At 73.0% G+C, this 922,746-nt stretch carries 706 protein-coding genes, 2 tRNA genes, 3 rRNA genes, 25 pseudogenes and 2 riboswitches (2 of these 738 only partly in view); of the genes and pseudogenes, 421 read left to right on the forward strand and 315 right to left on the reverse strand.

The annotated features are described in order from the left end of the window. The 6 genes from infB to ACSU6Z_RS21830 all read left to right on the forward strand — a co-directional run. On the forward strand, positions 1-2,017 hold the 3' portion of the coding sequence (infB, locus tag ACSU6Z_RS21805; protein ID WP_437047985.1) for a translation initiation factor IF-2. It extends 1,025 nt beyond the left edge of the window; 2,017 of the gene's 3,042 nt are visible here — the last part of the coding sequence; the start codon falls outside the window, past its left edge; its stop codon occupies positions 2,015-2,017. Between the two features lie 192 nt (positions 2,018-2,209). After that, on the forward strand, positions 2,210-2,503 hold the full coding sequence (locus tag ACSU6Z_RS21810; protein WP_437023004.1) for a DUF503 domain-containing protein: 294 nt from the start codon (positions 2,210-2,212) through the stop codon (positions 2,501-2,503). A 56-nt stretch (positions 2,504-2,559) separates the two neighbouring features. After that, positions 2,560-3,006, forward strand: a complete 447-nt coding sequence (gene rbfA / locus ACSU6Z_RS21815) for a 30S ribosome-binding factor RbfA (RefSeq protein WP_437047987.1) — start codon at positions 2,560-2,562, stop codon at positions 3,004-3,006. Continuing rightward, positions 3,003-3,908 carry a tRNA pseudouridine(55) synthase TruB gene (gene truB, locus ACSU6Z_RS21820; RefSeq protein WP_437047989.1) on the forward strand — a complete coding sequence of 302 codons (906 nt, stop codon included), beginning with the start codon at positions 3,003-3,005 and terminating at the stop codon, positions 3,906-3,908. Before rbfA ends, truB begins: the two co-directional genes overlap by 4 nt. A 273-nt stretch (positions 3,909-4,181) precedes the next feature. Then, complete coding sequence (locus ACSU6Z_RS21825; RefSeq protein WP_437047990.1) at positions 4,182-7,913, forward strand: trypsin-like peptidase domain-containing protein; 3,732 nt, start codon at positions 4,182-4,184, stop codon at positions 7,911-7,913. A 250-nt stretch (positions 7,914-8,163) separates the two neighbouring features. After that, complete coding sequence (locus ACSU6Z_RS21830; protein WP_437047992.1) at positions 8,164-9,120, forward strand: bifunctional riboflavin kinase/FAD synthetase; 957 nt, start codon at positions 8,164-8,166, stop codon at positions 9,118-9,120. A gap of 80 nt (positions 9,121-9,200) precedes the next feature. Here ACSU6Z_RS21830 and ACSU6Z_RS21835 read toward each other — a convergent pair whose 3' ends face one another. Then, a complete protein-coding gene (locus ACSU6Z_RS21835) occupies positions 9,201-10,355 on the reverse strand; it encodes an AAA family ATPase (RefSeq protein ID WP_437050417.1) in 1,155 nt (384 codons plus the stop codon). 126 nt (positions 10,356-10,481) lie between these two features. Between ACSU6Z_RS21835 and ACSU6Z_RS21840 the strand changes: the two genes are divergently transcribed. Then, positions 10,482-11,180 carry a hypothetical protein gene (locus tag ACSU6Z_RS21840; protein ID WP_437050536.1) on the forward strand — a complete coding sequence of 233 codons (699 nt, stop codon included), beginning with the start codon at positions 10,482-10,484 and terminating at the stop codon, positions 11,178-11,180. A 750-nt stretch (positions 11,181-11,930) separates the two neighbouring features. On the opposite strand, the pseudogene ACSU6Z_RS21845 reads toward ACSU6Z_RS21840, so the two are convergent. The 3 genes and pseudogenes from ACSU6Z_RS21845 to eccE all read right to left on the reverse strand — a co-directional run. Beyond that, positions 11,931-12,044 (reverse strand): annotated as a pseudogene (locus ACSU6Z_RS21845) (SCO5717 family growth-regulating ATPase); the annotation flags it as partial. Positions 12,045-12,247: 203 nt separating this feature from the next. After that, on the reverse strand, positions 12,248-13,096 hold the full coding sequence (locus ACSU6Z_RS21850) for a hypothetical protein (RefSeq protein WP_437047994.1): 849 nt from the start codon (positions 13,094-13,096) through the stop codon (positions 12,248-12,250). After that, on the reverse strand, positions 13,096-14,418 hold the full coding sequence (eccE, locus tag ACSU6Z_RS21855) for a type VII secretion protein EccE (protein WP_437047996.1): 1,323 nt from the start codon (positions 14,416-14,418) through the stop codon (positions 13,096-13,098). Before eccE ends, ACSU6Z_RS21850 begins: the two co-directional genes overlap by 1 nt. 477 nt (positions 14,419-14,895) lie before the next feature. Here eccE and eccB point away from each other — a divergent pair, with 477 nt between their 5' ends. The 10 genes from eccB to ACSU6Z_RS21905 all read left to right on the forward strand — a co-directional run bounded on the left by eccB (position 14,896) and on the right by ACSU6Z_RS21905 (position 24,880). Further along, the gene (gene eccB / locus ACSU6Z_RS21860) at positions 14,896-16,503 is read left to right on the forward strand and encodes a type VII secretion protein EccB (RefSeq protein ID WP_437047998.1); all 1,608 of its coding nucleotides are present in this window, start codon (positions 14,896-14,898) and stop codon (positions 16,501-16,503) included. Between the two features lie 248 nt (positions 16,504-16,751). After that, on the forward strand, positions 16,752-17,063 hold the full coding sequence (locus tag ACSU6Z_RS21865; protein ID WP_358785646.1) for a WXG100 family type VII secretion target: 312 nt from the start codon (positions 16,752-16,754) through the stop codon (positions 17,061-17,063). Between the two features lie 102 nt (positions 17,064-17,165). After that, positions 17,166-17,450, forward strand: a complete 285-nt coding sequence (locus ACSU6Z_RS21870; protein WP_358785645.1) for a WXG100 family type VII secretion target — start codon at positions 17,166-17,168, stop codon at positions 17,448-17,450. Between the two features lie 296 nt (positions 17,451-17,746). Continuing rightward, positions 17,747-19,003: a type VII secretion-associated serine protease mycosin gene (mycP, locus tag ACSU6Z_RS21875; RefSeq protein WP_437048000.1), complete on the forward strand. Its 1,257-nt coding sequence runs from the start codon at positions 17,747-17,749 to the stop codon at positions 19,001-19,003. A gap of 73 nt (positions 19,004-19,076) precedes the next feature. Further along, positions 19,077-19,427 (forward strand): hypothetical protein, encoded by a 351-nt coding sequence (locus ACSU6Z_RS21880; protein WP_437048001.1) that lies wholly within the window; start codon positions 19,077-19,079, stop codon positions 19,425-19,427. Between the two features lie 1,045 nt (positions 19,428-20,472). Beyond that, positions 20,473-20,676: a hypothetical protein gene (locus ACSU6Z_RS21885; RefSeq protein WP_437048002.1), complete on the forward strand. Its 204-nt coding sequence runs from the start codon at positions 20,473-20,475 to the stop codon at positions 20,674-20,676. A gap of 365 nt (positions 20,677-21,041) precedes the next feature. Further along, the gene (gene mycP, locus ACSU6Z_RS21890; RefSeq protein ID WP_437048004.1) at positions 21,042-22,310 is read left to right on the forward strand and encodes a type VII secretion-associated serine protease mycosin; all 1,269 of its coding nucleotides are present in this window, start codon (positions 21,042-21,044) and stop codon (positions 22,308-22,310) included. A 631-nt stretch (positions 22,311-22,941) separates the two neighbouring features. Further along, the gene (locus ACSU6Z_RS21895; protein ID WP_437048006.1) at positions 22,942-23,253 is read left to right on the forward strand and encodes a WXG100 family type VII secretion target; all 312 of its coding nucleotides are present in this window, start codon (positions 22,942-22,944) and stop codon (positions 23,251-23,253) included. Then, positions 23,253-24,221 (forward strand): WXG100 family type VII secretion target, encoded by a 969-nt coding sequence (locus ACSU6Z_RS21900; RefSeq protein WP_437048008.1) that lies wholly within the window; start codon positions 23,253-23,255, stop codon positions 24,219-24,221. The genes ACSU6Z_RS21895 and ACSU6Z_RS21900 overlap by 1 nt, the downstream gene beginning before the upstream one ends. Next, on the forward strand, positions 24,218-24,880 hold the full coding sequence (locus tag ACSU6Z_RS21905) for a hypothetical protein (RefSeq protein ID WP_437048010.1): 663 nt from the start codon (positions 24,218-24,220) through the stop codon (positions 24,878-24,880). Before ACSU6Z_RS21900 ends, ACSU6Z_RS21905 begins: the two co-directional genes overlap by 4 nt. 131 nt (positions 24,881-25,011) lie before the next feature. Here ACSU6Z_RS21905 and ACSU6Z_RS21910 read toward each other — a convergent pair whose 3' ends face one another. Continuing rightward, positions 25,012-25,233 carry a transposase gene (locus ACSU6Z_RS21910; RefSeq protein ID WP_437048011.1) on the reverse strand — a complete coding sequence of 74 codons (222 nt, stop codon included), beginning with the start codon at positions 25,231-25,233 and terminating at the stop codon, positions 25,012-25,014. Between the two features lie 511 nt (positions 25,234-25,744). Next, positions 25,745-26,549 (reverse strand): annotated as a pseudogene (locus ACSU6Z_RS21915) (transposase family protein). A 202-nt stretch (positions 26,550-26,751) separates the two neighbouring features. Here ACSU6Z_RS21915 and ACSU6Z_RS21920 point away from each other — a divergent pair. The 6 genes and pseudogenes from ACSU6Z_RS21920 to ACSU6Z_RS21945 all read left to right on the forward strand — a co-directional run. Then, positions 26,752-27,501 carry a transposase gene (locus ACSU6Z_RS21920; protein ID WP_437048012.1) on the forward strand — a complete coding sequence of 250 codons (750 nt, stop codon included), beginning with the start codon at positions 26,752-26,754 and terminating at the stop codon, positions 27,499-27,501. Positions 27,502-27,595: 94 nt separating this feature from the next. Beyond that, positions 27,596-28,400, forward strand: a pseudogene (locus ACSU6Z_RS21925) (transposase family protein). Positions 28,401-28,410: 10 nt separating this feature from the next. Further along, positions 28,411-28,862, forward strand: a pseudogene (locus ACSU6Z_RS21930) (IS5 family transposase); the annotation flags it as partial. A 52-nt stretch (positions 28,863-28,914) separates the two neighbouring features. After that, positions 28,915-29,781: a hypothetical protein gene (locus ACSU6Z_RS21935; protein ID WP_437048014.1), complete on the forward strand. Its 867-nt coding sequence runs from the start codon at positions 28,915-28,917 to the stop codon at positions 29,779-29,781. Next, positions 29,778-31,082 carry a S8 family serine peptidase gene (locus ACSU6Z_RS21940; RefSeq protein ID WP_437048016.1) on the forward strand — a complete coding sequence of 435 codons (1,305 nt, stop codon included), beginning with the start codon at positions 29,778-29,780 and terminating at the stop codon, positions 31,080-31,082. Before ACSU6Z_RS21935 ends, ACSU6Z_RS21940 begins: the two co-directional genes overlap by 4 nt. A gap of 443 nt (positions 31,083-31,525) precedes the next feature. After that, positions 31,526-31,744 (forward strand): annotated as a pseudogene (locus tag ACSU6Z_RS21945) (transposase); the annotation flags it as partial. 171 nt (positions 31,745-31,915) lie between these two features. Here ACSU6Z_RS21945 and ACSU6Z_RS21950 read toward each other — a convergent pair. Then, entirely contained in the window at positions 31,916-32,500 is a 585-nt protein-coding gene (locus ACSU6Z_RS21950) for a hypothetical protein (RefSeq protein WP_437048018.1), read from the reverse strand. Between the two features lie 192 nt (positions 32,501-32,692). Beyond that, the gene (locus tag ACSU6Z_RS21955) at positions 32,693-33,349 is read right to left on the reverse strand and encodes a hypothetical protein (protein ID WP_437048019.1); all 657 of its coding nucleotides are present in this window, start codon (positions 33,347-33,349) and stop codon (positions 32,693-32,695) included. A gap of 106 nt (positions 33,350-33,455) precedes the next feature. Here ACSU6Z_RS21955 and ACSU6Z_RS21960 point away from each other — a divergent pair, with 106 nt between their 5' ends. Continuing rightward, complete coding sequence (locus ACSU6Z_RS21960; protein WP_437048021.1) at positions 33,456-33,896, forward strand: hypothetical protein; 441 nt, start codon at positions 33,456-33,458, stop codon at positions 33,894-33,896. A 33-nt stretch (positions 33,897-33,929) separates the two neighbouring features. Here the strand turns inward: ACSU6Z_RS21960 and ACSU6Z_RS21965 are convergent, their stop codons facing one another. The 8 genes from ACSU6Z_RS21965 to eccCa form a co-directional block, all read right to left on the reverse strand. Continuing rightward, positions 33,930-34,253: a hypothetical protein gene (locus ACSU6Z_RS21965; RefSeq protein ID WP_437048023.1), complete on the reverse strand. Its 324-nt coding sequence runs from the start codon at positions 34,251-34,253 to the stop codon at positions 33,930-33,932. A 46-nt stretch (positions 34,254-34,299) separates the two neighbouring features. Beyond that, complete coding sequence (locus tag ACSU6Z_RS21970; protein WP_437048024.1) at positions 34,300-35,628, reverse strand: SUKH-4 family immunity protein; 1,329 nt, start codon at positions 35,626-35,628, stop codon at positions 34,300-34,302. 74 nt (positions 35,629-35,702) lie between these two features. Next, on the reverse strand, positions 35,703-37,643 hold the full coding sequence (locus ACSU6Z_RS21975; RefSeq protein ID WP_437048026.1) for an ATP-binding protein: 1,941 nt from the start codon (positions 37,641-37,643) through the stop codon (positions 35,703-35,705). A gap of 81 nt (positions 37,644-37,724) precedes the next feature. Beyond that, the gene (locus ACSU6Z_RS21980) at positions 37,725-38,732 is read right to left on the reverse strand and encodes a HEAT repeat domain-containing protein (protein WP_437048028.1); all 1,008 of its coding nucleotides are present in this window, start codon (positions 38,730-38,732) and stop codon (positions 37,725-37,727) included. A 73-nt stretch (positions 38,733-38,805) separates the two neighbouring features. Beyond that, positions 38,806-43,254, reverse strand: coding sequence for a toxin glutamine deamidase domain-containing protein (locus ACSU6Z_RS21985; protein ID WP_437050419.1), 4,449 nt, complete (start codon positions 43,252-43,254; stop codon positions 38,806-38,808). Between the two features lie 1,058 nt (positions 43,255-44,312). Beyond that, positions 44,313-44,630 carry a DUF397 domain-containing protein gene (locus ACSU6Z_RS21990; RefSeq protein WP_437048030.1) on the reverse strand — a complete coding sequence of 106 codons (318 nt, stop codon included), beginning with the start codon at positions 44,628-44,630 and terminating at the stop codon, positions 44,313-44,315. A 116-nt stretch (positions 44,631-44,746) separates the two neighbouring features. Beyond that, positions 44,747-45,151 carry a hypothetical protein gene (locus ACSU6Z_RS21995; RefSeq protein ID WP_437048032.1) on the reverse strand — a complete coding sequence of 135 codons (405 nt, stop codon included), beginning with the start codon at positions 45,149-45,151 and terminating at the stop codon, positions 44,747-44,749. 201 nt (positions 45,152-45,352) lie between these two features. Beyond that, positions 45,353-49,297 carry a type VII secretion protein EccCa gene (eccCa, locus tag ACSU6Z_RS22000; RefSeq protein WP_437048033.1) on the reverse strand — a complete coding sequence of 1,315 codons (3,945 nt, stop codon included), beginning with the start codon at positions 49,295-49,297 and terminating at the stop codon, positions 45,353-45,355. A gap of 270 nt (positions 49,298-49,567) precedes the next feature. On the opposite strand from eccCa, the gene eccD reads away from it, so the two are divergent. The 6 genes from eccD to ACSU6Z_RS22030 all read left to right on the forward strand — a co-directional run bounded on the left by eccD (position 49,568) and on the right by ACSU6Z_RS22030 (position 56,771). Continuing rightward, complete coding sequence (gene eccD / locus ACSU6Z_RS22005; protein ID WP_437048035.1) at positions 49,568-51,025, forward strand: type VII secretion integral membrane protein EccD; 1,458 nt, start codon at positions 49,568-49,570, stop codon at positions 51,023-51,025. A gap of 218 nt (positions 51,026-51,243) precedes the next feature. Continuing rightward, positions 51,244-51,531 (forward strand): 30S ribosomal protein S15, encoded by a 288-nt coding sequence (gene rpsO, locus ACSU6Z_RS22010; protein ID WP_003997419.1) that lies wholly within the window; start codon positions 51,244-51,246, stop codon positions 51,529-51,531. 382 nt (positions 51,532-51,913) lie between these two features. Further along, complete coding sequence (locus ACSU6Z_RS22015) at positions 51,914-54,136, forward strand: polyribonucleotide nucleotidyltransferase (RefSeq protein WP_437048037.1); 2,223 nt, start codon at positions 51,914-51,916, stop codon at positions 54,134-54,136. After that, on the forward strand, positions 54,133-55,512 hold the full coding sequence (locus ACSU6Z_RS22020; protein ID WP_437048038.1) for a M16 family metallopeptidase: 1,380 nt from the start codon (positions 54,133-54,135) through the stop codon (positions 55,510-55,512). Before ACSU6Z_RS22015 ends, ACSU6Z_RS22020 begins: the two co-directional genes overlap by 4 nt. A 40-nt stretch (positions 55,513-55,552) precedes the next feature. After that, positions 55,553-56,311 (forward strand): 4-hydroxy-tetrahydrodipicolinate reductase, encoded by a 759-nt coding sequence (gene dapB, locus ACSU6Z_RS22025; protein WP_437048039.1) that lies wholly within the window; start codon positions 55,553-55,555, stop codon positions 56,309-56,311. Between the two features lie 4 nt (positions 56,312-56,315). After that, positions 56,316-56,771, forward strand: a complete 456-nt coding sequence (locus ACSU6Z_RS22030) for a hypothetical protein (RefSeq protein ID WP_437048040.1) — start codon at positions 56,316-56,318, stop codon at positions 56,769-56,771. 69 nt (positions 56,772-56,840) lie between these two features. On the opposite strand, the gene ACSU6Z_RS22035 is transcribed toward ACSU6Z_RS22030, so the two are convergent. Both ACSU6Z_RS22035 and ACSU6Z_RS22040 read right to left on the reverse strand, forming a co-directional pair. Further along, complete coding sequence (locus tag ACSU6Z_RS22035) at positions 56,841-57,395, reverse strand: hypothetical protein (protein ID WP_437048041.1); 555 nt, start codon at positions 57,393-57,395, stop codon at positions 56,841-56,843. Positions 57,396-57,512: 117 nt separating this feature from the next. After that, on the reverse strand, positions 57,513-57,752 hold the full coding sequence (locus tag ACSU6Z_RS22040; protein ID WP_437048042.1) for a hypothetical protein: 240 nt from the start codon (positions 57,750-57,752) through the stop codon (positions 57,513-57,515). 183 nt (positions 57,753-57,935) lie between these two features. Here ACSU6Z_RS22040 and thyX point away from each other — a divergent pair, with 183 nt between their 5' ends. The 8 genes from thyX (at position 57,936) to ACSU6Z_RS22080 (ending at position 68,219) form a co-directional block, all read left to right on the forward strand. Beyond that, positions 57,936-58,676, forward strand: coding sequence for an FAD-dependent thymidylate synthase (thyX, locus tag ACSU6Z_RS22045; RefSeq protein WP_437048044.1), 741 nt, complete (start codon positions 57,936-57,938; stop codon positions 58,674-58,676). Positions 58,677-58,884: 208 nt separating this feature from the next. After that, on the forward strand, positions 58,885-59,784 hold the full coding sequence (gene dapA / locus ACSU6Z_RS22050; protein ID WP_437048046.1) for a 4-hydroxy-tetrahydrodipicolinate synthase: 900 nt from the start codon (positions 58,885-58,887) through the stop codon (positions 59,782-59,784). 166 nt (positions 59,785-59,950) lie between these two features. Further along, positions 59,951-61,636: a ribonuclease J gene (locus tag ACSU6Z_RS22055; protein ID WP_437048047.1), complete on the forward strand. Its 1,686-nt coding sequence runs from the start codon at positions 59,951-59,953 to the stop codon at positions 61,634-61,636. Between the two features lie 493 nt (positions 61,637-62,129). Next, a 16S ribosomal RNA gene (locus ACSU6Z_RS22060) occupies positions 62,130-63,656 on the forward strand. A 304-nt stretch (positions 63,657-63,960) separates the two neighbouring features. Then, a 23S ribosomal RNA gene (locus ACSU6Z_RS22065) occupies positions 63,961-67,081 on the forward strand. Positions 67,082-67,156: 75 nt separating this feature from the next. Continuing rightward, positions 67,157-67,273 (forward strand): 5S ribosomal RNA (rrf, locus tag ACSU6Z_RS22070). The 16S, 23S and 5S rRNA genes sit together here, the layout of an rRNA operon. Positions 67,274-67,387: 114 nt before the next feature. Then, positions 67,388-68,050 carry a DegT/DnrJ/EryC1/StrS family aminotransferase gene (locus tag ACSU6Z_RS22075; RefSeq protein ID WP_437050421.1) on the forward strand — a complete coding sequence of 221 codons (663 nt, stop codon included), beginning with the start codon at positions 67,388-67,390 and terminating at the stop codon, positions 68,048-68,050. A gap of 96 nt (positions 68,051-68,146) precedes the next feature. Next, positions 68,147-68,219 (forward strand) — tRNA-Thr (locus ACSU6Z_RS22080). 415 nt (positions 68,220-68,634) lie between these two features. Here ACSU6Z_RS22080 and ACSU6Z_RS22085 read toward each other — a convergent pair. Then, positions 68,635-71,385 carry a SpoIIE family protein phosphatase gene (locus tag ACSU6Z_RS22085; protein WP_437048049.1) on the reverse strand — a complete coding sequence of 917 codons (2,751 nt, stop codon included), beginning with the start codon at positions 71,383-71,385 and terminating at the stop codon, positions 68,635-68,637. Between the two features lie 392 nt (positions 71,386-71,777). Between ACSU6Z_RS22085 and ACSU6Z_RS22090 the strand changes: the two genes are divergently transcribed. The 12 genes from ACSU6Z_RS22090 to ACSU6Z_RS22145 all read left to right on the forward strand — a co-directional run bounded on the left by ACSU6Z_RS22090 (position 71,778) and on the right by ACSU6Z_RS22145 (position 88,002). Further along, on the forward strand, positions 71,778-77,264 hold the full coding sequence (locus ACSU6Z_RS22090) for a HAMP domain-containing protein (RefSeq protein WP_437048051.1): 5,487 nt from the start codon (positions 71,778-71,780) through the stop codon (positions 77,262-77,264). Between the two features lie 320 nt (positions 77,265-77,584). Further along, positions 77,585-78,259, forward strand: a complete 675-nt coding sequence (locus ACSU6Z_RS22095) for a response regulator (protein WP_437048052.1) — start codon at positions 77,585-77,587, stop codon at positions 78,257-78,259. A 268-nt stretch (positions 78,260-78,527) separates the two neighbouring features. Further along, positions 78,528-81,275: a DNA translocase FtsK gene (locus ACSU6Z_RS22100; protein ID WP_437048054.1), complete on the forward strand. Its 2,748-nt coding sequence runs from the start codon at positions 78,528-78,530 to the stop codon at positions 81,273-81,275. Positions 81,276-81,536: 261 nt separating this feature from the next. Beyond that, a complete protein-coding gene (locus ACSU6Z_RS22105; RefSeq protein WP_437048056.1) occupies positions 81,537-82,376 on the forward strand; it encodes a helix-turn-helix domain-containing protein in 840 nt (279 codons plus the stop codon). 92 nt (positions 82,377-82,468) lie between these two features. Beyond that, positions 82,469-83,944, forward strand: coding sequence for a 30S ribosomal protein S12 methylthiotransferase RimO (gene rimO / locus ACSU6Z_RS22110; RefSeq protein WP_437048058.1), 1,476 nt, complete (start codon positions 82,469-82,471; stop codon positions 83,942-83,944). After that, entirely contained in the window at positions 83,941-84,924 is a 984-nt protein-coding gene (pgsA, locus tag ACSU6Z_RS22115; RefSeq protein WP_437048060.1) for a CDP-diacylglycerol--glycerol-3-phosphate 3-phosphatidyltransferase, read from the forward strand. Before rimO ends, pgsA begins: the two co-directional genes overlap by 4 nt. Next, complete coding sequence (locus ACSU6Z_RS22120; protein ID WP_437048061.1) at positions 84,921-85,466, forward strand: CinA family protein; 546 nt, start codon at positions 84,921-84,923, stop codon at positions 85,464-85,466. The genes pgsA and ACSU6Z_RS22120 overlap by 4 nt, the downstream gene beginning before the upstream one ends. Before the next feature lie 109 nt (positions 85,467-85,575). Then, complete coding sequence (locus tag ACSU6Z_RS22125; protein ID WP_437015608.1) at positions 85,576-85,956, forward strand: helix-turn-helix domain-containing protein; 381 nt, start codon at positions 85,576-85,578, stop codon at positions 85,954-85,956. A gap of 251 nt (positions 85,957-86,207) precedes the next feature. After that, on the forward strand, positions 86,208-86,678 hold the full coding sequence (locus tag ACSU6Z_RS22130) for a Dps family protein (protein ID WP_437048062.1): 471 nt from the start codon (positions 86,208-86,210) through the stop codon (positions 86,676-86,678). A gap of 67 nt (positions 86,679-86,745) precedes the next feature. Beyond that, positions 86,746-87,024 (forward strand): hypothetical protein, encoded by a 279-nt coding sequence (locus ACSU6Z_RS22135; protein WP_437048064.1) that lies wholly within the window; start codon positions 86,746-86,748, stop codon positions 87,022-87,024. A gap of 121 nt (positions 87,025-87,145) precedes the next feature. After that, positions 87,146-87,520: an ArsR/SmtB family transcription factor gene (locus ACSU6Z_RS22140; protein WP_437048066.1), complete on the forward strand. Its 375-nt coding sequence runs from the start codon at positions 87,146-87,148 to the stop codon at positions 87,518-87,520. Further along, positions 87,517-88,002 carry an SRPBCC family protein gene (locus tag ACSU6Z_RS22145; protein ID WP_437048067.1) on the forward strand — a complete coding sequence of 162 codons (486 nt, stop codon included), beginning with the start codon at positions 87,517-87,519 and terminating at the stop codon, positions 88,000-88,002. The genes ACSU6Z_RS22140 and ACSU6Z_RS22145 overlap by 4 nt, the downstream gene beginning before the upstream one ends. A 5-nt stretch (positions 88,003-88,007) precedes the next feature. Here ACSU6Z_RS22145 and ACSU6Z_RS22150 read toward each other — a convergent pair whose 3' ends face one another. Continuing rightward, a complete protein-coding gene (locus ACSU6Z_RS22150; RefSeq protein WP_437048069.1) occupies positions 88,008-88,829 on the reverse strand; it encodes a DNA-formamidopyrimidine glycosylase family protein in 822 nt (273 codons plus the stop codon). 67 nt (positions 88,830-88,896) lie between these two features. Continuing rightward, positions 88,897-93,807 carry an ATP-dependent helicase gene (locus ACSU6Z_RS22155; RefSeq protein ID WP_437048070.1) on the reverse strand — a complete coding sequence of 1,637 codons (4,911 nt, stop codon included), beginning with the start codon at positions 93,805-93,807 and terminating at the stop codon, positions 88,897-88,899. Between the two features lie 357 nt (positions 93,808-94,164). On the opposite strand from ACSU6Z_RS22155, the gene ACSU6Z_RS22160 reads away from it, so the two are divergent. From ACSU6Z_RS22160 to recX, 4 genes are all read left to right on the forward strand, one after another. Next, a complete protein-coding gene (locus ACSU6Z_RS22160; RefSeq protein ID WP_437048072.1) occupies positions 94,165-94,359 on the forward strand; it encodes a DUF3046 domain-containing protein in 195 nt (64 codons plus the stop codon). A 138-nt stretch (positions 94,360-94,497) separates the two neighbouring features. Further along, entirely contained in the window at positions 94,498-95,661 is a 1,164-nt protein-coding gene (locus ACSU6Z_RS22165; RefSeq protein ID WP_437050422.1) for an AI-2E family transporter, read from the forward strand. Positions 95,662-95,963: 302 nt separating this feature from the next. Beyond that, positions 95,964-97,088 (forward strand): recombinase RecA, encoded by a 1,125-nt coding sequence (gene recA, locus ACSU6Z_RS22170; protein ID WP_437015594.1) that lies wholly within the window; start codon positions 95,964-95,966, stop codon positions 97,086-97,088. A gap of 3 nt (positions 97,089-97,091) precedes the next feature. Then, a complete protein-coding gene (recX, locus tag ACSU6Z_RS22175) occupies positions 97,092-98,000 on the forward strand; it encodes a recombination regulator RecX (protein WP_437048074.1) in 909 nt (302 codons plus the stop codon). 65 nt (positions 98,001-98,065) lie between these two features. Here the strand turns inward: recX and ACSU6Z_RS22180 are convergent, their stop codons facing one another. The 8 genes from ACSU6Z_RS22180 to ACSU6Z_RS22215 form a co-directional block, all read right to left on the reverse strand. Further along, positions 98,066-98,497: a rhodanese-like domain-containing protein gene (locus ACSU6Z_RS22180; protein ID WP_437048076.1), complete on the reverse strand. Its 432-nt coding sequence runs from the start codon at positions 98,495-98,497 to the stop codon at positions 98,066-98,068. Then, positions 98,494-99,021, reverse strand: coding sequence for a cysteine dioxygenase (locus ACSU6Z_RS22185; protein ID WP_437048077.1), 528 nt, complete (start codon positions 99,019-99,021; stop codon positions 98,494-98,496). The genes ACSU6Z_RS22180 and ACSU6Z_RS22185 overlap by 4 nt, the downstream gene beginning before the upstream one ends. 124 nt (positions 99,022-99,145) lie before the next feature. Beyond that, on the reverse strand, positions 99,146-99,232 hold the full coding sequence (locus ACSU6Z_RS22190; protein ID WP_349605281.1) for a putative leader peptide: 87 nt from the start codon (positions 99,230-99,232) through the stop codon (positions 99,146-99,148). 167 nt (positions 99,233-99,399) lie between these two features. After that, entirely contained in the window at positions 99,400-101,085 is a 1,686-nt protein-coding gene (locus ACSU6Z_RS22195; protein ID WP_437048079.1) for an FAD-dependent monooxygenase, read from the reverse strand. A gap of 176 nt (positions 101,086-101,261) precedes the next feature. After that, complete coding sequence (locus ACSU6Z_RS22200; RefSeq protein WP_437048081.1) at positions 101,262-102,155, reverse strand: amino acid ABC transporter permease; 894 nt, start codon at positions 102,153-102,155, stop codon at positions 101,262-101,264. Then, positions 102,152-102,817 (reverse strand): amino acid ABC transporter permease, encoded by a 666-nt coding sequence (locus tag ACSU6Z_RS22205; protein WP_437048083.1) that lies wholly within the window; start codon positions 102,815-102,817, stop codon positions 102,152-102,154. The genes ACSU6Z_RS22200 and ACSU6Z_RS22205 overlap by 4 nt, the downstream gene beginning before the upstream one ends. An 84-nt stretch (positions 102,818-102,901) precedes the next feature. Continuing rightward, on the reverse strand, positions 102,902-103,738 hold the full coding sequence (locus ACSU6Z_RS22210) for a glutamate ABC transporter substrate-binding protein (RefSeq protein WP_437048085.1): 837 nt from the start codon (positions 103,736-103,738) through the stop codon (positions 102,902-102,904). Between the two features lie 156 nt (positions 103,739-103,894). Then, positions 103,895-104,671 (reverse strand): amino acid ABC transporter ATP-binding protein, encoded by a 777-nt coding sequence (locus ACSU6Z_RS22215; protein WP_437048087.1) that lies wholly within the window; start codon positions 104,669-104,671, stop codon positions 103,895-103,897. 289 nt (positions 104,672-104,960) lie between these two features. On the opposite strand from ACSU6Z_RS22215, the gene ACSU6Z_RS22220 reads away from it, so the two are divergent. Both ACSU6Z_RS22220 and ACSU6Z_RS22225 read left to right on the forward strand, forming a co-directional pair. Further along, positions 104,961-105,647 (forward strand): response regulator transcription factor, encoded by a 687-nt coding sequence (locus tag ACSU6Z_RS22220; RefSeq protein ID WP_437048089.1) that lies wholly within the window; start codon positions 104,961-104,963, stop codon positions 105,645-105,647. A 9-nt stretch (positions 105,648-105,656) separates the two neighbouring features. After that, a complete protein-coding gene (locus ACSU6Z_RS22225; protein WP_437048091.1) occupies positions 105,657-107,063 on the forward strand; it encodes a sensor histidine kinase in 1,407 nt (468 codons plus the stop codon). Between the two features lie 60 nt (positions 107,064-107,123). Here ACSU6Z_RS22225 and ACSU6Z_RS22230 read toward each other — a convergent pair whose 3' ends face one another. From ACSU6Z_RS22230 to ACSU6Z_RS22240, 3 genes are all read right to left on the reverse strand, one after another. After that, a complete protein-coding gene (locus tag ACSU6Z_RS22230) occupies positions 107,124-108,119 on the reverse strand; it encodes a TAXI family TRAP transporter solute-binding subunit (protein WP_437048093.1) in 996 nt (331 codons plus the stop codon). Positions 108,120-108,766: 647 nt separating this feature from the next. Next, complete coding sequence (locus ACSU6Z_RS22235) at positions 108,767-110,017, reverse strand: cation:proton antiporter (protein WP_437050425.1); 1,251 nt, start codon at positions 110,015-110,017, stop codon at positions 108,767-108,769. Positions 110,018-110,025: 8 nt separating this feature from the next. Beyond that, on the reverse strand, positions 110,026-110,511 hold the full coding sequence (locus ACSU6Z_RS22240) for a cation:proton antiporter regulatory subunit (protein WP_437048095.1): 486 nt from the start codon (positions 110,509-110,511) through the stop codon (positions 110,026-110,028). 102 nt (positions 110,512-110,613) lie between these two features. On the opposite strand from ACSU6Z_RS22240, the gene ACSU6Z_RS22245 reads away from it, so the two are divergent. The 5 genes from ACSU6Z_RS22245 (at position 110,614) to ACSU6Z_RS22265 (ending at position 115,082) form a co-directional block, all read left to right on the forward strand. Further along, positions 110,614-111,732: a sensor histidine kinase gene (locus ACSU6Z_RS22245; RefSeq protein WP_437048097.1), complete on the forward strand. Its 1,119-nt coding sequence runs from the start codon at positions 110,614-110,616 to the stop codon at positions 111,730-111,732. Beyond that, on the forward strand, positions 111,732-112,391 hold the full coding sequence (locus ACSU6Z_RS22250; protein WP_437048098.1) for a response regulator: 660 nt from the start codon (positions 111,732-111,734) through the stop codon (positions 112,389-112,391). The genes ACSU6Z_RS22245 and ACSU6Z_RS22250 overlap by 1 nt, the downstream gene beginning before the upstream one ends. Before the next feature lie 57 nt (positions 112,392-112,448). Next, on the forward strand, positions 112,449-113,966 hold the full coding sequence (miaB, locus tag ACSU6Z_RS22255) for a tRNA (N6-isopentenyl adenosine(37)-C2)-methylthiotransferase MiaB (protein WP_437048100.1): 1,518 nt from the start codon (positions 112,449-112,451) through the stop codon (positions 113,964-113,966). Positions 113,967-113,995: 29 nt separating this feature from the next. Continuing rightward, complete coding sequence (locus ACSU6Z_RS22260) at positions 113,996-114,262, forward strand: type II toxin-antitoxin system RelE family toxin (RefSeq protein ID WP_358783751.1); 267 nt, start codon at positions 113,996-113,998, stop codon at positions 114,260-114,262. A 76-nt stretch (positions 114,263-114,338) separates the two neighbouring features. Next, a complete protein-coding gene (locus ACSU6Z_RS22265) occupies positions 114,339-115,082 on the forward strand; it encodes a class III extradiol dioxygenase subunit B-like domain-containing protein (RefSeq protein WP_437048102.1) in 744 nt (247 codons plus the stop codon). A gap of 108 nt (positions 115,083-115,190) precedes the next feature. On the opposite strand, the gene ACSU6Z_RS22270 is transcribed toward ACSU6Z_RS22265, so the two are convergent. Continuing rightward, on the reverse strand, positions 115,191-115,481 hold the full coding sequence (locus tag ACSU6Z_RS22270) for an antitoxin (RefSeq protein WP_437048103.1): 291 nt from the start codon (positions 115,479-115,481) through the stop codon (positions 115,191-115,193). A 24-nt stretch (positions 115,482-115,505) separates the two neighbouring features. Continuing rightward, entirely contained in the window at positions 115,506-115,769 is a 264-nt protein-coding gene (locus ACSU6Z_RS22275; protein WP_437048105.1) for a hypothetical protein, read from the reverse strand. Positions 115,770-115,952: 183 nt separating this feature from the next. On the opposite strand from ACSU6Z_RS22275, the gene miaA reads away from it, so the two are divergent. The 6 genes from miaA to hflX all read left to right on the forward strand — a co-directional run bounded on the left by miaA (position 115,953) and on the right by hflX (position 124,137). Beyond that, on the forward strand, positions 115,953-116,891 hold the full coding sequence (gene miaA, locus ACSU6Z_RS22280) for a tRNA (adenosine(37)-N6)-dimethylallyltransferase MiaA (protein ID WP_437048107.1): 939 nt from the start codon (positions 115,953-115,955) through the stop codon (positions 116,889-116,891). Between the two features lie 108 nt (positions 116,892-116,999). Further along, a complete protein-coding gene (locus ACSU6Z_RS22285) occupies positions 117,000-117,509 on the forward strand; it encodes a hypothetical protein (RefSeq protein WP_437050426.1) in 510 nt (169 codons plus the stop codon). Positions 117,510-117,569: 60 nt separating this feature from the next. Further along, on the forward strand, positions 117,570-118,448 hold the full coding sequence (gene dapF, locus ACSU6Z_RS22290; RefSeq protein WP_437048108.1) for a diaminopimelate epimerase: 879 nt from the start codon (positions 117,570-117,572) through the stop codon (positions 118,446-118,448). Between the two features lie 229 nt (positions 118,449-118,677). Continuing rightward, positions 118,678-120,825 (forward strand): RelA/SpoT family protein, encoded by a 2,148-nt coding sequence (locus ACSU6Z_RS22295; RefSeq protein WP_437048109.1) that lies wholly within the window; start codon positions 118,678-118,680, stop codon positions 120,823-120,825. A gap of 129 nt (positions 120,826-120,954) precedes the next feature. Continuing rightward, the gene (locus ACSU6Z_RS22300; RefSeq protein WP_437048111.1) at positions 120,955-122,475 is read left to right on the forward strand and encodes a M1 family metallopeptidase; all 1,521 of its coding nucleotides are present in this window, start codon (positions 120,955-120,957) and stop codon (positions 122,473-122,475) included. Positions 122,476-122,643: 168 nt separating this feature from the next. Next, positions 122,644-124,137 carry a GTPase HflX gene (gene hflX / locus ACSU6Z_RS22305; RefSeq protein ID WP_437048112.1) on the forward strand — a complete coding sequence of 498 codons (1,494 nt, stop codon included), beginning with the start codon at positions 122,644-122,646 and terminating at the stop codon, positions 124,135-124,137. A gap of 129 nt (positions 124,138-124,266) precedes the next feature. Here hflX and ACSU6Z_RS22310 read toward each other — a convergent pair whose 3' ends face one another. After that, the gene (locus ACSU6Z_RS22310) at positions 124,267-125,496 is read right to left on the reverse strand and encodes a trypsin-like serine peptidase (RefSeq protein ID WP_437048113.1); all 1,230 of its coding nucleotides are present in this window, start codon (positions 125,494-125,496) and stop codon (positions 124,267-124,269) included. A gap of 511 nt (positions 125,497-126,007) precedes the next feature. Between ACSU6Z_RS22310 and ACSU6Z_RS22315 the strand changes: the two genes are divergently transcribed. The 4 genes from ACSU6Z_RS22315 (at position 126,008) to ACSU6Z_RS22330 (ending at position 132,549) form a co-directional block, all read left to right on the forward strand. Next, the gene (locus ACSU6Z_RS22315; RefSeq protein WP_437048115.1) at positions 126,008-127,375 is read left to right on the forward strand and encodes an aminotransferase class III-fold pyridoxal phosphate-dependent enzyme; all 1,368 of its coding nucleotides are present in this window, start codon (positions 126,008-126,010) and stop codon (positions 127,373-127,375) included. Positions 127,376-127,544: 169 nt separating this feature from the next. Next, positions 127,545-129,521: an IucA/IucC family protein gene (locus tag ACSU6Z_RS22320; protein WP_437048117.1), complete on the forward strand. Its 1,977-nt coding sequence runs from the start codon at positions 127,545-127,547 to the stop codon at positions 129,519-129,521. Between the two features lie 49 nt (positions 129,522-129,570). Beyond that, on the forward strand, positions 129,571-130,323 hold the full coding sequence (locus ACSU6Z_RS22325; RefSeq protein ID WP_437048118.1) for a GNAT family N-acetyltransferase: 753 nt from the start codon (positions 129,571-129,573) through the stop codon (positions 130,321-130,323). Positions 130,324-130,572: 249 nt separating this feature from the next. Then, positions 130,573-132,549 (forward strand): ATP-dependent DNA helicase, encoded by a 1,977-nt coding sequence (locus tag ACSU6Z_RS22330; protein WP_437048120.1) that lies wholly within the window; start codon positions 130,573-130,575, stop codon positions 132,547-132,549. Positions 132,550-132,723: 174 nt separating this feature from the next. Here ACSU6Z_RS22330 and lexA read toward each other — a convergent pair whose 3' ends face one another. Continuing rightward, a complete protein-coding gene (gene lexA / locus ACSU6Z_RS22335; RefSeq protein ID WP_437048122.1) occupies positions 132,724-133,503 on the reverse strand; it encodes a transcriptional repressor LexA in 780 nt (259 codons plus the stop codon). 621 nt (positions 133,504-134,124) lie between these two features. Here lexA and nrdR point away from each other — a divergent pair. Then, the gene (gene nrdR / locus ACSU6Z_RS22340; protein ID WP_437048124.1) at positions 134,125-134,676 is read left to right on the forward strand and encodes a transcriptional regulator NrdR; all 552 of its coding nucleotides are present in this window, start codon (positions 134,125-134,127) and stop codon (positions 134,674-134,676) included. Positions 134,677-134,839: 163 nt separating this feature from the next. Continuing rightward, positions 134,840-137,728 (forward strand): vitamin B12-dependent ribonucleotide reductase, encoded by a 2,889-nt coding sequence (locus ACSU6Z_RS22345; protein ID WP_437048126.1) that lies wholly within the window; start codon positions 134,840-134,842, stop codon positions 137,726-137,728. Positions 137,729-137,807: 79 nt separating this feature from the next. On the opposite strand, the gene ACSU6Z_RS22350 is transcribed toward ACSU6Z_RS22345, so the two are convergent. Further along, a complete protein-coding gene (locus ACSU6Z_RS22350; RefSeq protein WP_437048128.1) occupies positions 137,808-138,341 on the reverse strand; it encodes a TerD family protein in 534 nt (177 codons plus the stop codon). A 157-nt stretch (positions 138,342-138,498) separates the two neighbouring features. Here ACSU6Z_RS22350 and ACSU6Z_RS22355 point away from each other — a divergent pair, with 157 nt between their 5' ends. From ACSU6Z_RS22355 to ACSU6Z_RS22375, 5 genes and pseudogenes are all read left to right on the forward strand, one after another. Beyond that, entirely contained in the window at positions 138,499-139,104 is a 606-nt protein-coding gene (locus tag ACSU6Z_RS22355; RefSeq protein WP_437048129.1) for a YdbC family protein, read from the forward strand. Positions 139,105-139,399: 295 nt separating this feature from the next. Then, positions 139,400-140,060 (forward strand): annotated as a pseudogene (locus tag ACSU6Z_RS22360) (histidine phosphatase family protein). A 12-nt stretch (positions 140,061-140,072) separates the two neighbouring features. Further along, on the forward strand, positions 140,073-140,981 hold the full coding sequence (locus ACSU6Z_RS22365; protein ID WP_437048131.1) for an ADP-ribosylglycohydrolase family protein: 909 nt from the start codon (positions 140,073-140,075) through the stop codon (positions 140,979-140,981). Positions 140,982-141,505: 524 nt separating this feature from the next. After that, a complete protein-coding gene (locus tag ACSU6Z_RS22370) occupies positions 141,506-142,207 on the forward strand; it encodes a ribonuclease HII (protein WP_437048132.1) in 702 nt (233 codons plus the stop codon). A gap of 68 nt (positions 142,208-142,275) precedes the next feature. Continuing rightward, positions 142,276-142,902, forward strand: coding sequence for a hypothetical protein (locus ACSU6Z_RS22375; protein WP_437048133.1), 627 nt, complete (start codon positions 142,276-142,278; stop codon positions 142,900-142,902). Positions 142,903-143,158: 256 nt separating this feature from the next. Here the strand turns inward: ACSU6Z_RS22375 and ACSU6Z_RS22380 are convergent, their stop codons facing one another. Both ACSU6Z_RS22380 and ACSU6Z_RS22385 read right to left on the reverse strand, forming a co-directional pair. Further along, entirely contained in the window at positions 143,159-143,773 is a 615-nt protein-coding gene (locus ACSU6Z_RS22380) for a hypothetical protein (protein ID WP_437048135.1), read from the reverse strand. Positions 143,774-144,292: 519 nt separating this feature from the next. Further along, the gene (locus ACSU6Z_RS22385) at positions 144,293-146,458 is read right to left on the reverse strand and encodes a RecQ family ATP-dependent DNA helicase (RefSeq protein WP_437048137.1); all 2,166 of its coding nucleotides are present in this window, start codon (positions 146,456-146,458) and stop codon (positions 144,293-144,295) included. A 221-nt stretch (positions 146,459-146,679) separates the two neighbouring features. Between ACSU6Z_RS22385 and ACSU6Z_RS22390 the strand changes: the two genes are divergently transcribed. The 7 genes from ACSU6Z_RS22390 to ACSU6Z_RS22420 all read left to right on the forward strand — a co-directional run bounded on the left by ACSU6Z_RS22390 (position 146,680) and on the right by ACSU6Z_RS22420 (position 158,119). Further along, entirely contained in the window at positions 146,680-148,278 is a 1,599-nt protein-coding gene (locus ACSU6Z_RS22390) for a DUF4192 family protein (RefSeq protein ID WP_437048138.1), read from the forward strand. Between the two features lie 716 nt (positions 148,279-148,994). Next, entirely contained in the window at positions 148,995-150,911 is a 1,917-nt protein-coding gene (locus ACSU6Z_RS22395; RefSeq protein WP_437050428.1) for a glycogen debranching N-terminal domain-containing protein, read from the forward strand. A 130-nt stretch (positions 150,912-151,041) separates the two neighbouring features. Then, complete coding sequence (locus tag ACSU6Z_RS22400) at positions 151,042-151,800, forward strand: NUDIX hydrolase (protein ID WP_437048140.1); 759 nt, start codon at positions 151,042-151,044, stop codon at positions 151,798-151,800. Between the two features lie 172 nt (positions 151,801-151,972). After that, positions 151,973-154,093: an ATP-binding cassette domain-containing protein gene (locus tag ACSU6Z_RS22405; protein ID WP_437048141.1), complete on the forward strand. Its 2,121-nt coding sequence runs from the start codon at positions 151,973-151,975 to the stop codon at positions 154,091-154,093. Between the two features lie 174 nt (positions 154,094-154,267). Continuing rightward, entirely contained in the window at positions 154,268-155,155 is an 888-nt protein-coding gene (locus ACSU6Z_RS22410) for a FadR/GntR family transcriptional regulator (RefSeq protein WP_437048143.1), read from the forward strand. 424 nt (positions 155,156-155,579) lie between these two features. Next, positions 155,580-157,106, forward strand: coding sequence for an RNA polymerase sigma factor (locus tag ACSU6Z_RS22415; protein WP_437048145.1), 1,527 nt, complete (start codon positions 155,580-155,582; stop codon positions 157,104-157,106). A 155-nt stretch (positions 157,107-157,261) separates the two neighbouring features. After that, a complete protein-coding gene (locus tag ACSU6Z_RS22420; protein ID WP_437048146.1) occupies positions 157,262-158,119 on the forward strand; it encodes a S1 family peptidase in 858 nt (285 codons plus the stop codon). A gap of 126 nt (positions 158,120-158,245) precedes the next feature. Here the strand turns inward: ACSU6Z_RS22420 and ACSU6Z_RS22425 are convergent, their stop codons facing one another. After that, positions 158,246-158,476: a DUF7455 domain-containing protein gene (locus tag ACSU6Z_RS22425; protein WP_358784557.1), complete on the reverse strand. Its 231-nt coding sequence runs from the start codon at positions 158,474-158,476 to the stop codon at positions 158,246-158,248. Between the two features lie 440 nt (positions 158,477-158,916). Here ACSU6Z_RS22425 and ACSU6Z_RS22430 point away from each other — a divergent pair, with 440 nt between their 5' ends. After that, positions 158,917-161,040 (forward strand): DNA gyrase/topoisomerase IV subunit B, encoded by a 2,124-nt coding sequence (locus tag ACSU6Z_RS22430; RefSeq protein WP_437048148.1) that lies wholly within the window; start codon positions 158,917-158,919, stop codon positions 161,038-161,040. 390 nt (positions 161,041-161,430) lie between these two features. On the opposite strand, the gene ACSU6Z_RS22435 is transcribed toward ACSU6Z_RS22430, so the two are convergent. From ACSU6Z_RS22435 to ACSU6Z_RS22450, 4 genes are all read right to left on the reverse strand, one after another. Further along, positions 161,431-162,111 carry a response regulator gene (locus ACSU6Z_RS22435; RefSeq protein ID WP_437048149.1) on the reverse strand — a complete coding sequence of 227 codons (681 nt, stop codon included), beginning with the start codon at positions 162,109-162,111 and terminating at the stop codon, positions 161,431-161,433. Then, on the reverse strand, positions 162,108-163,784 hold the full coding sequence (locus ACSU6Z_RS22440) for a sensor histidine kinase (RefSeq protein ID WP_437048151.1): 1,677 nt from the start codon (positions 163,782-163,784) through the stop codon (positions 162,108-162,110). The genes ACSU6Z_RS22435 and ACSU6Z_RS22440 overlap by 4 nt, the downstream gene beginning before the upstream one ends. A 112-nt stretch (positions 163,785-163,896) precedes the next feature. Continuing rightward, positions 163,897-164,841, reverse strand: coding sequence for a sucrase ferredoxin (locus tag ACSU6Z_RS22445; protein WP_437048153.1), 945 nt, complete (start codon positions 164,839-164,841; stop codon positions 163,897-163,899). A 204-nt stretch (positions 164,842-165,045) separates the two neighbouring features. Then, positions 165,046-166,341, reverse strand: a complete 1,296-nt coding sequence (locus ACSU6Z_RS22450; protein WP_437048154.1) for a citrate/2-methylcitrate synthase — start codon at positions 166,339-166,341, stop codon at positions 165,046-165,048. Between the two features lie 108 nt (positions 166,342-166,449). On the opposite strand from ACSU6Z_RS22450, the gene ACSU6Z_RS22455 reads away from it, so the two are divergent. Then, positions 166,450-167,616, forward strand: a complete 1,167-nt coding sequence (locus tag ACSU6Z_RS22455) for a citrate synthase/methylcitrate synthase (protein ID WP_437048156.1) — start codon at positions 166,450-166,452, stop codon at positions 167,614-167,616. 244 nt (positions 167,617-167,860) lie between these two features. Beyond that, positions 167,861-168,994: a CobW family GTP-binding protein gene (locus ACSU6Z_RS22460; RefSeq protein ID WP_437048157.1), complete on the forward strand. Its 1,134-nt coding sequence runs from the start codon at positions 167,861-167,863 to the stop codon at positions 168,992-168,994. On the opposite strand, the gene ACSU6Z_RS22465 is transcribed toward ACSU6Z_RS22460, so the two are convergent. Continuing rightward, the gene (locus ACSU6Z_RS22465) at positions 168,991-171,447 is read right to left on the reverse strand and encodes a DNA gyrase/topoisomerase IV subunit A (protein ID WP_437048158.1); all 2,457 of its coding nucleotides are present in this window, start codon (positions 171,445-171,447) and stop codon (positions 168,991-168,993) included. The two genes, ACSU6Z_RS22460 and ACSU6Z_RS22465, sit on opposite strands and share 4 nt — an antisense overlap. Before the next feature lie 274 nt (positions 171,448-171,721). Here ACSU6Z_RS22465 and ACSU6Z_RS22470 point away from each other — a divergent pair, with 274 nt between their 5' ends. The 4 genes from ACSU6Z_RS22470 (at position 171,722) to ACSU6Z_RS22485 (ending at position 176,604) form a co-directional block, all read left to right on the forward strand. Continuing rightward, the gene (locus tag ACSU6Z_RS22470; RefSeq protein ID WP_437048160.1) at positions 171,722-173,074 is read left to right on the forward strand and encodes a M16 family metallopeptidase; all 1,353 of its coding nucleotides are present in this window, start codon (positions 171,722-171,724) and stop codon (positions 173,072-173,074) included. Next, positions 173,071-174,459 carry a M16 family metallopeptidase gene (locus ACSU6Z_RS22475; RefSeq protein WP_437048161.1) on the forward strand — a complete coding sequence of 463 codons (1,389 nt, stop codon included), beginning with the start codon at positions 173,071-173,073 and terminating at the stop codon, positions 174,457-174,459. The genes ACSU6Z_RS22470 and ACSU6Z_RS22475 overlap by 4 nt, the downstream gene beginning before the upstream one ends. Positions 174,460-174,673: 214 nt before the next feature. Beyond that, positions 174,674-174,836, forward strand: a riboswitch (cyclic di-AMP (ydaO/yuaA leader). 12 nt (positions 174,837-174,848) lie between these two features. Beyond that, positions 174,849-175,634, forward strand: coding sequence for a M23 family metallopeptidase (locus ACSU6Z_RS22480; protein WP_437048163.1), 786 nt, complete (start codon positions 174,849-174,851; stop codon positions 175,632-175,634). A 274-nt stretch (positions 175,635-175,908) separates the two neighbouring features. After that, positions 175,909-176,604, forward strand: a complete 696-nt coding sequence (locus ACSU6Z_RS22485) for a GntR family transcriptional regulator (RefSeq protein WP_437048165.1) — start codon at positions 175,909-175,911, stop codon at positions 176,602-176,604. A 295-nt stretch (positions 176,605-176,899) separates the two neighbouring features. Here the strand turns inward: ACSU6Z_RS22485 and ACSU6Z_RS22490 are convergent, their stop codons facing one another. After that, on the reverse strand, positions 176,900-177,181 hold the full coding sequence (locus ACSU6Z_RS22490; protein ID WP_133919479.1) for an HPr family phosphocarrier protein: 282 nt from the start codon (positions 177,179-177,181) through the stop codon (positions 176,900-176,902). Between the two features lie 167 nt (positions 177,182-177,348). Here ACSU6Z_RS22490 and ACSU6Z_RS22495 point away from each other — a divergent pair, with 167 nt between their 5' ends. From ACSU6Z_RS22495 to ACSU6Z_RS22530, 8 genes are all read left to right on the forward strand, one after another. Continuing rightward, complete coding sequence (locus ACSU6Z_RS22495) at positions 177,349-180,246, forward strand: bifunctional acetate--CoA ligase family protein/GNAT family N-acetyltransferase (RefSeq protein ID WP_437048166.1); 2,898 nt, start codon at positions 177,349-177,351, stop codon at positions 180,244-180,246. A gap of 82 nt (positions 180,247-180,328) precedes the next feature. Further along, positions 180,329-180,925, forward strand: a complete 597-nt coding sequence (locus ACSU6Z_RS22500) for a DUF5998 family protein (RefSeq protein ID WP_437015477.1) — start codon at positions 180,329-180,331, stop codon at positions 180,923-180,925. Then, complete coding sequence (locus ACSU6Z_RS22505; RefSeq protein WP_437048168.1) at positions 180,925-182,136, forward strand: alkaline phosphatase family protein; 1,212 nt, start codon at positions 180,925-180,927, stop codon at positions 182,134-182,136. Before ACSU6Z_RS22500 ends, ACSU6Z_RS22505 begins: the two co-directional genes overlap by 1 nt. Positions 182,137-182,230: 94 nt before the next feature. Beyond that, positions 182,231-182,881 carry a thymidine kinase gene (locus ACSU6Z_RS22510; RefSeq protein WP_437048170.1) on the forward strand — a complete coding sequence of 217 codons (651 nt, stop codon included), beginning with the start codon at positions 182,231-182,233 and terminating at the stop codon, positions 182,879-182,881. Between the two features lie 338 nt (positions 182,882-183,219). Next, positions 183,220-184,353: a gala protein gene (locus ACSU6Z_RS22515; RefSeq protein WP_437048172.1), complete on the forward strand. Its 1,134-nt coding sequence runs from the start codon at positions 183,220-183,222 to the stop codon at positions 184,351-184,353. Positions 184,354-184,436: 83 nt separating this feature from the next. Beyond that, a complete protein-coding gene (locus tag ACSU6Z_RS22520) occupies positions 184,437-186,146 on the forward strand; it encodes an ankyrin repeat domain-containing protein (protein WP_437048174.1) in 1,710 nt (569 codons plus the stop codon). Continuing rightward, positions 186,143-187,342 (forward strand): AAA family ATPase, encoded by a 1,200-nt coding sequence (locus ACSU6Z_RS22525; protein WP_437048176.1) that lies wholly within the window; start codon positions 186,143-186,145, stop codon positions 187,340-187,342. Before ACSU6Z_RS22520 ends, ACSU6Z_RS22525 begins: the two co-directional genes overlap by 4 nt. Positions 187,343-187,353: 11 nt before the next feature. Further along, positions 187,354-188,538, forward strand: coding sequence for a vWA domain-containing protein (locus ACSU6Z_RS22530; RefSeq protein WP_437048178.1), 1,185 nt, complete (start codon positions 187,354-187,356; stop codon positions 188,536-188,538). A 7-nt stretch (positions 188,539-188,545) separates the two neighbouring features. Here ACSU6Z_RS22530 and ACSU6Z_RS22535 read toward each other — a convergent pair whose 3' ends face one another. The 3 genes from ACSU6Z_RS22535 to ACSU6Z_RS22545 all read right to left on the reverse strand — a co-directional run bounded on the left by ACSU6Z_RS22535 (position 188,546) and on the right by ACSU6Z_RS22545 (position 190,763). Further along, positions 188,546-189,421, reverse strand: coding sequence for a PhzF family phenazine biosynthesis protein (locus ACSU6Z_RS22535; protein ID WP_437048179.1), 876 nt, complete (start codon positions 189,419-189,421; stop codon positions 188,546-188,548). 191 nt (positions 189,422-189,612) lie between these two features. Next, entirely contained in the window at positions 189,613-189,828 is a 216-nt protein-coding gene (locus tag ACSU6Z_RS22540) for a DUF397 domain-containing protein (protein WP_437048181.1), read from the reverse strand. Continuing rightward, complete coding sequence (locus tag ACSU6Z_RS22545; RefSeq protein ID WP_437048182.1) at positions 189,825-190,763, reverse strand: helix-turn-helix domain-containing protein; 939 nt, start codon at positions 190,761-190,763, stop codon at positions 189,825-189,827. The genes ACSU6Z_RS22540 and ACSU6Z_RS22545 overlap by 4 nt, the downstream gene beginning before the upstream one ends. Positions 190,764-190,911: 148 nt before the next feature. Between ACSU6Z_RS22545 and ACSU6Z_RS22550 the strand changes: the two genes are divergently transcribed. After that, positions 190,912-191,511: an ATP-binding protein gene (locus ACSU6Z_RS22550; protein WP_437048184.1), complete on the forward strand. Its 600-nt coding sequence runs from the start codon at positions 190,912-190,914 to the stop codon at positions 191,509-191,511. Positions 191,512-191,532: 21 nt separating this feature from the next. Here ACSU6Z_RS22550 and ACSU6Z_RS22555 read toward each other — a convergent pair whose 3' ends face one another. After that, the gene (locus tag ACSU6Z_RS22555) at positions 191,533-192,231 is read right to left on the reverse strand and encodes a response regulator transcription factor (protein ID WP_437048186.1); all 699 of its coding nucleotides are present in this window, start codon (positions 192,229-192,231) and stop codon (positions 191,533-191,535) included. Between the two features lie 10 nt (positions 192,232-192,241). Beyond that, positions 192,242-193,390 (reverse strand): sensor histidine kinase, encoded by a 1,149-nt coding sequence (locus ACSU6Z_RS22560; RefSeq protein ID WP_437048188.1) that lies wholly within the window; start codon positions 193,388-193,390, stop codon positions 192,242-192,244. A 135-nt stretch (positions 193,391-193,525) separates the two neighbouring features. Here ACSU6Z_RS22560 and ACSU6Z_RS22565 point away from each other — a divergent pair, with 135 nt between their 5' ends. Further along, a complete protein-coding gene (locus ACSU6Z_RS22565; protein ID WP_437048190.1) occupies positions 193,526-193,732 on the forward strand; it encodes a hypothetical protein in 207 nt (68 codons plus the stop codon). Positions 193,733-193,862: 130 nt separating this feature from the next. After that, positions 193,863-194,714 carry a sulfurtransferase gene (locus ACSU6Z_RS22570; RefSeq protein ID WP_437048192.1) on the forward strand — a complete coding sequence of 284 codons (852 nt, stop codon included), beginning with the start codon at positions 193,863-193,865 and terminating at the stop codon, positions 194,712-194,714. A 94-nt stretch (positions 194,715-194,808) separates the two neighbouring features. Here the strand turns inward: ACSU6Z_RS22570 and sepH are convergent, their stop codons facing one another. From sepH to ACSU6Z_RS22585, 3 genes are all read right to left on the reverse strand, one after another. Next, the gene (gene sepH, locus ACSU6Z_RS22575; protein ID WP_437048194.1) at positions 194,809-195,840 is read right to left on the reverse strand and encodes a septation protein SepH; all 1,032 of its coding nucleotides are present in this window, start codon (positions 195,838-195,840) and stop codon (positions 194,809-194,811) included. An 804-nt stretch (positions 195,841-196,644) separates the two neighbouring features. Then, positions 196,645-197,970, reverse strand: coding sequence for a D-arabinono-1,4-lactone oxidase (locus tag ACSU6Z_RS22580; protein WP_437050430.1), 1,326 nt, complete (start codon positions 197,968-197,970; stop codon positions 196,645-196,647). After that, entirely contained in the window at positions 197,924-199,174 is a 1,251-nt protein-coding gene (locus ACSU6Z_RS22585) for an MFS transporter (protein WP_437048196.1), read from the reverse strand. Before ACSU6Z_RS22585 ends, ACSU6Z_RS22580 begins: the two co-directional genes overlap by 47 nt. 218 nt (positions 199,175-199,392) lie before the next feature. Here ACSU6Z_RS22585 and ACSU6Z_RS22590 point away from each other — a divergent pair, with 218 nt between their 5' ends. Both ACSU6Z_RS22590 and ACSU6Z_RS22595 read left to right on the forward strand, forming a co-directional pair. Then, positions 199,393-200,520 carry a ferrochelatase gene (locus tag ACSU6Z_RS22590; protein WP_437048198.1) on the forward strand — a complete coding sequence of 376 codons (1,128 nt, stop codon included), beginning with the start codon at positions 199,393-199,395 and terminating at the stop codon, positions 200,518-200,520. An 8-nt stretch (positions 200,521-200,528) separates the two neighbouring features. Continuing rightward, positions 200,529-201,341, forward strand: a complete 813-nt coding sequence (locus tag ACSU6Z_RS22595) for an inositol monophosphatase family protein (RefSeq protein ID WP_437048200.1) — start codon at positions 200,529-200,531, stop codon at positions 201,339-201,341. Positions 201,342-201,476: 135 nt separating this feature from the next. On the opposite strand, the gene ACSU6Z_RS22600 is transcribed toward ACSU6Z_RS22595, so the two are convergent. Beyond that, positions 201,477-201,650 carry a hypothetical protein gene (locus tag ACSU6Z_RS22600; RefSeq protein WP_437048201.1) on the reverse strand — a complete coding sequence of 58 codons (174 nt, stop codon included), beginning with the start codon at positions 201,648-201,650 and terminating at the stop codon, positions 201,477-201,479. 432 nt (positions 201,651-202,082) lie between these two features. Between ACSU6Z_RS22600 and ACSU6Z_RS22605 the strand changes: the two genes are divergently transcribed. From ACSU6Z_RS22605 to ACSU6Z_RS22620, 4 genes are all read left to right on the forward strand, one after another. Further along, on the forward strand, positions 202,083-202,736 hold the full coding sequence (locus tag ACSU6Z_RS22605) for a response regulator transcription factor (RefSeq protein WP_069778299.1): 654 nt from the start codon (positions 202,083-202,085) through the stop codon (positions 202,734-202,736). 6 nt (positions 202,737-202,742) lie between these two features. After that, a complete protein-coding gene (locus ACSU6Z_RS22610; protein WP_437048203.1) occupies positions 202,743-203,975 on the forward strand; it encodes a sensor histidine kinase in 1,233 nt (410 codons plus the stop codon). A 416-nt stretch (positions 203,976-204,391) separates the two neighbouring features. Further along, entirely contained in the window at positions 204,392-204,688 is a 297-nt protein-coding gene (locus ACSU6Z_RS22615; RefSeq protein WP_003993510.1) for a DUF4193 domain-containing protein, read from the forward strand. A gap of 13 nt (positions 204,689-204,701) precedes the next feature. Then, complete coding sequence (locus ACSU6Z_RS22620) at positions 204,702-205,637, forward strand: hypothetical protein (RefSeq protein ID WP_437048204.1); 936 nt, start codon at positions 204,702-204,704, stop codon at positions 205,635-205,637. 313 nt (positions 205,638-205,950) lie between these two features. Here ACSU6Z_RS22620 and ACSU6Z_RS22625 read toward each other — a convergent pair whose 3' ends face one another. Continuing rightward, positions 205,951-206,412 carry a DUF3093 domain-containing protein gene (locus tag ACSU6Z_RS22625; protein ID WP_437048205.1) on the reverse strand — a complete coding sequence of 154 codons (462 nt, stop codon included), beginning with the start codon at positions 206,410-206,412 and terminating at the stop codon, positions 205,951-205,953. A gap of 58 nt (positions 206,413-206,470) precedes the next feature. On the opposite strand from ACSU6Z_RS22625, the gene ACSU6Z_RS22630 reads away from it, so the two are divergent. From ACSU6Z_RS22630 to ACSU6Z_RS22650, 5 genes are all read left to right on the forward strand, one after another. Further along, positions 206,471-207,055, forward strand: coding sequence for a PaaI family thioesterase (locus ACSU6Z_RS22630; RefSeq protein ID WP_437048206.1), 585 nt, complete (start codon positions 206,471-206,473; stop codon positions 207,053-207,055). Then, the gene (gene dut, locus ACSU6Z_RS22635; protein ID WP_437048207.1) at positions 207,052-207,621 is read left to right on the forward strand and encodes a dUTP diphosphatase; all 570 of its coding nucleotides are present in this window, start codon (positions 207,052-207,054) and stop codon (positions 207,619-207,621) included. The genes ACSU6Z_RS22630 and dut overlap by 4 nt, the downstream gene beginning before the upstream one ends. 1 nt (position 207,622) lies before the next feature. Then, a complete protein-coding gene (locus ACSU6Z_RS22640) occupies positions 207,623-208,384 on the forward strand; it encodes a DUF3710 domain-containing protein (RefSeq protein ID WP_437048209.1) in 762 nt (253 codons plus the stop codon). 489 nt (positions 208,385-208,873) lie between these two features. Next, positions 208,874-209,272, forward strand: a complete 399-nt coding sequence (locus ACSU6Z_RS22645; RefSeq protein ID WP_437048210.1) for an OB-fold nucleic acid binding domain-containing protein — start codon at positions 208,874-208,876, stop codon at positions 209,270-209,272. Between the two features lie 3 nt (positions 209,273-209,275). Further along, complete coding sequence (locus ACSU6Z_RS22650; protein ID WP_437048212.1) at positions 209,276-210,130, forward strand: DUF3159 domain-containing protein; 855 nt, start codon at positions 209,276-209,278, stop codon at positions 210,128-210,130. A gap of 156 nt (positions 210,131-210,286) precedes the next feature. On the opposite strand, the gene ACSU6Z_RS22655 is transcribed toward ACSU6Z_RS22650, so the two are convergent. Both ACSU6Z_RS22655 and ACSU6Z_RS22660 read right to left on the reverse strand, forming a co-directional pair. Next, positions 210,287-210,964, reverse strand: a complete 678-nt coding sequence (locus tag ACSU6Z_RS22655) for a potassium channel family protein (RefSeq protein WP_437048213.1) — start codon at positions 210,962-210,964, stop codon at positions 210,287-210,289. After that, entirely contained in the window at positions 210,964-211,635 is a 672-nt protein-coding gene (locus ACSU6Z_RS22660) for a potassium channel family protein (RefSeq protein WP_437048215.1), read from the reverse strand. Before ACSU6Z_RS22660 ends, ACSU6Z_RS22655 begins: the two co-directional genes overlap by 1 nt. 951 nt (positions 211,636-212,586) lie before the next feature. On the opposite strand from ACSU6Z_RS22660, the gene ACSU6Z_RS22665 reads away from it, so the two are divergent. The 6 genes and pseudogenes from ACSU6Z_RS22665 (at position 212,587) to ACSU6Z_RS22690 (ending at position 218,397) form a co-directional block, all read left to right on the forward strand. Continuing rightward, positions 212,587-214,638: an APC family permease gene (locus ACSU6Z_RS22665; protein WP_437048217.1), complete on the forward strand. Its 2,052-nt coding sequence runs from the start codon at positions 212,587-212,589 to the stop codon at positions 214,636-214,638. Between the two features lie 117 nt (positions 214,639-214,755). After that, entirely contained in the window at positions 214,756-216,084 is a 1,329-nt protein-coding gene (locus ACSU6Z_RS22670; RefSeq protein ID WP_437048218.1) for a class I SAM-dependent RNA methyltransferase, read from the forward strand. A gap of 328 nt (positions 216,085-216,412) precedes the next feature. Next, a pseudogene (locus tag ACSU6Z_RS22675) lies at positions 216,413-216,573 on the forward strand (UDP-N-acetylmuramate--L-alanine ligase); the annotation flags it as partial. 142 nt (positions 216,574-216,715) lie between these two features. Beyond that, positions 216,716-217,210, forward strand: a complete 495-nt coding sequence (locus tag ACSU6Z_RS22680; RefSeq protein ID WP_437048219.1) for a hypothetical protein — start codon at positions 216,716-216,718, stop codon at positions 217,208-217,210. Between the two features lie 10 nt (positions 217,211-217,220). Beyond that, positions 217,221-217,811, forward strand: coding sequence for an NAD(P)/FAD-dependent oxidoreductase (locus ACSU6Z_RS22685; protein WP_437048221.1), 591 nt, complete (start codon positions 217,221-217,223; stop codon positions 217,809-217,811). 130 nt (positions 217,812-217,941) lie between these two features. Next, positions 217,942-218,397: a hypothetical protein gene (locus ACSU6Z_RS22690; RefSeq protein ID WP_437048223.1), complete on the forward strand. Its 456-nt coding sequence runs from the start codon at positions 217,942-217,944 to the stop codon at positions 218,395-218,397. Positions 218,398-218,452: 55 nt separating this feature from the next. On the opposite strand, the gene ACSU6Z_RS22695 is transcribed toward ACSU6Z_RS22690, so the two are convergent. The 9 genes and pseudogenes from ACSU6Z_RS22695 to ACSU6Z_RS22735 all read right to left on the reverse strand — a co-directional run. Beyond that, positions 218,453-219,283, reverse strand: coding sequence for a transposase family protein (locus ACSU6Z_RS22695; protein WP_437048224.1), 831 nt, complete (start codon positions 219,281-219,283; stop codon positions 218,453-218,455). 443 nt (positions 219,284-219,726) lie between these two features. Beyond that, positions 219,727-219,909: pseudogene (locus ACSU6Z_RS22700) on the reverse strand (RNase A-like domain-containing protein); the annotation flags it as partial. A gap of 12 nt (positions 219,910-219,921) precedes the next feature. Further along, on the reverse strand, positions 219,922-220,197 hold the full coding sequence (locus ACSU6Z_RS22705) for an integrase core domain-containing protein (RefSeq protein WP_437048226.1): 276 nt from the start codon (positions 220,195-220,197) through the stop codon (positions 219,922-219,924). A 226-nt stretch (positions 220,198-220,423) separates the two neighbouring features. Continuing rightward, positions 220,424-220,573 (reverse strand): hypothetical protein, encoded by a 150-nt coding sequence (locus ACSU6Z_RS22710; RefSeq protein WP_437048228.1) that lies wholly within the window; start codon positions 220,571-220,573, stop codon positions 220,424-220,426. A gap of 13 nt (positions 220,574-220,586) precedes the next feature. After that, positions 220,587-221,177 carry a GTP-binding protein gene (locus tag ACSU6Z_RS22715; RefSeq protein ID WP_437048229.1) on the reverse strand — a complete coding sequence of 197 codons (591 nt, stop codon included), beginning with the start codon at positions 221,175-221,177 and terminating at the stop codon, positions 220,587-220,589. Continuing rightward, complete coding sequence (locus ACSU6Z_RS22720) at positions 221,164-221,535, reverse strand: DUF742 domain-containing protein (RefSeq protein ID WP_437048232.1); 372 nt, start codon at positions 221,533-221,535, stop codon at positions 221,164-221,166. Before ACSU6Z_RS22720 ends, ACSU6Z_RS22715 begins: the two co-directional genes overlap by 14 nt. Continuing rightward, the gene (locus tag ACSU6Z_RS22725) at positions 221,535-221,939 is read right to left on the reverse strand and encodes a roadblock/LC7 domain-containing protein (protein WP_029382394.1); all 405 of its coding nucleotides are present in this window, start codon (positions 221,937-221,939) and stop codon (positions 221,535-221,537) included. The genes ACSU6Z_RS22720 and ACSU6Z_RS22725 overlap by 1 nt, the downstream gene beginning before the upstream one ends. Continuing rightward, a complete protein-coding gene (locus ACSU6Z_RS22730; RefSeq protein WP_437050432.1) occupies positions 221,936-224,137 on the reverse strand; it encodes a sensor histidine kinase in 2,202 nt (733 codons plus the stop codon). Before ACSU6Z_RS22730 ends, ACSU6Z_RS22725 begins: the two co-directional genes overlap by 4 nt. Positions 224,138-224,582: 445 nt before the next feature. Then, positions 224,583-224,702 (reverse strand): annotated as a pseudogene (locus tag ACSU6Z_RS22735) (IS5/IS1182 family transposase); the annotation flags it as partial. 128 nt (positions 224,703-224,830) lie between these two features. Here ACSU6Z_RS22735 and ACSU6Z_RS22740 point away from each other — a divergent pair. After that, positions 224,831-225,568 carry a hypothetical protein gene (locus ACSU6Z_RS22740; protein ID WP_437048235.1) on the forward strand — a complete coding sequence of 246 codons (738 nt, stop codon included), beginning with the start codon at positions 224,831-224,833 and terminating at the stop codon, positions 225,566-225,568. A 784-nt stretch (positions 225,569-226,352) separates the two neighbouring features. Here ACSU6Z_RS22740 and ACSU6Z_RS22745 read toward each other — a convergent pair. Both ACSU6Z_RS22745 and ACSU6Z_RS22750 read right to left on the reverse strand, forming a co-directional pair. Continuing rightward, positions 226,353-227,288, reverse strand: a complete 936-nt coding sequence (locus ACSU6Z_RS22745) for an MBL fold metallo-hydrolase (RefSeq protein WP_437048236.1) — start codon at positions 227,286-227,288, stop codon at positions 226,353-226,355. Positions 227,289-227,299: 11 nt separating this feature from the next. Further along, a complete protein-coding gene (locus tag ACSU6Z_RS22750; protein WP_437048237.1) occupies positions 227,300-228,625 on the reverse strand; it encodes an MFS transporter in 1,326 nt (441 codons plus the stop codon). A 148-nt stretch (positions 228,626-228,773) separates the two neighbouring features. Here ACSU6Z_RS22750 and ACSU6Z_RS22755 point away from each other — a divergent pair, with 148 nt between their 5' ends. The 3 genes from ACSU6Z_RS22755 (at position 228,774) to ACSU6Z_RS22765 (ending at position 231,130) form a co-directional block, all read left to right on the forward strand. Beyond that, positions 228,774-228,980, forward strand: coding sequence for a hypothetical protein (locus ACSU6Z_RS22755; protein ID WP_399034183.1), 207 nt, complete (start codon positions 228,774-228,776; stop codon positions 228,978-228,980). Next, positions 228,967-230,358 carry an amidase gene (locus ACSU6Z_RS22760; protein WP_437048239.1) on the forward strand — a complete coding sequence of 464 codons (1,392 nt, stop codon included), beginning with the start codon at positions 228,967-228,969 and terminating at the stop codon, positions 230,356-230,358. The genes ACSU6Z_RS22755 and ACSU6Z_RS22760 overlap by 14 nt, the downstream gene beginning before the upstream one ends. 142 nt (positions 230,359-230,500) lie before the next feature. Then, on the forward strand, positions 230,501-231,130 hold the full coding sequence (locus tag ACSU6Z_RS22765; protein ID WP_437048241.1) for a TetR/AcrR family transcriptional regulator: 630 nt from the start codon (positions 230,501-230,503) through the stop codon (positions 231,128-231,130). Between the two features lie 794 nt (positions 231,131-231,924). On the opposite strand, the gene ACSU6Z_RS22770 is transcribed toward ACSU6Z_RS22765, so the two are convergent. Continuing rightward, a complete protein-coding gene (locus ACSU6Z_RS22770; protein ID WP_437048242.1) occupies positions 231,925-233,355 on the reverse strand; it encodes an endo-1,4-beta-xylanase in 1,431 nt (476 codons plus the stop codon). Between the two features lie 878 nt (positions 233,356-234,233). On the opposite strand from ACSU6Z_RS22770, the gene ACSU6Z_RS22775 reads away from it, so the two are divergent. From ACSU6Z_RS22775 to ACSU6Z_RS22795, 5 genes are all read left to right on the forward strand, one after another. Continuing rightward, on the forward strand, positions 234,234-235,661 hold the full coding sequence (locus ACSU6Z_RS22775; protein WP_437048244.1) for a non-reducing end alpha-L-arabinofuranosidase family hydrolase: 1,428 nt from the start codon (positions 234,234-234,236) through the stop codon (positions 235,659-235,661). Positions 235,662-236,969: 1,308 nt separating this feature from the next. Beyond that, the gene (locus tag ACSU6Z_RS22780; protein ID WP_437048246.1) at positions 236,970-237,695 is read left to right on the forward strand and encodes a glycoside hydrolase family 11 protein; all 726 of its coding nucleotides are present in this window, start codon (positions 236,970-236,972) and stop codon (positions 237,693-237,695) included. A gap of 548 nt (positions 237,696-238,243) precedes the next feature. Beyond that, positions 238,244-238,603: a hypothetical protein gene (locus ACSU6Z_RS22785; RefSeq protein ID WP_437048247.1), complete on the forward strand. Its 360-nt coding sequence runs from the start codon at positions 238,244-238,246 to the stop codon at positions 238,601-238,603. Positions 238,604-239,507: 904 nt separating this feature from the next. Continuing rightward, positions 239,508-241,271, forward strand: a complete 1,764-nt coding sequence (locus ACSU6Z_RS22790) for a thiamine pyrophosphate-dependent enzyme (RefSeq protein ID WP_437048249.1) — start codon at positions 239,508-239,510, stop codon at positions 241,269-241,271. 96 nt (positions 241,272-241,367) lie between these two features. After that, complete coding sequence (locus tag ACSU6Z_RS22795; protein WP_437048250.1) at positions 241,368-242,210, forward strand: RNA polymerase sigma factor SigF; 843 nt, start codon at positions 241,368-241,370, stop codon at positions 242,208-242,210. A 308-nt stretch (positions 242,211-242,518) separates the two neighbouring features. Here ACSU6Z_RS22795 and ACSU6Z_RS22800 read toward each other — a convergent pair whose 3' ends face one another. Beyond that, positions 242,519-242,944 carry an STAS domain-containing protein gene (locus ACSU6Z_RS22800; protein ID WP_437048251.1) on the reverse strand — a complete coding sequence of 142 codons (426 nt, stop codon included), beginning with the start codon at positions 242,942-242,944 and terminating at the stop codon, positions 242,519-242,521. Positions 242,945-243,026: 82 nt separating this feature from the next. Then, on the reverse strand, positions 243,027-245,396 hold the full coding sequence (locus ACSU6Z_RS22805; RefSeq protein WP_437048253.1) for an ATP-binding SpoIIE family protein phosphatase: 2,370 nt from the start codon (positions 245,394-245,396) through the stop codon (positions 243,027-243,029). A 940-nt stretch (positions 245,397-246,336) separates the two neighbouring features. Here ACSU6Z_RS22805 and ACSU6Z_RS22810 point away from each other — a divergent pair. The 4 genes from ACSU6Z_RS22810 (at position 246,337) to ACSU6Z_RS22825 (ending at position 250,791) form a co-directional block, all read left to right on the forward strand. Further along, positions 246,337-246,540, forward strand: a complete 204-nt coding sequence (locus ACSU6Z_RS22810) for a cold-shock protein (protein WP_437048255.1) — start codon at positions 246,337-246,339, stop codon at positions 246,538-246,540. A 343-nt stretch (positions 246,541-246,883) separates the two neighbouring features. Further along, positions 246,884-248,353: a DEAD/DEAH box helicase gene (locus tag ACSU6Z_RS22815; protein ID WP_437048257.1), complete on the forward strand. Its 1,470-nt coding sequence runs from the start codon at positions 246,884-246,886 to the stop codon at positions 248,351-248,353. Between the two features lie 46 nt (positions 248,354-248,399). Beyond that, positions 248,400-248,777, forward strand: a complete 378-nt coding sequence (locus ACSU6Z_RS22820; protein ID WP_437048259.1) for a CBS domain-containing protein — start codon at positions 248,400-248,402, stop codon at positions 248,775-248,777. Between the two features lie 328 nt (positions 248,778-249,105). After that, positions 249,106-250,791, forward strand: coding sequence for a ribonuclease J (locus ACSU6Z_RS22825; RefSeq protein ID WP_437048260.1), 1,686 nt, complete (start codon positions 249,106-249,108; stop codon positions 250,789-250,791). A 321-nt stretch (positions 250,792-251,112) separates the two neighbouring features. Here ACSU6Z_RS22825 and ACSU6Z_RS22830 read toward each other — a convergent pair whose 3' ends face one another. Then, positions 251,113-251,979, reverse strand: a complete 867-nt coding sequence (locus tag ACSU6Z_RS22830) for a YihY/virulence factor BrkB family protein (RefSeq protein ID WP_437048262.1) — start codon at positions 251,977-251,979, stop codon at positions 251,113-251,115. 301 nt (positions 251,980-252,280) lie between these two features. Next, positions 252,281-252,454: a CsbD family protein gene (locus tag ACSU6Z_RS22835; RefSeq protein ID WP_437048264.1), complete on the reverse strand. Its 174-nt coding sequence runs from the start codon at positions 252,452-252,454 to the stop codon at positions 252,281-252,283. 137 nt (positions 252,455-252,591) lie between these two features. On the opposite strand from ACSU6Z_RS22835, the gene ACSU6Z_RS22840 reads away from it, so the two are divergent. After that, a complete protein-coding gene (locus ACSU6Z_RS22840) occupies positions 252,592-252,762 on the forward strand; it encodes a hypothetical protein (RefSeq protein WP_029382409.1) in 171 nt (56 codons plus the stop codon). Between the two features lie 417 nt (positions 252,763-253,179). On the opposite strand, the gene ACSU6Z_RS22845 is transcribed toward ACSU6Z_RS22840, so the two are convergent. Beyond that, positions 253,180-253,479 carry a S8 family serine peptidase gene (locus ACSU6Z_RS22845; RefSeq protein ID WP_437050434.1) on the reverse strand — a complete coding sequence of 100 codons (300 nt, stop codon included), beginning with the start codon at positions 253,477-253,479 and terminating at the stop codon, positions 253,180-253,182. A gap of 159 nt (positions 253,480-253,638) precedes the next feature. Between ACSU6Z_RS22845 and ACSU6Z_RS22850 the strand changes: the two genes are divergently transcribed. The 4 genes from ACSU6Z_RS22850 to ACSU6Z_RS22865 all read left to right on the forward strand — a co-directional run bounded on the left by ACSU6Z_RS22850 (position 253,639) and on the right by ACSU6Z_RS22865 (position 258,241). Next, positions 253,639-254,931, forward strand: coding sequence for a PP2C family protein-serine/threonine phosphatase (locus tag ACSU6Z_RS22850; protein WP_437050436.1), 1,293 nt, complete (start codon positions 253,639-253,641; stop codon positions 254,929-254,931). Between the two features lie 219 nt (positions 254,932-255,150). Next, positions 255,151-255,534 (forward strand): hypothetical protein, encoded by a 384-nt coding sequence (locus tag ACSU6Z_RS22855; RefSeq protein ID WP_437048265.1) that lies wholly within the window; start codon positions 255,151-255,153, stop codon positions 255,532-255,534. Between the two features lie 5 nt (positions 255,535-255,539). Further along, complete coding sequence (locus ACSU6Z_RS22860) at positions 255,540-256,568, forward strand: hypothetical protein (RefSeq protein ID WP_437048267.1); 1,029 nt, start codon at positions 255,540-255,542, stop codon at positions 256,566-256,568. After that, positions 256,565-258,241 (forward strand): hypothetical protein, encoded by a 1,677-nt coding sequence (locus ACSU6Z_RS22865; protein ID WP_437048268.1) that lies wholly within the window; start codon positions 256,565-256,567, stop codon positions 258,239-258,241. The genes ACSU6Z_RS22860 and ACSU6Z_RS22865 overlap by 4 nt, the downstream gene beginning before the upstream one ends. Here ACSU6Z_RS22865 and ACSU6Z_RS22870 read toward each other — a convergent pair. Then, the gene (locus ACSU6Z_RS22870; RefSeq protein ID WP_437048270.1) at positions 258,225-260,021 is read right to left on the reverse strand and encodes an APC family permease; all 1,797 of its coding nucleotides are present in this window, start codon (positions 260,019-260,021) and stop codon (positions 258,225-258,227) included. The two genes, ACSU6Z_RS22865 and ACSU6Z_RS22870, sit on opposite strands and share 17 nt — an antisense overlap. 376 nt (positions 260,022-260,397) lie before the next feature. Here ACSU6Z_RS22870 and ACSU6Z_RS22875 point away from each other — a divergent pair, with 376 nt between their 5' ends. Beyond that, positions 260,398-261,489, forward strand: a complete 1,092-nt coding sequence (locus ACSU6Z_RS22875) for an acyltransferase (RefSeq protein WP_437050438.1) — start codon at positions 260,398-260,400, stop codon at positions 261,487-261,489. A gap of 64 nt (positions 261,490-261,553) precedes the next feature. Here the strand turns inward: ACSU6Z_RS22875 and ACSU6Z_RS22880 are convergent, their stop codons facing one another. Both ACSU6Z_RS22880 and ACSU6Z_RS22885 read right to left on the reverse strand, forming a co-directional pair. Beyond that, entirely contained in the window at positions 261,554-262,966 is a 1,413-nt protein-coding gene (locus tag ACSU6Z_RS22880; protein ID WP_437048272.1) for a polysialyltransferase family glycosyltransferase, read from the reverse strand. Between the two features lie 3 nt (positions 262,967-262,969). Next, positions 262,970-263,935 carry a glycosyltransferase family 2 protein gene (locus ACSU6Z_RS22885; RefSeq protein ID WP_437048274.1) on the reverse strand — a complete coding sequence of 322 codons (966 nt, stop codon included), beginning with the start codon at positions 263,933-263,935 and terminating at the stop codon, positions 262,970-262,972. Positions 263,936-264,295: 360 nt separating this feature from the next. Between ACSU6Z_RS22885 and ACSU6Z_RS22890 the strand changes: the two genes are divergently transcribed. Together ACSU6Z_RS22890 and ACSU6Z_RS22895 are read left to right on the forward strand one after the other, a co-directional pair. Further along, on the forward strand, positions 264,296-265,117 hold the full coding sequence (locus ACSU6Z_RS22890) for a helix-turn-helix domain-containing protein (protein WP_437048276.1): 822 nt from the start codon (positions 264,296-264,298) through the stop codon (positions 265,115-265,117). Continuing rightward, positions 265,114-265,299: a DUF397 domain-containing protein gene (locus ACSU6Z_RS22895; protein WP_437048278.1), complete on the forward strand. Its 186-nt coding sequence runs from the start codon at positions 265,114-265,116 to the stop codon at positions 265,297-265,299. Before ACSU6Z_RS22890 ends, ACSU6Z_RS22895 begins: the two co-directional genes overlap by 4 nt. Before the next feature lie 322 nt (positions 265,300-265,621). On the opposite strand, the gene ACSU6Z_RS22900 is transcribed toward ACSU6Z_RS22895, so the two are convergent. Further along, on the reverse strand, positions 265,622-265,753 hold the full coding sequence (locus ACSU6Z_RS22900) for a hypothetical protein (RefSeq protein ID WP_437048279.1): 132 nt from the start codon (positions 265,751-265,753) through the stop codon (positions 265,622-265,624). A 339-nt stretch (positions 265,754-266,092) separates the two neighbouring features. On the opposite strand from ACSU6Z_RS22900, the gene ACSU6Z_RS22905 reads away from it, so the two are divergent. Then, complete coding sequence (locus tag ACSU6Z_RS22905) at positions 266,093-267,097, forward strand: hypothetical protein (protein WP_437048281.1); 1,005 nt, start codon at positions 266,093-266,095, stop codon at positions 267,095-267,097. Positions 267,098-267,151: 54 nt separating this feature from the next. On the opposite strand, the gene ACSU6Z_RS22910 is transcribed toward ACSU6Z_RS22905, so the two are convergent. From ACSU6Z_RS22910 to ACSU6Z_RS22960, 11 genes are all read right to left on the reverse strand, one after another. Continuing rightward, positions 267,152-268,276, reverse strand: coding sequence for an amidinotransferase (locus ACSU6Z_RS22910; protein WP_437048282.1), 1,125 nt, complete (start codon positions 268,274-268,276; stop codon positions 267,152-267,154). Positions 268,277-268,520: 244 nt separating this feature from the next. Beyond that, positions 268,521-269,171: a CoA transferase subunit B gene (locus tag ACSU6Z_RS22915; RefSeq protein WP_437048284.1), complete on the reverse strand. Its 651-nt coding sequence runs from the start codon at positions 269,169-269,171 to the stop codon at positions 268,521-268,523. Beyond that, on the reverse strand, positions 269,171-269,926 hold the full coding sequence (locus tag ACSU6Z_RS22920; protein ID WP_437048285.1) for a CoA transferase subunit A: 756 nt from the start codon (positions 269,924-269,926) through the stop codon (positions 269,171-269,173). The genes ACSU6Z_RS22915 and ACSU6Z_RS22920 overlap by 1 nt, the downstream gene beginning before the upstream one ends. A gap of 21 nt (positions 269,927-269,947) precedes the next feature. Beyond that, positions 269,948-270,727 carry an SDR family NAD(P)-dependent oxidoreductase gene (locus ACSU6Z_RS22925; protein WP_437048287.1) on the reverse strand — a complete coding sequence of 260 codons (780 nt, stop codon included), beginning with the start codon at positions 270,725-270,727 and terminating at the stop codon, positions 269,948-269,950. Continuing rightward, positions 270,724-271,485 (reverse strand): SDR family NAD(P)-dependent oxidoreductase, encoded by a 762-nt coding sequence (locus tag ACSU6Z_RS22930; protein WP_437048289.1) that lies wholly within the window; start codon positions 271,483-271,485, stop codon positions 270,724-270,726. The genes ACSU6Z_RS22925 and ACSU6Z_RS22930 overlap by 4 nt, the downstream gene beginning before the upstream one ends. Continuing rightward, a complete protein-coding gene (locus tag ACSU6Z_RS22935; protein WP_437048291.1) occupies positions 271,482-272,453 on the reverse strand; it encodes a fumarylacetoacetate hydrolase family protein in 972 nt (323 codons plus the stop codon). The genes ACSU6Z_RS22930 and ACSU6Z_RS22935 overlap by 4 nt, the downstream gene beginning before the upstream one ends. A 125-nt stretch (positions 272,454-272,578) precedes the next feature. Next, positions 272,579-273,517: a VOC family protein gene (locus tag ACSU6Z_RS22940; RefSeq protein WP_437048293.1), complete on the reverse strand. Its 939-nt coding sequence runs from the start codon at positions 273,515-273,517 to the stop codon at positions 272,579-272,581. Positions 273,518-273,530: 13 nt separating this feature from the next. Then, positions 273,531-274,550: an amidohydrolase family protein gene (locus tag ACSU6Z_RS22945; protein ID WP_437048295.1), complete on the reverse strand. Its 1,020-nt coding sequence runs from the start codon at positions 274,548-274,550 to the stop codon at positions 273,531-273,533. Beyond that, positions 274,547-275,677, reverse strand: a complete 1,131-nt coding sequence (locus ACSU6Z_RS22950) for an FAD-dependent oxidoreductase (protein WP_437048296.1) — start codon at positions 275,675-275,677, stop codon at positions 274,547-274,549. Before ACSU6Z_RS22950 ends, ACSU6Z_RS22945 begins: the two co-directional genes overlap by 4 nt. Before the next feature lie 42 nt (positions 275,678-275,719). Next, on the reverse strand, positions 275,720-276,682 hold the full coding sequence (locus ACSU6Z_RS22955) for a cyclase family protein (RefSeq protein ID WP_437048297.1): 963 nt from the start codon (positions 276,680-276,682) through the stop codon (positions 275,720-275,722). Beyond that, positions 276,679-277,677, reverse strand: coding sequence for a fumarylacetoacetate hydrolase family protein (locus ACSU6Z_RS22960; protein ID WP_437048299.1), 999 nt, complete (start codon positions 277,675-277,677; stop codon positions 276,679-276,681). Before ACSU6Z_RS22960 ends, ACSU6Z_RS22955 begins: the two co-directional genes overlap by 4 nt. A gap of 153 nt (positions 277,678-277,830) precedes the next feature. Here ACSU6Z_RS22960 and ACSU6Z_RS22965 point away from each other — a divergent pair, with 153 nt between their 5' ends. Continuing rightward, complete coding sequence (locus ACSU6Z_RS22965) at positions 277,831-278,754, forward strand: LysR family transcriptional regulator (RefSeq protein WP_437048301.1); 924 nt, start codon at positions 277,831-277,833, stop codon at positions 278,752-278,754. A 96-nt stretch (positions 278,755-278,850) separates the two neighbouring features. Here the strand turns inward: ACSU6Z_RS22965 and ACSU6Z_RS22970 are convergent, their stop codons facing one another. The 4 genes from ACSU6Z_RS22970 to ACSU6Z_RS22985 are packed head-to-tail and all read right to left on the reverse strand — an operon-like array spanning position 278,851 to position 281,521. After that, positions 278,851-279,705: an energy-coupling factor ABC transporter ATP-binding protein gene (locus ACSU6Z_RS22970; protein WP_437048302.1), complete on the reverse strand. Its 855-nt coding sequence runs from the start codon at positions 279,703-279,705 to the stop codon at positions 278,851-278,853. Next, positions 279,702-280,451, reverse strand: a complete 750-nt coding sequence (gene cbiQ / locus ACSU6Z_RS22975) for a cobalt ECF transporter T component CbiQ (RefSeq protein ID WP_437048304.1) — start codon at positions 280,449-280,451, stop codon at positions 279,702-279,704. The genes ACSU6Z_RS22970 and cbiQ overlap by 4 nt, the downstream gene beginning before the upstream one ends. Positions 280,452-280,460: 9 nt before the next feature. Then, on the reverse strand, positions 280,461-280,832 hold the full coding sequence (locus ACSU6Z_RS22980; RefSeq protein ID WP_437048306.1) for an energy-coupling factor ABC transporter substrate-binding protein: 372 nt from the start codon (positions 280,830-280,832) through the stop codon (positions 280,461-280,463). Next, positions 280,829-281,521, reverse strand: a complete 693-nt coding sequence (locus ACSU6Z_RS22985) for an energy-coupling factor ABC transporter permease (RefSeq protein WP_437048308.1) — start codon at positions 281,519-281,521, stop codon at positions 280,829-280,831. The genes ACSU6Z_RS22980 and ACSU6Z_RS22985 overlap by 4 nt, the downstream gene beginning before the upstream one ends. A gap of 30 nt (positions 281,522-281,551) precedes the next feature. Then, positions 281,552-281,736, reverse strand: a riboswitch (cobalamin riboswitch). Positions 281,737-281,916: 180 nt separating this feature from the next. Here ACSU6Z_RS22985 and ACSU6Z_RS22990 point away from each other — a divergent pair. The 4 genes from ACSU6Z_RS22990 (at position 281,917) to ACSU6Z_RS23005 (ending at position 284,721) form a co-directional block, all read left to right on the forward strand. After that, complete coding sequence (locus ACSU6Z_RS22990; protein WP_437048310.1) at positions 281,917-282,306, forward strand: cell division protein SepF; 390 nt, start codon at positions 281,917-281,919, stop codon at positions 282,304-282,306. A gap of 131 nt (positions 282,307-282,437) precedes the next feature. Next, positions 282,438-283,652: an AAA family ATPase gene (locus tag ACSU6Z_RS22995; protein WP_437048311.1), complete on the forward strand. Its 1,215-nt coding sequence runs from the start codon at positions 282,438-282,440 to the stop codon at positions 283,650-283,652. Beyond that, positions 283,636-284,025: a nucleotide pyrophosphohydrolase gene (locus ACSU6Z_RS23000; RefSeq protein WP_437048313.1), complete on the forward strand. Its 390-nt coding sequence runs from the start codon at positions 283,636-283,638 to the stop codon at positions 284,023-284,025. Before ACSU6Z_RS22995 ends, ACSU6Z_RS23000 begins: the two co-directional genes overlap by 17 nt. 225 nt (positions 284,026-284,250) lie before the next feature. After that, complete coding sequence (locus ACSU6Z_RS23005) at positions 284,251-284,721, forward strand: DUF6099 family protein (protein ID WP_437048314.1); 471 nt, start codon at positions 284,251-284,253, stop codon at positions 284,719-284,721. A 10-nt stretch (positions 284,722-284,731) separates the two neighbouring features. Here ACSU6Z_RS23005 and ACSU6Z_RS23010 read toward each other — a convergent pair whose 3' ends face one another. Beyond that, positions 284,732-285,103, reverse strand: a complete 372-nt coding sequence (locus ACSU6Z_RS23010; RefSeq protein ID WP_437048316.1) for a hypothetical protein — start codon at positions 285,101-285,103, stop codon at positions 284,732-284,734. A gap of 230 nt (positions 285,104-285,333) precedes the next feature. Between ACSU6Z_RS23010 and ACSU6Z_RS23015 the strand changes: the two genes are divergently transcribed. From ACSU6Z_RS23015 to ACSU6Z_RS23040, 6 genes are all read left to right on the forward strand, one after another. Next, positions 285,334-286,257, forward strand: coding sequence for an LLM class F420-dependent oxidoreductase (locus ACSU6Z_RS23015; protein WP_437048317.1), 924 nt, complete (start codon positions 285,334-285,336; stop codon positions 286,255-286,257). A 207-nt stretch (positions 286,258-286,464) separates the two neighbouring features. Further along, positions 286,465-288,024, forward strand: coding sequence for a 3' terminal RNA ribose 2'-O-methyltransferase Hen1 (locus tag ACSU6Z_RS23020; RefSeq protein ID WP_437048319.1), 1,560 nt, complete (start codon positions 286,465-286,467; stop codon positions 288,022-288,024). Beyond that, positions 288,021-290,570: a polynucleotide kinase-phosphatase gene (locus ACSU6Z_RS23025; protein ID WP_437048321.1), complete on the forward strand. Its 2,550-nt coding sequence runs from the start codon at positions 288,021-288,023 to the stop codon at positions 290,568-290,570. Before ACSU6Z_RS23020 ends, ACSU6Z_RS23025 begins: the two co-directional genes overlap by 4 nt. A gap of 518 nt (positions 290,571-291,088) precedes the next feature. Further along, positions 291,089-292,312, forward strand: coding sequence for an arginine deiminase (locus tag ACSU6Z_RS23030; RefSeq protein WP_437015246.1), 1,224 nt, complete (start codon positions 291,089-291,091; stop codon positions 292,310-292,312). A gap of 86 nt (positions 292,313-292,398) precedes the next feature. Then, positions 292,399-293,406 (forward strand): ornithine carbamoyltransferase, encoded by a 1,008-nt coding sequence (gene argF / locus ACSU6Z_RS23035; protein ID WP_437048322.1) that lies wholly within the window; start codon positions 292,399-292,401, stop codon positions 293,404-293,406. A 117-nt stretch (positions 293,407-293,523) separates the two neighbouring features. After that, positions 293,524-294,957, forward strand: coding sequence for an amino acid permease (locus ACSU6Z_RS23040; RefSeq protein ID WP_437048324.1), 1,434 nt, complete (start codon positions 293,524-293,526; stop codon positions 294,955-294,957). On the opposite strand, the gene ACSU6Z_RS23045 is transcribed toward ACSU6Z_RS23040, so the two are convergent. Continuing rightward, positions 294,917-295,423 carry an ATP-binding protein gene (locus ACSU6Z_RS23045; RefSeq protein ID WP_437048326.1) on the reverse strand — a complete coding sequence of 169 codons (507 nt, stop codon included), beginning with the start codon at positions 295,421-295,423 and terminating at the stop codon, positions 294,917-294,919. The genes ACSU6Z_RS23040 and ACSU6Z_RS23045 overlap by 41 nt on opposite strands. A 647-nt stretch (positions 295,424-296,070) precedes the next feature. Further along, the gene (locus ACSU6Z_RS23050) at positions 296,071-296,958 is read right to left on the reverse strand and encodes a sulfotransferase family protein (RefSeq protein WP_437048328.1); all 888 of its coding nucleotides are present in this window, start codon (positions 296,956-296,958) and stop codon (positions 296,071-296,073) included. A gap of 545 nt (positions 296,959-297,503) precedes the next feature. On the opposite strand from ACSU6Z_RS23050, the gene ACSU6Z_RS23055 reads away from it, so the two are divergent. Next, on the forward strand, positions 297,504-297,995 hold the full coding sequence (locus ACSU6Z_RS23055; RefSeq protein ID WP_437048330.1) for a DUF6299 family protein: 492 nt from the start codon (positions 297,504-297,506) through the stop codon (positions 297,993-297,995). Between the two features lie 328 nt (positions 297,996-298,323). On the opposite strand, the gene ACSU6Z_RS23060 is transcribed toward ACSU6Z_RS23055, so the two are convergent. Beyond that, entirely contained in the window at positions 298,324-298,689 is a 366-nt protein-coding gene (locus ACSU6Z_RS23060; protein ID WP_437048331.1) for a YybH family protein, read from the reverse strand. Between the two features lie 132 nt (positions 298,690-298,821). Here ACSU6Z_RS23060 and ACSU6Z_RS23065 point away from each other — a divergent pair, with 132 nt between their 5' ends. Then, positions 298,822-299,757, forward strand: a complete 936-nt coding sequence (locus tag ACSU6Z_RS23065) for a LysR family transcriptional regulator (protein WP_437048333.1) — start codon at positions 298,822-298,824, stop codon at positions 299,755-299,757. 157 nt (positions 299,758-299,914) lie between these two features. Here ACSU6Z_RS23065 and ACSU6Z_RS23070 read toward each other — a convergent pair whose 3' ends face one another. After that, complete coding sequence (locus ACSU6Z_RS23070; RefSeq protein ID WP_437048335.1) at positions 299,915-300,388, reverse strand: DUF6083 domain-containing protein; 474 nt, start codon at positions 300,386-300,388, stop codon at positions 299,915-299,917. A gap of 464 nt (positions 300,389-300,852) precedes the next feature. Between ACSU6Z_RS23070 and ACSU6Z_RS23075 the strand changes: the two genes are divergently transcribed. Then, entirely contained in the window at positions 300,853-301,470 is a 618-nt protein-coding gene (locus tag ACSU6Z_RS23075; RefSeq protein WP_437048337.1) for a TOPRIM nucleotidyl transferase/hydrolase domain-containing protein, read from the forward strand. A gap of 96 nt (positions 301,471-301,566) precedes the next feature. On the opposite strand, the gene ACSU6Z_RS23080 is transcribed toward ACSU6Z_RS23075, so the two are convergent. Together ACSU6Z_RS23080 and ACSU6Z_RS23085 are read right to left on the reverse strand one after the other, a co-directional pair. Further along, on the reverse strand, positions 301,567-303,096 hold the full coding sequence (locus ACSU6Z_RS23080) for a helix-turn-helix domain-containing protein (RefSeq protein WP_437048338.1): 1,530 nt from the start codon (positions 303,094-303,096) through the stop codon (positions 301,567-301,569). A 64-nt stretch (positions 303,097-303,160) separates the two neighbouring features. Further along, positions 303,161-303,358 (reverse strand): DUF4236 domain-containing protein, encoded by a 198-nt coding sequence (locus tag ACSU6Z_RS23085; protein WP_437048340.1) that lies wholly within the window; start codon positions 303,356-303,358, stop codon positions 303,161-303,163. 753 nt (positions 303,359-304,111) lie between these two features. Between ACSU6Z_RS23085 and ACSU6Z_RS23090 the strand changes: the two genes are divergently transcribed. Next, a complete protein-coding gene (locus tag ACSU6Z_RS23090) occupies positions 304,112-306,946 on the forward strand; it encodes an aconitate hydratase (RefSeq protein ID WP_437050440.1) in 2,835 nt (944 codons plus the stop codon). A 160-nt stretch (positions 306,947-307,106) separates the two neighbouring features. Here the strand turns inward: ACSU6Z_RS23090 and ACSU6Z_RS23095 are convergent, their stop codons facing one another. Together ACSU6Z_RS23095 and ACSU6Z_RS23100 are read right to left on the reverse strand one after the other, a co-directional pair. Then, entirely contained in the window at positions 307,107-308,051 is a 945-nt protein-coding gene (locus ACSU6Z_RS23095) for an FG-GAP repeat domain-containing protein (RefSeq protein ID WP_437048342.1), read from the reverse strand. A 429-nt stretch (positions 308,052-308,480) separates the two neighbouring features. Beyond that, positions 308,481-312,305 carry a GH92 family glycosyl hydrolase gene (locus ACSU6Z_RS23100; protein ID WP_437048343.1) on the reverse strand — a complete coding sequence of 1,275 codons (3,825 nt, stop codon included), beginning with the start codon at positions 312,303-312,305 and terminating at the stop codon, positions 308,481-308,483. Positions 312,306-312,709: 404 nt separating this feature from the next. Between ACSU6Z_RS23100 and ngcE the strand changes: the two genes are divergently transcribed. From ngcE to ACSU6Z_RS23150, 10 genes are all read left to right on the forward strand, one after another. Beyond that, positions 312,710-314,173 carry an N-acetylglucosamine/diacetylchitobiose ABC transporter substrate-binding protein gene (gene ngcE, locus ACSU6Z_RS23105; protein ID WP_437048344.1) on the forward strand — a complete coding sequence of 488 codons (1,464 nt, stop codon included), beginning with the start codon at positions 312,710-312,712 and terminating at the stop codon, positions 314,171-314,173. 85 nt (positions 314,174-314,258) lie between these two features. Continuing rightward, the gene (locus tag ACSU6Z_RS23110; RefSeq protein WP_437048346.1) at positions 314,259-315,185 is read left to right on the forward strand and encodes a carbohydrate ABC transporter permease; all 927 of its coding nucleotides are present in this window, start codon (positions 314,259-314,261) and stop codon (positions 315,183-315,185) included. A gap of 4 nt (positions 315,186-315,189) precedes the next feature. Continuing rightward, on the forward strand, positions 315,190-316,116 hold the full coding sequence (locus ACSU6Z_RS23115; RefSeq protein ID WP_437048348.1) for a carbohydrate ABC transporter permease: 927 nt from the start codon (positions 315,190-315,192) through the stop codon (positions 316,114-316,116). Positions 316,117-316,368: 252 nt separating this feature from the next. Then, on the forward strand, positions 316,369-317,580 hold the full coding sequence (locus ACSU6Z_RS23120) for an ROK family transcriptional regulator (RefSeq protein ID WP_437048350.1): 1,212 nt from the start codon (positions 316,369-316,371) through the stop codon (positions 317,578-317,580). A 133-nt stretch (positions 317,581-317,713) separates the two neighbouring features. Continuing rightward, positions 317,714-318,823: a sugar ABC transporter substrate-binding protein gene (locus ACSU6Z_RS23125; protein WP_437050442.1), complete on the forward strand. Its 1,110-nt coding sequence runs from the start codon at positions 317,714-317,716 to the stop codon at positions 318,821-318,823. A 229-nt stretch (positions 318,824-319,052) separates the two neighbouring features. Further along, positions 319,053-319,844, forward strand: a complete 792-nt coding sequence (locus tag ACSU6Z_RS23130) for an ATP-binding cassette domain-containing protein (RefSeq protein ID WP_437048351.1) — start codon at positions 319,053-319,055, stop codon at positions 319,842-319,844. Positions 319,845-319,903: 59 nt separating this feature from the next. Continuing rightward, positions 319,904-321,154: a sugar ABC transporter permease gene (locus tag ACSU6Z_RS23135; RefSeq protein ID WP_437050444.1), complete on the forward strand. Its 1,251-nt coding sequence runs from the start codon at positions 319,904-319,906 to the stop codon at positions 321,152-321,154. Positions 321,155-321,370: 216 nt separating this feature from the next. Further along, positions 321,371-323,290 carry a 1-deoxy-D-xylulose-5-phosphate synthase gene (gene dxs / locus ACSU6Z_RS23140; RefSeq protein ID WP_437048353.1) on the forward strand — a complete coding sequence of 640 codons (1,920 nt, stop codon included), beginning with the start codon at positions 321,371-321,373 and terminating at the stop codon, positions 323,288-323,290. A gap of 158 nt (positions 323,291-323,448) precedes the next feature. Beyond that, the gene (locus ACSU6Z_RS23145; protein WP_437048355.1) at positions 323,449-324,972 is read left to right on the forward strand and encodes an amino acid permease; all 1,524 of its coding nucleotides are present in this window, start codon (positions 323,449-323,451) and stop codon (positions 324,970-324,972) included. Positions 324,973-325,054: 82 nt separating this feature from the next. Further along, the gene (locus ACSU6Z_RS23150) at positions 325,055-326,581 is read left to right on the forward strand and encodes an ArnT family glycosyltransferase (RefSeq protein WP_437048356.1); all 1,527 of its coding nucleotides are present in this window, start codon (positions 325,055-325,057) and stop codon (positions 326,579-326,581) included. A 39-nt stretch (positions 326,582-326,620) separates the two neighbouring features. Here ACSU6Z_RS23150 and ACSU6Z_RS23155 read toward each other — a convergent pair whose 3' ends face one another. Then, positions 326,621-326,995, reverse strand: coding sequence for an NTP pyrophosphohydrolase (locus ACSU6Z_RS23155; protein ID WP_437048357.1), 375 nt, complete (start codon positions 326,993-326,995; stop codon positions 326,621-326,623). 79 nt (positions 326,996-327,074) lie between these two features. Here ACSU6Z_RS23155 and ACSU6Z_RS23160 point away from each other — a divergent pair, with 79 nt between their 5' ends. After that, the gene (locus tag ACSU6Z_RS23160; RefSeq protein ID WP_437048359.1) at positions 327,075-328,091 is read left to right on the forward strand and encodes a hypothetical protein; all 1,017 of its coding nucleotides are present in this window, start codon (positions 327,075-327,077) and stop codon (positions 328,089-328,091) included. 294 nt (positions 328,092-328,385) lie between these two features. On the opposite strand, the gene ACSU6Z_RS23165 is transcribed toward ACSU6Z_RS23160, so the two are convergent. From ACSU6Z_RS23165 to ACSU6Z_RS23175, 3 genes are all read right to left on the reverse strand, one after another. Continuing rightward, a complete protein-coding gene (locus ACSU6Z_RS23165) occupies positions 328,386-330,515 on the reverse strand; it encodes a 3-hydroxyacyl-CoA dehydrogenase NAD-binding domain-containing protein (RefSeq protein WP_437048361.1) in 2,130 nt (709 codons plus the stop codon). Next, positions 330,512-331,729, reverse strand: a complete 1,218-nt coding sequence (locus ACSU6Z_RS23170) for a thiolase family protein (RefSeq protein WP_437048363.1) — start codon at positions 331,727-331,729, stop codon at positions 330,512-330,514. The genes ACSU6Z_RS23165 and ACSU6Z_RS23170 overlap by 4 nt, the downstream gene beginning before the upstream one ends. 315 nt (positions 331,730-332,044) lie before the next feature. Continuing rightward, positions 332,045-333,331, reverse strand: a complete 1,287-nt coding sequence (locus ACSU6Z_RS23175; RefSeq protein ID WP_437048364.1) for a ribonuclease D — start codon at positions 333,329-333,331, stop codon at positions 332,045-332,047. Positions 333,332-334,374: 1,043 nt separating this feature from the next. Here ACSU6Z_RS23175 and ACSU6Z_RS23180 point away from each other — a divergent pair. Both ACSU6Z_RS23180 and ACSU6Z_RS23185 read left to right on the forward strand, forming a co-directional pair. Next, positions 334,375-335,610, forward strand: a complete 1,236-nt coding sequence (locus tag ACSU6Z_RS23180; RefSeq protein ID WP_437048366.1) for a S8 family peptidase — start codon at positions 334,375-334,377, stop codon at positions 335,608-335,610. After that, on the forward strand, positions 335,607-335,855 hold the full coding sequence (locus tag ACSU6Z_RS23185) for a hypothetical protein (RefSeq protein WP_437048367.1): 249 nt from the start codon (positions 335,607-335,609) through the stop codon (positions 335,853-335,855). The genes ACSU6Z_RS23180 and ACSU6Z_RS23185 overlap by 4 nt, the downstream gene beginning before the upstream one ends. 1,006 nt (positions 335,856-336,861) lie before the next feature. On the opposite strand, the gene ACSU6Z_RS23190 is transcribed toward ACSU6Z_RS23185, so the two are convergent. Continuing rightward, positions 336,862-337,524: a response regulator transcription factor gene (locus ACSU6Z_RS23190; RefSeq protein WP_003993737.1), complete on the reverse strand. Its 663-nt coding sequence runs from the start codon at positions 337,522-337,524 to the stop codon at positions 336,862-336,864. A gap of 399 nt (positions 337,525-337,923) precedes the next feature. Then, positions 337,924-338,598 (reverse strand): DUF3000 domain-containing protein, encoded by a 675-nt coding sequence (locus tag ACSU6Z_RS23195; protein ID WP_437048369.1) that lies wholly within the window; start codon positions 338,596-338,598, stop codon positions 337,924-337,926. Between the two features lie 160 nt (positions 338,599-338,758). Between ACSU6Z_RS23195 and hemE the strand changes: the two genes are divergently transcribed. The 5 genes from hemE (at position 338,759) to ACSU6Z_RS23220 (ending at position 343,764) form a co-directional block, all read left to right on the forward strand. Beyond that, positions 338,759-339,826 (forward strand): uroporphyrinogen decarboxylase, encoded by a 1,068-nt coding sequence (gene hemE, locus ACSU6Z_RS23200; protein ID WP_437048371.1) that lies wholly within the window; start codon positions 338,759-338,761, stop codon positions 339,824-339,826. 273 nt (positions 339,827-340,099) lie between these two features. Next, the gene (locus ACSU6Z_RS23205) at positions 340,100-340,756 is read left to right on the forward strand and encodes a TetR/AcrR family transcriptional regulator (protein ID WP_437048373.1); all 657 of its coding nucleotides are present in this window, start codon (positions 340,100-340,102) and stop codon (positions 340,754-340,756) included. A gap of 284 nt (positions 340,757-341,040) precedes the next feature. Further along, positions 341,041-342,264 carry a cytochrome P450 gene (locus ACSU6Z_RS23210; RefSeq protein WP_437048375.1) on the forward strand — a complete coding sequence of 408 codons (1,224 nt, stop codon included), beginning with the start codon at positions 341,041-341,043 and terminating at the stop codon, positions 342,262-342,264. Positions 342,265-342,307: 43 nt separating this feature from the next. Further along, positions 342,308-342,502 (forward strand): ferredoxin, encoded by a 195-nt coding sequence (locus ACSU6Z_RS23215; RefSeq protein ID WP_437015134.1) that lies wholly within the window; start codon positions 342,308-342,310, stop codon positions 342,500-342,502. Beyond that, complete coding sequence (locus ACSU6Z_RS23220; protein ID WP_437048377.1) at positions 342,499-343,764, forward strand: NAD(P)/FAD-dependent oxidoreductase; 1,266 nt, start codon at positions 342,499-342,501, stop codon at positions 343,762-343,764. Before ACSU6Z_RS23215 ends, ACSU6Z_RS23220 begins: the two co-directional genes overlap by 4 nt. A gap of 250 nt (positions 343,765-344,014) precedes the next feature. Here the strand turns inward: ACSU6Z_RS23220 and ACSU6Z_RS23225 are convergent, their stop codons facing one another. Further along, complete coding sequence (locus tag ACSU6Z_RS23225; protein WP_437048379.1) at positions 344,015-344,833, reverse strand: rhomboid family intramembrane serine protease; 819 nt, start codon at positions 344,831-344,833, stop codon at positions 344,015-344,017. 65 nt (positions 344,834-344,898) lie between these two features. Continuing rightward, on the reverse strand, positions 344,899-346,317 hold the full coding sequence (locus ACSU6Z_RS23230) for an FAD-dependent oxidoreductase (RefSeq protein WP_437048381.1): 1,419 nt from the start codon (positions 346,315-346,317) through the stop codon (positions 344,899-344,901). Positions 346,318-346,487: 170 nt separating this feature from the next. On the opposite strand from ACSU6Z_RS23230, the gene hemG reads away from it, so the two are divergent. Together hemG and hemQ are read left to right on the forward strand one after the other, a co-directional pair. Continuing rightward, positions 346,488-347,954 carry a protoporphyrinogen oxidase gene (hemG, locus tag ACSU6Z_RS23235; RefSeq protein WP_437048383.1) on the forward strand — a complete coding sequence of 489 codons (1,467 nt, stop codon included), beginning with the start codon at positions 346,488-346,490 and terminating at the stop codon, positions 347,952-347,954. 4 nt (positions 347,955-347,958) lie between these two features. Continuing rightward, positions 347,959-348,690 carry a hydrogen peroxide-dependent heme synthase gene (hemQ, locus tag ACSU6Z_RS23240; protein ID WP_437048385.1) on the forward strand — a complete coding sequence of 244 codons (732 nt, stop codon included), beginning with the start codon at positions 347,959-347,961 and terminating at the stop codon, positions 348,688-348,690. Here hemQ and ACSU6Z_RS23245 read toward each other — a convergent pair. The 13 genes and pseudogenes from ACSU6Z_RS23245 to zapE all read right to left on the reverse strand — a co-directional run. Continuing rightward, a pseudogene (locus ACSU6Z_RS23245) lies at positions 348,691-348,903 on the reverse strand (alpha/beta hydrolase); the annotation flags it as partial. A gap of 30 nt (positions 348,904-348,933) precedes the next feature. Then, entirely contained in the window at positions 348,934-349,722 is a 789-nt protein-coding gene (locus ACSU6Z_RS23250; protein WP_437050445.1) for a TIGR04222 domain-containing membrane protein, read from the reverse strand. Between the two features lie 94 nt (positions 349,723-349,816). Continuing rightward, positions 349,817-351,151: a DUF692 domain-containing protein gene (locus ACSU6Z_RS23255; protein WP_437048386.1), complete on the reverse strand. Its 1,335-nt coding sequence runs from the start codon at positions 351,149-351,151 to the stop codon at positions 349,817-349,819. Positions 351,152-351,307: 156 nt separating this feature from the next. Beyond that, positions 351,308-352,018, reverse strand: a complete 711-nt coding sequence (locus ACSU6Z_RS23260) for an aminoacyl-tRNA hydrolase (RefSeq protein ID WP_437048387.1) — start codon at positions 352,016-352,018, stop codon at positions 351,308-351,310. A 67-nt stretch (positions 352,019-352,085) separates the two neighbouring features. Beyond that, positions 352,086-352,268, reverse strand: a complete 183-nt coding sequence (locus tag ACSU6Z_RS23265; RefSeq protein WP_437048389.1) for a hypothetical protein — start codon at positions 352,266-352,268, stop codon at positions 352,086-352,088. 18 nt (positions 352,269-352,286) lie between these two features. Continuing rightward, positions 352,287-353,192 (reverse strand): polysaccharide deacetylase family protein, encoded by a 906-nt coding sequence (locus ACSU6Z_RS23270; protein ID WP_437048390.1) that lies wholly within the window; start codon positions 353,190-353,192, stop codon positions 352,287-352,289. A gap of 106 nt (positions 353,193-353,298) precedes the next feature. Then, on the reverse strand, positions 353,299-354,822 hold the full coding sequence (locus tag ACSU6Z_RS23275; protein ID WP_437048392.1) for an FAD-dependent oxidoreductase: 1,524 nt from the start codon (positions 354,820-354,822) through the stop codon (positions 353,299-353,301). Positions 354,823-354,913: 91 nt separating this feature from the next. Then, positions 354,914-356,314 (reverse strand): alkaline phosphatase PhoX, encoded by a 1,401-nt coding sequence (locus tag ACSU6Z_RS23280; RefSeq protein ID WP_437048393.1) that lies wholly within the window; start codon positions 356,312-356,314, stop codon positions 354,914-354,916. 101 nt (positions 356,315-356,415) lie between these two features. Next, entirely contained in the window at positions 356,416-357,219 is an 804-nt protein-coding gene (locus ACSU6Z_RS23285) for a slipin family protein (protein WP_437048395.1), read from the reverse strand. Positions 357,220-357,358: 139 nt separating this feature from the next. Then, positions 357,359-358,873: a SulP family inorganic anion transporter gene (locus ACSU6Z_RS23290; protein WP_437048397.1), complete on the reverse strand. Its 1,515-nt coding sequence runs from the start codon at positions 358,871-358,873 to the stop codon at positions 357,359-357,361. A 17-nt stretch (positions 358,874-358,890) separates the two neighbouring features. Then, positions 358,891-359,472: a carbonic anhydrase gene (locus ACSU6Z_RS23295; RefSeq protein WP_437048399.1), complete on the reverse strand. Its 582-nt coding sequence runs from the start codon at positions 359,470-359,472 to the stop codon at positions 358,891-358,893. A gap of 79 nt (positions 359,473-359,551) precedes the next feature. Beyond that, the gene (locus ACSU6Z_RS23300; protein ID WP_437048400.1) at positions 359,552-359,953 is read right to left on the reverse strand and encodes a hypothetical protein; all 402 of its coding nucleotides are present in this window, start codon (positions 359,951-359,953) and stop codon (positions 359,552-359,554) included. A gap of 222 nt (positions 359,954-360,175) precedes the next feature. Beyond that, a complete protein-coding gene (zapE, locus tag ACSU6Z_RS23305) occupies positions 360,176-361,294 on the reverse strand; it encodes a cell division protein ZapE (RefSeq protein WP_437048402.1) in 1,119 nt (372 codons plus the stop codon). Positions 361,295-361,393: 99 nt separating this feature from the next. On the opposite strand from zapE, the gene ACSU6Z_RS23310 reads away from it, so the two are divergent. The 13 genes from ACSU6Z_RS23310 to ACSU6Z_RS23370 all read left to right on the forward strand — a co-directional run bounded on the left by ACSU6Z_RS23310 (position 361,394) and on the right by ACSU6Z_RS23370 (position 375,907). Beyond that, positions 361,394-362,200: a pyrimidine reductase family protein gene (locus tag ACSU6Z_RS23310; protein ID WP_437048404.1), complete on the forward strand. Its 807-nt coding sequence runs from the start codon at positions 361,394-361,396 to the stop codon at positions 362,198-362,200. Positions 362,201-362,517: 317 nt separating this feature from the next. Further along, a complete protein-coding gene (locus ACSU6Z_RS23315; RefSeq protein WP_437048405.1) occupies positions 362,518-362,991 on the forward strand; it encodes an indole-3-glycerol phosphate synthase in 474 nt (157 codons plus the stop codon). Positions 362,992-363,139: 148 nt separating this feature from the next. Beyond that, positions 363,140-364,537: a UDP-N-acetylmuramate--L-alanine ligase gene (murC, locus tag ACSU6Z_RS23320; protein WP_437048406.1), complete on the forward strand. Its 1,398-nt coding sequence runs from the start codon at positions 363,140-363,142 to the stop codon at positions 364,535-364,537. 14 nt (positions 364,538-364,551) lie between these two features. Then, positions 364,552-364,959 (forward strand): peptide-methionine (R)-S-oxide reductase MsrB, encoded by a 408-nt coding sequence (gene msrB, locus ACSU6Z_RS23325; RefSeq protein WP_437048408.1) that lies wholly within the window; start codon positions 364,552-364,554, stop codon positions 364,957-364,959. A 248-nt stretch (positions 364,960-365,207) separates the two neighbouring features. Beyond that, the gene (locus tag ACSU6Z_RS23330; RefSeq protein ID WP_437050447.1) at positions 365,208-366,563 is read left to right on the forward strand and encodes an FAD-dependent oxidoreductase; all 1,356 of its coding nucleotides are present in this window, start codon (positions 365,208-365,210) and stop codon (positions 366,561-366,563) included. A gap of 137 nt (positions 366,564-366,700) precedes the next feature. Continuing rightward, the gene (locus ACSU6Z_RS23335; protein WP_437048409.1) at positions 366,701-367,822 is read left to right on the forward strand and encodes an ABC transporter ATP-binding protein; all 1,122 of its coding nucleotides are present in this window, start codon (positions 366,701-366,703) and stop codon (positions 367,820-367,822) included. Continuing rightward, positions 367,819-368,535 (forward strand): ABC transporter permease, encoded by a 717-nt coding sequence (locus tag ACSU6Z_RS23340; RefSeq protein ID WP_437048411.1) that lies wholly within the window; start codon positions 367,819-367,821, stop codon positions 368,533-368,535. The genes ACSU6Z_RS23335 and ACSU6Z_RS23340 overlap by 4 nt, the downstream gene beginning before the upstream one ends. After that, on the forward strand, positions 368,532-369,197 hold the full coding sequence (locus ACSU6Z_RS23345) for an ABC transporter permease (RefSeq protein WP_437048413.1): 666 nt from the start codon (positions 368,532-368,534) through the stop codon (positions 369,195-369,197). Before ACSU6Z_RS23340 ends, ACSU6Z_RS23345 begins: the two co-directional genes overlap by 4 nt. A gap of 122 nt (positions 369,198-369,319) precedes the next feature. Beyond that, positions 369,320-370,276 carry an ABC transporter substrate-binding protein gene (locus tag ACSU6Z_RS23350; protein WP_437048415.1) on the forward strand — a complete coding sequence of 319 codons (957 nt, stop codon included), beginning with the start codon at positions 369,320-369,322 and terminating at the stop codon, positions 370,274-370,276. A gap of 170 nt (positions 370,277-370,446) precedes the next feature. Next, positions 370,447-372,747: a germacradienol/geosmin synthase Cyc2 gene (gene cyc2 / locus ACSU6Z_RS23355; RefSeq protein WP_437048417.1), complete on the forward strand. Its 2,301-nt coding sequence runs from the start codon at positions 370,447-370,449 to the stop codon at positions 372,745-372,747. A gap of 230 nt (positions 372,748-372,977) precedes the next feature. Beyond that, complete coding sequence (locus ACSU6Z_RS23360; protein WP_437048419.1) at positions 372,978-373,565, forward strand: PDZ domain-containing protein; 588 nt, start codon at positions 372,978-372,980, stop codon at positions 373,563-373,565. 131 nt (positions 373,566-373,696) lie between these two features. Further along, complete coding sequence (locus ACSU6Z_RS23365; protein ID WP_437048421.1) at positions 373,697-374,824, forward strand: aminopeptidase P family protein; 1,128 nt, start codon at positions 373,697-373,699, stop codon at positions 374,822-374,824. A 69-nt stretch (positions 374,825-374,893) separates the two neighbouring features. Beyond that, entirely contained in the window at positions 374,894-375,907 is a 1,014-nt protein-coding gene (locus tag ACSU6Z_RS23370) for an aminoglycoside phosphotransferase family protein (protein WP_437048423.1), read from the forward strand. A gap of 42 nt (positions 375,908-375,949) precedes the next feature. On the opposite strand, the gene treZ is transcribed toward ACSU6Z_RS23370, so the two are convergent. Beyond that, a complete protein-coding gene (treZ, locus tag ACSU6Z_RS23375; RefSeq protein ID WP_437048425.1) occupies positions 375,950-377,695 on the reverse strand; it encodes a malto-oligosyltrehalose trehalohydrolase in 1,746 nt (581 codons plus the stop codon). A gap of 173 nt (positions 377,696-377,868) precedes the next feature. Between treZ and ACSU6Z_RS23380 the strand changes: the two genes are divergently transcribed. Both ACSU6Z_RS23380 and ACSU6Z_RS23385 read left to right on the forward strand, forming a co-directional pair. Further along, the gene (locus ACSU6Z_RS23380; protein WP_437048426.1) at positions 377,869-378,420 is read left to right on the forward strand and encodes an FHA domain-containing protein; all 552 of its coding nucleotides are present in this window, start codon (positions 377,869-377,871) and stop codon (positions 378,418-378,420) included. Between the two features lie 168 nt (positions 378,421-378,588). Next, positions 378,589-379,995 carry a M14 family zinc carboxypeptidase gene (locus ACSU6Z_RS23385; RefSeq protein ID WP_437048428.1) on the forward strand — a complete coding sequence of 469 codons (1,407 nt, stop codon included), beginning with the start codon at positions 378,589-378,591 and terminating at the stop codon, positions 379,993-379,995. 61 nt (positions 379,996-380,056) lie between these two features. Here ACSU6Z_RS23385 and lpdA read toward each other — a convergent pair whose 3' ends face one another. Continuing rightward, complete coding sequence (gene lpdA, locus ACSU6Z_RS23390; RefSeq protein WP_437048429.1) at positions 380,057-381,481, reverse strand: dihydrolipoyl dehydrogenase; 1,425 nt, start codon at positions 381,479-381,481, stop codon at positions 380,057-380,059. A 109-nt stretch (positions 381,482-381,590) separates the two neighbouring features. On the opposite strand from lpdA, the gene ACSU6Z_RS23395 reads away from it, so the two are divergent. Beyond that, positions 381,591-382,538, forward strand: a complete 948-nt coding sequence (locus tag ACSU6Z_RS23395) for a LysR family transcriptional regulator (protein WP_437048431.1) — start codon at positions 381,591-381,593, stop codon at positions 382,536-382,538. Between the two features lie 15 nt (positions 382,539-382,553). Here the strand turns inward: ACSU6Z_RS23395 and treY are convergent, their stop codons facing one another. Together treY and glgX are read right to left on the reverse strand one after the other, a co-directional pair. Next, a complete protein-coding gene (treY, locus tag ACSU6Z_RS23400; protein ID WP_437048433.1) occupies positions 382,554-384,956 on the reverse strand; it encodes a malto-oligosyltrehalose synthase in 2,403 nt (800 codons plus the stop codon). 251 nt (positions 384,957-385,207) lie between these two features. Continuing rightward, positions 385,208-387,325: a glycogen debranching protein GlgX gene (gene glgX, locus ACSU6Z_RS23405; protein WP_437048435.1), complete on the reverse strand. Its 2,118-nt coding sequence runs from the start codon at positions 387,323-387,325 to the stop codon at positions 385,208-385,210. A gap of 343 nt (positions 387,326-387,668) precedes the next feature. Between glgX and ACSU6Z_RS23410 the strand changes: the two genes are divergently transcribed. Beyond that, positions 387,669-388,907, forward strand: a complete 1,239-nt coding sequence (locus tag ACSU6Z_RS23410; RefSeq protein ID WP_437048437.1) for an SAV2148 family HEPN domain-containing protein — start codon at positions 387,669-387,671, stop codon at positions 388,905-388,907. A 141-nt stretch (positions 388,908-389,048) separates the two neighbouring features. After that, a complete protein-coding gene (locus ACSU6Z_RS23415; RefSeq protein WP_437048439.1) occupies positions 389,049-389,771 on the forward strand; it encodes a 3'-5' exonuclease in 723 nt (240 codons plus the stop codon). Between the two features lie 79 nt (positions 389,772-389,850). Here the strand turns inward: ACSU6Z_RS23415 and ACSU6Z_RS23420 are convergent, their stop codons facing one another. After that, on the reverse strand, positions 389,851-390,714 hold the full coding sequence (locus ACSU6Z_RS23420) for a phosphotransferase enzyme family protein (protein WP_437048440.1): 864 nt from the start codon (positions 390,712-390,714) through the stop codon (positions 389,851-389,853). Positions 390,715-390,908: 194 nt separating this feature from the next. Between ACSU6Z_RS23420 and ACSU6Z_RS23425 the strand changes: the two genes are divergently transcribed. From ACSU6Z_RS23425 to ACSU6Z_RS23445, 5 genes are all read left to right on the forward strand, one after another. Beyond that, on the forward strand, positions 390,909-391,883 hold the full coding sequence (locus ACSU6Z_RS23425; RefSeq protein WP_437048441.1) for a carbohydrate ABC transporter permease: 975 nt from the start codon (positions 390,909-390,911) through the stop codon (positions 391,881-391,883). Continuing rightward, positions 391,880-392,713: a carbohydrate ABC transporter permease gene (locus tag ACSU6Z_RS23430; RefSeq protein ID WP_437048442.1), complete on the forward strand. Its 834-nt coding sequence runs from the start codon at positions 391,880-391,882 to the stop codon at positions 392,711-392,713. The genes ACSU6Z_RS23425 and ACSU6Z_RS23430 overlap by 4 nt, the downstream gene beginning before the upstream one ends. Beyond that, the gene (locus ACSU6Z_RS23435; RefSeq protein WP_437048444.1) at positions 392,713-393,996 is read left to right on the forward strand and encodes an ABC transporter substrate-binding protein; all 1,284 of its coding nucleotides are present in this window, start codon (positions 392,713-392,715) and stop codon (positions 393,994-393,996) included. The genes ACSU6Z_RS23430 and ACSU6Z_RS23435 overlap by 1 nt, the downstream gene beginning before the upstream one ends. Positions 393,997-394,072: 76 nt before the next feature. Beyond that, the gene (gene mgt, locus ACSU6Z_RS23440; RefSeq protein WP_437048446.1) at positions 394,073-395,296 is read left to right on the forward strand and encodes a macrolide-inactivating glycosyltransferase; all 1,224 of its coding nucleotides are present in this window, start codon (positions 394,073-394,075) and stop codon (positions 395,294-395,296) included. A 271-nt stretch (positions 395,297-395,567) separates the two neighbouring features. Further along, a complete protein-coding gene (locus ACSU6Z_RS23445; RefSeq protein WP_437048448.1) occupies positions 395,568-396,116 on the forward strand; it encodes a DUF1697 domain-containing protein in 549 nt (182 codons plus the stop codon). An 8-nt stretch (positions 396,117-396,124) separates the two neighbouring features. Here ACSU6Z_RS23445 and ACSU6Z_RS23450 read toward each other — a convergent pair whose 3' ends face one another. From ACSU6Z_RS23450 to ACSU6Z_RS23520, 15 genes are all read right to left on the reverse strand, one after another. Next, positions 396,125-396,862: a sirohydrochlorin chelatase gene (locus tag ACSU6Z_RS23450; protein WP_437048450.1), complete on the reverse strand. Its 738-nt coding sequence runs from the start codon at positions 396,860-396,862 to the stop codon at positions 396,125-396,127. An 8-nt stretch (positions 396,863-396,870) separates the two neighbouring features. After that, the gene (locus ACSU6Z_RS23455) at positions 396,871-397,770 is read right to left on the reverse strand and encodes an ABC transporter permease (RefSeq protein WP_437048452.1); all 900 of its coding nucleotides are present in this window, start codon (positions 397,768-397,770) and stop codon (positions 396,871-396,873) included. Then, positions 397,757-398,545: an ABC transporter ATP-binding protein gene (locus ACSU6Z_RS23460; protein WP_437048453.1), complete on the reverse strand. Its 789-nt coding sequence runs from the start codon at positions 398,543-398,545 to the stop codon at positions 397,757-397,759. Before ACSU6Z_RS23460 ends, ACSU6Z_RS23455 begins: the two co-directional genes overlap by 14 nt. A gap of 36 nt (positions 398,546-398,581) precedes the next feature. Continuing rightward, complete coding sequence (locus ACSU6Z_RS23465) at positions 398,582-399,685, reverse strand: aliphatic sulfonate ABC transporter substrate-binding protein (protein ID WP_437048455.1); 1,104 nt, start codon at positions 399,683-399,685, stop codon at positions 398,582-398,584. 233 nt (positions 399,686-399,918) lie between these two features. Continuing rightward, a complete protein-coding gene (locus tag ACSU6Z_RS23470; RefSeq protein ID WP_437048457.1) occupies positions 399,919-401,250 on the reverse strand; it encodes a sulfate adenylyltransferase subunit 1 in 1,332 nt (443 codons plus the stop codon). A 2-nt stretch (positions 401,251-401,252) separates the two neighbouring features. After that, on the reverse strand, positions 401,253-402,200 hold the full coding sequence (gene cysD / locus ACSU6Z_RS23475) for a sulfate adenylyltransferase subunit CysD (protein ID WP_437048459.1): 948 nt from the start codon (positions 402,198-402,200) through the stop codon (positions 401,253-401,255). Further along, positions 402,197-402,733 carry an adenylyl-sulfate kinase gene (gene cysC / locus ACSU6Z_RS23480; protein ID WP_437048461.1) on the reverse strand — a complete coding sequence of 179 codons (537 nt, stop codon included), beginning with the start codon at positions 402,731-402,733 and terminating at the stop codon, positions 402,197-402,199. The genes cysD and cysC overlap by 4 nt, the downstream gene beginning before the upstream one ends. Positions 402,734-402,816: 83 nt before the next feature. Next, positions 402,817-403,527 (reverse strand): phosphoadenylyl-sulfate reductase, encoded by a 711-nt coding sequence (locus tag ACSU6Z_RS23485; RefSeq protein ID WP_437048463.1) that lies wholly within the window; start codon positions 403,525-403,527, stop codon positions 402,817-402,819. After that, positions 403,524-403,703 carry a hypothetical protein gene (locus ACSU6Z_RS23490; RefSeq protein ID WP_437048465.1) on the reverse strand — a complete coding sequence of 60 codons (180 nt, stop codon included), beginning with the start codon at positions 403,701-403,703 and terminating at the stop codon, positions 403,524-403,526. Before ACSU6Z_RS23490 ends, ACSU6Z_RS23485 begins: the two co-directional genes overlap by 4 nt. Beyond that, a complete protein-coding gene (locus ACSU6Z_RS23495; RefSeq protein ID WP_437048466.1) occupies positions 403,700-405,397 on the reverse strand; it encodes a nitrite/sulfite reductase in 1,698 nt (565 codons plus the stop codon). The genes ACSU6Z_RS23490 and ACSU6Z_RS23495 overlap by 4 nt, the downstream gene beginning before the upstream one ends. Before the next feature lie 138 nt (positions 405,398-405,535). Further along, positions 405,536-405,619, reverse strand: a complete 84-nt coding sequence (locus ACSU6Z_RS23500) for a putative leader peptide (protein WP_361224472.1) — start codon at positions 405,617-405,619, stop codon at positions 405,536-405,538. A 127-nt stretch (positions 405,620-405,746) separates the two neighbouring features. Further along, the gene (locus ACSU6Z_RS23505) at positions 405,747-406,319 is read right to left on the reverse strand and encodes a GNAT family N-acetyltransferase (RefSeq protein ID WP_437048468.1); all 573 of its coding nucleotides are present in this window, start codon (positions 406,317-406,319) and stop codon (positions 405,747-405,749) included. A 71-nt stretch (positions 406,320-406,390) separates the two neighbouring features. Then, a complete protein-coding gene (locus ACSU6Z_RS23510) occupies positions 406,391-407,755 on the reverse strand; it encodes a hypothetical protein (protein ID WP_437048470.1) in 1,365 nt (454 codons plus the stop codon). Positions 407,756-407,927: 172 nt separating this feature from the next. Beyond that, positions 407,928-409,220 carry a GAF domain-containing protein gene (locus tag ACSU6Z_RS23515; protein WP_437048471.1) on the reverse strand — a complete coding sequence of 431 codons (1,293 nt, stop codon included), beginning with the start codon at positions 409,218-409,220 and terminating at the stop codon, positions 407,928-407,930. A gap of 320 nt (positions 409,221-409,540) precedes the next feature. Then, positions 409,541-411,274, reverse strand: a complete 1,734-nt coding sequence (locus tag ACSU6Z_RS23520; RefSeq protein WP_437048473.1) for an acyl-CoA dehydrogenase family protein — start codon at positions 411,272-411,274, stop codon at positions 409,541-409,543. A 121-nt stretch (positions 411,275-411,395) separates the two neighbouring features. Between ACSU6Z_RS23520 and ACSU6Z_RS23525 the strand changes: the two genes are divergently transcribed. Together ACSU6Z_RS23525 and ACSU6Z_RS23530 are read left to right on the forward strand one after the other, a co-directional pair. Then, positions 411,396-412,520: a YihY/virulence factor BrkB family protein gene (locus ACSU6Z_RS23525; protein ID WP_437048475.1), complete on the forward strand. Its 1,125-nt coding sequence runs from the start codon at positions 411,396-411,398 to the stop codon at positions 412,518-412,520. Between the two features lie 62 nt (positions 412,521-412,582). Then, the gene (locus ACSU6Z_RS23530) at positions 412,583-413,263 is read left to right on the forward strand and encodes a helix-turn-helix domain-containing protein (protein WP_437048477.1); all 681 of its coding nucleotides are present in this window, start codon (positions 412,583-412,585) and stop codon (positions 413,261-413,263) included. On the opposite strand, the gene ACSU6Z_RS23535 is transcribed toward ACSU6Z_RS23530, so the two are convergent. Continuing rightward, entirely contained in the window at positions 413,252-413,647 is a 396-nt protein-coding gene (locus tag ACSU6Z_RS23535) for a VOC family protein (protein WP_437048479.1), read from the reverse strand. The genes ACSU6Z_RS23530 and ACSU6Z_RS23535 overlap by 12 nt on opposite strands. Before the next feature lie 99 nt (positions 413,648-413,746). Between ACSU6Z_RS23535 and ACSU6Z_RS23540 the strand changes: the two genes are divergently transcribed. Then, the gene (locus ACSU6Z_RS23540) at positions 413,747-414,442 is read left to right on the forward strand and encodes a hypothetical protein (RefSeq protein WP_437048480.1); all 696 of its coding nucleotides are present in this window, start codon (positions 413,747-413,749) and stop codon (positions 414,440-414,442) included. Further along, positions 414,442-415,098: a ThuA domain-containing protein gene (locus tag ACSU6Z_RS23545; RefSeq protein ID WP_437048481.1), complete on the forward strand. Its 657-nt coding sequence runs from the start codon at positions 414,442-414,444 to the stop codon at positions 415,096-415,098. Before ACSU6Z_RS23540 ends, ACSU6Z_RS23545 begins: the two co-directional genes overlap by 1 nt. 18 nt (positions 415,099-415,116) lie before the next feature. On the opposite strand, the gene ACSU6Z_RS23550 is transcribed toward ACSU6Z_RS23545, so the two are convergent. The 3 genes from ACSU6Z_RS23550 to ACSU6Z_RS23560 all read right to left on the reverse strand — a co-directional run bounded on the left by ACSU6Z_RS23550 (position 415,117) and on the right by ACSU6Z_RS23560 (position 419,197). Continuing rightward, positions 415,117-416,028: a YceI family protein gene (locus ACSU6Z_RS23550; RefSeq protein WP_437048483.1), complete on the reverse strand. Its 912-nt coding sequence runs from the start codon at positions 416,026-416,028 to the stop codon at positions 415,117-415,119. 328 nt (positions 416,029-416,356) lie between these two features. Continuing rightward, positions 416,357-417,403, reverse strand: a complete 1,047-nt coding sequence (locus tag ACSU6Z_RS23555) for a LacI family DNA-binding transcriptional regulator (RefSeq protein ID WP_437048485.1) — start codon at positions 417,401-417,403, stop codon at positions 416,357-416,359. Between the two features lie 540 nt (positions 417,404-417,943). After that, positions 417,944-419,197: a GNAT family N-acetyltransferase gene (locus tag ACSU6Z_RS23560; RefSeq protein WP_437048487.1), complete on the reverse strand. Its 1,254-nt coding sequence runs from the start codon at positions 419,195-419,197 to the stop codon at positions 417,944-417,946. Positions 419,198-419,453: 256 nt separating this feature from the next. On the opposite strand from ACSU6Z_RS23560, the pseudogene ACSU6Z_RS23565 reads away from it, so the two are divergent. Further along, positions 419,454-419,633: pseudogene (locus tag ACSU6Z_RS23565) on the forward strand (MFS transporter); the annotation flags it as partial. Further along, positions 419,631-419,942 (forward strand): annotated as a pseudogene (locus ACSU6Z_RS23570) (metallophosphoesterase family protein); the annotation flags it as partial. The pseudogenes ACSU6Z_RS23565 and ACSU6Z_RS23570, both read left to right, overlap by 3 nt. Before the next feature lie 96 nt (positions 419,943-420,038). On the opposite strand, the gene mmuM reads toward ACSU6Z_RS23570, so the two are convergent. Continuing rightward, a complete protein-coding gene (gene mmuM, locus ACSU6Z_RS23575) occupies positions 420,039-420,980 on the reverse strand; it encodes a homocysteine S-methyltransferase (RefSeq protein WP_437048489.1) in 942 nt (313 codons plus the stop codon). Positions 420,981-421,151: 171 nt separating this feature from the next. Here mmuM and ACSU6Z_RS23580 point away from each other — a divergent pair, with 171 nt between their 5' ends. Beyond that, positions 421,152-422,252 carry a glycoside hydrolase family 43 protein gene (locus ACSU6Z_RS23580; RefSeq protein WP_437050448.1) on the forward strand — a complete coding sequence of 367 codons (1,101 nt, stop codon included), beginning with the start codon at positions 421,152-421,154 and terminating at the stop codon, positions 422,250-422,252. Between the two features lies 1 nt (position 422,253). Continuing rightward, on the forward strand, positions 422,254-423,327 hold the full coding sequence (locus ACSU6Z_RS23585; protein WP_437048491.1) for a rhamnogalacturonan acetylesterase: 1,074 nt from the start codon (positions 422,254-422,256) through the stop codon (positions 423,325-423,327). Positions 423,328-423,448: 121 nt separating this feature from the next. Here ACSU6Z_RS23585 and ACSU6Z_RS23590 read toward each other — a convergent pair whose 3' ends face one another. From ACSU6Z_RS23590 to ACSU6Z_RS23600, 3 genes are all read right to left on the reverse strand, one after another. Next, positions 423,449-423,904: a hypothetical protein gene (locus ACSU6Z_RS23590; RefSeq protein ID WP_437048493.1), complete on the reverse strand. Its 456-nt coding sequence runs from the start codon at positions 423,902-423,904 to the stop codon at positions 423,449-423,451. Positions 423,905-423,907: 3 nt separating this feature from the next. After that, positions 423,908-426,466, reverse strand: coding sequence for a molybdopterin oxidoreductase family protein (locus ACSU6Z_RS23595; protein ID WP_437048495.1), 2,559 nt, complete (start codon positions 426,464-426,466; stop codon positions 423,908-423,910). Positions 426,467-427,013: 547 nt separating this feature from the next. Next, complete coding sequence (locus ACSU6Z_RS23600; protein ID WP_437048497.1) at positions 427,014-428,573, reverse strand: serine protease; 1,560 nt, start codon at positions 428,571-428,573, stop codon at positions 427,014-427,016. Between the two features lie 140 nt (positions 428,574-428,713). On the opposite strand from ACSU6Z_RS23600, the gene ACSU6Z_RS23605 reads away from it, so the two are divergent. The 3 genes and pseudogenes from ACSU6Z_RS23605 to ACSU6Z_RS23615 all read left to right on the forward strand — a co-directional run bounded on the left by ACSU6Z_RS23605 (position 428,714) and on the right by ACSU6Z_RS23615 (position 431,386). After that, complete coding sequence (locus ACSU6Z_RS23605; protein ID WP_437048499.1) at positions 428,714-429,382, forward strand: RNA polymerase sigma factor; 669 nt, start codon at positions 428,714-428,716, stop codon at positions 429,380-429,382. Then, positions 429,379-430,455, forward strand: a complete 1,077-nt coding sequence (locus tag ACSU6Z_RS23610; protein ID WP_437048501.1) for a CU044_5270 family protein — start codon at positions 429,379-429,381, stop codon at positions 430,453-430,455. Before ACSU6Z_RS23605 ends, ACSU6Z_RS23610 begins: the two co-directional genes overlap by 4 nt. A 133-nt stretch (positions 430,456-430,588) precedes the next feature. Then, positions 430,589-431,386, forward strand: a pseudogene (locus ACSU6Z_RS23615) (isocitrate lyase/PEP mutase family protein). 15 nt (positions 431,387-431,401) lie between these two features. Here ACSU6Z_RS23615 and ACSU6Z_RS23620 read toward each other — a convergent pair. The 4 genes from ACSU6Z_RS23620 to ACSU6Z_RS23635 all read right to left on the reverse strand — a co-directional run bounded on the left by ACSU6Z_RS23620 (position 431,402) and on the right by ACSU6Z_RS23635 (position 437,287). After that, positions 431,402-432,502 (reverse strand): glycosyltransferase family 4 protein, encoded by a 1,101-nt coding sequence (locus ACSU6Z_RS23620; protein ID WP_437048503.1) that lies wholly within the window; start codon positions 432,500-432,502, stop codon positions 431,402-431,404. Positions 432,503-432,696: 194 nt separating this feature from the next. Then, positions 432,697-434,841: an amylo-alpha-1,6-glucosidase gene (locus ACSU6Z_RS23625; RefSeq protein ID WP_437048505.1), complete on the reverse strand. Its 2,145-nt coding sequence runs from the start codon at positions 434,839-434,841 to the stop codon at positions 432,697-432,699. 312 nt (positions 434,842-435,153) lie between these two features. After that, positions 435,154-435,747 carry a TetR/AcrR family transcriptional regulator gene (locus ACSU6Z_RS23630; RefSeq protein ID WP_437048507.1) on the reverse strand — a complete coding sequence of 198 codons (594 nt, stop codon included), beginning with the start codon at positions 435,745-435,747 and terminating at the stop codon, positions 435,154-435,156. A 217-nt stretch (positions 435,748-435,964) separates the two neighbouring features. Continuing rightward, entirely contained in the window at positions 435,965-437,287 is a 1,323-nt protein-coding gene (locus ACSU6Z_RS23635; protein ID WP_437048509.1) for a jacalin-like lectin, read from the reverse strand. 211 nt (positions 437,288-437,498) lie between these two features. Between ACSU6Z_RS23635 and ACSU6Z_RS23640 the strand changes: the two genes are divergently transcribed. Both ACSU6Z_RS23640 and ACSU6Z_RS23645 read left to right on the forward strand, forming a co-directional pair. Further along, positions 437,499-439,199, forward strand: coding sequence for a PHP domain-containing protein (locus tag ACSU6Z_RS23640; RefSeq protein ID WP_437048510.1), 1,701 nt, complete (start codon positions 437,499-437,501; stop codon positions 439,197-439,199). Further along, positions 439,196-439,711, forward strand: coding sequence for a hypothetical protein (locus ACSU6Z_RS23645; RefSeq protein WP_437048512.1), 516 nt, complete (start codon positions 439,196-439,198; stop codon positions 439,709-439,711). The genes ACSU6Z_RS23640 and ACSU6Z_RS23645 overlap by 4 nt, the downstream gene beginning before the upstream one ends. 245 nt (positions 439,712-439,956) lie before the next feature. On the opposite strand, the gene ACSU6Z_RS23650 is transcribed toward ACSU6Z_RS23645, so the two are convergent. Further along, positions 439,957-441,216 (reverse strand): D-arabinono-1,4-lactone oxidase, encoded by a 1,260-nt coding sequence (locus tag ACSU6Z_RS23650; protein WP_437048514.1) that lies wholly within the window; start codon positions 441,214-441,216, stop codon positions 439,957-439,959. A gap of 254 nt (positions 441,217-441,470) precedes the next feature. Between ACSU6Z_RS23650 and ACSU6Z_RS23655 the strand changes: the two genes are divergently transcribed. From ACSU6Z_RS23655 to ACSU6Z_RS23665, 3 genes are all read left to right on the forward strand, one after another. Further along, positions 441,471-442,790, forward strand: coding sequence for a radical SAM protein (locus ACSU6Z_RS23655; RefSeq protein ID WP_437048516.1), 1,320 nt, complete (start codon positions 441,471-441,473; stop codon positions 442,788-442,790). A 703-nt stretch (positions 442,791-443,493) separates the two neighbouring features. Beyond that, a complete protein-coding gene (locus tag ACSU6Z_RS23660) occupies positions 443,494-444,345 on the forward strand; it encodes a methyltransferase domain-containing protein (protein ID WP_437048518.1) in 852 nt (283 codons plus the stop codon). 430 nt (positions 444,346-444,775) lie between these two features. Then, on the forward strand, positions 444,776-445,744 hold the full coding sequence (locus ACSU6Z_RS23665; protein WP_437048519.1) for a hypothetical protein: 969 nt from the start codon (positions 444,776-444,778) through the stop codon (positions 445,742-445,744). A gap of 267 nt (positions 445,745-446,011) precedes the next feature. Here ACSU6Z_RS23665 and ACSU6Z_RS23670 read toward each other — a convergent pair whose 3' ends face one another. The 5 genes and pseudogenes from ACSU6Z_RS23670 to ACSU6Z_RS23690 all read right to left on the reverse strand — a co-directional run. Continuing rightward, positions 446,012-448,774 carry a helix-turn-helix transcriptional regulator gene (locus tag ACSU6Z_RS23670; protein ID WP_437048521.1) on the reverse strand — a complete coding sequence of 921 codons (2,763 nt, stop codon included), beginning with the start codon at positions 448,772-448,774 and terminating at the stop codon, positions 446,012-446,014. Between the two features lie 260 nt (positions 448,775-449,034). Next, positions 449,035-449,967, reverse strand: coding sequence for an alcohol dehydrogenase catalytic domain-containing protein (locus tag ACSU6Z_RS23675; RefSeq protein WP_437048523.1), 933 nt, complete (start codon positions 449,965-449,967; stop codon positions 449,035-449,037). 95 nt (positions 449,968-450,062) lie between these two features. Beyond that, positions 450,063-451,052, reverse strand: a complete 990-nt coding sequence (locus ACSU6Z_RS23680; RefSeq protein WP_437048524.1) for an alpha/beta hydrolase — start codon at positions 451,050-451,052, stop codon at positions 450,063-450,065. Between the two features lie 318 nt (positions 451,053-451,370). Next, entirely contained in the window at positions 451,371-452,024 is a 654-nt protein-coding gene (locus ACSU6Z_RS23685; protein ID WP_437048525.1) for a hydrolase, read from the reverse strand. Positions 452,025-452,172: 148 nt separating this feature from the next. After that, a pseudogene (locus ACSU6Z_RS23690) lies at positions 452,173-452,506 on the reverse strand (transposase); the annotation flags it as partial. Between the two features lie 854 nt (positions 452,507-453,360). On the opposite strand from ACSU6Z_RS23690, the gene rsgA reads away from it, so the two are divergent. From rsgA to ACSU6Z_RS23705, 3 genes are all read left to right on the forward strand, one after another. Continuing rightward, complete coding sequence (rsgA, locus tag ACSU6Z_RS23695) at positions 453,361-454,512, forward strand: ribosome small subunit-dependent GTPase A (protein ID WP_437048526.1); 1,152 nt, start codon at positions 453,361-453,363, stop codon at positions 454,510-454,512. Positions 454,513-454,608: 96 nt separating this feature from the next. Then, a complete protein-coding gene (locus ACSU6Z_RS23700; protein WP_437050449.1) occupies positions 454,609-456,012 on the forward strand; it encodes a DNA-3-methyladenine glycosylase 2 family protein in 1,404 nt (467 codons plus the stop codon). Beyond that, on the forward strand, positions 456,009-456,572 hold the full coding sequence (locus ACSU6Z_RS23705; RefSeq protein ID WP_437048528.1) for a methylated-DNA--[protein]-cysteine S-methyltransferase: 564 nt from the start codon (positions 456,009-456,011) through the stop codon (positions 456,570-456,572). The genes ACSU6Z_RS23700 and ACSU6Z_RS23705 overlap by 4 nt, the downstream gene beginning before the upstream one ends. On the opposite strand, the gene ACSU6Z_RS23710 is transcribed toward ACSU6Z_RS23705, so the two are convergent. Then, the gene (locus ACSU6Z_RS23710; protein ID WP_437048530.1) at positions 456,559-457,041 is read right to left on the reverse strand and encodes a DUF456 domain-containing protein; all 483 of its coding nucleotides are present in this window, start codon (positions 457,039-457,041) and stop codon (positions 456,559-456,561) included. The two genes, ACSU6Z_RS23705 and ACSU6Z_RS23710, sit on opposite strands and share 14 nt — an antisense overlap. 67 nt (positions 457,042-457,108) lie before the next feature. After that, positions 457,109-458,092, reverse strand: a complete 984-nt coding sequence (locus ACSU6Z_RS23715) for a winged helix-turn-helix transcriptional regulator (protein ID WP_437048532.1) — start codon at positions 458,090-458,092, stop codon at positions 457,109-457,111. A gap of 1,025 nt (positions 458,093-459,117) precedes the next feature. On the opposite strand from ACSU6Z_RS23715, the gene ACSU6Z_RS23720 reads away from it, so the two are divergent. The 4 genes from ACSU6Z_RS23720 (at position 459,118) to ACSU6Z_RS23735 (ending at position 464,001) form a co-directional block, all read left to right on the forward strand. Continuing rightward, on the forward strand, positions 459,118-460,203 hold the full coding sequence (locus ACSU6Z_RS23720; protein ID WP_437048534.1) for a protein phosphatase 2C domain-containing protein: 1,086 nt from the start codon (positions 459,118-459,120) through the stop codon (positions 460,201-460,203). 131 nt (positions 460,204-460,334) lie between these two features. Then, on the forward strand, positions 460,335-462,077 hold the full coding sequence (locus ACSU6Z_RS23725; protein WP_437048535.1) for a pyruvate dehydrogenase: 1,743 nt from the start codon (positions 460,335-460,337) through the stop codon (positions 462,075-462,077). Between the two features lie 98 nt (positions 462,078-462,175). Further along, positions 462,176-463,162, forward strand: a complete 987-nt coding sequence (locus tag ACSU6Z_RS23730; RefSeq protein WP_437048537.1) for an NAD-dependent epimerase/dehydratase family protein — start codon at positions 462,176-462,178, stop codon at positions 463,160-463,162. Between the two features lie 356 nt (positions 463,163-463,518). After that, positions 463,519-464,001, forward strand: a complete 483-nt coding sequence (locus tag ACSU6Z_RS23735; RefSeq protein ID WP_437050450.1) for an ATP-binding protein — start codon at positions 463,519-463,521, stop codon at positions 463,999-464,001. Between the two features lie 116 nt (positions 464,002-464,117). Here ACSU6Z_RS23735 and ACSU6Z_RS23740 read toward each other — a convergent pair whose 3' ends face one another. Both ACSU6Z_RS23740 and ACSU6Z_RS23745 read right to left on the reverse strand, forming a co-directional pair. Next, positions 464,118-465,200, reverse strand: coding sequence for a DUF2637 domain-containing protein (locus ACSU6Z_RS23740; RefSeq protein WP_437048539.1), 1,083 nt, complete (start codon positions 465,198-465,200; stop codon positions 464,118-464,120). Positions 465,201-465,499: 299 nt separating this feature from the next. Next, a complete protein-coding gene (locus ACSU6Z_RS23745; protein WP_437048541.1) occupies positions 465,500-466,345 on the reverse strand; it encodes a (2Fe-2S)-binding protein in 846 nt (281 codons plus the stop codon). A gap of 178 nt (positions 466,346-466,523) precedes the next feature. Between ACSU6Z_RS23745 and ACSU6Z_RS23750 the strand changes: the two genes are divergently transcribed. After that, on the forward strand, positions 466,524-467,315 hold the full coding sequence (locus tag ACSU6Z_RS23750; protein WP_437048542.1) for a GntR family transcriptional regulator: 792 nt from the start codon (positions 466,524-466,526) through the stop codon (positions 467,313-467,315). Between the two features lie 105 nt (positions 467,316-467,420). On the opposite strand, the gene ACSU6Z_RS23755 is transcribed toward ACSU6Z_RS23750, so the two are convergent. Beyond that, a complete protein-coding gene (locus ACSU6Z_RS23755) occupies positions 467,421-468,188 on the reverse strand; it encodes a hypothetical protein (protein WP_437048544.1) in 768 nt (255 codons plus the stop codon). A gap of 141 nt (positions 468,189-468,329) precedes the next feature. Next, a complete protein-coding gene (locus tag ACSU6Z_RS23760; RefSeq protein ID WP_437048546.1) occupies positions 468,330-470,030 on the reverse strand; it encodes a PucR family transcriptional regulator in 1,701 nt (566 codons plus the stop codon). A gap of 369 nt (positions 470,031-470,399) precedes the next feature. Here ACSU6Z_RS23760 and ACSU6Z_RS23765 point away from each other — a divergent pair, with 369 nt between their 5' ends. The 5 genes from ACSU6Z_RS23765 to ACSU6Z_RS23785 all read left to right on the forward strand — a co-directional run bounded on the left by ACSU6Z_RS23765 (position 470,400) and on the right by ACSU6Z_RS23785 (position 477,215). Beyond that, complete coding sequence (locus ACSU6Z_RS23765; RefSeq protein ID WP_437048548.1) at positions 470,400-471,290, forward strand: FAD binding domain-containing protein; 891 nt, start codon at positions 470,400-470,402, stop codon at positions 471,288-471,290. Beyond that, the gene (locus ACSU6Z_RS23770; protein WP_437048549.1) at positions 471,290-471,880 is read left to right on the forward strand and encodes a (2Fe-2S)-binding protein; all 591 of its coding nucleotides are present in this window, start codon (positions 471,290-471,292) and stop codon (positions 471,878-471,880) included. The genes ACSU6Z_RS23765 and ACSU6Z_RS23770 overlap by 1 nt, the downstream gene beginning before the upstream one ends. A gap of 2 nt (positions 471,881-471,882) precedes the next feature. Further along, positions 471,883-474,267: a xanthine dehydrogenase family protein molybdopterin-binding subunit gene (locus ACSU6Z_RS23775; RefSeq protein WP_437048551.1), complete on the forward strand. Its 2,385-nt coding sequence runs from the start codon at positions 471,883-471,885 to the stop codon at positions 474,265-474,267. A 285-nt stretch (positions 474,268-474,552) separates the two neighbouring features. Further along, positions 474,553-476,013 carry an NCS2 family permease gene (locus ACSU6Z_RS23780; protein WP_437048552.1) on the forward strand — a complete coding sequence of 487 codons (1,461 nt, stop codon included), beginning with the start codon at positions 474,553-474,555 and terminating at the stop codon, positions 476,011-476,013. 50 nt (positions 476,014-476,063) lie between these two features. After that, complete coding sequence (locus ACSU6Z_RS23785; protein ID WP_437048554.1) at positions 476,064-477,215, forward strand: XdhC family protein; 1,152 nt, start codon at positions 476,064-476,066, stop codon at positions 477,213-477,215. A gap of 88 nt (positions 477,216-477,303) precedes the next feature. On the opposite strand, the gene ACSU6Z_RS23790 is transcribed toward ACSU6Z_RS23785, so the two are convergent. Beyond that, positions 477,304-477,744, reverse strand: a complete 441-nt coding sequence (locus tag ACSU6Z_RS23790) for an SRPBCC family protein (protein ID WP_437048556.1) — start codon at positions 477,742-477,744, stop codon at positions 477,304-477,306. A gap of 174 nt (positions 477,745-477,918) precedes the next feature. On the opposite strand from ACSU6Z_RS23790, the gene ACSU6Z_RS23795 reads away from it, so the two are divergent. The 10 genes from ACSU6Z_RS23795 to ACSU6Z_RS23840 all read left to right on the forward strand — a co-directional run bounded on the left by ACSU6Z_RS23795 (position 477,919) and on the right by ACSU6Z_RS23840 (position 488,584). Continuing rightward, a complete protein-coding gene (locus tag ACSU6Z_RS23795; RefSeq protein WP_437048558.1) occupies positions 477,919-478,896 on the forward strand; it encodes an NAD-dependent epimerase/dehydratase family protein in 978 nt (325 codons plus the stop codon). Positions 478,897-479,110: 214 nt separating this feature from the next. Further along, positions 479,111-480,748, forward strand: a complete 1,638-nt coding sequence (locus ACSU6Z_RS23800; RefSeq protein WP_437048559.1) for a carbamoyltransferase family protein — start codon at positions 479,111-479,113, stop codon at positions 480,746-480,748. Beyond that, on the forward strand, positions 480,745-481,749 hold the full coding sequence (locus ACSU6Z_RS23805) for a glycosyltransferase family 2 protein (RefSeq protein ID WP_437048560.1): 1,005 nt from the start codon (positions 480,745-480,747) through the stop codon (positions 481,747-481,749). The genes ACSU6Z_RS23800 and ACSU6Z_RS23805 overlap by 4 nt, the downstream gene beginning before the upstream one ends. Beyond that, entirely contained in the window at positions 481,746-482,360 is a 615-nt protein-coding gene (locus ACSU6Z_RS23810; RefSeq protein WP_437048562.1) for a D-glycero-alpha-D-manno-heptose-1,7-bisphosphate 7-phosphatase, read from the forward strand. Before ACSU6Z_RS23805 ends, ACSU6Z_RS23810 begins: the two co-directional genes overlap by 4 nt. Further along, positions 482,357-483,373 carry a glycosyltransferase family 9 protein gene (locus tag ACSU6Z_RS23815; RefSeq protein WP_437048564.1) on the forward strand — a complete coding sequence of 339 codons (1,017 nt, stop codon included), beginning with the start codon at positions 482,357-482,359 and terminating at the stop codon, positions 483,371-483,373. Before ACSU6Z_RS23810 ends, ACSU6Z_RS23815 begins: the two co-directional genes overlap by 4 nt. After that, positions 483,370-484,320, forward strand: coding sequence for a glycosyltransferase (locus ACSU6Z_RS23820; protein ID WP_437048566.1), 951 nt, complete (start codon positions 483,370-483,372; stop codon positions 484,318-484,320). The genes ACSU6Z_RS23815 and ACSU6Z_RS23820 overlap by 4 nt, the downstream gene beginning before the upstream one ends. Beyond that, positions 484,317-485,534, forward strand: a complete 1,218-nt coding sequence (locus ACSU6Z_RS23825) for a glycosyltransferase (protein WP_437048568.1) — start codon at positions 484,317-484,319, stop codon at positions 485,532-485,534. Before ACSU6Z_RS23820 ends, ACSU6Z_RS23825 begins: the two co-directional genes overlap by 4 nt. After that, on the forward strand, positions 485,534-486,199 hold the full coding sequence (locus tag ACSU6Z_RS23830) for a D-sedoheptulose-7-phosphate isomerase (RefSeq protein ID WP_437048570.1): 666 nt from the start codon (positions 485,534-485,536) through the stop codon (positions 486,197-486,199). The genes ACSU6Z_RS23825 and ACSU6Z_RS23830 overlap by 1 nt, the downstream gene beginning before the upstream one ends. Continuing rightward, positions 486,192-487,562, forward strand: a complete 1,371-nt coding sequence (rfaE2, locus tag ACSU6Z_RS23835) for a D-glycero-beta-D-manno-heptose 1-phosphate adenylyltransferase (protein WP_437048572.1) — start codon at positions 486,192-486,194, stop codon at positions 487,560-487,562. The genes ACSU6Z_RS23830 and rfaE2 overlap by 8 nt, the downstream gene beginning before the upstream one ends. Beyond that, positions 487,559-488,584 (forward strand): glycosyltransferase family 9 protein, encoded by a 1,026-nt coding sequence (locus ACSU6Z_RS23840; protein ID WP_437048573.1) that lies wholly within the window; start codon positions 487,559-487,561, stop codon positions 488,582-488,584. The genes rfaE2 and ACSU6Z_RS23840 overlap by 4 nt, the downstream gene beginning before the upstream one ends. Positions 488,585-489,168: 584 nt before the next feature. Here the strand turns inward: ACSU6Z_RS23840 and ACSU6Z_RS23845 are convergent. Continuing rightward, complete coding sequence (locus ACSU6Z_RS23845) at positions 489,169-489,486, reverse strand: DUF3040 domain-containing protein (RefSeq protein WP_437048575.1); 318 nt, start codon at positions 489,484-489,486, stop codon at positions 489,169-489,171. A gap of 782 nt (positions 489,487-490,268) precedes the next feature. On the opposite strand from ACSU6Z_RS23845, the gene ACSU6Z_RS23850 reads away from it, so the two are divergent. After that, positions 490,269-491,072: an SAM-dependent methyltransferase gene (locus tag ACSU6Z_RS23850; protein ID WP_437048576.1), complete on the forward strand. Its 804-nt coding sequence runs from the start codon at positions 490,269-490,271 to the stop codon at positions 491,070-491,072. Between the two features lie 46 nt (positions 491,073-491,118). Here the strand turns inward: ACSU6Z_RS23850 and ACSU6Z_RS23855 are convergent, their stop codons facing one another. Beyond that, positions 491,119-491,952: a response regulator transcription factor gene (locus tag ACSU6Z_RS23855; protein ID WP_437048578.1), complete on the reverse strand. Its 834-nt coding sequence runs from the start codon at positions 491,950-491,952 to the stop codon at positions 491,119-491,121. A 153-nt stretch (positions 491,953-492,105) separates the two neighbouring features. Here ACSU6Z_RS23855 and ACSU6Z_RS23860 point away from each other — a divergent pair, with 153 nt between their 5' ends. From ACSU6Z_RS23860 to gcl, 4 genes are all read left to right on the forward strand, one after another. Then, on the forward strand, positions 492,106-493,776 hold the full coding sequence (locus ACSU6Z_RS23860) for an AMP-binding protein (protein WP_437048580.1): 1,671 nt from the start codon (positions 492,106-492,108) through the stop codon (positions 493,774-493,776). Next, complete coding sequence (locus ACSU6Z_RS23865) at positions 493,773-495,365, forward strand: AMP-binding protein (RefSeq protein WP_437048581.1); 1,593 nt, start codon at positions 493,773-493,775, stop codon at positions 495,363-495,365. The genes ACSU6Z_RS23860 and ACSU6Z_RS23865 overlap by 4 nt, the downstream gene beginning before the upstream one ends. Before the next feature lie 470 nt (positions 495,366-495,835). Further along, a complete protein-coding gene (locus tag ACSU6Z_RS23870; protein ID WP_437048583.1) occupies positions 495,836-496,180 on the forward strand; it encodes a hypothetical protein in 345 nt (114 codons plus the stop codon). A 121-nt stretch (positions 496,181-496,301) separates the two neighbouring features. Beyond that, positions 496,302-498,086, forward strand: coding sequence for a glyoxylate carboligase (gene gcl / locus ACSU6Z_RS23875; protein ID WP_437048585.1), 1,785 nt, complete (start codon positions 496,302-496,304; stop codon positions 498,084-498,086). Between the two features lie 755 nt (positions 498,087-498,841). Here gcl and ACSU6Z_RS23880 read toward each other — a convergent pair. From ACSU6Z_RS23880 to ACSU6Z_RS23890, 3 genes are all read right to left on the reverse strand, one after another. Continuing rightward, entirely contained in the window at positions 498,842-500,305 is a 1,464-nt protein-coding gene (locus ACSU6Z_RS23880; RefSeq protein WP_437048587.1) for a catalase, read from the reverse strand. 210 nt (positions 500,306-500,515) lie between these two features. Then, positions 500,516-501,406, reverse strand: coding sequence for a 2-hydroxy-3-oxopropionate reductase (locus tag ACSU6Z_RS23885; protein WP_437048589.1), 891 nt, complete (start codon positions 501,404-501,406; stop codon positions 500,516-500,518). Positions 501,407-501,448: 42 nt separating this feature from the next. After that, positions 501,449-502,306, reverse strand: a complete 858-nt coding sequence (locus ACSU6Z_RS23890) for a TIM barrel protein (RefSeq protein ID WP_437048590.1) — start codon at positions 502,304-502,306, stop codon at positions 501,449-501,451. 134 nt (positions 502,307-502,440) lie between these two features. Between ACSU6Z_RS23890 and ACSU6Z_RS23895 the strand changes: the two genes are divergently transcribed. The 8 genes from ACSU6Z_RS23895 to ACSU6Z_RS23930 all read left to right on the forward strand — a co-directional run bounded on the left by ACSU6Z_RS23895 (position 502,441) and on the right by ACSU6Z_RS23930 (position 509,774). Continuing rightward, entirely contained in the window at positions 502,441-502,692 is a 252-nt protein-coding gene (locus tag ACSU6Z_RS23895; RefSeq protein ID WP_437048591.1) for a hypothetical protein, read from the forward strand. Next, positions 502,689-503,057 carry a helix-turn-helix domain-containing protein gene (locus tag ACSU6Z_RS23900; RefSeq protein ID WP_437048593.1) on the forward strand — a complete coding sequence of 123 codons (369 nt, stop codon included), beginning with the start codon at positions 502,689-502,691 and terminating at the stop codon, positions 503,055-503,057. Before ACSU6Z_RS23895 ends, ACSU6Z_RS23900 begins: the two co-directional genes overlap by 4 nt. A gap of 279 nt (positions 503,058-503,336) precedes the next feature. Beyond that, entirely contained in the window at positions 503,337-503,855 is a 519-nt protein-coding gene (uraD, locus tag ACSU6Z_RS23905; RefSeq protein WP_437048594.1) for a 2-oxo-4-hydroxy-4-carboxy-5-ureidoimidazoline decarboxylase, read from the forward strand. Beyond that, positions 503,852-504,250 carry a hydroxyisourate hydrolase gene (uraH, locus tag ACSU6Z_RS23910; protein WP_437048596.1) on the forward strand — a complete coding sequence of 133 codons (399 nt, stop codon included), beginning with the start codon at positions 503,852-503,854 and terminating at the stop codon, positions 504,248-504,250. The genes uraD and uraH overlap by 4 nt, the downstream gene beginning before the upstream one ends. A 4-nt stretch (positions 504,251-504,254) precedes the next feature. Next, entirely contained in the window at positions 504,255-505,178 is a 924-nt protein-coding gene (gene pucL / locus ACSU6Z_RS23915) for a factor-independent urate hydroxylase (protein ID WP_437048598.1), read from the forward strand. Between the two features lie 63 nt (positions 505,179-505,241). Continuing rightward, the gene (locus tag ACSU6Z_RS23920; RefSeq protein WP_437048599.1) at positions 505,242-506,651 is read left to right on the forward strand and encodes a nucleobase:cation symporter-2 family protein; all 1,410 of its coding nucleotides are present in this window, start codon (positions 505,242-505,244) and stop codon (positions 506,649-506,651) included. A 74-nt stretch (positions 506,652-506,725) separates the two neighbouring features. Next, entirely contained in the window at positions 506,726-508,111 is a 1,386-nt protein-coding gene (locus ACSU6Z_RS23925; protein ID WP_437048601.1) for an 8-oxoguanine deaminase, read from the forward strand. A 280-nt stretch (positions 508,112-508,391) separates the two neighbouring features. Further along, a complete protein-coding gene (locus tag ACSU6Z_RS23930; protein WP_437048602.1) occupies positions 508,392-509,774 on the forward strand; it encodes a nucleobase:cation symporter-2 family protein in 1,383 nt (460 codons plus the stop codon). 265 nt (positions 509,775-510,039) lie between these two features. On the opposite strand, the gene ACSU6Z_RS23935 is transcribed toward ACSU6Z_RS23930, so the two are convergent. From ACSU6Z_RS23935 to ACSU6Z_RS23960, 6 genes are all read right to left on the reverse strand, one after another. Next, on the reverse strand, positions 510,040-510,450 hold the full coding sequence (locus ACSU6Z_RS23935; RefSeq protein ID WP_437048604.1) for a RidA family protein: 411 nt from the start codon (positions 510,448-510,450) through the stop codon (positions 510,040-510,042). Between the two features lie 461 nt (positions 510,451-510,911). Continuing rightward, positions 510,912-511,376 carry an acyl-CoA thioesterase gene (locus ACSU6Z_RS23940; RefSeq protein ID WP_437048605.1) on the reverse strand — a complete coding sequence of 155 codons (465 nt, stop codon included), beginning with the start codon at positions 511,374-511,376 and terminating at the stop codon, positions 510,912-510,914. Between the two features lie 62 nt (positions 511,377-511,438). Beyond that, complete coding sequence (locus ACSU6Z_RS23945; protein WP_437048607.1) at positions 511,439-512,092, reverse strand: hypothetical protein; 654 nt, start codon at positions 512,090-512,092, stop codon at positions 511,439-511,441. A gap of 87 nt (positions 512,093-512,179) precedes the next feature. Continuing rightward, on the reverse strand, positions 512,180-512,386 hold the full coding sequence (locus ACSU6Z_RS23950) for a DUF397 domain-containing protein (protein ID WP_437048609.1): 207 nt from the start codon (positions 512,384-512,386) through the stop codon (positions 512,180-512,182). Beyond that, on the reverse strand, positions 512,383-513,246 hold the full coding sequence (locus ACSU6Z_RS23955; RefSeq protein ID WP_437048610.1) for a helix-turn-helix domain-containing protein: 864 nt from the start codon (positions 513,244-513,246) through the stop codon (positions 512,383-512,385). Before ACSU6Z_RS23955 ends, ACSU6Z_RS23950 begins: the two co-directional genes overlap by 4 nt. 288 nt (positions 513,247-513,534) lie before the next feature. Further along, a complete protein-coding gene (locus ACSU6Z_RS23960; RefSeq protein WP_437048611.1) occupies positions 513,535-514,743 on the reverse strand; it encodes a pyridoxal phosphate-dependent aminotransferase in 1,209 nt (402 codons plus the stop codon). Between the two features lie 87 nt (positions 514,744-514,830). Here ACSU6Z_RS23960 and ACSU6Z_RS23965 point away from each other — a divergent pair, with 87 nt between their 5' ends. After that, the gene (locus tag ACSU6Z_RS23965; protein WP_437048613.1) at positions 514,831-515,481 is read left to right on the forward strand and encodes a winged helix-turn-helix transcriptional regulator; all 651 of its coding nucleotides are present in this window, start codon (positions 514,831-514,833) and stop codon (positions 515,479-515,481) included. Positions 515,482-515,582: 101 nt separating this feature from the next. Here ACSU6Z_RS23965 and ACSU6Z_RS23970 read toward each other — a convergent pair whose 3' ends face one another. The 3 genes from ACSU6Z_RS23970 to ACSU6Z_RS23980 are packed head-to-tail and all read right to left on the reverse strand — an operon-like array spanning position 515,583 to position 519,229. Next, positions 515,583-516,398 carry a hypothetical protein gene (locus tag ACSU6Z_RS23970; protein ID WP_437048615.1) on the reverse strand — a complete coding sequence of 272 codons (816 nt, stop codon included), beginning with the start codon at positions 516,396-516,398 and terminating at the stop codon, positions 515,583-515,585. Then, positions 516,398-517,666, reverse strand: a complete 1,269-nt coding sequence (locus ACSU6Z_RS23975; RefSeq protein ID WP_437048617.1) for a VWA domain-containing protein — start codon at positions 517,664-517,666, stop codon at positions 516,398-516,400. The genes ACSU6Z_RS23970 and ACSU6Z_RS23975 overlap by 1 nt, the downstream gene beginning before the upstream one ends. Before the next feature lie 45 nt (positions 517,667-517,711). Continuing rightward, on the reverse strand, positions 517,712-519,229 hold the full coding sequence (locus ACSU6Z_RS23980; RefSeq protein WP_437048619.1) for an IucA/IucC family protein: 1,518 nt from the start codon (positions 519,227-519,229) through the stop codon (positions 517,712-517,714). Positions 519,230-519,321: 92 nt separating this feature from the next. Here ACSU6Z_RS23980 and ACSU6Z_RS23985 point away from each other — a divergent pair, with 92 nt between their 5' ends. Next, positions 519,322-520,911: an IucA/IucC family protein gene (locus ACSU6Z_RS23985; RefSeq protein WP_437048621.1), complete on the forward strand. Its 1,590-nt coding sequence runs from the start codon at positions 519,322-519,324 to the stop codon at positions 520,909-520,911. Positions 520,912-521,113: 202 nt separating this feature from the next. Here the strand turns inward: ACSU6Z_RS23985 and ACSU6Z_RS23990 are convergent, their stop codons facing one another. From ACSU6Z_RS23990 to ACSU6Z_RS24000, 3 genes are all read right to left on the reverse strand, one after another. Continuing rightward, positions 521,114-521,881: a thioesterase II family protein gene (locus ACSU6Z_RS23990; RefSeq protein WP_437048622.1), complete on the reverse strand. Its 768-nt coding sequence runs from the start codon at positions 521,879-521,881 to the stop codon at positions 521,114-521,116. Between the two features lie 450 nt (positions 521,882-522,331). Continuing rightward, positions 522,332-524,878: an FtsX-like permease family protein gene (locus ACSU6Z_RS23995; RefSeq protein ID WP_437048624.1), complete on the reverse strand. Its 2,547-nt coding sequence runs from the start codon at positions 524,876-524,878 to the stop codon at positions 522,332-522,334. Then, entirely contained in the window at positions 524,878-525,681 is an 804-nt protein-coding gene (locus ACSU6Z_RS24000) for an ABC transporter ATP-binding protein (protein ID WP_437048625.1), read from the reverse strand. The genes ACSU6Z_RS23995 and ACSU6Z_RS24000 overlap by 1 nt, the downstream gene beginning before the upstream one ends. Positions 525,682-525,889: 208 nt before the next feature. Between ACSU6Z_RS24000 and ACSU6Z_RS24005 the strand changes: the two genes are divergently transcribed. From ACSU6Z_RS24005 to ACSU6Z_RS24015, 3 genes are read left to right on the forward strand one after another with little or no spacing between them, the layout of a single operon-like run. Next, positions 525,890-527,176: a sensor histidine kinase gene (locus ACSU6Z_RS24005; protein ID WP_437048626.1), complete on the forward strand. Its 1,287-nt coding sequence runs from the start codon at positions 525,890-525,892 to the stop codon at positions 527,174-527,176. Continuing rightward, positions 527,164-527,853, forward strand: coding sequence for a response regulator transcription factor (locus ACSU6Z_RS24010; RefSeq protein ID WP_437048628.1), 690 nt, complete (start codon positions 527,164-527,166; stop codon positions 527,851-527,853). Before ACSU6Z_RS24005 ends, ACSU6Z_RS24010 begins: the two co-directional genes overlap by 13 nt. Next, positions 527,850-529,469 (forward strand): MFS transporter, encoded by a 1,620-nt coding sequence (locus ACSU6Z_RS24015; RefSeq protein ID WP_437048629.1) that lies wholly within the window; start codon positions 527,850-527,852, stop codon positions 529,467-529,469. Before ACSU6Z_RS24010 ends, ACSU6Z_RS24015 begins: the two co-directional genes overlap by 4 nt. 92 nt (positions 529,470-529,561) lie before the next feature. Here the strand turns inward: ACSU6Z_RS24015 and ACSU6Z_RS24020 are convergent, their stop codons facing one another. The 12 genes from ACSU6Z_RS24020 to ACSU6Z_RS24075 all read right to left on the reverse strand — a co-directional run bounded on the left by ACSU6Z_RS24020 (position 529,562) and on the right by ACSU6Z_RS24075 (position 561,876). Next, positions 529,562-540,511, reverse strand: coding sequence for an SDR family NAD(P)-dependent oxidoreductase (locus ACSU6Z_RS24020; protein ID WP_437050451.1), 10,950 nt, complete (start codon positions 540,509-540,511; stop codon positions 529,562-529,564). A gap of 90 nt (positions 540,512-540,601) precedes the next feature. Next, entirely contained in the window at positions 540,602-551,758 is an 11,157-nt protein-coding gene (locus ACSU6Z_RS24025) for a type I polyketide synthase (protein ID WP_437048631.1), read from the reverse strand. A gap of 78 nt (positions 551,759-551,836) precedes the next feature. After that, on the reverse strand, positions 551,837-553,126 hold the full coding sequence (locus ACSU6Z_RS24030) for a methylaspartate mutase (protein ID WP_437050453.1): 1,290 nt from the start codon (positions 553,124-553,126) through the stop codon (positions 551,837-551,839). Between the two features lie 71 nt (positions 553,127-553,197). Beyond that, positions 553,198-553,704: a cobalamin B12-binding domain-containing protein gene (locus ACSU6Z_RS24035; RefSeq protein ID WP_437048632.1), complete on the reverse strand. Its 507-nt coding sequence runs from the start codon at positions 553,702-553,704 to the stop codon at positions 553,198-553,200. After that, positions 553,701-554,984, reverse strand: coding sequence for a type III PLP-dependent enzyme (locus ACSU6Z_RS24040; protein WP_437048633.1), 1,284 nt, complete (start codon positions 554,982-554,984; stop codon positions 553,701-553,703). The genes ACSU6Z_RS24035 and ACSU6Z_RS24040 overlap by 4 nt, the downstream gene beginning before the upstream one ends. Then, a complete protein-coding gene (locus ACSU6Z_RS24045) occupies positions 554,981-556,531 on the reverse strand; it encodes an AMP-binding protein (protein ID WP_437048634.1) in 1,551 nt (516 codons plus the stop codon). Before ACSU6Z_RS24045 ends, ACSU6Z_RS24040 begins: the two co-directional genes overlap by 4 nt. Positions 556,532-556,544: 13 nt before the next feature. Continuing rightward, positions 556,545-558,200 carry an AMP-binding protein gene (locus ACSU6Z_RS24050; RefSeq protein WP_437050455.1) on the reverse strand — a complete coding sequence of 552 codons (1,656 nt, stop codon included), beginning with the start codon at positions 558,198-558,200 and terminating at the stop codon, positions 556,545-556,547. A 67-nt stretch (positions 558,201-558,267) separates the two neighbouring features. Continuing rightward, entirely contained in the window at positions 558,268-558,519 is a 252-nt protein-coding gene (locus ACSU6Z_RS24055; protein ID WP_437048636.1) for an acyl carrier protein, read from the reverse strand. 41 nt (positions 558,520-558,560) lie between these two features. Further along, positions 558,561-559,502, reverse strand: a complete 942-nt coding sequence (locus ACSU6Z_RS24060) for an ACP S-malonyltransferase (protein WP_437048638.1) — start codon at positions 559,500-559,502, stop codon at positions 558,561-558,563. A gap of 3 nt (positions 559,503-559,505) precedes the next feature. Further along, a complete protein-coding gene (locus ACSU6Z_RS24065) occupies positions 559,506-559,730 on the reverse strand; it encodes a ferredoxin (RefSeq protein WP_437048639.1) in 225 nt (74 codons plus the stop codon). Next, a complete protein-coding gene (locus ACSU6Z_RS24070) occupies positions 559,727-560,932 on the reverse strand; it encodes a cytochrome P450 (protein ID WP_437048641.1) in 1,206 nt (401 codons plus the stop codon). Before ACSU6Z_RS24070 ends, ACSU6Z_RS24065 begins: the two co-directional genes overlap by 4 nt. A 20-nt stretch (positions 560,933-560,952) precedes the next feature. Further along, positions 560,953-561,876: a proline iminopeptidase-family hydrolase gene (locus ACSU6Z_RS24075; RefSeq protein ID WP_437048643.1), complete on the reverse strand. Its 924-nt coding sequence runs from the start codon at positions 561,874-561,876 to the stop codon at positions 560,953-560,955. Between the two features lie 374 nt (positions 561,877-562,250). On the opposite strand from ACSU6Z_RS24075, the pseudogene ACSU6Z_RS24080 reads away from it, so the two are divergent. From ACSU6Z_RS24080 to ACSU6Z_RS24100, 5 genes and pseudogenes are all read left to right on the forward strand, one after another. After that, positions 562,251-567,803 (forward strand): annotated as a pseudogene (locus ACSU6Z_RS24080) (SDR family NAD(P)-dependent oxidoreductase); the annotation flags it as partial. 175 nt (positions 567,804-567,978) lie between these two features. Further along, positions 567,979-572,943 (forward strand): type I polyketide synthase, encoded by a 4,965-nt coding sequence (locus ACSU6Z_RS24085; RefSeq protein WP_437048645.1) that lies wholly within the window; start codon positions 567,979-567,981, stop codon positions 572,941-572,943. An 87-nt stretch (positions 572,944-573,030) separates the two neighbouring features. Next, positions 573,031-589,068 (forward strand): type I polyketide synthase, encoded by a 16,038-nt coding sequence (locus tag ACSU6Z_RS24090; protein ID WP_437048646.1) that lies wholly within the window; start codon positions 573,031-573,033, stop codon positions 589,066-589,068. 7 nt (positions 589,069-589,075) lie between these two features. After that, positions 589,076-593,149 (forward strand): type I polyketide synthase, encoded by a 4,074-nt coding sequence (locus ACSU6Z_RS24095; RefSeq protein ID WP_437048648.1) that lies wholly within the window; start codon positions 589,076-589,078, stop codon positions 593,147-593,149. A gap of 639 nt (positions 593,150-593,788) precedes the next feature. Beyond that, a complete protein-coding gene (locus tag ACSU6Z_RS24100; protein ID WP_437048650.1) occupies positions 593,789-596,680 on the forward strand; it encodes a helix-turn-helix transcriptional regulator in 2,892 nt (963 codons plus the stop codon). Positions 596,681-596,751: 71 nt separating this feature from the next. On the opposite strand, the gene ACSU6Z_RS24105 is transcribed toward ACSU6Z_RS24100, so the two are convergent. Continuing rightward, a complete protein-coding gene (locus tag ACSU6Z_RS24105; RefSeq protein ID WP_437048652.1) occupies positions 596,752-597,987 on the reverse strand; it encodes a macrolide family glycosyltransferase in 1,236 nt (411 codons plus the stop codon). A gap of 624 nt (positions 597,988-598,611) precedes the next feature. Between ACSU6Z_RS24105 and ACSU6Z_RS24110 the strand changes: the two genes are divergently transcribed. Continuing rightward, the gene (locus ACSU6Z_RS24110; protein WP_437048654.1) at positions 598,612-599,526 is read left to right on the forward strand and encodes a HipA family kinase; all 915 of its coding nucleotides are present in this window, start codon (positions 598,612-598,614) and stop codon (positions 599,524-599,526) included. Further along, positions 599,523-599,807: a SelT/SelW/SelH family protein gene (locus tag ACSU6Z_RS24115; RefSeq protein ID WP_437048655.1), complete on the forward strand. Its 285-nt coding sequence runs from the start codon at positions 599,523-599,525 to the stop codon at positions 599,805-599,807. The genes ACSU6Z_RS24110 and ACSU6Z_RS24115 overlap by 4 nt, the downstream gene beginning before the upstream one ends. Positions 599,808-599,930: 123 nt before the next feature. Here the strand turns inward: ACSU6Z_RS24115 and aceB are convergent, their stop codons facing one another. Both aceB and ACSU6Z_RS24125 read right to left on the reverse strand, forming a co-directional pair. After that, complete coding sequence (gene aceB / locus ACSU6Z_RS24120) at positions 599,931-601,556, reverse strand: malate synthase A (RefSeq protein WP_437048656.1); 1,626 nt, start codon at positions 601,554-601,556, stop codon at positions 599,931-599,933. 189 nt (positions 601,557-601,745) lie between these two features. Next, on the reverse strand, positions 601,746-602,345 hold the full coding sequence (locus ACSU6Z_RS24125) for a nucleotidyltransferase family protein (RefSeq protein ID WP_437048657.1): 600 nt from the start codon (positions 602,343-602,345) through the stop codon (positions 601,746-601,748). A gap of 249 nt (positions 602,346-602,594) precedes the next feature. On the opposite strand from ACSU6Z_RS24125, the gene ACSU6Z_RS24130 reads away from it, so the two are divergent. Beyond that, positions 602,595-602,882, forward strand: coding sequence for a DUF5955 family protein (locus tag ACSU6Z_RS24130; RefSeq protein ID WP_437050457.1), 288 nt, complete (start codon positions 602,595-602,597; stop codon positions 602,880-602,882). A 154-nt stretch (positions 602,883-603,036) separates the two neighbouring features. Here ACSU6Z_RS24130 and ACSU6Z_RS24135 read toward each other — a convergent pair whose 3' ends face one another. Next, entirely contained in the window at positions 603,037-603,843 is an 807-nt protein-coding gene (locus ACSU6Z_RS24135; protein WP_437048658.1) for an IclR family transcriptional regulator, read from the reverse strand. A gap of 340 nt (positions 603,844-604,183) precedes the next feature. On the opposite strand from ACSU6Z_RS24135, the gene allB reads away from it, so the two are divergent. Both allB and alc read left to right on the forward strand, forming a co-directional pair. Continuing rightward, complete coding sequence (allB, locus tag ACSU6Z_RS24140) at positions 604,184-605,521, forward strand: allantoinase AllB (protein ID WP_437048659.1); 1,338 nt, start codon at positions 604,184-604,186, stop codon at positions 605,519-605,521. Positions 605,522-605,594: 73 nt separating this feature from the next. Next, positions 605,595-606,710 (forward strand): allantoicase, encoded by a 1,116-nt coding sequence (alc, locus tag ACSU6Z_RS24145; protein ID WP_437048661.1) that lies wholly within the window; start codon positions 605,595-605,597, stop codon positions 606,708-606,710. Positions 606,711-606,799: 89 nt separating this feature from the next. Here the strand turns inward: alc and ACSU6Z_RS24150 are convergent, their stop codons facing one another. After that, a complete protein-coding gene (locus tag ACSU6Z_RS24150) occupies positions 606,800-607,543 on the reverse strand; it encodes an SDR family NAD(P)-dependent oxidoreductase (protein ID WP_437050458.1) in 744 nt (247 codons plus the stop codon). A gap of 110 nt (positions 607,544-607,653) precedes the next feature. Between ACSU6Z_RS24150 and ACSU6Z_RS24155 the strand changes: the two are divergent. The 3 genes and pseudogenes from ACSU6Z_RS24155 (at position 607,654) to ACSU6Z_RS24165 (ending at position 609,704) form a co-directional block, all read left to right on the forward strand. Further along, positions 607,654-608,462: pseudogene (locus ACSU6Z_RS24155) on the forward strand (AIM24 family protein). Between the two features lie 70 nt (positions 608,463-608,532). Next, entirely contained in the window at positions 608,533-609,159 is a 627-nt protein-coding gene (locus ACSU6Z_RS24160) for a dihydrofolate reductase family protein (RefSeq protein ID WP_437048663.1), read from the forward strand. A gap of 149 nt (positions 609,160-609,308) precedes the next feature. After that, complete coding sequence (locus tag ACSU6Z_RS24165; protein ID WP_437048665.1) at positions 609,309-609,704, forward strand: ribonuclease domain-containing protein; 396 nt, start codon at positions 609,309-609,311, stop codon at positions 609,702-609,704. 135 nt (positions 609,705-609,839) lie between these two features. On the opposite strand, the gene ACSU6Z_RS24170 is transcribed toward ACSU6Z_RS24165, so the two are convergent. Next, positions 609,840-610,862, reverse strand: coding sequence for a Gfo/Idh/MocA family protein (locus tag ACSU6Z_RS24170; protein ID WP_437048666.1), 1,023 nt, complete (start codon positions 610,860-610,862; stop codon positions 609,840-609,842). A 130-nt stretch (positions 610,863-610,992) separates the two neighbouring features. Between ACSU6Z_RS24170 and ACSU6Z_RS24175 the strand changes: the two genes are divergently transcribed. From ACSU6Z_RS24175 to ACSU6Z_RS24210, 8 genes are all read left to right on the forward strand, one after another. After that, complete coding sequence (locus ACSU6Z_RS24175; RefSeq protein WP_437050460.1) at positions 610,993-611,730, forward strand: GntR family transcriptional regulator; 738 nt, start codon at positions 610,993-610,995, stop codon at positions 611,728-611,730. Positions 611,731-611,941: 211 nt separating this feature from the next. Continuing rightward, a complete protein-coding gene (locus tag ACSU6Z_RS24180) occupies positions 611,942-612,946 on the forward strand; it encodes a sugar ABC transporter substrate-binding protein (RefSeq protein ID WP_437048668.1) in 1,005 nt (334 codons plus the stop codon). Further along, positions 612,943-613,995 (forward strand): ABC transporter permease, encoded by a 1,053-nt coding sequence (locus ACSU6Z_RS24185; protein WP_437048670.1) that lies wholly within the window; start codon positions 612,943-612,945, stop codon positions 613,993-613,995. Before ACSU6Z_RS24180 ends, ACSU6Z_RS24185 begins: the two co-directional genes overlap by 4 nt. Then, positions 613,992-614,783 (forward strand): ATP-binding cassette domain-containing protein, encoded by a 792-nt coding sequence (locus tag ACSU6Z_RS24190; RefSeq protein ID WP_437048671.1) that lies wholly within the window; start codon positions 613,992-613,994, stop codon positions 614,781-614,783. Before ACSU6Z_RS24185 ends, ACSU6Z_RS24190 begins: the two co-directional genes overlap by 4 nt. A 125-nt stretch (positions 614,784-614,908) precedes the next feature. Next, on the forward strand, positions 614,909-616,057 hold the full coding sequence (locus ACSU6Z_RS24195; protein ID WP_437048673.1) for an ROK family glucokinase: 1,149 nt from the start codon (positions 614,909-614,911) through the stop codon (positions 616,055-616,057). Then, the gene (locus tag ACSU6Z_RS24200) at positions 616,054-616,653 is read left to right on the forward strand and encodes a sugar kinase (RefSeq protein ID WP_437048675.1); all 600 of its coding nucleotides are present in this window, start codon (positions 616,054-616,056) and stop codon (positions 616,651-616,653) included. The genes ACSU6Z_RS24195 and ACSU6Z_RS24200 overlap by 4 nt, the downstream gene beginning before the upstream one ends. 180 nt (positions 616,654-616,833) lie before the next feature. Then, positions 616,834-619,683 carry a DEAD/DEAH box helicase gene (locus ACSU6Z_RS24205; protein ID WP_437048677.1) on the forward strand — a complete coding sequence of 950 codons (2,850 nt, stop codon included), beginning with the start codon at positions 616,834-616,836 and terminating at the stop codon, positions 619,681-619,683. After that, entirely contained in the window at positions 619,680-622,010 is a 2,331-nt protein-coding gene (locus ACSU6Z_RS24210) for an SWIM zinc finger family protein (protein WP_437048678.1), read from the forward strand. Before ACSU6Z_RS24205 ends, ACSU6Z_RS24210 begins: the two co-directional genes overlap by 4 nt. A 767-nt stretch (positions 622,011-622,777) precedes the next feature. Here ACSU6Z_RS24210 and hutH read toward each other — a convergent pair. Then, positions 622,778-624,313: a histidine ammonia-lyase gene (hutH, locus tag ACSU6Z_RS24215; protein ID WP_437048680.1), complete on the reverse strand. Its 1,536-nt coding sequence runs from the start codon at positions 624,311-624,313 to the stop codon at positions 622,778-622,780. A 139-nt stretch (positions 624,314-624,452) separates the two neighbouring features. Between hutH and ACSU6Z_RS24220 the strand changes: the two genes are divergently transcribed. Then, complete coding sequence (locus ACSU6Z_RS24220) at positions 624,453-625,220, forward strand: IclR family transcriptional regulator (RefSeq protein ID WP_437048682.1); 768 nt, start codon at positions 624,453-624,455, stop codon at positions 625,218-625,220. A 480-nt stretch (positions 625,221-625,700) separates the two neighbouring features. Here the strand turns inward: ACSU6Z_RS24220 and ACSU6Z_RS24225 are convergent, their stop codons facing one another. Continuing rightward, positions 625,701-626,981: an ROK family transcriptional regulator gene (locus tag ACSU6Z_RS24225; protein WP_437048683.1), complete on the reverse strand. Its 1,281-nt coding sequence runs from the start codon at positions 626,979-626,981 to the stop codon at positions 625,701-625,703. 344 nt (positions 626,982-627,325) lie between these two features. Between ACSU6Z_RS24225 and ACSU6Z_RS24230 the strand changes: the two genes are divergently transcribed. The 5 genes from ACSU6Z_RS24230 to ACSU6Z_RS24250 all read left to right on the forward strand — a co-directional run bounded on the left by ACSU6Z_RS24230 (position 627,326) and on the right by ACSU6Z_RS24250 (position 632,961). Then, the gene (locus tag ACSU6Z_RS24230; protein WP_437048685.1) at positions 627,326-629,014 is read left to right on the forward strand and encodes an ABC transporter substrate-binding protein; all 1,689 of its coding nucleotides are present in this window, start codon (positions 627,326-627,328) and stop codon (positions 629,012-629,014) included. A 67-nt stretch (positions 629,015-629,081) separates the two neighbouring features. Next, the gene (locus ACSU6Z_RS24235) at positions 629,082-630,071 is read left to right on the forward strand and encodes an ABC transporter permease (protein ID WP_437048687.1); all 990 of its coding nucleotides are present in this window, start codon (positions 629,082-629,084) and stop codon (positions 630,069-630,071) included. 15 nt (positions 630,072-630,086) lie between these two features. Next, on the forward strand, positions 630,087-631,088 hold the full coding sequence (locus tag ACSU6Z_RS24240; RefSeq protein ID WP_437048689.1) for an ABC transporter permease: 1,002 nt from the start codon (positions 630,087-630,089) through the stop codon (positions 631,086-631,088). Next, positions 631,085-632,056, forward strand: coding sequence for an ABC transporter ATP-binding protein (locus ACSU6Z_RS24245; RefSeq protein WP_437048690.1), 972 nt, complete (start codon positions 631,085-631,087; stop codon positions 632,054-632,056). Before ACSU6Z_RS24240 ends, ACSU6Z_RS24245 begins: the two co-directional genes overlap by 4 nt. Next, the gene (locus ACSU6Z_RS24250; RefSeq protein WP_437048692.1) at positions 632,053-632,961 is read left to right on the forward strand and encodes an ABC transporter ATP-binding protein; all 909 of its coding nucleotides are present in this window, start codon (positions 632,053-632,055) and stop codon (positions 632,959-632,961) included. The genes ACSU6Z_RS24245 and ACSU6Z_RS24250 overlap by 4 nt, the downstream gene beginning before the upstream one ends. Positions 632,962-633,240: 279 nt before the next feature. Here the strand turns inward: ACSU6Z_RS24250 and ACSU6Z_RS24255 are convergent, their stop codons facing one another. Further along, complete coding sequence (locus ACSU6Z_RS24255; protein WP_437048694.1) at positions 633,241-635,424, reverse strand: alpha-galactosidase; 2,184 nt, start codon at positions 635,422-635,424, stop codon at positions 633,241-633,243. A 156-nt stretch (positions 635,425-635,580) separates the two neighbouring features. Between ACSU6Z_RS24255 and ACSU6Z_RS24260 the strand changes: the two genes are divergently transcribed. Further along, on the forward strand, positions 635,581-638,064 hold the full coding sequence (locus tag ACSU6Z_RS24260) for a glycoside hydrolase family 2 protein (protein WP_437048696.1): 2,484 nt from the start codon (positions 635,581-635,583) through the stop codon (positions 638,062-638,064). Then, on the forward strand, positions 638,061-638,933 hold the full coding sequence (locus ACSU6Z_RS24265) for a LacI family DNA-binding transcriptional regulator (protein WP_437048698.1): 873 nt from the start codon (positions 638,061-638,063) through the stop codon (positions 638,931-638,933). Before ACSU6Z_RS24260 ends, ACSU6Z_RS24265 begins: the two co-directional genes overlap by 4 nt. A 278-nt stretch (positions 638,934-639,211) precedes the next feature. Here ACSU6Z_RS24265 and ACSU6Z_RS24270 read toward each other — a convergent pair whose 3' ends face one another. From ACSU6Z_RS24270 to ACSU6Z_RS24280, 3 genes are all read right to left on the reverse strand, one after another. Next, entirely contained in the window at positions 639,212-639,979 is a 768-nt protein-coding gene (locus tag ACSU6Z_RS24270; protein WP_437048700.1) for a class I SAM-dependent methyltransferase, read from the reverse strand. A 315-nt stretch (positions 639,980-640,294) separates the two neighbouring features. Beyond that, a complete protein-coding gene (locus ACSU6Z_RS24275) occupies positions 640,295-640,675 on the reverse strand; it encodes a lipocalin-like domain-containing protein (RefSeq protein ID WP_437048701.1) in 381 nt (126 codons plus the stop codon). Next, the gene (locus tag ACSU6Z_RS24280) at positions 640,662-641,882 is read right to left on the reverse strand and encodes an FAD-dependent oxidoreductase (protein WP_437048703.1); all 1,221 of its coding nucleotides are present in this window, start codon (positions 641,880-641,882) and stop codon (positions 640,662-640,664) included. Before ACSU6Z_RS24280 ends, ACSU6Z_RS24275 begins: the two co-directional genes overlap by 14 nt. 197 nt (positions 641,883-642,079) lie before the next feature. Between ACSU6Z_RS24280 and wrbA the strand changes: the two genes are divergently transcribed. Beyond that, entirely contained in the window at positions 642,080-642,700 is a 621-nt protein-coding gene (gene wrbA, locus ACSU6Z_RS24285; RefSeq protein WP_437048705.1) for an NAD(P)H:quinone oxidoreductase, read from the forward strand. Positions 642,701-642,777: 77 nt separating this feature from the next. Here wrbA and ACSU6Z_RS24290 read toward each other — a convergent pair whose 3' ends face one another. Beyond that, entirely contained in the window at positions 642,778-643,155 is a 378-nt protein-coding gene (locus ACSU6Z_RS24290) for a winged helix-turn-helix transcriptional regulator (RefSeq protein ID WP_437048707.1), read from the reverse strand. A 102-nt stretch (positions 643,156-643,257) separates the two neighbouring features. On the opposite strand from ACSU6Z_RS24290, the gene ACSU6Z_RS24295 reads away from it, so the two are divergent. The 6 genes and pseudogenes from ACSU6Z_RS24295 to ACSU6Z_RS24320 all read left to right on the forward strand — a co-directional run. Then, on the forward strand, positions 643,258-643,728 hold the full coding sequence (locus ACSU6Z_RS24295) for a luciferase domain-containing protein (protein ID WP_437048708.1): 471 nt from the start codon (positions 643,258-643,260) through the stop codon (positions 643,726-643,728). A gap of 41 nt (positions 643,729-643,769) precedes the next feature. Next, a complete protein-coding gene (locus ACSU6Z_RS24300; protein WP_437048710.1) occupies positions 643,770-644,108 on the forward strand; it encodes a VOC family protein in 339 nt (112 codons plus the stop codon). Between the two features lie 87 nt (positions 644,109-644,195). After that, entirely contained in the window at positions 644,196-644,852 is a 657-nt protein-coding gene (locus ACSU6Z_RS24305; RefSeq protein ID WP_437048711.1) for a YczE/YyaS/YitT family protein, read from the forward strand. A 38-nt stretch (positions 644,853-644,890) separates the two neighbouring features. Then, positions 644,891-645,949: an aldo/keto reductase gene (locus tag ACSU6Z_RS24310; RefSeq protein WP_437048713.1), complete on the forward strand. Its 1,059-nt coding sequence runs from the start codon at positions 644,891-644,893 to the stop codon at positions 645,947-645,949. A 52-nt stretch (positions 645,950-646,001) separates the two neighbouring features. Next, positions 646,002-647,237 (forward strand): MFS transporter, encoded by a 1,236-nt coding sequence (locus ACSU6Z_RS24315; RefSeq protein ID WP_437048714.1) that lies wholly within the window; start codon positions 646,002-646,004, stop codon positions 647,235-647,237. 587 nt (positions 647,238-647,824) lie between these two features. After that, positions 647,825-648,175, forward strand: a pseudogene (locus ACSU6Z_RS24320) (histidine kinase); the annotation flags it as partial. A gap of 163 nt (positions 648,176-648,338) precedes the next feature. Here ACSU6Z_RS24320 and ACSU6Z_RS24325 read toward each other — a convergent pair. Beyond that, entirely contained in the window at positions 648,339-648,866 is a 528-nt protein-coding gene (locus ACSU6Z_RS24325) for a putative immunity protein (protein ID WP_437050538.1), read from the reverse strand. 343 nt (positions 648,867-649,209) lie between these two features. Here ACSU6Z_RS24325 and ACSU6Z_RS24330 point away from each other — a divergent pair, with 343 nt between their 5' ends. Continuing rightward, positions 649,210-651,135, forward strand: coding sequence for an ABC transporter ATP-binding protein (locus ACSU6Z_RS24330; protein ID WP_437048716.1), 1,926 nt, complete (start codon positions 649,210-649,212; stop codon positions 651,133-651,135). Between the two features lie 52 nt (positions 651,136-651,187). Here the strand turns inward: ACSU6Z_RS24330 and ACSU6Z_RS24335 are convergent, their stop codons facing one another. The 9 genes from ACSU6Z_RS24335 to ACSU6Z_RS24375 all read right to left on the reverse strand — a co-directional run bounded on the left by ACSU6Z_RS24335 (position 651,188) and on the right by ACSU6Z_RS24375 (position 661,459). After that, entirely contained in the window at positions 651,188-651,979 is a 792-nt protein-coding gene (locus ACSU6Z_RS24335) for an endo alpha-1,4 polygalactosaminidase (RefSeq protein ID WP_437048718.1), read from the reverse strand. Then, positions 651,976-652,638 carry a spherulation-specific family 4 protein gene (locus tag ACSU6Z_RS24340; protein ID WP_437048720.1) on the reverse strand — a complete coding sequence of 221 codons (663 nt, stop codon included), beginning with the start codon at positions 652,636-652,638 and terminating at the stop codon, positions 651,976-651,978. The genes ACSU6Z_RS24335 and ACSU6Z_RS24340 overlap by 4 nt, the downstream gene beginning before the upstream one ends. Beyond that, the gene (locus ACSU6Z_RS24345; RefSeq protein WP_437048721.1) at positions 652,635-653,561 is read right to left on the reverse strand and encodes an NAD-dependent epimerase/dehydratase family protein; all 927 of its coding nucleotides are present in this window, start codon (positions 653,559-653,561) and stop codon (positions 652,635-652,637) included. Before ACSU6Z_RS24345 ends, ACSU6Z_RS24340 begins: the two co-directional genes overlap by 4 nt. A gap of 6 nt (positions 653,562-653,567) precedes the next feature. After that, positions 653,568-654,281 carry a nucleotidyltransferase family protein gene (locus tag ACSU6Z_RS24350; protein WP_437048723.1) on the reverse strand — a complete coding sequence of 238 codons (714 nt, stop codon included), beginning with the start codon at positions 654,279-654,281 and terminating at the stop codon, positions 653,568-653,570. 32 nt (positions 654,282-654,313) lie between these two features. Further along, positions 654,314-655,315: a GDP-mannose 4,6-dehydratase gene (locus tag ACSU6Z_RS24355; RefSeq protein WP_437048724.1), complete on the reverse strand. Its 1,002-nt coding sequence runs from the start codon at positions 655,313-655,315 to the stop codon at positions 654,314-654,316. 79 nt (positions 655,316-655,394) lie between these two features. Continuing rightward, positions 655,395-656,810: a hypothetical protein gene (locus tag ACSU6Z_RS24360; protein ID WP_437048725.1), complete on the reverse strand. Its 1,416-nt coding sequence runs from the start codon at positions 656,808-656,810 to the stop codon at positions 655,395-655,397. Continuing rightward, the gene (pelF, locus tag ACSU6Z_RS24365) at positions 656,807-658,318 is read right to left on the reverse strand and encodes a GT4 family glycosyltransferase PelF (RefSeq protein WP_437048727.1); all 1,512 of its coding nucleotides are present in this window, start codon (positions 658,316-658,318) and stop codon (positions 656,807-656,809) included. The genes ACSU6Z_RS24360 and pelF overlap by 4 nt, the downstream gene beginning before the upstream one ends. 85 nt (positions 658,319-658,403) lie before the next feature. After that, positions 658,404-660,542, reverse strand: coding sequence for a hypothetical protein (locus ACSU6Z_RS24370; protein WP_437048729.1), 2,139 nt, complete (start codon positions 660,540-660,542; stop codon positions 658,404-658,406). Positions 660,543-660,931: 389 nt separating this feature from the next. Continuing rightward, positions 660,932-661,459, reverse strand: a complete 528-nt coding sequence (locus ACSU6Z_RS24375) for a hypothetical protein (RefSeq protein ID WP_437048730.1) — start codon at positions 661,457-661,459, stop codon at positions 660,932-660,934. 482 nt (positions 661,460-661,941) lie between these two features. Between ACSU6Z_RS24375 and ACSU6Z_RS24380 the strand changes: the two genes are divergently transcribed. The 3 genes from ACSU6Z_RS24380 to ACSU6Z_RS24390 all read left to right on the forward strand — a co-directional run bounded on the left by ACSU6Z_RS24380 (position 661,942) and on the right by ACSU6Z_RS24390 (position 666,561). Further along, complete coding sequence (locus ACSU6Z_RS24380) at positions 661,942-664,803, forward strand: M4 family metallopeptidase (protein WP_437048732.1); 2,862 nt, start codon at positions 661,942-661,944, stop codon at positions 664,801-664,803. A 328-nt stretch (positions 664,804-665,131) separates the two neighbouring features. Then, entirely contained in the window at positions 665,132-665,554 is a 423-nt protein-coding gene (locus ACSU6Z_RS24385) for a DUF350 domain-containing protein (RefSeq protein WP_437048733.1), read from the forward strand. A 464-nt stretch (positions 665,555-666,018) separates the two neighbouring features. Beyond that, a complete protein-coding gene (locus tag ACSU6Z_RS24390) occupies positions 666,019-666,561 on the forward strand; it encodes a DapH/DapD/GlmU-related protein (protein ID WP_437048734.1) in 543 nt (180 codons plus the stop codon). A gap of 235 nt (positions 666,562-666,796) precedes the next feature. On the opposite strand, the gene ACSU6Z_RS24395 is transcribed toward ACSU6Z_RS24390, so the two are convergent. Both ACSU6Z_RS24395 and ACSU6Z_RS24400 read right to left on the reverse strand, forming a co-directional pair. Beyond that, complete coding sequence (locus tag ACSU6Z_RS24395) at positions 666,797-667,780, reverse strand: carbohydrate kinase family protein (protein ID WP_437048736.1); 984 nt, start codon at positions 667,778-667,780, stop codon at positions 666,797-666,799. A 68-nt stretch (positions 667,781-667,848) separates the two neighbouring features. Then, positions 667,849-668,847, reverse strand: a complete 999-nt coding sequence (locus tag ACSU6Z_RS24400) for a LacI family DNA-binding transcriptional regulator (RefSeq protein ID WP_437048737.1) — start codon at positions 668,845-668,847, stop codon at positions 667,849-667,851. Between the two features lie 154 nt (positions 668,848-669,001). On the opposite strand from ACSU6Z_RS24400, the gene ACSU6Z_RS24405 reads away from it, so the two are divergent. The 3 genes from ACSU6Z_RS24405 to ACSU6Z_RS24415 all read left to right on the forward strand — a co-directional run bounded on the left by ACSU6Z_RS24405 (position 669,002) and on the right by ACSU6Z_RS24415 (position 671,767). Continuing rightward, positions 669,002-670,009, forward strand: a complete 1,008-nt coding sequence (locus ACSU6Z_RS24405; RefSeq protein ID WP_437048739.1) for a zinc-dependent alcohol dehydrogenase family protein — start codon at positions 669,002-669,004, stop codon at positions 670,007-670,009. After that, positions 670,006-671,346, forward strand: coding sequence for an MFS transporter (locus ACSU6Z_RS24410; RefSeq protein ID WP_437048741.1), 1,341 nt, complete (start codon positions 670,006-670,008; stop codon positions 671,344-671,346). The genes ACSU6Z_RS24405 and ACSU6Z_RS24410 overlap by 4 nt, the downstream gene beginning before the upstream one ends. Before the next feature lie 85 nt (positions 671,347-671,431). Further along, positions 671,432-671,767 (forward strand): alcohol dehydrogenase catalytic domain-containing protein, encoded by a 336-nt coding sequence (locus tag ACSU6Z_RS24415; RefSeq protein WP_437048743.1) that lies wholly within the window; start codon positions 671,432-671,434, stop codon positions 671,765-671,767. Positions 671,768-671,866: 99 nt separating this feature from the next. Here ACSU6Z_RS24415 and ACSU6Z_RS24420 read toward each other — a convergent pair whose 3' ends face one another. After that, the gene (locus ACSU6Z_RS24420; protein WP_437048745.1) at positions 671,867-672,784 is read right to left on the reverse strand and encodes a LysR family transcriptional regulator; all 918 of its coding nucleotides are present in this window, start codon (positions 672,782-672,784) and stop codon (positions 671,867-671,869) included. A 68-nt stretch (positions 672,785-672,852) separates the two neighbouring features. On the opposite strand from ACSU6Z_RS24420, the gene ACSU6Z_RS24425 reads away from it, so the two are divergent. The 3 genes from ACSU6Z_RS24425 to ACSU6Z_RS24435 all read left to right on the forward strand — a co-directional run bounded on the left by ACSU6Z_RS24425 (position 672,853) and on the right by ACSU6Z_RS24435 (position 676,197). Next, the gene (locus ACSU6Z_RS24425) at positions 672,853-673,740 is read left to right on the forward strand and encodes an EamA family transporter (RefSeq protein ID WP_437048746.1); all 888 of its coding nucleotides are present in this window, start codon (positions 672,853-672,855) and stop codon (positions 673,738-673,740) included. Positions 673,741-674,085: 345 nt separating this feature from the next. Next, positions 674,086-674,898, forward strand: coding sequence for an SDR family NAD(P)-dependent oxidoreductase (locus ACSU6Z_RS24430; RefSeq protein ID WP_437048748.1), 813 nt, complete (start codon positions 674,086-674,088; stop codon positions 674,896-674,898). A gap of 69 nt (positions 674,899-674,967) precedes the next feature. After that, positions 674,968-676,197 carry a cytochrome P450 gene (locus ACSU6Z_RS24435; protein WP_437048750.1) on the forward strand — a complete coding sequence of 410 codons (1,230 nt, stop codon included), beginning with the start codon at positions 674,968-674,970 and terminating at the stop codon, positions 676,195-676,197. Positions 676,198-676,375: 178 nt separating this feature from the next. On the opposite strand, the gene ACSU6Z_RS24440 is transcribed toward ACSU6Z_RS24435, so the two are convergent. From ACSU6Z_RS24440 to ACSU6Z_RS24450, 3 genes are read right to left on the reverse strand one after another with little or no spacing between them, the layout of a single operon-like run. Then, positions 676,376-677,611 carry a M15 family metallopeptidase gene (locus ACSU6Z_RS24440; RefSeq protein ID WP_437048752.1) on the reverse strand — a complete coding sequence of 412 codons (1,236 nt, stop codon included), beginning with the start codon at positions 677,609-677,611 and terminating at the stop codon, positions 676,376-676,378. A gap of 29 nt (positions 677,612-677,640) precedes the next feature. Continuing rightward, positions 677,641-678,633 carry an NUDIX domain-containing protein gene (locus ACSU6Z_RS24445; protein ID WP_437048754.1) on the reverse strand — a complete coding sequence of 331 codons (993 nt, stop codon included), beginning with the start codon at positions 678,631-678,633 and terminating at the stop codon, positions 677,641-677,643. Positions 678,634-678,690: 57 nt separating this feature from the next. Beyond that, a complete protein-coding gene (locus ACSU6Z_RS24450; RefSeq protein WP_437048755.1) occupies positions 678,691-679,170 on the reverse strand; it encodes an NUDIX hydrolase in 480 nt (159 codons plus the stop codon). A 291-nt stretch (positions 679,171-679,461) separates the two neighbouring features. On the opposite strand from ACSU6Z_RS24450, the gene ACSU6Z_RS24455 reads away from it, so the two are divergent. The 3 genes from ACSU6Z_RS24455 to ACSU6Z_RS24465 all read left to right on the forward strand — a co-directional run bounded on the left by ACSU6Z_RS24455 (position 679,462) and on the right by ACSU6Z_RS24465 (position 683,714). Continuing rightward, positions 679,462-681,675, forward strand: a complete 2,214-nt coding sequence (locus ACSU6Z_RS24455; RefSeq protein ID WP_437048757.1) for an MMPL family transporter — start codon at positions 679,462-679,464, stop codon at positions 681,673-681,675. A 141-nt stretch (positions 681,676-681,816) separates the two neighbouring features. Next, positions 681,817-683,043: a sensor histidine kinase gene (locus ACSU6Z_RS24460; protein WP_437014719.1), complete on the forward strand. Its 1,227-nt coding sequence runs from the start codon at positions 681,817-681,819 to the stop codon at positions 683,041-683,043. Then, positions 683,040-683,714, forward strand: a complete 675-nt coding sequence (locus tag ACSU6Z_RS24465; RefSeq protein ID WP_437048759.1) for a response regulator — start codon at positions 683,040-683,042, stop codon at positions 683,712-683,714. Before ACSU6Z_RS24460 ends, ACSU6Z_RS24465 begins: the two co-directional genes overlap by 4 nt. Positions 683,715-683,967: 253 nt before the next feature. Here the strand turns inward: ACSU6Z_RS24465 and ACSU6Z_RS24470 are convergent, their stop codons facing one another. Genes ACSU6Z_RS24470 through ACSU6Z_RS24480 form a run of 3 tightly spaced genes read right to left on the reverse strand, consistent with a single transcriptional unit; the run spans position 683,968 to position 686,801 of the window. Continuing rightward, positions 683,968-684,222, reverse strand: coding sequence for a hypothetical protein (locus ACSU6Z_RS24470; protein WP_437048761.1), 255 nt, complete (start codon positions 684,220-684,222; stop codon positions 683,968-683,970). Continuing rightward, positions 684,186-684,800: an NUDIX domain-containing protein gene (locus tag ACSU6Z_RS24475; protein ID WP_437048763.1), complete on the reverse strand. Its 615-nt coding sequence runs from the start codon at positions 684,798-684,800 to the stop codon at positions 684,186-684,188. Before ACSU6Z_RS24475 ends, ACSU6Z_RS24470 begins: the two co-directional genes overlap by 37 nt. A 60-nt stretch (positions 684,801-684,860) precedes the next feature. Continuing rightward, entirely contained in the window at positions 684,861-686,801 is a 1,941-nt protein-coding gene (locus ACSU6Z_RS24480; protein ID WP_437048765.1) for an ATP-binding cassette domain-containing protein, read from the reverse strand. Between the two features lie 316 nt (positions 686,802-687,117). On the opposite strand from ACSU6Z_RS24480, the gene ACSU6Z_RS24485 reads away from it, so the two are divergent. From ACSU6Z_RS24485 to ACSU6Z_RS24495, 3 genes and pseudogenes are all read left to right on the forward strand, one after another. Then, positions 687,118-688,080 carry a hypothetical protein gene (locus ACSU6Z_RS24485; RefSeq protein ID WP_437048767.1) on the forward strand — a complete coding sequence of 321 codons (963 nt, stop codon included), beginning with the start codon at positions 687,118-687,120 and terminating at the stop codon, positions 688,078-688,080. Between the two features lie 522 nt (positions 688,081-688,602). Beyond that, positions 688,603-688,962: a hypothetical protein gene (locus tag ACSU6Z_RS24490; RefSeq protein WP_437048769.1), complete on the forward strand. Its 360-nt coding sequence runs from the start codon at positions 688,603-688,605 to the stop codon at positions 688,960-688,962. 47 nt (positions 688,963-689,009) lie between these two features. Beyond that, positions 689,010-689,779 (forward strand): annotated as a pseudogene (locus tag ACSU6Z_RS24495) (transposase). A 202-nt stretch (positions 689,780-689,981) separates the two neighbouring features. Here ACSU6Z_RS24495 and ACSU6Z_RS24500 read toward each other — a convergent pair. The 7 genes from ACSU6Z_RS24500 to ACSU6Z_RS24530 form a co-directional block, all read right to left on the reverse strand. Beyond that, complete coding sequence (locus tag ACSU6Z_RS24500; RefSeq protein ID WP_437048771.1) at positions 689,982-691,295, reverse strand: MFS transporter; 1,314 nt, start codon at positions 691,293-691,295, stop codon at positions 689,982-689,984. Positions 691,296-691,566: 271 nt separating this feature from the next. Continuing rightward, entirely contained in the window at positions 691,567-692,520 is a 954-nt protein-coding gene (locus ACSU6Z_RS24505; protein WP_437048773.1) for a catechol 2,3-dioxygenase, read from the reverse strand. Next, positions 692,517-693,599, reverse strand: coding sequence for a 4-oxalomesaconate tautomerase (locus tag ACSU6Z_RS24510; protein ID WP_437048775.1), 1,083 nt, complete (start codon positions 693,597-693,599; stop codon positions 692,517-692,519). The genes ACSU6Z_RS24505 and ACSU6Z_RS24510 overlap by 4 nt, the downstream gene beginning before the upstream one ends. Continuing rightward, on the reverse strand, positions 693,596-694,291 hold the full coding sequence (locus tag ACSU6Z_RS24515; RefSeq protein ID WP_437048777.1) for a 4-carboxy-4-hydroxy-2-oxoadipate aldolase/oxaloacetate decarboxylase: 696 nt from the start codon (positions 694,289-694,291) through the stop codon (positions 693,596-693,598). The genes ACSU6Z_RS24510 and ACSU6Z_RS24515 overlap by 4 nt, the downstream gene beginning before the upstream one ends. Further along, positions 694,291-695,049 (reverse strand): PIG-L deacetylase family protein, encoded by a 759-nt coding sequence (locus ACSU6Z_RS24520; RefSeq protein WP_344605165.1) that lies wholly within the window; start codon positions 695,047-695,049, stop codon positions 694,291-694,293. The genes ACSU6Z_RS24515 and ACSU6Z_RS24520 overlap by 1 nt, the downstream gene beginning before the upstream one ends. Positions 695,050-695,097: 48 nt before the next feature. Next, a complete protein-coding gene (locus tag ACSU6Z_RS24525; protein WP_437048779.1) occupies positions 695,098-695,751 on the reverse strand; it encodes a GntR family transcriptional regulator in 654 nt (217 codons plus the stop codon). A 312-nt stretch (positions 695,752-696,063) separates the two neighbouring features. Beyond that, positions 696,064-697,689, reverse strand: a complete 1,626-nt coding sequence (locus ACSU6Z_RS24530) for a subtype B tannase (RefSeq protein ID WP_437048780.1) — start codon at positions 697,687-697,689, stop codon at positions 696,064-696,066. 149 nt (positions 697,690-697,838) lie between these two features. Here ACSU6Z_RS24530 and ACSU6Z_RS24535 point away from each other — a divergent pair, with 149 nt between their 5' ends. Further along, entirely contained in the window at positions 697,839-699,041 is a 1,203-nt protein-coding gene (locus tag ACSU6Z_RS24535; protein ID WP_437048782.1) for an ROK family transcriptional regulator, read from the forward strand. A 34-nt stretch (positions 699,042-699,075) separates the two neighbouring features. Here ACSU6Z_RS24535 and ACSU6Z_RS24540 read toward each other — a convergent pair whose 3' ends face one another. Next, complete coding sequence (locus tag ACSU6Z_RS24540; RefSeq protein WP_437048784.1) at positions 699,076-699,267, reverse strand: hypothetical protein; 192 nt, start codon at positions 699,265-699,267, stop codon at positions 699,076-699,078. A gap of 204 nt (positions 699,268-699,471) precedes the next feature. Beyond that, positions 699,472-700,163: pseudogene (locus ACSU6Z_RS24545) on the reverse strand (GNAT family N-acetyltransferase). A gap of 172 nt (positions 700,164-700,335) precedes the next feature. Here ACSU6Z_RS24545 and ACSU6Z_RS24550 point away from each other — a divergent pair. The 6 genes from ACSU6Z_RS24550 (at position 700,336) to ACSU6Z_RS24575 (ending at position 708,299) form a co-directional block, all read left to right on the forward strand. Next, positions 700,336-702,360, forward strand: a complete 2,025-nt coding sequence (locus ACSU6Z_RS24550; RefSeq protein WP_437048785.1) for a hypothetical protein — start codon at positions 700,336-700,338, stop codon at positions 702,358-702,360. Between the two features lie 176 nt (positions 702,361-702,536). Further along, positions 702,537-704,234: a subtype B tannase gene (locus ACSU6Z_RS24555; protein ID WP_437048786.1), complete on the forward strand. Its 1,698-nt coding sequence runs from the start codon at positions 702,537-702,539 to the stop codon at positions 704,232-704,234. 662 nt (positions 704,235-704,896) lie between these two features. Further along, positions 704,897-705,394: a transposase gene (locus ACSU6Z_RS24560; protein WP_437048787.1), complete on the forward strand. Its 498-nt coding sequence runs from the start codon at positions 704,897-704,899 to the stop codon at positions 705,392-705,394. A 20-nt stretch (positions 705,395-705,414) separates the two neighbouring features. Next, complete coding sequence (gene pcaDC / locus ACSU6Z_RS24565) at positions 705,415-706,725, forward strand: bifunctional 3-oxoadipate enol-lactonase/4-carboxymuconolactone decarboxylase PcaDC (protein ID WP_437048788.1); 1,311 nt, start codon at positions 705,415-705,417, stop codon at positions 706,723-706,725. Between the two features lie 76 nt (positions 706,726-706,801). Next, positions 706,802-707,437, forward strand: a complete 636-nt coding sequence (locus ACSU6Z_RS24570; RefSeq protein ID WP_437048790.1) for an MBL fold metallo-hydrolase — start codon at positions 706,802-706,804, stop codon at positions 707,435-707,437. Positions 707,438-707,519: 82 nt separating this feature from the next. After that, positions 707,520-708,299, forward strand: a complete 780-nt coding sequence (locus ACSU6Z_RS24575) for an exodeoxyribonuclease III (protein ID WP_437048791.1) — start codon at positions 707,520-707,522, stop codon at positions 708,297-708,299. 19 nt (positions 708,300-708,318) lie between these two features. On the opposite strand, the pseudogene ACSU6Z_RS24580 reads toward ACSU6Z_RS24575, so the two are convergent. Both ACSU6Z_RS24580 and ACSU6Z_RS24585 read right to left on the reverse strand, forming a co-directional pair. Then, a pseudogene (locus ACSU6Z_RS24580) lies at positions 708,319-709,032 on the reverse strand (SGNH/GDSL hydrolase family protein); the annotation flags it as partial. Further along, positions 708,996-709,307, reverse strand: a complete 312-nt coding sequence (locus ACSU6Z_RS24585; protein ID WP_437048793.1) for a hypothetical protein — start codon at positions 709,305-709,307, stop codon at positions 708,996-708,998. The pseudogene ACSU6Z_RS24580 and the gene ACSU6Z_RS24585, both read right to left, overlap by 37 nt. Positions 709,308-709,527: 220 nt before the next feature. Between ACSU6Z_RS24585 and ACSU6Z_RS24590 the strand changes: the two genes are divergently transcribed. The 3 genes from ACSU6Z_RS24590 (at position 709,528) to ggt (ending at position 712,848) form a co-directional block, all read left to right on the forward strand. Further along, entirely contained in the window at positions 709,528-709,938 is a 411-nt protein-coding gene (locus tag ACSU6Z_RS24590; RefSeq protein ID WP_437048795.1) for a DUF6278 family protein, read from the forward strand. 309 nt (positions 709,939-710,247) lie between these two features. Continuing rightward, the gene (locus ACSU6Z_RS24595) at positions 710,248-710,709 is read left to right on the forward strand and encodes a hypothetical protein (RefSeq protein ID WP_437048797.1); all 462 of its coding nucleotides are present in this window, start codon (positions 710,248-710,250) and stop codon (positions 710,707-710,709) included. 333 nt (positions 710,710-711,042) lie between these two features. Continuing rightward, entirely contained in the window at positions 711,043-712,848 is a 1,806-nt protein-coding gene (gene ggt / locus ACSU6Z_RS24600) for a gamma-glutamyltransferase (RefSeq protein WP_437048798.1), read from the forward strand. Between the two features lie 18 nt (positions 712,849-712,866). Here ggt and ACSU6Z_RS24605 read toward each other — a convergent pair whose 3' ends face one another. Continuing rightward, positions 712,867-715,395: an ATP-dependent Clp protease ATP-binding subunit gene (locus ACSU6Z_RS24605; RefSeq protein ID WP_437048800.1), complete on the reverse strand. Its 2,529-nt coding sequence runs from the start codon at positions 715,393-715,395 to the stop codon at positions 712,867-712,869. Between the two features lie 407 nt (positions 715,396-715,802). Here ACSU6Z_RS24605 and ACSU6Z_RS24610 point away from each other — a divergent pair, with 407 nt between their 5' ends. The 4 genes from ACSU6Z_RS24610 to hydA all read left to right on the forward strand — a co-directional run bounded on the left by ACSU6Z_RS24610 (position 715,803) and on the right by hydA (position 719,956). After that, positions 715,803-716,054, forward strand: coding sequence for a helix-turn-helix domain-containing protein (locus ACSU6Z_RS24610; RefSeq protein ID WP_437048802.1), 252 nt, complete (start codon positions 715,803-715,805; stop codon positions 716,052-716,054). Between the two features lie 232 nt (positions 716,055-716,286). Beyond that, the gene (locus ACSU6Z_RS24615) at positions 716,287-717,129 is read left to right on the forward strand and encodes a nitrilase-related carbon-nitrogen hydrolase (RefSeq protein WP_437048803.1); all 843 of its coding nucleotides are present in this window, start codon (positions 716,287-716,289) and stop codon (positions 717,127-717,129) included. Continuing rightward, the gene (locus ACSU6Z_RS24620; RefSeq protein WP_437048805.1) at positions 717,126-718,412 is read left to right on the forward strand and encodes an aspartate aminotransferase family protein; all 1,287 of its coding nucleotides are present in this window, start codon (positions 717,126-717,128) and stop codon (positions 718,410-718,412) included. The genes ACSU6Z_RS24615 and ACSU6Z_RS24620 overlap by 4 nt, the downstream gene beginning before the upstream one ends. Before the next feature lie 137 nt (positions 718,413-718,549). Then, positions 718,550-719,956, forward strand: coding sequence for a dihydropyrimidinase (gene hydA, locus ACSU6Z_RS24625; RefSeq protein ID WP_437048807.1), 1,407 nt, complete (start codon positions 718,550-718,552; stop codon positions 719,954-719,956). A 95-nt stretch (positions 719,957-720,051) separates the two neighbouring features. On the opposite strand, the gene ACSU6Z_RS24630 is transcribed toward hydA, so the two are convergent. Beyond that, complete coding sequence (locus tag ACSU6Z_RS24630) at positions 720,052-720,468, reverse strand: MarR family winged helix-turn-helix transcriptional regulator (RefSeq protein WP_437048809.1); 417 nt, start codon at positions 720,466-720,468, stop codon at positions 720,052-720,054. A gap of 190 nt (positions 720,469-720,658) precedes the next feature. On the opposite strand from ACSU6Z_RS24630, the gene ACSU6Z_RS24635 reads away from it, so the two are divergent. The 3 genes from ACSU6Z_RS24635 to ACSU6Z_RS24645 all read left to right on the forward strand — a co-directional run bounded on the left by ACSU6Z_RS24635 (position 720,659) and on the right by ACSU6Z_RS24645 (position 724,265). After that, positions 720,659-722,128, forward strand: coding sequence for a UbiD family decarboxylase (locus ACSU6Z_RS24635; protein WP_437048811.1), 1,470 nt, complete (start codon positions 720,659-720,661; stop codon positions 722,126-722,128). A 135-nt stretch (positions 722,129-722,263) separates the two neighbouring features. Then, positions 722,264-722,860, forward strand: coding sequence for a UbiX family flavin prenyltransferase (locus tag ACSU6Z_RS24640; RefSeq protein WP_437048813.1), 597 nt, complete (start codon positions 722,264-722,266; stop codon positions 722,858-722,860). 382 nt (positions 722,861-723,242) lie between these two features. After that, complete coding sequence (locus tag ACSU6Z_RS24645; protein ID WP_437048814.1) at positions 723,243-724,265, forward strand: TIGR03842 family LLM class F420-dependent oxidoreductase; 1,023 nt, start codon at positions 723,243-723,245, stop codon at positions 724,263-724,265. A 269-nt stretch (positions 724,266-724,534) separates the two neighbouring features. On the opposite strand, the gene ACSU6Z_RS24650 is transcribed toward ACSU6Z_RS24645, so the two are convergent. The 5 genes from ACSU6Z_RS24650 to ACSU6Z_RS24670 all read right to left on the reverse strand — a co-directional run bounded on the left by ACSU6Z_RS24650 (position 724,535) and on the right by ACSU6Z_RS24670 (position 730,693). Next, positions 724,535-725,212, reverse strand: coding sequence for a hypothetical protein (locus tag ACSU6Z_RS24650; protein ID WP_437048816.1), 678 nt, complete (start codon positions 725,210-725,212; stop codon positions 724,535-724,537). Positions 725,213-725,607: 395 nt separating this feature from the next. Further along, positions 725,608-726,672: a lipoate--protein ligase family protein gene (locus tag ACSU6Z_RS24655; protein WP_437048818.1), complete on the reverse strand. Its 1,065-nt coding sequence runs from the start codon at positions 726,670-726,672 to the stop codon at positions 725,608-725,610. A 123-nt stretch (positions 726,673-726,795) separates the two neighbouring features. Continuing rightward, positions 726,796-728,688: a caspase family protein gene (locus ACSU6Z_RS24660; RefSeq protein ID WP_437048820.1), complete on the reverse strand. Its 1,893-nt coding sequence runs from the start codon at positions 728,686-728,688 to the stop codon at positions 726,796-726,798. Beyond that, positions 728,685-729,080 carry a hypothetical protein gene (locus tag ACSU6Z_RS24665; protein ID WP_437048822.1) on the reverse strand — a complete coding sequence of 132 codons (396 nt, stop codon included), beginning with the start codon at positions 729,078-729,080 and terminating at the stop codon, positions 728,685-728,687. The genes ACSU6Z_RS24660 and ACSU6Z_RS24665 overlap by 4 nt, the downstream gene beginning before the upstream one ends. A gap of 248 nt (positions 729,081-729,328) precedes the next feature. Then, complete coding sequence (locus tag ACSU6Z_RS24670) at positions 729,329-730,693, reverse strand: endo-1,4-beta-xylanase (RefSeq protein WP_437048824.1); 1,365 nt, start codon at positions 730,691-730,693, stop codon at positions 729,329-729,331. 352 nt (positions 730,694-731,045) lie between these two features. Between ACSU6Z_RS24670 and ACSU6Z_RS24675 the strand changes: the two genes are divergently transcribed. After that, on the forward strand, positions 731,046-732,128 hold the full coding sequence (locus ACSU6Z_RS24675; RefSeq protein ID WP_437048826.1) for an endo-1,4-beta-xylanase: 1,083 nt from the start codon (positions 731,046-731,048) through the stop codon (positions 732,126-732,128). A gap of 52 nt (positions 732,129-732,180) precedes the next feature. Here the strand turns inward: ACSU6Z_RS24675 and ACSU6Z_RS24680 are convergent, their stop codons facing one another. Continuing rightward, entirely contained in the window at positions 732,181-733,203 is a 1,023-nt protein-coding gene (locus ACSU6Z_RS24680) for a LacI family DNA-binding transcriptional regulator (RefSeq protein WP_437048828.1), read from the reverse strand. Between the two features lie 138 nt (positions 733,204-733,341). Between ACSU6Z_RS24680 and ACSU6Z_RS24685 the strand changes: the two genes are divergently transcribed. Genes ACSU6Z_RS24685 through ACSU6Z_RS24700 form a run of 4 tightly spaced genes read left to right on the forward strand, consistent with a single transcriptional unit; the run spans position 733,342 to position 738,813 of the window. Beyond that, entirely contained in the window at positions 733,342-734,646 is a 1,305-nt protein-coding gene (locus ACSU6Z_RS24685; protein ID WP_437048829.1) for an ABC transporter substrate-binding protein, read from the forward strand. A gap of 5 nt (positions 734,647-734,651) precedes the next feature. Beyond that, positions 734,652-735,608 carry a carbohydrate ABC transporter permease gene (locus ACSU6Z_RS24690; protein ID WP_437048831.1) on the forward strand — a complete coding sequence of 319 codons (957 nt, stop codon included), beginning with the start codon at positions 734,652-734,654 and terminating at the stop codon, positions 735,606-735,608. Further along, positions 735,605-736,435 (forward strand): carbohydrate ABC transporter permease, encoded by an 831-nt coding sequence (locus tag ACSU6Z_RS24695; protein ID WP_437048833.1) that lies wholly within the window; start codon positions 735,605-735,607, stop codon positions 736,433-736,435. Before ACSU6Z_RS24690 ends, ACSU6Z_RS24695 begins: the two co-directional genes overlap by 4 nt. Further along, positions 736,432-738,813 carry a beta-glucosidase family protein gene (locus ACSU6Z_RS24700; RefSeq protein ID WP_437048835.1) on the forward strand — a complete coding sequence of 794 codons (2,382 nt, stop codon included), beginning with the start codon at positions 736,432-736,434 and terminating at the stop codon, positions 738,811-738,813. The genes ACSU6Z_RS24695 and ACSU6Z_RS24700 overlap by 4 nt, the downstream gene beginning before the upstream one ends. Positions 738,814-738,982: 169 nt before the next feature. Here the strand turns inward: ACSU6Z_RS24700 and ACSU6Z_RS24705 are convergent, their stop codons facing one another. From ACSU6Z_RS24705 to ACSU6Z_RS24730, 6 genes are all read right to left on the reverse strand, one after another. Next, a complete protein-coding gene (locus ACSU6Z_RS24705) occupies positions 738,983-741,016 on the reverse strand; it encodes a SpoIIE family protein phosphatase (protein ID WP_437048837.1) in 2,034 nt (677 codons plus the stop codon). A 1-nt stretch (position 741,017) separates the two neighbouring features. Further along, positions 741,018-742,175, reverse strand: a complete 1,158-nt coding sequence (locus ACSU6Z_RS24710; RefSeq protein ID WP_437048839.1) for an acyl-CoA dehydrogenase family protein — start codon at positions 742,173-742,175, stop codon at positions 741,018-741,020. A gap of 254 nt (positions 742,176-742,429) precedes the next feature. Further along, complete coding sequence (larC, locus tag ACSU6Z_RS24715; protein WP_437048841.1) at positions 742,430-743,575, reverse strand: nickel pincer cofactor biosynthesis protein LarC; 1,146 nt, start codon at positions 743,573-743,575, stop codon at positions 742,430-742,432. Beyond that, positions 743,572-744,273, reverse strand: coding sequence for a nickel pincer cofactor biosynthesis protein LarB (larB, locus tag ACSU6Z_RS24720; RefSeq protein ID WP_437048843.1), 702 nt, complete (start codon positions 744,271-744,273; stop codon positions 743,572-743,574). Before larB ends, larC begins: the two co-directional genes overlap by 4 nt. After that, on the reverse strand, positions 744,270-745,118 hold the full coding sequence (gene larE / locus ACSU6Z_RS24725) for an ATP-dependent sacrificial sulfur transferase LarE (RefSeq protein WP_437048845.1): 849 nt from the start codon (positions 745,116-745,118) through the stop codon (positions 744,270-744,272). The genes larB and larE overlap by 4 nt, the downstream gene beginning before the upstream one ends. 617 nt (positions 745,119-745,735) lie before the next feature. Next, positions 745,736-746,137 (reverse strand): DUF4383 domain-containing protein, encoded by a 402-nt coding sequence (locus tag ACSU6Z_RS24730; RefSeq protein ID WP_437048846.1) that lies wholly within the window; start codon positions 746,135-746,137, stop codon positions 745,736-745,738. Between the two features lie 769 nt (positions 746,138-746,906). On the opposite strand from ACSU6Z_RS24730, the gene ACSU6Z_RS24735 reads away from it, so the two are divergent. The 5 genes from ACSU6Z_RS24735 to ACSU6Z_RS24755 all read left to right on the forward strand — a co-directional run bounded on the left by ACSU6Z_RS24735 (position 746,907) and on the right by ACSU6Z_RS24755 (position 753,446). Next, the gene (locus ACSU6Z_RS24735; protein ID WP_437048848.1) at positions 746,907-748,730 is read left to right on the forward strand and encodes a gamma-glutamyltransferase family protein; all 1,824 of its coding nucleotides are present in this window, start codon (positions 746,907-746,909) and stop codon (positions 748,728-748,730) included. A 90-nt stretch (positions 748,731-748,820) separates the two neighbouring features. Next, entirely contained in the window at positions 748,821-749,669 is an 849-nt protein-coding gene (locus ACSU6Z_RS24740) for an inositol monophosphatase family protein (RefSeq protein ID WP_437048849.1), read from the forward strand. 115 nt (positions 749,670-749,784) lie between these two features. Further along, positions 749,785-751,194, forward strand: coding sequence for a phytoene desaturase family protein (locus ACSU6Z_RS24745; protein ID WP_437048851.1), 1,410 nt, complete (start codon positions 749,785-749,787; stop codon positions 751,192-751,194). Next, positions 751,191-751,700 carry an O-acetyl-ADP-ribose deacetylase gene (locus ACSU6Z_RS24750; protein ID WP_437048853.1) on the forward strand — a complete coding sequence of 170 codons (510 nt, stop codon included), beginning with the start codon at positions 751,191-751,193 and terminating at the stop codon, positions 751,698-751,700. The genes ACSU6Z_RS24745 and ACSU6Z_RS24750 overlap by 4 nt, the downstream gene beginning before the upstream one ends. Before the next feature lie 339 nt (positions 751,701-752,039). Beyond that, positions 752,040-753,446 (forward strand): cellulase family glycosylhydrolase, encoded by a 1,407-nt coding sequence (locus ACSU6Z_RS24755; RefSeq protein ID WP_437048855.1) that lies wholly within the window; start codon positions 752,040-752,042, stop codon positions 753,444-753,446. A gap of 124 nt (positions 753,447-753,570) precedes the next feature. On the opposite strand, the gene ACSU6Z_RS24760 is transcribed toward ACSU6Z_RS24755, so the two are convergent. Then, positions 753,571-754,854, reverse strand: a complete 1,284-nt coding sequence (locus ACSU6Z_RS24760; protein WP_437048856.1) for a hypothetical protein — start codon at positions 754,852-754,854, stop codon at positions 753,571-753,573. 95 nt (positions 754,855-754,949) lie between these two features. Beyond that, positions 754,950-756,203 carry a TolB family protein gene (locus ACSU6Z_RS24765; RefSeq protein WP_437048857.1) on the reverse strand — a complete coding sequence of 418 codons (1,254 nt, stop codon included), beginning with the start codon at positions 756,201-756,203 and terminating at the stop codon, positions 754,950-754,952. A 508-nt stretch (positions 756,204-756,711) separates the two neighbouring features. On the opposite strand from ACSU6Z_RS24765, the gene ACSU6Z_RS24770 reads away from it, so the two are divergent. Beyond that, a complete protein-coding gene (locus ACSU6Z_RS24770; RefSeq protein ID WP_437048859.1) occupies positions 756,712-760,617 on the forward strand; it encodes a glycoside hydrolase family 2 TIM barrel-domain containing protein in 3,906 nt (1,301 codons plus the stop codon). 64 nt (positions 760,618-760,681) lie between these two features. Beyond that, positions 760,682-761,560: a DUF72 domain-containing protein gene (locus ACSU6Z_RS24775; protein WP_437048860.1), complete on the forward strand. Its 879-nt coding sequence runs from the start codon at positions 760,682-760,684 to the stop codon at positions 761,558-761,560. Here the strand turns inward: ACSU6Z_RS24775 and ACSU6Z_RS24780 are convergent. Then, positions 761,541-761,903, reverse strand: coding sequence for an ArsR/SmtB family transcription factor (locus ACSU6Z_RS24780; RefSeq protein ID WP_437014521.1), 363 nt, complete (start codon positions 761,901-761,903; stop codon positions 761,541-761,543). The genes ACSU6Z_RS24775 and ACSU6Z_RS24780 overlap by 20 nt on opposite strands. Positions 761,904-761,994: 91 nt before the next feature. On the opposite strand from ACSU6Z_RS24780, the gene ACSU6Z_RS24785 reads away from it, so the two are divergent. Genes ACSU6Z_RS24785 through ACSU6Z_RS24795 form a run of 3 tightly spaced genes read left to right on the forward strand, consistent with a single transcriptional unit; the run spans position 761,995 to position 765,941 of the window. Next, the gene (locus ACSU6Z_RS24785) at positions 761,995-763,911 is read left to right on the forward strand and encodes a heavy metal translocating P-type ATPase (RefSeq protein WP_437048861.1); all 1,917 of its coding nucleotides are present in this window, start codon (positions 761,995-761,997) and stop codon (positions 763,909-763,911) included. Positions 763,912-763,966: 55 nt separating this feature from the next. Continuing rightward, the gene (locus ACSU6Z_RS24790; RefSeq protein ID WP_437048863.1) at positions 763,967-765,448 is read left to right on the forward strand and encodes an AlkA N-terminal domain-containing protein; all 1,482 of its coding nucleotides are present in this window, start codon (positions 763,967-763,969) and stop codon (positions 765,446-765,448) included. Positions 765,449-765,458: 10 nt separating this feature from the next. Further along, positions 765,459-765,941 (forward strand): methylated-DNA--[protein]-cysteine S-methyltransferase, encoded by a 483-nt coding sequence (locus ACSU6Z_RS24795; protein ID WP_437048865.1) that lies wholly within the window; start codon positions 765,459-765,461, stop codon positions 765,939-765,941. A gap of 8 nt (positions 765,942-765,949) precedes the next feature. On the opposite strand, the pseudogene ACSU6Z_RS24800 reads toward ACSU6Z_RS24795, so the two are convergent. The 3 genes and pseudogenes from ACSU6Z_RS24800 to ACSU6Z_RS24810 form a co-directional block, all read right to left on the reverse strand. After that, positions 765,950-766,091, reverse strand: a pseudogene (locus ACSU6Z_RS24800) (NAD-dependent deacetylase); the annotation flags it as partial. Between the two features lie 147 nt (positions 766,092-766,238). Continuing rightward, positions 766,239-766,733, reverse strand: coding sequence for an NUDIX domain-containing protein (locus ACSU6Z_RS24805; RefSeq protein WP_437048867.1), 495 nt, complete (start codon positions 766,731-766,733; stop codon positions 766,239-766,241). Between the two features lie 137 nt (positions 766,734-766,870). Next, positions 766,871-767,941 carry an ADP-ribosylglycohydrolase family protein gene (locus tag ACSU6Z_RS24810; RefSeq protein WP_437048869.1) on the reverse strand — a complete coding sequence of 357 codons (1,071 nt, stop codon included), beginning with the start codon at positions 767,939-767,941 and terminating at the stop codon, positions 766,871-766,873. A gap of 145 nt (positions 767,942-768,086) precedes the next feature. On the opposite strand from ACSU6Z_RS24810, the gene ACSU6Z_RS24815 reads away from it, so the two are divergent. Further along, the gene (locus ACSU6Z_RS24815) at positions 768,087-769,238 is read left to right on the forward strand and encodes a glycerate kinase (protein WP_437048871.1); all 1,152 of its coding nucleotides are present in this window, start codon (positions 768,087-768,089) and stop codon (positions 769,236-769,238) included. A gap of 280 nt (positions 769,239-769,518) precedes the next feature. Here the strand turns inward: ACSU6Z_RS24815 and pssA are convergent, their stop codons facing one another. The 9 genes from pssA to ACSU6Z_RS24860 form a co-directional block, all read right to left on the reverse strand. Continuing rightward, the gene (gene pssA / locus ACSU6Z_RS24820; RefSeq protein WP_044385569.1) at positions 769,519-770,337 is read right to left on the reverse strand and encodes a CDP-diacylglycerol--serine O-phosphatidyltransferase; all 819 of its coding nucleotides are present in this window, start codon (positions 770,335-770,337) and stop codon (positions 769,519-769,521) included. Positions 770,338-770,359: 22 nt separating this feature from the next. Next, positions 770,360-771,016 (reverse strand): phosphatidylserine decarboxylase, encoded by a 657-nt coding sequence (locus tag ACSU6Z_RS24825; protein ID WP_437014510.1) that lies wholly within the window; start codon positions 771,014-771,016, stop codon positions 770,360-770,362. Between the two features lie 170 nt (positions 771,017-771,186). After that, positions 771,187-772,401, reverse strand: coding sequence for an acyl-CoA dehydrogenase family protein (locus ACSU6Z_RS24830; protein ID WP_437048873.1), 1,215 nt, complete (start codon positions 772,399-772,401; stop codon positions 771,187-771,189). Next, on the reverse strand, positions 772,401-772,916 hold the full coding sequence (locus ACSU6Z_RS24835) for a MaoC family dehydratase (protein ID WP_437050463.1): 516 nt from the start codon (positions 772,914-772,916) through the stop codon (positions 772,401-772,403). The genes ACSU6Z_RS24830 and ACSU6Z_RS24835 overlap by 1 nt, the downstream gene beginning before the upstream one ends. A 5-nt stretch (positions 772,917-772,921) precedes the next feature. Further along, a complete protein-coding gene (locus ACSU6Z_RS24840; protein ID WP_437048874.1) occupies positions 772,922-773,938 on the reverse strand; it encodes an HpcH/HpaI aldolase/citrate lyase family protein in 1,017 nt (338 codons plus the stop codon). Further along, the gene (locus ACSU6Z_RS24845; protein ID WP_437048876.1) at positions 773,935-775,962 is read right to left on the reverse strand and encodes a protein meaA; all 2,028 of its coding nucleotides are present in this window, start codon (positions 775,960-775,962) and stop codon (positions 773,935-773,937) included. The genes ACSU6Z_RS24840 and ACSU6Z_RS24845 overlap by 4 nt, the downstream gene beginning before the upstream one ends. Positions 775,963-775,971: 9 nt before the next feature. Beyond that, the gene (gene ccrA / locus ACSU6Z_RS24850; RefSeq protein WP_437050464.1) at positions 775,972-777,309 is read right to left on the reverse strand and encodes a crotonyl-CoA carboxylase/reductase; all 1,338 of its coding nucleotides are present in this window, start codon (positions 777,307-777,309) and stop codon (positions 775,972-775,974) included. A 427-nt stretch (positions 777,310-777,736) separates the two neighbouring features. Further along, on the reverse strand, positions 777,737-778,546 hold the full coding sequence (locus ACSU6Z_RS24855; RefSeq protein WP_437048877.1) for a TetR family transcriptional regulator: 810 nt from the start codon (positions 778,544-778,546) through the stop codon (positions 777,737-777,739). A gap of 160 nt (positions 778,547-778,706) precedes the next feature. Then, the gene (locus ACSU6Z_RS24860; protein ID WP_437048879.1) at positions 778,707-780,512 is read right to left on the reverse strand and encodes a 3-hydroxyacyl-CoA dehydrogenase family protein; all 1,806 of its coding nucleotides are present in this window, start codon (positions 780,510-780,512) and stop codon (positions 778,707-778,709) included. A gap of 418 nt (positions 780,513-780,930) precedes the next feature. Between ACSU6Z_RS24860 and ACSU6Z_RS24865 the strand changes: the two genes are divergently transcribed. The 9 genes from ACSU6Z_RS24865 to ACSU6Z_RS24905 all read left to right on the forward strand — a co-directional run bounded on the left by ACSU6Z_RS24865 (position 780,931) and on the right by ACSU6Z_RS24905 (position 791,858). Then, positions 780,931-781,506, forward strand: a complete 576-nt coding sequence (locus ACSU6Z_RS24865) for an adenylosuccinate lyase (protein WP_437048881.1) — start codon at positions 780,931-780,933, stop codon at positions 781,504-781,506. Positions 781,507-781,738: 232 nt separating this feature from the next. Next, positions 781,739-782,182, forward strand: coding sequence for an SRPBCC family protein (locus tag ACSU6Z_RS24870; RefSeq protein ID WP_437048882.1), 444 nt, complete (start codon positions 781,739-781,741; stop codon positions 782,180-782,182). A 150-nt stretch (positions 782,183-782,332) separates the two neighbouring features. Beyond that, positions 782,333-784,738 carry an MFS transporter gene (locus ACSU6Z_RS24875; protein ID WP_437048884.1) on the forward strand — a complete coding sequence of 802 codons (2,406 nt, stop codon included), beginning with the start codon at positions 782,333-782,335 and terminating at the stop codon, positions 784,736-784,738. 86 nt (positions 784,739-784,824) lie between these two features. Continuing rightward, on the forward strand, positions 784,825-785,763 hold the full coding sequence (locus tag ACSU6Z_RS24880; RefSeq protein ID WP_437048886.1) for a Rieske 2Fe-2S domain-containing protein: 939 nt from the start codon (positions 784,825-784,827) through the stop codon (positions 785,761-785,763). Between the two features lie 300 nt (positions 785,764-786,063). Next, complete coding sequence (locus ACSU6Z_RS24885; protein WP_437048888.1) at positions 786,064-786,897, forward strand: M55 family metallopeptidase; 834 nt, start codon at positions 786,064-786,066, stop codon at positions 786,895-786,897. After that, entirely contained in the window at positions 786,890-788,203 is a 1,314-nt protein-coding gene (locus ACSU6Z_RS24890; protein WP_437048890.1) for a M20/M25/M40 family metallo-hydrolase, read from the forward strand. Before ACSU6Z_RS24885 ends, ACSU6Z_RS24890 begins: the two co-directional genes overlap by 8 nt. A 39-nt stretch (positions 788,204-788,242) precedes the next feature. Next, positions 788,243-790,198 carry a prolyl oligopeptidase family serine peptidase gene (locus ACSU6Z_RS24895; protein ID WP_437048891.1) on the forward strand — a complete coding sequence of 652 codons (1,956 nt, stop codon included), beginning with the start codon at positions 788,243-788,245 and terminating at the stop codon, positions 790,196-790,198. Positions 790,199-790,203: 5 nt separating this feature from the next. Then, entirely contained in the window at positions 790,204-791,127 is a 924-nt protein-coding gene (locus ACSU6Z_RS24900; protein ID WP_437050466.1) for a S66 peptidase family protein, read from the forward strand. Between the two features lie 167 nt (positions 791,128-791,294). Next, the gene (locus ACSU6Z_RS24905; protein ID WP_437048893.1) at positions 791,295-791,858 is read left to right on the forward strand and encodes a GNAT family N-acetyltransferase; all 564 of its coding nucleotides are present in this window, start codon (positions 791,295-791,297) and stop codon (positions 791,856-791,858) included. Between the two features lie 49 nt (positions 791,859-791,907). On the opposite strand, the gene ACSU6Z_RS24910 is transcribed toward ACSU6Z_RS24905, so the two are convergent. Together ACSU6Z_RS24910 and ACSU6Z_RS24915 are read right to left on the reverse strand one after the other, a co-directional pair. Beyond that, positions 791,908-792,255: a VOC family protein gene (locus ACSU6Z_RS24910; RefSeq protein WP_437048895.1), complete on the reverse strand. Its 348-nt coding sequence runs from the start codon at positions 792,253-792,255 to the stop codon at positions 791,908-791,910. A 211-nt stretch (positions 792,256-792,466) separates the two neighbouring features. Further along, on the reverse strand, positions 792,467-793,429 hold the full coding sequence (locus tag ACSU6Z_RS24915; protein WP_437048896.1) for an LLM class F420-dependent oxidoreductase: 963 nt from the start codon (positions 793,427-793,429) through the stop codon (positions 792,467-792,469). Between the two features lie 167 nt (positions 793,430-793,596). On the opposite strand from ACSU6Z_RS24915, the gene ACSU6Z_RS24920 reads away from it, so the two are divergent. The 13 genes from ACSU6Z_RS24920 to ACSU6Z_RS24980 all read left to right on the forward strand — a co-directional run bounded on the left by ACSU6Z_RS24920 (position 793,597) and on the right by ACSU6Z_RS24980 (position 802,367). Further along, on the forward strand, positions 793,597-794,112 hold the full coding sequence (locus ACSU6Z_RS24920; RefSeq protein WP_437048898.1) for a hypothetical protein: 516 nt from the start codon (positions 793,597-793,599) through the stop codon (positions 794,110-794,112). Beyond that, entirely contained in the window at positions 794,099-795,946 is a 1,848-nt protein-coding gene (locus tag ACSU6Z_RS24925; protein ID WP_437048899.1) for a transketolase, read from the forward strand. Before ACSU6Z_RS24920 ends, ACSU6Z_RS24925 begins: the two co-directional genes overlap by 14 nt. Continuing rightward, positions 795,943-796,881: a non-homologous end-joining DNA ligase gene (ligD, locus tag ACSU6Z_RS24930; RefSeq protein WP_437048901.1), complete on the forward strand. Its 939-nt coding sequence runs from the start codon at positions 795,943-795,945 to the stop codon at positions 796,879-796,881. The genes ACSU6Z_RS24925 and ligD overlap by 4 nt, the downstream gene beginning before the upstream one ends. A 119-nt stretch (positions 796,882-797,000) precedes the next feature. Continuing rightward, on the forward strand, positions 797,001-797,396 hold the full coding sequence (locus ACSU6Z_RS24935) for a gas vesicle protein (protein WP_437048902.1): 396 nt from the start codon (positions 797,001-797,003) through the stop codon (positions 797,394-797,396). Between the two features lie 46 nt (positions 797,397-797,442). Beyond that, a complete protein-coding gene (locus ACSU6Z_RS24940; protein WP_437048903.1) occupies positions 797,443-797,868 on the forward strand; it encodes a gas vesicle structural protein GvpA in 426 nt (141 codons plus the stop codon). Continuing rightward, on the forward strand, positions 797,865-798,638 hold the full coding sequence (locus ACSU6Z_RS24945) for a GvpL/GvpF family gas vesicle protein (RefSeq protein WP_437048905.1): 774 nt from the start codon (positions 797,865-797,867) through the stop codon (positions 798,636-798,638). Before ACSU6Z_RS24940 ends, ACSU6Z_RS24945 begins: the two co-directional genes overlap by 4 nt. Positions 798,639-798,642: 4 nt before the next feature. Next, the gene (locus ACSU6Z_RS24950) at positions 798,643-798,906 is read left to right on the forward strand and encodes a gas vesicle protein GvpG (RefSeq protein ID WP_437048906.1); all 264 of its coding nucleotides are present in this window, start codon (positions 798,643-798,645) and stop codon (positions 798,904-798,906) included. Further along, the gene (locus ACSU6Z_RS24955; RefSeq protein WP_437048908.1) at positions 798,903-799,571 is read left to right on the forward strand and encodes a DNA primase; all 669 of its coding nucleotides are present in this window, start codon (positions 798,903-798,905) and stop codon (positions 799,569-799,571) included. Before ACSU6Z_RS24950 ends, ACSU6Z_RS24955 begins: the two co-directional genes overlap by 4 nt. Further along, the gene (locus ACSU6Z_RS24960) at positions 799,568-800,749 is read left to right on the forward strand and encodes an SRPBCC family protein (RefSeq protein ID WP_437048910.1); all 1,182 of its coding nucleotides are present in this window, start codon (positions 799,568-799,570) and stop codon (positions 800,747-800,749) included. Before ACSU6Z_RS24955 ends, ACSU6Z_RS24960 begins: the two co-directional genes overlap by 4 nt. Then, positions 800,746-801,072 (forward strand): gas vesicle protein, encoded by a 327-nt coding sequence (locus ACSU6Z_RS24965; protein ID WP_437048911.1) that lies wholly within the window; start codon positions 800,746-800,748, stop codon positions 801,070-801,072. Before ACSU6Z_RS24960 ends, ACSU6Z_RS24965 begins: the two co-directional genes overlap by 4 nt. Further along, entirely contained in the window at positions 801,069-801,902 is an 834-nt protein-coding gene (locus tag ACSU6Z_RS24970) for a GvpL/GvpF family gas vesicle protein (protein WP_437048913.1), read from the forward strand. Before ACSU6Z_RS24965 ends, ACSU6Z_RS24970 begins: the two co-directional genes overlap by 4 nt. Further along, on the forward strand, positions 801,899-802,081 hold the full coding sequence (locus ACSU6Z_RS24975; RefSeq protein ID WP_358785502.1) for a gas vesicle protein: 183 nt from the start codon (positions 801,899-801,901) through the stop codon (positions 802,079-802,081). The genes ACSU6Z_RS24970 and ACSU6Z_RS24975 overlap by 4 nt, the downstream gene beginning before the upstream one ends. A gap of 1 nt (position 802,082) precedes the next feature. Continuing rightward, positions 802,083-802,367: a gas vesicle protein K gene (locus tag ACSU6Z_RS24980; RefSeq protein WP_437048914.1), complete on the forward strand. Its 285-nt coding sequence runs from the start codon at positions 802,083-802,085 to the stop codon at positions 802,365-802,367. A gap of 27 nt (positions 802,368-802,394) precedes the next feature. On the opposite strand, the gene ACSU6Z_RS24985 is transcribed toward ACSU6Z_RS24980, so the two are convergent. The 3 genes from ACSU6Z_RS24985 to ACSU6Z_RS24995 form a co-directional block, all read right to left on the reverse strand. After that, complete coding sequence (locus ACSU6Z_RS24985) at positions 802,395-802,565, reverse strand: hydrophobic protein (protein WP_437048915.1); 171 nt, start codon at positions 802,563-802,565, stop codon at positions 802,395-802,397. A 42-nt stretch (positions 802,566-802,607) separates the two neighbouring features. After that, positions 802,608-803,429, reverse strand: a complete 822-nt coding sequence (locus ACSU6Z_RS24990) for a methyltransferase domain-containing protein (RefSeq protein WP_437048917.1) — start codon at positions 803,427-803,429, stop codon at positions 802,608-802,610. Positions 803,430-803,563: 134 nt separating this feature from the next. Then, positions 803,564-805,057: a bifunctional phosphatase PAP2/diacylglycerol kinase family protein gene (locus ACSU6Z_RS24995; protein WP_437048919.1), complete on the reverse strand. Its 1,494-nt coding sequence runs from the start codon at positions 805,055-805,057 to the stop codon at positions 803,564-803,566. A 120-nt stretch (positions 805,058-805,177) separates the two neighbouring features. Between ACSU6Z_RS24995 and ACSU6Z_RS25000 the strand changes: the two genes are divergently transcribed. Beyond that, positions 805,178-806,797 carry an ABC-F family ATP-binding cassette domain-containing protein gene (locus tag ACSU6Z_RS25000; protein ID WP_437048920.1) on the forward strand — a complete coding sequence of 540 codons (1,620 nt, stop codon included), beginning with the start codon at positions 805,178-805,180 and terminating at the stop codon, positions 806,795-806,797. 67 nt (positions 806,798-806,864) lie between these two features. On the opposite strand, the gene ACSU6Z_RS25005 is transcribed toward ACSU6Z_RS25000, so the two are convergent. Further along, positions 806,865-807,992, reverse strand: a complete 1,128-nt coding sequence (locus ACSU6Z_RS25005) for a Vms1/Ankzf1 family peptidyl-tRNA hydrolase (RefSeq protein ID WP_437048922.1) — start codon at positions 807,990-807,992, stop codon at positions 806,865-806,867. A 60-nt stretch (positions 807,993-808,052) separates the two neighbouring features. On the opposite strand from ACSU6Z_RS25005, the gene ACSU6Z_RS25010 reads away from it, so the two are divergent. Further along, on the forward strand, positions 808,053-808,331 hold the full coding sequence (locus ACSU6Z_RS25010; RefSeq protein ID WP_437014450.1) for a DUF6158 family protein: 279 nt from the start codon (positions 808,053-808,055) through the stop codon (positions 808,329-808,331). A gap of 128 nt (positions 808,332-808,459) precedes the next feature. Here ACSU6Z_RS25010 and ACSU6Z_RS25015 read toward each other — a convergent pair whose 3' ends face one another. From ACSU6Z_RS25015 to ACSU6Z_RS25025, 3 genes are all read right to left on the reverse strand, one after another. Continuing rightward, on the reverse strand, positions 808,460-809,002 hold the full coding sequence (locus ACSU6Z_RS25015; RefSeq protein WP_437048924.1) for a type 1 glutamine amidotransferase domain-containing protein: 543 nt from the start codon (positions 809,000-809,002) through the stop codon (positions 808,460-808,462). Positions 809,003-809,038: 36 nt separating this feature from the next. Further along, positions 809,039-809,503, reverse strand: coding sequence for a CBS domain-containing protein (locus tag ACSU6Z_RS25020; RefSeq protein WP_437048926.1), 465 nt, complete (start codon positions 809,501-809,503; stop codon positions 809,039-809,041). 75 nt (positions 809,504-809,578) lie between these two features. Beyond that, positions 809,579-809,980, reverse strand: coding sequence for a DUF2795 domain-containing protein (locus ACSU6Z_RS25025; protein ID WP_437014444.1), 402 nt, complete (start codon positions 809,978-809,980; stop codon positions 809,579-809,581). Between the two features lie 229 nt (positions 809,981-810,209). Here ACSU6Z_RS25025 and ACSU6Z_RS25030 point away from each other — a divergent pair, with 229 nt between their 5' ends. Further along, the gene (locus ACSU6Z_RS25030) at positions 810,210-810,386 is read left to right on the forward strand and encodes a hypothetical protein (protein WP_437048928.1); all 177 of its coding nucleotides are present in this window, start codon (positions 810,210-810,212) and stop codon (positions 810,384-810,386) included. Between the two features lie 100 nt (positions 810,387-810,486). Here ACSU6Z_RS25030 and ACSU6Z_RS25035 read toward each other — a convergent pair whose 3' ends face one another. Beyond that, positions 810,487-810,855: a LuxR C-terminal-related transcriptional regulator gene (locus ACSU6Z_RS25035; RefSeq protein WP_437050467.1), complete on the reverse strand. Its 369-nt coding sequence runs from the start codon at positions 810,853-810,855 to the stop codon at positions 810,487-810,489. 208 nt (positions 810,856-811,063) lie between these two features. Next, a pseudogene (locus tag ACSU6Z_RS25040) lies at positions 811,064-811,861 on the reverse strand (AMP-binding protein); the annotation flags it as partial. Between the two features lie 522 nt (positions 811,862-812,383). On the opposite strand from ACSU6Z_RS25040, the gene ACSU6Z_RS25045 reads away from it, so the two are divergent. The 6 genes from ACSU6Z_RS25045 (at position 812,384) to ACSU6Z_RS25070 (ending at position 818,311) form a co-directional block, all read left to right on the forward strand. Then, the gene (locus tag ACSU6Z_RS25045) at positions 812,384-813,718 is read left to right on the forward strand and encodes an MFS transporter (RefSeq protein ID WP_437050468.1); all 1,335 of its coding nucleotides are present in this window, start codon (positions 812,384-812,386) and stop codon (positions 813,716-813,718) included. 359 nt (positions 813,719-814,077) lie between these two features. Next, a complete protein-coding gene (locus ACSU6Z_RS25050; RefSeq protein ID WP_437048930.1) occupies positions 814,078-814,755 on the forward strand; it encodes a hypothetical protein in 678 nt (225 codons plus the stop codon). 169 nt (positions 814,756-814,924) lie between these two features. Further along, positions 814,925-816,154, forward strand: coding sequence for an aminotransferase class I/II-fold pyridoxal phosphate-dependent enzyme (locus ACSU6Z_RS25055; RefSeq protein ID WP_437048931.1), 1,230 nt, complete (start codon positions 814,925-814,927; stop codon positions 816,152-816,154). An 11-nt stretch (positions 816,155-816,165) separates the two neighbouring features. Continuing rightward, positions 816,166-817,221 (forward strand): MBL fold metallo-hydrolase, encoded by a 1,056-nt coding sequence (locus ACSU6Z_RS25060; RefSeq protein WP_437048933.1) that lies wholly within the window; start codon positions 816,166-816,168, stop codon positions 817,219-817,221. Between the two features lie 199 nt (positions 817,222-817,420). Beyond that, positions 817,421-817,585, forward strand: a complete 165-nt coding sequence (locus ACSU6Z_RS25065) for a hypothetical protein (protein WP_437048935.1) — start codon at positions 817,421-817,423, stop codon at positions 817,583-817,585. 108 nt (positions 817,586-817,693) lie between these two features. Next, positions 817,694-818,311: a LysE family translocator gene (locus ACSU6Z_RS25070; RefSeq protein WP_437048937.1), complete on the forward strand. Its 618-nt coding sequence runs from the start codon at positions 817,694-817,696 to the stop codon at positions 818,309-818,311. 67 nt (positions 818,312-818,378) lie between these two features. Here ACSU6Z_RS25070 and ACSU6Z_RS25075 read toward each other — a convergent pair whose 3' ends face one another. Together ACSU6Z_RS25075 and ACSU6Z_RS25080 are read right to left on the reverse strand one after the other, a co-directional pair. After that, positions 818,379-819,005 carry a DedA family protein gene (locus ACSU6Z_RS25075; protein WP_437048938.1) on the reverse strand — a complete coding sequence of 209 codons (627 nt, stop codon included), beginning with the start codon at positions 819,003-819,005 and terminating at the stop codon, positions 818,379-818,381. Next, complete coding sequence (locus tag ACSU6Z_RS25080) at positions 819,002-819,775, reverse strand: MBL fold metallo-hydrolase (RefSeq protein ID WP_437050470.1); 774 nt, start codon at positions 819,773-819,775, stop codon at positions 819,002-819,004. The genes ACSU6Z_RS25075 and ACSU6Z_RS25080 overlap by 4 nt, the downstream gene beginning before the upstream one ends. A gap of 82 nt (positions 819,776-819,857) precedes the next feature. On the opposite strand from ACSU6Z_RS25080, the gene ACSU6Z_RS25085 reads away from it, so the two are divergent. From ACSU6Z_RS25085 to dnaK, 7 genes are all read left to right on the forward strand, one after another. Then, on the forward strand, positions 819,858-820,259 hold the full coding sequence (locus ACSU6Z_RS25085) for a hypothetical protein (protein ID WP_437048940.1): 402 nt from the start codon (positions 819,858-819,860) through the stop codon (positions 820,257-820,259). Positions 820,260-820,444: 185 nt separating this feature from the next. Then, positions 820,445-822,520, forward strand: coding sequence for an alkaline phosphatase family protein (locus tag ACSU6Z_RS25090; RefSeq protein WP_437050472.1), 2,076 nt, complete (start codon positions 820,445-820,447; stop codon positions 822,518-822,520). 84 nt (positions 822,521-822,604) lie between these two features. Then, a complete protein-coding gene (locus ACSU6Z_RS25095) occupies positions 822,605-823,993 on the forward strand; it encodes an amino acid permease (RefSeq protein ID WP_437048941.1) in 1,389 nt (462 codons plus the stop codon). Positions 823,994-824,125: 132 nt separating this feature from the next. Then, positions 824,126-825,187, forward strand: a complete 1,062-nt coding sequence (locus tag ACSU6Z_RS25100; RefSeq protein WP_437048943.1) for an ATP-binding protein — start codon at positions 824,126-824,128, stop codon at positions 825,185-825,187. Beyond that, positions 825,184-826,977 carry a vWA domain-containing protein gene (locus tag ACSU6Z_RS25105; RefSeq protein WP_437048945.1) on the forward strand — a complete coding sequence of 598 codons (1,794 nt, stop codon included), beginning with the start codon at positions 825,184-825,186 and terminating at the stop codon, positions 826,975-826,977. The genes ACSU6Z_RS25100 and ACSU6Z_RS25105 overlap by 4 nt, the downstream gene beginning before the upstream one ends. Positions 826,978-827,048: 71 nt before the next feature. Next, positions 827,049-827,474, forward strand: coding sequence for an OsmC family protein (locus tag ACSU6Z_RS25110; RefSeq protein WP_437048946.1), 426 nt, complete (start codon positions 827,049-827,051; stop codon positions 827,472-827,474). 153 nt (positions 827,475-827,627) lie between these two features. Next, the gene (gene dnaK, locus ACSU6Z_RS25115) at positions 827,628-829,508 is read left to right on the forward strand and encodes a molecular chaperone DnaK (protein WP_437048948.1); all 1,881 of its coding nucleotides are present in this window, start codon (positions 827,628-827,630) and stop codon (positions 829,506-829,508) included. Positions 829,509-829,693: 185 nt separating this feature from the next. Here the strand turns inward: dnaK and narJ are convergent. Next, positions 829,694-830,189: pseudogene (gene narJ / locus ACSU6Z_RS25120) on the reverse strand (nitrate reductase molybdenum cofactor assembly chaperone). 453 nt (positions 830,190-830,642) lie between these two features. On the opposite strand from narJ, the gene ACSU6Z_RS25125 reads away from it, so the two are divergent. Next, positions 830,643-831,068 carry a hypothetical protein gene (locus ACSU6Z_RS25125; RefSeq protein WP_437048950.1) on the forward strand — a complete coding sequence of 142 codons (426 nt, stop codon included), beginning with the start codon at positions 830,643-830,645 and terminating at the stop codon, positions 831,066-831,068. On the opposite strand, the gene ACSU6Z_RS25130 is transcribed toward ACSU6Z_RS25125, so the two are convergent. Further along, complete coding sequence (locus ACSU6Z_RS25130; RefSeq protein ID WP_437048952.1) at positions 831,050-831,880, reverse strand: helix-turn-helix domain-containing protein; 831 nt, start codon at positions 831,878-831,880, stop codon at positions 831,050-831,052. The genes ACSU6Z_RS25125 and ACSU6Z_RS25130 overlap by 19 nt on opposite strands. 29 nt (positions 831,881-831,909) lie before the next feature. Between ACSU6Z_RS25130 and ACSU6Z_RS25135 the strand changes: the two genes are divergently transcribed. The 6 genes from ACSU6Z_RS25135 to ACSU6Z_RS25160 all read left to right on the forward strand — a co-directional run bounded on the left by ACSU6Z_RS25135 (position 831,910) and on the right by ACSU6Z_RS25160 (position 837,519). After that, a complete protein-coding gene (locus tag ACSU6Z_RS25135) occupies positions 831,910-833,010 on the forward strand; it encodes an ADP-ribosylglycohydrolase family protein (RefSeq protein WP_437048954.1) in 1,101 nt (366 codons plus the stop codon). A 101-nt stretch (positions 833,011-833,111) separates the two neighbouring features. Continuing rightward, entirely contained in the window at positions 833,112-833,417 is a 306-nt protein-coding gene (locus tag ACSU6Z_RS25140; RefSeq protein ID WP_437048956.1) for a 4a-hydroxytetrahydrobiopterin dehydratase, read from the forward strand. 5 nt (positions 833,418-833,422) lie between these two features. Next, entirely contained in the window at positions 833,423-834,199 is a 777-nt protein-coding gene (locus ACSU6Z_RS25145) for a class I SAM-dependent methyltransferase (protein ID WP_437048958.1), read from the forward strand. 153 nt (positions 834,200-834,352) lie between these two features. Continuing rightward, complete coding sequence (locus tag ACSU6Z_RS25150) at positions 834,353-834,778, forward strand: VOC family protein (protein ID WP_437048960.1); 426 nt, start codon at positions 834,353-834,355, stop codon at positions 834,776-834,778. A 240-nt stretch (positions 834,779-835,018) separates the two neighbouring features. Beyond that, positions 835,019-836,917 carry a rhamnogalacturonan lyase gene (locus ACSU6Z_RS25155; protein WP_437048961.1) on the forward strand — a complete coding sequence of 633 codons (1,899 nt, stop codon included), beginning with the start codon at positions 835,019-835,021 and terminating at the stop codon, positions 836,915-836,917. 155 nt (positions 836,918-837,072) lie between these two features. After that, positions 837,073-837,519, forward strand: a complete 447-nt coding sequence (locus ACSU6Z_RS25160; RefSeq protein ID WP_437048963.1) for a hypothetical protein — start codon at positions 837,073-837,075, stop codon at positions 837,517-837,519. A 36-nt stretch (positions 837,520-837,555) separates the two neighbouring features. On the opposite strand, the gene ACSU6Z_RS25165 is transcribed toward ACSU6Z_RS25160, so the two are convergent. Beyond that, on the reverse strand, positions 837,556-840,210 hold the full coding sequence (locus ACSU6Z_RS25165; protein ID WP_437048965.1) for a cellulose binding domain-containing protein: 2,655 nt from the start codon (positions 840,208-840,210) through the stop codon (positions 837,556-837,558). A 788-nt stretch (positions 840,211-840,998) separates the two neighbouring features. On the opposite strand from ACSU6Z_RS25165, the gene ACSU6Z_RS25170 reads away from it, so the two are divergent. Next, entirely contained in the window at positions 840,999-842,723 is a 1,725-nt protein-coding gene (locus ACSU6Z_RS25170; RefSeq protein ID WP_437048967.1) for a glycoside hydrolase family 6 protein, read from the forward strand. 153 nt (positions 842,724-842,876) lie between these two features. After that, the gene (locus ACSU6Z_RS25175) at positions 842,877-843,842 is read left to right on the forward strand and encodes a class I SAM-dependent methyltransferase (protein WP_437048969.1); all 966 of its coding nucleotides are present in this window, start codon (positions 842,877-842,879) and stop codon (positions 843,840-843,842) included. A 120-nt stretch (positions 843,843-843,962) separates the two neighbouring features. On the opposite strand, the gene ACSU6Z_RS25180 is transcribed toward ACSU6Z_RS25175, so the two are convergent. From ACSU6Z_RS25180 to ACSU6Z_RS25195, 4 genes are all read right to left on the reverse strand, one after another. Next, positions 843,963-844,799: an aldo/keto reductase gene (locus ACSU6Z_RS25180; RefSeq protein ID WP_437048970.1), complete on the reverse strand. Its 837-nt coding sequence runs from the start codon at positions 844,797-844,799 to the stop codon at positions 843,963-843,965. Between the two features lie 114 nt (positions 844,800-844,913). After that, positions 844,914-846,740 (reverse strand): AMP-dependent synthetase/ligase, encoded by a 1,827-nt coding sequence (locus ACSU6Z_RS25185; RefSeq protein WP_437048972.1) that lies wholly within the window; start codon positions 846,738-846,740, stop codon positions 844,914-844,916. A gap of 642 nt (positions 846,741-847,382) precedes the next feature. Then, on the reverse strand, positions 847,383-849,599 hold the full coding sequence (locus ACSU6Z_RS25190) for an alpha-N-acetylglucosaminidase (protein ID WP_437048974.1): 2,217 nt from the start codon (positions 849,597-849,599) through the stop codon (positions 847,383-847,385). Between the two features lie 63 nt (positions 849,600-849,662). Continuing rightward, on the reverse strand, positions 849,663-850,556 hold the full coding sequence (locus ACSU6Z_RS25195; RefSeq protein ID WP_437048976.1) for a LysR substrate-binding domain-containing protein: 894 nt from the start codon (positions 850,554-850,556) through the stop codon (positions 849,663-849,665). A 205-nt stretch (positions 850,557-850,761) separates the two neighbouring features. Between ACSU6Z_RS25195 and ACSU6Z_RS25200 the strand changes: the two genes are divergently transcribed. Next, positions 850,762-851,769 carry a bile acid:sodium symporter family protein gene (locus ACSU6Z_RS25200; protein WP_437050474.1) on the forward strand — a complete coding sequence of 336 codons (1,008 nt, stop codon included), beginning with the start codon at positions 850,762-850,764 and terminating at the stop codon, positions 851,767-851,769. 34 nt (positions 851,770-851,803) lie between these two features. Here ACSU6Z_RS25200 and ACSU6Z_RS25205 read toward each other — a convergent pair whose 3' ends face one another. The 4 genes and pseudogenes from ACSU6Z_RS25205 to ACSU6Z_RS25220 all read right to left on the reverse strand — a co-directional run. Then, on the reverse strand, positions 851,804-853,696 hold the full coding sequence (locus ACSU6Z_RS25205; protein WP_437048978.1) for an exo-alpha-sialidase: 1,893 nt from the start codon (positions 853,694-853,696) through the stop codon (positions 851,804-851,806). 157 nt (positions 853,697-853,853) lie between these two features. Further along, positions 853,854-854,186: pseudogene (locus ACSU6Z_RS25210) on the reverse strand (zinc-binding dehydrogenase); the annotation flags it as partial. A 126-nt stretch (positions 854,187-854,312) separates the two neighbouring features. Further along, positions 854,313-855,161: a formate dehydrogenase accessory sulfurtransferase FdhD gene (gene fdhD / locus ACSU6Z_RS25215; RefSeq protein WP_437050476.1), complete on the reverse strand. Its 849-nt coding sequence runs from the start codon at positions 855,159-855,161 to the stop codon at positions 854,313-854,315. 54 nt (positions 855,162-855,215) lie between these two features. Then, positions 855,216-855,506 (reverse strand): annotated as a pseudogene (locus ACSU6Z_RS25220) (hypothetical protein); the annotation flags it as partial. Between the two features lie 68 nt (positions 855,507-855,574). On the opposite strand from ACSU6Z_RS25220, the gene ACSU6Z_RS25225 reads away from it, so the two are divergent. The 3 genes from ACSU6Z_RS25225 (at position 855,575) to ACSU6Z_RS25235 (ending at position 858,256) form a co-directional block, all read left to right on the forward strand. Further along, complete coding sequence (locus ACSU6Z_RS25225; RefSeq protein WP_437048980.1) at positions 855,575-856,933, forward strand: OFA family MFS transporter; 1,359 nt, start codon at positions 855,575-855,577, stop codon at positions 856,931-856,933. Continuing rightward, entirely contained in the window at positions 856,893-857,036 is a 144-nt protein-coding gene (locus ACSU6Z_RS25230) for an MFS transporter small subunit (RefSeq protein ID WP_437048982.1), read from the forward strand. The genes ACSU6Z_RS25225 and ACSU6Z_RS25230 overlap by 41 nt, the downstream gene beginning before the upstream one ends. Before the next feature lie 272 nt (positions 857,037-857,308). Continuing rightward, positions 857,309-858,256 (forward strand): beta-ketoacyl-ACP synthase III, encoded by a 948-nt coding sequence (locus ACSU6Z_RS25235; protein WP_437048983.1) that lies wholly within the window; start codon positions 857,309-857,311, stop codon positions 858,254-858,256. A 151-nt stretch (positions 858,257-858,407) separates the two neighbouring features. Here the strand turns inward: ACSU6Z_RS25235 and ACSU6Z_RS25240 are convergent, their stop codons facing one another. After that, on the reverse strand, positions 858,408-858,911 hold the full coding sequence (locus tag ACSU6Z_RS25240; RefSeq protein WP_437048985.1) for a DinB family protein: 504 nt from the start codon (positions 858,909-858,911) through the stop codon (positions 858,408-858,410). Between the two features lie 242 nt (positions 858,912-859,153). Between ACSU6Z_RS25240 and ACSU6Z_RS25245 the strand changes: the two genes are divergently transcribed. From ACSU6Z_RS25245 to ACSU6Z_RS25325, 17 genes are all read left to right on the forward strand, one after another. Then, positions 859,154-860,335, forward strand: coding sequence for an ROK family protein (locus tag ACSU6Z_RS25245; protein WP_437048986.1), 1,182 nt, complete (start codon positions 859,154-859,156; stop codon positions 860,333-860,335). 169 nt (positions 860,336-860,504) lie between these two features. Continuing rightward, entirely contained in the window at positions 860,505-862,022 is a 1,518-nt protein-coding gene (locus ACSU6Z_RS25250) for a sugar ABC transporter ATP-binding protein (protein ID WP_437048987.1), read from the forward strand. Beyond that, a complete protein-coding gene (locus tag ACSU6Z_RS25255) occupies positions 862,019-863,038 on the forward strand; it encodes an ABC transporter permease (protein WP_437048988.1) in 1,020 nt (339 codons plus the stop codon). Before ACSU6Z_RS25250 ends, ACSU6Z_RS25255 begins: the two co-directional genes overlap by 4 nt. Positions 863,039-863,055: 17 nt before the next feature. Continuing rightward, on the forward strand, positions 863,056-864,111 hold the full coding sequence (locus ACSU6Z_RS25260; RefSeq protein WP_437048990.1) for a substrate-binding domain-containing protein: 1,056 nt from the start codon (positions 863,056-863,058) through the stop codon (positions 864,109-864,111). A 178-nt stretch (positions 864,112-864,289) separates the two neighbouring features. Further along, positions 864,290-865,630, forward strand: coding sequence for a Gfo/Idh/MocA family protein (locus tag ACSU6Z_RS25265; RefSeq protein WP_437048991.1), 1,341 nt, complete (start codon positions 864,290-864,292; stop codon positions 865,628-865,630). 33 nt (positions 865,631-865,663) lie between these two features. Continuing rightward, entirely contained in the window at positions 865,664-866,662 is a 999-nt protein-coding gene (locus ACSU6Z_RS25270; protein WP_437048993.1) for a sugar phosphate isomerase/epimerase family protein, read from the forward strand. Between the two features lie 85 nt (positions 866,663-866,747). Next, positions 866,748-869,258: a PQQ-dependent sugar dehydrogenase gene (locus tag ACSU6Z_RS25275; RefSeq protein ID WP_437048994.1), complete on the forward strand. Its 2,511-nt coding sequence runs from the start codon at positions 866,748-866,750 to the stop codon at positions 869,256-869,258. A 14-nt stretch (positions 869,259-869,272) separates the two neighbouring features. Continuing rightward, positions 869,273-870,637 carry a ThuA domain-containing protein gene (locus tag ACSU6Z_RS25280; RefSeq protein WP_437048996.1) on the forward strand — a complete coding sequence of 455 codons (1,365 nt, stop codon included), beginning with the start codon at positions 869,273-869,275 and terminating at the stop codon, positions 870,635-870,637. 106 nt (positions 870,638-870,743) lie between these two features. Further along, positions 870,744-871,982, forward strand: a complete 1,239-nt coding sequence (locus tag ACSU6Z_RS25285; protein ID WP_437048998.1) for an inositol-3-phosphate synthase — start codon at positions 870,744-870,746, stop codon at positions 871,980-871,982. After that, a complete protein-coding gene (locus ACSU6Z_RS25290; RefSeq protein ID WP_437049000.1) occupies positions 871,979-873,040 on the forward strand; it encodes an SCO3242 family prenyltransferase in 1,062 nt (353 codons plus the stop codon). Before ACSU6Z_RS25285 ends, ACSU6Z_RS25290 begins: the two co-directional genes overlap by 4 nt. 77 nt (positions 873,041-873,117) lie before the next feature. After that, positions 873,118-874,038, forward strand: a complete 921-nt coding sequence (locus tag ACSU6Z_RS25295) for a sugar phosphate isomerase/epimerase family protein (RefSeq protein WP_437050477.1) — start codon at positions 873,118-873,120, stop codon at positions 874,036-874,038. Continuing rightward, positions 874,035-874,802 (forward strand): EboA domain-containing protein, encoded by a 768-nt coding sequence (locus ACSU6Z_RS25300; RefSeq protein ID WP_437049002.1) that lies wholly within the window; start codon positions 874,035-874,037, stop codon positions 874,800-874,802. Before ACSU6Z_RS25295 ends, ACSU6Z_RS25300 begins: the two co-directional genes overlap by 4 nt. After that, on the forward strand, positions 874,802-875,650 hold the full coding sequence (locus ACSU6Z_RS25305) for a TatD family hydrolase (protein ID WP_437049004.1): 849 nt from the start codon (positions 874,802-874,804) through the stop codon (positions 875,648-875,650). Before ACSU6Z_RS25300 ends, ACSU6Z_RS25305 begins: the two co-directional genes overlap by 1 nt. Before the next feature lie 3 nt (positions 875,651-875,653). Further along, entirely contained in the window at positions 875,654-876,823 is a 1,170-nt protein-coding gene (gene eboE / locus ACSU6Z_RS25310; protein ID WP_437049005.1) for a metabolite traffic protein EboE, read from the forward strand. Then, on the forward strand, positions 876,820-878,208 hold the full coding sequence (locus ACSU6Z_RS25315; RefSeq protein ID WP_437049006.1) for a nucleotide pyrophosphatase/phosphodiesterase family protein: 1,389 nt from the start codon (positions 876,820-876,822) through the stop codon (positions 878,206-878,208). The genes eboE and ACSU6Z_RS25315 overlap by 4 nt, the downstream gene beginning before the upstream one ends. Before the next feature lie 207 nt (positions 878,209-878,415). After that, complete coding sequence (locus tag ACSU6Z_RS25320) at positions 878,416-879,549, forward strand: sugar phosphate isomerase/epimerase family protein (protein WP_437050478.1); 1,134 nt, start codon at positions 878,416-878,418, stop codon at positions 879,547-879,549. 318 nt (positions 879,550-879,867) lie between these two features. Next, positions 879,868-879,952, forward strand: a tRNA-Leu gene (locus ACSU6Z_RS25325). 168 nt (positions 879,953-880,120) lie between these two features. On the opposite strand, the gene ACSU6Z_RS25330 is transcribed toward ACSU6Z_RS25325, so the two are convergent. The 5 genes from ACSU6Z_RS25330 to ACSU6Z_RS25350 form a co-directional block, all read right to left on the reverse strand. Further along, positions 880,121-881,491, reverse strand: a complete 1,371-nt coding sequence (locus tag ACSU6Z_RS25330) for an SMI1/KNR4 family protein (RefSeq protein ID WP_437049008.1) — start codon at positions 881,489-881,491, stop codon at positions 880,121-880,123. Between the two features lie 331 nt (positions 881,492-881,822). Further along, entirely contained in the window at positions 881,823-882,929 is a 1,107-nt protein-coding gene (locus tag ACSU6Z_RS25335) for a VWA domain-containing protein (RefSeq protein WP_437049009.1), read from the reverse strand. A gap of 587 nt (positions 882,930-883,516) precedes the next feature. Further along, positions 883,517-884,248 carry an EcsC family protein gene (locus tag ACSU6Z_RS25340; protein ID WP_437049011.1) on the reverse strand — a complete coding sequence of 244 codons (732 nt, stop codon included), beginning with the start codon at positions 884,246-884,248 and terminating at the stop codon, positions 883,517-883,519. A 248-nt stretch (positions 884,249-884,496) separates the two neighbouring features. Further along, complete coding sequence (locus tag ACSU6Z_RS25345) at positions 884,497-886,665, reverse strand: UvrD-helicase domain-containing protein (protein ID WP_437049013.1); 2,169 nt, start codon at positions 886,663-886,665, stop codon at positions 884,497-884,499. A gap of 80 nt (positions 886,666-886,745) precedes the next feature. Next, entirely contained in the window at positions 886,746-888,338 is a 1,593-nt protein-coding gene (locus tag ACSU6Z_RS25350) for a protein kinase domain-containing protein (protein WP_437049014.1), read from the reverse strand. 348 nt (positions 888,339-888,686) lie between these two features. Here ACSU6Z_RS25350 and ACSU6Z_RS25355 point away from each other — a divergent pair, with 348 nt between their 5' ends. The 4 genes from ACSU6Z_RS25355 to ACSU6Z_RS25370 all read left to right on the forward strand — a co-directional run bounded on the left by ACSU6Z_RS25355 (position 888,687) and on the right by ACSU6Z_RS25370 (position 891,846). Continuing rightward, the gene (locus tag ACSU6Z_RS25355) at positions 888,687-889,526 is read left to right on the forward strand and encodes a hypothetical protein (protein WP_437049016.1); all 840 of its coding nucleotides are present in this window, start codon (positions 888,687-888,689) and stop codon (positions 889,524-889,526) included. Beyond that, positions 889,511-890,170: a hypothetical protein gene (locus ACSU6Z_RS25360; protein ID WP_437049018.1), complete on the forward strand. Its 660-nt coding sequence runs from the start codon at positions 889,511-889,513 to the stop codon at positions 890,168-890,170. Before ACSU6Z_RS25355 ends, ACSU6Z_RS25360 begins: the two co-directional genes overlap by 16 nt. Positions 890,171-890,815: 645 nt before the next feature. After that, positions 890,816-891,643 (forward strand): helix-turn-helix domain-containing protein, encoded by an 828-nt coding sequence (locus tag ACSU6Z_RS25365; protein WP_437050480.1) that lies wholly within the window; start codon positions 890,816-890,818, stop codon positions 891,641-891,643. Next, a complete protein-coding gene (locus ACSU6Z_RS25370; protein WP_437049019.1) occupies positions 891,640-891,846 on the forward strand; it encodes a DUF397 domain-containing protein in 207 nt (68 codons plus the stop codon). Before ACSU6Z_RS25365 ends, ACSU6Z_RS25370 begins: the two co-directional genes overlap by 4 nt. 58 nt (positions 891,847-891,904) lie before the next feature. On the opposite strand, the gene ACSU6Z_RS25375 is transcribed toward ACSU6Z_RS25370, so the two are convergent. From ACSU6Z_RS25375 to ACSU6Z_RS25390, 4 genes are all read right to left on the reverse strand, one after another. Further along, positions 891,905-895,087 (reverse strand): type I restriction endonuclease subunit R, encoded by a 3,183-nt coding sequence (locus tag ACSU6Z_RS25375; protein ID WP_437049021.1) that lies wholly within the window; start codon positions 895,085-895,087, stop codon positions 891,905-891,907. Continuing rightward, positions 895,084-896,364, reverse strand: coding sequence for a restriction endonuclease subunit S (locus ACSU6Z_RS25380; protein ID WP_437049023.1), 1,281 nt, complete (start codon positions 896,362-896,364; stop codon positions 895,084-895,086). Before ACSU6Z_RS25380 ends, ACSU6Z_RS25375 begins: the two co-directional genes overlap by 4 nt. Then, positions 896,361-898,352 carry a type I restriction-modification system subunit M gene (locus ACSU6Z_RS25385; RefSeq protein WP_437049024.1) on the reverse strand — a complete coding sequence of 664 codons (1,992 nt, stop codon included), beginning with the start codon at positions 898,350-898,352 and terminating at the stop codon, positions 896,361-896,363. The genes ACSU6Z_RS25380 and ACSU6Z_RS25385 overlap by 4 nt, the downstream gene beginning before the upstream one ends. Before the next feature lie 107 nt (positions 898,353-898,459). Next, positions 898,460-900,565: an N-6 DNA methylase gene (locus ACSU6Z_RS25390; RefSeq protein WP_437049026.1), complete on the reverse strand. Its 2,106-nt coding sequence runs from the start codon at positions 900,563-900,565 to the stop codon at positions 898,460-898,462. A 307-nt stretch (positions 900,566-900,872) separates the two neighbouring features. Here ACSU6Z_RS25390 and ACSU6Z_RS25395 point away from each other — a divergent pair, with 307 nt between their 5' ends. The 3 genes from ACSU6Z_RS25395 to ACSU6Z_RS25405 all read left to right on the forward strand — a co-directional run bounded on the left by ACSU6Z_RS25395 (position 900,873) and on the right by ACSU6Z_RS25405 (position 904,986). Next, positions 900,873-902,105 (forward strand): DNA sulfur modification protein DndB, encoded by a 1,233-nt coding sequence (locus tag ACSU6Z_RS25395; protein ID WP_437049028.1) that lies wholly within the window; start codon positions 900,873-900,875, stop codon positions 902,103-902,105. Between the two features lie 449 nt (positions 902,106-902,554). After that, complete coding sequence (locus ACSU6Z_RS25400) at positions 902,555-903,187, forward strand: hypothetical protein (protein WP_437049029.1); 633 nt, start codon at positions 902,555-902,557, stop codon at positions 903,185-903,187. A gap of 176 nt (positions 903,188-903,363) precedes the next feature. Further along, on the forward strand, positions 903,364-904,986 hold the full coding sequence (locus tag ACSU6Z_RS25405; RefSeq protein WP_437049031.1) for an RNase H family protein: 1,623 nt from the start codon (positions 903,364-903,366) through the stop codon (positions 904,984-904,986). A gap of 281 nt (positions 904,987-905,267) precedes the next feature. Here ACSU6Z_RS25405 and ACSU6Z_RS25410 read toward each other — a convergent pair whose 3' ends face one another. From ACSU6Z_RS25410 to ACSU6Z_RS25460, 11 genes are all read right to left on the reverse strand, one after another. Beyond that, the gene (locus tag ACSU6Z_RS25410) at positions 905,268-907,028 is read right to left on the reverse strand and encodes an ABC transporter ATP-binding protein (RefSeq protein WP_437049033.1); all 1,761 of its coding nucleotides are present in this window, start codon (positions 907,026-907,028) and stop codon (positions 905,268-905,270) included. Further along, a complete protein-coding gene (locus tag ACSU6Z_RS25415; RefSeq protein WP_437049034.1) occupies positions 907,025-908,773 on the reverse strand; it encodes an ABC transporter ATP-binding protein/permease in 1,749 nt (582 codons plus the stop codon). The genes ACSU6Z_RS25410 and ACSU6Z_RS25415 overlap by 4 nt, the downstream gene beginning before the upstream one ends. Then, positions 908,770-909,888, reverse strand: coding sequence for a SagB/ThcOx family dehydrogenase (locus ACSU6Z_RS25420; protein ID WP_437049036.1), 1,119 nt, complete (start codon positions 909,886-909,888; stop codon positions 908,770-908,772). Before ACSU6Z_RS25420 ends, ACSU6Z_RS25415 begins: the two co-directional genes overlap by 4 nt. A gap of 10 nt (positions 909,889-909,898) precedes the next feature. Then, a complete protein-coding gene (locus ACSU6Z_RS25425) occupies positions 909,899-911,278 on the reverse strand; it encodes a YcaO-like family protein (RefSeq protein ID WP_437049038.1) in 1,380 nt (459 codons plus the stop codon). Further along, entirely contained in the window at positions 911,275-912,768 is a 1,494-nt protein-coding gene (locus ACSU6Z_RS25430; protein ID WP_437049040.1) for a CocE/NonD family hydrolase, read from the reverse strand. The genes ACSU6Z_RS25425 and ACSU6Z_RS25430 overlap by 4 nt, the downstream gene beginning before the upstream one ends. Then, a complete protein-coding gene (locus ACSU6Z_RS25435; protein WP_437049042.1) occupies positions 912,765-913,760 on the reverse strand; it encodes a hypothetical protein in 996 nt (331 codons plus the stop codon). Before ACSU6Z_RS25435 ends, ACSU6Z_RS25430 begins: the two co-directional genes overlap by 4 nt. 112 nt (positions 913,761-913,872) lie before the next feature. Next, the gene (amiA, locus tag ACSU6Z_RS25440) at positions 913,873-913,986 is read right to left on the reverse strand and encodes a streptamidine family RiPP (RefSeq protein WP_240661371.1); all 114 of its coding nucleotides are present in this window, start codon (positions 913,984-913,986) and stop codon (positions 913,873-913,875) included. 57 nt (positions 913,987-914,043) lie between these two features. Further along, positions 914,044-914,910: an ABC transporter ATP-binding protein gene (locus ACSU6Z_RS25445; RefSeq protein WP_437049043.1), complete on the reverse strand. Its 867-nt coding sequence runs from the start codon at positions 914,908-914,910 to the stop codon at positions 914,044-914,046. 20 nt (positions 914,911-914,930) lie between these two features. Further along, on the reverse strand, positions 914,931-915,938 hold the full coding sequence (locus tag ACSU6Z_RS25450) for a FecCD family ABC transporter permease (RefSeq protein WP_437049044.1): 1,008 nt from the start codon (positions 915,936-915,938) through the stop codon (positions 914,931-914,933). Further along, positions 915,935-917,026 (reverse strand): FecCD family ABC transporter permease, encoded by a 1,092-nt coding sequence (locus tag ACSU6Z_RS25455; RefSeq protein WP_437049046.1) that lies wholly within the window; start codon positions 917,024-917,026, stop codon positions 915,935-915,937. The genes ACSU6Z_RS25450 and ACSU6Z_RS25455 overlap by 4 nt, the downstream gene beginning before the upstream one ends. Before the next feature lie 77 nt (positions 917,027-917,103). Beyond that, the gene (locus ACSU6Z_RS25460) at positions 917,104-918,081 is read right to left on the reverse strand and encodes an ABC transporter substrate-binding protein (RefSeq protein ID WP_437050481.1); all 978 of its coding nucleotides are present in this window, start codon (positions 918,079-918,081) and stop codon (positions 917,104-917,106) included. A gap of 173 nt (positions 918,082-918,254) precedes the next feature. On the opposite strand from ACSU6Z_RS25460, the gene ACSU6Z_RS25465 reads away from it, so the two are divergent. The 4 genes from ACSU6Z_RS25465 to ACSU6Z_RS25480 all read left to right on the forward strand — a co-directional run. Beyond that, a complete protein-coding gene (locus ACSU6Z_RS25465) occupies positions 918,255-919,499 on the forward strand; it encodes a YncE family protein (protein WP_437049048.1) in 1,245 nt (414 codons plus the stop codon). A 324-nt stretch (positions 919,500-919,823) separates the two neighbouring features. Beyond that, complete coding sequence (locus ACSU6Z_RS25470; protein WP_437049050.1) at positions 919,824-920,417, forward strand: GNAT family N-acetyltransferase; 594 nt, start codon at positions 919,824-919,826, stop codon at positions 920,415-920,417. A 48-nt stretch (positions 920,418-920,465) separates the two neighbouring features. Continuing rightward, positions 920,466-921,971: an ABC transporter substrate-binding protein gene (locus tag ACSU6Z_RS25475; RefSeq protein ID WP_437049052.1), complete on the forward strand. Its 1,506-nt coding sequence runs from the start codon at positions 920,466-920,468 to the stop codon at positions 921,969-921,971. A gap of 3 nt (positions 921,972-921,974) precedes the next feature. Beyond that, positions 921,975-922,746, forward strand: partial view of an ABC transporter permease subunit gene (locus ACSU6Z_RS25480; RefSeq protein WP_437049053.1) — the 5' portion only. It continues 1,022 nt past the right edge of the window; the window shows 772 of its 1,794 coding nt (coding positions 1-772); its start codon is at positions 921,975-921,977; its stop codon lies off the right edge, out of view.

The raw sequence follows: 922,746 nt of genomic DNA on the forward strand, positions 1-922,746 counted from the left end.
CGGCCGTCCCGGCGGTGGCGGCGGCTTCGGCGGCGGCGGTGGCCGTCCCGGCTTCGGCGGCCGTCCCGGCGGTCCCGGTGGCCGCGGTGGCACGCAGGGCGCCTTCGGCCGTCCCGGCGGTCCCGCGCGTCGCGGCCGCAAGTCGAAGCGGCAGAGGCGCCAGGAGTACGAGGCCATGCAGGCCCCGTCGGTCGGCGGCGTGATGCTGCCTCGCGGCAACGGCGAGACCATTCGCCTGTCGCGCGGTGCGTCGCTCACCGACTTCGCGGAGAAGATCAACGCCAACCCGGCGTCGCTCGTCGCGGTCATGATGAACCTCGGCGAGATGGTCACCGCGACCCAGTCCGTCTCCGACGAGACGCTGGAACTCCTCGCCGGCGAGATGAACTACACCGTTCAGATCGTCAGCCCGGAGGAGGAGGACCGCGAGCTGCTCGAGTCCTTCGACATCGAGTTCGGTGAGGACGAGGGCTCCGAGGAGGACCTGGTCGTCCGTCCGCCGGTGGTGACCGTCATGGGTCACGTCGACCACGGTAAGACCCGACTGCTCGACGCGATCCGCAAGACGAACGTCATCGCGGGCGAGGCCGGTGGCATCACCCAGCACATCGGTGCCTACCAGGTCACGACCGAGGTCAACGACGAAGAGCGGAAGATCACCTTCATCGACACCCCGGGTCACGAGGCGTTCACCGCCATGCGTGCCCGCGGTGCGAAGTCGACGGACATCGCGATCCTCGTGGTCGCGGCCAACGACGGTGTGATGCCGCAGACGGTCGAGGCCCTGAACCACGCCAAGGCGGCCGACGTGCCGATCGTGGTCGCGGTCAACAAGATCGACGTCGAGGGCGCCGACCCGACCAAGGTGCGCGGTCAGCTGACCGAGTACGGCCTGGTGGCCGAGGAGTACGGCGGCGACACCATGTTCGTCGACATCTCCGCCAAGCAGGGTCTGCACATCGACTCCCTGCTGGAGGCCGTGGTCCTCACCGCCGACGCCTCGCTCGACCTGCGGGCCAACCCCAACCAGGACGCGCAGGGCATCGCGATCGAGTCCCGCCTGGACCGCGGCCGCGGTGCCGTGGCGACGGTCCTCGTCCAGCGAGGCACGCTGCGGGTCGGCGACACGATGGTGGTGGGCGACGCCTACGGCCGCGTCCGCGCCATGCTCGACGACAACGGCAACAACGTGGCCGAGGCCGGCCCGTCGATGCCGGTCCAGGTCCTGGGCCTGACCAACGTCCCGGGCGCCGGCGACAACTTCATCGTGGTCGACGAGGACCGTACGGCCCGCCAGATCGCGGAGAAGCGTGCCGCCCGTGAGCGGAACGCGGCGTTCGCCAAGCGCACGCGCCGCGTCTCCCTGGAGGACCTGGACAAGGTGCTCAAGGCCGGCGAGGTCCAGCAGCTGAACCTGATCATCAAGGGTGACGCTTCCGGTTCCGTCGAGGCCCTGGAGTCCTCCCTGCTCCAGCTGGACGTCGGCGAAGAGGTCGACATCCGCGTCCTGCACCGCGGCGTCGGTGCGGTCACGGAGTCCGACATCGACCTGGCGATGGGCTCCGACGCCATCGTGATCGGCTTCAACGTGCGCGCCGCCGGGCGTGCCGCGCAGATGGCCGAGCGCGAAGGCGTGGACGTCCGGTACTACTCGGTCATCTACCAGGCGATCGAGGAGATCGAGGCGGCCCTCAAGGGCATGCTCAAGCCGGAGTACGAAGAGGTCGAGCTCGGCACGGCGGAGATCCGCGAGGTCTTCCGCTCGTCCAAGCTGGGCAACATCGCGGGTGTGCTCATCCGCTCCGGCGAGGTACGCCGCAACAGCAAGGCGCGCCTCATCCGCGACGGCAAGGTCATCGCGGAGAACCTCACCATCGAGGGTCTGCGTCGCTTCAAGGACGACGTCACCGAGATCCGCGAAGGCTTCGAGGGCGGTATCAACCTCGGAAACTTCAACGACATCAAGGTCGACGACGTCATCGCGACGTACGAGATGCGCGAGAAGCCGCGGGCGTAACACCCGGCAGACGGTGGGCACTGGCCGACGGGACATCCGTTCCCGTCGGCCAGTGCCGCGTCCCCGGGCGCGCGCGGACCGGGCGGAAACCCCGTCGAGGCAGCGCGCGTGTTCGGGGTACCGTTCTTGATGTCCCTGCCCGTACGGATGGCAGGGCCATCGATCCCGTACCGGCGGGTGAACCGGTTGCACATGTATGTGGGGACGCTGTCCTTCGACCTCCTCCTCGGCGACGTGCACTCGCTGAAGGAGAAGCGCTCCGTCGTCCGCCCGATCGTCGCCGAGCTCCAGCGGAAGTACGCCGTGAGCGTCGCCGAGGTGGACCATCTGGACCTCCACCGCAGGGCCGGTATCGGCCTCGCGGCGGTCTCCGCCGACGCGGGGCACCTGACCGACGTACTGGACCGGTGCGAGCGGCTGGTCGCCGGCCGTCCCGAGGTGGAGCTGCTGTCGGTCCGACGGCGCTTCCACGGCGACGACGACTGACGAACCGAGCCGACCCAAGCACGACACGAAGAAAAGAAAGAACGGGAGACGGACCAGTGGCCGACAACGCGCGGGCTAAGAGGCTGGCGGACCTCATCCGAGAGGTGGTGGCCCAGAAGCTGCAGCGCGGGATCAAGGACCCGCGGCTCGGCTCTCACGTCACCATCACGGACACCCGGGTCACGGGTGACCTCCGGGAGGCGACCGTCTTCTACACCGTCTACGGCGACGACGAGGAGCGCCAGGCCGCGGCAGCCGGTCTGGAGAGCGCCAAGGGCGTCCTGCGCTCGGAGGTGGGCCGGGCGGCGGGCGTGAAGTTCACGCCGACCCTCACCTTCGTCATGGACGCCCTGCCGGACACCGCCCGGACCATCGAGGACCTCCTCGACAAGGCGCGGCAGTCCGACGAGAAGGTGCGCGAGGCGTCCGCGGGCGCCTCCTACGCCGGTGGCGCCGACCCGTACAAGAAGCCCGCAGACGAGACGGACGACACCGCCGAATGACCGCCAAGCACACCCCGCCCGACGGCCTCGTCATCGTCGACAAGCCGTCGGGCTTCACTTCGCACGACGTCGTCGCCAAGATGCGGGGCATCGCGAGGACGCGGCGCATCGGGCACGCCGGCACCCTCGACCCGATGGCCACCGGCGTCCTCGTCCTCGGCGTGGAGAAGGCCACCAAGCTCCTCGGGCACCTCGCCCTCACCGAGAAGGAGTACCTCGGCACCGTCCGTCTGGGCCAGACGACGCTCACCGACGACGCCGAGGGCGAGATCACCGCGTCCACCGACGCCTCCAAGGTCGGGCGGGAGGACATCGACGCCCGGATCGCCGAGCTGACCGGGGAGATCATGCAGGTGCCGTCCCGGGTCAGCGCCATCAAGATCAACGGCGTGCGCTCCTACAAGCGGGCCAGGGAGGGCGAGGAGTTCGACATCCCCGCCCGGCCCGTCACCGTCTCCTCCTTCACCGTGTACGACGTCCGGGACGCCGTCGCCGAGGACGGCACGCCGGTGCTGGACCTGGTGGTGTCGGTGGTCTGCTCCTCCGGCACCTACATCCGCGCGCTCGCCCGCGACCTGGGCGCCGGTCTGGGCGTCGGCGGCCACCTCACCGCCCTGCGCCGCACCCGCGTCGGCCCGTACAAGCTGGACGCGGCGCGCACCCTGGACCAGCTCCAGCAGGAGCTGACCGTGCTGCCGCTCGCCGAGGCGGCCGCCGCCGCGTTCCCGCGCTGGGACGTGGACGACCGGCGCGCCCGGCTGCTCGCCAACGGCGTACGGCTGGAGATGCCCGAGGTGTACGCGGGTGCCGGTGCGGTGGCCGTCTTCGGGCCCGAGGACCGCTTCCTGGCCCTCGTCGAGCACCACCGGGGGAAGGCCAAGAGCCTCGCCGTCTTCGGCTGAGGAGCACGTGCGTCCGCGGGCCGGCCGGTCCCGCCCGTGGAACGGCGGCCACGGGACCCCCAAGCCGCCGCTCCACGGTCCCCCCTCGCTTCCCCCGCCTTCCGAGGTGTATCCAAGACCCCCGCTCCGTTCACCCGTCCGGGCAGGCGCTCGGAGTGAACCGGGGGAGCGGAAGGGGGCGCGTTCGGCACACGAACTGTCCCGCTGATCATCTCCCGCCTAACGTCGGACCCACGGCAGGGTGGACGGCGGTGTACGCGGGGAGGCTCGACGATGACGTCGCGGAACCGGTCCCGAGAGGAGCGCGCGCCCCGCTTCGGAGCGGCCGAAGGGCTCGGGCCCCGGGGGCACGCCTCCGACGCCGCCCTGGTCCGCATCCACGACCCGGCCGGCCGCCTGCGCGGCACCGGATTCGCCGCCGACCACCACGGCACGGTGATCACCAGCCACGAAGCGGTCGACGGCCTGCCCCGCCTCGCCCTGTACGGCGCCGGCGCGAGCGCCCGGGTCGTGACCGCCGACGCGGTGACCCCGCTGCCCCACAGGGGCCTGGCCCTGGTCCGCGCCGAGGGCCTGGACGCGGCGCCCCTGCCCGTCACCGTGCGCGACCGTATCGAGCCCGGCACCTATGTGCGGATCGCCGCGGGCCGCTGGCGCGAGGCGCGGATCCTCGGGAGCGGCGAGGTGACGTACACGGCCACGGACCGCTCCCACCTCCTCGGCGGGGCACTGGACCTGGCGGTCGGCACGGCGGGGCGGGACGCGCTGCGGCCGGGCGGGGGAGCGGCCGGGGGACCGGTGGTCGACACCGCGACCGGTGCCGTGGTCGGTGTCCTCGGCACCGCCCTGCGCTCCGGGCCGCGTGAGGCCTGCTTCGCCGTGCCGCTGCTCGCCCGCGCCCCCGGCCCCGCCGGGGCGGGACGCCGCGGGCACGCCGACGGTCCGCTCGCCGACCTGCTCGCCGAGAACGCGGCGACGGTCCCGGCATACGGCGCCGACCTCAACCTGGCGGGCGTCCTCGAACTGACGGCCGCCTCGGCCGGCCGGGACGGCCCGCCGGGACCCTTCGGCCCGGGCGGCACCGCGGTCGAGCCAGTCGAACGGATGGGCGTCGTCCGGGAGCTGTGCGCGTTCGCCGGCGGTCCGGCGTCCGTCCTCGGACTCGTCGGGGCGCCCGGCAGCGGCCGTACGACCGCCCTCGCGGCCCTCGCCGCCCGCCGGCCCCCGGGCCGGGCACCGCTCCCCGCGCTGTGGCTGTGCGGTGCCGACCTGCGGGACGACGACACCTCGGTCGCCGACGCGGCGCACAGGGCGCTGGCCCGCGCCGCCCGCGTCGTGACCGCCCCGGACCGCGCCTTTCCCGTCGGCCCGGGTGAGGTCGCCCCGGAGCACCTGGCCCGGGCCGCCCGCACGGCGGGCCGTCCCCTGCTGCTGTTCCTGGACGGCCCCGAGGAGGTGCCGCCGCTGCCGGCCCGCCGGCTGCGCGAGTGGACCGAGGGGACGGTGAGGTGGCTGCGGGAGACGGGGGCGCGGCTGGTGGTCGCGTGCCGGGCGGAGTACTGGGAGTGGGCGGGGGCGCAGTTCCCGCGGGAGACGCTGTACGGCGCTGGAGGTGCGGTCGAGGCTGGTGGTGCGGCCGGTGCCGGGGATGCGATCGGGGCCGGGAGCGCGGCCGGAGCGGTGAATGTGTCCGGGGCCAAGGGGGTGACCGGGGCCGGGACCGGAGGCGTGGCCGGGAGCGGGACCGGGACCGGGGAAGCGTTGCGGTCCGGGGAGAGCGCGCCCCTCCCGGCCGTCCCCGGCGGCCCGCCGCCCTGGTTCTCGCTCCGGCCCCTGCCGCCCTGCGTTCCCCTGGGCGACCTGACGGAGGAGGAGGCCCGGCGGGCGCGCGCCCGGTACCGCGTCCCCGAGGGAGTCCTGCCGCAGGCCGACGCGCGGCATCCGCTGACGCTCCGGCTGCTGTCGGAGGTGTGTGCCGCGCTTCCCGGGGGCCGGGGCCCCGTCCGCACCGACCGGGACGAGGTGTTCTCGGCCCACCTGGACCTGATGTGCCTGCGGATCGCGACCCGCCTCGCGGCGGAGAACGGCCTGCGCGGCACCGCCGTCCGGCGGCTGGCGGCGAAGGTCGCCGGGCAGGCGCACGAGGCCGCCCGGCGCAGCCTGGGCCCCGGGCAGGGCACGCTGGACCGGGAGGCGTTCGCTTCGGTGTTCCCCTGGGGGCGGGCCCCGGCGCGGCTCGGCGGCGGCACCGGCTGGGCCTTCGCCGTCCTCGCCGAGGGCCTCCTCGTGCCCGCCGCGAGCGGCTACCGGTTCGCCCACGAGGAGTTCGCCGACTGGATCCAGGGCATCCACCTCGACCTGGACGAGGCGTTGCGCGTCCTGGTGCACCACCGCGCCCCGCGCGACGGGCACGGCGCCCGGCCCGTCCCCGTGCCGTACCACCGCGTCGGCTCCGTCGCCGAGGCGATGCTGCACCTCGCCCGCCACCGGGGTGGACGCCAACTCGCAGACAAGCTAGAGGATTTGGTGTGCGCGATGGAGACCGGCCCGCACTCCTGGTGGGCGGCCCGGCTGCTGGGCGAGGTCCTGCCGCGCGTACCCGACGCGTCGCCGTACGCGGACGTCCTGCGGCTGCTCGCCGACCGGATCACGGCCTGGCGCGCGGAGGACCGCCCCGTACCGGAGGAGTTCGGCCCGGACTTCTGGGCCGCGCTCGCCCTGCCCCGGGACGTCCGCGCCGATCTGCTCCGCCGCCTGGTCCTCGCCGACGGGCCTCCGCACGAGCCCGGACCCCGCTACCTCGGCACCGCGGCCCGGCTGCTCGCCGACGACCCCGGGGCCGTACAGCCGCTCCTGATCCGCTGGTTCGACGACGAGCGGCCGCTGCCCCGCGCCCCGCACGCCACCGTGGCCACGGCCGCGCAGGCCCTGCTGCACACCCGGCGCCACCTCGCCCTGGACGACCTCGTCGAGGCGCTCGCCGGCAGCACGAACCGGCGGGCCGGGGAACTCCTCACCGTCCTGGCGGAGGAAGAGCCGTCCGCCCTGTGCCGGGCCGCCGTCCGGTGGGCGCGCGACGAGCGCCCCGCCCGGCGCGTGGCGGCGGTGACGTACGGGCTGCGCGCCGCCCCGCACGTACGCGCCGGCGCCGACCGCGACCTGCTGCGCCACGCCGCCCTCCACCTGCTGGACCGTCCCGAGGACACCGTCCTGCACGGCGGCGCGCTCGCCCTGCTCGTCCAGGACCCGGACGCCCGCGCGCAGCATCTCCCGCGAGCCCTGCGGCACTTCGCGGCGGGCGACCCCTACCTCCCGCCGGTCGCGATGGCCGCGGCCCTGCCCACCCATCCGCAAGCCGTCCTGGAAGCCTTCCGGGCCCGCCTGCGCGGTGCCGACGCCGGGGAGGCGCTGCGCAGGCTCGCCGACGCCGCCACGCCGGACCTCGCCGGCCGGGTCGCCGAGGTCCTCGGGGAGGCCGTGGCCGAGCGCCCGGAGAACGTCCGCCACGTGGCCGCGTACGTCGAGCAGCGCCTCGACCCGCGGGAGCCCGCCGGAGCCGGTGCCGGTGACGTCCGCGCCGTACTCCTGCCCCTGGTCACCGGCCTCCTGGACGGCGGCCCCGAGCCCGTGCGGGCCGCCCTCGCCACCGTGCTCGCCACCCCCGGCGCCCCCGCCTCCGGCCCGCTGCGCGGCGAACTCCTCGACGTCCTGCTGGCGCGTGAGCGCGACCCCGCCGTCCTGGACGCCCTGCTGCGCGCCGCGGCCCGCCACGACGGCGACGACCTGCGCGGCCTCGTCCACCGCACCGCCTTCCTCCTCGTCCGCACCCCGGACGGCGCCGCCCGCTTCGACCGCGCCCTGGCCGACCTGGGCCGCCACGTCCCCGGCTTCGCCGCCCGCGTGACCGGCTGGCTGGCCGACGCCCCGGGGGAGTGGGCGGTGCTGGTGGGGCCCGGCACGCGCCGGACGCTGGAGAGCCTGGCGGGCGCCCGGGTTCCCGTATGACCGGACGGCTGCACGGGGCCTTGGACCCCGGACGGACGCACGGCGGCCAGATGTCCGAACGGACGTGCGGACGCACGGGTGCCGGACGTGTGACGGGCCCGGACGGCCGGGCCCCGGCCGGGTGCGTGCGCCCGGTCACACCGCCCATGCCGGTGCGGGTGGGAGGGGTGCGGCATGGCACCCTTAGACCTGCGTAGAGGCGTAAATCACGGACACGGGTTCGACGAGTACTCGACAAGGAGCAGTCACAGTGCAGCGCTGGCGTGGCTTGGAGGACATCCCCCAGGACTGGGGGCGCAGCGTCGTCACCATCGGCTCCTACGACGGTGTGCACCGCGGGCACCAGCTGATCATCAAGCACGCCGTGGACCGCGCCCGCGAGCTGGGCGTGCCCGCCGTCGTCGTGACCTTCGACCCGCACCCCAGCGAGGTCGTGCGCCCCGGCAGCCACCCGCCGCTGCTCGCCCCGCACCACCGCCGCGCCGAACTCATGGCGGAGCTGGGCGTGGACGCCGTCCTGGTCCTCCCCTTCACCGCGGAGTTCTCGAAGCTGTCGCCGGCCGACTTCGTCGTCAAGGTCCTCGTCGACAAGCTGCACGCCAAGGCCGTCGTCGAGGGCCCCAACTTCCGCTTCGGCCACAAGGCGGCCGGGAACGTCGAGTTCCTCGCCGAGCAGGGCAGGACCTACGACTTCGAGGTCGAGGCCGTCGACCTGTACGTGAGCGGCGAGGCGGGTGGCGGTGAGCCGTTCTCGTCGTCCCTGACCCGGCGCCTGGTCGCCGAGGGCGACGTCACGGGCGCCGCGGAGATCCTGGGCCGTCCGCACCGGGTCGAGGGCGTGGTGGTCCGGGGCGCCCAGCGCGGCCGCGAGCTGGGCTTCCCGACGGCGAACGTCGAGACCCTGCCGCACACCGCCATCCCCGCCGACGGCGTCTACGCCGGCTGGCTGCACGCCCAGGGCGAGATGATGCCCGCCGCGATCTCCGTCGGCACGAACCCGCAGTTCGACGGCACCGAACGCACGGTGGAGGCGTACGCCATCGACCGCGTGGGGCTGGACCTGTACGGGCTGCACGTCGCGGTCGACTTCCTGGCCTTCGTCCGCGGACAGGCGAGGTTCGACACGCTGGAGGCCCTGCTGGAGCAGATGGCCCACGACGTCGAGCGGTGCCGGGAGCTGGTGGCCGCGGCCGGAGGGCGGGCCTAGGCAGGCCGAGGTCGTCCACGAACGCCGGAGGGCCGGCACCATATGGTGCCGGCCCTCCGGCGTTCGTGGACGATCCGTCGTTATTGCTGTGTCCAGCCGGGTGGTACGACACCGTGCTGCGGCTGGTTCTGCTGCGGATCCTGCGACGGCGGTGCGGACTGCTGCTGCCAACCCTGGCCCGGTCCCGGTTGCTGCTGCCAGTCCTGGCCCGGCTGGGGGGCACCGCCGGGCGGGGTGTAGGGCTGCTGGGGCGGAGACACGAATCCCTGCTGAGGCTGTCCCTGCGGGGGCGCGAATCCTTGCTGGAGCTGCTGGTGCGGCAGGTTCGGGTTACCGAAGCCCTGTTGCGTACGGGCGATGTCCTCGGCGACGAGGGCGGCGAGATCGAAGTAGGCATCACGCGTCTTGGGACGCATCATGTCGAGGTCCACCTCGGCGCCTGCCGCGAGGTGCTCGTCGAAAGGGACCACGACGACACCGCGGCAGCGGGTCTCGAAGTGCGCGACGATGTCCTCCACCTTAATCATCTTGCCCGTCTCGCGAACACCGGAGATCACGGTGACCGACCGCTGGACGAGATCGGCGAACCCGTTCGCCGACAGCCAGTCGAGCGTGGTCGAGGCGCTGCTCGCGCCGTCCACCGAAGGGGTGGAAATGATGATCAGCTGGTCGGCGAGGTCGAGGACCCCGCGCATCGCGCTGTACAGCAGGCCGGTCCCCGAGTCCGTGAGGATGATCGGGTACTGCCTGCCCAGCACGTCGAGCGCGGCTCGGTAGTCCTGGTCGTTGAAGGTGGTGGAAACCGCCGGGTCCACGTCGTTGGCGATGATCTCGAGCCCCGACGGCGCCTGCGAGGTGAAGCGGCGGATGTCCATGTAGCTGTTCAGCTGCGGGATCGCCTGCACCAGGTCGCGGATGGTGGCGCCTGTCTCGCGCCGGACCCGTCGACCGAGGGTGCCGGCGTCCGGGTTGGCGTCGATCGCCAGGATCTTGTCCTGACGCTCGGTGGCGAGCGTGGCGCCGAGCGCCATGGTCGTCGTGGTCTTGCCGACACCGCCCTTGAGGCTGATCACCGCGATCCGGTAGCAAGACATGACCGGCGTACGGATCAGCTCCAACTTCCGCTGCCGCTCCGCCTCTTCCTTCTTGGCGCCGAACTTGAAGCGGGACGGGCCCGTGTTGTTCTTGCGTGCCTTGGGCTGATGGCGCAGCAGCCGGTCGGAGGTGAGCTCCACGGCGGCGTTGTAGCCGAGCGGGGTGCCGGGTGCGGCCTGCTGCTGAGGGGCACCGGGCCCACCGGGCTGAGGACCGGCCGGAGCGGTCCAGCCTTGGTTGTCGTAGGCGGTGGGCGGGACAGCGGGATGCTGCTGGGGCTGGGCAGGCGGCTGCTGCGGGGGAGCCGGCTGGTGGGGTGGCTGCTGCTGGGGCTGGACAGCCTGCGGGTAGCCGTAACCCGCTTGCTGAGGTGGGTAACCGTAACCGATGTACCCGGGCTGGGGCGCCTGCTGCGGGTAGCCGTAACCGGCGGGCTGCGGCTGTCCGGGATAAGGCTGCGCGGGGTGAGGGGCCTGCCGCGGGTCGACCGGTACAGGCTGTCCGCCCTGCGCCGCCGGGTAACCCGGGTGCGGCTGCTGTCCCGGATGACCGGGCTGCTGGACCGGGCCGAACGAGCCCTGTGGAGGGAACTCATGTCCGGGCTGTCCGGGCTGAGGCTGAGGGTAGCCGTATCCGGCGGGCTGCCCGGCTGCGGTCTGCGGGCCGACGGCCGGGGCCTGCTGGTACGGCTGCCCTGCCTGTTGCGGTACTCCCTGGACGGGCTGTGCGGGCACGAACCCCTGCGGCAGCGGCGGGAGTCCCTGGTCGGCTTGGGGCGGCGTGGGGACCTGCTCGGCGGGCTGCGGCTGCTGTTCCGGCGCCGCGGACGCGGGAGCGGCAGGCACGGCCTCGGGAGCGGCAGTCACCGGCTCTGCACCCGCCTCTGCCCCGGCTTCCGCCGTCGTCGGCGCGGTTTCGGATTCGGTCTGTGTGACGGAGTCCGCGTCGGACCGGACGTCCGCTGACTCGTCGCCCTGCGTGCTCGGCACGGACCCGGCGGAGTCACCCGGCTCCGCCTCGTCGCTCCGCTCCTCCTCCGGTTCCCCGTCGTCATCGGCACCGCCGAACAGCCGCGCCGCCTCGGCATCGGCGGCAGGGTCGACCACGACTTCCGGCTGCCCGGCTTCCGGCTGTGAGGGCATCGGCTGTGCGGGGGCGGGCTGTTCGGGCGCGGCGGCCGCCGCGGGGACACCCGTCGCCGGGGTGGCGGGCTGGGACGGACCGCCCTGGGCCCCCTCGTCGGCCGGACGCAGCACGGGGAAGCCGGGCGCGGTGGGGGACGGGGCGGACGTGTGCTGCTGGGGCGCTCCGTAACCACCCGGCGTGTCCTGGCCCGGCTGTGGCGCACCGGTTCCGGTTCCCGACCGCTGGGGGTAGCCGTATCCGCCGGGCGCGGAAGCGGTGCCCGGCGCCGTGGGCTGCGGAAATCCGTAGCCACCCGTGGCAGTACCCTGCTGGTCCGCGCCGGGTGTGCCCTGGGGCTGGGCGGGCTGCGTGGATTGCGCGGGCTGAGGCAAGGGCTGCGCGGATTGCTGCGGTACGCCCTGCGGCTGCGGCTGCGGCTGCGGCTGCGGCTGCGCCGGTGCGGGAGCGTGCGGTGCGGGACCGCCAGGCGGCCCGGTGGGCGAGCCAACGGGCGGTCCGGTCGGGGGCGGCGGCGATGTGGATCCGGCGTCCTGCTGTCCACCGGCCGCGGAGCCACCGGTGCTTTGGGCGTACCAGGCGGGAGGCGTGTAGACGATTTCGAACTCGCCGGTGAGATCCACCTCGTGATCGTCCCCGTCCGAGGAAGGGCTGCCGCCGTTGTACTCGGACCGATCCCTGTTCACTGCTTGCCTCCTGGTCAGCCACTGCTGCTGAGCTGGTCGTCATCGCGGCCGGGCGGACCGAGTGGCGAGTCCCACGCGACTGCGATCGTCACCGCACCATCAGAAGCCTAATCACTCGCCTGGCGGGACGGAAAAGCCCCACGGCGCGATCGGAAAGACCCGACGGGCGGTCGGCGGGCACCGCTCCCGGAGACAACGGCACGTCAGTCCATACGGCGCGCCGCGCCGAGCAGGCCCGTCTCCGCATCGGTGGGTTCGGTCATGACGAACTTGTAATGCTTACGGGTGCACCACAGGGCGACGCCGTCGTGAAGGGTCGACAGGTGCTGGAGATGCTCCTCCGGGATGCTCAGCGTGTCGCGCACGACCTCGGTCTCGTAGGGCGAGATGCGTTGGATCCCGACCAGATGGGCCTGGGCCAGCCAGCGCGGCGCGTGCTCGCTGACGAACGGCAGCACCGTCACCACGGCCTGCCACGGCACGGAGGTCACCCGCCCGCGCGGCGGACGGATGCCGCAGTCCCGGAACAACACCACCGGACTGGAGACGGAGGGCCCCTGCGCGGGCACCCGCCCCACCGGATAGACCGTCACGCACTGCTGGCCACCGCCCGCCGTCTGGGCCAACTGCTGCCAGGCCTGCGGACGACCGGTCTCGACCCCCACGCGCGCTCCCGTCGCGGCGGCGCGCAACGCCAGCACCTGGGCGAGCCACAGACCCCCCACGAGGACGATGTCGAAGGCGGTCGGACGGGACAGGCCGAGCACGGCCGGCTGTGATTCCGGGTCGGTGCCGATGACCACGCCGTCGTCACCGATCGGCATGCTGATCGCCGCGAGCTCGTCGGCGGTGACGACATGACGGTTCCGACGCGGCCCGCGTAGCCCGAAACCCGGGCTGAAGATGCGACGTTGCTGCTGCTGCGGCGTCTGCGGCTGCCGGACGACGGGAATCATGCCCGTGTCGGTGGGCGATGCCACATGCGCGGGCGTGCGTCCCGAGGCGGACCGGCCCTGCTGTCCCGGGGGCATGGTCGAGGCGGGATGGGACATCAGTTCGTACCTCCGAGCGGCAGAGTGGCGAGAGCACCGGGGACTTGCTCCCGGTCGAGACGGACCAGACCGACCTTCGCGGCACTCGCGGCCCGTTCCAACTCGCGCCCTACCTCGACGAGTTCGCTGTCGCCACGGGCGGTGACGCGGATATGCCCGGCCAGAGAGACACCCCGGTTGCCGGCCTTGCTCAGAGTCATGCTGAACGTCGTGGCGAGCACCGGCAGCGAAGTGAACCGTGTGACCAGTTCGGGCAGCGTCACACCGCCGTTCCCCAGCTGAGGCCAGCGGGAGACCCAGTACGTCGTGTGCCACCGGTCGTCGACCCGCCAGCTCCGTGCCGACTCGACCGTACGCCGCTGGGGGGAGCGCCCATCCTGGGCATGCTGCGCGTTGACCCGCGGGTTCAGGCAACTGGACGTCGCCAGCGCCTGCACCAGCTCGTTCTCGTCCAGGATGGTCGCCTTGAAGCCGGCCCCGGCCAGCCGGCTCACCAGCTGGTCCGCCACCCGCAACAGCGCGCGCTGCGCCCCGGGAACGCCGTCCCCGCGGGCCTGGACCGCCTCCGGGCACAGCTCCGGGTCGAGTTTGAGGGCGACCCAGGTGAGCCGGAGTGCGGGAGAACCGGCCTGTGCCTGAAGAGGACCGTACGACCGCGCGGCGACGGATTGCGGGGGCAGATGAGGTGCGGGCGCCGGCTGGGTGTGCTGCACGACTTGCGCGGAAGCGAGACGGATCCCGTCGACCTCCAGGGCGTCCTGGATCAGCCGGAGCGGCAACTGACGGCCGGCGGAGCCAGGGCGCAGCGGCTGGTCTCCCGGCTGTACGAAGAGCACGGCGGTCAGGAAGGTCCCGTCGCCGATCATGCCGATCGAGCGATCGTCACGGGAGACGAAGTTGTACGTCCGCAGGGCGGGGTCGCACTCCACGGCAGGCACCAGCATCGGGTCCGTCCCGGGTGGGACGGGCAGCTTGGCCTCGCGCCGGCGGCGCTTCAGCGCGCGCGCCGTCTCGTACCACTCGGGCAGCGGACGACTGCCCCGGCGCAGGACCGCCAGGAGCAGCAGTAGGGCCGCCACGACACCGGCCGGGGCCAGCAGCCAGGACACGTCGGCGGCCCAGGCGACCAGCATGATCGCCGCCGCGAGTTCCACCAGGATGAGCTGCTGCAGTCGCACCGGGCCCAGACCGCCGGGACGGGGCAGCGTGCGCGGCGACGCGGCGGCGGGGGCGGACGGAGCGGCCGACGTGCGTCTGCCGCTCGGATCCCCCTGTTGCTGCTGTGCGCGGCGTCCGCGCCGAGTGCTCGTAGCGCTGGTCATCCCCCGGGACATCCCTTTCGCGAAGTAGTGGCCGTTCGCCGTGCGGGATCGTCTGCCCGAGATCCCGGCGACGGGCCAGGGGCACCGACGGCCCACATCATCCGTGCGAGTGGCTCACGGTACCCGCTGCGGAACGTGAGGTGACACAGGGGACACCGAAACCCCGGGTGGCCAGCCTGTCACGGACCGGTCTCGCATGGTGGAGCGTTGAGGTGAAGCTCTGTGAAGATGCGGGGTCCGCCGTGGACCTGTTGGGCCACCGTTCCGCGGCGCAGGGCATAGTAGGTGCCTGCGCGGCCGAATCGGCTTTTCGAGCCCGATGATTCGAGCACCGGCTTTCCGAGCCCGATGACCGAGCACGAGGGAGCCGTGGCCCGCCCACCGAGCAGGGCCGAGCGCTCGGCCACGATCGAGCGCCACGACCACGATCGAGCATCACCACACGATCGAGATCACACAACGGGAGAAACGGGGACCATGGCAACGCGTCGGGATGAACTCGCCGCCTACACGTTCGCTCGCAAGCGCACCGTCGCGGCGTTCCTGGCGCCGTCGCCGGGCGGTTCGGAGGAAGGCGCGCCGCGCCCGGTCCGTACGGTGATGCCCAGCCTGGCGGTCGGTGTCGTCCTGGTGGTGGGCTTCATCGCCTGGGGTGTGATCAAGCCGGCAGCGCCCAAGGGCTGGGACACCCCTGGTGAGCACATCATCGTCGACAGCGACTCCACGACGCGCTACGTCGTCCTGAACGACGCGACGTCGAACGGCAAGAAGGTCCCGACGCTCCACCCCGTCCTTAACTACGCCTCCGCCAAGCTCCTTCTGGACAAGGGTAAGGGCAGCGTCATCGAGGTCCCCGGCAAGGAGATCGACAAGAGCGGCATCCCGCACGGCGCGACCCTCGGCATCCCGTACGCCCCGGACCGGTTGCCCTCCAAGGACGACGCCGAGAAGCCGAAGACCTGGGCCGTGTGCGAGCGCCCGGCCCCGGGGTCGGAAGGCGCCATCGACCGCGCGGTCTTCGTCTTCGATGCGGAGGACGCCAAGTCGCTCGGCAACGCGGGCAAAGTCGATTCCCGCGAGGCCCTGTACGTCGTCGACTCCAGGACCTCCCGGGAGTACCTGGTCGACGGCAAGGGGAACCGTTTCCTGCTGGGCGGTGAGCCGGACATCGACACCACCACCATGGAGCAGCTGCGCGCCGCCGTCATCGGCACCACGGCCGAGCCGCAGCCGGTGAGCCAGGAGTGGCTGCGCACCCTCAATGAAGGCGGGGCCATCACTTTCCCGGAGGTCCCGTCCGCCGGTGAGCCGACCTGGGTCCGAGGGCTCCCCGCCGAGGCGGGCACGGTGGGCCGGGTGCTCAAGGCGCGGGACGCGCAGGGTGAGCAGTACTACGTCGTCCTCAAGGACGAGGTCGCCGCCATCACGCCCTTCGTCGCCGACCTGCTCAAGGCGTCACCCTCCGCCAAGCTGGCGTACGGGACGGACGGGATCGACGACATTCAGGTCGACACCCCGGACATCATTGCGGCCAACGGCGGCCCGGCGGACAGTTTCTACGCGGACAAGGGCTGGCCCCAGGCCGTTCCGCGGCAGGCCAACCCCGCGGCCACAGCGACCGGTGAGGCCCGTACCACCTCGTGCAGCGTCTACAACGGCACCATCGGCGCGGACAAGAAACCGCAGCTTGCCGCCTGGGCCGGCAAGGCTTATCCCAAGAGGGTCATCGCCGATTCCCTGAGCGCCTACGTCTCGTCCGGCTCCGGGCTGCTCTTCCAGGAGGTCACCGGTGCGGCCGGGGGAGGTGGTGCGACATACCTGCTCACGGATACGGGCCTGCGGTATTCGCTGCCGTCGAACAACGACAGCGAAGCGCAGGAAAGCGGCAGCGGTTCGGCTTCGTCCTCGTCGGGGGACGAGGCATCGGGCGGCTCGCAGGGCCCGAGCGAGACGGACAAGGCGCGCACGCGGCTGGGTTACGAGGACGTCTCCAACCCTGCGATCGTGCCGCAGTCGTGGGCGACATTCATCCCGAAGGGGCCCACTCTGGACACGGGCAGCGCGGCACAGCCGCAGAGTCAGTGACGGCGGAGCCGTGAACGGCGCCCACTGGCGATCGCTCAACGTTCCTGCGTCCAGCGGTACTTGAGAGGGGCACGGCCCGCGGATCACAGGGTGATCGCTCAAGTGTGTGAGCCCTGTAACTGATTGGTCGGGCCTGTGGTCGAGGGGTGGGCTGACGATAGAGTGATTGCAGCGCTCAAGCGCGTGAAGCTTCTCCGGGCACCGGTACTGGTTTCCCGGATCAACGACGACATGGGGGAAGGTTCATCATGGCCGGCCAGTTCCGGGTAACAGAGGACGAACTCAGCAAGCTCTCCGGTGACATCAACACCGTGAACGGTCAGCTGCAGGGCGAGATCCGCCGGCTCAACGGAGTGATCGACCAGATCGCCGGCGGCTGGCAGGGCCAGGCGGCGAAGTCCTACCACCAGCTGCAGGAGCGCTGGAACGCGGACGCGAAGAGGATGAGTGACATCCTCAACGACATCAGGGAAGCCGTGGACTCCACGCGGAGCAACTACTCCGCGTCGGAAGAGCAGCAGAACGCCGAGATCAGCAAGATCATGTCTGACTTCGGCTGATCGAGTCACCGGATCCAGCGGTTCGCCGGCTCTTTTTTGATCTCGGTCTATCTCGGCCGCTCTCTACCGACTTCCTACGACTCTTCCTGAAAGGGAACGACGATGTCGATCCTCGTCAATTACGCAACCATCACCAACGCCTCCACGGACGTGCGCACGACCGCCGGTCGTATCAAGCAGCAGCTCGATGACCTCGAGGCCGCGGTCAAGCGCGTCGCCAACACCTGGGAAGGCGAGGCGCAGGAGGGTTACCAGCGCAAGCAGCGCGAGTGGGACCAGACCGCCGCGGACCTGCACGCGACCCTGCTGAAGATCGCCTCGGCGCTGCAGAACGCGGCTGAGAACTACCAGGCCACCGAGAAGAGCAACGCTCAGACCTGGGGCTGAGCGCCCGCCGGCGACCCGAGGGGCATGAGATGAAGAGAATCGGCCCAGCCGACGCCAAGGCGTCCGCTGGGCCGAGCTCTGCTTCAGGGCTTTACATGATCCTCCCGGGACCGTATGCATCACATCCCGCAGGTATTCGTACCCGCCGACACATCCGTCACGCACACATGATCCAGCTTCGAAAGAAGCAAGGAAGCCCTGGGGGCCTGAACATGGGGGGCCTGAACGTGAAGGGCCGGACCGCCCGCTCACGCAGCCGTAAGAGTGGAACCCGCGCACTACAGCGGGTTTTCGGCGTGCTCGCGGCCACCGGCATATGCTGTGCGGCGGTGCTGCCGGCGACGGCGGCACCGGCGGATACGGTGATGCCCACCCGCCTCACGGCTTCCGGCGCCGGTGGCTCCGGAAGCCCGGACTTCGGCCTGTCGGCCAGCACGGAATGTGTCTTCGGAGGCGACGTCATCAAGCCGACGCCGTGGTCACTCCAGCGGATTCTCCTGGACCAGCTGTGGGGACAGGCGACGGGCAAGGGCGTCACGGTCGCGGTGATCGACACGGGCGTCGACGACTCCAACGTCCAACTGCGCAGCGCCATGGCCTCCGGTGGCAAGTCTTACGTCGGCGGCTCCGCGAACGAGGACCTCGAAGGCCACGGCACCCGGGTCGCGGGCATCATCGCCGCCCGTCCGATCAAGGGGACCGGTTTCGTGGGCCTGGCCCCTGACGCCAAGATCCTCTCCCTCCGCTACACGGGCGGAGAGGAGAAGCAGGGCAACTCGCGGACCATGTCCCAGGCGATCCGCGACGCGGTCGCCAAGGGCGCGAAAATCATCAACATCTCTTCGGACACCGCGAACAAGGAAGACAACACGGAACTGCGCAACGCCGTCGCGGCGGCCGTGAACGCAGGCGCCCTGATCGTGGCGGCCGCCGGCAACGACGGAGCCGACGGCAATTCCGCGAAGACCTACCCCGCCTCCTACCCGGGTGTCCTGGCGGTGGCAGCCTCCGACCGTAACGACGAACGGGCCTTCTTCTCTCAGGCGGGCGACTTCGTGGACGTCGCGGCACCGGGCGTCGGCATGGTCTCCACCGTTCCCAAGGGAGGCCAGTGCACCGCCGACGGCACGAGCTTCGCGGCTCCGTACGTCGCGGGCGTCGCCGCCCTTCTGAAGGAGAAGTACCCCGCCTGGAGCGCGGCCCAGATCGCCACCCGTATCGAGGAAACCGCCCAGCGCCCGGGCCGCGGCCCCAACCGCTTCATCGGCTGGGGCGTCGTCGATCCGGTCGCCGCCCTCTCGGAGGAGTCCACGCCGGGCACCTCTCCGAAGCCCGACCCGCCGGTCGAGGCAGGCTCGGGTGGGGTCATTCCCATGGCGGTGACCATGGGGGAGAGCGAGGCGGAACGGGAACGCCGGACAGCGATCTACGTGCTGGGCACGGGGCTGGCCCTGGTTCTGGTGATCGCGGGGAGCGGGGTGGCTGTGCGGGACTGGCGTAGCAGACGGGGTGGCCGAAGCGGACGAGCTGGCCAGGCTGGGCGATTGGGTTAACCCGTCCGGGTGAATGACTTGGTCACCGATCAGGTGCCGACAACTTGAGAAACAGGGGAGAGGACAACGGGGTATGAGCAACGGAATGCGGGTTGACCTGAGCGCGCTGGATGAGGTCATCCGCAAGCTCTGGTCATTGCTGGACGACATGGACAAGGCAGGGCAGACGTCGCGGTACAACACGGAAATCCCCGTCAGCGCATTCGGGAGGAGCGACACCTTCCTGGAAGCGGGTGATCTCTTTAACGCTCACAAGGAAGCGAAGAGCGATCTTGAGGGTGCGATCAAGGGGCTGCACGACCTGATCGACAGGTTCGGCAAGAGCACCTCCAAGGTGAAGGACAAATACACCGAGCAAGAGTACGCGAACAAGCGCCAAATGGGTGGTGACACGGGGGGATCGAACGGCGAATTTGCAAGGTAGTCGGATCGAGAATCACCTGTTAAGGGAGGAGTTCAAGTGGCCGGTGACAAAAACCTGCCTGAGCCCGTGATTGTAAGTGACGTCTGCGTTGCAGACCCGGATCGGCCTCAGACTAAAACCCAATTCATCAACTACTCGCTCAAAGAGCTCAAGCAGATGCTTGAGGGAACCAATCCAGGCTTGATTGAGGAGACGGGCCGTCACTGGGGAAAGGTTAATGAAATCCTTGCCGGTGGTGAAGGAGGAGGTATTGCTGGCCTACTCGATAAGTCGGTCGACAATGTCCTGGAGCACTGGGAAGGGGAAGCAGCCCAAGCGTTTGAAAGAGAGGCGCGCAAGATCGCACAGAGCCTCCGGAATGTGGCTTGGCATGCAGATCTCAACAGTTCTCAGATGACTGACGCCGCCTCGCAGCTAAGCAGGTACAAGGCGCAGTTGGACGATATTAAGGAGCCCAGCGGCTGGGCTAAGCTGGGTGATGCTCTCAGTGACTGGAAATGGGATAATGGGGAATCCGTAGCTAACGATCTCCAAGATCGCAAGCTGACCGCGCAGGAAGTAGCGGAAATTAACGAGGGTAAGATCGGCGCAAGTCGAGAGGCTCAACTCAATGGCGTTGCTGTCATGGAGAACCTGGGCGCTCAGTACACGCGTATCGCAGGAAATCTGCAAAGAAATCGGGTAAAAGATTCCGGAGACGGGCACGTCGGGGAACCGAATCGCGACGTTGAGTACCCACCACCTGTTACCCCTGGTGGTGGTGGAGCGTCTCGACCGGGCGCCTCAGTATCGGGTAGTAAGCCTTGGAGCGCAGGCCCTACCGCCAGCGTCAAACCAGCCCCAACGGTGCCTCGTGGACAGGGCATCACGGGAGGCACGCAACTCCCGACAGCTAAGACTAAGGTTGACAGCATTTCCCCAGGTCTAACAGGGGTTGGCCCAGGTACCAGCGCCGGCGGTCCCAGTGTCGGTGGCAGCGGTGTCGGGACTGGTGGAGTTCAGGGGCCAGGTATCGTGGCTCCTAGTGGAGGAACCGGTGTCGGCCGTGGTGCCATGGCTGGGCGAGGTGGCATTGGCGTTGTGGGCGGCCGGGGCGGCATGGCCGGTGGTGGGGCGGCAGCAGGGCGTGGTGCTGGAGGACGAGCTGGTACCGGCGTTATGGGGGGTGCGGGAACCGGTGCGGCTGGCCGCAGTGGCGCTGGTGCTGGCGGCCGTGGAGCTCTCGCTAAGTCCCGCGGCGGTGTGGTAGGCGCGGCCAAGGGGATCACTGGCAAGGGAGCCGGTGGCGGTGGGGGTCTACACGGCAGCCGTGGTGGAACCCAGCATGGCGCCATGGCTGGCGGAATGGCTGGCGGTATGGGGGGCCGCAACGGTCGACGGCCCAATGACGAAAACAGCCAGGGGGAGCGTCCCGACTACTTGGTCGAAGACGAGGAGACCTGGATCTCGGAAGAAGACCGCAATCGGAACGTACCGCGGACTATCGAGTAAACACACGAGCGAGCCGCACGCAGAAACGTGCGGCTCGCTCGCATACAGGCTGGCGGAATCAGTCGTAGTTGAGTGAGGAGCAAGGAAGTGATTTTCAAGCGAGCTTGGTCTACGACGGGAGTCGTGGCGCTGACAGGAGTTTTGCTCCTCACTACGGCCTCCACTGCCTCGGCAGACTATGTTAGAGATCAACAATGGGCCTTGAACGCATTTGCAGCGGAAGATGTCTGGGCTGAATCCCAAGGGCAGGGCGTTACCGTTGCAGTTGTCGACTCTGGAGTCGACGCTAGTCACCCCGATTTGAGTGGCCAGGTTCTTGAGGGGAAAGATTTTACAGGCGGAGGGAACGCCCAAGAGGATATCATCGGTCACGGAACGAAGATGGCAAGCATTATCGCTGGTCATGGGCACGGTGCGGGAAATACCTCTGGTGTGATTGGTCTTGCGCCGAAAGCTAAAATTTTGCCGTTGCGCACCCTTCAAACGAGAGAAGATAGGAATCTGGATGAAACGTGGGGCGCTGCAGTTCGATATGCAGTAGATCAAGGTGCAAAGGTTATCAATCTTTCTTTTGGTAATGATGGCGGTGGTAAGACTCTGAGCGCGGGTCGCGATGCCATCGCGTATGCGCAAGCGCACGATGTTGTAGTTGTTGCGGCCGCAGGTAATGAAGGATCTGTTGCTGTCAGTGAACCAGCAGCACTTCCCGGAGTTGTATCTGTCGGCGCTGTAGATGAAGAGGCCAACCTTTGGAAGGATTCTAATACTGGAAAGGGGCTAACACTTACAGCGCCAGGCGTGAAAATTGTTGGCGCAAATAAAACAATGCCCAATGGATACGGTGTGTCTAGCGGCACCTCGGAGGCTACAGCCTATGTATCCGCCGCTGCCGCTTTGGTCCGCTCCAAGTACCCTGGCCTTACCGCAGGCCAAGTAATCAACCGTCTTATCAGGACAGCCACCTTTGCGCACCATAAGGGGCTGACCGCGCCCGACGAAGAATACGGTTACGGGATCGTTCGTCCTTACTCGGCGCTCACGATAGACATTTCTGCTGACTCAAAGGAGAATCCTCTCGGCCAGCTCCAGTCGACCAGTTCCAAGACTTCGGACACCTCGCCCCAAGCCGGGAAGAGGGAATCCTCTAGCAATAACACCCTTATCCTTGTTGGCAGTATCGCGATAATTGTGGTCATCGGCGCGATTGCCTTCGTCGTGTCCCGCGGTCGCCGCAAAGGTAACGGAGGATCCGGCGGTGGAGGCCCTGAATTCCCCAGGCACTCATCTGTTCAGCAGTCGTACCCCACTGCTCCCAACCAGGGGTATCTAGCTCCTCCGGGGCAGCCGCACCAGGATCCCTACACCCAGCAGCCCCCGCATCAAGGGCAGTAGGAACCCCCCTTCGTAAGGGCTGCGGATTGCCGACGAAATGGTGCTGACTATCACAAATCTTTTCGTCAACGTCTTGCTCGATATTGCGGCTCTCTCCTCTGGGTTCTCATCATGGCATCGGTCATGTCTGGCGAATTCCTATGGCTGGCACTGCTGAACGATGCATATCTCTAAATTCAGTCGGATCTAATTGGCCGCTGAGGGGCCGGAAGCAACGGTACTGCGATAAATGGGCTCGAGAGCGGAAAGGGGGCCGCTTTGGTGGGTGCCGTCAGTCTTGCCGTCTTCACGGTCTTCGCGATGACACGCGGTCGTCGCAATTCGACACCAATCCAGTCAATCCTGGGGGCGGAGCTCAGCACCCCATATAGGCTAATCGCCCCAATAATCGATCTATCCAACCACTCAGCAGCGATATATCCCCGCTACTCTTCCATGACAAGGACACCCAACTATGATAAATCATCCACTGTGTCTCCAGCGGAACTGGCGGCCCTTGGGCCGCTCACATATCAGGCAAACATGGGGGTGAGCTCCTGTGGTAGCAGTCCACGTCTTCGTGATTAAATAAGCTTATCGTAGTTGGTAGAAAGACTGCCGCCGTCCAGCTATAGGAACGACGAGGGGACTTATGAGCGGGGGATTCCATGTCGAGGGTGACGCTCTGCGTAAGTACGCGAAGGCTGTGGAAGCTGCAGCTGGCCGGATCGATGGCATCCGCGCCCGTACGCAGCAGATGGAGCTGACGCAGCAGGTGTTCGGGAAGCTGCCTCAATCGGACGAGCTGAAGGCCGACTACGACACTCAGCGCGAGGAGTCCGGCAACGACCTCATCAGTGCTATCGAAACGCTGTACTCGATAGCCGACGCGCTCAAGAATTCCGCAGCCGCTTACGACGACACAGAGGAAGACAATAGGGGCATGATGGGCGGAGTTTACTGATGGGAACGGGACAGGCGGCGGGCGATGTCCTGAGCCGGATCAACTTCGTCCTGGACTGGAGTAACCCGCTTGCTGGTGTTCTCGATGAGATCATTCGGGGAATTATCAAGCAATTCAATTTGGACGAATTGCTGGAGCAGGTCAGCGGAGACAACGAGCTCCTCACCGAGACCACGATCCAGTGGCGCAAGGCGGCCAATGATCTACGTGGTGTCGCCGAGGACCTGGTTGCCGACCGCCGTGCGCTGGCTGCCCAGTGGCAGGGCGAAGCCTTTACAAAGTTCGACGCCATGATGACCGAGTTCGAGGAAGCTCTCAGGGGCGAAGCTGCGGACATGGACACCATGGCAGAGCTCCTAGAAATGGCGGCCCAGGAATGTGCAGCCGCCGAGCAGTTGATGCTCGAGCTAATCGTCGAGATCGTCGAGGCGGCACTCGCGGCCGCCGCAACCACCGCAATCCTTTCGCTCCTGACGGCGGGTGCAGCGGCGGCCATCGGTCCACTCATCGCGACTGCGGGCATCGCTCACAAAGCGGCGAAGGCCGTGAAGATCACCGCGAAACTGGCGGACGCTTTGGCAGACATCGCCAACCGCATGCAATTGCTGCGCAAAATGGAGAAGGCTCGGGATGCGCTACGTAAGGGACCCAAGTACTTCAGTGGCGGCCTCAAACGCTACATAAAGAAAGTGGATGAACAAGGCAATCCAATTGCTGAGCGCAATCCCAATGACCTGGCCTTGTGGGTGGGTTACAAAGTTGTCAAGAGCGGCGTGAAGGGCGTCGTCAAGGACGCTTTTGGCGCGGACCCGGTAGGGGCGGTTCAGGGGAGTCTGCTGGAGGACGGGCCAGGGGTGGCAGAGGAGCGTTACGAGTACCACCAGCGTCCTGATCCGCAGCGTTTTGAAAAGCGTACGGATGTGACTCCTTCGGGTGCGGCTAGGACAGTGAGGGACGACTTCGGGTGAGCCGAACGGATCAGGCGGACTTCGTCCGTGAAACGGTTGAGCGGGCCAGGGCGTTGGTGCCAGCGGGTGAAGAACTGCGCGCTGATAGCGGGGCCAGTTTGGCGATGCGGTCGCCGTCGCCCGGCTATTTTCGCCGTCCGCGCGTTCTTCGATCCGAGCGCCGTACGCTCGGTGGTTGGTTTTTGATCCCGGTGAGCTGGCTCTTGAGGCTTTTTACGGCCACCTCTTGGAACCCATTCGAGTGGCTGGTCGAAGCGTTCACGGAACGTGAGGAGAAAAGGCCGGGAAAGCCGTTTCACGGCGGCTGGAACAGCTTGGCCGGCCATCTGGCCCGCAGCTTGGTGCCCCGGACGAAGAACCCGGCAAATCCGGCGACCGTGGTGATACAAGTGACCGACCACTGCCTGCACATTGTGTACGTGTCCCGTGTGCGTTCCTTCACCGGCAAGCCCGGCCCTATAGAAGCGGGGTGGGCCACGGATATTCGTAATGTGACCTGGATTCGGGATCGCAGCGACATAGTGGGCGGCGACCATGAGATCGGTTTCATCGATGGCTCCTGGTGCACGGTCAACTTCTGGGGCGAGGAGTGGAGCCGGATGTTGGATGTGTTTCCGATCCGGTTGAGCCACCTTGATCCGATTCCGAACCCGAGATGATTATCCAGCTTTGAGTTGGTGACAGGGCCTTTTCTCCAACTTGCTATTGGTCAGAAACTCGTGGGTTTCTCTTCCAGGGTGTAACGGGTGGCGGGATTGCCGAAGTAGCCGCGGGCGATGTGCGGCTGGCGTTAGTGTCTGCGGAAGAATCGGCGGGTCTCGGCGGCGAGTTCGGTCTGGTTCCGGGCCCGGTGCTGCTTGGGCATGATGTGCTCGAGGGCGGCGTTGACCGGCTCGTCGGGGTTCAGCTCGGGCGAGCACGACGACAGAAAGTGCAGCTCGACGTCGTCGGGGTGGGTGGTGAGCCAGTCGCGGACCTTCTTGGAACGGTGGACGGAGCGCCTGTCGACCACGAGGTGGGCTTTTGTGGTTGAAGTGGCCGATGAGTCGACCCAGGAAGCGGTACATCACCTCGGCGGTGAAGCTTCTCGCCGATGACTACAGGAACATCCTGCTTGGCGACGCGCACACGGTGACATTCACCGCTCCCTCGCTGTCCACGATGAAGAGTGGGGCAGACCTCGAGCAGGGGACTGTGGCTGCCTCGATGTGCAACGACTTCGGGTGAGGAGAGAACCACATGACGAGCCCAACGGCGGCACCCGATATCAAGCAGGTGCTGAAGCACAACAGACGCGTGTAGACGAGGCACGTCGCAGGTCGTGTCGCTCTCGGTCTGGTCCTGATCGCGCTGTCGTTCGTGCTGCACGCAGCGGGAGTCCCAGACTCCTTTTTCACAGCGCTTCCCGTCCCCGCCGGTTTTTTCGTCCTGCTGTTTCTGTTTCTTCGGACCAGGCACGGACGGCGTCTTGAGGTTGATCCCCGGGAGTGGACACCGGGTTTCATGCGATGAGTGAACGTCTTTCATCCTGAATAGTCGCAGGTCAGCAGGGTGTGGACGGCTTGGACGATCGTTCCGATGCGGCGTGTGGAGCATCTGGCCCTGCGCAGGATCTGCCAGGTCTTGAGGTGGGCGAAGGCTCGTTCTCCGGGGGCCCGGAGTCGGGCGTGGTCGCGGTTGAACTGCTGGTAGTGCTCGGGTTGTTCGCTGTGGTGGTAGTAGGGGGTGCGGAAGGTGGCGCCGGCGCCCTGGTAGGCGCGGTCGGCGAGGACGAGGATCTGCCGGGTGAGGCAGGCTTGGACGATGCCGTGGGCGCGGGCCGCAGTGAGGTCGTGGGTGCGACCTGGAGTCGCGCGGGAGAACCAGAGCGGGGTGCCGTCCGGCCGTGCGATGACCTGGACGTTCATGCCGTGCTTGCGGTGTTTCTGGGAGTAGTACGGCTGGTCCGCGGCGACGCGGTCGATGGGGATCAACGTGCCGTCGACGATGACGAAGTCTCCCTCGCCCAGGCCGACGAGGGCCTCATGCAGGCCGGGCGCCCAGGCGGCCAGAACCTCGAGGGTCTCGTCCACGTACCGCCAGGCGGTCGCTTCGGACACGCCGAACCCGGCTCCGACCCGGGCGAAGGTCTCGTTCTTGCGCAGGTGGGCCAGCGTCAGAAGGGCCTGCTTGAAGCAGCTCAACCGTCGCCAGGGCGAACGCAGTTCACGCCTTCGGGCGTAGATGAGCCACGAGACGTGCTCGACCAGCTCGTGCGGGACGTCAAGCATGGAAGGATACGGAACCAACGAAGCCCCCCGGCGTCGGCGTGATGAGTGAGATCACCACACCAACGACGAGGGGCTTCGCCACGTCACCACCCCACCTGGCCAGGTCGTTCTACTCCTCAAGCGCCAGGATGAAAGACGTTCATTGAGCCTTTTCAGTGTGGCCACCGATCGGGTGATGACCTTGGTGCCCGCAACGGACAGGGCTCCCGTGCCGTTGGGTGAGGTGTTCGAAGTCTCAACCTGCCGGTCCAGGAGCCCTGTTGGTTCCCTATCCTGCCGCATTCGACCTGCCTCATGCGCTGGTCGAGTGGGTCACGATGCTTATCGTCACCCGTGAGGGTGACCGCCGCTGCAAGCTCCCGCCGCACCAGCGCGCCCTCGTCGCTCTCGCCTACCTGCGCAAGCACGACACTCTCGCGCAGATCGCCGCCGGGTTCGGCATATCCGTCGGCACCGCCCACGCCTACACCACCGCCGTCGTGCGGCTCCTCGCCGACCGGGCGCCGGGCCTGCTCAAGACCCTGCGCGAGCACGACCCGGACTACGTGCTCCTGGACGGCACCCTCAGCGAGTGCGACCGCCTGGGCGACGGACGCGCCGATTACTCCCACAAACACCGGCGTCACGGCGTGAACGTGCAGGTCGTCACCGATCCCGAAGGCCAGCTTCTGTGGATCTCGCCGGCCTTGCCGGGCCGTGCTCACGATCTGACCGCCGCACGCACCCACCGCATCATCCGAATCTGCGAACGCCAGGGCGTCCCGATCGTCGCCGACCGCGCCTACATCGGCGCCGGCTCCGGGGCCACCACCGCCATCCGCCGCCCGCCCAACGGCGAACTGTCACCGACAGAACGGACGCTGAACCGGGCACTCGCCCAGGCCCGAGCTCCCGTCGAACGAGGCGTCGCCCGCCTGAAGGCCTGGCGGATCTTTCGCCGGAGCCGCTGCAGCCCCAACCGCATGACAGACATCGCCGCCGCGGTCCTCACCCTGGAGAGGCAACGCTGAAAAGGCTCATTGAACGTCTTTCATCCTGGCGCTTGAGGAGTAGAACGACCTGGCCAGGTGGGGTGGTGACGTGGCGAAGCCCCTCGTCGTTGGTGTGGTGATCTCACTCATCACGCCGACGCCGGGGGGCTTCGTTGGTTCCGTATCCTTCCATGCTTGACGTCCCGCACGAGCTGGTCGAGCACGTCTCGTGGCTCATCTACGCCCGAAGGCGTGAACTGCGTTCGCCCTGGCGACGGTTGAGCTGCTTCAAGCAGGCCCTTCTGACGCTGGCCCACCTGCGCAAGAACGAGACCTTCGCCCGGGTCGGAGCCGGGTTCGGCGTGTCCGAAGCGACCGCCTGGCGGTACGTGGACGAGACCCTCGAGGTTCTGGCCGCCTGGGCGCCCGGCCTGCATGAGGCCCTCGTCGGCCTGGGCGAGGGAGACTTCGTCATCGTCGACGGCACGTTGATCCCCATCGACCGCGTCGCCGCGGACCAGCCGTACTACTCCCAGAAACACCGCAAGCACGGCATGAACGTCCAGGTCATCGCACGGCCGGACGGCACCCCGCTCTGGTTCTCCCGCGCGACTCCAGGTCGCACCCACGACCTCACTGCGGCCCGCGCCCACGGCATCGTCCAAGCCTGCCTCACCCGGCAGATCCTCGTCCTCGCCGACCGCGCCTACCAGGGCGCCGGCGCCACCTTCCGCACCCCCTACTACCACCACAGCGAACAACCCGAGCACTACCAGCAGTTCAACCGCGACCACGCCCGACTCCGGGCCCCCGGAGAACGAGCCTTCGCCCACCTCAAGACCTGGCAGATCCTGCGCAGGGCCAGATGCTCCACACGCCGCATCGGAACGATCGTCCAAGCCGTCCACACCCTGCTGACCTGCGACTATTCAGGATGAAAGACGTTCAATGACCGGGCCGGATTCGACCGACCGCGGCAAGCCGGGATCGAGGATTCACCTGATCACCGACCGAAACGGTGTGCCGCTGTCGCTGGGCGTCTCCGGTGCCAACCCACACGACAGCCTCGGCTTGGAGCCGCTCGTGCGCGGGATTCCGCCCATCCGGTCGCGGCGCGGCCCGCGCCGCCGATGTCCGGCCAAGCTCCATGTAGACAAGGGCTACGACTACGACCACCTGCGGACATGGCTTCGCGAGCGTCGCATCCGTCACCGCATCGCCCGCAAGGGCCTCGAGTCCTCGACGCGGCTGGGCGCCACCGCCGGGTCGCCGAAAGGACGGTCTCCTGGCTGGCCGGCTGCCGAAGGCTGCACCGCCGCTACGAGCGCAAGGCCGAACACTTCCTGACCTTCGCCAGCATAGCCGCAGCCCTCATCGGCTACCGCCGACTCACCAACTGAAACGACGTCTAAAGTGAGGCAAACATCTGTCGCACCTCGTTGACGGAGCGTTGTGCTCCTCGACGATCATGAGCAGCACGAAAGGGATTTATCCGTGCAATCCAATCAACCTTATTGGCATGCACCTCCCGGTGTGACACCTGGGATGCCGGGGCCGTTGCCCCAGGCCGTGCCGCCCGGGAAGCCGAGAGGCCGCGTCCGTAAAATCTTCGGTGTCCTGCTGATCCTGATCGGAGTGGTCCCTCTGCTGGGGGCGGGTTTCACCGTATTCAAGAATTTTCAGAACGCCGCGCAGCGGAATTCCAACGACGCTTTCATTCCCGCAGCCTGGCACAACATGGCCAGCGACGAGTTGTTCCCCGATCGTCTCACCTGGATTACTACCGCCGGAACGCATCAGCTTTGGGTGAGGCAGGGGATCGCGGGGAAAGCCGACTCCTGTGAAGACACTTTCACGGAGTATCTCGTGCGCAAGGCCCTGAAAGACAGGTGCAAGCTCGTCCTCCGGGCCACCTACACGGACCTGGGCAGCGAGATGACGGCAACGATCGGCCTCGTGGTGGCCGGATCGGTCGATGATGCTCTCTCGATCGCCTCGTCGATCGAGAGAGGCCAGTCCGAGGCTTCCAACAGCCTCCGCGTTCCCACTGTCCGGCCGCTGGCGGTTCCGGGCACTCCGGCTGCCGAGTGGAGCGACGACATGGCGTTCGGCGGCGCCGCGCAGAAGCTGTTCACCGCCGGTTCGCCCTACCTGGTGGCCGTCACGACCGGCCCCACGGATTCCGCCCGCTCGGTCGGCGAGCTGCCCGAGCCGTGGGACGTGATGGCCCATCGCGAGAAGCAGCCGTACCGCAGCATGGCGGAAGCCCTCGCGTGGGTGTACGCCGAGGACCTGGACCGAAGGATGAGGGGCAAGTGATCCGACGACTCGTCACCAGCACCGTACTGGCAGTCTCGCTGACGGTCGCCGGCGCCTCGACGGCATCCGCTGCGCTCCCCAAGGGGTGGGAGCTGCCCGCCATGTCCGTCCCGGCGGCCCAGTCCGTGAGCCGAGGAGAAGGCGTCACCGTCGCGGTCCTCGACACCGGCATCCGCACCGACCACCCGGAGCTGAAGCACCGGGCCAAGGAAGGACCGGACTTCCTCGGTGGGGGGGACGACAAGTCCGAGCCCTGGTATGGCGGCCACGGCACGGCCATGACGTCCAGCGTCCTCGACGTCGCGCCCGAAGCCGAGGTCCTCGGCCTGCGGGTCATCCGGGACCCGGAAGATCCCGCCTACCAGACACCGGAAGAGGCCATGGAGCAGGGCGGCTCCTCCGACAACGGGCGCGCCATCGCGCAGGCGATCACCTACGCGACGGACCACGGCGCCGACGTCATCTCGATGTCCCTGGGGTCCGGCAGCGTCTGGAACACCCTTGACAAGGACGACGTCGCGGCCGTCGAGTACGCCTTGTCGAAGGGCGTCGTACTCCTCGCCGCCGCCGGCAACGAGGGGAACGTCGAGAAAGGGGAGGACAACATCATTTCCTACCCCGCCGCCTACCCGGGCGTCATCGGTGTGGCGGCTGCCCTCCCGGACGGATCACGCGCGTCGTTTTCGTCCGTCCACTCCTACGTGGACATCGCGGCCCCGGGCGTCGACATCAACGCGGCGGACTCCCGGTCCAGCGGGCGCAAGCCCGGGGACGGGACTTCGACAGCGTGTGCACTCGCCGCGGGGGTGAGTGCACTCATCGTTTCGAAGTACCCCGATCTCGCTCCGCGCCAAGTGGCGCAGGTCCTGAAGGAGACCGCCTCGCACGGTTCCAGCGGCCCCACCGTGGAGACCGGTTACGGAATGGTCGACGCGGACGCTGCCCTGAAGGCCGCTGCCAGGCTCACTCCGCAGAAGGCGGTGCCGATCGGGGAGGCAGGCGCCGGCACACACTTCGGCCCCGGAGACGACGGCACGCCCAAAATGGTGTCCCAGGGGCTGGATCCCGCGTACTTCGGGATCGCGGCCGCCGGAGCCTTCGTCGCCCTCGTCACCATGCTCGGTGGCTTCCTGCTCCTCCGGAGCGGTCGCCGGCTGCAACAGCAGGGACGCCTCGGTGCCGGCGGGCTCGGCGCGCCCACCGGCCCTCCCGGACAGTTCGCCCCGCCGCCGGGCCTGCCGCAGCAGAACCCGTACCAGCAGCCCGCCCCGCCGCCTGGTCAGTGGGCGCCCCGGGAGTAGACCTCGGCGGTGCGGAACGGGGACCAGGGGTCCTGGGCCCCATGGACCCGGAAGACCTAAAACGCCTGTGCCATGCCCGGGACCTGAGGAAGGAACCCACCGTGCCGCCCCGCCGCAGGGGCGACGGTCCCTGATGTCCTTCCGCCAACCTCCCGGGCATGGCCTCGCCGGTCCTCGTCGGCGCTCTTCTGCTCGGCGAGTGCCTCGGCTGATCAGCCGTTCGCCACCGGGCCTTTGACTGTCCTCAACCGGGCGCGGGCCGACCGCTGTACGGACCAGGCCCGTAACACTGGCCCGCGCACCCGCACTTCAGCGCTGGCACCGCCCCGAGCGGCTTTGCCCGCCGATCAGCCGGCTGCCGACGCTGTCCGAGAACGTTCGGCTTCGCCCTGGCCCGTTCACGTCCCACTCATGGGCAGGGCTGGAAGCTTGCACCCCAGCGCAGGTGCCTGCGACCGGAACCGTCCGGCCAGGTTCGCAACCGGCTTCGGCGCGGCAGTCTGGGCGGACGTCCGCCGACCTTCGACAAGCAGGTCTACAAGCGGCGCAACGTTGTCGAACGGTGCTTCAACCGCCTCAAGCAGTGGCGTGGCATCGCCACCCGCTACGACAAGACCACCGAGTCCTGCCAAACAGCCGTCACCCTCGCATCACTGCTGCTGTGTTCCCCTCACGGAGCGAATGGGCGGGGGCAGCCGATGACAGCCGCACAGTGCGATGACCGACTCCAGGTTCACCCTGTGGGTGTCCTCGACGGTGGTATGGCGACCGGGCCCTCGACCCGGGCTCGAGTCGAGGGCTTGGTCACCGTCGAGTTCAGGGCACAAGGCCGTTCACGGCGTACGGCTCCGGGTGCGCTGACGGTGTCCTTTGACGTCGGGACGGCCGACGTGGCCCGCCGGGCGCTCGGATTCCCCGAGCCAGAGCTGGGGGACGTGCTGCTGGACCGCCGTGAGCACCTGCTGCCGGCAGGCGGCGGGGAAGGGCAGGCGATAACGCAGGCGGGGAAGGTCGGGGCGCGGCGGGTCCTCGTCGCGGACCAGCGTCCACAGGACCGGGTCATCCCGGTCGATCGGGCCGTCGGGAAGCAGTTCCAGGGAGTACACCTTCTGACTGCGACCGAATCTGCTCCAGTAAAGGCCGACTCCGGCCAGGGTCTGCCAGGGGATGACATTCCGCCGGTCGCCGTTCTCCACCCACAGGCCTGTGTGGTCGAACAGGACCCTGGTACGGCGGTTCGCCCACTGGGCGATGAAGAGGAACACGCCGGTGATACCGAGCAGCACCATGAATGCCAGACCCACGAACCCCGCGACGGTGGACTCGCCCTTCTGGTTCCCGGTGGCGACCACGACGGCGCCACAGACGCCGACCGCGCCGATCGCGATGAGGAGGACGGAACAGGGGAGTCCGGTCATGGCACCGCGGCGACCGGTACGGATCACCGTGGCATCCGGCGCGGGGGAGGGAGCATGCGGGGACGACATGGTGTGTGAGCTTAGCGAACTCCGTCACGCGGTCGGAGGGATCGTGTCGGACACCGAGACCACCGTTCACGCCCGATCGTCCGCTGTTCCAAGCCCCTCGTCGACGCCGCAGGGCGACATTGCTCAGAAGAAGTAACCGATCAGGAACGACACCCCGGCTCCGACAAGTCCCACCCCGGTCATCGCGATTACGGCCGGTCGCGTCGCTCCCCGCCTCGACGCTTCCCACGCCGTATCGTACGAGATACGGCTCCGGCCGAACGGCGCGTAACCCGTGACGAGACAGAAGACGCCGAGCCCTGTGAGAACCCAGCCGCCGAAGAAGACGCCGAACCAACGCCAGGCCCGGTCCATGCCGGACTGGACATAGTCGGCATCCCCAGAAGTCTCCGTCGGGGGAGAGGCCGACTGCTGCACCGACAGTTCCGTGCCCTGCGGGTACCGCTGCCTGACCCGCACTGCGGCGTCCGCGTCCTCGCTCCTGCCGTCCTCGGACACGAACGTTCCCCGGCATTGGACGGGCCGATGGTTCTTGCGGCTGCTGCGTGAGGCGTTGTGGGGGTAGCTCACCTCGCACTGCTTCACGGTGAGAGTGCCGTGCGTGCCCGCCCATTCCGCCGCATAGACCCCTTCGTATGTGCCCCATCCGCTCAGGGCGAGGCCCGCCAGGAGGAGGACCAGGCCGCCCGCGCGTCCGAGGCGGCCCAAGGCCCGTGCGACGCACCCGGTGAGGGAGCGGTCCAGGCCGGCGCCTTTTCCGGTTCCTTGTGTGCGAGCCATGCGATGCGGTCCTTCTCCTCTTCTGCCGATGGGGCCAGCATGGCAGCCGCGCGTGGTGGGAGATACTTCAGGTGGTGAGACGCGAGGAACAGTGAGGAGAAGCGACATGACCAGGCGATCCCAGAACTCGCCGAACCCGCATGGCTCTCCTCCGGACCGCGGTGTGCTGGACGAGGCACTGGAACCGGAACAGATACGTTCTCTGAACTCCGCCCTGCGCAAGCTGTCCGAGACCGATGCCGCGGGCAAGGACATGCAGGAGGCGGCGAAGAAGCTGCTCTCCGGCCGCCTCGCTCTGCGTGACGCTCTGGACAACCCTGCGGTGGCACGAGCCCTGAGCGGCGGAGGCATGGCGTCTCTGCGCGGTCAGTGGGAGTCGCTGTCCGAGGAGGAACGCGAGCAAATCAGGAGCGGAGAGGCGCCGGCGAGCGACGACCCCTCTGAGGCGTCCCCGAGGGCGACCGAGCCGGGACGCGCCGGGGACCGGTCCTCGCGGCAGGAGAACAAGGTCAAAGGGCGGCACAACGGGGGATTCCCGTTGTACTGACCAGGCAGTAGGACATTCGGACATGCGTGTTCGTTACACGCCGGGGTGGTGAGGCGTCTGGCGCTGTCTGCGGTACAGCGCGATGGCCGTCTCGGTCGGGTAATTGGGGACGGTGACGGTCTCACCGGTCTCCTTGGAGACCACGATTTTGCTGCCGCCGGGCGGAGCGGGCCGGGGTCGGCCGGCGGCGTCCGTGGCAGGGGGGAACTCCGCGTACACCAGGTATCCGATGTCGAATTCCTCGACGCGCAGCTGGGCGGAGGTACCGTCGGGCAGCTCGGGCTGCGCGTAGCGGCTGCGCACGATGTCGAGGGCCTGCTCGGGACTGATTGGCGGTGCCGGGTTGTCCGCGGTCACGGGTTGCTCTCCTTGGTTCTCTCGGTGGGGTTCTTCGGAAGGCCGGTCAGAACAGCCCGTGCCACATCTGCTCGACGATCAGCGACCACCAGGCGTCCGCATGCGCCAGCGCGGACGCGTCGACGGCCACCAACCGTTCCTGCAGGGCCGCGACTTCCGCGCCGGCCGCGACCGGGTCCAGGCCCCGCATCCGTTGCCGTGCCGTGGCGAGCAGCGCCAGGCAGCGGGCGAAGGCGGCCACCGAGCCGTTGACGTAGCGAGCCGCGGCGGTGACCGGGTCCACCGACCAGACCGTGCCGAGGCCGTCCGGCTGTCCTGTACCCGGACGGTACTGCACCGCCACGACCGCGACTCCGTCGAAACCGATCCGGACCAGGTGCGCCAGGGAACCGACCTTCTCCTCGCCGGCCGGGCTGCGTCGCTCGCGCAGATTCGTGGCGACATCGGTGAACAGGCCGCCGACGGGAGGCGTGTCGGGCCGGTCGGCGGTGAAGAAGAGCGGGAGATCGGTGGGGAGCCCTGCCCAAGTGAGTGTCGACTTGGTGGTCTCGGGCAGGGGGGCGGCAGCGATGTCGTCGGCGTCGTAGCGGCGTACGCCGTCCGGGCCGAAGACCTCGACGAGGTGGTGGCCTAGGGTCACGTCACGCATCGGCTCCGCAGGTGTCACCCTGGTGGGAACCGGGAGGCGGTGCGGGCGGGGCGGCGGCTGCTGACCCGCGATCCGGTGCATCGTCTCGACCTGCTCGACCAGTGCGGCGATGCCCTTCGCGCGTGCCTCGGGGCGGGCACCGTATGTCTGAGAGTAGGAGAGCCGGGCGTTGGGGAAGGCGTTGAGGAGTTCGGCTGTGTAGCCGCCGGGGAGCAGGCTGGGACGCAGGTCGGTGTGGACAGCAAGGACATTGTCGACGGGTACGTTCATCCGCTGCAGCTCGGCCCACGCCTGGTACTCGGCGGGAGGCTGGCCCGGGGCGGAGGTGCGGTAGAGGGTGGTCTCCTCTCCGTTCGCCGGGGCGACGTAGGTGAAGACGGCGGTGTTACCGGGACCGGTGACCGGACGGGCGCCTTCGGGCGCGTCCGTGTACGGCGCCGTGCCGTCGTGCTTCTGCCGGTACATCTGTACGACCTCCTCGACCGGCACCGACGGCCAGACCGTCAGCTCGCCGGTATGCCGGTCCACGACTCCGCACGCGTCACCGATCTCGGCGGGCGGCCGCCGTTCCCCCGTCTCCGGGTCGCGCCCGGGTTCCGCGGGCGCGATCCATACGACCCAGCCCAGGTCGAACTCCCGCACCCGTACCTCGCGGTGCGGCTCCGCCGACCCTTCCGGGTTGAGCCAACGGTCGGCGACGGCAAGCGCCTGCTCCTGGCTGATCACGGAGGGCTCCTTCGAGGTGGTCGGTCGAGCGGGTGAGGAGGCCGAGCGGGTGGAAGAGAACGGGCGGTATGCGTCTACGAGGCTATCGCCGGATCCGTCGGTCGGATGCGGAGGGCCTTCGCCCCGCGCTCGGTCGCGACGACGAGGATGCCGTCGGGGGAGAGATCGGCGGAGGTGAACGGTGCGTCGGAGATCAGCGCGGCCACGACCTCCCCACTCGCCCGGTCCCAGACGCGCAGGTAATCGGCGCCGCGGCTCAGCCTCAGCGGGGCGGCGGCCCGCTCCTCCTCGGACGGGCACAGGACCTGCCCGAGTGCGACGTTGCCGGGGACGTCCGGTCGTACGAGGCCGTGGACGAGCACCGCGGACTCGCCCCTCTCGTCCACCGGGTGCGCGCCGGGAGTGCCCGGTGGTACGACGAGCACCGCCACGCGGGCCGCGGGTGCCTCGGCGTCGGGGAGGCTGCCGACCGCCACTTCGCTGATGCCGGTGACGGGCAGGCTCCACAGGGTCCGCCAGGGCAGGTCGAGGCCGAGCCGGTGGACGGCGTCGGCGTACTCGGGCAGGCCGTCCTCGACGAACGCCGTCTCCAGCAGGGCGGCACGCCACAGCTCGGAGGCCTCGTGCCGGGTGAGCAGGGGCGCTGTGCGCAGGTAGGTGCGGGCGGGTGCACCGAGCGTCTCTGGGGGGACGGCCTCGACGGCGGCCCGCAGCGGCACCGGGTCGGCGTGGACGAACAGCCCGGGGTCGGTGAGGAGCTGGGGCAGCAGGCCCGCCGCCAGGGTGTGCCCCGCGATGTGATCGCGTACGTAGGGGTCGGCCTTGCTCCAGTCCTGCTCCGGCACAGCCTCCAACAGCGCCATCGCGATCTGCGTCTGGGCGGCGCGGACGTTCGGCAGACCGGCGCGGATCTCCTCGCCGATAGCCGGGTGCAGCAGGCGCAGCAGCGTACGCCCGCTGTTCCCGCGGTCGTCTCCGTCTCCGCCCGCCTTCCGCTCCACGGGTTGCACGAACGGACCGGCGAGCAGCATCCCGTCTATGACGGCCCGGCTCATGTCCTGCCCGGCGACCGCGCTCGCCAGCCGCGTCCACAGGTGGATGGGAATACCGTCGCCCTCGGCCAGGGCGAGCGGTGCCAGCATCAGCCGCAGCGTCCGGGGGTCGGAACCGAGCCGTCGGGCGTGCAGATCGAGTGCCTCGCCCACCGAGGTCGGCAGGTGGCTCTCCTCATCCGGGTCGAAGCCTTCGGGAGCGGTGAGGATGCTCTGGACCGCGAGCTGGACGACCAGTGGACTGGTGCCCGCACGGCGCCCGATGGCCGCGGAGAGGGAGCGCCGGCTCTCGAGGTCCACAGCGAACGGCAACACCCGTCCGGCGAATTGAGGACTCAATGCCGCCTGGGCGTGCCGTACGAGCCCTTCGGGGTCAGCCCACTGCGGCTCGTCGAGATCGACGATCTGCACGGTACCGGGCGGCAGGCCCGCGGCCAGTTCGGTGACGAGGTGCCGCGGCAGCTCCGCCACAAGGCGGACCGAGTCGAGGGCGGCGAGCGGTGTGAGCACATGGCGTACGAGCACGGAGGGTTCGTCCGTGTGCCTGACCGGGCCTGCCTGATCCACGTCCAGAACGACGATCGACACGGGTTCGTCGATGACTGCCAGCTCTGCGTAGATGTCCTCGGTGCGGACCGCCGGTAGTCCATAGTGATCGGCGAGGGCCCAGAGAAATTGCTGGGCTGTCAGCCCGCGCGCGTTCGCCGCGGCGGGCGCGGGCAGCTCAGGAGGCACACTTGACGGGTCGAGCCGATCGAGGTCCAGCCGCTTGCGGGATTCCGGGTCGCAGAGCATCAGAAACCCGGTGAGCAGCCGTGAGCGGCCACTGCCTGAATTGCCCGTCAAGGCCACCACCCGAGGCGTCCCTGGCCGTGCCGTGCGCCAGGCGGTGAGCGCACGCAGGGCGTTGATACGGCCACCTATGTGGGGGTGTGGAGCGTAGCCGCCGGTTGAATCGGTCATGGATTTCCGTCCTCCGCTGGCGCGGACGTGTGCGAAGGCTTTCGACTGTCGGGCGGTTCAGGCCGGTGGCCGGCACGGGCTTCAGACGGGCAGGGCGCCCTTGAAACGGGAGTTGGGCACGTCGGGGTGGGTGGTGGCGAGCCAGCCGTGGCCGTGGGTGTGTTCCGCGAGCATGGGGCCGGGATGGACCGAGAGGTTGTCGGCCGCAGTGAACGTGTCGGGAACGCCTTCGGCGTACTCCTCAGCCTCGTCCTCGTCGGCTTCCTCCATGTACCAGACCTCGAAGGGCAGTGGTTCTCCTTCGAATCGCGGGTCGTCGTAGGTGCCGTAGCTCCGCACCACGTGGCCGTCGCGGGCGACGTACCAGTTCTCGGCGGAGTTGTAGGGGTCGAGGACGTAGAAGTGAGCCTCGCTACATCGCCCGCTGAGTACCCTGGCCAGCCGAAAACCGTCGAGTTCGTCCAGGAACGAGTTTCCCCACAGCATGCGCCAGTTCTTGATCTGCCCCTTTGCGCGCCAGTTCTCGAATTCCGGGGTGATGAAGACCCGGTAAGCCGTCTGTGTCTCACCCCGGGAATCCTGGAACTGCAGGGAGTCGGCGGCCTGGGTGGCGGCGGCCACGCCCATGACGGTGGTGACCGGGCGGAGGTCGTGCAGGCCGAGAGCGGCTACGGCGTCGTCGAGCCGGTCCGCCGGGAAGGCCAGCCAGCGGCCGGCCTCCATGGGAACTTCCACCGGGAGTTCCTCCAGCAGCTTGATCCGCACGAGGCGTTCCACGGCACGCCGGTCGGCCTCGTCGAGTGCGTCCGCACCGCCCAGGTTGACCAGCATCTCAAGCGCCTTGCCGCGCAGCTGGCCGGGGCCTTCACGCCGGATCTCACGCAGGCGAGGCAGAGCCTCGTCACCCAAGCGATTGAAGAGGGATTCGACGTCCCGCCTCACCCTCTTTGGTTGTCCGTCGCGGAGGTAGGGCAGGAGCTGGTCGACGCCCTGTGCGCCGAGTGCGACGAGAGTGTCCTCCGCGGTCCTGCGAACGGTGCGGTCCCTGGCCGAGAGGTCCCGTACGAGGGTGTCAATGGCTTCTGGCATGGTGCATAGCCTAGTTCTGGCACATGGGAGCGGTTGAGGGTGTTCCCCTGAGCGGCGTCTGACTTGCGTGCCGTCACTTCATCAGCGCAGGAAGGATCGCGTCCCAGGTTTTCTTGAGGGCAATGATGTGTCGATCAAATTCTGCGGCAATGGCTTGCTCCTTAAGGGTCCTGGTCTCTTTGCGCTGAGCGTCCAGCTCCTTGGTTATGGACTTGATGAGTTGTGCGCCTGATTTTCCCTCGAGTCTGTCCAGTGCCCTCGCGAGCCGTTCTCCATCACTCTTGTAGCGTTCGCTCCATTTCTCTGTCATGTGCTCCTTTATTTCGTCGTCCGACATGCCTTTCAATTTCTCAAGGGTTTTGTCCCTCTCGCTGAGCATCTTTTTGCGTATTGCAACGCCTGCAGGATCGTCTCGGTAGGTCGTGCTGTAATGGATCGGTACGTCGTTGAAGCGCTCGTCCAGGAGGACCGTGGAGCACTTCATGTGTCCCTCGCCTTGTCCGCACGGCTCGCGCTCGGTATAGAGACCCAACGGTGTGTACTTCGCGCCCTCGGGGTCCACACGCTTGAGCCAGTCGAGCAGATGTCTCTCCGAGTGACGTGGTTGAACTCCTGGCAATTTCTGATTGGCCGGAACAGAAGAGTCCACGGCATAGGTGACTTCGTGGTCCGGTGGTGGGCCCTGCACTTCGAGGACCGCGAAGTTCTTGCCACTGAAGTCTGGCCCGCTGCGCCTGACCTTTCCCGCTTCGTCGGAGGGGAGCTTTTTGAAAAAAGCCCTCTTGAAGAGCTGGTTGACCGCCATCCGATGCAGTCGCACACCGAGTGACTCCCTGGACAGCTTGGCGCCTCGGTCGGGTGTTTTCGGTGCTGGGTCGCCCTCGCCCTCACCTCGGTAAGGGCGGTTGACTCGCTCCGGGTTGGCGCCCACGCTGTGCTCTTTGTGGAAAGAGAAGCTGAGCCGGGCAAGCGAAGCGACGACCGCCTGCTGCTCTCCTTGCGAGAGCCGATCGAACCCCTCCAGGTGTTGGCTGAGTTGGGCCCTGGTGAAGCTATATGGGCCGTCGGGGTCGGGGTGCGGACCGTCTTTGGAGGTCGCCCGCAGTACGCGTGTGAGTTCGCCCGACTCCGCCCACTGCTGGAGGCGGTCGTGAATCCGGTCCAGTTCGACTCTGTGGACGTCTCGCTGCATGCGTAGGTCGCTCTGCAGTTGGTCGGGCTCGATACCGTATTCCCTGGAACCCGTGCCTTCAGGATCTGCATGCGTGCGCGAGACATCACTGTCCGGGCCGTTTTTAGTGACACGGCGACTCTCGTCCGAAGTGTCGCTTTCACCGCGGTCGTGAGGAACGGTGTAGGGGTTGTCGTCTTGGCCATCTGCGTTGTCTTTGGCAGACCCCGGGGATTCGGGCCGGGCCGGGGTCTGCGTCGTCGCGGTCGGCTGCCCGGACCCCTTGCCGGAGGTCCGGCCCTGCTCGTCAAGCCGCGTTGCTCCGTCCAGGCGCGACCGCTGGTCCGAGGGGCTTGGTGTATCCGGGGACGGCTCCCGGCCATTAGGTGCGCTGTCCGGCTCGGACGGGCTGCCACTGTCGTTCTGGGGGTTTTGGTTGTTCTCCGGTTGTCCGTCGTTCTTGGCGCGGGGTTGGGTGGTGTCGATGGGGCGCTGGTCGGCGTCGAGGGGGATGTGCCAGACGTGTGCGGCTTGGTCGAGGTGGAGGGGGGTGTGGCTGACGTCACCGCTTTGGGTGTCGATCCAAATGATGGTGCCGTGGTGGTTGACGGCGTTGAAGGCGTGACCGCCTCCGCCGGGCCAGTCGACCTGGACGATGGCGGCTGCGCCGTGTCCGGCCTGCTGGAGGGTGGAGGCGATGGTGTGCGCGGTGTCGGGGTCGCCTCCGGGGCCGGCGTAGGTGTGGGCGGCACCGGTCCAGCGGATCTGGTTGGCGTTGGCGTTGTGCTCGGGGGACCAGGGGTCGGGGTTGCCGTGTTCGTCGAGGTCGATGGTGCGGGGAGCGGAGACCTGGGGGTTGCCGTACCAGGTCTCCAGGAAGGAGCGGGAGCAGTCGGCGCAGTTGTTGCTGCGTCCGGGGACGGTGTTGCCACCGTCGTTCTGGAGTTGGGTCCAGGGGCCGAAGGGGTCGGGGAAGCGCTGGGGGGTGCCGTCCTCGGTGTGGGGGACGGCATCGGCCAGGGCCTGTTGATCGGCGGGGTCGGGCGGGGTCAGACCGCCGGGGGAGTGGTTCAGGTCGGCACGGATGGTTTCCAGGCTGTCCTGCTGTGGCTGCTGCGGGCTGGGGGTGGTGGCGGGCGAGCCTGGGGGCTGGGGTGTGGCAGGGGCCGAGTGTGACGGTGACGCCGCAGGTCCCGGGGTGGGAGTGATGGTGTAGAGGGGGACCGCTGTCACCTGCTGTTGGGTGTGAGGTGCGTTCTGCTGCGGGGTGTGGGGGTGGGCGGCCGGCTGCTGCGGGGTGCTGGGCGTGTTCGGGGTGTTGGTCGCGGGCCGCTGGGGTGGCCGGGCAGGGCCGGTGCCCGGCTGGTGCTGGCCGCTGGGCGTGCTCTGGGGGGTGGGGCCGGACTGAGGCGAGGAGTTCGCCGTCCTGCTGTTGGGTACCGAGGCCCGGTCGGAGCCTGCGCCGGTTGAGGTGGGGGGCGTGGTCGTCGGAATGCCGGCGGACCTGGAGGGGGACGCCTGAGCCGGGTTCTGGTGGGGGGTGGTCTGAGTAGGGTGCTGGCTCGGGGCTGGGGCCGTGCCGGGGGCCGGGTTCGTGTTCGGGCTGTGGGTGCGGGGGCCTCCAGCCGCGTCCGGGGTGCTGCGGGGTGTGGTGTTGCCGTCCGGGGCGTTGCCGGGGGTGCGCTGGGCCGGTATGCGGCTGTCCGGTGTCGGGGCGGTCCGGGGCGTCGTCGGTGATGTGGGGTTCGGGGTGGAGGCGGGGCCGGTTCCCGTGGCCGCGGACGGGGCGCCGGGTGCGGTGGCGGAGGAGTTCCTTGCCGGACCGGAGTTGGGGGTGGGGCTGGTTGTGGAGGGCGTGCCGCCGGATGTGAGGGTGCCGGGACGTGTGCCTGTCGTGCCGCCCGCATGTGACGGAGGCGTGGGCGAGGACGGCATGGTGGAACCACCGTCCGTACGGCCGCTGCCCCCGCTGGAGGAGGTGTCGGTCGTGGCTGGTGCGGGGGCGGTGTTGGGCTGGGCGGGGATGCCGGCGGCGAGGCTGTCGATGGAGGTGCTGATCGCGCTGCCCCCGGGCGGGGACGACATACCACTGGATGAGGTGGGAGTGGGCGCGGAGTGCGGGGTGGGTGAGGACAGGCCGGAGACGGGGGATCCGCCACCGGAGGGGGAAGGACCGGCCGAGCCCGGAGCACCGGACGAACTGCTGTTGTCCGACGCGTTCGACGAGGTACCACCGGGTGTGGGATCGTCGAAATCCGACAGGGACGGCCCTGAGTGCGACGTCGTCGGTCTCGGGTACGAGACGTCCGAGGAGGACGGACCCTGCCCGGACCCGGAGCCTGGTTCGGGGTCGGGGCCTGTGCCCATGTCCGGCACGCCGACACGGCTGCCGCTGGTGTCGGCGGAGATCCCCCCGCCGATGTCCGCTCCCGGTCCGGACCCGGCGTCCGAACGCGTCGTGGAAGACGATGGGGAGTCCGAACCCCTGGGGACGGAGCCCGGATTGGAGCGGGTGGCCCCTGAGCCGGAGTCGCCGTCACTGCCGCCGTCTCCGCCGTCCGCCCCCGGAACCTCCGGCGTGCCCGGTGTCCCGCCATAGCCGTCGATGCGGCTGTCGATGGCGTGGTGGAACCGGTTACCCGCCTTCTGGCCCAGGCTGTCGCGCACCCCTTCGGCCAGGGTCTGCGGGGTCTGCTTGATGGCCTCCCAGCCGCCCTGGACACCGGCGCTGGCGGTCTGGGACAGGTCGAAGCCCTGCTGGGCACCGAAGCCGACATTGACCGACTGCCGCACCAGATCGGTGATCATCGCCTCGACCGCGGAGATCGCCGGCTCCTTCAACGCCTCGACGACCGCTTCCATCAAGGCCTGCTTCAGCTCGTCCAGAAGACGGCGCACGATCAGCCGGGTGGCCTGGGTGGCGCCCAGGGCGGCGACCTCGGACAGACCGAAGGTGAAAGGGGCGGCGACCTGCGCGGCGGCGATCTCGATGGCCAAGGCGATCAACTGGGCGATGACCGCCCACTTGGCGAATTCGACGAGGTAGGCGCAGGACTCCAGCACGTTGGCGATGATGTATGCGGCCTGGGCGGCGTCGGCCAGGTAGCCGTCACTCCCGCCGCTGCCGCCGTCGAACTTGGCGTAGGCCTTGGTGAATGCGTCGATCGATTCACCGGCGTTGTGCGCGACGACCGTACGCGCGCTGGCGTTGGCCGCGGTGTGCAGACCGGTGACGTCGTCACCGAACGTCCGCCACAACTGGGCGGACTCCCTGAGCTTGTCCTCGTCCGCGGTCGGCCAGTTGTAGCCGAGCATCTGCAGGACCCACTCAAGCTCGTCCGGCAGCATCATCGACACAGCAGCAACCCCCGTCACCCACCACGACCGCACAACCCTCCTCGCCCACCGAGAAAAACCACACGGTTGTACGGCCTTCGCACAGCTTACGGACACGCCCGCAAGCGGCTTCAGAGGGGTGTTGTCACAAAACCGTTGCAGAACAGCACTGTTCCCCGGCATCCGGCATCACCGTGAGTGCGAGGCCCGTGATGGGCAACGCCGCCTCGTCTTGACGTCACCCGACAGCGAACTGGTGCCGGTGCAGGCAGGGGTAGCGAGGACGGTTCGGCCGGTCGGACGCGGAGGAACTTCGGGCGTGTTTCCAGGAACAGTCGGACGTGAAGTGCGCGAGGGAACGGTCACGGCAGGCGCGGAGCGCGTGATGGTCTCATGGCTGCCGGGGCGATGCCGACGCTGGTCTGCCTCTTTCCGGTCGGGGTGCGCCTCAACATCGATATAGGGAGGCGACTTTGGTGTGTTTCATACGGCGGGTGCCTCAGTTCCACAGGCATCGGCGTGGCGTTGGTGAGGTGAGGACGCACTCACTGGGCCATGATGGCGATCGTTCCCGGAGCGGTGGGCGCGTCGCTGGGGGATGTGCTGTCCTAATCCCGCTCGATCAGCTGTCGCGAAGAGCCGGCCAACGCCTACTGCGGCGGCCGACGACCAGTCGGCAAGCGAGCCGCAGGCCGGCTCGGATCCCGGTGAAGCACACGTGAAGCCGAGGCGCCGGATGCCGTGACGGTGAACGCCCCGGTCTTACTCCGACCCGCATTCCACGCTCTTGCCGGGCAACCGGTCGTCCGTCTTGTCCTCGGGCGAGTCGCAGTCAACGACCATCAGCAGCGGCTCACCCTTGAGGGACCGCGGCTTCGAGCCAGCCCTCGGTCTCCGGGCCGCTCATGGGTCGCTGTCCTTCGCCGGGTCCCTTGCCGCCGCAGACTCATTCACGTACAACGCCGATCCCAGGCACCGAACTATGCCGGCAGCAAGTAAAGGTACCGCCGTAAACGGCCGAGACCGCAATCGGGTGCGGCAGCCGAGGTGACAATCGAAGTCCCGAAGACGACCTACTCGGCCGACACCCCGCCATTGTGCGGCGCCGGTTCCAGGTCGAACTCCCCGTCCCGCGCTCCGAGCACGAACGCCCGCCACTCCGCCTCGGTGTAACGCAGCACGGTGTCGGGGTCGAGGGACGACCGCATGGCCACCGCACCCCCCGGCAGGTATGCGATCTCGACTCGCTCTTCGTGCTTCTCAGTGCCGGGCGCACAGTGCCACTCGACCCCCGAGATGTCGAGAGCGTACAACTCGTCCCTCTCCCGTTCCTTGCGCGCCTTGACGTCCTCGACCTGCGCGTCGACCTTGTCGTCCTGGGCTTCGGTCATCCTGCTGGGCCTCTTTCCGACGTGCGAACCAAGTATGTGTCCCAACCCTACTGGCGTAGGCGGAGCACACGCTCCGGGAAGGACGAATCACCCCCGGTCCACGGCGCGTTCCCGGATCAGAGATCCTGCCGGGGACGCAACGAGGCGTGCACCTCCGACGGCATCTCCACCTGGCCGTCGTACTGGGAGGTCAGATCCCGCCAAGCGGCGTCCTCGTTACCCTCGTTGCGCTCGTGCCGCACGCCCATTTCGGTGAAGGCCAGTCCCATCCCCGCGAGCCGCTCCGCCAGGCTGCCCATCGACTGGTACATGCCGTCGCGCAGACCCTCGTAGACGACTCCGAACTTTTCGCCGATCTCGTCATCACCCCACGGCGGGGTGGTGCCGTTGCCGCCTTCGAGCGCGGTTAGCCCCGTCTGCAGGCGCTTGACCGCCTTGCTGAAGTCCTGGCCCACCGTGAACATGTTGAAGCCCTCGGTCTTGAGAACCGAGGGATCGGCGCGTAGCCCGTCATTGGCCACAACTGCCCCCCGTAACTCGGTTGTTCTGTCGCAACACCACCCTAGCGACCGCACCGGGCCCGAACCCACCCTCTCGCACGCAGCCCATCACCTCACATACGATCCACCCCAGACGCGTCTCACTCCTCCCACCCACACGCACCGGGGGGGGCGGCACCCATCCGGGTGCCGCCCCCCCTTCCGCACGGAGGTGCCCGCCGGTCAGAACCGAGCTGGCAGCCATGCCGTCTGAATCAGCTGCCCACTGCGCCGACGCGTGTGAAAGTACCCCCGACCGGGCGGCAGCTGCGACGGAGTGATGTTGCCGAGCAGCGCACCCTCCGTCCGGTCGCCCGAGAGTACGACGCCCTGTGCGCCCAGCTCGCGCAGGCGCTGCATCACCGGCTCGTACAACGACCGACTGGCACCGCCCGAGGCGCGCGCGATGATGATGCGCAGACCGATGTCCCGGGCGAAGGGAAGGTACTCGAGGAGCGGAGACAGAGGATTCATGCCCGTTGCCACCAGGTCGTAGTCGTCGATGATGACGAACGCGTCCGGGCTGCTGTACCAACTGCGGTTGCGCAGCTGTTCGGGCGTGACGTCCGGGCCCGGCATACGGCGGCTCATCGAACCGGCTAGCCCTTCCAGGGTCTCCGTCAGCGCGGGCGCCGACGGGCAGTAACGCGACAGGTGCGACTCGGGCACGCCCTCCAGGTGGGCACGCCGATAGTCACCCATGACGATCTTCGCCTGATCCGGCGTGTAGCGCTCGGTGATCTGCTTGATGAGCAGGCGCAGCATCGCGGACTTACCGGACTCGCTCTCACCGAAGATGATGAAGTGCGGGTCCGTCTCGAAGTCGACGAAGACCGGGGCCAGTGCCGACTCGTCGATGCCGATGGCGATACCGCGGTCCGGATGCTCGAACCCCTTGGGCAGCCGGTCCGCCGACAGCATGGTGGGCAGCAGCCGTACGGCCGGAGCATGGTTGCCCTGCCAGTTGTCATTGATGCCCCGGACGAGGATCGACGTCGCCTCCGCCAGGTCCTCCGTCGCCGACGAGCCGTCGACTCGCGGCAGTGCCGTCATGAAGTGCAGCTTGTCCGGGGTCAGGCCGCGGCCCGGCATGGTGGCGGGTACGTTCTGCGCGACCTTGCGGTCGATCTCCGACTCGGTCGGGTCGCCGAGTCGCAGCTCGATGCGGTTCTGGAGCATGTCCTTGAGTGCGGGCCGCACCTCGGTGTACCGGCTCGCGGTCAGGATCACGTGCACACCGAAACCGAGACCGCGGGTCGCGATGTCGGTGACGGTCGCTTCGAGCATCTCGTAGTCCGTCTTGAAGGTGGCCCAGCCGTCGATGACGAGGAAGACGTCACCCCAGGGCTGGTCGGGCAGATGCCCCGCGGCCCTGCGCTGCCGATAGGTCTGGACAGAATCGATGTTGTGGGCGCGGAAGTACTCCTCGCGGGCGTCGAGGATGCCCGCGACCTCGCTGACCGTACGGCGTACCTTCTCGGCGTCGAGCCGGTTGGCGACCCCGCCGACGTGCGCCAGCTCCTCCATCGTGATCAGACCGCCACCGCCGAAGTCCAGACAGTAGAACTGCACCTCGGACGGAGTGTGGGTCAGTGCGAACGACGAGATGAGCGTGCGCAGCAGGGTCGACTTGCCCGACTGCGGACCGCCGACGAACAGGCCGTGGCCCGCACCGCCCGAGAAGTCCCGGTACAGCACGTCACGCCGCTGCTCGAACGGCTTGTCCACCAGGCCGACCGGCACGTTGAGCCGGCCGAGCGCCGTGTACTCGGGCGCGGTCAGGCCACGCTCGGAGGTGACGGCGAGCTGGGGCAGGAGCTGCTCCAGCGAAGGAGCCTCGTCGAGCGGGGGCAGCCACACCTGGTGGGCGGGCGGCCCCTGGTTGACCATCCGGCTGACGATGACGTCCAGAACGGTGTCGGCGAGAGCATCGTCCACACGGTTGTCGGTCTCCGGCTCCGGGACGACCGGCTGCGGGGGCAGCGCCACGTACTCCGCCGTGAACAGCGCGGGACGCAACTGAGTGGAGCGATTCACGCGAGATGGACCCTCGCCGTGGTACGGCCCCGACACGTACGCCGCCTTGAAGCGGACCATGGTGTCGGTGTCGTACCGCAGGTAACCGGAACCGGGGATCGACGGCAGGTGGAAGGCGTCGGGGACGCCGATCGCCGTACGGGACTCGGCGGCGGAGAAGGTCCGCAGACCGATCCGGTACGACAGGTAGGTGTCCAAGCCGCGCAGCTTGCCTTCCTCCAGACGCTGCGACGCCAGCAGCAGGTGCACACCCAGCGAACGGCCAATACGGCCGATCTGGATGAACATGTCGATGAAGTCCGGTTTGGCGGTGAGCAGCTCGGAGAACTCGTCGAGCACGATCACCAACGACGCCATCGGTTCCAGCGCGGCGCCCGCGGCCCGGGCCTTCTCGTAGTCGTGCAGGTTGGCGTAGTTGCCCGCGGTGCGCAGCAGTTCCTGGCGGCGCTGCATCTCACCCGTGATCGCGTCCCGCATACGGTCGACGAGGGTGAGGTCGTTTGCGAGGTTGGTGATGACGGCCGCGGTGTGTGGCATGTCCGCCATGCCCGCGAAGGTCGCACCGCCCTTGAAGTCCGCGAGGATGAAGTTCAGCGTCTCCGAGGAGTGGGTGACCGCGAGACCGAGCACCAGGGTGCGCAGCAGCTCGGACTTGCCGGAGCCGGTTGCGCCGACGCACAGGCCGTGCGGGCCCATGCCCTCCTGAGAGGCCTCCTTGAGGTCGAGCATGACCGGCTCGCCGTTCTCGCCGACACCAATCGGCACCCGCAGTCGCTCGTGCAATGTGCGCGGACGCCAGGTGCGGGAGACGTCGACGGACCCCGCGTCTCCGATGCCCATCAGGTCAGTGAAGTCCAGGTTGGACAGGAGGGGTTCGCCCTCCTCCGCGGAGCCGACCCGGAAGGGTGCGAGTTGACGCGCCAGCGACTCGGCCTGCGCCTGGTTCAGCACATCGGGCTTGCCGCTGTACGCGGACTCGTGGCCGACGAACAACTGCATTCGGTCCGGCTTCACATAGGCCGTCAGGCCGGCGCGCAGCTCCTCCTCCAGATCGCCCGGGGCGATCTCCAGAAAGGTGACGCCCTGGAGCCCTTCGGCGCTGGCGAGTTCGGAGTCCGGTGGCACGGTGCCGCCGTCCAGCACCACGATCAGGTGCGGCTGGTCGTAGACCGGGTTGGCCTCACGGTTCCAGCGCGGTCTGTCGTCCAGCTGGTCCGCCAGCGCCTCTTCCAGCTCTCCGAGGTCGTCGAAGAGGAGCCGGGCTGAGCCGGCTCCGTCCTTGGCCTTCGGGTGCTGGCTGTGTGGCAACCACTTGATCCAGTCCCACTCTGCCGCCGCGGACGGGTGCGCCACCACGGCGACCAGTAGATCTTCTGGCGAATGCAGCGTCACCAGTTGAGCCAGAGCCGCACGGGCGTTGCCGTAGACCGTGTCCGTGTCCCCGCAGATCGTGACGTGGTAAAAGGCGCGCAACGAGACGGAGACGGGCAGGTCAGTCAGACTGCCGTGTGCGTCGAGGAAGGCCTTCATGGCCGCTGCGGTCAGCGGCTCCAGCTCGTCCTTGGGAGCCGTCACCGGGGCGACCAGCGGAGTGTTCAGCTGCTGGGTGCCGAGGCCGATCCGCACGGAGGCGAAGTCCGCGTCGGTCGGGCGCCGCTCCCACAGGCGCTTGCCGTCGGCCGCCACCGCCCACAGCTGATCCGGGTCGGGGTGCTGGAAGAGCTGGCTGCGCCGCTGCAGTTCCGCCGTCTTGCGCACGTCCTTGCGGACCTGCTCCAGATAACGGAAGTAGTCGCGCCGGTCCTGAGCCATCCCGGCACCGCCGCCCTGCCGGGACTTGGCGAACTGGGCGATGGCCATGGCCACGGTCGAGGCCAGCATCAGCCCACCGACCACCCGCATGTAGGGCGGCAAGTTGGGCATGAAGAAGAAGCCGACGGAACCCAGCATGCCCATCATCGGGAGCAGGTTCATCAGCATGCTCTCGTCGCCCTCACGAGGGATCTCGGGGGGCGTCTCCAGCTTGACCTCGCCGTCCGGTACGACCGGAGGCGGTATCCGCGGCGGCCGTTTGATGATGACGACGCTCACCGATGCACTCATCCTTCGTGATTGATACGTCCTGGCACCGACGCCCCCGTGTACCGCGACGTGCTTCCCGTTCGCGTAGGCGTCGTCCGCGTAAGCGTCGATCCTACTGATGCGCCCAGTGCGGGGGAGAGCCAGGAGGATGGAGATGCCGAGGGATACGGAGAGAATTGAGGGAGGCAGGCCCTGTGTTTTGCGCGGTAACGGATAGGGTGGCGCTCCACGTCGTAGCGAACGGCGTGAAGCAGCCTTGTCTAGCAGGGGGAACACCAGGTGAGCACGGGGACTTCGACAGGTTTCTGCCGAATCACCATCGCAGCACCGGACAGCCGTGTCGATGTCGCGCTGCCCGAGGACCTGCCGATCCAGGACCTCTTTCCTGAGATCATCAGGCTCTCGGGCCTGGTCCAGTCGGACACCAGCCCCGCTGGCTACCACCTTGTGAGCCGTGAGGGTCAAGTGCTCGACGCGAGCCGTTCGTTGCTCGAGCACCGGGTCAGAGACGGTGAGGTGCTGCTTCTGCGGACCTTCGCGGATTCCCTGCCGCCAGCCGTGCATGACGACGTGGTCGACGCGATCGCCGCTGCGGTCAAGCAGGACATCCGCAGTTGGAATGACAATCTGATGCGCGTGGCCGGCCTCATCTCCGGCGCGTTGCTGCTGGTCATGCTCGGCTTCGTTTTCTGGTTCGCGGACCCGGTCCGGCACGACATGAACGGCCTCCAGGGCATCCTCGCCGGAGTGACGGCACTCGCCCTGACGGCACTGGCCGGAGTGCGGGCCCGGGTGTACGACGATCGCGGCTCCGCCGTCGCGCTCGGCATCTCGGCGCTGCCGCACGCGCTCATCGCGGGCTCCGGCGTCATCCCCCAAGACGCCGGTGAAGGCCCCGGAAGGCTCCAGTTCCTCGTCGGCTGCGTCGCTGTCCTGCTGTTCTCCGTCGTGTTGATCATGTTGCTGCCGCAGGGAGACGCCCCCTTCGTGGCCGCGGCACTGGCCTCCGTGATCGGCACGCTCGCCGCGTTCTGCGGCGTGCTCACCGAGGCGGAACCGCAGGAGATCGCCGCCGGCACCTCGGTCGTCGCGCTCGCGGTCGTCGGCTTCCTGCCAGGCTGGTCGGCCCGCTTCGCCAAACTGCCGATCGGCTTCCGTAACCCGGAGGACCTGGCCAGGGCTCGACGCGAGGGCCGCGACGGCGACCTTGAGGCCGTCGACGTCCAGCGCATCGTCGCCCAGACCAGCCGGGGCCATGAACTGCTGCTCGGACTGGTCGGCGGCTGCGCCGCCGTCATCATCGGCGCCGGTGGTGCGGTGCTCGGCTTCAGCGACAGCGGCTGGGCGCAACTGCTCGCCCTGTGCACTGGCCTCGCCGCGATGCTGAGGGCTCGCCTGTTCCGCTACACCGCTCAGGTCACCTGCCTGTTCGTGGCCGGTGTCGTCACGCTCGGACTGCTGGTCCTCGGCCTTGCGATCTCACCCCCGGCCGACATTGTCATGGAACTGCTCAAGGGGAACTCCGGGCCGGTCGACGTGCGGACCCTGTGGCTCGGCGCCTCGGTCGCGGCCGGCGTGCTGCTCCTGATCGCGATCGCCCTGATCGTGCCCCAGAAGGGTCTCTCTCCCTTCTGGGGGCGCATGCTGGACCTCGCGGACTCGCTGGTGCTGCTCTCCCTGGTCCCGATCTGCCTGGCCGTCCTCGACATCTACGGCAAAGTCCGCGGTGGCCTCTGAGGTCCACTCGCCGGACGCCGGGGCACGGCGGAAATCCTGCCACCTCCGGGCTGGTACCCTGAGTGACGACCGTATGTGTACGCACCCCCGGAGCCGCAGGCCCTGCGCCAGGTTCTGGAGGACGCGCCCAGCGGATCCCGCCGTCCGAGTCGCGGAAGTCCCCCCGAGAAGAAGACCGGGGGCACTCGGTGGCCACTCACAGACTATGAGGAGTACGCGTGTCGCTCGACGCCGCTACGAAGAAGCAGATCATCGCCGAGTTCGGTACCAAGGAGGGTGACACCGGCTCCCCCGAGGTCCAGGTCGCTCTGCTGTCCCGCCGGATCTCCGACCTGACCGAGCACCTCAAGACCCACAAGCACGACCACCACTCCCGCCGTGGTCTGCTGATCCTGGTCGGTCAGCGTCGCCGCCTGCTGCAGTACCTCGCCAAGAAGGACATCCAGCGCTTCCGTGCGCTGGTCGACCGCCTCGGCATCCGCCGCGGTGCGGCGGGCGCCAAGTAAGACGCCGTGGAGGGAGCGGTTCCCATCGTTCGGGGGCCGCTCCCTTTGCTGTACGTGCGCGGTGTCACCGCCGCTTTGTAGTGTGGTAGCACCATGTGCGACAGCACGGCGCACGCCGTGCGGTCGCACGCTCATCGCCACGACACGACGTGAGAAGACCCGCCCGGATGGGTAGCCGGTCCTCACACGCAACCGAACGAACCGAACGAGGAGGAGCGCACCACGCCGCCGCCGGTCCTCGGTAGTGGCCCCCGGGGGGACGAACCCCCCGGGTGCTTCGATCGAAGACCGGCCCGCAACCGGACGGCGCGCTTCTCCGCCCCGTCCCCCCGCCACACGGGCGAGGAGGGACGAAAGACGACAAGTAACGGAGAAAACGCTGGTGGAGAACGAGACCCACTACGCCGAGGCCGTCATCGACAACGGCGCCTTCGGCACCCGCACCATCCGCTTCGAGACGGGCCGCCTGGCCAAGCAGGCCGCCGGTTCCGCCGTGGCGTACCTGGACGACGACACCATGGTGCTGTCGGCCACCACCGCCTCCAAGCAGCCCAAGGACCAGCTCGACTTCTTCCCGCTGACGGTGGACGTCGAGGAGCGGATGTACGCCGCCGGCAAGATCCCCGGCAGCTTCTTCCGCCGTGAGGGCCGGCCCTCCGAGGACGCGATCCTCACCTGCCGCCTCATCGACCGCCCGCTGCGCCCGTCCTTCAAGAAGGGCCTGCGCAACGAGATCCAGGTCGTCGCCACCATCATGGCGCTCAACCCCGACCACCTGTACGACGTCGTCGCGATCAACGCCGCGTCCGCGTCCACGCAGCTGGCCGGCCTGCCCTTCTCCGGCCCGATCGGCGGCGTCCGCGTCGCGCTGATCCGCGGCCAGTGGGTGGCCTTCCCGACCCACACCGAGCTCGAGGACGCCGTCTTCGACATGGTCGTCGCGGGCCGCGTCCTGGAGGACGGCGACGTCGCGATCATGATGGTCGAGGCCGAGGCCACCGAGAAGACCATCAAGCTGGTCGAGAACGGCGCCGAGGCGCCCACCGAGGAGGTCGTCGCCGCCGGTCTGGAGGCCGCGAAGCCCTTCATCAAGGTCCTGTGCCGGGCCCAGTCGGACCTGGCGTCCAAGGCCGCCAAGCCGACCGCCGAGTTCCCGATCTTCCTGGACTACCAGGACGACGTCTTCGAGGCGCTGACCGCCGCCGTCAAGCCCGAGCTCGCGCAGGCGCTCACCATCGCCGGCAAGCAGGAGCGCGAGGCCGAGCTGGACCGCGTCAAGCAGCTCGCCGCCGAGAAGCTCCTGCCGGAGTTCGAGGGCCGCGAGAAGGAGATCTCCGCCGCCTACCGCTCGCTGACCAAGCAGCTGGTCCGCGAGCGCGTGATCAAGGAGAAGAAGCGGATCGACGGCCGCGGCCTCACCGACATCCGCACCCTGGCCGCCGAGGTCGAGGCGATCCCGCGGGTCCACGGTTCGGCCCTGTTCGAGCGCGGTGAGACCCAGATCCTGGGCGTCACCACCCTGAACATGCTCCGCATGGAGCAGCAGCTCGACACCCTGTCGCCGGTGACGCGCAAGCGTTACATGCACAACTACAACTTCCCGCCGTACTCCACCGGCGAGACCGGCCGCGTCGGCTCCCCCAAGCGCCGCGAGATCGGCCACGGCGCCCTCGCCGAGCGCGCCCTGATCCCGGTCCTGCCGACGCGCGAGGAGTTCCCCTACGCGATCCGTCAGGTCTCCGAGGCCCTCGGCTCCAACGGCTCGACGTCCATGGGCTCGGTCTGCGCCTCCACCATGTCGCTGCTGAACGCCGGTGTGCCGCTGAAGGCCCCGGTCGCCGGTATCGCCATGGGCCTGATCTCCCAGGAGATCGAGGGCGAGACGCACTACGTCACCCTCACCGACATCCTCGGTGCGGAGGACGCCTTCGGCGACATGGACTTCAAGGTCGCCGGCACCAAGGAGTTCGTGACCGCCCTCCAGCTCGACACCAAGCTGGACGGCATCCCCGCCTCCGTCCTGGCCGCGGCCCTCAAGCAGGCCCGCGACGCCCGCCTCCACATCCTCGACGTGATGATGGAGGCCATCGACCGGCCCGACGAGATGTCCCCGCACGCCCCGCGGATCATCACCGTCAAGATCCCGGTCGACAAGATCGGTGAGGTCATCGGCCCCAAGGGCAAGATGATCAACCAGATCCAGGAGGACACCGGCGCCGAGATCACCATCGAGGACGACGGCACGATCTACATCGGTGCCGCCGACGGCCCCTCCGCCGAGGCCGCCCGCGCCACGATCAACGGCATCGCCAACCCGACGATGCCGGAGGTCGGCGAGCGCTACCTCGGTACGGTCGTCAAGACGACCACCTTCGGCGCGTTCGTCTCCCTGCTGCCCGGCAAGGACGGCCTGCTGCACATCTCGCAGATCCGCAAGCTGGCCGGCGGCAAGCGCGTGGAGAACGTCGAGGACGTCCTCGGTGTGGGCCACAAGGTCCAGGTCGAGATCGCCGAGATCGACTCCCGCGGCAAGCTCTCCCTCATCCCCGTGATCGAGGGCGAGGAGTCCACCGACGACACGAAGAAGGACGACGCCGACCAGTGACGTCCCCCGGCTCCAAGGCGACGGCCCGCACCTCCTCGGAGGCGCGGGCCGTCGCCCGTACCCAAACCCTCATCCAGGGCGAGAACGGCATCGGTACCGTCCGCAAGACCACCCTCCCCGGCGGCCTGCGCATCGTCACCGAGACCCTGCCCTCCGTCCGCTCCGCCACCTTCGGCATCTGGGCGCACGTCGGCTCCCGCGACGAGACCCCGGCGCTCAACGGCGCCACGCACTACCTGGAGCACCTGCTCTTCAAGGGCACGTCCCGCAGGTCCGCCCTCGACATCTCCTCCGCCCTCGACGCGGTCGGCGGCGAGATGAACGCGTTCACGGCGAAGGAGTACACGTGCTACTACGCGCGCGTGCTCGACACCGACCTGCCGCTCGCCATCGACGTGGTCTGCGACATGCTGACCGGCTCCCTCATCCTCGAAGAGGACGTCGACGTCGAGCGCGGCGCCATCCTCGAAGAGATCGCGATGACCGAGGACGACCCGGGCGACTGCGTGCACGACCTGTTCGCGCACACGATGTTCGGCGACACCCCCCTCGGCCGCCCGGTCCTCGGCACGGTCGACACGGTCAACGCCCTGACCGCCGACCGCATCCGCCGCTTCTACAAGAGGCACTACGACCCGACCCACCTCGTGGTCGCGTGCGCCGGCAACGTCGACCACGACAAGGTCGTACGCCAGGTCCGCGCCGCCTTCGAGAAGGCCGGCGCCCTCAAGGACCCGGGCGCCCGGCCCATCGCCCCGCGCGGCGGCCGGCGCACCATCCGCACCGCCGGCCGCGTCGAGCTGATCGGCCGCAGGACCGAGCAGGCCCACGTCGTGCTCGGCATGCCGGGCCTGGCCCGCACCGACGAGCGCCGCTGGGCCATGGGCGTCCTCAACACCGCCCTGGGCGGCGGCATGTCCTCGCGCCTCTTCCAGGAGGTCCGCGAGAAGCGCGGCCTGGCCTACAGCGTGTACTCGTACACCTCGGGCTTCGCCGACTGCGGCCTGTTCGGCGTGTACGCGGGCTGCCGCCCCTCCCAGGTGCACGACGTGCTGAAGATCTGCCGCGACGAGCTCGACCACGTCGCCGAGCACGGTCTGTCCGACGACGAGATCGGCCGGGCCGTCGGCCAGCTCCGGGGCTCCACCGTCCTCGGCCTGGAGGACACCGGTGCGCTGATGAACCGTATCGGCAAGAGCGAGCTGTGCTGGGGCGAGCAGATGTCCGTCGACGACATGCTGGCCCGGATAGCCTCCGTCACCCCGGACGACGTCCGGGAGGTCGCCCGCGACGTCCTGGGACGCCGGCCCTCGCTGTCGGTCATCGGCCCGCTGAAGGACAAGCAGGCCGACCGGCTGCACGACGCCGTCGCCTGATCCCCTCAGGCCGGAAACCCTTCGGTTAAGGAAACAGAACATGAGCAAGCTGCGCGTGGCGGTCCTCGGCGCCAAGGGCCGGATCGGATCCGAGGCGGTCCGGGCGGTCGGGGCCGCCGAGGACATGGAACTGGTCGCCGCCCTCGGCCGCGACGACAAGCTGGAGACGCTGGTCGAGACGGGCGCCCAGGTCGCCGTCGAGCTGACCACCCCCGCCTCGGTCATGGGCAACCTCGACTTCTGCGTACGCCACGGCATCCACGCCGTCGTCGGTACGACGGGCTGGACCGACGAGCGCCTCGGGCAGCTGAAGGGCTGGCTGGCCCGGTCCCCCGAAGTCGGCGTGCTCATCGCGCCGAACTTCTCCATCGGGGCCGTGCTGACCATGAAGTTCGCGCAGATCGCCGCCCCGTACTTCGAGTCCGTCGAAGTCGTCGAACTGCACCACCCCAACAAGGTCGACGCCCCGTCCGGCACCGCCACGCGCACCGCCCAGCTCATCGCCGAGGCCCGCCGCCAGGCGGGCAGCGCCCCCGCCCCGGACGCCACGGTCACCGCGCTGGACGGCGCCCGCGGCGCGGACGTCGACGGCGTCCCGGTGCACGCGGTCCGCCTGCGCGGCCTCCTCGCCCACCAGGAGGTCCTGCTCGGCGGTGAGGGGGAGACCCTCACCGTCCGCCACGACTCCCTGCACCACAGCAGCTTCATGCCGGGCATCCTGCTGGGCGCGCGCCGCGTGGTGACGACTCCGGGTCTGACCTTCGGCCTGGAACACTTCCTGGACCTGGACCGAGCCTGACGTCATGCGCGCCAAGCTCTCCTACGCCCTCACCGCCGCCGTCCTGGTCTTCTACTTCGTCCTGGTCGGCAGCCGCGGGGTGCTGCTCATCCAGACCGGCACGCTCCTCACCGTGACCTTCGGTGTCGCGGTGCTGGTCCTGCCGGTGATCGGCCTGTGGTTCCTGTGGAAGAACACCCAGTTCGTCCGCAGGGCCAACCAGCTCGCCGCCGAACTCGACGCCGAGGGCGGCCTGCCCGTCGACGAGCTGAGGCGCACCCCCGGCGGCCGGATCGACCGCGACTCGGCCGACGAGGTCTTCGCCCGGCGCAAGGCCGAGACGGAGGCGGCGCCCGACGACTGGCGCACCTGGTTCCGCCTCGCCGTCGCCTACCACGACGCCCGGGACACCCCGCGCGCCCGCAAGGCGATGCAGCGGGCGATCGCCCTGCACGACGGCAGGCGGACCGAGGCCGTCTGACCGCGCGCCCGCGCACATGGGTGGGGCCGGACCGCATACGGTCCGGCCCCACCCATGTGCGCGGTGATCTCAGCCGCGCCGGTACTCGTACGCCCACGCCTCCACGGAGTCCGCGGCCCGGTCGAAGGCCTCCGGCCGGGCGAGGAAGTCCGCGTTGTGCGTCGTCAGCAGCGGCGACGCGTCACCGGCCGCCCGCTCCCGCCGCAGCAGGACCAGGGCCTGGCCCTGCACCGTGCGCGGCAGCCCCAGCCAGCGCACCGGCTGCTGCACCGTCCGCACCTGCGAGACCTGTCCCCAGGGCGCCGTACGCGTACTGAGGAAGGCCACGTGCCGCAGCCCCCGCGCGCTCACCCACACGCCCATCCGCAGCAGCCGCAGCGCGCAGACGATGACGGCCGCCGCGGCACCGAGGGCCGCACCGGCGGACGCGGGCGCGGCCGTCGCGGCGATGACCACCGCCGCGAACAGCACGAGCGAGGCGAGCAGCAGCATGAACGCCGCCGCCCCCACGCGCCACGGGCCCGGACGGTAGGGCCGGCGCCAGCGATCGCGGTCGTGATGCGGCAGCGCTGCGTCGTCGGCCGCCTCGAAGGCACGGTCGGCCGTCAGGAAGGGCAGGGGCACGGCGGGTCCTCACTCGTCCAAGGCGTGGCGTGGGCTGTGCCCGGTGAGGTTATCGGCCTGTGTTCCAGGTCACCACTCCCGGGGGTCCGGATGGAGTCAGGACCGGCGCGGTGACCCTCAGCGGCCGTCGGACGCCTGCGACTGCTGGGTCTGGGACGAGGAAGGGTCGAGTGACAGGGCGGGCATCCCGATGACCAGGGAGCCCACGAGGGCGGCGACGATGGTCAGGCCCAGCAGCCAGCGTCCGGCCAGCTGGCCGAAGGACACCGGCTCGGGGGGCGGGGGAGTGACATTGCTGCGGAACCTGTCGGCCTCGGCGAGGAAGGCGAAGGGGACGGGCTCGCGCCGGCGGAACATCAGGACTGCATCTCCTTTCGGGGAACGGACCACTGCTTTCGGCGGTACTACCGGTACAGACGAACGATTCCCCCCGCAGGTGCCCGGTTTCGTCGACTTCATCGCGGCACGGCGTCGAACGCCCCGTTTGGCGGGCCGTAGAGTGGCTGCGCCAAGAGACGAGATGGGAAGGCCCTCCGAACCGTGACCGAAACCCCTGACGACGACTTCAAGATCGATCTCCGCAGCGACGTCACCGTGGAGCTCGTGAAGCACAGCGCGGCCGATGCCGACGTGCTGTTCGCGGCCCGTGTCTCGACCGTCGGCGAGCAGTCCCTCGACGAGCTGGACAAGGACCCGGAGCGTTCCAAGGGGCTGATCAACTTCCTGATGCGGGACCGGCACGGCAGCCCCTTCGAGCACAACTCGATGACCTTCTTCATCAATGCGCCGATCTTCGTCTTCCGCGAGTTCATGCGGCACCGCGTGGGCTGGTCGTACAACGAGGAGTCCGGCCGCTACCGCGAGCTCCAGCCGGTCTTCTACGTGCCGGACGACTCCCGCAAGCTGGTCCAGCAGGGACGGCCGGGCAAGTACGTCTTCGTCGAGGGCACCCCGGCCCAGCACGAGCTCGTGGGGCGCGCCATGGAGGACTCCTACCGCCAGGCCTACCGGACCTACCGGGAGATGCTCGCCGCCGGTGTCGCCCGCGAGGTCGCCCGCTCGGTGCTCCCGGTCGGCCTGTACTCGTCGATGTACGCCACCTGCAACGCCCGCTCGCTCATGCACTTCCTCGGCCTGCGCACCCAGCACGAGCTGGCGAAGGTCCCTTCCTTCCCGCAGCGGGAGATCGAGATGGTCGGGGAGAAGATGGAGGCGGAGTGGGCCAAGCTCATGCCGCTCACGTACGCCGCCTTCAACGCCAACGGCCGCGTGGCCCCGTGAGGCATCCGCTCCCCGGTCCGGGACGGATGTGCGCGTCAGCCTCGCGAAGTGTCCGTATTGCGGCATTTCACGAAGTTCATCTAGCCTGATCGAACGGACCCGGCACTGCTTGAACCCCCGAGCAGGCAGTGCCGGGCTCCACCTTTGTCGCGACTTGTCGCCCGCCCCTCGGGCAGACCCCACCCCGTGCAACGAGTAGCGTGTAACCATGGCTCCGACCTCGACTCCGCAGACCCCCTTCGGGCGGGTCCTCACCGCCATGGTCACGCCCTTCACGGCGGACGGCGCACTCGACCTCGACGGCGCGCAGCGGCTCGCCGCCCACCTGGTGGACGCAGGCAACGACGGCCTGGTCGTCAACGGCACCACCGGCGAGTCCCCCACCACCAGCGACGCGGAGAAATCGGACCTGGTACGAGCCGTCCTGGAGGCGGTCGGCGACCGCGCCCACGTCGTCGCCGGCGTCGGCACCAACGACACCCACCACAGCGTCGAGCTGGCCCGCGCCGCCGAGAAGACCGGCGCCCACGGCCTGCTCGTGGTCACCCCGTACTACAACAAGCCCCCGCAGGAGGGCCTGTACCGGCACTTCAAGGCCGTCGCCGACGCCACCGGGCTGCCGGTCATGCTGTACGACATCCCCGGCCGCAGCGGCGTCCCGATCAACACGGAGACGATCGTCCGCCTCGCGGAGCACCCGCGGATCGTCGCCAACAAGGACGCCAAGGGCGACCTGGGCCGCGCGAGCTGGGCCATCGCGCGCTCCGGCCTCGCCTGGTACTCCGGCGACGACATGCTGAACCTGCCGCTGCTCTCCGTCGGCGCCGTCGGCTTCGTCTCGGTCGTCGGCCACGTGGTCACCCCCGAGCTGCGCTCCATGGTCGACGCGTACGTCGCCGGCGACGTGCAGAAGGCCCTGGAGATCCACCAGAGGCTGCTCCCCGTCTTCACCGGCATGTTCCGCACCCAGGGCGTCATGACCACCAAGGCGGCGCTCGCGCTGCGGGGCCTGCCCGCCGGCCCGCTGCGCCCGCCCATGGTGGAGCTCGGCCCGGAGGAGACCGAGCAGCTCAAGATCGATCTTGCCGCCGGCGGGGTAGAGCTCTGACCAGCAGACTTCGCAAGACCGCGCACCACCCGCGCGCGACTGGACCCCACAACTGAATAGGCAGGCCACCGGTGCCTGCACCCGTCCACGACAACTGCTTCTGCACGAAACGTCACGCGCGCCACGTGCCACACCGGTACGTGGCGCGCGTGGTGAGGAGAGTCTTTTGAGTCATCCGCATCCCGAACTGGGCCCGCCCCCGCCGCTTCCCGCCGGCGGCCTGCGGGTCACCCCGCTCGGCGGTCTCGGTGAGATCGGCCGGAACATGACCGTCTTCGAGTACGGCGGCCGCCTGCTGATCGTCGACTGCGGAGTGCTCTTCCCCGAGGAGGAGCAGCCCGGAATCGACCTGATCCTCCCGGACTTCTCGTCCATCCGGGACCGCCTCGACGACATCGAGGGCATCGTCCTCACACATGGCCACGAGGACCACATCGGCGGCGTTCCCTACCTCCTGCGCGAGAAGCCGGACATCCCGCTGATCGGCTCCAAGCTGACCCTCGCCCTCATCGAGGCCAAGCTCCAGGAGCACCGCATCCGCCCGTACACGCTGCAGGTGGAGGAGGGCAACCGTGAGCGCATCGGCCCCTTCGACTGCGAATTCATCGCGGTCAACCACTCCATCCCCGACGCGCTGGCCGTCGCCATCCGCACCCCCGCGGGCATGGCGGTCCACACCGGCGACTTCAAGATGGACCAGCTCCCGCTGGACAACCGCCTCACGGACCTGCACGCCTTCGCGCGTCTGAGCGAGGAGGGCATCGACCTTCTCCTCTCGGACTCCACGAACGCCGAGGTCCCCGGCTTCACGCCGCACGAGCGGGACATCTCGGGCGTCCTGCGCCAGGTCTTCGCCGGAGCCCGCAAGCGGATCATCGTGGCGAGCTTCGCCAGCCACGTCCACCGCATCCAGCAGATCCTGGACGCGGCGCACGAGTACGGCCGCCGCGTCGCCTTCGTCGGCCGCTCCATGGTCCGCAACATGGGCATCGCCCGTGATTTGGGCTACCTGAAGGTGCCTCCGGGCCTGGTCGTGGACGTCAAGACCCTCGACGACCTCCCGGACCACGAGGTGGTCCTCGTCTGCACGGGCTCCCAGGGCGAACCGATGGCGGCCCTGTCCCGCATGGCCAACCGGGACCACCAGATCCGCATCGTCGAGGGCGACACGGTGATCCTGGCGTCCTCGCTCATCCCCGGCAACGAGAACGCGGTCTACCGCGTGATCAACGGTCTGACCCGGTGGGGCGCCAACGTCGTCCACAAGGGCAACGCCAAGGTCCACGTCTCGGGCCATGCCTCGGCCGGCGAGCTGCTGTACTTCTACAACATCTGCCGCCCGAAGAACCTGATGCCGGTCCACGGCGAGTGGCGTCACCTGCGTGCCAACGCGGAACTGGGCGCCATGACCGGCGTCCCGCACGACCGCATCGTCATCGCCGAGGACGGCGTGGCCGTCGACCTGATCGAGGGCAAGGCGAAGATCTCCGGCAAGGTCCAGGCCGGCTACGTGTACGTCGACGGCCTCTCGGTCGGCGACGTCGGCGAGCCCGCCCTCAAGGACCGCAGGATCCTCGGCGACGAGGGCATCATCTCGGTCTTCGTCGTCATGGACGCGTCCACCGGCAAGATCACTGGTGGCCCGCACATCCAGGCCCGCGGCTCGGGCATCGAGGACTCGGCCTTCGGCGACGTGATTCCCAAGATCACGGAAGCCCTGGAGCGCTCCGCCCAGGACGGCGTCGTCGAGCCCCACCAGCTCCAGCAACTCATCCGCAGGACGCTGGGCAAGTGGGTCTCCGACACGTACCGGCGCAGACCGATGATCCTCCCGGTCGTCGTGGAGGTCTGACGACCCGTCGGGCCCTGACCCGCACGAACCCGGAGCGGGACGCCGCGATTTGCATCGGGGCGCCCCGCTCCAGTACGTTTACAACCCCGCCGAACGGAAACCTGATCACTTCACGTGATCCGGAGCCCCGGAGGGCGGGAAATCCGACTCAGAAACCCTGATAAAGTCGGGATCGCCGGAAAGGGAAACGCGGAAGCGGGAACCTGGAAAGCACCGAGGAAATCGGATCGGGAAACGATCTGATAGAGTCGGAGACACCGAAGGGAAGCGCCCGGAGGAAAGCCCGAGAGGGTGAGTACGAAGGAAGCGTCCGTTCCTTGAGAACTCAACAGCGTGCCAAAAGTCAACGCCAGATATGTTGATGCCCCGTCCGTCGGTTTTCTGCCGATGGTCGAGGTTCCTTTGAAAAATCACAGCGAGGATGCTGTGTGCGGGGGGATTATTCCTCCTCTCGCACCGCTCTCGTGTGTGTCGCCCCGAGTACGGGGAAGCATTCACGGAGAGTTTGATCCTGGCTCAGGACGAACGCTGGCGGCGTGCTTAACACATGCAAGTCGAACGATGAAGCCCCTTCGGGGGTGGATTAGTGGCGAACGGGTGAGTAACACGTGGGCAATCTGCCCTGCACTCTGGGACAAGCCCTGGAAACGGGGTCTAATACCGGATACGAGTTTCACGGGCATCCGTGAGGCTGGAAAGCTCCGGCGGTGCAGGATGAGCCCGCGGCCTATCAGCTTGTTGGTGAGGTAATGGCTCACCAAGGCGACGACGGGTAGCCGGCCTGAGAGGGCGACCGGCCACACTGGGACTGAGACACGGCCCAGACTCCTACGGGAGGCAGCAGTGGGGAATATTGCACAATGGGCGCAAGCCTGATGCAGCGACGCCGCGTGAGGGATGACGGCCTTCGGGTTGTAAACCTCTTTCAGCAGGGAAGAAGCGCAAGTGACGGTACCTGCAGAAGAAGCGCCGGCTAACTACGTGCCAGCAGCCGCGGTAATACGTAGGGCGCGAGCGTTGTCCGGAATTATTGGGCGTAAAGAGCTCGTAGGCGGCTTGTCGCGTCGGTTGTGAAAGCCCGGGGCTTAACCCCGGGTCTGCAGTCGATACGGGCAGGCTAGAGTTCGGTAGGGGAGATCGGAATTCCTGGTGTAGCGGTGAAATGCGCAGATATCAGGAGGAACACCGGTGGCGAAGGCGGATCTCTGGGCCGATACTGACGCTGAGGAGCGAAAGCGTGGGGAGCGAACAGGATTAGATACCCTGGTAGTCCACGCCGTAAACGGTGGGCACTAGGTGTGGGCGACATTCCACGTCGTCCGTGCCGCAGCTAACGCATTAAGTGCCCCGCCTGGGGAGTACGGCCGCAAGGCTAAAACTCAAAGGAATTGACGGGGGCCCGCACAAGCGGCGGAGCATGTGGCTTAATTCGACGCAACGCGAAGAACCTTACCAAGGCTTGACATACACCGGAAAACCCTGGAGACAGGGTCCCCCTTGTGGTCGGTGTACAGGTGGTGCATGGCTGTCGTCAGCTCGTGTCGTGAGATGTTGGGTTAAGTCCCGCAACGAGCGCAACCCTTGTCCCGTGTTGCCAGCAGGCCCTTGTGGTGCTGGGGACTCACGGGAGACCGCCGGGGTCAACTCGGAGGAAGGTGGGGACGACGTCAAGTCATCATGCCCCTTATGTCTTGGGCTGCACACGTGCTACAATGGCCGGTACAATGAGCTGCGATACCGTGAGGTGGAGCGAATCTCAAAAAGCCGGTCTCAGTTCGGATTGGGGTCTGCAACTCGACCCCATGAAGTCGGAGTCGCTAGTAATCGCAGATCAGCATTGCTGCGGTGAATACGTTCCCGGGCCTTGTACACACCGCCCGTCACGTCACGAAAGTCGGTAACACCCGAAGCCGGTGGCCCAACCCCTTGTGGGAGGGAGCTGTCGAAGGTGGGACTGGCGATTGGGACGAAGTCGTAACAAGGTAGCCGTACCGGAAGGTGCGGCTGGATCACCTCCTTTCTAAGGAGCACTTCTTACTCGGACTTGTCCGGGTCAGAGGCCAGCATGCGAGCGAACGTCTCGCACTGGTTGCTCATGGGTGGAACGTTGACTACTCGGTCCGATGCTGGGCCGGAGGCTGTTAGTACTGCTCGTAAGGGCGTGGAACGCATGATCTTCGGGCAGGGTCTGGCCGGGCACGCTGTTGGGTGTCTGAGGGAATGATCTTCCTTCAGTCGCCGGCCCCAGTGAACTCCGGTTGTGTCCGGGGGTGGTGGGTGGCTGGTCGTTGTTTGAGAACTGCACAGTGGACGCGAGCATCTGTGGCCAAGTTTTTAAGGGCGCACGGTGGATGCCTTGGCACCAGGAACCGATGAAGGACGTGGGAGGCCGCGATAGGCCCCGGGGAGTCGTCAACCAGGCTTTGATCCGGGGGTGTCCGAATGGGGAAACCCGGCAGTCGTCATGGGCTGTCACCCGCTGCTGAACACATAGGCAGTGTGGAGGGAACGCGGGGAAGTGAAACATCTCAGTACCCGCAGGAAGAGAAAACAACCGTGATTCCGGGAGTAGTGGCGAGCGAAACCGGATGAGGCCAAACCGTATGCGTGTGAGACCCGGCAGGGGTTGCGTATGCGGGGTTGTGGGATCTCTCTTTCACGGTCTGCCGGCCGTGAGACGAGTGAGAAACCGTTGATGTAGGCGAAGGACATGCGAAAGGTCCGGCGTAGAGGGTAAGACCCCCGTAGTCGAAACGTCAGCGGCTCGTTTGAGAGACACCCAAGTAGCACGGGGCCCGAGAAATCCCGTGTGAATCTGGCGGGACCACCCGCTAAGCCTAAATATTCCCTGGTGACCGATAGCGGATAGTACCGTGAGGGAATGGTGAAAAGTACCCCGGGAGGGGAGTGAAATAGTACCTGAAACCGTGTGCCTACAAGCCGTGGGAGCGTCGGACATCAGCTTGCTGGTGTCTCGTGACTGCGTGCCTTTTGAAGAATGAGCCTGCGAGTTTGCGGTGTGTTGCGAGGTTAACCCGGGTGGGGTAGCCGTAGCGAAAGCGAGTCCGAATAGGGCGGTGGAGTAGCACGCTCAAGACCCGAAGCGGAGTGATCTAGCCATGGGCAGGTTGAAGCGGAGGTAAGACTTCGTGGAGGACCGAACCCACCAGGGTTGAAAACCTGGGGGATGACCTGTGGTTAGGGGTGAAAGGCCAATCAAACTCCGTGATAGCTGGTTCTCCCCGAAATGCATTTAGGTGCAGCGTCGTGTGTTTCTTGCCGGAGGTAGAGCACTGGATAGGCGATGGGCCCTACCGGGTTACTGACCTTAGCCAAACTCCGAATGCCGGTAAGTGAGAGCGCGGCAGTGAGACTGTGGGGGATAAGCTCCATGGTCGAGAGGGAAACAGCCCAGAGCATCGACTAAGGCCCCTAAGCGTACGCTAAGTGGGAAAGGATGTGGAGTCGCAGAGACAACCAGGAGGTTGGCTTAGAAGCAGCCACCCTTGAAAGAGTGCGTAATAGCTCACTGGTCTAGTGATTCCGCGCCGACAATGTAGCGGGGCTCAAGCGTACCGCCGAAGTCGTGTCATTGCAGCATACGGGCCAACGCCTGCTGTGATGGGTAGGGGAGCGTCGTCTGCCGGGTGAAGCAGCACCGGAAGGTAGTTGTGGACGGTTGACGAGTGAGAATGCAGGCATGAGTAGCGATTCACACGTGAGAAACGTGTGCGCCGATTGACTAAGGGTTCCTGGGTCAAGCTGATCTGCCCAGGGTAAGTCGGGACCTAAGGCGAGGCCGACAGGCGTAGTCGATGGATAACCGGTTGATATTCCGGTACCCGCTGTGAAGCGTCAAACATCGAGCATCGTGATGCTAAGGCCGTGAAGCCGTTCCGGACCCTTCGGGGAAAGGAAAGTGGTGGAGCCGCCGGACCAAGCGGTTAGTAGGTGAGTGATGGGGTGACGCAGGAAGGTAGTCCATCCCGGGCGGTGGTTGTCCCGGGGTAAGGGTGTAGGACGTCAGGTAGGTAAATCCGCCTGGCATACAGTCTGAGACCTGATGCCGAGCCGATTGTGGTGAAGTGGATGATCCTATGCTGTCGAGAAAAGCCTCTAGCGAGTTTCATGGCGGCCCGTACCCTAAACCGACTCAGGTGGTCAGGTAGAGAATACCGAGGCGTTCGGGTGAACTATGGTTAAGGAACTCGGCAAAATGCCCCCGTAACTTCGGGAGAAGGGGGGCCACGTCTGGTGAAGGCACGTGCTGCTGGAGCTGGGTGTGGCCGCAGAGACCAGCGAGAAGCGACTGTTTACTAAAAACACAGGTCCGTGCGAAGCCGTAAGGCGATGTATACGGACTGACGCCTGCCCGGTGCTGGAACGTTAAGGGGACCGGTTAGCTTGGATTCGTCCAGGCGAAGCTGAGAACTTAAGCGCCAGTAAACGGCGGTGGTAACTATAACCATCCTAAGGTAGCGAAATTCCTTGTCGGGTAAGTTCCGACCTGCACGAATGGCGTAACGACTTCTCGACTGTCTCAACCATAGGCCCGGTGAAATTGCACTACGAGTAAAGATGCTCGTTTCGCGCAGCAGGACGGAAAGACCCCGGGACCTTTACTACAGTTTGATATTGGTGTTCGGTTCGGCTTGTGTAGGATAGCTGGGAGACTGTGAAGTTCCAACGCCAGTTGGGGTGGAGTCGTCGTTGAAATACCAGTCTGGTCGTGCTGGATGTCTAACCTGGGTCCGTGATCCGGATCAGGGACAGTGTCTGATGGGTAGTTTAACTGGGGCGGTTGCCTCCTAAAGGGTAACGGAGGCGCCCAAAGGTTCCCTCAGCCTGGTTGGTAATCAGGTGTTGAGTGTAAGTGCACAAGGGAGCTTGACTGTGAGACCGACGGGTCGAGCAGGGACGAAAGTCGGGACTAGTGATCCGGCGGTGGCTTGTGGAAGCGCCGTCGCTCAACGGATAAAAGGTACCCCGGGGATAACAGGCTGATCTTCCCCAAGAGTCCATATCGACGGGATGGTTTGGCACCTCGATGTCGGCTCGTCGCATCCTGGGGCTGGAGTCGGTCCCAAGGGTTGGGCTGTTCGCCCATTAAAGCGGTACGCGAGCTGGGTTTAGAACGTCGTGAGACAGTTCGGTCCCTATCCGCTGTGCGCGTAGGAGTCTTGAGAAGGGCTGTCCCTAGTACGAGAGGACCGGGACGGACGAACCTCTGGTGTGCCAGTTGTTCTGCCAAGGGCATGGCTGGTTGGCTACGTTCGGGAGGGATAACCGCTGAAAGCATCTAAGCGGGAAGCCTGCTTCGAGATGAGGACTCCCACCCACTTGATGGGGTAAGGCTCCCAGTAGACGACTGGGTTGATAGGCCGGATCTGGAAGCACCGTGAGGTGTGGAGGTGACCGGTACTAATAGGCCGAGGGCTTGTCCTCAGTTGCTCGCGTCCACTGTGTTGGTTCTGAAACCACGAACGGCCATTTTGCTGGTTGTTGTTTGTTTCATAGTGTTTCGGTGGTTATAGCGTAGGGGAAACGCCCGGTTACATTCCGAACCCGGAAGCTAAGCTCTACAGCGCCGATGGTACTGCAGGGGGGACCCTGTGGGAGAGTAGGACGCCGCCGAACAATTATTGATAAGGGTTGGACCCGGAACGTAAGTTCCGGGTCCAACCCTTTTTTTCTGCGCGTCACCGGAAGTTCACGTTGCGCGACGAGCATCACCGCATGGGTACTGCTGCAATGCTCAAGGCCGCCGGTGTCGGAGTCGGTGATGAGGTCATCGTGCCGGCCTTCGGGAACGTGGAAATAGCCCAAGCCGTCGCCCAGGCCGGTGCGCTGCCGGTGTTCGCGGACATAGATCCGGTGACCTACTGTCTCGAGCCGGCCGCGGTCGAAGCGGCCGCGGGGCCGCGGACGGCGGCCGTCGTCGCCGTACATCGGTTCGGTCGGCAGGCCGACATGGCACTGTTGTATGGGATCGGGCAGCGGCATGGGCTGTTGGTGTTGCAGCACGGGGAGAACCAGGCGCCGCGCGACGAGGTGGCGCAGCGCAGGCAGAGGGCGGGCTACCTCGACGCCAGACTGCGGGGGGTCCGCACTCCTGAGGGGGGCGACGGGCACACCTACCAGCAGTACGTGGTGCGGGTGCCGGGGAACGGGCGGCCGGACCGGGACGCCTTTGCTCGGGCCGTACGGGCCAAGGGAGTTGAATGCCGGGTGCCGGTGAAGACACCCGTGCACAGGTTGCCCGAGTTCTGGCGATGCGTGTCGCTGCCCGAGACCGAGCGGGCCGCCGACGAGACGCTCGCGCTGCCGGTGGACGCCTCCTTGACGAAGCGGGACATGCAGCGGATCGTGGCCGCGTGCAACGCGCTCGGTGGGCTGTTGGAGCCTGCTTCCTGAACGGCAGGGCGGAGCCGCGGTCGTGTTTGGGAGCACGGCCCTGTTCAGGGTATGATCTATTTCGTTACCGCGAGGGAAACCTCGAAAAGGCAACAGGCCCCTATAGCTCAGTCGGCAGAGCGTCTCCATGGTAAGGAGAAGGTCAACGGTTCGATTCCGTTTGGGGGCTCCGGACAGAAAGGCCCCGCCCTATGGGCGGGGCCTTTCGCGTGCCCTGACGACTGGTCGGCCCAGCCGCGTCCGCGGTGTCGGTGCTTGGCCCCCGGGGGCGCGACAAAGATTGTTCAAGCCGCAGCCGGGAGCCCTTCCGAAGCACCACGACGGCGTCATGCGGCTCAGCTCGACGAGGCACAACGCTTCGCGGCCCCGGCGGCTCGTGGCCGGAACAGGGATGAACGCCGGCATCGGACGGGACGCACGTCCCTCGGCCCGTGATCTGTCGACCCGCTGGACGGACGACCCCCCGGCCGCTCCCCGAGCCGGGGGCACGGGTCGCCGGCGGGGTTCCCGGCTCGGGCACGGTGGTGCCCGGTGCGGCCGAAGCGGACCAGGCGGCCTGACGGCCGCGTACCGGTGTCGGCGTCCTAGTCCTGGTGGGGCTCCGGCACGCGCATCGTGAGGATGGCCATGTCGTCCGACGGGGCGTCCGAAGCGAAGCGTTCCACCGCGCGCATGATGCGGGCCGCCACAGCGCCCGCCGTCAGGCCCGTGCAGGTCGTGAGGACGTCGGCGAGGCCGTCGTCGCCCAGCATGCGGCTCCCCTCGCGGCGTTCGGTGACGCCGTCCGTGACGCAGAGCAGGACGTCGCCCGGGTCCAGGGTGACCGTCTGCTCGTACAGCTCCAGGTCCTCGATGACGCCGAGGAGCGGCTGGGGCTCGGCGGCCGGCTCGACCGTGCCGTCCTGGCGCAGGCGCAGCGGGAGGGGGTGGCCGGCGCAGACCACCTTCAGTTCCGCGCTTCCGTCGTCTTGGGGGCGCAGTTCGCCGTACAGCAGGGTCAGGAAGCGGCTGCGGGCGCCCTCGTCGAGGATCGCGGAGTTCAGACGCTCCAGGACCGCCGGGCCGCTGAGGCCCTCGCGGGCGAGGAGGCGCAGGGCGTGGCGGGCCAGGCCCGTGACGGCCGCCGCGTTCGGACCCGTACCGCAGACGTCGCCGATGGCGAAGCCGTAGGCGCCGTCGCGGATGGGGAAGAGGTCGTAGAAGTCGCCGCCGACCTCGTTGCCCTCGCCGGCGGCGCGGTAGATGACCTCGACCTCGACGCCGTCGATCTGGGGGAGGCCGGGCGGCAGGAGGCTGCGCTGGAGGGCCTGGCTGATGGCCGTGCGCTCCGAGTACAGGCGGGCGTTGTCCAAGGCCAGGGCGGCGCGGCGGGACAGATCCTCCGCCAGTTCGAGGATCTCCTGGCGGAAGCGCTCGTCGGTCGGCTTGCCGAGGGTGAGCATGCCGATGACGCGGTTGCGGGCGACCAGCGGGAGGACAACCGTCTCGCCGCCGACCGCGGCGGCGGTGGCGAGGGTGGGGCCGATGCCGGGCGTGACCTGGTGGGGCGGGCCCGAGCCGAGGCCGAGGCTGCGCATGGAGGTGCGCAGCGCCGTCTGGTGGGCCACCTCGCCGGGGGCGGTCCAGACGCGGGCGCCCGGAGTGGGGACCGGATCGGGCGGGGGAACCTTGGACAGCAGGGACTTGATGCCGTCGATGAGGTCCTCGTCCTCGTGCAGGACGTAGGAGAGGTAGGGCTCGGAGGCCTGGTCGGCGATGGTGTAGACGGCGCACCAGGTGGCCAGGGTCGGGACCGTCATCTGGGCCATCAGGGCCAGGGTCTGGTCGCGGTCGAGGGTGCCGGCGAGGAGGTCGGAGGCCTCGACGAGGAAGCTGAGGGAACCGCGGCGCAGGCGTTCCAGTTCGCCCAGGCGGGCCGACTCGACGGCGAGCGCGATGCGGTCGGCGGCGAACTGCAGGCGCAGGGCCTCTTCGTTGGAGTAGCGGCCGGGGGCCTCGGCGGCGACCCCGAGGGAACCGGTGAGGCGGCCCTCGACCTTGAGCGGGACCGTGACGACCGAGCGCATGCCCGTGCCGTTGAGCAGCGGTACGGCACCGGGGACGGCCACCAGGTCGTCGTGGACTGCGGGCATGCGGGCCGAGCCGTAACGGCCGGGGCCCGCCTCGACGGGGACGCGGGCGAAGCGCTGGCGGGCGGAGGGCAGGCCGGTGGAGGCGCGGACCTCCAACTCCGTCTCGTCGTCGGTGGCCAGCAGGAGGAAGGCGGCGTCGCCGTCGAGCATGTCGCGGGCGCGTTCCACCGTGCGCTGGAGGAGGCCGTCCAGGTCGTCCGGCGCGGGCGAGCCGATGAACACCTCGAACGGGTCGGCGCTCGGGCCGTCCGAGGCGGTGTTCGTGTCGGAGACGGGGGCACGCAGCGGGGTCTGCAGGACGGCGCGTTCGTGGTCCCGGACCAGGAGGCAGACCGTGGAGGGCTCGCCGCCGGTGTCGCGGACGCGGAGGTGGGAGGCGTACACCGGGATCACGCGGCCGTCGGCGCCGCGGATGCCGTAGGTGCCCTCCCAGCGGGAGAGCCGGAGGGCCTCGGCGATGCCCGTGCTGGTGCCCGGGGTGTGCGGCCAGGCCGCGAGGTCGGCGAGGGGCTTGCCGGTGACCTGTTCGGCCGCGTAGCCGAAGAGTTCCTCGGCGTCCTCGTTCCACGACGTGATGGCGCCGGCGCGGTCGATCTGGACGACGGCGACGCGGATCCGGCCGTCGGCGAGGGGGAGGAGGCCGGCCGGGAGGCAGGGGCCCGCGGAGCGGGTGCCGACCTGCCGCTCCGGCGGGGCGAGCTGGAACCAGACGTTCTTGTGCGTCGGCGTGTACTCCACACCCCAGCGGTCGGCCAGGGCCGCGCACAGTTGGAGGCCGCGTCCGCCCTCGCGGTCGGGGCTGCTCATGCTGACGGCCGCCTCCTGGAGGGGCACCTCGCGCTCGGGGTAACGGTCGGCCACCTCGATCCGCACGCCTTCGTCGGTGCGCAGGCACAGGACGTCGGCGGAGGTGCCGGCGTGCACGACGGCGTTGGTGACCAGTTCGCTGGTGAGAACGACGGCGTCGTCGACGATGTCGGCGAAGCCCCAGCCCTGGAGGGTGTCGCGGACGAAGGAACGGGCGCCGGCGACCGATCGTCCGACGGGCTCGAAGGTGGCGGCCGCGCGCGCGGTGATCACGGAACTCCTCGACGCTTCCTCGACATGCAGGGCTTCGCCGCCGGCCGGTTCCTGCCGCTGCTGCGGCATACCCGTCGGCTGGGGGTCCGGGGGCTGCGCCCCGGGAATCAGTCCGGTGGTCATCTGCGGCCGCCCCTCCGATGCCCGCTCGTTCTCGTGCCACCGCCCAGGCCGGACGGACCGGTGCGGCTGGACAGCCGCATGCAAGGTTACTTACCTTCGCCGTCCGTGCGGATGCCGGTCCGCAGTGTTTCCGCCCGGAGGGTGTGCGGACGATGTGCGAAGCTGCCGAACTGTTATGGCCTGGTTCGGCCGGGGTGAAACACTGGGCAGGCTTCCTGTGAAGGTCCGGGCGGACCGGGTGGCTCGCACGTCCGCGGACGGCGGCCCGGGAAACGGTCCGGCAGCCCGGGCGGGAATGCGCAGCAGTACGGGATATACGCAGTAGTAACCGGTACGCCGAGCGGTTGTACCAGGGCACAGCAGTAACGGTCGACCCCTGCGGGAGGGACACAGTGGAGTCTGGCGCAGCGGCGCGGGGCACGAAGGCGCGCGCGAAAGGCGGACCGTCCCTGAGTAACCGGCGCACATCGCGCAGCGGGACCACCGTGGTGGACACGGCCTCCTTGAACCGGCTGCTCGCGGCTCTGGTGTCGATGCGGGACGGGAACTTCCGCAAGCGGCTCACGGTGACCGGCGACGGCGTGATGTCGGAGATCGCGGCCGTGTTCAACGAGGTCGCCGACCGCAACCTGCACCTGACCGGTGAGCTCGCGCGGGTGCGGCGCATGGTGGGACGTGAGGGAAAACTCACGGAGCGGCTGGAGACCGGCGCCTGCGAGGGGTCGTGGGCGGCCGCCATCGACCACTCGAACGCGCTCGTCGACGACCTGGTGTGGCCGGTCTCCGAGGTGAGCCGGGTGCTGTCGGCGGTGGCCGAGGGTGATCTGTCGCCGCGGATGGAACTGCGGACGCAGGCGGCGGAGGGGGTGTCGGGGCATCCGCTGCGCGGGGAGTTCCTGAAGGTCGCGCGGACCGTGAACAACCTGGTCGACCAGTTGTCGACGTTCACCGACGAGGTCACGCGGGTGGCCAGCGAGGTGGGCACGCAGGGCAAGCTGGGCGGGCAGGCCCGGGTGCGCGGGATGTCCGGTTCGTGGAAGGACCTGACGGACTCGGTCAACACGATGGCGCACCGGCTGACGGCCCAGGTGCGGGACATCGCGCTGGTGACGACGGCGGTCGCCAAGGGAGACCTGTCCCGGAAGGTCACGGTTCACGTGGCCGGGGAGATGCTGGAGCTGAAGAACACCGTCAACACGATGGTGGACCAGCTGTCCGCGTTCTCCTCCGAGGTGACGCGCGTCGCGCGCGAGGTGGGCACCGAGGGCGCGCTGGGCGGGCAGGCCCGGGTGCCGGGGGTCGCCGGGGTGTGGAAGGAGCTGACCGACTCCGTCAACACCATGGCGGGGAACCTGACCGCGCAGGTGCGCGGGATCGCGGAGGTGACGACCGCGGTCGCCAACGGCGACCTGTCGCGGAAGGTGACCGTCCCCGCGCGCGGTGAGGTGGCGCAGCTCGCCGAGACCATCAACCAGATGACCGAGACGCTGCGGATCTTCGCGGACGAGGTCACGCGGGTCGCCAACGAGGTCGGTGCCGAGGGGCGGCTGGGCGGCCAGGCGAACGTGCCGGGCGCGGCCGGCATCTGGAAGGACCTGACGGACTCGGTCAACACGGTCTTCCGGAATCTGACCACCCAGGTGCGGGACATCGCCGCCGTGACGACGGCGGTGGCCAACGGCGACCTGTCGCAGAAGGTCACGGTCGACGTCGCGGGCGAGATGCTGGAGCTGAAGAACACCGTCAACACGATGGTGGACCAGCTCTCCGCGTTCGGCGCCGAGGTCACGCGGGTGGCGCGGGAGGTCGGTGTCGAGGGCGAGCTGGGCGGCCAGGCGCAGGTGCCGGGGGCGGCGGGGACCTGGAAGGACCTGACGGACTCGGTGAACACGGCGTTCCGCAACCTCACCGGGCAGGTGCGCAACATCGCCCAGGTGACGACGGCGGTCGCCAACGGGGATCTGTCGCAGAAGGTCACCGTGGACGTGTCCGGCGAGATGCTCCAGCTGAAGAACACCGTGAACACGATGGTGGACCAGCTCTCCAGCTTCGCCGACCAGGTGACGCGGATGGCGCGGGACGTGGGCACGGAGGGCCGGCTGGGCGGTCAGGCGCGCGTCGACGGGGTGTCGGGCACGTGGAAGGAGCTGACGGACTCCGTCAACTTCATGGCGGGGAACCTGACCTCCCAGGTGCGGCAGATCGCGCAGGTGACGACGGCCGTGGCGCGCGGTGACCTCTCCCAGAAGATCGACGTCGACGCGCGCGGGGAGATCCTGGAGCTGAAGAACACCATCAACACGATGGTCGACCAGCTCTCCGCGTTCGCCGAGCAGGTCACGCGGGTGGCTCGTGAGGTGGGTACGGAGGGCCGGCTGGGCGGTCAGGCGCAGGTGCCGGGTGTCGCCGGGGTGTGGCGTGACCTGACCGACTCGGTGAACGGCATGGCCGGCAACCTCACCGCGCAGGTGCGCAACATCGCGCAGGTGGCGACCGCGGTGGCCCGGGGCGACCTCTCCCAGAAGATCACCGTGGACGCGCGCGGGGAGATCCTGGAGCTGAAGAACACCCTGAACACGATGGTCGACCAGTTGTCCTCCTTCGCCCAGGAGGTCACGCGCGTGGCCCGTGAGGTGGGTACGGAGGGCATCCTGGGCGGCCAGGCCGAGGTGCAGGGCGTCTCCGGCACCTGGAAGGACCTCACCCAGTCCGTCAACGGCATGGCGAACAACCTGACCCTGCAGGTGCGCAACATCGCCGAGGTCACCACCGCCGTCGCCAAGGGCGACCTGTCGAAGAAGATCACCGTCGACGCCAAGGGCGAGATCCTGGAGCTGGTCACCACCGTCAACACGATGGTGGACCAGCTGTCGTCCTTCGCGGAGCAGGTGACCCGGGTGGCCCGTGAGGTGGGCACCGAGGGCATCCTGGGCGGTCAGGCGCACGTGCCCGGCGTCACGGGCATCTGGAAGGACCTCAGCGACAACGTCAACCTGATGGCGAAGAACCTCACCGTCCAGGTCCGCAACATCTCCCAGGTGGCCGCGGCCGTCGCCAACGGCGATCTGACGCGGACGGTGACGATCGAGGCGCGCGGCGAGGTCGCGCAGCTCGCGGACACGTTCAACACCATGGTCAAGACGCTGAGCTCGTTCGCCGACCAGGTCACCAAGGTGGCCCGTGAGGTGGGCACGGACGGCATCCTGGGCGGTCAGGCACACGTGCCCGGCGTGGCCGGCACGTGGAAGGACCTCACCGAATCGGTGAACCAGATGGCGTCCAACCTGACCGGCCAGGTGCGCAACATCGCGATGGTCACGACCGCGATCGCCAAGGGCGACCTGACCAAGAAGATCGACATCGACGCGCGCGGGGAGATCCTGGAGCTGAAGACGACCATCAACACGATGGTCGACCAGTTGTCCTCCTTCGCCGAGGAGGTCACGCGCGTGGCCCGTGAGGTGGGTACCGAGGGCCAGCTCGGCGGCCAGGCGCGGGTGCGGGACGTCGACGGCACCTGGCGGGACCTGACGGAGTCCGTGAACGAGATGGCCGGGAACCTGACCCGGCAGGTGCGCGCCATCGCGCGCGTGGCGACCGCGGTGACCCGCGGCGACCTGAACCTGAAGATCGACGTGGACGCCGCGGGCGAGATCCAGGAGCTTCAGGACTACATCAACAAGATGATCGCCAACCTGCGCGACACCACGATCGCCAACAAGGAGCAGGACTGGCTCAAGGGCAACCTGGCCCGCATCTCGGCGCTGATGCAGGGCCGCCGGGACCTGGAGGACGTGGCCTCGCTGATCATGAGCGAGCTCACCCCGGTGGTGTCCGCGCAGCACGGCGCGTTCTTCCTCGCGTTGCCGCTCGCCGACAACCAGGAGGTCGGCGTGGCCGACGACGATCAGTACGAGCTGCGGATGCTCGGGTCGTACGGCTATTCGATGGGCTCCATGCCGACCTCGTTCCGGCCGGGTGAGGGACTGGTCGGCACGGCCGCCCACGAGAAGCGCACCATCCTCGTGGAGAACGCGCCGAACGGGTATCTGAAGATCTCCTCCGGGCTCGGCGAGGCGCCGCCCGCGCAGGTGATCGTGCTGCCGGTGGTCTTCGAGGGGAAGGTGCTCGGCGTCATCGAGCTGGCGTCCTTCACGCCGTTCACGCAGATCCAGAAGGACTTCCTCAACCAGATCGCCGAGATGATCGCGACCAGCGTCAACACCATCTCGGTCAACACCAAGACCGAGCAGCTGCTGAAGCAGTCGCAGGAGCTGACCGAGCAACTGCGCGAGCGGTCGGCGGAGTTGGAGCAGCGGCAGAAGGCGCTGCAGGCGTCCAACGCCGAACTGGAGGAGAAGGCGGAGCTGCTGGCCCGGCAGAACCGCGACATCGAGGTGAAGAACACCGAGATCGAGGAGGCGCGGCAGGTCCTGGAGGAACGCGCCGAACAGCTCGCGGTCTCCATGCGCTACAAGAGCGAGTTCCTCGCCAACATGTCGCACGAGCTGCGCACGCCGCTCAACTCCCTGCTGATCCTGGCCAAGTTGCTGGCGGACAACGCGGAGGGGAACCTGTCCCCGAAGCAGGTCGAGTTCGCCGAGACCATCCACGGCGCGGGCTCCGACCTGCTGCAGCTCATCAACGACATCCTCGACCTGTCGAAGGTCGAGGCGGGCAAGATGGACGTCTCCCCGACGCGCATCGCCCTCGTCCAGCTCGTCGATTACGTGGAAGCCACCTTCCGCCCGCTGACCGCGGAGAAGGGCCTGGACCTGTCGGTGCGGGTCTCCCCGGAGCTGCCGGCCACTTTGCACACGGACGAGCAGCGGCTGCTGCAGGTGCTGCGCAACCTGCTGTCCAACGCGGTGAAGTTCACCGACTCCGGGTCGGTGGAGCTCGTCATCCGGCCGGCTCGCGACGATGTCCCGCAGGCCATCCGGGAGCAGCTGCTGGAGGCCGGTTCGCTGACCGGTCCGGAGGCGCCGCTGATCGCGTTCTCGGTGACCGACACCGGCATCGGGATCGCGGCCAGCAAGATGCGGGTGATCTTCGAGGCGTTCAAGCAGGCCGACGGCACCACCAGCCGCAAGTACGGCGGTACGGGCCTGGGACTGTCCATCTCGCGGGAGATCGCCCAGCTGCTCGGCGGCGAGATCCACGCGCAGAGCGAGCCGGGCCGCGGCTCGACGTTCACGCTGTACCTGCCGCTGCATCCGAGCGAGCTGCCCCCGCACGGCTACCAGTCGGCCCCGCCGGCCCTGGAGGCGGGCGGGCCGGCGGTCTCCGCGGGCGGGCCCCTGGACCTGCCCGAGGCGGCGGACGCGCGGATCGAGACGCCGGCCGAGGCCAAGCCGTACCAGGATGCGCATCACGACGGCATGCTGTTCCGGCGTCGCCGCAGGGGGCTGCCGGAGCTGGAGCAGCGCCCCGCGCAGCCGGCGGAGCAGTGGCCGGGAGTGGAGCAGGACGCGGCGCCGCGGTCGCACCGGGTCATCCGGTTCGGCGGCGAGAAGGTGCTGATCGTCGACGACGACATCCGGAACGTGTTCGCGCTCACCAGCGTCCTGGAGCAGCACGGCCTGTCCGTGCTGTACGCCGAGAACGGCCGTGAGGGCATCGAGGTGCTGGAGCAGCACGAGGACGTCGCGGTCGTCCTGATGGACATCATGATGCCCGAGATGGACGGGTATGCGACGACCACGGCGATTCGCCGGATGCCCCAGTTCGCCGGGCTGCCGATCATCGCCCTGACCGCCAAGGCGATGAAGGGCGACCGCGAGAAGGCGATCGAGTCGGGTGCCTCCGACTACGTGACCAAGCCGGTCGACCCCGATCACCTGCTGTCGGTGATGGAGCGGTGGATGCGGGGGGAGTGAGGAGTGCCTCGGGACGGCGTGCGGACGTGGTGTGTGCGCACGGCGGGAACCTTGGGATTTCGCGCACAGGTGCCGATCCGGTGTGTGCGGTGCCGTGTAGAAGTGCGGGATTCGGGGAACCTTCTGGTCTCCCACCGCGTTTCTGCTACGTGCACAGTGACATCGCGGTGACAGGGTGTGGTGACAAGCGGGGTGCGGCTACGATGACCGGCACAAGGACGGGCGACGCAAGGGAGTCGTCCTCTGGGGCGGTGCCCGCCGGCGCCTCCCCAAGTCCTGTGGACCGGGGAGGCCCCACGCCGGGGCGAGGAGGGCGGGCCATGGTGCAGAAGGCCAAGATCCTCCTGGTCGATGACCGGCCGGAGAATCTGCTGGCGCTGGAGGCGATCCTTTCGGCGCTCGATCAGACGCTGGTGCGGGCATCGTCCGGGGAGGAAGCGCTCAAAGCACTGCTCACGGACGATTTCGCGGTCATTCTGCTGGATGTCCAGATGCCGGGAATGGACGGTTTCGAGACCGCCGCGCACATCAAGCGGCGGGAGCGGACCCGGGACATCCCGATCATCTTCCTCACCGCGATCAACCACGGTCCGCACCACACCTTCCGCGGGTATGCGGCGGGCGCGGTGGACTACATCTCCAAGCCGTTCGACCCGTGGGTGCTGCGCGCGAAGGTCTCCGTCTTCGTCGAGCTGTACATGAAGAACTGCCAGCTGCGGGAGCAGGCGGCACTGCTGCGGCTGCAGTTGGAGGGCGGCGGCAGGAGCGCGGACGGCGAGGCCAAGGAGCCGGCGGGGCTGCTGGCGGAGCTGTCGGCGCGGCTGGCGGCCGTCGAGGAGCAGGCCGAGGCACTGTCCAAGCAGCTGGGCGACGAATCGACGGACGCGGCGGCGGTGGCCACGGCGGCCCACCTGGAGCGCAAGCTCACGGGATTGCGGCGCGCCCTGGACGCGCTGGAGCCGGGCACCTCCGGCGGTCAGCCCGCGGTGAACTGACGCCCCGGCGGCCCGGCACACGGCGATCGGGCGGACGGCCGGGGACCGGCGCCGTACCGGGCGGTGGCCGTCCTGGGACGCCGGTGTCCCCCGGAGCACCGTGACGCCGGTGCGGCGGGCGCCGTGAAGGCGCGTCAGGTCCCCGTGGGTTGCGCGTGGTCCTCGCCCCTGCCGGCCTGTCAGCCCCACGCCGCCTCGACGGCGACACGAACGGGTGAAGCAGGAGACACACGTGTCCGCTCCCGCCTCCCCCGGTAATCTCACACCCATGGCCCCACGTCCTTCCGCAGCCAAGAAGCAGCCCGCGAAGAAGCCGGCCGCTCCCGTGAAGGCTCCGGCGAGGAAGGCCGCCGCGAAGAGGGCCCCCGCCGCGAAGAAGGCGCCCGCGCGGAGGGCACCCGCCAAGAAGGCCGCGGCGAAGAGGCCCGCACCCGCGTCGGCACCCAGCCCCACCAGCGGCGTGTACCGCCTCGTGCGCGCCCTCTGGCTGGGCCTCGCGCACGCCGTCGGCGCCGTGTTCCGCGGCATGGGGCAGGGCGCGAGGAACCTCGACCCGGCGCACCGCAAGGACGGCGTCGCGCTGCTGCTGCTCGCCATCGCGCTGATCGTCGCCGCGGGCACCTGGGCCGACCTGGAGGGCCCCGTCGGCGACCTCGTCGAGATCCTGGTGACCGGCGCGTTCGGCCGACTCGATCTGCTCGTGCCGATCCTGGTCGCCGTCATCGCCGTGCGCCTCATCCGGCATCCGGAGAAGCCCGAGGCCAACGGACGCATCGTGATCGGCCTGTCCGCGCTCGTCATCGGCGTGCTCGGCCAGGTCCACATCGCCTGCGGCTCGCCCGCCCGCAGCGCCGGCATGCAGGCCATACGGGACGCCGGCGGCCTCATCGGCTGGGCGGCGGCGACCCCGCTGTCGTACACCATGACCGATGTCCTGGCCGTTCCGCTGCTCGTGCTGCTGACGGTCTTCGGGCTGCTGGTCGTGACGGCGACCCCGGTCAACGCCGTCCCGCAGCGGCTGCGACTGCTCGGCGTGCGCCTCGGCCTCGTCCGCGACCCCGCGGCCGAGGAGTTCACCGAGGACGACGAGCGGTACGAGGAGCAGTGGCGGGAGGCGCTGCCGACGAAACCGCGCAGGCGCGGCCCGGTCCCGGCGGCGTACGACGCCGGGACCGCCGAGCAGGAGGCACCGGCCCGGCGCCGCGGCAGCCCCCGGCGGTACGCCGCGCCGCAGCCCGGCACGAACCGGCGGCCGGACGCCGTGGACATCGCCGCGGCGGCCGCCGCCGACCTCGACGGGGCGGTACTGCACGGGATGCCGCCGTCGCCGGTGGTCGCCGACCTCACCCAGGGCGTGCGCGCGGGCGACCGCGAGCAGGCCGTGCCGACCCCGGCGCCCGTACCCGCCGCGCGACCCGAGCAGGAACACCCGCGGCCCGGGCCGGCAGAGCCGAAGAGCGCGGTCCCCGACCTCACCAAGACCCCGCCCGCCGAACCCCGCGACCTGCCGCCGCGCGCCGAGCAGCTCCAGCTGTCCGGCGACATCACCTACGCGTTGCCGTCCCTGGACCTCCTCAGGCGCGGGGGCCCCGGCAAGGCGCGCAGCGCCGCCAACGACGCGGTCGTGGAGGCGCTGACCACCGTCTTCACCGAATTCAAGGTGGACGCCCGCGTCACCGGCTTCACGCGCGGGCCGACGGTCACCCGCTACGAGGTCGAGCTCGGGCCCGCCGTGAAGGTCGAGCGGATCACCGCGCTGACGAAGAACATCGCCTACGCCGTCGCCAGCCCGGACGTGCGGATCATCTCGCCGATCCCCGGCAAGTCGGCGGTCGGCATCGAGATCCCCAACACCGACCGGGAGATGGTCAACCTCGGGGACGTGCTGCGCCTGGCGGAGTCCGCCGAGGACGACGACCCGATGCTGGTGGCCTTCGGCAAGGACGTCGAGGGCGGCTACGTCATGCACTCGCTGGCGAAGATGCCGCACATGCTGGTCGCGGGCGCCACCGGCTCCGGCAAGTCGTCCTGCATCAACTGCCTGATCACCTCGGTCATGATGCGGGCGACCCCCGAGGACGTCCGGATGATCCTGGTCGACCCCAAGCGCGTGGAGCTGACGGCGTACGAGGGCATCCCGCACCTGATCACGCCGATCATCACCAACCCCAAGCGGGCCGCCGAGGCACTGCAGTGGGTCGTCCGCGAGATGGACCTGCGCTACGACGACCTGGCGGCGTACGGCTACCGGCACATCGACGACTTCAACCGCGCGGTGCGCGAGGGGAAGGTCGAACCGCCAAAGGGCAGCGAACGGGAACTCCAGCCGTACCCGTACCTGCTGGTGATCGTGGACGAGCTGGCCGACCTGATGATGGTCGCGCCGCGCGACGTCGAGGACGCCATCGTGCGGATCACGCAGCTCGCGCGCGCGGCCGGCATCCACCTGGTGCTCGCCACGCAGCGGCCGTCCGTCGACGTCGTCACCGGCCTGATCAAGGCCAACGTGCCGTCCCGCCTCGCCTTCGCCACCTCCTCCCTCGCCGACAGCCGCGTCATCCTCGACCAGCCGGGCGCCGAGAAGCTGATCGGCAAGGGCGACGGGCTGTTCCTGCCGATGGGCGCGAACAAGCCGGTGCGCATGCAGGGCGCGTTCGTGACCGAGGAGGAGGTCGCGGCCGTCGTCCGGCACTGCAAGGAGCAGATGGCGCCCGTCTTCCGGGACGACGTCGTCGTCGGCGGCAAGCAGAAGAAGGAGATCGACGAGGACATCGGCGACGACCTCGACCTGCTGTGCCAGGCGGCCGAACTGGTGGTCTCCACGCAGTTCGGGTCGACGTCCATGCTCCAGCGCAAGCTGCGCGTCGGCTTCGCCAAGGCGGGGCGCCTGATGGACCTGATGGAGTCACGCAACATCGTCGGACCGAGCGAGGGGTCCAAGGCGCGTGACGTCCTGGTGAAGCCCGACGAGCTGGACGGCGTGCTCGCCCTGCTCCGGGGGGAGGCCGAAGGATAGGGGGCCGGGGCGCCGTCTGCCCCGCGGAGCCGAGCGGGGCGGACGGGTGCGTGATCGTGACCCATCCGTAGCGGATCATCGAGCAACCGTTTCCCCGCGGTGTACGTCAAGTTGGGGGAAGTGGCAAACAGTGGACCACCGTCGGGATGCCGGGCCATTCCGATGGCGTACAAAGTCCCGCCGCCCGGTTGCCCCACCCGTTTGCATCCCCCCTAGACTGAACGTCCAGCACAGGTGGCTATACGCTCGAAAGGCGCCCCCGTGTCCATCGGCAACTCCCCTGAAGACGAGCGTCCGTTCGAAGACGTTTCCGAGGAAACCCGCCCCTCCATCGGCCGTGCCCTGCAGCAGGCGCGCATCGCCGCCGGGTTGACCGTCGACGACATCAGCGCCGCCACCCGAGTCCGTATCGCCATCGTGCACGCCATCGAGGCGGACGACTTCGCGCCCTGCGGCGGCGACGTCTACGCCCGCGGCCACATCCGGACCCTGGCCAGGGCCGTACAGCTCGATCCGGAACCGCTGATCGCCCAGTACGACGCCGAACGCGGCGGGCGGCCGGCGCCGACCCCGGCCGCGCCGCTGTTCGAAGCCGAACGCATCCGTCCCGAGCGGCGCGGGCCGAACTGGACGGCGGCCATGGTCGCCGCGATCGTCGTCGTGATCGGCTTCGTCGGGTTCACGATGGTCAAGGGCGGCGACGGCGGCGGCAGGGAGCAGGTCGCCGGGGGCGCCGCGCCCACGACCGGGACGTCCGCCCCGCCCCGCGCCGGGACGACGAAGAAGCCCGCCGACCCCAAGCCGGACCCGACCGACAGCGCCATCGCCGCCGCGCCCCGGGACAAGGTGACGGTGCAGGTGAGCGCCCCCGACGGCCGCAGCTGGATCTCCGCCAAGGACCACAGCGGGCGGCTGCTCTTCGACGGCCTGCTCGAGCAGGGCGACTCCAGGACCTTCCAGGACAACTCGAGGATCGACCTCGTCCTCGGGGACGCCGGCGCCATCCAGCTGTACGTCAACGGCAAGAGGATCCAGGACGATTTCCGGCCGGGTTCCGTGGAGCGGCTGACGTACACCAAGGGCGATCCCGAGGTCGGATAAGCGGCCCGGGAGGCGGAGTGGGTACGGGGCCGGCCGGGATCGGCCAACCCCGTCGACGTGGGCCGTCAGCGGGACGAAGTACTCTTGAGCCCATGCCTGAACGCCGTACCGTCGCACTGGTCACCCTTGGCTGCGCCCGTAACGAGGTGGACTCCGAGGAGCTCGCAGGCCGTTTGGAAGCGGACGGCTGGCAGCTCGTGGAGGACGCCGCGGACGCGGACGTCGCCGTCGTGAACACGTGCGGCTTCGTGGAGGCCGCCAAGAAGGACTCCGTCGACGCCCTCCTGGAAGCCAACGACCTCAAGGGCCACGGCAGAACGCAGGCCGTGGTGGCCGTGGGCTGCATGGCCGAGCGGTACGGCAAGGAGCTCGCCGAGGCCCTTCCCGAGGCCGACGGCGTGCTCGGCTTCGACGACTACACCGACATCTCCGACCGCCTCCAGACCATCCTGAACGGCGGGATCCACGCCGCCCACACCCCGCGCGACCGGCGCAAGCTGCTGCCGATCAGCCCCGTCGAGCGGCAGGCCGTCTCGGAGGAGGTGGCGCTGCCCGGCCACGGCGCGCCCGAGGACCTCCCCGACGGCCTCGCCCCGGCCTCCGGCCCCCGCGCGCCGCTGCGCCGCCGCCTGGACGGCTCCCCCGTCGCCTCGGTGAAGCTGGCCTCCGGCTGCGACCGGCGCTGCTCGTTCTGCGCCATCCCCTCCTTCCGCGGCTCCTTCATCTCCCGCCGCCCCGGCGACGTGCTGAACGAGACGCGGTGGCTGGCCGAGCAGGGGGTGAAGGAGATCATGCTGGTCTCCGAGAACAACACCTCCTACGGCAAGGACCTCGGCGACATCCGCCTGCTGGAGGCGCTGCTGCCGGAACTGGCCGCGGTCGACGGCATCGAGCGGGTGCGCGTCAGCTACCTCCAGCCGGCCGAGATGCGCCCGGGGCTGATCGACGTCCTGACCTCGACGCCGAAGGTCGCCCCGTACTTCGACCTGTCCTTCCAGCACTCCGCGCCCGGCGTGCTGCGCGCGATGCGCCGCTTCGGCGACACCGACCGCTTCCTGGAACTGCTCGACACCATCCGGAGCAAGGCTCCCGAGGCCGGCGTGCGCTCCAACTTCATCGTGGGCTTCCCCGGCGAGTCCGAGGCCGACCTCGCCGAGCTGGAGCGGTTCCTGAACCACGCGCGGCTGGACGCCATCGGTGTCTTCGGCTACTCCGACGAGGAGGGCACGGAGGCGGCGACGTACGAGAACAAGCTCGACGAGGAGGTCGTCGCCGAGCGGCTGGCCAGGGTCTCCCGCCTCGCCGAGGAACTCGTCTCGCAGCGGGCCGAGGAGCGCGTGGGCGAGACCGTGCGGGTGCTCGTGGAGTCCGTGGACGACGAGGAGGGCGTGTACGGGCGCGCGGCGCACCAGGCGCCCGAGACGGACGGCCAGGTGCTGCTCACGAGCGGCGAAGGTTTGAGCACCGGTCTTATGGTCGACGCGAAGGTGGTCGGTACGGAAGGTGTCGACCTCGTGGCCGAGCCGCTGCGGGGCTCGCTCGCGTGGAGTGAGGAGGCGGGCAGATGACCGGGATCCCGGCGTCCGCGGCAGGAGGCCCCTCCGGTGCGCGCAGGGTCGGCGCGCGGGTGGTGCCGGGCGCCGCTCAGGCGGGGCCGGTGGCGGCGGGGCGTGCGGTCCCGGGCGGCACCGTGGCACGGGGAGCCGACGCGCGGGGGACCGGAGGGCGCGTGGCCGGTGCCGGCGTCCCCGCCGACGGCGGGAACGCCGGGCCGGGTGGGTCCGGGACGGGTGACGGCGGTGCGCCGGGCAGCGGTGGTGCTTCCGGTGCCGGGGACGAGGCCGGGTTCACGGCCGCTCACGGAGGGGCCCTTGGTGAGGGTGCCGCGTCCGCGGAGGCGGAGTCGCCGGGCGGCGCGAAGCCGGCGCGGGGCGGGAAGCTGGCCGCTGCCGCCGTCGACCAGGCCAGTGTCTGGAACGTCGCCAACCTGCTGACGATGCTCCGGCTGATCCTCGTACCGGGGTTCGTCGCGCTGATGCTGGCCGACGGCGGGTACGACCCGGCGTGGCGCTCGCTGGCCTGGGCCGCCTTCGCCATCGCCATGATCACCGACCTCTTCGACGGACACCTGGCCCGCACGTACAACCTGGTCACGGACTTCGGGAAGATCGCCGACCCCATCGCCGACAAGGCGATCATGGGGGCGGCGCTGATCTGCCTCTCGGCGCTGGGCGACCTGCCGTGGTGGGTCACCGCCGTCATCCTCGGCCGGGAACTCGGCATCACCGTGCTGCGCTTCGTCGTCATCCGCTACGGCGTCATCCCCGCCAGCCGCGGCGGCAAGCTCAAGACGCTCACCCAGGGGGTGGCGGTCGGGATGTACGTCCTGGCGCTGACGGGGCCCCTGGCGACCCTGAGGTTCTGGGTGATGGCGGCGGCGGTCGTCCTGACCGTGGTGACCGGACTGGACTACATCAGGCAGGCCATCGTGTTGCGCAGGCGGGGAATCGCCGAGCGCCGGGCGGCGTTGAAGGAGACGGAAGCTTGAGTTCCCCGGCCGCCGACGTGGTGCGACTCCTCACGGTGAGGGGGGCGACCCTCGCGGTCGCCGAGTCGCTGACCGGTGGTCTCGTCGCCGCGCAGATCACGTCCGTCCCCGGGGCGTCCAAGGTCTTCCTGGGTTCGGTCACCGCCTACGCGACCGGGCTGAAGCACCGGCTGCTGGGCGTGGACGCGGCCCTGCTGGCCGCGCGAGGCGCGGTGGACCCGCAGGTCGCGGCCCAGATGGCGGCCGGCGTGCGGAAGGCGCTCGGCGCCGACTGGGGTGTCGCGACGACCGGTGTCGCCGGCCCCGACCCACAGGACGGACAGCCCGTCGGAACGGTGTTCGTGGCCGTGGACGGGCCCTCGGGAACCGCCGGGGATTCCGCCTCGGGCGGAAAAGTGGAGGCGCTGCGGTTGAACGGAGACCGCGCGGAAATTCGTATGGAGAGTACACGGAGCGTGCTCGGACTCCTTTTGAAGGAGCTTGCGGGCGAACAGACCGGGAATGAGCGGGCACAGGATACGGAACGGAACGGGGGGTTTTGATGTTTGCAGCCCTGAGTGAACACGACATCGCTCCCCGCACGGCCGCGGCGCGAGGCGGTACGGTGGGGCGTGAAGGATGCGGCTACGCGGTCCGAGGAGGGAGCCACCGATGATTCTGCTCCGTCGCCTACTGGGTGACGTGCTGCGTCGGCAGCGCCAGCGCCAGGGCCGTACTCTGCGCGAAGTCTCCTCGTCCGCCCGAGTCTCGCTCGGCTATCTCTCCGAGGTGGAGCGGGGGCAGAAGGAGGCTTCCTCCGAGCTGCTCGCCGCCATCTGCGACGCGTTGGACGTACGGATGTCCGAGCTCATGCGGGAAGTGAGCGACGAGCTCGCCCTCGCCGAGCTGGCCCAGTCTGCTGCTGCCACCCCCAGCAACCCCGTGCCCACGCCGGTTCGCCCCATGCTGGGCTCCGTGTCGGTGACCGGTGTGCCACCGGAGCGGGTGACCATCAAGGCGCCCGCCGAGGCGGTGGACGTCGTCGCCGCCTGAGGACGGGTGCGGGCCTGCGTCACGTCATGGCGCGGATGTGAAGTCGGTGCAGGCCAAGCAGGCTGAGAAGAAGTACGAGGCCCCGGCCGGGGCCGCTCCGGAAAACTCGGAGGGACCCGGCCGGGGTTTTCGTATGGGCGCACCCCCTTCGGTGACGGTGGGTGAGCGACTCTTTCCGGTGCGTTTGCCGGGGCGCGGCGCTGCGGTCATCGTGGAGGGACGTGGCGGGGGGTGAGCCTGCGGAGGTGCCGATGTACGTCGTGAAGAGCCCGTTGTCCGACGCGAATCTGAAGACCGTCTCCGAGGCCCTGCAGGGAGCCCTCGTGGACTTGGTGGACCTGGGGCTGGTGGCGAAGCAGATCCACTGGAACGTGGTCGGGCCGCGCTTCCGGTCCGTGCACCTTCAGCTCGACGAGGTCGTCGGTACCGCGCGCACGCACTCCGACACGGTGGCGGAACGTGCCGCGGCGCTCGGTGTTCCGCCGGACGGCCGCGCCGCGACGGTCGCCGTCGGCAGCGGCGTCGGGGTGACGCCGGAGGGGTGGGTCGACGACGGGACCGCGGTGCGGACCCTCGTGGACGTGCTGGGTGCGGTGATCGGCCGGATGCGGGAGCGGATCGCCGCCACCGGCGAACCGGATCCGGTGAGCCAGGACATCTTCATCCGGATCACGGCGGACCTGGAGAGGCACCACTGGATGTTCCAGGCCGAGAACGGCTGACGCCGTCCCCGGCCGAGGAGCGGACGGCCGGCGCCGGGCCGGAGGCGGTGGGCTGGAGGTGGTGGCCGTGGCAGGGCGGGCCGTGCGCCGGGGGGTCGTACTGGGAGTGGGCGCGCTGTGGTGGTGGGCCGTGCTGAGGCTGGCGGTGGCACCCGGAGCCGGGGTGGTGGAGGGAGTGGTCGCCGCCGGAGGGTGGGGGCTGAGCGTGCTGCCGGTGCACTGCGCGCCGAAGGAACGGGCGGCGGGCGCCGTGGGCACGGGGCGGTGGCGGCGGGCTTGGAGGGCAGGGGCGGCCGGGCGGGAGGGGCGGCGGGGCCGGCCGGACGGTGGCGCCGGTCCGGCGTAGCACTGGCCGTCTTCCCCCTCCCGTGTCCCTCGCGTCGCACGCCGCCTGCGGGCGTCGAGTTTTCCCGCGATCGGTGCCGCCTCTTCACCACCGGACGCCCGGTGAGCTAACATACAACCAAATGGTTGTAGATGGAGTTGTGGGCGATGCCGTGGACCGCCTGTTCCACGCTCTGGCCGATGCCACGCGGCGCGACATCCTCCGCCGCTGCGTGCGGGGCGAGCTGTCCGTGTCGCGGCTGGCAGAGGAGTATCCGATGAGTTTCGCCGCGGTGCAGAAGCACGTGGCGGTACTGGAGCGGGCCGGTCTGGTCACCAAACAGCGCCGCGGGCGCGAACAGCTCGTGCGCACCGAGCCCGAGGCCGTGGACCGGGCGCGGCAGGCCCTCGACGAACTGGAGACGGCGTGGCGCGGACGGGTGGAACGGATGTCCCGGCTGCTCGCCCCGGAGCCCGATCCCCAGGGGAACGACCCGACGGAAGGACAGGAACGATGAGCGTCACCAGCGTGGACAAGGACCTTGACAACCTGACCCTCACCCTGGTCGCCGACTTCGACGCCCCGATCGAACACGTGTGGCAGTTGTGGGCCGACCCGCGGCGGCTGGAACGCTGGTGGGGTCCGCCGGGCTACCCGGCCACCGTGGAGGAGCACGACCTGACCGCGGGCGGCGAGGTCGGCTACTTCATGACCGGCCCCGGGGGCGAGAAGTACCGCGGCTGGTGGCGGATCGCGTCCGTCGCCCCGCCGACGTCCCTGGAGTTCGTCGACGGCTTCGCCGACCGGGACGGAACGCCGAGCACGGACATGCCGACCACCACGGTGCGCATGCGGCTCACCGCACACGGCGGGGGGACGCGGATGGAACTGCGCTCGGTCTTCGACTCCCGCGAGGACATGGAACGGCTGGTGGACATGGGCATGGCCGAGGGCCTGCGGCAGGCGGTCGGCCAGATCGACGCCCTGCTCGCCGCCTGACCCGGTCAGCCGGCCCCGGCCCGGCCGCGCGGCGCGGGCGCGGGGCCCCACTGGCAGCCGGGGCACCAGTAGGTGGGGCGTTCGCGGGAACCGTCGCCCTGGTCGGCGAGGCGGACAAAGGAGCGGCAGCGCAGGCAGGGGCGGGATGCGCGGCCGTACACGAACAGGTCCTGGCCGCTTTGGCCCGTCGTGCGGCGGACCGGGCGGTCCCGGTTGGCTTCCAGGAGTTTCCTGGCGAGTTCCAGGAGCAACGCGGCGCGTTCGGTGGGCAGCTCGCCCACCGGCAGCCAGGGCGTGACGCCGAGCAGGAAGCAGAGCTCGCACTTGTAGACGTTGCCGATGCCGGCGAGGTTGCGCTGGTCGAGCAGGGCCTCGCCGACCGGGCGCGCCGGGTCGGCGAGGAGGTTCGCCAGCGCCCGCTCCGGATCCCAGTCCGCGCCCAGCAGGTCCGGGCCGAGGTGGCCGACGGCGCGGTGCTCGTCGGTGGTGCGCAGGAGTTCCAGGACGGGGAGGCGGTAGCCGACGGCCGTGCGGTCGGCGTTGCCGAGGACCGCGCGGATCTGGTGGGCGGGACCGCCGCTCCAGCGCCGGCCGGGGGCGAACACCCTCCAGGCGCCGTCCATCCGGAGATGGGAGTGCAGCGTCAGACCGCCCTCGATACGCGTGAGCAGGTGCTTGCCGCGCGGGACGACGGCCAGGACCTCGCGGCCGGTGAGGTCGACGGTGGCGTACCGGGGCACCCGCAGGTCGCTGCGGGTCAGCACCTTGCCCGCGAGGGCGTCGTGCAGCCGTCGCGCGGCCTGCCAGACCGTGTCTCCTTCGGGCATGGATCCAGGGTGACACGGCGCAGGAGCACGAGGGCGGGCCGCGCGGGCCGGCGTGGGAACCGCGCCGTCAGGCCCGCAGACGCAGGCCGCGCGGCGTGGCGATGAAACCCGCTGCCTCCAGGAGGGCGCCGAACGGGGAGGTCAGCGCGGCGGCACCGTTGACGCGCTCCACCGTGACCGTGCCGAGGGAACCCTCGCGGGCGGCCGCGGCGAGCGCCTCCACGGCCGCGTGCAGGCGGGGGTCGCCGGCCGCGTGCTCATCCGGGGACGAGGGCCAGGCCAGCAGCGTCTTGCCGCCGCGCTCCATGTACAGCGTCAGCTCGCCGTCGACGAGCACCACCAGGGACCCCGCCTTGCGGCCGGGCTTGTGCCCCGCGCCGGCCGGGGGCTCGGGCCAGGCGAGTGCGGCACCGTAGGCGTTCGCCGGGTCGGCGGCGGCCAGGACGACCGCTCGGGAGGAGGGGGAGGGGCGGTCGCCGGACCGGTGGCCGGGGCGGTCGTGTGCGTAGGCGCCCCATAGGGCGCTCGTGACGTGCTGTGGAGCGCCGCCACGAGGGCCGCCCGCGCCCGGTGCGTCGTAGTCGCGGGGGGAGACGTAATCGCCGGGGGCGAGCCGGTCGAGGGCGTACGGGGAGCCGGCGACGGGGGCGCCGAGGACTTCGGCGGGGGAACCGCCGGGCGGGCCGTAGATCCCCGGGGCGCCGTCGGTGGAACCGGGGCCCGGCAGGGCGTCGCCGCGGTCCCGGGCGTTGGCCACGGCACGCAGACGGTCCACGGCCCCGTCCATGGCGAACTGCGCGGCGCCCAGTCCCTCGACCACGTAGCCGCGCCGCGCCTGACCACTCTCCTCGAACACCGACAGGACGCGGTACGCCGCCGAGAATCCGCCCTCCGCGCCCTCGGCCGCGACGGCGCCCCGGGTCACCACGCCGTGCCGGTCCAGGAGCGTGCGGGCCAGGGCATGGGCGCGCACCGTGGCGTCGGCCTCCCGGGCGGGCAGGAGCGACCAGCGGCCGGCGACGGTCGGCGGGCCGCCGCGGGAAGCGGAGCGGGCCGCGGCCGTCAGGGAGCCGTAGCGTCCCCGTGGCACCGTGCGCCGGGCGCGGTGGGCCGTGGAGCCCGCGGTGCGGCCCGAGCCCAGCAGGGAGCGCAGGGGCGCGAGCGTGTCATTCGTCAGCCGCCCCGACCAGGCCAGGTCCCACAGGGCGTCGGCCAGCTGCGAGTCGGTGACGTCGGGGTGCGTGGTGGCGCGGACCTGATCGGCGATCTGGCGGAAGAACAGGCCGTAGCCGCCGGACAGGACGCCGAGCACCGACTCGTGGAGCGCGGTGAGCTCCAAGGGGTGCGGGGGCGGCAGGAGCAGCGGGGCCGCGTCCGCCAGGTAGAGGGAGACCCAGCCGTCCTTCCCGGGCAGCGAGCCCGCTCCGGCCCACACCACCTCACCGGCGGCGGTCAGCTCGTCGAGCATCGCGGGGGTGTAGTACGCCACCCGGGAGGGGAGGACCAGCTTCTCCAGAGCGGAAGCGGGCACGGCGGCTCCCTGCAACTGCTCGATCGCGCGCACCAGGCCGTCGGTGCCGCGCAGCGCATGACCCTTGCCGACGTGCTGCCACTGGGGCAGGAACTGGGCGAGCGCGGCCGGCGGCACCGGCTCCAGCTCGTGCCGCAGCGCGGCCAGGGAACGGCGGCGCAACCGGCGCAGTACGGCCGCATCGCACCACTCCTGCCCGATGCCGGCCGGGTGGAACTCACCCTGGACCATCCTGCCCGTCGCCGCGAGCCGGTGCAGGGCGCCTTCCGTGACGGCCACGCCCAGGCCGAAACGGGACGCCGCCGTGGCCGATGTGAACGGGCCGTGGGTGCGGGCGTAGCGGGCGAGCAGGTCACCGAGCGGGTCCTTGACCGGCTCGGTGAAGGCCTCCGGGACACCGACCGGCAGCGCCGTGCCGAGCGCGTCCCGCAGCCGGCCCGCGTCCTCGACCGCCGCCCAGTGCTCCGCGCCGGCGACACGGACCCGGATCACGCGGCGGGCGGCGGCCAGCTCCTCGGCCCACCCCGGTTCGGCGCCCCGCTCGGCCAGCTCGGCGTCCGTCAGCGGGCCGAGCACCCGCAGCGCGTCCGCCACGCCCTCCACGTCCTTCACGCGGCGGTCCTCGGTGAGCCACTGCAGCTCGCGCTCCAGCTCCGTCAGCACGTCCGCGTCGAGCAGCTCGCGCAGCTCCGCCCGGCCGAGCAACTCGGCCAGCAGCCGCGAGTCGAGGGAGAGGGCGGCGGCACGCCGCTCGGCGAGCGGGGAGTCCCCCTCGTAGAGGAACTGGGCGACGTAACCGAAGAGGAGGGAACGGGCGAAGGGGGACGGCTCCGGCGTGGTGACCTCGACCAGGCGCACCTTGCGGGACTCCAGGTCGCCCATCAGCTCGACCAGGCCGGGGACGTCGAAGACGTCCTGGAGGCACTCGCGGACCGCCTCCAGGACGATCGGGAACGATCCGTACTCGCTCGCCACCTCCAGCAGCTGGGCGGCGCGCTGGCGCTGCTGCCACAGCGGGGTGCGCTTGCCGGGATCGCGGCGCGGCAGCAGCAGCGCGCGGGCGGCGCACTCCCGGAAACGGGCGGCGAACAGGGCCGAGCCGCCCACCTGGTCGGTGACGATCCGGTCGACCTCGTCCTTGTCGAAGACGACGTCGGCCGCGCCCACGGGCGCCTGGTCCGCGTCGTACCCGGTGCCGGCCCTCACCGGCTCCTGATCCAGCAGGTCCAGACCCAGCAGATCGGCGTCCGGCAGCCGCAGCACGATGCCGTCGTCGGCATGCATGACCTGCGCGTCCATCCCGTACCGCTCGGACAGACGGGTACCGAGGGCGAGGGCCCAGGGGGCGTGGACCTGGGCACCGAACGGGGAGTGCACGACCACCCGCCAGTCGCCGAGCTCGTCGCGGAACCGCTCCACGACGATCGTCCGGTCGTCCGGGACGTGGCCGCACGCCTCGCGCTGCTCGTCGAGGTAGGACAGCACGTTGCCGGCCGCCCAGGCGTCCAGGCCCGCGGCGCGAAGGCGCGTGCGGGCGTCCTCCTTCGGCAGGGAGCCGACCTCGCGCAGGAACGCGCCCAGCGCGCGGCCCAGCTCCAGCGGGCGGCCCAGCTGGTCGCCCTTCCAGAACGGCAGCCGCCCCGGGACGCCCGGGGCGGGGGAGACCAGGACCCGGTCGCGGGTGATGTCCTCGATGCGCCAGGAGCTGGTGCCCAGCGTGAACACGTCCCCCACGCGGGACTCGTACACCATTTCCTCGTCGAGCTCGCCGACCCGGCCGCCGCCCTTCTTCGGGTCGGCCCCCGCGAGGAAGACCCCGAAGAGTCCCCGGTCGGGGATCGTGCCCCCGGAGGTGACCGCCAGGCGCTGTGCTCCCGGGCGTCCGGTGACCGTGCCGGCGACGCGGTCCCACACCACCCGCGGGCGCAGTTCGGCGAAGGCGTCGGACGGGTAGCGGCCCGCGAGCATGTCCAGGACGGCGGTGAACGCCGACTCGGGCAGCGAGGCGAAGGGGGCGGCGCGGCGGACCGTGGCGAGCAGGTCGTCGACCTGCCAGGTGTCCATCGCCGTCATCGCGACCAGCTGCTGCGCCAGGACGTCCAAGGGGTTGGCGGGGATCTTCAGGGACTCGATGGCGCCGGAGCGCATCCGCTCGGTGACCACGGCCGCCTGGACGAGGTCGCCGCGGTACTTCGGGAAGACCACGCCCGTGGAGACGGCGCCGACCTGGTGACCGGCGCGGCCGACGCGCTGCAGGCCGGAGGCGACCGAGGGCGGGGACTCCACCTGGACGACGAGGTCGACCGCGCCCATGTCGATGCCGAGCTCCAGGCTGGAGGTGGCGACCACGGCGGGCAGGCGGCCCGCCTTGAGGTCCTCCTCGACGAGGGAGCGCTGCTCCTTGGAGACCGAGCCGTGGTGGGCGCGGGCGATGACCGCGGGCGCGCCCTGGGCGGCCCCGGAACCGCCCATCAGCGCGGCGGGGGCGTGGTCCTCGCCGAGGGGTTGACCGGTCGCGCGTTCGTAGGCGATCTCGTTGAGCCTGTTGCAGAGGCGCTCCGCGAGGCGGCGGGAGTTCGCGAAGACGATCGTGGAACGGTGGGACTGGACCAGATCCGCGATCCGCTCCTCCACGTGGGGCCAGATCGAGGGGCGTTCCGCGCCCTCGGTGCCGTCGGCGGCCGGGGAGCCGCCCAGCTCGCCCAGGTCCTCGACCGGGACGACGACGGAGAGGTCGAACTCCTTGCCCGACTCCGGCTGGACGACCTCCACCTTGCGGCGCGGGGAGAGGAAGCGGGCGACCTCGTCGACCGGACGGACGGTCGCCGACAGGCCGATGCGGCGGGCCGGGCGGGGGAGCAGCTCGTCGAGGCGCTCCAGGGAGAGCGCGAGGTGGGCGCCGCGCTTGGTGCCGGCCACCGCGTGCACCTCGTCGAGGATGACGGTCTCGATGCCGGTCAGCGCGTCGCGCGCGGCCGACGTCAGCATCAGGAACAGGGACTCCGGGGTGGTGATCAGGATGTCCGGGGGACGGGTGGACAGGGCGCGGCGCTCGGCGGGCGGGGTGTCGCCGGAACGGATGCCCACCCTGACCTCGGGCTCGGGCAGGCCCAGGCGGACGGATTCCTGGCGGATGCCGGTGAGAGGGCTGCGGAGGTTGCGCTCGACGTCGACGGCGAGGGCCTTCAAGGGGGAGACGTACAGGACGCGGCAGCGCTTCTTCGGGTCGGCGGGCGGGGGCGCGGAGGCCAGCTGGTCCAGGGCGGCGAGGAAGGCGGCGAGGGTCTTTCCGGAGCCGGTGGGGGCGACCACCAGCACGTCCGAGCCCTCCCGGATGGCCTGCCACGCGCCGGCCTGGGCGGCGGTGGGCGCGGAGAACGCGCCCGTGAACCAGCCGCGGGTCGCGGGGGAGAAGCCGTCCAGGGCCCGGTGTGCGGAGCTGACCATGCGTCCATCGTGCACCGGGGGACTGACAATCGGGCTGTGCGCGCTGTGCGGCGGCTGGCTGACCGGGCCGCGCAGGCCGGCTCCATCGCGTGGACGTGTCCGCCGTCCTCGTTGCGGCGGGCGTCCGGTGCCGTCTCCGCCGGGCCGGCACCACCGCCCCGGTGGCGGAAGGCGAAGGGGCGCTGTTCCGGCCACGCGCGCGGTGGGCCGGACGAGACGTCCGGCGCGGGCGAACGGGGAGTGCGGGGAGTGCGGGGAAGCTCCGGTTTCGGCCGTGGGCCGGACCGCGGGGGAAGGGAGCGGCCTTGGCAGGCGGGCCGGGCTCGGACCCGCCCCGGGGGGCGGGATACTGGGGGCATGCGGTTGACGGTCTTCTGGCAGCGGATGGCGGACCACTTCGGTCCCGGTTACGCCGACACCTTCGCGCGCGATCACGTGATGACGGAGCTCGGCGGGCGTACGGTGCGGCAGGCCCTGGACGCCGGCTGGGACGCCAAGGACGTGTGGCATGTGGTGTGCACCGTCATGAACGTGCCACAGGAGAGGCGCTGATCGGTTACGAAGATCATGGAAAGGTGATCGGCTGCCGGTGGCGTGGGCGAGACTTGGTCCGTGGCACCCATTGACGAGAGCTCACCCCCGCCCGGCCCGACGCCGCCCGCCCGGACCACCACCGGACCGGGCTCTCGCATGCCGCGGTGGCTGCCGCGCGCCATGGTGCTGGCCTTCGCCCTCTATGCCGTGTTCCAGCTTGGCAGCTGGGCCTTCCACCAGCTCACCGCCCTACTGATCAACATCCTCATCTCCTTCTTCCTGGCCCTGGCCATCGAGCCCGCGGTGAGCTGGATGGCCGCGCGCGGGATGCGCCGAGGCCTGGCCACCGGTCTGGTCTTCCTCGCCGTGATGGTCGTCGCCGCGGGTTTCGTCATCCTGCTCGGGTCCATGCTCGCGGGCCAGATCGTCAGGATGGTCGAGGACTTCCCCGAGTACCTCGACTCCGTCATCAACTGGGTCAACACCCACTTCCGCACGGAGCTGAGACGGGTGGACATCCAGGAGGGCCTGCTCCGTTCCGACTGGCTGCGCACCTACGTGCAGAACAGCGCCACCGGCGTCCTGGACGTGTCCGCCCAGGTCCTCGGCGGCCTCTTCCAACTGCTGACGATCACGCTGTTCTCGTTCTACTTCGCCGCGGACGGCCCCCGGCTGCGGCGTGCGCTGTGCTCCGTCCTGCCACCCGCCCGGCAGGCCGAGGTGCTGCGCGCGTGGGAGATCGCGGTGGACAAGACCGGCGGCTACCTGTACTCGCGCGGTCTGATGGCGCTGGTCTCCGGCGTCGCCCACTACGTCCTGCTCGAGGTCCTGGGCGTGCCCTACGCGCCCGTGCTGGCGGTGTGGGTGGGACTGGTGTCGCAGTTCATCCCCACCATCGGCACCTATCTCGCGGGCGCGCTGCCCATGCTGATCGCCTTCACGGTCGACCCCTGGTACGCGCTGTGGGTGCTGATCTTCGTCGTGGTCTACCAGCAGTTCGAGAACTACGTGCTGCAGCCCAAGCTGACCTCGAAGACCGTCGACATCCATCCCGCGGTCGCCTTCGGCTCGGTCGTCGCGGGCACGGCTCTCCTCGGGGCCGTCGGCGCGCTGATAGCCATTCCGGCGGTCGCCACCCTGCAGGCGTTCCTCGGGGCGTACGTGAAGCGGTACGAGGTCACCGACGATCCCCGTGTCCACGGGCGCCGGGATCGCGGATCGGGTCCGGGACCGCTGACGCGCGTGCGGGGGCTGTGGGCGCGAAGGGCGGGAGCGGCGGGGCCGGGGAGGGTCGGTGACCCTGGGAAGGGTCCCTCCTGAGGTGTCGGCCCCCTACCCGCCCGCCTGGGCAGGCGGGCGGGAACGGTGTGGTGGTTCGGGGACCGGCCGTCCCGGAGCGCGGTCGCGGGTCCCGGGGGCCGCGTGGGGCGCTTGACACAAAAATCGAACATCCATTCTCATGGAGGCTGTGGTCGGGCTCAAAAGCGGGGGTTTCGTCCGAATTTCGGTCGATAGGTACCCGAGTTGTCCACAGGCCCGGCCCGCGTCGAGGCGCATTGTCAGTGGCAGGCGTTAGCGTCTTTGACGTGAAGCGATCGACTCAAGCAAACCGGGTGGAACCCATGGCAGGAACCGACCGCGAGAAGGCTCTGGACGCCGCCCTCGCGCAGATTGAACGGCAATTCGGCAAGGGCGCGGTCATGCGCATGGGCGAGCGGTCGAAGGAGCCCATCGAGGTCATCCCGACCGGGTCGACCGCGCTCGACGTGGCCCTCGGCGTGGGCGGTCTGCCCCGCGGCCGAGTGGTGGAGATCTACGGACCGGAGTCCTCCGGCAAGACCACGCTGACCCTGCACGCCGTCGCCAACGCGCAGAAGGCCGGTGGCCAGGTCGCCTTCGTGGACGCGGAGCACGCCCTCGACCCCGAGTACGCGCGCAAGCTCGGCGTCGACATCGACAACCTCATCCTCTCCCAGCCCGACAACGGTGAGCAGGCCCTGGAGATCGTGGACATGCTGGTCCGCTCCGGCGCCCTCGACCTCATCGTCATCGACTCCGTCGCCGCGCTCGTCCCGCGTGCGGAGATCGAGGGCGAGATGGGAGACAGCCACGTCGGTCTCCAGGCACGCCTGATGAGCCAGGCACTGCGGAAGATCACCAGCGCGCTCAACCAGTCCAAGACCACCGCCATCTTCATCAACCAGCTCCGCGAGAAGATCGGCGTGATGTTCGGCTCTCCGGAGACCACCACCGGCGGCCGGGCGCTGAAGTTCTACGCCTCGGTGCGCATCGACATCCGCCGCATCGAGACGCTGAAGGACGGCACGGAGGCGGTCGGCAACCGCACCCGCTGCAAGGTCGTCAAGAACAAGGTCGCGCCGCCCTTCAAGCAGGCCGAGTTCGACATCCTCTACGGCCAGGGCATCAGCCGCGAGGGCGGCCTGATCGACATGGGCGTGGAGCACGGCTTCGTCCGCAAGGCCGGTGCCTGGTACACGTACGAGGGCGACCAGCTCGGCCAGGGCAAGGAGAACGCTCGCAACTTCCTCAAGGACAACCCCGACCTGGCCAACGAGATCGAGAAGAAGATCAAGGAGAAGCTGGGCGTGGGCGTGCGCCCCGAGGAGCCGGCCGCCGAGCCGGGCGCGGACGCGGCGGTGTCCACCGCCCCGGCCGACGCCGCGACGGTGCCCGCACCGACGACCGCCAAGGCCGCCAAGCCCAAGGCCGCGGCGGCCAAGAGCTGACCCGTGACACGACGGACCGACTGGGCCGAGCACGCCTCCCTGGACGCGGTCACGCGTGAGCCGGGGAGAGCGGACGGGAGGTTTGCCGGGGCGGGCGGCGACGGACGCGGCGGGGACTTCGCCGGGGCCGGTGACCGCGCGTACGGGGAGGAGGGGGCCCCGGGCCGGGCGGACGCGCACGCGTGCGCGAACGGCTGGTACGACGGCGAGGCGGGTTCGGCCGCGGACCCGGACGGCAACGCCGTGTACGACGACGGTTCGCCCGGTGAGGGAGGAACGCGTCGCGGCGGTGGCCGGGCCCGTGGCGCGGGTGGCGCCTCTCGAGGGCGTCGCCGACGGGGCGACGGGGAGCCGTTCACCCAGGACGGAGGTGCCCCCGCCTCGTCGAGGGCCGAGAAGGGGGGACCTCCAGGGGATCCGGTCGAGCGGGCACGGGCAATCTGCCTGCGCCTGCTCACCGGGACCCCGCGCACGCGGAAGCAGCTCGCCGACGCCCTGCGCAAGCGGCAGATCCCGGACGACGCCGCGGAGGAGGTGCTGTCCCGGTTCGAGGAGGTCGGACTGATCGACGACAGCGCCTTCGCGGACGCCTGGGTGGAGTCCCGGCACCACGGCCGCGGCCTGGGCCGGCGGGCTCTGGCCCGGGAACTGCGGACCAAGGGCGTCGATCCCACCCTCATCGACGCGGCCGTCTCCCAGCTCGACTCCGAGCAGGAGGAGGCCACCGCGCGGGAACTCGTCGACCGCAAACTGCGCTCCACCCGGGGCCTCGACCGCGACAAACGACTCCGCCGTCTCGCCGGCATGCTGGCCCGCAAGGGCTATCCCGAGGGCATGGCCCTCAGGATCGTGCGGCAGGCGCTGGAGGAGGAGGGCGAGGACACGGACTTCCTCGGCGACGAGGTGTACTGAGACGAGCGTTCCGCCGGGACGCGCGCGAGCCCTGACAGCCGGCCGCGCCCCTGTCCCCCTGGCCCCTACGGTGCCAGTACCGGCAGCCCCGCCGCCCGCCACGCCCGGAACCCTCCGGTCAGGTCCGTCGCCCGGTGCAGTCCCAGGCGGTGCAGGGACTCCGCCGCCAGGCTGGAGGCGTAGCCCTCGTCGCAGACGACCACGATGTGCAGGTCGTGACTGGTGGCCTGCGGGAGGCGGTGGCCGCCCAGCGGATCGAGGCGCCACTCCAGTTCGTTGCGTTCGACGACGACGGCTCCGGGGAGCAGGCCGTCCCGTTCGCGCAGGGCCGCGTACCGGATGTCGACCAGCAGTGCCGCACCGGTCCGGGACGCCTCGTACGCCTCCCGGGGCCCGATCCGTTCGTAGCTTTGGCGCACGCGTTCCAGCAGCGCGTCGATCCCGGTGGGCGGTCCGCTCGCCCCGGCCGCCGGCCGGCCCGTCGTGCCGCCGCTCACTGCCAGTCCTCAGGGTGCTCGACCTGCTCCAGGCGCAGTACCGGACCGGTGCGGCTGTAGCGGCGGATGCGGGGCAGCGGCGGGTAGTAGGCGTGGACGGAGACGGCGTGCCGGCCGGGGGAGTCGTTGAGCACCTCGTGGACGTGGTGCCGTCCGAAGGCCCGCCCCTGCCCGGCCGTCAGCCGGCGTTCCCGGTCGACACCGGCGGTGAGCTCCAGCGCCGTCCAGCCCTCGGTGGGCAACCGGGCGGCGAGCGAGTGCTCCACGAGCTCGCCGGAGGCGGTGACGAAGGCGCCCAGGGAGTCGGCGTGGTCGTGCCAGCCGGTACCCGCGCCGGGCGGCCAGCCGATCAGCCACGCCTCGCTGCCGCCGGGCCCGTCGAGCCGTACCCAGGTGCGGCCGTGCGGGTCGAGGGGGAGGGAGGCGATCAGTTCGGGATCGCCGGCGGCGCGCCGGACGAAGCCGAGGAGATCGGCTTGCGTGGGAGGGGCGACGACGGCGGACGCGGAAGGGGTCGCGGACACGGGTTACCGTCCTGGTGGGAGTTCGCGGGAGACGCGCGGCGGCGTGGAAGCGCGGACGGGCGAAGGAGGGGAGGCCCGGGGAAGCGCGCATGCGCACAAGCGGCGCGCGAAGGGGGAGGCGAATTCAGCAGGAGGAGCGACACACGCAGCCCGCATAGCGGACGAGGTCCATATGGACCCTCCGCCACAGGCGCACACACGTGTCGGTCATGATCCGGAGTACACCACGGCAGTGAGGAACGGTCAACCCACCGTCACCTCGGGGAGGGGGCGGCGGTGGGTGCCCTTCGGGACGAGCCCGTCGAGCGGACGCCGTCGCCGTCCCCTTCCGCCTCCGCTGCCCGGTGCGTCGCCGCTCCCGGCTCGGCGCGGACCGGCTTACGCACCCGTCCCGGCCGGGGCTCCCGCACCGGCCGCGGTCTTCGCCGCGCCACCGCCCACCGCGGCCTCGGCCGCCGTGTACAGGTCGGCCGGGCGCACGCCGCTCAGCGCCGTGACCAGGTGGCCGTCGGGCCGTACCAGCAGCACCGTGTGGGCGGCGGCGCCGGGATAGCTCTCGGCGACCAGCAGCTCGGCGCGGCACGGCAGTGCGGTCACCGCCGCCGCCAGCCGGGGCATGACGCCGGCGGTCACCCAGTGCTTGCGTTCCCACACGCCCGTGCCCGGCGCGATCAGCACCACCAGCAGCGCCCCCCGGCCGAGCCGGTCCCGCAGCCGTACGAAGGTGCCGTCCTCCGCCGTGACCCGCACATCGATGACCTGCGCACCCGGCGGTGTGTCCACGGGCACCTCCCCGTCGAGGCGAGGAGGTGCCAGCGGCGAATCGGCGTACGTCGCGGGCGCGCCCAGGGCGCCGCGCCCCAGATGGCCGTCGGTGAGCAGCGCGTCGTGCCCGCGGGCGGTGCCGGGCATGCGGACCCGCAGCCCTTTGCCGCCGCGCAGCAGCGGCAGTGCCTGATCGGCGGCGCGCAGCCGGGCGGCGACGGCCGCGCGCCGTTCCGCCTGGTAGCTGTCGAGGAGGGTCTCGTGCGGGCCGTGGTGCCAGGCCAGGGCCAGCTTCCAGGCGAGGTTGCCGGCGTCCCGCAGCCCCTCGTCGAGACCCTGCGTGCCGAGCGCGCCCAGCAGATGGGCCGCGTCCCCGGCGAGGAAGACCCGACCGACGCGCCAGCGGCGGGCCAGACGGTGGTGGACGATGTGCACGCCGGCGTCGAGCAGCTCGTACGCCGGGGTGGCCCCGTCGTTCCAGCCGGCCAGCGTCTCGCGGATCCGGGTGACCAGCAGCTCCGGCGTGACCAGGTCCTTGCCCGGCGGCAGCAGCCAGTCCAGGCGCCACACCCCGTCCGGCAGCGGGCGGGCGGTGACCTCCCCGGCCGGCGGGCCGGACATGCGCCACGGCGGCATCCGGTGCAGCAGCGCCTCGCCCGGCCAGGGGAGCTCCGTGCGCAGCGCGGCCACGGCGTGCCGTTCCACCGCCGTACGGCCGGGGAAGCGGATGTCCTGGAGCTTGCGCACGGTGGAGCGGGGACCGTCGCAGCCGACCAGGTAACTTCCGCGCCACCACGTGCCCTTGGGGCCGCGGGCGTGGGCCGTGACGCCGGAGGACTCCTGCTCGACGGTGTCCAGGCGGCTGTCCACGGTCACCTTGACGAGCGATTCGCGGGCGAGGGCGGCGCGCAGGGCACCGGTCAGCACGTGCTGGGCGATGTGCAGCGGAGCGGGAGCGGTGGCACCGTCCCGCTCGTCCTCGGGCCCGTTGCCGAAGCCGTCGGCGCCGTCGCGGCCGGCGAGGTCGACGTGGTCACCGAAACGGACCTCACGCGTCACCTGCTTGCGCCGCATCGACCGCCATCCGGCCCAGCGGGCTCCGGCCTCGGCGAGCGGCTGCCCGGTCAGCCGCTCCAGGAGGGCGGCGGTGTCCTCGCGCAGGACGACGGTGCGCGCGGGACGCGGCTCGTCCTTGCCCGGGCCCTCGTCCAGGACGACGCACGGCACTTCCTGACGCGCCAGCGCCAGGGCGAGCGTGAGCCCGACGGGCCCCGCTCCGGCGATGATCACCGGGTCCACGGCGCGGCGCCCCCTGCCCGTGGTGGTGTCGTGAGGGACGCAGGTGAACACAGAGGCGGAGCAGGGTGCACGGTCACAGAACGTATGCAACCTATTGCCGCAGCTTGCGTCAAGCGACGGAGGCAGTGGCGATCATGCCACTGCCTCCGTTGACGGACCCGCGGGATGACCGGGTGTCAGAGGGTGCCGCCGCCCACGGTCGTTCCGGCGTTCGGCTGGTTGTCGTCCGCCGTGAGCACCGCGCCGGTCGACTTCTTGGCCCGCCGCAGCCGCCGCTCCAGCCAGCTCGCGAAGGACGTGAGGGCGAAGTTGAGCGCGATGAAGATCACCGCCACCACCGTGAAGCTGGCGATGGTGTTGGCGCCGTAGTAGGCGCTCATCGTGCTGGCCGCGGAGAGCAGCTCGGAGAAGGTGAGGACGGCACCGCCCAGGGCGGTGTCCTTCACGATCACCACGAGCTGGCTGACGATGGCCGGGAGCATCGCGGTGACCGCCTGCGGCAGCAGGACGACCCGCATCACCTGGCCCTTGCGCAGGCCGATCGCCAGGGCCGCCTCGGACTGGCCCTTGGGCAGGGCCAGGATGCCGGCCCGGACGATCTCCGCCAGGACGGAGGCGTTGTAGAGCACGAGGCCGGTGACGACCGCGTAGAGCGGGCGGTCGTCCGAGCTGACGTCCGTGTACTCGGCGAAGAGAGCCAGACCGAAGATCATCAGGACCAGCACGGGGATGGCCCGGAAGAACTCCACCACGACCGAGGCCGGCACGCGGACCCAGGCGTGGTCCGACAGCCGGGAGATGCCGAGCACCGCGCCGAGCGGCAGCGCGATGACCATGGCCAGCGCCGCGGCCTTCAGGGTGTTCACCAGACCCGGCCAGATGTACGTCGACCAGGCCTCGGTGCCGGAGAAGAACGGCTTCCACAGGTTCCATTCCAGCTGGCCCTTGTCGTCGAGGGTGCGGAACACCCACCACAGCAGGGCCGCCAGGGCGACCAGGAAGACGACCGTGAACAGGACGTTGCGCCGCTTGGCGCGCGGGCCCTGGGCGTCGTAGAGAACGGAGCTCATCGCTTCACCGCCACCTTCTTGCCCACCCAGCCCAGGATCAGACCGGTCGGCAGCGTCAGACACACGAAACCGAAAGCGAAGATGGCGGAGATCAGCAACAGTGCCGCCTCGTTCTCGATCATCTCCTTCATCAGCGTGGCCGCCTCGGCCACGCCGATGGCGGCGGCCACCGTGGTGTTCTTCGTCAGGGCGATCAGGACGTTCGCCAGCGGGCCGACGGACGAGCGGAACGCCTGCGGCAGCACCACCAGGCCCAGCACCTGGCTGAAGCTGAGGCCGATGGCGCGGGCCGCCTCGGCCTGCCCGACGGGCACGGTGTTGATGCCGGACCGCAGCGCCTCGCAGACGAAGGCCGAGGTGTAGAGGGCCAGACCCAGCACGGCGAGCCGGAAGTTGATCGTGTCGACCTCGTCCGCGCCGAGTTGGACGCCCAGGGTCTGGTACAGCCCCAGGGACGTGAACAGGATGATCACGGTCAGCGGGATGTTCCGCACGATGTTCACGTAGGCGGTCCCGAAACCGCGCATCAGCGGCACCGGGCCGACGCGCATGGCGGCCAGCAGGGTGCCCCAGATCAGGGAGCCGACGGCGGAGAGCACAGTCAGCTGCACCGTCGTCCAGAAGGCTCCCAGCAGGTCGTAACCTTCAAGAAAGTCGAACACGATCTCCCGCGCTTCCGCGTGTAGGGATGCCCGCCCCGGTGCGCCGCCCCTCGCCGAGGGCGGCGCACCCCGTCAGGCGCTGCCTCAGCTCTTGATGTCGCCGATCTTCGGCGCGGGCTCGTTCTTGTAGTTCGCCGGCCCGAAGTTGTCCTGGACGGCCTTGTCCCAGGACTTGTCGGCGACCATCTCCTCGAGGGCTTTGTTGATCTTGTCCTTGAGGTCGCTGCCCTTCTTGACGCCGATGCCGTAGTTCTCGTTGGTCATCTTGAAGCCGCCGAGCTTGAACTTGCCCTTGAACTGGGACTGGGCGGCGTAACCGGCGAGGATGGAGTCGTCCGTGGTCAGCGCGTCGATGGCGCCGTTCTGCAGGCCGCTCAGGCAGGCCGAGTACGTCGGGTACGGCTGCAGCTGGGCCTTGGGCGCCAGCTTCTCCTTGACGTTCTGCGCCGAGGTCGAACCGGTCACCGAGCACAGCTTCTTGTTGTTGAGGTCCGCCTGCGACTTGATGGAGTCGTCGTCGGCGCGGATCAGCACGTCCTGGTGGGCGAGCAGGTACGGGCCGGCGAAGTCGACCTTCTCCTGGCGCTGCGGGGTGATCGAGTAGGTGGCGGCGATGAAGTCGACGTCACCGCGCTGGAGCATGGTCTCGCGGTCGGCGCTCTTCGACTCCTTCCACTCGATCTGGTCCTCGCTGTAGCCGAGCTTCTTGGCGACGTACGTGGCGACGTCCACGTCGAAGCCCTCGTAGCCGTCGGGGGTCTTCTGGCCGAGGCCCGGCTGGTCGAACTTGATGCCGATGGTGATCTTCTTGTCACCGCCGGAGGAGCCGTTGTCGCCACCGCCGTCACCGCCGCACGCGGTGGTGGTCAGGGCGAGCGCGAGGACGGTGGCCGAGGCGGCGGTGACCTTGCGGAGCTTCATGGTGAACATCCTTTGGCTGTGATCAGAGCTGTGATCAGACGGAGACCGGACGCGGGCCGTCGGGGACGGGCGGCGCGGTCGCCGCGAACGGCCGGCGCGAGACGCGGCCGGTGACGTGATCGCCGGAGACGGGTGACGCGGTCGCCGACGGCGGCGTCAGTGGTGCAGGATCTTCGACAGGAAGTCCTTGGCGCGGTCGCTGCGCGGACTGCTGAAGAACCGGTCCGGCGTGGCCTCCTCGACGATCCGGCCGTCCGCCATGAACACCACGCGGTTGGCGGCCGAACGGGCGAAGCCCATCTCGTGGGTGACGACGATCATGGTCATGCCGTCGCGGGCGAGCTGCTGCATGACCTCCAGCACCTCGTTGATCATCTCCGGGTCGAGGGCCGACGTCGGCTCGTCGAAGAGCATGACCTTCGGGTCCATCGCCAGCGCCCGCGCTATGGCGACGCGCTGCTGCTGGCCGCCGGAGAGCTGCGCGGGGTACTTGTCCGCCTGGGCGGCCACACCGACCCGGTCGAGCAGGGCGCGGGCCTTCTCCTCGGCCTGCTTCTTGTCGGCCTTGCGGACCTTGATCTGGCCCAGGGTCACGTTCTCCAGCACGGTCTTGTGCGCGAAGAGGTTGAAGGACTGGAAGACCATGCCGACGTCGGCCCGCAGCCGGGCCAGCGCCTTGCCCTCCTGGGGCAGCGGCTTGCCGTCGATCGAGATCGTGCCGGAGTCGATCGTCTCCAGGCGGTTGATGGTGCGGCACAGCGTGGACTTGCCGGACCCGGAGGGCCCGATGACCACGACGACCTCGCCGCGGGCGATCGTCAGATCGATGTCCTGGAGCACGTGCAACGCGCCGAAGTGCTTGTTGACGCTCTTCAGGACGACCAGTTCGTCGGTCGCGGCCACGTCTTCCTTGGCCACCGATACTTCGGTCATCGCTCTAAGGCTCCGTCCTCCTCGGTTTCCGGAGGACACTAGTGATCCCGCACGACCTGCGTCATTACATCTGAGGGGAATCTGAGCATCACGATCCGATAGCAATCGGACACGTGTCGTAGCACTTGTCGCCTGGGTGCGTATCGTCCGGGTAACTTCAGGCGGTTCGCAACCGGAATCCCCTTGACGCCGTCGGTCTCCATCGGCGTGACTGCACAAGCACGCGCGCGCGTGCACGCGTTTTCCTACACGGACCGAGCGTACGGCTGGTGAACCGAAGGGGGCCCGGATGAGACTGCTGCTCGTCGAGGACGACAACCACGTCGCCGCGGCCCTGTCCGCGGTCCTGGTCCGGCACGGTTTCGAGGTCACCCACGCGCGCAGCGGCGAGGAGGCCCTCCAGGCGCTCGTCCCCGAGGGCAGCGGCTTCGGTGTCGTCCTGCTCGACCTGGGCCTGCCCGACCAGGACGGCTACGAGGTCTGCAGCAAGATCCGCAAGCGCACCGGCACGCCGGTGATCATGGTCACCGCCCGTTCCGACGTCCGCTCCCGCATCCACGGACTGAACCTCGGCGCCGACGACTACGTGGTCAAGCCGTACGACACCGGGGAACTGCTCGCCCGGATCCACGCCGTCAGCCGGCGCACGGTCCACGAGGAGACCGCCCCCGGCGGCGAGGGCGCCCTCGCGTTCGGCCCCGTCCGGATCGAACTGCCGACCCGCCGGGTCAGCGTCGACGGTACGGCCGTCCAGCTCACCCGCAAGGAGTTCGACCTGCTCGCCCTGCTGGCGCAGCGCCCCGGAGTGGTGTTCCGCCGGGAGCAGATCATCAGCGAGGTCTGGCGCACCAGCTGGGAGGGGACCGGCCGCACCCTGGAGGTGCACGTCGCCTCCCTGCGCGCCAAGCTCCGCATGCCGGCGCTCATCGAGACCGTACGCGGCGTCGGTTACCGCCTCGTCGCCCCGGGCTCCTAGCGAGGCCGGGTGCGCGCGCGTCTCCTCCCCCTGCTGATCGTCCTGATGGCGGCCGTGCTGCTGGCGCTCGGCATCCCGCTCGCCGTCAGCGTGGCCGCGGCCCGGCAGCAGGAGGTCGTCGTCGACCGCATCGACGACGCGGCACGCTTCGCCGCGCTGGCCCAGTTCGTCACCGACGTGCCCTACGGGCCCGGCCCCGCGGTCACCGACGAGCGCCTGGCGATCCTGCAGAGCGAACTCACCAGCTACCACGACGTCTACGGCATCCGGGTGGGCGTCTTCCACCGCAACCGCGTCCCCATGGCCAACGCGCCGACGACCTGGTTCCTCCCCCCGGCGGGCGAGGAGCGCTCCGCCTTCGACGAGGCGCTGCTCAGCCGCCGCAGCCACGATCCGCCGCAGGTGTGGCCCTGGGAACGCGACCGGCTGGTGGTCGCCTCGCCGGTCGTACGGGACGGCGACGTCGTCGCGGTCGTGGTCACCGACTCGCCCACCGGCCCGATGCGGTCGCGCACCCTGCGCGGCTGGCTGGTCGTCGGCGTGGGCGAGATCGCCGCGATGCTGCTGGCGGTCGGCGCCGCGCTGCGGCTGACCGGCTGGGTCCTCAGACCCGTGCGGGTCCTCGACGCCACCACCCACGACATCGCCACCGGGCGGCTGAAGTCCCGGGTGGCGCCCGCCGGGGGGCCGCCGGAACTCAGGCGGCTGGCCAAGTCGTTCAACGAGATGGCGGACCATGTCGAGGACGTGCTGGAGCAGCAGCGCGCCTTCGTCGCCGACGCCTCGCACCAGCTGCGCAACCCCCTGGCGGCGCTGCTGCTGCGCATCGAGCTGCTCGCCCTGGAGCTGCCCGAGGGCAACGAGGAGATCGCCTCCGTCCGGGCCGAGGGAAAACGCCTGGCCCGCGTCCTGGACGACCTGCTCGGCCTGGCCCTGGCCGAGCACGCCGAACCGGACCTGAGGCTCACCGACATCGGCGCCCTGGCCGCCGAGCGGGTGGCGGCCTGGGCGCCGACTGCCGAGGCCAAGGGCGTACGGCTGGTGGGCCGGTGCCCGGCGACCACGGCGTGGGCCGACCCGGTGGCGCTGTCCAGCGCGCTGGACGCGGTGGTCGACAACGCGGTGAAGTTCACGCCCCGGGACGGGACCGTGCGGGTGACCGTCGCCTCCGACGGCGCCACCGCCACCATCGTCGTCACCGACACCGGCCCCGGCCTGACCGACGAGGAGCTCACCCGCGTCGGCGACCGCTTCTGGCGCAGCGGACGGCACCAGAACGTCAAGGGGTCCGGCCTGGGCCTGTCCATCTGCCGGGCCCTGCTGGAGGCGGGCGGCGGATCCGTCTCGTACGGCCACCACGAGCCGCACGGGCTGAAGGTGACGGTGACGGTGCCGAGGTCGGCGCCCCCGGGCTGACCGGGCGGACGGGCGGCTCGCCCCGGCCGCCCGCGGTTCGTGCCCGGCCGGTGGTCCGTCCTACGGTTTGACCGACCGGTAGTAGCGCCGGGCGCCCTCGTGCAGGGGGAGGGGGTCGGTGTAGATCGCCGTGCGCAGGTCGACCAGCTGGGCGGAGTGGACGTGCGCGCCGATGCCGTCCCGGCTCTCGATCACGGTCCGGGTCAGCCACTCGGTGAGCCGCGGATCGGTGTCCTCGCGGGTGATCAGCAGGTTGGACACGGCCATCGTCGGTACGGGGGTGGCGTTCTGGATCGTGAGATAAGCGGACTCCGGGATGGTGGACGCGCGGTAGTAGCGGGTCGCGCCACCGCGTCCGTGCAGCCGGGCGACGAGGTCCTCCTCTATGGGGACGAACCGGAACGCGGCCTTCTCGGCGGTCCGCCGCAGGCCCTCCGTGGGCAGCCCGCCCGACCAGAAGAACGCGTCGACCTGCTTCCCGAGCTGCCCGGGCCCGGTGTCGATGCCGTCCGACCGGGGCGTGATGTCCTTCTCGGGGTCGATGCCCGCGGCCCGCAGCAGCCGGGTGGCGATCAGCCGCACGCCCGAGTGCGGCAGCCCGATGGCCACCCGCTTGCCCCGCAGGTCGGCGACGGAGCGGATGTCCGAGTCGGCGGGCACGACGAGCTGTACGTAGTCGTCGTACAGGCGCGCCACCCCGCGCAGCCCGTCGGCTCCGGGCCGGCCGGCCATCTTGTACGTCTCCACCGCGTCGGCCGCGGCGATCGCGAAGTCGGCCTTCCCCGTCGCCACGCGCTCGACGTTCTCCTGTGAGCCCGCGCTGGTCAGCAGCCGCACCCTCAGGTCCGGCATGTCCTTGGCGAACTCGGTGCGCAGCAGCTCGCCGTACTTCTGGTACACCCCCGCGCGCGTGCCGGTGCTGAACGAGACCGTCCCGCGGGGCGGCTCCTCACCGAGGGGCAGCAGCCACCACAGCAGCAGCCCGAGGACGACGGCGCCGGCGACCGCCCCCCGCAGGGCCCGGCGCCCGCCGATACGGCGCAACAGCGTGGACATGGGCGCGATCCTGCCAGCCGGCACCGGCGCTGAACAGGGCGGGGCACACAGCGGAGCGGGAAAGGGGCCGTGGACTGGGCCGCCACCGGGAGCCGCCGGACGGGAACGCCGCGGGCGGTCGTCGAGCCGGCGGATGAACGGCTCCTCCTCGCCCGCCGGCCCGGTCCGCGCCCTCCACCTCGCCTCGGGCCGGACGCCGCAGCACGCCCGGCGAGGTTCCGGCCGGGCCGGCGGCCCGGCGGGGGAACCGCTCACGGGAGCGGCCGGGGTCTCGGCGCACGGCCCGCCCGGCCGGCTCGCGCACGAACCGGCCGGCGTCGTCCACGTCGCGTACGGCACCACTCTCGCGTACGGCACCACTCTCGTGCACGGCACCACTCTCGTGCACGGCACCACTCTCGTGCACGGCACCACTCTCGTGCACGGCACCGCCCTCGTGCACGGCATCGGCCTCGACGAGGTCATCGCCGAGACCCACTGCTCCGGCAGGACCGGGCTCGGGCCCGACGGCCGGACCGTCCGTCGGGCCGACGGCGAGGTCCTCCAGGGGAAGCACTCCCGGTCCCCGGACGCGGCGGGCGTGCCGCGACCAGGGACGGGTGCCGCAGGGGGCCTGACCGGGGCCGCTCCGTCCCGGCCGGGCCGCCTCAGTCGCCCACCGGTGCCTCCGCCCCCGCTTCCGCTTCCGCTTTCGCCGTCCGCGGCGCGGGCAGCTCGGTGCCGGTGTCCCGGCGGGCGGCGGCGCGGCGGCGGGTCAGGCGGGTGGCCAGGGGCTCGGTGTAGCGGGCGGTGAGCGGGCCGAGGACGACCAGGATCAGGACGTACGCCGTCGCCAGCGGGCCCAGCGACGGCTCGATGCCGGCCGAGACCGCGAGCCCCGCGATGACGATGGAGAACTCGCCGCGCGCCACCAGCGCGCCGCCCGCGCGCCAGCGGCCCCTGACGGAGATGCCGGCCCGCCGTGCCGCCCAGTACCCGGTCGCGATCTTGGTCAGGGCGGTGACGACGGCCAGCGCCAAGGCGGGCAGCAGCACCGGCGGGATGCTCGCCGGGTCGGTGTGCAGCCCGAAGAAGACGAAGAAGACGGCGGCGAACAGGTCCCGCAGCGGACTCAGCAGCGTGTGCGCGCCCTCCGCCACCTCCCCGGACAGGGCGATGCCCACCAGGAACGCCCCCACCGCCGCCGACACCTGCAGCTGCTGCGCCACGCCCGCGACCAGGATGGTCAGGCCCAGCACCACCAGCAGCAGCTTCTCCGGGTCGTCGCTGGAGACGAACCGGGAGATCACCCGCCCGTAGCGCACCGCCACGAACAGCACCAGTCCCGCCGCGCCCAGCGCGATCGCCAGCGTCAGGCTTCCGGCCAGCAGCCCGACCCCGGCCACCAGGGCCGTGACGATGGGCAGGTACACCGCCATCGCCAGGTCCTCCAGGACCAGGACGCTGAGGATCACGGGCGTCTCGCGGTTGCCGACCCGGCCCAGGTCGCCGAGGACCTTCGCGATCACGCCGGACGACGAGATCCACGTCACCCCGGCCAGGACGACCGCGGCGACCGGGCCCCAGCCGAGCAGCAGCGCCATCGCCGCGCCGGGCAGGGCGTTCAGCGCCCCGTCGACCAGCCCCGCCGGGTAGTGGGACCTCAGGTTGGTGACCAGGTCGCCGGCCGTGTACTCCAGGCCCAGCATGAGCAGCAGCAGGATGACGCCGATCTCGGCGCCGGTGGCCACGAACTCCTCGCTCGCGCCCAGCGGCAGCAGCCCGCCCTCGCCGAAGGCCAGACCGGCGATCAGGTACAGCGGGATGGGGGAGAGCCGGAAGCGGGCGGCGAACCGCCCCAGAAGGCCGAGGCCGAGAATGATGGAACCGAACTCGATCAGCAGGACCGCGGAGTGCACCGTCTCCCTCACTCCCGCCCGAGTATGGTCGCGGCGGCGTCGACACCCTCGCGCGTGCCGATGACGATGAGCGTGTCCCCGCCCGCCAGCCGGAAGTCCGGCGCCGGCGAGGGGATCGCCTCCGCCCGCCGCAGCACCGCCACGACCGACGCGCCCGTCTCCGTCCGCATCCGCGTGTCGCCCAGCACCCGCCCGTTCCAGTGGGAGGCCGCCGACACCTCGATCCGCTCGGCGACCAGCCCCAGGTCCGTGGTGTACAGCAGGCTGGCGCTGTGGTGGGACGGCTTGAGCGCGTCGATCAGCGCGCCCGCCTCCGCGCCCGTCAGCCGCAGGGACTGGGCACAGGAGTCGGGGTCGTCGGCCCGGTACACGCTCACCGTGCGGGCACCGTCGCGGTGGGCCACCACCGACAGGTGGCGGTGCTCCCGGGTCATCAGGTCGTACTGCATCCCGATGCCCGGCAGCGGCGTCGCCCTCAGGCGTGGAGCGGACACGTCTCTTCCCCTTCGTCCTCTTGCCGTTCTCGCCGCGCACGCCGCACGTGCGTGACGCGCTCGCGACGCCGCCATGCTGCCATCCGCGCGTACGGTGGCGATATGGGTGTCGTGACGGATATACGCCGCCGGGCCGGAGCGGCGAGGCTGGCCGCGGTGGAACCGTGCGCGAGGACCGGAAGGAGCGGGAAGAGGGCCGTGTCGCTGTTCTGGCGGATCTTCTCGCTCAACGCCGCGGGTCTGGTCATCGCCACGGCACTGCTGCTGGGCCCGGTCACCGTGTCCACCCCCGTCCTGCCGGGCGAGGCGCTGATCCTGCTCGCGGGCCTCGCCGCGCTGCTGGCGGGCAACGCCGCCGTCCTGCGGATCGGGCTCGCCCCGCTGCAACGGCTCAGCCGGGCCATGGCCACCGCGGACCTGCTGCGCCCCGGAGTCCGTCCGGCGGTCGCCGGACCCGCCGAGGCGGCCGAGCTGATCGCGACGTACAACACCATGCTGGACCGGCTCCAGGCCGAGCGGACCGCCGGCGCCGCCCGCGCGCTGCAGGCGCAGGAACGCGAGCGCCACCGCATCGCCCGCGAACTGCACGACGAGGTCGGCCAGACCCTCACCGCCGTCCTCCTCCAGCTCAAACGGGTCGCCGACCGGGCGCCGGGGGACCTGCGCGGGGACGTCACCCAGGCGCAGGAGGCCACCCGGGCCGGTCTGGACGAGATCCGCCGCATCGCCCGCCGGCTGCGGCCCGGCGTCCTGGAGGAACTCGGCCTGACCAGCGCCCTGCGCTCGCTCGCGGCCGAGTTCACCCACGACGGGCTGACCGTGCGCCACCGGATCGCCGCCGGCCTGCCCCCGCTCACCGCGGAGGCCGAACTCGTGATCTACCGGGTGGCCCAGGAGGGCCTGACCAACACCGCCCGCCATTCCCGCGCCGACCGCGCCGAGCTCCACCTGCGCCCGCTGCCCGACGGCGTCGAACTCCTCGTCCGCGACAACGGTACCGGCCTCGCCGGCGCCACGGAGGGCGCCGGCATCCGCGGCATGCGCGAACGCGCCCTGCTGACCGGAGCCGGGCTCCGCGTGGGCCCCGCTCCCGGGCGGGGGACGGACATACGCCTGCGGGTACCGGCCGCCCCGGACGCCGCCGGTCCGCCCCCGCCGGCCGCCGGCGGCGACGCCGCACGTCCGGACCCGCCCGTACCGGCCGCCCCCGGAGGCCGCTGATGCCCGCGCGGCCCCCGATACGCGTCCTGCTCGCCGACGACCACACCCTCGTCCGCCGCGGAGTGCGCCTCATCCTGGACGGCGAACCCGATCTGACGGTCGTCGCCGAGGCCGGCGACGGCGCCGAGGCGGTCGCCGCGGCCCGCGCCACCGAGGTGGACCTGGCCGTCCTCGACGTGGCCATGCCCCGCACGACCGGCCTCCAGGCCGCCCGCGAACTCTCCCGCCGCCTGCCCGGCCTGCGCATCCTCATCCTGACGATGTACGACAACGAGCAGTACTTCTTCGAGGCGCTCAAGGCCGGGGCGTGCGGCTACGTCCTGAAGTCCGTCGCCGACCGCGACCTGGTGGAGGCGTGCCGGGCGGCGGTCCGCGACGAACCGTTCATCTACCCGGGCGCCGAACGTGCTCTCGTCCGCTCCTACCTGGAGCGCCTGGACCGCGGGGACGGCCTGCCCGCGCGGCCGGTCACCGAGCGCGAGGAGGAGATCCTCAAGCTCGTCGCGGAGGGGCACACCTCCAAGGAGATCGGCGAGTTGCTCTTCATCAGCGCCAAGACCGTCGAACGCCACCGTGCGAACCTCCTCCGGAAGCTCGGCATGCGCGACCGCCTGGAACTCACCCGTTACGCGATCCGCGCCGGCCTGATCGAGCCCTGAGCCCGGTTGTCCACGGGCGGCCCGAGCCACTGCCGCCGACCGCCTACCCTTGTCCCCATGAGCAGCATCGACCGGAGCCAGTCAGTGGGCGGCACACGCACATACGAGGTACGCACCTACGGGTGCCAGATGAACGTCCACGACTCCGAGCGATTGGCCGGGCTGCTGGAGGACGCGGGCTACGTCCGCGCCCCCGAGGGCTCCGACGGCGACGCGGACGTCGTCGTCTTCAACACCTGCGCGGTCCGCGAGAACGCCGACAACAAGCTGTACGGCAACCTGGGCCACCTCGCCCCGAAGAAGGCCCGGCGCCCCGGCATGCAGATCGCGGTCGGCGGCTGCCTGGCGCAGAAGGACCGCGACACCATCGTCAAGCGGGCCCCCTGGGTGGACGTGGTCTTCGGCACGCACAACATCGGCAAGCTGCCGGTGCTGCTGGAGCGCGCCCGCGTGCAGGAGGAGGCCCAGGTCGAGATCGCCGAGTCGCTGGAAGCCTTCCCCTCCACGCTGCCGACGCGGCGCGAGAGCGCGTACGCGGCCTGGGTCTCCATCTCCGTCGGCTGCAACAACACCTGCACCTTCTGCATCGTCCCCGCCCTGCGCGGCAAGGAGAAGGACCGCAGGCCCGGCGACATCCTCGCCGAGATCGAGGCCCTGGTCGCCGAGGGCGTGTCCGAGATCACCCTCCTCGGCCAGAACGTCAACGCCTACGGTTCCGACATCGGCGACCGCGAGGCCTTCGGCAAGCTGCTGCGGGCCTGCGGGAGGATCGAGGGCCTGGAACGCGTCCGCTTCACCTCCCCGCACCCGCGTGACTTCACCGACGACGTCATCGCCGCGATGGCCGAGACGCCGAACGTCATGCCGCAGCTGCACATGCCGCTCCAGTCCGGCTCCGACACGGTCCTGAGGGCGATGCGCCGCTCCTACCGCCAGGAGCGGTACCTGGACATCATCCGCAAGGTGCGCGAGGCCATCCCGCACGCCGCGATCACCACCGACATCATCGTGGGCTTCCCCGGCGAGACCGAGGAGGACTTCGAGCAGACGCTGCACGTGGTGCGCGAGGCCCGCTTCGCGCAGGCGTTCACCTTCCAGTACTCCAAGCGGCCCGGCACCCCCGCCGCCGAGATGGAGGACCAGATCCCCAAGGAGGTCGTCCAGGCGCGCTACGAGCGGCTGGTGGCCCTCCAGGAGGAGATCTCCTGGGAGGAGAACAAGAAGCAGGTCGGCCGCACCCTGGAGCTGATGGTCGCCGAGGGCGAGGGCCGCAAGGACGACACCACCCACCGCCTCTCGGGCCGCGCCCCCGACAACCGCCTGGTGCACTTCACCAAGCCCGAGCAGGAGGTCCGGCCCGGCGACGTGGTCACCGTCGAGGTCACCTACGCCGCCCCGCACCACCTCCTCGCCGAGGGCCCGGTGCTGGACGTGCGCCGCACGCGCGCGGGCGACGCCTGGGAGAAGCGGAACGCGGCGCGGAAGGCCGAGCCGGCCGGCGTCATGCTGGGCCTGCCGAAGATCGGCGCGCCCGAGCCGCTGCCGGTCGCCGCGAGCGGCTGCGGCTGCGACTGACCGGCGGGCGCGGCGGGAAGGAAGGCCTCATGCCGTACAGCGTGGAGTTCACCGAGCGCGCGGCCCGCGTGAGGGACAGCCTTCCCGCCGACCGGCGCGAGGTGCTGGAGCGGGGACTGGCCATCCTGCTCGCCGACCCGCGCCACAAGTTCTCGCACCCGGTCGGCGACGACGAGTCGACCCGCGAGATCGCCCTGTCGCGGAACCTGTTCGTCGAGTACGTCATCAGCGACGGCAAGCTGGTGGTGCTCGTCCTGACGGTGATCGATCTGACGGACGTGCTGATCGAGGAGTGACGGGTGGCGCACCGGCCGCGCCCGACGGGCGGGTACCGCTGCCCGCCGGCGGCCTTACGGCGTTACGCTGCCGATCATGCTTGTCGCCGCCGCAGTCTGCCCCTGCCCGCCCCTCCTCGTGCCCGAGGTCGCCGCGGGCGCCGCACCCGAGCTGGACGCCGCGCGTGCCGCGTGCACGGACGCGCTGGGCGTGCTGGCCGCCGCCCGGCCCGACCGGCTCGTGGTCGTCGCACCCGGCGAGCACGACGGCGTGAGGACGTATCCCGAGGGCACGCCGGGGACGTTCCGCGGCTTCGGCGTGGACCTGGACGTACGGCTGGGACCCGGCGCGGCCCCGGAGGCGCGTCCGGCGTCCGGCGGGGGAGCGACGGCCGGGACCGGACTGCCGTACGGGCTCGCCGTGGCCGCCTGGCTGCTGGGGCGCACCCGGTGGTCCGACGCGCCGATCGACGCGCTGACGGTCGGGGACGCGCTCCCGGCCGAACGGTGCCTGGCCGCCGGACGGGACGTGGCGGCGCGCGCCGGGCGGGTGGCGCTGCTGGTGATGGGGGACGCCAGCGCGTGCCGCACCCTCAAGGCGCCCGGTTACCTCGACGAGCGGGCGGCGCCCTTCGACGCGGAGGTCGTGCGCGCGCTGGGGGCCGCGGACGGGGCTGCCCTCGCCGCGCTGGACACGGGGCTCGCCCGCGAGCTGAAGGCGTCCGGGCGGGCGCCCTGGCAGGTTCTGGCGGGCGCCGCCGAGGGTGCGTCCCTCGGCGGCGCGCTCCTGTACGAGGACGCGCCCTACGGCGTGGGGTACGCCGTGGCCGCCTGGTCGTAGCGGGGCGCCGCGGCGGGGCCCGGCGCCGTCCGGCCCGCGAGCGCGCGAAACGGCGGACGGCCGGGGCTGTCGTGCCCCGGCCGTCCGCCGATGACGCCGGTGCGCCGGTCAGGAGACCGGCGGTGGGCCGGGCGGCGGCATGGTGCCCGGCGGCGTGGTGTCCGGCGGCGTGGTGTCCGGCGTGCCGCCGCCCGTTTCCGCCGCGGTGCCGTCCTTGTGCGCGAGGCGGTCCACGGCGCCCCTGGCCTTGCCCGTGCCGGTCCTGATCCGGTCGCTGTACTTGCCCTTGGTCCTCTCGTCGACGGCCCTGGCCGCCCTGTCGAGACCGTGCTGGATCCTGTCCCCGTGCTGCTGCGCGAGGTCCGCGACCCTGCCCTTCGCCTTGTCCAGCAGACCCATGGCTCACCTTTCCCGGCGGGGCGCTTACGTGCGGGCGCCCTCACCGGCCTCGTTGTCGGCCGCCTTGCCGGCGGACTGCTGCTGGGGGATGTCGACGCTTTCGGAACCGGCGTCCCCGGCGGCCTCCGTCACCGCCGGCTGCGCCGCCGGACCGGCCCCGGCGCCGTCGGCTCCCTTCCCCGCCGCCTCCTCCGTCTGCGCGGGGGCCGGCGCGTCGGCCTGAGCCTCGGCCGCCGGCGCCTCCTCCGTAGCCTTCGACCTCCGGAGAAGCCGTGCAAAAACGCCCATATCAACTCCATACATTACTCGTGCGGGCGAAATCCCGCGTTGCCCGGTGCGTCCGTTTGCGCTCTCCGGGCCACCGCCTCGGTGATCCGGCGGCGGGAACCTCGCAACGAGGCAACGACCCCGCGAGCGCGTCGTCACGTAACTCGTTCGAGAGAGGGCTCGGAGGTTTGGGAGACTGGGGCGGTGAGCAGCGCATCCCCCACCCCCCGCGTCATCGCCGTCGTCGGTCCCACCGCGGCCGGAAAGTCCGATCTGGGCGTCTTCCTGGCCCAGCGGCTCGGCGGCGAGGTCGTCAACGCAGATTCCATGCAGCTCTACCGGGGGATGGATATCGGTACCGCCAAGTTGACGCCCGAGGAGCGCGGCGGCGTCCCGCACCACCTGCTGGACGTCTGGGACGTGACGGTCACCGCCTCCGTCGCCGAGTACCAGCGCCTGGCCCGCGAGCGGATCGACGCGCTGCTCGCCGCCGGGCGCTGGCCGATCCTGGTCGGCGGCTCCGGCCTCTACATCCGCGGGGCCGTCGACAACCTGGAGTTCCCGGGCACCGACCCGCAGGTCAGGGCCCGGTTGGAGGAGGAACTCGCGCTGCGCGGCCCGGGAGCGCTGCACGCCCGCTTGGCCGCCGTCGACCCGGAGGCCGCACGGGCGATCCTGCCCGGCAACGGCCGCCGCATCGTCCGGGCGCTGGAAGTGATCGAGATCACCGGGCAGCCCTTCACCGCCAACCTCCCCGGCCACGACTCGGTCTACGACACCCTGCAGATCGGCGTCGACGTCCCCCGCCCCGAGCTGGACGACCGCATCGCGCGCCGGGTCGACCGGATGTGGGAGGCGGGTCTCGTCGACGAGGTGCGCGCGCTGGAGGCGCGGGGACTGCGCGAGGGGCGTACGGCGTCGCGAGCGCTCGGCTATCAGCAGGTCCTCGCGGCGCTCGCCGGGGAGTGCACGCTGGAGGAGGCCCGGGCCGAGACCGTGCGTGCCACCAAACGCTTCGCGCGCCGTCAGGATTCGTGGTTCAGGCGGGATCCGCGGGTGCACTGGCTGAGTGGGGCCGCGGAGGATCTCGTGGAACTTCCGCGGCTCGCTCTGTCGTTGGTCGAACGACCGGTTACAGCCTGATCACGTCATGGCATCGGGAGGCCCCGGCCGTCATCGCGGCCTCCGGTGCCGTGCCATCATCAAGCTTCGATCGACCAAGTGGAGTCCGAGTTGGGAGGGCGCGTGGCGATGGAGGCCGGCCCTCGCGACACCGCACGAAGCACCGAACACGTCACCGCCGACCGCGGCGGACCGGAGCAGGCCGGGGCGGCCCGTCTGAGCCCCGACGGCCCCGAGGAGCCGCAGGGCGGCGTCACGGCCGACGGTCCCGAGCCCGATGAGATGTACCCGGGCGGGGAAGAGGTCGAGGTCGAGCTGCGTCCCCAGCGCAAACTGCGCATCTGGCAGCTCGCGCCCATCGTGGGCCTGGGAGCGCTCGGATCCCTGATGTTCGCCTTCCCGCTGGCGTTCGACTTCGGCGACAGCGGGGCCGTGATCGCGATGCTGGGCCTGCTGATCTGCTCCTGTGCGGCCGGCTGGGGCATGACGGCCGCTCGCCGAGTCGGCTACACCTGGCCCGGCCTGCCGCAGCGGGGCTCGGGCCGCCGCCCCGACTGGCGGGTGATCCTCGCGTACGTCGTGGTGGTCGCCGCCGTCGCCGTACTGGCCGTGTGGCGGGTGGCCCGGCTCCGCGGCTGAGCCCGCGCACGGCCCCCGGTCCGTGCCCGGGCTGTCGCGCCCACCCCGTACGATCGAGGAATGAGCACGCGGATCGCCTTCCTCAAGGGCCACGGCACCGAGAACGACTTCGTGATCGTCCCCGACCCGGAGAACGCCATCGACCTGTCCCCGGCCGCCGTCGCCGCCCTGTGCGACCGCCGTGCGGGGATCGGCGGTGACGGGCTGCTGCACGTGGTGCGGTCCGCCGCGCACCCCGAGGCCGCCCACCTGGCGGCCGAGGCCGAATGGTTCATGGACTACCGCAACGGCGACGGCTCGGTCGCGGAGATGTGCGGCAACGGCGTACGCGTCTTCGCCCGCTACCTCCAGCGCGCCGGGCACGCGGCCGAGGGCGACCTCGCGGTCGCCACGCGCGGGGGAGTGAAGACCGTCCACATCGCCAAGGACGGGGACATCACCGTCGGCATGGGCCGGGCGGTCCTGCCCGAGGGCGAGGTCACGGTGAGCGTGGGCGAGCGCAGCTGGCCCGCGCGCAACGTGAACATGGGCAACCCGCACGCGGTCGCCTTCGTGGCCGACCTCGGCCACGCCGGCGACCTCTCCTCCCCGCCGCCGTACGCGCCGGCCACCGCCTACCCGGACGGGGTGAACGTGGAGTTCGCCGTCGACCGCGGCCCCGGCCACGTGGCGATGCGCGTGTACGAGCGCGGCTCCGGCGAGACCCGCTCCTGCGGCACCGGCGCGTGCGCCGTCGCCGTCGCCACCGCCCGCCGGGACGGCGCCGACCCCGCCGTCACCGGGACCCCCGCGACGTACACCGTCGACGTGCCGGGCGGCACCCTCGTGATCACCGAGCGGCCCGACGGCGAGATCGAGATGACCGGCCCCGCGGTGATCGTCGCGGAGGGTGAGATCGACCCCGAGTGGCTGGACGAAGCCGTCCGCCGCAGGGGATGACCGGGTGCCCGGCCCCCGCACCCCGGTGCCGGGTCGCGGAACGAAAACGTAAACCCCCCGCCCATCGCTCGAATGGGTGATCCGTTTCACGCTCGGCGAGAGGCGGTCGGCCGCACGTGATGGGCTCGATAGCATCAAGCACCGGCCCGGACGGGGGACCGATGTCGTCCCCTGAGCCGTGTCCGCCCTGGGGCGCCCCGTCCGCCGGTTCACGCAGCCGGAGGTGCCCATGAACGCGGAGGCCACGAATCCTGCGACCCCGGGCCCGGTGATGCCCGCGGTCACCGGCGCCGCGACCGCGCCCCGAAAAAGGGCCCGCCCCCGGATCGACCTGCGCCGCCTGGGCCGCGCCGCGCTCCTCGGCCCCGCCGCCCGCGGCCGGCTGCCCGACGCCATCGGCCACGTCGCCGAGGCCCACCGCGCCCACCACCCCGACGCCGACCTCGAACCGCTGCGCCGCGCCTACCTGCTGGCCGAGTCCTCGCACCGCGGCCAGATGCGCAAGAGTGGCGAGCCCTACATCACCCACCCGCTCGCCGTCACCCTCATCCTCGCCGAGCTCGGCGCGGAGACCACGACCCTGACCGCCTCCCTCCTCCACGACACCGTCGAGGACACGGAGGTGACACTCGACCAGGTCGGCGAGGAGTTCGGCGAGGAGGTCCGCTACCTCGTCGACGGCGTCACCAAGCTGGAGAAGGTCGACTACGGTGCCGCCGCCGAGCCCGAGACCTTCCGCAAGATGCTCGTCGCCACCGGCAACGACGTCCGCGTGATGTCGATCAAACTCGCCGACCGGCTGCACAACATGCGCACTCTCGGCGTCATGCGCCGGGAGAAACAGGAACGCATCGCCAAGGTGACCCGGGACGTCCTCATCCCGCTCGCCGAACGGCTCGGCGTCCAGGCGCTGAAGACCGAGCTGGAGGACCTCGTCTTCGCGGTCCTGCATCCCGCCGAGTACGCGCACACGCGCGAACTGATCGCCGAGAACGCCGCCCGCGCCGAGGACCCGCTCGCCGTGACCGCCGACGCGGTCCGCGCCGTCCTGCGCGAGGCCGACATCCCGGCCGACGTCCTCATCCGGCCCCGCCACTTCGTCTCCGTGCACCGCGTGTCCCGCAAACGCGGCCCGCTCCGCGGCGCCGACTTCGGCCGCCTGCTGGTGCTGGTGAACGAGGACGCCGACTGCTACGCCGTCCTCGGCGAGCTCCACACCTGCATGACGCCCGTCGTCTCGGAGTTCAAGGACTTCATCGCCGTACCCAAGTTCAACCTGTACCAGTCGCTGCACACCGCGGTCACCGCCGAGGACGGCCAGGTCGTCGAAGTCCTCATCCGCACCCACCAGATGCACAAGGTCGCCGAGGCCGGGGTCGTCGCCCTCGGCAACCCCTACGCCCCGGCGTCCGACGACCCGGCCGACGGCGAGCGCGCCGACCCCACCCGCCCCGGCTGGCTCTCCCGCCTCCTCGACTGGCAGCGAGCCGCACCCGACCCCGACACCTTCTGGTCCACCCTGCGCGAGGACCTCGCCCAGGACCGCGAGATCACCGTCTTCCGACCCGACGGCGGCGCGCTGAGCCTGCCCGAGGGCGCGAGCTGCGTGGACGCGGCATACGCGCAGTACGGCGAGGACGCGCACGCCTGCATCGGCGCCCGCGTCAACGGGCGGCTGGCCACGCTGAGCACCGTCCTCAAAGACGGCGACACCGTGCAGTTGCTCATGGGGCAGGACCCGGCCTCCGAGCCCTCCCGCGCCTGGCTGGAGCACGCGCACACGCCCGCCGCCCGCATCGCCATCCAGCGGTGGCTGACGGCACACCCGGACCACGGCGACTCCGGAGCGGTGCCCGAAGCGGGCAGGGCCGCGGCCCTGCCGCGGCCCGCCCCCGCCGACGCGCCCGCCGCGGCGAGGGCCGCACGCCCCGGTGCCGACGTCCTCGTCGACCGGCCGGGCGCCGTGGTCCGGCTGGCCGGTTGCTGTACGCCCGTGCCGCCCGACGAGGTCACCGGGTTCGCCGTCCGCGGGGGAGCGGTCACCGTGCACCGCGTGCGGTGCCCCGCGGTCGCGCGCATGAAGAGCGCGGGACGCCCGGAGGTCGGCGTGCGCTGGGGCGACACCACCGAGTGCCGGGTCACCCTGCTCGCGGAATCGTTCGTCCGTCCGCATCTCCTGGCGGACCTGACGGAGGCCATGGCCCTGGAGGGCGCCGAGATCGTCTCCGCCACCGTGGAGCCCCCGGACCGGCAGCGCGTCCGCCACACGTACACCGTCCGGCTGCCGGACGCCGCCCACCTGCCCGCCCTGATGCGCGCGATGCGCAACGTGGCCGGTGTGTTCGACGTGAGCCGGACGCAGTCGCCGGGCACCTGAACAAGGGGAGGCCACGCCGTGCGGCATGCCCGCCGGTGTGCGCCGGGCGCGCGGCATGTCCCAACCCGTTCGGGTGCGCCGGGCGCGCGCCGCCGCCGTACCGCGCGCCCCCGCTGATAGCCGTGGGGCATGCCGCACACCCCCCGCACCCCCGGCGCGCGAAGCCCGCGCAGGCGAGGACCCCGCCGACTCCGGGCCACGGCGCTGCTCGCCTCCGCCGTCTCCGTCTGCCTCGTCGCCGCGAGCGCCCCCGCGGTCCCGCTGGGCGTCGGCGACCGCCTCTTCCCCCACTTGGGCAACCCCGGGTACGACGTGGTGTCGTACGACCTGTCCTTCACCTACTCCGGCAGGAACGACGAGCCGCTGCGGGCCGTCACCACCATCGACGCCCGGACCACGGCCGACCTGGACCGGATCAACCTCGACTTCGCCCACGGCTCGGTCGGCTCGGTCGAGGTCGACGGGAGACCCGCGGCGTTCGCCGGCGCCGGCGAGGACCTCGTCATCACTCCCCGGGCCTCACTCCCCAAGGGCGGGCGGACACGGATCACCGTGCGCCACACCAGCGTCCCCACCTCCCCGAAGGACCGGCAGGGCGGCTGGGTGCGCACCGCGGACGGTCTCGCCCTGGCCAACCAGGCCGACGCCGCCCACCTCGTCTTCCCCTGCAACGACCACCCCTCCGACAAGGCCCTGTTCACCATCCGCGTCACCGCGCCCGACGGCCACACCGCCGTCGCCAACGGCCTGGCCGCCGGAGTGGACCGGGCGGGCGGATCGACGACCTGGACGTACCGGACCCGGCACCCCATGGCCACCGAGCTCGCCCAGGTCTCCATCGGCCGCTCCACGGTGCTGCGCCGCACCGGCCCGCGCAAGCTGCCCGTACGGGACGTCGTGCCCACGCGGTACCGCGCCGCGCTCGAACCGTGGGCGGCCAGGACCCCGGCGCAGCTCGCCTGGATGGAGAGCAAGATCGGGCGCTACCCCTTCGAGTCGTACGGGCTGCTCATGGCCGACGCCCCCCTGGGCTTCGCGCTGGAGACCCAGACCCTCTCCCTCTTCGGCACGGGGCTGTTCACCGAACCCGCCTACTCCCCGTGGTACGTCGAGTCGATCATGGTGCACGAGTTGGCCCACCAGTGGTTCGGCAACAGCGTCAGCCCGCGCACCTGGTCCGGCCTGTGGCTCAGCGAAGGACACGCCACCTGGTACGAGGCCCTGTACGCGGAGGAGAAGGCGGGCAGGTCGCTCCAGGAGCGGATGCGGACGGCCTACGGCGCCTCCGACGGCTGGCGCGCCGCGGGCGGGCCGCCGGCCGCGCCCAAGGCGCCCGGGCCCGGCCGGAAGACGGGCATCTTCCGGCCCAACGTCTACGACGGCTCCGCGCTCGTGCTCTACGCGCTGCGCCAGGAGATCGGCCGCCCGGCCTTCGAGCGCCTGGAGCGGTCCTGGGTGACGCGCCACCGGGACGGCACGGCCTCCACCGCGGACTTCGTCCGGCTCGCCTCCCGGACCGCCGGACGCGACCTGAGCGGCTTCCTCCACGCCTGGCTGTACGGCGAGAGGACCCCGCCGATGCCCGGTCACCCGGACTGGAAGCCGGCACCCGCCGGCCCGGCGCCCGCGACGGAAACAGCAGGTCGATAAGGCGGTGACGAGACGTCCCGTGCCGTGCGACCATCTTCGGGACGGCACGGCACGGGGTGTTCGGGAATCTCCCGGGGTACCCGTGTGTTGTTCCAGGTGACGGACCCGCTCCGACGCTCGGGCTCCGTTCCGTCGCCGCAGACGGTTTCCCAGCTACGTAAGGATCCAATGACCTCCTCTTCTTCCCCTTCCCAGGACACCAAGCGCCTCGCGCACACCTACCCCGAGGGTCTTCGGGCCGATGCCCTGATGGAAGAGGACGTCGCCTGGAGCCACGAGACCGGCTCCGAGTGGGACGGCGACCAGCTCGACCGCTCCGAGCGCGCGGCCCTGCGCCGCGTGGTGGGCCTCTCCACCGAGCTCGAGGACGTCACCGAGGTCGAGTACCGGCAGCTCCGTCTGGAGCGCGTCGTCCTCGTCGGCGTGTGGACCACGGGGACCGCGCAGGACGCGGAGAACTCCCTCGCGGAGCTCGCCGCCCTCGCGGAGACCGCGGGCGCGCTCGTGCTCGACGGCGTGATCCAGCGCCGCGACAAGCCCGACGCGGCCACCTACATCGGCTCCGGCAAGGCGGACGAGCTGCGGGAGATCGTGCTGGAGACGGGCGCGGACACCGTCATCTGCGACGGTGAGCTCAGCCCCGGCCAGCTCATCCACCTCGAAGACGTCGTCAAGGTCAAGGTCATCGACCGTACGGCCCTGATCCTGGACATCTTCGCCCAGCACGCCAAGTCCCGGGAGGGCAAGGCGCAGGTCGCGTTGGCGCAGATGCAGTACATGCTGCCCAGGCTCCGCGGCTGGGGCCAGTCGCTGTCCCGGCAGATGGGCGGCGGCAAGGGCGGCGGCCTCGCCACCCGCGGTCCCGGTGAGACCAAGATCGAAACGGACCGGCGACGGATCCGCGAGAAGATGGCGAAGATGCGCCGGGAGATCGCGGAGATGAAGACCGGCCGCGAGATCAAGCGCCAGGAGCGCAGGCGCAACAAGGTGCCGTCCGTCGCCATCGCGGGCTACACCAACGCCGGCAAGTCCTCGCTGCTCAACCGCCTCACCGGCGCGGGCGTGCTGGTCGAGAACGCCCTGTTCGCGACCCTCGACCCGACCGTGCGCCGGGCCGAGACCCCGAGCGGACGGCTGTACACGCTCGCCGACACCGTCGGATTCGTCCGGCACCTGCCGCACCACCTGGTCGAGGCGTTCCGCTCCACGATGGAGGAGGTCGGCGACTCCGACCTGATCCTGCACGTGGTGGACGGTTCGCACCCCAACCCGGAGGAGCAGCTGGCCGCCGTGCGCGAGGTGATCAGGGACGTCGGCGCCACCGACGTACCCGAGATCGTCGTCATCAACAAGGCCGACCTGGCCGACCCGCTGGTGCTCCAGCGGCTGCTGCGGATCGAGAAGCGCTCCATCGCCGTCTCGGCCCGCACCGGCCGCAACATCGACCAGCTGCTCGCGCTGATCGACGACGAGCTGCCGCGGCCGTCGGTCGAGATCGAGGCGCTGGTTCCGTACACGCACGGCAAGCTGGTGGCGCGCGCCCACGGCGAGGGCGAGGTGATCTCCGAGGAGCACACCCCGGAGGGCACCCTGCTCAAGGTGCGGGTGCACGAGGAACTGGCGGCGGAGCTCACGCCGTACGTTCCGGTGACGGCCGGCTGAGGTTCGTGACCGCCCGCGACCGAGGGTCGTGGCGACGCCCGAGGGCCCGTCCCCTTCCGCTGGGGACGGGCCCTCCGTCGTGCGCGCGTCACCGGCCGCCGCGTGTCCCGCCCGCGCTCCGCCGCCGGCTCACCGGCCGGCGAACTTCTCGCTGACCGCGTCGTACACGTTCCTGGCCTCCTCGCCCAGCCGCGGACCGGCCAGCCAGCCCGCCGTCACCGGGCCGATCGAGGTGTTGGAGATCAGCGCGGGCCGGCCGTCGGACCCGGTCGCCACCCAGCCACCGCCCGACGAACCGCCGGTCATGGTGCAGCCGATGCGGTACATCGTCGGATCCGAGGCGTCGATCGACAGCCGGCCCGGCTCGTCCCGGCACCGGAACATCCTCTGCCCGTCGTACGGCGCCGCCGCCGGATAGCCGATCGCCGTCACACTGCCCGTCCGCGGTACGGCCGGCGCGTCGAAGTCCACCGGCAGAGCGGAACCGACCGTCTCCTCCAGCGACTTGCCGCCCCACTCCTTCTCCGGAGTCACGTGGAGGACGGCGAAGTCGTACGGGGCGCCCTCCCCGCCCCTCGTGCCGCCCTGCTCGATCCACTGGTCCGAGGTCTGCGCCCAGTCCCCCCACCAGACGCCGTAGGGAGCGACCTCCTGCGCGGTGGCGTCCGACAGTTCCCCGGTCGGCACGGCCGCGTTGTTGTACGACGGCACGAAGGCGATGTTGCGGTACCAGCCGCCCCTCTTGCCCGCGTGCACGCAGTGGCCCGCCGTCCACACCAGGTTGGACTTGCCGGGGTGGGCCGGGTCCCGCACGACGGTCGCCGAACAGACCATCGAGCCCTCGGGGCCGTCGAAGAACACCTTGCCGGCCGTGGCGGCGCTCTCGTGGTACGTCGGCGGCACGGCCTGTGCCCGGACCGGCCGCGGCTCCGGGTCGGTCACACCCCGGTCGGCGGAGAGGTCGCCGGCGTCGACCTCCCGGTGGGGCTCCTCGGCGTCCCGCATGCGGTCCGGGTTCCACAGGTCCTCGATGATCGGGTTGACGAAGTCCTGCGCCTCGCGCAGCCAGTCCTCCTTCCCCCAGTTCCTCCAGGCGCCGTTCCTCCACTCGTCGACGTCGATCCCGTGCTCTTCGAGCTTGTCCTTGATGTGGTCCGGGATCCGGACGGAGCCGTTGCCGCCGTCCGCGGCCGAGGCGGAGGCGGTGGGCTCACCGCCGGCCTCCGCGCCCCCCGACCCGCAAGCGGTGGCGGTGAGCAGCAGCGCCGAGACGAGGGCGACGGCGGCCGGGACGCGGGAGGTTCCGCGGCGCCCGCCCCCGCTTCGGCGCGTGACGGACGACGGCCGTATGGATCGCATGGTTTCCGACTCCCCCTGCTGATTACCGAACGGAACGTGGTGCTGCGGCCGTGATCCCTCGCCGGCCTTGGGCCGGGCCACGCCGACGTCACGGCACCCGGGAACGGCACCACACCCTATGCGGTCGCCGTGGGGAGACCCGGCGGCACGGCAACGGTCACGCCGGGGAGCGGATCGTGAAGCGACCCGTAACCCGCTGGACTCCCCGGGGTTGGAAGCGGTGGGGGGCCGGATGCCCGGGCGCGGCCCCCGGTGCCGAGGGCGACGTGATGTGCCGACGTGCCCGTGGACAGCGGGAGGACAGGGAGCCGTGGCGGAATCCGCGTACGGGGGGTTCGCATCCGACGGGGGCGGCGGGGGGCGTGCGTCCGCAGGGGCCGGAGGGGGGAGGAGGCCCGGCGAGGGCGGTGCCGGGCGGCTGCCGGCGGGCACCGCCGCGGGGAGCGCCCGGGGTGCGGCCCCCTCCGGGAGAGGCACGTGGACCGGGACGCGCGGCGCCTCCGGGGGACGCGTGAGGCACCAGCCGGCGTGCGAGCCGACGGCACGCACCCATGCCCGCGCCCTTCCCGTCGTGCCGGTCCGCGCGCGGGGGCTCACCGTCGAGGGCGCGGACGGCCGCCGCTATCTCGACTGCCTGTCCGGCGCCGGGGCCCTCGCGCTGGGCCACAACCATCCGGTCGTCCTGGAGGCGATCCGGGACGTCCTCGACTCCGGCGCCCCGCTGCAGGTCCTCGACCTGGCGACCCCCGTCGGGGACGCCTTCGTCACCGAACTCCTGCGCACCCTGCCCCGCGGACTCGCCGGCCACGCGCGCGTGCGGTTCTGCGGACCCGCCGGCGCGGAGGCGCTGACGGCCGCCGTCGGACTGGTCCGCGCCGCGACCGGGCGGACCGGCGTGGTCGCCCTCACCGCCACCTGCCACGAGCCGTCCGCCGTCCTGCCCGGCGCCTGCGGCGTGCCGGCCGCGCACCTGCCGCGCCCGCGGCACCACCACTGCCCGTTCGGTGCCGACGGGGAGCGGGGGACCGAGCGCGCGGCGCGGTGGGCCGAGTCCGTTCTCGACGGCCGGGAACCGGGCGTGCCGCTGCCCGCCGGGGTGGTCCTGGAACCCGTGCAGGCATGGGACGGAGCGGTCGCCGTCCCCGACACCTGGACACGGCGCGTGCGGCAGGTCACGACCGACCGGTCCATTGCGCTGATCGCCGACGAGAGCCACACCGGGGTCGGGCGGACCGGAGCCTTCTGGGCCGTGGAGCACAGCGGCATCACCCCGGACGTGATGGTCCTCTCCCAGGCCGTCGGCGGCGGCCTGCCCCTGGCCGTCGTGGTCCACCGCGACGACTTGGACGTCCCGCCGCCCGACACCGACCGCGGCGCCTTCCGCGGCAACCAGCTCGCCATGGCCGCGGGCGCCGCCACCCTCGCCCACGTCCGCGAGAACCGGCTCGACCGGCACGCGGCCGTCCTGGGCACGCGGATGCTGGCCCGGCTCCGTGAGCTCGCGGCGCGGTTCCCCTGCGTCGGCGACGTCCGGGGACGAGGACTGATGATCGGGATCGAGATGACGGACCCGGACCCGGACGCGGGGGCCGGTACGACCGCCGCGCAGACGCCGGCTCCCGTACCGGGCGGCTGCGCGCGCCGCCCCCGCCCCGCCGCGGCCGTACTCGCGGACACCCTCCGGCGGGAGTGCCTGCGGCGAGGCCTGATCGTGGGCCCCGGAGCCGGACACCCCGGTGTCGTACGGCTGCTCCCGCCGCTGACGATCACCGAGGAGCAGGCGGTGGCGGTCCTGGACCGGCTGGCCGACGCGGTGGAGGCGGTGGCCCGCCACCACCCCGGCCGCGTACCCGGGCACCCGCCATGCCGTCGGGGCTGAGACGTCCGGTGGTCCGGCGCAGCGCGCTCCCCGGGCGGGACCGGGCGGCGATACGGACGTCCGCCCCTCCGGACGGGCCGCCCCCGGCGTCCTGCCCGGCCGGCACCCGCGCCGTACCCGCCCGCATCCGTCCCCCGCTCCCGCACCACAGCCCACCCCGAGGACCGTCGTGAACACCACCGCACCCGCGGACCGCCTCCCCTCCCCTCAGCCACCGGCCCGCCCTGCCGCGGGATCTCCGCAGGCGGGCTCCCCGCGCGCCGGCTCCCCCGGTGAACGGCCGCCGAGCCCGCCCGCGGCCGAGCGGGTTCCCCGGCAGGGCGGCGCGGCGGACGCCGGGCGGCCGAGCGCGGCCCCCGGCGACCTCCTGGAGCATCCGGACCCGTCCGTCGCCGCCCAGGCGGCCGCCGTCGAGAACCTGCTGCGGTGCTGGGTGCGCGAGACCGGCCTGCCCGCGCCCGGCGACGGCGTCCTCCGTGTCCCGCTGCCCGCCAGCGGCACCGCACTCCTCGTTCCCGTCCGCTACTGGTCGCCGACGGGCTGGCACCGCTTCGGCCTTCCGCGACTGGCCGACGCCCCCGCCTCGGCCCCACCCGCCGACGCGGTCACGGTCGCGGCCCTGCTGGCCAGGGAGGCCGCCGGGGCCACCGAACCCGCCGGTGAGGGCCCCACCGGTGTGGTCGGGGCCGAGTTCGTCGCGCGCGTCGCCGACTCGGTCCGCCGTACCGCCGTCTTCGTCCGCGACCGCCGGAAGAACCCCGTCGGCCCCTCCGACCGCTTCCTCGCCGCCGAACAGTGCCTCGTCCTCGGGCACCCGCTGCATCCGGCGCCGAAGAGCCGCGAAGGGTTTTGCGAGGACGAGGCGCGGCGGTACTCGCCCGAGACGCGCGGCTCCTTCCCCCTGCACTGGCTGGCCGTCGCCCCTTCCGTCCTCGCCTGCGACTCCGCCTGGACCGAGCGGGGCCGTCCGGTCCCCGCGCCCCGGCTCACCGCCCGCCTCGCCGGACCCGGTCCGGCGCTTCCCGAGGGATACACGGCCCTGCCCCTGCATCCCTGGCAGCTCCACGAGATCCGCCACCGGCCGCGGACGGCGGCGCTGCTGGACGCCGGGCTCCTCCGGGACCTCGGCGCCCGGGGCGCCCCCTGGCATCCCACCTCCTCCGTACGGACCGTCCACCGAACCGGCTCCCCCGCCATGCTCAAGCTGTCGCTGGGAGTGCACATCACCAACTCCCGTCGTGAGAACCTCCGCAAGGAACTCCACCGCGGCGTCGAAGTGCACCGCCTGCTGCGCTCCGGCCTGTCCCCGCAGTGGCGGTCCGCGCATCCGGGCTTCGACATCGTCCGTGACCCGGCCTGGATCGGGGTCGACGACCGGGACGGGGAGCCCGTGCCGGGACTCGACGTCGTGATCCGGCACAACCCCTTCGGCCCCGCGGACGACGTGTCCTGCGTCGCCGCCCTGGTCGCGCCCCTGCCCCGGGCGGGCGGCCCGGCGGCCGGCGGGCAGGCGCACGACACCGCGCCGCGGTCCCGGCTGGCCCAGGTGGTGACGCACCTCGCCCGGCGGACCGGCCGCCCGCGCGGGCTCGTGGCCGCCGAGTGGTTCCTGCGCTACCTCGAACAGGCCGTGCGCCCCGTGCTGTGGCTGGAGGGGGAGGCGGGGATCGCGCTGGAGGCGCACCAGCAGAACACGCTGCTCCTGCTGGACGCCGACGGCTGGCCCGCGGGCGGCCGCTACCGCGACAACCAGGGCTACTACTTCCGCGAGTCCCGGCGCGCGGAACTCGACGCCCGGCTGCCCGGTATCGGCGCCCGCAGCGACACGTTCGTCCCCGACGAGGTCGCCGACGAGCGCTTCACGTACTACCTCGTCCTGAACAACGTGTTCGGGCTGATCGGCGCCTTCGGCTCCCAGCACCTCGCCGACGAACGGCTGCTGCTCGCCGCCTTCCGCCGTTTCCTCGCCGGCGCCGCCTCGGGTCCGCGCCCGCTGCGCAGCACGCTGCCCGCCCGGCTCCTGGACTCGCCCGTCCTGCGCTGCAAGGCCAACCTGCTGACCCGGGCGCACGGCCTCGACGAGCTCGTCGGCCCGGTCGCCACCCAGTCCGTCTACGTCACTCTCCCCAACCCCCTTCACCGCTGACTCTTCCGAGGGCCAGGCCCGACCCCCGTCTCCCGAGAGGAGCGACGCCGTGCTTCCCACCGACGCGAGCGCCGACGCCGGAACCGTCCCGGCCACGGACCCCGGCACCGATCCGCGCCCCTGCGAGGGCACGGACAACGAGGACACCCTGGACCTGCGCCTGCCCGACGCGTTCCTGGAGTCCCGCGCGCGGGACGAAGTCCCCGCCGCCACACGGCCCTCGGCCGGCGACGACCTGCTCGACCGGGTGGCGGCCTGGGGCCCGGCCGTCACGGCCGCGGGCGTGTTCCACCTCGTTCCCGTCCGCGTCGAACGGGACCTCCCGCTCGTCAGCCGCTGGATGAACGACCCCGCCGTCGCCGCGTTCTGGCAGCTGGACGGGGCGCCGGACGTGACCGAGGCCCACCTGCGGACCCAGCTGGACGGCGACGGACGCAGCGTCCCCTGCGTAGGCGTGCTGAAGGGCACACCGATGAGTTACTGGGAGATCTACCGGGCCGACCTCGACCCGCTGGCCCGGTACTATCCCGCCCGGCCCCACGACACGGGGATCCACCTCCTGCTCGGTGACGCCGCCGACCGTGGGCGGGGGCTCGGCAGCCTCCTGCTCAGGGCCGTCGCCGACCTCGTCCTCGACCGCCGGCCCATGTGCGCGCGCGTCGTCGCGGAACCCGACCTGCGCAACACCCCTTCCCTCGCCGCTTTCCTCAACGCCGGTTTCCGCCTCTCCGCCGAGGTCGACCTGCCCGCCAAGCGGGCCGCCCTCATGGTCCGGGACCGTCATCCGCGCCACCTGCCGTAGTGCTGCGCCGCAGCACCGTCATGTCCGCTGCGCCGCTCGCGTCGCCCCGGTTCCCCCCTTGCCGTTCCTGCCTTCCGCCGACCGGTCCGCGCGGCGCCAACCGCGCCTCCAAAAGCCCCTGGAGGCCCCCGATAGGCCGTTCCGGAAGCCCCAGAAGCCTGCAGAGCCCACAGGAGTCCCCGTGATCCCCTGCCCCGTCCCCGCCTCGGTCCCACGTTTGTCAGTCCCGGGCCGTAGGGTGGTCGCGCTATGACGAAGCCCTCCCTCCCCGAACTCCTGCACGCCGCCGTCGCCGCCGTCGGCGGCACGGAGCGCCCCGGCCAGGTGGCCATGGCCGAAGCCGTCGCCGCGGCGATCGACGACGGCTCCCATCTGCTGGTCCAGGCCGGTACCGGCACCGGAAAGTCGCTGGGCTACCTCGTGCCCGCGCTGGCTCACGGGGACCGGGTCGTCGTGGCGACAGCCACCCTCGCCCTCCAGCGCCAGCTGGTGGAGCGGGACCTGCCGCGCACGGTGGAGGCGCTGCACCCGCTGCTGCGCCGCCGCCCGGAGTTCGCCATGCTCAAGGGCCGGTCGAACTACCTGTGCCTGCACCGCCTGCACGAGGGCGTCCCGCAGGACGAGGAGGAGGGCCTCTTCGACCAGTTCGAGGCCGCCGCTCCCACCAGCAAGCTCGGCCAGGACCTGCTGCGGCTGCGCGACTGGGCGGACGAGACGGAGACCGGTGACCGCGACGATCTCACGCCGGGTGTCTCGGACCGGGCCTGGTCCCAGGTGTCGGTGTCGTCGCGGGAGTGCCTGGGCGCCTCGAAGTGTGCGTACGGCGCCGAGTGCTTCGCCGAGACGGCCCGCGAGCGCGCCAAGCTCGCCGAGGTCGTCGTCACCAACCACGCGCTGCTCGCGATCGACGCCATCGAGGGCGCCCCGGTCCTGCCGCAGCACGAGGTGCTGATCGTCGACGAGGCGCACGAGCTGGTCTCCCGCGTCACCGGGGTCGCCACCGGCGAGCTCACCCCCGGCCAGGTGAACCGCGCCGTGCGCCGCGCCGCCAAGCTCGTCGACGAGAAGGCCGCCGACCAGCTCCAGACCGCCGCCGAGGGCTTCGAGCGGCTGATGGAGCTGGCCCTGCCCGGCCGCCTGGAGGAGGTCCCGGAGGACCTCGGCTACGCCTTGATGGCGCTGCGCGACGCCTGCCGTACGGTCATCTCGGCGATCGGGGCGACGCGGGACAAGTCCGTCCAGGACGAGGACGCGGTCCGCAAGCAGGCCCTGGCCTCCGTGGAGAACGTGCACGACGTGGCGGAGCGGATCGTGAACGGCTCCGAGTGGGACGTCGTCTGGTACGAGCGGCACGACCGCTTCGGCGCCTCCCTGCGCGTCGCCCCCATGTCCGTCTCGGGCCTGCTGCGCGAGAAGCTGTTCGCGGACCGGTCCGTCGTCCTGACCTCCGCGACCCTGAAGCTGGGCGGCGACTTCAACGGTGTGGGCGCCTCGTTGGGCCTCGCCCCCGAGGGCACCGAGGGCGACGACGTCCCGCGGTGGAAGGGCGTCGACGTCGGCTCGCCCTTCGACTACCGCAAGCAGGGCATCCTGTACGTCGCCAAGCACCTGGCGCGGCCCGCCCGGGACGGTGACCGGGCGGACATGCTGGAGGAGCTGACGGAGCTGATCCAGGCGGCCGGCGGCCGCACCCTGGGTCTGTTCTCCTCCATGCGGGGGGCCCAGCTGGCCGCGGAGGAACTGCGTTCCCGCATCCCCGAGTTCCCGATCCTCCTCCAGGGGGAGGAGACGCTTGGCGAACTGATCAAGAACTTCGCGGCCGACCCGAGGACCTGTCTCTTCGGCACGCTCTCCCTGTGGCAGGGCGTCGACGTCCCCGGTCCCAGCTGCCAGCTGGTGGTCATGGACAAGATCCCGTTCCCGCGTCCGGACGACCCGCTGATGAGCGCCCGGCAGAAGGCGGTGGAGGAGGCCGGCGGCAACGGCTTCATGGCGGTCGCCGCCACGCACGCGGCGCTGCTCATGGCGCAGGGCGCCGGCCGTCTCGTACGGGCGTCGGGAGACCGCGGCGTGGTCGCCGTACTGGATCCGCGGCTGGCGACGGCCCGGTACGGGGGTTTCCTGAAGGCGTCACTGCCCGACTTCTGGTACACCACGGACCGCAACCAGGTCCGCAAGTCGCTGGCCGCGATCGACGCGGTGGCGCAGCAGGCCGAGGTCTCCTGAGCCGGAGGCCGGTGGCCGCAGGCCTCGTGGTCCCGGACGGCTCGGGGGCCGGGGCGTCCCGGAGCCGGGCGTGCCCCACTTTGGGCCTGGACAGCACAGGACCCCGGAACCGGCGCAGAGGTTCCGGGGCCCGGTCAGGGAGGCGGACGGGGTGCGGTCTGTCCGCCGCGGCGCTCAGACGCGGCGCAGGACGGCCACCACCTTGCCGAGGATCGTCGCGTCGTCGCCGGGGATCGGCTCGTACGAGGAGTTGTGCGGCAGCAGCCAGACGTGTCCGTCCTCGCGCTTGAAGCGCTTGACGGTGGCCTCGCCGTCGAGCATCGCGGCCACGATGTCGCCGTTCTCGGCGACCGGCTGGCGGCGGACCGTGACCCAGTCGCCGTCGCAGATGGCGGCTTCGATCATCGAGTCGCCGACCACCTTCAGGACGAACAGCTCACCGTCGCCGACCAGCTGCCGGGGCAGGGGGAAGACATCCTCGACGGACTCCTCCGCGAGGATCGGGCCACCGGCGGCGATGCGGCCGATCAGCGGCACGTACGACGCGGCGGGCTTGCCCGCGGTGTCGGCGGGCTGCACGGTGGCGGCCTGGTCGGAGCCCCGCACCTCGTACGCGCGCGGGCGGTGCGGGTCGCGGCGCAGGAAGCCCTTGCGCTCCAGGGCCATCAGCTGGTGCGCCACCGAGGAGGTGCTGGAGAGGCCGACGGCCTGACCGATCTCCCGCATCGACGGTGGGTAGCCGCGCCGCTGCACCGAGTCCCGGATGACTTCGATCACCCGGCGCTGGCGATCGGTGAGTCCGGAACTGTCCGCCCGGATGCCTGGAGGCCGGCCCGGCATGGAGCGCTTGTGCCCCTCGGGATTCGCGGCTTCGTTCATCGCGTGCACCGGCTCCAGGCGGCCCTGGGAGCGGTCCTGGGCGGTGATGGTGGCGCTGTCTGCGGTGGTGGTCACGGCGGCCCCTCTCGATGGTCTCCCTGCTGCACAACGGTAGTTGCTTTCGAAAGGTTGCGCCAAACACACGTTCGAGTGAAAATCCGCAGACTGCGGGACATGATCACGTTTCCAGGTGTATGGCCGTCGCAGGCGGTCGACGGGCAAAAGGACCCATTGTTGTACTCTTCACCGCCGGGGTGATCGCTTCGCCGTTCGCCTCAGTCTGCCATTCGGCGTCCCGTCCGGCAGGCGTCGGCCCTCATCTCTGCGGGAGTCCCACGCCCCCTCCTCGTGACGTCCACGCCGCTTCCGCGCGCGTGGGCGGCGGCCTGTCGCGCCCGGCGGCGCCGGTGCCGACGCGTGCCCGTGTCCGGGCGCGCGCGGACGGATCGGGCGGGTCCGCGGGGTGGGAGCGGCGGCGGTGCGTGACCGTGCGGATGCGTGCGGATGCGACACGCGCGCAGGACGTGCATGTATGAGCCAATCCCCACATCTAGTGGTTGGATTGCGGCAGCGGCCCAGAAGTTGTGGTGCCCCTGGTCTTCGGGCCCTCGGGGATCGCCTATGCTTGGGGCTGCTTCGAGGGGCCCGTGAGGCCTTGCGAGGCTATTGAGTCTGCTGTGAGGAGGGTTGGAGTTCATGCACTGCCCCTTCTGCAGGCACCCCGACAGCCGCGTCGTCGACAGCCGTACGACCGACGACGGCACGTCGATCCGCAGGCGCCGTCAGTGCCCTGACTGCTCCCGTCGTTTCACGACCGTGGAGACGTGCTCGCTCATGGTGATCAAGCGGTCCGGGGTCACCGAGCCCTTCAGCCGCACGAAGATCATCAACGGCGTGCGCAAGGCGTGCCAGGGGCGGCCCGTCACCGAGGACGCGCTCGCCCAGCTCGGCCAGCGGGTCGAGGAGGCGGTGCGGGCGACCGGCAGTGCCGAACTGACCACCCACGACGTGGGGCTGGCGATACTCGGCCCGCTGAAGGAGCTGGACCTCGTCGCCTACCTGCGGTTCGCGTCCGTCTACCGGGCGTTCGACTCGCTGGAGGACTTCGAGGCCGCGATCGCGGAGCTCAGGGAACGGGCGGAACACCCCGACGGGGACGGCGGGAATGCCGGCGCGGGGAGCCAGGAAGACGGCCGCGGGCCGGCGGGGACCGGACAGGTCCCCGAGCCCGCAGGCGCCGCCGACTGACCGGCGGGCCGGGACCGTTCGCAGGAGACGGGACCGGCCGGGCGGCGGCGAATCGAAAGACCTGTCGCGGGCTGAGTGAGGTGCCCGCGGCACCAGACAGAACACCGTGCCACGGAATAAACGGGGCACTTCAGGGCGTTTTCGCCCGTATATGGGAGGCGGCATGACAGAGACGGCGAGCGGTCCGGCACGGAGTTCCCGCGCCAAGAGCCCCAAGACGGGCAAGGGACTGCGTATCGAGCGCATCCACACCACTCCTGGGGTCCACCCCTACGACGAGGTGGCCTGGGAGCGCCGTGACGTCGTCATGACCAACTGGCGCGACGGCTCGGTCAACTTCGAGCAGCGCGGCGTGGAGTTCCCCGACTTCTGGTCGGTGAACTCGGTCAACATCGTCACCAGCAAGTACTTCCGGGGCGCCGTCGGCACCCCGCAGCGCGAGACCAGCCTCAAGCAGCTGATCGACCGCATCGTGAAGACGTACCGGAAGGCCGGTGAGGACCACAAGTACTTCGCCTCGCCCGCCGACGCCGAGATCTTCGAGCACGAGCTGGCCTACGCCCTCCTGCACCAGATCTTCAGCTTCAACAGCCCCGTCTGGTTCAACGTCGGCACCAAGCAGCCCCAGCAGGTCTCCGCCTGCTTCATCCTGTCCGTCGACGACTCCATGGAGTCGATCCTCGACTGGTACAAGGAAGAGGGCATGATCTTCAAGGGCGGCTCCGGCGCCGGCCTGAACCTCTCCCGCATCCGCTCCTCCAAGGAGCTGCTGTCCTCCGGCGGCAACGCCTCCGGCCCGGTCTCCTTCATGCGGGGCGCCGACGCCTCCGCCGGAACGATCAAGTCCGGTGGCGCCACCCGCCGTGCCGCCAAGATGGTCGTCCTCGACGTGGACCACCCGGACATCGAGGACTTCATCGAGACCAAGGTCAAGGAAGAGGAGAAGATCCGCGTCCTGCGCGACGCGGGCTTCGACATGGACCTGGGCGGCGACGACATCACGTCCGTCCAGTACCAGAACGCCAACAACTCGGTCCGTGTGAACGACGAGTTCATGAAGGCGGTCGAGGAGGGCGGCAAGTTCGGCCTGCGCGCCCGCATGACCGGTGAGGTCATCGAGGAGGTCGACGCCAAGCAGCTCTTCCGCAAGATCGCTCAGGCGGCCTGGGCCTGCGCCGACCCGGGCATCCAGTACGACGACACCATCAACAACTGGCACACCTGCCCCGAGTCCGGCCGGATCACCGCGTCGAACCCGTGCAGCGAGTACATGCACCTGGACAACACGTCCTGCAACCTGGCCTCGCTGAACCTGATGAAGTTCCTGAAGGACGACGGCAAGGGCAACCAGTCCTTCGAGGCCGAGCGCTTCCAGAAGGTCGTCGAGCTGGTCATCACCGCGATGGACATCTCGATCTGCTTCGCGGACTTCCCCACCCAGAAGATCGGCGAGAACACCCGCGCCTTCCGCCAGCTCGGCATCGGTTACGCCAACCTCGGCGCCCTGCTGATGGCCACCGGCCACGCCTACGACTCCGACGGCGGCCGCGCCCTCGCCGGTGCCATCACCTCCCTGATGACCGGCACCGCCTACCGCCGCTCCGCCGAGCTGGCCGCGGTCGTGGGCCCGTACGACGGCTACGCCCGCAACGCCGACGCCCACAAGCGCGTCATGAAGCAGCACGCCGACGCCAACGACACGGCCGTCCGCATGGACGACCTGGACACCCCGGTGTGGGCCGCCGCCACCGAGGCCTGGCAGGAAGTGCTGCGCCTCGGCGAGAAGAACGGCTTCCGCAACGCCCAGGCGTCCGTGCTCGCCCCGACCGGCACCATCGGCCTGGCCATGGGCTGCGACACCACCGGTGTCGAGCCGGACCTCGCACTGGTCAAGTTCAAGAAGCTGGTCGGCGGCGGCTCGATGCAGATCGTCAACGGCACCGTCCCGCAGGCCCTGCGCCGCCTGGGCTACCAGGAGGAGCAGATCGAGGCGATCGTCGCCCACATCGCCGAGCACGGCAATGTGATCGACGCCCCCGGCCTCAAGCAGGAGCACTACGAGGTGTTCGACTGCGCCATGGGCGAGCGGGCCATCTCCCCGATGGGCCACGTCCGCATGATGGCCGCGATCCAGCCGTGGATCTCCGGCGCCATCTCCAAGACGGTCAACATGCCGGAGACGGCGACCGTCGAGGAGGTCGAGGAGATCTACTTCGAGGCATGGAAGATGGGCGTCAAGGCGCTCGCCATCTACCGCGACAACTGCAAGGTCGGCCAGCCGCTGTCGGCCAAGAAGAAGGACGACAAGAAGAAGACCGAGGAGCAGCCCGCCGCGGCCGAGCCCAAGGTCGAGAAGGTCGTCGAGTACCGCCCGGTCCGCAAGCGCCTCCCGAAGGGACGTCCCGGCATCACCACGTCCTTCACCGTCGGCGGTGCCGAGGGTTACATGACGGCCAACTCCTACCCGGACGACGGCCTGGGTGAGGTCTTCCTGAAGATGTCCAAGCAGGGCTCGACCCTCGCGGGCATGATGGACGCCTTCTCCATCGCGGTCTCCGTCGGCCTCCAGTACGGCGTGCCGCTGGAGACGTACGTCTCGAAGTTCACCAACATGCGTTTCGAGCCCGCCGGCATGACGGACGACCCGGACGTGCGGATGGCGCAGTCGATCGTCGACTACATCTTCCGCCGCCTGGCGCTGGACTTCCTGCCCTTCGAGACGCGCTCCGCGCTCGGCATCCACTCCGCCGAGGAGCGCCAGCGTCACCTGGAGACCGGCTCGTACGAGCCGGCTGAGGACGAGGTGGACGTCGAGGGCCTGGCCCAGTCGGCGCCGCGCACCCAGGAGCTGAAGGCCGTCGCCACGCCGAAGGCCGAGTCCGAGGCGGCCAAGCCCGCCCCGAAGCAGGCCCACACCAGCGCCGAGCTGGTGGAGATGCAGCTGGGCATCCAGGCCGACGCCCCGCTGTGCTTCTCCTGCGGCACGAAGATGCAGCGGGCCGGTTCCTGCTACATCTGCGAGGGCTGCGGTTCGACCAGCGGCTGCAGCTGAGCCGACGCGTAGAACCCCATGACCGAGGGGCGCCGGCCCACCGCCGGCGCCCCTCGGCCGATCCGCGCCCTGGCGGTGATCAGGGCCGCCTCTTGGCGCCCATGGCGCCGGTGAACGTCGTGGGGTCGCCCTCGAAGCCGTGGACGCCGGCGCGGAACTCCCACGCGCCGGTCTCGTCCCGCACGAACTCCGCGACCGACGCCGCCGTTGCCCCGAGGACACCGCCGAAGTCGTCCTGAGCCAGGTCGGTGTACCCCTCACGGATACGGAGCCCGGGGTTGGTGACGTCGGCGAACGTACGACGTCCGGGGCGCTGCTGGATGACGACACCGGCCACCACGCGCGCGTAACGGGCGTCGAGCCGGTCCAGCTCCAGCGTCATGACCTCGTCGAAACCGAAGCCCTGGCCGTCCCTGCTGTCCCGGTTGAGGTAGATGGTGCCGTCGGGGGAGCGACTGTCGAAGTGCACCACATAAGAGGGATCACCGTACGGATCGCCCGCCGGATAGGTCGCGGCGACGATGTCCAGATCCGCGGGCGGCTGCCCCGCGGGAGACGGGTCCCACCTCAGTGCGACCTCGATCTTGCGGATGCCCTTGCTGAGGCCGTTCACAGACCTTTCCCCTTCCCCGGTGCCGCCCCGCCGGTCCACCCCAACTGCCGGACGGCCGCGGCCGATCGTCCATCCTGCCACGCCGCGCACGCGCATGCGGGCGGACGGCCCATCCAAGCGTGACCTGCGCCACCCCCCGTGGCCTTACCATGGCGCGGTGCTGGTCAAGTGGATTCGCTGCACCGTGGTGGACCGCCGCGGCTTCGAGCGGGGGCAGCGGAAGTGGGCGGGGCTTCTGGGGGAGCCGGGGTTCCGGGGGCAGGGCGGAGGGTGGAGCAGGGGGCGGCCCGGTGTGGCGCACCTCTTCGCCTTCTGGGAGAGCCGCGCCTTCTACGACTCCTTCATGGCGCGCTCCCACGACCGGCTGGCGGCGTCCCAGTCGGGCACCTTCAGAGACGCCCAGGTCAGGCTGTTCGACCACCGGTTCGACGTGAAGACCGGCTTCGAGCCGCGCTTCTCCGACGCCGACCTGCTGCGGGTGGCGCTGTGCCGCGTGCACGAGGCCCGGGCCGAGCACTTCGTGCTGATGCAGGAGAAGGTCTGGAACCCCGCGATGGCCGGCTCGCCCGGCATGGTCCGTGGCCTCTTCGGCGAGGCGCCGGGCAACGAGTACCTGGTGCTGTCGATGTGGCGGTCGGCCGCCGAGCACGGCAAGTACCGCGCCGAACGCGTGGAGCGGCTCGCCCTGCGGGCCCAGACGGAGGCCGACATCGCCGCCCTGACCGGGGACATCGTGGAGCTGGAGCCCTCCTGGACGGTCTGACGTCCGGGACGCGCGCCGGGACCCGTGGCTCGCGGCCGCGTGACCTGCGCCGTACGGGCCCGCCCGGGCGCCCGTCCGCTCCCGGCCCGCTCCGGGAACGGCCCGTGGACCACGCCGCGGACACGGGGTCCGGTACGGACGTCCGCCGCGTCGCCGCCCCTCGCCGACGCCCCGTGCCGTCCGCGTCGCCTTCCTCCGCCGCGCAGCCGCACGCACCGGTCCCCGCTCACCGGCGCCGGCCGGTGACGTCGCTCCTCCGCGATCTGATCCGAACGGCAGCCCGTAGGGTTCCGGCATGGCACGACCACGGCGCATCGTCCTCGTCCGGCACGGCGAGTCGACGGGCAATGTCGACGACTCCGTCTACGAACGCGAGCCCGACCACGCACTGGCGCTGACCGAACGGGGACGGCGGCAGGCCGAGGAAGCGGGCAGGACGCTGCGCGAACTGTTCGGCCGCGAACGGGTCAGCGTGTACGTCTCCCCGTACCGCCGGACGCACGAGACGCTGCGCGCCTTCCGCCTCGACCCCGAGCGCGTACGGGTCCGTGAGGAGCCCCGGCTGCGCGAACAGGACTGGGGCAACTGGCAGGACCCCGAGGACGTGCGCCGGCAGAGGGCCTACCGGAACGCCTACGGTCATTTCTTCTACCGCTTCGCGCAGGGCGAGTCCGGCGCCGACGTGTACGACCGGGTAGGCGGCTTCCTGGAGAGCCTGTGGCGCAGCTTCGAGGCCCCCGACCACCCGCCGAACGTCCTGCTGGTGACGCACGGGCTGGCCATGCGGCTGTTCTGCATGCGCTGGTTCCACTGGACGGTCGCGGAATTCGAGTCGCTCGTGAACCCGGGGAACGCCGAGATGCGGATACTCGCCCTCGGGGAGGACGGCAAGTACGCCCTCGATCGGCCCTTCGAGCGGTGGCGGGATCCGGAATCCGTACGGGACCACCGGATAGAGTGGCGGAGCGATGACCGCTGACTCCTCTTCCGACGGGCGCCTGGAGCGCGCCCTGGCGAGCCTGCGCGGACTGTCGGTGGGGGACGCGCTCGGCTCCCGGTTCTCCGTGCCGGTGAACCACCCGCTGCTGCGGCGCCGTGAGCTGCCGCCGGGCCCCTGGCCGTGGACGGACGACACGGAAATGGCCTGCTCCGTCGTCGCCGTGCTCGCCGCCCACCACCGCATCGACCAGGACGCGCTGGCCCACTCCTTCGCCACCCGCCACGACGCCGGCCGGGGGTACGGCCCCACGGTCGACCGCCTGCTCCGGCTCATCCGGGAGGGCGGCGACTGGCGGGAGCTCTCCGCGGCGCTCTTCAACGGCCAGGGCTCCTGGGGCAACGGCGCCGCGATGCGCATCGCGCCGCTGGGCGCCTGGTACGCCGACGATCCCGAGCAGGCGACCCACCAGGCGGAGATCTCCGCCTACCCCACCCACCAGCACCGCGAGGCCGTGGTCGGCGCGATGGCCGTCGCCGCGGCCGCCGCCCTGGCCGCCGCGCCCGGCGGCCGGCCCCGCCCCGAGGCACTCCTGGACGGCGTGATCGAGCTGGTGCCGAGGAAGAGCGCGGTGGGCGCGGGCCTCAGGCGCGCCCGCGACATGCTCGACTACGGGGACGCGACCACGGTCGCGGCCGTACTGGGCTGCGGGCGGCGTACGACCGCCCACGACACGGTCCCCTTCGCCCTGTGGTCGGCCGCGCGGTCCCTGGACGACTACGAGCGGGCCTTCTGGACGACCGTCCGAGCCGGCGGGGACATGGACACCACCTGCGCCATCGTCGGCGGGGTGCTCTCCTCCGGGAAGACCGGGTCGCCGCCCGCCGCGTGGGTGGAGCGGACGGAGGACCTGCCGGGCTGGGTGCCGGGGCCGGCCTGACCCCGTACGGAGCTCCGCGCACGCGCCGGGAACCCTCCGTGGCCGGCCGCGCGTCGTCGCGGCATCCGCTGTGCGGGGTCCGGGGCCGGATCGCACGCCGGATCCGGCGGCGTCACCGGAAGGGTCGTGGGACTCGTCCTGCCGTGCTCGCCCCGGTCGCGGGTTTGACCATTTACGAATGCGATGCCATACGGGTTGAGCGCTTCGTGTAGTGACCCTCCGCGAGGTGCGGAGCCTCGTCGCTTGAATGCTCAGAGGGACTGTAGTGCGCGGAAATGGCGCAGCAAGTGGGGTGGTCGGGTGGCGACCCCAGGTGTTTTCGGTGTGATATGGATGATGACCGTGTGCCGCTCGAAGATTAGCCGATGCGAATGACCTGGCTATTCCCTCGAAGGGGTGAGCGACCGGTCGGCGGTTCCGCCGCTGCGGCGCGGAGGCGCCCGAGGGCGGGGCCGCGACGGTGCGGAGGCGCCGGGGGACCGGGGTGTCGAACGCGGTCCGGGGCGGCGTAACCTAGGGACGCCATGCCGTACGAACCACCTACTCACACCGTCGAGCGCTCCCTGCGCGCCACGACCGGAGCGAAGGTCATTGCCGGTGTCGACGAGGTGGGGCGCGGCGCGTGGGCCGGTCCCGTCACCGTCTGCGCGGCGGTCACCGGACTGCGCCGACCCCCGGAAGGGCTCACCGACTCCAAGCTCCTCACCGTCAAGCGGCGCACCGCGCTCGCCGAGGAACTGCGCGAGTGGGTGGCGTCCTATGCGCTGGGACACGCCTCCCCGGAGGAGATCGACGATCTGGGGATGACGGCCGCACTGCGCCTGGCGGCCGTGCGGGCCCTGGAGGCACTGCCCGTCCGCCCCGACGCGGTGATCCTCGACGGCAAGCACGACTACCTCGGAGCACCCTGGAAGGTCCGTACGGTCGTCAAGGGTGACCGGTCGTGCGTGGCGGTCGCGGCGGCCTCGGTGATCGCCAAGGTTCAGCGCGACAAAATGATGGCCGAACTGGGTGTCGACCATGCAGACTTCGGTTTCGCGGACAACGCCGGGTATCCGTCGCCCGTGCACAAGGCCGCACTGGAGGAGCGGGGCCCCACCCCGTACCACCGGTTGTCGTGGGCGTATCTTGATGGGCTGCCCCAGTGGCGGCACCTCAAGAAGGCCCGCAGCTGGGCGGAGGGAAGCGTTCCGGAAATCGAGGGCCAGCTCGGCTTCGATTTCTGACGGTTCCGCTCGTACGCATGTGCCACCCGCCGACGCGAGCCGCACCAGCGTTTGATAAACATCAGCTTATGCCTCTCATTCCCGAGGAGCCTCAGATTCACGAGAGTGCCCAGGGTCCCCGCGCCACTCCGGCCAGCGGCCGCACCGCGCCGACCCCCCGCCCCGTTCCCGGCCCCCGTCCCGCGGCTCCGTCGCGCCCCGGTCGTCCCGGGCCCCCCCGACCCGCGCCGCCGGCCCAACGCGCGCCGCGCGACGTGGCCCCCAAGCCCGGACCGTCCGGCCCGGCCGCACCCGCCGCCTCCACCACTCCGCAGATCCAGCTGATCCCGGCTACGGCCGAAGGCGCGCTCGACGCGGCCGAGGAGGCCGTGGACCTGCTCCTGGACTCCGGCCGTGCCCCCGGCGACGTGCTGGTGATCACCACCGGTGAGCCGCATCCGTGGGCCACCCACGAGCTGTCCTTCGGCGAGACCGCCTACTGGGCGCAGCACGACGCGGGCGACGACGTCTTCTACGCCGACGCCGCCGTCGCGGACCGTGCCGCCGCGCGGCCCGTGGTCGTGGTCGCGGTCAACGGCGGTTCCGAGGCCGTCGCCGCCACCGCCCTGTCCCTGGCCCATTCCCGGGCCGGAGCCCTGCTGATCGTCTGCGGTGATCCGCAGCGGATCAACTCGGTGCTGGGCACGGGGGCCTGAGGGACCGGTCGCACCCGGCCGCACACCGGCGTGGTGTCCGGAGGGGGCCGGTCCGGAGTGTGCCGGACCGGGTCCCGCGCGGTGGACGGCCCCGGCCTGTCCGGTCGGCCGGAGCGCTCCGGAGGGGGCCGAGGCACCGGGTTTCCGGCAGCCGTTCGGTGCGGTTGTCCGGCCCTCGAGGTCCGGTCCGTCGTGCGGGCGTACCGCGCGTGGTGCCCGGTGCGCAGTGCCCATCGGGGGGCGGGAGTCGAACGGGTCAGCGGGCCGCGGCGCGGCGCAGCACCTCTGAAGCGGCGCCGCCGGTGCGCGGAGGCGGGGGCGGGGCCATCGGCGTGGCGAACGGCTCCGGTGCGGACGTCGCGTTGGGGCGGCGGCCGCCACGGCCCTCGCCGAGGACCTGCCAGCCGTCCCGGGTGAGCGTGACGTAGGCCCCGCAGCGCAGCCCGTGCAGTGTGCACGCGTCGCGCAGTCCCCACATCCACGCGCCGTCCTCCTCCGTCCACCGCGCGTCGCCCTCGCGGCAGCGCAGCAGTACGGCGGTGCGCACGGGCGTGCGGCGCCGCAGGTCGTGCGGGACGATCCGGCGGAGCTGGGAGAGCAGCACGTTGCGGAGCATCCACCCGTCGGCCGGGACCGGGCGGCCGGCGAACGAGGCGCTCGCACGCAGCCGTTCGTCCGGATCGAGCACGGCCACGATCACGGTGCCCGGCTTCGGATGGTGCCGGGAGTGCAGTCCGCCGACGACCTCCCGAGGGTTGCGCAGCAGCGGAATCCCGGCAGCGGCCCACTCCGCGGGTTCGAGCACGCGGTTGGCGGAAGTGGCGGGCGGTGACAACGATGCCGCCGAGGCCGAAGCGAATCCGAAGGACACGTTCCTCCCTTCGGCTACGCGCCCGTACTGCGGGCGAGGTCGGATTCCTGGGAGCGCGCACCGCAGTGAAGCTCTGCCGGATCACGGACGAGCCGTGCGGGGGCGGACTTCGATTCTTCCTGTCGAACTCGGATGCGGCAACGAGCAATTGGGGCCACCGACCGATAACGGGTGATACGAGTCTTATATCCCTACCCAGGTCGTCGCCGGGTGAAGCACGGGGCCTTCGGGGCACGATGCCCCCCGGCGGGCGGGACCGCGTGCCACCCGGTCGTCCGCGGGGATGCGCAGGACGGTACGCCGGACGCCGGGCCCGCCGGGCCGCGGCCGGCGGTACGCGCGTGCCGGAGGACGACGCCCGCCGGGGGAAGAAAACACCAGAAACCCAGGGAACGGCGAACCGCCGGGAGTGCCAAGGCGCCGGACCGCCGTACGGCCGCGCCTCGGCGGCGGACCGCGCCCACGGCGTGGGTCGGGCCCGCCGGCCCGTGGGAGGTTCCGGCAGCGGCCGTCACGTGATCACCCTTGAACGGCCAGGACCAGGGGCAGCACCCCCGGCGCGCCGGCGCGGCGGAGCATCCGTGCCGCCACCGCGAGGGTCCAGCCGGTCTCGGTGTAGTCGTCCACGAGGAGGACCGGTCCCCGCAGGTCGGCAAGCGCGCCGGCGAGGGCGGGCGGCACGGTCAGTGCTCCCGTGAGGGCCTTGAGACGCTGGGCGCTGTTGCTGCGGAACACGGGGGGCGCTTCCCCGGTGTACTCGACGCCGCCCAGCAGCGGCAGGCGGCCGACCGCGGCGATGTGGGCTGCGAGGGAGCCGACCAGCTGCGGTCGCGTCCGCGAGGCCATGGAGACCACGCCGGCGGGGCGCGGCGGGGCGTCCGCCGCGCCCGAGGCCCAGCCGCCGGGACCCTTCGCCCAGTCGGCCAGGACTCCCACGACAGCCTTCGCCACGTCGTCGGGCACGGGTCCGTCCGGAGCGTGGGGCGCCAGCATGGGCCGCAGCCGATTGCCCCAGCCGATGTCCGACAGCCGCCCCAGGGCCCGGCCCGGCGCGGCCTGCTCGCCGGCGGGGATACGTCCCTTGAGGTCGACGCCGACCGCGGGGAGCCCGGTCGGCCACATCCGGCGGGGCTCCACCTCGACACCGGCCCGGCCCAGATCACCGCGCGCGGCATCGAGCGCTTCGGCGGACGTGTCCGCGGTGAAGCGGGGGCCCGCGCAGTTGTCGCAGCGGCCGCAGGGCCTGGCGGCCGTGTCGTCGAGCTGGCGTTGCAGGAACTCCATGCGGCAGCCGGTCGTGGACGCGTACTCACGCATCGCCTGCTGCTCGGCCTTCCGCTGCCGCGCGACCCAGTCGTACCGCTCGGTGTCGTAGGTCCACGGCTGTCCGGTCGCGATCCAGCCGCCCTTGACCCGCTTGACCGCCCCGTCCACGTCGAGCACCTTGAGCATGGCTTCCAGGCGGGAGCGGCGCAGCTCCACCAGAGGTTCCAGGGCGGGCAGCGACATGGGGCCCTTCGCGCGCGCGAGGACGTCCAGCGTGCGGCGCACCAGTTCCTCCGGCGGGAAGGCCAGGGAGGCGAAGTACTCCCAGATCGCCTCGTCCTCCCGGCCGGGGAGGAGGAGCACCTCGGCGTGCTCGACGCCGCGCCCGGCACGCCCGACCTGCTGGTAATAGGCGATGGGGGAGGAGGGCGAGCCGAGGTGCACGACGAAGCCCAGATCGGGTTTGTCGAAACCCATGCCGAGCGCTGAGGTGGCGACCAGGGCCTTGACCCGGTTGGCGAGCAGATCGTCCTCGGCCTGCTGCCGGTCGGCGTTCTCCGTCTTGCCGGTGTAGGAGGCGACGGTGTGACCGCGCTGCCGCAGGAAGGCCGTCACCTCCTCGGCGGCGGCCACGGTGAGCGTGTACACGATCCCGGAGCCCGGCAGCTCGTGGAGGTGGTCGGCGAGCCAGGCCAGCCGGTGTGCGGCGTCCGGCAGCCGCAGCACGCCCAGGCTGAGGCTCTCCCGGTCCAGCGGGCCACGCAGCACCAGGGCGTCCGACGTACCCCCGGTGCCGAGCTGCTCCGCGACGTCGGCCGTCACGCGCGCGTTGGCGGTGGCGGTCGTCGCGAGCACGGGCACGCCGGGCGGGAGGTCGGCGAGCATCGTGCGCAGCCGCCGGTAGTCCGGGCGGAAGTCGTGGCCCCAGTCGGAGATGCAGTGCGCCTCGTCGACCACGAGGAGACCGGTGGCGGCAGCCAGCTTGGGCAGCACCTGGTCGCGGAAGTCCGGGTTGTTCAGACGCTCCGGGCTCACCAGGAGGACGTCGACCTCGCCTGCGGCGATCTCGCTCTGGACGGTGTCCCACTCCTCGGTGTTGGAGGAGTTGATGGTCCGGGCGTGGATGCCGGCGCGGGCCGCGGCCTCCACCTGGTTGCGCATCAGCGCGAGGAGCGGGGAGACGATCACGGTCGGACCGCCGCCCCGGGCGCGCAGCAGCGCCGTCGCCACGAAGTAGACCGCGGACTTGCCCCAGCCCGTGCGCTGGACGACCAGGGCCCGGCGCCGGTCGGCGACCAGCGCCTCGATCGCCCGCCACTGGTCCTCGCGGAGCCGGGCGCAGCCCGAGGCGTCCCCGACGAGACGGGCGAGGACGGCGTCGGCGGCGGTTCGCAGGTCCGTGTTGCTCGTGTGCTCCATGTCTTCCATACAACAGGACGGGACCGACAAGCGGGGCAGCGGGAGAGACCCGGGAGGCGAGGACCTGCCTCGTCGGGACGCGGCGTCGGGCCGGGCGGCGTCCGCGGGTGGGACCTGGTGAGCGTAGGCCGGTGAGCGCGGGGACCGCCGTCTGGCATGCCCCTGATCGGAGTTATCCACAGGCCAAAGCGGAACGTTACGTTCCGCGAGATGGTCGGCGCATGACGAACCACAGCGAAACGTCGGGCCCCTCGGGCGAGGGCGGCGTCACCGGACGGCACCGGACGGATCAGGTCGCCTGCACCGCGTACGACGGACACGCCGCCGAACACCAGGTCACCCTGCGCACTCCGGCCGAGCTGGCGGATGCCCTGCCCTACCTGCTCGGGCACCGTCCCGAGGACAGCATCGTCCTGGTCGCCCTGCACGACCGGGACGGCCGCGGCCGCTTCGGCGGCAGGGCGCGGCTCGGCATTCCCGCGCAGCCGGACGACTGGCCGTCCGCGGCCCGGCAGCTGGCCCACGGGCTGATCACCGGCAGCGAGCGCAGGGGCACCCGGCCCGAGCGGATGGTCGCCTACGTCTGCCAGGAACCGCCCCGGGGCCAGTCGGGGCGGGAGGTGATGGAACGCCTGCGGCCGCTGGTGCAGAAGCTGCGCGTCGAGTGCGGGGCTCTCGACGTCCCGGTGATCGAGGCACTGTGCATCTCCGACGGCCGCTTCTGGTCCTACTGCTGCCCGGCCGGAGCCTGCTGCCCGGCCGAGGGCACCCCCATGGGCCTGCCGGGCACGTCCGTGCTGGCCGCCGCCGCCGCTTACGCCGGGATCCAGGTCCGCGGCTCACTGGGCGAACTGCGCGCCAGGCTGCTGCCCCGGGAGAACTCCGCCGCCCTCGACCAGGAGGCCGCCTTGGACGCGGCCGGCCTGGCGCTGGTCCCGAGGATGCTCGACGAGACGAGCCGCGCGGACGTGGCCGAGGAGACTCTGGCACTGGCCGCGCGGATCATGGGCCGTCTGGCGGCCGCCCCGCCCGTGACCGCAACGCTCGCGGCGGACGCCCGCGACGACGAACTGGTCCGGCACGACGAGGCCGCGAGACTGATCATCGGATTGCAGGACCGCACGACTCGTGACCGCGCCGCCGAGTGGATGGAGGGCGACGAGGCGGGACCCGCCCTCCGGCTGTGGCGGGCGCTGGCCCGGCGCTGCGTCGGGGCGTACGGCGAGCACGCCGCCCCGCCCCTCACCCTGGCGGGCTGGGTCGCCTGGTCCACCGGCGACGAACTGGAGGCCCGGGAGGCGCTGGCCATGGCCCTGGGCGCCGACCCCCACTACCTCTTCGCCCGCCTCCTGCACCAGGCGTGCAACGAGGGGCTCGATCCGGAATCGGTACGTCGTTGTCTGCGCGCGGAGCGCGGCGGCCACGGCGGCACCACGACCGGCGGCACGCAGTCCCCAGCGGACACCGCGAAGCCGGCGGAGTGCCAGTCCGCCGGCTTCGAGCCCGCGCCCGTCCCCGTACCCGCAGCCGAGCCCGTGCCCGCGCCGGAGACGATGCCGGAGCGCCGGAGCCGTACGCGCTCCGCCGGCGCGACCGGTGGCACCGTAGGGCGGGGAAGGGCGCGGGGGCGCGATGTGCGGTCCGACGCCACGCGCCCACGCACCCAGGAGCGAGGCAAGCGCCCCGGCGACACCCGGACCGGGCGTACGCGTGCGCGCACTCCCGAGGCGGGAGGCCCACGGGGGACGGACCGGCTGCGCCGTGACGTGTGCCCGGAGGAGACGGGCGCGGGAGACGGCGGCACCGAGGGTGAGGGGTGAGGGGTGAGGGGCGTCTCGAGAGTGGCCGGCGCCCTCCTGCCGGCGGGGAGCACCGGGGCGGGGACGGCACGCCGTCCGGACCCGGTGCCACCGACCGGGAACACCGCCCGCCGTGGCGGCCCCGCCCGGGGCGTGACCCGGAGGACGCCCGTTCCGTTCACCTGGAAGGCGGAGGGCCCGGACGGGCCGTGCCGCCGCGCCGCCCCCGTCCCGTCGACCTCGACCCCTCCGTTCGGCGCCGTACCCGAGGCGTACAAAAACGCAGAGGAAGCCCTTCCATGCATCAGCCGTCCCCGCCTTCCGCCCCCGACGCCGGCCCCGACGTGGGCGGGGCCGCGTCGCCTTTTGCCGGCTCCGGTCCCGCCATGGGCCGGGCCGTGCCGACGGCAGGGCCCGGAACCGGCCGACCGCGGGCGGCGGACCGGCACGTGAGCGGGGGCCCGGAGGCGGAACAGCGGCGGAGGGCGGACCACGCGGCGGAGCGGCACCGGGGCGGTGGCGGTCAGGAGGAATGCCGCGGCGAGGACCGCGTGGCCGAGGCGGCGGGGCGGCTCCGCTCCCCGGCGCCTGGAACGTTCACCGGCGGGGGCCGGAACCGGGGCCCGCGCCCGCCCGCCCGCCCGGCGGACACCCCGGCCCCCGCCCGGACGCCGAGCGGGGCGCCGTTCCCGGTGACCGGCCCGCCCGCCGATCTTCCGTCCACCCACACAGCCCTCATCTGTGTCGCTCTGCCGGGCCTCGCCGTCTCCACGGGGCAGGGGCAGCTGACCGGCCGGGGTCTGGAGGGGTACTACCGAGGGGGCCGCCGCCTGCTCTCACGGTGCAGCCTCCGCGTGGCCGGCCGCGAACCCCTCGAAGTGCAGGCCCGGATGACCGGTGCGGACCGGGCCCGCTTCGTGGGGACGCTCCGCGCCTCGTCCCCGCCCGGCCCCGACCCGGACGTCGTGGTCGAACGCATCCGGCACGCGGACGGCACCGAACGGATCACCCTGCACAGCCGGGCCTCCCGCACGCTGTGCCTGCCGGTCGAGGTGGCCCTCGGCACGGATCTGGCCGATCTCGGGGCGATCGCCTCGGGCCGTGCGGGACCCGAGCTGCCCGCCGACGTCCATGCCGCCGGTCTGCGCTGGGCCGGCCGGGCCGGCAGCTCGGTGATCACCGCCGATCCGCCACCGGCCGACGCCCTGGCCTCCGCGGGAGTGCTGCGGTGGGAGCTCGTGCTGCCCCCCGGCGGCAGCACGAGCCTGGAACTGCGCGTGCGGCCCGACGGCGCGGGCCCCGTCCGGGCGGTGGGCCGCACGTCGACCGGCTGGCCGGCGCCCGCGGCCGCGGCGGGCGACGACCCCCGTGTCCCCGCCCTCCTGCGAACGAGCCTCGACGACCTCCGGGCCCTGCTGCTGCGCGACGCGACGCACCCGGCCGACCTCCACCTCGCGGCCGGAGCTCCCTGGCGCTGCGGCCTGGCCCCCGCGGAGGCGCTCACCGCGGCCCGGATGGCGCTGCCCCTCGGCACCCGCCTCGCCGCGGGCACCCTGCGGATCCTCGCCCGCAGCCAGCTCTCCGCCCCGGGACCGCGCTCCGGCATGGTCCCCGGACCGAGGCGGGACGCCGGCCCGCACCTGCCGCCGGGCTGCACCGGTACCGAGGCCACCCTGCTCTTCCCGGTCCTCCTCGCGGAGGCCCGGCGCTGGGGGCTTCCCGAGCAGGAGACGGAGGAATTGCTGCCGGCGGCCGAGCGCTGCCTGACCTGGCTGCGGACCGCGGTGGGCGACGGTGTCTACGTACCGGACCCGCATTCCGACGGCTTGGTCCGCTGCGAGACGCAGGCCCACGCCCACCGCGCCGCCCTGCTCGGCGCCGACCTGCTCGACTCCTGCGGCAGGCCCGGTGGCGCCGGACTGCGGCAGTGGGCCGAGGAACTGCGGGCGGCCTTCCGGCAGGACTTCTGGACCGACGATCCGGCAGGGGGTGGACCGGTGGCGGCCCGGACCCCGGACGGGCGTCCCGTGCCGCACCCGGGCGCGGCAGCCGTCCACCTGCTGGACACCGGACTGCTCGGCGGCGGTGCGCAAGCGCCGGGCCTGCTCGACAAGGCGCGGACCGGCCACCTCGCCCGGCTGCTGGCCAGCCCGGCCATGGACTCGGGATGGGGGCTGCGCGGACTCGGGACGAAGGAACCGGGATACAACCCGTTCGGCCACCGCGCGGGGGCGGTGCGGGTCCAGGAGACGGCGGTCGCCGTCGCGGGCCTGGCCGCCGCCGGCCACGAGAGGGAGGCGAGCTCGCTGTTGAGAGGCATAGTGGCCGCCGCCGAACTCTTCGGCCACCGGCTGCCGGAGATGTACGCGGGCGAGCGGCGTACGGACGGCGGCGCGCCGCTGCCCCACCCGGCGGCCTGCCGGCCCGCCGCCACGTCCGCGGCCGCCGCCGTCCTGCTGCTGACCACGCTCGTGGGGATCCGTCCCGACGCCCCGGCCGGGACGGTCACCCTGCGTCCCGTGCGCAGCGCGCCCCTGGGCGAGATCGGCCTCACGGGGCTGCGGGTCGCGGGCGGCCCCTTCTCCGTACGGGTCAGCCGACTCGGCCTAGCCATGGTCGAGGAGGCGGCCGACGGGCTGCTGCTGAGGTCGTGACCTCGCATGACGCGGCGCCGCACAGGACCGGGAACGGAGGGACGAGCGGTACGGCGGGCGGACACGGCTCAACCGCCGCGGCACCTGGGAAGGGAGTGTTTATCGTCAGGGAGACGACTATGATCGCCGCATGTCCTACGACCCGTCAGCGTTCCCGCCCTTCGCCGTCACCGTGGACCTCGTCGTGCTGACCGTGCGACGTCATTCCCTGTGCGCGTTGGCGGTGCGCAGGGGCGAGCCGCCGTTCCAGGGACGCTGGGCCCTGCCCGGGGGATTCGTCCGGGCCGACGAGGACCTGGCTCAGGCGGCGGCACGCGAACTGGCCGAGGAGACCGGTCTGCGCGTCCACGACCCCTCGGCGCCCCTCCAGGACAACGGCGCCCACCTCGAACAGCTCGCCTCGTACGGAGATCCCCGGCGCGATCCGCGGATGCGCGTGGTCAGCGTCGCCCACCTCGCCCTCGCCCCCGACCTCCCCGCCCCGCGGCCGGGCGGTGACGCCGGCGACGCGCGCTGGGCACCGGTCGAGGAGCTGTTGGAGCAGGGCGGATACGGCCGGGACGGCGAGCCGGTGGCGCCGCTCGCCTTCGACCACGCCCAGATCCTGGCCGACGGGGTGGAACGGGCCCGCTCCAAGATCGAGTACTCCTCGCTCGCCACGGCGTTCTGCCCGCCCGAGTTCACCGTCGGCGAGCTGCGCCGCGTCTACGAGGCGGTGTGGGGCGTGGCACTGGACCCGCGCAACTTCCACCGCAAGGTCACCGGGACGCCGGGTTTCCTCGTCCCCACCGGTGGTACGACCACACGCCAGGGCGGCCGGCCGGCCCAGCTCTTCCGCGCCGGCGGTGCCACCCTCCTCAACCCTCCGATGCTGCGTCCCGAAGCGTGACGCCGAGCGCCCTGCCCGGCGCGGTCCGTCCCGCGGACCGGACCCCGAAGACGGCGACGGAGCGCGCCGGGGGAACGGGCGGCGGACAGGGGTGCGGTCGGGCCGGTCCCCGTGCGGCGGACGGACGTCAAGGTGCCCGGAAAATCGGACATAACGCGCTATCTTGCTGCGGGTGATCCAGGCCTTCGGACTGACCAGCAAACCCCGCAAAGAGCTGCCACCCGCCGTCGACGACGTCTCGTTCGAGGCGCACGCGGGTCGCGTCACCGCGCTGCTCGGAGCGTCGGGCGCCGGCAAGACGACGGTGATCCGGCTGATGCTCGAACTCCAACAGGGCCGAGGCGCCACGTACTTCAGGGGCCGCCCCCTGCACCGTATCGCCCATCCCTCGCGCGAGGTGGGCGTGCTGCTGGGCGATGTGCCGGGGCATCCGGCCCGGACGGTCCGGGGCCACCTGCGCATGCTGTGCGCGGCCGTCGGCGTTCCGGCGCGGCGCGCCGACGAAGTCCTGGAGGCGGTGGGCCTCGTGAGCCTGCGCGACGAGCGCCTCGGCACACTCTCCCGCGGCATGGACCGCCGGCTCGGCCTGGCCTGCGCCCTGCTCGCCGACCCCCACACCCTCGTCCTCGACGCCCCGACCGACGGCCTCTCCCCTCGTGAGGCCCGCTGGCTCCACGGCGCCCTGCGTACCTACGCCGTCCAGGGCGGCACCGTCCTGTTCTCCACGGCCGACCCGAAGGAGGCCGCGCGCACCGCCGATCGCGTCGTCACGCTGGACCGGGGCAGGCTCGTCGCCGACCAGGAAGCCGCGGACTTCGCCCGCACCCGGCTGCGCCCCCGCGTCGCCGTCCGCAGTCCGCACGCCGCCCGCCTCGCCGCGCTGCTCGCCAAGGAGGCCCGCGTGGCACGACGTTCCGTAGAGGTGGTGCGCGAAGGGGGCAACCGCCTGTCCGTGTACGGCAGTACGTGCGCCGACATCGGTGAGACCGCCTTCCGGCACGGCATTCTCGTGCATCAACTGGCGGATGAGATCGGCGACATGGGGCCCGGCGCGGGATCGGCGCCCCCGGATCACAGGTCCGCCGCCCACGACCACCGCTCCGCCCGGGACCACGGCGCCGACCCGGGGCGGCGCCTTCCCCGGGAGCGACGCGCCGGTGCGCGGGCCCACCGGGACGGCGCCGGTCACGGCACGAACGGGCGGCCGCCGGCCGACGCCGCCGATGCGCCCTCCGGTCCGCCGGAGCAGGCCCCGGACACTCGCACGGGAACCGAACAGCGCCCGGACCAGGATCCGGCGGAAGCCACTCCGTGTACGGTTCCGGACACCTCGGGCCCCGGCCCGCGCCAGGCACCCGAACCCGCGGAACCCGCCGCCCCCCGCGCGAGCCTCCCCTCCGCGGAAACCGCCCTCCACACGGCCTCCGCCCGCACCGGGGCCGCCTCCGCCGGAGCCGTCCCCGCCCGTCCCCCCCTCCTCGCCCCGGTCTCCCCGCTTCCGCCCCCCATCTCCGTCCGCTCCGCCCCCAGCCCCCTGCGCCCCCTCCGCTACGAGATCCGCCGTGCCGCAGGCGTCGGTACCGGGTTCCTCACCGCCGCTGTCGTGCTCGCGGTGTCCGCGGTGACCGCTGTACTGCTGGCTCGCGTCGGGCACACCCCGCAGCCGCGCCTGCTCGCCGCGTGGCCGCGGGAGCTGCCGCTGCCGCCCGCCGCGCTCGGTGCGGGGCTGCTGGGCGCGCTCTCCTTCGGGGACGAGTTCCGTCACCCCGCCCTGGCGGTGGACCGCGGCACCGTGCCCCGCAGGCTGGGGCTGCTCGCCGCCAAACTCCTGGTCTCCGCCGCCACCGCGCTGCTGCTGGCCTTCCTCACCGTGGGCTGCGACGCCGAAGTGCTCTATCTGTTCTACGGGCAGGAGTTCACCCGTCTTCCCACCGACTGGCCGTCCCTGGTCGCGGGGTGGGCCGGCCTCGTGGTCGGGTGCGCCTGGGCCGGTGTGCTGGCCGCCGGACTCTTCCGGTCCACCACGGCCGGACTGGCCGCGGTCGTCGCCGTCCCCGTCCTCGTCCTGCCACTCGTACAAAAGGTCTGGGAGGGATCGTCCGTACGGGCCGCGACGGGGCTTCCGGTGCGGCTGCGCGAGGTCTTCCTGACCCAGTGGCCCTTCGGGGGAGAGCGCTATCTGGTCGCCACGCTGCGCGTACTCGCCCAACCCGTCGGTGGTGCGCTGACGTTGTCGCTGACCGCTCTGTTCTGCGCTTATCTGCTCACGGCCCTGCGCGGAAGGGTCAGATGAAGGCTGCCCGATCCGGTTCCGCCCCGGTTCCATACCGGCCCTGTGCACAACTCCCCGTGGAAAGTCCATTTCTTTCCGATAAGGCGTCAATTGCGACGGGGTGAGCGATCACCCTTTCGTGTGCTTTTCACCAAAGACCTCAAGGGAGTTGGAGGCACCGCCGACAAAGGATGCGTGAGTACCCTTGCGCAGACCATGATGACCGCCGCCCGCTCCGCAGACTCCGGCCTCGCGAGCCCGGGCGAACTCGACCGCTACCCCTACGCCGAGACGCCCGCCGTCGACCGCGTCGGACCCCCCGCCTGGGAGGGGGCGGATCCCGAGCTCGGCCGCGTGGGCCGGCGCGCCGCGGGCAGCCGCGGACGCGGGCTGCACGGGCAACTCGTCCAGCAGCTGGGTCAGATGATCGTCTCCGGTGACCTGGGTGCCGACCGCCCGCTGGTGCCCGAGGAGATCGGGCAGCGTTTCGAGGTGTCCCGCACCGTCGTCCGCGAGTCGCTGCGCGTCCTGGAGGCCAAGGGTCTGGTCAGTGCCCGCCCGAACGTCGGTACGCGCGTGCGTCCCGTGAGCGACTGGAATCTGCTCGACCCCGACATCATCGAGTGGCGGGCGTTCGGGCCGCAGCGCGACGACCAGCGCCGAGAGCTCAGCGAGCTGCGCTGGACGATCGAGCCGCTCGCCGCCCGCCTCGCCGCCGGGCACGGACGTGAGGATGTCCAGCAGCGCCTGGCCGACATGGTGGAGATCATGGGCCACGCCATGGGACAGGGCGACGCGCTCACCTTCTCGCGCGCCGACGCCGAGTTCCACGCCCTCCTCATCCAGGTCGCGGGCAACCGCATGCTGGAGCACCTGTCCGGGATCGTCTCCGCGGCCCTCCAGGTCTCCGGCGGCCCGGTCACGGGCTGCGACCGGCCGAACGAGGCGTCACTGGTGCAGCACGGCAGGATCGCCGACGCCCTCGCCGCCGGCGACGGCGCGGCGGCCGAGGCGGCCATGCGCCAACTGCTCACGGTCCATCCCGAAGTGGAACGCGTGGTGCCCGCCCCTCGCGAGCACTGACCGCGTTCCGCGCAGCGGCGCGGCCGGGACCGCCGGCCCCCTCCTCCGGCCGTGCCCGGCCGATGCGCCGTCGCCCGCGGGCTCCGCGGAATCCCGGCGATTCCGCGGAGCCCGGTGGCCCGGCGAGACGGCGGCGTCCTGTCCGGGGGCGGATCAGTGCCACGGATGACCTCTTTCGATCACATCTGACAGGTTTTGAACGCTTACGGGGTGTGACTCGGGCCACGCGGATTGGGCGTAACGCTCGTGGAAGCAGCGCGATGACCTAAGAGGTGACAGCCGCGGAGGAATACGGACGCCGTTCACGGCGCTGTGCATCTCCCGGCCCCCGCCCGCGCCGTCGGCCCATCCCCAAGCCGGCGGTCGGCCCCTGTCCGCCCGGACGGGGCCGGAAGCCGTTTTCCAACGTTCCGAGAGGTTGTTCGTGTCGGCCAGCACATCCCGTACGCTCCCGCCGGAGATCGCCGAGTCCGTCTCTGTCATGGCGCTCATCGAGCGGGGAAAGGCTGAGGGGCAGATCGCCGGCGATGACGTGCGTCGGGCCTTCGAAGCTGACCAGATTCCGGCCACTCAGTGGAAGAACGTACTGCGCAGCCTCAATCAGATCCTCGAGGAAGAGGGTGTGACGCTGATGGTCAGTGCCGCAGAGCCCAAGCGCACCCGCAAGAGCGTCGCAGCGAAGAGTCCCGCCAAGCGCACCGCGACCAAGACGGTCGCGGCCAAGGCGGTGACCACCCGGAAGGCCACCGCGACCGCCTCCCCGGCGGCGTCCGCCGGTGACCCCGCCACCGGGGAGGAGGCGCCGAAGAAGGCGGCCGCCAAGAAGACGACCGCCAAGAAGGCGGTGGCGAAGAAGGCCACCGCCAAGAAGACGGCTGCCAAGAAGACCGCCGCCAAGAAGGACGACGTCGAACTGCTCGACGACGAGGTGCTCGAGGAGACCAAGGTCACCGACGAGCCCGAGGGCACCGAGAACGCGGGCTTCGTGCTGTCCGACGAGGACGAGGACGACGCGCCGGCCCAGCAGGTCGCCGCGGCCGGTGCCACCGCCGACCCGGTCAAGGACTACCTCAAGCAGATCGGCAAGGTCCCCCTGCTCAACGCCGAGCAGGAGGTCGAGCTCGCCAAGCGCATCGAGGCGGGCCTGTTCGCCGAGGACAAGCTGGCCAACTCCGACAAGCTGGCGCCGAAGCTCAAGCGCGAGCTGGAGATCATCGCCGAGGACGGCCGCCGCGCCAAGAACCACCTCCTGGAGGCCAACCTCCGTCTGGTCGTCTCCCTGGCCAAGCGCTACACCGGCCGCGGCATGCTCTTCCTGGACCTCATCCAGGAGGGCAACCTCGGTCTGATCCGGGCGGTCGAGAAGTTCGACTACACCAAGGGCTACAAGTTCTCCACGTACGCCACCTGGTGGATCCGCCAGGCGATCACCCGCGCCATGGCCGACCAGGCCCGCACCATCCGCATCCCGGTGCACATGGTCGAGGTCATCAACAAGCTCGCGCGCGTGCAGCGCCAGATGCTCCAGGACCTGGGCCGCGAGCCCACCCCGGAGGAACTGGCCAAGGAACTCGACATGACCCCGGAGAAGGTCATCGAGGTGCAGAAGTACGGCCGTGAGCCGATCTCGCTGCACACCCCGCTGGGCGAGGACGGCGACAGCGAGTTCGGTGACCTCATCGAGGACTCCGAGGCCGTCGTCCCGGCCGACGCGGTCAGCTTCACGCTCCTGCAGGAGCAGCTGCACTCCGTGCTCGACACCCTGTCCGAGCGCGAGGCGGGCGTCGTCTCCATGCGCTTCGGTCTCACCGACGGTCAGCCGAAGACCCTCGACGAGATCGGCAAGGTGTACGGCGTGACGCGTGAGCGCATCCGTCAGATCGAGTCCAAGACGATGTCGAAGCTGCGCCACCCGTCGCGTTCCCAGGTGCTGCGCGACTACCTCGACTAGGTCACCCGGCCGCACGACCGGCCAGGCCCGGCTCCCGCGCGGGAGCCGGGCCTTCGTGTTGCCGGGGGACGCCGGCACCGCGTGCCGCAGGTGCGGGACGCGGCGAAGTCGATCACTCTGGGTGTCTCGCCTCTACCTCGGAGTGAGGAGACCGCATGCGTCGCCGCGTTGTCCGGGTGCTGGCCCGGTCACTGGTCCTGGCCGCCACAGCGACTGCCGTACCGCTGGGATCCGCCGCCCCCGCGACCGCCGGCGGCCTCGTCGTCGGAGGCTTTCCGGTCGACGCGTCCGACAGCCCGTGGGTCGTGGCGCTGTCCAGCCGTGAACGGTTCGGGGGTACCCGGGCGGGTCAGTTCTGCGGGGGAGTCGCCGTGGGCCGGGCCACCGTGCTCACCGCGGCCCACTGCCTGGGCGGGAGGGTCCTGGGGACGCCGGTCGAGCGGGTGCGCGACCTGAGGGTCGTTGCGGGCCGCACGGACCTGCACGCGGACCAGGGGCGCGAGATCGCCGTCCGTGACGTCTGGGTGAACCCGGCCTACGACGACGTCAGCAATGCCGGGGACTACGCCGTCCTGACCCTCGCCGAACGCCTCCCCGCCGGGTCGTCCCTGGCGATGGCCCCCACCGGTGACGCCGCGTACACACCGGGCACGGACGCCCTCGTCTACGGGTGGGGGGACACCTCGGGCGCCGGCGACTACGCCGGCAGTCTGCGGGCGGCGCGTGTGAGCGTCCTGCCGGACGCGGTGTGTGAGGAAGCGTATCCGAGCGGTGCCGAAGCGGAGTACCGCGGCGACGGCATGCTGTGCGCGGGAGAGATGTCCGGTGGCCGCGACGCGTGCCAGGGGGACAGCGGCGGCCCGCTGGTCGCCCGCGGAAAACTGATCGGACTCGTCTCGTGGGGCAGCGGGTGCGGACGCTCGGGCAGCCCCGGGGTGTACACGCGGATCTCGGCCGTCCTGCGCGCGCTGGGCTGGGAGGCCGCCGCGGCGGGACGGAGTGAAGGCACCTGACGGGCGTCGCCGACGGGGACACGAGCACGGGCGGCCGCCCCTGCGGTTACAGGGGCGGCCGCCCGTTCCCGGCCTGTGCCGGGTTGGCTCGTCGTCTGATGCGAGGTGGCCGTCTGGTGCGAGGTGTCAGCGCTCCTCGTCGGAGGCGTTTGCCGGAACGGAGGTCAGGCGCTCGGTCTCGTCCTGTATCTCAGCGGCGATCTTCTTGAGTTCCGGCTCGAACTTGCGCCCGTGGTGGGCGCAGAAGAGCAGTTCCCCGCCGCTCAGCAGGACGACGCGCAGGTAGGCCTGGGCGCCGCAGCGGTCGCACCGGTCGGCGGCCGTCAGCGGGCTTGCGGAAGTCAGAACAGTAGTCACGTCGCCTCTTCTCTAGCTCGACGAGCTGTCGTACCAGGGTCAACATCCAACCAGCCCCAAACGTTCCCGCTCGTGGCTTTTCCTCGAAAGAATCTTCCGGGGAGGTCGGCTGCTGCCGGTTGGCGGCGAATGTGCCGTATTGCGTGTCAGTCGTGTCGTACGGGTTCGCGCGGTCGGTCAGGGTCGGTCCCACCGGCTGGGTTGCCGGTTGTTCATGAGGACGTGCCCGGAGCCTAGATGGTTCATGCCTCGATGGAAACGTGATGTGTGCTTCACCCCGTCAAGGGATCGAACGCATATGCGATCCTGGACTAGTCTGAGCTCCTGGTGAGGGTGGCGTTACAACGGCTCTACCAGGCATCGGTACCCTCTCACCGGTGACTGACGCCGCGCCCTTACCCAGAAGGGCCCCATCTGAAATTCAGCGAGGAGCGAACCGCGTGACCGCCGAGACGTCCGTGCCGTCCACAGCGCTGCTGGCAGGAGCAGACCGGGACGGTTCCAACTACACCGCGCGGCACCTGCTCGTCCTCGAGGGGCTCGAGGCCGTGCGCAAGCGCCCCGGCATGTACATCGGCTCGACCGACAGCCGTGGCCTGATGCACTGCCTGTGGGAGATCATCGACAACTCCGTCGACGAGGCCCTGGGCGGGTACTGCGACCACATCGAGGTGATCCTCCACGACGACGCGTCGGTGGAGGTCCGCGACAACGGCCGCGGCATCCCGGTCGACGTCGAGCCCAAGACCGGCCTGTCCGGCGTCGAGGTCGTCATGACCAAGCTGCACGCCGGCGGCAAGTTCGGAGGCGGCTCGTACGCCGCCTCCGGCGGCCTGCACGGCGTCGGCGCCTCCGTGGTGAACGCCCTGTCCGCCCGGCTGGACGTCGAGGTCGACCGCGGCGGGCACACCCACGCCATCAGCTTCCGGCGCGGCGTCCCCGGCGCCTTCTCCGGCACCGGTCCGGACGCGAAGTTCGAGGCCAGGAGCGGTCTGCGCAAGGCCAAGAAGATCCCCAAGAGCCGCACCGGCACGCGCGTGCGCTACTGGGCCGACCGCCAGATCTTCCTCAAGGACGCCAAGCTCTCCCTGGAGAACCTGCACCAGCGCGCCCGCCAGACCGCGTTCCTGGTGCCCGGCCTGACGATCGTCGTCCGCGACGAGTTCGGCCTCGGCGAGGGCGGCAGCAAGGGTGAGGAGTCCTTCCGCTTCGACGGCGGCATCAGCGAATTCTGCGAGTTCCTGGCGAGCGACAGGCCCATCTGCGATGTCCTCCGCTTCTCCGGGCAGGGCACGTTCAAGGAGACGGTTCCCGTCCTGGACGACCACGGTCAGATGACGCCCACCGAGGTCACGCGCGAGCTCGGCGTCGACGTCGCGCTGCGCTGGGGGACCGGCTACGACAGCACGGTCAAGTCGTTCGTCAACATCATCGCCACCCCCAAGGGCGGCACCCACGTGGCCGGTTTCGAACAGGCGGTCGCGAAGACGATGAACGAGGTGCTGCGCGCCAAGAAGCTGCTGCGCGTCGCCGAGGACGACATCGTCAAGGACGACGCCCTGGAGGGCCTCACGGCGGTCGTCACGGTCCGCCTCGCCGAGCCCCAGTTCGAGGGACAGACCAAGGAGGTCCTCGGCACCTCGGCGGCCCGCCGCATCGTGAACAACGTCGTCTCCAAGGAACTCAAGGCGTTCCTGACGTCCACCAAGCGGGACGCCGCCCAGCAGGCCCGCGTCGTCATGGAGAAGGCCGTCGCCGCGGCCCGTACCCGTATCGCCGCCCGCCAGCACAAGGACGCGCAGCGCCGCAAGACGGCCCTGGAGTCCTCCTCGCTGCCGGCCAAGCTCGCCGACTGCCGCAGCGACGACGTCGAGCGCAGCGAGCTGTTCATCGTGGAGGGGGACTCCGCGCTGGGCACGGCGAAGCTGGCCCGGAACTCCGAGTTCCAGGCGCTGCTGCCGATCCGCGGCAAGATCCTCAACGTCCAGAAGTCGTCCGTGTCGGACATGCTGAAGAACGCCGAGTGCGGCGCGATCATCCAGGTCATAGGAGCCGGTTCCGGCCGGACCTTCGACCTCGACGCGGCGCGCTACGGCAAGATCATCATGATGACCGACGCCGACGTGGACGGCTCCCACATCCGGACCCTGTTGCTGACCCTGTTCCACCGCTACATGCGGCCCATGGTCGAGGCGGGCCGGGTCTTCGCCGCGGTGCCGCCGCTGCACCGCATCGAACTGGTCCAGCCGAAGAGGGGGCAGGACAAGTACGTCTACACGTACTCGGACCGCGAGCTGCGCGACAAGCTCATGGAGTTCCAGAGCAAGGGCATCCGCTACAAGGACTCCATCCAGCGGTACAAGGGCCTCGGCGAGATGGACGCCGACCAGCTGGCCGAGACCACCATGGACCCGCGCCGCCGCACCCTGCGCCGGATCAACCTCACCGACCTGGAGGCCGCCGAGCAGGTCTTCGACCTCCTCATGGGCAACGACGTCGCGCCCCGCAAGGAGTTCATCTCCAGCTCGGCGGCGACGCTGGACCGGTCGCGCATCGACGCCTGACGCGACGCCGCGGCCCGGGCCGGCGACCGCCCCACCCGAGGGGTGGAAACGGAGGGGGAAGAGCCGGGGGCCCTCCCGGCCTGCCCGTTCCCGGGCAGGCAGTCGAGCAGCGATCGTTCCCGGCGCGGCCCGGGCCGGTCCGCAACCGTGGCCGGTGCGCGCTCGCCGGCGTCGTGGCGGCCCGGACGGCGCAGCGGCCGGTGCGGATCGCGGCGGGAACCTCCTCGGTGCCCGTGCCCGTGCCCGTGCCCGTGCCCGTGCCCGTATCCGTGGCGCAGGCGGGGCACGGGCAGCCCGGCCGCGCCGCTGCCGGGGGCACGAGCGAGACGGCGCGGGCCTGAACCGGCCGCCCCGCGGCGGGGAGGCGCAGCTCACGCGGTGGTGTCGCGCTCAGGCGCGGGTCGCCCACACGTAACGGTGCTCCGGCCGGCCCGCGTCCCCGTACCTGAGGGTCAGCCGGGCCCGTCCCGTGCGCTCCAGGAGCTTCAGGTAACGCTGGGCGGTCTGTCGGCTGACGCCGGTCCGTTCGGCGATCTCCTGGGCCGAGAGGGGGCCGTCGGCCTTCATCAGGGACTGCCGCACCAGCTCCGCGGTGGTGGGGGAGTGCCCCTTGGGCAACCCCGGCTCGGACGGCGCCGACAGCGCGCCGAAGATCCGGTCCACCTCGGCCTGCTCCGCCTCGCCGCCGCCGTCCAGGGTGCGGCGCAGCTCCGCGTACGCCTCCAGCTTGGCGCGCAACCCCGCGAAGGCGAACGGTTTGACCAGGTACTGCAGCGCGCCGTGCCGCATCGCCGCCTGCACGGTCGACACGTCCCGCGCGGCCGTCACCATGATCACGTCGGCCTGGTGGCCGCGCCGGCGCATCTCCTGGACGACCGCCAGCCCCGTACGGTCGGGCAGGTAGTGGTCCAGGAGGACCAGGTCGAGGCGGGGCAGCGTCCCCAGGCTGCGCAGCGCCTCCGCCGCGCTGTGCGCCTCACCGGCGACGTGGAAGCCCGGCACTTTCCCGACGTAGGCGGCGTTGACCCGCGCGACCCGCGTGTCGTCGTCCACGACCAAGACCTCGATCATCGTGTCTCCTCCTCGGCGGCGGTGTCCGCGGGTGCGGTCAGGGCGGGCTGCGGGATCCGGTCCGGCTCCGCCAGCGCCTCCGGCAGGACGACGGTGAACTCCGCGCCCCCGCCGTGCGTCTCGCCGACCGTCGCGCTGCCGCCCTGCCGTTCGGCCAGCCTGCGCACCAGGGACAGCCCGATGCCGCGCTGCCGGTGCGCCGGCGGTTCCTTGGTGGACCATCCCTCCAGGAAGACCGACTCCCGGTGTTCCGGCGGGATCCCGGGTCCGGTGTCGCGCACCCGGAGGACCGCGGTGCGGCCTTCCGCGCGCAGTTCGACCTCCACGCGCGCGTGCCGCGTCCCGGCGACGGCGTCGAGCGCGTTGTCGACCAGGTTGCCGACGATCGTGACGAGTCCCCGCGCGTCGATCAGGCGGTCCGGGAGCCGGGTCCGGTCCGAGACCCACAGGGCCACGCCGCGCTCCGCCGCCACGGTCGCCTTGCCGACCAGCAGGGCGGCGAGCAGGGGGTCCCGGATCCGCTCGGTGACCTGCTCCGAGGTGGCCCGGTGGTCGCCGACCACCTCGCCCACGAACTCCACGGCGTCGTCGTACATCTCCAGCTCCAGCAGCCCCAGCAGCGTGTGCATGCGGTTGGCGTGCTCGTGGTCCTGGGCCCGCAGGGCGTCGATCAGGCCGCGTGTGGAGTCCAGCTCCCGGCCGAGCTGCTCCAGTTCGGTGCGGTCGCGCAGGGTGGCGACGGCGCCGCCGTCGCCGGTGGGCATCCGGTTGGCGACCAGGACCCGCTGGCCGCGCACGGTGAGCAGGTCGGTTCCGGTCACCCGGCCGGCCAGCACGTCGGCCGTACGCCCCTCGCCGAGTGCCTCGCCGGGGGAGAGGCCGACGGCTTCGCCACCGATGCCGAGCAGGCGCTGCGCCTCGTCGTTGAGGAGGCGGATCCGGCCGGCGCGGTCCAGGGCGACGACGCCCTCGCGGATGCCGTGCAGCATGGCCTCGCGTTCCGCGAGCAGCGCCGCGATGTCCGAGAAGGCCAGGTCCCGGGTCTGCCGCTGCACACGGCGCGAGATCAGCCAGGCGGCCAGCGCGCCGACGGCCAGGGCGCCGCCGGCGTACGCGAACAGTCCCGGGATCGCGTGGAGCAGCCGGGCCCGGACGCTGTCGTAGGCGATGCCGACGGAGACGGCCCCCACGATCTCACCACCGCTGTCGCGCAGCGGCACCTTGCCGCGGGCGGAGCGGCCGAGCGTGCCGTCGTCGATCTCCATGACCTCCCGCCCGGCCAGCGCCTGCCCGGGGTCGGTGGAGACGACGCCGCCGACCCGCCGCGGATCGGTGTGCGACCAGCGCACTCCCCGCGCGTCCATGACGACGACGTACTCCGCCCCGGTGGCCCTCCGGATCCGTTCCGCCTCCCGCTGCACCGGGCCGTTCGGCGACGGGCGGGTATTCCGCAGGTCCCGCGCGATCTGCGGCTGCTGTGCCGTGGTCTGCGCGATCGCGAGCGCCCGGCGCATCGCCTGGTCGTCCAGCTGATCTCCGAGCGGCGCCAGGAACAGCCCGGTGGCGAGCACCGCGACACCCGCGGCGATCGCCAGCTGCATGAGCAGCACCTGTGAGAACACCCGCCGGGGCAGTCCGAGGCGCAGGCGGCGCGCGGGGGGAGTGGGGCTCATACCCCGACGGTACGTGGCGGCGCGGGACGTGCCGCAGAGGGGTGCGGAGCGGATTCCCGCGCTCGGCCCGGCCAAGTCCTGGGCCTGTGCTGCCGCGCGCCGCCCGGCGCGGTCAGCTCACGAGCGCCGCCGCCATCGTCAGCTCGCGGACCGTCTGCACGTCCATGCGGGCCGGCGAGCCCAGGACCGACGTCCCGCAGCTCTCCGGGCGCGGCGGCAGCGCGGCCCCCTGCGTCACGACGACCCGCCAGCGCCTGCCGTCGGAGTGGGCGACGGTCACCTCCCAGCGCGGGGCCGCGCCGTCGGTCCGTGCGACGCTCAGCGCGTCCGCCGCGTGTTCGCCCGTCGCCGCGCGCACGGCCAGCTCGGCCGCCTGGCCGGGCCGCTCCCACGCCGAGCTTCCGCGACAGCCGTCGACGACGATCCTCCCCTCGCGCACACCGCGCAGGATCTCCCTGACGGCCCGGGCCCCCACCCGGCCGTACGCGTAGCCGTAGGGCAGCACCAGCAGCGTGGGTGAGAAGCGGTGGCCACCCAGGTGGGTGACCTCCCAGACGCCTTCGACACCCGAGGCGGCGAGTTCGGCGGCCAGCGGCCGGCCGAGGAGCGCGCAGCAGCGGTCGCGCTTGCCGTTGGTGCAGACCAGCGTGAGCGGGCCGCCCGCGTGGGGGCGGCCGTCGAGCGCGGCGTCGAAGGTGCGGTGGTCGCCCCGGCCGAGGGTGGCGAAGTCGAGGTCGAGCAGCCGGTGCGGATCGGTGATCGTGGCCTCGCGCACCCAGGCGTTTCCCGGGACGGTGTGGGCCGCGTACACCCGTCGCTCGGCGGACGAGTCGCAGTCCGCGTGGTGGCCGGGGCGGCGGATGAGCGCGATACGCACTCCCGTGCCCTCGGCGGCCTTCTCCAGGGCACGGCCGAGCCCGGGGTCGAGGTGGCTGGAGGTGAGGGCCTTGGCCCCCCACGGACCGGGCTGTTCCAGCAGCAGCCAGGTCCTCGCGGTGGCCGCGGTTCCCGCGACGGGCTCCTCGAGGTCCCGGGAGACGGTTGAGCACGTACTCACAGAGGTGAGCCTAACCTGACTTGGGTGGCGGCGACTTTCGGCCGTGCCCGGGTGTGGCATCGGGAGCCGCCCCGGGCGCCGGGATGCTGTGGCACCGGAGTTCCCGAATACCGTCCGCCCATACCTCACGGATCTCGGAAAACGCACCCTCCGCAAGCGTTTCCGTCCGTGCCGTTCCGTCCGGGGAGCCGTCCGCGCCGGGCGTCACCACCCTCCTCGTCCGCCGTGCGCCTCCTCGCCCCGTCCGGGCAGCGGCCGAGGCGGTCGCGGACCCACGTACGTCCCGCTCGGGCGCATGCGCAGCGGATCTTCCCCGTACTCCTCCAGGGCGTGGGCGATCCAGCCCGCCGTACGGGCGACGGCGAAGATCGTCTCCCCTGCCGTGGCGGGCATCCCGGAGGAGGCGGTGAACACGGCCAGCGCCAGGTCGACGTTGGCGTGCAGCGGAGTGTGGCGGGCGGTGGTGGCGACGATGTCACGGGCCGCGGCGAGGGCGGGCGCCGCCGCGGGGATCTCCTCCAGGAGGGCGAACAGGGCACGCGCGCGGGGGTCCTCACCGGGATAGAGCCGGTGGCCGAGTCCCGGAACGCGGCGGCCGGCGCGCAGTTCGTCCGTGATCACCGGTGCGGCGCTGCCCTGGTCGAGCACCTCCAGCAGCAGCCGGTGGGCGAGCCCGCTGGCCGCACCGTGCAACGGGCCCTCGATCACCCCGAGACCGGCGGAGACGGCCGCGTAGGCGTGTGCCCTGGCCGACGCGGCGACGCGTACGGCGAGTGTCGAGGCGGCCAGGTCGTGGTCGGCGAGCAGGGACAGCGCCCTGTCCAGGACCTTCAGTGACGCCTCGTCGGCGGGCCGCCCGCTCAACCGCCCCCACAGGCGGCGGGCCAGCGGCCCTTCGTCGCGGTGACCGGGCGCGACCGGCGGCAGGGCGGCGACCAGGGTGGGGACGAGGGCGCGGGCGGTGCCGAGCACGGCGGCCTCGGAAAGGTCGAAGCGCAGCGGATCCGCGGTCGCCGCGGCGGCTGCCGCCACCCGCAGCCGGTCGGTGGGGCCGGCGTGCTCGGGCAGGGCGTCGACGGCCCGGCGGGCGGCTGCGACGGGGGCGTCGGGAGCGTGGAACGCGGCGCCGGGACGCAGCCTTCCCGTCCACAGCCACTCGGCGACCTCCTCGTAGGTGTGGCGGGCCGCCAGCTCCACCGCGTCGACGCCCCGGAAGTAGTACCGGTCCGTGTCGATGAGCGTGATGCGGGTGCGGACGGACGACTCGGCGCCGGACGCCGTCCCGGTACCGCTCTCCCGCCTGTTGCGCCGGGCGAGCGCCTCCACCTCCGCGGCGGCGAAGGTGCTGCCCCGTCCGCCGGGCTCGCGCCGGCTGCTGAGCTGGCCGCGGCTGACGTACGCGTACACGGTCTCGGGCTTCACGCCGAGGAGTGCGGCGGCCTCCTTGGTGCTCAGGCGCCGCTCTGCGCCGACGGACCGGCCGGATTCCTGATCACGCATGGGATCACCGTATCCACCCTGCCTGAACATTGATTCAGTCAATATTGACTGGCGAATCGTCAAGTGTGGATAGTCGAATCAACCAAAGGAGAGGGCTGGGAGGAAGACATGACGGACAACAGGCCCGGAACCGCGCTCGTCGACGTGCCGCGGGGGCTCGCGGGCGTCGTGGTCACCGACACCGAGATCGGTGACGTCCGCGGGCTCGAGGGCTTCTATCACTACCGCCAGTACTCGGCCGTGGAGCTCGCGCGGACCCGCTCCTTCGAGGACGTGTGGCACCTGCTGGTCCACGGGGAACTGCCGGACTCGCGGCAGAGCGCCTCCTTCGCCGCGCGGACCGCCGCGCTGCGGCGGCTGCCCGACCGGGTGAGGGCGGCCCTGCCCGCCCTCGCGGCGGCCGGCGGGCGTTCCGGCCCGCTCGCCGGAATGCGGACGGCGCTGTCGCTGCTCGGCGCCGCGCAGGGCTTCCGCCCGGTGTACGACATCGATGCCGACCGGCGCCGCCGCGACGGCCTCGTGGCGGCGGCGGCGGTGCCGACGCTGCTCACCGCGCTGCACCGGCTGGGACGGGGACTGCGGCCGGTGGAGCCGCGCGAGGACCTGTCGTACGCCGCGAACTACCTCTACATGCTGACGGGGTCGGAACCGGACGAGGAGCGGACGCGCGCCGTCGAGCAATACCTGATCTCGACCATTGATCACGGATTCAACGCGTCGACGTTCACGGCACGGGTCATCGCGTCGACGGGGGCGGACATGGCCGGCTGCCTCACGGGGGCGGTGGCGGCGCTCTCGGGGCCGCTGCACGGGGGAGCGCCCGCCAGGGCGCTGGACACTCTCGACGCGATCGGTACGCCGGACCGCATCGACTCCTGGATCCGTGAGCGCGTCCTCGCGGGTGAGCGCATCATGGGCTTCGGCCACGCCGTCTACCGCACCGAGGACCCCCGCTCCAGGATGCTGCGTGAGGTGGCCCGGCGGTTCGGCGGTCCGCGAGTCGAGTTCGCCGTCGAGGTCGAGCGGCGCGTCGAGGCGATCCTCGCGGAACTGAAACCCGGCCGGGAGCTCCACACCAACGTCGAGTTCTACGCGGGCGTGGTGATGGAACTGTGCGGCCTGCCGCGGGAGATGTTCACGCCGACGTTCGCGGCGGCGCGGGTGGTGGGCTGGAGCGCGAACGTCCTGGAGCAGGCGGAGGACAGGAAGATCATCAGGCCGGTGGCGCGGTACGTGGGGCCGAAGGCGCCGGCGGCCGTGCCCCGGGCGGCCTGACCGCGGGGCCCGGCCGTCGACGCCGGGCTCCGCTTCGGCCTTCGCGCGGACGGCTTCCCACCGACGCCGTTGCTCCCGCGGACCGTCGGCAAGGCCGTGATCACCGCACTCGTGCCACCTGGGCGCTCGCCGCTCGCCCACCTCGGAGCGGTTCCCGCGGCTCGTATCCTGGGACGGCATTCCGGTTTCGTTCCCGCACCGGCGCCGTGTGCCGGTGCGCGGTGACGCGAGAGAGGTCGTACACGTGGGGCAGAGCCCGACTCCGCAGATCCCGGTCGTCGTCCTCGCCGGATTCCTCGGCTCCGGGAAGACGACCCTTCTGAACCATCTCCTCCACCGCAGCGGAGGCAGCCGCATCGGCGCCCTGGTCAACGACTTCGGGGCGATCGAGATCGACGCGATGGCGGTGGCGGGGGCCCTCGGCGACTCCACCGTCTCCCTCGGCAACGGGTGCCTGTGCTGCGCCGTCGACACCGGCGAGCTGGACCTCTACCTGGAGCGCCTGGCCGCGCCCGCCAACGGCATCGACGTCATCGTCATCGAGGCCAGCGGTCTCGCCGAGCCGCGGGAGCTGGTGCGCATGGTCCTCGCCAGCGAACACCCCCGGGTCGTCTACGGCGGGCTCGTCGAGGTCGTCGACGCCGCCGAGTTCGACGAGACCCGTGCGAGGCATCCCGAGATCGACCGGCATCTCGCCCTCGCCGACCTGGTCGTGGTCAACAAGCTCGACCGGGCGGCGGACGGCGACCGGGTGCTCGGCCTCGTCCGTTCCCTCACCGACCGCGCCGCCGTCGTCCCGGCCACCTACGGCCGGATCGACCCCGAGTTCCTCTTCGACTGCAAGCCGAGCGAGGAACGCGTCGGACAGCTGTCGTTCGACGACCTCCACGACCACTCCCGGGAGGGGGACGGGGAGCACACCGGCCACCTGCACACCGGCTACGACAGCCTGTCCTTCGTCTCCGACGCCCCGCTGGACCCGCGCCGGCTGATGGCCTTCCTCGACAGCCGGCCCGAGGGGCTGTACCGGATCAAGGGATACGTCGACTTCGGCCCGTACGACGTCCGCAACCGGTACGCCGTCCACGCCGTCGGGCGCTTCCTGCGCTTCTACCCGGAGCCCTGGACTCCGGACGAGGCGCGCCGCACCCAGCTGGTGCTCATCGGCTCCGGCATCGACGCCTCCGCTCTCGGCAAGGAGCTGGAGGCGTGCAGGAGCGACGCCCCGCACGCCGACGAGCACGGCATGTGGGGCGTCCTGCGGTACGTCCAGGACCCGGACGATCCGGATGTGGACCCGGATGATCCGGACCTGGACGATCCGGCTCCGGATACGGCTCCGGAGCCGGACGCGAGCCTGAGGGACCCGTCGCTCTAGACGACCGGCCCCGCCACCACCGCGACCGTCTTCGGCAGGGACACGCCGGAGCCGTCGCGGCGCGGGTCGATCTCCGGGAGTTCGGCGGGCGAGCCGTTCTTCTGGGCGGCGCGGGCCGGGGCGGCGCCCGCCCAGGCCAGGGACAGGCAGTCCTCGCCCTTCAGGAACCGCTGGCAGCGCACACCGCCGGTGGCCCGCCCCTTGCGCGGGAACTGGTCGAACGGGGTCAGCTTGGCCGTGGTCTGCACGGAGTCGTCCAGCGTGCCGCGCGAACCCGCGGCCGTGAAGACGACCGCGTCCGCCGCCGGGTCGATCACCGTGAACGAGATGACCTTCGCGCCCTCGGCGAGCTTGATGCCCGCCACACCGCCGGCCGGCCGGCCCTGCGGACGCACCTGGGAGGCCTGGAAGCGCAGCAGCTGGGCGTCGTCGGTGATGAAGACCAGGTCCTCCTCGCCGGTGCGCAGCTCGGCCGCGCCGACGATCCGGTCGCCCTCCTTGAGGGTGATGACCTCCAGTTCCTCCTTGTTGGCCGGGTAGTCGGGCACCACGCGCTTGACGACGCCCTGCTCCGTGCCGAGCGCCAGGCCGGGGGAGGACTCGTCGAGCGTGGTGAGGCAGATCACCGTCTCGTCGTCCTCCAGGGAGACGAACTCCGCGAGCGGCGCACCGCCCGACAGGTTCGGCGCCGCCGCCGTCTCCGGGAGCTGGGGGAGGTCGACGACGTTCAGGCGCAGCAGGCGGCCCGCCGACGTGACCACGCCGACCTCGCCGCGCGCCGTGGCCGGCACGGCCGAGACGATCACGTCGTGCTTGACGCGCTTGCCGCCGGAGTCGGCGGGGAACGGCTCGGCGTTCGCGGTGCGGGCCAGCAGCCCCGTCGAGGACAGCAGCACCCGGCACGGGTCGTCCGCCACCTGGAGCGGCACGGCGGCCGGGGTGCCCGCCGACTCCAGCAGGACCGTACGGCGGTCGGTGCCGAACTTCTTGGCGACCGCGGCCAGTTCGGAGGAGACCAGCTTGCGCAGCTCCGCGTCCGACTCCAGGATCCGGGTCAGCTCCTCGATCTCGGCGTTGAGCCGGTCCTTCTCGGCCTCCAGCTCGATGCGGTCGTACTTGGTCAGCCGGCGCAGCGGCGTGTCGAGGATGTACTGGGTCTGGATCTCGCTCAGCGAGAAGCGCTCGATCAGGCGCTGCTTGGCCTGCGCGGAGTTCTCGCTGGAGCGGATGAGGCGGATGACCTCGTCGATGTCGACCAGCGCGGTGAGCAGGCCCTCGACCAGGTGGAGGCGGTCGCGCCGCTTGCCGCGGCGGAACTCGCTGCGGCGCCGGACGACGTCGAAGCGGTGGTCGAGGTAGACCTCCAGCAGCTCCTTCAGGCCCAGCGTGAGCGGCTGGCCGTCGACCAGGGCGACGTTGTTGATGCCGAAGGACTCCTCCATCGGCGTCAGCTTGTAGAGCTGCTCCAGCACCGCCTCCGGCACGAAGCCGTTCTTGATCTCGATGACCAAGCGCAGGCCGTGCTCCCGGTCGGTGAGGTCCTTGACGTCGGCGATGCCCTGGAGCTTCTTCGAGCCGACCAGGTCCTTGATCTTGGCGATGACCTTCTCCGGGCCGACCATGAACGGCAGCTCGGTGACGACCAGGCCCTTGCGGCGCGCGGTCACGTTCTCGACGGAGACCGTCGCGCGGATCTTGAAGGTGCCGCGGCCCGACTCGTAGGCGTCCCGGATGCCGGACAGGCCGACGATCCGGCCGCCGGTGGGCAGGTCGGGGCCCGGGACGTGCTTCATCAGCGCGTCGAGATCGGCGTTCGGGTACCGGATCAGGTGCCGGGCGGCGGCGATCACCTCGCGCAGGTTGTGCGGCGGCATGTTGGTGGCCATGCCGACGGCGATGCCCGAGGCGCCGTTGACCAGCAGGTTCGGGAAGGCGGCGGGCAGCGCCACCGGCTCCTGCTCCTGGCCGTCGTAGTTGGGGGCGAAGTCGACGGTGTCCTCGTCGATGGACTCCGTCATCAGGCTCGTCGCCTCGGCCATCCGGCACTCGGTGTAGCGCATGGCGGCCGGCGGGTCGTCGTTGCCCAGCGAACCGAAGTTGCCGTGGCCGTCGACGAGGGGCACACGCATGGAGAAGGGCTGGGCCATGCGCACCAGGGCGTCGTAGATCGACGCGTCACCGTGCGGGTGCAGCTTGCCCATGACCTCGCCGACGACGCGGGCGCACTTCACGTAGCCGCGGTCGGGGCGCAGCCCCATCTCGTTCATCTGGTAGACGATGCGGCGGTGCACCGGCTTCAGGCCATCGCGCGCGTCCGGCAGGGCGCGGGAGTAGATCACCGAGTACGCGTACTCGAGGAAGGAGCCCTGCATCTCGTCGACGACGTCGATGTCGAGGATCTTCTCCTCGTACGAGTCGTCGGGCGGCGGGGTCTTCGTACTGCGGCGGGCCATCGCTGCCGGCTCCTTGCTGAAGCGTGGACGGGGATCTGACGCGGACCATTGTGGACCGGGGCACTGACAACGGCCGACGAGGACCCGTCATGGGCTGCCCGGCCCGGTGCTGCCCGCAGGGTACGCCCTCACCCCCGGTGACCTCGCACCCCGTGCTCGCTCTCGGCGTACGGCGGCCGGGAACTCCGCCGCCGGTCCGCACGCTTGCATACAGTGGCAGGACCGGCAGGAAGACTGCGGTTCACCCGATGATTCCGCGATCGAAGGGACGTACATGCCCATGGGTCACACGGCCACAGCCCAGGCAGGCTCCGGCGGCCTGACAGCGACCGAGCACCGCCTGGCCAACGGCCTGCGCGTGGTGCTCTCCGAGGACCACCTGACCCCGGTCGCCGCGGTGTGCCTCTGGTACGACGTGGGCTCGCGCCACGAAGTCAAGGGGCGCACCGGTCTGGCTCACCTTTTCGAGCACCTCATGTTCCAGGGCTCGGCCCAGGTCGAGGGCAACGGTCACTTCGAGCTGGTGCAGGGCGCCGGCGGCTCGCTGAACGGCACCACCAGTTTCGAGCGCACCAACTACTTCGAGACCATGCCCGCCCACCAGCTGGAGCTCGCCCTCTGGCTGGAGGCCGACCGCATGGGCTCCCTGCTGACCGCCCTCGACGAGGAGTCGATGGAGAACCAGCGGGACGTGGTCAAGAACGAGCGCCGCCAGCGGTACGACAACGTGCCCTACGGCACCGCGTTCGAGCGGCTGACCGCCCTCGCCTATCCGGAGGGCCACCCCTACCACCACACCCCGATCGGCTCGATGGCCGACCTGGACGCGGCGACCCTGGAGGACGCGCGCGCGTTCTTCCGGACGTACTACGCGCCGAACAACGCGGTGCTGTCGGTCGTCGGCGACATCGACCCCGAGCAGACGCTCGCCTGGATCGAGAAGTACTTCGGCTCCATCCCGTCCCACGACGGCAAGCCCGAACCCCGCGACGGCTCGCTGCCCGACATCATCGGCGAGCAGCTGCGCGAGGTCGTCGAGGAGGAGGTCCCGGCCCGCGCGCTGATGGCCGCCTACCGCCTCCCGCAGGACGGCACGCGCGCGTGCGACGCCGCCGACCTGGCCCTCACCGTCCTGGGCGGCGGCGAGTCCTCCCGCCTGTACAACCGGCTCGTCCGCCGGGACCGCACGGCCGTCGCGGCGGGCTTCGGCCTGCTGCGGCTCGCGGGGGCGCCCTCGATGGGCTGGCTGGACGTGAAGACCTCCGGCGACGTCGAGGTGCCGGTCATCGAGGCCGCCATCGACGAGGAGCTCGCCCGGTTCGCCGAGGAGGGCCCGACGGCCGAGGAGATGGAGCGCGCCCAGGCCCAGCTGGAGCGCGAGTGGCTGGACCGGCTCGGCACGGTCGCGGGCCGCGCCGACGAGCTGTGCCGGTACGCCGTCCTGTTCGGCGACCCCCAGCTCGCCCTGACCGCCGTGCAGCGCGTCCTCGACGTGACGGCCGCGGAGGTCCGGGAGATCGCCCAGGCCCGCCTGCGCCCCGACAACCGCGCGGTGCTCGTGTACGAGCCCGTCGCCGCGGACGCCGGGACCGAGGCCACCGACGACAACGAGGAGGCGGCCAAGTGACCGAGCTCGCCACGATGGAATTCCACCCCCGCCCGTCGGCCGGCGAGCCCAAGCCGTGGGCGTTCCCCGCCCCGGAGCGAGGGACGCTGGACAACGGCCTGACGGTTCTGCGCTGCCACCGCCCCGGCCAGCAGGTCGTCGCCGTGGAGGTGTCGCTGAACGCGCCCCTGGACGCCGAGCCGGCCGGCCTCGACGGCGTCGCCACGATCATGGCGCGGGCCTTCTCCGAGGGCACCGACAAGCACTCCGCCGAGGAGTTCGCCGCCGAGCTGGAGCGCTGTGGCGCCACCCTCGACGCGCACGCCGACCACCCCGGCGTCCGCCTGAGCCTGGAGGTGCCGGCCTCCCGCCTGGCCAAGGCGCTCGGCCTGGTCGCCGACGCCCTCAGGGCGCCCGCCTTCGCCGACGGCGAGGTCGAGCGGCTCGTCCGCAACCGCCTCGACGAGATCCCGCACGAGCTGGCCAACCCCTCCCGCCGGGCCGCCAAGGAGCTCTCCAAGGAGCTGTTCCCGGCCGACTCGCGCATGTCGCGCCCCCGTCAGGGCACGGAGGAGACGGTCGCGAACATCGACTCCGCCGCCGTGCGCGCCTTCTACGAGCGGCACGTCCGCCCGGCCACGGCCACCGTCGTGGTCGTCGGCGACCTCACGGGCATCGACCTCGACGCGCTGCTCGGCGACACGCTCGGCGCGTGGACCGGCTCCCCGGCCGAGCCGCGGCCCGTGCCCCCGGTGGTCGCCGACGACACCGGCCGGGTCGTCATCGTGGACCGCCCGGGCGCCGTGCAGACGCAGCTGCTGATCGGCCGCACCGGGCCGGACCGGCACGACCGCGTGTGGCCGGCGCAGGTGCTCGGCACGTACTGCCTCGGCGGCACCCTCACCTCCCGCCTGGACCGCGTCCTGCGCGAGGAGAAGGGCTACACCTACGGTGTGCGGGCGTTCGGCCAGGTCCTCAGGTCCGCGCCGGACGGCACGGGCGCCTCGATGCTCGCCATCAGCGGTTCCGTCGACACCCCGAACACCGGTCCCGCCCTGGCGGACCTGTGGTCGGTGCTGCGCACCCTCGCCGCCGAGGGGCTCACCGACGCCGAGCGCGACGTCGCCGTGCAGAACCTGGTCGGCGTGGCGCCGCTGAAGTACGAGACCGCGGCGGCCGTGGCGAGCACGCTGGCCGACCAGGTCGAGCAGCACCTCCCCGACGACTACCAGGCCGAGCTGTACCGGCGGCTCGCCGCCACCGGCACCGTGGAGGCCACCGCGGCGGTCGTGAACGCCTTCCCGGTGGACCGCCTGGTGACGGTCCTCGTCGGTGACGCCGCGCAGATCAAGGCGCCCGTCGAGGCCCTCGGCATCGGCGAAGTCACCGTCGTCGCGGCCGAGTAGGCCGGCCGCCGGGCGATCCGGCGGCGGCACGTGCGCGCGGGGCCCTGGTGACGCATCCGTCACCAGGGCCCCTTTATGCCCGAATTGGGGCGGAGGTTGCCTGTCTGGCCTGTGGGATGTGCAACAAAAGCCGCCTTCCGTTTGGGGATTGAAAGGTGTCCCCTTTAGCGTCTTCCAGGCTGTTCGTCAGGCAGTGCGCCGCACCCGCGGCACCGGACAGCCATCGCCGAGTCCCCGTACGGCGCGAGCCAGGGGAGCCGGGGACCCAACGCAGTCCCTGGGGTGAATCGGACGCCCGCGCGCAGCGAGGGGGTCCGTAGGAGACCTTCCTGCTCCGAACCCGTCAGCTAACCCGGTAGGCGAGAGGGAAGGAAAGGACCAGTCTGTCCATGGCGTTCACGCGCGCCACCGGGAAGCACCGTCGCCCCAGCCGGACGCAGCGCACCACCGCCCGCGCGGCGGGTGTCGCGGCGCTCACCACCACCGGTGTCGTCGGCACCGTCGCGGCCCCGGCGTTCGCCGCCGAGCCGGCTCCCGAGCAGACCGGCCTCACCCCGGTCGTCACGATCGGCGGCTCCATCGCCGACGAGATCGACGCCCAGGCCGCCGCGCAGGAGCAGGCGGCCGAGGAGGCCGCCCTGCGCAAGATGGCCGAGGAGGCCGCGCGCGAGCGGGCCGCCGAGGCCGCCAAGGAGGCGAAGGCGGCCGCCGAGAAGGCCCGTGCGGCCAAGGAGCGCGCCGCCCGCGAGGCCGAGCGCAAGCGCCTGAACACCTACGTCATGCCGATCGCCGGGTCCTACGTCTCCACCGCCTACCGGGCCGGCAGCTCCCTGTGGTCCTCCGGCAGCCACACCGGCGTCGACTTCCACGCCGCGAGCGGCACCTCCGTGCACGCCGTGGGCGCCGGCACGGTCGTCGCGGCGGGCTGGGGCGGCGCGTACGGCAACCAGGTCGTGATCAAGATGCACGACGGTACGTACACCCAGTACGCCCACCTGTCCTCCATCGGCGTCTCCGTCGGCCAGACCGTCGCCCCGGGCCAGCGGATCGGCCTGTCCGGCGCCACCGGCAACGTCACGGGACCGCACCTGCACTTCGAGGCGCGCACCAGCCCCGAGTACGGCTCCGACATCGACCCCGTCGCCTACCTCCGCGCGCACGGCGTCACCCTCTGACGCCTCCGACGCCCCGGACGCCGCCGCGCGTCCGTACGCCCCGGCCGCTTCCCGGCCGGGGCTTTCCGGTGTTTCGGGCCTCACCGGCCGGCGTCTCAGGGCCTCACCGCGCATTGCTCCAAGGCCTTGCCGCCCACCCTCCGTCCAAATCCCCGTTGACCAAAAAATACCCATGAATTACGGAGGGCCGTCGGAATTTCCGGCCTGCTGGCATAGAGTCGACCGCCACGCGCCCATCGTCGGCGTTTCACGGTGATCAAGGCGGAGGTCGGTCATGCGCATTCCGGCGCATTCGGTATGCACGGCGATCCGGGACGACATCGTCGCCGGTGTCCACGAACGCGGCAGCCGGCTCACCGAGGAACTCCTCGCCCGCCGCTACGGCGTCTCCCGCGTCCCCGTCCGTGAGGCCCTGCGCACCCTGGAGGCCGAGGGGTTCGTGGTGACCCGGCGGCACGCGGGCGCGTGCGTCGCGGAACCCACCGAGCGGGAGGCCGCCGACCTGCTGGAGATCCGCCTGCTGCTGGAGCCGCTCGGCGCCGCCCGGGCCGCCCAGCGCCGCACCGAGGCGCACTTGAAGGTGCTGCGCGGCCTGGTCAGGCTGGGGCAGGCGCGTGCCGGGCGGGGCGCCGGCGAGGACCTGAGCTCCCTGGACGGCTGGTTCCACGAGACGCTCGTCCAGGCGTCCGGCAGCCCCGCGCTGATCGCGATGCTGACCCAGCTGCGCCACAAGATCACCTGGCTCTACGCCGTGGAGGCGCCGGTCGGCGCGGTGGAGCTGTGGGCCGGGCACGGCGCGATCGTGGACGCGGTGGCGCGCGGCGACAGCGAGCGGGCGCGGGCCCTCATGGCGTCGCACACCGAGCGCTCGACGGCCGCGCACCGGCTGCGCCCACCCGCCGCGGGCGGGCGGGCGGCCCCCGTGAGGACCTCGCAACACCGCCTCAACACACCGAGTCTGTCGAATTAACACAGGGGCCGTATACAAAGAGGAGGTATTCGAGTGCGCTCGTCCTTCCCGCTGTCCTTTTCTTTTGGGTTCCTCTTTGTGTGGGCCCGTGATGGGAAAGCGAACGCTCGCGGAAGAAAACACGAGCGCTCGCGCCGGGAATGCGGGCGCTCAGGCCGGTAATGCGTGTATTCGTGCCGGGAATTCGCGTGCTCGCGACGAGGACGTGAGCGGTCGCGCGGGAAACGAAAGAGCCGCGCCCCCGGGGGAGGGGTACGCGGCTCTTCCTCCGGACGCGGAAGCGGCCGGGGGCGGCTCAGACGGTCTCGGGAAGCTCCTCCAGCCCCTCCGCGACCAGCTTCGCCAGGCGGTCCAGGGCGGCGTCCGCGCCCTCGGCGTCGGAAGCGAGGACGATCTCCTCGCCGCCCTGCGCCCCCAGACCGAGGACGGCCAGCATGGAGGCCGCGTTGACGGGGTTGCCGCCGGCCTTGGCGATCGTCACCGGGACGCCTGTGGCCGTGGCGGCTCGGACGAAGATGGAGGCGGGGCGGGCGTGGAGACCCTCGGCCCAGCCGACGTTGACGCGGCGCTCAGCCATGTGATGCTGCCCTTCGGATGTTCAGGGTTGTCTAGACCAGTTTTCCATATCGCGGCGCACGCTCAAAGCGGTCGTCCGACCGCCCCCGGCGGGCGCCGCGCCGCGGCCCGGCGTCCCCCGCGGCCTGCCCCGCGCCGCCACCGTACGCGAGTCGTACTCTGGGGCCCATGCAGACCCCGTCGGACCGGCACGAGTATCCCGCCCACTGGGAGGCCGACGTGGTGCTGCGCGACGGAGGCACCGCGCGCGTGAGGCCCATCACCACCGATGACGCCGAGCGCCTGGTCAGCTTCTACGAGCAGGTCTCGGACGAGTCGAAGTACTACCGCTTCTTCGCACCCTACCCCCGCCTGTCCGCCAAGGACGTCCACCGCTTCACGCACCACGACTTCGTGGACCGGGTGGGACTCGCGGCCCTGGTCGGCGGCGAGTTCATCGCCACCGTGCGCTACGACCGGATCGGCGCCGACGGGGCGCCCGCCCCGGCACCGGCCGACGAGGCCGAGGTCGCCTTCCTCGTGCAGGACGCCCACCAGGGCCGCGGCGTCGCCTCCGCGCTGCTGGAGCACATCGCCGCCGTCGCCCGCGAACGCGGCATCCGCCGTTTCGCCGCCGAGGTGCTGCCCGCCAACACCAAGATGATCAAGGTGTTCACCGACGCCGGGTACACCCAGAAGCGCAGCTTCGAGGACGGCGTCGTCCGCCTGGAGCTCGACCTCGAACCCACCGACCGCTCGCTCGCCGTGCAGTACGCGCGCGAACAGCGTGCCGAGGCCCGCTCGGTGCGGCGGCTGCTCGCCCCCGGCTCCGTCGCCGTCGTCGGCGCCGGCCGCACCCCCGGCGGCGTCGGCCGCAGCATCCTCGGCAACATCCGCGACGCCGGCTTCACCGGCCGCCTGTACGCCGTGAACAAGGCCCTTCCCCAGGAGTGGAAGGAACTCGACGGCGTGCCCGCCCACCGCTCGGTGCGGGACATCGACGGGCCCGTCGACCTCGCGGTCGTCGCCGTGCCCGCCGAGCAGGTGCCCGAGGCCGTCGCCGAGTGCGGGGAGCACGGCGTGCAGGGCCTGGTCGTGGTCTCCGCCGGATACGCCGAGAGCGGCCCCGAGGGACGCGAGCGCCAGCGCGCCCTCGTACGGCAGGCGCGCGCGTACGGCATGCGCATCATCGGGCCCAACGCCTTCGGCGTCATCAACACCTCCGCCGGGGTGCGGCTCAACGCCTCCCTCGCGCCCGAGGTGCCCCGTCCCGGCCGCATCGGGCTGTTCGCGCAGTCCGGGGCCATCGGCATCGCCCTGCTGTCCCGGCTGCACCGGCGCGGCGGCGGGGTCACCGGCGTCACCGGCGTCACCGGCGTCTCCTCCTTCGTCTCGTCCGGCAACCGGGCCGACGTCTCCGGCAACGACCTGCTCCAGTACTGGTACGACGACCCGGACACCGACGTGGTCCTGATGTACCTGGAGTCCATCGGCAACCCGCGCAAGTTCACGCGCCTGGCCCGGCGCACGGCCGCGGTCAAGCCGGTGGTCGTCGTCCAGGGCGCGCGCCACCGGGCCGCGGCGCCCCAGGGGCACGCCGTACGGGCCACCCGGCTGCCCCACGCGACGGTGTCCGCACTGCTGCGGCAGGCCGGGGTGATCCGCGTGGACACCATCACCGAGCTGGTCGACGCGGGGCTGCTGCTCGCCCGGCAGCCGCTTCCGGCCGGGCCCCGCGTGGCGATACTCGGCAACTCCGAGTCCCTGGGCCTGCTGACCTACGACGCGTGCCTCGCCGAGGGGCTGCGGCCGCACCCGCCGCTGGACCTGACGACGGCCGCCTCGGCGCGGGACTTCCACGCGGCGCTCTCCCGCGCGCTGGCGGACGACACCTGCGACGCCGTCGTCGTGACGGCGATACCGACGGTGGGGGAGGGGCCGGACGGCGACGCGGCACTCGCCGAGGCACTGCGGTCCGCCGCGGCCCGGACCCCCGCCAAGCCGGTCCTCGTCGTGCACGTGGAGCTCGGCGGACTCGCGGAGGCCCTGTCGGCGGCGGCGAGCACGGCCCCGCAGACGACCCCCGGCACGCCGTTCGTCCCCACCGCGCCCCCCGTCCCCGGAGCACCGCCCGCCCCCACCGCCCCGGTCCCCCCTGCCGAGCAGCCCCCTGCCGAGTCTCCCGCCGGCGAACCTCCCCCCGCCGGCGAGGCCCCCGGGGGAGCCCGCCCGATCCCCGCCTACCCGGCCGCCGAACGCGCCGTCCGCGCCCTCGCCGAAGCCGTCCGGTACGCCCAGTGGCGCCGGGAGGCCGCCGACCCGGGCAGGGTGCCGGAGTACGAGGACATCGACGAGAAGGGCGCCGCCGGGCTGATCGGCCGGCTGCTCTCCGGGGGCCGGGGGCTCAGCCTCGGCACGGAGGAGACCTGCGACCTCCTCGGCCGGTACGGCATCCACGTCCGCCGCGCCCTGCCCGCGCCCACCCCCGACGCCGCCGTCGCCGCCGCCGGCGGCATCGGCTACCCCGTGGCCCTGAAGGCCACCGCCCCGCACCTGCGGCACCGCGCCGACCTGGGCGGCGTACGCCTCGACCTCGCGGACGAGGAACAGCTGCGGCGGGCGTACGACGAGTTGACCGCGCTGTTCGGCACCCCCCGGGAGCTGCGGCCGGTGGTCCAGGCCATGGCCCCGCGCGGCGTCGACACCGTCGTGCGGGCCGTCATCGACCCGGCGGCCGGAGCGGTGCTCTCCTTCGGGCTCGCCGGGGCCGCCACCCAGTTGCTCGGCGACACCGCGCACCGGCTGATCCCGGTCACCGGCCGGGAGGCGGCCTCCATGGTGCGGTCGGTCCGCACCGCGCCCCTGCTGTTCGGCTGGCGCGGCTCGGCCCCGGTCGACACCCCGGCCCTGGAGGAGCTGCTGCTGCGCCTCTCGCGTCTCGTCGACGACCATCCCGAGGTCGTCGCGGTCACGCTGGAGCCCGTCGTCGTCGCCCCGCGCGGCCTGAGCGTGCTCGGCGCCTCCGTCCGCCTGGCACCCCCGCCCGCCCGGGACGACCTCGGCCCCCGGATGCTGCCGTCGTACTGAACCCCGCGCCGGACCCCGCCCCCGCCCCGAAGGGCCGGACGACGCCGAGCGGGTGCCCTCGCAGTCGGTGCGCCCCCGTAGGATGGACGGCATGGCCAAGACCAGTACGACGACCCAGGGGCTGCGTGCGGCGATCGAGCGCAGCGGCTACTACCCGGCCCTCGTGGCCGAGGCGGTGGAGGCCGCCGTGGGCGGCGAGCCCGTCCGGTCGTACCTGGTCCACCAGGAGACCACCTTCGACCAGAACGAGGTGCGCCGGCACGTGACCGTGCTGGTCCTCACCGACAACCGCTTCATCGTCAGCCACACCGACGAGCAGGCCGCCGACGACACCTCCCCGACGCCGTACGCCACCACGTCCACGGAGTCCGTCAAGCTCGGCCGGATCTCCTCGATCGTGGTCAGCCGCGTGGTCGCCAACCCCGAGCGGTACAAGCCGGGCCAGCTGCCCCGCGAGATCGTGCTGACCATCGGCTGGGGCGCCGTCTCCCGCATCGACCTGGAGCCGGCCGCCTGCGGCGACCCCAACTGCGAGGCCGACCACGGCTACACCGGCAGCTCGACCGCCGACGACCTCAGCCTGCGCGTCAGCGAGGCGGGCGACGGCCCCGAGACGGTGCGCCAGGCGCTGGCCTTCGCCCAGGCCCTCTCCGAGGCGACCGCGGACACCGGCCGCTGATGTCGCACCCGTCTCCCCCCGCCGGCCCGGCCGCCTGGGGCACCGACCCGGAGCCGCTCCCCGTGGCCTCGGCGCCCGTTCCCGAGTACGGCACCGGCTCCCTCGCCGACCTGCTGCCCACGCTCGCCGCGGGCATGGGCGTGCCCGGCATGACCGCCGCGATCGGGGAGCTGGCCCCCGCCGACCGCGCCTGCGTGTTCCTGATCGACGGCCTGGGCTGGGAGCAGCTGAAGGCGCACCCGCAGGACGCCCCCTTCATGACCTCGCTGCTGGGCACCTCGCGCGGCGGCACGGGACGCCCCCTCACCGCCGGCTACCCGGCGACCACCGCGACCTCCCTCGCCTCCGTCGGCACCGGCCTGCCGCCCGGCGCCCACGGCATGCCCGGCTACACCGTGCGCGACCCCGCGACCGGCCGGCTGATGAACCAGCTGCGCTGGAAGCCGTGGACGGACCCGCACGCCTGGCAGCCCCGGCCCACGGTCTTCCGGCTCGCCCACGAGGCGGGGGTGCACACCGCCCAGGTGTCCTCGCCCACCTTCGCCGACACCCCGCTGACCAGGGTCGCGCTCAGCGGCGGGACCTTCCACGGGCGGCTGACCGGCGAGGAGCGCATGGACCTGGCGGCCGAGCAGCTCGCCGCCGGCGACCGCTCCCTGGTCTACACGTACTACGCCGAGGTGGACGGCGCCGGCCACCGCTTCGGCGTCGACTCCGACACCTGGCGAGGCCAGCTCGCCCACGTCGACCGGCTCGTCCAGCGCCTGGCCGAGCAGCTGCCGCCGCGCACCGCGCTCTACGTCACCGCCGACCACGGCATGATCGACGTGCCGTTCGACGAGGAGCACCGGATCGACTTCGACGAGGACTGGGAGCTGCGCGCCGGTGTCGCCCTGCTCGGCGGCGAGGGCCGCGCCCGTCACGTCTACGCCCTCCCCGGCGCCGAGAACGACGTTCTGACCTGCTGGCGCGAGGTCCTCGGCGAGCAGTTCTGGGTCGCCTCGCGGGACGAGGCGATCGCGGCAGGCTGGTTCGGCCCGCACGTCGAGGAACGCGTGTACGACCGCATCGGCGACGTGATCGCCGCCGCCCACGACGACGTCCTGCTCATCGCCTCCGAGCGGGAGCCGAACGAGTCGGCGATGACCGGCAACCACGGCTCGATGACCCCCGCCGAGCAACTGGTCCCCCTGCTCGAAGTACGTACCTGAGAACCCTGGAACACGCACGCCCCGTGTGGCCCCGCACGCGCGTGCGTGCCCGACGCCCCCGTACGCCCTCCCTCCGAAAGGTGCTCGTCCCCCCATGCCCGAGCTGGTGTTCTTCTCCGGAACGATGGACTGCGGGAAGTCGACGCTGGCTCTCCAGATCGAGCACAACCGCTCGGCGCGCGGCCTCGTGGGCATGATCTTCACGCGCAACGACCGGGCCGGCGAGGGCAAGCTCTCCTCCCGCCTCGGCCTGGTCACGGACGCGGTCGAGGCGACGGACGGGATGGACCTGTACGCCCACCTCGTCGACCACCTCTCGCACGGCGGCCGCGTGGACTACGTGATCGCCGACGAGGCGCAGTTCCTGGCCCCGGACCAGATCGACCAGCTCGCACGCGTGGTCGACGACCTGGAGATCGACGTCTACGCCTTCGGCATCACCACCGACTTCCGCTCCAAGCTGTTCCCCGGCTCCCAGCGCCTGGTGGAGCTGGCCGACCGGATCGAGGTGCTCCAGGTCGAGGCCCTGTGCTGGTGCGGGGCGCGTGCCACGCACAACGCCCGCACCGTAGGGGGCGTCATGGTCGTCGAGGGCGCCCAGGTGGTCGTCGGCGACGTCAACCAGTCCGCCGGCGAGGTCGGCTACGAGGTGCTGTGCCGCCGCCACCACCGGCGCCGCATGACGGCCGCCACGGCCCACGCGGCGGCGCTGTCACCGGACGTCCTGCCGGTGACCTCCGGCTGACCTTTGCCCGGCCGGGGTCCCGACGCGGTCCGTCACCCCGCCCGTTCCTCGGCCCGGACCCGTCCGGACGGAGCGGGAGCCGGGCCACCGGGGCGGCAGGACGAGAAGGCCACCGTTGATCAACGTTCAAGGGTGTACGGCTATGATCCTCGCGGCAAGGCCGTAGCGCAGAGGTCGTCGCGCCCGAGCATCAAGCTGGAGGACGTCGGTTCGAATCCGACCGGCCTTGCCGCCCTTGTCGTGGAGGAAAGTCGATTGGCGTCGGTCCGTCCTGGGCGGGCGGAGGGCGATGCCGCCCTCGGCGAGCCGGGCACCGGCGACGGACCGGTGGAGTGGTGATGACGCAGCCGACACCCGTGCGCTGCCCGGCGATCGAGCATCCGGACATCCCGATCGGCGACCCGGCCGGCCTGGACCCGCTGCTGGCCCGGCTGCGGTCGGCGCGAACGGTGGGGACCGACGAGACCTTCCCGCTCGGCACCCTGCGCGCGGACGGGCGTGTCGACCTGTGCAAGCAGGGGCTCGGAGCGGCCGGCACCGCTCGCCTGATGCCCGTCGCCGCCTCTTCACCGCACGCCCGGCACGTCCTGCTCGGCACCAACGCCATCGGGAACGAAGGGGCCTCGACGGTCGCCCGGGCACTCGGCGATGGCCACGGTCTGCACACGCTCTACCTCGGCTGCAACCGCATCGGCCCGGAAGGCGTCGGCGCGCTCGCCGACGCGCTGTCGGCGGACGGCACCGTCCGCGCCCTGTGGCTCAAGCGCAATCCGGTGGGTGACGACGGCGTCCTCGCGCTCGCCGCGATGCTCCGCCGCAACACCACCCTGCGCACCCTCGATCTGGTCAACACCGGCCTCACCACCGAGGGGTTGCGCGCCCTGCTCGACGTCCTGACCGGCCGCCCGCACCCGGTGGAACGTCTCTTCCTCGGCGGGAACGGCCTGACCGCCGACGCCGCCGGGCTGCTGGCCGCGCTGATCCGCGAGGCGGGTGTGCGCGAGCTGTACCTGCCCGCCAACCACCTCGGCGACGAAGGCGCCGCCGTCCTCGCGGCCGCGGCCGGCTCCGGGCGCCCGGTACGCCTCGGGCTGGGCGGCAACGGGATCGGCCCCGCCGGTGCGCGCGCCCTCGCCGACGCCCTGGACGGCATCGAGGCGCTCGACCTGGGGCGGCCGATGTCGGAGCGGAGCCTCGGCGCCCCCGCCAACGCCACCGGCGACGAAGGCGCCCGCGCCCTGGCCGCCGCGCTCGCGGGCAGCCCCCTGCGCCGGCTGGAGCTGTGCCACACCGGGCTCACCGGGCGGGGCGCGAAGTCCCTGCTGGAGGCGGTGCCGGACGACTCGCCGCTGGAGTACGTCGGTCTGGGGCCCGGGCTGCCCCGGAAGGTGAAGCGGGCCTTCACCCAGCGCCTGCGGCCCGTGACCGGGGCCCATCCCGACCTGCGCGCGATAGGAAGTGTCTACCGGTGAGTCCCCGCCCGGAATCCCGTTGCTTCCCGCCGGAGGATGCGGCGAGTTGGCGGCGGATCCGCCGCTACGCGGTGCCCCGGAGGATGATCGAGCACGCCGCCGAACGCCGCGCGGCCGGTGACTGGCGCGGGGCGTGCGCGGCGGCCGGCGTGGACGTCGCCATCGACCTGGCGGAGGTCGCCGAGCACTGCGGCCACGACGTCACCGCGGCCCTGGAGGACGATCTGCGCCACCTGGTCCCGGACCTGGTGCGCTGGCACCTGCCCCGGGTGCTGAGCGGCTGGACCACGCTCGACACCGACCGGATCGTGGTCCTCGCCCGCTACCGGCCGGTGGAGGCGACCGAGGGGCGCCGCCGCACGCCGTACCTCCACCTCACCACGCCCGCGATGCTGGAGGGACCGCAGCGCGTCACCCTGCGCTTCGCAACGGTCGCGGACGAGAAGGCCGCCGGCGTCTTCGGACGCCGGAGCGAGGACTGGCGGTACGCCCGGCACCTGTGGGACGCACGGCACACCGCCGAACTGCTCGAGAGGTGCGGTGGCCGTGAACGGCCGCCGTTCTTCCACCCCGACGGCAGGCCGCGTGACGCGGACGAGCTGCCCGCGGCCGATCCCGGTCCCGATGACGCGGCGGCACGGGCCGAATGGGCCACTCTGCTGCACCAGAGGGGCGAGGTCCTGGCGGCCTTCGCCGCGGCCGGGATCGAGGCCGATCTGACGCCCCCGAGCGGTCCCGGGTGGTTCCGGACCGGTCCGGAGTCGTTCCTCGGCAGGCTCGCGCTCGATCACACCCGCCTGGAGCGGGAGGTCGGCCGGCTGAGGGGCGAGGGCGTCGGGGACCGCTTCCTCATCGCCGGCGACCGGCGCACGCACGTCCTGCTGGAGCCGGCGGCTCCCGGCCGCCGCACCGGGCTGCGGGTGAGGGTCGTCGACCGGGACGAGATCAAGGACGCACCCTTCCTGGCCGAGGCGCTCTGGCGCAGGCTTCCCGACCTCGACCTGATGCGCGTCGGCGGGGTCGAACCGGAACATCTGCACCCGCTGGTCCGCGAGGCGCTGTTCCCCGCTCTCCGGGTACCCGACGGTACCGGCGGCCCGCCGGGGCCCGACCTCCCCGCACCCGTTCGGGTGCGCTGCCGTGGCGCATGGCACGAGGTGGGCTTCCGCGCGGGCGGCCTGCTCGCCATGCCGCACAGCGACGAGGAGCAGCAGCGCGAGCGGGCCCTGCGCGCGTTCGGTGGTGCCGTCGCCGGATGCTTCGCCGTCCAGCAGACGTGGGCGTCGGGCAGCGGCCGGCTGCCGAAGGCTCTGCGGGTCCAGCGGCGGGACCTGTTCCTGCGTGCCCAGCACGGTGACACGCACGGCGTGCTCCATCTCCTGGACGCGGGCGTGGACCCCCGGGTCCGCGACGCCCGCGGACGCTCGCTGCTCCACGTGCTGCACCTGCTCGACCACGAGCCGCTCCTGCCCCGGCTGTTGGCGGAAGGGCTCGACCTGGAGGCCCGGGACGACCAGGAGCTCACACCGCTGTTCGTGGCGGTCAACGACGGCGGTTCCAGGGCCCTCGTGGAGGCCTTCCTCGCCGCCGGCGCCCGGATCGACGTGATCGACGGGTCGGAGTTCTCGCTGGCCCAGATCGTCCGCCGCTACAAGCGTTCCGACCTGGCCTTCCTGCGAGAACGCGTTCTGGAGGAACACCCGGGCATCGGCGTCGACTGGTGGGACGAGTGGATGGACGAGCGCGAGAGGGACGACGAGAACGACCGGAACGACGAGGAGGTGCCCTGGTGAACACCGTCCCCCGCACCGGACCGGATCCGCTGGCCGCCGCGGACGAGCTCGTCGCCAGGTTGCGCACGCGGCGCACCGAACCCGCCGCCAACCCCCGGCTGGAGGCGCTCGCCCTGGCGGTGACGGCCAATCAGCCCGTCCTGCTGTGGGGCGAACCGGGCATCGGCAAGTCGGCCGGCCTGGAGCAGCTCGCCGCCGGACTCGGCCTTCCCCTGGAGACGGTCATCGCCAGCGTGCACGAGCCGTCCGACTTCGCCGGGCTGCCGATCGTCGGGGACGATCCGGCCGCGACCGGCGTGCCGATGGCCCCGCCCGACTGGGCGGTCCGGCTCGCCCGCGCCGGGCGTGGCCTGCTCTTCTTCGACGAGCTGTCCTCCGCGCCCCCGGCCGTGCAGGCGGCGCTGCTGCGGGTCGTGCTCGAACGCCGGGTCGGCAGCCTCGTCCTGCCCGACGCGGTGCGCATCGTCGCCGCCGCCAACCCGCCGTCGAGCGCCGCGGACGGCTGGCACCTCAGCCCGCCGCTCGCCAACCGCTTCGTCCACCTCCACTGGACCCACGATCCCGCCACGGTCGCGCGCGGCATGGCCGGCACGTGGCCGGAGGTGGCCGTCCCCACGGTCGATCCGGCCAAGGTGCCCGGTGCCGTCGCGCGGGCCCGCGGCGCCGTCTCCGGTTTCCTCACCGCCCGGCCGGGCCTGGTCCACCACATACCCGCCGACGCCGAGAGCCGGGGCCGGTCGTGGCCGTCCCCGCGGACCTGGGAGATGGCGCTGCGGCTGCTGGCGACGGCATACGCGACCGGCGCCGGCCGCGAGGCGACGGCCGCCGCGCTCACCGGTGCCGTCGGGGACGGCGCGGGCATCGAACTGCTCTCGTACCTGGAACACCTCGACCTTCCGGACCCCGAGCGGGTCCTCGCCGACCCCGGCGCGTTCGCCCTGCCCGAGCGCGGCGACCGGCAGCTGGCCTTCCTCATCGCGGTGGTCGCCGCCATCCGGAGCGATCTCACCCGGCCCCGCTGGGAGGCCGGCTGGGCGGTCCTGGCCAAGGCCGTGGACGCGGGCGTACCGGACGTGGCCGCCCGGGCCGCCACCGACCTCGCGGCGATGCGCCGGCTCGACTGGCCCGTGCCTCCCGGCATCGACGGGTTCTTGGACCTGCTGCAGATGTCCGGGGCCCTGCCCGGCGGCCGGTGAAGCCCGCAGGCATGACGGAATCCCGCGGGAACCTGGACATGACCAAACTGCTCGCCGCCCGCTACCGGGCGGCGAGCGACCGGCCCTATCTGGCATCAGCCCTGTACGCCCTGACCGTCGTGGCGAGCCGTGAGGTGCCGACGATGGGGGTGGACCGCCACTGGCGCTGCTACGTGTCACCCGTCTTCGTCGACGCGACCCCCGTGGAGGAACTCGCGGGCGTCTGGGTGCACGAGGCGGCGCACCTGCTGCGCGACCACCACGGCCGCGCCGACCGGCTCCCCGCCGCCGACCAGCGCTACCGGCACCGCGTCAACGTCGCCCAGGACTGCGAGATCAACGACGACCTCCTCGCCGACGGGCTGCGCCTGCCCGCCGGGCGTGTCGAGCCCCGCCTCCTCGGCCTGCCCGAGGGGCAGCTGTTCGAGGCGTACGTGCCGCAACTACCCCCCGGCGTACGGGAGTGCGACTGCGGATCGGGCGCCCACGGCCGCCCGGTGCCCTGGGAACTCCCGGGCTCCGCCGACCCCGCCCGGCTGGGTGAGGCCGAGGCCCAGGCGCTGCGCCGGCAGACCGCCGAGGCGATGCGCGCCCACCAGCGCGCCCGCGGCACCCTGCCCGCGGGCTGGCAGCGCTGGGCCGAGGAGGTCCTGGAGCCCACGGTGGACTGGCGGCAGGCGCTGGCCGGCGCGGTCCGGGAAGCCGCCGCGTGGGCCGGCGGGGCCGTCGACTACACCTACCGCCGCCCGTCGCGCCGCACACCGGCGCTGCGCGGCGTCGTCCTGCCGAGTCTGCGTCGTCCGCTGCCCCGGGTGGCCGTCGTCGTCGACACCTCGGGCTCGATGGGCGACGCGGAACTCGCGGCCGCGCTGGGAGAGGTTACGGGCGTCCTGCGCGAGGTCGGCGTGCGGGGCAACCGCGTCACCGTCCTCGCGTGCGATGCCGACGTGCACGCCGTGTCCCGGGTGACGGCCACCGAGCAGATCACCCTCGGCGGCGGTGGCGGCACGGACCTGCGCGTCGGGATCGACGCCGCACTCGCGGCGCGGGACCGCCCGTCCATCGTCGTCGTCCTCACCGACGGCTACACGCCCTGGCCCGACGAAGTCCCGTCCTGCCGCCTCGTCGCGGCCCTGATCGGCCCCGGCGCGCCGCAGCCCCCGCACTGGGTGGAGACGGTACGCGTCACCGCCTGACGGCCGGTCAGCCGATGCGGGTTCCCGCGCCGCCGACCCGGACGCGCGGGTCACCCGCGCGCAGCGTCACCGTGAGCTCGCCGGGACGGCCCAGGTCCTCGCCCTGGTGCAGGGTGAGGACGGCGTCCTCGGGGACCAGGCCGAGCTCACGGGCGTACGCGCCGAACGCGGCGGCCGCGGCCCCGGTCGCCGGGTCCTCGACGACGCCGCCGACGGGGAACGGGTCACGGACGTGGAAGACGGTGGCCGACTCCCGCCACACCAACTGGACCGTGGTCAGGTCCAGGCGGTGCATCAGGGCTTCGAGGCGCGCGAAGTCGTAGGCGAGGTCCGCGAGGCGGGCGCGCGTCGCCGCCGCGAGGACGAGGTGGCGGGCGCCGGCGAACGCGACGCGGGGCGGGAAGGCCGGATCGAGGTCGGCGGCCGGCCAGCCGAGCGCGGCGAGTGCCTCCGCGAGGTCGGCGCCGCCGATCTCCTCGACGTGCGGCTCGACGCTGGTGAGCGTGGCCCTGACCGTCCCGCCCTCCTCGGTCACCTCCACCGGCACGGTGCCGGCGCGCGTCGCGAACACCAGCTCCCCGGGGCCGATCCGCTCGGCGAGCGCGACGGCGGCCGCGACGGTGGCGTGCCCGCAGAACGGCACCTCGGCCCTGGGACTGAAGTAACGGATGCCGTACGCCCGTCCCTCCCGGCCGCCGAGGCCCTCCGGGGGCGCGGTCAGGAACGCGGATTCCGAATACCCGAGGTCGGCGGCGATGGCCAGCATGTCGCCGTCGTCCAGACCGGTGGCGTCCAGCACGACGCCGGCGGGGTTCCCGCCGTCGGGGGTGCTGGAGAAGGCGGTGTAGCGCAGTACCTCGGGCCGTGGCGTCTTCGTCGTCATGCCCACGGCAACGCGGGGTGGACCATGGCTATTCCGGCCTCGGGGAGCGACGGGGCGGCCCGTGTGCGACGCCCTGACGGGGCGGGAGTACTCGTCCGGGAGCGGTCCGGGAACGGGGTCCCGGAGGACCGGACGCGAGAGCCCCGCCGATCACCACCGCGGTCGGCAGGGCTCCGGCGACCGTACGGGGGTCAGACGCACCGCTCCGACGAGGCCAGCCCGACGAACCCTGCCCACGCCTCGCGCGAGACGGCGAGTACGGGTCCGGCGACGGCCTTGGAGTCACGGACGTGCACGGTTGCCGAACCGGCCGCGACTTCTACGCACTGACCGCCCTCGGTTCCGCTGTAGCTGCTCTTGAACCAGACGAGGCCGGATGCGGCGGTCGAGGACTCGACGTTGTTCATAGCGCTCCCAGCAACCCTTCGATGAACTCCGTTGACTCTCGCGGACTGAGAGCCTGGGATCGGATGATCCCATAGCGTGCGGTCGCGAGAGCCGTCTGTTCCGGGTCGGTTTCAAGAGCACTGGTCGCGTGCGTCTCGGCGTAGACGAACCTCCTGCCGTCCTTCCGGGTGACGACCGTGAACGGCCCGTTCACGCCCGCGTTCTCCTCGCATTCGGTCGGCATGACCTGGATCTCGACGTTCTGCTTCTGGCCGATGAGGAGAATGAGCTCCAGTTGTCCCCGCAGCACCTCCGTGCCGCCGTACCGATGCCTCAGCACCGCCTCGTCCATCACGAAGCTCAACAGCGGGGTGGGCCGCCGGTCGAAGATGTCCTGGCGGGCCAGTCGAGCGGTCACCCGCTGCTCGACCGTTTCCGGGTCCAGGGGCGGACGCCGCATCGCGAGCAGCGCCCTCATGTAATCCTCGGTCTGGAGCAGGCCGTTGACGACGTGGGTGTCGTACATGAGCAGCTCAAGGCACTCCTTCTCCAAGGCCGCCATCCCCTGGAAGAACACCGGATACTGAGCGCGCTCCACCTGCTCCTTCCACAGGCACAGCAACCCGCCGGCGCCCAGCACCTCGTCCGCCCGCTCGATCGCCCGGGGCGACGGGATCCTCCGCCCCTGCTCGAACGACGCGATCGTGGACGCCGAGTACCCGAGGCGCCGCCCGAACTCCTCGCGCTCCAGTCCCTCCCGCAGCCGCAGCGCCTTCATGGTCTGCCCGAACGCGACAACGACGCCGCGCCCCGCCTCGTCCTCCGGTCGCCGCCCGGACCCGTCGTCGCTGTCCCAGCCGTCCCCGAGGCTCACGAACGCTCCCGTCCCGCCGCCGTTGCCACGCTCCCCGGGAACCGCCCCGGCCCCCGCCACCGCGTCCTCGCGCTCCGCCATGACCACCACCGCCTCCTCCCGCTCAACGCCCCGCGGAGGACGCCGTCACGGCACGCGGCGCGTACCCGTGCGGACAACACGCGTACAGCAGACCCCTGTCGCCGCGTCACCGCTGGTCACGCCAGACCACCGACAGGACCGTGAGGGCATGACGACGAAACCCATCGATCCCGCCGGCACCACCCAACCCGCCACCCTCCGCGCCTTCTTGGAGGCACCACCGCCGGACCGCGCCTTCGAGATGCGCTTCACCTCCACGCCCCGCGGTGCCCGTCTCGCCCGCCGCCTCACGGCCGTCCGCCTGCATGCGTGGGGCATCCCGTACGGCACCGGCCCGCACGACGCGATCGTGCTGATCACCGCCGAACTCGCCGCGAACGCCGTGCGCCACGGCCACGTCCCCGGCCGGGACTTCCGCCTCCGCCTGCACGCCGCACCCGACGGCGGCACCGTGCGCGTCGAGGTCACCGACACCCGCGCCGAACGCCGGCCCCGCCGCCCCGCCGTCCCGGAGGACGCCGCCGGGGCCGAGGAGACCGGCCGCGGGCTGCTCCTCGTGTCGCGGCTCGCGGCCCGCTGGGACTGGCACCCGCGCCCGGACGGACCGGGCAAGACGGTCTGGGCGGAGTACGCTCTTCCGGCTCTCTCCGAGACCTCGTGCCCACCCGGCCGCGCCCCGTCCGCCGGCGAACGGGGCGCTTCGGACGCCGAACCGGACCGGCGGCCCGGTGGGACGAGAGCACGGTGACCGGCGCGCCCCGGCCCGCGCTCAGCGCGCCGCGTCCGCGTCGTACACCACGAGGGCGATCTGCACGCGGTTGTTGAGGTCCAGCTTGGCCAGGATGTGCGAGACGTGCGTCTTGACGGTCGGTACCGACATGTAGAGCTCCGCCGCGATCTCCGCGTTGGTCCTGCCCCGCCCCACCGCGAGCGCCACCTCCCGCTCCCGGTCGCCGAGCAGCGCCAGTCGCGCCCGCGCCCGTTCGGCCCGGGCCTCGCGCCCGCCCGTCCTCTCCGACACCTGGGCGATCAACTGCCGTGTCACCGCGGGCGAGAGCACCGGCTCGCCCGCCGCCACCTTCCGCACCGCCGCCACGATCTCCTGGGGCGGGGTGTCCTTCAGGACGAAACCGGCGGCACCCGCGCGCAAGGCCCGCAGCACGTGCTCGTCGGTGTGGAACGTGGTCAGCACCAGCACCTCGGGCGGATGAGGCAGCCTTCGCCCGGGGCCGCCCGGAGAGCCCGGGCGGCCCCGGGCCCGCAGCGCTTCGGTGGCGGCGAGGCCGTCCGTGCCGGGCATCCGGATGTCCATGAGCACGACGTCGGGGGAGTGCTCGGCCACCAGTGCCGCCACTTCGGCCCCGTCCGCGGCCTCGGCGACCACCTCCACGTCCGGCGCGCCCCCGAGCATCAGCCGCAGACCGGAGCGCACCAGCGGGTCGTCGTCGACCAGGAGTACTCGGATCATGACGGGCACGTTAGCCGTCCACGGCCCCGGCGCCGTCCCAGGGCAGCCGGGCGCGCAGCACGAACGAGCCGTCCCGGGGGCCGTGTTCCAGCCGCCCGCCGGCCAGCCCGGCGCGTTCGCCGAGCCCGATCAGACCGTGCCCGGCACCGGGGATCGCCGTTCCCGGGCCGTCCGGGAGCGGGTTCGCCACCACCACCGTCAGCCCCTCCCCGGGCCGGCCCGACACGGTGACCGCGACCTCGGCGCCGGGTGCGTGCTTGCGGGCGTTCGTCAGGCCCTCCTGCACGATGCGGTACGCGGTGCGGCCGGTGACGGCGGGAAGCGTGTCCGCCTTCCCGGCGGTCCCGACCTCCTGGCGGTACGCGACGTCCGCCCCCGCCTCACGGGACTCCTCCACCAGCCGTTCCACGTCCGCCAGCGTCGGCTGCGGCCGCCCCTCGGCCCCGTCCGGGACCGCCGTCGGCGACCGCAGGACGCCGATCACCTCGCGCAGGTCCTGCAGCGCCCGGTGCGCGCTGTCGCGGATCACCCCGGCCGCGTGCCGGACGTCCGCCGCGGGAGCGCCCGGGTTGAACTCCAGTGCCCCGGCGTGCACGCTCAGCAACGACAGCCGGTGGGCGAGGACGTCGTGCATCTCCCGGGCCATCTCCTCCCGCACCTGCCGCCGTGCCTCCTCGGCGGCCCGGACCGCGCGTTCCTCCAGCGACGCGATCAGCGCCCGCCGGGAACGGACGTACAGCCCCCAGCCGACGGCACCCGCCACCAGCGCGAAGTACGTGAGGGCCGATCCGGTCGCCTCGGACTCCGCTTCCGGTCCCTCGACCAGGAACGCGAGGAACTGCACCAGCGCGACCGCCGCCACCCGGGCGGTGACGGGCCGCCTCCGGTGCGCCGCGACCGTGAACAACGCCACCAGCGTGGCCCCGGTCAGATGATGGAAATACGTTCCGGCCAGCATCAGCGCCACGGCCTGCTGCGCCGGCCACCGCCGCCGCAGGAACACCGATGCGCAGGCCAGCCCACCGGCTACCTGATCGGCGATCCGCTCGCCACCGGACATGCCCTCGTCCACGTGGACCGAGTCCGCCGTGACCACGGAGAAGACCACGGCGAAGAGGAAGAAGGAGATGTCGACGACCCGGTCGCGGCGACTGCGCATACCGCCGAACCTATGCCCGCGGAGCAGCCGTCCGGCCCCGCGTGCCGTGGGTCGATACTTTGGGACTACAAGCCCACCGCTCCCGCATGCCCAAGTCCGATACGGTCCTGGCCCGTTGTCCCTACGGTTCGGCTCATGAAGGGCATTCTCGGTCTCATCGGTTTCGTACTCGTCGTCGGCGGCCTGCAGGGCATCGTCCACGAGGCCTTCGGCACGTGGATTCCGCTCATGGGCTTCATGAGGCACCTGTACGTCGACGGCTGCGAGTTGTACGTCGGCATCGCGCTCGTCGTCCTGGGCGTGGCCGTGAACACCGCCGCGCGGGAGGCCCCGAGGAAGTAACGACCGCCCGGGGCCGTCCCCTTCCGACGTCCGGCGTGCGAAACCCCCGTCGGCGGTCCCCGCCGCACCCGCGGCGGGCCCGGTGGGCCGGCCGGGGCGCGTCGGCCGCCCCGTGCGTCAGGATGGGGCCATGAACGCCATCATCTCCGCATCCGAACTCGCCGGTGAACTGGCGGGCGGGAACCCGCCGGTCCTCCTGGACGTCCGCTGGCAGCTCGTCGCCGCCAAGGCGGCCGGTGCGCCGGCCTTCGACGGCCGTGCCGAGTACGCGGCCGGGCACCTGCCCGGCGCGGTCTTCGTCGACCTGGACCGGGAGCTCGCCGCCCCGCCCGGCCCCGAAGGCCGCCACCCGCTGCCCGATCTCGCGGAGTTCGGCGCCGCGATGCGCCGGGCGGGCGTGTCGTCGGGCCGGCCGGTCGTCGTGTACGACGGCGGGCAGGGCTGGGCGGCGGCCCGCGCCTGGTGGCTGCTGCGCTGGACGGGCCACCCGGACGTGCGGGTCCTCGACGGCGGGCTGCGGGCGTGGGAGGGGCCGCTGTCGACGCAGACACCCGTTCCGGAGCCGGGGGACTTCGAGCCGGTGGCGGGGACGGGCGGCTACCTGGACGCGGACGGAGCGGCGGCGCTGGCACGGTCCGGGGTGCTGCTCGATGCGCGCGCGGGGGAGCGGTACCGGGGCGAGGTGGAACCGATCGACCGGGTCGGCGGGCACATCCCCGGTGCCGTGTCCGCGCCGACGACCGAGAACGTGGCGGCGGACGGCCGGCTCCTGCCCGCCGGAGAGCTCCGCGCCCGCTTCGAGGCGCTGGGCGCGGTCGAGGGCACCGAGGTCGGGGTGTACTGCGGCTCGGGCGTCTCCGCGGCCCACGAGGTGCTGGCGCTGGCGGTGGCGGGCATCCCGGCGGCGCTGTACGTCGGGTCGTGGTCCCAGTGGTCCTCGGATCCCGAACGGCCGGTCGCCGTCGGACCGGATCCCCGGTAGGAGCGGCCGGCCGGGCGCTGCCGACGGGGCGCGAGGGGGCCCGCCGCTCCGCGACGCGGGCCCTCACCGCCGTACGGCCGGCTGCTCCCGGGGCTTACTCCTGCTTCTTCCGGCGCGTCCCGAACACGATCTCGTCCCAGCTGGGCACCGCGGCCCGGCGCCCCGGGCGGACGCCGTCGGCCTCGGCCTGACGGTCGGTGGCGCCGACGAGACGGTCGCGGTGGCTTCCGACGGAGCGGGGCATGAGCACGTCGGCGTAGGCGGAACCGGCCGAGGCCGCGGGGGCCGGGGGTTCCTCCGCCGCGGATTCGTCCTCCGGTTCCCCGGCGGACTCCGACGGGCGCTCGGGAACGACCAGGTCGCCCCGGAAGCTCGGCACCGCCTCCAGCAGGCTGGTCAGCGAGTCCCGTTCGCCCGTGCTCTCCTCGGCGGGTTCGGACGCCTGCGCGGGCAGACTCGGGCGTTCCCGGTCGGTGGTGCGGTCCAGCGGGCGGTCGCGCGGCAGGCGCGCGATGCGCGGGACGAAGGGGAAGCTGGGCTCGGGCGCGGCGAGGTCGTCGGTCTCGCCGATCAGCGCGCGCGCCTCGTCGTCGACGGCCTGGACGAGCCGGCGCGGCGGGTCGTACGTCCAGCTCGCCGAGTGGGGTTCGCCCGCGACCCGGTAGACCAGCAGCACCTCCCAGGTGCCGTCGTCGCGGCGCCAGGAGTCCCACTGGACGGTGTCCTTCTCCGCGCCGCGCAGCAGCAGCCGCTCCTGCACGGCCTCGCCGAGGGGCGGACCGGAGTTCTCGCCGGGGCGGCGGACGGGGGTCTTGCGGGCCCGCTCGGCCATGAAGGCGCGCTCGGCCAGGACGGGGCCCTCGAAACGACGTACGCGGTCCACCGGGATGCCGGCCATCTGGGCGACTTCCTCGGCGCTCGCGCCCGCACGTATCCGCGCCTGGATGTCACGGGGGCGGAGGTGGCTCTCCACCTCGATCTCGATCTGGCCGAGGCGGGGACGGTCGCCGCGCACGGCGGCACGGAGCCGTTCGTCAATCGGAAGCGTGTACTCCGTTGAGTCCGCAGCCTTCAGCACCAGCCGTGTGCCGTCATTCGAGACGGCCACGACACGCAGTTCGGGCATGGGGACCTCCCGGGTGGTGCCTGCCGACGTCACGTGCGTCGCTGCTTCCGCTCTGTCGAGTGTGGCCTGCCCGGGTGCAGCCTGCCACAACCTTGCCGAGTTGCCCGGCGTGTCGGGCGCGGGCCCTGGATCGCCGTTATGGCACGGTTACCTCTTCGCCACGCTAAGTGACCAACTCCGTCACCCTGTGCACCTAGCCCCCTCCCGGTGGTCCGTCAAGGTCTCGTACCCCCTGTCGGGAGATCTGACCCAGGGTTCGCCACAGTACTCCATTCGGGCCATGTGCGTGGATCGGCACGCCGTCCGACTTCCGGCAAGGGGCGGGGCTCGGTCACCCGGGGCGGTTTCCGCGTCGGCACAAGGGGGCGGCGCGGCGGGCTTCATGCAATCACCAGAAACGGAACTAAAGGTTTCTTCCGTATGTCCCCTTCTGATGTGGTTGGTTGACCGAGCGGCAGAAGTCGGCCGAGTACGGGAATGGCGGGCAAGGGGCGAGGATGCGTGAAAAGCCCGCTGTCCCGGCCGTGGCGCAGTCCCGGAGCGGGAGGGACCGCCCTCCGGGGCGAGGCGGGCAGGAAGCCGATCGACCTGAACACGTCCCGGGTCGCGGGCGGCGCGCTCGCGGCGGCGGTGGCAGCCGAGCGCGCCTCCTCCTCCGGCGTCACGATGGCCGGAACCACCGCCTGCGGACTCACCTCGTGCCGCGGCCCGGGCGACGGCACCGGGGACGGCGCCGCGCCCGCCCCGAGCCCCACCGGGAGCCGGGGTGCCGACGAGGCCCGGACCCGGCGTCCAGCGGCTCGGCTACGGCCCCAGAATCCTCCGCAAGTGGTCGTTCTGGAACCGGCGATCCGGGTCGAGACGGTCCCGCAGCGCCGTGAACTCGCCGAAGCGCGGGTAGAGCCGGGACAGGTGCCCGGCGTCCCGGGTGTGCAGCTTCCCCCAGTGCGGCCGGCCCTCGTGCGCGGTGAAGATGTGCTCGGCGGCGGTGAAGTACCCCCGGTAGGGCGTGCCCTTGAACATGTGGACGGCGATGTAGGCGGTGTCCCGGCCGGAGGCGGTGGAGAGCGTGATGTCGTCGGCCGGGGCGGTGCGCACCTCGACGGGGAAGCTGATCCGCAGCCGCGAGCGGTCGACCATCGCCTTCAGTTCGCGCAGCGTGTCGATGACGGCCTCGCGCGGGACGGCGTACTCCATCTCCACGAAACGCACCCGGCGCGGCGAGGTGAAGACCTTGTAGGGGATGTCGGTGTAGGCCCGCGCGGACAGGGCCTTGCTGGAGATCCTCGCGATCGCCGGGACGGTGGCGGGCACCGCGCGGCCGACCCGGTTGGCCACCTGGAAGACGCCGTTGGAGAGGAACTCGTCCTGGAACCAGCCCTTCAGCCGCCCCATCGGCTGCTCCGGGCCCGCGCTGCGGTTGTTGCGCTTGGTGATGGTGTTCCCGGTGTGCGGGAACCAGTAGAACTCGAAGTGCTCGTTCCCGGCCCACAGTTCGTCGAAGTCGGCGAGGACCCGGTCGAACGGCATGGGTTCCTCGCGGGCCCGGAGCAGGAACAGCGGCTCCACGGCGAACGTGAGCGCGGTGACGACACCGAGGGCGCCCAGACCGACGCGGGCGGCGGCGAAGACCTCCGGGTTCTCCCCCGCGGAGCAGGTGAGGAGCGAACCGTCGGCCGTGACCAGCTCGATCCCCCTGATCTGGGCGGCGATCGAGGCCGAGTCGCGTCCGGTGCCGTGGGTGCCGGTGCCGGTCGCGCCGGCGACCGTCTGCTCCATGATGTCGCCCATGTTCGCCAGCGACAGCCCCTCGCGCGCGAGGGCCGCGTTGAGCCTCTTGAGCGGGGTGCCGGCCGCGACCGTGACCGTCATGGCGGCGCGGTCGATGTCGCGTATGCCCGTCAGCAGGTGAGGCCGGATCAGCACACCGTCCGTGGCGGCTATGGAGGTGAAGGAGTGGCCGGCGCCGACGGCCTTCACCCGCAGTCCGTCCTCGGCGGCCCGGCGCACGGCCTCGGCCAGTTCCCCGGCGGACGCCGGGACGACCTCCCGCGCGGGACGGGCCGCCACGGTGCCTCCCCAGTTACGCCAGGTGCCGCTCTTCCCGCCCGTCTTCCCGTTCGCCGTAATGTTCAACGGTCCCTCCCCGACCCGGAGCCGGCCGCGTGAGCCGGCGGTACCCGAGGAAACCGACCGCGGCCGCGACGGCCCCGGCCACCGCCGGGACCACGTACCCGGCGCGCGCCCCGGCCGCGTCGATCACCCAGCCGGCCGCGGAGGAGCCGAGCGCCACCCCCACCGCGAGCCCGGTGCTCACCCAGGTCATGCCCTCGGTGAGCTGCGCGCGTGGTACGTGCTGTTCGATGAGGGACATCGTCGTGATCATCGTGGGTGCGATGGACAGGCCCGCGACGAACAGCGCAACGGCCAGGAACGGCAGGTTCCCGACCAGTAGGAGGGGGATCATACTCACGGCCATCGCGCACACGCCCAGCAGCCAGCGGCGTTCCGGCTCCCCGGTGAAGCGCAGCAGCCCGAAGACCATGCCCGCCACGCAGGAGCCCGCCGCGTAGAGGGCGAGCACGAGGCTGGCGGCGGCCTGGTGCCCCCGCTCGTCGGCGAAGGCCACGGTGACCACGTCGACCGCCCCGAAGATCGCCCCCGTCGCCACGAACGTGGCGACCAGCACCTGCAGGCCGCGCGAGCGCAGCGCGCTGCCGCCGCCGCGCTGCTCGCGCGGATGCGGCGCGGGCTCGGTGGCGCGCTGCGCGGTCAGCCAGAAGACGCCGACGGCGAGGAAGCAGGCGGCCAGCAGCGGACCGGCCTCCGGGAACCACGCCGTGGACAGGCCGATGGAGATGATCGGCCCGAAGATGAAGCACACCTCGTCCACCACGGACTCGAAGGAGTACGCGGTGTGCAGCTTCGGGGTGCCCCGGTACAGGGCCGCCCAGCGGGCTCGGACCATCGCGCCGACACTGGGCACGCAGCCGACCCCCACACAGCACACGAACAGCACCCAGTCCGGCCACCGCCAGTGCGCGGCCGCCAGCAGCCCGGCCGCCGCGACGAGCGACACCAGGGTCGCCGGGCGCAGCACCCGCCGCTGCCCGTACTGGTCGACCAGCCGTGAGACCTGCGGTCCCGCGACCGCCGCGGCGAGCGCGATGGTGGCCGACAGGGCGCCGGCCAGGCCGTACCGCCCGGTCAGCTGCGAGACCATGGTGACCACGCCGACGCCCATCATCGACAACGGCATGCGGCCGAGGAGGCCCGCGGCGGAGAAGCCCTTGGAGCCGGGGGCGGCGAACAGGGCGCGGTAGGGGCTGGGCACGGGGTCTCCGGTGGTCCGGTACGGCTCGGGCGGGACAGGACCGGCACGACGGGCCGGTGGATGCGGCAGGTCGTGCGGGACAGTGCGTCCGTAAGGCGCCAATGCGGCTGATACAGCTTACAGGTTAGGTGACCCTTATACACCTCCGAGGCGGCGGGGGCGCCGCGTGTCACCCCCGCCGTTTCCCGGCTGTCGGTGGCGGGTGGCAGGATCGAGACATGCCAGACGTGCTCGACGCCACCCCCTACGACGCCCTGCTCCTGCTCTCGTTCGGCGGCCCCGAAGGGCCGGACGACGTGGTCCCGTTCCTGGAGAACGTGACGCGCGGGCGCGGCATCCCCACCGAACGCCTGAAGGAAGTCGGACAGCACTACTTCCTCTTCGGCGGAGTCAGCCCGATCAACGCGCAGAACCGCGCCCTGCTGGACGCTCTGCGCAAGGACTTCGCCGAGCACGGCCTGGACCTGCCGGTCTACTGGGGCAACCGCAACTGGGCGCCGTACCTGACGGACACCCTGCGCGAGATGGTCCGCGACGGCCGCCGCCGCATCCTCGTCCTCGCCACCAGCGCCTACGCCTCCTACTCGGGCTGCCGCCAGTACCGCGAGAACCTCGCCGACGCCCTCGCGGCCCTGGAGTCGGAGGGCCTGGAGCTGCCGAGGATCGACAAGCTGCGGCACTACTTCAACCACCCGGGGTTCGTCGAGCCCATGATCGACGGGGTGGTGCGGTCCCTCGCCGACCTGCCGCAGGAGGTCCGGGACGGCGCCCACATCGCCTTCACGACCCACTCGATCCCGAACTCGGCCGCGGACACCTCCGGCCCGGTGGAGGAGCACGGCGACGGCGGCGCCTACGTCAAGCAGCACCTGGACGTCGCGCGGCTGATCGCCGAGGCCGTCCGCGAGCGCACCGGCGTCGACCACCCCTGGCAGCTCGTCTACCAGTCCCGCTCCGGCGCCCCGCACATCCCGTGGCTGGAACCCGACATCTGCGACCACCTCGAGGAGCGGCACGCCGCCGGGGTCCCGGCCGTGGTCATGGCCCCCATCGGCTTCGTCTCCGACCACATGGAGGTCCTGTACGACCTCGACACGGAGGCCAAGGCCAAGGCCGAGGAGCTGGGGCTGCCGGTGCGCCGCTCGGCCACCGTCGGCGCCGACCCGCGCTTCGCCGCCGCCGTCCGCGACCTCGTCCTGGAGCGGGCCGCCACCGAGCGCGGCCAGCGGGTCGCGCCGTGCGCCCTGGGCGCGCTCGGCGCCAGCCACGACCTGTGCCCGGTGGGCTGCTGCCCGGCTCGCACCCCCCGGCCCGCCGCCGCGGGCGCCGACAGCCCCTACGCGTGAGGAGCCCCGTGACCGACCCCCTCCACTCGGAACTGCTGGAACTGGCCCGGGAGGCCGCCCTCCGCGCGGGCGAGCTGCTGCGCGACGGCCGTCCGGCCGACCTCGCGGTCCACGCCACCAAGTCCAGCCCGGTCGACGTGGTCACCGAGATGGACCTCGCGGCCGAGAAACTGATCACCGGGCTGATCACCGAGCGCCGCCCGGACGACGGCATCCTCGGCGAGGAGGGCGCCGCCACCGAGGGAACGAGCGGCGTCCGCTGGGTCGTCGATCCCCTCGACGGCACGGTGAACTACCTCTACGGCCTGCCGAGCTGGGCCGTCTCCATCGCCGCCGAACAGGACGGCGAGACCGTCGTCGGTGTGGTCGCCGCCCCGATGCGCGGGGAGACCTACCACGCGGTCCGCGGCGGCGGCGCCTGGGTGACGGGGACACGGCAGGAGCGCCGGCTCGCCTGCCGCCCCGCGCCGCCCCTGGACCAGGCCCTGATCTCGACCGGCTTCGCCTACGTCGCCGAGGTCCGCGCCCATCAGGCCGAGATCGCCGGGAAGGTGATCCCCCGGGTGCGCGACATCCGGCGCGGCGGCTCGGCCGCGATCGACCTGTGCGACGTGGCCGCGGGCCGCCTCGACGGCTACTACGAGCGCGGCCTGAACCCCTGGGACCTGGCCGCGGGCGACCTGATCGCCCGGGAAGCGGGCGCGCTGACCGGCGGACGCCCCTCCCGGCGCCCGTCGCGCGAACTGGCGGTCGCGGCCCCGCCGGGCGTCTTCGAACCTCTCCAGGGCCTCCTGGAGGACCTCGGCGCCTGGCACGACTGAGGGGGCGGCGACAGCCCGCCCGCGGGACGCGCGGCCGCGCGTCCCGCGGGCGGACAGGCGGAAAGGCGGGAGCCCCGGCGCTGGAACTCGCCGGGGCTCCCTCTTGTTCGTTCCATCCGTCGTACGCGGGCCGGATCAGGCGCTGTTCGCGCCGACCTGCACACCGTGCTCGGCGGCGAGTCGGCGAAGGTCGTCGAGCTCGCTCAGCTCGACCTCGACGAGGAAGTCGTCGCCCTCCTCCCGGGCCCGCGACAGGTCGGACTCGGTCGCCTCTATGCGCTGCAGAAGTCCTGCGGTGAAAGCGTCCATGCTGCGCCCCCTCGTCCTGGGTCGTGGGTCGGTGGCACGGGGGTGTGCCATTGCGGGAAAGGTGGCGATCACGTCTGCGACGGGTGCCCGGCGCCGACCGGCCGGGCGGCGACGGTGCCGGACACCCACGCCGCCCTGCGGGAAGCGGATGGCTGTGCACCAGGTGGTCGTACGGTACGCGCAGAGCGTGATCGTGGGGTGTAAAGCCGTCCTCCCCACACGCCTTCGCGCGGAAACCTCGGCCGGGTAAGAAAATTTCCCGCCCCTGCCCCGTCCCCGCTTCCGTTCCCGCCCCGAGCCGGCCGCCCGGCTTCCGCCTTACCGCCGACTTATGGCCGAAAAGGGCAGGATGGAGGCGACACACTCACCAAGACCCCTGCCCGCTCGCGCCCCCGGGGCGCCACGGGCGTTCCATGAGGAAGGACAAGCGACGTGCGCGTACTCGTCGTCGAGGACGAGCAGCTGCTCGCCGATGCGGTGGCCACCGGACTGCGCCGGGAGGCCATGGCCGTCGACGTCGTGTACGACGGTGCGGCCGCTCTGGAACGCATCGGCGTCAACGACTACGACGTGGTCGTCCTCGACCGCGACCTCCCACTGGTGCACGGTGACGACGTGTGCCGCAAGATCGTCGAGCTGGGCATGCCCACGCGCGTGCTGATGCTGACGGCCTCCGGTGACGTCAGCGACCGGGTGGAGGGCCTGGAGATAGGCGCCGACGACTACCTGCCCAAGCCGTTCGCGTTCAGCGAGCTCATCGCCCGCGTGCGGGCCCTGGGTCGGCGCACCAGCGTGCCGCTGCCACCGGTCCTGGAGCGCGCGGGGATCAAGCTGGACCCCAACCGCCGCGAGGTCTTCCGCGACGGCCGGGAGATCCAGCTGGCGCCCAAGGAGTTCGCCGTCCTGGAGGTCCTCATGCGCAGCGAGGGCGCGGTGGTCTCCGCGGAGCAGCTGCTGGAGAAGGCGTGGGACGAGAACACCGACCCGTTCACGAACGTGGTGCGGGTGACCGTCATGACGCTGCGCCGCAAGCTGGGCGAGCCGCCCGTCATCGTCACCGTCCCGGGTTCCGGGTACCGGATCTGATCGCCCGTGGCCACGACACCCGCGCCTCCCCAGGCGCCCCCCAAGCCCACCTGGGACCCCCGGCCGGCCCCGCCCTTCCCGTGGCTGCGCCCCACCATCCGGATAAGGCTCACCCTGCTGTACGGCGGGATGTTCCTGATCGCCGGCATCGTACTGCTGTCGATCATCTACCTGCTGGCGGCGAACGCGCTGAAGGTGGGCAGCGACCTGCCTTTCAGGATCGTGTCCGGACAGGTGTCCAGTGAGATCTGCCACCTGCGGAGCCTGGAACTGCCCGCGGACGAGCTCAACCGCTCACTGAACGACTGTGTCAACGAGCAGCGCCAGCACGCCCTGGACAGCCTGCTCAGCCGCTCCCTCCTGGCCCTGCTCGGCCTGGCCGTGATCGCCTTCGCCTTCGGCTACGCCATGGCCGGCCGGGTGCTGTCGCCGCTGGGCCGGATCACCCGCACGGCGCGCGCGGTGGCCGGTTCCGACCTCTCCCGCCGGATCGAGCTGGACGGCCCGGACGACGAGCTGAAGGAGCTGGCGGACACCTTCGACGACATGCTGGAGCGGCTCCAGCGGGCCTTCACCGCCCAGCAGCGCTTCGTCGGCAACGCCTCGCACGAGCTGCGCACCCCGCTGGCGATCAACCGCACCCTTCTGGAAGTGCACCTGTCCGACCCCGACGCCCCGGTGGAGCTCCAGCAGCTCGGCAAGACCCTGCTGGCCACCAACGAACGCAGCGAACAGCTGGTGGAGGGCCTGCTGCTGCTCGCCCGCAGCGACAACCAGATCGTCGAGCGCAAGCCGGTGGACCTCGCCGAGGTGGCCACGCAGGCCATCGACCAGGTGCACGCCGAGGCGGAGGCCAAGGGCGTGGGGATCCGCGGCCGGCGCAACCCCGCGGTGGTCCAGGGAAACGGCGTGCTGCTGGAGCGGATCGCCCTGAACCTGGTGCAGAACGCCGTGCGCTACAACGTGGCCGAGGACGGCTGGGTCGAGGTCACCACCGACATCGAGCACGGCCAGGCGGTCATGGTGGTGAGCAACACGGGACCGGTCGTGCCGGCGTACGAGATCGACAACATCTTCGAGCCCTTCCGGCGGCTGCGCACCGAGCGCACGGGCAGCGACAAGGGAGTGGGCCTCGGCCTGTCCATCGTCCGGTCCGTGGCCCGGGCGCACGGCGGGCACATCTCCGCCCGGCCGCGAGAGGGAGGAGGGCTCGTGGTGCGGGTCACCCTGCCGGTCTGAGATCATGGCGCCGATCACCGAGCCGACCTGCGGGGATGTTCGCTTTGGGCTGAATTTCCGAACCGCCGGGCCCTCGGACCACCAGAGATCACGTGTGTGATCGATCACAGCGGCACTTTTCCGGTCATTCACTCTCCGTGATCTGGTAATCCTGTAAAACGCCCGGAAAATCCGGGTTTTCAGGGGTCTTGATCACGGGAAGTACACGGGGAGGCGGCTTTGAAGCGCGGCCATGCGACCGTGTACGGTCCCCATCGCCATCCAAGCCGATCACTCATGCGGAGTCCGGTTGGGTGTCGATTGAGTAACAGACCTTGATGTGAGGCAAAATCTCCGCCTCAGGTCGGGCACAAGTCCGGCCTCTCACGCGTTACGTGCGCGGAAGACACCGCAGACACCCAGAGGGGGAGAGCGACATGGCAACCGATTACGACACTCCACGCAAGACCGACGACGACGTCGACTCGGACAGTCTCGAAGAGCTGAAGGCCCGGAGGAACGACAAGTCGGCCTCCGCGGTGGACGTCGACGAGTTCGAGGCCGCGGAAGGCCTCGAGCTTCCCGGCGCCGACCTCTCGAACGAGGAACTGGCCGTCCGGGTGCTCCCGAAGCAGCAGGACGAGTTCACCTGCATGAGCTGCTTCCTGGTGCACCACCGCAGCCAGCTGGCCCGGGAGAAGAACGGCCAGCCGATCTGCCGCGACTGCGACTGAGGACCGGTCGGCCGTGACTGGCTCGACCCCTCCTTGGAAGCGCCGCTTCCCCAAGCGGGGAGCGGACCGAGGGCCGCACGACGGCCCACAACGCGCGCGTGACGCGGAGCGAGGCCCGGCCGGCACAGGAGGGGCCTCGCTCGAACCGGCGGCCGAACGCAGCGACCTCCCGGCACCCGTGGAGGTCCCCGCGCCGGCCGCCCGACGCCGGGTGGCGGTGATCCGGGACAAGGCCCGGCAGGGCGCCCGCAGGGGCGGTGACCGCGCCCGGGCCGCCCTGGGCCACCTCGCCGACCGGATCATCGAGCTCGCCCCGCGCATCCCCGTACGGGACCTGGCCACGCTCCGCCGGCAGTTCCCGGACCTCGGCCCCGAGGAACTCGCCGACAAGCTGGTGGCGGGCGCCGTGAGGGGCACGGCCACGGTCGGAGCGGGCGTCGGCGCGGCCGCGGCACTGCCCGTGCCGCCCGCGATGCCCACGGAGCTGGCCGCCGAGGTCACCGGCGTCGCGGCGATCGAACTGAAGCTGATCGCCGAACTCCACGAGGTGTACGGCGTCCGCCCGCCCGGCGGCCTCAAGCAGCGCAGTACCGCCTATCTGAACTCCTGGGCGTCGGAGCGCCGGGTCGACGTGAGCAGACCGTCGACGCTGAGCACCGCGCTGAACGGGCACGCCAAGCGCGAGCTGCGCCAGCGGATCATGAAGCGGATGATCCGCAACCTGCCGAACCTCACGCCGTTCCTGGTCGGAGCGGCCGTCGGCGCGGCCATGAACCGGCGGGAGACCAGGAAGCTCGCCGAACGGATCCGCGCGGACCTGCGCAAGGTCCAGGTGCCGTGGGACGCGCTGGAGGAACTCCCCGCCCTGGAGCGCCCGGCGGACGCCCTGGAGATGGGCGGTTCCACGAAGGAGCCCGATCACGGCCGCCCCGGAGACGGCGGCCGCTGAAACCGCCGCCCGGCAGGAGGCGTGCGCCGGCACGCCGGGCCCCGGCCGGCGGCCACGGCGGGCGTTCCCCGGTGACGCGGGCCCCGCTGGAGCACGTCCGGTACCGGCCCCGCACCCCTGCCGGGGCGTCCGCGGCGGGACGGCGCCCGGATCACCACCGCGGCGCGGCGCGGCGCCCGCCGACACGGCCCTTTGGGCACCTCTTCCCGCAGCGGGCGCCCGCGGCCCGGAGGGCGCCGCCCTGCCCCGGCGGACCGGCGCGGGCCGGGCCGTACCGGCCCGGAGGGCGTCGGTGGCGGTGCCCCGCGTGGCCCTACGCGGCCGCCTTCGCCGCGCGCAGGGCCTCCACCAGGCGCTCCGGCTCGCGGGTCGACAGGTACAGGTACGGGGTGGGGTCCTGCGGATCCGTGACCTCGACGCGCACGGCCGTGGGGATGTAGGCGCGCAGCAGCAGGAAGGCGCGGGTGTCGGCCTTGTGGGTGCGCCAGGCCCGGGCCTCCTCGGGGCCGAGGATCTCCGCCTCGCCCAGTGCCGCGACCGGGACCTTCGCGTCACCCGCGATCAGCGAGTCGCCCACCACGCGGATGCGCACCGAACCGTAGGCGCTGGCCGCCACCGCCGCCACCGCCGTGCCGCCGGCGAGGCCGCCGAGCATCGGCAGCGTGCCGAACGGCAGCAGGATCAGGGCGGCCGAGACCCCCACCAGGAAGGAGATCAGCCACCAGGAGCGGGGCGCGGTCAGGCGTTCTTCGTACGGGGCGGCGGCAAGCTGCATGGCGTCAAGCTTGGCACGGTATCCGGGGACCGTCGGCGCGCGGGTAAGGTCTGCGCCTGTGAGTGGTACTTCCGCGGCTCTTCAGCCCCCCGCCGACGCGGTGCGCCCCGTGCGCCATCCCGACGCGCCCGCGCCCGGCGAGCTCCTCGGCGCGCACTACGGCCAGTGCTTCGGCTGCGGCGGCGAGCAGCCCCACGGACTGCGCCTGCGGGCGCGGGCCGGCGAGGGCGTGTCGATCACCGCCGAGTTCGAGGTGCGGCCCGCCCACCAGGGCGCCCCCGGCCTCGCCCACGGCGGGGTGCTCGCCAGCGCCCTCGACGAGACCCTCGGCTCGCTCAACTGGCTGCTGCGCACCATCGCCGTGACCGGGCGGCTGGAGACCGACTTCCTGCTGCCCGTGCCCGTCGGCACGACGCTGTACCTGGAGGCCGAGGTGACCGCCGTGGCCGGACGGAAGATCTACTCCACCGCCACCGGCCGCACCGGCGGCCCGGACGGCCCCGTCGCCGTCCGCGCCGACGCCGTCTTCATCGAGGTCGGGGTCGACCACTTCGTCGAGAACGGCCGCGAGGAGGAGATCCGCGCCGCCATGGACGATCCGGACCGGGTGCGCCGTGCGCGGGCCTTCGAGGTGAACCCGTGACCGCCGCCGGCCGCGACCCCGTGGAGGTCCTGATCCGGCGCGTCGATCCGGACGTACCGCTCCCGACGTATGCGCACCCGGGTGACGCTGGTGCCGATCTGCGCACCACCGTCGCCTGCGAACTCGCCCCCGGCGAGCGGGCCGTCCTGCCCACGGGGGTGTCTGTGGCACTCCCGGAGGGGTACGCGGCCTTCGTGCACCCGCGTTCCGGCCTCGCCGCCCGATGCGGTGTCGCCCTCGTGAATGCCCCGGGGACGATTGATGCCGGGTACCGTGGGGAGATCAAGGTGATCGTGGTGAATCTCGATCCGCGCGAGCCGGTGCGGTTCGAGCGCTTCGACCGGATTGCCCAACTGGTCGTCCAGCAGGTCGAGAGGGTCCGCTTCCGCCAGGTCGCGGAGCTTCCCGACTCGGCGCGGGCCGAAGGGGGCTTCGGGTCCACCGGCGGCCATGCGGCGGTGGACCGGACAGACGGCACGAGCGGCACCAGCGGTCAGGCCGCCGCAGGCGGCACGACGGGTGGGAATCGATACGCTTCGGTCGTATCCGACCGGGAAGGACAGTGACGTGTTCGGACGTCGCAAGAAGAAGGGTGCCGCCGAGGACGCGGCCGGCGAGGCCGAGCAGGTCGTCGACAGCGTCGACACCGAGGCGGACGACGAGGGCGAGCGCGAGCGGCTGCGGCTCGAACCCGGACCGCGGCCCGACGGCCCCTGGGACATCTCCGAGGTGCGCGACCCGGCCGAGGGCCGGGTGGACCTCGGCGGCCTGTTCGTACCGGGCGTCGACGGCATGGAACTGCGGGTGGAGGTCGCGGGCGACGCGATCGTCGCGGCGACGGTCGTCCTGCGCGACAGCGCCATCCAGCTCCAGGCCTTCGCCGCGCCCAAGCGCGAGGGCATCTGGGGCGAGGTGCGCGAGGAGATCGCGGCCGGCATCACCCAGCAGGGTGGCATCGTCGACGAGGTCGAGGGCCCGCTCGGCTGGGAGCTGCGGGCCCAGGTGCCCGTGCAACTGCCCGACGGCACGGGCGGTTTCCAGGTCGTGCGGTTCGTCGGTGTGGACGGACCCCGCTGGTTCCTGCGCGGCGTGATCTCGGGTCAGGGCGCGGTGCAGCCGCAGGCCGCCGGGCTGCTGGAGCAGATCTTCCGGGACACGGTCGTGGTCCGCGGCGAGGGGCCGATGGCGCCCCGCGACCCGATCGTCCTGAAGCTGCCGAACGACGCGCAGATGGTCCCCGAGAGCGTCCAGCAGGAGGAGGGCGGATCCCGCTTCTCCGGCGGCATGGGCCAGCTCCAGCGCGGCCCGGAGATCACCGAGGTCCGGTGACGGGCCCGTACCGGCCGGAGTGGACGAGGAGGGCCGCGCCCCGTACCGGGGCGCGGCCCTTCGTCCGTGCGGATCCCCGGGACACCGTGTGCGCACCCCCCGGTGCGCCGGGAACGCCCTGCGCGGACCGGCACACGCGTGCGGCACGCGACGCGACGGGCGGTCCCGGCCGATGCCTCGTACGCCGTTCCGCCGGCCGGCGGCGGGCCCGCCTCCCCGGGCCTTCCCCGCGCCACGGCGACGCCCCGCGCGGCGCGGTGCCGGCCTCGGGCCGGGGCAGGCCGTGGCCCGCGGCTCCGCACGGCGCGGCCGAGCCGCGGGCCGGAGGCGGACCCGTCGCACCCGAGGCACTTCATCACCGAGCCGGGGACGGGGGCCGGCCCGGGCGCTGAGGCGGCGTGCGAGTGGACGCGCGTTCGGGCGGTGGCGCGTTCGAGTACCGGGGCCGGGGGCTACGTACCCGTCGGTGCGCCCCGGTAGGCTTCAGGCATGAGTGCTGTTCCTCGTCCCGACAAGCCGGTGGGCCGGTTCCGGCGCATGTTCGACCGGCTCTCCTCGTCGCAGGAGGACCTGGAGTCCGAGGAACTGCGGGAGGACGCCGACACCGCCGGCTGCACGCCGATCGGTGACTGCCAGGACCGGCAGATCGTCACGGTCACTGGTACCTTGCGCACGGTCACCCTGCGGCCGCGCGCGGGTGTTCCGGCCCTGGAGGCCGAGCTGTTCGACGGCTCCGCCGCCCTGGACGTGGTGTGGCTGGGCAGGCGCTCCATCGTGGGCATAGAGCCGGGGCGCAAGCTCATCGCATCGGGCCGGATCTCGATGAGCCGGGGCCGCCGGGTGCTGTTCAACCCGAAGTACGAACTGCGACCCCTCGGACGGGAGTAGCCGGTGACGTCCCTCGACAAGCCGACCGAAGACACCGACAACACCGGAGACAACGAAGCGGACCGCGCCCGGGCGGTGACGGAGGCCGCGCTGTTCGAGGCGTTCGGCGGGGTCCGGGGCATGATCGAGACGGTGCTGCCCGGCCTCCTCTTCGTCACCATCTACACGATCAACAAGGACCTGCACCTGTCGGCGATCGCGGCGCTGGCCGTGTCGCTGGCGCTGGTCGTGGTCCGGCTGGTGACGAAGGACACGGTCAAGCACGCCTTCAGCGGCGTCTTCGGCGTCGCCTTCGGTGTCGTCTTCGCGATGATGACCGGCAACGCCAAGGACTTCTACCTGCCGGGCATGCTCTACACGCTGGGTCTGGGGCTGGCGTACATCGTCACCACCCTGGCCGGTGTCCCGCTGATCGGCCTCATCCTCGGGCCGGTCTTCAAGGAGAACCTCTCCTGGCGCACCCGCAACCCGGGCCGCAAGAAGGCGTACGAGAAGGCGAGCTGGGCCTGGGGCCTGATCCTGCTGGCCAAGTGCGCGATCCTCTTCCCGCTGTACTGGTGGGCGGACACCACCCAGCTCGGCTGGGTCCTGGTCGCCCTGAAGATCCCGCCCTTCCTGCTCGCGGTGTGGCTGACCTGGGTGTTCCTGGCGAAGGCACCCGCTCCCATCGACGTGTTCGCGGAGATGGAGGCCGCCGAGAGGGCCGAGAAGGAGGCCAAGGACGCGGAGGAGCGGCGGCGGACGGCCGGGAGCTTCGAGGAGGCGAGGGAACCGCTGGCCGACGAGACGCTCCAGCGGCTCGCGGACGGCGAGGACCGGTCCGCCGCCGATTCCCGGGGCCGGCACCGGAAGGGCTGACGGCCCGCCGCGGTACGAGAAGCACCGGCGCGAGAGGCACCGAGCCACGAGCGGTACGACGCGGAGCGTGAGGCGTGCGACGCCGAGCATCGCGGGGTGTACGACGCGGGGGGCGTCCGGAGATCTCCGGGCGCCCCCCGCGTCCTACCGGGCGGGTCAGCCCGCCGTGTCCCGGCGCCGCACCGACAGCAGGTCCTCCAGCTGCTCCTCACGGGCCTGCGCGGCCACGAACAGCAGCTCGTCGCCGGCCTCCAGGGAGTCCTCCTGGGTCGGGGTCAGCACGCGGGTGCCGCGGATGATGGTGACCAGGGAGGTGTCCTGGGGCCACTCCACGTCCCCGACCTGGGTGCCGGCCAGCGCCGACTCCTCCGGCAGGGTCAGCTCCACCAGGTTGGCGTCGCCGTGGCTGAAGCGGAGCAGCCGGACCAGGTCGCCGACGCTCACCGCCTCCTCGACCAGGGCCGACATCAGCCGCGGCGTGGAGACGGCGACGTCCACGCCCCAGGCCTCGTTGAACAGCCACTCGTTCTTGGGGTTGTTCACCCGGGCGACGACGCGCGGAACGCCGTACTCCGTCTTCGCCAGCAGCGAGACGACCAGGTTGACCTTGTCGTCGCCGGTCGCGGCGATGACGACGTTGCAGCGCTGGAGCGCCGCCTCGTCCAGGGACGTGATCTCGCAGGCGTCGGCGAGCAGCCACTCCGCCTGCGGGACGCGCTCGACCGAGATGGCGGTCGGCGCCTTGTCGATCAGCAGGACCTCGTGGCCGTTCTCCAGCAGTTCGCCCGCGATCGAGCGGCCGACCGCGCCGGCTCCGGCAATGGCGACCCTCATCAGTGACCGCCCCTCTCTTCGGGACCCTTGGCGAACGCCGCCTCGACCTTGTCGACCTCGTCGGTGCGCATCATCACGTGCACCAGGTCGCCCTCCTGCAGCACCGTCTGCGAGGTGGGCAGGATCGCCTCCCCGAGCCGGGTGAGGAACGCCACCCGCACGCCGGTCTCCTCCTGGAGCCGGCTGACCTTGTGGCCCACCCAGGAGGTGGAGGTGTGCACCTCGGCGAGCTGGACCCCTCCGGTGGGGTCGCGCCACAGCGGCTCGGCGCCCGAGGGCAGCAGGCGGCGCAGCATCTGGTCGGCCGTCCAGCGGACCGTGGCGACGGTGGGGATGCCCAGGCGCTGGTAGACCTCGGCTCGGCGGGGGTCGTAGATGCGGGCGGCGACGTTCTCGACGCCGAACATCTCACGGGCCACACGGGCGGCGATGATGTTGGAGTTGTCACCGCTGGAGACGGCGGCGAAGGCACCGGCCTCCTCTATGCCCGCCTCGCGCAGGGTGTCCTGGTCGAAACCGATCCCGGTGACCCGCCGACCGCCGAACGAGGAGCCCAGGCGGCGGAAGGCCGTGGGGTCCCGGTCGATCACGGCGACCGTGTGCCCCTGCTGCTCCAGGGTCTGGGCCAACGCGGAACCAACTCTTCCACAGCCCATGATGACAATATGCATCGCGTCACACCGCGCTTCCCACAGGCCCTGTGACCTTCGTCGATCTCGTGCTCATGTCTCTCTTCTCGGCTCGCCGGGCGACACGTCACGGCCCGGACGCGGACCGCGAGGCACCATCATGCCGGTGGGCACCGGAGGAGACGCCCTCCGGGGCCCGGGACGCCGGGTTCCCCTGCCGGGGACCAACGTATCCGCCCGGGCCGGGAGCCGCCGAGGGCCCGTGCGACCCCGCCGGTGTGCGCCGGGGCCACCCGGCCGGGACGGGGCCGGTTCCCGCCGGCAGCCCTTCGTTCCCGCGGCGGACCGGTCCTCCTCCCCGGGGTGATCCGCCCCCGGCGCCGGAGCCGTGACGGCGGTCTTCCTCCGCGGCCGGCCGGACGGCGAACCGCCGGCGCCGTGTCCGCCGCGGCGCGGTGACCGGCGCGCACGCCCGCCCGGTGCCGGCGCAGGGCCGGGGCATCGGGCGGGGAGAACCGCTGGTGCGGGAGGTGCGGGGGACAGGGCGCCCAGGAGGGCGTGAGGAGGCGGGCGAAGGGGATGCGGACCGTTCGAGGGGTGGGCGCGAACCTCTGAGGGGCGGGCGGGCGGCGGCCCCGTGCGATGCGGCGCGGCCGGGGCGACGGGGAGCCGGCGGGGAACACGTCGCACCGACCGTCACCTCCCGGCCGACGACCGCCGCCGCACGATGCTGCGGACACTGGCGAGAGTCAGGAATCCGAGGCCGGCGAGGGCGGCCACGGCACCGATCAGCTCCGCGGTGACGTGCATGGGACCTCCAGAGGGCCGTGCGGGCCCGGAGACGGACGAGATTTGTCATATAGGCATGACGGCCTCGCGACCTGCGGAATCCGCAGGCTCCCCGCCTCGCGAGTTCACCCGGAGGGCAGACGGCGGACGGAACAGGGGTGGCGGGTGGGCGCCCCCCCGTTCGAACGCTTACGATCCTCTGTTGTGTCCAAACTGACCGACGTGCCCAAACGGATTCTGATCGGGCGCGCACTGCGCAGTGACCGGCTGGGCGAGACGCTCCTGCCGAAGCGCATCGCACTCCCCGTCTTCGCCTCCGACCCGCTGTCCTCCGTGGCGTACGCACCCGGCGAGGTGCTGCTGGTCCTCTCGATCGCGGGCGTGTCGGCGTACCACTTCAGTCCCTGGATCGCGGTCGCGGTCGTCGTGCTGATGTTCACCGTGGTCGCCTCCTACCGCCAGAACGTGCACGCCTATCCCAGCGGCGGCGGCGACTACGAGGTGGCCAACACCAACCTCGGCCCGAAGGCGGGGCTGACGGTGGCGAGCGCGCTGCTGGTCGACTACGTCCTGACCGTCGCGGTCTCGATCTCCTCCGGCATCGAGAACCTCGGCTCCGCGATCCCGTTCGTCGTCGAGCACAAGGTCCTCTGCGCGATCGCCGTGATCCTGCTGCTGACGCTGATGAACCTGCGCGGCGTCAAGGAGTCCGGCACGCTGTTCGCCATCCCGACGTACGTCTTCGTCGCGGGCGTCTTCATCATGATCGGCTGGGGTGTCTTCCGCGCGCTGGTGCTCGACGACACCATGCGCGCGCCGACCGCCGAGTACGCCATCAAGCCCGAGCACCAGGGCCTGGCGGGCTTCGCCCTGCTCTTCCTGCTCCTGCGCGCCTTCTCCTCCGGCTGCGCCGCGCTCACCGGCGTCGAGGCCATCTCCAACGGCGTCCCGGCCTTCCGCAAGCCCAAGTCCAGGAACGCGGCGACCACGCTCGCGCTGATGGGCCTGCTCGCCGTCACCATGTTCTGCGGCATCATCGGCCTGGCCATGGCCACCAAGGTCCACATGGCCGAGAACCCCGCCGCCGATCTGTTCCGCGACGGCGTCCCGGTCGGCCCGGACTACGTCCAGCACCCGGTGATCTCCCAGGTCGCCGAGGCCGTCTTCGGCGAGGGCAGCTTCCTGTTCGTCGTGCTGGCCGCGGCCACCGCGCTCGTCCTCTTCCTCGCCGCGAACACCGCGTACAACGGCTTCCCGCTGCTCGGCTCGATCCTCGCCCAGGACCGCTACCTGCCGCGCCAGCTGCACACCCGCGGCGACCGCCTCGCCTTCTCCAACGGCATCGTGCTGCTGGCCGGCGCGGCCATGCTCCTGGTGTGGATCTACAGCGCCGACTCCACCCGCCTGATCCAGCTCTACATCGTCGGCGTGTTCGTCTCCTTCACGCTCAGCCAGATCGGCATGGTCCGCCACTGGAACCGCCACCTGGCCACCGAGAGGGACCCGGCCAAGCGCCGCCGCATGGTCCGCTCGCGGGCCATCAACGCCTTCGGCGCCTTCTTCACCGGTCTGGTGCTGGTCGTGGTCCTCGTCACCAAGTTCACGCACGGCGCGTGGGTCGCGCTGCTCGGCATGTGCATCTTCTACGCGACGATGACGGCGATCCGTAAGCACTACGACCGCGTCGCCGAGGAGATCGCGGCCCCGGAGGGCCCGCCGAGCGACGACATCGCGCGACCCTCCCGCGTCCACTCGGTGGTCCTGATCTCCAAGATCCACCGCCCGACGCTGCGCGCCCTGGCCTACGCCAAGCTGCTGCGCTCGGACACCCTGGAGGCGCTCAGCGTCAACGTCGACCCGGCGGAGACCAGGGCGCTGCGCGAGGAGTGGGAGCGGCGCGGCATCGACGTACCGCTGAAGGTGCTGGACTCGCCCTACCGCGAGATCACGCGGCCCGTCATCGAGTACGTCAAGGGCCTGCGCAAGGAATCGCCGCGCGACGCGGTGTCCGTGATCATCCCCGAGTACGTGGTCGGCCACTGGTACGAGCACCTGCTGCACAACCAGAGCGCCCTCAGGCTCAAGGGCCGCCTGCTGTTCACGCCGGGCGTCATGGTGACCTCGGTGCCGTACCAGCTGCAGTCCTCCGAGGCGGCCAAGCGGCGGGCGCGCAGGCAGCAGGAGTGGAGCGCGCCCGGATCGGTCCGGCGGGGCCCGGCCCAGGAGCGGGCGAAGGAGTCCTCGCCGTCCACGTAGACTGGTGGGCTGGTGTCCGTCCGGACCCCTGTCCCCGTTCCCGTTCCCGTCCCTTTTCCCGTTCCTTCCGTGTTCCCCCCGTGTTCGCGCCGGATCTCGTACTGGAGTCGCCCCGCCATGCAGGCAGAAGAGAAGAAGTCGCTGGTGGGTGAGGAGTACGAGGTCGAGATCGGCCCCTTCGCCCACGGCGGTCACTGCATCGCCCGTACCGCCGCCGGCCAGGTGCTGTTCGTCCGGCACGCGCTGCCCGGCGAGCGGGTCGTGGCCCGCGTCACCGAGGGCGAGGAGGGGGCCCGCTTCCTGCGCGCGGACGCGGTGCGGATCCTCCAGGCGTCCAAGGACCGCGTCGAGGCTCCCTGCCCCTTCGCCGGCCCCGGCCGCTGCGGCGGCTGCGACTGGCAGCACGCCAAGCCGGGCGCCCAGCGCCGCCTCAAGGCCGACGTGATCGCCGAGCAGCTGCAGCGGCTCGCGGGCCTCACCCCCGAGGACGTGGGCTGGGACGGCACGGTGATGCCGGCCGAGGGCGACAAGGTGCCCGCCGGCCAGGTCCCGGCGTGGCGCACGCGCGTGCAGTACGCCGTGGACGCCGAGGGGCGCGCGGGCCTGCGCCGGCACCGCTCGCACGAGGTCCAGCCGATCGACCACTGCATGATCGCCGCTCCCGGCGTCTCCGAACTGGGCATCGAGAAGCACGACTGGGCCGGGATGGAGTCCGTCGAGGCGATCGCGGCGACCGGCTCCCAGGACCGCCAGGTCGTCCTCACCCCGAGGCCCGGTGCCCGGCTGCCGCTCGTCGAACTGGACCGCCCGGTCTCCGTGCTGCGGGTCGACGAGAAGTCCGGCGGCATCCACCGCGTGCACGGCCGCCCCTTCGTCCGCGAGCGCGCGGACGGCCGCACGCACCGCGTCGGCGCCAGCGGCTTCTGGCAGGTCCACCCGAAGGCCGCCGACACCCTGGTGACGGCCGTCATGCAGGGCCTGCTGCCCCGCAAGGGCGACACCGCCCTCGACCTGTACTGCGGCGTGGGCCTGTTCGCGGGCGCGCTGGCCGACCGCGTCGGCGAGAAGGGCGCGGTGCTCGGCATCGAGTCCGGCAAGCGCGCGGTGGAGGACGCCCGGCACAACCTCGCCGACTTCCCCCGCGTCCGCATCGAACAGGGCAAGGTCGAGTCCGTCCTGCCGCGCACCGGCATCACGGAGGTCGACCTCGTCGTCCTGGACCCGCCGCGCGCGGGAGCGGGCCGCAAGACGGTCGCGCACCTGTCGTCGCTGGGGGCGCGGAGGATCGCGTACGTGGCCTGCGACCCGGCGGCGCTCGCGCGGGACCTGGCGTACTTCCGGGACGGGGGGTACCGGGTGCGGACGCTGCGGGCGTTCGATCTGTTCCCGATGACGCATCATGTGGAGTGCGTCGCCATCCTTGAACCTGCCGCGAAGGGTTCCTGACCTGCGGTTTTGTGCGTGCGTATTATGTGCGGTGTGGGCGTTACGGGCGATATCTTGACGCTGAAATGACGCTCGTGACGCTCATTTGACGCTCGTTCTGATGGTGCGTCACCTGGCTGATCGTGCAGGTCACGCTGGCTGGGAGGCGCGTTCCCGCGGACTGGTTTTGCGGGAGCCTGAAGAAAAATTCGCTGGGTTCCGGCGCCGCTGATTGCGGCGGCAGGCGCGCTGCCGCCTTTCTCAGGCGGGCCGGGCGTCTGGCGGTGCGGCTGCTCAGTACGTGGGGTCGGCCGTAGAGGCTCCAGCCGCGCAGGAACGGCTTGAGGTCCTCGTCCTCGACGTCTACCCGGCCCGTGAGGGCCCGATCCCCGGTGTCACCAGCGAGCTGATCATTGAGGTGGCCCGGGTCGCGGGCGCCGACGTGACCCCCGTGCACGACAAGGTGAGGTCGCTTCCGCCGTTGCGGGAATGGCGAAGCCCGGTGATCTCGGATGTGCTGCTCCAGGGCGGTCAGGTGGCCCTGGAGTCGCTGCTGCCGGGCTTTCTGGCGCAGTTGCGGGAGGCGGGGGCGCCCGCGTGGGCATGCCGTCGGACCTGGTGCTTGTGGCAGAGCGGCCGGTGACTGCGCCGGGTGCCCGCGTCGACGTACATCTACACCGGTTCCCGCGCCCAGCTGGAGGCGCTGGTGCGGCGGAGAGTGCTGGCCAACCCGCTGATCAGTGTCGTGGAGGGGGCCGATGTCGTGGGGCTGCTCGGTGACGCCTCCCGCGTGCGGGGCGTGCTGCTGCGGGACTGCTCCGGCGACGCCCGCGGGGAGCAACGGGCCCTGGAGGCCGACCTGGTGGTCGACGCCTCCGGCAGCGGCACGAAGGCTCCGCAGTGGCTGACGGCGATTGGTGCCGAGGGCCCGTACGAGGAGACCATCGACACCGGTTTCGCCTACGCCTCCCGCGTCTACCGGGGCAGGGACGGCGTCCTCGACGGCGAGACACTCGGCTACTACGTCTATCCCGGCCCCGAGCAACTTCCCCGAGCAACTTCACGGCGGTGGTGCGCTGCCGCTGGAGGACGGCAGCCATCTGGTCGTCGTCTCGGGGCTGCGCGGCGACGAACCGCCCACCGGTGACGCCGAGTTCGTGGCGTACACCAGGCGGCTCGGGCATCCGCTCCTGGACCGGTGGCTCATGGACGCCGAACCGCTGTCCGCGGCGATGGGCTACCGGCGGACCACGAACGTCCGCTGCCGCTACGACCTGCCCGGCCGCCGCCCGGCCGGGTTCCTCGCCATCGGCGACGCGCTGTGCACCTTCAACCCGATCTACGGGCAGAGCATGTCCAGCGCCGCGATGAGCGCGGTCGCCCTGGGTGAGGCGCTGGCCGACCGGCGCCGGACGCCCACGACGCGGCGCGTGCAGCGGGCGCTTCTCACGGCGTCCCGGCAGGCGTGGGACATCTCCGCCGGGGCGGACCGCCCGATGTCGGGCGCGATCGGCACCGCGCTCGACGGTGGGCCTGTCGACCGGGTCGCCGGCTGGTATCTGCGGCGGGTCCAGGAGCGGTCGCCGGGCGACCCTGTCGTGGGGCGTGCCTTCCGCGCCGTCCTCACCCTCTCCGAGCCCGTGACCGCCCTGTTGGTCCCGCCCGTGGCCCGGGCCGTCCTCTTCGGACCGCCCGCGCCGACGCCCGCCGAGCCGCACGAGGCACCGGAGCAGAGACCGGGGGACTGAGGCCCTCCGGTGAGGCCCTCCAGCGAGCCTTCCAACGAGGCCTTCCGGCGAGGCCCGGCAGGCGCGGCGTGCGGGAAGCCGTCGAGCTAGTGGTCTAGACCTTACGCGCTTGGTCGGGCATGATCGGGTCATGGAGAAACCGCACCTGCCAACCACCGAGTCCGCCGTCGTCGCGATCCGCGAACTCGCGGTGGAGTTCGAACTGACCATGTCGGTCACCGACGACATCGGCGCGGACCAGACGTCACGGCGTACGTCGGCCGAGCTCTTCTCGGTGTTCGACCCCGGCGGCTCGCTGCCGCACGAGGCGTACGTGGAGCTGGCGGGGTCGCCCGAGGTGAGCGTCCGGCTCTTCCCCGAGGACGACGCGAGGATCACCGTCGACGGGGTCGAGTTCCATGATGTCCCCCGGGACTCCGTCCCCGCCTTCCTCCGGTCCGTCTACGGCGGACTCGCCCGCACCAAGGGGCGGCTGTTTCCCCCCGGCCAGTGGCTCGTCGTGCCGCTGCCCGGGGACGAGACGTACAAGGAACTGATCGTGGACCCCAACCTGACGCCCTGGCTGGCCCGGAGTGCGCGAGGCTAACGAGCTCGTGCACGGTAGGCAGGGAGGCGTCGAGAATCGCGGCGGGGCTCGGCGTTCACATCGGTCGTGCTGATGTCAGGTCCGCGGTCTGCTGGTGGGACAGCAGACCGGCGACGGCCTGGACGGCGTGACTCATGTGCTCGCGGCGGCCGAGGTGGCGAGTCAAAACACGCCAGTTCTTCAAGTGGGCGATGCCATGCTCGACCCGGATCCGCCTCGAGGAGTGCGCCTTGCGCTGGCGCTCGTACATCTCCTCGTACCAGTCCGGAGCATTCTTCTTGAACTTGCGGTGGGGTGGTGTGATCACCCGGCCGCCGGTCTGGGCGCCCAGGCCCTGATAGCCGGCATCGGCAAGGATCTCAACCACGGGTCCGTCGGCCAGGAGTTTGACCAGCCCGAGCTGGCGGGCATGGCTGATGTCCGCGCAGCTGCCGGGCCTGGCCGGGCTGCAGAACAACAGCCGCCCGTCCTCGTCGGTGACCACCATGGTCTTGACCGCGTTCTGCTTGTTCTTGCCGGAGATGAACGCATCCCGGTCCTTGCATCCGGCGGCCGGCCGGCGGACCCGAATCTCGGTGCCGTCGATGATCCCGGTCTTCCCGCTGACACCGAGGTGATCGATGACCTCGGCCAGAGTCCGTAGTCGAAGGCCAGGGCTCACCGTGCATCCTCGCTCGACGAGCAGCGGTCGCACCTCGCCGATGGCGCGGGTGATGGTGGAGCGGTCCACTCCGAACCAGCAGGCCAGCAGGTCGTGCGTGACCCCGTGTCGGAGGTGCACGAGGGTGGCCAGGAGCCGGTCGACGAACACCAACCGGGTGCTTCGCACCCGCGCCCACTGCACGCTTCCGCGGCCGGGACGCAAGCTTGGCCTGGTGCCGTTCATGCCACAACGGGCCCAGCTCAGAAACGAGTTAAGCGATCACGTCGGCCGACAGGCCCGTGATCCTCCGGTCGCTGATGATCGCTGCACGAGATGCGTTCCCCACCACACGACCATGATCGACGATCAGGAGCCCGACGCCTCCCTGCCTACCGCGCACGAGCTCGTTAGGTCGTCATGACGCTCGTTTGACGCTCTGGGCGTCCGTGCGCAGGACAGCGAGCCGAGAAAGAGGCTTTGACCTGGCCCTTTCCGAGACTCGCTCAGGCCGACATCTTTCCGATGACGCACCACGTGGAGTGCGTGGCAATTCTCGAACCTGTGGGCAAGCCGTCTTGACCTGCGGTTTTGTTGTCCGGGTCGGTTGCTCGACCTGTTTCCCCCGTGCAGCAGCCTGAGCGGACGGATCGACCTTCGTTACTTCGCTGACCTGCGAATTCGTGAGCGCGGCGCAGCACCACGCGCGCCGCACGGACACCGACGGATCCGCGTCCGGCCAGCAGGTCGCCCTCCCGCTGTACTCGGCCCACGGGCTCCTCGCGGGACGGCCAGGCGGCCTCGGCGGTGAGGCGGGCCCGGGTGTTCCGGGCGAGCCAGCGGTGGACGGCCAGTTCGTTCGCGGTCACCACCTGCTGGGTGGTTCACTGGGCGGTCTCCCGCTTGGGCGCCTGGGGCCGGTGGTGCCGGGCCTCGAATTCTTCGGGTGGGAGGCGTCTGGTGTCGTACCAGCCGACCCACCGGACGACGGCACGTTCGACCTGGTCAGCGTCTCGCCAGGGCCCTCGGTGCTCGATCAGCTCGGCTTTGAAGGAGCCGTTGAGGGTCTCGGCCACCGCGTTGTCGTGACTGTCGGTGACAGAGCCGACCGACGCGGTCGGGCCGGCCTCGATCAGGCGCTCGCCGTAGCGAATGGGCACCTGTTGACCGGGTTCAACCAGTTGTGGCAACACTCCTGATCAGAGAGGTGTGTTGTGGGACGTCCAACAGGTTGGACGACGGAGTTGACGGGTCGGTCACCGAAGAAGTCGCCGGGACGGCCGTCGACTCGGCGCGTACTTCCGGGGTGCAGGCGTCAGAGCTGTGCTTCCCGTCTGCCGGATCAACCATGCCCGGCTTCAGGACCGCTACGAACACCGGCTCGGCTCAGTCCGGGCCGTGCCGCGAGAGGCGTTCCTCGACGACGGCCGGTTCGAGTACGAGGACGACGGCTGGTACCGGCTGACATTCCTCGACGGCCGACGCGGCGGCGGCCTGGACCGGGTCTACGGCCGCGGTCGTGAACCTCCACGCCACGTGGCGGCCGAAGTCAGTCGGCCGCCGCGGCCCCGGCTTTGGCGATGAGCATGTCCAGAAGCGAGAGCAGCGCACCGCGCGCGTCGTCACGGGAGCGGGCATCGATCAAGTGGAGGGGTGTGTTCGGGTCACGCAGATGCAGCGCCGCCCTGATCTCCTCGGCGGTGTAGGGCTGTTCGCCGTGGAAACAGTTGGCGGCGACCACGAACGGAAGCCCTCGGTTCTCGAAGAAGTCGACGGCCGGGAAACTGCGGTCGAGGCGTCGTGTGTCGACAAGGACGATCGCCCCGAGTGCCCCGTTCAGCAGGTCGTCCCACATGAACCAGAAGCGCTCCTGGCCAGGTGTGCCGAACAGGTAGAGCACGACCTGTGCGTCGGTGAGGGTGATGCGGCCGAAGTCCATCGCGACGGTGGTAACCGTCTTGGACTCGATGCCGTCGAGGTCATCGACACCGACGCCCGCGCTCGTCAGCCGCTCCTCGGTGCGCAGCGGCTCGATCTCGGAGACCGTCTCGACCAGGGTCGTCTTGCCGACGCCGAATCCCCCAGCGATGAGGATCTTGACGGGGTTCGCTTCCGGGGCAGGGGTGTCATATCCGGGCAAGGTTGTCCCTGATTCTCATGAGCAGGTGGACATTGGTGGTCTCGTTTCCTTCCAGGGGTGGCCGGTGCTCGATCAGCCCCCGATCGGCGAGTTCGCCGAGGAGAAGCGTCATGGGAGTGAGGCGGATGTGCATGCGCGCCGCGATCTCGGCGACCGCCAGGCCGCCCGGAGACGAGCACATCGCGAGGATGGCCTGCCACTCGCTGGGCAGGCCGCGGTGGCCGTCCGCGACGGCCACCGCCGTGATCGTGGTGTCCATGGTGAGGGCGGTGTGTGCAGCCGCCGTACGTCCGTCGGTCAGCGCGTACAGCCGCGTCCGGCGGTGGCCTCCCTCCCGCGGCCCGGGCTCGTCCGCCATTACGACCGCTGCGCCTGGCCGCGTTCAGGCGTGCTCAGCCACTCACCGAGCGCCTGAGCGGTACGCACGGCTTCACCGCCCAGCTCCCCCAGCCGCGCCTTGCGGGAGGTCACCACGATGAGCGTGCTGCCCTCCCCGCACCCGACGATGCAGAGATAGCTGTCGTCCATCTCGACCAGCTGGCGGATCACCCGGCCGCCGTTGACCTCCCTGGATATCGCCTTCATCGTGGAGGCGATGCCGGAGGACGCGGCGGCTATGCGCTCCGCCTGGTCCCGTTCCAGCTGGTACGAGCTGAGCTTGATCCCGTCGTTGGACAGGAGTACGGCTCCCTGGATGCCGGCGATCCTGCTCAGGTTGTTGTCCAGGACGCTGTAGATCATGTCGTTCGTTGTCGTCGTCATGGCTGATCCTGTCGGAGTTCTTCTTCCACTGTCTGAGTCCCGCGTTCGTAGTCCGCCCAGGCGTCAGCCACTTCTTCGGGTGTCGCCGTGTCCTGAGCGACGGCAGTCTCCGGTGCGTGTGGCGCGCGGAGCTGCTCGGCGATGTGAGCCTGCGGGACCCGTTCGGGGAGGGCCGGCTTCGCGTCACCGCCCCGTGTCGCGGAAAGGACCGGCGGCCTACTCCTCACCGGCCGCTCGGGCGAGCGCTCCGGCGTCCTGCGGCCGGCCGCCCCGGTCTTCGCGTGCAGGACCAGCTCGGGCTTGCGCTTGTCGAGCGGGCCCGGTGCCGGGGCGGGCGTCGCCGCCGCGCGCGGCGCTTCCTTTCCCGCCTGGAGCGGTTCGGTCGGCACAAGGAGTTCCCTGGGAAGGATCACCACGGCCGACGTCCCCCCGTATACCGAGCGGCGCAGCGTCACTGTGGCCCCGAGCTGTTCGGCGAGGTGGCCGACCACGAAGAGTCCGAGCCGGTGCGCGTTCTCCGCCAGGACGGAATACGGCGGGGCCGAGCGCAGACGCCTGTTCATCTCCTCGTAGGTCGCGGCGGTCACCCGAGGCCCGCGGTCCTCGATGTCGACCGACAGCCCGTCTGTCACCAGTTCGGCACGGACGACTACCTTCGACTGCGGCGGGGAGAACCGGGTGGCGTTGTCGAGGAGTTCTGCCAGGAGGTGGCTGATCTCGCTGATCGCCCGCGGTACCACGCTGATCTCGTCCAGGGCATGGCGCTCGATCCGCCGGAAGTCCTCGACTTCCGCGGCGGCTTCGCGCAGCAGGTCGGCGACGCGCATGGGCTCGGTGTGCGGATCGGGGATCTCCCCACCTGCCAGGATGAGCAGGTTCTCGATCTGCCGCCGCATACCCACCGTCAACTGGTCGGACCGCATCAACCCGGCGAGAAGCTCCTCGTTGTGTCCGAAGGCGTCCTGCAGTTCGTCGGTGAGGGTCAACTGCCGGCTGACCAGGTTTCCGGTGCGCGAGGCGATGCCCGCGGCGAACATGCCGAAGCCCTGACGCTCGGCCGCGAGCCGCGCATGCCCGTCGACGGACACGGAGACGACCCTGGCGAACGCGTCGCTGATACGTCCGACCTCGTCCCGGTCTCCGCTCACCGAGGGCAGCGCATCGTCGTCGACGGGCTGCCCGCGCTGGAGCCGGGAAACGACATCCGGCAGCGTGTCCTCAGCAATGGCCACCGTACGTCGGTGCAGACCGCGCAGGCGGCGGAGCACGGAGCGCGTGGTGAGCACGATGACGGCCGCGACGGCAAAGACGGCTGCGCCGTTTCCGACGATCAGCCAGATGACCTCGTTCTCCAGCTGCGTGGCCTTGGCGTCGGCGTGCACGAGCAGTGCTCGTCCCTGTTTCGCGTCAAGCGCGGCAAGGCGCGACGCGAACTCGTCATACGCGGCCTGCCAGGCGTCGGCTTCCTCGGGCAGCTCGATCCCGGACGCGGTGTTCTGGTGGTCGGAGATGACCGCGTTCTCGATACGGACCTTCGTCTTCCAGCCGTCCGAGGCGAAGACCTGGTCGTAGGCCGCTTTGTCCTCGGCCGTCAGATACGGCGCGACCCACTCGTCGTACTGGTACCGCTGGGATCCGACGGAGTTGACGAATTCGGCGAACCCGGAAGGGCTCAGACGCCTGGACGGCCCGGCCATGGCGAGGATGGTGGTCTCGCGTGCCACCATCTCGGACACCGTGAACACCGTGACGACCAGGCCGCTCTCCTGGATGAGCTCGGCGTCTTCCGCATGGCTGAACTCGTTCTGATACACCCGGATGATGCGGTCGACGAGGCCGGAGTAGTAGCCGATCGTCCGATCCGCGTCCCCGCTGCGGGCGTCCGCGCGCTCGCGGAACGCGGCCAGGTCCGCGAGGCTGCGCTTCAGCTCCGCGACGTAATGATCGTCCTCGCGCCCGGTCGCCGCCAGAGCTCCGTCCGCCGCCCGGCGGTACTCGTCCGCGGCCCGGTCCGTGGCCGCGCGCTGCTCGCGCAGCTCTTTTTCGGACACGGAGCCGCTCGCCCACCGTGTGGCGGTCATCGTCCGCTCAGCCTGCAGTTCGACCATCAGCCTGGTCAGGGGTCCATCGGTCCGCTCACCGACTGCCACATCAGCGCGTAGTTGCTTCGACTGGTGTACCAGCGGCTGTGCGGTCATGACCACTTGGACACTCATCGCCAGAATGGGGACGATTGCCAGCCAAATGAGCAGCGTACGCAGGCGCAGAGTGCGTCGCCGACGGGCCGTCGGCTGCTCTCGTGTGCCTTCGGGTTCTATGGGAGACATCAGTCCTCGGGGAGCGGGAAACCAGGGGGGACGACCCGACCGCCGAGACTAGACGCAACCTTGGGTTCAGGGCTGGGGGAAAGTCCGGTTCGGCTTTGGCGCGACGTGAGGTACCGATCATAACCGGCCATGCCGGAGAAACGGAGAGATGACTTCCGTTGGTCACATGTGGTAAAGGCGACGGAGCATTGCACATCGGGTGTTGGCGTTCACCTGACGCCTGGGCGCAGGCGTGCTCGTGCAGACGGGGCCACCCGCTCTCCCGGCCGCACGTCTTGGACCCCGGCCGCACGTCTTGGACCGACCGGCACATGGGTCACCAGAGGCGTCGGGTGATGGGCCGGCCATCCGAGCGGTAACGGCGCGTCGATCGTCGGACGAGCATGCGGAGCGTGACGAGAGCGGCGGCGAGGCGGAGGGAGAAGTCCGCGTCTCGCCGACCCGGAGCAGACCGGCCCCCTGCTGGAGGGCTGGTCCCGGTTCGCCGTACGCCACCTGCTCGACGAGACCGACGCCCCGCGCCGCGGTTCGCAGACCCGACACCTCGAACCGCGGCTGTACGACATGCCCTGGCTGGCCCGCTTCTTCCTCGACCGGCACCGGGCGCACGGCCGGGAAGAGGACCTGGAGCGCGCCGCCCGCATCGTCGAGCGCCGCTTCGACCTGGGCGGTGCCACCCACCTGTCCATCGACGACTCCCCGACCACGACCGCCCTCTGCGACAGCCTCGACGCCGCCGGCCGGAGCGCCCGCGCCGGACGGTTGCGCGACCTGCTGGTCGACAGCGCCCGCCGGTTCGCGCGCATGGGACGGCAGCTGCCCGCCCACGAGGTCAGCTACGAGCAGGCGATCGTCGCCCCGCTGCTGGACCTCCTCAGCGACGCCCACGCCCTGACCGGCGACGCCGTCCTCCACGACGCGATCGAGGAACGGCTGCCCTGGCTGCCGGCCTTCGGCGGCCCCCAGCCCCACGCACGCCTGCACGGCATCGCCATCCGCCACTGGGACGGCTACTGGTTCGGCCGGAACCGGCTCTGGGGCGACGTCTTCCCCCACTACTGGAGCACCCTGACCGCCACGACCCTGCTGCGCCTCCCGGCCACCCTGCGCACTCCCGACACCGACCGCCTCGCCGAGACGATCTTCCGCGCCAACATGGCCAACTACCACGAGGACGGCTCGGCCACCTGCGCCTTCGTCATGCCCTCCACCGTCGACGGCCGCCCCGCCCACATCGCCGACCCCCTCGCCAACGACCAGGACTGGCACCTGGCCCTGTGGCTGCGCCACCACGACGCCTGAGTGACACCGGGGCATGACGCGCCCGACACTCGTAGGCGCGGCACCCGCCGGGCAACGGCTCGATGAGTCCGAGGGAGCGTCGATGTTGCCGCGACGACGAGCCAGGTGCACAACGGTGGTCAGCTCGGGTGGTGGTGGGGGCTGGCGCCTGTGACGCTCGTTTGACGCTCCGGGCCCCCGTGCCCGACCCCTGAAACCGGGAAGGCAGTCCTGACCTGGGTTTTCTTGGCCTTGCTTCGGCCGACACCTTTTCGATGACGCATCACGTGGAGCGCGGGGCGATCCTTGGGACTGCTGCAAAGGACGTCTGACCTGCGGTTGCGCGGCCCAGGTGGGTCGCGCGGCCTGTTTTCCTCCGTACGGCGGGCCGGGCAGACCCACTGCTTGTTCAAACTCATCTGACCTGCGGTTACAAGGTGTGGCGGGGGTCGTACGAATGATGTCGGCGACGTGCATTCATCATTGTTGACGCTCGGATGACGCTCGATTCGTGAGACTGAAGCAGGGCCGCGTTGCTCGGCCGGCGATGGGCGAATGGGGCCGGCAGGTTGCCCTCGTTCGCGACGCGTCGGCGTGACCGTCGCCCGCGAGGGACAGCCGACAGCCGGCTTACGCAAAGGGCGCAAGCCGGTGATCGGTCATGACGTCGTCCGGTTCCGTCGGTGACGACGGAGCGCATGCCGGAGGAGTCCCACAGCCGCTCCCGGGCCGTCCGGTCGCGGACGCCCAGGACGTCACCCGCACGGACTCGGTGCGCGGCACGTCCCGGGTGCTCCGATCCGCTTCAGCCGCCGATGGGCGTTATTGCTGAGGGAGCCGGGACCAGTCGGTACCCGCCGTCCTCGCGCAGCACGTGTCCGGCGGTCGGCGGCGGGAAGTGGCTCCCGAGCAGGAGAGTTGACGTACCGGCCAGTGAGCCGAGCATCTGGTTCCGGGTCCTGGCCGCGAGTTCGGGAGCGACGTCCACACAGCTGCAGAGCTCCGGATGCGCCATCTGGACCGGGTGGTGGATGCTGTCGCCGGTGACCAACGCGGTCTCGCCACGGCTGCTCAGTTCCACCGCTACCTGCCCCGGGGTGTGGCCGGGAGTGGGCAGCAGACGGATGCCCGGCGCGACGTCCGTGCCCTCGTCCGCGACATCGATGAGGTCGAGCAGACCTGCTTCCCGGACGGGATGGACCGAGTCCCGGAACATCTGCCGACGCGCCTCCTCCATGTCGACACCCGCCCAGTAGTCCCACTCGGTGCGTGAGGTGAGATAGCGCGCGTTCGGGAAGGTGGGCACCCAGGCGTCGCCCTCGGCACGCGTGTTCCACCCCACGTGGTCGGCGTGGAGGTGGGTCAGGACCACGAGGTCAACGCTCTCCGGCGCGAAGTCCACCGCCCGTAGCCGTGCTTCGTAGTCGCTGTTCAGGTTGTGCCAGGCGGGGTTGGCGCGCTGCTTCCCGTTTCCGATGCCGGTGTCCACCAGCACCCGCATGCCGTCCACCTCGACGGCGAAGCTGTGGCTCGCCAGGCGCAGGACGCCTTGTTCGTCGGCGAATTCGGGGTTCAGCCAGGGAGTCCGGCTCACGAGGTCGGTGGTTGCCCCCGGCAGCAGCCACGGACCGGTCTGGGCGGGCAGGACCACTTCGTCGATGCGTCGTACGGTGTGGCTGCCCACCGTCCAGGAAGAGGCGGGGGGAGTGGGGGACTCGGTCGTTTGTGATGAGGTGGGCACGGCGACTTTCCTTACCTGTTACGGGTCGCGAGGACGGAGATGTCGGGAGCGGGTGTGTCGGGTGAGACGGATGTGCAGTTGCTCGTCGCCGGGCGGGAGCGGGTGTCCGGGGACGGTGTCCGGCGCCGACTGCGCAGCGGCGCGGTCAGCGTCGCGACTGCGACGGTCGCCAGTACGGCCACGCAGCCGGCATAGGCCAGTGCTGCCGCACGCAGCCCGAAGCCGGCGGTGAGGGCGCCGGCGCCGATGGCGGGCAGACTCATCGCCAGGTAGCTGAGTACGTGAGAGGAGGCGAGCGTGCCGCCCTTCTCCCGGGCCGGGACCGAGTCGACGACCGCGCGCAGCGCACCCTGGGAGACGGCTCCGAAGCCGAACCCGGCCAGCGCCGCCCCGGCGAAGAGAAGTACGGGGCCGGCGATATGGAGGGCACCCAGGGTCAGGACGGCCGCCGGGATCACCGCGCAGCTCCCGAGAAGAGCGGAGACGTCGGCACGCATCCTGCGCGTGAAGTACACCGTCGGGGCGGCGACGGCCGTCAGCGTGAAGAAGACCATGCCGCCGGCGTATTCGGGTCCGCCGGGGGAGATGAGCCGTGTGAAGCCCGGTCCCAGGGACGAGTAGAAGCCGCCGAGTGCCCAGACGGCGACGACGCCGGCGCCGTTGAGCAGGAGAGCGTGGGCGGCCGCCGACGGCAGCGCCAGGTGGGGCCGCATCGAGCGCAGTGCTCCGGGACGGCGGCGGACGGTCTCGGGCGTCGAGACAAGGGCGATGGCCTGCGCGGCGAACACGGCGATCAGGGCCGCGTACACCGTGATCGTCGGAACGGGGGCGAAGCGCACCATGAGGGTGGCTGCCAGGACGCCGGCCGCCATGCCCGTCACCGGCGCGATGCTGTTGGCCAGAGCGGGGCGACCCGGCCGGGCGGGGTCTTCCAGGTCGAGGAGAGCCGCACCTGCCGCGCTGGTCGCCGCGCCGGTCGCGATGCCCTGCAGCACGCGGGCGCCGATCAGGGTGGTCAGGCCGCCGGCCGTCGCGAACAGTGCCATGGAGGCGATCTGGACCGCGAGCGCGCCCAGGAGCACGGGGCGGCGTCCGACATGGTCGGAAAGGGTCCCGGTCGTCAGCAGTGCGATCAGGAGCGCCAGAGCGTAGGCGCTGAAGACCACGGTGATGTCGAGGGACGACAACTGCCACCGAGCCTGGTAGTGGGGGTACAGCGGGGCCGGCGCGCTGGATGCGGCGAGCAGCGCGATCAGGATCGAGGCGTGCAATGCGAACGGCAGGCGCCCGGATGGGGAGGTGCGGGGAGGCGCGGGGCCCGCGGGGACGCTCTGCATGAGGGTCCTTCCCGTGCTAAAAGCGATTGGTTTGCTTTAAGGCACCGTAGGTCCTACGATCGACTAAAGCAAATAATTCGCGTTTACGGCGGCCGGAGGTCCTGCATCAGCCCCGGCCCGTCGCGCCGCACAGATCCGGAAGGAAGCCATGGCCAGCGAACTCACCCCCCAAGAGGCAGCCCGAGGGGCGCTGCGGGCGGGGCTCCCCCTCGAGGACGGCCGACATGAAGGAGTGGCCATGACGGCCAACTACATCCACTCCGTGATCAGCACGTTGCGCGAGCTCGATTTCGGCGAGATCCCTCCCGCGTCCTCCTACCGAGCCGGACAGGGGGACGCCGATGCAACCGTTTGAGCTGTCGCTGACCGAAGCCTCCCGTGCGGTGCGCACACGGGAGCTGTCCCCCGTCGAACTCACCGAATCGGTGCTCGCCCGTATTGCCGCCGTCGAGGGACGGCTGGGCGCCTACGTCACCGTCGCCGCCGACGCGGCCCTGGCCGCAGCGGTCCGCGCCGAACGGGAGATCTCCGGAAGCGGACCGCGCGGGCCGCTGCACGGGATCCCCATGGCGCTCAAGGATCTGATCGACGCGGAGGGGATACCCACCACGGCGAGCTCGCACGTCCGGGCAGGGCACGTGGCGGAACGCGACAGCCGGGTGGCCGAACGGCTCGGCGCCGCCGGGGCCGTCCTCCTGGGCAAGACGCACACGCACGAGTTCGCCTACGGCCTGACCACTCCGCAGACGAAGAACGCCTGGGACCACAGCCGGGTCGCGGGCGGGTCGAGCGGCGGCTCGGCGGTGGCTGTCGCCGCCGGCGGGGCGACGTTCGCCATGGGCACGGACACGGGCGGTTCCATCCGGGTCCCCGCGGCCCTGAACGGCGTGGTGGGCCTCAAGCCGACCTACGGCCTGGTCCCACGCACAGGCGTGACCTCGCTGTCCTGGTCCCTGGACCACGTGGGCCCTCTCACCCGCACCGTCCAGGACGCCGCGCTGGTGCTGTCGGCGACCGCCGGCCACGACCCGCGCGACCCGGCGAGCGTGTCCGGCCCGATGCCGGACCGCTTCCCGGGAGACGACCTGCGAGGACTGAGGGTCGGCGTACCGCGGAACCACTACTTCGACCGGGTCGCGCCCGAGGTCGAGGAGTCCGTACGTGGCGCGATCGAGCGGCTGGCGGAGCTGGGGGCGGAGCTCGTCGACGTCGAGATCCCGATGGCGCGTTACATCCAGGCCGTCCAGTGGGGGCTGATGGTTCCCGAGGCCACCGCCTACCACGAGCGGTCGCTGCGGGCCACCCCCGACCTGTACGCGGCGGACGTTCGCATCCTGCTGGAGGCCGGCGAGCTCACCTCTGCGGGCGACTACCTCCGCGCCCAGCGGGCCCGCACCATGATGCGGGACGCCTGGGCTCGCATGTTCGACGGAATCGACGTCCTCGCCGCGCCGACGGTGCCGATGACCGCCGCCGAGGCGGGGCAGGAAGCCGTCGAGTGGGCCGATGGCACGACCGAGGCCGTGTCGGACAGCTACGTCCGCCTCTGTGCCCCAGCCAACATCACCGGCGTCCCGGCCCTCACCCTGCCGGTCGGTCACGACCGCGCCGGACTGCCGATCGGTATGCAGCTGATGGCGCGCCCCTTCCACGACGCGACGGTGCTCCGTGTGGGCCGGGTCTACGAGGAGTCGGCGGCCGGCGCGGGGCGGCTTGCTCCCCTCGCTGCCTGAGGGAAGGCGGACGTTTCGGCCGGCATGCGGTCGCGTCGCTGCAGGGGCGTCCGCCGTGCTGGGGCGCCCGGATGCGCAGCCCCGCGGGTCGCCGGTGCCGGCCGCCGCCTAGAAGCAACAAAATCGCATTAAGGTGGATCGCATGAGTCCCAGGCCCATGGTCCGCCCCGGCGGGCGCAGCGCACGCGTACAGGAGTCCGTCCATGCGGCGGTACGTGAACTCGTGGAGGAGGTGGGCCGCGACGCGCTCACGGTCCCGATGGTGGCCACTCGGGCGGGCGTGACCCCCTCCACGATCTACCGTCGTTGGGGCGACCTGCAGGAGCTCCTGTCAGACGTGGCCGTCGAACGACTGCGCCCGGAAACGGATCCGGCCGATCTCGGAAGCCTGCGGGCCGATCTCGAGGCATGGGCGGAACAGTTCGTCGACGAGATGGCCTCGCCGTCCGGGCGCGCCTACATCCGGGACGCCCTGCTCGGCGGCCCCGACGGGACCAATGCCGGTCAGTGTTCGGCGTATGCCGCGGAGCAGATCGACGTCATGCTGGCCCGTGCGGTGCAGCGGGGGGAGCCGGTGCCCGGGACGGAACTGCTGATCGACCGTGTCGTGGCGCCGATCATGTACCGCATCCTCTTCCGCCCTGGCCGACTGGACGCCGCATACGCGCGCGAGCTCGTGACGAACGCCGTGTACGCCCAGCAGACCGAGGCCGGTGCTCGCCCCACCCAGGCCGCCGCCCCTCGGCGCTCGAAGAAGAACCCCGGCAACTGACCGCTTCACTCATCGGGCGGTCTGGCCGCTGGCCGTGGAGACCGAGCGGCCGGCCGTACCGGCAGGGGTTCTGAGATCCCGGCAACGACCGACCAGGACGTGGCCCTTGGGCGTGACGCCCGCTTGACGCCCCGTGCGCACGAAGGGCCCTTCGGCGGAGTAGAAAACGGCTCCTGACCTGGCGTTATGCGGGATCCATCCTGCCGGGACATCCTTCCGATGACGCACCACGTGGAGTGCGTGGCGATTCTGGAGCCTGCGGCAAGGGCGCCCGACCTGTTGTCGCGTGGGCGGGGACGATCGACGGCGAGTCGAGTCCATCTGTTCCCGGGAGTCCACCGCGTGGAGCGTGCCGCAGTTCCCGCCACGTGTCTCATCCACGGCTTCGCGCACGGGCACGGGGCGGGAGCGCTCCGTCCCACCTTTACGGAAGGCGGCCGGGAACGTCTCGACGCTCGCCGGCCGCTGATGTGACGGGGGCGTCGTGACGCTCGCCCGGTCGGTTGTCGGCCCTGGCCGGGCGCCTCGTCGATGCCGAGGCCGAGTGAGGCGTCGGGGGTTGCCGAGTCGCACGTACACCGGCTGACCCGCGCGCCGTCGGTGGTGGGCGCGCCGGAGGTCTCCGGTGCCTTGCCGTTGTCGCGATCGACCAGGACGTACCAGGCATGGGTGTCCACCGTCGCCGCCTCGGCGGGCGCCGGATCCATCGCGGCGAACATGCCGATTGCGAGGGTCGCCGCCACCAGGGCGGCGACCCGGGACCATCGGCGATGTCTGGTTTGTGGCAGGTCCCGTCAGGTGCGGGTCCAGCGTTGGTTGCTGCCGTTCGAGCAGGAGTAGAGCTGGATCAGGGTTCCGTTGGCGGTGCCGCCCGCGACGGTGTCGAGGCAGAGGCCGGATTGGACGCCGACGATGGATCCGTCGGAGTTGAGGCGCCATTTCTGGTTGTCGCCGCCCCAGCAGCTGTAGATCTGGACCTTGGCGCCGTTGCCGGTGCCGGCGGCGTCCAGGCACTTGTTGCCGTAGACCCTGAGCTCGCCGGCGTTGGTGTACGTCCACTGCTGGTTGGTGCCGCTGTGGCAGTCCCACAGTTGGAGCTGGGTGCCATCAGCGGTGCTGGTGCCGGGCACGTCCAGGCAGCGGCCCGAACCGACGCCCTTGATCTGTCCGGAATCCGCGGGGGGCGTGGTGGAGCCGCCGTTGAGCGCGTTGAGGACGGCGGTGTAGGCGGGCTTCTTGCTGCCGTCGCCGTTGAACAGCAGCGGCGTGTCCCCGGACCGCCAGGAGTCGGTGTCGCGGACCCCCCAGACGGTGATGCCGAGGCAGCGCGGGACGGCCAGGCAGTCGTTGACCACGCTGGCGTAGGTCGAGGCCGGGGCGCCCTGGATGTCGAGTTCGGTGATGGCCACGTCGACGCCGAGGGCGGCGAAGTTCTGCAGGGTGGTACGGAAGTTGCTGTTGTAGGGGCTGCCGCTGTTGAAGTGCGCCTGGAAGCCGACGCAGTCGATCGGCACGCCGCGCTGCTTGAAGTCCCGGACCATGGCGTACATGGCCTGGGTCTTGGCCCAGGTCCAGTTCTCGACGTTGTAGTCGTTGTAGCAGAGCTTGGCCGCCGGGTCGGCGGCGCGCGCGGTGCGGAAGGCGACCTCGATCCAGTCGTTGCCGGTGCGCTGCAGGTTGGAGTCGCGCCGGGCGCCCGAACTGCCGTCGGCGAAGGCCTCGTTCACGACGTCCCACTGGGCGATCTTGCCCTTGTAGTGGGCCATCACGCCGTTGATGTGGTCGATCATCGCCTGGCGCAGTTGGCTGCCGCTGAGGCTCTGCATCCAGCCGGGCTGCTGGGAGTGCCAGGCCAGGGTGTGGCCGCGCACCTGCTTGCCGTTCTGCACCGCCCAGTTGTAGACGCGGTCGGCGGCGGTGAAGTTGAACTGGCCCCGCTGCGGTTCGGTGGCGTCGATCTTCATCTCGTTCTCGGCCGTCACCGAGTTGAACTCACGGTTCGCGATCGTCGTGTACGTCGAGTCGCTCAGCCTGCCCGAGGCGATGGCGGTGCCGAAGTAGCGGCCGCTCTGCGCCGCCGCGGCGCCGAGCGTGCTCTCGGCGGCGTGTGCTCCCGGCGGCGCGACCAGTGCGGTGACCACACCGAGGACGCCGACGACCAGCGCCAACAGCAGGCCGCGGATCCTCCGGCGGACAACGGGTCTGGGAAGGGCGTACGAGCCCATGACTGTGCCTCCAAGGTGGAAATCACGGAAGGGCCGAAGCGCAGGGGGGTGCGTCGTCCGCTCCGCTTCGGCAGGCGGACGGGACGGGCCGGAGCCCGGGCGGCACGGGATCACCCCTGGTGCGAACCTCACCGGGACGAAACGGGGTGACGCGGGTGCTTTGGTGCGCGGGTCCGTGGTGCGGTCGTGCGTGGTTCTGCCGTGCGGCACGGATGGCCCAAGGCCGGTGCGGTTCGAAAGATCGAGCTGGGGCCGGTTTCTCCGACAGGAATGATTGAGGTGTTGACGATGCGCCGTCAACACTTCTACAGGAAAAGTTTCTGTCCCTTGTTCGAAACCTTCGGAATCCCGGTGGGCCGAACGGCACCCCTCGGCTCCGCCATGGGCGAGTCGTGAGGGGCTGTTTGTGGACGGATCGGCGACCGCGGTGAGTCACTCGACCTGCCGGCCGGGTCTCGTGGTCGCGGGCAGGGCGGCTGTGGCCGCCTCCGCTCCGGCGCCAAGTGTGCGAAGCTCGGCCGTTTGCCGGTGTGACGTGCGACGTTTCGCGCGTGGATTCCCGCAAATGTTTCGACGTCGATGGCGACACATGCGAAAGGTATTGACGCCGTTCACCGGCTCCCTATCATTCTGGGTGCTCGATACTTCGGCCTCTGTTCGATATAACGAACGCATCTGGTCGCTCCATCACACAGCAGGACAAATTCCCGTGACGCCGCCCGAGCGCAGACCGCAAGGGCCCGTACCCATACGTATGTCATGGACCCGCCAATCTGCCGTCGCGCTCTCGGGCCGCCGCACACCGCACCGCACCGACAGTCCGGACACCCTCTGACGAGGCCGGCCGGAACCGCTCACTCAAGGTTGAGGAAGTCCCCATGCACAGAGGAAGTTTGAGCCGCAGGCATCCGTCTGCGGTGCTCGCCGCCGTGGTCGCGGCCCTGGCCGCGTTGGCGGCGCTGCTCGTCGCCACCACTCCGGCTCAGGCGGCCACCAGTGGCGCCTTGCGCGGTGCAGGTTCGGGCCGGTGCCTCGATGTGCCGGGCGCCGTCCAGACCGACGGCACGTACCTGCAGATCTACGACTGCTGGAACGGAACCAACCAGCAGTGGACGTTGACGGACGCCAACCAGCTGACCGTGTACGGCAACAAGTGCCTGGATGTTCCGGGCCACGCGACCACGGCCGGTACCCGGGTGCAGATCTGGTCCTGTTCCGGCGGTGCGAACCAGCAGTGGCGGGTACATTCCGACGGCACGGTCGTCGGCGTGGAGTCCGGGCTGTGCCTGGAGGCCGCGGGCGCCGGCACGGCCAACGGCACGGCGGTGCAGCTGTGGACGTGCAACGGCGGCAGCAACCAGAAGTGGACCGGTCTGACCGGGACGCCGTCGACGGGCGGCACGTGTTCTCTTCCGTCGAGGTACCGGTGGTCCTCGACGGGTGTGCTGGCGCAGCCGGCGAACGGGTGGGACGCGGTGAAGGACTTCACCACCGTGACGCACAACGGCAGGCACCTGGTCTACGCGTCGAACTTCTCGGGATCGTCGTACGGCTCGATGATGTTCAGCCCCTTCAAGAACTGGTCGGACATGGCGTCGGCCGGCCAGACCGGGATGAACCAGGCCGCGGTGGCGCCCACGCTGTTCTACTTCGCGCCCAAGAAGATCTGGGTGCTGGCGTACCAGTGGGGTGCGTGGCCCTTCATCTACCGCACGTCGAGCGACCCCACCAACCCCAACGGCTGGTCCTCCCCGCAGCCGCTGTTCACCGGGAGCATCTCCGACTCCGACACCGGCCCGATCGACCAGACCCTGATCGCCGACGACCGGAACATGTACCTGTTCTTCGCCGGTGACAACGGCAAGATCTACCGGGCGAGCATGCCGATCGGGAACTTCCCGGGCAATTTCGGCTCGTCGTACACGACGATCATGAGCGATACGAAGGCCAACCTCTTCGAGGGCGTACAGGTCTACAAGGTCCAGGGCCAGAACCAGTACCTCATGATCGTCGAGGCGATGGGCGCGAACGGGCGCTACTTCCGCTCCTTCACGGCCTCCAGCCTGAACGGGTCGTGGACCCCGCAGGCCGCCAGCGAGAGCAACCCCTTCGCGGGCAAGGCCAACAGCGGCGCCACCTGGACCAACGACATCAGCCACGGTGACCTGGTCCGCAACAACCCCGACCAGACCATGACCATCGACCCCTGTAACCTGCAGTTCCTCTACCAGGGCAAGGACCCCAACGCGGGCGGCGAGTACAACCGACTGCCGTGGCGGCCGGGCGTCCTCACCCTGCAGCGCTGACCTTCCCGATCCACGGTGACCGTGAGGTGGTGTGGTCCGCGGGCGTGTGGGCGAGTGGTTCACGGCGGGGCCGGTTCCACCTGCTGACCGACACCACCGCCTCGAGGAACCCCGGCCGCGCGGCGGCCGGGGTTCCTCCCGCCTCCCGGTGCGGACTCGCGGGAGCGCCGCTCGGAGCGGTTCGCGACCGGGCAGCCGTCGTACTCGATCCTGGTCCGCGGCGCGCCCCAGGTCCGCTCCGGCCTGGCGGGCGTCTGACGGGCTGTCAGTGACCTCGCGCCCGGGCCGAGAAGGCGCGGCGTTCCGGCGGGCGACCCCGGTCGCCCGCCGGAGTCGCGCGCTTACCGCCGGGAGGGGGCGGGGGATGCCGGCGGCCTCGTCGGTGCCGCCCGTGCCGTGGCCGTTGCTGCGCCGCAACGTGCTCGGCACCATCTCCGGCGTCAACCGGGCCACCGCGGAAGCGACCGCCCTGCAGCAGGGGCGAGGGGTGTATCCGGTGGCGCGGCCGGTTGTGTCGGGGAGCCGGCGCATGCGTGTGGGGGAGTGGAGGAAGGCGGTGCCGCCGCTGACCTCCGGATGTGGGAAGCGTTTCGTGAACCGTCTTTCGAAGGGGTCGACGGCGTGCGGGCCGCGTAGCCGGACCGTGCGGTGGAACGCGCGCCGGGAGCCCCGTGAGGGGGTGGGGCAGGTCGCGGTGGAAGGGATGGCACTGTCCCGGCCGGTCCGCTGAGGCCGGCGGCGGGTGGTGTGCCCGCTCGTCCCGGTAGCCGCCCCGCAGTCGAGGGAGCCGGAGGTCCGTCAGGGCGGGGCTGAGGGATTCGGGGGTCCGGGTGCGGCACCGCACCTCGACGCAGGCGGCGGTCGCGGATGTCGCCGCGTCGTACGCGGTGACTCATGCCGGGCTGTTCGTGCGCAGTCGTTCCCGGTGGGCCGCCACAATCGCGTCCACACCCGATCGAAAGTTTCGAATGTCGCACACATGCTTGCGGTGCCTCCTTCCCTTGCCTCACTCCATCCCTCGCAACGGTTCGCGTCATAGATGGCTTGACCAGCGAAGATGTATTCGCCGAGACCCCTTCGGTGAGGGAAGTGTTTCCGAAAGGTTGCCGAAAGTATTGACAGGGTCATGGCGCTCTACGAAAACTGTGGCACCGAACGACAGGAGGCCGTCGTTCCCCTCGCGTCATGTGACCGGGGACGGCGGCCGGTCGTTGCGGCGCGACGACGGGCGATTCCCGCCGTGTTCCTTGCAAGGCCGCAGGCGGCAGAAACCGGCCGCCCCCCCACCAGCCTTCATCGGGAGGACGCATGCAGCAGGACGGCACGCAGCAGGACCAGATCCAGCAGAACCCCGCTCCCTTCGGCGGCTTGAGCCGACGAGGCTTCCTCGGCGGCGCCGGCACGGTCGCGCTCGCCACCGCGTCCGGGCTGCTGTTGCCCGGCACCGCCCACGCCGCCACCACCATCACCACCAACCAGACCGGTTACGACGGCATGTACTACTCGTTCTGGACCGACGGCGGCGGCTCCGTCTCCATGACGCTCAACGGCGGCGGCAGTTACAGCACCCGGTGGACCAACTGCGGCAACTTCGTCGCCGGCAAGGGCTGGAGCACCGGCGGGCGCAGGACGGTCCGCTACACCGGCTACTTCAACCCGTCGGGCAACGGCTACGGCTGCCTCTACGGCTGGACGTCGAACCCGCTGGTGGAGTACTACATCGTCGACAACTGGGGCAGCTACCGGCCCACCGGCGAGTACAGGGGCACCGTCTACAGCGACGGCGGCACGTACGACATCTACAAGACGACGCGGTACAACGCCCCCTCCGTCGAGGGCACCCGCACCTTCGACCAGTACTGGAGCGTCCGGCAGTCGAAGGTGACCAGTGGCTCCGGCACCATCACCACCGGCAACCACTTCGACGCCTGGGCGCGCGCGGGCATGAACATGGGCCAGTTCAGGTACTACATGATCATGGCCACCGAGGGTTACCAGAGCAGCGGGAGCTCGAACATCACGGTCAGCGGCTGACCTCCGTCCGGCGAACAACCGGTGGCGGGATCCGTCCTCGTGGCGGATCCCGCCACCGTGGCGAACTCGCCACCGCGGTGAGGGCCCCGGCCTTCGGCCGGGGGAGGGCCGGCCGGTTCGGCAAGAGGGGCACCGTCCGACCTGGGGTGCCGGGGCGACGGTGTGGTCTTCCCACTCCCGCACGAGGAGAGGCCGAGCGCCTCCACGGCTGGGGCTGGCCCTACGACGGCGAAGGCAACCGCACCGTCACCCTCCTCGTCGCCGAACTCGCCGCGAACGCGGTCCGGCACGGCGGAGTCCGCGGCCGCAACTTCCGCTTGCACCTCACCCTCCGCCCGGAGGACCCCGCCGTCCGCATCGAGGTCACGGACGCCCGTGCCCGGTGCTCTCCCCGCGCCGTCAGCCGATCCGGACTCCGGCCGAGGGCTGCTGCTCGTGGACGCCCTCTGCACACACTGGGGAACGGCCCGCGACGCCCCTTACACCAAGACGGTCTGATGCGAAGTAGCCCTGGCCTGCCTGCCAGCGGCGTCTGCCACCTGAGCTTCATGACAGGCACGGAATTCAGGAACGTCGCCTTCCTCTGGGGCTGGTGGACTTCTTTCGAGACGGTGTGGATCGCCGTGCCGTGGCAGACCCGCACCCGTGTGTGGGGCGGCGGGGTGTACCGGCTGCCCGGCAGGCGACACATCCGGCGCGGCGCGGCCGAAAGACGCGTCGGGACGCTGCTCGCGGCACTGGGGCGCAAGGGAGTGCCGGCACAGGACCGGCCGAAGAAAGAGCGACTCGTCGACCGCTGGCACCGCATCGTCGTGGGCCGGTGTGTCCCCGTACTGCTGCAGAAGTCCCCCTCCTGGTGGCCGTGTCCCCTTCTGGTGGGGCGATCTTGCCCGGCCGGACCCCGGTGACGCCTCCGCGGGTGATCGTCGGCGCCCGGTTCCTCGCGGACGCGCCGCAGCCCGACGAGGCGGGTGCCGCCGCCGAGCCGCTCAGAACCCGGCTGCCGACGGGAGCCGACGAGCTCGCGGTGGCTGCGGGTTCACCTCCGGGTCGTTTCTCTTCCCGGGTGGGGGAGTGGTCAAGGACTTGCCGACGGCTGCAGGCGTGGCTGCCCTCGTCGTGATCTGGCCGCCCCTCCATGAGGACCTGTACCGGGACGGCAGGCTTCTTGCGGGTGGTTCACCGAACACCGCGGACCCGGGACCGTTGAGGAGGAGCCGGGCCGCCCGGCATCCTCCGCGTCACCGGGCCGGCTTCCGCCACTGCCCTGACCGATCTTCCGTCACCACGGGATCACCGACGGTAGGGTGAGGAACGATCACAGCGAGCACGACGATCCGCAGGGCGCGCGGTCGAGGCGGGTCGGCTCGCGGCTCCCCCCTTCCCGGCGAGCCGACCGGCCCGTGACCGGCATCCGGGTCCGCGGTCCGGCGTGCGGCCGGTCCGGTGGCCCGGCGACCGGGACGTCCGGTTCCCCGCCGTCACGCATGGCCGGCGGCAACCCGGCAATGCGCCAGGTGTGACACGCAGGGGAAGGGCCGTCCCGGTCCTGGTGACCGCCGTGGGGCGGCGTGGCCGCGGCGGTCGGGGTCCCGCCGCACCGGTGGTTCGCGGCCCCTCCGCTCACGCCCATGCGTGTCACCGGTTCCACCCGGCCGCGTCCGCACACGCTCCGCCGGCGCGTCGCCCTCCGCACCGCGCGCTCCCGCGAGGAACCGTACGAGTGGCTCGCGCCAGGACGGTCACCCGCCTTCCGGGAGGCCGGCAGGCCGCCCACCCCGACCGCTTCACCGCCCGACCTGGAGGATTCACGTGTCCCGTACCGTTGCCCGCGTCATCGTCGACGCGCTGAGGGAACTCGGCGTGCGTCAGGTGTTCGGCGTCGTGGGAGACGCCCTCAACCCCCTGACGGACGCCATCCGCACCACCGAGGGCCTCGAATGGGTGGGCTGCCGGCACGAGGAGGCGGCGGCGTTCGCCGCGAGCGCCCAGTCGCAGCTCACCGGCACCCTCGGCGTGTGCATGGGCACGGTCGGGCCCGGTTCCGTCCACCTCCTCAACGGGCTGTACGACGCGGCCAAGAGCCACGCCCCGGTCCTGGCCATCGCCGGCCAGGTACCGCTCGCCGAACTCGGCAGCGACTACTTCCAGGAAGTCGACAACGACGCCCTCTTCAGCGACGTGGCCGCCTTCCGCGCGACCATCACCTCCCCCGACCAGCTCCCGCAGATGCTGGAGACGGCGGTGCGCCACGCACTGGGCCGCAAGGGCGTCGCCGTCCTCACCGTGCCGGGCGACCTGGGGGAGCGGGAACTGACCGGTGACCGGCCGGCCCGGTTCTCCCTGAACGCTCCGGTGAGCCGGCCCGACGGACCGGCCGTCCGCCGCGCCGCGGAACTCCTCGACCGCTCCGAACGGGTCACCCTGCTCGTCGGCGAGGGCGCCCGCGCCGCTCGCGAGGACGTCCTCGCCCTCGCCGACCGCCTGGCCGCGCCGATGGTGCTCACCTTGAAGGCCAAGGCGGGGTTCGAGGGCGACGGCAACCCCTTCCAGGTCGGCCAGACGGGACTGATCGGCAACCCCGCCGCCGCGCAGGCCCTCCAGGACGCGGACACCCTCGTGCTGCTCGGCACGGACTTCCCCTACCGGGACTGGTATCCCGAGGGCCGGACCGTGATCCAGGTGGACACCGAGGCCACCCACATCGGGCGCCGGGTCCCGGTCGACGTCGGGCTGGTGGGGGACACCGGCGCCACCGTACGGGACCTCCTGGCCGCCCTCCCCGCCGCGACCGCCGGATCCGGGGGCGCGCGCGACCGCTCCCACCTGGAGAAGGCCCGCGACCGCTTCGACCGGTGGCGCACGAGTCAGGCCCGGCTCGCCGACCCGTCGCACGACGAGGGCGTCGTGGGCCGCATCCGTTCCGCGCTGGACAACCGCGCCCACGACATCCGCCCCGAGGCGCTGGCCGCCGCCGTCGACCGGATCGCGGCCGACGACGCCGTCTTCACCTCCGACACGGGCATGGCCACGGTGTGGCTCTCCCGCTTCGTGGAGATGCGCGGCGAGCGACGCCTCATCGGCTCCTACAACCTCGGCTCGATGGCCAACGCCATGCCCCAGGCACTGGGCGCCCAGTGCCTGGACCGCGAGCGCCAGGTCGTGGCCTTCTGCGGCGACGGCGGACTGAGCATGCTCCTCGGCGATCTGATGACCCTGAAGACGTACCGCCTCCCCGTCAAGCTCGTCGTCTTCGACAACCGCCGGCTGGGCATGGTGAAACTCGAACAGGAGCAGTCCGGTCTGCCCGAGTTCGGCACCGTGCTCGACAACCCCGACTTCGCCGCCGTGGCCGAGGCCATGGGCATCACCGGCATCCGCGTGACCGACCCGGCCGAGCTGGACGACGCGGTGCGGCGCGCCTTCCGCACTCCGGGCCCGGTCCTGCTCGACGTCCTGACCAACCCCGACGAGGTCGCCGTCCCGGCCAAGCCGACCGTCGAGCAGGGCTGGGGCTTCGCGGTCGCCAAGGTGAAGGAGGTCGTACGGAGCCACGGGGAGCCGACCGGAGACTGACGGAAGTTTTCCGGAATGCCGGCCGGTGACCGGGGTAGGCGCCTGCTTGCCGGACACTGGGCCGGCGAGGATGAGGCGATCGAAAGGGAGGGGCGCATGATGACGACGACCGTGCAGGCCGCTGGACGGACGGTGGACGTTCCGGAGGTCGCGGACCCCTCCAAGGTCGCGCCGAAGGACGCGCGGGAGCTGTCGAAGGTGTTCTTCGATCAGCTGGCGGTGCTGGAGGAGGGCACGCCCGAGTACCAGTACGCGCGGAACACGCTGATCGAGATGAACATGTCCCTCGTCCGCTTCGCGGCCGGCCGGTTCCGCAGCCGCGGGCCGGAGGAGATGGAGGACATCGTCCAGGTCGGCATGATCGGTCTGATCAAGGCCATCGACCGGTTCGAGCTGACCCGCGAGGTCGAGTTCACCTCCTTCGCGGTGCCGTACATCGTGGGGGAGATCAAGCGGTTCTTCCGTGACACCTCCTGGGCCGTGCACGTTCCGCGCCGCCTTCAGGAAGCCCGTGTCCAGCTGGCCCGTGCCAACGAGGAACTGCGCACCCGGCTGGGCCGGACGCCGACGGTCAAGGAGCTGTCCGAGCTGATGTGCCTGCCGGAGGACGAGGTCGTCGAGGCCCAGCTGGCCTCCAACGGCTACCGGTCCGCCTCGCTGGACGCGGCGATCAACGGCAGCGAGGACGGCGAGGCCGCGCTGGCGGACTTCATCGGTGACGAGGACGCGGCTCTCGGCCTGGTCGAGGACTTCCACGCCCTCGCTCCGATGATCGACGAACTGGACGAGCGCGACCGCAAGATCATTCACTGGCGGTTCGTGGAGGAGCTCACGCAGGCGCAGATCGGCGAACGCCTCGGCGTCTCCCAGATGCACGTCTCCCGGCTGCTCTCCCGCCTCCTGGCGCGTCTGCGCGAGGGCATGCTCAGCACCACCTGACGGCCGTCGCCGCGTCGCCCTGGGGGGCGGCGCGGGCGCCGGGCCCGGAGCCTCACCGCGCGGGGTCCTGCCGCATGCCGGCAGGACCCCGCGCATGTTGGACGCGCAGGCGCCCGGGAACCGGGACACCGGTTCCTCCGGACCCCCTGGACCTCCTCGTCCTCCGGCACGAAGGCGAACCTCCGGCACGAGGGTGGAGGGGGCACGGGTGTCCGTGACGCGACAGGGCCTCCGCCGGAACCGCCGCCCGCGCGGTGGACCGGATCACGGGCCGGGCTCGGCGGACGGGCGGCCGGCGGGTGCGGGGGTCAGTCCCCGGTGAGCACGTCCTCCGCCGTCTCGTGCAGCGCCAGGACGGAGGTGAGACGGGTGAGTTCGAGGATGCGTCTGACCTCCGGCCGGACCCCGGTCAACGCGAACCGGTGCCCCGCGTCCGACCGCCGGCGGTGTATGTCGACGAAGGCCCCCAGCGCGCTGGAGTCGCAGAACTCCACCCGGGTGAGGTCCAGGATCAGCAGCGGGACGTCCTGTATCTCCGTGGCGGTCAGATGCCCCAGCAACTGGGGCGCGGTGTGGTAGTCGATGGGGCCGTCCACGGTGACGATCGCGTGCCGTGGACCGCGGTGCGATGCGAGGGTCAGCGTCGGGCCGGTGGGGAGCAGGCCGTCGGAGCCGCCGGTCGGGGGTGAGCTGTCGGCGGGCTCGCGCGCCTCGGAGCCGGGGGAGGGGATCATCAGGGGCGGCTCTCCTGTGTCCGGGGCGAACGGGTCGGCTGGCTGTCCCGGTGCCGGGCGGGGCACCGGCCGGGATACGTCGTCACGAGGTCTTGACCTCCGCCCACACCACTTTCCCTCCGTCGATCCAGCGGGTACCCCATCGTGTCGCGATGGCGTCGACCAGGAATATGCCCCGGTGCCCGAACTCCCCGGGGTGGGAAACGATCAGGCGGGGCTCCTCGGGGCTGCTGTCCGTGACCTCCAGGACGACGCGCTCACCGGCGCGCCGCAGCTCCACGCGCAGCGGGGTCCTGGCGTGGCGGACGGCGTTGGCGACCATCTCGTCCGCTATCAGCATCATGTCGTTCGCCAGATGGCGCAGGCCCCACTCGTGCATGGCCTTGGACACCAGGTCACGGGCGTCGGGGACCGCGCTGGAGACCGGGGCGTAGTCGCGGGCGACCGCCACCTGGTGCGACGTGTCCTCGGGCCGGTGCAGGTACAGCATGGCGATGTCGTCGTCGTGCTGACCGCCGGCCAAGGTCTCCAGCCAGGAGTCGCAGTCCGCCTCGATCTCGCCCACGGGCCCGGCCAGCAGCTCCCGCAACTGCCGCAGCCCGTCGTCGATGGGGCGGCCGCGGCGTTCGACCAGGCCGTCGGTGTACAGCAGCAGCCGCGATCCGGGCGGCAGGGAGACCTCCTGCTCCGCATAGCGGTGCCTGCCCACCCCCAGCGGCGGTCCGATCTTCCCGTCCAGGAACCGCACGTCGCCCTCCGGGTCGCGCCAGACCGGCGGCAAGTGGCCGGCGACGGCGGCGCGCAACTGGTCCCGGCGGGTGTCGAGCACCGCGTACACGCAGGTGGCGATGGAGCCGGGGGCGATGTCGTCCACCAGGACGCTCAGCTGTTCCAGCACGTCGGTGGGGGCCAGACCGAGCTGCGCGTAGGCCCGGCAGGCCGTGCGGACCTGGCCCATGACCGCTGCCGCCTTGACTCCCTTGCCCATCACGTCACCGACGACCAGCGCCACTTCGCCGTCCGGGAGCGGTATGAGGTCCACCCAGTCGCCGCCGGCGCCGCGATCCCGCGCGGCGGGCAGGTACCGTGACGTGCTGGCGATCCCGTCGACCTGCGGCAGCGCCGGCAGCAGGTGGCGTTGCAGCTCGGCGGCCGCTTCCCGTTCCTGGCGGTACGTCTGCGCGTTCTGCAGCGCGATGGCGGTCTGCGCGGCGACACCGGTGACCAGGCGTTCGTGGCGTTCGGTGAAGACCCCCCGCTCGGGGTGGCCGAAGAAGAACCCGCCGAGCACGGCCCCCCGGGACATCACGGGGACGGCCAGGTAGCTCCGCACCGGCAGGTGCCCTTCGGGCATGCCGTGGTGCGGCGCGTTGTGCCCGTAACGCGGGTCCTCGGTGATGTCGTCGGACCGCACCACGCCAAGGCCCCGGAAGGTCTGCTCGAACACCTGGGTGTTGCGCGGCATGGGGAACTTGTCGAAGGCCGACCGGTCGACACCGGAGATCACATAGAGCAGGTACGACTCCCCGGTCTCGCCCAGGACGTTGTAGAAGAAGGCGCCGAACGCCGCCCCGGACAGGCGGGTGGCGGCGTCGACCGCGTGCTGGACCAGCGCGTCGAGGTCGAGCTCCGCGGCCAGGACGCCGCCGACCTCCTGCAGCAGCTCGACGATCGCCGCTTCCTCGCGCAGTTCCCGCTCCCGCTGCTCCCGTTCCCTCTGGGACCGGCGCAGCTCCGTCGTGGCGGAGCGCAGCTCGGCCACCACCGTCTCCAGGTGCGCGGCCCGCTGTTCCACCAGGCTCTCCATGTCCTCCAGGGCGGTGCGGGCCGCGTCCGCCTCCACGGCGGGCGACGGCCGGCCGGCGGACAGCAGTGCCAGGCGCGTGCTGCCGGTGACGGTGCGGAAGAGCGGGGCGACCTCGGCGGACAGCGGAACGCGGGAGAACAGCACCACCGCGAACCACTCACCCGGCGACAGGATCCCCCCGAAGGCCAGCACGGAACGCACGCCCTGCCCGGGGAGGAGTTCTTCCAGGCCGTCCACCCCGCTGCCGGACACGTGCACGACCTCGAGGCCGTCCGCCGGCGCCCCCGTGCCGTCCGCGTCCCCGGCCGCCACCCCCAGGCGTTCGAGCAGCCGGCGCACCGGCCCCGTCTCGCGGGTGGCGCGGGAGGAGGGCAGCGGTATGTGCAGCGGACCGGGGCTCCGGGTGCCGGGCCAGCGGACGTCCGGGCCACGGAATCCGGCCAGGGTCACGTGCCGTGCGTGCTCTCCGGGGAGTCCCGCGGCCGCCGGTGCCGCGGTGGCGGCGTTCCGCGACCCGGCGAGGAAGACGCCCACCGCGGCACAGGCGGGTCCGTCACGCCCGGCGACCAGGCTGTCGTGGAAGAAGTCGGCGACCCTTTGCGCCGCCGCGTCCGGTGAGGGCGCACCGCTGACGGCCTCTCGCAAGCGAGTACCGCATCGAGCTGTTTCACTGAGACCGAAGGCCGACAGATCGAACCGGACGTCCTGCACGCTGTGTCACACCTCGAGAGCTTAAGAGGGCAGGGCCATGGACAAACAGCAGGACCATGGACATAACAGGTTAGCCCCTGGCCGATTCTAGGTCGTCCCGATCCGTACTGTCGATCTGCTGCCCGGTCGCTCCGCACTGATGCGGCGCGGGCCGCCCTCGTTCGGTGTGACACGGTGAACGCCGCCCGCGGCGGTGGCCTGCGGCCGCCCGGTCGTTCACCGTCGTGCCGCTCCGCGCACCCGGCTCCCGTGGCGGCCCTCCCGGGGCGGGAGGGCCGCCACGGGTGAGGACCCGAGCGCTTCCTTGTCTTCACGGCAATCGGCCGCACGTGCGTCCGCCGCGAACGCATCGCCCGGCGACATGACCTGTAAGCGGTGGGACCGTGCGCAGTTCCAGGGGGTGGAAAGGCCGGCGACGGCGTTCGGGCCCTGGTCGAGGCCACTGGCTCGAAGGGCGCGGGCCGGGGAGGTGCGGCCGTCTCGCTGCCGTGCCGGGCGGACGCCCGCGGTCCCGGGAGCGGCCCGATCGCCGGGACACGGCGAACCGAATCTCCTCCCGTCCTCCTGTGCGAACGTTGCGCTCCGGCTGGATCAATATCTGTGCCCGCAGGCCGAGGTTTCAACGGAACATGCAGACAGATTTTCTGCCGCAGTAAATGAGGTGGGATTCTTCACCGTACTCGGGCCGCTGTGGCGTGCTACTGTCGATCTCAGTTGCAGTTGTGGTTCCCGAAACTTCAAGTGCCTCCGGGCGGCTCCTGTGCCGCTGGAAGTGCTTTTGTGTATCCGGTCTTTTTCCGGCGGGGTGATCATCGCAGCGACGCGGGGTCCGCGCAGTGCGGACCCCGAAGCACTGCCCCGAAGGAGAAATGACATGGCTGCTGGTACCGTGAAGTGGTTCAACGCGGAAAAGGGCTTCGGCTTCATCGAGCAGGACGGTGGCGGCGCCGACGTGTTCGCCCACTACTCGAACATCGCCGCGCAGGGCTTCCGCGAGCTGCTCGAGGGCCAGAAGGTGACCTTCGACATCGCGCAGGGCCAGAAGGGCCCGATGGCCGAGAACATCGTCCTCGCCTGACGCTTACGCGCACTCGGCAGCCGGGGCCCGCATCCTTTGGGGTGCGGGCCCCGGCTGTTTCGTTTCCCGTTGAGGCCGCACCTGTGGGCGGTGACCGGGAAAACCGCAGGACCACCGCCCGCGACGTGCCTCAAGGGGTGCGCGCGACCTTTCGTGGATTCATCGCGGTGGACACCCGGACATTGCGTCCGCCTTGCGTCACCCATATCGGTGCCTGCGCCCGCACGGATTCTCCGTCGGCCAGATCCACTTTCGCATTCCACCGGCCCATTCTTGCAATTCTCCGTGCTGAGCGTCGCTGCGGGAATTCCTTGACATGTGTCGCCTCAAGGAAGGTCCCGCAATGAACCGCACACGCACGAACGACCGCCTCGCCCGCACCCGTGACGACGGCACCGGCCCCGACGCAAACGGCCGCCGATCCGGCGGGCCGGGCCGTTCCGGTGGGCAGGGCCGTCGTCCCGCCGTCCAGGGGGAGTTCGCGCTGCCCGGGACGACCACTCCCGCGCTTCCCGCCGTGGAGGACTTCGCCGGTCTCGACATGCCCGGGCCCCTGCTGGCCGAGCTCGTCCGGCAGGGCGTGACCGTGCCCTTCCCGATCCAGGCCGCGACCCTGCCGTACTCCCTCGCCGGCCGGGACGTCCTCGGCCGCGGCCGCACCGGCTCCGGCAAGACCCTCGCCTTCGGACTGGCGCTGCTGGCCCGTACGGCCGGGCAGCGCGCCGAGGCCGGGCAGCCACTGGGGCTGGTCCTCGTACCCACGCGCGAACTGGCGCAGCAGGTCACCGACGCGCTCGCCCCGTACGCCCGCTCCGTGAGGCTGCGACTGGCCACGGTGGTGGGCGGAATGCCGATCGGCAGGCAGACGAGCGCGCTGCGCGGTGGCGCCGAGGTCGTCGTCGCCACGCCGGGACGCCTCAAGGACCTCGTCGACCGCGGCGACTGCCGGCTGGACCAGGTGTCCGTCACCGTCCTCGACGAGGCCGACCAGATGACCGACATGGGCTTCATGCCGCAGGTCACCGCCCTGCTCGACCTGGTCCGTCCCGAGGGACAGCGCATGCTGTTCTCCGCCACCCCCGACCGCAACGTCGACCTGCTCGTGCGCCGCTGCCTCAGCGACCCCGTCGTGCACCCCGTCGACCCCTCGGCCGGCGCGGTCACGACGATGGAGCACCACGTCCTCCACGTCCACGGCGCCGACAAGCGCATGGCGACCACCCGGATCGCCGCACGCGACGGCCGCGTGATCATGTTCCTCGACACCAAGCACGCCGTCGACGGCCTCACCGAGCACCTCCTCGACAGCGGGGTACGGGCCGCCGCCCTGCACGGCGGGAAATCGCAGCCGCAGCGCACCCGCACGCTGGCGCAGTTCAGGAGCGGGCACGTCAACGTGCTGGTGGCGACCGACGTCGCGGCGCGCGGCATCCACGTCGACAGCCTCGACCTGGTCGTCAACGTCGACCCGCCCACCGACCACAAGGACTACCTCCGCCGCGGCGGCCGTACCGCCCGCGCGGGGGAGTCCGGCAGCGTCGTCACCCTGGTCACCCCCGGCCAGCGCCGCGGCGTGACCCGCCTCATGGCAGCGGCCGGCATCGTCCCGCGGACCACCCGGATCCGCCTCGGGGAGGAGGCCTTGCACCGCATCACCGGGGCCCAGGCCCCCTCCGGCGTCCCGGTCGTCATCACCGCACCGGTGGCCGAACGCCCCGAGGAGCGCCGCGCCACCTCACGCGGCCGGCGCCGCCCCGTCCCGGCGGCGCGCCCCGCGCCCGCACGGCGGTCCACCGCCGGTGCGGCGGCGTAGGGCCTTCGTGACCAGGAAGCCGGCCCGACTCCGCAGGAGGCCCCTCTTGACGCTGGACCAGACGCGACTCCGCCCGGCGAGCACCCACCCCGCGCACGGCACGGCGGCCGACACCGTGGACGCGGCCGGACCGCAGGTCTGGCAGGACATGACCGTGGAAGTGGCGCTGTCCGTGATGGCCGCCGCCCGGACGGGCCGCCTGGTCGTCTGCGACGAGGACGGCCTGTGCACCGGTCTGGTCACCCGGGCGCGGCTCACGGCCGTTCGCGACGGCTCCGGATACACGGACCGGATCCGCCTGGGCGACATCGCCGACGTCATCGGGCCCCTCGCCGCGCCGCCGGCCACGCGGGCCGCGCCCGCCCGCGTCGACGGCCCGCTGCGGAGGGCTTCCGCGATGCTGGGCACCCCCCTGTCCGGCTGACCGGCGGGACGAGGGGGTGCCGAACGGAACGGTGAGTGCCCCGCCGGCACGTCGGCGGGGCACTCACCGTTCCGTCCGGCCCTCGGCGCGACGCCGGTGCAGCGGCTCCGCAGCCGCCCTCGCGGGGCCGCCTCGACACCGCCGGTGCCTCGGCCTCGCCGCGGCCGAGGGACCGCGCGTCCGGTCGCCCGGCCACCACTGCCGGCCCCGGCCGCCGGCGTCATCCGATCGTCCCGACGCGGCGGGGGCGGGTACCCCGCCGCGTCGGGACGAAGAGATCACACCGACAATGGATCATTCGGTCCCTCTCTGCGGGTAACGTCAAGGCATGAGTCATCCGCATCCCGACCTCAAAGCCCCTCCGCCCCTTCCCGAAGGAGGGCTGCGGGTCATCGCCCTGGGCGGCCTGGGTGAGATCGGCCGCAACATGACCGTCTTCGAGTACGCCGGCAAGCTGCTCGTCGTCGACTGCGGCGTGCTGTTCCCCGAGGAGACCCAGCCCGGCGTGGACGTGATCCTGCCGGACTTCACCTCGATCCGCGACCGGCTGGACGACGTCGTGGCCGTCGTACTCACCCACGGCCACGAGGACCACATCGGCGGCGTGCCGTACCTGCTGCGCGAGCGCTCCGACATCCCCGTCGTCGGTTCCAAGCTGACGCTGGCGTTCCTGGAGGCCAAGCTCAAGGAACACGGCATCCGCCCGCGCACGGTGCGGGTGCGGGAGAACGACCGGCGCGGCTTCGGGCCCTTCGACTGCGAGTTCGTGGCGGTCAACCACTCCATCCCGGACAGCCTCGCGGTCGCGATCCGCACCGGCGCCGGGATGGTGCTGCACACCGGCGACTTCAAGATGGACCAGTTCCCCCTCGACGAGCGCATCACCGACCTGCGCGCTTTCGCCCGCCTGGGCGAGGAGGGCGTGGACCTGTTCCTCACCGACTCCACCAACGCCGAGGTACCCGGCTTCACCACCTCCGAGCGTGAGCTGAACCCGGCGATCGAGCAGGTGATGCGCACCGCGCCGCGGCGGGTCATCGTCTCCAGCTTCGCCAGCCACGTGCACCGCATCCAGCAGGTCCTGGACGCCGCCCACCAGTACGGCCGCAAGGTCGCCTTCGTCGGCCGCTCGATGGTCCGCAACATGGGCATCGCCCGTGACCTGGGCTACCTGAAGGTCCCGTCCGGTCTGATCGTGAGCACGAAGGAGCTGGAGAAGCTCCCGGACCACAAGGTCACCCTGGTGTGCACCGGCTCCCAGGGCGAGCCGATGGCCGCGCTGTCGCGGATGGCCAACCGCGACCACATGATCCGCATCGGCAAGGGCGACACCGTCCTGCTCGCCAGCTCCCTCATCCCCGGCAACGAGAACGCCATCTACCGGGTGATCAACGGACTCACCCGGTGGGGCGCCCACGTGGTCCACAAGGGCAACGCCAAGGTGCACGTCTCCGGGCACGCCAGCGCCGGCGAACTCGTGTACTGCTACAACATCGTCAAGCCCCGCAACGTCATGCCCGTGCACGGGGAGTTCCGTCACCTGCGGGCCAACGCGGACCTGGCCATCCGTACCGGCGTCGACCCCGACCGGGTCGTCATCGCCGAGGACGGCGTCGTGGTCGACCTCGTCGACGGGCGGGCGTCCATCACCGGCAAGGTCCCCGCCGGCAACGTCTACGTGGACGGCATGGAGGTCGGCGGCGCCACCGAGGCGTCCCTCAAGGACCGCCTCACCCTCGCCGAGGAGGGCGTCGTCACCGTCGTGGCCATCGTGGACGCCGACACCGGCGCGCTGGCCGAGCCCCCCGACTTCCTGGCCCGCGGCTTCGTGCACGACGAGACCACCTTCGAATCGGTCGTCCCCGTCATCGAGAAGACCCTGGCCGGAGCGGCCGAGGAGGGCGTCGGGGACGCGCGCCAGCTCGAACAGCTCATCGCCCGCTCCGTGGCGAACTGGGCGTTCCGCACCTACCGCCGCAAGCCCCTCATCATCCCGGTCATCATCGACGCCTGAGCCACGGCCCGGCGGCGGAACCGATCCCGCCGGCCGGCTGCCGGCCGGTGGGAGGGATCCTCGTCCGCGTCGGCCGCGGCCCGCCTCACCCGGTCGCGCACCGCAGTCCCGACCGGACGGAACTCCCCGGCGATCCGGCCGGGCGGCCGGGCGGCCACCGCGCCGGCACGGCTCGGCAGGACGCCCGCCGTGAACCCGGGCGGACGTCGGCGATGGACGAGGCTCCCGCCTTCCCCGCTCCCCACGGCGGGCGTCCTGCCGGGCCGAATCCCTGACCCCGGATGTCCGCCCCGGCGGATCGAGCCCGGTGGCGGAGGCGTCTCATTCCCCTCGCGCGGGTTCCCCCGGTGCCGGCTTCATCAGCTCCGCGTTGAACTGGGCGCCGATCAGAAGGGCCAGGTTGGACAGCCACAGCCAGACCAGGAAGACCACGGCGCCCGCCAGTGAGCCGTACAGGCGGTGGTAGGTGCCGACATGGGCGGTGTAGAAGGCGAAGCCGAGTGAGGCGGCCAGCAGGAGCACCACCGCCAGCGTGCCGCCGGGCGCCATGTTCCCGACGGGGCGGGAGGACGCCGGACCCGAACGGTACAGGACGAGCACCAGGGTGACGGCGACCATGGCCACGACCGGCCACCGCAGCGTGTCCCAGACGTCCTGCGGCCCGGTACCCAGCTGCAGCGCCCGGCCCAGACGCCGGGCCAGGCTCCCCGTGACGAGCAACGCGAGGGTCGACGTGAGAAGCAGGGAGATCAGGACGAGGGCCGTGACGATGATGCGCGGAGCGGTGCGCCACACCGGCCGGTGCGAACCGACTCGGTGCATGGCGTGCAACGCCCGGCGGAAGACGCTCAGGTAGCTGCATCCCGACCACAGGGCTCCCGTTCCTCCGAGGAAGATCAGCGTCCACGCGGCCGACGACTGTCCGGCCATCTGCCGCAGGGTGCTGCGCAGCAGCGCGCGGGATTCGGCCGGGGCGGCCTGCGCTATGCGGTCGATGACCTCCGGCTGGGCCGTGGGCATGGTCAGGCCCAGGATCGACAGGATCACCAGGAACAAGGGGAACAGGGCCAGGACCGCGTAGTAGGTCAGCGCGGCGGCCCAGTCCGTGACGTCGTCGTTCCAGACGGCCGCCGGTGTCCGGCGCAGCGCCGCCCACCAGCGGGCCCCGTGGCCGTCTCCGTCGTCCATGACGCGGGTGCTTCCGCCCTTCGGTCGATGCGCGTATGACCGTACGCGTTCCGGGCCGTCGGTCCGGCCGGTGGAGGGACGCGGCGGGGCGGGCTTTCGGCCCCCGCCTCCCTCGGCCGCCGCGCGACGGGCACAGCCGTCGACGCGCCCCCGTGTGTCCCCAGGGGACACACGGGGGCGCGCACTCGGCGGCGACCCGGATGACGATCCGGAACGAAACGTGATGATGCCGCTGAGGAGGGGCGACCCCGCAACCGGGCCGGGCCGGCCCCTTCTCGGATTGCCGGTGGGGGAGGAGCGGTCAGCGCTTGAACGCGTCCTTCGCCTTCTCCTTGGCCTCGCGGACGTCACCCGTGCTCTTTTCCGCCTGCCCCTCGGCGGCCATCCGGTCGTTTCCGGCAGCCCTCCCCAGGGCTGCCTTTACCTTGCCCTCGGCCTGCTCGGCCTTTGCCTTTGCCTTCTCGCCGGCGTTCATGGGAGAGCACCTCCTGATAGGTCTTTCCGCTGTCGCGGTAACCCGCTTGTGCCCCGGGCTTCCCTTTACAAACAAATCGTCTTGGGCGAGTAAGGGAGGGTGTGCGGGGCAGATGAGTGTGCAGGAGGTCGATAGACATGGTTCCCTTGCTGCTGGTTCTGCTTCTTGCGCTGATCCTTTTCGGTGCCGGCTTCGCCGTCAAGATCCTCTGGTGGGTCGCCGTCGCCGTTCTGGTGCTGTGGCTTCTCGGCTTCGTCATGCGTTCCACCACGGCCGGTGGTGGCCGCGGCCGCTGGTACCGATGGTGACCTGACCCGCGCACCCCCTCGACACGGGGGCCGGCCGACATGTCGGCCGGCCCCCGTGCGCGCGTCGGACGCGTGGATGGCCGACTCGTGGCCGTACGGCCCCGCGCACCGGGCGGCACTTCGCCCTTACCGGCCCTTCGGCGACGTGTCGCGCTCCGCGGGCGTTTGCCCGCTCCGGGCGTGATCCTTTCGACCGCGCCCGTTTCCGGCGGTCACACCACGGTCACGTGTGGTGCGGAACGGCACGAAAGATACGGCGGATCGCCAAGAGCCCACCTTCCCGAGGTCCGCGGCTTGGCGGCCGACGTCTTTCAGGAGGTCGTCGAGGCGCTCGACGTAAAAATGTTCACCTGTTTATCCCCGGGAACGTCAGGATCCGCCGGAAAACGTCCCCCCTTTACGGCCCGCAGTACGAATTCAGAATCGGAACGTCCCCCGGCCTGGAAAGCACCCCCCTCGGGGGGGCGGGAAAGCGGCCCGCACTGCCGCATCAGCGTCGATCGCGCCGTAGCCGGGCAGGGCACTCCCACCGCCGACGGGAGGGTGGGCCGTGGTGGTCAGGACGTCGTTCACCTGTGCCGGGGTCAGCTCGGGATTCCTCGCCCTCACCAGCGTGACGACGCCTGCGGCCGGCGCACACGCCGGTGAGGTGCCGTCTACCCGCTCGCAGCCGCCGGTGCTCTTCGCGCTCGCGAGGCCGGCGCCGGGCGCGGGCAGGGCGCACCGCGGCGGACGGCCGTGGCGCGGGACTCGGCCCGCGCGGGTGCGTCAGAAGGGCGGCCGGGCAGACGGAGTGTGTGCCGGTGCGCCAGTGGGGCCGAGGCGGGAAGGAGTGCTGCGGTGAGTGACGTGGAGCGGGACGCGGGCGGGCGGCGGATGCTGGCCGGGCTGCTGGCCGCCAGCCACCTGGTGCCACTGGAACTGCTGCCGGCGAAGACGGCCGAGCACGCGCAGGCGGCGGGTTTCTCCCAGGTGCTGATCTACCTGGGCGACCTTCAGCGCAGGGTGCTCCGGCTGCTGACCGGCAGGGGCCTCGACGCCGGGCGGGGGGCGGACGACGAGGACGCCGAACTGAAGGTGGAGGGGACGCTGGCGGGGCGGGCCTACCAGCTCGGGCATCTCGTGCCGGGTGGCCGGGCGGAACCGGGAGGGGGACGGGCGGTGGCCAGGCACTGGTGGGTGCCGCTGCTGAACGGCGCCGAGCGCCTGGGCGTGCTGCGGGTCACCACCGGGAGGGAGGACGAACGGGTCAGGGAGGACATGAGCAGCCTGGCCTCGCTGGTGGCGCTGATCGTGCACAGCAAGCACGGCAGCAGCGACTCCTTCACCCGCCTGACGCGCAGTCGGCCGATGAACATCGCCGCCGAGATGCAGGTGCATCTGATGCAGCCGCACTCCTACGCGGACGGGCGGGTGGTGATCTCCGCTTCGATGGAACCGGCCTACCAGTCCAGCGGGGACGCGTTCGACTACTCCACCGCCGGTGACGTGGTGCATCTGGCGATCTTCGACGCCATGGGCCACGACACGGCGGCCGGGCTGAGCGCCAACCTGGCCATGGCCACCTGCCGCAACACCCGCCGCCGGGGCGCCGGCTTGGTGGAGATCACCGAACGGATCGAGGAAGCGCTCATCGAGCAGTACGGGCGGCAGCGCTACGTCACCGGCATCCAGGCCGACCTGGACACCTCCACCGGCGTGCTGTCCTGGGTCAACCGCGGCCACCACCCGCCGATCCTGATCCGCGGCAACCGCGGTCACACCGTGCTCTCCAGCCGCCCCGCCCACCCCATGGGCACCGGCCTGGGCCTGAAGGCCACCGTGTGCCGGGAGCGGCTGGAGCCGGGGGACCGGATCGTGCTGTACACCGACGGCATCATCGAATCCCGCACGGCCGGCGGCACCGAGTTCGGCCTGGAGCGGTTCACCGACTTCATCCTGCGCCACCAAGCGGACGGCCTGCCCGTTCCCGAGACGCTGCGCCGCCTGACCCGCGCCGTGCTGGACTACCACGACGGACGCCTCCACGACGACGCCACCATCCTGGTGTGTGAATGGCTCGGACCGGCCGGATCCACCGCCCAGGCGGCGGACCTCGTCGGCATCCACACCCCTCGGCCGCTCCAGTCCGTCCCGGACCCGGAGCGAGGACAGGGGGGAGCGCCGTGAGCGGCACCCGCGAGACACCCCCGACCGGGACCCGCGCGCCCTGCGGTGGGAACGCGGGATCCGCGGTTCCCGTCGGCGTCCCCGGCGCGGCGCCGCCACCGGGGAGGCGCAGAGGTGTACTGACCCGGTAACGGGCGTCCGCTCGCCCTCGCGCAGCCGGTGTCCGGCCTGGCAGAGTGGACGGGTACGTCGCACCGCAGCGGGGGAGGCACGGGAGAGATGACGGCGACGATCTCCGTGAGGATCGAGGGGCCGGTCGGGCTGGACGAGCCGGAGGAACTCCTGGAGGAGCTCGGGCGGGAGACGGGACTGACCTGGCGGCTGGAGACGGCCGGGCGGGACGGCACCCTCGACGGGGGCCTCGCCGTCGTGCTGCTGGAGGCCGTGCTCGGCGGGGCCGTCGGGGCCGTGGTGCAGGCCACCGCGCAGCGGGTGATCGAGAACTGGCGGGGCCGCAGGCTCGACCCGCCGCCCGTCACCATCGTCGTCGTTCCGCCCCCGCAGTCCGCGCAGTCCGCGCAGTCCCCGCAGGACCCGCAGTCCCCGCAGGACCCGCAGTCCGCGCAGGGCTCCGGTGGCCCCGCCGCCCCCGAGGGGAGCTGACCGGCATGGCATCCCGGGCGTTGGTGATCGGGGTCGGGACGTACGGCCCCGACTCCGGCATAGAGGGACATCCGACGATCGAGGCGAGCGCCCGCGCGTACGGGACCGCGCTGGCCCGGGACCCGCGGTGGGGCGCCGCGGCCCGGTCCCGGGTGCTGGAACCGGACCGGACGCGGACCGCGGACGGCGTGATGCGCGCACTCCAGGAGGCGGCGGCGGCCGGCGAGGGGCCGGAGGACACCCTGCTCGTGGTGTACGTCGGGCACGGCGCGTACTGGCAGGACGTGCCGGGCGGCCAGGTCCACTTCGCGGTCGGTTCCTCCCGGAGCAACGAGCCCTGGACCTGGCTGTCCGCCTGGTACGTGTACCGGGCGATCAGGAAGAGCAAGGCCGGCCTCAAAGTGCTCATCACCGACTGCTGCTACTCCAACATGCTGCCCCACCTCGGTGCCGAGTCCGCCCTGCCGGGCGCCCTCGGCACCCGCTCCGAGGGCACCTGCGTGCTCACCGCGGTCAGCGGCAGCGTCCACAACGCGTCGGCCGACGCCTGCCAGAACCTCCCGTCCCCCCTCGACACCTGCACGCCGTTCAGCGGCCACCTGCTGAACGTGCTGGAACAGGGCATGCCCGACCACGCCGGCGACCTCACGCTCGGCGCGCTCCGCGCCGGCGTCGACGAGGGCATGCAGGCGTGCGGCGTCCACCACTCGCCCCGGATGCTGCTGAACGACGCCTCCGAGGCGGCCCCGCTGTTCACCAACCACGCCAAGGGCCGCCGGCCCCGGGCGCGCGCCCTGGACACGGTGGAGGACTGGGTCCGCGAGCTGCTCCTCAACGGCGAGCGCAACCTGCCCGCCCTGATGCGGCGGCCGGACCTCGCGGGCCGTGTGGTGGTGCGGCTGAGGACCGGGGACGAGCAGCACCGCGACCTGGCCCGCCGGGTCGACCGGCGGGCCGGCGAACTGCTGACCAACCCGGCCGACTTCGTCCGGTACTGGGGTGAGATCGAACCCGCGCTGCTGGGCGGCGGATGACCGCCCCCGAAAGCGCCGAGGGCGCCCGCCGCACCGACCACTTGTTCCAGCCGGCCGTGGCCGAGGCGCTGAACGAGGCGTACGCCTGGGTGGCGCGGATCCCGGTCCGGCAGTTCGAGGCGATCCTGCGCAAGATGCGGAGGGAGAAGGGCGGCGAGGCGATGGCGATGCGCGCCCTGTACGCGTTCGCCCTGCGCCGCCCGGTCGAGCAACTGGTCGCGGCCGCGCGCGACTTCGATCCGCGGGACGCGGTCATGCTGATGGCGACGGCGGCCCTGTCCCGGCCGGTCGGGGAGGCGGCCGAGCTGGCCGTGCGGCAGCAGGAGGAGGAGTCCGGCAGCGAGCGCGCCCCGGTCACCGCGAGCATCCTGCACGACGTGGCCTGCCAGCGCACGGTGTTCGACGTGGCCGTGTTCGTTCGGGTCCTCGACGAGCGGCGGCCCGCGCTCGCGGAGCGCACCGTGAAGGTGTTCGCGAGCCCCGGCTCCGGCCGCACCAACCTCGACAAGGCGCTGCTGTACACCGCGCTGCGCGACGAGGGCTGCCACCGCCAGGCCGACCGGCTGCTCGAACTGACCCTGCAGGCGATCGCCGACAGCGCACCGGGCGCCGCCGGACACGGCGAGGAGGGCGAGGAGATCGCCGACCTCGCGGGCGCGTTCCAGCACCTCAGCCCGGTCGGGCAGGTTCTGGAGCGGTGGGTCGGGGAGCGGCTGAAGGCCTCGGACGCGACCCAGGTGGCGACGACCCGCCGGTGGGTGGCGAAGCTGATCGCCCGACGCGGTGACGGCCACGACTCCCTCGCCCGGTACATCGGCCGCACCGCGCACCCCCGGCACGTGGTGAGCCTCTGCGCGCTGCTGGCGAGGGAGGAGGAGTCCGCCGACAAGTGCGCCCTGGTGCGGCGCCACGCGGCCGGGCGCGAGCGCATCCAGGAGCTGGCGGCGCTGGTGTCGTACTGGCACAAGGAACCGGTCCTGACCCGCACCACCCGGCAGTTGCTGACCGATGTCGTGGCCGGCCCCTCCGTCCCCGGCTCCGCTCCCCGTTCCCTGTACGAGCTGCAGCAGCTCGACGAGTGGCTGCAGCTGGAGGACGCCGACCCCGAATGCTCCCGGCTGTTGCGCCAGGTCGCCGCCGTGCACGTCGAGGGGCGCTCCGGCGCCGACCTGGTGGCCCTGCTGGGCCGCGTGGAACGCAGCCGTGAGCGCAGCCGGGCCGCGCAGGAGGCGGGGTACCGGCTGGCCACGGCCGTCATGGCCGCAGGCGCGGACCGGGACCGGTTCGTGGACTGCCTGCGCGCGCTGCACAAGGCCAGGCAGTCGGTCGCCGTGCACACGGCCTGCCGTGAACTCTCGGAGCCGTCCCCGGGGACGGCGGCCGACGCCGCGCTGGTCGCCGATGTCGCGGGACGCCTGCACCGCGCCGGACTGCACAAGGTGGCCTGGACCCTGCTCGAACGGTTCCTGGAGAACGAGCAGTTGGTGACCCCGTCCGATGTCGTCCAGGTCGTGGACGGGGTGCTGGCGCTGCCGCTGCCCGACGCGGAGCTGCTCCTGCGCGCCACCGTGGGCCGCTGGTCGGACGTCGGCCACCGCGACGACGCGGTGGCCGAGCTGCGGGCGGCCGGGCGGTCCGAGGCGGCGGAGTGGGTCATCAAGTCCCTGCGGTGACGGGCGCCTGCCGGGACTCGCGGCGGGGAGCGGGCAGGGTGGGCGGTACGGCCGCCATGTAGCGGCGGGCGGCCCGGACCATCAGCGGGAACACCACGGCCGCCGACAGGGCGGCGATCAGCCGCGTCACCAGGGCGGCCTCGTCGCCCAGGACGTCCCGCAGCAGGGTGCTCCCCACGAGTACCGCCAGGTACGTGAGGAACAGCAGCACCGGCCGTACCGCGGGGTCCTTGCGCACGGCGAAGCGGGAGACGTGGTCCCGTGCGTCGTAGCGGCGCAGCAGGCGCCCGGCGAACGGCAGGTCGCGCCTGGCCAGCCAGGGCAGCCCGAGCAGCAGGGCCGAGCCGATCCCCACGGCGGCCATGCCCCGCCACACGTCGGCCCACCCCGCCTCGTGGATCACGACGGCGATCGCGACGAAGGCGGCGTAGGAGAGGACGCCGTGCACCGCCCGGCGCGTCCGCCGGAACCTCCGCAGTTCCAGCGCGGCCAGGACGACGCCCGGCATGGCGTACACCACCAGCGTCGGCACGCTGTTGAGCGCGACCAGCTTCTCCCAGTTGCCCTGCACCACGGCGAGCAGCACCAGGCTGATGGCCAGGTTGACCAGCAGGATCATCCAGTACGCGTCGATCTCGGCGCCCCGGAACCGGAACGAGGCCCGGCGCGCCGTCTGCAGCCCCCGGTGGGTGAGGTGGGCGCGGCTCAGCGCGGCGACCTCACGGGTCAGGGCGTGGGTGAAGACCAGTCCGGCGCCCATCGGGGACAGCACCGCGTTCAGCCGGACCAGCCAGGCCAGCCAGGTCATCGACGCGGCCACGGCGAACTGGGAGTACGGGGACTCCAGCATGTTCCCGGTGAGTCCGTCGCAGTGCCTGTCGAACACGTACTGCAACGCCGTGTACAGCGCGAACGCGCCGACGAGGGTGCCGTACACCGCCCACCGCAGACGCGCCGCCTCCCCCATGCCGCGCCGTTTGACGTTGCCGGCGAAGTCCAGCGGGGCCTGGAAGCCGATGTACGCGTAGATGACGGCGCCGCCCAGCACCACGTACAGCGGTGACAGGCCGTCGGCCTGGTCCTTCAACTGCTGGGAGCTGCCCGGGCGTTCGCTGAAGTACCACGCTTCCCCCGGTGGGCAGCCCTCGGTGGTGTCGAACGCGGCCAGCCCCAGGAAGACGACGATCAGCACGGGGATCAGAACCTTCACCACGGTGACGAAGAGGTTCAGCCTGATCAGCCGGCGCGGCGGCAGCAGGTTGAGCCCCGAGATCAGCACCAGGAACGCGATGGCCCACAGGCCGCCCGTGAAGGAGAGGTCGTTGGCCTGCTCCATCCGCTGCGTGGTGAGCCCGTCGACGTCCTTCAGCGCCTCCCCGTTCTGCAGCAGCGAGGGGAACCAGTGGGCCAGCCCGCGGACCATGGCCGCCGCCTCGCTCGCCGGGTTCACGGCGTACCCGATCCACAGCCCGGCCGCCACCACCGTGGCCACGAGCGGCCCGGCGGCCTGCAGCGGGAGGAAGATCAGCCCGCCCGTCTTGGGGACGGCGATCCCCAGCTCGACCATCACGGCGGCGATCAGCAGCATCAGCGCCCCGCCGACCACCCAGGCCCACAGGGCGTCCTCACCGGTGGCCCAGTGGGCGTGACCGGCGGCCAGCAGCCATCCGGAACCGATCACACCGCCGGCGGCGAGGCCCACGAGGTCCAGGGCGGAGAGTCGGCGCTGCTCGTCCGCGTCCCCCGCCGAGCCCGCCGGTGCCGCGCCCCGGCTGTCCACGCACCTCAACTCGCTCCCCCCTTCACCGGAGTTTCGGTGGAGCCAGGCTAACGGCGCGGGCGGCGTCGGAGGCGGTGAACGGCACCGGTGGTCCGGCGCATCGCGCCGCCCGGCGAAGCGCGCGGCGCCCGCCGGGCCGGACGCGCCGACGCGGTGCTCCCCCAGCGGCGTTCACCAGAAGGTCACGCGCACGTGGCCGATGTTCACCCGGAGTCGGTCCCCGCTTCCCGCGGCCTCCCCTAGCCTGCAGCGATGTGCGTCGCGCGGCGCCGTAAACGTGGACGCGCGTGGCGCAGACATTCGATTCCCGGGCCCGGCCGGACACCGGCGGGCCCCGCGTCCCGTCCGGGAGTGACCCCCCATCGCCGCCGAGCCGATCACCGCCGCCGACCCCGCGCACACCCCCGCCCCCGGCGCCCCGGGGGCGCCCGCCCCGCGCCCCCGGGGCGAACACCGGTACGACATCGACCTCATCCGGGTCCTGGCCTCGATCGGCGTCATCGTCTGCCACGCCGCGGGCCTGCTCATGACGGCCGTGGACCGCGCCCCCGCGGGCGGGCGGCCCGTGTACTGGACCGCACTCGCCGGGGACGCGCTGAGCCGGTGCGCCGTCCCGCTGTTCTTCGCGATCGCCGGCTGGGTCGTGCTCTGCGGGGCGCCGCCCCGGGACGGCGGGCAGATCCGCAGGCGGCTGGTGCGCATCGTCGTGCCGATGGGCGTGTGGACGGTCGCCTACCTCGTGTGGGCCCGGGCGCGCGAGACCACCTCCGATCCCGTGCGGCAGCTCGCCCGGGACGCGGTGTTCGGCTCCGTGCGGCCCGCCTTCCACCTGTGGTACCTGTACGCCTACGTCCCGGTGATCCTGCTGCTGTCGGTGGCGGTCCTGCTCAGGGCCGGCAAGCGGCCCTGGGGCGCGGGCGCCGTCCTCCTCGGCCTGGCCCTCGCCCCGACGCTCCTGGGCGACCTCGCGCGGCTCCTGGACGTCCGCATGCCCCCCTTCTCCTGGCAGTTCGGCGTCTACCAGGTGGTGTACGCGGTCGCCGGCGCCGCCCTGCTGTCGCTGCCCCGCTCCGCCCTCGCCGGCCGCGGACGGCGCCTGCTGTGGCTGGCCGGCGGAGTGTGCGCGTGGGGGGCGGTGGTCGCGTACGAGCACCGGGTGCACTTCCCCGGCCCGTACGCGTCGGCCGTGGTGGCGCTGCTGGCGGGGACCTTGCTGATGGCCCTCAACCGGATCAGGGTGCCCGAGCGGCTGCGCCCGCTGCTGGGCCGGCTCGCCGGGGTCTCCTTCGGCGCCTACCTGGTCCACCTGATGTTCCTGGAGGCCCTCGCCCCGCACGTGGTGTCGGCGGGGGCGGGCTGGCCGGGCGCGCTGGGCGCCCTCGCCGGGCTGACGGCGGCCACGGTCGTGCTGTCGTTCGCCGCCGCCCTGCTGTGGACGCGGCTGCGGCTGGCCCGCTGGCTGGGCTGAGCCGGGCGCGGAGCGCCGGGGCCGGGGAGGGGACCGGGGGCGGGAGGCGGGCTCCCGCCCCCGGTCACTTTCCGGTGCCGCGCCGAACCGCCCTGCGCACCACGCGCCTGGCCCGCCTGACCTGGAGCTTCGCGCGCACCTGCGGGCGGCTGCCGGGGAGGTTGAGCTCGGCCAGCCGCAGCTCGGGGAAGTAGTAGCCGGGGGTGGTGGCCAGGTTGTCCCGCAGCCAGGCCGCCGTCGGCTCCCGCAGCTGCGCGTACGTCGTCGGCTGCATGCAGAAACCGATCGCCCGGACCAGCGGTGACAGCGACTCGGGGGCCGCGCCGACGGGGGCCGGGTCCTGCCCGCGCTCCAGGTCGGGCACCAGGTGGTCGACGACGGCCAGCGGCACGCGGTTGCTGTTCGGGTACGGCTTGAGGCGCTCCATCACCAGCGCGGTCCCCACCCGGGCGACGGGTATGCCGTAGTAGGCGGAGGCGGTCACCATCGCCGTGGAGAAGCAGCCGACGACGAGTTCGGGGCCGCAGTGGTGGTACAGCGTCTCGGCCAGCAGGGGCGCGTCCAGCACGGTGAGCCGGACGCCCGCGTCCGCCGCCGCCTTGCTCAGTGCCGCCGTGTAGCCGGCGGGAGCCGTCGGGTGGGGCTTGAAGACCACGGACCGGTGCCCGGCGCGCGCGGCCCCGGTGAGCATGCGGACGTGGAGGTCCTCTTCCTCCTCCGGGCTCAGGATGTTGATCGCCGCCAGGTACTGGCCCAGGAGCACGGCCGTCGGCGCCTCCTCCAGGACGGGCGCCAGCCGCGGGTCGTCCGCCGCGTCCCGGGAGATCTCGTCGAGCACCTCGCGGAACGCCTCGTCCGGGACGACCTCGGGGCCGACGCCGTACTCGGACAGGAGCATCGGGGTCAGGCCGGGGACCAGGTCGAGGTGGAGCAGCCGCCGGATGCGGCACGCGATGGTCAGCGGCAGCTTCTCCCGGGTGGGGCCGTAGCTCATCAGGCCGTCGGCGTACACGTGGACGGCGCTCTCGGAGAAGATCCCCGCCAGCGCGCGGGCCGGGTTGACCTGGATCGACTCGACGGCGAGCTCGACGGGGTCCCGCGCGTCGATGTCCCAGGCCAGACGGAACGCCTTCTGCCACAGCGCCGTGTCGTTCCCCCGCGGGCCCCAGGCGCTGGGGTGGTACGGGCTGATCGCCTCGTTCCAGTCGACCACCGAGTCGAACCGGCCGGCCAGGCGCGCGTACCCGTGCATCTCGTCCAGGCGCAGCGCGGCCTCCGGTACGGCGGCGTTGTTGGAGACCAGCAGGATGCGCCGGGCCTCGTCGCGCGGCCCGAACAGGCCCGCGTCGAGCGCCGCGGCGAGGGTGGCCGCTCCGTACAGGGTCGAGACCTGGAAGATCTGGGTCTTGCGCGGCGTGCCGTGCGCGAGGGCGCGGGGCGTGCTGGTGGACGCGTCGAAGGGTATGTCGAGGGGCATGGATCAGGCAGCCTTCCGCCCGTCGCGCAGGCGGCTGAGCAACCTGCTCCGAGTCGTGTCGATGGTCCTGAGGGTCTCGGCGAGCACCTGCTCGGGCATGCGGTGGAGCGCGGCCCTCGCCTCGTGCCGCAGCCGCTGGGCCGCCGAGGCCTCGTACTCGTTCGCCTTGCCGATGTGGAAGGCGATCATCGCGCAGTAGGTCCGCACGGCCTTGGGGAGGAAGCGCTCGGCCTCCGGGTCCTCCTGCAGCTCCCGCAGCAGCGTGTCGTAGGCCGGGATGAAATCCAGCTGACGGGAGTCCTTGATCTGGGTGAGCGAGGTCGCGACCCCCCGGCGGTAGAACACCCCGTGCAGACCGAGGGACGCGTACGTCCTGGCCTTCAGGTGCAGGCGCCAGATCCACAGCCGGTCCTCGGCCGTGCGCAGGTCGGTCGCGAATCGCATTCCACCGTCGTCGAAAAGGTGCCGGCGGTATATTCCCGCCCAGACGAAGGGGTAATCGACCATCGTCTCCATGTGGACCGGCGCTATTCCGTCGCGCGGATCCATCACCGTATTGCGCATGCGGGCCGCGGGCCGCCGGATCACCCGCTCGGTCCCGGTGGCCTGGACGTGATCGGTGCGGGCGAAGTCGCAGCCCAGCTCCTCCGCCGCGCGCACCAGCTCGGCGAGATGGCCCGGACCGTACCAGTCGTCGCCGTCGAGGAACGTGATGAACTCGCCCTCCGCCGCGTCGATACCGCTGTTGCGCGCCTGGGCGATGCCCATGTTCTCCTCGTGCCGGATCACCTTGACGCGGGGGAGTCTCTCCGCCCAGCGGTCGATCGTCCAGGGGGTGGAATCCGTGGAGCAGTCGTCGACGAGCAGGAACTCGAAGTCGGGATCCGCGTTGTTGGCGAGACTCCTCAAAGTGCTCTCGGCGAAAGGTCCCACATTGTGCATGGGGACGACGACGGACAGTTTCGGCACGCGGGCCTCTCACAATCGAAGGTCGGAGATTAGAACAGGCTAACTATCCTCACGACGGGAGCGGTGTCGGCCGGGGCGCGAAGAGGTGAATTCCATTCACGGCGGAAGTGAACACTTGGTGGCGCGCGTCCGGGCGGGGAGCCGGGCGGAGGACTTGTGCGCGGGTGTACAGGGGGCCGCGACACTCCCTGTGGCGGAAGGCCGTTCGAGAGCGCTTCCGAGAGGCCGGGTCGGGCGCCGTGGCCCGTACACGCCGGCTTGTACGGGCCGCGGACCGGCCCCGCTCGTAACCCCGCCCGGCCGCCGGGGCGTTGTACGACCGCAAGGTGTGCCACCAGCGCGACAAGGGGGTCGTCGGCCATGGCGAACGGCAGCGCACTCGAACCGTCCGACAGTCTCAGGGCGTTCGGCGCGGCCCTGAAGGCATTCCGCGAACGCGCCCTGCTCACCCAGGAGCAGCTCGCCGAACGGCTCAACTACTCGCACGCCTCCGTCGCCTCCGTCGAGCAGGGGCGGCGGATGCCGACCGCCCAGTTCGTCGAGCGGGCGGAGGAGGAGCTGGAGGCGTTCGGGGTGCTGCGGGCCATGGCCCGGCACGTCGGACGGCGGCGGGGGCTGGCGGTCTGGTTCCGGGAGTGGGCGCAGCTGGAGGAGACGGCGGTGGGGCTGTGCACGTACGAGTGCCGGGTGGTGCCGGGACTGCTCCAGACCGAGGCGTACACGCGGGCCGTGATGCGCAACGTGCCGCCCCCGCCCACCGAGGAGCAGCTGGAGCAGCGGATCGCCGCCCGGCAGGCGCGGCAGGAGCTGCTGCGGCGCACTCCGCCGGTCGCGTTCAGCTTCATCGTCGAGGAGGCGGTGCTGCTGCGGCACACGGGCGGTGAGGACGTCACCCGGGAACTGCTCGACCACCTCCTGGCCTGCACCGAGCTGTGGAACGTGGAGCTGCAGATCATGCCGCTGCGGCAGCCGTACCACGCGGGCACGGACGGGCCGATGCAACTGCTGGAGACCCCTGAGCGGCAGTGGCTGGGGTACGCGGAGGGGCAGAAGACCGGCCAGCTCGTCACCGACCGGGAAGCGGTGAGCGTCATGCAGATGCGCTATGCCAAGATGCGCTCACAGGCCCTGTCCCCGGCGGACTCGGCGGAGTTGTTGCAGCGGATGCGAGGAGCGCGATGAGCACCGTCAGCGAGCTGGACTGGTTCAAGAGCAGCTACAGCGGCTCCGAGGGCGACAGCTGCGTGGAGGTCGCGCACGCGCCCGGGGCCGTGCACGTGCGGGACTCCAAGGACCCGGGCGGCCCGGAGCTCGCCGTCTCCCCGTCCGCCTGGGAGGCCTTCCTGGGACGCGCCGCCCTCTGAACTTCCCCGGCATGCCTCGACTCGCGCGGTGGGGCCGGCCACACGGTGTGCCACACCTGTCACCCGGCGGTGGGTGGAGGACTTCTTCCCCGACGATGTGGCCGGACGCGGAAGTCGCGGAGCCGCGCGAACCGGCCCGTGCGCCGCTGCCCCGGCGGGGCGTCCCCGCGGGGGAGCGTGGACCGGCTCCGGAGGCACGGCCGCTCGGGCGCGGTGCCCGACTGCTCATCCGCCCTCGCAGGTCTTCCGCAGATAGCCGGAGCTTCCCTCGGTCAAAAGGTCCATGTCGCGGCGGCCGACGCTGATCTCGTCGCCCCAGCTGTCACAGACCGCTCGCAGTCCCCCGCTCGGTGTGCTCGATGACCATGACGTGAGGGCCGAACGCGTTGACGTAGCAGATGGTGTGGACGCCGGGCACCGGGGACGCCGTGTGGTCGCCGGTGACGATGTCCACCCCGTCCGGCGGTGCGTGGGCGCCGCCGAGCCGGTGGCCGAATGCGGCGTACGCAGTCGTGGGCCGGACTTGTCGGGACGGCGAAGCCCCGTACCGCGAGCAGTGGCCGGACCTCGTGCATCACCCGGGTGACGGTGGGCCGGCTCACTTCGTGCGGTTCGGCCATCACTGCGTTTCCGGCGCTCGAGAGCGGACGGTGAGATCAGGTCGCCAACCTGCGGATGTGCTCCGCTAATTAAGTCATATGAAACGATGAATGGTTAAGATCATCGGGTGGACATACCCGATCTCAACCGGACCACGGCGGAACCCTTATCGCATGCCGAACCGGAGACACGTGTGCTGGTGTGTCCGGCCTACGGGAGCAGTGAGTCGCGCAAGCACTGGCATGACACCCTCGAACGGGAAGTCACCTTCGTGGAGGAAGGGCTGGCGCGCCACCTGACGACTGGTCAGCTCGACCGTCTCGTCTCCCTCCACCCTGAGGGTGCGGCCCGTTTCTGGGGTGCCACGCCGACCCACGACAAGGCGATGGCCAAGGTGCGCACCGGCGATGTGGCCCTGTTCACCGGGAAGGGCAAGGTGCTGGCCGTGGGCGAGGTCGGCGCCGTGTTCGTCAACGAGGAGTTCGCCGACGCGCTGTGGCCACCCCGACCGGGAGGCAAGAGCTGGCGCACGGTGTACAGTCTGCGCGATTTCGTTCCGGCCGACGTTCCTTACAAGGTGCTGGCACGGCTGATCAAATACTCGGACAACTACATGTTTCCCGGCCAGCTGGTGCTGGAGGGTGACAAGGCGCGGGCCGTCGTCGACGGGCTGCGCATCACCACCCGGACGGTCATGGAACAGCTCGGCCTCGTGGAACCGCCCGTCCTCGGCCCGGTGCCGTCCCGGCGAGCCGGACTGGAACGACAGCACACCCCGACCGTCAGCTTCGAGCGCGCGGCGGCGACGACGCTTTACCGGCGTGAGGAACAGCCGCTGGTGGAGGAGTTCTGTGCCACGCTCACCGTCACCGCCGGACGGTACCGCTGTCCCGTGGGCGTGTGCGACATCTACCTGGAGGGGCCCGACGGCGTCGAGGTGATCGAGGCGAAGAGCCGCACCGCACACGCGTACGTACGGGAAGCCCTCTCCCAACTGCTGGACTATGCCCCGCACAGCCCGCTTCCCGCCGACCGGCTCGCCGTACTGGTGCCCGCCCCGCTCGACGAGCGGGAACTGTCCCTGCTCCACCGGTACGGGATCGACTGCATCCACCGGGTCTCCCCGGGTGTCTTCCAGCGGGTTCCGGCCCCGGACGACAGACGGCGTCTGATGAGAGGACTGTGGACGGCGAGCTGAGTCCAGGGCGCGGCGGCGAGGCGCCCCCGCGACGGTGACGCGCCACCTGCTCACTCAGTCGAAGTACGACTCCAGCCCCCCGCGCCGCCGCACGTCCAGCGTCGCGCAGTGGAACGAGCCGCCGAACGGGGCGTAGTGGAGCAGGTCGCACGGGATCGGTTCGAAGCCCCATTTCTCCAGGGCGCGCAGCATGCCGGTGTGGTGCCGTTCCGCGATCACCCGTTTGTCGTCGACCATGAGGACGTTCATGCTCAGCCACTTGCCGCACATGGACGTGATCTTGAGCAGGCGGTCGTCGACGGGGTCCGGTTCGGGGGCGACCAGGATGTCCCAGGAGCGCAGGACGTCGGGGAGGCGGTCGACGTCGACGTACTCGGGGTTGACCAGGGCCTTGCCGGGGGCGAGCAGGACGAAGGTCGTGTCGATGTGCATGGGGGTGCGGCAGCGGCTCTCGATCTCGTGGATGCGGTAGCCGGGGCCGAGGTGGCGGCGCAGCCAGTCGATGCCCATGCGGTTGGTGACGTTGCTGCGGGTGACGAACAGGTCGCGTCCGGCGCGGACGAAGTCCGCCGCGTCGAACACCGGCTCGAACTCGGTGAGGATGTAGCGCATGGGCTCGTCCGGCCCGGGGACGCGGAAGTCCGCTTCGAAGAGGTCGTCGGTGAGCTGCGGCTTCGGGGCGGACGTCCAGCGGGCGCCGCGCCGGAAGTAGTCCTTGAGGATCGTGCGGTAGGAGTGGGTCTCGAAGTACCGGCACGGCCAGGCCATCGGGGTCTCGATGATCTCGTCGCCGATCACGAGCATGCTGTCACGCGGGCAGGTGTTGCAGAAGCCGCGGGACGTCCAGTCGGGGGTGGAGAAGCGTTTCCCGTGGTCGACGGCGTCCGGGCGGGTGACGGTGACGCCCAGGGAGCGCAGGAGGGTGACGAAGTCGTCGAGCTCCTGCTGGGCCCGCTCCACCAGGACGCGCGGGTACTTGAACCCGGCGGCGAGCCCCTGCAGCCGCGCCGCCCACGGCGGGATGTTGCAGGAGACCACCGGGTGGTCGGAGGGGATCGTCGCACCGTCGAGGCGGCCGACGACGATCTCCTCCAGCGGGTCCCATTCGTTGTGCGAGTTGACCGGCGAGACCAGGGACTCCGCCGCGCTGGTGCCGGTCGTGGTCGACGGCGCCGTCATCGGACGTGGGCCGGGGTCCGCGCCGGGGCGTCACCGTTCGCGCCCGCCGTCGCCGTCGCCGTCAGGGGGCCGGTTCTCCGCGTCACCGCCATGCTCACCGCTTTCGATCGCCGTGCCGACAACGTCCCGCACCGGGTGCGCTACTCACCGTCGCGCGAGGGTGGCGCGCCCGTCAACCGGGCGAGTGGCAGTCGGCGTACCGCGCCGGCCGGGGACGGGCCCGGCCGGCGGTCGCCGCCCGGTGTCAGCGGGCGGCGGCGGGGCCGTCTGGGAGCAGCGGGGCGCCGGTGCGGGCCGCGATGTCCTCGACGGTGACGTCCGGGGCGGTCTCGACGAGGACGAGGCCGTCGTCGGTGACGTCCAGGACGCCGAGGTCGGTGATGACGCGGTGGACGCACCGCTCGCCGGTCAGGGGCAGGGTGCACTCGCCGAGGATCTTCGGGCTGCCGTCCTTGGCGGTGTGCTCCATCAGGACGATGACGCGGCGGGCGCCGTGGACCAGGTCCATCGCGCCGCCCATGCCCTTGACCGTCTTCCCCGGGATCATCCAGTTGGCGAGGTCGCCGCGGGCGGAGACCTGCATGGCGCCGAGGACGGCGGTGTCGATGTGGCCGCCGCGGATCATGGAGAAGGAGAGGGCCGAGTCGAAGAAGGAGGCCCCGGGCAGGACGGTGACCGTCTCCTTGCCCGCGTTGATCAGGTCGGGGTCGACCTCGTCCTCGGTGGGGTAGGGGCCGGTGCCGAGGATGCCGTTCTCGGAGTGCAGGACGACGTGCGTCCCGGGCGGCAGGTGGCCGGGGACGAGGGTGGGCAGACCGATGCCGAGGTTGACGTAGGAGCCGTCGGCGAGCTCGGCGGCGGCACGGGCGGCCATCTGGTCGCGGGTCCAGGCCATCAGGGACGCACCGTCCTCTTCTCGATCCGCTTGTCGGCGGCTTCCGCGGGGCTCAGGTGGACGACCCGCTGGACGAAGACGCCCGGCAGGTGGACCTCTTCGGGGCGCAGGCCGCCCGGGTCGACGAGTTCCTCGACCTCGGCGACGGTGACGCGGCCCGCCATGGCGGCGAGCGGGTTGAAGTTGGCGGCGGCGCGGCGGAAGACCAGGTTGCCGTGGCGGTCGCCGCGCCAGGCCCGCACCAGGGCGTAGTCGGTGGTGATGCCGTGCTCCAGCACGTGGGGGCGGCCCGCGAAGTCGCGGGTCTCCTTGGGCGGGGAGGCGACGGCCACCGAGCCGTCGGCCGCGTACCGCCAGGGCAGGCCGCCCCGTGCCACCTGGGTGCCCACGCCCGCCGGGGTGTAGAAGGCGGGGATGCCCGCGCCGCCCGCGCGCAGGCGTTCGGCGAGGGTGCCCTGCGGGACGAGCTCCACCTCCAGTTCGCCGGTCAGGTACTGGCGGGCGAACTCCTTGTTCTCGCCGACGTAGGAGCCGGTCACGCGGGCGATGCGGCCGGCGGCGAGGAGGACGCCGAGACCGCGGCCGTCGACGCCGCAGTTGTTGGAGACGACCTCCAGGCCGCCGGCGCCCTGCTCGTACAGGGCGCGGATGAGGACCTCGGGGACGCCGCTGAGGCCGAAGCCGCCGACGGCGAGCGAGGCGCCGTCGGGGATGTCGGCGACCGCCTCGGCGGCGCTGCCGATGACTTTGTCCACGGTGTGGGTGTTCCTTCCGGTTCAGTGCGCCGCGCCGGGCAGGACGGCGGACCAGCCGCCGTCCACGACGAGGTTGGCGCCGGTGATGTACGCGGCCTCGTCCGAGGCGAGGAAGACGGCGGCGTTGACCACGTCGTCGGGCCGGCCGATCCGGCCGAGGGGGATGTGGCGGGCGATGGAGCGCATCGGGTGGTCCTCGGCGAGCAGGTCGCCGCGGGAACCCTCCGTGTCGATCATCCCGGGGCTCACGCAGTTGGCGCGGACGCCGTACGGGGCGCCCTCGGCGGCGAGTTGACGGGTCAGGGCGATCACCGCGCCCTTGGACGCGGAGTGCGCGGTGCGCCGGTTGGTGAGGGAGCCGGTGAGGCCGGCCGTCGAACCGACGGTGAGGACGCAGCCGCGGCTCGCGACCAGGTGCGGCCAGGCGGCCCGGACGGTCAGCCACACCGAGTCCAGCTCGGCGCGGACCGTGAACGCGAAGTCCCCGTACGGCTGGCTGTCGATCGCCCCGAAGCGGACGGCACCGGCGTTGGCGTAGACGATGTCGACGCCGCCGAACGCGTCGGCGGCCTCCTCCACCCAGGCCCGGACGGAGTCCTCGTCGGTGACGTCCAGGGGGCCGGGGGTGAGGGCGGTGCCGCCCTCGCGGGCGATGAGCCGCTGGGTCTCCACGGCCTCCTCGTGCAGCAGGTCGCCGCCGACCACCAGCGCGCCCTCGGCGGCGAACCGCAGGGCCGCCGCACGGCCCTGGCCGCGGGCGGTGCCGGAGATCAGGGCCACCTTGCCCTCCAGCCGTCTCATCCTCCGCCCTCCGGGTTCCGCAGCGCGTCGGAGACGGACTTGACCCCGCCGTGCGCGGTCAGCCCGCCGTCCACGGGGATCTCGGCGCCGGTGATGAAGGAGGAGTCGTCGGACAGCAGGAAGACGACCAGCGGGGCGACCTCGTCCACGGTGCCGGTGCGGCCCAGCGGCGTCTCGCGGACGTTCGCCTCGCGGAACGCCGGGGCGGCGGAGGCGGTCATCGCGGTCTCGATGTAACCGGGGTGGACGGTGTTGACGCGGATGCCGCGCGGGCCCAGTTCCAGGGCGGCGGTCCTCGACAGGCCGCGCAGCGCCCACTTGCTGGTCGTGTAGGCGACCGGGTAGTGGGCGGTGAGGGCCGCCGAGGAGCCGACGTTCACGACGGAGGAACCGGGCGGCATGAGGGGCGCGAGGTGCTGGATGCCGAGCAGGGGACCGGTGACGTTGACCGCGTGGACCCGGGCCATGTCCTCGGGACGCACGTCGCCGACGCGGGCCCGCCAGGTGACGCCCGCGTTGTTGACCAGACCGTGGACCTGCCCGTACGACTCCCTCAGCTCGGCGGCGAGCGCGGCCCAGTCGTCCTCACTGGTGACGTCGAGCCGGCGGCAGCCGGGCGCCTCGGACACGTCGGTGGCGATGACGCGGGCGCCCTCGCGGGCGAGCGCCTCCGCTTCCGCGGCGCCCTGGCCGCGCGCCGCGCCGGTGACGACGACGACCTTGCCCGGCAGCCTCCCGGGACGCGGATCACCGTTCACGGCCGCTCCCGGCTGCGGCGGCGGCCGGCCGGCAGCGGCACGGGCTCGGCGCCGGGGACGACGGTGTTGGTGAGCGTGCCGATGCCTTCCACGGTGAGGCCGACGGTGTCGCCGGGCTCCAGCGGCGGCGGGGTCCGCTCGCCGCGCCGGCCCCACAGCTCGGCGAGGCAGCCGCCGTTGCCGCAGGTGCCCGAGCCGAGCACGTCGCCGGGCACGACGCGGGTGCCGCGGGAGGCGTAGGCGGCCATCTCCTCGAAGGTCCAGCTCATGTTGGACAGCAGGTCCTCGCCGACCACCCGGCCGTTGACCTCGGCCCTCAGTGCCAGGCGCAGGAAGCCCTCGCCGTCGCGGTACGGCTCCAGCTCGTCGGCGGTGACGAGGTACGGGCCGAGGGCGGTGGCGGTGTCCTTGCCCTTGCAGGGGCCGAGGCCGACCTTCATCTCCGCCGACTGCAGATCGCGCGCGGACCAGTCGTTGAGGACGGTGTAGCCGACGATGTGGTCGCGGGCCCGGGCGGGGGTGAGGTCGCAGCCCTCGCGGCCGATGACGGCGGCCACCTCGAGTTCGAAGTCGAGCACGGCCGAACCGGGCGGCACCGGGACGTCGTCGCCGGGGCCGTGGATGGCGTGTGGGTTGGTGAAGTAGAAGGTGGGGGCCGCGTACCACTGCTCGGGCACGCCGGACGCGCCGTCCACGGACCGCCGTACGCCCTCGACGTGCTCCTCGAAGGTGACGAAGTCCCGTACGGAGGCGGGCCGCAGGGGAGGCAGCAGCTTCACCTGGGAGACGTGCGGGCCGGGCGGCACGTCGAGGGCCGCCGCGCCGGCGGCGAGCAGTCCGGGCAGGCCGCCCGTCTCGGCGAGCAGACCGGACAGGGAGCTCACGCCGGGCAGCGGGTGGAGGGTGCCGTCGTCCTCGACGACGGCCACCCGGGGGCGGTGGCGGTGCTCGTACGTGGCGAAACGCATGGTGCGGCTCCTGGAAGGGGTGGGCGGGGGCGGCCGAGGGGGGGGCGCCGCCGGGGCCGGGGGCGCGGCGGTGTGCGTCAGGGCGATGGACAGCGCCGTCGCGCCCCCGGGGTGCGGGCGGTCGCTCAGACCGGCGGGGCGACGAACACGCCGCGGTCGGGGTCGTTGAAGGACTCCTTGGCCACCAGCTCGTTCATCGGGTTGGCGGTGCCCCACTGGTCGGTGACCTCGGGCTGGGAGAAGTCGTAGACGTGGGGGTGCCAGGTGTCCTCGTCGAGCAGCTCCAGCTCGGTGGTGTACTCGACGGTGTTGCCGTGCGGGTCGAGGAAGTACGTGAAGGTGTTGTCGCCCGCCATGTGCCGGCCCGGGCCCCAGATCTTCTTGTAGCCGGCCCGGATGACGCGGCCGGAGCCGCGCATGTACTCGTCGATGCCGCGCATCTCGAAGGAGACGTGGTGCAGGGACGTGTGCGGGCCCTTGGCCAGCGCCATGGAGTGGTGCTGGTTGCTGATCCGCATGAAGTGCATGACCTCGCCCATGCGCGGCGAGCTCAGCGTGTCGGAGAGGCGGAAGCCGAGGTGGCGCTCGTACCACTCGCGGGTGCGGTTCAGGTCGGGGGAGTTGAGGACGACGTGGGACAGCTTGACCGGGATGGCCTCCTTCTCCTCGATCTTGCGGTGCTGCCGCACCTCGACGTCGGCGGAGACCTCGATGGTGCGGCCGTCGACGTCGAAGAAGCGGAAGCCGTAGCCGCCGCCGGGGGTGTCGATCCGGCCGGGCCGGGAGATCAGCTGGACGCCGCCCGCGAGGAGCCGCTCGGCGAGCGTGTCGACGTCGGCGGGCGAGGCGGCGCCGTAGGAGACGAGGTCGAGGCGCTTCTCCTCGGCCTTGCGCAGCCGCACGACGTACTGCTCCGGGGAGCCCTCGGCGGCCAGGAAGGAGATGCCGGAGTCCTCGGCGACCTTGGTCAGGCCCCAGACGCCGGCGTAGAAGTCGAGCTGCTTGTCGTAGTCGGGCACGGCGAGGTCGACGTGCCGCAGGTGGGTGAGCAGGCGTGCGCTCATGACGGGTTCCTCCTCAGGAGAGGGCGAGGTCGAGCAGGGCCGAGGCGTTGCCGCCGCGTACGGCGTCGAAGTCGGCGTCGGGCAGGTGCGCGGCGCGCAGGGCGCCGACCGGGTCCTCGGTGCCCATGTCGAAGGGGAAGTCGGAGCCGAGCAGCACCCGGTCGGCCCCCGCGACGCGGACCAGCTCCCGCAGGACGTGCGGGTCGTGGACGAGGGAGTCGAAGTACAGCCGCTTCAGATAGCTGCTGGGCGGGTGGGCGCAGCCGGCGCCCGCGTCGGAGCGGGCCGACCAGGCGTGGTCGGACCGGCCGATGTGGGTGGGCAGGTAGCCCCCGCCGTGCGCGGCGATCAGCCTCAGCCCGGGGTGGCGGTCGAGCACCCCGGAGAAGATCAGGTGGGAGAGCGCGACGGCGTTCTCGGTGGGCTGGCCGACGGTGTTGGACAGGTACCACCGGTCCAGGCGCTCGTCCAGGGTGCACCCGAAGGGGTGCAGGAAGACGAGGGCGCCGGTCTCCTCGGCCCGCGACCACAGCGGCTCGTAGGCCGGGTCGGACAGCTCGCGGCCCGGCGCGTGGCTGGAGATCTCCACGCCGGCCAGGCCCTGCTCCAGCGCGTGGTCCAGGGCGCGGACCGCGTGCCGCGGGTGCTGGAGCGGGGCGAGCCCGAGGCCGCGCAGCCGGTCGGGGGCGGCCGAACAGTGCGCCGCGGTCGCCTCGTTGGCCAGCCGGTACACCTTCTCGGCGGTCCCCTCGTCCGTCCAGTAGTGGTAGTGCGAGGGCGAGGGGCTCACCAGCTGCACGTCCACGCCCTGGGCGTCCATCGCGGCCAGCCGCACGGCCGGGTCGGTCAGCTTCGGGACGCGCTCGCCCACCATGGGACCGCTCACGGCGAGGGCGGCGGGGCCGTTGCGGCGGGCGTCGAGCTCCCTGGCCTCGGCGTGGCCGGGCAGACCGGCCACGAGCGCGTCGATCCCGGGCAGCAGGACGTGGGCGTGCACGTCCACGGTGGGGCCGGAGGCGGTCGGCGCGGTCACGGCAGCTCCCTCAGCATCGTCATGGTGCGGCCCATCAGGCCCGCGACGTCGGCGTCGCGGACGCCGTCGAGCTGCCACTGCCCGATCCGCACGGACGCCTCCACGACCGGGCGCACGCGCCGCACACGGCGCTCGTAGTACGCCTGGAAGAGGGCGTCGTCCCAGGTGCCGGTCCCGGTCAGCATCCGCGCGAGCACGAGCGCGTCCTCCAGGGACAGCGCGGCGCCCTGGGCGAGGGTGGGCGGGCAGCAGTGGGCGGCGTCGCCGGCGAGGACCACGCGGCCCCGGTGCCAGGAGCCCTCGACCAGCATCCGGTCGAACCAGGTGTAGTTCACCTTCGCCGGATCGGTGATGTGCTCGGTGATCTGCGGCCAGAAGCCGCCGTAGGCCGAGGTCAGGCGCCGCATCTCGGCGGCGTAGGTCTCCGGCGGGATCGAGGCGCGGTCGCGGTTGGCCTCGACGACGTACGCGTAGATCGTGTCCTCGCCGGTGGGGCAGTAGCCGGCGATGTAGGCCGGGCCGCCGTAGGCGAGGTCGGTGCGGACCAGACCGGCCGGGCGCGGCGCGGCGACCCGCCAGATGGCCATGCCGGTCGGCTCGGGCCTGGCGGTGATGCCGATGGCGGCTCGGGTGGCCGAGCTCAGGCCGTCGGCGGCGATCACCAGGTCGTAGCGGCCCTCGGTGCCGTCGGTGAACCGGACGGTGACGCCGTCGCCGTCCTGGTCCAAAGACGTCGCCCGGGTGCCGAGCCGCACCTGGGCGCCGCTGGCCCGGACGGCGTCGATGAGGATCCGCTGGAGCCGGGGCCGCTGCATGCCGACGGTGGCGGGCAGGTCGTCGCCGCCGGTGCGCAGGTCGTCCTGGACGTGCAGGACGGTGCCGTCGGGGGCGGTGATGCCGACCGACCCGAAGGCGTAGCCGGACGCCTCGACCTGCTCCCACACCCCGAGTTCGCGCAGCACGCGCAGGGCGTTGCCCTGGAGGGTGATGCCGGAGCCGGCGGTGGCGTTCCAGTCGTCCTTGGCCTCGATCAGGTCCACGGACAGGCCGGCCCGGCGCAGCAGGATCGTCACGGCGTTGCCGGCCGCGCCACCGCCGACGACGAGGACCGTGCGGGGTTGAGTCATGGGGAACTCCCTTGTTCCACGGGGCTGGTTGGGCCCCGCGTACTACTTGACGGCGATCGGGTTGACGGGCGAGCCGACCGCGCCGGTGACGGGCAGGGGAGCGGCGGTGAGCCAGAACGCGTAACGGCCGTCGGCCGCGCAGTCCTCCGCCAGCGCGTCCAGGTCCCACATCTCGCCGATGAGCAGGCCGATGTGGGGGATGGCGACCTGGTGCAGCGGCTGGAAGGCGTGCTCGAACTCGTTGGGCCGCACCTCGAAGCCCCAGGTGTCGGTGGCGATCGCGGCGATCTCGGTGCGGTGCAGCCAGCGGGCGGTGGTGAAGGACAGGCCGGGCGCCGGGCCGCCGGCGTAGTCGCCCCAGCCGTCGCGGTGTGCCCGGGTGAGCTGCCCGGTCCGTACGAGGACGATGTCGCCGCGCCCCACGGTCACGCCGTGCGCCTCGGCGGTCGCCGTCAGGTGCTCCTCGGTGACGGCGAAACCGTCGGGCAGTTCGCCGTCCTCGCCGATCACGCGGCCGACGTCCAGCAGGACACCGCGGCCGGCGACGTGCGGGGCCATGTGCTCGATGCCGGTGACCAGGTCGCCGTCGGAGGTGACGACCTTCTCCGCCGGGCGTCCGTTCCACGCCTTGCCGTGGTCGAAGATGTGCCCGAGCCCGTCCCACTGGGTGGAGCACTGCAACGGCATCGCGATCACGTCGTCGGCGCCGCCGATGCCGTGCGGGAAGCCCTGGTTGCCGAGGGCGGCGTCGGTGCCGGTGTCCAGCATGGTGTGCACCGGGTTGGTGCGCCGCCGCCACCCCTTCTGCGGGCCGTTCATGTCGAAGCGCTGGGACAGGGAGAAGCTGACGCCCCGCCGGACCAGGGCCGCGCCCTCGCGCCGCTTGTGCTCGTCGAGGAAGTTGAGGGTGCCGAGCCGGTCGTCCTCGCCCCAGCGGCCCCAGTTGGAGCACGCCTCGGCGGCCTCGGCGATCGCGCCCTCGGGGTCGTCGCGGTCGAGCGTCACGACGCCTCCGCCACACAGCGGGTGCGCTGGACGCCGAGGCCGGTGATGGTGGACTCCATGACGTCGCCGTCGCGCAGCAGCCGGCCCCAGTGCATGCCGTTGCCGGCCGGGCTGCCGGTCAGCACCAGGTCGCCGGGGAGGAGGCGGGCGCTCTGCGAGGCGTGGGACACCATGCGCGCCACGTCGAAGATCATGTCCTTGGTGGACTCGTCCTGCATCGTCTCGCCGTTCAGCTTCAGCGTCAGCCGCAGGTCGCCGGGGTCGGCGATCGACTCCGCCGGCACGATCCAGGGGCCGAGCGGGGTGAAGCCGGGGGCGTTCTTGCTGCGCAGCCAGTCGGTGCCGATCTGCGGCATGTCCCGGCGGAAGACGGTGGCGCGGTCGGTGAGGTCGTTGGCGATCGTGTACCCGGCGACGTACTCCAGCGCCTCCTCCACCGGGACCCGGTGGGCGGGCCGGCCGATCACGGCCGTCAACTCCAGTTCCCAGTCGGGTTTCTCGGCCCACGCGGGCAGCACCACGTCGTCGTACGGGCCGGTGACGGCGCTGGGCAGGCCGATGAACACGTACGGCAGGTCCTCCGCCGCCCGGCGGTCCATGATCTCCGCGGCCTCGGCGCGCCGCTCCTCCTCGGGGCGGTCGTCGCCGGGGGCGCGGTGGGCCACGTGCAGGTCGATGACGTGTTGGCGGTAGTTGGCGCCGGACTGGAAGACCTGGCGCGGCTCGACGGGCGCGTGCACCCGGAAGTCCGCGAGCGGCCTGCGCGCCCCACCCGGTTCCGCGGCCAGCGCGCGCAGCCGCGGCAGGGCGGCCGCCCAGCGCTCCAGCAGGTCCCGGACCGTCAACCGCCCTTCGCCGAAGGCGGCTTCGAGGTCGAGCACCCGGCCGTCGGGGGTGACGAGGGCGGGGAAGGCCGGCCCGTCCGGAGCCGACAGGGTGGCGAGGGCGAACGGTCCGGCGAAGAGAGCGGACGCGGGTTCGGGTTTCACGGACATGTCCTCCTGATTGCGGTGTGACTAATCTGGACCCGCCACCCGTGATCAGGGAAATAGATTCCGTGGATGACTACTATCCACCGCGTTGATGCCCTGTGCGGGGGTGCGGCATTTGCCCGCCGCTGTCCGGCGCCGTCCGCAAGGGGAAGTCCCGTGAACCTGGCCAGCCTCGACCTCAACCTCGTCGTCGCCCTGCGCGCGCTGCTGGAGGAGCGCAACGTCACCCGGGCCGGACAGCGCGTCGGCCTCAGCCAGCCCGCCATGAGCGCCGCGCTCGCCCGCCTGCGCCGCCACTTCGACGACGACCTGCTCGCCCGGGTCGGCGGCCACTACGAACTCACCGCGCTCGGGCAGGTCCTCCTCGACCGCACCTCCACCGCCTGCGACCTGCTAGAACGCCTCTTCGCCAGTCAGGCCGACTTCGATCCGGCGAAGGAGAGCCGCGAGTTCAGGCTCCTGGCGTCCGACTACGCCGTCTGCGTCTTCGGCGCCGAACTCGCCCGGACCGTGCACGAGGAGGCCCCCGGCATCCGGCTGCGCTTCACCCAGACCCCGCCCACCGTGGCCGACGACACCGCCGCGCTGCTGAGCGCCACCGACGGCCTGCTCATGCCGCACGGCGTCATCAGCGGCTTCCCCGCCACCGACCTGTACGAGGACCGCTGGGTCTTCCTCGTCGCCGACGGCCATCCGACCGTCGGCGACCGGCTGACCCGGCGGGACGTGGCCGAGCTGCCCTGGGTCACCTACCAGCGGACCTACGACGCCCCCGCCGTACGCCAGCTCGGCATGCTCGGCATCGAACCCCGCGTCGAGGTCTCCGTCGACAGCTTCCAGCTGCTGCCGCACCTGGTGGCCGGCACCCGGCGGATCGCCCTGGTGCAGGCCCGCCTCGCCCGGCTGCTCGCGCCGGTCGCCGCCGTGCGCGCGGTGGAACCGCCCTACGAGGCGGTTCCGCTGCGGGAGGCCCTGTGGTGGCATCCGGTGCACACGCACGACGCGGCCCACCGCTGGCTGCGCGAGACGGCGGCACGGGTCGGGGAGCGCCTGGCGGGGACGGGGCCGAGGACCCCGTAGTCACCCGGCCCCTGCGGAGCGTTCACACGCAGACCGGCGGCACCGGGAACCCGGCCCGCCCGGCCGTGGCGCATCACCGCGCCCATGCGCCGGCGCTCACCCGCCACCGGCGCCCGCCGCCACCAGTGCCGCCAGCTCCTCCGGCGTGCGCGGGCCCGCCTCCCCCTCCGCCAGCGCCCCCCGCGCGTACAGCAGCCGGGCCACCGCCACCCCCCACGGCAGCCGCAGCCCCGCCTCCCGCAGCAGGTCCGCGCGGGCCAGCAGCCCGGCGGCCGGGCCGGTGCGCACCCCGCCCCCCGGGGCGAGCAGCGCGGCGTCGTCGGCCCAGCGCAGGGCGAGGTCGACGTCGTGCGTGGCCATCACCACGGTCGTCCCGCCCGCGCGCAGCCCGTCCAGCGTGAGGAGCAGCCGTTCCTGCCCGTCCGGGTCGAGCCCGGCGGTCGGCTCGTCCAGGATCAGCACCCGGGGCCGCATCGCGACCGCCCCGGCGATCGCGGTCCGCTTGCGCTGCCCGTACGACAGCAGATGGGTGGGCCGGTCGGCCAGCGCCCCGATGTCCAGCGCGTCCAGCGCCTCCGCCACCCTGGCCCGCACCTGCGCGTCGGGCAGACCGAGGTTCAGCGGCCCGAACGACACGTCCTGCGCGACCGACGCCGCGAACAACTGGTCGTCCGGGTCCTGCACCACCAGCTGCACGGTCGTCCGCAGCCGCGTCAGCCCCTTCCGGTCGTACGTCACCGGCTCCCCGTCCACCACCAGCTTCCCCGCCCGTGGCCGGAGCCCGCCGCTGAGCAGCCGCATCAGCGTCGTCTTGCCGCTGCCGTTGCGGCCCAGCAGCGCCAGCGCCCGCCCCTCGCGCACCGCGAAGTCGAGCCCGTCGAGCACCGCCGGCCCGTCCTCGTAGCCGAAGGACACGCCCCGCAGGGCGACCACCACGGAATCGTCGCTCATGTCAGGAACCCCTCCAGTACGAAGGTCAGGGCGGCCAGCGCCGCCAGCAGCGCGGCGCTCGCCGCCGTGAAGGGGACGGAGACGCGGGCCTCGGGCACCAGGACGCGCAGGGTGCCGTCGTAACCGCGCCCGGCCAGCCCAGCCTGGAGCCGCGCCGCCCGCCCGAAGGCGCGTACGAACGCGGTGGCGCCGAGCCCGCCCAGGGACCGCCAGGCGGCGGCCCGGGTGGTGTGCCCGAGCCGTGCGGCCTGCGCGTCGCGCACCCGGCGCACGGAGTCCAGCAGCAGGAAGCTCATGCGGTACGTCACCAGCGCCACGTCGACCACCGGCGCGGGCACCCCGGCCCGCACCAGGCGCGGCAGCAGGTCCGACACCGGCGTGGTGAACGCGAACAGCAGCACCCCGAGCGAGGCCGCGCAGGACCGCAGCAGCAGTTCCCCGGCCCGCACCCACCCCCCGTCGGCGAGCGCCACGGGGCCGTCCGCCCCGCCGACCCGCACCAGCAGCGGCAGCGCCCCGGTCACGCAGAACCCCAGCGGCACCCGGATGGCCCGCCACAGCCGTCGCCCCGGTACGCCCGCCGGGCCCAGCAGTACGGCGAGAGCCGTCACCAGCACCAGCGCCGCGCCCGGCCAGGGCGGCAGGCAGAGGGCGAGCCCGGTGAGGCCGAGCCCGAGCACGGCTTTGTCCACGGGGTGGCGGCGGCGCCAGCGGCCGGCGTGCGCCGCCGCGTCGATCGGCAGCACGGCGCGGCCTCAGTCCCCGTCGCCGGCGGGCTCCGCGGTGTCCCCGCGCGCGCCGTCACCGTCCCGCGTCGCCGCCAGGGCGCGTTCCTCGCCCTGCCGCCGCCCCCGGCGCAGTCCGAAGAAGTACGCCAGCACGCCCGCGCCGATCGCCGCCTGCACGGCGAACAGCGCCGACTCGATCTCCCCGGAGGGCGGTTCGTACAGCGGGGAGAACCACGGCTCGTAGTCCGGGTCGATCTCGGTGATCACCGTCTCCGCCTCGGCGTCGGCCCCCGCGAACGGCTCCTCCTTGTGGTCGCCGAGCCCGAGCGCCAACGGCAGGACGGCCAGCGCGGCCACCGCCAGCAGCAACAACGCGTTGATCTTCGTGTTCCGCCTCACCGGGCCACCGCCTCCCGTGCCTCCCGCCGGTCCGCCACCACGCCGAGCCGGGCCAGTTCCTCCTTGCTGGACTGCGTCAGCAGCCGCATCACGAGCACGGTGAGCAGTCCCTCGCTCACCGCCAGCGGGATCTGGGTGAGGGCGAAGACGGAGCCGAACTTGCCGAGCGCGCCCGAGAACCCGCTGCCCGGGTCGGGGAAGGCGAGCGCCAGCTGCACGCTGGTGACGCAGTAGGTCGACAGGTCGGCGACGAACGCGGCGGCGAACACCGCGACCGCCAGCGGCGCGCCGCATCGCCGCAGCAGCCGGTACACGCCGTACCCGGCCCACGGCCCCACGACCGCCATGGAGAAGACGTTGGCGCCGAGCGTGGTCAGCCCGCCGTGCGCGAGCAGCAGCGCCTGGAAGAGCAGGGTGATGGTGCCGAGCACCGCCATGACCGGCGGCCGGAACAGGATCGCGCCCAGTCCCGTGCCGGTGGGATGGGAGCAACTCCCGGTCACCGAGGGCAGTTTGAGTGCAGACAGGACGAACGTGAACGCCCCGGAGGCGCCGAGCAGCAGCGTGCTCTCGGGATGCTCCCTCACCTCACGGGTGAGCGACCGGACTCCGTGGACGACGAACGGCGCGGACGCGACACCCCAGGCGATCGCGTGCGCCGGAGGCAGAAAGCCCTCGGCTATGTGCATGGCTCAGCAGACCCTCTCCAGCACCTCGTGGATGGACGACGCGCCTTGGCCGGTCTCCTGGCTGACGGGTACCACCGCCCGTGCTCCGCCTTCCCGGGTCCCGAAGGACCCAGTGGCCGCCCGCGAGGGCCGGAGCCGGACTTCCCGATCACAGTGGCGAGGGCCGCACCGGCATCACACCGGATTTCCCGTTCACCAAGGCGTGGCGACAGTAGTGCTCCCACGGGGGCGGTGACAAGCCGGACCGAACGGGGCGAGCGGCCCACGGGAACACGCCCGGCCGTGGGGGCCCCGCGACTCGGCCGGCCGACCCCGTGTCGCTGTTGGGCCGATCGGGTGACATGGCGTAAGAATTGGCTGATGCAGGCAACAAGGCGAGTCGAAGCGGGGAGCCGGTGAACAGCCACGACGTCACCGATGAGCAGTGGGAAGGGCTCGCCCAGGTCGTGCCGTTGCGGGGCCGCGACGCCTGGCCGTCCTCGGTGGGCCACCGCGCGCTGCCGGAGGCGGAGACCGAGGCCCGGCGCCGCTTCGTCGTGCTGCGGGTCAACGTGTTCGCCGACGCCCGCGAGGTCGCCGAGACCCTCATGGCGGGCATCCCGGTCCTGCTCGATCTGACCGGCGCGGAGACCGAGGTCGCCAAGCGGGTCCTGGACTTCAGCACGGGCGTCGTCTTCGGCCTGGCCAGCGGAATGCACCGGGTCGACCGGAACGTGTTCCTGCTCACCCCGGCCGGCACCGAGGTGACCGGGCTCATGGAGGGCGCGGAGGCCCCCGGCGTCTGACGGCCCTTTCGGGGGCGGCGGGGCGAGACGGCCCCGGGAGGCGAGGGGGGCGGACCCGCCCGGTCCCCCGATCGTGGGAAGGGACCGGTGGCGGAACGGTTCGCCCGACGGCGGAGCCCTACGGTCCGGACATGACCTTGCCGACCCCGCCGGCCGTTCCCGCACCGCCGCCCGCGGTGCCGCGCGATGACGACGGGAGGCGCCCCGACCGGCCGTGCGTCACCGAACTGCGGCTGTCCGCCTTCGCCGCGCACCGGCGCGTCACCGTCCCCCTCGCACCGCTCACCCTCCTGACCGGGCCCAGCGGCAGCGGCAAGACCAGCGCGCTGCGGGCGTACGAGGCCCTGGCCCGGCTCGGTTCCGGTGCCGGACTCGGCACGGTCTTCCCCGACCCGGGCGCCTGCGTGCCCGAGCGGGCCCGGCCCGACGCCCAGCGGCGCCGCGGCTTCCGCATCGGCTGCACGGCCGACGGCCCCGAGGGACCGGTCCGGCTCGACGTCGCCGTTCAGGCGGAACCCGAACTGCGGATCGTGGGCGAGCGGCTGACGGCCGGCGGACTCGTGCTGCTCCAGACCGCCCTGCGCGACCCCGGCCGCCGCGCCGTGCAGGCCGCCTGGCACACGGCCGGACCGGCGTCGGTGACCCGCGCCCCGCTGCCCGACGACCGGCTGGGCACCGCCCTGCTGCCGCTGCGGGTGGCCGGCAAGACGGACGGGCAGCGCAGGGTGCTCGCCGCCGCCGAGCAGATGCTGGTCGCCCTGCGCTCCGTCTTCGCCTGCGACCCGTGCCCCGCGCGGATGCGGAAGCCGGTGCCGGCCGGCTCGGGGCGGCTGCTCGGCGGCTGCGACAACGTCGCCGACGTGCTGTGGCGCACCCGCACCGAGTGCGGACGGCGGCACGCCCGGTTCGTCGAGGCGGTGCGCGCCGGATGCGCCGGGCCGGTCGCCGACGTGCTGGCCGAACCGGTGGCCGGCGGAGCGGTCCGCGCGCTGCTCGACCGGGGCGGCGGCACCCGCACCGGCCTCGCGCGCCTGGGCTACGGCGAGCTGCGCTACCTCGCGCTCGCGCTGGTCCTGCTCACCGGGCCCGGGGTGCTGGAGGTCGACGTGGCCGGCGAGGTCCCCGCCGCCCTGCAGACGCTCACCGTCCTCGCCGACGGCCTCGACCGGGGCCTGGACGCCCGCCAGCGCGTGGAACTGCTGCGGCTGGCGGCCGGGATGTGCGCCCGAGGGCACGTCCGGCTCGTCGGCACGATCAGTGACGCGTCATGGGCCGCCGGGGTGGACGGGCCGGACGGGGCGGACGGGGTGAGGGTGGTACACCTGGGCCGTGACACACGCCTCTGAACCCCCCGGACCCGGCCCCCTCGGCTCCGGCTCCCCCGGCCTGGCGGAACTGCAACGCAGGCTCGCCGAGTTCGCCGCCGCCCGGAACTGGCAGCCGTACCACACCCCGAAGAACCTCGTCAGCGCGCTCAGCGTCGAGGCGTCCGAACTGCTGGAGATCTTCCAGTGGCTGACGCCGGAGCAGTCGGCCCGCGTCATGGACGACCCCGGCACCGCGCACCGCGTCACCGACGAGGTCGCCGACGTCCTCGCCTACCTGCTCCAGCTGTGCGGGGTGCTCGGCATCGATCCGCTGGCCGCGCTGGCGGCGAAGATCGAACGGAACGAGCGGAGGTTCCCGGTGCCGGGCAGCGGTACGGCCGGCGAAACGTGACGACCGGGGGGACGCCCGGGAAACGGGCCGGAACTGCCCGCCGTACCGAGGAACAACTTCATCCGCTATTACTCTCCGCAATCGAAACCCTGCCCGAAACCGAATTGTTGTCCACAGATTTCCGCCTTCCTCTGGCTTTTGGCCCTCGATACCTTCACTCTGGGTAGTGGACAGCGGAGTTCGGGCGGACGTGCGCGGAGCACGTCGGACAGACGGGGGCGGCCCATGGACGCGGTGCGGCTCATCGTGACGAGCAGGCGCGCACTGGCCGCGAGCGGCGACGTGCCTCAGATCCTGGGGGAGGTGTGGCAGGCACAGGCCCTGGCGCAGGCGATCGGCAGCCGCCTCGCGGTCTTCGGCCCGCCCGAACTGCGGGGCGAGGCACTCGGACTCACCGAGCTCGCCGGCCGCGGCTGCGGCGTGCTGCAAAGGCCGGGGCTCGCCCCCGGTGAGCTGCGCGCCGCCCAGCTGACCGAAGTGGGCGACACCCGCCAGGCGCTGGCCCGCCTCGACGGCCTCCTCGGCGAGATCGGCATCGCCCTCGTCGGCATCGCCTGCGCCGCGGACGACGAAGGCACCTACTGGCAGTGCATGGAGGCCATCGACGCGGCGGACGAGTCCAGGGACCGCGTCCTGGAGATGCTGCGCAGACTGGCGGACCGGGAAGGGGCGTTGCCGGAGCGCGAGGCGGGCTGACCGGCCGGAATCACTGATCGCTGTAGCGGAAGTCGCCCACGCTCCACGCGGTGACGTCCTTGATCGCGACACGGTACATGCCGCCCGTCTCCGGAATGCCCGTGCTGCCCTGGAGGATCCGCGCCAGATGGAAGTGCAGATGTGTGGGCGGCTCACCGCCGCCGGTCCCGGCGGCCCCGTCGCCCTCGAAGACGGGGGAGAACGCCCGCAGCCGGTCGGAGCTGCGCAGCACCTCCGACACGCGCTGCCTCCAGACGGCCTGGGGGGCCAGCCGGCCGGTGATGACGGCACCGCCCACGACGACCGTCAGCGACATCTGATTGCTGTGCTCGGCCTCCACCATGGTGGCGATGCCGACGAGCAATTCGTCAGGATGCGACATGGGAGCCGATTGTATGGGGCCCGGGGGCGACCGGAGGGAACACCCCCCCGGCGAAGATCCGCTCCCGGTACGTCCCGGCGGGGGAGGAGCGACTCGGCGATCACCCGGCGGGCGGGGCACGGGCGCGGGGACCGCGCGGCACCGGGGCCCTCCCGCGCCACCCCGCGCGGCCGGGAGCGCGGCGGGGGCCCGGCGGGAGGGACGCCCGCCCGAGCGTGCAGGATGGACGCATGGATCTCCGCATCTTCACCGAGCCCCAGCAGGGGGCCACCTACGACACCTTGCTCACCGTGGCGAAGGCCACCGAGGACCTGGGCTTCGACGCCTTCTTCCGCTCCGACCACTATCTGAAGATGGGCTCCGTGGACGGCCTTCCCGGCCCCACCGACGCCTGGATCACCCTCGCCGGCCTGGCCCGCGAGACCAAGCGCATCCGGCTCGGCACACTGATGACCGCCGGAACCTTCCGGCTGCCCGGTGTGCTCGCCATCCAGGTCGCGCAGGTCGACCAGATGTCCGGCGGCCGGGTCGAACTGGGCCTGGGCGCGGGCTGGTTCGAGGAGGAGCACAAGGCGTACGGCATCCCCTTCCCGAAGGAGAAGTTCGCGCGCCTGGAGGAGCAGCTGGAGATCGTCACCGGCCTGTGGGCGACCGAGGTCGGCAAGACGTACGACTTCCACGGCGAGTACTACGACCTCACCGGCTCGCCCGCGCTGCCCAAGCCCGCGCAGAAGAAGGTCCCCGTGCTCATCGGCGGCCACGGCGCGACCCGCACCCCGCGCCTGGCCGCGAGGTACGCCGACGAGTTCAACATCCCCTTCGCCTCCATCGAGGACACCGAGCGCCAGTTCGGCCGGGTCCGCGCCGCCGCCGAGCAGGCCGGGCGCGAGGCCGGCGACCTGACGTACTCCAACGCCCTCGTCGTCTGCGTCGGCCGGGACGACGCCGAGGTCGCCCGCCGCGCCGCCGCGATCGGCCGCGAGGTCGAGGAGCTGAAGCTGAACGGGCTCGCGGGCTCCCCGGCCGAGGTCGTCGACAAGATCGGCCGCTACGCCGAGGTCGGCTCGCAGCGGATCTACCTCCAGATCCTCGACCTCGACGACCTGGACCACCTGGAGCTGATCTCCTCGCAGGTGCAGACGCAGCTGTCCTGACCGCACCCGACGGCACAGGAACAGGACGCACGGGACGCGGCGGCGCGCAAGACGGGCGGGGCGGACGAGGGACCGGATAAACGAAGGCGCCGGCCCGGCCCGCTGTGCGATGGTGTGACCGCCGTCCCGCGGAGCTCCCGGAATCACCCTTCCGGGGGCTCTCGCGCACGGCGCCCCAAGTCGTCGACCGGCCGGAGAGGCCTCCGCATGTTCCTGACCGTCACCACCACCGGAACCCCCGAACGCCCCGCCACCGACCTCGGCTTCCTGCTGCACAAGCATCCCGACAGGGCGCAGGCGTTCCCCACCTCCTACGGCACGGCCCACGTCCTCTACCCCGAGGCCGGGGACCGGCGCTGCACGGCGGCGCTGCTGCTGGAGGTCGATCCGGTGGCGCTGGTCCGGCGTGGCAGGGGCAAGGGCCGGGGCGGCGCGCCCGACTCGGCGCTCGCGCAGTACGTCAACGACCGTCCCTACGCCGCCTCCTCGCTGCTCGCCGTCGCGCTGAGCGGCGTCTTCTCCAGCGCGCTGCGCGGCGTGTGCAGGGCGAGGCCCGAGCTTCCCGCCCGGCCCCTGCCGCTGCGCATCGAGGTGCCCGCGCTGCCCGCCCGCGGCGGCCCGGACCTCGTGCGACGGCTGTTCGAGCCGCTCGGCTGGGCGGTGACGGCGGACCCCGTCCCGCTGGACACCGCGTTCCCCGAGTGGGGCGATTCGCGGTACGTGCGGCTGGTCCTGGAGTCCGGGGCGCTGACCCTCGCCGAGGCCCTGCGCCACCTGTACGTCCTGCTCCCCGTCCTCGACGACGCCAAGCACTACTGGGTCGCCCCCGACGAGGTCGACAAGCTGCTGCGGGCGGGCGAGGGCTGGCTGCCCGCGCACCCCGAGCAGAAGCTGATCACCAGCCGTTACCTGTCGCGCCGCTGGTCGCTGACGCGACAGGCGCAGGAGCGGCTGGAGCTGGCGCGGCTGGCAGAGGCGGACGACAGCGAGCCCGAGGAACTCGACAACGCGGTCGAGGAGGAGGCCGGGACCGCGACCGGGGCCGGGACCGAGGGCGTGGCGGGGACGGGGACCGGGGACGCGACAAAGGCAGAAACCGGGGCCTGCGCCGAGACCGGGGAGAAGCCGGTGCCGCTCGCCGTGCGGCGCAGGGAGGCGATCCTCGCCGCCCTGCGCGAGGCCGCCGCCGCCCGCGTCCTCGACCTCGGTTGCGGGGAGGGCCACCTGGTCCAGGCGTTGCTCAAAGAGCCGCGCTTCACCGAAATCCTCGGCGTCGACGTGTCGGTGCGCGCGCTCACCGCCGCCTCCCGGCGGCTGAGGCTCGACCGCATGGGGGAGCGGCAGGCCGCGCGCGTGCGGCTCCTCCAGGGCTCCCTCGCCTACACCGACCACCGGCTCGAGGGGTACGACGCCGCCGTGCTGAGCGAGGTGATCGAACACCTCGATGCGCCCCGGCTGCCCGCCCTGGAGCACGCGGTGTTCGGCGCGGCCCGCCCCCGCACGGTCGTCGTGACCACGCCGAACGTCGAGTACAACGTCCGCTGGGAGAGCCTCCCGGCCGGACACGTCCGCCACCGCGACCACCGCTTCGAGTGGACCCGCGCCGAGTTCCGCGCCTGGGCGGAGACGGTCGCCGCACGCCACGGGTACGGCGTGGAGTTCCGGCCCGTCGGCCCCGACGACCCCGAGGTGGGACCGCCCACCCAGATGGCCGTGTTCACGAGGGGCACCACGGTCCCGACCGAGAAGGAGGCGAAGGCCGCATGACCACCGAGACGCCCGTCGAGGGCCGCACCCTGCCGGTCACCGACCTCTCCCTCGTCGTACTGATCGGCGCCTCCGGCTCCGGCAAGTCCACCTTCGCCCGCCGCCACTTCAAGCCCACCGAGGTCATCTCCTCCGACTTCTGCCGGGGACTGGTCGCCGACGACGAGAACGACCAGGGCGCGAGCGGGGACGCCTTCGACGTCCTGTACTACATCGCGGGCAAACGGCTCGCGGCCGGCCGGCGCACCGTCGTCGACGCCACCAGCGTCCAGTCCGAGGCCCGGCGCCGGCTGATCGAGCTGGCCAGGCAGTACGACGTGCTGCCGATCGCGATCGTGCTCGACGTGCCGGAGGAGGTGTGCGCCGCGCGCAACGCGGCCCGCGCCGACCGCGCCGGCATGCCGCGCCGCGTGATCGGGCGCCACGTCCGCGAACTCCGCCGCTCCCTGCGCCACCTGGAGCGCGAGGGCTTCCGCAAGGTCCACGTCCTGCGCGGCACCGACGAGGTCGAGCACGCCACTGTCGTCACCGAGAAGCGGTTCAACGACCTCACCCACCTCACCGGACCGTTCGACATCATCGGCGACGTCCACGGCTGCTCCGCCGAACTGGAGGCGCTGCTCGGTACGTTGGGCTACTCCGACGGTGTGCACCCCGAGGGCCGCACCGCCGTCTTCGTCGGCGACCTCGTCGACCGCGGCCCCGACAGCCCGGGCGTGCTGCGCCGCGTGATGGCGATGGTGAAGTCGGGCAACGCGCTGTGCGTACCCGGCAACCACGAGAACAAGTTCGGCCGGTACCTCAGGGGCCGCAAGGTCCAGCACACCCACGGCCTGGCCGAGACCGTCGCGCAGATGGAGGGCGAGAGCGAGGAGTTCCGCGCCGAGGTGCGGGAGTTCGTCGACGGGCTGGTCAGCCACTACGTCCTCGACGGCGGCAGACTGGTGGTCTGCCACGCCGGGCTGCCGGAGAAGTACCACGGCCGCACCTCCGGCCGGGTCCGCAGCCACGCCCTGTACGGCGACACCACCGGGGAGACCGACGAGTTCGGGCTGCCGGTGCGCTACCCGTGGGCGGAGGACTACCGGGGCCGGGCCGCCGTCGTCTACGGCCACACCCCCGTCCCGGAGGCCACCTGGCTCAACAACACCATCTGCCTGGACACCGGCGCCGTCTTCGGCGGCAGGCTGACCGCGCTGCGCTGGCCGGAGCGCGAACTGGTCGACGTACCGGCCGAGCGGGTCTGGTACGAGCCGGTCAGGCCGCTGCGCGCCGAGGTGCCCGGCGGGCACGGGGGCCGGCCGCTGGACCTGGCGGACGTGCACGGGCGGCGGGTCGTGGAGACCCGGCACGCGGGCCGGATCACCGTCCGGGAGGAGAACGCGGCGGCGGCCCTGGAGGTCATGAGCCGCTTCGCGATCGACCCCCGGCTCCTGCCGTACCTCCCGCCGACCATGGCGCCCACCGCCACCTCGCGGATCGACGGCTACCTGGAGCACCCGGCGGAGGCCTTCGCGCAGTACGCCGCGGACGGCGTCGCCCGGGTCGTGTGCGAGGAGAAGCACATGGGCTCGAGGGCGGTGGCGCTGGTGTGCCGGGACGCGCAGGCGGCGCGCGTGCGGTTCGGAGTCGACGGCGGGCCCACCGGGTCCCTGTACACCCGCACCGGCCGCCCCTTCTTCGACGACGCGGCCGTCACCGAGGAGATCCTCGGCCGGCTGCGCGCGGCGATCGGCGAGGCCGGCCTGTGGGACAGGCTGGAGACGGACTGGCTGCTGCTGGACGCCGAGCTGATGCCCTGGTCCCTGAAGGCGTCCGGGCTGCTGCGGTCGCAGTACGCCGCCGTGGGCGCCGCCTCCGGCGCGGTGTTCCCCGGCGCGCTGGCCGCCCTGGAGGGCGCGGCGGCCCGCGGCGTCGACGTCACGGAGCTGCTCGCGCGCCAGCGGGAGCGGGCCGCCGACGCCGCCGCGTTCACGGCCGCCTACCGGCGCTACTGCTGGACCACCGACGGCCTGGACGGCGTCCGCCTGGCCCCGTTCCAGATCCTCGCCGTCCGGGGCCGCAGCCTCGCCGGCCTGCCCCACGACGAGCAGCTCGCGCTACTCGACCGGCTCGTCGAGCACGACGGCAGCGGCCTGCTCCGGACCACCCGGCGGCTGTACGTCGACACCGGCGACCCCGAGTCGGTGCGGGCCGGCACCGACTGGTGGCTGGAGACGACCGGCCGCGGTGGCGAGGGCATGGTCGTCAAGCCGGTCGGAGCGCTGGTGCGGGACGGGAACGGGCGCCTGGTGCAGCCCGGTGTCAAGTGCCGGGGCCGCGAGTACCTGCGGATCGTCTACGGTCCCGAGTACACGCGCCCGGACAACCTCGCCCGGCTGCGGCAGCGGTTCCTGAACCACAAGCGGTCGCTGGCGCTGCGCGAGTACGCCCTCGGCCTGGAGGCCCTGGACCGGCTGGCGGACGGCGAGCCGCTGTGGCGGGTGCACGAGGCCGTCTTCGGCGTCCTGGCGCTGGAGTCGGAGCCGGTGGACCCGCGCCTGTGACGCGGTGCGCGCCGGCCCCGCAGTGGTCCCGCTCCGCCCGCCGGTCGATTCCGGCGGGCGGAGCGGGCGTCTCACCCGTCCCCCGGCCGGGACCGTCGACGTCCCGTCCCGCGGGCGCGAGGCGGCCGTGGGGGCGGGCGGCGTGTCGGCCCCGGCCGTCGAGGCGGCGGACCGGGAGGGGGAGCGGCCGGGAGCGCCGTGGCGAGGGCCGTCCCGCCGAGCGGTGAGGGGCCGGGCGCCGTCCGTCCGGACCCCACGCCCGTAGGCTAGGCGCCGCCCGGCGTCGCATCACAGGTCGTACGCGTGCCGGGGACGGGGGCACAGGCGCACGCGGGGGGCGGCCGTCCGCCCCACGGGGCCGGCCGACCCCCGGCGGGGCCTTTGCGCGCCCGCGGGGTACTCGGTCCGCACCGCACCGCCCCGCACGTACCCGCCCGTTTCGCGCGCGCCCGCGTACGGCGGCGCGGCCGTCCGTGCGGGCGGGGGATGAACCCCGTCCGAATGGTCAGGATGAAGGCATGGGATTCCACGTCGACTCCGAGGCCGGGCGGCTGCGCCGCGTCATCCTGCACCGGCCGGATCTCGAGCTCAAAAGGCTCACGCCCAGCAATAAGGACGCGCTCCTCTTCGACGACGTGCTCTGGGTGCGCCGGGCGCGCGCCGAGCACGACGGTTTCGCCGACGTGCTGCGCGACCGCGGGATCGCCGTCCACCTCTTCGGCGACCTGCTCACCGAGACCCTCGACGTCCCGCAGGCCAGGGAGCTGATCCTGGACCAGGTCTTCGACGAGAAGGAGTACGGCCCGCTCGCCACCGACCACCTGCGGGCCGCCTTCGAGGCGCTGCCCTCCCGCGAGCTCGCCGAGGCCCTGGTGGGCGGCATGACCAAACGGGAGTTCCTGGACGCGCACCCGGAGCCGGTCTCGGTGCGCTTCCACGTGATGGAGCTGGACGACTTCCTGCTCGGCCCGCTGCCCAACCACCTCTTCACCCGCGACACCTCCGCCTGGATATACGACGGGGTCTCGATCAACGCGATGCGCTGGCCGGCCCGGCAGCGCGAGACCGTGCACTTCGAGGCGATCTACCGGTACCACCCCCTCTTCCGGGACGAGCCGTTCCACGTCTGGTCCGAGGGGCTGGCCGACTACCCGTCGACCATCGAGGGCGGTGACGTGCTGGTCATCGGCAACGGCGCGGTCCTCATCGGCATGAGCGAGCGGACCACGCCGCAGGCCGTGGAGATGCTCGCCCACAAGCTGTTCGCCGCGGGCTCCGCGCAGACGATCGTGGCCCTGGACATGCCCAAGCGCCGCGCCCTGATGCACCTCGACACGGTGATGACGATGGTCGACGGCGACACCTTCACCCAGTACGCGGGGCTCGGCATGCTCCGCTCATACACCATCGAACCGGGCGTAGGGGAAAAGGAGCTGAAGGTCACCGACCATCCGCCGGAGCACATGCACCGGGCGATCGCCGCCGCGCTCGGCCTGAGCGAGATCCGCGTGCTGACCGCCACCCAGGACGTCCACGCCGCGGAACGGGAGCAGTGGGACGACGGCTGCAACGTGCTCGCCGTCGAGCCGGGCGTCGTCGTCGCCTACGAGCGCAACTCCACCACCAACACGCATCTGCGCAAGCAGGGCATCGAGGTGATCGAGATCCCGGGCAGCGAGCTGGGGCGTGGCCGGGGCGGGCCGCGCTGCATGAGCTGCCCGGTGGTGCGGGACGCCGTGTGAGGGCCGCCCGCACAGCAGTCTGTATAAGAATTCTATTCGTTGTATAGTATTTCAGTTGTCCTGTTCCCGTCCCTCTGGAGCGCCCCATGGCGACACTCCCGGCCGCCCTCGCCGGCCGCCCCTTCCTCAAGGAGCTCGACTTCACCGCTGAGGAGTTCCGCTCCCTGATCGAGCTGGCCGCCGAGCTGAAGGCCGCCAAGAAGGCCGGGACCGAGCGGCGGTACCTGAGCGGGAAGAACATCGCGCTGATCTTCGAGAAGACCTCCACGCGCACCCGCTGCGCCTTCGAGGTCGCCGCCGCCGACCAGGGCGCCTCGACGACGTACCTGGACCCGTCCGGGTCGCAGATCGGCCACAAGGAGTCCGTGAAGGACACCGCCCGCGTGCTCGGCCGCATGTTCGACGCGATCGAGTACCGCGGGGACAGCCAGGCGAAGGTGGAGGAGCTCGCGGCCCACGCCGGCGTGCCCGTCTACAACGGCCTCACCGACGACTGGCACCCCACCCAGATGCTCGCCGACGTGCTGACGATGACCGAGCACAGCGCCAGGCCCCCGGAGCGGATCGCCTTCGCCTACCTCGGCGACGCCCGCTTCAACATGGGCAACTCCTACCTGGTGACCGGCGCCCTGCTGGGCATGGACGTGCGGATCGTCGCCCCGAGGTCCTACTGGCCCGCGCGGGAGATCGTCGACCGGGCCCGGGAGCTGGCCGCGGCGAGCGGCGCCCGCGTCACCCTCACCGAGTCGGTGGCCGAGGGCGTGCGGGGCGCCGACTTCGTCGCCACCGACGTATGGGTCTCCATGGGCGAGCCCAAGGAGGTCTGGGCCGAGCGGATCGCCGCCCTCGCCCCGTACGCCGTGACCATGGACGTCCTGCGCGCCACCGGCAACCCGGACGTGAAGTTCCTGCACTGCCTGCCCGCCTTCCACGACCTGGGCACCAAGGTCGGCCAGGAGATCTTCGACGCCCACGGCCTGGACTGCCTCGAGGTCACGGACGAGGTGTTCGAGTCGGCGCACTCGGTCGTCTTCGACGAGGCGGAGAACCGGCTGCACACCATCAAGGCGGTCATGGTCGCCACCCTCGCCTGAGCCGCGGCCCGTCCGGACGGGCCCCAAGCTGACCGGCGGCTCGGAGCCACCCCTTCCGCGGCCGCCGCCCGCGGCACACCCGTCGCCCCCGCACCACCAGAAACGAGCACCACCCGCATGCCCCGCATCAAGTCCCCCCACCTCCTGGTGGCCGAATCCGGCGCCGACCGCGAAGGACACGGCCTCAAGCGGACGATGGGCCTGTTCCAGCTCATCTGCTTCGGCGTCGGCGCCATCGTCGGCACCGGCATCTTCGTCGGCCTGTCCGACTCGGTCGGCGAGGCCGGCCCCGCCGTCGTGATCTCCTTCGTGCTGGCCGCGATCACCTGCGTGTTCACCGCGTTCGCCTTCGCCGAGCTGGGCAGCGCCATCCCGGTCTCCGGATCGTCGTACTCCTTCGCCTACGCCGGACTCGGCGAGACCACCGCCTTCCTGGTCGGCTGGTGCCTGCTCCTCGAATACGGCGTGTCGGTGTCCGCGGTCGCGGTCGGCTGGAGCCAGTACGTCAACGAACTGCTGGACAGCATCATCGGCCTGACGCTCCCGGACGCGCTCTCCGCGGGCCCCGGCGACGGTGGCGTGGTCAACCTGCCCGCCGTCGTCGTCATCGCCCTGGCCTGCGTACTGCTGGTGCGCGGGGTGCGTGAGAGCGCCCGGGCCACGGCCGCCATGGCCGTCCTCAAGCTCGCCGTCCTCGTCGCCTTCTGCGCGATCGGCTACACCGCCTTCAAGGACGGCAACCTCACCCCGTTCTCCCCGGCCGGACTCGGCGGCATCGGCGCCGGCACCACGGCCGCCTTCTTCTCCTACATCGGCTTCGACGCGATCACCACCGCCGGCGAGGAGGCGAAGAACCCGCGCCGGGACGTCCCGGTCGCCATCCTGGTCTGCATCGGCCTGGTCACCCTGCTGTACTGCGCGGTCGCCCTCGCCGCGATCGGCGCCATCGGCGGCGACGAGGTCGGCGGCCGGCCCGCCGCCCTGTCCTACGTCGTCGACGAGGTCACCGGTTCCACGGTCGGCGGCGCGATCGTCGCCTTCGGCGCGGTCGTCGCCATCGCCTCGGTGGTGCTCACCGTGACGTACGGCCAGACCCGCATCCTGATGTCGATGGCCCGCGACGGACTCGTCCCGCCCGTGTTCGAGAAGGTCTCCCCGCGCACCGCCACGCCGGTCGCCGGGACCCTGATCGTCGGGATCGTCTTCGCGCTCCCGGCGGCGTTCGCCTCGCTGGACTCGGTGGTCAACCTGTGTACCATCGGCACCCTGGCCACCATGGCGGCCGTCAACATCGCGGTGATCGCGCTGCGCCGCCGCGAGCCGGGCCTGGAGCGCACCTTCCGCGTGCCGCTCTACCCGGTGATGCCGCTGCTCGGCGTCGGCTTCTGCCTGTACCTGATGTACGAGACGGGCGTGACGACCTGGGTCCAGTTCGCCGTGTTCCTGGCGGCGGGGCTCGCCCTGTACCTGGCCTACGGGCGCCGCCACTCCCGGCTCGCCCAGGCCCCCGTCACGCCGGACGACGCTGAGCGGGCACCACAGGCAGTCTGAACCAGACCGCCTTGCCGGAGCCGGTGGGGCGGTGGCCGCAGGAGGAGCTCAGGGCGCGGATCAGCAGCAGACCGCGCCCGTACTCCTGCCAGGGGTCGGGGGTGATGTCCACCGGACGGGTCAGGTCGCCGGGCGGCGCGGGGTCCGGGTCGTGCACCTCGACCTGGCAGGCGGTCGGCATCAGTTCCACGACCAGCTCGATCGGGGCGCTGCCGGAGGTGTGCTCCACGGCGTTGGCGACCAGCTCGGCCGTGAGCAGCTCCGCGGTGTCGCAGTCGGCGGCGTGCTCCTGCTCGGCCAGTGCCGAACGCACCAGCGCACGGGCCACGGGCACGGCCGCGGTGGTGTGCGGCAGCGCGATGCGCCAAGAGGCCGACGGGCGAGGCGGCACGGAGTGCCTCCATGGGGAGCGGTGGTCGGGCGACGGGCGGGTGGGGGATCGATCGTGCACGGCTAGTCCGTTCATGGAGCAGGCTGTCCTGCTTTCAACCGTATGCATGGTACGGCGCCGCCCGGCAGAGCCGCTCGACGGGCACCACGCGGGGCCCTCGGCCCCGGCCACCGGAGGGCCTACCCGGGTGAACGGTCCCTGTCCCGCGGGTGCTCCCGCTGTTACCGCGTTGTCGACATCCGGTGACGCCGCCGATGTGCGGTGACGGACGCGTCCCATGTGACCGCAGGGCACGGAAGCCGGTCGTCCCACCGGGCCCGCCGCCCGGACCGGCCACCGCGTCACCACGACGACGGTTACAGAGGGGCGACGGTTCGAGGGGCGGCGCTCGGCGAGACCGCGCCCGTCCGGGGGGCCGCCCGTCACGGGTCCCCTCACCGGTTCCGTCGCCCCCACCCCTCACCCCCGCCGGCGGCACCCCCGCCGACGGCACCGGCGCGTCGAGCCCGCCGACGGCGTCGTCACCGCCGCCCCGCCCGTGCCGGGAAGCTCGGCGCGTCCGCCTTCGGCCCCACGCCGACCCGCGCGATCCGCTCGCCCGGCTGCCCCGGCACGGTCCGTGCGCGCCCAGGCCCCGGCTCACGCCGGGCAGCGGGCTCCGGGACGGGCGGCGACGGATCGCGGGCAGCCCCGGCTCCGGCCCCTCGGGCGCGGGCGTCGGGTCACAGGTAGCCCCAGGTCCGGCACATCGGGCGCAGCGCCTCGGCGATCTCGCCGGGTTCCGGCAGCGGGCGGCCCGGCTGGACCGTGCCCGTGCGGATCGTCTCGCGCCAGTCGCCCAGGCCCCGGACCAGCCTGCCGCCCCCGCCGCCGTATTCGAGCATGGCCGGTTCGTACTCCACGCCGAGGAACGCGCACAGGCGGCGCATCTGCTCCTCGGGGGCGGCGGTGATGTCCTCGTAGCGCACGGTGTGCCCGCCGGAGTCGGCCGCGCGGGCGGCCTCCACGGCCTCCATGTAGCGCAGCGCCTCGGTGACGGCCACCGGGTAGGGCCGCTTGACCGGGTCGCTCTCGTGCCAGGAGCGGGCGACGGACTCCGGGTGGCGCAGCAGGAACACGAACCGGGCGTCGGGCCAGCAGTCCCTCAGCCGCTGGTGGACGAAGGCGTTGCCGGGCGTCTTCTCGACGATGACGTCCTTGCCGGACCTGACCAGCTCGCGGTGGAGGACGCGGTCCCACAGCAGGTGCTCCAGGTCGCCGCGCGCCAGGTCCAGGGCGGTCATGGCGCTGCGCGCGACGGCGTCGCCGTGGTCGACCCGCAGGTGGCGCAGGTGCAGCTCGTGCGGCGCGTGCAGCCGGGAGTGGGCGCCCAGCATCATGCGCAGCAGGGTCGAGCCGGAACGCACGGAGGAGATGACGAAGACCGGCTGCCGCAGCAGCCGTTCGACCGGCAGGTCCTCGGACGACGGCCGCCGGTAGGCGGGCGCGGTCCGCTGTCCGGGCCGGGCGGCGGCCGCTCCCGGCCGGGCGGGGGTGGACCGGGGGGCCCGCCGTACCTGGAGGCCGACGGTGGCGGTGAGCGCCCGGTTCAGGGTACGCGTGAGACTCATGAGCCGGAGGCTAGGCAGGGAACCTGAGAGAACCGTGGGAGCTTCTTGAGGGCTGCCTTATCGCCCACGGCTCGGCCGTCGACCCGGCTCGGCCGGCGTTCCGGTTCAGTCGCCGCCCCGGTTCAGCCGGCGCTCCGCTCCGGCCGCAGCCCCCGAGTACGCCGCGCCCGCGTACGCAGCCCCCGCGTACGCCGCGCCCGAGTACGCCGCGCCCGCGTCGCGCGGCCGCTCGTCGGTGCCCGGAAGACGGCCGCCGACGACGCGCCCCGACCGCGGCCGGCAGCCGGATCAACTGGGTGAGGGGCACCGGGCCCGGCGCGCGCACCGGCCGGGGAGCCGAGGGGCCGGGGGACGCGCCCGCTGCGGCGAACGGCCGCGTGAGGGCGCTCGTGGACACCGGCTCCGCAGCGGGCTCGCACTCGCCACCGAACGGGTGAGGATCACGGCCCCCCGCCCACCGCCGGGTAGCCGTGGAAGCCCCGGCCGGGTAGCAGTGGAAGCCCCACGGGAGCCCCCACCCCCCCCACCGACCGGGAGGTCCTGCCATGCCCGTACGTTCCGTGCGCCCCCTTCTCGCCGCGGCCGCCGGTGCCGCCCTGCTCCTGCCGGCCGCCCCCGCCGCCGGCGCCGCCCCCGCCGCCGGCGCCGCCCCCGCCGCCGGCGCCGCGGTCCCGGCGGTCCCGGCGGCCCCGGCCGGGACCGTCACCATCGACCCGACGGGCCGCATCGCCCCCGACGGCACCGTCACCCTCTCCGGCACCTACCGCTGCGCCGACAGCACCGGCCCGGTGTTCGTCAGCTCCTCCGTGGCACAGGGCCCCCCGACCGTGCATCGCAACGTGGGCGGCACCCGGGCCGTGTGCGACGGTGCTGAGCGCCGCTGGGTCCACACGGACAGGCCCTTCCCCGCGGCCCCGGTGCGGCCCGGCCCGGCCCACGTGCAGGCCGCCGTCATGGAACTGCGCCCCGCGGGCTTCCTGCTGCTGCCCCACTTCCACGCCTTCCGCGGGCAGGACGTCACGCTCGTCGCGGACTGAGCCGCTCCGCGACCGCCGGACCGTCTGCCCGGGGAGTGCCCGGGACCGCCCGGCAACGGGCCGCGGTGGGCGCGGTTCCCCGCGGGCGCCGGTTCCAGTCGCACGTGATGCGCGGGGCGGGCGTGCCGGACGCCGCCTCGGGCGGGGGCGGAACGCCGACGCCGGGGACGCCGTCCCGCCCGGGCCACCGGCGCGGGGACCGGCCGCCGGCCGGACGCGTCCGGCGGTCGGAGCGGCGAAGGGGGCCGGTGCGGCGGAGAGCCGGGAGCGCGTCGTGCGGGCCGTGAACGGGTCGCGGCCGCCACGCGCACGGCGCCCCTAAGGCGTCTCAGCCCGCGGGCGGGCGGAACTCCGGCTGGTCGATGAGGCGCAGCCAGCTGCCGTCCGGCTGGCGCCGGACCACCTGCGCCCGTGCGCCCGCACCGTCCCCGGGTGGAGTCGACGTCAGCGCGATGTCACCGCGGACCAGCGTCGGAAGCGGCTGCTCCGGCTCGAAACGCGGGGCGTCGGCCAGCATCTTCTCGAACAGTTCGCGAATGGCCTCCCGGCCCGTCGTGACGCTGCCCGGCGGATAGGCCATCACGGCCTCCTCCTCGTACAGCGCGGCGAGACCGGCGGCGTCACCGGCGTTGGCGCGCTCGACGAAGAGGCGGGTGAGGTCCTCCGGCTTCATGGCCTTCTCGTGCTCGGGCACGGCTGTCCTCCCTGGACTCCGGATGTGAGGTGACTGGACTCCGGACGTGACCGGATGTGATGGGACGAGTCTCCGCCGCGCCAACCGGATAAGTCCAAGCAATTGTTTTGATCAGCTGTATAACCTTCAGCTATGGAATTGAGGCAGCTGAAGTACTTCCTCGCCGTCGCCGAGGAACGCAACTTCACCCGGGCCGCCGAGCTGGTCCGCATCAGCCAGCCTGGAATCAGCGCCCAGATACGCCAGCTCGAGGGCGAGCTCGGGGCGACGCTCGTCGACCGGTCGGGCCGCCGGGCCGAACTGACCGCCGTGGGCGAGGTCGTACGCGACCACGCGCGGTCCGTGCTGGCCGCGGTGGAGGCGCTGCACCGGGCCGTCGACGAGATGAACGGGCTGGTCCGGGGCCGGGTCGTGGTGGGCATGGTCAGGGCGTGCACCGTCACCCCGCTGTTCGACGCGCTGTCCGGTTTTCACCTCGCCCACCCCGGGGTGGAGATCAGCCTGGTGGAGGACGACTCCGACCGGCTCGTCGAGCGGGTCCGCGAGGGGACCGTCGACCTGGCCCTCGTCGGCGTGGCCGGCCGGGCACCCGGCGACCTGGACGGATGGCAGGTCGTCAGCGAACCGATCGTGGCCGTGGTGCCGGCCGGCCATCCGCTGGCCGGACACGACGGGATCACCCTCGCCGAGCTGTGCGCCCACCCGATCGTCTGCCTGCCCCCGGGCACCGGCATCCGCGCCGTGCTCGACCGGTCGGCCGCCGCGCACGGCCTGACCCCGGCCGTCGCCCTGCAGGCGAGCGCCCCCGGCGCGGTGCTCGACCTCGCCGCACGGGGACTCGGGGTCGGTGTGCTGTCCCCCTCCATGGTCGGCGGGCGCGAGGGGCTGCGGACCGTGGCCGTCACCGACGCCGACGTACCCGGCGTGCTCGCCCTGGTGTGGGCACCGGTCAAGAGCCCGGCCCTGCGCGAACTGCTGCTGCACTGCCGCCGGTCCTTCGGCGAGCCCCGCCCCGGCACCGGAACGGCCCCGACGGGCACGGCGGCCGCCCATCGGTCAGCCGTGTGAACAACGCTTCAGGCCGGTACGGCCGGCCGCTGTGCGGCGCCCGTACCGGCCGCGGCACCCACCGGGGGGCGCGGGAACGGCACTATGGGAGCGGGCGAGCGCCGGGCGGCACGGGAAGCGGGCCCGGCTCCCCTCGCCCGGCGCCCGGCAGCGCCCTTCAGCCGGCGTCCGGCAGCGCGTCCGCGTCGGCCCTGCGCCGCGCCCGGCGGGCGTTCTCCTCCCGCACCGCGTCCAGCCACCGCCAGGGCCGGATCTCGTCCAGGGCGAGGCCGGGACAGGCCAGTTGGTGCGGAATGCGGCAGGTGGTGCCGGGCGGGGGTTCGTCCAGGCCGCCGTTCCACGCCTGGCCGCCGGTGTCGATGTGCCAGCGGTGCCCGCCGGGGACGAGGTGGGCCGGGATCGGCGGTCCGGGTTCGAGGAGAACGTGCTGCCCGGTGTAGGTGGGACGGCGCTCACCGGTCAGCCCGCAGTGCGGGCACACGGGCGGGGCGGGCGGCTCGGGCCCGTGGGCGCCGTCGACGGCGGCCTGGGCGCGGTCGGCGTTCTCCCACGGTGCCGGTGTGCCGGGGGCCGCCTGCCGGTGGCCGTCGGGACCGGGCAACGGGATGATGCTTTCGTCGGGTCCGCCCATGGCGACCAGCGTGGAACGCGCCGGCCGGCGCCCGGAAGGGGACATCTCGGTCGCAACGGGAGCAGACGGGAGGGGCACACCGGCGTACCGGGGGGCGCACGGGGGCCCGCCCGCCACTCGCCCCGGAGCCGGCCCCCGCGCCCCGCACACCGCCCCGAGCCGGAACGGACCGCCGGCGCCGAGGGCCTCGTGCCTTCATGGTGCGGCGCCCCGTCCCCGCGCCCGTGGCCGTCCCGTGGCCGCGCACCGCTGCGTCACCGGCGGCGACCGGCCCCTGGAACCGATGGCCGGCCACGTCCGCGGGGAGCCGGAACCCCCTTGTGAGGACACCGGCCTGCGGTGGCTTCCCGCTCCACCCGGGCCACCGGAGCGCCGCCCGCCTCCAGTCGGCGCTCCGGCGGTCCGGCCGGCGGTCCGGCGGATATTCCCTACCGCCGCGGCCGGACAGGACGCAGACTCTTCCCATGTCCGACATGGAGTCGTTCCTGGAGGCGGTCACCGCGTGGGCGGCCGGTGGCCCCGGCGGTTCCGCACGCGAGCTGGCCGCGCGGCTGCCCGTCCGGGCGGTCGTCCTGCTCGAAGGGCTCAGCGACGCCGCGGCGGTCGACGCGCTGGCCGCGAGCCGCGGCCGGGACCTGGCGGCCGAAGGGGTCTGCGTCCTGCCGATGGGCGGCGCGATGAACGTCGGCCGCTTCGCCCGCCTCCTCGGCCCGTCCGGCCTGGGCCTCCGCCTCGCGGGACTGTGCGACGAGGGGGAGCGCCCCTACTACGCCCGCGGCTGGGAGGGGGCCGGTGCGGCACGGCACGGGTTCTTCGTCTGCGCGGCGGACCTGGAGGACGAGCTCATCCGCGCCCTGGGGGTGACACGCGTGGCGGAGCTCATCCGCGCACAGGGCGACCAGCGCCCGCTGGAGACCTTCTTGCGCCAGCCCGCACAGCAAGGCCGTACCGCACGGCAGCAGTTGCGGCGCTTCCTCGGCACGAAGAAGGGCCGAAAGATCCAGTACGGCCGCGTCCTGGCGGAAGCCCTCGACCCCCACCGCACACCCGCTCCGCTCGACGGCCTGCTCACCGGACTCTGACCACCGGGCCCGCGCCTCACGGGGGTGCGCGGCGCCGCCTCACCCCCCTCTCGGCCGGCGTCCCTTCGGGACGGAGGGCGAGGCGGCACCCGCCTCTCAGATGTCCCGGAACGTCTCGATCTGCGCCCCGATCGAGTTCAGCCGCTCGGCCAGGTCCTCGTAACCGCGGTTGATGACGTACACGTTGCGCAGCACGGACGTGCCCTCCGCCGCCATCATCGCCAGCAGGACGACCACGGCGGGGCGCAGGGCGGGCGGGCACATCATCTCGGCGGCGCGCCAGCGGGTCGGGCCCTCGACCAGGACGCGGTGCGGGTCGAGGAGTTGGAGCCGGCCGCCGAGGCGGTTGAGGTCGGTCAGGTAGATGGCCCGGTTGTCGTAGACCCAGTCGTGGATGAGGGTCTTGCCCTGGGCGACGGCCGCGATCGCCGCGAAGAACGGGACGTTGTCGATGTTCAGGCCCGGGAACGGCATCGGGTGGATCTTGTCGATCGGTGCCTCCAGCTTGGAGGGCCGGACGGTGAGGTCCACCAGCCGGGTGCGGCCGTTGTCGGCCACGTACTCCGGGGTGCGGTCGTGGTCGAGGCCCATCTCCTCCAGGACCGCCAGCTCGATCTCCAGGAACTCGATCGGCACTCGGCGCACCGTCAGCTCCGACTCGGTCACGACGGCGGCGGCCAGCAGGCTCATCGCCTCGACCGGGTCCTCGGAGGGGGAGTAGTCCACGTCGGTGTCGATGTCCGGCACGCCGTGCACGGTGAGGGTGGTGGTGCCGATGCCCTCGACCTTGACACCGAGCGCCTCCAGGAAGAAGCACAGGTCCTGGACCATGTAGTTGGAGGAGGCGTTGCGGATGACGGTGACGCCGTCGTGGCGGGCGGCGGCCAGCAGCGCGTTCTCGGTGACGGTGTCCCCGCGCTCGGTCAGCACGATCGGGCGGTCGGGGCTGACCGAACGGTCGACGACCGCGTGGTACTGGCCCTCGGTCGCCGCGATGTCCAGGCCGAAGCGGCGCAGCGCGATCATGTGCGGCTCGATGGTCCGGGTGCCGAGGTCGCAGCCGCCGGCGTAGGGCAGCTTGAAGCGGTCCATGCGGTGCAGCAGCGGGCCGAAGAACATGATGATGGACCGGGTGCGCACCGCCGCGTCGGCGTCGATGGCCGCCATGTCCAGCTCGCTGGGCGGCACGATCTCCAGGTCGACGCCGCCGTTGATCCAGCGGGTGCGCACGCCGATGGAGTTCAGCACCTCCAGGAGGCGGTAGACCTCCTCGATGCGGGCGACCCGGCGCAGCACCGTGCGCCCCTTGTTGAGCAGCGAGGCGCACAGCAGGGCCACGCACGCGTTCTTGCTCGTCTTCACGTCGATGGCACCGGACAGGCGGCGGCCGCCGACCACCCGCAGGTGCATGGGGCCCGAGTAGCCCAGAGAGACGATTTCGCTGTCCAGTGCTTCACCGATGCGGGCGATCATCTCAAGGCTGATGTTTTGATTGCCGCGCTCGATGCGGTTCACCGCGCTCTGGCTGGTGCCGAGCGCCTCGGCGAGCTGCGCCTGCGTCCAGCCGCGGTGCTGTCGGGCGTCACGGATGAGCTTGCCGATGCGTACGAGGTAGTCGTCTGCCATGGGGTTGAGGCTATCTCAGATATGAGATGGCGCCTCTTGGGGGGTCTGTTCGGGTGACGTTTCGTCAGCGGCGCCTGGTCGTACGGGTGCGACGCCACCCGAAAGGACCGGGCAAATCCATTGATGTCGTACTACGTCCAGTGCTGCTGCGGGTGTACCGCGGACCTCGTCCGCCGCCGACGGTGAGGGACCAGGAGCGTTTGTTGAGGTTCAGGCGCACCCCGGGCAGGACGCGGAAGCTCTTGCGGAACGTGAGGGGCATCATGTCTCCTTCCGGCCGGGCGGGCGGGCAGGTGGGTCCGGTCCCCTTCGGTTACCCCGGCGTTGCGTGCTGATGGCGTGGATTCCCGTTTCGTTCCGCTCCGCTCCGTTCGGGACGGGGCCGGTACGCGACGGACCTCCGGTGGGGGAGTGTCGGCGAGGCGGAGGCCGGCGGCGTACGTGCCGAAGGCCCGGCGGCCCTGGAGCCGGCCCGGCCCGGGCCGGGTGCGGGGGCGTTTGCGGGTGCGGCTCCTGCGGTCCTCGGTGCGGTCCCCGCGAATTCCGGCGTGATCCTTGCGTGCCCGGCGTGCCCGGCGTGCCCGGCGTGCCCGGCGTGCCTGGCGTTTCCCCGGGCCGTGGCGTGTTCGGGCGGGGCCGGGCGTCGGGCGCGGGCCGTTCCGGACTGCGCGAACGGCGAACGCGGCCTCGGCCGCGGCGGCCGGCGGGGGGTGATCCGCACCACGCGGGCGCGCGGATCACCGGGGTCGGCCCCGCCGGACCGCCCTCCCGCCGAGTGGGCCGGAGTCCGCTCCCCGGCCCGGCGCGCGCCTGCGGGCGCGGGGCAAACGGCGCCCCGGCATGACCGCCGCGCCCCCATGTACTAGAGTTATCTCGACATCGAGATATCTGCCGAGGCGCACCACAGCCGCCACCCTGGTAAGGGTTACCTAACTTAGCCTTACCTCAGCGGATCGGCCAGGACCGCGTGGCGGCAGGATGCGGTGGTACGCGTACATAAATGAAGGAGACTGTCGTGTCGGCGAACAGCTTCGACGCCCGCAGCACGCTGCAGGTGGGCGACGAGTCGTACGAGATCTTCCGGCTGGACAAGGTGGAGGGCTCGGCCCGGCTGCCCTACAGCCTCAAGGTCCTGCTGGAGAACCTCCTCCGCACCGAGGACGGCGCCAACATCACCGCCGACCACATCCGTGCCCTCGGCTCCTGGGACTCGCAGGCCCAGCCGTCGCAGGAGATCCAGTTCACGCCGGCCCGCGTGATCATGCAGGACTTCACCGGTGTGCCCTGTGTCGTGGACCTCGCCACCATGCGCGAGGCGGTGAAGGCCCTCGGCGGCGACCCGTCGAAGGTCAACCCGCTCTCCCCGGCCGAGATGGTCATCGACCACTCCGTCATCGCCGACAAGTTCGGCACCGCCGACGCCTTCAAGCAGAACGTCGACCTGGAGTACGGCCGCAACCGCGAGCGCTACCAGTTCCTGCGCTGGGGCCAGACCGCCTTCGACGACTTCAAGGTCGTCCCGCCGGGCACCGGCATCGTCCACCAGGTGAACATCGAGCACCTGGCCCGTGTCGTCATGGTCCGCGACGGCAAGGCCTACCCCGACACCCTGGTCGGCACCGACTCGCACACCACCATGGTCAACGGCCTCGGTGTCCTGGGCTGGGGCGTCGGCGGCATCGAGGCCGAGGCCGCGATGCTCGGCCAGCCGGTCTCCATGCTCATCCCGCGCGTCGTCGGCTTCAAGCTCACCGGCGAGCTCCAGCCGGGCACCACCGCCACCGACCTGGTGCTCACCATCACCGAGATGCTGCGCAAGCACGGCGTGGTCGGCAAGTTCGTCGAGTTCTACGGCGAGGGCGTGGCGGCCACCAGCCTCGCCAACCGCGCCACCATCGGCAACATGTCGCCGGAGTTCGGTTCCACCGCCGCGATCTTCCCGATCGACGACGAGACCCTGAACTACCTGCGCCTGACCGGCCGTTCCGAGCAGCAGGTCGCCCTCGTCGAGGCGTACGCCAAGGAGCAGGGCCTGTGGCTGGACCCGGCCGCCGAGCCGGACTTCTCCGAGAAGCTGGAGCTCGACCTGTCCACGGTCGTGCCCTCCATCGCCGGCCCCAAGCGCCCGCAGGACCGCATCGAGCTGTCCCGCGCCGCCGAGCAGTTCGCCGCCGACGTGCTCAACTACGTCGAGGCCGGCGTCACCGGCGGCGACGACCGCAAGCCGGGCGTTCCGCAGCAGGAGCAGCCGCACGGTGTCGCCTCCCCGGTCGACGAGGCGTCCGCCGAGTCCTTCCCGGCCTCCGACGCCCCGGCCTACGGCAACGACGACAACGGCGCCGGCGCCCCGCAGCACTCGGCCGTCGTCCCCGGCCCCGGCCCGTCCAACCCGGTCACCGTCACCGCCCCCGACGGCACCACCTACCAGCTGGACCACGGCGCGGTGACGGTCGCGGCCATCACCTCCTGCACCAACACCTCCAACCCGTACGTCATGGTCGCCGCCGCCCTGGTGGCCAAGAAGGCGGTCGAGAAGGGCCTGACCCGCAAGCCGTGGGTCAAGACCACCCTCGCCCCGGGCTCCAAGGTCGTCACCGACTACTTCGACAAGGCGGGCCTGACCCCGTACCTCGACAAGGTCGGCTTCAACCTCGTCGGCTACGGCTGCACCACCTGCATCGGCAACTCCGGCCCGCTGCCGGAGGAGGTCTCCAAGGCCGTCAACGACCACGACCTCGCCGTCACCTCGGTCCTGTCCGGCAACCGGAACTTCGAGGGCCGGATCAACCCCGACGTCAAGATGAACTACCTGGCGTCCCCGCCGCTGGTCGTCGCGTACGCGATCGCCGGCTCCATGCGGGTGGACATCACCAAGGACGCCCTGGGCACCGACACCGACGGCAACCCGGTCTACCTGAAGGACATCTGGCCGACCGAGGCCGAGGTCAACGAGGTCGTCGCCAACGCCATCGGCGGGGACATGTTCGCCAAGTCCTACTCGGACGTCTTCGCGGGCGACGCCCAGTGGCAGGCGCTGCCGGTCCCGACCGGCGACACCTTCGAGTGGGACCCGGAGTCCACCTACGTCCGCAAGCCCCCGTACTTCGAGGGCATGCAGATGGAGCCGGCCCCGGTCGAGGACATCTCCGGCGCCCGCGTGCTCGCCAAGCTGGGCGACTCGGTCACCACCGACCACATCTCCCCGGCCGGTGCCATCAAGGCCGACACCCCGGCGGGCAAGTACCTCACCGAGCACGGTGTGGAGCGTCGTGACTTCAACTCCTACGGCTCCCGCCGGGGCAACCACGAGGTCATGATCCGCGGTACGTTCGCCAACATCCGCCTGCGCAACCAGATCGCGCCGGGCACCGAGGGCGGCTACACGCGTGACTTCACGCAGGAGGGCGGCCCGGTCTCCTTCATCTACGACGCCTCGCAGAACTACCAGGCCGCCGGCATCCCGCTGGTCGTCCTGGCCGGCAAGGAGTACGGCTCCGGCTCGTCCCGCGACTGGGCGGCCAAGGGCACCGCGCTCCTCGGCGTCAAGGCCGTCATCGCCGAGTCCTACGAGCGCATCCACCGCTCCAACCTCATCGGCATGGGCGTCCTGCCGCTGCAGTTCCCGGAGGGCCAGTCCGCCGAGTCCCTCGGCCTGACCGGCGAGGAGACCTTCTCCATCTCCGGCGTCACCGAGCTGAACGAGGGCCGCACGCCGCGCACGGTGAAGGTCACCACCGACACCGGCGTCGAGTTCGACGCGGTCGTCCGCATCGACACCCCCGGCGAGGCGGACTACTACCGCAACGGCGGCATCATGCAGTACGTGCTGCGCAACCTGATCCGCAAGTAGGCGGTACGGCACGGCGGTCGAAGCCGTGCGGGGCCGCATCCCCGTCACCGGGGGTGCGGCCCCGCGTGTTTTCCCGGACGCGCTCGCGCCTGCCCGGATACGCGGAACGGGCCGCCCCCGTGGGGAGCGGCCCGTCGCGGTGCCTCGCGGAAGGCGGGGATCAGAACAGCAGGCGGTACGTGTTCCAGCCGCCGCTGCCGATCTGCACCCGGGACTTGTACGGCGCGGCGGCGCTGCCCGTGCCCTTGTACAGCCACAGGGCGCCGTCCTTGTCGCGGGCGACCAGGTCGGTGACGCCGTCGAGGTCGATGTCGCCGACGGAGACCAGGTCGTTGTAGATGTTCCAGCCGCCGCCGACGCGGGTGCGGGTCTGGAACGGGGCCTTGTAGTCGCCGGTGCCCTTGTAGAGCCACAGCACGCCCGAGCCGTCCTTGGCGACGATGTCGTCCTTGCCGTCGCCGGTCAGGTCGCCCTTGCCGGCGATGTGGGTGTAGGTGTTCCACCCGCCGCCGACCTTGTAGCGCTGGGTCAGCTTGCCGTTGCCGTAGCCGAGGTACAGCCACAGCACGCCCGAGCCGTCCCGGGCGATGAGGTCGTCGGCGGCGGCACCGCCGAGGTCGCCGGCCGAGAGCAGGCGGTCGTAGATGTCCCAGCCCTTGCCGACGACCGTGCCCTCCTCGCTCCACGGCCAGTAGTACAGGGTGCCGTCGGTGACGTCCCACAGGCCGTCCGAGGAGCCGTCGTCGTCCTGGTCGGCCTGGGTGACGAAGCGGGAGCCCTCCCAGCCGTAGCCGACGTTCACGCGCGTGTCCAGGCCGCCGTTGCCGTCGGGCACGTAGCCCCACAAGTCGCCGTTCCTGTCCACGCCGTACAGCGCGTTCACCGGGGCGTACTCGTCCTCGGCGGCGGTGCTGAACTTCGAGGTGCCGGACGGCTTCGCCGGGACGTCGACGGACGCGAGGGAGCGCCCGGGGTTGTCGGCGGCGACCGCGCTCGTGCCGGTCGCCACCAGAGCGGCGGTGAGCGCCGCAGCCGACACGCGTGCCAGGGTGCGACGGCGCGTGTTCAGGCCGGAGCTTTTTGCCACGTAGGTCTCCAGAGTCATGAGGAACGGACCGTGCCCGGGCCGTCCGGCCCGGCATGATCCAGGGATACTCCGTGATCCTCACATGTGTTTTTTGTGCGTCAAACAGATTTACGGGCGATGTACGAATGCGGTACAGAAGCGGAACGCAAGTGCAATGTGGGCCGTACAACCTTTTGTGTGGCTCCGGTGTCGGCCGGTGCGTCAAGAGGGAGAAAACGAGCCGTAATTGACGGTGCGTCAGGCAGTGGCGGTGCTCGTCCGCGTGCCGCGCCGGTGCGGCCGGAGCGTCCGGACCCGCCGGCGGACGGCCGGGTGGAAGGCGCCGCCGCCGTCGCGAGTGCCGCGGACCCGGAGCCTCCCGCCGTCCGGGTGGGACTCCGCTTGCCGGCGGGCGCGCCACCGTACCGGGGGCGGTGGGCCCGGAACAAGCCCGGACCCACCGCCCGTTCACGCCAGCAGCTCCACCTCCGCCAGCGTGTGCGTGCCGTCGAGGACCAGGCGGTACCGGCTGTGGGTCCTCGGTGACTTCACGGAGAAGACACGGGTCTGCCGGTCCCAGGCGAAGGACTCGCCGGAGCGCTGGTCCAGGGTGTGCCACGTGGTGCCGTCCGAGGAGCCCTGGAGCTTCCAGCCGGCCGGGGCCCCCGTCCGGTCCGCCGGCGAGGTCAGGGTGTACTGGACCGCCTTGACGCCCCCGCTCACCGGCAGGTCCACGGAGGTGACGGCCGTCTCCGTCGCCGACGTGTCGTCGAACAGGGCGCCGTCGCCCTCGACGGCGTCCCTGCGCGGCGCCGGCACCTCGTCGCCCTTCGTGATCGACACCGGTGCGGCGTCCTCACCGGTGCCCCAGGAGGACGGCCGCGGGCCCATGTCGAACTCCAGCACCCCGCCCCGGGCGACGAGCGCGTGGGGGAGGGAGGTCGACGTCCACTTCTTGCCGTTGACCTTCAGGCCCTGCACATAGACGTTCCTCCGGTTGTTCTTCGGGGCCTTCACCACCAGCTCACGGCCGTTCTCCAGGTGGACGGTCGCCTTGGTGAACAACGGGGAGCCGACGGCGTACTCACCGCTGCCCATGACCAGCGGGTAGAAGCCGAGCGCGGAGAAGAGGTACCAGGCCGACTGCTCGCCGTTGTCCTCGTCGCCGTGGTAGCCCTGCCCGATCCCGCTGCCGGTGTACAGCCGGGAGAGCACCTCGCGCACGTATCTCTGGGTCTTCCACGGCTGCCCGGCCGCGTCGTACATGTACAGGGCGTGGTGGGCGACCTGGTTGGAGTGCCCGTACATGCCCATCCGCACGTCCCGGGCCTCGGTCATCTCGTGGATGACGCCGCCGTAGGAGCCGGTGAACTCCGGGGAGGCCGTCTCGGGCGTGGCGAGGTACTCGTCGAGCTTGTCCGCGAGGCCCCCGCGTCCGCCGTAGAGGTTGGCCAGGCCCCGGCTGTCCTGCGGGGCGGTGAAGGCGTAGCCCCAGCCGTTGGTCTCCGTGTAGTCGTGGCCCCACACGCGCGGGTCGTACTTCGAGGACTCCACCCGCCAGTTCCCCCCGGCGTCCTTGCCCTGGAAGAAGCCGGCCTCCGGGTCGAACAGGTTGACGTAGTCCCGGGCGCGGTTCAGGAAGTACGCCGATTCCTCCCGGTAGCGCTTCTCGCCGGTCTCCTCGTACAGCTTCCGTCCCATGCGGGCGATGCCGTAGTCGTTGAGGTAGCCCTCCAGCGCCCACGACAGGCCCTCGTGGGTCTCGGTGCTCGTGTAGCCGAGGAACGGGGAGGTCGCCATGCCCTTGCGGCCCACGCCCGGGGACGGCGGCACGGCGGTGGCGTTCTTCACGGCCGCCTCGTACGCCGTCCTCGCGTCGAAGTCGACACCCTTGACGTACGCGTCCGCGAACGCCACGTCGGAGGAGGTGCCGGTCATCAGGTCCGCGTAGCCGGGGGAGGACCAGCGCGAGGTCCAGCCGCCGTCCTTGTAGTGCTGCACGAACCCGTCGACCAGCTCGCCGGCCTTGGACGGGGTGAGGAGGGAGTACGCCGGCCAGGTCGTCCGGTAGGTGTCCCAGAAGCCGTTGTTGACGTACACCTTGCCGTCCACGATCTTCGCGCCGGTGTGCGTCGGGGTGTCGGGCCGGGGCATCCTCGAGAACGGTGAAGCGTACTTGTACGTCCCGTCGACCTTCTCGAAGCCCGAGTTCGGGTACAGGTACAGCCGGTACAGGCCGGAGTACAGGGTGGTCAGCTGGTCCGGGGTCGCGCCCTCGACCTCCACCTTGCCGAGGATGCGGTCCCACTGCCGCTGGGCGGCCTTCCGCACCGCCTCGAAGCCCCGGTCTGCGGGTATCTCCTGGCGCAGGTTGTCCCTCGCCTGGTCGACGCCGATGAGCGAGGTCGCCAGGCGCAGGGTGACCGTGCGGTCCTCGCCCGCGTCGAAGCGCAGGTGGCCCTTGACGCCGCTGGACCCGCCGCCGGTGACCCTCTTGTCGAACTCGCCGTACACGAACAGCCGCGTCGCCCCCGTGGACAGCCCGGACTTCACGTCCGAGTAGCCGGTGACGGTGCCGTTCTCCCGGTCCAGGGTCAGGCCCGCCTGGTCGGTGACGTTGTCGAAGATCACGCTCGCGTCGTCGCCGGGGAAGGTGAAGCGCATGATCGCCGCGTGGTCCGTCGGCGCCATCTCGGCCTTCAGGCCGTTGTCGAACTGCACCCCGTAGTAGTACGGCCGCGCGGTCTCGTTCTCGTGCCGGAACGCCAGCTCGCGGGCCTCCCGGCCGGTGTCCGGGGTGCCGGACGCGGCCGAGGGCATCACCTGGAAGGTCTGCCGGTCGCCCATCCACGGGCTCGGCTCGTGGCTGGCGCCGAACGCCTGGATCGTCGGCAGGTTGTCCGCGTTGTTGCCGCGCGCGTAGTCGTACAGCCAGCTCAGCGAGGACGCGTTGGTCACCGGCGTCCAGAAGTTGAAGCCGTGCGGCACGGCGGTCGCGGGGATGTCGTTGCCGCGGGAGAAGGCTCCGCTGGAGTTCGTGCCGCGGGTGGTGAGCGCGTAGTCCGACAGGTGCGCCTCGGGCTTGGCGGGCGCGACGGACCGGATCACCACGTCGTCCAGCCAGCCCCGGAACTTCGCCGGGCCCCTCGGGGAGTCGTACGCCACCAGGATCCGGTCGACGGTCCTGCCCGCCGCGACCGACCCGATCCGCGAGACGACGTCGTTCCACTGGTTGACGTACAGGATCTTCGCCTCGCCCTGCCCCCGCGGCGTCAGCGGGAACCCGTGCTGGTCGGTGGCGCGCAGCTCGCTCAGGTACGTGCCGTCGGTGAAGGCCAGGTCGACGGAGACGTTGGTGGCGTCGTAGTCCGGGTCGCCGTCGGCCATCGACGGGAAGACCCGGTACGACAGCTGGGTGTTCCGGCCGACCTTCACGTCGACGTCGAAGACCTTGTTGTACGAGTACGCCCGCCCCTCGGCGGTGTGCCGCCCGGCGTACCGCAGGGCCCGCTTGCCGGTGAAGCCGGCGCCCGCCTTCGCCGTCGGCGAGCCGCTCGGGCCCCGGTCGACCAGGGACCGCATGTCCTGCGGGACCGGGCCGTCACCGCCCCCGGAGGACAGCTGCACATCGGCGAGCTGGAGGATCTCGCCGCCGTTGTTCTCCGTGAACTCCAGCCGGAAGTGCCGGAATTCGGCGGGCGCGGCGAGGTCGTACGTCTTCGTCTGGAACCGCCGCTCGAAGGACTCCCCGGAGCGGGTGTCCAGGGACTGCCACGCGGTGCCGTCCGCCGAGCCCTTCAGCGTCCACTGCGCCGGGTCGCGTTCGCCGTGGTCGTTGGCCGAGGTCAGCGCGTACCGGGCCACCTTCACCGGAGCGTCCAGGTCGAACTCCACCCACCCGGTGGCGGCGAAGGTGAGCCACTTGGTGCCCGGCTCGCCGTCGACCAGGTTCTCCTTCACCTCTCCCGCGCCGGCGTTCTCGCCGCTGGCCCGCACCCCGGTGACGCGGTCGGCGACGTTGCCCGGAATGCCGCTGCTGTACCCGCCGTCCACGCCCGAGGCCCGCCTGCCGCCGCCGGGGGCGGTGTCGACGGTGTTCAGCCAGTCCGGAGCCGGGTCCGCCGCCTCGAACGACGACGCGAACCCCCCGTCGGCCGGGGCGGGCGCGCCGGGCAGGGCGACCGCCGCCCCCTGCGAGCCCACCGCCAGCGCGAAAGCGGTCACCACCGCGACCGCCGGGCCCCGTCCGCGCCGTCTTCCGCGCCGTCTTCCGTGCCGAGTTCCGTGCCGCATACGCCAGCACCCTCCCTGCGCCCGTCCGGGAATGAGACAACGTTGTCAAGTTCGAGGCGCACGCATCAGTAGGGCGTCAAGTGGTGTGAGGTGTCAAGGTGTTGGGCGCGACGTACGGGTCCGCGGCCGCCGGTCCCCCCTGCGCGGAACGCGCAGGCCGCCCAGGTTTCCGCGAGGTCTCAACTCGGAAAAGACCCATGACCGACCGTGCGTTCGATCTTGCTTAACCGACCGAAAGTGGACTATACCTGTCGGCCATCCGGGAATCCGTCACCACACCTGAACAGCATCCTGCGCACCACCTCGCACCACACCACTTCCTGCACGACCCAGCGCGACCCGACCGCGGTGCCGGGGAGGATCCGGTTCACCGCCTGAGTCCTGGAGAAGGCGAGGACTTGAGCATGGGATCCACTTCCGCCGACAAGAGCGGCACCGACGGCACCGCGGGCGTCGGCCGCCGCGACCTGATCAAGCGTTCCGCAGCGCTCGGCCTGGTCTCCGTACCGGCGATGGGCTTCCTGTCCGCCTGCGCGAGCGGCGGGGGCGGCGGGGACGGGAAGAAGGCCAAGGCGGGCAAGAAGAGCGCGAAGAACCCGCTGGGCGTCAACGAGAGCGCCCCGATGGAGTTCGTGCTGTTCGACGGCGGCTTCGGCACGGAGTACGCCGAGGACGCCGTGCGGGTCTACGAGGAGAACTTCCCCGGGGCGTCGGTGAAGTTCTCCGCCACCCAGAAGATCCAGTCGACCCTCCAGCCGCGCTTCAACCAGGGCACCCCGCCGGACCTCATCGACAACTCCGGCGCCGAGCAGATGGACATGGGCACCCTGGTCGGCAAGAACCAGCTCACCGACCTCACCCCGCTGCTGGACGCCCCGTCCTACGACGACCCGGGCAAGAAGGTCCGCGACACGCTGCGCACCGGCATCGTGGAGATGGGCCGGTTCGACGGCGAGAAGGTCTGGGTCCTGTACTACGCCTACACCGTGTACGGCGTCTGGTACTCGAAGAAGGCGCTGGACGCGCTCGACGAGCAGTACCCCGAGACCTGGGACCAGATGCTCGCGGTGTGCGAGAAGGCGAGGAAGAAGGGCATCGCCGGCTGGACCTACCCGGGCAAGTACCCGTACTACATCCCCTTCTCGCTCTACCCGATGATCGCCAAGGTCGGCGGCACCGAAGTGCTCGACGCCATCGACAACCTGGAGCCGAACGCCTGGAGGCACCCGGCGGTGAAGGCCTGCTTCGAGGCGTACTACGAGCTCTATCGGAAGGGTTACGTCCTGCGGGGCACCCCGGGCCTGGACCACATCCAGTCGCAGACCGCCTGGGCCCGGGGCAAGGCGCTGTTCCTCCCCAACGGCTCCTGGGTGGAGAACGAGTCGGCCAACGTCATCCCGGACGACTTCGAGGTGACCGTCTCCGCGCCCTCCGGCCTGGACTCCTCCGACAAGCTGCCCTTCGGCGCCATCTGGGCCTCCGGCGGCGAGCCGTTCATCGTCCCGGCCAAGGCGAGGAACGGCGCGGGCGGCATGGAGCAGCTGCGCATCATGCTCAGCGAGGCGTCGTCCAGGAACTTCACCAAGAAGGTCAAGTCGCTGACCGCCTACAAGGGCGGCACCGACGACAACGACCTCACCCCGGGCCTGAGGTCCGGTGTCGAGGCGCTGCGGAAGGCCGGCTCGAACGTGGTGAACCCGCGGCTGCAGGACTGGTACGTGCAGCTCCAGAAGGAGAAGATCGGCGTGGCCGGCCTGGGCGAGATGATGGCCGGCCGCCTCACCCCGGCGGAGGCGATCAAGAAGATCCAGGGCTTCGCCGACGAGACCGCCAAGGACGACTCGATCAGGCACTACAAGCACCGGTGAGGACCCGTCGGCGGGGCCTGCCCGGTGCGTGCGCACCGCGCGGGCCCCGGTGGCGGTGCCCGCGCGCGAAACGGGGTCGGTAGCAATGCAGCACGGCAAGTACCGGTTCATCGTGGGATTCCTGGCGGTCCCCCTGGGGTTGTACGCGCTCTTCGTCGTCTGGCCGTTCGTCCAGTCCGTCTACTACTCGTTCACGGACTGGACGGGGCTGAGCCCCGAGTTCGAGATGGTGGGCCTCGCCAACTACGAACGGATGCTGGACGACGACATCTTCTGGAGGTCCTTGCAGCACAGCCTGCTGTTCGCGCTGCTGCTGCCGGTGGTGACGATCGGGCTGGCGCTGTTCTTCGCCTTCATGATCAACGTGGGCGGGCGGCGGCGCCGGGGCGGGCCGGTGATCTCCGGGGTCCGCGGCTCGTCCTTCTACAAGATCGTCTATTTCTTTCCGCAGGTGCTCTCCATCGCGATCGTCGCCCTGCTGTTCGCGTTCGCGTACAACCCGGACAGCGGCGCGATCAACTCCCTGCTGCGCGGGATCGGCCTCGACGGCGTCCAGCCGCTGTGGCTGGGCGACCCCGGTCTCGCGCTGTGGTGCGTGATGGCGGTCCTGGTGTGGTCCACCACCGGCTTCTTCGTGGTCCTGTTCTCGGCCGGCATGGCCTCCATCCCGGCCGAGCTGTACGAGGCGGCCCTGCTGGACGGCGCCAACCGGATCACGACGTTCTTCCGGGTCACCCTGCCGCTGCTGCGGGACACCGTGCAGTCCGGCTGGATCTACATGGGCATCCTCGCCCTGGGCGCCGAGTCGTTCGCGGTGGTGCAGATCATGACGACCGGCCCCGGCGGCCCCGACTACTCGACCACCGTCATGGTCCTGTACGTGTACCAGAAGGCGTTCCGGGACGGTCAGGCCGCCTACGCCACGACCATCGGAGTCGCCCTGCTCGTCGTCACCCTGGCCTTCGCGGCCGTGGTGATGCGGCTGGGCCGGCGCGAGCGGCTGGAGTACTGATCACATGAAGACGACCCAGACCCCCGCCCCCCCGCCGGCCGGCGATCCCGGTCCCGCCGTCCGCAAGACCGGCGCGCCGGCCGGCGGCCCCGCGCGGGAGAGGAAGGAGGGCACCGTCCTCAACGTCTTCTCCCACGGCGTCCTGGTCATCTGGGCGATCATGGTCGTCCTGCCGCTGGTATGGGCGGTGATGACGTCCTTCAAGGACGACCGGTCCATCTTCTCCTCGCCCTGGTCGCTGCCGGACACGCTGCGCTTCGACAACTGGTCGCGGGCCTGGACCGAGGCCGACATGAACGACTACTTCCTCAACACGGTCCTCGTGGTGGGGGGTTCGCTCGTGGGCACGCTGGTGCTCGGCTCGATGGCGGCGTACGTGCTGGCCCGCTTCGACTTTCCCGGCAACCGGTTCGTCTACTACCTGTTCATCGGCGGCATGAGCTTCCCGGTCATGCTGGCGCTGGTCCCGCTGTTCTACGTGGTGAACAACATGGGGCTGCTGAACACCGTCCACGGGCTGATCCTGGTCTACATCGCCTACTCGCTGCCCTTCACGGTGTTCTTCCTGACCGCGTTCTTCCGTACCCTGCCGACCTCGGTGGCGGAGGCCGCGTTCGTCGACGGGGCCTCGCACACCCGGACGTTCTTCCAGATCATGCTCCCGATGGCCAAGCCGGGTCTGATCAGCGTCGGCATCTTCAACTTCCTGGGCCAGTGGAACCAGTACATGCTGCCGACGGTGCTCAACACCGACCCGGACAAGCGCGTCCTCACCCAGGGACTGGTGCAGCTGGCGGTCAGTCAGGGCTACAAGGGCGACTGGTCGGGCCTGTTCGCGGGCCTGGTGATGGCGATGCTGCCGGTCCTCGCCGCCTACGTCGTCTTCCAGCGGCAGGTGGTCCAGGGGCTCACGGCGGGTGCCCTGAAGTAGACACCGGACATGCGCGGCGGACACGCCGGAGTAGCACCGTGTAGTGCCCTGAGCGCACTGGGAAACCGTTCGCAAGTTTGCTCACATGCCGCTTCCGGCCCGACCGGGGGGCGGCATACGGGTGCGTGCGCGGGGCACCCGGATGCGGTTCAACCTCTTGACGGGAGGCGACCCGAACAGCTCAGCTTAGAGTTCACTAGTTGGACATGGAACGGGGCCTCATCGAAGCGGTCCCGTGCGCGGGAGGTCGTCGTGGAGACTCCGGGGTCGCAGTCGTCGCTGCACCGAGCCAACCTGGAGAGGGTCGTCCGGGCCGTGCGGCTGGCCGGATCGCTCACGCAGGCGGAGATCGCGAGGACGACGGGCCTGTCCGCGGCGACGGTCTCCAACATCGTGCGGGAGCTGAAGGAGAACGGGACGGTCGAGGTCACACCCACCTCCGCCGGCGGCCGGCGGGCCCGCAGCGTCTCGCTGAGCGGGGACGCGGGCATCGTCATCGGCGTCGACTTCGGGCACACGCATTTGCGCGTCGCGGTCGGAAACCTCGCCCATCAGGTCCTGGCCGAGGAGGCCGAACCGCTCGATGTGGACGCGTCCGCGTCCCAGGGCTTCGACCGGGCGGAACAACTGGTCGAGCGGTTGATCGAGGCGACCGGCGTCGACCGCTCCAAGGTCGCCGGCATCGGGCTCGGCGTACCCGGTCCGATCGACGTGGAGTCCGGGACGCTGGGCTCCACCGCCATCCTGCCCGGCTGGGGCGGCACCCGGCCCGCCGAGGAGCTCAGGGAGCGCCTCGGCGTCCCGGTGCACGTGGACAACGACGCCAACCTGGGCGCCCTGGGCGAACTGGTCTGGGGCAGCGGCCGGGGCGTGCGGGACCTGGCGTACATCAAGGTCGCCAGCGGTGTCGGCGCCGGGCTGGTGATCAACGGCAAGATCTACCGCGGCCCCGGCGGCACCGCCGGGGAGATCGGTCACATCACCCTGGACGAGGCGGGCCCGGTCTGCCGCTGCGGCAACCGGGGCTGCCTGGAGACCTTCGCCGCCGCCCGCTACGTCCTGCCGCTGCTCCAGCCCAGCCACGGCACCGACCTGACCATGGAGGGCGTCGTCCGCCTGGCCCGCGACGGCGACCCGGGCTGCCGCCGGGTCGTCGCCGACGTCGGACGCCACGTCGGCAGCGGCGTCGCCAACCTCTGCAACCTGCTCAATCCCAGCCGCGTGGTCCTCGGCGGCGACCTCGCCGAGGCCGGCGAGCTGGTGCTCGGCCCCATCCGGGAGTCCGTCGGCCGCTACGCCATCCCCAGCGCCGCGCGCCAACTCTCCGTGCTTCCCGGGGCACTCGGCGGCCGTGCCGAGGTGCTCGGCGCCCTCGCCCTGGCCCTCAGCGAGATGGGTGATTCCACCCTCTTGGACGGCAGCGCGGCCGGATCCCTGCCCACCACCGCTCCCGCCTTCACTTAGAGAACGGATGGCACCGTTGCCATCTCGTTAAGGATTTACTTCTTGACGTCGTACGTATGGCCGAGTTGACTTCCAGCCACCTCGGCCGCAACGACGCGGCCTCGTCAGGGAGGTTTCTGAAGTGAACACGCGTATGCGTCGTGCCGCCGTCGCCGTCGCCGCCGGTGCGATGGCCGTTTCGCTCGCCGCCTGTGGCAGTGCGAAGGAGGCCGGCGACAAGAACGAGCCCGCCTCGTCGTCGGAGAGCACCAAGAAGGACGACGCCATCAAGGTCGGCCTGCTCCTTCCGGAGAACAAGACCGCGCGTTACGAGAAGTTCGACCGCCCCTTGATCGAGAAGAAGATCAAGGAGCTGACGAACAACAAGGCGGAGATCCAGTACAACAACGCCCGCCAGGACGCCAGCCTCCAGGCCCAGCAGGTCGACACGATGATCACCAACAAGGTGGACGTGCTGATCCTGGACGCGGTGGACGCCAAGGCCGTCAAGAACTCCGTCCAGAAGGCCGTCGACAACGGCATCAAGGTCGTCGCCTACGACCGCCTCGCCGAGGGCCCGATCAGCGCCTACACCTCGTTCGACAACGTGGCGGTCGGCAGAACCCAGGGCGAGGCCCTGCTCAAGGCGCTGGGCGACAAGGCCAAGGACGGCCAGATCGTCATGATGAACGGCTCCGCCACCGACCCCAACGCCGCCCAGTTCAAGGAGGGCGCCCACTCCGCCCTCGACGGCAAGGTGAAGATCGGCAAGGAGTACGACACCAAGGAGTGGTCGCCGGACAACGCCAACGCCAACATGGAGGCGGCGATCTCGGCGCTCGGCAAGGACGAGATCGTCGGCGTCTACTCCGCCAACGACGGCATGGCCGGCGGCATCATCACCGCCCTGAAGGCCGCCGGCATCGCGGACATCCCCGTCACCGGCCAGGACGCCGAACTCGCCGGTGTGCAGCGCATCATCGCCGGTGAGCAGCACATGAGCGTCTACAAGCCGTACGCCCCCGAGGCCGAGGCCGCCGCCGCGATGGCCGTCGCGCTGGCCAAGGGCGAGAGCCTGGACGCCATCGCCAAGGACAAGGTCTCCAGCGACAGCGCCAAGGACGTCCCGGCCGTCCTCGTCGAGGTCACCTCGCTGACGAAGGACAACGTCAAGGACACCGTCGTCAAGGACGGCGTCTACACGGTCGACGAGATCTGCGCCGGCAAGTACAAGGCCGCCTGCGACAAGCTCGGCATCAAGTAAGCGGCAGGCCCGGTACCGGGCCTGCGGGCAGCCGCGCGTCCCACGACCCGCCGGACCCGTCCCCGGGATCCCGCCCGGGACGCCCTGCCCCCCGCCTTCTCCGGCGCCCCGTGTCACACACGGTCCCGCAAGCTCGTGCGGGGCGCCGGACGGAACATCCCGCGGGTATCCCCCGCCCACCCACCCTGCATTTCCGCACACCCTTCCGCCGGGTCAGGCGGCGAAGGAGATGGTTCACGTGTCCGCTACGCCCGTGCTGGCGTTGCGCGGGGTCTCCAAGCGGTTCGGTGCCGTCCAGGCGCTCACCGACGTAGAGCTTGAGGTCCACGCCGGTGAAGTGGTCGCCCTGGTGGGCGACAACGGCGCCGGAAAATCCACGCTGGTCAAGACGATCGCCGGCGTGCACCCCATCGATGAAGGCGCCATCGAATGGGAAGGCAGGACCGTATCGATCGGCAAGCCGCACGACGCCCAGAACCTGGGCATCGCGACGGTCTACCAGGACCTCGCGCTGTGCGACAACATCGACGTCGTCGGCAACCTCTTCCTCGGCCGTGAGCTGAAGAAGTTCGGTGTCCTGGACGAGGTCGAGATGGAACGCCGCTCCCGCGAGCTGCTGACCACGCTGTCGATCCGCATCCCCAGCGTCCGCATCCCGATCGCCTCGCTCTCCGGCGGTCAGCGCCAGGTCGTGGCGATCGCCCGCTCCATGCTCGGCGAGCCCAAGCTGGTCATCCTCGACGAGCCCACCGCCGCCCTCGGCGTGGAGCAGACCGCCCAGGTGCTCGACCTGGTCGAGCGGCTGCGCGAGCGCGGCCTCGCGGTCATCCTCATCAGCCACAACATGGCCGACGTGAAGGCGGTCGCCGACAAGGTGGCCGTGCTGCGCCTCGGCCGCAACAACGGCGTTTTCGAGGTCAAGACGACCTCGCAGGAGGAGATCATCTCCGCCATCACGGGCGCCACCGACAACGCCGTGACCCGCCGTGCGGCGCGCACGAGTGGGGAGGTCGAGAAGTGAGCACCGAGAACAAGACCCCGACGGGCGAGACCGTCACGGCCGAGCAGGACAAGCCCGCCGTGCGGAACCCCGAGGCCGCGTCCGCCGCGGTCACCGCGGTCGACCCGCGCCTGCTCGTCCGCGAGCAGGGCCTGGCCGGCTACGTCGGCGAGTTCAAGCGCAAGATGAAGGCCGGCGAACTCGGCTCGCTGCCGGTCGTCGTCGGCCTGATCGTCATCTGCGTCGTCTTCCAGAGCCTGAACTCGGCGTTCCTGTCCGCGCAGAACATCAACGACATCACCGTCACGATGGTCGGCACGGGCATGATCTCCGTCGGCATCGTCTTCGTACTGCTGCTCGGCGAGATCGACCTGTCCGTCGGCTCGGTCAGCGGCGCGGCCAGCGCCATAGCCGCCGTCCTCGCGGTCAACCAGGGCTGGCCCGAGTGGCTGGCCGTGCTCACCGCCGTCGCGGCGGGTGCCCTCATCGGCGCGGCGCACGGCTTCTTCTTCGCCGTCCTCGGCGCCCCCGCCTTCGCCGTCACCCTGGCCGGCCTGCTCTTCTGGCTGGGCTTCATGCTCCAGACGCTGGGCGAGAACGGCACCATCAACCTCGACAGCGACGGCCTCGTCGGCCAGCTGACCACGTACTTCTTCTCCGACATCGCCGCCGCCTACGGCCTGGCGACGCTGGTGACGGCGATCTTCTTCGTCACCTCCTTCCTCGGCAACCGCCGCCGCGAGGCGGTGGGCATCCCCTCCCGCCCGCTCAGCGACACCGTCCTGCGCACGGCGCTGCTGGCCGTGGTCTCCTTCGCCGCGGCGTTCATGTACAACCAGTACAAGGGCCTGCCGCTGGCCACGGTGATCTTCCTGGTGTTCCTGGTCGGCACGGACTTCCTGCTGCGCCGCACCTCCTACGGCCGCAAGGTCTTCGCGCTCGGCGGCAGCGTCGAGGCGTCCCGCCGCGCCGGCATCAACGTCACCGCCATCCGGATCTCGGTCTTCGCGATCTCCGGCGGCTTCGCCGCCATCGGCGGCCTCTTCCTGGCCTCCAAGATCGCCTCGGCCAACCAGAGCGCCGGCACCGGCGACCTGCTGATGAACGCGATCGCCGCGGCCGTCATCGGCGGTACCAGCCTCTTCGGCGGCCGGGGCCGCACCTGGAACGCCCTGCTGGGCGTCCTGGTGATCGTCTCCATCCAGTACGGCCTCCAGCTGGAGTCCATCGCCGAACCGGTGAAGTACATGATCACCGCCGGTGTGCTCCTGACCACCGTCGTCATCGACTCGGTCACCCGCAGGACCCAGAAGACGGCCGGCCGCGCCTAACCGGCGGCCGCCCCATGGGCCCGTGCCCGGCACCGACGTCGGTGCCGGGCACGGCCGTGCCCGCGTACGGCCGTGCCCGGACACGGACCGGGCCGCACCCGGGTCCGGGCGTGCGCGTAACGTACGACGCACGCCCGGGCACCGGCCGCCGGGCCGGAACATTAGACTCGACAGGCCCGGCAACAGCTCGAACAGCTCTACTGCAAGGAGGCACGGGTGCCGCTGCTGACCCGCATCAGGGGACCGCGCGATCTGGACCGGCTCAGCCTGGAGGAGCTGGACCAGCTGGCCGGGGAGATCCGGACCTTCCTCGTCGACGCGGTCTCCAAGACCGGCGGCCACCTCGGCCCCAACCTCGGCGTGGTGGAGCTCACCATCGCCCTGCACCGCGTCTTCGAGTCGCCCAAGGACAAGGTGCTCTGGGACACCGGCCACCAGTCCTACGTGCACAAGCTCCTCACCGGCCGTCAGGACTTCTCGAAGCTGAAGATGAAGGGCGGCCTGTCCGGCTACCCCTCGCAGGCGGAGTCCGAGCACGACGTCATCGAGAACAGCCACGCCTCCACCGTCCTGGGCTGGGCCGACGGCATCGCCAAGGCCAACCAGCTCAAGAAGCGCGACAGCCACGTCGTCGCCGTCATCGGCGACGGCGCGCTGACCGGCGGCATGGCCTGGGAGGCGCTGAACAACATCGCCGACGCCAAGGACCGCCCCCTCGTCATCGTCGTCAACGACAACGAGCGCTCCTACGCCCCCACCATCGGCGGCCTGGCCAACCACCTGGCGACCCTGCGCACCACCGACGGTTACGAGCGTTTCCTGGCCCGCACCAAGGAGGTCCTGGAGCGCACGCCGGTTGTCGGCCGCCCGCTCTACGACACCCTGCACGGCGCCAAGAAGGGCCTGAAGGACTTCATCGCCCCGCAGGGCATGTTCGAGGACCTCGGCCTGAAGTACGTCGGCCCCATCGACGGCCACGACATCGAGGCCCTGGAGTCCGCCCTCACCCGCGCCAAGCGCTTCGGCGGCCCCGTCATCGTGCACTGCCTCACCGAGAAGGGCCGCGGCTACCAGCCCGCCCTGGCGGACGAGGCCGACCGCTTCCACGCCGTCGGCAAGATCCACCCCGACACGGGCCTGCCGATCGCCACCTCCGGCGCCGACTGGACGAGCGTCTTCGGCGACGAGATGGTCAAGCTCGGCGAGGAGCGCGAGGACATCGTCGCCATCACCGCCGCCATGCTCCAGCCGGTGGGCCTGGACAAGTTCGCCAAGCGCTTCCCGGAGCGGGTGTACGACGTCGGCATCGCCGAGCAGCACGGCGCCGTCTCCGCGGCGGGCCTGGCCCACGCCGGCGTCCACCCCGTCTTCGCCGTGTACGCCACCTTCCTCAACCGCGCCTTCGACCAGGTGCTGATGGACGTGGCCCTGCACAAGTGCGGCGTCACCTTCGTCCTGGACCGGGCCGGCATCACCGGCACCGACGGCGCCTCCCACAACGGCATGTGGGACATGTCGATCCTCCAGGTCGTTCCCGGCCTGCGCCTGGCCGCCCCGCGCGACGCCGACCAGGTCCGCGCCCAGCTGCGCGAGGCCGTCGCCGTCGAGGACGCCCCCACCGTGGTCCGCTTCTCCAAGGGCGCCGTCGGCCCCGCCGTACCGGCCGTCGGCCGCGTCGGCGGCATGGACGTGCTGCGCGAGCCCGGCACCGACACCCCGGACGTCCTGCTGGTCTCCGTCGGCGCGCTCGCCCCCATGTGCCTGGAGGCTGCGGAGCTGCTCAACAGCCAGGGCATCTCCACCACCGTCGTCGACCCGCGCTGGGTCAAGCCCGTCGACGAGGCCATGGCCCCGCTCGCCGAGCGCCACCGCGTCGTCGTCACCGTCGAGGACAACTCGCGCGTCGGCGGCGTCGGCTCCGCCATCGCCCAGGCCCTGCGCGACGCGGGCGTCGACGTCCCCCTGCGCGACTTCGGCATCCCGCCGCGCTTCCTCGACCACGCCTCCCGCGCCGAGGTCCTCGCCGAGATCGGGCTCACCGCGCCCGACATCGCCCGCCAGGTCACCGGGCTGGTCGCCAAGCTGGACGGCCGGTACGACCGTGCCCGGACCGAGGTGGAGGCGGCCCGCGACTGACGGGCGCACCGCCTGCCTCCGGATGGGCCGGTTCCGCCACTCGTTGCAGTGGCGGGACCGGCCCATCCGTGTGATTCCACCCACGTCCGGGCATGGGTACCACGCCCCCTCTCGGTCATGTCGAGCATGTCGAGGACGACAAGCGTGGGAGGTATTCCATGAGCAGCAGTCTCTTCCGGACGAAGAGAATCGAGCAGTCCATCCTCGATACCGAGGAACCGGAGCACGCGCTCAAGAAGTCCTTGTCCGCGTTCGACCTGACCGTCTTCGGTGTCGGCGTCATCATCGGCACCGGCATCTTCGTCCTGACCGGCACGGTCGCCAAGAACAACGCCGGGCCCTCCGTCGCGCTGGCGTTCGTCGTGGCCGGTGTCGTCTGCGCGCTCGCGGCGCTGTGCTACGCCGAGTTCGCCTCCACCGTCCCGGTGGCCGGATCGGCGTACACCTTCTCCTACGCCTCGCTCGGCGAGCTGCCCGCCTGGATCATCGGCTGGGACCTCGTCCTGGAGTTCGCGCTCGGCACGGCGGTGGTCGCCGTCGGCTGGTCCGGCTACATCCGGTCGCTGATGGACAACGCCGGCTGGCAGATGCCCGAGGCGCTGGGCGGCCGGGACGGCGCCGACGGCTTCGGCTTCGACATCCTCGCCGCCGCCCTGATCCTGGTGCTGACCGCCGTCCTCGTCCTCGGCATGAAACTGTCGGCACGGCTCACCTCGATCATCGTCGCCGTCAAGGTGGCGGTCGTCCTCGTCGTGATCATCGCCGGGGCCTTCTTCGTCAAGGGGGCCAACTACGACCCCTTCATCCCGAAGCCGCAGCCCCAGGAGGCGGGCGGAGGCCTGCACTCCCCGCTGATCCAGCTGATGTTCGGCTGGGCCCCGGCCAACTTCGGCGTGATGGGCATCTTCACCGCCGCCTCCGTCGTCTTCTTCGCCTTCATCGGCTTCGACATCGTCGCCACGGCCGCCGAGGAGACGAGGAACCCGCAGCGGGACATGCCCCGCGGCATCCTCGGCTCCCTGTTCATCTGCACCGCCCTGTACGTCGCCGTGTCGATCGTCGTCACCGGCATGCAGCACTACAGCAAGCTGTCGGTCGACGCCCCGCTCGCCGACGCGTTCAAGGCCACCGGGCACCCCTTCTACGCGGGCGTGATCAGCTTCGGCGCCGCCGTCGGCCTGACCACGGTGTGCATGATCCTGCTGCTCGGCCAGACCCGGGTGTTCTTCGCGATGAGCCGCGACGGGCTGCTGCCCCGCTTCTTCTCCCACGTCCACCCCCGCTTCCGCACCCCGCACCGGCCGACCATCCTGCTCGGCGTGGTCATCGCGATCGTCGCGGGCTTCACCAGCCTCAGCGAGCTGGCCGAGCTGGTGAACATCGGCACGCTGTTCGCCTTCGTCATCGTCGCCGTCAGCGTGCTCATCCTCCGCCGCACCCGCCCCGACCTGCACCGGGCCTTCCGTACCCCCTGGGTACCGGTCATCCCGGTCCTGTCGGTGGGCGCCTCGCTGTGGCTGATGCTCAACCTGCCCGCCGAGACGTGGGTCCGGTTCGCCCTCTGGATGGCGATCGGCATCGTCGTCTACTTCCTCTACGGCCGCCCCCACAGCCGCCTCGGCCGGGGGGAGGAGACCCCGGTCGGCGAGGTGTTCAAGCCGTCGGGAGGTGACAGCAAGTAGTCGCGGCCGTCACCGCCGACAGCAGCCTTCGGCCCCGTATGTCCCCCTAGGTGGTGACTGCGGGGCCGGATAGCGTGCAGCCATGTGCGCGCAGTCCCTCGCCCCGTCACGCACGGTATCCAGCCGGCGGGCCCGTGCCGGGTACTGGACCCGGCTGCTCCCCCTGCTCGCGCTGCTGGCCTGCGTCACCCGGATCCCGTCCTTCACCCGCCCGTTGTGGAACCCCGACGAGGGCTACCTCGCCGTCCAGGCACGCCTGCTGGCGCAGGGCGGCGAGCTGTACCAGACGGTCGTCGACCGCAAACCGCCGCTCGTGCCGTGGCTGTACCAGGGAGCGTTCGCCGTCGCCGGGTCCGAGTCGCTCACGCCGGTACGGATCCTCGCGGTCCTCGCCCAGCTCGCCACCGCGCTGGCGCTCGCCTCCCTGGCCCGGCGCCGCTGGGGCGACACGGCGGGCCGCACGGCCGGGACGCTGTACCTGCTGGTCTCCGTCGGCCTCAATCCCGAGGACGCCCAGGCCGCGACGTTCGAGCTCTTCACACTGCCGTGCACGGCGGCCGCGCTGTGGTGCGCCGACCGCCGCCTCTGGGGCACGGCCGGCCTCGCCGCCGGCTGCGCCTTCCTCGCCAAGCAGACGGGCGGCGCGGTCCTCGTGCCGGTGCTGTGGCTGTGGTGGACGCGGGGCGGCGGGCGGGGCGGCCCGCTGCGGCTGGGAGCCGGGGCGGCGGCCCCGGTCCTGGGCGGGGCCCTGGTCACCGACCCCGGCGGTTTCCTCTTCTGGACGGTGACGGGCTCGGGTACGTACGCCTCACTCGGGAGCTCGGGGCCGCACGCGCTGGCCCGCGGGCTGGCCAACGCCGCGATCCTGGCGGTCGCCTGCGCGGGACTGCTCCCGCCGATCGCCAGGAGCCTGCGCGCCGGCCGTGAGGGGGCGAGGGGGCCGGCGGGCGGTCGCGGCGGCCGCGCAGGGGGAGGAACGCCGGAGAGCGGGCGCGGCGGTACGGCGGACCTGTGGCTGTGGCTCGCCGCGTCGGGCGGCGCGGTCATCGCGGGCTTCCACTTCTTCGGCCACTACTACCTGCAACTCCTCCCGCCCCTCGCCCTGCTGGCCGCCTCCGCCCTGCGCGGCCTGCCCCCCGAGCGGCGGACGGCGGCATCGCGCACCTCGGCCTGCTGCTGCGTCCTGTTCCTGGTCTGGGGCCTGTGCGCGCCCCGGGCCGAACTCGACCACGCCCGGCGCCTGGCCGGCACCGTCGCGGCCCGTACCGCACCGGGCGACCGCGTCCTGGTCTGGGGCATGCACCCGGAGACGTACTGGCTCGCCGGCCGGACCCCCGCCACCCGCTACCTCACCGCGGGCCTGCTCACCAACTACAGCGGCGGCCGGAACGGCTCCCGGGTCGGCGAGAAGTACGCCGTCGTGGGGACCTGGGCGGTCTTCCACCGGGAGATGGACCGGCATCCGCCCGCCCTGGTCGTCGACGACTCGCGGGGCAAGCCCTACGGGCCGGACCGGGTGCCGGGGCTGCGGCGGCTGCTGGCGCACGGGTACGTGCCGGCCGGGACGGTGGACGGGGCGGTGCTGTACGTACGCGGCGGCGGCCGGTGAGGCGGCGGAACCGGCACGGGCGCGGGGCGCGCCCGCGCGTCACGCCGGCCGGACCGTCCGGGGCCCCGTCACCCGCGCCCCCAGCTCGGTCACCCGGCGGCGCAGCTCGCGGTCGGCCGTCACCACCAGGACGGGCCGGTCGCCCGCCCGCGCGACCAGATCGACCATGTGGTCGTCGCCGCTGCCGGGCGCGGCCTCCACCCGGACACCGGGCGCGGCCTCCACGCCCCGGGCGGCGCCCTCGACGACGAGGACGATCTCCACCGGGCCCTCGCGCCCCGGCACCCCGTCCGCCGCCAGCCGGTCCCGCAGCCGCTCCGCGGCCCCGCGCCGGTCCCGCCACCAGCCGTCGGGCACCGACCCGACGACATTGGCCGCGTCGACGATCACGAGCAGAGGGGTGTTGTCGTCCATGCGGCCAGGGTCGCACGCCGGCCCCCGGCCGGGCGGACCCGCCCGCCACCGGTGCCGCCGCCCCGCATAGAGTGAACGGGTGAACGGCGAGTGGTTCCTTCGCGGCCGGGACGGCCGCCTCTGCGTCTATCTGCCGTCGCGCGACACCGTGCGGTGCCGCGCCGAGCTCGGGCCCGGCGGGCCCTGGGAGGCACCGCGCACGGCCGGCGGCGACCAGAAGCTCCACCCGGGACTCTCGGTCGGCCAGGGCGCCGACCGCTACACCCACCTGGTCGCCTGGCGCCCCACGGTCCCCGGCGAGTCCGGGCTCGTGCACAGCACGCACTTCCGGCCGCGGCTCGCGCCCCTGGACTGGCAGCCGATCGGCCACCCCAACAAGACGGGCGACCGCACCGGCACGCCCGCCGTCGCGGTCGACGCGCAGGGCCGCGCCCACGTCTTCGTCCGCAACGGCGGCGGCGGGATCAGCATGCGGGCCCAGAAGGAGAAGGGCGGCTGGGACCCCTGGCGGGACCTCAAGGGCAAGGACGTCCAGGAGGAGCCCGCCGCGGTGACCGGCGAGTCCGGCAGGGTCGAACTGTACGCGGCGGTCCCCGGCGCCATCCTGCACTGGGCGCAGGAGAAGGCGGGCGCGCAGCCGGTCCTGGGGGAGAGGATCGAGGTGCCGGTCCGGCCGGGCACGCTCCGGGCGCTCGCCACCTCCGCCGGGCACACCACCGTCTTCTTCACCGACGACGCCGGCGACCTGTGCGCCTGGCGCCCCGGAGGCAAGCCCGTGCCCCTGCTCGCCGCCGCCGGTCCCGGCCCGGTCTCCGCCGTCCGCTGCGTCATCGACGGCCACGACTGCACACTGCTCGCCCAGCGGGCGGCGAGCGGCCGTCTCGCCCTGGCCGCCTACCCCACCGAGCAGGAGCCGGCCGGCGCCTGGTGGGCGGAGACCGGCCCCCGCCTCCCCGAGGACGCCGAGGTGTCCCTGACGCTGGACGAGGACGGCCGGGTGGTCGCCGCCGCCCTCGCCCCGTCGACGGGCCGGCTCCTGCTGACCCGGCGCAAGGACGAGCCGGGGCTGGCGCTCCAGGAGTGGCGGGAGGTCTGACGGCCGGACGTCCGCGGCGGGGCACCGGGTCGTCCACGCGACCGCCCCGCCGTCACCGGCCTGCCCGGCGACGGCGCGCGGGCCGGCCGCACCCGCTCCGGCCCGCGTCCGGGCCGCCGGACGCCGGCGTCCCGCGCGGGCGGCACCGCGGCGGCCGGACATCCGGCGGGCGGTCCGCGCACCACCGAGGGCGCGGGCGGCTGGAACGCCGTCGTGCTCGTCCCCCGCTCCACGGGCCCGGACGCGGCGAAGGGCCTTCGCGCACCGCGAAGGCCCTTCGTCCCACGTGAGCCGTCACGCCGGGACCGACGCCACCCCCGGCTCCAGGAACCGCTTGCCGGTCACCCGCTCGGAGACACCCTCGCGGTCCAGGTACGGCGTGATGCCGCCCAGGTGGAAGGGCCAGCCGGCGCCGGTGATCAGGCACAGGTCGATGTCCTGCGGCTCGGCGACGACGCCCTCGTCGAGCATGAGCCCGATCTCCTGCGCCACCGCGTCGAGCACGCGGGTGCGGACCTGCTCCTCGGTGAGGACGGTGTCGCCCTGCTTCAGCAGCGCGGCGACCTCCGGGTCCAGCTCGGGCCTGCCGCTGTCGTAGACGTAGAAGCCGCGCTTGCCGGCCTCGACGACCGCCTTCAGGTTCGGGGAGACCGTGAAGCGGTCCGGGAACGCCCGGTTGAGCGTCTCGGAGACGTGCAGGCCGATCGCCGGGCCGACCAGCTCCAGCAGCACCAGCGGCGACATCGGCAGGCCGAGCGGCTCGACCGCCTTCTCGGCGACCTCGACCGGGGTGCCCTCGTCGATGACGTTCTGGATCTCGCCCATGAAGCGGGTCAGGATGCGGTTCACGACGAACGCCGGGGCGTCCTTGACCAGCACCGCGGTCTTCTTCAGCTTCTTGGCGACGGCGAACGCGGTCGCCAGCGAGGCGTCGTCCGTCTTCTCGCCGCGCACGATCTCCAGCAGCGGCAGCACGGCGACCGGGTTGAAGAAGTGGAAGCCGACGACCCGCTCGGGGTGCTCCAGCTTCGAGGCCATCTCGGAGACCGACAGCGAGGAGGTGTTGGTGGCGAGGATCGCGTGCGCCGGGGCGACCGCCTCGACCTCCGCGAACACCTGCTGCTTGACGCCCATCTCCTCGAACACGGCCTCGATGACGAAGTCCGCGTCCGCGAAGCCCTCGGCCTTGTCCAGGACACCGGTCACCAGCGCCTTGAGCCGGTTGGCCTTGTCCTGGTTGACGCGGCCCTTGCCGAGCAGCTTGTCGATCTCGGCGTGGACGTAGCCCACGCCCTTGTCGATCCGCTCCTGGTCGATGTCGGTCAGCACGACCGGCACCTCCAGGCGGCGCAGGAACAGCAGCGCGAGCTGACTGGCCATCAGGCCCGCGCCCACGACGCCGACCTTGGTGACCGGACGCGCGAGCGACTTGTCGGGCGCGCCGGCCGGGCGCTTGCCGCGCTTCTGCACCAGGTTGAAGGCGTAGAGGCCGGCGCGCAGCTCACCGCCCATGATCAGGTCGGCGAGCGCCCGGTCCTCGGCGTCGTAACCCCGCTGGAGGTCGCCGTCCTTGGCGGCGGCGATGATGTCCAGGGCGCGGTAGGCGGCCGGGGCCGCGCCGTGCACCTTGGAGTCGGCGATGGACCGGCCGCGCGCGACCGCCTGGTCCCAGGCCTCGCCGCGGTCGATCGCCGGACGCTCGACGGCGATCTCGCCCTTGAGGACGGACGCGGTCCAGACGAGGGACTGCTCGAGGAAGTCGGCGCCCTCGAAGAGCGCGTCGGCGATGCCCAGCTCGTAGACCTGCCCGCCCTTGAGCTGCCGGTTCTGGTTGAGGCTGTTCTCGATGATCACCGTCACGGCCTTGTCGGCGCCGATCAGGTTCGGCAGCAGCGTGCAGCCGCCCCAGCCGGGGACCAGGCCGAGGAACACCTCGGGCAGCGAGAACGCCGGGACGGCCGCGGACACCGTGCGGTAGGTGCAGTGCAGGCCGACCTCGACGCCGCCGCCCATCGCGGCGCCGTTGTAGTAGGCGAACGTCGGCACGGCGAGGCCCGACAGGCGCTTGAAGACGTCGTGGCCGCCCTTGCCGATGGCGTGGGCGTGGTCCCACTCCTTCAGCAGCTCGACGCCCTTGAGGTCGGCGCCGACGGCGAAGACGAACGGCTTGCCGGTGATGCCGACGCCGACGATCTCGCCGTCCGCGGCCTCCTTCTCCACCTGGTCGATGGCGGCGTTCAGGTTCGCCAGCGACTGCGGGCCGAAGGTGGTCGGCTTGGTGTGGTCGTGCCCGTTGTCCAGGGTGATCAGCGCGAAACGGCCCGCCTGGAGAGGCAGGTCGAAGTGGCGTACGTGCGCCTGCGTGACGACCTCGCCCGGGAACAGCTCGGCCGCACCCTTCAACAGCTCGGCGGTGGTGCTCACTTGTCCCCCTCGAAGTGCGGGTTCTCCCAGATGACCGTCGCGCCCATGCCGAAGCCGACGCACATGGTGGTCAGGCCGTAGCGGACGTGCGGCTGCTCCTCGAACTGGCGGGCCAGCTGCGTCATCAGGCGGACGCCGGAGGAGGCCAGCGGGTGGCCGAAGGCGATGGCGCCGCCGTACTGGTTGACGCGCTCGTCGTCGTCGGCGATGCCGTAGTGGTCGAGGAAGGCCAGCACCTGCACGGCGAAGGCCTCGTTGATCTCGAACAGGCCGATGTCGGAGATGGACAGGCCGGCCTTGGCCAGGGCCTTCTCCGTCGCCGGGATGGGGCCGTAGCCCATGACCTCCGGCTCCACGCCCGCGAAGGCGTAGGAGACCAGGCGCATCTTCACCGGCAGGCCGTGCTCGCGGGCGAACTCCTCGCTGGCGATGACCGAGGCGGTGGCGCCGTCGTTCAGGCCGGCCGCGTTGCCCGCGGTGACCCGGCCGTGGACGCGGAACGGCGTCTTCAGGTTCGCCAGGTTCTCCAGCGTCGTACCCGGGCGCATCGGCTCGTCGGCGGTGACCAGGCCCCAGCCGGTCTCGCCGCCCTCGGGGTCGGTGCGGCGCACCGAGACCGGCACCAGGTCGGCCTGGATCTTGCCGTTGGCGTAGGCCTTGGCGGCCTTCTCCTGCGAACGCACCGCGTACGCGTCGGCGCGCGCCTTGGTGAGGTGCGGGAACCGGTCGTGCAGGTTCTCCGCCGTCATGCCCATGAACAGGGCCGACTCGTCGACCAGCTTCTCGCTGACGAACCGCGGGTTCGGGTCGACGCCCTCGCCCATCGGGTGGCGGCCCATGTGCTCGACACCGCCCGCGATGGCGACGTCGTACGCGCCGAAGGCGATGGAGCCGGAGACGGTGGTCACGGCGGTCAGGGCGCCCGCGCACATGCGGTCGATCGAGTAGCCCGGGACCGACTGGGGGAGACCGGCGAGGATGCCGGCCGTGCGGCCGATGGTCAGGCCCTGGTCGCCGATCTGCGTGGTCGCGGCGATGGCGACCTCGTCGATCGTCTTCGGGTCGAGGCCGGGGTTGCGGCGCAGCAGCTCCCGGATCGCCTTCACGACGAGGTCGTCGGCGCGGGTCTCGTGGTAGACGCCCTTCGGGCCCGCCTTGCCGAACGGGGTGCGGACGCCGTCGACGAAGACGACGTCCCTGACGGTACGAGGCACGATGGCTCTCCTCCAGGGTGCTGGGTGGCACTGCTGCGGCACGCATGCACTGAGCGCGCGCTCAGCCTCCATGCTACTTGTGGGTAACGTAGCTGCCCAGTCCCCCCGCCCGGAGCGGTGAAGGTCACACCTTTCGGGGGGCGCGCGGGTACGCGAGCGCCCCCGGCCCCGCGGAGATCCTGGCGTGATCTCGACGTCGCGGAACCAGGGGCGGTAGGGCCGGCAGGGTGCCGGGCGCGAGCCGGTGGGGCGCCGGGCCCGGGTGGCCCCGCCCGTCCGGGGCCCGGGAGCGGCCGGCGGGGTCCGTACGGGCCGTCAGGGACGCGCCGCGAGGGCGGTGACCAGCACGGGCGTCACCTGCTCCACCTGCCACGGCCGGGCCCCGTACCCGGCGAGCGCGGCTGCGACCGACTCGGCGTCGAGGGAACTCGGCGGCTCCCAGCACACCCTGCGGACCGTGTCCGGCGCGATCAGGTTCTCCTGCGGCATGTTCAGCTCTTCGGCCAGCGCCGTCACCCCGGCGCGGGCCGCCGACAGGCGGGCGGCGGCGGCCGGGTCCTTGTCGGCCCAGGCGCGCGGCGGCGGCGGACCGGCCACGGCCTGCCCCGGCTGCGGCAGCGCGGACTCCGGCAGCGCCCTGGCCTGGTCGATCGCGGCCTGCCACTGCTCCAGCTGCCGCCGGCCCATGCGGTGCCCGAACCCGTTCAGCGCGGCGAGCGCGTGCACGTTGGGCGGCAGGGCCGTCGCGGCCTCGACGATGGCCGCGTCGGAGAGCACCTTGCCCGGTGAGACGTCCCGGCGCTGCGCGATCCGGTCCCGGGCCTGCCACAGCTCCCGGACGGCGGCCAGCTGCCGCCGGCGGCGCACCTTGTGCATGCCGGACGTCCGGCGCCAGGGGTCCTTGCGGGGCTCGGGCGGCGGCGCGGTGGCGATGGCGTCGAACTCCTGCCGCGCCCACTCCAGCTTGCCCTGCCGGTCCAGCTCCTTCTCCAACGCGTCGCGCAGGTCGACGAGGAGCTCGACGTCCAGGGCGGCGTACCGCAGCCAGGGCTCGGGCAGCGGGCGCGTGGACCAGTCGACGGCGGAGTGCCCCTTCTCCAGGACGAAACCCAGGACGCTCTCGACCATCGCGCCGAGGCCGACCCGCGGGAAGCCGGCGAGCCGCCCGGCCAGCTCCGTGTCGAACAGCCGGGTGGGCACCATGCCTATGTCGCGCAGGCAGGGCAGGTCCTGGGTGGCGGCGTGCAGCACCCACTCCGCGCCGGACAGGGCCTCGCCCAGACCGGACAGGTCGGGGCAGGCGACGGGGTCGATGAGCGCCGTCCCGGCGCCCTGGCGGCGCAGCTGCACCAGGTAGGCGCGCTGCCCGTAGCGGTATCCGGAGGCGCGCTCGGCGTCGACGGCGACGGGGCCGGACCCGGCGGCGAAGGCGGCGGTCACGCGGGCGAGGGAGGCCTCGTCCGCGATCACCGGCGGAATGCCCTCGCGCGGCTCCAGCAAAGGGATCGGCGCCTGAGTCTCAGACGGTCCGCCGTCGTCCGGAGGGGCGCCTCCGGTGGTTCGTGGTGAACGGTCTGCTGTGGTCTCGTGGGCGTCGGTCACATGTCAAGGGTATCTGTACTGAGCGATCTGCTGACCTGCGGTTTCGGCCGAAAGTTCGGCTGACCTGCGGAAAAGACTTCTCGGCCCTTGTCGTGCTTTCCGGGCGTTTCCCGCCCTCGCGCGGCCTCGGGGTGCCCGCGGCGGCGGGCGGTGGGACGCGGGACCAGCCGGTCGAGGCCGGGGACGGCCGTCACCGGCGCGTCTTCGCGACGGCCGTCGGTCGGGTGACGACCGCGGTGAGCCGACGCGGTGACCGGTCGGGCGTGGTGCGCGCGCCTTCCACCTCACATCCGCATGTCGATCCTCGGTACGGCTCTCCAGTCGGTGCCCGTCCGCGATGCCGGCACCGGCGAATACGGTGATCTCCCTTCCCGCGGCGGGGGAACCCCGGTGATCCACGTCCCGCAGCCGGACGGCAGCCCGGCGCCCAGGAACATCCGGCCGGAGGCGGCTTCCGCCGTCGCCCTGCGTTCCGGCTCCCTGCACGAGGCGCGTCCCGTACGCGCAGGCGTGCGGTATCCGGCGGTGGGCCGGCCTCACGACGCGGACGTCGGCGGGAGGCGGCCCACCGCGTCCGTCGGCCGTCGAGCCTCTTGCACGGGAGCCGGCGCCCGGGTCCCGTGCCGGGCCGTCCTCCCGGTCGTCGTCGAGGGGCACCCGGTGGCCGGCGGGTCGGCCGGGCACCGCGCGTCGGCCTGTCCGGCCCATCCGGCCCGCCTGTCCCTGGCCGGCGGGTCCGGCCGTCCGCCACCGTGGCCGGGACGCCTTGCGGAACGCCCCCGTGACGGCGCAAGCGCCTTGCCGGGTTGCCCGGACAGGAGGATCGTGGGATGAGGGGCCGACTGCTACGCCGGCGAACGGCAACGCGCCGTTGCGCGGTGGACCCGCATGATCCGAGCCTTGCCGCACAGACGGCGCACCTCCGCAATCGGGCAGCGCACGGAGTGGATGGGGCAATGAACGGACCTGTCAGCGGACCCCCCGGCGGCCGGCCGGAGCGGGCCGAAGCACAAAATCACGCATCGCCGTACACCGGCCGGTACATGATCCTGCTGGACCAGGCCGATGCGCGGCAGGGCCTGGAGAACCTGCGCTCCGCGGCCGGTGTCCGAGCCGTCGAGCGGGTGTCGGGAGCCGACCCGGGCGAATCCCAGGAAGTCCTTGCCCGGGCCGACACCTCGGTGCTCTTCGACAACCTCGGGGTCGCGGTCGTCGAGACCGATCCGGACCAGCGCCACACGCTGGTGACCGCCGCCGAGGGCAATCCCGCCGTCATCGCGGCCGAACCGGAACGCTACGTGTACGCCATGATGATCACAGAGGCGGAACGGACGGCGACCCACTCGTTCCCGGCCTACCGCAGCGACGACGAGCAGGTCGCCCGGCAGGCCCGTGCCGAGGTGACCGCGCACCGCGGTCCCGCCTGGGACGAGACCAACTGCACCTGGGGCCTGCAGGCGATCCGGGCGCCCTTCTCCACGCCGACCGGGCGCGACGTCAAGATCTGCGTGCTGGACACCGGTGTCGACACCAGCCACCCGGACCTGACCGGCTGCCTCGAGGAGACCGCCTCCTTCGTCACCGGGGAGACCGTGGAGGACGGCCACGGCCACGGCACCCACTGCATCGGCACGGCGGCGGGCCCCGCCGATCCGTCGAACGCGCCCCGCTACGGGGTCGCCCACGAGGCCAGGGTGCTGGCCGGCAAGGTGCTCGGCAACCGCGGCTCCGGTACGGACGGCCAGATCCTCGCGGGCATGTCCTGGGCCGTGTCGCGCGGGGCCCGGGTGATCTCCATGTCGCTCGGCGCACCCGTCGAGCCCGGGGAGCTCTTTCCGCACACCTACGAGCAGGTGGCCAGGCGGGCGCTGCGGCTCGGCACGGTCTCGGTCGCCGCGGCCGGCAACGAGAGCGACCGGCCCGGTCTGGTCAGGCCGGTCGGCCGACCCGCCAACTGCCCGTCGATCCTCGCCGTCGCCGCGCTGAACAAGGACCTGGCCACCGCGTTCTTCTCGTGCGGCGCCATCAACGGCGAGGGCGGCGAGGTGAACATCGCGGCTCCCGGCGTGGGGGTGCTCTCGGCCGCCCCGGGCGGCGGCTACCAGTCGATGATGGGCACCAGCATGGCCGCACCCCATGTCGCGGGCGCCCTCGCGCTGTACGCGCAGGCGTACCCCGACGAATCGGCGGACAAGCTGTGCGGACGTCTGCTGGCCGGCGCCTATCCCCTGCCACAGGCCACCGAGGACGTCGGCGCCGGACTGCTCCAGGTCCCGTGAGCGGGCCGGACGCCCCTCGGACGGTCGGGGTCATCCTGGCGGTCGACCCCGACCGGTTCGCGCACGTGGTGGGCGCGCTCCGCCGAACCGGGCTGCGCGTGACGAGTGAACAACCGCTGCTCGGCTCCCTGTCGGGGACTGTGGCCGAGGAGCGCGTCCCCGCCCTGGAGGCGGTCGACGGCGTCCTGTCGGTGGACCTCGACGGCTCCGTCTCCCTGCCGCCGCCCGATGCGCCCGTCCAGTGATCCGTCTCCGTGACCGGCCGGCGGGCCCGTCGCCGGCACGTCCTCCTGAACGCCGCCGTCTTCCTCCTCGCCGCTGATGGCGACGCTCGTCTCGCCGGGTTCGCCCGGGCCCCGGCCTCGTCGCCGCCCCGGCCGGGCGGAGAAGCCCTGGTGCCGCGCGCGGCCTGCTCGGACTTCAGGAGGGCGAACCGTGCGGCCTCGAAGTGCGCCACGTCGGTTTCCCGCGCCGTGAGGTGCGGGTCGGGCGGCGGTCCGTGCGACATCACCGGAAAGGGCGCGGGAGGCGTCTTCCCGGGGTCGGCCGGGACCCGTGAGGCCGGGCCGCACCGCGCTGCCGTGGGAGGCGGAGCCCCGGGGCCGCACCGGCCCGCGCGAGCCCGTGGAGCCAAGGCGCTACTGATTCCTCCCGAACGCGCGGGGAAGGCCCGTGCGGCGCTCCCCTCGGGCACGGTGGTCCGGCGTCCCGAAGCACGCGAACGCCGCGCTGGAGGTTGCGGGCCGCGACGAACGGGCGCCGGCCGCGACCGCACCGCAGGGTCTTCGCCCCTACCGCGCGATTCCGCCGGTCAAGCGCCGCGAGTCCGTGAGGACCGTCCGGAGGTGTCGGGGGCACCCGGAGCCGAGCATCACGCCCGACACGTGCGCCCACCTCTGGAGGGAGGGCGAGGACACGCCCCGGGCCGCAGTCGAGGCAGCGCTCGACGATGTGCCCCGCTGTGCTCCGAGGGGGCAGGCCGGACGGCTCTTCGCACGGGTCGGGGCCGTGCCCGGGCGGGACGGGAGGGTCCGTGCGGCGAGGGCTCCCGCCGACGGAACGTTCCGTCGGCGGGAGCCCGGGGGTCGTGAGCCGGTCAGGACGGTGAGGGGGCCAGTCCGCGTGGGTGGGGGCGGCCGGAACCGGCGGCCGATCCCGTCGGCACGGGTGAAGGGCCGGGGAGGGGAGGGGAGGGGGAGGAGGGCGGAACGGGGGAGGGGCGGGGCAGGTGGGGAGGGGCGGATGGGGACGTCAGTGGATGATGCCGGTCCGCAGGGCCACCGCGACCATGCCGGCCCGGTCGCCCGTGCCGAGCTTGCGGGCGATGCGGGCGAGGTGGCTCTTGACGGTCAGCGCGGACAGGCCCATGGAAACACCGATGGCCTTGTTGGACTGGCCTTCGGCCACCAGCCGCAGCACCTCGACCTCGCGGCCGGACAGCTCGCGGTAGCCGCCCGGGTGGCTCGGGGCACCCGGGGGGCGGCGGTGCAGGCGGGCGGCGGCGGCGCCGATCGGGGCGGCACCGGGCCGGGTGGGGAGCCCGACGTTGGTGCGGGTGCCGGTGACGACGTAACCCTTCACACCGCCCGCGAGGGCGTTGCGTACGGCGCCGATGTCGTCGGCGGCGGACAGGGCGAGCCCGTTGGGCCAGCCCGCGGCGCGGGTCTCCGACAGCAGGGTCAGGCCGGAGCCGTCGGGGAGGTGGACGTCGGCGACGCAGATGTCGCGGGGGTTGCCGATGCGGGGACGAGCCTCCGCGATGGACGAGGCTTCGATGACATCGCGTACACCGAGCGCCCACAGATGACGGGTGACGGTCGAGCGAACGCGCGGGTCGGCCACGACCACCATGGCGGTCGGCTTGTTCGGGCGGTAGGCGACCAGGCTTGCGGGCTGCTCGAGGAGAACGGACACCAGGCCTCCTGGGGGTGGGGGACGGGACCGGCTCGTGGGGGAAGAAGCCGGGACGAACCGTGCTTTCAAGGTCACAGTGGTCTTCGGCAGCGGACCAGCCCGCCTTTAGGGAATGATCACGATTCGGTGAGTAACAATCCGAGCAATTCGGACACGCGGTCGATCATTCGAAGACCGAACGGTTCCGCTCTGCGTCGTTACGCGCTCGAAAGTGGCCGTATCGACAAAGTGACGTGATCTTCGGCGTGGTTCCGCCGGGCACGGGAGAGCCGGTCGGGGAGGAAGGAGAGGAGGGGGAGGGAGTGGGGAGCCGCCGGTGGCACCGGGGCGGGCCGGGGCGGGAGTCGCAGGGGCGCTGCCGGGCCGGAGGCGAGGCGGCCGTGCGGCCGGGGCCGCCGGCTACCGGGACTGCGGACCGCGCCGCTGCGGCAGCGTCACCACCGAGGCGTCGCCCGGCCCGGCCGGCGGCAGCCCCGCGACCTGGGCCAGCAGATCGCACCAGGAGGCCAGGTGGGCGGCGGTGTCCGGCGCCCCGCCCAGGCCCTCGCGCGGCGTCCAGGAGGCGCGGATCTCGATCTGCGAGGCGGACGGGCGCGCCGCGAGGCCGCCGAAGTAGTGGGAGCTCGCGCGCGTGACCGTGCCGCTGGGTTCGCCGTACGCCAGGCCGCGCGCCTGCAGCGCGCCGGTCAGCCAGGACCAGCACACCTCGGGCAGCAGCGGATCCGCCGCCATCTCCGGTTCCAGCTCCGCGCGCACCAGCGTCACCAGCCGGAAGGTGCCCCGCCAGGCGTCGTGGCCGGCCGGGTCGTGGAGCAGCACCAGCCGCCCGTCGGCCAGATCCTGGTCACCGTCGATGACCGCGGCCTCCAGCGCGTACGCGTACGGCGCGAGCCGCTGCGGCGGGCGCGTCGGCTCCACCGCGATCTGCGGCCGCAGCCGCGCGGCCCGCAGCGCCTCGACCGCGGTCCTGAAGGGCAGCGGCGCCGCGCCCCCGTGCCGGACCTCCCCCTCGGTGCCCTTCGGGTCGTCCATTCCGCCAGCGCCGTCCGACATTCGTCCCTGAGCCGCAGCCATGCGGGGAAGATTAAGCGGAACGGGGCTCCGGCGCGGGGAGGGACACCCGCCTGCGGGCGCGATGTCCGGATCGCGCGGCGCGCGGGCCGGAAACCCCCCGCGCCCCGCCCGCCGGGACCGCGGTCCGCCGCTGTCGCAGGGGCGTGCGAGACTTTCCGTCGTGAGTGCCAACGACAGCCCCGCGGGCAAGCAGCCGACAGCCACGTACGAGTCCGCCTTCCTCAAGGCGTGCCGGCGCGAGCCGGTGCCGCACACGCCGGTGTGGTTCATGCGGCAGGCCGGGCGCTCCCTGCCGGAGTACCGCAAGGTGCGCGAGGGCATTCCGATGCTCGAGTCCTGCATGCGGCCGGAGCTGGTCGCCGAGATCACCCTCCAGCCGGTGCGCCGGCACGGCGTGGACGCGGCGATCTACTTCAGCGACATCGTCGTCCCGCTCAAGGCGATCGGCGTCGACCTCGACATCAAGCCCGGTGTCGGCCCCGTCGTCGAGCGCCCGATCCGCTCCCGCGCGGACCTGGCGCAGCTGCGCGACCTGACCCCCGAGGACGTCTCGTACGTCACCGAGGCGATCGGCCTGCTCACCCGCGAGCTCGGCGCCACGCCGCTCATCGGCTTCGCGGGCGCCCCCTTCACCCTGGCGAGCTACCTGGTGGAGGGCGGTCCGTCCCGCAACCACGAGCACACCAAGGCGCTCATGTACGGCGACCCGCAGCTGTGGGCCGACCTGCTCGACCGCCTCGCCGACATCACCGCCGCCTTCCTGAAGGTGCAGATCGAGGCCGGTGCGAGCGCGGTCCAGCTCTTCGACTCCTGGGTCGGCGCCCTCGCCCCCGCCGACTACCGGCGCTCGGTCATGCCCGCCTCGGCGAAGGTCTTCCGGGCCGTCGCCGGGTACGGGGTGCCGCGGATCCACTTCGGCGTCGGCACCGGCGAGCTCCTCGGCCTGCTGGGCGAGGCGGGCGCCGACGTCGTCGGCGTCGACTGGCGCGTGCCCCTGGACGAGGCGGCCCGGCGCGTCGGTCCCGGCAAGGCCCTGCAGGGCAACCTCGACCCCGCCGTCCTGTTCTCCTCCCCGGAGGCGGTCGAGGCCAAGACCCGCGAGGTGCTGGACGCGGCGGCCGGCCTGGAGGGCCACGTCTTCAACCTCGGCCACGGCGTCCTGCCGACCACCGACCCGGACGCGCTGACCCGCCTCGTGGAGTACGTCCACACCCGGACGGCTCGCTGACCGGACCGGTGGGGCGCGTCCCCCCGGACGCTCGCCGGCCCGCACGTGGGGCCGGGCCGCGGGGCCCGCGCCGCCGGCCGGCCGCGGGCCCCGCGGCCCGGTGGTCGGCCTCGTGTACGGTCGGGTCGGTATCGTGCGGTCGCTCCCGTCTTCGACCGCTGTGGTGCCCCGGTGAGCCCGCGCCCCGCACCGCCGCCCGCGCCGCCGGGCCGGTGCGGCGACGACGGATGCCCCGGGGCGGGGCGGGTGCCGGAGCGCAGGAGGTGAACGGTGGTGGCCGAGCAGGACGGAGAGGGACGCGCCGCCGGTGCTGCTCCGGAGCGCGCGCCCCGCACGCGCAACCCGCGCGGGCAGGGTGAGCGGCTGCGGGAGGAGATCCTGCGGGCCGGCGGACGTCTCCTGGAACAGGTGGGCAGCGAGGACGCCCTGTCGCTGCGCGCGGTGGCCCGGGAGGTCGGCATCGCCACCCCGAGCATCTACCGCCACTTCTCCGACAAGACCGAACTGGTGTGGACGGTCCTGGCGGAGCACTACGAGCGCCTGGCCGAGGTCATGGCCGAGGCCGACGCCTCGGTGCCCGAGGGCGACCCGCTGGCCGGGCTCCGTGCCCAACTGGGCGCCTACTGCCGTTTCGCGGTGGCCAACCCGGCCAAGTACCGCCTGATGTGCGAGACCTGGCAGACCCCCGTGGAGGACGAACGCCTCCACGGCCACCCGGCCGGGCTGCTGCTGCGCGGCCTGGCCCGGGCGCTGGAGCGCTGCGAGGACGCCGGGTGGCGGGTGCGGGGGACGCGGGCGGAAGCCCCGTACCTCCTGTGGTGCTCGCTGCACGGGCGGATCACGTTGTGGCGGGTCATGCCGCGTCAGAAGGATCCGGCGCGGCTGGACCGGTTCGTGGACGAGCTGTTGGATCTGCTGCTGGAGCGCTGAGCGGGGAGCCCGCGCGCGCCGGCCGCCGTCATCGGCCGCGCCGGCACCATGGCTGCCCGCCCGCCCCCTCTCCTGTGGAGGCACGTGCTTTCCCGCGGGTGTGCGGCGGTCTCCGCGCGGCCCGCAGGGGGATACCGCCCCGCCTGCCCGTGACGTCCAACTTCCTTGCCATCGCCCGAATTTCGCGCTTCCTTTGTCGGACGGGGCCGTGTCGCGCCCTAGGGATACATGTGTAAGCTAACAAGCGTTAGCCAAGGTCCTTCGCCCCCCACACAAGGAGCGGCATGTCCACCACCGCACCCTTTCCCCCGCTGCCCACCAAGCCGCCGTCCGGCTGCCCCTTCGACCCGCCCGAGGGCCTGACGCGGCTGCGCCTGGAGGAACCGCTGTCCAAGGTCACGCTGGACGACGGCAGCTGGGCCTGGCTCGCCACGCGCTACACGGACGTCCGGGCGATCCTCGGCGACCGGCGCTTCAGCTCCGACACCTCCACCCCGGGCTACCCGGTCAGCGGCATGACCGGCGGCAGCCCCCGCCCGGACGCCGCGCGCGGCTTCATCCGCATGGACCCGCCGGAGCACACCCGGCTGCGCCGCATGGTCACCCGCGACTTCATGGTCAAGCGGGTCGAGGCGCTGCGCCCCACCCTCCAGCGGCTCACCGACGAACTGTGCGACGAGATGGAGCGCACCGACCGCTCCGAGCACCCCGTCGACCTCGTCCGGGCCCTCGCCCTGCCGCTGCCCTCGCTCGCCATCAGCCTGCTGCTCGGCGTCCCCTACGAGGACCACGACACCTTCCAGCGGCTGACCGGCACCCTGCTGTCCCGCGAGACCGGCGAGGAGGAGCGCGCCCCGGCCCGCGCCGAACTGCTCGCCTACATCGACGGCCTGGTGCGCGCCAAGGTGGCCGAGCCGGGCGACGACATCCTCAGCCGGCTCGCCACCGAGCAGTACGCCCGGGGCGAACTGACCCACGAGGACCTCGTCGCCTTCGCCGTCCTGCTGCTGGTCGCCGGCCACGAGACAACCGCCAACATGATCGGTCTGAGCGCCCTGTCCCTGATGCTCGACCCCGAGACCGCCGACCGGCTGCGCGAGGACCCCTCCCTGATCCGCGGCGCCGTCGAGGAACTGCTGCGCTTCCACAGCATCATCCGCAACGGCCCCCGCCGCGCCGCCCTGGAGGACGTCGAGATCGGCGGGCAGCTCATCCGCAAGGGCGAGGGCGTCATCGTCGCCGTGCCCTCCGCCAACCGTGACGAGACCGTCTTCCCCGACGCCGACCGGCTGGACATCGGCCGCCCCAACGCCCAGCACCACGTGGCCTTCGGCTACGGCATCCACCAGTGCCTCGGCCAGGCCCTGGCCCGCGCCGAGCTCCAGGTCGTCATCGCCACACTGCTGCGCCGCTTCCCCACGATGCGGCCCGCCGTGCCGGTGGAGGAGATCCCCTTCCGCACGGACATGGTCATCTACGGCTGCCACGCCCTGCCGGTCACCTGGTGAACCCGCCCCCACCCACCCCCGCCCTCATCAAAGGAGTCCCCTCATGAACATCACCGTCGACGAGGCGAAGTGCTGCGGTGCCGGCCAGTGCGTGCTGGTGGCCCCGGAGGTCTTCGACCAGCGCGACGAGGACGGCATCGTGGTACTGCTGAACGCCACCCCGGACGCCGGTCTGCACGCCGCCGTCCGTGACGCCGCCACCATCTGCCCGGCCGCCGCCATCCAGGTCCACGAATGAGCGCCGCCCGCCCCCGCATCGCCGTCGTCGGCGCGTCGGCGGCCGGGCTCGCCGCGGCCGAGGGGCTGCGCCGCCTCGGCTGGGACGGCGCGATCACCCTCGTCGGTGACGAGCCGCACCTGCCGTACGACCGGCCGCCGCTGTCCAAGCAGGTGCTGTCCGGCGCGTGGGAGCCGGAGCGCACCGCGCTGCGGGACGCCGGACGGATCGAGGGCCTCGGCCTCGACCTGCGGCTGGGCACCCGGGCCGCCGGCTGTGACCCGGCCCGGCGGGAGGTCACCCTGGACGACGCCGAGCGCACCGTCCTGACCTGCGCGGGCGTCGTCGTCGCCACCGGGGTGCGCGCCCGCACCCTGCCCGGCACCGAGGGCGTCGAGGGCGTGCACGTGCTGCGCACCCTGGAGGACGCGCTCGCCCTGCGGCGGCGGCTCGCCGAGCCGGGCCGGCGCCTGGCCGTCGTGGGCGGCGGCGTCCTCGGCGCCGAGGCCGCCGCCGTGGCCCGCGGACTGGGGCACCACGTCACGCTCATCGGCAGCCGGGACACGCCCATGGAACGCGTCCTGGGCCGCGAGGTCGGCGAACTGCTCGCCGAGGTCCACCGCGACCACGGCGTCATCCTGTACCCGGGCGCCACCGTCACCGCCGTCGCCACCGCTGACGGCCGGGCGACCGGGGTCGAACTGGCCGACGGCACCACCGTGGAGGCCGACGACGTCCTGCTCGCCATCGGCTCCGAACCGGCCGTCGGCTGGCTGCGCGGACCCGCGGCCGAGGCCGTCGGCCTGGACCTGTCCGACGGCCTCGGCTGCGATCAGTACTGCGCCGCCGCACCGGGCCTCTACGGCGCCGGCGACGTCGCCCGCTGGTACCACCCGGGGCTGGGGCGGCGGATCCGGGTCGAGCACCGGATGAACGCCGGCGAGCAGGGGCTGGCCGCCGCCCGCAACCTCCTCGCCGAGCTGGACGGCGAACGCTTCGGCGTGCGCCGCCCGTTCGAGCCGGTGCCGTACTTCTGGTCCGACCAGTACGACCTGAAGCTGCACGCCTACGGCCTCCTCGCCGGCGCCCGGCGCGTCCAGATGCTGCGCCTGGACAAGGAGCCGCTGCGCCTGGCCGCCCTCTACGGCGACGAGGACCGCGTCACCGGCGTCCTCGGCATCGGCCTGACGCCTCGCCAGGCCCGGGGGCTGCGGCCGCTCGCCGCCGCACCCGGCCCGTGGGAGGAGGCCACCGCGCGGCTCACGGAGACGGTCGCGGCCTGAGCCGCCGTCTCCGCCGGCCCGCGGCGCGGCCCGGCCCCGGGTGCCCCGGACGGCCGGGTGCCCGGGACCTCCGCCCCGCCGGCCGGAGCGTCCGCCGGCCCCTCCGGCCGCAGCGGCACGACAGCCAAGACGGCCGGGAGCGGCGCCTCCCGGACGCGGAGCGCCGGCTCCCGGTCCCGAGCGGCCCGTGGCGAAGCACCCGGACGGCCGGTCGCCGCCGCGGCCGGCCGTGGCCTCGTGCGGCCGGCTCCTACCAGGCCCGCCGCGCCCGCCGCCCGAAGAGGACGCCGCGCGGTTCCGGCGGCGGGGGCGTGCCGGGCTTGAGCGGCCAGGCGAGGAGCAGGCCGGCCACGAAACCGACCACGTGCGCCACGTAGGCGACCGTGCCGGCGTCGGAGACACCCTGCCCGGCGGAGTAGAACGCCTGGAGGACGAACCACAGGCCCAGCACGATCCAGGCCGGCAGCCGCAGCGGCAGGAAGATCAGGAAGGGGACGAGGACCCACACCCGCGCCCTCGGGTACAGCACCAGGTACGCGCCGAGGACACCGGCGATCGCCCCGGAGGCGCCGATCAGCGGGTCGCCGGAGCCGGAGTTCACCAGGGCGAAGCCGTACGCGGCCGCATACCCGCAGACCAGGTAGAACAACAGGAACCGCAGGTGCCCCATCCGCTCCTCAACGTTGTTGCCGAAGATCCACAGGAAGAGCGTGTTGCCCAGCAGGTGCAGCCAGCTGCCGTGCAGGAACATCGCCGTCAGGACGCTCAGCTCGGGGGACTTGTCGTAGCCGGGCGGGGCGATCACGCAGCCCGGCCCCTGCGGGCCCACCCCGACGTCACCGGTGGGCACCAGCCGCGGCATCCGGTGGTGGATCAGCTCCTGCGGCACCGCCGCCCACTGGTCCAGGTACGCCTGGAGGTGGCACAGCTGGGCCAGACTGCCGTCGCCGGTCACCGAACCGGCCATGCCGGGCATCGTCAGGAACACCACGAAGTTCGCGGCGATCAGCGCGTACGTCACCCAGGGCGTGCCGCGCACCGGGTTCACGTCATGAACGGGAATGACCACGAGGGACATGTGCCCGCCGGGCGGCGGGCGAATCGGTGAACTCCCGGCCGGAGATCGCCCCGGTCTCACACCCCGGCCTCCCGCACCTTCGCCGCCGCCTTGCGGGCCGCCACCAGCACCGGGTCCCACACGGGGGAGAAGGGCGGCGCGTACCCCAGGTCCAGGGCCGTCATCTGCTCCACCGTCATGCCCGCCGTGAGGGCCACCGCCGCTATGTCGACCCGTTTGCCCGCGCCCTCCCGGCCGACGATCTGGACACCGAGGAGGCGGCCGGTGCGGTGTTCGGCGAGCATCTTCACCGTCATGGGGGAGGCGCCCGGGTAGTAGCCGGCGCGGCTGGTCGACTCGATGGTGGCCGTCACGAACCGCAACCCCGCCCGCCGCGCGTCCTTCTCGCGCAGCCCCGTGCGGGCGATCTCCAGGTCGCAGACCTTGCTGACGGCGGTGCCGACCACACCGGGGAAGGTGGCGTAGCCGCCGCCGACGTTGGTGCCGATGACCTGGCCGTGCTTGTTGGCGTGGGTGCCGAGCGCGATGTGCCGCTCCTGGCCGAAGACCAGGTCGAGGACCTCGACGCAGTCGCCGCCGGCCCAGACGTTCTCGTACCCGCGCACCCGCATCGCCCGGTCCGTGAGCAGCCCGCCGTGCGCGCCGAGCGGCAGCCCCGCCGCCGCGGCCAGCGAGGTCTCCGGACGCACGCCGATGCCGAGCACCACCACGTCGGCCGGGAACTCGGCGTCCCGCGTGACCACCGCCCGCACCCGGCCGTCGTCCCCCGTGAGCACCCCGGTGACCTCGGCGTCGTTCACCATGGTGATGCCCATGCCCTCCATGGCGTCGTGCACCAGGCGGCCCATGTCCGGGTCCAGGGTCGCCATCGGCTCCCTGCCGCGGTTGACGACCGCCACCTCGTAACCGCGCTTGACGAGCGCCTCCGCCATCTCCACGCCGATGTAGCCGGCGCCGACGACCACCGCGCGCCGGCCGCGCGTGCGGGCCAGCGTGTCCAGGAGCGCCTGGCCGTCCTCGAGGTTCTGCACGCCGTGCACTCCGGGCGCGTCGACGCCCGGCAGGTCCGGGCGGACCGGGCGCGCGCCGGTCGCGATCACGAGGTGGTCGTACGGCGTCCAGGACTCGGCCCCGGAATCGAGGTCGCGCGCGCGTACCCGCCCGCCTTCCACGTCGATCCCGGTGACCTCGGTGCGCAGCCGCAGGTCGATGTCGCGCGCGCGGTGCTCCTCGGGCGTGCGGGCGATCAGCCGGTCCCGCCCGGGGACGTCACCGCCCACCCAGTAGGGGATGCCGCACGCCGAGTACGAGGTGAAGCGGCCGCGTTCGAACGCCACGATCTCCAGCTCGCCGGGGCCCTTCATGCGGCGTGCCTGCGACGCCGCGGACATGCCCGCCGCGTCGCCGCCGATCACGACCAGCCGCCGCCGCGCGCCCCGCGCGCCACTCGTCCTCATGTGCGTGCTCATACCCATGCGGACACGCTACGGGGACGGAACGCGCCCGGTCCTCCCCCGGCCCTGTCCGTCCCCTCGGCGCCGGAGGCGGCCGAAACCGTCGGCGCGGAACGGTCCCGAGGAGGCCACGGCCGGGCACGGGCCGGGGGCCGGACCGCGCCGCCGGTGCCGTTTGAGAGGCTGGGGGCATGCGTGAAGAGCAGACCCGTGCGGGTGCGGGGCATGTCGTCGTCATCGGGGCCGGCATCGCGGGGCTGGCCGCCGCCCACCGGTTGCTGGAGCGCGGGGCGCGGGTGACCGTGCTGGAGGCGTCCGGCCGGGTCGGCGGCAAGCTGCTGCCCGGTGAGATCGCCGGAGTGCGGGTCGACCTCGGCGCCGAGTCGATGCTGGCCCGCCGCCCCGAGGCCGTGGACCTGGCCCGTGCGGCGGGCCTCGCCGACCGCCTCCAGCCGCCGGCCACCGCGACCGCCGCCCTGTGGACCCGGGGTGCGCTGCGCCCCATGCCCAAGGGTCACGTCATGGGCGTCCCCGGCACCGCGTCCGCCCTGTCCGGCGTGGTGTCCGAGGAGGGGCTCGCCCGGATCGAGCGCGACGCGGACCTGCCCCGCACCGAGGTCGGCGACGACGTGGCGGTGGGGGAGTACGTGGCGGCGCGGCTGGGCCGCGAGGTCGTCGACCGGCTGGTCGAACCGCTGCTCGGCGGCGTGTACGCGGGCGACGCCTACCGCATCTCGATGCGCTCGGCCGTCCCGCAGCTCTTCGAGGCCGCCCGCACGCACACCTCCCTCACCGAGGCGGTGCGCGCCGTCCAGGGCAGGACGGCCGCCGCCCCGCAAAGCGGCGGGCCGGTCTTCATGGGCATCGCGGGCGGCATCGGCACGCTGCCGGCCGCGGTCGCCGCGTCGGTGCGGTCCCGCGGCGGCGAGATCGTCACGGGAGCCCCGGTGACGGAGTTGCGCCGCACCGCGCCCGCCGGGTGGCGGGTCGTCGCAGGCGGGCGGGGGCTGGACGCCGACGCGGTCGTCGTCGCCGTCCCGGCGCCCGCCGCCGCCGGCCTGCTCAAGGCCGAGGCGCCCGCCGCGGCGGCCGAGCTCGCCGCCGTCGAGTACGCCTCCATGGCCCTGGTCACCCTCGCCTACCGCCGCTCCGAGGCCGCCGCGCTGCCCGAGGGCAGCGGCTTCCTCGTGCCCCCGGTCGACGGGCGGACCATCAAGGCGTCCACGTTCGCCTCCCGCAAGTGGGGCTGGATCGCCGAGGAGGACCCGGACCTGGTGGTGTTGCGCACCTCCGTCGGCCGGTACGGCGAGACGGAGATCCTCGGACGGGACGACGACGCCCTCGTGGCCGTCTCCCGGCACGACCTGAAGGAGGCGACCGGCCTGGACGCCACGCCGGTCGCCACCCGCGTCACCCGCTGGACCGACGGCCTGCCGCAGTACCCCGTCGGCCACCACGCGCGCGTGGCCCGCGTCCGCGAGTACGTCGGCAGGGTGCCGGGGCTGGCCGTGTGCGGGGCGGCGTACGACGGCGTCGGCATCCCGGCGTCCATCGCCAGCGCGTACGCGGCCGTGGACCAGATCCACGGTGACCTGCGCGCCGTGCGGGAGCTCACCGCCCACCCGGTGCAGAGCCTGCACGGCGGAGCGGGAGAATAGGGCCATGAGTGACGACGCCTCCACCCCCGCCCCCGCGCGGACCCCGAACAAGGGCAAGCTGGCCAAGGACCTCAACGAGGTCATCCGCTACACCCTCTGGTCCGTCTTCAAGCTGAAGGACGTGCTCCCCGAGGACCGTGCCGGATACGCCGACGAGGTCCAGGAGCTGTTCGACCAGCTCGCCGCCAAGGACGTGACGGTCCGCGGCACCTACGACATCTCCGGCCTGCGCGCCGACGCCGACCTGATGATCTGGTGGCACGCCGAGACCAGTGACCAGCTCCAGGAGGCGTACAACCTCTTCCGCCGCACCAGGCTGGGCCGCGCGCTCACCCCGGTGTGGTCGAACATGGCGCTGCACCGCCCCGCCGAGTTCAACCGCTCGCACATCCCGGCGTTCCTCGCCGACGAGACGCCGCGCGACTACGTCAGCGTCTACCCGTTCGTGCGCTCCTACGACTGGTACCTCCTGCCGGAGGAGGACCGCCGCCGGATGCTCGCCGACCACGGCAAGATGGCCCGCGGCTACCCGGACGTGCGCGCGAACACGGTCGCCTCCTTCTCCCTCGGCGACTACGAGTGGATCCTCGCCTTCGAGGCCGACGAGCTGTACCGCATCGTCGACCTCATGCGCCACCTGCGCGCTTCCGAGGCCCGCCTGCACGTCCGCGAGGAGGTCCCCTTCTTCACGGGCCGCCGCAAGGACATCGCCGAGCTGGTGGCCGGGCTCGCCTGATCAGGACGCGGGCCGGGGCGCCGCGGTCCGCCCGGGCCGGTCCCCCACCGGCTCCGGTGCCGGACGCGGGGCGCGGGACGCGTCCCGCGCCGGGAGCCGGCCCCACAGGAGGTACGCCTCCAGGTGACCGTTGACGCAGGCGTTCGCGCCGTCCGCGACGCCGTGCGTGCCGGCGCCCCGCTCGGTCACCAGCGCCGAGCCCGCCCGCCGCCGGGTGCCCCGGCTCCCCGCCGACGTGCCGCCTCAGCCGCCGCGGCGCTCGGCGTGCCGCTCCCGGTGGGCGAAGGCCGCGCGCAGGTCCGGTTCGCCGGTCGCGTGGACGCCGTGCACGGCCACGGAGGTGAGGAACACTCGCTCACCGTCCGCGCCGTCCGCCTGCCGGACGAGCGCGTCGAGCAGCCGCTGCCCGGCGGGGGACGCCCGGCGCGTGTACGGATGGACCTCCATGCGCGCCATGGCGAGGCAGCCCAGGGCCAGGGCGAGCGGCAGCGTGAACCACAGGGCGACCAGGTGCCGCGGCACGTCCGAGGGGACGGGCAGGGACACGGCGGTCACCCCCAGCGCGCACACGGCGACGGCGGCCAGGCGCACCTGCCGGACGGCGGCCGCCACGCCGCCGCGGCCGCCTTCCGGCACGGCCAGTCCCGTGCCGACGAGCCGCTCGGCGAGCCCGCTCACCGCGTCGGCCGCCGCGGCGGCCGACCGCACGGGCGCGATCCGGGACTGCCCGCCGGGCCCGATGGCCCCGACGACGGACCGCTCCATCTCGTCCCGCCCGCGCGGGTCGACGACGGTGACCCAGCCGGTGCGGGCCAGCAGCAGCCGGCGCCGGCGCACCATGGAGACGAGCGTCAGGTCGACGACGCGCCCGGGTCCGCCGGACAGGAACGCCGCCTCGTACAGGGTCAGTTCGCGCCCTACGGGCGCGTCCGCCGTGTCCGCGGTCGCCGTGCGCGCCGCGGTCAGACACAGCCGTGTGCATGCCGTGCCGGCGAGGGCCCAGGCGGGCAGCAGGAGGAGGACCCAGAACATGCCGCGTTTGTACGTCAGGGGCGTCGGCCGCACCATGCCTTTTCAGCATCCGGACGGAGCGTTGCCGGTATGTCACGTTCCGCTTCGCTCCCGGTCAGTGCCGCGACAGCACCCGGCGCGTGGCCCGCGCCAGCCGTACGGCCGGCCGGCGTGACCGCGGTGCCGGTCCCGACCGCTCCAGCCACCACTTCCGCAACTCCCGCCGCGCCCGCGGGTCCTCCGGCAGACCGTCGGCCAGCAGCAGTGCGGCGAAGTCGAGCGCGTCCCGCCGGTACCCGCCGGTCAACGGGCGTCCGTGGGCGTAGGCGAGGAAGAGCGTCCGGTAGCCGTCCCCGAGGATCACCGGCAGTTCGGGCGCGACCTTGGCCACGATGCCCGCCCGCTTCGCGGCCAGCGCCCGCGCCTGCACCCGCAGCCGCGCCCGGTCGAACCCCTCGGGCGCGGGTATCCCGGCGACCAGCGCGGACAGCAGCGCGGCCTGCGCCAGGCCGAGCCGCTCCCGGGCGGATTCGGTCCCGGGGGCGTCCGCGGGGGCCTGCGCCCTTCCGCAGGGGCCGGCCGGCCCGGCGTCCGCGCCTTCGGCGCGCGCCCCGGCCGCGTTCCGCCGCCCCGCGCGCAGCGCCGCCCGGATCGCGTCCAGCTCCCCCTCCAGCTCGGCCGGTTCGGGGAAGTTCTCGTCCCGCTCCAGCAGCACGCCCGGCGGCGCGACCCGGGAGGCGAGGCCGGTCAGGATGTCGAGGACCGGCCGCGGGACGGGGTGGGCGTGGCTGTCGTGCCAGACGCCGTCGCGTTCGTAGCCGCCCGCGACGTGCACGTAGGCGATGGCCTCCAGGGGGAGTCCGGCGAGCGCCTCGGCCGGGTCCTCGTCGCGGTTGACGTGGTTGGTGTGCAGGTTCGCCACGTCGATCAGCAGCCGCACCCCGGTGCGGTCGGTCAGCTCGTACAGGAACTGCCCCTCGGTCATCTCCTCGTCCGGCCAGGAGAACAGGGCTGCGATGTTCTCCACGGCGAGCGGCACGGGCAGCGCGTCCTGCGCGATGCGGACGTTCTCGCACAGCACGTCGAGCGCGTCCCGGGTGCGCGGCACCGGCAGCAGGTGTCCCGCCTCCAGGTGCGCGGACGCGGTCAGCGGCCCGCCCGCGCGGACGAACGCGATGTGCTCGGTCACCAGCGGCGAGCCCAGCGCCCCGGCCCGCTCGGCCAGCGCGGCCAGCCGGTCCGGGTCGGGCCGTCCGGCACCGCCCAGGCCCAGGGAGACGCCGTGCGGCACGACGGTGACACCGCGCTCGCGCAGGCGCCGCAGGGAGGCGGGGAGGTGGTCGGGGCATATGTTCTCGGCCACGACCTCGACCCAGTCGACGCCCGGCATGCGCTCCACGGCGTCCGCGATCTCCGGCCGCCACCCGATGCCCGTCCCCAGTCGCTCCATCGTCCCCCTCCTCCGCACGCCGGGGAGCCGTCCCGGCGGTGAGGGGGGTATGGCCCCGCGCCGCGCGCGCCAACCCCGGCACGGGCACGTTCAGAGGAACATTTGAGGTTCGGGCAGAAGGGGCGGGCGGGTCCCGGGCGTCCCGGGGCGCCGGCCCTACCGCAGCGCCGGGTGGTCCGCGACCACCGTGCAGGAGCCGGGGGCGATCTCGGTGAAACCGGCGTCGCGGACCACGGGCAGGCCGCTCGCGGTCAGGCGCCGCCAGTCGGCGGGGTCCGCGGTGCGCACGGCCAGCGGGAAGCCGGCGTCGCGCCAGGCGGCGCGCTCCTCGCCGTCCAGTTCCCACCAGGCGAGCTGGGCGGCGTGGCCCGTCTGCGCCATCGTCTTGCCGGCCGACATCCGCAGGTCCGGGTTGGTCCACAGCACGGGCGCGGACGGGTCGGCGTCCACCGGCGGCTCCGGGTCGTCGAGGTCGGTGCCGGAGACCTGGAGGCGGGCCAGGTCCTTGGGCCAGCCGTCCAGCGGCACGGGCGGGAAGACCCGCACCTCGGCCGCCTTCCCGGTCACCGTGATGCCGGGCAGCGCCTCGGCGCGCCGCCACTCGGCGCCGCGTGCCCGCCGCACCACCTTGCGGATGCGGGCGTCCTGCCAGTCCCGCACCGCCCGCGCCCACTCCCCGTCGCCCAGCGACCGCTCGTCGGCGAGCAGGGCCAGCACCGCGCGGGCCGAGGTCTCCAGCGCGTCCGTCCGCGGCGGCGGTGCCGCCCGCTCGATCCGGACCACCAGCGGCAGCACGTACTCGCGTGCGCCGGCCTCGGGGCGGGGGGAGCTGTCGTTCACGGGCGTCGGGTCCTGGTCCTGGCTCACGCCTCCCAGTGTGCCAGCCGGAAGATCGGTGCCGGAGGCGGCCGGGGGTCCGCCCGCCCGCTGCCCGTCACCCCGAGCAGGCCGTGCGCTGGGCCTCCTGCCACTCGCAGCGCGGGCAGAGGGTGATCCCCTTGTACGACTCGGGGTACTCCGTCGGCTCCCGGCACAGCACGCATTCCGCGTACGGCGGTCCGTCGGCCCCGGGCGGCCGGGCCGCGTCGATCAGGCAGTAGTCGTCGCCGTCGCTCATGCCTCCAGGGTAGGCCGGTCACCGGCGTCCGGCGGCGGCCCCGATCAGCTGGGAGACCTTCACGAAGCGGTAGCCCTGCCGGCGCAGCTCGGGGACGACGGCGCGCACCGCCCGCTCGGTCACCGGGGCGGCGCTGCGCGTGCAGTGCAGGACGACCACCGAACCGGGCCGTACGCCGTCCAGGACCTGCCGGGCCACCGCGTCCGCGTCGGTGGCGAACGCGTCGCCGCTCACCACGTCCCACTGCACCGCCGTCACACCGGTCGCGGCGATCGCCCGCAGCGCCCGCCGGTCGTAGCAGCCGCCGGGGAAGCGGAAGTACGGCTTCGCGTCGGGTACGCCCGCCGTGCGGAAGGCCGTGTACGCCCGTTCCACATCCGCCCGCATCCGGTCCGCGGGCAGGGCCGGCAGGCCGTAGCAGTCGCCGGTGAAGGCGTGGTGGCTGTAGGAGTGGTTGGCGACCTCGAAGAGAGGGTCCCGTCCGATGGAGCGGGCCTGGTCCGGGTACTCCTCCGCCCACCGCCCGGTCATGAAGACCGTGGCGGGCACCTTCAGCTCCCGCAGCGCGGCGATCAGCCGCGGATTGTCGAACCGTTCGCCCGCCGCCGCCCGCGGCCCCTGGTCGGCGGTCATGTCGGCGTCGAAGGTCAGGGCCACGGTCCTGTCCGGGGTGCGGGGGCCGTTCTCGAAGACGGGGGCCAGGCCGGCCGGGCCGGGGGCGAGCGTGACCGGCCCGGCCGGGGCGGACGGGGGGCGGGCGGAGGGCGCGGCGGACGCGGAAGCCCCGGAGGGCCCGGAGGACGCGGAGGGGACGGGGCGGGGCTTTCCGGGTGCCTGGGGCTGGGGTGCCTGGGTGGTGCCGCAGGCGGCGAGAGCGCCGCCCAGGGCGCAGACGGCGGTCACACGGCGCAGTAGAGCGATCACTGCATGAACGTATGACCCTTTGTTCCGAATGTACGAATATGCGCGCGCGGGCGGGAGCGAGTCTCACCCGCCCGGACGGGCGGGCGTGGCGGGACGGGCGGACGCCTCAGATGTCCCGTCGTTCCAGCGGCCGGGTCGCCGGGCCCTGGATCACCTTGCCGTCCGTGTCGAAGCGGGAGCCGTGGCAGGGGCACTCCCAGGCGCGCTCGGCGGCGTTGAAGCCGACCAGGCACCCCAGGTGGGTGCAGCGCGGGGAGACGGCGTGCAGGGCGCCGGCCTCGTCCCGGTAGACCGCGAGCCGGTCGCCGCCCGCCCGGACCACGGCGCCCTCCCCGGGCGGCAGCGAGTCCAGCGGCGGCGCGGGCCGCAGCCGATCGCCGACGAAGTGGCCGGCGACCTCGGCCTGCGTCTTCAGGAACTGCGGCGCCTGCCGCACGGCCGTGCGCACCCGGCGCGGGTCGTACAGCTCGCTCCAGGCGCACTCCTCGCCGGTGAGCTGCCGGGCGAGCAGCCGCCCGGCCATCAGGCCGCCGCTCATGCCCCAGCCCGCGAAGCCGGTGGCCACGTAGGTGTGCCGGGCGCCTGGGTGCAGCGGGCCCACCATGGGGACGGTGTCGGTGGGATCGTTGTCCTGGGTGGCCCAGGCGTGGGTGAGCTCCACGCCGGGGAAGTGCTCGCGGGCCCAGGCGGACAGGCGTCCGAAGCGCTCCCGGGTGTCGCCCGTGCCGGGGGTGAAGTGCTCCCCGGTGATCACCAGCAGCCGCCGGCCGCCGTCGTCGCCGTACGGGGCCGTGCGGACCGACCGCGTGTTCTCGTCCGGCGTGATGTACATGCCGTCGGGGTCCCGGTCGGCCTCGACCGTCCCGGCGACGACCAGCTCGCGGCGCGGGGAGAGGCGGGTGAACAGCAGCGCCCGGTCGAAGATCGGGTAGTGCGTGGCGACGACGACGTCCCGGGCGGTCACCGTCGCGCCCGTGCCGGTCGACACGCGGCACGGCTCGCCCTCGTCCAGGCCGTGCACGGTGGTGTGCTCGAAGATGCGCCCGCCGCGCCCGACCAGGTCCTCGGCGAGGGCCAGCAGGTACTTGCGGGGGTGGAACTGGGCCTGGCCGGTGACCCGGACCGCGCCCGCGACCGGGTAGGGCAGCCCGGTCTCCGTCACGAACGAGGCAGGCAGCCCCGCCTCCTTCGCGGCGGCGGCCTCGGCCCGCACCTCCTCCACGCGACCCGCGTCACGGACGTACGTGTACGCGCTCCGGGTCTCCCAGTCGCAGTCGATGCCCAGCTCCTCCACGATCTCGGCGGCGCGTTCGATCGCCTCCGTCTGCGAGCGGGCGTACAGCCGGGCGCCCTCGGGGCCGCGGGTGCGGCGCAGCTTGCCGTAGACCAGCGAGTGCAGGGCGGTGACCTTGGCGGTGGTGTGCCCGGTGACACCGGCCGCGATCCGCCCGGCCTCCAGCACCGCCACGCTGCGCCCGGCCCGTGTCAGCTCCCAGGCGGTGCACAGCCCGGCGATGCCGCCGCCGATCACGGCGACGTCGACGTCGAGGTCGTCCTCCAGTGCGGGGTGGGGGGCGCCTGGAGCGGTCTGGAGCCAGTACGAGTCGCTGACGTGCGGATTCTGCGTCATGTGACTCCGGGTACCCCGGCGAGGCCACTTCAGTGACCGGACACCGCGGGGACCGCGGCGCCCGGCCGGGTGGTCCTTCGACGGCCCGCGGCTACCGGCGCCAGGGCCCGGTCACCGCGAAGGTCGTGCCGGGGGTGTAGCAGTTGACGTACATGGTGCGGCCGTCGGGGGAGAAGGTGACGCCGGCGAACTCGCCCCACTCCGGTTCCCGGGGCGTGCCGATGTTCTGGCGGCCCCGGGCCATCGCGTAGACCTCGCCGCGCCGGGTCACGCCGAAGACGTGCTGGGCGCCGCTGCCGTCCTCGCAGACCATCAGGCCGCCGGCGGCGAGGCAGATGTTGTCCGGCGACTCCCCGGGCAGCCGCACGTCCGTGTCCGGGCCGAAGACGACCACCAGGGTCAGCCGGTGCCGCTGCGGGTCGTACCGCCAGACCTGTCCGTGGTGGTCGGCGGCCGAGCCCTCGGCGCTGCGGGCGAAGGACGACACGAAGTACACCGACCGCCCGCCCCAGTAGCAGCCCTCCAGCTTCTGCGCGTGCGTGATGCCCTTCGGCCCGAAGTCCTGGAGGCGGACGGGGGTTTCGCGGGCCTGGGGGTCCGGTACGTCGACCCACTCGACACCGTCGAAGGACATCCCCGTCTCCTGGACGGCGGACAGGTCGGGCACGCCGGGCACGCGCATCGCCTGGAGCCGGCCGCCCGCCCGCAGCGAGCCGGGACCGCCGAGCGGCTTGACGGGCAGGAACCGGTAGAAGAGGCCGAACGGCCTCTGGAACGCGTCCTCCGTCTCGTACACCACGCCCCGCCGCGGGTCGACGGCTGTCGCCTCGTGCTGGAAGCGGCCCATCGCGGTCAGCGGCACCGCCCCGGAGCGGTGCGGGTCGACCGGGTCGACCTCGAAGACGAACCCGTGGTCCTCGGCGTACCCGGCGATCCCGGCCTTGTCCTCGGTCTCCTCACAGGTCAGCCAGGTGCCCCAGGGGGTGGGGCCGCCCGCGCAGTTGACGGCCGTACCGGCTATCGCGACCCGTTCGGACAGGACGTCGCCCCGGGGGCCCAGCGTCAGGGCCGTGCAGCCGCCCTTGCCGGCCGGGTCGTAGGTCAGGCCCTCGACCGTGGGGACACCCAGGCGGGCGGTGGCGCGGTTCTCGTGGTTGCGGACCAGGTGGACGCGGCCCGCTCTGCCCGGGAAGGCCGACATGCCGTCGTGGTTCGAGGGGACGAGCCCCTCGCCGGAGCGGAGCGGGTCGCCCTCGCGGGACAGGACCCGGTAGCGGAACCCCTCGGGGAGGTCGAGCAGGCCGTCCGGGTCCTCGACGAGCGGTCCGTAACCGCCGTGGCCGAGGTTCCGCGCGGCGGCGGTGTCCGCGAAGAGCTCGGAGAGGTTTCCGGCGAAGGCGATCGAGACGCCCAGCGCGCCGGCGCGGGCGAGTATCCGGCGCCGGGAGGGGGAGCCGTCGGCGGTCGTGGTGCCGGTCGTGGTCTCGGGCATGGGGAAACCTTCCTGCTGGCGGACAGGAACAGCGATCCCGCCGTGTCTATCACCCCGGTACGCGCCCCGGGAACCGCACGGATACCACCGGTCGCTTTCCGTCACGTTCCGGTGGGCCGCTCCGCGGCGCGGCCGGACGGGATCTGCTGCTGGGCCCTCTCCAGGAAGCGCAGCAGTTCGACCGGGAAGGGCAGGACGAGGGTGGAGTTCTTCTCCGCGGCGACCGCGACGACGGTCTGCAACAGGCGCAGTTGCAGCGCGGAGGGGGTGTCGGCCATCTGCTGCGCGGCCTCGGCGAGCTTCCTGGACGCCTGGAGCTCGGCGTCGGCGTTGATGACCCGGGCCCGCCGCTCGCGGTCGGCCTCGGCCTGCCGGGCCATCGACCGCTTCATCGTGTCGGGCAGGGACACGTCCTTGATCTCCACCCGGTCGATCTGCACGCCCCAGCCGACGGCCGGACTGTCGATCATCAGCTCCAGGCCCTGGTTGAGCTTCTCCCGGTCCGACAGCAGGTCGTCCAGCTCGCTCTTGCCGATGATCGACCGCAGGGAGGTCTGCGCCATCTGGGAGACGGCGAACCGGTAGTCCTCGACGTTGACGACGGCCGCCGCCGCGTCCACGACCTTGAAGTACACCACGGCGTCCACCCGCACCGTGACGTTGTCCCGGGTGATGCCCTCCTGTGCGGGCACCGGCATCGTCACGATCTGCATGTTGACCTTGCGCATCCGGTCGACGCCCGGCACGACCAGGTTGAACCCGGGCCGGCGCACGTCGCCGTGGAGCCGGCCGAGCCGGAAGACCACCCCGCGTTCGTACTGCTTGACGACCCGCGCCGCCGCGGACAGGTACACCACACCGGCCGAACCGGTCGCCGCGGCCGCCGTCAGCAGCTCCTGGAGCATGACGACCTCCCTGCTCAGGGATCCCTTTCGTCTGCTCCTGTCACGATATGCCGAGTGCCCGGTCCGGGGCCACGCCTCCGGACCGGGCACTCGGGACGCGGCTCGCCGCGGCCACCGCAGCGGACCGCAGCGGCGCGGGTTACCCGGCCGCGGCCCCGGCCTTGGCGGCCGGCGCGGCCTCGCCCCGGACGGCGGGCTCCGTGACCTTCACCGGCTCCGTACCCGTGGCGCTGTGCTGCTTGGCCCAGTTCTCCAGCGCCGTACCGCAGGCGTGGTCCAGGTGGTGCAGCCCCGACAGGTCCAGTTCGACCGGCCGGTCCTGGGGCAGGGACTCCAGGCTGTCGAGGATCTTCGGCAGCCGCAGGAAGGTCGCGTTGCCCGACAGGTACACCTGGATGGGGCCGGCGCCCTTGTCGATGACCTCCAGCCGGACGTGCGAGGCGTCCCAGGCGGTCTTGATCACGGACAGGGCCAGGCCGATCAGCACGCCCTCGAACATGTTCACCGCGACGATCGACACGGCGGTGACCACCAGGATCAGTGCCTCGCCCCGGTGCGAGCGCCACAGCGGGACCAGGTTCCGGAACGGGATCAGCTTCCAGCCCGCGTGGACCAGGATGCCCGCCAGCGCGGGCAGCGGGATCAGGGCCAGCGCGGCCGGCAGCAGCGCCGCGAACAGCAGCAGCCACACGCCGTGCAGGACCCGGGACGCCTTGGTCCGCGCGCCCGCCGCGACGTTGGCGGAGCTGCGCACGATGACCGCGGTCATCGGCAGCGCGCCGAGCACACCGCACAACGCGTTGCCCGCGCCCTGCGCCATGAGCTCCTTGTCGTACTGGGTGCGCGGCCCGTCGTGCAGCCGGTCCACCGCGGCGGCGCTGAACAGGCTCTCCGCCGACGCGATCAGAGTGAAGGCGAGGATCGTGCCGATCAGGCCGATGTTCGCCAGTCCGGCGAAGTCGTCCGCGCCGGGCGGCTGGATGGAGTCGAACAGGCCCTGCACCTCGACGGTCGCGACCGGCAGGTTGAAGGCGAGCGTGGCCAGCGTCGCCAGCACGACCGCGGCGAGCGCGCCCGGCACGGTCTGCGCACCCTTCGGCAGCCGCTTCCACAGCACCATCACCGCGACGGTGCCCGCGCCCACCGCCAGCGAGGCGAGCGCCTCGGTGCTGCCGACGGCGTCGGCGGCGGCTCCCGGCAGACCCAGGATCTTGTCGACGCCGGAGGCGGGTGCCTCCAGCCCCGCCGCCGCATACAGCTGGCCGGCGATGATGACCAGACCGATACCGGCCAGCATGCCTTCGACGACGGATATGGATATCGCCCGGAACCAGCGCCCCACCTTCAGGGCGCCCATGACGAGCTGGAGCAGTCCGGCGGCCAGCACGATCACGCCGAGCGCGGGCAGCCCGTAGGTGTCGACCGCCTCGAAGACGAGCACGGTCAGGCCGGCGGCCGGCCCGGACACCTGCAGGCTGCTGCCCGGCAGCAGGCCGGTGACGATCCCGCCGACGATGCCGGTGACCAGGCCCAGTTCGGCCGGGACGCCGGAGGCGACGGCGACGCCCACGCACAGCGGCAGGGCGACCAGGAAGACGACGAGGGAGGCGGCGAAGTCCTGCCGCAGGTGGGGAAATTTCGACATCGCGGTCATCGCGCTCTTCCCCCCGCTCACAGGGCCTCGAACGCACCGGTGTCCGCGCGGTGTTCGCGCACGGTCCCGGTGTGGACCTCGTAGTACCAGCCGTGCAGGCTCAGGTCGCCCTCCGCCAGGCGCCGTTCGACGCAGGGGTAGGCCCGCAGGCGTTCCAGCTGGGCCAGGACGTGGTTCTGCACGGCCTCGGCGACCGTCGGGTCGGACGGGTCGGAGCACTTGGGCTCCTCCGCCGCGTGCGCGAGCCACGCGCGCACGGCGGGTACGGCGGTCAGGTCGTCGCCGCGCACCACCGCGCCCACGGCGCCGCAGTGCGAGTGGCCGCAGACGACGATGTGCCGCACGCCGAGCACCTGCACGGCGTACTCGACGGTGGCCGCCTCGCCGGCCGGACGGTCGGCGGCGTAGGCCGGGACGACGTTGCCCGCGGTGCGCAGCTCGAAGAGCTGGCCGGGGCGGGCGCCCGTGATCAGGGCGGGGACGACCCGCGAGTCGGAGCAGGTGATGAACAGGACCTCCGGCCACTGGCCTTCGGCGAGGGGGGCGAACTCCTCAGGGCGCTGTCCGAACGTGCGGGCGTGGTCGATGAGGGGCTGCATGTGTGGTGATTCCTCCTGGCGCGCGTGGGGACGCGTCGGATGGGACAGGACAGGACAGACAGGGGAACTGCTCTGCCGCTCAGCAGCGGAAGACCTGGAGCGCCGCCGGGGAGTGGTCGTCCGGCGGTCTCGGTGCGCGGGGACGGGCCGCGCCGGGCGCGGTCTGCGCGTGGGCGGCCTCCGTGGACGGCCCGCACAGCGGGCGTTCGGGGCCCTCGGCCGCCGGGACGGACGCGGTGCGGTGCCGGTCGCGGACGCGCAGCGGGCCGGGCAGGGCGCCGGGGCGGCCGGTCTCCTGGCAGGTGGCGGTTTCGTCGCGCGGCGCCATACCGGAAGGAACGTTTCCGGGCTGGATGCCGGCCGCGGCATGACGTGCCGTGTGCGCGGATGCGAACGGCGCGGTGAGCGCGAGGAACGGAAGGACGAACAGCAGGGCGGTGAGGACCGACACCGCGGCCCGGGCCGTCTTGCCTCCGGACATGCGTCCCCCCTCCCGCCGACTCGTAGTTCTAGCGCGCACCAATACTTGGTCAACGCTTGGTCAAGAAACACGTTAACCCTACAGAGCCGTTTGCAGGGTTAACTCGATGTTTCGGATGCGGAGAGAGCCCGAAAAGAGCGGGTGGTGTGGCCAGAACCGGCTCTTGAAAACCGGGATTTGACGGTGTAACGGGGCGTGATCGGCTCTCGCCGTGACGGAGGGTCAGTCCTCGTCGACGAGGCGCGCCGCGTCCCGGGCCAGCGCGGTGAGACGGGAGATCGCCCGGAAGTACTTCTTGCGGTAGCCGCCCCGCAGCATCTCCTCGCTGAACAGCCGGTCGAAGGGCAGACCCGAGGCGAGGACGGGCACCTCGCGGTCGTAGAGCCGGTCCGCGAGGACGACGAGGCGCAGCGCGGTGGACTGGTCCGGCACCGGGCGGACGCCGGTGAGGCAGACGGCCGTGATGCCGTCGGTCAGGGCGCCGTAGCGGCTCGGGTGGACCCGGGCGAGGTGGTCCAGCAGTCGCGGGAAGTCGTCGAGGGAGGCGCCGGCGGTGGCGTGGGCGGCGCGGGTGACCTGCTCGTCGGAGTGCGGGGCGGGCGCCTCGGGCAGACCGCGGTGGCGGTAGTCCTCGCCGTCGATGCGCAGGGTGCGGAAGCGGGCGGACAGGCCCTGGATCTCGCGCAGGAAGTCGGCCGCCGCGAACCGGCCCTCGCCGAGCTTGCCCGGCAGCGTGTTGGAGGTGGCGGCGAGCGCGACGCCCGCGTCCACCAGCTTGCCGAGCAGGGTCGACACCAGGACGGTGTCGCCGGGGTCGTCCAGTTCGAACTCGTCGATGCACAGCAGCCGGTGCCCGGACAGGGTCTGCACGGTCTGCTGGAAGCCGAGCGCGCCGACCAGGTTGGTCAGCTCCACGAACGTGCCGAACGCCTTGCGGGAGGGTTCGGCGTCGGTGGCGTGCCACAGGGAGGCCAGCAGGTGGGTCTTGCCGACGCCGTAACCGCCGTCGAGGTAGACACCGCGGGGGCCGGCCGGGGTCTTGGGCGCCCTGGGCTTCCCGAAGCCGAGGAAGCCGCGCCTGCCGCCGCCTGCGCCCGCCGCGCCCAGTCCGGCCGCGAAGTCCTCCAGGACGCGGACGGCCTCGGCCTGGCTGGGCTGGTTCGGGTCCGGGACGTACGTGCCGAAGCGGACCGAGTCGAAACGGGGTGGCGGCACCATCTCGGCCACCAGCCGGTCCGCGGGGACGTGCGGCTCACGGGCGCACAGGGACAGCGGGGCGGAGCCGGCCGTCGGGGCGGACCCGGCGGCGGCGGAACCGGAGGCGGCGGAGGAGGACGACACGGTTCCCCATGCTAGGCCTTCCGAGCGGGGGACGCCGGGCCGGGGTGGGCCGGTCACGGGGCGGGGATGGGATCCGGGCGCCGTGGAACACTGCACGACATGCGACGCCTGTTCCCCGTGACCCACGAGACAGCAGACCCGGATTTCGGCCCCGCCCCCGGGGCGGACACGGCCGACCGCGAGTGGAGCCTCGCCGAGCTGGCCGCCGCCTACGCCTATCCGGAGCCGGGCGCGGGCGGGCCGGGGGTGTGGCTGCGGGCCAACATGGTCTCCACGCTCGACGGCGCCGCCCAGCACGAGGGCCGCTCCCAGCCCATCTCCGGCGCGGCCGACATGCGGATCTTCGGCACCCTGCGGGCGCTGGCGGACGTCGTGGTCGTCGGCGCGCAGACGGTACGGCAGGAGGGGTACCGCCCGGCACGCGCGCGGGCCGAGTTCGCCGAGCTGCGCCGGGCGGCCGGGCAGGGGCCGGCCCCTGCGGTCGCCGTGGTCAGCGCCGGTCTGGAGCTGGACTTCTCGCTGCCGCTGTTCACCTCACCGCTGGTGCCCACGCTGATCCTGACGGGCGCGGCGGCGCCCCCGGAGCGGATCGCCGCCGCGCAGGAGGCGGGCGCCCGGGTGGTGATCGCCGGGGACGGTGCCGGGGTGGAGCCGGCCCGTGCCGTCCGGGCCCTGGCCGACCTCGGCCACACCCGGTTGCTGACCGAGGGCGGCCCGCGGCTGCTGGGCCAGTTGATCGCGGCCGGTGTCCTGGACGAGCTGTGCCTGACCGTCTCCCCGACGCTCACCGCGGGCGACGCGCAGCGCGTCGCCGAGGGGCCGTCGGTGAAGGTGCCGCGGCGCTTCGAGCTGGTGTCCCTGCTGGAGGAGGAAGGTTTCCTCTTCAGCCGGTACCGGCAGGTCTGAGGCGGGAAACCGGCGAGGACGGGGCACAGGGCTGCCGGGGCGCGGCTCGACCGGACCGCCGCGGTCCTGTCCGTGCCGCCACCGCGTCGCCCGTGCCGCCGCTCCCCCTCGGTCCACTCACGTACCCCGAGCGCACGTTCGATCCGTACCGCCACCGGTCGGGTAATCGGCGGAATCTTCCGTTCCGTTTAGCCTCCGGCGGGCACACTGACTCCGGCAGTATCCGTGTGCGGTCACGGGGCAGGATGGTTTCCGCAGGGCCCCGCCAGGGCCCCGCGGGCGGGCCCGCGGGCCCTCGAGGGAAAAAGGGGCGTCTGGTGTTCACAAGCGTTTTGATGATCGAGAAGGCACTGACGTCCGCCGACGTGGAGTTCGTCACCACCTTGCACGGGGACGAGCCGGTCTCCTTCCACGTGCTGCTCCAACCGCGCGGCGAGCAGGCCGACCGTCTGCTGCGCGCCATCGACGACATCGCGCTCGGCGAGCTCGACGAGGCCGTCCGCGAGGGCGAGACCCCCGAGGGGGAGGAGGCGCTGTCCATGGGGCAGCGCGCCCTGGAGGTGTCCTTGACCGCCCTGCGCGCCGCCGGCGGCGAGGCGGAGGGGCGCCTGATCGAGGACCGTCCGCTGGACGAGCTGAAGTCCCTGGTCGAGGAGGTCGGCGCCGACGAGGTGATCGTCCTGACCGATCCGCACTACGTGGAGGAGTTCTTCCACCGGGACTGGGCCTCACGGGCCCGGCACAGGGTCGGGGTGCCGGTGCTGAAGCTGTTCTCCCACAGCAAGGCATAGGCTTGGGCCGCGTTCCCGCGCCGGGAGCGCGCGCCGTCGCAGCCGCGCGGCGCCGGCCGTCACCTCGTACCACCGCGCGTACGGGGTGGCGTACCGCATGGCGCACCACTTGTCGTATCACTCGTCGCACCACTGGGGAGAAACGCGCATGGCACCCGGCCTTCCTACCGCCATGGACCGACCGCACTTCATCGGCATCGGCGGCGCCGGGATGTCGGGCATCGCGAAGATCCTCGCGCAGCGCGGCGCCCGGGTGGCCGGCAGCGACGCGAAGGACTCCGCGACCGCCGGGGCCCTGCGCGCGCTGGGCGCGACCGTGCACATCGGGCACGCGGCGGAGCACCTCGCCGACGACGCGAGCTGCGTGGTCGTCTCCTCGGCGATCCGGCCGGACAACCCCGAGCTGGTGCGCGCCGCCGAACTGGGCGTCCCCGTCGTGCACCGCTCCGACGCGCTGGCCGCGCTGATGGCGGGCCTGCGCCCGATCGCGGTGGCCGGCACGCACGGCAAGACCACCACCACCTCCATGCTGGCGGTGGCCCTGTCCGAGCTGGGCCTGAACCCCTCGTACGCCATCGGCGGCGACCTGGACGGCCCCGGCTCCAACGCGATGCACGGCGAGGGCGAGATCTTCGTCGCCGAGGCGGACGAGAGCGACCGCAGCTTCCACAAGTACGCCCCCGAGGTCGCCGTCGTCCTGAACGTCGAGCTCGACCACCACGCCAACTACGCGTCGATGGACGAGATCCACGAGTCCTTCGAGACGTTCGCCGGGAGGATCGTCCCCGGCGGCACGCTGGTGATCTCCTCGGACCAGGAGGGCGCGCGTGAGCTGACGCGGCGGCTGGCCGGCTCGGGGAACGCCGTGCGGACGGTGACGTACGGCGAGGCGGAGGACGCCGACGTGCGGATCCTGTCCGTGGTGCCGCAGGGGATGAGGAGCGAGGTGACGGTGGTGCTGGACGGCGCCGAGCTCACCTTCGCCGTCTCCGTCCCCGGCCGTCACTACGCGTACAACGCGGTGGCCGCCCTCGCGGCGGGCGCGGCCCTCGGCGTCCCGGCCGCGCAGCTGGCTCCCGCGCTGGCCGCGTACACGGGCGTCAAGCGGCGCCTGCAGCTCAAGGGCGAGGCGGCCGGCGTCCAGGTGATCGACTCCTACGCCCACCACCCGACGGAGATGACGGCGGACCTGGAGGCGATGCGCGGCGCCGCCGGGGACGCCCGCATCCTGGTCGTCTTCCAGCCGCACCTGTTCTCCCGCACCCAGGAGCTCGGCACGGAGATGGGCCGGGCGCTCGCCCTGGCGGACGCCTCGGTCGTCCTCGACATCTACCCGGCCCGCGAGGACCCGATCCCCGGCGTCACCAGCGACCTGATCATCGAGGCGGCCCGGTCGGCGGGCGCGGACGTCACGCCGCTGCACGACGGGGCGGAGGTCCCCGAGACGATCGCGGGAATGGCCAAGCCCGGTGATCTCGTTCTCACCATGGGCGCGGGCGACGTCACGGACCTCGGCCCGCGCATCCTGGACCGTCTGTCGAAGTGAGGGGCTGAGGGATCGTGCCGTACGACGTGGAGAAGCCGGACGAGCAGTGGCGCGCGGAGCTGTCCCCGGCCGAGTACGCCGTCCTGCGCCGGGCGGCCACGGAGCCCGCCTTCACCGGTGAGTACAACGACACCATGACGAAGGGCGTCTACTCCTGCCGGGCCTGCGGCGCGGAGCTGTTCACCTCGGACACGAAGTTCGCCTCCCACTGCGGGTGGCCGTCCTTCTACGACCCGAAGGACTCCGACGCGGTGGAGCTGGTCGAGGACCGGTCCCACGGGATGGTGCGGACCGAGGTGCGGTGCGCGCGGTGCGGATCGCACCTCGGGCACGTCTTCGAGGGGGAGGGGTATCCGACCCCGACCGACCAGCGGTACTGCATCAACAGCATCGCGCTGCGGCTGGAGCCGGACGAGGGCTGACCCCCGACCGGGACCGACGGCGGGACCGGGAGCGGTCCGGGACGGACGCGTCCGCAGCGGGCCTCCGCGGGACGGACGTACTCAAGCGGACGTATCCGAGGCGCGGAAGAGCCGGAACGCGGCCGTCCCGCGCGGCGCAGCGGAATACTGGTGCCTCCTCACCACACGGCGACCAGGGGAGCGGATCGGTGGACACTGCCGGAGAAGCGGACCGTCGGGGCGGGGGCGGCGGGCGGCACGCGGTCGTCGTGGGCGGGAGCCTCGCCGGGCTCCTGGCGGCGCACGTCCTGGCCGGGCACGCCGACCGGGTGACCGTCGTCGAACGCGACCGGTTCCCGGACGGCGGCACGCCGCGGCCCGGCGTGCCGCAGGGCAGGCACCCGCACGTCCTGCTCCAGGGCGGCCAGACCGCCCTGGAATCGCTGCTGCCGGGCTTCCTGGCCCAGCTGCGGGCGGCGGGGGCGCCGCGGGTGGGCATGCCGTCGGACATGGTGCTGTGGCAGGACGGCCGCTGGCTGCGCAGGGTCCCCTCGACGAGCCACCTCTACACCGGCTCCCGCGCGCAGCTGGAGGAACTGGTGCGGCGGCGGGTCCTCGCCGACCGGGTGATCGGCGTGGTGGAGGGTGCCGAGGCCGTCGGACTCCTCGGCGACGCCTCGCGCGTGCGGGGCGTAGTGCTGCGGGACCGCTCCAAGGACGCCGGCGCGGAGCACCGGACCCTCGAGGCCGACCTGGTCGTCGACGCCTCCGGCAGCGGCACGAAGGCCCCGCGGTGGCTCGCGGCGATCGGCGCCGACACCCCGCGCGAGGAGACCATCGACACCGGGCTCGCCTACGCCTCCCGCGTCTACCGCGGCAGGAGGGGGGCCCTCGACGGCGAGACCCTCGGCTACTACGTGTACCCCTGCCCCGACCAGGTCCACGGCGGCGGTGCGCTGCCCCTGGAGGACGGCACCCACCTGGTCATCGTCTCGGGGCTGCGCGGCGACGAACCGCCGACGGAGGCCGACGGGTTCGTGACGTACGTCAAGAGGCTGCCGCATCCGCTCCTGCACCGGTGGCTGGACGAGGCCGAACCGCTCTCGCCGCCGTTCGGCTACCGGCGGACCGCGAACGTCCGGCGCCGCTACGACCTGCCCGGCCGCCGCCCGGCCGGATTCCTCGCCACCGGCGACGCCCTGTGCACCTTCGACCCGATCTACGGGCAGGGGATGGCCGTCGCCGCGATGAGCGCGGTCGCCCTGCGCGACGCACTGGCCGATCCGCGCCGGACCCCCACGACGCGGCGCGTGCAGCGGGCACTCCTGGCGGCGTCCCGGCAGGCGTGGGACATCTCCGCCGGGGCGGACCGCAAGATGCCGGGCGCGGTCGGCACGGCTCTCGACGGCGGGCCCGCGGACCGCGTCGCCGACTGGTACCTGCGGCGTGTCCGGGAACGCTCCCCCGGCGACCCCGTCGTGGGGCGCGCCTTCCGCTCCGTGCTGACCCTCTCCGCGCCCGTCACCGCCCTGTTCGCCCCGCCCGTGGCCCGGGCCGTCCTGTTCCGCCCGCCCGCGCCGACGCCCACCGAACCGCCGGCCGCGCCCGAGGAACCGGGGGCCTGAGCGGGGCCGCCCGCCGGCCCGGCGCGGCGGCCGGGAGAACGGCCGGAAGAAACGACACGGCGTCTACACTCTCCCCCCGACGGCCCGCCGACGCCGGTCGGAAGCGCGGGCCCGGAGCCACCCGGGGGTACGGGGTCTTGATACGGATCGATGAAGTCACCAAGCGCTATCCGGACGGCACGGTGGCGGTCGACCGGCTCCGTCTGGAGATACCCGACCACGCGATCACCGTCCTCGTCGGACCGTCGGGCTGCGGCAAGACCACGACCCTGCGCATGATCAACAGGATGGTGGAGCCCAGCGAGGGCACCATCCTCCTCGACGGCGAGGACATCCGGCGGCAGCCGGTCACCGCACTGCGCCGGTCCATGGGATACGTCATCCAGAACGCCGGCCTCTTCCAGCACCGCACGATCCTCGACAACATCGCCACCGTGCCCCGCCTGCTCGGCTGGGGCAGGCGCAGGGCCCGGGCGCGGGCGGCGGAGCTGATGGAACGCGTCGGCCTCGACGCCTCCCTCGCCAAGCGCTACCCCCACCAGCTCTCCGGCGGCCAGCAGCAGCGCGTCGGCGTGGCGCGGGCGCTCGCCGCGGACCCGCCGGTGCTGCTCATGGACGAGCCGTTCTCGGCCGTCGACCCCGTGGTGCGCAAGGGACTCCAGGACGAACTGCTGCGCCTCCAGGACGAACTGGGCAAGACCATCGTGTTCGTGACGCACGACATCGACGAGGCGATCAGGCTCGGTACCAAGGTCGCCGTGCTGCGCACCGGCGGGCGGCTCGCCCAGTTCGCGCCGCCCGCCGAGCTGCTGTCCGAGCCGGCCGACGCCTTCGTCGAGGACTTCCTCGGCGCCGACCGCGGCATCCGGCGGCTGTCCTTCTTCCCCTCCGCGGACCTGGAGCTGACGACCGGTCCGGTCGTGCCGGCCGACGCCACCGCCGAACGGATCGCCGCCTCCGGCGCCCCCTACCTCCTCGTCACCGACACCGACGGACGTCCCCTCGGCTGGAGCCGGCCGCAGGACCTGACCGCCGGGGACGTCAGGCCGGAGCGGCTGCTGCCGTACGGGAGGCCGTTCGTGCCCGGCACCGACTCCCTGCGGGCCGCCCTGGACTGCGCGGTGCTGTCGCCCACCGGCTGGGCGGTCGCCGTGGACCGCGGCGGCCGGGTGGCCGGGGTCGTCTCCCAGCAGGCGATCGGCGAGGCGATCCGCGGCGCCCACGCCGGGGAACGCGCGAGCAGCAAGATCGCAGGGTGAGCGGCGTGCCCGACGGTTTCTTCGACATCCCCAGCGACCTCCAGCACAGCTACCCGGGCCTGATCGGGCTGCATCTGCGCGAGGCCCTGCTGCCGGTCCTGGCCGGACTGCTGCTCGCGCTGCCCCTCGCCCAGTTGTGCGTGCGGCTGCGCCGGCTGTACCCGCCCGTGCTGGCCGTGACGACCGTGCTGTACGCCGTCCCGTCGCTGGCCTTCTTCGTCGTCCTCATCGACTACACCGGCCAGACCGAGCTGACGGTGATGATCCCGCTCGCCGTCTACAGCCTGGTGGTGCTCCTCCCGGCGATCGTCGACGGGGTGCGTTCGGTGCCCGGGGAGACGCTGGCCGCCGCCACCGCCATGGGCTTCGGCCCCGTACGGCGCTACCTCCAGGTGCAGTTGCCGATCGCCGCGCCCGCGATCGTCGCCGGGCTGCGGGTGGCCACGGTGTCGAGCATCTCGCTGGTCAGCGTCGGCGCCCTCATCGGCAACCAGGGCGCCCTCGGCAACCTGCTCGCGGCGGCGCAGAAGTACGACCGGCCCGTGCTGGCGGTGAACTCCGTGCTCACCACGGCCGTCCTGGCGATCGCGTGCGACGCCCTGCTGGTCCTGGCCCGCCTCCTGCTGACGCCGTGGATGCCGCGCGGCGCGCGGCGCGGTCCGAGGGCCGTGGTGCGGGAGGAACCGCGCACGGCGCGGGAGGCGGCCCGGTGAACGTCCTGGACTTCGTCCACGCCTTCTTCGGCGACAGCGCCCACTGGCACGGCCACGACGGCATCCCGCACCGCCTGCTGGAACACGTCCAGTACTCGCTGCTGGCCCTGCTGCTGGCCGCCGCGATCGGCCTGCCCGTGGGGCTGGTGACCGGGCACACCGGCCGGGGCGGCAACGCCCTCGCCCTCGTGGCCACCGCCGCCCGCGCGCTGCCCAGCTTCGGCCTGCTGGTCCTGATGGCCGTCCTGCTCGGCATCGGGCTGGTGCCCGTGATGATCCCGCTGGTCGTCCTCGCCGTCCCGCCGATCCTGGTGACCACCTACGAGGCGCTGCGCTCCGTGGACCCCTCCCCGGTGGACGCCGCCCGCGGCATGGGCATGGGCGAGGCACGGATCCTGTTCCGGGTCGAGGTGCCGGTGGCGCTGCCGCTGATCCTCGGCGGCCTGCGCTCGGCGGCCGTCCAGATCGTCTCCACGGCCACCATCGCCGCGTACGTCAGCCTCGGCGGACTCGGCCGGTACATCGTCGACGGGCTCTACCAGCGCGACTACGAGAAGGTGGTCGGCGGCGCCACCCTGGTGGCCGTGCTGGCGCTCGTGACCCTCGCGGTGTTCTGGGCGGCGGGCCGGCTGGTGGTGTCGCCGGGAGTGCGCGGACGCTGACGCCACCGGGCCGCGGCCTCCACCGCGGAGCACCGTGCGCGGCGGAAGCGGATCGTCGCGCACGGCGAAAAGTAACCAGCCCGTTGTTGACTGACCTGCAAGGGGCTGGATTGGATCAGTGGATGACGTCTTCCGCGAAGAGCAGCAGGCCCGGGACGAGGCACACCGGCGCGACGGCCGTCGCGCTCACCGCCGCGGCGGCGCTGCTCGCGGGCTGTTCGTCCGGCGGCACCTCCGACGATCCGCTGGCGGGGGAGAAGGCGCAGGCCGGCACCGTAGTCGTCGGCTCGAACAACTTCGCCGAGAGCACACTGCTCGCCGACATCTACGGCGAGGCCCTCAAGGCCAAGGGCATCAAGGTCGAGTACAAGCACAACATCGGCAGCCGCGAGACGACGTACGGACTGATGAGGAACGGTTCCGTCACCGTCCTGCCGGAGTACAACGGGGCGCTGCTGGCCTACCTCGGCGTGAAGACCACGCCGGGGACGGTGGAGGAGACCACCAAGGCCATCGAGGACGAGCTGGACCCGGGGCTGGCGCTGCTGGAGCCGTCGCCCGCGCAGAACAAGGACTCCGTCACCGTCAACGCGGCCACCGCCGAGGAGTACGGGCTCACCGCCGAGTCCTCCATCGGCGACCTGAAGGACATCGCCGGGGACCTGGTCATCGGCGGTTCCCCGGAGTTCCAGACCCGGCACCAGGGCCTGGAGGGCCTGAAGTCGGTGTACGGCGTCGAGTTCGAGTCGTTCAAGGCGCTGGACGCGGGCGGCCCGCTCACCCTGGCGGCGCTGCGGAAGAACACCGTGCAGGCCGCGGACGTCTTCACCACGGACCCGGCCATCGCCGAGGAGAAGTTCGTCGTCCTGAAGGACCCGAAGAACCTCTTCGGGTTCCAGAACGTGCAGCCGCTGGTCCGCGAGGGCGACCTGCCGCAGGAAGGCGTCGAGGCGCTCGACGCCGTCTCCGCCGGGCTGGACACGGCCGCGCTGCGGGAGCTGGACGCCCGGATCCAGACGGGCAAGCGGGACCCGCTGGACGTGGCCAGGGAGTGGCTGAGGTCAAAGGGGCTCGTCTGACGCCGGGCCGCCCCTCACGCACGAGGAAGGCGTCACGGTCCGGCGACGGCGTCCGGGCGGCACCCCGCGTCCCGGCCCGCCGCGCGGGCCGTTCGCGCGGTGTTCACACGATGGTGTGATCATGTCCCGCGCTCCGGGTGCCGCCGAAGGGCCGTGGGTAGGGCCCGCCCATGACGCAGCAGCCCTTCGAACTCCCGCACTTCTACCTGCCGCACCCCGCGCGGCTGAACCCGCACGTCGAGGAGGCCCGCGCCCATTCCACGGCATGGGCACGCGAGATGGGCATGCTGGAGGGCTCCGGAGTGTGGGAGCAGGCCGACCTCGACGCCCACGACTACGGCCTGCTGTGCGCCTACACCCATCCCGACTGCGACGGCCCCGCCCTCTCCCTCATCACCGACTGGTACGTGTGGGTGTTCTTCTTCGACGACCACTTCCTGGAGAAGTTCAAGCGCACCCAGGACCGCGCCGGCGGCCGGGAGCACCTGGAACGGCTGCCGCTGTTCATGCCGACGGACCCCGCCGCCCGCGTACCCGAGCCGAAGAACCCGGTCGAGGCCGGCCTCGCCGACCTGTGGGCCCGCACGGTGCCGTCGATGTCGGCCGGCTGGCGCCGCCGCTTCGCGGTCGCCACCGAACACCTCCTCAACGAGTCGCTGTGGGAGCTGTCCAACATCAACGAGGGGCGGATCGCCAACCCCGTCGAGTACATCGAGATGCGCCGCAAGGTCGGCGGCGCGCCCTGGTCGGCCGGGCTCGTGGAGTACGCGACCGCCGAGGTGCCCGAGGCCGTCGCCGGTTCCCGGCCGCTGCGGGTGCTGACGGAGACGTTCTCCGACGCGGTGCACCTGCGCAACGACCTCTTCTCCTACCAGCGCGAAGTCGAGGACGAGGGCGAGCTCAGCAACGGCGTGCTGGTGCTGGAGACCTTCTTCGGCTGCTCCACCCAGCGGGCCGCCGACATGGTCAACGACGTCCTCACCTCCCGGCTGCACCAGTTCGAGCACACCGCCCTCACCGAGGTGCCCGCGCTGGCCCTGGACATGGGCCTCACCCCGGCCGAGACCGCGGCGGTGGCGGCCTACGCGAAGGGCCTGCAGGACTGGCAGTCCGGCGGCCACGAATGGCACATGCGCTCCAGCCGGTACATGAACGAGCGGGCGCGGCCCACGAACCCCTGGGAGCGCCCGTCCGGGACCGGCACCGCCGCGGCCGACGTCCGCGCCCTGCTGGCGGCGGCCGGCGCCGAACGGCTGCGGTCCTACACCCACACACCGTTCCGGAAGGTCGGCCCGTCCCTGGTGCCCGAGTTCCACCTGCCCTTCCAGGTGCGCCTGAGCCCGCACCTGGAAGGGGCGCGGGAGCGCATCACCGGGTGGTGCAGGCGCATGGGACTGCTGTCGGAGGGCGTCTGGGACGAGGAGAGGCTCGTCGCCTTCGACCTGCCGCTGGCCTCGGCCGGGATGCACCCCGAGGCGGGACCGGACGAGATCGACCTCATCACGCAGTGGCTGGTCTTCGGCACCTACGCCGACGACTACTACCCGGTCGTCTTCGGTCAGCGCCGCGACCTGCCCGGCGCCCGCCTGTGCACCGAACGGCTGTCCGCGTGCATGCCCCTGGACGGCGAGCCGGTGCCGCCGCCCGCCAACGCCCTGGAGCGCTCCCTCGCCGAGCTCTGGCGCCGCACCACGACCGGGATGAACCGTCAGGCGCGGCAGAGCGTACGGGACTCCGTCGACGTGATGACCCAGAGCTGGCTGTGGGAGCTGTCGAACCACATCCAGCACCGGGTACCGGACCCCGTCGACTACCTGGAGATGCGCCGGGCGACCTTCGGCGCCGACTTCCACATGAGTCTGAGCCGCCTGGGCCACGGCCCCGGCATCCCGGACGGCGTCTACCGCAGCGGGCCCATGCGTTCGCTGGAGAACTCGGCCACGGACTTCCTCATGCTCGCCAACGACCTGATCTCCTACCAGAAGGAGATCGAATACGAGGGCGAGTTCCACAACGGCGTCCTGGTCGTGCAGAACTTCTTCCAGTGCGACTACCCGAGCGCCGCCGGGGTGGTCGCCGACCTGATGAACCAGCGCATGCGGCAGTTCGAGCATGTTTGCTCCCACGAACTCCCCTTGTTGTACGAGGAGTTCGAACTGCCGGACACGGTGCGCCAGGCCGTGGAGCGGCATGTGGCGGATCTGCGGAACTGGGTGGCGGGCGTCCTGCACTGGCATCTGGAGTGCCGTCCGCGCTACGGCGCCGAATACCTGGGCCGCCGTACGCACGGCTTCCTGCCCGACCGGCCCCCCGCCGCGCCGGTCCTCCCACGCGCGTTCGCCCCCGCGCCGGACCGAGCCGGAGCGGGCGCGGCTTCCCGGACGCCGGCGCTCGTCGCGCCGTCCGAGTCCGCGGGCGTCCTCGGCGGCACGCCGAGGCCCACCTGGGCCCATCACCCGTCACCTTCCTGACCGGGGGCCGACCGGGAAGAAGCCCCCGCCCGGCCGGACAGGGCGGCCCGCGGGGTACGGCGGCGGGGCCGGCGCGGACTCCGGCCGGCGGACGGAGCCGCCCCGGCCCTCGGCGGGCCGTGGTCTCCCGGCGCTGACCGGTCCCCGGTCCCACCCGATCGTGACTCCTCACCCGATCGTGACTCGTCGGGAGCCGGCGGGCCGGGTAGAGCACCTGCCGGAGGTGGTCCATGGAACAGACCGCGTTGCGTCCCAAACCGATGCCCGGACAGGATCGCGGCGGTGGTGCCGACCGGAGCCCCGCCCGCCGTCCGCCCGGCAAGGGCCTGCGCCGCCGGAGGTTCGAGGCCCTGCGGTCCGGTCTGGTGGCCGGCGCCCTCCTGGTCATCGCCGGAGTGGGGCTCGGGGCGGCGGGCGCCACCGTCATCGGCGGGGGCGCGCCCGTCGGCGCGCGATGGCAGGCGGGCGGGAACGGAACCGGGACGGTGCCGGGCGGCGCGTCCGCGACCCCGGCCCCGCCCTCGCCGGCCGCCGCGCCCTCCCCGGCGCGCGCCCGCGCGACCCTCGGTGTGGAGGCCGTGGACGCCGTCAGGCCCGGGGCGATGGTCGTGGGGGTCCACGTCCCCGGCCCCGGGTACGCGGCCGGCCTGGTCCGCGGCGACGTACTGCTCGCGTTCGGCACCACCCGCATCGACTCGGCCGCCGACCTGGCCCACGCCGTCGCCCGCGCCCGTCCGGGTGTCGCGGTCAAGCTGACGGTGCGGCACGAGAGCGGGGCGTACCAGCAGCTGACGGCGGTCCCGGGGGTCGTCACCTGACCGTCCCCCGGCCGAGGCCGCCCGGGTCCCCTCCCCCCGCGGCCTTCGGCGGCCCGCGGAACCGGCTCGCGCCGCCCCCTCGCTCCGGGCAGGATGCTGCCCGTGGTCACGTCACTTCCAGGGAGGCCCCGATGACCGGCACCATGCCCGCGCCCTTCACCGCAGACGACTACCGGGCCCGCATGGAGCGCGCCGCGCGGGAGGCCGCCGGCGCCGGGCTGGCCGGGCTGCTGGTGGCCCCGGGACCCGACCTGGTGTGGCTCACCGGGTACGCGCCCACCGCGGAGACCGAACGGCTCACCCTCCTCGTCATCGCCCCCGGCCGGGAACCCGTCCTCGTCGTCCCCACACTGGAGGCCCCGGACGCCGAGAAGGCGGCCGGGGCCCCCGCCCTGACCCTGCGCGACTGGACCGACGGCACGGACCCCTACGCCGCCACCGCCGCGCTCCTGGACGGGTCGGGACGCTTCGGCATCAGCGACAACGCCTGGGCACTGCACCTGCTGGGCCTGCAGAGGGCCCTGCCCGGCACCTCCTACGCCTCCCTCACCGAGGCCCTGCCGATGCTGCGGGCCGTGAAGGACACGGCGGAGGTGGAACTGCTGGCCGCCGCGGGCGCGGCGGCGGACGCGGCGTTCGAGGAGATCCGGAAGGTCCGCTTCGCCGGCCGCCGGGAGTCCGCCGTCGCCGCCGACCTCGCCGACCTGCTGCGGCGCTACGGGCACGCGCAGGTCGACTTCACCATCGTCGCCTCCGGCCCGAACGGCGCCAACCCGCACCACGAGGCGGGCGACCGCGTCATCCGGGACGGGGACATGGTCGTCCTCGACTTCGGCGGCCTGAGGGACGGCTACGGTTCCGACACCTCCCGCACCGTCCACGTCGGCGAGCCGACCGACGAGGAGCGCCGGGTGCACGACATCGTGCGCGAGGCCCAGGAGGCGGGTTTCCGCGCGGTGCGCCCCGGCGTGGCGTGCCAGGAGGTCGACCGGGCCGCCCGCGCGGTGATCACCGACGCCGGGTACGGCGAGTACTTCATCCACCGCACCGGACACGGCATCGGCGTCACCACGCACGAGCCGCCGTACATGATCGAGGGCGAGCGGCGGCCCCTCGTGCCCGGCATGTGCTTCTCCGTCGAACCCGGCATCTACCTGCCGGGCCGTTTCGGGGTCCGCATCGAGGACATCGTGACGGTCACCGAAACCGGCGGCCGGCGCCTGAACGACACGACCCGGGAGATGGTCCTGGTGGAGTGACGGACCGCGCCCCGACCGCCCCGGGCGCGCCCGCGCACACCCACGGCCCCCCAACGACACGGCGTGACCATGACCCAGGCACCGACCCCCACCGCGGACACCATCCGCCGACTGGTCCGATCCCTGCTCGAGGACGGTACGGGCGGCACGGGACGCCCGGACGCCGCCGGCGGGCCCGACGTCCGGCCCGTCGCGGCGGGCACGGCCCCCACCGCCTGGTGGGTCGGCACCCGTCACGTGCTGCGCCTGGCCGCCGACCGCGAGGCCGGCGTGCGGCAGCGCCGGGAACTGCGCCTGCGCGACCTGGTCCGCCCGCACGTCCCGGTCGGGGTGCCGGTGAGCGTGGCCCGCGGCGAGTGGGCGCCGGGCCTGCCCTGCACGCTGGACACCAGGGTGCCCGGCGGCTCGGGCGAGGAGCACGACGTGTCCGCCCTCGGCGAGGCCGATCTCGCCGGACTGCTCACGGGGCTGCGGGAGGTGCCGGTGCGGCAGGCGGAGACGCTCGGCGTGCCGCGGACCGCCCCGCGCGACCTGCGGGCGCTGCGCCGGGCCGCCGAACGCGCCGCCCGGCGCCTGGCCGAGGCCGACGAGTTCGACCCGGCCCCGCTCACCCGGCTCACCCCGTCGGCCACGGCACAGCTCGCCGCCCAGCAGGGCGGCCCGGTCCTCGTCCACCACGCCCTGACCGGCGAGCACCTCGCCGTCGGCGCCGACGGCCGGGTGCGCGCCGTCCTCGGCTGGGGCGACGCCGTCGTCGGCGACCCCGCCGAGGACATCGCCGGGCTCGCGCGCGCCGTCGGTGCCCCGGCCGCCGTGCGCGCCGCGACCCTCGCCGGATACGGCGCCCGCCCCTGCCTGCGCGGCCTGTGGCTCGCCCGCTGCGACACGGTCGTCCGCCTCGCCGCCGCCCTCACGGGCCGCGCCCCTGCCCCGCCGGCCCCGCTGCGGTCCCAGCTGCGGCGCGCCTGGGAGGCGATCCTGCTGGAGCGGGTGACGGAACCGCGCGACGACGGCGCGGAGGACGCGGCCCGCCACGGGGACGACGCGGCCGGCCACGGGCAGGACGGGCCCGGCGTCCCGTGACCGGCCTGCCGGCCGGCCCGCGCCCCGCGGCCCGCCGCGCGCTCACTCCTGCAGCAGTACCACGCCCGACTCCCCGGGAACGCGCAGCATCCCGTCCCCGCCCGGGGCGTCGACCGGCTCCCACGCGGCGAGCACGCGCGCGGGGCGGGTGCCCAGGGGGATCGTCGCCGGCTCCGCGCCGAGGTTGACGGCCACCCGGATGTCCCCGCGCCGGAAGGCGAGCCAGCGCCGGTCGCGGTCGTAGGCGACCTTGGTGTCGGCGAGGTCGGGATCGGTGAGGTCGGGCTGTGCGTGCCGGAGGGCGATGAGCGCGCGGTACCAGGCCAGTACGCGCGCGTGGGGCTCGCGCTGCGGTTCGGACCAGTCGAGGCAGGAGCGGTCGCGGGTCGCCGGGTCCTGCGGGTCGGGCACGTCCTCCTCCTTCCAGCCGTGCGCCGCGAACTCCCGCCGCCTGCCGCGCCGTACCGCGTCGGCGAGCTGGGGATCGGTGTGGTCGGTGAAGAACTGCCACGGGGTGCCCGCCGCCCACTCCTCGCCCATGAACAGCATCGGCGTGAAGGGGGCGGTCAGCGTCAGCGTGGCCGCGCAGGCCAGCAGCCCGGGGGAGACCAGGGCGGACAGGCGGTCGCCCCGGGCGCGGTTGCCGACCTGGTCGTGGGTCTGGCTGTAGCCGAGCAGCCGGTGCGCGGCCACGCGTGTGCGGTCCAGGGGGCGGCCGTGTCCGCGGCCGCGGAAGCTGGAGTACGTGCCGTCGTGGAAGTAACCGCCGGTGAGCGTCTTGGCGAGGGCGGCGAAGGGGTCGCGGGCGAAGTCGGCGTAGTAGCCCTGTGACTCCCCGGTCAGCGCGGTGTGCAGGGCGTGGTGGAAGTCGTCGTTCCACTGCGCGTGCACGCCGAGGCCGCCTTCCGCGCGCGGGGTGATGACGCGCGGGTCGTTCCGGTCGGACTCGGCGATCAGGAACAGCGGGCGGCCCGTCTCGGCGGCCAAGGCGTCCACCGCCGCGGACAGTTCCTCCAGGAAGTGGCACGCGCGCGTGTCCACCAGCGCGTGCACCGCGTCCAGCCGCAGCCCGTCGATCCGGTAGTCGCGCAGCCACGCCAGCGCGCTCTGGACGAGATACGCGCGCACCTCGTCGGAGCCGGGCGCGTCCAGGTTCACGGCGTCGCCCCACGGGGTGTGGTGGAGGTCGGTGAAGTACGGGCCGAAGGCGGGCAGGTAGTTGCCGGACGGGCCGAGGTGGTTGTGCACCACGTCCAGGACCACGCCCAGGCCCAGGGAGTGGGCCCGGTCGACGAAGCGTTTCAGCGCGTCGGGGCCGCCGTACGGTTCGTGCACCGCCCACAGCGAGACGCCCTCGTACCCCCAGCCGTGCCGGCCGGGGAAGGGGCACAGCGGCATCAACTCCACGTGCGTGACACCCAGTTCGGCCAGGTGGTCCAGCCGCTCGGCGGCGGCGTCCAGCGTGCCCTCACGCGTATACGTGCCCACGTGCAGCTCGTACAGGACCGCCCCCGGCAGCGGGCGCCCGGGCCACTCGGCGCGCCAGGCGTACCGCTCGTGGTCGACGACCGCGCTCAGCCCGTCCGGGCCGTCCGGCTGCCGCCGCGACCGCGGATCGGGCAGCACCGGCCCGTCGTCCAGCGCGAAACCGTACCGGGAGCCGTCCCGCGCCTGAGCCTCCCCCCGCCACCACCCCGGCCGCTCCGGATCGCGCTCCAACGCGCGCGTGACGCCGTCGCACTGGAGCGTCACACGGCCGGCCTGCGGTGCCCACACCTCGAACTGCACGGACGGTTCCCCTTCGTCTGCTCACGGTGACGTAGCCCGTCCATCGTGCTGCACACACGGTCGATCCGCTGGTGAATGGCGTCTTTCGCGCCGGGTGTCGCCGGGGACGCGCGCGGGGCGGCCGTCCGGCCGTTTTCTGGACACCCAGGCCGCGCTGTCCGACAATCACACGCGTGACGTCGTCTTTCGAATTTCCCGCCTGCCCCGCGCGGCTCTCCGACGCGGAGCGGGACAAGGCACTGAAGGCGCTCCGGGACGGCGTCGCCCTGGGCCGTCTGTCGCACGACACGTTCATCCGCCGGATGGAGCTGGCGCTGGCCGCCCGCCACTCGGAGGAGCTCGTCGCGCTCACCGCCGACCTGCCCACCGAGAACCGGGTGTCGCGGCTGGTGTTCGGAGCGGTCGAGGCGGTGTCCGGCTTCACCGTACGGCTGCGCCGGGCCTGGCAGGCCGAGCGGCTCCCCAAGCTGCTGCTGCCCCACCCCGGCGCCGGCCGGCCACTGCGCATCGGCCGGGATCCCGCCAACGGGCTGCGGCTGAGCCACGAGACGGTCTCCCGCGTGCACGCCGAACTCGGCTTCCAGGGCGGCATGTGGGTCCTGCGCGACCTCGGATCGACCAACGGGACGACCGTCAACGGGCGCCGGGTCGTCGGCGCCGCCGTCGTCCGCCAGGGCGACCAGGTCGGCTTCGGGCAGATGGTGTTCCGGCTGTCGGCCGACTGAGCGGGCGTCAGAGGGAAGCGCGCCCCGCCCCGGCCCCGGCCGGCCGCGTCGGGACCGCGTACCTTCCGCTCCCCGCAGCGGTGTTGACGTGCCCGACAAGTCGTGTCTGACTGTGCGTACACCGCGCACCGCGGGTGAACCGCCGGCGCCCCATCGTGGAGGTGTGCCTTGACGCCCCTCCGTCGCTATCCGACCGCCGACGAACTCGGCGCCCGGGCCGCCGTGCTCGCCGACCGCCACCCCGGCACCGCGCGCCTGCGCCGCGTCGGCGCCTCCCGCGCGGGCACCCCCCTGTGGCTGCTGTCCGTCGGCCGCGGCAGCCGCCAGGCCCTGGTGGTGGCCGGACCCCACGCCAACGAACCCGTCGGCGGCGCCACCGTACTGCGGCTGGCCGAACGCGCCCTGGCCGACCCCCGGCTCACCGAGGACGCAGACGCCACCTGGAACCTGCTGCTGTGCCTCGACCCCGACGGCCTGCGCCGCAACGAGGGCTGGCTGACCGGCCCCTACACCCTCGGCCGCTACGCGCGTCACTTCTTCCGCCCCGGCTTCCTCGAACAACCCGAATGGCTGCCCGACGGCGCGGCCCGCGCCGCCCTGCCGGAGACCCGTGCCCTGCTCGCCCTCCAGGACGAACTGCGGCCCTTCCTCCAGTGCTCCCTGCACGGCGTCGACGTCGGCGGCGGCTTCGTCGAGGTGACCCACCGCCTGCCGGGCCTGCCGCAGCGCCTCGCCCACACCGCGGCCCGCCTCGGCATCCCCCGGGAGCTGGGCCCCTACGACGCCCTGTACTGGCCGAAGCTGGGCCCCGCCGTCTACCGCATACCCCCGCCGCGCCGGGGCGACCCGACCGAGGCCATCACCGAGGCCGCCGTGGAGTCGACGTGGTGCCACCCGAACCGGTACGGCACCGTCACCGCGGTCGTCGAGGCGCCGATGTGGGGCGTGGCCGCCGTGGCGGACGGCTCGCCGCCCGCCGACCCCGACACGCTCCTGCGCGCCGCCAGCCGCGCCCTGCGCCGCGACACCCGGATCCTGCGCGCCCTCCTCGCCCGCGTCCGGCCCCACCTCGCCCCCGGTCCCGACACGGCCCGCCTGCTCGCGCCCGTCGACGACTACCTCCTGGTCTGCCCCCGGCTCGCCGACACCTGGGACCCCGACACCGACGACGGCACGGGGCGCCCCCTCCCACCGCTGACCACCGCCCACCTGACCGCCTTGCGCATCGCGGCCCGCCGGCTGGTCCTGCGGACGGCGGGACTGCTGCACCAGCTGGTGCGGGGCGCCGGGCGCGATCCGGCCGGCGCGCTGCCGGAGCTGGACCGGCTCCTCGACGCGTGGTGCGCCGACTACCGCGACGGCTGCGGGGCGCGCTGGGTCCCGGTCGCGCGCCAGGCCGAGTACCAGGCCCGGATGGTGCTCGCCCTGTTCGACCTCGCCGGGCGGCACGCGCCCGGCCGCTCCCGCCCGGACAGCCCGGACCACCCGGACCACCTGGGGCATCCGGACCGCCCAGGGCATCCGGACCATCCGGAGCGGAGCCCGCGGGCCGCCGTGCCACTGCGTCGGGACTGACCTGCCGGGCCCGCGCCCCGCGGCCCGGCCGTGCGGGACCACGGGACGCGGGCTGCGGCGTTCACTGCTGGTGCAGCCCGCGCCCCGCCAGCGTCAGGAACGCCTCGCCGACCGCCTCCGACAGCGTCGGATGCGCGTGGACGTGCCGCGCCACGTCGAAGGGCTCGGCGTCCCAGCCGACGATCAGCTGGCTCTCGGCGATCATCTCCGACACGTGCGGGCCCACCAGGTGCACGCCCAGCACCCGCCCGCCGTCCGCCTCGGCGACGACCTTCACCATCCCGCCCCGCCCGTGCACCATGCCCTTGGCGACCGCGGTCAGCGGCATCGTGTTGACGTCCACCTCGTGCCCGCGCGCGCGTGCCTCCGCCTCGCTCAGGCCCACGGAGGCCGTCTGCGGCGACGAGTACGTCACCCGGGGCACGGCCGCGTAGTCGACGGGAACGGACGCCACACCCGCCAGCGTCTCGGCCGCCAGCAGGCCCTCCGCGAAGGACGCGTGGGCCAGTCCGAGCGACGGCGGCGGCAGCAGGTCGCCGACCACGTGGATGCCGGGCACCGCCGTCTCCAGCCGGTTCCAGTCGGCCGGTACGACGAACCCGCACGCGTCCGTCGCCAGGCCCGCGGCGGCCAGGTCCAGGCCGTCGGTGACCGGGGCGCGGCCCACCGCGACCAGCAGCCGCTCGGCCTCCACGGCGCGGGTCTCGCCCCGCGCCGTGCGCACGCGTGCGCGTATCCCGTCGTCGAGCACCTCCGCGTCCAGGAGCCGGGCGCCCGCCTGCACGTCGACACCGCGCTTCCCCAGACCGCGCGTCAGGTGACGGGCCACGTCCGCGTCCTCCAGCGGCACGATCCGGTCGGCGGCCTCCACGAGGGTGACCTCCGCGCCCATCGAGCGGTGGAAGGAGGCGTACTCCACGCCGATCGCGCCGCCGCCCAGCACCAGGACGGACGCCGGCAGCCCCGGCGCGAAGAGCGCGTCGTCGCTCGTCACCACGCGGCGCCCGTCCGGGGCGAGCCCGGGGAGCGCGCGTGGGCGCGAACCGGTGGCCAGCACGATCCCCCGGCGCGCGGTGAAGTCGTCCCCGCCGCCGTTCCCGCCGTCCCCTGCGTCCACCCGCACCGAGCGCGGTCCCGTCAGCCGGGCGCTGCCCCGCACCACCCGCACGCCCGCGTGCGAGAGATGGGCCTCCACGCCCTTGTGGTTGCGCCCCACGATGTCGTCGCGGGTGGCGACCAGCGCCGCCCAGTCGACGGAGTCCAGCGTCGCCCTCACGCCCCAGCGCTCGCGCGCCTCGGCGATGCCGTCGACGAGTTCGGCGGCGTGCAGCATCGCCTTGCTCGGGACGCAGCCGCGGTGCAGACAGGTCCCGCCGACCTTGTCGCGCTCGACGAGCACGACGTCGAGGCCCAGGGCGGCGGCGCGCAGGGCGGTGCTGTAACCGCCGGTGCCGCCGCCGATGACGATGACGTCCGGTGTGTTCATGGTCATCAGCCTCCGCCCGCCCCTTGCCATGCGTCCAAGGCAATGTTGTTGTGGGTCCGATGCAGAGCCTCTATGGGAGGGGCAGTGGCGCACCGGCGCGGGGGCGGGGATGAGTCTGCGGCAGATGGAGTACTTCCTGACCGTCGTCGAGGAGGCGTCCTTCACCCGCGCGGCCGAGCTGCTGCACGTCACCCAGCCCGCGCTCTCCCACCAGATCAAGGCCCTGGAGCGGTCGGTCGGCGGTGCGCTGCTGGAACGCATGCCGCGCGGCGTGCGCCTGACCCCGATGGGCCGCGCCTTCCGGCCGCACGCCGAACTCGCCGTCCGCAGCGCCGCCCAGGCCCGCCGCGCGGCCCGCGCCGCCGCCGGAGCCGAGGGCGGCGAACTGCACGTCGCGGCCGTCCACGCGGTGGCGGTCGGCATCCTCCCCGACGCCTTCGCCCGCTGGCGTGCCGCGCACCCCGGCGTCCTGCTGCACCTGCACGAGTACGCGACGACCGAGGCCCTGGAGGAGGCGGTCGAGCGCGGCACCGCCGACCTCGCCGTCGGCCCGGCGCCCGCCCAGTGGGCCGGCACCGTCGTCCCCCTCGGCCAGGAGGAGATCGTCCTCGTCGTCCCCTTCGACGACCGGTTCGCCAACCGTACGACGGTGACGCTGCCCGAACTCGCCGACCGCAGCTGGATCCGCTGCGCCATGGAGGCGGTCGTCGAGGGGCGGCGCTTCCTCGACTGGGCATGCGAACGCGCCGGATTCAGCCCCCGCACCGCCGTGTACACCGAGCACACCTCGACGGCCGTGCGGATGGCCGCCGCCGGGGTCGGCGTCTGCACCGCGCCCTCGTACGTCGTGCGCGGCGCGGTCGGCGAGGACTGCGTGGTCCTGACGCCCGACCCGCCCTGGAAGCGGATGCTGGCGGTCTTCTCCCGCGTCCCGCCCACCGGCGCCGCCGAGGCCTTCGTCGACCTCCTGCGCGCCACCTGGCCCGGGCAGCCGGCCGCCGCCCCGCCCCGGCCGCCCAGCGGCGTCCGCGACGGGCTCCGGGCAGCGGCCGGCTGACGGCCCCGGGCCGGGTCAGCCGGGCTCCCCGCCCGCCTCCACCCGCTCCAGCAGCGCCACCGGCAGCGGCGCGAACAGCTCCTCCACGCGCGCGTGCCCCGAGAACACGCGCTCCGGGGCGAGCACGTCGGCCCACCGCCCCGGCGGCAGCGGCAGCACCGTCTCCCGCCAGCCGCCCTCCTGGGCCAGCCGCAGCGACAGCCGGGTCACGGCCGTGAGCACCTCGCCGGAGCGCGCGAACGCCACGCAGTGGCCGGCCGCGGGGCCCTCGGCGGCCAGCGGCTCGTACGTCGCGGTGCCGCCGAAGGCGCCCGGCCGCCGCGCGCGCAGCCGCAGCGCCGCCCGCGTCACCGCCGCCTTCTCACCGGGGTCGGCGGGCGGATACGCCACGGGGCGCCGGTTGTCGGGGTCCACCAGCGCCCGGTACTCGGCCTCGGTGCCCTGGTAGAGGTCCGGCACGCCCGGCATCGTGAGGTGGACCAGGGCCGTGCCGAGCACGTTGGCCCGGATGTGCGGCTCCAGGCTCTTGCGGAAGGCGGCCACCCGCTCGCCCGGCGCCCCGCACGGCCCCGCCGCCACGAACCGCTCCACGGCCTCCTCGTACGACGGCTCCCGCTCCGTCCAGCTGGTGTGCGTCCCCGCCTCGCGCACGTGCTTCAGCAGCGCCTGCCGCACGCGCTCCGCGTCCGCGGGCCCCAGTCCGAACACCGTCTGCCAGGCCGCCCACGCCAGCTGCGCGTCGGGCACGCCGTCACCGGCGCGGGCGACCTCCGTCAGGACGTCCGCCCAGCGCCGCGGCGCCTCGGTGAGCACGGCCAGGGCCGCCCGCACGTCGGCGCTGCGCTTGGTGTCGTGCGTGGAGACGACCGTGCCGGTCAGCGGCCAGTCGCGCTGCACGCGCGCGCAGTAGGCGTGGAACCGCTCGGGTGAGACCGCCGTCGTGCCCGGGTCGCCGCCCACCTCGTTCGCCGACAGCAGCGGCACGTAGCGGTAGAACGCGGTGTCCTCGACGGACTTGGCGCGCAGCGCGGAGGCGGTCTGCGCGAACCGGGTCCGGAACTCCACGTGGTCCGGCCCGTCCCCGGCCCGCCCCAGCACCAGGTCCCGGACGACGTCGACCGCGCCGGCCTCCTCCGGCACCGCGAACGCCTCCCGCGCCTGACGCGCCGCCTCCTCGGTGACGACCGACGCCGCGTCGACCGAGGCGTACGGCCGGTAGACCTCCATGCGGACCAGCAGCTCCCGCAGGGCGGTGCGCAGCGCCCACGGCGCGCGGTCGCGCAGCGCGGGATCCGGCGAGGCGGCGCACAGGCGGTGCGCCACCCGGGTCAGCCGGTCGCACTCGGTGGCCAGCTCGTGCGTGAGCACCTCGTACGCCGCCCGCCGCGCCGTCGCCGCCCAGTCGCCGCCCCGGTCCGCCTGCGGCGCCGCGAAGCGCCGGTACCGGCCGAGGAGCTCCCCGTGCCCCGACGGGTCGGTGAAGAGCCCGTCGACGTGCCGCAGGGCGTCGTAGCCGGTGGTGCCCGCCACCGGCCACGACGCGGGCAGGCGCTCCCCGTCCGCGAGGATCTTCTCCACGACCGTCCACCGGCCGCCGCTCGCCTCGTGCAGCCGTCGCAGGTAGGCGTCGGGGTCGGCGAGCCCGTCGGGGTGGTCCACGCGCAGCCCGTCGATCACGCCCTCGCGCAGCAGCCGCAGGATCGTGGCGTGCGTCGCCTCGAACACCTCCGGGTCCTCCACCCGCACCCCGATCAGCTCCGAGATGCTGAAGAACCGCCGGTAGTTCAGCTCCGTGCGGGCCAGCCGCCACCACACCGGCCGGTACCACTGCGCGTCCAGCAGCTGCGGCAGCGGCAGGTCCCCGGTGCCCTCCCGCAGCGGGAAGGCGTGCTCGTGGTAGCGCAGCACGTCGCCGTCCACCCGCAGGTCGCCGACCACCTCGCCCAGCGGCCCGCCGAGCACCGGCACCAGCACCTGTCCGCCCTGCGCCTCCCAGTCGATGTCGAACCACCGCGCGTACGGCGACGCGGGCCCGTCGCGCAGCACCTCCCACAGGGCGCGGTTGTGGCGCGGGGACATCGCCATGTGGTTGGGGACGATGTCCGCCACCAGGCCGAGCCCGTGCTCCCGCGCGGTGCGCGCCAGCGCGCGCAGCCCCTCCTCGCCGCCCAGCTCCTCCCGTACGCGCGCGTGGTCCACGACGTCGTACCCGTGCGGCGAACCGGGCACGGCCTCCAGTACGGGGGACAGGTGCAGGTGCGAGACGCCGAGCGAGGCCAGGTACGGCACGGCGGCCGCCGCGGCCCCGAAGGGGAACTCGGGCTGGAGCTGGAGCCGGTACGTCGCGGTGGGGGCGGCGGCCGGCGCAAAGGCCCCGGGGCCGGCGGGCACCACCGGGTCGGTTCGCTCAGGTGTCATGCAGAGCTACGTACCCGCCCGGCCGTCTTTCGTGTCATCGGCCCCTCCACGGGCGTACCCGCGCGGGCCGGCCGCGAGCGGGGGGAGCGCGCACCGGAGCCGTGCCGGGAGGTCACCGCCCGGCCGGCGCCCGGCCGCCCCCGCCGGCGTCCTCGCGCTCGCCGCGCCGGCGGCGCGTCCGGCGCCGTACGCCGGACGCGCCCTCCGCGGGCGTGCCGGACCGGCCGGCACGCCCGCGGGCAACCGAGAGCTCAGACCGGCCGCTGCAGCACCGTCAGACTCCGGTCCACCAGCGTCAGCCGCTCCCCGGCGTGCACCTTCGGGCCCGTGTCCGGCGGTACGCCGTCCGGGCGGGAGGTGTCGACCACCACCTGCCACTGCCGGCCGTGGTCCATCGGGACGACGAACTCCAGCGGCTTCGGCGAGGCGTTGAACATCAGCAGGAACGAGTCGTCCGTGATGCGCTCCCCGCGCGGGCCCGGCTCGGAGATCGCGTTGCCGTTGAGGAACACCGTCAGCGCCGACGCCTGCGCCGAGGTCCAGTCCCGCTGGGTCATCTCCCGGCCCTCGGGAGTGAACCAGGCGATGTCCGACAGGTCGTCGCGGGTGCCCTCCACGGACCGCCCGTGGAAGAAGCGCCGGCGGCGGAAGACCGGGTGGTCCTTGCGCATCCACACCATCGCGCGCGTGAACTCCAGCAGCTCGCCGGGCAGCCCCTCGCCGTCGGGCCACTCCACCCAGGACAGCTCGTTGTCCTGGCAGTAGGCGTTGTTGTTGCCCCGCTGGGTGCGGGCGAACTCGTCACCGTGGCTGATCATGGGCACGCCCTGGGACAGCAGCAGGGTGGCGATGAAGTTCCGCATCTGCCGCGCCCGCAGCTCCCGCACGGCCGGGTCGTCGGTGTCGCCCTCGACACCGCAGTTCCAGGACCGGTTGTGGCTCTCGCCGTCCCGGTTGTCCTCGCCGTTGGCCTCGTTGTGCTTGTGGTTGTACGACACCAGGTCGTGCAGGGTGAACCCGTCGTGGCAGGTGACGAAGTTGATCGACGCGAGCGGACGCCGGCCGTCGTCCTGGTACAGGTCGGACGACCCGGTCAGCCGGGACGCGAACTCCGCCAGCGTCCGCGGCTCGCCCCGCCACAGGTCCCGCACGGTGTCCCGGTACTTGCCGTTCCACTCGGTCCACAGCGGCGGGAAGTTGCCCACCTGGTAGCCGCCCTCGCCCACGTCCCACGGCTCGGCGATCAGCTTCACCTGGGAGACCACCGGGTCCTGCTGCACCAGGTCGAAGAACGACGACAGCCGGTCCACCTCGTGGAACTGCCGGGCGAGCGTGGCCGCGAGGTCGAAGCGGAACCCGTCGACGTGCATCTCGGTGACCCAGTACCGCAGCGAGTCCATGATCAGCTGGAGCACGTGCGGGGACCGCATCAGCAGGGAGTTCCCCGTGCCGGTCGTGTCCATGTAGTAGCGGGGGTCGTCCGTCAGCCGGTAGTAGCTCGGGTTGTCGATGCCCTTGAAGGACAGCGTCGGGCCCAGGTGGTTGCCCTCGGCGGTGTGGTTGTAGACCACGTCGAGGATCACCTCGATCCCCGCCTCGTGCAGCGCCTTCACCGCCGACTTGAACTCCAGGACCTGCTGGCCGCGGTCGCCCCAGGAGGCGTAGGCGTTGTGCGGGGCGAAGAAGCCGATGGTGTTGTAGCCCCAGTAGTTGTTCAGCCCCATGTCCACCAGGCGGTGGTCGTTGACGAACTGGTGCACCGGCATCAGCTCCAGCGCGGTGACCCCCAGCTTGGTCAGGTGTTCGATGATCGCCGGATGGGCGAGCGCGGCATAGGTGCCGCGCAGCTCCTCGGGCAGCCCCGGGTGGCGCATGGTGAGGCCCTTGACGTGGGCCTCGTAGATCACCGTGCGGTGGTACTCGGTGCGGGGGAGCCGGTCGTCGCCCCAGTCGAAGTACGGATTGACCACGACCGACGACATGGTGTGCGGCGCCGAGTCCAGGTCGTTGCGCCGGTCGGGCTCGTCGAAGTGGTAGCCGTACACCTCCTCGCCCCACTGGATCGAGCCGCTGATCGCACGCGCGTACGGATCCAGGAGCAGCTTGGCGCTGTTGCAGCGCAGTCCGCGCTCCGGCGCGTACGGGCCGTGCACGCGGTAGCCGTACCGCTGACCCGGCATCACGCCCGGGAGGTACGCGTGCCGGACGAACGCGTCGCTCTCGCGCAGCTCGATCGCCGTCTCCGAGCCGTCGTCGTGCAGCAGACACAGCTCTACTCGGTCGGCGGCCTCCGTGAAGACCGCGAAGTTGGTGCCGGCGCCGTCGTAGGTGGCGCCGAGTGGGTATGCCTCTCCAGGCCAGACCTGCATGGACACGACTCTTTCAGGTGGGGGGCGGCGGCGGGGGCGCCTTGGCCCCGAGTCTGCGCGGAAGTGGGAGAACCACCTAGGTCTTATCCCCCCTTACCGGACGATCAAGCAGTGGTGCGGGTCCGCGCTCCCGGGACCGCTGGGAACGGGGGGCGCGGTACCCGGCGCCGTCACCGCTATGAATCCGCTCACTCCGGGGGAGCTTCGTGATCATAATGGACAGGCGCAAAACGGTAGTTGGGGACAAGCCTGTCCATCGGGCTGCACCGCGCGCCGCTCCCGGAGTACCCTTCCTTGATCGTTGAGACGGGGAGTGCCCGGGGGAGCGGAAGGCGGTGCGCGGGTGGGCTCGGGAGGGCTGGAGCTGCCCCCTGGTGACGAGGGTCACGAGGGGAACTCCACGGACGTCCCGCCCGGTGCGGTGTCCCTGGCGCGGCCGGTGAACGCGGGTGCGATCGGTCCGGAGCTGGACTGGGACGCCGAGGCCTGGCACGAGGTGCGCACCCGTGCCCAGCGGGCCGGCCGGGCCTACATCTGGCTGAACCTGGTGGAGCAGCGGCTGCGCGCGGTCGTGGCCGCCGTGCTGCGGCCCGTGTACGAACCCGTCCACGGCGACGAGTGGGTGGTGGCCGCGGCCGGGCCCGCCGGACAGGAATGGGTGCAGCGGGCGGTCGCCGTACGGGAGGTCAGCCGCCGCAAGGGCTACCTGCTCGACCCGGCCGACGACAACGTCCTCAGCTTCCTGACGCTCCCGCAGCTGCGGGAGCTGATGGTGCAGCACTGGCCCTGCTTCGAGCCCTACATCGACGAGCGGCGGGACCTGGAACTCGCCCTCGACGAGCTGGAGGTGACCCGCAACGTCGTCTCCCGCAACCGGGCGCTGTCGGAGGCGGTGCTGAACCAGGCCGAGCGGGCCTCGGCCCGGCTGCTGGAGATCCTCGGCGCGGGCGGCGACGTCCCCTCGGCGCGGCGGCTGCCCGTCGACGCGGTGGAGGACCTGGTCGGCGACCGGTACGCCGACGTGGTGGCGGTCCACCCGGACCGGGTACGGCTGCTGCGCCAGTTCCCCGCCGAGGACATCTTCGGCGGCGCCCGCCGCCTCGACGCCATCGGCACCGGCCTCAACCTGCTGGTGCAGAACTTCTCCGGGCGGCGCCTGGTGCGGCTGGCCGAGTCCGGCTGCCGGGTGCGGCTGCTGTTCCTGAACCCGGCCTCCAGCTCGGTCAAGCGGCGCGAGCGCGAACTGGGCATCAAGCGCGGAGAGCTGAGCCGCGCGGTGGAGACGAACATCCTGCACATGCGCCGGGTGCGCTCCCGCCTGCGCGACCCGGGGGCCTTCGAGATCCAGGTCTTCGACGAGACGCCCCGCTTCACGGCTTACCTCGTCGACGGCGACGGCGCGGACGGCATCGCGGTCGTGCAGTCCTATCTGCGCCGGACGCGGGGCATGGAGGCTCCCGTCCTCGTCCTGCGCAACGGGAGCAGACTGGTCAAGTCGGACCATGTCGACGAAGGCGGACTCTTCCCCACCTATCGCGAGGAGTTCGAGCTGATGTGGGCGGATTCGCGGCCCGTGTCGTGAATGACCCCCTGCGGGGGCCTTGGGCGAACGCGGCCGGGCAGGGCCTGAGCGCGGTCCGGGCGTCAGGGGCTCCCCGGATTGTCAGTGGCGCGTGCGAAGGTGGGAACCACCGGGGGAACGCACCACCGAGAAGGGGGCCGCATGGGCTGGCACCGGGAGCTGCTGATCGGCTTCGACCTGGAGACGACGGGGACCGACCCGTACGAGGCACGCATCGTCACGGGCGCCGTGATCGAGGTCAGGGACGGGGAGCCGCAGGGCCGCCGGGAGTGGCTGGCCGATCCGGGCGTGGAGATCCCGGCGGACGCGGTCGCGGTCCACGGGATCAGCAACGAGCGGGTGGCGGCCGAGGGCCGGCCGGCCGGGCAGGTGACCGACGCCGTCGCCGGCGCCCTCGTGGACCACTGGCGGGCGGGCGTCCCGGTGGTCGCCTACAACGCGGCCTTCGACCTGACCCTGCTCTCCGCCGAACTGCGGCGCCACGGACTGCCGTCCCTGCGCGACCGGCTGGGCGGCCGCGATCCGGGCCCCGTCATCGACCCGTACACGATCGACCGCGCCGTCGACCGCTACCGCCGCGGCAAGCGCAACCTGGAGGCGGTCTGCGCCGAGTACGGCGTCACGCTCGGCACCGCCCACGACGCCACGGCCGACGCCCTCGCCGCGGCCCGGCTGGCCTGCGCGATAGCCGCCCGCCACCCCGAGGTCGCGGCCCTCGGCCCGGCGCAGCTGCACCGCCGGCAGATCGAGTGGTACGCCGAGTGGGCGGCGGACTTCCAGGACTTCCTGCGCCGCAAGGGCGATACGGGCGCCGTGGTGGACGGCACGTGGCCGCTGCGGGAGCCGGCACGGGAACGGGTCTGAGGCCGGGCGCTCCCTCGCTCCCCTCCCCGTGCGCCGCCCCGCCGGCGCCGGCGCGTGGAGGACCGCAGACCGAGGGGCGTCAGAACGGATACCAGCGCACCGCGGCGTCCCCGTCCCGCAGCGACGCCACCCGGCGCCGGAACTCGGCCAGCGCCCGGGGGTTGCCGGGAGCGTGCTGCGCCACCCACGCGCAGCTGGCCGTCTCACGGGCGCCCCGCAGCACGTCGCACCCCTCCCACTCCCGCACGTCCCAGCCGTAGGCGGCGGTGAAGGAGTCGTACGCCTCGGCCGGGAGGCCGTAGCGGTCCCGGGAGAGGGCCATGACCACCAGGTCGTGCTCGCGCAGGTCCGAGGAGAAGGTCTCCAGGTCGACCAGGACCGGCCCGTCGGGTCCGACGTGCACATTGCGGGGCAGCGCGTCGCCGTGGATCGGTCCCGGCGGCAGCTGCGGGGTGAGCGCGGCGGCGGCCGAGGCGAAGCCGTCACGGCGCTCGCGCAGATACGCCGCGTCCGCGGGGTCGATCGCGTCGCCCGCCAGGCGCAGCCAGCGTTCCACGCCGCCCAGCAGGTCGCGGGGCGGCAGACCGAAGGAAGGGGAGGGCAGCGCGTGCACGATCCGCAGCAGCTCGGCCAGGTCGCGCGGCTCGGCTGCCCGCACCGGTGCGGGCAGCCGGTGCCACACGGTCACCGGGTGCCCCTCGGCCAGCAGTGCCCTCGGCTCCGCCGCCCGCACCGCCGGCACGCCCGCCTCCTCCAGCCACACCGCGATGTCCAGCTCCCGGCGCGCCCGGTCGAGGAGTTCGGCGTCGCGGCCCACCTTGACGACCAGGTCACCGGCGGCGAACACCGCGTTCTCGCCCAGGGCGAGCAGCCGCGCGTCCCGTGCCGCGCCGGGCAGCACCCCCGCCGCGGCCAGTACGTCCCGCGCCCGTGCCTCGTCCATCGTCCGCCTCCGTGTCCGTCGCTCCGTCGTGTACGCGCACGCGTACGTCTGCGGCCGTCTCCCGACGTCCGGGGCGGTCCCGGCGTGGGGGGACCGGCCTTCGCCGGGTTCGCGCAGTCCGTCGGCCAGTGTCGCATCGGCACAGGTGGGACGGTGCGCGCGGTGCCTTGACGGGGCACCGCCCCTTCACGACCATGACCAGGCCGTCCGCGCCGCGGGAAGGGGCTGATCACGTGAGACCGGCGACCGAGGCGAGGGGACCGGCGCGCCGCGCGCCCGGCACCGGCCGGCCGCGGCGGCCCGCCGGCCACGGCGCGTGGTTCCTGGTGCTGCCCGCCCTGCTCCCCATCCTGGTGCTCAGCGTCGGGCCGCTGCTCCACGGCATCCTGCTGGCGTTCACCGACGCCCAGTCGGGCCGGACGGAGCCCACGCGGTGGATCGGCGGCCTCAACTTCCGGGACCTGCTCCACGACACGCTGTTCTGGGAGTCGTTCCGGATCGGGCTGGTGTGGGCCGTCGGGGTGACCGTCCCGCAGTTCCTGCTCGCGCTCGGCCTCGCCCTGCTGCTCGACCGGGACCTGCGGCTGCGCCGGCTGGCCCGCGCCCTGGCGATCGTCCCCTGGGCCATGCCCGAGGTCGTCGTCGGCATCATGTGGCGGCTGGTCTACAGCCCGGACGCCGGCATCCTCAACGAGACCCTGCGCGATCTCGGTCTCGGCGGCGGCCGGGACTGGCTCAGCGGCCTGGCGACCGCCCTGCCCGCCGTGATCGTCGTCGGCGTCTGGGCGGGCATGCCGCAGACGACCGTCGCGCTGCTCGCCGGTCTGCAGAACACCCCGCGCGAGCTGCACGAGGCCGCCGCCGTCGACGGCGCCGGCGCCTGGCGCCGCTTTCGCACCGTCACCTGGCCCGCCCTGAAACCGGTCGCGCTGGCCATCACCGCGCTCAACCTGATCTGGAACTTCAACGCCTTCGCCCTGGTCTACGTGCTGACCAGCGGGGGCCCCGGCGGACGGACCCGCCTGCCCATGCTGTTCGCCTACGAAGAAGCCTTCCGCTACGGCCAGTTCGGCTACGCGGCGGCGATGGGATGCGTCATGGTCGCCGTGATCTCGATTCTGCTGGCCGTCTTCCTCGCCGGCCGCCTGAGGGGAGGTGAGGACGCGTGAGGTCCTCCGCCGCGGCCCGCGCGGGCCGGTACGCGGCCCTGCTGGCGTACCTCGTCTTCCTCGCCTTCCCGTTCCTGTGGCTGCTGTCCACGGCGTTCAAACCGCCGCGCGAACTGGCGAGTCCGCACCCCACCTGGATCCCGCGGGACCCCACCCTCGCCAACTTCCGGCAGGCCCTCGACGAACAACCCCTGCTCCGGGCCGCGTTTACCTCCCTGGCCACCGCTCTCGGGGCGGCGGTGATCACCGTACTGATCGCCACGCCGATGGCGTACGTCATGGCCCGGTACCGCGGCAGGCTCACCAAGGCGGCCACCGGGTGGGTGGTGGTCAGCCAGGCCTTCCCGTTCGTCCTGCTGATCATCCCGCTCTTCCTGGTGCTGAAGGAGCTGCGGCTGATCGACTCCGTGCCGGGGCTGGTGGCGGTGTACGTGGTGTGGTCCCTGCCGTTCGCGTTGTGGATGCTCGCCGGGTACGTGCGGGCCGTGCCGGTGGAGCTGGAGGAGGCGGCGGCGGTCGACGGGGCCGGGCGGGCGCGCACGCTGGTGTCGGTGACGGCGCCGCTGCTCGCGCCCGGGATCGCGGCGACGGCGCTGTTCGCGTTCGTCACCGCCTGGAACGAGTTCTTCTTCGCGCTGGTGCTGCTGAAGACACCGGAGAAGCAGACCCTGCCGGTGGTGCTCACCCACTTCATCGGCGCGGAGGGCGTCGCCGACCTCGGCCCGCTGGCGGCGGCGGCCTCGCTGGCGACGCTGCCCTCCCTGGCCGTCTTCGCGCTCGTCCAGCGGCGGATCACGGGCGGCGTGCTCGCCGGGGCGGTGAAGGGCTGATGCGGACGAGGATCCCCGCGGCGGCCGTCGCCGTCCTGCTGCTCCTCCTCGCGGGCTGCTCCTTCGGCGGCACCCGGGACGACGGCCGGATCACCCTCCGCTTCCAGTCCCTGGCCTGGCAGCGGGAGTCGGTGGCGGCCACCAGGGAACTGGTGCGGGAGTGGAACGCGGCCCACCCGGACATCCGGGTCGAGTACGTCCAGGGGAGCTGGGACAGCGTCCACGACCAGCTGCTCACCTCCTTCGAGGGCGGCGAGGCGCCCGACGTCATCCACGACGCCTCCGACGACCTCGCCGACTTCGCCCACGGCGGTCACCTCGCCGACCTGACCGGTCTGCTGCCCGAGCGGCTGAGGGCGGACATCCCCCGGCACAGCTGGGACGCCGTCACCTTCGGCGACGGCGTCTACGGCGTGCCGTTCCTCCAGGAGCCCCGGGTGCTGATCGCCAACGCGGCCTGGCTGAGGGAGTCGGGCGTCCGGATCCCGACCCCCGGGCGGCCGTGGAGCTGGGAGGAGTTCCGGCAGGTGACCGAGCGGCTGAGCGGCGACGGGAAGTACGGCGTGGCCTGGCCGCTGAGGGAACCCGTGTCCGCCACGCTCAACCTGGCCCTCACCACCGGCGGGCAGTTGTTCCACCGCGGCGCGGACGGCAAGGTCACCGTCCGGTTCGAGGCGGCCGACCAGGTGGTGCCGCGCACCGTCCACGACCAGGTCAACACCGACCGCAGCGCACCCGCCTCGACCCTGGGCAGCGGCGGCTCCGACACCCTGCCCGGCTTCTTCGCCGGCCGGTACGCGATGGTGCCGCTCGGGTTCTCCTACCGCCAGCAGATCGCGCAGCAGGCGCCGGAGGGCTTCGGGTGGCGGGTGCTGCCCGCGCCGGCCGGCGCCGGCGGGCTCACCCAGGGCGTCAGCCCGCAGACGCTGTCCATCGCCGAGGACAGCCCGCACAAGGAGGAGGCCGTCGCCTTCCTCGACTTCCTGCTGCGCCCGCCGAACATGGTGCGCCTCGCCCTCGGGGACTGGATGCTGCCCACCGGTACCCAGGCGCTGAAGGACCCCGCCCTGCGCACCGAAAAGCACGGCTGGGCCATCGGAACGGCCCTCGCCGGCCACCTCCGCCCGGCGCCCGCGCAGTCGGTGCGGGGCTATCCCGAGTGGAAGGACAAGGTCGCGACCCCCGCGTTCCAGGAGTACTACAGCGGCGCGATCGGACTTCGGGAACTGCGCGAGCGGCTGGAGGAGGACGGCAACCTGGTGCTCGCCCGCTACCAGCGCTGAGGGATGCGAGGGCGCCGGACACCACCGGAGGACAAACCGATTGCACGAGACGTATCGTCTCGGTTACGGTGCGGGCATGACGAACCCCGCCCACATCGCCATGTTCTCCATCGCCGCGCACGGCCACGTGAACCCGAGCCTGGAGGTGATCCGCGAGCTCGTGGCGCGGGGACACCGGGTGACGTACGCGATCCCGCCGGTCTTCGCGGAGAAGGTCGCCGCCACCGGAGCCGAACCGAAACCCTGGAACTCCGCGCTGCCCGGCCCCGACGCCGACCCCGAAGCCTGGGGGTCCACGCTGCTGGACAACGTCGAGCCGTTCCTCGACGACGCGATCCAGGCGCTCCCGCAGCTGATCGAGGCCTACCGCGGGGACGAGCCGGACCTCGTGCTGCACGACATCACCTCGTACCCGGCCCGCGTCCTCGCCCACCGCTGGGGCGTGCCCGCGGTCTCCCTCTCGCCGAACCTCGTCGCCTGGGAGGGCTACGAGGAGGAGGTCGCCGAGCCGATGTGGGAGGAGCCGAGGAGAACCGAGCGCGGACGGGCCTACTACGCCCGCTTCCGGAGCTGGCTGGAGGAGAACGGCATCACCGAGGACCCCGACGCGTTCGTCGGCCGCCCGGCCCGTTCCCTGGTGCTGATCCCGAAAGTGCTCCAGCCGCACGCCGACCGGGTCGACGAGAGCGTGTACACCTTCGTCGGCGCCTGCCAGGGCGACCGCGCCGCCGAGGGGAGCTGGCAGCGCCCCGCCGGCGCCGAGAAGGTGGTCCTCGTCTCGCTCGGCTCCGCCTTCACCAAGCAGCCGGAGTTCTACCGCCGGTGCCTGAAGGCGTTCGGCGACCTGCCGGGCTGGCACGTGGTGCTCCAGATCGGCCGGCACGTCGACCCCGCCGACCTCGGGGTCGTACCGGGCAACGTGGAGGTGCACTCCTGGGTGCCCCAGCTCGCCGTCCTGAGGCAGGCCGACCTGTTCGTCACCCACGCCGGCGCGGGCGGCAGCCAGGAGGGCCTGGCCACCGCCACCCCGATGATCGCCGTGCCGCAGGCCGTGGACCAGTTCGGCAACGCCGACATGCTCCAGGAGCTCGGCGTGGCCCGGCACCTTCCCGCCGAGGAGGCGACCGCCGAGGCGCTGCGCACGGCGGCCCTCCGGCTCGTCGACGACCCGGAGGTGGCCCGGAAGCTGAAGGAGGTCCAGGCCGGGATGGCGCGGGAGGGCGGCACGCGGCGGGCGGCCGACCTCATCGAGGCGGAGCTCGCGTCGAGCCGCGGCGCGAGCCGGGAGGAGGGGGCGTGAGCGTGGGGGCACTCCGCCCTTGACCGGTCCCGCCCCTGGTCCGCTCCGTCCCCGATCGGTCCCGGGCGGGGCGCGTGCGTCCGGGCGGGGACCACGACCGGGTCTGCCGGTTCCCCGGGAACCGGCAGACCCTCGCGCGGCACGGGAAGCGGGACGAGGTGCGGCCCGCCGGCCGCTCACCCCGCCGCCGGTGCCCGCCCGCCTCGCGGACCGCGCGGACAGCGTCCGCGAACGCGGCGACCGGGGAGGACGGCCGCCCTAAGCTGGGCGGATGACGACGACGTACGCGGCGCTGCTGCGCGGGATCAACGTGGGCGGCAGCAGGAGACTCCCGATGGCCGACCTGCGCGCGCTGCTGGCCGAGCTCGGCCACACCGGAGTACGCACCCACCTGCAGAGCGGCCAGGCCGTGTTCACGTCCGGACGCGGCGACGAGGAGTCACTGGCCGCCGAGCTCACGTCGGCCATCGGGGAACGCTTCGGCTTCCCCGTCGACGTGATCGTGCGCGACCACGCCTACCTGGAGGCCGTCGCCGAGGCGTGCCCGTTCCCGGCCGCCGAACTGGAGGCCAAACAGCTCCACGTCACCTACTTCTCCGCGCCGGTCGGCCCCGAGCGCTTCGCCGGCATCGACCAAGCCGCCCACCTCCCCGAGGAGTTCCGGCTCGGCGACCGCGCGCTGTACCTGTACGCGCCGGACGGCCTGGGCCGCTCCAAGCTGGCCGAGGCCCTCTCCAGGCCCCGGGTGAACAAGGGCGTGATCGCCACCACCCGCAACTGGAACACCGTCCTGAAACTGGTGGAGCTGACCCGCGCCTGAGCCCGGCGTCAGGCCCCCACCACCGCCCGCACCGGCACCCGGGCCTCGTCGTACCGCTCCAGCAGCAGCCGCGCCACCTCCGGCGCGGGACCGAGGACGTCGGCGAGGACGTCCGCCCCGGCCGCGCCCCGGGCGATCCGGTCCGGCAGGAAGCCGGGCGCCAGGACGTACGGGGCGACCGCCACCCGCGGGCAGCCCAGTGCGCGCAGCTCGCGCACCGCGTCCTCCGTGCGGGGAAGGGATGCGGAGGCGAACGCAGGCCGCACGGCGCACCAACCGGTGTGCCGCCACTCCCGCGCGATTGCTGCGATCACTGCGATCGCCTCCGGGTCGGTGGACCCCGCCGAGGCCAGGACGACCCCGGTCGAGGACTTGTCGGCGGGCGTCAGACCCGCCTCGTACAGGCGCCGCTCCAGCGCCGCCGTCAACAGCGGGGAGGGGCCGAGCACCTCGGCCTGCCGCACGCGCAGCCGGGACGGCGCCTGGGCGAGGACGGCGGGGATGTCCGCCTTGGCGTGGAAGGCGCGGGTCAGCAGCAGCGGCAGGGCGACGACGTCCCGCACGCCCTGCGCCGCCAGGGACTCCAGCACCCCCGGCACCGAGGGGACGTTGAAGTCGAGGAACCCGGTCTCCACGCGCAGGCCCGGCCGCAGCGACCGCACCCGGCGCACCAGGGCGTGCACGGTCGCGGCGTGCCGCGCGTCGCGGCTGCCGTGGGCGATGACGAGCAGGACCGGAGAGGGCATGACGGGCCTCAGTTCCGTACCAGCAGACCGCGGCTGCGCAGCACCCACCGCTCCAGCGGGCTGAAGATCAGCAGGTCGATGGCGATGCCGACGATCAGGATGAGCAGGATGGCCTCGAACACCATGGCCATGTCGCTGGCGTTGCGGCCGTTCTCCAGCAGCTGGCCCAGGCCGACACCGAGGTCGGGGAAGGACGCGATGATCTCCGCGGCCATCAGGGAGCGCCAGGAGAACGCCCAGCCCTGTTTCAGACCCGCCACATAGCCGGGAAGCGCGGCCGGCAGCACGATGTGCCAGGTGCCCTTCAGGCCCGTCGCGCCCAGGGTGCGGCCCGCGCGCAGGAAGAGCGGGGACACCTGGTCGACGCCGGAGACCAGGCCGTTGGCAATGGAGGGGACCGCGCCGAGCAGGATCACGGCGTACATCATCGAGTTGTTCAGGCCGAGCCAGATCACGGCCGGCGGCACCCACGCCACCGAGGGGAGGGACTGCAGGCCGGAAAGGATCGGACCGATGGCCGCGCGCACGAACTTCACCCGCGCCACCAGCAGGCCCAGCGGGGTGCCGATCAGCAGGGCGAAGCAGAAGCCGAGCAGGCCGCGCGAGACGCTGGTCCAGATGTAACCGAGCAGCTCGCCCTGGAGCCAGGCGTCCCGGACCACGTTCCACACGTCGGCCGGGGCGGGCAGCTTCGTCGGATCGTCGACGATCCCGAAGGAGACCAGCGCCTGCCACATCGCCAGCACCAGCACCACCGCGAGCACCGGCGGCAGGATCTTCTCCGTGAACGTCTGCCGGAAGGGTTTGCGGCCCTGCTGGACGGTCTCCAGCGCGTCCAGGCCCGCCTCCAGGCCGGCGAGGTCGCCGCCGTCCTTGGCGGCGGTCGTCGTCGTGTCAGTGCTGGCCATGGCGGCGGATCTCCCCACGCAGTTCTTCGGTGATCTCGACGGACAGCTCCGCCACGGCGGTGTCCTCGATGCGGCGCGGATGCGGGATGCCGACCGTCCACTCGCGCGCGATGCGCCCGGGACGGGAGGACAGCAGCACCACGCGCTGGGCGAGGCGGACGGCCTCGCGCACGTTGTGCGTGACGAACAGCACGGACAGCCCCGTCTCGCGCCAGATCCGGGTCAGCTCGTCGTGCAGCACGTCCCGCGTGATGGCGTCCAGCGCCGCGAACGGCTCGTCCATCAGCAGGAGCCTGCTCTCCTGCGCGAGCGCCCGCGCCATCGCCACCCGCTGGCGCATGCCGCCCGACAGTTCGTGCACCCGCTTGCCGTACGCGCCGCCCAGCCGGACGAGTTCGAGGAGCTCCTCGGCCTTGCCGCGCCGCTCGGTCTTCGGCACGCCCCGCAGCTTCAGGGCGAGTTCGATGTTCTTGCCCGCGGTCAGCCACGGGAACAGGGCGTGCTCCTGGAACATCAGCGCCGGGCGGCCGTCGGTCGTGATGCTGCCGGCGCTGGGCTTGTCCAGGCCCGCCACCAGGTTCAGCAGGGTGGACTTGCCGCAACCGGAGGCCCCCAGGAGGGTGACGAACTCGCCGGGCGCGACATCGAGGCTGATGTCGTCCAGTACGAGCTGCCGTCCGGCGGGGCCGGCGAACGACTTCGAGACGTGCTCGATCCGGGCGGCGCAGGTCGCCGCCTCGGTGCCGTCGGCGGCCTTGGCGAGGGTCGTGGCCATGGTCGTCACCTCCTGGGTACGGGTCGGGGTCCGGGCTTACTTCACACCGAGGCCGGCGTCGTCGACCGCGGGCCGCCCCGCCGCCTCGAGCACCTTGTTGAGCAGCGTGAGGTCGTAGATGCCCTGGAGATCGGGCTTCTCCAGCAGGCCCGCCCTCACCGCGTGCCCGGCCTGGGCGTCGAGGGTGGCGGCCAGCGGGTCGTCGGTGACCTGGATCGACTCCCACGCCGGGTCCAGGACCTCGGCGGGCAGCGCCTTGCCGGTGTCGGCGGCCAGCTGCTCGTTGGCCGCGGCCTTGGCCTCCTCCGGGTTGGCCTTGATCCACTCGTTGGTCTCGACCGACGCCCTCAGCACGGCCTCGACGGCCTCGGGGTGCTCCTTGAGGAACGACTGCGACACGACGATGTTCGTGATGACGAACTTCCCGTCCGGCCACAGGCTCGCCTCGTCCAGGAGCACCTTGCCGCCCTCGGCGACCAGCTTGGACGCGGTGGGCTCGGGCACCCAGGCACCGTCGACGGAGCCCGCCTTGTAGGCGTCCGGGGTGACCTTGTTGTCGCTGCGGACGACGGTGACGTCGCCCTTGCCGCTCTGGGCGTCGACCTTCCAGCCCTGCTCGGCGGCCCAGTTGAGGAACGCCACGTCCTGTGTGTTGCCCAGCTGCGGGGTCGCGATCCGCTTGCCCTCGACGTCCTTCAGCGACTTGATCTTCTCCGGGTTCACCACCAGCTTCACCCCGCCCGAGGCCGAACCGCCGATGATCCGCAGGTTCCTGCCGTTCGACTTGGTGTAGCCGTTGACGGCCGGGGACGGGCCGATCCAGCCGATGTCGAGGGAGCCGGAGTTGAGCGCCTCGATCTCCGACGGCCCGGCGTTGAAGACCGCGTACCGCGCCTCGGTGGCGCCCAGCGCCTTCTGGAAGAAGCCCTTCCGGTTGCCCACCAGCGCGGTCGCGTGGGTGATGTTGCCGAAGTAGCCGATCCTGACGGAGTCCAGCCCGTCGGTCTTCTTCGCCCCGGCGGCGACCTGGGCGGTGCCGTCCTCCTTGGCCTGGGAGCCGTATCCGCAGGCGGCGAGGGCGAGCAGGGGCAGGGAGGCGATCACCGCGAGGCTGCGGCGCAGGGCGGGGATGGCAGGCACGGGAGGCGTTCCTCTCGTTGGCCCGGCGGTCACGGTCCCCGTCGCGGGGTCAGGCCGTGGCCGGGAGATCGGCGGGTCTTCGGCTGTGCGGACGTGCGGTACGGGCGCGCGGGCAGTGCGCGTACGTCACCGTCCACATCGCGCCACTCCGCCCTGCCCGCTGCCGAGGGCGCCGCTGCCGACGCGGCCGCCCTCCTTGGCGAACGTGGAGTAGAAGTCGGGGGAGCGCATGCTCAGAAGTCCCACCCGTCGTCGTCCGCGTCCCGGACCGGCTCGGGGGCCGCGAAGGACTCGCCGACCATGCCCGCGGTGAGCGTGGTGCCGTCGCTCGGGTCGATCAGGATGAACGATCCGGTGCGCCGGGAGGCGGCGTAGGAGTCGAGCGGCAGCGGCTCGGCGGTGCGGATCCTCACCCGGCCGATGTCGTTGGCCGCCAGCCGGCCCGGGTGCGGGTGCAGGGACAGGTCGTCCAGCGTCAGCCGGGACGGGATGTCCTTCACGATCGCCTTGACCGTGCGGGTGCCGTGCTTGAGCAGCACCCGGTGGCCGACGGTGAGCGGGGCGTCGGCGACGTGGCACACGGTCGCCTCGACGTCCTGCGTGGTCGCCGGGGCGTCCTGGCTGGGCACGATCAGGTCGCCGCGGGAGATGTCGATGTCGTCCGCGAGCAGCAGGGTCACCGACTGCGGTGTCCAGGCGACGTCGACCGGCTCGCCCAGCAGGTCGATGCCGGTCACCGTCGTCGTCCGGCCCGACGGCAGGACGGTGACCTCCTCGCCGACGCGGAAGGAACCGGCGGCGATCTGGCCGGCGTAGCCCCGGTAGTCGGGGTGCTCGGCGGTCTGGGGGCGGATCACGTACTGCACGGGCAGACGGGCGTGGCAGTGCGCCAGGTCGTGGCTGACCGGGACCGTCTCCAGGTGCTCCAGCACCGTCGGGCCGCCGTACCAGTCCATGTGCGCGGACGGCTCCACCACGTTGTCGCCGACCAGCGCCGAGATCGGGATGGCGGTGACCTCGGGGACGCCGAGCTCGGTCGCGTACGCCGTGAACTCCTCGGCTATGGCCGCGAACGCCTTCTCCTCGTAGCCGACCAGGTCCATCTTGTTGACGGCGAGGACGACGTGCGGCACGCGCAGCAGCGCGGCGATGGCGGCGTGGCGGCGGGTCTGCTCGACGACGCCGTTGCGGGCGTCGACCAGGATCACCGTCAGCTCGGCGGTGGAGGCGCCGGTGACCATGTTCCGCGTGTACTGCACGTGGCCCGGGGTGTCGGCGAGGATGAACCGGCGCCGGGGGGTGGCGAAGTAGCGGTAGGCCACGTCGATGGTGATGCCCTGCTCGCGCTCGGCGCGCAGGCCGTCGGTGAGCAGCGCGAGGTCCGGGCCCTCCTGGCCCCGGCTCGCCGAGGCGCGCTCCACGGCCTCCAGCTGGTCGGCGAGGACCGACTTGGAGTCGTGCAGCAGCCGCCCGACGAGGGTGGACTTGCCGTCGTCGACGGATCCGGCGGTGGCGAACCGCAGCAGGGTGGTGGCCGAGAGCTCCTCGGTCGTGATCGTGCTCATCTCTAGAAGTACCCCTCGCGCTTGCGGTCTTCCATCGCGGCCTCGGAGAGCTTGTCGTCGGCGCGGGTGGCGCCGCGCTCGGTCAGCCGGGAGGCGGCGATCTCGGCGATCACCTTCTCGATGGTGTCGGCGTCGGAGTCGACGGCCCCGGTGCAGGACATGTCACCGACGGTCCGGTAGCGCACCAGCCGCTTCTCGACGGTCTCACCGTCCCTGGGGCCGCCCCACTCGCCGGCGGTCAGCCACATGCCGTCCCGGGCGAACACCTCGCGCTCGTGCGCGTAGTAGATCTCCGGCAGCTCGATGCCCTCGCGGGCGATGTACTGCCACACGTCCAGCTCGGTCCAGTTGCTGAGCGGGAAGACGCGGACGTGCTCGCCGGGCGCGTGCCGGCCGTTGTACAGGTTCCACAGCTCGGGGCGCTGGCGGCGCGGGTCCCACTGCGAGAACTCGTCCCGCAGGGAGAACACCCGCTCCTTGGCCCGCGCCTTCTCCTCGTCGCGGCGCCCGCCGCCGAAGACCGCGTCGAACTTCTCGCTCTGGATCTTCTCCGTCAGGGGGAGGGTCTGCAGCGGGTTGCGGGTGCCGTCCGGGCGCTCCTTGAGCACGCCCCGGTCGATGTAGTCCTGCACCGAGGCCACGTGCAGCCGCAGCCCGTACCGGGCCACCGTGCGGTCCCGGTAGGCCAGGACCTCGGGGAAGTTGTGCCCGGTGTCCACGTGCAGCAGCGCGAACGGCACCGGCGCGGGGGTGAACGCCTTCAGCGCCAGGTGCAGCATGACGATGGAGTCCTTGCCGCCGGAGAAGAGGATCACCGGGTTCTCGAACTCGCCCGCCACCTCGCGGAAGATGTGCACCGCCTCGGATTCGAGGGCGTCCAGGTGGGAGAGCGCGTACGGGCTGCCGGTCTCCCCGGTGACGGCGGCCACGGTGCCGGTCGTGCCGGTCATGCCAGTCCCCTTTCGCTGAGCAGGGCGTACACCGACGCCGCGGACTCCTGCACGGTCTGGTTCTGGGACTCGATGCGCAGATCGGGCGCCTCGGGCTCCTCGTACGGGTCGTCGACGCCGGTGAGCCCGGTCAGCTCGCCCGCCGCCTGCTTGGCGTACAGCCCCTTCACATCGCGCACCGAGCACACCTCCACCGGCGTCGCCACGTGCACCTCCAGATACGGCGTGCCGTGCTCCTGGTGCCGCTTGCGCACCGCGTCGCGGCTGTCGGCGTAGGGCGCGATCACCGGGACCAGGGCCGTGACGCCGTGGCGGGCGAGCAGCTCGGCGACGAAACCGATGCGCTGCACGTTGGTGTGCCGGTCCTCGCGGCTGAAGCCGAGGCCCGCCGAGAGGAACTCGCGGATCTCGTCGCCGTCGAGCACCTCGACGCGGCGGCCCTCCTCGCGGAGCCGTCCGGCCAGCTCGTGGGCGATGGTGGTCTTGCCGGCGCTCGGCAGACCCGTGAGCCAGACGGTGGCTCCGGTCGTCACGTGGTTCTCCTGGATCGCAGTGGTCGCATGGCTGACAGAAGTAACAGCGGGACCTGTGGGCTCCGTATGCGTGCCTGTGGCCGTCATGTGTGCAGCCCGCACTCGGTCTTGGCCCGGCCCGCCCAGCGGCCGGCGCGCGCGTCCTCGCCCTCGAGCACCCGGCGGGTGCAGGGCGCGCAGCCGACGGAGGCGTAACCGTCCATCAGCAGGGGGTTGGTCAGGACGCCGTGCTCGGCGACGTAGGCGTCCACGTCGTCCTGCGTCCAGCGGGCGATGGGGGAGACCTTGACCTTTTGCCGCTTGGCGTCCCAGCCGACGACCGGGGTGTTCGCCCGGGTCGGGGACTCGTCGCGGCGCAGGCCGGTCGCCCAGGCGAGGTAGCCCTTCAGGCCCTCCTCCAGCGGCTGGACCTTGCGCAGCCTGCAGCACAGGTCGGGATCGCGGTCGTGCAGCTTCGGGCCGTACTCGGCGTCCTGCTCGGCGACCGTCTGGCGCGGGGTGAGCGTGATGACGTTGACGTCCATCACGGCCTCGACCGCGTCCCGGGTGCCGATGGTCTCCGGGAAGTGGTAGCCGGTGTCGAGGAACACCACGTCGACGCCGGGCATCGCGCGGGACGCGAGGTGGGCGACGACCGCGTCCTCCATCGAGGAGGTCACGCAGAAGCGCTTGCCGAAGGTCTTCACGGCCCACTGGAGGATCTCCGGCGCGGAGGCGTCCTCCAGTTCGCGGCCCGCCCGCTCGGCGAGCTCCTTCAGCTCCTCGGCCGTGCGCTCTTCCTGAGCTGCCGTCATATTCCGTCCCCTCCCGTGGAGTCGGACTGGAGCCCCCGGGCCAGCAGCCCGAGGAACCTCAACTGGAATGCGCGGTTGCACCCCACGCACTCCCAGGCGCCGTGACCCTGTTCGCCGGGGCGCAGGTCCTCGTCGCCGCAATAGGGGCAGTAGAAGGGGGCTGCGCGCTCGCTCACGACAGTGCCTCCTCGGAGGCGCGGGCCGCCCAGGCGGCGAACCGCTCGCCGTCCTCGCGTTCGGCCTGGAAGCGCTTGAGGACGCGCTCGATGTAGTCCGGAAGTTCCTCCGCCGTCACCTTCAGGCCGCGCACCTTGCGGCCGAAGCCGGCCTGGAGGCCGAGCGCGCCGCCCAGGTGCACCTGGTAGCCCTCGACCTGCTCGCCCCGGTCGTTCAGGACCAGCTGGCCCTTGAGGCCGATGTCCGCGACCTGGATACGGGCGCAGGCGTTCGGGCAGCCGTTGAGGTTGATGGTGATCGGCTCGCCGAAGTCCGGCAGGCGGCGCTCCAGCTCGTCGATCAGCTGCGAGCCGCGCTGCTTGGTCTCCACGATGGCGAGCTTGCAGAACTCGATGCCGGTGCAGGCCATGGTGCCGCGCCGGAAGGAGGACGGCCGCGCGGTGAGGTCCAGCGCCTCCAGGCCCTCCACCAGCGAGTCGACCTTGTCCTGCTCGACGTCGAGGATGATCATCTTCTGCTCGACGGTGGTGCGGACCCGGCTGGAGCCGTGCGCCTCCGCAAGGTCGGCGATCTTCGTCAGCGTGGCGCCGTCGACCCGGCCGACGCGCGGCGCGAAACCGACGTAGAAGCGGCCGTCCTTCTGCCGGTGCACACCGATGTGGTCGCGCCACTGCCGCACCGGCTGCTCGGGCGCGGGACCGTCGGTCAGCTTGCGCTTGAGGTACTCGTCCTCCAGCACCTGCCGGAACTTCTCCGCGCCCCAGTCGGCGACGAGGAACTTCAGCCGGGCCCGGTTGCGCAGCCGGCGGTAGCCGTAGTCGCGGAAGATCGAGATGACGCCCTCGTAGACGTCCGGGACCTCGTCGATCGGCACCCAGGCGCCGAGCCGCACGCCCAGTTTGGGGTTGGTGGACAGACCGCCGCCGACCCAGACGTCGAAGCCCGGACCGTGCTGCGGGTGGCGCACGCCGACGAACGCGACGTCGTTGATCTCGTGCACGACGTCCAGCAGCGGCGAACCCGAGATGGCCGTCTTGAACTTGCGGGGGAGGTTGGAGTACGCCTTGTTGTTCAGGACGCGGCGCTTCATCTCCTCCAGTGCCGGCGTGGCGTCGATGATCTCGTCCTCGGCGATGCCCGCCACCGGGGAGCCGATCATCACGCGCGGGGTGTCACCGCAGGCGGTGACGGTGGACAGGCCGACGCTCTCCAGCCGGTTCCAGATCTCGGGCACGTCCTCGATCCGGATCCAGTGGTACTGGACGTTCTGCCGGTCGGTGATGTCCGCCGTGCCGCGCGCGAACTCCTGCGAGACCTCGCCGATCACCCGCAGCTGCGCCGTGGTCAGCGCTCCGCCGTCGATGCGGACGCGCAGCATGAAGTACTCGTCGTCCAGCTCCTCCGGCTCCAGCACCGCGGTCTTGCCGCCGTCGATCCCGGGCTTGCGCTGGGTGTACAGCCCCCACCACCGCATCCGGCCGCGCAGGTCGTTGGGGTCGATCGAGTCGAAGCCGCGCTTGGAGTAGATCGTCTCAATGCGTGTCCGCACATTGAGACCGTCGTCGTCCTTCTTGAACTGTTCGTTGCCGTTGAGCGGGGTGAAGTGGCCCGCGGCCCACTGGCCCTCGCCGCGGTGACGGCTCACCTTGCGGCGGACGGGCGCGGCGGCAGGGTCGGGTGGGGTGGCGGTCATCGTGGACACGTCCTTCGGGACAGGCGGAAAGCGGCTCTGACCTGCTCGGCAAAGCGCGTGGGCATGCGTGCGCTTCATTGCGCGGGAATGAGGCGATGCGGGGGAATCCGGTACTGCTGGGTGCTGCTGGAGGAGCTCTCAGCGCGCCGGACAGATGGCGCTGGACACGCGGCCGAGGTCGACGTGACGTCGACTCACCAAGGCAATTCCAGTTCCAGGCATGACGGAAGCGTGGCATGACGATCTGGACACAGTCCAGCTTCGTCCAAAATGCAGACACCCTTGTCTCACAGGACGAGACAAGGGTGTCGCCGGTCACACGGTCCGGACGAGGCCGGGGCCGTGCGGATCAGGCGGGGAAGGCCCCGGGCCAGGGGCCCGGCGCCGGCGCCTGCGGCTCCTCCTCGACCTTGGTGTCGAACAGCCGGAAGCCGCGGCGCAGGTAGTTGTCCATCGCGAACTCGCCGTCCTTGCTGCACGTGTGCAGCCACACCCGCTTGGTCTCGGCCAGGCCCGGCCAGCGGTCCGCGAGGTCCCAGGCGCGGGCCGTGCCGTAGGACAGCAGGTGCCCGCCGATGCGCCGCCCCCGGAACGCGGGGAGCAGCCCGAAGTACTCGATCTCCACCACCCCGTCGCCCCGCGGGGTCGTCTCCACGTACCCCGCGGGCGTGCCCCGGTCGTAGGCCACCCAGGTCTCCACGCCGGGCCGCCGCAGGTGCTCCTGCCACTGCGCGTACGTCCAGCCCAGCCGGTCCGTCCAGTGGACGTCACCGCCGACCGCGGTGTACAGGAAGCGGCTGAACTCGGGCGAGGGCACCTCCGAACGGACGATCCGGACATCTCCCTCGGGGGCGGCGGCCGGAAGGAGGTCCGCCGGGTCGGTCTGCTCCAGGGACCAGGTGGTCACGGGGATGTTGGTCATGCCGGTCAGGGAACCATCCGGCACGCGGCCCTGTCGACCGGCCGGGCCGCGGGCCCGCCGGGGGAGGCCGGTCAGCGCAGGGCCGCGTCGATCGAGGCCAGCGGCACGGCGAACAGCGCGCGGCCGGACTGCGACCAGACCTCGCCGGTCCGCCCGTCGTACGACAGGGACCCCGTCTCCCCGCTCCAGCAGTGCTTCGACCGGTCGGCACCGCACTCGACGACCTCGGCGCCCGCGCCGTCCTGCCGCCCCAGGACGGCGCGGCCCCCCGGCTCGCGGGCCGCGCGGGTGAGGTACCAGCCGGTGCGGTCGGAGCCGGACGGGCGGTGCGCCAGGACGCCGCCGATTCCGGCGGCCCGGGTCTCGTACACCTCCACGGCGTCCACGTGCCCGGCCGCGTCGGCGGCGAGCGGACCGGTGCGCGCCCCCTCCTCGCCGAGCGCGTAGCGCCACAGGCGGGCGGGCCGGCCGGCACCCGCCGGCACCCGCTCACCGGCGACCACGCCGGCGGGGGAGGCCGTGCGGTCCAAGGAGAGCGCGGCGGGGCGCGGCGCGGCACCGGCCGGGCGGTAGGCGGCGACGGCGGGGAGCACGTACCGGTAGCCGTGTGCCGACCAGCCGCCGGGCACCCGGCCGACGGCCCCGGCGCCGACGGTGGTGCGGAGCACGCGGTCCATGTCGTAGGCGTACAGCGTGGCGCGGTCACCGGCGCCGGCGGTGACGAGCAGCCTGTCCCCGTACCAGACCATGCCGGAGACGGGGGAGCCGAGGCTGCGGTAGTCGCGTCCGCCGTCCACCGGGACGACGAGCAGGGCCGACACGTGGCGCGGCCGGTCCGGGTCGTCCGCGTCGACGAAGGCGACCCGGGACAGGGGCCGGTCGGCGGGGGACGGGCCGACGCCCCGGCGCGGGCCGGGGCCGTCCTCGCCGCCGCTGTCGTCGTGGCCGCCCCCTTCCTCGGACGACCAGGCGGAGAGGATCACCCGGTGCCCGCCCCAGCGGCCGTCCGCGGAGGCGCCCTCGGAGGTGGTGACGGCCCCGGGACGCCACCCCCGGGTGTCGTCCTCGCTCCAGCAGTACGCCCGGGTGGCCGCGGGCGCCACGGGCAGCGCGGCGCGTTCCTCGGCAGTGCAGTCGGCGGCCTCGCGCAGTTCGCGGTCGGCGGAGCCGAGGACCGTCCGCGCGCCGACGGGACGGCCCATCGACGAGGAGAGCCGGTCGAGCCAGCGGGCGGGCACCCGGTGCTCGGTGAGGCGCAGTTCGCCGCGCGCGGCGGGGGAGTCGAGCGCCCGGAGCGGTCCGGGGCCGTCGTCGACCTGGGCCTGGGAGGCGCTGATCAGGGTGGCGGCGGCGGTGAGGGAGAGGGCGGTTCCGGCCAGGGCCGCGCGCAGGGCCCGGGCACGTCGGCGCCGGCGGTGTCTGCCGCGATGCTTCATACAACCTCCCCAGGCGCCGGGCCAGGAGCGCCCGATGGTCCCGCGTTGACCGAGAAGCAGGTGGGACGACCCACAGGGGATGCTACGGCAGACAGGGGGGCGGCGGGCCAATACCCCGCACATACGCGGGAGATGAGGCAGGCAGGCGGGGAGGGGCGCACGGGCCGCGCGCTCAGTCCGGGGCCGCGGGGGTCCGCCGCCGCGTCACTGCGGGTGCCGTCGAGTGCGGCAGCAGGTCGCGCGGGTCGTCCGGGAGCAGCACCCGGACCTCGGCGTCCTCACGGAAACGGTACGGTCGGTGGCGCAGGTGGGCCCCGAGGTACCGCCGTACCCGCGACATCTCGGCGCGCACCGTCACCGTACGGGCCGGGTCGCCGAACAGGTCGGCGGCGAGCGCCGCGGCGCTGCGGCCGGTGCGGTGGACGGCCAGGACGTAGAGCAACTCCGCGTGCCGGGGGCTCAGTCCGTACGTCCAGGAGCCCGCGCCGCCGGCCACCTCCACCGACCAGTGGCGCGGCTGCCGCAGGTCGAGCACGATCCGCGTGCCGTCTGCCGGTACCGCTTCCCCGGCCACCGCCCGCACCAGCCAGCCCCCGGCGAGCGGCTCCAGGGTGCACGGCCCCAGCGCCGGCAGCCATCCGGGGCCCGCCGCCGGGGACTTGGGCAGCGCGACCCGGCGCGTGTACGGCATTCCCGTCACGGCGGCGGTCCAGCCGTCCCGGTCCACCACCACCGCGCGCCCGCCGGTCCGGGCCAGCACCGGTGCCGCCACCGCGCGCAGCCGCTCCAGCGACCGCGTGTGCGCCTCGCGCAGCCGTGCCTCGGCCAGCCCGGCCACCGACTCGACCCAGGCGAGCGTGGCCGGGTGCATCGTCTCCAGCGGTCCGCTGACGTCCACCACGCCGATCAGCCGTCCGTCGCGCGGGTCGGTGATCGGCGCCCCGGCACAGGTCCAGGTGGCGTGGGAGCGCACGAAGTGCTCGGAGGCGAAGACCTGCACGGGCCGCCGGGTGACCGCGGGGGTGCCCACGCCGTTCGTGCCGACGACGTCCTCCCGCCAGTCGGCCCCGAGTTCGAAGCCCAGCTTGTCGGCCTTGCGCAGCACGGGCGCGCTGCCCTCGCGCCACAGCACCCGGCCCTCGGCGTCGGCGACCACCATGATGTGGTGGGCGACGTCCGCGACCGACAGCAGCCCCTGCCGCAGCACCGGCAGCACCGTGCGCAGCGGCGAGTGCGCGCGCCGCCGCTCCAGCTCCTCGCGGGACAGCAGCCCGGAACGGAAGTCGTGGTCGGGGTCGACCCCGCTGCGCAGCATCCGCTGCCACGACTGCTCGATCACCGGGCGCGGACGCACCGGTGCGCGCCGGCCGGAGAGCCTGGCGGAGCGGACCTCGCTGAGCACCCGCGCCGCCCGCGCCGTGTCCACGGCGGCGATCTGCGTCACGTCCATCGGCGAGAGCGCCACTGGTTCCCGTCCTCCCGGAGAAAGGGCCCGGGCGACCGCGGCCGCCGTGCGGCGGCCGGCCGCGCTCCCCGGCGTCCGTCGTGCACCACGTCCCGCACCGCGCCCCATACTGCCGCTCGTGCCGAACGGGGGAACACGGACGGGGGCACACAGATCAGCAGAAAGTTGCAACCCCCTGCAACCCTGGTGGACGGCCCCTCGAAGGGCGGACACTTGAGCGACGCCGTCCTGAACGGCGTTCGCGGCCTCGACCGGGCCCGTGAGGCGGGGGTGGTGCCGTGTCGGCGCAGCACCACCCCCGCGCCCCGGCGCCCCGGCCCTCAGGGGACGGGCCGCGCCCGCTCCACCACCGACGCCAGGTCCAGCGTGGCCGGCAGCGTGCCGAACGAGGCGCCCCCGTCACCGCCCAGCCGCGCGGCGCAGAACGCGTCGGCGACCTCCGGCGGCGCGTACCGCACCAGCAGCCACCCCTGGAGCACCAGTGCCAGCCGCTCCACGAGCCGCCGCGCCCGGCCCTCCGCGGCCTGGAGGTCGGACAGCTCGGTCAGCAGGTTCTTGATCGCTCCGTCCAGCCGGTGATCGGCGCCGCGCGCCCGGCCCACCTCCGTCAGGTAGGCGTCCAGCGCCTGCGGCTGCCGCCCGAGTGCCCGCAGCACGTCCAGCGCCTGGACGTTGCCCGCGCCCTCCCAGATCGAGTTCAGCGGCGACTCCCGCACCAGCCGGGGCATCCCGGACTCCTCGACGTACCCGTTGCCGCCCAGGCACTCGGCCGCCTCGACCGCCACCGGCGCGCACCGCTTGGTCACCCAGTACTTGGCCGCCGGCACCGCGATCCGCAGCAGCGCCCGCTCCTGCTCGTCGCCGCCCTCGCCGGCGTCGTACGCCGCCGCCAGCCGCAGCGCGAGCGTGGTGGCCGCCTCCGACTCCACGGCGAGGTCGGCCAGGACGTTGCGCATCAGCGGCTTGTCGATCAGCCGGCCGCCGAACGCCTCACGGTGGGCGCAGTGGTGGACGGCCTGCGCCACGGCCTGCCGCATCAGCCCCGCCGAGCCGAGCACGCAGTCCAGCCGGGTCGCGGCGACCATCCCGATGATGGTCTGCACCCCCTGTCCCTCCTCCCCGACCCGGCGGGCCCAGGTCCCGGCGAACTCGACCTCGGCGGAGGCGTTGGACCGGTTGCCGAGCTTGTCCTTCAGCCGCTGGATCAGGAACACGTTGCGGGTGCCGTCCGCCAGCACGCGCGGCACGAGGAAGCAGGTCAGCCCTCCGGGTGCCTGCGCCAGCACCAGGAAGCCGTCCGACATCGGCGCCGAGCAGAACCACTTGTGGCCGGTCAGCTCGTAGGTGCCGTCCTCGGCCAGCGGCCGGGCGGCCGTGGCGTTGGCGCGGACGTCGCTGCCGCCCTGCTTCTCGGTCATGCCCATCCCGAACAGCGCCCCGGCCTTCAGGTGCGCGGGCCTGAGCTCGCGGTCGTAGACCGTGGAGGTCAGCCGGGGCACCCACTCCTCGGCCAGGGCCGGGTCGGTGCGCAGCGCGGGCACCGCCGCGTGGGTCATCGACAGGGGACAGCCGTTGCCGGCCTCGACCTGCGTCCACATCAGGAAGGCCGCCGCGCGCCGCACGTGCCCGCCGGGCCGGTCCCAGGCCGCGGTCAGGCCCGCCGCGACGCCCTTGCCGAGCAGCCGGTGCCAGGCGGGGTGGAAGTCGACCTCGTCGATCCGGTGGCCGTAGCGGTCGTGGGTGCGCAGCTTCGGCGGGTTCTCGTTGGCCTGGGCGCCCCACTCCTGCACCTGCGCGGAGCCGCAGCTTCGGCCCAGCCCCGACAGCTCCGCGAGTGCCTCGTCGCGCAGCCCCGGCGCCAGGTGCCGCTCCACGGCCTCCCTCAGGGCCCGGTCGGCGGTGAAGACGTCGTAGCCGACGAGCGGCGGCGCCTGGTTCGTCACGCGGTGGGTGCCGCCGCCCGCGGCGCCCGCCGCGGGTGCCGTGCCCGCCGCGGCGTCCGCCGCCGCGCCTGTCCCGCCTGCCCTGCCCGCCGCGTCTGCCATGCCTGCCATGTCTGCGAACCTACCGCGCCCGCACCCGCGAGGGGAGTGCGTCCGGCTACCGGAAGGGATTGCTCCGTTCCGGTGCGGTCCGCAGGTGGGGACAGTCATGCGCGGCGGATACCGTTAGCACGTGCAGCCAGCAAGTGAAATCCCCGAGCAGCCCTCCGGCCGGCTCCACCGGGCCCGTGCCCTCTACCGGAACGTCTCCAAACGCAGGACCGCCTGGCTGCTGCTCAAGGACACCGTCAACTCCTGCATGGAGTACCGCATCCTGGGACTGGCCGCCGAGGCCGCCTTCTTCACGCTGCTGTCCGTGCCGCCGCTGCTGCTCAGCATCATCGGGCTGCTCGGCTACGTCGACATGTGGACCGGCGCGGACACCATCCAGAGCCTGAGGACCAACCTCCTCGACGCCTCCCGGACGGTCCTGTCCGACCGGGGCGTGAACGAGATCGCGGAGCCGATCCTGGACGACGTGATGAAGGGCGGCCGGGTGGACGTGATCTCCCTCGGCTTCCTGTTCGCGCTCTGGTCGGGTTCGCGCGCGGTGAACGTCTTCATCGACACCATCACCGTGATGTACGGCCTCGACGGCGTCCGGGGCATCGTCAGGACGCGGCTGCTGGCGTTCGCCCTGTTCGTCGTGGCCCTGCTGATCGGCTCGGTGGCGCTGCCGCTGATGGTGGCCGGGCCGGACGCGGTGGTGCGGGTCGTGCCGTGGTCGGCGACCGTCGTACAGGTGCTGTACTGGCCCGTCGTCATAGTCCTGTCGATCGTGTTCCTGACGACGCTGTACCACGTGTCCGTGCCGGTCCGCTCCCCGTGGATCGAGGACGTGCCCGGCGCGCTGGTCGCCCTCGCGATGTGGGTGCTCGGCAGCTTCCTGCTGCGCATCTACCTCACCAGCACCGTCGAGGGCCCCACCATCTACGGCTCGCTGGCCGCGCCCGTCGCCGTGCTGCTGTGGATCGGCGTGTCCGCGTTCGCCGTGCTCGTCGGGGCCGCGGTCAACGCCGCGATCGACCGGGTCTGGCCGGCCGCCGCCACGGCCGCCGCCCGCGAGGCCAACGAGCGGCTGCGCCAGGCGCAGGTCGCCGAGTACGTGGCCCGCGCCGCCGCCAGCGGCGCCGCCGGCCCCGACATGCCCTCCGAGTTCCCCGAACGCTGGTCCCGCTTCCTGCCGCCGGAGGACGTCACCGCCCGGCTGCGGGCCGCCGCGAAGAGCGTGCCACCGCAGAAGCCGGAGGACCCCTGACCCCGCCGGCCCCGCGCCGGGAGCGGGGATCGCCCCGGTGGCCCCCGGCGTAGTCTGGGGCCGTGTACACCGAGCGGGCGTCCCGGCTGACCGGCGCGGTGGTGTGGACGAACGCCCCCTCCGGGACCGGCGCCGTGCGCGTCCTGCCCGACGGCTGCATGGACCTGCTGTGGCACGAGGGGCGGCTGCTGGTCGCGGGGCCGGACACCCGTGCGCACGTCGTCGAGGGCGTGCCCGGCCGCTGGGCGGGCGTCCGCTTCCACCCCGGCACCGCGCCCGCCCTCCTCGGGGTGCCCGCGCACGAACTGCGCGACCGGCGCGTCGACCTCGCCGACCTGTGGCCCGCCGCCCGGGTGCGGCGCCTGGCCGCCCGGGTGAACGCCGCCGCCGACCCGGCGGGCGCCCTGGAGCACCTCGCGCTGGACCTGGCGGCCCGCACCGGTCCCCTCGACCCGCTCCCGCGCCGGATCGTGGCCGCCCTCGCCGCGGGCCGCTCGGTCGCCGAGACCGCCGAGGCGCTCGGCATCGGCGCCCGCCTGCTGCACCGTCGCTCCCTGGCCGCCTTCGGTTACGGCCCCAAGACGCTGGCCCGGGTGCTGCGCCTGCGGCGCGCGCTGGCGCTGGCCCGGGACGGCGTACCGCTGGCGGAGACCGCCGCCCGGGCCGGTTTCGCCGACCAGGCCCATCTGACCCGCGACGTCCGGGAGCTGACCGGCCTGCCCCCGACGCGCCTACTGCGGTAGCGGCGCGAACAGGTCGACGCCGTTGCCGTCCGGGTCGTTCACGACGGCGTACCGCTGGCCCCAGACGGCGTCCCACGGCTTGAGCTCGCCCCGGTACCCGGCTCCGGTCAGCTCCTCGTACAGCGCGTCCACCTCCTGGGGCGTGTCGCACAGCAGCGCGAGCGAGTGCCGGCCGCCACCGGCCGGCGGCCGCCACCCGGGGTGGAAGGAACGGACGGTGTCCTCGGTGTCGAGCAGCAGCCGGACCCCGCCCGGCAACCCGGCCTCGGCGTGCGGCGCGGTCTCGCTGCCCTCCGGGAAGCCGAAGCCGAGGCGGCGGTAGAAGGTCACGGAAGCGGCCATGTCGGAGACGACCAGGCCGATGGCGTCGAATCGTGCGGTCATGGGGGAACCGTAGGCGGGGCGTGCGGCGCCGGTCTTGAAGGAATCGGACACATGGCTCACCGGCTCCCGCCGGGAACCTTCGTACGACAAGATGGCCGCATGACTCGTCTCACGCGTCTGCTGCCGCTGTCGCTGCTGCCGGCCCTCGTACTGCTCACGGCTTGCGGCACGCAGGAGGCGGGCCCCGAAGCGGCGGGCACCCCCTCCGCCGGGGCCGCCGGGACCGCGGGCTCGGCGGACCGGGCGAACCCGACGGACCCGGCCGGTCACGGCGGACTGGACGCCCGCGCCCGCGCGCTCGGCGTGGCACCGGAACTCGTCCACGTCACCGAGGCCGCCGGCTACACCCTGGCCCGGCAGTCCGTCGGCGTGCTCGGCGACGACGGTTTCTCCGCCACCTACGTCGCGCACGGGAGCGGCGCCCGGTTCCGCCTCTCCGTCGAGCGGGGCTCGATCGACGCGGACACCTGTCCCCGGCAGCCCGTCGGCGACACGTCCGGGGAGCGGACGAGGTGCATGCGCGAAGGCGGCCTGTGGTACCGCACCGGCGCGGGAGGGCACGAGTACGCCCGGCCCGGGGACGGGTACGTGGTGCGGGTGTGGGGCGAGGCGGACGCCGTGCCCCGCGACGTCCTGCGCGCCGCGGCCCGGGCGGTCCGCCGCCCCGGCGCCGCCGAGGCGGCCACCCTCCTGCCGGCCCCCCGCCTCGCGGGCACCGAGCCCCCGGTGGAACGCGGCGACCTGCCCTCCTTCGGCGACGGGGCGCCCCTCAACGACGTGGAGGCGGGCGGCTGATGGCACCCCGGCTGCTCGTCTTCACCCGCACCACCGACTACCGCCACGACTCCATCCCGGCCGCCGTCGCCGCCCTGCGGACGCTCGGCGCCTTCGAGGTCGACCACACCGAGGACCCGGCGGCACTGGAGGCATCGCTGGACCGGTACGCCGCGGTCGTCTTCCTCTCCACCAGCGGCGAGGTGCTCACCCCCGCCGGACGGACCCGGCTCGCGGCGTACGTCGAGGGGGGCGGCGGCTTCGCCGGCGTGCACGCGGCGGCCTGCACCGAGTACACGTGGCCGTACTACGGCGAGCTGCTCGGCGCCCGCTTCGCCCGCCACCCCGCCCACCAGCCCGGCCGCGTCCGGATCGAGGACCGTGACCACCCGGCCACCCGGCACCTGCCCGCGGTCTGGGAGTTCACCGACGAGTGGTACGACTTCCGCACCAACCCGCGCGGCTCGGTGCACGTCCTGGCCGCCGCCGACGAGTCGTCCTACGAGGGCGGCGGCATGGGCGGCGACCACCCGCTGGCGTGGTGCCGGGAGCAGGGCGCGGGCCGGGTCTTCTACACGGCGCTGGGCCATGCCGCCGACGCGTACGAGGACCCCGCCTTCCGCGCCCACCTGGGCGGGGGGATCGCGTGGGCGGCGGGGCCGGAGCGGCACCGGTGAAGCCGCCCGCCGGCCCGCCTACTCCGGCGGCGTGGGCGTGTCGTGGGTGTGGTACATCGCCTGGACGTCCAGCTCCAGCTGGACGGTCGGCCCGACGACCGCGATGCCGCGGGCCAGCATGGAGCGCCAGTTCAGGGTGAAGTCCTCACGGTGCAGCTCCGTCTTGGCCAGGGCCGCGCAGCGCAGTTCCTGGTCGTAACCGCCGTTGACCGTACCGAGGTACGTGGTGTCGAGGTTGACGGAGCGGCTGGTGCCGTGCATGGTCAGCGTGCCCTGCAGGGTCCACTTGGAGCCGCCCTGGTAGACGAACCGCTTGCTGGTGAAGTCGATGTACGGGTAGCGCTCGACGTCGAGGAAGTCGGCGGAACGCAGGTGGTTGTCACGGGTCTTGTTGCCCGTGGTGATGCTGGCGGCGTCGATGCGCACCGAGACCTGGGAGTCCGCCATGGTCGGCGCGACGCGGATGGAGCCGTCGAAGCGGGTGAAGCGGCCGTGGACATGGGCCATGCCCACGTGCTTGGCGATGAAGCGGATGGCGGTGTGCGGCGGGTCGAACAGCCAGGTGCCGGGCGGCGGGAGCTCCTGCTGCGGGGCGGGCTGCAGCATGACGCGCGCGGGCGGAGGGGCCACACCGGCGGCTATCTCCACCGTCTCGCGGGAGGGCGACAGGCCCTCGGCCATGGTCCGCACGCTGTAGGAACCCGGGGGCAGCGTCGCCGTGAAGAAGCCGTACGGGTCGGTCGTGCCGCGGGCGGCGACGCGGTGGCTGCCCAGCTCGGTGACCGTGACCTCCGCTCCGCCCATGGGCTGCCCCGTGGGGTCGACGACCTCGCAGGCGAACGCCCCCGCGCCGGACGGCAGGGGGATCGACAGGGCCGACACGGCATCGGGGCCGTTGGAACGCCGGCGTCGGAACAGTCCGAAGGCCATGGTGTTCACCTCTCTTGGTACGTGTCTCTGCGCGCGGGCCCCGCTGAGCCGGGTGTGTTCGCGGTCGCCAAGGACCGCTGGGAACAAGCTGGAGGCGCGGAGAGGGAGAAATGCTTTAACGATCATAGAGCTGCCTGTGTGAGGCAGTGGCTCTCCGGTGCCGGAGCCGGTAACCGACTTTTCCGGACGGCCAGTCACCGCAAATCGGTGTATCCGTGGGCCATATCGCCCCACCTCCACAGGCATGCTTTGCACCACTGCTGTGGCGAAGAACACCCGGGACGCCGCACCGCGCGCGGACCGCGGCGGCGCCACCCGCGCGACTCCGTCAACTCCTCCCCGGCGGCGCCGTGCTCGCGCGTTCCACCAGACGGGTCGGCAACTCCGTGCGGTCGCTCTCCGGGCGGTCGCCGTCCCTCAGGCGCAGCAGCAGGCGCAGGGCGGTGGCCGCCGTCTCCGCCAGGGGACGGCGGACCGTGGTCAGTGCCGGGGCGGCCCAGCGTGCCTCGGGCAGGTCGCCGAAGCCGACCACGCTCACGTCGCCGGGCACGCGCAGGCCCCGTTCCGCCACCGCCTCGTACACCCCGAGCGCCATCGGGTCCGAGCAGACGAAGACGGCCGTCGGCGGCGCCGGCAGGTCGAGCAGCTCCCGCATGCGGTGACGGGCCGCGGCCCGGTCGGCGGCGTGCCGGACGTACTCGGGGCGGTGGGGCACGCCCGCCGCGGCGAGCGCCGCGCGGCAGCCCGCGAGCCGGGCGTCGTCGGACGGTCCGGGTCGGTGGCCGGCGATGACGGCGATCCGCTCGTGGCCCAGCGACAGCAGGTGCCCGGCCGCCGTCGCCCCGCCCTGCCGGTCGGCGGCTCCCACCGACACCACCCCCGGCGGCGGTTCCACGGCAGGGTCGATCATCACGAACGGGATGCGGTGCCGCTCCAGCCAGGCGTACTGCGACGCGCTCGGTTCGGCCAGCGCCAGGAGCGCGCCCGCCGAACCGCGCGCGGCGAGCCGGGCCAGCCGGTCACGACCCGGCCCGCCCTCCCGGGACGGCTCCGGGGCCGCCGAGACCACCACCTCCAGGCCCGCGTCGTACGCCGCCGCCTCCACCCCGCGCAGCACCGCACCCGACCAGGAACTCTCCAGGGAGCACAGCACCAGGTCGACCAGCCCGGACGCCCGCGCCGCGTCGAAGCGGGGTCTGCGGACGTACCCCAGGCGGTCCAGCACCTCCGTCACCCGGCGGCGGGTCTCCGGCGCGACGTCCTCACGGCCGTTGACCACCTTCGACGCCGTCGGCACCGACACCCCCGCCTCGCGGGCCACCACCGCCAGGGTCGGCCCGGTGGCCGCCCTCGCCCTCCCCGCCGTACGGACCATCGGACAACCACCTCTCCGGCCCGCCCGAGGGCCTGGATGGAAGGCTGAAAGGTGTAGAAAGCGCTTCCTAATGTAAGGGGCCGACCGCTTCCCGCACCGGTACGGACAGGAATACATCCGGGCGGCGTGCTGCTCCGGCATGAACGGTGTACGAGCGTGGCAGAGGGCCGGCGGCCCATGACGGCAGGGGACCGGACGGACCCCGCGGCCACCGGCCCGGTGGCCGCCACGCCCCACGGGGTGCCGCGTGCGGAGCCCGGCCCCCCGGGGCCGGGAGGCGGCCCTGTGGGCGCCGGGGACCCCGGCAGGGCCGACAGGGGCATCAGGGGCGCCGGGGTCGGGGTTCCGGGCGGGCCGGCGACAAGGGCAGGGAGCCGGCCGAGGGCGGGCGAGGGCTGCTGCCGGTGTCGGAGCTGGCGGACGAGTGGGGCGTGGGGGAGCGGGACCCCGGGAGAACCGTCCGGTGCGAGTTCGCGAGCGGACCCCGGTGACGTCCCGGTCCCGGGGCCGCTCGCGCTCAGCGGTGTCCGAAGGGCTGTCTCAGTAGAGGGGGAAGGCCCAGCCGCCGGGGTACCAGGGTTCGCGTTCGCCGCGGAAGGCCGCCGAGGCGAGGGAGAGCGCGCCACGCCGTAGTTCCTCAACGAGGCCGGCGGCGCCGAGGGCGGTCAGCGAGGTGCCGCCGAGGAAGACGGCGCCGAGTTCCGCCGCCGACAGCCGTAGGTCGGCCGGAGCGGTCGTGGGCGCGCAGACGGCCTTCCCCGCTTCCGCCTGCAGCCGGTGGCGCCCGCTGTTCCACGGGCAGAAGTCGTCCCGCACGTCCAGCACGAGGTCCAGCGGAAGGCTGTAACCCCGACCGGCCAACGCCCGGTCCACGTCGGCCGGCCGCAACCACAGACGGTCCACCGGCGCGGCCTGAACCGCTCGCGGCTCGACGAGCAGGTGCGGCAACGGTTCGTCCACGGCCCCTTCGTAGTCGATCCAGGTCATCAGGTCGATGCCGGCGAGGAAGCGCCACAACGCCGCATAGGACTGGCGCGAGCACGCCGCCAGCTCCACCACCTCCACCACCCCGGCGGTGCCGCCGGGCCCGTCCGGTGCGGAGCCGTACCGGTAGAGCGCGTAGCCGGTGGCGCGTCCGTCGCGCTCCTGGTGCACCGCGGCCCGCAGCGAGGTCGCCGTACCGCGCCGGTGCGGGTAGTCGGCGAGGCGCACCGCCCAGTGCGGCGCCTGCCGGTCGGGCCAGCCGACCGTAGCGGTGCGGACCCGGTCGTAGATCTCCTCCAGGACGGGGCGGGCCTGGGCGGGGTGCCGCAGCCGGACGGTCCCTTCGCCGAAGTCGGTGTCGGGGCGGAACCGCATGGCGCGCCGGTCGCAGCGCATCCGGTTGCCGAGGGTCGCCGGGCCGTAGCCGTACCGTCCGTAGATGCCGGCCTCCGAGGGGCGGAGCGCGGCGACCGGCTCGCGCCGTTGCTCGTGCAGGTCGGTCAGCTGGGCGCGCATCATCGAGGTGAGGATGCCGCGGCGGCGATGTGTCGGGGCCACGCCCACGGAGGCGATCCCCGCCACGGGCAGGGCACCCCCGGGCACGGTCAGCGTGCGGCTGTAGACGGAGGCTCCGGCGACCGGCTCGCCCCCGTCGAACACGGCCAGGGTGCGGGCGAGGTCCGTCGCGGCCCGCTGGTCGGCCAGCTCCTCCTCCGAGCGGTCCATGCCGTAGGTGTCGGCGATCATGCGTGCCCAGGGCACGAACTCCTGCTCGGTGACGCGGCGGACGGAAAACCGGGAAGTGGTCATCGGACATGAATACAACACACCGGACCGGGCCGTCTCCCACGTTTCGCCGTGGGGGTGGGGCGGGGCCGCGCCACCGCTCCGGCTCGGTGACGCGGCGTTCGACGGGGTGCGCTGTCCATGGGCGTCGCGGTCGAAGGCTGGCGTCCTCGCGTACGGTCTCGGTGATGGCGCGGAAATCCTTCTTGAGGATCGCGCCGTGGTTGCTCGCGACCTTCACGCCCTCGATGTCCGGGTTGCGGGCGGTCACCGCGTCGAGGCGGGCCCGCCGGTCGGCGGCCTGGACATGGGACTCGGTGGACCTGCGGCCGCCCTCACCGTCGCCGGACCGCTCATCGCGCTGTCCCTGCCCCTCCTGCTGACGGTACGGATACGGCCCCTCGTGGCGAGCGACGCCGAGCGGATGAAGCCCGGCACCGCGCGGCGGGACCTGATCGACGTTCGCACCGTGGTCTGCGGCCACACCCACATGCCGTTCGTCCGCCTGGCCCACGGCCGCCTCGTGATCAACCCCGGCAGCATCGGCATGTCCTACGGAAGGGCCGGAGCACACTGGGCCCTCCTGGGCCCGGGCGTCGAACTGCGGACCACGGACTTCGACATCGAGGCCGGCATCAGCCGGGTCGCCCAAGACTCGTCCTACCCCGGAATCACCGAGTGGGCCGACTACTTCCTGCACGCACGCGCGACCGACGCGGACGCCCTCGAAGCCTTCGCCCCGCGGGACGGGCGTGACCACACACAGTGACGCTCATCCCGTTCTTCCGTGGTGGTGGGCAGCCGGACACCGCCTGCGCGATCAGCGACCTCTACCGATCCCTGTCCCGATTCCCATCCCCAGGGTTCAGGTCAGGCCGGCCCCCCTCAACGCCCCCGCGATAGCCGTGATCGCCTCCGGCCCCACCCGGCAGCAGCCGCCGATCAGCCGGGCCCCGGCCGCGTACCAGCCCGTCACCCGCTCGGCGCCGAACGTGGGGCGGCCGTCCCAGGCGCGGGCCCCGGCGTCCCAGGACTCGCCGCTGTTGGGGTAGGCGAGGACCGGCTTGCCGGTGACCCGGGCGGCGGTCCCGACGGCGCCGGGCACGTCCTCGGGCGCGCAGCAGTTCACGCCGACCGCGATCACCTCGTCCGCCTCGGCGGCCAGGGCGAACGCCTCCTCCAGGGGCTGTCCGGCGCGGGTGCGGTCGCCGGTGACGGTGTACGACAGCCAGGCCGGTACGCCGAGGCCGCGCACCGCGCGCAGCAGGGCCGCCGCCTCGTCGGTGTCGGGGACCGTCTCCAGGGCGAGGACGTCGGGGCGGGCGGCGGCCAGGACCTCCAGGCGGGGCCGGTGGAAGCGCTCCAGCTCGGCGACGGTGAGGCCGTAGCGGCCCCGGTACTCGGAGCCGTCGGCGAGCATCGCCCCGTACGGTCCCGCCGAGGCCGCCACCCACAGCGGGCGGGACGTCCGGGCCCGCCGTGCCGCCTCGCGGGCCAGTTCCACGCTCAGGGCCATGAGCCCGGCCGCCTTCCCGGGGCCGATGCCCCGGCGGGCGAAGCCGTCGAAGGTGGCCTGGTAGCTCGCCGTGATCGCGACGTCCGCGCCCGCCTCGTAGTAGGCGAGGTGGGCCGCGACGATCGCCTCCGGGTGGTCGGCGAGCAGCCGGGCCGACCACAGCGCGTCGCTCAGGTCGTGCCCGGCGGACTCCAGCTGGTTGGACATGCCGCCGTCGAGGACGACCGCGCGCGTGGCGAGCGCCTCGGCGAGGGAGGGGGCGGGCCGCGGGACGCCGTTGTCGCTGGTCATGCCACGACGCTAACCGAAAGGGGTGGCGGTGAGGGGAGCGGAAAGCGCTGTCTCTTTTCTCGTCCGCCCCGTTGACCTCCCGACGGCTCGCCCTTACCTTTTCGGCGTTCGCTATCACAGATGCAGTTCGACATGTCGAACGAACTGCGCTTCTCGCGAGAGGCCGCCCGCATGAGCCGCGCCGACGACCTGCCCGACGCCGCCCCCAATCGCCGACTCGTCCTGAAGGGCGTCGCCCTGGCCGCGGGCGCCCTGGCCGCCGCCCCCGGCGCCGCGCACGCCGCCGCTCCCGACGAGGTGTCCGCCCGGCGCCCGAAACCGGCCCCGTACGTGAACCCGCTCGTCCGCAACCGGGCCGACCCGCACATCCACCGCCACTCCGACGGCTTCTACTACTACACGGCGACCGTCCCGGAGTACGACCGCATCGTCCTGCGCCGCTCCCGCACCCTGAACGGCCTCGCGACCGCCGCCGAGTCCGTAATCTGGCGCGCGCACCCCACCGGCGAGATGGCCGCGCACATCTGGGCTCCGGAGATCCACCGCATCGGCGGCAAGTGGTACGTCTACTTCGCCGCCGCGCCCTCCCACGACGTGTGGGCGATCCGCATGTGGGTCCTGGAGAACGCCCACCCCGACCCGTTCCGGGGGACCTGGGTGGAGAAGGGGCAGATCAAGACGGCGTGGGAGACCTTCTCCCTGGACGCCACCACCTTCACCCACCGGGGCAGCCGCTACCTGGCCTGGGCCCAGCACGAGCCCGGCATGGACAACAACACCGCCCTGTGGCTGTCCCGGATGGCGAACCCGTGGACCCTGACCGGGCCTCAGGTGCGGCTGTCCACACCGGAGTACGACTGGGAGTGCGTCGGGTTCAAGGTGAACGAGGGCGCCTCGGTGATCGCCCGCAACGGGCGGCTGTTCATGACGTACTCGGCCAGCGCCACCGACGCCAACTACTGCATGGGCCTGCTGACCGTCGACGCGGACGCCGACCTCATGGACCCGGCCAACTGGTCGAAGTCGCCGGTGCCCGTCTTCACCAGCAACGACACCACCAAGCAGTACGGCCCCGGCCACAACAGCTTCACGGTCGCCGAGGACGGCCGCACCGACGTCCTCGTCTACCACGCGCGCCAGTACAAGGAGATCGAGGGCGACCCGCTGCACGACCCCAACCGGCACACCCGGGTGCAGAGACTGGGCTGGAAGCCCGACGGCACCCCGGACTTCGGCATTCCGGTGGCGGACACAGCCGCGGGGAGCGCGTGAGATGAACACGGCGTCCGCACGCCTGCGGGCCGGTGCGGTGTCGGCGCTGGTCGTGCTGGGCACCGTCCTGTCCGCCGGGCCGGCCCGGGCCGGTCAGGCGCCGCCCCGGCCCCTCGGCATCGAGCACTGCACCGGCGGCGTCTGCCACTTCGACGTGCCGCCGGGGACGTACGACGTGACGGTGCTGCTCGGCGGCGAGACCGCGTCCGCCACCGCGATCACCGGTGAGACCCGGCGGTCGCTGCTGGCGCAGACGGAGGGCCCGGCCGGCGAGCGGGTCACCCGCGGCTTCACCGTGGACGTCCGCACACCCGAGGGCGAGCCCACCGGGGCCGCCGGCACGCCCGGCCTGGACCTGGTCGTCGGAGGTGCGGCGCCCGCGCTCGCCGGCATCCGCGTCACCCCGGCCCGGCACGCCCGCCAGATCCTCCTCGTGGGCGACTCGACCGTCTGCGACCAGCCGGGCGAGCCGTACACAGGCTGGGGCCAGCAACTGCCGCGCTACCTGCGCAAGGGACTGTCGGTGGCCAATCACGCCGACTCCGGTGAGAGCACGGTGAGTTACCTGGCCGACCCGCGCCTGTGGGACACCGTGCGGGCGCGGATCCGCCCCGGTGACCTGGTGCTGATCCAGCTCGCCCACAACGACAAGACTACCGACGAGCGGACCTACCGGGCGAACCTTCAGGCACTGGTCGCGGGCGCCCGGGAGCGGGGCGGGCGGCCGGTGCTGGTGACGCCGGTGGTGCGGCGCTGGTTCAACGCCGACGGAACCCTGGACAACGGCACCGCGCTGCTGGTCAACGGCCTCGGCGTCGACCATCCGGCGGTCATCCGCTCGGTCGCCCGGTCCCTGGACGTGCCGCTGATCGACCTGACCGCGCGGACCAAGGCGCTCGTGGAGTCCCTCGGCGTCGAGGGCTCCAAGGCGCTGTACCTGACGGACGAGAAGCGCGACAACACCCACACCTCCCTCCGGGGCGCCACCGCCTACGCGGAGCTGGTCCGCGACGCGCTCGTCGCCCAGCACCTGATTCCCCCCGGCGCGCAGGCGCACGAGCCCCGGCCGCTGTGAGCGCCGGTGCCGGGGGGAAGCCGGCTCGGTCCACCGGCCCACGCCACCCCGGCAAGGTCCCTGCCCGTGGCCGGGGTGGCGGCCCGGCCGGCGGTCCGTCGCGCCGTGCACCGGCGCGGTGCTAGGAGGCGATGAGGGCCTGGGGCGCGGCCTGCTTGATGCGGGTGTTCAGCCACCTCAGCTGGCGTCGGGTGTCGGCCTCGCAGGTCTCCACCACGTCCAGCAGTTCGCGGTCGCGCGTTCCCTGGGCCGCCTGGCCCAGGACGGTCCAGGTGATGTCGACGAAGGAGGCGAGGGTGTAGAGGTCCTGCAGGTCGCGCAGGAGGCCGACGCCGCCGGAGCGGGTTGCGGGCAGCTGGTCGGCGTACAGCCGCTCGGGTTCGTCCTCGCGCTGCTCGCCGTAGCGGTCGGCGAGGGGCGCGAGCCGGTCGACGTGCGCATCGCTCATGCGGGCGAGGGTGTGGCAGAGGCCGTGCACGTCCGGTTCGGCGGCGTGGCCGTCGGCGACCCGGCGGAAGGCGTCGGCCAGGGTGCGCGACGCGGTGTGCTGCAGACCGACGTAGGTGGCGAGGTGCATGGATCAGTCCTCCGTGCCGGTGGCGGACGCCGTGGTCCCGCCGGAGCCCGGTTGCCCGGCCGATGCCTCCGGCGCCGGGGCGGGTTCCGGCGGTTCACCGGCGTTCAAGCGTTCGTGCACGTCGGCGTCCGGACCACCGACGGTGGGCGGGACGCCGTCGGGGTCGGCGGGCGCGGAGGCCGTGGTGGTCGGGGCGGGGGAGGGGCCGGTGGCATCGGCGATCCTCGTGACCCTGACCGCCCCGATCTTGTACAGCGGCTGCTTGGAGACCGGGTCCCACTCGGTGATCGTCAGTTCGTTCGCGGCGCGCGGGTCGTCGCCGGGCGACGACCCGTCGGTACCGGGCCGGTCCCAGTAGCCGTAGTGGAACGGGGCGAACACCACCCCGTCCCGGCCGCGTCCGATCCGCGCCGGGGCCTGCATCGCCCCACGAGGCGACTCCACCCGCACCACATCGCCCTCGCCCACTCCCAGCCGTGCCGCGTCGCCGGCGGACAGCTCCACCCACACTCCGGGGGCCGCACGACGGAGCTGGCGGGAGCGCCCGGTCTTGGTGCGGGTGTGGAAGTGGTAGACGGTGCGGCCGGTGGTCAGGACGAACGGGTAGTCCTCCCGGGGGCTCTCCGGCGGCGGGACGTAGGGGGCGGCCTTGAGGAACGCGCGGCCGTCGGGGTTCTTGGCACGGTATTCCCGCGCGCTGAGCACCCCGCCGGTGAGCAGGTCGTGGCCGTACGTCTCGCAGACGTCCGGGTGGGTGGGGAAGTGCGCGTCCGCGTACAGGCGGTCGGTGCCCTCGGGCGCCTCCTCGTTCACGGGCCAGGGGATGCCGCTGCCGCCGCGCAGCTTGTCGTAGCTCAGGCCCGTGTAGTCCACCAGGCGGCCGCGGGTGCACTCCTTCCACGCCTCGAAGGCCTCTTCCGGGGTCGACCACTTGATCAGCGGGGCGCCGTCCTTGTCGGGGAAGTCCATGCGCCGGGCGTAGTCCAGCCAGATGTCCAGGTCGCTGCGGGCCTGGCCGGGCGGCTCGACGGCCTTCTCCGACAGGTGCACGGTGCGGTTGACGTTGGTGAAGGTACCCTGCTTCTCGCCCCACAGGGCGGCCGGCAGGACGACGTCGGCGTAGCGGGCGGTCTCGGTGAGGAAGCCGTCCTGCACGACGGTGAAGAGGTTCTCCTGCCGGAGGATCTTGCGGATGCGGGGCAGTTCCGGCAGGGAGACGGCCGGGTTGGTGCCGGAGATCCACAGCAGGCCGATCGAGCCCTGCTCGCAGTAGCGCCAGATCTGCATCGCGTGGGTCGGCGGCGCCCAGTGCGGAATGGTCATCGGATCCACGTTCCACAACCGCGCCAGCTGCCGGACGTGTTCGGGGTTGTCCCAGTTGCGAAAGCCCGGCAGGTCCCCGTCGGCGCCGCACTCGCGGGTGTTCTGGGCGGTGGGCTGGCCGTTCATCTGCAGGATCCCGCACCCGGGGCGCCCCAGCATCCCCCGTAGCAGGTGCAGGTTGTTCACCGCGCAGGCGGCGGCGGTGGCCTGGTGGGACTGGAAGAACCCCTGCAGCACCGTGGACAGCACGCGCTCGGAGGTGCCGAAGATCTCCGCCGCCCGGCGGATGTCGTCGGCCGGGACCCGGCAGATGCCGGCCGCGTGCTCGGGGGTGTAGGGCTCGACGGTGGCCTTCAGCTCGTCGAAGCCGAGGGTGTGCGCCGCGATGTACTCCTCGTCCAGCCAGCCGTTGCGGACGACCTCGCGGACCAGGGCGTTCATCAGCGCCTGGTTGGTGCCCGGCAGCGGTGCCAGGTGCACCCCGCCGGTGGCCCGCGCGGCCTCGGCGACCTTGGTGGTGCGGGGGTCGACGGCGACGATCCGCGGCGGGTTCGGACCGTGGACGCGGTCCAGGACGCGCATCCACAGCACGGTCTGGGTCTCGGCCATGTTGTGCCCGAACAGGAACACGGCGTCGGTGGCCTCGATGTCGCTGTAGCTGCCGGGTTGCCCGTCCGAGCCGAAGCTCTCCTTCAGCGCGGCCGCCGCGGTCGCCGTGCACAGGCGGGTGTTGCCGTCCATGTGCGGCGTGCCCAGCCCGGCCTTCCCGATCACGGCGAGGGTGTAGTACTCCTCCAGGAAGAGCTGCCCCGAGGTGTAGAAGGCGTGGCTGAGCGCCCCGGCGTCGGTCGCCAGCAACTGCCGGGACCGCTCGACGATGCGGCCCATCGCCGTGTCCCAGTCGCTCTCGACCAGCTCACCGCTCCGGTCGCGCACCAGCGGGCGGGTGAGCCGGTCGGTACGGCTCCACTGCCACGACCCGTACAGGCCCTTGGGACCCAGCCTGCCGTGGTTGACGGTGTCGGCCGCACGCCCCCGGACGCCGACCATGCGGCCGTCCTTGACCGCGATGTCGCAGCCGCAGCCGTTGCTGCACAGCACGCACGCCGACTGCACCCACCGGTCCACCTCGTCCTCGGCCACGGAGGCGTCGAGATGGGTGTCGACCCGCACCGGCCAGGGCGTGTCCCTGGCGTGCGGTGTGCGGGCACCCCAGACGTCGGCGATCCGGTCACTCACAGGCGGCCTCTTCCAGTGGGAGGGGGACACGGGCTGCCCACAGGTACCCGCTCATCGGCGCCCGATATCCGTGCGGGAGGAAAACCACCTGCCGGACGGAGACGGCGGTGACCGCCGTTCCGAGGCCACCGCCACCGGGGTCCTCGGGCAGCCGGAGCCCTTCCCGCCCGAGGCCCCCCGCCGCCTCACCCGGCGGGTGCCGCGACATCTCGCACCGCCGCACGCGGACCGGTCCGGCCACCGCGGGAACCGGTGGTCCCGCCCCCGTCGCGCGCACCGGGCCAAAGGGGCTTTCCCGGTCGGCCTCGGGTGGCTGGGGCCTGCGGCCCGTGGTCACATGGACACATGTTCGCCTTCTTCTCCAGCCGCCTCGGATGCCTCGGATCGCTGCTGGTCAGCCTGGTCGGAACCGCGGTCCTCCTGCTGCTGCTCTACAGCTGCCAGCGCCTGTAGGGCATCGGGGCGCAGGTCCTGGGGCGCGGCCGCGCGCCGCCGCCCGGTGCCCGCCGGCCGCGCCGCTCGGGGCGCGGCCGGCAGGCGGCCGGGTTCACGCGGTGCGGTAGGCGTCGATGATCGTCTGCCGCAGGGTGTTCCCGTCGGTGTCGGTCAGCTCCGCGCGCAGGGAGACGCCGGTGCCCGCCGGCGGGTTGTGGAGGGTCACCGCGCCGTCGTCGACCGGGAGCGGGGCCCACGAGGAGCCGCCGTCGGTGGAGGCCCAGACCCGCAGCGAGCGGAGGCGTCCGCCCGCCGCCGCGCCCTCCACGGTGACCGGGACGCGGACGGTCGTGCCCGCCACCGCGGTGCCGGTGAGGCCGAGTCCGGGCGAGAAGCGCACGGTACTCACCGGCACGGGCGCCGGGCCGGTGGTCGTGCCGGAGGCGAAGGCCCACGACGCGGTGACGCGGGTGGTGGCGCCGGTCGCGCCCTTGCGGTGGACCGTAGTGGTCAGGCGGTACGTCGCACGCTCCGACGGGACGGTGAACTCGGCCTGGCCGGGTGCGCCGGACCGGGTGCCGACGAGCACACCGTCGCGGAACAGCGTGGTGGTGGCCGAGTCGTACGACGGTGACGAGGGCACGTGGCCGTCGCCGTCGGCGAGCAGCGGGACGTCCACGGTGAGCCGGTCGCCGTCGCGTTCGACGCCGGGGCGGCCGGCGAGGGAGGGGCCGAAGACGGCGTTGTCGAAGGTGTGGGTGGTCGTGGTACCGGCCCGCGGCGCGATTCCGTCGGCGGTGTAGCGGTTCAGCACCGACCCCGACGCGCCGCGGGTCTCGTAGGCGACGTCCCAGGTGCCGCGTTCCGGGGTCACGAGGTAGGTCGCGGTACCGGGGGCGGTCAGGGTCCCGGTGATGCCGACGGTCGGCCCGGAGGTCGGCTGCAGGTCGAGGGTGGCGGTCCCCGTGGTGCCCGGTCGCGCCGCGCCCCCGATCCGCAGGGTCGCCAGCTCCTCCTTGGCGTACCGCCGGGTGAGCCCCGTCAGGGCGCGGGTGCCGGTGAAGGTCTGGCCGAGTGCGTAGCCGCCGGTGTCGGTCGTCCAGTACGCGTCGAACCACTGCTTGACCGAGCCGGGTTCGGCCTCGGGGCCCAGGTGCGCGACGCGCAGGTTCGTGCCGGCACTGACGATGTTGGCCAGCCGGCTGACGCCGTCGTGGGTGACCTCGACGAACATGCCGCTGTGCGCGAAGTGCGCGGAGCTGTCGGGGGGCCGTACGTCGACGGGGGCGGTGGTCCGCGCGTCGACGGTGACGGTGGTGTCGCGGTCGAGGTCGAGGCGGGGCTGGACGAGGAAGTCCGTGCCGGTCCCCTCGATGGTGCTGTCCAGCATGTACCGGCCCCGGGGCAGGCGCACGGTGGTCGTGCCGGACTCGTCGTACGGCTCGGTGGCCCGGTCGGCTCCCGGGCCGGAGAACCCGGTGACGTGGGTGCGGTAGTCGGCCGTCGGGCGGCCGGTGCGGTCCAGGTGCCTGATCGTGAGGGTGAACGTCTCCTGCTCGGCGGCAAAGGCCGCGGGCTGGCACACCGGCGTCATGCCACCGAGCAGGGCGGCGAGCGCCAGGGTCCGCAGGACGCCCCGGCGGGACACGGAAGGAACAGAGGAAGTGGTCATGACCTGTACTGCGCCACCGGGCACCGGAGTTCCTGTGATCCACGTCACGCGCTAGGGGTGGGTGGTGGCCCGGGCGCGGTGTGGTGCACGTCACCGGAACCGGAGGGGCGGGCGGGGCAGAGCGGAACGTGGAATCAGTCATGAGGAATCGCTTCCGTCGCGGAGACCCCGAGGCCCTGGCGGAGCTGTACGACGAACACGCCAGGGTCCTGTACCGCTACGCGTTGCGTGTGACGGGCGACTGGGCGGAGGCGGAGGACGTCGTCTCGGCGACCTTCCTGGAGGCGTGGCGCGGCCGGGAGGGGCTGCGCCCCGAGGGGGACGGCCTGCGCCCGTGGCTGCTGGGCATCGCCACCAACGTCATGCGCCGCAACGCCCGCGCACGCCGGCGCCGCGACATGGCGCTCGCCCGCGTCCCGGAACGCGGCTCGGTCCCGGACTTCGCCGACGACCTCGTCGGGAACCTGGCGGACACCGAGCACCTGCGCGCCGCACACGCCGCGCTGGCCCGTCTGCGGAGCCGCGACCGGGAGGTGTTCACCCTCGTGGTGTGGGCGGGCCTGGACTACGCGGCCGCGGCCGAGGCGCTCGGCGTACCGGTCGGCACCGTGCGGTCGCGCCTGTCCCGCGCCCGTACCCGACTGCGCGAGCTGACCGGGCGCGAGGCCCGCGCCGCACACCCGCAGACCACCCGGGCGGGAGCCGAGCGGCAACGGGCCGAAGGGCCGGGCTCCCTGGGCCGCCCCCGACTCACCCGTACCGGGCCGCGCTCCCGCGGCCCGGCCGTCGACCAGGAGAACCACGGATGAACCTCAGCCCGCGGCGCCGTTCCCCCCGCCCGTCCGAGGAAGGCGAACGCCTCGACCTCACCGGCCTGCTGCCCCCGCCGCCGGTGCCCGACCTCGCCCCCGACCGCGAACTGCTCCTGAAGGAGAGGCTGCTGCGCGAGGCCGCCCTCACCGAACCGTCCGCGGGCCGCACCGCTCGCGCGGCGCACCCGCGGCGGCTGGTCCGGGTGCTGGCTCCGGCCCTCGCCTGCGCCGTGGCGGTCGGCGGCATCGTGGTGGTGAACCTCCAGGACACCGCCGGACGCGGCACCGCGGGGGTCAGGGGGACCGCCGCCCCCGACGTGCCCGAGGCGGCGCGGCTCCTCGACCGCATCGCGCTCGCCGCCGCCGCGCAGGAGCGGCCGGCGGTCCGCGCCGACCAGTTCGTCTACGTCGAGAGCAGGGTCGCCTACGCCGGGCAGAACGCCGCGGGGGGCCCCGTCTCCCTGGTACCCGTGCACCGGCGGCAGGTGTGGCTGTCCGCCGACGGCAGCCGCCCCGGCCTGCTCCGCGAGGAGGGCCGGCCCGACAGCCGCCTCGACGCCGAAGCGCCGGTCCACACCCTCGACGGACCGGGGGCGACGCCCCGCCCGGGCACTCTCCACGACGACGGTCCCTCGATCGGCGACCCGACCCACGCGTACGTCGCGTCGCTGCCGACCGACCCCGACGTCCTGCTGGAGCTGATCCGGAAGGAGACCGGCGAGGGCCGGGACCCGGACCAGCAGGCCTTCACCGCGATCGGCGGGCTGCTGGCCGAGACGTGGGCGCCGCCGCGGGTCAGCGCCGCGCTGTACCGGGCCGCCGCGAAAATCCCAGGAGTGACGGTGGTCCGCGCGGCCCGCGACGCCGCGGGACGCGAGGGGGTGGCCGTCGCCCGCACGGCACACGGCCGGCAGACGCAGTGGATCTTCGACCGGAACACGTACGCGTTCCTCGGTGAACGCACCGTGCTCATCGAGTCCGGTGACGCGGGCCCGGCCGGAACCCTGCTCGGCACCTCCGCCGTCCTCACCAAGGCCGCCGTCGACCGTGCCGGGGAGGTTCCGCGGTGACGGTGGGGCCGCCCCCGTCGGCCTTCCGGGGGCCACCGGGCGCACACCGCGCGAGCGCGACGTCAGCCGTGGGGGCGCGGCGGCGCCGACCGTTCGGCCGGCGCCGAAGCGACCGTCCCGTACCGTGCGGGACATGAGCGACTCCGCACGGCACGACCCGACCGCGGCGGCCACCGGCTTCGCCGCCCTGCACCGCGCCGGTGATCCACTGGTGCTGCCCAACGCCTGGGACCACGCCTCGGCGCGTCTGCTCGCCGCCCGGGGCTTCCCCGCGATCGGCACGACCGGCCTGGGTGTCGCGGCCGCCGCGGGGGTGCCCGACGGGACCTCGGCGACCCGGGAGGAGACCCTCCGGCTGGCCCTCGCCCTCGGCTGCGAGCCGTTCCTGCTGAGCGTCGACGCCGAGGACGGTTTCAGCGACGACCCGGACCGGGTGGCCGCGTTCGCGGGGGAGCTGGCGGCCGCCGGGGCCGCCGGTATCAACCTGGAGGACGGCACGGGATCCCTCCACCGGCACGCCGCGAAGATCGCCGCCGTGAAGTCGGCCGTGCCGGGGCTCTTCGTCAACGCGCGCACCGACACGTTCTAGCTCGGCGACGGCGACGCGGACCTCCACGCGACCCTGCGGCGCTTGGACGCCTACCAGGAGGCGGGCGCCGACGGGGTGTTCGTCCCCGGGCTCACCGACGCCGCCCGGATCGCCGCCCTGGTGGACGCCCTCGACGTCCCCCTCAACATCCTCTACTCGCCCGCCGGCCCCTCGCTGCCGCACCTCACCGGCCTCGGCGTACGCCGGGTCAGCGTCGGTTCGCTGCTGTACCGCAGGGCGCTGGGCGCGGCCGTCGAGGCGATGGCCGACGTCCGGGCGGGCCGGGAACCGAAGGGGACGGCACCGACGTACGCCGAGGTCCGGGCGCTGGGCAGGGGCTGAGGCGGCGGGGCGGGTTCAGGCGACCGGAGCCATGTCCTCGCGGGTGGGGACGGTCCCGGTCAGCGGGGTCGGGCTCGGCGTGGCGGCCAGCACCCTGCGGTAGACCGCCTCGTACCCGGCCGCCATGGTGTCCGGCTGGAAGTGCTCGATGACGTGGTTGCGGCAGTCGCGGGAGTCGATCGAGCCCACCGCCTCGATCGCCTCGGGCAGTTCGGCGACGTGCTCGCGGACCAGACCGGTCACCCCGTCGACGACGACCTCCGGGACCGAGCCGCGGCGCAGCGTGACCACCGGGGTGCCGCACACCATCGCCTCGATCATCACCATGCCGAACGGCTCCTCCCACTGGAGCGGGAACAGCAGGCAGCGCGCCCGCGCCAGCAGCCGCTTCTTGCGCTCGCCGGTCACCTCGCCGAGCCACTCCACACCGGGGCCGAGACGCGGCTTGATCTCGGCCTCGAAGTAGGCGTGTTCGGCGGGCTCGCTGCACTTGGCGGCCAGCTTGATCTCCCGGCCCGCGGCGAGGGCGGCGTCGATGGCCAGGTGCATGCCCTTGTCGGGGGTGCAGCGGCCCAGGAAGAAGACCCAGTCCTCCTTGTCGCGCCGGTAGGGGAAGTCGCCGGCGCGCAGCGCGTTGTGCACCGTGCCCGCCCAGTTCAGGTCGGGGGCCTGGGAGCGCTGGGACTCCGATATCGCCACCAGGTGCACGCTGTCGCCCAACTGCCGGTAGTAGTCGCCCGGTTCGCCGTCCAGCGGGCCGTGCGTGGTGACGACCGTCGGAACGCCGCGGCCGCGGGCGAGCAGCGGCCCGGCCAGGGTGTGGTCGTGGACGACGTCCACGTCGAGGTCGTCCAGGAGGCGGCCGGTGGCGGCGGCGTGCCACACCTCCGGCAGCGGTTCGCCCAGGCGCGGGCCCTGCGGCACGTCGTAGGTGCGCAGCATGCGCTGGGCGCGGGTGCCGTTGCGGCCCGCCGCGATCAGGGTGACGTCGTGGCCGCGGGCCACCAGCGCGTCGGTGAGGTCGGCGCACATCGCCTCGATGCCCCCGTAGCCGCGGGGCGGGAGCTCGAACCACGGCGGCGCGACCATGGCGATACGAAGCGGCCGGTTGCTCAACGCAGCTCCTTTCGTTCGGTCGTCGCCCGTCGCCGCCCGCGCCCGCGGGCACGGCGGTGCCTCGCCGGCGCGTGCCCGCCGTGCCCGGACACGCGGGCAGGCGGGGGCGACGGATGCGGGGCGACGGGACAAAGGGGGGCCGGCCGCGGGCGGCGTCGGCCGCGGCGGGCTCCGGGGGGAGGGGAGGTCTGAGGTCAGCCGGGGTGCGGCGGATCCACCGCCGGGCACGCGCAGGGCGTCTCGGACAGCCGCATCCCGGACGGCAGGCCGGTGACGCGGACGCCGCCGTCGCGGCCCACCGCCATGCCCACCCGGGCGGCGCCCACCGGCACGTCGGTCAGCCGCAGCGCGCCGTAGCGGGCCGGCAGCGCGGGGTCGAGGCGGAGCACGCCGTGCGGCACGCACACCTCGGCGCCGAGCAGCACCCGCAGCAGGTACAGGGGGGTGGCGGAGGCCCAGGCCTGCGGGGAGCAGGCCGCCGGGTAGGGGACCGGCTGGGCGTACTCGGTGCGGTCGAAGCCGCACAGCAGCTCCGGCAGGCGCCCGCCGAAGGCCGCGGCGGCGTCCAGGACGGCCTCGGCGACGCGGCGGGCGTGGGCGGTGAAGCCGTAGCGCCGCAGGCCCGCGGCGACGATGCCGCTGTCGTGCGGCCACACCGAGCCGTTGTGGTAGCTCATCGGGTTGTAGGCGGCCATGGTGGTGGCCAGCGTGCGCACGCCCCAGCCGCTGAACATCTCGGGCGAGAGCAGGAGTTCGGCGACGGCGGGCGCCTTGTCGGCGTCGACGATGCCGGTCCACAGGCAGTGGCCCATGTTCGAGGCCAGCGCGTCGACGGGACGCTTGTCGCCGTCCAGCGCCTCGGCGTACCAGCCGCGCTCGGGCAGCCAGAACACCTCGTTGAAGCGCTCCTTCAGCAGCCGTGCCCGCTCGTGCCACTTCTGCGCCCCGGACGGATCGCCGGTGTGCTCGGCGAGCAGGGCCCGCGCCCGGTAGGCGGCGTAGACGTACCCCTGCACCTCGGCGAGGGCGATGGGCGGCTCGGCGAGCCGGCCGTCGGCGCTGTTGACGCCGTCCCAGGAGTCCTTCCAGCCCTGGTTGGCCAGGCCCCGGTCGGTGGAGCGCCGGTACTCCACGAATCCGTCGCCGTCCCGGTCGCCGTACCGCTCCACCCACTCCAGCGCCCGGTCGGCGTGCGGCAGCAGCTCCCGTACGGCGTCCGGATCGACGCCCCAGCGGCACAGTTCGCCGAGCAGCATCACGAACAGGGGGGTGGCGTCGACGGTGCCGTAGTACACGGTGCCGCCCAGGGCGAGGGAGGCCTCGACGCCGAAGCGCAGCTCGTGCGGGATCTTGCCGGGCTCCTCCTCGGTCACCGGGTCGCTCTTCACGCCCTGGTAGCGGGCGAGGGTCTGCGCGGTGCCGAGGGCGAGCTGCGGGTCCAGGGGCAGCGCCATCAGCGCGGTGAGCAGGGAGTCACGGCCGAACAGCGCCATGAACCAGGGGGCACCGGCCGCGACGACGGGCGTGTCGGGGTGCTCCGGGTCGAAGATGCGCAGGGCGCCGAGGTCCTGGCAGCTGCGGCGCAGGGTGAGCGCGAGCGACTCGTCGCCCACCTTCACGCGCGGCCCGGTCTCGCGCCACTCGGTGTTGCGCACCGACGGGCCGGCCTGCTCCACGGGCCGCTCCAGCGGGAACGACGTCGGCGTCTCCACCCCGTCGATCACCGGTGTGACCAGCACGGAGGCCCGCCAGGTGCCGCGCGGCGGCACGACCGCCCGGAAGGTGAGCTGGCCGGGGGAGCAGATGGCGTTCTCGGCGGCGATCCGCACGCCCCGGCTCTCGCCGCGCCACTGCCGGCTGATCGCCAGCACCCCGTCGCCGTAGTCGACGCCGTACTGCCCGCGCGGCGCGACCCGCCCCTCCTTGACCTCGAACAGGTCGGCGAAGTCGGCCTCGGCGCGCAGGGTGAGCACACAGGCCGCGGCCTCGTTGCCGAGGTTGCGCAGCACCAGGTCCTCGCGCATGCCCGCGCCCACGAACCGGCGCCGCTCCACCAGGACGGTGGCCTCGCTGTGGCCGGGACGCGGCCGGGCCCGGCCCAGGAACAGGGCCTCGTAAGGCTCCTCGGCTATGACGGAGAGCGGGTCGACCTCCTCGTCGTCCAGCCGCAGCTGCCAGCCGGACAGGATGCGGGTGTCACGGTGGAACAGTCCGTGGGCGGTGCCGGGCGCGAGGTCCCCGCCCCGCTCGGACAGGCAGAACGACGATCCCTCGATCAGTGTCACCGCGTCGCTGCCGCCCTGCGTCGCCTCCCCGGCGAACGTCCAACCCGCGCCCATCGATCACCTTCCCGCCACAACAGTCCAAGACAAGTCAAGACAGGCCAAGAACAGCCAAGATCAGGAACACGGGCACCGCGTCACGGAGCGCGCACGCGCACGCACGTGAGCACGAAACCCGTGAGAAGAGGGTTGATCGGTCATTTTTTATACGACGCAGCTCAACTTTCCTGCAAGTGACCGCAGGGGTCGGCGCGACGGCCGCCGCTGCGGCCGCTCGGACGCTCGAGCCCCGTGGGGCGGCCCGCGCCGCCGGGGACGACGAGCGGGACGGGACCACTGCCGGAGACGTCGTAGTGGTCGCGGTGCCGGTCAGGCCGGTCGGTCGTGGTCCGTCCCCTCGCGGGGCCAGTTCTCCAGCGTGATGTGCAGGGCGTCGACCGCCTTGTCCCAGGACGCCTGGACGTCCCGGGCGGCGCCGAAGCCGCCGGCCGCCTCCAGGACGCAGTAGCCGTGGAAGGTGCTGCGCAGCAGGCGCACGGCGTCGGTGAGGTCGGGTTCCTCCAGGCCGTAGGCGCGGAGCACGCCGTAGGTGATCTCGGCGGTGCGGCGCAGGGCGGGGGAGGCGGCGGCGAGGTCCCGGTCGACGCGGATCTGGGTGGCCGCGTACCGCCCGGGCCGGGTCAGCGCGTACTCCCGGTAGGCGCCGGCGAAGGCGGCCAGCGCCTCCTTCCCGGCGCGCCCGGCCACGGCGGCGGCGATGCGGTCGATCAGCTCGTCGCCCGCGAACAGGGCCAGGCGGGTGCGCAGGTCCTGGAGATTCCTGACGTGCGCGTACAGGCTCGCGTCCCTCACCCCGAAGCGGCGCGCCAGCGCCGACAGGGTGACGTTCTCGAAGCCGGCCTCGTCGGCGAGTTCGGCGGCTGCCGCGACGAGGCGGTCGGCGGTGAGCCCGGCGCGGGGCATGGGACGACCTCCGGAACAGAAACCTAGGGCTCCTAGAAAATAACCTAATGGCCCTAGAGGGTCGAGGGAGGTGGACGCGCCGGACCCGGGACGGAGCGGGGGGACACCCCCGGGAGCGGTCGGCGGCCGGGTGCGCGAGCGCGCGCGTCCGATCGCCCGGACGTCCCCCGCCGGCTCGTCCGGCGCCCGCTCCCTTCGCGCCGGACGAGGGCGGCCGTCAGCCGATCGGCGCGTACACCACTCCCAGCTTGTCGATCTCGTCACCCGACCGTCCCGTGAAGCCGACGATCTGCCGGCCGGGCGGGGCCGTGAAGGTCCTGGCGTCGGACGTGGCCGTGCCCGCGGACAGGGTGCGGCCCCCGTCCGTCGTGAAGGACGCCGAGAAGATCCTCGTACGGCCGTCCTTTCGGCCCTGGGTCAGCCTCACCGAGGTGAGGTGCTCGCCGGGGGCCAGGGTGAGCGACGCCGCCGTACCGCCCGTGCCGCCGTGGCTCAGCGTCGTCCCGTCGTCGTGGGTCAGGGACACCGCGTCGAGGCGGGAGGCGCCGCGCAGTGTCAGCGTGCGGGGGGCGGGGGAGGCCGGCAGGTCGTCCGCGTCGTTGAAGGCCGTGCCGTGCGGGCCGCCGAAGAAGTCGCTGGCGCGCAGGGAGGCGTCGGGGGTGTAGGAGAAGCCGACCGTGTGCGGGAAGTGGTCGGACAGGTGCGTGCCGTCGGAGCGGAGGAAGGACTCCCACTCGTTGTGGTAGCGGGTCGCGGTGAGGTTCAGCAGCCTGCTGCCCCGGTACAGGACCTTGTCCACCACCTCGCAGTCGTCCGCCGGCGCCGCCGCGTCGCAGACCAGGGCGTCACCGCCCGGCGCCGGAGGCGTGCCGCCCCGCACCAGGCGCACCCACGCGTCCGTCAGGCCGTTCTCGGTGAGCAGCGTGCGGATGTTGTCGCCGGTGCGCGTGTACCGCGTGTTCGTGTCGCCCATGACGATCACCGCGTTGCCCGCGGAGTTCGCCCGGATGAAGTCGGAGAGCTGGTCGATGTTGGCGCGGCGGGCGGCGAGGGCGTCGTCGGTGGCGTCGGCGTTGGCGTGCACGTTGTACAGGTCCACGAACACGCCCTCGGCCAGGCGGACCCGGGCGAGGGTGAAGCCCTTCGGGGTGAGGCAGTTGGTGCCCGTGCAGTCCTTCCACCTCACTCGCTCGAAGTCCTCGAAGGGAACGTCCGAGAGGGTGTTGAGGCCGTCGCCGACGCCGGCGCCGCCGCTGGTCGGCGTGCGGTGCGGGTGGGTGTCGTGGGCGTAGAGGGACGCGTGGTAGTTGAAGTCCTCCTGCACGTTCACGATGTCGTACGGGGCGAGTCGCTCTCCGATCAGCGGGGTGTTCGTCTCCGGGTCGCTGTCACCGAGACCGAGGGGGAGGCCCGCGATGTTGTACGTCAGGACGGTGAAGGAGCCGGGGACCGCGGCGGCGGCAGGGGGCGCGCCGGTGCCGGTGGGGCCGGTGAGGGCCAGGGCGGCGGTGAGGGCGACGATGAGTCCGAGTCGTCTCATGCCGCTCATGTTCGGCCGAACTGCCGTTGCAGATACGGGTGTTCGAGAAAACGGCGGGAAAGTGCGCGGAGCGGCCGCTTCCGGGCCGCCCGCCGCTCATCTCCGAGTTATTTAAGGTTCATCTTCCACCTTGATCCTCCTCACGCGCGGCGCACCAGCGCGGCGCGGCGGAAGACGGCCGCGGAAGGCAGCGGCGATCAGGAGGCTCAGCATGGGACACGGCCACGGCCACGGGCACGGGCATCACCACGGACACGGTCACGACCATGACCACGAGGCGCCGGTGCTGCCCGCCGCGTTCGACACCTCCGTGCCCGACGAGGCCCTCAGCCCCGAGCAGCGGTCGCGCCGCTCGCTGCTGCGCCGCGCGGGCCTGCTCGGCGCGGGGCTGGCCGCCGGGAGCGTCCTCGGGCAGGCGACGCCCGCCGCCGCGGCGGCGGGCGGCCGGCGGAACAAGGGCTTCCTCTGGCTCGCCGGCGACCACCACATCCACACCCAGTACAGCAGCGACGGCAAGTACCGCGTCGTCGACCAGGTCCGCCAGGGCGCCCGGCACGGCATGGACTGGCTCGTCATCACCGACCACGGCAGCACCACCCACGCCAGGATCGGCGTCGAGAAGGTCAACCCGGACATCCGCGAGGCCCGCGCCGCCCACCAGGACACCCTGGTCTTCCAGGGCCTGGAGTGGAACATCCCGGCCGCCGAGCACGGCACCGTCTTCGTGCACCCCGGCAAGAACGAGGTCGCCGTCCTCAAGCAGTTCGAGACCGACTACGACGGCAGCGTCAAGGGCGCCACCGACTCCACGCCCGCCAACGAGGCGCTCGCCATCGCCGGTCTCGCCTTCCTCCACGACCAGGTCAGGAGGCGCAAGGTCAAGGACGCGCTGATGCTCGCCAACCACCCGGCGCGGCGCGGGGTCGACTCCCCGCACGAGATACGCGCCTGGCGCGACGCGACCCCCGCGAGCCGGCGGATCGCCGTCGGCTTCGAGGGCGCCCCCGGCCACCAGGCCGCCGGCCTGCCCGCGCCCCTCGGCATGGGCCGCGCCCGCGGCATCTACGACAACAACCCCGGCGCCAACTCCTTCCCCGGCTACCCCCTGGAGTCCTACCGCACCTGGGGCGGCTTCGACTGGATGACCGCCACCGTCGGCGGCCTGTGGGACAGCCTCCTCGCCGAGGGCAAGCCGTGGTGGATCACCGCCAACTCCGACTCCCACCAGGTCTACGCCGACACCGCCGTGCGCGGCTCCGGCGGGGACTTCGCCGCCGACGGCCGCTACCCGGACCCGGTCTACGGCGGCAAGATCGACATCACCCAGGGCGACTACTGGCCCGGCCAGTACAGCCGCACCCACGTCGGCGCCGACGGCTTCTCCTACGCCGCCGTCATGGACGGCATCCGCGCGGGCCGCGTCTGGGTCGACCACGGGCAGCTCATCGACGCCCTCGACGTGCGCGTGGCGGGCGGTGGCCGCTGGGCCACGCTCGGCGGCGCGCTGCACGTGAAGAAGGGCACGCGCGTCACCCTGACCACCGAGGTGACCCTGGCCGGCGGCCCCAACTGGGCCGGTTTCGTGCCCCGGCTGGCCCGCGTGGACGTCATCCAGGGCGACGTGACGGGCGAGGTGGAGGACAAGGACACCTTCACCGCCCCCACCGCCAAGGTCGTCACCTCGTACGAGGTGGGCAAGGAGACCGGCACGGTCCGCCTCACCTACGACCTCGGCCGCGTCGACCGCCCCCTCTACGTCCGGCTGCGCGGCACCGACGGCAACCGCACCGCCGTCGGCGCGATGGGTGCCGCCGTCGACCCGGCGGGTCCGGCGCTCGACGTCGTCGGCGACGCCGACCCCTGGCGCGACCTGTGGTTCTACTCCAACCCGGTGTGGGTCCTGCCCTCGTGACGCCGCCGCACGCCCTCACCGTGGACGCGGGGACGCGGGACCTGCGCGCGGCCGACCACCTCCTCCACGCGCTGGCGGACGAACTCCCCCTCCCCGGGGACGTGTTCGGCTGCACCCACCTGGTGCGCGGCGACCACCCGCACGCCGCGGTCTCCCTGGCCCGGCCGGCCGGGCCGCTCCCGCGCACCGTCCGGGAGCGGCTCACGGCGCGCGGGTACGACGTGACCCCGGGCCTGCCGGACGCGGCGGGCCGCGCGGTGCTCTACCCGGGCGCCGCCTCGCTCGCCGGCACGCTGACGGTCGCGGAGCTGATCGCGCGCTCCGCGATCGACGCCGTGACGGTGCTCGGCACCCCGGAGCGGCCCGCCCCGCACACCCGCCTGGTGACGCGGGACCACGTGCGCCCGCAGTGGCGGGACGGGCGGCTCGTGCTGGCCGCCGTACCGGCCGCCGGAGGGGCCCTGGTCCCCTTCGAGGTCCCGGACCCGACGCCGTGCTGCGCGGACCACTGAGGCTCCCTCGGCGGACCGGGCGGTCCGCCCGGTCCGCCCGCGGTCCGCGCCCGCCCGGGGCGCGGCCGGCGCCGGCCGCGCCGCCCCTCCTCCGTAGGTGTCGCCCACGTCCCCGGCGTCCGGCAGCAGGCGGGCGGCCGGGCCCGCACGGCGTCCCCGGCGGCGCGGTCCGCCGTCCGTCGGCCGCTCACCGGCGGAGCGTGACGCCGGGCGCCCGGCGGCCTGCCGGGGCGGGACGGGGGAGGTCAGCCGCCCAGCACCTCCCGCACGAACGCGTTGGTGAACTTCCCCGCCGGGTCCAGCTCCCGCGCCAGCGCGCGGAAGTCGTCCAGCCGGGGGTACCGCTCGCGCAGCACCGCCGCCGGCGTCGTGAACACCTTGCCCCAGTGCGGGCGTGCCTCGAAGGCGTCCAGCGCCTGCTCGACCCGCCGCACCACCGGCAGCACCGCCTCGGTGTCCTCCACCCAGGTGAAGTGCACGGCCACCGTGTCCCGTCCGTGGGACGGGCTCAGCCACTGCCCGTCGGCGGCCACCGCGCGCACCTCGCAGGTCTGGAGGACCGGTGCCACCGTCGCCCGTATCGCGTCCAGCGCGCGCAGTGCGTCGAGGGCGTGCCGGTGCGGCATCAGGTATTCCGACTGGAGCTCCGCGCCGCTGCTCGGGGTGAACTCGGCCCGGAAGTGCGGGAGCCGTTCGTGCCACGGGCCCGGGACGCCGAACTGCTCGGTGCAGTTGACCGCGGGCATGCCGGGGACGGGGTGCATCTTCTCGGCGGCGGGCGTGGCCCACGGGAAGCCGGACAGGGGCTGGTCGGTGCGCCGCTTGAGCCACACCTGGCGGAAGCCGGGGGCCCGCCAGTCGGTGAACAGGCTCACGCTGTAGGCCGCCGCCATGACCGTCTCGAAGGCGGCGGTGTCCAGCCCGTCGAGCGGCAGTTCGGTGAAGACGTGCTGCTCGACGTCGAAGGCCGGTTCCAGGTCCAGGGTGAGCGCGGTGACCACGCCGAGCGCGCCCAGGGAGGTGACCGCCCCGCCGAACCGCGCGTCGCCCCGCCCGATCACCACCGTGGAGCCGTCCGCCGTGACCAGTTCCACCTCCCGGACGGCCGAGGCCAGCGGGCCGTTGCGCACCCCGGAGCCGTGCGTGCCGGTCGCCACCGAACCGGCCACCGAGATGTGCGGCAGGGAGGCCATGTTCGGCAGCGCGAGCCCGTGCGCGTGCACCCGGCGGGCCAGCTCCGCGTACCGCACCCCGCCGCCGACCCGCACCGTACGGGCCGCGGTGTCCACGTCGGTCTCGGCCGGCAGCGCGGCCAGGGACAGCAGGACGCCCCCGGCGCCGGGCTCGGCGATCTCGTTGAAGGAGTGCCCGCTGCCCAGCACCCGCACCACCGGGCTGTCGCGGACCAGGGCCCGCAGCGCGTCGAGCGAGTGCGGCCGGTGCAGCTCCCCGGCCGTGTAGGTGATGTTCCCGGCCCAGTTGGTCACGGTCGAGGTCACGGTCATCCGGTCGCCCCTTTCCGGGGAGTCGAGCACCAGCAGGTCATCGCTGGAACCTATCCCGGGGGCCGGCCGGTGCCGCCGCCGGGTCGGGGTGGGAGTGGGACCCGTCACACACCCCGCGTGGAAGCGCCCGTGCGCCGCCGCCCGGCCCTCCCCCGCCGGGGCACGTTGCGCGCCGTGGGGGGACCCGGCGCCCGTGGCGCGAAGACGGGGGCATACCGTGAGATGTCGTACGCCTGAGCCGGGAGGAGACACGGATGGACAGCCGTACCGCGCTGGTCGAGGATCTGATGGAGCGGTTTCCGCACGTGCCGCGGGAGGCCGTCTTCAAGGAGGACCTGCTGCGGGGCGGCGTGGCCTTCGACCCCTCGGCCCTCAGCGACAACGAGAACGGCGAGGTCAAGCCGAAGTCGTACTTCATCTTCTCCTTCGACCACGGGACCCTGCCCGAGCTGGGCGAGGCCGCGCTGCGCCGCCCGCCCGAGGAGATCATCCTCACCGGCGGGCCGTACGACCTGCGCCGCACCGTCGTCTCGGTCCGCGTGAACCCGTCCTCGCCCTACCGCGTGGCCGCGAACGAGGACGGCGTGCTCGGCCTCTACCTCGACGGGAGGCGGATCGCCGACGTCGGCGTCCCGCCGATGCCCGAGTACTACCGGCACACCCTCTCCAACGGGAAGTCCGTCATGGAGGTGGCCCCCACCATCCAGTGGGGCTACCTGATCTACCTGACCGTCTTCCGGGTCTGCCAGTACTTCGGCGCCAAGGAGGAGTGCCAGTACTGCGACATCAATCACAACTGGCGCCAGCACAAGGCGGCCGGGCGGCCGTACACGGGCGTGAAGGACGTCGAGGAGGTCCTCGAGGCCCTGGAGATCATCGACCGGTACGACACCCAGAAGGCGTCCACCGCCTACACCCTCACCGGCGGTGCCATCACCAAGACCGTCGCCGGCCGCGACGAGGCCGACTTCTACGGCCACTACGCCAAGGCCATCGAGGAGCGCTTCCCCGGCCGCTGGATCGGCAAGGTCGTCGCCCAGGCCCTGCCCAAGGCCGACGTGCAGCGGTTCAAGGACTACGGCGTGCAGATCTACCACCCCAACTTCGAGGTGTGGGACGAGTACCTGTTCAAGATGTACTGCCCGGGCAAGGAGCGGTACGTCGGCCGTGACGAATGGCACAAGCGCATCCTGGACTCGGCGGACGTCTTCGGGGCGCGCAACGTCATCCCCAACTTCGTCGCGGGGGTGGAGATGGCCGAGCCGTTCGGCTTCAAGACGGTCGACGAGGCGATCGAGTCCACCACCGAGGGCCTGCGCTTCTTCATGTCGCACGGCATCACGCCCCGCTTCACCACCTGGTGCCCCGAGCCGACCACGCCGCTCGGCAAGGCCAACCCGCAGGGCGCGCCGCTGGAGTACCACATCCGCCTGCTCCAGGCGTACCGGCAGACGATGGAGGACTTCGGCCTGTCCTCGCCCCCCGGCTACGGCCCGCCCGGCGCCGGCCGCGCGGTCTTCTCGGTCAGCTCCTTCATGGACAGCCTTCCGGCGGACGAGCCCGTCGAGGCGTGACCGGAGGTCCGGTGCGCGGGACACGCCGCCGTCCGCGCACCGGCTCCGCGCCGTCCGGACGGCGGTCTCACACCGGCTCCGCGCCGTCCGGCGTCGGCTCCGCCGCCGGCTGCGAGGCCTCCGCCCCCGGGAACGGAGGCCTCGCCCTAGTGCCGCCCGCCTTCCGGCGCGGCACGAACTCCCCGGCGTACGGCTTCACACCGGACGGCCGCGACCGCGCTCGTCGAAACCCGGCTGCTCGCCGGCCGCGTCGAATTCTTCGTCCCCCGCGAACCCGACCGAGCGCAGCAGCCCCTCCCGCGTGCCCTCCGGCCCGCAAGCGCTCGACGCCCCGCTGCTGGGAGCAGCCGTCCCGGCGCGCACCGCGTTCGTTCCTGGCTGGGACGGGCGTCGGGACGAGGCGGCTGAACGCATGGTCGCCGCCCGCGGCTAGGTCGTGTCCCCCAACTCCTGCGTGAGCACTGGGAACAGAGGGCTCCGTCGAAGCTCGTAGAATCATGGCGTGGCATTCATGAGCACCCCGCACTGCTGCTTCCTCTGATCGGAGGACTTTGAGGGCGATGCCGGACGGCGTCGCCCTCCTCGGTGTGCCTGTGGTGTGAAACCACGCTCCCGTCGCTGCCCGTTCCTTCCTGAGGCAGTGACGCTCTGAGCGCGCAAGCAGGCACGAACCCTTCCCTCCACCCCTTGTCAGGAGTGCCTCGTGCCCGTGTCGCTTCCCCCTGCCCTCGAGCTGTCCCTCGATCTGCTGCGCTGCCCGACGTGCCGCACGCGCCGCCTGCACCCCGACCGCGGCGCACTGCGCTGCCCGGTGGGCCACACCTTCGACATAGCCCGTCATGGCTACGCCGGCCTGCTGGCGGGCACCCGTGCCACCAGTGGCGACGACCCGGCCATGATCCGGGCCCGGGACCGCTTCCTGGCCACCGGCGCCTACGCGCCCATCCGCGAAGCCGGGGCCCGCCTGGCGGCCGACGCCGCGTCGGAGCAGGCCACGGTCGTGGACGTGGGATGCGGCACGGGCTACTACCTGGCCGGCGTACTCGACCAGCTGCCCGGCGCCCGTGGTCTGGGGATGGACACATCGGCGCGTGCGCTGCGCTCGGCAGCTCGTGCCCACGACCGAGCCGCAGCGGTGGCCTGGGACGTCTTCCGTCCCTTCCCGCTGGCCGGCAAGGTGGCCGATGTCGTGCTGGACGTGTTCGCCCCGCGCAACCCGGCAGAGTTCCACCGCGTGCTGCGCCCGACCGGCCGGCTGATCGTGGTCCGCCCCACCGGGCGGCACCTGGCCGAGCTGCGTGGTCGGTTGCCTGCGATGGTCACGGTCGACCCGGCCAAGGAGCAGCGCCTGCACCGGGCGCTGGAGCCCTTCTTCGAGGCCGTCGTCACCGAACGGGTGGAGTACCGCGCGATCCTGTCCAGGCCGAATGCCCTGGACCTTGTGGCGATGACGCCGAGCGCCCGCCATGTGAGCCGTGCGGACCTGGACGATGACGGCCTCCTGCCCGACCGGGTCACCGTCTCCGTGCTGGCCACCGCCTACCGGCCTCGGTGACCACGGGCGGGCCCACCAGCACGTCACGAACACGGCCCGGTCGGAGAAGGACACCGACGTCGCCACCCCCGGCAGCAAGAGCGAAGCTCTTGCTGCCGGGGGTGAGCCATCCGAGGGGCGGGAGGCACGTCGGTGGCAGAAGCACCGCGGAAACTGATGTCGGGTTGGCCTTTCCGCGGACCAACGCGTCACAACTGGGCTTCTTCGACCGGCCGACTTCCGGCTGCGGGGCAAGAGATCTCTGGTCTCACCCTTGGTGACAGGGGGCTGATGGCCAAGGGGCATCGCGATGACCGAAGGTGTGACTGTACCGGCTTGTTGCCCGAAGACGTCAGCCGAGGAGCAGGCGGTGTTGAAACGTGCTGGAATCTGCAGCAGGTTGATCGAAGAGTCGGCGTCAAGGTGTGGCTGCCACGCGAGGGGATGATCCATGGCAAAGGACGTGAAAACGTTCCGTTGTGCTCATCAAGGATGCGGAGCAGATGTTCCCGCGTATGTGGGCGGCACTTCCCGCGCTGCCGCCTTCCACGCCAGGGCGGCCAGGCACCCTGTCGCTGGGCTGTTGGGTGAGGAGAGCGCGAAGGCCGACGCAGACCGGAAGGAACCTCGCGGTCATCCACTGCCGGCTCATACCTCGCAGCCGGTGACCGTCATGCGCACCCGCAGCAAGGGAGTTCTCGTCGCCGTGGGCGCCCTCGGAGTGATTGCAACTTTCATCATCCTCGGCATCGTCAATGACCCACGGCCCCCGACCATGCCTGACCAGATCGGCAATACCCCGGCTGAGGCGTACCAAGCAGCCGAAGAAGCCGGATACCAGTCCATCGACGTTCGGGTGGGCCACCCCGCCAGCAAGTCCAGCGACCAGCAGCCCAGCAGTGTCGAAGGAACCGGTGGGCTCAAGGACGGCGATGTCCTGGCCGACTACGCTGCTTGGACCGTATGTGTCACCGAATCAAAACATGTGGGCACCGGGTCCGGGTCCTGGTCAGTGGACTTCTACCTGGTCAAAAACGCCTCGGACTGCAGGGACGGCAAGATCCCCTTGGCCAGGCGGCGGGAGTACGAACGCTACGCAGGCGAAGCTCGTATCGCCGCGAACGCGGCCCTTCAGGAGGAAGAAGCCTCTCACAATGCTGAGACGAGCCCAACCCCCGACCCCGTTCCTGATCTGGACGGCGCTTCTGAATCGGAATCGGACCTCGATCGGGGTAGCGGAAGCGGTATCGAGGAATCGGGCACGGGCGGATACCGTGGAAGTAATCCGGACTACTACGACGGAAATTACGAGAACGACGATGAGTGGCACGAACGATACGGGAGCCCCGACGAGTACTATGACGGTAACTATGACAACGACGACGAATATCACGACCGCTACGGCCGAAATTCTCGCTGATGCCCCATCTGCGGATCGTGATTTTCATATCCGAGGTGCAGCTTCTCTCCGGTAATGGCTGATGCGTGATCGTCGCTGAGCACGGTGGCCCCAGTCGGACCAGCCAAGCGGGTGGGCGATGCAGTGGAGGAGCTGGACGACGAGCGCGGTGAGCAGGCGCTGAATCCCGGTACAGGGCAGTGGGACCAGCCTGTCCGCGCCACGTGAAGGACCGAGGCCGGGCCCGCCACCCGGAGCCCCCCGTCCGGCAGCGGCGGCACCGGCAGCTCACGCGGTCTGCGTCACCGCCAGGGGAAGGCCGCGCAGTTGACGGCGCGAGGTGATGTCGAGCTTTTTGAAGATATTGCGCAGGTGGGTGTCGACCGTGCGTGGGCTCAGGAACAACTGGGTGGCCACCTCCTTGGAGGTGGCGCCCGTGGCGACAAGCCGCGCGATTTGGAACTCCTGCGGCGTGAGCTGGTGCTGTGCCTCAGCCCTCGGCTTCCGCACCTGCTCGCCGGCGGCCGCCAGTTCACGGGCGGCGCGTGCGGCGAACGCTTCCGCTCCGATCGACGAGAGCTGCTCGTACGCGGCACGCAGTTGGGTGCGGGCCTCGGAGGGGCGCCCCTCACGTCGCAGCCACTCACCGTGCAGGAGTCGGGCGCGCGCGAGATGGACGGTGCCTTCGCTGCGACCGAGCTGAACGATCGCCTCCTGGTAGAGCTCGTCGGCCGCCGGGCCGTCCGTGAGGAGCGCCCGGGACCTCAGCTCGACCCCCGCCGCCCAGGGGGTGCGGCTGGCCCCGGCGCGTTCGGAGAGGCGCTCCATCACCGGGAGGGCGAGATCCCGCCGTCCGGCTCGCGCCGCCGCCTCCACGAATTCCACCGGGATCCAGGAGTGGAAGCCCGGTTCGTCGAGATCGCACGCGGGACGGGCCGCCCGCAGAGCCTCCTCGTACCGGCCGAGACCGTTGTGCAGCACGGCGCGGGCGTACTCGGTGACATTGGCGAGTCTGCCCTCCCCTCGCTCGTGGGCCGCGCGCATCGCGACATCGGCCAGTGCGGCCGTCGCGGCCTCGTCCCCCCGCCATGCGGCGAGGGAGACATCGACGTACACCACGGGCGGGGCGCCGGCGTCGACCGCGATCGAGTGGGTCTCGTCGACGAGTGCCGCCGCGTCGCCGAACTCCCCTGCGTGGATGTGAGCGAGGGCGCGGAAACTCAGGAGTACGGGAAGAGACGCCAGGGCGCCGTGCTGCCGGCACAGGGAGATCTGGCGGTCGGCCAGAGCTCTCCAGGCGGCGTCGTCCCACAGGTCCATCGCGGCGTTGCAGGCCATCCACACCTCGCCGAGGCCGTACTCGCTGCCGTCGTCGGCACGACGGTGGAGGTCGACGGCGCGGCGCAGCTGCGGGACGGCCGCGGTGTACCCCTCCCTCACCTGAGCGGCCAGCCCTTCGAGAAGTATGTCCAGCGGGCGCGGGGGGTCTTCGGCGGGCGGCATGGCATGTGCCGCGTCCGCCACCTCGAGCAGGCGCGGCCCCTTGGCGAACCGGCCGACGAACACGGCCGCCGCAAAGGCGTCGAGCAGCAGCTCCCGGGCACCGGCGGCATCGCAGCGCGTGGTCAGCTCCGCGGCCCGCAGGAGTCCGGCCACCGCTTCGTCGTCGCGCTTCCTGTCGAAGGAGACCCGGGCGCGCAGGGCGGCCGCCTCCGCCCGTCGGGGCTCGTCGTCCGGTCCCAGGTTCGTCTCCGACATCGCCACCAGCGTCAGAGCCGCTTCCGCAGCGCCTGTGTCGCGCTTGGCCCGGGCCGCGGCCAGCGCGCGTACGGCACGGCGGCCGGGATCCGGCGTGAGGGTCGCCGCTCGTTCGAGAAAAGCGGCGGCCGCCGCGATGCCACCGCGTGCCCGTGCGCGTCCGGCGGAGTGTTCGAGTGCCGCGGCGACGCCCTCGTCGGGGCCGGCGGCCGCCATGGAACGGTGCCAGGCCCTCCGGTCGGGTTGGGCGTCGGCGTCCGTCACCTCGGCGAGCGCCCGGTGCGCCGCGCGGCGGTCCTCCGGGGAGGCGGCGCGGTAGACGGCGGAACGCACCAGTGGGTGCCGGAACCGGACCCAGGCGCTGACGGTCAGCAGCCCGGCGTCCTCGGCCGGTGTCACGGCCGCCGGATCGACGCCGAGAAGTTCCGCTGCCCGCCGCAGGAGCGATGGCTCCCCGATCGGCTCCGCCGCCGCCGTCAGCAGCAGGAGCCGGGTGTCCGCGGGCAGTCCTTCCCAGCGGCTGCGGAAGCCGGCCTCGACACTTCCCGGTGCGGGCACCGCCTCGGGAACGGCGAAGCCGCCCGCCAGTTCGGCCGTCCGCGGCAGCTCCAGCAGGGCGAGTGGGTTGCCCCGCGCCTCGGCGATGATCCGCTCACGTACCTGGCGGTCCATCGGCGCCCGGAACTGGGAGGCGAGCAGTCCGCGGGCATCGGCGTCGGCCAGACCTTCGAGGCGCAGCTCGGGAAGGTCCGTCAGTTCCGCACCGCCCGAGGGCGCCCGCACCGCGAAGACGACCGCCACCGGCTCGTCGTGAAGCCTCCGTGCGACGAAGGAGAGGGCCTGCGCCGAGGCCCGGTCGAGCCACTGGGCGTCGTCGACCAGGCAGAGCAGGGGCTGTTTGCCCGCCGCCTCCGACAAGAGGTTGAGTACTGCCAGGCCGAGGTGAAAACGGTCGGGCGTACCGCTGCTCAGCCCGAAAGCCGCCTCCAGCGCGCCGCGTTGAGGGCCCGGCAGGCGCTGCAGAACACTCAGCATCGACCCGCAGAGTTGGTGCAGCGCCGCGAACGCGAGCTCGCTCTCGAACTCGGCTCCGGACACTCTCAAGGTGCGTACCCCGGGCGCCGTCCTCATGTACTCCAGCAGGGCGGTCTTGCCGATACCCGCTTCCCCGCGGATGACGAGGGCGCCACCCCGTCCTGCCTGTGTCCGGTGGAGTAACCGATCGAGCACGTCCGACTCGTGACGGCGGCCGAGGAGCACGGGACGCCGGGGAACGAAGCGGTTTGCCGGCATAGGGCCTCCGCCGCCGTGACACCTCGGTGGGCGGCGCCGGGAGCGGGGGGCGTCGAACCTGCCCGGGACGACCGTCGAAGCCACGCGGCACAGTCTCTGAGCAGCGGTTATACCCCCTCGCCGGGAGCGTATGGCATGGCCGTTCGGCGCGTCAACGAAACGCCGGACGGAGATCCGGTCACGAGCGGCACGCCGGTGACGGTCGCTGTTCCGGGGCGGACCGGACGCCGCCGGGTACAGCTTGCTCGCGGCGTGCCGGCTCAGAACGTGATGGTCACCTTTCCGCGGATGTGCCGGTGGGCGAAGTCGACGAGCGCGCGCCGCGCTTCGGAGAACGCGTACTCGGCTCCGATCGCGATGCGCAGTCCGCCCGTGGCCGCCTGCGCGGCAAGGGCCGCAAGCCGCCCGTCCGGGGTGGTGGTTCCTCCGTACACGGCGGTGACGCCGCGCTCGAAGGACGCCGGTCCGCCCAGGGGCGAGACGAGGCGGCCGCCGCCGCGGGCCGCGCCGGCGGTCAGCGCCAGGGCGGGGCCGGTGTTCGCGAGGTCGAACACGACGTCGACTCCGCCCGGTACGAGCCGGAGAGCCTCCTCGGTGATGTCCACGTGCTGGTAGTCGATGGTGTGCAGCGCTCCCAGACCGTCCAGGAACTCCTGGTCGCCGGTGCGGCCGGTCGCGAGCACGACGAGGCCCGCCTGGCCGGCGAGCTGCACGAGGTAGGAACCCACGCCACCACCTGCGCCCACCACGAGCACGGTGTCGCCCGGGCTCGTTCCCGAGATGTCGAGCAGCGCCGCTGCGGTCAGCGCGGCGGTCGGGAGCGCGGCTCCCTGCGCCGCGGTCAGTCCGGCGGGCCGTACGGCGGCCGCGGCGGTGGCCTTCACCAGGACGTACTCGGCCAGTGCTCCCGAGGGGACGCCGTTCCAGGCCACGATCGCCTCGCCGACGGTGAAGCGGGTGACGTCGGCGCCGACGGCCTCGATCACCCCGCTGACGTCGACACCGGGCACGAACGGGTGCCGCACCGGCAGCACGTGCCGCATCGTTCCGGTGATCAGGGCCTTGTCGATGGCGTTGAGGGCGGTCGCCTCCGTCCGGACGAGCACATGGTCCGGCCCGGGTACGGGTCTGGGCAGGTCGATGAACTCCAGGTCCTCCAGCGGTCCGTAGGCGGTGGCGGCAAGGGCTCGCATGATGAGTCTCCTCCGTGGTGCGGGTTCAGCGGACGAGGTGGCCGTGCGGGGCCGGCGGCGTGGGACGACAGCGGGCGTGGAGGCCTGGCCGGCCGTTACAGGTGCAGAGTCCGGCGAAGCCAGCGCACCCGCGCCGCCCTCGCGTCCCTGGACAGGGTCGCGTCGGGCACGAGGGCGTCGAATCCGTGGAAACCACCGGGCCAGACGTGCATCTCGGCCTCTCCACCGGCCTGCCAGACGCGCGTCGCATAGGTGACGACCTCGTCCCGGAACGTTTCGGCGGAGCCCACGTCGATGAGGAGCGGAGGCAGCCCGGACAGGTCCGCCGCACGCGCCGGTGCGGCATAGGGGGAGACGTCGGGCCCGCCTCGCAGGTCTCCCAGCAGCGCGCTCCAACCGGTGTTGTTCGACGTCCGGTCCCACACTCCGAGCCCGGCCATCTGATGGCCGGAGACCGTGGTGTCGCGGTCGTCCAGCATGGGGCAGACGAGTATCTGCCCCGCCGGCGCCGGTTCGCCCCGGTCCCGCATGAGCAGCGTGAGCGCGGCGGTGAGGCCGCCACCCGCGCTGGCCCCCGCGACGACGATGCGGCCGGGGTCGATGCCGAGTTCGCCGGTGTGGGCCGCGGCCCACCGCAGGCCCGCGTGGATGTCCTCCAGGGCGGCGGGGTAAGGATGCTCGGGGGCCAGCCGGTACCCGACCGAGACGAGTACGAGGTGCAGTTCCTGCACCCAGTCCAGCATCTCCGCGAGGAGACTTCGGTTGTCTCCGAAGACCATCCCGCCGCCGTGGGTGAAATAGACCGCGGGCAGGGGTCCCGAGACTTCGGCCGGGCGGCAGACCAACAGGGGGACCGCCGGCGCGCCGGCCGGGCCCGGTACCCGGAACTCCTCGACCACGAGGGACCCGCCCCGGCGCAGTTCCTCGTCGGAGGGGCGCGCGGCGCGCATGGTCCGGCGTATGCCCGGGATCATGCCGGGCAGGACGGTCGTCGGGATGAGTTCGGACAACGGGCCGAGAGCATTGGCCAGTTCGGGATCGAAGGGGGGCGGTGGTCCGATGCGGCCGGTGGTGGTGATGGTCACTCCTGTTGTACGGGGTGGACGCTGGGAACAGGACCCGGCTTCCCGGCGGGGCCGGATCGGGGCAGGAAAGGACGCGCGGACCGCGGTGGCCGCGCCGTTCCGCCCGGTGCAGTACGCAAGGCGTTGCGGCAACGGCGACCGCCGGGCGGAACGCAGTGTCCGATCGCCGTCGGGACCGTCCGCCCACGCGGACGGGTCGGTCCCGCCCTCCGGCCCGTTCCGATCAGCCGCGGGGCGAGGACCGGAACCCGGGCCTTCGGGTCCCGGCCGGGCTGAAAAGTGCCGGGGCCCGGCCGGGGTCCGAAGACACGAGGGACGTCATCCCTTGTCGAGCCCGAGAAGCTGCAGTTCCCAGGCGAGGCTCGTACCGAAGCTGCCGCCGTGCTGCAGCATGATGTCGGTGATGCCGGGAACCGTCTCCTCCCGGGCCCAGTCCCGCTGCCACTCCGAAATGACGGTGCCGGCGCAGGTGGGGATGACACCGGCCTGGATCATGCGCTGGATGCCGCGCTCGTGGGCCTCGGTGGTGGTGGCGCCCGAGGCGTCCGTCACCGCGAAGACCCGGTAGCCGTCGGCGAGGGCGTGAACGGCGGGCCAGGCCAGGCAGATGTCCGTCCACAGGCCCGCTATGACGAGGTCCCTGCGCCCGGTCGCGGCCACGGCGTCCACGACGCGCTGGTCCTCCCAGGTGTTGATCGTGGTGCGGTCGATCGGGGTCTGCTCGGGGAAGACTTCCTGCAGCTGGCGGATGATCCGGCCGCCCCGGTCCTCCACCACGGTGGTCAGGACGGTCGGGACGTCGAACAGCTTGGCGCCCTTCGCCAGGGCCGTCACGTTGTTGACCACCAGGTTGGTGTCCGTGCTGCCCATTCCCGCGAACTGGGCGCCCTGGTGGTCGATCAGCAGCAGAACCGAGTTCTCGGGGGTGAGCAGAGCGTCGAGGCCGGTGTAGGTGATGCCGTGGTCCGTCATGGGAGGCTCCGGTGTCCGTGTCGGTCGCGGCGCCCACTGGCCGCCGTCGACTCGAAGTTCCCACGTGGCCGCAGGCCCGCGCATCGGCGATCCCTACGTAAGCCAGGTACCTACTGAGGACTCCGGGTCGCTCGGCCGGTTCCGTTCGGCGGCGTCCGGCGGTGAGCCGGCCGGCGAAGGTGATGCCGAGGGCTTGGAGTGCGGCCTTCCGGCGCGTGGTCCGGCGTTCGCGTCCGGTGCCGGTCGGGTCCGGGCACACGACGGCCGGGTGGACGCGTGTGAGGGCGGCCTGGTCGGCAAAGGAGCGGCTCCGGGCCCGGACGGCCCTGCGGGTCCGTGCGTTGACGCTCTCGATCGCGTTGGTGGTGCGGACGATCTCGCATTTCCACGTCGAACCGGAGGAAGGGCACGAACTCCCCCCAGGCCGCCTTCCGGAGCCGGGCGATCGCCGGATGCCTCCCGCCCCAGTCATCGGTGCACTCGTCGGGTCGGGCCGGCGAGTTCAGTGTGCCCGTGGCGCGGACACGCAGGCCGAACAGGGGGATCTCAGGGCCGGCATCAGGATCGGAGGCGGGGACGGGAGCGCGGCGTCGATTCTCACGGACACCGTGACGGCCGTTCGACCAGGAGCCGGACTCGGGCGACAACCGGCCGTGACGGATCTGGAGTTTCCCCGGCAGCTCATCGAGGTCCTCTGCCGCGTGCTTCGTCATGGCCGCGATCACGATGCGTGCCGCCGCGGCTGCGTCCTGCCGAGCGTCATGGTGCCGCCCGGTCGGTAGTCGGCTGTCTCGAAGTCAATCGCAATCCACTCGGTACTCATGGCCCCCAAGCTTCATGCGATCCTCATGTGTTTCCCGAGGTCCGGGGAGCTGCCCGAGGGGCGAGTGGCCTCGTGGTCCTGTCCGTCGGACGGAGAAGAGGCCGTCCTGGACGAACTCGACGGTGCGCCGTGGGGGTGGAACAGGCCCAGCAGCATGCCGGACACGGTCCGTGATCCCGGCGACGGTGCAGGCGGACCGCGTCGGGCGTAGGCCTTGTGCCAGTGAGACGGCTCGCTCTGCCGAGCTGCGATCCACGAGCGGAAGGGGGCCGGAAAACATGATGGCGCGCGATCGCCGGCGGCTCTAGGCTGTGCCGTGTCGGCGAAGCGCTCTGTGAGTGCTGTTCGTTCGAACCGAGATCTCCGGGAGGTGTGACCGATGGCTGTCTCCGTGGTGGGCCCTGCCCGCATCCAGTCGCTCGTTCCGTTCACCTCCGTGGTCTCCGGCTGACGCCTCCCTCCTTCCGCGCCTGTGATGCGTGGCGCCGGGGGCTGCCCTTCGAAGGGTTTCCCTTGAATCTCTCTTCTCCTTCGGCTTCGTCGCACCCGCTGGCCCGCTTCGGCTGGGACGAGGGGTGGGAGGCCGAGTTCTCCCCGTATGCCGTGCAGGGTCTGGTACCGGGCCGGGTGGTCCGGGTCGACCGGGGGCTGTGCGATGTGGCCACTCCGGACGGTGTGGTCCGGGCGGACACCGAGTTCGTCGTTCCCCGTGACCCGATGAAGGTCGTGTGCACGGGGGACTGGGCCGCGGTCGACCCGGAGGGCTCCACCCCCCGTTACGTGCGGACGTTGTTGCCGCGGCGGACGGCGTTCGTGCGGTCGACCTCCTCGAAGCGGTCCGAGGGTCAGGTGCTGGCCACCAACATCGACCATGTCGTGATCTGTGTGTCGCTCGCGGTCGAGCTCGACTACGCGCGGATCGAGCGGTTCCTGGCGTTGGCCATGTCCTGCTCGACGGGTGAGGCACTGCTGCGTAAGGCGGCGGACCCCTGGGAGTCCGGGGCGCAGCCCGTGGTCGTGCTCACCAAGGCCGACCTCGTGCCGGACCCGGCGACGCTGGCGCACCTCGTCCAGGACGTCGAGACGGCCGCCCCGGGCGTGCCGGTGCTGCCCGTCAGCGCGCTGTCCGCGGAGGGGTTCGACGTCCTGTCCGCCGTCGTCAGCGGCGGCACGACCGTGCTGCTCGGGCAGTCCGGCGCCGGCAAGTCCACCCTCGCCAACGCGCTGCTCGGCGAGGACGTCATGGACGTCCGGGCCACCCGGGACGTCGACGGCAAGGGACGCCACACCACGACCACCCGCAACCTGCTCCCGCTGCCCGGCGGGGGAGTGCTGATCGACACGCCCGGGCTGCGCGGGGTCGGGCTGTGGGACGCGGGCGACGGCGTCGGCCAGGTCTTCGCGGAGATCGAGGAACTGGCCGCCGGGTGCCGCTTCCACGACTGCGCCCACGAGAGCGAGCCCGGCTGCGCGGTCCGCGCCGCCCTCGACGCCGGTCGACTGCCCGGACGGCGGCTGGAGAGCTACCGCAAGCTGCTGCGGGAGAACCAGCGCATCGCCGCCAGGACCGACGCCCGGCTCCGCGCCGAGATGCGCAGGGAATGGAAGCGCCGGGGCGCCCAGGGCAGGGCGGCGATGGAGGCCAAGCGCGGACGTCTGCGGTAGGGGCCGGCCCCGCGCGGCGGCAGCGGCGGCAGGAGCACCGTCATGTCCGATTTCCGCCAGCCCGGACGGCCGGACCGGCGGAGACTGGACAACGTGATGGACGAGGACACCAGGTACGAGGCGGTGCGCAGCCGGGACGCCCGGTTCGACGGGGCGTTCTTCTTCGCCGTCGAGACGACCGGCGTCTACTGCCGGCCCAGCTGCCCGGCGGTCACGCCGAAACGGCACAACGTGCGGTTCTTCGCGACGGCCGCCGCCGCGCAGGGCTCCGGGTTCCGGGCCTGCCGGCGGTGCCGTCCGGATGCCGCGCCGGGCTCCGCGGAGTGGAACGCGCGCGCCGACGTCGTGGGCCGGGCCATGCGGCTGATCGGCGACGGCGTCGTCGACCGCGAGGGCGTCACCGGGCTCGCCGCCCGCCTCGGCTACAGCACCCGGCAGGTGCGGCGGCAGCTCACCGCCGAACTGGGCGCCGGACCGGTCGCCCTCGCCCGCGCCCAGCGGGCGCACACCGCGCGTGTCCTGCTCCAGACCACCGGCCTGCCCGTCACCGAGATCGCCTTCGCGTCGGGGTTCGCCAGCGTGCGGCAGTTCAACGACACCGTCCGCGCCGTGTACGCGGCGACCCCCGGCGAGCTGCGCGCCGCCGCGCCCGGAGGCGGCCGGGCCCGCCGCGCGCCGGCCCCGGCCGCCGGGATCCCGCTGCGGCTCGCCCACCGCGGCCCCTACCGGGCGGGACCCGTCTTCGACCTGCTCCAGCGGGAAGCCGTCGCCGGCATCGAGGAGGTGACCGGCACACCGGGCCACCGCGTCCTGCGGCGCACCCTCCGCCTCCCGCACGGCACCGCGATCGCCACCGTCCACGAACGCCCGGGCGCCGCGCGAACCGCCCGGCGGGGCGCCCACCCCGGCGGCTGGCTCGACGCCCGGCTGCACCTCACCGACCACCGCGACCTGACCACCGCCGTCCAGCGGCTGCGGCGGCTGCTCGACCTCGACTCCGACCCGTACGCCGTCGACGAGCGGCTCGGCGCCGACCCCCGGCTCGCCCCGCTGGTCGCCGCCCGCCCCGGACTGCGCTCACCCGGCGCCGTCGACCCCGAGGAGCTCGCGGTGCGGGCGCTGGTGGGGAGCGCGCGGGCCGCGCGGCTGGTCCGGCGGTACGGCAAACGGCTGGACGCCCCTTGCGGTAGCCTCACCCACGTCTTCCCCGAACCGGCCACCCTCGCCGCCGCCGAGCCCGACGGCCCCCTGGGCGCGCTCACCGCCGCCCTCGCCGACGGCACCGTACGCCTGGACCCCGGCGCCGACCGGGACGGCGCCCACCGGGCCCTGCTCGCCCTGCCGGGCCTGGACGCCCGTACGGCCGCCGTCATCCGCGTCCGGGCCCTCGGCGACCCGGACGTGGCCCCGCCCGGCGTGGACGCCCCCGACACCTGGCGCCCCTGGCGCTCGTACGCCCTGCACCACCTGTGCGCGGCAGGAGAGTTGGAGTATCCGTGACCATCGACACCGTGACCATCGACACCGCGTCCGCCGAGGCCGGCACCACCTACTGGACCGCCCTCGACAGCCCCGTCGGGCGGCTCCTGCTCACCGCCGGCCCGGACGGGGCGCTCACCTCCGTGTCGGTCCCCGGCCAGAGGGGCGGGCGAACCGTCCAGGAGGACTGGCGGCGCGATCCCGGGCCCTTCCGCGCCGCCGCCGAGCAGCTCGCCGCCTACTTCGACGGGGAGCTCAGGGAGTTCCGGCTGCCGTTGCGCGCCGAGGGCACCGCCTTCCGCACGCGCGTGTGGGACGCCCTGGACGCCGTGCCGTACGGGACGACCACGACGTACGGCGAGATCGCCGCGCGGATCGGCGCCTCCCGGGCCGCGGTCCGGGCGGTCGGCGGCGCGATCGGCGCCAACCCCCTGCTCATCGTCCGGCCCTGTCACCGGGTGATCGGCGCGGACGGCTCCCTGACGGGATACGCGGGCGGGCTCGCGTGCAAGACGCGGCTGCTGACGCTGGAGGGCGTGCTCGGCCGGGCGGACGTTCCCGCCGGGTTCAGCCCGCGATGACCGCCCCCAGCCACGCGGCCGCCACCAGCAGGCAGGCGAACAGTTCCGCCAGCACGCCGGAGCCGCCCGAGCGCATCACCGCGCGCAGCGCCGCCACCGCCTCGCCGTGCCGGCCCAGCCGCAGCCGCTCGGCGAGGTAGACGCCGCCCATGAAGCCGGGGAACGCCCCCACCACCGGGATCAGGACGAACCCGAGGAAGGCCCCCGCTCCCGCGAACACCGCCAGCCGGCCGGTGGCGCCGCTCGCGCGCAGCCGCCGCGGCGGCAGGGCCCAGCGCACCGCCTGGGAGAGCAGCAGGACGGCGGTGGCCCCCACCAGCACGCTCCACGCCACCGGGCGGGGGTCCTTGAGCGCCCACCACAGGACGCCGGCCCACACCAGCCACGAGCCGGGCACCCCGGGCAGCAGCACCCCGCACAGCCCGAGCAGGATGACCAGGCCGGCCAGCAGGAGCTCCACCACTCCCATCCCACCAGAGTGCGGGAGGCCGGCGGCGCCCGCAGAACCGGTGCGGTGCGCGCCGCGGACGCGGCGGTCAGCGCTCCCGGGCCACCCAGCCCCGCTCGTACGCGTGCCAGCCCAGCTGCAGCCGGGTCGTCACCCCGGTCAGCTCCATCAGCCGCTTCACCCGGCGCTGCACGGTCCGCAGCCCCAGGTCGAGCTGTTTGGCGACACTCGCGTCGGTCAGGCCGGCGAGCAGCAGGGACAGGATCTCCAGGTCGGTGGGGTCGGGGCCGTCCGGTTCCCGCTCGGTCACCCCGGACGGGCCGAGCCGCAGCGGCAGCGCGTCCCGCCACACCGACTCGAACAGGCCGCGCAGCAGCTCCAGCAGCCCGCTGGCGTGGACGACCAGCGCGGCGGGCTCCGCGCTGCGCGCGGTGAGCGGCACCAGGGCCAGCGACCGGTCGGCGACCACCAGCTTGGTCGGCACCCGGTCCGCCACCCGCACCTGCTCGTCACGGCCGAGCGCGGCCGTCAGCCCGGTGACGCCCTCCGGCAGGTCCAGCACCGCCCGCTCGACCACCACCCGGTAGCGCACCCCGCGTCCGGCCGCCTGCTCCTCGGCGTCGTTCTCCGCTCCGAAGACGGCGATCGGGTTGCCGGTGACCAGCGCGCACACCTCCTCGCCCGCCCCGAGCCGGAGCTGGAGGAAGCGCTGGGCGACCGCCGCCGCGCCGGTCACCACCTCGACCAGGTCGTGCGCCGCGGGCTCGGCCGCCGCCGCCCGGTACTCCTCCGCCAGCAGCGCCGCCGCCAGCTCCGCCTTCTCCAGCTCGTGCCGCTGCCGGGTGAGCAGCGCGCCCAGCGCCACACCCGGCGGCGCGGCGACCCAGCGGCCGGGCCGTGCCGAGGACCGGGCCGCGAGCCCCTGCCGTTCCAGCCGGCGCAGGGCGTGCTCGGTGGCCTGCTCACCGAGGGCCAGCCGCCGCGCGAGATCGGGCACGTCGGCGGCGCCCACGGCCACCAGCGTCCGGTACGCCGCCTCGTGCGTCTCGTCCAGCCCCAGCACTCCCAGCATCAAGCGCAGCCCCTCCCCTGAACCCGGCCCAACCCGGCTCGCCCCGCCGCCCGTGGCGGAAAACGGCCACGGCGCGAACCCGCCTGCGCACATCATCGCCGTACCGCCCGCCCCTCTGCCAAGGCGGGGGCGCCGGGGCCCCGGCGGCCGTCCGCAGGGCCCCTCCGGGAGCCCGGGACGCGGAGCCGTTCCGGCGTCGCCGGGCGGTTCCTCCGCGGGGGGTGGAACCGTCCGGCGGCCACCGCCGCATCGCCGTAAGGCCGTTCGGTGTCCCACCCGCCCCGGCGTTCCCGCCGGTCGCGGTCCGGCGCAATTTCCGGATCTCCCGTTCTCCCGCGGCCCGCGCGGTGGACAATCGGGACATGAGCCAGCAGGGGGGAAGGCCCACCGGTCACGAGGACGACTGGTGGGGGCAGTTGTACGACGACTCCATCGGCGACACCGGTCCCACGGCCGCGGCCGATTCCCTGGACGACCGGTTCACCTCGGCGGCCGAGGCGGTGGGGGAGGCGGACGGGCCACCGGCGGACGACGCGGGGCGGCACGCGGGCCCACGCGCTCCCGGCGGCCCCCTCACGCCGGACGCCGCCGGCCGTCCGCCCCGGCCGCCGGACACCGCGGACGGCGTCCCCGCGCCCCGTGCCGGGGACCGGCGCGCCGGTGACTCCGAGGACGCCGCGCGCCGCGCCGGTCCGCCGCCCCCGCGCGCCCCCTGGGAACCGCCGCCCGCCCCACCCGCCGACCCCGTCGTCCTCCCGCCCGGACCCGGACCGGGATCCCACCGGCCGGCCGGACCGGGCCCCGCGCAAACCCCGGCCGCGGACGTCCCGGCCCCCCGCAGGCCGCCCGACCCGCCCACACCCCCACCGGCGACCGCACCCGCACCGCCACCGGCGACCGCACCGGCAGTCCCACCCACGCCCACACCCCCACCCCCACCGCCACCGCCCCCGCCCTCGTTCCCGCTCCGTTCCCCGTCGTCCCCTCCCCCCTCCCCACCCGCGTCCCCGGCCCCGGTTCCTCCCGTGCCCGAGCCCCCTCCCACCCGGTACGACACCCCAGGCGTCCCGAGCGGCCCCCTTCCCGCCGCACCGGCCGCACCCCCGCCCGAGCCCCGCGACCACATCGGCTCCGGTCCGCCCACCTACGACCCCGAGCCCACCGCGCTGCCGTCCGCCGACCCCGACAACCCGGACGACCTGATCCCGGACACCGTGCTGGACGGCGCCCACTACGGGACCTGCACCCTGCGGGCCGTCTCCCTGCGCGGGGACTCCGCCCGGTTCCGCGGCGAGCGGCGCCGCGACGCGCTGCTCGTCGCCCGCTTCGGCGCGGGCGACCGGACGCTGGTCCTGGTGGCGATGGCCACCGGGGCCCGCGCCACCCCCGGGGCGCACCGGGCCGCCGCCGAGCTCTGCCGCTGGATCACCCGGGCCGTCGGCCGCAGCCACCCGTGGCTGCTGGCGGACCTCCGGGCCGCCCGGCGCGACGACCTGAAGTCCGGCCTGCGCCGCCTCACCGACCGCAGCCTCGGCAGGCTCCGCGCCGGCGCCGCCGAACAGGGCCTCACCCCCGACGCGTACGCGGCCACCCTGCGCTGCCTGCTCCTGCCCGGCGACCCGGACTGCCGTACGCGCGTGTTCTTCGGCGTCGGAGCGGGCGGGCTGTTCCGGCTGCGGGACGGCGCGTGGCAGGACATGGAACCCCGTGCCGCCGACGTCGCCGATGCCCCCGGCACCCCCGGCACCCCCGGCACCCCCGGCACCCGCGGCATCGGATCCGGGCCGTCGCCGGAGCGGGCCCCCGAGGGCGGCCGGCTCACCCCGGACCCGGGCGCCGCCCCGCCGCCCGGCCCGTACGGGGAGCCCGCCGGACCGCCCCACGGACCCTTCCGCTTCCGCGCCTGCGTCGCCCGCCCGGGTGATGTGCTCCTGATGTGCACCGCCGGTCTGGCCGAGCCCCTGCGCGGCGAGGCGGAACTGCGCGAACACCTCGCGCGGCGCTGGTCCGCCCCCACCGCGCCGGGCCTCGCCGCGTTCCACGCCGACGCCCGGGTCAGGGCGAAGGGGTACGCCGACGACCGTACGGCCGCCGCCGTGTGGGAGGCGTGACGGCGCCCGCTGTGGATTCATGGGACCCGGGGAGCCTCCGGAGGCCCCGAAGCCCCCACAGGAACCCGGAGCACTCCCGGAGCACCCGGAGCAAGCCGAGGACCCAGCGGACCGAAGGGCACACCACAGCCATGGCCAGACAGAACGTCGCGGAACAGTTCGTCGACATCCTCGCCCGTGCCGGAGTCCGGCGCCTCTACGGCGTCGTCGGCGACAGCCTCAACCCCGTCGTGGACGCCGTACGCCGCCACGCCGCCATCGACTGGGTGCACGTGCGGCACGAGGAGGCCGCCGCCTTCGCCGCCGGCGCGGAGGCGCAGATCACCGGCGAGCTGACCGCGTGCGCCGGCTCCTGCGGGCCCGGCCACCTCCACCTCGTCAACGGCCTGTACGACGCCCACCGCTCCATGGCCCCCGTCCTCGCCCTCGCCTCGCACATCCCGTCCAGCGAGATCGGCCTCGGCTACTTCCAGGAGACCCACCCCGACCGGCTGTTCACCGAGTGCAGCCACTACTGCGAACTGGTCTCCACCCCGCAACAGATGCCGAGGGTGCTGCGGACCGCCGTCCAGCAGGCCGTCGGCCGGCGCGGCGTGAGCGTCGTCTGCCTCCCCGGTGACGTCGCGGGCGAGCCCGCCCCGGAACGCACCGCCGACACCGACCTGGTCACCTCCTGTCCCACCGTCCGCCCCGGGGACGGCGAGATCGACCGGCTGGTGCGGCTGATCGACGACGCCGACAAGGTCACCCTGTTCTGCGGCAGCGGCACGGCGGGCGCGCACGCCGAGGTCATGGAGTTCGCGGAGAAGATCAAGTCCCCGGTGGGGCACGCGCTGCGCGGGAAGGAGTGGATCCAGTACGACAACCCGTTCGACGTCGGGATGAGCGGGCTGCTCGGCTACGGCGCCGCCTACGAGGCCACCCACGAGTGCGACCTGCTGATCCTGCTCGGCACGGACTTCCCGTACAGCGCCTTCCTGCCCGACGACGTGAAGATCGCCCAGGTCGACATCCGGCCCGAGCACCTGGGCCGCCGCTCCCGGCTGGACCTCGCGGTGTGGGGCGACGTGAAGGAGACCCTGCGCTGTCTGACCCCGCGGGTGAGGGCCAAGAAGAACCGGCGCTTCCTGGACAAGATGCTGAAGAAGCACGCGGACGCGCTGGAGGGGGTCGTCAAGGCGTACACGAAGAAGGTCGACAAGCACGTCCCCCTCCACCCCGAGTACGTGGCGGCGGTGCTGGACGAGACGGCCGACGACGACGCGGTGTTCACCGTCGACACCGGGATGTGCAACGTGTGGGCCGCGCGCTACCTCACGCCCAACGGGCGCCGCCGCGTCATCGGCTCGTTCTCGCACGGCTCGATGGCCAACGCGCTGCCCATGGCGATCGGCGCCCAGCTCACCGACCGGCGGAGGCAGGTCGTCACCCTCTCCGGCGACGGCGGGTTCTCCATGCTGATGGGCGAATTCCTCACCCTCGTCCAGCACGACCTGCCGGTGAAGGTCGTCCTCTTCGACAACTCCTCCCTCGGGATGGTGGAGCTGGAGATGATGGTCGCCGGGCTGCCCTCCCACGGCACCGCCAACAAGAACCCCGACTTCGCCGCCGTCGCCGAGGCCTGCGGCGCCTACGGCGTGCGCGTCGAGAAGCCCAAGCAACTCGCCGGGGCGCTCAAGGACGCCTTCCGGCACAAGGGGCCGGCCCTCGTCGACGTCGTCACCGACCCCCACGCCCTGTCCATCCCGCCGAAGATCAGCGCCGACATGGTCACCGGTTTCGCCCTGTCCGCCTCGAAGATCGTCCTGGACGGAGGGGTCGGCCGCATGCTCCAGATGGCCCGCTCCAACCTGCGCAACATCCCGCGTCCCTAGAGGTCCGTCCGGGGAGGCCGGGGCCGGTCCGGCGGCCGGCCCTCTGCTGTCGGCAGATCCGCTTGGCCGGGCGGCGGTCCCGGTGCTTGGGTGCCGGCATGGAGATCCTGGTTCTGGGCGGAACGGCATGGGTGGGTCGGGAGCTGTCGCGGCAGGCGGTCGGTCGCGGCCATCGGGTGACCTGCCTCGCGCGCGGCGAGAGCGGAGAAGTGGCGGACGGAGCGAGGCTGGTCGCCGCCGACCGGCGCGATCCGTCGGCGTACGGGCCCCTGCTCGACCGCGCATGGGACGCGGTGGTCGAGGTGTCGTGGCAGCCGGGCTTCGTCCGCGGGGCGCTCGACGCGCTGGGCGGCAGGGCCGGGCACTGGGTGTACGTCTCGTCCGGCAGCGCCTACGCCTCCCACGCCACGCCGGGGGCGGACGAGACCGCGGCCCTGCTCGCCCCGACCGACCGCAGCGAGGTCGACCGCTCGTCGTACGGCGAGGCGAAGGTCGCCTGCGAGCGGGCGTCGGCGGCCGCCGTGGGCGACCGCCTCCTCGTCGCACGGGCCGGGCTCATCGGCGGCCCGGGTGATCACACCGGGCGCTGCGGCTACTGGGTCGCCCGCGCCGCACGCGATCCGCACGGGCCGATGCTGGTCCCCGACACGCCGGCCCTGCCCACCCAGGTGGTCGACGTGCGGGACCTCGCCTCCTGGCTGCTCGACGCCGCCGAGACGGGGACCACCGGCACCTACGACGCCGTCGGCCCGGTCGTTCCGTTCGGTGAGTGGATCGAGCTGTCCCGATCCGTCGGCGGGCACACCGGTCCGGTGGTCGCCGCCGGATCGGCGTGGCTGCTCGCCCACGGCGTGGCCCAGTACATGGGACCCGAGTCGCTGCCGATGTGGCTGGTCGAGCCGGGCTGGGAGGGGTTCTCGGCCAGGGACGGGTCCGCGGCGCGCGCCGCGGGGCTGCGTCACCGGCCCCCGGCGGAGATGCTGGCCGACACCTTGCGCTGGGAGCGCGAGCAGGGGCTGGACCGGGAAAGGAGCGCAGGTCTCAGCGCGCGGCGCGAGCGAGAGTTGCTCGACGCCCTCGGCTGACGGCGCCGGACCGGTCCCGCACACCCGGGCGCCCCCGCGGGCGCCTTCCGTACGGCCCGGTTCACCCCGCCGGACACGACACCGGCCGCGCCGCCGCGCTGGTCGCACCGGCGCCGACGCCACCAGGCCACCGCGCGCCGCGGCCGGCGCCGCCGCCGACGCGCCGAGGCATCCGGCACCCGATCACGGAGCCGCACCGCGGTGCCGGTGGCCCTCGCGCCGCTGTGGCAAGGGGCCAAGTTCGGCCAACTTCGTCACCGGCGGCCCGGCAGGACTGCCTCGCCCCCGATCGGGCAAGGATCCCCGTGAACGTGTTCGAGCAGCAGGGGGACCGACATCGGCACGCGGGCGGGGGAATGAAGAGGCAGGCGGGAGGGGGCGGCCCGGCGACGGTCGGCACCCCCTCGGCACACGGCACGGCGGAGCAGCGGACCGGCGGCACCCGGGGAGCCGCGAACCAGCTCAGACGCAGACTCGGGCGGGCGGACCTGCGGGCCGTCCCCGAGGCGCGCAGGGCGCTGCGCGAGCTGCTGCGGCACTGGGGCAGACCCGGGCGGTCGGAGATCGCGGAGCTGCTGACCAGCGAACTCGTCACCAACGCGCTCGTCCACACCGACGACGACGCCGTCCTGACGGCCACCGTCGGGCCGCACGGCCTGCGGGTGGAGGTACGGGACTTCGTGGCCCGGCGGCCCCGGCAGCCGCGCGTCCCGGCTCCCGGTGACGCCACGCACGGCAGGGGGCTGGTGCTGCTGGAGTCCCTCGCGGACGCGTGGGGGGTGCGGGCGCACGGGGTGGGCAAGTCGGTCTGGTTCGAACTGGACGCCGAGGCGGCGTGACGGCCCGCGGTCACGTGACCGCCGAAGGGGGGCGTGGCCCGAGGCCACGCCCCCCTTCCCTGAGCAGCCGCAGCCGAGGCACGGGGCCGGCCGGTCTCACCGGTCCCACCCGCCGGTCAGCCCAGCTGCTGCTCCAGATCCTTGAGTTTGCGTTCCAGGGAGTCCAGACGAGGCAGGGCCTGGGTGTCGTCCTCAGCGGTGAGATCGACGGTGGCCGGGCGGTCGGCCCCGCCGCGCGCCGGCCGCAGGGAGGGCCGCGCGCGCCGGAACGGCCGCTCCGGCAGCACGGGGGCCGCGGTGGACGTGGCCGGCCCGGGCGGGGCGGGCTCCGCGGAGGCCCGGCCCGCGCCCCGCTCCACCGCCTGCGCCTCGATCTCGGCCCGCGGCCCGTCGCCACGCCCGGGGAACCCCCGGTGGCCCCGGCTGATGGCCTTCAGGTGCGCCCGCTCCAGGCGCTGCCGCTCGCGGCGCCGCTGCCGGGCCTCCTCCTTCCGCCGCCGGTCGTCGCGCACCTCCTCGACCGCCTCGTCCAGGCTGCGCACCCCCTCCAGCAGCATGAGCGACCAGGCCCGGTAGGTCTCCCGGGGGGCCCGCAGCCAGCGGACGATGCGGATCTGCGGCAGCGGGCGGGGCACCAGGCCCTGCTCGCGCAGCGCGGCCCGGCGGGTCTGCTTCAGCGCGCGGTCGAACAGGACCGCCGCCGACAGGGACATGCCGGCGAAGAAGTGCGGGGCGCCCGCGTGGCCCGCGCCCCGCGGCGCGTGCACCCAGTTGAACCAGGCCGCCGCCAGCGCGAACGTCCACACCAGCATCCGGGAGCCGAGCGCCGCGTCACCGTGGCTGGCCTCGCGCACCGCGAGCACGGAACAGAACATCGCCGCCCCGTCCAGCCCGAACGGGACCAGGTACTGCCAGCCGTCGGACAGCCCGAGGTTCTGCTCGCCGAAACCGACCAGGCCGTGGAAGGAGAGCGCCGCCGCGACCGCGGCACAGCAGAACAGCAGGACGTAGGAGACGGTGCCGTAGACGGCCTCCTTGCGCCTGCGGCGGTCCCCGGCGCGCTCCCACGAGTCGTCCGCGCTCGCGTGCTCGCCCGAGGTGCGCCTGCCGCGCGCGAGCACCGCGACCGCCACCGGCACGCCCAGGAGCAGGACGGCGCCCGGAAGCAGCCAGTTCAGGGATATGTCGGTCAGTCTCATCTGGGTCCCTTGCCGTGCGATAGGGCGTGACGCCCGCCATGGTGGCCCAGAGCCGGTGGCCCCCAGGGGGTTTCGCGGCAAGAGGCCGCCAAGGGAGGGCGGGAGGGACGGCCGGGACGAGGTTCTTTTCGAACTGGCGCCTGAATCAGGCGAATTGAGTTCGAATAAGAGTGCCGGTAAGGGTGGTTCCGCGGAGGCTTCCAGTGGTCCGCGGGACGGCCCCGGACCGGGTGCGGCCGTAGGGGATCCCCGCGCGGACGAGCCCTGCCGGCGCCGGGGGCGGGAGGGCGCCCGGCGCGTCAGCGGGCGACGGCGGCCGACTTGCGGACGCGGTCCGCGTCGCAGGTGCGCGGGCAGGTGGCGCAGGTGTCCTCGGGGCGCACCGTGTAGAACATGCAGCAGCTCGCCCGGTCCCGGGTGCGCACCGGCTCCCCGTCCGGACCGGTCAGCTCGCGGAAGGCCGCCGCGCCGACGTACGGCCGGGTCGCCCCCGGCAGCAGCAGCTCCAGCTCGTGCCGCGCCCGCTCCTCCTCGCCGAGCAGGTGGGCGACGTACCACAGGCCCTCGACGACCTCGTCGGTCGCCATGCCCCACAGCGCGCGCCCGCGCCGCCGCGTGCGGGGTCCGAAACCGGTCAGCACCGGCTCCAGGTGCTCGGCGACCGCGGCCCGGACCTCGGCGCGCAGCGCCTCCTCGCCGGCGACCACGCGGGCGCCGGGCAGCGAGGCCGCCGGATCGCCGGGCAGGCAGGCGAAGCCCTGCGGGCGCACGGCCATCCGCCCGACGGACAGACCGGGAGCGGTGCGGTCGAACGAGACGTGCGTCACGGGGTAGCGGGGCACCCTGCGGTGCAGGAACCACGGCACGGTGATCAGCAGGCAGGCGGGCCAGGCGTACCGGTGCAGCCCGAAGCTCGCCACCACGTCCGGGCGCGCCCGCAGCCCGTAGTCGCGCAGCACCTGTGCGTCGTCCCAGGCCAGGAACTCCGTCAGGTCGGCACCGCCCTGGGCGAGCGAGGCGGCGGCGACCCAGCCGCCGCCTCGCGGCGCCTGTTCGCCCGGGCCGAGCTCGGTGACGGCCAGCCCGGGGAAGACGTCGGTCAGGCGGGCGTAGGCGTCAGCGACGGCCGAGCGGGGCACGGGCATGCGGGACCACCGATCACGTCACAACGGGCGGGCTGATTAAAGGTAAGCCTTACCTTATCCGGAGATCGTCGGGATGTGAACTGACGTCCACTGCGCTTATCGTGCTCGGCGGACGGGTGACTGCACGCCGTCCCGCCCAGTACACCGAACCGTCGCGCCGACCCGTCCGGAGGATCCCGTGAAGCAGGACACGCAGGGCTCCGCCGTCCCGGGCGAGGCCACGGCGCGCCCGCCGCGGGTGCCGCCCCAGCCGGGCGCCGCGGACGGGGAGCGGAGCCGGGCGGGCGGGGCCGGGCCCGCGCGCGGCGAGCACACGCACGGCGAGCCGCCCGCCGCCCGGACCCGGCCCCTCATCCGGCGGTCCTCCGTGCGCGGGCAGATCCTCGACGCCCTGCGCACCGCGCTGGTGGCGGGCGACCTGCGGCCCGGCGAGGTCTACTCGGCCCCGGTGCTCGGCGAGCGGTTCGGCGTGTCGGCGACCCCCGTGCGGGAGGCGATGCAGCAGCTCGCGCTGGAGGGCGCCGTCGAGGTCGTCCCCAACCGGGGTTTCCGCGTCCTGGAGCGCAGCGGACGGGAACTGGCCGAGCTGGCCGAGGTCCGGGCGCTGATCGAGGTACCGGTGATACTGCGCCTGGCCCGTACGGTGCCCGCCGCGCGCTGGGCGGAGCTGCGCCCCTTCGCCGAGGCGACCGTCCGCGCCGCCTCCGCCGGGTGCCGGGCCGGCTACGCCGAGGCCGACCGCGCCTTCCACGGCGCGGTGCTCGCCCTGGCCGGCAACGACCAGCTGGTCCGGATCGCCGCGGACCTGCACCGCCGCTCCCAGTGGCCGCTGGTCGGCCTGCCCGCGGTGCGCGGACGCGCCGACCTGGTGGCCGACGCCCACGAGCACACCGCGCTGCTGGACGCGCTGATCGCCGGGGACCCGGACGTGGTGCGGGCGCTGGTGGAGGACCACTTCGCACCCTCCTGAGCGGCCGCCGACCACCGGCGCGCCGCCCGGCCGCCGCCCCGCGCGCCGGGCGACGGACCTCGCCCGGGGCTCCCCCCGGGCGAGCCCCGGTCCCTCGGTCGTTCCTCAGGCCGTCGCCGCTCCCGCCGCCGGTGGGGCCAGGTGCCGGGCCAGCCAGGTCGGCACTCCGCCCAGCAGCCGGTACAGGCGCCGCGCCTCCTCCCGCAGCCGGGACGCCTCCGGCTCCGTCTCCGTGTCGGCGAGGGACACCAGCGCGGGGGCGGTGCCGACGAGGTAGCCGAGCTCCTCGCGGATCCGCAGCGACTCGGTGAACCCGTGCCGGGCCTCCGCCACCTCCCCGTCCCGCAGGGCGAGCCCGGCCAGGTGGCGCCAGGTGAACGACAGCAGCAGCGCGTCGGCGTGCGCGGTCGCCGCGGCGTGCGCCCGCCGGTACGCGGCGCGCGCGGCCTGCGGGGAGCGGGTCAGGTTCTCCGCGAGCAGCCCCCTGCGGAAGTCCAGCAGCGCCCGCCGCGGCGCCCCCGGCGGGATCAGCGCCGCCGCCCGGCCGAGCGCGGCGCGCGCCTCGTCGGCCCGGTCCCGCACGCCGTGCAGCGTGGCGGCGTAGGCGAGCTGCCCGCGTTCGCACGCGGCGGCCCCGCGCTCGTCGTCGGTGTGGGCGAGGGCCTCGGCGGTGCGCAGCGCGTCCTCGGCCTCCGCCCAGCCCTGCTCGGTGTACAGGCACCGCTCCACCAGCAGCGCGGCCCGCTGGAGCGCGGCGGCGGCGGTGACGGGCTGGATCAGCGCCGCCGCCTCCGCCCAGCAGGCGCGCGAGCGCAGCCGCCACACCGCGGTCTGGAGCGGATCGTCACCTGCGGTCGTTCCCGTACCAGACATGGCGGTATGCGCCACCTCGCCCTCCCAAGCACGCCGTCGAGCCGTCGAGTGGTGGCCGCATCTCAGCACGAACCGACCGGCCCGGCCAAGAGGGTGGGTGAAAGATTTCACAAAGTCGTGGGGCTCCCGGGCCCGCGGGTCTCAGCTCATCCGCAGCGCCAGGAAGAAGTCGAGCTTGTCCTCCAGCCGCGACAGGTCACGCCCCGTCAACTGCTCGATCCGCCCGACCCGGTAGCGCAACGTGTTGACGTGCAGGTGGAGCCGGGTGGCACAGCGCGTCCAGGAGCCGTCGCAGTCCAGGAACGCCTCCAGGGTGGGGATCAGCTCGGCGCGGTGGCGGCGGTCGTAGTCGCGCAGCGGGTCGAGGAGCCGGGCCGTGAAGGCGCGGCGGACGTCGTCGGGGACGAACGGCAGCAGCAGGACGTGCGAGGCGAGCTCCTGGTGTCCGGCCGCGCACACCCGGCCCGGCCGGGCGGCGGCCACGCGCCGCGCGTGCCGCGCCTCCTCCAGCGCGCCGCGCAGCCCCTCCGCGGAGTGCACCGCCGCGCTGACGCCGAGCGTGACCCGCCCGTCGCCGTCCAGCCCGGCCGCCAGCGGGGTCCGTACGGCCTCCAGCAGCGCGTCGGCGAGGATCCCGGTCCCGTACTCCTCGTGCTCGCCGGAGACGGCCGGGAGCGGGACGAGCGCGACGGCCTCGTCGCCGGTGTGGGCGACGGCGATGCGGTCGGAGGGCTCGGGGCCCGCCGCCAGGGGGTCGACGAGGATCTCCTCCAGCAGGGCCTGGGCGGCCGGACCGGGCGGAACCTGCCCGTCCTCCCACTCGACGCGGGCCACCACGACCTGCCAGTGCGGGGCGGCGCCGAGGCCGGGCAGCAGCACCGGCGCGGCGACCCGCAGCCGGGCCGCGATCTCGGCGGGCGCCGCGCCCGCCTGCACCAGCTCCAGGACCTCCTGCGCCAGGCGCCGCCGCACCGTGCGCGCCGCGTCCCGCCGGTCCCGTTCGACGGCGATGAGCTGGGTGACGCCGTACAGCAGGTCCAGGCGTTCCTCGGCCCAGTCCCCGGCGTCCGCCTCGACGGCCAGCAGCCAGTCGGACAGGACCGTCTCCCGGGCGGCCTGCGGGGACCGTCCCCCTTCGGCCGCCGCCGGGCGGTGCCCCGAGCTGCGCACCGGGAAGAGGCTGAACGTCCGCGAGGGCGGGGTGCCGAGCGTCACCCGGTGCGGCGCGCGCCGGCCCGCGCGGGCGGCGGCCAGGTGCTCGGCCGCGAGCTGCGCGCAGACGTCGGAGGGCAGGGCGGGGCCGGTCGCCTTCGGGCCCGCGATCAGCCGCCCGGTCGGCGACAGCACCCAGGCCCGCAGGTCCAGGTCGGAGCGGAGCAGGTCCAGCACCACCTCCGGGCCGCCGCCCGCCGGGCCCGACGTCATCATCCGGCGGTGGCGGTCCACGACGGCCGCGAGGTCCCCGGCGCGTTCGCCGGAGACCTGCCGCACCACGTGCTCGGTGATCGTGGCGAACGCCACCGACTCGTGCACCGCGAACAGCGGCAGCCGGTGCCGGGCGCAGGCCACCACCAGGTCGTCGGGCACGTCGCCCAGCTCGGCCTCGCCGGCCGCGAGCGCGGCCACCCCGGCCTGCGTCAGGATCCGCACGAACGGCTCGGAGTCGGCGGCGTCCCGCCGCCAGGCCAGGCCGGTGAGGACCAGCTCCCCGCCCGACAGGTAGCGGCTGGGGTCCCTGAGGTCGGTCGTCATGACGCCGCGTACGGTGCGGTCCAGCTCGTCCTCGCCGCCGAGCAGCCTCAGGCCCAGCGCGTCGGTGTCCAGCAGTGCGCGCAGCCGCATTCTCGTCGCCGCCGTTCCTTGTCTAGAAGAGTTCGTCGCATGGTCGACGGGGCCGGGCCGGGGCCCGTTCGGCGGCGGACGAGCGTCGCTCGCCGCCGACTCGGACATGTGCCCTGCGTCACACCGTCGAGTCGCGTGTTTCCACGGGAAAACACGGAGGTTACCGAGGTCCTCCGTTCATACGAATCTACAAGATGCCCGGCCTGGCCAGCCAATTCCTTCATGGTTTCCGTGACTGACCCCCGCGGAGTACGGGGCGGTGTACTGGCCCCACTCCGCGTCAACAGCACAGGGACGAGCCGGGCCCGCCGCACACGGATCGGCTCGGTCCGCACGACCCACGAGACCGAACCGAGAAGAGAGCCGGTCATGGACTTCCTTCGCCCCGCCAGCTGGGAGGAGGCGCTCGCCGCGAAGGCGGAGCACCCCACCGCCGTGCCGATCGCGGGTGGCACCGACGTGATGGTCGAGATCAACTTCGACCACCGCCGGCCCGAGTACCTCATGGACCTGAACCGCATCGGCGAACTCTCCGAGTGGGAGGTCGGCGAGGACACCGTACGGCTCGGCGCCTCCGTGCCGTACACGAAGATCATGGAGAACCTGCGCGCCGAGCTGCCGGGCCTCGCCCTCGCCTCGCACACGGTCGCCTCCCCGCAGATCCGCAACCGCGGCGGCGTCGGCGGCAACCTCGGCACCGCCTCACCGGCCGGTGACGCCCACCCCGCCCTCCTCGCCGCCGGCGCCGAGGTCGAGGCCGAGTCGGTGCGCGGCTCCCGCCGCATCCCGATCGACGAGTTCTACAAGGGCGTCAAGCGCAACGCGCTGGAGCCCGACGAGCTGATCCGCGCCGTGCACGTGAAGAGGGCGGACGGCCCGCAGCAGTTCTCCAAGGTCGGCACCCGCAACGCCATGGTCATCGCCGTGTGCGCCTTCGGGCTCGCGCTGCACCCCGGAACACGGACCGTGCGGACGGGGATCGGCTCCGCCGCCCCCACCCCCATCCGGGCCGAGGCCGCGGAGGAGTTCTTGAACGCGGCGCTGGAAGAGGGCGGCCTCTGGGACAACGGGAAGATCGTCGCCCCGTCGGTCGCCAAGCGGTTCGCGCAGCTGTGCTCGGCCGCCTGCAACCCGATCGACGACGTCCGGGGCACCGCGAGCTACCGCCGCCACGCGGTCGGCGTCATGGCCCGCCGCACGCTGACCTGGACCTGGGAGTCCTACCGCGGCGCCCGCCGCGCCACCGAGGGAGCTGCGTGATGCGCGTCAACTTCACCGTCAACGGACGGCCGCAGGAAGCCGACGACGTGTGGGAGGGCGAGTCCCTGCTGTACGTGCTGCGCGAGCGGCTCGGCCTGCCCGGTTCCAAGAACGCCTGCGAGCAGGGCGAGTGCGGCTCCTGCACGGTCCGCCTGGACGGCGTGCCGGTCTGCTCCTGCCTGGTCGCCGCCGGTCAGGTCCAGGGCCGCGAGGTCGTCACCGTCGAGGGCCTGGCGGACCACGCCCGGCAGCGCGCCCGCGGCGACGGCGGCTCCCGCGGCACCCCGCCGGACGAGGCCGAGGGGCGGCGGGCCCAGGGCGGCGAGGCGCGGACCGGCGAGGGCGGCACCTCCCCGCACGCGGCGCTCGCCCCCGTCCAGCAGGCGTTCATCGACGCCGGCGCCGTCCAGTGCGGCTTCTGCACGCCCGGCCTGCTGGTCGCCGCCGACGAGATGCTGGAGCGCAACCCGAACCCGACCGACGCCGACATCCGCGAGGCGCTGTCGGGCAACCTGTGCCGCTGCACGGGCTACGAGAAGATCATGGACGCGGTCCGCCTGGCGGCCGCCCGCCAGTCCGAGGGGGTCTGAGCATGCCGGCCGACGGCGCACCCGCCGAAATCACCCAGGGGTCGCGGACGAGGGGCGGCATCGGCGAGTCCACGCTCCGCCCGGACGGCATCCTGAAGGTCACCGGCGAGTTCGCGTACTCGTCCGACATGTGGCACGAGGACATGCTCTGGGGCCAGATCCTGCGCTCCACGGTCGCCCACGCCGAGATCGTGTCCATCGACACGGGCGAGGCCCTCGCCCTGCCGGGCGTGCACGCCGTGCTGACCTACGACGACCTGCCGGCCGAGGTGAAGCACTACGGCCTGGAGATCCGGGACACCCCGGTCCTCGCCCACGGCAAGGTCCGCCACCACGGCGAGCCGGTCGCGATCGTGGCCGCCGACCACCCGGAGACCGCCCGCCGCGCCGCCGCCAAGATCAAGGTCGAGTACCGCGAACTGCCCGTCGTCACCGACGAGGCGAGCGCGCTGGCGCCGGACGCGGTCCTCGTCCACGAGAACCGCGACGACCACCACTTCGCCCACGTCCCGCACCCCAACATCGTCCACCGCCAGCCGATCGTCCGCGGCGACGCCGACGAGGCCGCGGGGAGGGCCGACGTCATCGTCCGGGGCGAGTACACCTTCGGCATGCAGGACCAGGCCTTCCTCGGCCCCGAGTCCGGCCTCGCCGTGCCCGAGGAGGACGGCGGCGTCCACCTCTACATCGCCACCCAGTGGCTCCACTCCGACCTGCGCCAGATCGCGCCCGTGCTCGGCCTGCCCGAGGAGAAGGTCCGCATGACGCTGGCCGGCGTCGGCGGCGCGTTCGGCGGGCGCGAGGACCTGTCGATGCAGATCCACGCCTGCCTGCTGGCGCTGCGCACCGGCAGGCCCGTCAAGATCGTCTACAACCGCTTCGAGTCCTTCTTCGGCCACGTCCACCGCCACCCCGCCAAGCTCTCCTACGAACACGGCGCCACCAAGGACGGCAGGCTCACCCACGTCAAGTGCCGCATCGTCCTGGACGGCGGCGCGTACGCCTCCGCCTCCCCGGCGGTCGTCGGCAACGCCTCCTCGCTCGGCATCGGCCCCTACAAGGTCGACGACGTGGAGATCGAGGCCATCGCCCTCTACACCAACAACCCGCCCTGCGGCGCCATGCGCGGCTTCGGCGCGGTCCAGGCGTGCTTCGCCTACGAGGCGCAGATGGACAAGCTGGCGAAGAGGCTCGGGATGGACCCGGTGGAGCTGCGGCAGCTCAACGCCATGGAACAGGGCACCCTCATGCCCACCGGCCAGCCCGTCGACTCCCCGGCGCCGGTCGCCGAACTCCTGCGCCGCGTCAAGGCGATGCCGATGCCGCCGGAGCGCCAGTGGGAGTCCAGCGAGGGCGTCGACGTGCGGCAGCTGCCCGGCGGCCTGTCCAACACCACGCACGGGGAGGGCGTCGTCCGGGGGGTGGGCTACGCGGTCGGCATCAAGAACGTCGGCTTCTCCGAGGGCTTCGACGACTACTCCACCGCCAGGGTGCGCATGGAGGTCGTGGGCGGTGAGCCCGTGGCGACCGTGCACACCGCCATGGCGGAGGTGGGCCAGGGCGGCGTCACCGTCCACGCGCAGATCGCCCGCACCGAGCTCGGCGTCGCCCGGGTGACCATCCACCCGGCCGACACCCGGGTCGGCTCGGCGGGCTCGACGTCGGCCTCCCGGCAGACGTACGTCACCGGCGGCGCCGTGAAGAACGCCTGCGAGCTGGTGCGCGAGCGGGTGCTGGAGATCGGGCGCCGCAAGTTCGCCTCCCGCCACCCGGCCTGGGCGACCGCCGAACTGCTGCTGGAGGACGGCAAGGTCGTCACCGACGGCGGCGAGGTCCTCGCCGACCTGGTGGACGTCCTCGAAGGCGAGGCCGTCGAGGTCGAGGAGGAGTGGCGGCACCGGCCGACCGAGCCCTTCGACCTGCGCACCGGGCAGGGCAACGGTCACGTCCAGTACTCCTTCGCCGCGCACCGCGCGGTCGTCGAGGTCGACACCGAGCTCGGCCTGGTCAAGGTGATCGAACTGGCCTGCGCCCAGGACGTCGGCAAGGCGCTCAACCCGCTCTCCGTCGTCGGCCAGATCCAGGGCGGCACCACCCAGGGCCTGGGCGTGGCGGTGATGGAGGAGATCGTCGTCGACCCCAGGACGGCGAAGGTGAGGAACCCGTCCTTCACCGACTACCTCATCCCCACCATCCTCGACACGCCGACCATCCCGGTCGACGTGCTCGAACTCGCCGACGAGCACGCCCCCTACGGGCTGCGCGGCGTCGGCGAGGCCCCCACCCTGTCGTCGACGCCCGCGGTCCTGGCGGCCATCCGCGCCGCGACCGGGCTGGAGCTGAACCGGACGCCGGTACGGCCCGAGCACCTGACCGGCACCGCGTAACCGGCCACGAGCCCTCCGGGCGGCGCACCGCGGGACGTCACACCGTCCCGCGCCGCCCGGGGCGGTGCCGTCCCGCGCCGCCCACGGGACGGGCCGCACCGCGAGGCGGCGGGCACCGGGCAGGCGCCCGGCACGTACCGGCGGCACCCCGTTCGTTCGTCTCGGGCCGTCCCCCGGGTCGTGCGGCCGAAGCACATCCCGAATCCCGCAGCCGCCGCGCGCGGTGGCCACCCGTCAGGGAGGTTGCACGCGGGTGCCCCTATGAACCCTGGGAGCAGGCCCCACATGACCCAGCAGTCACCGGAGCCGAGGAGTGCCGCGCGGGACGCGGGCGAAGGCGCCCGCGTCCCGGCCGGACGCTCCCGGCTCGACCGGTACTTCCACATATCCCGGCGGGGATCGACGGTCGCGCGGGAGGTGCGCGGCGGGGTCACCACCTTCATGGCGATGGCGTACATCCTCCTGCTCAACCCCCTGATCCTGTCCGGCGAGGACGCGGCGGGGAACACCCTGGCCGCGAAGGCGCTGATCACCGCGACCGCTTTCGCCGCGGCCCTCACCACGCTGCTGATGGGTTTGGTCGGCAGGGTTCCGCTCGCGCTGGCCGCGGGCCTGTCCGTCTCCGGGGTCCTCGCCTCGCAGGTCGTGCCCGAGACGACCTGGCCGCAGGCGATGGGCATGTGCGTGATGTACGGCGTGGTCATCATGCTGCTGGTCGTCACCGGTCTGCGCGAGATGATCATGAACGCGATCCCGCTCGCCCTCAAGCACGGCATCACCATGGGCATCGGCCTGTTCATCGCCGTCATCGGCTTCCACAAGGCCGGCTTCGTCCACCCGGGCGAGGCGGGCACCCCGCTCACCCTCGGCCCGGCGGGCGAACTCGCCGGCTGGCCGGTCCTCCTCTTCTGCGGCACCCTGCTGCTGATCTTCATGCTCCAGGCGCGCGACGTCCCCGGCGCCATCCTCGTCGGCATCGCCGCCGGCACGGCCGTCGCCGCGCTGCTGAACGCCGCCGGGGTCGTCGATCCCGGGCAGTGGGCCAACGGCGCCCCCGAACTGCACGGCGGCGCCGTCTCCATGCCCGACTTCTCGCTCTTCGGCGACGTCGAGTTCGGAGGCTGGGGCGAGATCGGCGCGATGACCGTCGGCGTGATCGTCTTCACGCTCGTGCTCGCCGGGTTCTTCGACGCGATGGCCACCATCATCGGCGTCGGCACCGAGGCCGGGCTCGCCGACGACAAGGGCCGCATGCCGGGCCTGTCCAAGGCGCTGTTCGTCGACGGCGCGGGCGGCGCGATCGGCGGTGTGGCCGGCGGCAGTGGCCAGACCGTGTTCGTCGAGTCCGCGACCGGCGTCGGCGAGGGCGCCCGCACGGGCCTCGCGTCGGTCGTCACCGGCGCGTTCTTCGCGGCCTGCCTCTTCCTCACCCCGCTGACGGCGATCGTGCCGCAGGAGATCGCCTCCGCCGCGCTGGTGGTCATCGGCGCGATGATGCTGACGAACGCCCGGCACGTGGACTGGGCCGACCGGGCCACCGCGGTCCCGGTCTTCCTCACCGTCGTCCTGATGCCGTTCACGTACACCATCACCGCCGGTGTCGCCGCGGGCATCGTCTCCCACGTCGCCGTCAGGACCGCCCGGGGCAAGGCGCGGGAGGTCGGCGCCTTCATGTGGGCCCTGACGGCGGTCTTCCTCGTGTACTTCGCCCTCGGCCCCATCGAGAGCTGGCTGGGCGTGCGCTGACCGCCCTCGCGGGCACCCTTTCCCCAACCGCCGCCGAAGGAGACCGACAGATGCTGGACATCGCCGAAGAGCTGCACCGGTGGGTCGAGCGGGGACGCGACTTCGCCGTGGCCACCGTGGTGGCCGTCGACGGCAGCGCGCCCCGCCGGCCCGGCGCCGCGCTCGCGGTGGACGCCGACGGCACGGCGATCGGCTCGGTCTCCGGGGGCTGTGTGGAGGGCGCCGTGTACGAGCTGTGCCGACAGGCGCTGGAGGACGGCGAGACCGTCCTGGAGCGCTTCGGCTACAGCGACGAGGACGCCTTCGCCGTCGGCCTGACCTGCGGTGGCGCCATCGACGTCCTCGTCACGCCGGTGCGGGCGGACGCCCCCGCCCGCCCGGTGCTCGCGTCCGCGCTCGCCGCCGCCGCCGGCGGGGAGGCGGCGGCGGTGGCGCGGATCGTCTCCGGCCCGGCGGAGCTGAGGGGCCGGGTGCTCGCGGTCCGCCCCGACGGGTCCTGGGAGGGCGGCTTCGGCGCCCACCCGGAACTGGACCGCACGGTGGCCGCGGAGGCGGGCGCCTTCCTGGACTCCGGCCGCACCGGCACCCTGGAGGTCGGCGAGCGGGGCTCGCGCTGCGGAGCGCCGCTCAGGCTGCTGATCGAGTCCTCCGTCCCGCCGCCCCGCATGATCGTCTTCGGTGCCGTCGACTTCGCCTCGGCGCTGGTCCGCGTCGGCAAGTTCCTCGGCTACCACGTCACCGTGTGCGACGCCCGCCCGGTCTTCGCGACCCCGGCCCGCTTCCCGGAAGCCGACGAGGTCGTCGTCGCCTGGCCCCACGAGTACCTGGAAGGCACGGACGTCGACGGCCGCACGGTCCTGTGCGTCCTCACCCACGACGCCAAGTTCGACGTCCCCCTGCTGAAACTCGCCCTGCGCCTGCCGGTCGCCTACGTCGGCGCGATGGGTTCGCGCCGCACCCACCTGGACCGCGACCGGCGCCTGCGCGAGGTCGGCGTCACCGACCTGGAACTGGCCCGCCTGCGCTCGCCCATCGGCCTGGACCTGGGCGCCCGTACCCCGGAGGAGACGGCCCTGTCCATCGCCGCCGAGATCGTCGCCGACCGGCACGGCGGCAGCGGGGCGTCCCTGACCGGCGCCCACACGCCGATCCACCACGACGGGGGCGCCGGGCCGGCGGGGCGGATCGGGTCGGTGGCCTGAGCCGTCGCGCCGGCCGAGCGGCGCCGGCCCGGCCGCCCCGGTCGCGCCCGGCCGGCCCGGGGGTGCGCAAGCCGCCGGGGGAGGGCGCTCAGGGCCGCCTGAGCAGCCGGTTGACCGTCCGGCCGAAGACGTACCGGCCGGCGCCGCGCAGCACGCCGTCGAGGGCGCCCGGCAGCAGCCGCACGCGCAGCTCCTCGCGCCAGACCACGCGGGTCCGGCCGCCGGGCCCGGGGCGTACGTCGATCTCCGCCCAGCCGCGGACCACCCGGCCCCGCTTCTCCAGCCGGCACCGGCCGGGCGCACCGTCCCGCGGGGGCTCCCAGACGGTCACCTCCATGGTGTCGTCGAAGGAGAGGGGGCCGACGCCGGTGCGGGCCACCACGATCGTGCCGGGGCGGGTCGGCGGGGGAGTGGCGACGGCGACGCGGGTCAGCGGCACGGCCCCGCCGTGGCGGGGCCACTCGGTGAGCCGGCGCCAGGCCTCGTCCAGGGGGAGCGGTGCCGTGCGTTCGAGGAAGAAGGTGACCACGCCACGATCGTAGGGAACACCCCGGCGGACGGCGCCTTCGCCGCCGGCCCGCCCGCGCGATGCGGTGGCGCGGGCGGCGCGGGACGCTCCGTCGAACTCCGGTTCGAGGTAGAGGGGTGCTCACCGGGCTACTCGCGCGGACACGCACGTGACGGCGAGCGAGAGGAGAGCGCCGTGAGCGAACGCCCTGTGAGCGGACGGGCCTGGCGCCGGGCCCTGGTGACCGGCGGAGCCGGTTTCGTGGGCTCCCATCTGTGCGGCAGGCTGCTCGACGCCGGCACCGACGTCGTCTGCCTCGACAACCTGGCCACCGGATCCCGGGGCAACGTGGCCGAACTGGAGCGGCGGCGCGGCTTCCGGTTCGTCCGGGCCGACGCCACCGACCCGCACGCCCTGCGCGCCCTGCCCGGCCGGTTCGACCTCGTCCTGCACTTCGCCTGCCCGGCCTCGCCCGCCGACTACCTGCGGCTGCCGCTGGAGACCCTCGACGCCGGCAGCGCCGGCACCCGCAACGCCCTGGAGCGGGCCCGCGCCGACGGCGCCCGCTTCGTCCTGGCCTCCACCTCCGAGGTCTACGGCGACCCGCTGGAGCACCCGCAGCGCGAGACGTACTGGGGCAACGTCAACCCGGTCGGCCCACGCAGCGTCTACGACGAGTCCAAGCGGTTCGCCGAGGCCCTGACCACCGCCCACCGCCAGGTGCACGGCACCGACACCGCCATCGTCCGCATCTTCAACACCTACGGGCCCCGCATGCGCACCGGCGACGGCCGCGCCGTGCCCACCTTCATCGCCCAGGCCCTGGACGGCGTACCCCTCACCGTCGCCGGCGACGGCAGCCAGACCCGGTCCCTGTGCTACGTCGACGACACCGTCGGCGGCGTCCTCGCCCTGGCCGCCTCCGGTGAGAGCGGGCCGATGAACATCGGCGGCGGCGAGGAGATCACCGTGCTGGAGCTGGCCCGGCGCATCGTCGAGCTCACCGGCTCCGGTTCCCGCATCCGGTTCGTCGAACGCCCCGTCGACGACCCCGGCCGACGCCGGCCCGACACCGCCCTCGCGCGGCAGAGGCTCGGCTGGCGGCCCCGCGTCGGCTGGAGCGAGGGGCTGGAACGGACCATCGGCTGGTTCGCGCATTCCGTGGCGGCCTGAGACGATTTATCACCTCAAGCAGTGACAAAGGGTGGCTTCTCCGTAATCAAGCTGTCTCCAAGTGTTTGAGACAGCCGTGGTGCGGCACCCGCGAGCCTGGAGGCATCATTTGCACAACAGCCACAAATGACCCAGGCAGTACAGAAGCCTCAAAAGCCCCGAAGATCCCCGAAAACGCCGGAAGACCCACCCGCCGCCCGGGACGGAGCACCCCATGCGCATCCTCGGTATCAACGCCCTGTTCCACGATCCGGCCGCCGCCCTCGTCGTCGACGGCAGGACCGTCGCGGCCGCCGAGGAGGAGCGCTTCAGCCGCCGCAAGCACGGCAAGCGGCCGGTGCCGTTCTCCGCCTGGGAGGTGCCGGAGCTGTCGGCGCGCTGGTGCCTGGAGTGCGGCGGTGTACGGCCCCGGGAGCTGGACGCCGTCACCTACTCCTTCGACCCCCGGCTCGCCCGCCCCGCCCGCGACATGGGCCTGGACGACCCCTGGGACCCGCTGCGCCTGGAGTACGCCCGCCGCGCCCCCGAATTCCTCGCCGAGGCGCTGCCCGGACTCGACCCCGAGCGGGTCGTCTTCGTCCCGCACCACGTGGCGCACGCCGCCTCCGCCGGCCCCGCCTCCCCGTACCCCGACAACGACGTCCTCGTCCTGGACGGCCGCGGCGAGTCCGCCTCCCACCTCGCGGGCCGCTACCGCGACGGCAAGCTCGACACCCTGTTCACGCAGGCGCTGCCGCACTCCCTCGGCCTGGTCTACGAGGAGCTGACCGAGCACCTCGGCTTCCTGCGCAGCAGCGACGAGTTCAAGGTGATGGCCCTCGCCTCCTACGGCAAGCCCCGCTTCCTGGAGAGGCTGCGCGAGCACGTCCACGCCACCGGCGACGGCGGCTTCCGCGCCCACGGGGCGAAGTGGGCCGAGTTCGCCCCGGCCCGCGCCAAGGACGAGGACTGGACGCAGGACCACGCCGACCTGGCCGCCAGCGCCCAGGCCGTCCTGGAGGAGACGCTGCTCGACCTCGTCCACTGGCTGCACCGCCAGGCCGGCGGCGAGGCGCTCACCCTGGCCGGCGGCGTCGCCCTCAACTGCGTCGCCAACTCCAGGATCGCCGAGCTGGGCCCGTACCGGCACGTGTGGGTGCAGCCCGCCGCCGGCGACGCCGGCACCGCCCTGGGCGGCGCCCTGCACGTGGCCGGGCAGGCGGGCCCCCCGCAGCCCATGCCCGGCGCCGACCTCGGGCGCGGCTGGAGCGACGGGGAGCTGCGTGCCTGGCTGGAGACGGCCGCGGTCCCCTACGAGGAGCCGGACGACATCGCCGAGACCGTCGCCGAGGAACTGGCCCGGGACGGCATCGTCGCCTGGTTCCAGGGTCGCAGCGAGTACGGTCCGCGCGCCCTCGGGCACCGCTCCCTGCTGGCCCACCCGGGCCGTGCAGAGAACCTGGAGCGCCTCAACCGGGTCAAGGGCCGCGAGGAGTTCCGCCCGGTCGCCCCGATGGTGCTGGCCGACCGCGCCGCCGAGATCTTCTTCGGCGGGCCCCTTCCCAGCCCGTACATGCTCTTCGTGCACGACGTCGCCGCCGCCTGGCGCGAGCGCATCCCGGCCGTCGTCCACGTCGACGGCACCGCCCGCATCCAGACCGTCGAGGAGCGCCGCGAGCCGCTGGTGGCCCGCATGCTGCGCGCCTTCGAGGAGCGCACCGGACTGCCCGTCGTCGTCAACACCAGCCTCAACACCGCCGGACGGCCCATGGTCGACGACCCGCGCGACGCGCTGGAGTGCTTCGGCTCCGCACCGGTGGACCTGCTGGCGATCGGGCCGTTCGCGGTCCGCCGCGGGAAGGCGTTCGCATGACCTCCTACGCCGTCGTCGTCCCCACCCTCGCGCGCGACACGCTCGCCGACTGCCTGGCCGCGCTCGCCGCCGCGACGGGGCCGCGCCCCGAGCAGATCGTCCTGGTCGACGACCGGCCCGAGCCGGAGGCCGGCCCGGAGGCGCTGGAACACCCGCTCGCCGTCCTGGGCGACCTGCGCGCACGCACGGTGGTGCTGCGCAGCGGCGGGCGCGGACCGGCCGCCGCCCGCAACACCGGCATACGCGCCGTCACCGCCCCGTGGACCGCCTTCCTCGACGACGACGTCCAGGTCGGCCCGCACTGGTGCGACCAGCTCGTCCAGGACCTCACCGAGGCCGCCCCCGACACCGGGGCCGTCCAGGGCGTGATCGCCGTCCCGCTGCCCGGCGAGCGGCGCCCCACCGACTGGGAACGCGGCACCGCAGGCCTCGCGCGGGCCCGCTGGATCACCGCCGACATGGCCTACCGCACCGAGGCGCTCAAGCAGGTCGGCGGCTTCGACGAACGCTTCCCCCGCGCCTTCCGCGAGGACGCCGACCTCGCGCTGCGCGTCCTCGGCGCGGGCTGGCGCATCCGGCAGGGCCGGCGCACCACCCGGCACCCGGTGCGCCCCGCCTCCCGCTGGGTCTCCCTCCGGCAGCAGCGCGGCAACGCCGACGACGCCCTGATGCGGCGTCTGCACGGCGCCGGCTGGTGGGAGAAGGCGGTGGCACCCCGGGGCCGTATCCGCCGGCACGCCGCCGTCACCGCCGCCGGGGCGGCCGCGCTCGCCCTCGCCGCCGCCGGGCGCCCGCGCGCCGCCGCGCTCGCCGGGCTCGGCTGGGCCGCCGGCACCGCCGAGTTCGCCTGGGCCCGCATCGCCCCCGGACCGCGCACCCGGCACGAGGTGACGACCATGCTCGTCACCAGCGCCCTCATCCCGCCGGCCGCCACCTGGCACCGGCTGAGCGGGGCGTGGCGGCACCGCAACGCCCCCGCCTGGCAGGAGGTGGCCGCATGAGCCCCGTCAAGGCCGTCCTGTTCGACCGCGACGGCACCCTCGTCCACGACGTCCCCTACAACGGCGACCCCGAGAAGGTGCGGCCCGTCGACGGGGCCCGGGAGGCGCTCGCCCTGCTGCGCGAGCGCGGCATCCGCACCGGCGTCGTCACCAACCAGTCCGGGATCGCCCGCGGACTGCTCACCGACGCCGACGTCCGCGCCGTCAACCGGCGCGTCGACGAACTGCTCGGCCCCTTCGACGTGTGGGCGGTCTGCCCGCACGGCCCCGACGACGGCTGCCACTGCCGCAAGCCGCGGCCCGGCCTGGTGCTGTGGGCGGCCGGCCGGGTGTGCACCCACCCCGCCGACTGCGTCGTCGTCGGCGACATCGGCGCCGACGTGGAGGCCGCCCGCGGCGCGGGCGCCCACGGGATCCTCGTCCCGAACGAGCGGACCCGGCCGGAGGAGACGGCGACGGCCGAGCACATCGCCACGGACCTGCTGACCGCCGTCCGCGCGGTGCTCGGCGGACGTCCCCCCGGCGGCCGGATCATCGCGGACGAACGCCCCCTGGAGCGGGCCTACGCACCGCAGCCGCCGCCCGCCGACCCGTGCGGGAGACCGCGATGAGGGCCGGGGGCGCCGGGGCCGTGCGCAGAGCCGTGGTCGCCCGGCTCGACAGCTTCGGCGACGTCCTGCTCGCCGGGCCCGCCGTCCGAGCCGTCGCCGCCCGCGCCGAGCACGTCACCCTGCTGTGCGGCCCGCGCGGGGCGCCCGCCGCCCGGCTGCTGCCCGGCGTGGACGAGGTCCTCGTCTGGGACGCCCCGTGGGGCGGCTTCGACCCGCCCGCCGTCGACCGCGCGGAGATCGACGCGCTCGTGGACCGCATCGACGCCGACACGGGCCTGATCCTGACCTCCTTCCACCAGTCCCCGCTGCCCACCGCCCTGGTCCTGCGCCTGGCCGGCGTCCGCCGCCTCGCCGCCGACAGCGTGGACTACCCCGGCTCACTGCTGGACCTGCGCCACCGCCGCGCCGAGCACGCCCACGAGGCCGAGGCGGCGCTCGACCTCGCCGAGGCGGCCGGTTTCCCCCGCCCGGACGACGGGCGGCTGCGCGTGCTGCCCCCGCCGGACACCACCGGCCTGACCGGGCCCGGCCCCTACGTCGTGCTGCACCCGGGCGCCAGCGTCCCGGCCCGCGCCTGGAGCCTGCAGCGCTGCGCCGAGGCCGTACGCGAACTCACCGCGGCCGGACACCGGGTCGCCGTCACCGGCGGCCCCGGCGAGCGCGACCTGACCGCGTACGTGGCGGGGGAGCACGCCCTCGACCTCGGCGGCCGGACCCGGGCCCCGGAGCTGGCCGGCGTCCTCGCGGGCGCCGCGGCCGTCGTCACCGGCAACACCGCCCCCGCCCACCTCGCCGCCGCCGTCGGAACCCCGGTCGTCTCCCTGTTCTCGCCCGTGGTGCCCGCCGAGCGCTGGCGGCCCTACGGCGTGCCGTACGTGCTCCTCGGTGACCAGGACGCGCCCTGCGCGGACAGCCGGGCCCGGGAGTGTCCCGTCCCCGGCCATCCGTGCCTGAACACGATCACGGGCACCGACGTGGCCGCCGCCGTCGACAAGCTCCTGGGGGAAGCATGAGGGTCCTCATCTGGCACGTGCACGGGTCGTGGACCACGGCCTTCGTGCAGGGCCCGCACACCTACCTCGTCCCCGTCACCCCCGACCGGGGGCCCGACGGCCTGGGCCGCGCCCGCACCTGGGACTGGCCCGAGTCGGTGATCGAGGTGCCCCCGCAGCGGCTGCGCGACGAGGAGGTCGACGTCGTCGTCCTCCAGCGCCCGCACGAACTCGACCTGGTCGACCGGTGGCTGGGCCGCCGCCCGCCGCTGATCTGGCTGGAGCACAACGCCCCGGACGGCGACGTGCCCCGCACCCGCCACCCCGCCGCGGACGTCCCCGGCGTCACCCTCGTCCACGTCACCCACTTCAACCGGCTGATGTGGGACTCCGGCACCACCCCCGCCACCGTCGTCGAGCACGGCGTCATCGACCCGGGCCCCCGCTGGACCGGCGAGTGCGAGCGCGCCGCCGTCGTCGTCAACGAGCCGATCCGGCGGGGCCGGACCACCGGCACCGACCTGCTGCCGGAGTTCGCCCGCGCCGCCCCGCTCGACGTGTTCGGCATGCGCACCCAGGGCCTGGCCGAGCACATCGGGGTCCCCGCGGACCGCTGCCGCACCCTCGACCTGCCGCAGGGCGAGCTGCACACCGAGCTCGCCCGGCGGCGCGTCTACGTCCACCCCGTCCGCTGGACCTCCCTCGGCCTGTCCCTGCTGGAGGCCATGCACCTGGGCATGCCCGTCGTCGCCCTCGCCACCACCGAGGTGACCGAGGCGGTGCCGCCCGGCGCCGGAGTGGTCTCCAACCGCGTCGACGTACTGACCGACGCCGTACGGGACTTCCTGGCCGATCCGGCGCACGCGCGCGCGGTCGGCGAGGCGGCGCGTGCGGCGGCCCTCGCCCGCTACGGGTTGTCCCGCTTCCTGGACGACTGGGAGCGGCTGCTGAAGGAGGTGACCCGATGAGGATCGCCATGGTGTCCGAGCACGCCAGCCCCCTCGCCGCGCTCGGCGGCGTCGACGCCGGCGGCCAGAACGTCTACGTGGCCCGCCTCGCCGAGGAGCTGGCCGAGCGCGGCCACGACGTCACGGTCTACACCCGGCGCGACGCGGCCGACCTGCCCGACCGGGTCCCCCTGCCCGGCGGCGCGGTCGTCGTGCACGTGCCGGCCGGGCCGCCCCGGGCCGTTCCCAAGGACGACCTGTTCCCCCACATGCCCGCCTTCGGCGCCCACCTGGCGCGGGCCTGGGCGCGCGAGACGCCCGACGTGGTGCACGCCCACTTCTGGATGTCCGGCATGGCCGCCCGGATCGGCGCCCGCCCGCACGGCGTCCCCGTCGTGCAGACCTTCCACGCCCTGGGCACCGTCAAGCGGCGCCACCAGGGCGCGCGGGACACCAGCCCGCACGAGCGCGTCGGCATCGAGCGGCAGATCGGCCGCACGTGTGAACGCGTCCTGGCGACCTGCACCGACGAGGTGATGGAGCTCGCCGACATGGGCGTGCCGACCCGCCGGGTGTCCATCGTGCCGTGCGGCGTGGACGCCGAGCACTTCCGCCCCGGCGCCGGCACCGGCGGCACACCGCCGCGCCGGCAGCGGCACCGGCTGCTGTCCTGCGGCCGGCTCGTCCCGCGCAAGGGCTACGACCAGGCCATCCGCGCCCTCGCCCGCGTCCCGGACGCCGAACTCGTCGTCGCGGGCGGCCCGCCCGGCGGCGCGGTCGAGACCGACCCGGAGGGCCGGCGCCTGCTGCGACTGGCCGAGGAGAGCGGCGTGGCCGGCCGGGTGCGGCTGCTGGGCGCCGTCGACCCGCACGACATGCCCGCCCTGATCCGCAGCGCCGACCTGGTGCTGTGCACCCCCGTCTACGAACCCTTCGGCATCGTGCCGCTGGAGGCGATGGCGTGCGGCGTGCCCGTCCTGGCCACCGACGTCGGCGGCCACCGCGACTCCGTCGTCGACGGGGTCACCGGGCGGCTCGTCGCCCCGCAGGACCCCGGGGCGATCGCGGAGGCCACCCGCGCGCTCCTCGCCGACGAAGGGCTGCGCCGCCGGTACGGCACGGCCGGCCGGGAACGCGTCCTCGCCCACTACACCTGGCGGCGCGTCGCCGACGGCGCCGAGCGGGTGTACCGGCGGACGCTCGCCGACCACGCACTGTCGAAGGAGGTGGCGTGATGACCGTCCAGCCGCCGATCGTCGCGCACTGCGACGAACTCCAGGGCGCCCTCACCGCGTTCCGCGCCTCGGCGCACATCACCGAGGGCTGGGGCACGCGCCTGGCCGCCGTCCTGTCCGGCGGCGGACGGCTGCTCGCCGCCGGCAACGGCGGCAGCGCCGCCCAGGCCCAGCACCTGACCGCCGAGATCGTCGGCCGCTACCGCGAGGACCGGCCGCCGTTCTCCGCGATCGCCCTGCACGCCGACACCTCCGCCACCACCGCCATCGCCAACGACTACGGCGTCGGCGAGGTCTTCGCCCGCCAGGTCCGCGCCCACGGCCGCCCCGGCGACGTGCTGATGCTGCTGTCCACCTCCGGCGCCAGCGCCAACCTGCTGTCCGCCGCCGACGCCGCCCGCGCGGCCGGTGTCCGGGTGTGGGCGCTGACCGGGCCGGCCCCCAACCCCCTGATGGCCGGCAGCGACGAGTCCCTGTGCGTGGAGGCGCCCGTCACGGCCACCGTCCAGGAACTCCACCTGGTCGCCGTGCACATGATCTGCTCGGCCTTCGACGCGGCGATCGAACGCGGCGTCGGGGGCGGCACCGGAGGCGGGACGCGCGACGGCCGCAGGCGGAACGGCCACGGGCGGAACGGCCACGGAGGTGACCGGACGCATGGCTGACAAGACCCCGCTGCTCGTGGTCGGCGACGCCCTGCTCGACCGCGACCTGAGCGGCTGCGCCGACCGGCTGGCGCCCGACGCCCCCGTGCCGGTCGTCGCCGAGTGCGCCGAACGGGTCCGGCCCGGCGGCGCGGCGCTCGCCGCGTACCTCGCCGCCCGCGACGGCCGCGAGGTCACCCTCGTCGCCGGCATGGGCGACGACCCCGCCAGCCGCGAACTGCGCGACCTGCTGGAACCCTGGCTGACCCTGATCCCGCTGCCGCTGAGCGAACCCCTCTCCGAGAAGACCCGCGTCCTGGCCCAGGAGCGGCCCGTCGTCCGCCTCGACCGGGGCGGCGGACACGTCCGCGAGGCCACCGGCGCCGCCCGCGCCGCCGTACGCGCCGCCCCGGCCGTCCTCGTCTCCGACTACGGCCGCGGCGCCGCCGACGCCCTGCGCGACGTCCTCGCCGAGCGCCCCCCGCTGGTGTGGGACCCGCACCCGCGCGGCGGCCCGCCCGTGCCCGGCACCCGCCTGGTCACGCCCGCCGAGAAGGAGGCCCACGGCTTCGCCCCGCGCGGCGGCGCGGCGCCGGGCACGCTGCGCGCCGCCGCGCACAGCGCCACCGCCCTCGTACGGGACTGGCGCGTGACCGCCGTGGTGGTGACCCTCGGCGCGCGCGGCGCCCTGCTCACCTACGGGGAGCACCCGCTGCTCGTCCCGGCGCCCGCCGCCCACCACGGCGACTCCTGCGGTGCCGGCGACCGGTTCGCCGCCACGGCCGCCGCCCTGCTCGCCGACGGCGCGCTGGTGGGGGAGGCCGTGGAGGGCGCCGTCCTCGCCGCCTCCGCGTTCGTCGCCGCCGGCGGCGCGGGCGCCGTACCCCGCCCCGACGCCCGGCCCGCGCCGGTTCCGCCGCCCGACGCGGACGACCCGCACGCCCTGGCCGCCCGCGTCCGCGCCCAGCACGGCACCGTCGTCGCCGCGGGCGGCTGCTTCGACCTGCTGCACGCCGGGCACGTCGGCCTGCTCCAGGCCGCCCGGCGGCTCGGCGACTGCCTGGTGGTGTGCGTCAACTCCGACGCCTCCGTGCGGCGCCGCAAGGGCGAGGGCCGCCCCGTCAACCCGCTCGCCGACCGGATCCGCGTCCTGCGCGCCCTGGCCTGCGTGGACGCCGTCGCCGTCTTCGACGAGGACACCCCCGAACGCCTCCTGGCCGACCTGCGCCCCGACGTGTGGGTCAAGGGCGGCGACTACGCGGGCGCCGAGCTGCCCGAGGCCGCGCTGCTCCAGGAGTGGGGCGGCCAGGCGGTCCTCCTGCCCTACCTGGACGGCCGCTCCTCCACGGCGCTGATGGAACGGGCGGCGGAGGGGGCGCGATGATCGAGGCCCCCGCGCCCTGCATCCCCCGTGTCCCCCGCGTCCCCCGGGTCCTCGTCCTGCGCGCCCTCGGCCTGGGCGACCTGCTCGCCGGCGTCCCCGCGCTGCGCGCGCTGCGCCGCGCCCACCCCGGCCACGAACTGGTGCTGGCCGGCCCCGGGGAACTGGCCCCGGTGGCGGCGGCGACCGGGGCCGTCGACCGGCTGCTGCCCGCCTCCGCGCCCGGCCGGGCCGTGCCCCGCACCCTGGACTGGACCGGCCCGCCCCCCGACGTCGCCGTGGACCTGCACGGCAACGGCCCGCTCAGCCACCGCCTGCTGATGGGCCTGCGCCCGCGCAGGCTGCTGGCGTTCGCGCATCCGCGGACCCCCGAGGTCGACGGCCCGCCCTGGTACGCCGAGGAGCACGAACGGGACCGCTGGTGCCGGCTGCTGACGTGGTACGGCGTCGACGCCGACCCCACCGACCTGCTGCTGCCGCGCCCGCCCGGCCCGTCCCCGGCCCCCGGCGCCGTCGTCCTGCACCCCGGCGCGGGCGCCCCCTCCCGCCGCTGGCCCGTCGAGCGGTACGCGGCCGTCGCAGGGGCCTTGCGCGAGCGCGGCCTGCGGGTCGTGGTCACCGGGGGAGCGGACGAGGACGGCCTCGTGGCGCGGCTCGCCGAGCTCGCCGGCCTGCCCGGCACGGACGTCTTCGGCGGCGGCCTGCCCCACGGCAGGCTGTCCGCGCTCGTCGCCGACGCCCGCGCCGTGGTCAGCGGCGACACCGGCATCGCCCACCTGGCCGTCGCCCACGCCGCCCCCTCCGTCACCCTCTTCGGCCCGGTCCCGCCCCACCGCTGGGGTCCGCCCGCGCACCCCCGCCACCGCGTCCTGTGGCACCCGGGCCCCGACGGCGACCCGCACGGACGGGAACCCGACCCGGCGCTGCTCCGCATCACCGTGGAGGAGGTGCTCGGCGAACTGCGCGCCCTGGACACCCCGGGCACCCCGGTCCCCTCGGACACCGCCGGCGCTCCGCCCGCCTGAGCCCGCCCGCACTCCTGCCGGGGCACCATGGGCGACGCGGCGCCAGCCACCCGCGAGCGGGCGTCCACCGGCACCGCGGCACGCCCCCACCGGCATCACCACCCGCCACGCTCCGCGAGCCTTACCGTCCCCCGCCACCCGCTCGACGCCGACCTGGCCGCGAACGGCTGGTGGCCGACGTACGCCGGCCACCTGACCGCCCACCACCGGGCGCCGGCGGCCCGGGACGCCACCCCGCGCCGCACCCACGGCATCCGCAACACCCGTGGTTCACCTGGCCGCGCCGTCCCGCCCGGCCCGCGCCGCCCCGCGCGACGCCGCCTCCCCGCGCGCCTTCACCGAGGCGGCGGCCGCACTGCCGTGGGTGCTGCGGGAACGCCGGGCGCTGCCGCCGCGGATCGGGGCCGGGCCGCGCCGCTGGAACCGGCCCGGCGCGGCTCCGGGGCCCGCGGCCGCACGGGGCGGCCCCGCACCGGCGGCGGCGCGGGGCCGCCCCCGCGCGGACGGGCGCCCCCGCCCCGCCCGCAGGCTCCCGGACCGCCTCGGAGCCGGCCGGGCGTCCGCACCCGCGGCCCCGGCGGCGCTCAGTCCCGCGTGCCCTCCGTGCAGCGGCACAGCAGCCGGAACGCGGCGAACAGCGTCACCGGCCACACGAGCGCGAAGGCCCAGATCACAGCCGGCTCGGAGGTGACGATCCCGGTCACCATGAGCGTGACGGAGAGGGCGGACAGGAGCGCGACCGTCCGCCGCCGCGGGCGGTAGGCCGCCAGCCGGGCCAGGACGGATCGGCGCCCCGGCCGGAACGTGCGCATCCACCGGTCGAGCCGGCGGTCGCGGCGCAGGTCGCGCTCCAATTCGTCGAGGATGCGCTGCTCGCGTTCGGTGAGCCGATGGGCGGTCACTTGTCTCCTCCTCTGTCTGCCGTGGTGGCGTTCACGGTGGCGTGCGGTCCGGCGGGCCGCAGCGCCGGGCCCGGGGTCTCGGCCAAGCCGTCCGCGCCGTCGAAAGGGGCGTCCGCCCGGAAGCCCGCCTCGATCCGCCGGGCCCGCTCCCGGCCCTCGCCCGGGGACCGGCCCCACCAGCGCTCCGGTCCGGCGGCCGGGCCCGGGCCTCGGCGTCCTCGTCCGCCGGCGGCGCGGGCCGGCCGCGGACGCGGGCCCGCGCGGACACCGTCACGCCGCCCGTGACGAGATCGACCGCGAGGGCCGGCACCCGGCCGGAACCGGTGGCGGCGGGGGCCGGGACCGACGGCGGAGACGCCGACGGCGGTCCGCGCGCAGTGCGCGAAGCGCCGGTGCGCCTCCTCGACCTGCGGCCCGCGCACCGGGCCGCACACGAACGACAGGTGCGGGTACGCCGCCGGATCCACGCCCTCGAAGTGCGGCCCCGCAGCCCGGAACCCGGAACTCCGCACGACGTCGTGCGCCGCCCCCGCACCGCGCGGCACGTCCTCGACCCGGCGCGGCGCCGGCACGTCCCCGGCGGTCGCCTCCCCGTCCGGGAAGCTGAACCACCCCGTCACCAGGACTCTCCGTGGTCCCTGCACAGTTCCCCTGAGTGCCCCGGCGGCCGGGGACCAATCGCCGAGGCCGCATCGACCGGGAACGGTGATCACCCATCCACGAAGAGCTTTAAGCTGCAACGAAGTTGACCCGCCGCGAGAACACTTCAGTGAGGCTTTCCCATGGACCACACGCCCGATGACGTCAAGGACCGCCTGCAGACCGACCGCCCGCACTCCGCCCGAGTCTGGAACTACCTGCTGGGCGGCAAGGACAACTACCCCGTCGACAGCGAGGTCGGCGACGTCATCCTCGCCGAGTTCCCGGAGTTCGCCTCCGTCGCCCGGCTCCAGCGCCGGTTCCTCGCGCGGGCCGTGCGCTTCCTGGCGGGGGAGGCCGGCATCCGCCAGTTCCTCGACGTCGGCACCGGACTGCCCACCGCGGACAACACGCACGAGCTGGCCCAGCGCATCGCGCCGGAGAGCCGCGTCGTCTACGTCGACAACGACCCCCTCGTGCTGACCCACGCGCAGGCCCTGCTGACCAGCAGTCCCGAGGGGGCGTGCGCCTACATCGACGCCGACGTGCGCGACCCGGAGCGCATCCTGGCCGAGGCGTCGCACACGCTGGACCTCAGCCGGCCGGTCGCCCTGACCATGCTGGGGATCATGGGGCAGGTCGCCGACGCCGACCGACCCGCGGAACTGGTGTCCGCGCTGCTGTCCGGCCTGCCGTCGGGCAGCTACCTGGCCCTGAGCGACGGTACGAACACCAACGAGGCGCTCAACACGGCCGTCGCGGTCTACAACGGGCAGTCGGCCAACACCTACCACCTGCGCGCCCCCGAGGAGATCGCCTCCTTCTTCGACGGACTGGAGCTGGTGGAACCCGGAGTCGTGTCCACCGCGGCCTGGCGCCCGGACCCCGCGGAGGCGGCGCGGACCACGGCCGAGGTCGCGGTCTGCGCGGTGGCCCGCAAACCCTGACCCGACGGGTGCGCCGGCCCGCCCCGGCGCACACCCCGCCGCGCCCCTACGGCAGCCACCCCGCCCGCCGCGCCGCCACCACCGCCTCCCCGCGCGTGCGCGCCCCCAGTTTCCGCATGGCCGAGCGCAGGTACGCCTTCACCGTCTCGGCGCGCACCCCGAGCCGTTCGGCGGCCACCGCGTTGGTGGCCCCGGCGGCGACGCACGCCAGGACGTCCACCTCCCGGGGAGCCAGGCGCACCCCGCCCGCCACGGGCCCCGGACCGGCCGCCAGCATCCCGCACACGCCCAGCAGCTCCGCCCGCAAGGACGCGTCCGCGACGCGCGGCAACAGCGCCCGCAGCGCCGCGTGCGCCTCCCGGACCTGCTCCCAGGCGCCCTGCGCGGCGGTGCCCGGCACCGGCCGGGCCGCCGCCACCAGCTCCCGCGCCTCCTCCCGCAGCAGCAGCGCCTGTTCCACGTCCCGCGCCGCCTCCACGGCCGCGCTCAGCGTGCGGTCGCCCAGGGGCCGCGGGGCGCGCAGGGCGCCGTACAGCACCCCGCGCACCCGGCGCCGTACGACCACCGGGACCGCCACCACCGAGCGCAGGCCCTCGGCGGCGACCGGGACGTCGTACTCGTGGCTGATGTGGCGGGCGGCGGAGTAGTCCGTCACCGCGCACGGCCGGACCAGCGCGACCGCCTTGCCGCCCAGGCCGCTGCCGGGGGCGACGGCGAGGGAGCTGAGCGCGGCCGTGGAGGTACCGCTGAGTTCGCTGATGCGCACCCGCCGCCGGCCGGGCTCCACCAGTCCGCCGAAGACGACGGGAAGCCCGGTGGCGCGCCGCAGCCGTCCCAGCGCGCTGCGGATCTCCACCACGTCGGCCGCGTCTGCTGCCACGTACTTCGCCCTTTCCGGTACGCCTCGCCGGGGGCGCCCCGGTTCGGGGGCTCCTCCCGGCGCACACCCCCGTTCGGGGGTAGTGAGACCTGCATCACGGATTACACGATGGCAGCGAGCCGCCCGGCAATGGTCCGGCACCGAGGAGGACAGATGACGACGGCGACGGAACTCTTCCGCAGGGCACGCGACTTCCTGCTGGAGCACCGCGAGGACTATGCCACCGCCTACGCGGGCTTCGCCTGGCCCCGCCCGGAGCGCTTCAACTGGGCGCTCGACTGGTTCGACGTCATCGCCGACGGCAACGACCGCACCGCGCTGCACATCGTCGAGGAGGACGGCTCCGAGGTGCGGGTGTCCTTCGCCGAGATGTCCGCCCGCTCCGACCGGGTCGCGAACTGGCTGCGGGAGCAGGGCGTCGCCGCCGAGGACCGGGTGCTGGTCATGCTGGGCAACCAGGCCGAACTGTGGGAGACGGCGCTCGCGGCGATGAAGCTGCGCGCCGTCGTCATCCCCGCCACCCCGCTGCTCGGCCCCGCCGACCTGCGCGACCGCGTGGAGCGCGGCCGGGTGAGGCACGTGATCGTCCGCGCCGGGGACACCGGCAAGTTCGCCGGCGTGCCCGGCGACTACACGCGCATCGCGGTCGGCGGCGCGGACGGGGACTGGCTGCCGTACGAGGACGCCCGCGCCGCCCCCGGCACGTTCACCCCGGACGGCCCGACCTACGCCGACGACCCGCTGATGCTGTACTTCACCTCGGGCACGACGGCCCGCCCCAAGCTGGTCGAGCACACCCACGCCTCGTACCCGATCGGGCACCTGGCGACCATGTACTGGATCGGCCTCGAACCCGGTGACGTGCACCTGAACATCTCCTCGCCCGGCTGGGCCAAGCACGCCTGGTCGAACCTGTTCGCCCCGTGGAACGCGGAGGCGACCGTCTTCCTGCACAACTACACCCGGTTCGACGCCGCCCGGCTGATGGCCGAGATGGACCGTGCGGGCGTGACCACCTTCTGCGCCCCGCCCACCGTGTGGCGCATGCTCATCCAGGCCGACCTGACCCAGCTCGCCACCCCGCCGCGCGAGGTGGTGGCCGCCGGTGAGCCGCTGAACCCCGAGGTGATCGAGCAGGTCCGCCGGGCCTGGGGCGTGACCATCCGAGACGGCTTCGGACAGACGGAGACGGCCGTGCAGGTCTCCAACAGCCCCGGCCAGGTGCTGAGGACCGGCTCGATGGGCCGGCCCAGCCCCGGCTACCGCATCGAACTCCTCGACCCGGTCACCGGCGCGCCCGGCGCCGACGAGGGGGAGATCGCCCTGGACCTGTCCGACCGCCCGGTGGGCCTGATGGCCGGCTACCACGGCGACGCCGACCGCACCGCCGAGGTGATGGCCGGGGGCTACTACCGCACCGGCGACATCGGCGCACGGGACGAGGACGGATACCTGACGTACATCGGGCGCAGCGACGACGTCTTCAAGGCGTCCGACTACAAGATCTCCCCGTTCGAGCTGGAGAGCGCGCTGCTGGAGCACGAGGCGGTCGCCGAGGCGGCCGTCGTCCCGGCGCCGGACGAGCTGCGCCTGGCCGTCCCCAAGGCGTACGTCGTCCTGGCGGCGGGCTGGGAGCCGGGACCGGACACGGCGAAGGTGCTGTTCGAGCACTCCCGTCAGGTCCTCGCCCCCTACAAGCGCATCCGCCGCCTGGAGTTCGGCGACCTGCCCAAGACCGTCTCCGGCAAGATCCGCCGCATCGAGCTGCGCGAGGCCACCGCGGCCGGCTCCGGGGCCGAGTACCGCGAGGAGGACTTCCGGTGACCGCGCTCTCCTACGCGCACGGCACGAGCGGCACGGCCCTGCTCGGCGACACCCTCGGAGCCAACCTGGACCGCGCCGTGGCCACCTGGCCGGACCGCGAGGCGCTCGTCGACGTGCCGTCCGGGCGGCGCTGGACGTACGCCGAGTTCGGCGCGCGGGTCGAACGGCTGGCGTCCGCGCTGCTCGCCTCCGGGATCACCAAGGGCGACCGGGTGGGCATCTGGGCCGTCAACTGCCCCGAGTGGGTCTTCGTCCAGTACGCGACCGCCCGCATCGGCGCGATCCTGGTCAACATCAACCCGGCCTACCGCGCCCACGAGGTCGAGTACGTCCTGAAGCAGTCCGGCGTCCGGCTGCTCGTCGCCTCCCCCAGCCACAAGAGCAGCGACTACCGGGCGATGGTCGAGGAGGTCCGGGGCAGGTGCCCCGAGCTGCGCGAGGCCGTGTACATCGGCGACCCGGGCTGGGAGGCGCTGCTCGCCCGGGCGACCCCCGCTCCCCGCCACGAAGAGCTCTCCTGCGACGACCCGATCAACATCCAGTACACCTCGGGCACGACGGGCTTTCCCAAAGGAGCGACCCTCTCCCACCACAACATCCTCAACAACGGCTACTTCGTCGGGGAGACCATCGCTTACAGCGAGCAGGACCGGGTCTGTGTCCCCGTGCCCTTCTACCACTGCTTCGGCATGGTCATGGGCAACCTCGCGGCGACCTCGCACGGCGCCTGCGTGGTCATTCCGGCACCGTCCTTCGATCCCGCGGCGACCCTGCGCGCGGTCCAGCAGGAGCGCTGCACGTCGCTGTACGGCGTGCCCACCATGTTCATCGCCGAGCTGAACCTCCCGGACTTCGCCGCGTACGACCTGTCCTCCCTGCGCACCGGCATCATGGCGGGCTCGCCCTGCCCGGTGGAGGTGATGAAGCGGGTGGTCGCCGAGATGCACATGGAGGAGGTCTCCATCTGCTACGGCATGACGGAGACCTCACCGGTCTCCCTGCAGACCCGGATGGACGACGACCTCGAACACCGCACCGGCACCGTCGGCCGTGCCCTGCCGCACATCGAGGTCAAGGTCGTCGACCCGGCGACCGGCGCCACCCTGCCCCGCGGCACGGCCGGCGAGCTGTGCACCCGCGGCTACAGCGTGATGCTCGGCTACTGGAACGAGCCCGAGAGGACCGCCGAGGTCGTCGACGCCGGCCGCTGGATGCACACCGGCGACCTCGCGGTGATGCGCGAGGACGGCTACGTCGAGATAGTCGGCCGCATCAAGGACATGATCATCCGGGGCGGGGAGAACATCTACCCGCGCGAGGTCGAGGAGTTCCTGTACGGCCACCCGAAGATCGCGGACGTCCAGGTCGTCGGCGTGCCGCACCAGCGCTACGGCGAGGAGGTCCTCGCCTGCGTGATCCCGCGCGACGCGGCCGACCCGCTCACCCTGGAGGAACTGCGGACGTACTGCGAGGGGCGGCTCGCCCACTACAAGGTGCCGAGCCGGGTGCAGAACCTCGACGCCTTCCCGATGACCGTCTCGGGGAAGGTGCGCAAGGTGGAGCTGCGGGAGCGCTACGCGGCGCGGTGAGGGCGGAAGGGGCCCACCGGACCGGCCCCAGGTGCGGGCGGCCCGCGGACGCGGGGCAGACGTGGAGCCGCGGGCCGTAGCCTCGGGCGACGTCGATCACGGTGTGGTTCGCCGGGGGGAGTGCCGGGAGGCCCGGTCTGCTTCAGGGCGGCCGGCGGCTCGGGCCGGCCGGCCCCGGAGATGCCCCCCGTCCACGTCACCGGGGGCAACGACTACGACACCCGGGTGGACATGACCGTCGGGGACCAGGAGGAGTCCTTCGGCATCGGGAGGGACGCCTGGACCGCGGTGGGCGGGAGCGCGCACGAGCGGGGCCGCGAGCACTTGCCCGCGGAGATCGGGGCTTCCCGGTGGCCCTCCGCCGGGCGCCTCCGTCCGATCCGCCACCGAGGAACCCGCCGACGCGACACACCGGAGCCGCGCGCCCGACCGCGGGGCCGCCGGGCACGACCGCCCCGCCGGCCGCCGCCGTGACGAGCCCCTCCTCCGCCTCCTCCGGCGCCGTCCGCACCCGTACCGCGCAGGTCGCCGTCGGCGACCACGACCGCGGCTGCTCCGGCGTCCTGGTCGACGCCGAACGGCTGCTCACCGCGGCCGGCCACCCCGCCGGCGGCCCGGCCGCGAGCCTCGCGACGCCCGCGGGCAAGCCCCGGTCGAGGGCCACCGCGACCATCGGCCGCACCGGCCCTCGGGCACCGCGGGTGCCGTTCGGGGCCGTCGAGCCGGTGCCGCGTGCCGCGATGCCCGCGGGCACGTCCCTCGCCGGCCTCCGGACCTTCCCCGTCCGCCCGCGTCCCGACCGGTCCATCCCTTGACGGCCTCGGAACACCCCCCTACATTGCTTCCAGATCGCAGAAACTAACTTCCATAATACGGAATTGCTCACCGCGGGGCGCGACGGGAGTGCGAATCCGACAGCCGAAGCAGGAGTACTCGATGGCTCGTATGACCGCTGCCCGCGCGGCAGTTGAGATCCTCAAGCGTGAGGGCGTCACCGACGCGTTCGGTGTGCCGGGCGCGGCGATCAACCCCTTCTACGCGGCGCTCAAGGCCTCCGGCGGCATCACCCACACCCTCGCCCGCCACGTCGAGGGCGCCTCCCACATGGCCGAGGGCTACACCCGGACCCACCCGGGCAACATCGGCGTCTGCATCGGCACCTCCGGTCCGGCCGGCACCGACATGATCACCGGTCTGTACTCGGCGACCGGCGACTCGATCCCGATCCTGTGCATCACCGGCCAGGCGCCGACCGCGGTGATCCACAAGGAGGACTTCCAGGCCGTCGACATCGCCTCCATCGCCAGGCCGGTGACCAAGATGGCGGTCACCGTCCTGGAGGCCGCGCAGGTCCCCGGCGTCTTCCAGCAGGCGTTCCACCTCATGCGCTCCGGACGCCCCGGCCCGGTCCTGGTCGACCTGCCGATCGACGTCCAGCTGACGGAGATCGAGTTCGACCCGGAGACCTACGAGCCGCTCCCGGTCTACAAGCCGGCCGCGACCCGCGCCCAGGCCGAGAAGGCGATCGGCATGCTCAACGCCGCCGAACGCCCGCTGATCGTCGCGGGCGGCGGCGTCGTCAACGCCGACGCCGCCGACCTGCTGGTGGAGTTCGCCGAGCTGACCGGCACCCCGGTCGTGCCGACCCTGATGGGCTGGGGCGTGCTGCCCGACGACCACGAGCTGAACGCCGGCATGGTCGGCCTGCAGACCTCGCACCGCTACGGCAACGCCACCTTCCTGGAGTCCGACTTCGTCCTCGGCATCGGCAACCGCTGGGCCAACCGCCACACCGGCAGGCTGGACGTCTACACCGCGGGCCGCACGTTCGTCCACGTCGACGTCGAGCCCACCCAGATCGGCAGGATCTTCGCCCCGGACTACGGCATCGCCTCCGACGCCGGGGCCGCCCTGGAGCTGTTCGTCGAGGTCGCCAAGGAGCTGAAGGCGGCCGGCCGGCTGCCCGACCGCTCGGAGTGGGCCGCCGCCGCGCAGGAGAAGAGGGCCACCCTTCAGCGCCGTACGCACTTCGACGACGTCCCGATCAAGCCGCAGCGCGTGTACGAGGAGATGAACAAGGCGTTCGGGCCCGAGACCCGGTACGTCTCCACCATCGGCCTCTCCCAGATCGCCGGCGCCCAGATGCTGCACGTCTACCGCCCGCGGCACTGGATCAACTGCGGTCAGGCCGGCCCGCTCGGCTGGACCGTCCCGGCCGCACTCGGCGTCGCCAAGGCCGACCCGGACGCGCAGGTCGTCGCACTCTCCGGCGACTACGACTTCCAGTTCATGATCGAAGAACTGGCCGTCGGCGCCCAGCACAAGATCCCCTACATCCACGTGCTGGTGAACAACTCCTACCTGGGCCTGATCCGGCAGGCGCAGCGGGCGTTCGAGATCGACTTCCAGGTCAACCTGGAGTTCGAGAACATCAACTCGCCCGAGCTGGGCGTCTACGGCGTGGACCACGTCAAGGTCGCCGAGGGCCTCGGCTGCAAGGCGATCCGGGTCACCGACCCCAGCGAGCTGGGCGCCGCCTTCGAGCAGGCCAAGAAGCTCGCCGCCGAGCACCGGGTGCCTGTCGTCGTCGAGGTGATCCTGGAGCGCGTCACCAACATCTCCATGTCGGGCACCAACGACATCTCCGACGTCGTGGAGTTCGAGGAACTGGCGACCGAGCCGGAGCACGCCCCCACCGCCATCAGGACGCTGAAGGCCTGACGGCCCCCGCGCACCACCGCAGCGGCCCCCTCCCACCGGAGGAGGGCCGCTGTCGTGTCCGCCCGCCGGGCGCCGTTCACTGCCCCCCGCCCCCGCCCCCGCAGCCGCCCCGGCTCCTGCCGCGATCCCCGTGGTACGGGGGCCGGACGCCGCCCCGGCCGCGGCTCCGGGCCGACCACGGCGGCCGTGACGGTGGCACGCGTTCCGGCCCGAAACGGGTCGATCCCGTACGGTGCCGGCGGGGCCGGCGGCCGCCGGTTCACGACGGAGCCCCGGCAAAGGCCCGCCGCCCCGTGCCGGCGGGCCCCGCGCGGCGGGTGTGCCCGCGGCCGGGCGGTCCGAGCCCGCCGGGTCCGGAGGTTGATTCGAGGACGCCGTGGCGCGCCCACGGCCGTCGCCGTAGGCGCGCGGCCACCGAAACCCCGGACGCGCACGCGGAAGCGCCGGATGCGGGACCGTCCGCATCCGGCGCTCCTGGCCCGGTGAGGGTCTGTGTTCGCGGGCCGGCCGTCCGGCGGGCCCCCGGGCGGGGACGGGCGGCCGGGACCGCGGCGGCTGCGACGGGAACCGGGCCCCCTCCCCTCAGGTCGAAGGAGGGGGCGCCGGGCCCTTCACCACCGCACTGGCTCGCAGGCCGCCGCGGTCCTCGTCCTGCCCGCGGCGCACCGGCCGGCCACCCCTCATCCGGGCCGCCGGTGCCGCGGGCCGCGCGTACGGACCCGGCCTTCCCGCCGAGGTCCGTACGCGAGCCGGTGTCAGTCCTCGCGCAGGGCGCGGACCGCCTCCTCCACGCGCTTGCCGTAGTCGGCGTCGGCGGCGTGGAAGTGGGCCAGGTTCTTCTCGATCACGTCGTCGCGGGAGACCCGCGACAGGCCGCCGGCGATGTTGGCGACCAGGCGCCGCTTCTCCTCCTCCGACATCAGGCGGTACAACTCGCCGGCCTGGAAGAAGTCGTCGTCCTTGGCGTGCTGCGGGGCCGCGTGGGTGCCCGTGTGGCCGCGGACGGCCAGCGGCGCCGACAGCGGGCGGCCGGTCTGGACCGGGCCGTCGTAGGAGTTCGGTTCGTAGTTCTTGGCGTACCGGCCCTGGGAGTTGGACGCCATGAGGCCGTCGCGGCCGTAGTTGTCCGCACCGCCGGGCACGGCCCTGGGGGCGTTGACCGCGAGCTGGGTGTGGTTGACGCCCAGGCGGTAGCGGTGCGCGTCCGCGTAGGCGAACAGGCGGCCCTGGAGCATCTTGTCGGGGGAGGGGCCGATGCCCGGAACGAAGTTGTTCGGGGAGAAGGCGGCCTGCTCGACCTCGGCGAAGACGTTGTCCGGGTTGCGGTCCAGCACCAGGCGGCCCACGCGCTTGAGCGGGTAGTCCTTGTGCGGCCACACCTTGGTCAGGTCGAACGGGTTGAAGCGGTAGTCGGCCGCCTCGTGTGCCGGCATGAGCTGGACGTGGAGGGTCCAGGACGGGTGCACGCCGCGCTCGATGGCCTGGAGCAGGTCCGTCTGGTGGGAGTCGGGGTCCTTGCCCGCGATCTCCTGGGCCTGCTCGGTGGACAGGCAGCGGATGCCCTGGTTCGTCTTGAAGTGGTACTTGACGAAGAAGGCCTCGCCCTTGCCGTTCGTCCACTGGTAGGTGTGCGAGCCGTAGCCGTTCATGTGGCGGTAGGACGCCGGGATGCCGCGGTCGCCCATCAGCCAGGTCACCTGGTGGGTGGCCTCGGGGGAGTGGGCCCAGAAGTCCCAGACGTTGTCCGGCTCCTGCCTGCCGGTGAACGGGTCGCGCTTCTGGGAGTGGATGAAGTCGGGGAACTTGATCGGGTCCTTGACGAAGAACACCGGGGTGTTGTTCCCGACCAGGTCGTAGTTGCCTTCCCGGGTGTAGAACTTCACCGCGAAACCGCGCGGGTCGCGCACGGCGTCCGCGCCGCCGAGGTTGCCGGCCACGGTCGAGAAGCGCACGAAGACCTCGGTGCGCTTGCCCACCGTGTCCAGGAAGTCGGCGTGGGTGTAGCCGGTGACATCGTCGGTCACCTCGAAGTGGCCGTGGGCACCGGAGCCGCGGGCGTGCACTACGCGCTCCGGGATGCGCTCGCGGTTGAAGCGCGCGAGCTTCTCCAGCAGGTGCTGGTCCTGGAGCAGGAGCGGGCCGCCGACGCCGGCGGTGGCGGAGTTCTGGTTGTCGGCGACCGGGGCGCCGGACTCTGTCGTGAGCACGCGCTGCGACATCGTGGACCTTCCGTGCGAGGAGTCAGCGGAAACTTGTTTCCGCTTCGTGGAGCGTAAGTTCAGGCGTTCAGTGCGTCAACAGTTTGTTGAAGTCAATTCCGGGCCGGTGCCGGGCCGTTCCGATCCGGTACCGGGTGGCACCGCCGCCTGGGCGCGACAGGACAGGTGTCGGCGGCGGTGCCACCCGGAGATCTGGGGTGGGGCGCCGCGTCAGACCCGGGCGCCGGAGAGGCGCTCCACGGCCCGCAGTAGTGCCGAGTGGTCCAGGCCGCCGTCGCCCTGGGCGCGCAGGGAGGCGACCAGCTGGGCGACCACGGCGCCGACCGGCAGGGCGGCGCCCACGTTGCGCGCGGCGTCGGTGACGATGCCCATGTCCTTGTGGTGCAGGTCGATGCGGAAGCCCGGCTTGAAGTCGCGGGTGAGGAAGTTGTCCTTTTTCCGCGTCAGCACGGTGGAGCCGGCCAGGCCGCCGTTGAGGACGTCCAGCGCGGCGGCGAGGTCCACGCCGGACTTCTCCAGGAAGACCACGGCCTCGGCGCACGCCTGGATGTTGACCGCGACGATGAGCTGGTTGGCGGCCTTCACCGTCTGGCCCGAGCCGTGCGGGCCGCACAGCACGATGGTCCTGCCCAGCGCCTCGAAGATCGGCCTGGCCTCGTCGAAGTCGGCCCGCTCGCCGCCGACCATGATGGACAGCACGGCCTCGATGGCGCCGGCCTCGCCGCCGGACACCGGGGCGTCGAGCACCCGGACGCCCTTGTCCCTGGCGTTCCTCGCCAGGTCGACCGAGGTCTGCGGGGTGATCGAGGACATGTCGATCAGCAGGGCACCGGACCTCGCGTTCTCCAGGATGCCGTCCGGGCCGTAGGCGACCGCCTCGACCTGCGGGGACGCGGGCACCATCGTGATGACGACGTCGGCGTCGCGCACCGCCTCGGCGATCGAGCCGGCCGCGGTGCCGCCGGCGGCGGCCAGGCGGTCCAGCTTCTCCTGCTCCAGGGTGTAGCCGGTGACCTGGTAGCCCGCCTTGACCAGGTTCTCGGACATGGGGGAGCCCATGATGCCGAGGCCGATCCAGGCGATCTTGGGGAGCGTGCTCATGGTGGGGTGCCTCTCTGCGGTGCTCTTGACATCAGGGGGTGTTCAGCGGGCCGCTCGGGCCTCGCGGGGCAGCCAGTCGAAGGCCTGCGCGCTCGGGCGGTCGCCCGGCTTGTACTCCAGGCCGACCCACCCGTCGTAACCGGCCTTCGCCAGCAGGCCCAGGAGTTCCTCCAGCGGGAGCGAGCCCGTGCCCGGCGCCCCGCGGCCCGGGTTGTCGGCGATCTGCACGTGACCGGTCTTCGCGGCGTACCGCTCGATGACCCGCGGCAGGTCTTCGCCGTTCATGGACAGGTGGTAGAGGTCCATCAGGAACCGCGCGTTGCCCAGGCCGGTCGCCTCGTTGACCTTGTCGACGACCTCGACCGCGGCCGGCGCCGACACCAGCGGGTACAGCGGCGACTCGGGCTTGTTCAGGGCCTCGATCAGGAGGACGGCGCCGATCCGGTCGGCCGCGCGGGCCGCGCGGACCAGGTTCTCCAGCGCGAGCGCGTCCTGCTCGGCCGGGTCCGCGCCCTCGACGCGGTTGCCGTACAGCGCGTTGAGCGCCTCGCACCCCAGCGACCGGGCGAAATCGGCGGCCACGTCGATGTTGGCGCGGAACCCGTCCGACTCCTCGCCCGGGACCGACAGGGCGCCGCGGTCCGGGCCGGGGAGCCGCCCGGCGTAGAAGTTCAGGCCCGTGAGCCGGACGCCCGCGTCCTCGATGGCCTTCCTCAGGGCGTCGAGCTCGGACCGCTCGGGGACGGGCGCGTCGATCCAGGGCCACCACAGCTCGACCGCGGTGAAGCCGGCCGCGGCGGCGGCCGCGGGACGCTCCAGGAGCGGGAGTTCCGTGAAGAGGATCGACAGGTTGACGTCGAAGCGCTGGTCTGCGGCGGTGCTCCACGCGAAACCTGGCATCGGGCCGCGCTCCCTTCCGTGTCGAGTTTCCGTAATGCGAAAGTTCATTTCTGAGTAATGGAAGATTGCCGCCGGGTGTCGGGGGTTGTCAAGAGGGGTCCGCGGAAACGGTCACCGCGCGTTAGGTTGGGCGGGTGCGATTGAGAGTGGAGTTCACGACCGAGCCCTTCGACCTGGACCAGGCGCCGCCGCACGCGGTGGTGGCCCGCGAGGTCGTCGAGGCCGCCGAGCTGGAGGCGGTGGACGTGGGCCCGTTCGGCAACACCGCCGAGGGCCGCGCCGACGCGGTGCTCACCGCCGTGGACGCGCTGCTGCGCAGGACCCTGGAGGCGGGGGCCACCCGGATCTCGCTCCAGGTCAACGTGGTCGGGGAGGGCGAGCGGTGACCGGCTTCGCGGAGGAGCCGTTCGTCGCGGCCGTCAAGCCGCTGGTCGACGCGATCGGCGGCCAGATACTCCCGCCCGACGAGGCCGGCCGGGACGACGTCGTGCTGTCCTGGGAGGGCAGCGACGTCGTCGCCGTGCGCCTGCCGCAGCTCGCCGACTCCCTGGACCGCATCCTGGCCGCCATGGAGCGCGGGCGGGGCAGGCCGCTGGCCGAACTGGACCGCAAGGCCAAGCAGGAGGTCGTACGGACCCTGGAGGCGCGCGGCGCCTTCTCGGTGCGGCACGGCGTGGAGACCGTGGCGAGCGCGCTGGGCGTCAGCCGCTTCACCGTCTACAACTACCTCAACCGCGAGAAGGGCGCCTGACCGAGCCCCTCCGTCCGGCCTGGCCGCCCCCTCCCGGCCAGTCCGGGCCCCCGCGTCCCGGCCCTCGTCGAAAGCCGCCGTTCCGGCCCCGGAGCGGCGGCTTTCGGCTCTCCCGGGGCCCGCGGCGCGACTCCCGACGGCCCCTCGGGCAGGGGCCGGTGCACGCCGCGATGGCCGCCCGTATTTGTTACCCCGAATTTTCAACAAACTGTTGACGGCGTGTTTCCGAGGGCGTTAGCTATCGGCACGCCCGTTCAGCACAAGGCCACGGAGGCTCCCGTGACGTCCACTTCCACGCCGCCGGGCCTGGCCCGATTCAACGCCCTCGACCAGGACGCGGCCCTCGCCGCGCTCCACGAGGCGTGCTCCTCCACGGCGTGGGCCCGGCGACTGCTCGCCGCCCGCCCCTACGCCACCACCGAGCACCTCCTCGCCGCCAGCGACGCCGCCATGGCCGAGCTGACGGCCGAGGACCTCCGGGAGGCGATGGCCGGCCACCCGCCGATCGGCCGTCCCAGACCCGGTGACCCCACGTCGGCCCGGGAGCAGAGCGGCATGGCCGGCGCCTCCGACGAGCTCAAGTCGGAGATGCTCGAACTGAACCTGGCCTACCAGGAGAAGTTCGGCCACGTGTTCCTCGTCTGCGCCACCGGCCGGACCGGCGAGCAGATGCGCGACGCGGTCAGGGAACGGATCGGCAACCCGCCCGAGCGGGAGCGGGAGATCGTCCGCGCCGAACTGGGCAAGATCAACCGCATCCGGCTCTCCCGACTCGCCGAAGAGGACGCCCGAGCATGAGCACCAGTACCACCGCCTCCGTGTCCACGCACGTCCTGGACACCAGCGCCGGCCGCCCGGCCGAGGGCGTCACCGTCCGTCTCGCCGCCCGAGCCGGCCGCGACGCGCAGTGGCAGGACCTCGGCGGCTCCGCGACCGACGCGGACGGGCGGTGCAAGGACCTGCCGGCCCCGCCGGAGGGCACGACCCACGTACGGCTCGACTTCGAGGTCGAGCGGTACTTCGAGCACACCGCGAAGAAGCAAGCCGATGCGCAGCAGGACGCCCCCGCGACTCGGGACAGCGGCACGTTCTTCCCGGAGGTGGCGATCACCTTCGCCGTCGAGCCCGGTGAGCACTACCACGTACCGCTGCTGCTCAACCCGTTCGGCTACTCCGTTTACCGAGGGAGCTAGCTAAATGCCCACGATCCTGGGACAGAACCAGTACGGCAAGGCCGAGAACCGAGTCGTCAAGATCACGCGGGACGGCGCCACCCACCACATCAAGGACCTGAACGTCTCCGTCGCCCTGTCCGGCGACATGGACGAGGTCCACTACTCGGGCTCCAACGCCAACGTCCTGCCGACCGACACCACCAAGAACACGGTGTTCGCGTTCGCCAAGGAGTACGGCATCGAGTCCGCCGAGCAGTTCGGCATCCACCTCGCCCGTCACTTCGTCACCTCGCAGGAGCCGATCCACCGGGCGCGCATCCGCATCGAGGAGTACGCCTGGGAGCGGATCGAGACCTCCGACGCCAACAGCAAGTTCATCGGCGCCGACGAGGTCAAGCACTCCTTCGTCCGCAAGGGCCAGGAGGTCCGCCTCACCCAGGTCACCTACGACGGTGAGAAGTGGGAGGTGATCTCGGGCCTGAAGGACCTGGTCGTGATGAACTCGACCAACTCCGAGTTCTGGGGTTACGTCAAGGACGAGTACACGACGCTCAAAGAGGCGTACGACCGCATCCTGGCCACCCAGGTCTCCGGCCGCTGGCGGTTCAACTGGAACGACGACGAGCAGAAGATGCCCAACTGGGAGAAGTCCTACGAGCAGACCCGCAAGCACATGCTCCAGGCCTTCGCCGAGACCTACTCGCTCTCGCTGCAGCAGACGCTGTACCAGATGGGTTCGCGCATCATCAACCACCGCAGCGAGATCGACGAGGTCCGCTTCTCCCTGCCGAACAAGCACCACTTCCTGGTGGACCTGGAGCCGTTCGGGCTGAAGAACGACAACGAGGTCTACTTCGCCGCCGACCGTCCCTACGGCCTGATCGAGGCCACCATCCTGCGGGACGGCTGTGAGCCCCGTATCCCGGTCGACATGACCAACCTCTGACGCGGGACGCGCGCCCCCGGCCCGGCACCGGGTCCGGGGGCGCGCCACACCGGAGGGAACACCATGGCACAGCCCGCAAAGGGGCCGGCACAAGCCCCCTGTTCCACCCCGCCGGAGCACACCGAGGACGCCGTCACGTCCGTGCACCCGGTGGACGAGAAGCTCCGCCCCTCGCGGCTCGTCCCCGCCGCGCTCCAGCACATCGCCGCGATGTACGCAGGCGTCGTCACTCCTCCGCTCATCATCGGCCAGGCCTGCGGCCTCGACCTCGCGGCCCGCACCCGGCTGATCGCCGCGAGCCTGCTCATCGCGGGCGTCGCAACCCTGATCCAGACCATCGGCGTCAAGGGCTTCGCCGGCAACCGGCTGCCCTTCGTCAACGCCGCCTCCTCCGCGGGCATCGCCCCGATCCTCGCCATCGCCGAGACCAACGGCAAGGGCGACCAACTCCCCGCCGTCTACGGCGCGGTGATGGTGGCCGGAGCCTTCTGCCTGGCCGTCGGTCCCTTCTTCGGGCGGCTGCTCCGCTTCTTCCCGCCCCTGGTCACCGGCGTGGTGATCACGCTCATCGGCGTCACGCTGATGCCGGTGCCCGTCGGCTGGGCCCGGGGCGGCGACGAGGGCGCCCCCGACTTCGGGGCCATGCCGAACCTCGCGCTCGCCGGGTCCACCCTCGTCGTCATCCTGCTGATGCAGCGCTTCGGTAAGGGCTTCCTCAAGCAGGTCGCCCTGCTGTTCGGCCTGCTGGTCGGCACCCTGGCCGCCATCCCGTTCGGCATGGCCGACTTCAGCGCGATCTCCTCCGCCCCGATCGCGGCGCTGCCCGCGCCCTTCGCCTTCGGCACGCCCGTCTTCCAGCCCGCGGCCGTCCTGTCGCTGTGCATCGTGATGCTGGTCCTGATGACCGAGTCGTCCGCCGGCATGCTCGCCCTGGGCGAGATCTGCGACCGCCGCGCGGACTCCGGGACCCTCACCCGCGGCCTGCGCACCGACGGCCTCGCCACCCTGATCGGCCCCGTCTTCGGCGGCTTCCCCACCTCCGCCTTCGCCCAGAACGTCGGCGTCGTCTCGCTGACCCGGGTACGCAGCCGCTACGTCGTCGCCGTCGCCGGCGCCACCCTGCTGGTCCTCGGTGCCTTCCCGGTCCTCGGCGCGGTCGTCTCCCTGGTCCCCATGCCGGTCCTCGGCGGCGCGGGCATCGTGCTGTTCGGCTCGATCGCCGTCAGCGGCATCCGCACCCTGTCGGAGGCCGGACTGGACGACAGCTCCAACATCGTCCTGGTGGCCGTGGCGCTCGGCACCGGCATCATCCCGCTGGCCGCGCCGACCTTCTACGCCGAGTTCCCGGCCTGGGCGCAGACCGTGCTCGGCTCCGGCATCAGCGCCGGTGCGATCGCCGCCGTCGCACTGAACCTGTTCTTCCACCATCTCGGCACCCGGGGCCGCACGGCTCCGGCACTCAAATCCCCCTAGGGTCCTGCCGTGCCCTCCCCGTGGGTGGGAACCCGCCCGCCCACGGGCCGCCACCGAGACACGAAGGAAGCAGCATGGCACCATCGGCAGCCCAGCGGGTCGTGATCGAGAACTGCGCGATCGCGACCGTGGACGCGGGCGACACGGAGTACGCCTCGGGGCATCTGGTCCTCGCCGGCGACAGGATCGAGTCCGTCGGCGCGGGCAGGGCACCGGAGGGCCTGGAGAACGTGGTGCGCCGCATCGACGCCACCGGTCACCTGGCCACACCCGGTCTGGTCAACACCCACCACCACTTCTACCAGTGGATCACGCGGGGCCTGGCCACCGACCACAACCTGTTCGACTGGCTGGTGGCGCTGTACCCGACGTGGGCCCGCATCGACGAGCCGATGGTGTACGCGGCGGCCCAGGGGTCGCTCGCCATGATGGCCCGCGGCGGTGTCACCACCGCCATGGACCACCACTACGTCCACCCGCGGGGCTCCGGCGACCTGTCCGGCGCGATCATCCGCGCCGCCCGGGAGACGGGCGTCCGCTTCACCCTGGCCCGCGGGTCCATGGACCGCGGCGAGAAGGACGGCGGCCTGCCGCCGGACTTCGCCGTGGAGAGCCTGGAGGACGCGCTCGCCGGCACCGAGGCCACCGTCGAGGAGCACCACGACGCCTCCTTCGGCGCGATGACCCAGGTCGCCGTCGCGCCCTGCTCGCCCTTCTCCGTCTCCACCGAACTGCTCCGGCAGGGCGCCGAACTCGCCCGCCGGCTCGGCGTGCGCCTGCACACCCACGGCTCGGAGACCGTGGAGGAGGAGAAGTTCTGCCACGAGCTGTTCGGCATGGGCCCCACCGACTACTTCGAGTCCACCGGCTGGCTCGGCGAGGACGTGTGGATGGCGCACTGCGTCCACATGAGCGACTCCGACATCGCCGCCTTCGCCCGCACGGGGACCGGCGTCGCCCACTGCCCCTCCTCCAACGCGCGCCTGGCGGCCGGCATCGCCCGCGTCCCCGACATGCTCGCCGCCGGGGTGCCGGTCGGCCTCGGCGTCGACGGCACCGCCTCCAACGAGTCCGGCGAACTCCACACCGAACTGCGCAACGCCCTGCTGGTCAACCGCCTCGGCACCCACCGCGAGGCCGCCCTGACCGCCCGCCAGGCGCTGCGCCTGGGCACCCACGGCGGCGCGCGGGTCCTCGGCCGGGCGGACCAGATCGGATCCCTGGAGGCGGGCAAGCTCGCCGACCTGGTGCTGTGGAGGATGGACACCCTCGCCCACGCCTCCATCGCCGACCCGGTCGCCGCGCTCGTCCTCGGCGCCCCGGCCCCGGTCACCGCCTCCTTCGTGGGCGGCCGCCAGATCGTCGAGGACGGCCGGCTGCTCACCGTCGACGAGGACGCCGTCGCCCGCTCCACGCGGGACGAGGCGCGGCGGCTCGCGCGGATCGCCGCGCGCGGCTGAACCCCGTACCCCGGTACGGCACTCGGTCACCGGCCGGGAGGGACGGCTCCCGGCCGGCAGCCGCGGACCCGAGCGGGGTCCGCGGCGGCCGTCCCCGGGGCGCGCGTGGACGCGCGCGCCCCGGCACGGTTCCCGTTCTCCCGAACGGCCCGTCCCGGTCCCTCCCCGCACTCTCGGCTCCGCTCGTCGAGCAGGGGGAGGAAACCCCCCATGACCACCCGCACCACCTCCATGACACCCACGTCGACGGAGACGTGTAACCGACCGGAGGAGAGCCGCCGTGGCCGACCACCCCGTAGACGAGAAGCTCCCACCCGTGAAGATGGCGACCACGGGCCTGCAGCACGTGGCCGCCATGTACGCGGGAGTCGTCGCCCCGCCCCTGATCGTCGGCGCGGCCGTGGGCCTCTCCGGCGTCGAACTGACGTTCCTCACCGGCGCCTGCCTGTTCACCGCGGGCCTCGCCACCCTCCTCCAGACCCTCGGGGTCTGGAAGATCGGCGCCCGCCTGCCCTTCGTCAACGGGGTCACCTTCGCCGGCGTCGCCCCCATGACGGCGATCGTCGCCTCCACCGACGACAAGTCCGACGCCCTGCCGGTCATCTTCGGCGCGGTCGTCGTCGCCGGCGTCCTCGGCTTCCTCGCCGCCCCCTTCTTCAGCAAGGCGGTCCGCTTCTTCCCGCCGGTGGTCACCGGCACCGTCATCACCCTGATCGGCGTCTCCCTGCTGCCCGTCGCCTTCGGCTGGGCCCAGGGCCCCAGCCCCGCGGCGGACGACTTCGGCTCGGGGACCAACCTGGGCCTCGCGGCCGTCACCCTGGTCATCGTCCTGCTCCTGCGCCGCTTCACCCGCGGCTTCGTCAAGCAGATCGCCGTCCTGCTGGGCCTGGTCGCGGGCACGCTCGTCGCGATCCCCTTCGGCGTCACCGACTTCGGGCCGGTCGCCGACGCGGACGTCGTCGGCTTCCCGACCCCGTTCCACTTCGGCGCGCCCCAGTTCCAGATCGCCGCGATCGTGTCCATGTGCGTCGTCATGGTCGTCTCCATGACCGAGTCCACCGCCGACATGCTGGCCCTCGGCGAGATCGTCGAACGCCCGGCCGACGAGAGGACCATCGCCGCCGGACTGCGCGCCGACACCCTCGGCTCCGCGCTCAGCCCGCTGTTCAACGGCTTCATGTGCAGCGCCTTCGCGCAGAACATCGGCCTGGTGGCGATGACCCGCATCCGCAGCCGGTTCGTCGTCGCGGCCGGCGGCGGCTTCCTGATCCTGATGGGCCTGTGCCCGATCGCCGCCTCGCTCATCGCCGTCGTACCGCGCCCGGTCCTCGGCGGCGCGGGCGTCGTCCTCTTCGGCTCGGTCGCGGCCAGCGGCATCCAGACCCTGGTGCGGGCCGGCCTGGACAAGGACAACAACGTCCTGATCGTGGCGGTCTCCCTGGCCGTCGGCATCATCCCGATCACCGAGCCGGAGTTCTACCACTCCTTCCCGGAGACCGCGAAGATCATCCTGGACTCGGGCATCTCCACCGGCTGCGTGGCCGCCGTCCTGCTGAACCTGGTCTTCAACCACATCGGCAAGGGCCGGGACGCGCAGGACGTGACCCATCCGATGGAGGCGGGGGAGGAGATCAAGGGGGTACGGCCGGCGTCCGCGCACTGAGCCGCGCCGGGGAGGCCTCCCCGGCGCCCGGCCAAACCCCTCGCGCGCAGGTGCCGCACCAGCGGCAGCGGCCACCGTGAGGGGGAAGCGCGGTGACCGTGCCCCGCCGGCGAGGCCTGACCGAGCGGGCCGCCGACGCCGCGATCGACTCCGCCTGCCGCGATGGCCGGCCGCCCTGACGGGAGGCCGGCCATCGCGCGTTCGTGGTGCTCCCGTCAGGTACTTCCGGTCCGGCCGGCTCGGTCGCCGCGGTGGGCCATGGGCCTCAGGAGTCGAGCACCGCGGCCACGGCCTCGATCTCGACGAGCTGGTCCTCATAGCCGAGCACGGTGACGCCCATCAAGGTGCTGGGGACGTCATGGTCGGCGAACGAGTCCCGGACCACCTCCCAGGCAGCCACCAGATCCTCCCGCCGGGCCGATGCGACGAGAACCCTGGTGCTGATGACGTCCTGGAGTGACGCGCCGGAGGCAGCGAGAGCGGCCCGCATGTTCTCGATCGCTTTCGATGCCTGACCCGCGTAGTCCCCGATCGCTGCCGTCGAGCCGTCGTCGTTGAGGGGACACGCCCCGGCGAGGAAGATCAGGCGGGAGTCGGCGGGCGCCGTGGCCGCATAGGCGTACTCGGCGATGTCGGACAGGGAGGCGGAGCGGATCAGCGTGACGGCACGAGCCACGGTCGTCGGGTCCTTTCCCTCAAGAGGTGGGCGCGGACATCCTGTCAACGACCCGCCGGCACCCGCCTCCCCTTTTCCCGCCACCCCCTCGGCAATGCCGACGTCTCCGGTCGGCACTCGCGGTCCGGGTGATCACCAGCTGACTCCGGAACCCGTGGGGAGACGCTGTTGCCAGTGCTCAACGAACCCACGGTCCGGCCGCGACCCGGAGTAACGGCAGAAGGACCGGCCGACCGCCCGGGAGCCGTGGCCCACGGCTCGTCCCGCTCCGAGGCGGCGTACTTCCGGCACCGCGTCGGGAGTGCGCCGTCCCGTCCGCGTCCTCCGCTGCCCGCCCGTGGGGCAGGCCGTCCCGGTGGTCTCGTCGGCCAGCCCCGTTCCTCACCCGGGACATGAGTGATCCCCACAGCGGGCAGGCCCGCGCGGGGAAGACACCGACAGGCCGTCGCCCGCCGCTGCCACTACCGGGAACGCGGCTCAGGACACGAACTGTCGTCGGAGCGCCGGAGTCCGAACAGGCCGGGATCGGCGGCCAGTTCCTCGAACCGCCGTCGCGGATCGGCCACCAGCCGGCGCTCCCGCAGGTCCAGCAGTCCGCCGACCGCCTCGATCTCGGCCGCCACCGTGCCGTCCGCCTTGCGGATCGTCTGCCGGATCCGGAACGTCTTGCCCTCGCCCCATTCGAAGCCGCAGCTCACCTCCACCTCGTCACCGGCGAGCAGCTCCCGCCGGTAGCGGACGGTGGTCTCCAGCACCACCGGGCCCACGCCCCGGGCCATGAGGTCCGCCTGCCGGATCCCGGCCGCCTGGAGCAGCGACCAGCGGGCGTGCTCCGCGTAGTTGAGATACACGGCCTGGTTGAGGTGACCCTGCACATCGGTCTCGTACCCGCGCACGGTCACCGGTACGGAAAACGGCTCGCTCACGGCTGCTGCCTCTCGACGACGTCGTGGACCTTCCGACCGGCCGATCCTGACACGACGGACCGTCACACCTTGCGCGGGGACGCCAGCAGGTAACGGTCCCTCGTCCGCGGCTCCGCGTGCTCACCGACGTGCCACCCCGCCCGCTCCAAGGTGGCCGCGCAGGCCCGCAGCGCCGCCCCGTCGGGCTCGTGCACGGCCACGGCGTCCGGCTGCGGGGTCGCCCGCACCCGGTAGCCGCCGAGGCCGTCCGGGCCGGCCGGACGGTGGCCGGCCGCCTCCAGGGCGAGCGCGGCGGCCTGCACCAGGTGCGACCGCTCCCAGCCGCACGGCCGGTCCGTCGCCCCGTCGGCGTTGGTCATCCGGCGCAGCTCCAGCAGCCCCTGCCAGGCACCGCGCACCTCGCGCAGTCGCGCGGGCCCCACCGCGCCCGGCACCTCCTCCTCACCGCCGACCCGCGCGGCGAACACGCCGTCGGCGGTCGCGGCGGCCCCCTGCCCGGCGGGCCCGGACGGCTCCCCGGCCCCGGCGTTCCCGGCCTCGCGCACCCGGTGCCCGGCCGGCGTCAGGTAGTGGTCGTGCGGTGGCCGCGGATGCCGGAAGGCCAGCCCCCGCTCCACCAGCGCCGCGAGCTGCGCCCGCGTCCCCCGCAGCCGCCCCGTGACGGGATCGGCGGCGTCGATGACACGCCGCTGGGCGGCGGTCGGCGGTCGTGTCACGGCGTGCTCCTTCCTCGGTGCCTGGCGGGTCGCGCCGACGCCCCGCGGCCGGTACGGGACCGGACGCGGGGCGCGGCGGGCCGTACGTCAGTGATCGGCGGCGTACGAGACGAAGGCGGCCCACTGCTCCGTCCCGAAGGCGAGCCGGGGGCCCTGCCCGTACTTCGAGTCGCGTATGTGGATGGTGCCGGGGGTGGAGGCGACCTCGACGCAGGCCGCGCCGTCAGGGTTGCTGTGGCTGCTCTTGAACCACTCCAGCTCCAAGCTGTCACCGGCCGAGGACTTCATGCTCATGTCTCTCCAAGGAGTTTCTCGATGAAGGCCAGCGACTCCCGTGGGGTCAGGGCCTGAGCCCGGATGATCCCATAGCGCAGCTCGAGCAACTGGACCTCCTTGGGATCAGAGATCAGTCGGCTGGTCAGCTGCACCTCGTTGTGCCCCACGGTCTTGCCCTCCCGAAGCCTCAGCAGGTGAAAAGGGCCGTCGAGACCGGAGTTGTCCTCACAGTCCAGCGGGAGCACCTGGATCTCCACGTTCCGCATCTGGCCGATCTCCAACAATCGTTCGAGCTGTCGGCGCAGCACCATTGTGCCCCCGATGCATCGGCGCAAGGTTGCCTCGTCGTGGATGAAGCTGAACGAGGGGATCATCTGCTCGCTGCCGATGACGGCCTGGCGGGCCAGACGCGCTGCCACCCGCCGCTCCAGCTCATCCTCGGAGAACACCGGGCGCCGCGTGCCGAAGACCGCCCGCAGGTACTCCTCCGTCTGCAACAGCCCGTTGACCACGGAGTTGTCGTAGGCGCAGATCTCGACGGCCTCCGCCTCCAGCTTGGCCAGGTCCCGCACCTTCTTCGGATACCGGGCCTCCTCCACGTCCTTCCTCAGCCCGAGGATCATCCCGCCCGTCCGGAGGACCCGGTCCGCCCCCTCCAGGAACGGCCCCTTCGGCGCCCGCCGCCCCCGCTCCACCGACGACACCTGCTCCTCGCTGTAACCGATCGCCGCGCCCAGCTCGGCCTGGGTCATCCCCGCCCGCTCCCGGCACATCTTGACGACCCTGCCGACCGTCCGCAGGACGGCCGCCGACTCGTCGTCCCCGCCGTACGGTTCCGTCCCGTCGACGCACCGCGGTCCCTGCCCCGTCACGTCCATGCCCGACACCTCCCTGTGCCGCCCGGACCCAACTCCCCACCGGTTCCCGAGGTCACGCGCCGCCGCCCGGACACTTCCGGACAGGGACCGGACAACGGCGTCGCGTACCGCCGACGGCGCCGTTCGGCGTGGAGCACTCTGGCCAACCGGGGGGACGGGGACGCCGGCACCGCCCAGCGCACGGTCCGGCACTCCGGCATCCGCCTCCCGGCCGCCCGTGCTCCGTGCCCGGCCGGCACAGGGGGCCCGTCACGAACCGGAGCGGGGTGCCGGCCGGGCGCCGGGCGGCTACTGCCGGTACCCGCCGAGGAACCGCCCGATCCGCCCGATCGCCGCCTCCAGGGTGTCCGCGTGGGGCAGGGTCAGGATGCGGAAGTGGTCGGGATAGGGCCAGTTGAAGCCGGTGCCCTGGACCACCTGGATCTTCTCCCGCAGCAGCAGGTCCAGGACGAACTTCTCGTCGTCGTGGATCTTGTGGACCTTGGGGTCGAGGCGCGGGAAGGCGTACAGCGCTCCCTTCGGCTTCACGCAGGACACGCCCGGGATCTCGTTGAGCCGCTCCCACGCCACGTCGCGCTGCTCGCGCAGTCGCCCGCCCGGCGCGGTCAGCTCGCGGATGGACTGGCGGCCCCCGAGGGCGGCCTGGATGGCGTACTGGGCGGGCGTGTTGGCGCACAGGCGCATGGAGGCCAGCATGGTCAGGCCCTCCAGGTAGTCCTTGGCGTGCTGCTTGGGGCCGGTGACGACCAGCCAGCCGGAGCGGAAGCCCGCCACCCGGTACGTCTTGGACAGGCCGCAGAAGGTGAGGACCACCAGGTCGGGGGCGAGGGCGGCGGCCGAGTGGTGGACGGCGCCGTCGTAGAGGATCTGGTCGTAGATCTCGTCGGCGAAGACCATCAGGCCGTGGCGGCGGGCCAGGTCGAGGATGCCCTCGACGATCTCCTTGGGGTAGACCGCGCCGGTCGGGTTGTTCGGGTTGATGATCACGACCGCCTTGGTGCGGTCGGTGATCTTCGACTCCATGTCGGCCAGGTCCGGGTTCCACTCGGCCTGCTCGTCGCACAGGTAGTGGACCGCCTTGCCGCCCGCGAGGGTCGTCACCGCCGTCCAGAGGGGGAAGTCGGGGGCGGGGACGAGGATTTCGTCGCCGTCCTCGACCAGGGCCTGTACGGCCATGGTGACCAGCTCCGAGACGCCGTTGCCGAGGAAGACGTCGTCGACGCCGACCTCCAGGCCGAGCGTCTGGTAGCGCTGGGCCACGGCCCGGCGGGCGGAGAGGACGCCGCGCGAGTCGGTGTAGCCGTGCGCCCGCGGCAGCATCCGGATCATGTCCTGGATGATCTCCTCCGGCGCCTCGAAGCCGAAGGCGGCCGGATTGCCGGTGTTGAGGCGCAGGACGCTGTGGCCCGCCTCCTCCAGCGCGTTGGCGTGCTCTATCACCGGGCCGCGGATCTCGTAGCAGACCTCGCTGAGCTTGTTCGACTGCCGGAACTCCATGAGCGGCTTCCCCTCCGGTATCTGGTGTTGCTTGGTTTTACCAAGTTGGGGCTTGGAAAGTCCAACAACTTGTCTAGACTGCGCCGCATGTCACCCCGCACTCGCCGAAGTTACGACCAGTACTGCTCCGCCGCCCGCGCCCTCGACCTCGTCGGCGACCGCTGGACCCTGCTGATCGTCCGTGAGCTGCTGGCCGGTCCGCGGCGCTACACCGACCTGCACGCGGACCTGCCCGGCGTCAGTACGGACGTACTGGCCTCACGGCTGAGGGACATGGAGCGCGACGGGCTGGCGACCCGCCGCCGGCTGCCACCGCCCGGCGCCGCCTACGTCTACGAACTCACCAGCCGCGGCCGGGAGTTGTTGCCCGTCCTCCAAGCGCTCGGGAGGTGGGGCGCGGCCGAGCTGGGGGAGCGGCGGCCCACGGACGCCGTGCGGGCGCACTGGTTCGCGCTGCCGCTGCTGCGGGCGCTGGAGGCGGTGGGCGGGAGCGCGGCCGAGGGTCTGGTCGAAGTGCGGCTGGAGGAGGGGGACTTCCACGTCCGCGTCGGCGCCGCGGAAGGTCCCGTGTACGGCGACGGGCCGGCCCCCGCGGAGCCCGACGCCCGGCTGGTCCTCGACGCCGCGACGTGTGCGGCGATCGGCCGCGGGGAGACCGGCCTGGCGCGGGCCGTGGAGGAGGGCCGCGTCGAGGTGACGGGCGAGGGGCCGCTCGCCAAGGCGCTCCGGGAGGCGTGAGGAACGGCCGGAGGGCCCGCCGCGCGTGAGCGGCGGGCCCTCCGGCGGGGTCCTTCGTCCGGCCCCTCGTCGGGCCCTCCGGCGGACCCTCCCGCGAGGTCTCAGACCCCCGGCGGCACCCGTGGGGGCCGCCCCGATCCGCGCGTCAGCGCGTACCCGGCGACGCCCGCCAGCGCGGCCAGCACGCCGCCCGCCGCGGTCCACACCCAGCGGTCGGACCACCGGCCCGACGACCACCCGTCGTCGGGTTCCAGTCCGAACAGCACCGCCGAGGAGCCGTCGCCGTCCCGGTCGTCCGCCGCGATGCCCGGCACCAGCGGCTCGGCCAGGGAGCCGTCCACCGCGGCCGGCCCGCCGACGTCCTCGGCGTCGACCCGGATCTCGGCGCCGACCGGCAGGCCCCGGTCGGCCGTGGGCAGGCCGACGGCCGTGAGGCGGACGTAGTACGTGCCCGGCAGCGGGTCGTTCGCCCACGGTTCCGCCCAGGCGCGGACCGTGCGCAGCACGCAGGCCAGCTCCACGGAGGCGGCGCCCGCCGCCGCGGTGCGGGTCTGGGCGCCGTACTGGCAGGCCTGGCGGCGGCGCAGGCCGTCGTACACGTCGATCCGCCAGGTCTGGGCGGCGTGCGCCGCGGGCAGCTTCACCGTCGCCCGCACGGTGGGGCGCTGCCCGGTGTCCGCGGGGAAGGACCAGTACAGGTAGTCGCCGGCGGCGCCGTCCGCCGTGGCCCGCCGCCCCTGCTCGATCTCGGTCGCCGTGCGGAACGACGTGCCCGCGAACGCCGGCGCCCCGCCGTCGTCCGACGGGTCCGGGGAGGGCGTGCCGGCCGCCGCGGGGGCCGCCGCGAGCCCGAGCAGCACCAGTGCGGCGCCCAGTACACGGGGAACACGCAGGGGGATACGTGGGGAAATGCGCATCAGTTGGTCCTCCAGACCGCGACCCGCCAGCGTGACAGCCAGCCCCAGAGGAGACCGGCGAGGAAGCCGGCCAGGACGAGCACGCCCAGCAGCCACCAGCCGCGCCCGAGGCCGAAGGAGGCCACGTCGCCCGCCGGGTCGGGGCCGTCGACGACGTCGACCGTCAGCTCCAGCGGCAGACCGGGCGTGCTCTTCACGCCGGAGGCCGCCGAGAAGGAGTGGGTGACCTGGAGGCAGACGGTCTCGGCGGCCGGCTCGCCGTCGTCGTCCCGCTCGGCCTTCGGGTACCGCAGGCCGGTCGAGATCACGTCCGTGCGGCCGTTGCCCGCCGCCTCGCCGCGCACGATCTCACGGCCGTGCGCCGTCACCGCCCGCAGCAGCACCCCGTAGGAGGGGTTGACGGCCCGGTCGGCGGCCACGCTCACCGAGGCCCGCAGCTCCTGGCCCGGCAGCACCTCCACGCGGTACCAGCGCTGCTGCCCGAACTCCTCCCGGTCGGTGTACAGACCGGACTTCAGCACCGGTGCCTTCGCGCAGCTGCCCGCGCCCTCGACGGCCACCGGCGTCACCACCGGATCGGCCGCCCGGTCCACCAACTGGCTCACCCGGTCCGACAGTTCGTCGGTGTGCTCGACGGAGGTGTACGTCCCGCCGGTCGCCTCGGCGATGCAGCCGAGCTGCTGTCGCATCTTCGCGTTGGGGACCAGGCCGAGCGTGTCGATGGTCAGGCCGATGCCCTTGGCGGCGATCTCGCGGGCCACTTCGCACGGGTCGAGCGGGGCGCAGGTGTCCTCGCCGTCGCTGATCAGCACGATCCGCTTGGAGCCGGTGCCGCCGTCGAGGTCGTCGGCCGCCTCCAGCAGGGCGGGGCCGATCGGCGTCCAGCCGGTGGGCACCAGGGTCGCCACCGCCGCCTTGGCCTCGGTGCGGTCCAGCGGGCCGACCGGGTAGAGCTGTGCGGTGTCCTTGCATCCCGTCTTGCGGTCGTCGCCCGCGTAGTCGGCGCCGAGGGTGCGGATGCCCAGCCGCACCTCCTCGGGCGTCGCGTCGAGCACCTCGTTGAACGCCTGCTTCGCCGCGGCCATCCGGGAACCGCCGTCGATGTCCCGCGCCCGCATCGAGCCGCTGACGTCGAGTACGAGGTTCACCTTCGGCGCGTCCTCGCCGGCGGGTTCACCGGCCGCCGCCCCGGCCGGGAGGGCGAGCCCGGCCGTCAGCGCGGCGAGCAGCGCGCCCACGCCTGCCGCGAGCCGTTTTCTTATGATCATCGGCGGATCTTATGGAGCGCCGGTGCCGTGCTCCAAAACGGACCGTCAGCACGCGGGCTCGTGGAGGGGGTTGGGCAGCTCGCCCCACAGGTCCCCGCCCGTCCCCGGCGACAGCCGCATCAGCGTCAGCGCCTTCACCGGCAGCGGTTCGTCCAGGAGCGCCACGAGGTCCGGGGTGCGGGGCAGATCCCGTACGGCCGTCTCCAGGGCGTCCCGCAGCGCCGGGCCCGATCCGGCCGCGGCGGCCAGCGCACCGCCCACCAGGGAGCCGAACAGCTTGCGGCGCAGCGCCCGTTCGTCGTCCGTGACGATCCGCGAGGGCAGACCGGTCGCGGTGAGCCCGTGCCGGGCCAGGCGGGCCGGACCGACCCGGATGTCGGCCAGGTCACGGTAGACCAGTCGCCGCGGGGCGCCCGACGCGTCCAGCACGACCAGCAGGTTCTGCCCGTGCGCCTCCAGGGCCACGCCCAGCTCCAGCAGGCGCAGCCCGGCGGCGAGGGCCAGCCGGGCGAAGGCGGCCAGCCAGGCGGCGGAGCCGGGCAGCCCGGTCGTGGCGAGCGCCGCCACCGGCAGCACGTGCTCGCCCGGCGCCGCGTACACCGCCGGCGCCTCGCGCACCATCGCCGCCAGGTCGGGCGAGCCGTCGGTGGCGGCGCCCAGCGTGCGCGTCACGCGCAGCAGCCCGTCCGTGCGCGCCGCCAGTTCCTCCCCGAACGCGGACAAGGCCGCGGAGGCGGTGACGGAGGCGACGGAGATGTCCCGTACCGAGGAGGTCAGCCGGGCGCTCAGCGCCGTCTTGACGTGCGGCCCGCCGGGCAGGGCCAGGGTGCGCAGGGACATCAGCGGGTGCGCGGCCAGCCGGGCCCCGCCCCGCCGCTTCAGCACGTGCGCCGCCTGCCAGGGATGCACCGGGACCAGCACCCGCCCCGCGTCCCGCAGCTCCGGCGGCCACTCCCCGGCCACCAGGCACCGCGCGGCGGGGACCGGCACCAGCCCCAGCTCCACCACCGGCCGGTGCTCGGGCCCGTAGGCGAGTTGCTCGGCCACCGAGAACCCCGGGCGGGAGCGGCAGCCCGGATGGAACGGGTGCCCGTCGACGACCCGCTGCTCCCACTCCCAGTCCCGCCGCGGCCACGCCCGCCCGCCCGCCGGGCCGTCGTCCGGCTGCCCGGCCCGGGCCAGTGCCGTGGAGGCCGCGCTGTGCCCGAGTTCGGCGGCGAAGGCCGGGCCGTGCGGTACGGCCAGGTCCCGCACCAGCGCCGCCGGGTCGGCGTACGCGACACCGTCGAGGCGGACGGCGGTGACGTAGGCGTCGGTGCGGTAGGGATCGGCGGCCGGGCCGCACAGCCGGCGTCCGTCCCGCAGCCGCAGCACCAGGGAGCCCCGGCCCGGTTCCCGGCGCTCGACCCAGGGCAGCGGCTCGTACGCGAGCGCGCGCCACAGCCGGGACAGCACGGCGGCGCGGGCGCCGGGCAGCTCGGCCGCGTACCGGGGGAGGAGACCGGGCCGTACGGCGGCCAGCTCCTCGGCGACCTCGGCCTCGGCGGTGCGGGGACGGTGCACGGGCGGACTCCTCGGGTAGGAATAGGTCTCACGACGCCGGGGACGCCAGACATACTGACCGCCCCGGCCCATGGACGGACCGTAGGGAACGAGTGGATCGCGTGGATCTCCTGCCCCCGCCCGCCGGCGACGACCCCACGGGTGACGCCACCCCGGCCCGCGTCGGTACCCCGGCGGGTGACGGCGGCGCCCGGGGCCGCGGCGCGGACGTCGCCGGGCGCGCCGACGCCTACGCCGCCGCGCCGCTGCTCAACTGCCTGCTGCGGGAGGTGGCCGAGCCCCTCCCCGGCCGGGGCTCCGGCGAGCGGAGGGTGTACCGGCTGCCCGGCACCGGCCGGCTGCTGCGGGTGCTCGCCGGGCGGCGGCCCGCCGAGCCCGAGACGTACGAGGCGGGCCGCTGGCACCGCCTCGGCCACACCGAACTGGTGAAACTCACGGCCGAGGAACTGACCCGGCACACCGGCCTGCCCAACCACGAACTGCCCACCGAGATGACCGACAGCCGCGACGCGGTCGCCGCGCTGCTGGCCGCCAGGGACCTCGCCGCCCCGCCCGGCGACCCCTACCTCGTCTCCGAGCAGTGCCTCCTCACCGGCCACCCCCACCACCCCGCCCCCAAGGCGCGCGGCGGCGGACCGCAGGCCGGCTGGCTGCCGTACGCGCCCGAGGCGCACGCCCGGTTCCCGCTGCCCCTGCTCGGCGTGCGCGAGGACGCCGTCGCCGAGGAGGGCGACACCGCGGCCCTGGACGCCCTCGGCACGGCCCCGCCCGGTTACCGGCTGCTGCCCGTCCACCCCTGGCAGCTCGACCTGGCCGGCCCCGCGCTCACCGCCGCCCTCGCCGACGGGCGCCTGCTCCGGCTGGGCCGCACGCCCTTCCCCGTCTGGCCGACGGCCGCGATCCGCACCGTGTACGCACCCCGGCGGGACCTGTTCCTGAAGTTCAGCCTGGACGTCCGCATCACCAACGACATCCGGCGGCTGTGGCGCCACGACCTGCTGAGGCTGCGCCGCACCGACGCCGCGGCGACCGCCGCCCTCGCCGCGGTCGGGCCGCCGGCGGCCTGGCTCGGCGACCGCGGCTACCGCACCGCGGACTTCGCCTTCGAGGAACTGGCCGTCGTCGTCCGCGGCGGGCTGCGCGACCGCCTGGCGCCCGGCGCGACCCCGCTGCTCGCCGCCGGGCTGGTGGAGGGCTTCCCGGGCAACCCGCTGGAACACGCGGCGGACCCCGCCGCCTGGTGGCGGGCGTACCTCGCCGCGGTCGTACCGCCGGCCCTGGCGGCCTTCGCCGACCACGGCGTCGTCCTGGAGGCCCACCTGCAGAACACGCTGGTCGCCGTGGACGGGCGGGGCACGCCGGTGCAGGCGCTGTTCCGGGACGCCGAGGGCGTCAAGCTGCTGGCCGACACCCCGCGCGCCGCCGGCTGGGAGCGGCTGGTGTACTGCCTGGTCGTCAACCACCTGTACGAGATCGCCGCCGCGCTCGCCGAACACCACCGGGGATTCGACCCCTGGCCGGCCGCCCGCCGCGAGCTGGCCCGGCACGGCCTCCCCGAGATCCCCGCCCTGCTCTCCTCGCCCACCCTGCCCGGCAAGACCAACCTGCTGCTGCGCTGGACGGGCGCGGACGGCGCCGACGCCCGCTACCGGCCGCTGCCCAACCCGCTGGCCCGTACCTGACCCGAACCGCTCACCGGTCCGCGCGAGCGGCTCACCTGCAGCGGCGCCGGTCGCAACGGCGGCCGCGTGCCCCCGCCGCGCCCCGAGCCGCCCGCCGCGACGTCCGGCCGCCGGCTCCCGTCACGCCGGAGCCCGGAAGCCGTGCCGATCGGGGGGCGCCCGGCGAGGTCCCGCCGCCCGGCCGGGACCCGGGGGCCTCGTGTCAACCCTGTCGGCCGGTCAGGGACGCGACGTGGTCCCGGATCGCCGCGGTCACCGCCCCAGCGTGGTGGTTCAGGTAGAAGTGGCCGCCCGGGAACGTCCTCAGCTCGAAACCGGCCGAGGTGTGCTCGGCCCAGCCGCGGGCCTCCTCGACGCTCGCCACCGGGTCGTTGTCGCCGAGGAGGACGAGCAGCGGGCAGGGCAGGGGCGGGCCGGGGCGGTGGCGGTACGTCTCCACGGCCTCGTAGTCGGCGCGGATCACCGGCAGCAGCAGGGCCCGCATCTCGGGGTCCTCGAAGACGCGGACGTCGCTGCCGCCGAGCCTGGCCATCTCGGCCACGATGCCCCGGTCGTCGCGCCGGTGCACGTTCTCGTCACGGAAGCTGGTCGGCGAGCGGCGGCCGGAGACGACGACGGTGAGCGGCGGCGTGCCCCCGTCCGCCAGGCGCCGCGCCACCTCGGCGGCGACCAGTGCGCCCATGCTGTGGCCGAAGAGGGCCAGCGGGCGGTCCGCCCAGGGACGGATCGCCTCGGTGGCCTGCCGCGCCAGTTCCCCGACGGAGCGAACGACGGGCTCCGCCCTGCGTTCCTGGCGTCCCGGGTACTGGACGGCCAGTACCTCGAGGTCCGGGCTCAGCGCCGCGGAGACGGGATGGAAGTAGGTCGCGGCGCCGCCCGCGTGCGGGAAGCAGACGAGCCTGGCGCCGGCCTCCTTAGACGGGTGGAAACGCTGAATCCACGCGCTCTTCTCCTGAACCCTGCTCGTCACCTGGGGCCCCTCACACATGGTTGGCGTACCGGAGCGGGACCGCGCCCGCCGGGCAAGCCTCTCAACGGGCGCACCCCGGGCCAACCCCTAGCTGGGGTGCATAGGGGCTGCTGTCCGGGCCGGGTCGCGGGGAAGCGGCGTCGTCGGCCGGCGACGGTGAGCGGGGCCCGGCGCGCGGGGCTGCGAGGCGGAGGGGGAATCGACGCGGACGGCACGGACGGCATGGAGCGTCGGCGAGTGACGACGGCGCGGTGGACGCCCGTGCCGGACCCCGTGTCCCCGGCGCGATCCGAGCGACAACCCAGGGGAGGCCGGGGGAAGGGGAAGGGTCCCACCGCCTGTTCAGGCGGTGGGACCCGGTGGGACGCCCCGCGGGGGATTCGGGGCGCCCGGTTCAGGGTGGTTCGGGTGGCTCGCCCGGTGGCCCGGGAAGGGGCACCGGGGCCGTCGTCACGCGGCCGCGGTCGCCGCCTCCACCGGGCGGGACTTGGTGACCCGCCAGGTCGGCAGCAGGGTCGCCGCGGCGGTGATCACGACGGCGCCGGCCACGATCGTGAAGTAGATCCACAGCGGTACGGACGGGACCAGTTCGTCCAGCTTCGCGAGGCTGTAGGGGAAGAAGGTGATGGTCGCGGCGACCGTGCCGAGGACCACCCCGACGATCGAGGTGAGCACGCTCTCCAGGCCCATCATCGCCATGACCTGCTTCCTGGTGAAGCCGGTGAGCTGCTGGAGCCCGAACTCCCGGCGGCGGCGGCCGGTGGCCGCGATCAGGGTGTTGACCACGGAGATCGCGGTGTAGCCGACGATCAGCCCCACCACCAGGTAGTTGATGGTGGCCAGCTGCTGCTGGCCCCCGGTGCGCCCGGCGGTCAGCGCGCCGCTGTCCGACACCTCGACGCCCGGCTGGTCCTTGACGAGCGCGGTCACCGCGGCGGTCACCTCGGCGGGATCGGCCCCCGCGGCGTGGTGCACCAGGATCTGCCCGGCGACCCCGTCGGTGGTGTGCGCCGCCAGCAGCGGGGCGGGCATCAGCAGCGCCGTCGTCTCGCCCTCCGGCTGGTAGGTGGCCACCACCTTCACCGTGACCGGGGTGCCGTCGCCGAGCCTGAGGGTGACGGTGTCGCCGACCCCGCGGCCCAGGGACTCGGCGTGCTCGACGGTCAGCGCGACGCTGTCGCCGCGCAGGTTCGACAGCGACCCGGTGGCGGCCCGCACCGTGAGGTTCCCCGCGTCGTCGACGCCCTGCAGCGGCCGGCCGTCGCCGGTCTGCTCGGCGTCCTCGGGGCTCTGCACGAAACCGGTGCTGGTCACGTAGGAGGAGGCCGCGTCGACGCCCGGCACCTGCCGCACCCGGTCGAGGGTGCCGGGAGCGAACCCGCCGGCCCTGGCGGTCAGCACGTCGTCGGTGCGCAGCACCCCGTTGTGCGCGGCCCGGTTGGAGGCGTCCTCGATCTGCTGCATGTACAGGGTGCCGGTGGCGACGCCGGTCAGCAGGATGATCGGGGTGATGGTCGAGGCCAGACGGATGGTGTGGGCACGGGCGTTGAGCACCGCCATGTACCCGGTGAGTCCGGTCAGCGCGCGCATCGGGCCCTGCAGCAGCCACACGATCGCCTTGGTGAAACCGGGGGCGAGCAGCGCCAGGCCGATGGCCCACATGATGCAGGCGGGGCCCGCCGTGCTGGCCGTCAGGTCACCTTCCATCATCGTCACGGTCATGACGGCCATGCCGGCACCGCCGGCGAGGAAGAGCACCGACAGCACGATCCGGGTACGGGTCAGCCAGCGGCCCTCGGTGGCGCTGCTCGCCAGGGCGTCGGTGGCCCGGGTTCCGGCGATCTTGCGGGCGGTGATGTACGCGGCGCCGACCGACGCCAGCAGCGAGGCCACCACGGCGACGACCGCGGGCGCCAGGCTCTGCCGGAACTCGACGGCGCCCGAGATGATCCCGGCGTCGACCAGCTTGTCGAAGAGGAGGCCGCTGAGCAGCGCGCCCGGCAGGCAGCCGAGCACCGAGGCCAGGACGGAGATCACCAGCGTCTCGCTGAGGATCATGCGGCGCAGTTGGGACGGGGTGGTGCCGATCGCCTTCAGCAGGGCCATCTCACGCTGCCGCTGCTGCACCGTCAGGCCCAGCGTCGAGGACGCCCCGAACATGGCGACCAGGATCGCCCAGCCGCCGAAGATCGCGGAAAGCATGATCAGGTTCTGCTGGCCGGCGGCGGCCTGGGGGAACTCCGCGAGCCCCCGGTTGTCGCCGGTCAGCGTCACGGCGGCACCGTCCAGCGCCTTGTCGATCCGGTCGCGCAGCTCGGCGGTGTCCGTGTCCGACGCGGGCAGCACCCCGATCGCGTCCACGGTGTCGTCGCCGCGCAGGGCCGCGGCCTGCCCGTCGCTGAAGAACACCGCGGGCCGGGACGCCGTACGCCCGCCGGACTGCTCGACGATGCCGGTGAGCCGGTACTCCTGGGTACGGCCGGTGGCGACGATGCGCACCCGGTCGCCCACGTCCGCGCCGGCCCGCTCGGCGAGACCGGTGTCGAGCACCACGTCGCCCACCGCGCCGGGCCGCGCTCCGGCCGTGAGGGTATAGGGGGTGAGCTGGGCGGAGCTCCAGCCGTGGCCGAGCTGGCGGTGCTCGTCGCCGGCGGCGCCGTCGGACAGGGGAGTGACCGGGCGGCCGTCGCGGACGACGGCCACCGGGAAGGACACGTCGGTGACCGCCCGTTCCACCCCGGCCACGTCCTCGACCGCGCGCACCTGCGCCTGGCCGAGCCGCACCCGCTCGCTGAGCTGGGAGCCGTCGTACTCCTGGTCGCCCGCCACCACGATGGGGGCCGCGGCGAACCGCTGGGCCGGCACCGCGTCGCGGACGCCGCTTTCCATGAGCCCGCCGCAGGCCATGATGAGGGCCGCGCCGAAGAACATGGCGATGAAGGTGGCCACGAATCCACCGAGGCGGAACCGCAGCGTGTGCAGTGCCAGGGACAACATCAGTACATGCCTCCGGCCGCGGTGGACTGCCGGCCGTGCACGGCGGGCGCCTCGTCGGCCCACGCGCCCAGGCGGGTCATGCGCTCGGCGACCGCCTCGGCCGTCGGGTGGTAGAGGTCCCCCACGAACCGGCCGTCGGCGAGGAAGACCACCCGGTCCGCGTAGGACGCGGCCACCGGGTCGTGCGTCACCATGACGATGGTCTGCCGCAGCGCCCGCACGGACTCCTGCATCAGCAGCAGCACCTCGCGGGCGGTACGGGTGTCGAGCGCGCCGGTCGGCTCGTCGGCGAAGACCACCGCGGGTCCGGTCACCAGGGCGCGGGCGATCGCCACGCGCTGCTGCTGGCCGCCGGACAGCTGGGCGGGCCGGTTGTTCCTGCGGTCGCCGAGCCCCACCCGCTCGATGATCTCCGCCACCCGCTTGCGGTCGGGGCGCCGCCCCGCGAGCTTCAGCGGCAGGGTGACGTTCTGTGTCACGGACAGGGCGGGCAGCAGGTTGAACGCCTGGAAGATGAAGCCGATGCGTTCGCGCCGCATCTTCGCCAGTGTCGTCTCGTCGTAGTCACCGAGGTCCTCGCCGTCCAGCAGGACGGTGCCCGAGGTCGGCCGGTCGAGTCCCGCCGCGCAGTGCAGGAAGGTGCTCTTGCCCGAGCCGGACGGACCCATCACGGCGGTGAAACTGCCGCGCTGGAAGGCCAGGCTGACGCCGTTGAGGGCCGTCACCGAGTTGGCGCCCTGGCCGTACACCTTGTGGACGGCTTCGAGCCGTACCGTGTCGTCTACAGCGATGGTGGTGTCCATTCACACTCCCTGAACCTGTCGCGTGGGGGCCGCGATCACGTTGTCCACGCTAGGGACGGGCAGGGGTGCGCGCCGATGGGTCTTCTTCCACAACCGGGGTGGAGGAATCCCTACCCCCGACCGGGACCGATCCCCACCGCCCGGCCGGCGCCGGCATGCGATCCTTCACTCGACGCGGGCGGCCGTGGAGCACAGGAGGCTGGGGCAGTTGGACAGGGTTGGGACCGCACGGTCACCGAAACGGCGCGGGCTCGCGGAGCGGCTGCGCTGGTGCATGCGGGGACTGCTGGTCGCCGTACTCTCCCAGGCCGGGAGCGTCGTCCTGCTGACCGTCACGGTCACCACCTTCGCCGCCATGGCGATCGGCATAGGGTTCCTCGTCCTGCCGGTCGTCATGACCGCCGTGCGCGGTCTCGCCGACTTCCACCGGCGCACCGCCCGGGAGTGGACGGGCGAGACCATCGACACCCCCTACCGGCGGACCACCGTCGACGGTGCCTACGACACTGCGGGCACCTTCACCCACTGCCGCCGGCTGCTCTCCGACCCCGCCACCTGGCGGGACATCCTGTGGATGCTGCTCGACGCCCCCGTGGGCCTCGTCCTCGGGCTGCTGCCGGTGTCCCTCGTCGCCTACGGCCTCAACGGCATGTTCGTCACGCCGTTCCTCTGGCAGAGCATGGGCCCGCACTGGGGGTTCGGCGCCACCTGGTTCATCACCGACCAGGGCGACGCCAACCTCGCCATCCCGCAGGGCTTCCTCCTCGTGGTGACCGGCCTGCTGATCGCGCCGGCGCTGGGGCGGCTGTACATCCGCTTCAACCGGGCCCTGCTCGCGCCCACCCGCAACGCCCGCCTCGCCCTGCGCGTGGAGGAGCTGACCGAGACCAGGTCCGAGGCGGCGGAGGCACAGGCCGCCGAGCTGCGCCGGATCGAGCGGGACCTGCACGACGGGGCGCAGGCCCGTCTCGTGGCGCTCGGCATGAAGCTCGGGCTCGCCGACACGCAACTGGAGACCAACCCCGAACTGGTGCGCCAACTCCTCGCCGAGGCCATGGAGTCCAGCAGCCAGGCGCTCAGCGAACTGCGCGACCTGGTGCGCGGCATCCACCCGCCGGTGCTCGCCGAGCGCGGACTCGACGGCGCCGTCCGGGCGCTCGCGATGGCCCTGGCCATCCCCGTCGAGGTCCACATCGACCTGCCCGGACGGCCCCAGCCGCCGATCGAGTCCGCCACCTACTTCGTGATCGCCGAGGCGCTCGCCAACGTCACCAAGCACAGCGGCGCGAACCGCGTCAGCATCCGGCTCTGGTACGCCGACGGCCGCCTTCGCGCCGAGATCGGCGACAACGGGCGCGGCGGCGCCGAGGCCGAGGGCGGCAGCGGCCTGCGCGGCCTCCAGCGCCGGCTGGCGTCCTTCGACGGAAAACTCGACATAGACAGCCCGATGGGCGGACCGACCCTAGTGACGATGGAGCTCCCGTGCGAGTTGTGATCGCGGAGGACCTGGCCCTGCTGCGGGAGGGACTGGTACAACTCCTGACCGCACACGACTTCGAGGTGATCGAGGCGGTGGACAACGGCCCGGCGATGCTGCGGGCTCTGCTCACCCACCGTCCCGACGTCGCCATCGTCGACGTGCGGCTGCCCCCCACCTTCACCGACGAGGGACTTCAGGCCGCCGTCCAGGCCCGCGCGCAGGTGCCGGGCCTGCCGATCCTGGTGCTGTCCCAGCACGTGGAGCAGATGTACGCGCGGGAGCTGCTGTCCGACCAGAACGGCGGTGTCGGCTACCTGCTCAAGGACCGCGTCTTCGACGTGCGCCGCTTCGTCGACATGGTCAAACAGGTCGCCTCCGGAGGGACCGTGATGGACCCCAAGGTGGTCTCCGAGCTGATGACCAAGCACAACACCGAGACCAGCCCGGTGCACAGCCTGACCGAGCGGGAGCGCGAGGTGCTCGGCCTGATGGCCGAAGGCCGCTCCAACGCGGCCATCGCCGCGCGGATGTTCGTCTCCGAAAAGGCGGTCAGCAAGCACACCAACAGCATCTTCTCGAAGCTGGGCCTCACCGTGTCCGGGGACGACAACCGCCGTGTGCTGGCGGTACTGGCCTACCTGAACGCGGAGGCGCGGCACCCGTCGGCGAAGCAGGAGCGGAGTACCCCATGAGCCATCCCACGGCGGCGCCCGTCCACGCGCCCCCCAGAGCCGGGCGAAAACAGTGGACGGGACTCGCCGTCCTCATCATCGCGGTCCTGCTGGTCTCGCTCGACATGCAGGTCCTGTCCTACGCGCTGCCGTTCGTCAGCGCCGAGCTGGCCCCCAGCAGCGCGCAGCTCCTCTGGATCGTCAACATCTACCCCTTCGTCCTCGCCGGGCTGCTCCTGACGATGGGCGCGCTCGGCGACCGGACGGGCCACAAGCGGCTGCTCATGGGCGGCGCCGTCGTCTTCGGCGCGGCCTCCGCGGTGGCCGCCCTCGCCTCCAGCCCCGAGATGCTGATCGCGAGCCGCGCCCTGCTCGGGCTCGGCGGCGCCACCCTGATGCCGGCCACCCTGTCGCTGATCCGCACCATGTTCCGCGACGACGGGCAGCGCAGGACCGCCATCGCCGTGTGGACCGGGGCGTTCGCCGGCGGGGCCATCCTCGGCCCGCTCCTCGGCGGCGTACTCCTCGAACACTTCTGGTGGGGCTCGGTCTTCCTGGTCAACCTGCCCGTGATGGTGCTGCTGCTGGTCCTCGGATCGCTGCTGCTGCCGGAGTCCAAGGCGGCGGAGCCCGCCAGGTTCGACCTGTTCAGTGCCGCCCTCTCGCTGGCCGCCGTGCTGCCCGCCGTCTACGGCATCCAGCGCATCGCCGAGAAGGGGCCGGGCGCCGTGCCCGTGGCCGCGATCGCCGCGGGTCTCGCCGTCGGCTGGTACTTCCTGCGACGCCAGCACACGCTCGCCGAACCCCTCCTGGACGTGCGGCTCTTCGGCGACCGGGCGTTCAGCGCGTCCGTCGCGACCAGTGTGCTCGCCATCTTCTCCCTGGTCGGCTCGGGCCTCTTCACCGCCCAGTACCTCCAGATGGTGCTCGGCTTCGGCCCGTTGCGGGCGGGCCTGTGGGCGCTGCCCGCCGCGGGTGCCGCACTGGTCAGTTCAGGGCTCGGTCCCGTGCTGGCCCGCTTCGTGCGTCCGGGTGTGGTGGTGACCTGCGGCCTGGTGACCGGGGCGCTCGGGTACGGGGTGCTCGCCCAGCTGCACGCCGACTCCGGCGTCGGGACGCTCGTGACCGGCACCGTCGTCATGTCGGCCGGCATCACCCTCGTCATGACCACCACCTCCGACCTGGTGATCGCCACCGCCCCGCCGGACCGTGCCGGGTCCGTCTCCGGACTCTCCCAGACCGCCACCGAGTTCGGCGGCGCCTTCGGCGTCGCCATCCTCGGCTCCATCGGCACCGCGGTGTACCGCGACGACGTCGCCGGGCGGGTACCGGCGGACCTGCCGTCGGACGCGGTGCGCTCCGCGCGGGACACCCTCGGCGGCGCCGTGGAGGCATCCCGTCACCTGCCCGCCCGCGCCGGGGACGAACTGCTCGCCGTGGCACGAGAGTCGTTCGCTCACGGTCTGCGCGCCGCCTCCTGGACCGCGGCCGGGCTGCTGCTCCTCATGGCGGTGGTCTCCCTGTTCCTGCTGCGGCACGCGCGAGGGGCGTCCCCGGAGACGGCCGCCGCGTCCGCCGCGCCCGTCACGGCGGACGCGGCCGGCGACGAGGCACCGGCGGTGTCCGGGCGGAGCTGAGGCCGGCACGCGACGAAGGGGGCCGGCCACCGCGGAAACGGTGGCCGGCCCCCTTCGTCGTCCGCCGTCCGGGGCGGCGCACCCGGCCGGAGTCAGTCGGCGTCCAGCTCGCTGTCGAGGATGTCGAACAGCTCGTCCGCGGAGACCGACTCCAGCTCCGCCCGGTCCTCCTCGGCCGTGCGTTCGTCGGCCGGCCGGGCCACCTCGCTCCACTGCGCCACCAGCGCCCGCAGCCGGGCCGTGACGCGGGTGTGCTCGTCCACGTCGGGGGTGACCGTGCTCATCGCGGCCTCCAGGCCCGCCAGCTCGGCCTCCAGGGCCTCCAGGGGCGACACCGCCGCGCCCCCGCCTCCCACCAGTTCGGTCCGCAGGTGACGGGCCGCGGCCAGCGGGGTCGGGTGGTCGTAGATCAGGGTGGACGGCAGCCGGAGCCCACTCACGCCGCCCAGCCGGTTGCGCAGTTCGAGCGCCGTCAACGAGTCGAAGCCCAGCTCCACGAAGCCGCGCGCCGGATCGACGTCCGCGGCCCGCGCGTGGCCCAGCACCTCCGCCGTGTGGCCGCGCACCAGGTCCAGCAGGGCGCGTTCCTGCTCCTGCGGCGCCATCCCCGCCAGCCGGCCCGCCAGGTCGCCGCCCCGGGACCCGTCACCCGTACCGCCATCGCCCCGGGTCACGGCCCTGCGAGCGGGTGCCCCGGGCAGCGCGCGCAGCATCGCGGGCACGCCCTCGGCGCTCCGGCCGGCCGCGACGCGGGTGACGTCCAGCGCCATGGGGAGCAGCACCGCGCGATCCGGGACGTCCCCGGCGAGCGCCGCGTCGAACAGCGCCAGGCCCTCGTCCTCCGCGAGCGGCCGCATCCCGGAGCGTTCCATCCGCCGGACGTCGGCCTCGGTGAGCCCGTCGCTCATTCCCGTGTCCGCGGCCCACAACCCCCAGGCCAGCGAGAGCCCGGCCAGTCCCCGGGCCCGCCGGTGCTGGACCAGGGCGTCGAGGAAGGCGTTGGCCGCCGCGTAATTGGCCTGTCCCGCGGCGCCGAGGGTGCCCGCCGCGGACGAGTACACCACGAACGCGGCGAGGTCCGCGTCCGCCGTCGACCGGTGCAGGTTCAGCACCGCGTCGACCTTGGGCCGCAGCACGGTGTCGAACCGCTCGGGCGTCTGCGCGGCCAGCGTCGCGTCGTCGAGCACCCCGGCGGTGTGGATGACACCGGTCAGCGGGTGGGCGTCCGGGATCTTGGCGAGCGCGGCCCGCAGCGCGTCCTCGTCGGCCGCGTCACAGGCCACGACGTCGACGTGCGCGCCCGACTCGGCGAGCTCGGAGACGAGTTCGCCGGCTCCGTCGGCGGCCGGACCGCGGCGGCTGAGCAGCAGAAGGCGCCGTACGCCGTGCTGTGCGACGAGGTGACGCGCGACCACCCGGCCGAGGCCGCCGGTGCCACCGGTGACCAGCACGGTGCCCTCGGGCGCGAACCGGATGTTCCGGGCCTCTGGGACGGTACGGCCGGCCCGGTCGGCGGTGGGCGTGACCCGTACGAGCCGCGGGGCGAGGGCGGTGCCGTCGCGCAGGGCGAGCTCGGGTTCCCCGCCGGTCGCCGCCGCCGCGGGCAGGGACTTCCACGACTCCGGCGTGCCGTCCACGTCCACCAGCGCCACCCGGCCCGGGTGCTCCTCGCGCACGGCGCGCACGAGCCCCCACACCGCGGAGCCCGCGAGGTCGAGCACCTCCTCGGCCTCGCCACCGGGGCGGGGCGCGGACACCGCCCGCCGGGTGACGACGACGATCCGGGTGTCGCTGAACCGATCGTCCACGAGCCACCGCTGGAGCAACGACAGCACCCGTCCGGTCGCGATCCGCACCGCCGCGGCAGTCCCCGCCGACACGGGGACCGGCTCGGAGCCGGACAGTGACGTGTCGGGTCCCTCGTCACCGTGCAGCACCACGATCGGGGGAACGACGGCGGGCAGTTGGGCCTCCGCCCCGGCCCGCCAGGCGTCCTCCGCGGTGTGCGCGCCGGAGAGCCGTACGGTCAGGAGCTCCGCGGCGGGATCGCCCACCCGCGGGAGCGGCACGAGAGTCCAGTCGACACCGAACAGCGGGTGCCGGGCGGCCCCGCTGTCCGGAAGCTGTCCGGCGGTGATGGCGCGCAGCACGAGCGAGTCCACGGACACCACGGTCTCGCCCCGCGCGTCCGCCGCGAGAACGGACAGCGCGTTCCCCGGGGCACGGGTGATCCGCACCCGCAACCGGGTCGCCCCGGAGGCGTGCAGGGTCACGCCCCGCCACGCGAAGGGCAGCAGCATGCCCGACTGCTCACCGCCGCTCTGCGGGCCCTCGAGGTCCAGGGCGTGGAGGGCGGCGTCGAGGAGGGCGGGGTGGAGGCCGAAGGCGTCGGCGTCGTGGTGTGCTTGGTCGGGGAGGGTGACTTCGGCGTAGAGGTGGTCGCCGTCGCTCCAGGCGGCGGTGAGGCCTTGGAAGGTGGGGCCGTAGTGGTAGCCCTGGTCGGCCAGGGTCTCGTAGGTGTGGTGCAGGGGGATGGGTTCGGCGCCCGGGGGTGGCCAGGTGGTGAGGTCGTCGTCGGGGTCGTGGTGGGTGGGCTGGGGGGTGAGGGTGCCTTCGGCGTGCTGGGTCCAGGGGGCGTGGGGGGTGTGGGGGCGGGTGTGGATGGTGAGGGCGCGGCGTCGTTGGTCGTCGGGGGCGCCGACGGTGACCTGGAGGTCGAGGCTGTGGTCCGCCGGGAGGATCAGGGGTGTTTGGAGTGTCAGTTCTTCCAGGTGGGGGGTGCCGGTGTGGTCGCCGGCGTGGATGGCGAGTTCGACCAGTGCGGTTCCGGGCAGCAGGACGGTGCCCATGATGCGGTGGTCGGCCAGCCAGGGGTGGGTGGTCGTGTTCAGGGAGCCGGTGAGGATGGTCTCCTCGGCTCCGGCACGGTGCAGCACGGCCCCCAGCAGGGGGTGCCCGGCGGAGGACTGCCCCAAGGCGGTCACATCGCCGAGTTCGGCCACCGCGTCGATCCAGTAGTGCTGTCGTTGGAAGGGGTAGGTGGGCAGGTCGACGTGGCGGGTGGGGGTGGTGTGCAGGGCGGTCCAGTCGACGGGGTGGCCGTGGGTCCACAGGTGGGCCAGGGCGGTGAGGGCTTCGGTGGGTTCGGGCCGGGTCCGGCGCAGCAGCGGGAGGCAGTGTGCGCCGTCCTGGGGCAGGGTGTCGGCGGCCATGGCGCTCAGTACGGCGTCGGGGCCCAGTTCCAGGAAGGTGGTGACGCCGTCGTCGGCCAGGGTGCGTACCGCGTCGCTGAAGCGGACGGTGTCGCGGACGTGGCCGGCCCAGTACTCGGGTGAGGTGACCTCGCCGGTCGTGATGGTGCGTCCGGTCACCGTCGACACCAGCGGGATGCGCGGCTCGGCGTACCGCAGCACCTGGGCGACCTGCCGGAACTGGGTGAGCATCGGTTCCATCAGCGGGGAGTGGAAGGCGTGGGAGACCTTCAAGCGGGAGGTCTTGCCGCCCTTGGCCCGTACCGCTGCCACGACCGCTTCCACCCGGGCCGCGGCACCGGAGACGACCACGGAGGCGGGGCCGTTGACGGCGGCGACGGCGGCGTCGTCCGCCCCGGCCAGCAGGGCGCGCACCTCCTCCTCGCCGGCCTGCACCGCGGCCATCGTCCCGCCCGGGGGCAGGGCCTGCATCAGCCGGCCGCGCGCCGCGACCAAAGCGCAGGCGTCGGCCAGGGAGAACACGCCCGCCACGTGCGCGGCGCCGATCTCGCCGATGGAGTGGCCCATGACGACGTCGGGACGCACCCCCCAGGACTCCACCAGCCGGAACAGGGCCACCTCCAGGGCGAACAGAGCCGGCTGGGCGTACTCGGTACGCTCCAGCAACGCCGCCTCCCGCGACCCCTCCACCGCGAACAACACCTCCTTGAGTGGACGCGGAAGCAGCGGATCCAGGTGGACACACACCTCGTCCAGGGCGTCGGCGAACACCGGGAACACCTCCGCCAGCCCGGCGCCCATGCCGACACGCTGAGCCCCCTGACCGGTGAACAAGAACGCCAGCCGGCCCTCGGTCGCGCTCGCCTGGACCAGGCCCGGGGTGGTCTCCCCGGCCGCCAGGGCGCGCAGCCCCGCCAGCAGCTCGTCGCGGTCCGTGCCGAGGACGACCGCGCGGCGGTCCAGCCGGGCGCGCGTGGTCGCCAGCGCCGCGGCCACGTCCACCGGATCCGGGGCGTCCGCGGCGTCCAGCAAGTCCAGCACCCCCTTGGCCTGCGCACGCAGCGCGGCCGCGTTCGCGGCGGACACCGGGAGCAGCACGGGACCCGAAGGAGTGGGGAGCTCGGCAGACGTGTCCTGGACGGGCTCCGGGCTCGGCGACTGCTCCAGGATGACGTGGGCGTTGGTGCCGCTGATCCCGAAGGAGGACACGCCGGCTCGGCGGGGCTCCTCGCCGCTCCACGGCACGGCCTCGGTCAGCAGCTCGACCCGGCCGGCCGTCCAGTCCACATGGGGCGTCGGCTCGTCCACGTGCAGGGTCTTGGGAAGCACCCCGTGCCGCATCGCCATGACCATTTTGATCACTCCGGCGACACCGGCGGCGGCCTGGGTGTGTCCGATGTTGGACTTGATGGAGCCGAGCCACAGGGGGTGGTCCGCGGGGCGGTCCTGGCCGTAGGTGGCGATGAGGGCCTGTGCCTCGATGGGGTCGCCCAGGACCGTTCCGGTGCCGTGTGCCTCGACGGCGTCGATGTCGGCGGGGGAGAGGTGGGCGGCGGCCAGGGCCTGGTTGATGACGCGTTGCTGGGAGGGGCCGTTGGGGGCGGTGAGGCCGTTGCTGGCGCCGTCCTGGTTGACGGCGGAGCCGCGCACCACCGCGAGGACGGGGTGGTTGTTGCGCCGGGCGTCGGAGAGCCGCTCGACCACCAGCACGCCGACGCCCTCGGAGAGGCTCGTGCCGTCCGCCGCCCCCGCGAACGCCTTCGCCCTGCCGTCGAAGGCGAGGTTGTGCGCCCGGCTGAAGTCGATGAACGTCTCGGGCGTGAACATCACCGACGCGCCGCCGGCGAGCGCCAGTTGGCATTCGCCGCTCCGCAGCGCCTGCACGGCCAGGTGCAGTGCCACCAGGGACGAGGAGCAGGCGGTGTCGACCGTGACCGCGGGGCCTTCGAGGCCGAGGGTGTAGGAGACTCGGCCGGAGGCGACGCTGCCCAGGCTGCCGTTGCCGAGGTAGGCGTCGACGCCCTCGGGGACGGGGGAGTTGCCGAGGCGTGAGGCGTAGTCGTGGTACATGATGCCGGTGAAGACGCCGGTGCGGCTGCCGCGCAGGGCGTGGGGGTCGAGTCCGGCGCGCTCCAGGGCCTCCCAGGACGCCTCCAGCAGGAGGCGCTGCTGGGGGTCGGTGGCGAGGGCCTCCCGGGGGGAGATGCCGAAGAACTCGGCGTCGAAGTCCGCCGCGTTGTAGAGGAAACCGCCCTCGATCGCGTGGCTGGTGTTCGGCCGTACCCCGTTGGTGTCGCAGATCTCCGCGAGGTCCCAGCCGCGGTCGGCGGGGAACGTCGAGACGCCGTCGCGGCCCTCGGCCAGCAACTCCCAGAGCTCCTCGGGGCTGGTGACGCCCCCGGGGAAGCGGCAGCTCATGCCGACGATCGCGATGGGCTCGTCGGGGACCGTACCGGCCGGCCGCGCCGGGGCCGCTTCCCGCGGTTCGTCGGCGCCGCCGACTCCGGCGAGCAGGAACTCCGCCAGGGCGGCCGGTGTGGGATGGTCGAAGACCAGGGTGACCGGCAGTCTGATGCCGACGGCCGCGCCCAGCCGGTTGCGCAGCGCCACGGAGGCGAGCGAGTCGAAGCCCAGGTCCCTGAAGGCGCGCTCCGGGTCGACGGCCTCCGCGCCGTCGTGCCCGAGGATGCCCGCGACATGGGTGCGTACCAGGCCGAGCAGCAGCCGGCGGCGCTCGGGCGCCGGCATCCGCAGCAGCCGATGGGCCAGCGTGTCGTCACCGTCCGCCGCGGCGGACGCCATCGCTCGCCGTGCCACGGGCCGCACCAGGCCGCTCAGCAGGGGTGGCAGGCCGCCCGGCCGGTCGCGCAGCGCCTTCAGGTCGAGCCGGACCGGCAGCAGCACCGGGGCCGACCCCGAGACCGCGATGTCGAAGAGGGCCGCGCCCTCCTCCGCCGACAGGCCCAGCACCCCCGACCGCGCCAGCTGTGCGACGTCCGCCTCGGTCAGGTGGGTCGTCATGTCGGACTTCTGCGCCCACAGGCCCCAGCCGAGGGAGTGGGCGGGGAGGCCGTGTCGGGTGCGGTGGTGGGCGAGGGCGTCGAGGAAGGCGTTGGCGGCGGCGTAGTTGGCTTGTCCGGCGCCGTCGAGGGTGGCGGCGGCGCTGGAGTAGAGGATGAAGTGGGTGAGGTCGAGGTGGGTGGTTGCCTGGTGCAGGTGCCAGGCGGCGTCTGCTTTGGGGGTCAGGGTGGTGTCGAGGTGGGTGGGGGTCTGGTTGGTGAGGGTGGCGTCGTTGAGGGTGCCGGCGGTGTGGATGATGCCTTTGAGGTGGGGGAGGGTGTTGATGAGTTCGGTGACTTGGGTGGGGTCGCCGACGTCGCAGGTGTGGAGGGTGACGTGGGCGCCGAGGTCGGTGAGGTGTTGGGTGAGTGTGGTGGCGCCGGTTGCGGTGGCTCCGCTGCGGCTGGCGAGGGCGAGGGTGCGTATGCCGTGGTGGGTGACGAGGTGTTCGGCGATGAGGGTGGCCAGTGCGCCGGTGCCTCCGGTGATGAGGAGGGTGTCCTGCGGGTCCCACGACTCGAAGCCGGTGGCGGCGGGGGTGTCCGGGGTCGCGCGCACGAGCCGGGACACGTGGGCGACGCCACCGCGCAGGACGATCTCCGGCTCACCGCTCGTCAGCGCCGCGGCGGCGAGCCGTCGCGCGGACTCGGGCGTGCCGTCCGTGTCGGCCAGCACGAAGCAGTCCGGCGTCTCCGCCTGCGCCGCCCGGACGAGCCCCCACACCGCCGCGCCGACCAGGTCCGTCGGCACCCCCTCGGGGCCCACCGCCCCGCGGGTGACCACGGCGAGACGGGACGTTGCCGGGCGGTCCTCGGCCAGCCAGCCCTGAAGCGCGGCCAGCACGCTGCCGAGGGTGGCGCGCAGCAGCTCCGGCATCCGCTCGGCCTCCGGGACCTCGACCGGCGGGACCGGGAGGACCAGCAGCTCCGGCGCGGCGCCGGCGCCCGCGGGCTCGCCCGCCGGAAGCAGCGCGGCGTGGGCGGCGGCATCCGCGGCCCCGTGGCCGGGCAGCAGGGCCCATGAGGTCTCGGGCGCGGTGGAGGCATCGTCGGGCCTCGGCTGCCACTCGACCCGGAACAGCGAGTCGCGGTGCGGGGCCGGGGCGGTCGACGGACCGTCGAGCGCGACCGGGCGCAGGATCAGCCCGTCGACGGAGGCCACCGGCGCGCCCGTCGGGTCGGCCAGGCTCAGGCTCACCGTGTCGTCCCCGTTCGGTGCGACCCGCACCCGGAGCGCCGCGGCGCCCACGGCCCACAGGCTCACCCCGCTCCAGCTGAAGGGCAGCCGGATGCCGTCGGCGGTGCCGGTCGCGGCGGTGGTGCCGAAGGGGCCGAGGCCCGCCGCGTGCAGGGCCGCGTCGAAGAGCGCGGGGTGCAGGCCGAACCTGGTGGCCTCGCCGCGGGCGTCATCGGTGAGGGCGACCTCGGCGAACACCTCGTCACCGCGTTGCCAGGCGGCGGTCAGTCCCCGGAAGACCGGGCCGTAGCCGTAGCCCTCCTCCGCCAGCCGCTCGTAGAGGTCCGTCACGTCCAAGGCGGTGGCGCCCTCCGGCGGCCACGGAGCCGAGGCATCCGCGGGCTCGGGCCGTGCGGGCTCGGGAACCAGGAAGCCGGTGGCGTGTCCCGTCCAGCCCGTCTCGTCGCCGCCGTCGGGCCCGGTGCCGGCCGGCGGGCGCGAGTGGATCGTCACCGGGCGCCGGCCGTCCCGGCCGGGCACGCCCACGAACACCTGGAGCTGGACGCCCCCCTTGTCGGGCAGCGGCAGCGGGGCGGTCAGGGTGAGTTCGTCGATCCGGCCGCAGCCGACCTGGTCACCGGCGCGGACGGCGAGTTCCACCAGCGCCGTGCCCGGCAGCAGCACCGTGCCGCCGGCTGCGTGGTCGGCCAGCCACGGATGGGTGTCCAGGCCGATCCGGCCCGTCAGCAGCGCGCCGTCGGCGTCGGCGAGGCCGATCGCGGCACCCAGCAGGGGGTGGTCGGCGCCGTCGAGCCCGGCCGAGGCCACGTCGGAACCGCCCGGTTCCGGGCGCGGCCAGTACGAGCGGCGCTGGAACGGATAGGTGGGCAGATCCACCCACGACGGCTCGTGCGGTGCGAACACCGGCCCCCAGTCCACGCCCACCCCGCGCACCCACGCCTCCGCGAGCGAGCGGTGGAAGCGGCCCATGCCGCCGTGGTGCCTGCGCAGTGAACCGAGCGCGGCGGCGGGCCGCCCCACGGCCTCCCCGGTCTCCTGGATGCCCACCGACAGCACCGGGTGCGGGCTCGCCTCGACGAAGACGGTGTGCCCCTCGGCCAGCAGCACCCGGGTGGTCTCCTCGAAGCGCACCGTCCGGCGCAGGTTGCGGTACCAGTACGCGGCGTCGAGTCCAGTGGTGTCGATGACGGACGCGGTCACCGTCGAGTAGAACGGGATGCGGGAGGCGCGCGGGGCGATGTCCGCGAGAACGTCGAGCAACTCCTCCTCGATGGCCTCCACATGGGCGGAGTGCGAGGCGTAGTCGACCGGGATCTTCCGTGCCCACACGCCGTCCGCCTGCAACTCGGCGTGCAATTCGTCGAGCGCGCCCGAGTCGCCCGAGACGGCCACCGATCCCGAGCCGTTGACCGCGGCCACGGACAGCCGCCCGTTCCAGCGCCGCAACCGCTCCTCGACCCGATCGGCGGGTGAGGACACCGACATCATGCCGCCGGGACCCGCCAGCCGGCGCGCGATGATCCGGCTGCGCAGGGCCACCACTCGGGCGGCGTCCTCCAGGGAGAGGGCGCCCGCGACGCACGCCGCGGCGATCTCGCCCTGCGAGTGGCCGACGACGGCGGCGGGCCGCACCCCGTGAGCGCGCCACAGCTCGGCCAGCGACACCATCACGGCGAACAGCACGGGCTGCACCACGTCGACGCGCTCCAGGGAGGGGGCGTCGGGATCGCCGCGCAGCACGGCCAGCAGGTCCCAGTCGGTGAACGCGCTCAGGGCCTGCGCGCACTCGTGGACGCGCCGGGCGAACACCGGTGACGAGTCGAGGAGTTCGACCGCCATGCCGGCCCACTGCGAGCCCTGTCCGGGAAAGACGAAGGCCACCTTGGCCCGGCTGGCGGCCGTGCCGCTCGCCAGGTTGTCGGGGGTGTCGCCCGCCGCGGCGGCCCGCAGCCCCGCGAGCAATTCGTCCCGGTCGCCCGCGACCAGCGCGGCGCGGTGCTCCAGCGCGGCGCGGGTGGTGGCCAGCGAGTGGCCGAGGTCGACGAGGCGGACACCGAGGCCGCCCGCGACCCGCTCGGCGAGCCGCCCCGCCTGCTCGCGCAGCGCCGCCCTGCTCTTCGCGCTGAGGAGGAACGGGTACGGCTGCGCGGCCGCGGCGGCCGGCTCCGCGGACGGGGCCGGCTCGCTCTCCGGCGCCTGCTCGATGATCACGTGCGCGTTGGTGCCGCTGAGCCCGAAGGAGGAGACCGCGGCGCGGCGCGGACGGTCGCGCACCCACGGCAGCGGCTCGGTGAGCAACCGCACGGAACCGTCCTCCCAGTCCACCTTGGAGGAGGGGGTGTCCACGTGCAGGGTCCGCGGCAGCACCCCGTGCCGCAGCGCCAGCACCGACTTGATCACCCCGGCCACACCGGCGGCGGCCTGGGTGTGCCCGATGTTGGACTTGACCGAGCCGAGCCACAGCGGATCGCCCGCGGAACGGTCCTTGCCGTACGTGGCGATGAGGGCCTGCGCCTCGATGGGGTCGCCCAGGACGGTGCCCGTGCCGTGGGCCTCCACGAGGTCGACGTCCGCGGGGGTGAGTCCCGCGTCGGTGAGCGCCTGGCGGATCACCCGCTGCTGCGAGGGTCCGTTCGGCGCGGTCAGGCCGTTGCTCGCGCCGTCCTGGTTCAGCGCCGAGCCCCGCACCACCGCGAGGATGCGGCGCCCGTTGCGGCGCGCGTCCGACAGCCGCTCCAGCACGAGCATGCCCACGCCCTCGCCCCAGCCCGTGCCGGCGGCGGAGTCGGCGAAGGACCGGCAGCGGCCGTCGAGCGCGAGCCCGCGCTGCCGGCTGAACTCCACGAACGTACGGGCCGTGGACATCACGGTGACCCCGCCCGCCAGCGCGAGACCGCACTCGCCCTTGCGCAGCGCCTGTACCGCCAGGTGCAGGGCCACCAGCGACGACGAGCAGGCCGTGTCGACCGACAGGGACGGTCCTTCGAGGCCCAGCGTGTAGGAGACGCGCCCCGAGACGATGCTGCCGTCGGTGCCGGTGACCATGAACCCCTCGGCGCCCTCGGGCACGGTGCCCACCCGCACCGGGTAGTCCGTGGCCATCACGCCCGCGTACACACCGGTCCGGGTGCCGACGAGGGACTGCGGGTCGATGCCGGCCCGCTCGAACGCCTCCCAGGACACCTCCAGGAGCAGCCGCTGCTGGGGGTCGGTGGCGGTGGCCTCGTGCGGGCTCATCCCGAAGAACGCCGCGTCGAACTCCGGTGCCCGGTGCAGGAATCCACCCTGCCCGGTGTAACTGGTGTGCGGCCGGGTGCCCTCGGGATCGACCACCTTGTCGAGGTCCCATCCCCGATTGGCGGGGAAGTCGGTGATGGCGTCGGTGCCCGAGTCGACGAGCGACCAAAGGTCCTCCGGGGACTCCACGTCCCCCGGGAAGCGGCAGCTCATGCCCACGATGGCCACCGGCTCGGCGGCGGCGGCCGTGGCCTCGTCATACCGTCGGCGCAGCCGCTCGTTCTCCAGCAGCGACGCGCGCAGCGCCTCGGCGATCTTCTGCACGGGTGTGTCCACGGTCGTCACTCGCATTCCTGCTCGCTCGTATGGCTGGTGACTTGAGTCGTCCACGGCGGGACGGGGGCCCCGGCAGGGCCCCCGCCGCCGTCATTCGGGCTGTTCCGAGTCGCTGCGCTCGAACGCCTCACGTATGAGATCGTCGATGTCCATCGCCAGGATCGCGTCGCTCTGGTCCTCCTCGGCGCCGTGCCCCGCGTCGTCTTCCGGGCCGTCCGCCGCCCCGTCCACCGCGAGCCCGGCCGGGGCCAGGGCGAGCAGCGCGTCGAGCAGCCCCGCCTCCCTGACCCGGGCCAGCGGCACCGAGGCGAGGACGCGCCGCAGCGCGTCCTCGTCCGCCTCCGCGGTCCCCCGCGCCCGGGCCTCCGCGGACCCTGCACCCGCGGTGATCTCCTCCAGCGCGGGCACCAGCTCCTCCAGCAGGGCCCCCGCCAGGGCCTGCGGTGTCGGATAGTCGAAGATCAGCGTGGCGGGCAGCCGCTGCCCCGTCGTCTTCTTCAACCGGTTGCGCAGCTCCACCGCGGTGAGCGAGTCGAACCCGGACTCCTGGAACGTCCGGGCCGGATCGACCGCGGAGGCGTCGGCGTGCCCGAGCACCGCGGCCACCTCGACGCCGATCACGTCTTCGAGCAGCCGCAGGCGTTCGTCCCCGGACAGCGGTGCCAACCGCTGTTCCAGCGTCGCGAGATCGGCCGGAGCGGCCTGTTCCGCGGTGTGCGCGGTGGGCCTGGCGGGGGTGGCGGGGCGGAGGTTCGCGGTGAGCGGCAGTCCGGGGTGCCGGGGGTTGATCCGGACGGGGAGCAGTGCGGGGCGGCGCGTGGTGAGGGCGGCGTCGAACAGGGCGAGGTTCTCGGCGGTGGCCAAGGGCAGCAGAGAGCTGTTGCCCAGCCGCTCCAGGTCGTGTCGGGTGAGGTTGGTGGCCATGCCTTGGCCGGTGTTCCACAGGCCCCAGCCGAGGGAGTGGGCGGGGAGGCCGTGTCGGGTGCGGTGGTGGGCGAGGGCGTCGAGGAAGGCGTTGGCGGCGGCGTAGTTGGCTTGTCCGGCGCCGTCGAGGGTGGCGGCGGCGCTGGAGTAGAGGATGAAGTGGGTGAGGTCGAGGTGGGTGGTTGCCTGGTGCAGGTGCCAGGCGGCGTCTGCTTTGGGGGTCAGGGTGGTGTCGAGGTGGGTGGGGGTCTGGTTGGTGAGGGTGGCGTCGTTGAGGGTGCCGGCGGTGTGGATGATGCCTTTGAGGTGGGGGAGGGTGTTGATGAGTTCGGTGACTTGGGTGGGGTCGCCGACGTCGCAGGTGTGGAGGGTGACGTGGGCGCCGAGGTCGGTGAGGTGTTGGGTGAGTGTGGTGGCGCCGGTTGCGGTGGCTCCGCTGCGGCTGGCGAGGGCGAGGGTGCGTATGCCGTGGTGGGTGACGAGGTGTTCGGCGATGAGGGTGGCCAGTGCGCCGGTGCCTCCGGTGATGAGGAGGGTGTCCTGCGGGTCCCACGACTCGAAGCCGGTCCCGGACGCCTCGGCCGGGCCGGCCTCCGCCAGCCGCGCCGCGTAGACGCCGTCCGGCGTGAGGGACACCCACGGCTCACCACTGGCGACCGCGGCGGGGAAGCGGCGGAGCGACGCCTCCGCGCCGTCCCACGCGGCCAGTACGAAGCAGCCCGGGTTCTCCTCCTGGGCCGCGCGGACCAGACCGCCGACCGCGGAGCCGACCAGGTCGGCGGGGCCGCCCGTCCCCTGCGCGACGACGACCAGCCGCGATGCCGCGAGGCGCGGCTGCGCCAGCCACTGCTGGAGCGTGCCCAGCACATCTCCCAGGACCGTACGCAGCCGTGCGGGCAGCGTCACCGCGCCGTCCGGGTCCCCCGTACCGAACTCGACGGCCGGGACCGGCAGCAGCACCACCGGCGGGACCGTGTCCCCGAGCGAGGCCACGTCCCGGCAGGCCCGCGCACCCGTCCAGGACCACTTGTCCGCCTCGGGGCCGAGCACCACCCAGTCGCCGGGTGACTCCCCGGCCTCGGACGTCGCGACCGGGACCCACTCCACGTGGTACAGCGGCAGTGAAACGTCGCGGGCCGCCGCGATCTGCTCGGCCGACACCGGACGCGCCGCCATCGAACGCACCGTCGCCACCGGCGCCCCCGTCAGGTCGGCCAGGTCGAGCGACACCGTCTCCGCGTCACCGCCGACCGCCGAGAGCCTGACCCGCAGCGCGGTCGCCCCCGAGGCGTGCAGCGACACGTCGCTCCACGCGAACGGCAGGCTCGCCCCGCGCCCCGGTTCCCGGGTTCCCCTGCCCAGCAGTTCGCTCGCGTGCAGGGCGGCGTCCAGGAGCGCGGGGTGGAGGCCGAAGGCACCGGCGGTGGCGTGCGCGTCCTCCGGGAGGGCCACCTCGGCGAAGACCTCGTCGCCGCGCCGCCAGGCGGCACGCAGGCCCCGGAACACCGGGCCGTAGTCGAGCCCGTCGGCGGCCAGCGTCTCGTAGAGCCCGTCCAGGTCCACGGTGGCGGCGCCCTCCGGCGGCCACACGCCGAGGTCGGCCCCGGCGGGCGCCGCTCCCGCGCCGGTGGCGAGGAAGCCGTCGGCGTGCCTGGTCCAGGCCTCCGGCGCGGTGTCCACGGCCCGCGAGTACACGCCGACCTGACGCCGCCCCGACCCGTCCGGCTCACCCACGGTCACCCGCAGGTCGCGGGCACCGCTGCGGGGCAGGACGAGCGGCGCTTGGAGGGTCAGCTCCTCCAGCAGTCCGCAGCCCACGTGGTCGCCGGCCCGCAGCGCGAGTTCGACGAGCGCGGCCCCGGGCAGGACGGCGGTGCCCATGACGAGGTGGTCGGCCAGCCAGGCGTGGGTCCGCAGGCCGATGCGCCCCGTCAGCACCACACCGCTCGATTCCGGCAGGGTGATCGCCGCGCCGAGGAGCGGGTGCTCCGCGGCGTCCAGACCGGCGGAGGCCACGTCGGCCCGCTCGGCCACCGCGTCGATCCAGTAGTGCTGTCGTTGGAAGGGGTAGGTGGGCAGGTCGATGTGGCGGGTGGGGGTGGTGTGCAGGGCGGTCCAGTCGACGGGGTGGCCGTGGGTCCACAGGTGGGCCAGGGCGGTGAGGGCCTCGGTGGGTTCGGGCCGGGTCCGGCGCAGCAGCGGGAGGCAGTGTGCGCCGTCCTGGGGCAGGGTGTCGGCGGCCATGGCGCTCAGTACGGCGTCGGGGCCCAGTTCCAGGAAGGTGGTGACGCCGTCGTCGGCCAGGGTGCGTACCGCGTCGCTGAAGCGGACGGTGTCGCGGACGTGGCCGACCCAGTACTCGGGTGAGGTGACCTCGCCGGTCGTGATGGTGCGTCCGGTCACCGTCGACACCAGCGGGATGCGCGGCTCGGCGTACCGCAGCACCTGGGCGACCTGCCGGAACTGGGTGAGCATCGGTTCCATCAGCGGGGAGTGGAAGGCGTGGGAGACCTTCAGCCGGGAGGTCTTACCGCCCTTGGCCCGTACCGCTGCCACGACCGCTTCCACCCGGGCCGCGGCACCGGAGACGACCACGGAGGCGGGGCCGTTGACGGCGGCGACGGCGGCGTCGTCCGCCCCGGCCAGCAGGGCGCGCACCTCCTCCTCGCCGGCCTGCACCGCGGCCATCGTCCCGCCCGGGGGCAGGGCCTGCATCAGCCGGCCGCGCGCCGCGACCAAAGCGCAGGCGTCGGCCAGGGAGAACACGCCCGCCACGTGCGCGGCGCCGATCTCGCCGATGGAGTGGCCCATGACGACGTCGGGACGCACCCCCCAGGACTCCACCAGCCGGAACAGGGCCACCTCCAGGGCGAACAGAGCCGGCTGGGCGTACTCGGTACGCTCCAGCAACGCCGCCTCCCGCGACCCCTCCACCGCGAACAACACCTCCCTGAGCGGACGCGGAAGCAGCGGATCCAGATGGACACACACCTCGTCCAGGGCGTCGGCGAACACCGGGAACACCTCCGCCAGCCCGGCGCCCATGCCGACACGCTGAGCCCCCTGACCGGTGAACAAGAACGCCAGCCGGCCCTCGGTGACGGTTCCCCGGACGACGCCCGCCGCGTTCCCGCCCGCCGCGATCGCGCGCAGTCCGGTGAGCAGCTCCTCGCGGTCCGGGCCAACGGCCACCGCGCGGCGCTCGAACTGCGCCCGGGTGGTGGCGAGCGCCGCGGCCACGTCCACCGGATCCGGGGCGTCCTCCTCCTCCAGCAGCTCCACCAGGGCTTGGGCCTGCGCCTTCAGCGCGTCGGCCGTACGGGCGCTGAGGGCCACCGGCAGCAGTGGCGCGGCGGACGGCTGCGCCGTGTCCTCCGGCTCCGGCTGCCGGGGGGCCTGCTCGATGATGACGTGGGCGTTGGTGCCGCTGATCCCGAAGGAGGACACCCCCGCGCGCCTGGGCCGCTCGCTCTGCCACGGCCTGGCCTCGGTCAGCAGCTCCACCCGCTCCGCCGACCAGTCGACCTTCTTCGAGGGCTCGTCCACGTGCAGGGTCTTGGGAAGCACCCCGTGCCGCATCGCCATGACCATTTTGATCACTCCGGCGACACCGGCGGCGGCCTGGGTGTGTCCGATGTTGGACTTGATGGAGCCGAGCCACAGGGGGTGGTCCGCGGGCCGGTCCTGGCCGTAGGTGGCGATGAGGGCCTGTGCCTCGATGGGGTCGCCCAGGACCGTTCCGGTGCCGTGTGCCTCGACGGCGTCGATGTCGGCGGGGGAGAGGTGGGCGGCGGCCAGGGCCTGGTTGATGACGCGTTGCTGGGAGGGGCCGTTGGGGGCGGTGAGGCCGTTGCTGGCGCCGTCCTGGTTGACGGCGGAGCCGCGCACCACCGCGAGGACGGGGTGGTTGTTGCGCCGGGCGTCGGAGAGCCGCTCGACCACCAGCACGCCGACGCCCTCGCCCCAGCCGGTGCCGTCCGCGGCCTCGGCGAACGAACGGATGCGCCCGTCGCTCGCGAGTCCCCGCTGCCGGCTGAAGTCGATGAAGGTGTCCGGCGTCGACATCACCGTCGCGCCGCCGGCGAGGGCGAGCGAGCACTCGCCGTTCCGCAGCGCCTGGATCGCCCAGTGCAGTGCCACCAGGGACGAGGAGCAGGCGGTGTCGACCGTGACCGCGGGGCCTTCGAGGCCGAGGGTGTAGGAGACCCGGCCGGAGGCGACGCTGCCCAGGCTGCCGTTGCCGAGGTAGGCGTCGACGCCCTCGGGGACGGGGGAGTTGCCGAGGCGTGAGGCGTAGTCGTGGTACATGATGCCGGTGAAGACGCCGGTGCGGCTGCCGCGCAGGGCGTGGGGATCGAGTCCGGCGCGCTCCAGGGCCTCCCAGGACGCCTCCAGCAGGAGGCGCTGCTGGGGGTCGGTGGCGAGGGCCTCCCGGGGGGAGATGCCGAAGAACTCGGCGTCGAAGTCCGCCGCGTCGTGCAGGAAGCCACCCTCGATCGAGTAGGTCTTCCCGGGCTTGCCCGGCTCCGGGTCGAAGATCTCCTCGATGTGCCAGCCGCGGTCGGCGGGGAACGTCGAGACGCCGTCGCGGCCCTCGGCCAGCAACTCCCAGAGCTCCTCGGGGCTGGTGACGCCCCCGGGGAAGCGGCAGCTCATGCCGACGATCGCGATGGGCTCGTCGGGGTCCGCGTCGGACGGCGCCACGGGGATCGCGGGGACCGCCGCGGTCGCGTCGCCGAAGAGCTTGTCGTTCAGATGGTCGGCAAGCGCCTGCGGCGTCGGGTGGTCGAAGACGAGGGTGGCGGGCAGCCGCAGGTCCGCCACCTTGTTCAGCCGGTTGCGCAGCTCCACCGACGACAGCGAGTCGAAACCGATTTCGGTGAAGGCCCGCTTGGGGTCCACGGCGCTCGGACTGTCGTGGTGCAGCACCCCGGCGACATGCGTACGGACCAGGTCCAGCACAGCGCGTGCGCGCTCCGCGGGCTGGAGACCACTCAGCCGGGTCACGGCCGTCGGACCCTCGGCCGCCTGCTCCGCGGTGTGCGCGGTGGGCCTGGCGGGGGTGGCGGGGCGGAGGTTCGCGGTGAGCGGCAGTCCGGGGTGCCGGGGGTTGATCCGGACGGGGAGCAGTGCGGGGCGGCGCGTGGTGAGGGCGGCGTCGAACTGGGCGAGGTTCTCGGCGGTGGTCAGGTGGAGCAGCGGCCCGCTGTCGAGCCGGGCGAGGTCGTGTCGGGTGAGGTTGGTGGCCATGCCCTGGCCGGTGTTCCACAGGCCCCAGCCGAGGGAGTGGGCGGGGAGGCCGTGTCGGGTGCGGTGGTGGGCGAGGGCGTCGAGGAAGGCGTTGGCGGCGGCGTAGTTGGCTTGTCCGGCGCCGTCGAGGGTGGCGGCGGCGCTGGAGTAGAGGATGAAGTGGGTGAGGTCGAGGTGGGTGGTTGCCTGGTGCAGGTGCCAGGCGGCGTCTGCTTTGGGGGTCAGGGTGGTGTCGAGGTGGGTGGGGGTCTGGTTGGTGAGGGTGGCGTCGTTGAGGGTGCCGGCGGTGTGGATGATGCCTTTGAGGTGGGGGAGGGTGTTGATGAGTTCGGTGACTTGGGTGGGGTCGCCGACGTCGCAGGTGTGGAGGGTGACGTGGGCGCCGAGGTCGGTGAGGTGTTGGGTGAGTGTGGTGGCGCCGGTTGCGGTGGCTCCGCTGCGGCTGGCGAGGGCGAGGGTGCGTATGCCGTGGTGGGTGACGAGGTGTTCGGCGATGAGGGTGGCCAGTGCGCCGGTGCCTCCGGTGATGAGGAGGGTGTCCTGCGGGTCCCACGACTCGAAGCCGGTGGCGGCGGGGGTGTCCGGGGTCGCGCGCACGAGCCGGGACACGTGGGCGACGCCACCGCGCAGGACGATCTCCGGCTCACCGCTCGTCAGCGCCGCGGCGAGCGTGGGCAGGGCGGGCCGCACACCGTCCCAGTCCAGTAGCACGAAGCGGTCCGGGTGTTCGGCCTGTGCCGAGCGCACGAGCCCCCACACCGCGGCGCCCGCCACATCCACCGGCTCCGCGGAACCGCCCTCCGGACCGACCGCTCCCCGGGTCACCACCACGAGCCGGGACGACGCGAACCGCTCGTCGTCCAGCCACCGCTGCAGCGCCTCCAGCACACCGCCCGCGGCCTCGCGCACCCGCTCCGGCACGTCGGTGCCGTCCGCGCCCCGGGGGCAGGTCAGCACGACGACCTCCGGCGCCGAGGTGAGGGCCGCCAGATCGGTGTGGGCGGTGGCGCCGGCCCACTCCCACTCACCGGACCCGGCTCCGAGCGCCGCCCACGTGCCGGCGGCGGGGGCCGTCCGGTCCGCGGCCAGGGGCAGTTCGGCCCACTCCACCGCGTAGAGGTGGGTGTCCGCGCCGTCGCGGGCCGCGGCGATCCGTTCGGCCGACACCGGGCGCATGGCCAGCCGGTCCACCTCGGCGACGGGCCGGCCGGCCGGGTCGCTGAGGAGGAGCCGTACGCCGTCCTCGCCCGACCTGGTGATGCGCACGCGCAGCGTGGTCGCGCCGGTCGCGTGCAGGGAGACGCCGCTCCACGCGAAGGGCAGCACGGTCTGCCCGTCCCACGTGCCGCCCTCGCCGAGGTCGGTGGCGTGCAGCGCCGCGTCGAGGAGTACCGGGTGGAGCGCGAACGCGGCCGCACCGTCACGTGCCTGCTCGGGCAGTGCCACCTCGGCGAAGATCTCGCCGCCCCGCTGCCAGGCGGCCTTGAGGCCCCGGAAGGCGGGCCCGTAGTCGTAGCCCTGGGCTGCCAGTTCCTCGTAGGTGCCGTCGAGCGGGATGGGCGTGGCGCCCGGCGGGGGCCAGGCGGCCGGGGTGAAGCCGGTGCTCGGCGCCGGGGAGCCGGGCGTGAGCGTGCCCGTGGCGTGCAGGGTCCACGGGGCGTCGTCCTCCGCGCCGTGCGGCCGGGAGTGGATGGTGACCGAGTGGTCGGACTGCGAGGTCTGGACCCGGAGGTCGGTGAAGGCGTCGGACCGGAGCGCGAGCGGGACGTGGACGGTGAGCTCCTCCAGCCGGGGCGCGCCGGTGCGGTGCCCCGCGTGCAGGGCCAGCTCCACGAAGGCGGTGCCGGGCAGCAATGGGGTGCCCATGATCGCGTGGTCGTTCAGCCACGGGTGGGTCCGGGCGCTGATGCGTCCGGTCAGGACGGTGGTGCCGGTGCCGGGGGCGTTGACCAGCGCGCCCAGCAGGGGGTGGTCGGCGGGGAGCTGCCCCAGGGTGGAGACGTCACCGCCCTCGGTGACGCTCTCCAGCCAGTAGCGCTGTCGTTGGAAGGGGTAGGTGGGCAGGTCGACGTGGCGGGTGGGGGTGGTGTGCAGGGCGGTCCAGTCGACGGGGTGGCCGTGGGTCCACAGGTGGGCCAGGGCGGTGAGGGCCTCGGTGGGTTCGGGCCGGGTCCGGCGCAGCAGCGGGAGGCAGTGCGTGCCGTCCTGGGGCAGGGTGTCGGCGGCCATGGCGCTCAGTACGGCGTCGGGGCCCAGTTCCAGGAAGGTGGTGACGCCGTCGTCGGCCAGGGTGCGTACCGCGTCGCTGAAGCGGACGGTGTCGCGGACGTGGCCGGCCCAGTACTCGGGTGAGGTGACCTCGCCGGTCGTGATGGTGCGTCCGGTCACCGTCGACACCAGCGGGATGCGCGGCTCGGCGTACCGCAGCACCTGGGCGACCTGCCGGAACTGGGTGAGCATCGGTTCCATCAGCGGGGAGTGGAAGGCGTGGGAGACCTTCAGCCGGGAGGTCTTGCCGCCCTTGGCCCGTACCGCTGCCACGACCGCTTCCACCCGGGCCGCGGCACCGGAGACGACCACGGAGGCGGGGCCGTTGACGGCGGCGACGGCGGCGTCGTCCGCCCCGGCCAGCAGGGCGCGCACCTCCTCCTCGCCGGCCTGCACCGCGGCCATCGTCCCGCCCGGGGGCAGGGCCTGCATCAGCCGGCCGCGCGCCGCGACCAAAGCGCAGGCGTCGGCCAGGGAGAACACGCCCGCCACGTGCGCGGCGCCGATCTCGCCGATGGAGTGGCCCATGACGACATCGGGACGCACCCCCCAGGACTCCACCAGCCGGAACAGGGCCACCTCCAGGGCGAACAGAGCCGGCTGGGCGTACTCGGTACGCTCCAGCAACGCCGCCTCCCGCGACCCCTCCACCGCGAACAACACCTCCTTGAGGGGGATGTCGAGCTGGAGGTCGAGGTGTCCGCACACCTCGTCCAGGGCGTCGGCGAACACCGGGAACGCCTCCGCCAGCCCGGCACCCATGCCGACACGCTGAGCCCCCTGACCGGTGAACAAGAACGCCAGCCGGCCGCCCGCCACCCGGCCCCGGACGGTCCCCGGGGCCTCGCCGCCCTCGGCCAGGGCGCGCAGCCCCGCCAGCAGCTCCTCCCGCCCGGCGGCCGGGAGCACCGCGCGGTGGTCGAGTGCGGCCCTGGTGGTGGCGAGCGCCACGGCCACGTCCTGGGGGTGCGGGGCGGCGCCGGACGCCAGCACCTCCAGCACTCCGCGGGCCTGCGCCGTGAGCGCCTCCTCGGTGCGGGCGCTGAGCACCAGCGGCACCGTGGGGGCCTCGGTGTCCGGACGGGCCGGGACCTCCTCGGCCGCGGGCGGCTCCTCGATGATGACGTGGGCGTTGGTGCCGCTGATCCCGAACGCGGAGATGCCCGCACGGCGCGGCCTGCCCTCCGGGGTGTCCCAGGGCCTGGCCTCGGTGAGCAGTTCCACCCGGCCCGCCGACCAGTCGACGTGCGGGGTCGGGGCGTTGACGTGCAGGGTCTTGGGCAGTGTGCCGTGCCGCATGGCGAGCACCATCTTGATCACACTGGCCGCGCCGCCGGCGGCCTGGGTGTGGCCCAGGTTGGACTTGGCCGAGCCGAGCCACAGCGGCCGGTCGGCGGGGCGCTCCTGGCCGTAGGTGGCGAGGATGGCCTGCGCTTCGATCGGGTCGCCGAGCTTGGTGCCGGTGCCGTGCGCGTCGACCGCGTCGACGTCGGCCGGGCGCAGCCCCGCGTCGGCCAGCGCCTGCAGGATCAGCCGCTGCTGGGACGGGCCGTTGGGCGCGGTGAGGCCGTTGCTCGCGCCGTCCTGGTTGACGGCCGAGCCGCGCACCACCGCGAGCACCCGGTGGCCGTTGCGCCGGGCGTCGGAGAGGCGCTCCATGACGAGGACACCGGCGCCCTCCGCGAAGCCGGTGCCGTCCGCCGCCTCGGAGAACGCCTTGCAGCGGCCGTCGGCCGCGAGCCCGCGCTGCCTGCTGAACGCCGTGAACATGCCGGGGCTGCCCATCACGGCCACGCCGCCGACCAGGGCGAGCGAGCACTCGCCGTTCCGCAGCGCCTGGGCCGCCAGGTGCAGGGAGACGATGGAGCCCGAGCAGGCGGTGTCCACCGTCACCGCCGGGCCTTCGAGGCCGAGGGTGTACGAGACGCGGCCGGACGCCACGCTCGGCGCGTTGCCGGTCATCAGGTAGCCGTCCAGGCCCAGGGGGGCCTGGTGGACGCGGGTGCCGTACTCGTGCACCTCGGCGCCGAAGAACACCCCGGTGCGGCTGCCGCGCAGCGAGGACGGGTCGATGCCCGCGCGCTCCAGGGCCTCCCAGGAGGTCTCCAGGACGAGTCGCTGCTGGGGGTCCATCGCCAGCGCCTCACGCGGGCTGATCTTGAAGAAGTCGGCGTCGAACTCGGCCGCCCGCTCCAGGAAGCCGCCCTTGTCGACGTACGACGTGCCCGGCTGGTCGGGGTCGGGGTCGAACATGCCGGGGACGTCCCAGCCGCGGTCGGTGGGGAAGTCGCCGAGCACCTCGCGGCCCTCGGCCATCAGCTCCCAGAACGCCTCGGGCGAGTCGATGCCGCCGGGGTAGTGGCAGCCGATGCCGATGATGGCGATCGGGTCGTCGTCGTCGCGCACCGTGCGCGGGACGGTGACGGCGACCGGCTCGGGCGCGATGCCGAGGGCCCTGCCGCGCACGTAGCGGCTCAGCCCTACGGGGGTGGGGTGGTCGTAGACCACGGTGATCGGCAGGTCGACGCCGGTGGCCGCGACGAGACGGGCGTGCAGGTCCACCGACGACAGCGAGTCGAAGCCCAGCTCCAGGAAGGGGAGCGCGGTGTCGACCGCGTCCCCGGTGTCGGGGCGGGCCCGGCGCAGCGCCGCGACGGTCTGCGCGTGCACGATCTCCAGGACCGCGCGCTCCTGCTCGGCCGGGGTCAGTCCGGACAGCCGCTCGGCCAGAGCGGACTGCGGCGTCTCGGGCGTGTCATCCGGCTCGCCACCGGACTCGGAAGGAACGTTCTCGGGCTCGGTCATTCGGTGCACTCCAAAAGAGATTCCGGGGCGAGGAACACGGCGGAGACGGCCGGCCGGGACCGGGCGGTCCGGCGGGCGTCAGGACGGCGGGCGCTCCCCGTGCAGGAACGGCCGGTCGTGGCCGCGCTGCACGTAGGAGAGGGCGTCGAGCAGGTCGGAGGAGGTGACGGGGCGGGTCCCGCGGCCACCGGCGAGGCCCGTGATGGGCAGCGACCCGGTGTCGGCCCAGCGCAGCCAGCCGTCCTCGTCGATGTAGCTGCGGCAGCGGCCGGCGTTGTCCGGGTGCAGGCAGTACGGGATGTCCAGGTAGCCGCGCTTGAACGCGAGCAGCAGCGCGCTGCCCAGGTTCGAGTGGCTGTTCAGCACCGCGTCGACGAGTGCGCGGGCCTCGGCGTACGTCTGTGAGTCCCGGGCGGCCTCCCGGGCCGGCGAGGCCCCGGCGGGGGAGGCGGCGCCCGCGGCCGTGCGGGCCACCCGGTCGGCGTGTTCGAGCGCGACGACGTTCTCCGCGATCGTGGGGATGCGGCGGGACTCGGCGACCGTCTTCACGATCAGACGCTCCGAGCCGGTGTCCACCGCCAGCTCGGCGGCCTGCCCGAGTAGCCCGAGGCACCCCTCGGGCGTGGTGGGGTAGACCCCCATGTAGGCGTAGATCACCACGTGCCAGTCCGCGTCCGGCAGCAGCTCCGCGCAGAGCCGGCGCAACGCGAACACCGCCTCGCGGTCCTGCGCGCCGTTCGTCTGCTGGGCATAGCTGACGGACACGTCGTCGACGCCGAGGCAATGGAAGAACAGCGCTTCGAGGACGCTGACGGCGACCAGCATGCTCGGCGGGCAGAGCTGGCCCAGCATGCAGCCGCCGAAGGTCTCCAGGTGCGGCCGCGCACCCCACGCGCGCGACTCCGCGAGCAGGGCGGTGCTCCGCTCCCAGTTCCGCAGCGACTCGTCGAGGGGCGTGCGGCCGTACGGCAGGCAGTACGAGACCGGGCCGCCCTCGGTGGCGCTGAGCCCGGCCCGCATCAGGGCGGCGAAGATGTCGAACGGCGCCGCCGAGCCGTGCCGCACCTGGACGGGGAAGTCGTCGGCGTGGATGCCGCTCAGCACCGAGCGGGTGGTGTCCACGTCGTGGGTGACGATCGGGAAGCCGTTGATGCCGATGCCCTCGCGCAGCGCGGCCTCCACGGCGGCGAGATCCCCCACCCTGGTGAAGCTGTCCAGGGTGAGCGTGCCCACGGTGGTGGCGTCCGCGTCCCGGGTGGCGAGCAGGCCCTCGCGCATCACCCCGGGATCGCCGAAGCCCATGCGGGGCTGTACGACGAGCCGTCCGGCGCGGGCCGAGCGGCGCACGAACGCGCCGAAGTCCCCCACCAGGGGACCGGGTCCGCCGGTGCGCGCCGGGGCCGGCGCGCCCTCCCGCGGCGCCGCGGCGAAGCGATCACTCACGACAGCTCTCTTCGGGGTATGCCGCCGATGAAGCGCCGGAAGGCGGTGATCTCCCGCGCGCCGTCCTCGAAGACGCCGTCGAAGCCCGCGGCGACCAGTTCCGCCGCGTGTCCGCCGTCCTCGCCGCCCGTGATGCCGAGCTTTCCGCCGATGACCGCGGGCAGGGCCCTGAGCCGGTCCTCCGCGCGCAGCTTCCCGATCAGCCGCAGGCCGTCCTGGTGACCGTGCCCGTTGACGCTGCTGAGCACGAGCATGACGGGCACACGTTCCAGGCACTCCCGGATCAGCAGCTCGTCGGGCACGCACGGGCCCAGGTTGACCACGTCGTAGCCGTGTTCCTCGAGCAGCAGCTGGAGGAAGACCAGGTTCCAGGTGTGCGCGTCGGATGCCAGGCCGGCCACCAGGACGGTCTCCCGGCGTCGCGCCGCCTCGGCGGTGTCCCGGGGAGGCGCGGTGCCCCTCTCCTGGTCCGCCCACGCCGACCCCCGCGCGGGAAGCGTCATGCCCGCCCCCCGCCCAGCGGCGCCCCGCCGTCCAGCGGCGCCACCTCGGCCCTGCCGTGCTCGATCCGGGTCGCGGACACCACCTCGCCGCCGCGCACCAGCACCTCCGCGGGCGCGGGGCGCCCCAGGAACATCAGCAGACTCGCGGTGGGCCCGTACGCGCCCGCGTTGGGGATGGTGAGGACATCGCCGACGCGCAGGGCGGGCAGGCTCACCTGCCGGCCGAGCACATCGCCCGGCGTGCACAGCGGCCCCACCAGGGCGGCGCTCAGACCGGTGCCGTCCGCGATCTGCGCGGCCTGCCCGGGCCCCTCCGGCCGCACCGCGACCGGCAGCAGCCGGCCGAGCCCCGACATGCCGCCGAAGGTGTTGATACCGGCGTCCAGGATGACGAACGTGCGGCCGCGGCTCTCCTTGATGTTCACGACCCGGGTCAGCAGCACCCCGCTGTCGCCCACCAGATAGCGGCCGGACTCGCAGGCGAAGTGCACCCCGCCCCGGCGCCACCGAGGGAACGTCTCGTCGAGCGCGTCCTCCAGGCGCTCGCGCAGCTTCTCGTACACCGGGCGCTCGCCGGGCACCGCGTACGGCGCCGCGAACCCGCCGCCGATGTCCACGAACCGCAGCGGCAGCCCGTGCTCGCTCTCCAGGCGCGCCGCCACCGCCAGCGTGTTGCGGAACTCGCCGACCAGGCTGTCCTCGTCCGAGGCGTTGCTCAGCGGGAAGAAGTGCGCACCCGCGAGCCGGGTGCCGGCCACCGTCCGCAACCGGGGCAGCACCTCTCCCAGCGTCTCCGCGTCGATGCCGAACTGCGAGGGCCTGCCGGTCATCCGGATGCTGGTGGTGGCGCTGGCCGAGGCACTGTTGATCCGCAGCAGACAGTCGGCCTCGACACCCTGCGCCACAGCGGCCGCGCCCACGTGCTCCAGATCCGTCAGCGACTCCACGGAGAACAGCCGGACCCCGGCGCCGAGGGCGTCGCGCAGCTCGCCGTCGGTCTTGCCGGGTCCCGTGTACAGCATCCCGGCCGGGTCGAAGCCGGCCTCCAGGGCGGCCGCCAGCTCCCCGACCGAACTGATCTCGGCGCGGCACACCCGCCCGTCGCCGGTCGCCAGCACCCGCAGCACCTCGGGGTGCGGGTTGGCCTTGACGGCGCTGAAGAGACTGAAGGGTTCGGGCAGGGCGTCCAGCAGATCCTGCCGTGCCGCCGCGACCCGGTCCAGGTCGTACACGTACAGCGGGGTGCCGTACCGCGCGGCCAGTTCGGTGTACCGGGTCACTTCTCGCTCCCGTCGAGCAACTCGGCGAGCTGCTTCTTCTCGCTCTTGCCGTGCAGGGTCAGGGGGAACTCGCCGAGCACGCGGCAGACCGCGGGCACCTTCTGCGGTTCGAGGCGGGCCGCCAGCTCCCGCAGGACCACCGGCGGGGCCAGCTCCGACTCCACGAACAGCGCCAGGTCGTGCCGCTCGGTGGGCGGCAGCGCCGCGGCCTGGCGCACCCCGGGGATGTCCATGGCGGCGGACTCGATCTCGATGGTGCTCATCCGGATGCCCTTGCGTTTGAACATGTCGTCGCGGCGGCCCTGGAAGTACAGGTAGCCGTCCTCGTCGCGGCGGCCGTAGTCGCCGGTGTGCAGGCGCAGTTCGCCGGTGGGTTCGTGGCGGCGGAACGCGCGGGCGCTCATCTCGGGGTTGCGCCAGTAGCCGGGCATCACGTGCGGGCCGACGACGACGATCTCGCCCAGGTCGCCCGCGGGCACCGGCTCCCCGTCCTCGCCCAGGACGAGCACCCGGGTGCCGGGCAGCGGCAGGCCCACCGAGCCGGGCCGCTCGCGGTCCTCCTGTGGCGGCATGATGGAGACGCGCTTGCACTCGGTCTGGCCGAACTGCCGCACCACCCGCACTCCGGGGAACGCCTCGCGCAGCGTGTCGATCGTCGACTGGGGCAGCGCGGCACCGGTGTTGGTGAACATCCGCACCCGCGGCGCGGGCCCCTCGAGGCGGCGCGCCAACGTGGCGATCATGGTGGCGAGCGACGGCACGATGGGCACGATCGTCGCCCCGCTGTCCCGGATGGCGGTCAGCAGCCGCAGGTCGGACTCGCCGTCGGCGAGCCTGATCTCACTGCGGCCGACCGCGCACATCAACACCTTGTACAGGCCGTAGTCCCAGGACATCGGGAAGCGGCAGAACACCACGTCGTCGGGCCGGTAGCCGAGCACCTGGACCATGGCGCGGGTGGCGAAGGTGATCTGCGCGTGCGGGCAGACGACCGCCTTCGGCGCCGCGGTGCTGCCGGAGGTGTAGACGAGGACCGCCGGCGCATCGGACGCCACGTCGACGGCCGAGCCGGGGCGAGGGCCCCGCGCGGCGATCTTCTCCACCTCGCCCCACACCCCGCCGAAGGGGTGCACCGGCACGTCGGTGATGCCCTCGAACGACTCCTGCCGGCCCTCGGCGCAGACGACGAGCGCCGGTTCCGCGTTCCCCAGCACCGAACGCAGGTGGAACTCCTTCATGTTCGGGTTGAGCGGCACGAACACGACGCCGCGGCGGGACGCCCCGTAGAACAAGGCGGCCAGTTCCCGGTTGGTGGGGAGCTGGACGACCAGCCGGTCACCCGGACCGAGGCCCTGTGCCGCGAGCCAGTCGGCGAAGGCGCGGCTGTACTCGTCGAGACGGGCGTAGCTCCACCGTCCGTCGGCGTCGCTGACCGCCACCGAGGACGGCACGGACGCCACCGCCTCGTCCAGCAGGTGGTGGACCAGGCCGTCATGCCGGTGGCCGGGCACGGGGTCCCCGTGCGTCGTGCCGGAGGTGCTGTCCAACGCTGGTCTCCTGTCAGATCGTCGGCGTGCTGCTGCCGCCAGTGGTCTCGCTGGTGTTGCCGGCGCCCTCGCCGGCGGTGCTCTCGCGGGCGGCACCCAGCCGCTCGGCGGCGCGCGCCCGCAACGCGCCGCGGTCGGTCTTCCGGTTGGAGTTGAGCGGGAACTCGTCCAGGTGCCAGTAGTGCCGCGGCGTCATGCCCATCGGCAGAACCTCGCGGAGCTGCCGGGCGAAGACGGCGGCGGGCACCTCCCGGCCGGTGTAGAACACGACGAGTTCGGTGCCGGAGGCACCGGCCACGTCGACCGTGACCGCCTCCGTGACGCCCGCGCAGCCGCGCAGCGCGTGGTCGACCTCCGGCAGTTCCACGCGCCAGCCGGCGATCTGCACTTGGGAGTCGAGCCGTCCCAGGTAGGCCAGTTCACCGCTGTCGCCGATCCTGCGGACCCGGTCGCCGGTGCGGTACCAGGTGCGCGCGTCGTGCTCCAGGAACCGGCCGGCGTCGTCCGCGGCGTCCAGATAGCCGCGTGTCGTCTGCGGCCCCGTCACGCACAGTTCGCCCTCGTCCGCCGCGGGACGGCCGTCCGCGCCGAGCAGGAGGTGCTCGTGGCCCCCGTTGACGTGGCCGATCGGCACCACGCCGTTGACCGCGATCCGGGCGGAGTGCCCCTCCCAGCGGTGCGCGGCGATCGTGATCGTCAGTTCGGTGGGCCCGTACAGGTTCTCCAGCGCCGAGCCGGACGCGGCCGTCTGCCAGTCCGCCGCGTCCCGGCAGGTGAGCGCCTCACCCGCGAAGAAGCTCCAGCGCAAACCGGGCAACGAGCCCGGGGCGAGCCCGCCGAGGCGGCGCACCAGCGGGATCGCGCTGGGCGTGGAGAACCACACCGTCATCCGGTTCCCGGCCGCGAATGCCGGCAACTCCCGGTACGCGCCGGGCGGCACCCACAGGGCGGTGGCCCCGGCGCCCCAGGCGCAGAACAGGTCGAACATGGCGCAGTCGAAGTTGAGGTCGAACGTCTGCGAGAAGACGTCGTCCGGGGTGAAGTCGTACCGCTCGTCCTGGAGCCGGAAGTAGTGCGCCGCGCTGCCGTGGCTGATCGGCACTCCCTTGGGCCGGCCCGTGGACCCCGAGGTGAACAGTACGTACGCCGTGTCCGCCGCCCGCACCGGGCGCGGTGCGACCAGGGCGCCCGCGGCCCCGGGCAGGATCCGCTCCACCCCCGGATGCGTGCCGGACGGGCCGTCGGGCGCGAGGACGGGCAGCGGCCCGTCGAGGCTGTCCGGGCCCAGCGGTGGTTCGCCGTCGGGGCCCGGCGCCATCAGCTCGGGCAGCTGCGCCCAGCCCGCGGCGTCCGCGACGACCGCGGACACCTGCGCGGAGCGCATCATGCGCCGCGTCCGTGCCGGAGGGAAGCCCGGCTGCAGCGGCACCACCGTGGCGCCCGCGTACAGACCGGCGAGGATGCCGACGTACGCGTCGATCCCCTTCGCCGCCAGGACGGCCACGGTGCCGGGCGGCTTGCGCACCGCCCGCAGCAGCGCGCCGGCCCAGACCAGTGCCCGCTCGTGCGCCTGTTCGTAGGTGACCGACTCGGTTCCGACCCGCACCGCGTCGTTGTGCGGCGCGAGGCGGACCCCGCGGACGAAGCGCTCGTGCAGCGCCGATCCCATGGCCGAGTCCACCGCTCCTCCTTCGATGCCCACTGCTCGTCGCTCACCGCCCCCGGGGGACGCGGGCTCAGGCGGCCTGCTCGGTGCGGAGCCCGGACAGCACCTTCCACAGCACGCCGGGGGTTTCGAACGTCTCCTTGCCGAGCGCGTCGTCGTGGAAGCGGACGCCGTACTCGTTCTCCAGGGTGGCGAGCAGCTCGACGATGCCGAGCGAGTCGAGCCCCAGGTCGCGCAGGCCGGTGTCCTCGGTGAGCGGTTCGTCGGCGCCGAGGAACGGCAGGAAACCGCGCAGCAGGTCCTCGAACTTCGTGTCCCACATGGTCAGTCGCCTTTCGGAAGGGGTGAGCGGGGCGGAGGTGGTCAGGAGCGGGCCGGCCGCGGCTGGAGCGCCAAGCGCGGGGTGGCCGGCACGACCTCGAAACTGGCCGTCGTGCGCGGCACCCGGCCGAAGAGCCGGTCGTGTCCCGCCACGCACACGGTGCCGACGCCGGCCTCGCGCAGCGCGTCGACGACGGCGGGCCACCGCATCGGGAGCACGCAGCTGTCCAGCAGCATGGCGCGCACCCCCTCGCCGGTGGTGATCAGCGAACCGTCCTGGTCGGAGACGACCGGAACACGCGGTGCCGCGTAGTCGAGCGCCCCGAAGACCTCCGTCTCGGCGCGCTCGCGCAATCCCCCGAAGAGGGAGCAGTGCATGGGGGGCCGCATCGAGTACAGCGGCAGGCCGCCCAGCGAACGCAGCCGGGGCTCCAGCCGGGCGAGGTTGTGCTCGCGCAGCGTCAGCATGAAGAAGTCGTCGTCGATGTAGCTGGAGATCTCATAGACCTCCTCGCGCTCGTCGAGCTCCGCGAGCGCCTCGCGCAACTTCTCCTCGGGCACCCGGACGAACGAGAGGGTGACCAGGTCCTTGAACTCGGTGCTGAAGTAGTCGTCGAGCAGCCGGGCGAACCGGGCCGTGGCCAGGACCGCGTCGGGGAGGTCCAGCGCGCCGCAGTAGGCCGCCGCGGGCTTCTCGCCGAAGCTCGGCCCGGCGCACAGCGCGGCCTCGACGCCCAGGGTGTGCTCCGCCCACCGGGCCAGCGCGAGGGAGTTGAGCATGAAGGCGACCTGGGCGTACTCGCTGTAGTCGCCCTCGGTCTGCCGGTAGCGGTCAAGGAGCGAGTACCCCAGCACCTTGTCGGCCTCGGCGACCAGCTTCCGTGCGAAGGGGTTGACGACCATGAACCTGCCCACCTCCGAGAAGGGGGTCGGCCCCATACCAGGGAAGATCATCGCGGTTGCGGTGCGGGCTTCGGTGGTCATGGCCTACTCCTCGGGGGCGAGCAGCGCGCCGGTGCCGGCGTCGCGCACCGTGATCGCGGCCGCCGGGCAGGTCTCCGCGGCGTCGAGCACCGCGTCGTCCGGCTCGGTGGTCGCCACCCGCGGCGAGGACTTGCCCGCCTGGAGTTCGAAGAGGGCCGGAGCGTAGTTGGCGCAGACCGAGGCACCGATGCAGGCCGTCCTGTCGACGGCGACGGACCAGCCGCTCACCACGCCACTCGCAGACTCTTCATGCCCCGTACCAGCACTCCCTGCTTCCACACGACGCCGTCGGCGCCGTCGGCGAAGTCCAGGGTGGGGAAACGCTCGACGAGCACGCTCAGCACGCTCTGCAGCTCCATCCGGGCGAGCTGCGCGCCCAGGCAGTGGTGCGGGCCGTGGCCGAAGCCGATGTGCGGGTTGTGCTCGCGGGTCAGGTCCAGTTCGTCGGGGTTGTCGAAGATCTCGGGGTCCCGGTTGGCGGCGGCCACCGAGCCCAGCACCGGCTCGCCCTTCCTCACCGTCACGTCGCCGAACTGCACGTCCTCCAGCGCGTACCGGGCGAACATCGCCGAGTAGTTCAGCGGGATCCAGCGCAGCAGCTCCTCGACCGCCCGTGGCACCAGCTGCGGGTTCTCGCAGAGCAGTCGCCACTGGTCGCGGTGGGTCAGCAGGGCGTAGAGGAAGTTGGGTATCTGCGAGGAGGTGGTCTCGGTGCCGGTGACGAGCAGCCCACCGGTCACACTCATGACCAGCTCCTGCTCGCTGAGCCGGTCGCCGTCCTCGTCGCGGGTCTTCACCAGCGCGCCGAGCAGGTCGTCGGTGGGGTTGCGGCGCCGTTCCGCGACCAGCGAGCTGACGTACTCGAACAGCTCCTTGGCGTTTCTCTCGACCTCCTCGTACGGCAGCGCCGTCGTGGACACCATCGCCTCCGACCAGCCGCGCAGCTTCGCGCGGTCGGCCTGCGGCACGCCCAGCATCTCCGAGATCACGGTCACCGGCACGGTGATGGCGAGGTTGTCCACGACCTCGAACGGGCCGCCCTGTTCGGCCATGGCGTCGGCGAGGCCCTCCACGATCCGCCGGGTATCGGAGCGCATCAGCTCCACCCGGCGGGTCGTGAACGCCTTGACGACCAGTTTCCGCAGCCGCGCGTGGTCCGATCCGTCCATGCCGATCAGGCCGTCGTCCAGGTCCTCGATGGCGTGCGTGCGCGGTTGGTCGCGCGTCCTGGCCATGGCCCGGCTGAACCGCGGGTCGGCGAGCACCGTGCGCACGTCGTGGTAGCGCGTGGCCAGCCAGGCGGGTTCGCCGATCGGGAGCTGCACCCGGCTCAGCGGCTCCTCCGCCCGCAGCTTGGCGTACATCGGGTGGAGATCGAGCCGGTTCGGTTCGCTGAACGGATAAGCGCGAACCTCGCGTGTGACGGTCACCGCGTGCCCCTTCTTCTGAATCAACGGGTCTGCTTGTTCTCTGCGCTCTGTATTTCGCGGAGGAATTCGATCAGTACCGGAAAGAAGCGTTCCGGCTCTTCGAGGTGCGGCATGTGGCTCGAGTTCTCGAATATTTCCCAGCGGGCCGTGGCGATGCCGTCGAAGTACGGTTGCACGGTGGCCGGAGTGGCCTCGTCGTGGCGTCCGCTCAACAACAGCGTGGGAACCCCGATGCGCGGAAGGACGTCTTCGACAGACCAGTCCTTCAGGGTTCCGATGACATGGAATTCATTGGGCCCGTTCATGGCGTGGTAGACGGTCGGATCGTCATTGATCTCCATGAAGGTGGCCAGGTAGTCCCGCGGCCACGGAAGGACGCGGCACACATGCCGGTCGTAGAAGACCCGCATGGCCGCGAAGTACTCCGCGGTGTCCGTGGTGCCGGCGGCCTCGTGCCGCACCAGCGTCGCCTGCACATCGGCCGGCAGCCGTTCCCTGAGGACCTTCATCTCCTGGAGCCACAGCGGCATCGACGCGGGCGAGTTGGCGATCACCAGGCCCCGCAGCCCCGCCGGGCGGTCCCCGGCGTGGGAGGCGGCCAGCATCCCGCCCCAGGACTGCCCGAACAGGATGTAGTCGTTCCGGATTTCCAGGTGCCGGAGCAGGTTGTCCAGCTCGTCGCGGAAGAGCTCCACGGTCCAGAAGTCCGTCCCCTTGTCCGGGAGCCGGGTCGAGCCGCCGTTGCCGAGCTGGTCGTAGTGGACGACCGGCCAGCCGGCGTCCGCGAGCGCCGTCATGCTCAGCAGGTAGTCGTGCGTGCTGCCGGGGCCGCCGTGCAGGACGACGACGGGTGGCAGCCCGCGGCGCAGGTCACCGGTGACGCGGTACCACGTCTCGTAATCGCCGAAAGGGACGGTTCCCTTAACAGACGGTGTCGACGACATGTTCCCCCAGCCCGGTGTCGGTGTTTTGCAGTCTGGACGCTGGGAACGCTATAGCAGCGTGTACGGCCGGGAAGACCCCTAGCAGCCCCTACGAGCCCTTATCCGGTATGGGTCCGGATCTTCTGCGAAAGGGATTCGCAGCGAACGGCGATGACATCGGGGCCGCTCCCTCGTTAATTCTGTGTTACACCCCCAGGTAATCCGCGGCGGCTCCTGCGCGCCCACGTGGGGGCGACCGCTCCGAGGGCACCGGTAGGGGGAGCTAGGGGGGTCTATGGGTGGTCTGCGGCGCCGGGTTCCCCGTAGCGTTCGGAGGGACATTCCGAACGGGTTCAGGGGGTTCCTGGGTGGAAAGCGAGAAAAAGCTTCTCGACTACCTCAAGCGGGCAACGGCCGACCTTCGGGAAGCGCGCCGCCAATTGCGCGAGGCCGAACGCAGGGACCACGAACCCATCGCGATCGTCGGCATGAGCTGCCGCTATCCCGGCGGGATCACGTCCCCCGACGGGTTGTGGCGACTGCTGGCGGAGGGCCGGGACGGCATCGGTGAATTCCCCGCCGAACGCGGCTGGGACATCGAGCGGCTGTACGACCCCGATCCCGACAAGCCGGGAAAGACGTACGCCCGCGAGGGCGGTTTCCTGCGCGACGCGACCGCGTTCGACGCCGAGTTCTTCGGCATCGGCCCCCGCGAGGCGCTGGCGATGGACCCGCAGCAGCGCCTTCTGCTGGAGGCGTCCTGGGAGGCCCTGGAGCGCGCCGGACTCGACCCCCACGCCCTGCGCGGCAGCCGCACCGGCGTCTTCTCCGGCGTCATGTACCACGACTACGCCTCGCGCCTGACCACCATTCCCGGCGAGGTGGACGGCTACATAGGCAACGGCAACTCCGGCAGCGTGGTCTCCGGCCGCGTCTCGTACACCCTCGGCCTCGAAGGCCCGGCGGTGACGGTGGACACCGCCTGCTCGTCGTCCCTGGTGGCACTGCACTGGGCGATCCAGGCGCTGCGGAGCGGCGAGTGCTCGCTCGCCCTCGCCGGCGGAGTCACCGTCATGTCGGTGCCCGACACCTTCACCGAGTTCAGCCGGCAGCGCGGGCTCGCGGCCGACGGCCGGTGCAAGGCCTTCGCCGAGGCCGCGGACGGCACCGGCTGGGGCGAGGGCGTCGGCGTGCTGGTGGTCGAGCGGCTCTCCGACGCCCGGCGCAACGGCCACCGGGTGCTCGCCCTGGTGCGCGGCAGCGCCGTGAACCAGGACGGCGCCAGCAGCAGCCTCACGGCGCCCAACGGCCCCTCCCAGCAGCGCGTCATCCGTGCCGCGCTGGCGAACGCGGGGCTGCGGCCCGGTGACGTGGACGTGGTGGAGGCGCACGGCACCGGCACGGTTCTGGGCGACCCGATCGAGGCGCAGGCCCTCATCGCCGCCTACGGCCAGGACCGCGCGGCCGACCGCCCCCTGTGGCTGGGCTCCGTCAAGTCGAACCTGGGGCACACTCAGGCCGCCGCGGGCGTCGCCGGCATCATCAAGATGATCATGGCGATGCGGCACGGGGTGCTTCCCAAGACCCTGCACGTGGACGAGCCCTCGAAGAAGGTCGACTGGTCGGCGGGGCGGGTGGAGCTGCTGACCGAGGCCAGGCCGTGGCGGAGCGAGCGGCCCAGGCGCGCGGGGGTGTCCTCCTTCGGGATCAGCGGCACCAACGCCCACGTCATCATCGAGGAGGCCCCCCGGCCCGACGAGCTCCCCGCGCACCCGGAGGCCTGCCTCCGGACACCGCCCCTGGTGGTGAGCGCCCGTACGGCCGACGCGCTGAAGGCGCAGGCCCAGGCCCTGGTGGAGCTGCTGGAGGAGGAGGACGCCCCGGATCCGGTGGACGTGGCCGCGGCGCTCGCCACCACCCGGGCGCAGTTCGAGCGCCGCGCGGTGGCCGTTGGCCCGGACCGCGAGGAGCTGCTCACCGGACTGCGCGCGATCGCGGCGGGCGGGAACGCGGCGGGCGTCGTCCGGGGAACCGTCACCGAGGGCCGGCTGGCGTTCTTGTTCACCGGTCAGGGGGCTCAGCGTGTCGGCATGGGCGCCGGGCTGGCGGAGGTGTTCCCGGTGTTCGCCGACGCCCTGGACGAGGTGTGTGTCCATCTGGATCCGCTGCTTCCGCGTCCGCTAAGGGAGGTGTTGTTCGCGGTGGAGGGGTCGCGGGAGGCGGCGTTGCTGGAGCGTACCGAGTACGCCCAGCCGGCGCTGTTCGCCCTGGAGGTGGCCCTGTTCCGGCTGGTGGAGTCCTGGGGGGTGCGTCCCGACGTCGTCATGGGCCACTCCATCGGCGAGATCGGCGCCGCGCACGTGGCGGGCGTGTTCTCCCTGGCCGACGCCTGCGCTTTGGTCGCGGCGCGCGGCCGGCTGATGCAGGCCCTGCCCCCGGGCGGGACGATGGCCGCGGTGCAGGCCGGCGAGGAGGAGGTGCGCGCCCTGCTGGCCGGGGCGGACGACGCCGCCGTCGCCGCCGTCAACGGCCCCGCCTCCGTGGTCGTCTCCGGTGCCGCGGCCCGGGTGGAAGCGGTCGTGGCAGCGGTACGGGCCAAGGGCGGTAAGACCTCCCGGCTGAAGGTCTCCCACGCCTTCCACTCCCCGCTGATGGAACCGATGCTCACCCAGTTCCGGCAGGTCGCCCAGGTGCTGCGGTACGCCGAGCCGCGCATCCCGCTGGTGTCGACGGTGACCGGACGCACCATCACGACCGGCGAGGTCACCTCACCCGAGTACTGGGTCGGCCACGTCCGCGACACCGTCCGCTTCAGCGACGCGGTACGCACCCTGGCCGACGACGGCGTCACCACCTTCCTGGAACTGGGCCCCGACGCCGTACTGAGCGCCATGGCCGCCGACACCCTGCCCCAGGACGGCGCACACTGCCTCCCGCTGCTGCGCCGGACCCGGCCCGAACCCACCGAGGCCCTCACCGCCCTGGCCCACCTGTGGACCCACGGCCACCCCGTCGACTGGACCGCCCTGCACACCACCCCCACCCGCCACATCGACCTGCCCACCTACCCCTTCCAACGACAGCACTACTGGCTGGAGGAAGCCCCCGGCGGCCCCGCGGACGCCACCGCACTCGGCCAGACCGCCACGCACCACCCCCTGCTGGGGGCCGTGCTGCACCGTGCCGGAGCCGAGGAGACCATCCTCACCGGCTCCCTGAACACGACCACCCACCCCTGGCTGGCCGACCACCGCATCATGGGCACCGTCCTGCTGCCCGGAACCGCACTGGTCGAACTCGCCATCCACGCCGGCGACCACACCGGCACCCCCCACCTGGAAGAACTGACACTCCAAACACCCCTGATCCTCCCGGCGGACCACAGCCTCGACCTCCAGGTCACCGTCGGCGCCCCCGACGACCAACGACGCCGCGCCCTCACCATCCACACCCGCCCCCACACCCCCCACGCCCCCTGGACCCAGCACGCCGAAGGCACCCTCACCCCCCAGCCCACCCACCACGACCCCGACGACGACCTCACCACCTGGCCACCCCCGGGCGCCGAACCCATCCCCCTGCACCACACCTACGAGACCCTGGCCGACCAGGGCTACCACTACGGCCCCACCTTCCAAGGCCTCACCGCCGCCTGGAGCGACGGCGACCACCTCTACGCCGAAGTCACCCTCCCCGACCAAGCACACCACGACGCCGACGCCTTCGGCCTCCACCCCGCCCTCCTCGACGCCGCCCTCCACGCCAACCTCTTCGCCGAGGGCGACAGCCGGGCGGATGCCGTGGGACCCCGGCTGCCCTTCGCCTGGAGCGGGGTGACGGCGCACGCCGCGGGCGCCACCGCGCTGCGGGTACGGGTGACCTCCCGCGGCCCCGACGAGGCGTCGGTGCTCGCCGCGGACGCGACCGGCGTCCCGGTGATGTCGATACGCTCGCTGGCCGCGCGGGCCGTCGGCGCCGAACAGTTGACGGCGGGCGGCACCGGGGACGGGACCGACGTACTCCTGCGGCCCACCTGGAGCGAGCGGGCCCAGTGGCCCGCGGCCGAGGAGCCGGCCGGTGACTGGGCGCTGATCGGCACGGACGCCGACGCGGGGATCGCCGCGGCCTTCGGCGACAACGTCCCGGTCTACGCCGACCTGACGGCGCTCAGCGCCCTCGCGGGTCCCGCGCCGGACCACGTGGTCCTCGTCTGCGCCGCCGGCTCGGCGGACGACGGGGCGGACGGGCTGCTCGACCGGATGCGCGCCGCGACCACCCGGGTGCTGGAGACCGTGCAGGGCTGGCTCGCGGACCCGAGGTTCGCCGACTCCCGCCTCACCGTCCTCACCCGCGGGGTCACCGGGCCGGAGCCGGCGCGCGGCGCCGTCGTGGACCTGGCCCGCGCCCCGCTCGCGGGCCTGGTGCGCTCGGCACAGAGCGAGCGACTGGAGGCCCGCATCCTGCTCCTCGACTGGGACGGCACCACCTCCTCCCAGGAACGGCTGCGCGCGGCCGCCACCGCTACCGGCACCGAACTCGCCCTGCGCGACGGCGCCCTGTGGGAGCCCCGGTTGGTCGAGGAGCGGCAGGCCCCCGCCGGCTCGCTGCACGCGGCGCGCCTGGACCCGCGGGGCACCGTACTCATCACGGGCGGCACCGGCGGCCTCGGCGCCGCGGTCGCCCGGCACCTGGCCGACCGTCACGGTGTCCGCCACCTGCTGCTGGTCAGCCGCCGCGGCGAGAACGCGCCCGGCGCGGCGGAACTCCGCTCCGAGCTGGCCGCGTCGGGTGCTCGGGCGCGCCTCGTGGCCTGCGACGTGGCGGACCGCGCCGCGGTGGAGAAGCTGCTCGGCGAGATCCCGGCCGACCGACCGCTCACCGCCGTCGTCCACACGGCCGGCGTCGCCGACAACGGCCTGATCGGGACCCAGACCGCGCGGAGTCTGGACACGGTCATGCGGCCCAAGGCCGACGCCGCCTGGCACCTGCACGAACTGACGCGCCATCAGGACTTGGCGGCCTTCGTGCTGTTCTCCTCGGCGGCCGGCTACTTACTCGGCGCGGGGCAGGCCAACTACAGCGCCTCCAACGTCTTCCTCGACGCCCTCGCGCGCCACCGCAGGGCCGAGGGACTGCCGGGCCTCTCACTCGCCTGGGGCCTGTGGTCCGAGACCTCGGGCATGGCGGGCGAACTGGGCGAGGCCGACCTGCGGCGGATGCGGCGCATGGGCCTGCGCCCGCTCGTCACCGGCTCCGCACTCGACCTACTGGACGCGTCGCTGGCGGTGGACGCCCCGGTGCTGGTGCCGGTCGGCGTGGACATGACGGTGATCGGCTCGCCGGGCGGTCCGGTGCCGGCGCTGCTGCGGACGCTGGTGCGCACCCCGGTGCGGCGGGCCGCCCCGGCCCCGGCGCCCGCGTCCGCCGCGGAGGCGCTGTCCATGATGGAGGCCACCGACCGCACCCTGCGCCTCCTCGACCTCGTACGGGAGAACGCGGCGGCGGTGCTCGGCCACTACAGCGGCGAACTCATCGAGCCCGGCAAACCGTTCAAGGACGTCGGTTTCGACTCGCTGGCCGCCGTCGACCTGCGCAACCTGCTCAACGCGGCCACCGGTCTCCGGCTGCCCGCGACCCTGGTCTTCGACTTCCCGACCCCGGCCGCGCTGGCCGCGCACCTGGCGACCGAGCTGGCGCCCGCGCTGTCCCAGGGACAGCCGCTGTTCGCCGAGATCGACCGCCTGGAGTCGGCGCTGCTCGCCTCGCCACCGAGCGACGATGGGCACGAGCCGGACCACGCCGCGGTCACGGCCCGTCTGGAGACGCTGCTGCGCAAGTGGCGGGACCGGCACGGCCCGGCGCTGAGCGCCGGGGTCCGCCCCGACTTCGAGTCGGCCACCGACGACGAGCTGTTCGCCGCGCTGGACGGCGAGGTCGGACTGCCGTAGCGGAGGACGGGCCTCAAGGGGCGGACCGGAACCGGTCCGGGCGCCATGGCCCGCCCCGGCCCACGACACCGCGGCGCCCCGGCCCCGGCTTCCCGCGCCCCCGCACTCCTGTCATCCCGGGCCCCCGCCCGCAGCCCCATCCGGCTCCGACCGACCCCAGATTGGTTCAGACACGATGGCGAACGACCAGAAACTGCGCGAGTACCTGCGGCGCGCGACGGCGGACCTGCACGAGACCCGCCGCCGTCTGCGCGAGGTGGAGGACGGCCGGCACGAGCCGATCGCCATCGTCGCGATGGGCTGCCGCTATCCGGGCGGGGTGACCTCCCCCGAGGACCTGTGGCGCGTCGTCGACGAGGGCATCGACGTGGTCGGGCAGTTCCCGGCCGACCGCGGGTGGGACATGGACACCCTCTACGACCCGGTGCCCGGACGCACGGGCCGCAGCTACGTCCGCGAGGGCGGCTTCCTGTACGACGCGGCCGACTTCGACCCGGCGTTCTTCGGCCTGAGCCCCCGGGAGGCCCCGGAGACCGATCCCCAGCAGCGGCTGCTCCTGGAGACCACCTGGGAGACCTTCGAACGGGCGGGCATCGACCCGGCCACCCTCAGGGGCAGCAGGACCGGCGTGTTCGCCGGGCTGATGTACCACGACTACGCCGGCGGCAGCACCGCGGGCAGTCTGGTGTCGGGGCGGGTCGCCTACACCTTCGGCTTCGAGGGCCCGGCGGTGACGGTGGACACCGCGTGCTCGTCGTCGCTGGTGGCGCTGCACCTCGCGGCCCAGGCGCTGCGCGACGGGGAGTGCTCGCTCGCCCTCGCCGGCGGGGTGACCGTCATGGCGGGCCCGGGCATGTTCGTGGAGTTCAGCAAGCAGCGCGGACTCGCCCCCGACGGCCGCTGCAAGTCCTTCGCCGGTGCCGCCGACGGCGCGGGCTGGGCCGAGGGCGTGGGCGTCCTGCTGGTGGAGCGGCTCTCCGACGCCCGGCGCAACGGGCATCCCGTCCTCGCGGTGGTGCGCGGCTCGGCCGTCAACCAGGACGGCGCCAGCAACGGCCTCACCGCGCCCAACGGCCCCGCCCAGCAGCGCGTCATCCGCCAGGCCCTGCACAACGCCCAGCTCGCCACGGGGGACGTCGACGTGGTGGAGGCGCACGGCACCGGCACCGTGCTCGGCGACCCGATCGAGGCGCAGGCCCTCATCGCCACCTACGGCCAGGACCGGCCCGCGGACCGCCCCCTGTGGCTGGGCTCCGTCAAGTCGAACATGGGGCACGCGCAGGCCGCCGCCGGCGTCGGCGGCGTCATCAAGATGGTCGAGGCCATCAGGCACCGCAGGCTCCCGCGCACCCTGCACGTCGACGAGCCGACGCCGCAGGTCGACTGGAGCGCGGGCCACGTCCGGCTGCTGACCGAGCCGGTCGCCTGGGACAGCGAGGCACCGCGCCGGGCGGGCGTCTCCTCCTTCGGCCTGAGCGGCACGAACGCCCACGTCATCATCGAGGAGACACCCCCCGAGCCGGCCGGGGCGCCCGCGCCGTCCGCCGTCCGGGGCCCGCTGCCCCACCTGCTCTCGGCGCGCGACGAGCGCGCGCTGCGCGCCGCCGCGGCCCGGCTGCGCACCCGGCTCACCGTGAGGACGGACGACACGGCGGCCGACGTGGCCTTCTCCCTGGCCACCACCCGGGCCGCCTTCGACCGGCGGGCCGTCGTCGTCGCGGACGACCGCGAGAGCCTGCTGCGCCGCCTCGACGCGCTGGCCGCGGGCGAGGAGAGCACCGGCGTCGTGCGCGGCACCCCCCAGGGCCCCGGCGGCCGCACCGCCTTCATGTTCGCGGGCCAGGGCTCCCAGCGCCTCGGCATGGGACGGGAGCTGTACGCCTCCCAGCCCGCGTTCGCGGCCGCCTTCGACGCCGTCACCGCCGAGCTCGACCCCAAACTCGCCATCCCCGCGCGCGACGTGATGTGGGCGGCGCAGTCGGAGCGGAACGCGGCCGAGCTGAACCGCACCGGCCATGCCCAGGCCGCGCTGTTCGCCGTCGAGGTCGCCCTGTTCGGCCTGCTGGAAAGCTGGGGCGTCCGCCCGGACCTGCTGATCGGCCACTCCATCGGAGAGATCGCCGCGGCCCACGCCGCCGGCGTGTTCACCCTTCCCGACGCCTGTGCCCTGGTGGCCGCCCGCGGGCGGCTCATGCAGGACCTGCCCGCCGGCGGCGCCATGGTGGCCGTCGAGGCGGCCGAGGGGGAAGTCCTCCCGCTGCTGGGCGACGAACTCGGCGTGGCCGCCGTCAACGGCCCCTCGGCCGTGGTCCTCTCCGGTGCCGAGGACGCCGTTCTCGCCGCCGCCGAGCACCTGCGCGAACGGGGCCGCAAGACCTCCCCGCTGCGCGTCAGCCACGCCTTCCACTCGCCGCGCATGGAACCGATGCTCGAGGACTTCCGCAAGGCCGTCGAGGCGATCCCGATGAACGCGCCCCGCCTGCCGATCGTCTCCAACCTCACCGGAAGGCTCGCCACCGGAGGCGAACTGACCACCGCCGACTACTGGGTGCGGCACGTGCGCGAGACGGTCCGCTTCGCCGACGGCATCACCACCCTCCTCGAACACGGCGTCGGCACCTTCGTCGAACTCGGCCCCGGCGCCACCCTCACCGCCCTCGCCCGGCAGTGCGTCACCCCCGACGCCGACCGGCCGGACACCGCCTTCGTCGCCCTGCTGCGCGCCGACCGCCCCGAGCCGGCCGCCCTGTTCACCGCCCTCGCCGAACTCCACGTACGCGGCACGCCCATCACCTGGCCCGCGGTTGCCGGGAACTGGGGCGGCAGGCGGGTGGACCTGCCCACCTACCCCTTTCAGCGGCAGCGCTACTGGTGGGACGAGGACAGCGCCACCCCCGGCGCAGGGGGCGGCGCGGCACCCGCCGACGCGGGCGACACCGCCTTCTGGCACGCCGTGGAGCACAGCGACGGCGCCGCCCTCGGCGACGCGTTGCACGCGGGCGACGCCGAGCGCGACGCGCTGAACGCCGTACTGCCCCTGCTCGCGTCCTGGCGCTCCCGCCGTGTGCGGGAGGCCACCGCCGACGCCTGGAGCTACCGCGTCGACTGGCAGGCCCTCGGTGAGCCCGCCGCCGACACCGCCACGACCGGGGCCTGGCTCGTCGTCACCCCCGACGAGCCCGCCGCCGACCGCTGGGCCACCGCACTCGGCGAGGCCCTGGCCGCCCGCGGGGCGACGGCCCACCGCGTCACCGTCGACGACGGCGAACTGGCCCGCCTCGGCGGCGCCGGAGGGCCGGCCGCCACCGACGACGCCCGGCGCGCACTCGGGGACCGGCTGCGCACCGCGCACGGCGACGGCGAGCCGGTGCGCGCCGTGGTCTCGCTGCTCGCCCTCACCGCCGGCGCGCACGGCCTCACCGCCACCGTCTCCCTCGCCCAGACGCTGGGCGACAGCGCCGCCGACACCCCCCTGTGGTGCCTGACCAGCGGGGCCGTCGCCGTCAGCGGCGCCGAGGAGCTGCCCCATCCGGAGCAGGCCCAGGTGTGGGGCCTCGGCCGGGTCGTCGCCCTGGAGCACCCGCAGCGCTGGGGCGGCCTGGTCGACCTGCCGCCGGTACCCGACGAACGCACCGCGGCCCGCCTGGTCTCCACCCTCGCGGCCGGGGAGACGGACACCGGGCCGGAGGACCAGGTCGCGATCCGTGCCTCCGGCACCTTCGGGCGCCGCCTCGCCCACGTCCCCGCCGACACCAGCATCGAGGGCGCCGGTACGGGCTGGACTGCGCACGGCACCGTCCTGGTCACCGGCGGGACCGGCGCCCTCGGCGCCCACGTCGCCCGCTGGCTCGCCCGACGCGGCGCCGACCACCTCGTCCTCACCAGCCGCCGCGGCCCCGAGGCGCCCGGCGTCGGGGAACTGTCCGCCGAACTGACCGCGCTCGGCACCCGCGTCACCGTCGCCGCCTGCGACGCCGCCGACCGCTCCCAGCTCGCGGCGCTCCTCGACACCCTGCCCGCCGAACACCCGCTCACCGCCGTCATCCACACGGCGGGCGTCCTGGACGACGGCGTGCTGGAGTCCATCACCCCCGACCGGCTCGAGGGCGTGCGCCGCCCGAAGGCGGAGGCGGCACGCCACCTGCACGACCTCACCAAGGACATGGACCTGACCGCGTTCGTCACCTTCTCCTCCGTCGCCGGACTGCTCGGCAGCGCGGGACAGGGCAGCTACGCCGCCGCCAACGCCTACCTCGACGCCCTCGCCCACCACCGCCGGGCCCTCGGCCTGGCCGCCACCTCGGTGGCCTGGGGCCCCTGGGACGGCGGCGGCATGGCAGGCGAGGAGGCGTCCCAGGACCGCTCCTGGTGGCGCGGCCTCGCCCCGATGGACGCCGACCTGTGCCTCACGGCGCTCCAGCGCGCCCTCGACGCACGGATCCCGTGCGTCGGCGTGCTCGACGCCGACTGGCCGCGGCTCGCGGAGGGCTTCACCGCGAGCCGGCCGAGCGCGCTCCTCGCCGGCCTCCCCGAGGTCCGCGCCGCCGCCACGCCCGGTCCCGGCACCGCCGCCGGGACCGCGGAGGCGGCCTCCGGCCTGGTGGCCAGGCTGGCGGCGCTGCCCGAGAGCGAGCAGCGCCGCGAAGTGCTCGACCTGGTGCGCGGGCAGATCGCGCTCGTCCTCGCCTACGACGGCCCCGGCACGGTGCAGTCGAACCGCGCCTTCAGCGAACTCGGCTTCGACTCGCTCACCGCGGTCGAGTTCCGCAACCGCCTGACCACCGTGACCGGGCTGAAGCTCCCGGCCACCCTGCTCTTCGACTACGCGAGCCCGGACGTCCTGGCCGCGCACCTGCACGGCGAGCTGTGCCCGGACGGGGCCGGCCCCGCCGTGCCCGTCCTCGCGGAGCTGGAGCGCATCGAGTCCGTGGCCGCGGCCCTCTCCGCCGAGGAGATCGAACGCAGCCGCATCAGCCACCGGCTCCAGGAACTGGTCGACGGCCTCAACGCCCGCACCGGCAAGGCCGCGGGCCCGGACGGCCCCGCGGTGGCGGACGCGGCCACGGTCGCCGGCCGCCTCGACAACGCGTCGGCCGAGGACGTCTTCGACTTCCTCGACAAGGAGCTCGGACTCTCCTGACCCGCTGCCCAGTCCCCAGCCCCACCCCATTCTTCCCGAACCTCCCCGTGCCGCCGCGCCCGGGAGACGACACATGGCGAGGCCCCGATGGCGAACGTGAACGAAGCGAAGCTCCTCGACTACCTCAAGCGGACGACCGCGGACCTGCACGCCACCAAGCAGCGGCTGCGGGAGATGGAGAATGCCGGGCAGGAGCCCATCGCCATCGTCGCGATGAGCTGCCGTCTCCCCGGCGGCGTACGGACGCCCGAGGAGCTGTGGCGGCTGCTCGCCGCGGGAGGGGACGCCATCGGGGACTTCCCCGAGGACCGGGGCTGGGAGACCGCGACCGCCGCGGCCGGGAACCTCGACGACGGCACGGACTACGCCCGCAAGGGCGGATTCCTCTACGACGCCGGGCAGTTCGACCCCGCCTTCTTCGGCATCTCGCCCCGCGAGGCACTGGGCATGGACCCCCAGCAGCGCCTGCTGCTGGAGACCGCCTGGGAGGCGTTCGAGCGCGGCGGCATCGCACCGGACTCGTTGCGCGGCGGCCGCGTCGGCGTCTTCACCGGTACCAACGGGCAGACGTACTTCGAGCTGAAACTGCCCGAGGAGGCCGAGGCGTACCTGGCCACGGGCAGCAACGCCGCCGTGCTCTCCGGCCGCATCTCCTACGTCCTCGGCCTCGAAGGCCCCGCGGTCACGGTCGACACCGCCTGCTCCTCGTCGCTGGTGGCGCTGCACCTCGCCATGCAGGCCCTGCGCAAGGGCGAGTGCACCCTCGCGCTCGCGGGCGGCGCCACCGTGATGGCCACCCCCGACCCCTACGTCGCCTTCAGCCGGCAGCGCGGACTCGCCGCCGACGGCCGCTGCAAGGCGTTCTCGGAGGCCGCGGACGGCACCGGCTGGTCCGAGGGCGTGGGCATGCTCCTGGTGGAGCGGCTCTCCGACGCCCGGCGCAACGGGCATCCCGTCCTCGCGGTGGTGCGCGGCTCGGCCGTCAACCAGGATGGCGCCAGCAACGGCCTCACCGCGCCCAACGGCCCCTCCCAGCAGCGCGTCATCTGGGACGCTCTGGCCAGCGCACAGCTCTCCGCCGACCAGGTGGACGTGGTCGAGGCGCACGGCACCGGCACGGTTCTGGGCGACCCGATCGAGGCGCAGGCCCTCATCGCCACCTACGGCCGCGACCGCGCGGCCGACCGGCCGCTGTGGCTGGGCTCCGTCAAGTCGAACCTGGGCCACACCCAGGCCGCCGCGGGGGTCGCCGGCATCATCAAGATGGTCATGGCGATGCGGCATGGGGTGCTCCCGCGGACCCTGCACGTGGACGAGCCGTCGTCGAAGGTGGACTGGACCGCGGGACACGTCCGGCTGCTGACCGAGGAGGTCCCCTGGGACGCCGGCCGGCCGCGCCGCGCGGGCATCTCCTCCTTCGGCATCAGCGGCACCAACGCCCACGTCATCCTGGAGCAGGCGCCCGAGGAAGAGCCCGCACGGGACGCCGCCGAGCGCCCGGAGCCCGCGGACCCGGCGCTCTACCCGGTGTCCGCCGCGAGCCCGGCGGCGCTGCGTGCGCAGGCCAGGGGGGTGCTGGACTTGCTGGAGGGGGAGGGCGCCCCGGACCCGGTGGACGTGGCCGTGGCGCTGGCGACCACGCGTGCCCAGCTGGACCGCCGCGCGGCGGTCGTCGCCACGGACCGTGAGGAGCTGCTGGCGGGGCTGCGCGCCCTGGCGGCGGGCGCGAGCGCCCCGGGCGTGGTGGAGGGCACGGTGGCGGGCGGCCGGCTGGCGTTCTTGTTCACCGGTCAGGGGGCTCAGCGTGTCGGCATGGGTGCCGGGCTGGCGGAGGTGTTCCCGGTGTTCGCCGACGCCCTGGACGAGGTGTGCGGACACCTCGACCTCCAGCTCGACATCCCCCTCAAGGAGGTGTTGTTCGCGGTGGAGGGGTCGCGGGAGGCGGCGTTGCTGGAGCGTACCGAGTACGCCCAGCCGGCTCTGTTCGCCCTGGAGGTGGCCCTGTTCCGGCTGGTGGAGTCCTGGGGGGTGCGTCCCGACGTCGTCATGGGCCACTCCATCGGCGAGATCGGCGCCGCGCACGTGGCGGGCGTGTTCTCCCTGGCCGACGCCTGCGCTTTGGTCGCGGCGCGCGGCCGGCTGATGCAGGCCCTGCCCCCGGGCGGGACGATGGCCGCGGTGCAGGCCGGCGAGGAGGAGGTGCGCGCCCTGCTGGCCGGGGCGGACGATGCCGCCGTCGCCGCCGTCAACGGCCCCGCCTCCGTGGTCGTCTCCGGTGCCGCGGCCCGGGTGGAAGCGGTCGTGGCAGCGGTACGGGCCAAGGGCGGCAAGACCTCCCGGCTGAAGGTCTCCCACGCCTTCCACTCCCCGCTGATGGAACCGATGCTCACCCGGTTCGAGAACGTGGTACGCGGCCTCGCCTTCCACCAGCCCGCCCTCCCCTTCGTCTCCACCGTCACCGGACAGAGCACCGACCCCGTCACCCCCGAGTACTGGGTCGGCCACGTCCGCGACACCGTCCGCTTCAGCGACGCGGTACGCACCCTGGCCGACGACGGCGTCACCACCTTCCTGGAACTGGGCCCCGACGCCGTACTGAGCGCCATGGCCGCCGACACCCTGCCCCAGGACGGCGCACACTGCCTCCCGCTGCTGCGCCGGACCCGGCCCGAACCCACCGAAGCCCTCACCGCCCTGGCCCACCTGTGGACCCACGGCCACCCCGTCGACTGGACCGCCCTGCACACCACCCCCACCCGCCACGTCGACCTGCCCACCTACCCCTTCCAACGACAGCACTACTGGATCGACAACGCCGCGGTCGCCGGCAACGTCGCGTCGGCCGGGCTCGACACCGCCGACCACCCCCTGCTGGGCGCCGCCATGATGCTGGCGGACTCCGACGGCGCGCTGTTCACCGGGCGGCTCTCCACCGCCACCCACGCCTGGCTCGCCGACCGTGCCGTCGCCGGGACCGTCGTGTTCCCCGAGACAGGCTTCGTGGAGCTGGCCATCCGCGCCGGTGACCAGGTCGGCTGCGGGGTGCTCGAAGAGCTGACGCTGGAGGCGCCCCTGGTGCTGCCCGAGCGCGGCGGCCGGCAGGTGCAGGTCACCGTGGGCGCCCCGGAGGGCGACACGGGAACCCGCGCGGTGCGGGTGTTCTCGCGCGCCGAGGACGCCGCGGGCGACTCCTCCTGGACGAGGCACGCGACCGGTGTGCTGGGCACCGGTGCGCGTCCCGCGACGGACGCCTCCGCCCTCGCCGAGTGGCCGCCCGCCGGGGCGACCCCCGTCCCGGTCGAGGACGCGTACGAGCGCTACGCGGCGGCGGGACTGACGTACGGCACCGCCTATCGGGGCCTCAAGGCCGCCTGGCGGCTGGACGACGAGCTGTTCGCCGAGGTCGCGCTGCCCGAGCGGGCCGCCAAGGACGCCGAGCGGTTCCGGCTGCACCCCGCCGCCCTGGACGCCGCGCTCCAGAGCCTGGCCCTGCCCGGCTCCGCCGCGGACGCCGGGCAGGACCCGCGCCCCCGGCTGCACGCGCAGTGGCGCGGCGTCACCCTGCACGCCACCGGTGCGTCCGCACTGCGGGTGCGGCTCTCGCCGCTGGGCGGCGACAGCTTCACGGTGGCCGTCGCCGACGCCGCGGGCGAGGCCGTCGCCTCGGTGGAGTCGCTGACCGTACGCCCCGCCACGGCCGCCGAACTCACCGGAGACGGTGGAGTGCGCTTCCCCGAGTCGTTGTTCCGGGTGGAGTGGCAGCCGGCGGTGGGTGGGGTGTCCGGTGGTGTGGTGGATGTGGCTGGGTTTGATGATGTGGTGTCGGGTGCTGTGGTGGGGGTGCCTGATGTGGTGGTGCTGCGGGCGTTCGGGGATGTGTCGGCCGGGGTGCCCGAGGGTGTGTCGGGGTTGTTGGAGCGGGTGTTGGCGGGGGTGCAGTGGTGGTTGGGGCAGGAGCGTTTTTCGGGTTCGCGGTTGGTGGTGTTGACGCGGGGTGGTGTGTCGGTTGACGGGGGTGGTGTGGGTGATGTGGCGGGTGCGGCGGTAGCGGGTTTGGTGCGGTCGGCGCAGGCGGAGAGTCCTGGCCGGTTGGTGTTGGTGGATGTGGAGGGTGGGGAGGACGGGGAGTTTCCGCCGGGGTTGGCGGGGCGTGTGGTGGGTGTGGGGGAGCCGCAGGTGGCGGTGCGTGGTGGTGCGGTGTGGGTGCCGCGTCTGGTGCGTGCCTCGGTGCCGGTGTCGGCGTCGGGTGTGGGTGCTGCGGGTGTGGATGTGAGTGGTGGGACGGTGCTGGTGACGGGTGGCACCGGTGGTCTGGGTGGGGTGTTGGCGCGGCATCTGGTGTCGGTGTGGGGTGCGCGGCGTTTGGTGTTGGTGAGTCGGTCCGGTGGTGGTGCGGGTGTGAGGGAGTTGGTTGATTCGCTGGTGGGGCTGGGTGCGGTGTCGGTTGAGGTGGTGGCGTGTGATGTGGCGGATCGGGAAGCGTTGGCGGGGGTGCTGGCGGGGATTCCGCGGGAGTTTCCGTTGGTGGGTGTGGTGCATGCGGCGGGTGTGCTGGATGACGGTCTGGTGGGGTCGTTGTCGGTGGAGCGGTTGCGGGGTGTGCTGCGGCCGAAGGTGTGGGGTGGGTGGAATCTGCATGAGTTGACGCGTGATCTGGGGCTGGGGTTGTTTGCGGTGTTTTCGTCTGCGGCTGGTGTGTTGGGTGCGCCGGGGCAGGGGAATTACGCGGCGGGCAATGCGTTTTTGGACGGGTTGGTGCAGGCGCGGGTCGCGGAGGGTTTGCCGGGTGTGTCGTTGGCGTGGGGTGTGTGGGGGGATGAGGGTGTGGGGGGGATGGGTGGTGGGTTGTCGGAGGGTGACCGGTTGAGGATGGCGCGGGGTGGTGTGCTGCCGTTGTCGGTGGCGCAGGGGGTGGGGTTGTTCGATGTGGGGGTGCGTGCGGGTGCGGCTGTGGTGCCGGTGCGTCTCGATGTCGACGCGTTGCGGGCGCAGGGCACGGAACTGCCGCCCCTCTACCACCACCTCACCGGCCGGCCCGCCCGCCGCCGGGCCACCTCGCGTACCGCGGCCGCTGCCGCCGGCTCGCTCGGCGAGCGCCTCGCCGCACTTGCCGAACCCGAGCGCAGGGAGGCCGTCCTCGACCTGGTGCGGGGGCAGGTGGCCACGGTGCTCGGCCACGCGGTCCCCGAGGCGATCGAGCCCGGCCGCGCCTTCGGCGACCTGGGCTTCGACTCCCTCACCGCGGTCGAACTGCGCAACGGGCTGAACACGGCGACGGGCCTGCGGCTGCCCGCCACCCTCGTCTTCGACTACCCGACCGCGGACGACCTCGCCGACTTCCTGCTGGCCGAGGTCGGCGGGGACATGGCCGCGGCCGCGCTCCGGCCGGCCACCGACCTCGTCGGTGACGATCCGATCGTCGTCGTCGGCATGTCCTGCCGTTACCCCGGCGGCGTCGAGTCGCCGGAAGACCTGTGGGACCTGGTGCTGGACGGCAGGGACGCCATCACCGACTTCCCCGGCAACCGCGGCTGGAATCTCGACCGGCTCTACGACCCCACCGGCACCCGCCCGGACACCACCTACGTCGACAAGGGCGGCTTCCTCCACGACGCCGCCGACTTCGACGCCGAGTTCTTCGGCATCAGCCCCAACGAGGCCCTGATCACCGACCCCCAGCAGCGTCTCCTCCTGGAGACCTCCTGGGAGGCGTTCGAACGCGCGGGCATCGACCCGGCCACCCTCAAGGGCAGCGCCACCGGTGTCTTCGCCGGTGTCGTCTACCACGACTACTCGGGCAGCAGCAGCTCCGGCAGCATCGTCTCCGGCCGCATCGCCTACACCTACGGCCTCGAAGGCCCCGCGGTCACGGTGGACACCGCCTGCTCCTCCTCGCTCGTGGCCCTGCACCTCGCCGGCCAGGCACTGCGCACCGGCGAGTGCGACCTCGCCCTCGCGGGTGGAGTGACCGTCATGGCCTCGCCCGCCGCCTTCGTGGAGTTCAGCCGCCAGCGCGGCCTGTCCCACGAGGGCCGCTGCAGGGCGTTCGCCGCCGGGGCCGACGGCACCGCCTGGGGCGAGGGCATCGGCGTGCTCGTCCTGGAGCGGCTCTCCGACGCCCGGCGCAACGGGCACCCCGTCCTCGCGGTGGTGCGCGGCTCGGCCGTCAACCAGGACGGCGCCAGCAACGGCCTCACCGCGCCCAACGGCCCCGCCCAGCAGCGCGTCATCCGCCAGGCGCTCGCCAACTCCCGGCTGAACCCGGCCGACGTCGACGTCGTCGAGGCGCACGGCACCGGAACGGTCCTGGGCGACCCCATCGAGGCACAGGCCCTCATCGCCGCCTACGGCCAGGACCGCCCCGCGGACAGCCCGCTGTGGCTCGGCTCGGTCAAGTCCAACATCGGCCACACGCAGGGCGCCGCGGGCGTCGCCGGCATCATCAAAATGATCATGGCCATGCGCCACGGCGTCCTGCCCAGGACCCTGCACGTCGACGAGCCGTCCGGGCACATCGACTGGACGTCGGGCACCCTGCGGCTGCTGACCGAGGAGGTCCCCTGGGACGCCGGCCGGCCGCGCCGCGCGGGCATCTCCTCCTTCGGCATCAGCGGCACCAACGCCCACGTCATCATCGAGCAGGCGTCGCCCGAGCACGACCACGAGCGGGCCGCCTCCTCGGACGACGGCCCCGCGCGGGACGCGCTGGTGCCGTGGGTCGTCTCCGGCCACGGCGAGGACGGACTGCGCGCCCAGGCCGCACGCCTCGCCGCGTACGTCACCGAGCACGGCACCCTGAGCCCCGTGGACATCGGCTGGTCCCTGGCCACCCGGCGCGGCGCGCTGGAACGGCGCGCCACCGTCCTCGGCGCCGACACCGCCGAACTGCTGGCGGGCCTCGCGTCCGTCGCCGACGGCACCGCCGACGGCACCACCCGCACCAGCGGCAAGACCGCGTTCCTCTTCACCGGCCAGGGCGCCCAGCGCCCCGGCATGGGCCGCGAGCTGTACGACACCTACCCCGCCTACCGGCGGGCCTGGGACGAGATCCGCGAGCACCTCGACGCACTGCTCGAACGTCCCCTGGACGAGGTCCTGTCCGCCACCGAGGGCACCGCCGAGGCCGCGCTGCTGGACCGCACCGAGTACGCCCAGCTGGCTCTGTTCGCCCTAGAGGTGGCCCTGTTCCGGCTGCTGGAGTCCTGGGGCGTCCGGCCCGACGTCGTCATGGGCCACTCCATCGGCGAGATCGCCGCCGCGCACGTCGCGGGCGTGCTCTCCCTGGCCGACGCCTGCGCCTTGGTCGCCGCGCGCGGCAGGCTCATGCAGGCGCTCCCCGCGGGCGGCGCCATGATCGCCGTCCAGGCGAGCGAGGACGAGGTGCTGCCGCTGCTCGCCGACGCGCCGGGAGCCGGCCTGGCCGCGGTCAACGGCCCCGGCGCGGTCGTCCTCTCGGGCCCCGAGGCGGCGGTGACGCAGGTCGCCGAACGGCTGCGGGCCGAGGGTCGCAAGACGTCCCGCCTCAACGTGTCGCACGCCTTCCACTCGGAACTGATGCGGCCCGTGCTGGACGACTTCCGGCAGGTGCTCCAGGCGCTGTCCTTCGGCGAACCGCGGCTGACCGTCGTCTCCAACGTGACCGGCGACGTGGCGGTGGGGGAGGATCTGCGCACCGCCGAGTACTGGCTGCGGCACGTGATCCACGCCGTGCGCTTCGCCGACGGCGTGCGCACCGCGGTGGACCGCGGCGTGACCCGGTTCGTCGAGGTCGGCCCCGACGGCGTGCTGACCGGCCTCGCACAGACCTGCCTGGAGGAGACCGAGGGCGTCGAGCGCCCCGAGCGCATGGCGCGTTTCGTGTGCGTGCCGCTGCTGCGCAAGGGACGCCCGGAGGCACGGGCCCTGCTCACCGGCCTCGGCCGGCTGCACGCCGCGGGCGGCGAGGTCGCCTGGCCCGCCGTGTTCGACGGCACCGGGGCCCGACCCGTCGACCTGCCCACGTACGCCTTCCAGCGGCAGAGCTTCTGGGAGCAGACGCAGGACGGCCAGGGCGATCCGGAGTCCATCGGCCTCGGCGCCACCGACCACCCGCTCCTCGGCGCGGCCGTGGCGCTCGCCGACGAGGGGGGCCACCTCTTCACCGGGCGGCTCTCGGCACAGACCCAGCCCTGGCTCGCCGACCACGTCGTCGGCGGCTCGGTCTTCTTCCCCGGCACCGGCTTCGTCGACCTGCTGATCCGCGCCGGCGACCGGGTCGGCTGCGGGGTGCTCGAAGAGCTGACGCTGGAGGCGCCCCTGGTGCTGCCCGAGCGCGGCGGGGTCCAGGTCCAGGTCGTCGTGGGCGTCCCCGAGGGCGACGCCCGGCGCCGCTCGGTACGGGTGTACTCACGGGACGAGGCCGCCACTGCGGAGACCCCCTGGATCCGCAACGGCTCGGGCACGCTGGTCGCCGCGGCGCGCGGCGGCTCCGGCGGGTTCGACCTCGGGGCCTGGCCCCCGGCGGGCGCCGAGCCCGTCACCGTCGAGGGCGTCTACGAGCGCTACGCGCAAGGCGGCTTGTCCTACGGTCCCGTTTTCCGCGGCCTGCGCGCCGCCTGGCGGCTGGGCGAGGACGTGTACGCCGAGGTCGCGCTGCCGGACGGCGTGGCCGTCGACAGGTTCGGCGTGCACCCGGCGGTGCTGGACGCGGCGCTGCACGCCGTGGGACTGACCGGTGCCGGACAGCGGGCCGCCCTGCCGTTCGCCTGGTCGGGCGTGGAACTGTTCGCCACGGGTGCCACCGCGTTGCGGGTGCGGGTGCGCCCGCTCGGCCCGGGTGCCGCCGTGTCGCTCGACGTGGCGGACACCACCGGGCGCCCGGTGGTGTCCGTGGACCGGCTCGACGTACGGCCGATCGGCGAGGAGCAGCTCACCCGCACCCGCGCCGAGTACCCCGAGTCGTTGTTCCGGGTGGAGTGGCAGCCGGCGGTGGGTGGGGTGTCCGGTGGTGTGGTGGATGTGGCTGGGTTTGATGATGTGGTGTCGGGTGCTGTGGTGGGGGTGCCTGATGTGGTGGTGCTGCGGGCGTTCGGGGATGTGTTGGCCGGGGTGCCCGAGGGTGTGTCGGGGTTGTTGGAGCGGGTGTTGGCGGGGGTGCAGTGGTGGTTGGGGCAGGAGCGTTTTTCGGGTTCGCGGTTGGTGGTGTTGACGCGGGGTGGTGTGTCGGTTGACGGGGGTGGTGTGGGTGATGTGGCGGGTGCGGCGGTAGCGGGTTTGGTGCGGTCGGCGCAGGCGGAGAGTCCTGGCCGGTTGGTGTTGGTGGATGTGGAGGGTGGGGAGGACGGGGAGTTTCCGCCGGGGTTGGCGGGGCGTGTGGTGGGTGTGGGGGAGCCGCAGGTGGCGGTGCGTGGTGGTGCGGTGTGGGTGCCGCGTCTGGTGCGTGCCTCGGTGCCGGTGTCGGCGTCGGGTGTGGGTGCTGCGGGTGTGGATGTGAGTGGTGGGACGGTGCTGGTGACGGGTGGCACCGGTGGTCTGGGTGGGGTGTTGGCGCGGCATCTGGTGTCGGTGTGGGGTGCGCGGCGTTTGGTGTTGGTGAGTCGGTCCGGTGGTGGTGCGGGTGTGAGGGAGTTGGTTGATTCGCTGGTGGGGCTGGGTGCGGTGTCGGTTGAGGTGGTGGCGTGTGATGTGGCGGATCGGGAAGCGTTGGCGGGGGTGCTGGCGGGGATTCCGCGGGAGTTTCCGTTGGTGGGTGTGGTGCATGCGGCGGGTGTGCTGGATGACGGTCTGGTGGGGTCGTTGTCGGTGGAGCGGTTGCGGGGTGTGCTGCGGCCGAAGGTGTGGGGTGGGTGGAATCTGCATGAGTTGACGCGTGATCTGGGGCTGGGGTTGTTTGCGGTGTTTTCGTCTGCGGCTGGTGTGTTGGGTGCGCCGGGGCAGGGGAATTACGCGGCGGGCAATGCGTTTTTGGACGGGTTGGTGCAGGCGCGGGTCGCGGAGGGTTTGCCGGGTGTGTCGTTGGCGTGGGGTGTGTGGGGGGATGAGGGTGTGGGGGGGATGGGTGGTGGGTTGTCGGAGGGTGACCGGTTGAGGATGGCGCGGGGTGGTGTGCTGCCGTTGTCGGTGGCGCAGGGGGTGGGGTTGTTCGATGTGGGGGTGCGTGCGGGTGCGGCTGTGGTGCCGGTGCGTCTCGATGTCGACGCGTTGCGGGCGCAGGGCACGGAACTGCCGCCCCTCTACCACCACCTCGTCCCCTCCGTGCGCCGTACCGCCGCCGTCGGTGACGGGACCACCGCCGACTCCCTGCACCAGCGGCTCTCCGCGCTCACCCGGGCCGAGCGGGAGCGGACCCTGCTCAATGTGGTACGGGGCCAGATCGCCGACGTCCTGGGCCACGCCAACCCCGCGTCCATCGCACCCGACCGCGCCTTCAGCGACCTGGGCTTCGACTCCCTCACGGCGGTCGAACTGCGCAACGGGCTGAACACGGCGACGGGCCTGCGGCTGCCCGCCACCCTCGTCTTCGACTACCCGACCGCGGGCGACCTCGCCGGCTTCCTCCACGACGAACTGCTCGGCACCCTCGACGCCCCCACCGCCACGGCGGTGCGGCACGAGGCCCCCGTGAGCGACGACCCGATCGTCGTCGTCGGCATGTCCTGCCGCTACCCCGGCGGCGTCGAGTCGCCGGAAGACCTGTGGGACCTGGTGCTGGACGGCAGGGACGCCCTCTCGGAGTTCCCCGAGGACCGCGGCTGGGACACCCACGCGATCTTCGACCCGAAGGGCGAGCGCCCGGACACCACCTACGTCGACAAGGGCGGCTTCCTCCACGACGCCGCCGACTTCGACGCCGCTTTCTTCCGCATCAGCCCCAACGAGGCGCTGAGCACGGACCCCCAGCAGCGTCTCCTCCTGGAGGCCTCCTGGGAGGCGTTCGAACGCGCGGGCATCGACCCGGCCACCCTCAAGGGCAGCGCCACCGGTGTCTTCGCCGGCGTGATGTACCACGACTACCCGACCAGCCACAGCGCGGGCAGCATCGTCTCCGGCCGCATCGCCTACACCTACGGCCTCGAAGGCCCCGCGGTCACGGTGGACACCGCCTGCTCCTCCTCGCTGGTGGCGCTGCACCTCGCCGGCCAGGCACTGCGCGCCGGTGAGTGCTCACTGGCGCTGGTCGGCGGCGTGACGGTGATGGCCACGCCCGCCACCTTCCTCGAGTTCAGCCGGCAGCGCGGGCTCGCCGCCGACGGCCGCTGCAAGTCCTTCGCCGAGGCGGCGGACGGCACCGGCTGGTCCGAGGGCGTCGGCGTGCTGGTGGTCGAGCGGCTCTCCGACGCCCGGCGCAACGGCCACCGGGTGCTCGCGGTGGTGCGCGGCAGCGCCGTGAACCAGGACGGCGCCAGCAACGGCCTCACCGCCCCCAACGGCCCCTCCCAGCAGCGCGTCATCCGCGCGGCGCTGGCGGACGCCCGGCTCTCCACCGACGAGATAGACACCGTGGAGGCGCACGGCACCGGCACGGTCCTGGGCGACCCGATCGAGGCGCAGGCCCTCATCGCCACCTACGGCCGCGACCGTACGGCCGAGCAGCCGCTGTGGCTGGGCTCCGTCAAGTCGAACCTGGGCCACACCCAGGCCGCCGCGGGCGTCGCCGGCATCATCAAGATGATCATGGCGATGCGGCACGGGGTGCTCCCGCGGACCCTGCACGTGGACGAGCCGTCGTCGAAGGTGGACTGGACCGCGGGGCGGGTGGAGCTCCTGACGGAGCCCAGGCCGTGGGAGACCACCGGGCCGCGGCGTGCCGCCGTCTCCTCTTTCGGGATCAGCGGCACCAACGCCCACGTCATCATCGAGCAGCCCGCCGAGGCCGCCGAGCCGGACTCCGGGTCCACGGAACGGGACGACGTCCCCGGCACCCTCCTGCTCCCGGTGTCCGCCGCGGACCCGGCCGCGCTCCGGGCCAAGGCACAGGACCTCGCCGGGCTGCTGGACGCCGCGGACGCCCCGGATCCGGTGGACGTGGCCGCGGCGCTGGCGACCACGCGCGCCCGGCTGGACCGCCGCGCGGTCGTCCTCGGCACGGACCGCGACGAGCTGCTGGCGGGGCTGCGCGCCCTGGCGGCCGGGGAGACCACCCCGGGCCTGGTCCAGGCGAGCGCGACCGAGGGCCGGCTGGCGTTCTTGTTCACCGGTCAGGGGGCTCAGCGTGTCGGCATGGGCGCCGGGCTGGCGGAGGTGTTCCCGGTGTTCGCCGACGCCCTGGACGAGGTGTGTGTCCATCTGGATCCGCTGCTTCCGCGTCCGCTCAGGGAGGTGTTGTTCGCGGTGGAGGGGTCGCGGGAGGCGGCGTTGCTGGAGCGTACCGAGTACGCCCAGCCGGCTCTGTTCGCCCTGGAGGTGGCCCTGTTCCGGCTGGTGGAGTCCTGGGGGGTGCGTCCCGACGTCGTCATGGGCCACTCCATCGGCGAGATCGGCGCCGCGCACGTGGCGGGCGTGTTCTCCCTGGCCGACGCCTGCGCTTTGGTCGCGGCGCGCGGCCGGCTGATGCAGGCCCTGCCCCCGGGCGGGACGATGGCCGCGGTGCAGGCCGGCGAGGAGGAGGTGCGCGCCCTGCTGGCCGGGGCGGACGACGCCGCCGTCGCCGCCGTCAACGGCCCCGCCTCCGTGGTCGTCTCCGGTGCCGCGGCCCGGGTGGAAGCGGTCGTGGCAGCGGTACGGGCCAAGGGCGGCAAGACCTCCCGGCTGAAGGTCTCCCACGCCTTCCACTCCCCGCTGATGGAACCGATGCTCACCCGGTTCGAGAACGTGGTACGCGGCCTCGCCTTCCACCAGCCCGCCCTCCCCTTCGTCTCCACCGTCACCGGACAGAGCACCGACCCCGTCACCCCCGAGTACTGGGTCGGCCACGTCCGCGACACCGTCCGCTTCAGCGACGCGGTACGCACCCTGGCCGACGACGGCGTCACCACCTTCCTGGAACTGGGCCCCGACGCCGTACTGAGCGCCATGGCCGCCGACACCCTGCCCCAGGACGGCGCACACTGCCTCCCGCTGCTGCGCCGGACCCGGCCCGAACCCACCGAAGCCCTCACCGCCCTGGCCCACCTGTGGACCCACGGCCACCCCGTCGACTGGACCGCCCTGCACACCACCCCCACCCGCCACGTCGACCTGCCCACCTACCCCTTCCAACGACAGCGCTACTGGATCGACGGCTACTCCCCGTTCGGCGCGGCTTCGGGCGGCGGCGATCATCCGTTGCTGGGTGCGGCCGTCGCCCTCGCCGAGACCGACAGCCTGGTCTTCGGCGGGAAGCTCTCCACCCGCACCCAGCCCTGGCTGGCCGACCACACCGTCGGCGACACCGTACTGTTCCCCGGCACCGGGTTCGTGGAGATGGCCGTCTCCGCCGGTGACCAGGCGGGCTGCCCGGTGCTCGCGGAGATGACGCTGCAGACGCCGCTGGTGCTCCCGGAGCGCGGTGCCGTCCACACCCAGCTCGTGGTGCAGGCCCCCGACGACTCGGGCCGCCGCACCTTCAGCATCCACTCGCGTGGTGAAGGCACCGTGGACGAGGCGCCCTGGGTGCGGCACGCCTCGGGTGTGCTCGCCACCGCGGAGCCCACCGCCGAGGACGGCGAGGAGTTCGCCGTCTGGCCTCCGGCGGGCGCGGTGCCGGTGCCGGTGGAGGGGGTGTACGAACGGTTCGCCGAGGGCGGCCTGTCCTACGGTCCCGTCTTCCGCGGCCTGCGCGCCGCCTGGCGGCTGGGCGAGGACGTGTACGCCGAGGTCGCGCTGCCGGACGGCGTGGCCGTCGACGGGTTCGGCGTGCACCCGGCGGTGCTGGACGCGGCGCTGCACGCCGTGGGACTGAGCGGCGCGGGGGAGCGGGCCGGACTGCCGTTCGCCTGGTCGGGCGTGGAACTGTTCGCCACGGGTGCCACCGCGTTGCGGGTGCGGGTGCGCCCGCTCGGTCCGGGTGCGGAGTCCGGCGCCGGGGCGGTGTCGCTCGCGGTGGCGGACGCCGCCGGGCAGCCGGTGGCGTCGGTGGAACGGCTGGATATACGGCCGATCTCCGAGGAGCAACTGGCCCGGGCGCGCACCGAGTTCGTCGACTCCCTCTACCGGGTGGACTGGACCCCGCTGCCCGCCGCCGACGTCGCCGGCACCGGGAAGTGGGTGGTGGCCGGCAGCGGTGCCGCCGCGTGGTCGGAGGCACTGGCCACGGTGGTGGGAAGCACGGCGGCGGTGCCGCGGGTCGAGGACGCGGGCGACGCGGACATCGTCGTACTGCCCGTCCTCGGCGCCACTGCCGCCACCGGAGCCACGGATGCCGCGGGAGCCGTGCGCGAGCTGGCGCACCGGACACTCGCCGACCTCCAGACCTGGCTGGCGGACGACCGGTTCACCGCCGCGACGCTGGTGGTCGTCACCCAGGGCGCGGTGCCCGCAGCCGACGGGGACGTCACCGACCTCGCGGCCGCCACCGTGAGCGGGCTCGTACGGTCCGCGCAGATGGAGCAGCCCGGCCGGATCGTGCTGGCCGACCTGGACGGCACCGACGCCTCACTGACCGCCCTGCCGGCGGCGGTACGCAGCCGGGAGCCCCACGTATCCCTCCGCGACGGCATGTTGGCGGCCCCCAGGCTGGCCCGCGTTCCCGCCGTCCCCGCCTGGGCCGGACCAAAGGAGCGGGCCTGGGACCCCGAGGGCACCGTGCTGGTGACCGGCGCCACCGGCGCTCTGGGCGCCCTGGTCGCACGCCACCTGGTCACCGAACACGGCGTCCGCCGCCTGCTGCTGACCAGCAGGCGCGGCCAGGACGCGCCGGGTGCCGCCGAATTGCGCGCGGAACTGACCGGGCGCGGGGCGCACGTCACGCTCGCCGCCTGTGACGCCGCCGACCGGTTCCAGCTGGCCGGCCTGCTGGCGGCGGTCCCCGCCGAACATCCGCTGACCGCGGTCGTGCACGTCGCGGGAGTGCTCGACGACGGCGTCATCGGCTCGCTGACCCCGAAGCGCCTGGACAGGGTTCTGCGGCCCAAGGTCGACGCCGCCTGGAACCTGCACGAACTGACCCGCGACCTCGACCTGTCGGCGTTCGTGCTCTTCTCCTCCATCGCCGGCGTGCTCGGCGTCCCGGGGCAGGGCAACTACGCCGCCGCCAACGCCTTCCTCGACGCCCTCGCCCAGCACCGGCGCGCCCACGGCCTGGCGGCCACCTCGCTGGCCTGGGGCCTGTGGGCGGACGACGGCGGCATGGCCGGTCGGCTGAGCGGCACCGACACCCATCGCATGACCCGGTCCGGCGCGGGCGCGCTCACCGCCGAGCGGGGCCTCGCCCTCCTCGACGCCGCCGTCCTCGGCGAGGAGCGCACCGGCGCCCCCGCCGACGCGCTCCTCGTCCCCGTCGCGCTGGACGCGCGGGCCATGGCGCAGGGCGGCGAAGGGGACCTGCCGCCGCTCTTCCGCGGCCTGGTCCGGGCACCCGGGCGCCGTGCCTCCCAAGCCGTCGCGGCGGCGCCCGCCGGCTCCCAGGGGCTGCGCGCCCGCCTCGCCGAGACGCCGGCGGCCGAACGGACGGACCTGCTCGTCGAGGTGGTGCGCGGACACGTCGTGGCGGTCCTCGGCCACGCCGACACCGAGGGGGTCGACGCCGACCGGCCCTTCAGCGACCTGGGCTTCGACTCGCTGTCCGCCGTGGAGTTCCGCAACCGCCTGGGCGCGGCGACCGGGCTGCGCCTCCCGGCTGCGCTCATCTTCGACCACCCGAGCATCAGGGCCGTGGCGGGCCACCTGCGGGAAGAACTCGCTCCCCGGGCCGGGGAGGACGGGGCGGACGGTGATTCGGCCGAGGCCCGCGTCCGCAGCGCCCTGGCGGCCATACCGCTGTCCCGGCTGCGGGAGGCGGGACTCATGGAGAGCCTGCTCGAACTCGCGGGGATCGCGGCGGACGCCCCGGCCACCGGGGACGCGGACGCCACCGGCTCCATCGACGCCATGGACGCCGACGCCCTGATCAGCATGGTGCTCGCGGACTCCGGCCCCGGCGGAGGCACGGAGGGGGACGGCGACGTGGACGGCGCGTACGGATACGACCGGGACGGGTTCGACGCCAACGACACGACGTGGGAGAAGTGACACCGCCATGACAGAGACCACTCGTCCGGGCCGGGCGGCTCAGCCTCCCGGGTCCGATGGCTCCGGCGCGAAACTCGTCGACGCGCTGCGGGCATCGATCAAGGAGACCGAGCGGCTGCGCGAGCAGAACCGCAAGCTGACCGCCGCCGCGCGGGAACCCCTCGCCATCGTCGGGATGGCGTGCCGCTACCCCGGTGGGGTCCGCTCCCCCGAGGACCTGTGGCGGCTGGTCTCCGAAGGGGCCGACGCCATCACCGAGTTCCCCGCCGACCGCGGCTGGGACCTCGACGCCCTCTACGACCCCGATCCGGAGCACGACGGCACCACGTACTCCCGGCACGGCGGGTTCCTCCACGACGCCGGGGACTTCGACCCCGCCTTCTTTGGCGTGGCGCCGCGCGAGGCCCGCGCGATCGACCCCCAGCAGCGGCTTCTGCTGGAGGTCGCCTGGGAGGCGCTGGAGCACGCCCGACTGGTGCCGGGCACACTGCGGGGCAGCCGCACCGGCGTCTTCACCGGGGTGATGTACCACGACTACATCAACAGCTACGGCAGCGGCAGCGTCGTCCCCGGCCGGGTCTCCTACACCTTCGGCTTCGAGGGCCCGGCGGTGACGGTGGACACGGCCTGCTCGTCGTCGCTGGTGGCGCTGCACCTGGCGGCTCAGGCGCTGCGGAGCGGCGAGTGCGAGCTCGCGCTCGCCGCGGGTGTCACGGTGATGGCCACGCCGGGGACGTTCGTCGACTTCAGCCGGCAGCGCGGGCTCGCCGCCGACGGCCGGTGCAAGTCCTTCACCGAGGCCGCGGACGGCACCGGCTTCTCCGAGGGCGTCGGCGTGCTGGCCCTGGAGCGGCTCTCCGACGCCCGGCGCAACGGCCACCGGGTGCTCGCCCTGGTGCGTGGCTCGGCCGTCAACCAGGACGGCGCGAGCAACGGCCTCACGGCGCCCAACGGGCCCGCCCAGCAGCGCGTCATCCGTGCCGCGCTGGCGAACGCCCGGCTCTCGGCCGACCAGGTGGACGTGGTGGAGGCGCACGGCACCGGCACGGTTCTGGGCGACCCGATCGAGGCGCAGGCCCTCATCGCCACCTACGGCCGGGACCGGCCCGCGGACCGCCCCCTGTGGCTCGGCTCCATCAAGTCCAACATCGGACACACCCAGGCCGCCGCCGGTGTCGCCGGAGTGATCAAAATGGTCATGGCGATGCGGCACGGGGTGCTTCCCAAGACCCTGCACGTGGACGAGCCCTCGAAGAAGGTCGACTGGTCGGCGGGGCGGGTGGAGCTGCTGACCGAGGCCAGGCCGTGGCGGAGCGAGCGGCCCAGGCGCGCGGGGGTGTCCTCCTTCGGGATCAGCGGCACCAACGCCCACGTCATCATCGAGCAGGCGCCGGACGCCGGGGAGGCCCGGGAGGACGGCCCCGCGCGGGAGGGCACCCGCACACCGGTGCTCTGGCCGATGTCCGGCGCCACCGCCCAGGCCCTGCGCGACCAGGCCGCGGCCCTGCGCGCCCGTATCGAGGGCCCCGGGGCCTTCTCCCTCGCCGACCTCGGCTACTCCCTCGCCACCACCCGTACCCATCTCGACCACCGCGCCGTCGTCACCGCCGCCGACGCCGCCGAACTCACCACCGCCCTCACCGCGCTCATCGACGACGCACCCGCGCCGAACCTCGCCCGTGCCACCGCCCACACCAGCGGCAAGACCGCCTTCCTGTTCACCGGTCAGGGGGCTCAGCGTGTCGGCATGGGCGCCGGGCTGGCGGAGGTGTTCCCGGTGTTCGCCGACGCCCTGGACGAGGTGTGCGTCCATCTGGATCCGCTGCTTCCGCGTCCGCTCAGGGAGGTGTTGTTCGCGGTGGAGGGGTCGCGGGAGGCGGCGTTGCTGGAGCGTACCGAGTACGCCCAGCCGGCGCTGTTCGCCCTGGAGGTGGCCCTGTTCCGGCTGGTGGAGTCCTGGGGGGTGCGTCCCGACGTCGTCATGGGCCACTCCATCGGCGAGATCGGCGCCGCGCACGTGGCGGGCGTGTTCTCCCTGGCCGACGCCTGCGCTTTGGTCGCGGCGCGCGGCCGGCTGATGCAGGCCCTGCCCCCGGGCGGGACGATGGCCGCGGTGCAGGCCGGCGAGGAGGAGGTGCGCGCCCTGCTGGCCGGGGCGGACGACGCCGCCGTCGCCGCCGTCAACGGCCCCGCCTCCGTGGTCGTCTCCGGTGCCGCGGCCCGGGTGGAAGCGGTCGTGGCAGCGGTACGGGCCAAGGGCGGCAAGACCTCCCGGCTGAAGGTCTCCCACGCCTTCCACTCCCCGCTGATGGAACCGATGCTCACCCAGTTCGAGAACGTGGTACGCGGCCTCGCCTTCCACCAGCCCGCCCTCCCCTTCGTCTCCACCGTCACCGGACAGAGCACCGACCCCGTCACCCCCGAGTACTGGGTCGGCCACGTCCGCGACACCGTCCGCTTCAGCGACGCGGTACGGTCCGTCGGGGCGCGAGGCGCCACTCGCTTCGTGGAGATCGGTCCGGACGCGGTGCTTTCCGGCCTCGTCCAGCCGAGCCTGAGCCCCGAGGACGCCGAGCGCGCCACCGTGGTTCCCCTGATGCGCAAGAACCGCGCCGAGGCCGCCACCCTCCTCACCGGAGTGGGGCTGCTGCACGCCGCCGGCGCCGGGGTGGACTGGCAGGCGCTCTACGGGGACAGCGGCGCACGTGCGGTGGACCTGCCCACCTATGTCTTCCAGCACCGCCGCTACTGGACCGCCTCGCCCGCGCTCTTCGGCGGGGCCGTGCCGGACGTGCCCGAATCGGCGGCCGTCGGCGAGACCGCCGACGATTCCGCGGCCGACGGGCTCCGTGCCCGGCTGGACGCGCTCCCCGAACCCGAGCGGGAGAAGCTGCTGACCGAGGTCGTCATGGAGCACGTGGCCGCGGTCCTCGGCCATGACTCGGCGGAAGTCCTCGCCCCGGAACGGGGCTTCCTCGAAGTGGGCGTCGACTCGCTGTCCGCGATGGAGCTGCGCAGGAACCTCCGGCGGGTCACCGGCCTGGAGATCGCCGCCGCCGCGGTCTTCGACCTCGGCACACCGGCCCGCCTCGCCGCGCACCTCGCCACCGAGCTGCGCTCCGCACCACCGCCGGACGCGCCCGGGGGGACCACCGCGCCGGCCGCCGCCCCGGCCGGAGGGCCGGAGACCGTCGGCGGGCTGTTCCGAGCCGCGGCCCGCGACGGCAGGATGACCGAGGGCATGGCTCTGCTGGGTGCCGTGGCGGAGCTGCGCCCCGCCTTCACGACGGCCGCCGGGACCGGTGTCGTCAGCCCGCCGGTGCGGCTGGCCAAAGGCCCTGAGGGCCCCGTGCTCATCTGCTTCCCGTCTCCGATGGCGCTCGCCGGGGCCCAGCAGTACGCGCGGTTCGCAGCGGGCTTCCGGGACGTGCGCGACGTGCATGTCGTCCCCCCGCCCGGTTTCGTGGACGGTGAACCGCTGCCCGCGTCGGTGGACGCGGCCGTCGACCACTTCGCGAGGAGCGTGCGGGAGTTGGCGGGCGACACGCCCTTCGTCCTGGTCGGCTACTCCTCCGGCGGTCAGTTCGCGCACGCCACCGCCGGCCGAATGGAAGGCGACGGTGTGCCACCCGCGGGGGTCGTGCTGCTCGACACCTACCTCCCCCTCGACGGCGACGACGAGCGGGCCACCGGTGCCACCGACGCCGCCGACGGGCTGTGGGCCCGCATGCTGGCCGGAATGATGGCGCGCGAGGACCACTTCGGGGGGTTCTCCACCGCCCGGCTCTCGGCGATGGGCCGTTACGGCACCCTCATGCGGCAGTGCGCCCCCGGGGAGATCGAGGCGCCCGTCCTGTTCGTACGGCCGACGGAGTCGTTCGTCGACGAGGTGGAGGGAGCCGGTGGATCCGCGGCCGCCATCGGCGGGGACGACGGCAGTTGGCGCTCCTCCTGGCCGGCCCCGCACACCCTGCGCGAGGTTCGGGGTAATCATTTCACCCTGCTGGAGGGGGCGGCCCGGGCCACCGCCGGGCTTGTCGAGGAGTGGCTGCGGTCCCTCCAGGGGAACGGTCTGTCCTGACGCCGCGTCCTGTGCGGTGGGGCGGACCAGCCGCCGGCGGTGGCACATGATCGCGGAGCCTTCGCGGGAAAACCCTCCGGGGCCTGGTTCGGGACTCGTCGACCCGCCGGGCCCCGGCCGGGCCCGCGGCCGCCACGTCCCGGGAACGGCGACCGCGTGACCGGGCGGGGGCGCGAACTCCGCCGACCGCTCGGGTGACTGGGCGTCAACCCGACGTCCAGGCCGATCTTCCCGGCCACACGAGCCCGTACGTCGTCGCGGGGCGCGTCCGCGTCCCAGACGCCCCGGTCCGGCAATCTCCGGAAGGTGTCAGAGCTCGGGTGACCAGTGCATTCCGTGGGCTGCCGGCTCTTCCTGCGCGCCACCTGCCCCGGCGGGCCGCGGACGCGTTCCGCCTCCGCCCTCGCGGATTTGCCCGGAAAAATCGGTCTGCCATCCGACCGAAAACCGGCTTCGACTCCGTCGACCGGGGCGCTGTTTCAGCCATTCCCGCCACGCCGGGGCAACGAAGACTCCCGCTTCGGGACGTCGATCGCTGCCGGAATCCCATTCCCGGCCATGATCGGGAACCTTCGGGCATTCGAATGCGTTTGCTATCTTTGCCTGACCCGAGGGGAATGGACGTGTACGGGGGATGGTATGGAAACACGGCCAACGACGCAGCTTGTCGACCGCGAGCGTGAACTGTTCACGCTCACCGCTTTGCTCGGCGACTCCGCGGGAGGGCGCGGTGGTATCGCTCTCGTCAGCGGACCGAGGGGCAGTGGGAAGACGCAGTTAATCCAGACTTTCTGTAAACAAGCGGAGGCGGCCGGCGCGACCGTACTGACCGCGGCTGCCTCTCCGGCGGAGCAGGAGGTCCCGCTCGGTGTGATGGACCAGCTGTTCAGGAGCGAGGAACTGCCGCTGGAGTTGCGGGACCGGGTCGGCGAACTGCTGATGGAGGAGGTGTCCGCCAGCCGGGGCCGCGATCCCATCCTGGCGGGCCAGCCGAGCATCACGGTGGCTCACGGGCTGCGGTCGGTCCTGCTGGAGCTCGGCAGGCGGGGGCCTGTCGTCATGAGCATCGACGACCTGCAGTTCGCGGACGGCCCGTCCTTGCAGATGCTGCTGTTCCTGCAGCGCAGGACGAAGGCGTCGCGGACGCTGTTGCTGCTCGCGGAGGAGTCCACGATCCGCTCGCCGCACCCGGTGTTCCACGCGGAGCTGTTCCGGCAGCCAAACTGCCGCAAGATCCGCCTGCGGATGCTCTCCCGGGCCAGCACCCGCGCCGTGATCGAGGCGAGATTCGGCCCGGCCAAGGCGACCGAGCTGACCGACTCCTACCACGAGGCGTCGGGTGGCAGCCCGCTCTTCCTGTCCGCGCTGCTCGACGACTACGAGGCGGCCCACCGCACGGCCGCCGGCGACCACCGGAACGAACCGGCCATCCCCGACGAGGCGTTCCGCAACGCGCTCATGGGATGCCTGTTCCTGGCCAGTCCCGCGGTGCTGGACGTCGCGCGCACCGTGGCCGCGGCGGGTGAGGTCATGCCCCCGGCGTCCATCGCCCACATCCTCGGCCGGAACACCGCCACCGTCGAGCACGCGGTCGCCACGCTCACCGCCACCGGCCTCCTGCACTCCGGCAGGTTCCGCCACCCCACGGCGCGTGCGGCCATCCTGGAACAGGTGCCCCCGGACCGGCGGCAGGAGCTGCACCTGCGGGTCGCGACCGTGCTCCAGAACGAGGGCACGCCGCCCGGCCCGGTCGCCGATCAGCTTCTTGCGGCGGGCAGGGCACCCGAGAGCTGGATGATCGGCGTGTTGAGGGACGCGGCCCGCGCCGGACTGGCCGCGGGCCGCACGGAGACGGCGGGCGAGTACCTCAGGCTCGCGCTGACGTACGGCACGAACAGCCGCCAGCTCGCCGAGCTCATCGCGGACCGTATGCGCGTCGACTGGCGGAAGTCGCCCCTGCGCGCGATGCGCCACACCACCTGGCTCAAGGACGCGCTGCGCCGCGGTCACCTGTCGGGGCAGGACTCCTGCCTGCTGGTCCGCAACCTGCTGTGGCACGGCCGGTACGCCGAGGCGCGCGAGTCACTGGCGCTGTGGGAGGAGAACGAGGCGCAGGACCGCGAGGCCCCCTCGGAGGAGCTGTCGGCCTTCACCTGCTGGGTCGCGTACACGCACCCCTCGCTGACCGCCGTGACCGCGGGTGCCCCGGGGGCGGGGGGAACTGCGGGGGCCGCGGACGGCCGGCCGGTGGACGGGGCGACGGCCACGGGCCCGGGGGCCGTGGTCCAGTCGGTGCGCTCGCTGGGCCGCAAGGCGATCACCGAACTGGCCCGGCTGCTCGACCAGGGCGCCGAGGACGGCACGGTGACCACCGCGGAGGGCGTCCTGCACAGCGTCAGCCTGGGGGACGACACCCTCGTCCAGCTCCACGCGGCGCTGCTCACACTGCTCTACGCGGACCGCCCCGACAAGGCGGCGGCCTGGTCGGAGGAGCTGCTGAAGGTCGCGGCGGCGCACGGTTCGACGTCCTGGCAGGCCCTGTTCGCGGCGGTCCGCGCGGAGGCGGCGCTCCGGCAGGGGGACATGGCGGCGGCCGTCCGGTACGGGGAGGCCGCGCTGGGACAGCTCCCCCCCACCGGCTGGGGTGTGGCGCTCGGCGGCACGCTGGCGATCCTGATCCAGGCCAACACCTGCATGGGACGGCACGAACAGGCGGTGGAGTACGTACGGTTGCCGGTGCCGGACACGCTCTTCGAGGGCCGGTACGGGTTGCCCTACCTCTACGCGCGCGGGCAGTTCCACCTGTCGCGGGACAGGCCCGCCGCCGCGCTGGCCGATTTCGAGAGCTGCGGTCGGCTGATGGATGCCTGGGGCCTCGACCTGCCGTCGTTCGTGCCCTGGCGCGGCGGGGCGGCGGAAGCGGCGCTGGCCCTCGGGCAGCGCAGGAGGGCGCGGTCCCTCATCGAGGACCAGCTGAGCCGCACCGGCACGCATCTGCCGAGCACCAGGGGCGCCTCGCTGCGCGTGCTGGCCGCGGCGTCGGACCCGAAGGAGCGTCCGGCGCTGCTGCACCAGGCGGTCCGGCTGCTCCACCCGGACATCAGCCGGTACGAGCTGGCCCGCGCACTGTCCGATCTCGGCGACGCCCACCGGCAGTCGGGCGATGCCGACCGGGCCGGGACGCTGGCGGGCGACGCGGCGGAGATGCTGCGGTCGTGCTCAGCCGCCACGGAGTGGGAGTCGCCCTCGCCGGTGCCGGAGCCCGCACGCCCGCCGCTGCCCGAGGCGGCGACCGGAGAAGCGGAGGGCAGACCGGACGGCGCCGAACTGCTGACGGAAGCGGAGCGGCGGGTCGCGGAGCTCGCCGCACTGGGCTCCACCAACCGGGCGATCGGCCGCAAACTGTACATCACGACCAGCACCGTGGAGCAGCATCTGACGCGCGTCTACCGGAAGCTGAGCGTCAGCCGGCGGGCGGACCTGGCGGGGCGACTCAACATCGTCTCGACGGACGACGCCGAATCGGCCTGATCCCATAAGGCCCCGGCTCCCGGCCGTCGGCCGGGAGTCACCGCCGCGGTCCCGTCGGGCCCGGGTACGGCCTATGGCTCATAGCTCCACTCCAGGTAGCGCTCGATCTCGTCGGCGGCGCGCCGCGCTCCCCCCGCGCGGCGCACCTGCCGTTGGAACTCCCGGACGGAGCGGTTGATGCCGGGGTCCTCCACGACGGCGGTGACGGCGTCGGCGAGGGCGGCGGAGTCGGCGTCCTCGGGGGCCACCTGGACGCCGAGGCCGAGTTCGGTGACCCGGTCGGCCACCGCGCGCTGCCGGCGCGACGTCGGCACGACGACGACCGGGGTGCTGAAGTACAGCGACTCTATGACGCTGTTCAGGTCCGCGTGGCAGACGACCGCGGCCGCCCGGCGCAGCACCACGGCCTGTGGCACGTTCTCGTGGATCTCGACGGCGGGGGGCTGCTCGCCGGGCGGGAGCAGAGTCTCCGGATCACCGTCCGCCGCGATCACCAGATGGAACGGTTTCTCGGCGAAGGCGGCGGCGCAGGCGTGGAGAAAATTTTGGGGATCACTTGTGAATGTATGGTCGAGGGTGAGGAATACGATGGGCCGGTCCGTGGTCGGCGGCACCCACCGTTCGGCCATCGTGCGCTCGGGTATGCAGGGTCCGACGAAAGCCACATGACCGTCGAAGAGGTCGCTGTCGGCCTGGAACTCCGGGGGTAGCAGCGCTATCGACAGGGGTTCGGGCTTCGTGTAGAAGTCGCTCGGCGATATGCCGGCCCTTCCCGCCGGCGAGAGGAACCGGAGAAGCCGCTCCCGGATGCGGGCGGGCAGGGTTCTGACGCAGGCGGTGTTGTCGGCGTCCGGCGCCGCCCGGGGCGCTTCGCCGCCGTCGGCCATGTCGCCGTGGGCGAACGAGGGGAGGATCTGCACGGCGGGCCGGTTCCAGCGGCACGTCAGGAGGCGTGCGGTGATCCGCGCCGACGCGTCGTAGAGCACCAGGTCGGGCAGGTCGTCGGCGAGTGCGGAGTGGATGTCCTCGGCGCAGTCGAGGGTGTCCGCGACCGAGACGGGGTCGGCCGTGCCGCCGCACGCCCAGGGGTCCGCGTCCGGGCCGCGGGTGGGGCAGGACTCGTGCACGAGGACGTCGACCCCGGTGGCGGTGGCGCGCGGGGCGAAATCCCGGGTGGTCACGTAGGTGATCCGGTGCCCGCGCCGGCGTAGTTCCTGGGCTATCGGCAGCGTCGAGCGGGTCCGCGGCTCGGCCGGGGAATTCAGGATGACGATGCTGTAGCGCGGTGCGAGGAATTCGTCAGACATGACGATGTCCTCCCTTTCTCATGGCCACCGCAGCGCGGATGATCGTCGGCTCACGCGACATCGGATCGCATCCTGTTTTCGAGCGCCGGAGCTTGTCTCGTACCGGGCGGTGCGCGAACATTTGGGTTCCCGCAACCGAATGCTTTCACTGTAATCGAAGAATCACGGAGAGACATAGTCCCTCACCCCCCTAAGGGGTGCGTATTGGCAAATTCTCGCCACTTTCCACGGCATATTCGGCCGAGTCCCGGCGGAAACGTTTACCGAACTTCAAGGGGTGGTGTCGTCCCGATTCGCGGGACGACCGTCCGGTCGGCGCGTCGGCCGAATGCATCGCGAGGCACCCGTAGGGGGCGGGCCGGCCGGGAGGAGCGCTCCGTCGGGGAACGGATCCGGCCTGCCGGACACCCCCTGCGGCGATAACCCTCGGTTACTATGGTCACTTCATGCCGGAGGGCGGAGGCCGGGGGCGTAACGGCCCTTGACGGGCCGCTGTGGGGCAGGGGGCCGCGTGTCAGCCGGGATGCCCCGGTCCCTCCCGGGTTGGCGACGGGCCGCGCCGTACCGGGCGCCCTCGGGGGCGTCCGTGGGCCGCGAGGAAGAAGAGGCGGGTGGCCTGTGAAAATGCTGAGAGATGTCACCGCGACCCGTTACGTCGAACCCCTGCGCACCGGTGGCTCCGTCCCCGGCGTCGTCGAGGCCGACGACCTGGGCACGTACGTCGTCAAGTTCACGGGCTCCGCTCAGGGGCGCAAGGCACTGGTCGCCGAGGTGATCGTGGGGGAGCTGGCGCGGGCGCTCGGACTGCGCGTGCCCGAGCTGGTCCTCGCGCACTTCGACCCCTCGCTCGGCGCGCACGAGCCGCACCAGGAGGTACGGGAGCTGCTGCACGCCAGCGCGGGTCTCAACCTCGGCATGGACTTCCTGCCGGGCGCGCGGGACCTCACGCCCGAGGTGGCGGAGGTGTTCCCGGTCGATTCCCTGGAGGCGGGCCGGATCGTCTGGCTGGACGCCCTCACCGTCAACGTCGACCGCACGGTCCACAGCTCCAACCTCATGGTCTGGCCCACCTTCGGCACCGCGCCGGCGCGCCTGTGGCTGATCGACCACGGGGCGGCCCTCGTCTTCCACCACCGCTGGGACACCTCCGAGCCCCGGAAGTCCTACGACTTCCGCCACCACGCCCTCGGCCACTGCGCGCCGGACGTGCGGGCCGCCGACGCCGAACTGGCGCCGAAGGTGACCGACGCGCTGCTGCGGGAGGTCCTCGCCGAGGTGCCCGACGCCTGGCTGGAGGGCGAGCCGGGCTTCGCGACGCCGGACGAGGTGCGCGGCGCGTACGTCGGCTACCTCTCCGCGCGCGTGAAGGCCTCCGGCGACTGGCTGCCCACGGACTTCCCCAGCCGCGAGGAGCTCGCCGCCGAGGAGGCGCGCCGCGCGGCGCGGACCCGGCGGGGACGGCCGGACTGGCTCAAGCGGGTCCCCGACCTGCACGGCAAACCCGCCGCTGAACAGGATTGGTCGGTGCACCTGGGATGACGGACATCCAGCGCGTGGAGATCGAGTACTGCACGCGGTGCCGCTGGCTGCCGCGGGCGGCCTGGCTGGCACAGGAGCTGCTGACGACCTTCGAGGCCGAACTGACGGAGCTGGCGCTCAAGCCGGGAACGGGCGGGGTGTTCGTCGTGCGCGTGAACGGCGAGGTGGTCTGGGACCGCCGTGAACAGGGCTTTCCCGAGCCGACGGCCGTGAAGAGGGCCGTACGGGACCGGGTGGCGCCGGAGAGGCCCCTCGGTCACACGGACCGCACGGACGCCTGAACGCCTGGACGGCTCCGGGCGCCTGGACGGCTGGACGTCCGGGCGCCCGGATGCGGATGTCCGCAACGCCCGCGCCCCCGGTGCCGTGCGGCACCGGGGGCGCGGGCGGCGCGGCGCGGTGGGTCAGCCCTTGAGCTGCTCGTACGCCGGCAGGGTGAGGAAGTCGGCGTAGTCCTCGTCCAGGGAGACCGTCAGCAGCAGGTCGTGGGCCTCCTGCCAGTGGCCGGCCGCGAACGCCTCGTCGCCGATCTCGGCGCGGACGGCGTCCAGCTCCCTGGCGGCGACCTCGCGGACCAGGTCGGCGGTGACCTTCTCGCCGTTGTCGAGGACGACCCCGGCGTTGATCCACTGCCAGATCTGCGAGCGGGAGATCTCGGCGGTGGCCGCGTCCTCCATCAGGTTGAAGATGGCGACGGCGCCCAGGCCCCGCAGCCACGCCTCGATGTAGCGGATGCCGACCTGGACGGCGTTGACCAGGCCCTCGTAGGTGGGCTTGGCGTCGAGCGAGTCGATGGCGATGAGGTCCTCGGCCTTGACGTCGACGTCCTCGCGCAGCCGGTCCTTCTGGTGCGGCTTGTCGCCGAGGACCTTGTCGAAGGACTCCATGGCGATCGGCACCAGGTCGGGGTGGGCGACCCAGGAGCCGTCGAAACCGTCGTTCGCCTCGCGGTCCTTGTCGGCGCGGACCTTCTCGAAGGCGACCTTGTTGACCTCGGGGTCCTTGCGGGAGGGGATGAACGCCGCCATGCCGCCGATCGCGTGCGCGCCGCGCTTGTGGCAGGTGCGCACGAGCAGTTCGGTGTAGGCCCGCATGAACGGGGCGGTCATCGTCACCGCGTTGCGGTCCGGCAAGACGAACCTGGCGCCGCCGTCGCGGAAGTTCTTGACGATGGAGAAGAGGTAGTCCCAGCGGCCCGCGTTCAGGCCGGCGGCGTGGTCGCGCAGCTCGTAGAGGATCTCCTCCATCTCGTACGCCGCCGTGATCGTCTCGATCAGGACGGTGGCGCGGACGGTGCCCTGCGGGATGCCGACGTGGTCCTGCGCGAAGACGAAGATCTCGTTCCAGAGGCGGGCCTCCAGGTGCGACTCCGTCTTCGGCAGGTAGAAGTACGGGCCCTTGCCGAGGTCGAGCAGGCGCCGGGCGTTGTGGAAGAAGTACAGGCCGAAGTCGACCAGGGCGCCGGGGACCGGCACGCCGCGCTCGTCGACCAGGTGCCGCTCGTTCAGGTGCCAGCCGCGCGGGCGCATGACGACCGTCGCCAGCTCCTCGTCCGGGCGCAGGGCGTAGGACTTGCCGGTCCGCTCGTCCGTGAAGTCGATCCTCCGCGTATAGGCGTCGATCAGGTTGAGCTGGCCGAGGACGACGTTCTCCCAGGTGGGGGCGGAGGCGTCCTCGAAGTCGGCGAGCCAGACCTTCGCGCCCGAGTTGAGGGCGTTGATGGTCATCTTGCGGTCGGTCGGACCGGTGATCTCGACCCGACGGTCCTGAAGGGCTGCCGGGGCGGGGGCCACCTTCCAGGAGTCGTCCTCGCGGATCGCGGCGGTCTGGGGCAGGAAGTCGAGCGTGCAGGTGCGGGCGATCTCGGCGCGGCGCTCCGCGCGGCGGGCGAGGAGCTCGTCACGCCGGGGCGTGAACCGCCGGTGCAGCTCCGCCACGAAGGCGAGCGCGGCCTCGGTGAGGACCTCCTCCTGCCGGGGCAGGGGTTCGGCGTCGACGATGGCCAGCGGGGACGGCGCTGGTGCGGACATGGGCTGTCACTTCCTTCAGCGAGCTTCGTGGCACGGGGTGTCAGGGGCCCGGACAGGGCGGCAGGTGCCCTGCGGAGCGGCCGGGCGCTTCTGAAAAGTGGATAGTAGTTTCCTTATGGTGGAAGTTCAATGGTTTGTTGATGTCGAGATTCTCCGAATCGAGGGAAGGCGGCGCCGGGTGCCACCCCTTCACTCGAGGTGGGCCAGGTCGGCCTCGGTGTCGATGTCGTAGGGCCGGGCCACGTCCCCGCACTCGACGAGCGCCACCGCCTCCTCGTGCTCCTTCAGGTAGGCGCGTGCCCCCCGGTCCCCGGTCGCAGTCGCGGCGATGCCGTCCCAGTGGGCCGCGCCGAGGAGGACCGGATGCCCGCGCGCCCCCGCGTACGCGGCCGAGACCAGCGAGGACTCGTCCCGGCAGGCGGCCCGTACCCGCGCCAGCGCCTCCGGCCCGATGCCGGGCTGGTCCACCAGCGACACCAGTGCCGCCCGCGCCCCCGTCCCGGCGAGCGAGGCGAGCCCGGCCCGCAGCGATGTGCCCATGCCCCGCTCCCACGCGGGGTTGTCCACCAGGACGCACTCGCCGAGTGACGCGCTCCGGCGTACGGCGTCGGCGCGCGCCCCCAGCACCACGTGCACGCGGATGCAGCCGGCCGCCCGCAAGGCGTCGGCCGCGTGTTCGACGAGGAGCCGTCCCCGGTGCTCGAGCAGTGCCTTCGGGCGTCCGCCGAGCCGCCGCCCGCCCCCGGCGGCGAGGAGCAGTCCGGCGACCCGGTCTTCGTTGTCCGTCATGGGTCCTGCATACCCGGCCGCCGGCCGGGCAGGCGGGGTGCGGGCGGCGGACGCCAGGCTTGCCGGAGGCCGAATTTCGGTCCGCGTGGTGGCGTGCCGCGCACCGGGTGGCGTTTACTGGCCCGCGTCTCCGGCGCCCGCCCAGCGCCCTGGGGTGCTCGGCGTGGGAACGACGTGGAGGCGCACGACGGTGTGCGAGGGGGAGGGGCCGTGTTGCGGAGCGTGGAGCGGGAGTCGAAGCGGGGGCCGGTGTCCGGCGCGGACGAGGACGTGAGGGTGACGGCACTGCGGACCGCGGTGTTCCGGTTGCGCCGCCGGCTCGCCGTGCTTCCCACGGAGTTCCCCGACCGGGTCATCGCCGAGGAGGAACTGGCCGCGCTCGCGGCGATGGCGTCCCACGGCGTCCCCGAGGCGCCGCGGCTGCGCCGCTCCCTGCTGCTGATCGCCGGAGCGATCGGTTCGGTCAGCGCCCTGTCGCGGGAACTGACGGACGTCCGCGGCGCCGTGGAGTTGTTCGGGGAGCCGCCGCGCAGGTGAGGCGGCGGGACCGCCGCGCCCCGGCCGGCCGGCCGGCGGCCGGGGGCCGTCCTGGGCCGGGCGCCGCGTGGCGGCAGGGGCGGCGGTGCGGTGGCCGCGGGGCGGGACGTGAGCCGCGGGCGTGGGCGACCGGCCGGTACCGCGGCCGGCCGGCTCAGGCCGTCGGGTTGCCGCCCGAGGCGGTGAGCGCCTCCGACAACTCCGCCGCCACCTGCTGCAGCACCGGCACGATCTTCTCCGTCGCCGCCTCCGTGACCCGGCCGGCCGGGCCGGAGATGGAGATGGCCGCCGCGGTGGGGGAGTCGGGCACGGGGACCGCCAGGCAGCGGACGCCGATCTCCTGCTCGTTGTCGTCGATCGCGTACCCCAGCCGCCGCACGTCCTCCAGTGCCGCCAGGAAGCCCTCCGGCGTGGTGATCGTCTTGTCGGTGGCGGCCGGCATGCCGGTCCGGGCGAGCAGCGCCCGCACCTCCTCCGGCGGGAAGCCGGCGAGCAGCGCCTTGCCGACACCGGTGGAGTGCGGCAGGACGCGCCGGCCGACCTCGGTGAACATGCGCATCGAGTGCTTGGACGGCACCTGGGCGACGTACACGGCCTCGTCCCCGTCGAGCAGTGCCATGTTGGCCGTCTCGCCGGTCTCCTCCACCAGGCGGGCGAGGTAAGGACGCGCCCAGGTGCCCAGCAGCCGGGAGGCCGACTCGCCGAGCCGGATCAGGCGCGGGCCGAGCGCGTACCGGCGGTTGGGCTGCTGGCGTACGTACCCGCAGGCCACGAGCGTGCGCATCAGGCGGTGGATGGTGGGCAGGGGCAGTCCGCTGCTCGCGGACAGTTCGCTCAGGCCGACCTCCCCGCCCGCGTCCGCCATCCGTTCGAGCAGGTCGAAGGCGCGCTCCAGGGACTGAACGCCACCGCCGGCGGCGGACTTGGCGGTGTCGGTGGTGCTGGCGCTGGACGTCGGCACGGCGCGTTCCTTTCGGGACTGGCGGAGGGCAAAAGCCTACCCGGCGGCCGGTTGACTCCCCGCTTGTGGATAGCTACGTTCTGCTTGGCGAAATTCTAATTTCGCTTTGTGGAAACGTCCAGGGCGGCTTCCGGAGGGGCCCCGGGGCGGACTCCGGGGGTCCTGCGGGCGCACCCGTGAAAAGTGTGCCCTTGACGAGGGGCGAAGGGGGAGTGAAGACTCCTTCAACAGAACGTTGAAATTCCGTTGTGTGGCGGTGGATCCCGTTTCCCGTGAGGGGCTCCGGCAGCCCGCCGGTGACGGGCCCGGCAGACGAACGGCGGCGAAGAGAGGGGTTCGGGTGACCGACGCTGAACTGGTGCTGCGCTCGACGCGCGTCATCACTCCCGAGGGGACGCGCGCCGCTTCGGTCCAGGTGACCGGGGGCACGATCACGGCCGTCCTGCCGTACGAGGCGCCCGTGCCGGACGGCGCCCGACTGGAGGACGTCGGCGACCACGTCGTCCTGCCCGGTCTGGTCGACACCCACGTGCACGTCAACGACCCCGGCCGCACCGAGTGGGAGGGCTTCTGGACCGCCACGCGCGCCGCGGCGGCCGGCGGCATCACGACCCTGGTCGACATGCCCCTCAACTCCCTCCCGCCGACCACCACCGTCGACCACCTGCGGACCAAGCGGAAGGTGGCCGCCGACAAGGCCCACATCGACGTCGGTTTCTGGGGCGGCGCCCTGCCCGACAACGTCGAGGACCTGCGCCCGCTGCACGAGGCCGGCGTCTTCGGCTTCAAGGCGTTCCTGTCCCCGTCGGGCGTGGACGAGTTCCCGCACCTGGACCAGGAGCAGCTCGCCCGGTCGATGGCGGAGATCGCCTCCTTCGGCGGCCTGCTCATCGTGCACGCCGAGGACCCGCACCACCTCGCCGCCGCCCCGCAGAAGGGCGGCCCCCGGTACGCCCACTTCCTCGCCAGCCGCCCGCGCGACGCCGAGGACACGGCCATCGCCCACCTGATCGCGCAGGCCAAGCGGTTCGACGCGCGCGTGCACATCCTCCACCTGTCCTCCGGCGACGCGCTGCCGCTGATCACCCGGGCCCGGGCCGAGGGCGTCCGCGTCACCGTGGAGACCTGCCCCCACTACCTGACCCTGACGGCGGAGGAAGTCCCGGACGGGGCAAGCGAGTTCAAGTGCTGCCCGCCCATCCGCGAGGCCGCCAACCAGGACCTGCTGTGGCAGGCGCTGGCCGACGGCACCATCGACTGCGTCGTCACCGACCACTCGCCCTCCACGCCCGACCTGAAGACGAACGACTTCGCCACCGCCTGGGGCGGCATCTCCGGCCTCCAGCTCAGCCTGGCGGCGGTGTGGACCGCGGCCCGCAAGCGGGGCCACCGCCTGGAGGACGTCGTCCGCTGGATGTCGACGGCGACCGCCGCACTGGTGGGTCTGGACCGCAAGGGCGCCATCGAGGCCGGCCGCGACGCCGACTTCGCCGTCGTCGCCCCGGACGAGACCTTCACCGTCGACCCGGCCTGCCTCCAGCACCGCAACCGCGTCACCGCCTACGCGGGCCGCACCCTGCACGGCGTCGTGAAGTCCACCTGGCTGCGCGGACAGCGCATCGTGGCGGACGGCGACTTCACCGAGCCGAAGGGACGCCTCCTGTCCCGGACGCCCTGAGCGCACCCGCCGGCGTTCCCGACCCTCCGGATCCGCACCGCACCCGACTCCCGAAAGGCAGGACCTGATCCCCGTGACGGCGATTCCCAGCTTCACCGGCGACGCGAACCCCTACGGAGGCGGCGACCCGTACGCGGACTACCGCACCGCCGACTTCCCCTTCGCCCACCACGCCGACCTCGCCGACCGCCGGCTCGGTGCCGGTGTCATCGCCGCCAACGACGAGTTCTTCGCCCAGCGCGAGAACCTGCTGGTACCCGGGCGCGCCGAGTTCGACCCCGAGCACTTCGGGCACAAGGGCAAGGTCATGGACGGCTGGGAGACCCGCCGGCGCCGCGGCGTGTCCGCCGAGCACCCCTGGCCGGCCGAGGACGACCACGACTGGGCGCTCGTCCGCCTCGGCGCGCCCGGCGTGATCCGCGGGATCGTCGTCGACACCGCCCACTTCCGCGGCAACCACCCGCGGGCGGTCTCCGTCGAGGGCGCCAGTGTGCCCGGCTCCCCCTCGCCCGAGGAACTCCTCGCGAACGACGTGAAGTGGACGACACTGGTCCCGCGCACCGCGATCGGCGGCCACGCGGCCAACGGCTTCGCCGTCACCGCCGAGCGGCGCTTTACCCACCTGCGCCTCAAGCAGCACCCCGACGGCGGCATCGCCCGCCTGCGCGTGTACGGCGAGGTCGTCCCGGACCCGAAGTGGCTGGCGGCGCTCGGCACCTTCGACGTGGTCGCCCTGGAGAACGGCGGCCGGGTCGAGGACGCCTCCGACCTCTTCTACTCGCCCGCCACCAACACCATTCAGCCGGGCCGCTCCCGCAAGATGGACGACGGCTGGGAGACCCGCCGCCGCCGCGACCGGGGCAACGACTGGATCCGCTACCGGCTGGTGGACCGCTCGCAGATCCGCGCCGTCGAGATCGACACCGCCTACCTCAAGGGCAACTCGGCCGGCTGGGCGTCGGTGTCCGTCAGGGACGGTGAGGACGGCGAGTGGCGCGAAGTCGTCCCGCGCACCCGGATGCAGCCCGACACCAACCACCGCTTCGTCCTGCCGGAGCCGGCCGTCGGCACGCACGCGCGCGTGGACATCTTCCCCGACGGCGGCATCTCCCGCCTGCGCCTGTTCGGCTCGCTGACCGAGGACGGCGCGGACCGCCTCGCCGCCCGCCACCAGGAACTGGGCGGCTGACCCACCGCCCCGGCCCGCGGGGCGCGCCGGACGGACAGCGCCGGCGCGCCCCGCGTTCCACGGCGTTCCACCGGCGGAGCCGCCCCTCGTCAGGCGGCGTGACCGCCGTCCACCGAGAACTCCGCGCCGGTGACGTAGGCCGCGCCCGCCAGATGGGCGACCGTCGAGGCGACCTCGTCGGCCGTGCCGAAGCGGCCCAGGGCGGTCATCGCCGCCTGCCCGGCCGCGTACGGGCCGTCCGCCGGATTCATGTCGGTGTCGATCGGACCCGGATGGACGATGTTCGCGGTGATGCCGCGCACGCCCAGTTCGCGGGCCAACGCCTTGGTCAGGCCGGTCAGGGCCGCCTTGCTCATCGCGTAGAGCGTGCCGCCGGGGCCCGGCACCCGCTGGGTCAGGCAGGTGCCGATCGTGACGATCCGGCCGCCGTCGGCCATCCGCGCGGCGGCCGCCTGGGAGGCCAGGAACACGCCGCGCACGTTCACCGAGAGCACCCGGTCGACATCGGCGAGCGTGATGTCCCCCAGCGGACCGAGCAGGCCGACGCCCGCGTTGTTCACCAGCACGTCGAGACCGCCGAGCGCCTCGGCCGCGCGTCCCACCGCCCCGGCCGCCTCCCCGGGGTCGGCGGAGTCGGCCCGCAGCGCCACCGCGCGGCGCCCCAGCGCCGTCACGCCCCGGACGACCTCCTCGGCCGCCTCCTCGTCCCGCACATAGGTGAGGGCCACGTCCGCGCCGTCCCGGGCGAGCCGCAGCACGGTCGCCGCGCCGATGCCCCGGCCGCCGCCGGTCACGAGAGCCTTCTTGCCGTCGAGAGGTGCTTGGGTGTTCATCGGGTTCATGGGTCCATTCCAGCCGCCCCGGCGCCGGAGCACCGGCGGCGATCGGACATCCACCTCGGCCCGCCGGGAACTCCCGTACCCGGCCGCCGCGTTCACCCCGTGTGACCCTCCAGCACGAGATCGCGGGCAACGTCACGCAGATGGCGGTCGTCACCCTCCGGCCGGGTCAGACCGTGTACGGCGAAGCGGACAGGTTCCTGTTCAAGACGCCCGACGTGACCGTGGAGACCCGGCTGACCGGCCCCCTCGGCGGCGGCGGGCAGCGGTCACCGGGCGGCGGCGCCGACGGCCTGCTGCGGCAGGCGGTGGACACCCCCTCGTGGATCGGCCGGCGGGTGCCCGCGGGCGAGTCGATCGCCTTCCAGCACTTCACGGCCCGAGGCGGCGAGGGCACGGTCGGCTTCGCGGGCGTCCTCCCGGGCGAGATGCGCGCCCTGGAACTGGACGGCACGCGCGCCTGGCTCGCGGGGAAGGGCGCCTTGGTGGCCGCCGAGTCCACCGTCGCCCTCGCCGTCGCCTGCCGGGCCGCGCGCACCGGCACGAAGGGCGGCGAAGGGTTCGTCCTGGAGAGGTTCACCGGCCGCGGCACGGTGATCATCGCGGGCGCGGGTGACCTCGTCGACCTCGACCCGGCCGATTTCGGCGGCCGCATCGAGGTGGGCACGGGGTGCGTGGTCGCCTTCGAGGAGGGCATCCGGTACGGCGTGCGGCGCGCCGGCGGCCTGAACCGCCCGGGCCTGATGAACGCCGTCCCCGGGGGCGGGGGCCTGTCCCTGGCCGCCCTGGAAGGCAGCGGCCGGGTCATCCTCCAGTCCCTGACCCTCGAAGGCCTGGCCAACGCCCTGCGAGGGGCAGGAAACGGCGGCGGGCAGGGGCCGGCGGCGGCATCCTCCCCACGCCCGCCGGGTGAGCGATGAGTCGCGGGTGCCGGCGGGGTCTGAAGTGGTGACACGGATCCCGCGCACGGAGAGGCACCCGCCATGGGCAAGCTCGTTCTCACCACCTTCCTCACCCTCGACGGCGTCTACCAGGCACCCGGCGGACCCCGGGAGGACACCCGCGACGGCTTCGGCCAGGGCGGCTGGAGCGTCCCGTACGCCGACGAGGACTTCGGCCGGTTCGTCGACGAGGTCTTCGGCCGTGTCGGCGCCTTCCTCCTGGGCCGCCGCACGTACGACATCTTCGCCTCCTACTGGCCGAAGGTGACCGACCCCGCCGACCCGGTCGCCGGCAGGCTGAACGGCCTGCCCAAGTACGTCGTCTCCACCACCTTGGACCGGTCGGAGTGGGCGGGCACGACCGTGGTCCGCGGCGACCTCGCCAAGGAGGTCGCCGCCCTGAAGGAGCGCACCGACGGCGAGCTCCAGGTGCACGGCAGCGGCGCCCTCGCCCGGTCCCTGTTCGCCCTGGACCTGATCGACACCGTCCACCTGCTGACCTTCCCGGTCGTGCTCGGCGCCGGACGCCGCCTGTTCCCGGAGGGCACCGTGCCGACCGCGTTCCGGCACACCGGCGGACGCGTCACCGCCACCGGGGTGTCCATCCAGTCGTACGACCTGGTGGGCCGCCCCGAGTACGGCTCGTACGAGTCCCCGGAGAACGCCTGAGGCGGGTGGCGGCGCATCACACCGGTCTGCCGCCCGCGGGGAGCGTGACCCGGGCGGCAGGTTAACTTCCCTGAAACACAAGGGACTTGAGGTGAAATTCCGCTGGTTGTCATTGACATGCCGACGTCTACGCGCGTCATCATGACGGCATGAGATTCCCCCCGCGCGCCACTCGGACCGGCGCCGCAGCCGCTCTCCTGTCCGCCCTCCTCGTGGGCGGCACCGTCTCCGCGACCCCGGCCGCCGCCGCCCCCGCGGCGGTCGGCAGCATCTGCTACAGCGACCTGCCGTCCCAGGCCCACGACACGCTCGGCCTGATCGAGCGGGGCGGCCCCTTCCCGTACGAGCAGGACGGCACGGTCTTCCGGAACCGGGAGGGCGTCCTGCCCACCCGGCCGACCGGGTACTACCACGAGTACACCGTGATCACGCCCGGCTCCTCCACGCGCGGCGCGCGCCGCATCGTCACGGGTGAGGGCTACCGGGAGGACTACTACACCGCCGACCACTACGCTTCGTTCGACCTGGTGGACCACGGCTGCTGAGCGCGGTCCGGGAGGCACCGGCACCCGGATGCGCGGCCCCGCGGCCCCGGTCGGTCCTCCGGCTCCCGCCCGGACGCCTCCGCCGGGCGGCCTGCCGGCCCGCACCGGCGCCGGGGGGCGGCCCACCCCCTGGGATCACCCCGCCAGCGTCTCCGCCGCCCCCGGGATCTCCGCCAGACGCACCGGCCGGCGTTCCCGCCGGGACAGCTCGCACGCCTCGGCGATCCGCAGGGCCTGCAACGCCTCCCGCCCGTCACAGGGGTTGGCCCGCTCGCCGCGCACCACCTCGACGAACGCCGACAACTCCGCCTCGTAGGCGGGCCGGAAGCGTTCCGCGAACCCCGTCCACGGCTTGCCGGCGGCCGGCGGCCCGGCCGACCCGGTGGAGGCGATCGGCGTCCGGTCGTCCAGGCCGACGGCGATCTGGTCGAGCTCCCCGGCCAGTTCCATGCGGACGTCGTAGCCCGCGCCGTTGAGCCGGGTCGCGGTCACCGTGGCGAGCGCGCCGTCGGCGAGGGTCAGCAGCGCCGCGCCGGTGCCGACGTCGCCCGCCGCGCGGAACACCGGCGGACCGGCGTCGGACCCGGCCGCGTACACGTCGACCACCTCCTGCCCGGTGACCCAGCGCAGGATGTCGAAGTCGTGGACCAGCGTGTCCCGGTACAGCCCGCCGGACACCGGCAGATACGCGGCCGGCGGCGGCTCCCGGTCGCTCGTCAGCGCCCGGACGGTGTGCAGCCGCCCGAGCCGCCCGGACCGCACCGCCTCCCGCGCCCCCGTATAGCCCGTGTCGAAGCGGCGCTGGAAGCCCACGTGCAGGACCGTCCCGGCCGCCTCGACCTCGGCGAGCGCGTGCAGCGTGCCGGGCAGGTCGAGCGCGATGGGCTTCTCGCAGAAGACCGGCAGCCCCGCACGCGCCGCCCGGCCGATCAGCCCGGCGTGGGCCGGGGTCGCCGTCGCGATCACCACGGCGTCCACGCCCCACCGGAAGACCTCGTCCGCCCCCGGCGCCGCCGTCCCGCCCAGCCGCTGCGCCAGCTCCTGCGCGCGCGCCCCGTCCGCGTCCGTGAGGATCAGCGAACCGACGTCGCGATGGCGGCTGAGCGTGTGCGCGTGGACGGCGCCGATCCGGCCCGTGCCGATGACCCCGATACGCATGCCATCAAGGTGGGCTCGGCGCCCGTCCGCTGTCAACGAGCATGTCCGGACAATCTGACTACACGACTTCCCGTCATCAGCGCGCGGAGTTACGCTCGGGCCCGTGCCGAAACCGGAAACGACCCCGACCGTGCCGCTCGACCTCACCGTGGACCGCGGCAGTCCCGTGCCGCTGTACTTCCAGCTGTCGCAGCAGCTGGAGGCGGCGATCGAGCGAGGGGACCTGACACCCGGCAGCCTGCTGGGCAACGAGATCGACCTCGCCGCGCGCCTGGGCCTGTCCCGGCCCACCGTCCGCCAGGCCATCCAGTCGCTCGTCGACAAGGGGCTGCTCGTGCGCCGCCGCGGCGTCGGCACCCAGGTCGTGCACAGCAGGGTCAAACGGTCCCTGGAACTCAGCAGCCTCTACGACGACCTGGAGGCGGCGGGACAGCGTCCGGCCACGAAGGTCCTGGTCAACACCGTGGTCCCCGCCGACGCGGAGATCGCCGCCGCCCTCGGTGTCCCCGAGGGCGGCGACGTGCACCGGGTGGAGCGGCTGCGGCTGGCGCACGGGGAGCCGATGGCGTACCTGTGCAACTTTCTCCCGCCGGGCCTGTTCGATCTGGGAACCGGGCAGTTGGAGGCCACCGGCCTGTACCGGCTGATGCGCGCCGCCGGGATCACGCTGCACAGCGCCCGCCAGTCCATCGGCGCCCGCGCCGCCACCGCCGCCGAGGCGGAACGGCTCGGCGAGAGTGAGGGCGCCCCGTTGCTGACCATGCAGCGCACCACGTTCGACGACACCGGCCGCGCGGTCGAGTTCGGCACCCACGTCTACCGGCCGTCCCGCTACTCCTTCGAGTTCCAGCTGCTCGTGCGGTCGTGAGGCGTGTGCCGTTCCCGCGGCCCGCGGGGCGCGCGCCTGCCCGTCCCCCGAGGGCGGTCGCCCACCTTCCTCTTAATGTTCGGACAAAATGACTGGCGTATGCTCCCCGGAGGCAGGGCGCCGGAGGCCCATGTCCGACAATGGGGCGTTTGGGGCGGTGGGAGAACCTGCCCTCACATATGACAGAGCACGGCAAGAAGGGCACGGCCTCGTGGCACGGTTTCGGACCTGGGTAGGCATCGCGGTGGCAGGAGCGCTGTCGCTGTCGCTCGCCGGATGCAGCAGCACCGGCGGCAAGCGCGCCGAGGACGCCCGCAAGGCCGCGGCGGCCCAGGGCGGAACGGCGGTGGACACACCGCGCTGGACCTTCGCGATGATCACCCACTCGGGAGACGGCGACACCTTCTGGGACATCGTCCAGAGCGGCGCCGAACAGGCCGCCGCCAAGGACAACGTCGACTTCCTGTACTCGCACGACGACGAGGCGCAGCAGCAGGCGCAACTCGTGGACGCGGCCGTCGACAAGAAGGTCGACGGGATCATCGTCACGCTCGCCAAGCCCGACGCGATGAAGGCGGCCGTCGCCCGCGCGCGCAAGGCGGGCATCCCGGTGGTCACCGTGAACTCCGGCTCCGCGGAGTCGAAGGAGTTCGGTGCGCTCACCCACATCGGCCAGGACGAGACGATCGCCGGCGAGGCGGTCGGCGAGCAACTGAACGCGCGCAAGCGGAAGAAGGCGGTCTGCGTCCTGCACGAGCAGGGCAACGTCGGCCACGAGCAGCGCTGCGACGGCGTGGAGAAGACCTTCGACGGCACCGTCCAGCGGCTGTACGTCAACGGCACGAGCATGCCCGACGTCCAGTCCGCCATCGAGGCCAAGCTCCAGACCGACAAGTCCGTCGACGCCGTCGTCACGCTCGGCGCCCCGTACGCCGACACCGCCGTGAAGGCCAAGCAGGGCGCGGACAGCGACGCCGAGATCGACACCTTCGACCTCAACGCCAAGGTGGTCGCCGGACTGAAGGACGGCACCCTCGGCTTCGCCGTCGACCAGCAGCCCTACCTCCAGGGCTACCAGGCGGTCGACCTGCTGTGGCTGTACAAGTACAACGCCGACGTCCTCGGCGGCGGCCGGCCGGTGCTCACCGGGCCGCAGATCATCACCAAGGACGACGCCGACGCGCTGGCGGACTTCACGAAGCGGGGGACGCGATGAGCGCCATCACCGGCACGAAGGCCACGAACGGCGGGGACGAGAGGGTCCTGCGGACCTCGCCGCTGCGCAAGCTTCTGAGCCGCCCCGAACTGGGCTCGGTCGTCGGCGCCCTCGCGGTCTTCGTCTTCTTCGCCCTGGCCGCCGACAGCTTCCTGCGCCTGTCCAGCCTCGGCACGGTCCTGTACGCCGCCTCCACCATCGGCATCATGGCCGTACCCGTCGCGCTGCTGATGATCGGCGGGGAGTTCGACCTGTCCGCGGGCGTGATGGTCACCTCCTCGGCGCTGATCTCGTCGATGTTCAGCTATCAGATGACCGCCAACGTCTGGGTCGGCGTCGGCGTGTCCCTGCTGGCCACCCTGGCCATCGGCGCCTTCAACGGCTTCATGCTGACCCGCACGAGGCTGCCGAGCTTCATCATCACGCTCGGCACTTTCCTGATGCTGACCGGCATGAACCTCGGCTTCACCAAGCTGATCGACGGCACCGTCTCCACCAAGACCATCGCCGACATGGAGGGCTTCCCCTCCGCCCGGGACGTCTTCGCCTCGACGCTCACCGTCGGCGGCGTCGCCATCAAGATCACCATCGTGTGGTGGCTCGCGCTGGTCGCCGTCGCCAGCTGGATCCTGCTGCGCACCCGCGCGGGCAACTGGATCTTCGCGGTCGGCGGCAACAAGGACGCCGCCCGCGCCGTCGGCGTCCCCGTGAACAAGACCAAGATCGGCCTCTACATGGGCGTCGCCTTCGGCGCCTGGGTGGCCGGCCAGCACCTGCTCTTCTCCTACGACGTCGTCCAGTCCGGCGAGGGCGTCGGCAACGAGCTGATCTACATCATCGCCGCCGTCATCGGCGGCTGCCTGATCACCGGCGGCTACGGCAGCGCCGTCGGCTCGGCGGTCGGCGCGCTGCTGTTCGGCATGACCAGCAAGGGCATCGTCTTCGCCGAGTGGAACCCCGACTGGTTCAAGTTCTTCCTCGGAGCCATGCTGCTCCTCGCGACCCTGCTCAACACCTGGGTCCGCAAGCGCGCGGAGGCCACCAAGTGACGCAGACCGCACCGCGTACGGCGCTCGTCGAGCTGTCCGGCGTCGGCAAGCACTACGGAAACGTCCGCGCCCTCGAAGGGGTCTCGCTCCAGGTCCACGCCGGTGAGATCACCTGCGTGCTGGGCGACAACGGAGCCGGCAAGTCCACCCTCATCAAGATCATCGCCGGTCTGCACCAGCACGACGACGGCACGTTGGCGATCGAGGGCGAGGAGACCCGCCTGTCCTCCCCGCGCGAGGCCCTGGACCGCGGCATCGCGACCGTCTACCAGGACCTGGCCGTCGTCGGCCTGATGCCGGTGTGGCGGAACTTCTTCCTCGGCTCCGAGCCGCGCAAGGGCACCGGCCCCTTCAAACGCCTGGACGTCGACCTCATGCGCGAGACCACCCGCGCCGAACTGCTCCGCATGGGCATCGACCTGCGCGACGTGGACCAGCCCATCGGCACCCTCTCCGGCGGCGAGCGCCAGTGCGTGGCGATCGCCCGCGCGGTGTACTTCGGCGCGAAGGTGCTGGTCCTGGACGAGCCCACGGCGGCGCTCGGCGTGAAGCAGTCCGGCGTGGTGCTGAAGTACGTGGCGGCGGCCCGGGACCAGGGCCTGGGCGTCGTGCTGATCACCCACAACCCGCACCACGCGTACCTGGTGGGGGACCGATTCGTGCTCCTGAAGCGGGGCACGATGGTGGGGAATCACACACGGGACGAGATCACCCTGGACGAGCTGACCCGCCAGATGGCGGGCGGCAACGAATTGGACGACCTCCGCCACGAGCTGCAACGCCCCTGAGGGGACGGGGAACCGCCCGACCGGCCACGACGCGCCCGCGGACGGCGGACGCCGGGGCACGCCGGGCGCCACCGCGCCACTCCCCCTACGACACGCAGCGTGAGCGTACGGCAGAATCGGCTCCGATGAGCACCTACCGCGACCTCACCGCCCCCATCGGCTCCCGCCGGGCCACCGTGCTGCGCACGGTGGGCACCCGGGAGCGCCGCTCGCACCTGACGGCGCCCCGCGTGCCCACCGTCGGCATCGACATCGGCGGCACGAAGGTGATGGCGGGCGTCGTCGACGCCGACGGCAACATCCTGGAGAAGCTCCGCACGGAGACCCCGGACAAGTCCAAGAGCCCCAAGGTCGTCGAGGACACCATCGTCGAACTGGTCCTGGACCTGTCCGACCGGCACGACGTGCACGCCGTCGGCATCGGCGCGGCCGGCTGGGTCGACGCCGACCGCAACCGCGTGCTGTTCGCCCCCCACCTGTCCTGGCGCAACGAACCCCTCAGGGACCGCCTGTCCGGCCGGCTCTCCGTGCCCGTCCTGGTCGACAACGACGCCAACACCGCCGCCTGGGCCGAGTGGCGCTTCGGCGCCGGCCGCGGCGAGGACCACCTCGTCATGATCACGCTCGGCACCGGCATCGGCGGCGCGATCCTGGAGGACGGTCAGGTCAAGCGCGGCAAGTACGGCGTCGCCGGTGAGTTCGGCCACATGCAGGTCGTTCCCGGCGGCCACCGCTGCCCGTGCGGCAACCGCGGCTGCTGGGAGCAGTACAGCTCCGGCAACGCACTGGTCCGGGAGGCCCGCGAACTGGCCGCGGCCGACTCGCCGGTGGCGTACGGGATCATCGAGCACGTCAAGGGCCAGATCCCCGACATCACCGGCCCCATGATCACCGAGCTGGCGCGCGAGGGCGACGCCATGTGCATCGAGCTGCTCCAGGACATCGGGCAGTGGCTCGGCGTCGGCATCGCCAACCTCGCGGCGGCCCTCGACCCGTCCTGCTTCGTCATCGGCGGCGGGGTCAGCGCGGCCGACGACCTGCTGATCGGCCCCGCCCGCGACGCCTTCAAACGCCAGCTCACCGGGCGCGGTTACCGCCCCGAGGCCCGCATCGTCCGCGCCCAGCTCGGCCCCGAGGCCGGCATGGTCGGCGCAGCCGACCTGGCCCGCCTGGTCGCCCGCCGCTTCCGCCGGGCCAAGCGGCGCCGGGTCGAGCGGCACGACCGCTACGAGAAGTACGCGGAGGCCCTCCGCTCGGCCCGGGAGGCGTCGTGACGGACGCCCCGCCGCAGCGGGCCGGGTCCCCGGAGGACCCCGGACCCCCGCAGGCCCCCGGGAACCCGGCCGGAGACCGCCGCCGCGTGATCCGCCGCAGGGCCCTCACCCTGCTCATCATCGTGCTCCTCATCGGCATCCCTGCCGGATACCTGGTGATCTCCGCCAACCAGAGCCGGGACAGCGGCCGGGACAAGGAGGAGAAGTACTCGGCGACCGGCCTGACCGAGGGCTGGCCGTCCAAGCTGCAGCGCCGCATCTACCAGGTGCCCGTCCCGCACCCCGCCGCCAAGGTCGCGTACTACGAGACGAACAACTGGAAGACAAGCCGCCTGTACGTCCAGTTCGAGACCACCGCCGCGGGACTGGACGCCTTCCTCGCGGGCGTGGGCGTCCACCGGGACGACCTCGAACGGGACCGCGTCACCATCAGCGGCCGCGACCAGCGGATCACCGGCTGGAAGCTCACCGGACCCGGCTCCTGGCAGGGCCTCGTCCACGAGCAGGAGAACCCGGCCCCCACGCACGACATCGTCGTCGACATGGCCGACCCGGACCGCCCGATGGTGTACGTCGTCTCCCGCACGGTTCCCTGACGCCCCGCACGGCAGTCCGGCGCGGTGCCCGTGGGTGTGGTCCGGCAGTCCGGCCGGTGCCCGGGAGCGCGGCCCGGGGCCATCCGTCGCCGCCCGGCCGGCCGGCGGAGCCGATTGTCAGACCCCGCCCGTAGAGTCGAAGACATCCGATCGGACCCGCGGGCGGGAGGGGCAGGACGTATGAGCGACAGGACCGTGCTGCCCGGGCCCGCGCAGGCGGTGCGGGAGTCCGCGCCGGACGTCCCCCTCCGGCTCGCCGCCGTCTTCCTGCCCGCGCCCCTCCCGCGCGAGGGCCGGGTCGCCTTCTGGGACCCCGACGGCGGGGACCTGCCGGTCCAGGACACGGAGCTCACCGTCGTACGGCGGCACGGCACCGGCGTACGGCGCAGGACCACACCCGCGCTGTCGCTCCCGCTCGCCGAGGCCCTGCCCCTGCTGGCCCACGCCCGGCACGCCCCGGCCGCCCATCCCGCCACCGCCTGCTGGGGCGCCGCCGCCCTGCACGCCCTGCGGCTGACCGCGCGCGGCCGGCTGCTGCCCGGCCTGACGGCGACGGGCCACGACGCCTGGCGGGCCGGACCGCTGGACCCGGACGACCTCGCGCACCTGCGCGCGGTGGCCGCCGCCCTGCCCCCCGAGGGGCACGCGGTGCCGCTGGACGGCCCCGGACCGATCCGGCTCCCCGAGCCCGAAGCGCTGGTGCGCGCCTTCCTGGACGCGGTCGCGGACACCCTGCCCCGCACCCCGGCCGCGCCCCACGCCGCGGGCAGGCCCTTCGCCGCGCGCGAGCCCCGGCACCTGCCCACGGCCCACGACTGGGCGGCGGAGGTCGCCGCGGGCATGGACGCGGGCGTGCGGATCTCGCTCCGCCTGGACCTGTCGGCGTACGACCTGTTCGACCGCGGCGACGACACCGGCGGGGTCCGCGGCGCCGGCGCGGCGGTCGTCCAGGTGCACAGCCTCGCCGACCCGACCCTGGTGGCCGACGCCGCCGCCCTGTGGGCGGGCACGGCGGACGCCGCCTTCGGGCCTCGCGCGCGGGTGGACGCCGCCCTCGCGGTGCGCCGCGCGGCCCGCGTCTGGCCGCCGCTCGACCGGCTCGCCCGGCAGGACGTGCCGGACGTCCTGGCCCTGTCCGAGGAGGAGCTCGGCGACCTGCTCGGCGTCGCGGCCACCCGGCTCGCCGCGGCCGGGGTCGCCGTGCACTGGCCCCGCGACCTCGCCCAGGACCTGACCGCGACGGCGGTGGTCACGCCCGCCCCCGGCTCGGCGACCGACGGCACCGGCTTCTTCGAGAGCGGGGAGCTGCTGCGGTTCCGCTGGCAGCTCGCCCTCGGCGGCGACGCGCTGACCGAGGCCGAGATGGACATGCTCGCCGAGGCCCACCGCCCCGTCGTGCGGCTTCGGGACCGCTGGGTCCTGGTCGACCCGGTCCTCGTCCGCCGGGCCCGCAAGCGGGAGCTGGGGCTGCTGGATCCCGTCGACGCGCTGTCCGTCGCGCTCACCGGCAGCGCCGAGGCCGACGGCGAGACGGTGGAGGCGGTGCCCGTCGGCGCCCTGGCCGCGCTGCGCGACCGCATCACCGCGGGCGTGGACCCGGCCGAGCCGCCCCCCGGCCTGCACGCCACCCTGCGCGACTACCAGCTCAGGGGCCTGGCCTGGCTGGACCTGATGACCTCCCTCGGCCTCGGCGGCTGCCTCGCCGACGACATGGGCCTGGGCAAGACGGTCACCGTCATCGCCCTGCACCTGAAGCGGGCGCGCGACGAACCGACGCTCGTGGTCTGCCCGGCCTCGCTGCTCGGCAACTGGCAGCGGGAGATCCACCGGTTCGCCCCCGGCGTCCCCGTCCGCCGCTTCCACGGCCCCGACCGCAGCCTGGACGGCCTGACCGGCGGCTTCGTCCTCACCACGTACGGCACGATGCGCTCGGCGGCACCGGAGCTCGCCGGGCGGCGGTGGGGCATGGTCGTCGCCGACGAGGCGCAGCACGTCAAGAATCCCTACTCGGCCACGGCGAAGGCGCTGCGCACCATCCCGTCCCCGGCCCGCGTGGCCCTGACCGGCACACCGGTGGAGAACAACCTCTCCGAGCTGTGGGCCCTGCTCGACTGGACCACCCCCGGCCTCCTCGGCCCGCTGAAATCCTTCCGCGCCCGGCACGCGCGCGCGGCGGAGAACGGTGAGGACGACGAGGCGGTGCGGCGCCTGGCCCGCCTCGTCCGCCCCTTCCTGCTGCGCCGCCGCAAGTCCGACCCGGGGATCGTTCCCGAACTGCCGCCGAAGACCGAGACGGACCACCCCGTCCCGCTCACCCGCGAGCAGGCCGCGCTGTACGAGGCGGTGGTGCGCGAGTCGATGCTGGCCATCGAGTCCTCGCAGGGCATGGCCCGCCGCGGGCTGGTGCTCAAACTGCTCACCTCCCTGAAGCAGATCTGCGACCACCCCGCGCTCTTCCTGAAGGAGGAGAACCCACCCGGAGCCGGCGACCGCCTGGCCGCCCGCTCCGGCAAACTCGCCCTCCTCGACGAACTGCTGGACACCGTGCTCGCGGAGGACGGTTCGGCGCTCGTCTTCACCCAGTACGTCGGCATGGCCCGCCTCATCACCTCCCACCTGGCCGCCCGCGCGGTCCCCGCGGAGCTGCTGCACGGCGGTACGCCCGTGCCGGAACGGGAGCGCATGGTGGACCGCTTCCAGGCCGGAGCGACCCCCGTCCTCGTGCTCTCCCTGAAGGCGGCCGGGACCGGCTTGAACCTCACCCGCGCCGGTCACGTCGTCCACTTCGACCGCTGGTGGAACCCGGCCGTCGAGGAGCAGGCCACCGACCGCGCCTACCGCATCGGCCAGACCCAGCCCGTCCAGGTCCACCGCCTGATCACCGAGGGCACGGTCGAGGACCGCATCGCCGAGATGCTGGAATCCAAGCGGGCCCTGGCCGACGCGGTCCTCGGCACCGGCGAGGCCGCCCTCAGCGAACTGACCGACCGCGAACTGTCCGACCTGGTGTCCCTGCGGAGGCCCACATGACGCCCGGACCCGCCGACGAGGCCCGCCGCGCCCTGCGGGCCGCGCGGAAGCGGCACGAGGAGACGCCGGGACAGCACCCGGCCGGCGCCGCGTCCCTGCCGCGCGCCGCGGAGACGGACCCGGCGCCGGGGGCCGCCGGTGCCGCCGCGGCCACGGAAGGCGCGGACGGTGCCGCGCGGGCCGCGGACGGCGTACCCCTCACGGACGCCGAGGCGGCCGCGGCAGGCGCGCGGCGTGCGGAAGCCGGTGACGACACGGAGACGGGAGGCCCTGCCGGTCCCGGCGAACCCGCCGGGGCGGCGACACCTTTGGCGGACGGTGACGGGCGCCCCGGTCCCCGCCCGGCCGACGCGGCCCGGGCGGCGCTGCGGCGGGCGGTGTCCGCACGGCGCGCCGCACCACACGGTACCGACGACTCGGCAGCCGGGGATGGACCGGCCGGGGACGGACCGGCTCCGGGCTCGTCCGCGCGTGCCCGTCGGGAGGAGCCGGACGGTCTTCCGCTCCGAAGGCCGCGCCGGCCCGCCGGCGCGGCCCGCCCCGACAGCTCCGCTCCGCCGACCCGGCGCACCGCGGGCGACCGCCCCGGGGACGCCGCGCGTGAGGCCCTGCGAGCGGCCCTCCAAGAAGCGCGGCGGACCCGCGCCGACGACGCGGCAGGGGAGGCCGGAAGCACGTCCGGCCCGTCACACTTCGGGCCCTCCGCACACCCCGGGCCCTCCGCACCCCCCGCGCAGCATCCCGTGCCCCGCGCCCGAAGCACCTCGCGCACCGAGGCCGCCGTCCGGGCGCGTACCGTACGGGAGTTGTTCGCGGACGCGTTCCCGATGCCGGCCGGGACCGGCCCCGCCGGGGAGGATTCCGCCGCCGTCCCCGCCGTCCCCGCCGTCCCCGCCGTCCCCGCCGTCCCCGCCGTCCCCGCCGTCCCCGCCGTCCCTCCCGGACTCCCCGAGCCGCCCGCGGGCTCCCCGGCCGGCGCGCCGCGGCAGTCCGAACCGTCCGGTCAGCCGCCCGGTCGTACCCTCCCCGCACCACCCGCCCCGCTCCAAGTCCCCCGCTCCATGGCCGCTCCGGAGCGCGACGGCGAGCACCGGCGCACCTTTCCCGCCTTCCCCGCCCGCACGGCGGCCGACGGCGGGTTCGCCGAGACCTGGTGGGGCAACGCGTGGGTCACCGCGCTGGAGGAGGCCGCGCCGGATCCCGAGCGGCTGGCACGGGGGCGGAGGTACGCGGAGGACGGACACGTCGACGCGATCACCGTGACCCCCGGTCAGGTACTCGCCTACGTGCGCGGCAGCCGCCCGCGCCCCTACCGGGTGCGGGTGCGGCTGCGCACGCTCGACGACGCCGCGTGGGAGCGGTTCCTGGACACCGCCGCCGAGCGGCCGGGACACATCGCCGCCCTCCTCGACAAGGAACTGCCCCCCTCGCTCGCGGACTGCGGCGTCCCCCTGCTCCCCGGCCCCGGCGACCTCGTCCCGCACTGCAACTGCCCCGACTCCGGCGCCCCCTGCAAACACGCCGCCGCCCTCTGCTACCAGACGGCACGACTGCTGGACGCCGACCCCTTCGTGCTGCTCCTGCTGCGCGGGCGCGGCGAACGCGAACTGATCGACGCCCTGTCCCGGCTCAGCGCCGCCCGAGCGGCCCGCGCCGCCCGTTCCGGGCAACCCGCACCCCTGCCCGGCGTCCGGGCGAGCAAGGTGCTGGCACCCCGCCGGCTCCCCCCGCTGCCGGCCCCGTTGCCCGCGCCCGCGCACCCGGAGCAGCCTCCCGTCTACCCGGCGGCGCCCGGCGGCCCGGACCCCTTCGCACTGGACCAGCTGGCCACCGACGCCGCCGCCCGGGCGCACGCGCTGCTCACCACGGGCCGCGACCCGGTCGGCGGTCTGACGCTGTGGCAGGACGCCGTCCGCCTCGCCGCCGCCCGCCCCGGCTCCGGGCTCACCGCCGCCACCCGGGCCCTGTACGCCTCCCTCGCCGCCGCCACCGGCCGCACCACCGCCGACCTGGCGCGCGCGGTCGCCGCCTGGCGCCAGGGCGGCCTGGAAGGCCTCACCGTCCTCGAAGAGCCCTGGGACCCGCCGGCCGGCCGCTTCGACCGCGCGCGGCCCCTCCTCCTCGCCGCCGACCTCCCCGCCTTCCGCCCCCGGCGCAACCGCCTCACCCATCCCCAAGGCCACGTCCAGCTCCGCCTGGGCCGGGACGGACTGTGGTACGCCTACGAGTCGGAACCCGGCCGCGAGGACTGGTGGCCCCGCGGCACCCCCGACCCCGACCCGGTGGGCGCCCTGACGGGTCTGGGCACACTCGGCGACCCCTCCTGACACCCCGCCCCATCCCCCCGGCCGGCTCCGGCACGCCTTTCCCGCGCAGGGCGCGGAGCGAGCGACGGCACGGGCGGGAGTTCAGCCACCGGGTGCTGGGCGTCGGTCAACCGGGCGACACCCAGCGGCCGTTCCGCACCGCCGGCACGCTCGGCGTGCGCCATCCGACGGACCCGGCGCGCACCGCGGGGTCCGTCGAGGACTCCCTCGCGAGCTGCGGCATCGCGTACCCGAGCGTCGACCTCGACGCGCTCCCCGCCGCGGTCGCGCCCGGCGTCGCCGCCCCGCCGCCCGCGGGATGCCGATGGACGTCGTCGAACGCGTCCGCCACCAGGGGCGGCCGGTGGCGAGCTCGCGGTCCGCGCCATCGCCGAGCCGAACCCGGAGTTCGACGTGGACGGGCGCACGGCCCGCGCCGGTGCCCGCCTGATCCGCCGCGCGGCGACCGCCCGGGCGTGACATCCCCGCGGGCGGGCACCCGGCCCGTCCCCGGACAGGCCGCCGGGCCGTGCGAGCGAGGGAAGCCGCGGCCCGGCGGCCGCGGCGCGCGCGGGGAAGACAGCCGGAAACGCGCCGCCTCCCCGCCCGCCGGGGCACAGGGGAAGGCGGCGCCGTGCCCGGACGCGCTTCGCCGGCGAGCTTTGGGCGTCATGTCCCTCTCCGGACGGCCCGCGATGCGCAAGGCCACGGAACTCGTGTGGAACGAGCCGGAGTCGCAGCCGGGGAGGCCGCCACCGCGGCGCCCGCGTCGAGGGAGGGCGGTCCGGTCAGGCCAGCGGGCCGGTGACCGACTCCGCGGCGGCCAGGGCGCCGCCGGAGGTGACGTACCGGACGGTCGCCTCGATCTCGGGGGCGAGCCAGCGGTCCGTGCCGGGTCCCTCGACCGTCTCGCGCAGTCCGTCGCGCACCGCCGCCGTGGCCGGCCCCGGCGTCAGCGGGGCCCGCAGGTCCAGGGCGCGGGCGGCGGTGCAGAGCTCCACGGCGAGGACGCGGCCGAGTCCGTCGACGGCGCGGCGCAGCTTGCGGGCGGCGGACCAGCCCATGGAGACGTGGTCCTCCTGCATGGCGCTGGAGGGGATCGAGTCGGTGGAGGCCGGCACGGCGAGCCGCTTGAGCTCGGAGACGATCGCGGCCTGCGTGTACTGCGCGATCATGTGGCCGGAGTCGACACCGGGGTCGTCGGCGAGGAAGGGGTTGAGGCCGCGGCTGCGGGCGGGGTCGAGGAACCGGTCCGTACGGCGTTCGGAGATCGAGGCGACGTCGGCGACCGAGATGGCCAGGAAGTCGAGCACGGCGGCGATGGGGGCGCCGTGGAAGTTGCCGTTGCTCTCCACCCGCCCGTCGAGGGTGACCACGGGGTTGTCGATGGCGCTGGCCAGCTCGCGGGAGGCGACCAGTTCGGCGTGGGCGAGGGTGTCCCGGGCCGTGCCGTGGACCTGCGGCGTGCAGCGCAGCGAGTACGCGTCCTGGACGCGGGTGCACTCCGGGCCCTTGTGGCTGGCGACGATCGCCGAGCCGGCGAGCAGGGAGCGCAGGTTGGCGGCGCTGTCCGCCTGGCCCGGGTGCGGGCGCAGCGCCTGCAGGTCGGCGGCGAACACGGCGTCGGTGCCGAGCTGGCCCTCGACGCTCATCGCGGCGGCGATGTCGGCCGTGCGCAGCAGGCGGCGCAGGTCGTGGGCGGCGAGGACGAGCATGCCGAGCATGCCGTCGGTGCCGTTGATGAGGGCGAGGCCCTCCTTCTCCTCCAGGACGACCGGGGTGATGCCCGCCTCGGCGAGCGCCTCGGCGGCGGGCCTGCGCACGCCGTCGGCGGTGCGGACCTCGCCCTCGCCCATGACGGCCAGCGCGCAGTGTGCGAGGGGGGCGAGGTCGCCTGAGCAGCCGAGCGAGCCGTACTCGTGGACGACCGGGGTGATGCCGGCGTTCAGCAGCGCGGCGTAGGCCTGCGCGGTCTGCGGCCGTACGCCGGTGCGGCCCGTGGCGAGGGTGGACAGGCGCAGGAGCATCAGCGCGCGGACGACCTCGCGCTCGACCTCGGGGCCCGAGCCCGCCGCGTGCGACCGCACCAGGCTGCGCTGGAGCCGGGCGCGCAGCTCGGTGGGGATGTGCCGGGTGGCCAGAGCCCCGAAACCGGTGGAGACGCCGTAGTGGGGCCTGGCGTCGTCGGCGAGGGCCTGGACGACCTCGCGGCTGCGGGCGATTTCCTTCAGCGCCTCCGGGGCGAGGGCCACCGGGGTTCCGCGGCGGGCAACGGAGACGACTTCGTCGGCGCAGAGCGGGCCGACACCAACAACAACGGTCATGTCCCCATGAAGCCGCAGGCCGACGGGGTTCGCGAGAGCGTCCGGGCCGGTAGTGTCTGGTATCCCAGACGATCCGGGAGAGCACTGTCTGGAATCCCGGACAGTTGGTTTGCGCACCCACTGGCTTTACGGTCGGTCCATGAGCATCGTCCCGGCCGCCGCGCAGGTGCTGGCCGTGCTGCGCTACCTGGCGCGGCAGGCCGCTCCCGTGCCCGCGGCCGCCATCAGCCGCGACGTGGGCCTGCCCCGCTCCACGACGTACCACCTGCTCGACACCCTCGCCGCCGACGGCTTCGTCGTCCACCTGCCCGAGGAACGGCGCTACGGCCTCGGTGTCAGCGCCTTCGAACTGGCCTCCGGATACCAGCGCCAGGCGCCGCTCCAGCGGCTGGCGCGGGCGCCGCTGGCCGCGCTCGTGGACCGTACCGGGCACAACGCGAACCTCGCCGTGCTGCACGGCCGCGAGGTCATCTACGTCATCGAGGAGCGCGCTCCGGGCCGGCCGCCGCTCGTCAGCGAGGTGGGGGTGCGGCTGCCGGCCCACCTGACCGCCAGCGGCCGGGCGGTGCTGGCGCTGCTGCCGCCCGCGCAGGTGCGGGCGATCTTCCCGGACCGGTCGGCCTTCGTGCAGCGCCACGGTGTCGGCCCCGCGTCGCTGACGGCCCTGCGCGGCCTGCTGGCCCAGGTGCGGCGCCGCGGCTACGCGACGGAGGAGGGCGAGGTGACGGTGGGTCTGTCCTCCGTCGCCGCGCCCGTGCTGGACCACCACGCCCACCCGATCGCCGGGGTCTCCGTCACCTTCCCCGGCGAATCGGCCGACGAGGCGGAACGCCACCGGATCGCGGGTCACGTGGCACAGACGGCGCGGGAGCTGACCCGCCGGGTGGGGGGCGTCACCACGGCGTGACGCCGGCGGGTCCGCGCGCTTCGCGGAGCGGTCCGGCGCCGGGGCGGCGACCGTGCGGCCGGCGCCTTCACGCGGGGGAGGGCACCATCCGGGGAGAACGGCTCGGGCGGTTCCGGCGCCCGCCCGGGCGGCCGCCGGGTCCGGATGGTCCAGGAGGGCGCGAGCGCCCCGGACGGCGAGGGCGACCGCCCGCGTGATCACGTACCTCTTCCTCACCGATGTCCGGACCGTGCGCGGGGACCGCCGGTGGCGGCCTCCCCGTCCGGGGACGACGCGCGGCACAGGCGCCGGTCCGCGACGCCGACGCGCTCGTCCGCTGCCGCCGGCTCCGGAATCGCGTCGGTGCCGTTCCACGCGTGGGCGCCCTCGGAACGGGTGGTGACGTCCCGGGGCCCTCCGCCCCCTCCCGGCGCGATCCGGTCCGCGGGCGATTCCGGCCGCCGAACTCCTTCCGGCCGGAAAGCGGGCCCCGGCGCCGCGTCACCGGCGCGCGCGGCCCGCCGCGGCGCCGGTCCCGGCCTTGAGCTCGGGCTCCCGCAGAGCGCCGGAGAGGGGAAGCCCCCCTTGGCGCAGGGGCACCAGTTCGGCCCGCAGCACCATGGTCGCCGCCCCGATGGCGGGAGCGGTGGCGGCCGAGTCCGACAACCGTACGGACACCGGGTGCGCGGCGCGCGCGAAGAAGGTGCGGTCCAGCTCCTCCCGCACGACGGGCAGGTACACCGAACCGGCGACGGCCAGGCTCGGGCCCGTGAGCACCAGCGTCTCCAGGTCCATGACGTTGGCGAGCGCCCGCGTGGCCAGGGCGAGCCAGCGCGCGGAGTCCTCCAGCAACTCCCGGGCACCGCGGTCCCCGAGCCGGGCCGCCCGTGCCACGGCCGCGAAGTCGGCGGTCACCGAGGGCCGTTGCCCGCCCGGCCCCTGGGTCAGCCCGGCCGCACGCGAGACGCGCGCGTCGGCCCGTGCCTGCGTCACCACGGCGGCCGGGCCCGCGAGCGCCTCCGTGCACCCGCGCGCGCCGCACCAGCAGTCGGGCCCGTCCACGTCGAGGCACATGTGGCCGATCTCGCCGGCGTTGCCGCTCCGGCCGCGGTAGACGACTCCGTCGATCATGAGGCCGGCGCCGATGCCGGTCCCCATGTACACGGCGGCGAAGCTCGGGGTGCCGCGCACCACGCCGGACCAGTGCTCCCCGAGGGCCGCCGCGGTGGCGTCGTTCTCCAGGACGACCGGAAGACCGGTGGCCTGCGCCAGCGCCCGGTCGAGGGGGAACTCCTCCCAGTGCCGCATCGACGGGGGTGTCAGGCGCATGCCGCTGGCCGGGGTGAGCGGGCCGGGTGACACCAGGCCCAGCCCCAGGACCAGGTCCCGGCTGATGCCGACCCCCTGGATGAGCCTGTCCACCTCGTCGGCCATGCGGGCCACGACCACGGGGGGATCGTCGGTGCCCGCCCCGGCCCTGGACATCCGGGCCACCACCGAACCGCCGAGATCGGTGAGCGCGTACGTGATGCCCGAGTGGTCGAGATGGACGCCGACCGCGTAGCGGGAGCTCTCGTTGAGCGCCAGCAGGGTGCGCGGCTTGCCGCCGGTGGACTCGGAACGGCCCACCTCGGCCACCAGGCCGTCGTCGATCAGGCGCCGCACCACGGTCGAGATCGTGGCCCCCGTGAAACCCGTCGCCTCGATCAGCCGCACACGGCTGATGGTTCCGGCCGCCCTGATGACGTCCAGTACCGCGGCCCTGCTGGTCGCATGCGGCATGTCCCGTGCCGGCCCGCCCATCGATGTCCTTCCGGCGCCCAGGCAGGCGCTGCGTTTCGGCCGGATTCCCCGGCGTCGAACCAGTTTATTTGCACGACGAACATAGCAATGGCCGAGAGAGGGCAGTACTGCCGTCTTCTGATCGAAAGGCGCCGGGCGGGAGCGGTGTCCGTACGGGGCGGGGTCGTCGGTCGGCGAATCCGTCCCAAGTTCGGGCCGATGTGTTGACTTTCTTTCTTCACCAGCTTAACAATCTCGCCACACACGCGTGGTTCCCGGCCTCCACGAGGCGGCTCCGGGAGCCCCGGCCGTCCGGCAGGGACCGCCTCGGGAGAGTGGCCAATATGTCCAGGATTCGTAGTGAGTGGCGCCGCGTCGGCATCGCGGGGGCCGCGGCCCTCGGCCTCGTCCTCACGGGGTGCGGCTCCGGTGGCGGCGCCGGCGGCGGCGACTCCGACACGCTGGTCGCCTACACGGGCCAGAGCGGCGACTACCAGATCAACTTCAACCCGTACTCGCCGACCGTGATCGACGGTCCGGGCACGATCTTCGAGCCGCTGTTCTTCTACAACCTCACGCGCAAGGAAGCACCCGCGCCGCGGCTGGGCACGGCGTTCTCCTGGAACGAGCGGGGCACCGAACTCTCGATCACCCTCCGGTCCGACGCCGAGTGGAGCGACGGGCGGAAGTTCACCGCGGACGACGTCGTCTTCACCTTCGACATGATCCGCAAGAACCCCGGCATGAACAGCACGGGGTACTCCGGCACCGCCACGGCCGTCGACGCCACCCATGTGAAGGTCACCTTCGACAAACCGTCCTTCAGTGAAGGCCCGCAGATCCTCGGCAAGTTCTGGATCGTGCCGAAGCACATCTGGTCGAAGATCGCCAAGCCGACCGAGGACGTGATGAGGAACCCGGTGGGCACCGGGCCGTACAAGCTGGCCGAGTTCAAGCCGCAGGCGTTCACCCTGGAGGCGAACCCGGACTACTACGGGGGCGCTCCCGCGCTGAAGAAGGTCCGCTTCGTCGCGCTCTCCGGCAACCAGTCGGGCGCCGACGCCCTCAAGGCCGGCCGGATCGACTGGCAGACCGGGCCCGTCCCCGACATCGCGAACGTCGAGAAGAACTACCCGGGCTACAAGGCCGTCACGGTGCCGATGAACCAGGTCGCCCTGTTCACCTGCGCCGACACCGACCTCGGCTGCTCGGGACCGCAGACCGACCCGGCGGTGCGCAGGGCGATCTACTACGCGATGGACCGCACCCAGCTCAACGCGCTGGCCTTCGAGAACACCGCCAGTGAGATCTCACCGGGCTTCGCCCTGCCCGAACGCGACAAGGCGCTGGTGTCCGACAAGCTCACGGACCGCGTCGCGCCGATGCGGCCGCAGGTGGACAAGGCCGCCCGCCTGCTCCGGGACGCCGGCTACACCAAGGGCTCCGACGGCATCTACGCCAAGAACGGCAGGAAACTGGCCCTCACGGTGAAGGTCGTCTCCGGATGGACCGACTACATCACCGCGGTCACCACGCTCGCGGAGCAGCTGAAGAAGGCGGGCATCAAGCTCACCGTGCAGCAGTCGTCCTGGAACGAGTGGTCCGACGCCCGCGGCCGGGGCCAGTACCAGCTGCTCATCGACTCGCTGTACCAGGGGCCGGCCCCCGACCCCTTCTACCTGTACAGCTACTTCTTCTCCGCCAGGACCACCGCACCGGTCGGCCAGGCCGCCAACCCCAACTTCGCCCGGTTCGAGGACGCCGAGGTGGACGCCGCCCTCGACGCCCTGAAGGCCATCGAACCGCAGGACACCGCCGCCCGGCAGCCGCACTACGACACCATCCAGACCGAGATCGAGAAGTCGATGCCGTACATCCCGGTCCTCACCGGCGGCACCACGAGCGAGTTCAACGCGAGCAAGTTCACCGGCTGGCCCACCGAGGACGACCTCTACGCCTTCCCGGCGGTCTGGAGCCGGCCCGACAACTCCCAGATCTTCCTGCACCTCAAGCCCGCCAAGCGAGGGAAGTGAGGGAAGTGAGGGAAGCGGACATGACCGAGCCCGTCGAGGAGGAGCGCCCCATGATCGGCAACGGCCGATGAGGTACTACGCCCGCAAGACCGGTTTCTATCTCGTCGCCCTGTGGGCGGCCGTCACCCTGAACTTCTTCATCCCCAGGATGATGCCGGGCAACCCGGTGGACATCCTGATGGCGAAGCTGCAGCAGCGTGGCGGCACGGTCGACCCGGCGGTCCGCAGGTCCTACGAGCTCCTCCTCGGGGCCGACCGCAGCGAGCCGCTCGCACAGCAGTACTTCTCCTACCTGGGGAACATGCTGCGCGGTGACTTCGGCGTCTCGGTCAGCGCGTACCCCGCCAAGGTGTCGGACGTGATCGGTCAGTCCCTGCCCTGGACGATCGTCCTGATCGGACTGGCGACACTGATCTCCTTCGTCCTCGGCCTCGTCCTCGGGACCCTGGCGGGCTGGAAACGGGGCACCTGGCTGGACTCGGTCATCCCGGGCACCACGGTGCTGGCGGCCGTGCCCTACTTCTGGCTGGCCCTGATCCTGGCGGCCCTGCTCTCCTCCACGCTGCACTGGTTCCCGCTGCTCGGCGGATACGACGTGTCCCTGTCCATGGGCTGGAACTGGCCGTTCATCTCCTCGGCCGTCTACCACGGCATCCTGCCCGCGCTCACCATCGTGGTCTCCTCCGTGGGCGGATGGCTGCTGGGCATGCGCAACATGATGGTGTCCACCGCGGCCGAGGACTACATCCTCACGGCACGCGCCAAGGGCCTGCGGGGCAGCCGCATCATGATCCGCTACGCCGCGCGCAACGCGGCGCTGCCCTCGGTCGCGGGGTTCGCCACCTCCCTGGGCTTCGTGGTGTCCGGATCGGTGATGACCGAGCAGGTCTTCTCCTATCCCGGCATCGGCGGCCGGCTGCTGCAGGCGGTCGAGAACAACGACTACGCGTTGATGCAGGGCATCTTCCTGGTCATCACCGTCGCGGTCCTGGGCGCCAACCTGCTCGTGGACCTGCTCTACGGGCTGATCGACCCCCGCACCCGAGCGGGCAACTGAGCGGAAGGACCGTCCGTGACGAGTGTCATCCCTCCCTCCAGCGGGCTGGAGGACCCGCCGCCCGGTGCCGAGGCCGGCGCGGTGCCCCCGCCCCCCGTCCGGCGGACCGGCTGGCGCGCCATGCTGCCGGCCTGGACGCCGAAGCTGGCCGTCGGCCTCGGCCTGGTGGTTGCCATCGCGCTGTTCGGCCTCATCGGGCCGGTGTTCGCAGGCGATCCGGACGCCATCCGCGACATCGGCCTCACCGCACCGAGCGGTGACCACTGGCTGGGCACCACCCAGACCGGCCAGGACGTGCTCGACCAGCTCACCCACGCCACGCGGGGATCGCTGCAGATCGGGTTGCTCGTCGGCGTCATGGCCACGGCCCTGTCCGCCGTGTTCGGTGTGATCGGCGGCTACCTCGGCGGCGTTGTCGACGAGGCGTTCTCGCTGTTCTCCAACGTCATGCTGGTCATCCCCGGTCTTCCGCTGGTGATCGTCATCTCGGGGTTCGTCCCCGCCGACCAGCGCGGATCGTGGACCATCGCCCTCGTCCTGGCCCTCACCGGCTGGGCCGCGGCGGCACGCGTCCTGCGCGCCCAGACCCTCTCCCTGCGCAACCGCGACTACGTGGCCGCGGCCAGGGTCGCCGGGGAGAAGCCCTGGCGCGTGGTCTGCGTGGAGATCCTGCCCAACCTGCTGCCGGTGCTGGCCTCGCAGTTCGTCTTCTCGGTGATCGCCGCCATCCTCAGCGAGGCGGGCCTGTCCTTCCTCGGCCTGGGCGCCTCCAACTCCTCCACGCTGGGCACCATGCTGTACTTCGCGCAGAACGGCTTCGCGCTCCAGCGGGAGGCGTGGTGGTGGTTCGTGCCGCCCGGCCTGATCATCGCCGCCTTCGGATGCGGGCTCGCCCTCGTCAACCTCAGCCTCGACGAGATCATCAACCCGCGGCTGCGCCGGCCCGGCCGCAAGCGGGCGGCCCGGGGCACCTCCGGGAGCAGCCGGAAGCACGCCGTGAGGAGCACCGCCGCATGAACCGGAATCCGTCGTCGACGTCCGCAACGGCAGCCGGGACGGGCACCCAGGAAGCGGTGCTGACGGTGCGGGACCTGAACGTCGTGTACCGGAGCGACCCGCCCGTGCACGCCGTCAAGGACGTCTCCCTCACGCTCCACCGGGGCGAGATCCTCGGCCTGGCCGGCGAGTCCGGCTGCGGCAAGAGCACCCTCGCCTACGCCGTCAACCGCCTCCACGACTGGCCCGCCGAAGTCACCTCCGGATCGGTCACCTTCCACGACCGTGACGGCCGGGACCTCGACCTGCTCGCCCTGCCCGCCGAGCAACTGCGCAGGTTCCGCTGGTCGAAGCTGTCCATGGTGTTCCAGGGCGCGATGAACGCCCTCAACCCGGTCGTCTCCGTACGGGCGCAACTGGAGGACGTGCTCACCACGCACCGCCCCGGCATGTCCAGGCAGGAGCGCAGGGCGCGCTGTGCCGAGGTGCTGGAACTCGTCGGTGTCGACCCCCGGCGGATGGACTCCTTCCCGCACGAGCTCTCCGGGGGCATGCGGCAGCGCGTGATGATCGCCATGGCCCTGCTGCTCGACCCCCAGGTCATGATCATGGACGAGCCCACCACCGCCCTCGACGTGCTGGTGCAGCGCGGCATCCTGCGCGAGATCCTCCGGCTGCGCGACGAACTCGGTTTCGCCGTCGTCTTCATCACCCACGACCTGCCCCTGCTGCTTGAACTGAGCGACCGCATCGCGGTGATGCTGCGGGGCGAGATCGTCGAGTACGACACCGCCGAGGCGGTCTACCGGCAGCCGCGCCATCCCTACACCCGGCGGCTGCTGGACTCCTTCCCGAGCCTCACGGGGGACCGCGGGGCCTTCCTGCGCGACGGTACGCCGGCCGCCCGGGAGACCGTGCCCGACGCGGAGCCCGCCGGCCCCGGCACGGCAGACCACGACCAGGTTCGTTCCCACAGGGGTGCCCGATGACCACGCTGGAAGTACGCGATCTCGTCAAGGAGTTCACGCTCAGGTCCGGCCTGCGCCGCACCCGGCTGCGGGCCGTCCACCGGGTCGGCTTCACGCTGCTGCCGGGCCGCACGGTCGCCCTCGTCGGGGCTTCCGGCTCGGGCAAGTCCACCGTCGCCCGTATGATCGCCCGCCTGGAGAAGCCCACGTCCGGCACCATCGCCGCCGTCGGCCCGGACGGGGCGCGGGTCGACGACCGCCGTTACCGGGACCATGTGCAGATGGTCTTCCAGGACCCGTTCGCCTCCCTCAACCCCTTCCACAGCATCGAACACCACCTGGCCCGGCCCCTGGTGCTGCACGGACGGGCGAAAGGACGCGAACAGGTCCGTGAGCGGGCGGCGCAGCTCCTGGAGCGCGTGAACCTCCCCGCCGGCCTCGTGGACCGGCGCCCGCACGAACTCTCGGGCGGCCAGCGCCAGCGCGTCGCCATCGCCCGCGCCCTCGCGCCCGGAGCACAGGTGATCGTCGCCGACGAGCCCGTCTCCATGCTGGACGTGTCGAGCCGTCTCGGCGTCCTCAACCTCCTGGCCAGGCTGCAGCGGGAGGACGAGCTCGCGGTGCTCTACATCACCCACGACCTGGCCACCGCACGGCACTTCTCCGACAGCGTCCTCGTGATGAACCGCGGGCGGATCGTCGAGCGCGGCCCGGCCGACGACGTCATCCTCAACCCGCAGCACCCCTACACCCAGACCCTGGCCGCCGCCGCCCCCAACCCCGAGCTGCGCGGCCGGCTGCGCTCGGCGGAGCCCGAACCGAAGGCGGCCTCCGACCGCGACCACCTCACGTACGACCACGACGCCCGGCGGTGGATCGACGTCGACACCGAGCCCGGCGCCCTCGGCGCCACGGCGGAGGCCTGACGCCGTGGAGAGCACCGGCGAACCGCCGATCCGGACGGGCACGGGATCGACCTGACGTCCGGGCCGCCCCCGGCCTGCCCGGCCGCTCCCTCGGCGCCCCGCCAGCGCACCCCGCGCCGACGCGGAAACCGCCCCCGGCCGAGACCGAGTCCTCGGACGGGGGCGGTTTCCCGGCAGCCACCGGCACCCCGGCACCACCGCCGGCGCCCGTCCGCGCCGCACGGGACGCACCCGCGCCGCGGCGGGCGGCCGGCCCGGGCCCCTCGCGGTCCGGCGGGGCTACACGCGCGTCGCCCTCAGCAGGACCAGCCGCTCCGGATACAGCACGGGCGCCTGCAGCCCGGCCTCCGCCAGCACGGAGCCGGGCAGCTCCACGCCCTCCTCGCTCCACCAGGGAAGACGGATGCCCCAGTGGTGCGCGATGCCGTCCGGCACGTCCCCCGGGGCCTGCGGACGGACCCGGTAGACGGCGTGCGGGTCCAGGCCGGGCAGCCGCACCGGACCGGCGGGGCAGACCTCGGACGTGCCGCCGGCGACCAGCGCGTAGACCGCCTCGGACCCGTCCCCGGCGACCACTCCGTGCACCTGGAGGGCCGGATCGGCGTGGTCGCCGTGGACCGCGGTCCCCGAGTGCAGCAGCGGACGCAGTTCCTTGTACAGGGCCACCCACCGCGCCAGCCGGTCCAGTTCCTCCGGCGCGGCGGAGGTCAGGTCCCATTCGATGCCGAAGTGACCGAACAGCGCGGTGCCGGCCCGGAAGTCGAGCGGGTGGCCGCGCCCGGTGGTGTGGGACACGGGCGAGCCGACGTGCGTGCCCATCAGCTCCAGCGGGACGAGGGCGTTGGTCCACCGCTGGATCTGCTGCCGCTCCAGGGCGTCGATGCAGTCGGACACCCACACCCGGTCCGTACGCTCCAGGATGCCGAGGTCCACCCGGCCGCCGCCCGAGGAGCAGGACTCGATCTCCACGCCGGGGTGCAGGGAACGCAGCTCGTCCAGCAGCCGGTAGACGGCCAGGGTCTGGTCGTGCACACCGGCCCGCCCCCCGGGCTGGTGCCCGGCCTCGACGAGGTCGCGGTTGTGGTCCCACTTCAGACAGGAGACGGGGTAGGTGGTCAGCAGGTCGTCCAGCCGCTGGAGGATGTACGCGTACGCCTCGGGCCGGGCCAGGTCCAGGACCTGCTGGTGGCGGGCGGCGCCGGGCAGCCGGCCGCCGGTGGCCATGATCCAGTCGGGGTGCGCGCGGGCCAGGTCGGAGTCCTCGTTGACCATCTCCGGTTCCACCCAGAGCCCGAACTCCATGCCGAGCCCGGTGACATGGTCCGTCAGCGGACCGAGCCCCTCGGGCCAGACCTCGTCGGAGACGTACCAGTCGCCGAGCGCCCGGCGGTCGTCACGCCGTGCGCCGAACCAGCCGTCGTCCAGGACGAACCGCTCCGCGCCCACCGCGGCCGCCGCGTCCGCGAGCCGTTTGAGCCGGTCCAGGTCCTGGTCGAAGTAGACCGCTTCCCAGGTGTTGACGACCACGGGCCGGGGCGAGGACGGGTGGTGCGGGCGGGCCCGCAGGTGGCGGTGGAAACGGGCGGACACCTCGTCCAGGCCGCGTCCGTAGGCGCCGTACTGCCAGGGCGTGGAGTAGCTCTCGCCCGGCCCGAGCGACACCTCGCCGGAGAGCAGCAGTTCCGCGGAGCCGAGCAGCGCGACGGAGTGGTAGGTGCGCTCGGCGAAGGTGCGGTGGTTGCCCGACCACGCCGTGTGCACGGCCCAGACCTCGCCGCTGCGGTTGCCGAAGCCCCGGGTGCCGGCCGCGAGCAGGTACGCCGCGTCGAAGCCGGTGCGGCCCCTGCGGTTCTCGCGGACCCGCAGCCCCTGGGTGAAGGCGGTGCGCTGGGGGCTGCGTTCGCGCAGGTGGTGACCGGTGAAGTCGAGCAGCTCCACGGCGGCGGCCGGAACGGGCAGGGTGAGGTTGACCGCGTCCACGGCGAACGGGGTGTCCGCGAGGTTGGTCACGGTGGCGCGCTGGCGCACCAGCCCCTCGGGCGTCAGCTCGATGGTCAGCGCCAGGCCGAGGGCCGCCGCCGTGTCGCGGGCGTGCACGACGACGGTGCCGTGGCGCTCGCCGCCGGTGCCCCCGTCGGCGGCGAGTTCGGTCCGGGTGACGCGGAAGGCGGAGGAGAAGTCCGCACCGCCGCGGTTGCCCACCAGCCCCGGCGTGCCCAGCCAGCCCGCCGACTGCTCGGGCAGCACGCAGACCTCGACGGGACGGTCGACGGAGAAGCCGACCGGCTGGGGCAGCGACGCCAGCCGCAGGGCGTGGAGGTGGGCCGCGGACAGGTCTCCCAGGTCGGCCCCCCAGTGCAGGACGCGCGGGAGGGTGCCCCCCGAGAAGTCCAGGACCACAGCGGTGCCCGCGGCGCGCAGATGGACCGGATCGGACGTGGAGGTGAGGGAATCGGCTGGCACGGCGGCGCCTCCTCGGGGTGGGCGTTCACGTGTCGTTGACTTACTTAATTCAGCGACGTAACAATGCTCGCGAGCCTAACGGCCCCGTCCGGAGGACACCAGGGTCCGGCGATGACGGATGTCCCGGCCGCGGGCTTCGATCCGACGGGAGTGAACATGGCGCGTACGACCCTGCACGAGGGCTGGCTCCTGAGCGCGACCCGCGGCCCGGTGCCGGACGCCGTCCGCGGGCGCACGGTGCCGGCCGAGGTGCCCGGCAGCGTGCACCTCGACCTGATGGCCGCGGGCCTCATACCCGACCCCTACCTCGACCGGGCCGAGGAGGAACTGGTCTGGATGCACCACACCGACTGGCGGTACCGCCTCACCTTCGAGGCGGCGGCCGCGCGGGCGGGGGAGCGCGTGGACCTGGTCTTCGACGGCCTGGACACCGTCGCGGCCGTCACCCTCAACGGCCGGCCGGTCGGCACCACGGCCAACATGCACCGCGGCTACCGCTTCGACGTCCGCCCCCACCTCGTCGACGGCGCCAACGACCTCACCGTGGACTTCGCCTCCGCCCTCCAGTACGCCGAGGAGACGGAAGCGGCGCTCGGCCGCCGCGAGCACGTCTATCCCCACCCGTTCAACATGGTGCGCAAGATGGCGTGCAGCTTCGGCTGGGACTGGGGCCCCGACCTGCAGACCGCCGGCATCTGGAAGCCCGTCCGCCTGGAACGCTGGCACACGGCACGACTGGAGCGCGTCCGGCCCCTGGTGAGCGTCGAACCCGACGGCACCGGAGTGGTGGAGGTGCACGCGGACGTCGAACGGGCCGCGGCCGACGGACCGGAGCTGGTGCTCACCGCCGAGGCCGGAGGGGCCCGGGCGCGCGCCGTGCTCGCCGCCGGCGACACCACCGCCGTACTCCGGCTCACCGTGCCCGACGCCAGGCTGTGGTGGCCCGCCGGCTACGGCGACCAGCCCCTGTACGACCTCCGTGTCGCCCTCGCCGCGGCCGAGGGGCACGGCGACCCCCTGGACACCGCCGACCGGCGCGTGGGCTTCAGGAACATCACCGTCGACACCACGCCCGACGAGACCGGCACCCCCTTCACCTTCGTCGTCAACGGCACCCGCGTCTTCGCCAAGGGCGCCAACTGGATCCCCGACGACCACTTCCTGACCCGGATCACCCGCGAACGCCTCGAACGCCGCGTCGAGCAGGCACGCGCCGCCCACATGAACATGCTGCGCGTCTGGGGCGGCGGCATCTACGAGACCGACGACTTCTACGACGTGTGCGACGAACGCGGCATGCTCGTCTGGCAGGACTTCCCCTTCGCCTGCGCCGCCTACCCCGAGGAGGAGCCGCTGCGCGGCGAGGTCGAGGCCGAGGCGCGCGAGAACGTCGCCCGGCTGGCCGGGCACCCGAGCCTGGCCCTGTGGAACGGCGGCAACGAGAACCTCTGGGGCTACGCCGACTGGGGCTGGCCCGGGCAACTGGCCGGCCGCACCTGGGGGCTGGGCTACTACACCGACCTGCTGCCGCGGATCGTCGCCGAACTCGACCCGACGACGCCCTACGCCGACGGCAGCCCCTACACCCCCGGCGCCCCGGTCGGCGGCACCCACCCCAACGACGAGGACCACGGCACGCGCCACGAGTGGGAGGTGTGGAACCGGCTCGACTACACCGCCTACCGCGACCACGTCCCGCGCTTCTGCTCCGAGTTCGGCTTCCAGGGCCCGCCGACCTGGGCCACCCTGACCCGCTGGATCCACGACGAGCCCCTCGGCCCCACCTCGCCCGCCTTCCTGCTCCACCAGAAGGCGGAGGACGGGAACGGCAAGCTGGAGCGCGGCATGGCCCCGCACCTGCCGACCCCGCGCTCCTTCACCGACTGGCACTGGGCCACGCAGCTCAACCAGGCCCGCGCCGTCGCCTTCGGCGTCGAGCACTTCCGCTCCTGGTGGCCCCGGACCGCCGGCACGCTGGTGTGGCAGCTCAACGACTGTTGGCCCGTCACCTCCTGGGCGGCCGTCGACAGCGACGAGCGCCCCAAGCCGCTGTGGTACGCGCTGCGCAGGGCCTACGCCCCGCGCATGCTGACCTTCCAGCCCCGCCGGGGCAGGCTCGTCGTCGCCGCGGTCAACGACACCGACGAGACCTGGACCGGCCGCCTGTCGCTCGACCGCCTGACACTCCAGGGCGTCGTCCTGGCCGGTGCTAAAGTCGACCTCCGGGTGGGCCCCCGTTCGGTCGTGCTCGTGGAACCGGACGACGCGCTGCTCACACCGGACGAGGTCAGGCAGGAGGTACTCGTGGCGTCCTCGGAGGACGTACGCGCCGTCCACACCTTCTGCGAGGACCGGGACCTCGCCTACCGGCCCGACGCGCTGAGCGCGCAGGCGCACGCGGTGCCGGGCGGCTACCGCGTCGACGTACGGGCCACCTCCTTCGTCCGCGACGCCGCCGTACTGGCCGACCACGTCGCCCCCGACGCCGTCGTCGACGACATGCTGGTCACCCTGCTGCCGGGCGAGACCCACACCTTCCACGTCCGCACCGGCCAGACCCTCGACCCCGCTGTCCTGACCGCCGCGCCCGTGCTGCGCTCCGTGAACAGCCTCTGCCACGCGACACCGGAGACCGGATGACCCCTGCCCACCGCGACCGCTCCCGGCCGGGCGCCCTGGGCCTCGTCCTCGCGCGCTCGACCCGCCTGCTCGGCGTGGAGCCCTTCTTCATGGAGTTCATCACCGGCGTGGAGGAGCGCCTGGTGGCCCGTGACATGTCGGTGCTGCTCCACGTCGTCCCGACGTACGAGGAGGAGATCGCCGCCTACCGCCGCTGGGCCGAGGGGGGCCTGGTCGACGCGGTGGCCGTGGTCAACCTCACCGAGGGCGACCGCAGGCCGGCCGTCCTGCGCGAGCTGGGCCTGCCGGCGGTCCTCGTCGGCACCTGGCGGGAGGACCCCGCACTGCCGGCCGTGCGCACCGACGACGGCGGCCCCGTCCGCGAGGCCGTGGCCCGGCTCGCGGAACTCGGGCACCGCGTCGTCGCCCGCGTCGCGGGACCGCGGACGCTGCTGCACACCCGGGCCCGCACCGCGGCCCAGGAGGAGGCGTGCCGGCAGGCGGGCGTCGAGGCGGTGGTCGTCGACGGCGACTACACGGCCGAGTGCGGGGCCCGGCTCACCGCCGAACTGCTCGGGCGCAGCCCCCGTCCGACGGCGATCCTCTACGACAACGACGTGATGGCGGTCGCCGGCCTGGCCACGGCCAAGGACCTGGGCCTGGAGGTTCCCGCCGATCTGTCGCTGATCGCCTGGGACGACTCCACCCTGTGCCGGCTGGCCTCGCCGCCGCTGACGACCATGACCGTCGACGTGCACCGCTTCGGCGTACTGGTCGCCGAAGCCGCCCTGGACCACATCGACGGGCGGCCCGCCACGGAACGCTGGTCCCCGACGGCCCACTTCGTGCAACGCGGAACGACGGGTCCCGCGCCCGCCCGGGCGGAGTGACGGGCCTGCCGGGCGGACGGGCGCGGAGCGGCACCGGGTCCGCCCGCGGCCGGTGCGGGACGTGCCGTGGCCCCGGGGCAGCCGGGACGGTGCCCACCGCCGGGTGACCGCTCCGCCCGGCGACGGACCGGTCGCCGCCCGGACCGCGCCGGATCCGCGCGGGCCGCACGCCACCCGGCGCCGGACGCCGCCACGGACCGGGACGGCGGTGCCGGGCGACGGGAGCGGCGGGGACGGCGCGCCGGCCCCCTTCGGCGCGGTGACCCGGCGGGCCGGTGTCAGCCCGACAGCCGGGCCTTCCAGATCTCCTCGCTGGGCCACCGGTGGGCCCAGTCGGCGGAAACCTCCGCGTAGTCCCGGTGCGCGGGCCGGGGCGCCTGGATCTCGATCAGGTCCTCGACGACGAAGCCGCAGGACCGGAGCAGGCGGAGCATCTCGCCGTGCGGCAGGACGAACTCCACGTGATCTCCCCGGTCCAGCCGGTCCAGGCCGAACTGCGCGCGGGACAGGGTGGTGGACGCCTGCCCCTCGGGCGGTGCGCACAGCGCGAACAGTGGCGAGTAGCGCATGAACACCAGCAGCCCGCCGGGGACGAGAAGCCGGGCGGCCTCCGGGATCCACCGGTAGGGGTCGCACCACAGCGAGGCGCCGTACTCGCTGATCGCCAGCTCGAAGGTGTCGTCGGCGCAGGGCACCGCCTCGGCCCCGCCCAGGACGAGGGGGAAGCCGACGCCGAACTCCGCCTGCATCGCGCGAGCCGTGGCGAGCTGTTTCTCCGACAGGTCGATCCCGACCGGGCGGGCCCCGGCCGCGGCCAGCCAAGCGGAAACGTAGGCGGTGCCGCACCCCAGCTCGATGGCGGACATCCCGGCCAGGTCGTCGGGGAGCACGCGGACCCGCGACTCGGGGGTGGCCCACAGTCCCCAGCGCGGTTCCGCCTGCGACCAGTGGTCGCGGGCGAGCGGCCCGTGCCACGCGGCCACCTCGTCGTCCCAGTAGCGCCGGTTCCGCTCCACGTGGTGTGCACGACCGTCATGAGCAGTCATGGAGGTATCCGAGCGGAGGGGCCACCGGTTCCGCAACGGGATTACCGGCTTTCCGCCCCCGCCGGGGCGGGGCACACGGCTGCTCCGCCGGTTCTTCGCCGCGCTGACCGGAACACCGCGGGATCAGCCGGCGACCGCCCCTCGACGACCGGGGGGTCAGGCGCGGCGCCACAGGGCGAGGGCGTCGGGAGTCGCGGACGGCCGCGCGGACCGCGGCCGGCCCGTCGCACCGCGCCCGGCGCGCGGCGGGACGCCGCTGTGCGAGGTGGACGACGACGGCCGCGCTCCGCCCGCGCCGAGCTTGCGGGTGCCCGGTCAGTCCGCGCGCTTCCACGTCAGCACCCGTTGCTGCACGCGGCCGTCGACGACGGCGTGCCCGCGCAGGGTCAGTACGTCGCCGTCGAGCGACAGGGTGCGGGTCTGCTCGGTGCCGGCCCAGGCCGGGTTGGAGCACACCTCGATGGCGTGGACGACGGTGTCGGGCGCGGTACGGCGCCAGCCGCCCGCGTATCCCATGTAGGCGACGGCGCCGGGCGCGGGGGTGCCGCGCGCCATGTTCACCGACATGTAGCCGTCCGCGTAGTACAGCAGCCCGTAGGGTTCGGGGCCGAGCGGTCCCTCGCTCGTGCGGCCCCGGTCGTCCTCGTCGTGGTAGGAGACGAGCTGCCACCGGCCCAGCAGCTCAGCCGCGGACATCGGGAGCCACCCCCACGGTCTCGGGGCGCACGCCGATGGCGATCAGCCGGGCCATCAGGTGCGGGAAGAACGGCAGGAGCCGGTTCAGCCGGACCACCAGCGGTCGGTCGGTGCTCTTGCGGTGGGCACTGGGATAGAGGTCCCCCAGCAGGTGGAGCTGCGCCAACTGGACCACGCGCATCGGCAGTTGGCGGCGGCGCTGCACGGCCCGCAGATGTTCCCTCCCCGGGGTGAGCCCGGCCCGCAGTACCGGGCCGAGTATCCGCGCCGCGGCGACGGCGTCCTGCACCGCCAGGTTGATGCCGACGCCGCCAGCCGGTGACATGGCGTGGGCCGCGTCACCGATGCACAGCACACCGGGGGCGTACCAGCGGCGCAGGCGGTCGATCCGGACGTCGAGCAGCTTGACGTCGTCCCAGTCGCGGATCTCCTCGTCGAGTCGTGCCGCGAAGCCGGGATGGGCGCGCCGGACATCGGCGCGGAACCGCTCGATCCCCGCGCCGCGCACCGCGTCGTATCCGCCTTTGGGGATCATCTGGACAGCCTGCCAGTAGGTCTGGCGGTTGATGGCCACCACCAGGTAGCCGGCGCGGGCCTTGATGGTGGGGACGACTTCCCCTTCGTGCCTGCTGAGCCGGAACCACAGGGCGTCCATCGGGGCCGCGTCGCCCGCCAGCGGCAGCGCGGCGGCCTCGCGGACGACGGAGCGCCGCCCGTCGGCGCCGACGACCAGCCTGGCCCGCACCTCGAGCGGACCGTTGGGGGTCTTCGCGACGACCCCGGAGACCCGCCCGCCCTCCTTGACCAGGCCGGTCACCTCGGCCTGCCGCTCCAGCCGGAAACCGGGCCGGGTCCGGCCGGCTCCGGCCAGGAAGTCGAGCACGTCCCACTGCGGCATGAACGCCATGAAACGGAACCGGCCGGGCAGCCGGCTGAAGTCGGCGAAGACGCACGGTCCGGCGGCGGTGTCCATCGTCATGGCCGGTGCCTTGGCGTGAGGCAGTCTCAGGAAGTCGTCGACCAGTCCCAGTTCGTCCATGACGCGCAGCGTCGAGGGGTGGACCGTGTCACCGCGGAAGTCCCGCAGGAAGTCCGGGTGCTTCTCCAGGACGGTGACCCGCACGCCCTGCCGGGCCAGCAGCAGGCCGGCCATGAGCCCTCCGGGTCCACCTCCGACCACGCACACGTCGGCCTGTTCGACTCTCACCGCACGCTCCTTCCTGACGCCGTGGCCGCGAAGGTGCCCGCGGGCGCTCGAGCCCTGGTCGAGCCGGTGGCGGAGCTGGAACCGCCCGAGATAGTCACTTTCCTCTAGGTAATGACTATGCCTTGCATAGTAACTTCGGGTGCAGTGCACCGGGCCGCGCGCCCACACGCCCCTCGTCACGATCGGAGACGGACCCCATGAGCAACGCCACCAAACTGGCGATCATCTACTACTCCTCCACGGGAGTGGGCACCGCCATCGCGAAGGAGATCGCCGAGGCGGCGGAGAAGGCCGGTGCCGACGTGCGCCTGCGGAAGGTGACCGAGCTGGCGCCGCAGGAAGCCATCGACTCCAACCCCGCCTGGGCCGCCCACCACCGTGAGACGGCGGATGTGCCCGTGGCGGTCGCGGACGACGTCGCCTGGGCGGACGCGGTGATCTTCGGCAGCCCGACCCGCTTCGGCAACATCTCCTCGCAGCTCAAGCAGTTCATCGACACCCTCGGTCCGCTGTGGATGCGCGGTGAGCTGTCCGACAAGGTCTACAGCGGATTCACCTCGTCCGCGACGCAGCACGGCGGCCAGGAGTCCACGCTGCTCGCCCTCTACAACTCCTTCCACCACTTCGGCGGCATCGTCGTGGCCCCGGGCTTCGTCGACCAGGGCAAGTGGGCGGACGGCAACCCGTACGGCACCTCGCACGTGGACGGCAACGGCACGGTTCCGGTCGACGACGTCACGCGCGGTGCGGCCCGGATCCAGGCCGAGCGGGTGGTGCGCATCGCCGGCGCGGTGAAGGCCGGTCTGGCGGCGCTCTGACCGGTGACGGCCGACGCGCCCGCCCTCCCCGGGAAACCCCCGGGGAGGGCGGGCGCGTCGGCGTTCGCGTGCGGGGCTCACGTGTCCTGGTTCGCCCGGCGGGCGGCCAGGACCTTCTCCATGTGCTGCGCGGACCACTCCGCGAGGGCGTTGAACACCGGGATGAGCGTTCGCGCCAGTTCGGTCGACTCGTACTCCACGCGTGGCGGCATCTCGGCGAAGTAGGAACGCGTCACCAGTCCGTCGCGCTCCATCTGCCGCAGCCGCTGGGTGAGCACCTTGGGCGTGCAGTCCGGCAGCAGCTTCTGCAGCTCCGTGAAGCGCAGCTTCCCGTGGTGGTTGAGCACCCAGAGCACCGGAGTCGTCCACCGGCCGAAGACCAGGTCGATGACCGGGGTGATGGGGCACGGACCGGACTCCGGTCCGCGTGTCCCCGGTGGCCGATTCGCGTTCATGCTTCCTCCCTCAACAGCTACTATCCTCTTGGTAATTACTATACTTTGCAGAGTAACTTCCTTTCCGCGCCTCCAGACGGGGCGCTGCGGAAAGGAGACACCATGGCCACGAACATGGTCCTGCCCCGACGCTCGGGAGGGCGGCCGGAGACCGGCCGCACCGTGCACGCGCAGCTCAGCCAGACAGGTCCGATGGAACTGCATCAAGAGCTGTGGCACCGGATGGCGAAGCTGGACGGCGTGGCTGTCGGACGCAGCCATGTGTCGTTGCCGCGGTCGCGGGCCCTGCACCTGGAGCCCGCCCTTGCCGAGGGACCCGACGCCGCCTTCCTCGCCGGCACCGAGTTCGCGCACCTGCACTCCGTGGACGACGGCAGCCTGCACGTGATGCTGCCGTTCGCATGGGCGGCCGACGCGATCGAGGCCGGCTGGGCGGAGTACCACCCGCTGGTCGCCAGGGGGCTGCTGCCGCAGAGCGCGGTGATGGTCTACGGACCGCGCGACCCTCACGAGCTGGACGTCGTCTGGCAGCTGGTCGAGCGGAGCTACGCCTTCGCCCGCGGCCTGCTCTGAACCGCCCCACCCCCACCCGATTCCCGAAAGGACAACCGCGCATGAGCGCCTCCGCCTTCGGCACCTTCAGCGTCCTGGTCATCAGGACCGACAACCTGCCCGCCATGACGGAGTTCTACCGCGACATCCTCGGCCTGGAGCCCAAGGCGTCCGGCGAGACCTTCTCCGCCTTCCACACCGGCGCCGGCGGTGAACTCGTGCTGTGGAAGGACGCGGTGCGGCCGTTCGTCCCCGGTTTCGCCGGCGCCGACCTGGAGGCCGCCCGCACCGACCTGGTCAAGAGGGGCGGCGAGCCCACGGAGATCGACGACCACCCGGGCGGCAAGCACTTCTACCTCACCGACCCCGACGGCAACACCATCGCGTTCAGCAACGGCTGACCTGCCGCCGGTGTCCCTGCCGCCGGATCCCCCGTCCGGCGGCGGGCCCCACCCCCGCGACTCCTCCCGACGAAGGACCTTTCGACCATGGCCCCCTCCCGTGTTCAGGCCAAGCGGCTCGGTGTTTATCTCTCCGGATGCGCGGTGTTCGCCGCGGGCGCCACCTTGTTCATCCACTCCTCCTACGGCGTCGACCCGCTGGACACGCTCGCCCTCGGGATGCTGGAACACCTGCCCCTCACCATCGGCATCGCCCAGGCCGCCGTGGCCGTCGTCTGCATCGCCATCTGGTCGGTGTGGAACCGGCGCCGTCCGGTCGTCTCCCCGTTCATCACCTTCTTCCTGTGCGGAAGCCTGATCGACCTGATGCGGCTGGCGGACACCTCCGCCGTCCCCGCGCCGCTCCAGCTGGCCCTCGGCGTTCTGCTGTGCGCCTACGGCTCGGCCCTCATCATCATGAGCGGTATCGGCATCCGCGCCATGGATCTGGTTGTCCTGACCATGACATCACGGTGGCGCTGGCCGTTCTGGGTGGCCAAGGCGTCGGTGGAGGCCGTGCTCCTCACGCTCGGCTTCCTCCTCGGCGGGCCGGTCGGCGTCGGGACCCTGTGCTTCCTCGTCTTCGTCGACGGCCTCATCCAGCCGTTCATGATCCTCAACCAGCGTGCCCTGGGCATGGAGAACCGGGGCCTGACGGTCGCCACCTCCCTCCCGGCCCCGGCCGTGGCCGTTCAGCGCTCCTGAACGGGGCGCGACCGCACACAGCGACGGAAAGGACCACCGTGACCGCGTCTTTCCCCCCTTCCGGTTCCGCTCCCGCGTCGTCACGAGTACCGCTCGGCACCACCGGCATGACGATCTCCCGCGTCGGACTCGGGACCTGGTCCCTCGGCAGTACGGACTGGGGCCCCCAGGACGACACCGACTCGATCGCGACCATCGGAGAGGCCGTCGGCTCGGGCGTCAACTGGATCGACACCGCGGCCGCCTACGGCCTCGGCCACTCCGAGCGGGTCGTCGGCCGCGCTCTGGCCGCCCTGGCCCCGCACGAGCGTCCGTACGTCTTCACCAAGTGCGGCGTCGTCCCCGACGAGCGCGGGCTGCGCAAGGTGATGACCCCGGCCAGTGTCCGCACCGAACTGGAGAACTCGCTGCGCCGCCTCGGCGTGGACCACATCGACCTCTACCAGGTGCACTGGCCCGGCGACGGAAAGCTGCTCGCCTGGGGCCCGGTGACCGACGACCCCGGCGCCCCGGACCTGGGCACCCCGCTGGAGGAGTACTGGCAGACCATGGCCGACCTCAAGCGCGAGGGCAAGGTCCGCGCCATCGGCCTGTCCAACCACGGCGTCGACGAACTCGAACGTGCCGCGGCGATCGCCCCGGTCGACGCCGTGCAGCCGCCGTTCTCCGCACTCGACCGCGGCACCGCCGACGTCCTCGCCTGGTGCGCGCGCTCCGGCGCCGGCGCGATCGTGTACCAGGCGCTGAAATCGGGCCTGCTCACCGGTGCCTGCACCGCCGAGCGGGTGGCCGCCCTCCCCGAGACCGACTGGCGGCGCCAGGCCCCCGACTTCACCACCGCACTGCACCGCAACCTCGCCGTCGCCGACACCCTCGGCAAGGTCGCGGCCCGGCACGGCGTCACCACCGCCGCGGTGGCCATCGCCTGGGTCCTGGCCTGGCCCGGCGTCACCGGAGCGATCATCGGCGCACGCAGGCCCGGACAGGCCGCGGACTGGGCCGCGGCGGCGGACCTCCGGCTCGGCGAGGACGACCGGCGGGAGATCTCCCAGGCCCTGCGCACCCATGTGCCCGAGGCCGGTCCCGTGCATCCTTGACCCGGCGCCAACCGGACCCGAACCCCGCGGCCCACGACCCTGGAGGACCCCCTTGTCCGACCAATCCCCACCGGCCAGGCCCGCCCGGGCGGCGCTTTCCGTGCTGCTCTTCGCCTCCACCCTCGCCGTCATGGCCGGCTCGATCATCACCCCCGTCCTGGAGGTCATCCGCGGCGACCTCGACGTCAGCGGCACCGCCGCGGGACTCATCATCACCGCGCACGGCCTCGCCATCGCCGTGACCAGCCCCGTCGTGGGCCGGTTGATCGACCGCTTCGGCGTCCGGGGCCCGCTCACCGCCGGACTCGTCCTCTACGCGGTGGCGGGCGCGGCGGGGCTGTTCACCGACGACTACGCCCTGCTGATCGTCAGCCGGCTCGTGTTCGGGATCGGTGCGGCGGCCGTCTTCAGCGGCACGACCGTGGCCATGCTCAGCCTGTACCAGGGCCCCGAGCGCGACCGGGTCATGGGCTGGCGTTCCACCGCGACCAGCGTCGGCGGTGTCGTGTGGCCGCTGATCGGCGGCGCGCTGGGCGGCCTGTCCTGGCACGCGCCGTTCGGCGTCTACCTGGTCGGCATCCCCATCGCCCTGGCCACGCTGCTCACCCTGCCCGACGACCCGCCCCCTCCCGCGGGCAAGAACGCCGGCCTGCTGCCGCTGCTGCGCACCCGGCCCGCGCTCGTCGGCTACTACGCCCTGCAGGCGGCGGCCGCCGTGCTGCTGTACGGCGTCGTGGTCTTCCTGCCCCAGCGGCTCGGCGAGATCGGCATCGAGTCACCGTTCCTCGTCTCCCTCTACACCGTCGCCATGATGGCGGCCATGAGTCTGGTGGGACTGGTGTACGCCAAGCTGCGGGCGGCCGCCGGCTATCCCACACTGCTGCGGACCGCCGCCCTGACCTGGGTGGCCGCCTTCGCCCTGCTGGGCCTGGCCGACCAGCCGTGGCTGATCGTCGTCGCGCCCGTCCTGTTCGGCATCGGGCAGGGCATCGCCTTCCCCGCCCTGACCGTCCTGGTGGGCGAGGCGGCCCCGGCCGAACTGCGCGGCCAGGCCACCTCGCTGTCCGGCACGGCCAACTTCGCCGGCCAGTTCGTCTCGCCGCTCATCCTCGGTCCGGTGATCGGGGCCACCTCGATCACCTCCGGCTTCCTCACGGCGGCCGGCCTCTCCCTGGTCGTGCTGCTGGCGCTGAGCGGCATGCGCGACACCCCGCGGCAGGCAGCCGGCCCCGCCTCGCCCGGTGCGCCGGACGCGACGGCCGACTCCCCCCAGGCGCGGCGCGCTTGACAGCACCTCACGCCCCCACGCACCGGCTCCGGAACCCAGGCGACCCCAGCCCGGGTTCCGGAGCCGGTCCCGCGTCGCCGGGCGGGGGACCGGCTCCACCGGCCCGCCGCGGCGCTCGAACCATGGCAGGACATCTCACCCCCGGTTCCTCGGACATGCGGGAGAACTCCATGGCACCATCCGATCTCGACCCTCTGATCCTCGGTTTCACGGCCCTGTCCGAAGGCGCGGTCACGGACGCGGCCGCGCCGCGCGGCCCGTCGGCGCCGCCCCGCGCGGTCCCCGCCGGGCCCCTGCGGATGCGGCAGGCGCGCTCCGGCGGACATCACCATCCGGGCGGACCGCACCCTTCCGGCGGGGCGGCCGCCCGTGACGCCCCCGCAGCGCCCGGTGAGCGGCAGTCCGGACCGACGGGCCCCGTCCTGATCCGGTCCACCCTCCTGGGGGCGGCCATCGCGTGCCTCATCCAGTTGGTGTGCATGGTGGCCGGTGCGGTCCACCCCCTCCGCGACGGAGGCGGGGGCGCCGACACGGGCGAGGGCTGGCTGGTCGTCGCGGCGGCGGCGGTCTGCGCGTGGCCGGCGGCCATGGGGGTGCGCGGATCGCGTGGCCGGCAGGTGTTCCTCGCCGCGTCGGCCTTCGTCCTCGTGTGGGTCCTGCCCCCCGCGCACCTCGCCTACGTGGCCCTGTGCACCGTCGTCTCGGCGGCGGGCGGATGCGCGCTGCGGCGCGTCACGGCCGCCCTGGCGGCCACTCGGGCCAAGGTGTGGGCGGAACGCGGGCGGCTGCTGCGGGAACGCCGGCGTCTCCGCCGCGACCTGCACGATCTGATGGGCTACACGCTGTCGGCCGTCGTGGTCCAGGCGGAACTGCTGAACCGGCGACTGGCGCAGGAGGGCGCAGCCGCCTCGCCGGAGGCCGCCGAACTGGTCCGCCTGGGGCGCCATGCCGGATACTGCCCGCCGCGGCCGACGCCCCCCACCCCGTGCCCGGTGGGTTTCCGGTCCGGCTCCACTCCTGTCGCCGAACTCCCGTCGCCGCCCTCGAGCGCAGCGGTCGCACCCGCGCCCCCGACGCACGGCACGCCTTCGCCTCACTGCCTCAAGCGCCTTCGTGACCTGGGCGCGTGCCGCGGGAGGCGCGGCCGGCGACCGATTGCCCTCCCTGGCCGTGAGTCACGTCATCCGGACGCCGGGAGCCGCCCGAAAGAGGGAGCGCGCGAAGATCGGCGTCCAGCACGCGCATCAACCCACCGACCCGTCCGCCCCCACCCGGTGCCGCCGGGAAGCGCGTGGGCACCTCGACGCCGACCGCAGTCGCGTGGCGCACGGCCCGCCGAAGGTGTTCGGCGCCGAGGGCCCGATCGTCGCCGGCGACGAGTTCGGCCGCTCCGGCCGCGTGGGCGGCGGCTCCGAGTATGTGCTTGACCTGGGTGGCCTTGGCCGGCGGATGCAGATAGGCGGCGCCCGCCGCGGACGCCGCCGCCCACGCAGCCTCGCGCGCGGCCGCGGTGTCCGCGCTCCCGGCCGCCTTGAGGGCCGCCGGCGCCGTGTCGCGCAGCGCCTTCCCGCGCTCGCCGCCCCGGGCGAACCCCCACGCGGCACCGACGGTGTCCCGGGGGCGGGTCATCCGGCCGGTCGGCCTCGAATATCCCGAGCGCCACCTGCGCGCACGCCGCGGCGAACGCGGTGACCTCACGGAGCTCCTGCTTGCTCAGAACGGTCTCGCTCGCTTCACCTGTCACGACCCCGTCCTCGGCCGCTGCCCCGGGCGGGAAGGCGGCACGGCCCGCCAACCCGACTGCCGAAGGGGCGACTTGGCTCCCCGGTTCCCGGAATGCCCTGACACGGGGCCGCGTACGCCGCGTACGCCGGAAGCGGTGGTGCCCGGTTCTCATCGGTCTGCGGTAAATGCCTGGACCGGAAACCTCCCCGGACGGGAAACTTCCGACTTCCGAACCTCGGGGAGTGAGATGGGGACGACAGACACGCCAGGGCCGACGCCGAGCAGGGGCGCGGTCGTTCTGGTACTGCGCCGTTACGGCCGGGAACTGCTGCGGCTGAAGCTGCTGGCCCTGCCCGCGCTGCTGCTGCCGGCCGTGGGCAACATCGGCATCCGCTACATCGCCCCCCTGCTGATCGCCAAACTGGCGGGGCGGGCCGCCGACGAGGGCGGCCTCACCCTCGCCTCGGCGCTGCCATACGTGCTGGGCTTCGGTGTGACGCTGCTGCTCGCCGAGGCCGTGTGGCGGATCGGGCAGCACTGCCTCAACCGCGTGGACGCCCTCGGCATGGAACACCTGTACGTGAGCGGCATGGACGAACTCTTCGCCAAGGACGCGGCGTTCTTCCACGACAACTTCGCCGGCTCCCTGACCAAACGGGTGCTCAGCTTCGGCAAGCGCTTCGAGGACTTCGTCGACACGGTGACGTACCGGATCGTGGGCAGCCTCGTCCCCCTGGTGTTCGGTGCCGTGGTGCTGTGGGGCTACGAACCGGTGCTCGTCGTCGGCCTCCTGGTGATGATCGTGCTGACCGCGGTGGCCGCGACACCGCTGATCCGTCGCCGGCAAAGGCTCGTCAACGAACGCGAGGCGGCGATCGCCCGGGTCTCCGGCCACGTCGCCGACAGCCTCACGAACATGGAGACCATCCGGGCGTTCGCGGCCGAGCGGCGGGAGGCCGACGAGCACCGCAGCCGTGTCGCGGACTCCCGGCGCCTGACGCTGAAGTCGTGGGACTACGGCAATCTGCGCGTCGACACCCTGATCGCCCCCCTGTCCGTGCTGACCAACGTGCTGGGCCTGCTGGCCGTCATCGCCTTCGGCGGCTCGGGACAGGGAGTGGAGGAGGTCGTCGTCGCGTTCACCTACTACTCCAACGCGACCCAGATCATGTTCGAGTTCAACCAGATCTACCGGCGTCTGGAGAGCTCGATGACCGAGGCCGCGCAATTCACGGAGCTGCTGCTGGACCCGCCCACCGTGCTCGACCCGGCCGAACCCGAACCGCTCGCACCGCGGGACACCGGCATCCGCTTCGAGGCGGTGACCTTCGCCCACGCGGGTGCGAAGCCGATCTTCCAGGGGCTCGACCTGGACGTGCCCGCGGGCGCGCGGATCGGTCTGGTCGGCAGGTCCGGCGGCGGCAAGACCACGCTCACCCGGCTCCTGCTGCGGATGTCGGACATCGACGGCGGACGCATCCTGATCGGTGGCCAGGACATCAGCCGGCTGCGCCAGGCCGACCTGCGCTCCCTGATCGCCTGCGTCCCGCAGGAGCCCGCCATGTTCCACCGCAGCCTGCGGGACAACATCGCCTTCGCCCGGCCCGGCGCCACCGACGACGAGATCCGCGCGGCGGCCGCGGCCGCGCACGTCACGGAATTCGCCGACCAGCTCCCCGACGGCTTCGCCACCTTGGTGGGGGAGCGGGGGGTGAAACTCTCGGGCGGCCAGCGCCAGCGCGTCGCCCTCGCCAGGGCCATCCTGCGTGACGCCCCCATCCTGCTGCTCGACGAGGCGACCAGCGCGCTCGACTCGGAGAGCGAGCTCCTCGTCCAGGACGCCCTGTGGCGGTCGATGGACGGACGCACGGCCCTCGTGGTCGCCCACCGCCTGAGCACCGTCGCCGGCATGGACCGTCTCGTCGTCCTCGACCGCGGGAGCGTCGTCGAGCAGGGCACCCACGAGGAACTGCTCGCGGCGGGCGGCGCCTACGCCAAGCTGTGGCAGCACCAGTCGGGCGGTTTCCTCGGCGGGAGCGGCGGGCCGGCCCCCGGGCGCCCGGCCCCGCAAGCCGGTCCCCGTGGGCTCCCCGGACCGGCCGGACCGGTGCCGGACGGGGTTCCCCGTCGCCGGCCGTCGCCGGATTCGGGGTACCCCGCGGGCCGGGGCTGAGCGTGCTCCGCGGGCCCGGACCGGACCCGCGGAGCACCCCCGGGCCGGCCGGTCAGCAGGGCTTGCGCCAGGCGTCCAGCTCCGGCTTCTTCAGCATCGACGACAGCCGCAGCTTCCGGGCCAGGGGGCAGAAGTCGGCGGTGGACCGCTCGTACTCCACGTGGAAGACCGCCTTGCCCGCCGCGACGAACGGTTCGAGCAGGGCGCACTCGCCGTACTGCGCGCACTCCTCGTTGACCGCGAAGTCGAAGTCGTCCAGCAGGTCCGGGATCTGGGGCAGGTCGTTCTTGAGGCCCACGGCCAGGCCGCGCTCGTGCGCGATCTCGGCGATCATGCGGTTGTAGCGGATCTGGTCGCGGGCCGTGAGGGGGAAGCCGGTGTCGTGGGCGTAGGCCTCGACCAGGTCCGGTTCCACCGCGTCGAACCCCTTGTCCCGGCACATGTCGAAGCGGCGCTCCATGACGGGGCGCAGCGCCCGCGTCCGGCGGATGTCCAGCCAGCGCTCGCCCCGCCAGCCGTTGGGCCCGCCCAGCACCGAACGGGGGAAGGCGTCCCGGTCGGGACGGAAGTCCTCCCAGGCGCCCACGTTGACGTAGCAGATCACCCTGCGCCCGTCCCGGTGCAGGCGGGCGACGTCCGAGGCGCTGCTCTCGAAGCCGTCGATGTCGTAGACGGGCACGTCGACGGACGGGTCGACCCTGCCGTCGAGCTGCCACTGCCAGGCCAGCCCGGGACGCGGCCGCCACCACGTGCCGCCGGCCCCGGCGTCCCCGCCGCCGGAGCACGCGGCGAGGGCCGTCACCAGGATCAGGGCGACCACCACGGCCACCGCGGGCCGCCTCACCGCTCCGCCTCGGCCAGCGCGGGGGTCAGCCGGGACCAGGGGTTGGGCGGTTCGCCCGTCACCGGCCCGCACACGGCCGCGCCCCGCTCGCGCGCGGTGCGCACGGCGAGCGGCACGAGCGGCTCGGGCACCCCGTAGACCAGGTGGCACAACCGTTCGGGCGGGTGCCGGGCGGTCCACGCGGGGCGGCTGAACGCCGACACGTACCGGGACCACGGACCCTCGAAGGTGACGGTCAGATCGGCGAGCCGCGCGTAACCGGGAGCGGGGTGGACCCCCGGGTTGAGGACGACGGGGGAGGCCCCGAGCCGGCGCACGGACCGCACCAGGCGGCGGCAGGCCGCCAGCCCGTCCCGCGCGGCGGTCACCCGGTCCAGGAAGCAGCCGTCCACGCCGTACCACTCCCGGTGCCTGCGCAGGTCGGCCACGGCCCCGGCCGGGTCCCGCGCGCCGTAGTCCGTGTCGACGTAACCGAGCAGCCGGGCCCCCGCCGAGCGCAGCGCCCCGGCGGCGGCGGCGAACGCCGGATCCGGGCTGTCGCCGGGCCCGCTGGCGGGGTTGAGCACGACGGCGTAGGTGCGCGCGGCACGGGTGATCAGCCGGTGCCACGCGGCGGGGTCCTCCGCCGGATGGACGTACAGCGGGATCAGCAGGCTCACCGCGCCGCCGCCCCTTCGGCGCCGCAGGGCCGCGCGCCCGCGGCCGCCCACAGCGCCGCCAGCGACGCCTCCAGGGAGCGCGAGGGCCGCCAGCCGAGGATGCCGCGGGCCGCGGTGATGTCCGAGCACTGCCACGAGACGTCGGCGGAGCGCGTGGAGCCGCCCGCGTCCTCCTCCACGATCCGGCCCCGGAACCCGGCCGCGTCCGCCAGCGTCCGCACCAGTTCCCGGACCGGGACCGCGCCGCCGCCGCCGACGTTGAGGACCGGCGGGAGCGGTCCCGGCGCGGTGACCGCCAGCGCCACCGCCTCCGCCACGTCGCGCACGTCCACGAAGTCGCGGTACGCGGACAGGTCCCCGAGCCGCAGCGTCGCCCGCGGACCGTGCCCGGCGTCCGCGAGCAGCGCGGCGACCCGGCCGGGCAGTCCCGTGGGCGGAGCCCCGGGACCCACCGGATTGCCCACCCTCAGCACCACCGCGTCCAGCCCCGACGCGGTCACCGCCACCGTGCCCGCCAGCTTGGTCGCGCCGTACGGGCCGGCCGGAGCGGTCGCCCCGGACTCGGTCACCGGACGGCCGGGCGTGCCGGGGCCGTACTCGGCGGCCGAGCCCAGGTGCACCAGGCGGGCCCGGGGAGCGGCCCGGCGCAGCGCCGCGCACAGCACGGCGGGCCCGCGGGCGTTCACCTCCGCCAGGGTGACGGCGTCGCCGCCGGTCGCGCCCGCGCAGTTGACGACGGCGTCGGGCGCGACGCGGGCCAGCGCGGCCGCGAGCTCCCGAGGGCGGTCGCAGGCGAGGTCGGCGGTGACGTCGGCGGCGGGGGAGCGGCCGCCGAGGAACAGCCGCGCGCCCGGCAGGGCCCGCAGCCGTTCGACGACATGGCCGCCCAGGTAACCGGTGGCGCCGAGGACGAGGATGTGCATGAAGCGTCAGGCTCCCTTGAGCAGAAGCGACTTGCGGCTGGTGAACTCCGCGTTGGCCCGGTCGTAGTCGTCGGGACGGCCGATGTCCAGCCAGTATCCGTCGAACTCGTAGGCGTGCGGCGGCCGCTGGGCGGCGAGCAGGTCGAGCACCAGCTCGTCGAAGCCCAGCGGCAGCCCGGGCGTGTAGCCGTCGAGGGTGGCGCGGGAGACGCCGTAGACGCCCATGGAGACCCGGTAGTCGATGCTGGGCTTCTCGGTGAAGGCGACGACCCGGCTCTGGTCGGTGGTCAGCACCCCGAAGTCGATGTGCACCTTGCGGGCGTAGGTCGCGATCGTCAGCGGCGCGCCCGACGCCTCGTGCCGGCGCAGCACATCGGCGTAGTCCAGGTCGGTGAGCACGTCGCCGTTCATCACGAGGAAGTTCTCCGGCAGGCGCTCGCGCAGGGTGAGCAACGGGCCCATGGTGCCCAGCGGGTTCTCCTCGGTGGCGTAGTCGATGTTCATGCCCCACTGGGAGCCGTCGCCGACATAGGCGCGGATGATCTCGCCGAGGTGGCCGATGGCGATGGTGCAGTGGGTGAAGCCGGCCGTGGACAGCTGCCGCAGCACGATCTCCAGGATGGCGTGCTGGTCGCCGATGGGCACCAGCGGCTTGGGCAGCGCGGTGGTGTACGGCCGCAGCCGGACGCCTTTTCCTCCGGCAAGGATGACTGCGTGCATGGCTTACCTCCAGCGGATGCGTGCCGGTCGGGTCAGATGTTGTAGATGCCGGTCTTGTAGCGGGCCAGGTTGGCCGGGTCGCCGAACCACTCCACGGTCCGCGCGAGCCCCTCCTCCAGCGTGTGGCCCGGTCGCCAGCCGGTCGCCGCGGTCAGCCGGCCGGCGTCGGCGACGAGCCGCATCACCTCGGAGTTGGCGGGCCGCAGACGCGCGGGGTCCTCGCGGACGTCGAGGGGCGCGTCCATCACCTTGCCGATCAGCGCGACCAGGTCGCCGACGGAGATCTCCCCGCCCGTCCCGGCGTTGAAGGTGCGGCCCACCACCCGCTCCGCCGGCGCCGTGCCCACCGCCAGGAACGCCTGCGCGGTGTCCGCCACGAAGGTGAAGTCCCGGGTGGGGCGCAGATCGCCGAGGGTGATGGTGCGCTGCCCGGCCGCCACCTGCCCGATGACGGTGGGGATCACCGCGCGCATCGACTGCCGCGGCCCGAAGGTGTTGAACGGCCGCAGCGTCACCACGGGCGTGTCGAAGCTGGCGTGGTAACTGTCGGCCAGCCGGTCGCCGCCGGCCTTCGAGGCGGCGTACGGCGACTGGGTGTTGATGGGGTGGTCCTCGGTGATCGGCACGGTCTGCGCGGTGCCGTACGTCTCGCTGGTGGAGGTGTGCACCAGGCGCGGGGTGCCCAGCGCGCGCACCGCCTCCAGCACGTTGAGCGTGCCGGTGACGTTGGTGTCCACGTAGCTGTGCGGGGCCTGGTAGGAGTACGGGATCGCGATGAGCGCGGCCAGGTGGTAGGCGCAGTCGGCGCCGTCGAGCAGACCGCGCACCGAGCCGGGGTCGCGGACGTCGCCGAGGACGATCTCCACCTGGTCCAGGACGTCGGCGGGCAGCGTCTCCAGCCAGCCGTAGGAGGAGAACGAGTTGTACTGGGCCATGGCCCGGACACGGTGGCCGGAGGCGACGAGCGCCTCGGTGAGATGGGAGCCGATGAACCCTTCGGCTCCGGTGACGGCGGCGAGCGGTGCGGAGGTCAACTCTCGGTTCCTTTCGTCGGGTGGTGCGGTGGGCGGGGACGGGCCCCGGTGAGCGGTGCCCGGGGCGGCCGCCCGGTGGTCAGGAGTGCGGGGAGGGCCTGCCGAGCAGGTGGATCGCGCAGGCCGCCAGGCAGACCGCGGCCGCCCCGCAGACCGACGGCAGCACGGCCGGGCCCGGCGGCAGCCCGAGCCGGGTGGCCGCCCCGGCAGCGGCGGCGGCCAGGAGGCAGAGCACGGCCGGCGGCCAGGCCGCCCCGAACGCCTGGAGCAGCAGGGCGGTCCACAGGGCGGCCGCCAGCAGCAGCAGCGCGGCCGGGTCCGAGGCGGTGAGCAGGGCCGGGGGGAGCAGCAGCAGGAGGTACCCCGACAGGCACAGTCCGAGGACCGCGGCCGAGCGGAGCAGGAACGCCCGGGGCGTCGCGCTGACGCGCAGCGCGGAGACCGACCAGCCGCGGTAGCGGTACAGCAGCCACTCGGCCGGACCCATGCTCACGGTCAGGGCGATCACCGCGTACGGGTCCCGCCGGCCCTCCAGCACGACGAGGACCGCCGCGGCCAGCCCGAACAGGCCGTAGGGGAGCGAGGAGAGCAGGCGCGGCCGGGGACCGTCGGACGCGGCCGGGGCGGCGAGGCCCGCCCGCAGGACGTGCCCGGCGGCGGTGAGCGTGGCCAGCAGCGCCAGCAGCACCAGCCCCGTCCGCAGCGGCGGGCCGGGATCCCACCACGGCAGCGCCGCGGCACCGGCGATCAGCGGGCTCAGCGCGGCCAGCAGCAGCCGCTCCCGGCCCAGGACCAGCAGCACCCCCGCCGCCGCGAGGTACAGCGACTGGGCCGCCGCCACCGCGGTGACGGGGCCGCCCCCGGCGGGCAGCGCGGCCAGGCCCGTCGCCGCCGCCGCGCCGAGCAGCGAACCGGTCAGCAGGGTGCGGGCCGCTTCCCGGCGCCCCGCCACCAGCCGCAGGTGCGCCCGGTGGCCCAGCGCCTGCCCCCACGCCCAGGAGACGACGCCCGCCGCGATCAGGACGGCGGCGTGCCGGTCGGCCCGCCACAAGGGGGCGGTGAGCAGATAGGCCAGGGCGGGCAGCGCGAACAGCACCCCGCGCAGCAGGCAGCGCACCGTGTCGGGCCGCCACGGATCGGCCGCGGGCGGCGGCTCGGGAAACGTCCGGGGCACCCGCGCGTACAGCGCGGACGCCAGCGAGAACAGGTTCGGATGGCCGTAGCGCTCCTTGATCACGGAGGCGGTCATGCCCTCCGACTCCAGCAGCGCGGCCACCTCGTACGGATGGACGGCGGGGCCGACGCGGTCGGCCAGTTCGGCGGCGAGCGCGCTGACGGCCTCCTCGTCGGGCCCCTGCCGGGGCAGCCGTATCGTGAGGGTGGTGTCGTCCAGGGCCCAGCGGGGCCGGCGGCGGGGCCGGGGCGGCCGGGCCAGCCGCAGCGCCAGCGTCTCCTGCTCGGCGCCGCCGGGTTCCAGGGACATCGGCCCGCTCATCCGGTCAGGCTCCTCGGGCCGGTGACCGCCGGGGCGGGCAGGACGATCCGGGCGGGCGTCTCCCGCGCCTCCGCGGCCAGTTCGTGGTAGATGGAGCGGAAGGTGTCGATGGTCTGGCGCAGGGTGAACTGCTCGATGACCCGCAGCCGGGCCGCCTCGCCCATGGCCCGGCGCCGGGCCGGGTCGCGCAGCAGCTCCAGTGCCGCGGCGGCCATCGCCTCCGGGTCGCGCGGCGGCACCACCAGACCCGTGTCGCCCACGGCCTCCCGTACTCCGCCCACGTCCGTGGAGACGGTGGCCCGCCCGCACGACATCGCCTCGATCAGCGTGAACGGGAAGCCCTCGCTGATGCTGGAGAGCATCACCACGTTCCCGGCGGCGTAGGCGTCCTTGATGTCGTCGACGCGCCCCTCGAACGTCACGGCGTCGCCGTGCCCCAGCTCGGCGGCGAGTGCCTCGCAGCGCTCCCGGTAGCCCTCCCCGCCCCGGGGCGTCCCGCCGAACAGCCGCAGCCGCACATCGGGCAGTTGGGCCCGGACGACGGCGAAGGCGCGGATGAGGGTCTCCAGGTCCTTGATCGGGTCGACCCGCCCGGCCCAGCTCAGGGTGAGGTCCTCCGGTTCGGGCCCGGCCGGGGGGAACGCGGCGGGGTCGACGCCGTTGTAGACGGTGCGGATCGACGCCGGGTCGGCCCCGCCCTGCTCCTCCCACAGCCGGTTGTAGCGGTTGCCGGGGGTGATGAGCGCCGCCCGGCGGTAGGTCTCCTCCGCCAGCAGCCGGAAGAAGCCCAGGACCACCGCCTTGACCGGCCAGCGGTACGGCGCGGTCCGGTAGCCGAGGTAGCGCTCGCGCAGGTAGACGCCGTGCTCGGTGAGCAGCAGCGGAACCCCGTGCCGTGCCAGCGCCGCCAGCCCCGGCAGTACGGCGACACCGCCGCTGACCGCGTGGGCCACGCCCTCCTCGGGCGGCGCCGCGGCCAGGGGGCGCAGGGCGTGTTCGAGCAGGGCGGTCGCGGTGAGCGCGTCGTGCAGCGTCGGCCCCGCCTCCCGCACCACCAGTCCCGGCCGCGTCCACACCCCGGTCAGGATCGTGATCGCCGTGTCGCCCCGCAGGAAGGGGCCGAGCAGGCCGTCCGCCGCCGCTTCGGCCAGTACGTACAGGGCGGGCGCGAAACCGTCCTCGGCGCGCGGGTCGACCAGTGCGGTCAGGAACCGTTCGTAGGCGTCGGCGAGGCGCCGGCGGGCACGGCCGCGGGGCGGGCGGCCGGGGGGAGCGGCGCCCCACATCGGCACGGACACGACGCGCGACACGTGTCCGGGCAGGTCCCACACGATCGGCTCGCGCCCGGTGCCGGTGACGGCGATGACGTCGAAGTCGAGGTCGGGCATGCCGGTGACGAGCTGGTCGCACCAGACGCTCACACCGCCGTGGCTGTGCGGGTAGGTGCCTTCGGTGAGCAGGGTGACGCGCGGTGCGCCGGAGCGCCGCGCGCCGTGGTGTATGTGCATCGTCGTGCTCCACGGCCGAGGTGTGGGGTGGTCGTGCGGGCCCCCGCCGCCGATGGGCGGCCGGGGCCCCGGTGCCGCACTCCGGTCAGCTCGCCGTGCCGGGGAGGACCGGCTCGGCCACGCCCCGGGGCACCCGGGTGACCGGGGCCGGGGCGGTGGCCGGTGTGGAGCCGTCCGCGCCGGTGGCCGTGGAGGTGGGCGCGGATGCGGACGCCGACAGGGTGAGGGTGAGCGGCGCGGTGCCCGGGTCGGTCCAGCCGGACCGCTCGCCGGCGTACGCCTCGCCGAAGGCCGTTCCGGCGCGCGTGGTGCCCTGCGGCATGGTCGCGGGGACCGCCACGCCGTCCGGGCCGTCGACGGTGACGGTGTCGCCGACGCGGTAGGCCGTGACCTGCCCGCTCCGCACGGCCGCCCGCCAGGCGGCACGCCGCTGGAGTTCCTTGCCGATTTCCTTCATCCGCAGGTTGACCACCGGGGTGTTCTGCGCGAACAGCGTGTCGTAGGTGTCGAGCACACCGTCCATGACCGGGTAGGCGATGCGCTCCTCGGCCAGGTTCGACTGGTGGATGAAGTGCGGCTTCGGGTCGTTGGCGAGGACGTGGCCGAGGGCGATCCGCTGCTCCAGGGGCACGATGTACCCGGTGTAGCCGGTGGCCGGGTCGAGCGGGGCGGGCAGGCAGGTGGTGGTGGCCGGGTTGTCCTCGCAGATGCCGCTGCCGCCCTGGGCGCGGCTGGTGTAGATCCAGTTGTACTCGTCGACCTGCTCGGCGGCCCGCGCCGCGTTGTAGAAGATGTTCATCGGGTAGCGGGGGACCGTGGTGGCGGGGCCGACCCGCCGTTGCTCCGGTTCGCGGGAGTTGTCCGAGGCCAGCCAGGTGACGCCGGCGTCGGCCAGGGCGAGCGCCAGGTTGGGGTTGTCGGTGGGCTGCTGGGGCAGTACCCGCAGTCCGGAGTGCTCACCGGTGACCAGCTCGTCGTTGTCCAGGGGGAGTCCGGCGAGCTGCCCCCAGAGACGGTTGTGGACGATCTCGTCGGCGACCTCGAAGCGGCTGACCCACTTGGTGTTTCCGTCGGCGTCGGTGGCGCACCGCCAGGGCACCACCGAGGTGTCCTGCTCGCAGCCGAGGAAGGCGTGCGTGTACGTGTGGTTGATCCAGCGGAACTCGTCGCGCCGGGCGAGGAGCCTGTCGGCCAGCGGGTCGGCGCCGTTGTTGTCCTCGCGGTGGTCGGCGCTGCCGGCGCCGTTGTAGGCGAAGTCCATGGTGAAGCCGCGCTCCCGCTGCCAGGCGACGGCGTGGTCGACGTCCGCGGGCGACATGCGGATCGGGTCCGGGGTGGCGTTCGGGTCCGTGCAGTCCACGTCGCCGGGCGTGCAGTTGAGGGCGGAGTTCCAGCGGTCGTCCGCCGCGAACACGTCGTCGACGTGGACGGCGAAGTAGTTGCGGGAGAGGCCCAGGTGCACGCCGCCGGTCATCCACCGCACGATGCCGCGGGCCAGCAGCCGGAACTGCTGCTGGTGCCGGTTGTAGACGAAGGTGACGACCAGTTCGCGCCGCCCGTCGTGCCGGTACTCGCCGACCAGGGAGCCCCGCTTCGTCGTGCCCGGGATCGGCGCCTGGACGTACGGGGTGAAGTCGGCGCCGGCCACCGGCGTGGACAGGTAGGCGTAGCTCTCGCCCACGCTGGGCGAGTTGTCCTCGAACGGCACCGGGCCGTCGAGGTAGCCGAACGGGCCCGCGCGGCCGGCGTCCGTCACCTCGGCCCGCACCCCGTCGACGCTGCCGGAGTAGCCGCCGTTGACCGGGTACTGGAGCCCGGCCTCGGGGCGGGCGTAGGTGTACGCGTCGACCTGCGGGATGCCGTAGGCCTTCTCGTAGGCCGCGAGCGCGGCCATCTCCGCGGAGTCCGCGGGGAACGGGTTGTCGTTGGGCAGGACGACGGCCTGGAATTTCGCGCGGTCCCGTCCGTCGGCGGTGTCCGCGAGGTAGTGGGCGTCGATCACCGGCCGGTCGGACCGGGTGAGGTCGATCTCGGTGTACGGCGTTCCGGCGGCGTCCAGCTCGGCCGCGATGGCCTCGGTGGACGGGCCGCCGTCGCTCACGATCAGCACCCGCAGGTCCACGCGGGGTGCCGGGGCGTCGGCGGATGCCGCCGTGGCCGGCACCCCGAGGGTGGCTATGAGTGCGCCCGCCGTGAGCAGGGCGGTGCGTATGGTCCGCTTCATGCGGTGATGTCCCCTCCCCCGGGCAGGGGTGAGCATCGCTCCGCAGAGCGGACGCACCCCCCTCGTGCGGCGCCGGCTTCCCCCTCAGAGGCCGGTCGTCGACACGTCCGTCGCGTCACATGGTGAGGTCTCTGTGGAAATTTTGTGGCTCCGCCGCGAAACCTGGCGAAAAACTGCAGGGGTACGACAGGGGGCGGTGCCGGGCCTACGCGGGGTCCGGCGACCCGTGGTACGGGCTGGTCCTGCTCCGTGCCGGGGAATCCGCGCAGGTGGGAGAAGATGCGTCACCGGCGGGCCGATGGCCCGCCGGTGGAGGGATCGTGCGCGGGGTCCGCGCCGAACCGGGAAGCGTTGGCCGGTTTCCGGCCAACGCCTCGTCCGGCTGTGCGTCAGGCGCAGAGAACGCGCGTCTCGGGGGTGTGGACCGGCCCGCCGCTGTAGTTCGTGCTGTCGCTGAACTCGGCGTAGAAGTACGAGTAGAAGCCGATGTTCCCGTTGCAGCCGGAGTCGGCGGCGATCTGCAGCGTCAGGGTCACCGTCCGGCTCTGGCCGGGCGGGATGGGGGCGTTGTAGTTGGTGCCGAGGTTGGAGGGGCCGGTGCCGGAGCAGGGGGTGCTGCCGTCGGCGGTGGCGAGGCTGCAGCCGGTGATCGCGTACTTCAGGTCGGGCCGCTGCGTGGTCAGCCAGGTGGGGTCGATCGTCTGGTAGACGAACCAGAGGTCGTAGGTCTTGTTGTTGGTCAGGGTCATCGTCAGGTTCACCGTGCCGCCCGGTGTGGTGGTGGCGGCGTCGGTGGTGAACTTCAGGTCGGCGGGGTTCGGTTCGGCCGCGCTCGCGGAGGGGGCCAGGCCGAACAGGGCGAGGGCGAGGGCGAGGACGGCGCTGAGGCCGAGGCGCCTCATCAAGGGTGATCGCATGGCCCGGGAGGCTAGACACGGGGTGAACGCGCCGTCTCCCCCCGCGCCGGCGTCCCTGGGCGACGACGGCCGAAAGTGGACGTCCCGGCAAACGCATGTGGAAGAAGTGTGCGGGCGGGGTGGAGGTCGCATAGGCGCATGGTGGAGTAGGTGTGGCGGGTGAGGCCGGGGGCGAGACCGGACCCGGCGCCCCGGGGGGACGGTGACGGCGGCATTGGCCGGTATTCGTCGCACCACCTTCCATCCACAGGGGCCGCGGCCGGGGACGGCCACGCGCCTTTGACCGGCGATCCGCCGTCCGGCAGCCCGCCGGACCGGCACCCGGAGCCCCGCGCCGAGCCGGGGCCGTGATCCTTCGCGATCGGCCGGAAGTCGCCGGTGGTCACTTCCTCCCCGTTGAAGTGACGGCCCGTCGCCGCTTCGATGACCCCTGCCGGGGCGTCCGCCACCGGCGTCGACGACAAGTGGGGGGTTGGGGAACCGTGCGTCACACCAGAGGGGCCAGAGCCCGCAGGGGCGGCCGCAGACGGCGGCTGAGCGGTATAGCGGGTGCGGCGGCGCTGACGGGCGTCGCCGCACTCGTCGCCGCGGCGGTGCCCGCGGGCGCCGCGACCGGAGCGGGGACGCCGCCGTCCGGCCCGGGGCAGGTGGTCCCCGGACCGGAGACCGAGACACCGGCCCTGGTCAGGGGCATCCGGGAGCAGGCCCCCGACGCGGGCAGCGCGGCGGGCGCGGCCCGCGCGTACCTGGAGGAGAAGGAGGAGCGGTACCGGATCGCGCACGCCGAACGCGACCTCGTGCCCGCCGGGACCACCGCTTCGGGGACCCGGGAGACCGTACGGCTCCAGCAGCGGCACAAGGGCGTGCCCGTCCTGGGCGGCCAGTACGTCGTCCGCATGGAGAACAAGGGCGGCGAGCGGATCGTCACCGGCACCTCCGGCAAGTACTTCACCGGGCTGACCACCGGTACGACGGCCGAGGTCGGGGAGGAACTCGCCGTCGAACGGGCCGTGAACCGGGTCCTCGACGACCTGGGCGCCGACAACTTCGCGACGGCGCCGCGCGAGGGCGAGGAGGAAGGATCCCCGCTGCGGGGAACCGCCCGCGGCCTCGTCGTCCTGCCCATGGGAACGGGTGTCCTCACCCAGCACGTCACCGTGCGCGGCACCGACCCCGCCGACGGCGAGCCCGTGCTGCAGGAGGTGTACGTCGACGCCCGCGCCGGCTACCCGGTCCTCGGTTACAGCGGCATCAAGACGTTCCGGACGCCGGGCCGGGCCGCGGGGGAACCCGCGCCGGAGGCGGCCGGGCAGCGCTCCACGGCCGCGCGGGAGACGGGCGGCGGCGTCCGGCTCGACGGCACGGCCGTGGACCTGGACGTCTCCCACGACGAGGAACGCGGCCTGTACGTGCTGCGGGACCGCACCCGGATACCGGACGACGGCTCCGGTGACCGCGCCCTGACGACCTGGGACGCCCGCGGCACGAACGTCGGCGACGTGAGCGGGCAGTGGCCCCAGGGCATCGGGGAGTTCGCCTCGCCCACCCCGGAGTTCGGCGGCGAGGCCACCGAAGCGGGCGCCGTCGACGCGCACTGGGCCGCCGCGCGGGTCTACGACCACTACCGCGACAAGCACGGCCGCGACAGCCTCGACGGCCGCGGCATGAGCATCGACTCCCTGGTGGGGGTCACCGAGTTCGGCCAGCCGTACGTCAACGCCTTCTGGGACGGGCGGAAGATGGTGTACGGCACCGGTGACGCGGAGTACCGGCCGCTGTCCGCGGCCCTGGACGTCGTCGGCCACGAGATGACGCACGGCGTGATCGAGCACTCGGCGAACCTCGTCTACGCGGGCCAGTCCGGTGCCCTCAACGAGGCCATCGCCGACTACTTCGGCAACGCCGTCGAGACGGACGTGCTGGGCATCCCGGTGACGGACCCCGACTCCGGCCTCCTCGGCGAGCGGCTCTGCCGCACGAAGACCCCCCGCGAGTGCGCCCTGCGCGACCTGAACGACGGGCGGACCACCACCAAGTCCTTCCTCGGCCTGGACTTCGCCAACGACAACGGCGGGGTCCACCTGAACTCCACCATCTTCGGCGGCGCGCTGTGGGACGCCCGCGAGGAACTGGGCGCGGACCTCGCCGACAAGATCGTCTACAAGGCGCTGACCGAGTACCTCACCCCCCTCGACGGCTTCACCGAGGGGCGGGCCGCCGTGCTCGCCGCCGCCCAGGACCTCGGGGTCGCCGGGGACGGGCTGAGGGCGCTGCGCCGCGCCTTCACCGCCCACGGCATCGTGCCCGGCTGGGAGCTGGCCCTCGGCGTCGACTCCGACCCGCTCCTGGACCGGATCAACACGACCGGTACGGGCCTGGGAGCGGGCGGCGGCTGGTGGGCGGCGTCGAAGTCGAACGAGGACGGCTCGGAACCGTACTCCGTGTGGGCCGGCCGCGCCGACGGCAAGGGGCAGCTCAAGCTGATGAGCCCCAACGACGGCCGCTACCACGTCAACCCCGCCACCGACGGCACGACGGTGGTGTGGCAGGCGTACAGCCCGGGCTCCGTGGAGGTCCTGGCCCGGCCGCTGGCGGGCGGCCCCGTGAAGAAGCTGTGGAGCGGCCGCAACGTGGGGAACGTGACGGACGTCGACGGCGACCTGGTCACGTTCAGCTACGCGAACGTCGGCGGGCGCTCGGGTGTGGCCTACCTGAGCCTGAAGGACCCGGCGGACGTCGTGACCGTCGGCGGGGGCACCTACCGCAGGGCGTACTCCCCTTCGGTCAGCGACGGCAAGGTCGCCTACCAGGAGTGGCAGAGGGTGGGGCTGGCGGTCCGCGCCGTGTACGAGTGGAGGATGCTCGTGGTCGACACCGCCACCGGTGAGACCACGGTGGTCCACGAGGCCCCGAGCACCCTGAGCCACGGCCCGACCGCCCTCGACGGCAGCCACGTCTTCTGGCTCGCCGAACGGGACGCGGACCAGAACGGGACGGCCCTCTTCCGCGCCCCGCTCGACGGTTCCGGCGTGGTGGAACTCGGCCCGGAGACGGGGTGGGGCACGCTGCAGCCCCGCGAACTGACCGCGTCCGAGGACAGCGTGACGGTCGCCGCCTACGACCCCGACGCCCCCCTCGGCAACGAGACGACCCCCAAGCTCCACCAGTTCGCGGCCGCCGGCACCCCCGGCGCGCAGGGCACCTACAAGGGCCGCGTCTCCTGCAACCGCGGCAGTCAGACCCACCCCGCGGCCGTCGACGGCAGCCGGGTGGTGTGGCTGGACGCGACGACGGGCACCACCGACGTGGTGACCCGCGCCCGGCCGACGGGCAGGTGCGGCTGATCCACCCCGGCGGGCGCGGGCGGCCTCCCGCCGGGTGACCCGCGCCCGCCCGGCGACCGGTGCCGCCGGCCCCGTCGCGTGCCTCCTCGGGCCCGGGCACTCAGGACCGGTGCCGGCCCGGCGGGGCACGCGCCGCGTGGGCGGGACGGGCGGGGGCCGGGTGAACGGGACAGGCGGGGCCCTCGGGCGTCGCGACGACCCGGCATCGGCCCCGCGGTCCCCGGCCCGCGGGGCCGATGCCGGCCCGGACGCCGAACGGATGCGCTACATTTTGCCTCGCCTTGACCGCGATCTTTCACAAGCCTCATGCCTGGGAGCCGGCAGACTCATGACCGACATCGTCAACGGACTGGGGCGGGCCGCCGCCTACGGTGCGCTGGGCCTCGTTCTGCTCGTCCTCGGCATCGTCCTGGTCGACGTGCTGACCCCGGGGAAGCTGGGCCGGCAGATATGGGAACAGCGCAACCGCAACGCCGCCCTGGTCCTCAGCTCCGCACTGCTCGGCATCGGCGGCATCGTCTTCACCTCCATCTGGACGACGTACGAGGACTTCGGCAAGGGCCTGGTGTCGACCGCGGTCTTCGGGCTGCTGGGGCTGGTGATGATGGCGGTCGCCTTCCTCGTGGTGGACCTGATCACACCCGGGCGCCTGGGCGCGACACTGGTCGACCCGGAGCCGCACCCGGCGGTGTGGGTCACCGCGTGCTGCAACCTCGCCGTCTCCGCCGTCATCGCGGCCTCCATCGCCTGACCTCCCGCACCCGGGCACCGCTCGCCGGGCCGGCCCGGGGCGGTCACGAGCGGTGCCGCTCGGGACCGGGCCACCGGCGTGCCGCGCCATCGGCCGCACGAGTCGTCACCCTCGTGGTCACGAGCGGTGCCGCTGGCGGTCGGCGGGATCCGCACCGTGAGGACCGGCGAGGGCGCGGATGGACCCGGGAGGCGGGACCGGGCACGGTCTGCGGCGTTGCCGGCGTGACGGGTCCGGCGCCGGCGGGCCGCGGGGCGGGCCCGGCGGCCGGACGCCACGGCGCCGGATGCGAAAACGCCTTCGGCAGGTCGTCGCTCCCCACGTAGAGTGCCGTCGCGAGGGCGCCCGAGTCGTCCATCACGAAACGGTCCTGGACGCCCTCGTTCTGGTCTCCGTCGGCACCCCTCGACCTCGACCATCCGGTGGGGCCTGCCCCGCCACCAGCACCCGGAAGGGATCGCGGCATGCCCGGCGACCGTCTCATGCGCATCCGCAGTGCCGAGTTCCAGGCCATGGCCGAGAGGGTCCTGCGGGTCACCGAGCTCACCTCCCGCCTGAACGTCCTGCCCTTCGAGGACGAGGCGGGCAAGGCGGAACTGTTCGAGCAGATCCTCGGCAAGCCACTGCCGCCGCGCGTCACGGTCTATCCGCCCTTCTACACGGACCACGGCCTGAACCTCGACCTCGCCGAGCGCGTCTTCATCAACCAGAACTGCACGTTCCTGGACTACGCCGGCATCCGGCTCGGCGAGCGCGTGATGATCGGACCGAAGGTCACCTTCATCACCAGCGGCCACCCGGTCGATCCCGGGGAGCGGCGGCTGTACCTCACCGGCGCACCCATCGACGTGGCGGAGAACGTGTGGATCGGTGCCGGTGCCACGATCCTGCCCGGCGTCAGCATCGGCCGTGACGCCGTGGTCGCCGCCGGCGCGGTGGTGGCCGACGACGTCCCGCCGGCAAGCCTGGTGACCGGCGGCAAGGCGACCGTGCACCGGAAGTGGTGAGGCCTGCTCGGGTGGCGGGCCCGACGCGCCGGCACTCGCAGCCGGAGAGGGCGCCGAGGGGGCCCGGGCCGGGGACGGCCGAGGCCGACCCGGCCGATGGAGCGGAAGGTCTTGGCGGCCTTGGGCTCGGTGAGGGACGCGGTCGCTTCCGCGGCGCTCATCGACAGCACGCCACGGATGGGCGTGCTCCTGCCGGAGGACGGACCGCGGCCGGCGCGTACGGGTGGCCCGGCGGCTACGAACGCGCCGCCGGAACCCCCGGCCCTTCGACCCGGTCTGCCAGTTCCCAGGCGTACGGCGGCTGGGCCCCCGGTCGCCCGCAGGTGATCGCGGCCGCGCGCGCCGCGAAGGCGAGGACGTCGGCCCACTGCCCCTCGTCGAGTTCCGGGGCGCCGGTGAGCGCGCCGTGGCTGTCGAGCCGGTGCAGCAGCGCGGCGTTCACCGTGTCGCCCGCGCCGATGGTGTCCACGACGTCCACCCGTTCGCCGGGGACGGAGAGTTCGAGACCGTCCCGGGTCAGCACCGTCAGTCCCGCGCCACCCCGGGTGAGCACCACCGCGTACGGTCCCGCCGTGAGCCATTCCCTGGCGGAACCCACCGGGTCGTCCGACTGCGCGAGCCACGTCGCGTCCTCCTCGGAGAGCTTGAGGAGGCGGACGTGGGGCAGCCAGGAGCGGAAGCGGGCCCGGTAGGCGGCCGGGTCGGTGATCAGATCGGCCCTGATGTTCGGGTCCAGGGCGGTGAAGACGCCGCGGCCGGACTCACGGCGCATCAACTGTTCGTAGGCGCCGGCCCCCGGTTCCAGTACGAGCGAGCAGGAGCCGAAGGAGACCGCGCGGGTCGGTTCGGGCAGTTCGTCCGGGAGGCGGAAGAGGCGGTCCGCGGTGCCCTCCACGTGGAAGCCGTACGAGGCGGATCCGTCCGCGCCGATGTGCGCGACCGCGAGCGTGGTCGGCTCGTCACCCCGCTGCACCAGCGAGGTGTCCACCCCGTCCGCCGCGAGCCCGCGCAGCAGTGCCGTCCCGAAGCGGTCGGTGGACAGGCGCGAGCAGAAAGCGGTGGTGGAGCCGAGGCGACCCAGTGTGACGGCGGTGTTGTAGGGGCCGCCGCCGCGCCTGGGCAGCAGTGCGGGCAGTTCGTCACCGTCGGCGGGATCCGCGGGATCCGCGGGATCCGCGGGAACAAGGTCGATCAGTGCTTCACCGGCGACGACGATCATGGGTCCGGGTCCTTCGGTACACGTGCCTGGGAGGGATGGGGGTGCGTGGGGCGTGGAGGGGGAGGAGGTCAGTCGGCGCAGCCGCAGGACCCGCGGTGCACGAAGGTGCAGGGCAGGCGGAGGGTGCGCGGGGCGCGGTCCGGATCGGCGAGCCGGTCGAGCAGCAGCCGTACCGCGGCCGCGCCGATGTCCCGGCTCGGCTGGGCGATCGCGGTGAGCCGCGGCGTGAAGAGGTCGGCCCAGGAGAAGTCGTCGAAGCAGGCGAGCGCCATGTCGTCCGGAACGGCGCGGCGCGCGGTGCGCAGGGCCCGGAGCGCGCCGATGGTCATCGCGTTGTTCGCGGTCACCAGGGCGGTGGGGGGTTCGGTCCGCGCGAGCAGGCGGTGGGCGGCCTGTTCGGCGCCCTCGGCCGAGGAGTTCCCGCCGACGACGAGCTCCGGCGCGTACGGCAGGCCCGCCCGCCGAAGTCCCTCGCGGTATCCGGCGAGTCGCTCGGTGGTGGTGCTGAGTCCCGGAATGCCCGCGATCAGGGCGATCCGGGAGTGTCCCAAGTCCGCCAGATGCGTGACGAGCCGGGCCATCGGCTCCTCGTTCTCCGCGCACACCTGGTCGTACCCGTCGCCGACGAGGCGGTCGAGGAAGACGGCGGGGAGTTTGGCGCGCTCGAGGTAGTCGAGCATCGCCGCGGGCTCGGGGGACGGGGCGACGATGACGCCGTCGACGCGCCGCTCGTGCAGCAGCCTGACGGTTCTGAGTTCGTGTTCGGGCGTGTCGTGCGGGTCGGCGGTCAGGAGGCTGTAGCCGTCGGCGAGCGTTCCGCCCTCGACGCCCTGGAAGATCTCCGTGAAGTAGGGGTTGCTGATCGCGGAGACCACGAGCCCGATCGACTTCGTGCGCGAGGTCACCAGGGAGCGGGCCAGCGTGTTGTGGGTGTAGCCCAGCTCTTCGATGGCGGTGCGGACGGCCTCGCGCGTGGCGGGGCGCACGGGGCGGGTGTTGTTGAGAACGTGCGAGACGGTGGCCACGGAGACCCCTGCCCGCCGGGCCACATCGGTCATCGTCGCCATCGCCCGTGAGCCTCCCGGCACCGCGTCGCTGTCTTTCCCGCCTACTCCTGGGACGCCGAACATATCTCATCGTGTACGTGACGTAAACGCTTGCGTAAGCGTTTACGCCGTGATTGCATCCCGGCCAGGTCACGACGAAGTGAGGAGCGAGCCGATGCGCGCAGTTCTGGTCAGTGGGCCCGGGCAGGTCACGGTGACCGACGTACCCGATCCCACGCCGGGCCCCGGTGAGGTGATCGTCGCAGTGAGCTCGTGCGGCCTGTGCGGCACGGACATGCACATTCTCGGCGGTGAACTCCCCTCGGTGAGCTACCCGTTGGTGCCGGGGCACGAACTGACCGGCGAAGTCGTCGCGTTGGGCCCGGGCGTGACCGGCCCGAAGGTCGGCTCCCGGGTCGCCGTCGACCCGAACATGCCCTGCGGTGCCTGCCATTACTGCCGTATCGGGCGCGGCAACCTCTGCGAGGACTACCGCGCGGTCGGCGTCACCCAGGACGGCGGCTTCGCCGAGCTGGTCGCGGTGCCCGCCCGCTGCGCCTACACACTGCCCGACACGCTGTCCGACGCCGCCGCGGGCCTGGTGGAGCCGCTGTCCTGCGCGGTGCACGCCCTGAACCGGCTGCCGCGCCGGCCCGGCGAGCACTACCTGATCTACGGCGCCGGCACGATGGGCCTGATGATGGCCGCGGTCGTGCGGAACGCGGGCGCCGCCTCCGTCTCGATGGTCGACCTCAACGAGGACCGGCTCGCCTTCGCCCAGTCCTTCGCGGCGGATTCGGTGGCGGCGGACGCCGACGCGTTCGACCGCCCGTCCGGCTTCGAGGTCGTGATCGACGCGACCGGCGCGATCCCCGCCATCGAGGACGGGCTGGGCAGGGTCCGCAAGGGCGGTACCTTCCTGCAGTTCGGCGTCAGCGACCCGGCCCGCAAGGCCACGTTCTCCCCGTACCTCGTCTACAACAGCGAGATCGACATCATCGGCTCGATGGCCGTGCACAACAGCTTCCAGCCCGCCATCGACCTGCTCGCCTCGGGCCTCGATCTCGACCCGCTGGTCAGCGACGTCCTCGGACTCGACGACTTCGACACGGCCGTGGCCGCCTTCAAGGCGGGCACCGGCCGCAAGATCCACCTCGCGCCGAAGGCGGTGGACCGCGGATGAGCGCGCTCACCGGCTCCCCGGAGGCCGGCGCCCGTCACCCGCTGGACCGGATCGGCATTCCCAGGGTGCTCTTCTGGGGCTATGTGGGCCTGCTGTTCTTCATGATCGGTGACGGTATCGAGACGAGTTACCTGTCGAAGTACTTCAGCACCGGCCTGGGCTTCTCCGACACCGGTGCCGGCGCGATCATCACCGTCTACGGGGTCACCGCCGCGATCGCCTCGTTCCTGGGGGCCGGCCTGTTCTCGGACCGGTGGGGGCCCCGGCGGGTCATGATGGCCGGCGCCGGCATATGGATCGTCTTCCACGCCCTGATGCTCACGGTGGCGATCCCCGCGGAGAGCTACCCGCTGGTCATGATCACGTACGGACTGCGCGGCTTCGGCTATCCGATGTTCGCGTACGGGTTCCTGTCCTGGATCATGGCGGTGGCGCCCAGGGACCATCAGAGCAGGGCCGTCGGCTGGTTCTGGTTCTTCTACAGTTCGGGCTACCCCATCATCGGCTCGTTCGTGTTCGCCGCGGCCATGCCGGTGATCGGCTTCTACTCCACGCTGTGGGTCTCCCTGGCCGTGATCGCCGTCGGCGTCCTGATCGTCCTGCTGCTGCTCCGGGAGCGCACGGGCTTCACCGGGCTCGCGCCCGGCCGGGACTCACGCGCGGAGCTGGCGGGCACCTTCAAGATCCTCTTCGAGAAGCCGAAGCTCGGCATCAGCCTGATCATCCGGCTGATCAACACCACCCCGTCGTTCGGCATGTGGGTCTTCATGCCGTTCTTCGCCCGGGACCTCGGCTTCAGCGACGGGGAATGGAACAGCCTGCTCGTGATCATGATGGTCACGAACCTGGGCGCCCTGCTCGTCTTCGGCGTGCTCGGCGACAACTGGAGCGGGCGCAAGACCTGTGCCCTCTTCGGCGGTCTGCTCGGCGCCGTCGGCTGCCTGGTGTGCTACTACCTCCCGGCGGCAGCGGGCCACGACTTCCCGGTGGCGGCCCTCGCGGTCGCCGTCTACGGAGCCGGCCTGGCGGGCTACGTTCCGCTGCCCGCGATGATGGTCGCCCAGGCACCCGACCGCCGGGGCCAGGTGATGGGCGTCTACACCCTGGGCGCGGGCCTCAGCGTCGCCGTCGGCCCGCTCATCGGCACCCTCTCGTACAGCACCTGGGGCTTCCAGGGGCTGATGTGGATCTACGGCGGAATGCTCCTGCTCAACGCGGTGCTCTGCATGTGCGTCACCTCGCCCGGCGACGGAATGCCCGACGAGGGCGAAACCGTGGCCGGCACGGCCGGGGCACAGGACGCGGGGGCGGAACCGGCTCCCGACGTGAAGCTCTGACCGCTCGCCTCCGACGCGGTGATCCCGGCGCTCCGGCAAACACCGTCCCGCGGGCCGTACCTCGTCCCGAAGTACCCGAAAGGCCGTGAACCCCGTGTCCCAGCTTCCCCCCACCATGCGCGCCGCCGTACTGCACGGCCCCGGGCGACTCGTCATCGAGGAGCGCCCGGTCCCGGCCCCCGGCCCGAATCAGGTCCTGGTCCGGATCGACGCGGTCGGCACCTGCGGCTCCGACGTGCACTACTGCCGGTACGGCCGCACCGGCGACTTCGTCGTCACCGAACCGGTGATCCTCGGCCACGAGCCCTCCGGCACCGTGGCCGCCCGCGGACCCGGCGCCACCCGGGCCGATCGGCTCGCCGCGGTCCCGGACACCGCGGGGGTGGGCCGCGGGCCGGGTGGCCAAGCCGCTCCCGGGTGACGTCCGGGTGGCCGCGCCGCACGTTCACGGCGGTGCGGCCACCGCCGCTTCCGGAGGCGTCCGGCCCGTCCCCGCCGACGGCGAGGGGAGCGACTGCCGCTACGTCGCCTGCGTGACCGCGGGCCGGGGGGAAGTCGCCGCGCCGGCATGGCGTACGGCCGACTCGTCCCGCCCGTAGAGCGCCGTGAGCAGTTCGATCACGGCCTGGAGGGCGGAATGCGGTTCGTCCCGCCACCAGGCGAGCCGGACCGCGATCGGCTCGGCGTCGCGCACCGGCCGGTAGACGACGCCGGGGCGCGGGTACTGGTGCGCGGTCGACTCGGCCGTCATCCCCACGCAGCGGCCCGTGGAGATCGCGGTCAGCCAGTCGTCGACGTCGTGCGTCTCCCTCGTCGCCGGACGGGAGTCCGGTGGCCACAGCTCCGTCGTGGCGGTGCCCGTCCTCCGGTCGATCAGCAGCGTACGCCCGGCGATGTCGGCGAGCCTCACGGAGCGGCGCCCGGCCAGGGGATCGTCGGAAGCCATGGCGCACAAGCGCCTTTCCAGCCCCACGACGACGGAGCCGAAGCGGCGGTCGTCCAGTGGCCTGCGCACCACGGCCAGGTCGCACGCGCCCTCCGCCAGTCCGGCGGTGGGGGAGTTGACGCGGACGAGCTGCAGTTCCGTCTCGGGGCGCGTCTCGGCCCAGCGGCGCTGAAAAGCCAGGGTGTGGCGGCCGACGGCCGACCAGGCGTAACCGATCCGCAGGCAGGCGCGGCCCGAGGCGGCCTCCCGGATCAAGCCGTCCACCTCGCCGAGCACGCGCCGGGCATGTGCCACCACGCGCACCCCCGTCCCCGTCGGAGTCACCTCACGGGAGGTCCGGCGCAACAGCCGTACTCCGAGGGCGCGTTCGAGCGAGGCCAGTGTGCGGGACACGGCGGCCTGGGAGACTCCGAGCGCGATGGCGGCGTCGGTGAAGCTGCCCTCGTCGACGATCGCGACGAGGCACCGCAACTGCCGCAGTTCCACATCCATGACCCCATCGTATGGACCGGTCCGCTGACGCATTTTGTACGGGAGCCGCGCGGCCGCAGGATCGGGGCATGCCCACGGCCCCCGCCCACCGCACCACCCCGCTCCCCTCCGCCCCGGAACCCGGCGGGCGGCGCCTGGCCGGTGTGATCACCATGATCGGCAGCGGCTTGTCCAACCAGACGGGTGCCGCGATCGGCTCCCTGGCCTTCCCCGCCCTCGGGCCCGTGGGCGTGGTCGCCGTACGCCAGTACGTCGCCGCCGTCGTCCTGATGGCCGTCGGCCGGCCCCGCCTGCGCGCCTTCACCAAGCGCCAGTGGTGGCCGGTCCTGCTGCTGGCCCTGGTGTTCGCAACGATGAACCTGTCCCTGTACAGCGCCATCGACCGCATCGGCCTCGGTCTCGCGGTGACCCTGGAGTTCCTCGGGCCCCTCGGCATCGCCCTCGCCGCCTCGCGCCGCCGTGTGGACGCGTGCTGTGCGCTGATCGCCGCTGCGGGCGTCATCACGCTGATGCGCCCGCGGCCTTCCACCGACTACGCGGGGATGGGCCTGGGACTGCTGGCCGCCGTCTGCTGGGCGTCCTACATCCTGCTCAACCGCACCGTCGGCCGGCGCGTCCCGGGAGTGCAGGGAGCGGCGGCCGCCGCCGGACTCTCCGCCCTGCTGTTCCTGCCGGTCGGCATCGTCCTCGTCGTCGAGCGCCCGCCGACCGCGGGGTCCGCCGCCTACGCCCTGGCCGCCGGCGTCCTCTCCTCGGCCGTCCCGTACCTGGCGGACCTCCACACCCTGCGTCACGTACCGGCCCGGATCTTCGGGCTCTTCATGAGCGTCAACCCCGTCCTGGCCGCCGTGGTCGGCTGGATCGTCCTCGGCCAGGAGCTGGGGCCGATCGAGTGGGCGGCCGTCGCAGCCGTCGTCGCCGCCAACACGCTCAGCATCCTGACCGCACGCACCTGACCGCACGCACGTGGGGCGCTTCGCCCCGCCTCCGCCGGGCGGGGCGCGCGTTCACCACCGGGCCGGTCCGTGCCGCCGGCGTCCGGCCGAGCTCTCCGCGGCCGAGGGCTGCGACCACGACCACCCGCGCCTCACGGCGAGGTGCCCTCTCACGCCGCGCCGCCTCCTTCACGAGTGGTGGGGGCGGCGGATCGGTGGACACGAACCGTGTTCCCGGGCGCTGCGTTCGGTAACGGGGGCGGTTTCCCCGTCCGCCCCGCCGTCAGCGTGCGGGCGCAGCGGTGCGAGGGACGGCCGCGCGGTCCCCCCGGGCATGGCACGGGGCGGGGTGGTTACTCGGCCGCCATGACTGATAAACGGCCACTTGCCCTGATCACCGGCGCGTCCAGCGGAATCGGCCGCGAGCTGGCCCGGCAGTTCGCGCTCCACGGTTACGACCTCGTGGTGAACGCCGAGGACGAGTCGCTGGAGACCGCCGCCCGGGATGTGCGGGAGTCGGGGGCGCAGGTCCGCGCGGTGCGCGCGGACCTGCGCACCGACGAGGGACGCGTCCGGCTCCTGGACGCGCTCGACGGCCTGACGGTCGATGTCGCCGTCCTCAACGCCGGGGTGGGCCGAGGCGGCGCCTTCGTGGACACCGACCTCGCCGACGACCAGGAGGTCATCGACCTCAACGTCACCGCGACCGTGCGGCTGGCCAAGCCGCTGCTGCGGGCCATGGTGGCGCGCGGGGCGGGCAGGATCGCCTTCACCTCGTCCGTCGCCGCGGCGATGCCCGGTTCCTTCCAGTCCGTCTACAACGCGTCCAAGTCGTTCGTCCAGTCCTTCGCCCAAGCGCTGGCGGAGGAGGTGAAGGACACCGGCGTGACGGTCACCTCCTTCATGCCGGGCCCGACGGACACGGACTTCTTCGAGCGGGCGGGCATGGCGGACGACACCCGGATCGGCGCCATGAAGAAGGACGACCCCGCGCAGGTGGCCGAGCAGGCGTTCCAGGCGATCGTGAAGGGCGAGAAGAAGGTCGTGACCGGGTCGCTGAAGACCAAGGCGCAGGGGCTGGCCGAGAAGGTGCTGCCCGACGGGGTCAAGGCGGCGGCCCACCGGCGGCTGGCGGAACCGGGGACCGGAGCCGAAAAGGATCCCAAGCGGCAGGAGTGACCCGGGGGCAGCGGTGTGGTCGCTGAACCCCGCCGGTGTCGGACGGGCCGCCACGGGCACTCCAGGGGCATGAGCACCCACCGGCTGGTTCCCGAGTCCCTGGCCCTGCTGACCGAAGGCTATGCCTGGCTGCCCGACCTGCTGCGCGCCGAGGACGACACCGCGCTGAACCTCCGCCTCCTCGGCCACCCGGTCCTGGTCGTGCGGGGTCCGGACGCGGTCCGCTTCTTCTACGACGAGGAGCACGTACGCCGGCACGGGGCGCTCCCCGGCCCGGTCCTGAGCACCCTCTTCGGCCACGGCGCGGTCCACACCCTCGACGGCGACGCGCACCGGCACCGCAAGTCGTTCTTCCTGCCGCTGCTGGAGGCCGACGCGGTGACAGGGGCGGCCGGGCACATCGCCCAAGCCTGGGACGAGGCCGTACCGCGCTGGCGGGCGCGACCGGAGGTGGTGCTCTTCGACGCCGTGAGCCGGGTGATCACGCGCGGGGTCTGCCGGTGGGCCGGCGTTCCCCTCGCCGAGGACGAGGAGGAGCCGCTGGCGCGGGACCTGGTGGCCATGGTGGACGGTTTCGCCACGGCGGGCCCCCGGCACTGGCGGGCCAGGCGGGCCCGCACCCGGCAGGAACAGCGGTTCGCCGCCCTCGTCACCCAGGTGAGGTCCGGCGCGGCCGAGGCCCCGGCCGGTTCCGTGCTGGACCGCGTCTGCCGCCACCGCGACGCCTCCGGCGCCGAGCTGACGCCCCGGACCGCCGCGGTGGAGCTGCTCAACGTCATCCGCCCCACCACCGCGCTGAGCTGGTTCGTGTCCTTCACCGCGCACGCCCTGCACCTCTGGCCGGAGCACCGGGAGCGGCTCCGGTCGGGCGAGGCGGGGTTCGCCACGGCGTTCGCCCATGAGGTCCGCCGGTTCTACCCCTTCGCCCCGTTCCTCGGCGGCCGGGCCGTCACCGACCTGACCTGGCGGGGCCGCCACGTCCCGGCCGGCGGCCTCGTCCTGCTGGACGTCCACGGCCAGAACCACGACGAACGCCTGTGGAAGGACCCGTACGCCTTCCGCCCCGAGCGGTTCCTCGCCCACCCGCCCGGCCGGGACGAACTGATCCCCCAGGGCGGAGGGGACCCGCGCACCGGACACCGCTGCCCCGGCGAGGCCATGACGGTGGGCGTCCTGGAGACGCTCGCCCGGCGCCTGGCGGCCCTGGACCACCAGGTCCCGCCGCAGGACCTGACCATCCCCCTGAACCGCATCCCCACCCGGCCACGCAGCGGAATGGTCATCCGGGTGCTCGCGTAGCGGGAAACGGGCTGCCCAGGGGGTCATCGGGCCACCGGGGACGGCAGGCTGCCCCCCGGCTCCCGCGTGCCCGGCGCCGGGGACCGCCGCTCGGCCGACGGTGACGGCGCCGCGCGATGGCGTCGTGCCGGAGGGCCCGCCAGGCGCAGCGCTCAGCCACACCCTTGGAATTGATCATCTAGTGCAGTTCGACGGGACCGTAGCGCGCGTGCGGCTCCTGCCGCATCAGCGCGTCGTACCGGTCGGCTACCGAGAAGTGCCAGAACTCGGTCGCATAATTGGTAAAACCTGCGTTCTCCATGGCGTGGAGCAGCAGCATGCGGTGGTGGCGCGCGCGATCGCTGGGGTTCGGGGCGTGAGTGAAACAGGCGCCGTCGCTCTCCTCGGGGGAGGCATTGACACGGGTGCCGAGGTCGAGTTCGCGGCCGTCCTGGTCGACGAGGGTGACGTCCACGGCCGCGCCCGCGGAGTGGGGCGCGATCTCCGGTGGTGACACGTACCGGCTGGCGGCCTGGTACAGCCGCTCAGCTGCCCAGTCGGGGTGAGCGGCGGCCAGTTCGTCCCGGTACTCGGTGAAGTAGCGCTGCTGTAGGGCCGGCGGCCGGTAGCCCTCGACGAACAGCAGATCGGTGCCGGCGAGCAGGAGCGAGCGGGCGTGCTCCAGCCGGACGAGAACGCCCTCGCGGACGTGGGCGAACGCGCCCAGCGGGTCTTGCTTGCGGGGATCGACGCGGAAGCTGTGGTCACGCACGTCGACGAGCGGCTCCCCGCACTCGCGCACCGGGATCGCGGCGACCCGCGGATCGGACATCAACACCGGAGGGTTCATCAAGTCTCCCTGAGACGGTTTGCACTGCGGCGGCGGGATGGGGGAGGCGGAGGCCAGGCCGGTGTCCCGCAGGATACGCGCGAGGGTGTCCTGCAGCGTGCTGTCGGCCGGGATCACGGTCTCCGGACCACCGGGCAGCAGATCCAGCTCGCGGTACCAGGAGGAGAGGTGGCCGTCGGTGACGTGCGCCAGGTACGCGGCATCCGCCTTCGACGCGTGCCGGACCAACGTCGTTTCCAGCGGCACGTCCAGGTAGTAGCAGCTGGAGACGCCGCGGTGGTCCCGTACCAAGGTCGTGATCATGTGGCTGTAGCGGTCGGCGTACAGGATTCCTTCGAGCACTACGTGAAAGCCTGCGTTCAGTGCCTCGCGTGCGATTCTCCCCAGCAGGGCGATGTTGGCGCCGCGCGCGGTGTCGTGCTCCCTGAGCACGTTCCGGCGGATCACGTCCTGGCCCACGATCGCGATTCCGCGGCCGTGGTGTTCTCGCAGGCCCCGGGCCACACTCGACTTGCCCGACGCCGAGTTGCCGCGGATCACCACCAGGCGGGTGTCTCCACGGCCGACCGCAGTCGCGGTGGACATACGGCGGTGTGCGCCGCTCGGTGTGCCGGTCATGCGGGCCAGCCCGTCTCGCTGTACGGGTTCCCGCTCCGGATCTTTTCGATGGCTTGACGGGTGTAGGGGACGAGGTTGTCGGGCAGCGCGGCGGGGTCCCGGAACGTCCACTGGGTGCACTTGTCCGGCTCGCGCAGTTCCGGCTCGCCGGTCCAGGTGCGGACGCGTAAGAACAGGCCCATGCGGGGCGGGTTCCCGGCCTTGTCGATGTGGTGGACGACGTGGACGAGTTCGATGTCCTGGCGCTCGATGTGCAGGCCGGCTTCCTCCCGTGCCTCCCCGATCAGACAAGTAATGGCGCTCTCTTGCTCGCAGTGGCCGGCCAGGACGTGCCAGGTGGACGGCGCGAACGCGGAGTCGGGGTGGCGCAGCCCGAGCAGCACCGTCCCGTCGGATCGCTCCAGGTAGAGGTGGACGCCGATGACGTTGAGAACCGTTCCGTGCGGTGCAGCTGGACGGTGCTCCTCGTGCGACGGAAGCCCGCTCCGCGACGCAGCGCTGGAAGCGCTGGCCGGGAGGCTGGCGGCATGGCGCCGTACGAGGTCGCTGGTGGTGGGCGCGATGCGCAGGCGGAAGAGGAACCGGAGGTCGAAGTGCTGGTGGCCGGGTTCGCCTTTGCCCGGGTGGGCGTCGATGTCGAACGGCACGGCCTCGTAGCCGGGCCACGGTGCCACCGCCTGGAGTGGGATCCCGGTTTCCTCGTGCAGCTCCCGCAGCGCTGCCCCTGCCAGGGACTCGTCCTCGGGCTCGGTGTGTCCACCGGGAGCGAGGACCTTCCCACCGGCCAGGTGCAGCACGTGCAGGACGCGGCCGAGCGGGTTGACGACGATCGCGCCGCAGGTGACGTGTCCGGTGAAGGTGGAGCGGCTGGCGATGTCGGTGGGACGGTCGAGGGCGTCGAGGAGTCCACCGAGCTGCTCGCGCTCATCAGGGTGGCGAGCGAGGTACGTCTCCACGGTGGTGCGGATGTGATCGTGCGACAACGGCATGGGGCTACCTCGGGGTGGTGTGGAGCGGGAGGTGACGAGGCGGGTGGGGCGTTCGGGTCAGGTCAGCCGCATCCCCTCCGCCGGGACCTCCTCGATGGCGGCGGAGCGAGCGGTGGGCAGGCCCCACCGCTCGCGTGCCGTGTCCGCGGCGAGCTGGGCCTGCCGGGCTCCGGGCGGGCCCCAGCCCAGCAGGGCGGCTGCCTGGGCAGGGGTGGCGAGCAGGCGGGCGAAGGGGTGGCCTGTGGCAGGGTCGACGGCCGCCGGCCCGATGGCGGTGACCCGGGCGGCCAGGCGGAGCCTCGCGTTGGAGCCCACGCCGCCGTGGACCTCGCCGGTCTCGTCCGGCACCCAGCCCAGTCGCACCGGATCGGCCAGAGTGAGCTGGGCTTCCTCGGCGGCTTCGCGGTGAAGGGTGTCCTCGGGCGTCGCGTCGGTGCTCTCCACCGCGCCGCCGGGCAGCATCGGCAGCGCGCCCCGCGGGCCGGGGTCGGCCAACTGGTGCAGCGCAGTATTGGGTCTCGTCGAATGGTTCCGCATAGGTAGCTCATTTGAGTTGTAACAGGATTTTCCCGTCTTGCCCTGGTTGGGCGGGCCCACCTGTGTGTACTGCGTGCGCAGTACACACAGGTGTACGTGGTGGGACGACGATGTGAGGGCGGAATTCCGGAACTGTTGATGCTGCGTGGGAAGGAGCTGCGGGTCGCGATCGGGCGACTCGCGCAGTCGTGGGGACGGCTTTCCGCGCTGTGGTGCGCGGCGACGCCGGCGATTCAGTCGGTACTACCGCGCACCCGTCCATCGCAGTGGTCGTTTCGTAGGGAGACTTTCGTGTCCACTATTGCCCGGTGGTGCCATGCACACCGGCTTTCGGTTGTGCTGCTGTGGCTGGGTCTGATCGTCGGCCTGGGGGCTGGGGCGATGAGCGCCGGTGCCGCGTACACCAACAGCACCAATATGCCGAACACCGAGTCCAGCACTGCGCTCGACCTGATGAGCGAGGGCTCTGCCGGGGCGTCCGGGGACAGCGGCACGATCGTCTGGCAGACCGACAAGGGCAGTGTCACCGCTTCGTCGGTCGAGCAGCCGATGGAAAAGGCCCTTGCCCAGATCGCTGACGCGCCGGGTGTGGCGTCGGTGGCCAGCCCTTACAGCGAGCGGGGTGCTGCGCAGATCAGTGAGGACGGGCACACCGCGTACGCGACGGTGACCTTCGACAAGGGCGGCGCCGACCTGCCCGAGGACCAGGTCGAGCACGTCCAGGATTTGGCGTCGCAGGCCCGTACCGGCTCGCTGGATGTGGAGTTCGGCGGGGTGGCGTTCGGGACCGGTGTGTCGGTGTCGGAACTGAGCGAGATCATCGGCGTCGGGGCGGCGCTCGTGGTGCTGCTGCTGATGTTCCGCTCGGTGTGGGCGGCGGCGCTGCCGATCCTGACCGGCGTCGCGGGTGTGGGCACGGCCCTGTTCGCGACGATCCTGCTCAGCCACGTCGTCACGCTGCCGGACACGACGCCGACCATGGGCGCGCTGATCGGCCTGGGCGTGGGCATCGACTACGCCCTGTTTATCGTGTACCGGCACCGGCGGGGCCTGATGGCGGGCATGAGCGTGGCCGAGGCGTCGGCGAAGGCGCTGAACACCTCGGGGCGTGCGGTGGTCTTCGCCGGCCTGACCGTGGTTGTCGCTCTGCTCGGCATGCTGACGCTCGGCGTCGGCATTCTCAGCGGGATGGCCCTGGGCGCTGCCATGACCGTGGTCCTCACCGTCCTGGCGGCCGTCACCCTGCTCCCCGCCATCCTGGGCCTGCTCGGTCACCGGGTGCTCGGCCGGCGTCAGCGCCGTGAGGTGGCGGCGGGCCGGTTCACCGTGCCGGGTGAACCGAAGGGACGCTGGGCTCGCTGGGCCACCGGGGTCCAGCGCCGTCCGAAGGCCATGGTCGCGGTCTCGGTCGTGGTGATGGCGGCTATGGCGCTGCCTGGCCTGTCGATCCGGCTCGGCGCGGCGGACGCCGGGAACGACCCGACCTCCTCCAGCAGCCGCCAGGCGTATGACATGCTCGCCGACGGTTTCGGCCCTGGCTTCAATGGTCCGCTGGTGCTGGCCGCCCAGGCGCCTGACGCGCAGGCGCAGGTACAGCTTGCTGATCTGGTCGGCGAACTGAAGACCGTCGACGGGGTGGCCTCGGTCACCGCGGTGCCCATGCAGCCGGGCCAGGACGTCGGGGTGATCACGGTGCTCCCGGACAGCTCTCCCCAGTCCGAGCAGACCACCGCTCTCATCAACCATCTGCGCGACGACGTGATCCCGGCTGCGGAGCAGGGCAGCGACCTGCAGGTCTACGTCGGCGGTGTGACCGCGAGCAACGCGGACTTCGCCTCCACCCTCACATCCAAGATCCCGTTGTTCCTCGGTCTGATCGTGATCCTGGGCTTCGTCCTGCTGACCTTGGCCTTCCGCAGTCTGCTGATCCCGGCGTTCGGCGCGGTGATGAACCTGCTCACCATGGGCGCGGCGTTCGGCGCGATCGTGCTGGTCTTCCAGCACGGCTTCGGCGCGTCCCTCCTCGGTGCCGGATCGGCGGGACCGATCGAGGCGGTGGTGCCGGTACTCATCGTGGGCGTGATGTTCGGCCTGTCCATGGACTACCAGGTGTTCCTGGTCAGCCGGATGCACGAGGAGTGGTCCCACACCAGGGACAACCGACGCTCGGTTCGCATCGGGCAGGCCGACACCGCGCTGGTCATCGCGGTGGCCGCCACGATCATGTTCTGCGTGTTCGCCGCCTTCGCGGGCGGCGGGATGCGACTGATCGCCGAGTTCGGCGTGGGCCTGGCCGTCGCGGTCCTGCTGGACGCGTTCGTGGTCCGCATGATGCTCGTTCCGGCCCTGATGCACCTGACCGGCACGGCGAACTGGTGGCTGCCCCGCTGGCTGGACCGCCGACTGCCGCACGTGTCCGTGGAGGGTGACAGCAGCAGCGACCACACCGGCCCGCCCGCACCCCAGGCCACGCTCGAGAAGGAAGACGCCGCGGCGAGGTGGTAACACCTGACAGCGGCACGACCTGACGGGACTGCGGTGCGCAGGAGAGAACAGCACACTCTCCGGCGCACCGCAGACGTCTGCGCGCAGCGTCCCATGACGCCGGTCGCGCCCCCATGTCGACCCGGGAGAGAGACTGCTGACATGCCGCGTACCGAATGGCTCCACCACCCCACTGGACCCGACGCGGGCCGCGCGGCGTCGTCGACCGCCCGACGGCAGGACCTGGCGCTCGCGACGCTGATCGTCCTCATGCAGGTGATCGCGGCCTCGCTGGTGGACAACACCTGGCAGGCCCCGCACCCGGTCCGGGTCGTGCTGATCCTGCTCAGTGCGGTCCTCCTGCTGCGGCGGCACCGGCAGCCGCTGCCCGTGGCCGTACTCACGGTCCTCACCGACAGCGCCATGCTGATCCTCCCGCCCCACCAGTCCTGGCTGCCCATGGCCGGCCTGGTCGCCCTGTACACGCTGGCCACCCACCGCGAACGCCGCCTCTCCTTCAGCGTGGGCGCAGCCGCCGGCCTGTGGCTGACCACGGCGTCCGTGCTGGCACGGCCCGGCGAGTTCCTGGGCGCCCTGGTCTACTTCGACTACGCGATCGTCGCCGTCGCGGTCGGAGACTCCGTCCGCAACCGGCGCGCCTACCTCGCCCAAGCCCAGCAACGCGCTACGGAGGCCGAACGCACCCGGGAGGAGGAGGCCGAGCGCCGGGTCCGCGAGGAACGCATCCGCATCGCCCGGGAACTCCACGACGTGGTCGCCCACCACATCACCCTGGTCAACGCCCAGGCAGGTGTCGCCCGCCACCTCATGCACCGCCACCCCGACAAGGCGTACGAGGCGCTGAGCCACATCACCGAGACCAGCGCCGCGGCCCTGGACGAACTGCGCTCGACCGTCTCGCTGCTGCGCCGCGCGGACGACCCGCCACCGTCCTTGCAGCCCGCTCCCACCTTCGACCAGTTGGACGCGCTCCTCGACAGCTTCCGCCACAGCGGCCTCCATGTCCGCTTCCACCGGGAGGGCACACCACGCCCTCTGGCCGCATCGGCCGATCTCGCCGCCTACCGCATCGTCCAGGAGAGCCTGACGAACGCGCAGAAACACGGCAGCGAGCCCACCGCCGACGTCCGCCTCACCTACACCGACCAAACCTTGTGGATCAGCGTCACCAACCCGGCCCGACCCGGACAGCACGGCGCAGGAACAGGCCACGGCCTCATCGGCATGCGGGAGCGTGCAGATGCCGCCCACGGCACCCTCACCACCGCCCTGCGCCCCGACAAAACCTTCCATGTCCAGGCCACCCTGCCCCTGCACCCCGCGAAGAACGACGAACCAGCCCAGCCCGCAAAGGACGACCAGCTGTGACCCTGCGCATCCTCCTCGCCGACGACCAGGCCCTCCTGCGCGGCACCTTCCGGCTCCTGATCGACGCCGAAGAGGACATGGAAGTCGTCGGTGAAGCCGGAACCGGCCGCGAAGCGGTCGAACTCGCCCGCAGCAAGCGCGCCGACATCATCGTGATGGACATCCGCATGCCCGAGATGGACGGCCTGGAGGCCACCCGCATCATCGGCGCGGACGAGGACTTCGCCGGAGTGAAGATCCTCATCCTCACCACCTTCGAGGAGGACCAGTACGTCGCCCAGGCCCTGCGCGCCGGAGCCAGCGGCTTTCTCGGCAAGGGCATCGACCCGGCCGACCTGCTGAAGGCGATCCGCACCATCGCCGCCGGCGAAGCACTCCTGTCCCCGACCGCGACCAAGGCCCTCATCGCCCGCTACCTCACCCAGCCGACTGCCGCCGCCACGGAACACCTGCCCACCCGCCTGGCCGCCCTGACCCCCAGAGAACGCGAGGTCATGGCCCTGATCGCCACCGGGCTGACCAACAACGAGATCGCCGAACACCTCTTCATCACCCCGTTCACCGTCAAAACCCACGCCAACCGGGCCATGGCCAAACTCGGAGCCCGCGACCGCGCCCAACTCGTCGTCATCGCCTACCAGAGCGGCATCGCACAGATCGGCCCCTCCTAACGGCCCCCGACCGCACGTGATCTGCAATCGGGCTGACGAGCCCTGGCACCCAGCTACGCCCTAGCTGTGCTGTTCCGGGACGTTGGTGACACGCGTGCTGGGTGCTTGAACGGGTGAGGGCCTTCTGGGTTCGGTGTGGATTGCGACATCTACGCCCGACCGCCGGTCGATGCCCAAGCGGCGAGGGAAGGCTCACGAGAAATCCAGCGGCGAGCTCTTTGGAATGGTTCATTCTCTTCTGGTGACAGACAAGTCACTCAAGGGCGGTGGGTGGTGGTCGGTCTTTCATCCGCATGGCGACGTAGCTGGCGCGGTCTGTGGCGGAGTGCTGGTGCCAGCGGTGGGCCGTGGCGTCGCTGGTGCCGATGAGGTCGGCGAGCAGCTTCCAGTGCACGCTGCTGACCAGGGAGAGCCAGGCGCCGTTGCGGGCGAGGCGGGTGGCGGGGATGCCGTGGCGGATGAGTCGCTCGCTCAGGGCGTTCGCGGTGAGGTGACGGCCGGGGCGCATGCCGGGGAAGAGGTAGGGGGTCGCGCGTGCGCGAGCGATGACGGTCGGTGGTGTGCGGTCGCGGTGTTCCCGAGACGGGCACGGTAGGCGGCGAGCATGATCTGCCCGTCCACCGGGCGCAGCCGCTGCACCGCGTCCCGGGTCTCCAGGAAGGCGTACTCGGACAGCTCCTCGCGCGGCAGACGGATCGCCTCCACCTGGTCGGGGGAGAGGGTTCCCCCGTCGAAGACGAACCGGACCTCGCCAGGGCAGGGCGTGCCGAGCCGAAGGTCGGGGTGGTGCGGGGAGAAGGAGTGGACGGCGAGCACGGCCGAGAGGGGCAGATCCAGGCCCAGTTCCTCGGAGATCTCGCGACGGCAGGTGACGTGTGGATGTTCACCGGCTTCGACGACGCCTCCGGGCAGCAGCCACGAGCCGTCCTTGCGATAGGTGGGGTGCACCAGCAGCACCCTGCCCACCTCGTCAGTGATGATCGCGGCGGCGCCGAGCCACGCCGCGTGCCGGGATGCGGCGTACTGCGCTGCGGGCAGGGCCGCACGCGGTGGGACGTGGTCCGAAGGGGGGACGGGGGAGGGCACGTGGCTCTGCCTTCCGGGACGGTGGGCGGGCGAGTGGGCAGCGACGAACGGCTGGGGGGATCAGGGGGTGTCGCCGCTCATCCGGCGCTGCAGCTCCCACAGGGTCCGGAAGAGACCTGGCTGCTGGGTGAGTTGGGCGTAGGTGCCTTCCTGGACGATCCGCCCTTCGTCCAGGACCACGATCCGGTCGGCGACGGCCACGTTGGTGAGCCGATGCGTGATCAGCAGGATGGCGCGGTCCTTGGCCAGCTCACGCAGGCCGGTGAAGATCCGGTGCTCGGCGCGGGCGTCGAGCGCGGCCGTGGGTTCGTCCATCACCAGCAGCGCCGCCTGCCGGTGAAACGCGCGCGTGAGGACCAGACGCTGCCACTGCCCGCCGGAGAGCTGCTGCCCGCCGAACCACTCACTGGTCAGCAGGGTGTCCAGCCCGGAGCGCAGGCCCGGCAACATCTCCGCGGCGCCGGAGGCCTCGCATGCGGCAAGCAGCGCTGCGTCGCTGGTGTCGCCCTGCCCGAAGGTGATGTTGTCGCGCATCGTCAGCGGCAGGTACGTGAACTTCTGCGGCACCAGCGCGACGTGCTTCCACGCCCCCCACGGGTCCAGGTCCGCGGTGGAGGCGTGGTCCCAGGCCACGTCGCCCTCGGTGGGCAGCAGCAGCCCGCACAGCAGGCGCGAGAGGGTTGTCTTGCCGGAGCCGTTCTCCCCGACCAGTGCCACGATCTCCCCGCGCCGCACGTGCAGGGAGACGTTGCTCAGGCTGTCCTTCGGGGCACCGTCGTAGCGGTAGGTGACGTCGCGGACTTCGAAGCGCTCCGGGGCCGCGGTCACGGGCGCGGTGCCACGGGAGTCGGTCATGGCCTGGCCGTGGGCGTTGTCGAGGAAGTTCTGCCAGTCCTGCACGTACCAGCCGGTGCGCACCAGGCGTGCCCCGCCGTTGATGATGCCGCGCACCGAGCCGGTGGCGGTCTGGAGGGCGAAGACGGCGCCGCCGCCGGCCGCCAGGCTCATCCGCCCGGAGGCCAGGAGCCACAGCAGCGCCGCCCACACCGCGGCCGAGGCGATCCCGCCGGCCACGGCTCCGGCCAGTCCCATCCGGGCACCGGTGTTCGCGGCTTTTCGTTCGGCGGCGTTGACCGAGGCGGCCAGCTTCCGGTACCGGCCGATGAGGAAGGGGCCGGCCAGGCAGGCGCGCATCTCCTCACTGGACTCCTGATAGGCCATGTGCCAGCGCAGCTTGCCCAGCATCCGGCGCCGCCCGGAGGTCTCCAGCCCGGCAAGGTAGAGCACGCGCGCGGAACGGACGTAGGCGGCGGCTTGCGGCAAGCAGGCGAGGAACAGCAGGGGAAGGAGAAGGGGGTGCAGGACGGTCAGGACGGTGGCGCCGGCCGCGAGCGTGGCGGTGGCCGCGAGGACGTCCTGGGCTTCTTCGACGAGGTCGGGGGTGACCTGGGCGCCGCGGTCGGCGATGTCGTAGGCGTCGTTGTAGCCGGGCTTGTTGTTGGCCGCCAGTTCTGCGCCGAGCGCGGCCTCGATCATCGTCAGCTCCGCCGCCCGGCCGAGCACCGGACGCAGACGGCCGGTCAGCCAGACGACCGTGATGCCCAGCAGCGCGCGCAGGCCGGTGGCGGCGGCGATCACAGCCAGCTGCGGGGCAGCGTCCCACAGCCGCTCGGTGATGTCACCCGAGGAGATCAGCGCGGTGATCGTGCCCGTGACGGCCAGGAGGCCGAGGGCCGCGAGGACGCCGGTCCCGATCTGGCACACCAGCAGACCGATGGTCGCGCCGCGGTCCACGCGCCAGGCCATCTGCACCGAGCGCCGCACCAGCGAGGGCAGGCGCCGCGCCATGGTGCGGGAGGTCAGCAGGGAGCCGGCCTGAAGCCTCGACTCGTCGCGGTAGAGGAATTCCTCCTCTCGAACACCGGCCTCCTGCGGTTCGTCGTCCGGCACGGTCCCCCTTGGCGGCTGCGGCGGCTGGTCCTGCGTGATGGCCGAGGTCATCGTTCCCCCTGGGACGGTCGCTGCGGCTGAGTCGTGAGGTCTAACGACATGGCTGCGATTTCGAACACACGTCATTCGGTCGTGTTGGGGAGCCCGCTATTTCCTGCGTCAGCCGACCCCGCGGGCGTGGGATCTCTGGTCCGGCTTGGAGCGGCTGCGGGCAGGAAATGGCCGAAACGCCGACGCCGCCAGACACCGTGGGAGCACGGCGGGACCATCCCGGTCGTCCCTCCCGGCCTGGATCTGGTTCGGCCTGCAGCAGCCTTTCCAGCTCTGTCCCGGCGTGGCCGGCCGCGCCCGTCAGAGCCTCGTGGTGGTGGGCGGACAGGACGCCCGGTCCCAGTCCCGCCGCGGCGACCACCGCGTCGAGCGCGTCTGTCGCGCGATCGTCCAGGGCGGACGCGGCGACGGGGCGGTGCAGTGCGTCACGTGCCGCGTAGGCATCCAGTCGGGCGACGCTGACAAGGGAGTCGACCAGGCGGGCGGCATGGCGTCCGGTGCCGTCCGGTTCCAGGGCCGACAAGCCCGTCCGGGTCTGAAAGGCGGCGGTCGGCGGATCGGGATGAGCAAGGAGCTGGACGGCTTCATCAAGGATTGGCTGTGTTCACAAGAACGGGTTCCGGCTCAGCTTCTGTGGACCTGTTGCGGAGCGTTACCGGGTGACGGCCACGGTGGCGTGCACCGGAGAGCGATCGTGCAGGCCGGACACATGGCCAGTCGCGTTGAGAAGTACCTCGCCCATCTTGATCGGCTTTCCGGAGGAAGGGAGCCCTGTTTCTTTCCTGTCGAGTCGACCAAGCAGGGGCTGCGGGGCGTGACGGAGATCGTGTACGACAACCTGCCGGACGGGCTTCTCACGGTGCTCACCTACGGCTTGTCGCTGGCAGAACATCCGGATTGGCAGCACGGCTCGCCGGAACTCTGCCTCAGTGTGAACTCGACCAACGTGATCTGGGCTCACGCGGTGGGCTTCCTCGCCGAGCAGCTCCGTGGAACCTGCCCGTTCAGTTACGGCAGCACGATCAACTTCGGTGAGCGCATCGTGCCCGAGTCAGAGATGACGGCATTCTGCGTGTTCGCGCCGCTGGTCCTCGACAGAGACGACTACCTGGGCATCGACGTCGGCGTTCCGGGACACGAGGGCCACGGCGTGATCACCATCCAAGGGATGTACCCCATCCACGAGGTCGAGCGGCAGTTCATCGACGAGCACGGGCTTGAAGCCTTCTGGAAGAGCGACTGGGAGCCCACCGACGTGCTCCGGCGCCCCGCGATCTGATCTGGGTGGGGCAGCGGCCTTCGGATCCTTGGCCTCGGCGGGCTGCTTGACGGTCCGCCAGGCCGTGCCGAGCTGACGCTGGATCGAGCGGTGGCTGTGCCCGGCCTCCAGCGGTGCGTGGACAGCGGCATGCCGGGCCTGGGTGCGGTCGGCGAACCGATGTCCGGTCGGCCGGGGTGAACCGGACGGGCCCTCCTCCGGGGCGGGCTCCGGCTCGGGTTCGGAGGCGGCCGGGACGAGGACACGGAGGCGACGGCGGTGCTGGGCGACGGCCCGTTCGGCGGCTTCGCTCGGGTTGTGCCAGAGGTGCCACCGGTCCGCGACCTGGACGGTCTGCGGGGCGCCGGCGGAGGCGCCTTCGGCGAGGAACGGTGCCCGGTCCCGGCGCACAGGTTGAAAATCAAGCCAAGGGTTGTCCCGTAATTGCTGGTTGCGGTACGGGAATTGCGTCGCTGATGAGTTCGCGGTGCCGGTATCGTCCGCTCTCCCGACTCGCCGCACCAGCGGCCTGCGTAGAGAGCGATGCAGATGACCAACCAGCAAGTAACGACGACCCTGTGGCGCCCCACCGGCCCCAAGGAGCTGGATCTGGTTCGGGAGCTGAACTGGCGTGCCTGGCCGCCCCGGCTGCCCGAGCAGCCGATCTTCTACCCGGTCCTCAACGAGGACTACGCAGTCAGGATCGCGCGGGACTGGAACGCGAAGCACGATGGCGCCGGCTTCGTCACTCGTTTTGAGGTCGAGTCGGAGTTCTTGAGCCGGTATCCCGTCCGGCAGGCCGGTGGGCAGACGATCCTCGAGCTCTGGGTTCCGGCCGAGGAACTGGACGACTTCAACGCCCACATCGTCGGCGAGATTCAGGTCGTCCACGAGTTCCACTGAGGCGGGGCCCTGCTGGCGGGGCATGCTGCGGTGCGATGAATTCCGACGTGGCTGGTGTGATCTCGGTGTCGGAGCCTTCCTGGATGGCCCCGTTCAGCGGGTTGAGCCCGCGCCAGTTCGGCAAATTGATCACCGCGCTCCGGCGGGCGGGTGCGGATCCGGCGCGCAAGGGCCGGCCGTGGAGCCTGCCGCTGAAGGACCGTGTGCTGCTGGTCGCCGCGTACTGGCGGACCAACTTGCCCCTGCGGCAGCCGGCGCCGTTGTTCGGGGTGTCGAAGTCCGCGGCCGACCGCATCATCGACCACCTCGGGCCGTCGCTCGCCCTCCAGCAGCGCAAGCGGTTCCGCAAGGACACCGTGCTGATCGTGGGCGGAACCCTGGTCCCCGCCCGTGACCACCGTGTCGCCGAGCAGTCGAAAAACTACCGGTACGCCACAACCACCAAGTCGTCATCGACGCGGACACCCGGCTGGTCGTCGTGGTCGGCCGCCCGTTGCCCGGCAACCGGAACGACTGCAAGGCATGGGAGCTGTCCGGTGCGAAGGCCGCCGTCGGCAGAACCACAGTGATCACCGACGGCGGCTACCAGGACACCGGACTGACCATCCCGCACCGCCGCAAACCCGGCCAGAGCGAACTCGAGCCGTGGAAAGAGGAACACAACATCTCGCACCGCAAGGTCCGCGCCTGCGTCGAGCACGCCTTCGCCCGGATGAAGACCTGGAAGATCCTCCGCGACTGCCGCCTCAAAGGCGACGGCGTTCACCACGCCATGCTCGGCATCGCCCGCCTGCACAACCTCGCCCTCGCCGGATGACGAAGCAACGAGCAGGTCGGCGAACACGCTGTAGATCATTTACGGGCTAGCGAAGACCTCGCCTTCCACAGCCGCCGACGAGAGCATGGCCGTCGGCCTCGCCCTGTTCGCCACGGCGTGGCACCGGTGGCGGCTGGGCTGACGCCCGTCCTTTCCGGGCCGCCGACCCGGTTGCGGGGGCGGCCCTTCGAGCTGCCGGCCGTTAGTGCCTCGCGGCCGAGCGTGCCCTGATGGTGAGGGCGGCCAGGGCCATCATCAGGGCGCCGAAGAGCGCGGCGCAGGCGTACATCGTGAAGCCGATGTCGGCGTTGCCCGCCGCGAGGAGGGCGCCGCCGATCCACGGGCCGAAGATGGCGCCGAAGCGGCCCATGCCGGAGACCCAGCCGAGGGCGGTGGGGCGGTCCTCGTCGTTGTGGTGGGTGCCGACCGTTGCGTAGACCATGGTCTGGCCGGAGAAAAGCAGCAGCCCGGCGCAGAAGACCACCGCGTACAGGACGCCGACCGGCATCCCGACGCCCATGAGGTAGACGAAGACGGCGGTCAGGACGAACCAGGCGATGACGACCTTGCGCGGGCCGATGCGGTCGGCGGTGCGGCCGGCGATGAGCATGCCGCAGATGCCGCCGACGTTCAGGAACGTCGAGAAGAGCAGCGAGTCGCCGGTCTCGTAACCGAGGTCGACCATGATCTTCGGCAGCCACTGGCCGACTCCGTAGACCAGGAGCAGACCCGCGAAGGAGGTCAGCCAGAAGCACAGGGTGGTGGACCACTGGCCGCCTCGAAACAGATTCTTCAGCGCGTCCAGTTTGTCCCCGCGGTTCGCCTTCGGCTCGGCCAGTTCGGTGCCGTAGGCGGCGGCGAGCAGCTCGGCGTCGGCGCGGCGGCCGCGGGTGAGCAGGTTGGTGGGCGACTCGGGCAGCAGCTTGAAGGCGATCGGGAGCAGGAGCAGCGCGGGCATCGCGGAGGCGATGAAGGCAGTGCGCCAGCCGTGGTCGTCGACCAGCCAGAGAGCGATCAGCGGGGCCAGGGCGCCGCCGGTCTGGTGGGCGGTCATGATGATGCCGGTGGCGAGGGCGCGGCGGCCGCGCGTGGTGAACTCCATGCCGTACGAGATCGCGATCGGCAGCAGCGCGCCGAGGCCGAAGCCGCATACGAAGCGGAAGAAGCCGAACTGGCCCGTGGACTGGGACCAGCCGGTGCCCAGCGTGGCGAGGGTGAAGATCACGACACTGACGAAGACGGTGACGCGGCGGCCGATCCAGTTCGAGGCCATGCCGGACAGGATCGTGCCGAGCAGCATGCCGAAGTTGGCGTAGCTGCCGATCGTGCCGGCGACGTCGGGGGTGAGGCCGAGGCTGTGGCCGCCGAGCATCTTCGGGAGCACGGAGCCGTAGATGAACGTGTCGATGCCGTCGAGGAGGACGAGTGCCCAGCACAGGGTGATGACGGCGGTGCGGCTGCGGCGGGGCGCCGTCCCGGTCGCCTGGGCGAGCGGGGAGGTGGCGGAGGAGGACATCGTTGTTTCCTCTCGTGCGGGACGTCAGGACGGGGCCTGGTCCCTGGCTGCAAGGGCTGTGGGGCCGGTGCGGCTCGCGCGGCCGGTGGGGAGGACGGGCGGAGCATGCCCCCGAGCTGCGGACTCCGCGCGGGGAGTTGTCGGCTCGCTGTGGCGTAGACGTTAAGAAGCCACAGGCATTACGTCAACACTTTTGTTAACAATCTAAGCGACGATTTGGCCCCGGGGCACGGGTGGTAGCCGTTCCCCGGGGCCGAACCGTCAGATCAGATCAGGGCTGCACGGGCGGTGTGCCGTGGGTGTGGAAGGACTCGATGGTCTTCAGGCCCCATGCCTGGCCCTTCTTGCGTTCCTCCTCGGTCCAGGTGATGAGCGGCCAGTCGGGGGCGAGGACGAGGCGGGTGAGCGGGTTGCAGAGCTCGATGCGGTTGCCGCCGGGTTCGTAGACGTAGAGGAAGAACGTCTGCTGGATGGCGTGCTTGTGCGGTCCCGTCTCGATGAAGACGCCGGTGTCGATGGCGAGGTCGGCGGCTCGCAGGATGTCCTCGCGGGTGTCGGTGGCGAAGGCGATGTGGTGCAGGCGGCCCTCGCTGCCGGTCCAGTCGGACGTGTAGACGACGTCGTACGACTTGTCGGTGTACGTCAACCAGCGTGCCGCGATCTTGCCGGAGTCGAGCCGGATCTGCTCGGTGGGGCGGGCGCCGAGGAGCTGTTCCTGCCACTCGGCGTTGGCGAGGACGTCGGCGGCGAGGAAGTTGACGTGGTCCAGGCGGCGGACGCCGACGCCGCGGTTGGGTTTGGCCTGTGGCTGGTTCTTCAGCGCGGGCTTCAGCTCCTCGGGGGCCCGGTAGTGCTCGCTCTCCCAGTACAGGGCGTGCTCGTGGCCGTCGGGGTCGGTGGTGACGTAGAGCCGGCCGAGACCGGGCTCGTCCTCGGTCCACTTGCCCCTGCCGCCCGCCACCTCGATGGCCTCCACCCGGCGCCGGAGCGCCTCATCGCTGGAGGTGCGCAGCGCGAGGCGGCCGAGGCCGGGCTGGTCGCGGGCGGTGAGGACGAGGCTGTGGTGCTCGTAGTCGTCGAAGGTGCGCAGGTAGACGGTGTCGCCGTCCTGCCCGTTGACGGTCAGGCCCAGGAAGTCGGTGAAGAAGGCGACGGAGGCGTCCAGGTCCGGCGTGAACAGCTGGGCGTGGCCGATGTGGGCGATGTCGCCGAGAGGCGGGGTCATGAGTGACCTCCTGTGGGTGGTACGGGGAAGACGGTGCCGTCGAAGATCTTGCGGGCGGTGCGGACGACGGCGGTGCGACGGGCTCTCAGGCCGTCCTCGGGGGTGCGATCGATGCTGCTCTCGATGTCTGTGAAACCACTGGGATGCTCGATGCGCAGCCGATCGCCCTCTTCGGGGAGGGCCGCGATGCCGTGCGCGACGCTTCCCTCGATTCGCAGCCCGGCCGCCACGCTCGCGGCGCCGAGGACGCCTATGGAGGTGTGGACGCGGGCCGGGATGAAGGTACGGGTGGTGACGGCGCCGCCGTGGCGGGGCGGCGAGAGGAGGGTGAGCTTGGGGACGGTGGTTTCGGTGACGTCGCCGAGTCCCATCAGCTTCCCGGCTTCCAACCGGATTTCGTGGAGCCGGGCGGTCAGTTCCCCGTTGGCCTCCAAGTCCTCGGGGGCCTCCTGACCGGTGACCTCGAGGGCCTCGGCCGGGATCAGAACGGTTGGCATGCCGTTGTCGACGCACGTGACCTCGATGCCGGCGACCGTGTCGCGCGCGTTCCCCGTGGGCAGCAACTGCCCCTCCCGCCGGGGGAATTCGATGACCACGGCAGCTGCGCTCCCGGGGACACCGGAGATTTCCGTGTCGCCGCCGTAGTCGACGCGGCCGTCAGGGGTCGGGAACGTCGCCGTGGCGAAGTCACCGGAGTTCACCATGCGGATGCGCACGGATGTCTCGCTGCTGCCTGCTCGTACGAGTCCGCGCTCGACAGCGAACGGGCCGACCCCTGCGAGCAGGTTGCCGCAGTTCTGGCGGTCCGAGACCACTGCTTTGTCCACGGCGACCTGGAGGAAGAGGTAGTCGACATCGGCCTCGGGGTCGGTCGACGGGGACACCACGGCAACCTTGCTCGTGAGGGGGTGGGCGCCGCCGAGACCGTCGATCTGGCGCGGGTCCGGGCTGCCCATGACCCTCAGCAGAAGCTCGTCGCGGGCTGTCTGTTCGGTTGGCAGGTCGTCGGCCAGGAAGTAGGCGCCCTTGGAGGTGCCGCCGCGCATCAGCATGCAGCGGACCCCCGCGGGGCCGGTCACGACTCGACCTCCTCGTAGGTGCGGTACTCCACGCCGAGTTGCTTGAGCTTGTCCCGCAGCCCGTAGCGGTCCAGGCCGAGTTCGCCCTCCAGGAAGGCGGCGCGGGCGGCGGCCTCCTTCCGCTCGCGGGCCTCGGACGCCTCGGCGGTCTCGCGGGCGTGCTCGCGCGGTACGACCACGACGCCGTCGTCGTCGGCGACGATCACGTCACCGGGGCGGATCACCTGGCCGCCGATCACGATCGGTACGTTGACGCTGCCACCGGTCGCCTTGACCGTGCCCTGCGGGCTGACGGCGGCGGACCAGGCGGGGAAGCCCATCGCGCGCAGTTCGGCGGTGTCGCGGATACCGGTGTTCAGGACGACGCCACGCACCCCGCGATGGGCGAGGGCTGTGGCGAACAGCTCGCCGAACAGGCCGTCCGCGCACGGCGAGGTGGTGGTGACGACGAGGATGTCGCCCTCGCCGCACTGCTCGACCGCCGCGTGGATCATGAGGTTGTCGCCGGGCCAGCACAGCACCGTGACGGCGGTGCCCGCGACCCGGACGCCTTGCTGGATCGGGCGCAGACGGGTGCCGAGGAAGCCGGTGCGGCCCATGGCCTCGCCGACGGTGGCCGTTCCGTAGCCGGCGAGCGCCTCGACGGCCTTCGCCTCGGCCTTGGGCGGGCTGGTGACGATGACGCCGGGCATCAGGCGAGCTCCTTCGCGATCTGCGGGTAGGGCCGCATGTACGCCTCGGCCATGGTCTTGTGGGCGAGGCCCAGGTTGGGGCCGGCGTTCCGCTTGAGCTGGACGCCTCGGCGGACGGCGAGATCGGTGTAGTAGTCCCACAGGTGCTGCTGGGCGCCGAGGCACTCCATGGCCTTGCGCTTGGTGTCCCAGACCTCGGTGATGTCGAGGAGGACCTCCGGCTTGAAGCCGCTCATCTCGGGCTGGTGCGGTTCGAAGTAGAAGACGGGCGGGGCGCCGATGATGCCGCCCTCGCCGGGGTAGCCGATGGCCTGGGCGAGGACCCGGGCCTCCAGGGCCATGCGGTTGGCGGCCGGGTGGTCGCCGTTGTACGGGTCCTCGACCGGGTGCGTGAGCACGACGTCCGGCTGCGTCTCCCGGTAGACGGCGACGAGCCGGTCGGTCAGCTCGGGGGTGGCGAGGAGCGGGTAGTCGCCGGCGTCGAAGAAGCGAACCTCGGCGCCGAGCGTCGCGGCGGCGCGCTCGGCCTCCTCGCGGCGGATCGCCTTGATCTCGTCGAGCTTCTTCCCCTCCCGCCACGCCTTCGCCGACTCGCCGCGCTCGCCGAAGGTCAGGCACGCGATGGTGACCTTCTCGCCCCGGGACGCGGCCAGGGCGATGGCGCCGCCCGCCCGCCACACGAAGTCGCCCGCGTGCGCGGTGACGACGAGGGTCGATCGGGGCGGAGTGGCGGCGGGTGCGCCGTTGCCGTGGGTCATGCTGCATCTCCTTGGTGACAGGTGCCGCACCCGCCCCAGGAGCGCGTCTCAATCGGCGCGCAGGGCGTCGATCACGCTGCTGAGGTGGGCGCGAACGGCCGTCTCGGCCGCTTGCGGATCCCTGGCCCTGATCGCTTCGATCAGGGCCAGGTGCTCACTCAGGGACTGCTGCGGACGTCCCGGCCGCAGCGCCAATTGGAAGCGGTGACGCACCAGTTGGGCATTGAGCCGCTCCAGAAGGCCGACGGCCGTGTGCTGGCCGGAGGCGTTCCGGATCAGGCCGTGGAGATCCTGGTTGAGCTCGGAGTAGGTGACTGGATCGCTGTCGGCGACCGCCTTGGACATGGCCTTGCCCAGGCTGGTCAACTCGTCGAGCTGCGCGTCGGTGGCCTCGGTCGCCGCCTTGGCCGCGCACAGCCCTTCGAGCGCCATCCGGCACTCCGTGATCTCCACGGCCTCCTCGACCGTCACCACCCGCACCCGGGAACCGCGGTTGCGGATCCGCTCGACCAGCCCTTCGGCAGTCAGGTCCAGCAGTGCGGCACGCATGCTGGCACGCGTGACGCCGTAGCTCTCGGCGAGCTCGTTCTCCACCAGCCGCTGGGCCGGCGCCATCTCGCCCTGCAGGATCGCCTTCCTGAGCCGCTCCAGCGCGTACTGCTTGGCCTGCTCTCCGGAGCCTGGACGGGCTTCCTTCGGCATCTGCCCTCCCTGAGTGAGTGCCTGTCGACGCTAAATCTAGGGCAACAGAATTGTCAACGATTCTGTTCTCAATTTTGAGGACGGGGCGCGTCACGGCGGATGCGGCAGACGGCGCCCGATTGTCCTCGTCGAGGGTCAGGTCGCCGGCGAAGGAGGGCGGAGTGGCCGTTGCCGTCGTCACCGCCGGCTTGCTGCCCTGCGGTGATCGCACGTCGGTAGCGGCGCAGATGCCGCAGCGTGTTCAGGCCGTCCCCGGCGGTCGGCTCCGGCAGGGAACGGCGGAACGCGCGGCCGATGTGGCGGCGTCGGTGGCTAGCTCTTGTAGCCCGTCACCTTGGCGACCCACTCGATGAAGTCGCCCGGGTCCTCGTTGGTGGCGTGGCCCTTGTCCCAGTAGTACGCGTGGTCGACATCGTCACCGAGGTTGTCCGCGGCCATGGCGAGGTTCGCGGCGACGGTCAGTGCGGTGTCGGTGTCGGACGTGCCGAGCCGGATCCACCAGTGCCTGGAACGGTTCGGGTTGCGCTCTTCGAGGAGGTGGAACATGGGGTTCATCAGCTTCAGCTTCTCGGGGATGTCGCTGTCGACCCGCTTGCTGCCGAGCCCGGTGGTGTCGTTCTTCGCGCTGTAGGCGGTGAAGTGACGGGCCTTGGTGGTGCCCTTGCCGAACTCGTTGTTCTCACCGGAGGACAGGTCGAACGCGTCGAAGGCCGGCTGGGTCTTCTTCCGCTGTGCCACGTGCGCGAGGTAGCCCTCCCAGGTGAAGGTCGCCCGGTTGTTCTTCCACGTGATGAATGTGTTCTTGGCCAGGTATGCCTCGCGTTCGGAAGCCGACAGGGCCGCGAGGTACTTCGTCGCCGACGGCTGCAGGTAGTGCTCCAGGAGGTAGTCGGCGTAGTTGCGGGCGGTGATCTTGCCGAAGCCCGAGCCCTTGAGGCCGCGGAGTTTCAGGCCCGCCTGGTATTCGGCGAACTGCGACTGGAGTTCCTTCGACACGCTCTGGTCGACGGTCTTGCCGGTGGTCTGCGTGGGCAGGGTGCCCCAGTTCCACTCGTAGGCGCCGTCGGCGTGCTCCAGGTCCGTGATCGGGCACCAGGCGCCGGTCGCGAAAATGCTGTCGGAGGCGTCGGCCGCACCGGCCTCCCTGAGGTACGGCTCGTAGATCTTGCTGTCGCCGGAGGCGCCGAGCAGGGCCGAGGAGGCGCCGCCCGCGCTGGTGCCGGTGGACACGATCCGCTCGACGTTGCCCGGGATGCGCCCCCTGTTGGCGCGGATGTAACGCACGGCGGCCTTCAGGTCGACGATCACCGCGGGTGCGGTGCCGTAAAAGCTGCCGGAGGAGTCGGTAAGGCTGCGTCCGCGGGTGCCGGGCTCCACCACGACGTAACCGGCGACCAGGGCCAGCTTCGCGAGGTTCACCATCCCGTTGATGGCGCCCGTGCCACCCGCCATGCCGCCGCCCGTGCCGCCCGACGGCATGCCGCTGGGCATGGGGCCGCCCATGCCGGTCATCTCCAGCTTGGCCTGGCCCACGCCGGTCGCGTCGGCCACGCTGGTAGGCATGTAGGCGCCCACCGCGTTGGCGAGCACGATGGGGGCGTTCGAGGCGTCGACCGCCTTGCCGTCGATCTTGACCGGGACGCTGACGACCAGGCTCTGGTGGCCGGAGTCGTTCGGGTTCGTCACGTAGTCGCGGGCCTTGTAGAAGCGGTACGTCACCGAGTGCTCGGTGCCGGACGCGTCGGCGATCGACTCCGTCTTCTCCGTGAAGTCGTCCTGGTCGAAGACCAGGGAGTCGTTGACCGAGGTCTCCTTGCTGTCGGTGCCGCCCGCGTTCTCCGCCTGTGCGGTCAGAGCGATGCCGCCGATGGCTGCGACCCCCGCGGTCGCACCGAGCCCTATGACTACGCTCCTGCGATTCACTGCCCTGTGCTTCATGATCATCTCCTCGCCGCAGCGGGTTGTCCGCCGTCCGTGGGGGGGTGCTTCACGTCGAGTGTGCGGGATCCAGCTCTTTATTTTCAATGGTTGAAAAATTAGAAGACCGTGAGACCGGGAGTGCTGCGGCGACCAGGCACAATCGAGACGTGAACACCCCCGCTCCCACCGACTCCGCGGCCGTGCGCCGGGCCAACCTCTCCTTGGTCCTGCGGTACGTCGCCGCGCACGGCCCGTGCGCACGCACCGAGGTCGCGGCGGGCACCGGCCTGGTGCACGCCTCGGTGACGGCGCTCGTCGCCGACCTGATCGATCGCGGCCTGGTGGCGGAAGTGGGCGCCGCCTCCTCCGGAGGCCGCGGCCGTCCGCGCCGACTGGTGAGCCTGGTGCCCGGGCGAGTGCGGACCACAGCCGTTCATGTGGCCTGGGGGTACAGCACGGTGATGACGTCCGACCTGGCCGGCGTACCCGGCCGGCCGCGCGAACTACCGAATTCCGGAGGGCCGTTCGGGCCGTTGGAGTTCTTGGCCGATGACATCGCCTCCGCCGTCGACGCCGTCGGTCCCCCGGAGCCAGGAGTCCATCATGGCCGTCTGGTGATCGCTCTGTCCGGACCGGTCACCGAAAGGACTCAGGACGCGCCGAGCCCTGCGCGCAGTGCCTCGCGCCTTGCCCGGCTTGTGGCCGACCGGCTGCCCGGACTGCCGTGCCCCGTCGACGTGGTCAACGACGCCAAGGCCGCGGCCTTGGCCGAGTACCACGCCCTCGCCTTGCGGGGTGGCACCGTGGCGTATGTGAAGTCGGACGCGGGAGTGGCCGGTGCGCTGATCGTCAACGGCCGTGTCTTTCACGGCAGTCACGGTCTGGCCGGGGAGCTCGGGCACATCCCGGTCTCCCTCGACGGGCCGGTCTGCCGGTGCGGCGCGATTGGCTGCCTGACCACGTACGTCAGCACCCGCGCGGTCCTGGAGGAGGCCGGCCTCGGCAGTTCGGCTTCGCCTCACCACACCAGCGCCGCCCTCACCGAACTCGACCACCGCCTGCGTGCAGGGGAGCCGAGCGCTCTGGCCGCACTGAACCGCGCCGGGCACGCCCTGGGCGCCGCACTCCAGTCGCTCACCGGAGTGACCGACCCTGATCATGTCGTCCTGGGAGGCCGACTCGCCGACTGGCTGCCCTGGTTGAGGCCCGGCATCGACGCCCGCCTCGCCCCGCGCCGGGGCGCCTTCCCAGCCTTTTCCCCTGCCGTCACGCCCGGGACCCTCGGTGCCGACGCGGCCCTCCATGGTGCGCTCGCCGCCGGACGCGAACACATCCTCGCCGACCCGGCCGCCGTTCCGAAGGGATCCTGACGTCGGCCGCGCGGGTGCTGTGGCCGGCGATGGCTCAGGACCTGCCTTTGGTCGCCGTACGCTGTGCGCCGACGCGAGCGAAGACGGTGAGGTCGCGGTCGGCCGCGTCGTACGTGCCCTCGGTGAGGCCCTCGTCCGTCTTGTCGTAGGCGGACGTGGACGTGATGTCCGCGTAATTGAAGGCGGGCTCCGGGGTGTCGAAGTTCGGCGCGGTGTGGATCCGCACTGGCCCAGGCCATCAGCCCTGACCTCGGGCGGCCGATGACCCCCGGCCGGCACCGTGGACTTCGTCATCGCCACCACACCAGCCGCATCACTGGACCTCCGCGTGATGCCGGCCGGGACCGCAGAAGGCTCAGCCGTGAGCCGTGCTGCCCCGTTGTCGGCACGGGCATGTCCGCGGAACCGCCGAGGCGGACGGTCACGGGGGTCAAAAGCCCCGGAAGGTCACCTTCTTGCGTGTCGTGAAGCCGAGGCGCTCGTACGGCGCGATGACGCCGGTGTTCGTCTCGGCGACGTGCAGGAGAGGACGCTCGCCGCGCGCCAGGATGCGTGCGGCGAGCGCACGTACCAAGCGGGTGGCGTGGTCTTGGCCCGTGCCTCGGGGGCGGTGCAGACGGCGCTGATCTCCGTCCATCCCGGGGGCCGCAGGCGTTCCCCGGCCATCGCCACGAGGACGCCGTCGACCCTGACACCCGGGTAGGTGCCGAGTTCCTGGGTACGGGACCAGGACGGCCCCGGCTCGGTCCGGGTGACGAGGTCGAGCATCTCGTGTACGTCGTCCTTGCCCAGTACGACCATGTCGCTGTCGGGCTCGGCGCCGCGCCGGTCGGGAAGGGGGCCGCCGGACCAGATCAACTGACGGCCCGCCAGGCTGAAGACGGGCTCCCGGTCCGGCGGCGGGCCGGCCGGACAGCTGAACATGTCGGCGAAGGCACCCGGACCGAGCAACGCGGCGAGGTCGGCCCAGTCCCGCGCCCCCGGCTGGACGGGCACGGCGGAGAAGGTCGCCACGTCGGCGCAGCAGGTGGCGGCTCCACCCAGCCGTCGGGCGAGGTGCGCGTGCGGGCCGCCGAGCGATTTCCCCACCGGATCGTCGAGTACCGAGTCGTCGATCATCATCCCTGCAGTCCCACATCCGTGGCGGACGTAGTGCCCGATCGATGTCACCTGCCGCGGGCGCCCCCGGTTCCGCGGTCGAAAAGTTTCGCGTCCCTGTACCCGACCGGGTGGCGTTGCTTTCATGTGACCGCTGTCGCCGGAGCAGGCTCACGTACATGCGAGGAGTGTCCACGTGCTTTCCACCGGGGTCGGGGTTCCGCAGTGGCTCTCCTTCGCTACGGGGCGTGCGGTGCTCGACCCGGTGACGGGCGCGCCGGTGCAGTTCCTGGACGACCGGGCCCCGGTGCGGCGGTTTCTGCTCGACCAGGCCGCCGCGCCCTGGCACTCGGTGGAGCACCAGTGGGGGTCCGGGTACCTGATGACGGACAGGGGAGCGGCCCGCTGGCTCGCGCCGTCGGGCCTGCGGGTGGTGGGCGACGCCGTGGAGGCGGTGCACGCACCGCTGCCCGGGGTCCGGGTGGAGGTGCGGCGGTGCGTGGACGGGGACGTGCTGCGTGAGCGCTACACGGTCCTCAACGGCGCCGACGAGCCGCTCGCCGTCACCGGCCTCGGCATCCAGACGCCCTTCGCCGACTGGTACCGGGACGCGCGAACCTCCCTGGAGGAGGCGGTGCATGCTCACGTCTTCACCGGGGGCACGTGGGCGTGGGTGCTGGCCCAGCCGATGTCCGGCGAGGGGCGCTGCCTGGGGCTGATCGTGCGGGAGGGGGCCGTGCGGGCGTACTCGGTGGAGTCCCGCAACCAGGCGTCGCTGTCCGACGTCCGCGGTCATCTGGTCCTCCAGGTCACCGACCACGCCCGCAACCCGGACGCGTTCGGCGGGCAGCCGGTGCTGCGCCTGGCGCCGGGGGAGTCGACGTCGGTGGTCTGGGAGCTGGGCTGGTACGCGTCGGCAGACGAGTTCACCGCCGCCACTCGGCCGCCGGCCGCCTTCTCCGCGTACGCCGCCGAGCTCGGGACCCCGATCGTGGTCGAGGCGGCGTCGGTGAGCAGCCCGGACCCGGAGGTGAAGGTGGAGCGGGAGGCGGACGGCCGGTACCGCATCGAGGCGTCCGCGCACGGCACCCGCACCCTGGACATCGGTGAGGGCGCCCGTACCGAGGTCCTCTTCCACCTCCCGCTGGAGGAGGTCGTCCGCCGCCGCGTCGCCTACATCGTCCGCCACCAGCGGGCCACGGAACGTCCCGGCCTGCTCGCCCACGCCTTCGTCCCCGTGGACACCAGGACCGGACTGACCATCGGCACCAACGGCTGGCCGGACTGGTCCGACGGCTCCGAGCGGATCGCCATGCCGCTGCTGCTGCAGGCCGCCACGGCCCGCGGTCTCGCCGACCCGGAGCAGACCGGCCCCCTACTGGAGGGCTGGTCCCGCTTCGCCGTACGCCACCTCCTCGACGACACCGACGCCCCGCGCCGCGGCTCGCAGACCCGACACCTCGAACCGCGGCTGTACGACATGCCCTGGCTGGCCCGCTTCTTCCTCGACCGGCACCGGGCGCACGGCCGGGAAGAGGACCTGGAGCGCGCCGCCCGCATCGTCGAGCGCCGCTTCGACCTGGGCGGCGCCACCCACCTGTCCATCGACGACTCCCCGACCACGACCGCCCTCTGCGACGCCCTCGACGCCGCCGGCCGGAGCGCCCGCGCCGGACGGCTGCGCGACCTGCTGGTCGACAGCGCCCGCCGGTTCGCGCGCATGGGACGGCAGCTGCCCGCCCACGAGGTCAGCTACGAGCAGGCGATCGTCGCCCCGCTGCTGGACCTCCTCAGCGACGCCCACGCCCTGACCGGCGACGCCGTCTTCCACGACGCGATCGAGGAACGGCTGCCCTGGCTGTTGGCCTTCGGCGGCCCCCAGCCCCACGCACGCCTGCACGGCATCGCCATCCGCCACTGGGACGGCTACTGGTTCGGCCGGAACCGGCTCTGGGGCGACGTCTTCCCGCACTACTGGAGCACCCTGACCGCCACGACCCTGCTGCGCCTCCCGGCCACCCTGCGCACCCCCGACACCGACCGCCTCGCCGAGACGATCTTCCGCGCCAACATGGCCAACTACCACGAGGACGGCTCGGCCACCTGCGCCTTCGTCATGCCCTCCACCGTCGACGGCCGCCCCGCCCACATCGCCGACCCCCTCGCCAACGACCAGGACTGGCACCTGGCCCTGTGGCTGCGCCACCACGACGCCCGATAATGTCCACGATAATGCTAGTCATATTGTTAACAATCTTGTAGCGTGCGTCACGCCTTGACCCCGAGGCATCCGCGAAGCACCTGGTGCTCGATGAGGGGAGACCCATGCAGAGGTTGACCACGTCCTGCGGACGAGACGCACTCGCCCACCCGCCGAGCGTGCGGGCGGAACGCCCCGTGATCCGCACACGCCTCCTGAGAGGGGCGGCGCTCGCGGGCTCCCTCGTCCTCACGTCCGTCGCAGTACCGGCCACCGTCGCGGCGGCCGCCCCCGCGCAGAGCCGTGGCCATGCCGCGGACCCCCAGGACGCGGCGCTCGCCTTCGACTCCTCCGGCTACACGACGATCACCGTCACCGTCGACGGCCGTCCCCTGACCGTGCGCTGGTACAAGGAAATCTGCTACGTCGCGAACCCGGTCGCCGCGGCGGCGCAGCAGCCCGGCGGTCCGGGCGGGGGCAGCACCACCATCCCCAACACCGCCTGCGGCTACCAGAGCATGAACGTGTTCGTCCCCGAGAGCGCCTTCGGCGACCAGCGGGTGCCGATCTACTTCGCGGTGAACAACAGTGGCTGGATGGCCAGTCACATACGGGCGAGCGTGACCGCCGGCACCTCCTACAACAGTGCGACGAGCAACGTCGGTGCCACCCTGAAGGCGGGTTACGTCTTCGTCGACGTCGCCAGCCGCAGCCGCGGACTGGTCGGTGCCGACGGCTCGTTCCCCGGCAAGGCACCCGCGGCCGTCACCGACGCCAAGGCCGCCGTGCGCTACCTGCGTCTGAACGACGCCGCGATGCCCGGCAGCGCGGAGCGGATCGTCGTCAACGGCACCAGTGGCGGCGGCGCGCTGGCGTCGATCCTGGGCGCTTCCGGCAACAGCGGCGAGTACGCCCCGTACCTCGCCGCAGTCGGCGCCGCCGGCATCGACGCCAAGGGGCACAGCACCCTGCGCGACGACGTCTTCGCCGTCAACGCCTACTGTCCGATCACCGACCTCGGCAATGCCGACATCGCCTACGAGTGGCTCTACAACGCCCTCGGCACCCGCGACACCACCGGACAGAACCCCTCTCCCGAGGAAGCCGCGGAGATGGCGGCCCGGTTCGCGGCGTACGAGAAGAGCCTCGGACTGCGCAACCCCGACGGCTCCCGGCTCACCGCCGCCACCATGCTCGACACCATCGAGAAGGAGGTCGTCCGCTCCGCCGAGACCTACCTGAAGGCGGACCCCGCCCACACCATCCCGCCGCTGGGCGGCACCTTCCAGATCACGTCAGGGGGTACCACCAAGTCGTACGTCAACGACTGGATCGACGTCGACACCGCCACCCGCACGGTGCGCTCGATCGACATGGCGAGGTACCTCGCCTTCGTCGCCACCCAGGCCGCCCTCAAGACGACCCCCGCCTTCGACGCCGTGGGCGTCGACGGGAACACCACCAGCCGCACCGAGACCAACCTCTTCGGCCCGCCGACGCAGACGTACCTCAACTACACCGAGTTCGGCTGGAACCACAACGACGTGCCCGGCGACGGCAGCGGCCTGGACGACACCGGGCTGACCTGGAAGCAGTACACCGCGCAACACAGCTCCACCGTCGACGATCAGGTCCACCTCATCAACCCGATGGACTTCATCGGCACCGCTGCCGACACGGCGCCGAACTGGTACGTCCGCCACGGCACCCGCGACCGCGACACCGCATTCACCGTCTCGGTCAACCTCGACCGCGCACTCGCCGCCGACAAGCAGGTCGAGGACCTGGACTACCGGCTCGCCTGGAACCAGCCGCACGCCGGGAACTACGACGTGCCCGAGGCCATGGCCTGGATCGCCCGGATCGTTCAGAAGGCCGGCGACCCGCTCGCATAACGGACAGGACCGCTATCGGCCGCCCCGTCCGAGGACAGGGCGGCCGGGCGATCGAGCACGCTGACTGCACGGGACCGGCTCCTTCGCCCACCGGCTGGGAGTCACCGACCGTATGCCGGTCGGAGTTTCTGCACGCGGACAGCCCCCGACCGCGAGGCGTCGCCGCGATCGGCGCATGGCTGGACCGGCCTGCGCGTCGACCCACTCACCCAGGAGATCACGGACTTCGCCCTCCATCTCGCGGCGGCCGATTCCGGCGGGTGACCAGGAGCGATCAGCGTGGTGTCTGACGCGCGACCGGCCGGAACTTGTCCGAAGCAGGTCCGGCCACATCCTCCAGTCCCCCAGCTCCCGCCCAGGCCCGCCGTCTGCTCGGCAAGCCGGACCCGCTCGATGCGCAGGCCGCAGCGCGAGCCGTGCTCAGCGGTCGGGCCCGGGCCCAGGCCAAATCCGGCGACGGACCCGTGCACGCCGCCCGGATCTACAAACTCGCCAAGGACTCCGCGGTCAAGGCCCGCACCCAGGCGATCAACCAGCTCAAGGCCGTCCTGGTCATCGCCGACCCCGCCCTGCGGGAATGACTGTCGAGCCTGGGCAACGCCGCGCTGTTCCGCACCTGCGCGACCCTCAGCCCACCCGATGGTGGGGGAGACGAGGACGCGGTGACCCAGGCCACCCACCTGACGTTGCGCATGCTCGCCGAGCGTGTTGAGCAGCTCACCGGGCAGATCGATGAGCTGAACCAGCGCCTGACCCGGCTCGTCGAACGCCACGCCCCGCAACTGCTCGTACCGGTGGGCATCGGCCCGGACAGCGCCGTCACTCTCCTGATCACCATGGGGGACGATCCCGAGCGACTGAACACCGGGGCGTCCTTTGCTGCCCTCTGCGCAGTCAGCCCCATCGGGTACTCCTCTGGCCGGCGGAGTACGCGCCGGCTCAACCACGGCGGAGACCGCCAGGCCAACGCCGCCCTGCACCACATCGTGTTCACCCGCCTGCGTCACGATCCGCGCACCCAGGCGTACTGCGAACGCCGCACCCGGGAGGACAGGACCCGCCGTGAGACCATCCGATGCCTCAAGCGGTACGCAGCCCGCGAGGTCTTCAACCTGGTCGGACCGGTTTCCCGTACCCCCGCGTTACAGGGGCGTCCGTGAGACGTGAGAGGGTGCGGGGCGTGAGTGAGACGCCGTCGAACACCCTGCAATACCGCTTTGACGGGCCAGAAGAGGCCCCGGTCCTGATCCTCGGTCCCTCACTGGGTACCACATGGCACATGTGGGACCGGCAGGTCCCCGAGCTGGCCAAGCAGTGGCGCGTCCTCCGTTTCGACCTGCCGGGGCACGGCGGCGCCCCCGCGTATCCGGCCGGTTCCGTCGCCGAGTTGACGGCCCGTCTGCTCGCCACCCTCGACGGGCTCGGCGTGCAGCGCTTCGGCTACGCGGGCTGCGCGCTCGGCGGTGCGATCGGCGTCGAGCTGGCCCTGCGCCACCCCGAGCGCCTCGCCTCGCTCGCGCTGATCGCCGCCTCGCCGAGGTTCGGCACCGCCGACGAGTTCCGCCAGCGCGGCGTGGTCGTACGGACCAACGGGCTCGACCCCATCGCCCGTACGGCCCCGGACAGGTGGTTCACCGGCGGGTTCGCCGCGGCGCAGCCCGCGATCACCGAGTGGGCCGTGCAGATGGTCCGCACCACCGACCCCGGCTGCTACATCGCCGCCTGCGAGGCGCTCGCCGCGTTCGACGTACGGGCCGAGCTCGGCCGGGTCGGCGTGCCCACCCTCGTCCTGGTGGGCTCCGACGACCGGGTCACCGGCCCCGCCGAGGCCCGCACCCTGGTCGCCGGCATCCCGGACTCCCGTCTGGCCGTCGTCCCCGACGCCTCGCACCTGGTCCCCGTCGAGCAGCCCGCCGCCGTCACCGAGCTGCTGGTGACGCACTTCGGCACCGCCTGGCAGCCCGTCCACGACTCCGCCACCGGGCAGACCGCGATCCCCGCGGCCCCCGTCCGTCCGGTCCCGGCCGCGCCGGTGCCGCCGCGGGCCGCGCCGGTCCAGCCGGCCGCCGAGACGGCCCCGGCCGTGGCGGAGCCGCGGCCCGGCGGACGGCCGGACGCGTACGACGCCGGGCTCAGGGTGCGCCGCGAGGTGCTCGGCGACGCGCACGTCGACGGAGCGCTGGCGGAGGCCGGCGACTTCGCCGGGGACTTCCAGGACTTCCTCACCCGCTACACCTGGGGCGAGGTCTGGGACAGGCCCGGCCTGGACCGCCGTACCCGCTCCTGCGTCGCCCTCACCGCCCTGGCCGCGGGCGGGCACCTGGAGGATCTCGCCGCCCACACCCGGGCCGCCCTGCGCAACGGGCTCACCCCGGACGAGATCAAGGAAGTGCTGCTGCAGACGGCCGTCTACTGCGGCGTGCCCGCCGCGAACCGGGCGTTCCGGGTGGCACAGCGGGTCGTGCGGGAGGAGACCACCCCGCAGGGGTAGCGGGAGCCCGGGACGGCCCGGACGGTCCCGCCACCCGGACGCGCCCTGCGGCCCGGGGCGGAGGCAGGATGGATCCATGAAGCTGATCAAAAAGTCGCACGCCTGCGTCCGGCTGGAGAAGGACGGGCAGGTGCTCGTCCTGGACCCGGGCGGTTTCAGCGAGGAGGACGCCGCGCTCGGCGCGGACGCGATCCTCGTCACCCACGAGCACCCCGACCACTTCGACGAGCTGCGGCTGCGGGCGGCGATGGAGGCCAACCCGGCCGCGCGGGTCTGGACGCTGAGGGCGGTCGCGGAGCGGATCTCCCCGGCGTTCCCGGGCCGCGTGCACACCGTCGGCCACGGCGACACCTTCACCGCCGCCGGCTTCGACGTGCAGGTCCACGGCGAGCTGCACGCGGTGATTCACCCGGACATCCCGAGGATCACCAACGTCGGCTACCTGATCGACGACGGCAGGGTCTTCCACCCCGGCGACGCCCTCACCGTCCCCGACCACCCGGTGGAGACGCTGATGCTGCCGGTGATGGCCCCCTGGAACAAGATCTCCGAGGTGATCGACTACGTCCGCGAGGTCCGGCCGCAGCGCGCCTACGACATCCACGACGCCCTCCTGACCGACCTGGCCCGCCCCATCTACGACCGGCAGATCGGGCAGCTCGGCGGCGCGGAGCACCTGCGGCTGACGCCGGGGGACAGCGCCGAGGTGTGAGCCGGGCGGCGCACGGCCACCGGGCGGGACCCGGCGGTGGGCGGGCCCCGGTTCGCCGGTGCCGCCCGGTAGGTTGTGGGACATGCGCATCGCGACCTGGAACGTGAACTCGATCACCGCTCGTCTGCCGAGGCTGCTGGCCTGGCTGGAGAGCAGCGGCACCGACGTGCTCTGCCTCCAGGAGGCCAAGGTCGCCGAGGAGCAGTTCCCGTTCGACGAGCTGCGCGAGCTGGGCTACGAGGCCGCGGTGCACGCCACCGGCCGGTGGAACGGCGTCGCGGTCCTCTCCCGCGTCGGCCTCGAGGACGTGGTCAAGGGCCTTCCCGACGGGCCGGACTACGACGGCGCCCAGGAGCCCCGCGCGGTCTGCGCCACCTGCGGTCCGGTCCGCGTCTGGTCGGTGTACGTGCCCAACGGCCGCGCCGTGGACCACCCGCACTACGCCTACAAGCTCCGCTGGTTCGAGGCGCTGCGCGCGGCCGTCGCCGGCGACGCGGCCGGCAGCCGCCCGTTCGCCGTACTGGGCGACTACAACGTGGCCCCGACCGACGACGACGTGTACGACCGCTCCGTCTTCGAGGGCTCGACCCACGTCACCCCGGCCGAGCGCGCCGCGCTGGCCGCGCTGCGCGAGACGGGCCTGTCCGACGTCGTGCCGCGCCCGCTGAAGTACGACCGCCCGTACACGTACTGGGACTACCGCCAGCTCGGCTTCCCCAAGAACCGCGGCATGCGGATCGACCTCGTGTACGGCAACGCGCCGTTCGTGAAGGCGGTCGAGGACGCCTACGTGGACCGCGAGGAGCGCAAGGGCAAGGGCGCCTCCGACCACGCGCCGGTCGTGGTGGACCTGGACGTGTGAGGCCCCGGCTCGCCGCCCGTCATCCGGTGAGCAGCCGCAGGTCCACGGAGTCGGCGAGCGCCGCCAGTCCCGCGTCCCCCGGGTGCAGGTGGTCGCCGCTGTCGTACGCCGGGAGCATCCGGGACGGCCGCGCCGGATCGCGGACGACGGCGTCGAAGTCGAGCACCGCGTCGAAGGCGCCCGTCCCCCGCAGCCACGCGTTCACCGCGGCCCGCTCCGCGTCGACGGCGGCCGTGCACCCCGCCCTGCCCCCGCAGGGCGGCACGGTCGCCCCCAGCATCCGCAGCCCCCGGGCGCGCCCCCGGCCCGCGAGCTCCCGCAGTCCGGCGATCACGCGCTGCGCGTCCGTGCCCGCCAGCAGGTCGTTCACGCCCTCGAAGACCACCGCCGTGTGCACGGACGTCCGGGCGAGCACGTCACGGTCGAACCGGTTCAGGGCGCTCACCCCGGCCGTGTCGGTGGACACCCCGTCGCCGGGGTGGCGGCCCCCGGTCACCCGGTTGCCCGAGACGCCGTGGTTGAGCACCCCGTAGCGGGGGACGGCGTCCTGCGCGAGCAGGCGCCGGGCCAGCACGTCGGGCCACCGCCGGTTGGCGTCCACCGCGGACCGGTCGCCGTCGGTGATCGAGTCGCCGAGCACGGCCACGGACCCGGGACCGCCGCCGACGTCCACGCCGGTCAGCAGCGGCCAGCCGGTCAGGACCGAGGTGTACGGCCCGGCGGTGCCGTCCGCCGCGGCCACCGCAGCCGGGCGCCCTGCACGGTGAGGACGCGGCCGGGCGTCCAGCCGGCCGCGGCCAGGTCCTGCGTCGACAGGGAGGCGCCCGAGCCGTCGAAGTCCGCCTCGCCCGGCCGGGCGTCGTCGCTGACGGCGGTGTTGTCGAAGAACCGCTCCAGCGGCAGCGGCCCGGCCCCGTTCCCGGCGGCGGCCGGGGCGGTGGAGGCGGCCGGCACGAGAACGGCCGACAGGGCGGGGGCGACGACGGCACCGCGGACCCCTGGGCGCACGACGGCTCCTTTCCTTCCACGACACGACACGACACGACGCGACCCGACCCGGACGACGCGACTCACGCGGCACGGCCCGCATGTCACGGGCCCGTACGTCACGACTCGCGGACACCACCCACAGGACACCCTTCACACGGTGCGGGGGAAAGGCGCGTTGAGGCGAATGGCGGATGCGTGCCTGTGGTGCGTACGCCGGTACGAATGCCAGTCTGGAGGTATGAACATCCCCTTCCTGGGCAATCGGCGCGAGAAATCCGTCATGGCTGTCGATCCCGAGGGCATCGCCGGGCTGCTCGCCGAGTGCGAACTGCTCCGCTCCCAGGCGTCCGGGGACGGTGTCCCGCTCGACGACACCGCCGCCTCGCTGGAGGCGCTCGACCAGCTGGTGCCGCGCTGGCGCGACGACGGGGAGGTCCTGCCCTGGCTCGGCAACGACGCCGGCCTGTACCTGGGCACCGTGATCGTCCGTACCGTCCCCGGCGCCGCCTGGCGGATCCGGTCCGACGGGCAGCCCGTCGTACGGCTCGCCTCCGGCCGGGAGTTCGACGTCGTGGCCTGCGGGCTGGAGTGGGCCACCAGCGGTGCCCCCCAGCTGTCGCAGCTGTACGCGGAGGTCGCCGAGGCCTGACCGCGGCCGTCCGGGACGGCCCGGCGGCATCAGGAGGCACGGTGGGGGATGCGGGGCGCCGGCACGGGCGGGGCGGGCTCGCCCTCGCCCCCGAGGCCGCCTCCGGGCGGACCACGACCCCCGCCCTGGCGGCCGACACGGCTCCCGCCGACGGCCACCGCAAGGAGGAGGAGTGGCCCGCCGGCGAGTGCGTGGAACACTCCGAGCGGCTGGAGCGGCACCACCGCGCCCGTGACCGGCATCCGGTGGTCCGGGGCGGCCCGCCGCCCGTGACCACCGGTACATCCGGCACCCCTCTGGGATTCCTCCGTGCCCAGGACACCCTTCACACCCGTCGTCCGCCGGACGGCCGCCGTGTTGATCACCCTTCTGTCGGCGGCGGCGTGCGACGGCACCGGGGCGCAGACCGCGACGGTCCCCGCGGACCGCGTCACCGGCAACTGGCAGGCCGGCGGCGGGACGGCCCTGGCTCTCGCCGCCGACCGCACCTTCACCGCGTCCGGGCTGAACGCGGGCGAGCTCGCCGACACCGGCTGCCCCGGCGGGCACGCCGACGGCGACTGGGCCTTCTTCGCCGACCAGGGCGGCGGCCTGTACGTCACCTCCCGGCAGGCCCGGTCGGGATCCGAGATCGGCCTGTCCTTCTCCGGGTCGTCCGACGAGCCCTGCCGGCTCACGCTGACGGTCGTCGACGACGGCGACACCCTGTGCGCCACGTTCGACCCGGACGTTCCCTGCGACCTGGACGTCCGCTTCACCCGCGAGCGCTGACACCCGCCCGGGCCCCCTGCCGCCCGTGCCGGGCCGGTCGCCGCTGCCGGCATCCGCTCGGGAAACGCCCGATGCGGCCGATGTGACCCCGGGTGCGGCCCGGGCGTCGGCGGAGCAAGGGGTCATGGAGGGCCGCGGGCAAGGCGTGTGCCGACACCCCCGCTCCCGGCTTGCCGCGGAACACCGGTGGCGTCGGACCGGCACGACGCCGCGCACGTCGCCGGTCACGACCGCGCATGCCCGCGGACGGCGACGGGCCCGTACCCGGCAGATCCATGACGCGGCCATGACGATGAATTAGGCTGCCCGGACGGCCTGACACTGGAGGTGCGGATGCGTCGTCCTGTCGTACGGAAGCTGGCGGTCCTGGCGGTCTCGGCCGCCGTGGTGACGGTGGGGGCCGCGGCCCCGCCGTCCGGGCGCGAGGGCCCCGCCGGGAAGACCCCGGTCGCCGTCGGGTACGGCGGCGCGGTCGCGAGCGTCGACCCGGACGCCTCCGCCGCCGGCATCGAGGTGCTGAGGAAGGGCGGCAACGCCGTCGACGCGGCCGTCGCCACCGCCGCCGCGCTCGGCGTCACCGAGCCCTACTCGGCCGGCATCGGCGGGGGCGGCTACTTCGTCTACTACGACGCCAAGTCCCGTACGGTGCACACCGTCGACGGCCGGGAGACGGCCCCCCTGACCGCGGGCAAGGACCTGTTCACCGAGAACGGCAAGCCGATCCCCTTCGCCGAGGCGGTCAGCAGCGGCCTCGCCGTCGGCACCCCGGGCACGCCCGCTACCTGGCGGACGGTGCTGGACAAGTGGGGCAGCCGCAAGCTCGCCACGCTGCTGGCGCCCGCCGAGCGGCTGGCCCGCGACGGCTTCACCGTCGACGAGACCTTCCGGAAGCAGACCGCCGAGAACGAGGCCCGGTTCCGGTACTTCCCCGACACCGCCGAGCTGTTCCTGCCGGGCGGGGAACTCCCGGCCGTCGGCTCCACCTTCAAGAACCCCGACCTCGCCCGCACCTACCGGGAGCTGGCCGGGAAGGGCGTGGACGCGCTCTACCGCGGTGACATCGGCGAGGACGTCGTCGCCGCCGTCAACAAGCCGCCCGTCGACCCGGACTCCGGCTGGAACGCCCGCCCCGGAGACCTGTCGGCCCAGGACCTGGCGGCCTACCGCACCCGGCTCCAGGCACCCACGAAGACCTCCTACCGCGGTCTCGGCGTGTACTCCATGGCGCCCTCGTCCTCCGGCGGCACCACGGTCGGCGAGGCCCTCAACATCCTGGAGCGGACCGACCTGTCGAGGAAGCGGACGAGCGAGGCCCGGTACCTGCACCGCTTCATCGAGGCCAGCCGCGTCGCCTTCGCCGACCGCGGGCGCTGGGTCGGCGACCCCGCCTTCGAGGACGTGCCGACCCGTCAGCTGCTGTCGCAGCGGTATGCCGACTCCCGCGCCTGCCTGATCAAGGACGACGCGGTCCTCACCAGCCCCGTCGCCCCCGGCGACCCGCGCGACCCCGCCCCGTGCGCGGCCGGCGGCACGGCGGTCCCGACGACGTACGAGGGCGAGAACACCACGCACCTGACGACGGCCGACAAGTGGGGGAACGTCGTCGCCTACACCCTCACCATCGAGCAGACCGGCGGCAGCGGCATCACCGTGCCCGGCCGCGGCTTCCTGCTCAACAACGAGCTGACCGACTTCTCCTTCGCGCCCGCCGACCCGGCCGTGCACGACCCGAACCTGCCCGGCCCCGGCAAGCGGCCCCGGTCGTCGATGTCGCCGACGATCGTCCTGGACCGGCACGACCGGCCGGTCGTCGCGCTCGGCTCGCCCGGCGGCGCCACCATCATCACCACCGTGCTCCAGACCCTGACCGGGTTCCTCGACCGGGGCCTGCCGCTCGTCGACGCGATCGCCGCGCCGCGCGTCAGCCAGCGCAACGCGGCCCGCACCGAGATGGAGCCGGGGCTGTACGGCACCGACACGCAGCGCCGCCTGGAGGCCATCGGGCACTCCTTCAGCAGGAACCCGGAGATCGGCGCCGCGACGGGGATCCAGCGGCTGCCGGACGGCAGGTGGCTGGCCGCCGCCGAGAAGGAACGGCGCGGCGGCGGCTCGGCGATGGTGGTGCGCCCGGCCCGCTGACCGCCACCGCGCCGCCCGTCACCGTTCGGGGGCGGGCTCGGGCCGCGTACGGAAGGCCAGCCGCCCGTCCTCGACGTCCACCGTCACCCGGCCGCCCCCGGCGACGCGGCCGTCCAGCAGCAGCCGCGACAGCTCGTTGTCGACCTCCCGCTGGATGGTGCGGCGCAGGGGGCGGGCGCCGTACTCCGGCTGGTAGCCGTGCTCGGCGAGCCAGTCCACGGCGGCGTCGGTGAAGTCGACGGCGACGTCCTGCGCGTGCAGCAGGCGGCGGGTCTGCTCCAGCAGCAGGCCGGTGATCCGCCGCAGCTGCTCGGAGCTGAGCTGGCGGAAGACGACGATCTCGTCGACGCGGTTGAGGAACTCCGGCCGGAAGTGCTCGCGCAGCGGACGCAGCACCTGCTCGCGCCGCGCCTCCTCGTCCGCGTCCGCGCCGCCCGCCCCGAAGCCGATGCCGGCGCCGCGGCGGGTGATCACGTCGGAGCCCAGGTTGCTGGTCATCACGACGACCGTGTTGGCGAAGTCCACCGTGCGGCCCTGGGAGTCGGTCAGCCGCCCGTCGTCGAGGACCTGGAGCAGGACGTTGAAGACGTCCGGGTGCGCCTTCTCCACCTCGTCCAGCAGCAGCAGCGAGTAGGGGTGGCGGCGCACGACCTCGGTGAGCTGGCCGGCCTCCTCGTGCCCGACGTACCCGGGCGGGGCGCCGACCAGGCGTGAGACGGTGTGCCGCTCCTGGTACTCGCTCATGTCGAGGCGGACCATGCGGTCCTCGCTGCCGAACAGCGCCTCGGCCAGCGCCCGGGCCAGCTCCGTCTTGCCGACGCCGGTCGGGCCGAGGAAGAGGAAGCTGCCGATCGGCCGGTCCGGGCTGGCGAGCCCGGCGCGCGAGCGCAGGACGGCGTCGGCGACGACGCGGACGGCCTCGTCCTGGCCGACGACCCGTTCGTGCAGGTGCTGCTCCAGGCCCAGCAGCCGGTCCTTCTCCTCCTGGGTGAGACTGCTGACCGGGATGCCGGTCTGCCGGGACACCACCTCGGCGATCGCCTCGGTGCCCACCACCAGGTTCTGCCCCTCGTCGGCCTCGCCGCCGCCGGCCGCCTCGGCGATGCGCTGCTTCAGCTCCACGATCCGGTCGCGGAACCGGGTCGCCTGCTCGTACTGCTCGTCCGCGACCGCCTGGTCCTTGTCCCGGGTCAGCTGCTCGACCTCGCGCTCCATGGCCCGCACGTCGGTGCCCTTGGTGCGGGCCCGCAGCCGCACCCGCGCCCCGGCCTGGTCGACCAGGTCGATCGCCTTGTCCGGCAGCCGCCGGTCGGTGAGGTAGCGGTCGGACAGCTCCACGGCCGCCGCCAGTGCCTCGTCGGTGTAGCGGACCTGGTGGTGTGCCTCGTAGCGGTCGCGCAGGCCGCGCAGGATCTCCACCGTGTCGGAGGTGGTCGGCTCCGACACCAGGATCGGCTGGAAGCGGCGGGCCAGGGCCGCGTCCTTCTCGATGCGGCGGTACTCCTCCAGCGTGGTCGCGCCGACGATGTGCAGCTCGCCGCGGGCGAGGGCCGGCTTGAGGATGTTGCCCGCGTCCATCGACCCGCTCTCGCCGCCCCCGCCCGCGCCGACGACGGTGTGCAGCTCGTCGATGAAGATGATCAGCTTGTCGGAGTGGGCGCGGATCTCGCCCACGATGTTGTTCAGCCGCTCCTCGAAGTCGCCCCGGAAACGGGTTCCGGCGACCACGCCGGTCAGGTCCAGGGCGACCACCCGCCGCCCGGCGAGCACGTCGGGCACGTCGTCGTCGGCGATGCGCTGCGCCAGCCCCTCGACGATGGCGGTCTTGCCGACGCCCGCGTCACCGATCAGCACCGGGTTGTTCTTGCCGCGGCGGGAGAGCACCTCGACGGTCTGCTCGATCTCCTCGTCCCGCCCGATCACCGGGTCGATGCGGCCCTGCCGGGCCTGCTCGGTCAGGTCGCGTCCGTACTTGTCCAGGGTCGGCGTGTTCGTCGGCTGGGGCCGTTCGGCACGGGGCGCCGCCGCCTCCGGTGCCTCGGCCGGCAGGCCGGGGGGCGCGAACCGGGCCGAGTGCAGGATGTGCCCGGCGGCCGAGTCCGGATTGGCGGCGAGCGCGCTGAGCACGTGCTCCGGGCGGATGTACCCGGCGCCGCTGGCCCGGGCCAGCTCGTGGGCGTCCAGCAGGGCGCGCTTGACGGCCGGCGTCAGGGACAGCGAGGTGGGCGGCGGGGTCTCGCCGGGGCCGTGCTGGGCCGGGCCGGAGCGCTCGTCGATCTCCGACGCCAGCGAGTCGGGGTCCGCTCCGGCCCGGCTGAGCAGGCTCCGGGTCGGTTCCGCGGACAGCGCGGCCCGCAGCAGGTGCTCGGTGTCCAGGTCCCGGCTGCCGTGCTCGGCGGCGTACTGGGCGGCACTGCGCACCAGCTCCCGGGCGGGCTGGCTGAGCAGCCGGCCGATGTCTATGTGCCGGGGCCGCGGTCCGCCGAAGAACCGGGCGAGGAATTCGGCGAAGGGATCGCCCTCCGGGCTGATGAAGCCGCTGGTCATCGCTGTCCGTCCTCCGGTGTCCTCCGCTGGTCGACGTGCCGGGGCCGGGTAACCCGGTCGGGGCCCGCTCATGCCACGATGACACGTCGTCCCGCGGCGGGCACGTTCGGGAAACGGCGGCGGCACCCGCCCCGCGGGCCCCTCCCGCGCCTGCCCGCCGGGTCCGTCCGCGGCCGCTCCCGGACGCCCGCCGTGCCCGTTCCCGGGCGTCCCTCCCGCGTCCGCCCCAGGTCTCCCGGACGGCCCTCGTCCGGTGCCGGCGGGTCCCCGTGCGGACGGCGGGCGGTCCCGTGTCCGCCGGGACCGCCCGCCTCGTACGCGACGCCGGTCGGCGTGTCCGTCCCCGGTTCCACCGCTCCAATTGCCATACCGGTATTTGAATGGGGTCGTGGCGGTAGGATGGCGGCATGGTGCGTACCCCACTGACCCCCGAGGAGCGGGAACGCGGCGAACGGCTCGGACGGCTGCTGCGCCAGGCGCGCGGTGACAGGAGCATGGCGGACGTCGCGGCGAGCGCGGGGATCTCCGCCGAGACCCTCCGCAAGATCGAGACCGGCCGGGCCCCGACCCCGGCCTTCTTCACGGTGGCCGCGCTGGCCCGCGCCCTGGGCCTGTCGATGGACGAACTGGCGGGGCACTGCGCGCTCGCCGAGGTCTGATCCGACGTCACCCCCTACGGTGCCCCGCCCCGCCCCGTGCCCCAGTGGCCACGCTGTTCCCGCCGGCCCCACGGGTCCCATCGCCCGCTCACCCACCGGGGTGCGAAACGCGATCGAAATCCCGGCTTGGCGACGATGGTCTTGGCAAGCCCGCCCGAGAGGCTTACGTTCATCCCTCTACGGCCTGCTCCACGGGCGTAGAGGCGCTTTCGTCGCGTCGAAGGAGCAGCTCATGGCCAACGTCGTACGTGCCGCCCTGGTCCAGGCCACCTGGACCGGCGACACCGAGTCCATGGTGGCGAAACACGAGGAGTACGCCCGCGAGGCGGCCCGGCAGGGCGCGGGGATCATCGGGTTCCAGGAGGTCTTCAACGCCCCCTACTTCTGCCAGGTCCAGGATCCGGAGCACTACCGCTGGGCCGAACCGGTGCCCGACGGCCCGACGGTGCGCCGCATGCAGGAGCTCGCGCGGGAGACCGGCATGGTGATCGTCGCGCCGGTGTTCGAAGTCGAGCAGCCGGGCTTCCACTACAACACCGCGGCCGTGATCGACGCCGACGGAACCGTCCTCGGCACCTACCGCAAGCACCACATCCCGCAGGTCGAGGGGTTCTGGGAGAAGTACTACTTCCGGCCCGGCAACCTCGGCTGGCCCGTCTTCGACACCGCCGTCGGCAAGGTCGGCGTCTACATCTGCTACGACCGCCACTTCCCCGAGGGCTGGCGCCAACTCGGCCTCGCGGGGGCTCAGTTGGTCTACAACCCGTCCGCCACCCACCGCGGCCTCTCCGCCCACCTGTGGCGGCTCGAGCAGCCCGCGGCGGCCGTCGCCAACGAGTACTTCGTCGCCGCGATCAACCGCGTCGGCCAGGAGGAGTACGGCGACAACGACTTCTACGGCACGTCGTACTTCGTCGACCCGCGCGGGCAGTTCGTCGGAGACGTGGCCAGCGACACCAAGGAGGAACTGGTCGTCCGCGACCTCGACTTCGGCCTGATCGACCGGGTGCGCCGGCAGTGGGCCTTCTACCGCGACCGCCGGCCCGACGCCTACGAGGGGCTGGTGCGCCCGTGACCCGGGACCTGTTCAGCCGCCACCGCGCCGTCCTGCCCGACTGGCTCGCCCTCTACTACGAGGACCCCATCGAGATCACCCACGGCGAGGGCCGCCACGTCTGGGACGCCGCCGGCAACCGGTACCTCGACTTCTTCGGCGGCATCCTCACCACCCTGACCGCGCACGCCCTGCCCGAGGTGACCAAGGCGGTGAGCGAGCAGGCCGGGCGGATCCTCCACTCCTCCACGCTCTACCTCAACCGGCCGATGGTCGAACTCGCCGAGCGCGTCGCCCAGGTGTCCGGCATCCCCGACGCCCGCGTCTTCTTCACCACCTCCGGCACCGAGGCCAACGACACCGCCCTGCTGCTGGCGACGACGTACCGGCGCAGCAACACGGTCCTCGCGATGCGCAACAGCTACCACGGCCGCTCCTTCGGCGCGGTCGGCGTCACCGGCAACCGCGGCTGGTCCCCGACCTCCCTGTCCCCGCTCCAGACGCTGTACGTCCACGGCGGCGTGCGCACCCGCGGTCCCTACGCCGCCCTCGACGACAGGGGCTTCATCGACGCCTGCGTCGCCGACCTCACCGACCTCCTCGGCCACACCCGCCCGCCGGCCGCGCTGATCGCCGAACCGGTCCAGGGCGTCGGCGGCTTCACCTCCCCGCCGGACGGCCTGTACGCCGCCTTCCGCGAGGTGCTGCGCGACCGCGGCATCCTGTGGATCTCCGACGAGGTGCAGACCGGCTGGGGACGCACCGGCGACCACTTCTGGGGCTGGCAGGCGCACGCCCGCAGCGGCCCGCCCGACATCGTCACCTTCGCCAAGGGCATCGGCAACGGCATGTCCATCGGCGGGGTGATCGCCCGCGCCGAGATCATGAACTGCCTGGACGCCCACAGCATCTCCACCTTCGGCGGCACCCAGATCACGATGGCGGCCGGCCTCGCCAACCTCGTCCACCTGCTGGAGCACGACCTCCAGGGCAACGCCCGGCGGGTCGGCGGGCTGCTCATCGAGCGGTTGCGGTCGATCGCCGCGCACGTTCCGCACGTCCGCGAGGTGCGCGGGCGCGGGCTGATGATCGGCATCGAGCTGACCCGGCCCGGCACCGACGAGGCGGACCACCAGGCCGTGTCCGCCGTGCTGGAGGCGGCCCGCGCGGGCGGACTGCTCGTCGGCAAGGGCGGCGGGCACGACACCAGCGCCCTGCGCATCGCCCCGCCGCTGTCCCTCACGGTCGCGGAGGCCGAGGAAGGCGCCGCGATCCTGGAGCACGCCCTGGCAAGCCTCCGGTAACCGGCGGCCGAGCGGAGGAGCGAACCCACCGGGGCCACCACCTCGAGGCCGTCCCAAGGGCCCCGGGGTGGTGGCGCCGCGCTCCCACCGGACCGCGCCCCGGCACCACCGTCCACGGCAGGAGAGGGAACAGCAGCATGAGCAGCAGCCGTACCGTCATCCGCGGTGGCCTCGTCGTCACCGCCTCCGACGAGATCCACGCCGACGTGCTGATCGAGGACGGCCGCATCGCCGCCCTCGCCGCGTCCGGCACCCCGGCCGCCGCGTCGTTCACGGCGCCGCGGGTCCTCGACGCCACCGGCAGGTACGTCCTACCGGGCGGCGTCGACGTCCACACCCACATGGAGTTCCCCTTCGGCGGCACCCTGGCCTCCGACACCTTCGAGACCGGCACCCGGGCCGCCGCCTGGGGCGGCACCACCACGATCGTGGACTTCGCCGTGCAGAGCGTCGGCCGCTCCCTGCGCGAGGGCCTGGACGCCTGGCACGCCAAGGCGGAGGGCAACTGCGCGATCGACTACGGCTTCCACATGATCGTCTCCGATGTGAACGAGGAGACGCTGAAGGAGATGGACCTCCTCGTGGAGGAGGGCGTCACCTCGTTCAAGCAGTTCATGGCGTACCCCGGTGTCTTCTACTCCGACGACGGCCAGATCCTGCGCGCCATGCAGCGCGCCTCGGACAACGGCGGGCTGATCATGATGCACGCCGAGAACGGCATCGCCATCGACGTGCTGGTGGAGCAGGCCCTCGCCCGCGGCGAGACCGATCCCCGCCACCACGGCGAGGTGCGCAAGGCGCTGCTGGAGGCGGAGGCCACCCACCGCGCCATCCAGCTCGCCCGGGTCGCCGGGGCCCCGCTGTACGTCGTGCACGTGTCGGCCCAGGAGGCGGTCGCCGAACTGGCCGCGGCCCGCGACAAGGGCCTGCCGGTCTTCGGCGAGACCTGCCCGCAGTACCTGTTCCTGTCCGCCGACAACCTCGCCGAGCCGGACTTCGAAGGCGCCAAGTACGTGTGCAGCACGCCTCTGAGGCCCCGCGAGCACCAGGCCGCGCTGTGGCGGGGACTGCGGACCGACGACCTCCAGGTCGTCTCCACCGACCACTGCCCCTTCTGCTTCGCCGGCCAGAAGGAACTGGGCCGCGGCGACTTCTCCAGGATCCCCAACGGCCTGCCGGGCGTGGAGAACCGCATGGACCTGCTGCACCAGGCCGTGGTGGACGGCCACATCTCGCGGCGGCGCTGGATCGAGATCGCCTGCGCCGCCCCGGCCCGCATGTTCGGCCTGTACCCGCGGAAGGGGACCATCGCGCCCGGCACCGACGCGGACGTCGTGATCTACGACCCGCGCGCCGAGCAGGTGATCTCCGCCCGCACGCACCACATGAACGTCGACTACTCGGCGTACGAGGGCAGGACCGTCACCGGACGGGTCGACACCGTTCTCTCCCGGGGAGAGGTCGTCGTCGACCGGCGGACGTACACGGGCCGCGCCGGGCACGGCACCTTCCTGCCCCGTGCCACCTGCCAGTACCTGGGCTGAACGCCCCGGCCGCACCGGCTCGTACGCGAAGGGCCACGCCGTGGCCTCCGGACCCGTGCGGAAGGCCGGCGGGTCCGCGGCCGCCGAGTCCGGTGTCACACGTCGGACAGGTCCCGCAGCAGCGGCAGGAGCTGCTCCAGACGCCGGGCGCCGAGCCGCTCGGCGGGCCAGCTGTTGACGCGTGCGACCGCAGGGGCGATGCGCCGCAGGAGCTCGTGGCCCTCGGGGGTGAGCCGGACCTGGTGGCGACGGCGGTGCGCGGGGTCGACCTCACGGGTGATCCAACCGCGCGAGGCGAGCCGGTCGAGCATGGTGGCCATGGTGGACCGGTCGATCGCCGTGGCCTTGCTGAGCTCGACCTGGGTGACGCCGGGTGAGTCGGCGAGAACGGTCAGAACGGCGTACTGGGGGGCGGTGAGATCGGGGACCTCGGCCTGCCAGACCGATGTGAGCTGTTGCAGCGCGCGGCGCAGCAGGTGCATGGGGGTGTCGGTGAGGGACTGCTCGGACATGACCGAGGGATCTCCGAATCGTTCCAGCGCAGCTAGCGCAGCCGGGGTGCGGGACAGGGGCGACGGTGCGGGCGCCCGCCGGAAATCTTGGCACGGACGGCCGGAGGGGTGCCGGGCCCGATGATTTCAGTACACGAACTATCTGTAGACTGAATATCTGTGTACTGATAAATGTTTCCCGGGAGGTTCCGTGCAGCACCCGTCCGACCTTCGCGAGCACATCGACGCGCTGGAGAAGCTGGGCGATCTCGAGCGCGTCCACGATCAGGTGGACTGGCACCTCGAGGCCGCCGCCCAGACCCGTTACAGCACCGAGCGCCGGCTTCCGGCCCCGCTGTTCGAGAACGTCAGGGGCGTCGCCGAGGGCTTCCGCCTGCTGGGCGCCCCGGCCGCACTCGGCTCCGACCCGAACCGCCCGTACGCGCGGGTGGCGCTCAGCGTCGGACTGCGGCCGGAAGCCACCGGACGCGAGATCGTCGAGCACCTGGTCGCCACCCGGCACCGCCCCGGCGTGCCGCCCGTCGAGGTCGCCGCCGAGTCGGCCCCGGTGAAGCAGAACGTCCTGCGCGGGGACGACGCCGACCTGGAACGCTTCCCCGTCCCCTTCGTGCACGAGGGCGACGGCAACCGCTACGTCAACACCTACGGCGTGATCATCGCCCAGACCCCGGACGGCTCGTGGACCAACTGGTCCATCGCCCGGATCATGATGATCGACGGCAAGCACATGACCGGTCTCGTCATGCATCCCCAGCACATCGCCCAGGTCTGGCAGCAGTGGGCCGACCTCGGCAAGCCCATGCCCTACGCGCTGGTGCAGGGCGGTGACCCGGCGATCCCGTACGTCGGCGGCATCCCGCTCGGCGACGGTGTCGACGAGGCCCCCTACATCGGGGCGCTGACCGGTCGGCCGCTGGAGGTGGTCAAGGCCGAACTGTCCGACTTGATGGTTCCCGCCGGCGCCGAGATCGTCATCGAGGGCCACCTGTCCGTGGAACGCCACGGCGTGGAGGGGCCGTTCGGCGAGTTCGCCGGGTACATCCCGCGCGAGACCGGCCTGCAGCCGGTCTACAGCGTGGAGGCCATCACCCACCGGGACGCGCCGATCTGGCCGCTGGTCGCGGAGGGCAAGCCGGTGGACGACTTCCACACCGTGACCGGCATCGGTGAGGCGGCCGGCGCGCTGGACGCGATACGCGAGGCAGGCCTGCCCGCGGCCTCCGCCTGGGCGCCGCTGAGCGCCGCCAGCCACTGGCTGGTCGTCACCGCCCCGGGGAACTGGCGCGAACTGCTGCCCGGGGTGAGCGCGGAGGAGTACGCGCGCCGCGTCGGCGAAGCGGTGTTCGGCACCAAGTTCGGCCTCTGCCTCCCGCAGGTGTTCCTGCTGGACGACGACTTCGACCCTACCGACGACGCGGACCTGCTGTGGGCGCTGGCCACCCGCGTCCACCCCGACGGACGCGTGGTCCGCTTCGAGGACGGCCCGATCCTGCCGCTGCTCACCTGCTACACCCCCGAGGAGCGGCACGCCGCCCGCGCGACCAAGGTGGTCCACGAGGGCCTGCTCCCCGCGCCCGGCGAGCGCGATCGGCAGAGCACCTTCCAGGAGGCGTACCCGGTCGAGGTGCGGGCCAAGGTACTGGCGCGCTACGCGCGCTGACACAACCGCCGGGCGGACCGTCCGGCGGCCGGGACGGCCCGGCAGGACCGTCCCGGCCGGCGCCCGCCAGGGCGCCGACGACGAGGTGCCGCCGACGCGGGCGGACACGGGAGCGAGCACAGGGAAGGTTGTTTCATGCGACTGATCGTCGGGATGACCGGCGCCACAGGGGCCGTGTTCGGCATCCGGCTCCTGCAGGAACTGCGGGAGCAGCCGGAGGTGGAGACGCACCTGGTCCTGAGCCGCTGGGCGAAGGCGACCATCGCCATGGAGACGGGGTGGACGTCCCGGGACGTCGCCGCCCTCGCCGACGTCGCACACGGCGCGGACGACCAGGCGGCGCCCATCTCCAGCGGTTCCTTCCGCACCGACGGGATGGTGATCCTCCCCTGCAGCGCGAAGACTCTCGCCGCGATCCGGGCCGGGTACGGCAGCGATCTCGTCGCACGGGCCGCGGACGTCGTCGTCAAGGAGGGCCGGCGTCTCGTGCTGGGCGTCCGCGAGACTCCCCTGTCCACCATCCACCTGGAGAACATGCTGGCCATGTCGCGGATGGGCGCGACCATCCTGCCGCCGATGCCGGCCTTCTACAACAAGCCGCAGAGCATCGACGACCTCGTCGACCACGTCGTCGCCCGTGTCATGGACCAGTTCGGCCTGGACAGTGGCCGAGCGGTGCGCTGGGAAGGCCCCTCCACATCGCGCGGTCCCCGCACCCCGCGTGCCGAGTGACCGGCGGAGCCGGCGGGGACCCGTGCCGAGAAGGCGTGGGGGGCCCGGGTTCCTCCGGTTCCGGTGACCGGGCGGGTGGCTGTCTCGGCGTGGTACCCGAGCGCTTTCGCGGGCCGAGGCCGTCGGGACGTTCCGCTCGGAGGGCGCCCCCGTCCGTGCGCCGCCCCCGCAGGTGAACTCCCGGCCTGGGGCCGCCGCGGTGGCCCCAGGCAGCCGACGCCGCCGGGCACCTGCCCGTCTGCCTCTCGCGGCGGGTGAGAACGCCGGCGGCGTCCCGGGCACGGCGGGAGCCTTCCCGGACCCCGCGGGACCCGGCACGAACGCCGGTTCCCGGGGGTCCGGGGGATTGGCGCGGGGCGGAGTTGCCGAGAGGATCGGCGCCATGGACTTCGGACTCGTTCTCCAAACCGATCCGCCCGCCGCCCGGGTCGTCAGCCTGATGAAGCGCGCCGAACGCAACGGCTTCACCCACGGCTGGACCTTCGACTCCGCCGTGCTGTGGCAGGAGCCGTTCGTGATCCACAGTCAGATCCTCGCGAACACCACCCGGTTGAAGGTCGGCCCGATGGTGACCAATCCGGCCACCCGCACCTGGGAGGTCACCGCCTCCACCTTCGCCACCCTCAACGACATGTTCGGCAACCGCACGGTCTGCGGCATCGGCCGCGGTGACTCCGCGGTGCGCGTCGCCGGCCGCAGGCCCACCACCCTGGCCCGCCTCGGCGAGGCGATGAGGGTGATCCGGGCGCTCGGCCGCGGCGAGGAGGCCGACCTCGGCGGCGGTACGGTCGTGAAGTTCCCGTGGGTCCGGCCGGGCGCCGAACTGCCGGTGTGGATGGCCGCGTACGGCCCCAGGGCGCTGAAGCTGGCGGGGGAGGAGGCCGACGGGTTCATCCTCCAGCTCGCCGACCCCTACCTGACCGGGTACATGGTCGAGGCGGTCAGGAGCGCGGCGGTCTCGGCCGGCCGCGACCCGGCCGAGGTGACGGTCTGCGTCGCCGCCCCCGCGTACGTCACCGCCGACGACTCGCCCGACGCCCTCGCCCACGCCCGCGAGCAGTGCCGGTGGTTCGGCGGCATGGTCGGCAACCACGTCGCCGACCTCGTCGCCCGGTACGGCGCGGACGGCAGCGTCGTACCGCAGGAACTCACCGACTACATCGAGGCACGGCAGGGCTACGACTACGCCCACCACGGGCGCAGCGGCAACCCCGACACCCGGTTCGTGCCGGACGAGATCGTCGACCGGTTCTGCCTGATCGGGCCGGCCGAACGGCACGTCGAGAGGTTGAACGCGCTGCGCGCGCTGGGCGTCGACCAGTTCGCCGTCTACGCCATGCACGACGCGCGGGAGGCCGTGATCGACGCGTACGGGACGCGGGTGATCCCCGCCGTGAACCGCTGACCCCCTCCGCCACCCGGGTCACCCCCGGCGGGCGGGTGGGACCGGCGGGCCGTCCTCGCCTTCGCGGCCGGCGGCGCCGGCTTCCCCCGCCGAGCGCCGAGCGCCGAGCGCCGAGCGCCGAGCGCCGGTCGCCCCGTCCCGGCACCGGCGCCGCCGGCCGACCACGGCCGGGCGGTGGGGCCGGGCACGTCGAGGCTGCTGCCGCCGCTCCGCCGCAGGCCGGCCGCCGTCCGGCGGCGGCCGGCCGTCCCGTACGGAAGGGAGGCGGGTCAGCCCCGGCCGTCCCCCAGCGCGGCCACCGCTTCCTTCGCGGCCTTGATGGCGCCCTTGTTGATCTCGTCCGTGCCGGGTGCCTTCCGCGTCTCGAAGTCACTGCCGTTGTACGTGACGACCACCAGCGCGTTGGACGCGCGGACGATCACCGTGCCCTCACGGGTCTGCTGCCCGTCCTCGGTGACCAGGTTCACCACGGAGTACGCCGCGTCGCCCAGCCCCGGGACCTCGCCGCCGCCGCGGTCGTCGTCGAGGCGCTCCTCGTACGACGCCCGTGCCGCCTCGTCCGACTCCATGACCTCGAAGGAGACGTCGAGCCAGCGGTAGTCGTACTCCTTGAGCGCGTTCCACGAGCAGGTGCGGCGCACCTGCGTGTCCGTGGACGGTATCTCCTTCCCCTCCTTCTTCGCCCCCGGGACGAGGGACGAGACCGTCGCCTCGGCCAGGCTGGCGCACGGCGCGGGGGCGGAGCGGTACGTCTTCGGCACGGCCTGCGTCGAGGGGGCGGAAGGGGACCGGCTCCCGGCCCCGGGGGCGGCCTCGTGCCCGGTGGCGGGAGCCGCGGCGGGCGGTCCGGACGGCGGTTCGGACGCCAGCGCCCAGCCGGCCGTGGCGAGCACGGCGACCGGGGCCAGGCGCACGGCCAGGGCGAGCGGCAGGGGGAGGGAACGCACGGCGCACTTCTCTTGGGGACGGTGCGGAGTGTGTCCGCACTGCGGACGGGACGACAGTTTCACACGAGTCCCTGTGGGGCGGAAGTGCCACCTCACTGTGTACAGGCGCGGTGACGGGACCGGCCCGTCGACGGCTCCGATTCGGCATGGTTCATACGCGTGCGGGTGTTTTCACCGGCATGCGCCGGCGCGCGTACGGCCTCTCCGGGGACGGCGTCGCCGAACCGGGCCGGCTGCCGCCCGCCGGCCGGAGGGGCTCGTTCACCGGCGCCGCCTTGCGGGCGAGCCCCGCCCACGCGGGAACGGCGGCCGGCGGGCCCACCGCGCGGTGGGCCCGAGGGGCGGGACGCCCGGCCCCGGGGCGGCCGGGCCGGCGGACCCGCGGCGACCGGACCTCAGGGCACCCGGGCCGTCCACGCGGGCGACGCGAACTTGGTGCGCGCCAGTTCCCGCGCCCGGGCCAGCTCCTCGTCGGTCACCTTGCCCCGGGTCAGCCCGTACCGGCCGCGGAACGATCCGATCATCCGGTCGATGACGGCCTCACGGGACAGCCCGGTCTGCCGGCGCAGCGGGTCCACCCGCTTCTTCGCGCTCCTGGTGCCCTTGTCGGACAGCTTCTCCCGGCCGATGCGCAGCACGTCCAGCATCTTGTCGGCGTCGATGTCGTACGACATGGTCACGTGGTGCAGCACGGCACCGGGGCCGCCGTCCGGTCCCACGATCCGCTTCTGCGCGGCTCCCGCGATCTTGCCCTGGTCGGTGGCGATGTCGTTCAGCGGCTGGTACCAGGCCCTGATCCCCATGTCGCCGAGCGCGCCCAGTACCCAGTCGTCGAGATAGGCGTAGCTGTCCTGGAAGGACAGGCCCTGCACCAGCGCTCCGGGCACCGACAGCGAATACGTGATCGTGTTGCCCGGTTCCACGAACATCGCGCCGCCGCCGGAGATCCGGCGCACGACCTGCACGCCGTGGCGGGCGGCGCCGTCGGCGTCGACCTCGTTGCGCAGCGACTGGAAGCTGCCGATGATCACCGCGGGGGCGCCCCACTCCCACACGCGCAGCGTCGGGGGCCGCCGCCCCGCCGCCACCTCGCTCGTCAGTACCTCGTCCAGCGCCATGTGCAGGGCCGGGGACTGCGGTTCCTCGTGGATGAGCTGCCAGTCGTAGTCGGTCCAGTCCGTGGCGTGCGCGAGGGCGCGGCGCACGGCGATGCCGACGCCCTCCGAGGTCAGCCCGTACATCACGGTCCCCTCGGGCAGCGCCGCGTCGATCCGGGCCGCCAGACCGGCCGCGTCGGTGTCCGCCGGGGCGCCCTCCAGGGCGCGGTTCACGGCGTCGAGCGCCTCGTCCGGTTCGAGGAAGAAGTCGCCCGCCACGCGCGCGTGGCGCAGTACGCCGTCCTCGGCCTCCACGTCCACGACGACCAGCTTGCCGCCGGGGATCTTGTACTCACCGTGCACCCGACTGTCTCTCCGTTCCCGGTCCTGCGGTCCCGACCGGTCGACCGCGTTCGCCCTCGGCCAACGCCGGACCAGGGCGGATGATTCCCGTGACCCCCGGCATGCCGCGCGGGCAGCGGGTCGTTACCGGCCCTTCACCACGAGGTAGGCGATGCCGATGAGCGCGGCCAGTGTCAGGGCGGGGGCGGCCAGGACCTTCGCCATGGCGGTCAGGGCCCTGGCGGCGCCGGCCGGCCAGGCCCCGTAGCGGTCGCCCCGCGCTCGCAGATCGTGCCGGGCGAACGCCTCCAGGACCAGGGCCGCCGCCGCCGTGACCAGGCAGGTGACGAGCGGCGGGAGCACGCCGGCCTTCTCCACCTGGGCCTGGAGCTCGCCCACCGCCCCTGGGCCGACCTGGTTCTCCACGACTTCCACGACCCGCGCCACGGTCATGGCGAGCGCGACGAGCGAGGCGACGGCGGCGGCCAGTGCGGCGGTCGCGAGGACGGGGGAGAGGGAGGACTTCCGCCGGGGCGGGGACGGGGACGGAGGAAGGGGTGGCGGGGGCGGGGGAGGAGGCGGGGGCTTGGCCCGGACCCTCGGCGGGGGTGGCGGCGGGGATACGGCCTGGACCGTCGGCGGGGGTGGCTCGCGGTCGGGCGGCGGGGGTTTGGCCCGGACCGTCGGCGGAGATGGCTTGGGGCCGGGTGGCGGGGGCTCGGCCCGGACCGTCGGCGGGGGCTCGCGGCCGCTCTCCCGGGGAGGCGCTTCCACGCGCTCCGGTTCCACCACCGCCTCCACGTGGACCACCGCGTCCGCGGTGACCCCCTTGAGCACGATGTCGCCGCTCAGGCGCCCCTCGGTGGACGGGATCACGGTGACGTCCAGACCTTCCTCCGACTCCTCGGCCCGCAGCCAGCCGTGCGTGGAGTGGGCCACGCAGCAGCGGGCCAGGGGCGGCCCGGCCAGGGTCACGGACCGGTGCCGCGGTGCCGACCCCCGCGGCAGCGGCCCGAAGTCCAGGCGGGCCGGGTCGGGCTGGAGGCGGACCTCGCGCAAGGCGCTGCTCGCCTCGTCGGCGATCTGCCGGATGTCGTTGCGCGCGACCTCCTCCAGGGCCTGGCGTGCGCCCTCGGCGATGGGGAGGGACTCGTTCCGCAGCCGGGAGCGCAGTTCGGCCACGGCACCCAGGCGGGCGAAGGCGTTCCTGCTGCCGAGGGCGCTCCTCACGGAGGGCGGGAGACCGACGGGGACGATCTTGATACGGCGGTGCTTGCTGTGCGCCAGATGCAGGTCCCCCTGCATCTCCACGGTCCTGCTCGGCGTCTGGTTCGGGTTCTGCTCCCGTACGTGGTCGAAGACGTAGTCGTACAGGTCGTCCAGGGAGACCTCGCCGTCCGCGTCGAGATCGGCCTCGCCGGTCCTCAGGCCCTCCACCACCGCGTGGGTGAACACCGACGGGCGGGGCCCGGAGTCCTCGGTGAGGTCGGGACCCTCGAAGGCGTACTCCATGGAGTTGGACGCCGTGATGACGGCCCAGCCCCGCCCGCTGGGCGGCTTCTCGGTCCTGAAGGATTCGAGTACGTTCACGTCTCCGGAGGCGCGGACGGAGGACGAGCCTTTGGAGAAGGCGCCGCCGTAGCAGCAGTCGAGGAACAGGACGGTGCTGCCGGCCCGCGTGCGGGACATGCATCCGCGCACGAACTGGGCGGGGACCGCCGTGGCGTCCAGCATCCGGGGTTCGGTGTCGCTGGCGGCGAAGTACAGCTCGCCGGACTCGCTCTTGAGCCCGTGGCAGGAGAAGTGCAGCACCAGGGTGTCGTCGCGCCGGCGGTCGGTGAAGAAGCCCTGGATGCGTCTGCGGATGACGTGGGCCGGTTCGTTGCGCACGACCTCGACCTCGAAGTCGCCGATCTCCGGATCGTGCAGGACCTCGGCGAGGGCGGTGGCGTCCTGCGCCGGTGCCCGCAGTTTCTTGAGCCCCTGCTCGTCGTAGCGGTCGTTGGCGATGATCAGAGCGTGCCGGGAATCCGTCATGGCGGGGTCCCCGCCGCGGAGTGCTTGCGCACGAAGAGGTCGAAGGCCTCGGTGACCTGCTCGTCGCCGGCCTTCGAGATCTCCAGTGTGTCGTCGTCCAGCGTCAGGCGCAGCGAGGGGCGCCGGTCCTGGCACCGGCCCAGCCAGGAGCGGACCACGGTCACCACCTGGGCCAGGGCGGCGGCCGACGTGCCCAGGTTCACCAGGAGGGTGCCGATCAGAGCGACGTCCACGGCCCGCGCCCCGGGCGGGACGTCCTCACCGGAGGCGGCCGACACGTCGTCCACGTCCAGGGCGAGCAGTTCCTCACGCAGATAGGCGGTCAGCTCCGCCACGCGTTCGGCTTCCGCCCCCTCCTCCGACAGGAGGATCATCAATGTGTTGCTCTCCACCGGCTCAGCCCCCTCGATCGTGCCAGGGGCGGCGCGGAGCAGATCGTGGGTGGCTCCACGTCGGCTTCCTCCAGTCTCCGCCCCCGGCCGCGGCGGGGCAAATCAGCCGTGGCGGGCCCGCGGCCGGGGGTGGGGGACTCGGGGGGAGGGAGGCGGGGACTTCGGGGCGGGACGTGCGGGGCTGCGCCGGTGCTGCCGCAAGGGGCCTCCCGCGGCAGCCGCGCGCGGGAGGCCGTCCGCCGTACGGGTCAGGAGGCGGTGCACGCCCCGATGGCCGGCGGGGTGGCGGTGCCGTTCTTCATGACGGTGAAGCCGAAGCTGGTGGACGCCCCGGCGGCGAGGTTTCCGTTGCCGCTGGGCCTCATGGTCATGACGTTGCCGCCGCTGTCCCAGGTGGGCGAGCCGTTCCAGGTGGTGGAGATCCGCTGCGGCGGGGTGAGCGTGACCGTCACGCTCCAGGTGCTGATGGGCGCGCTGCCCGCGGTGACCGTGACCCGGCCGTTGAAGCGGTCGCCCCACTCCTCGGCCTTGGCGTAGGTGGCGGTGCAGGACGCGCCTCCGCCGCCTCCGCCACCGGAGGAGCCGCCCAGGGCGTTCAGGACCGCCGTGTAGGCGGGCTTCTTGGCGTAGCCGGAGTCGAACAGCAGCGGTGTGCCGCTCGCGCGCCAGGAGTACTTGTCGGTGATGCCCCAGACGGTGATGCCGGTGCAGCGCGGGACGGCCAGGCACGCCTTCACCACGTTGCCGTAGCTGGTGGCCTGGGAGGTACCGGAGCCCTCGATGTCGAGCTCGGTGATCTGGACCTCGACGCCGAGGTCGGCGAAGCGCTGGAGGTTCGCCTGGTAGTCGCCCGGGACGGGGGAGGCGCTGTTGAAGTGGGACTGGAAGCCCACGCAGTCGATGGGCACGCCGCGCGCCTTGAAGTCCTTGACCATGTTGTAGACGGCATTGCTCTTCGCGTTGACGCCGTCCGTGTTGTAGTCGTTGTAGCAGAGCTTGGCCGCCGGGTCCGCGGCGCGGGCGGTGCGGAACGCCTCCTCGATGAAGCCGTTGCCGAGCTTGTCCTGGAACGGGGAGCTGCGGCGGGCGCCGCTGGAGCCGTCCTGGAACGCCTCGTTGACGACGTCCCAGCTGTGGATCTTGCCCTTCCAGTGGCCCATGACCCGGTTGATGTGGTTGGTCATCGCCGAGCGGAGGTCGGCCGCGCTCAGGCCGCCGACCCAGCCCGGCAGCTGGGAGTGCCACACCAGGGTGTGGCCGCGCACCTTCATGCCCCGGCTCTGGGCGTGATTGACGATCCGGTCGGCGGCGGAGAAGTCGAACGAGTTGCGGGTGGGCTCGACGGCGTCCCACTTCATCTCGTTCTCGGGCGTGACCGAGTCGAACTCCGTGTCGAGCGTGGAGACGTACGGGGCCTCGCCCAGGTGGCCGGCCGCGACGGCGGTGCCGAAGTAGCGGCCCTTGGCCGCCGCCGCGGAGGCGAGGGTCGTCGCCGCGTCGGCCGTCCCGGCCAGGGCGGTGACGCCGGTCAGGGCGAGCAGGCCCGCCAGGCCGGCCCCCAGGGCCGTGCGGGCCCGGGGCGGAGACGTACGGCGCGTGAGGAGCATGGGCATGTCATCCCCTTCTGCGGCCACCGCCGGGTCGGCGCGGCCTGCGGGTGGGAGGGTGGATGAACTCTTCCGGAATCGTCGATCCGAAAGTTTCGGGGATCTTTCCGAGCGGCTGCGGGAGAACGTACGGCCCACCGACCGCCGGGTCAACCGGTCGTGCAGGAATCGATAACCGCGGCCGAGGGGGATTTCCGGTCGGCAAGCTCTGTTGACGATGTGACGGCTGCCCCATACGGTGACGCGGCACCATGCCGAAAGGCTTCGAAACATTCGAGGCAGGCTGGGCCTCACCGGCCCGCTGCCACCAGGTGTCCCGGACACCCCGGACACCCCGGACACCGAGGAGTGCTCGCCCGTGAAGGTGCTGCGCCTCGTCACGGCCGCCGCCGTGACGTCGACCCTCGCCCTGCTCCCCCTCGCGACCGCCGGTCCCGCGACCGCGGGGACCGGCGCCCCGCAGGACCGGCCGCTGCGGCAGCTCGCCGCGGACGACCGGCTGCGCGTGGGCACCGCCGTCGACACCACCGCCCTCGCCCAGGACGCCCCCTACCGCGCGCTCGCCGGCTCGGAGTTCTCCTCCGTCACCCCGGAGAACGTCATGAAGTGGGAGGTGATCGAACCGCGGCGGGGCGAGTACGACTACGCCGCGGCCGACCGGCTCGTCCGGTTCGCCGAGCGGCACGGGCAGAAGGTCCGCGGCCACACCCTCGTCTGGCACAGCCAGCTGCCCGCCTGGCTCACCTCGGGCGACTTCACCCCCGACGAGCTGCGCGCGATCCTGCGCCGCCACATCACCGACACGGTGCGGCACTTCAAGGGCCGCATCTGGCACTGGGACGTGGTCAACGAGGCGTTCAACGACGACGGAACCCTGCGCGACAGCATCTGGCTGCGCGAGCTGGGCCCCGGCTACATCGCCGACGCCTTCCGCTGGGCCCACGCGGCCGACCCGCGCGCCAAGCTCTTCTACAACGACTACAACATCGAGTGGGCCGGCCCCAAGAGCGACGCCGTGCTGGACCTGGTCCGCACCCTGCGCGCCGAGGGCGTGCCCGTCCACGGGGTCGGCTTCCAGGGGCACCTCGGCATCCAGTACGGCCTGCCCGACGGCGTGGCCGACAACTTCCGGCGCTTCGACGCGCTGGGGGTGCAGACCGCCGTGACGGAGGCGGACGTACGCATGGTCGTGCCGGCCGACGAGGAGAAGCTGCGCGCACAGGCCGAGGGGTACCGGCTGCTCCTCGACGCCTGCCTGCGCGCACGGCACTGCGTCTCGTTCACCGTGTGGGGCTTCACCGACAAGTACTCCTGGGTGCCCGACACCTTCGAGGGCGAGGGCGCCGCCAACGTCCTCGACGAGGAGTACCGGCCCAAGCCGGCCTACCGCGCGCTCCAGGACCGGCTGGCGGGGCGGGCCCGGTCCGCGGCATCCGGCTGAGTGTTCCGGGACCGGCCGGCGGGTCCGCCGGCCGGTCCCGGGCGTCCCCGGGTCACGCGTCCCGCGGCGGCGCGGTGCTCTGCCGCACCACCAGCCGCGTCGCCAGCTCGATGCGCTGCGCCGCCTTGCCGGGGTCGTCGGGGCGCAGCAGCATGCGGGTCGCCTCCTCGGCCATGTGCCGCAGCGGCTGGTGGACCGTGGTCAGCGGGGGGCTGGACCACTGGGCCGGGGGGACGTCGTCGTACCCGACCACCGACAGGTCCTCCGGCACGCTCAGCCCCTTCAGCCGGGCGGCCTCCAGCACCCCGAGCGCCTGGAGGTCGCTGCCCGCGAAGATCGCCGTCGGCCGGTCCGGGCCGTCCAGCAGGTCCATGGCGTGGGTGAAGCCGCCCTGGACGTGGAAGTCGCCGAAGCGGACCAGGCGCGGATCGGCCTCCAGGCCCGCCATCGCCATGGCCGAGCGGTAGCCGTCCAGGCGGGCCAGCGAGCACAGCATGTCCTCGGGGCCGGTGATGATCGCGACGCGCCGGTGCCCGCGGTCGGTGAGGTGACGGGTGGCCGCGAGGCCGCCGGCCCAGTTGGCGGAGCCGACGGAGGGCACGTCCGGGTCGGGGTCGCCGGCCGGGTCGATGATGACGAACGGGATGGAACGGGACCGCAGGTGCCGTTTGACGTCCTCGGGGAGCGTGGAGAAGACCAGGACGACGCCGAGCGGCCGGCGGCGCAGCACGCCCTCGACCCACTCGGGCGCGGGGGCGTGCCGGGTGCCGCTCTCGGTGAGCACCACGGTCGCCTTGTTGGCCTTCGCGACGGTCTCCACCCCGCGGATGATCTCCATCGCCCAAATGCTGTCCAGCTCGTGGAAGACGAGTTCGACGAGTGGCGAGGGCGGCGCCCCGTGGTGCCTGCGGCGGTAACCGTGCACCCTCAGGAGCTGCTCCACCTTGGCGCGGGTCACCGGGGAGACATCAGAACGGCCGTTGAGGACCTTCGAAACTGTCGGTAGTGAAACACCCGCCTCTTTCGCCACCGCGGCCAGGGTCACTCTGCCGCTCACCTCGTCGTCATCGTGCATGGGCGCAGCATAGGTCACGGGCGTCGGTAACGGTTTGGCCGCGTGCGTGCAGGACCGTTGACCACGAATCGGATCTCCACCTACTGTCCGACGGCATGGACTTTCGGCGATGGAGCCGAAACTTTCGAAAGGCGAACGATGAAGACACGTGTGCGGTTGCCCCGGCTGCTCGCCTGCGGTGCGACGCTCGCCCTGGCCCTGTCTCTGACGGCCTGCGGCAACGGTGACGGCGGGGGGGCGTCGGACGACGGGAAGATCCGCGTCCTGGTCTACGGCGACGCCACCAACAAGGTCGAGAAGAAGATCGTCGACACCTTCAACAAGAAGTCCGACGTCAAGGTCGTCCTCGACACCATCCCCGGCGCCGACTACCAGCAGAAGCTCCAGACGATCATCAACACGCCGCAGGCACCGGACATCTTCTTCAACTGGGGCGGCGGCAGCATCAAGCCGTTCGTCAAGGCCGATCTGCTGATGCCGCTGGACGACTTCATCGAGAAGGACCCGGGACTTAAGGCGAACTTCCTGCCCACGGTCTTCGACAGCGCCGTCGTCGACGGCAAGGCGTACGGCGTCCCGATGCGCGGCACCCAGCCGGTCCTGCTGTTCCACAACAAGGAGGTGCTCGACAAGGCCGGGGTGAAGCCGCCCACGACCTGGGACGAGCTGCTGGACGCGGTGGAGAAGCTGAAGGACGAAGGGGTCACGCCCATCTCCCTGGGCGCCGGCGACCGCTGGCCGACCATGATGTGGTTCGAGTACCTCTACGACCGTGTCGCCGGGCCGGAGCTGTTCCAGAAGGCCCTGGATGGCGACAAGGACGCCTGGGCGAGCGCGGACAGCAAGAAGGCGCTGAGCATGCTCAAGGAGCTCGTCGACGCGGGCGCCTTCGGCAAGAACTACGACTCCGTGAAGTACACCAACGGCTCCTCGCCCGCACTGCTGGCCTCCGGCAAGGCCGGCTTCGAGCTGATGGGCTCCTGGTACTACGCCCAGCAGCAGGAGGACGCCAAGGAGTTCGCGGAGACCGCCCTCGGCTACACCGCCTTCCCGGCCGTCCCCGGCGGCAAGGGCGACCCGGCCGACGTGGTCGGCAACACCAACAACTTCTACTCGGTGCTGAAGAAGACCAAGCACCCCGAGGCCGTCGCCGAGTTCCTGAAGCTCATGTACTCCGACGAGTTCGTCAAGGAGCAGCTGGCCATCGGCAACCTGCCGACCACCACCAGCACCAGGAAGTTCCTCGACACCGCGGCCGACCCGGAGTACTCGCGCTTCCAGTACGACCTGGTGGAGAAGGCCCCGGCGTTCCAGCTGTCGTGGGACCAGGCGTACCCGCCGTCGGCCATGACGCCCATCCACCAGGCCGTGCAGCAGTTCTTCAGCGGCCAGATCGACGCCGACGGCTTCATCGAGGCCATGCAGGCCCTCCCCACCGAATGAACCGCATGACCACACAGACCACGAGCGCTCCCGTCGCCGCCGAACCCCGCAAGGCGGCCCGGCGGCGGCCGGAGGTGTCCTCCGCTTCCCGGGTGGGGCGTCCCGGGTTCCTCTGGGCGCTGCCCGCCACCGTCTTCTTCGCCCTCTTCGCCATCGTCCCACTGATCATGGTGGCGGTGCTGTCCTTCACGACCTGGAACGGCCTCGGCTCCCCCGAGTTCGTCGGCCTCGACAACTGGACGCGCCTGGCCGACGACCCGGTGATGCTCAAGAGCGTCTGGCTGACCCTGCTGCTCACCGCGCTCGGCGTGGCGCTCCAGACGCCGCTGAGCATCGTGCTGGGCGTCTGGGCCGCCGGCCACCAGCGCAACCGGGCGGTGCTGTCGGTCGTCTACTTCATCCCGCTGCTGCTGTCCGCGACGGCCGTGTCCGTGCTGTGGCGGGCCCTGCTCGACCCGAACTTCGGCATCCCGTCCCGCGTGTCCTGGCTGTTCGGCGACGGCAACCTCTTCGGCGGGCAGGCCACCGCCATCGGGGTGCTGGCGTTCGTCAGCACCTGGCAGTTCACCCCGTTCCACACCCTGATCTACCAGGGAGCCGCCCGCGCGATCCCGCAGGTGCTGTACCAGGCCGCCGAGATCGACGGAGCGGGCCGCTACCGGCAGTTCTTCCACATCACGCTGCCGCAGCTGCGCAACTCGGTCGTCACCTCGATGATCCTGATGATCGTCGGCGGTCTGACCACGTTCGAGACGGTCCTCATCCTCACCCAGGGCGGACCGGGCACCGACACCACGATCAGCGCGTACTACATGTACCAGAAGGCCTTCAAGGGCTTCGACTTCGGCGCCGGCGCCGCCATCGCCCTCGCCCTGGTGATCGCGGCCACCGTCGTCTCGCTGATCGTCGTCCGCGTGTCCGGCTACGACAAGATGCGCAGCGACATGGAGGGTGTGTCATGAGCCGAGGCACGAGAAGCCGCCCCAACTACCTGGCCGGCGCGGGCTCCCTGGTCTGGCTGTTCCTGGTCGGACTGCCGCTGTACGTGATGCTCGCCGCGACGGTGCGGACCCGGGCGGACTACTCCGAGAACGGCCCCCTGTCCTTCCCGGACAGCTTCACCCTCGACAACTACACCCGGGCCTTCGACTCCGGCTTCGGCCGGTACTTCCTCAACACCCTCCTCGTCACCGCGTGCGTGATCGGCATCGTGCTGCTGCTGGTCCCGCCGCTCGCCTACGCCATCGTCCGCAACCGCAGCAGGGTCACCTCGCACGTCTTCCGGCTGTTCCTGCTGGGCCTCGCCATCCCGGCGCAGGCCGTGATCGTCCCGATGTTCTACCTGATCAGCGAAGCCGGCCTGTACGACAACCTCCTCGGCGTCATCCTGCCCACGGCCGCGTTCTGCCTGCCGATGTCCGCCCTGATCCTCAGCGGCGCCATGCGCGACATCTCCCCGGAACTGTTCGAGGCCATGGCCATGGACGGCGCCACCCCGCGCCGCATGTTCTTCCAGCTCGTCCTGCCGCTGTCCCGCGGCGGGCTGTCCACGGTCGTCGTCTTCTCGGCGCTCCAGGCCTGGAACGGCTTCCTGTTCCCGCTCGTCCTGACCCAGTCCGACTCCACCAAGGTGATCACCCTGGGTCTGTACAACTTCCAGACCGAACACGGCATCGACATCCCCGGTCTGCTGGGGGCCGTGGTGCTGTCCATGGTCCCCGTCCTGCTCGTCTACCTGTTCGCCCGTCGCGCCCTGGTCCAGGGGCTGATGGGCGTGGGAGGAAAGTGACCGCCAACGTGGCCGTTGAGACCACCCCCGAAGTCCCCCTCTGGAACGACCCCGCCCACTCCGTCGCCACCCGGGTCTCCGCGCTCATCGACGCGATGACCACGGAGGAGAAGATCGCCCAGCTGTACGGCGTGTGGGTCGGCGCGTCCGACGAGGGCGGTGAAGTCGCCCCGCACCAGCACGACATGGAGGAGGCCGTCGATCTCGACGCCCTCCTGCCCGCCGGGCTGGGCCAGCTCACCCGCCCCTTCGGCACCGCTCCCGTCGACCCCGCCCTGGGCGCCCTGTCCCTGGCCCGCACCCAGGCCCGCATCGCCGCCGCCAACCGCTTCGGCATCCCCGCGCTCGCCCACGAGGAGTGCCTCGCCGGGTTCGCGGCCTGGGGCGCCACCGCCTACCCCGTCCCGCTGTCCTGGGGCGCCACCTTCGACCCGGACCTGATCCGCCGCATGGCCGCCGCCATCGGACGCGACATGCGGTCCGTCGGCGTCCACCAGGGCCTCGCGCCCGTACTGGACGTGGTGCGCGACGCCCGCTGGGGACGGGTGGAGGAGACCATCGGCGAGGACCCCTACCTCGTCGGCTCCATCGGCACGGCCTACGTCCAGGGACTGGAGTCCGCCGGAGTCGTCGCCACCCTCAAGCACTTCGCCGGCTACTCGGCCTCCCGCGCCGGACGCAACCTCGCCCCCGCCTCCATCGGCCCCCGCGAACGCGCCGACATCCTGCTGCCCCCCTTCGAGATGGCCGTGCGCGAAGGCGGCGCCCGGTCCGTCATGCACGCCTACACCGACACCGACGGCGTTCCGTCGGCGGCCGACGAGGCGCTGCTGACCGGACTGCTCCGCGACACCTGGGGCTTCGAGGGCACCGTCGTCGCCGACTACTTCGGCATCGCCTTCCTCAAGACCCTGCACGGCGTGGCGGGCGACTGGGCCGAGGCCGCCGGCACCGCCCTGACGGCGGGCGTCGACGTGGAACTGCCCACCGTCAAGACGTTCGGCGCGCCCCTGGCCGAGGCCGTGCGCGCGGGCCGGGTGCCGGAGGCGGTCGTCGACCGCGCCCTGCGACGGGTCCTCACCCAGAAGGCGATGCTCGGACTCCTCGACGCGGACTGGAACCCGGTCCCGCCCGCCCTCGCCGACGCCGACCGGGACGACCCGGACGCGCTGCGCGGCACGATCGACCTGGACACCCCCGAGAACCGCGCCCTGGCCCGCGCCGTCGCCGAGGAAGCGGTCGTCCTGCTCACCAACGACGGCACCCTGCCGCTGGAGCGGCCCCGCCGCATCGCCCTGGTCGGCCCCAACGCCACCGAGCCGACGGCGGTACTGGGCTGCTACTCCTTCCCCCTGCACGTCGGCGTCCACCACCCCGGCACCCCGGTCGGCATCGGCCTGCCCACCCTCGGCGACACCCTGGCCCGCGAGTTCCCCGACGCGGAGCTGACGATCGTCCCCGGCACCGGTGTCGACGACGGCGACGTCTTCGGCATCCCGGAGGCCGTCCAGGCGGCCCGCCGGGCCGACGTCGTCATCGCGGTCCTCGGCGACCGGGCGGGACTCTTCGGCCGCGGCACCAGCGGCGAGGGCTGCGACGCCGAGTCGCTCGCCCTGCCCGGCGCCCAGCAGCAGCTCCTCGACGCCCTGCTGGACACGGACACGCCGGTGGTGACCGTCCTGCTCGCGGGACGGCCCTACGCGCTCGGCCGCGCCACCACCGAGGCCGCCGCGATCGTCCAGTCGTTCTTCCCCGGCGTGGAGGGCACCACCGCCCTCGCCGGGATCCTCAGCGGCCGGACCGACCCCAGCGGACGCCTGCCGGTCAGCGTGCCGCGCGGACCGGGCGCCCAGCCGTCCACCTACCTCGGCGCGCGGCTCGCACACGCCAGCGAGGTGTCCAGCATCGACCCCACGCCCGCGTTCGGCTTCGGGCACGGGCTGTCGTACACGTCGTTCGACTGGAGCGACCTCGAAGTGGAGGCCGCCCAGGCGCCCACGGACGGCGAGTTCCGCCTCGCCCTCACCGTCCGCAACACCGGCGAACGGCACGGCACCGAGGTCGTCCAGCTCTACCTGCACGACCCGGTCGCCTCCGTCGTCCAGCCGGTGCAGCGCCTCGTCGGCTACACCCGGGTGCCGCTCGCCCCGGGCGAGGCACGGCGGGTGCGCGTCGCGGTCCCGGCCGACCTCGCCTCCTTCACCGGCCGCGACGGGCGGCGCGTGGTCGAGCCGGGCGAGCTGGAACTGCGCCTGGCCGCCTCCAGCACCGACCCCCGCCTGACGGCGACGGTCACCCTGACCGGTCCCGCCCGCCACGTGGACCACACGCGCGCCTTCCACGCGGCCTTCGGCCAGGAAGCGCTGCCGCGGGAATGACACGGCCTCCCCGGTCGCCCCGGACCTCCCCGGCCGCCCGGGTCCCGGGCGGCCGGGGAGGTCCGGCACGGGAGCGCCGGCCACCGGCTCGGATCGCCTCGCCGGCCCCCAAGGGCGTGCTCGCGGCACCGTCTCACCGGGTGGTCGCGAGGGCCGCCGCGCCGGCGGCTCATGGCATCGCGGTGACCGCGAGGAGGGCGAGGTCGTCGCGGCGTCTGTCGCCCCACCGCTCGAGGGCCGACGTGAACAGGGCCCCGGCGATCTCCTCGGCCGGGCTCCGGCCGGCGGGCACCCGCAGGGCCCGTACTTCATCGGCGAGGTCCTCCGGTTCGCGGGAGCGGTAGTTGCCCGCTCCTTCGGTGAAACCGTCGGTGTAGAGCACCAGCGTGTCGCCGGGATGGAGGTCGAGGGAACGCACCGGGTGGTGCAGGTGGTCGAAGACTCCCAGCATCGGCCCGTGTTCCCGGAGCAGGCTCGTGGTGCCGTCGGCCCGGCGCAGGATCGGGTACGGGTGGCCCGCGGAGGTCACCTGTATGCGCGGGCCCTCGGCGGCGCACGGGTCGATGAGGACGTAGACAAGGGTGCAGAAGGGGCTGTCGTCGCGGCGCAGTGCCCGGTGGACGAGGGGCAGGACGTAATCCGGTGCGGGGTCCTGCTGGGTGGCGGTCCACAGGGTGTGCCGCACCAGTCCGGTGGCCGCGGCGGCGACGGGGCCTTTCCCGCAGACGTCCCCCAGGGCGAGGGCCCACCGGCCGTCGTCGAGAGGGAAGACGTCGTAGAAGTCGCCGCCGATCTGCAGGCTGTCGCCCTGGGCGCGGTAGCGGGCGGCGATGTCCAGGCCGGACATGGCCGGCAGGGCGGGCGGCAGCAGCGGGGCCTGCAGGGCTTCGGTGGTGGTGCGCAGCCGGTTCAGCAGGTCGTCCTGGCGGATGCCCACGGCGATCCGGTCGGCTATTCCCGCCAGGGCGTCCAGCGCGGTCGAGGGGAGCGGGTCGCGGGAGAAGAGGGCCATCACGCCTATGAGGTCGCCGTTGGCGACCAGCGGATACCCGGCGAAGGCGGTCATGCCCTCGCGCCTGGCCCATTCCTGGTCGTTGACGTGAGGATCCCCGATGACGGAGTTGGTCAGGTGCGGGCGGCGTTCGGCGGCGATCATCCCGATCTTGAGCTGTCCGACCCTGACGCGTGAGTGGCCGCCGTCGAGATGCGTGTACAGGCCCGCGCTGGCCACCAGTTGCAGCAGGTCCTCCTCCGGCTTGAGGACCCACACCCGGGCGAAAGCCGCACCCAGGCGGTCGACGACGGCCTGCGCGCAGCGCTGCAGACGCTCGGGAAGCGGGGCATCGCTCGTCATGGCGTCCGCCACGTCGCCGGCGAGCAGGGCGTGACTGGTCCGCTCCGCCAGCTCCCGCCGCATGTCGGTGGCGGCGGTGACGTCTTCGAGCACGGCGAGCGTGTACACCGTGCCGTCGGGTGCCGTTGTCCGCTGGGTGCCGATGCGCAGCAGCTGCGGTCTGCCGTCGACGATCCGTGCGAACAGCGAGGGCGGGGTGGAGTTCTCGCCGGCCGTCGTGAGGTGACCGGTCAGCTGCGCGCGGGTGTGCTCGGGAAAGAGGTCGGGCAGCGGACGGCCGATGGAGCCGCCGGTCAGGGAGAGGATGCCTGCGGCTTTGGGGTTCCAGGCGATGATCCGGCTCTCGTCGTCCAGCGCGAGCGCGCCGACGAGGCTTTGGTGGAACAAGGGGCCGAACAGCTGCTCGCCGGGCTGGCGGACGGGCGCGACGGCCGCCTCCAGACTGCGCTGGAGGGCGGCCTGCGTCGTGCGGTAGCCGTGGGCGCGTATGAGCTGTTCCAGCGCCGCACGGGCGATGCCGGGAAGACGGTGCAGGTCCTTGGCGGTGACCTGGTTGTCTTCCCTGGTGAGCAGGGAGGGCATCTGTGTTTTCCGCCGGTCCCCGTCGTCGACGAGCATGACGATGGCCAGCTGGGGGATGCGGGCCTTGAGGGTGCTGATGAGGCCGTTGGGGGTGGCGACGGCGGGTCCGACGACGAGCAGCGTCGGCCGTCCCTCGCTGTCGGGGCCCGGGGCCTCCGGGTGTTCCATCCGCTGGATCTCGGCGTCCGCGGCCAGCTCCGTGCGCAGAAGGGATTCCGCGGCCTCGTCCAGACCCGCCAGGAGCACACGACAGCGCAGGGCGGTCATGTCAGTCCTCCAGCAGCGGACGTCCCAGCAGCGCCCGGCCCGTCCACGTCCGCAGGGTGTCGGTGAGCGGAGCCATCACGTGGGCCGCCCGCGCATCGCGCAGGTGCCGGTGGAGGGGGCCGTCTTGGGCGTAACCGATGCCGCCGGTCAAGGTCAGCGCGTCGTTGACGACGGCCTGGGCGGTCTCGGAGACTTCGGCCTTGGCCGAGCACAGTCCCAGCAGTGCCTCGGGGCCTCCCGACTCGGCTTCGAGGGCCGCCTGGTAGAGGAGGCGGCGTGTGCGTTCCACGCGGGCCCACATGGTGCCCAGCCGGTGCTGGACGAAGGGACTGGCCGCCGGAGTGCTGCCGCTGTGGGCGTACTGCCGGCGCAGCACGTGCGCACGTGCCTCCTCCATCGCGGCCGCCGCCACGCCGAGGTAGGTGCCGGCCATGGCCATGAGGAAGAACGGGGCCACGACGTTGAAGACGTACCAGATCTCGTCGCCCTCTTCGCCCAGCAGGCGGCTGCGGGGCACGGCGGTGGCGTCCAGGCTCAGCGTGCGCGAGTCGTTGCCGCGCATGCCCATGCCCTGCCACGGCGGGCCCCAGGTCATGCCGGGCGTGTCGTGGTCCACCACGACGCAGGAGAACTGCCCGGGCAGGGCGTCGCTGTCCGCGGCGACCGTGGACAGCACGTAGGAGTCGGCGTGCCCGCCGTTGGTGACGAAGCTCTTGGCGCCGGTCAGCCGCAGCTGGTCGGCGTGGGTGGTCATCCGGGTCTGCGAGATCCAGAACTCCCCGCCGGTGCCGGGCTCGGACAGCGCCAGGGTGGTCAGGTGCTCGCCCGCGGCGATCGGCTTGAGGTAGCGGGAGCGCTGGTCACCGGTGGCTTTCGCGGCGATGACCGCGGAGGCGACCAGGTGCATCCCAAAGCAGATGGAGGTGGAGGCGCACGCCTGGCCGGTGACCTCACCGACCTGGGCCACGGCCAGCAGTCCGTGGCCCATTCCCCCGCAGTCCTCCGGGACGACCAGACCCCCGAGCTCGGCGCGCAGCGCGGACACCCCCTCGGCCGGCCAGCGGCGCTCCGCGTCCACGGACGCCGCACGCGGGGCCAGGACCTCTTCGGCCAGCCGTCGGGCGGTCGCCACCGCTGTACCCAGCTCCACTCTCGTCACCCCAACCACCTTCATCGCTGTGCTGTCGTCCCGGGGGACAACAGCACTTCTTGCCTACCGGTAGCATTCCACCCCATGTCACAGCGGGGCCAACGGGCGCCCCTGCCCCGTTCCGGCCGCTCCGGCCGCCGGAATCGACGTCTTCTCGGCCCCGGACGGTCCGCCCGGCCGGGCGCCCAGCCGTGGTGACGCCGGTGAGCCGACGAGCCCGTGCCGTGCTGCCCGGTGGTCTCCGGCGGGTGCCGCGGGCCGGGTCAGTCACCGTGACGCAGTGCGCGTGCCGCGACCTCGCGCAGGGGCAGACCGAGCGCCTCCGCGGCGGCCCTGAGGTCCTCGTACTCGCACTTGGCGCCGTACGGTCCGCGTTTGATGCGCACCGTGTGGCCCTCGACGTCCACCGTGGAGGCCGTGCGCGGCAGGGCGGTGCGGTTCGTCCGCCCCTCCCGCACGCCGAGCGTTCCGGTCTCGGCGAACAGCGTCTCGCGCAGCCGGCCGGCGTCGCCGGGGCGGCACAGCACGTGGACGATGTGGGCAGGGCGGCCCTTCTTCATCACCGCGGGCACCACCCAGGCGTCCAGGGCGCCCCGGGCCAGCAGCCGGCCCATCAGGTGCCCGAGCGTCTCCCCGGTCACGTCGTCGAGGTTGGTCTCCAGTTGCACCAGCTCCTCTTCCCCGCCGGGCACAGCGGACTCCGCCTCGCCGAGCACGGCCTGCAGCACGTTGGGGCGGCCCGGGAAGCGTTTCGTCCCGGCGCCGTATCCGGTCCGCGCCGGCCGCATCGCGGGCATCGGGCCGTAACCGGCCCCGGCGGCCCGCAGCAGCGCTGCGCCGGTCGGGGTGACCGTCTCGCCCGCCACGTCGATGCCGCGGACCCGGGCACCGGTCAGCAGCGCGATGGTGGCGGGCGCCGGCACCGGCAGGACGCCGTGGCGGGTGCGCACCTCACCGCTGCCCACACCGACCGGCGCGCTGTAGACCTCGGTCACCTCCAGAGCGTGCAGCGCGGCCGCCACGCCGACGGTGTCCACCACGGTGTCCAGACCGCCCAGCTCGTGCAGGTGGACCTCGGCCGGGTCGGTGCCGTGCAGGGCGGCTTCCACCTCGGTGACGGCCGTCACGGCCCGTGCGGCCATCTCGGCGACGGCGGGCGGCGAGGCGGCCCGGACGCGCCGGAGCAGTTCCGCCGCGCGCCGTTCGGTCGCCTCGTCGTCCACGTCGACCCGCGCCCGGGTGGCGCGGATGCCGTCCACGTCCACGCGCTCGGCCTCCAGGCGCCAGCCGGTCAGTCCCGTGGAAGCCACCGCCTCGCGCACCGTCTCCACCGGTGCGCCCAGGTCCAGCAGGGCGCCCAGCAGCATGTCGCCGGACAGGCCGGTGGCCGGGTTGAGCCACAGGATCACAGCCGCCGCCCGGTGGTGCGGGCGAGCCGGAAGGCCGCCATGGCGGCGGAGAACCCCGAGTCGATGTTGACCACGGTCAGGCCGGCCGCGCAGGAGGACAACATGGCCAGCAGGGCGGTCACCCCTTCCAGGGAGGCGCCGTACCCGGTGGAGGTGGGCACCGCGACGACCGGGGCGGCGACGAGTCCGCCCACCGCGCTGGCCAGTGCCCCCTCCATGCCCGCCACGACGATCACGGCGTCGCTCGCGCGCAGGTCGTCGGCGACCGCCAGCAGCCGGTGCAGCCCCGCCACGCCCACGTCGCGGATCACCTCCACCCGCAGCCCGACGGCCGAGGCCACAGCGGCGGCCTCGGCGGCCACCGGACCGTCCGAGGTGCCGGCGCTGACCACGCAGACACGGAAATCCCCGGCGGGGGCGGGCCTCCACACCAGCAACCGGGCCGCCTCGTCCCACCGCCCGTCGGGCACCTCGCCCAGGACCTCGGCCGCCGTGTCGGCGCCGACCCGGGTGACCAGCACCGGCCCGTGGTTGGCCGTCAGCAGGCGCCGGACGATCGCGATGATCTCGCCGGATGTCTTGCCGGGCCCGTACACCACCTCCGGCAGCCCCTGACGGGCCTCCCGCGCGGTGTCGACCCGGGCGAAACCGAGGTCGTCGAAGCCCGGCCCGCCGTCCTGTCCCCGGCGGTCGCTCATGCCCGCGCCTCCCGCACCGACGGCATGTCGAGCAGCACGTTCATCCGGCCGCTGCTGAAACCGGCCAGGTCCAGGGCGCAGAACACGAAACCCGCCTCCCTTACCGCCGCGTCCAGCTCGGTCCGCACCCCCACGGCCCGGTCGATGGCATCCGCGGGCAGCTCCAGCCGCGCCACGGTGCCCTCCGCGTGTGCCCGAACCCGGCAGTCGGCGAAGCCCAGCGCCTTCACCGACGCCTCGGCCCGTTCGATCCGGGCCAGCACCTCGGGTGTCACCGGATCCCCGTAGGCCACCCGGGAGGCCAGGCAGGCGGCCGCGGGCTTGTCCGCGACGCCGAGATCCAGTTCCAGCAGGCGCGCCACGGCGCGGACCGCCGCCTTGTCCAGGCCGGCGTCCACCAGCGGCGCCACCGAGCCCCGCTCGGCGGCCGCCCGCAGCCCCGGCCGGTGGTCCCCGAGGTCGTCGAGGTTCGTGCCCAGGGCCACCGCGGCCCCGGACAGCTCCGCCAGCGGCGCCAGCGCGTCGAACAGCGCGCTCTTGCAGTGGTAGCAGCGGTCCCCGCCGTTGACCCGGTACTCCGGGCGGTCCTGCTCATCGGTGCACACCTCGATGTGCCGCAGACCGCGGGCCCGGGCGAACGAGCGGGCGAACTCCCGCTCCGCCGTCGGCAGGCTCGCCGACACCGCCGTGACCGCCACCGCCCGCTCGCCGAGCACCTCCCCCGCCACGGCCGCCAGCAGGCAGGAGTCCACACCGCCGGACAGCCCCACGATCAGTCGCTTCTCCTGCGCCAGCCGCCCCCGGAGCCGCTCCAGCGCCCGGTGTGTCTCCAGTCCCTCGTCCATATCCTCACCACTGTAGGGCAGCACCGCTCGCCGGTACCCACCAATACCGTTCCGGCGCACTGCTCGTACGACGGCGGCGAAGGGGGGAGCCGGGGCATGCCGAGCACGGGTGCGCGCCGTGCCTCCCGTGCCACTCCGGTTGCGCCTCTCGGCGAGGGAACGCCGAAAGCCGTCGGAGCGCACAGCGGCCGGTCCGGGGCCGCGGTCACCGTTCGGCCCGGTCGTGGAGGTGGACGGGAGCGTCGCCGGGCGCCTTGGCGCCGATCGCTTCGACGCACGTGTCCGGGGCCCGGCCGCCGGCGCGTCCGAGCGGGCGGACACGGGGGAGCCGCGCGGGTGCCGACCGCACCGGATCCGGCCGCGGTTCCCTCAGGCGCACCGCGAGCGCGGTGTCCCGGCCGTCCGGTGCGGGCGGATCCGCGTGCGGCTCCGGTCGCCGTACGCGCACGGGCCCGGCGGCTCGGCGGGCCGCGTCCCCCGCGGCCCGGGGCCGGTCGTCACCTTCGGCCGCCGGCCCGGCCGACGGGACGCGGCCCCACGCGCCGCGCGGCGGCCGCGGCACCGGCGACCGGGCCCGCGACCGCCACCGCCGGCGCTCTCCCGTGGACCGTGGGAGGTCACATCCTGCGGGAGGCGGGAGCCGAACCACGGGTGAGCAGCGCGCCCAGGGCGATCATGCCGATGCCGAGCACGAAGTGCAGCCAGTCGTCGGCCGTGTTCAGGGGAACGAAGTTCGCGTCGCTGTCGTGGCCGACGATCAGGCCGTACAGCCACAGCACCAGGTAGATGGCGCCCCCGGCCAGCAGGAACGTTCGTGCGGCGGAGGCCGTGCGGGACATGGCGAGTCCCGCCACACCGAACGCCAGGTGCACGAGGTTGTGCAGGATGGACACCTGGAAGATCCCGAAGAGGTCGGCGCCGGAGTCGTGCGAGGCGAACTTCATCGTGTCGTAGTCCGTCGTGATGCCCGGGATGAATCCCAGGATCCCCACCAGCAGGAACACCGATCCAACCAGCATCGCAGCCTGCTGGACGGGGGTACGGGCACCTCTCGGCGCATGAGTGCGCGTCGTCATGTCGGTGGCCTTCTCGCTCGAGGCGCGTCCCGGTGAGCGCCTGTGGGACGGCGGGTACCCAGGACTCCGTTTCGCTACCCTCGATGCCGGCCCGCCGGTGGACGCGGGGGCGGGCCGCGCCCCGGTGCGGCGCCCCGCGCTCAGCGGCACGCCCCTGCGCGGCCGCTGAACGGGAGGAACGTCGAAGTCCTGCCGGGGCACCGGTCGTGCCCCGTGGTCCGGGGCGGTGCTCGGGCGGCTTCCGGACGGGCGCGGAGGATGCCGCCCCGCAGCCTCGGCGGCCGCGAGGACGGGTGCTCCGCCGGCCGGGCCGCCCCGTCGGGGCGGGACGGGCGCCGGCGAAGCGGGAGCGGAGGATCACGCCGGAGCTGTGGCCGAACGCGGCGCCGAAGGAGCCGCCGGCAGGTGATCGGCCGCGGCGCGGGCGCGGCGCCGTGGACGGCCCGGGCGGGGGACCGGCACGTGGCGTCGACGGTGGCGGCGTCGACCGCGCGCGGGGGACGCCCGTCTCCGCGACGAGCCGGTTCACGGGCACGCGCCGGGATCCTCAACCCCGCGGTGCCCGGTCGCCGGCTCCGCCTCGTCGCCGGTCACGAGCACGACCCCGGCCGGTGCCCGCCCGGGCGGAACGGAGGCGCCCACCCGGGCGCCCGGCCATGCGGCGCCGTCCATAGGGTGTGGGCACCACACGAGACAGCGAGGTGAAGGACCTGTGTTCACGACCCGCCCCACCCTCCAGGGCACCTTCGGCATGGTGTCCTCCACCCACTGGCTGGCCTCGCAGACCGCGATGGCGGTCCTGGAGGACGGCGGCAACGCCTACGACGCCGCCGTGGCGGGCGCGTTCGTCCTGCACGTCGTCGAGCCGCACCTCAACGGACCGGCCGGTGAGGTGCCGATCCTGATCGCCCCGGCGGGCGGCGGGGTACGGGTGCTGTGCGGACAGGGCGTCGCCCCGGCCGGGGCGACGGTCGCGCACTACAAGGGGCTCGGCCTGGACCTCGTTCCCGGCACGGGCCCGCTCGCCGCCGCCGTGCCCGGCGCGTTCGACGCCTGGATGCTCCTGCTGCGCGACCACGGCACCAAGTCCCTCGCCGACGTGCTGAGGTACGCCATCGGCTACGCCGAGCACGGCCACCCGCCCGTGGAGCGCGTCGGCGAGACCGTCGAGACGGTGCGCGAGCTGTTCGAGACGGAGTGGACCTCCTCGGCCGAGGTGTACCTGCCGGGCGGACGCCCGCCCCGCGCGGGTGAGCTGTTCCGCAACCCCGCCCTCGCCGCCACCTGGAAGCGGCTCCTGGCCGAGACCGCCGGGACGGGGGACCGCGAGGCGCGGATCGAGGCCGCCCGCGAGGTCTGGCGCACCGGGTTCATCGCCGACGCCCTCGTGCGGCAGGCCGCGCGCCCCACCCTCGACACCAGCGGCGAGCGGCACACCGGCACCCTCACGGCCGCCGACCTCGCCACCTGGTCGGCGACGTACGAGACACCGGTGACGTACGACTGGAACGGCTGGACCATATGCAAGCCCGGCCCCTGGAGCCAGGGCCCCGTGCTGCTCCAGCAGCTCGCCCTGCTCCCGCCCGAACTGCCGCCCTACGGCTCCGCCGACTACATGCACCTGCTGATCGAGGGCTGCAAGCTCGCCATGGCCGACCGGGAGGCCTGGTACGGGGACGCCGCCGACGTGCCCGTCGAGGAGCTGCTGTCGGACGCGTACAACGCGCAGCGCAGACGGCTCGTCGGAGAGAGCGCCTCGTACGAGCTGCGGCCCGGCAGCCCCGGCGGGCGCACCCCGCGCCTGGCCGCGCACGCGCGCGCGGCGGCCGGGGGCGCCGGTTCCGACGCGCCGGGCGTCGGCGAGCCCACGGTCGCCAGGAGCCCGCTCCCCCCGGTGCCGGGCGAACCGCCCGTCGCCCCCGACGGCACCACCCGCGGCGACACCTGCCACCTCGACGTCGTCGACCGCTGGGGCAACATGGTCGCCGCCACGCCCAGCGGCGGCTGGCTCCAGTCCAACCCGGTCGTGCCGGAACTCGGCTTCCCCCTCGGCACCCGGCTCCAGATGACCTGGCTGGAGGAGGGCCTGCCGAACTCCCTCACGCCGGGCCGCCGGCCCCGCACCACCCTCACCCCCTCGCTCGCGCTGCGCGACGGCGTCCCGGTCATGGCGTTCGGCACGCCCGGCGGGGACCAGCAGGACCAGTGGCAGCTCCACTTCCTCCTGGCGGTCGCGCTGCGCGCGCGGGTGCGCGGCGGCCTCGACCTCCAGGGCGCCATCGACGCCCCGAACTGGCACAACGACAGCTTCCCCGGATCCTTCTTCCCGCGCGGCATGCGACCGGGCGGCGTCACCGTCGAGTCCCGCACGGACCCGGCGGTCGTCGCGGAACTGCGGCGCCGCGGCCACGACGTCACCGTCGGCGACCCCTGGTCGGAGGGGCGGCTGTGCGCCGTCGCGCGGGAGCCGGAGACCGGGGTCCTGTCGGCCGCGGCCAACGCGAGGGGCATGCAGGGGTACGCGGTGGGACGCTGATCCGGCCCGGTCCCGGCCGGTGCGCCCCGGTTTCGTCCGGAGCGCACCGGCCGGGTGGGGGCCGCCGGGGGCGCGTGCTCTCATGGAGCCATGATCGAAGACAGCGAAACCATCGACGGGTTCCTCGCCCGGCACGCCTCCGACGTGGAGGAAGCCGTCCGCAAGGCCGCCACACTGGAGATCATGCCGCGCTGGCGGCGCCTCGCCGCGCACGAGGTCGACCAGAAGACGGGGCCGCACGACCTGGTGACGGACGCCGACCGCAAGGCCGAGCTGTACCTCACCGAGGCGCTCGTCGCCCTGCTGCCCGGCTCCGTCGTCGTCGGCGAGGAGGCGGTGCACGCCAACCCCGCCTCCTACGAGGCGCTCCGGGGCGAGGCGCCGGTGTGGATCGTCGACCCCGTCGACGGCACCCGGCAGTTCGTGCACGGCGACACCGGGTTCTGCACGCTGGTCGCGCTCGCGCAGCACGGCGTCCTGCGGGCTTCCTGGACCTACGCGCCCGCCCGCGAACAGTTCGCCACGGCCGTACGCGGCCGGGGCGCGTTCCTGGACGGGGAACGGCTGCACGCCGGACCGCCGGAGCCGGGCCGTGACCTGCGGGTCGCCACCTCCCACCCGGACTACACGACGCCGGAGCAGAAGCGCGCCCTGCTCGGCCTGTGGACCCGGGGCGTCGCACCCCGCGCCTGCGGCTCGGCCGGACTGGAGTACCTCGCCGTCGCCCGCGGCGAGTCGGACGCCACGGCGTTCTCCTGGGAGGCCGCCTGGGACCACGCCGCCGGGCTGCTGCTCGTCGAGGAGGCGGGCGGCACCCACCTGACCCGCGCTGGCGAGCCCTTCCGCATCACGGGCGGCAACGACCTGCCGTTCACCGCGGCCCGTGACGCGGCCACGGCCCGGCAGGTGGCGGCACTGCTGTCGGGCGGGGCCGCCTGAGCGCCGCCCGCGTGCGGTGCCGGGGAGCGGACCCACGGCCCGGGACCGCCGGTGCCCCGGCATATCCTGATCCTCAGTGGCCGTCGGCTGACGAAGGGGTCCCAAGGTGCCGTCGATGCTCGATGCGGTCGTGGTGGGGGCGGGGCCGAACGGGCTGACCGCCGCGGTGGAGCTGGCCCGGCGCGGCTTCTCCGTGGCCGTGTTCGAAGCGCGCGGCACCGTGGGCGGGGGCGCCCGCACCGAAGAGCTCACACTCCCCGGTTTCCGGCACGACCCCTGCTCCGCCGCCCACCCCCTCGGCATCAACTCGCCCGCCTTCCGCGCCCTGCCCCTGGAGCGCTACGGCCTGCGGTGGCTGCACGCCGGGCTGCCGATGGCGCACCCGTTCCCGGACGGCTCGGCCGCCGTGCTGGCGCGGTCGGTCGGCGAGACGGCCGCCTCGTTCGGACCGCGCGACGCGGGCGCCTACCGCAGACTGGTCGAGCCCTTCCTGCCGCGGTGGGACACCCTCGCACGCGACTTCATGTCCCTGCCGCTGACCGCGCTGCCCCGCGACCCGGTCACCCTCGCCCGCTTCGGCCTCGCCGGCCTGCCCCCGTCGACCTGGCTGATGCGCCGTTTCCGCGACGAGAGGGCCAAGGCCCTGTTCGCCGGACTCGTCGCGCACGTCATGGCCCCGCTGAACTCCTTCGCCACCAGCGCCGTCGGACTGGTCTTCGCCCTGGCCGCGCACGCCCGCGGCTGGCCCGTCGCCCGCGGCGGCTCCCAGGCGATCTCCGACGCCCTCGCCGCCCTCCTGACGGACCTCGGCGGCACCGTGCACACCGACTACGAGGTCAAGCGCCTCGACGACCTGCCGCCCGCGCGCGCGTACGTCTTCGACACCTCGCCCACCGCCCTGGCCCGGATCGCGGGCCTGGGCCGGTACTACGACGGCTACCGCTACGGCCCCGGCGTCTTCAAGATCGACTACGCGCTGGACGGCCCGGTCCCGTGGACCGCGCCCGAGGCCCGCGCCGCCGGCACCGTCCAGATCGGCGCGGACGCCAAGGAGATCGGCGCCGCCCTGCACGCGGCCTCCCGCGAGGGCCGCGCCCCCGACGCCCCCTTCCTCATCACCGTGCAGCCCAGCGTCGCCGACCCCACCCGCGCCCCGGCCGGCAAACACGTCTTCTGGGCGTACGGGCACGTACCCCACGGCTGGACCGGCGACCTCACCGACGTCATCGAACGTCAACTGGAGCGCTTCGCCCCGGGCTTCCGCGACCGCGTCCTGGCCCGCGCGACCGCCGGCCCGCCCGAACTCGCCGCCCGCAACGCCAACTACGTCGGCGGCGACATCGCCTCCGGGGCGGTCCGCGGCCTGCAGACCGTGCTGCGGCCCAGGCTGTCCCTGTTCCCGTACGCCACCCCGCACCCGGCCGTCTTCATCTGCTCGTCGGCCACCCCGCCGGGCCCCGGGGTGCACGGCATGTCGGGACACAACGCGGCGAAGGCCGTCTGGCGGAGGCTCAGGCAGACATGACGACCCTCACCCTCGTCCAGGGCGACATCACACGCCAGAGCGTCGACGCGATCGTCAACGCGGCCAACTCCTCCCTGCTGGGCGGAGGCGGCGTCGACGGCGCGATCCACCGCCGCGGCGGCCCCGCGATCCTCGCCGAGTGCCGCGTGCTGCGCGCCACGCGGTACGGCAGGGGCCTGCCCACCGGGCAGGCGGTCGCCACCACCGCGGGCGATCTCGACGCCCGCTGGGTGATCCACACGGTGGGCCCGGTGTACCAGGGCGCCGGCAGCGATCCGTCCCCGCTCGCGAGCTGCTACCGCGAGTCCCTGCGCGTCGCCGACGAGCTCGGCGCGCGGACGGTGGCCTTTCCGGCCATCTCCACCGGCGTCTACGGCTGGCCGCTGGAGGACGCCGCGCGTATCGCCCTGGAAGCGGTCCGGCAGGCGGACACCGAGGTCGAGGAGGTCAGGTTCGTCCTCTTCGACGACCGGGCCTACGCCGCCTTCGCCGAGCAGGCCGGCTGAGCCGCCGGCTCCCCGCGCCGCGCCGCCGGCCTCCTCCGCCCGCACCACGGCAGCCTCGCCCGCCGCGGCGGGCAACTCGGCAGGGCCCCGGGCATCGGCCTCACCGAACCCCCGGACTGACCCGGGCCAGCCTCGCTCCCAGGGCATGGCGGCTGCTCGAGGACCGAGGAGGGTCCGCCCGGCCGCCGGGTCCGGCCCGGAGGGCGATCCGCCCCGCTCACTGATCCGTTCGACGGTCGTACGTCTGTACGCGCAACGGTGCCTGGGTGTACGGTCTCGGGCCAATGGGCTTTGGGAGCGCTCCCATAACCGTTTCCGCTTCGCATGAGGAGGGACGCTTTGAAACGCTTCACGGCTTTACTGGCGGCCTGCGCGACGACCCTGGGCCTCACGGCGCTGACCGGCACCCAGGCGGCGGCAGGCCCCCAGGCGGCGGCCGCCACCGGCTGCAGAGTCGACTACACGGTCACCAACCAGTGGCAGGGCGGCTTCCAGGCCGGGGTGAAGGTCACCAACCTGGGTGACCCCGTCACCGGATGGACGCTCAAGTTCACGCTGCCGGACGCGGGGCAGAAGGTCACCCAGGGCTGGAACGCCACCTGGTCGCAGTCCGGTTCCACGGTCACCGTCACCAACAGCGACTGGAACCGCACGCTGGCCACCGGCGCGGCGGCCGACCTGGGCTTCACCGGAACCCTCACCGGTGCCAACCCGAAGCCCACGGCGTTCACGCTCAACGGCGTCGCCTGCACGGGCTCCGTCGGAGGGGAGGAGCCCCCGCCCGACCCGGACCCCGGTCCGGGCACCGGCACCCCCGTCGGCATCAACGGGCAGCTCCACGTCTGCGGCGTGAACCTGTGCAACCAGTACGACCGCCCCATCCAGCTGCGGGGCATGAGCACGCACGGCATCCAGTGGTTCGGCAAGTGCTACACCAACGCGTCCCTGGACGCGCTGGCCAAGGACTGGAAGTCGGACCTGTTCCGCATCGCCATGTACGTGCAGGAGAGCGGCTACGAGACCGACCCGGCGGGCTTCACCAGCCGCGTCAACAGCCTCGTCGACATGGCCGAGGCCCGCGGCATGTACGCGCTGATCGACTTCCACACGCTGACCCCGGGCGACCCGAACTACAACCTCGACCGCGCCAAGACGTTCTTCGCCTCCGTCGCCGCCCGCAACGCCGGCAAGAAGAACGTGATCTACGAGATCGCCAACGAGCCCAACGGCGTGAGCTGGACGGCCATCAAGAACTACGCCGAGCAGGTCATCCCGGTCATCCGCGCCGCCGACCCGGACGCCGTGATCATCGTCGGCACCCGCGCCTGGTCCTCGCTGGGCGTCTCGGAGGGCTCCAACGAGACCGAGGTCGTCGACAACCCGGTCAACGCCACCAACATCATGTACGCCTTCCACTTCTACGCCGCGAGCCACAAGGACAACTACCGCGCCACGGTGAGCCGGGCGGCCGCGAAGCTGCCGCTGTTCGTCACCGAGTTCGGCACGGTGAGCGCCACCGGCGGCGGAGCGATGGACCGGGCGAGCAGCGTGGCCTGGCTGGACCTGCTCGACCAGCTGAAGATCAGCTACGCCAACTGGACCTACTCCGACGCCAACGAGAGCAGCGCGGCGTTCAAACCCGGCACCTGCAACGGCGGCGACTACAGCAGCAGCGGTGTGCTGACCGAGTCCGGGGCGCTGCTCAAGAGCCGCATCAGCACCCCCGACACCTTCCCCACCAGCTGACCGCGGGCGGGGTTCCCGCTCGTCCGGAGCCCCTCCCGCGGCCGCGCGCCGGCACATTCCGGATGTCCGGCGCGCCGGCCGGGCCCACGCGGTGAACACCGCGTGGGCCCGGCCGCCGCGCCGCTCAGCGTGCGCGCCGCACGTACGCGTCCGCTCCCGGGCTGCGCGGGCCCGGGGCCAGACCGTCGGCCGCCGAGGAGAAGGCCACCGTCCGCCCCCGCGCGTCGAGCGGCCGGTCGCCGGTGTACGCCCGGACCGGTCCGCCCCCGGCATCGGTGATCGCCACCCTGGTACGGCCCTTGCGCAGGTCGCGCAGGTACCAGGTGCCCGGATCGTCCGACCCGGCAGCAAACGCCCGGAAGAGCAGGTACCGGCCGTCCCCGCTCAACGCCCCGTCGGCGGTGGACAGGGCGGGGTCGGGCGCTTCGACGATGCGCAGGACGCCGGTGCGCAGGTCGCGGACGAAGACGTTGGAGGCCGCGCCGTTGGTGTCCGCGGGGCCCAGGTCGGTGGCGGTCGAGGTGAAGGAGGCGTGGCGGCCGTCGCCGCTGAGGCCGGCCTGGGAGGCCCTGCCGTTGGGACGGGTGCCGCCGGGTGTGGTGTGCAGCGACCGGTGGGCGCCGGTGCGCGGATCCGTCACCACGACGTCGGATCCCGGATTCTGGTACGGCCAGTGGCTGTAGGTCGAGTACACCAGGACGCCGCCGTCGTCGCTGAGCCGCGGGGCGTGGGACCGGTGCAGGTTGAACGGCTGCTTGGTCAGCTCCCCGGTGCGCATGTCGCGCACGGCGATCATCGAGCCGGGCCGGGGGACCTCCTCGCTCGAGGTGAACGCGACGTGGCGGCCGTCGGCGCTGACGGCCGCCTCCAGGGCCCACCGCATGTGACTGCCCAGGTCGTTGCCGACGTACCTCAGTTCCCCGGTGCGCAGGTCGCGCCGGTAGACCGACGGTTTGTCGTGGACCTCGCCCGGGATGAGGTCCGGGGAGGCCGACACGAAGACCACGTACCGGCCGCTCGCGCTGATGGCTCCCGCGGTGCCGCCGCGCCCGGACTGGCCTCCGGCGGCGTCCGTGCTGACGCGCTGGGTGCGGCCGGTCCGCAGGTCGCGCAGGAAGACGTCCGGGGCGCCGTTGGTGTCGCCGGGGACGAGGTTGGAGGCCGACGAGGTGAAGACCGCGTAGCGGCCGTCCGCGCTGAGCGACGGGGCCGCCGACCCCGCGTCGGCGCCCTGGGTGAGACGGAGGGCGTGCCGGGCGCCCGGCTTCTTCCCGTGGTGCGCGTGCTCGTGCTGCGCGCCCCGCGGTGCCGGCTGGGCCGCCGCGGGCGCCGCCGAGGTGACACAGGCGGCGACGGCCGTGGCGACGGCGACGGCCGCGGTGCCGAGTCCTCTTCGGCTTCCTCGCATGGTGGGTTCCTCCTTCGGAAGGTGGGCGCCGGGCGCCGTCCCCGCGGCGGCGCGGGGACGGCGCCCGGCGCCCACGGGTCCGCCCCGGCGGGCGGTCAGCGCATCGTGCGGACGTACACGTCGCCGCCCGGGCTGGGCGCGCCGGGCGCCAGGGCGCCGTCGGCGGACGAGAAGACGACGGTGCGGCCGTGGGCGTCGACCGGGCGCTCCCCGGTCGTGGCGGCGGCGGGAGTCCCGTCCGCGGTGTGGCTGACCGGGGTGGTGCGTCCGCTGCGCAGATCGGTGCGGTACAGGTGGGTGGTGCCCCAGACGACGCCGGGCGGCGTGAAACCGAAGACGACGTAGCGGCCGTCGCCGCTCAGCGACGGAAGGATGCTGTGGCCCTGTGCGGCGGGCGCCTCGACGCGCCGCAGCGCCCCGGTGCGCAGGTCGGTGACGAAGACGTCGTGCCGTGCGCCGTTGGGGTCCTCCCCGGGTACCAGGTCGGTCGCCTGCGAGGCGAAGGCGGCGACCCTGCCGTTGCCGCTGACGGCCGGGTATCCCGAGCGTGCGGTGGTGGTGGAGCCGTCCGCCGCCACGTCCAGCCGCCGCGACTGGCCGGTCCGCAGGTCCAGGACGAAGACCCTGGACGGCGGGTACTGGACCGGGGCGGGGACGCTCTCCCAGTAGACGAGCCGGCGGCCGTCGTCGCTGAGGTGGGCCTCGCTCGCGTAGGGGGACTCCAGGACCGTCAGCCCGCCGGTGGCGAGGTCCCGCACGGCGGTGCGGTGGCCCGGGCGCCCGGTTCCGGTCTGCCGCGCGGTGAAGGAGACGTACCGCCCGTCCGCGCTGGCGGACGCCCCGACCAGCGTGCCCTTCCCCGGGTACAGGTCGTCGGCGCCGCCGACCCAGTCGGTCGCGCCGGTTCTCAGGTCACGGCGGAAGTAGCCTGTCCGCTCCTGGCCGGGGATCAGGTCGCGCGACCGGAAGACGACATGCCGCCCGTCGGCGCTGATCACCGGTGAACTGCCGCCGTACGGCGCCTGGGAGCCGTCCGCGGTCAGGCCCACCCGTGCGGTGCGACGGGTCCGCAGGTCGTGCAGGAAGACGTCCGGGGCGCCGTTGGTGTCGCCCGGCACCAGGTTGTCGGCGGACGACTCGAAGACGACGTACCGGCCGTTCGCGCTGACCGACGCGTCCCCGGAAGGGCCGTTCGCCCCCTGGGTGACGCGCCGGACGGACGGCCCCTTGGACTTCTGCGACTTCTGCGACTTCTGCGCCTTCTGCGCCTGTACGTCCTGCGGCGACGCGACGGCGCCCGCGGGCGTCATGAGCGTCATGGCGCACGCCGAGGCGGCGACCGCCGTCATCAAGGATCTGAACACCGTACGCATGAATCCCCCCTGATCCATCCGTGCCCGGCCCCCACCGGGCACCCGTCGATGCAAACCCACCGCCCGCCCCGTGACAATCCGTTGTTTGCCGTACAACCCGGCGGCGAGATCAGCGGTCCGTACGCGCGTTTGACGGCGGGAACGGGAGTGCGAGGGTGCCCGTCGTCCGCGGGGCCGCACTCCGCACCGACCGTGCCCGAGGCCTTCGCAACCCACCGTGTTCACAGGACCACACAAAGTCCGACGGGGTTATTGAATCGATTGTGTTCGGGTCCTAGGGTGACTCTGGCTCAGAGGTTGCCCTGTCACCGGCAGTTGTGATCCTGTCCAGCACCAACTTCCGTCACACGACGGCGGGTCGGGTCACTTGTGTCCCGTGCGGCCCGGACGCCGGCCGCGTTCGGCCCGACAACGCCGCGGAGCGGGATCCGGCAGCCTCCCGAAGCCGGTGCAGCACACTGTCGTCCCGAGAAAGGCCACGGTCATGCCGCACGCGCACGTCTCACCCACCGGACTCCCGGCCCCCCGCCCGGTCGTCAGCCGTCGCCGCCTCCTGGAGGGCGGAGCCGCTCTCCTCGGTGCCCTCGCGCTGTCCGCGCACCCCGCCGCGGCCCACGCCGCCGGACGCCGCGCCGCCGCCGACGCCCCCGCGGCCTGGAACGACTTCGGTGTCTTCCGCCTCGGCACCGAGCCCCCGCACACCACTCTCATGCCGTACGCGGACGTGAGACAGGCCCTGGCCGCCGACCGCACCCGTTCCCCGTACCGGCTGAGCCTGGACGGGCAGTGGAAGTTCGCCTACGCCGACCGCCCCGACGACCGTGACCCCGACTTCCACCGCACCGACGTCGACGACGGCGACTGGGACACCATCCCGGTCCCGTCCGTCTGGCAACTGCACGGCTACGACCGCCCGATCTACCTGAACATCACCTACCCGTACTGGGGCCCCAACGGACTCGGCGAGGACCCGCAGCCCCCCGCCGCGCCCACCCGCTACAACCCCGTGGGCCAGTACCGCCGCACCTTCACCGTCCCCCGCTCCTGGTCCGGACGGCGCACCTTCCTGCACTTCGAGGGCGTCAAGTCCGCGCACTACGTGTGGATCAACGGCGAACTCGTCGGCTACGACGAGGACTCCTTCACCCCTTCCGAGTACGACATCACCGACCACCTCAAGCCCGGCACCAACCAGATCGCGGTCGAGGTCTACCGCTACTCCGACGGCGACTGGCTGGAGGACCAGGACATGATCCGGCTGAGCGGCATCTTCCGCTCGGTCTACCTGTACTCCACCCCGGCCGTGCACCTGCGCGACTTCAAGCTCGACACCCCGCTGAACGACACCTACACCGCCGCCGAACTGGTGGTCACCGCCGGCGTGCGCGCCTACGGCGGCGGCGGTGCCGGACGCCACACCGTCGAGGTCCAGCTGTACGACGCGCGCGGCCACGCCGTCTGGAAGCGGCCGCTGGAGCAGCCCGCCGACCTCGGCACCGCCCGTGCCGGCGAGGACGTCGTCGTCCGCGCCGCCAGGGCCGTGCCCGCGCCGAAGCTGTGGTCGGCCGAGCACCCGTACCTCTACACCGCCGTCCTGCGGCTGCGCGACCCCTCCGGCAAGGTGATCGAGACCCTCTCGCACCGGGTCGGCTTCCGCGAGTTCGCGCTCAAGGACGGGCTGATGCGCATCAACGGCAAGCCCGTCTCCTTCCGCGGCACCAACCGGCACGAGATGCACCCGGCGCGCGGCATGGCCCTCACCCGCGAGGACATGATCGAGGACATCGAGGTCATCAAGCGGATGAACATGAACAGCGTCCGCACCTCGCACTACCCGAACAACCCGTTGTGGTACGAACTCGCCGACGAGTACGGCCTGTACCTCGTCGACGAGACCAACCTGGAGACCCACGGCATCCGCGAGGAGTACCCGGGCGACCACCCCGAGTGGACCGCGGCGTGCGTGGCCCGCGCGCAGAACATGGTCCACCGCGACAAAAACCACGCCTCGGTCGTGATCTGGTCGCTGGGCAACGAGGCGGGCGGCGGCTCCACCTTCACCGCCATGCACGACTGGATCCGCTCCTACGACCCCACCCGCGTCATCCAGTACGAGGGCGACGACCGCCCCGGGATCAGCGACATCCGCTCGGAGATGTACGACACGCCCCAGCGCGTCGAGCAGCGGGCCAAGGACACCTCCGACACCCGCCCGTACGTCATGATCGAGTACTCCCACGCGATGGGGAACTCCAACGGCAACTTCAAGAAGTACTGGGACCTGGTCCGCCGGTACGACGTGCTCCAGGGCGGCTGGATCTGGGACTTCGCCGACCAGGCGCTGAGCTGGCCCGTCCCGGACCGCGTCCTGCTGACCGAGTCCGGCCCGGCCGGGCTGCGCGGCGAGATCCTCGCCCCGGGCGGCACCTTCGACCGCGACGAGGGCCTGTCCGGCGGCACGGTCTTCGCCCGCGACGACCGCCTCGACCTCACCGGTTCACTGACACTGGAGGCGTGGGTCACCCCGCACGTGACGGGCTATCACCAGCCGATCATCGCCAAGGGCGACACCCAGTACGCGCTGAAGCAGAACGGCGGGAGGCTGGAGTTCTTCATCCACTCCGGCGGCCAGTGGATCACCGCGACCTGGGAGCTGCCAAAGGACTGGACCGGCCGCGAGCACCACGTCGCGGGCGTCTTCGACGCCGGCGCCGGCACCCTGACCCTGCACGTCGACGGGGAGGTGAGGGCCACCCGCACCACCACCCGGCGGCCGGGCAGCACCACCGCGCCCCTCGCCCTGGCCACCGACGCCGACAACTGGACCCGTGAGTTCAGCGGCACCATCCGCCGCGCCCGCGTCTACGCCCGCGCCCTGACCGCCGCCGAACTGGCCGCCGAGGGGCGCGGCCCGGGCGACGACGGCGTGCGGTTCTGGTTCGACGCCGCCACCGTGAAGGTGACCCGGAAGAAGCCGCGGGACAAGACCTTCTTCGCCTACGGCGGCGACTGGGGGGACAACCCCAACGACGGCAACTTCGTCGCCGACGGCATCGTCACCGCCGACCGCGGCCACACCGGCAAGGCCGCCGAGGTCAAGCGGATCTACCAGGCGGTCAACGTCGCCCCGGCCGAGGGCGGCCCCGGCGCGGTCACCCTCACCAACGAGTACCTGTTCACCAACCTCCGTGAGTTCGACGGCCGGTGGGCACTGGTCGCCGACGGGAAAACCGTGCGGGAGGGCAGGCTGACCCGCGAGCAGCTCGACGTGGAGCCGCTGTCCGCCAAGGACGTCACCTTGCCCGTGCGGCTGCCGGACGACCCGGCTCCGGGTACCGAGTACTTCCTCGAACTGTCCTTCACCACCAAGGAAGCCGCACCGTGGGCGAAGGCCGGCTTCGAGGTGGCCCGGCAGCAGCTGCCCCTCGGCCCCGGAGGCCCGGCCGTGACCCCCGCGCCGCTGACGAGCGTGCCCGCCCTGCGGTACGAGGACGGCGAGCGGGAGGTCGTCGTGCGGGGCGAGGACTTCTCCCTCGCCGTCGACAAGCGCACCGGCACCCTCACCTCCTACGAGGCCGGGGGCACCCGCCTGATCACCTCCGGGCCCGTGCCCAACTTCTGGCGGGCGCCCACCGACAACGACAAGGGCAACGGCCAGCACACCCGCAACCAGACCTGGCGCGACGCCGGCGCCCGCCGCGAGGTCACCGGCGTCACCGTGCGCGCCCTGCGCGACCGGGCCGTCGAGATCGGGGTCACCGGCACGCTGCCGACCACCGTCGAGTCGACGTACACCACGACGTACACGGTCTTCGGCAACGGCGAGGTCAAGGTGGACAACACCCTCCGCCCCGGCGCCGCGAACCTGCCGTACATCCCGGAGGTCGGCACCCTGCTGTTCCTGCCGCGCCGCCTGGACCGGCTGCACTACTACGGCCGCGGCCCCGAGGAGAACCACTGGGACCGCAACAACGGCACCGACGTCGGTGTGTACTCCGGCACCGTCGCCGAGCAGTGGACGCCGTACATCCGCCCGCAGGAGAACGGCAACAAGACCGACGTCCGCTGGGCCGCCCTCACCGGCCGCGACGGCACCGGCCTGCTGGTCTGCGGCGAGCCCCTGCTGGAGATCAACGCCTCGTACTTCACCCCGGAGGACCTGTCGTCCGGCGTCCGCCACGACTACCAGCTCACCCCGCGCGACCAGGTCGTCCTGCGGGTGAACCACCGTCAGATGGGCGTCGGCGGCGACAACAGCTGGGGCGCCCACACCCACGACGAGTACAAGCTGTTCGCCGACCGGGACTACTCCTACACCTACCGGTTGCGCCCCCTGGCCGACGTCCGCGAGGCGATGGCGGCCTCACGGCGGCGCACGGCGGCCGACTGAGCCCGGCCGCGAGCCGGGAGGCCCTGTCGTGATCGGGAGCCCGGACCCGGGGTACCGGGCTCCCATGGGTGAGATTCTCGTCGGGGCGTGTTCGTGGACGGACCGGCAGCTGGTGGCGAGCGGCTGGTATCCGTCGGGGCGGCGGGACGCCGAGGGGCGGCTGCGGCACTACGCCTCCCGGCTGCCCGTCGTCGAGGTGGATTCCGGGTACTACGCGCTGCCCAGCCGCCGCAACAGCGAGCTGTGGGTGGAGCGCACACCGGACGGCTTCCGCTTCGACGTCAAGGCGTTCTCCCTGCTGACCGGCCACCCCACGCGCGTCGAGGCGCTCCCCGCCGACCTGCGCCGGGCCGGTTTCGGCCCGGCCCGGCGCGGGCGGGCGAGCCCGGCGCTGCTGGACGAGGTGTGGGGGCGGTTCGCGCAGGCGGTCGAGCCGCTGCGGGCGGCCGGGCGGCTCGGCGCCGTGCTGTTCCAGTTCCCGCCGTGGTTCGCGCCGGGCGACGAGGCCGGGGAGACGCTGCGGGAGTGCGCGCGGCGCACGGCGGGCTGGCCCGTCGCCGTGGAGTTCCGCCATCCGGGGTGGTGGCGGGCGGAATGCGCCGAGGACACCCGCGCCCTGCTCGCCGGGCTCGGCGTGAGCGCCGTCGGCGTGGACATGGCGCAGGGGCTGCCATCCTCCCTGCCGCCGGTGGCGCCCGTCACCCGGCCCGCCCTGGCCGTCGTACGGTTCCACGGCCGCAGTGCGGAGTGGGGGAGGGGCAGCAAGGAGGACCGGTTCCGCCACGACTACTCCGTGGCCGAACTCGCCGCGTGGGTGCCCAGGCTGCGGCGCGCGGCCCGGCAGGCGGACGAACTGCACGTACTGTTCAACAACTGCTGCGCGGACGCCGCCGTGCGCGCCGCCGAGACGATGAGCGGGCTGCTCACCCGGTCGCGTCGCTGATCCCCAGCCGCAGGTGCTCCACGTGGTACACGGCCTGGTCGAGCAGTTCGGCCACGTGGTGGTCGTGCAGCGCGTACACCACCGACCGGCCGCGGCGCTCGCCCACCACCAGGCCCAGGTTGCGCAGCAGCCGCAGCTGGTGAGAGCACGCCGACTGCTCCATGCCCACCTCGGCGGCCAGCTCCGTGGCCGGCAGCGGACCCTCGCGCAGCCGCGCCAGGATCAGCAGGCGGGACGGGGTGGACAGGGCCTGGAGCGTGGTGGCGACCTTCGCGACGTTGTCCGCGTCCAGGCGTACCCGCCCGGCGGCTTCCTGTGCGGGGATGACGGCTCCATGACCCATGCGGACATCCTACTCACCGCCCCTGAACGCATGAACGAATGCACTGATGAACTCTTGAACGAGTCTTCATGTGTTCCTGTATGGTGACCGCGTGTCCACGACCCTCACTCCCACCCCCGTCCCCGCCCCGGCCCGGCAGGCGCCCCGCCGCCGCACCCGCGTCCTCGCCCTGCCCGAGGCCCGCTGGGCGCTGGCGTCGCTGATCGCCTTCCTCCTGGCACTCGCCCTCGACCTCGGCGGTGCCCCCGTCTGGGCTTACGGGCCGCTGTACGCGCTCGCCTACGCCGCCGGCGGCTGGGAGCCCGCGCTGGAGGGGCTGCGGGCGCTGCGCGAGAAGACCCTCGACGTCGACCTGCTGATGATCGTCGCGGCACTGGGCGCGGCGGCGATCGGGCAGGTCCTGGATGGCGCCCTGCTCATCGTCATCTTCGCCACCTCCGGCGCCCTGGAGGCCCTGGCCACCGCCCGCACCGCCGACTCCGTGCGCGGCCTGCTCGACCTCGCACCCACCACCGCGACCCGGGTGACCGGGGACGGCCGCGAGGAGACCGTCCCCACCGCCGAGCTGGCCGTCGGGGACGTCCTGCTGGTGCGGCCGGGGGAGCGGATCGGCGCCGACGGAACCGTCACCGACGGCACCAGCGAGGCCGACCAGGCCACCATCACCGGCGAGCCCCTCCCCGTCCTCAAGCGCCCCGGCGACGAGGTCTTCGCCGGCACCCTCAACGGCACCGGCGCCCTGCGCGTCCGCGTCGAGCGCGACCCCGCCGACTCGGTCATCGCCCGGATCGTCACCCTGGTCGAGGAGGCCTCCCGCACCAAGGCCCCCACCCAGCTGTTCATCGAGAAGATCGAGCAGCGTTACGCGGTCGGCGTGGTCGCCGCCACCCTCGCCGTCTTCGGCGTCCCGCTCGCCTTCGGCGAGGACCTCACCGACGCCCTGCTGCGCGCCATGACCTTCATGATCGTCGCCTCGCCGTGCGCGGTCGTCCTCGCCACCATGCCGCCCCTGCTGTCCGCCATCGCCAACGCCGGCCGCCACGGCGTCCTGGTGAAGTCGGCCGTCGCCATGGAACGCCTCGGCGAGATCGACGCCACCGCCCTGGACAAGACCGGCACCCTCACCGAGGGCGCCCCCGAGGTGACCGCCGTACGCCCGCTGCCCGGCTCCGGCCTCGACGAGGACGCCCTGCTCGCCCTCGCCGCCGCGGCCGAGCACCCCAGCGAGCACCCGCTGGCCCGCGCGATCGTGGCCGCCGCCCGCGCCCGCGACCTGCCCCTCGCCCCCGCGCGGGACTTCACGGCCACCCCGGGCCGCGGCGTGCGCGCGGTCGTCGACGGCCGGGAGGTCCTGGTCGGCCGGGCCGAGACCCCCGAGGGCGCCGAGACCACCGTCCAGGTCACCCGCGACGGCACCCCCGTCGGCACCCTCGCCCTCACCGACCGCCTGCGCGCCGACGCCGCCGGAGCCACCGCCGCGCTCACCGCCCTCACCGGCGCCGCCCCCACCCTGCTCACCGGCGACAACGCGTCCGCCGCCGCCCGCGTCGCCACCGCCACCGGCATCACCGACGTCCGCGCCGACCTGCTCCCCGAGGACAAGGTCACCGCCGTACGCGACCTGGAGCGGGCGGGCCGCAAGGTGCTGTTCGTCGGCGACGGCGTCAACGACGCGCCCGCCCTCGCCGCCGCGCACACGGGAATCGCCATGGGCCGCGCGGGCTCCGACCTGGCACTGGAGACGGCCGACGCGGTCGTGGTGCGCGACGAACTGGCCGCCGTGCCCGCGGTCGTCCGGCTGTCCCGGACCGCCCGCCGCCTGGTGGTGCAGAACCTCGTGATCGCGGGGACGTTCATCACCGTCCTGGTGCTGTGGGACCTCATCGGCCACCTGCCGCTGCCGCTCGGCGTCGCCGGACACGAGGGCTCGACCGTGCTGGTCGGCCTCAACGGGCTGCGGCTGCTGCGGGAATCCGCATGGCGATCCGGCCAGGCGCAGGAAGCGTGAGGGTGATGTCGGATTCCCGCCAGCCCCGGCGCGGCCGGCGGGCCATGCTGGACGCATGCAGACGGGGATGCACACCGACACCGAGCGCTGCGTGCGCGCCGTCCGGTCCAAGGACGCCCGGTTCGACGGATGGTTCTTCACGGCCGTCCTGACCACCGGGATCTACTGCCGGCCCAGCTGTCCGGTGGTGCCGCCCAAGCCGGAGAACATGGTCTTCCACCCGAGTGCGGCGGCCTGCCAGCAGGCCGGGTTCCGGGCCTGCAAGCGCTGCCGCCCGGACACCACGCCCGGCTCCCCGGAGTGGAACCGGCGCGCCGACCTCACCGCCCGCGCCATGCGGCTGATCGCCGACGGCGTCGTCGACCGCGAGGGCGTGCCCGGTCTCGCCGCCCGGCTCGGCTACAGCACCCGGCAGATCGAACGCCAACTGCTCGCCGAGCTGGGCGCGGGTCCCCTCGCCCTCGCCCGCGCCCAGCGCGCCCAGACCGCCCGGCTGCTCATCGAGACGACGGCCCTGCCGATGGCGCAGATCGCCTTCGCCGCCGGCTTCGCCTCCCTTCGCGCCTTCAACGACACCGTCCGCGAGGTGTACGCCCTCTCCCCGAGCGGCCTGCGCGCCCGCGCCCCGCGCGGCCGGGCCGCCCCCGCTCCCGGCGCCCTCGCCCTCCGGCTCCCCTTCCGCGCCCCCCTCACCCCCGACAACCTCTTCGGCCACCTCGCCGCCACCGCCGTACCCGGTGTGGAGGAGTGGAGGGACGGCGCCTACCGCCGCACCCTCCGCCTCCCCTACGGCCACGGCGTCGTCGCCCTCACCCCCCACCCCGACCACATCGCCTGCCGTCTCACCCTCACCGACCTGCGGGACCTGTCCGTCGCCGTCAGCCGCTGCCGCCGCCTGCTCGACCTGGACGCCGACCCGGCCGCCGTCGACGACCGGCTGCGTGCCGACCCGGTCCTGGCGCCCCTGGTCGACAAGGCCCCGGGCCGCCGCGTCCCGCGCACGGTCGACGAGGCGGAGTTCGCCGTACGGGCCGTGCTCGGCCAGCAGGTCTCCACGGCAGCCGCCCGCACCCACGCGGCCCGCCTGGTCACCGCCCACGGCGAACCCGTCGACGACCCCGAAGGCGGTCTCACCCGCCTCTTCCCGGCCCCCGGGGCGCTCGCGGAGCTGGACCCCGCCACCCTGGCCCTGCCCCGCACCCGCCGCACGACGCTCACCACCCTCGTGGGCCGGCTCGCCGACGGCTCCCTCGACCTGGGCCCGGCCGGGGACCGGGCGGACACCCGCGCCCGCCTCCTCGCCCTGCCCGGCTTCGGCCCCTGGACGGCCGACGTGATCGCGATGCGGGCCCTCGGCGACCCCGACGCCTTCCTCCCCACCGACCTCGGCGTCCGCCGCGCCGCCCGCGGCCTCGGCCTGCCCTCGACCCCGGCGGCCCTCACCGCCCGCGCCACCGCCTGGCGCCCGTGGCGGTCCTACGCGGTCCAGTACCTGTGGGCGACGGACGACCACCCCGTCAACTTCCTTCCGGAATGAGGACATCACCGTGAAGCGGCACACCGTCACCGACAGCCCGTACGGCCCCCTCACCCTCGTCGCCGACGACGGCGTCCTGTGCGGCCTGTACATGACCGGCCAGCGCCACCGCCCGCCCGAGGAGAGCTTCGGGCCCCGCGACGACACCCTCTTCGGGGAGGCGGAGGAGCAGCTCAAGGCGTACTTCGCGGGCGAGCTGAGGGAGTTCACCGTCCCGCTGCGGCTGACCGGCACCCCGTTCCAGCGCCTGGTCTGGGAGGAACTGCGCCGCATCCCCTACGGCGAGACCCGCACCTACGGCCGGCTGGCAACCGCCCTCGGCAGTGCCGCCGCCTCCCGAGCGGTCGGCCTCGCCAACGGCCGCAACCCCGTCGGCATCATCGTCCCCTGCCACCGCGTCATCGGCGCGAACGGCGGCCTCACCGGCTACGGCGGCGGCCTGGAGCGCAAGCAGCGCCTGCTGGACTTCGAACGGGGGGCGGCCCTGTTCTGACCGGCACCCCCGCCGCCCGGCCGCCGCGGCAGCGCCGGCGGGGCCGTGCCGCTCGGCTCCCGGACCACCGCCTCGGCCCGGTCGTCGTACGGCGCCGACGGCGATCAGGCGGGCCCCGTGGACGGCGGCGACACCGGCGCCCGGTGCGGGCGGCGGCCCCCGGGGCGCCGTGGAGCCCGTCGTCCGCGGCCGAGTCGGGCGCGGTCACCGCACGGGGCGGGGGCCGCCGAGCGGGACGAGGCGCTGCGGGAGTGCCGACCGCCCGGCCCCGCGACACCGAGGGCCGAGCCGCCGGAGTCAGCCGACCCGGTGGCCGTTCTCCAGCTCCGCCGTGCCCGAGCCGTCCGCCAGGACGTCCAAGCCCGCCAGGACCCGGCGGCCGAGGGCGCCCGGCAGGTACTCGGCCAGCTCCTCGCGCGGCACGAGCCGCCAGGACAGCAGCTCCTCCTCCTGGAGGCGGATCGCCTTGAGGTCCTCCTCGCCGAGGACTCCGCCGTCGTACAGGTACGCCACCAGCGGCGGCCGGTCCGTGCCGGCCACCCAGTCCACCGCCAGCAGCCGGCCCAGCGGGACGTCCAGGCCGATCTCCTCGGCGGTCTCCCGCCGCGCGCCCTGCCGCGGGGTCTCGCCGTCGTCGGACTCGATGGTGCCGCCCGGCAGCGCCCACCCGTCGCGGTAGTTGGGCTCGACGAGCAGCACGCGGCCCTCGGCGTCCCGGAAGAGGGCGGCGGCACCGGCGAGGACGCGGGGCAGACCCGCGATGTACGTGGCGAAGTCCTGAGTCGTGGTCATCCAGGAAGGGTAACCAGACGGCCCGGACCGTCTCCCCGGCTCACCGCGCGGTTCGGGGAGCTCGGGAGGCTCGGGGAGCGGATTCCCCGCGCCGCACCACCCGGGCGTACGGCGCGCCGCGCGAGCGGCACGGGCCGTCAGGCACCGCCGGCCAGCCGCAGCGTCCGCTCCGCCAGCTCGCTGATCCGTACGCCGTCGAAGCCGAACACCGCGCTGCGGACCGTGTCCCGCAGCGGTTCCTTCCACTGGTCGGGGATGGCCGAGGCCCCGCCGAACACCCCGGCCACCGAACCCGCGGTCGCCCCGTTGGAGTCGGTGTCCAGGCCGCCGCGGACGGTCAGGGCGATGGTGCGGGTGAAGTCGCCGCCACCGTACAGCAGCCCGGCGGTGAGGACGGCGGCGTTGGGCACGACGTGGATCCAGTCGAACCCCGCCGTCTCCTCGGACACGGTGGTGAGGGTGTCCTCCCACGTCATCCGCGTGTCGTGGAGCGAGACCACCCGGCGCACGGCGCGCGCGAGGCGGCTGCCCGCCGGGACCACGGCCAGCGCCCGCTCCACCGCCTCGCGCACGGTCGCCGCCGTGAACGCCGCCGAGATCAGCGCCGCCGCCCACATCGCGCCGTACACCCCGTTGCCGGTGTGCGACAGCACCGCGTCCCGGCGGGTGAGCAGGGCGGCGCGGCCGGGCTCGCCGGGGCAGGTCCAGCCGTGGATGTCGGCACGGATCAGCGCGCCGATCCACTCCTGGTACGGGTTGTCGTACGTGGCGGTCAGGGGCGGCTTCAGCCCGTTGGCGAGGTTGCGGTACGCCGCACGTTCCGCCGTGAACGTCTGCAGGTACGGCAGTCGCAGCAGCCACAGGTCGCCGACCTGCTCGGTGGTGAAGCCGAAGCCGTGCGTCTCCAGCAGGTGCAGGCCGAGGACGGCGTAGTCGACGTCGTCGTCGCGGCAGCTGCCGTGGACGCGTCCGCGCACGCAGCCGCGCCACTCCGGGCGCATGTCGAGCGCGTCGGCCTCGTCGGCCGGCTCGGGCAGGTAGTCGGTCAGGGGGAGGGCGCCGGCCCGCCGCAGATAGCGGTCGATGCGCTCACGCGTCCACACCTCGCCCTGCTCGACCGGCTTGCCGAGCATGTTGCCCGCGATCCGGCCCAGCCAGCCGCCGAGGACGCGGTCGGCGAGGTCCGGCTCTCCGCTCACAGAGGTCATGGTGATGGTGTACCCGCATCCGGGCCGGTCCAGGGGCTGGGCAGGGGCATGACGGCGGGGGCGTCCTCCGGTTAAGGTCACAGCGGCGCGACTGGCCCCGGCGCACACGGATGCGCGCGGGGCCCGGAGAGCGAGGGGAAGGCAAGTGGCGGACGCTGCACGGGAGGGGGCCCGCGGGGTCCTCGTCGCCGCGGACAAGTTCAAGGGGTCGCTGACGGCCGTCGAGGTCGCCGAGCGGGTCACGGCCGGGCTGCGCCGGGTCGTGCCCGGCCTGCGGGTCGAGGCCCTGCCGGTGGCCGACGGCGGTGACGGGACCGTGGCCGCGGCGGTCGCGGCCGGGTTCGAGCGGCGCGAGGTGCGCGTCGCCGGGCCGCTCGGCGGCCAGGTGACGGCGGCGTTCGCGCTGCGCGGCGACACCGCGGTCGTCGAGATGGCCGAGGCGAGCGGGCTGCAGCGGCTGCCGGCCGGTGTCCTCGCCCCGCTGACGGCCTCCACGTACGGCTCCGGCGAGCTGCTGAGGGCCGCCCTGGACGCGGGCGCGCGCACCCTCGTCTTCGGCGTCGGCGGCAGCGCCACCACGGACGGCGGAGCCGGCATGCTGACGGCGCTCGGGGCGCGGTTCCTGAACGCGCGGGGGGAGCCGGTGGCACCGGGCGGCGGGGGTCTCGCGGAGCTGGCCACGGCCGACCTGTCCGGCCTCGACCCGCGCCTCGCCTCCGTCGAGCTGGTGCTCGCGAGCGACGTCGACAACCCGCTGACCGGCCCGAAGGGAGCCCCGGCGGTCTACGGGCCGCAGAAGGGCGCCTCGCCGGACGACGTGGAGGCGCTGGACGCGGCCCTCACGCACTACGCGAAGGTCCTGGAGGACGCCGTGGGCGCGAAGGCGGCCGAGTGCGCCGCCTCCCCGGGCGCGGGCGCGGCGGGCGGCATCGGCTACGGCGCGCTCCTCATCGGCGCCCGCTTCCGCCCCGGCATCGAGGTGATGCTCGACGTCCTCGGCTTCGCCCCGGCGCTGGAGCGCGCGGACCTGGTGATCACCGGGGAGGGCTCCCTGGACGAGCAGACCCTGCACGGCAAGGCCCCGGCCGGTGTCGCCGCCGCGGCGCGGGCCGCGGGCAAGGAGGTCGTCGCGGTCTGCGGCCGCCTCGCCCTGCCCGCGGAGGCGCTGGGCCGGGCCGGGATCCGCCGGGCGTACCCGCTGACGGGGATCGAGCCGGACGTGGAGAAGTGCATCGCGCAGGCCGGTTCGATCCTGGAGCGGGTCGCGCAGGACATCGCGCGGGACTTCCTGGCCTGACGGCTCCGGCCGGCGCCGGGGTGTCCTCCCCCGCCGCCCTTTCCCGGAGCCCGCTCGGGGCCGCTCCGGCCCCCGGGGGCCCCGTCCGCGAACGCCGGACGGGCCGGCCGCTCCCGAGGGTCCCGTGTCGTCCGACCGGGACGAGCGGTGGGCGGGCACGGGCGCGGGGGTCCGGGACCGCCCGCCTCCGGCGGGGTCCGTCCACGCCGGACACGCGGAGATACGCGGACAAGCGAAGGGCCCCGGACCGAGTCGGTCCGGGGCCCTTCGCAGCGGAGCGCTACGGCAGCTGTGCCGCCCGCGCCTCGCGCCGGTTGTCGCGAAAGTTGTTCACCCGGCGGGCCGTGGCGAACAGCGGGATCACCGCGCCCATCACCAGCTGCAGCGCACAGCCGGTCTGGAGCAGCAGCTGGCCGCTCGGGGCGTCGAAGGCCCAGGCGGCCAGCAGACCCATCGACAGCACGATCCAGGAGAGCATCGCCACCGCGAGGCGACCCCGCGGCTTGGGGTACTCCACCCGGCTCACCATCAGCCAGGCCGTGCCGAGGACGGCGAGGACCGTCGCCACGAAGGGCAGCTCCAGCAGCACGATCGACACGACCGTCAGCGCGCCGAACGGCGACGGCATGCCCTGGAACGTGCCGTCCTTGACGGTGACGCACGAGAATCTCGCGAGCCTGAGCACCACCGCCAGGAGCACCACGATCGCGCCGACCGCCGCCACCCGCTGGTGGGCGTCGTCCGCGACCATGCCGTAGACCAGGACGAAGTACGCCGGGGCCAGGCCGAAGCTGATCAGGTCGGACAGGTTGTCCAGCTCGGCGCCCATCGGCGAACTGCGCAGCTTGCGCGCCACCAGGCCGTCGAACAGGTCGAAGACCGCCGCGCACAGCATCAGGATGACCGCGGTGGCCGCGCTGTGCCGGGCCATGCCCGTCTCCTGGCTGCCCGACAGGTGCGGGATCAGGATGCCGGTGGTGGTGAAGTACACCGCCATGAAGCCGCACGTGGCGTTGCCCAGGGTGAGGGTGTCCGCTATCGACAGGCGCAGCGAGAGGGGCATCTCCTCCTCGTCGTCCGCCTCGGCGGCCTCGGGCACCCAGCCCGTCTGGGTCTGCGGATCAATCACGGTCAATGCGAGTCACCCCTGCCACGGTCTTCTGGCCGACCTCGACCGCGACCTCCACGCCCTCGGGCAGGTAGAGGTCGACGCGCGAGCCGAAACGGATCAGCCCGATCCGCTCGCCCTGCTCGACCTTGGTGCCCTCGGGCAGGTAGGGGACGATGCGGCGGGCCACCGCGCCGGCGATCTGGATCATCTCGATGTCGCCGAGCTCGGTGTCGAAGTGCCAGACGACCCGCTCGTTGTTCTCGCTCTCCTTGTTGAAAGCGGGAACGAAGCCGCCCGGGATGTGCTCGACCGACGTCACCGTGCCGGCCAGCGGCGCACGGTTGACGTGGACGTTGAGCGGGCTCATGAAGATCGCGACGCGGGTGCGTCCGTCCTTCCACGGCATGATGCTCTGCACCACACCGTCGGCGGGTGAGATGACCCGGCCCTGGGCGATCTCGCGCTCGGGGTCGCGGAAGAACCACAGCATCCCCGCCGCGAGCGCGGTGGCGGGGACGGCGATGGCCTTGGCGGCGCCGGAGCGGCGTGCGCGGGCCAGGCTGACGGCCGCGGTGGCGACGGTCGGGAGGAGCCACGGCGATGCTCCGCGCGCGAGGCGTACGCCGGCCAGGCTGTCGCGAGGTGCAGAGGTTTGGCTGTGGGGCATGGATGACCTTCGTAGCGGATGATGCCGCGCTTCGACGGGGGACGGCGGCTTTCCGGCGATCGTAGCGGCTCGGGGCGACAACTGGGTAAGTCAGGAAGCGGAGTCGGCGGCCGAAGAGCGCCTACGGGGTGTGATCTTCTTCTCCAAGAAAACACCCCGTAACCGGACATCTAGCCCTGGAATCGATACTCTTCGAGCAACCTGCGGCCGATGATCATTTTCTGGATCTCTGCGGTCCCTTCGCCGATGAGCAGCATCGGTGCCTCGCGGTAGAGGCGCTCGATCTCGTACTCCTTGGAGAAGCCGTAGCCGCCGTGGATCCGGAAGGAGTCCTCCACGACCTCTTTGCAGTACTCGGAAGCGAGGTACTTCGCCATCCCTGCCTCAAGGTCGTTTCGTTCCCCGGAGTCCTTTTTGCGTGCCGCGTTCACCATCATCGCATGAGCGGCCTCCACTTTGGTGGCCATCTCGGCGAGCTTGAACTGGATCGCCTGGTGCTGCGCGATCGGCCTGCCGAAAGCGTGACGCTGCTGGGCGTACCGGACACCCAGCTCGAAGGCGCGCCGAGCGACGCCGCAGCCGCGCGCCGCCACATTGACCCGGCCCACCTCCACGCCGTCCATCATTTGGTAAAAACCTCGGCCGGTCTCCCCGCCGAGCACCCGATCGGCCGGAACGCGCAGACCGTCCATGATGAGCTCGGTGGTGTCGACCCCCTTGTAGCCCATCTTCTCGATCTTGCCCGGGATGGTGAGTCCGGGGCGGACCTCCCCGAAGCCGGGCTCCTTCTCCACCAGGAAGGTCGTCATCGACCTGTGCGGGGCCGCGGCCGCCTCCGAGGGCGCGTGACCCTCGTCACTGCGGACCAGGACGGCCACCAGCGACGAGGTGCCGCCGTTGGTCAGCCACATCTTCTGGCCGGTCAGGACGTACTCGTCGCCGTCCCTGACCGCCTTCGACGTGATCGCCGACACGTCCGAGCCCAGGCCCGGCTCCGACATCGAGAAGGCGCCCCGGACGTCTCCGGTGGCCATCCTCGGCAGGAAGTGGTCCTTCTGCTCCTGCGTGCCGTGCTGCCTGAGCATGTACGCCACGATGAAGTGCGTGTTGATGATGCCGGACACCGACATCCAGCCGCGGGCGATCTCCTCCACGCACAGGGCGTACGTCAGCAGCGACTCGCCCAGGCCCCCGTACTCCTCGGGGATCATCAGGCCGAACAGGCCCAGCTCCCTCAGGCCGTCCACGATCGCCTGCGGGTACTCGTCGCGGTGCTCCAGCTCGGTCGCGACCGGGATGATCTCCTTGTCGACGAAGTCCCGGACGGTGGAGAGGATCTCCTGCTGGACGTCGGTCAGACCGGAGGTCTGTGCGAGTCGGGCCATCACCGCTTCCCCTGTTCCATCGGCTCGGGGCGGCCCGGCTGCTCGCCGCCGCGCTCCTTGACGTACGTCTCGGTCGGTACCATCACCTTGCGGCGGAAGACGCACACCAGGGTGCCGTCCTGTTTGTAGCCCTTGGTCTCGACGTGGACGATGCCGCGGTCGCCCTTCGACTTCGAGGGCCACTTGTCCAGCACGGTCGTCTCGCCGTAGATCGTGTCGCCGTGGAAGGTCGGCGCCACGTGCCTGAGCGACTCGATCTCCAAATTGGCGATGGCCTTGCCGGAGACGTCCGGCACGCTCATGCCGAGCAGGAGGGAGTAGACGTAGTTCCCGACCACCACGTTCCTGCCGAAGTCGGTCGTGCTCTCGGCGTAGTGGGAGTCCAGGTGGAGCGGGTGGTGGTTCATGGTGAGGAGGCAGAAGAGGTGGTCGTCGTACTCCGTGACCGTCTTGCCCGGCCAGTGCTTGTACACCGCCCCGACCTCGAACTCCTCGTAGGTGCGTCCGAACCGCATCGCGCTCACGCCTCCGGGATCTCGAACGTGCTGGTGCGCTTCATGCCGGCGGCGCGGCCCTTGCCCGCGACGACCAGGGCCATCTTGCGGCTGGCCTCGTCGATCATCTCGTCGCCGAGCATCGCGGAGCCCTTCTTGCCGCCCGCCTCGGAGGTGTGGTACGCGTACGCGTCCAGGATCAGCTCGGCGTGGTCGTAGTCCTCCTGCGAGGGCGAGAAGACCTCGTTGGCGGCCTCGATCTGACCGGGGTGCAGCACCCACTTGCCGTCGAAGCCGAGGGCGGCGGCGCGGCCGGCGACCTCGCGGAAGCCGTCGACGTTGCGGATCTGGAGGTAGGGGCCGTCGATCGCCTGGAGGTCGTTGGCGCGGGCGGCCATCAGGATCCTCATCAGGATGTAGTGGTAGGCGTCGGCCGGGTAGCCGGGCGGCTGCTCGCCCACGACCAGCGACTTCATGTTGATCGACGCCATGAAGTCGGCCGGGCCGAAGACGATCGTCTCCAGGCGCGGGGAGGCCTGCGCGATCTCGTTGACGTTGTTCAGGCCGCGGGCGTTCTCGATCTGCGCCTCGATGCCGATTCGGCCCACCTCGAAGCCCATGGTCTTCTCGATCTGGGTGAGGAGGAGGTCGAGGGCGACGATCTGCTGGGCGTCCTGCACCTTCGGCAGCATGATGCAGTCCAGGTTGGGGCCGGCGCCCTCGACGACCGTGACGACGTCCCGGTACGTCCACTCCGTCGTCCAGTCGTTGACGCGCACGACCCGCGTCTTGCCGGTCCAGTCGCCCTCGTTGAGGAACTTCACGATGGTGTGCCGCGCCTCCGGCTTGGCGAGCGGCGCGCACGCGTCCTCCAGGTCCAGGAAGACCTGGTCCGCCGGGAGGCCCTGGGCCTTCTCCAGGAAGCGCGGGTTCGAGCCCGGTACCGCCAGGCAGGAGCGCCGGGGGCGGAGGCGGTCGACGGAAGGGGATGCGGCGGAGCCGCCCGTGGGGAGGGCGGGGGCGGGCGACGGGTGGGCGGTCATGCGGGGACCTCCAGGGGGTCGAGCTTGTTCGCGTTCCGGATCTCGTCCACGATCCGGCCGATGATGCCGGTGATGTCGAAGTCCTTCGGGGTGAAGACCGCGGCCACTCCGGCGGCCCGCAGCAGTTCGGCGTCACCGCTTGGGATGATGCCACCGGCGATCACCGGTATATCTGTGGCACCGGCCACACGGAGCCGCTCCAGCACGTCGGGGACGAGCCGCGCGTGCGAGCCGGAGAGGACGGACAGGCCCACCGCGTGCACGTCCTCCGCCAGGGCCGCGTCCACGATCTGCTCCGGGGTGAGCCGGATGCCCTGGTAGACCACCTCGAAGCCGGCGTCGCGGGCCCGTACGGCGATCTGCTCGGCGCCGTTGGAGTGCCCGTCCAGGCCCGGCTTGCCGACCAGGAAGCGCAGCTTGCCGACGCCGAGGTCCCGGGCGGTCAGCTCCACCTTGCGGCGCACCTCGGACAGCTTGGAGCCCTCCCCGGCGGGGACCGCCACGGGCGCGGACGAGACCCCGGTCGGCGCCCGGAACTCGCCGAACACCTCGCGCAGGGCCCCGGCCCACTCGCCGGTCGTGACGCCCGCGCGGGCGCACTCCAAGGTGGCCTCCATGAGGTTCTCGGTGCCGCGCGCGGCCTCCTTCAGCCGTTCCAGCGCCTTGCAGGGGCGCGGGTGGTTGAAGGGCGGCTGGTAGCGGGTGTCCCGCCAGTGCCGCAACGACTCGATCACCTGTTCCTCCACCGCCGGGTCCACCGTCTGGATCGCGGTGTCCAGGTCGGCGGTCAGCGGGTTCGGTTCGGTCGACTCGAAGACGTTGACGCCGACGATCCTCTCCTGGCCGGACTCGATCCGGGCCCGGCGCGCCGCGTGCGAGGCGACCAGCTGCGACTTGAGGTAACCGGACTCGACGGCGGCCAGCGCGCCGCCCATCTCCTCGATCCGGTCCATCTCGGCGAGCGCGGCCCGCGCCAGCTCGTCCACCTTCGCCTCGATCACCTTCGAGCCCTCGAAGATGTCGTCGTACTCCAGCAGGTCGCTCTCGTACGCCAGCACCTGCTGGATGCGCAGCGACCACTGCTGGTCCCAGGGGCGGGGCAGGCCGAGGGCCTCGTTCCAGGCGGGGAGCTGCACGGCACGCGCGCGTGCGTCCTTGGAGAGGGTCACGGCGAGCATCTCCAGCACGATCCGCTGGACGTTGTTCTCCGGCTGGGCCTCGGTCAGGCCGAGGGAGTTGACCTGGACGCCGTAGCGGAAGCGGCGGTGCTTGGGGTCCTCGATGCCGTACCTCTCCCGCGTGACCTCGTCCCAGATGCGGCCGAAGGCGCGCATCTTGCACATCTCCTCGATGAAGCGGACGCCGGCGTTCACGAAGAAGGAGATCCGGCCGACGACGTCGCCCATGCGCTCCTGCGGCACCTGGCCGCCGTCGCGCACGGCGTCCAGGACGGCGATCGCCGTCGACATCGCGTACGCGATCTCCTGCACCGGCGTGGCGCCCGCCTCCTGCAGGTGGTAGCTGCAGATGTTGATCGGGTTCCACTTCGGGAGGTGGGAGACCGTGTACGCGATCATGTCCGTCGTCAGGCGGAGGGAGGGCCCGGGCGGGAAGACGTGCGTCCCGCGCGACAGGTACTCCTTGACGATGTCGTTCTGGGTCGTCCCCTGGAGCGTGCCGACGTCCGCGCCCTGCTCCTCCGCGACGACCTGGTAGAGCGCCAGCAGCCACATGGCCGTGGCGTTGATGGTCATCGAGGTGTTCGTCCGCTCCAGGGGGATGTCCCGGAACAGCCGGCGCATGTCGCCGAGGTGCGCGACGGGCACCCCGACCCGGCCGACCTCGCCGCGGGCGAGGACGTGGTCGGGGTCGTAGCCGGTCTGCGTCGGCAGGTCGAACGCCACCGACAGACCCGTCTGGCCCTTGGCGAGGTTGCGCCGGTACAGCTCGTTGGAGGCCTCGGCGGTCGAGTGCCCCGCGTAGGTCCGCATGAGCCACGGCCGGTCCTTCTGGCGCTCTGTCATCTGCGCCCCTCAGACGTTCCGGAAGCGGTTGATGGCGTCGAGGTGCCGCGCGCGCGTCTCGTGGTCGCGCACGCCCAGGCCCTCCTCGGGGGCGAGGCACAGCACGCCGACCTTGCCCTGGTGGGCGTTGCGGTGGACGTCGTGGGCGGCCTGGCCGGTCTCCTCCAGCGGGTAGACCCTGGACAGGGTGGGGTGGATCTTCCCCTTGGCGATGAGGCGGTTGGCCTCGTACGCCTCGCGGTAGTTGGCGAAGTGGGAGCCGATGATCCGCTTCAGGGACATCCACAGGTAGCGGTTGTCGTACTGGTGCAGGTAGCCGGAGGTGGAGGCGCAGGTGACGATCGTGCCGCCCTTGCGGGTGACGTAGACGGAGGCGCCGAAGGTCTCCCGCCCCGGGTGCTCGAAGACGATGTCGACGTCCTCGCCGCCGGTCAGCTCGCGGATGCGCTTGCCGAACCGCTTCCACTCCTTGGGGTCCTGGGTGTGCTCGTCCTTCCAGAACCGGTAGTCCTCGGCGGTGCGGTCGATGATCAGTTCGGCGCCCATCTTCCGGCAGATCTCCGCCTTCTGCGGCGAGGAGACGACGCAGATGGGGGTCGCTCCGCCGGCGAGGGCGAACTGCGTGGCGTAGGAGCCGAGCCCGCCGCTCGCGCCCCAGATCAGGACGTTGTCGCCCTGCTTCATCGCCGCGCCGTTGCGGGAGACGAGCTGCCGGTAGGCGGTGGAGTTGACCAGGCCGGGGGCGGCCGCCTCCTCCCAGGACAGGTGGTCCGGCTTCGGCATGAGCTGGTTGGTCTTCACCAGCGCGATCTCCGCCAGTCCGCCGAAGTTCGTCTCGAAGCCCCAGATGCGCTGCTCGGGGTCGAGCATGGTGTCGTCGTGGCCGTCGGGGGACTCCAGCTCCACGGACAGGCAGTGGGCGACGACCTCGTCGCCGGGCCTCCAGGCGTTGACGCCGGGGCCGGTGCGCAGGACGACGCCCGCGAGGTCGGAGCCGATGACGTGGTACGGCAGGTCGTGGCGCCTGGTCAGCGGCGAGAGCCTGCCGTAGCGCTCCAGGAAGGCGAAGGTCGGCACCGGCTCGAAGATCGAGGTCCACACCGAGTTGTAGTTGACCGAGGAGGCCATGACGGCCACCAGGGCCTCGCCCGGCCCGAGTTCGGGCACCGGGACCTCGTCCAGGTGGATGGACTTGCGCGGGTCCTTGTCGCGGGTGTCCAGGCCCGCGAACATCTCGACCTCGTCCTTGTGGACGGTGATGGCGCGGTAGGACTCGGGGAGCGGCAGGGCGGCGAAGTCGGCCGGCGTGGAGTCGGGCGACTGGATCGCGGCCAGGATGTCCTTCATGGTCACGGTGTTGCCTCCGGCGATGAGCGTCCCGGGCAAGGGGCGCCGAGGGTTGCGGCGGTGCTGCTGAGGTGGTGTGAGGGGGCCGTCGGTCCGGCGGGTGGAGCGGTTCGGCGGCGCTTTGTGGCGCGGGAGGGTGCCTGTGACGCAGGCGTCCGGGCGCGTGGGCCGAAGGCCCGCGGGGACAGCCGGCGCGCGGTGGGTCGCTGCGCTCCGGCCGCCCGGACACCTTCAACGTATGGCACCCTGTGTCAGCCCGCAAGGCACTGGGTGCCAGTAATTGCTCTCAGATGAAATCTTTACGCATCAGATGAGCGATGATCGATCGAAGGGGGCGGTGAGCGGCCGGAAAACGGCCCAGGGCATGACGAAACGGCCACCCCTGCGGGGTGGCCGTCCTCACGGCTCGCGGCGCGGGGACGCGGGCTCAGCGGTCCTTGAGCGCCTGCTCGATCGTGCGCATGACCTCGTCGAGCGGGGCGTCGGTGCGGGCCACGGTCACCAGCACCTCGCCCCGGGCGGAGGCGGTCGCGGCGGCCGGCCGCGGGGCCGCGGTGCGGCCCGCCATGATGCCCGTGCCGAACGTCTTGCGCACGATCGCGAAGGCGTGGTCGAGCTGGGCCTCCACGTCGCCCTGCCCGCCCGCCCGCAGCCAGCGCCGCAGGACGTGGTTGTGGGCGGTGACCACGGCGGAGGCGGCGACCTCCGCCAGCAGCGGGTCGTCGTTGGCGTCGTCGGCGTGCGCGTGCTCGTCGAAGTGGCCGAGCAGGTAGCGGGTGAAGAGGCGCTCGTAGCGGGCCACCGACGCGATCTCCGCCTCGCGCAGGGCGGGCACCTCGCGCGTGAGCTTGTAGCGGGCGACCGAGATCTCCGGGCGGGCCGCGTACATCTTCATGACTTCCTTGATGCCGCGGCACACCGTGTCGAGCGGGTGCTCGTGCGCGGGCGCGGCGTTGAGCACGGCCTCGGCGCGCACCAGGGTGTCGTCGTGGTCCGGGAAGATCGCCTCCTCCTTGGAGCGGAAGTGGCGGAAGAAGGTGCGGCGGGCGACCCCGGCCTGGGCCGCGATCTCGTCGACGGTGGTCGCCTCGTACCCCTTGGTCGCGAACAGCTCCATCGCCGCCGCCGCCAGTTCCCGGCGCATTTTCAGCCGCTGGGCGGCGGCGCGGCCGCCCGCGGTGCTCTCCGGCGCGTCGGGCGCGGCTGGTGTACGTGAGGACTTGGCGGGCTGGGACATGCCCCGAACGTACTGCATGTGCGCAGCTCGGTGCGCATGACCGGGGCCCGTCCGGAGTCCGGGGGGCGGGGGAGGGGTGCCCCGGGCGGGCGCGGACCGCCCGCCCGGGGCCGGCGGCCCGCCCCGGCCGTCACCGGGCCGGAACCGGTCGCCGGACCGCTCAGCGCCTGGCATGCTCGCGAAAGCCCCGGCCGGTCTTGCGGCCGAGGCAGCCCGCGGCCACCAGGTGCTCCAACAGCGGCGCCGGCGCGAGCCCCGGGTCGCGGAACTCGCGGTGCAGGACCTTCTCGATGGCCAGCGAGACGTCCAGCCCGACGACGTCCAGCAGCTCGAAGGGGCCCATCGGGTAGCCGCCGCCCAGCCTCATCGCCGTGTCGATGTCGTCGAGCGAGGCGTAGTGCTCCTGCACCATCTTCACCGCGTTGTTCAGGTACGGGAACAGCAGCGCGTTCACGATGAACCCGGCCCGGTCCCCGCAGTCCACGGGGTGCTTCCCGATCGCGGCGCAGACCTCGCGGACGGTGGCGTGCGCGTCGTCCGCCGTCAGCACGGTGCGGACCACCTCCACCAGCCTCATCGCCGGGGCCGGGTTGAAGAAGTGCATGCCCACCACGTCCTGCGGGCGCGAGGTGGCGCGGGCGCAGGAGACCACCGGGAGGGAGGAGGTGGTGGTGGCCAGGACGGCGCCCGGCCGGCACACCTTGTCCAGCGCGGCGAACAGCTGCCGCTTGACCTCCAGGTCCTCCGCGACGGCCTCCACCGCCAGGCCGACGTCGGCGAAGTCGTCGTAGGTGCCGGTGGGCCGGATCCGGTCCAGGGCCCGTGCGGCGGCCTCGGCGGTCAGCCGGCCCTTGCCGGCGGAGCGGGCCAGGGAGGCGCCGATGCGGGCCTTGGCGGCCTCGGCCTTCTCCGCGCTGCGGGCGGCGAGGACCACCTCGTACCCGGCCTTGGCGAAGACCTCCGCGATGCCGGACGCCATGGTGCCCGAGCCCGCCACCCCGACCGAACGCACGGAGCGTCCGGGAACCCGCGGGCCGTCCTGCCGCGGTGTCAGCGCGTCCGGCACCGCGACCGGACTGCCGGGCGCCTCGTAGGTGTAGAAACCGCGCCCCGCCTTGCGGCCCGTCAGCCCCGCCTCGCCGAGCTGCCGCAGGATCGGGGCCGGGGCGTGCAGCCGGTCGCGGGAGGCGGCGTACATGGCCTCCAGGACGGTGCGCGCGGTGTCGATGCCGATGAGGTCGAGCAGGGCGAGCGGACCCATCGGCAGCCCGCAGCCCAGCCGCATCGCGGCGTCGATGTCCTCGCGGGAGGCGTACTTCGCCTCGTACATCGCCGCGGCCTGGTTGAGGTAGCCGAACAGCAGCCCGTCGGCGACGAAACCGGGCCGGTCGCCGACCGCGACGGGCTCCTTGCCCAGTTCCAGGGCGAGATCGGTGACCGCCGAGACGGCCGCGGGCGCCGTCAGCACGGACGAGACGACCTCCACCAGTTTCATCGCCGGGGCGGGATTGAAGAAGTGCAGGCCCAGCACCCGTTCGGGGCGGGCCGAGTCGGCGGCCAGGCGCGTGACGGACAGGGCGTTGGTGCCGGTCGCGAGGATGGTGTCCGGCCGCACGACGCCGTCCAGTTCCCGGAATATCTGCTGCTTGACCTCGTACGACTCCGGCGCCACCTCGATCACCAGGTCGGCGTCGGCCGCCGCCCGCAGGTCGGTCGAGGTGCGCACCCGGGCGAGGGCGTCCGCGCGCTCCCGCTCGGTCAGCCGTCCGCGGGCGACGGCGCGGGCGGTGGCGGCCTCCAGCGCGGCGAGGGCCCGCGCGGTCTGGGCTTCGCCGATGTCGATGCCGACGACGTCGCGGCCGGCACCGGCCAGGACCTCGGCGATGCCGGTGCCCATGGTGCCGAGGCCGACGACGGCGACGGTCCGGAGCGGGGACAGGGGGGTGTCGGACAGGGGAGAGGCCATCGCGGACTCCAGGAATGAGGGGTGACGACGGGAGGACGCCTCCGGGTGCGCCGACGGGCGCACCGGGTGCGTCGTGCGGGAGGAGTGCGGTGCCGCCGGGCTGCGAACGCACGCGCCCGGTGCCGTCGGGCGGGGCGTGCGCACGCCCGCGCGCGGCGGCCGGACCGGCCGGCCCTGTCCCGAGGCCGAGCCGTACTGCGGTACCCGAGGTACCGGGCCGACGTCCCCCACCGCCTGACGGCGGGGGTGGAGTCCCCGCGTGGCGGCCGCGTCACCAGACCGCCGCGAGGAGCGTCGCGAGTGGATGACTCGCTCGTCTGAGCTTAACCGCCCGGTAACGAGCGCGCCAGCCCCCGTCCTTGGCGGGATGCGTCCGCGATGTGCGCCCCCGGCGGCCGGCCCCCCTAATCTCGGTGCCATGGACGAAGAGTTGCGATCGGTGACGGAGCGTCTGCGGGCCGAGTCCGGGGGCACGGCGGCGTACGAACGCCTCGCGGCGACCGGGGACCGCGACGAACTGGCGGCCGTCCTCACCGAGCCCGGACAGCCCTTGTGGGCCCGGGAACTGGCCGCGTTCCGGCTGGGGCTGGCGGGGGACCGGCGGGCCTTCGAGGCCCTGGTGCTGCTGCTCAACCACCGCGACCCGCCGCGCTGCGCCTCCGCCGCCCACGCCCTCGCCCGCCTCGGCGACCCGCGCACCGCCCGGGCCGCCGCCGCGCTCGCCACCAACGAACTGCGCGTCGCCTACGCCCTCCACCCGGTCCGCCTCCTGGTCGAACTGCGCGCCCCGGAGGCGGTGCCCGCGCTGATCACCACGCTGCGGCGGCGGCTGCGCCCGCACGACCCCTACCGCCGGGTGGCCCTCGCCTGCGTCGAGGGCCTCGGGACGCTCGGCGACCCCCGTGCCCGGCCCGTCCTCGACGAGGCCCTCGCCCACCCGGCCCTGGCCGAGGCGGCGGTACGGGCGCTGGCGCGGATCCCCGGGCGGCGGTGAGGCGGGGCCGGCCCACCGGCCGCCCGGCGCAGCGGATCCCGGGCACGGCGGTACCGTCCACGACGAGGGTCTCGCAACGCCGCTCGGCGGCACCGGGGCCGAGCCGGGGCACTTGTCCCCCGGTCGTGCGGGGGTGTGCCGCCAAGCCGGGTCCGAACGCCCCGATTTGGCGGCCGGAGGCCGGGATGGTTGGCTTGCCCCGACCCTGAGAACCACCTCCTGGAGGAACCCGATGGCGCAGGTCGAGGCCACGACGGAGCGGATCGTCGCCGCGGACGCGGAGACGGTGTTCGACACCCTCGCCGACTACAGCGGCACGCGCGCGAAGCTGCTGCCCGAGCAGTTCAGCGAGTACGAGGTCCGCGAGGGCGGCGACGGCGAGGGCACCCTCGTCCACTGGAAGCTCCAGGCCACCAGCAAGCGCGTCCGCGACTGCCTGCTGGAGGTCACCGAGCCGACCGACGGCGAGCTCGTCGAGAAGGACCGCAACTCCTCCATGGTCACCACCTGGCGGGTCACCCCGGCCGGCGAGGGCAGGTCCCGGGTCGTCGTCACCACCACCTGGAAGGGCGCCGGCGGCATCGGCGGCTTCTTCGAGAAGACCTTCGCCCCCAAGGGGCTCGGCCGCATCTACGACGCGCTGCTGGCCAGGCTCGCCGCCGAGGTGGAGAAGTAGCCAAAAGGTATTTTTCGGGGGCGCGTTGGCGCCCTCACCGGTTCGAGTGATCCCCGCGCGTGCGCCGGCGTGCGCCGTAACTCGTCGCACTTGTTCGCAGTTGCCCCTCCACGCGGGACATGTGCGCAAGTGCGACGAGGGGAGCCACACGTGGCCGGGACGACTCCGGTGCGGGACGAACCGGTCGCCGCGCCTTTCACGACCGGGGCCCCGGAGCCGGCGCAGGCCCCCCCGCTCGGTCCGCGCCGGGTCCGGCTGGTCTTCTGCGGGCTGATGCCGGCGCTGCTGCTCGCCGCCCTGGAGCAGATGATCGTCGCCACCGCGCTCCCGAAGATCGTCGGTGAGCTGCACGGCCTGGACAAGATGTCCTGGGCGATCACCGCCTACCTGCTCACCTCCACCGTCGGACTGCCGATCTACGGCAAGCTCGGTGATCTCTGGGGCCGCAAGGGCGTCTTCCAGTTCGCCCTCCTCGTCTTCGTCGTCGGCTCCGCGCTCGCGGGCCGGGCGCAGACCATGGACCAGCTCATCGCCTTCCGCGCGGTGCAGGGCGCCGGCGCGGGCGGCCTGATGATCGGCGTCCAGGCGATCATCGCGGACATCGTGCCGCCGCGGGAGCGGGGCCGGTTCATGGGTCTGATCGGCGCCGCCTTCGGGCTGGCCTCCGTCGCCGGCCCGCTGCTCGGCGGCTACTTCACCGACCACCTCTCCTGGCGGTGGTGCTTCTACATCAACGTGCCGTTCGGCCTGGTGACCATGGCCGTCGTCGCCGTCGTCCTGAAACTGCCGAAACCGCAAGGCAAGCCCCGCCTGGACGTCCTCGGCTCGCTGCTGCTGGCCGCCGCCTCCACCTGCCTGGTGCTGCTGACCAGTTGGGGCGGCACCGAGTACGCCTGGGACTCGCGCGTCATCCTCGGCCTGGCCGCCGGCGCGCTGGCGGCCACCGTCCTCTTCCTGGCCGCCGAGCGCTTCGCCGCCGAACCCCTCATCCCGCTGCGCCTGTTCCGCGACCCGATCTTCACCATCACCGGCCTGGTCGGCCTCGTCGTCGGCATCGCCCTGTTCGGGGCCGCCGGCTACCTGCCGACCTTCCTGCAGATGGTCGACGGCGCCTCCGCCACCGAGTCCGGCCTGCTGATGCTGCCGATGACGGGCGGCATCGTCGGCGCCTCGATCGTCTCCGGGCAGCTCGTCAGCCGCACCGGGCGCTACCGCGCCCACCCCGTCCTCGGCGGCGCGCTCTGCGTCGTCGGCATGTGGCTGCTGTCCCGGCTCGACACCGACACGCCCCGCCTGCACTACAGCGTCTGGACGGCCGTCCTCGGCGCCGGCATCGGCATGGTGATGCCCGTTCTCGTCCTCGCCGTGCAGAACTCCGTACGCCACGCCGACCTGGGCACCGCCACCAGCGCCAACAACTACTTCCGGCAGATCGGCGGCAGCGTCGGCGCCGCGATCTTCGGGACCCTCTTCGCCGACCGGCTCACCGACGCCCTCGCCGACCGGCTCCCCGCCGGGGCCGGCGCCGGGCTGCCCGCCGCCGAGTCCCTCACCCCGCAGCTCGTCCACGCACTGCCCCCGCGGCTGCGCGACGCCTACATCCAGGCGTACGCCGACGCGATGCCCCGGATCTTCCTCTACCTGGTGCCGGTCCTCGTCCTCGGCCTGCTCCTCGCCCTCTTCCTCAAGGAGACCCCCCTGGTGAACAGCACCGCGCCCCACCACGCCCCCGCCACCGAGACGCGGGCCGCGCCACAGCCGGCCGGCCCGATCCCCCGGGCCCGCTCCCCCCACGCCGCCGGCACCCCCGTCTGCGGCACGGTGCAGCACCCCGACGGCACCGTCGTGCCCCGCGCGGCACTCACCCTCATCGACGTCGCCGGGCAGCAGGTCGGCCGGGGCGCCAGCGGCGACGACGGCCGGTACGCGCTGGGCACGCCGGGCCCGGGGCCGTACGTCCTGATCGCCGCGGCCGGCGGCCACCAGCCGCAGGCGGTCTCCGTGACCGTCGGCGAACGCCCCGTCGAGCTGGACGTCGTCCTCGGCGGCGCCGGACGCCTGGCCGGCACCGTCCTCACCGCCGACGGCACCCCCGTGCGGGATGCCGCCGTCACCCTCACCAACGTGCACGGCGAGGTCGTCGCCAGCACCCGCAGCGGCCGTGAGGGCGGCTACGTCATCACCGAGCTGGTGGCCGGCGAGTACACCCTCGCCGCCAGCGCACCCGCCTTCCGCCCGGCCGCCCTCCCCGTCACCGTCCAGGCCGCCCGGGAGACCCGGCAGGACGTCGAGCTCGCGGGCGGCGCCGTGCTGCGCGGCACCGTGCGGGCCGGTGACGGACGGCCCGTGGAGGACGCGCGGGTGACCCTGCTCGACGCGGCCGGCAACGTCGTCGACACGCTCACCACCGGCCCCGACGGCACCTTCCGGTTCGTCGACCTGTCCTCCGGCGAGTACACCGTGATCGCGGCCGGCTACCCGCCCGTCGCCACCGTGCTCCAGGTGGCCGGAGGCGGACGCACCGAACGCGACCTCCAGCTCGGGCACGAGGACTGACCCGTCCCGGCACCGCTCCTCACGCGGTCCGGTACGGCCGGACCCGCCCCGTTTGCCGTCGGCGCCGCGTGGGGACCCGGCCGCTCATGGACCGTACAACGTCACGTCGCCGCGGCACGCGGCGGAACCGGGCCCTGTGGCTGATGGAACGCCTGGAGAACCGGCCATGGGCCGATCCGGTGATCGACGCACTGCGCACGGGGGTGCGGGCCCTGCCGCTGGGCGGCGGCCGGGACCTGCTCCACGGCAAGTGGGTGGGGCATCCGGTGCACCCGCTGATGGTGCAGGTGCCGATCGGGAGCTGGCTGTCCGCGGGGGTCCTGGACCTGCGGCCCGGCCGCTCCCGGGAAGCGGAGCTGCTGATCGGCGTCGGGCTGGCCGCCGCCGCGCCCGCCGCGCTCGCCGGAGCCGTCGACTGGGCGGATCTGCACCGCCGGCAGTTGCGCGTCGGACTGGTCCACGCGCTGTCCAACACGACCGCCGTCGCCCTGTACGCGGCCTCCCTCGCCTGCCGCGCCAAGGGCCGTACGGCGGCCGGCCGGGTCCTCGGGTACCTGGGGCTGACCGCGGTCGGCGTCGGCGGCGCGCTCGGCGGGCACCTGTCCTACCACCAGGCGGCCGGCGCCAACCACGCCGAGGAGGTCCCGCAAGTCGTCACGGACGGCTGGCACCGCATCGGGGGCGTGGACGAGTTCCCGGCGGGCCGTCCCGTACGGCGCAGCGTGGACGACGTGCCGGTGCTGGTGGTCCGCGAGACCGGCGGCACGGTCCACGCCCTGGCCGAGCGGTGCAGTCACCTCGCGGGCCCGCTGTCCGAGGGAACGATCTCCGACGGATGCGTCACGTGTCCCTGGCACGGCAGCGTCTTCCGGCTCTCCGACGGCTGGAACGTGCGCGGGCCCGCCACGGCGCCCCAGCCCGCCTTCGACACCCGCGTCGTCGACGGCCACGTCGAGGTGCGCCTGCGCCGGCCGGACGGGCAGGCGGACCCGGAGGACGACGGGGAGGAGGCCGCCGGGGCCTGACCGGGCGCGCCCCGGCGGGCACACGCCGGGCATGACGAAGGGGGCGGGCCCCGCCCGGGTGGTACCGCCGCACCCGTCCGCGGCCGGTCCCCGGGCAGGAGTGCCCGCACCGCCCCGGGCGGCGGAAGGCCCGCGCCGGCCCGTGGACGGACGGATCCGCTCTCGCGCCCCGCACGCCGTCACGGGCAGCGGGCTTTCGCGCACGGCCGCCGGAAACACACCGCCGCCCCGGTGATCGGATACCGGACCAGCGGCTACATTGGCGGCACCGTTGCCGTGCGAGGGAGGACGGAGCCGGGCATGAAGATCCTCATCAGCGCCGACATGGAGGGCGCGACGGGCGTCACCTGGCCGGCCGACGTGCTGCCCGGGACGCCCCAGTGGGAGCGGTGCCGGTCGATGTTCACCTCCGACGTCGACGCCGCCGTGCGGGGCTTCTTCGACGGGGGCGCGGACGAGGTGCTCGTCAACGAGGCCCACTGGACCATGCGCAACCTGCTGCTGGAACGGCTCGACGAGCGGGCGCAGATGCTCACCGGACGGCACAAGTCCCTGTCGATGGTGGAGGGCGTGCAGCACGGCGACGTGGACGGCGTCGCCTTCGTCGGCTACCACGCGGGCGCCGGCATGGAGGGCGTCCTCGCCCACACCTACCTCGCCAACTCCATCACCGGGGTGTGGCTGAACGGCGTACGGGCCGGCGAGGGACTGCTCAACGCGCGCGTCGTCGCCGAGTACGGCGTCCCGGTGGTGCTCGTCACCGGCGACGACGTGGCCTGCGAGGAGGCGCTCGGGTACGCGCCCGAGGCGCTGAAGGTCGCCGTGAAGGACCACGTGTCGCGGTACGCGGCCGTGTGCCGGACGCCCGCGCGGACCGCCGCCGAGATCCGGGCGGCGGCCGAGGAGGCGGCGTCGCTGGCGGTGCGTCACGAACCGGTGCGCGGCGGGCCGTACACCGTCGCGGTGGAGTTCGACGCCGAGCACCTGGCGATGGCCGCGACGGTCGTGCCGGGGGTGGAACGCACCGGGGAGCGGAAGGCGGCGTACACGCACGGGACCATGTACGAGGCGATCCGGACGTTCAAGGCGCTCACCACGATCGTCTCGGCGGCGGTGGAGGAGCAGTATGGCTGACCGGCCGGACGAGCGGGCCCTCGACGAGGTCGTCACGTTCACCTCCGACCTCATCCGGATCGACACCGCCAACCGGGGCGGCGGCGACTGCCGGGAGCGGCCCGCCGCCGAGTACGCCGCCGCGCGGCTCGCGGAGGCGGGGATCGACCCCGTCCTGCTGGAGCGGACCAAGGGCCGGACCAACGTCGTCGCCCGCATCGAGGGCACCGACCCCGCGGCCGGCGCGCTGCTCCTCCACGGCCACCTCGACGTGGTGCCCGCCGAGGCCGCCGACTGGAGCGTGCACCCGTTCTCCGGGGAGGTCCGCGACGGGATCGTGTGGGGGCGCGGCGCGGTCGACATGAAGAACACGGACGCGATGATCCTCGCCGTGGTGCGGGCCTGGGCCCGGCAGGGCGTACGGCCCCGGCGGGACGTGGTGATCGCGTTCACCGCGGACGAGGAGGCCAGCGCCGAGGACGGCTCCGGTTTCCTCGCCGACCGGCACGCCGCGCTGTTCGAGGGCTGCACGGAAGGCGTGGGCGAGTCGGGCGCCTTCACCTTCCACGACGGCGCCGGGCGGCAGCTCTACCCGATCGCGGCCGGGGAGCGCGGCACCGCATGGCTGAGGCTGACCGCGCGCGGCCGGGCCGGACACGGATCCAAGGTGAACCGGGAGAACGCCGTCACCCGGCTCGCCGCGGCCGTCACCCGGATCGGCGGGCACGCATGGCCGCCGCGCCTGACCCCGACCGTGCGCGCCGCCCTCACCGAACTGGCCGCCCTGTACGGCATCGAGGCCGACCTGAGCGACGTGGACACCCTGCTGGACAAGCTCGGGCCCGCCGCGAGCCTGGTCGAGGCCACCGTCCGCAACAGCGCCAACCCCACCATGCTGGAAGCCGGTTACAAGGTGAACGTGGTCCCGGGAGCGGCCGTCGCCCATGTCGACGGGCGTTTCCTGTACGGCACCGAGGAGGAGTTCCGCGCCACGCTCGACCGGCTCACCGGGCCGGACGTGGACTGGGAGTTCGCCCATCGCGAGGTCGCACTCCAGGCACCGGTGGACTCGCCGACGTTCGCGCGGATGCGGGCCGCCGTCGAGGCGTTCGCCCCCGAGGGGCACGTGGTGCCGTACTGCATGTCGGGCGGCACGGACGCCAAGCAGTTCTCGCGGCTGGGCATCACCGGTTACGGCTTCGCGCCGCTGAGGCTGCCGGAGGGCTTCGACTACCAGGCCCTCTTCCACGGCGTCGACGAACGCGTCCCCGTCGAGGCGCTCCACTTCGGCGTCCGCGTCCTGGACCGCTTCCTGCGCACGGCCTGAGAGATCCGAGAACCCGAGAGTCCGAGAGAAGGGGACAGCGTGCAGACCTTGGCGTACGGATCGTGGCCCTCGCCCGTGGACGCGGCGCTCGCCGCCGCGCACGACGGGCGCCCGGAGGACGTGGGCTTCGTCGGCGACGAGGTGTGGTGGACCGAGCCGCGGCCCGCGGAGGGCGGGCGGCGCGCACTGGTGCGCAGGCGCGCCGACGGAACCGAGGAGACGGTGCTGCCGGCGCCGTGGAACGTACGCAGCCGGGTCGTCGAGTACGGCGGCCGGCCCTGGGCCGCGGCCGTGGACGGCGGGGGCCCGCTGGTGGTGTTCGCGCACTTCGCCGATCAGCGGCTGTACGCCTTCCGGCCGGGTGCGGGCGAGCCGCGCCCGCTGACCCCCCTCTCCCCGGTCGGTGGCGGACTGCGCTGGGCGGAGCCGCAGCTCATCCCGGAACGGGGTGAGGTGTGGTGCGTCCTGGAGGAGTTCACCGGTGACGGGCCCGCCGACGTGCGCCGGGTCCTCGCCGCGGTGCCGCTGGACGGCTCGGCGGCCGGAGACCGGGGCGCGGTGCGGGAACTCACCGGGGAGCGGCACCGGTTCGTCACCGGGCCCCGCCTCTCGCCCGACGGGCGGCGTGCCGCCTGGCTCGCCTGGGACCACCCGCGCATGCCGTGGGACGGCACCGAACTGGTCCTCGCCGACCTCGCCCCCGACGGCACCTTCCACTCGCCCCGGACCGTGGCCGGCGGACCCGAGGAGTCGATCGCCCAGGTGGACTGGGCGCCCGACGGCTCCCTGCTGTACGCGAGCGACCGCACCGGCTGGTGGAACCTCTACCGCGACGGCAGGCCACTGTGCCCGCGCGCGGAGGAGTTCGGCGGGCCGCTGTGGAAGCTGGGCCGGCGCTGGTTCGCCCCGCTGGAGGGCGGCCTGATCGCCGTCCTGCACGGCCGCGGCGCCCCCGCCCTCGGCGTGCTCGATCCGGAGACCGGCGAGATCGCCGACGCGGTGGGCCCCTGGACCGAGTTCGAGCCCTCGCTCGCCGTGCTCGGCGAGCGGGTGGTGGCCGTGGGGGCGGGCCCGCACAGCGGCTACGAGGTGATCGAACTGGACACGCGGACGGGCCGCGCCCGCGTGATCGGTGCCGCCCACCACGACACCGTGGACCCCGCCTACCACCCCCGGCCCCAGGTCCGTACCTTCACCGGCCCGGACGGGCGTGAGATCCACGCGCACGTCTACCCGCCGCACCACCCCGAGTGCGCCGCCCCCGACGGCGAGCTGCCGCCCTACGTCGTCTGGGCGCACGGCGGGCCCACCAGCCGGGCCCCGCTCGTCCTCGACCTGGAGATCGCCTACTTCACCTCGCGCGGCATCGGCGTCGCCGAGGTCAACTACGGCGGCTCCACCGGGTACGGGCGGGAGTACCGCAACCGGCTGCGCGAGCGGTGGGGCGTCGTCGACGTCGAGGACTGCGCCGCCGTCGCCCGCGCCCTGGCCGACGAGGGCACCGCCGACCGGGACCGGCTCGCCGTGCGCGGCGGCAGCGCGGGCGGCTGGACCGCCGCCGCCTCGCTCGCCGGCACCGACGTCTACGCCTGCGGCACGATCCTCTACCCGATCCTGGACCTGGCCGGCTGGGGGACGGGGGAGACCCACGACTTCGAGTCGCGGTACCTGGAGACGCTGATCGGGCCGTACGCCGAGGTGCCCGAGCGGTACGCGCAGCGGTCGCCCGCCGAGCACGCCGACCGGATCACCGTCCCGTTCCTGCTGCTCCAGGGCCTGGACGACGTGATCTGCCCGCCCGTGCAGTGCGAGCGCTTCCTGGCCCGGATGGCGGGCCGCGGGGTGCCGCACGCCTACCTCGCCTTCGAGGGCGAGGGGCACGGCTTCCGGCGGGCGGAGACGATGGTGCGGGCCCTGGAGGCGGAACTGTCGCTGTACGCGCAGGTCTTCGGCCTGGAGCCGAAGGGGATCCCGGTGCTGGAGCTGACCGGGTGACGTCCATGGAACCCCTGCTGCGTCCGGCCCGGCTCGCCCCCGGCGCCCGGGTGGCCGTCGTCGCGCCCAGCGGGCCGGTGCCCGAGGAGCGGCTCCAGGCCGGGCTCGACGTGCTGCGCGGCTGGGACCTCGACCCGGTCGTGGCGCCCCATGTCCTCGACCGGCACGGCACGTTCGGCTACCTGGCGGGCACGGACGCGGACCGGGCCGCCGACCTCCAGGCCGCCTGGTGCGACCCGTCCGTCGACGCGGTGCTGTGCGCCCGCGGCGGGTACGGAGCGCAGCGGATCGCCGACCTGCTCGACTGGGAGGCGATGCGGGCGGCCGGGCCGAAGGTGTTCGTCGGCTTCAGCGACATCACGGCGCTGCACGAGGCGTTCGCCACCCGGCTGGGGCTGGTCACGCTGCACGGGCCGATGACGGCGGGCGTGGACTTCCTCAAGAACGCGCGGGCGCAGGAGCACCTGAAGGCCACGCTGTTCGCCCCGGAAGAGGTCCGCACGATCGCCTCCGGCGGAACGCCCCTGGTGTCCGGGCGGGCGCGGGGCGTCACGCTCGGCGGCTGCCTGTCCCTGCTCGCCGCCGAACGGGGCACCCCGCACGCCCGGCCCCGCGCGCGCGGCGGGCTGCTGTGCCTGGAGGACGTGGGGGAGGAGACGTACCGGCTGGACCGCTGCCTCACCCAGCTGCTGCGCGCCGGCTGGCTGGACGGGGTTTGCGGGGTGCTGCTCGGGTCCTGGGAGCGGTGCGGGCCCTACGAGCGGCTGCGCCCGCTGTTCGCCGACCGGCTCGGCGGCCTCGGGGTGCCGGTGGTGGAGGAGTTCGGCTTCGGTCACTGCGAGGGGGCGCTGACGATCCCCTTCGGGGTGGCGGCCGAACTCGACGCCGACGCCGGCACGCTGACGCTCGGCGAACCGGCGCTGCGCTGAGCCGGCACGGTACCGGGCCGCCGCCGGGGGCTCTCGGGCGACGGCGGCGGTCCCACCGATCCGGCCACCGGTGGGGCCGGCCCGGACGGGCGGCCAGGGGACACCGGGGCGACCGGGCCGCCGGTGACCGGGGGGTGGCCCGCGGGCGGGCGTCGTAAGCTGGCGCCGTGCCCCACCACGCTTCCCCGTACCTCGCCGAAGGTCCCCGCGTGGGTGTACGCCCCCTCACCCGCGAGGACGGCGCCGAGTTCACCGCCCGGGCGCGGGAGAGCAGGGACCTGCACCGCCCCTGGCTCTTCCCGCCGGACAGCGCCGAGGCGTACGCGGTCTACGCGGGCCGGCTGATCGAGGACCCGGCCAGGGCCGGGTTCCTGGTGTGCGAGAAGGACGACGGTTCCCTCGCCGGTTTCGTCAACATCAACAACATCGTCCGCGGCGGCTTCCTCAGCGGGGCCCTGGGCTACGGCGCCTTCGCGCACGCGGCGGGGCGCGGGCTGATGCGGGAGGGGCTCGGCCTCGTCGTGCGGTACGCGTTCGGGCCGATGGGGCTGCACCGGCTGGAGATCAACGTCCAGCCGGGCAACGCCGCGTCGATCGCGCTGGCCCGCGCCTGCGGGTTCCGGCTGGAGGGCTTCTCCCCGGAGATGCTCCACGTCGACGGGGCCTGGCGCGACCACCAGCGGTGGGCCCTCACCGCCCGGACGGAGACTTCCGGCCGCCCCTCCCCGTGAGCGGGTCCGCGACCTGCGCTCCACGGTCACGGACGATCACCCGGTGGGGTCAGGCGCGGCGGTCGACGTACTCGTACACCGCCCCGTCGGGGTGCCTGGCGATCAGATTGCGGCCCGCCGGGGTCGCGACCGGGCCGGCGATGATGTCCGCGCCCAGTCCGGCGAGAGTGCGGTGGGCGTCCTCGACGTCCGTCACGGCGATCGTCGCGGCGACCTTGCGCAGTACCTCCAGCTCGGACTCCGGTCCGCTCATCAGCAGGAAGCAGCCCACCGCGGCCACCTGGACGCCGCCGCGCTCGAAGCGCAGGGCTCTGCCGCCGGCGAGACGCTCGTAGAAGGGGATCGCTTTCTCCAGGTCGTCGACGCAGACGCGCAGCGTCGCTCCGAGAATCTCCATACGGGTGAGCCTAGTTGGAGCAGGTACCCACGCGCCGCGGGGGTGTCGCGCGGGGCGTTGCGCGTACCGGTCCGACCCGGGTGTCGCGCGCGGTTCCGACCCGGGTGTCGCGCGCGGTGGCCGATGGTGACCGGCGGGGGCGTGGCGGGCCGGCGCGACGGGCCGCGGCGGCCGGGACCCCGGAGCCCGGCCGCCGGGACGGCCCGCCGCCTCAGGTCTCCTGCCGCAGCTGCGGCAGCACCTTCGTGCGGTAGAAGTCGAAGAAGCCGCGCACGTCGGGGCCGATCTGGTTGACGTAGATCCGGTCGAATCCCGCGTCGGCGAACCGCTTCAGCTCCGTCACGTGCTCGTCCACGTCGTCGCCGCACACCCGGTTCTCGCGCACCATGTCCTCGGTGACCAGGGTCTGCGCCTGCTCGAAGTGCCTGGGGGAGGGCAGGACCTGGCCCAGTTCACCGGGCAGCAGCTCGTTCGCCCACAACCGGTGCACGGTCCGCACCGCCGCGTCCCTGTCGGTGTCGTAGCAGACCTTGGTGCCGCCGCTGACCAGCTTCCCGCCGCCCCCGCCCTCGCGGTACCGCTCCACCATCGAGGTGTCCGGCATCATCGTGATGTAGCCGTCGCCGATCCGGGACGCCAGCGCCGTCGCCGCGGGCCCGAAACCGGAGACGTCGATGGGCACGGGCTGGTCCGGGACGGTGTACAGGCGGGCGTTCTCCACCGTGTAGTGCGGGCCGTGGTGGTTCACCTCCTCGCCGGTGAACAGGCGGCGCATGATCTGGACGGCCTCCTCCAGCATCTCCAGCCGCACGTGCGCGGGCGGCCAGGTGTGGCCGACGATGTGCTCGTTGAGGGCCTCGCCGCTGCCGACGCCGAGCCGGAAGCGGCCGTTCGTCATCACCGCGCTGGTCGCCGCGGCCTGCGCCACCACCGCCGGGTGGATCCGCACGGTCGGGCAGGTCACCGCCGTCTCGATCGGCAGCGACACCGCCTCGGAGAGCGCGCCGATCACCGACCACACGAACGGGCTCTGCCCCTGCGCGTCGTTCCACGGGTGGTAGTGGTCCGAGATCCACAGCGCCTGGAAACCGGCCTGCTCGGCCATGCGCGCCTGCTCGATCAGCTCGGCGGGCCCGTACTGCTCGCAGGAGAGGAAGTAGCCGTACTCGGGCATGAGGGGGTCGCCTCCGGGGACGTGGGGGTGGTTCCGGCTCCGGGTTACCCGCGGGCCGGTCCGGAAACCGCCGGTGGGGACCGGTACGGGGCCGGCCGACGTTTGGGTGCCCTGGTCAGGGGGACGTGGAAGGCCCACGAGGTACGCGACAGCCCGGAGGCGAGAGCGTGAGCCGACCCCGCATCGCGATCGTCGGTGCCGGTTTCGCCGGGTACCGGACGGCCCGCGCCCCGTCCCGGTCCACCCGGCGCCAAGCCGGCATCGCCCGGCCGGATGCCGCCGGCCGCTTCCTCCACCCGCTGCCCCGGAACGCCGCCGGGACGCGCGAACCGCGCCGGATCACCCCCTCCCCGCCCGGCGCGCCGCCGCGCGTGCGGCCGGGACCGGGCGGGGCCGGCCGGACCGGTCCCGGCGGGTGCGCCGCGCACCACACCGGCCCCGGGAGTGACGACGGCACCCTCCGTCACGGCCGGCCGGTGCTCGCCCCCGGCAGCGCCGACGGGCCGCCGCCCGTCCCCCGCGCCGCCGGGCACGCCCACGGCTTCCGCGGGCCGCCCAAGGCGCTGTACCCCCGCGACCACGCGACCCGGCGGACGGAACCGGCCGCCGCCGGCGACGATCCCGCGCCCGGTCCCGTCGAACGGTCCGACGCCCTGCGGAAGGAGACTCATGAACACCGGTGAACTCGTCGAACTCGGACAGCAGTTGCGCGTGGACAGCGTGCGCGCGTCCGCCGCCGCGGGCTCCGGGCATCCGACCTCGTCGATGTCCGCCGCCGACCTGATGGCCGTCCTCCTCGCGAACCACCTCCGCTACGACTTCGCCCGCCCCGCCCACCCCGGCAACGACCGCCTCGTCCTCTCCAAAGGGCACGCCTCACCCCTGCTGTACGCCGCCTACAAGGCGGCCGGCGCCATCGACGACGAGGAGCTGCTCACCTTCCGCAAGCTGGGCAGCCGTCTGGAGGGCCACCCCACGCCGCAGCGGCTGCCGTGGGTCGAGACGGCCACCGGTTCGCTCGGGCAGGGCCTGCCGGTCGGCGTCGGCATCGCCCTGGCCGGCAAACGGCTGGACCGCACGGACCACCGGGTGTGGGTGCTGTGCGGCGACAGCGAGCTGGCCGAGGGGTCGGTGTGGGAGGCCGCCGAGGCCGCCGCGTTCGAGAACCTCGACAACCTCGTCGCGATCGTCGACGTCAACCGGCTCGGCCAGCGCGGACCGACCCGGCTCGGCCACGACCTCGACGCCTACGCGCGCCGCTTCCAGGCGTTCGGCTGGCACACCGTCGAGGTCGACGGCCACGACGTGGACGCCGTCGACCGCGCCTACGGCGAGGCCCTGTCCACCCGCGGCCAGCCCACCGCGATCCTCGCCCGCACCCTCAAGGGCAAGGGCGTCGAAGGGGTCGAGGACCGCGAGGGCCTGCACGGCAAGCCGCTGCCCGACGCCGACGAGGCGATCGCCGCGCTCGGCGGCCCCCGCGGCATCCGGGTCCAGGTGCACGAGCCGCCGGCCGCGCGCGCCCCGCGCACGGTGGAGCCCCGGCGCGCCGAGCTGCCCCGCTGGGACATGGGCGAGAAGGTCGCCACCCGCGACGCCTACGGCAAGGCGCTGGCCGCGCTCGGCACCGCGCGCGGTGACGTCGTCGCCCTCGACGGCGAGGTGGGCGACTCCACCCGCGCCGAGTTCTTCGCCAAGGAGCACCCCGACCGCTACGTCGAGTGCTACATCGCCGAGCAGCAGATGGTCGCCACCGCGGTGGGCGTAGCGGCACGCGGCTGGGTGCCGTACGCCTCCACCTTCGCGGCCTTCCTGACGCGGGCGTACGACTTCGTGCGCATGGCCGCCGTCAGCGGCTCCGGCATCAACCTCGTCGGCTCCCACGCGGGCGTCGCCATCGGCCAGGACGGGCCCAGCCAGATGGGCCTGGAGGACCTGGCGATGATGCGGGCGATCCACGGCTCGACCGTGCTGTACCCGTGCGACGCCCACCAGACCGCCCGGCTCGTCGCCGCCATGGCCGATCTGGACGGGATCCGCTACCTGCGCACCTCGCGCGGCGGGAGCGAGGTGATCTACGGGCCCGACGAGGAGTTCCCGATCGGCGGGAGCAAGGTGCTGCGCTCCTCCGGCGAGGACCGCATGACCCTCGTCGCGGCCGGGGCCACCGTGCCCGAGGCGCTGGCCGCCGCCGACGCGCTCGGCCGCGAGGGCATCCCGGTGCGCGTGATCGACCTGTACTCCGTCAAACCCGTCGACCAAGCCACGCTGCGGCAGGCCGCCGAGGAGACCGGCTGCCTGCTGACGGTGGAGGACCACCGCGCGGAGGGCGGCCTCGGGGACGCGGTCCTCGACGCGTTCGCCGACGGGCGGCCCGTGCCGCGCCTGGTGCGGCTCGCCGTCCGTACGATGCCGGGCTCGGCGTCCCCGGCCGAACAGCTGCACGCCGCGGGCATCGACGCCGAGTCGATCGCGGCGGCCGGCCGCCTGCTGGTGGAGCAGGCGGTGGTGCCGTGAGCGGCGACGGGGCCACCCGCGCCGTGCGGGCCGGGCGGCGCACCGTGCAGGTGCACCGCCCGGACAAGGTGCTCCTGCCCGGTGACGGGCGCGCCGGGCAGCCCGGGGCGTACACCAAGGGCGACCTCGTCGACTACCACCGGGCCGTCGCCCCGTTCATGCTGCCGCACCTGCGGGACCGCCCGCTCATGCTGGAGCGGCACCCGGACGGCCTGGACGGCCCCCGGTTCATGCAGAAGAACACCCCCGGGCACTACCCGGAGTGGATCGCCCGGGCCGAGGTGGCGAAGGAGGGCGGCACCGTGTGCCACACGGTGTGCGACGACACGGCCACCCTCCTCTACCTCGTCGACCAGGCCGCGATCACGCTGCACCGCTGGATGTCCCGGACCGGTGCCGTCGACCGGCCCGACCGGCTGGTGTTCGACCTCGACCCTCCCGGCGAGGACTTCGCCCCGGTGCGGGAGGCCGCCTCGCTGCTGCGCGAGCTGCTCGACGAACTGGGCCTGCCCTGCGCGCCGATGACCACCGGATCACGCGGCCTGCACGTGGTCGTCCCCCTGAAGGGGCATCAGGAGTACGACGACGTCCTGGCGTTCGCCCACGACGTGGCCGGCGTGCTCGCCGCCGCCCACCCCGACCGGCTCACCACGGCCGCCCGCAAGAAGGACCGCGGCGAACGGCTCTACCTGGACGTCCAGCGCAACGCCTACGCGCAGACCGCGGTCGCGCCCTTCACCGTCCGGGCCCTGCCGGGCGCCCCCGTGGCCACCCCGCTGTCCTGGTCCCAGCTCGACGACCCCGGCCTGCACGCCCGCCGCTGGACCGTCGCCGACGCCGTCGACCAGGCCCGCACCGACCCCTGGGCCGGGATCGCGAACCGCGCGCGGACCCTGGGGCCGGCCCGGCGGCGGCTGAACGCGCTGCGCGGCTGAACGCGCCGCGCGGCTGTCCTGGACCCCGCTTGAGCAGGCACGCCGTGACCGCCTGCCGACGGACGCGTCTGTGGAGGTTTGGCGAACACGCTTGCGGCCACACGAAGGGGGAGGTGGCCATGTCGAACACGAAGAACACATCCGATTCACAGACCAGGCAAGAGAGTTCACACAACACACAGGACTCTCGCGAAGCGACGGAAGACAACACCGGCACTACCACGCACAGCACGGCGGACCGCCGGCTGAGCCCCATGGAGGTGCTGCGCCAGGCGCGCGAGCAGCTCGCGGAGCTCACCGGGATGGCCGCCGAGTCCGTGTCGTCCTTCGAGCGGACGGAGGAGGGCTGGGCACTGGAGGTCGAGGTCCTCGAACTCGAACGGGTCCCCGACACCATGAGCCTGATGGCGACTTACCAGGTGGAGCTGGACCACGACGGCCTGCTCACCGGGTACCGCCGCGCCGGCCGCTACGAACGCGGCCGGGCCGACGCCCGCGGGCGCGGCGGCCGCTAGGCCGCCCGACCGGACCCACACCCACATCAAGGGAGGAACAGCCGGCATGACTGTCGTACCGGCACAGCAGACCGGTGGTGGAGGCGGAAGCTCCGGCCTCTACGACGTGCTCGAACTCGTTCTGGACCGGGGCCTCGTCATCGACGCGTTCGTGCGCGTCTCCCTGGTCGGCATCGAGATCCTCAAGATCGACGTGCGGGTCGTCGTCGCCAGCGTCGACACGTACCTGCGCTTCGCCGAGGCGTGCAACCGGCTCGACCTGGAGTCCGGGCCACGCAAGAGCCCCGGCCTGCCCGACGTGGTCGGACAGGTCACCGAGTCCGGCGCCCGCGGCAAGTCCAAGGGGGCGCTGTCCGGCGCCGCGCAGACCATCTCCGACGCCTTCAAGCAGGCGCGTGAGGAGGGCGAGGGCGAGTCCCGGCCGCGCGCCCGCAAGACCACGTCCGCCCGCAGGAGGGAGGAGCAGGAGTGAGCACCTACGTCTACGGCATCACCGCGAGCACGCACCCCTCGCTCCCCGAGGGCATGGGCGGTGTCGGCGACCCGCCGCGCCCCGTGCGCATCCTGCGGGAGGGCGAGCTGGCGGCCGTCGTCAGCGACGCGCCCGAGGGGCTGCGTCCCAAGCGCAAGGACCTGCTCGCCCACCAGAACGTGCTCGGCGAGACGGGCGCGGCCGGCTGCGTGCTGCCCATGCGGTTCGGCATCGTCGCCCCGGACGACCGGGCCGTCACCGGGGTGCTGGCCGAGCGCGCCGAGCACTACCGGGAGCGTCTGCGGGCGCTGGACGGACGGGTCGAGTACAACGTCAAGGCCAACCACGTGGAGGAAGCCGTCCTGCACCACGTGATGGCCGAGAACGCGGAGATCCGCGCCCTGGCCGAGGCCAACCGCAAGGCTGGCGGGGGAAGTTACGAGGACAAGATCCGGCTCGGTGAGATGGTCGCGGGCGCGGTCCAGGCCCGGGAGGCCGAGGACGCCGCCGCCCTCCGGCGCGTCCTGGAACCGGCCACCGAGGCCGTGAGCACCGGCCCGGAGTCCACGGGCTGGCTCGCCAACATGTCGTTCCTGGTGGACCGCGCCTCCGCCGAGCGCTTCTTGGCCGCCGTGGAGCAGGCCCGCCGGGACCTGCCGCACCTGGAGGTGCGCGTCAACGGACCGCTGCCGCCGTACAGCTTCGTCGAACCGGGTCCCGCCGAGCCCGCGGCCACCGCGGCCGGCGGCGCGGGTACCGGGGCGGGATGACGGCATGGGCCTGATCTCCGAGGTGCTGCTGCTGCCGTTCGCCCCGGTGCGCGGCAGCGCCTGGGCCATCAAGCAGGTGCTCCGGGAGGCGGAGCGGATCCACTACGACCCCGCCACGATCCGGGCCGAACTCGCGCGTCTGGAGGAGCGGCTGGAGGCCGGTGAGATCAGCGAGGAGGAGTTCGACCAGCAGGAGGACGAGCTCCTGGACCGGCTGGAGATCGCGTCGCGCGGTGGCGCGGGAACGGGCAACGGGACGGCACCATGAATCGAGCGGGACTGGGCCTCGCGGTAGGGGCCGGATACCTTCTGGGACGCACGAGAAAGCTGAAACTCGCCCTCGCCGTCGGCACCCTGGTCGCCGGCAGGCGGATGAACCCGGGTCCGCGGACGGTCGCGCACCTCGTCTCCCGGCAGCTGCGGGACAACCCGCAGCTCAGGGAGATCGGGGACCAGCTGCGGCAGGACCTGCGCGGCGTCGGCAAGGCGGCCTCGGACGCCGTGATCGAGCGGCGGCTCGACGCGCTCGCCGACCGCCTCCACAGCCGTACCTCCCGGGTGCGCGACCAGCTGGCGGGCGGGGCGTCGAAAACGATCGGTACGGGCGGTCCCGGTTCCCGTGGGGCGAAGGACGCCGGGAGCCGCGACGGCTACGACTACGACGACTACGACGACTACGACGGCGACGAGGAACGCGGGGACGGCGAGGACCGGGAGGAGGAGCGGGAGTCCGCGGAGCGGCGCGCGCCGCGTGGCCGCGGGGCGGAGAAGAAGGCCGCGTCGAAGAGGACCGCGAAGAAGGCGCCCGCGAAGAGGACGGCCGGCGGCAGGGCCCCCGTGAAGAAGGCGGCGGAGAAGAAGACCGCGGCGGCCGGGAGGACCGCGGGGCGGACCACCCGTTCCCGGACACCGAAGGGAGGCGGCGAGCGATGACGCGGACCCTCGGACCGGCGGGCTCCGCGGCACGGTCGGCCACGAAGGACAACCCCCTCGCCGACGTGGCGCGCGGCGAGGCCGCCGACCGGCTCAAGGCGGAGGCGCAGGAGTACCTCGCCGCGCAGGCCCAGCGCCTGCTGGTCGGCGTCGGCCGCAAGCTCGGCGAGACCACCGTCAGGCTGAACGACATCGCCGAGGGGAACAGCCCCGGTTTCGCCAGGCTCGCCCTCGGCGTCGGCCGCAAGCTCGCCCAGGGCAAGAGCCCCCTGCGCGCCGCGCTGGAGCTCGGCGCCTCGCGCGCCAAGGACGATGTCGCCGGCGCCCTGAGGAACCTCGGCGGCGGAAGGGGCGGACGCACGGGCGGCGGGCCGACCGTCGTCGTCGAGTACGTCGACGTCGGCGTGCCGCTGCGCACCGCCTATGACCAGTGGACGCGGTACCAGGACTCCAGCGCCTTCGCCGAGGGCGTCAGGAGCGCGCACCGCGCCGGCGGCACGGCCTCCGACCGGCAGCTGAAGGCCTTCCGGTCCCACCGCGGCTGGAAGGCGAGGACCACCGAGCAGATCCCCGACGACCGGATCTCCTGGACGGCGGAGGGCGCCAAGGGCGCCATGAGGGGCGTCGTCTCCTTCCACCGGCTCGCCGACAACCTCACCCGCGTCCTGCTGGTCGTCGAGTACCACCCCAGGGGCCTGGTCGAGAGGGCCGGCAACCTCTGGCGCTCCCAGGGCCGCCGGGCCCGTCTCGACCTGAAGAACTTCGCCCGTTACCTCACACTCGAGGGAGGGGCCGGGGACGGCCGGCGCGGCGGGATCCGCGACGGCGAGGTCGTCCGCGGCCATGAGGACGCCGTCGCGCAGGAGCGGGAAGGCGGGGAACGGGAAGGCCGGGACGCGGACGCCGGGAGCCGGGAGGACGCCGGGGAGCAGGGCGCCCGCGGGCGGTACGAGGGCGACGGGGGCTACGAGGAGGAGGAAGAAGAGGAAGGGGAGGTCCCGTACGCCGAGGAGGGCGACGTGTACGCCGAGGAGGGCGACGCGTACGCCGAGGAGGGCGACGCGTACGCCGAGGAGGGCGACGTCTACGAGGAGGGCGACGCCTGTGCGGAGGAGCCCGAGGAGGAAGCCGAGGTCGAGTACGAGGATGCGCACGCCGGGCGGGGGAGCCGCCGATGACGACCCCCGGCCGACTGCCCGAGCCCTATGGCCAGGGACAGGGCGCCAACCTCGCCGACATCCTGGAGCGGGTGCTCGACAAGGGCGTCGTCATCGCGGGCGACATCAGGATCAACCTGCTCGACATCGAGCTGCTCACCATCAAGCTGCGGCTCGTCGTCGCCTCGGTCGACAAGGCCAAGGAGATGGGCATCGACTGGTGGGAGAGCGACCCGGCGCTCTCCTCGAACGCCAGGAACAAGGAACTCGCCCGGGAGAACGCCGAGTTGCGCGCACGCCTGGCGGAACTGGAGTCGGGCCGCGCACCGGAGGAGGCACCATGACCGGACTGCGGTACGTCTACGCCGTCTGCCGTCCCTTCGGCGCGGCCCTCCAGGCCCAGCTGACGGGGGTCTCGGGTGATCCGCCCAGAGTGCTGAACCACCGCGGGCTGGTCGCCGTCGTCAGCCATGTGCCCGAGGCGGACTTCTCCGAGGAGGCGCTGCGGGCCCATCTGGAGGACCTGGACTGGCTGGCCGCGACCGCCCGCGCCCACCAGCAGGTCATCGACGCGCTCACCGCCGTCACCACGCCGCTGCCGCTCCGGCTCGCGACCGTCTTCCGGGACGACAGCGGCGTCCGCGTGATGATGGAGGAACGGGAGGAGTACTTCCGCCGCACCCTCGACCGGCTGGAGGGGCGCGTGGAATGGGGCGTGAAGGTGTACGTCGAGAGCGACCCCCAGCAGGGCGCCCGGGCGGCGCGGCCGGCCGGCAAGCCGGCGTCGGGCCGTGACTACCTGCGGCAGCGGAGCATGCGGACGCGGGCCCACGAGGACATGTGGCAGCGCGCCGAGGAGTTCGCGACGCGGCTGCACCGCGCCCTGTCCGCCCGGGCCGACGACGCCCGGCTGCACGCGCCGCAGAACGCCGCGCTCTCCGGCGCCGCCGGCCGGAACGTCCTCAACGCCGCCTATCTGGTGCGGCGGGACGTGTCCGAGGAATTCGTGGAAATGGTGGACCGCACGAAGGACGAGGCTCCGGGAATTCGCGTGGAACTCACCGGTCCTTGGGCTGCCTATTCCTTCGCCGGAGAGGACGCCGGGAAAGAGCAGGGGGCGGACGCGGCGGACGCGGCGCGGAATCCCGGGGACACCGCGGGGGAGGGGGCATGACCGTCGTCGAACGCCGTGAGATCGCCCTGGTGGACCTGCTCGACCGGCTGCTGGCCGGCGGAGTGGTCATCACGGGGGACATCACGCTGCGCATCGCGGACGTCGACCTGGTCCGCATCGACCTCAATGCGCTGATCAGCTCGGTCAATGCCAACGTGCCGTCGCCGTGGGGGGAGTGAGGTGACCGAACACCGCAACCGCGTCGACCTCGAACCCGACACGGTCGAACGCGATCTGATCAAGCTGGTGCTGACCGTGGTGGAGCTGCTGCGCCAGCTCATGGAGCGCCAGGCGCTGCGCCGCTTCGACGAGGGAGACCTGACCGAGGAGCAGGAGGAACGCATCGGGCTCACCCTCATGCTGCTCGAGGACCGCATGACCGAGCTGCGCGAGCGCTACGGACTGCGGCCCGAGGACCTGAACCTGGACCTCGGGCCGCTCGGACCGCTGCTGCCCCGGGAGTGAGCCTCCCGGGGCGGTCCCGGTCTTCCGTCACCACCTGTACCAACGCCCCCTGCCGCCACCTGCGGACGTGCCGCGGACCACGAAGCCCAGCAGCCACAGCGCCAGGACGGCCAGGGCGACCCACCAGAGCACCTGCACGGCGAATCCGGCACCGAAGAGAATGAGCGCGAGAAGCAATACGAGCAGAAGTGGAACCATAATGTGAACCTCCTGTCGTAATTATTTCCCGGAACCTACAGATCAGCCTTCTTTCCGGCACAGAATCTGTCCGTGCGGCACGCTGAACCAGCCGTGGGGTTGCTTCCCCCATTCCCGCCAGGCGGCCGAGACGGCCCGCAGCTCGGCCTCGGTCGCGTGGCCCCCCTCGACGGCCCGCTCGGCGTACGCGGACGCCACGGTGCGCTCCGCCCACAGCCCGCTCCACCACTCCCGCTCCTGGGGGGTGGAGAAGGTCCAGGTGGCGGACGTGGCGGCGACGTCGGTGAAGCCCGCCCGCAGGGCCCAGGACCTCAGCCGGCGTCCCGCGTCCGGCTCGCCCCCGTTGGCACGGGCGACCCGGCGGTACAGGTCCAGCCAGGTGTTCAGCCCCGCCGACGCCGGGTACCAGGTCATGGCGGCGTAGTCGCAGTCGCGGACGGCGACGAGACCGCCCGGTTTCGTCACCCGCCGCATCTCGCGCAGGACCCGGACCGGGTCGCCCACGTGCTGGAGCACCTGGTGGGCGTGGACGACGCAGAAGGTGCCGTCCGGATGGTCCAGGGCGTGCGCGTCCGCGACGGCGAAGTCGATGTTGGTCAGCCCCCGTCCGGCGGCCGCGGCCCGGGCCTGCTCCAGGACCTCCGGGGCCCGGTCGACGCCGGTGACGTGCCCGTCCGGCACCCGGGCCGCCAGGTCGGCGGTGATCGTGCCCGGGCCGCAGCCGATGTCCAGGATCCTCATGTGGGGCTTGAGCGAGCCCAGGAGGTACGCCGCGGAGTTCTCGGCGGTGCGCCAGGTGTGCGAGCGCAGCACGGACGGGTGGTGCCCGTGGGTGTAGACGGCGGTCTCCCGCGGCTTCGGCATGGCTGGTCCCCTCGTCGGTGTCCGGTCGCGCCGCCGTCCGGGGACCCCGGGTCACCGGGCGCCGCGACGGCGTCACCGTACGCCCTGGCGCCACATAGTGAGAACAGCGTATTGAAATGTGGACTGACGAACCGTCACTCACCGGGCAGCGGACGGTAGACGACGAGCGCGCCGGGCAGTTTCTCCAGCGTCAGGTCGCCCTGCGTCTCGGTGATCTCACCGTCGTACGCCAGCAGCGTGCCCGGCGCGACACCGGCCAGACGCAGATGACTCACCTGGACGGCGGCGTGGGCGGGGGAGCGGGTCAGCGGGCCGGCGAGCGCCGCCGACAGCAGGCGCAGGGCCGGCCGCGGGCCGCCGTGCACCACCCGGACGTCGAGCTGTCCGTCGGCGAGGTCCATCCGGCGGCCCGGGGCGAGGCCCATGCGGTGGTAGGTGCCGTTACCGGCGAACAGCATCCACAGCGGACGGGGGCGGCCCCGCACCTCGGCCTGGAGCGGATGCCGGTCGGCGCGCAGCACCCGCACGGCCGCGAGCACCCCGGCCGGCCAGCCGCCGATCCGGTGCGACCAGCGCTCCCGCTCGCGCACCAGCTCCGGGTACACCCCGAGGCTGAAGGTGTTCAGGAAGATCCCCTGCCGCGTCCCCGAGGAGAACCGGCCCACGTCCACGCGCACCCCCTCGCCCCGGGTCAGCGCCCGGCACAGGTCCCGCACGTCCTCCACGCCCAGGTCGTACGCGAAGTGGTTGAGGGTGCCGCCGGGCAGGACGGCGAGGGGCACGCCCTGGCGCAGGGCGATCCGGGCGGCGGTGTTCACGGTGCCGTCGCCGCCGCACACGCCGAGCACCCGGGCGCGGCCGGCGGCCTCCTCCAGCTCCGTCCCGACCTCCTCCGGCGCGCACTCGACGATCTCCGCCCGGGGCAGCGCGTCGCGCAGCGCCCGGACGCGGTCCGCCGTGCCGGACGCCGTGTTGGCGACCATCACCAGCCCCTCGCCCTCGGGCAGCGCGGGCACGTCCGCGCGGGGCCGGGCCGACGGGACGACCTGGGCGCGCGTCGGCACCAGGCCCCGTACGGCGAACGCGGCGCCCACGCCGAGGGCCGCGCCGGCCAGCACGTCGCTGGGGAAGTGCACGCCGGTGTAGACGCGGGAGAGAGCGACCGAGGCGGCCACCGGCGCCACCGCCGCGCCCCAGGACGGGGACTCCAGGGCCACGCCGGTCGCGAACGCGGCGGCCGACGCGGCGTGCCCCGACGGGAAGGATGTGGTGATCGGCTGCCGCTTCAGCCGCCGCACCAGCGGCACCGGGTCCATCGCCGGGCGGGGCCGGCGGACCGTCCGCTTGCCCAGGGTGTTGATGGTCAGGGAGGCCAAGCCGAGGGAGGCGAGGCCGCGGGCGGCGGCCCGGCGGGCCCTCGGAGTGCGGGAGACGGCCAGCGCGGCGGCGGCCACGCCCCACAGCACGCCGTGGTCGGCGCTGCGGCTCAGGCGCGGCAGCAGACGGTCGGCACCGGGCCAGGAGCGGGCGGCGACGGCCTCGAACAGCCGACGGTCCAGCTCCAGGAAGCCGTTGCGGACGGGGTGCGGGCCGGGCGTCGGGACGGTGAGGTCTACGTCGGGGCTCATGCCTTCCGCCTACCCGGCCGCGCGGGTTTCCTGCCGGGTCCGGGCGGCGGCGCCGGGCGCGGACGGCCCGGGGCGAAAACCGCTTGCCGGGCCGTGTACCCCCCTCCACAATCGCTGCCCATGGGACATCTCGAAGCCGCGCACCTGGAGTACCACCTCCCCGACGGGAGGGCGCTGCTGGGCGATGTGTCCTTCCGGGTGGGGGAGGGTGCCGTCGTCGCCCTCGTCGGCCCCAACGGGGCCGGCAAGACCACCCTGCTGCGCATGCTCGCGGGCGAGCTCAAACCGCACGGCGGCAGCGTCACGGTGAGCGGCGGCCTCGGGGTGATGCGGCAGTTCGTGGGGTCCGTGCGGGACGAGACGACCGTACGCGACCTGCTGGTGTCCGTGGCGCCGCCCCGCGTCCGCGAGGCCGCGCGGGCGGTCGACGCCGCCGAGCACGCCGTGATGACGGTCGACGACGAGGCCGCCCAGCTCGCCTACGCGCAGGCCCTCGCCGACTGGGCCGAGGCGCGCGGGTACGAGGCGGAGACGCTGTGGGACATGTGCACCACGGCCGCGCTGGGCGTGCCCTACGAGAGGGCCCAGTGGCGGCGGGTGAGCACCCTCTCCGGCGGCGAGCAGAAACGCCTCGTCCTGGAGGCGCTGCTGCGCGGCACCGACGAGGTGCTGCTGCTCGACGAGCCCGACAACTACCTCGACGTGCCCGGCAAGCGCTGGCTGGAGGAGCGGCTCGCCGAGACCCGCAAGACGGTGCTGTTCGTCTCCCACGACCGCGAGCTCCTCGCCCGCGCCGCCGAGAAGATCGTTTCCCTGGAGCCCGGCCCGGCGGGCGCGGACGCGTGGGTGCACGGCGGCGGCTTCGCCACCTACCACCAGGCGCGGCGCGAGCGCTTCGCCCGCTTCGAGGAGCTGCGCCGGCGCTGGGACGAGAAGCACGCCCAGTTGAGGAAACTGGTGCTCACGCTGCGGCAGGCGGCGTCCGTCAGCCACGAGATGGCCTCCCGTTACCAGGCCGCCCAGACCCGGCTGCGCAAGTTCGAGGAGGCCGGCCCGCCCCCGGAGCCACCGCGGGAGCAGGACATCAGGATGCGGCTGCAGGGCGGACGGACCGGCGTGCGGGCCGTCACCTGCGAGGGGCTGGAACTGACCGGCCTGATGAAGCCGTTCGACCTGGAGGTCTTCTACGGCGAACGCGTCGCCGTCCTCGGCTCCAACGGCTCCGGCAAGTCGCACTTCCTGCGGCTGCTCGCCGGGGACGACGTGGCCCACACCGGCCGCTGGAAGCTCGGGGCGCGCGTCGTGCCCGGCCACTTCGCGCAGACCCACGCGCACCCCGAGCTCCAGGGCCGCACGCTGCTGGACATCCTGTGGCGGGAGCACGCCCAGGACCGGGGCGCCGCCATGTCCCGGCTGCGCCGCTACGAGCTGACCGCCCAGGCCGAGCGGACGTTCGACCAGCTCTCGGGCGGCCAGCAGGCCCGCTTCCAGATCCTGCTGCTGGAACTCCAGGGCGTCACGGCCCTGCTGCTGGACGAACCGACCGACAACCTCGACCTGGAATCGGCCGAAGCCCTCCAGGAGGGCCTGGAGGGCTTCGACGGCACGGTGCTCGCGGTCACCCACGACCGCTGGTTCGCCCGCGCCTTCGACCGGTTCCTCGTCTTCGGCAGCGACGGCCGCGTCCGCGAGACGCCGGAGCCGGTGTGGGACGAGCGGCGGGTGGAGCGGGCCCGCTGACCCGCCGCCCGGCCGGACCGGCGCTTGAGCGGGCGCCCCGAAGGGGCACCCCGGAGCGTTCCGGGGCTCACTTCCAGCGCAGGAGTGCGCCCAGGCCGCCCACCGGGGCGTCCGCGTTCTCGGCCGCGTCCGGCGGCAGCGCCTGGGTCACCGCGATCGCCGGGGCGCCGGTCATCACCGCCGAGCGCAGCAGGGCGTCGTCCGCGCGGGCGGACCAGGAGTGCTGCTCGCCGAGCGTCTTCAGCTCCGTACGGCGCATCGCGAGCTGGTCCGGGTCCTCGCCGATCCACACCTCGCGGTGCGTGTCGGGGCCGTCGGGGATGACCAGCAGCTCGTCGATGCGGTGTTCGCGGGCGGCCTCGACCAGCGCGGGCACGCCCTCCACCGCCGCGGCCCGCCCCTCGCCGTCCGGGGTGCGGGCGGCCAGGAACCTGTCCAGGTCCCCGTGGACGCGGGCGCGCACGTGCTCGGCGCGCAGCCGCTCCACCTCGTCGTCCAGCAGCCTGCTGCCGGCGCCGCGGGTGGCCTCCACCACGCAGTCCAGCAGCCGCTTGGGCAGCCGCTCGTGCACGGCCCGCCGCTCCCGGTCGTCGCCGACCAGGATCAGCAGGTCGGCGCCGGTCTCCTCCTGGCACACGGCGAGCGCGTCGGCGATCTCGGCCGCGTTGTGCTCCCAGGTGTTCTCCACCCGGAGCTGGAAGTGGCGCTCCGACCATTCGGCGCTGCTCGTGCGGTGGATCGGCCACTGCCGACCGGTCACCCCGCCCGCGTCCTCGCTGCCGAGCGCGCTGCGCAGCTCGAAGTCGGCACCCCTGCGGTCGATGTACGCCACCACGCACACCGGGTTCTCGCCCATCAGCTCCAGCAGCGGCGAGACGCGAGGCAGCGGCGCCCAGTGGGCGACAGTGCCGCCCTGCGGGGGACGGGCCAGCGGCGGGTCGAGGACGACCCGGCCGGCCCGCGCGAACAGGGCGCGCCCGTGCGGGTCGGACGAGTGACGCAGATCGTCCACCGCCTCCTGCACGGCCCGGCAGGTCGCCTCGTCGGCGCCCTGCGCCGCCAGTTCCCGGGCGACCGCGCCGGCCGTCAGCTGCCGCTCGTGGGCGGTGTCCTCCGCGTGCCGGGACAGATCCACGTACACGGAGGCCCAGGGGCCCGGCTGTTCGTACAAGGGGTGCAGAAAGGCGAGATCCATGGCTCCCTCCCGGATGCCACTCGGGGGTGGTAGTGCTCGCCGGGCGGGTACCCGGACCGCATGAACGAACACGACGAGCGGGAGATCACCGCGACCGGGATCGAACCGGACCGGCTGGACGACCAGCAGCTCATGAAGGAGCTGGAGACCATCCACCGCACGCGGCACGACACGTTGCTGTACGGCTCGAACGACGCACTGCGGGCCCACAACGAGCGCATGGCACAGCTGGAGGGCGAGTGGCTGCGCCGCAACCCCCGCCGCCCGGTCGCCGCGGGCCGCACCCGCGAGGGCGCCCGGGAACGGAGCAGCGGGGAGTCGGCGGCTCCCGGCGTGTGAGGGCGGGCCGGGCCCGGGGACCGCGCCGCCGGGCCCGGCACACACGGACGCGCCGGCCGGGCCTCCGGTGGAGAGGCCCGGCCGGCGCGTCCGTGTGTGCGGCAGCGGTGGCCGGCGCGGGTGCCGGTTCAGCCGCCGGTCTTGGCGAACTCCGCGAGGTACGTCTCGCAGAACGCCTTCAGGTCGTCCGGCTTGCGGCTGGTGATCAGCCGGTTGGGCCCGCCCTCGCAGACCTTCACCTGTTCGTCGACCCAGGTGCCGCCCGCGTTGCGGATGTCGGTCCGCAGGCTCGGCCAGGACGTCAGGACCCGGTCGCGGACGACGTCCGCCTCGACGAGCGTCCACGGGGCGTGGCAGATGGCGGCGACCGGGCGGCCCTGGTCGAAGAAGTCCTTCACGAACGCCACGGCCTTGTCGTCCATCCGCAGGAAGTCCGGGTTGGCCACCCCGCCCGGCAGGACCAGCCCACCGAACGAGTCGGCCGACGTCTCGCCGACCACCTCGTCCACGGGGAAGGTGTCCGCCTTGTCGAGATGGTTGAACGCCTGGATCTCACCGGACTTCGTCGACACGAGCACCGGCTCGTGACCGGCGTCCACCGCGGCCTGCCACGGGTCGGTCAGCTCGACCTGTTCGACACCTTCGGGTGCCACCAGAAAAGCGATGCGCATGGTGTTTCCGTGCTCCTTACGTTGCGTTGCGACTGGTCAGACGGGTGGGGGCGGAGCACCGCCCGAGGCGCCCCGCACCTCCCGGGTATCCGGTTCGGCACGGCTGATGTCGGCGAGCGGCGACGCGGGATCCTGCGCCTCGGCCAGATCGCCGAGGCTGACCATCCCGACCGGCAGGCCGTTCTCCACGACCGGCAGCCGGCGCACCGCGTGCTCCCGCATCAGGGCCACCGCGGCCGACGCGGGGTCGTCCGGGGCGACCACCAGCGGATCGGGGGTGCAGACCGATCCGGCGCCCACCGCCAGCGGGTCCAGGCCCTCCGCGACGGCCCGCACCGCGATGTCACGGTCGGTGAGTACGCCGACGACCCGCTGCCCGTCGGCCACCACCACGTCGCCGATGTTCTGCGAGCGCATCAGGCGCGCCGCCTCGACGAGCGAGGCGTCCGGGCGGACGGCGACCACGCCCGGGGTCATCACGTCCTTCACGAACTCGGCCATCGGCAGGGAACCTCCCTGGTCCTCCCGGTCGGCGGCCCCGCCACCCGCGGCGCCCCCGGCCGGGGCTCTCTTCGCCTACTCCGGCCCGGCCCGCCCGGCGGAACCGGGCCCGGTCAGGGCCTGGGCCAGCTGCTGGACGTTGCTGAAGCGCTCCTTGTGCGGCAGCTCCTCCACGCGCTCGACGAGGGCGTCGGGGGCGTGGGCGCGGCGCAGGGCGCGGGACAGCTCCCGCGGGTTCGCCGGGAACGTGCCGCGCGTCAGGGTCCGGGCCAGCTCCAGCCGGAGCGCCTCCAGGTACGTCGGCCCGCGGCTCGGCGTCACCGGGCCGCGCGCGACCTCCGGGTCGTCCTCCGCGGTCGGCTCCGGGTCGTGCCACTCCTCGCTGCGGGTGGGGTGCCCGGACCTGAGCAGGCCCTGCAGTTCGTGCTTCATCTCGTCGTCGCGGTGGAAGCTCAGCCGGTCACTGCCTCGCTGCATGTCTCCCTCCAGACTCTCGGGGTGGCCCTCGCGTACCCGAAGACCGGACGCCGACACGGATTCGGGCGGGGTCGACCCGATTTCGGCGGGGATCGTACGGACGTACGACAAAGAGGGCGCGGACGCGCGCCAGGGATCGTGCGGACGTACGAGAGGCGGGATTGGCCCGCCGGGCGCAGGGAACCCGGCCCGCGCCCCCCACGCCGCCCCCTGACGGGAAGGACGGACCATGGCGGTGCTGTTCGCCGTGCTCATCCCGGCCCTCATGCTCGGCGTGGTGCTGGCCCTGGGCCGGTACGAGGAACTGGTGCTCCCGGGCGCCGATCCGCAGCCCGGCGCCCTCGACCCGGTCACCGCTCCCCCCGCTCCCCCGGGCGCGGCGGACATTCCCGCGCCTTCGCCCTAGGCGTGCCGTCGCGGGACGCCGGCGGCGCGCGTGCCGGGCACCCGCCGGGAGCGCGGCCGTGGTCTTCCACCGGCCGCCGGCGGTCCGGGCCGGTACGCCGTCAGCCCTTCTTCCCCGGCATGTCCTCGTCGGCGGGGCGGCGATCCGCGTGCGCGCTCCCGCCGCAGGGGTGCCGGGTCTCGTACTGGTGGAGGAGATAGCCCGCCCGTACCCGGCTGCGGGCACCGAGGCGCTTCATCATCTCGTTGATGTGGCGTTGGCATGTCCGTACCGACATGGCCATGCGACGGGCGATCGCCTTGTCGTCCTCGCCGTCGATCAACAGGCGGACGATGTCCGACTTCATGGCCTCCGAGGCGGCGATGGCCTGCCGGCGGCCCATCCTGACGGGAAAATCGGCCGCCTGGGACCAGAGGCGGCCGAAGGTGCCGGCGATGAAATCCACCGTGCTGGGGTCCCGGAGGATCATCACGCCGTGCGGGTCGTCGTGCAACGGAACGACGGCGACGGCACGGTCCAACCCGGTGGTCGATCCGGCCGCAGAACTCCAGGGTGCCGTCCGGCCGCCACACGGCGAGATCGCCCGTCCGGTACATGCGTTCGCCCGGCGGGCCGAACGGGCACGGCAGGAACCGCTCCGCGGTGAGACCGGGCAGGCGCAGGCAGCCGCGGGCGAGGCCGGCGCCGGCGATGAGCAGCTCGCCCTCCTCGCCGGTGGGCACCGGGCGCAGCTCCGCGTCGAGCACGTACGCCCGGGTGTTGATCACGGGACGGCCGATCGACGGTACCCGGACGCCGGCGACGACCTCGACGGCCGGGGCGTCCACCGTGGCCTCGGTGGGGCCGTAGGCGTTGAACATCCGCCGTCCGGGCGCCCACCGGTCCACCAGCTTGCCGGTCAGCACGTCGCCGGCGGTGGCGATGGTCCGCGGCGTGCCGTACTCGGTGACCGGCAGGGCCGCGAGCACCTGCGGCGGGATGGTCACGTGGGTGACGCCCGTGCGGTCGATGAGTGCGCCGAGTCCGTCCCCGGACAGGCAGTCCTGGGGACGGATGACGGGGGCCGCGCCCGAGCCCGGAGCCATCACCGGGTCGCCCACGGAGCAGTCGAAGTTGAACGAGGCGAACAGGAGCACGCCGTCGCCCTCGGTGATGCCGAACCGCTCGATGTGGTCCACCGCGAGGCTCGCCGGTCCCGTGTGGGTGACCACCACGCCCTTCGGCGTGCCGGTGGACCCGGAGGTGTGGATGACGTAGGCGGCGTTCTCGGGGCGGAGCGGGGCGAGCCGCTCCGCGTCCGTCAGGTCGTGCGGGGACTGCGCGGCGATCCGCTCGGCGGTACCGGGGTGGTCCAGTACGAGGCGTGTGGTGCCCTCCGGCAGCACGGACGCGGCCGACTCGGTGGCGAGGGCCAGCAGCGGCGCCGCCGAGGCCGGCAGGGCGGCGATCCGGGCCGGCGGGTACTCCGGAGCCATCCGGCGGATCGGCGGGCCCGGCGTCCGGTGGGTCCGAGGGACCTGGCGGCCGGCGTCGCTCCCTGCGACGGGTTCTCGCCGACCTGTGGTGCAGCGGTGTGGAACCGTCCTTGCACACTCCGTCAACCTGCCCTAGATTTCCGTCCGTTGCGAAGGCCGCTGAGCGGTGAACGCTCAACCTGAGAACCCCGGCCGGTGTGGGCCGGGCAGACGCCGAGGACTTCGGCCGAGACTTCATCCGCGGCGGCGCGGACCGGCGGCGCTGTACCGGCCGCACCCGCACCAGCGTGCCCGCGTGCCGGGCGCGTGAGCGGCCCCCGGGGACATCCACGCGGGGCCGGGCCGGCCGCGGCCATCCGACCTCCCCGGCAGACGACGGCGCGACGGACGCACGCGTGCGCGCAACCGATCACCGCGGGGACACCACCGGACACCGTGCCCGGCGCCGTGTCGCGTGCTGCGCCGGGCACCTCTTCCGGTGGCCGTCCTTCCAGCCAGAACTCGAGGAGCTGTGTGTCCCACATGTTCAAGGGGCTGATCCCGCCGCCCGGCCCCCCACGCGGCCTCGCCCTGGCCCAGATGGTGTGCCGGCTCGGAGACGGGGCCTACAACATCTGCGCGGCCCTGTTCTTCACCCGGATCGTCGGGCTGTCACCGCTCCAGATGAGCCTGGGCCTGACCATCGGCTGGTCGGTGGCGCTCGTGCTGAGCGTTCCGCTGGGACACCTGGCGGACCGGGCCGGTCCGCGCGGCACCGCCGTCGTGCTGTTCGTGTGCGCGGCCCTGTCGATCCTCTCCTTCGTGTTCGTCTCGTCGTTCGTGCCGTTCGTCGTCGCGTCGTGCGTGTACGCGGTGAGCCAGCGCGGCGGCTCGGCGGCCGAGCAGGCCCTGCTGGCCGGCCTGGTCCCCAAGGACCAGGTCACCCGGGTCCGCGCGTACGTCCAGTCCAGCTACAACGCGGGCATGACGATCGGCGCCGGACTGGGCGGGCTCGTGCTGATCTTCGACAGCCGGGAGGCGTTCTACGCGGCGTTCGTGATGAACTCCTTCGCCTTCCTGGTCTCCGCCTGGATCCTGCACCGGCTGCCCGCGGTGGCGCCCCGGCCCGCCGCTCGCGCCGGGAGGACGGGCACCCCGGACGGCCGGCACGACACGTCGGTGTTCCGGGACGCCCCCTACGTCGTCCTCAGCGTCCTGAACACCTTCCTGCTCCTGTACGTTCCGCTCATCGCCGTCGCCCTGCCCCTGTGGATCAGCGAGCACACCTCGGCCCCGGTGTCGCTGCTGTCGGTGATGCTGATGCTCAACACGATCGTGGTGGCGCTGTTCCAGGTCCGGGTCTCCGAAGGGGTGAAGGACCTCGCCAGTGCCGCGCGCTACCTGATCCTGGGCAGCTTCCTGCTGGCCGCCGCGTGCGTCGCGTTCGCCTTCTCCGCGGCCGGGGACTCCGCCTGGAGCGCGGGTGTCCTCCTCGTCGTCGGCGCGGCCCTGATGGTGTTCGGCGAGATGATGCAGGCCGCCGGGGAGTGGGAGGCCAGTTTCGGCCTGGCGCCCAAAGGCAAGACGGGCCAGTACCAGGCGTTCTTCGGCAACGGCATCACCGTCTCGGAGATGCTCGGCCCGCTGGTCCTCACCGGACTGATCGTCTACTGGGGTGCGCCCGGCTGGATCCTGCTCGGCGTGATGTTCGTCGTCGTGTCCTTCGCCATGACCCCGGTCATCCGCTGGGGCGGCCGCGTCCGCGCCGAGAAGGAGCGCTCGGAGCAGGAGGCGGAGACGCTCCACGCGGTGGACGCCGCCCCGGCCCCGCGCGGGGGCGAGGAGGGACGGGACGAGCCGATGGAAGAACGGCTGTAGCCCGAGGGACCCGAGGGACCCGAGACGCTCCGGCGGCGGCCGGGACGCAGCCCGGCTCCCGTCCTCCGGCCTTCCGGTCCTCCGGGCCGGCTCTCCCCGCGCCCGGGTGGGCGCTTCTGCCGGGGCACCGGAGGAACCCGGCCGCACGCCCGGCGAGGTGCGCGGCCGGTGCCGGACCGGTGACGGGCCGGCCCCGCCGGCGCCCCGCGGGCACCCGGACCCGGTCTCACCCGAACGGGCGGTACCGTCGCGCGAATGGTGCCCGGCCGCGCGCGGGCCGGTGGCGGGCGGGCTGTGATGGCGGAACGGGGGCGCGCGCGACGCGCCCCCCGCAGCCGCCGCTCGAAGGAGCCCGTCCCATGCACCGCACCGCCCGCGCCCTCTCCGTCGCCGTCCTGGCCGGCGCCGCCCTGTGCCTCCCCGCCGCGGGACCTGCCGCCGCGGGGTCCGCCGCCGTACCGGCCGTGCTCGCCGCGGGACGCGAAGTGCCGCACGAGCCGGCCGGCGAGTCGGACGCGGAACCCGGGGCGCCGGACGAGCCGGTCGGGGACGTCGCGGAAACGGAGGAGCCGGCGGGGGAGGCCCCGGACGCGGGTGACGCGGGCGATCCGCTCGGGGAGGCTACGGAACCGGGGACCCCGCTCGGGGAGATCGCGGAACCGGACGGTACGGCCGCGGCGGCCGGGGAACCGTGCCCGGAGGGCGAGGGCCACGACGGGTCCTGCACCGGCGGCACCGCGCCCACCGGGAGCACCGGCGGCCCGGGCGGCACGGGGAACACCGGCAGTGTCGGCGGGACCGCCCGGCCCTGTCCCGCCGTCTCCGCCACCCCCGCACCGCCGCACGGCGACCCCTGCGGCGGTGCGGGGGTGCCGCGCGGGGTGCGGGCGGGGCAGGGCGGCGCGTTCGCCGGCTCCGTGCCCGCGCTGGTCGCCGGCGGCGTCCTGATGGCGGGCGCGATGGGTGCCGCCGCACACCGGCTGCACGCGGGGGGACACCGGAGGAACCGAGGATTCCGGGAAGACGGGGACCGTTGACCTGACCACCCGCCCCGGCGCTGTGATCCGCACAACGCGTCCCACGACCCATGACCGGGCGCCGTCATGGGTACTCAAAGACCTGGGCCGCTCACCGGACCGAGGGCCACGGAGCACGCGGGGCGGCGGGGGACCACGTCACGCACCACGGACAGCGCGGAGGTAGGGCATGCGGCGGACGGCCTCCGAAGGACACGGCCCCGTCCGCTACGGGCCACCGCTGCCCGACGACGGGTTGCCCGTGCCGCCCGAACTGTCCGGTGTGCTCGCCGAGGCGGCGTCCCGCACCGCGGGCGAGCCGATCGGCGGCGGCCCCGCCCTGCGGGAGGCGGCCTGCGGCCACTGGTCCCGGCGCGGGCTGTCCTGCGAACCCGGCACCGTGGCCGCCGCGCCCGGCACCCCCGCCCTGCTGCTGGCGCTGACCGCCGCGCTCGGCGGCGACGTCCTGGTGCCGCGCCCGTGCGCCGCCTGGTGGGGGCCGTACGCCCGCCTGCTGGGGCGGCCCGCCTTCCACGTCGCGACACCCGCCGAGTGCGGCGGTGTGCCCGACCCGTACGCCCTGCTGGAGACCGTGCGCCGGATCCGTGCCGAGGGCGGCGACCCCCGCCTGCTGGTGCTGTCGGTCGCCGACGATCCCACCGCCACCGTCGCCCCGCCCGAACTGCTGCACGAGACCGTGGAGGCCGCCGCCGGCGAGGGCCTCCACCTGGTCAGCGACGAGACCTGGCGCGACACCCTGCACGACCCCCACGACACGGTGCTGCTCAGCCCGGCCGAGATGCTGCCCGAGCAGGTCACCGTCGTCACCGACCTCACCGGCGCCCTGCTGCCGGCCGGCTGGCCCGCCGCCCTCGCCCGCTTCCCGGCGTCCGCCGCCGGGGACGGCCTCCACGCACGCGTGCTCGACGTGCTCACCGCCCTCGACGCCCGCGTCGCCGCGCCGGTCGCCGCCGCGGCCGCGTACGCCCTGACCGAACCCGAGCCGGTCACCGGGCACCGCGCCGCCGCCGTACGCCTCCACGCGCGCGTGGCCGCCGCCGCGCACCGCACCGTCGTCGCCGCGGGCGCCCTCGCCCGGCCCCCGCGGGCCGGACGCCACCTGTACGCCGACCTCGGCCCGCTGCGCGGTGCCCTCGCCGGGCACGGCGTCGGCGACGCCCAGGACCTGGAGGACTTCCTGACCGCCCGGCTCGGCATGCCCGCGCCCGGCGGCCACCGCTTCGGCGACGACCTCGGCGCCCTGCGCGTGCGGCTGTCCACCGGCCCCCTCCTGGGCGCCACGGACGACGAACGCGCGGAATGCCTCACCTCACCCGCACCGTTGGAACTGCCGCAGGTGCAACGCGCGTTGACCGCACTTGAGTCGGTCTTCGACGACCTCCGCGACGCTCGGCGATAGGAGCCTCCTCGATGACGCAGCAGCCCGATTCGATCACGGCCACGCCCGCCCGGGACACCGGTGCCCAGGCGGACACGTCATCCACGGCAGACCCGTTCCCGCCGCTCGCCGAACCCCGCCCGCCGGCCGAACGCCGCGTGTGGCCGCGCACGTTCCACGACCGGCTGACCGCCCCGCTGCCCGGCCTGCGGGCCTTCGCCCGGTTCGCCCGCGAGGGCGCCGTCAGACCCGGCCCCGAAGGTCTCGCCGACATCCCCCGGCTGCCGTACGCGCCGGGCCCGCTGCCCCGCGTCGACGCCCGAACCGTCGCCGTCACCTGGGCCGGACACGCCAGCTGGGTGGTGCGCATCGGCGGGCTGACCGTGCTCACCGACCCCGTCTGGTCCCGCCGCATCATCGGTACGCCCGCCCGCGTCACCCCCGTCGGCGTCGCCTGGGACGCCCTGCCGCACATCGACGCGGTCGTCATCAGCCACAACCACTACGACCACCTGGACGCGCCCACACTGCGCCGCCTCCCGCGCGACACCCCGGTCTTCGCGCCCGCCGGACTGGGACGCTGGTTCCACCGCCGCCGGTTCACCCGCGTCACCGAGCTGGACTGGTGGGAGGCGACCGAACTGCACGGGGTGCGCTTCGACTTCGTCCCCGCCCACCACTGGTCCAAGCGCACCCTCACCGACACCTGCCGCACCCTGTGGGGCGGCTGGGTCCTCACCGACCCCGACGGGCAGCGCGTCTACTTCGCCGGCGACACCGGCTACGGCCACTGGTTCTCCCGCATCGGCAGCCGCTACCCCGGCATCGACCTCGCCCTGCTCCCCATCGGCGCCTACGAACCGCGCTGGTGGCTGCGCGACGTCCACTGCGACCCGGAGGAGGCGGTCCGCGCCGCGCAGGACCTCGGCGCCCGCCGCATGGCCCCCATGCACTGGGGCACCTTCGTGCTGTCCGCCGAGCCGGTCCTCGAACCCCTCGTCCGGGTCCGCGCCGCCTGGGAGCGGGCGGGCCTGCCCCGCGAGAACCTGTGGGACCTGCCGGTGGGGGGATCACGGGTGCTCGACTGACCGGTCCGGGCGCCCGCGGCCGAAGGCCGCTCACCGCGCGGCGCCGCGCACGCCCGCACCCGCCCGGCGGGCCCCACGGCCCGGAACGCCCGGCCGCACCGGCCACGGCGGGTGCGGGGCGCGGCCGGCCGGGGGCCGTCGCCCGGGTGGTGGCGCGCCGGCTTCCCCCGCGGCCCGCCCACGCGTCACGATCGCGGCGGTGGCGGTTCTCCTGCCGTCCGCGATCACGCTGAGCGTGACGGGGATCCGCCGGCGGATGCTGCCGGTGCCGGCGGGCGCTGCCGTGACCCGGACGGTGCAGTGGACCGGCCCGCGCCGCCCCGGGAGCCCGCGCGTCGGCACCGCGACCACGCTCGAAGTCTGATCATCGCCATCGGAGTCCGGCCACTCGCCGTGCCGCGCCACCGAAGGCGGATCGGTCCAGGGGACCGTCCCGGAGCGGCGAGGCGGTTCCGGGTGCGAAACTGCGGTCATGTTCGTACAGCTCCTCGCGGCCACGGGCGTGCTCGCGGTCCTGACCATGGTCCCGGGCCCGGACATGGCCGTGGTGACGAAGCGGGCCATAGCCTCCGGCCGGCGGGACGGCCTGCGCACGGTCGGCGGCATCGCGGCGGGACTGCTCACATGGGGTGTGCTCACCGTGGTCGGCCTGGCGGCCGTCCTGGCGGCGTCCGCCACGGCCTACACGATCGTCAAGCTTGCCGGTGCCCTCTACCTCGGGTTCCTGGGCATCCAGGCTCTGCTGCAGAGCCGGCGCGGACGTTCGGCGGCTCCGGGGGACATCCCGCCCCCGGCCGGCAACCCGTGGCGCACGGGCCTGATCAGCAACGTCTTCAACCCGAAGATAGCGGTCTTCTACACCGGCCTTCTGCCCACGCTCACGCCGTCCGGCTTCTCACCGCACGTGGGGATGACCCTGCTCGTCCTCATCCACGCGGCCCTCACCCTGGTCTGGCTCGGCAGCTACGTGCTGGTACTGGCCAGGGCCCGCGCCTTCTTCGAGAAGCCCGCCGTACGACGCGCCATGGACCGCATCACGGGTGTCGTCCTGATCGGGTTCGGAGTCAAGGTTGCCGTCTCCCGGCCCTGAGCCCCGGGGAACCGCGGATCCGCGGTTCCCCGTTCCGCGTCCTCGGCCACGCGGCCCCTGCCGCCGATCAGGCCCCGGCCGTGCCCCGCACCCGCCGCCACATCCCCGGCGCCGCGCCGACCAGCACGGTCAGCGCGACCGCCGCGGCCACGCCCTCCCACGGCTCCTTGAACAGCGAACCGCCCAGAATCCCGATCAACTGGTACGTCACCGCCCAGGCCAGGCAGGCCGGCAGGTTGCCCTTGGCGAAACGGCGCAGCGGCCACCGCGCCATCAGGCAGGCCAGCATCACCGGGATACGACCCGCCGGGACCAGCCGGGACAGCACCAGCACGGCCACGCCGTGACCGGCCAGCTTCTCCTGCGCCTGCGCCAGCCGGTCCTCCGGCGCCCGCGCCCGGATCGCCTCCAGCCAGCGCGAGCCGTTCCTCGAACCCATGCCGCGCCGCCCCAGCCAGTACAGCGCCAGGTCCCCGAGGAACGCGGCCAGCGACGCCGTCACGAACACCAGCGCCAGCGGGAACGGCGCCGTCTGGTGGAAGGCCACCACCGCCGCCGAACTCACCAGAGCTCCCGTCGGCACCACCGGCACCAGCGCCCCGATCAGCACCAGCAGGAACAGCGACGGATAGCCGAGCGCCTGCTGAGTGGTCTCCGGCGGCACGGCCGTCGAGGCGGCGGCCAGCCACGTCACCGGACGACCTCCGGGCGCACGCTTTCCCCGTGCGCCAGCCGGTGCACCGCCACGCCCGGCGCGCGCAGCGCCGCCAGGCGCACGAAGTCGTCCCCCGGCGCATGGAATTCATGAGGGCGCACGGCGTCCATCCCGATCGGCCAGTACGTGCCGTAGTGGACCGGCACCGCGCTGCCCGGCACCAGACGCGCCAGCGCCTCGGCCGCCCGCCCGGCGTCCAGATGCCCCTCCCCGAGGAACGGCCCCCAGCCGCCCACCGGCAGCAGCGCCACGTCGACCGGCCCGACCTCCTTCTCCATCCCGTCGAACAGGTCGGTGTCCCCCGCGAAGTACGTGCGGGCCTCGCCCTCGACGACGAAGCCGAGCGCGGGGGAACGGTGCGGCCCGATGGGCAGTCGCCGCCCGTCGTGGCGTGCGGGTACGGCCCGTACGACGAGGTTCCCGACGGCCGTGACGTCGCCGGGCGCCACCTCGCTCACCCGCAGATGGCGCAGTCGGCGCAGCCCCGGCACCGCCCGGGGCGCGCCCCGGGGCACGAGCAGGCGCGTGCCCGGCGCTAGCCGCGCCAGCGACGGCACGTGGAGGTGGTCGGCGTGCAGGTGCGACACGAGCGCCACGTCGGCGCGGTACGCCTCCGGGGGAGGCAGGGCGCCGCACCGGCGACGCAGATGGGCCAGCCGGCGGGTGAACAGGGGATCCGTGAGCACACGTGTGCCCGAGTCCTCCACCGTGCAGGTGGCGTGACCCCACCAGGTGACCTCCACCGGCACCTCCATGCCTCCTTCGCGCGCCTCCCCGCAGCCTACGGCCAACGGTAGGGTCGGCGGCGGGAACCGGAGGTAGGGGGACGCCATGAGGCCGGTCAGGGTGACGGCGATCGCGAGTCTGACGCCGCTGGAGGAACTGGACGACGACCCCTTCCTGGTGGACTCCCGCGGCCAGCACGCCATGTGCGCCCGCTGGGCCGCCGAACACGGCTACGTCGTCACCAGGGAACTGCTGGTACGGGGCCTGCGGCCCGACCACGACGTCCTGTGGGAGGGCGTGCGCCCGGGCGCCGACCTGTTCGTGGCGCCCAGCCGCCGGGTACTGGAGAGCGCGCTGTCGTCCGTGGAGGAGTTCACCGAGGAGTGCGCGCGGCGCGGGGTGCGCGTGGAGACGGTCGGACGGGCCGAGCCGGCCTACGACGCCGAGATGAAGGCCCGCGTGCACCGCCGGCTGTCGATGCCGACGGCCGGTTACGACGGGCGCTGACCGTCGCCGTCGCGGCGGCGCGCCACCCGGGCGGGAACCGGACCCGGGGGCGGACGGGCTCTTCGGAGCGTTGTGACAGGGTGGGGAGGGGCCCGCGCCGACGACGGGCCGGGACGTGAGGTGTACTGAGCGTGGGCCAGGGGCGCTGGCGCGGGGCAGCCGGCCAGATCGGGCGCAGTGTCGCGGTGTGGGCCGTCTCCACGGTCACCATGCTGGCGCTGGCCGGCATCCTGCCGGACTTCCAGTTGCAGTCCGCCGACGGCGACAGCGCCACCACCATCGCGGTCACCGCCGCGACCGGCGCCGGCGCCTTCGGCCTGCTGTCCGCCCTGGTGTGGCCGCTGCTGGTGCGGCTGCTGCTGCTGGTCCCGGCGCTCGTGCTCGGACTGCTGGTCTTTTTCCTCAACGGCGCCCTGCTGCTCCTCGCGCTGCGCCTCAACCCCGCCGAGCGGGGCGCCGCCGCCCCCGAGACCGCGGTGGTGGTGGCCGCCGTGATGTCCGCCGTCGCCTCCGCCACCGGCGCCGCGCTCGCCGTGCGCGACGACGACGCCTACCGGCGCCGCCTGTACCGCCTGGCCGACCGCCGCCGGCGACGGGCCGGACCGTCCTGCCCCGCCACCCCCGGAACCGTCTTCGTCCAGCTCGACGGGGTCGGCCACGACGTGCTGCTGGACGCCGTCGGCAGGGGCCTGATGCCCACCGTCGCCCGCTGGCTGGACGGCGGCGACGGCCGGCCGGCCACCCACCGGATCGTCCCCTGGCGCACCGACTGGTCCAGCCAGACCGGCGCCAGCCAGCTCGGCATCCTGCACGGCAGCAACCACGACGTCCCCGCCTTCCGCTGGTACGAGAAGGACCGCGGTGAGGTGATGGTGTGCAACCGCCCCTCCAGCGCCGCCCTGCTCCAGGCCCGCGCCGCCGCCGACGCCGGCCACGACGGGCTGCTCGCCGTCGACGGCGCCAGCCGCGGCAACCTCTTCAGCGGCGGCGCCGGCGAGCAGGCCCTGGTGCTGTCCATCGCCACCCGCCGCCGCGGCCGCGAGAACCGCTCCCGGGCCGGCTACTTCGCCTACTTCTCCGACCCGGCCAACGCGGTCCGCACCGCGATGTCCTTCGCCGCCGAGGTGGGCCGGGAGATCGGCCAGTCCACCCGCGCCCGCCTGCGCAAGGAGCGCCCCCGGGTCTCGCGCGGCGGCCTCTACCCCCTCGTCCGCGCCTTCGCCACCGTCGTCGAACGGGACGTCGTCGTCGCCGCGGTGACGGGCGACATGCTCGCCGGGCGCACCGCCGTCTACGCCGACCTGGTCGCCTACGACGAGGTGGCGCACCACTCCGGGCCCGCGAGCCGCGACGCCGAGAAGGTCCTGAACCGCCTGGACCGCGCCCTCGCGCTGATCGAGAAGGTCGCCGAGCACGCCCCCCGCCCCTACCGGATCGTCGTCCTGTCCGACCACGGCCAGAGCCCCGGGGAGACCTTCCGCTCCCGCTACGGCCTCACCCTCGGCGACCTGGTGCGGGCCGGCTGCGGGCTGCCCGTGCCGCGCCGGGCCCGGCGCACCCGCAGCGGCGCCGAGGCCCGCAACGCGGTGCGCGCCGCCCTGCGCCGCCCCGTCGAGGAGGGCGGCGAGGAGCACCGCCCCGCGGGCCGCCGCTCCGAGCCGATCGTGCTGGCCTCCGGCAACCTGGGCCTGGTCTCCTTCCCGGACGTCGGGCACCGGATGACCAAGGAGGAGATCGACGCCCGCCACCCCGCGCTGCTGCCGACCCTCGCCAACCACCCCGGCATCGGCTTCCTGCTGGTGGCCAGCGAGAGGCACGGCGGGGTCGTGCTCGGCGCCCGGGGCGTGGAGATCCCCCTGGACCGGCTCGACGAGGACCCCGGCCCGCTCGCCGCGTTCGGACCCGGCGCCGCCGACGCCGTGCGCCGCACCCACTGCTTCCCGCACACCGCCGACATCATGGTCAACTCCTCCTACGACCCCGCCGACGGCGAGGTCCTCGCCTTCGAGGAGCAGATCGGCTCCCACGGCGGACTCGGCGGCGCCCAGTCGCGGGCCTTCCTGCTCGCCCCGGCCGTCTTCTCCCCGCCGGTCGCCGACGGCGCGGAACTGGTCGGCGCCGAGCAGGTGCACCGGGTGCTGCGCCGCTGGCTGGGCGAGGCGAACGGTCCGCAGGTGCCACTGGACGATTCCCGGCCCGAGGCCCGTGACGACGCATCTTTTGCGGTGTCGGACGGGGGTTTGCAGAACAAAAACATGTGATTTGGCGACGTCTCCGAGCATGCCGGACCATGGGCGCCGTCCCGGCGATCCCGGGCATCAGTTCGAAGAGAGGCGCACCACCCCATGCACGTCACCGGAACCGCCCCCCCGTCGGCTCCGGCCCCGCAGGAGACCCCCGAGGCACCCGCCACCGGCGACGGCAGGCACACCCGCCGCTTCGGGCTGCCCGTCGCCACCGCCCTGGTCATGGGCAACATCATCGGTGGCGGCATCTTCCTGCTGCCGGCCTCCGTGGCCCCGTTCGGCACGGTCAGCCTGGTCGCCTTCGGCGTCCTGACCGTCGGGGCCATCGCCCTGGCGCTGGTCTTCGGCAGGCTCGCCCAGCGCAATCCGCGCACCGGCGGTCCCTACGTCTACGCCCGCGAGGCCTTCGGCGACTTCGCCGGGTTCCTCGCCGCCTGGGCGTACTGGATCACCTCCTGGGTGTCCAACGCGGCCATCGCGGTCGCCGCCGTCGGCTACCTCGACGTCCTGGTCCCGGTCGGCGACCACCGCTGGAGCGCCTGCCTGGCCGCGCTGGTCGTGCAGTGGCTGCCCGCCCTGGCCAACTTCGCCGGCACCCGCTACGTGGGCGCCGTCCAGCTCGTCGCCACCGTCCTGAAGTTCGCGCCGCTGCTGCTGGTCGCGTTCGGCGGGCTGTTCTTCTTCGACGCGGACAACCTGGGCCCCTTCCACGCCGGCGGCGGCAGCCTGACCGGTGCGGTCTCCGCGTCGGCCGCGATCCTGCTCTTCTCCTACCTCGGGGTGGAGTCCGCCGCCGTGAGCGCGGGAGAGGTGAGGAACCCCCGGCGCACCGTGGGCCTGGCCACCGTCATCGGCACCGCGGGCGCGGCCCTCGTCTACCTGCTGGGCACGCTGTCGGTCTTCGGCACGGTCCCCCACGACCGCCTGGTGGAGTCCACCGCGCCCTTCTCCGACGCGGTGAACGCCATGTTCGGCGGCGCCTGGGGCGGCTGGGCCGTCGCGCTGGCGGCGCTCGTGTCGATCACCGGCTGCCTCAACGGCTGGACCCTGCTGGGCGCCCAGACCCCGTACGCCGCCGCGAAGGACGGGCTCTTCCCGGCCGTGTTCGCGCGCAGGCGGCGCGGGGTGCCCACCGTCGGCGTCGGCGTCACCGTCGTCCTCGCCTCGCTGCTGACCGTCTACAACTACGCGGCCGGCTCGGCGAAGGTCTTCGAGGTCCTCGTCCTCGTCACCACCTTCACCGCGACCGTGCCGTACCTGCTGGCCACCGCCGCGCAGCTCTTCCACCTCGTCTCGGGGCGGGGCGACCTGGTCGACCGGCGGCGACTGGTCCGGGACGCCGTGGTCGCGGCCGTCGCCGCCGCCTTCTCGATGTGGCTCGTCGCGGGCGCCGGCTACGCGGCGGTCTACCAGGGCGTGCTGTTCCTGTTCGCGGGCATTCTCGTCTACGCGGTGATGGCGGCCCGCAGGCAGCGGACGGCGGCCTGACCGGCGGGATGCGGCCCCGTCCCCGTCGGCGGGGACGGGGGCCGCACCGGCGTTAATTCGGCTGCGCACGGCGGCGAGGCGACCGACACTGGTGCGGTTCCGTTCCCGTGCACCCCTCTCAGGAGCCCCTGCGTGCAGGCCGCCGTCACCGTCACCCCCGCCCGCCTCCCCGAACTGCTGCTCGGCCTCGCCACCGTGCGGCCGGTCTTCCTGTGGGGCGCACCCGGCATCGGCAAGTCCTCCCTGGTGCGGGACTTCGCCGCCTCGCTGGGCCTGGAGTGCGTGAGCCTGCTCGGCACCCAGCTCGCCCCCGAGGACCTGATCGGCGTGCCGCAGATCCGCGACGGGCGGTCGGTGTTCTGCCCGCCCGAGACGATCGCCCGTGACGAGCCGTACTGCCTGTTCCTGGACGAGCTGAACGCGGCCACGCCGGACGTGCAGAAGGCGTTCTACTCCCTCATCCTGGACCGCCGCATCGGCGGCTACGAGCTGCCCGAGGGATCCATCGTCATCGGCGCCGGCAACCGCGCCACCGACAACGCCCTCGCCCGCCCCATCGCCTCCGCGCTGGTCAACCGACTCACCCACGTCCACCTGGAGGCGTCCGCGAAGGACTGGCTCGCCTGGGCCGCGGCGAACGGCATCCACCCCTGGGTGACCGACCACCTCACCGACCGCCCCGACCACCTGTGGTCCAAGCCGCCCAAGACCGAGGAGCCCTTCTCCACCCCGCGCTCCTGGCACATGCTCTCCGACGCCCTGCACTCCTTCGGCCCGGGCCTGGACGAGGAGACCCTGAAGATCCTCGCCCACGGCACGCTCACCCCGCGCCACGCCACCGCCTTCTGCGGGTACGTCAAGATCGTCCGCAGCCGGTTCGGCATCGAGGCGATCCTGCGCGGCGACGCCCGCTGGCCGCACCGCCCGGACGACCGCGACCTGCTCTACTACCTCGCCGACTCCTTCCGCGGCCGGCTGGTCAAGGAGCTCCCCGCGAGCAAGGAGCACATGTCGGCGAACGGCCGGCAGACCGCGTACCGCGCCAAGTCGCTGCTCGTGCAGCTCGCGGAGATCTCCGTCGAGGTCGCGCAGGCCGTGATCGCCCCCGACGCCGACGGCAATCCGGTCCTGCCCTCCTGGTTCCTGGTCGAGGCGGCCCGCGACATGCCGCGCCTGGTGGAGGCCCGCCGGTGAGCCGGCCGCCCGCGAAGAAGAAACGGGACCTCGCGGGGGAGGCGTTCGACGAGGGGCTGCGGCTGGTCCGCGCCAACCCGGCGCTGGCCGCCGTGGACTTCACCGTCTGCCGCCGCGAGGACTGCGAGGCGGCCCCCCGGGACGGGCTCGTCCGCGTCGACTCCGACGCCGTGCTGCACGCCCACCCGGCCCGCCTGGCCGACCCGGCCGACTGGGCATGGGCGATCGCGCACGCCGCCCTCCACCTGGGCTTCGGGCACGTACCGGCCGTCAAGGGGACGCCCGTCCAGCCCGACCGCCACGACCGCGCGGCCCGCTGCGTCGTCGTCAACCGCTTCCTGCTGTCCTTCCCCGTCGGCCGGACACCCGAGGGGCTGCCCCCGTCGTACCCGGACGGCGACGAGGAGCAGCTCGCCGCCCGCTGGCGCCGCGACGGGCTCCCGGCCGCCTACGAGCGGTGCGGCACGGCGGGCGCCGAGCCCGACCTGATCCTGGTCGAGTGGGACGGTTGGCTCGGGCAGCCCCCGGACCGGCAGCTGGCGTTCGCCACCGCCCTGACCCGGACCGTGTCGGCCGCGATGGACGTGGCGGGTGGCCGGCGCGACTCCCTGGACGGCGAGGCGGCCCCCAGGCGGCCCTGGGAGAAGGCGCTGGCCTGGTTCGTCTCCTCCTACCCGCTGCTCGGCGGCATCGCCGCCGGCATCGAGCTGGTCGCCGACGCGGAACTCGCCCGCGCCCACGGCATCGCGATCGCCGCCGTCGACGCCGGGGCCGGCGAGATCTACGTCAACCCGCTGCGCGGCCTGGAGGACGAGGAGTGGCGCTTCGTCCTGGCCCACGAGATGCTGCACGCCGCCCTGCGCCACGGCGACCGCTGCGGCGCCCGCGACCCGTACCTGTTCAACGTCGCCTGCGACTACGTGATCAACGGCTGGCTGGAGGAGATGCGGGTCGGTGCCATGCCCGAAGGCGTGCTGCACGACCCGGCACTGGCCGGCCTGTCCGCCGAGGAGGTCTACGACCGCATCGCCGGCGACCCGCGGCGCACGCGGCGCCTGTCCACCCTGCGCGGCAAGGGCGGGGCCGACGTCCTCGGCGCCCCGCTCGGCCCGCCCCGCGACCACGCCGACCTCGACGGCTTCTACCGCCGCGGCCTCGCCCAGGGCCTGGACCTGCACCAGAGCCAGGAGCGCGGCTTCCTGCCCGGCGGTCTGGTCGAGGAGATCCGCGCGCTCAGCCATCCGCCGCTGCCCTGGGACGCCCGGCTGGCCCGCTGGTTCGACGAGTTCGTGCCCCGCCCCGAGCCCCTGCGCTCCTACGCGCGCCCCTCCCGGCGCCAGGCGGCGACGCCCGGCATCCCGCGGGCCGGCCGGTACTTCCCGCCCGAGGAGGTCGCCCGCTGCACCTTCGGTGTGGTCCTGGACACCTCCGGCTCCATGGACCGCACCCTCCTCGGCAAGGCCCTCGGCGCCGTCGCCTCCTACGCCGAGGCCCGTGACGTCCCCGCCGCCCGGGTCGTGTTCTGCGACGCGGCGCCCCACGACGCCGGGTACCTGCCCGTCGCCGAGATCGCCGGCCGGGTACGGGTGCACGGCCGCGGCGGCACCGTGCTCCAGCCCGGCGTCGACCTGCTGCACCGCGCCGACGACTTCCCGCCCGCCGCGCCGGTCCTGATCGTCACGGACGGCCGGTGCGACGTGCTGCGGGTGCGGCGCGAGCACGCCTACCTGATCCCGCAGGGCGCGCGGCTGCCGTTCGGTGCCCGTGGGCCGGTCTTTCACGTGCGCTGAGCCGGAATGTGATCGGATGATGTGGGAAACCCCGCAAGGGGCACAACGGGATCCACCCGAAAGGAAGAATCGTGGCAACCACGCGCTCTGCACACACGGTCTGGGAAGGCAACCTGCTCGAGGGGAACGGCGTCGTCACCTTCGACTCCTCCGGCATCGGCGAACAGCCGGTGTCGTGGCCGTCGCGCGCCGAGCAGGCCAACGGGAAGACCAGCCCCGAGGAGCTGATCGCCGCCGCCCACTCCAGCTGCTTCTCCATGGCGCTGTCGCACGCCCTGGCCGGCGCCGGCACCCCGCCCGTCAAGCTGGTCACCTCGGCCGACGTCACCTTCCAGCCGGGTGAGGGCATCACGGGCATCCACCTCACCGTCGAGGGCACCGTCCCCGGCCTCGACGACGACGGCTTCGCCGCCGCCGCCGAGGACGCCAAGGCCAACTGCCCGGTCAGCCAGGCCCTGAAGGCCGTGCCGATCACGCTGACCGCGAAGCTCGCCTGACCGTCCGCCCCGCACCACCGCGACGCGCGGACCGCCCCGGGGGCGGTCCGCGCGTCGCGCGCCCCCTTCGCGGACCCTCCGCCGCATTGACAACGAGGCACTCAAGTTTTGTGCTGGAGTTCAGGGAATGCGCCCTGGCGGAAGGGGACAGCGATGGGACGTGCGGTCGGTATCGATCTCGGAACCACGAACTCGGTGGTGGCCGTCCTGGAGGGCGGTGAGCCCACGGTCGTCGCCAACGCGGAAGGGGCCCGCACCACCCCCTCGGTCGTGGCCTTCGCGAAGAACGGCGAGGTACTGGTCGGGGAGGTCGCCAAACGGCAGGCCGTGACGAACGTCGAGCGCACCGCGCGCTCCGTGAAGCGGTACATGGGCGACGCGCACTGGCGCTTCCCCGAGCAGGGCTCGGTCGACGGCACCCGCTACCGGGCGCAGGAGCTGTCCGCGCGGGTGCTGCAGAAGCTGCGGCGGGACACGGAGGCGTACCTCGGGGAGGAGGTCACCGACGCGGTGATCACCGTCCCCGCCTACTTCGACGACGTCCAGCGGCAGGCCACCAAGGAGGCCGGGGAGATCGCCGGCCTGAAGGTGCTGCGGATCATCAACGAGCCGACGGCCGCGGCGCTGGCGTACGGCCTGGACAAGGAGAACGACCAGACCGTCCTCGTCTTCGACCTGGGCGGCGGCACCTTCGACGTGTCGCTGCTGGAGATGGGCGAGGGCGTCATCGAGGTGAAGGCCACCAACGGCGACACCCGCCTCGGCGGCGACGACTGGGACCAGCGGATCGTCGAGCACCTCGTCAAGCGGTTCCAGGGCCAGTACGGCATCGACCTGTCCCGGGACAAGATGGCGGTGCAGCGGCTGCGCGAGGGCGCCGAGAAGGCGAAGATCGAACTGTCGTCGGCCACGGAGACCTCGGTCAACCTGCCGTACATCACCGCGTCCGCCGAAGGCCCGCTGCACCTGGAGGAGAAGCTCACCCGCGCCCAGTTCCAGGAGCTGACCGCCGACCTGCTGGAGCGCTGCAAGAAGCCCTTCCACCAGGCGGTGAAGGACGCCGGGATCGAACTCTCCGCGATCGACCGGGTGATCCTGGTCGGCGGTTCCACCCGCATGCCCGCGGTCACCGAACTGGTGCGGGAGCTCACCGGCAAGGACCCGCACAAGGGCGTCAACCCCGACGAGGTCGTCGCGGTCGGCGCGGCCCTCCAGGCGGGCGTGCTGAGGGGGGACGTGAAGGACGTCCTGCTCCTCGACGTCACCCCGCTGTCCCTGGGCATCGAGACCAAGGGCGGCATCATGACCAAGCTCATCGAACGCAACACGACCATCCCGACCCGGCGCTCGGAGATCTTCACCACGGCCGCCGACAACCAGCCCTCGGTCGGCATCCAGGTCTACCAGGGCGAGAGGGAGATCGCCGCGTACAACAAGAAGCTCGGCACCTTCGACCTCACCGGCCTGCCGCCCGCCCCGCGCGGCGTCCCGCAGATCGAGGTCGCCTTCGACATCGACGCCAACGGCATCATGCACGTCTCCGCCAAGGACCTGGCCACCGGCCGCGAGCAGAAGATGACCGTCACCGGCGGCTCGGCGCTGCCCAAGGAGGACATCGACCGCATGATGCGGGAGGCCGAACAGTACGCGCAGGAGGACCGCGAGCGCCGGGAGGCCGCCGAGACCCGCAACCAGGCCGAGCAGCTCGTCCACCAGACGGAGAGGTTCGTGCGGGACAACGGCGACAAGGTCCCCGCCGACCTCCGTGCCGAGGTCGAGTCGGCGGCCGCCGACCTGAAGTCCCTGCTGGAGCGCGACACCGGCACGCCCGCCCTGCGCGACGGCGTCGAGAGGCTCGCCACGGTCAGCCAGCGCATGGGCCAGGCGATGTACGCGCAGGCCGGGCAGCGGGAGCCGGGCGGCACGGCGGACGACGGGCGGAACACCGCGCCGCAGGAGGAGAAAGGGGAGGAGGCAGTGGTCGACGCGGAGATCGTCGACGACGACAAGGACACCAGGGGACCGGCCGCCTAGGGACCGCCGGGGGAGTGCCGGTCACAGCCGGCGGAGGGTGGAGCCGGCGCGCCCCCCGGGCGACCAGGCCCCTCGCAGGGACCTGGGGCCGCGGCCGGGCGACCAGGCCCCGGGTGCCGTCGCGCCGCCGGCGGCCGGACAGGTCGCGGACACGGCGCGCGGCGGCGCGCCCCGGGGAAGGACGGTCACGGGCGGTCCTCGGCGGCCGCGGGCGGAAGGGTGGCGCAGACGGCGGTCAGGACGCACGCGTACGGCGTGCCGAACCCGGTCAGCCGGGACCGCAGCCGCTCCAGGGTGTCGCGGTGCTCGACGAGCGGGTCGATGTTGCCGGTGCGGGCGGCGAACTCCAGCACCGCGGGCAGGAAGTCGGGCAGTTCCCCGTCGGCGCACTCCAGGCCGTGGGCGCGGTACAGCTCCTCGAACCGCGCCGGCGACGGCCCGCAGCGCCGCGGGTCGCCGTCCCGCCACCGGCTCAGGTACAGGCTGTGCCGGTTCCCCGGGCCGAAGACCCGCACGTAGTGCGCCTCCAGCTCGGCCGGTTCCGTCACGGCCGCGTGGTCGGTGAACTCCCGCAACTGGGGGGGCGGCCTCCCGCAGCAGCGGCAGCCGGGCGCGGAACTCCTCGTCCGGATGGGTCAGGCAGAGCGCCGCCGCCTGGTACAGCACCTCGAAACCGGGCATCACGCCTCCCGCTCGTCGTCCCGCGCCGCCGGCGGCGCGGGACGGGGAAGTCCTCCGCCGGCACCGGCGGCAGCCGCCCGCGCCCGGGTCCCCTGGTCTTCGAACCTAGGGGCGGGCACGGGAACGCACCCGTTCGCGACGCCCGTACGGGTCAGGGCGCCGCGGGACGAGGGTGACGCGGGTGGCCGGGGCCGCCGCCGCGGCGGCGGGGCGACGGCCTGCCGGACCGGCCCCGAAGGACGCGGCGTCCGCCGCCCGCCCGCGCCACGCCGAAGACGCCCGCGGTCCCTCGTGTCCCCGCCGGCCGTTCCCCGGTCGCCCATGACCTCGCGGGTAATCGACCGGACCGCGCCGCCGCGGGATCGTGGACGCATCGGACGCCGGCCCGGCGCACTTCGGCCCGGCACCCGGGTTCCCCCTGCCGCACCCCGACCCGACGGAGGATGATCCATCATGTCCGCGACCCAGCTCGCCGCGCTCGCCCGGACCACCGAACCGCAGTCGATGCTCCGCCGGTTCCTGGCCCTGGACGCCGTGGTGACCGGCGCCAACGCGCTCGCCTACCTCGCCCTCCCCGGTCCGCTCGGGCGCCTGCTCGGCGTCGGCCCCGGACTGCTGACGGCACTCGGGGCCTTCCTCCTGGCGTTCGCCGCAGGAGTGGGATGGCTCGCCACCCGGACCCGCCCGGCGGCGCTGCCGGTGCGGGCCGTGGTGGAGCTCAACCTCGCCTGGGCGGCGCTGAGCTTCGTCGCCCTCGTCGCATGGCTCACGCCCACCATGGCCGGAGCGGTCTGGGGAGTGCTCCAGGCGATCACCGTGAGCGGCTTCGCACTGCTCCAGTACGGATCGCTGAAGGTTCGTCAGGACACCAGTGTCTGAAGGTACTTCACCGTCGCCGGGTCGGCCGGGAGCAGCGTCTCGATGGCCAGCTCGGCGACGGTCACGTCCATCGGCGTGTTGAACGTGGAGATCGACGAGATGAAGGACAGCGTCCGGCCCCCGTGCTCCACCTGCATCGGCAGCGCGAAGTACGGCACCGGCTCGGCCGGTTCCCCGCCGGGCGCGTCGTCGGGCACCGGATACGCCGCGACCTCCTCGTACAGCGCCCGCAGCGGCTCGGAGCGGTGCAGGGCGATCTGCCGCTCCATCTGCGCCAGCAGGTGGCCGCGCCACTCGCGCAGGTTGCGGATGCGCGGCGCCAGCCCCTCCGGGTGCAGCGTCAGGCGCATCGCGTTCAGCGGCGGCCGGAGCAGATGGTCCGGGAGGCCGTCCATCAGCATCGCCACGCCCCGGTTGGCGGCCAGCACGTCGTACGTCGCGTCGACCACCAGGGCAGGGTAGGGCTCGTAGCCGGTGATCAGCCGCTCCAGGCCGGCGCGCAGCGCGTCCAGCGCCGGGTCGTCCAGCGGGGTCTCCGGGTAGTGCGGGGCGTAACCGGCCGCCAGGAGCAGCGCGTTGCGCTCCCGCACCGGTACGTCCAGGTGCTCGGCCAGCCGCAGCACCATCTCCTCGCTCGGCCGGGAGCGGCCCGTCTCGATGAAGCTGATGTGCCGGGCGGAGGAACCGGCGCGCAGCGCCAGCTCCAGCTGGCTGATCCGCCGGCGTTCCCGCCAGCCCCGCAGCAGCGGGCCGGCACCCCTGCCGGCGGGGGCGGTGTGCTGCGGGGCGGTACCGATCGCGACAATGGCCATGCGTACGACCGTAGTCGAGGAGCCCCCGCATGAACGAGCCGTGGCAGCACTCCCTTTCGCCGTCCCTCACGGCGCACGCCGTGTACCGTGCCCGCGTGCGCGGCTGCCTGCTGGGCGGGGCGCTCGGCGACGCCCTCGGCTACCCCGTGGAGTTCTCCTCCCTCGACCGCATCCGCGCCGCGCACGGCCCGCGCGGCGTCACCGGCCTCGTCGCGGGCGGCGACGGCGTGCCCGGCCGCATCAGCGACGACACCCAGATGACCCTGTTCACCGCCGAGGCCCTGAAGCAGGCGCACGAGCGGGAACGGCTCAAGGGCATCGGCGGCGGCGCGCCCCGCCTGGTCCGCTGGGCCTACGAGCGCTGGCTCCAGACCCAGCGCGCATCCGCCCCCGACCCGGAGTTCGCCCGCACCCACCCCGGACCCGCCGGCGGCCTGGTCACCGAGGCCTGGCTGTACTCCCGCCGCGCCCCCGGCAACGCCTGCCTGTCCGGTCTCGCCACCGACTTCGTGCCCGACCCGGCGGCCCCGCTCGGCCCGCCCGGACCGGTCAACCCCGACTCCAAGGGCTGCGGAGCGGTCATGCGCTCGGCGCCCTTCGGCCTGACCGGCGCCGACGCCGGCCGGGCCTTCGAACTGGCCGCCCGCTGCGCCCAGACCACCCACGGCCACCCCACCGGCTACTACGCGGCCGGCGCGCTCGCCGCGCTCGTGGCGTACCTCCTCGCCGGGGACTCCGTCGAGGGCGCCGTCCTGCGCACCCTGCGCCTGCTCGCCGCCCACCCCGGCCACGAGGAGACCTCCGCCGCGCTGGAGCGGGCGCTGGACCTGGCCACCGAGGGCGACCCGAGCGCCGAGAAGGCGGAGCGGCTCGGCGCCGGCTGGATCGCCGAGGAGGCCCTCGCCCTCGGCGTCTACGCCGCCCTGGCCGCGCCCCGCGCCGAGGACGCGCTGCTGCTGGCGGTCAACCACTCCGGCGACAGCGACTCCACCGGCTCCGTCTGCGGCAACATCGTCGGCGCCCGGTACGGCGACGTCGGCCTGCCGCACGCCTGGGTGGAGCGGGTCGAGGGCCGCGACCGGATCGCCGCGCTGGCGGACGACCTCGCGGCGGAGTGCGTCCGCGGCTGAGCCCCCGCCGGCGGGCCCGCCCCGGCCCCCGACCAGGGCCGAGGGCCCGTTCCTGTGGCAGGCTGGACGGGTACGCGACCCCGCCGGAAGGAGCGCGGCCCATGCCCGCCGAACCGCTGCCGCAGAAGGAGATCGAGGACCGGCTCGCCGGGCTGCCGGGCTGGTCGCTCGACGGGGACCGCCTCACCCGCACCTACCGCCTCGCCTCCCACCCCGCGGCGACGGCGATGGTCGTCCACATCGCGCAGGTCCAGGAAGAGCTCGACCACCACTCCGACCTCACTCTCGGCTACAACACCGTCTCCCTGAGCGTGCACACGCACAGCGCGGGCGGCGCCGTCACCGAGAAGGACTTCCAACTGGCCCATAAAGTAGAGGACTTGGCGCCCGGGCACGGTGCACACTGAGGCGCGTGCTGGACTACGACAAGGAAGCGGACCGGTACGACGCCCTGCGCGGCGGCGAACCCCGGGCGGCCGCCGCCGCGCGCGCCGTCCTCGGCCTCGTACCGCACGGCGCGCGCAGCCTCCTCGACCTCGCCTGCGGCACCGGCATCGTCACCCGGCGGCTGGCCGCCGCACGGGAGGGCCTGCGGGTGACCGGTGCCGACCTCGCGCCCGCGATGATCCGTCACGCCGCCGCCCGCCTGCCCGGCGCCGTCGTCCGTGCCGACGGCCGCCGACTGCCCTTCGCGGACGGACGGTTCGACGCCGTCACCAGCGTCTGGCTGCTGCACCTCCTCGGCAGCGCCGACGACGTGCGCACCGTCGTCGGCGAGTGCGCCCGCGTCCTTCGCCCGGGCGGGGTCTACGTCACCACCGTCGACAAGGCCGCCGCCCACAACGTCGGCAGCGACATCGACGCCGTCCTCGCCGACCGCCCGCCCGGTCCGGTACGGGACGCCGCGGCAACGGTCGAGGCATGCGCCCGCGCCCACGGCCTGCTCCCCGCAGGCCGGGCCCGCTTCACCGGTCTCGGCCAGGGCCGCAGCCCGCGCCGCACCATCGCCGACCTGCGCCGCGGCTGGTTCGTCACCCTGCCGCCGGACACCCCCCTCGCCGAGCGGTTCGCCGCCCGCCTCGCGGCCCTGCCCGACCAGGACCGGCCCCGGCCCGATCCCGTGTTCACGCTCCGGGCGTTCCGGAAGCCGCCGGACCCGGCCGCCCTCCCCGCTCCGCGCGTCCCGTGACCCGGCGGGTGCGGAAGACCCCCGGCACCGGCACCGCCGCGGCGGCCGCCCGGCGGGTGACTCCGCGGACCGGCGGTCGCAGTGCTTAAGGACCTGCTGGACCGACGGAGCACCCCGTACGCTGAGTCCCCGTCCGTCCTGTCCGGAGGAGTCATGACCAGTAGGTTCACCGAGTTGGTCGTCGACTGCCGCGATCCGGAGAGGCTGGCGGCCTTCTGGTGCGCGGTCCTGGGCTTCGAGGTGATCGACCGGAGCGAGGGAAAGGTCGAGATCGGTTCCTGGGTGCCGACCGTCGAGGAGGTCAGGGCCCGCCAGATGCCGCCCACCCTGGTGTTCGTCCGGGTGCCCGAGGGCAAGACCGCGAAGAACCGGCTCCACCTCGACGTCAGCCCGGTCGACGGCAGCACCGACGACGAGGTGGCCAGGCTGCTCGGCCTCGGCGCCGCCACGGTGGACGTGGGACAGGGCCCCGGCCGGAGCTGGGTGGTCATGGCCGATCCCGAGGGCAACGAGTTCGACGTCCTGCGCACCCTGGCACCGCCCGGCCGGACGGCCGGTGCCGGGAGCCGGGGGTCGTAGGCGGTCGGTGGGCGCGAGCCGGGCCGTCCGCTCCGGGCAGGGCGAAGGTGGCGGGCGCTCCCCGGAGTGCGCACACCGGGTACGCGGGCCGCGGGACCGGTCAGGCGGCGGTGCCTTGGGCCGGGTTGCGTGCCGGCACCACCGGCACCGCCAGCGAATCGGCGCACGGATACGGCAACCCGCACGCCCCCGGCGGCGACTGGGAGACCAAACCCCCCTTCCTCCCCGGAGGTTCGTCTCGTGAAGCACCCGCACCCGGCACCCCGTCCCCACCCCCACCGCAGACGCCGCGCCCTCCTCCCGGCCGCCACGGCCGCCGCCACCGCCGTGGCGCTCCTCGGCGCCGGAGCGGCCGTACTCGCCCCCACCCCCGCCCAGGCCGCCACCGCCCGCCAGGTGGAGAAGCTGGACCGGGGCGTCGTCAGCGTCCACACCGCCGGCGGCAACCTGGTCAGCTGGCGCTGGCTCGGGACCGACCCGGACGACGTGTCCTTCAACGTCTACCGGTCCGGGACCAAGGTCAACGCGAGCCCCGTCACCGGCTCCACCACCTTCTTCCACGCCGGCGCCCCCGAGCACGCCGACTACACCGTCCGCGCGGTCGTCGGCGGCCGGGAGCAGGCCGACTCCGAGCACGCCATCCAGTTCCGCGCGGGCTACAAGGACGTCCCGATCTCCCCGCCGGCCGGCTCCACCACCCCCGACGGGGTGGCGTACACCTACGAGGCCAACGACGCCTCCGTCGGCGACCTCGACGGCGACGGCGCCCTCGACCTCGTCCTGAAGTGGCAGCCCACCAACGCCAAGGACAACTCCCAGTCCGGCTACACCGGCAACACGATCGTCGACGGCATCAAGCTGGACGGCACCCGGCTGTGGCGCGTCGACCTGGGCCGCAACATCCGCTCCGGCGCCCACTACACCCAGTTCCAGGTGTACGACTACGACGGCGACGGCCGGGCCGAGGTCGCCATGAAGACGGCCGACGGCACGAGGGACGGCACCGGAGCGGTCATCGGCAGCTCCTCCGCCGACCACCGCAACTCCTCCGGCTACGTCCTGTCCGGCCCGGAGTACCTGACCATGTTCGACGGCCGCACCGGCAAGGCGATGCAGAGCGTCGACTACGTCCCCGCCCGCGGCACCGTCTCCTCCTGGGGCGACTCCTACGGCAACCGCGTCGACCGCTTCCTGGCCGGGACGGCGTACCTGGACGGCTCCCGCCCCTCCCTGATCATGGCCCGCGGCTACTACACGCGCACCGTCATCGCCGCCTGGGACTGGCGCGGCGGCTCCTTCACCCGCCGCTGGACCTTCGACACCACCTCCTCCACCAACAGCGGCAAGGGGTACGACGGCCAGGGCAACCACAGCCTGTCCGTCGCGGACGTCGACGGCGACGGCAGGGACGAGATCGTGTACGGCGCCATGGCCGTCGACGACGACGGGTCCGGGCTGTGGACGACCAGGCTCGGCCACGGCGACGCGGGCCACGTCGGGGACCTCGTCCCGTCCCGGCCGGGCCTGGAGTACTTCAAGGTCTCCGAGGACGGCTCCAAACCCGGCTCCTGGATGGCCGACGCGCGCACCGGTGGCCTGCTCTGGCAGACGGCGTCCGGCACGGACAACGGCCGCGGTGTCGCCGCCGACGTCTACGCCGGCAGTCCCGGGGCCGAGGCCTGGTCCGCCGCGGACACCACCCTGCGCTCGGCGACCGGTGCCTCCCTCGGCCGCAAGCCCTCCAGCACCAACTTCCTGTCCTGGTGGGACGGCGACCCGGTCCGCGAACTCCTCGACGGCACCCGCATCGACAAGTACGGCACCTCCGGCGACACCCGCCTGCTGACCGGTTCCGGCGTCTCCTCCAACAACGGCACCAAGGCCACCCCCGTCCTGTCCGGCGACATCCTGGGCGACTGGCGGGAGGAGGTGGTGTGGCGGACCGGCACCAACACGGCGCTGCGGATCTACTCGTCCCCGTACGAGACGGACACCAGGATCACCACGCTGCTGCACGACACCCAGTACCGCACCGCCCTGGCCTGGCAGAACTCCGGTTACAACCAGCCCCCGCACCCGAGCTTCTTCATCGGTGCGGGCATGGCGACCCCGCCGCGTCCGGCGGTGTACGGGCGCTGACACCGTACGGCGGCCACCCCGGCACGGTACCGAAGCGGCCGCCCGGCGACCCGGGCGGCCGCTTCGGCCGTCGCGGCCGGGACCGTCCGCCACGCGGCGCGAACCGGTTCGCCCCCGCCGTCACCGCCGTACCGCCCCGCTCCTGGGATGGCCTCGTGTTCAGGTCCTCGCCGGCGTCCGGTCACCGCATCGGCGTCGCCGCAGCCTCCCTCCTGCTGATCACCGCGTGCGCCGCGGAGGGGACGACGAAGACGCAAGCGGATCGGATCGTCGGGAACCGGAAGGGACCGGACGGCGAAAGGATCGCCTTCTCCGCCGACCGGAAGTCCACCTCTTCCGGCCTCGACTCCAGGAAGCTCGCCGAGACCGATTGCCCTGGTGGCGCGGCGGGCGGCAGCTGGGGGTTCATGGTCGACAGCGGCACCAGCGGCTTCAGGTCGGAGACGGCCGAGTCGGGCTCCTGGATCGGCCTCGGCTTCCGGCGCGAGCACTTCGGCTGCGTCCTGGAACTCGCCGTCGTCGACGGCGGCAAGACCCTCTGCGCCACCGACGACCCCGACACCCCCTGCGGCCTCGACGTCCGCTTCACCCGGGAGAAGTGAGGGGCGCGCGCCCATACGGCACGCGCCCCCCGGGCGTCACGTCACCGTGCACTCCCGGTCGCCCGCCTTGAACGAGGCGGGCTTGGTGTTCGTCCCCGACCAGCTGCCCGTGAAGCCGAAGCTCACGGAGGAGCCGGCCGCCACGTTGGCGTTCCAGCCGGTGTTCTTCACGGTCACCGCCGGGCCCGACTGGGTGTGTTCGGCGTTCCACACCTGGGAGATCCTCTGCCCGTCCGGGAAGGTCCACCCCAGCGACCAGCCGTCCCAGGCGCTCGTACCCGTGTTGTCGAGCCGGACCTCCGCCTGGAAACCGCCCGACCACTGGTTGGTGACCTTGTACGTCACCGAGCACGCCCCGGTCGGCGTGGGCGTCGGGCCCGTTCCGCCGCCTCCGGTGCCCGACGGCTCGCCGTAGACGATCCCGCGCCCGTTGGTCGCCACGTACACCCGCCCGTACACGCGCGGGTCGCCGGTGATCGCCGCGCCCGTCCAGCCCCACTGGTGGGCGTCGTCGTTGACGCGGGTCCAGGTCGCACCCTTGTCGGTGGAGCGGAAGATGCCGCGGACGCCGCCGATCTCGGCGCTGGTGAAGAGCGTCTGGTAGGAGGCGCCCGGCGCCGCCTTGCCGAAGCCGATGGTGTCGGCCTGCCCCACGTTCGGCAGCTTGGTGAAGGTGGCCCCGCCGTCGGTGGAGTGCCACAGGCCGTAGGCGCCGTCCGGTGCGCCGCCCGCGAGCCAGATGTCGCCCTTCGCGCCGGGCAGCGCCTTGAAGCGGACGCTGTCGCCGGCGGGCAGGCCGGTCGCGGCGGAGGCGGTGAACGTGGCGCCGCCGTCCGTGCTGACGTAGAACTTGCCGGACTTGAAGCCGTAGAACGTCTTCGGGTCGACGCGGTCGGACTCCACGATCGCGCCCTGGGGGATGCCCTTGGAGGCCGCCCACGAGGCGCCGAAGCCCGTCGCGTGGTGCACACCGGCGCCCTGCGGGCTCCACACGAAGCGGCTGCCGTCCGCCGCCGCGGCCACCGTGCCGCCGCCGCTGACCCCGGCCGGGTCCGTCCCGCCGAACCAGTTGGCGCCGTTGTCCGTGGAGAAGGCGATGTGCGGGCCGGAGTCCAAATTCCCGGCGCGGACGACCGTGTCCGGCTTGGACTCGGCGAAGTCCAGGCTGGTGGTGGAGGTGAAGTTCGGCTGGGTGAACATCATCGACGGGACCTCGGCCAGGTCCGTGTGGCGGAAGCCGCCGATGTCGCCGAGCGCGCTGAGCAGCGGGGCGCCCGACGGGGGAGAGGCGAGGTCGTTGACCGCGGTCTCCTCCAGGCCCCGCACCATCGGCTTGACGGTGAACTTCGTGCCGCTGTCCCAGTTGGTGAGGTTCTCCGTGCCGTAGATCGTCGCGCCCGTGCCGTACATCATCCGGTCGGAGTCGAACGGGTCGATCTCCAGGGCCTCCGTCATCCAGCCCAGTTTCGGGGACTGCTCGGGCGGTGACGGGTTGGCGCCCCAGGTCAGCCAGGGCGAGGACGAGACGTCCATCGTGTACCGGTTCGCGCGGTCGGGGTACGACGTGTAGTCCCACGCCTTCGTCCAGGTCGCCCCGCTGTCCGTGGAACGGAAGATCTGCGTATCCGGCCACCAGGAGCTGTACGCCGTCGCCATCACCGTGCCGGGCTTTTGCCGGTCCACGGTCAGGCCGCTGAAGCCGAAGTAGGTGTCGGCCTCGGCGACCGGGCTGATGTCCGTCCAGGTGCCGGTCCCCGTCGCGTACCGCCACAGCCGGCCCTTGCCGCCGTCGTACGGGCCGCCCGTATCGCTGTAGGCGATGTACAGGTGGCCGTTCTCCGCGTCCAGGACGCCCTTGTGCGCCAGGTAGCCGGTCGGCTGGCCGGGCAGCCGCTGCCAGGTGGCGCCGGCGTCCGTCGAGCGGTAGACCGCGTTGTCCTTGTCGGCGACCCCGACGTAGACCGTCTTCGTCGCACTGCCCGCGGTGCCGGAGGACTCGTCGAAGGTGACCCAGACGATGCCCTGGTTGTCGGAGCCGTAGCCGGAGGTGTCGGTCGGGTCCTGCGCGTAGTTCCCCGGATTGGGGAAGGCCGTGACCTGCGACCAGGTGACGCCCGCGTCCGTGGACCGCCACAGGCCCCTGCCGCTGGGCGCGCCCAGGTAGAGCACGCTGTTCTTGTTCGGGTCGACCGCCAGGCGCTCGCCCATGCCGCGGCCGGGCATGTTGCCGCCCAGCTTGAACGGCAGGTCCGTCTTGCGCCAGGTCGCGCCCCGGTCGGCGGAGCGCAGCACGGCCCCGTTGCCCGGGTCCCAGCTGTTGGTGTACGTCCCGGCCGCCACGTAGACGTTGTCCGGGTTGACCGGGTCGGAGGCGAGGCTGACGACGCCGGTGTGGCCCCAGTCGTCCCAGCCCACGTGGTCCAGCAGCGGGGTCCACGTCTTCGTCGACTGCTGCCAGCGGTAGGCGCCGCCGATGTCGGTGCGGGCGTAGGCGAGGTTCCTCTCGGTGCGGTTGAAGACGATGCCGGGGACGAAGCCGCCGCCGTCGATCCGGGCGTTCTTCCAGGTGTAGGTGTCGGCCGCGACCGCCGCCGGCTTCTGCGGGGGGTCGGCGGCCAGGGCGGGCGGACCGGCCGTGAGCAGGCCGGCCGCCAGGGCCAGCACGGCCGTGAGGATGCGGGTTCTTCGCACGGTGGGGATCCTTCCGTCCGGGAGGGGACGTGCGAGACGACGGGAGGGTCCGGCCGGGCGGCCCCCGCAGGAGAGGGGCCGCCCGGCCGGGGACGCGGAGCGTTCGGCGGGGGCTTGTTCGAGGAGCTCCGCGTACGAGCCCACGGCCGGGGCGACGCCGGCCTGGGCCCGGAACCGGTGGTACGTGAGGAGGGGTGCGGCACCGCCCGTCAGGCGGGGCGCGGTCTCCGGCCGGGCGGCGGGTCACGGTGGACCGGCCTCTCGTCGCGGTACCTGCCGTGGAACGCCGGCTTGCCGGCCGGCGGGGACGCGGCGCGACGTCCGCGTCCGTGTCTGCTTCCGGGATGCATGGTGCTGGTTCCTCCTTGCGGCTCGAGCAGGGGAGGGGAGGAGCAACAAGCCTTGAACCAGTGGGAGCGCTCCCATAGTGAGGAGGGTGGTAGAGGGGGTCAAGATGCGTGAAGAGTCGAAAACATTCGACGGGCACGGCACGAGAAAGTCGGCAACTCCTCTGTTCTTTGCCGACACTTGGCGCTAGCTTCATCGGCACCAGTGGGAGCGGTTCCACCACTCGGCGCGCCCCTCGCGGCGTGCCCGAGCTGCGCGGAGTCGCTCGTGTGTCACCCCTGTCCAGGGTCTTTCCGCCGACGGCACCTCCGGTCGGCGGGTTCGCTCGCGCGACCTCGCCTCCCCGCGCCGCCTCGCGCCTCCGTACGACACGTCGCCGATGCCGTACGGAGCCGGGGCCGCATCACCCCACACGCACGTCAACGGTTAGGAAATCCCCCATGAGCCGTACCAGAACAGCGTTACTCGCCTCCCTGGCGCTCGTCGCCGGGGCGTCCGGGACGGCGTTCGCCGCGCTCCCGGCCGACGCCGGCGCGGCGGCCGTCCCCTGCACCGTCGACTACAAGGTGCAGAACCAGTGGAGCACCGGCTTCACCGCCGCCGTCACCATCACCAACCACGGGGCCGCCAAGTCCGGTTGGCAGCTGAAGTGGTCCTACGCCGGGAACCAGAAGGTGACCAGCGCCTGGAACGCCAAGGTCACCCAGAGCGGGACCACCGTCACCGCCGCCAACGAGGGGTACAACGGCCAGCTGGCCACCGGCGGTTCGGTGGGCTTCGGGTTCCAGGGCAGCTACAGCGGCACCAACGCGATCCCCGCCACCTTCACCCTCGACGGCGTCACCTGCAACGTCGACGACGGCGGCAGCGGAGGACCCGGCGGCCCCACCGACCCGCCGCCCGACCCGTCGGGCAGGGTCGACAACCCGTACGCCGGCGCCAAGGGGTACGTGAACCCCGAGTGGTCCGCGAAGGCCGCCGCCGAGCCGGGCGGCAGCCGGGTCGCCAACCAGCCGACCGGCGTCTGGCTCGACCGGATCGCCGCCATCAACGGCGTCAACGGCGGCATGGGCCTGCGCGACCACCTCGACGAGGCACTGAAGCAGAAGGGCTCCGGCGAGCTCTACATCCAGCTGGTCATCTACAACCTGCCCGGCCGCGACTGCTCGGCCCTCGCCTCCAACGGCGAACTGGGCCCGACGGAGATCGACCGCTACAAGAAGGAGTACATCGACCCGATCGCCGCGATCCTCGCCGACCCGAAGTACGCGGGCCTGCGGATCGTCACCACGGTCGAGATCGACTCCCTGCCCAACCTCGTCACCAACGTCACGCCCCGGCCCACCGCCACCCCCAACTGTGACGTGATGAAGGCCAACGGCAACTACCAGAAGGGCGTCGGCTACGCGCTGAACAAGCTGGGCGACATCCCCAACGTCTACAACTACGTCGACGCCGGCCACCACGGCTGGCTCGGCTGGGACGACAACTTCGGCGCCTCCGCCGACATGTTCAAGACGGCCGCCACCACCGAGGGCGCCACCGTCGCCGACGTCCACGGCTTCATCGTCAACACCGCCAACTACAGCGCCCTCAAGGAGGACCACTTCAAGATCACGGACACCGTGAACGGGACGTCCGTGCGCCAGTCCAAGTGGGTGGACTGGAACCGCTACACCGACGAGCTGTCCTACGCCCAGGCCATGCGCGACAAGCTGGTCTCGATCGGCTTCGACTCGAAGATCGGCATGCTGATCGACACCTCCCGCAACGGCTGGGGCGGCGCCCAGCGGCCCACCGGTCCCGGCGCCACGACCAGCGTCGACACCTACGTCGACGGCGGCCGCTACGACCGCCGCATCCACCCCGGCAACTGGTGCAACCAGGCCGGGGCGGGTCTGGGCGAACGGCCGCGGGCCAACCCCGAGCCGGGCATCGACGCCTACGTGTGGATGAAGCCGCCGGGGGAGTCGGACGGCGCGAGCAAGGAGATCCCCAACAACGAGGGCAAGGGCTTCGACCGGATGTGCGACCCGACGTACACCGGCAACCCGCGCAACAACAACAACATGTCCGGTGCCCTCCCGGACGCCCCGATCTCGGGGCAGTGGTTCTCCGCGCAGTTCCGGCAGCTGATGCAGAACGCCTACCCGCCGCTGCCGTAGCCGGCGCGGGCGGGTGATCCCGCCGGGGCCCGGTCCTCCCGGGCCCCGGCGGCTCGCGGCCCCACCGCCGGTTTCCCCGCCGGCCGGCCACCGGTGTTGCCGTTCCGGCAACACCGGTGGCCGGCCGGCGGTGCCCCGGCGCACGCTGGGGCCATGGCGAACGAGAAGCTGACCACCACGGTTCACGACCACGGGCACCCCCGCGGCTCCCACGCCCCGGACGGCGGCGGACCGCACCATGGTCCCCACTCCCAGGAACACCACGGCCACGACCACGCCGACCTCGACTGGGCCGAAATGGCGCCGCTGCTGGAGACGGAGGCGGAGCTGTTCAGCCCCCTCTACACCCAGGCCCTGGCCTGGGTGGCGCGGGACGTACGGGAGCCGGGGCTGGTCGTCGACGCGGGCAGCGGACCGGGTGTCGTCTCCTGTCTGCTCGCGGACGCCTTCCCCGGCGCGCGCGTCGTCGCCGTGGACGGTGCCGAGCCGCTGCTGGAGCGGGCCCGCGCCCGTGCCGCCCGCCTCGGCGTGGCGGACCGCTTCGGCACCCTCGCCGGTGAGCTGCCCGGCGTGCTGGACGAGCTCGACCACCCCGCCGGCCTGCTGTGGGCCAGCCGCAGCCTGCACCACCTGGGCGACCAGCGGGCGGCCCTCACCGCCTTCGGCGAGCGTCTCGCGCCGGGCGGCACGCTGGCGATCCTGGAGGGCGGGCTGCCGATGCGGTTCCTGCCGCGGGACATCGGCATCGGGCGCCCGGGGATCCAGGCGCGGCTGGACGCGGCCCAGGAGGAGCGGTTCGCCGAGATGCGCGCGACGCTGCCCGACGCGGTCGCCGAGACGGAGGACTGGCCGGGGCTGCTGAACGCCGCCGGACTGAAGCACACCGGCAGCCGCAGCTTCCTGCTGGACCTGCCCGCCCCGGTCTCCGGCCGGGTCCGCGACTACGTCGCCACCTCCCTCGGCCGGCTGCGCGAGGCTCGGGGCGACCGCCTCGACGCCACCGACCGCGCCACCCTCGACCGGCTCCTCGACCCCGGTGACGAGGCGGGCGTCCACCGGCGGCCGGACCTGTTCCTGCTGGCGGCGCACACCGTGCACACGGCGGTCCGGCCCGCCTGAAACGGGCGAAGGCCCGGCCCGTCCCCGCGGCGGACAGCGGGACGGGCCGGGCCTTCGCCCCGGATCCGGCTCAGGTCGTCCCGGACGCCTCGAACGTCGCCGGAACGGACCGCCGGGCCGTCAGGCCGTGTCGAACGTCGCCGGGTCCGGACCCAGGCGGCGGTCCTCGTTCAGGGCGCTGATCGCCGCGAGGTCCTCGTCGTCCAGGCTGAAGTCGAACACGGCGATGTTCTCCTTGATCCGCGACGGCGTCACGGACTTCGGGATCACGACGTTGCCGAGCTGGATGTGCCAGCGCAGCACGACCTGGGCGGGGGTGCGGTCGTGCTTCCGGGCGATGGCCACGATCGCCGGGACCTCCAGCAGGCCCTTGCCCTGGCCCAGCGGCGACCAGGCCTCGGTGGCGATGCCCTGCGCGGCGTGGTACTCACGGGCGGCCCGCTGCTGCAGGTGCGGGTGCAGCTCGATCTGGTTGACGGCCGGGACGACGGACGTCTCGGCGATCAGACGGTCCAGGTGCTCGGGCAGGAAGTTGGAGACGCCGATGGCGCGGATGAGGCCGTCGGCGTGCAGCTTCTCGAACGCCTTGTACGTGTCGACGTAGCGGTCCCTGGCCGGCAGCGGCCAGTGGATCAGGTAGAGGTCCACGTACTCCAGGCCGAGCTTGGCCAGGGAGGTGTCGAAGGCGCGCAGCGTGGAGTCGTAGCCCTGGTCGCCGTTCCAGAGCTTGGTGGTGACGAAGAGTTCCTCGCGGGGGATGCCGGAGGCGGCGAGGGCCTTGCCGGTGCCCTCCTCGTTGCCGTAGATCGCCGCTGTGTCGATGCTGCGGTACCCGGCCTCCAGTGCCGTCGCGACGGCCGTCTCGGCCTCGTCGTCCGGCACCTGCCAGACGCCGAAGCCCAGCTGGGGCATCTCGACGCCGTTGTTCAGGGTGATCGGGGGGACCTGGCTGCTCACGAGCTGTTGATCCTTCGTTTCTGTGGTCAGGTGGTACTCCCATGGTCAACGATCACGGGCCCCGATGCATTCCGGTCCCCGGAAAAAACGGATGGAGCCGGCGGTCCGCGGACGTCACACGCGGTAGAGCGCCTCCACCACGTGTGCGTACGCCTTCTCGATCGCCTCCCGCTTCAGCTTCAGCGACGGCGTCAGCAGTCCTTCCTCCTCGGTGAAGGGGTGGGCCAGGATGCGGAAGGTGCGGATCGACTCGGCCTGCGAGACCAGGGTGTTCGCGGCGACGACCGCGCGCCGCACCTCCGCCTCCAGGTCGGCGTCGCGCACCAGCTCGGCCGGGGACATGCGGGGCTTGTTGCGCATGGCCAGCCAGTGCCCGACCGCCTCCGGGTCGAGGGTGACGAGCGCGGCGACGTACGGGCGGTCGTTGCCGACGACGAGGCACTGGCTGATCAGCGGATGGTTCCGGACCCGTTCCTCCAGCGGGCCCGGTGGGACGCTCTTGCCGTTCGAGGTGACGAGGACCTCCTTCTTGCGGCCGGTGATGGTGAGGTAGCCGTCGTCGTCGAGGAAGCCGAGGTCGCCGGTGGCCAGCCAGCCGTCGTTCAGGACCGCGCCGGTGGCCTCGGGGTCGTTCAGGTAGCCCTGGAACACGGTGGCGCCGCGCAGCCACACCTCGCCGTCGTCGGCGATGTGCACGGTGACGCCCGGGATGGGCTGCCCGACGGTGCCGTAGCGGGTGCGCCCGGGCGGATTGGCGGTCGCGGCGGCGGTGGACTCGGTCAGGCCGTAGCCCTCGTAGATCTGCACGCCCGCGCCCGCGAAGAACAGCCCGAGCCGGCGGTCCATGCCCGAACCGCCCGACATCGCGTGCCGCACCCGGCCGCCCATCGCGTCCCGGACCCTGGTGTAGACGAGCTTGTCGAACAGCTGGTGCTGCACGCGCAGCGCGGCCGACGGGCCGGGGCCGGTGCCCCACGTCCTGGCCTCCACCGCCTCCGCGTACCGCACGGCGACGTCGACGGCCTTCTCGAACGCCCCCGCCCTGCCCTCCCGCTCCGCCTTGCGCCGGGCGGCGTGGAACACCTTTTCGAAGATGTGCGGCACGGCGAGGATGAACGTCGGGCGGAAGGCGGCCAGGTCGGGCAGGAGTGCCGCCGCGTCGAGCCGCGGCTGGTGGCCGAAGCGGACCCCGCCGCGGATCGCGGCGACCTCCACCATCCGCCCGAAGATGTGCGCGAGCGGCAGGAAGAGCAGGGTCGCCACCTCGTCGCCCTTCCCGGAGCGGAACACCGGTTCCCAGCCCCGGACGAGGGTGTCCGCCTCGTGCATGAGGTTGCTGTGCGAGATCACGCATCCCTTGGGGCGGCCGGTGGTGCCGGAGGTGTAGACGACCGTCGCGACGGAGTCGGGTGTGACCGCCCGCCGGTGGCGGTGCACCACCTCGTCGTCGAGGTGGGCTCCGGCGTCGTACAGCTCCCGCACGGCACCGGTGTCCAGCTGCCACAGCCGCCGCAGGTGCGGCAGCCGTCCGATGACGGTGGCGACCGTCATGACGTGGTCCTCGTGCTCCACGACCACCGCGGTGACCTCGGCGTCGTACAGCATCCAGAAGCACTGCTCCGCCGACGACGTCGGATACACCGGCACCACCTGGGCGCCGATCGTCCACAGCGCGAAGTCGAACAGCGTCCACTCGTAGCGGGTACGGGACATGATCGCGACCCGGTCGCCGAACCGGACGCCCTGCGCCAGCAGCCCTTTGGCGAGGGCCAGCACCTCGTCACGGAACTCGGCGGCGGTCACGTCCCGCCACCGCCCCTCCTCGTCCTTGCGGCCGAGGGCGACGCGCAGCGGGTCGTCCTCGGCGTGCCGGAAGACGGCGTCGGCCAGACCGCCCGCGGGGGGCGTCAGAGCCGACGGAGGGTTGGTGAATTCGCGCAATCCCCGCTCCGCTCCTTGTGACGTCCGACACAGCGCCGTGAAAGCTACCCCACCGGGGCGGGGGGTGGGAGAGGGACAAAGTGTGAGCGATGCTCACGTTCGTGCTGGTCAGCCGGGGAGAATGCGCGCATAAGGGGAGGGGCCGGGCGGATTCCCGACGGCCGGGTAAGTTTCGGTGCCGTTATCTCCACCGAATCTGTACACGCGCCGACCGCGCGCGCCGGGTTCACCCCCGGACGGGGCCTCCTCCTCTGTCAGCGTGGACGCGGCCGAATTCGTCACTCCGGCGCCGTCCGGACGCCCCGCACCCGCGGCACGTCGCCGTCGGCGGTGCTGCGCCACGGTGGGCGCCGCCCCTCGCGCCGCCGCCGGCCGCGCGTTCGCCGCCCCCGCCCGGCGGCCGCACCAGGAGTCCGGCGGCGCCGAGGGCTGCCCCACCCGGCAGGCCCCGTACCGGCCCCGGTGGCCGTACGCCCGCCGCGGACGGGGCCGGGCCGGCGGCGCCGCCCGCGGCGGGCGCCCCCTTCCGGCAGCGGCAGGCCCCGCAGACCGCCTGCCGCCCCGCCCGCCGCGGGCCGTGCGCGGCGTTCCCCGGCGGCCCCTGGGGAGCGGGGCGGTGGGGAGCGGATCCCGGCCGCGCGGTCAGCCGGGCGCCGGCACGGCGCCGAGCACCGCGGTGGCCCGTGCCACGGGGTCGCCCGAGGCCTTGACGGGGTGGCGGTCGCGCCGGAGGTTCCAGGCGTTCTCCAGGGCGAACCAGTCGATGGCGGCCGGCGCCCGCCCGGTGGCCAGCGCGGTGTCGAGGGAGTCGAGGTACGTCGTCCAGCGCATCGCGTAGAAGCCGGAGACCAGCCCGGACCACTCCCGGTTGGCGTAGTCCCGCAGGCCGCCCGCGTCGCTGCCGGAGCGGTGGCCCCAGGTGGTGAGGATCGAGCGGGCGTCGAACTCGGCGGCGGCCCGCTCCGCCTCGGTGCGGCCCCAGGACCTGGCCTCCTCCAGCCAGGGGCCGAGCAGGAACCGGGTGTCGGTGGCGAGCAGCTCGTCCAGCAGGGCGAGGTCGCGCTTCCATTCGGCCGCCCGCTCCCGGAAGAGGGGCAGGTCCTTGGCGTCGTAGGCGGCCTTGATCTGCGGGAGCAGGGTCCGGCTGCGGTTGGCCAGGACCTGGCGGGCGACGTCGACGAGGTCGAAGCGGTAGGCGTCGGTGGCGCGCAGGGCGGGCGCGACCTTCAGCAGCTCCACCAGCGCCCGGTGCACGGTGGCGGGGTCGTAGCGCATCGCCTCCGGACTCCAGCTCGCCGCCTTGGTGGCCGTCAGCCGGGGGCGGGCGGTGAAGAGGCTGTCCTGCGCCTCGCTCCAGGTGCCGGACGGGGTGCTGTAGGGCCCGGTGCGCAGCAGCTCCCACGCCCTGGCGGCGTGCGGGTCGGCACCGCCGTAGCGGCGCTGCGCGTACGCGGCGAACCACGCCCGGTGGTCCACCGGGCCCGTCCGCCAGGCCAGTTCGGTGAACAGCTCGTAGGCCACGGGGTTGCCGCCGGTGCCCTCCGGCAGGTAGGCGATGCCCGCCAGGGCGCTGCCGGGCTTGGTGCGCCACCGCTCGAAGCGTTCGGCCCACACGGCGGTGTTGGCGCCGATGGTGGTGTGACCGCCGAAGTTGGGGATGGTGCCGAACGCGTAGGGCGTGCCGTGCCAGGCGGCTTCGCGGTCGAGGCCGTCGTAGCGGTCGGACAGGCCGTCCACGATGAACAGCCTGCTCTTGTCGACGGCGTCGATGATCTGCGTCGAGGGGTTCTTCTGCCAGCCGATCAGTGTCCAGACGGCGCCGGGGTGCGCGCGCTGGAGGGCGTCCATCACGGCCCTGGCGGCGTCCGCGACGGGCACGTTCCCGGGGCGGCCGCCCTCGTGCAGCAGGTCCATCTTGTACATCGTGGAGTCGCCGAACATCTCCCGCTGGTGCCGGTAGAACGAGGCGGCGACCTCGGGGAACATCTCGCTGCGCGGGTCGAGCCAGTCGGGCCGCTCGAAGCCGACCCAGTCGCCCTGCGGGACGACGGGCCCGGTGGGGTTCTTCCCGGTGAACCCCGGGGGCACGGTGCCGTAGTAGCCGGGCAGCACCGGGGTCATCCCCAGGTCGCGCAGCCGGTCGGCGATCTTGCGGCCGAGTCTCGCGCGGTCCTTCAGGAGCCGTTCGGAGACGGGGCCGCCGAAGCCGGACATGTTCTGCATCAGCCACCACGGCTGGTGCGCCGGGCCCGGGATCCAGGACCTGAGCTCGTCCCCGGAGTAGCCGAACTCCCGGAAGGTCTCGTGGTAGACGGCGTCGGCGCCCATCTGGACGAAGACCTCGTTCACGCCGTGCAGGGCGAGGAGGTCGATCTGCCGCTCGTAGGAGGCCCAGTCGCGGTAGGCGCCGGAGTAGCCGTCGTCGGTGTCGTTGAGCGCGAAGCGGTGCGGCACCGACGCGTCCTTGCGGACGGTGCCGGCGGGCGCGGGCAGGGTGCGGGGCAGTCTCGCCGTGCTCGTCCCGGGCCAGCCGATGTCCACCCCGGCCGTGTACTTCAGGTACCAGTTGACGCCGCTGAGGAGCACGGCGGGGCTGGTGCCCCGGACCCGTACGTCACCGGCGCGGCCGGAGACGGTGAAGTAGTCGCCGGACGCGGGGCGGCCCACCGGGACGAGGCGGAACTGCGAGGCGTGGCGGGGCAGCAGCCGGGCGAGCGCCGCCCTGGCGGAGTGGACGGCGAAGGCCGCCCTGCCCGGCGGAGCGGCCGCCGCGGGGGAGGACGCGGGGCCCAGGACCGCGGTGAGAAGGGCGAGGGCGGTGGCCGCGCACAGGGCGGCGCGGGATCTGAGGCTTCTCACTGGCCACCTCGGTGTATTCGGTTGACGCGGTGCCCGTAAACATGGGGGGAACGCGTCGGCCCGTCAAGAGGACCCCGCGGCCGCGGTGGCGTCACCCGGCGGGCGCCGCGGCAGTCCGCTCGCCAGGACGGCGCTCGCCAGGGCGTCCGCGGCGCTCCGGGCGGCGGGGCGGTGGCGGCCGTGGAGCAGGACGAAGTCGACCGCGCCGAGCTCCGGCAGGTCCGCCCGCTCCCGCACCCGGACCAGGCCGGGCGGGATGAGCCCGCGCGAGTGCGCCATCACGCCGAGACCGGCGCGGGCCGCCGCGATCAGGCCGCTGAGGCTGCCGCTGGTGCAGGCCACGCGCCAGGCGCGGCCCTGCCGCTGCAACGCCTCCAGGGCCAGGGCCCGGGTGATGCCGGGCGGCGGGTAGACGATCAGCGGGACGGGCCGGTCGGGGTCCAGGCGCAGCCGCTGTGCGCCGATCCACACCAGGCGGTCCCGCCAGACCAGCTCGCCGCGCGGGTCCTCGGCGCGCCGCTTGGCCAGCACCAGGTCCAGCTTCCCGGCGGCCAGCCGCTCGTGCAGGGTGCCGGACAGCTCCACCGTCAGTTCCAGATCGACCTCGGGGTGGTCGTGCCGGAACCGCTCCAGGATCTCCGGCAGCCGGGTCAGCACGAAGTCCTCGGACGCCCCGAACCGCAGCCGGCCGCGCAGCCGGGGGCCGGTGAAGAACGCCGTCGCCTGCTCGTGCACCTCCAGGATGCGCCGGGCGAAACCGAGCATCGCCTCGCCGTCCTCGGTCAGCTCCACGGAGTGGGTGTCCCGCGCGAACAGCTGACGTCCGACGGCGTCCTCCAGGCGCCGCACGTGCTGGCTGACGGTCGACTGGCGCAGCCCGAGCCGCCGGGCGGCCTGCGTGAAGCTCAGCGTCTGGGCCACCGACAGGAAGGTGCGCAGGTGGGAGGGGTCGTACACGAGGGAAGGCTATCGCGGTACGTGATGGCAGTCAGAGCGGTGTGCGGGATTCCCGATCGCCCGGAAGAGGAGCAGGATGAAGGAGGGGACCCGCGTCCCCTGCGCCTGCGGCACACCCATGCCGTACCCATGGCCGCGTCCCCGGGGCGCGAGCCCGTCAGCGAGCAAGTGGAGCACCGTGAAACACCTGCGATGGCCCCGTCGGATGCCGGTCGACCCGTACATCGTGCTGCTGCTCGGGACGGTGGGCCTCGCGGCGCTGCTGCCGGCGCGCGGGACGGCGGCGGACGCCGTCTCCGGTCTCTCCACGGCGGCGATCGCGTTCCTGTTCTTCCTGTACGGCGCCCGGCTCTCCACCCGGGAGGCGCTGGACGGACTGCGCCACTGGCGGCTCCACGTCACGGTGCTGGCCTGCACCTTCGCCGTCTTCCCGCTGCTGGGGCTGGCGGCCCGCGGCCTGGTCCCGGTCTTCCTGACGCACCCCCTCTACCAGGGCCTGCTGTTCTGCACCCTGGTCCCGTCGACCATCCAGTCGTCGATCGCCTTCACCTCCATCGCCCGCGGCAACGTGCCCGCCGCCATCTGCGCGGGCTCCTTCTCCTCCCTGGTCGGCATCGTCGTCACGCCGCTGCTGGCCGCCGCCCTGCTGCACAGCAGCGGCGGGTTCTCCGCCGACTCGCTGCTGGAGATCGTGTTCCAGCTGCTGGTGCCGTTCGTCGCCGGGCAGCTGCTGCGGCGCTGGATCGGCGGCTTCGTCGCCCGCCACAGGAAGGCCCTCGGGCTCGTCGACCGCGGCTCGATCCTGCTCGTCGTCTACACCGCGTTCAGCGAGGGCGTGGTCCAGGGCGTCTGGCACCGGGTGAGCCCCGTCCGGCTGGCCGGGCTGCTGGTCGTCGAGGCCGTCCTGCTGGCCGTGATGCTCGCCCTGACCTGGTACGGGGCCAAGGCCCTGGGCTTCGGCCGCGAGGACCGCGTCGCGATCCAGTTCGCGGGTTCGAAGAAGTCCCTCGCCGCCGGCCTGCCCATGGCGAGCGTCCTGTTCGGCGCGCAGGCCTCGCTGGCGGTGCTGCCGCTGATGCTCTTCCACCAGATGCAGCTGATGGTGTGCGCGGTGATCGCCAAACGCCGGGCGCGCGACGCGGACGCGCAGGACGCCACGGGAAGCCCGCGGGGGGCGCGCCCGGCGGCCGGCACCGGGACGCGGACCGGCTGAGCCGTACCGCCCGCGCCCGGTCGCGCCCGGGACGTCAGCCGCCGGGGCCCACCGAGTCCAGGGGCAGTGACAGGACCGTGCCCCGCGGCGCCCGGTCCGAGTCCAGGCCGGCGATCTCCCGGTCGGTCAGGGCCCGGTCCCACACCCGTACGTCGTCGATCGCCCCGGTGAAGAACGCCCGGCTGTCCACGCGCTGGCCGACGTGCACCCCGAACGGCGAGTTCCGGCTGACCGAGCCGGGCACGTCCGGCACCGCGGCGAGCGCCTCGCCGTCGACGAACAGGGTCAGCCGCGTGCCGTCCCGGCGCAGCGCCACGTGGTGCCAGCGGCCGTCGTTGCGGGCGCCCGCGGCACGCACGTACGCCGACCGCGGGGCGGACACGCCGTCGCGTACGGTGATCAGGCCCTGGACGCGGTCGTGGGCGGGCTCGGCCCGCAGCCACACCTGGGGCTGGGTGGTGCCGATCCCGCCCATCCACAGCAGCGGCTGCTCCCCGCGCGTCGCCGTGTACCGGAACCACAGCGACGCGGTGAAGTCCTTCGTGCCCAGGGGCAGCGCGGCGCGGTACGGCAGGCGCACGGCGTCGTCGGCACCGTCGAAGGCGAGCGCGCCACCGATCACGCCGTCCGTCACCGCCGCGCCGCCGAGGACGGCCGCGGGCCCGGCGCCCGGCGCGAGGTCCGGCGTGGTGGGGTCCGGGCCGCGGCGCGGCGCCAGCCGGTCCTCGGTGAAGCGGGTGAAGCGGATCTCGTCGCGCGCGTCGACGGCCCCGGCCTCGTACAGCAGCCCCACGGTCCCCGCGTCGTCGATCGCGACCAGGTCGGAGTAGCCGGACCAGTCCCGGGTGACGAGGGTGGCGCGGTCCACGCTCTCCCAGGTGGCGCCGCCGTCGTAGGAGGAGCGCAGGGCCATCGTGCGGCGGCGGTCGGGGTCGGCCGGGGCGGACAGCAGCAGGCGGTCGCCCAGGCGCAGCAGGGCGCCCTGCACCTGGGGGGTGTACAGGTCGGGGAGGGCCCGGAAGGGCGCGGCGAACGTGTCGCCGCCGTCCCGGCTGACGGTCTGGCTGCGGTGGCCGAGGTCGGTGCCGTCCTGTTCCCGTCCGCTGACCAGGATCGTGCCGTCGGCCCGCTCGGCGAGGGTCAGCTCGGACGGCTTCTGCCGGAACGGCGCGTCCGGGGGGATCGGCCAGGTGTCGGTGGCGCCGATCCGCCAGCTTCCGCCGCCGTCGTCGCTGACGATCAGCGCCGCGTGGTTCGCGGTGACCCGCTCGCCGTCCCAGGTCTCGGCGTTGACGCCGAAGACCAGGCGCCCCGCGTGCTCGCCGTGGGCGAGCTGGATGCCGTGCACGGGGCCGGTGGCGTACCAGGAGTTCCAGTGGGCGGGCATGATCTCCTCGCTCAGGTCGCGCGGCGCCGACCAGGTGCGGCCGTCGTCGTCGCTGTACCGGAGGTAGGGGCGGCGGTCACAGGGCACCGCGCAGTTGGCCGCGTCCGTGCGGCCGGTGTTGTACGTCTCGGCGAGCAGGACGCGCCCGGTCTCCCGGTCCACGACCGGGACCGGGTTGCCGTGCGTGTCGCCGCCGCCGTCGTCGACGACCGTCAGCGGGCCCCAGGTCCGGCCGCCGTCGGTGGAGCGTTTGAGGACGATGTCGATGTCGGCGGCGTCCCCGCAGTTGAGGACGCGCCCCTCGGCGAAGGCGAGGAGCGTGCCGTCCGTGGTCCGCACGATCGCCGGGATGCGGAAGCAGGCGTAACCGGGGTCCTGGGAGGCCTTGAAGAGGACCTGTTCCTCGAACAGCGGGGCCGGGGAAGGGGGTTCGGTGTCGGTTCCCGGCGAGGCGGCCGTCGCGGCGAGGGCGAACAGCGCGAACAGGGCGGTCAGGGTGGTCGGGGCGGTTCTCGGACGGGTACGCGGTCGTGCCGGCAAGGAGCGGCCTGCCCTTCGGGGGGTTGCGGTCGATGGTCCAGCGGTCGAGTCGTCGTCCGGACATCGGGACATCCACGTCCGATGCGCGCCCCACCGACGTTAGATCGGGCGCGCGCCCGCCACAAAGGAAACCGCGTGCGTGTCATCCGTGTGGGGTTCAGGGCACGAGGACGGCCTTCCCGAGGTTGCTCCGCGACACGACGGCCGCGTGCGCCCCGGCCGCGTCCTCCAGGGGGAACCCGCCGTGCACGGCGGGCCGCGGCGTCCCCTCGGCGAACAGGTCCCACACCTCCCGGCGCCACCGCTCGTAGAGGTCCGGCCGCTCCCGAGCGATCCGCGCCGTCTGAAATCCCGTCACCGTCCTGGCGCCCACCAGCAGGTCGTACGCCCGGACGGTCCCGCCGCCCGAGCCGTACGCCACCAGCCGCCCGCCCGGGGCGAGGGCGGCGACCGCCGGGGCGAGCAGGTCGCCGCCGACCGCGTCGAAGACGTGACCGGCCGGCTCGCCCCAGCTCCCGTCGCCGCAGACGACGACGGCGTCGGCCCCGAGGGGAGCGCACGAAGCCGGCCTTGGCCGGGTCGGAGACGGCGCCCACGACCCGGGTCGCGGGGACCCTCAGCCCCGGGTGGCCGCGGCCCGCAGGGCGATGCGGTCCTCGCCCGCGTACACGTTCATGGAGGTGCCCCGCAGGAAGCCCACCAGCGTCAGCCCCGTCTCGGCGGCCAGGTCCACCGCGAGGGAGGAGGGCGCCGACACCGCCGCCAGCACGGGCACGCCCGCCATCACCGCCTTCTGCGCCAGCTCGAAGGAGGCCCGGCCCGACACCAGCAGGATCGCCCGGGACAGGGGCAGGTCCCCGTTCTGCAGGGCGCGGCCGACCAGCTTGTCGACCGCGTTGTGCCGGCCCACGTCCTCCCGCACGTCCAGCAGCTCCCCGTCCTCGGCGAACAGGGCCGCCGCGTGCAGGCCGCCGGTGCGGTCGAAGACCCGCTGGGCCGAGCGCAGCCGGTCGGGCAGGGACGCGAGCAGCCCGGGGGTGATGTGGAGCGGCGGGGTGTCGGCGATGGGCCAGCGGGCCGTCGTCCGCACCGCGTCGAGGCTCGCCTTGCCGCACAGGCCGCAGGAGGAGGTGGTGTAGACGTTGCGTTCCAGGGTGATGTCGGGGAGCGCGACGCCGGGCGCCGTCTGCACGTCCACCACGTTGTAGGTGTTGGAACCGTCGGCGGTGGCGCCCGCGCAGTACACGATGTTCCGCAGGTCCTGCCGCTCGGCGAGCACCCCCTCGCTGACCAGGAAGCCCGCCGCCAGCGCGAAGTCGTCACCGGGCGTGCGCATGGTGATCGCCAGCGGCTTGCCGTTCAGCCGGATCTCCAGGGGCTCCTCGGCGACGAGCGTGTCCGGGCGGGTGGAGACCGCGCCGTCCCGGATCCGGATCACCTTGCGTCGTTCCGTGACTCGTCCCATGTCCCCATCCGTCCCGTTCGGTGCTCTTCGATCCAGGTTCCGCGCGTGCCGGCGGCCGGAGCGGCCTTTGACGCACAGGTCGCCCCGCGTCACCGGGCCGCCGTGCGGCGGGGCGACCCCGACGATCTCATTGTCCTGCACGTGCGGACGGGGTGGCAGCCCGCTCCGCGGCCGTCCCGGTCCTCGCCCGGCACCTTGTACGGTTCCTCGTCCGCCCCTCCTCCGTCCGTCCTCGCCGGGACGGTGCCCACGGTGTGGGGGCCGAAGCGGCGAGGGCCGCGTCGTGACCCGTTCGGGAGGGCGTGAGGGGAGGGCCCGCGCGCGACCGCTCGGCGCGCTCCGCATACCGTTCACCGCATACGGCCGGCCCGGGCCTTCCCACCTCGTGGCCGGTTCCCTACCGTCAGGGACCCATGAGCCCACCGGTCGCACCCCCGGGCTGGAGCCGCTGGCTGGTTCCGCCCGCCGCCCTCTCCGTCCACCTCTCCATCGGGCAGGCGTACGCCTGGTCGGTGTTCAAACCGCCCTTGGAGTCCGCGCTCGGCCTCAGCGGCACACAGAGCGCGCTCCCCTTCCAGCTCGGCATCGTCATGCTCGGCCTGTCGGCCGCGTTCGGCGGCACGCTGGTCGAGCGCAACGGGCCGCGCTGGGCGATGACCGTCGCCCTCGTCTGCTTCTCCTGCGGTTTCCTGCTCTCCGCGCTGGGAGCCGCCGTCGAACAGTACTGGCTGATCGTGTTCGGCTACGGCTTCGTCGGCGGGATCGGCCTGGGCATCGGCTACATCTCGCCGGTCTCCACGCTGATCAAGTGGTTCCCGGACCGGCCCGGCATGGCCACCGGCATCGCCATCATGGGCTTCGGCGGCGGCGCGCTCATCGCCTCGCCCTGGTCGGCGCGGATGCTGGACTCCTTCGGAGCGGACTCCTCCGGGATCGCCCTCGCCTTCCTCGTGCACGGGCTGTCGTACGCCGTGTTCATGCTGCTGGGCGTCCTGCTGGTGCGGGTGCCGCCCGGCGCGGCGCGGTCCGCGGGCGATGCGGCGGACACGGATCCGGGCGGGGGCGTGCGGGTGTCGGCGCGGGACGCCGTGCGCACCCCGCAGTTCTGGTGCCTGTGGGTCGTGCTCTGCACGAACGTCACCGCGGGCATCGGCATCCTGGAGAAGGCCGCCCCGATGATCACGGACTTCTTCGCGGACACCTCCGCGCCCGTGTCCGCGACGGCCGCCGCCGGGTTCGTCGCCCTGCTGTCGGCGGCGAACATGGCCGGCCGCATCGGCTGGTCCTCGGTCTCCGACCTGATCGGCCGGAAGAACGTCTACCGCGTCTACCTCGGGGTCGGCGCGCTGATGTACGCGCTCATCGCGCTGTCCGGCGACACCTCCAAACCGCTGTTCGTCCTGTGCGCCCTGGTCGTCCTCTCCTTCTACGGCGGCGGCTTCGCGACGATCCCCGCCTATCTGAAGGACCTGTTCGGCACGTACCAGGTGGGCGCCATCCACGGGCGGCTGCTCACCGCCTGGTCCACGGCCGGGGTCCTCGGGCCGCTGATCGTCAACTGGATCGCCGACCGGCAGGAGGCGGCGGGCCGGCACGGCTCGTCCCTGTACGGCCTGTCGTTCGCCGTCATGATCGGCCTGCTGGCCGTCGGCTTCGCCGCCAACGAACTGGTCCGGCCCGTCCACCCCCGCCACCACGTCCCCGCCCGTCCCGCGTCCGAGGAGGCCACCGATGCCGGCACCGTCCCGCGGCAGCAGCCCGAATCCGCCTGAGCGGCGCCCGCTGATCGCCCTCGCCTGGCTGTGGGTGGGGGCGCCCCTGGCGTACGGCCTCTACGAACTGGTGCGGAAGGCGACGCGGTTGTTCACGGGATGAGGGGCGGCGACCCGCCGGGGATCGTCGGGTGACGGGCGGCCCGCCGGGGGCGGTCACCGATGGCGGCGGGTGGCCCGCCCGGGCGATCACCGGTGGCGATGGGCGACGCACAGGCGGTCAATGGTGACGGTGAGCAGATTCTCGGGCGTCCGAGGGCCTGACGGAAGGCGACAAGCGGAGCACTCGATTCCTGTCGGTTCACCTGCCGCCCTACCCGCGAGTCACTGATCAGACTGATGACTCCCGCTACCAGGCAACGAGGGGATCCGTCCATGAACGGCTCGCGCATCGCCGCAGTCGGCCACTACCAGCCCGCCAGGGTGCTCACCAACGAGGACCTGGCGGACCTGGTCGACACCAGCGACGAGTGGATCCGCAGCCGGGTGGGCATCCGCACCCGCCGGATCGCCGGCCCCGACGAGCCGGTGGACGAGCTGGCCGCGCACGCCGCCGCGAAGGCGCTCGCGGCGGCCGGGCTGGCACCCGCCGACGTGGACCTGGTGCTGGTCGCCACCTCCACCGCCGTCGACCGCTCCCCGAACACCGCCGCCCGCGTCGCGGCCCGCCTCGGCATCCCGCAGCCCGCCGTGCTGGACGTCAACGTCGTGTGCGCCGGATTCACCCACGCCCTGGCCACCGCCGACCACGCCGTCCGCGCGGGGGCCGCGCGCCGCGCCCTGGTGATCGGCGCCGACAAGATGTCCGAGGTGGCCGACTGGACCGACCGCAGCACCTGCGTGCTGGTCGGCGACGGGGCGGGGGCCGCCGTCGTCGAGCCCTGCCCGCAGGGGTGGGAGCCCGGGATCGGCCCGGTGCTGTGGGGGTCGGTGCCCGAGATGGGGCGGGCGGTGCGGATCGAGGGGACGCCGCCGCGGTTCGCCCAGGAGGGGCAGGCCGTCTACCGCTGGGCCACCACCCAGCTGCCGCCCCTGGCCCGCCGGGCCTGCGAGCGGTCCGGAGTGGCGCCGGAGGACCTCGCCGCGGTCGTGCTGCACCAGGCGAACCTGCGCATCATCGAGCCCCTCGCCGAGAAGATCGGCGCCGTCAACGCCGTCGTCGCCCGGGACGTGACCGAGTCGGGCAACACCTCCGCGGCCAGCATCCCGCTCGCCTTCGCCAAGCTGGTCGAGCGGGGCGAGATCACCTCCGGCGACCCGGTGCTGCTCTTCGGCTTCGGCGGCAACCTGTCGTACGCCGGGCAGGTCGTCCGCTGCCCTTGAGCGGACGGGGGACGTGGCGCCCCCTGAGCGGGCGGGGGAACGGCGCCCGGGCCCCGCTGCCGGAATCGTCAGGGACCCGGCGCGGGCCGCCTCCCAGGGCCGGCGGGTCACCTTTCGAGTGCTCCCGGGCCCGCGCGCCGCGTCCCGGGCCTCACGCCGCGGACGCGGCCCTCGCCAGGCGCAGCTGGCCGATCTCGGCCACGTTCTTCATCAGTTCGGCGTTCACCCAGGCCAGCATGTGGGCGACGGTGTGCTCGGGATCGCCCTCCCACGGGAACGGCGCGGTGCGGTCCAGGTCCGCCTCGGTGAGCCGTTCCGCCGCGCGGGACCACTCCTGGCGAAGGCCGCGCAGCCAGGCGACGGCCGCGTCACCGGGGCCCGGCCACGTGATCTCGGCCCGGCCGCGCGGCGTCCGGCCCGACACGTGGTCGGCGGCCACGCCCAGCCACCAGCCGATGTGCCAGCTCAGCCAGCCGACGGTGGGCACCGGGACGGGATCGGGCTCGGTGTCCGCCCAGTCCGGCACCCACCTCCCCGTGCTCTCCCGCCGCATGGTCCAGCAGTGCGGAGCCGGCTCCCACAGGAAGTCCTCCGCCTCCAGGCGCTCCGCGTGGTACTCGAAGAGCGACCACGTCAGGTCCCACTGCCACGTCATCAGTTCGCATCGTGAGGTCGGCACCGGCCGACGGTGACACACGGACACGGCGCCCGCCAAGCGGAAATCACCCGGCCACACCGCCCTTTGTCCTCTCAGTGGAGAAAGTTGGCGGCAATTCCTGCGCGACTTCTTCCCCTGATCGGCGGCCGCTGCTACGTTCCCCTCCGAAAGCAAGCCACGGACGTGGCCGGAAACCGGCGCGCACAGGCCGTTGAGGCGGGGAGGGGCTCGTGAGACGCATGACCGCGCGACCCGCCAACGCCCACCAGGCCAGGCTGCTGAAGCTGCTGCGCGACGGCGGACCCAACTCCCGCGCCCAGCTGGGCGACCAGGTCGACCTGTCGCGGTCCAAGCTGGCCGTGGAGGTGGACCGGCTGCTGGAGACGGGGCTGGTCGTGGCCGACGGACTCGCCGCCTCGCGCGGCGGGCGCCGCTCCCACAACGTCCGGCTCAACCCCGGGCTGCGCTTCCTCGGCGTCGACATCGGCGCGACCTCGGTCGACGTCGCCGTCACCAACGCCGAACTGGAGATCCTCGGGCACATCAACCAGCCCATGGACGTCCGCGAGGGGCCGGTCGCGGTTTTCGAGCAAGTCCTGTCCATGGCCGAGAAGTTGAAGGCATCGGGGCTCGCGGAGGGCTTCGACGGCGCCGGCATCGGCGTCCCCGGACCGGTCCGCTTCCCCGAGGGTGTGCCGGTGGCTCCGCCGATCATGCCGGGCTGGGACGGCTTCCCCGTGCGGGAGGCGCTCAGCCAGGAACTCGGCTGCCCGGTCATGGTCGACAACGACGTGAACCTGATGGCGCTGGGGGAGCAGCACGCGGGCGTCGCCCGCACCGTCGCCGACTTCCTCTGCGTCAAGATCGGCACCGGCATCGGCTGCGGCATCGTCGTCGGCGGTGGCGTCCACCGCGGCACGACGGGCAGCGCGGGCGACATCGGGCACATCCAGGCCGTGCCCGACGGCCGCCCCTGCGCCTGCGGCAACCGGGGCTGCCTGGAAGCGCACTTCAGCGGCGCGGCGCTCGCCCGCGACGCGACGGAGGCCGCCCAGCAGGGGCGGTCGCCGGAACTGGCCGCGCGGCTGGAGGCGAACGGGGCCCTGGGCGCCGCCGACGTCGCCGCCGCGGCCGCCGCGGGCGACGCCGCCGCCCTGGACCTGATCCGGGAGGGCGGCACCCGCACCGGCCAGGTCATCGCCGGCCTGGTCAGCTTCTTCAACCCGGGCCTGGTGGTGATCGGCGGCGGGGTGACCGGTCTCGGCCACACCCTGCTCGCCGCGATCCGCACCCAGGTCTACCGCCAGTCGCTGCCCCTGGCGACCGGCAACCTCCCCATCGTCCTGGGGGAACTGGGCCCCACCGCCGGAGTCATCGGCGCGGCCCGGCTCATCAGCGACCACCTGTTCTCACCCGCGTAACCGGCTCCGACGCGCCACACCACCAGTACGGCGAACCGTTTCACCCGCCCCGCCCCGCCCCAACCCGCTCCGCTCCGCCCCTCACTTTCAAGATTTGCCCTGCTCTGCCCTGATACGCCCCGCTCCGTCCTGACACCGGCCCGCACGACGCCCGCCGAGGGGACCTCACATGGCACCAGAACCACCGCTGCTCAGCATGTCCGGCATCACCAAGTCGTTCCCCGGCGTCCGGGCCCTCGACGGTGTCGACCTGGACGTCCAGGCCGGCGAAGTGCACTGCCTGCTCGGCCAGAACGGCGCCGGGAAGTCCACGCTCATCAAAGTCCTGGCCGGCGTCCACCAACCCGATACCGGCCGCCTGCGCTGGCGCGGCGAGGACGTCACGCTGCGCTCGCCGATCGCCGCCATGCGCCTGGGGATCGCCACCATCTACCAGGAACTCGACCTGGTGGAGCACCTGTCCGTCGCCGAGAACGTCCACCTCGGCCACGAGCCCACCACCGCCGGTTTCGTCGTCCGCGGCAAGGCGGCCCGCGCCGCGACGGCCGCGCTGCTGAAACGGCTCGGACACCCCGAGATCGACCCGGCCGGCCTGGTCGGGGACCTGTCGGCGGCCCAGCAGCAGATCGTGTCGATGGCACGCGCCCTCTCCCACGACGTACGGCTGATCGTGATGGACGAGCCGTCCGCCGCGCTCGACCCGGACGAGGTCGACAACCTCTTCCGCATCGTCGGCGACCTCACCGCCGACGGCGTCGCCGTCGTCTACATCTCGCACCGCCTGGAGGAGATCCGCCGCATCGGCGACCGGGTCACCGTCCTGAAGGACGGCCGGGCCGTCGCCCGCGGACTGCCCGCGAAGACGACGCCGACCGGCGAGGTGGTGTCGCTGATGACCGGGCGCACCGTGGAGTACGTCTTCCCCGAGCGGCCGGCGGCACCGCCCGGCGGGGACCCGGTGCTCCGGGTGCAGGGGCTCGCGCGCGACGGCGAGTTCGCGCCCCTCGACCTGGAGGTCCGCCCCGGGGAGATCGTCGGGCTCGCCGGACTCGTCGGCTCCGGCCGCTCCGAGGTCCTGGAGACGATCTACGGCGCACGCAAGCCGACCGCCGGCCGGGTCCTCGTCGGCGGGCGGCCCCTGCGCCCGGGCAGCGTGCGCGCCGCCGTCCGCGCCGGACTCGGGCTCGCCCCGGAGGAACGCAAGGCGCAGGCCCTGCTGATGCTGGAGTCCGTCACCCGCAACGTGTCGGTCTCCTCGATGTCCCGCTTCGCGCGCGGCGGCTGGATCGACCGGGGCGCCGAGCTGGGCGCCGCCCGGGCCGCCACCCGCGAACTGTCCCTCAGGCCCGACAACCCGTCCGTGCCGGTGCGCACCCTGTCCGGCGGCAACCAGCAGAAAGCCGTCCTGGCCCGCTGGCTGCTGCGCGGCTGCCGGGTGCTGCTGCTCGACGAACCCACCCGCGGCGTCGACGTCGGCGCCCGCGCCGAACTGTACGCCGTGATCCGGCGCCTGGCCGACGAGGGCCTGGCCGTGCTGCTGGTCTCCAGCGAGGTGCCCGAGGTGCTCGGCCTCGCCGACCGGGTGCTGGTGCTGCGCGAGGGCCGCGTCGTGCACGAGGCGCCCGCCCGCGAACTCGACGAACACCGCGTACTCGACCTCGTGATGGAAGGAAGCCCGGCGTCATGACGCAGCACGTGTCCCCGCCACGGGGCGGCACCGGAAAAGCGGCGGCGGCGGACGGCCCGCCCGCCCGGCGGGGCCTGACCGCCCGAGCCGACGTCCGCACCCTGTCCCTGCTCGGCGTCCTCGCCGTCCTGGTCCTCATCGGCGGCATCACCAAGCCCGACGAGTTCCTCGACACCCGCAACCTGCAACTCGTCCTCACCCAGGCGTCCGTGATCGGCGTCGTCACCGTCGGCATGACCTTCGTCATCGTCTCCGGCGGCATCGACCTGTCGGTCGGCGCGATCGTCGCGCTCGCCTCGGTGTGGGCGACCACGGTGGCCACCCAGGAGTACGGCTTCGGCGGCATCCTCTTCACCGCGATCGTCGTCGGGGTGGGCTGCGGGCTGGTCAACGGCGTGCTCATCGCCTACGGGGCCATGGTCCCGTTCATCGCCACCCTCGCCATGCTGGCCTCGGCCCGCGGCCTGGCCCTGCAGATCACCGACGGCAAGACGCAGATCGTCACCGTCGAGGGCGTCCTCGACCTCGGCGAGCGCGACGCCTACGTGCTCGGCGTCCCGCCGCTGGTGCTGGTCTTCGCGGCCGTCACCGTCGTCGGCTGGCTGCTGCTGAACCGCACCACCTTCGGCCGCCGCACCGTCGCCGTCGGCGGCAACGCGGAGGCGGCCCGGCTGGCCGGCATCGACGTCCGCCGCCAGCGGCTGTACCTGTACCTGCTGTCCGGGCTGTGCTGCGGCATCGCCGCCTTCCTGCTGATCGTCCTGTCCGGCTCCGGCCAGAACACCAACGGCAACCTGTACGAGCTCGACGCCATCGCCGCCGCGATCATCGGCGGGACCCTGCTCAGCGGAGGCCGCGGCACCATCGTCGGCTCCGTGCTCGGCGTCCTGATCTTCACCACGATCACCAACATCTTCGCCCTGAACAACCTGCAGAGCGACGTCCAGCAGATCGCCAAGGGCGCGATCATCGTCGCCGCCGTGCTGGTCCAGCGCCGTACCGCGAGCACGACCTGACGAAAGGGTTCACCGCCATGCCAGAGCCGTCGCCTTCCACCAGCCGCAGAGGACTGCTCCTCGGGGCCGCCGCCGTCTCCGCCGGCGCCTTCCTCACCGGGTGCACCAGCAACGAGACCGGCGACTCCGACGACGGGTCGGCCCGGAACACCCAGCCGGTCGCCGACGACAAGCCCGGCAAGCGGGTCACCATCGGCTACGCGGGCCCGCTCGCCGACCACGGCTGGCTCAACGCCATCAACGACCAGGCCAAGAGCCGTGCCGAGAGGTACTCCGACGTCACCCTGGAGGTCACCGAGGGCTCCAACGACACCGCCCAGCAGATCGGGCAGATCGAGACCCTCATCAACAAGAAGGTCGACGTCCTGGTGGTGCTGCCCGCCGACGGCAAGGCGCTCACCCAGGTCGGGCTGAAGGCGATGCGGGCCGGCATCCCGGTGGTCAACCTGGACCGGGTCTTCAACACCCCGCAGGCCTACCGCTGCTGGGTCGGCGGCGACAACTACGGCATGGGCCTCAACGCCGGCCACTACATCGGCGAGAAGCTCAAGGACAAGCCGGACGCCCGGGTCGTCGAACTGGCCGGACTGGACAACCTGGAACTGACCCGGCAGCGCACCCAGGGCTTCGACGACGCCCTGAAGAACTACCCCAACATCAAGAAGGTGGCCCGCCAGGCCGCGGACTTCACCGTCGAGTCCGGGCAGGCCAAGATGGCCCAGCTGCTCCAGGCTCAGTCGGGGTTCGACGCGCTGTGGAACCACGACGACGACCAGGGCGTCGGCGCGCTGCGCGCCATCGAGCAGGCCGGACGCGACGACTTCCTGATGGTCGGCGGCGCGGGCGCCCTGTCCGCCTTCCAGGCCATCAAGCGGGACGACGGCGTGCTCAAGGCGACCGTCCTGTACCCGCCGACCATGGCCGCCTCCGCGATCGACCTCGCCCGCGCCCTCGGCCAGGGCAAGGGCATCAGCGGTCTCGCCGAGCACGAGATCCCGTCGTCGATCACCTTGTACTCGACCGTGGTCGACAAGGAGAACGTCGACGAGTACATGTCCACCGGTTTCCAGTGAGGAGCCCGGCCCCGCGGGCCTGACCAGCCCGCAGGACGGGGCCACCGGAGGAGGCCGCCGGGAGGGGACCGCCGGGAGAGGGGCGCCGCGAGCCGGCGCACCCGCCGGGCGTGCCCACGGGCGGCTCCACCGGACGGGCCCACCCCCCACCGCGCCACGACACGAGGAGGACATCCGCATGGGACAGCCGCAGCAGCCCGGCAGGGCCGAGGCAGCAGCCGCCGGGACCGGGGCCACGGGCCGCAGCACGGGGGCGGCCCCCGCCCCGGCGGCGGCCGGTGCCGGCACCGGGAACGGGGGCGCCGCACCGGCCACCGCGCAGGCCGCCCCGGCGACCGGCGCCGTCAAGCCGCCGCTGCGCGTCGGCATGGTCGGCTACGCCTTCATGGGTGCCGCCCACTCCCAGGGCTGGCGCACCGCGGGCCGCGTCTTCGACCTGCCGCTCGCCCCGGAGCTGGCCGCGATCTGCGGCCGGGACGCCGAGGCCGTCCGCGCGGCGGCCGACCGGCACGGCTGGGCGTCGGCCGAGACCGACTGGCGGGCGCTGGTCGAACGGGACGACATCGACCTCGTCGACATCTGCACCCCCGGCGACAGCCACGCCGAGATCGCGCTGGCCGCGCTCGCCGCCGGCAAGCACGTCCTGTGCGAGAAGCCGCTGGCCAACACCGTCGCCGAGGCCGAGGCGATGGTCCGGGCCGCCGAAGAGGCCCACGCGCGCGGCCGGCTGGCCATGGTCGGCTTCAACTACCGCCGGGTCCCAGCGGCCGCGCTGGCCCGCCGCATGGTCGCCGAGGGCCGCGTCGGCAGGCTGCGGCACGTGCGGGTGACGTACCTCCAGGACTGGCTCGTCGACCCGGCCGCGCCGCTGACCTGGCGGCTGCGCAAGGAGCAGGCCGGCTCCGGCTCGCTCGGCGACCTCGGGGCGCACATCGTCGACCTCGCGCAGTACCTGGCCGGCGAGCACCTCGCGGGCGTCTCCGGCCTCACCGAGACCTTCGTGAGGGAACGCCCGCTGCCCGGCCGCACCGCCCAGGGCCTGTCCGCCGCCCCGGCCGGCGGCGGCACCGGGCAGGTCACCGTCGACGACGCCGCCCTGTTCACCGGCCGCTTCCCCTCCGGCGCCCTGGCCTCCTTCGAGGCCACCCGGTACGCCACCGGCCGCAAGAACGCCCTGCGCATCGAGCTCAACGGCGAGCGCGGCTCCCTCGCCTTCGACCTGGAACGGCTCAACGAGCTGTCGTACCACGACGGTACGGAACCCGCCGCGCTCGCGGGGTTCCGCCGCATCCTCGTCACCGAGTCCGACCACCCCTACCTGGAGGGCTGGTGGCCGCCGGGCCACGGCCTCGGCTACGAGCACACCTTCGTCCACCAGGCCCGCGACCTGGTCCACGCCATCGCCGAGGGGCGCCGGCCCGAGCCGTCCTTCGCCGACGGGCTCCAGGTGCAGCGCGTGCTGGCGGCGGTGGAGGAGAGCGCCGAGAAGAACTCCGTCTACACCCCGATCGCGGCCTGAGAAGACACCGAAGCCAGAGGGAGACAGATACGGATGCCGCGCAACTTCACCCTGTTCACCGGCCAGTGGGCGGACCTCCCGCTGGAGGAGGTCTGCCGCCTGGCCCGCGACTTCGGTTACGACGGCCTGGAACTCGCCTGCTGGGGCGACCACTTCGAGGTCGACAAGGCACTGGCCGATCCGTCGTACGTGGAAGGCCGCCACCGGCTCCTGGACAAGTACGGCCTGAAGTGCTGGGCCGTCTCCAACCACCTCGTCGGTCAGGCCGTCTGCGACGCCATCATCGACGAACGCCACCGGGCGATCCTGCCCGCCCGCATCTGGGGCGACGGCGAGCCCGAGGGCGTGCGGCAGCGCGCCGCCGCCGAGTTGAAGGACACCGCGCGGGCCGCGGCGGCCCTGGGCGTCGACACCGTCGTCGGCTTCACCGGTTCCGCCATCTGGCACCTGGTCGCCATGTTCCCGCCCGCCCCCGAGTCGATGATCGAGCGCGGCTACGAGGACTTCGCCGAGCGCTGGAACCCGATCCTGGACGTCTTCGACGCCGAGGGCGTACGGTTCGCCCACGAGGTCCACCCCAGCGAGATCGCCTACGACTACTGGACCACCCGGCGGGCGCTGGAGGCGGTCGGCCACCGCCCCGCCTTCGGCCTCAACTTCGACCCGTCCCACTTCGTGTGGCAGGACCTGGACCCCGTCGGCTTCCTGTGGGACTTCCGCGACCGGATCTACCACGTGGACTGCAAGGAGGCCCGCACACGCCTCGACGGCCGCAACGGCCGCCTCGGCTCCCACCTGCCGTGGGGCGACCCGCGCCGGGGCTGGGACTTCGTCTCCGCCGGCCACGGCGACGTGCCCTGGGAGGACGTCTTCCGGATGCTGCGCGCCATCGACTACCGGGGCCCGATCTCCGTGGAGTGGGAGGACGCCGGCATGGACCGGCTCCAGGGCGCCCCCGAGGCGCTGACCCGCCTGAAGGCCTACGACTTCGAACCGCCGTCGGCCTCCTTCGACGCCGCGTTCGGCAACTGACCACCGCTCACCGTCCCCGGGGTGACGGCGCACCCCGGCGTCCACGCACCCGACCCGTACGACCGGCCCCTTCCAGGAGGCATCAGTGCACGGGAACGACCGCACCAACCGCACCACCGGCACCGACAGAGCCGGGATCACCAGACGGCGCCCGTTCCGGCAGGCGATCGCCCTGCTCACCGGCGCCCTGCTGGCGGGCACCTCCCTCACCCTCGCCGCCCCGCAGGCGGGGGCGGCCGGCACCGAGGCGAAAGCCGCCCCGGCCGCCGAGGACTTCCAGCAGGTCACCCTCGCCAAGGGCGAGCCGGAGGTCGGCGAGCCCATGTCGCTGGCCGTCCTGCCCGACCGCTCGGTCCTGCACACCTCCCGCGACGGCGAGCTGCGCCTGACCGACGCGGCGGGCAACACCAAGATCGCGGGCAAGCTCGACGTGTACTCCCACGACGAGGAGGGCCTGCAGGGCGTCGGCATCGACCCCGGCTTCGCGCAGAACCGTTACATCTACCTGTACTACGCGCCGCCGATGAACACCCCCGCCGGCGATGCCCCCGAGACCGGCACCGCCGCCGACTTCGCGCCCTTCGAGGGCGTCAACCGGCTCTCCCGGTTCGTGCTGAGGGAGGACGGCACCCTCGACACCGCCAGCGAGAAGAAGATCCTCGACGTGCCGACCACCCGCGGCATGTGCTGCCACGTCGGCGGCGACATCGACTTCGACGCGCAGGGCAACCTCTACCTGTCGACCGGCGACGACTCCAACCCGTTCCAGTCGGACGGCTACACCCCGATCGACGAGCGCGCCAACCGCAACCCGGCCTTCGACGCCCAGCGCACCTCCGGCAACACCAACGACCTGCGCGGCAAGATCCTGCGCATCAAGGTGAACGAGGACGGCTCCTACTCCATCCCCGAGGGCAACCTCTTCCCGCCCGGCACGGACAGGACGCGGCCCGAGATCTACGCCATGGGCTTCCGCAACCCGTTCCGGTTCAACGTCGACAAGGAGACCGGCATCCTCTACGTCGGCGACTACGGCCCCGACGCCGGTTCCGCCGACCCGGACCGGGGCCCGGCCGGCCAGGTCGAGTTCGCCCGCGTCACCGGCCCCGGCAACTTCGGCTGGCCGTACTGCACCGGCGACAACGACGCCTACGTCGACTACGACTTCGCCACCGGGCAGTCCGGCGAGGCCTTCGACTGCGCCGCCCCGAGGAACGACTCCCCGCACAACACCGGCCTGACGGACCTGCCCCCGGCGCAGCCGGCCTGGATCCCCTACGACGGCCCCTCCGTGCCCGAGTTCGGCGACGGCTCCGAGTCCCCGACGGGCGGCCCCGTCTACCACTACGACCCGGACCTGGACTCGCCGGTGAAGTTCCCCGAGGCCTACGACGGCGACCTCTTCGTCGGGGAGTTCGGACGGCGCTGGATCAAGCGGATCACCAGCGACGCCGACGGGACCGTGCAGGCGATCAACGACGTGCCCTGGTCCGGCACCCAGGTGATGGACATGGAGTTCGGGCCCGACGGGGCGCTGTACGTCCTCGACTACGGCCTGTCCTGGTTCGGCGGCGACGAACACTCTGCCCTGTACCGCATCGAGAACGCCACCGACGGCCACTCGCCCGTCGCCCAGGCCGCCGCGAACAAGACCTCCGGCCGGGCCCCGCTGCGGGTGCGCTTCTCCTCCGCGGGCACCACCGACCAGGACGGCGACGCCCTCACCTACAGCTGGGACTTCGGTGACGGCTCCACCTCCACCCAGGCCGACCCGACGCACCGGTACCGCAAGAACGGCACCTACACCGCGACGCTGACGGTGAAGGACCCCTCCGGCCGCACCGGCAGCGCGAGCGTGCAGATCGTCGTCGGCAACACCGCGCCCAAGGTGACGCTGGACCTGCCCAAGGACGGCCAGCTGTTCAGCTTCGGTGACGCCGTCCCGTTCAAGGTGCGGGTCACCGACCCCGAGGACGGCCGGTCCGTCGACTGCTCCAAGGTCAAGGTCACCTTCATCCTCGGCCACGACACCCACGGCCACCCGCTCACCTCCGCCAACGGCTGCTCGGGCACCATCCAGACCAGCGCCGACGGCGGCCACGACGAGAACGCGAACATCTTCGGCGTCTTCGACGCCGAGTACACCGACAACGGGGGCGGCGGCCAGGCCCCGCTGACCACCCACGACCAGAACGTCACCCAGCCCAAGCACCGTCAGGCCGAGCACTTCGGCGACTCCTCGGGCGTCTCGGTCATCACCAAGGAGGCCGCGCACGGCGGCAGGACCGTCGGCGAGATCCACCACGGTGACTGGATCTCCTTCACGCCGTACGTCCTGAGCGACGCGCAGAAGGTCACCGCCCGCGTCTCCTCCGGCGGCACCGGCGGCACCCTGGAGTTCCGCGCCGGGTCCCCCACGGGCACGCTGCTCGGCAAGGCGGCCGTTCCGGCCACCGGCGGCTGGGAGACCTTCCAGGACGTCTCCGCCGACCTGTCCCGCGCCCCGCGCGGCACCACCGAGCTCTTCCTGGTCTTCAAGGGCAGCGGCACGGGTGCCCTGTTCGACGTGGACGACTTCACCTTCACGACCGACTGAAAGGAGGTGACGCCATGCGCGTGACCGGACGAGTGACGACCGCCGCCGTGGGTGCCGCCCTGCTCCTGGGCACCGTGTCGGGAACAGCCGCCTCGCAGACCGGGGGCGAGGAGGGCGGGACCGCCGGGAAGCGGGTGCTGGTCTTCTCCAAGACGGCCGGCTTCCGCCACGACTCGATCCCCGAGGGCGTCGCCACGGTGAAGCGGCTCGGCGAGACGGGCGGCTTCAAGGTCGACGCCACCGAGGACGCGGGCGCGTTCACCCCGCGCAACCTGCGGCGCTACGACGCCGTCGTGTTCATGTCCACCACGGGTGACGTCCTCGACGCCGCGCAGCAGCGCGCCTTCGAGGGCTACATCCGCGGCGGCGGCGCCTACGTCGGCGTGCACGCCGCGGCCGACACCGAGTACGACTGGGAGTTCTACGGCGGCCTGGCCGGCGCCCACTTCCAGTCCCACCCGGCGATCCAGCCGGCCACCGTGGACGTCGAGGACCGCGCCCACCCGGCGACCTCGCACCTGGCGCGCACGTGGGACCGCACCGACGAGTGGTACAACTACCGCACCAACCCCCGGGAACGGGCCCGCGTCCTCGCCTCGCTCGACGAGGCGTCCTACGTCGGCGGCACCATGCACGGCGACCACCCGATCGCCTGGTGCCAGGACTACCAGGGCGGCCGCGCCTTCTACACCGGCGGCGGCCACACCAAGGAGTCCTACGCCGAACCCGCCTTCCGCGAGCACCTGCTCGGCGGCATCCGGTGGGCCATCGGCGACGCCCAGGCCGACTGCCGGCCGGAGAACGGCTACCGGCCGCTCCTCGACGGCACCTCCCTGGACGGCTGGAAGCAGGCGGGCCCCGGCTCGTTCACGCTGAGCGAGGACGGCACGCTCACCTCCTCCGGCGGCATGGGCATGCTCTGGTACGCCGACCGGAGCTTCGGCTCGTACTCGCTGAAGCTGGACTGGCGGATGGCCTCGGAGTCCGGGGACGACAACTCCGGTGTCTTCGTGGGCTTCCCGCCCTCCGACGACCCCTGGTCGGCGGTGGACAACGGTTACGAGATCCAGATCGACGCCACCGACGTGCCCGAGCGCACCACCGGGTCCGTCTACGGCTTCCAATCCGCCGACCTGAGGAAGCGCGACCGCGCGCTGAACCCGCCGGGGGAGTGGAACACGTACGAGATCCGCGTGGAGGGCGAACGGCTCCGCGTCTGGCTCAACGGCGTGAAGATCAACGATTTCACCAACACCGACCCGGCCCGGAGCCTGGCCGACGGACACATCGGCATCCAGAACCACGGAGCCGAGGACCGGGTGTCCTTCCGCGACATCCGGATCAAGGAACTGCCCGCGACCACCTCGCAGGGCCACTGAGCGGCGGCGGGCGGGGGACGCCGGACCCCCGCCCGCCGTCAACCACCCGGCTTCCCCGGGACCGTTCCGGGGCTCTGCCCAGACGCGTGTGACAAGGAGGCTGCCCATGTCCGCGTCCCCCTCCCCCTCGCCTTCCCCTTCCGCTTCCGCGTCCCGCACCGGTGTGTGGCTGATCGGAGCGCGGGGCTCCGTCGCCACGACCGTGGTGGCGGGCTGCGCCGCCGTGGCCGCCGGCCTGCACCCGCCGACCGGCATGGTCACCGAGACACCCGTCTTCGCCGGCACCGGGCTGCCGCCCCTGCCCTCCCTCGTCTTCGGCGGCCACGACACCGTCGACTGCCCCCTGCCCAAACGCGCCGAGGCCCTCGCCGCCGGCAACGTGCTGCCGCCCGGCCTGCCCGCCGCCGTCCACGCCGAACTGGCCGCCGCCGACCGCGAGATCCGCCCCGGCGGCCCCCTGCCCGGCGACACCCGCGACGAGGAGGCGCTGATCACCGCCTTCGCCGCGGACATCCGCGACTTCGTACGGCGCGCGGGGCTGGCGCGGGCCGTCGTCGTGAACGTCGCCTCCACCGAACCCGCGCCCGCCGGCGACACCCTGCCGCCCAGCTCCCTGTACGCGGCGGCGGCCCTGCGCGCCGGCTGCCCGTACGTCAACTTCACCCCCTCCACCGGACTGCACCACCCGGCGCTGGCCGGGGCCGCGGCGGCGAGCGGCCTGCCGCACGCGGGCCGCGACGGCAAGACCGGGCAGACGCTGCTGCGCTCGGTGCTGGGCCCGATGTTCGCCCAGCGGGCGCTCACGGTCCGCGCCTGGTCCGGCACCAACCTCCTCGGCGGCGGCGACGGCGCCGCCCTCGCCGACCCGGCCGCCGCGGCGGCGAAGAACGCCGGCAAGGAACGCGTCCTCGCCGACACCCTCGGCACCGCCCCCGAGGGCGAGGTCCACATCGACGACGTCCCCGCCCTCGGCGACTTCAAGACCGCCTGGGACCACGTCGCCTTCGACGGCTTCCTCGGCTCCCGCATGATCCTCCAGACCATCTGGCAGGGCTGCGACTCCGCCCTGGCCGCCCCGCTCGTGCTGGACCTGGCCCGGCTGGCCGCCCGTGCCCACGAGGCGGGCCTGTCCGGCCCGCTGAGCGAGCTGGCCTTCTACTTCAAGGACCCCGTGGGGGAAGCGCCGGCGGGCCTGGCGGAGCAGTACGCCGAACTGGGCCGGTTCGCGCAGCGGCTGCGGGAAGCGGCGGCGGGGCAACGGCCGGACGAACGGACGGGGGAGGGGCCGGGCGGACGACCGCAGCGGCGGCCCGGCCGTGCCGACGGGCCCGGAGGCCGGCGATGACCCCGGCCGACGCCCCGGCATCCGCCGCGTCCCCCGCGCGCACCGGGCAGCCGGCCCGAGCGTCAGGCTCGTCCCGCGCATCCGCCTGGGCCGAACTGCTGCGCCTGCCCGCGCTGTTCACCGTTCCCGGCGACGTCCTGGCGGGCGCCGCGGCCGCCGGGGCGCCCGCCGGTCCCCGCGCCCTGCTCGCCATCGGCTCCTCCCTCTGCCTGTACGAGGCCGGCATGGCCCTCAACGACTGGGCGGACCGCGCCGAGGACGCCGCCGAGCGCCCGCACCGCCCGCTGCCGTCCGGCCGCGTCCGTCCGGCCGCCGCCCTCACCGCGGCCTGCGCCCTCACCGGCGCCGGACTGGCCCTGGCCGCCGGCGCGGGCCGCCGGGCCCTCGCCGTCGCCACACCGCTCGCGGCGACCGTCTGGGCCTACGACCTCACCCTGAAGCACACGCCGGCCGGCCCCGCGGCCATGGCCGCGGCCCGCGGCCTCGACCTGCTGCTGGGCGCCGCGGCCACCACGGGCCGCACCCGCGCCGCGCTGCCGTCCGCCGCGCTGCTGGGCACCCACACCCTCGCGGTCACGGCCGTGTCCCGCCGGGAGACCCGCGGCGGTTCGGCCCTGGCCCCGCTGGCGGCCTGCGTCACGACCGGGGTGCTGACCCGGCTGGTGACCCGCCGCCCCGCCCGACTCCCGGCAGGCCGACGGGAAGCAGCCGCCCCCGGCCTGCCGGGTCCCCTCCCGGGTCCCCTCCCGGATCCCGGCGCCGGCCGGGGCAGCGCCCGTCCGGCCGCCGCCGTCCGGTCCGGTCCCGGCCGGGGCGCCGCCCGCCTCACCGCCGCCCTCGGCGCCGCCTACGCCGCGACCGCCGCCCGGCCCTACCTCCACGCCGCCCTCAACCCCTCACCCCCGCTCACCCAACGAGCCGTCGGCGGCGGCATCCGCGCCACGATCCCCCTCCAGGCCGCACTCACCGCCCGCTCCGGCGCCGCGGCCACCGCGCTCCTGATCGCGGCCCTCGCACCGGCCGGACGGAAGTTCGCGAGGAAGGTGAGCATCACGTGAGCCACGCAGTCCACCGCCCCGACGACCGGCCGGCGACGGCCCCGGCCGGGGGCGTCCGGCCCCGGGGCACGGAACCGGTGCCCGGCGCTCCCGGCCCCGCCCCCCTCCGTTTCGGCTACGGCACCAACGGCCTGACCGACCTCCGCCTCGACGACGCCCTCGCCCTGCTCGCCGACCTCGGCTACGACGGCGTCGGCCTCACCCTCGACCACATGCACCTCGACCCGCTCGCCCCGGACCTCGCCGCCCGCACCCGCCGGGTCGCGCGGCGGCTGGACGCGCTCGGCCTGGGCGTCACGGTGGAGACGGGAGCCCGCTACGTCCTCGACCCGCGCCGCAAGCACGGGCCCTGTCTCCTCGACCCCGACCCCGACGACCGCGCCCGCCGTGCCGGCCTGCTCCTGACCGCCGTGCGCGTCGCCGCCGACCTCGGCGCCCACGCCGTCCACTGCTTCAGCGGTACCACCCCCGACGGCACGGACGAGGACACGGCGTGGAAACGCCTGGCCGAGGCCCTCGCCCCGGTCGTGGACGCCGCCGCCACCGCCGGCGTCCCCCTGGCCGTCGAACCCGAACCCGGTCACCTCCTCGCCACCCTCGACGGCTTCCACCGCCTGCGCCGCGCCCTCGGCGACCCCGGCTCCCTCGGCCTCACCCTGGACATCGGCCACTGCCAGTGCCTCGAACCCCTCCCTCCCGCCGACTGCGTCCGCGCCGCCGGCCCCTGGCTGCGGCACGTCCAGATCGAGGACATGCGCCGCGGCGTCCACGAACACCTCCCCTTCGGCGACGGCGAGATCGACTTCCCGCCCGTCCTCGCGGCCCTCGCCGCCACCGGCTACCGGGGCCTGACCGTCGTCGAACTGCCCCGCCACTCCCACGCCGGACCCCACCACGCCGCACGCTCCCTCCCGTTCCTCCGCCACGCGGCGGTGGCCTTTGCCGACCGGCCGTCCGGGACCGTCCCCTCCGCCACCCCCGAAGGGAGCACCCCATGACGTATCCCCACGCCACCCGCGCCACCCGCGCCACCCGCGCCACCCGCGCCACCCAGGACACGGACGGCACCGGCACCGGCACCGGCACCGCACCGGACACCGAGGGCACCACCCCCGCCCTCGTCCCGCCGGACCGCCTGCGCACCGACCTCTCCGCCCGCCTCGGCGGCGCCGCCCGCGCCTGGCTCGACCAGGCGCTCGACGAGGCCGCCACCCATCCCGGCGGCCGCGGCCCCATCTCCGTGTGGGAACTGCGCCTGGCCGAGGCCGGCCGGCGCTGCGGCCCCGCCCACGCGGACGCCGCCCGCGTCCTCATCCTGCACGCGGCCCGCGCCGACGCCGACGCCCTGGCCCGCGTCTACGCCCAGGGCACCGCCGACGAACGCCGCGCCGTCCTGCACGCCCTGCCCCACCTCGTGCCCGGCCCCGAGGCCCTCCCGCTCGTGGAGGACGCCCTGCGCACCAACGACACCCGTCTGCTGGCCGCCGCCGTCGGCCCGTACGCCGCCCGGCACCTCGGCCCCCACCAGTGGCGGCACGCCGTGCTGAAGTGCCTGTTCACCGGTGTCCGCGTGGACCATGTGGCGGACTTGGCCCACCGCGCCCGCGGGGACGCGGAACTCGCCCGGATGCTCGCCGACTACGCCGCCGAACGCGAGGCCGCCGGCCGCCCCGTCCCCGAGGACCTGCACCGCGTCCTGGCCCTGACCGAGCCCGCGACCGGCTCGCCCCGCCCGGCCGGCCCCTACGGCAAGGAGTCCTGATGCGCATCTTCGACCCCCACATCCACATGACCTCCCGGACCACCGACGACTACGAGGCCATGTACGCCGCGGGCGTCCGCGCCGTCGTCGAACCCGCCTTCTGGCTGGGCCAGCCCCGCACCTCCCCCGCCTCCTTCCGCGACTACTTCGACTCCCTGCTCGGCTGGGAACCCTTCCGCGCCGCCCAGTACGGCATCGCCCACCACTGCACGATCGCCCTCAACCCCAAGGAGGCGAACGACCCGCGCTGCGCCCCCGTCCTCGACGAACTGCCCCGGTACCTCGTCAAGGACCGCGTCGTCGCCGTCGGCGAGATCGGCTACGACTCGATGACCCCCGCCGAGGACACCGCGCTCGCCGCCCAGCTCCAGCTCGCCGCCGACCACGGCCTGCCCGCGCTCGTGCACACCCCCCACCGCGACAAGCTGGCCGGTCTGCGCCGCACCCTGGACGTGGTCCGCGAGTCCGCGCTCCCCGCCGACCGGGTCCTGGTCGACCACCTCAACGAGACCACCGTCAAGGAGGCCAGGGACGGCGGCGCCTGGCTCGGCTTCTCCGTCTATCCCGACACCAAGATGGACGAGAAGCGGATGGTCGCGATCCTGCGCGAGTACGGTCTCGAGCGGGTGCTGGTCAACTCCGCCGCCGACTGGGGCCGCAGCGACCCGCTGAAGACCCGCAAGGTCGCCGACCTCATGCTCGCCGAGGGCTTCGACGAGGACGACGTCGACCGCGTGCTGTGGCGCAACCCGGTCGCGTTCTACGGGCTCAGCGGACGCCTCGACCTGGACGTCGCCGCGCCGGGCGCCACCCACGAGGGGAACTCGATCCTGCGCGGCGGGGAGTGAGCGATGCGCTTCAAGCACCCCGACGGCTCCGTCGTCCACCTCGCCTACTGCACCAACGTGCACCCCGCCGAGACCCTCGACGGCGTCCTCGCCCAGCTCCGCGACCACTGCGAACCGGTCCGCCGCCGCCTGGGCCGCGACCGCCTCGGCATCGGCCTGTGGCTGGCCCGCGACGCCGCCCACGCCCTGGTCACCGATCCGTCGGCGCTGCGCGGCCTGCGCGCCGAACTCGACCGGCGCGGCCTGGAGGTCGTCACCCTCAACGGCTTCCCTTACGAGGGCTTCGGCGCCGAAGAGGTCAAGTACCGCGTCTACAAGCCGGACTGGGCCGACCCCGAACGCCTGGACCACACCACCTCCCTCGCGCGCGTCCTCGCCGCGCTCCTGCCCGACGACGTCACCGAGGGCAGCATCTCCACCCTCCCGCTGGCCTGGCGCACCGACTACGACGCCGCCCGCGCCGACAAGGCCCACGCCGCCCTGGCCACCCTCGCCGAACGCCTGGACGCCCTTCAGGAACTGACCGGCCGCTCCATCCGCGTCGGCCTGGAACCCGAACCCGGCTGCGTCGTGGAGACCACCCGGGACGCCCTCGACCCGCTCACCGCCATCGCCCACCCCCGCATCGGCATCTGCGTCGACACCTGTCACCTCGCCACCTCCTTCGAGGACCCGCACACCGCCCTGGACGCCCTCGCCGACGCCCGCGTCCCCGTCGTCAAGTCTCAGCTGTCCGCCGCCCTGCACGCCGAACATCCCCACCGCCCCGAGGTCCGCGCCGCGCTCGCCGCCTTCGCCGAGCCCCGCTTCCTGCACCAGACCCGCGCCGCCACCACCGCCGGCCTGCACGCCACCGACGACCTCGACGAGGCCCTCGCCGGCGGCGCTCTGCCCGGCACGGCGCCCTGGCGCTCCCACTTCCACGTCCCGCTGCACGCGGCCCCCGCCGCGCCCCTCACCTCCACGCTCCCCGTCCTCAAGGCCGCGCTGACCCGGCTCGTCGGCGGCCCGCACCCGCTCACCCGCCACCTGGAGGTCGAGACCTACACCTGGCAGGCCCTCCCGCCCGAGCTGCGGCCCCGCGCCCGCGCCCAGCTCGCCGACGGCATCGCCGCCGAACTCGCCCTCGCCCGCGACCTGCTGACGGACCTCGGTCTGAAGGAACTGCCATGACCCGACCCGAAGGGCCAACCCCGCTCCTCGTCCTGGACGTCGTCGGCCTCACCCCACGCCTCCTGGATCACATGCCCCACCTGAAGACCCTCGCGCGGTCCGGCTCCCACGCTCCCCTCGGCACCGTCCTACCCGCCGTCACCTGCGCCGCCCAGTCCACCTTCCTCACCGGCGCCCTCCCCTCCGAGCACGGCATCGTCGGCAACGGCTGGTACTTCCGCGAACTCGGCGACGTCCTGCTGTGGCGCCAGCACAACGGGCTCGTCGCCGGCGACAAGCTCTGGGACGCCGCCCGCCGCGCCCACCCCGGCTACACGGTCGCCAACATCTGCTGGTGGTACGCCATGGGCGCCGACACCGACATCACCGTCACCCCCCGTCCCGTCTACTACGCCGACGGCCGCAAGGAACCCGACTGCTACACCCGGCCCGCCGCGCTGCACGACGAACTCACCGAGAAGTTCGGCACCTTCCCCCTCTTCCACTTCTGGGGCCCCGGCGCGGACCTGGTGTCCAGCCGGTGGATCATCGACGCCACCCGCCACATCACGCGCACCCGCCGGCCCGACCTGACGCTCTGCTACCTCCCCCACCTCGACTACGACCTCCAGCGCTTCGGCCCCGACGACCCCCGCTCCCTGAAGGCCGCCGCTGACCTGGACGCGGCCCTGGCCCCGCTCCTGGACGACGCCCGCGCCGAGGGCCGCACCGTCGTCGCGCTGTCCGAGTACGGCATCACCCGCGTGAACCGGTCCGTGGACATCAACCGCGCCCTGCGCCGCGCCGGGCTGCTGGAGGTGCACACGCAGGACGGCATGGAGTACCTCGACCCGATGGCGTCCCGCGCCTTCGCGGTCGCCGACCACCAGATCGCCCACGTCTACGTCCGCCGCCCCGAGGACCTGGACGCGGCCCGCGCCGCCCTCGACGGCCTGCCCGGCATCGACCAGCTCCTCGACGACGAGGGCAAGAAGACCCACCACCTCGACCACCCGCGCGCCGGCGACCTCGTCGCCGTCGCCGAGCCGGAGGCCTGGTTCACGTACTACTACTGGCTCGACGACGCCCGCGCGCCCGACTTCGCGCGGCTCGTCGAGATCCACCGCAAACCCGGCTACGACCCGGTCGAGCTGTTCATGGACCCGCTCGACCCCTACGTCAAGGTCAAGGCGGCCACCGCCCTGGCCCGCAAGAAACTCGGCATGCGCTACCGCATGGCGGTCGTGCCGCTGGACGCCTCGCCTATTCGCGGCAGCCACGGCCGCCTCCCCGCGAGCGACGACGACGGTCCGCTCCTCATCTGCTCCACCCCCCGCGCCGTCGGCGACCGCGTCGAGGCCACCGACGTCAAGCAACTCCTGCTCCGTCTCGCCGGACTCGGCTGACGCACGGCCGCCGGGATCCAGCTGCATGCAGTGAAGCACGCACCACTGACAACGACCCCGCCCCGAGCACATCGGCGCCGGTCACGACAGAGAAGGCAGGCACCCGTGACCCTGTTTCCCCGGTTTCACCGGTTTCCCCGCACCGACCGCACCACCGGCACCGACGCGGTCACCGCGGCCGACGCGGCAGCCGGCCCCGACGAGGCCCTGCGCCGCAGCCTCGGCGTAGGCCGCCGCCGCTTCCTCGGCACCTGCACCGCCGTCGCCGGCGCCGCGATCGCGGCCCCCGTCTTCGGCGCCCCGCCCGCCCTCGCCGCCCAGGCCGGCGACAGTGCCGCCGGCCACGGCCACGGCCGCGGCGACGTCCTGGTCCCCGCCCACAAGCGCGGCATCATCCTCTACACCGTCCGCGACGCCACCGGCCGCGACCCCCTCGCCACCGACCTGCCCTCCGGCTTCCGCGAGGTCTTCAAGCAGCTCGCCCGCCACGGCTACCGCCAGGTCGAGTTCGCCGGCTACCGCCAGCACGCCAACGCGCCCGGCGGCGCGAACCTGGAGACGGTCGAGGGCGCGAAACTGCTGCGCTCCTGGCTCGACGAGTACGGCCTGCGCGCCCAGGGCAACCACGGCTTCATCCCGCCGTCCTGGCCACTGACCACCGCCGACCTGGACACCTTCAAGAGGCACCTGGAAATCGCCAACATCCTCGGCATGGACCACATGGGCACCGGCGGCGACCCCACCGGCAGCTCCCACCGGGCCGACTGGGACGTGGCCGCCGACAAGTGGAACGCCCTCGGCGAGATCGCCCGCCGCGAGGGCATCAAGCTCTACACCCACAACCACGACGCCGCCTACGGCTTCCTGCTGGACGGCGGCCCGCTGGACGCCCAGGGCCGGCCCACCCGCAGCTCGGGCATCCGGAAGCTGGAGTACTTCCTCCAGATCACCGACCCGAAGGCCGTCTGGCTGGAGATGGACATCTTCTGGGCGCACGTGGCCCAGTACAAGTTCCGCACCTACACCGCCCACGACGGCTCCACCCGCGAGGACGTCTTCGACCCCGCCGGCCTGGTCGCCCGCCACAACAAGCGCTACCCGCTGTTCCACGCCAAGGACGGCGTCGTCAGCACCACCAACGGCATGGGCTACGAGATGGTGCCGTTCGGCACCGGCGTCATCGACTACACGACGTTCTTCTCCCGCGTCGGGCACCGCAACTACCACAACCCGATGATCGAGGACGACAACTCGCCGAGCGCCACCGACCCCGCCCAGTCGCTGCGCGAGGCGAAGATCAGCTACGACAACCTGGCGGCCCTGCGCAGGCGCCGCCGCTGACCGCGGACGACGTACCGGGCGGTCCCTCCCGCACCCCGGGGAGGGGCCGCCCGGCCCAGGGTCCCGGGGACCAGCGGGGGAACGGCCGCCCGGCTCCCCGGGGCGCCGGCTCCCTCCGTGAGGGAGGAACCGGACGGGCGCCACTCGCACACCACGGGTGATCGCCCGATCGCGCACGGCGCACATCCGGGTGTCCTGGGAACCCGGGCGCCGGACCCTCGCCCGGGGGACGGAAGCGCAGGTGAAAGGCACTGCGAAACCTTGGTATGGTTGTTCCTGTCGCCGCGGGGAACACCCCGGCAAGGCGGCAGACACCTAGTCCGGGTGGCGGAATGGCAGACGCGCTAGCTTGAGGTGCTAGTGCCCTTTATTGGGCGTGGGGGTTCAAGTCCCCCCTCGGACACACAGTCGAACAATACGTTCTCGAGGGCCTCGACCTGCCGGTCGCGGTCCTCGTGGCGTTTCAGCAGCCGATGATCACCGCGGCCTCGCAAGGGGACGTCTCGGCGCCGGGTCCGGCGTTCCGCGGTCGCTGTGCGACGTTCCCGGGGTTCCTCACCGGCGAGGTGACTCATGAGGCCGTTCCCTCCAGCACCGTGATGTCGGCGATCGGCGACCGGCCGTGGAGGGCGAGGATCTCGTTGGCGAGGACGATGGTCCGCAACGGGCTGTCCCGCGGCCGGTGGGTTTCGATGTCCGCGGCGAGAAGCCCGGTGGGCACGGCCCCCGCGTCGAGGAGGACGCGCCACTCCGCGGGCGGGAGTTTCAGGTACTCGAGGTGGGTGAGCCGGGAGATCTCACGGGGATCGGCGAGAGTACCGGGGTAGGCGCAGAGGGTCCGCAGGCGCGGCAGGCCGAAGGCGGGGGCGAGACTGAGGGGCTCCTTCTCCCACACCCCGATGCTGAGGACCTCCAGGCCGGGGTGGGCGGCGGCCTCGATGCCGGGGAGGGCGGCGTGGTTGACGTGGGCGACGAGGGGCGGCCGTTCGGCCCTTCGGACCGGCCGGCCGTCGAAGTGGCGGTGGACGACCATGTCGGTGAGGGAGTCGGCGACCAGCTCGGCACCGATGTTCTCCTCGTGACCGATGATGATCACCTGTCCGACGTGCCCGTCCGGACCCGGTGTGAGGTCGACGGCGATGCGGTCCCCGCCGCCGTTGTCACCGAAGACGATCCAGCCGGGCGAGCCGACGAGCCCCTGCACGGCGTCCTCCGGCCCCGTCTCGACCGCCTCCATCGCGCCGAACTGCCACAGCACATGCCGGGAGGCCGCGTCGGCGACGTACACCCCGCCGAGGGGAAAGAGTTCGCAGCCGATGGTGTCGTACGACTGCCCGTAGTCGTCCCAGTCCTCGTACCGGCCCCGGACGACCCGGTACAGAGCCTTCAGCTCGGCGGGCAGCGGCACGCCCAGGCGCGCCTCGGCCGCTGCGATCTCCTCCTCCGAGGCGCCCACCGCGTCCGGGAGCCGTTCGCGAAGGGTGCGCCGCAGCAGTTCCACGTCCGCGGACGGAGCCGGTACCGCGTCCGGCACCGGATCGGGCAGGCGGCGCACCGGCTCGGGCAGCGCTCCGTCCGCGAGCAGGAGCGTGCCCGGGTGCGCGGTCGCGAGGCCCGGCTCCACGGAGGAGCCCTGACCGATCAGATGCAGCCGGACACCGCCGGGAGCGGAGGAGGCCTCCACGACGAAGGAGACACCGTCGCTCCCGTCCTCCTGAAGCGCTTCGACGATCCGGCCCACGGCGTCGAACCGCTCCTGGTTGTCGGAGACCTGTGAGGCGCGCCCCGGCCGCGGCCGCCGGAACGGCAGCGGAACACTCCACGCCCCGGGGCTGATCCGCCCCGATACGTGCCCGCCGGGCGTGGAGAGCGTCTCCGCGTGGGCGGCGTGCAGGAGGCGCAGCAGGGGCTGCCAGGTGGCGAAGTCATGGAGCGAGGGCACGAGAAGACCTCCTGAGGATGTGCTCGCTGATTCTGGATCATGGGCGGGGCACCGACGGCACGAGGTGCCCCTGAGGGCGGCAACGGCCCGGGAAAGGGAGCGTTGCCTTCGGCTTGCGTTCGGGGCCGTCACCGATGGGTCCTGACCCGGATTCCGGTTCCCGGGCCGCCCGTTCGTCGACGGACGGGCGGCCCGGCGGCTTCGTCGGCAGCGGCAACGCACGGCGTGCGACTGTGCGACGAGGCCCCGTGCGGGACCGCTCCTCCCGCGGAGCCGCCCGGTGTACGCGGCGGTTCGGGGCGCCGGCTCGGCCGCGGACCGGCGCTTTTGGCTACAGCAGGACGAGCAGCCTGGTCCCCGGGACCAGCTTCCTGTTGACCGAGGTCGACTGGACGAACACGGTGTAGGCCTCGTTGCTCCCCGGCGTCACCGTGACCTCCGTCGACGGCAGGCCCAGGAGCTGCCGGGCGGCGGGACCGGTGAACACCTTCCCGGTCGGCCGGCCGGTGGCCGGGTCCTTCTCCGCCACGGCGATCTGCTTGTTGGCCTGGATCTTCTCCCGCTTGGACAGCTCGTAGAAGGCGCAGCCGGTCCTGTACGGGTGCCCGGCGCTGGTGACGAAGTCGCGGATCGACGTCCGCTGGTCCACCGGGATCAGGACGTACTTGCCGGCGTCCAGGGCTTGGAGGTTGGACTTCACGTCCGCCGCGCTGAGGTCCTGTCCCATCGCGAAGAGGTTCCTGGTGCCGCGCACGCCCTGCTCGCGGTCCCGCAGGAACTTCGTGGCGGCCGTCTTGACGGCGCCGATCGCCTCCTCGACGCCCTGGTCCGAGTCCGCGTCCCAGATCGAGATGTTGCCCGTCGGGAAGCCGTACTGCTGGGCGGTGCGCTTGGCCAGGGAGTTCGGCACCATGATGGCCGAGGTCCAGTGGTCCGGCAGGTTGTTCATCTTGTCCGCGATCCTGCCCAGCCACTCGTCCAGGACGGCGCGGCCGTCGGGAAGGAGGTCGTGGCGCGCGCCCGTCCTGTCGGCGCCGGAGGCGTTCTCCTCGCCGTCGGTGACGACGACCTGGAGGAAGCTGTGCTCGCCGTACTCCTCCCATATGTGGCCGAGGTCGTCGAGCGCCTTCACCGACGCCTGGATCAGCGCCGTCGCGCCGTTCTCGACGGTGTAGAGGCCCCGCATGGACGGCAGGTGCTTGACGTCCATGTCCCACACCAGGTTCTCGACCAGGTGGTCGAAGGCGTAGAGGCTGATCCGGGTCTCGTGGCCGAGCCGGTCGGACTCCTCCTTCAGCCCTTTCACGAATTCGTCCACGACTCGGATGAGTTGCTCCGAGTGGCCCTTCATCGAACCGGACTTGTCGATGACGAGAGCGACATGGTTCACAAAGTGCTTCTTGAGCCGGTCCCTCACCGTAGCGCTCATCGTGTCCATCCCCTTCCGATCGTTCCCCCCGGACCACGGTGGCGTCCTGCGGAGACACGGCTTCCCGACGCGGACTCGCCGGCCGACGTGCGGCCGTCCATGCCTTCGAGCGTCGTGAGCACCGTCGATGAAAGACCGTCAGGGAACCCCGGAACGCCTTTCTCCGTGGGCAGACGTCTCCCTCCGGGTTGCACACCCCGGCATGGACTTCTGGTCCGTCCAGATGATGGCTCCACCCTAGGGAGGGGCACTGACAATGGGCGTGAGCTGCGGTTCGGCGCGGGACACCCACCAAGGGCCGGCGGTGGGGACGTACTCGCCGTGGAACAGGACCGACGGGGAAGGGATCGCCCGTGTGCAGGCGGGAACACCGTGCCCCCTGCGCCTGAGACGGGGGAGCACGGTGACGGAGAGGTCAGGGGGCCGCGGTGGCGGCAGGGGTCCCGCCCCGGCCGGGTGCGGTCGGCACGTCACCCCCGTCGAGCACGGCGTCCCTCGTCTCCCTGCCGACCGTCAGCGCGACGAGGACCGGGCTGACGGCGCAGGGGATCCCGGAACCCGTGCGGCGCGCCTCGTCCGCTTGATCCGCCTCTCCGTCACTCCGGTTCCTCGGCCCGCAGGGTGTCGCCGCGCAGGGCCTTGTCCGTCGCCCGTCCGATGACGACGGTCGCTCCCGCGTCCACAGTGCCCCCGACGATGCCTCCCAGGATCGGGACCCCCTTGGCGAGCGTGACCGCGGCGCGCTTGGTCCCGTACTTTGCGACGAGGTGGAACCCGGCCTTTTTGTTGATCGCATGGAGCATCGCGACCGGGATCTTCTTGATCATCTGCTCGCCGAACTTCTGGCCGATCTTCACCCCGAAGGCGGCCAGGACGTTCTGGGCGCTCATCCCGATCGCGAGCATCATCGCGACGGTCCGCACGTGCGGGTCGCGGATGTCCCATCCCCGGAGGTGCGCGATGGCGCCGGCCATCCGCATGTTGATGGCGAGGGTCGCGGCCACGTTCGCGGGGATCGTCACGCCTGCGGTGAGCAGGCCTCCGAGTCCGGTGACGAACCCCTGGGTCCCGGCCGCGGCCATGGACTCCTTGATGAGGCGGGCGACGACCGCGTCGATGTCGTCCTTCATGTCCTCGGGGGAGCGGCGCTCCTCGTCACCGGGCGCCCGGTAATCGGCGCCCTGCCGACGCGAAAGGCGGTCCTCGGCCCAGGCCACCGACCCCGTGACCGGCCCCACGCCGTTCACCATGACCTTCTCCGCGAGTTGGGCGGCCCACCGCCCGGCCTTCTCGACCGCTCCCTCGTCGGGAGTCTTCTCGTCGGCCATTACACACCCCTTCCGCGAGCGCCCCGCCGAGGGACGTCCCGCACTGCTGCGGGCAGGGGAGGATTCCGGTCCCGGGCAGCCCCGGCAAGACCGCGGGCGGCTGAAGCCGCATCCCCCTCGCACCGCCCGTCCACCCCTTCGCGCCACGGCGTCCTTCGTCGTGCCGCCCTTCGAGCCGAAGCGGCTCCACCCTCCCATGTATTTGAAAGCGTTGTCAAACAACTCCGGTTTGCTTGTGCGCGCTCGGGTCAGGGATGGGCGGCGGAGCGCCCAGGCTGTTCCTCCCCGCAGCCGGCCTCCACCAGGAACGGGCTCGGCTGCCCGGTCCACGAGACGTACAGGCCGTCCCGGGCGCGGGTGCAGGCGACGAACAGCAGGCAGCGTTCGGCGGCGAGGTCGGCCTCGTGCTGGAGCCGGTCGACCTCCTCCGGGGTGATGGCCGAAGGGTTCGGCAGGGAGCGGTCGTCGACGCCGACGACGGCGGTGTAGCGGTACTCGAGCCCTTTGAAGGTGTGCATGGTGCCCACGTTGACCGCGTCGTCGGCGCGGGCGGCCCCCGCACGGACCCGGCTGGCGGGGACGCCGGCCGCGATCAGGCGGTCCTTGACCTTCTCGCAGGTCTTGTTGAACCGCGCGCAGATCCCGATCTCCCCGTACGCGGCGCCGCCGTCCACCCACGCGCGCACCTGCTCGACCAGGGCGTCGAGTTCGGCCTCCTCCGTCTTCGCCGCGTGGACGCGCGGCCCGGAGCCGTGCAGGGCGGAGCTGTACCCGATCAGGGTGTCGTGCCGTCCGCTGTCGGCCAGTTCGGCGTAGGGCCGGCCGAGCAGGAGTCCCGTCGCCCAGCTGAGGATCTCCTGGGTGGAGCGGTAGTTCTTGCGCAGCTTGGTCGAACGGCCGGCGACGTTGATGCCGAGGGACTTCAGCGACACCCGGTTGTCGTAGATCCGCTGGTGCGGGTCGCCCGCGATGAACAGGTCGTCGGGGCGGCGCGGGGCGGCCGCGCGGAGCATCCGCCACTGGGCCGGGTGGAGGTCCTGGGCCTCGTCGACGACGACGTGCCGGTAGCACGGCCCCTGCTCGGTCAGCAGATCGGTCGCCTCCACGCAGGTGCCGAGATAGGTGCGCAGCCCGTCCTCGGCCAGCCGCCGGGTGAACTCCTCCACGGTCCGCCACACCAGCGGCCGGGCGGAGGTGGGCAGCGCGCTGCCGCGGCCCCGGCGCTCGCAGCGCTCGTACTCCTCCTGGCTGCGGAGGTCCTGGGCGAGGACGACGTGCTTGTACTCCTGGGCGAGGAACTGCGGGGTGCCGGTGAAGCCGGTGGCCTCCGCGGCCTGCTCCCACCGGGCGGTCTCCTCGTACCCGGTGAGCGGCCGGCGCGAGGTGTTGACCACGCGTCCGGCGAAGGCGTCGACGGTCATGACGTCGACCCGGTCGCGCAGGTCCGGGTCGTCGACGAGCAGGCGGAGCCCTTCGGTGAGGGAGTCCACGAGGGCGTTGGTGAAGGTGGTGAGCAGGACGCGGTCGCCGTCGCGCAGGTGCCGCAGCAGGTGCCGCACCCGGTGGAGGGCGACGACGGACTTCCCGGTGCCGGGCCCGCCGGTCACCTGCGCGGGACCGGAGTACGAGGGACGGTAGGCGACCTTGTGCTGGGCGGGGTGCAGGAAGATCCGCCAGGCGGCGAACGGCTTGTCGAGGATGTCGCGCAGTTCGTCGGCGTCCGTGACGACGGCGATCCGGGTGCGGGTGTGCGCGATGGCGGTCGCGTAGTCGGTGGTGTCGACGGGCTCCTGGGAGTCCGCGCCGGTCAGCGCCGGCACGACGACCTCCTGCCACGTCTGTTCGACGCTCGCGCCGAGGGCCAGGTGCTCCAGCACCTTGTACTGGTCCGGCGGGAAGAACCGCCCGAAGACGTCGAGCTGTTCCAGGCTGGTCAGCACGCGGGCCTGTGCGAGGGTGGTGGCGTCGATGCCGAGCGCGGCCATCTCCCCGTCGGAGACCTTCGCGAAGAGCCGCTGCTCCTCGGCGGGCGCGATGCGCTCGTAGGCGGGGGTCAGCTCCTCCAGGGTGGCGATCTCGCGGAGCTCCACGGCGCCGGTGACGGCGTTGATGGTCGCCTTCTGCTTCACCGCCCACTCGGTGGCCTCGTCGTGCGGGCCGACCCGGAGCAGCACGAAGGTGTCGCCCGTCTCGGGCGCGAGGACCACGCCTCGGTATCCCTGGGTGATCCGGATGGTCCGGATCTGCCGGTCCTTGGCGCCCTTGAGGGATTCCAGCTTCAGGCCCGGGTCCTTGAAGAGCTGGTCGAGGGTGAGCCGCTCGAACTTCTCCCAGGCGTCGAACACGCCGTTCCTGACGTGCTTTTCGAGTTTCTCCAGCTGCTGGCAGAAGGCCTTGTCGAGGGCGAGGTGCGGCATGACGGGATTTTAGGCCGCCGCGGCGGGGCCGCGGGTCGTCCGGGCGTTCGCGCACCGGCTTTCCGGCCGGGCCGTGCCGGTCACCCGTCGCCGAGTTCCCGGTGGAGCATGGCCAGGACCTCCGCGGCCTCGGCGGCCACGTCGTGGCCCGGGCCGTGGACGAGCACCACGTCCTCGTACAGGGCCTCCAGCCAAGCCAGGGCCTCCTCCGGGGCGCCCTGGCCGAGCAGCAGCATGCCGATGTCGCGGCGCAGCTCCACGGCCGCGTCGCTGACGTCGCTCTCGACGGCCCGCTCCACTTCGAGGACCGCCCGCAGCTCCGCCAGTGCCTCGGTCACCTGGCCGAGTTCGCCGCGGCAGCGGGCGGCCTGGGCGCGGCAGTCGCGGGCGGCCTCGCCGGTCGGCCCGTTGATGCGGGCGAACGCCTCGGCCAGCGCCTCGAACTCGGGCAGGGCCGCCCGGTGGTCGCCCGCCAGCTGCCGGCTGACCGCCCGGCGCCGCCGCAGCCGCAGGACGGCCTTGTTCTCGGCGCCCAGGGCCCGCGCCAGCGGCTCGATCATCTCGCCCGCGACCTCGGCGGCCTGCGTGTAGCGCTCCTCCTCCATCAGGGCGATGTAGTGCTCGTCGACCTCCCGCAACTGGGCCCGCAGCAGCTCCCGTTCGGGCGGCGAGACCACGTGCTCGGCGACTTGGCCGGGCGCCGCCGTGTCCGGCGCGACCCGGGGGCGGCTCTCGGCCCGGGCGCGGGGCGCGTAGGGGCGGCGGTAGAGCCCGGTCGGGTCCGGCGCTCCGGGCGGTCCGGCCTCCCCGAGGGCGGAGGACTCCCCGGGCGCGGGCAGGAAGGGCATCAGCCGCTCGTACACCTCCTGCACGTCCACCGGCCGGCTCTCCGGTGCCTTGCGGAGCAGGTGCAGGACCAGCGCCTCCAGCTCCTCCGGCACGTCCGCGCGCAGCCGCCGCAGCGGGGTGGGCGCGGCCCGGACGTGCCGGTCCATCAGCTCGAACTCGCTGCTCCCACTGAACAGCGGCTTGCCGCAGAGGAGTTCGTGGAGCATGCAGCCGAGGGCGTACAGGTCGGTGCGCGGGGTGACCCGGGTGCCGCGCACCTGCTCGGGCGACATGTACTGGTGCGTGCCGATGGGCCGGCCGGAGGCCGTCAGCCTGGTGACGTCGGTCTGCAGCATCGCCGCGACGCCGAAGTCGAGGACCTTCACCGTGCCGTCCCGCGCGACCAGGATGTTGGACGGTTTGAGGTCGCGGTGCACCACGGGCACGTCGTGCGCGTACGACAGCACGGTGGCGACCTGCGCGGCGACCGCCACCGCCCAGCTGACGGGGAGGGGCCGCTCCTCGTGCACGTACCGGGTGAGGGGGACGCCCTCCACCAGTTCCATGACGAGGAACAGGTGCTCGTGGGTGCTGTCGAGGACGGCGTCGTACACCTGCGGCACGCCCGGGTGCTGGATGCGGGCGGTGATCCGCGCCTCGCGGCGGAAGCGCCGCTCCAGCTCCTCGGCCAGCTGCGGCGTGGCGGCGACGGCCTGCGGCCGGATCCGCTTCACGGCGACCGGCCGGTCCAGCACCGCGTCGTAGCCCCGCCACACGTCGCCCATGCCGCCGTTGCCGAGCCGCTCCAGCAGCTCGTAGCGGCCCGCGATCGGTCTGTCCGGCACCTGTCCCCGCCCCGCGTCCTGCACTCGCGCTCGCTCGTCCCTCCGAGCCCATCGGTTCGCGGTCAGTTTCCCCGGAAAACGATCTGTGCGTCCAGCCACGTCCTACGCGGGCGCGGAGGGACGTGCCGTATCCCGCCATCATGCCCACCGTGCACGTCCGGGAGCAGGCCGCGTGCGCCGGTGCGCGCGGGACCGGCGAGATGACTTCTCGACCGCCCCGTCCGGGCACCTTCGCACGGGTCCCGACGTTGATCATTTCGCGGCGGACGGTCCGGCTCGGAATCTGTGCGGGTGACCGACGCAGGAGACGGCCGGACCCGTATCTGAGGACTGAGGGAGAAGAGATGGGTGATGATCGACTTTCGCTCCTTTGAGGAACGGCTCGCGGACGACGCGGCACGCCTGGCGCACCTCAAGGAGGTCGTGCGGACAGACCCCGTTTTCGGTGCGGCCGAGGTGACGAAGGCACTCGCCTGGAACTGTCTTCTGGGCCGAGAGGCTTATGAGCCGGACATCGACGATCTGCTGAACGAAATCGTCCTTCCTCGCGGAGGACGCCTGCTGAGCCTGGCCACTTGGCTTGCGGAGCATGTGGAACATAACCATGGCGGTCACCGGTTGTGGGGTGCGCTCTCCCGTGCAGGTGTCCCTCTGCGGCCGCCCGGCCTGGCCCGAGTGCCGGACGACATCGACCAGCTGGCAGAGGTGCTCGTCGGGTGTACCGGAATGCCGATGCAAATCCGTCTGAGAGCGGCACTCCAGGTGCTGACACAAGGTGGGGATGATGCCGCCGACCTGGTCAGGTCGTACATGGGCTACTTCGAGGTGAGCCATCTCTGGGCGGGAAACGCCGACCATGATTACCTCGAGTCGTTCGCTGACGATGCGTCGACCCTCGTGAGGGTAATTGCTGCAACGCCTGGATGGCCGCTGAAAGAGAGAGTGGAAGCTGTCGTTCACCTCTGGAACGACGGGACGGCTGACGACCTTCCGGCGGAACTCCTGGCACAGACGGAGCAGGGCAGTGAAGAACGACGGATGCTCCTCGAACTCCTCCAAGCAGACGAGAGCGAATACGGCGAAAAGGAACCGCAGCCTCCCTCTCGGTCTGACGGGTGCCGCGGCGCGCTGTTCACAGTGGAAGCGGCGGAAAAGGCATGGGGGTGGGCGCTGTGGATCCGTACCTGATGGCCGCTGTCCGCCGACAGTTGACCGAGTCCCGTGAACCGAACGCCTCCGAGGGGACGGACAGTCAGATCGCCGACAGCGCCCTGGCGACGGCTCGGCTCGCCGTCGCTTACGGTGAATTGCGAAAGTCGCTGCTGCGGGACAGTGAGCAGACCGATGACGAGCCCCCGTGGCGCGCGCTCCGGGGTGGAGACATCGCCGTGCGCATCCGTAGACGTCTTCGGCACTGTGAGGCGCTCGTACTGGCCCCGGACGGCGAAGACCACTCCTCGCCGCCGCAACGATGGGTTTTCACCGTCCTCTCGCGCCCATTCGATTCGGACAGTCGAGCAACAGGCTACGGAGTCACTCTCCATCAGAGGCGCGACGGTACCGGGAGCGATCGGCATCGCATGGACGCCGAACGGGAGCTGCTGGCTGATGAGGAGCTGGCCCAGCAGGCGCTTTACGGGTTCTCTTCCCTGCGGCTGAACCTTGACCCGGAGGTGGGAAGGCAGTGCCCGGGTGTGGGGCAGCGAGGAAGGACGATCTTCCTGGAGCCAAGTGATGAGTGGCATGTCCAGTGTCATGTGTGCGGGGTGAGATGGGCCGGAGGGAGTGACGTCCTCTCGGAGCACGAGGACCGGCGGTACGGCTTCTACTAGACCGCCGGGTGGTGCTCGGCAACTGGTGATCCGGCATGCGGCCGTCCAGCAGTCAACGCCATCACCCTCTGACCGACCGCCCTGCGGTGACCGGCCGAGGGACGGCGGCCCCGTTCCGGGCCACCGTGCCCACTATGTATTCGGCCCAAACTGTCTTCCCGGGCCCGTCCGGGCGCGGTGCGCAGCCCCAGCGGTCGGCGAGCGCCTCGACGAGGAGCAAGCCGCGCCCGCCGGTAGGGGCGGAGTCGCCGGCGGGATCGGAAGCGGGGGTGAGGGCGGGCTCGGGGACCTGTCACCCCGCGTGTCGGTGACCTCCACGCGTACGGTGAGCGACGCCGTGCCCCTCGCTGCCGTACGGCATGCCCACACGTCCAGCCGCCCCCGCAGAGCCGACGGGCCAGGCGCGTGCCTCGGAGCGTCGAACTGAAACGGAGGGTGAAGCAGGCGTGGACCGAGGTCGCCGGTGCGGGTCGTTCTGTGCGATTCACGTACGCGGCGTGGCTGGACGTGCCCTAGCGTGACCAGTGCTGACGCGCTGGCGTGGTGGGGAGGACCCGGGGCGCACACCGAGTACGGTACGGCGGCCTGAGCGGGAAGCAGGGGTGTGCGGTGGTGGACGACAGGGAGAGCGGCGTCGACGCCGAGGTGCCGGGGCAACGGCGCACAGGAGAGGAGTCGGCCAAGGGGCTGATCTGTGCGTTCGGGCGGCAGTTGAAGCTGCTGCGGACCCGGGCGGGGCTGGAGCGGGCCGAGTTCGGCAAGCGGGTCGGATATTCGGCGGACACGATCGCCTCGTACGAGCAGGGGCGGCGGGTGCCGCAACCGCGGTTCATCGAGCAGGCGGACGAAGTGCTCGACGCGGGCGGGTTGCTGGTGGCCATGAAGGGGGAGGTGGCTCGGGCGCGCTATCCGGCCTTCTTCCGGGACATGGCTCAACTTGAGGCTGAAGCGGTGGAGTTGTGCGCCTTTGACGCAGTGGTGATCAACGGTCTTCTGCAGACCGAGGAGTACATGCGGGCAGTGCTGGCGATGCGTCGTCCTCTGTTGGACGAGGCGACCATGGAACTGCGTGTATCCGCTCGATTGGACCGGCAGGAGATCTTCAACCGCTGGCCGGCTCCCCTGCTGAGCTTCGTGATGGAGGAGTCCGTACTGCGCAAGACCCTGGGCGGCAAGGTGGTGCTACGAGAACAGCTTGAGCATCTGCTGCTCGTCGGCCGTCGGCGGAACGTAGAGATCCAAGTGATGCCACTGGACCGCGAGGACAACGCCGGAATCGACGGACCCTTCACCGTGGTCAGGCGCAAGGGCGGAGAACAGGTCGTCTACGCGGAGGTACAGGGACACAGCAACCTGGTGACGGACAACGACGAGACGGCTCTGGGCGCGGCCCGCTATGGGATCATCAGGAGCCAGGCTCTAACTCCGCAGCAGAGCCTGGAATTCATCGAGGAGTTGCTGAGGGAGCTATGAAGACGGCAGAGAACGCAACTTCAGGGGCCGGACTCGCCTGGTTCAAGAGCAGCTACAGCGGAGCCGAGGGTGGCCAGTGTGTCGAGGTCGCTGCCGCTCCCCACGCTGTGCTGGTCCGGGATTCGAAGGACTCCGCCGGGCCCGTCCTGGCTCTCGGGCGACAGGCCTGGGCCGATTTCGTCGGGCAGGCCGCGCGCGGTTGAGGCGGGCAGACGCGTCCTGGGGCACCAGCACTGAGGTGGTGCCGGTGCCCCAGGCGTGTCAGAAGTCGTCCAGCCCTTCCTCCCGGCGGATCATCCGCCAGGCCGCGCGGCGCGCGCTGCGGTCGAGGTTGGACTTGAAGTCGCGGTCCGTTCCGAAGTACCGCTTGCCGAGCGTGTCGATCGTGGAGACGTGGTCCATCATGTTCTCCTCGAACTTCTTGTCGAAGACGACGCCGAAGTTCTCCTCGTCGTTGACGAGGGCGGCGGCCCGGACCTTCGGGTCCTTCTTCGTGGCGTTGAAGGCCGGGAGGACGTCCTCCTCGGTGAACTCCGTGCCGAACTTCGCGTTGAACTTCTCGATCAGCTCCGACAGCAGCGACTTCTCGACGTCCTTGCCGCCGCCGACCCCGTCGCCGAAGCCCTTGAGTTCGGCCGGGCCCTCGGACACGAGGGACTTGTCGTGTTCGCCGGTCTTCTCGACGCGCAGGTGGCTGAGGTCGACCTCCCCTATGTCGACGCCACCGTCCGCGAGGCGGGGCAGCCGGTTGAGCAGGTAGCGCCCGTACAGGTACAGCCGCTCCAGGTCGGCGTCCTGGTAGGGGACGATCTGCGCGAGGAAGCCGTACTTGCGGACGTAGTCGTTGAGGTGGGCCCGGAACTCCTCGGCGGCCTCGACGTCGTCCTCCTCCTCGCTCTCCAGGAGGGCGCTGAAGCGGGTGACGGCGGGGGAGAGGAGCCGGTACAGCTCGGCGTGCAGCTTCTCCCACTTGGCCTGGGAGCCGCCGGCCTTCTCCTGGGCCTCGAAGTACGCGGCGACGAACTCGTCCATGTCCTGCTCCGAGATGATCGGCGCGGACATGACCCGGCTCTGGGCCGTGTAGAGGAGGTTCGGGTCGGAGGACAGGGTGTGCGCCTCCTCGAAGTACGGGCGGAAGGCGTCCTGGATGTCCTCGGCCTCGTTGACGAAGTCCAGGACGGCCAGGTCGGCCTGCGACTTGCGGTCGGCGGTGCGGTTGAGGCGCGAGAGCGTCTGCACGGCGGCGATGCCGGTCAGCGTCTTGTTGACGTACATCGTCGTCAGGAGCGGCTGGTCGAAGCCGGTCTGATACTTCTCGGCGACGACGAGGATCCGGTACTCCTGCTGGCCCCTGCCGCCGGCCTTCGCGGCCTTGTCGTCGGCGCGGGTGTAGGCGAACGCCTTGGGCAGCGCGCTCTCCGGCAGACCGCCGTTCTCCTTGCTCTCGGTGGTCTCCTCGCCGTCGAGGGTGAGGGAGCCGGAGAAGGCGACCAGGACGCCGAGGTCCGGGTACTTCGTGTCGTACTCGCGGTCGGCGATGTAGCTCTTGATGGCGCGGGCCATCTGCACGGCGGACTGGCGGGACGCCGTGACCACCATGGCCTTCGCCCGGCCACCGAGCCGGCCGCGGGTGTGGGCGACGAAGTGCTCCACGATCACCTGGGCGTGCTGGGACACCGTGTGCTCGTGCAGGAGCGCGAACCGGGCGAGCAGGCTGTTCGCCTTGGAGGGGTCGACCTCCTTTTCGTCGCGGTTGAGGTTCGCGAGCTTCCAGTACGTCTTGTAGGTGACGTAGTTGCGCAGCGGGTCGAGGATGAAGCCCTCCTCGATAGCCTGGCGCATGGAGTAGGTGTGGAAGGGGCGGTAGACGATCTTGCCGTTCTCCACCGCTTCCGTGCCGAAGAGTTCGAGCGTCTTGGCCTTGGGGGTGGCCGTGAAGGCGAAGTAGGAGAGGTTGGCGGCCCGGGAACGCTCGACTGCCTTCGCCTTCAGCTTGTCCTCGACAGTGACCTTGGTCGCGCCCTCGTCGTCCGAGTCGGCGTCCAGGCCGAGGTCGCGCAGGGCGGACTTCACGGCGGTGGCCGCGTCGCCGGACTGGGAGGAGTGCGCCTCGTCCACGACGATCGCGAAGCGGGTGCCCTTGATCTCGGTCGGGTTGTCCTTGATGTAGTTCAGCAACGCCGGGAACGAGTGCAGGGTGACCGTGACGATCTTCCCGGTGTCCCGGGAGAGGGCGCGGGCGAGCTGCTCGCTCTTCGCCCCGTGCTTCTCGTCGATCTTCACGACCAGGCCGTCGGTCTGCGAGAAGCCGCCGACCGTCTCCCGGAGCTGGGCGTCCAGGTTGCGGCGGTCGGTGATGACGATGACCTTGTCGAAGACGGGCTCACCGGGCTTGATACGGCCGGCGGCGACGGCCTCGGGGCCGAGGGCGGCCGGGTCGGTGGCGGCGTGCAGGTCGCTGAGGCGGTGGGACAGCCAGCCGATGGTGTTCGACTTGCCGGAGCCGGCCGAGGCCATGACCAGGTAGTTCTGGCCGGCGCCGTGGGTGGCCGCGTGCGCGGTGAGCTTGCGGACCACGTCCCACTGGTGGAAGCGGGGGAAGATCGTCGTCTTGGTGGTGCCGCCGCCGGGCGTCTTGTACTTCTGCTGGTGCACGAAACGCTGGAGGAGGTCGAGCCAGTTGTCCCGCTGCCAGACCTCTTCCCAGAGGTAGGAGGTGGCGTACTTGCCGTGGGCGGTGGGCGCCGGGTTGCCGGCCCCGCCGGGCTGGCCGGGGCCGTTCGATCCGGTGTTGAACGGCAGGAACCGGGTGCTCTTGCCGCGGAGCTGGGTGGTGACGAAGACCAGGTCCGGGTCGACCGCGAAGTTCGCGATCACGCGGCGCGTGAAGATCAGCTCGGTCGGGTCGCGGTCCGTGCGGTACTGCTCCTTGGCCTGCTCGACGCCCTGACCGGTGAGCGGGTTCTTCAGCTCTGCCGTGGCGACGGGGATGCCGTTGAGGAACAGGGCCAGGTCGAGCCGGTGGCCCCAGTCGGCCTGCTTGGTGGCGTAGGGCAGCTCGCGGACGACGGTGAGGCGGTTGGCCCGGTAGCCGTCGAGGACGGAGTCCGCGGAGATGAGGTTGGGCTTGAAGTAGGCGACGCGGAGACGGACCCCGCGGTCCTTCACGCCGTTGCGCAGGACGTGGAGTAACCCGTCGTCGGCGATGGCCCGGTCCAGGCGCTGCGCGAAACCGCGCTGCGCCTCGTTGGGGTTGCCGCCGTAGACGGTGAGCAGCTCGTTCCACTCGTCGGGCTGCGTGGCCCCGATGAAGGTGAACAGCTCGTTGGTGTCCAGACCGAGGTCGGGCTGGTAGTCCTCAGGGTTCGCCTCGCGCCAGCCTCGCTCGCAGAGGGCGGCGACGATCGCGGAACCGAAGGACGACTCGTCGTGCGCGGGGCTCATGCGGAGACTCCTTCGGTTACGTTGCGTCCGCTGGCGGTGGTCACGTCGAACTGGCCGGTTACTGCGGCGGTAATGAGAGCTTGGCGGCGCTCGGTGAGCAAAGTGCGCTGACGGCTCAGCAGTAGTTTCACCTCGGCATCCCGACTTGCTGCCCTATCGAGCTCCCCAACCAGTCGGGCTTGAGTGGGAATTTCGGGAAAGGGGAATCTCTGCGGCCTCAATTGCTCGCGTGTAAGGTGCGTCATAGTCGAGGTATTACCTTGAACTTGGAAGACCCTCAGGCGCTCGGCCGCGACCAGACAATAGTAGAGCCAACGGGTGAGTTCTTTGCCGCGCGCCCTGATGCGATGAAGAGCCTTCTGGTAGTAGATCTCGGAAATCTCCCCGTTCCACACCGCCGCACGCCCCGGCCAACTGCCACCTTCGTTCACCAGCAAGTCGCCTGGCTTAAGTCGATATCGGCCTTGCTCTGCGGGAGGGAAATTCATCATGGCCAAATCGGCGACATCGATTCGGTCCCACTGTACATTTGCGACCCGAAGATACGGGCGGAGGTAGTCGCCTTGTGCTTGCTCTTGGTTGAGCATTTTACCGAGCTCGACTTCAAAGTAGTGCGACACGGCACCAATTCGCCAGTTTGCGGGGACGGTGCCGAGCCAATCCAGCCCGCTTTCCTTGCGTTCACCCTTCACGTGTGCGCCTCGCACTGCGTCGTATACACGACGGATGGCGGCTTCCTCAAGCAAGGTCTGCTGCCGGGTGCGCAGATCGTGGATCCGGTCAATGCGGGCGGTCTCGGCGTCGAGGAAGTCGGCGATGCGGCGCTGCTCGTCGAGCGGCGGCACTGGGATGGGGATGCCGCCGAACTCGTCGGGATTAATTCTGGGTGTGCGAACATTCCCGAGATCGACCGAACCGATTCCGCGTAGCCGTTGAACGACTTGTCCTCGAAACCAGGCGGACCGGAAGAGGTGATGAAGGTAGCGACTCTCCACGAGAGGGCCGACACGCAGCACCATGTAGTCAGGACTGACGACTCCCGATAGCGGACTTCGCCCCATAGCCCCCTGGTACGCAGACATCCTGTTCACTACAAGGTCTCCAGGCAGGCATACCTTGTAGTTGGTCAGGTCCTCTGCGCGCGGCAAATCGTCTGTGATCTCAGATCGTGGCACTACGCCGCGATACTGAGAAACAGAAAGAAGGGGAAGTTGTAGCTCGCCCGCCCTCTGGTCGACCTCGCGAAACAGGTATTTACCTGGGATCACTTGGGTCATTCCGTCACTTCCCCCAGTAGTTCCTGAATCTCCGCCTCCAAGGCCTTCAGCTCCGCGTCGATCTCCGCCAACGGCCGTGGCGGCTTGTACACGTAGAAGTGCCGTGTGAACGGGATCTCGTAGCCGGTCTTCGTCTTGCTGTGGTCGATCCACGCGTCCGGCACATGCGGGTGAACCTCCCGCGTCAGGTACTCCTCGACGTCCTCGCCCAGCGGAACGTTCTCGTAGTCCCGTAGCTCCGGGTCCGGCTCGGGCTGCCCCTTGACGAGCTGCACCTCGCCCTCCGGGTTTCGCACGCCGACGACCTCCCGCAGCGTCTTGTTGAACGGCGCCCCCGTCGGCCACGTCCCGCCGGCCTGGACCACCGCGTCCTTCAACGCGAGCCAAGCCTCCTGCTTGGTGCCCCAGCTCGATCCCATCAAGGACTTGAAGGCGTCCGCCAGGACTGAAGCCTGCGGTAGCTTCTGAATCGGCTTGGACGCCTCCAGCGCCGCCAGCGTCTCCTCGGTGATTTCAAACCGCAGCTTCAGCGGGCGTTCGACCGTGATCCGCTGGTAGCCGAAGTCCTCGTTGCGGAAGACCTTCACCTTGCCGTGCAGCGGGTGCTCCGGGTCCTCCGCCACGTCCAGGGCCTCGCCGTACAGCTTGACGACCGTGGCGATGTGCTCCTTGCCCAGTTCCTTGCGCTTGTCGCCCAGCGACTTGCGCATCTTCTGCCACTGGTCGCGGGCGTCCAGCAGGACGACCTTGCCCTTGTGGTCCGGGCTCTTACGGTTGGTCAGGACCCAGAAGTAGGTCGAGATTCCGGTGTTGTAGAAGAGCTGGTCCGGCAGGGCGACGATGCCCTCCAGCCAGTCGTTCTCCAGGATCCAGCGGCGGATCTCCGACTCGCCCGAGCCGGCCCCGCCCGTGAACAGCGGCGAGCCGTTGAAGACGATCGCGATGCGCGAGCCGCCCCCGCCGTCCACGTCGACCGGCTTCATCTTCGAGATCATGTGCTGGAGGAACAGCAGCGAGCCGTCGTTGATGCGCGGCAGGCCCGCGCCGAAGCGGCCCGCCTCACCCAGCTTCTCGTGCTCGGCGGTGACCTCGTCCTTGACCTTCTTCCACTCCACGCCGAACGGCGGGTTGGCCAGCATGTAGTCGAAGGTCCTGCGGGCGTGGCCGTCGTCGGAGAAGGAGTTGCCGAAGGCGATGTTCTCCGGGTTCTGGCCCTTGATCATGAGGTCGGACCGGCAGATCGCCCAGGACTCGGGGTTGAGCTCCTGCCCGTACACCTCCACCGTGGCGTCCGGGTTCAGCTCCGTGATCAGGTCGTCCATCGCGGAGAGCATGCCGCCCGTGCCGCAGGCCGGGTCGAGGACCGTGCGCACCGCGCCCGGGAGCTGGAGCGCGTCGCCGTCCGGGGCGACCAGCAGCCGCACCATGAGCTGGATGACCTCGCGCGGAGTGAAGTGCTCACCGGCCGTCTCGTTGGACTGCTCGGAGAAGCGGCGGATCAGCTCCTCGAAGATGTAGCCCATGTTGTGGTTGGGCACGACCTCGGGACGCAGGTCCAGGTCGGTGAACTTGCCGATGACCTGGTAGAGCAGCCCCGCGCCGTCCAGCCGCTTGATCTGCTGGGCGAACTCGAAGCGGTCCAGGACGCCGCGGGCGTTGTCGGAGAACGCCCCGATGTACACGGTGAGGTTCTTCGCCGCGTTCTGCGGGTCCGCCGCGATCTTCCTCAGGGTCAGTGTGGACCGGTTGTAGAAGGCGTGGCCCGAGGCCCGGCGCAGGAAGCGGTCCGGGTCGATGTCGCCGTCCTTGTACTGCTCCGCGATCTCGGCGACCTTCTCGCGGGTCGGTTCCAGCACGCACTCCAGTCGCCGCAGCACCGTGAACGGCAGGATGACCTTGCCGTAGTCGGACTGCTTGTAGTCCCCCCGCAGGAGGTCGGCGACGGACCACGCGTGGTTCGCCAACTCCGTGTGCTTGCTGCTGTTCAAGACTTCTTCCGTTTCCCTTCCGGGGCCGGTGTGGATGACTGTGAGCGCGGAGGGAGGGATGGTGGTTCCTCGTCCGTCCGCACCAGGGGTGGGGGTGGTCCCAGAGCCTAGACGGGCTCCGGCACCAGCTGTCCGCCCGTGAGCCCCCCGCTCACGAGGCGTGCCGTCTCCTCGGCCAAGTCCTGTGCGCGCCGGGCCTGTTCGCGCAGCGCCTCGACGTGGCGGAAGGCCTCGCCGTACCGGCGCTGCTCGGCCAGCGGCAGCAGCGGTACGCGCAGCCGTCCCGGGCTGAGGTGGAGCGTGGAGCTGCCGGTGGAGGCGCCGGCCAGATTGGCCTCGGAGCTGAGGAAACCGAGGAGGAACCAGGGGTCCAGCCGGGCCGGGTCCGGCCGGAACAGGTGGACGCCGGTCCCCAGCAGGACGCCGGCCTCCGCCTCGCCCGCGATCCGGGCCATGGGGCCGCTGCCGCCGACCAGGTTGCGGACCAGGACGTCGCCCACGGCGATCTCCGGCGTCTGCTCGGCCCGCGAGTCCGGGGCCCGTCCCGTCGGTCCGGTCCCGCGGGCGATGTCGTCACCCGTCAGGACGGGCCGGCGTTCCCCGCCGTCGGCGCCCGTCTGCGGGTCCTCCGCCTCGGGGGCCGTCGCCCGCGGCGAGACCGGCACCGTACGCAGCACCTTCAGCGCCCCGCCCCGGGCCAGGTCCGACACCGTGGCCGTGCGCCATTCGCGGGCCGAAGCCCCCGCGGCGCTCCACGGCGCCGCGCCGGCCAGCTCGGCCACCGTCCGCGCCGCCGCCGCCAGCCCTTCGCGGGCCGCGGCGGCCTCGCGGGCCAGTTCCCGCGGGTCGACGTCCGCCTGGGAGGCGCGCACCTGCCGGGCCGGGGTCACGTCGACGACCTCGTCGAGCAGGTCGACCACGCTCACCGCGCGCGCCACACCGGCCTGTGCCTCGAAGCCGTCCGGGTCCTCGGCGTACGCCGTCCACGCGGAGACGATCCGCTCCGTCACCCGCGTCCAGTCCACCGAGCCTGAACGGGTCCCGCCGCGCCCCGGCGCCGACGGCTCGCCCACCGTGTCGACGAAGAGCACCGTCTGGTACGCGGGCCGGGTCGGCTCCGGGCGCTGGAGCACCCACACCTGGAGACCGATGTGGAGCGGGATCGCCGCCCCCGGCGGCAGGGCCGCCACCGCCCGCAGCGCGCCGCTGCGGATCAGCTCGGCGCGGATGCGGCGGCCGGAGGAGCGGGACGCGGTGGCCGGCGGGAGGAGCAGCACGGCGTGACCGCCCGGTTCGAGGTGGGCCAGCGCGTGCTGGACCCAGGCCAGTTCGGACTCGGCGCGGGGCGGGAAACCGTACGCCCAGCGCGAGTCGTAGGCCAGTTCGTCGTGGCCCCAGTCCCGGTCGCCGTAGGGCGGGTTGCACAGCACGGCGTCGACGGTGAGGTCCGGGAAGGCGTCGGCGCGCAGGCTGTCGCCCGTGCGCACGGTGACGTCCGTGCCCTCCTTCGCCGTCAGGGTCAGGCCGACCGCGGTGCGCCGCGCCTGGACGGGAAGGCTGTCCTGCCCGTACAGCTCGCGCGCGCCGCGCGCCGCGGCGGCCGCCAGCAGGGTGCCGCTGCCGCAGGCGGGGTCGAGGACGCGGGCGGGGGAGCCCGGGATGAGGCGGGCCAGCAGGTCGGCGAGCGGGGCCGGGGTGCGGTAGGCGCCGCTGGCGGCGCTGTCCTCCAGCTCCCGCTCCGCCAGGACACCCAGCGCCGTCTGCGCGCCCTCGTCACGGACGCAGAGCAGCAGGGCGCGCAAGGCCGCGGTGTCGGCGGCGGTGAACCGGGCGGGTTCCGTGTCCGGTACCACGTCCGCGACCTCGGCCGCCGCGTCGTTCGCCCGCTTCGGCAGGTCGTCGTCGGGCAGCGCGAGCAGGCCGGTGAGGCCGTCGGCGGGGAGGCGGGCGGCTGCCAGGACCAGCAGGAGCAGGTCGGACGTGCCGGCGCCGCCCGGCTCGCGCAGGCGCAGGGTGGTGCGGAGTTCGCCGCTGGGAGTGGCCGCCGTGCGCTGTCCGCGGGAGGCGAGCCAGGCGCGGACCTCCTCCAGGTCGTACAGCGGGCTGCTGTCCGTGCCGCCCGAGGGCGCGGGGAAGTCGTCGTGCCGGCGGCGCCAGTTGCTGACGGTGGCGCGCGTGACGCCCGCGATGCGGGAGATCTCGGCGGCTGTCACCTGGGCGGATGGTGCGGATGGCTGCGGCATGGGTGTGGTCCTGGCTCCGATGGTCGGCGTGGTCACACCCTACAGCACGGGTCAACTCTTGGAAACTGTTGGACAGTGCTTTCGCGATCGTGCTTTCATGTAATCGCTTCCGACGGTGAGCGTCGCTCCCCGGCGTGAAGCGTCGCCTCTCTTGCCACAGCCCTGTCCTCGAGCACCCGGCCCCTCGTCCTGCCCCGACCCCTCCCGGTGAACGCCGGGGGACGTGCGGCACCTCGGGGCCGACGACGGCCGAACGACCACCACCCAGGGGGAACCCATGCGCCTGACCCTCCCGAGCGGCACCCCGGAAGGAATCCCGCTCACCGTCATGCCGGTCCGCGAGGACGCGGTCATCGGCACCATGTCCCTCGCGACGCTGGTGCGCCTCGTGCCGTCACCGCGTCAGGAGGAGGACCCGCGCGCCCTCAAGGCCGCGTCCGGGCACGACCGGCGCCGCGCCGAGCTGCGCGCGACCGTGCAGCGGACGCTGAAGTCCCAGAAGGGCAAGAACATCCCGGACTACGCCGAGTACATCGCCGCCGGCCTCCTCGGCAAGCACGGCTCCGCCTGGTCCACGCCCCCGATCACGCTCTGGCACGCGGGCGAGATCGCCGCGATGAGCGACGAGCTGATCCCCGGCTCGGGCCTGCGGACGCTGACCGTCGCCCCGGACGCCATGGTGATCGCCATCGACGGCGAGACCCAGACCACCGCCTGGCACGACATCTACCAGGACCCCGAGTCCTTCGGACTCACCTACGCCGAGCTCGGCCGGCGGGTCCGCATCCCCTTCGAGCTCTACCTGGGGATCTCCCCGGCGGACGCGCGGCAGATCTTCTACGACCGCAACGTCAAGGGCGTCGACGTCGCCAAGAACCTGGCCATGTCCATGGACCAGCGCGACCTCGCCACCCGCCTCGCCCATGTCGTCGGCGAGAAGCTCGAGGTCGAGTCGGACGGCCGGCGGATGCCGTTCGGCACGCTGGTCAACGCCGGCAAGCGGCAGCTCACCAGGACCGACAAGGAGGTCGTGACGCTGTCCGCGCTGCGGACGCTGATCGTCACCACCGTCTTCGGCGGCAAGGGCGTGCAGTACTCGGCGACCACCGTCCACGCGGGCGACCTGCCGCCGAACACCGACGCGGACGAGGTGGAGAGGGTCGTCGTCCGCCTGGTGTCCCGGCTGGTCGGGGACCGCTTCCCGGACTTCGCCCGGCGCAGCGCCATCACCGCCCCGGCCGTGATGGCGGGCCTCGGCGTCCTGCTGCACCGCGCGACCCCCTGGTGCGACCCCGGCGACGCCATGAGCTACGAGACGATCGAGCACCTGCTCGCCGACGTCCGCTGGGAACGCGAACCCGCCTACTGGGACGGCGTCTGCGCCAGCGTCGGCTCCACCGGCCGGCTCAACTTCAGCGGCGGCGTGAAGGACTCCGCCGGCCGCGTCGCGGGCGCGCTCCTCGACCCGCACGGCGAGCTCGGCCGGAAGATCCGGGGGAGGTGGAGCTGAGGAGGCGCGCGGCGCGGGCTCCCCGACGCCGAGACCTTCTCATCCGCACCCCTCCCCGGGACGAGACCCCGCCCGCGGGCACGACCTACGGCTTCCGTACCCACGTATCCGTGGCGTCCGGGCCGCGATACCACATCCGGGTCGGCCCGGACCGGCTCCGAGCACGGCGGGGCGGCTCCGCTGCCGTCCGCGTGCACGCCCCTCCTTCCGCCACCCGTCAGTCTCCCTCCCTCCGCATCCGCACAAGGAATGGCCTCATGAACCACCCGAACACCTCCGGCACGCCGTCCTCTCCCTCCCCGTCGTCCCCGAGCGCCGTCGCCGCCGCGTCCACGGACGGCCCCCGGCATCGGACGGCGGCCGGCCGGGCCCCGGCCACGGGCACACCGGAGGCAACGCCGCAGGCGTCCTCCGCTTCCGCGCAGCCGACGGCCGGGAGGGAGCCGTCGGTGCGCGGAGCACGGCTCGCCCACGGGGCCTCGACGCCCCCCGCGCGGACCACGGCGCCTTCGACCCGCCCGCGCAAGGCCGTCCTCGCCGTGGTCGCGACGGTCGCGGGCTGCTCCCTGTGCGCCTGCTCCGCCACCGGCGGCACCGAGGCCGGCACCGCGCCGCCGGCGGGCACCGTGAGCGCCTCGCAGGACACCCGGAGCACCGAGGACGCGCAGGACGACTCCGACAGCGACACCCTCATCGTCGCGCTGGACAAGACCGCCACGTGGAACAACGGCGTCGAAGCGCACCTGAGCGGCTTCGGCCGGGGCACCTCCGGCGAGTACGCCAGCCCGTCCGGCGAGGCCTACCTGGCCTTCTCCGTCACCCTGCGGAACGGCTCCAAGTCCGCGATCGACCTGAGCCTGGTCAGCCTGTCCTGCCCGGACGGTGCCGAGGAGGTCTTCGACACGGACGCGGGCTTCGACGGCGCGCCGGACACGCACCTGCTGCCGGGCAAGTCACAGAGCTGGAAGGCGGCCTGCGTGTTCCCCGAGACGGCCAGGAACGCCCAGATCGAGATCACGCCGGCCGACACCTCCGGCTCCGGCTGGTACCGCACGGCCATCTTCACCGGCCAGGTGCGGTAGCCCGGGCCGCGGGCGGAACCCCGCCGGGCACCGTCGCCGTCTCCGCACGACGACGGCTCACACCTCCGCCGGCACCGGGCGCACCCCGGTGCCGGAACCACGGGCCCGCCCGCACCCGCACCCGGTCACACACCCCGTCGGCCCCGCTCCTCACCACCCGCGACTGGAAGGCCACCGTGACGATCACCGAGCACACCCAGCTGGTCCGCCGCCTCGCCGACGACTTCACCGCCCTGCAAGAGGCCGCCCTCGCGCACATGAACGGGATCTGCCCCCCGGAGACCGCGGCGGCCCTGGAACACCCCTCGCTCGCCGGCCCGGTCACCATCGCCCTCGCCCACGCCGACGTCCTGGCCCGCGGGGCCGTCCGGTGCGCGGAGCTCTCGGTTCAGCCTCCCGAACGGCTGCGGAGGCTGCGGGCCCACGCGCGCAGGGTGCGCCGGGCCCGGTCGCAGGCGGAGGCCCGGTACAAGGAGCAGCGCGCCCGCCGCCTCACCGGCCGCTCCCGGCCGGTGGACACGCTGGAACTGAGGGTGGCGCGCAGGGCGTTCCCGGCGGCCTTCGCCGAGGCCCTGCGGCGGGAACTCCGCGACAGGGGACTGCCGGACGGCACGCCGCAGGCGCCGGAGAGCGACCTCGCCCGGTGGGCCTGGGACCGAAGGACGGCAGGGGACGAACCGCCGGCACCGGTGCGCGCGCTGCGGGACTGCGACGACGACGCCTTCGTCCAGGCCCTCCTGCGTGATGCCCGGGAGGAGGAGAACCCCCACCTCCCGCACGACGCGGTGGCCGAACGGTGGAGCCACCACGCCCGTACCGCGCTGGCCTGGGGCCGCTACGCGATAGGCCGGGCCGAACGGGACGCACTCGCCTGCTCCCCCTCCGCACGGCACGCCCGGCTCGACGCCCTGGACGACGCCTACCAGGACACCGCGGTCCTCGCCGCCCGCTCCCGCGAAGCACAGCTCCGGGCCACGGACCTCCACGACCGCATGCGGGCCTGCGTGACCACGGGGCCCGTCGCGGAGCTCGTCGCGCAGTGCCGCGCCGCCGCCCTGGCGCGGTTCGCCGACGCCGAGCCCGAGTCGTGGCACGGTGTGCGCGAGCTGACCGCGGAGCACCGGGCGCACTGCCCCGAACAGGCCGACGGCTGCCCGCGCTGCCACCGCGCCCTCGCCGCCCTCCTCGCCGACACCGGCGGGGAGGGGGACGACGAACATCCGACGGCGACGGCCCCGGCCGACGAGGACCGCTACGCCGTGCTCGCCGACCTCCCCGAAACGGCCGTCGTGGCCGTCGCCGACGCCGCCGTCGGCGACGGGTCCGCGCTGTGCGGCTACGGCTGGGCCGCCGAGGACGGGACCACCGGACACGGCGACTCCCTCGCCTCGGGCAGCGGCGAAGCCGAGGTCATCGGTGTCTGCGCCGCCGCCCTCAGCCTCCTCCAGCAGCACGAGGAGGCGCCCGTGGTCCTCCTGTGCGACAGCACCGAGGCGGTCGACGCGGTCGACGCGGCCCTGCACTCCGCCGACCCGGCGGCCGCCCACCGCACCCTCCTCTTCCCGGAGGGCCGGCAGCTGATGGACCGCCTGCTGCACCACCGCCACCGCCACCGCGTCCAAGTCCGCTGGCTGAAGGGCCACATCGGACACGACCTCAACGAGACCGCCGACGCCTTCGCCCGCCTAGCCCTCCGCCGCGCCACCGGCCGCATCCCTCCCTCCGCGGCACGCAAGGAGGAGGCGCGGATCCTGCGCTCGCTCGGCGCCGGGGGCGACCCCCTTCCGGCCGCTGCGTAAAGCCGTGGTCCGAGGTGGACAGTAGGCATGGCGGGCGCCGTCTCCCGAGGACATCTGGGCCTGCTCCGACCCGGAACACCCCGGCGTCCCCGCGGAGTACGGCCCCGAACGGGCGGGGTACCGGGCCGGCCCGGGAAGGCCCGGAAAGCGGCCGGCGCCCGTCGTGAGGGTCCTTCCCCGGCCGGCGGGTCCTCCTCGGGCACTCACGGGAACGACACGCGCGAGGGCCCCGGTCGCCGGACCGGAACCCCCGCGTGATCGGCGACGGACCGCGCGCCGCCTCAGCGCGGTGTGACGGCCAGTACCCGGCCGAGGGCGCTGTCGGGGCGGGCGGTCAGTTCCTCCCAGGTGCCCTCCTCCACGATCCGGCCCCCCTCGAGGACCGCTATGCGGTCGGCGCGGCGGATGGTCGCCGGGCGGTGGGCGATGACGATCGTGGTGCGGTCGCCGTGGGCCAGCGCGGCGGCGAGCTGGGCGTCGCCGGCGTTGTCCAGGTGGGCGGTGGTCTCGTCCAGGACGAGCACCCGCGGCTCGGCCAGCAGGGCGCGGGCCAGGGCGATCCGGGCGCGCTGGCCGCCGGAGAGGGTCGCGCCGCGTTCGCCGACGACGGTGTCCGGGGTGGCGAACCGGTCGATGCCGCACAGCCGGGCCGTCGCGGTGAGGGCCTCCTCGTCCGCGTCCGGTGCCGCCAGCCGCAGGTTCTCGGCGAGGGTGCCGTGGAACAGGGGGGTTTCCTGGCCCACCACGGCCACGGCGGCGCGCAGGTCCGCGTCGGAGAGGTCGCGGACGTCGACGGGTCCGCCGTCGGCCGGCAGCACCTGCACGGATCCCGCGGACGGGTCCCAGAAACGCGCCAGCAGGTGGGCGCAGGTCGACTTGCCGGCCCCCGAGACGCCGACCAGGGCGAGGGTCTGCCCCGCCGGGACCGTCAGGTCGACTCCGTCCAGCACCGGGCGGCCTCCGTAGCCGAAGCCCACCCGGTGCAGCCGTACCCCCAGCGGGCCCGGGGGGAGCGGGCGGGGCGAGGCGGGCGGCGGGGCGAGGGCGGGGGCCTTCAGGGCCGCGTCGACCCGGGCGGCCGCGGCGCGCAGGCCCACCGCCTGGCTCAGCGACCGGGTCGACTCGGCGACCGGGCCCAGCACCGCCAGGGCCAGTGTCATCGCCGCCGGCGCCCACGCGCCGTGCAGCCGCCCGGAGGTCACGGAGTGCGCCGCGGCGGCCACCACACCGAGGACCGCGGCCACGATGAGCAGGTCGCGGACGGCGGCGGCCAGGGCCTCCCCGCTCGCCTCGGCCCGCTGCGCCTCGCCCACCGCCCGGCCCCGCTCGGCGAGCCGGTCCCGCCGGGCGGGCAGCGCGCCGAAGGCCAGCAGGTCGCGCAGCCCGTCGACGGTCTCCACGGTGTCGGCCGACAGCTTCGCCGCGGCCGCCCTGGTCCGCGCCCCGCGCTCCGCCCGCCCCCGCGCGTCGGCGAAGGGCGCCACGGCCAGCAGCGCGGCCACCGGCACCACCGCCGCCGGCAGCCACGGCTCCACCGCGGCCAGGACCGCGGTCCCGCCGGCGAACACCACCCCGGAGGCCAGGAGCTGGGCCGTGGTGTGGGCGTAGAAGAACTCCAGCGCCTCCACGTCGGCCATCGCGGTGGCGGCCAGGTCGCCGCTGCGCCGGCCGGCCACGCGGGCGGGCGCGCTGCGGGCCAGCCCGTCGAAGATCCGCACGCGCAGCTCCGCCAGCACCCGGTAGGCCAGGTCGTGCGAGAGGTCCATCTCCCGCCAGGTCATGACGGCGCGTACGGCGACCAGGGCGGCCAGGGCGGCGACCGTGCCGGGCGAGGGGGCGCGGCCCTCGGTGACGGCGGCGCCGACGGTGTGCGCGGCCAGTGTCAGCAGCGCGACCAGCGAGCCCTGTTCGAGCAGCGCGGCGGCGCACGTACGGGCCACCATGCCCCGGTGCCCGGCGAGGGCGGGCAGCAGGGCGCGCAGCGAACCGCGCGCGGGGACGGCGGGAGCCGCCGGGCCGGTGACGGTCGTGGTGCTGCTCATGCGGCGAGTTCTCCTTCGTATGCCTGTCCCGCCCGGACGAGCCGGGCGTAGAGGCCGCCCGCCGCGACGAGGGCGGCGTGGTCCCCGACGGCGTCCACGCGTCCCCCGTCGAGCACCACGACGCGGTCGGCGTGCCGGACGGCGGCGAGCCGGTGGGCGACCACCAGGACGGTCCGGTCGCCCGCGGCGGCCACGAGCTCGCGGACGATGTCCGCCTCGCGGCGCTCGTCGACCGCGCTCGTGGCCTCGTCCAGGACGAGCACCGGGGCGTCCGCCAGCAGCGCCCGGGCCAGGGCGAGGCGTTGCCGCTGGCCGCCGGAGAGGGTCGCGCCGCGCTCGCCGAGGACGGTGGCGTAGCCGTCGGGGAGGGCGGTGATCTCGTCGTGGACGCCGGCCGAGCGCGCGGCCCGCACCAGGTCGTCGTCGGTGGCGTCCGGGCGGGCCAGGCGCAGGTTCTCGGCGACGGTGGCGTGGAAGAGGTACGTCTCCTGGGAGACGACGGCGATGTTCCGCCGCAGCGAGTCCGGCGCGTACGCCGTCACGTCGCGGCCGCCGACGGTGATCCGGCCCCGCCGCGGGTCGCGGTGGCGCAGGAGCAGCGCCAGCAGCGTGGACTTGCCCGCGCCGGACGGGCCCACGATCGCCGTGGTGCGCCCGGCCTCGGCGGTGAAGGTGACCCCGCGCAGGACCGGCTCCCCGGCACCGTCGTGCTCGTCGTAGGAGAACTCCACGTTCTCGAAGCGCAGTTCGGGCGGGGACGGCCAGTCCGCCCGGGCCGTCCCCGTCTCGGCCACCGGGGGCCGTGCCGTGCGCAGGGCCGCCAGCCCGTCCGCCGCCGACACCCCGAGGTACCCGGCGTGCCACTCGCGGGCCAGGTCGCGTACGGGGCGGAAGCACTCCGACGCCAGGAGCAGCACCAGGTAGGTGCCGGTCGCCGTGGTGGACCCGGTCACCGACGACCAGCAGGCCAGCAGCGCGGCGGCCACCGTGCCGCCCTGGACGGCCAGGTCGGTGATGCCGGTGTCCACGAGGGAGACGCGCAGCTTGGCGACGGTGGCCCGGTGCAGCGCCGCCGAGCGTTCCTCCAGCCGCTTCCGGGTGCGCCCGACCGCGCCGGCGGCCCGCAGCGCGGGCATGCCCTGGAGGGCCTCCAGGTAGTCGGCGCCGAGTGCTTCGTAGGTGTCCCAGTGCTCCCGGCCGCGCCGGGCCAGGAGCCGGTCCCAGGCGCGCGGCCCGGCCAGGGCCAGCAGCAGGGCCGGGACCAGGCCGGCCAGGGCGAGCGGTTCGACGGCGGCCAGGGCGGCGAGCAGCAGCGGCGGCAGGCAGAGGGTGACCAGGAGTTGGGGCAGGTAGCGGGAGACGTAGGCGTCGACGCCCTCCACGCCGTCGACGAGGGTGGTGCGGACGGCGCCGGCCCGGGCGGTGGTCAGGTGAGCGGGTCCCAGCCGCCCCAGGTGGACCAGGAGTTCGTCGCGCAGGGCCACCCTGACCTGCGCCCCGGCACGGGTGGCGGTGCGCCGCTGCCGGACGGTGAGCCCGGCCCGGACGGCGACCGTGCCGAGCACCGTCCCGAGGAGGGCGGGGAGCCGGTCCGTGGCGCCCCGCGCCAGATCGGCGAGGGCGACGGCGAGCAGGGCGGCCTGCGCGAGGTGGGTGAGGGTGACGGCGCCCTGGAGGAGGGTGGCCGTAAGCAGGGGGCGCCGGGCGTGCCGTGCGGCGCGGCGCAGTTCGGGATGGACGATCACGAGGTCCCCTCCTCGGGGTGGGTGCTGCCGAGGGCCAGGCCGTGCACGATCCAGTCGCGGCCCGGCGGGCCGCCGAGCGCGGCGCCCAGGTCGGCCTGCTGCCAGGAGCCGACGGGCCGGCCGGCCAGCCCCCGGCGGACGGCGGCCACATGGGCCAGGTGGACGGCGAAACCGGCGCGCAGGTGCGTCCGGCGGATGCGCGGGGCGTCGGCGTCCGCCGGGCAGCCGTACCCGAGCAGGACCGCGCCCGCCCGCGCGAGCCACGCCTGGCCCGCGGCCCAGGCGGCGAGCGTGGGCCGGGCCTCCCCGGCGGCCAGCCGCCGCAGCGAACCGTCGGCGGCCGGCTCGACGAGCTCGGCGTGCGGTTCGCCGATGGCCGCGCACCAGGCGAGTTCGCCCGCGCTCGCCGCGACGGCGGTGGCGAGGACCGCCCGCAGGTCGTCACGGGACGGGGTGCCGCGCAGGGGCGGCGGCGCGCTGCGGCGGGCCACCGGCCCGTGGGGCGGGGGCGCGTTCCGCACCGACGCCCTCACCGGTGGGGGCGGGGAGACCCGCACTGTCGCGAGCGGGTCCGCGCGGAGCCCGTCGAGGTCCAGGGCGATCGAGCCCGCGCCCACCGCCCGGGCCGCCAGCCAGAGCGCGGCGGCGGCGTGCCCGGTGTCCAGCAGGAGCAGCGGCCAGGCGCGGTGACCGTAGTGGGAGACGGTCCGCTGCGGGGTGACGGACAGTTCGACGGTCACCCCGGGGGACGACGTCTCACCGGAGCCGGAGCCGGGCTCGGACCCCGGCCCGGAGCCGAGGGGGTGCACGCGGTGGCGCAGCGGGTCGTAGCCGTGGCGGCCGGGCGGCAGGGGGCAGCCCGGGCCCACGACGAGCCGGGCGTCCACCGGGTGCAGCGCCCCCGCGGACGCGGCGGGCCGCAGCCGTCCGCCGCGGTCCTCGGCCGCCAGGGAGAGGCGGAGCAGCCGGTCGAGGTCGAGTTCACCGGGGCGGGCCGCCGGCAGGGGGCGCGGCGGCCCGGGCCACGGGCGTACGGCGGGCCCGGCGGGCGTGTCCGGTCCGGGGCGCTCGGGGGAGCGGGCCCGGGCGAGGGCGGTGACGAGGTCGGTCTCCACTGGGGTGTCCTCACATGTGCGGCGGAGGAGCCAGCGTGAAGTCCTCCGGCGCGCTCGGCGGCGTCGTGCGCCAGCCCCGCGCGACGGCGGTGCCGGCCAGGCGAGGGCAGCCGAAGTAGCCGAAGGCGGCGGGGGCGTTGGGGATCAGTCCGGAGACGAGGACGCGGGCGACGCGCAGCGGTGTCTCGGCGACGTCCTCGGTGGTGAGGTCGAACGTCATGAGGCGGTGGCCGCCGTCGTGCAGCGCGCGTTCCAGCCGTTCCCGGCTGCCGGGCTCGACCGCGTCGACGGGCACGACCCCGAGGGCCGGTTCGGTGAACCGCCGGGCCTCGGGCGCCATCCGCTCGTCCAGCCACACCTGCACGTGCGCCCCCAGGTCCCGTACGTGCGCGAAGTGCTCGCCGCACGCGTCCAGGTAGCGGCGGTCCGCGCGGTGGTCCAGGTAGAGGCCGCGGGCGAGCAGCCCGGCCTCGACGGCCTGGAAGACCCAGCCGTCGGGGCCGGTCAGGCCCTGCGTGAACACCCAGGTGTGGACGGCTTCGAGGACGGCCTTGCGGGCGGCCTCGGCCGGGTCGTACTTGCAGGCGAAGCCGGCGGCGTACAGGCCGAGGCGGGGGTCGTGCACGAGTGCGGCCACGCAGGGGGCGAACTCCGAGGGCATCTCGACGAGCCACACGTCGAGCGCGCAGCCGGCGAGGTCGTCGAGGAGGCCGGGCACGCTCGCCGGGTCGATGCCGCGGGCGGGGCCGTCGAGGTGCCACCACAGTTCCAGGGCGTCCCGTTCGACGACCTCCAGCAGGCCGCGCTCGACCGCGTCGTCGAACCCCTGCCCGGCGGCGATGCCCGCGTAGTTGAGGTGGTGGGTGCGGGGCAGCGAACGCAGTTCGCCCTGGCGCCAGTTGAGGTGGGTGAGCGCGACGGGCGCCCACACCTCGGCGCGTTCCCCGTCCGGCAGCCGCTCCTCGCCGCGCGCCCACAGGGCGGGCGTGTCCGGGGTGAGGCGCCGGTAGGGGAACTTCTCGCGGGCGTACTGCCAGTCGGCGTACGCCGGCACCTCGCCCGGCCCGTACAGCCGCAGGCCCCTGCCGGCCAGCTCGGCGGCGGTGGCGCGCAGCGGCGCCCCGGGGTGGCCGGGCGGCGGCACGCGGTTGCCGCAGTACCGCTCCACACCCTCCGCTATGGCGGCGGTCCGGGCGGCCCCGGGGTCGCCGAAGGCGGTGCCGAGGGAGACCCGGTCGGCGGGCCACAGCCCGAGCCTGCGGGCGTCGGACACCTCGGCGGTGAGCGCGGTGTAGCGGGGCGGTGCGCCCGCCGGGTGCTCGACCGGCTTGACCTTGCGGACGATGCCGCAGACCGGGTCGACGAGGGCTTCCAGCGGCAGCGCCGTCATCGCGGGATCTCCTGTAGGGGGTCGGTGGGGCGGGGACGGGACCGGAGCACGGGCAGCCGCAGCGCCACGCTCCCGGGGACGACGTCGCGCCGGGAGGGGAGCAGCCGGGTGGCCGTGACCGGGTCGTCGCCGGTGTGGGGGTTGCGGGCGTGGGCCGGGAAGTGGTGCCCGGCGATCTCCAGGCGCAGCCGGGTGCCCGCGGGCAGCCGCCGCGCGAGCCGGCCCAGTCCCACGGTGAACCCGGCCGCCCGGCCCGCCGGGTCCGCCCGCCGCACGACGCCGACGGCGAGCCGCTCGGCCCGGCCCCCCGGGTCGAGCGCGACGAGCCGGACGGCCCAGTCGGCGGACGGGGTGTCGGCGGCGGCCCGCAGCCGCACCCCGGCGGTGCCGACGACGTCCAGGGGGCGCGGCAGCGGCGGGGTGACGAGCAGGCAGCGGTCGGGTGTGCCGTCCCGCGGCACGCTCAGGTCGTCGGAGCGCACCGGGCGTTCGGGGTCGGCGGTGAAGGAGGCGCCGCGCAGCGGGCGCAGGCGCGGGCGGTACGGCTCGCCCTCCGTGTCCGCGGGCAGCCACAGGGGGCTGCCGCCCAGCGCGACCGCGCCGCGGTGCCCGGGCCGGAGGTCCCCGGCGAGGGCGCGGCGCGCCCAGTCCGCGTAGAGGTCGCCGAGGGGCACCCGGTGCGCGGGGTCGGCGCCGGGTCCGGGCTCCGCGACGAGGCCGTGCCCCCAGGGGCCCAGCAGCAGCCGCGCCGAGGGGCCGCCCCAGCGGCGCCAGAGCGCGACGGTGTCCTCGGCGAAGGGGTCGTGGTGACCGCCCACCGCCAGCAGCGGCATCCGGGCGCCGCCCGCTCGCGCGACGAGCCGGCCGCGTTCGCGGGCCCGCCACAGGTGCGGCCAGGAGGGCAGGTCCCGGCCCAGTCGCGCGGGCAGGCCGGTCAGCGGCAGGTGGGCGAGCGCCTCCGGGTCGGCGGCGAGCGCCTTCGCCAGGGCGTCCTCCTCGGAGTCCGGCCGGTCGCCGTGGGCGGCCCACCACCCGGCCCGGGCGGCCAGCCGTTCCACGCCGGAGGGTTCGCGGGCGGTCTCGGCGAGGCCCAGCGCGGGCACGGCGGCGATCACGGCGTCGGGCAGTGTCTCGGACCGGGCGTCCCCGGGCGCGTCGAGCGCCGGGGCGAGGGCGCAGTGGGCGGCGTAGGAGCCGCCGACGGCCACCAGCCGGCCGTCGCTCCACGGCCGGCGGCGGATCCAGCGGGCGGTCGCCGCGCCGTCGGCGCCCTCGCCGTCGTACGGCCGCCACCGTCCCGGGGAGCCGTACCGGCCGCGCACGTCCTGGGCGAGCGCGGCGAACCCGCGCCGGGCCCAGGCCTCCAGTTCGGCGCGGTGCCGGCGGCGGTCGTAGGGCGTACGGACGAGGACGGCCGGGAAGGGGCCGCCGCCGTCGGGGAGCCGGACGTCGGTGGCGAGGCCCTCGACGATCACGGTGGACGGGGTCATCCGGTGCTCTCCGGCGCGCGGGTGGCCGCGGGGAGCCCTGCCGCCCTCGGTGAAGGGAGGGTCTCACGGGACTCCGGGGCCGCCGGTGCGGGACGGGCCGGGTTCGCCGGTGCGGGGGCGGTTCCGGGGAGCCTCGCGTCCCCCGGAGCCGGGGCGGAGGAGGCGGGTTCCGCGTCCCCCGGCATCGGGGCGACCGCGGGAACCGGCAGGACGGGGTGTTCGGTGACGGTCAGCGTGCGCAGGTCGACCCGGCGGAGCCGGCGCCGGGCGGGCAGGGCCCCGGAGGCGGTGGCGCCGGTGGCCCACCGGGTGAGGTCGTCGGCGAGCAGCGCGGCGATCAGCCCGGCGGCGGCCGCCGTCAGCCGCAGGGGCGCTCCGGCCGTACGGGGCCCGCTCCAGTAGGCGTTCAGCTCCCGGTGGGCGGGCGTGGCGGCCAGGCGGCGGGCCCGGACGTGGGCGGAGGTGACGTCCCCGGCCGTCGCCGCGAGGGGCTCGACGTACGCCTGCCAGCCCTCCCGGTGGCAGCGCAGCCACGCGACGCCCCGCTCGGGCAGCCGGTCGGCGGCGTCCCACAGTCCCGGGGGGACGGGCCCGTCGAGGCACCACACGACCGCGGCCGCGGTCTCCGGCCGGGCCGGCGGCCCGCCGGGCGCGGCGGACCGGGGTTCGGCGCCGGCGGCCCGCAGGTACCCGGCCAGCGGTTCGGTCAGGACGGGGTCGCCCATCAGCAGCACGTCCCGGCGCTCGGCGGGCCATGCGGCCGCGCGGGGCGCCGGTGCCGCGTACCCGGCGTCCTCGAAGGCCCGCACCAGCCGGTCGAGACCGGGGCCGGAGGCGTCCGGTGCCGCACCGGAGAGCCGGGCGAGCAGCGCGGCCTCGTCCGCGTCGCCGGTCCGCACGGTGAGGAAGTCCCCGTCGGCGGTCCGGAGGGCGAGCCCCCGCCCGGGCACGGCGACGATCTCGACACCGGGTGCGAGCTGGCTTCGGGTCACGTCGGTTCTCCTGGAGGAAGGGCGGGGACGGGGACGGGCGATGAGGCGGGAGCGAGCCGTGGGCCCGCCCGGAAGGCAGCGGGCGGGCCCACGGACCGTGACTACCGCCGGGTCACTCCTCGGTGTCGTCGAACGGGTTCTCGACGAGCGCGTTGGAGTGGGAGGCCGAGTCGTGGGCCAGCTGACCCGGGTCGGCGATCGGCGCGAAGACCTGCTCGTTGTCCATGAACTCTCCTCAATCGCAAGGAAGTACGGCGTTCGATCGAGCGCCGTGCCGCTGACACTAATGAATATGATTATCAGTTTCTAGTCCTGTGTGGCTCCGCAGAGGGTGATCCGGGTAACACACCGGCCAGCCCCCCTCGGGATCCCGGCCCACCCGGCCCGCCACCCGCAGGACGTCCGCGAGCAGCCCCGGCGTGACGACCTCCTTGGGCGGCCCGTCGGCCGCCACGCGCCCGCCGCGCAGCGCGACGATCCGCTCGGCGAACCGGGCGGCGTGCGCCAGGTCGTGCAGCACCATCACGACGGTCAGACCGCGCTCCTCGCGCAGCCGCACCACGGTCTGCAGCACGTCCAGCTGGTGGTGCAGGTCCAGGTAGGTGGTCGGCTCGTCGAGCAACAGGATCCGGGTGTCCTGGGCGAGCGCCATCGCCAGCCGCACCCGCTGCCGTTCGCCCCCGGACAGGGCGTCCACGGGACGCTCGGCCCACTCCTCCACCCCGACGTCGCGCAGCGCCCGGTGGACGACGGGGTCGTCGCCCTCGCGCAGCATGCCGAGCGGGCCGCGCGCCGCGTAGCGCCCCTGCCGCACGAGTTGACGCACCGTCATACCCGGGACGGCCGGCGCCGACTGGTGCAGCAGCGCGACGCGCCGTGCGGTGGCGCGCCGGGAGAGCCGGGCGAGGTCGTCCCCGCCGAGCAGGACCCGTCCCGCGGCGGGACGCAGCAGGCCGGCGGCCAGCCGCAGCAGGGTCGACTTGCCGCAGCCGTTGAGACCGACGAGGGCGGTCAGCTCGCCCGGCTCCACGGTCAGGTCGACACCGTCCAGCACGGGCCGGCCCGGATAGCCGAAGCGCACCCCTTCCACGTGGATCCCCAAAGGGGCAGGGGACGCGGGGGACTCGGTGGGCTCGATGGGCTCGTTCATGCTTGTGTCCTTCGTCGGCATCAGAACGTACGGCTCGGCGCGCGGCGCACCACGGCCAGCAGGAGCGCGGCCCCCACGCACGTGGTGAGCGCCCCGACCGGCAGCGTCAGCCGTCCGGCGTCCAGCGCGACCGCCAGCAGCCGCGACAGCAGTTGGGCGCCCGCGTCGGCCCCGCACACCACGGCCGCCCCCACCAGGGCGGCGCCGGGCAGCGTCCTCCGCAGGTCGGCGCCGAGCAAGGCCACCGCGACATGCGGGACGAGCAGCCCCACGAAGCCGAGGGCGCCCACCGCGGCCACCGCTCCGGCCGTCAGCGCCACCGCGCACAGCAGCGCCAGCGCCCGGGCCCGCGAGGTGGACAGCCCGGCGGCGGTGGCCAGTTCGTCGCCGCAGCGCAGCAGGGTCAGCGGTCCGGCCAGCAGCCACGCCGCCGCGCCCCAGACCAGCGCCCACGGCCACAGCAGGTGCCAGTGCTGCCAGACCCGGCCCTCCGTGGTGCCCACGAGCCACTGCACGACGCTGCCCAGCTCGCCCGGCGCGACCAGCAGCACCATGGCGGTGAGCCCGCCGAGCACCGCCGAGACGAGCACGCCGTGCACGGCGATCCGCCCGGGATCACCCTGGCCGCGCCCGGCGAGCAGCCACAACAGCGCGGCCCCGGCGCAGCCGCCGGCACACGCGGCGACGACCACGGCGAGCGGCGACTCCCAGCCCGCGAGCCCGAGCCCCGTCGCGGTGACGGCGCCCAGCACCGCGCCCGGCGTCACGCCCGTGACCTCGGGACCGGCGAGGGGATTGCGCAGCGCGGACTGCAGGACCAGCCCCGCCAGGCCCAGGCAGGCTCCCGCGGCGAGGGCCACCAGCGTCCGGGGGAAGCGGAGTTCGAGCAGGATGTGCCGCTCCGTCGCGTCACCGCCCCCGCCGAGGACCTCCCCCACGACGGCGGGGGACATGCCCCGGCCCGCCAGCAGTTCGGCACAGGCGCAGACCAGGACGAGCACGACGAGCAGCCACAGGCGCCGGATCACCGCGTCACCCCCGCCGCGCCCGGTGCGGAGCCGGAAGGCGCCGTCCGGCCGCCCCGGGTCCCCGGCACCCTCGGTGTTTTCAGTGTTTTTGGTGTTTTTGGTGTTTTCGGTATCTTCGGCCTTCCACCGCCCGACCGCAGCAGCGCGACCCCGGCGGGCACGCCGAGCAGGGCCGTCCAGGCACCGGCCGGTGTCTCCACGGGAGCCAGCGCGAGCCGGGCCGGGACGTCGGCGACGGCCACCACGGCCGCGCCCCACGCCGCCGACCAGGGCAGCCACCCCACCGCGTCGGCACCGGGGGCCAGGCGCCGGGCCAGGTGCGGGGCGAGGAACCCGACCCACGCCACCGGGCCGCACACGGCCGTCACCGGTGCGATCAGGACGACGGCGATGCCCAGCGCGGCGAACCGCGCCCGCTGCGTGCGCACCCCCAGCGCCTCGGCGTCCTCGTCGCCGAGGCGCAGCACCGACAGCACCGGCGCGCACAGCACCAGCGCGGGCGCCGCGACCAGCAGCCAGGGCCACAGGCCGGTGACGTCGTCCCAGGTGCGGGCGGAGAGCGAGCCGAGCAGGTAGCGGTAGATGAGCTGGAGGTCGAGCTGGTCGGCCATCACCATGAGGACGAGCAGCGCGGCCTGCAGCGCGGCGGCGACCGCCGCACCGGTCAGCAGCACGGCGGACGGGCTGCGCCCCAGTCCCGCGGCGAGCAGGGTGAGCCCGCCGCCCAGTACCGCCCCGGCGATGGCGAGCAGCGGCTGGACGGCGGCCGGCAGGGACACCGCCAGCACCAGGGGCGCGGCGACGCCGAGCGCGGCCCCCGACGAGACCCCCAGCATCTCGGGGACCGCCAGCGGATTGCGCAGCGCCTCCTGGAGTACGAGGCCCGCCGCCCCCAGACAGGCGCCGGCGAGGAGCGCCAGCACCAGCCGGGGCACGCGGAGCTCACCGACGACGACCCCGGCGAGCGTGGAGTCCCCCTCCAGCAGCGCGCCGGGCAGGCGGTGCAGCGGCACGTACGGTGTCCCCAGGCTCAGCGAGCAGCAGGCCGCCGCGGCCAGCAGGACGGCCAGGACGGGGAGTTGCCGCATCCGTCCGGACCGGCGCCCGCCCGTTCCCTTGTCCGGGGGCGTCCCCGCCGCCCCGGACCGCCTCGCGGTCGGCACGCTCATCGCAGCGCTGCCGTGGCCTCGTCGAGCACGATGCCCAGCGAGCGGGTGCCGCGTCCCTTGGCCCACACCTCGGGGTCGACCTCGTGGACGTCTCCGTTCCGTACGGCCGGGATCTTCCCCCACAGCGGGTTCTTCGCCAGCTTCTCCGACAGCTTGCCGTCCGCGTCGCCGAAGCTGATCGTCTCGACGAACAGCACGTCGACGTCGGCCGCGAGGATCTCCTCCAGGCTGTAACTCCCCTCCACCCCGCGGGACTTCCAGGGGTAGTCGGCCAGCTTCGGGAACAGGCTGGCGGTCACGTCGGTCTCCGGGGTGGAGACGCCGAAGTTCTCGTCGCTGCCGTAGATGACGAGGGCGGTCTTGTCGCTCCTGGACCGCTCGGCCCGGGCGAGTTTGGTGCGGAAGGCCTTCTCGGCCTTCTCGCCCTCGGCGGTGCGGCCGGTGAGGGCGGCGACGTCGCGCAGGTAGCCCACGCTGTCCTGCCAGGTCTCGGGCTGCATGGGCCAGAAGGTGGTGGCGCCCTTCAGGGCCGGGGCCAGCTTGCCGTGGGTGTCCTCCAGGCCGATCACCAGATCGGGCTTGTGGGACAGGATCGCCTCCACCTCCGGGGCGATGAACCCTCCGGGGACGACGTCGATCCGCGCGGCCTTCTCCTTGCCGAGGAAGCCGGGGTGGGCGAGGAGCGCGCTGTTGGTGGCCGTGGGGGTGATGCCCAGCTCGGTCAGGATGTCGTCGCAGAGCGCGAAGAGGCACACGATGCGCCGCGGCTCCTTCGGCAGGGAGATCCGCACCCCGTTGGCGTCGGTCAACTGCCGGGTGGCTTTGATCGGTTCGACGGTGACGTCGGTGGTGCCGCCCGCGGCGGGGCTCCGCTCGCTCGTGGGTTCACCGGAGGTGCCGCATCCGGTCAGGACGACGGCGGCCGTCGCGGCGGCGATCCAGGAACGGACGGATCTCGACGGGGAGCGCAGCATCGGGTGCCCTCGCTTCTTCCTCATGGACTGCTCACGAGGGCTGCCCGCACGGGCAGTTCCTCGCGGACTGTTCTCTTGGACCTGGGACACGGCTGAAGATACATGATAATCGTTTTCACCAGTCCGCCGTTCGTGTTCCCGGCCGCTCGCCGCGCCGGCGAGGGAGGCATCCGATGACCGTCGAACCGCTCCTGTACGTCTCCGACCACGTGGCCGGATCCGTCCACGTGCTGACCGTGCCGGACGGGACGGAGGTCGTGCGCCTGACGGGTCGTCACCTCTCCGAGCACGCCGGGTTCCTGGCGCTGCCGGGCGGCCGGGTCGCCTGCGTCGACGACCGCAGGGGCGAGCTGCTGGTCCTCGATCCGTCCGGCCGCGCACCGGTGGAGGCGGCGATCCCGGTCGCCGTGCCGGCCGAGCACCTGTCCTGCGACCCGTCCGGCAGGTGGGTGGCCGTCACCACCGGCCTCGGCCGCGGCGACCGGCCGTGGTCGGACGTGCTGACCATCGCCGACCTGGCCACGGGGGAGGCGGTCCGGGTGCGCACGCGCGCGGGGGAGCCCGGGGTGACGGTCCTCGGGGACGGGACCTTCGGGAAGGAGGGCCCCGGGGGAGCGGACGCCGACGGCGAGGGCCCGCTCGTCGTCCTGCGGCACCGCGAGCCCGGCGCGCTGGCCGTGCACCGTTTCGCCGACCTGCTCGCCGCCCCGCCCGGCTGCCCGCCCGTCACGCCCCACGCGCTCCTGCCCCTGCCGGACGACGGCCACGGAGACGCCCAGGACCCCCTGACCGGGCGGGTGTTCGCGGCGACGGGCGAGGGGGTGCACCGGGCGTGCCGCGCGGGCGGCACGCTCTTCCCCGAGCCGGTGATCCCCTGGGGCGCGCCCGCCCGGGGCTGGTACCTGCGGCTCGACCCGCGGCGGCGGGCACTGTGGTCGACGCTGCGGGGCGGCCCGCCGGATCCGCTGCGGTGGCCGGAGTGGACCAACCGGGCGTGGCGCCACGACCTGGACGCGGACCGCGCGACGCGCACGGACCTCGGCCCGGGCCTGGTCTTCCGGCTGGCCCTGGCCGCACACCACGCCGCGTTCGCCCGCGTCCACCCCGACGGCGACGAACTCCTGCTCCTGCGGGACACCGGCGCGACCGTCCGCCGCGTCCCGCTCCCCGCCATGGACGGCGCCCCGCGCCGCGGCCGCACGCCGTGGGAGGGTGTCCAGCGCCGCGCGGTGGCCGCCTCGCCGGGCGCCGACTGGGTCGCCGTCACCCGCGGCGGCCACGGGGAGATCCACGTCGTCGACGCCGTGACGGGCTGCGAGGCGGCCCGCCTGGAACCGGGCACGCCGCTGCACCACGGCGGCCACCTGATGCTGCGTACCCGGGACGACGGGGCGGAGGGCGACCCGGTGGGCCGGTGAGCGCCCGCGGCCCCCGTGAACGCGGCGAAGCCGTGGTCCTGCACGATGGGCGGAGCGGCATGTGGCAGCAGTGACTGCCCAGGCCCCGGCCCTCGCGCTCGGTGACGCCGTCGCCGTTGACGACGACGCCGTAGGCCGCCGTCGACGGTGGTGTCGTCGGGGGACGGGCCGGGCCCGGCGGTCGAGGTGGGAAGCCGGGCGGCGGACGGGCCGGTGCGACGGGACACCGGCCCGCCCCGGGCACCGTGCGGCGACGCCGGGGGAGGAGAGGGGCGGCACCGGGCCCGCGATCTTGCCGGACAGCTTAATGCGTATCATGTGCAAGTGCGCGACTACAGCATCAGGCCGGCAGGCCCCCAGGACATAGACGCCGCCCGAGCCGTCATGCTCGACACCGTCTACCGCGACTTCGGCACCGGGTACGTGCCCCACTGGCACGGTGACATCATCGACCCGGTCGCCGCCTACCTCGCCCCGCCGCGCCACGCCCTGCTCGTCGCGCTCGACCCCGGCGGCGAGGTCGTCGCCACCGGAGCGCTCGACTCCCGCGGTCCCGCCCACCCGCCGAACCCGCGGCACGTCGCCGAGCGCTTCCCCTCGGGGGAGACCGCCCAACTGCGCCGGATCTACGTCCGGCCGGAGCACCGCCGGCGCGGGCTGGCCCGGCGGCTGGTCGAGGAGCTGCTGGCGTTCGCCGAGGCGGACGGCGGCTACCGGGCCGTCTACCTGCACACGGACCCGTCCGTGACGGGGGCCGAGCCCTTCTGGCGGTCGCTCGCCAAGGTCGTCCACGACGAGCGCGAGGATCCCGGCGGCGGAAACGGCGTCGTGCACTTCGAGGTGCCGATGGGAGGGACGCCGACGAGTGGGGCGCCGGGGGGCGGAATGCCGGAGGGAGGGGTCGAAAGCTGGAAATGATTGTCATATAGGCTGTCGTTCCCGATCTTCCGACCTCCTCTCAGGACCATGCATCCCCACGTTCGCCTCCGGCTGCTCCCCGCGCTGATACTCGCTCCCCTCCTCACCGTCACCGGCTGCTTCGCCTCCGGCGGGGACCGGTCCTCCGGCGAGGGCGCCGGGGGCGACGGCTCCCGCCTCCGCGTCGCGCTCGCCTTCCCGCCCGCGGAGAGGTTCTCCCCGTACGGAGCCGACGCCACCCTGCTCAGCCGGCTCGGTGTCACCGAGGGCCTCACCTCGCTGGACGCCAACGGCTCCGCCGCGCCCGCGCTCGCCGAGTCCTGGCAGCGGAAGAACGCCAGGACCTGGACGTTCACCCTGCGCGAGGCCGTCTTCCAGGACGGGACGAAGGTCACCCCGGACGCGGTCGCGGGCGCGCTCACCCACGCCGCGCGGGCCGAACCCGCGCCCGCCGCGCTCACCGGCGTCGACCTCACCGCCAAGGCCGACGGCGACCGCGCCGTGACGATCACCACCGGCGAGGCCGACCCCGTGCTGCCGCTGCGGCTGTCCAGCCCGAGCCTCGCCATCCTCTCCGAGAAGGCGTACGAGGGGGAGCGGGTCGATCCGGTGGGGCACGCCACCGGACCGTTCGAGATCACCGAGGTGAACGGGGCCGCCTCCGCCTCCCTCGACCGGTTCGACGACTACTGGGGCGGCCGGGCGCAGGCCTCCGGCATCGACGCCCGGTTCATCGCGGACGGCACCGCCCGCGCCAACGCCCTGCGCACCGGCGAGCTGGACATCGCCGAGGCCGTGCCCGTCTCCCAGGCCGCGACCCTGGACGAGGACGAGCGGCGGGACACCGCCACCACCCGGACGACGAGCCTGCTGCTGAACGCCGGGAAGGGCACCTTCCGGGACGCCGGGCTGCGGGCCGCCGCCCGGGCCGCCCTCGACACCTCCGTCTTCGCCAAGGACGTGTACGAGGGGTACGGCGACCCCGGCGCCGGCATCTACGGGCCCGCCGTCACCTGGGCCGCGGGCAAGCGGACCGAGCCCGTCGGGCGCGCGAAGGCGAAGAAGGCCGACGGCGCCACCGTCACCCTCGCCACCTACGACAACCGGCCCGAACTGCCCGAGGTCGCCCAGGTCGTCGAGCAGCAGCTCGAGAAGGCCGGATTCGAGGTGAAGATCACCGTGCGGGAGTACTCGCGGCTGGAGGGCGACGCGCTCGCCGGGAAGTTCGACGCCTTCGTCCTCGCCCGGAACACCCTCCTCGACACCGGCGACCCGGTCTCCGTCCTCGCCAGCGACTACACCTGCGACGGCGACTACAACATCGCCCAGCTCTGCGACGAGGACGCCGACAAGGCCGTGGCCGGGGCCGCGGACACCACGGACACCGAGGCGCGCCGCGACGCCGCCATGGCCGCCGAGGCCCGGATCCTGGGCACCGACGCCGTACTGCCGCTCGTGCACCAGCGGATCATCACCGGCGTCGGCGACGGCGTCCGGGGCGTGATCCTCGACCCCTACGAGCGCGCCCTCGTCGGCACGGGAACGCGGCGCTGACCCATGCGACAGCAGGTGACGGCGGCCCTGTGGCGCATCGCGCTCGCGGCCGCCCTGGTCTGCGGGATCGGACTGCTGCCCTGGCTCACCCGCACCGACCCGGCGCTGACCGTCCTCAAGGCCCGCTCCGCCGACCGCGACCCCACCCCCGAGGTGCTCGCCGGCATCCGCGACCAGCTCGGGCTGGACGACGGGCCGCTTCCCCTGCTCGGGCAGTGGCTGGGCGGGCTGGCCAGGGGCGACGCGGGCCGGTCGTGGATCTCCGGGTCCGCGGTCGCGCCCGACGTCCTCCAGGCGCTGGGCGCCTCGCTGCTGCTCATGGCGGCGGCGATCGTGATCGCCGTCCTCACCGCCGCGCTCGTGTGCGTCCGCACCCTGCGCCGCGGGGCCCGGCGACGGCTCGGCACGGGCCGCCGCGGCGGCACCGCCTCCGCGATGCTCGCCTCGCTGCCCGAGTTCCTCGTCGCCTCCGTCCTCGCCACCGTCGTCGGCGTGCAGCTCGGCTGGCTGCCCGCGCTCGGCTGGTACGGACCCGCGTACGCGGTGCTGCCCGCGCTCGCCCTCGGCCTGCCCGCCGGGGCCGTGCTCGGACGGCTCCTGGACGACCTGCTGCCCGGCGCGTTCCGCGAGCCCTGGGCGGTGGCCGCCGCCGCCCGCGGACTGACCGGCCGGCGCATCGCCCGGCAGGCCGTGCGCCGCTGCGTGCCCGCGCTGCTGCCCAACCTCGGACTGTTCGCCGTCGGCCTCACCGGCGGCGCGGTCGCCGTCGAGCGGA

The sequence above is a fragment of the Streptomyces sp. enrichment culture genome, from assembly GCF_964273145.1.
Classification (GTDB): domain Bacteria; phylum Actinomycetota; class Actinomycetes; order Streptomycetales; family Streptomycetaceae; genus Streptomyces.

Excerpts from the sequence above, each read along its gene's own strand:
- ACSU6Z_RS21810 (WP_437023004.1), top strand. The coding sequence starts at position 2,210 with ATGTATGTGGGGACGCTGTCCTTCGACCTCCTCCTCGGCGACGTGCAC.
- truB (WP_437047989.1), top strand. The coding sequence starts at position 3,003 with ATGACCGCCAAGCACACCCCGCCCGACGGCCTCGTCATCGTCGACAAG.
- ACSU6Z_RS21825 (WP_437047990.1), top strand. The coding sequence starts at position 4,182 with ATGACGTCGCGGAACCGGTCCCGAGAGGAGCGCGCGCCCCGCTTCGGA.
- ACSU6Z_RS21840 (WP_437050536.1), top strand. The coding sequence starts at position 10,482 with ATGCTGCTGGGGCTGGGCAGGCGGCTGCTGCGGGGGAGCCGGCTGGTG.
- ACSU6Z_RS21850 (WP_437047994.1), bottom strand. The coding sequence starts at position 13,096 with ATGTCCCATCCCGCCTCGACCATGCCCCCGGGACAGCAGGGCCGGTCC.
- eccE (WP_437047996.1), bottom strand. The coding sequence starts at position 14,418 with ATGACCAGCGCTACGAGCACTCGGCGCGGACGCCGCGCACAGCAGCAA.
- eccB (WP_437047998.1), top strand. The coding sequence starts at position 14,896 with ATGGCAACGCGTCGGGATGAACTCGCCGCCTACACGTTCGCTCGCAAG.
- ACSU6Z_RS21865 (WP_358785646.1), top strand. The coding sequence starts at position 16,752 with ATGGCCGGCCAGTTCCGGGTAACAGAGGACGAACTCAGCAAGCTCTCC.
- ACSU6Z_RS21870 (WP_358785645.1), top strand. The coding sequence starts at position 17,166 with ATGTCGATCCTCGTCAATTACGCAACCATCACCAACGCCTCCACGGAC.
- ACSU6Z_RS21880 (WP_437048001.1), top strand. The coding sequence starts at position 19,077 with ATGAGCAACGGAATGCGGGTTGACCTGAGCGCGCTGGATGAGGTCATC.
- ACSU6Z_RS21895 (WP_437048006.1), top strand. The coding sequence starts at position 22,942 with ATGAGCGGGGGATTCCATGTCGAGGGTGACGCTCTGCGTAAGTACGCG.
- ACSU6Z_RS21900 (WP_437048008.1), top strand. The coding sequence starts at position 23,253 with ATGGGAACGGGACAGGCGGCGGGCGATGTCCTGAGCCGGATCAACTTC.
- ACSU6Z_RS21950 (WP_437048018.1), bottom strand. The coding sequence starts at position 32,500 with ATGACCGGACTCCCCTGTTCCGTCCTCCTCATCGCGATCGGCGCGGTC.
- ACSU6Z_RS21955 (WP_437048019.1), bottom strand. The coding sequence starts at position 33,349 with ATGGCTCGCACACAAGGAACCGGAAAAGGCGCCGGCCTGGACCGCTCC.
- ACSU6Z_RS21960 (WP_437048021.1), top strand. The coding sequence starts at position 33,456 with ATGACCAGGCGATCCCAGAACTCGCCGAACCCGCATGGCTCTCCTCCG.
- ACSU6Z_RS21975 (WP_437048026.1), bottom strand. The coding sequence starts at position 37,643 with ATGACCGATTCAACCGGCGGCTACGCTCCACACCCCCACATAGGTGGC.
- ACSU6Z_RS21980 (WP_437048028.1), bottom strand. The coding sequence starts at position 38,732 with ATGCCAGAAGCCATTGACACCCTCGTACGGGACCTCTCGGCCAGGGAC.
- ACSU6Z_RS21985 (WP_437050419.1), bottom strand. The coding sequence starts at position 43,254 with ATGATGCTGCCGGACGAGCTTGAGTGGGTCCTGCAGATGCTCGGCTAC.
- ACSU6Z_RS21990 (WP_437048030.1), bottom strand. The coding sequence starts at position 44,630 with ATGACCGAAGCCCAGGACGACAAGGTCGACGCGCAGGTCGAGGACGTC.
- dapB (WP_437048039.1), top strand. The coding sequence starts at position 55,553 with ATGAGCAAGCTGCGCGTGGCGGTCCTCGGCGCCAAGGGCCGGATCGGA.
- ACSU6Z_RS22030 (WP_437048040.1), top strand. The coding sequence starts at position 56,316 with ATGCGCGCCAAGCTCTCCTACGCCCTCACCGCCGCCGTCCTGGTCTTC.
- ACSU6Z_RS22040 (WP_437048042.1), bottom strand. The coding sequence starts at position 57,752 with ATGTTCCGCCGGCGCGAGCCCGTCCCCTTCGCCTTCCTCGCCGAGGCC.
- dapA (WP_437048046.1), top strand. The coding sequence starts at position 58,885 with ATGGCTCCGACCTCGACTCCGCAGACCCCCTTCGGGCGGGTCCTCACC.
- ACSU6Z_RS22075 (WP_437050421.1), top strand. The coding sequence starts at position 67,388 with ATGCTCAAGGCCGCCGGTGTCGGAGTCGGTGATGAGGTCATCGTGCCG.
- ACSU6Z_RS22085 (WP_437048049.1), bottom strand. The coding sequence starts at position 71,385 with ATGACCACCGGACTGATTCCCGGGGCGCAGCCCCCGGACCCCCAGCCG.
- ACSU6Z_RS22095 (WP_437048052.1), top strand. The coding sequence starts at position 77,585 with ATGGTGCAGAAGGCCAAGATCCTCCTGGTCGATGACCGGCCGGAGAAT.
- ACSU6Z_RS22100 (WP_437048054.1), top strand. The coding sequence starts at position 78,528 with ATGGCCCCACGTCCTTCCGCAGCCAAGAAGCAGCCCGCGAAGAAGCCG.
- rimO (WP_437048058.1), top strand. The coding sequence starts at position 82,469 with ATGCCTGAACGCCGTACCGTCGCACTGGTCACCCTTGGCTGCGCCCGT.
- pgsA (WP_437048060.1), top strand. The coding sequence starts at position 83,941 with ATGACCGGGATCCCGGCGTCCGCGGCAGGAGGCCCCTCCGGTGCGCGC.
- ACSU6Z_RS22125 (WP_437015608.1), top strand. The coding sequence starts at position 85,576 with ATGATTCTGCTCCGTCGCCTACTGGGTGACGTGCTGCGTCGGCAGCGC.
- ACSU6Z_RS22130 (WP_437048062.1), top strand. The coding sequence starts at position 86,208 with ATGTACGTCGTGAAGAGCCCGTTGTCCGACGCGAATCTGAAGACCGTC.
- ACSU6Z_RS22140 (WP_437048066.1), top strand. The coding sequence starts at position 87,146 with ATGGTTGTAGATGGAGTTGTGGGCGATGCCGTGGACCGCCTGTTCCAC.
- ACSU6Z_RS22145 (WP_437048067.1), top strand. The coding sequence starts at position 87,517 with ATGAGCGTCACCAGCGTGGACAAGGACCTTGACAACCTGACCCTCACC.
- ACSU6Z_RS22150 (WP_437048069.1), bottom strand. The coding sequence starts at position 88,829 with ATGCCCGAAGGAGACACGGTCTGGCAGGCCGCGCGACGGCTGCACGAC.
- ACSU6Z_RS22155 (WP_437048070.1), bottom strand. The coding sequence starts at position 93,807 with ATGGTCAGCTCCGCACACCGGGCCCTGGACGGCTTCTCCCCCGCGACC.
- ACSU6Z_RS22160 (WP_437048072.1), top strand. The coding sequence starts at position 94,165 with ATGCGGTTGACGGTCTTCTGGCAGCGGATGGCGGACCACTTCGGTCCC.
- ACSU6Z_RS22165 (WP_437050422.1), top strand. The coding sequence starts at position 94,498 with ATGCCGCGGTGGCTGCCGCGCGCCATGGTGCTGGCCTTCGCCCTCTAT.
- recA (WP_437015594.1), top strand. The coding sequence starts at position 95,964 with ATGGCAGGAACCGACCGCGAGAAGGCTCTGGACGCCGCCCTCGCGCAG.
- ACSU6Z_RS22190 (WP_349605281.1), bottom strand. The coding sequence starts at position 99,232 with ATGACCGACACGTGTGTGCGCCTGTGGCGGAGGGTCCATATGGACCTC.
- ACSU6Z_RS22200 (WP_437048081.1), bottom strand. The coding sequence starts at position 102,155 with ATGAGCTCCGTTCTCTACGACGCCCAGGGCCCGCGCGCCAAGCGGCGC.
- ACSU6Z_RS22210 (WP_437048085.1), bottom strand. The coding sequence starts at position 103,738 with ATGAAGCTCCGCAAGGTCACCGCCGCCTCGGCCACCGTCCTCGCGCTC.
- ACSU6Z_RS22215 (WP_437048087.1), bottom strand. The coding sequence starts at position 104,671 with ATGACCGAAGTATCGGTGGCCAAGGAAGACGTGGCCGCGACCGACGAA.
- ACSU6Z_RS22220 (WP_437048089.1), top strand. The coding sequence starts at position 104,961 with ATGAGACTGCTGCTCGTCGAGGACGACAACCACGTCGCCGCGGCCCTG.
- ACSU6Z_RS22230 (WP_437048093.1), bottom strand. The coding sequence starts at position 108,119 with ATGTCCACGCTGTTGCGCCGTATCGGCGGGCGCCGGGCCCTGCGGGGG.
- ACSU6Z_RS22245 (WP_437048097.1), top strand. The coding sequence starts at position 110,614 with ATGGGTGTCGTGACGGATATACGCCGCCGGGCCGGAGCGGCGAGGCTG.
- ACSU6Z_RS22250 (WP_437048098.1), top strand. The coding sequence starts at position 111,732 with ATGCCCGCGCGGCCCCCGATACGCGTCCTGCTCGCCGACGACCACACC.
- miaB (WP_437048100.1), top strand. The coding sequence starts at position 112,449 with ATGAGCAGCATCGACCGGAGCCAGTCAGTGGGCGGCACACGCACATAC.
- ACSU6Z_RS22260 (WP_358783751.1), top strand. The coding sequence starts at position 113,996 with ATGCCGTACAGCGTGGAGTTCACCGAGCGCGCGGCCCGCGTGAGGGAC.
- ACSU6Z_RS22265 (WP_437048102.1), top strand. The coding sequence starts at position 114,339 with ATGCTTGTCGCCGCCGCAGTCTGCCCCTGCCCGCCCCTCCTCGTGCCC.
- ACSU6Z_RS22270 (WP_437048103.1), bottom strand. The coding sequence starts at position 115,481 with ATGGGTCTGCTGGACAAGGCGAAGGGCAGGGTCGCGGACCTCGCGCAG.
- ACSU6Z_RS22275 (WP_437048105.1), bottom strand. The coding sequence starts at position 115,769 with ATGGGCGTTTTTGCACGGCTTCTCCGGAGGTCGAAGGCTACGGAGGAG.
- ACSU6Z_RS22285 (WP_437050426.1), top strand. The coding sequence starts at position 117,000 with ATGGAGGCCGGCCCTCGCGACACCGCACGAAGCACCGAACACGTCACC.
- dapF (WP_437048108.1), top strand. The coding sequence starts at position 117,570 with ATGAGCACGCGGATCGCCTTCCTCAAGGGCCACGGCACCGAGAACGAC.
- ACSU6Z_RS22295 (WP_437048109.1), top strand. The coding sequence starts at position 118,678 with ATGAACGCGGAGGCCACGAATCCTGCGACCCCGGGCCCGGTGATGCCC.
- ACSU6Z_RS22300 (WP_437048111.1), top strand. The coding sequence starts at position 120,955 with ATGCCGCACACCCCCCGCACCCCCGGCGCGCGAAGCCCGCGCAGGCGA.
- hflX (WP_437048112.1), top strand. The coding sequence starts at position 122,644 with ATGACCTCCTCTTCTTCCCCTTCCCAGGACACCAAGCGCCTCGCGCAC.
- ACSU6Z_RS22310 (WP_437048113.1), bottom strand. The coding sequence starts at position 125,496 with ATGCGATCCATACGGCCGTCGTCCGTCACGCGCCGAAGCGGGGGCGGG.
- ACSU6Z_RS22330 (WP_437048120.1), top strand. The coding sequence starts at position 130,573 with ATGACGAAGCCCTCCCTCCCCGAACTCCTGCACGCCGCCGTCGCCGCC.
- nrdR (WP_437048124.1), top strand. The coding sequence starts at position 134,125 with ATGCACTGCCCCTTCTGCAGGCACCCCGACAGCCGCGTCGTCGACAGC.
- ACSU6Z_RS22345 (WP_437048126.1), top strand. The coding sequence starts at position 134,840 with ATGACAGAGACGGCGAGCGGTCCGGCACGGAGTTCCCGCGCCAAGAGC.
- ACSU6Z_RS22365 (WP_437048131.1), top strand. The coding sequence starts at position 140,073 with ATGACCGCTGACTCCTCTTCCGACGGGCGCCTGGAGCGCGCCCTGGCG.
- ACSU6Z_RS22370 (WP_437048132.1), top strand. The coding sequence starts at position 141,506 with ATGCCGTACGAACCACCTACTCACACCGTCGAGCGCTCCCTGCGCGCC.
- ACSU6Z_RS22375 (WP_437048133.1), top strand. The coding sequence starts at position 142,276 with ATGCCTCTCATTCCCGAGGAGCCTCAGATTCACGAGAGTGCCCAGGGT.
- ACSU6Z_RS22385 (WP_437048137.1), bottom strand. The coding sequence starts at position 146,458 with ATGGAGCACACGAGCAACACGGACCTGCGAACCGCCGCCGACGCCGTC.
- ACSU6Z_RS22390 (WP_437048138.1), top strand. The coding sequence starts at position 146,680 with ATGACGAACCACAGCGAAACGTCGGGCCCCTCGGGCGAGGGCGGCGTC.
- ACSU6Z_RS22400 (WP_437048140.1), top strand. The coding sequence starts at position 151,042 with ATGTCCTACGACCCGTCAGCGTTCCCGCCCTTCGCCGTCACCGTGGAC.
- ACSU6Z_RS22420 (WP_437048146.1), top strand. The coding sequence starts at position 157,262 with ATGCGTCGCCGCGTTGTCCGGGTGCTGGCCCGGTCACTGGTCCTGGCC.
- ACSU6Z_RS22435 (WP_437048149.1), bottom strand. The coding sequence starts at position 162,111 with ATGATCGAGGTCTTGGTCGTGGACGACGACACGCGGGTCGCGCGGGTC.
- ACSU6Z_RS22440 (WP_437048151.1), bottom strand. The coding sequence starts at position 163,784 with ATGAGCCCCACTCCCCCCGCGCGCCGCCTGCGCCTCGGACTGCCCCGG.
- ACSU6Z_RS22450 (WP_437048154.1), bottom strand. The coding sequence starts at position 166,341 with ATGCGTGATCAGGAATCCGGCCGGTCCGTCGGCGCAGAGCGGCGCCTG.
- ACSU6Z_RS22455 (WP_437048156.1), top strand. The coding sequence starts at position 166,450 with ATGACGGACAACAGGCCCGGAACCGCGCTCGTCGACGTGCCGCGGGGG.
- ACSU6Z_RS22465 (WP_437048158.1), bottom strand. The coding sequence starts at position 171,447 with ATGGCCCGCCGCAGTACGAAGACCCCGCCGCCCGACGACTCGTACGAG.
- ACSU6Z_RS22470 (WP_437048160.1), top strand. The coding sequence starts at position 171,722 with ATGCCCATGGGTCACACGGCCACAGCCCAGGCAGGCTCCGGCGGCCTG.
- ACSU6Z_RS22480 (WP_437048163.1), top strand. The coding sequence starts at position 174,849 with ATGGCGTTCACGCGCGCCACCGGGAAGCACCGTCGCCCCAGCCGGACG.
- ACSU6Z_RS22485 (WP_437048165.1), top strand. The coding sequence starts at position 175,909 with ATGCGCATTCCGGCGCATTCGGTATGCACGGCGATCCGGGACGACATC.
- ACSU6Z_RS22490 (WP_133919479.1), bottom strand. The coding sequence starts at position 177,181 with ATGGCTGAGCGCCGCGTCAACGTCGGCTGGGCCGAGGGTCTCCACGCC.
- ACSU6Z_RS22495 (WP_437048166.1), top strand. The coding sequence starts at position 177,349 with ATGCAGACCCCGTCGGACCGGCACGAGTATCCCGCCCACTGGGAGGCC.
- ACSU6Z_RS22500 (WP_437015477.1), top strand. The coding sequence starts at position 180,329 with ATGGACGGCATGGCCAAGACCAGTACGACGACCCAGGGGCTGCGTGCG.
- ACSU6Z_RS22505 (WP_437048168.1), top strand. The coding sequence starts at position 180,925 with ATGTCGCACCCGTCTCCCCCCGCCGGCCCGGCCGCCTGGGGCACCGAC.
- ACSU6Z_RS22510 (WP_437048170.1), top strand. The coding sequence starts at position 182,231 with ATGCCCGAGCTGGTGTTCTTCTCCGGAACGATGGACTGCGGGAAGTCG.
- ACSU6Z_RS22515 (WP_437048172.1), top strand. The coding sequence starts at position 183,220 with ATGACGCAGCCGACACCCGTGCGCTGCCCGGCGATCGAGCATCCGGAC.
- ACSU6Z_RS22520 (WP_437048174.1), top strand. The coding sequence starts at position 184,437 with ATGATCGAGCACGCCGCCGAACGCCGCGCGGCCGGTGACTGGCGCGGG.
- ACSU6Z_RS22530 (WP_437048178.1), top strand. The coding sequence starts at position 187,354 with ATGACGGAATCCCGCGGGAACCTGGACATGACCAAACTGCTCGCCGCC.
- ACSU6Z_RS22535 (WP_437048179.1), bottom strand. The coding sequence starts at position 189,421 with ATGACGACGAAGACGCCACGGCCCGAGGTACTGCGCTACACCGCCTTC.
- ACSU6Z_RS22540 (WP_437048181.1), bottom strand. The coding sequence starts at position 189,828 with ATGAACAACGTCGAGTCCTCGACCGCCGCATCCGGCCTCGTCTGGTTC.
- ACSU6Z_RS22545 (WP_437048182.1), bottom strand. The coding sequence starts at position 190,763 with ATGGCGGAGCGCGAGGACGCGGTGGCGGGGGCCGGGGCGGTTCCCGGG.
- ACSU6Z_RS22550 (WP_437048184.1), top strand. The coding sequence starts at position 190,912 with ATGACGACGAAACCCATCGATCCCGCCGGCACCACCCAACCCGCCACC.
- ACSU6Z_RS22555 (WP_437048186.1), bottom strand. The coding sequence starts at position 192,231 with ATGATCCGAGTACTCCTGGTCGACGACGACCCGCTGGTGCGCTCCGGT.
- ACSU6Z_RS22560 (WP_437048188.1), bottom strand. The coding sequence starts at position 193,390 with ATGCGCAGTCGCCGCGACCGGGTCGTCGACATCTCCTTCTTCCTCTTC.
- ACSU6Z_RS22565 (WP_437048190.1), top strand. The coding sequence starts at position 193,526 with ATGAAGGGCATTCTCGGTCTCATCGGTTTCGTACTCGTCGTCGGCGGC.
- ACSU6Z_RS22570 (WP_437048192.1), top strand. The coding sequence starts at position 193,863 with ATGAACGCCATCATCTCCGCATCCGAACTCGCCGGTGAACTGGCGGGC.
- sepH (WP_437048194.1), bottom strand. The coding sequence starts at position 195,840 with ATGCCCGAACTGCGTGTCGTGGCCGTCTCGAATGACGGCACACGGCTG.
- ACSU6Z_RS22590 (WP_437048198.1), top strand. The coding sequence starts at position 199,393 with ATGCCAGACGTGCTCGACGCCACCCCCTACGACGCCCTGCTCCTGCTC.
- ACSU6Z_RS22600 (WP_437048201.1), bottom strand. The coding sequence starts at position 201,650 with ATGGACGCTTTCACCGCAGGACTTCTGCAGCGCATAGAGGCGACCGAG.
- ACSU6Z_RS22615 (WP_003993510.1), top strand. The coding sequence starts at position 204,392 with ATGGCAACCGATTACGACACTCCACGCAAGACCGACGACGACGTCGAC.
- ACSU6Z_RS22625 (WP_437048205.1), bottom strand. The coding sequence starts at position 206,412 with ATGCAGCTTGCCGCCGCCCCGTACGAAGAACGCCTGACCGCGCCCCGC.
- ACSU6Z_RS22645 (WP_437048210.1), top strand. The coding sequence starts at position 208,874 with ATGAGTGCTGTTCCTCGTCCCGACAAGCCGGTGGGCCGGTTCCGGCGC.
- ACSU6Z_RS22655 (WP_437048213.1), bottom strand. The coding sequence starts at position 210,964 with ATGAGGGTCGCCATTGCCGGAGCCGGCGCGGTCGGCCGCTCGATCGCG.
- ACSU6Z_RS22660 (WP_437048215.1), bottom strand. The coding sequence starts at position 211,635 with ATGCATATTGTCATCATGGGCTGTGGAAGAGTTGGTTCCGCGTTGGCC.
- ACSU6Z_RS22670 (WP_437048218.1), top strand. The coding sequence starts at position 214,756 with ATGCAGGCAGAAGAGAAGAAGTCGCTGGTGGGTGAGGAGTACGAGGTC.
- ACSU6Z_RS22690 (WP_437048223.1), top strand. The coding sequence starts at position 217,942 with ATGGAGAAACCGCACCTGCCAACCACCGAGTCCGCCGTCGTCGCGATC.
- ACSU6Z_RS22695 (WP_437048224.1), bottom strand. The coding sequence starts at position 219,283 with ATGAACGGCACCAGGCCAAGCTTGCGTCCCGGCCGCGGAAGCGTGCAG.
- ACSU6Z_RS22720 (WP_437048232.1), bottom strand. The coding sequence starts at position 221,535 with ATGGCGGACGAGCCCGGGCCGCGGGAGGGAGGCCACCGCCGGACGCGG.
- ACSU6Z_RS22725 (WP_029382394.1), bottom strand. The coding sequence starts at position 221,939 with ATGACGACGACAACGAACGACATGATCTACAGCGTCCTGGACAACAAC.
- ACSU6Z_RS22730 (WP_437050432.1), bottom strand. The coding sequence starts at position 224,137 with ATGACCGCACAGCCGCTGGTACACCAGTCGAAGCAACTACGCGCTGAT.
- ACSU6Z_RS22740 (WP_437048235.1), top strand. The coding sequence starts at position 224,831 with ATGCCCTGGCTGGCCCGCTTCTTCCTCGACCGGCACCGGGCGCACGGC.
- ACSU6Z_RS22750 (WP_437048237.1), bottom strand. The coding sequence starts at position 228,625 with ATGCAGAGCGTCCCCGCGGGCCCCGCGCCTCCCCGCACCTCCCCATCC.
- ACSU6Z_RS22755 (WP_399034183.1), top strand. The coding sequence starts at position 228,774 with ATGGCCAGCGAACTCACCCCCCAAGAGGCAGCCCGAGGGGCGCTGCGG.
- ACSU6Z_RS22760 (WP_437048239.1), top strand. The coding sequence starts at position 228,967 with ATGCAACCGTTTGAGCTGTCGCTGACCGAAGCCTCCCGTGCGGTGCGC.
- ACSU6Z_RS22765 (WP_437048241.1), top strand. The coding sequence starts at position 230,501 with ATGAGTCCCAGGCCCATGGTCCGCCCCGGCGGGCGCAGCGCACGCGTA.
- ACSU6Z_RS22770 (WP_437048242.1), bottom strand. The coding sequence starts at position 233,355 with ATGGGCTCGTACGCCCTTCCCAGACCCGTTGTCCGCCGGAGGATCCGC.
- ACSU6Z_RS22775 (WP_437048244.1), top strand. The coding sequence starts at position 234,234 with ATGCACAGAGGAAGTTTGAGCCGCAGGCATCCGTCTGCGGTGCTCGCC.
- ACSU6Z_RS22780 (WP_437048246.1), top strand. The coding sequence starts at position 236,970 with ATGCAGCAGGACGGCACGCAGCAGGACCAGATCCAGCAGAACCCCGCT.
- ACSU6Z_RS22785 (WP_437048247.1), top strand. The coding sequence starts at position 238,244 with ATGACAGGCACGGAATTCAGGAACGTCGCCTTCCTCTGGGGCTGGTGG.
- ACSU6Z_RS22795 (WP_437048250.1), top strand. The coding sequence starts at position 241,368 with ATGATGACGACGACCGTGCAGGCCGCTGGACGGACGGTGGACGTTCCG.
- ACSU6Z_RS22800 (WP_437048251.1), bottom strand. The coding sequence starts at position 242,944 with ATGATCCCCTCCCCCGGCTCCGAGGCGCGCGAGCCCGCCGACAGCTCA.
- ACSU6Z_RS22810 (WP_437048255.1), top strand. The coding sequence starts at position 246,337 with ATGGCTGCTGGTACCGTGAAGTGGTTCAACGCGGAAAAGGGCTTCGGC.
- ACSU6Z_RS22815 (WP_437048257.1), top strand. The coding sequence starts at position 246,884 with ATGAACCGCACACGCACGAACGACCGCCTCGCCCGCACCCGTGACGAC.
- ACSU6Z_RS22825 (WP_437048260.1), top strand. The coding sequence starts at position 249,106 with ATGAGTCATCCGCATCCCGACCTCAAAGCCCCTCCGCCCCTTCCCGAA.
- ACSU6Z_RS22830 (WP_437048262.1), bottom strand. The coding sequence starts at position 251,979 with ATGGACGACGGAGACGGCCACGGGGCCCGCTGGTGGGCGGCGCTGCGC.
- ACSU6Z_RS22835 (WP_437048264.1), bottom strand. The coding sequence starts at position 252,454 with ATGAACGCCGGCGAGAAGGCAAAGGCAAAGGCCGAGCAGGCCGAGGGC.
- ACSU6Z_RS22840 (WP_029382409.1), top strand. The coding sequence starts at position 252,592 with ATGGTTCCCTTGCTGCTGGTTCTGCTTCTTGCGCTGATCCTTTTCGGT.
- ACSU6Z_RS22850 (WP_437050436.1), top strand. The coding sequence starts at position 253,639 with ATGCTGGCCGGGCTGCTGGCCGCCAGCCACCTGGTGCCACTGGAACTG.
- ACSU6Z_RS22855 (WP_437048265.1), top strand. The coding sequence starts at position 255,151 with ATGACGGCGACGATCTCCGTGAGGATCGAGGGGCCGGTCGGGCTGGAC.
- ACSU6Z_RS22860 (WP_437048267.1), top strand. The coding sequence starts at position 255,540 with ATGGCATCCCGGGCGTTGGTGATCGGGGTCGGGACGTACGGCCCCGAC.
- ACSU6Z_RS22865 (WP_437048268.1), top strand. The coding sequence starts at position 256,565 with ATGACCGCCCCCGAAAGCGCCGAGGGCGCCCGCCGCACCGACCACTTG.
- ACSU6Z_RS22880 (WP_437048272.1), bottom strand. The coding sequence starts at position 262,966 with ATGCCCCTCGACATACCCTTCGACGCGTCCACCAGCACGCCCCGCGCC.
- ACSU6Z_RS22890 (WP_437048276.1), top strand. The coding sequence starts at position 264,296 with ATGGCGAACGGCAGCGCACTCGAACCGTCCGACAGTCTCAGGGCGTTC.
- ACSU6Z_RS22895 (WP_437048278.1), top strand. The coding sequence starts at position 265,114 with ATGAGCACCGTCAGCGAGCTGGACTGGTTCAAGAGCAGCTACAGCGGC.
- ACSU6Z_RS22910 (WP_437048282.1), bottom strand. The coding sequence starts at position 268,276 with ATGACGGCGCCGTCGACCACGACCGGCACCAGCGCGGCGGAGTCCCTG.
- ACSU6Z_RS22915 (WP_437048284.1), bottom strand. The coding sequence starts at position 269,171 with ATGGCCTGGACCCGCGACCAGATGGCCGCCCGTGCCGCCGCCGAGCTC.
- ACSU6Z_RS22925 (WP_437048287.1), bottom strand. The coding sequence starts at position 270,727 with ATGAGACGGCTGGAGGGCAAGGTGGCCCTGATCTCCGGCACCGCCCGC.
- ACSU6Z_RS22935 (WP_437048291.1), bottom strand. The coding sequence starts at position 272,453 with ATGCGTTTCGCCACGTACGAGCACCGCCACCGCCCCCGGGTGGCCGTC.
- ACSU6Z_RS22940 (WP_437048293.1), bottom strand. The coding sequence starts at position 273,517 with ATGAGCGCACGCCTGCTCACCCACCTGCGGCACGTCGACCTCGCCGTG.
- ACSU6Z_RS22950 (WP_437048296.1), bottom strand. The coding sequence starts at position 275,677 with ATGACTCAACCCCGCACGGTCCTCGTCGTCGGCGGTGGCGCGGCCGGC.
- ACSU6Z_RS22960 (WP_437048299.1), bottom strand. The coding sequence starts at position 277,677 with ATGTCCGTGAAACCCGAACCCGCGTCCGCTCTCTTCGCCGGACCGTTC.
- ACSU6Z_RS22970 (WP_437048302.1), bottom strand. The coding sequence starts at position 279,705 with ATGAGCGACGATTCCGTGGTGGTCGCCCTGCGGGGCGTGTCCTTCGGC.
- ACSU6Z_RS22985 (WP_437048308.1), bottom strand. The coding sequence starts at position 281,521 with ATGCACATAGCCGAGGGCTTTCTGCCTCCGGCGCACGCGATCGCCTGG.
- ACSU6Z_RS22995 (WP_437048311.1), top strand. The coding sequence starts at position 282,438 with ATGACCTTGCCGACCCCGCCGGCCGTTCCCGCACCGCCGCCCGCGGTG.
- ACSU6Z_RS23005 (WP_437048314.1), top strand. The coding sequence starts at position 284,251 with ATGGACGCGGTGCGGCTCATCGTGACGAGCAGGCGCGCACTGGCCGCG.
- ACSU6Z_RS23010 (WP_437048316.1), bottom strand. The coding sequence starts at position 285,103 with ATGTCGCATCCTGACGAATTGCTCGTCGGCATCGCCACCATGGTGGAG.
- ACSU6Z_RS23015 (WP_437048317.1), top strand. The coding sequence starts at position 285,334 with ATGGATCTCCGCATCTTCACCGAGCCCCAGCAGGGGGCCACCTACGAC.
- ACSU6Z_RS23020 (WP_437048319.1), top strand. The coding sequence starts at position 286,465 with ATGTTCCTGACCGTCACCACCACCGGAACCCCCGAACGCCCCGCCACC.
- ACSU6Z_RS23025 (WP_437048321.1), top strand. The coding sequence starts at position 288,021 with ATGACCACCGAGACGCCCGTCGAGGGCCGCACCCTGCCGGTCACCGAC.
- ACSU6Z_RS23030 (WP_437015246.1), top strand. The coding sequence starts at position 291,089 with ATGGGATTCCACGTCGACTCCGAGGCCGGGCGGCTGCGCCGCGTCATC.
- argF (WP_437048322.1), top strand. The coding sequence starts at position 292,399 with ATGGCGACACTCCCGGCCGCCCTCGCCGGCCGCCCCTTCCTCAAGGAG.
- ACSU6Z_RS23040 (WP_437048324.1), top strand. The coding sequence starts at position 293,524 with ATGCCCCGCATCAAGTCCCCCCACCTCCTGGTGGCCGAATCCGGCGCC.
- ACSU6Z_RS23045 (WP_437048326.1), bottom strand. The coding sequence starts at position 295,423 with ATGAACGGACTAGCCGTGCACGATCGATCCCCCACCCGCCCGTCGCCC.
- ACSU6Z_RS23050 (WP_437048328.1), bottom strand. The coding sequence starts at position 296,958 with ATGAGTCTCACGCGTACCCTGAACCGGGCGCTCACCGCCACCGTCGGC.
- ACSU6Z_RS23055 (WP_437048330.1), top strand. The coding sequence starts at position 297,504 with ATGCCCGTACGTTCCGTGCGCCCCCTTCTCGCCGCGGCCGCCGGTGCC.
- ACSU6Z_RS23065 (WP_437048333.1), top strand. The coding sequence starts at position 298,822 with ATGGAATTGAGGCAGCTGAAGTACTTCCTCGCCGTCGCCGAGGAACGC.
- ACSU6Z_RS23070 (WP_437048335.1), bottom strand. The coding sequence starts at position 300,388 with ATGGGCGGACCCGACGAAAGCATCATCCCGTTGCCCGGTCCCGACGGC.
- ACSU6Z_RS23075 (WP_437048337.1), top strand. The coding sequence starts at position 300,853 with ATGTCCGACATGGAGTCGTTCCTGGAGGCGGTCACCGCGTGGGCGGCC.
- ACSU6Z_RS23080 (WP_437048338.1), bottom strand. The coding sequence starts at position 303,096 with ATGGCAGACGACTACCTCGTACGCATCGGCAAGCTCATCCGTGACGCC.
- ACSU6Z_RS23085 (WP_437048340.1), bottom strand. The coding sequence starts at position 303,358 with ATGCCCCTCACGTTCCGCAAGAGCTTCCGCGTCCTGCCCGGGGTGCGC.
- ACSU6Z_RS23095 (WP_437048342.1), bottom strand. The coding sequence starts at position 308,051 with ATGACTCTGGAGACCTACGTGGCAAAAAGCTCCGGCCTGAACACGCGC.
- ACSU6Z_RS23100 (WP_437048343.1), bottom strand. The coding sequence starts at position 312,305 with ATGCGGCACGGAACTCGGCACGGAAGACGGCGCGGAAGACGGCGCGGA.
- ngcE (WP_437048344.1), top strand. The coding sequence starts at position 312,710 with ATGGGATCCACTTCCGCCGACAAGAGCGGCACCGACGGCACCGCGGGC.
- ACSU6Z_RS23110 (WP_437048346.1), top strand. The coding sequence starts at position 314,259 with ATGCAGCACGGCAAGTACCGGTTCATCGTGGGATTCCTGGCGGTCCCC.
- ACSU6Z_RS23115 (WP_437048348.1), top strand. The coding sequence starts at position 315,190 with ATGAAGACGACCCAGACCCCCGCCCCCCCGCCGGCCGGCGATCCCGGT.
- ACSU6Z_RS23125 (WP_437050442.1), top strand. The coding sequence starts at position 317,714 with ATGCGTCGTGCCGCCGTCGCCGTCGCCGCCGGTGCGATGGCCGTTTCG.
- ACSU6Z_RS23130 (WP_437048351.1), top strand. The coding sequence starts at position 319,053 with ATGGTTCACGTGTCCGCTACGCCCGTGCTGGCGTTGCGCGGGGTCTCC.
- ACSU6Z_RS23145 (WP_437048355.1), top strand. The coding sequence starts at position 323,449 with ATGAGCAGCAGTCTCTTCCGGACGAAGAGAATCGAGCAGTCCATCCTC.
- ACSU6Z_RS23150 (WP_437048356.1), top strand. The coding sequence starts at position 325,055 with ATGTGCGCGCAGTCCCTCGCCCCGTCACGCACGGTATCCAGCCGGCGG.
- ACSU6Z_RS23155 (WP_437048357.1), bottom strand. The coding sequence starts at position 326,995 with ATGGACGACAACACCCCTCTGCTCGTGATCGTCGACGCGGCCAATGTC.
- ACSU6Z_RS23180 (WP_437048366.1), top strand. The coding sequence starts at position 334,375 with ATGATCCTGCTGGACCAGGCCGATGCGCGGCAGGGCCTGGAGAACCTG.
- ACSU6Z_RS23195 (WP_437048369.1), bottom strand. The coding sequence starts at position 338,598 with ATGGCTGCGGCTCAGGGACGAATGTCGGACGGCGCTGGCGGAATGGAC.
- ACSU6Z_RS23210 (WP_437048375.1), top strand. The coding sequence starts at position 341,041 with ATGTCCACCACCGCACCCTTTCCCCCGCTGCCCACCAAGCCGCCGTCC.
- ACSU6Z_RS23215 (WP_437015134.1), top strand. The coding sequence starts at position 342,308 with ATGAACATCACCGTCGACGAGGCGAAGTGCTGCGGTGCCGGCCAGTGC.
- ACSU6Z_RS23220 (WP_437048377.1), top strand. The coding sequence starts at position 342,499 with ATGAGCGCCGCCCGCCCCCGCATCGCCGTCGTCGGCGCGTCGGCGGCC.
- ACSU6Z_RS23230 (WP_437048381.1), bottom strand. The coding sequence starts at position 346,317 with ATGGGTATGAGCACGCACATGAGGACGAGTGGCGCGCGGGGCGCGCGG.
- hemG (WP_437048383.1), top strand. The coding sequence starts at position 346,488 with ATGCGTGAAGAGCAGACCCGTGCGGGTGCGGGGCATGTCGTCGTCATC.
- hemQ (WP_437048385.1), top strand. The coding sequence starts at position 347,959 with ATGAGTGACGACGCCTCCACCCCCGCCCCCGCGCGGACCCCGAACAAG.
- ACSU6Z_RS23250 (WP_437050445.1), bottom strand. The coding sequence starts at position 349,722 with ATGTTCTGGGTCCTCCTCCTGCTGCCCGCCTGGGCCCTCGCCGGCACG.
- ACSU6Z_RS23255 (WP_437048386.1), bottom strand. The coding sequence starts at position 351,151 with ATGGAGCGACTGGGGACGGGCATCGGGTGGCGGCCGGAGATCGCGGAC.
- ACSU6Z_RS23265 (WP_437048389.1), bottom strand. The coding sequence starts at position 352,268 with ATGAGCGACGGCGACGACTACTGCCTGATCGACGCGGCCCGGCCGCCC.
- ACSU6Z_RS23275 (WP_437048392.1), bottom strand. The coding sequence starts at position 354,822 with ATGACGCAGAATCCGCACGTCAGCGACTCGTACTGGCTCCAGACCGCT.
- ACSU6Z_RS23280 (WP_437048393.1), bottom strand. The coding sequence starts at position 356,314 with ATGCCCGAGACCACGACCGGCACCACGACCGCCGACGGCTCCCCCTCC.
- ACSU6Z_RS23285 (WP_437048395.1), bottom strand. The coding sequence starts at position 357,219 with ATGCTCCAGGAGCTGCTGACGGCGGCCGCGGCGACCGGTTCGGCCGGT.
- ACSU6Z_RS23290 (WP_437048397.1), bottom strand. The coding sequence starts at position 358,873 with ATGACCGCGATGTCGAAATTTCCCCACCTGCGGCAGGACTTCGCCGCC.
- ACSU6Z_RS23295 (WP_437048399.1), bottom strand. The coding sequence starts at position 359,472 with ATGCAGCCCCTCATCGACCACGCCCGCACGTTCGGACAGCGCCCTGAG.
- ACSU6Z_RS23300 (WP_437048400.1), bottom strand. The coding sequence starts at position 359,953 with ATGTCCGGAGGCAAGACGGCCCGGGCCGCGGTGTCGGTCCTCACCGCC.
- ACSU6Z_RS23310 (WP_437048404.1), top strand. The coding sequence starts at position 361,394 with ATGCGACGCCTGTTCCCCGTGACCCACGAGACAGCAGACCCGGATTTC.
- murC (WP_437048406.1), top strand. The coding sequence starts at position 363,140 with ATGGCACCCGGCCTTCCTACCGCCATGGACCGACCGCACTTCATCGGC.
- ACSU6Z_RS23350 (WP_437048415.1), top strand. The coding sequence starts at position 369,320 with ATGACGTCTTCCGCGAAGAGCAGCAGGCCCGGGACGAGGCACACCGGC.
- cyc2 (WP_437048417.1), top strand. The coding sequence starts at position 370,447 with ATGACGCAGCAGCCCTTCGAACTCCCGCACTTCTACCTGCCGCACCCC.
- ACSU6Z_RS23360 (WP_437048419.1), top strand. The coding sequence starts at position 372,978 with ATGGAACAGACCGCGTTGCGTCCCAAACCGATGCCCGGACAGGATCGC.
- ACSU6Z_RS23365 (WP_437048421.1), top strand. The coding sequence starts at position 373,697 with ATGACCGGCACCATGCCCGCGCCCTTCACCGCAGACGACTACCGGGCC.
- ACSU6Z_RS23370 (WP_437048423.1), top strand. The coding sequence starts at position 374,894 with ATGACCCAGGCACCGACCCCCACCGCGGACACCATCCGCCGACTGGTC.
- lpdA (WP_437048429.1), bottom strand. The coding sequence starts at position 381,481 with ATGAACACACCGGACGTCATCGTCATCGGCGGCGGCACCGGCGGTTAC.
- ACSU6Z_RS23395 (WP_437048431.1), top strand. The coding sequence starts at position 381,591 with ATGAGTCTGCGGCAGATGGAGTACTTCCTGACCGTCGTCGAGGAGGCG.
- treY (WP_437048433.1), bottom strand. The coding sequence starts at position 384,956 with ATGACACCTGAGCGAACCGACCCGGTGGTGCCCGCCGGCCCCGGGGCC.
- glgX (WP_437048435.1), bottom strand. The coding sequence starts at position 387,325 with ATGCAGGTCTGGCCTGGAGAGGCATACCCACTCGGCGCCACCTACGAC.
- ACSU6Z_RS23415 (WP_437048439.1), top strand. The coding sequence starts at position 389,049 with ATGGGCTGGCACCGGGAGCTGCTGATCGGCTTCGACCTGGAGACGACG.
- ACSU6Z_RS23420 (WP_437048440.1), bottom strand. The coding sequence starts at position 390,714 with ATGGACGAGGCACGGGCGCGGGACGTACTGGCCGCGGCGGGGGTGCTG.
- ACSU6Z_RS23425 (WP_437048441.1), top strand. The coding sequence starts at position 390,909 with ATGACCAGGCCGTCCGCGCCGCGGGAAGGGGCTGATCACGTGAGACCG.
- ACSU6Z_RS23435 (WP_437048444.1), top strand. The coding sequence starts at position 392,713 with ATGCGGACGAGGATCCCCGCGGCGGCCGTCGCCGTCCTGCTGCTCCTC.
- mgt (WP_437048446.1), top strand. The coding sequence starts at position 394,073 with ATGACGAACCCCGCCCACATCGCCATGTTCTCCATCGCCGCGCACGGC.
- ACSU6Z_RS23445 (WP_437048448.1), top strand. The coding sequence starts at position 395,568 with ATGACGACGACGTACGCGGCGCTGCTGCGCGGGATCAACGTGGGCGGC.
- ACSU6Z_RS23450 (WP_437048450.1), bottom strand. The coding sequence starts at position 396,862 with ATGCCCTCTCCGGTCCTGCTCGTCATCGCCCACGGCAGCCGCGACGCG.
- ACSU6Z_RS23455 (WP_437048452.1), bottom strand. The coding sequence starts at position 397,770 with ATGGCCAGCACTGACACGACGACGACCGCCGCCAAGGACGGCGGCGAC.
- ACSU6Z_RS23460 (WP_437048453.1), bottom strand. The coding sequence starts at position 398,545 with ATGGCCACGACCCTCGCCAAGGCCGCCGACGGCACCGAGGCGGCGACC.
- ACSU6Z_RS23470 (WP_437048457.1), bottom strand. The coding sequence starts at position 401,250 with ATGAGCACGATCACGACCGAGGAGCTCTCGGCCACCACCCTGCTGCGG.
- cysD (WP_437048459.1), bottom strand. The coding sequence starts at position 402,200 with ATGACCGGCACGACCGGCACCGTGGCCGCCGTCACCGGGGAGACCGGC.
- ACSU6Z_RS23485 (WP_437048463.1), bottom strand. The coding sequence starts at position 403,527 with ATGACGGCAGCTCAGGAAGAGCGCACGGCCGAGGAGCTGAAGGAGCTC.
- ACSU6Z_RS23495 (WP_437048466.1), bottom strand. The coding sequence starts at position 405,397 with ATGACCGCCACCCCACCCGACCCTGCCGCCGCGCCCGTCCGCCGCAAG.
- ACSU6Z_RS23500 (WP_361224472.1), bottom strand. The coding sequence starts at position 405,619 with ATGCCTGGAACTGGAATTGCCTTGGTGAGTCGACGTCACGTCGACCTC.
- ACSU6Z_RS23505 (WP_437048468.1), bottom strand. The coding sequence starts at position 406,319 with ATGACCAACATCCCCGTGACCACCTGGTCCCTGGAGCAGACCGACCCG.
- ACSU6Z_RS23510 (WP_437048470.1), bottom strand. The coding sequence starts at position 407,755 with ATGAAGCATCGCGGCAGACACCGCCGGCGCCGACGTGCCCGGGCCCTG.
- ACSU6Z_RS23520 (WP_437048473.1), bottom strand. The coding sequence starts at position 411,274 with ATGGCAGGCATGGCAGACGCGGCGGGCAGGGCAGGCGGGACAGGCGCG.
- ACSU6Z_RS23535 (WP_437048479.1), bottom strand. The coding sequence starts at position 413,647 with ATGACCGCACGATTCGACGCCATCGGCCTGGTCGTCTCCGACATGGCC.
- ACSU6Z_RS23540 (WP_437048480.1), top strand. The coding sequence starts at position 413,747 with ATGACTCGTCTCACGCGTCTGCTGCCGCTGTCGCTGCTGCCGGCCCTC.
- ACSU6Z_RS23545 (WP_437048481.1), top strand. The coding sequence starts at position 414,442 with ATGGCACCCCGGCTGCTCGTCTTCACCCGCACCACCGACTACCGCCAC.
- ACSU6Z_RS23550 (WP_437048483.1), bottom strand. The coding sequence starts at position 416,028 with ATGGCCTTCGGACTGTTCCGACGCCGGCGTTCCAACGGCCCCGATGCC.
- ACSU6Z_RS23555 (WP_437048485.1), bottom strand. The coding sequence starts at position 417,403 with ATGGTCCGTACGGCGGGGAGGGCGAGGGCGGCCACCGGGCCGACCCTG.
- ACSU6Z_RS23560 (WP_437048487.1), bottom strand. The coding sequence starts at position 419,197 with ATGACCACTTCCCGGTTTTCCGTCCGCCGCGTCACCGAGCAGGAGTTC.
- mmuM (WP_437048489.1), bottom strand. The coding sequence starts at position 420,980 with ATGACCAGCGACAACGGCGTCCCGCGGCCCGCCCCCTCCCTCGCCGAG.
- ACSU6Z_RS23580 (WP_437050448.1), top strand. The coding sequence starts at position 421,152 with ATGAGCCGCGCCGACGACCTGCCCGACGCCGCCCCCAATCGCCGACTC.
- ACSU6Z_RS23585 (WP_437048491.1), top strand. The coding sequence starts at position 422,254 with ATGAACACGGCGTCCGCACGCCTGCGGGCCGGTGCGGTGTCGGCGCTG.
- ACSU6Z_RS23590 (WP_437048493.1), bottom strand. The coding sequence starts at position 423,904 with ATGCACCTCGCCACCTACGTCGGTCTGCAGCACACCGCGTCGCGCACC.
- ACSU6Z_RS23600 (WP_437048497.1), bottom strand. The coding sequence starts at position 428,573 with ATGACCACTTCCTCTGTTCCTTCCGTGTCCCGCCGGGGCGTCCTGCGG.
- ACSU6Z_RS23605 (WP_437048499.1), top strand. The coding sequence starts at position 428,714 with ATGAGGAATCGCTTCCGTCGCGGAGACCCCGAGGCCCTGGCGGAGCTG.
- ACSU6Z_RS23610 (WP_437048501.1), top strand. The coding sequence starts at position 429,379 with ATGAACCTCAGCCCGCGGCGCCGTTCCCCCCGCCCGTCCGAGGAAGGC.
- ACSU6Z_RS23625 (WP_437048505.1), bottom strand. The coding sequence starts at position 434,841 with ATGGGCGCGGGTTGGACGTTCGCCGGGGAGGCGACGCAGGGCGGCAGC.
- ACSU6Z_RS23630 (WP_437048507.1), bottom strand. The coding sequence starts at position 435,747 with ATGCCCCGCGCCGGGCTCACCGCCGACCGCCTCGTCGCGGCAGCCGCC.
- ACSU6Z_RS23635 (WP_437048509.1), bottom strand. The coding sequence starts at position 437,287 with ATGAGACGACTCGGACTCATCGTCGCCCTCACCGCCGCCCTGGCCCTC.
- ACSU6Z_RS23640 (WP_437048510.1), top strand. The coding sequence starts at position 437,499 with ATGGGACACGGCCACGGCCACGGGCACGGGCATCACCACGGACACGGT.
- ACSU6Z_RS23650 (WP_437048514.1), bottom strand. The coding sequence starts at position 441,216 with ATGACCGTGACCTCGACCGTGACCAACTGGGCCGGGAACATCACCTAC.
- ACSU6Z_RS23655 (WP_437048516.1), top strand. The coding sequence starts at position 441,471 with ATGGACAGCCGTACCGCGCTGGTCGAGGATCTGATGGAGCGGTTTCCG.
- ACSU6Z_RS23665 (WP_437048519.1), top strand. The coding sequence starts at position 444,776 with ATGGCAAAGGACGTGAAAACGTTCCGTTGTGCTCATCAAGGATGCGGA.
- ACSU6Z_RS23670 (WP_437048521.1), bottom strand. The coding sequence starts at position 448,774 with ATGCCGGCAAACCGCTTCGTTCCCCGGCGTCCCGTGCTCCTCGGCCGC.
- ACSU6Z_RS23675 (WP_437048523.1), bottom strand. The coding sequence starts at position 449,967 with ATGCGAGCCCTTGCCGCCACCGCCTACGGACCGCTGGAGGACCTGGAG.
- ACSU6Z_RS23685 (WP_437048525.1), bottom strand. The coding sequence starts at position 452,024 with ATGACGGACCACGGCATCACCTACACCGGCCTCGACGCTCTGCTCACC.
- ACSU6Z_RS23700 (WP_437050449.1), top strand. The coding sequence starts at position 454,609 with ATGGACGAGGACACCAGGTACGAGGCGGTGCGCAGCCGGGACGCCCGG.
- ACSU6Z_RS23710 (WP_437048530.1), bottom strand. The coding sequence starts at position 457,041 with ATGGGAGTGGTGGAGCTCCTGCTGGCCGGCCTGGTCATCCTGCTCGGG.
- ACSU6Z_RS23715 (WP_437048532.1), bottom strand. The coding sequence starts at position 458,092 with ATGCTGGGAGTGCTGGGGCTGGACGAGACGCACGAGGCGGCGTACCGG.
- ACSU6Z_RS23725 (WP_437048535.1), top strand. The coding sequence starts at position 460,335 with ATGGCCAGACAGAACGTCGCGGAACAGTTCGTCGACATCCTCGCCCGT.
- ACSU6Z_RS23730 (WP_437048537.1), top strand. The coding sequence starts at position 462,176 with ATGGAGATCCTGGTTCTGGGCGGAACGGCATGGGTGGGTCGGGAGCTG.
- ACSU6Z_RS23735 (WP_437050450.1), top strand. The coding sequence starts at position 463,519 with ATGAAGAGGCAGGCGGGAGGGGGCGGCCCGGCGACGGTCGGCACCCCC.
- ACSU6Z_RS23740 (WP_437048539.1), bottom strand. The coding sequence starts at position 465,200 with ATGAGACTGACCGACATATCCCTGAACTGGCTGCTTCCGGGCGCCGTC.
- ACSU6Z_RS23745 (WP_437048541.1), bottom strand. The coding sequence starts at position 466,345 with ATGCCCGTGCCCCGCTCGGCCGTCGCTGACGCCTACGCCCGCCTGACC.
- ACSU6Z_RS23755 (WP_437048544.1), bottom strand. The coding sequence starts at position 468,188 with ATGTCTGGTACGGGAACGACCGCAGGTGACGATCCGCTCCAGACCGCG.
- ACSU6Z_RS23760 (WP_437048546.1), bottom strand. The coding sequence starts at position 470,030 with ATGCGGCTGCGCGCACTGCTGGACACCGACGCGCTGGGCCTGAGGCTG.
- ACSU6Z_RS23765 (WP_437048548.1), top strand. The coding sequence starts at position 470,400 with ATGGACTTCCTTCGCCCCGCCAGCTGGGAGGAGGCGCTCGCCGCGAAG.
- ACSU6Z_RS23770 (WP_437048549.1), top strand. The coding sequence starts at position 471,290 with ATGCGCGTCAACTTCACCGTCAACGGACGGCCGCAGGAAGCCGACGAC.
- ACSU6Z_RS23775 (WP_437048551.1), top strand. The coding sequence starts at position 471,883 with ATGCCGGCCGACGGCGCACCCGCCGAAATCACCCAGGGGTCGCGGACG.
- ACSU6Z_RS23780 (WP_437048552.1), top strand. The coding sequence starts at position 474,553 with ATGACCCAGCAGTCACCGGAGCCGAGGAGTGCCGCGCGGGACGCGGGC.
- ACSU6Z_RS23785 (WP_437048554.1), top strand. The coding sequence starts at position 476,064 with ATGCTGGACATCGCCGAAGAGCTGCACCGGTGGGTCGAGCGGGGACGC.
- ACSU6Z_RS23800 (WP_437048559.1), top strand. The coding sequence starts at position 479,111 with ATGCGCATCCTCGGTATCAACGCCCTGTTCCACGATCCGGCCGCCGCC.
- ACSU6Z_RS23805 (WP_437048560.1), top strand. The coding sequence starts at position 480,745 with ATGACCTCCTACGCCGTCGTCGTCCCCACCCTCGCGCGCGACACGCTC.
- ACSU6Z_RS23810 (WP_437048562.1), top strand. The coding sequence starts at position 481,746 with ATGAGCCCCGTCAAGGCCGTCCTGTTCGACCGCGACGGCACCCTCGTC.
- ACSU6Z_RS23815 (WP_437048564.1), top strand. The coding sequence starts at position 482,357 with ATGAGGGCCGGGGGCGCCGGGGCCGTGCGCAGAGCCGTGGTCGCCCGG.
- ACSU6Z_RS23820 (WP_437048566.1), top strand. The coding sequence starts at position 483,370 with ATGAGGGTCCTCATCTGGCACGTGCACGGGTCGTGGACCACGGCCTTC.
- ACSU6Z_RS23825 (WP_437048568.1), top strand. The coding sequence starts at position 484,317 with ATGAGGATCGCCATGGTGTCCGAGCACGCCAGCCCCCTCGCCGCGCTC.
- ACSU6Z_RS23830 (WP_437048570.1), top strand. The coding sequence starts at position 485,534 with ATGACCGTCCAGCCGCCGATCGTCGCGCACTGCGACGAACTCCAGGGC.
- rfaE2 (WP_437048572.1), top strand. The coding sequence starts at position 486,192 with ATGGCTGACAAGACCCCGCTGCTCGTGGTCGGCGACGCCCTGCTCGAC.
- ACSU6Z_RS23840 (WP_437048573.1), top strand. The coding sequence starts at position 487,559 with ATGATCGAGGCCCCCGCGCCCTGCATCCCCCGTGTCCCCCGCGTCCCC.
- ACSU6Z_RS23850 (WP_437048576.1), top strand. The coding sequence starts at position 490,269 with ATGGACCACACGCCCGATGACGTCAAGGACCGCCTGCAGACCGACCGC.
- ACSU6Z_RS23860 (WP_437048580.1), top strand. The coding sequence starts at position 492,106 with ATGACGACGGCGACGGAACTCTTCCGCAGGGCACGCGACTTCCTGCTG.
- gcl (WP_437048585.1), top strand. The coding sequence starts at position 496,302 with ATGGCTCGTATGACCGCTGCCCGCGCGGCAGTTGAGATCCTCAAGCGT.
- ACSU6Z_RS23880 (WP_437048587.1), bottom strand. The coding sequence starts at position 500,305 with ATGTCGCAGCGCGTGCTCACGACAGAGTCCGGCGCCCCGGTCGCCGAC.
- ACSU6Z_RS23885 (WP_437048589.1), bottom strand. The coding sequence starts at position 501,406 with ATGAGCACGCTCCCCAAGATCGCCTGGATCGGCCTCGGCATCATGGGC.
- ACSU6Z_RS23890 (WP_437048590.1), bottom strand. The coding sequence starts at position 502,306 with ATGCCAGGTTTCGCGTGGAGCACCGCCGCAGACCAGCGCTTCGACGTC.
- uraH (WP_437048596.1), top strand. The coding sequence starts at position 503,852 with ATGAGCACCAGTACCACCGCCTCCGTGTCCACGCACGTCCTGGACACC.
- pucL (WP_437048598.1), top strand. The coding sequence starts at position 504,255 with ATGCCCACGATCCTGGGACAGAACCAGTACGGCAAGGCCGAGAACCGA.
- ACSU6Z_RS23920 (WP_437048599.1), top strand. The coding sequence starts at position 505,242 with ATGGCACAGCCCGCAAAGGGGCCGGCACAAGCCCCCTGTTCCACCCCG.
- ACSU6Z_RS23925 (WP_437048601.1), top strand. The coding sequence starts at position 506,726 with ATGGCACCATCGGCAGCCCAGCGGGTCGTGATCGAGAACTGCGCGATC.
- ACSU6Z_RS23950 (WP_437048609.1), bottom strand. The coding sequence starts at position 512,386 with ATGAGCATGAAGTCCTCGGCCGGTGACAGCTTGGAGCTGGAGTGGTTC.
- ACSU6Z_RS23955 (WP_437048610.1), bottom strand. The coding sequence starts at position 513,246 with ATGGACGTGACGGGGCAGGGACCGCGGTGCGTCGACGGGACGGAACCG.
- ACSU6Z_RS23960 (WP_437048611.1), bottom strand. The coding sequence starts at position 514,743 with ATGGAGTTCCGGCAGTCGAACAAGCTCAGCGAGGTCTGCTACGAGATC.
- ACSU6Z_RS23965 (WP_437048613.1), top strand. The coding sequence starts at position 514,831 with ATGTCACCCCGCACTCGCCGAAGTTACGACCAGTACTGCTCCGCCGCC.
- ACSU6Z_RS23970 (WP_437048615.1), bottom strand. The coding sequence starts at position 516,398 with ATGCGCATTTCCCCACGTATCCCCCTGCGTGTTCCCCGTGTACTGGGC.
- ACSU6Z_RS23975 (WP_437048617.1), bottom strand. The coding sequence starts at position 517,666 with ATGATCATAAGAAAACGGCTCGCGGCAGGCGTGGGCGCGCTGCTCGCC.
- ACSU6Z_RS23995 (WP_437048624.1), bottom strand. The coding sequence starts at position 524,878 with ATGTTGTCCCTGGCACTGCACACGCTGCGGTTCCGCCTCGGTGGATTC.
- ACSU6Z_RS24000 (WP_437048625.1), bottom strand. The coding sequence starts at position 525,681 with ATGGACACCACCATCGCTGTAGACGACACGGTACGGCTCGAAGCCGTC.
- ACSU6Z_RS24015 (WP_437048629.1), top strand. The coding sequence starts at position 527,850 with ATGAGCCATCCCACGGCGGCGCCCGTCCACGCGCCCCCCAGAGCCGGG.
- ACSU6Z_RS24025 (WP_437048631.1), bottom strand. The coding sequence starts at position 551,758 with ATGACCGAGCCCGAGAACGTTCCTTCCGAGTCCGGTGGCGAGCCGGAT.
- ACSU6Z_RS24035 (WP_437048632.1), bottom strand. The coding sequence starts at position 553,704 with ATGACGCTTCCCGCGCGGGGGTCGGCGTGGGCGGACCAGGAGAGGGGC.
- ACSU6Z_RS24050 (WP_437050455.1), bottom strand. The coding sequence starts at position 558,200 with ATGGGATCGGCGCTGCACGAGCGCTTCGTCCGCGGGGTCCGCCTCGCG.
- ACSU6Z_RS24055 (WP_437048636.1), bottom strand. The coding sequence starts at position 558,519 with ATGTGGGACACGAAGTTCGAGGACCTGCTGCGCGGTTTCCTGCCGTTC.
- ACSU6Z_RS24060 (WP_437048638.1), bottom strand. The coding sequence starts at position 559,502 with ATGACCACCGAAGCCCGCACCGCAACCGCGATGATCTTCCCTGGTATG.
- ACSU6Z_RS24075 (WP_437048643.1), bottom strand. The coding sequence starts at position 561,876 with ATGTCGTCGACACCGTCTGTTAAGGGAACCGTCCCTTTCGGCGATTAC.
- ACSU6Z_RS24085 (WP_437048645.1), top strand. The coding sequence starts at position 567,979 with ATGGCGAACGACCAGAAACTGCGCGAGTACCTGCGGCGCGCGACGGCG.
- ACSU6Z_RS24090 (WP_437048646.1), top strand. The coding sequence starts at position 573,031 with ATGGCGAACGTGAACGAAGCGAAGCTCCTCGACTACCTCAAGCGGACG.
- ACSU6Z_RS24095 (WP_437048648.1), top strand. The coding sequence starts at position 589,076 with ATGACAGAGACCACTCGTCCGGGCCGGGCGGCTCAGCCTCCCGGGTCC.
- ACSU6Z_RS24100 (WP_437048650.1), top strand. The coding sequence starts at position 593,789 with ATGGAAACACGGCCAACGACGCAGCTTGTCGACCGCGAGCGTGAACTG.
- ACSU6Z_RS24105 (WP_437048652.1), bottom strand. The coding sequence starts at position 597,987 with ATGTCTGACGAATTCCTCGCACCGCGCTACAGCATCGTCATCCTGAAT.
- ACSU6Z_RS24110 (WP_437048654.1), top strand. The coding sequence starts at position 598,612 with ATGCTGAGAGATGTCACCGCGACCCGTTACGTCGAACCCCTGCGCACC.
- ACSU6Z_RS24115 (WP_437048655.1), top strand. The coding sequence starts at position 599,523 with ATGACGGACATCCAGCGCGTGGAGATCGAGTACTGCACGCGGTGCCGC.
- aceB (WP_437048656.1), bottom strand. The coding sequence starts at position 601,556 with ATGTCCGCACCAGCGCCGTCCCCGCTGGCCATCGTCGACGCCGAACCC.
- ACSU6Z_RS24125 (WP_437048657.1), bottom strand. The coding sequence starts at position 602,345 with ATGACGGACAACGAAGACCGGGTCGCCGGACTGCTCCTCGCCGCCGGG.
- ACSU6Z_RS24150 (WP_437050458.1), bottom strand. The coding sequence starts at position 607,543 with ATGAACACCCAAGCACCTCTCGACGGCAAGAAGGCTCTCGTGACCGGC.
- ACSU6Z_RS24160 (WP_437048663.1), top strand. The coding sequence starts at position 608,533 with ATGGGCAAGCTCGTTCTCACCACCTTCCTCACCCTCGACGGCGTCTAC.
- ACSU6Z_RS24165 (WP_437048665.1), top strand. The coding sequence starts at position 609,309 with ATGAGATTCCCCCCGCGCGCCACTCGGACCGGCGCCGCAGCCGCTCTC.
- ACSU6Z_RS24170 (WP_437048666.1), bottom strand. The coding sequence starts at position 610,862 with ATGCGTATCGGGGTCATCGGCACGGGCCGGATCGGCGCCGTCCACGCG.
- ACSU6Z_RS24185 (WP_437048670.1), top strand. The coding sequence starts at position 612,943 with ATGAGCGCCATCACCGGCACGAAGGCCACGAACGGCGGGGACGAGAGG.
- ACSU6Z_RS24195 (WP_437048673.1), top strand. The coding sequence starts at position 614,909 with ATGAGCACCTACCGCGACCTCACCGCCCCCATCGGCTCCCGCCGGGCC.
- ACSU6Z_RS24205 (WP_437048677.1), top strand. The coding sequence starts at position 616,834 with ATGAGCGACAGGACCGTGCTGCCCGGGCCCGCGCAGGCGGTGCGGGAG.
- ACSU6Z_RS24210 (WP_437048678.1), top strand. The coding sequence starts at position 619,680 with ATGACGCCCGGACCCGCCGACGAGGCCCGCCGCGCCCTGCGGGCCGCG.
- hutH (WP_437048680.1), bottom strand. The coding sequence starts at position 624,313 with ATGACCGTTGTTGTTGGTGTCGGCCCGCTCTGCGCCGACGAAGTCGTC.
- ACSU6Z_RS24220 (WP_437048682.1), top strand. The coding sequence starts at position 624,453 with ATGAGCATCGTCCCGGCCGCCGCGCAGGTGCTGGCCGTGCTGCGCTAC.
- ACSU6Z_RS24225 (WP_437048683.1), bottom strand. The coding sequence starts at position 626,981 with ATGCCGCATGCGACCAGCAGGGCCGCGGTACTGGACGTCATCAGGGCG.
- ACSU6Z_RS24230 (WP_437048685.1), top strand. The coding sequence starts at position 627,326 with ATGTCCAGGATTCGTAGTGAGTGGCGCCGCGTCGGCATCGCGGGGGCC.
- ACSU6Z_RS24235 (WP_437048687.1), top strand. The coding sequence starts at position 629,082 with ATGAGGTACTACGCCCGCAAGACCGGTTTCTATCTCGTCGCCCTGTGG.
- ACSU6Z_RS24245 (WP_437048690.1), top strand. The coding sequence starts at position 631,085 with ATGAACCGGAATCCGTCGTCGACGTCCGCAACGGCAGCCGGGACGGGC.
- ACSU6Z_RS24250 (WP_437048692.1), top strand. The coding sequence starts at position 632,053 with ATGACCACGCTGGAAGTACGCGATCTCGTCAAGGAGTTCACGCTCAGG.
- ACSU6Z_RS24260 (WP_437048696.1), top strand. The coding sequence starts at position 635,581 with ATGGCGCGTACGACCCTGCACGAGGGCTGGCTCCTGAGCGCGACCCGC.
- ACSU6Z_RS24265 (WP_437048698.1), top strand. The coding sequence starts at position 638,061 with ATGACCCCTGCCCACCGCGACCGCTCCCGGCCGGGCGCCCTGGGCCTC.
- ACSU6Z_RS24270 (WP_437048700.1), bottom strand. The coding sequence starts at position 639,979 with ATGACTGCTCATGACGGTCGTGCACACCACGTGGAGCGGAACCGGCGC.
- ACSU6Z_RS24275 (WP_437048701.1), bottom strand. The coding sequence starts at position 640,675 with ATGTCCGCGGCTGAGCTGCTGGGCCGGTGGCAGCTCGTCTCCTACCAC.
- wrbA (WP_437048705.1), top strand. The coding sequence starts at position 642,080 with ATGAGCAACGCCACCAAACTGGCGATCATCTACTACTCCTCCACGGGA.
- ACSU6Z_RS24290 (WP_437048707.1), bottom strand. The coding sequence starts at position 643,155 with ATGAACGCGAATCGGCCACCGGGGACACGCGGACCGGAGTCCGGTCCG.
- ACSU6Z_RS24295 (WP_437048708.1), top strand. The coding sequence starts at position 643,258 with ATGGCCACGAACATGGTCCTGCCCCGACGCTCGGGAGGGCGGCCGGAG.
- ACSU6Z_RS24300 (WP_437048710.1), top strand. The coding sequence starts at position 643,770 with ATGAGCGCCTCCGCCTTCGGCACCTTCAGCGTCCTGGTCATCAGGACC.
- ACSU6Z_RS24305 (WP_437048711.1), top strand. The coding sequence starts at position 644,196 with ATGGCCCCCTCCCGTGTTCAGGCCAAGCGGCTCGGTGTTTATCTCTCC.
- ACSU6Z_RS24325 (WP_437050538.1), bottom strand. The coding sequence starts at position 648,866 with ATGACCCGCCCCCGGGACACCGTCGGTGCCGCGTGGGGGTTCGCCCGG.
- ACSU6Z_RS24330 (WP_437048716.1), top strand. The coding sequence starts at position 649,210 with ATGGGGACGACAGACACGCCAGGGCCGACGCCGAGCAGGGGCGCGGTC.
- ACSU6Z_RS24345 (WP_437048721.1), bottom strand. The coding sequence starts at position 653,561 with ATGCACATCCTCGTCCTCGGCGCCACCGGTTACCTGGGCGGCCATGTC.
- ACSU6Z_RS24350 (WP_437048723.1), bottom strand. The coding sequence starts at position 654,281 with ATGCACGCAGTCATCCTTGCCGGAGGAAAAGGCGTCCGGCTGCGGCCG.
- ACSU6Z_RS24360 (WP_437048725.1), bottom strand. The coding sequence starts at position 656,810 with ATGAGCGGGCCGATGTCCCTGGAACCCGGCGGCGCCGAGCAGGAGACG.
- pelF (WP_437048727.1), bottom strand. The coding sequence starts at position 658,318 with ATGCACATACACCACGGCGCGCGGCGCTCCGGCGCACCGCGCGTCACC.
- ACSU6Z_RS24370 (WP_437048729.1), bottom strand. The coding sequence starts at position 660,542 with ATGAAGCGGACCATACGCACCGCCCTGCTCACGGCGGGCGCACTCATA.
- ACSU6Z_RS24375 (WP_437048730.1), bottom strand. The coding sequence starts at position 661,459 with ATGCGATCACCCTTGATGAGGCGCCTCGGCCTCAGCGCCGTCCTCGCC.
- ACSU6Z_RS24385 (WP_437048733.1), top strand. The coding sequence starts at position 665,132 with ATGACCGACATCGTCAACGGACTGGGGCGGGCCGCCGCCTACGGTGCG.
- ACSU6Z_RS24390 (WP_437048734.1), top strand. The coding sequence starts at position 666,019 with ATGCCCGGCGACCGTCTCATGCGCATCCGCAGTGCCGAGTTCCAGGCC.
- ACSU6Z_RS24395 (WP_437048736.1), bottom strand. The coding sequence starts at position 667,780 with ATGATCGTCGTCGCCGGTGAAGCACTGATCGACCTTGTTCCCGCGGAT.
- ACSU6Z_RS24400 (WP_437048737.1), bottom strand. The coding sequence starts at position 668,847 with ATGGCGACGATGACCGATGTGGCCCGGCGGGCAGGGGTCTCCGTGGCC.
- ACSU6Z_RS24405 (WP_437048739.1), top strand. The coding sequence starts at position 669,002 with ATGCGCGCAGTTCTGGTCAGTGGGCCCGGGCAGGTCACGGTGACCGAC.
- ACSU6Z_RS24410 (WP_437048741.1), top strand. The coding sequence starts at position 670,006 with ATGAGCGCGCTCACCGGCTCCCCGGAGGCCGGCGCCCGTCACCCGCTG.
- ACSU6Z_RS24420 (WP_437048745.1), bottom strand. The coding sequence starts at position 672,784 with ATGGATGTGGAACTGCGGCAGTTGCGGTGCCTCGTCGCGATCGTCGAC.
- ACSU6Z_RS24425 (WP_437048746.1), top strand. The coding sequence starts at position 672,853 with ATGCCCACGGCCCCCGCCCACCGCACCACCCCGCTCCCCTCCGCCCCG.
- ACSU6Z_RS24430 (WP_437048748.1), top strand. The coding sequence starts at position 674,086 with ATGACTGATAAACGGCCACTTGCCCTGATCACCGGCGCGTCCAGCGGA.
- ACSU6Z_RS24435 (WP_437048750.1), top strand. The coding sequence starts at position 674,968 with ATGAGCACCCACCGGCTGGTTCCCGAGTCCCTGGCCCTGCTGACCGAA.
- ACSU6Z_RS24440 (WP_437048752.1), bottom strand. The coding sequence starts at position 677,611 with ATGTCCACCGCGACTGCGGTCGGCCGTGGAGACACCCGCCTGGTGGTG.
- ACSU6Z_RS24445 (WP_437048754.1), bottom strand. The coding sequence starts at position 678,633 with ATGCCGTTGTCGCACGATCACATCCGCACCACCGTGGAGACGTACCTC.
- ACSU6Z_RS24450 (WP_437048755.1), bottom strand. The coding sequence starts at position 679,170 with ATGCGGAACCATTCGACGAGACCCAATACTGCGCTGCACCAGTTGGCC.
- ACSU6Z_RS24460 (WP_437014719.1), top strand. The coding sequence starts at position 681,817 with ATGCCGCGTACCGAATGGCTCCACCACCCCACTGGACCCGACGCGGGC.
- ACSU6Z_RS24470 (WP_437048761.1), bottom strand. The coding sequence starts at position 684,222 with ATGCGCCCCGGCCGTCACCTCACCGCGAACGCCCTGAGCGAGCGACTC.
- ACSU6Z_RS24480 (WP_437048765.1), bottom strand. The coding sequence starts at position 686,801 with ATGACCTCGGCCATCACGCAGGACCAGCCGCCGCAGCCGCCAAGGGGG.
- ACSU6Z_RS24490 (WP_437048769.1), top strand. The coding sequence starts at position 688,603 with ATGCAGATGACCAACCAGCAAGTAACGACGACCCTGTGGCGCCCCACC.
- ACSU6Z_RS24500 (WP_437048771.1), bottom strand. The coding sequence starts at position 691,295 with ATGTCCTCCTCCGCCACCTCCCCGCTCGCCCAGGCGACCGGGACGGCG.
- ACSU6Z_RS24505 (WP_437048773.1), bottom strand. The coding sequence starts at position 692,520 with ATGACCCCGCCTCTCGGCGACATCGCCCACATCGGCCACGCCCAGCTG.
- ACSU6Z_RS24515 (WP_437048777.1), bottom strand. The coding sequence starts at position 694,291 with ATGCCCGGCGTCATCGTCACCAGCCCGCCCAAGGCCGAGGCGAAGGCC.
- ACSU6Z_RS24520 (WP_344605165.1), bottom strand. The coding sequence starts at position 695,049 with ATGACCCACGGCAACGGCGCACCCGCCGCCACTCCGCCCCGATCGACC.
- ACSU6Z_RS24525 (WP_437048779.1), bottom strand. The coding sequence starts at position 695,751 with ATGCCGAAGGAAGCCCGTCCAGGCTCCGGAGAGCAGGCCAAGCAGTAC.
- ACSU6Z_RS24530 (WP_437048780.1), bottom strand. The coding sequence starts at position 697,689 with ATGAAGCACAGGGCAGTGAATCGCAGGAGCGTAGTCATAGGGCTCGGT.
- ACSU6Z_RS24570 (WP_437048790.1), top strand. The coding sequence starts at position 706,802 with ATGAAGCTGATCAAAAAGTCGCACGCCTGCGTCCGGCTGGAGAAGGAC.
- ACSU6Z_RS24575 (WP_437048791.1), top strand. The coding sequence starts at position 707,520 with ATGCGCATCGCGACCTGGAACGTGAACTCGATCACCGCTCGTCTGCCG.
- ACSU6Z_RS24590 (WP_437048795.1), top strand. The coding sequence starts at position 709,528 with ATGAACATCCCCTTCCTGGGCAATCGGCGCGAGAAATCCGTCATGGCT.
- ggt (WP_437048798.1), top strand. The coding sequence starts at position 711,043 with ATGCGTCGTCCTGTCGTACGGAAGCTGGCGGTCCTGGCGGTCTCGGCC.
- ACSU6Z_RS24605 (WP_437048800.1), bottom strand. The coding sequence starts at position 715,395 with ATGACCAGCGGCTTCATCAGCCCGGAGGGCGATCCCTTCGCCGAATTC.
- ACSU6Z_RS24610 (WP_437048802.1), top strand. The coding sequence starts at position 715,803 with ATGGTGCGTACCCCACTGACCCCCGAGGAGCGGGAACGCGGCGAACGG.
- ACSU6Z_RS24615 (WP_437048803.1), top strand. The coding sequence starts at position 716,287 with ATGGCCAACGTCGTACGTGCCGCCCTGGTCCAGGCCACCTGGACCGGC.
- hydA (WP_437048807.1), top strand. The coding sequence starts at position 718,550 with ATGAGCAGCAGCCGTACCGTCATCCGCGGTGGCCTCGTCGTCACCGCC.
- ACSU6Z_RS24630 (WP_437048809.1), bottom strand. The coding sequence starts at position 720,468 with ATGTCCGAGCAGTCCCTCACCGACACCCCCATGCACCTGCTGCGCCGC.
- ACSU6Z_RS24640 (WP_437048813.1), top strand. The coding sequence starts at position 722,264 with ATGCGACTGATCGTCGGGATGACCGGCGCCACAGGGGCCGTGTTCGGC.
- ACSU6Z_RS24645 (WP_437048814.1), top strand. The coding sequence starts at position 723,243 with ATGGACTTCGGACTCGTTCTCCAAACCGATCCGCCCGCCGCCCGGGTC.
- ACSU6Z_RS24660 (WP_437048820.1), bottom strand. The coding sequence starts at position 728,688 with ATGACGGATTCCCGGCACGCTCTGATCATCGCCAACGACCGCTACGAC.
- ACSU6Z_RS24670 (WP_437048824.1), bottom strand. The coding sequence starts at position 730,693 with ATGCCCATGCTCCTCACGCGCCGTACGTCTCCGCCCCGGGCCCGCACG.
- ACSU6Z_RS24680 (WP_437048828.1), bottom strand. The coding sequence starts at position 733,203 with ATGCACGATGACGACGAGGTGAGCGGCAGAGTGACCCTGGCCGCGGTG.
- ACSU6Z_RS24685 (WP_437048829.1), top strand. The coding sequence starts at position 733,342 with ATGAAGACACGTGTGCGGTTGCCCCGGCTGCTCGCCTGCGGTGCGACG.
- ACSU6Z_RS24690 (WP_437048831.1), top strand. The coding sequence starts at position 734,652 with ATGACCACACAGACCACGAGCGCTCCCGTCGCCGCCGAACCCCGCAAG.
- ACSU6Z_RS24695 (WP_437048833.1), top strand. The coding sequence starts at position 735,605 with ATGAGCCGAGGCACGAGAAGCCGCCCCAACTACCTGGCCGGCGCGGGC.
- ACSU6Z_RS24705 (WP_437048837.1), bottom strand. The coding sequence starts at position 741,016 with ATGACCGCCCTGCGCTGTCGTGTGCTCCTGGCGGGTCTGGACGAGGCC.
- larB (WP_437048843.1), bottom strand. The coding sequence starts at position 744,273 with ATGAGCGACCGCCGGGGACAGGACGGCGGGCCGGGCTTCGACGACCTC.
- larE (WP_437048845.1), bottom strand. The coding sequence starts at position 745,118 with ATGGACGAGGGACTGGAGACACACCGGGCGCTGGAGCGGCTCCGGGGG.
- ACSU6Z_RS24730 (WP_437048846.1), bottom strand. The coding sequence starts at position 746,137 with ATGCTGGTTGGATCGGTGTTCCTGCTGGTGGGGATCCTGGGATTCATC.
- ACSU6Z_RS24740 (WP_437048849.1), top strand. The coding sequence starts at position 748,821 with ATGATCGAAGACAGCGAAACCATCGACGGGTTCCTCGCCCGGCACGCC.
- ACSU6Z_RS24745 (WP_437048851.1), top strand. The coding sequence starts at position 749,785 with ATGCTCGATGCGGTCGTGGTGGGGGCGGGGCCGAACGGGCTGACCGCC.
- ACSU6Z_RS24750 (WP_437048853.1), top strand. The coding sequence starts at position 751,191 with ATGACGACCCTCACCCTCGTCCAGGGCGACATCACACGCCAGAGCGTC.
- ACSU6Z_RS24760 (WP_437048856.1), bottom strand. The coding sequence starts at position 754,854 with ATGCGAGGAAGCCGAAGAGGACTCGGCACCGCGGCCGTCGCCGTCGCC.
- ACSU6Z_RS24765 (WP_437048857.1), bottom strand. The coding sequence starts at position 756,203 with ATGACGGCGGTCGCCGCCTCGGCGTGCGCCATGACGCTCATGACGCCC.
- ACSU6Z_RS24770 (WP_437048859.1), top strand. The coding sequence starts at position 756,712 with ATGCCGCACGCGCACGTCTCACCCACCGGACTCCCGGCCCCCCGCCCG.
- ACSU6Z_RS24775 (WP_437048860.1), top strand. The coding sequence starts at position 760,682 with ATGGGTGAGATTCTCGTCGGGGCGTGTTCGTGGACGGACCGGCAGCTG.
- ACSU6Z_RS24780 (WP_437014521.1), bottom strand. The coding sequence starts at position 761,903 with ATGGGTCATGGAGCCGTCATCCCCGCACAGGAAGCCGCCGGGCGGGTA.
- ACSU6Z_RS24790 (WP_437048863.1), top strand. The coding sequence starts at position 763,967 with ATGCAGACGGGGATGCACACCGACACCGAGCGCTGCGTGCGCGCCGTC.
- ACSU6Z_RS24805 (WP_437048867.1), bottom strand. The coding sequence starts at position 766,733 with ATGACCACGACTCAGGACTTCGCCACGTACATCGCGGGTCTGCCCCGC.
- ACSU6Z_RS24810 (WP_437048869.1), bottom strand. The coding sequence starts at position 767,941 with ATGACCTCTGTGAGCGGAGAGCCGGACCTCGCCGACCGCGTCCTCGGC.
- ACSU6Z_RS24825 (WP_437014510.1), bottom strand. The coding sequence starts at position 771,016 with ATGCCCCACAGCCAAACCTCTGCACCTCGCGACAGCCTGGCCGGCGTA.
- ACSU6Z_RS24830 (WP_437048873.1), bottom strand. The coding sequence starts at position 772,401 with ATGGCCCGACTCGCACAGACCTCCGGTCTGACCGACGTCCAGCAGGAG.
- ACSU6Z_RS24835 (WP_437050463.1), bottom strand. The coding sequence starts at position 772,916 with ATGCGGTTCGGACGCACCTACGAGGAGTTCGAGGTCGGGGCGGTGTAC.
- ACSU6Z_RS24840 (WP_437048874.1), bottom strand. The coding sequence starts at position 773,938 with ATGACCGCCCACCCGTCGCCCGCCCCCGCCCTCCCCACGGGCGGCTCC.
- ACSU6Z_RS24845 (WP_437048876.1), bottom strand. The coding sequence starts at position 775,962 with ATGACAGAGCGCCAGAAGGACCGGCCGTGGCTCATGCGGACCTACGCG.
- ccrA (WP_437050464.1), bottom strand. The coding sequence starts at position 777,309 with ATGAAGGACATCCTGGCCGCGATCCAGTCGCCCGACTCCACGCCGGCC.
- ACSU6Z_RS24855 (WP_437048877.1), bottom strand. The coding sequence starts at position 778,546 with ATGTCCCAGCCCGCCAAGTCCTCACGTACACCAGCCGCGCCCGACGCG.
- ACSU6Z_RS24860 (WP_437048879.1), bottom strand. The coding sequence starts at position 780,512 with ATGGCCTCTCCCCTGTCCGACACCCCCCTGTCCCCGCTCCGGACCGTC.
- ACSU6Z_RS24865 (WP_437048881.1), top strand. The coding sequence starts at position 780,931 with ATGGACGAAGAGTTGCGATCGGTGACGGAGCGTCTGCGGGCCGAGTCC.
- ACSU6Z_RS24870 (WP_437048882.1), top strand. The coding sequence starts at position 781,739 with ATGGCGCAGGTCGAGGCCACGACGGAGCGGATCGTCGCCGCGGACGCG.
- ACSU6Z_RS24880 (WP_437048886.1), top strand. The coding sequence starts at position 784,825 with ATGGACCGTACAACGTCACGTCGCCGCGGCACGCGGCGGAACCGGGCC.
- ACSU6Z_RS24885 (WP_437048888.1), top strand. The coding sequence starts at position 786,064 with ATGAAGATCCTCATCAGCGCCGACATGGAGGGCGCGACGGGCGTCACC.
- ACSU6Z_RS24890 (WP_437048890.1), top strand. The coding sequence starts at position 786,890 with ATGGCTGACCGGCCGGACGAGCGGGCCCTCGACGAGGTCGTCACGTTC.
- ACSU6Z_RS24900 (WP_437050466.1), top strand. The coding sequence starts at position 790,204 with ATGGAACCCCTGCTGCGTCCGGCCCGGCTCGCCCCCGGCGCCCGGGTG.
- ACSU6Z_RS24910 (WP_437048895.1), bottom strand. The coding sequence starts at position 792,255 with ATGGAGATTCTCGGAGCGACGCTGCGCGTCTGCGTCGACGACCTGGAG.
- ACSU6Z_RS24915 (WP_437048896.1), bottom strand. The coding sequence starts at position 793,429 with ATGCCCGAGTACGGCTACTTCCTCTCCTGCGAGCAGTACGGGCCCGCC.
- ACSU6Z_RS24925 (WP_437048899.1), top strand. The coding sequence starts at position 794,099 with ATGAACACCGGTGAACTCGTCGAACTCGGACAGCAGTTGCGCGTGGAC.
- ACSU6Z_RS24935 (WP_437048902.1), top strand. The coding sequence starts at position 797,001 with ATGTCGAACACGAAGAACACATCCGATTCACAGACCAGGCAAGAGAGT.
- ACSU6Z_RS24940 (WP_437048903.1), top strand. The coding sequence starts at position 797,443 with ATGACTGTCGTACCGGCACAGCAGACCGGTGGTGGAGGCGGAAGCTCC.
- ACSU6Z_RS24950 (WP_437048906.1), top strand. The coding sequence starts at position 798,643 with ATGGGCCTGATCTCCGAGGTGCTGCTGCTGCCGTTCGCCCCGGTGCGC.
- ACSU6Z_RS24955 (WP_437048908.1), top strand. The coding sequence starts at position 798,903 with ATGAATCGAGCGGGACTGGGCCTCGCGGTAGGGGCCGGATACCTTCTG.
- ACSU6Z_RS24960 (WP_437048910.1), top strand. The coding sequence starts at position 799,568 with ATGACGCGGACCCTCGGACCGGCGGGCTCCGCGGCACGGTCGGCCACG.
- ACSU6Z_RS24965 (WP_437048911.1), top strand. The coding sequence starts at position 800,746 with ATGACGACCCCCGGCCGACTGCCCGAGCCCTATGGCCAGGGACAGGGC.
- ACSU6Z_RS24970 (WP_437048913.1), top strand. The coding sequence starts at position 801,069 with ATGACCGGACTGCGGTACGTCTACGCCGTCTGCCGTCCCTTCGGCGCG.
- ACSU6Z_RS24975 (WP_358785502.1), top strand. The coding sequence starts at position 801,899 with ATGACCGTCGTCGAACGCCGTGAGATCGCCCTGGTGGACCTGCTCGAC.
- ACSU6Z_RS24985 (WP_437048915.1), bottom strand. The coding sequence starts at position 802,565 with ATGGTTCCACTTCTGCTCGTATTGCTTCTCGCGCTCATTCTCTTCGGT.
- ACSU6Z_RS24990 (WP_437048917.1), bottom strand. The coding sequence starts at position 803,429 with ATGCCGAAGCCGCGGGAGACCGCCGTCTACACCCACGGGCACCACCCG.
- ACSU6Z_RS24995 (WP_437048919.1), bottom strand. The coding sequence starts at position 805,057 with ATGAGCCCCGACGTAGACCTCACCGTCCCGACGCCCGGCCCGCACCCC.
- ACSU6Z_RS25000 (WP_437048920.1), top strand. The coding sequence starts at position 805,178 with ATGGGACATCTCGAAGCCGCGCACCTGGAGTACCACCTCCCCGACGGG.
- ACSU6Z_RS25005 (WP_437048922.1), bottom strand. The coding sequence starts at position 807,992 with ATGGATCTCGCCTTTCTGCACCCCTTGTACGAACAGCCGGGCCCCTGG.
- ACSU6Z_RS25010 (WP_437014450.1), top strand. The coding sequence starts at position 808,053 with ATGAACGAACACGACGAGCGGGAGATCACCGCGACCGGGATCGAACCG.
- ACSU6Z_RS25015 (WP_437048924.1), bottom strand. The coding sequence starts at position 809,002 with ATGCGCATCGCTTTTCTGGTGGCACCCGAAGGTGTCGAACAGGTCGAG.
- ACSU6Z_RS25020 (WP_437048926.1), bottom strand. The coding sequence starts at position 809,503 with ATGGCCGAGTTCGTGAAGGACGTGATGACCCCGGGCGTGGTCGCCGTC.
- ACSU6Z_RS25025 (WP_437014444.1), bottom strand. The coding sequence starts at position 809,980 with ATGCAGCGAGGCAGTGACCGGCTGAGCTTCCACCGCGACGACGAGATG.
- ACSU6Z_RS25030 (WP_437048928.1), top strand. The coding sequence starts at position 810,210 with ATGGCGGTGCTGTTCGCCGTGCTCATCCCGGCCCTCATGCTCGGCGTG.
- ACSU6Z_RS25035 (WP_437050467.1), bottom strand. The coding sequence starts at position 810,855 with ATGATCCTCCGGGACCCCAGCACGGTGGATTTCATCGCCGGCACCTTC.
- ACSU6Z_RS25045 (WP_437050468.1), top strand. The coding sequence starts at position 812,384 with ATGTTCAAGGGGCTGATCCCGCCGCCCGGCCCCCCACGCGGCCTCGCC.
- ACSU6Z_RS25050 (WP_437048930.1), top strand. The coding sequence starts at position 814,078 with ATGCACCGCACCGCCCGCGCCCTCTCCGTCGCCGTCCTGGCCGGCGCC.
- ACSU6Z_RS25055 (WP_437048931.1), top strand. The coding sequence starts at position 814,925 with ATGCGGCGGACGGCCTCCGAAGGACACGGCCCCGTCCGCTACGGGCCA.
- ACSU6Z_RS25060 (WP_437048933.1), top strand. The coding sequence starts at position 816,166 with ATGACGCAGCAGCCCGATTCGATCACGGCCACGCCCGCCCGGGACACC.
- ACSU6Z_RS25070 (WP_437048937.1), top strand. The coding sequence starts at position 817,694 with ATGTTCGTACAGCTCCTCGCGGCCACGGGCGTGCTCGCGGTCCTGACC.
- ACSU6Z_RS25085 (WP_437048940.1), top strand. The coding sequence starts at position 819,858 with ATGAGGCCGGTCAGGGTGACGGCGATCGCGAGTCTGACGCCGCTGGAG.
- ACSU6Z_RS25095 (WP_437048941.1), top strand. The coding sequence starts at position 822,605 with ATGCACGTCACCGGAACCGCCCCCCCGTCGGCTCCGGCCCCGCAGGAG.
- dnaK (WP_437048948.1), top strand. The coding sequence starts at position 827,628 with ATGGGACGTGCGGTCGGTATCGATCTCGGAACCACGAACTCGGTGGTG.
- ACSU6Z_RS25125 (WP_437048950.1), top strand. The coding sequence starts at position 830,643 with ATGTCCGCGACCCAGCTCGCCGCGCTCGCCCGGACCACCGAACCGCAG.
- ACSU6Z_RS25130 (WP_437048952.1), bottom strand. The coding sequence starts at position 831,880 with ATGGCCATTGTCGCGATCGGTACCGCCCCGCAGCACACCGCCCCCGCC.
- ACSU6Z_RS25135 (WP_437048954.1), top strand. The coding sequence starts at position 831,910 with ATGAACGAGCCGTGGCAGCACTCCCTTTCGCCGTCCCTCACGGCGCAC.
- ACSU6Z_RS25140 (WP_437048956.1), top strand. The coding sequence starts at position 833,112 with ATGCCCGCCGAACCGCTGCCGCAGAAGGAGATCGAGGACCGGCTCGCC.
- ACSU6Z_RS25150 (WP_437048960.1), top strand. The coding sequence starts at position 834,353 with ATGACCAGTAGGTTCACCGAGTTGGTCGTCGACTGCCGCGATCCGGAG.
- ACSU6Z_RS25170 (WP_437048967.1), top strand. The coding sequence starts at position 840,999 with ATGAGCCGTACCAGAACAGCGTTACTCGCCTCCCTGGCGCTCGTCGCC.
- ACSU6Z_RS25175 (WP_437048969.1), top strand. The coding sequence starts at position 842,877 with ATGGCGAACGAGAAGCTGACCACCACGGTTCACGACCACGGGCACCCC.
- ACSU6Z_RS25200 (WP_437050474.1), top strand. The coding sequence starts at position 850,762 with ATGCCGGTCGACCCGTACATCGTGCTGCTGCTCGGGACGGTGGGCCTC.
- fdhD (WP_437050476.1), bottom strand. The coding sequence starts at position 855,161 with ATGGGACGAGTCACGGAACGACGCAAGGTGATCCGGATCCGGGACGGC.
- ACSU6Z_RS25225 (WP_437048980.1), top strand. The coding sequence starts at position 855,575 with ATGAGCCCACCGGTCGCACCCCCGGGCTGGAGCCGCTGGCTGGTTCCG.
- ACSU6Z_RS25230 (WP_437048982.1), top strand. The coding sequence starts at position 856,893 with ATGCCGGCACCGTCCCGCGGCAGCAGCCCGAATCCGCCTGAGCGGCGC.
- ACSU6Z_RS25235 (WP_437048983.1), top strand. The coding sequence starts at position 857,309 with ATGAACGGCTCGCGCATCGCCGCAGTCGGCCACTACCAGCCCGCCAGG.
- ACSU6Z_RS25240 (WP_437048985.1), bottom strand. The coding sequence starts at position 858,911 with ATGACGTGGCAGTGGGACCTGACGTGGTCGCTCTTCGAGTACCACGCG.
- ACSU6Z_RS25245 (WP_437048986.1), top strand. The coding sequence starts at position 859,154 with ATGACCGCGCGACCCGCCAACGCCCACCAGGCCAGGCTGCTGAAGCTG.
- ACSU6Z_RS25250 (WP_437048987.1), top strand. The coding sequence starts at position 860,505 with ATGGCACCAGAACCACCGCTGCTCAGCATGTCCGGCATCACCAAGTCG.
- ACSU6Z_RS25255 (WP_437048988.1), top strand. The coding sequence starts at position 862,019 with ATGACGCAGCACGTGTCCCCGCCACGGGGCGGCACCGGAAAAGCGGCG.
- ACSU6Z_RS25260 (WP_437048990.1), top strand. The coding sequence starts at position 863,056 with ATGCCAGAGCCGTCGCCTTCCACCAGCCGCAGAGGACTGCTCCTCGGG.
- ACSU6Z_RS25265 (WP_437048991.1), top strand. The coding sequence starts at position 864,290 with ATGGGACAGCCGCAGCAGCCCGGCAGGGCCGAGGCAGCAGCCGCCGGG.
- ACSU6Z_RS25270 (WP_437048993.1), top strand. The coding sequence starts at position 865,664 with ATGCCGCGCAACTTCACCCTGTTCACCGGCCAGTGGGCGGACCTCCCG.
- ACSU6Z_RS25280 (WP_437048996.1), top strand. The coding sequence starts at position 869,273 with ATGCGCGTGACCGGACGAGTGACGACCGCCGCCGTGGGTGCCGCCCTG.
- ACSU6Z_RS25285 (WP_437048998.1), top strand. The coding sequence starts at position 870,744 with ATGTCCGCGTCCCCCTCCCCCTCGCCTTCCCCTTCCGCTTCCGCGTCC.
- ACSU6Z_RS25290 (WP_437049000.1), top strand. The coding sequence starts at position 871,979 with ATGACCCCGGCCGACGCCCCGGCATCCGCCGCGTCCCCCGCGCGCACC.
- ACSU6Z_RS25300 (WP_437049002.1), top strand. The coding sequence starts at position 874,035 with ATGACGTATCCCCACGCCACCCGCGCCACCCGCGCCACCCGCGCCACC.
- ACSU6Z_RS25305 (WP_437049004.1), top strand. The coding sequence starts at position 874,802 with ATGCGCATCTTCGACCCCCACATCCACATGACCTCCCGGACCACCGAC.
- eboE (WP_437049005.1), top strand. The coding sequence starts at position 875,654 with ATGCGCTTCAAGCACCCCGACGGCTCCGTCGTCCACCTCGCCTACTGC.
- ACSU6Z_RS25315 (WP_437049006.1), top strand. The coding sequence starts at position 876,820 with ATGACCCGACCCGAAGGGCCAACCCCGCTCCTCGTCCTGGACGTCGTC.
- ACSU6Z_RS25335 (WP_437049009.1), bottom strand. The coding sequence starts at position 882,929 with ATGGACACGATGAGCGCTACGGTGAGGGACCGGCTCAAGAAGCACTTT.
- ACSU6Z_RS25340 (WP_437049011.1), bottom strand. The coding sequence starts at position 884,248 with ATGGCCGACGAGAAGACTCCCGACGAGGGAGCGGTCGAGAAGGCCGGG.
- ACSU6Z_RS25345 (WP_437049013.1), bottom strand. The coding sequence starts at position 886,665 with ATGCCGCACCTCGCCCTCGACAAGGCCTTCTGCCAGCAGCTGGAGAAA.
- ACSU6Z_RS25370 (WP_437049019.1), top strand. The coding sequence starts at position 891,640 with ATGAAGACGGCAGAGAACGCAACTTCAGGGGCCGGACTCGCCTGGTTC.
- ACSU6Z_RS25375 (WP_437049021.1), bottom strand. The coding sequence starts at position 895,087 with ATGAGCCCCGCGCACGACGAGTCGTCCTTCGGTTCCGCGATCGTCGCC.
- ACSU6Z_RS25380 (WP_437049023.1), bottom strand. The coding sequence starts at position 896,364 with ATGACCCAAGTGATCCCAGGTAAATACCTGTTTCGCGAGGTCGACCAG.
- ACSU6Z_RS25395 (WP_437049028.1), top strand. The coding sequence starts at position 900,873 with ATGCGCCTGACCCTCCCGAGCGGCACCCCGGAAGGAATCCCGCTCACC.
- ACSU6Z_RS25410 (WP_437049033.1), bottom strand. The coding sequence starts at position 907,028 with ATGAGCAGCACCACGACCGTCACCGGCCCGGCGGCTCCCGCCGTCCCC.
- ACSU6Z_RS25425 (WP_437049038.1), bottom strand. The coding sequence starts at position 911,278 with ATGACGGCGCTGCCGCTGGAAGCCCTCGTCGACCCGGTCTGCGGCATC.
- ACSU6Z_RS25430 (WP_437049040.1), bottom strand. The coding sequence starts at position 912,768 with ATGACCCCGTCCACCGTGATCGTCGAGGGCCTCGCCACCGACGTCCGG.
- amiA (WP_240661371.1), bottom strand. The coding sequence starts at position 913,986 with ATGGACAACGAGCAGGTCTTCGCGCCGATCGCCGACCCGGGTCAGCTG.
- ACSU6Z_RS25445 (WP_437049043.1), bottom strand. The coding sequence starts at position 914,910 with ATGAACGAGCCCATCGAGCCCACCGAGTCCCCCGCGTCCCCTGCCCCT.
- ACSU6Z_RS25455 (WP_437049046.1), bottom strand. The coding sequence starts at position 917,026 with ATGCGGCAACTCCCCGTCCTGGCCGTCCTGCTGGCCGCGGCGGCCTGC.
- ACSU6Z_RS25460 (WP_437050481.1), bottom strand. The coding sequence starts at position 918,081 with ATGCTGCGCTCCCCGTCGAGATCCGTCCGTTCCTGGATCGCCGCCGCG.
- ACSU6Z_RS25465 (WP_437049048.1), top strand. The coding sequence starts at position 918,255 with ATGACCGTCGAACCGCTCCTGTACGTCTCCGACCACGTGGCCGGATCC.
- ACSU6Z_RS25475 (WP_437049052.1), top strand. The coding sequence starts at position 920,466 with ATGCATCCCCACGTTCGCCTCCGGCTGCTCCCCGCGCTGATACTCGCT.